The 908,140-nt window shown below is 67.4% G+C and carries 783 protein-coding genes, 9 tRNA genes, 3 rRNA genes, 1 other RNA gene, 4 pseudogenes and 4 riboswitches (1 of these 804 cut by a window edge); of the genes and pseudogenes, 432 read left to right on the forward strand and 368 right to left on the reverse strand.

All coding sequences use genetic code 11. The features are described from left to right. The 5 genes from PM1_RS00005 to phoU all read left to right on the forward strand — a co-directional run bounded on the left by PM1_RS00005 (position 1) and on the right by phoU (position 6,787). A complete protein-coding gene (locus PM1_RS00005) occupies positions 1-972 on the forward strand; it encodes a phosphate ABC transporter substrate-binding protein PstS (RefSeq protein ID WP_009614214.1) in 972 nt (323 codons plus the stop codon). A gap of 440 nt (positions 973-1,412) precedes the next feature. Continuing rightward, positions 1,413-3,389, forward strand: a complete 1,977-nt coding sequence (locus tag PM1_RS00010) for an ABC transporter permease subunit (RefSeq protein WP_372241118.1) — start codon at positions 1,413-1,415, stop codon at positions 3,387-3,389. A 26-nt stretch (positions 3,390-3,415) separates the two neighbouring features. After that, positions 3,416-5,092 (forward strand): phosphate ABC transporter permease PstA, encoded by a 1,677-nt coding sequence (pstA, locus tag PM1_RS00015; RefSeq protein ID WP_009614210.1) that lies wholly within the window; start codon positions 3,416-3,418, stop codon positions 5,090-5,092. Positions 5,093-5,147: 55 nt separating this feature from the next. Further along, the gene (pstB, locus tag PM1_RS00020; RefSeq protein WP_009614208.1) at positions 5,148-5,984 is read left to right on the forward strand and encodes a phosphate ABC transporter ATP-binding protein PstB; all 837 of its coding nucleotides are present in this window, start codon (positions 5,148-5,150) and stop codon (positions 5,982-5,984) included. Positions 5,985-6,058: 74 nt separating this feature from the next. Next, positions 6,059-6,787, forward strand: a complete 729-nt coding sequence (phoU, locus tag PM1_RS00025; RefSeq protein WP_009614205.1) for a phosphate signaling complex protein PhoU — start codon at positions 6,059-6,061, stop codon at positions 6,785-6,787. A 664-nt stretch (positions 6,788-7,451) separates the two neighbouring features. On the opposite strand, the gene PM1_RS00030 is transcribed toward phoU, so the two are convergent. Beyond that, entirely contained in the window at positions 7,452-8,402 is a 951-nt protein-coding gene (locus tag PM1_RS00030) for a LysR family transcriptional regulator (RefSeq protein WP_009614203.1), read from the reverse strand. A 156-nt stretch (positions 8,403-8,558) separates the two neighbouring features. Here PM1_RS00030 and PM1_RS00035 point away from each other — a divergent pair, with 156 nt between their 5' ends. The 4 genes from PM1_RS00035 to PM1_RS00050 all read left to right on the forward strand — a co-directional run bounded on the left by PM1_RS00035 (position 8,559) and on the right by PM1_RS00050 (position 13,054). Continuing rightward, positions 8,559-9,734, forward strand: a complete 1,176-nt coding sequence (locus PM1_RS00035; RefSeq protein WP_009614201.1) for a M20 aminoacylase family protein — start codon at positions 8,559-8,561, stop codon at positions 9,732-9,734. A gap of 25 nt (positions 9,735-9,759) precedes the next feature. Beyond that, entirely contained in the window at positions 9,760-11,070 is a 1,311-nt protein-coding gene (locus PM1_RS00040; RefSeq protein WP_009614199.1) for an MFS transporter, read from the forward strand. Positions 11,071-11,159: 89 nt separating this feature from the next. Continuing rightward, positions 11,160-12,065, forward strand: a complete 906-nt coding sequence (locus PM1_RS00045) for a response regulator (protein WP_009614197.1) — start codon at positions 11,160-11,162, stop codon at positions 12,063-12,065. Positions 12,066-12,157: 92 nt separating this feature from the next. Further along, the gene (locus PM1_RS00050; RefSeq protein ID WP_009614195.1) at positions 12,158-13,054 is read left to right on the forward strand and encodes a peptidoglycan DD-metalloendopeptidase family protein; all 897 of its coding nucleotides are present in this window, start codon (positions 12,158-12,160) and stop codon (positions 13,052-13,054) included. On the opposite strand, the gene PM1_RS00055 is transcribed toward PM1_RS00050, so the two are convergent. The 6 genes from PM1_RS00055 to phoB form a co-directional block, all read right to left on the reverse strand. Beyond that, positions 13,044-13,745 (reverse strand): GntR family transcriptional regulator, encoded by a 702-nt coding sequence (locus PM1_RS00055; RefSeq protein ID WP_009614193.1) that lies wholly within the window; start codon positions 13,743-13,745, stop codon positions 13,044-13,046. The genes PM1_RS00050 and PM1_RS00055 overlap by 11 nt on opposite strands. Beyond that, on the reverse strand, positions 13,742-14,443 hold the full coding sequence (locus PM1_RS00060; RefSeq protein ID WP_009614191.1) for a FadR/GntR family transcriptional regulator: 702 nt from the start codon (positions 14,441-14,443) through the stop codon (positions 13,742-13,744). The genes PM1_RS00055 and PM1_RS00060 overlap by 4 nt, the downstream gene beginning before the upstream one ends. A 65-nt stretch (positions 14,444-14,508) precedes the next feature. Beyond that, positions 14,509-15,822, reverse strand: coding sequence for a C4-dicarboxylate transporter DctA (locus tag PM1_RS00065; RefSeq protein ID WP_009614190.1), 1,314 nt, complete (start codon positions 15,820-15,822; stop codon positions 14,509-14,511). A gap of 507 nt (positions 15,823-16,329) precedes the next feature. Beyond that, a complete protein-coding gene (locus PM1_RS00070) occupies positions 16,330-17,670 on the reverse strand; it encodes a hemolysin family protein (RefSeq protein WP_009614189.1) in 1,341 nt (446 codons plus the stop codon). Between the two features lie 70 nt (positions 17,671-17,740). Continuing rightward, positions 17,741-19,036 (reverse strand): phosphate regulon sensor histidine kinase PhoR, encoded by a 1,296-nt coding sequence (phoR, locus tag PM1_RS00075; protein ID WP_009614188.1) that lies wholly within the window; start codon positions 19,034-19,036, stop codon positions 17,741-17,743. Between the two features lie 39 nt (positions 19,037-19,075). Next, positions 19,076-19,765: a phosphate regulon transcriptional regulator PhoB gene (gene phoB / locus PM1_RS00080; RefSeq protein ID WP_009614187.1), complete on the reverse strand. Its 690-nt coding sequence runs from the start codon at positions 19,763-19,765 to the stop codon at positions 19,076-19,078. 246 nt (positions 19,766-20,011) lie between these two features. On the opposite strand from phoB, the gene PM1_RS00085 reads away from it, so the two are divergent. Beyond that, a complete protein-coding gene (locus PM1_RS00085; RefSeq protein WP_009614185.1) occupies positions 20,012-20,377 on the forward strand; it encodes a COG4315 family predicted lipoprotein in 366 nt (121 codons plus the stop codon). 100 nt (positions 20,378-20,477) lie between these two features. On the opposite strand, the gene ubiA is transcribed toward PM1_RS00085, so the two are convergent. The 3 genes from ubiA to glcC form a co-directional block, all read right to left on the reverse strand. Next, positions 20,478-21,368: a 4-hydroxybenzoate octaprenyltransferase gene (gene ubiA, locus PM1_RS00090; RefSeq protein ID WP_009614183.1), complete on the reverse strand. Its 891-nt coding sequence runs from the start codon at positions 21,366-21,368 to the stop codon at positions 20,478-20,480. A 28-nt stretch (positions 21,369-21,396) separates the two neighbouring features. Next, positions 21,397-21,954 carry a chorismate lyase gene (locus PM1_RS00095; protein ID WP_024128089.1) on the reverse strand — a complete coding sequence of 186 codons (558 nt, stop codon included), beginning with the start codon at positions 21,952-21,954 and terminating at the stop codon, positions 21,397-21,399. 85 nt (positions 21,955-22,039) lie between these two features. Beyond that, positions 22,040-22,813 carry a transcriptional regulator GlcC gene (glcC, locus tag PM1_RS00100; protein WP_009614181.1) on the reverse strand — a complete coding sequence of 258 codons (774 nt, stop codon included), beginning with the start codon at positions 22,811-22,813 and terminating at the stop codon, positions 22,040-22,042. A 251-nt stretch (positions 22,814-23,064) separates the two neighbouring features. Between glcC and glcD the strand changes: the two genes are divergently transcribed. From glcD to PM1_RS00150, 10 genes are all read left to right on the forward strand, one after another. Continuing rightward, a complete protein-coding gene (gene glcD, locus PM1_RS00105; RefSeq protein ID WP_009614179.1) occupies positions 23,065-24,564 on the forward strand; it encodes a glycolate oxidase subunit GlcD in 1,500 nt (499 codons plus the stop codon). Further along, positions 24,564-25,643 (forward strand): glycolate oxidase subunit GlcE, encoded by a 1,080-nt coding sequence (glcE, locus tag PM1_RS00110; RefSeq protein WP_009614177.1) that lies wholly within the window; start codon positions 24,564-24,566, stop codon positions 25,641-25,643. Before glcD ends, glcE begins: the two co-directional genes overlap by 1 nt. A 13-nt stretch (positions 25,644-25,656) precedes the next feature. Further along, the gene (gene glcF / locus PM1_RS00115; protein ID WP_009614176.1) at positions 25,657-26,883 is read left to right on the forward strand and encodes a glycolate oxidase subunit GlcF; all 1,227 of its coding nucleotides are present in this window, start codon (positions 25,657-25,659) and stop codon (positions 26,881-26,883) included. 4 nt (positions 26,884-26,887) lie between these two features. Continuing rightward, the gene (locus PM1_RS00120) at positions 26,888-27,289 is read left to right on the forward strand and encodes a heme-binding protein (protein ID WP_009614175.1); all 402 of its coding nucleotides are present in this window, start codon (positions 26,888-26,890) and stop codon (positions 27,287-27,289) included. 30 nt (positions 27,290-27,319) lie between these two features. Next, a complete protein-coding gene (locus tag PM1_RS00125; protein WP_009614174.1) occupies positions 27,320-29,497 on the forward strand; it encodes a malate synthase G in 2,178 nt (725 codons plus the stop codon). 475 nt (positions 29,498-29,972) lie between these two features. Further along, positions 29,973-30,140 (forward strand): rubredoxin, encoded by a 168-nt coding sequence (locus tag PM1_RS00130; protein WP_009614173.1) that lies wholly within the window; start codon positions 29,973-29,975, stop codon positions 30,138-30,140. Between the two features lie 174 nt (positions 30,141-30,314). Further along, entirely contained in the window at positions 30,315-30,482 is a 168-nt protein-coding gene (locus PM1_RS00135; RefSeq protein ID WP_009614171.1) for a rubredoxin, read from the forward strand. A 72-nt stretch (positions 30,483-30,554) separates the two neighbouring features. After that, positions 30,555-31,709 carry an NAD(P)/FAD-dependent oxidoreductase gene (locus PM1_RS00140; protein ID WP_009614169.1) on the forward strand — a complete coding sequence of 385 codons (1,155 nt, stop codon included), beginning with the start codon at positions 30,555-30,557 and terminating at the stop codon, positions 31,707-31,709. Between the two features lie 197 nt (positions 31,710-31,906). Then, positions 31,907-32,179, forward strand: a complete 273-nt coding sequence (locus PM1_RS00145; RefSeq protein ID WP_009614168.1) for an HU family DNA-binding protein — start codon at positions 31,907-31,909, stop codon at positions 32,177-32,179. 136 nt (positions 32,180-32,315) lie between these two features. After that, complete coding sequence (locus tag PM1_RS00150; RefSeq protein WP_009614166.1) at positions 32,316-32,726, forward strand: Superfamily II DNA and RNA helicase; 411 nt, start codon at positions 32,316-32,318, stop codon at positions 32,724-32,726. A 386-nt stretch (positions 32,727-33,112) separates the two neighbouring features. Here the strand turns inward: PM1_RS00150 and PM1_RS00155 are convergent, their stop codons facing one another. The 3 genes from PM1_RS00155 to PM1_RS00165 form a co-directional block, all read right to left on the reverse strand. After that, the gene (locus PM1_RS00155; protein WP_009614164.1) at positions 33,113-34,513 is read right to left on the reverse strand and encodes an aminoacyl-tRNA deacylase and HDOD domain-containing protein; all 1,401 of its coding nucleotides are present in this window, start codon (positions 34,511-34,513) and stop codon (positions 33,113-33,115) included. A gap of 93 nt (positions 34,514-34,606) precedes the next feature. Continuing rightward, positions 34,607-36,682, reverse strand: coding sequence for an ATP-dependent DNA helicase RecG (gene recG, locus PM1_RS00160; RefSeq protein WP_009614161.1), 2,076 nt, complete (start codon positions 36,680-36,682; stop codon positions 34,607-34,609). Next, a complete protein-coding gene (locus PM1_RS00165; protein ID WP_009614159.1) occupies positions 36,679-37,611 on the reverse strand; it encodes a hydrogen peroxide-inducible genes activator in 933 nt (310 codons plus the stop codon). Before PM1_RS00165 ends, recG begins: the two co-directional genes overlap by 4 nt. Positions 37,612-37,705: 94 nt before the next feature. Between PM1_RS00165 and PM1_RS00170 the strand changes: the two genes are divergently transcribed. The 3 genes from PM1_RS00170 to PM1_RS00180 all read left to right on the forward strand — a co-directional run bounded on the left by PM1_RS00170 (position 37,706) and on the right by PM1_RS00180 (position 40,056). Beyond that, a complete protein-coding gene (locus PM1_RS00170; RefSeq protein WP_009614157.1) occupies positions 37,706-38,563 on the forward strand; it encodes an NAD-dependent epimerase/dehydratase family protein in 858 nt (285 codons plus the stop codon). A gap of 1 nt (position 38,564) precedes the next feature. Continuing rightward, positions 38,565-39,365 carry a helix-turn-helix transcriptional regulator gene (locus PM1_RS00175; protein ID WP_009614155.1) on the forward strand — a complete coding sequence of 267 codons (801 nt, stop codon included), beginning with the start codon at positions 38,565-38,567 and terminating at the stop codon, positions 39,363-39,365. A gap of 67 nt (positions 39,366-39,432) precedes the next feature. After that, positions 39,433-40,056: a LysE family translocator gene (locus PM1_RS00180; RefSeq protein ID WP_009614154.1), complete on the forward strand. Its 624-nt coding sequence runs from the start codon at positions 39,433-39,435 to the stop codon at positions 40,054-40,056. 28 nt (positions 40,057-40,084) lie between these two features. Here PM1_RS00180 and PM1_RS00185 read toward each other — a convergent pair whose 3' ends face one another. The 6 genes from PM1_RS00185 to PM1_RS00210 form a co-directional block, all read right to left on the reverse strand. Then, positions 40,085-40,816, reverse strand: coding sequence for a hypothetical protein (locus PM1_RS00185; protein ID WP_009614152.1), 732 nt, complete (start codon positions 40,814-40,816; stop codon positions 40,085-40,087). Between the two features lie 71 nt (positions 40,817-40,887). Further along, complete coding sequence (locus PM1_RS00190; protein ID WP_009614149.1) at positions 40,888-41,268, reverse strand: RidA family protein; 381 nt, start codon at positions 41,266-41,268, stop codon at positions 40,888-40,890. A gap of 24 nt (positions 41,269-41,292) precedes the next feature. Further along, the gene (gene spoT / locus PM1_RS00195; protein WP_009614147.1) at positions 41,293-43,404 is read right to left on the reverse strand and encodes a bifunctional GTP diphosphokinase/guanosine-3',5'-bis pyrophosphate 3'-pyrophosphohydrolase; all 2,112 of its coding nucleotides are present in this window, start codon (positions 43,402-43,404) and stop codon (positions 41,293-41,295) included. Between the two features lie 54 nt (positions 43,405-43,458). After that, entirely contained in the window at positions 43,459-43,725 is a 267-nt protein-coding gene (rpoZ, locus tag PM1_RS00200) for a DNA-directed RNA polymerase subunit omega (RefSeq protein WP_009614145.1), read from the reverse strand. A gap of 89 nt (positions 43,726-43,814) precedes the next feature. Next, positions 43,815-44,435 carry a guanylate kinase gene (gene gmk / locus PM1_RS00205; protein ID WP_009614143.1) on the reverse strand — a complete coding sequence of 207 codons (621 nt, stop codon included), beginning with the start codon at positions 44,433-44,435 and terminating at the stop codon, positions 43,815-43,817. Between the two features lie 41 nt (positions 44,436-44,476). Beyond that, entirely contained in the window at positions 44,477-45,340 is an 864-nt protein-coding gene (locus PM1_RS00210) for a YicC/YloC family endoribonuclease (protein ID WP_009614141.1), read from the reverse strand. A 164-nt stretch (positions 45,341-45,504) separates the two neighbouring features. On the opposite strand from PM1_RS00210, the gene rph reads away from it, so the two are divergent. Beyond that, a complete protein-coding gene (rph, locus tag PM1_RS00215; protein WP_009614139.1) occupies positions 45,505-46,224 on the forward strand; it encodes a ribonuclease PH in 720 nt (239 codons plus the stop codon). 16 nt (positions 46,225-46,240) lie between these two features. Then, positions 46,241-46,603, forward strand: a complete 363-nt coding sequence (locus PM1_RS00220; RefSeq protein ID WP_009614137.1) for a DUF4870 domain-containing protein — start codon at positions 46,241-46,243, stop codon at positions 46,601-46,603. A 62-nt stretch (positions 46,604-46,665) separates the two neighbouring features. Here PM1_RS00220 and PM1_RS00225 read toward each other — a convergent pair whose 3' ends face one another. Next, on the reverse strand, positions 46,666-47,445 hold the full coding sequence (locus PM1_RS00225) for an exodeoxyribonuclease III (RefSeq protein WP_009614136.1): 780 nt from the start codon (positions 47,443-47,445) through the stop codon (positions 46,666-46,668). A gap of 82 nt (positions 47,446-47,527) precedes the next feature. Here PM1_RS00225 and pyrE point away from each other — a divergent pair, with 82 nt between their 5' ends. Beyond that, a complete protein-coding gene (gene pyrE, locus PM1_RS00230) occupies positions 47,528-48,169 on the forward strand; it encodes an orotate phosphoribosyltransferase (protein ID WP_009614134.1) in 642 nt (213 codons plus the stop codon). 19 nt (positions 48,170-48,188) lie between these two features. Beyond that, the gene (locus PM1_RS00235; protein ID WP_009614132.1) at positions 48,189-48,827 is read left to right on the forward strand and encodes a hypothetical protein; all 639 of its coding nucleotides are present in this window, start codon (positions 48,189-48,191) and stop codon (positions 48,825-48,827) included. Between the two features lie 4 nt (positions 48,828-48,831). Here the strand turns inward: PM1_RS00235 and PM1_RS00240 are convergent, their stop codons facing one another. The 5 genes from PM1_RS00240 to coaBC are packed head-to-tail and all read right to left on the reverse strand — an operon-like array spanning position 48,832 to position 54,582. Next, a complete protein-coding gene (locus PM1_RS00240) occupies positions 48,832-49,275 on the reverse strand; it encodes an acyl-CoA thioesterase (RefSeq protein WP_009614129.1) in 444 nt (147 codons plus the stop codon). A 57-nt stretch (positions 49,276-49,332) separates the two neighbouring features. Continuing rightward, entirely contained in the window at positions 49,333-50,241 is a 909-nt protein-coding gene (argB, locus tag PM1_RS00245) for an acetylglutamate kinase (protein WP_009614127.1), read from the reverse strand. Between the two features lie 25 nt (positions 50,242-50,266). Beyond that, positions 50,267-52,873, reverse strand: coding sequence for a phosphomannomutase/phosphoglucomutase (locus tag PM1_RS00250; RefSeq protein ID WP_009614124.1), 2,607 nt, complete (start codon positions 52,871-52,873; stop codon positions 50,267-50,269). A 37-nt stretch (positions 52,874-52,910) separates the two neighbouring features. Then, a complete protein-coding gene (gene dut, locus PM1_RS00255) occupies positions 52,911-53,366 on the reverse strand; it encodes a dUTP diphosphatase (RefSeq protein WP_009614122.1) in 456 nt (151 codons plus the stop codon). Positions 53,367-53,373: 7 nt separating this feature from the next. Beyond that, a complete protein-coding gene (gene coaBC, locus PM1_RS00260) occupies positions 53,374-54,582 on the reverse strand; it encodes a bifunctional phosphopantothenoylcysteine decarboxylase/phosphopantothenate--cysteine ligase CoaBC (RefSeq protein WP_009614121.1) in 1,209 nt (402 codons plus the stop codon). Between the two features lie 140 nt (positions 54,583-54,722). On the opposite strand from coaBC, the gene radC reads away from it, so the two are divergent. Next, positions 54,723-55,397 (forward strand): RadC family protein, encoded by a 675-nt coding sequence (gene radC / locus PM1_RS00265; RefSeq protein ID WP_009614120.1) that lies wholly within the window; start codon positions 54,723-54,725, stop codon positions 55,395-55,397. A gap of 48 nt (positions 55,398-55,445) precedes the next feature. Here radC and PM1_RS00270 read toward each other — a convergent pair whose 3' ends face one another. Then, positions 55,446-57,017 (reverse strand): ABC transporter substrate-binding protein, encoded by a 1,572-nt coding sequence (locus tag PM1_RS00270; protein WP_009614119.1) that lies wholly within the window; start codon positions 57,015-57,017, stop codon positions 55,446-55,448. A gap of 366 nt (positions 57,018-57,383) precedes the next feature. Here PM1_RS00270 and rpmB point away from each other — a divergent pair, with 366 nt between their 5' ends. Continuing rightward, positions 57,384-57,620, forward strand: coding sequence for a 50S ribosomal protein L28 (gene rpmB / locus PM1_RS00275; RefSeq protein ID WP_009614118.1), 237 nt, complete (start codon positions 57,384-57,386; stop codon positions 57,618-57,620). A 12-nt stretch (positions 57,621-57,632) separates the two neighbouring features. Next, positions 57,633-57,788: a 50S ribosomal protein L33 gene (gene rpmG, locus PM1_RS00280; protein ID WP_009614117.1), complete on the forward strand. Its 156-nt coding sequence runs from the start codon at positions 57,633-57,635 to the stop codon at positions 57,786-57,788. A 248-nt stretch (positions 57,789-58,036) separates the two neighbouring features. On the opposite strand, the gene PM1_RS00285 is transcribed toward rpmG, so the two are convergent. Next, the gene (locus PM1_RS00285; RefSeq protein WP_009614116.1) at positions 58,037-58,399 is read right to left on the reverse strand and encodes a cupin domain-containing protein; all 363 of its coding nucleotides are present in this window, start codon (positions 58,397-58,399) and stop codon (positions 58,037-58,039) included. Positions 58,400-58,669: 270 nt separating this feature from the next. Between PM1_RS00285 and PM1_RS00290 the strand changes: the two genes are divergently transcribed. Both PM1_RS00290 and PM1_RS00295 read left to right on the forward strand, forming a co-directional pair. Further along, positions 58,670-60,163, forward strand: coding sequence for an aldehyde dehydrogenase (locus PM1_RS00290; RefSeq protein WP_009614115.1), 1,494 nt, complete (start codon positions 58,670-58,672; stop codon positions 60,161-60,163). Between the two features lie 299 nt (positions 60,164-60,462). Further along, complete coding sequence (locus tag PM1_RS00295; RefSeq protein ID WP_009614113.1) at positions 60,463-61,632, forward strand: MFS transporter; 1,170 nt, start codon at positions 60,463-60,465, stop codon at positions 61,630-61,632. 161 nt (positions 61,633-61,793) lie between these two features. On the opposite strand, the gene PM1_RS00300 is transcribed toward PM1_RS00295, so the two are convergent. The 3 genes from PM1_RS00300 to dadR form a co-directional block, all read right to left on the reverse strand. Next, entirely contained in the window at positions 61,794-63,347 is a 1,554-nt protein-coding gene (locus PM1_RS00300; RefSeq protein ID WP_009614110.1) for a phospholipase D family protein, read from the reverse strand. Positions 63,348-63,391: 44 nt separating this feature from the next. After that, complete coding sequence (locus PM1_RS00305; RefSeq protein WP_009614108.1) at positions 63,392-64,711, reverse strand: NAD(P)/FAD-dependent oxidoreductase; 1,320 nt, start codon at positions 64,709-64,711, stop codon at positions 63,392-63,394. A gap of 105 nt (positions 64,712-64,816) precedes the next feature. Further along, positions 64,817-65,305 carry a transcriptional regulator DadR gene (gene dadR / locus PM1_RS00310; protein WP_009614106.1) on the reverse strand — a complete coding sequence of 163 codons (489 nt, stop codon included), beginning with the start codon at positions 65,303-65,305 and terminating at the stop codon, positions 64,817-64,819. A gap of 163 nt (positions 65,306-65,468) precedes the next feature. Between dadR and PM1_RS00315 the strand changes: the two genes are divergently transcribed. The 9 genes from PM1_RS00315 to PM1_RS00355 all read left to right on the forward strand — a co-directional run bounded on the left by PM1_RS00315 (position 65,469) and on the right by PM1_RS00355 (position 75,825). Continuing rightward, the gene (locus tag PM1_RS00315) at positions 65,469-68,027 is read left to right on the forward strand and encodes a YdbH domain-containing protein (RefSeq protein WP_009614105.1); all 2,559 of its coding nucleotides are present in this window, start codon (positions 65,469-65,471) and stop codon (positions 68,025-68,027) included. An 18-nt stretch (positions 68,028-68,045) separates the two neighbouring features. Continuing rightward, entirely contained in the window at positions 68,046-68,237 is a 192-nt protein-coding gene (locus PM1_RS00320; RefSeq protein ID WP_009614103.1) for a YnbE family lipoprotein, read from the forward strand. A gap of 10 nt (positions 68,238-68,247) precedes the next feature. After that, the gene (locus tag PM1_RS00325; RefSeq protein ID WP_009614101.1) at positions 68,248-68,592 is read left to right on the forward strand and encodes a YdbL family protein; all 345 of its coding nucleotides are present in this window, start codon (positions 68,248-68,250) and stop codon (positions 68,590-68,592) included. 352 nt (positions 68,593-68,944) lie between these two features. Beyond that, positions 68,945-70,240 carry a D-amino acid dehydrogenase gene (dadA, locus tag PM1_RS00330; RefSeq protein ID WP_009614100.1) on the forward strand — a complete coding sequence of 432 codons (1,296 nt, stop codon included), beginning with the start codon at positions 68,945-68,947 and terminating at the stop codon, positions 70,238-70,240. Then, a complete protein-coding gene (locus PM1_RS00335; protein ID WP_009614098.1) occupies positions 70,215-70,568 on the forward strand; it encodes a RidA family protein in 354 nt (117 codons plus the stop codon). The genes dadA and PM1_RS00335 overlap by 26 nt, the downstream gene beginning before the upstream one ends. Positions 70,569-70,680: 112 nt before the next feature. Beyond that, entirely contained in the window at positions 70,681-71,760 is a 1,080-nt protein-coding gene (gene alr / locus PM1_RS00340) for an alanine racemase (protein ID WP_009614096.1), read from the forward strand. 168 nt (positions 71,761-71,928) lie between these two features. Further along, the gene (locus PM1_RS00345; RefSeq protein WP_009614094.1) at positions 71,929-72,477 is read left to right on the forward strand and encodes a cupin domain-containing protein; all 549 of its coding nucleotides are present in this window, start codon (positions 71,929-71,931) and stop codon (positions 72,475-72,477) included. Between the two features lie 158 nt (positions 72,478-72,635). After that, the gene (locus PM1_RS00350; RefSeq protein ID WP_009614092.1) at positions 72,636-73,061 is read left to right on the forward strand and encodes a c-type cytochrome; all 426 of its coding nucleotides are present in this window, start codon (positions 72,636-72,638) and stop codon (positions 73,059-73,061) included. A 925-nt stretch (positions 73,062-73,986) separates the two neighbouring features. Continuing rightward, positions 73,987-75,825: an acetyl-CoA hydrolase/transferase C-terminal domain-containing protein gene (locus PM1_RS00355; protein ID WP_152604489.1), complete on the forward strand. Its 1,839-nt coding sequence runs from the start codon at positions 73,987-73,989 to the stop codon at positions 75,823-75,825. A 72-nt stretch (positions 75,826-75,897) separates the two neighbouring features. On the opposite strand, the gene PM1_RS00360 is transcribed toward PM1_RS00355, so the two are convergent. Continuing rightward, on the reverse strand, positions 75,898-76,470 hold the full coding sequence (locus PM1_RS00360) for a xanthine phosphoribosyltransferase (RefSeq protein WP_009614088.1): 573 nt from the start codon (positions 76,468-76,470) through the stop codon (positions 75,898-75,900). 315 nt (positions 76,471-76,785) lie between these two features. After that, on the reverse strand, positions 76,786-78,795 hold the full coding sequence (rep, locus tag PM1_RS00365; RefSeq protein WP_009614086.1) for a DNA helicase Rep: 2,010 nt from the start codon (positions 78,793-78,795) through the stop codon (positions 76,786-76,788). 231 nt (positions 78,796-79,026) lie between these two features. Between rep and PM1_RS00370 the strand changes: the two genes are divergently transcribed. Continuing rightward, positions 79,027-80,748 (forward strand): putative bifunctional diguanylate cyclase/phosphodiesterase, encoded by a 1,722-nt coding sequence (locus PM1_RS00370; protein WP_009614084.1) that lies wholly within the window; start codon positions 79,027-79,029, stop codon positions 80,746-80,748. Here the strand turns inward: PM1_RS00370 and PM1_RS00375 are convergent. Continuing rightward, a pseudogene (locus PM1_RS00375) lies at positions 80,649-82,117 on the reverse strand (NorM family multidrug efflux MATE transporter). The gene PM1_RS00370 and the pseudogene PM1_RS00375 sit on opposite strands and share 100 nt — an antisense overlap. Positions 82,118-82,254: 137 nt before the next feature. Here PM1_RS00375 and PM1_RS00380 point away from each other — a divergent pair. From PM1_RS00380 to PM1_RS00390, 3 genes are all read left to right on the forward strand, one after another. Continuing rightward, positions 82,255-83,175 carry a LysR substrate-binding domain-containing protein gene (locus PM1_RS00380; protein ID WP_009614080.1) on the forward strand — a complete coding sequence of 307 codons (921 nt, stop codon included), beginning with the start codon at positions 82,255-82,257 and terminating at the stop codon, positions 83,173-83,175. Between the two features lie 178 nt (positions 83,176-83,353). Then, complete coding sequence (locus PM1_RS00385; protein WP_009614079.1) at positions 83,354-84,406, forward strand: phosphorylcholine phosphatase; 1,053 nt, start codon at positions 83,354-83,356, stop codon at positions 84,404-84,406. Between the two features lie 207 nt (positions 84,407-84,613). Then, positions 84,614-85,666, forward strand: a complete 1,053-nt coding sequence (locus tag PM1_RS00390; protein WP_009614078.1) for a hypothetical protein — start codon at positions 84,614-84,616, stop codon at positions 85,664-85,666. Positions 85,667-85,688: 22 nt separating this feature from the next. Here PM1_RS00390 and PM1_RS00395 read toward each other — a convergent pair whose 3' ends face one another. After that, the gene (locus tag PM1_RS00395) at positions 85,689-86,501 is read right to left on the reverse strand and encodes a TlpA disulfide reductase family protein (RefSeq protein ID WP_009614077.1); all 813 of its coding nucleotides are present in this window, start codon (positions 86,499-86,501) and stop codon (positions 85,689-85,691) included. Between the two features lie 335 nt (positions 86,502-86,836). Continuing rightward, positions 86,837-88,288: an aminotransferase-like domain-containing protein gene (locus PM1_RS00400; RefSeq protein WP_009614076.1), complete on the reverse strand. Its 1,452-nt coding sequence runs from the start codon at positions 88,286-88,288 to the stop codon at positions 86,837-86,839. 174 nt (positions 88,289-88,462) lie between these two features. Here PM1_RS00400 and PM1_RS00405 point away from each other — a divergent pair, with 174 nt between their 5' ends. After that, a complete protein-coding gene (locus PM1_RS00405) occupies positions 88,463-88,693 on the forward strand; it encodes a DUF1127 domain-containing protein (protein ID WP_009614075.1) in 231 nt (76 codons plus the stop codon). 3 nt (positions 88,694-88,696) lie between these two features. On the opposite strand, the gene PM1_RS00410 is transcribed toward PM1_RS00405, so the two are convergent. The 3 genes from PM1_RS00410 to PM1_RS00420 form a co-directional block, all read right to left on the reverse strand. Beyond that, positions 88,697-90,184, reverse strand: coding sequence for a YifB family Mg chelatase-like AAA ATPase (locus PM1_RS00410; RefSeq protein ID WP_009614072.1), 1,488 nt, complete (start codon positions 90,182-90,184; stop codon positions 88,697-88,699). Positions 90,185-90,369: 185 nt separating this feature from the next. Further along, complete coding sequence (locus PM1_RS00415) at positions 90,370-90,636, reverse strand: accessory factor UbiK family protein (RefSeq protein ID WP_009614069.1); 267 nt, start codon at positions 90,634-90,636, stop codon at positions 90,370-90,372. 92 nt (positions 90,637-90,728) lie between these two features. Continuing rightward, positions 90,729-92,759 (reverse strand): acyltransferase family protein, encoded by a 2,031-nt coding sequence (locus PM1_RS00420; protein WP_009614068.1) that lies wholly within the window; start codon positions 92,757-92,759, stop codon positions 90,729-90,731. Positions 92,760-93,302: 543 nt separating this feature from the next. Between PM1_RS00420 and glnK the strand changes: the two genes are divergently transcribed. The 4 genes from glnK to sutA all read left to right on the forward strand — a co-directional run bounded on the left by glnK (position 93,303) and on the right by sutA (position 95,939). Beyond that, positions 93,303-93,641, forward strand: coding sequence for a P-II family nitrogen regulator (gene glnK / locus PM1_RS00425; RefSeq protein ID WP_003457590.1), 339 nt, complete (start codon positions 93,303-93,305; stop codon positions 93,639-93,641). 35 nt (positions 93,642-93,676) lie between these two features. Next, positions 93,677-95,011, forward strand: coding sequence for an ammonium transporter (locus PM1_RS00430; RefSeq protein ID WP_009614064.1), 1,335 nt, complete (start codon positions 93,677-93,679; stop codon positions 95,009-95,011). Positions 95,012-95,112: 101 nt separating this feature from the next. Further along, positions 95,113-95,538, forward strand: a complete 426-nt coding sequence (locus PM1_RS00435) for a secondary thiamine-phosphate synthase enzyme YjbQ (RefSeq protein ID WP_009614063.1) — start codon at positions 95,113-95,115, stop codon at positions 95,536-95,538. 77 nt (positions 95,539-95,615) lie between these two features. Then, entirely contained in the window at positions 95,616-95,939 is a 324-nt protein-coding gene (gene sutA, locus PM1_RS00440) for a transcriptional regulator SutA (RefSeq protein WP_009614062.1), read from the forward strand. Positions 95,940-96,267: 328 nt separating this feature from the next. Here the strand turns inward: sutA and PM1_RS00445 are convergent, their stop codons facing one another. The 6 genes from PM1_RS00445 to lptM form a co-directional block, all read right to left on the reverse strand. Continuing rightward, positions 96,268-96,960 carry an HAD family hydrolase gene (locus PM1_RS00445; RefSeq protein WP_009614061.1) on the reverse strand — a complete coding sequence of 231 codons (693 nt, stop codon included), beginning with the start codon at positions 96,958-96,960 and terminating at the stop codon, positions 96,268-96,270. Continuing rightward, positions 96,957-97,877, reverse strand: coding sequence for a tyrosine recombinase XerC (xerC, locus tag PM1_RS00450; RefSeq protein WP_009614060.1), 921 nt, complete (start codon positions 97,875-97,877; stop codon positions 96,957-96,959). The genes PM1_RS00445 and xerC overlap by 4 nt, the downstream gene beginning before the upstream one ends. An 82-nt stretch (positions 97,878-97,959) precedes the next feature. Next, positions 97,960-98,661: a DUF484 family protein gene (locus PM1_RS00455; RefSeq protein ID WP_009614058.1), complete on the reverse strand. Its 702-nt coding sequence runs from the start codon at positions 98,659-98,661 to the stop codon at positions 97,960-97,962. A 25-nt stretch (positions 98,662-98,686) separates the two neighbouring features. After that, positions 98,687-99,517, reverse strand: a complete 831-nt coding sequence (gene dapF / locus PM1_RS00460) for a diaminopimelate epimerase (protein ID WP_009614056.1) — start codon at positions 99,515-99,517, stop codon at positions 98,687-98,689. Positions 99,518-99,527: 10 nt separating this feature from the next. After that, positions 99,528-100,775 carry a diaminopimelate decarboxylase gene (lysA, locus tag PM1_RS00465; protein ID WP_009614054.1) on the reverse strand — a complete coding sequence of 416 codons (1,248 nt, stop codon included), beginning with the start codon at positions 100,773-100,775 and terminating at the stop codon, positions 99,528-99,530. Between the two features lie 11 nt (positions 100,776-100,786). Beyond that, positions 100,787-100,927: an LPS translocon maturation chaperone LptM gene (gene lptM / locus PM1_RS00470; RefSeq protein ID WP_009614052.1), complete on the reverse strand. Its 141-nt coding sequence runs from the start codon at positions 100,925-100,927 to the stop codon at positions 100,787-100,789. A gap of 185 nt (positions 100,928-101,112) precedes the next feature. Here lptM and PM1_RS00475 point away from each other — a divergent pair, with 185 nt between their 5' ends. The 4 genes from PM1_RS00475 (at position 101,113) to rnk (ending at position 103,201) form a co-directional block, all read left to right on the forward strand. Further along, positions 101,113-102,162: an AraC family transcriptional regulator gene (locus tag PM1_RS00475; protein WP_009614050.1), complete on the forward strand. Its 1,050-nt coding sequence runs from the start codon at positions 101,113-101,115 to the stop codon at positions 102,160-102,162. 9 nt (positions 102,163-102,171) lie between these two features. Continuing rightward, the gene (cyaY, locus tag PM1_RS00480) at positions 102,172-102,507 is read left to right on the forward strand and encodes an iron donor protein CyaY (protein WP_009614048.1); all 336 of its coding nucleotides are present in this window, start codon (positions 102,172-102,174) and stop codon (positions 102,505-102,507) included. Next, complete coding sequence (locus tag PM1_RS00485) at positions 102,485-102,685, forward strand: DUF1289 domain-containing protein (RefSeq protein WP_009614046.1); 201 nt, start codon at positions 102,485-102,487, stop codon at positions 102,683-102,685. The genes cyaY and PM1_RS00485 overlap by 23 nt, the downstream gene beginning before the upstream one ends. A gap of 108 nt (positions 102,686-102,793) precedes the next feature. Continuing rightward, a complete protein-coding gene (gene rnk, locus PM1_RS00490; protein ID WP_009614044.1) occupies positions 102,794-103,201 on the forward strand; it encodes a nucleoside diphosphate kinase regulator in 408 nt (135 codons plus the stop codon). Between the two features lie 40 nt (positions 103,202-103,241). Here rnk and PM1_RS00495 read toward each other — a convergent pair whose 3' ends face one another. From PM1_RS00495 to PM1_RS00505, 3 genes are all read right to left on the reverse strand, one after another. Next, positions 103,242-106,085, reverse strand: a complete 2,844-nt coding sequence (locus PM1_RS00495; protein WP_009614042.1) for a class I adenylate cyclase — start codon at positions 106,083-106,085, stop codon at positions 103,242-103,244. A gap of 132 nt (positions 106,086-106,217) precedes the next feature. Further along, positions 106,218-106,451 carry a TIGR02647 family protein gene (locus PM1_RS00500; protein WP_009614040.1) on the reverse strand — a complete coding sequence of 78 codons (234 nt, stop codon included), beginning with the start codon at positions 106,449-106,451 and terminating at the stop codon, positions 106,218-106,220. Positions 106,452-106,512: 61 nt separating this feature from the next. Beyond that, on the reverse strand, positions 106,513-106,785 hold the full coding sequence (locus PM1_RS00505; protein ID WP_009614038.1) for a hypothetical protein: 273 nt from the start codon (positions 106,783-106,785) through the stop codon (positions 106,513-106,515). Between the two features lie 89 nt (positions 106,786-106,874). Between PM1_RS00505 and PM1_RS00510 the strand changes: the two genes are divergently transcribed. Together PM1_RS00510 and ppk2 are read left to right on the forward strand one after the other, a co-directional pair. After that, positions 106,875-107,861: a magnesium transporter CorA family protein gene (locus tag PM1_RS00510; RefSeq protein WP_009614036.1), complete on the forward strand. Its 987-nt coding sequence runs from the start codon at positions 106,875-106,877 to the stop codon at positions 107,859-107,861. A gap of 227 nt (positions 107,862-108,088) precedes the next feature. Next, positions 108,089-108,976 (forward strand): polyphosphate kinase 2, encoded by an 888-nt coding sequence (gene ppk2 / locus PM1_RS00515; protein ID WP_232244603.1) that lies wholly within the window; start codon positions 108,089-108,091, stop codon positions 108,974-108,976. Positions 108,977-108,994: 18 nt separating this feature from the next. Here the strand turns inward: ppk2 and PM1_RS00520 are convergent, their stop codons facing one another. Further along, on the reverse strand, positions 108,995-109,759 hold the full coding sequence (locus tag PM1_RS00520) for a hypothetical protein (RefSeq protein WP_009614032.1): 765 nt from the start codon (positions 109,757-109,759) through the stop codon (positions 108,995-108,997). Between the two features lie 224 nt (positions 109,760-109,983). Then, the gene (locus tag PM1_RS00525; protein ID WP_009614030.1) at positions 109,984-110,679 is read right to left on the reverse strand and encodes a Crp/Fnr family transcriptional regulator; all 696 of its coding nucleotides are present in this window, start codon (positions 110,677-110,679) and stop codon (positions 109,984-109,986) included. 79 nt (positions 110,680-110,758) lie between these two features. Here PM1_RS00525 and PM1_RS00530 point away from each other — a divergent pair, with 79 nt between their 5' ends. Next, entirely contained in the window at positions 110,759-111,283 is a 525-nt protein-coding gene (locus PM1_RS00530; protein ID WP_009614029.1) for an Mpo1 family 2-hydroxy fatty acid dioxygenase, read from the forward strand. Positions 111,284-111,289: 6 nt separating this feature from the next. Here PM1_RS00530 and PM1_RS00535 read toward each other — a convergent pair whose 3' ends face one another. After that, complete coding sequence (locus PM1_RS00535) at positions 111,290-112,078, reverse strand: MmyB family transcriptional regulator (protein ID WP_009614028.1); 789 nt, start codon at positions 112,076-112,078, stop codon at positions 111,290-111,292. 129 nt (positions 112,079-112,207) lie between these two features. On the opposite strand from PM1_RS00535, the gene PM1_RS00540 reads away from it, so the two are divergent. Then, the gene (locus PM1_RS00540) at positions 112,208-112,612 is read left to right on the forward strand and encodes a hypothetical protein (RefSeq protein ID WP_009614027.1); all 405 of its coding nucleotides are present in this window, start codon (positions 112,208-112,210) and stop codon (positions 112,610-112,612) included. 36 nt (positions 112,613-112,648) lie between these two features. On the opposite strand, the gene PM1_RS00545 is transcribed toward PM1_RS00540, so the two are convergent. Together PM1_RS00545 and PM1_RS00550 are read right to left on the reverse strand one after the other, a co-directional pair. Next, on the reverse strand, positions 112,649-113,239 hold the full coding sequence (locus tag PM1_RS00545) for a 2-hydroxychromene-2-carboxylate isomerase (RefSeq protein ID WP_009614026.1): 591 nt from the start codon (positions 113,237-113,239) through the stop codon (positions 112,649-112,651). A 29-nt stretch (positions 113,240-113,268) separates the two neighbouring features. Then, a complete protein-coding gene (locus PM1_RS00550) occupies positions 113,269-114,012 on the reverse strand; it encodes an SDR family oxidoreductase (protein WP_009614025.1) in 744 nt (247 codons plus the stop codon). A gap of 97 nt (positions 114,013-114,109) precedes the next feature. Here PM1_RS00550 and PM1_RS00555 point away from each other — a divergent pair, with 97 nt between their 5' ends. Further along, positions 114,110-114,682, forward strand: a complete 573-nt coding sequence (locus PM1_RS00555) for a TetR/AcrR family transcriptional regulator (protein WP_009614024.1) — start codon at positions 114,110-114,112, stop codon at positions 114,680-114,682. 547 nt (positions 114,683-115,229) lie between these two features. On the opposite strand, the gene PM1_RS00560 is transcribed toward PM1_RS00555, so the two are convergent. From PM1_RS00560 to PM1_RS00590, 7 genes are all read right to left on the reverse strand, one after another. Then, on the reverse strand, positions 115,230-115,979 hold the full coding sequence (locus tag PM1_RS00560; protein WP_009614023.1) for a sulfite exporter TauE/SafE family protein: 750 nt from the start codon (positions 115,977-115,979) through the stop codon (positions 115,230-115,232). A 91-nt stretch (positions 115,980-116,070) separates the two neighbouring features. Continuing rightward, positions 116,071-117,060: a sulfate/molybdate ABC transporter ATP-binding protein gene (locus PM1_RS00565; RefSeq protein ID WP_009614022.1), complete on the reverse strand. Its 990-nt coding sequence runs from the start codon at positions 117,058-117,060 to the stop codon at positions 116,071-116,073. 3 nt (positions 117,061-117,063) lie between these two features. Further along, positions 117,064-117,936 (reverse strand): sulfate ABC transporter permease subunit CysW, encoded by an 873-nt coding sequence (cysW, locus tag PM1_RS00570; RefSeq protein WP_009614021.1) that lies wholly within the window; start codon positions 117,934-117,936, stop codon positions 117,064-117,066. A gap of 10 nt (positions 117,937-117,946) precedes the next feature. Further along, the gene (gene cysT, locus PM1_RS00575; protein WP_009614019.1) at positions 117,947-118,765 is read right to left on the reverse strand and encodes a sulfate ABC transporter permease subunit CysT; all 819 of its coding nucleotides are present in this window, start codon (positions 118,763-118,765) and stop codon (positions 117,947-117,949) included. 99 nt (positions 118,766-118,864) lie between these two features. Then, positions 118,865-119,863, reverse strand: coding sequence for a sulfate ABC transporter substrate-binding protein (locus PM1_RS00580; RefSeq protein WP_009614017.1), 999 nt, complete (start codon positions 119,861-119,863; stop codon positions 118,865-118,867). An 87-nt stretch (positions 119,864-119,950) separates the two neighbouring features. After that, entirely contained in the window at positions 119,951-120,133 is a 183-nt protein-coding gene (gene oscA / locus PM1_RS00585; protein ID WP_009614015.1) for a sulfur starvation response protein OscA, read from the reverse strand. 129 nt (positions 120,134-120,262) lie between these two features. Beyond that, a complete protein-coding gene (locus PM1_RS00590) occupies positions 120,263-122,539 on the reverse strand; it encodes a putative bifunctional diguanylate cyclase/phosphodiesterase (protein ID WP_009614014.1) in 2,277 nt (758 codons plus the stop codon). A 159-nt stretch (positions 122,540-122,698) separates the two neighbouring features. Here PM1_RS00590 and desA point away from each other — a divergent pair, with 159 nt between their 5' ends. From desA to PM1_RS00605, 3 genes are all read left to right on the forward strand, one after another. Beyond that, positions 122,699-123,880 carry a delta-9 fatty acid desaturase DesA gene (gene desA, locus PM1_RS00595; RefSeq protein ID WP_009614012.1) on the forward strand — a complete coding sequence of 394 codons (1,182 nt, stop codon included), beginning with the start codon at positions 122,699-122,701 and terminating at the stop codon, positions 123,878-123,880. Positions 123,881-124,006: 126 nt separating this feature from the next. Further along, positions 124,007-124,978: a GGDEF domain-containing protein gene (locus tag PM1_RS00600; RefSeq protein WP_009614010.1), complete on the forward strand. Its 972-nt coding sequence runs from the start codon at positions 124,007-124,009 to the stop codon at positions 124,976-124,978. A gap of 596 nt (positions 124,979-125,574) precedes the next feature. Next, positions 125,575-126,939 carry an OprD family porin gene (locus PM1_RS00605; protein ID WP_009614008.1) on the forward strand — a complete coding sequence of 455 codons (1,365 nt, stop codon included), beginning with the start codon at positions 125,575-125,577 and terminating at the stop codon, positions 126,937-126,939. Between the two features lie 343 nt (positions 126,940-127,282). Here the strand turns inward: PM1_RS00605 and aguA are convergent, their stop codons facing one another. The 5 genes from aguA to PM1_RS00630 all read right to left on the reverse strand — a co-directional run bounded on the left by aguA (position 127,283) and on the right by PM1_RS00630 (position 132,933). Beyond that, positions 127,283-128,386, reverse strand: coding sequence for an agmatine deiminase (aguA, locus tag PM1_RS00610; RefSeq protein WP_009614002.1), 1,104 nt, complete (start codon positions 128,384-128,386; stop codon positions 127,283-127,285). Between the two features lie 65 nt (positions 128,387-128,451). Beyond that, entirely contained in the window at positions 128,452-129,333 is an 882-nt protein-coding gene (gene aguB / locus PM1_RS00615; protein ID WP_009614001.1) for an N-carbamoylputrescine amidase, read from the reverse strand. Between the two features lie 278 nt (positions 129,334-129,611). Beyond that, positions 129,612-130,244 (reverse strand): TetR/AcrR family transcriptional regulator, encoded by a 633-nt coding sequence (locus tag PM1_RS00620; RefSeq protein ID WP_009614000.1) that lies wholly within the window; start codon positions 130,242-130,244, stop codon positions 129,612-129,614. Positions 130,245-130,335: 91 nt separating this feature from the next. After that, entirely contained in the window at positions 130,336-131,394 is a 1,059-nt protein-coding gene (locus PM1_RS00625; RefSeq protein ID WP_009613999.1) for a polyamine ABC transporter substrate-binding protein, read from the reverse strand. 162 nt (positions 131,395-131,556) lie between these two features. Further along, positions 131,557-132,933: a glutamine synthetase family protein gene (locus PM1_RS00630; protein ID WP_009613998.1), complete on the reverse strand. Its 1,377-nt coding sequence runs from the start codon at positions 132,931-132,933 to the stop codon at positions 131,557-131,559. Between the two features lie 277 nt (positions 132,934-133,210). Here PM1_RS00630 and PM1_RS00635 point away from each other — a divergent pair, with 277 nt between their 5' ends. The 8 genes from PM1_RS00635 to PM1_RS00670 all read left to right on the forward strand — a co-directional run bounded on the left by PM1_RS00635 (position 133,211) and on the right by PM1_RS00670 (position 142,314). After that, entirely contained in the window at positions 133,211-133,963 is a 753-nt protein-coding gene (locus PM1_RS00635; RefSeq protein WP_009613997.1) for a gamma-glutamyl-gamma-aminobutyrate hydrolase family protein, read from the forward strand. Between the two features lie 42 nt (positions 133,964-134,005). Beyond that, positions 134,006-135,364 carry a glutamine synthetase family protein gene (locus PM1_RS00640; protein WP_009613996.1) on the forward strand — a complete coding sequence of 453 codons (1,359 nt, stop codon included), beginning with the start codon at positions 134,006-134,008 and terminating at the stop codon, positions 135,362-135,364. Between the two features lie 62 nt (positions 135,365-135,426). Beyond that, positions 135,427-136,791 carry an aspartate aminotransferase family protein gene (locus PM1_RS00645; protein WP_009613995.1) on the forward strand — a complete coding sequence of 455 codons (1,365 nt, stop codon included), beginning with the start codon at positions 135,427-135,429 and terminating at the stop codon, positions 136,789-136,791. A gap of 116 nt (positions 136,792-136,907) precedes the next feature. Beyond that, positions 136,908-138,008 carry a polyamine ABC transporter substrate-binding protein gene (locus tag PM1_RS00650; RefSeq protein ID WP_009613994.1) on the forward strand — a complete coding sequence of 367 codons (1,101 nt, stop codon included), beginning with the start codon at positions 136,908-136,910 and terminating at the stop codon, positions 138,006-138,008. A 245-nt stretch (positions 138,009-138,253) separates the two neighbouring features. Continuing rightward, positions 138,254-139,327, forward strand: coding sequence for a polyamine ABC transporter substrate-binding protein (locus tag PM1_RS00655; protein ID WP_178132450.1), 1,074 nt, complete (start codon positions 138,254-138,256; stop codon positions 139,325-139,327). A 55-nt stretch (positions 139,328-139,382) separates the two neighbouring features. Further along, the gene (locus tag PM1_RS00660) at positions 139,383-140,537 is read left to right on the forward strand and encodes an ABC transporter ATP-binding protein (RefSeq protein WP_009613989.1); all 1,155 of its coding nucleotides are present in this window, start codon (positions 139,383-139,385) and stop codon (positions 140,535-140,537) included. A 26-nt stretch (positions 140,538-140,563) separates the two neighbouring features. Continuing rightward, positions 140,564-141,445 (forward strand): ABC transporter permease subunit, encoded by an 882-nt coding sequence (locus tag PM1_RS00665; protein WP_173427895.1) that lies wholly within the window; start codon positions 140,564-140,566, stop codon positions 141,443-141,445. Beyond that, positions 141,442-142,314 carry an ABC transporter permease subunit gene (locus tag PM1_RS00670; protein ID WP_009613985.1) on the forward strand — a complete coding sequence of 291 codons (873 nt, stop codon included), beginning with the start codon at positions 141,442-141,444 and terminating at the stop codon, positions 142,312-142,314. Before PM1_RS00665 ends, PM1_RS00670 begins: the two co-directional genes overlap by 4 nt. 408 nt (positions 142,315-142,722) lie before the next feature. Here PM1_RS00670 and PM1_RS00675 read toward each other — a convergent pair whose 3' ends face one another. Continuing rightward, entirely contained in the window at positions 142,723-145,113 is a 2,391-nt protein-coding gene (locus PM1_RS00675) for a penicillin acylase family protein (protein ID WP_009613983.1), read from the reverse strand. Positions 145,114-145,219: 106 nt separating this feature from the next. Here PM1_RS00675 and PM1_RS00680 point away from each other — a divergent pair, with 106 nt between their 5' ends. Beyond that, positions 145,220-146,254 carry an AraC family transcriptional regulator gene (locus tag PM1_RS00680; protein ID WP_009613981.1) on the forward strand — a complete coding sequence of 345 codons (1,035 nt, stop codon included), beginning with the start codon at positions 145,220-145,222 and terminating at the stop codon, positions 146,252-146,254. A 17-nt stretch (positions 146,255-146,271) separates the two neighbouring features. On the opposite strand, the gene PM1_RS00685 is transcribed toward PM1_RS00680, so the two are convergent. Together PM1_RS00685 and PM1_RS00690 are read right to left on the reverse strand one after the other, a co-directional pair. Next, positions 146,272-146,775, reverse strand: a complete 504-nt coding sequence (locus PM1_RS00685; protein ID WP_009613979.1) for a hypothetical protein — start codon at positions 146,773-146,775, stop codon at positions 146,272-146,274. Between the two features lie 31 nt (positions 146,776-146,806). Beyond that, complete coding sequence (locus tag PM1_RS00690; protein WP_052058982.1) at positions 146,807-147,448, reverse strand: DUF6436 domain-containing protein; 642 nt, start codon at positions 147,446-147,448, stop codon at positions 146,807-146,809. 77 nt (positions 147,449-147,525) lie between these two features. Between PM1_RS00690 and PM1_RS00695 the strand changes: the two genes are divergently transcribed. Next, the gene (locus tag PM1_RS00695; protein WP_009613974.1) at positions 147,526-148,464 is read left to right on the forward strand and encodes an alpha/beta hydrolase; all 939 of its coding nucleotides are present in this window, start codon (positions 147,526-147,528) and stop codon (positions 148,462-148,464) included. Here the strand turns inward: PM1_RS00695 and PM1_RS00700 are convergent. Next, complete coding sequence (locus tag PM1_RS00700) at positions 148,461-149,192, reverse strand: DUF2059 domain-containing protein (protein WP_009613972.1); 732 nt, start codon at positions 149,190-149,192, stop codon at positions 148,461-148,463. The genes PM1_RS00695 and PM1_RS00700 overlap by 4 nt on opposite strands. Before the next feature lie 98 nt (positions 149,193-149,290). Here PM1_RS00700 and PM1_RS00705 point away from each other — a divergent pair, with 98 nt between their 5' ends. Beyond that, on the forward strand, positions 149,291-149,914 hold the full coding sequence (locus PM1_RS00705) for a 2OG-Fe(II) oxygenase (RefSeq protein ID WP_009613970.1): 624 nt from the start codon (positions 149,291-149,293) through the stop codon (positions 149,912-149,914). A 3-nt stretch (positions 149,915-149,917) separates the two neighbouring features. Here PM1_RS00705 and PM1_RS00710 read toward each other — a convergent pair whose 3' ends face one another. Next, the gene (locus PM1_RS00710; RefSeq protein WP_009613968.1) at positions 149,918-150,472 is read right to left on the reverse strand and encodes a DUF6160 family protein; all 555 of its coding nucleotides are present in this window, start codon (positions 150,470-150,472) and stop codon (positions 149,918-149,920) included. A gap of 192 nt (positions 150,473-150,664) precedes the next feature. On the opposite strand from PM1_RS00710, the gene PM1_RS00715 reads away from it, so the two are divergent. Then, a complete protein-coding gene (locus PM1_RS00715; protein WP_009613965.1) occupies positions 150,665-151,159 on the forward strand; it encodes a DUF523 domain-containing protein in 495 nt (164 codons plus the stop codon). 161 nt (positions 151,160-151,320) lie between these two features. Further along, positions 151,321-151,758, forward strand: a complete 438-nt coding sequence (locus PM1_RS00720; protein WP_009613963.1) for a DUF4399 domain-containing protein — start codon at positions 151,321-151,323, stop codon at positions 151,756-151,758. 281 nt (positions 151,759-152,039) lie between these two features. Here the strand turns inward: PM1_RS00720 and serA are convergent, their stop codons facing one another. Beyond that, positions 152,040-153,269, reverse strand: coding sequence for a phosphoglycerate dehydrogenase (gene serA, locus PM1_RS00725; protein WP_009613962.1), 1,230 nt, complete (start codon positions 153,267-153,269; stop codon positions 152,040-152,042). Positions 153,270-153,460: 191 nt separating this feature from the next. Here serA and PM1_RS00730 point away from each other — a divergent pair, with 191 nt between their 5' ends. The 4 genes from PM1_RS00730 to PM1_RS00745 all read left to right on the forward strand — a co-directional run bounded on the left by PM1_RS00730 (position 153,461) and on the right by PM1_RS00745 (position 157,135). Next, positions 153,461-154,855 carry an FAD-binding oxidoreductase gene (locus tag PM1_RS00730; protein ID WP_024128084.1) on the forward strand — a complete coding sequence of 465 codons (1,395 nt, stop codon included), beginning with the start codon at positions 153,461-153,463 and terminating at the stop codon, positions 154,853-154,855. Positions 154,856-154,998: 143 nt separating this feature from the next. Next, on the forward strand, positions 154,999-155,664 hold the full coding sequence (locus PM1_RS00735; protein WP_009613958.1) for a fumarylacetoacetate hydrolase family protein: 666 nt from the start codon (positions 154,999-155,001) through the stop codon (positions 155,662-155,664). 81 nt (positions 155,665-155,745) lie between these two features. Then, on the forward strand, positions 155,746-156,678 hold the full coding sequence (locus tag PM1_RS00740; protein ID WP_009613956.1) for an SdiA-regulated domain-containing protein: 933 nt from the start codon (positions 155,746-155,748) through the stop codon (positions 156,676-156,678). An 82-nt stretch (positions 156,679-156,760) separates the two neighbouring features. Continuing rightward, positions 156,761-157,135 carry a NirD/YgiW/YdeI family stress tolerance protein gene (locus PM1_RS00745; RefSeq protein WP_009613954.1) on the forward strand — a complete coding sequence of 125 codons (375 nt, stop codon included), beginning with the start codon at positions 156,761-156,763 and terminating at the stop codon, positions 157,133-157,135. Positions 157,136-157,513: 378 nt separating this feature from the next. Here the strand turns inward: PM1_RS00745 and PM1_RS00750 are convergent, their stop codons facing one another. The 7 genes from PM1_RS00750 to PM1_RS00780 form a co-directional block, all read right to left on the reverse strand. Beyond that, a complete protein-coding gene (locus tag PM1_RS00750; RefSeq protein ID WP_009613953.1) occupies positions 157,514-158,545 on the reverse strand; it encodes a histone deacetylase family protein in 1,032 nt (343 codons plus the stop codon). A 48-nt stretch (positions 158,546-158,593) separates the two neighbouring features. Next, positions 158,594-159,958 (reverse strand): APC family permease, encoded by a 1,365-nt coding sequence (locus PM1_RS00755; RefSeq protein ID WP_051878658.1) that lies wholly within the window; start codon positions 159,956-159,958, stop codon positions 158,594-158,596. 430 nt (positions 159,959-160,388) lie between these two features. Continuing rightward, the gene (locus tag PM1_RS00760) at positions 160,389-161,441 is read right to left on the reverse strand and encodes an ABC transporter substrate-binding protein (RefSeq protein ID WP_009613949.1); all 1,053 of its coding nucleotides are present in this window, start codon (positions 161,439-161,441) and stop codon (positions 160,389-160,391) included. A gap of 40 nt (positions 161,442-161,481) precedes the next feature. After that, positions 161,482-162,270, reverse strand: a complete 789-nt coding sequence (locus PM1_RS00765) for an ABC transporter permease (protein WP_009613945.1) — start codon at positions 162,268-162,270, stop codon at positions 161,482-161,484. Further along, positions 162,267-163,181 carry an ABC transporter permease gene (locus tag PM1_RS00770; RefSeq protein ID WP_009613944.1) on the reverse strand — a complete coding sequence of 305 codons (915 nt, stop codon included), beginning with the start codon at positions 163,179-163,181 and terminating at the stop codon, positions 162,267-162,269. The genes PM1_RS00765 and PM1_RS00770 overlap by 4 nt, the downstream gene beginning before the upstream one ends. Then, entirely contained in the window at positions 163,178-164,227 is a 1,050-nt protein-coding gene (locus PM1_RS00775) for an ABC transporter ATP-binding protein (RefSeq protein ID WP_009613943.1), read from the reverse strand. Before PM1_RS00775 ends, PM1_RS00770 begins: the two co-directional genes overlap by 4 nt. A 393-nt stretch (positions 164,228-164,620) precedes the next feature. Then, positions 164,621-165,637, reverse strand: a complete 1,017-nt coding sequence (locus PM1_RS00780) for an AraC family transcriptional regulator (protein WP_009613942.1) — start codon at positions 165,635-165,637, stop codon at positions 164,621-164,623. A gap of 141 nt (positions 165,638-165,778) precedes the next feature. Between PM1_RS00780 and PM1_RS00785 the strand changes: the two genes are divergently transcribed. After that, positions 165,779-166,711 carry an SdiA-regulated domain-containing protein gene (locus PM1_RS00785; protein ID WP_009613941.1) on the forward strand — a complete coding sequence of 311 codons (933 nt, stop codon included), beginning with the start codon at positions 165,779-165,781 and terminating at the stop codon, positions 166,709-166,711. A gap of 50 nt (positions 166,712-166,761) precedes the next feature. Next, positions 166,762-167,490, forward strand: a complete 729-nt coding sequence (locus tag PM1_RS00790; protein WP_009613940.1) for a CatB-related O-acetyltransferase — start codon at positions 166,762-166,764, stop codon at positions 167,488-167,490. A gap of 6 nt (positions 167,491-167,496) precedes the next feature. Here the strand turns inward: PM1_RS00790 and PM1_RS00795 are convergent, their stop codons facing one another. Next, a complete protein-coding gene (locus PM1_RS00795) occupies positions 167,497-167,829 on the reverse strand; it encodes a YegP family protein (protein WP_009613938.1) in 333 nt (110 codons plus the stop codon). A gap of 74 nt (positions 167,830-167,903) precedes the next feature. Further along, a complete protein-coding gene (gene rpiA / locus PM1_RS00800; protein WP_009613936.1) occupies positions 167,904-168,575 on the reverse strand; it encodes a ribose-5-phosphate isomerase RpiA in 672 nt (223 codons plus the stop codon). Positions 168,576-168,674: 99 nt separating this feature from the next. Here rpiA and ilvA point away from each other — a divergent pair, with 99 nt between their 5' ends. From ilvA to PM1_RS00815, 3 genes are all read left to right on the forward strand, one after another. Beyond that, positions 168,675-170,228: a threonine ammonia-lyase, biosynthetic gene (gene ilvA / locus PM1_RS00805; RefSeq protein WP_256665658.1), complete on the forward strand. Its 1,554-nt coding sequence runs from the start codon at positions 168,675-168,677 to the stop codon at positions 170,226-170,228. Between the two features lie 114 nt (positions 170,229-170,342). Further along, positions 170,343-170,810, forward strand: coding sequence for a DUF2269 domain-containing protein (locus PM1_RS00810; RefSeq protein WP_009613933.1), 468 nt, complete (start codon positions 170,343-170,345; stop codon positions 170,808-170,810). A gap of 22 nt (positions 170,811-170,832) precedes the next feature. Further along, a complete protein-coding gene (locus tag PM1_RS00815; RefSeq protein WP_009613931.1) occupies positions 170,833-171,300 on the forward strand; it encodes a DUF2269 family protein in 468 nt (155 codons plus the stop codon). A gap of 6 nt (positions 171,301-171,306) precedes the next feature. On the opposite strand, the gene PM1_RS00820 is transcribed toward PM1_RS00815, so the two are convergent. Further along, positions 171,307-171,966 carry a histidinol-phosphatase gene (locus tag PM1_RS00820; protein ID WP_009613929.1) on the reverse strand — a complete coding sequence of 220 codons (660 nt, stop codon included), beginning with the start codon at positions 171,964-171,966 and terminating at the stop codon, positions 171,307-171,309. A 145-nt stretch (positions 171,967-172,111) separates the two neighbouring features. Here PM1_RS00820 and PM1_RS00825 point away from each other — a divergent pair, with 145 nt between their 5' ends. The 3 genes from PM1_RS00825 (at position 172,112) to PM1_RS00835 (ending at position 175,989) form a co-directional block, all read left to right on the forward strand. Then, the gene (locus PM1_RS00825; protein ID WP_009613927.1) at positions 172,112-172,591 is read left to right on the forward strand and encodes an RNA pyrophosphohydrolase; all 480 of its coding nucleotides are present in this window, start codon (positions 172,112-172,114) and stop codon (positions 172,589-172,591) included. 21 nt (positions 172,592-172,612) lie between these two features. Next, positions 172,613-174,892: a phosphoenolpyruvate--protein phosphotransferase gene (gene ptsP / locus PM1_RS00830; RefSeq protein WP_009613924.1), complete on the forward strand. Its 2,280-nt coding sequence runs from the start codon at positions 172,613-172,615 to the stop codon at positions 174,890-174,892. 74 nt (positions 174,893-174,966) lie between these two features. Beyond that, complete coding sequence (locus PM1_RS00835; RefSeq protein WP_009613922.1) at positions 174,967-175,989, forward strand: sensor domain-containing diguanylate cyclase; 1,023 nt, start codon at positions 174,967-174,969, stop codon at positions 175,987-175,989. A 126-nt stretch (positions 175,990-176,115) separates the two neighbouring features. On the opposite strand, the gene PM1_RS00840 is transcribed toward PM1_RS00835, so the two are convergent. Further along, entirely contained in the window at positions 176,116-176,868 is a 753-nt protein-coding gene (locus tag PM1_RS00840) for an NRDE family protein (protein ID WP_009613920.1), read from the reverse strand. A 193-nt stretch (positions 176,869-177,061) separates the two neighbouring features. On the opposite strand from PM1_RS00840, the gene PM1_RS00845 reads away from it, so the two are divergent. Beyond that, positions 177,062-177,850: a sulfite exporter TauE/SafE family protein gene (locus tag PM1_RS00845; RefSeq protein ID WP_009613919.1), complete on the forward strand. Its 789-nt coding sequence runs from the start codon at positions 177,062-177,064 to the stop codon at positions 177,848-177,850. 9 nt (positions 177,851-177,859) lie between these two features. Further along, positions 177,860-178,693, forward strand: a complete 834-nt coding sequence (gene lgt / locus PM1_RS00850) for a prolipoprotein diacylglyceryl transferase (protein ID WP_009613918.1) — start codon at positions 177,860-177,862, stop codon at positions 178,691-178,693. Between the two features lie 191 nt (positions 178,694-178,884). Here the strand turns inward: lgt and PM1_RS00855 are convergent, their stop codons facing one another. From PM1_RS00855 to PM1_RS00865, 3 genes are read right to left on the reverse strand one after another with little or no spacing between them, the layout of a single operon-like run. Continuing rightward, positions 178,885-179,406, reverse strand: coding sequence for a dihydrofolate reductase (locus PM1_RS00855; RefSeq protein ID WP_009613917.1), 522 nt, complete (start codon positions 179,404-179,406; stop codon positions 178,885-178,887). Between the two features lie 19 nt (positions 179,407-179,425). Beyond that, positions 179,426-180,487 (reverse strand): hypothetical protein, encoded by a 1,062-nt coding sequence (locus PM1_RS00860; RefSeq protein WP_009613916.1) that lies wholly within the window; start codon positions 180,485-180,487, stop codon positions 179,426-179,428. Then, the gene (locus PM1_RS00865) at positions 180,484-181,503 is read right to left on the reverse strand and encodes a hypothetical protein (protein WP_009613915.1); all 1,020 of its coding nucleotides are present in this window, start codon (positions 181,501-181,503) and stop codon (positions 180,484-180,486) included. The genes PM1_RS00860 and PM1_RS00865 overlap by 4 nt, the downstream gene beginning before the upstream one ends. Before the next feature lie 184 nt (positions 181,504-181,687). Here PM1_RS00865 and PM1_RS00870 point away from each other — a divergent pair, with 184 nt between their 5' ends. Then, a complete protein-coding gene (locus PM1_RS00870; RefSeq protein ID WP_009613914.1) occupies positions 181,688-183,079 on the forward strand; it encodes a DUF2868 domain-containing protein in 1,392 nt (463 codons plus the stop codon). Beyond that, the gene (locus PM1_RS00875; RefSeq protein WP_009613913.1) at positions 183,072-184,445 is read left to right on the forward strand and encodes a GTPase/DUF3482 domain-containing protein; all 1,374 of its coding nucleotides are present in this window, start codon (positions 183,072-183,074) and stop codon (positions 184,443-184,445) included. The genes PM1_RS00870 and PM1_RS00875 overlap by 8 nt, the downstream gene beginning before the upstream one ends. 34 nt (positions 184,446-184,479) lie before the next feature. On the opposite strand, the gene PM1_RS00880 is transcribed toward PM1_RS00875, so the two are convergent. Both PM1_RS00880 and PM1_RS00885 read right to left on the reverse strand, forming a co-directional pair. Further along, positions 184,480-184,947 (reverse strand): metallophosphoesterase family protein, encoded by a 468-nt coding sequence (locus PM1_RS00880; RefSeq protein ID WP_009613912.1) that lies wholly within the window; start codon positions 184,945-184,947, stop codon positions 184,480-184,482. A 49-nt stretch (positions 184,948-184,996) separates the two neighbouring features. Continuing rightward, positions 184,997-186,385 (reverse strand): nucleobase:cation symporter-2 family protein, encoded by a 1,389-nt coding sequence (locus PM1_RS00885; RefSeq protein WP_009613911.1) that lies wholly within the window; start codon positions 186,383-186,385, stop codon positions 184,997-184,999. Positions 186,386-186,684: 299 nt separating this feature from the next. Between PM1_RS00885 and PM1_RS00895 the strand changes: the two genes are divergently transcribed. Continuing rightward, positions 186,685-187,227 (forward strand): pilin, encoded by a 543-nt coding sequence (locus PM1_RS00895; RefSeq protein WP_082996415.1) that lies wholly within the window; start codon positions 186,685-186,687, stop codon positions 187,225-187,227. Between the two features lie 169 nt (positions 187,228-187,396). Here PM1_RS00895 and ilvD read toward each other — a convergent pair whose 3' ends face one another. Further along, complete coding sequence (gene ilvD, locus PM1_RS00900; protein ID WP_009613910.1) at positions 187,397-189,235, reverse strand: dihydroxy-acid dehydratase; 1,839 nt, start codon at positions 189,233-189,235, stop codon at positions 187,397-187,399. A 360-nt stretch (positions 189,236-189,595) separates the two neighbouring features. Beyond that, positions 189,596-190,792, reverse strand: coding sequence for a class I SAM-dependent rRNA methyltransferase (locus PM1_RS00905; protein ID WP_009613909.1), 1,197 nt, complete (start codon positions 190,790-190,792; stop codon positions 189,596-189,598). A 243-nt stretch (positions 190,793-191,035) separates the two neighbouring features. On the opposite strand from PM1_RS00905, the gene PM1_RS00910 reads away from it, so the two are divergent. Next, positions 191,036-191,860, forward strand: a complete 825-nt coding sequence (locus tag PM1_RS00910) for an HDOD domain-containing protein (RefSeq protein ID WP_116425215.1) — start codon at positions 191,036-191,038, stop codon at positions 191,858-191,860. A gap of 512 nt (positions 191,861-192,372) precedes the next feature. On the opposite strand, the gene PM1_RS00915 is transcribed toward PM1_RS00910, so the two are convergent. The 44 genes from PM1_RS00915 to PM1_RS01130 all read right to left on the reverse strand — a co-directional run bounded on the left by PM1_RS00915 (position 192,373) and on the right by PM1_RS01130 (position 245,898). Further along, a complete protein-coding gene (locus PM1_RS00915; RefSeq protein ID WP_009613907.1) occupies positions 192,373-194,277 on the reverse strand; it encodes a beta-ketoacyl synthase in 1,905 nt (634 codons plus the stop codon). A gap of 284 nt (positions 194,278-194,561) precedes the next feature. Next, positions 194,562-195,494: a carbamate kinase gene (gene arcC / locus PM1_RS00920; RefSeq protein ID WP_009613906.1), complete on the reverse strand. Its 933-nt coding sequence runs from the start codon at positions 195,492-195,494 to the stop codon at positions 194,562-194,564. A 69-nt stretch (positions 195,495-195,563) separates the two neighbouring features. After that, positions 195,564-196,574, reverse strand: coding sequence for an ornithine carbamoyltransferase (locus PM1_RS00925; RefSeq protein WP_009613905.1), 1,011 nt, complete (start codon positions 196,572-196,574; stop codon positions 195,564-195,566). Between the two features lie 108 nt (positions 196,575-196,682). Beyond that, the gene (arcA, locus tag PM1_RS00930) at positions 196,683-197,939 is read right to left on the reverse strand and encodes an arginine deiminase (protein WP_009613904.1); all 1,257 of its coding nucleotides are present in this window, start codon (positions 197,937-197,939) and stop codon (positions 196,683-196,685) included. Positions 197,940-197,956: 17 nt separating this feature from the next. Beyond that, on the reverse strand, positions 197,957-199,405 hold the full coding sequence (gene arcD, locus PM1_RS00935) for an arginine-ornithine antiporter (protein ID WP_009613903.1): 1,449 nt from the start codon (positions 199,403-199,405) through the stop codon (positions 197,957-197,959). 650 nt (positions 199,406-200,055) lie between these two features. Continuing rightward, complete coding sequence (locus tag PM1_RS00940; RefSeq protein ID WP_009613901.1) at positions 200,056-200,487, reverse strand: GtrA family protein; 432 nt, start codon at positions 200,485-200,487, stop codon at positions 200,056-200,058. Beyond that, positions 200,484-201,779 carry an NAD(P)/FAD-dependent oxidoreductase gene (locus PM1_RS00945; RefSeq protein WP_009613900.1) on the reverse strand — a complete coding sequence of 432 codons (1,296 nt, stop codon included), beginning with the start codon at positions 201,777-201,779 and terminating at the stop codon, positions 200,484-200,486. Before PM1_RS00945 ends, PM1_RS00940 begins: the two co-directional genes overlap by 4 nt. Continuing rightward, entirely contained in the window at positions 201,779-202,729 is a 951-nt protein-coding gene (locus PM1_RS00950) for an NAD-dependent epimerase/dehydratase family protein (RefSeq protein WP_009613899.1), read from the reverse strand. The genes PM1_RS00945 and PM1_RS00950 overlap by 1 nt, the downstream gene beginning before the upstream one ends. Before the next feature lie 40 nt (positions 202,730-202,769). Continuing rightward, a complete protein-coding gene (locus PM1_RS00955; RefSeq protein WP_242935542.1) occupies positions 202,770-205,079 on the reverse strand; it encodes a hypothetical protein in 2,310 nt (769 codons plus the stop codon). A 79-nt stretch (positions 205,080-205,158) separates the two neighbouring features. Beyond that, positions 205,159-205,899, reverse strand: a complete 741-nt coding sequence (locus PM1_RS00960; RefSeq protein WP_009613897.1) for an SDR family oxidoreductase — start codon at positions 205,897-205,899, stop codon at positions 205,159-205,161. Continuing rightward, a complete protein-coding gene (locus tag PM1_RS00965) occupies positions 205,896-207,218 on the reverse strand; it encodes an FAD-binding oxidoreductase (protein ID WP_009613896.1) in 1,323 nt (440 codons plus the stop codon). The genes PM1_RS00960 and PM1_RS00965 overlap by 4 nt, the downstream gene beginning before the upstream one ends. Then, on the reverse strand, positions 207,218-208,639 hold the full coding sequence (locus PM1_RS00970; RefSeq protein ID WP_009613895.1) for a UbiA family prenyltransferase: 1,422 nt from the start codon (positions 208,637-208,639) through the stop codon (positions 207,218-207,220). Before PM1_RS00970 ends, PM1_RS00965 begins: the two co-directional genes overlap by 1 nt. A gap of 135 nt (positions 208,640-208,774) precedes the next feature. Further along, positions 208,775-210,157 carry a sigma-54-dependent transcriptional regulator gene (locus tag PM1_RS00975; RefSeq protein ID WP_009613894.1) on the reverse strand — a complete coding sequence of 461 codons (1,383 nt, stop codon included), beginning with the start codon at positions 210,155-210,157 and terminating at the stop codon, positions 208,775-208,777. Continuing rightward, positions 210,154-211,950, reverse strand: a complete 1,797-nt coding sequence (locus tag PM1_RS00980) for a sensor histidine kinase (RefSeq protein ID WP_009613893.1) — start codon at positions 211,948-211,950, stop codon at positions 210,154-210,156. Before PM1_RS00980 ends, PM1_RS00975 begins: the two co-directional genes overlap by 4 nt. A gap of 199 nt (positions 211,951-212,149) precedes the next feature. Continuing rightward, positions 212,150-213,664, reverse strand: coding sequence for a hypothetical protein (locus tag PM1_RS00985; protein ID WP_152604435.1), 1,515 nt, complete (start codon positions 213,662-213,664; stop codon positions 212,150-212,152). 148 nt (positions 213,665-213,812) lie between these two features. Further along, positions 213,813-215,546: a rhamnan synthesis F family protein gene (locus tag PM1_RS00990; RefSeq protein WP_152604434.1), complete on the reverse strand. Its 1,734-nt coding sequence runs from the start codon at positions 215,544-215,546 to the stop codon at positions 213,813-213,815. Further along, positions 215,512-216,897 carry a glycosyltransferase WbsX family protein gene (locus PM1_RS00995; RefSeq protein WP_009613877.1) on the reverse strand — a complete coding sequence of 462 codons (1,386 nt, stop codon included), beginning with the start codon at positions 216,895-216,897 and terminating at the stop codon, positions 215,512-215,514. The genes PM1_RS00990 and PM1_RS00995 overlap by 35 nt, the downstream gene beginning before the upstream one ends. Positions 216,898-216,928: 31 nt before the next feature. Next, a complete protein-coding gene (locus PM1_RS01000) occupies positions 216,929-219,256 on the reverse strand; it encodes a methyltransferase (protein ID WP_009613876.1) in 2,328 nt (775 codons plus the stop codon). Continuing rightward, positions 219,243-220,610, reverse strand: coding sequence for an ABC transporter ATP-binding protein (locus PM1_RS01005; RefSeq protein WP_009613875.1), 1,368 nt, complete (start codon positions 220,608-220,610; stop codon positions 219,243-219,245). Before PM1_RS01005 ends, PM1_RS01000 begins: the two co-directional genes overlap by 14 nt. Further along, positions 220,600-221,430 carry an ABC transporter permease gene (locus tag PM1_RS01010; protein WP_009613874.1) on the reverse strand — a complete coding sequence of 277 codons (831 nt, stop codon included), beginning with the start codon at positions 221,428-221,430 and terminating at the stop codon, positions 220,600-220,602. Before PM1_RS01010 ends, PM1_RS01005 begins: the two co-directional genes overlap by 11 nt. After that, positions 221,427-221,984 carry a dTDP-4-dehydrorhamnose 3,5-epimerase gene (rfbC, locus tag PM1_RS01015; protein ID WP_009613873.1) on the reverse strand — a complete coding sequence of 186 codons (558 nt, stop codon included), beginning with the start codon at positions 221,982-221,984 and terminating at the stop codon, positions 221,427-221,429. The genes PM1_RS01010 and rfbC overlap by 4 nt, the downstream gene beginning before the upstream one ends. Then, positions 221,984-222,865 carry a glucose-1-phosphate thymidylyltransferase RfbA gene (gene rfbA, locus PM1_RS01020; protein WP_009613872.1) on the reverse strand — a complete coding sequence of 294 codons (882 nt, stop codon included), beginning with the start codon at positions 222,863-222,865 and terminating at the stop codon, positions 221,984-221,986. Before rfbA ends, rfbC begins: the two co-directional genes overlap by 1 nt. Further along, on the reverse strand, positions 222,862-223,770 hold the full coding sequence (gene rfbD / locus PM1_RS01025) for a dTDP-4-dehydrorhamnose reductase (RefSeq protein WP_009613871.1): 909 nt from the start codon (positions 223,768-223,770) through the stop codon (positions 222,862-222,864). The genes rfbA and rfbD overlap by 4 nt, the downstream gene beginning before the upstream one ends. After that, a complete protein-coding gene (gene rfbB, locus PM1_RS01030; protein ID WP_009613869.1) occupies positions 223,767-224,825 on the reverse strand; it encodes a dTDP-glucose 4,6-dehydratase in 1,059 nt (352 codons plus the stop codon). The genes rfbD and rfbB overlap by 4 nt, the downstream gene beginning before the upstream one ends. Positions 224,826-224,829: 4 nt before the next feature. Then, on the reverse strand, positions 224,830-225,741 hold the full coding sequence (locus PM1_RS01035; protein WP_236695224.1) for a glycosyltransferase family 2 protein: 912 nt from the start codon (positions 225,739-225,741) through the stop codon (positions 224,830-224,832). Between the two features lie 408 nt (positions 225,742-226,149). Continuing rightward, positions 226,150-226,225: transfer RNA gene (locus tag PM1_RS01040), tRNA-Thr, on the reverse strand. A gap of 71 nt (positions 226,226-226,296) precedes the next feature. Beyond that, positions 226,297-227,835 (reverse strand): DHA2 family efflux MFS transporter permease subunit, encoded by a 1,539-nt coding sequence (locus tag PM1_RS01045; protein WP_009613865.1) that lies wholly within the window; start codon positions 227,833-227,835, stop codon positions 226,297-226,299. Between the two features lie 13 nt (positions 227,836-227,848). Then, the gene (locus tag PM1_RS01050) at positions 227,849-229,036 is read right to left on the reverse strand and encodes an HlyD family secretion protein (RefSeq protein ID WP_009613863.1); all 1,188 of its coding nucleotides are present in this window, start codon (positions 229,034-229,036) and stop codon (positions 227,849-227,851) included. Positions 229,037-229,048: 12 nt separating this feature from the next. Then, entirely contained in the window at positions 229,049-230,527 is a 1,479-nt protein-coding gene (locus PM1_RS01055) for an efflux transporter outer membrane subunit (RefSeq protein WP_009613861.1), read from the reverse strand. 3 nt (positions 230,528-230,530) lie between these two features. Next, the gene (locus PM1_RS01060) at positions 230,531-231,001 is read right to left on the reverse strand and encodes a MarR family winged helix-turn-helix transcriptional regulator (protein WP_009613856.1); all 471 of its coding nucleotides are present in this window, start codon (positions 230,999-231,001) and stop codon (positions 230,531-230,533) included. 402 nt (positions 231,002-231,403) lie between these two features. Next, positions 231,404-232,615 carry a methyltransferase gene (locus tag PM1_RS01065; protein WP_009613855.1) on the reverse strand — a complete coding sequence of 404 codons (1,212 nt, stop codon included), beginning with the start codon at positions 232,613-232,615 and terminating at the stop codon, positions 231,404-231,406. Positions 232,616-232,683: 68 nt separating this feature from the next. After that, complete coding sequence (locus PM1_RS01070) at positions 232,684-233,376, reverse strand: ABC transporter permease (protein WP_009613854.1); 693 nt, start codon at positions 233,374-233,376, stop codon at positions 232,684-232,686. After that, positions 233,373-234,068: an ABC transporter permease gene (locus PM1_RS01075; RefSeq protein ID WP_009613853.1), complete on the reverse strand. Its 696-nt coding sequence runs from the start codon at positions 234,066-234,068 to the stop codon at positions 233,373-233,375. The genes PM1_RS01070 and PM1_RS01075 overlap by 4 nt, the downstream gene beginning before the upstream one ends. A gap of 54 nt (positions 234,069-234,122) precedes the next feature. Next, a complete protein-coding gene (locus PM1_RS01080; protein ID WP_009613852.1) occupies positions 234,123-234,875 on the reverse strand; it encodes an ABC transporter substrate-binding protein in 753 nt (250 codons plus the stop codon). A 14-nt stretch (positions 234,876-234,889) separates the two neighbouring features. Continuing rightward, positions 234,890-235,663, reverse strand: coding sequence for an ABC transporter ATP-binding protein (locus tag PM1_RS01085; RefSeq protein ID WP_009613851.1), 774 nt, complete (start codon positions 235,661-235,663; stop codon positions 234,890-234,892). A 291-nt stretch (positions 235,664-235,954) separates the two neighbouring features. After that, positions 235,955-238,264, reverse strand: coding sequence for an LTA synthase family protein (locus tag PM1_RS01090; protein WP_024128072.1), 2,310 nt, complete (start codon positions 238,262-238,264; stop codon positions 235,955-235,957). A gap of 309 nt (positions 238,265-238,573) precedes the next feature. Next, positions 238,574-239,074 (reverse strand): DUF4411 family protein, encoded by a 501-nt coding sequence (locus tag PM1_RS01095; RefSeq protein WP_009613844.1) that lies wholly within the window; start codon positions 239,072-239,074, stop codon positions 238,574-238,576. Next, entirely contained in the window at positions 239,071-240,207 is a 1,137-nt protein-coding gene (locus PM1_RS01100; protein WP_009613842.1) for an ImmA/IrrE family metallo-endopeptidase, read from the reverse strand. Before PM1_RS01100 ends, PM1_RS01095 begins: the two co-directional genes overlap by 4 nt. Before the next feature lie 400 nt (positions 240,208-240,607). Then, a tRNA-Phe gene (locus PM1_RS01105) sits at positions 240,608-240,683 on the reverse strand. 77 nt (positions 240,684-240,760) lie between these two features. Beyond that, the gene (locus PM1_RS01110) at positions 240,761-241,033 is read right to left on the reverse strand and encodes an oxidative damage protection protein (RefSeq protein WP_009613840.1); all 273 of its coding nucleotides are present in this window, start codon (positions 241,031-241,033) and stop codon (positions 240,761-240,763) included. Further along, on the reverse strand, positions 241,030-242,097 hold the full coding sequence (mutY, locus tag PM1_RS01115; RefSeq protein WP_009613837.1) for an A/G-specific adenine glycosylase: 1,068 nt from the start codon (positions 242,095-242,097) through the stop codon (positions 241,030-241,032). The genes PM1_RS01110 and mutY overlap by 4 nt, the downstream gene beginning before the upstream one ends. Further along, positions 242,094-244,331, reverse strand: a complete 2,238-nt coding sequence (locus PM1_RS01120; protein ID WP_009613835.1) for an AsmA family protein — start codon at positions 244,329-244,331, stop codon at positions 242,094-242,096. Before PM1_RS01120 ends, mutY begins: the two co-directional genes overlap by 4 nt. Before the next feature lie 62 nt (positions 244,332-244,393). Then, positions 244,394-245,494, reverse strand: a complete 1,101-nt coding sequence (locus PM1_RS01125; RefSeq protein ID WP_009613834.1) for an NAD(P)/FAD-dependent oxidoreductase — start codon at positions 245,492-245,494, stop codon at positions 244,394-244,396. Continuing rightward, the gene (locus PM1_RS01130; RefSeq protein ID WP_009613833.1) at positions 245,491-245,898 is read right to left on the reverse strand and encodes an acetyl-CoA sensor PanZ family protein; all 408 of its coding nucleotides are present in this window, start codon (positions 245,896-245,898) and stop codon (positions 245,491-245,493) included. Before PM1_RS01130 ends, PM1_RS01125 begins: the two co-directional genes overlap by 4 nt. A 151-nt stretch (positions 245,899-246,049) precedes the next feature. Between PM1_RS01130 and hisB the strand changes: the two genes are divergently transcribed. The 7 genes from hisB (at position 246,050) to PM1_RS01165 (ending at position 252,233) form a co-directional block, all read left to right on the forward strand. Beyond that, positions 246,050-246,643, forward strand: coding sequence for an imidazoleglycerol-phosphate dehydratase HisB (gene hisB, locus PM1_RS01135; protein WP_009613832.1), 594 nt, complete (start codon positions 246,050-246,052; stop codon positions 246,641-246,643). Further along, positions 246,643-247,281: an imidazole glycerol phosphate synthase subunit HisH gene (gene hisH, locus PM1_RS01140; protein ID WP_009613831.1), complete on the forward strand. Its 639-nt coding sequence runs from the start codon at positions 246,643-246,645 to the stop codon at positions 247,279-247,281. The genes hisB and hisH overlap by 1 nt, the downstream gene beginning before the upstream one ends. Before the next feature lie 116 nt (positions 247,282-247,397). Next, positions 247,398-248,141 (forward strand): 1-(5-phosphoribosyl)-5-[(5-phosphoribosylamino)methylideneamino]imidazole-4-carboxamide isomerase, encoded by a 744-nt coding sequence (hisA, locus tag PM1_RS01145; RefSeq protein WP_009613830.1) that lies wholly within the window; start codon positions 247,398-247,400, stop codon positions 248,139-248,141. A 98-nt stretch (positions 248,142-248,239) separates the two neighbouring features. After that, a complete protein-coding gene (hisF, locus tag PM1_RS01150; protein WP_009613829.1) occupies positions 248,240-249,010 on the forward strand; it encodes an imidazole glycerol phosphate synthase subunit HisF in 771 nt (256 codons plus the stop codon). A gap of 183 nt (positions 249,011-249,193) precedes the next feature. After that, a complete protein-coding gene (locus PM1_RS01155) occupies positions 249,194-249,940 on the forward strand; it encodes a substrate-binding periplasmic protein (protein WP_009613828.1) in 747 nt (248 codons plus the stop codon). A 148-nt stretch (positions 249,941-250,088) separates the two neighbouring features. Then, positions 250,089-250,847, forward strand: a complete 759-nt coding sequence (locus tag PM1_RS01160) for a substrate-binding periplasmic protein (protein WP_009613827.1) — start codon at positions 250,089-250,091, stop codon at positions 250,845-250,847. Between the two features lie 282 nt (positions 250,848-251,129). Further along, on the forward strand, positions 251,130-252,233 hold the full coding sequence (locus tag PM1_RS01165; protein WP_009613826.1) for an IS110 family transposase: 1,104 nt from the start codon (positions 251,130-251,132) through the stop codon (positions 252,231-252,233). A gap of 368 nt (positions 252,234-252,601) precedes the next feature. On the opposite strand, the gene PM1_RS01170 is transcribed toward PM1_RS01165, so the two are convergent. The 4 genes from PM1_RS01170 to gpmI form a co-directional block, all read right to left on the reverse strand. After that, positions 252,602-253,360 (reverse strand): divergent polysaccharide deacetylase family protein, encoded by a 759-nt coding sequence (locus tag PM1_RS01170; RefSeq protein WP_009613825.1) that lies wholly within the window; start codon positions 253,358-253,360, stop codon positions 252,602-252,604. A 3-nt stretch (positions 253,361-253,363) separates the two neighbouring features. Then, a complete protein-coding gene (locus PM1_RS01175; RefSeq protein ID WP_009613824.1) occupies positions 253,364-254,668 on the reverse strand; it encodes a S41 family peptidase in 1,305 nt (434 codons plus the stop codon). A gap of 27 nt (positions 254,669-254,695) precedes the next feature. Continuing rightward, positions 254,696-255,982, reverse strand: coding sequence for a murein hydrolase activator EnvC family protein (locus tag PM1_RS01180; RefSeq protein ID WP_009613823.1), 1,287 nt, complete (start codon positions 255,980-255,982; stop codon positions 254,696-254,698). Between the two features lie 107 nt (positions 255,983-256,089). Continuing rightward, positions 256,090-257,625: a 2,3-bisphosphoglycerate-independent phosphoglycerate mutase gene (gene gpmI, locus PM1_RS01185; RefSeq protein WP_009613822.1), complete on the reverse strand. Its 1,536-nt coding sequence runs from the start codon at positions 257,623-257,625 to the stop codon at positions 256,090-256,092. A gap of 145 nt (positions 257,626-257,770) precedes the next feature. Between gpmI and PM1_RS01190 the strand changes: the two genes are divergently transcribed. Genes PM1_RS01190 through secB form a run of 3 tightly spaced genes read left to right on the forward strand, consistent with a single transcriptional unit; the run spans position 257,771 to position 258,975 of the window. Beyond that, positions 257,771-258,193 (forward strand): rhodanese-like domain-containing protein, encoded by a 423-nt coding sequence (locus PM1_RS01190; RefSeq protein WP_009613821.1) that lies wholly within the window; start codon positions 257,771-257,773, stop codon positions 258,191-258,193. 1 nt (position 258,194) lies between these two features. Continuing rightward, positions 258,195-258,449 carry a glutaredoxin 3 gene (gene grxC / locus PM1_RS01195; RefSeq protein ID WP_009613820.1) on the forward strand — a complete coding sequence of 85 codons (255 nt, stop codon included), beginning with the start codon at positions 258,195-258,197 and terminating at the stop codon, positions 258,447-258,449. A gap of 40 nt (positions 258,450-258,489) precedes the next feature. After that, positions 258,490-258,975 (forward strand): protein-export chaperone SecB, encoded by a 486-nt coding sequence (gene secB, locus PM1_RS01200; protein WP_009613819.1) that lies wholly within the window; start codon positions 258,490-258,492, stop codon positions 258,973-258,975. A 602-nt stretch (positions 258,976-259,577) separates the two neighbouring features. Here the strand turns inward: secB and PM1_RS01205 are convergent. Next, positions 259,578-259,955, reverse strand: a complete 378-nt coding sequence (locus PM1_RS01205) for a hypothetical protein (RefSeq protein WP_052058980.1) — start codon at positions 259,953-259,955, stop codon at positions 259,578-259,580. Positions 259,956-260,025: 70 nt separating this feature from the next. Between PM1_RS01205 and trmL the strand changes: the two genes are divergently transcribed. After that, a complete protein-coding gene (trmL, locus tag PM1_RS01210; RefSeq protein ID WP_009613817.1) occupies positions 260,026-260,487 on the forward strand; it encodes a tRNA (uridine(34)/cytosine(34)/5-carboxymethylaminomethyluridine(34)-2'-O)-methyltransferase TrmL in 462 nt (153 codons plus the stop codon). A gap of 563 nt (positions 260,488-261,050) precedes the next feature. Here the strand turns inward: trmL and ntrC are convergent. From ntrC to PM1_RS01230, 4 genes are all read right to left on the reverse strand, one after another. Further along, positions 261,051-262,481, reverse strand: coding sequence for a two-component system response regulator NtrC (ntrC, locus tag PM1_RS01215; protein WP_009613816.1), 1,431 nt, complete (start codon positions 262,479-262,481; stop codon positions 261,051-261,053). Then, a complete protein-coding gene (gene glnL, locus PM1_RS01220; RefSeq protein WP_009613815.1) occupies positions 262,478-263,560 on the reverse strand; it encodes a nitrogen regulation protein NR(II) in 1,083 nt (360 codons plus the stop codon). The genes ntrC and glnL overlap by 4 nt, the downstream gene beginning before the upstream one ends. Positions 263,561-263,790: 230 nt before the next feature. After that, complete coding sequence (locus PM1_RS01225; RefSeq protein ID WP_009613813.1) at positions 263,791-264,345, reverse strand: DUF4124 domain-containing protein; 555 nt, start codon at positions 264,343-264,345, stop codon at positions 263,791-263,793. Then, the gene (locus PM1_RS01230) at positions 264,345-264,890 is read right to left on the reverse strand and encodes a DUF4124 domain-containing protein (RefSeq protein WP_009613812.1); all 546 of its coding nucleotides are present in this window, start codon (positions 264,888-264,890) and stop codon (positions 264,345-264,347) included. The genes PM1_RS01225 and PM1_RS01230 overlap by 1 nt, the downstream gene beginning before the upstream one ends. 335 nt (positions 264,891-265,225) lie before the next feature. On the opposite strand from PM1_RS01230, the gene PM1_RS01235 reads away from it, so the two are divergent. Next, the gene (locus PM1_RS01235) at positions 265,226-265,996 is read left to right on the forward strand and encodes a polymer-forming cytoskeletal protein (RefSeq protein WP_009613811.1); all 771 of its coding nucleotides are present in this window, start codon (positions 265,226-265,228) and stop codon (positions 265,994-265,996) included. A 15-nt stretch (positions 265,997-266,011) separates the two neighbouring features. Here the strand turns inward: PM1_RS01235 and PM1_RS01240 are convergent, their stop codons facing one another. Then, complete coding sequence (locus PM1_RS01240) at positions 266,012-268,207, reverse strand: mechanosensitive ion channel domain-containing protein (protein WP_043299942.1); 2,196 nt, start codon at positions 268,205-268,207, stop codon at positions 266,012-266,014. Positions 268,208-268,797: 590 nt separating this feature from the next. Continuing rightward, positions 268,798-270,207 carry a glutamate--ammonia ligase gene (glnA, locus tag PM1_RS01245; protein ID WP_009613809.1) on the reverse strand — a complete coding sequence of 470 codons (1,410 nt, stop codon included), beginning with the start codon at positions 270,205-270,207 and terminating at the stop codon, positions 268,798-268,800. Positions 270,208-270,539: 332 nt separating this feature from the next. On the opposite strand from glnA, the gene thiI reads away from it, so the two are divergent. Both thiI and typA read left to right on the forward strand, forming a co-directional pair. Further along, positions 270,540-272,045, forward strand: coding sequence for a tRNA uracil 4-sulfurtransferase ThiI (gene thiI / locus PM1_RS01250; RefSeq protein ID WP_009613808.1), 1,506 nt, complete (start codon positions 270,540-270,542; stop codon positions 272,043-272,045). 130 nt (positions 272,046-272,175) lie between these two features. Then, positions 272,176-273,996, forward strand: a complete 1,821-nt coding sequence (gene typA / locus PM1_RS01255) for a translational GTPase TypA (protein ID WP_009613807.1) — start codon at positions 272,176-272,178, stop codon at positions 273,994-273,996. Between the two features lie 53 nt (positions 273,997-274,049). Here typA and PM1_RS01260 read toward each other — a convergent pair whose 3' ends face one another. Then, entirely contained in the window at positions 274,050-274,697 is a 648-nt protein-coding gene (locus PM1_RS01260) for a DUF746 domain-containing protein (RefSeq protein WP_009613806.1), read from the reverse strand. Between the two features lie 190 nt (positions 274,698-274,887). Between PM1_RS01260 and PM1_RS01265 the strand changes: the two genes are divergently transcribed. The 3 genes from PM1_RS01265 (at position 274,888) to PM1_RS01275 (ending at position 284,436) form a co-directional block, all read left to right on the forward strand. Continuing rightward, positions 274,888-283,215, forward strand: coding sequence for a two-partner secretion domain-containing protein (locus PM1_RS01265; RefSeq protein WP_009613805.1), 8,328 nt, complete (start codon positions 274,888-274,890; stop codon positions 283,213-283,215). Next, positions 283,212-283,589 carry a hypothetical protein gene (locus PM1_RS01270; protein WP_238603209.1) on the forward strand — a complete coding sequence of 126 codons (378 nt, stop codon included), beginning with the start codon at positions 283,212-283,214 and terminating at the stop codon, positions 283,587-283,589. The genes PM1_RS01265 and PM1_RS01270 overlap by 4 nt, the downstream gene beginning before the upstream one ends. A gap of 454 nt (positions 283,590-284,043) precedes the next feature. Continuing rightward, positions 284,044-284,436, forward strand: a complete 393-nt coding sequence (locus PM1_RS01275; RefSeq protein WP_024128065.1) for a DUF2846 domain-containing protein — start codon at positions 284,044-284,046, stop codon at positions 284,434-284,436. Between the two features lie 112 nt (positions 284,437-284,548). Here PM1_RS01275 and PM1_RS01280 read toward each other — a convergent pair whose 3' ends face one another. Continuing rightward, the gene (locus tag PM1_RS01280) at positions 284,549-284,770 is read right to left on the reverse strand and encodes a hypothetical protein (RefSeq protein WP_009613801.1); all 222 of its coding nucleotides are present in this window, start codon (positions 284,768-284,770) and stop codon (positions 284,549-284,551) included. 533 nt (positions 284,771-285,303) lie between these two features. On the opposite strand from PM1_RS01280, the gene PM1_RS01285 reads away from it, so the two are divergent. The 7 genes from PM1_RS01285 (at position 285,304) to PM1_RS01315 (ending at position 294,992) form a co-directional block, all read left to right on the forward strand. Next, positions 285,304-288,909 (forward strand): DUF2339 domain-containing protein, encoded by a 3,606-nt coding sequence (locus PM1_RS01285; protein WP_024128064.1) that lies wholly within the window; start codon positions 285,304-285,306, stop codon positions 288,907-288,909. Beyond that, positions 288,906-290,270, forward strand: coding sequence for a DUF3999 domain-containing protein (locus PM1_RS01290; RefSeq protein ID WP_009613766.1), 1,365 nt, complete (start codon positions 288,906-288,908; stop codon positions 290,268-290,270). Before PM1_RS01285 ends, PM1_RS01290 begins: the two co-directional genes overlap by 4 nt. A gap of 134 nt (positions 290,271-290,404) precedes the next feature. Further along, positions 290,405-292,318 (forward strand): esterase EstP, encoded by a 1,914-nt coding sequence (estP, locus tag PM1_RS01295; protein ID WP_009613764.1) that lies wholly within the window; start codon positions 290,405-290,407, stop codon positions 292,316-292,318. Between the two features lie 169 nt (positions 292,319-292,487). Beyond that, a complete protein-coding gene (locus PM1_RS01300; RefSeq protein ID WP_009613757.1) occupies positions 292,488-293,498 on the forward strand; it encodes a class 1 fructose-bisphosphatase in 1,011 nt (336 codons plus the stop codon). Then, positions 293,498-294,106, forward strand: a complete 609-nt coding sequence (locus tag PM1_RS01305) for a DUF924 family protein (RefSeq protein ID WP_009613755.1) — start codon at positions 293,498-293,500, stop codon at positions 294,104-294,106. The genes PM1_RS01300 and PM1_RS01305 overlap by 1 nt, the downstream gene beginning before the upstream one ends. Positions 294,107-294,175: 69 nt before the next feature. Continuing rightward, on the forward strand, positions 294,176-294,430 hold the full coding sequence (bamE, locus tag PM1_RS01310) for an outer membrane protein assembly factor BamE domain-containing protein (protein WP_009613753.1): 255 nt from the start codon (positions 294,176-294,178) through the stop codon (positions 294,428-294,430). A 1-nt stretch (position 294,431) separates the two neighbouring features. Beyond that, a complete protein-coding gene (locus PM1_RS01315) occupies positions 294,432-294,992 on the forward strand; it encodes a lipocalin family protein (RefSeq protein WP_009613752.1) in 561 nt (186 codons plus the stop codon). A gap of 265 nt (positions 294,993-295,257) precedes the next feature. On the opposite strand, the gene PM1_RS01320 is transcribed toward PM1_RS01315, so the two are convergent. Continuing rightward, a complete protein-coding gene (locus PM1_RS01320; RefSeq protein ID WP_009613751.1) occupies positions 295,258-296,622 on the reverse strand; it encodes a formimidoylglutamate deiminase in 1,365 nt (454 codons plus the stop codon). 101 nt (positions 296,623-296,723) lie between these two features. Here PM1_RS01320 and hutC (PM1_RS01325) point away from each other — a divergent pair, with 101 nt between their 5' ends. Continuing rightward, a complete protein-coding gene (hutC, locus tag PM1_RS01325) occupies positions 296,724-297,476 on the forward strand; it encodes a histidine utilization repressor (protein WP_009613750.1) in 753 nt (250 codons plus the stop codon). Further along, entirely contained in the window at positions 297,473-298,060 is a 588-nt protein-coding gene (locus tag PM1_RS01330) for a HutD/Ves family protein (RefSeq protein WP_009613748.1), read from the forward strand. Before hutC (PM1_RS01325) ends, PM1_RS01330 begins: the two co-directional genes overlap by 4 nt. 53 nt (positions 298,061-298,113) lie before the next feature. Here PM1_RS01330 and hutC (PM1_RS01335) read toward each other — a convergent pair whose 3' ends face one another. The 9 genes from hutC (PM1_RS01335) to hutH all read right to left on the reverse strand — a co-directional run bounded on the left by hutC (PM1_RS01335) (position 298,114) and on the right by hutH (position 307,358). Continuing rightward, on the reverse strand, positions 298,114-298,857 hold the full coding sequence (gene hutC / locus PM1_RS01335; RefSeq protein WP_009613746.1) for a histidine utilization repressor: 744 nt from the start codon (positions 298,855-298,857) through the stop codon (positions 298,114-298,116). 23 nt (positions 298,858-298,880) lie between these two features. Continuing rightward, positions 298,881-300,008 (reverse strand): histidinol-phosphate transaminase, encoded by a 1,128-nt coding sequence (gene hisC, locus PM1_RS01340; protein ID WP_009613745.1) that lies wholly within the window; start codon positions 300,006-300,008, stop codon positions 298,881-298,883. Beyond that, positions 300,005-300,802 carry an amino acid ABC transporter ATP-binding protein gene (locus PM1_RS01345; protein ID WP_173427893.1) on the reverse strand — a complete coding sequence of 266 codons (798 nt, stop codon included), beginning with the start codon at positions 300,800-300,802 and terminating at the stop codon, positions 300,005-300,007. The genes hisC and PM1_RS01345 overlap by 4 nt, the downstream gene beginning before the upstream one ends. An 88-nt stretch (positions 300,803-300,890) precedes the next feature. Next, the gene (locus PM1_RS01350; RefSeq protein WP_009613741.1) at positions 300,891-301,562 is read right to left on the reverse strand and encodes an amino acid ABC transporter permease; all 672 of its coding nucleotides are present in this window, start codon (positions 301,560-301,562) and stop codon (positions 300,891-300,893) included. Further along, positions 301,559-302,221, reverse strand: coding sequence for an amino acid ABC transporter permease (locus tag PM1_RS01355; RefSeq protein WP_009613739.1), 663 nt, complete (start codon positions 302,219-302,221; stop codon positions 301,559-301,561). The genes PM1_RS01350 and PM1_RS01355 overlap by 4 nt, the downstream gene beginning before the upstream one ends. Positions 302,222-302,302: 81 nt before the next feature. Continuing rightward, positions 302,303-303,136 (reverse strand): transporter substrate-binding domain-containing protein, encoded by an 834-nt coding sequence (locus PM1_RS01360; RefSeq protein WP_009613737.1) that lies wholly within the window; start codon positions 303,134-303,136, stop codon positions 302,303-302,305. Positions 303,137-303,238: 102 nt separating this feature from the next. Then, positions 303,239-304,615, reverse strand: a complete 1,377-nt coding sequence (locus PM1_RS01365) for an FAD-binding oxidoreductase (RefSeq protein WP_009613735.1) — start codon at positions 304,613-304,615, stop codon at positions 303,239-303,241. A 9-nt stretch (positions 304,616-304,624) separates the two neighbouring features. Continuing rightward, positions 304,625-305,818, reverse strand: coding sequence for an alpha-hydroxy acid oxidase (locus tag PM1_RS01370; RefSeq protein ID WP_009613733.1), 1,194 nt, complete (start codon positions 305,816-305,818; stop codon positions 304,625-304,627). Between the two features lie 10 nt (positions 305,819-305,828). Continuing rightward, on the reverse strand, positions 305,829-307,358 hold the full coding sequence (gene hutH, locus PM1_RS01375; protein ID WP_009613731.1) for a histidine ammonia-lyase: 1,530 nt from the start codon (positions 307,356-307,358) through the stop codon (positions 305,829-305,831). Positions 307,359-307,780: 422 nt separating this feature from the next. Here hutH and PM1_RS01380 point away from each other — a divergent pair, with 422 nt between their 5' ends. The 7 genes from PM1_RS01380 (at position 307,781) to hutG (ending at position 316,639) form a co-directional block, all read left to right on the forward strand. Further along, positions 307,781-308,749 (forward strand): isopenicillin N synthase family dioxygenase, encoded by a 969-nt coding sequence (locus PM1_RS01380; RefSeq protein WP_009613728.1) that lies wholly within the window; start codon positions 307,781-307,783, stop codon positions 308,747-308,749. Positions 308,750-309,118: 369 nt separating this feature from the next. Then, entirely contained in the window at positions 309,119-310,798 is a 1,680-nt protein-coding gene (gene hutU / locus PM1_RS01385; RefSeq protein ID WP_009613727.1) for a urocanate hydratase, read from the forward strand. A gap of 10 nt (positions 310,799-310,808) precedes the next feature. Then, positions 310,809-311,984 carry a CaiB/BaiF CoA transferase family protein gene (locus tag PM1_RS01390; RefSeq protein WP_043300147.1) on the forward strand — a complete coding sequence of 392 codons (1,176 nt, stop codon included), beginning with the start codon at positions 310,809-310,811 and terminating at the stop codon, positions 311,982-311,984. Next, on the forward strand, positions 311,974-313,119 hold the full coding sequence (locus PM1_RS01395) for an acyl-CoA dehydrogenase family protein (RefSeq protein WP_009613724.1): 1,146 nt from the start codon (positions 311,974-311,976) through the stop codon (positions 313,117-313,119). The genes PM1_RS01390 and PM1_RS01395 overlap by 11 nt, the downstream gene beginning before the upstream one ends. Before the next feature lie 103 nt (positions 313,120-313,222). Then, positions 313,223-314,620 carry a purine-cytosine permease family protein gene (locus PM1_RS01400; RefSeq protein ID WP_009613723.1) on the forward strand — a complete coding sequence of 466 codons (1,398 nt, stop codon included), beginning with the start codon at positions 313,223-313,225 and terminating at the stop codon, positions 314,618-314,620. 14 nt (positions 314,621-314,634) lie between these two features. Beyond that, a complete protein-coding gene (hutI, locus tag PM1_RS01405; RefSeq protein WP_009613722.1) occupies positions 314,635-315,843 on the forward strand; it encodes an imidazolonepropionase in 1,209 nt (402 codons plus the stop codon). Next, entirely contained in the window at positions 315,836-316,639 is an 804-nt protein-coding gene (gene hutG, locus PM1_RS01410; RefSeq protein ID WP_009613721.1) for an N-formylglutamate deformylase, read from the forward strand. The genes hutI and hutG overlap by 8 nt, the downstream gene beginning before the upstream one ends. A 390-nt stretch (positions 316,640-317,029) precedes the next feature. Here hutG and PM1_RS01415 read toward each other — a convergent pair whose 3' ends face one another. From PM1_RS01415 to PM1_RS01430, 4 genes are all read right to left on the reverse strand, one after another. Beyond that, positions 317,030-317,461: a hypothetical protein gene (locus tag PM1_RS01415; RefSeq protein WP_009613720.1), complete on the reverse strand. Its 432-nt coding sequence runs from the start codon at positions 317,459-317,461 to the stop codon at positions 317,030-317,032. 93 nt (positions 317,462-317,554) lie between these two features. Then, on the reverse strand, positions 317,555-318,064 hold the full coding sequence (locus PM1_RS01420) for a M23 family metallopeptidase (RefSeq protein ID WP_009613719.1): 510 nt from the start codon (positions 318,062-318,064) through the stop codon (positions 317,555-317,557). Beyond that, the gene (locus PM1_RS01425) at positions 318,061-318,534 is read right to left on the reverse strand and encodes an NUDIX domain-containing protein (RefSeq protein WP_009613717.1); all 474 of its coding nucleotides are present in this window, start codon (positions 318,532-318,534) and stop codon (positions 318,061-318,063) included. Before PM1_RS01425 ends, PM1_RS01420 begins: the two co-directional genes overlap by 4 nt. After that, complete coding sequence (locus PM1_RS01430; RefSeq protein WP_009613716.1) at positions 318,531-318,965, reverse strand: hypothetical protein; 435 nt, start codon at positions 318,963-318,965, stop codon at positions 318,531-318,533. Before PM1_RS01430 ends, PM1_RS01425 begins: the two co-directional genes overlap by 4 nt. Positions 318,966-319,076: 111 nt before the next feature. Here PM1_RS01430 and pip point away from each other — a divergent pair, with 111 nt between their 5' ends. From pip to PM1_RS01465, 7 genes are all read left to right on the forward strand, one after another. Continuing rightward, positions 319,077-320,048: a prolyl aminopeptidase gene (pip, locus tag PM1_RS01435; RefSeq protein ID WP_009613715.1), complete on the forward strand. Its 972-nt coding sequence runs from the start codon at positions 319,077-319,079 to the stop codon at positions 320,046-320,048. Further along, on the forward strand, positions 320,045-320,482 hold the full coding sequence (gene dtd, locus PM1_RS01440; protein ID WP_009613714.1) for a D-aminoacyl-tRNA deacylase: 438 nt from the start codon (positions 320,045-320,047) through the stop codon (positions 320,480-320,482). Before pip ends, dtd begins: the two co-directional genes overlap by 4 nt. Positions 320,483-320,697: 215 nt before the next feature. Beyond that, complete coding sequence (locus PM1_RS01445; RefSeq protein WP_009613713.1) at positions 320,698-322,272, forward strand: glucan biosynthesis protein G; 1,575 nt, start codon at positions 320,698-320,700, stop codon at positions 322,270-322,272. Continuing rightward, entirely contained in the window at positions 322,265-324,850 is a 2,586-nt protein-coding gene (mdoH, locus tag PM1_RS01450) for a glucans biosynthesis glucosyltransferase MdoH (RefSeq protein WP_009613712.1), read from the forward strand. Before PM1_RS01445 ends, mdoH begins: the two co-directional genes overlap by 8 nt. A gap of 236 nt (positions 324,851-325,086) precedes the next feature. Beyond that, positions 325,087-325,884 (forward strand): transporter substrate-binding domain-containing protein, encoded by a 798-nt coding sequence (locus PM1_RS01455; RefSeq protein ID WP_009613710.1) that lies wholly within the window; start codon positions 325,087-325,089, stop codon positions 325,882-325,884. Between the two features lie 72 nt (positions 325,885-325,956). Continuing rightward, complete coding sequence (locus PM1_RS01460) at positions 325,957-326,919, forward strand: amino acid ABC transporter permease (RefSeq protein WP_009613709.1); 963 nt, start codon at positions 325,957-325,959, stop codon at positions 326,917-326,919. Further along, positions 326,912-327,646 (forward strand): amino acid ABC transporter ATP-binding protein, encoded by a 735-nt coding sequence (locus PM1_RS01465; protein ID WP_009613707.1) that lies wholly within the window; start codon positions 326,912-326,914, stop codon positions 327,644-327,646. The genes PM1_RS01460 and PM1_RS01465 overlap by 8 nt, the downstream gene beginning before the upstream one ends. A gap of 395 nt (positions 327,647-328,041) precedes the next feature. Here the strand turns inward: PM1_RS01465 and PM1_RS01470 are convergent, their stop codons facing one another. The 6 genes from PM1_RS01470 to PM1_RS01495 form a co-directional block, all read right to left on the reverse strand. Then, positions 328,042-330,036, reverse strand: coding sequence for a DEAD/DEAH box helicase (locus PM1_RS01470; RefSeq protein WP_009613705.1), 1,995 nt, complete (start codon positions 330,034-330,036; stop codon positions 328,042-328,044). A gap of 248 nt (positions 330,037-330,284) precedes the next feature. Beyond that, the gene (locus PM1_RS01475) at positions 330,285-331,349 is read right to left on the reverse strand and encodes a hypothetical protein (RefSeq protein ID WP_009613703.1); all 1,065 of its coding nucleotides are present in this window, start codon (positions 331,347-331,349) and stop codon (positions 330,285-330,287) included. A 69-nt stretch (positions 331,350-331,418) separates the two neighbouring features. Further along, positions 331,419-332,267, reverse strand: coding sequence for a methylenetetrahydrofolate reductase [NAD(P)H] (metF, locus tag PM1_RS01480; RefSeq protein WP_009613698.1), 849 nt, complete (start codon positions 332,265-332,267; stop codon positions 331,419-331,421). Positions 332,268-332,391: 124 nt separating this feature from the next. Continuing rightward, a complete protein-coding gene (ahcY, locus tag PM1_RS01485; RefSeq protein ID WP_009613696.1) occupies positions 332,392-333,801 on the reverse strand; it encodes an adenosylhomocysteinase in 1,410 nt (469 codons plus the stop codon). 22 nt (positions 333,802-333,823) lie between these two features. Beyond that, positions 333,824-333,927, reverse strand: a riboswitch (S-adenosyl-L-homocysteine riboswitch). A 147-nt stretch (positions 333,928-334,074) separates the two neighbouring features. Continuing rightward, positions 334,075-335,298 carry a CaiB/BaiF CoA transferase family protein gene (locus PM1_RS01490; RefSeq protein WP_009613694.1) on the reverse strand — a complete coding sequence of 408 codons (1,224 nt, stop codon included), beginning with the start codon at positions 335,296-335,298 and terminating at the stop codon, positions 334,075-334,077. 96 nt (positions 335,299-335,394) lie between these two features. After that, positions 335,395-336,576 carry an acyl-CoA dehydrogenase gene (locus PM1_RS01495; RefSeq protein ID WP_009613692.1) on the reverse strand — a complete coding sequence of 394 codons (1,182 nt, stop codon included), beginning with the start codon at positions 336,574-336,576 and terminating at the stop codon, positions 335,395-335,397. Between the two features lie 214 nt (positions 336,577-336,790). Here PM1_RS01495 and PM1_RS01500 point away from each other — a divergent pair, with 214 nt between their 5' ends. From PM1_RS01500 to PM1_RS01520, 5 genes are all read left to right on the forward strand, one after another. Next, entirely contained in the window at positions 336,791-337,699 is a 909-nt protein-coding gene (locus tag PM1_RS01500) for a LysR substrate-binding domain-containing protein (RefSeq protein WP_009613691.1), read from the forward strand. Between the two features lie 116 nt (positions 337,700-337,815). After that, complete coding sequence (locus PM1_RS01505; RefSeq protein WP_009613689.1) at positions 337,816-338,223, forward strand: acyl-CoA thioesterase; 408 nt, start codon at positions 337,816-337,818, stop codon at positions 338,221-338,223. A 131-nt stretch (positions 338,224-338,354) separates the two neighbouring features. Further along, the gene (locus PM1_RS01510; protein WP_009613687.1) at positions 338,355-339,362 is read left to right on the forward strand and encodes an ABC transporter substrate-binding protein; all 1,008 of its coding nucleotides are present in this window, start codon (positions 338,355-338,357) and stop codon (positions 339,360-339,362) included. A 57-nt stretch (positions 339,363-339,419) separates the two neighbouring features. Further along, entirely contained in the window at positions 339,420-340,226 is an 807-nt protein-coding gene (locus PM1_RS01515) for an ABC transporter permease (protein ID WP_009613685.1), read from the forward strand. Further along, positions 340,226-341,002, forward strand: coding sequence for an ABC transporter ATP-binding protein (locus PM1_RS01520; RefSeq protein WP_009613683.1), 777 nt, complete (start codon positions 340,226-340,228; stop codon positions 341,000-341,002). Before PM1_RS01515 ends, PM1_RS01520 begins: the two co-directional genes overlap by 1 nt. A gap of 3 nt (positions 341,003-341,005) precedes the next feature. On the opposite strand, the gene PM1_RS01525 is transcribed toward PM1_RS01520, so the two are convergent. Together PM1_RS01525 and PM1_RS01530 are read right to left on the reverse strand one after the other, a co-directional pair. Further along, positions 341,006-341,896 (reverse strand): TPM domain-containing protein, encoded by an 891-nt coding sequence (locus PM1_RS01525; protein ID WP_173427883.1) that lies wholly within the window; start codon positions 341,894-341,896, stop codon positions 341,006-341,008. A 2-nt stretch (positions 341,897-341,898) separates the two neighbouring features. Continuing rightward, positions 341,899-342,513 carry a LemA family protein gene (locus PM1_RS01530; RefSeq protein WP_009613681.1) on the reverse strand — a complete coding sequence of 205 codons (615 nt, stop codon included), beginning with the start codon at positions 342,511-342,513 and terminating at the stop codon, positions 341,899-341,901. 155 nt (positions 342,514-342,668) lie between these two features. Here PM1_RS01530 and PM1_RS01535 point away from each other — a divergent pair, with 155 nt between their 5' ends. From PM1_RS01535 to PM1_RS01545, 3 genes are all read left to right on the forward strand, one after another. After that, positions 342,669-343,499, forward strand: coding sequence for an EamA family transporter (locus PM1_RS01535; RefSeq protein ID WP_009613680.1), 831 nt, complete (start codon positions 342,669-342,671; stop codon positions 343,497-343,499). A 119-nt stretch (positions 343,500-343,618) separates the two neighbouring features. Beyond that, positions 343,619-344,005 (forward strand): MAPEG family protein, encoded by a 387-nt coding sequence (locus PM1_RS01540; protein WP_009613679.1) that lies wholly within the window; start codon positions 343,619-343,621, stop codon positions 344,003-344,005. 131 nt (positions 344,006-344,136) lie between these two features. Then, on the forward strand, positions 344,137-344,595 hold the full coding sequence (locus PM1_RS01545; RefSeq protein ID WP_009613678.1) for a c-type cytochrome: 459 nt from the start codon (positions 344,137-344,139) through the stop codon (positions 344,593-344,595). Positions 344,596-344,918: 323 nt separating this feature from the next. Here the strand turns inward: PM1_RS01545 and PM1_RS01550 are convergent, their stop codons facing one another. Continuing rightward, a complete protein-coding gene (locus PM1_RS01550; protein ID WP_009613677.1) occupies positions 344,919-345,305 on the reverse strand; it encodes a DUF1090 domain-containing protein in 387 nt (128 codons plus the stop codon). A gap of 149 nt (positions 345,306-345,454) precedes the next feature. Here PM1_RS01550 and PM1_RS01555 point away from each other — a divergent pair, with 149 nt between their 5' ends. Beyond that, positions 345,455-346,444, forward strand: a complete 990-nt coding sequence (locus tag PM1_RS01555; protein WP_009613676.1) for an alpha/beta hydrolase family esterase — start codon at positions 345,455-345,457, stop codon at positions 346,442-346,444. Here PM1_RS01555 and PM1_RS01560 read toward each other — a convergent pair. Then, positions 346,423-347,166, reverse strand: coding sequence for a metallophosphoesterase (locus tag PM1_RS01560; RefSeq protein WP_009613675.1), 744 nt, complete (start codon positions 347,164-347,166; stop codon positions 346,423-346,425). The two genes, PM1_RS01555 and PM1_RS01560, sit on opposite strands and share 22 nt — an antisense overlap. 170 nt (positions 347,167-347,336) lie before the next feature. On the opposite strand from PM1_RS01560, the gene PM1_RS01565 reads away from it, so the two are divergent. Beyond that, positions 347,337-348,638 (forward strand): ferredoxin reductase family protein, encoded by a 1,302-nt coding sequence (locus tag PM1_RS01565; RefSeq protein ID WP_009613674.1) that lies wholly within the window; start codon positions 347,337-347,339, stop codon positions 348,636-348,638. Between the two features lie 4 nt (positions 348,639-348,642). On the opposite strand, the gene ligB is transcribed toward PM1_RS01565, so the two are convergent. From ligB to PM1_RS01580, 3 genes are all read right to left on the reverse strand, one after another. Beyond that, complete coding sequence (gene ligB, locus PM1_RS01570; RefSeq protein WP_009613673.1) at positions 348,643-350,307, reverse strand: NAD-dependent DNA ligase LigB; 1,665 nt, start codon at positions 350,305-350,307, stop codon at positions 348,643-348,645. 530 nt (positions 350,308-350,837) lie between these two features. Further along, positions 350,838-352,028: a methionine adenosyltransferase gene (metK, locus tag PM1_RS01575; RefSeq protein ID WP_009613672.1), complete on the reverse strand. Its 1,191-nt coding sequence runs from the start codon at positions 352,026-352,028 to the stop codon at positions 350,838-350,840. Between the two features lie 16 nt (positions 352,029-352,044). Continuing rightward, on the reverse strand, positions 352,045-353,046 hold the full coding sequence (locus PM1_RS01580; protein ID WP_024128059.1) for an ArsR/SmtB family transcription factor: 1,002 nt from the start codon (positions 353,044-353,046) through the stop codon (positions 352,045-352,047). A 302-nt stretch (positions 353,047-353,348) separates the two neighbouring features. Here PM1_RS01580 and tkt point away from each other — a divergent pair, with 302 nt between their 5' ends. The 8 genes from tkt to PM1_RS01620 all read left to right on the forward strand — a co-directional run bounded on the left by tkt (position 353,349) and on the right by PM1_RS01620 (position 361,159). Next, positions 353,349-355,346, forward strand: coding sequence for a transketolase (gene tkt / locus PM1_RS01585; RefSeq protein WP_009613669.1), 1,998 nt, complete (start codon positions 353,349-353,351; stop codon positions 355,344-355,346). Between the two features lie 111 nt (positions 355,347-355,457). Continuing rightward, positions 355,458-356,504 carry an erythrose-4-phosphate dehydrogenase gene (epd, locus tag PM1_RS01590; protein ID WP_009613667.1) on the forward strand — a complete coding sequence of 349 codons (1,047 nt, stop codon included), beginning with the start codon at positions 355,458-355,460 and terminating at the stop codon, positions 356,502-356,504. A 27-nt stretch (positions 356,505-356,531) separates the two neighbouring features. Beyond that, entirely contained in the window at positions 356,532-357,695 is a 1,164-nt protein-coding gene (locus PM1_RS01595) for a phosphoglycerate kinase (RefSeq protein WP_009613665.1), read from the forward strand. A 105-nt stretch (positions 357,696-357,800) separates the two neighbouring features. Next, complete coding sequence (locus tag PM1_RS01600; RefSeq protein ID WP_009613662.1) at positions 357,801-358,142, forward strand: MliC family protein; 342 nt, start codon at positions 357,801-357,803, stop codon at positions 358,140-358,142. 92 nt (positions 358,143-358,234) lie between these two features. Beyond that, positions 358,235-359,299, forward strand: coding sequence for a class II fructose-bisphosphate aldolase (gene fba, locus PM1_RS01605; RefSeq protein ID WP_009613660.1), 1,065 nt, complete (start codon positions 358,235-358,237; stop codon positions 359,297-359,299). Positions 359,300-359,370: 71 nt separating this feature from the next. After that, positions 359,371-359,793, forward strand: a complete 423-nt coding sequence (locus PM1_RS01610) for a hypothetical protein (protein ID WP_009613658.1) — start codon at positions 359,371-359,373, stop codon at positions 359,791-359,793. A 42-nt stretch (positions 359,794-359,835) separates the two neighbouring features. Then, on the forward strand, positions 359,836-360,606 hold the full coding sequence (locus PM1_RS01615) for a class I SAM-dependent methyltransferase (protein WP_009613656.1): 771 nt from the start codon (positions 359,836-359,838) through the stop codon (positions 360,604-360,606). 61 nt (positions 360,607-360,667) lie between these two features. Continuing rightward, on the forward strand, positions 360,668-361,159 hold the full coding sequence (locus PM1_RS01620) for a M48 metallopeptidase family protein (protein ID WP_009613654.1): 492 nt from the start codon (positions 360,668-360,670) through the stop codon (positions 361,157-361,159). A 505-nt stretch (positions 361,160-361,664) separates the two neighbouring features. Here the strand turns inward: PM1_RS01620 and PM1_RS01625 are convergent. Continuing rightward, complete coding sequence (locus PM1_RS01625) at positions 361,665-364,097, reverse strand: penicillin-binding protein 1A (protein WP_009613652.1); 2,433 nt, start codon at positions 364,095-364,097, stop codon at positions 361,665-361,667. 185 nt (positions 364,098-364,282) lie between these two features. Here PM1_RS01625 and PM1_RS01630 point away from each other — a divergent pair, with 185 nt between their 5' ends. The 11 genes from PM1_RS01630 (at position 364,283) to hemE (ending at position 380,097) form a co-directional block, all read left to right on the forward strand. Beyond that, positions 364,283-365,347: a pilus assembly protein PilM gene (locus tag PM1_RS01630; protein ID WP_009613650.1), complete on the forward strand. Its 1,065-nt coding sequence runs from the start codon at positions 364,283-364,285 to the stop codon at positions 365,345-365,347. Continuing rightward, the gene (gene pilN, locus PM1_RS01635) at positions 365,347-365,946 is read left to right on the forward strand and encodes a type 4a pilus biogenesis protein PilN (RefSeq protein ID WP_009613648.1); all 600 of its coding nucleotides are present in this window, start codon (positions 365,347-365,349) and stop codon (positions 365,944-365,946) included. The genes PM1_RS01630 and pilN overlap by 1 nt, the downstream gene beginning before the upstream one ends. After that, a complete protein-coding gene (gene pilO, locus PM1_RS01640; RefSeq protein ID WP_009613645.1) occupies positions 365,943-366,599 on the forward strand; it encodes a type 4a pilus biogenesis protein PilO in 657 nt (218 codons plus the stop codon). Before pilN ends, pilO begins: the two co-directional genes overlap by 4 nt. Further along, on the forward strand, positions 366,596-367,120 hold the full coding sequence (gene pilP, locus PM1_RS01645) for a type 4a pilus biogenesis lipoprotein PilP (protein WP_009613643.1): 525 nt from the start codon (positions 366,596-366,598) through the stop codon (positions 367,118-367,120). Before pilO ends, pilP begins: the two co-directional genes overlap by 4 nt. 56 nt (positions 367,121-367,176) lie before the next feature. Continuing rightward, complete coding sequence (gene pilQ, locus PM1_RS01650; protein WP_024128058.1) at positions 367,177-369,264, forward strand: type IV pilus secretin PilQ; 2,088 nt, start codon at positions 367,177-367,179, stop codon at positions 369,262-369,264. Between the two features lie 8 nt (positions 369,265-369,272). Continuing rightward, complete coding sequence (aroK, locus tag PM1_RS01655) at positions 369,273-369,791, forward strand: shikimate kinase AroK (protein ID WP_024128057.1); 519 nt, start codon at positions 369,273-369,275, stop codon at positions 369,789-369,791. Between the two features lie 51 nt (positions 369,792-369,842). Further along, a complete protein-coding gene (gene aroB / locus PM1_RS01660) occupies positions 369,843-370,949 on the forward strand; it encodes a 3-dehydroquinate synthase (protein WP_009613636.1) in 1,107 nt (368 codons plus the stop codon). A gap of 6 nt (positions 370,950-370,955) precedes the next feature. Further along, complete coding sequence (locus PM1_RS01665; RefSeq protein WP_009613634.1) at positions 370,956-372,632, forward strand: AAA family ATPase; 1,677 nt, start codon at positions 370,956-370,958, stop codon at positions 372,630-372,632. A 219-nt stretch (positions 372,633-372,851) separates the two neighbouring features. Beyond that, positions 372,852-377,297 carry a glutamate synthase large subunit gene (gene gltB, locus PM1_RS01670; protein WP_009613632.1) on the forward strand — a complete coding sequence of 1,482 codons (4,446 nt, stop codon included), beginning with the start codon at positions 372,852-372,854 and terminating at the stop codon, positions 377,295-377,297. 27 nt (positions 377,298-377,324) lie between these two features. Continuing rightward, on the forward strand, positions 377,325-378,743 hold the full coding sequence (locus PM1_RS01675) for an FAD-dependent oxidoreductase (protein WP_009613630.1): 1,419 nt from the start codon (positions 377,325-377,327) through the stop codon (positions 378,741-378,743). 289 nt (positions 378,744-379,032) lie between these two features. Then, positions 379,033-380,097 carry a uroporphyrinogen decarboxylase gene (hemE, locus tag PM1_RS01680; RefSeq protein ID WP_009613628.1) on the forward strand — a complete coding sequence of 355 codons (1,065 nt, stop codon included), beginning with the start codon at positions 379,033-379,035 and terminating at the stop codon, positions 380,095-380,097. A 149-nt stretch (positions 380,098-380,246) separates the two neighbouring features. On the opposite strand, the gene gabP is transcribed toward hemE, so the two are convergent. Both gabP and PM1_RS01690 read right to left on the reverse strand, forming a co-directional pair. Beyond that, a complete protein-coding gene (gene gabP / locus PM1_RS01685) occupies positions 380,247-381,641 on the reverse strand; it encodes a GABA permease (protein ID WP_009613626.1) in 1,395 nt (464 codons plus the stop codon). 262 nt (positions 381,642-381,903) lie between these two features. After that, a complete protein-coding gene (locus PM1_RS01690) occupies positions 381,904-383,226 on the reverse strand; it encodes an MFS transporter (protein WP_009613624.1) in 1,323 nt (440 codons plus the stop codon). 183 nt (positions 383,227-383,409) lie between these two features. Between PM1_RS01690 and PM1_RS01695 the strand changes: the two genes are divergently transcribed. Continuing rightward, positions 383,410-384,303, forward strand: a complete 894-nt coding sequence (locus PM1_RS01695) for a LysR family transcriptional regulator (protein ID WP_009613623.1) — start codon at positions 383,410-383,412, stop codon at positions 384,301-384,303. Between the two features lie 89 nt (positions 384,304-384,392). Continuing rightward, complete coding sequence (locus PM1_RS01700) at positions 384,393-385,160, forward strand: ParA family protein (RefSeq protein ID WP_009613622.1); 768 nt, start codon at positions 384,393-384,395, stop codon at positions 385,158-385,160. A 39-nt stretch (positions 385,161-385,199) separates the two neighbouring features. On the opposite strand, the gene PM1_RS01705 is transcribed toward PM1_RS01700, so the two are convergent. From PM1_RS01705 to PM1_RS01740, 8 genes are all read right to left on the reverse strand, one after another. After that, positions 385,200-386,009 carry a universal stress protein gene (locus tag PM1_RS01705; protein ID WP_009613621.1) on the reverse strand — a complete coding sequence of 270 codons (810 nt, stop codon included), beginning with the start codon at positions 386,007-386,009 and terminating at the stop codon, positions 385,200-385,202. Between the two features lie 76 nt (positions 386,010-386,085). Beyond that, positions 386,086-386,529: a PaaI family thioesterase gene (locus PM1_RS01710; protein ID WP_009613620.1), complete on the reverse strand. Its 444-nt coding sequence runs from the start codon at positions 386,527-386,529 to the stop codon at positions 386,086-386,088. 104 nt (positions 386,530-386,633) lie between these two features. Then, the gene (gene trxC, locus PM1_RS01715; protein ID WP_009613619.1) at positions 386,634-387,068 is read right to left on the reverse strand and encodes a thioredoxin TrxC; all 435 of its coding nucleotides are present in this window, start codon (positions 387,066-387,068) and stop codon (positions 386,634-386,636) included. A gap of 52 nt (positions 387,069-387,120) precedes the next feature. Beyond that, on the reverse strand, positions 387,121-388,398 hold the full coding sequence (locus PM1_RS01720) for a bifunctional O-acetylhomoserine aminocarboxypropyltransferase/cysteine synthase (RefSeq protein WP_009613618.1): 1,278 nt from the start codon (positions 388,396-388,398) through the stop codon (positions 387,121-387,123). Between the two features lie 123 nt (positions 388,399-388,521). Next, positions 388,522-389,982 (reverse strand): protein adenylyltransferase SelO, encoded by a 1,461-nt coding sequence (selO, locus tag PM1_RS01725; protein WP_024128055.1) that lies wholly within the window; start codon positions 389,980-389,982, stop codon positions 388,522-388,524. Between the two features lie 63 nt (positions 389,983-390,045). After that, positions 390,046-393,414 carry a mechanosensitive channel MscK gene (gene mscK / locus PM1_RS01730; protein ID WP_009613608.1) on the reverse strand — a complete coding sequence of 1,123 codons (3,369 nt, stop codon included), beginning with the start codon at positions 393,412-393,414 and terminating at the stop codon, positions 390,046-390,048. 132 nt (positions 393,415-393,546) lie between these two features. Next, positions 393,547-395,289 (reverse strand): potassium/proton antiporter, encoded by a 1,743-nt coding sequence (locus PM1_RS01735; protein WP_009613606.1) that lies wholly within the window; start codon positions 395,287-395,289, stop codon positions 393,547-393,549. Between the two features lie 381 nt (positions 395,290-395,670). Next, the gene (locus PM1_RS01740) at positions 395,671-397,473 is read right to left on the reverse strand and encodes an acyl-CoA dehydrogenase (RefSeq protein ID WP_009613604.1); all 1,803 of its coding nucleotides are present in this window, start codon (positions 397,471-397,473) and stop codon (positions 395,671-395,673) included. Positions 397,474-397,606: 133 nt separating this feature from the next. On the opposite strand from PM1_RS01740, the gene PM1_RS01745 reads away from it, so the two are divergent. Continuing rightward, positions 397,607-398,455, forward strand: a complete 849-nt coding sequence (locus PM1_RS01745) for a 23S rRNA (adenine(2030)-N(6))-methyltransferase RlmJ (protein WP_009613601.1) — start codon at positions 397,607-397,609, stop codon at positions 398,453-398,455. Between the two features lie 218 nt (positions 398,456-398,673). Here the strand turns inward: PM1_RS01745 and msrA are convergent, their stop codons facing one another. From msrA to aceE, 4 genes are all read right to left on the reverse strand, one after another. Continuing rightward, the gene (gene msrA / locus PM1_RS01750) at positions 398,674-399,321 is read right to left on the reverse strand and encodes a peptide-methionine (S)-S-oxide reductase MsrA (RefSeq protein ID WP_009613596.1); all 648 of its coding nucleotides are present in this window, start codon (positions 399,319-399,321) and stop codon (positions 398,674-398,676) included. A gap of 82 nt (positions 399,322-399,403) precedes the next feature. Then, positions 399,404-402,091 (reverse strand): putative bifunctional diguanylate cyclase/phosphodiesterase, encoded by a 2,688-nt coding sequence (locus PM1_RS01755; RefSeq protein ID WP_009613594.1) that lies wholly within the window; start codon positions 402,089-402,091, stop codon positions 399,404-399,406. Positions 402,092-402,390: 299 nt separating this feature from the next. Beyond that, complete coding sequence (aceF, locus tag PM1_RS01760; protein WP_009613592.1) at positions 402,391-404,034, reverse strand: dihydrolipoyllysine-residue acetyltransferase; 1,644 nt, start codon at positions 404,032-404,034, stop codon at positions 402,391-402,393. Positions 404,035-404,045: 11 nt separating this feature from the next. Continuing rightward, complete coding sequence (gene aceE, locus PM1_RS01765; RefSeq protein ID WP_009613590.1) at positions 404,046-406,694, reverse strand: pyruvate dehydrogenase (acetyl-transferring), homodimeric type; 2,649 nt, start codon at positions 406,692-406,694, stop codon at positions 404,046-404,048. Positions 406,695-406,937: 243 nt separating this feature from the next. Between aceE and glnE the strand changes: the two genes are divergently transcribed. From glnE to PM1_RS01830, 13 genes are all read left to right on the forward strand, one after another. Next, positions 406,938-409,886, forward strand: coding sequence for a bifunctional [glutamate--ammonia ligase]-adenylyl-L-tyrosine phosphorylase/[glutamate--ammonia-ligase] adenylyltransferase (glnE, locus tag PM1_RS01770; RefSeq protein WP_009613589.1), 2,949 nt, complete (start codon positions 406,938-406,940; stop codon positions 409,884-409,886). 82 nt (positions 409,887-409,968) lie between these two features. Further along, complete coding sequence (gene ilvE / locus PM1_RS01775) at positions 409,969-410,892, forward strand: branched-chain-amino-acid transaminase (protein WP_009613587.1); 924 nt, start codon at positions 409,969-409,971, stop codon at positions 410,890-410,892. A gap of 80 nt (positions 410,893-410,972) precedes the next feature. Next, positions 410,973-412,007: a lipopolysaccharide heptosyltransferase II gene (gene waaF / locus PM1_RS01780; RefSeq protein ID WP_009613585.1), complete on the forward strand. Its 1,035-nt coding sequence runs from the start codon at positions 410,973-410,975 to the stop codon at positions 412,005-412,007. Continuing rightward, positions 412,004-413,071 (forward strand): lipopolysaccharide heptosyltransferase I, encoded by a 1,068-nt coding sequence (gene waaC, locus PM1_RS01785; protein WP_009613583.1) that lies wholly within the window; start codon positions 412,004-412,006, stop codon positions 413,069-413,071. Before waaF ends, waaC begins: the two co-directional genes overlap by 4 nt. Continuing rightward, positions 413,068-414,189, forward strand: coding sequence for a glycosyltransferase family 4 protein (locus PM1_RS01790; RefSeq protein WP_009613581.1), 1,122 nt, complete (start codon positions 413,068-413,070; stop codon positions 414,187-414,189). The genes waaC and PM1_RS01790 overlap by 4 nt, the downstream gene beginning before the upstream one ends. A 48-nt stretch (positions 414,190-414,237) precedes the next feature. Continuing rightward, entirely contained in the window at positions 414,238-415,044 is an 807-nt protein-coding gene (gene rfaP / locus PM1_RS01795; protein WP_009613579.1) for a lipopolysaccharide core heptose(I) kinase RfaP, read from the forward strand. Then, positions 415,044-415,778, forward strand: coding sequence for a lipopolysaccharide kinase InaA family protein (locus PM1_RS01800; protein ID WP_009613577.1), 735 nt, complete (start codon positions 415,044-415,046; stop codon positions 415,776-415,778). Before rfaP ends, PM1_RS01800 begins: the two co-directional genes overlap by 1 nt. Continuing rightward, positions 415,775-416,530 (forward strand): lipopolysaccharide kinase InaA family protein, encoded by a 756-nt coding sequence (locus PM1_RS01805; protein ID WP_009613575.1) that lies wholly within the window; start codon positions 415,775-415,777, stop codon positions 416,528-416,530. The genes PM1_RS01800 and PM1_RS01805 overlap by 4 nt, the downstream gene beginning before the upstream one ends. After that, the gene (locus PM1_RS01810; protein ID WP_009613573.1) at positions 416,527-418,011 is read left to right on the forward strand and encodes a lipopolysaccharide kinase InaA family protein; all 1,485 of its coding nucleotides are present in this window, start codon (positions 416,527-416,529) and stop codon (positions 418,009-418,011) included. Before PM1_RS01805 ends, PM1_RS01810 begins: the two co-directional genes overlap by 4 nt. A gap of 207 nt (positions 418,012-418,218) precedes the next feature. Continuing rightward, entirely contained in the window at positions 418,219-419,976 is a 1,758-nt protein-coding gene (locus PM1_RS01815; protein WP_009613571.1) for a carbamoyltransferase family protein, read from the forward strand. Next, the gene (locus PM1_RS01820) at positions 419,960-421,096 is read left to right on the forward strand and encodes a glycosyltransferase (protein WP_009613568.1); all 1,137 of its coding nucleotides are present in this window, start codon (positions 419,960-419,962) and stop codon (positions 421,094-421,096) included. Before PM1_RS01815 ends, PM1_RS01820 begins: the two co-directional genes overlap by 17 nt. 25 nt (positions 421,097-421,121) lie before the next feature. Beyond that, a complete protein-coding gene (locus PM1_RS01825) occupies positions 421,122-422,075 on the forward strand; it encodes a glycosyltransferase family protein (RefSeq protein WP_009613567.1) in 954 nt (317 codons plus the stop codon). A gap of 84 nt (positions 422,076-422,159) precedes the next feature. Continuing rightward, the gene (locus PM1_RS01830; RefSeq protein ID WP_009613565.1) at positions 422,160-423,059 is read left to right on the forward strand and encodes a glycosyltransferase family 2 protein; all 900 of its coding nucleotides are present in this window, start codon (positions 422,160-422,162) and stop codon (positions 423,057-423,059) included. On the opposite strand, the gene PM1_RS01835 is transcribed toward PM1_RS01830, so the two are convergent. Beyond that, positions 423,028-424,260, reverse strand: a complete 1,233-nt coding sequence (locus PM1_RS01835) for an O-antigen ligase family protein (protein WP_009613563.1) — start codon at positions 424,258-424,260, stop codon at positions 423,028-423,030. The genes PM1_RS01830 and PM1_RS01835 overlap by 32 nt on opposite strands. Beyond that, the gene (locus tag PM1_RS01840) at positions 424,257-424,901 is read right to left on the reverse strand and encodes a lipopolysaccharide kinase InaA family protein (RefSeq protein ID WP_009613561.1); all 645 of its coding nucleotides are present in this window, start codon (positions 424,899-424,901) and stop codon (positions 424,257-424,259) included. The genes PM1_RS01835 and PM1_RS01840 overlap by 4 nt, the downstream gene beginning before the upstream one ends. 99 nt (positions 424,902-425,000) lie before the next feature. Here PM1_RS01840 and msbA point away from each other — a divergent pair, with 99 nt between their 5' ends. From msbA to PM1_RS01870, 6 genes are all read left to right on the forward strand, one after another. Continuing rightward, positions 425,001-426,821 carry a lipid A export permease/ATP-binding protein MsbA gene (gene msbA / locus PM1_RS01845; protein ID WP_009613558.1) on the forward strand — a complete coding sequence of 607 codons (1,821 nt, stop codon included), beginning with the start codon at positions 425,001-425,003 and terminating at the stop codon, positions 426,819-426,821. Between the two features lie 6 nt (positions 426,822-426,827). Beyond that, positions 426,828-427,724 (forward strand): GNAT family N-acetyltransferase, encoded by an 897-nt coding sequence (locus PM1_RS01850; protein WP_024128052.1) that lies wholly within the window; start codon positions 426,828-426,830, stop codon positions 427,722-427,724. Positions 427,725-427,768: 44 nt separating this feature from the next. Next, on the forward strand, positions 427,769-429,184 hold the full coding sequence (locus PM1_RS01855) for a PIG-L deacetylase family protein (protein WP_009613554.1): 1,416 nt from the start codon (positions 427,769-427,771) through the stop codon (positions 429,182-429,184). A 75-nt stretch (positions 429,185-429,259) separates the two neighbouring features. Next, complete coding sequence (gene hldE / locus PM1_RS01860; protein ID WP_009613552.1) at positions 429,260-430,684, forward strand: bifunctional D-glycero-beta-D-manno-heptose-7-phosphate kinase/D-glycero-beta-D-manno-heptose 1-phosphate adenylyltransferase HldE; 1,425 nt, start codon at positions 429,260-429,262, stop codon at positions 430,682-430,684. A 223-nt stretch (positions 430,685-430,907) separates the two neighbouring features. Continuing rightward, entirely contained in the window at positions 430,908-432,191 is a 1,284-nt protein-coding gene (locus PM1_RS01865) for an acyl-CoA dehydrogenase family protein (protein ID WP_009613550.1), read from the forward strand. An 11-nt stretch (positions 432,192-432,202) separates the two neighbouring features. Further along, a complete protein-coding gene (locus tag PM1_RS01870) occupies positions 432,203-433,411 on the forward strand; it encodes an acyl-CoA dehydrogenase family protein (protein ID WP_009613548.1) in 1,209 nt (402 codons plus the stop codon). A gap of 205 nt (positions 433,412-433,616) precedes the next feature. Here the strand turns inward: PM1_RS01870 and PM1_RS01875 are convergent, their stop codons facing one another. The 4 genes from PM1_RS01875 to PM1_RS01890 form a co-directional block, all read right to left on the reverse strand. After that, positions 433,617-434,528: a hypothetical protein gene (locus PM1_RS01875; RefSeq protein WP_009613547.1), complete on the reverse strand. Its 912-nt coding sequence runs from the start codon at positions 434,526-434,528 to the stop codon at positions 433,617-433,619. Positions 434,529-434,836: 308 nt separating this feature from the next. Then, positions 434,837-435,640, reverse strand: coding sequence for an aldo/keto reductase (locus PM1_RS01880; protein ID WP_009613546.1), 804 nt, complete (start codon positions 435,638-435,640; stop codon positions 434,837-434,839). Beyond that, positions 435,637-436,812, reverse strand: coding sequence for an NAD(P)/FAD-dependent oxidoreductase (locus tag PM1_RS01885; protein ID WP_009613545.1), 1,176 nt, complete (start codon positions 436,810-436,812; stop codon positions 435,637-435,639). Before PM1_RS01885 ends, PM1_RS01880 begins: the two co-directional genes overlap by 4 nt. Positions 436,813-436,867: 55 nt before the next feature. Continuing rightward, a complete protein-coding gene (locus PM1_RS01890; protein WP_009613544.1) occupies positions 436,868-437,200 on the reverse strand; it encodes a DMT family transporter in 333 nt (110 codons plus the stop codon). A 112-nt stretch (positions 437,201-437,312) separates the two neighbouring features. On the opposite strand from PM1_RS01890, the gene PM1_RS01895 reads away from it, so the two are divergent. Both PM1_RS01895 and waaA read left to right on the forward strand, forming a co-directional pair. Further along, positions 437,313-438,191 (forward strand): LysR family transcriptional regulator, encoded by an 879-nt coding sequence (locus PM1_RS01895; protein WP_009613543.1) that lies wholly within the window; start codon positions 437,313-437,315, stop codon positions 438,189-438,191. A gap of 188 nt (positions 438,192-438,379) precedes the next feature. Then, complete coding sequence (gene waaA / locus PM1_RS01900) at positions 438,380-439,648, forward strand: lipid IV(A) 3-deoxy-D-manno-octulosonic acid transferase (RefSeq protein WP_024128050.1); 1,269 nt, start codon at positions 438,380-438,382, stop codon at positions 439,646-439,648. A 306-nt stretch (positions 439,649-439,954) separates the two neighbouring features. Here the strand turns inward: waaA and PM1_RS01905 are convergent, their stop codons facing one another. The 3 genes from PM1_RS01905 to PM1_RS01915 all read right to left on the reverse strand — a co-directional run bounded on the left by PM1_RS01905 (position 439,955) and on the right by PM1_RS01915 (position 443,087). Continuing rightward, the gene (locus PM1_RS01905; RefSeq protein ID WP_009613541.1) at positions 439,955-440,548 is read right to left on the reverse strand and encodes a helix-turn-helix domain-containing protein; all 594 of its coding nucleotides are present in this window, start codon (positions 440,546-440,548) and stop codon (positions 439,955-439,957) included. A 201-nt stretch (positions 440,549-440,749) separates the two neighbouring features. Beyond that, positions 440,750-442,702, reverse strand: coding sequence for an oxidoreductase (locus PM1_RS01910; RefSeq protein WP_009613540.1), 1,953 nt, complete (start codon positions 442,700-442,702; stop codon positions 440,750-440,752). Positions 442,703-442,736: 34 nt separating this feature from the next. After that, positions 442,737-443,087: a cupin domain-containing protein gene (locus tag PM1_RS01915; protein ID WP_009613539.1), complete on the reverse strand. Its 351-nt coding sequence runs from the start codon at positions 443,085-443,087 to the stop codon at positions 442,737-442,739. Between the two features lie 340 nt (positions 443,088-443,427). Between PM1_RS01915 and PM1_RS01920 the strand changes: the two genes are divergently transcribed. Beyond that, a complete protein-coding gene (locus tag PM1_RS01920; RefSeq protein ID WP_009613538.1) occupies positions 443,428-444,471 on the forward strand; it encodes an ABC transporter substrate-binding protein in 1,044 nt (347 codons plus the stop codon). Positions 444,472-444,615: 144 nt separating this feature from the next. After that, positions 444,616-445,401: a class II aldolase/adducin family protein gene (locus PM1_RS01925; RefSeq protein ID WP_009613536.1), complete on the forward strand. Its 786-nt coding sequence runs from the start codon at positions 444,616-444,618 to the stop codon at positions 445,399-445,401. Positions 445,402-446,363: 962 nt separating this feature from the next. Here PM1_RS01925 and PM1_RS01930 read toward each other — a convergent pair. Then, complete coding sequence (locus PM1_RS01930; protein WP_009613535.1) at positions 446,364-447,824, reverse strand: TolC family outer membrane protein; 1,461 nt, start codon at positions 447,822-447,824, stop codon at positions 446,364-446,366. A gap of 182 nt (positions 447,825-448,006) precedes the next feature. Continuing rightward, positions 448,007-448,114, forward strand: a riboswitch (TPP riboswitch). 112 nt (positions 448,115-448,226) lie between these two features. Between PM1_RS01930 and thiC the strand changes: the two genes are divergently transcribed. Together thiC and cytX are read left to right on the forward strand one after the other, a co-directional pair. Beyond that, positions 448,227-450,107 carry a phosphomethylpyrimidine synthase ThiC gene (gene thiC / locus PM1_RS01935; RefSeq protein ID WP_009613534.1) on the forward strand — a complete coding sequence of 627 codons (1,881 nt, stop codon included), beginning with the start codon at positions 448,227-448,229 and terminating at the stop codon, positions 450,105-450,107. Positions 450,108-450,236: 129 nt separating this feature from the next. Further along, the gene (cytX, locus tag PM1_RS01940) at positions 450,237-451,514 is read left to right on the forward strand and encodes a putative hydroxymethylpyrimidine transporter CytX (RefSeq protein ID WP_009613533.1); all 1,278 of its coding nucleotides are present in this window, start codon (positions 450,237-450,239) and stop codon (positions 451,512-451,514) included. A 490-nt stretch (positions 451,515-452,004) separates the two neighbouring features. Here the strand turns inward: cytX and PM1_RS01945 are convergent, their stop codons facing one another. Next, on the reverse strand, positions 452,005-452,760 hold the full coding sequence (locus PM1_RS01945; RefSeq protein WP_009613532.1) for an RsiV family protein: 756 nt from the start codon (positions 452,758-452,760) through the stop codon (positions 452,005-452,007). A gap of 193 nt (positions 452,761-452,953) precedes the next feature. Here PM1_RS01945 and PM1_RS01950 point away from each other — a divergent pair, with 193 nt between their 5' ends. The 10 genes from PM1_RS01950 to PM1_RS01995 all read left to right on the forward strand — a co-directional run bounded on the left by PM1_RS01950 (position 452,954) and on the right by PM1_RS01995 (position 464,001). Further along, positions 452,954-453,571: an NUDIX domain-containing protein gene (locus tag PM1_RS01950; RefSeq protein WP_009613531.1), complete on the forward strand. Its 618-nt coding sequence runs from the start codon at positions 452,954-452,956 to the stop codon at positions 453,569-453,571. Beyond that, positions 453,562-454,020 (forward strand): DUF1249 domain-containing protein, encoded by a 459-nt coding sequence (locus PM1_RS01955; RefSeq protein WP_009613530.1) that lies wholly within the window; start codon positions 453,562-453,564, stop codon positions 454,018-454,020. Before PM1_RS01950 ends, PM1_RS01955 begins: the two co-directional genes overlap by 10 nt. A 156-nt stretch (positions 454,021-454,176) precedes the next feature. Continuing rightward, complete coding sequence (gene cpdA, locus PM1_RS01960; protein ID WP_009613528.1) at positions 454,177-454,989, forward strand: 3',5'-cyclic-AMP phosphodiesterase; 813 nt, start codon at positions 454,177-454,179, stop codon at positions 454,987-454,989. A 48-nt stretch (positions 454,990-455,037) separates the two neighbouring features. Then, positions 455,038-455,643, forward strand: a complete 606-nt coding sequence (locus tag PM1_RS01965) for a YqiA/YcfP family alpha/beta fold hydrolase (protein ID WP_009613526.1) — start codon at positions 455,038-455,040, stop codon at positions 455,641-455,643. 11 nt (positions 455,644-455,654) lie between these two features. After that, on the forward strand, positions 455,655-457,553 hold the full coding sequence (parE, locus tag PM1_RS01970; RefSeq protein WP_009613524.1) for a DNA topoisomerase IV subunit B: 1,899 nt from the start codon (positions 455,655-455,657) through the stop codon (positions 457,551-457,553). After that, entirely contained in the window at positions 457,553-458,563 is a 1,011-nt protein-coding gene (locus PM1_RS01975; protein WP_009613522.1) for an esterase-like activity of phytase family protein, read from the forward strand. The genes parE and PM1_RS01975 overlap by 1 nt, the downstream gene beginning before the upstream one ends. Further along, positions 458,560-459,084, forward strand: a complete 525-nt coding sequence (locus tag PM1_RS01980; RefSeq protein ID WP_009613520.1) for a retropepsin-like aspartic protease family protein — start codon at positions 458,560-458,562, stop codon at positions 459,082-459,084. The genes PM1_RS01975 and PM1_RS01980 overlap by 4 nt, the downstream gene beginning before the upstream one ends. Positions 459,085-459,091: 7 nt before the next feature. After that, positions 459,092-461,356, forward strand: a complete 2,265-nt coding sequence (gene parC / locus PM1_RS01985) for a DNA topoisomerase IV subunit A (RefSeq protein WP_009613518.1) — start codon at positions 459,092-459,094, stop codon at positions 461,354-461,356. Positions 461,357-461,511: 155 nt separating this feature from the next. Further along, complete coding sequence (locus PM1_RS01990) at positions 461,512-462,225, forward strand: PqiC family protein (protein WP_009613516.1); 714 nt, start codon at positions 461,512-461,514, stop codon at positions 462,223-462,225. A gap of 141 nt (positions 462,226-462,366) precedes the next feature. Further along, on the forward strand, positions 462,367-464,001 hold the full coding sequence (locus tag PM1_RS01995) for a glycosyltransferase family 39 protein (RefSeq protein ID WP_009613514.1): 1,635 nt from the start codon (positions 462,367-462,369) through the stop codon (positions 463,999-464,001). A gap of 61 nt (positions 464,002-464,062) precedes the next feature. On the opposite strand, the gene PM1_RS02000 is transcribed toward PM1_RS01995, so the two are convergent. Further along, positions 464,063-465,637, reverse strand: coding sequence for an AhpA/YtjB family protein (locus PM1_RS02000; RefSeq protein WP_009613512.1), 1,575 nt, complete (start codon positions 465,635-465,637; stop codon positions 464,063-464,065). A gap of 188 nt (positions 465,638-465,825) precedes the next feature. On the opposite strand from PM1_RS02000, the gene serB reads away from it, so the two are divergent. Together serB and PM1_RS02010 are read left to right on the forward strand one after the other, a co-directional pair. Further along, positions 465,826-467,046 carry a phosphoserine phosphatase SerB gene (gene serB / locus PM1_RS02005; protein WP_009613510.1) on the forward strand — a complete coding sequence of 407 codons (1,221 nt, stop codon included), beginning with the start codon at positions 465,826-465,828 and terminating at the stop codon, positions 467,044-467,046. A 988-nt stretch (positions 467,047-468,034) separates the two neighbouring features. After that, positions 468,035-469,138 (forward strand): IS110 family transposase, encoded by a 1,104-nt coding sequence (locus PM1_RS02010; RefSeq protein WP_446731346.1) that lies wholly within the window; start codon positions 468,035-468,037, stop codon positions 469,136-469,138. A gap of 423 nt (positions 469,139-469,561) precedes the next feature. Here PM1_RS02010 and PM1_RS02015 read toward each other — a convergent pair whose 3' ends face one another. The 5 genes from PM1_RS02015 to PM1_RS02035 all read right to left on the reverse strand — a co-directional run bounded on the left by PM1_RS02015 (position 469,562) and on the right by PM1_RS02035 (position 477,056). Beyond that, positions 469,562-471,634: an EAL domain-containing response regulator gene (locus PM1_RS02015; protein WP_009613506.1), complete on the reverse strand. Its 2,073-nt coding sequence runs from the start codon at positions 471,632-471,634 to the stop codon at positions 469,562-469,564. Positions 471,635-471,696: 62 nt separating this feature from the next. Then, positions 471,697-473,505: a hypothetical protein gene (locus PM1_RS02020; RefSeq protein WP_009613504.1), complete on the reverse strand. Its 1,809-nt coding sequence runs from the start codon at positions 473,503-473,505 to the stop codon at positions 471,697-471,699. A gap of 184 nt (positions 473,506-473,689) precedes the next feature. Further along, positions 473,690-474,559 carry an archaetidylserine decarboxylase gene (gene asd / locus PM1_RS02025; protein ID WP_009613502.1) on the reverse strand — a complete coding sequence of 290 codons (870 nt, stop codon included), beginning with the start codon at positions 474,557-474,559 and terminating at the stop codon, positions 473,690-473,692. Positions 474,560-474,562: 3 nt separating this feature from the next. Beyond that, the gene (gene rhdA, locus PM1_RS02030; protein ID WP_009613500.1) at positions 474,563-475,378 is read right to left on the reverse strand and encodes a thiosulfate sulfurtransferase; all 816 of its coding nucleotides are present in this window, start codon (positions 475,376-475,378) and stop codon (positions 474,563-474,565) included. Between the two features lie 127 nt (positions 475,379-475,505). After that, positions 475,506-477,056 (reverse strand): HDOD domain-containing protein, encoded by a 1,551-nt coding sequence (locus PM1_RS02035; protein ID WP_009613498.1) that lies wholly within the window; start codon positions 477,054-477,056, stop codon positions 475,506-475,508. A 122-nt stretch (positions 477,057-477,178) separates the two neighbouring features. Here PM1_RS02035 and motA point away from each other — a divergent pair, with 122 nt between their 5' ends. Together motA and motB are read left to right on the forward strand one after the other, a co-directional pair. After that, entirely contained in the window at positions 477,179-478,030 is an 852-nt protein-coding gene (gene motA, locus PM1_RS02040; protein WP_009613496.1) for a flagellar motor stator protein MotA, read from the forward strand. Positions 478,031-478,300: 270 nt separating this feature from the next. Continuing rightward, a complete protein-coding gene (motB, locus tag PM1_RS02045; RefSeq protein ID WP_009613494.1) occupies positions 478,301-479,362 on the forward strand; it encodes a flagellar motor protein MotB in 1,062 nt (353 codons plus the stop codon). A 735-nt stretch (positions 479,363-480,097) separates the two neighbouring features. On the opposite strand, the gene rsgA is transcribed toward motB, so the two are convergent. Further along, complete coding sequence (rsgA, locus tag PM1_RS02050; protein WP_009613493.1) at positions 480,098-481,129, reverse strand: small ribosomal subunit biogenesis GTPase RsgA; 1,032 nt, start codon at positions 481,127-481,129, stop codon at positions 480,098-480,100. A gap of 89 nt (positions 481,130-481,218) precedes the next feature. On the opposite strand from rsgA, the gene orn reads away from it, so the two are divergent. Then, on the forward strand, positions 481,219-481,761 hold the full coding sequence (gene orn, locus PM1_RS02055; RefSeq protein ID WP_009613492.1) for an oligoribonuclease: 543 nt from the start codon (positions 481,219-481,221) through the stop codon (positions 481,759-481,761). Between the two features lie 490 nt (positions 481,762-482,251). On the opposite strand, the gene queG is transcribed toward orn, so the two are convergent. Further along, positions 482,252-483,340 carry a tRNA epoxyqueuosine(34) reductase QueG gene (queG, locus tag PM1_RS02065; protein WP_009613491.1) on the reverse strand — a complete coding sequence of 363 codons (1,089 nt, stop codon included), beginning with the start codon at positions 483,338-483,340 and terminating at the stop codon, positions 482,252-482,254. 82 nt (positions 483,341-483,422) lie between these two features. Here queG and PM1_RS02070 point away from each other — a divergent pair, with 82 nt between their 5' ends. From PM1_RS02070 to PM1_RS02130, 13 genes are all read left to right on the forward strand, one after another. Then, on the forward strand, positions 483,423-484,925 hold the full coding sequence (locus PM1_RS02070) for a bifunctional ADP-dependent NAD(P)H-hydrate dehydratase/NAD(P)H-hydrate epimerase (RefSeq protein WP_009613490.1): 1,503 nt from the start codon (positions 483,423-483,425) through the stop codon (positions 484,923-484,925). Further along, positions 484,913-485,380, forward strand: coding sequence for a tRNA (adenosine(37)-N6)-threonylcarbamoyltransferase complex ATPase subunit type 1 TsaE (tsaE, locus tag PM1_RS02075; protein WP_009613488.1), 468 nt, complete (start codon positions 484,913-484,915; stop codon positions 485,378-485,380). Before PM1_RS02070 ends, tsaE begins: the two co-directional genes overlap by 13 nt. A gap of 8 nt (positions 485,381-485,388) precedes the next feature. Further along, positions 485,389-486,825 carry an N-acetylmuramoyl-L-alanine amidase AmiB gene (gene amiB / locus PM1_RS02080; RefSeq protein WP_043299953.1) on the forward strand — a complete coding sequence of 479 codons (1,437 nt, stop codon included), beginning with the start codon at positions 485,389-485,391 and terminating at the stop codon, positions 486,823-486,825. Next, positions 486,822-488,720: a DNA mismatch repair endonuclease MutL gene (gene mutL / locus PM1_RS02085; RefSeq protein WP_009613484.1), complete on the forward strand. Its 1,899-nt coding sequence runs from the start codon at positions 486,822-486,824 to the stop codon at positions 488,718-488,720. Before amiB ends, mutL begins: the two co-directional genes overlap by 4 nt. 92 nt (positions 488,721-488,812) lie before the next feature. After that, positions 488,813-489,778 carry a tRNA (adenosine(37)-N6)-dimethylallyltransferase MiaA gene (miaA, locus tag PM1_RS02090; RefSeq protein WP_009613482.1) on the forward strand — a complete coding sequence of 322 codons (966 nt, stop codon included), beginning with the start codon at positions 488,813-488,815 and terminating at the stop codon, positions 489,776-489,778. Between the two features lie 100 nt (positions 489,779-489,878). Beyond that, positions 489,879-490,127: an RNA chaperone Hfq gene (hfq, locus tag PM1_RS02095; RefSeq protein ID WP_003095657.1), complete on the forward strand. Its 249-nt coding sequence runs from the start codon at positions 489,879-489,881 to the stop codon at positions 490,125-490,127. 12 nt (positions 490,128-490,139) lie between these two features. Beyond that, the gene (gene hflX / locus PM1_RS02100; protein WP_009613469.1) at positions 490,140-491,441 is read left to right on the forward strand and encodes a ribosome rescue GTPase HflX; all 1,302 of its coding nucleotides are present in this window, start codon (positions 490,140-490,142) and stop codon (positions 491,439-491,441) included. Positions 491,442-491,535: 94 nt separating this feature from the next. Beyond that, positions 491,536-492,705 (forward strand): FtsH protease activity modulator HflK, encoded by a 1,170-nt coding sequence (hflK, locus tag PM1_RS02105; RefSeq protein ID WP_009613468.1) that lies wholly within the window; start codon positions 491,536-491,538, stop codon positions 492,703-492,705. Beyond that, the gene (gene hflC / locus PM1_RS02110; RefSeq protein WP_009613467.1) at positions 492,705-493,574 is read left to right on the forward strand and encodes a protease modulator HflC; all 870 of its coding nucleotides are present in this window, start codon (positions 492,705-492,707) and stop codon (positions 493,572-493,574) included. Before hflK ends, hflC begins: the two co-directional genes overlap by 1 nt. Before the next feature lie 107 nt (positions 493,575-493,681). Further along, positions 493,682-493,867: a DUF2065 domain-containing protein gene (locus PM1_RS02115; protein ID WP_009613466.1), complete on the forward strand. Its 186-nt coding sequence runs from the start codon at positions 493,682-493,684 to the stop codon at positions 493,865-493,867. A 35-nt stretch (positions 493,868-493,902) separates the two neighbouring features. After that, the gene (locus PM1_RS02120; protein ID WP_009613465.1) at positions 493,903-495,081 is read left to right on the forward strand and encodes an ATP phosphoribosyltransferase regulatory subunit; all 1,179 of its coding nucleotides are present in this window, start codon (positions 493,903-493,905) and stop codon (positions 495,079-495,081) included. 74 nt (positions 495,082-495,155) lie between these two features. Next, complete coding sequence (locus PM1_RS02125) at positions 495,156-496,451, forward strand: adenylosuccinate synthase (RefSeq protein ID WP_009613464.1); 1,296 nt, start codon at positions 495,156-495,158, stop codon at positions 496,449-496,451. Between the two features lie 493 nt (positions 496,452-496,944). After that, positions 496,945-498,879: a methyl-accepting chemotaxis protein gene (locus PM1_RS02130; RefSeq protein ID WP_009613463.1), complete on the forward strand. Its 1,935-nt coding sequence runs from the start codon at positions 496,945-496,947 to the stop codon at positions 498,877-498,879. An 89-nt stretch (positions 498,880-498,968) separates the two neighbouring features. Here PM1_RS02130 and PM1_RS02135 read toward each other — a convergent pair. Then, positions 498,969-499,055: transfer RNA gene (locus tag PM1_RS02135), tRNA-Leu, on the reverse strand. A 138-nt stretch (positions 499,056-499,193) separates the two neighbouring features. Then, positions 499,194-499,280, reverse strand: a tRNA-Leu gene (locus PM1_RS02140). Between the two features lie 207 nt (positions 499,281-499,487). Here PM1_RS02140 and rnr point away from each other — a divergent pair. From rnr to alr (PM1_RS02180), 8 genes are all read left to right on the forward strand, one after another. After that, positions 499,488-502,208, forward strand: coding sequence for a ribonuclease R (rnr, locus tag PM1_RS02145; protein WP_009613462.1), 2,721 nt, complete (start codon positions 499,488-499,490; stop codon positions 502,206-502,208). After that, positions 502,205-502,954, forward strand: coding sequence for a 23S rRNA (guanosine(2251)-2'-O)-methyltransferase RlmB (rlmB, locus tag PM1_RS02150; protein ID WP_009613461.1), 750 nt, complete (start codon positions 502,205-502,207; stop codon positions 502,952-502,954). Before rnr ends, rlmB begins: the two co-directional genes overlap by 4 nt. Positions 502,955-503,356: 402 nt before the next feature. Further along, positions 503,357-503,773 (forward strand): 30S ribosomal protein S6, encoded by a 417-nt coding sequence (rpsF, locus tag PM1_RS02155; RefSeq protein WP_009613460.1) that lies wholly within the window; start codon positions 503,357-503,359, stop codon positions 503,771-503,773. A gap of 28 nt (positions 503,774-503,801) precedes the next feature. Further along, positions 503,802-504,032, forward strand: coding sequence for a 30S ribosomal protein S18 (rpsR, locus tag PM1_RS02160; protein ID WP_009613459.1), 231 nt, complete (start codon positions 503,802-503,804; stop codon positions 504,030-504,032). A 35-nt stretch (positions 504,033-504,067) separates the two neighbouring features. Continuing rightward, positions 504,068-504,937, forward strand: coding sequence for a hypothetical protein (locus tag PM1_RS02165; RefSeq protein WP_024128121.1), 870 nt, complete (start codon positions 504,068-504,070; stop codon positions 504,935-504,937). A gap of 21 nt (positions 504,938-504,958) precedes the next feature. Beyond that, positions 504,959-505,405 (forward strand): 50S ribosomal protein L9, encoded by a 447-nt coding sequence (gene rplI / locus PM1_RS02170; protein WP_009613455.1) that lies wholly within the window; start codon positions 504,959-504,961, stop codon positions 505,403-505,405. A gap of 130 nt (positions 505,406-505,535) precedes the next feature. Beyond that, positions 505,536-506,930 (forward strand): replicative DNA helicase, encoded by a 1,395-nt coding sequence (dnaB, locus tag PM1_RS02175; protein ID WP_009613453.1) that lies wholly within the window; start codon positions 505,536-505,538, stop codon positions 506,928-506,930. 233 nt (positions 506,931-507,163) lie between these two features. Beyond that, positions 507,164-508,237, forward strand: a complete 1,074-nt coding sequence (alr, locus tag PM1_RS02180; protein WP_009613451.1) for an alanine racemase — start codon at positions 507,164-507,166, stop codon at positions 508,235-508,237. Positions 508,238-508,239: 2 nt separating this feature from the next. On the opposite strand, the gene PM1_RS02185 is transcribed toward alr (PM1_RS02180), so the two are convergent. Continuing rightward, positions 508,240-508,557: a hypothetical protein gene (locus PM1_RS02185; RefSeq protein WP_238603212.1), complete on the reverse strand. Its 318-nt coding sequence runs from the start codon at positions 508,555-508,557 to the stop codon at positions 508,240-508,242. Between the two features lie 14 nt (positions 508,558-508,571). Further along, complete coding sequence (locus PM1_RS02190) at positions 508,572-510,449, reverse strand: diguanylate cyclase (protein WP_009613442.1); 1,878 nt, start codon at positions 510,447-510,449, stop codon at positions 508,572-508,574. A 223-nt stretch (positions 510,450-510,672) separates the two neighbouring features. Here PM1_RS02190 and PM1_RS02195 point away from each other — a divergent pair, with 223 nt between their 5' ends. The 13 genes from PM1_RS02195 to PM1_RS02255 all read left to right on the forward strand — a co-directional run bounded on the left by PM1_RS02195 (position 510,673) and on the right by PM1_RS02255 (position 531,143). Next, positions 510,673-512,928, forward strand: a complete 2,256-nt coding sequence (locus tag PM1_RS02195; RefSeq protein ID WP_024128120.1) for a YgiQ family radical SAM protein — start codon at positions 510,673-510,675, stop codon at positions 512,926-512,928. A 429-nt stretch (positions 512,929-513,357) separates the two neighbouring features. Further along, the gene (locus PM1_RS02200; RefSeq protein ID WP_009613438.1) at positions 513,358-514,605 is read left to right on the forward strand and encodes a parallel beta-helix domain-containing protein; all 1,248 of its coding nucleotides are present in this window, start codon (positions 513,358-513,360) and stop codon (positions 514,603-514,605) included. Beyond that, positions 514,602-515,729 (forward strand): SO2930 family diheme c-type cytochrome, encoded by a 1,128-nt coding sequence (locus PM1_RS02205; RefSeq protein WP_009613437.1) that lies wholly within the window; start codon positions 514,602-514,604, stop codon positions 515,727-515,729. Before PM1_RS02200 ends, PM1_RS02205 begins: the two co-directional genes overlap by 4 nt. Before the next feature lie 467 nt (positions 515,730-516,196). Beyond that, positions 516,197-519,481, forward strand: a complete 3,285-nt coding sequence (locus tag PM1_RS02210) for a transglutaminase family protein (protein ID WP_009613435.1) — start codon at positions 516,197-516,199, stop codon at positions 519,479-519,481. Between the two features lie 50 nt (positions 519,482-519,531). Further along, positions 519,532-522,030, forward strand: coding sequence for a circularly permuted type 2 ATP-grasp protein (locus tag PM1_RS02215; RefSeq protein WP_009613434.1), 2,499 nt, complete (start codon positions 519,532-519,534; stop codon positions 522,028-522,030). Then, positions 522,030-522,959, forward strand: a complete 930-nt coding sequence (locus PM1_RS02220; RefSeq protein ID WP_009613432.1) for a transglutaminase family protein — start codon at positions 522,030-522,032, stop codon at positions 522,957-522,959. The genes PM1_RS02215 and PM1_RS02220 overlap by 1 nt, the downstream gene beginning before the upstream one ends. A 639-nt stretch (positions 522,960-523,598) precedes the next feature. Further along, positions 523,599-524,450 carry a mechanosensitive ion channel family protein gene (locus PM1_RS02225; RefSeq protein WP_009613430.1) on the forward strand — a complete coding sequence of 284 codons (852 nt, stop codon included), beginning with the start codon at positions 523,599-523,601 and terminating at the stop codon, positions 524,448-524,450. A 278-nt stretch (positions 524,451-524,728) separates the two neighbouring features. Next, entirely contained in the window at positions 524,729-525,193 is a 465-nt protein-coding gene (locus tag PM1_RS02230) for a GspH/FimT family pseudopilin (RefSeq protein WP_009613428.1), read from the forward strand. After that, positions 525,190-525,723 carry a type IV pilus modification protein PilV gene (gene pilV, locus PM1_RS02235; protein WP_009613426.1) on the forward strand — a complete coding sequence of 178 codons (534 nt, stop codon included), beginning with the start codon at positions 525,190-525,192 and terminating at the stop codon, positions 525,721-525,723. The genes PM1_RS02230 and pilV overlap by 4 nt, the downstream gene beginning before the upstream one ends. A gap of 1 nt (position 525,724) precedes the next feature. Next, positions 525,725-526,483, forward strand: coding sequence for a PilW family protein (locus PM1_RS02240; protein WP_009613424.1), 759 nt, complete (start codon positions 525,725-525,727; stop codon positions 526,481-526,483). Beyond that, entirely contained in the window at positions 526,480-527,064 is a 585-nt protein-coding gene (locus tag PM1_RS02245) for a pilus assembly PilX family protein (protein ID WP_009613422.1), read from the forward strand. The genes PM1_RS02240 and PM1_RS02245 overlap by 4 nt, the downstream gene beginning before the upstream one ends. A 9-nt stretch (positions 527,065-527,073) precedes the next feature. Then, positions 527,074-530,751: a pilus assembly protein gene (locus tag PM1_RS02250; protein ID WP_009613420.1), complete on the forward strand. Its 3,678-nt coding sequence runs from the start codon at positions 527,074-527,076 to the stop codon at positions 530,749-530,751. Further along, the gene (locus PM1_RS02255) at positions 530,748-531,143 is read left to right on the forward strand and encodes a type IV pilin protein (protein WP_009613418.1); all 396 of its coding nucleotides are present in this window, start codon (positions 530,748-530,750) and stop codon (positions 531,141-531,143) included. Before PM1_RS02250 ends, PM1_RS02255 begins: the two co-directional genes overlap by 4 nt. On the opposite strand, the gene PM1_RS02260 is transcribed toward PM1_RS02255, so the two are convergent. Continuing rightward, positions 531,140-531,727, reverse strand: coding sequence for an LOG family protein (locus PM1_RS02260; protein WP_009613417.1), 588 nt, complete (start codon positions 531,725-531,727; stop codon positions 531,140-531,142). The two genes, PM1_RS02255 and PM1_RS02260, sit on opposite strands and share 4 nt — an antisense overlap. Positions 531,728-532,101: 374 nt before the next feature. Between PM1_RS02260 and azu the strand changes: the two genes are divergently transcribed. Both azu and trhA read left to right on the forward strand, forming a co-directional pair. Next, on the forward strand, positions 532,102-532,548 hold the full coding sequence (azu, locus tag PM1_RS02265) for an azurin (protein ID WP_009613416.1): 447 nt from the start codon (positions 532,102-532,104) through the stop codon (positions 532,546-532,548). 104 nt (positions 532,549-532,652) lie between these two features. After that, complete coding sequence (gene trhA / locus PM1_RS02270) at positions 532,653-533,285, forward strand: PAQR family membrane homeostasis protein TrhA (RefSeq protein WP_009613415.1); 633 nt, start codon at positions 532,653-532,655, stop codon at positions 533,283-533,285. Positions 533,286-534,126: 841 nt separating this feature from the next. On the opposite strand, the gene nadE is transcribed toward trhA, so the two are convergent. Further along, positions 534,127-534,954, reverse strand: coding sequence for an ammonia-dependent NAD(+) synthetase (nadE, locus tag PM1_RS02275; RefSeq protein WP_009613414.1), 828 nt, complete (start codon positions 534,952-534,954; stop codon positions 534,127-534,129). 99 nt (positions 534,955-535,053) lie between these two features. After that, a complete protein-coding gene (locus tag PM1_RS02280; protein WP_009613413.1) occupies positions 535,054-535,950 on the reverse strand; it encodes a LysR family transcriptional regulator in 897 nt (298 codons plus the stop codon). Positions 535,951-536,120: 170 nt separating this feature from the next. On the opposite strand from PM1_RS02280, the gene amaB reads away from it, so the two are divergent. From amaB to PM1_RS02330, 10 genes are all read left to right on the forward strand, one after another. Next, positions 536,121-537,611 (forward strand): L-piperidine-6-carboxylate dehydrogenase, encoded by a 1,491-nt coding sequence (gene amaB, locus PM1_RS02285; protein ID WP_009613412.1) that lies wholly within the window; start codon positions 536,121-536,123, stop codon positions 537,609-537,611. A 142-nt stretch (positions 537,612-537,753) separates the two neighbouring features. After that, entirely contained in the window at positions 537,754-539,037 is a 1,284-nt protein-coding gene (gene amaA / locus PM1_RS02290; protein WP_009613411.1) for an L-pipecolate oxidase, read from the forward strand. 387 nt (positions 539,038-539,424) lie between these two features. Beyond that, complete coding sequence (locus tag PM1_RS02295) at positions 539,425-540,561, forward strand: branched-chain amino acid ABC transporter substrate-binding protein (RefSeq protein ID WP_009613410.1); 1,137 nt, start codon at positions 539,425-539,427, stop codon at positions 540,559-540,561. Positions 540,562-540,704: 143 nt separating this feature from the next. After that, positions 540,705-541,619 carry an ABC transporter permease subunit gene (locus tag PM1_RS02300; protein WP_009613409.1) on the forward strand — a complete coding sequence of 305 codons (915 nt, stop codon included), beginning with the start codon at positions 540,705-540,707 and terminating at the stop codon, positions 541,617-541,619. Positions 541,620-541,621: 2 nt separating this feature from the next. Beyond that, on the forward strand, positions 541,622-542,911 hold the full coding sequence (gene livM / locus PM1_RS02305) for a high-affinity branched-chain amino acid ABC transporter permease LivM (protein ID WP_009613408.1): 1,290 nt from the start codon (positions 541,622-541,624) through the stop codon (positions 542,909-542,911). Then, positions 542,908-543,780 carry an ATP-binding cassette domain-containing protein gene (locus tag PM1_RS02310; protein ID WP_009613407.1) on the forward strand — a complete coding sequence of 291 codons (873 nt, stop codon included), beginning with the start codon at positions 542,908-542,910 and terminating at the stop codon, positions 543,778-543,780. Before livM ends, PM1_RS02310 begins: the two co-directional genes overlap by 4 nt. Beyond that, positions 543,777-544,493, forward strand: coding sequence for an ABC transporter ATP-binding protein (locus PM1_RS02315; protein ID WP_009613406.1), 717 nt, complete (start codon positions 543,777-543,779; stop codon positions 544,491-544,493). Before PM1_RS02310 ends, PM1_RS02315 begins: the two co-directional genes overlap by 4 nt. Before the next feature lie 78 nt (positions 544,494-544,571). Continuing rightward, a complete protein-coding gene (locus PM1_RS02320) occupies positions 544,572-545,504 on the forward strand; it encodes an ornithine cyclodeaminase family protein (protein WP_009613405.1) in 933 nt (310 codons plus the stop codon). A 357-nt stretch (positions 545,505-545,861) separates the two neighbouring features. Then, positions 545,862-546,623: an SDR family oxidoreductase gene (locus PM1_RS02325; RefSeq protein WP_009613404.1), complete on the forward strand. Its 762-nt coding sequence runs from the start codon at positions 545,862-545,864 to the stop codon at positions 546,621-546,623. 373 nt (positions 546,624-546,996) lie between these two features. Then, a complete protein-coding gene (locus PM1_RS02330; RefSeq protein WP_009613403.1) occupies positions 546,997-547,725 on the forward strand; it encodes a GntR family transcriptional regulator in 729 nt (242 codons plus the stop codon). Positions 547,726-548,029: 304 nt separating this feature from the next. Here the strand turns inward: PM1_RS02330 and PM1_RS02335 are convergent, their stop codons facing one another. Both PM1_RS02335 and PM1_RS02340 read right to left on the reverse strand, forming a co-directional pair. Further along, positions 548,030-548,974, reverse strand: a complete 945-nt coding sequence (locus tag PM1_RS02335; protein WP_009613402.1) for a PDR/VanB family oxidoreductase — start codon at positions 548,972-548,974, stop codon at positions 548,030-548,032. A gap of 51 nt (positions 548,975-549,025) precedes the next feature. After that, entirely contained in the window at positions 549,026-550,084 is a 1,059-nt protein-coding gene (locus PM1_RS02340; RefSeq protein WP_009613400.1) for an aromatic ring-hydroxylating oxygenase subunit alpha, read from the reverse strand. A 336-nt stretch (positions 550,085-550,420) separates the two neighbouring features. Between PM1_RS02340 and PM1_RS02345 the strand changes: the two genes are divergently transcribed. Next, positions 550,421-551,746 (forward strand): MFS transporter, encoded by a 1,326-nt coding sequence (locus PM1_RS02345; RefSeq protein WP_009613398.1) that lies wholly within the window; start codon positions 550,421-550,423, stop codon positions 551,744-551,746. Positions 551,747-551,753: 7 nt separating this feature from the next. On the opposite strand, the gene PM1_RS02350 is transcribed toward PM1_RS02345, so the two are convergent. Further along, positions 551,754-552,650: a LysR family transcriptional regulator gene (locus tag PM1_RS02350; protein ID WP_009613397.1), complete on the reverse strand. Its 897-nt coding sequence runs from the start codon at positions 552,648-552,650 to the stop codon at positions 551,754-551,756. Between the two features lie 109 nt (positions 552,651-552,759). Between PM1_RS02350 and mdlC the strand changes: the two genes are divergently transcribed. From mdlC to PM1_RS02375, 5 genes are all read left to right on the forward strand, one after another. After that, complete coding sequence (gene mdlC, locus PM1_RS02355) at positions 552,760-554,346, forward strand: benzoylformate decarboxylase (protein WP_009613396.1); 1,587 nt, start codon at positions 552,760-552,762, stop codon at positions 554,344-554,346. Between the two features lie 59 nt (positions 554,347-554,405). Then, a complete protein-coding gene (locus PM1_RS02360; RefSeq protein ID WP_009613395.1) occupies positions 554,406-555,797 on the forward strand; it encodes an MFS transporter in 1,392 nt (463 codons plus the stop codon). A 28-nt stretch (positions 555,798-555,825) separates the two neighbouring features. Beyond that, complete coding sequence (locus PM1_RS02365; RefSeq protein ID WP_009613394.1) at positions 555,826-556,794, forward strand: ketopantoate reductase family protein; 969 nt, start codon at positions 555,826-555,828, stop codon at positions 556,792-556,794. Positions 556,795-556,819: 25 nt separating this feature from the next. After that, on the forward strand, positions 556,820-558,295 hold the full coding sequence (locus tag PM1_RS02370; protein ID WP_009613393.1) for an aldehyde dehydrogenase family protein: 1,476 nt from the start codon (positions 556,820-556,822) through the stop codon (positions 558,293-558,295). A gap of 96 nt (positions 558,296-558,391) precedes the next feature. After that, positions 558,392-559,642 (forward strand): OprD family porin, encoded by a 1,251-nt coding sequence (locus tag PM1_RS02375; RefSeq protein WP_009613392.1) that lies wholly within the window; start codon positions 558,392-558,394, stop codon positions 559,640-559,642. A gap of 274 nt (positions 559,643-559,916) precedes the next feature. Here PM1_RS02375 and PM1_RS02380 read toward each other — a convergent pair whose 3' ends face one another. The 5 genes from PM1_RS02380 to PM1_RS02400 all read right to left on the reverse strand — a co-directional run bounded on the left by PM1_RS02380 (position 559,917) and on the right by PM1_RS02400 (position 563,433). Beyond that, a complete protein-coding gene (locus tag PM1_RS02380) occupies positions 559,917-560,489 on the reverse strand; it encodes a HupE/UreJ family protein (protein ID WP_009613391.1) in 573 nt (190 codons plus the stop codon). Positions 560,490-560,512: 23 nt separating this feature from the next. Then, positions 560,513-561,127: an urease accessory protein UreG gene (gene ureG, locus PM1_RS02385; RefSeq protein WP_009613390.1), complete on the reverse strand. Its 615-nt coding sequence runs from the start codon at positions 561,125-561,127 to the stop codon at positions 560,513-560,515. An 11-nt stretch (positions 561,128-561,138) separates the two neighbouring features. Then, positions 561,139-561,813: an urease accessory protein UreF gene (locus PM1_RS02390; RefSeq protein ID WP_009613389.1), complete on the reverse strand. Its 675-nt coding sequence runs from the start codon at positions 561,811-561,813 to the stop codon at positions 561,139-561,141. After that, positions 561,810-562,310, reverse strand: coding sequence for an urease accessory protein UreE (ureE, locus tag PM1_RS02395; RefSeq protein WP_009613388.1), 501 nt, complete (start codon positions 562,308-562,310; stop codon positions 561,810-561,812). Before ureE ends, PM1_RS02390 begins: the two co-directional genes overlap by 4 nt. Before the next feature lie 487 nt (positions 562,311-562,797). Beyond that, positions 562,798-563,433: a TetR family transcriptional regulator gene (locus tag PM1_RS02400; protein ID WP_009613387.1), complete on the reverse strand. Its 636-nt coding sequence runs from the start codon at positions 563,431-563,433 to the stop codon at positions 562,798-562,800. A 147-nt stretch (positions 563,434-563,580) separates the two neighbouring features. On the opposite strand from PM1_RS02400, the gene PM1_RS02405 reads away from it, so the two are divergent. The 21 genes and pseudogenes from PM1_RS02405 (at position 563,581) to PM1_RS02500 (ending at position 590,617) form a co-directional block, all read left to right on the forward strand. After that, positions 563,581-564,678 (forward strand): ferredoxin reductase, encoded by a 1,098-nt coding sequence (locus tag PM1_RS02405; protein WP_009613386.1) that lies wholly within the window; start codon positions 563,581-563,583, stop codon positions 564,676-564,678. 18 nt (positions 564,679-564,696) lie between these two features. After that, complete coding sequence (locus PM1_RS02410) at positions 564,697-565,761, forward strand: fatty acid desaturase family protein (protein WP_009613385.1); 1,065 nt, start codon at positions 564,697-564,699, stop codon at positions 565,759-565,761. 113 nt (positions 565,762-565,874) lie between these two features. Further along, positions 565,875-567,572 carry a ShlB/FhaC/HecB family hemolysin secretion/activation protein gene (locus tag PM1_RS02415; protein WP_009613384.1) on the forward strand — a complete coding sequence of 566 codons (1,698 nt, stop codon included), beginning with the start codon at positions 565,875-565,877 and terminating at the stop codon, positions 567,570-567,572. 28 nt (positions 567,573-567,600) lie between these two features. Then, entirely contained in the window at positions 567,601-577,242 is a 9,642-nt protein-coding gene (locus PM1_RS02420) for a two-partner secretion domain-containing protein (protein WP_009613383.1), read from the forward strand. Next, positions 577,242-577,634: a hypothetical protein gene (locus PM1_RS02425; RefSeq protein ID WP_152604444.1), complete on the forward strand. Its 393-nt coding sequence runs from the start codon at positions 577,242-577,244 to the stop codon at positions 577,632-577,634. The genes PM1_RS02420 and PM1_RS02425 overlap by 1 nt, the downstream gene beginning before the upstream one ends. 106 nt (positions 577,635-577,740) lie before the next feature. Continuing rightward, positions 577,741-577,956: a hypothetical protein gene (locus PM1_RS02430; protein ID WP_152604443.1), complete on the forward strand. Its 216-nt coding sequence runs from the start codon at positions 577,741-577,743 to the stop codon at positions 577,954-577,956. Positions 577,957-578,192: 236 nt separating this feature from the next. After that, positions 578,193-578,360 (forward strand): deaminase domain-containing protein, encoded by a 168-nt coding sequence (locus tag PM1_RS31270; RefSeq protein ID WP_141679757.1) that lies wholly within the window; start codon positions 578,193-578,195, stop codon positions 578,358-578,360. A 52-nt stretch (positions 578,361-578,412) separates the two neighbouring features. Further along, the gene (gene imm2 / locus PM1_RS02435; protein WP_082996267.1) at positions 578,413-578,766 is read left to right on the forward strand and encodes an Imm2 family immunity protein; all 354 of its coding nucleotides are present in this window, start codon (positions 578,413-578,415) and stop codon (positions 578,764-578,766) included. 158 nt (positions 578,767-578,924) lie between these two features. Continuing rightward, positions 578,925-581,543 (forward strand): hemagglutinin repeat-containing protein, encoded by a 2,619-nt coding sequence (locus PM1_RS02440; protein WP_009613382.1) that lies wholly within the window; start codon positions 578,925-578,927, stop codon positions 581,541-581,543. Beyond that, the gene (locus tag PM1_RS02445) at positions 581,540-581,995 is read left to right on the forward strand and encodes a DUF6911 family protein (RefSeq protein ID WP_152604442.1); all 456 of its coding nucleotides are present in this window, start codon (positions 581,540-581,542) and stop codon (positions 581,993-581,995) included. The genes PM1_RS02440 and PM1_RS02445 overlap by 4 nt, the downstream gene beginning before the upstream one ends. Positions 581,996-582,208: 213 nt before the next feature. Next, positions 582,209-582,424, forward strand: a pseudogene (locus PM1_RS02450) (IS4 family transposase); the annotation flags it as partial. A 239-nt stretch (positions 582,425-582,663) separates the two neighbouring features. Then, positions 582,664-583,059 carry a hypothetical protein gene (locus PM1_RS02455; protein WP_152604441.1) on the forward strand — a complete coding sequence of 132 codons (396 nt, stop codon included), beginning with the start codon at positions 582,664-582,666 and terminating at the stop codon, positions 583,057-583,059. Positions 583,060-583,068: 9 nt separating this feature from the next. Next, a complete protein-coding gene (locus PM1_RS02460; protein ID WP_173427884.1) occupies positions 583,069-583,308 on the forward strand; it encodes a hypothetical protein in 240 nt (79 codons plus the stop codon). Positions 583,309-583,721: 413 nt separating this feature from the next. After that, positions 583,722-583,988, forward strand: a complete 267-nt coding sequence (locus PM1_RS02465) for a hypothetical protein (RefSeq protein ID WP_052058985.1) — start codon at positions 583,722-583,724, stop codon at positions 583,986-583,988. 420 nt (positions 583,989-584,408) lie between these two features. Further along, on the forward strand, positions 584,409-584,999 hold the full coding sequence (locus tag PM1_RS02470; RefSeq protein WP_178132472.1) for a hypothetical protein: 591 nt from the start codon (positions 584,409-584,411) through the stop codon (positions 584,997-584,999). 769 nt (positions 585,000-585,768) lie between these two features. Further along, entirely contained in the window at positions 585,769-586,176 is a 408-nt protein-coding gene (locus PM1_RS02475) for a hypothetical protein (protein ID WP_145923954.1), read from the forward strand. A 357-nt stretch (positions 586,177-586,533) separates the two neighbouring features. Next, positions 586,534-586,878 carry a hypothetical protein gene (locus tag PM1_RS02480; RefSeq protein WP_152604440.1) on the forward strand — a complete coding sequence of 115 codons (345 nt, stop codon included), beginning with the start codon at positions 586,534-586,536 and terminating at the stop codon, positions 586,876-586,878. Between the two features lie 185 nt (positions 586,879-587,063). Then, positions 587,064-587,555, forward strand: coding sequence for a hypothetical protein (locus PM1_RS02485; RefSeq protein WP_152604439.1), 492 nt, complete (start codon positions 587,064-587,066; stop codon positions 587,553-587,555). A 135-nt stretch (positions 587,556-587,690) separates the two neighbouring features. Next, on the forward strand, positions 587,691-588,188 hold the full coding sequence (locus tag PM1_RS02490; RefSeq protein ID WP_152604438.1) for a hypothetical protein: 498 nt from the start codon (positions 587,691-587,693) through the stop codon (positions 588,186-588,188). Between the two features lie 173 nt (positions 588,189-588,361). Next, positions 588,362-590,020: an ATP-dependent Clp protease proteolytic subunit gene (locus PM1_RS02495; RefSeq protein WP_009613376.1), complete on the forward strand. Its 1,659-nt coding sequence runs from the start codon at positions 588,362-588,364 to the stop codon at positions 590,018-590,020. Positions 590,021-590,197: 177 nt separating this feature from the next. Further along, complete coding sequence (locus PM1_RS02500) at positions 590,198-590,617, forward strand: hypothetical protein (RefSeq protein ID WP_152604437.1); 420 nt, start codon at positions 590,198-590,200, stop codon at positions 590,615-590,617. A gap of 181 nt (positions 590,618-590,798) precedes the next feature. Here the strand turns inward: PM1_RS02500 and PM1_RS02505 are convergent, their stop codons facing one another. Beyond that, on the reverse strand, positions 590,799-591,191 hold the full coding sequence (locus PM1_RS02505; RefSeq protein ID WP_009613374.1) for a BRO-N domain-containing protein: 393 nt from the start codon (positions 591,189-591,191) through the stop codon (positions 590,799-590,801). A 409-nt stretch (positions 591,192-591,600) separates the two neighbouring features. Then, the gene (locus PM1_RS02510) at positions 591,601-593,136 is read right to left on the reverse strand and encodes a hypothetical protein (protein ID WP_009613372.1); all 1,536 of its coding nucleotides are present in this window, start codon (positions 593,134-593,136) and stop codon (positions 591,601-591,603) included. A gap of 577 nt (positions 593,137-593,713) precedes the next feature. Here PM1_RS02510 and PM1_RS02515 point away from each other — a divergent pair. From PM1_RS02515 to PM1_RS02525, 3 genes are read left to right on the forward strand one after another with little or no spacing between them, the layout of a single operon-like run. Then, positions 593,714-594,391 carry a CsgG/HfaB family protein gene (locus PM1_RS02515; RefSeq protein ID WP_009613369.1) on the forward strand — a complete coding sequence of 226 codons (678 nt, stop codon included), beginning with the start codon at positions 593,714-593,716 and terminating at the stop codon, positions 594,389-594,391. Positions 594,392-594,421: 30 nt separating this feature from the next. Next, positions 594,422-594,793 (forward strand): DUF4810 domain-containing protein, encoded by a 372-nt coding sequence (locus tag PM1_RS02520; protein WP_024128116.1) that lies wholly within the window; start codon positions 594,422-594,424, stop codon positions 594,791-594,793. Further along, on the forward strand, positions 594,793-595,452 hold the full coding sequence (locus tag PM1_RS02525; protein WP_009613365.1) for a DUF799 domain-containing protein: 660 nt from the start codon (positions 594,793-594,795) through the stop codon (positions 595,450-595,452). Before PM1_RS02520 ends, PM1_RS02525 begins: the two co-directional genes overlap by 1 nt. A 148-nt stretch (positions 595,453-595,600) precedes the next feature. Here the strand turns inward: PM1_RS02525 and PM1_RS31275 are convergent, their stop codons facing one another. From PM1_RS31275 to PM1_RS02535, 3 genes and pseudogenes are all read right to left on the reverse strand, one after another. After that, complete coding sequence (locus PM1_RS31275) at positions 595,601-596,473, reverse strand: methyl-accepting chemotaxis protein (RefSeq protein ID WP_371263862.1); 873 nt, start codon at positions 596,471-596,473, stop codon at positions 595,601-595,603. Then, positions 596,456-597,520 (reverse strand): annotated as a pseudogene (locus tag PM1_RS31280) (methyl-accepting chemotaxis protein); the annotation flags it as partial. The gene PM1_RS31275 and the pseudogene PM1_RS31280, both read right to left, overlap by 18 nt. 172 nt (positions 597,521-597,692) lie before the next feature. Next, positions 597,693-597,938: a DUF6868 family protein gene (locus tag PM1_RS02535; protein ID WP_009613362.1), complete on the reverse strand. Its 246-nt coding sequence runs from the start codon at positions 597,936-597,938 to the stop codon at positions 597,693-597,695. Positions 597,939-598,190: 252 nt separating this feature from the next. Between PM1_RS02535 and PM1_RS02540 the strand changes: the two genes are divergently transcribed. Next, positions 598,191-599,492 (forward strand): MFS transporter, encoded by a 1,302-nt coding sequence (locus PM1_RS02540; RefSeq protein ID WP_009613359.1) that lies wholly within the window; start codon positions 598,191-598,193, stop codon positions 599,490-599,492. A 69-nt stretch (positions 599,493-599,561) separates the two neighbouring features. On the opposite strand, the gene PM1_RS02545 is transcribed toward PM1_RS02540, so the two are convergent. Continuing rightward, on the reverse strand, positions 599,562-600,068 hold the full coding sequence (locus PM1_RS02545; protein WP_009613357.1) for a hypothetical protein: 507 nt from the start codon (positions 600,066-600,068) through the stop codon (positions 599,562-599,564). Positions 600,069-600,564: 496 nt separating this feature from the next. On the opposite strand from PM1_RS02545, the gene PM1_RS02550 reads away from it, so the two are divergent. Next, positions 600,565-602,637 (forward strand): AsmA family protein, encoded by a 2,073-nt coding sequence (locus PM1_RS02550; protein WP_009613356.1) that lies wholly within the window; start codon positions 600,565-600,567, stop codon positions 602,635-602,637. Position 602,638: 1 nt separating this feature from the next. On the opposite strand, the gene PM1_RS02555 is transcribed toward PM1_RS02550, so the two are convergent. Then, positions 602,639-603,094, reverse strand: a complete 456-nt coding sequence (locus PM1_RS02555) for a GyrI-like domain-containing protein (RefSeq protein ID WP_009613354.1) — start codon at positions 603,092-603,094, stop codon at positions 602,639-602,641. A 112-nt stretch (positions 603,095-603,206) separates the two neighbouring features. Between PM1_RS02555 and PM1_RS02560 the strand changes: the two genes are divergently transcribed. Further along, positions 603,207-603,461 (forward strand): hypothetical protein, encoded by a 255-nt coding sequence (locus PM1_RS02560; protein WP_009613353.1) that lies wholly within the window; start codon positions 603,207-603,209, stop codon positions 603,459-603,461. Positions 603,462-603,477: 16 nt separating this feature from the next. On the opposite strand, the gene osmE is transcribed toward PM1_RS02560, so the two are convergent. Further along, a complete protein-coding gene (gene osmE / locus PM1_RS02565; RefSeq protein WP_009613351.1) occupies positions 603,478-603,828 on the reverse strand; it encodes an osmotically-inducible lipoprotein OsmE in 351 nt (116 codons plus the stop codon). Positions 603,829-604,649: 821 nt separating this feature from the next. After that, positions 604,650-605,915, reverse strand: a complete 1,266-nt coding sequence (locus PM1_RS02570) for an Hsp70 family protein (RefSeq protein WP_009613350.1) — start codon at positions 605,913-605,915, stop codon at positions 604,650-604,652. 217 nt (positions 605,916-606,132) lie between these two features. Between PM1_RS02570 and PM1_RS02575 the strand changes: the two genes are divergently transcribed. Beyond that, positions 606,133-606,996, forward strand: coding sequence for an isocitrate lyase/PEP mutase family protein (locus PM1_RS02575; protein ID WP_009613347.1), 864 nt, complete (start codon positions 606,133-606,135; stop codon positions 606,994-606,996). Between the two features lie 6 nt (positions 606,997-607,002). On the opposite strand, the gene PM1_RS02580 is transcribed toward PM1_RS02575, so the two are convergent. Both PM1_RS02580 and PM1_RS02585 read right to left on the reverse strand, forming a co-directional pair. After that, positions 607,003-607,659, reverse strand: a complete 657-nt coding sequence (locus PM1_RS02580) for a hypothetical protein (RefSeq protein WP_009613345.1) — start codon at positions 607,657-607,659, stop codon at positions 607,003-607,005. Positions 607,660-607,758: 99 nt separating this feature from the next. Then, positions 607,759-608,430 carry a hypothetical protein gene (locus PM1_RS02585; protein ID WP_009613343.1) on the reverse strand — a complete coding sequence of 224 codons (672 nt, stop codon included), beginning with the start codon at positions 608,428-608,430 and terminating at the stop codon, positions 607,759-607,761. Between the two features lie 156 nt (positions 608,431-608,586). Between PM1_RS02585 and PM1_RS02590 the strand changes: the two genes are divergently transcribed. Beyond that, entirely contained in the window at positions 608,587-608,850 is a 264-nt protein-coding gene (locus PM1_RS02590; RefSeq protein ID WP_009613342.1) for a DksA/TraR family C4-type zinc finger protein, read from the forward strand. A 6-nt stretch (positions 608,851-608,856) separates the two neighbouring features. On the opposite strand, the gene PM1_RS02595 is transcribed toward PM1_RS02590, so the two are convergent. The 24 genes from PM1_RS02595 to PM1_RS02710 form a co-directional block, all read right to left on the reverse strand. Next, positions 608,857-610,104, reverse strand: coding sequence for a substrate-binding protein (locus PM1_RS02595; RefSeq protein ID WP_009613339.1), 1,248 nt, complete (start codon positions 610,102-610,104; stop codon positions 608,857-608,859). A 779-nt stretch (positions 610,105-610,883) separates the two neighbouring features. Then, positions 610,884-612,584, reverse strand: a complete 1,701-nt coding sequence (gene ureC, locus PM1_RS02600; protein ID WP_009613337.1) for an urease subunit alpha — start codon at positions 612,582-612,584, stop codon at positions 610,884-610,886. A gap of 109 nt (positions 612,585-612,693) precedes the next feature. Then, a complete protein-coding gene (locus tag PM1_RS02605; protein WP_009613335.1) occupies positions 612,694-612,999 on the reverse strand; it encodes an urease subunit beta in 306 nt (101 codons plus the stop codon). 156 nt (positions 613,000-613,155) lie between these two features. Next, positions 613,156-613,662, reverse strand: a complete 507-nt coding sequence (locus tag PM1_RS02610) for a GNAT family N-acetyltransferase (protein WP_009613332.1) — start codon at positions 613,660-613,662, stop codon at positions 613,156-613,158. 43 nt (positions 613,663-613,705) lie between these two features. Beyond that, positions 613,706-614,008: an urease subunit gamma gene (locus PM1_RS02615; protein WP_009613330.1), complete on the reverse strand. Its 303-nt coding sequence runs from the start codon at positions 614,006-614,008 to the stop codon at positions 613,706-613,708. Position 614,009: 1 nt separating this feature from the next. Next, a complete protein-coding gene (locus tag PM1_RS02620; RefSeq protein ID WP_009613328.1) occupies positions 614,010-614,843 on the reverse strand; it encodes an urease accessory protein UreD in 834 nt (277 codons plus the stop codon). A gap of 321 nt (positions 614,844-615,164) precedes the next feature. Then, entirely contained in the window at positions 615,165-615,863 is a 699-nt protein-coding gene (gene urtE, locus PM1_RS02625) for an urea ABC transporter ATP-binding subunit UrtE (protein ID WP_009613326.1), read from the reverse strand. A 386-nt stretch (positions 615,864-616,249) separates the two neighbouring features. Beyond that, positions 616,250-617,095 carry an urea ABC transporter ATP-binding protein UrtD gene (gene urtD, locus PM1_RS02630; protein WP_009613323.1) on the reverse strand — a complete coding sequence of 282 codons (846 nt, stop codon included), beginning with the start codon at positions 617,093-617,095 and terminating at the stop codon, positions 616,250-616,252. Further along, the gene (gene urtC / locus PM1_RS02635; protein WP_009613321.1) at positions 617,092-618,171 is read right to left on the reverse strand and encodes an urea ABC transporter permease subunit UrtC; all 1,080 of its coding nucleotides are present in this window, start codon (positions 618,169-618,171) and stop codon (positions 617,092-617,094) included. The genes urtD and urtC overlap by 4 nt, the downstream gene beginning before the upstream one ends. Before the next feature lie 136 nt (positions 618,172-618,307). Next, a complete protein-coding gene (gene urtB / locus PM1_RS02640; RefSeq protein ID WP_009613318.1) occupies positions 618,308-619,897 on the reverse strand; it encodes an urea ABC transporter permease subunit UrtB in 1,590 nt (529 codons plus the stop codon). 123 nt (positions 619,898-620,020) lie between these two features. After that, a complete protein-coding gene (gene urtA, locus PM1_RS02645; protein ID WP_009613316.1) occupies positions 620,021-621,271 on the reverse strand; it encodes an urea ABC transporter substrate-binding protein in 1,251 nt (416 codons plus the stop codon). Positions 621,272-621,544: 273 nt separating this feature from the next. Next, positions 621,545-622,141, reverse strand: coding sequence for a MarC family protein (locus tag PM1_RS02650; protein WP_009613314.1), 597 nt, complete (start codon positions 622,139-622,141; stop codon positions 621,545-621,547). Between the two features lie 529 nt (positions 622,142-622,670). Next, entirely contained in the window at positions 622,671-625,475 is a 2,805-nt protein-coding gene (locus tag PM1_RS02655) for a hybrid sensor histidine kinase/response regulator (RefSeq protein ID WP_009613312.1), read from the reverse strand. A 147-nt stretch (positions 625,476-625,622) separates the two neighbouring features. Then, positions 625,623-626,912: a phosphoribosylamine--glycine ligase gene (gene purD / locus PM1_RS02660; protein WP_009613310.1), complete on the reverse strand. Its 1,290-nt coding sequence runs from the start codon at positions 626,910-626,912 to the stop codon at positions 625,623-625,625. A gap of 90 nt (positions 626,913-627,002) precedes the next feature. Beyond that, positions 627,003-628,610, reverse strand: a complete 1,608-nt coding sequence (purH, locus tag PM1_RS02665) for a bifunctional phosphoribosylaminoimidazolecarboxamide formyltransferase/IMP cyclohydrolase (RefSeq protein WP_009613308.1) — start codon at positions 628,608-628,610, stop codon at positions 627,003-627,005. 97 nt (positions 628,611-628,707) lie between these two features. Then, positions 628,708-629,028, reverse strand: a complete 321-nt coding sequence (gene fis / locus PM1_RS02670; RefSeq protein ID WP_009613305.1) for a DNA-binding transcriptional regulator Fis — start codon at positions 629,026-629,028, stop codon at positions 628,708-628,710. Further along, on the reverse strand, positions 629,025-630,023 hold the full coding sequence (gene dusB / locus PM1_RS02675) for a tRNA dihydrouridine synthase DusB (RefSeq protein WP_009613304.1): 999 nt from the start codon (positions 630,021-630,023) through the stop codon (positions 629,025-629,027). Before dusB ends, fis begins: the two co-directional genes overlap by 4 nt. A gap of 227 nt (positions 630,024-630,250) precedes the next feature. Beyond that, a complete protein-coding gene (locus PM1_RS02680) occupies positions 630,251-631,756 on the reverse strand; it encodes a DUF3426 domain-containing protein (RefSeq protein WP_009613302.1) in 1,506 nt (501 codons plus the stop codon). Positions 631,757-631,831: 75 nt separating this feature from the next. Further along, positions 631,832-632,710: a 50S ribosomal protein L11 methyltransferase gene (gene prmA, locus PM1_RS02685; RefSeq protein WP_009613301.1), complete on the reverse strand. Its 879-nt coding sequence runs from the start codon at positions 632,708-632,710 to the stop codon at positions 631,832-631,834. A 108-nt stretch (positions 632,711-632,818) separates the two neighbouring features. Next, positions 632,819-634,165 carry an acetyl-CoA carboxylase biotin carboxylase subunit gene (accC, locus tag PM1_RS02690; RefSeq protein WP_009613299.1) on the reverse strand — a complete coding sequence of 449 codons (1,347 nt, stop codon included), beginning with the start codon at positions 634,163-634,165 and terminating at the stop codon, positions 632,819-632,821. Between the two features lie 17 nt (positions 634,166-634,182). Further along, complete coding sequence (gene accB, locus PM1_RS02695) at positions 634,183-634,653, reverse strand: acetyl-CoA carboxylase biotin carboxyl carrier protein (protein WP_009613297.1); 471 nt, start codon at positions 634,651-634,653, stop codon at positions 634,183-634,185. Positions 634,654-634,678: 25 nt separating this feature from the next. After that, positions 634,679-635,122, reverse strand: a complete 444-nt coding sequence (aroQ, locus tag PM1_RS02700) for a type II 3-dehydroquinate dehydratase (RefSeq protein WP_009613296.1) — start codon at positions 635,120-635,122, stop codon at positions 634,679-634,681. 141 nt (positions 635,123-635,263) lie between these two features. Continuing rightward, complete coding sequence (gene dsbD / locus PM1_RS02705) at positions 635,264-637,120, reverse strand: protein-disulfide reductase DsbD (RefSeq protein ID WP_009613294.1); 1,857 nt, start codon at positions 637,118-637,120, stop codon at positions 635,264-635,266. A gap of 383 nt (positions 637,121-637,503) precedes the next feature. Further along, on the reverse strand, positions 637,504-639,117 hold the full coding sequence (locus PM1_RS02710; protein WP_009613292.1) for a GGDEF domain-containing protein: 1,614 nt from the start codon (positions 639,115-639,117) through the stop codon (positions 637,504-637,506). Between the two features lie 249 nt (positions 639,118-639,366). Here PM1_RS02710 and PM1_RS02715 point away from each other — a divergent pair, with 249 nt between their 5' ends. The 4 genes from PM1_RS02715 to speA all read left to right on the forward strand — a co-directional run bounded on the left by PM1_RS02715 (position 639,367) and on the right by speA (position 644,002). Continuing rightward, positions 639,367-640,434 (forward strand): DUF2333 family protein, encoded by a 1,068-nt coding sequence (locus tag PM1_RS02715; protein ID WP_024128112.1) that lies wholly within the window; start codon positions 639,367-639,369, stop codon positions 640,432-640,434. Continuing rightward, positions 640,434-640,973 (forward strand): NUDIX hydrolase, encoded by a 540-nt coding sequence (locus PM1_RS02720; RefSeq protein WP_009613289.1) that lies wholly within the window; start codon positions 640,434-640,436, stop codon positions 640,971-640,973. The genes PM1_RS02715 and PM1_RS02720 overlap by 1 nt, the downstream gene beginning before the upstream one ends. A 511-nt stretch (positions 640,974-641,484) precedes the next feature. After that, the gene (locus PM1_RS02725) at positions 641,485-641,856 is read left to right on the forward strand and encodes a translation initiation factor Sui1 (protein WP_024128111.1); all 372 of its coding nucleotides are present in this window, start codon (positions 641,485-641,487) and stop codon (positions 641,854-641,856) included. Between the two features lie 232 nt (positions 641,857-642,088). Beyond that, positions 642,089-644,002 (forward strand): arginine decarboxylase, encoded by a 1,914-nt coding sequence (gene speA, locus PM1_RS02730; RefSeq protein WP_009613284.1) that lies wholly within the window; start codon positions 642,089-642,091, stop codon positions 644,000-644,002. Between the two features lie 144 nt (positions 644,003-644,146). Here speA and pdxR read toward each other — a convergent pair whose 3' ends face one another. Then, complete coding sequence (gene pdxR, locus PM1_RS02735) at positions 644,147-645,565, reverse strand: MocR-like pyridoxine biosynthesis transcription factor PdxR (protein WP_009613282.1); 1,419 nt, start codon at positions 645,563-645,565, stop codon at positions 644,147-644,149. A 125-nt stretch (positions 645,566-645,690) separates the two neighbouring features. Here pdxR and cbpA point away from each other — a divergent pair, with 125 nt between their 5' ends. Both cbpA and PM1_RS02745 read left to right on the forward strand, forming a co-directional pair. Next, positions 645,691-646,641 (forward strand): curved DNA-binding protein, encoded by a 951-nt coding sequence (gene cbpA, locus PM1_RS02740; protein ID WP_009613281.1) that lies wholly within the window; start codon positions 645,691-645,693, stop codon positions 646,639-646,641. Then, positions 646,638-646,940: a chaperone modulator CbpM gene (locus tag PM1_RS02745; RefSeq protein WP_009613279.1), complete on the forward strand. Its 303-nt coding sequence runs from the start codon at positions 646,638-646,640 to the stop codon at positions 646,938-646,940. Before cbpA ends, PM1_RS02745 begins: the two co-directional genes overlap by 4 nt. Before the next feature lie 933 nt (positions 646,941-647,873). Here PM1_RS02745 and PM1_RS02750 read toward each other — a convergent pair. After that, on the reverse strand, positions 647,874-648,434 hold the full coding sequence (locus PM1_RS02750) for an NADPH-dependent FMN reductase (protein WP_009613278.1): 561 nt from the start codon (positions 648,432-648,434) through the stop codon (positions 647,874-647,876). 185 nt (positions 648,435-648,619) lie between these two features. Between PM1_RS02750 and PM1_RS02755 the strand changes: the two genes are divergently transcribed. Both PM1_RS02755 and PM1_RS02760 read left to right on the forward strand, forming a co-directional pair. Then, a complete protein-coding gene (locus PM1_RS02755) occupies positions 648,620-649,363 on the forward strand; it encodes an NAD-dependent epimerase/dehydratase family protein (protein WP_009613277.1) in 744 nt (247 codons plus the stop codon). Continuing rightward, positions 649,360-650,193: an arylamine N-acetyltransferase family protein gene (locus tag PM1_RS02760; protein ID WP_009613276.1), complete on the forward strand. Its 834-nt coding sequence runs from the start codon at positions 649,360-649,362 to the stop codon at positions 650,191-650,193. Before PM1_RS02755 ends, PM1_RS02760 begins: the two co-directional genes overlap by 4 nt. Here the strand turns inward: PM1_RS02760 and PM1_RS02765 are convergent. From PM1_RS02765 to PM1_RS02785, 5 genes are all read right to left on the reverse strand, one after another. Next, entirely contained in the window at positions 650,190-650,648 is a 459-nt protein-coding gene (locus PM1_RS02765) for a DUF2214 family protein (protein ID WP_009613275.1), read from the reverse strand. The two genes, PM1_RS02760 and PM1_RS02765, sit on opposite strands and share 4 nt — an antisense overlap. Positions 650,649-650,760: 112 nt before the next feature. Beyond that, positions 650,761-652,110 (reverse strand): MATE family efflux transporter, encoded by a 1,350-nt coding sequence (locus PM1_RS02770; RefSeq protein ID WP_009613274.1) that lies wholly within the window; start codon positions 652,108-652,110, stop codon positions 650,761-650,763. 52 nt (positions 652,111-652,162) lie between these two features. Next, complete coding sequence (locus PM1_RS02775; protein ID WP_009613273.1) at positions 652,163-652,600, reverse strand: YkgJ family cysteine cluster protein; 438 nt, start codon at positions 652,598-652,600, stop codon at positions 652,163-652,165. Between the two features lie 46 nt (positions 652,601-652,646). Beyond that, positions 652,647-653,891 carry a DUF1835 domain-containing protein gene (locus tag PM1_RS02780; protein WP_009613272.1) on the reverse strand — a complete coding sequence of 415 codons (1,245 nt, stop codon included), beginning with the start codon at positions 653,889-653,891 and terminating at the stop codon, positions 652,647-652,649. Positions 653,892-654,046: 155 nt separating this feature from the next. Continuing rightward, a complete protein-coding gene (locus PM1_RS02785; protein ID WP_009613271.1) occupies positions 654,047-654,496 on the reverse strand; it encodes a DMT family transporter in 450 nt (149 codons plus the stop codon). 89 nt (positions 654,497-654,585) lie between these two features. Between PM1_RS02785 and PM1_RS02790 the strand changes: the two genes are divergently transcribed. Beyond that, a complete protein-coding gene (locus PM1_RS02790; protein ID WP_009613270.1) occupies positions 654,586-655,020 on the forward strand; it encodes a hypothetical protein in 435 nt (144 codons plus the stop codon). Between the two features lie 246 nt (positions 655,021-655,266). On the opposite strand, the gene PM1_RS02795 is transcribed toward PM1_RS02790, so the two are convergent. The 3 genes from PM1_RS02795 to PM1_RS02805 all read right to left on the reverse strand — a co-directional run bounded on the left by PM1_RS02795 (position 655,267) and on the right by PM1_RS02805 (position 658,200). Further along, on the reverse strand, positions 655,267-655,554 hold the full coding sequence (locus tag PM1_RS02795; RefSeq protein WP_009613269.1) for a HigA family addiction module antitoxin: 288 nt from the start codon (positions 655,552-655,554) through the stop codon (positions 655,267-655,269). 14 nt (positions 655,555-655,568) lie between these two features. Next, positions 655,569-655,847: a type II toxin-antitoxin system RelE/ParE family toxin gene (locus PM1_RS02800; protein WP_009613268.1), complete on the reverse strand. Its 279-nt coding sequence runs from the start codon at positions 655,845-655,847 to the stop codon at positions 655,569-655,571. 325 nt (positions 655,848-656,172) lie between these two features. Then, the gene (locus tag PM1_RS02805; protein WP_009613267.1) at positions 656,173-658,200 is read right to left on the reverse strand and encodes an NADPH-dependent 2,4-dienoyl-CoA reductase; all 2,028 of its coding nucleotides are present in this window, start codon (positions 658,198-658,200) and stop codon (positions 656,173-656,175) included. Positions 658,201-658,397: 197 nt separating this feature from the next. Here PM1_RS02805 and PM1_RS02810 point away from each other — a divergent pair, with 197 nt between their 5' ends. The 8 genes from PM1_RS02810 to PM1_RS02845 all read left to right on the forward strand — a co-directional run bounded on the left by PM1_RS02810 (position 658,398) and on the right by PM1_RS02845 (position 668,215). Beyond that, positions 658,398-658,592: a hypothetical protein gene (locus PM1_RS02810; RefSeq protein WP_009613266.1), complete on the forward strand. Its 195-nt coding sequence runs from the start codon at positions 658,398-658,400 to the stop codon at positions 658,590-658,592. A gap of 170 nt (positions 658,593-658,762) precedes the next feature. Then, positions 658,763-661,858, forward strand: a complete 3,096-nt coding sequence (gene fdnG / locus PM1_RS02815) for a formate dehydrogenase-N subunit alpha (protein WP_150131470.1) — start codon at positions 658,763-658,765, stop codon at positions 661,856-661,858. Beyond that, positions 661,855-662,787 (forward strand): formate dehydrogenase subunit beta, encoded by a 933-nt coding sequence (gene fdxH / locus PM1_RS02820; RefSeq protein WP_009613256.1) that lies wholly within the window; start codon positions 661,855-661,857, stop codon positions 662,785-662,787. The genes fdnG and fdxH overlap by 4 nt, the downstream gene beginning before the upstream one ends. Positions 662,788-662,868: 81 nt before the next feature. After that, the gene (locus tag PM1_RS02825) at positions 662,869-663,495 is read left to right on the forward strand and encodes a formate dehydrogenase subunit gamma (protein ID WP_009613255.1); all 627 of its coding nucleotides are present in this window, start codon (positions 662,869-662,871) and stop codon (positions 663,493-663,495) included. Between the two features lie 185 nt (positions 663,496-663,680). Next, entirely contained in the window at positions 663,681-664,613 is a 933-nt protein-coding gene (fdhE, locus tag PM1_RS02830; RefSeq protein WP_009613254.1) for a formate dehydrogenase accessory protein FdhE, read from the forward strand. A gap of 95 nt (positions 664,614-664,708) precedes the next feature. Next, positions 664,709-666,115: an L-seryl-tRNA(Sec) selenium transferase gene (gene selA, locus PM1_RS02835; RefSeq protein WP_009613252.1), complete on the forward strand. Its 1,407-nt coding sequence runs from the start codon at positions 664,709-664,711 to the stop codon at positions 666,113-666,115. Next, the gene (selB, locus tag PM1_RS02840) at positions 666,112-668,037 is read left to right on the forward strand and encodes a selenocysteine-specific translation elongation factor (RefSeq protein WP_009613251.1); all 1,926 of its coding nucleotides are present in this window, start codon (positions 666,112-666,114) and stop codon (positions 668,035-668,037) included. The genes selA and selB overlap by 4 nt, the downstream gene beginning before the upstream one ends. An 82-nt stretch (positions 668,038-668,119) precedes the next feature. Further along, positions 668,120-668,215, forward strand: a tRNA-Sec gene (locus PM1_RS02845). Positions 668,216-668,249: 34 nt separating this feature from the next. On the opposite strand, the gene PM1_RS02850 is transcribed toward PM1_RS02845, so the two are convergent. After that, a complete protein-coding gene (locus PM1_RS02850) occupies positions 668,250-668,507 on the reverse strand; it encodes a hypothetical protein (RefSeq protein WP_024128108.1) in 258 nt (85 codons plus the stop codon). A gap of 180 nt (positions 668,508-668,687) precedes the next feature. On the opposite strand from PM1_RS02850, the gene PM1_RS02855 reads away from it, so the two are divergent. After that, positions 668,688-668,984 (forward strand): hypothetical protein, encoded by a 297-nt coding sequence (locus PM1_RS02855; RefSeq protein WP_024128107.1) that lies wholly within the window; start codon positions 668,688-668,690, stop codon positions 668,982-668,984. Positions 668,985-669,109: 125 nt separating this feature from the next. Here PM1_RS02855 and PM1_RS02860 read toward each other — a convergent pair whose 3' ends face one another. The 4 genes from PM1_RS02860 to PM1_RS02875 form a co-directional block, all read right to left on the reverse strand. Next, entirely contained in the window at positions 669,110-669,439 is a 330-nt protein-coding gene (locus tag PM1_RS02860) for an excalibur calcium-binding domain-containing protein (protein WP_009613249.1), read from the reverse strand. A 132-nt stretch (positions 669,440-669,571) separates the two neighbouring features. Continuing rightward, a complete protein-coding gene (locus PM1_RS02865) occupies positions 669,572-670,168 on the reverse strand; it encodes a GrpB family protein (RefSeq protein ID WP_009613248.1) in 597 nt (198 codons plus the stop codon). 64 nt (positions 670,169-670,232) lie between these two features. Next, entirely contained in the window at positions 670,233-670,409 is a 177-nt protein-coding gene (locus PM1_RS02870) for a hypothetical protein (protein WP_009613247.1), read from the reverse strand. A gap of 170 nt (positions 670,410-670,579) precedes the next feature. Further along, on the reverse strand, positions 670,580-671,254 hold the full coding sequence (locus PM1_RS02875; protein ID WP_009613246.1) for a M15 family metallopeptidase: 675 nt from the start codon (positions 671,252-671,254) through the stop codon (positions 670,580-670,582). Positions 671,255-671,445: 191 nt separating this feature from the next. Between PM1_RS02875 and PM1_RS02880 the strand changes: the two genes are divergently transcribed. Further along, positions 671,446-673,071 carry a methyl-accepting chemotaxis protein gene (locus tag PM1_RS02880; protein WP_009613245.1) on the forward strand — a complete coding sequence of 542 codons (1,626 nt, stop codon included), beginning with the start codon at positions 671,446-671,448 and terminating at the stop codon, positions 673,069-673,071. A gap of 7 nt (positions 673,072-673,078) precedes the next feature. Here PM1_RS02880 and PM1_RS02885 read toward each other — a convergent pair whose 3' ends face one another. The 9 genes from PM1_RS02885 to PM1_RS02925 all read right to left on the reverse strand — a co-directional run bounded on the left by PM1_RS02885 (position 673,079) and on the right by PM1_RS02925 (position 677,954). Then, on the reverse strand, positions 673,079-673,285 hold the full coding sequence (locus PM1_RS02885; protein ID WP_009613244.1) for a hypothetical protein: 207 nt from the start codon (positions 673,283-673,285) through the stop codon (positions 673,079-673,081). A gap of 72 nt (positions 673,286-673,357) precedes the next feature. Continuing rightward, entirely contained in the window at positions 673,358-673,822 is a 465-nt protein-coding gene (locus PM1_RS02890) for a glycine cleavage system protein H (protein WP_009613242.1), read from the reverse strand. After that, a complete protein-coding gene (locus PM1_RS02895; protein ID WP_009613240.1) occupies positions 673,819-674,193 on the reverse strand; it encodes a DsrE family protein in 375 nt (124 codons plus the stop codon). Before PM1_RS02895 ends, PM1_RS02890 begins: the two co-directional genes overlap by 4 nt. After that, on the reverse strand, positions 674,180-674,665 hold the full coding sequence (locus PM1_RS02900; protein WP_009613238.1) for a GNAT family N-acetyltransferase: 486 nt from the start codon (positions 674,663-674,665) through the stop codon (positions 674,180-674,182). Before PM1_RS02900 ends, PM1_RS02895 begins: the two co-directional genes overlap by 14 nt. Then, complete coding sequence (locus PM1_RS02905) at positions 674,662-675,225, reverse strand: DUF4136 domain-containing protein (protein ID WP_009613236.1); 564 nt, start codon at positions 675,223-675,225, stop codon at positions 674,662-674,664. Before PM1_RS02905 ends, PM1_RS02900 begins: the two co-directional genes overlap by 4 nt. 120 nt (positions 675,226-675,345) lie before the next feature. Next, positions 675,346-675,936 carry a DUF4136 domain-containing protein gene (locus tag PM1_RS02910; protein WP_009613234.1) on the reverse strand — a complete coding sequence of 197 codons (591 nt, stop codon included), beginning with the start codon at positions 675,934-675,936 and terminating at the stop codon, positions 675,346-675,348. A gap of 58 nt (positions 675,937-675,994) precedes the next feature. Beyond that, positions 675,995-676,747: a methyltransferase gene (locus PM1_RS02915; protein WP_009613232.1), complete on the reverse strand. Its 753-nt coding sequence runs from the start codon at positions 676,745-676,747 to the stop codon at positions 675,995-675,997. Then, on the reverse strand, positions 676,740-677,048 hold the full coding sequence (locus tag PM1_RS02920) for a MazG-like family protein (protein WP_009613230.1): 309 nt from the start codon (positions 677,046-677,048) through the stop codon (positions 676,740-676,742). Before PM1_RS02920 ends, PM1_RS02915 begins: the two co-directional genes overlap by 8 nt. A 48-nt stretch (positions 677,049-677,096) precedes the next feature. Further along, on the reverse strand, positions 677,097-677,954 hold the full coding sequence (locus PM1_RS02925; RefSeq protein WP_009613228.1) for a MaoC family dehydratase: 858 nt from the start codon (positions 677,952-677,954) through the stop codon (positions 677,097-677,099). Positions 677,955-678,166: 212 nt separating this feature from the next. Here PM1_RS02925 and PM1_RS02930 point away from each other — a divergent pair, with 212 nt between their 5' ends. Further along, positions 678,167-679,159: an AraC family transcriptional regulator gene (locus tag PM1_RS02930; RefSeq protein ID WP_009613226.1), complete on the forward strand. Its 993-nt coding sequence runs from the start codon at positions 678,167-678,169 to the stop codon at positions 679,157-679,159. 396 nt (positions 679,160-679,555) lie between these two features. Here PM1_RS02930 and PM1_RS02935 read toward each other — a convergent pair whose 3' ends face one another. Continuing rightward, positions 679,556-680,911: a 3-oxoacyl-ACP reductase gene (locus tag PM1_RS02935; RefSeq protein WP_009613223.1), complete on the reverse strand. Its 1,356-nt coding sequence runs from the start codon at positions 680,909-680,911 to the stop codon at positions 679,556-679,558. A gap of 167 nt (positions 680,912-681,078) precedes the next feature. On the opposite strand from PM1_RS02935, the gene PM1_RS02940 reads away from it, so the two are divergent. Beyond that, on the forward strand, positions 681,079-682,359 hold the full coding sequence (locus tag PM1_RS02940) for an acetyl-CoA C-acetyltransferase (protein ID WP_009613221.1): 1,281 nt from the start codon (positions 681,079-681,081) through the stop codon (positions 682,357-682,359). A gap of 450 nt (positions 682,360-682,809) precedes the next feature. Here PM1_RS02940 and PM1_RS02945 read toward each other — a convergent pair whose 3' ends face one another. Then, entirely contained in the window at positions 682,810-683,256 is a 447-nt protein-coding gene (locus PM1_RS02945; RefSeq protein ID WP_009613218.1) for an Lrp/AsnC family transcriptional regulator, read from the reverse strand. 167 nt (positions 683,257-683,423) lie between these two features. Between PM1_RS02945 and yedA the strand changes: the two genes are divergently transcribed. Further along, positions 683,424-684,311 (forward strand): drug/metabolite exporter YedA, encoded by an 888-nt coding sequence (gene yedA / locus PM1_RS02950; protein ID WP_024128105.1) that lies wholly within the window; start codon positions 683,424-683,426, stop codon positions 684,309-684,311. A 6-nt stretch (positions 684,312-684,317) separates the two neighbouring features. Here yedA and PM1_RS02955 read toward each other — a convergent pair whose 3' ends face one another. The 3 genes from PM1_RS02955 to PM1_RS02965 all read right to left on the reverse strand — a co-directional run bounded on the left by PM1_RS02955 (position 684,318) and on the right by PM1_RS02965 (position 686,875). Next, positions 684,318-684,569, reverse strand: a complete 252-nt coding sequence (locus PM1_RS02955; RefSeq protein WP_009613214.1) for a hypothetical protein — start codon at positions 684,567-684,569, stop codon at positions 684,318-684,320. 120 nt (positions 684,570-684,689) lie between these two features. Then, on the reverse strand, positions 684,690-686,273 hold the full coding sequence (locus PM1_RS02960; RefSeq protein ID WP_009613212.1) for a rhodanese-related sulfurtransferase: 1,584 nt from the start codon (positions 686,271-686,273) through the stop codon (positions 684,690-684,692). After that, complete coding sequence (locus tag PM1_RS02965) at positions 686,270-686,875, reverse strand: 3-mercaptopropionate dioxygenase (RefSeq protein WP_009613210.1); 606 nt, start codon at positions 686,873-686,875, stop codon at positions 686,270-686,272. Before PM1_RS02965 ends, PM1_RS02960 begins: the two co-directional genes overlap by 4 nt. 113 nt (positions 686,876-686,988) lie before the next feature. On the opposite strand from PM1_RS02965, the gene PM1_RS02970 reads away from it, so the two are divergent. The 16 genes from PM1_RS02970 to PM1_RS03045 all read left to right on the forward strand — a co-directional run bounded on the left by PM1_RS02970 (position 686,989) and on the right by PM1_RS03045 (position 703,700). After that, positions 686,989-687,885, forward strand: coding sequence for a LysR family transcriptional regulator (locus PM1_RS02970; protein ID WP_009613208.1), 897 nt, complete (start codon positions 686,989-686,991; stop codon positions 687,883-687,885). 517 nt (positions 687,886-688,402) lie between these two features. Then, positions 688,403-689,470 carry an LLM class flavin-dependent oxidoreductase gene (locus tag PM1_RS02975; RefSeq protein ID WP_084229635.1) on the forward strand — a complete coding sequence of 356 codons (1,068 nt, stop codon included), beginning with the start codon at positions 688,403-688,405 and terminating at the stop codon, positions 689,468-689,470. A gap of 12 nt (positions 689,471-689,482) precedes the next feature. Then, positions 689,483-690,427 carry an ABC transporter substrate-binding protein gene (locus PM1_RS02980; RefSeq protein WP_009613204.1) on the forward strand — a complete coding sequence of 315 codons (945 nt, stop codon included), beginning with the start codon at positions 689,483-689,485 and terminating at the stop codon, positions 690,425-690,427. A gap of 17 nt (positions 690,428-690,444) precedes the next feature. Further along, positions 690,445-691,527, forward strand: a complete 1,083-nt coding sequence (locus tag PM1_RS02985) for an LLM class flavin-dependent oxidoreductase (RefSeq protein ID WP_009613202.1) — start codon at positions 690,445-690,447, stop codon at positions 691,525-691,527. Positions 691,528-691,531: 4 nt separating this feature from the next. Further along, positions 691,532-692,683: an acyl-CoA dehydrogenase gene (locus PM1_RS02990; protein WP_009613200.1), complete on the forward strand. Its 1,152-nt coding sequence runs from the start codon at positions 691,532-691,534 to the stop codon at positions 692,681-692,683. A 112-nt stretch (positions 692,684-692,795) separates the two neighbouring features. Continuing rightward, on the forward strand, positions 692,796-693,782 hold the full coding sequence (locus tag PM1_RS02995) for an aliphatic sulfonate ABC transporter substrate-binding protein (RefSeq protein ID WP_009613198.1): 987 nt from the start codon (positions 692,796-692,798) through the stop codon (positions 693,780-693,782). An 11-nt stretch (positions 693,783-693,793) separates the two neighbouring features. Then, positions 693,794-694,756, forward strand: coding sequence for an ABC transporter substrate-binding protein (locus tag PM1_RS03000; protein WP_009613196.1), 963 nt, complete (start codon positions 693,794-693,796; stop codon positions 694,754-694,756). Positions 694,757-694,933: 177 nt separating this feature from the next. Next, on the forward strand, positions 694,934-695,836 hold the full coding sequence (locus PM1_RS03005) for an acyl-CoA dehydrogenase family protein (protein WP_009613195.1): 903 nt from the start codon (positions 694,934-694,936) through the stop codon (positions 695,834-695,836). Between the two features lie 176 nt (positions 695,837-696,012). Beyond that, positions 696,013-696,984: an aliphatic sulfonate ABC transporter substrate-binding protein gene (locus tag PM1_RS03010; protein ID WP_009613194.1), complete on the forward strand. Its 972-nt coding sequence runs from the start codon at positions 696,013-696,015 to the stop codon at positions 696,982-696,984. A gap of 80 nt (positions 696,985-697,064) precedes the next feature. After that, positions 697,065-698,075 (forward strand): taurine ABC transporter substrate-binding protein, encoded by a 1,011-nt coding sequence (tauA, locus tag PM1_RS03015; RefSeq protein WP_009613193.1) that lies wholly within the window; start codon positions 697,065-697,067, stop codon positions 698,073-698,075. Positions 698,076-698,268: 193 nt separating this feature from the next. Continuing rightward, on the forward strand, positions 698,269-699,075 hold the full coding sequence (locus tag PM1_RS03020; protein ID WP_009613192.1) for a taurine ABC transporter ATP-binding protein: 807 nt from the start codon (positions 698,269-698,271) through the stop codon (positions 699,073-699,075). After that, positions 699,065-699,883, forward strand: coding sequence for an ABC transporter permease subunit (locus PM1_RS03025; protein WP_009613191.1), 819 nt, complete (start codon positions 699,065-699,067; stop codon positions 699,881-699,883). Before PM1_RS03020 ends, PM1_RS03025 begins: the two co-directional genes overlap by 11 nt. Positions 699,884-700,070: 187 nt before the next feature. Continuing rightward, the gene (gene tauD / locus PM1_RS03030) at positions 700,071-700,907 is read left to right on the forward strand and encodes a taurine dioxygenase (protein WP_009613190.1); all 837 of its coding nucleotides are present in this window, start codon (positions 700,071-700,073) and stop codon (positions 700,905-700,907) included. A 125-nt stretch (positions 700,908-701,032) separates the two neighbouring features. After that, positions 701,033-703,057: an OPT family oligopeptide transporter gene (locus PM1_RS03035; RefSeq protein WP_009613189.1), complete on the forward strand. Its 2,025-nt coding sequence runs from the start codon at positions 701,033-701,035 to the stop codon at positions 703,055-703,057. Between the two features lie 68 nt (positions 703,058-703,125). Then, positions 703,126-703,341 carry a ribbon-helix-helix domain-containing protein gene (locus tag PM1_RS03040; RefSeq protein ID WP_009613188.1) on the forward strand — a complete coding sequence of 72 codons (216 nt, stop codon included), beginning with the start codon at positions 703,126-703,128 and terminating at the stop codon, positions 703,339-703,341. Next, the gene (locus PM1_RS03045) at positions 703,335-703,700 is read left to right on the forward strand and encodes a type II toxin-antitoxin system VapC family toxin (RefSeq protein WP_009613187.1); all 366 of its coding nucleotides are present in this window, start codon (positions 703,335-703,337) and stop codon (positions 703,698-703,700) included. The genes PM1_RS03040 and PM1_RS03045 overlap by 7 nt, the downstream gene beginning before the upstream one ends. On the opposite strand, the gene PM1_RS03050 is transcribed toward PM1_RS03045, so the two are convergent. The 9 genes from PM1_RS03050 to PM1_RS03090 all read right to left on the reverse strand — a co-directional run bounded on the left by PM1_RS03050 (position 703,688) and on the right by PM1_RS03090 (position 714,336). Next, complete coding sequence (locus PM1_RS03050) at positions 703,688-704,413, reverse strand: DUF6796 family protein (protein ID WP_009613186.1); 726 nt, start codon at positions 704,411-704,413, stop codon at positions 703,688-703,690. The genes PM1_RS03045 and PM1_RS03050 overlap by 13 nt on opposite strands. After that, on the reverse strand, positions 704,410-704,592 hold the full coding sequence (locus tag PM1_RS03055; protein ID WP_009613185.1) for a hypothetical protein: 183 nt from the start codon (positions 704,590-704,592) through the stop codon (positions 704,410-704,412). The genes PM1_RS03050 and PM1_RS03055 overlap by 4 nt, the downstream gene beginning before the upstream one ends. After that, positions 704,589-705,737, reverse strand: a complete 1,149-nt coding sequence (locus tag PM1_RS03060) for a PepSY-associated TM helix domain-containing protein (protein WP_009613184.1) — start codon at positions 705,735-705,737, stop codon at positions 704,589-704,591. The genes PM1_RS03055 and PM1_RS03060 overlap by 4 nt, the downstream gene beginning before the upstream one ends. A 7-nt stretch (positions 705,738-705,744) precedes the next feature. Then, positions 705,745-708,156, reverse strand: coding sequence for a TonB-dependent receptor (locus PM1_RS03065; protein ID WP_009613183.1), 2,412 nt, complete (start codon positions 708,154-708,156; stop codon positions 705,745-705,747). A gap of 101 nt (positions 708,157-708,257) precedes the next feature. Continuing rightward, positions 708,258-709,226: a FecR domain-containing protein gene (locus PM1_RS03070; protein WP_009613182.1), complete on the reverse strand. Its 969-nt coding sequence runs from the start codon at positions 709,224-709,226 to the stop codon at positions 708,258-708,260. Further along, positions 709,223-709,729, reverse strand: coding sequence for a sigma-70 family RNA polymerase sigma factor (locus tag PM1_RS03075; RefSeq protein WP_009613181.1), 507 nt, complete (start codon positions 709,727-709,729; stop codon positions 709,223-709,225). Before PM1_RS03075 ends, PM1_RS03070 begins: the two co-directional genes overlap by 4 nt. 128 nt (positions 709,730-709,857) lie before the next feature. Continuing rightward, positions 709,858-711,813 (reverse strand): choline BCCT transporter BetT, encoded by a 1,956-nt coding sequence (betT, locus tag PM1_RS03080; RefSeq protein ID WP_024128103.1) that lies wholly within the window; start codon positions 711,811-711,813, stop codon positions 709,858-709,860. A 756-nt stretch (positions 711,814-712,569) separates the two neighbouring features. After that, on the reverse strand, positions 712,570-713,466 hold the full coding sequence (locus PM1_RS03085) for a sigma 54-interacting transcriptional regulator (protein ID WP_009613178.1): 897 nt from the start codon (positions 713,464-713,466) through the stop codon (positions 712,570-712,572). 90 nt (positions 713,467-713,556) lie between these two features. Further along, positions 713,557-714,336, reverse strand: a complete 780-nt coding sequence (locus PM1_RS03090; protein ID WP_009613177.1) for a MetQ/NlpA family ABC transporter substrate-binding protein — start codon at positions 714,334-714,336, stop codon at positions 713,557-713,559. 426 nt (positions 714,337-714,762) lie between these two features. On the opposite strand from PM1_RS03090, the gene PM1_RS03095 reads away from it, so the two are divergent. The 3 genes from PM1_RS03095 to PM1_RS03105 are packed head-to-tail and all read left to right on the forward strand — an operon-like array spanning position 714,763 to position 717,366. Beyond that, complete coding sequence (locus tag PM1_RS03095; protein ID WP_009613176.1) at positions 714,763-716,199, forward strand: cytochrome ubiquinol oxidase subunit I; 1,437 nt, start codon at positions 714,763-714,765, stop codon at positions 716,197-716,199. A gap of 2 nt (positions 716,200-716,201) precedes the next feature. After that, entirely contained in the window at positions 716,202-717,209 is a 1,008-nt protein-coding gene (gene cydB / locus PM1_RS03100; RefSeq protein ID WP_009613175.1) for a cytochrome d ubiquinol oxidase subunit II, read from the forward strand. 10 nt (positions 717,210-717,219) lie between these two features. Continuing rightward, entirely contained in the window at positions 717,220-717,366 is a 147-nt protein-coding gene (locus PM1_RS03105) for a DUF2474 domain-containing protein (protein WP_009613174.1), read from the forward strand. Between the two features lie 376 nt (positions 717,367-717,742). Here PM1_RS03105 and PM1_RS03110 read toward each other — a convergent pair whose 3' ends face one another. Then, positions 717,743-718,954, reverse strand: a complete 1,212-nt coding sequence (locus PM1_RS03110) for an MFS transporter (protein ID WP_009613173.1) — start codon at positions 718,952-718,954, stop codon at positions 717,743-717,745. A gap of 301 nt (positions 718,955-719,255) precedes the next feature. Between PM1_RS03110 and PM1_RS03115 the strand changes: the two genes are divergently transcribed. Genes PM1_RS03115 through PM1_RS03135 form a run of 5 tightly spaced genes read left to right on the forward strand, consistent with a single transcriptional unit; the run spans position 719,256 to position 725,423 of the window. Beyond that, a complete protein-coding gene (locus PM1_RS03115; RefSeq protein WP_009613172.1) occupies positions 719,256-722,087 on the forward strand; it encodes a xanthine dehydrogenase family protein molybdopterin-binding subunit in 2,832 nt (943 codons plus the stop codon). Continuing rightward, on the forward strand, positions 722,080-722,613 hold the full coding sequence (locus PM1_RS03120) for a (2Fe-2S)-binding protein (protein ID WP_009613171.1): 534 nt from the start codon (positions 722,080-722,082) through the stop codon (positions 722,611-722,613). Before PM1_RS03115 ends, PM1_RS03120 begins: the two co-directional genes overlap by 8 nt. Positions 722,614-722,615: 2 nt before the next feature. Continuing rightward, positions 722,616-723,851: a c-type cytochrome gene (locus PM1_RS03125; RefSeq protein WP_009613170.1), complete on the forward strand. Its 1,236-nt coding sequence runs from the start codon at positions 722,616-722,618 to the stop codon at positions 723,849-723,851. A gap of 1 nt (position 723,852) precedes the next feature. Beyond that, positions 723,853-724,821, forward strand: coding sequence for an XdhC family protein (locus PM1_RS03130; protein WP_024128102.1), 969 nt, complete (start codon positions 723,853-723,855; stop codon positions 724,819-724,821). Further along, entirely contained in the window at positions 724,818-725,423 is a 606-nt protein-coding gene (locus PM1_RS03135; protein ID WP_009613168.1) for a nucleotidyltransferase family protein, read from the forward strand. The genes PM1_RS03130 and PM1_RS03135 overlap by 4 nt, the downstream gene beginning before the upstream one ends. A 749-nt stretch (positions 725,424-726,172) precedes the next feature. On the opposite strand, the gene PM1_RS03140 is transcribed toward PM1_RS03135, so the two are convergent. The 3 genes from PM1_RS03140 to PM1_RS03150 form a co-directional block, all read right to left on the reverse strand. Beyond that, on the reverse strand, positions 726,173-726,583 hold the full coding sequence (locus tag PM1_RS03140) for a type II toxin-antitoxin system VapC family toxin (protein WP_009613158.1): 411 nt from the start codon (positions 726,581-726,583) through the stop codon (positions 726,173-726,175). Next, on the reverse strand, positions 726,580-726,840 hold the full coding sequence (locus tag PM1_RS03145; RefSeq protein WP_009613156.1) for an antitoxin: 261 nt from the start codon (positions 726,838-726,840) through the stop codon (positions 726,580-726,582). Before PM1_RS03145 ends, PM1_RS03140 begins: the two co-directional genes overlap by 4 nt. Positions 726,841-726,922: 82 nt before the next feature. Beyond that, a complete protein-coding gene (locus tag PM1_RS03150; protein WP_009613154.1) occupies positions 726,923-728,047 on the reverse strand; it encodes a methyltransferase in 1,125 nt (374 codons plus the stop codon). 128 nt (positions 728,048-728,175) lie between these two features. Between PM1_RS03150 and PM1_RS03155 the strand changes: the two genes are divergently transcribed. Next, positions 728,176-728,952 (forward strand): ferredoxin--NADP reductase, encoded by a 777-nt coding sequence (locus tag PM1_RS03155; protein WP_009613152.1) that lies wholly within the window; start codon positions 728,176-728,178, stop codon positions 728,950-728,952. Positions 728,953-729,140: 188 nt separating this feature from the next. After that, positions 729,141-730,694: a TerC family protein gene (locus PM1_RS03160; RefSeq protein WP_009613147.1), complete on the forward strand. Its 1,554-nt coding sequence runs from the start codon at positions 729,141-729,143 to the stop codon at positions 730,692-730,694. A 17-nt stretch (positions 730,695-730,711) separates the two neighbouring features. On the opposite strand, the gene mscL is transcribed toward PM1_RS03160, so the two are convergent. Next, positions 730,712-731,125, reverse strand: coding sequence for a large-conductance mechanosensitive channel protein MscL (gene mscL / locus PM1_RS03165; protein ID WP_009613146.1), 414 nt, complete (start codon positions 731,123-731,125; stop codon positions 730,712-730,714). A 191-nt stretch (positions 731,126-731,316) separates the two neighbouring features. Here mscL and PM1_RS03170 point away from each other — a divergent pair, with 191 nt between their 5' ends. The 3 genes from PM1_RS03170 (at position 731,317) to radA (ending at position 733,348) form a co-directional block, all read left to right on the forward strand. Then, positions 731,317-731,559, forward strand: a complete 243-nt coding sequence (locus PM1_RS03170) for a YdcH family protein (RefSeq protein ID WP_009613144.1) — start codon at positions 731,317-731,319, stop codon at positions 731,557-731,559. A gap of 77 nt (positions 731,560-731,636) precedes the next feature. Further along, entirely contained in the window at positions 731,637-731,879 is a 243-nt protein-coding gene (locus PM1_RS03175) for a hypothetical protein (protein ID WP_009613142.1), read from the forward strand. A 95-nt stretch (positions 731,880-731,974) separates the two neighbouring features. Continuing rightward, on the forward strand, positions 731,975-733,348 hold the full coding sequence (gene radA / locus PM1_RS03180; RefSeq protein WP_009613141.1) for a DNA repair protein RadA: 1,374 nt from the start codon (positions 731,975-731,977) through the stop codon (positions 733,346-733,348). A gap of 1,147 nt (positions 733,349-734,495) precedes the next feature. Here radA and PM1_RS03185 read toward each other — a convergent pair. After that, entirely contained in the window at positions 734,496-734,867 is a 372-nt protein-coding gene (locus tag PM1_RS03185) for a PilZ domain-containing protein (protein WP_009613140.1), read from the reverse strand. Positions 734,868-735,285: 418 nt separating this feature from the next. On the opposite strand from PM1_RS03185, the gene PM1_RS03190 reads away from it, so the two are divergent. From PM1_RS03190 to yjiA, 3 genes are all read left to right on the forward strand, one after another. Continuing rightward, complete coding sequence (locus PM1_RS03190) at positions 735,286-737,352, forward strand: carbon starvation CstA family protein (RefSeq protein ID WP_009613139.1); 2,067 nt, start codon at positions 735,286-735,288, stop codon at positions 737,350-737,352. 15 nt (positions 737,353-737,367) lie between these two features. Further along, positions 737,368-737,571, forward strand: coding sequence for a YbdD/YjiX family protein (locus PM1_RS03195; RefSeq protein ID WP_009613138.1), 204 nt, complete (start codon positions 737,368-737,370; stop codon positions 737,569-737,571). A 75-nt stretch (positions 737,572-737,646) separates the two neighbouring features. Beyond that, complete coding sequence (gene yjiA / locus PM1_RS03200; RefSeq protein ID WP_009613137.1) at positions 737,647-738,627, forward strand: GTPase; 981 nt, start codon at positions 737,647-737,649, stop codon at positions 738,625-738,627. Positions 738,628-738,892: 265 nt separating this feature from the next. On the opposite strand, the gene PM1_RS03205 is transcribed toward yjiA, so the two are convergent. The 9 genes from PM1_RS03205 to PM1_RS03245 all read right to left on the reverse strand — a co-directional run bounded on the left by PM1_RS03205 (position 738,893) and on the right by PM1_RS03245 (position 748,631). After that, complete coding sequence (locus PM1_RS03205; protein WP_009613136.1) at positions 738,893-740,380, reverse strand: APC family permease; 1,488 nt, start codon at positions 740,378-740,380, stop codon at positions 738,893-738,895. A 350-nt stretch (positions 740,381-740,730) separates the two neighbouring features. After that, positions 740,731-741,474 (reverse strand): cache domain-containing protein, encoded by a 744-nt coding sequence (locus PM1_RS03210; RefSeq protein ID WP_009613135.1) that lies wholly within the window; start codon positions 741,472-741,474, stop codon positions 740,731-740,733. 402 nt (positions 741,475-741,876) lie between these two features. After that, positions 741,877-742,626, reverse strand: coding sequence for a FadR/GntR family transcriptional regulator (locus PM1_RS03215; protein WP_009613134.1), 750 nt, complete (start codon positions 742,624-742,626; stop codon positions 741,877-741,879). A gap of 153 nt (positions 742,627-742,779) precedes the next feature. Then, on the reverse strand, positions 742,780-743,472 hold the full coding sequence (locus PM1_RS03220) for a substrate-binding periplasmic protein (protein WP_009613133.1): 693 nt from the start codon (positions 743,470-743,472) through the stop codon (positions 742,780-742,782). Beyond that, positions 743,469-744,842 (reverse strand): glutamine synthetase family protein, encoded by a 1,374-nt coding sequence (locus PM1_RS03225; protein ID WP_009613132.1) that lies wholly within the window; start codon positions 744,840-744,842, stop codon positions 743,469-743,471. Before PM1_RS03225 ends, PM1_RS03220 begins: the two co-directional genes overlap by 4 nt. Positions 744,843-744,963: 121 nt before the next feature. Beyond that, complete coding sequence (locus PM1_RS03230; RefSeq protein ID WP_009613131.1) at positions 744,964-745,686, reverse strand: type 1 glutamine amidotransferase; 723 nt, start codon at positions 745,684-745,686, stop codon at positions 744,964-744,966. A 10-nt stretch (positions 745,687-745,696) separates the two neighbouring features. Further along, complete coding sequence (locus tag PM1_RS03235) at positions 745,697-746,137, reverse strand: flavodoxin domain-containing protein (protein WP_009613130.1); 441 nt, start codon at positions 746,135-746,137, stop codon at positions 745,697-745,699. After that, complete coding sequence (locus PM1_RS03240; protein ID WP_009613129.1) at positions 746,134-747,414, reverse strand: FAD-dependent oxidoreductase; 1,281 nt, start codon at positions 747,412-747,414, stop codon at positions 746,134-746,136. Before PM1_RS03240 ends, PM1_RS03235 begins: the two co-directional genes overlap by 4 nt. Beyond that, positions 747,411-748,631 (reverse strand): cytochrome P450, encoded by a 1,221-nt coding sequence (locus tag PM1_RS03245; protein ID WP_009613127.1) that lies wholly within the window; start codon positions 748,629-748,631, stop codon positions 747,411-747,413. Before PM1_RS03245 ends, PM1_RS03240 begins: the two co-directional genes overlap by 4 nt. Positions 748,632-748,914: 283 nt before the next feature. Between PM1_RS03245 and PM1_RS03250 the strand changes: the two genes are divergently transcribed. Beyond that, positions 748,915-749,595: a type 1 glutamine amidotransferase gene (locus tag PM1_RS03250; protein ID WP_009613125.1), complete on the forward strand. Its 681-nt coding sequence runs from the start codon at positions 748,915-748,917 to the stop codon at positions 749,593-749,595. 955 nt (positions 749,596-750,550) lie between these two features. Here PM1_RS03250 and PM1_RS03255 read toward each other — a convergent pair. Beyond that, positions 750,551-752,044 (reverse strand): aldehyde dehydrogenase, encoded by a 1,494-nt coding sequence (locus PM1_RS03255; protein ID WP_009613123.1) that lies wholly within the window; start codon positions 752,042-752,044, stop codon positions 750,551-750,553. A gap of 231 nt (positions 752,045-752,275) precedes the next feature. Here PM1_RS03255 and PM1_RS03260 point away from each other — a divergent pair, with 231 nt between their 5' ends. Both PM1_RS03260 and PM1_RS03265 read left to right on the forward strand, forming a co-directional pair. Continuing rightward, positions 752,276-752,953: a YceH family protein gene (locus tag PM1_RS03260; RefSeq protein WP_009613121.1), complete on the forward strand. Its 678-nt coding sequence runs from the start codon at positions 752,276-752,278 to the stop codon at positions 752,951-752,953. Positions 752,954-753,050: 97 nt separating this feature from the next. After that, positions 753,051-753,350 (forward strand): hypothetical protein, encoded by a 300-nt coding sequence (locus tag PM1_RS03265; protein ID WP_009613119.1) that lies wholly within the window; start codon positions 753,051-753,053, stop codon positions 753,348-753,350. Positions 753,351-753,369: 19 nt separating this feature from the next. On the opposite strand, the gene PM1_RS03270 is transcribed toward PM1_RS03265, so the two are convergent. From PM1_RS03270 to PM1_RS03285, 4 genes are all read right to left on the reverse strand, one after another. Then, positions 753,370-754,989 (reverse strand): NADP-dependent glyceraldehyde-3-phosphate dehydrogenase, encoded by a 1,620-nt coding sequence (locus PM1_RS03270; protein ID WP_009613117.1) that lies wholly within the window; start codon positions 754,987-754,989, stop codon positions 753,370-753,372. Between the two features lie 130 nt (positions 754,990-755,119). After that, positions 755,120-755,269 carry a hypothetical protein gene (locus PM1_RS03275; protein WP_009613116.1) on the reverse strand — a complete coding sequence of 50 codons (150 nt, stop codon included), beginning with the start codon at positions 755,267-755,269 and terminating at the stop codon, positions 755,120-755,122. A 36-nt stretch (positions 755,270-755,305) separates the two neighbouring features. After that, positions 755,306-756,658, reverse strand: coding sequence for a GntP family permease (locus tag PM1_RS03280; protein WP_009613115.1), 1,353 nt, complete (start codon positions 756,656-756,658; stop codon positions 755,306-755,308). Positions 756,659-756,732: 74 nt separating this feature from the next. Further along, positions 756,733-757,254 carry a gluconokinase gene (locus PM1_RS03285; RefSeq protein WP_024128099.1) on the reverse strand — a complete coding sequence of 174 codons (522 nt, stop codon included), beginning with the start codon at positions 757,252-757,254 and terminating at the stop codon, positions 756,733-756,735. A gap of 204 nt (positions 757,255-757,458) precedes the next feature. Between PM1_RS03285 and PM1_RS03290 the strand changes: the two genes are divergently transcribed. The 3 genes from PM1_RS03290 (at position 757,459) to PM1_RS03300 (ending at position 763,014) form a co-directional block, all read left to right on the forward strand. Continuing rightward, positions 757,459-758,493 carry a LacI family DNA-binding transcriptional regulator gene (locus PM1_RS03290; protein ID WP_009613113.1) on the forward strand — a complete coding sequence of 345 codons (1,035 nt, stop codon included), beginning with the start codon at positions 757,459-757,461 and terminating at the stop codon, positions 758,491-758,493. Positions 758,494-758,748: 255 nt separating this feature from the next. Beyond that, on the forward strand, positions 758,749-761,406 hold the full coding sequence (locus PM1_RS03295; protein ID WP_009613111.1) for a bifunctional diguanylate cyclase/phosphodiesterase: 2,658 nt from the start codon (positions 758,749-758,751) through the stop codon (positions 761,404-761,406). A 276-nt stretch (positions 761,407-761,682) separates the two neighbouring features. After that, complete coding sequence (locus tag PM1_RS03300; RefSeq protein WP_009613109.1) at positions 761,683-763,014, forward strand: OprD family porin; 1,332 nt, start codon at positions 761,683-761,685, stop codon at positions 763,012-763,014. 572 nt (positions 763,015-763,586) lie between these two features. On the opposite strand, the gene PM1_RS03305 is transcribed toward PM1_RS03300, so the two are convergent. Both PM1_RS03305 and PM1_RS03310 read right to left on the reverse strand, forming a co-directional pair. Then, positions 763,587-766,859 carry a carboxyl transferase domain-containing protein gene (locus PM1_RS03305; RefSeq protein WP_009613107.1) on the reverse strand — a complete coding sequence of 1,091 codons (3,273 nt, stop codon included), beginning with the start codon at positions 766,857-766,859 and terminating at the stop codon, positions 763,587-763,589. Further along, on the reverse strand, positions 766,856-768,547 hold the full coding sequence (locus tag PM1_RS03310) for an AMP-binding protein (protein ID WP_009613105.1): 1,692 nt from the start codon (positions 768,545-768,547) through the stop codon (positions 766,856-766,858). The genes PM1_RS03305 and PM1_RS03310 overlap by 4 nt, the downstream gene beginning before the upstream one ends. A 158-nt stretch (positions 768,548-768,705) precedes the next feature. On the opposite strand from PM1_RS03310, the gene PM1_RS03315 reads away from it, so the two are divergent. Continuing rightward, positions 768,706-769,626 (forward strand): LysR family transcriptional regulator, encoded by a 921-nt coding sequence (locus tag PM1_RS03315; protein ID WP_009613104.1) that lies wholly within the window; start codon positions 768,706-768,708, stop codon positions 769,624-769,626. A 15-nt stretch (positions 769,627-769,641) separates the two neighbouring features. On the opposite strand, the gene PM1_RS03320 is transcribed toward PM1_RS03315, so the two are convergent. The 5 genes from PM1_RS03320 to PM1_RS03340 all read right to left on the reverse strand — a co-directional run bounded on the left by PM1_RS03320 (position 769,642) and on the right by PM1_RS03340 (position 771,951). Beyond that, positions 769,642-769,986 carry a hypothetical protein gene (locus PM1_RS03320; RefSeq protein WP_009613103.1) on the reverse strand — a complete coding sequence of 115 codons (345 nt, stop codon included), beginning with the start codon at positions 769,984-769,986 and terminating at the stop codon, positions 769,642-769,644. Between the two features lie 104 nt (positions 769,987-770,090). Beyond that, positions 770,091-770,351, reverse strand: a complete 261-nt coding sequence (locus PM1_RS03325) for a hypothetical protein (protein ID WP_009613102.1) — start codon at positions 770,349-770,351, stop codon at positions 770,091-770,093. Between the two features lie 129 nt (positions 770,352-770,480). Further along, on the reverse strand, positions 770,481-770,954 hold the full coding sequence (locus PM1_RS03330) for a hypothetical protein (RefSeq protein WP_009613101.1): 474 nt from the start codon (positions 770,952-770,954) through the stop codon (positions 770,481-770,483). Positions 770,955-771,138: 184 nt separating this feature from the next. Continuing rightward, positions 771,139-771,651, reverse strand: a complete 513-nt coding sequence (locus tag PM1_RS03335; RefSeq protein WP_009613100.1) for a hypothetical protein — start codon at positions 771,649-771,651, stop codon at positions 771,139-771,141. A gap of 51 nt (positions 771,652-771,702) precedes the next feature. Continuing rightward, positions 771,703-771,951 (reverse strand): hypothetical protein, encoded by a 249-nt coding sequence (locus PM1_RS03340; protein WP_009613099.1) that lies wholly within the window; start codon positions 771,949-771,951, stop codon positions 771,703-771,705. A 160-nt stretch (positions 771,952-772,111) separates the two neighbouring features. On the opposite strand from PM1_RS03340, the gene PM1_RS03345 reads away from it, so the two are divergent. From PM1_RS03345 to PM1_RS03355, 3 genes are all read left to right on the forward strand, one after another. Further along, complete coding sequence (locus PM1_RS03345; RefSeq protein ID WP_009613098.1) at positions 772,112-772,318, forward strand: hypothetical protein; 207 nt, start codon at positions 772,112-772,114, stop codon at positions 772,316-772,318. Between the two features lie 400 nt (positions 772,319-772,718). After that, complete coding sequence (locus PM1_RS03350; protein WP_009613097.1) at positions 772,719-774,497, forward strand: ATP-dependent nuclease; 1,779 nt, start codon at positions 772,719-772,721, stop codon at positions 774,495-774,497. Positions 774,498-774,561: 64 nt separating this feature from the next. Then, positions 774,562-775,284 carry an HNH endonuclease gene (locus PM1_RS03355; protein ID WP_009613094.1) on the forward strand — a complete coding sequence of 241 codons (723 nt, stop codon included), beginning with the start codon at positions 774,562-774,564 and terminating at the stop codon, positions 775,282-775,284. Between the two features lie 270 nt (positions 775,285-775,554). On the opposite strand, the gene PM1_RS03360 is transcribed toward PM1_RS03355, so the two are convergent. Next, positions 775,555-775,809: a hypothetical protein gene (locus PM1_RS03360; protein ID WP_009613092.1), complete on the reverse strand. Its 255-nt coding sequence runs from the start codon at positions 775,807-775,809 to the stop codon at positions 775,555-775,557. A gap of 172 nt (positions 775,810-775,981) precedes the next feature. On the opposite strand from PM1_RS03360, the gene PM1_RS03365 reads away from it, so the two are divergent. The 4 genes and pseudogenes from PM1_RS03365 to PM1_RS03380 all read left to right on the forward strand — a co-directional run bounded on the left by PM1_RS03365 (position 775,982) and on the right by PM1_RS03380 (position 777,454). After that, positions 775,982-776,191: a hypothetical protein gene (locus PM1_RS03365; protein ID WP_009613090.1), complete on the forward strand. Its 210-nt coding sequence runs from the start codon at positions 775,982-775,984 to the stop codon at positions 776,189-776,191. Positions 776,192-776,242: 51 nt separating this feature from the next. Further along, the gene (locus tag PM1_RS03370; RefSeq protein ID WP_024128097.1) at positions 776,243-776,407 is read left to right on the forward strand and encodes a hypothetical protein; all 165 of its coding nucleotides are present in this window, start codon (positions 776,243-776,245) and stop codon (positions 776,405-776,407) included. Positions 776,408-776,504: 97 nt separating this feature from the next. After that, a pseudogene (locus PM1_RS03375) lies at positions 776,505-776,783 on the forward strand (tyrosine-type recombinase/integrase); the annotation flags it as partial. Positions 776,784-776,833: 50 nt separating this feature from the next. Then, positions 776,834-777,454, forward strand: coding sequence for a hypothetical protein (locus PM1_RS03380; RefSeq protein ID WP_009613089.1), 621 nt, complete (start codon positions 776,834-776,836; stop codon positions 777,452-777,454). Between the two features lie 92 nt (positions 777,455-777,546). Here PM1_RS03380 and ssrA read toward each other — a convergent pair. The 9 genes from ssrA to PM1_RS03425 form a co-directional block, all read right to left on the reverse strand. Next, positions 777,547-777,902: a transfer-messenger RNA gene (ssrA, locus tag PM1_RS03385) on the reverse strand. Positions 777,903-777,975: 73 nt separating this feature from the next. Beyond that, complete coding sequence (locus PM1_RS03390; RefSeq protein ID WP_009613088.1) at positions 777,976-778,653, reverse strand: type 1 glutamine amidotransferase domain-containing protein; 678 nt, start codon at positions 778,651-778,653, stop codon at positions 777,976-777,978. A gap of 104 nt (positions 778,654-778,757) precedes the next feature. Further along, entirely contained in the window at positions 778,758-779,768 is a 1,011-nt protein-coding gene (locus PM1_RS03395; protein ID WP_009613087.1) for a sodium:calcium antiporter, read from the reverse strand. A gap of 63 nt (positions 779,769-779,831) precedes the next feature. Continuing rightward, a riboswitch (yybP-ykoY riboswitch) is annotated at positions 779,832-780,001 on the reverse strand. A gap of 112 nt (positions 780,002-780,113) precedes the next feature. Further along, the gene (locus tag PM1_RS03400; RefSeq protein WP_009613086.1) at positions 780,114-780,365 is read right to left on the reverse strand and encodes a hypothetical protein; all 252 of its coding nucleotides are present in this window, start codon (positions 780,363-780,365) and stop codon (positions 780,114-780,116) included. A 92-nt stretch (positions 780,366-780,457) separates the two neighbouring features. Next, entirely contained in the window at positions 780,458-781,843 is a 1,386-nt protein-coding gene (locus tag PM1_RS03405) for a sensor histidine kinase (protein ID WP_009613085.1), read from the reverse strand. After that, positions 781,840-782,514, reverse strand: coding sequence for a response regulator (locus tag PM1_RS03410; protein WP_009613084.1), 675 nt, complete (start codon positions 782,512-782,514; stop codon positions 781,840-781,842). Before PM1_RS03410 ends, PM1_RS03405 begins: the two co-directional genes overlap by 4 nt. A 241-nt stretch (positions 782,515-782,755) precedes the next feature. Next, positions 782,756-785,587 (reverse strand): FAD-binding and (Fe-S)-binding domain-containing protein, encoded by a 2,832-nt coding sequence (locus PM1_RS03415; RefSeq protein ID WP_009613083.1) that lies wholly within the window; start codon positions 785,585-785,587, stop codon positions 782,756-782,758. Between the two features lie 135 nt (positions 785,588-785,722). Continuing rightward, entirely contained in the window at positions 785,723-786,868 is a 1,146-nt protein-coding gene (gene lldD, locus PM1_RS03420) for an FMN-dependent L-lactate dehydrogenase LldD (RefSeq protein ID WP_009613082.1), read from the reverse strand. A gap of 70 nt (positions 786,869-786,938) precedes the next feature. Then, complete coding sequence (locus PM1_RS03425; protein WP_009613081.1) at positions 786,939-788,615, reverse strand: lactate permease LctP family transporter; 1,677 nt, start codon at positions 788,613-788,615, stop codon at positions 786,939-786,941. A gap of 318 nt (positions 788,616-788,933) precedes the next feature. On the opposite strand from PM1_RS03425, the gene PM1_RS03430 reads away from it, so the two are divergent. Beyond that, complete coding sequence (locus tag PM1_RS03430; RefSeq protein WP_009613080.1) at positions 788,934-789,698, forward strand: FCD domain-containing protein; 765 nt, start codon at positions 788,934-788,936, stop codon at positions 789,696-789,698. Positions 789,699-789,859: 161 nt separating this feature from the next. On the opposite strand, the gene smpB is transcribed toward PM1_RS03430, so the two are convergent. Further along, positions 789,860-790,339 carry an SsrA-binding protein SmpB gene (gene smpB, locus PM1_RS03435; RefSeq protein ID WP_009613079.1) on the reverse strand — a complete coding sequence of 160 codons (480 nt, stop codon included), beginning with the start codon at positions 790,337-790,339 and terminating at the stop codon, positions 789,860-789,862. A gap of 172 nt (positions 790,340-790,511) precedes the next feature. Here smpB and PM1_RS03440 point away from each other — a divergent pair, with 172 nt between their 5' ends. Both PM1_RS03440 and PM1_RS03445 read left to right on the forward strand, forming a co-directional pair. Next, on the forward strand, positions 790,512-790,946 hold the full coding sequence (locus PM1_RS03440; protein ID WP_009613078.1) for a type II toxin-antitoxin system RatA family toxin: 435 nt from the start codon (positions 790,512-790,514) through the stop codon (positions 790,944-790,946). Then, positions 790,939-791,247, forward strand: coding sequence for an RnfH family protein (locus PM1_RS03445; RefSeq protein WP_009613076.1), 309 nt, complete (start codon positions 790,939-790,941; stop codon positions 791,245-791,247). Before PM1_RS03440 ends, PM1_RS03445 begins: the two co-directional genes overlap by 8 nt. A 61-nt stretch (positions 791,248-791,308) precedes the next feature. Here the strand turns inward: PM1_RS03445 and PM1_RS03450 are convergent, their stop codons facing one another. Beyond that, entirely contained in the window at positions 791,309-791,842 is a 534-nt protein-coding gene (locus PM1_RS03450; RefSeq protein WP_009613075.1) for an outer membrane protein assembly factor BamE, read from the reverse strand. Positions 791,843-791,938: 96 nt separating this feature from the next. Between PM1_RS03450 and fur the strand changes: the two genes are divergently transcribed. Then, positions 791,939-792,343 carry a ferric iron uptake transcriptional regulator gene (gene fur / locus PM1_RS03455; RefSeq protein WP_009613072.1) on the forward strand — a complete coding sequence of 135 codons (405 nt, stop codon included), beginning with the start codon at positions 791,939-791,941 and terminating at the stop codon, positions 792,341-792,343. Positions 792,344-792,746: 403 nt separating this feature from the next. Here the strand turns inward: fur and recN are convergent, their stop codons facing one another. After that, complete coding sequence (gene recN, locus PM1_RS03460; RefSeq protein ID WP_009613070.1) at positions 792,747-794,423, reverse strand: DNA repair protein RecN; 1,677 nt, start codon at positions 794,421-794,423, stop codon at positions 792,747-792,749. 169 nt (positions 794,424-794,592) lie between these two features. Here recN and grpE point away from each other — a divergent pair, with 169 nt between their 5' ends. The 9 genes from grpE (at position 794,593) to PM1_RS03505 (ending at position 805,480) form a co-directional block, all read left to right on the forward strand. Then, the gene (gene grpE / locus PM1_RS03465) at positions 794,593-795,156 is read left to right on the forward strand and encodes a nucleotide exchange factor GrpE (RefSeq protein ID WP_009613068.1); all 564 of its coding nucleotides are present in this window, start codon (positions 794,593-794,595) and stop codon (positions 795,154-795,156) included. A gap of 89 nt (positions 795,157-795,245) precedes the next feature. Further along, on the forward strand, positions 795,246-797,162 hold the full coding sequence (gene dnaK / locus PM1_RS03470) for a molecular chaperone DnaK (RefSeq protein WP_009613067.1): 1,917 nt from the start codon (positions 795,246-795,248) through the stop codon (positions 797,160-797,162). A gap of 122 nt (positions 797,163-797,284) precedes the next feature. Then, entirely contained in the window at positions 797,285-798,415 is a 1,131-nt protein-coding gene (dnaJ, locus tag PM1_RS03475) for a molecular chaperone DnaJ (protein ID WP_009613066.1), read from the forward strand. Positions 798,416-798,501: 86 nt separating this feature from the next. Further along, positions 798,502-799,308, forward strand: coding sequence for a 4-hydroxy-tetrahydrodipicolinate reductase (dapB, locus tag PM1_RS03480; protein ID WP_009613065.1), 807 nt, complete (start codon positions 798,502-798,504; stop codon positions 799,306-799,308). Positions 799,309-799,537: 229 nt separating this feature from the next. After that, positions 799,538-800,674 carry a glutamine-hydrolyzing carbamoyl-phosphate synthase small subunit gene (gene carA, locus PM1_RS03485; protein WP_009613063.1) on the forward strand — a complete coding sequence of 379 codons (1,137 nt, stop codon included), beginning with the start codon at positions 799,538-799,540 and terminating at the stop codon, positions 800,672-800,674. 26 nt (positions 800,675-800,700) lie between these two features. Continuing rightward, a complete protein-coding gene (leuE, locus tag PM1_RS03490; protein ID WP_099049140.1) occupies positions 800,701-801,351 on the forward strand; it encodes a leucine efflux protein LeuE in 651 nt (216 codons plus the stop codon). Positions 801,352-801,370: 19 nt separating this feature from the next. Further along, positions 801,371-804,592: a carbamoyl-phosphate synthase large subunit gene (gene carB, locus PM1_RS03495; RefSeq protein ID WP_009613059.1), complete on the forward strand. Its 3,222-nt coding sequence runs from the start codon at positions 801,371-801,373 to the stop codon at positions 804,590-804,592. Then, positions 804,589-805,065, forward strand: coding sequence for a transcription elongation factor GreA (greA, locus tag PM1_RS03500; protein ID WP_009613057.1), 477 nt, complete (start codon positions 804,589-804,591; stop codon positions 805,063-805,065). Before carB ends, greA begins: the two co-directional genes overlap by 4 nt. A gap of 10 nt (positions 805,066-805,075) precedes the next feature. After that, positions 805,076-805,480 (forward strand): hypothetical protein, encoded by a 405-nt coding sequence (locus PM1_RS03505; protein WP_024128096.1) that lies wholly within the window; start codon positions 805,076-805,078, stop codon positions 805,478-805,480. A gap of 49 nt (positions 805,481-805,529) precedes the next feature. Here the strand turns inward: PM1_RS03505 and PM1_RS03510 are convergent, their stop codons facing one another. Further along, complete coding sequence (locus tag PM1_RS03510; RefSeq protein WP_009613055.1) at positions 805,530-805,844, reverse strand: YhbY family RNA-binding protein; 315 nt, start codon at positions 805,842-805,844, stop codon at positions 805,530-805,532. A 78-nt stretch (positions 805,845-805,922) separates the two neighbouring features. On the opposite strand from PM1_RS03510, the gene rlmE reads away from it, so the two are divergent. From rlmE to PM1_RS03600, 18 genes are all read left to right on the forward strand, one after another. Next, entirely contained in the window at positions 805,923-806,546 is a 624-nt protein-coding gene (rlmE, locus tag PM1_RS03515) for a 23S rRNA (uridine(2552)-2'-O)-methyltransferase RlmE (protein WP_009613054.1), read from the forward strand. 198 nt (positions 806,547-806,744) lie between these two features. Next, positions 806,745-808,664, forward strand: a complete 1,920-nt coding sequence (gene ftsH, locus PM1_RS03520) for an ATP-dependent zinc metalloprotease FtsH (protein WP_024128095.1) — start codon at positions 806,745-806,747, stop codon at positions 808,662-808,664. A gap of 9 nt (positions 808,665-808,673) precedes the next feature. Then, positions 808,674-809,543 (forward strand): dihydropteroate synthase, encoded by an 870-nt coding sequence (gene folP / locus PM1_RS03525; RefSeq protein ID WP_009613052.1) that lies wholly within the window; start codon positions 808,674-808,676, stop codon positions 809,541-809,543. Next, positions 809,540-810,880: a phosphoglucosamine mutase gene (gene glmM / locus PM1_RS03530; protein ID WP_009613051.1), complete on the forward strand. Its 1,341-nt coding sequence runs from the start codon at positions 809,540-809,542 to the stop codon at positions 810,878-810,880. Before folP ends, glmM begins: the two co-directional genes overlap by 4 nt. A gap of 65 nt (positions 810,881-810,945) precedes the next feature. After that, positions 810,946-811,701 carry a triose-phosphate isomerase gene (gene tpiA, locus PM1_RS03535; protein WP_009613048.1) on the forward strand — a complete coding sequence of 252 codons (756 nt, stop codon included), beginning with the start codon at positions 810,946-810,948 and terminating at the stop codon, positions 811,699-811,701. Positions 811,702-811,703: 2 nt separating this feature from the next. Continuing rightward, entirely contained in the window at positions 811,704-812,096 is a 393-nt protein-coding gene (gene secG / locus PM1_RS03540) for a preprotein translocase subunit SecG (protein ID WP_024128094.1), read from the forward strand. 13 nt (positions 812,097-812,109) lie between these two features. After that, positions 812,110-812,195, forward strand: a tRNA-Leu gene (locus PM1_RS03545). A gap of 89 nt (positions 812,196-812,284) precedes the next feature. Continuing rightward, a tRNA-Met gene (locus PM1_RS03550) sits at positions 812,285-812,361 on the forward strand. Positions 812,362-812,489: 128 nt separating this feature from the next. After that, a complete protein-coding gene (gene rimP, locus PM1_RS03555) occupies positions 812,490-812,948 on the forward strand; it encodes a ribosome maturation factor RimP (RefSeq protein WP_009613046.1) in 459 nt (152 codons plus the stop codon). A gap of 46 nt (positions 812,949-812,994) precedes the next feature. Then, entirely contained in the window at positions 812,995-814,476 is a 1,482-nt protein-coding gene (gene nusA, locus PM1_RS03560) for a transcription termination factor NusA (protein ID WP_009613044.1), read from the forward strand. 27 nt (positions 814,477-814,503) lie between these two features. Further along, positions 814,504-817,029: a translation initiation factor IF-2 gene (infB, locus tag PM1_RS03565; protein WP_009613042.1), complete on the forward strand. Its 2,526-nt coding sequence runs from the start codon at positions 814,504-814,506 to the stop codon at positions 817,027-817,029. Between the two features lie 103 nt (positions 817,030-817,132). Beyond that, complete coding sequence (gene rbfA / locus PM1_RS03570) at positions 817,133-817,522, forward strand: 30S ribosome-binding factor RbfA (protein WP_009613040.1); 390 nt, start codon at positions 817,133-817,135, stop codon at positions 817,520-817,522. Between the two features lie 3 nt (positions 817,523-817,525). Next, a complete protein-coding gene (gene truB, locus PM1_RS03575) occupies positions 817,526-818,440 on the forward strand; it encodes a tRNA pseudouridine(55) synthase TruB (protein ID WP_009613038.1) in 915 nt (304 codons plus the stop codon). A gap of 99 nt (positions 818,441-818,539) precedes the next feature. Further along, positions 818,540-818,809 (forward strand): 30S ribosomal protein S15, encoded by a 270-nt coding sequence (rpsO, locus tag PM1_RS03580; protein WP_009613036.1) that lies wholly within the window; start codon positions 818,540-818,542, stop codon positions 818,807-818,809. Between the two features lie 166 nt (positions 818,810-818,975). Next, the gene (gene pnp / locus PM1_RS03585; RefSeq protein WP_009613034.1) at positions 818,976-821,081 is read left to right on the forward strand and encodes a polyribonucleotide nucleotidyltransferase; all 2,106 of its coding nucleotides are present in this window, start codon (positions 818,976-818,978) and stop codon (positions 821,079-821,081) included. A 90-nt stretch (positions 821,082-821,171) separates the two neighbouring features. Next, on the forward strand, positions 821,172-822,590 hold the full coding sequence (locus PM1_RS03590; protein WP_009613033.1) for a hypothetical protein: 1,419 nt from the start codon (positions 821,172-821,174) through the stop codon (positions 822,588-822,590). A gap of 195 nt (positions 822,591-822,785) precedes the next feature. After that, on the forward strand, positions 822,786-823,136 hold the full coding sequence (locus PM1_RS03595) for a BON domain-containing protein (protein ID WP_009613032.1): 351 nt from the start codon (positions 822,786-822,788) through the stop codon (positions 823,134-823,136). Positions 823,137-823,188: 52 nt separating this feature from the next. Further along, positions 823,189-823,386, forward strand: a complete 198-nt coding sequence (locus tag PM1_RS03600; RefSeq protein WP_009613031.1) for a CsbD family protein — start codon at positions 823,189-823,191, stop codon at positions 823,384-823,386. Between the two features lie 54 nt (positions 823,387-823,440). Here the strand turns inward: PM1_RS03600 and PM1_RS03605 are convergent, their stop codons facing one another. The 19 genes from PM1_RS03605 to dksA form a co-directional block, all read right to left on the reverse strand. Next, positions 823,441-824,892, reverse strand: a complete 1,452-nt coding sequence (locus PM1_RS03605; RefSeq protein WP_009613030.1) for a rhomboid family intramembrane serine protease — start codon at positions 824,890-824,892, stop codon at positions 823,441-823,443. Positions 824,893-824,951: 59 nt separating this feature from the next. Next, entirely contained in the window at positions 824,952-825,248 is a 297-nt protein-coding gene (locus PM1_RS03610; protein WP_009613029.1) for a DUF2845 domain-containing protein, read from the reverse strand. Positions 825,249-825,264: 16 nt separating this feature from the next. Continuing rightward, positions 825,265-825,555 carry a DUF2845 domain-containing protein gene (locus PM1_RS03615; RefSeq protein ID WP_009613028.1) on the reverse strand — a complete coding sequence of 97 codons (291 nt, stop codon included), beginning with the start codon at positions 825,553-825,555 and terminating at the stop codon, positions 825,265-825,267. Between the two features lie 11 nt (positions 825,556-825,566). Continuing rightward, positions 825,567-828,743, reverse strand: a complete 3,177-nt coding sequence (locus PM1_RS03620; protein WP_009613027.1) for a DUF748 domain-containing protein — start codon at positions 828,741-828,743, stop codon at positions 825,567-825,569. 91 nt (positions 828,744-828,834) lie between these two features. Next, positions 828,835-829,455, reverse strand: coding sequence for a response regulator transcription factor (locus tag PM1_RS03625; RefSeq protein WP_009613026.1), 621 nt, complete (start codon positions 829,453-829,455; stop codon positions 828,835-828,837). Between the two features lie 77 nt (positions 829,456-829,532). Next, the gene (locus tag PM1_RS03630; RefSeq protein ID WP_009613025.1) at positions 829,533-830,711 is read right to left on the reverse strand and encodes an acetyl-CoA C-acetyltransferase; all 1,179 of its coding nucleotides are present in this window, start codon (positions 830,709-830,711) and stop codon (positions 829,533-829,535) included. Positions 830,712-830,827: 116 nt separating this feature from the next. Beyond that, positions 830,828-831,706: an oxygenase MpaB family protein gene (locus PM1_RS03635; RefSeq protein ID WP_009613024.1), complete on the reverse strand. Its 879-nt coding sequence runs from the start codon at positions 831,704-831,706 to the stop codon at positions 830,828-830,830. 94 nt (positions 831,707-831,800) lie between these two features. Continuing rightward, positions 831,801-833,738, reverse strand: a complete 1,938-nt coding sequence (acs, locus tag PM1_RS03640; protein WP_009613023.1) for an acetate--CoA ligase — start codon at positions 833,736-833,738, stop codon at positions 831,801-831,803. Between the two features lie 420 nt (positions 833,739-834,158). After that, complete coding sequence (gene pgi / locus PM1_RS03645; RefSeq protein WP_009613022.1) at positions 834,159-835,823, reverse strand: glucose-6-phosphate isomerase; 1,665 nt, start codon at positions 835,821-835,823, stop codon at positions 834,159-834,161. 68 nt (positions 835,824-835,891) lie between these two features. Continuing rightward, positions 835,892-836,272 carry an aspartate 1-decarboxylase gene (gene panD, locus PM1_RS03650; RefSeq protein WP_009613020.1) on the reverse strand — a complete coding sequence of 127 codons (381 nt, stop codon included), beginning with the start codon at positions 836,270-836,272 and terminating at the stop codon, positions 835,892-835,894. Between the two features lie 110 nt (positions 836,273-836,382). Next, positions 836,383-837,234 carry a pantoate--beta-alanine ligase gene (gene panC, locus PM1_RS03655; protein WP_009613017.1) on the reverse strand — a complete coding sequence of 284 codons (852 nt, stop codon included), beginning with the start codon at positions 837,232-837,234 and terminating at the stop codon, positions 836,383-836,385. Beyond that, entirely contained in the window at positions 837,231-838,031 is an 801-nt protein-coding gene (gene panB / locus PM1_RS03660; protein ID WP_009613015.1) for a 3-methyl-2-oxobutanoate hydroxymethyltransferase, read from the reverse strand. The genes panC and panB overlap by 4 nt, the downstream gene beginning before the upstream one ends. 124 nt (positions 838,032-838,155) lie before the next feature. Next, positions 838,156-838,641 carry a 2-amino-4-hydroxy-6-hydroxymethyldihydropteridine diphosphokinase gene (folK, locus tag PM1_RS03665; protein ID WP_009613013.1) on the reverse strand — a complete coding sequence of 162 codons (486 nt, stop codon included), beginning with the start codon at positions 838,639-838,641 and terminating at the stop codon, positions 838,156-838,158. Further along, positions 838,638-840,041, reverse strand: a complete 1,404-nt coding sequence (locus PM1_RS03670) for a polynucleotide adenylyltransferase PcnB (RefSeq protein WP_009613011.1) — start codon at positions 840,039-840,041, stop codon at positions 838,638-838,640. The genes folK and PM1_RS03670 overlap by 4 nt, the downstream gene beginning before the upstream one ends. A 757-nt stretch (positions 840,042-840,798) precedes the next feature. Then, entirely contained in the window at positions 840,799-842,235 is a 1,437-nt protein-coding gene (locus PM1_RS03675; protein ID WP_009613009.1) for a sigma-54-dependent transcriptional regulator, read from the reverse strand. 26 nt (positions 842,236-842,261) lie between these two features. Then, positions 842,262-845,213 carry a sensor histidine kinase gene (locus tag PM1_RS03680; protein ID WP_009613007.1) on the reverse strand — a complete coding sequence of 984 codons (2,952 nt, stop codon included), beginning with the start codon at positions 845,211-845,213 and terminating at the stop codon, positions 842,262-842,264. Then, on the reverse strand, positions 845,197-845,373 hold the full coding sequence (locus tag PM1_RS03685; RefSeq protein WP_003095129.1) for a hypothetical protein: 177 nt from the start codon (positions 845,371-845,373) through the stop codon (positions 845,197-845,199). Before PM1_RS03685 ends, PM1_RS03680 begins: the two co-directional genes overlap by 17 nt. Positions 845,374-845,457: 84 nt before the next feature. Continuing rightward, entirely contained in the window at positions 845,458-846,345 is an 888-nt protein-coding gene (gene gluQRS, locus PM1_RS03690) for a tRNA glutamyl-Q(34) synthetase GluQRS (protein WP_009612976.1), read from the reverse strand. An 85-nt stretch (positions 846,346-846,430) separates the two neighbouring features. Further along, positions 846,431-846,874, reverse strand: a complete 444-nt coding sequence (dksA, locus tag PM1_RS03695; RefSeq protein ID WP_009612973.1) for an RNA polymerase-binding protein DksA — start codon at positions 846,872-846,874, stop codon at positions 846,431-846,433. Positions 846,875-847,065: 191 nt separating this feature from the next. On the opposite strand from dksA, the gene PM1_RS03700 reads away from it, so the two are divergent. Then, positions 847,066-848,238 carry a pyridoxal phosphate-dependent aminotransferase gene (locus PM1_RS03700; RefSeq protein WP_009612971.1) on the forward strand — a complete coding sequence of 391 codons (1,173 nt, stop codon included), beginning with the start codon at positions 847,066-847,068 and terminating at the stop codon, positions 848,236-848,238. Further along, complete coding sequence (gene sfsA, locus PM1_RS03705) at positions 848,238-848,945, forward strand: DNA/RNA nuclease SfsA (RefSeq protein ID WP_009612969.1); 708 nt, start codon at positions 848,238-848,240, stop codon at positions 848,943-848,945. The genes PM1_RS03700 and sfsA overlap by 1 nt, the downstream gene beginning before the upstream one ends. Before the next feature lie 147 nt (positions 848,946-849,092). Here the strand turns inward: sfsA and PM1_RS03710 are convergent, their stop codons facing one another. Both PM1_RS03710 and PM1_RS03715 read right to left on the reverse strand, forming a co-directional pair. Further along, entirely contained in the window at positions 849,093-849,422 is a 330-nt protein-coding gene (locus PM1_RS03710) for a Rieske (2Fe-2S) protein (protein ID WP_009612967.1), read from the reverse strand. 82 nt (positions 849,423-849,504) lie between these two features. Next, positions 849,505-851,715 (reverse strand): TonB-dependent hemoglobin/transferrin/lactoferrin family receptor, encoded by a 2,211-nt coding sequence (locus PM1_RS03715; protein WP_009612965.1) that lies wholly within the window; start codon positions 851,713-851,715, stop codon positions 849,505-849,507. A 185-nt stretch (positions 851,716-851,900) separates the two neighbouring features. Between PM1_RS03715 and PM1_RS03720 the strand changes: the two genes are divergently transcribed. Genes PM1_RS03720 through PM1_RS03740 form a run of 5 tightly spaced genes read left to right on the forward strand, consistent with a single transcriptional unit; the run spans position 851,901 to position 856,557 of the window. Then, the gene (locus tag PM1_RS03720) at positions 851,901-852,956 is read left to right on the forward strand and encodes a hemin-degrading factor (protein WP_009612962.1); all 1,056 of its coding nucleotides are present in this window, start codon (positions 851,901-851,903) and stop codon (positions 852,954-852,956) included. A 10-nt stretch (positions 852,957-852,966) separates the two neighbouring features. Beyond that, positions 852,967-853,860: a heme/hemin ABC transporter substrate-binding protein gene (locus PM1_RS03725; RefSeq protein ID WP_009612960.1), complete on the forward strand. Its 894-nt coding sequence runs from the start codon at positions 852,967-852,969 to the stop codon at positions 853,858-853,860. A gap of 50 nt (positions 853,861-853,910) precedes the next feature. Beyond that, the gene (locus PM1_RS03730) at positions 853,911-854,894 is read left to right on the forward strand and encodes a FecCD family ABC transporter permease (RefSeq protein WP_099049139.1); all 984 of its coding nucleotides are present in this window, start codon (positions 853,911-853,913) and stop codon (positions 854,892-854,894) included. Further along, positions 854,894-855,661, forward strand: coding sequence for a heme ABC transporter ATP-binding protein (locus PM1_RS03735; RefSeq protein WP_009612957.1), 768 nt, complete (start codon positions 854,894-854,896; stop codon positions 855,659-855,661). The genes PM1_RS03730 and PM1_RS03735 overlap by 1 nt, the downstream gene beginning before the upstream one ends. Before the next feature lie 11 nt (positions 855,662-855,672). Next, positions 855,673-856,557, forward strand: a complete 885-nt coding sequence (locus tag PM1_RS03740) for a ChaN family lipoprotein (RefSeq protein ID WP_009612956.1) — start codon at positions 855,673-855,675, stop codon at positions 856,555-856,557. 808 nt (positions 856,558-857,365) lie between these two features. Here the strand turns inward: PM1_RS03740 and PM1_RS03745 are convergent. The 3 genes from PM1_RS03745 to PM1_RS03755 all read right to left on the reverse strand — a co-directional run bounded on the left by PM1_RS03745 (position 857,366) and on the right by PM1_RS03755 (position 860,318). Beyond that, entirely contained in the window at positions 857,366-858,166 is an 801-nt protein-coding gene (locus PM1_RS03745; RefSeq protein WP_009612954.1) for a Crp/Fnr family transcriptional regulator, read from the reverse strand. Between the two features lie 107 nt (positions 858,167-858,273). Then, on the reverse strand, positions 858,274-858,546 hold the full coding sequence (locus PM1_RS03750; RefSeq protein WP_009612953.1) for a TfoX/Sxy family protein: 273 nt from the start codon (positions 858,544-858,546) through the stop codon (positions 858,274-858,276). A 209-nt stretch (positions 858,547-858,755) separates the two neighbouring features. After that, positions 858,756-860,318 (reverse strand): bifunctional aminoglycoside phosphotransferase/ATP-binding protein, encoded by a 1,563-nt coding sequence (locus PM1_RS03755; RefSeq protein WP_009612952.1) that lies wholly within the window; start codon positions 860,316-860,318, stop codon positions 858,756-858,758. Between the two features lie 219 nt (positions 860,319-860,537). Here PM1_RS03755 and mrcB point away from each other — a divergent pair, with 219 nt between their 5' ends. The 3 genes from mrcB to PM1_RS03770 are packed head-to-tail and all read left to right on the forward strand — an operon-like array spanning position 860,538 to position 864,035. Then, the gene (mrcB, locus tag PM1_RS03760; RefSeq protein ID WP_009612951.1) at positions 860,538-862,859 is read left to right on the forward strand and encodes a penicillin-binding protein 1B; all 2,322 of its coding nucleotides are present in this window, start codon (positions 860,538-860,540) and stop codon (positions 862,857-862,859) included. A 16-nt stretch (positions 862,860-862,875) separates the two neighbouring features. Then, complete coding sequence (locus tag PM1_RS03765; RefSeq protein WP_009612950.1) at positions 862,876-863,706, forward strand: lipoprotein; 831 nt, start codon at positions 862,876-862,878, stop codon at positions 863,704-863,706. Next, complete coding sequence (locus PM1_RS03770; RefSeq protein WP_009612949.1) at positions 863,706-864,035, forward strand: YqcC family protein; 330 nt, start codon at positions 863,706-863,708, stop codon at positions 864,033-864,035. Before PM1_RS03765 ends, PM1_RS03770 begins: the two co-directional genes overlap by 1 nt. 10 nt (positions 864,036-864,045) lie before the next feature. On the opposite strand, the gene PM1_RS03775 is transcribed toward PM1_RS03770, so the two are convergent. Beyond that, on the reverse strand, positions 864,046-864,492 hold the full coding sequence (locus PM1_RS03775; protein ID WP_009612942.1) for a DUF4124 domain-containing protein: 447 nt from the start codon (positions 864,490-864,492) through the stop codon (positions 864,046-864,048). A gap of 402 nt (positions 864,493-864,894) precedes the next feature. On the opposite strand from PM1_RS03775, the gene PM1_RS03780 reads away from it, so the two are divergent. The 6 genes from PM1_RS03780 (at position 864,895) to msrQ (ending at position 870,831) form a co-directional block, all read left to right on the forward strand. Further along, the gene (locus PM1_RS03780; RefSeq protein WP_009612941.1) at positions 864,895-866,625 is read left to right on the forward strand and encodes an acetolactate synthase 3 large subunit; all 1,731 of its coding nucleotides are present in this window, start codon (positions 864,895-864,897) and stop codon (positions 866,623-866,625) included. A gap of 2 nt (positions 866,626-866,627) precedes the next feature. Then, complete coding sequence (gene ilvN, locus PM1_RS03785; RefSeq protein WP_009612939.1) at positions 866,628-867,119, forward strand: acetolactate synthase small subunit; 492 nt, start codon at positions 866,628-866,630, stop codon at positions 867,117-867,119. A 46-nt stretch (positions 867,120-867,165) separates the two neighbouring features. Next, a complete protein-coding gene (ilvC, locus tag PM1_RS03790; protein ID WP_009612937.1) occupies positions 867,166-868,182 on the forward strand; it encodes a ketol-acid reductoisomerase in 1,017 nt (338 codons plus the stop codon). A gap of 140 nt (positions 868,183-868,322) precedes the next feature. Then, positions 868,323-869,141 (forward strand): CDP-diacylglycerol--serine O-phosphatidyltransferase, encoded by an 819-nt coding sequence (pssA, locus tag PM1_RS03795; RefSeq protein WP_009612935.1) that lies wholly within the window; start codon positions 868,323-868,325, stop codon positions 869,139-869,141. Between the two features lie 62 nt (positions 869,142-869,203). Beyond that, complete coding sequence (gene msrP / locus PM1_RS03800) at positions 869,204-870,217, forward strand: protein-methionine-sulfoxide reductase catalytic subunit MsrP (protein ID WP_009612933.1); 1,014 nt, start codon at positions 869,204-869,206, stop codon at positions 870,215-870,217. 5 nt (positions 870,218-870,222) lie between these two features. Next, on the forward strand, positions 870,223-870,831 hold the full coding sequence (gene msrQ, locus PM1_RS03805; RefSeq protein ID WP_024128092.1) for a protein-methionine-sulfoxide reductase heme-binding subunit MsrQ: 609 nt from the start codon (positions 870,223-870,225) through the stop codon (positions 870,829-870,831). A gap of 125 nt (positions 870,832-870,956) precedes the next feature. Here msrQ and PM1_RS03810 read toward each other — a convergent pair whose 3' ends face one another. Then, on the reverse strand, positions 870,957-871,229 hold the full coding sequence (locus PM1_RS03810) for a hypothetical protein (protein ID WP_173427881.1): 273 nt from the start codon (positions 871,227-871,229) through the stop codon (positions 870,957-870,959). 136 nt (positions 871,230-871,365) lie between these two features. Between PM1_RS03810 and PM1_RS03815 the strand changes: the two genes are divergently transcribed. The 5 genes from PM1_RS03815 (at position 871,366) to rrf (ending at position 876,524) form a co-directional block, all read left to right on the forward strand. Next, positions 871,366-872,902, forward strand: a 16S ribosomal RNA gene (locus tag PM1_RS03815). 80 nt (positions 872,903-872,982) lie between these two features. Further along, positions 872,983-873,059: transfer RNA gene (locus tag PM1_RS03820), tRNA-Ile, on the forward strand. 15 nt (positions 873,060-873,074) lie between these two features. After that, positions 873,075-873,150 (forward strand) — tRNA-Ala (locus tag PM1_RS03825). A gap of 234 nt (positions 873,151-873,384) precedes the next feature. Continuing rightward, positions 873,385-876,274: ribosomal RNA gene (locus PM1_RS03830) — 23S ribosomal RNA — on the forward strand. A gap of 134 nt (positions 876,275-876,408) precedes the next feature. Continuing rightward, positions 876,409-876,524 (forward strand): 5S ribosomal RNA (gene rrf / locus PM1_RS03835). The 16S, 23S and 5S rRNA genes sit together here with 2 tRNA genes alongside, the layout of an rRNA operon. Positions 876,525-876,779: 255 nt before the next feature. Here the strand turns inward: rrf and PM1_RS03840 are convergent. Next, a complete protein-coding gene (locus PM1_RS03840; RefSeq protein ID WP_009615677.1) occupies positions 876,780-877,529 on the reverse strand; it encodes a substrate-binding periplasmic protein in 750 nt (249 codons plus the stop codon). A 208-nt stretch (positions 877,530-877,737) separates the two neighbouring features. Here PM1_RS03840 and PM1_RS03845 point away from each other — a divergent pair, with 208 nt between their 5' ends. After that, a complete protein-coding gene (locus tag PM1_RS03845; protein ID WP_009615679.1) occupies positions 877,738-878,577 on the forward strand; it encodes an SDR family oxidoreductase in 840 nt (279 codons plus the stop codon). Between the two features lie 27 nt (positions 878,578-878,604). Here PM1_RS03845 and PM1_RS03850 read toward each other — a convergent pair whose 3' ends face one another. Continuing rightward, positions 878,605-879,258: a YciC family protein gene (locus PM1_RS03850; protein ID WP_009615681.1), complete on the reverse strand. Its 654-nt coding sequence runs from the start codon at positions 879,256-879,258 to the stop codon at positions 878,605-878,607. Positions 879,259-879,430: 172 nt separating this feature from the next. Here PM1_RS03850 and PM1_RS03855 point away from each other — a divergent pair, with 172 nt between their 5' ends. The 3 genes from PM1_RS03855 (at position 879,431) to PM1_RS03865 (ending at position 882,109) form a co-directional block, all read left to right on the forward strand. Then, the gene (locus tag PM1_RS03855) at positions 879,431-880,168 is read left to right on the forward strand and encodes a DUF2076 domain-containing protein (protein WP_009615682.1); all 738 of its coding nucleotides are present in this window, start codon (positions 879,431-879,433) and stop codon (positions 880,166-880,168) included. Positions 880,169-880,255: 87 nt separating this feature from the next. Further along, positions 880,256-880,732, forward strand: a complete 477-nt coding sequence (locus PM1_RS03860; RefSeq protein WP_009615683.1) for a LabA-like NYN domain-containing protein — start codon at positions 880,256-880,258, stop codon at positions 880,730-880,732. Positions 880,733-880,777: 45 nt separating this feature from the next. Next, complete coding sequence (locus PM1_RS03865; protein WP_009615684.1) at positions 880,778-882,109, forward strand: DEAD/DEAH box helicase; 1,332 nt, start codon at positions 880,778-880,780, stop codon at positions 882,107-882,109. Between the two features lie 34 nt (positions 882,110-882,143). On the opposite strand, the gene PM1_RS03870 is transcribed toward PM1_RS03865, so the two are convergent. The 4 genes from PM1_RS03870 to PM1_RS03885 form a co-directional block, all read right to left on the reverse strand. Further along, positions 882,144-882,515 (reverse strand): VOC family protein, encoded by a 372-nt coding sequence (locus PM1_RS03870; RefSeq protein ID WP_009615685.1) that lies wholly within the window; start codon positions 882,513-882,515, stop codon positions 882,144-882,146. Positions 882,516-882,576: 61 nt separating this feature from the next. Further along, positions 882,577-883,182, reverse strand: coding sequence for a GNAT family N-acetyltransferase (locus tag PM1_RS03875; protein WP_009615686.1), 606 nt, complete (start codon positions 883,180-883,182; stop codon positions 882,577-882,579). A gap of 37 nt (positions 883,183-883,219) precedes the next feature. Beyond that, positions 883,220-884,461 carry a TIGR03862 family flavoprotein gene (locus PM1_RS03880; protein WP_024128425.1) on the reverse strand — a complete coding sequence of 414 codons (1,242 nt, stop codon included), beginning with the start codon at positions 884,459-884,461 and terminating at the stop codon, positions 883,220-883,222. Between the two features lie 479 nt (positions 884,462-884,940). After that, positions 884,941-885,861, reverse strand: a complete 921-nt coding sequence (locus tag PM1_RS03885) for a histone deacetylase family protein (RefSeq protein WP_009615688.1) — start codon at positions 885,859-885,861, stop codon at positions 884,941-884,943. Positions 885,862-885,971: 110 nt separating this feature from the next. Here PM1_RS03885 and PM1_RS03890 point away from each other — a divergent pair, with 110 nt between their 5' ends. The 4 genes from PM1_RS03890 to PM1_RS03905 are packed head-to-tail and all read left to right on the forward strand — an operon-like array spanning position 885,972 to position 889,610. Next, the gene (locus PM1_RS03890; RefSeq protein WP_009615689.1) at positions 885,972-886,535 is read left to right on the forward strand and encodes a GNAT family N-acetyltransferase; all 564 of its coding nucleotides are present in this window, start codon (positions 885,972-885,974) and stop codon (positions 886,533-886,535) included. After that, the gene (locus PM1_RS03895; RefSeq protein WP_009615690.1) at positions 886,532-888,148 is read left to right on the forward strand and encodes a nitroreductase family protein; all 1,617 of its coding nucleotides are present in this window, start codon (positions 886,532-886,534) and stop codon (positions 888,146-888,148) included. Before PM1_RS03890 ends, PM1_RS03895 begins: the two co-directional genes overlap by 4 nt. Further along, the gene (gene tesB / locus PM1_RS03900; RefSeq protein WP_009615691.1) at positions 888,145-889,014 is read left to right on the forward strand and encodes an acyl-CoA thioesterase II; all 870 of its coding nucleotides are present in this window, start codon (positions 888,145-888,147) and stop codon (positions 889,012-889,014) included. The genes PM1_RS03895 and tesB overlap by 4 nt, the downstream gene beginning before the upstream one ends. Continuing rightward, positions 889,011-889,610 carry an HAD family hydrolase gene (locus tag PM1_RS03905; protein ID WP_009615692.1) on the forward strand — a complete coding sequence of 200 codons (600 nt, stop codon included), beginning with the start codon at positions 889,011-889,013 and terminating at the stop codon, positions 889,608-889,610. Before tesB ends, PM1_RS03905 begins: the two co-directional genes overlap by 4 nt. A gap of 444 nt (positions 889,611-890,054) precedes the next feature. Here the strand turns inward: PM1_RS03905 and PM1_RS03910 are convergent, their stop codons facing one another. Beyond that, positions 890,055-891,926: a TonB-dependent receptor domain-containing protein gene (locus tag PM1_RS03910; protein ID WP_009615693.1), complete on the reverse strand. Its 1,872-nt coding sequence runs from the start codon at positions 891,924-891,926 to the stop codon at positions 890,055-890,057. 87 nt (positions 891,927-892,013) lie between these two features. Next, a riboswitch (cobalamin riboswitch) is annotated at positions 892,014-892,213 on the reverse strand. A 310-nt stretch (positions 892,214-892,523) separates the two neighbouring features. Between PM1_RS03910 and eutS the strand changes: the two genes are divergently transcribed. The 18 genes from eutS to PM1_RS31285 form a co-directional block, all read left to right on the forward strand. Next, on the forward strand, positions 892,524-892,859 hold the full coding sequence (gene eutS / locus PM1_RS03915) for an ethanolamine utilization microcompartment protein EutS (protein WP_009615694.1): 336 nt from the start codon (positions 892,524-892,526) through the stop codon (positions 892,857-892,859). 2 nt (positions 892,860-892,861) lie between these two features. Next, positions 892,862-893,329 carry a EutP/PduV family microcompartment system protein gene (locus PM1_RS03920; RefSeq protein ID WP_009615695.1) on the forward strand — a complete coding sequence of 156 codons (468 nt, stop codon included), beginning with the start codon at positions 892,862-892,864 and terminating at the stop codon, positions 893,327-893,329. Continuing rightward, positions 893,326-894,021, forward strand: coding sequence for an ethanolamine utilization acetate kinase EutQ (gene eutQ, locus PM1_RS03925; RefSeq protein WP_009615696.1), 696 nt, complete (start codon positions 893,326-893,328; stop codon positions 894,019-894,021). The genes PM1_RS03920 and eutQ overlap by 4 nt, the downstream gene beginning before the upstream one ends. Before the next feature lie 7 nt (positions 894,022-894,028). Beyond that, a complete protein-coding gene (eutT, locus tag PM1_RS03930) occupies positions 894,029-894,871 on the forward strand; it encodes an ethanolamine utilization cob(I)yrinic acid a,c-diamide adenosyltransferase EutT (RefSeq protein WP_009615698.1) in 843 nt (280 codons plus the stop codon). Continuing rightward, positions 894,868-895,869, forward strand: a complete 1,002-nt coding sequence (locus tag PM1_RS03935; protein WP_009615700.1) for a phosphate acetyltransferase — start codon at positions 894,868-894,870, stop codon at positions 895,867-895,869. Before eutT ends, PM1_RS03935 begins: the two co-directional genes overlap by 4 nt. 96 nt (positions 895,870-895,965) lie before the next feature. Then, positions 895,966-896,259: an ethanolamine utilization microcompartment protein EutM gene (eutM, locus tag PM1_RS03940; RefSeq protein ID WP_009615702.1), complete on the forward strand. Its 294-nt coding sequence runs from the start codon at positions 895,966-895,968 to the stop codon at positions 896,257-896,259. A gap of 98 nt (positions 896,260-896,357) precedes the next feature. Further along, the gene (gene eutN / locus PM1_RS03945) at positions 896,358-896,645 is read left to right on the forward strand and encodes an ethanolamine utilization microcompartment protein EutN (RefSeq protein WP_009615703.1); all 288 of its coding nucleotides are present in this window, start codon (positions 896,358-896,360) and stop codon (positions 896,643-896,645) included. A gap of 94 nt (positions 896,646-896,739) precedes the next feature. Beyond that, on the forward strand, positions 896,740-898,161 hold the full coding sequence (locus PM1_RS03950; protein WP_009615704.1) for an aldehyde dehydrogenase family protein: 1,422 nt from the start codon (positions 896,740-896,742) through the stop codon (positions 898,159-898,161). 7 nt (positions 898,162-898,168) lie between these two features. After that, entirely contained in the window at positions 898,169-899,005 is an 837-nt protein-coding gene (eutJ, locus tag PM1_RS03955) for an ethanolamine utilization protein EutJ (RefSeq protein ID WP_009615705.1), read from the forward strand. Between the two features lies 1 nt (position 899,006). Continuing rightward, positions 899,007-900,254: an iron-containing alcohol dehydrogenase family protein gene (locus tag PM1_RS03960; protein WP_009615706.1), complete on the forward strand. Its 1,248-nt coding sequence runs from the start codon at positions 899,007-899,009 to the stop codon at positions 900,252-900,254. After that, positions 900,251-901,507 (forward strand): ethanolamine utilization protein EutH, encoded by a 1,257-nt coding sequence (gene eutH / locus PM1_RS03965; protein ID WP_009615707.1) that lies wholly within the window; start codon positions 900,251-900,253, stop codon positions 901,505-901,507. The genes PM1_RS03960 and eutH overlap by 4 nt, the downstream gene beginning before the upstream one ends. Before the next feature lie 9 nt (positions 901,508-901,516). After that, positions 901,517-902,935: an ethanolamine ammonia-lyase reactivating factor EutA gene (locus tag PM1_RS03970; protein ID WP_009615708.1), complete on the forward strand. Its 1,419-nt coding sequence runs from the start codon at positions 901,517-901,519 to the stop codon at positions 902,933-902,935. A 9-nt stretch (positions 902,936-902,944) separates the two neighbouring features. Then, a complete protein-coding gene (locus PM1_RS03975; RefSeq protein WP_009615710.1) occupies positions 902,945-904,306 on the forward strand; it encodes an ethanolamine ammonia-lyase subunit EutB in 1,362 nt (453 codons plus the stop codon). A 10-nt stretch (positions 904,307-904,316) separates the two neighbouring features. Continuing rightward, positions 904,317-905,198 (forward strand): ethanolamine ammonia-lyase subunit EutC, encoded by an 882-nt coding sequence (gene eutC / locus PM1_RS03980; RefSeq protein ID WP_009615712.1) that lies wholly within the window; start codon positions 904,317-904,319, stop codon positions 905,196-905,198. A 25-nt stretch (positions 905,199-905,223) separates the two neighbouring features. After that, positions 905,224-905,883 (forward strand): ethanolamine utilization microcompartment protein EutL, encoded by a 660-nt coding sequence (gene eutL, locus PM1_RS03985; RefSeq protein ID WP_009615714.1) that lies wholly within the window; start codon positions 905,224-905,226, stop codon positions 905,881-905,883. A 13-nt stretch (positions 905,884-905,896) separates the two neighbouring features. Further along, the gene (locus PM1_RS03990) at positions 905,897-906,385 is read left to right on the forward strand and encodes a BMC domain-containing protein (RefSeq protein WP_009615716.1); all 489 of its coding nucleotides are present in this window, start codon (positions 905,897-905,899) and stop codon (positions 906,383-906,385) included. Further along, the gene (locus PM1_RS03995) at positions 906,382-907,737 is read left to right on the forward strand and encodes a 4Fe-4S dicluster domain-containing protein (RefSeq protein WP_009615718.1); all 1,356 of its coding nucleotides are present in this window, start codon (positions 906,382-906,384) and stop codon (positions 907,735-907,737) included. The genes PM1_RS03990 and PM1_RS03995 overlap by 4 nt, the downstream gene beginning before the upstream one ends. Beyond that, positions 907,737-908,140 carry the 5' portion of a BMC domain-containing protein gene (locus PM1_RS31285; protein WP_009615720.1) on the forward strand. 145 nt of this gene lie beyond the right edge of the window, so the window shows 404 of its 549 coding nt (coding positions 1-404); it begins with the start codon at positions 907,737-907,739; the stop codon falls past the right edge of the window. Before PM1_RS03995 ends, PM1_RS31285 begins: the two co-directional genes overlap by 1 nt.

Consider the following 908,140-nt stretch of genomic DNA (forward strand, 5'->3'; position numbering starts at 1 on the left):
ATGAAACTCAAGCGTTTGATGGCGGCGCTGACCTTCGCCGCCGCCGGCGTGGGCGCTGCCAGCGCTTTCGCCGCGATCGACCCGGCGCTGCCGGACTACCAGAAGACCAGCGGCGTCTCTGGCAACCTCTCCAGCGTGGGCTCGGATACCCTGGCCAACCTCATGACGCTGTGGGCCGAGGAGTACAAGCGCCTGTACCCGAGTGTGAACGTGCAGATCCAGGCCGCGGGCTCCTCCACCGCGCCGCCGGCGCTCACCGAGGGCACCGCCAACCTCGGCCCGATGAGCCGCAAGATGAAGGATGTCGAGCTGCAGGCCTTCGAGCAGAAGTACGGCTACAAGCCCACCGCCGTGCCCGTCGCGGTCGATGCCCTGGCCGTCTTCGTGCACAAGGACAACCCCATCAAGGGCCTGACCATGCAGCAGGTCGACGCCATCTTCTCCGCCACCCGCCTGTGCGGCGCCAAGCAGGACGTGAAGACCTGGAGCGACCTGGGTCTGGGCGGCGACTGGGCCAACAAGCCGGTGCAGCTGTTCGGCCGCAACTCGGTGTCCGGTACCTACGGCTATTTCAAGGAAGAGGCCCTGTGCAAGGGGGACTTCAAGCCCAACGTCAACGAGCAGCCGGGTTCCGCTTCGGTGGTGCAGTCCATCAGCCAGTCGCTCAACGGCATCGGCTACTCCGGCATCGGCTACAAGACCGCCAGCGTGAAGACCGTGGCCCTGGCCAAGAAGCAGGGCGACCCCTACGTCGAGGACAATGAGCAGAACGCCCTGAACGGCACCTACCCGCTGGCGCGCTTCCTCTACGTCTACGTGAACAAGGCGCCGAACAAGCCGCTGGACCCGCTGGAAGCCCAGTTCCTGAAGATGGTGCTGTCCAAGACCGGCCAGGAAGTCGTGGTCAAGGACGGCTACATCCCGCTGCCGGCCAAGGTCGCGGCGAAGGCGGTCAAGGAACTGGGACTCTAGGTAGCGCCTCCGCCAGCCGTCCATGGGCTGAGCGGTAGGTGACCCAGCCCGTTGGCAGGCAACTGCCGACGGGCTTCGTCTCGTCATCTCTGTGTCATGTTTCTGTCATAGACTGCCGCAAGCGTGTCGCCCCCATGAATGACCTGGCCACTTCGTCGATGAACAATTCCACCCCCGAGCGGATCGATTTCAATACCCCGACCCTGCGTCGCAAACGCCGCATGCGCGCCCTCAAGGACCGCCTGACGCGCTGGTACGTGCTGGTCGGCGGCCTGTCCGTGCTGGTGGCCATCACCCTCATCTTCTTCTACCTGGCCTATGTGGTGCTGCCCCTGTTCCGCGGCGCCGAACTGGATGCCCGCGCGCCCCTCGCCCCGGCCTGGCTGAAGGACGTGCAGGCGCCCCTGCTGCTGAGCATCGAGGAGCAGAACCAGGTCGCTATGCGCGTGGCCGCCGATGGGCAGGTGCTGTTCTTCGACCTGGACAGCGGCGCCGAACTCAGCCGCCAGGCGCTCAAGCTGCCGGCCGGCAGCCGGGTGGTGTCCATCGCCGAGGACCAGCCGGGGCACCCGATGGTGGCGCTCGGCCTGTCCAATGGCCAGGCGCTGGTGTTCCGTCATGCCTACAAGGTCACCTACCCGGATAACCGCAAGACCATCACCCCGCAGATCGACTACCCCTACGGCGAGGCGCCCATCAGCCTCGACCCGCAGGGCCGCGCGCTGGAACACGTGGCCCTGGCCTCGGACGACGACGGCCTGCTGCTGGCCGGCTCCAGCGGCAGCCAGATGCTGCTGCTGAGCCTGACCAGCCAGGAAAACATGCTCACCGGCGAGACCACCCTGGAGCAGGAGGCCGTGAACCTGCCGCAGATCGCCGACCCGGTGAAGGCGATCTACATCGACCCGCGCAAGCAGTGGCTGTACGTCATCAACGGCCGCGCCCAGGCCGACGTCTTCGACCTGCGCACCCGCCAACTCAACGGCCGCTACAAGCTGCTCGACCATGCCAACCGCGAGGTCACCGCCAGCGCCCAGTTGCTGGGCGGCATTTCGTTGATGATCGGCAACTCCGACGGCGGCATCAGCCAGTGGTTCATGGCCCGCGACACCGACGGCGAACCGCGCCTGGCACACGTGCGCGACTTCCAGCTGGGCAGCAAGCCGATCACTGCCATCGTTCCCGAGCAGCGTCGCAAAGGCTTCGTCGCCCTGGACAGCGCCGGCGAACTCGGTGTGTTCCACAGCACCGCGCACCGCACTTTGCTGGAACAGCAGGTGGCGCCGGCCAGCGGCGTGCTGGCCCTGTCGCCGCGGGCCAACCGCCTGTTGCTGGAGCAGGCTGGTCAACTGCGCGGCTTCGATCTGAGCAACCCGCACCCGGAGGTTTCCTGGAGCGCGCTCTGGGGCAAGGTCTGGTACGAAAGCTACGACAAGCCGCAATACGTCTGGCAGTCCACCGCCGCCACCACCGACTTCGAGCCCAAGCTGAGCCTGGCGCCGCTGACCTTCGGCACCCTCAAGGCAGCCTTCTACGCGATGATCCTGGCCGCCCCGCTGGCCATCGCCGCGGCCGTCTACACCGCCTACTTCATGGCCCCGGCGATGCGCCGCAAGGTCAAGCCGGTGATCGAGCTGATGGAGGCGTTGCCGACGGTGATCCTCGGCTTCTTCGCCGGCCTGTTCCTCGCGCCCTACGTCGAAGGCCACCTGCCGGGCATCTTCAGCCTGCTGCTGCTCACCCCGCTGGGCATCCTGCTCGCCGGCCTGCTCTGGAGCCGCCTGCCCGAGCGCATCCGCCTGGCGCTGCCGGACGGCTGGGAAGCGGCGATCCTGATTCCCGTGGTGCTCGGCGTCGGCGCCTTCGCCCTGTGGCTCAGCCCGCACCTGGAAACCGCCTTCTTCGGCGGCGACATGCGCCTGTGGATAAGCCATGACCTGGGCATCACCTACGACCAGCGCAACGCCCTGATCGTCGGCCTGGCCATGGGCTTCGCGGTGATCCCGAACATCTTCTCCATCGCTGAGGACGCCATCTTCAGCGTGCCCCGCAGCCTCACCTACGGCTCTCTGGCCCTGGGCGCCACGCCCTGGCAGACGCTGACCCGCGTGGTGATCCTCACCGCCAGCCCGGGCATCTTCTCGGCGCTGATGATCGGCATGGGCCGCGCCGTGGGCGAGACCATGATCGTGCTGATGGCCACCGGCAACACCCCGGTGATGGACATGAACATCTTCCAGGGCATGCGCACCCTGGCGGCGAACGTGGCGGTGGAAATGCCCGAGTCGGAGGTGGGCGGCACCCACTACCGCGTGCTGTTCCTCTCGGCGCTGGTGCTGCTGACCTTCACCTTCGTGATGAACACCCTGGCCGAACTGATCCGTCAGCGGCTGCGGAAGAAATACGCGTCGCTCTGACCGGCGTCTGAAGAGGCACTTTCCAAGTGAAACAGAAGCAGGAAACGCTGAAAGCCTGGTTCGCCAGCGGTTCTCCCTGGGTGTGGATGAACGCCGGCGCGGTTTCCATCGCGGTGATCATGACCCTCGGCCTGCTGGCCGTCATCGCCGTGCGCGGCCTCGGCCACTTCTGGCCGGCCGACGTGCTGGAGGCGCGCTACAGCGTGCCCGGGCAGGAGGCGAAGGTGCTGATCGGCGAAGAAGTGCAGGTCGAGGAAGTGCCGCGCGAACGCCTGCGCGGCGCCGGCCTGCCGGTGCCCGCCGAAGGCCCCGAGTTCATGACCCGCGAGCTGCTCAAGCTGGGCAACCGCGATCTCTACGGCAGCGACTTCTCCTGGGTGATCGGCGACTGGCTCGCCGAGCGGCGCTGGCCGCAGGAGCTGGTGACCCTGGAACGCCGCGAGTGGGGCAACTTCTACGGCTACCTGGTCAGCGTGAAGCAGGACGGCCAGGCGGTGGCCCAGGGCGCCGCCGCCATGCCCGAGCTGCAGCAGCGCCTGCAACGGGTGGAGGGCTTGTACGACCAGCTCTACCAGTTGGAGAAGAAGGACATCGGCAGCATCAACCACGAGCTGGAGCGCCTGCGCCTGAAGGAGCGCCGCCTGCAACTGCACGGCGAGCTGGATGCCACCGCCCAGGCCGACCTCGCCGCCGCCCGCGCCGAGCTGCAGGGACGCTACCGCGAGTACGAAGACCGGCTGGGCGAGCTGCGCCAGCAGTTCAACCGCGACAGCGTGGTGATGCGCGAGGCCGGCGGCCGCGAGACCGAGATCAGCCTCGGCAAGCTGGTCCACGCCTACCAGCCCAACGCCATGGGCTTCGGCGCCAAGCTGTCGTTCTACTTCAAGAAGCTCTGGGAGTTTCTCAGCGAAGACCCGCGCGAGGCCAACACCGAGGGCGGCATTTTCCCGGCGATCTTCGGCACCGTGATGATGACCCTGGTGATGGCGGTGATCGTCACCCCGTTCGGTGTCATCGCCGCGGTCTACCTGCGCGAGTACGCGCGCCAGGGCCTGCTGACGCGGGTGATCCGCATCGCCGTGAACAACCTCGCCGGGGTGCCGGCCATCGTCTACGGCGTGTTCGGCCTGGGCTTCTTCGTCTACGTGCTGGGCGGCTCGATCGACCGGCTGTTCTTCCCCGAGGCGCTGCCGGCGCCGACCTTCGGCACCCCGGGGCTGTTCTGGGCCTCGCTGACCCTGGCGATCCTCGCCGTGCCGGTGGTGATCGTGGCCACCGAGGAAGGCCTGTCGCGCATCCCGCGGGCGATCCGCGAGGGCTCCCTGGCCCTGGGCGCGACCAAGGCCGAGACGCTGTGGAAGATCGTCCTGCCCATGGCCAGCCCGGCCATGATGACCGGCCTGATCCTCGCCGTGGCGCGCGCCGCCGGCGAAGTGGCGCCGCTGATGCTGGTGGGCGTGGTGAAACTGGCGCCGTCGCTGCCGGTGGACGGCAACTACCCCTACGTGCACCTGGACCAGAAGATCATGCACCTGGGCTTCCACATCTACGACGTCGGCTTCCAGAGCCCCAACGTCGAGGCCGCGCGGCCGCTGGTGTACGCCACCGCGCTGCTGCTGGTGCTGGTGATCGCCCTGCTGAACTTCTCCGCCATCGCCATCCGCAACCGCCTGCGCGAGAAGTACAAGGCGCTGGAAAACTGATCCGCGGCCGCCGCCTGCGCAGGCGGCGGCCCGAGCCTCCAACGGGAGAGACGAGATGCAACAAGAACCCCATCGCCATGGCATCGACCTCGCCGCCCTCGGCCGGCCGATCCGCGAGGGCATGCGCCTGGACAAGGAGACCGTGGCCCTGGAAGTGCCCGGCCTGAACCTGTTCTACGGCCAGAAACAGGCGCTGTTCGACGTCGCCATGCAGATCCCCAAGCAGCGCGTGACCGCCTTCATCGGCCCGTCCGGCTGCGGCAAGTCGACCCTGCTGCGCTGCTTCAACCGCATGAACGACCTGGTGGACGACTGCCGCGTGGAAGGCGAGATCCGCCTCGACGGCCACGACATCTTCGCCCGCGGCGTGGACGTGGCCGAGCTGCGCCGCCGCGTCGGCATGGTGTTCCAGAAGCCCAACCCCTTCCCCAAGACCATCTACGAGAACGTGGTCTACGGCCTGCGCATCCAGGGTGTGAACAAGAAGCGCACCCTCGACGAGGCCGTGGAGTGGGCGCTCAAGGGCGCCGCGCTGTGGGAGGAGGTGAAGGACCGCCTGCACGAGTCGGCCCTGGGCCTGTCCGGTGGTCAGCAGCAGCGCCTGGTGATCGCCCGGACCATCGCGGTGGAGCCGGAAGTGCTGCTGCTCGACGAGCCCTGCTCGGCGCTGGACCCGATCTCCACGCTGAAGATCGAGGAACTGATCTACGAACTGAAATCCAAGTTCACCATCGTGATAGTCACCCACAACATGCAGCAGGCCGCGCGGGTCTCCGACTACACGGCGTTCATGTACATGGGCAAGCTGATCGAGTTCGGCGACACCGACACGCTCTTCACCAACCCGGCGAAGAAGCAGACCGAGGACTACATCACCGGGCGCTACGGCTAAGGGCCGGGCGGCGGCCGCATCATAAATCTGCAACCTTCGGCGCGTAGCCTGCAGCTTTCGCGGAGCGAAACCACATGATCAACAAAGAAAGTCTCAGCCATCACATCTCCCAGCAGTTCAACGCCGAGCTGGAAGACGTGCGCAGCCACCTCCTGGCCATGGGCGGGCTGGTGGAGAAACAGGTCAACGACGCGGTCACCGCGCTGATCGACGCCGACTCGGGCCTGGCCCAGCAGGTGCGCGAGATCGACGACCAGATCAACCAGATGGAGCGCAACATCGACGAGGAATGCCTGCGCATCCTCGCTCGCCGCCAGCCGGCGGCCTCCGACCTGCGCCTGATCATCAGCATCTCCAAGTCGGTGATCGACCTCGAGCGCATCGGCGACGAAGCCTCGAAGATCGCCCGCCGCGCCATCCAGCTGTGCGAGGAAGGCGAGTCGCCGCGCGGCTACGTCGAGGTGCGCCACATCGGCGGCCAGGTGCGCAAGATGGTGCAGGAGGCGCTGGACGCCTTCGCCCGCTTCGACGCCGACCTGGCGCTGTCGGTGGCGCAGTACGACAAGACCGTCGACCGCGAGTACAAGACCGCCCTGCGCGAACTGGTGACCTACATGATGGAAGACCCGCGGGCGATCTCCCGCGTGCTCAACGTCATCTGGGCCCTGCGCTCGCTGGAACGCATCGGCGACCACGCGCGCAACATCGCCGAACTGGTGATCTACCTGGTGCGCGGCACCGACGTCCGCCACATCGGCCTGACGCGCATGAAGGAAGAAGTGCAGGGCAAGTCCGATAGCTGAGCCGCACCTGGGCTCATGGCGGCGCTCGCCGAAACGCCAACCCTGCTGCGCCGAGCCGCTTTTCGTAGGATGGGTTGAGCCTGCGAAACCCATGCGGTGGTGGCGATGGGTATCGCTTCGCTCAACACCATCCTACGAGGGGCCGTGCCCGTCCGTAGTGGGTAGGAGCGGACCTTGTCCGCGATAGCCGGGCGCCCCGGCGCGATTCGCGGATAAGATCCGCTCCTACGCTGCGCCACCCGCGCCATTCCCCTGTAGGAGCGCGCCCTGCGCGCGAAATCGCAGGCAGGGCCCGCTCCTACAGGTTGCCGGGAGGCACGGCATGCCTCCCCCGTAGGAGCGGACCTTGTCCGCGATAGCCGGGCGTCCCGGCGCGATTCGCGGATGAGATCCGCTCCTACGCTGCCCCACCCGCGCCATTCCCCTGTAGGAGCGCGCCCTGCGCGCGAAATCGCGGGCAGGGCCCGCTCCTACAGGTTGCCGGGAGGCACGGTATTTCTCCTTCGTAGGAGCGGACCTTGTCCGCGATAGCCGGATGTCCCGGCGCGATTCGCGGATAAGATCCGCTCCTACGCTGCCCCACCCGCGCCATTCCCCTGTAGGAGCGCGCCCTGCGCGCGATTCGCGGGCAGGGCCCGCTACGAAGTCGGTCTTGGCCCCTCCCTCAGAAACTCAACCTCACCATCTCCGCCAACTGCCGGCCCGCGGGATCGCGGGCACGGCTGTTGTCCTTCAGCGCCTGCTGCAGGCAATGGACGAAGTGCCGGGAGGTCGCGTCCAGCCCCTGGTCGCGCAGGCGGATGATGCTGATGTCCCCGTCCGGCAATGGTTCCTCCAGCGCCAGGGCCCGTGCGCCGCTGCGCAGCGGTTCGCAGAGCATCATCGGCTGCGGCGCGTAGCCGAGCAGGCCGGCGTCGACGATCAGGCTGCTGAGCATGCCCGCGGAATGGGCGCAGACGATGCGTTCGCGGGCGATCTGCAGGCCATGCTGGCCGAACAGTTCATGGGTGGTCTCGGCGTAGCGGTCGGCGGTGAAGTTCATCGTCCAGTCGTGCTCCAGCAACTGCCTCAGCGAGCGCGCCGAGGCCAGCGGGTGGCCGTTGCGGGCCACCACCTGCATGCGGTAGTGCGCCAGCGGCTGATGCACGAAGTCCGCGCCCTGGAGGATGCCCGCCGGGCCCAGGGCGAACTGCATGCGGCCCGTGCGCAGCAGCGGCAGGATCACCGCCTGCAGCCCCTCGTACAGCTCCAGGTGGACCTGCGGCATGTCCCTGCGGAAGGCCTGCAGGGCGTTGCCCAGCAAAGTCTGGCCGAACCAGGGGGTGACGCCGACACACAGCGTCGCCGCGCCTTCGCCGCGCAGGGCGGCCAGTTCCTGGCGGGCGCTGTCGAGCTGGGTGGCGATCTGCCGGGCGCGGGGCAGCAGCACCTGCCCGGCGGTGGTCAGCCGGGCGCCGCCGGCGTGGCGCATCAGCAGCGGCAGCCCCTGTTCCTCCTCCAGCTCGCGCAGGGCACGGGTCACCGCGGCCTGGCTGAGGCCCAGGCCACGGGCCGCGGCGCGAATGCCGCCGCCGTCGGCCACGGCTATCAAAGCCTGCAACTGATGCAGTTTCAACGCTCGCCTCCCCTCCGAACACCGGAGGTCGTCACGACAACATTTTTTTGGCTTATGCGCATGCGGCGCCGACGCTAGGGTAATCCACGCCCAGCATACCGGCCGGTCACGGGCATCGATCCAGTCCAATCCCACAAGAAAAACAGGAGCGAGCCGATGAACAGAGCCTGCATAGCGCCGGGCATAGCCGCCATCGTCCCGGAAATGGTCGAACTGCGCCGGGCCATCCACGCCGAACCCGAGCTGGGCTTCGAAGAGTACTCCACCCGCGAGCGAGTCATCGAACGGCTGCGCGCCTGGGGCTATGAGATCGCCGAGATGGCCGGCACCGGGGTGATCGCCACGCTGCGCAACGGCCCCGGCCCGGTGCTGGGCCTGCGCGCCGAGCTGGACGCGCTGCCGATCCACGAGCAGAGCGGGCTGCCCTGGAGCAGCCGGGTGCCCGGAAAGATGCACGCCTGCGGCCACGACGGGCACACCGCCATGCTCTTGGCCGCGGCCTGCGAGCTGGCCCGCGAGCGCAACTGGCGCGGCACCCTGCACCTGTTCTTCCAGCCCGCCGAGGAAGGCCATGGCGGCTCCGGGGCCAAGCGCATGCTCGACGAAGGCCTGCTGCAACGCTTCCCCTGCGACGCCCTGTTCGCCATGCACAACCTGCCCGGCCTGGCCGAGGGGCGCTTCATGGTCATGCCGGGGCCGTGCATGGCTTCGGCCGACGACGTGACCATCCTCATCCACGGCCGCGGCGGCCACGGCGCCATGCCCGAGCAGACGGTGGACCCGATCCTGGCCGGCGCGGCGCTGGTCGGCGCCCTGCAGAGCCTGGTGTCGCGCAACGTGCCGCCGTCCGAGGCGGCGGTGCTGACCGTGGGCGCCTTCCTCGCCGGCGACGCCAGCAACGTCATCCCCGACAGCGCCGAACTGCGCCTGAGCGTGCGCGCGCTGAGCCCGCAGGTGCGCGAGCTGCTGTTGCGGCGCATCCATGAACTGGCGCAGCAACAGGCCGCCAGCTTCGGCGCCCGCGCTGAAGTCCTGGTAGCGGCGGACGGCTACCCGGTGCTGGTCAACGACCCCGGTTGCGCGGAGTTGGTCCGCGAACTGGTCCTCGACTGGCTCGGCGACGAGGGGCTGGAACCCGAGCCGCGGCCCATCCACGCCAGCGAGGACTTCGCCTTCTGGCTGGAGCAGGCGCCCGGCTGCTACCTGATGATCGGCAATGGCGACGGCGAGGGCGGCTGCGCGGTGCACAACCCCGGGTACGACTTCAACGACCGCATCCTGCCGCTGGGCGCGACCTTCTGGGTCCGCCTGGCGCAGCGCTTCCTGGCCTGAATCCCGCCCCGCGAGGAATCCCAGCATGACAACAAGAACGACATCCTTCGCTGCGAGCGCCGAACCTTCCCGTGCCGGGCGCACCCGCGCCATCGCCGCGGTGTGCCTGGGCAACGCCCTGGAGTTCTACGACTTCCTCGTCTACAGCCTGCTGGCCACGCTGATGGCGCGGCTGTTCTTCCCCTTCGGGGAAAACCCGCTGACTTCGCTGATGCTGTCCTTCGCGGTGTTCGGCACCGGCTTCGTCATGCGCCCGCTCGGCGGCCTGCTGATCGGCCTGTACGCCGACCGCGCCGGGCGCAAGGCGGCCATGCGCCTGACGCTGTGGCTGATGGCCCTGGGCGCGCTGCTGTTCACCGTGGCGCCGACCTATGCCCAGGCCGGGCTGGTCGGGCCGCTGGTGATCATAGTCGCGCGCCTGCTGCAGGGCTTCGCCGTCGGCGGGCAGGTGGGCACCGCCACCACCATCCTGATGGAATACGCCGGCTCGGGCTCGCGGGCCTACTACTGCAGCTGGCAGGTGTTCAGCCAGAGCCTGGGCACCATCATGGGCGCGCTGGTGGTGCTGACGCTGAGCAACCTGCTGAGCCCCGAGGCCATGGACAGCTGGGGCTGGCGGGCGGTCTTCGCGGTGGGCATCCTGGCCATCCCGGTCAGCGAATACATCCGCCACCGCCTGGAGGAAACCCTGCCGGCCGCCGCCCAGGGCGACAGCCGGCAGGCGCGGGAAGGCGGCCTGGCGCTGCTGTGCCGGCACCCGCGGCAGCTGCTCACCGGCGTGCTGCTGGTGATCGGCGTCTCGGTGCCGGTCTACATCACCCAGTTCTACCTGGCCAACCACGCCATCAGCGTGCTGGGCATGCCGCTGGGCGTCGCCACCTGGGCCGCGGTGGTGAGCAGCCTGCCGTCGCTGCTGCTGGCGCCCCACGCCGGACGCCTGAGCGACCGCATCGGCCGGCGCCGCTCGATCTTCTGGCCGCTGCCGATCCTGTTGCTGGCGACCTACCCGGCGTTCCTGCTGCTCAACCAATGGCCCAGCATCGGCCTGCTGCTGCTGATCGTGGGGCTGCTCAACATCCCGCTGACGTACGGCATGGTGGCGTCCCTGGCGATCCTGCCGGAGCTGTTCCCGGCGGCGATCCGCGCCACCGGCCTGTCGGTCACCTACTGTGTCGGCGTCGCGCTGTTCGGCGGCTTCGCGCAGTTCTTCGCCGCCGGGCTGATCGACCTCACCGGCAGCCCGAACGCGCCGGCCTGGTACCTAGTGGGCGCCATCCTGCTATGCCTGGCCGGGTTGCGGATGGCTCCGGAAACCGTAGGGCGAACGCTGGATTGATTGACGGATGTGTCCGACCGGTCACGTCGGCATGGCATCCTGCCAGTGCCCGAGGCTATCCTTCGCCTTGGCGTTCCAGGGAGTCGACGATGAGCAAGGTCAGTGTTCTGGTGGTGGATGATGCACCTTTCATCCGCGACCTGGTGAAGAAGGGATTGCGCGACCATTTTCCGGGGTTGCGCATCGAGGAGGCGGTGAACGGCCGCAAGGCCCAGCAGCACCTCGCCCGCCACGCGGTCGACCTGATCCTCTGCGACTGGGAGATGCCGGAGATGTCCGGCATCGAACTGCTCGGCTGGTGCCGCGCCCAGGCGCCGCTGAAGGACGTGCCCTTCATCATGGTGACCAGCCGCGGCGACAAGGAGAACGTGGTCCAGGCCATCCAGGCCGGGGTGTCGGACTACATCGGCAAGCCCTTCTCCAACGACCAGTTGGTGAGCAAGGTGCGCAAGGCCCTGAGCCGCGCCGGCAAGCTCGATGCGCTGCTGGCCGCGGCGCCGCAGCGCAGCCTGGCCAGCGGCCCGCCGAACGATTCCCTCGCCGCCCTAACCGGCGGCAAGGCCGAGGTGGTGCGCACCCCGGCCACTCCAGCCGCGGCCCCGGCGCCCGCCCGTCCGGCTCCCGCTGCCGCACCGGCCCCCGCGCCTGCGCGCAGTGGCGCCCAGGGCAAGGGCCAGGGGCAGTTGCGCCTGCCCAATGCCAGCCTGCCCTGCGTGATCCGCGGGCTCAGCCTGAAGGAGGCGCAGCTGGTGGTGAAGCGCGGCCAGGTGCTGCCGCAGGTGCTGGAAACCGCGGTGCTCGACCTGGAGGAAGACAACGAGGTGGCGCGCCTGAACGGCTACCTGCACTCGGTCGCGGCGCTGGAGCCCAAGCCCGACAGCGAGTGGCTGCTGCTGTTGCTGCGCTTCGTCGACCGCGACCCGCAGAAGCTCGACTACCTGTCGCGCCTGATCGCCCGCGGCAGCACCCAGAAGCACTACGTCCCCGGCGCCTGAGGCCTGCTTCACAGCCCGACGGCCGGCGGCTCGCCGCTGCTGGCCGCGGCTGCTAGTCTTGCTGGCGTCGAATACCTATAACCAGAGTCGACATGCTAGGGCGCTTTTTCTTCCTCTGCAGTCTATGGATGGCTGCGGGGCCGGCTGCGGCCGTGACCATCTACAAATACGTCGACGCCAATGGCGTGGTCACCTACACGGACAAGGCCGTGGCGGGTGCGCAGGTGTTCGTCTTCCGCGACCGCATGGTCGAGCACCTGGAGCAGCAGGTGAAGCTGCAGACGCTCAGGCACGACGGCTTCGAAACCCTGCAGGTGCGCAACGACCTCTACGCCCCGGTGGAAGTGGAGCTGAGCGTGAACGCCGCGCAGAACGCCGTGGGCGTGCCGGAGAAGCCGATCCGCTGGGTGCTGGCGCCGCGCAGCGCCATCCGCCTGGCCACGCTGAGCCCGCGCGACGCGTCGCGGCCGATGCAGTACAAGCCCAAGCTGCGCTACGCCCTGGGCGACCCGCGCCTGCAACCTGTGGCCTACGATTATCCGCTGCCCTGGCGTGGCGGGCCCTTCCGCCTGAGCCAGGGCGCCAACGGCAAGTACAGCCACTTCACCCCCAAGAGCCGCTACGCGCTGGACATCGCCATGCCCGAGGGCACGCCCATCGTGGCCGCCCGCGGCGGCACCGTGGTGAAGGTGGAGAACGCCCAGAGCGGGCGTGGCAACAACCCCTCCGGCAACTTCGTGCGCATCCTCCACGACGACGGCACCATGGGCGTCTACCTGCACCTGATGCGCGGCTCGGTGCTGGTCAGCGAGGGCCAGCGCGTCGGCGTCGGCACGCCCCTGGCGCGCTCGGGCAACACCGGCAACAGCAGCGGTCCGCACCTGCACTTCGTGGTGCAGCGCAACGTCGGCCTGGCGCTGGAATCCATCCCCTACGACTTCGCCCAGCCGGTGGGCACCCTGCCGAACTTCGCGGTGGTCAAGGAATAGCCAGCTTCCCGGCGAAGGCCGCGCGCAGGTCGGTGGTCGGCGGCGGGGCGAAGCGCAGGCGCTCGCCCACGCCGCGCAGGTAGCTTTCCAGGCAGGCGCAGGCGCGCTCCGCGTCGCCTTCAGCCAGGGCTTCGAGCATCTCGGCCTGTTGCCGGCAGCTGTCCGCGGTATGGGCCTGGCCGCGGCCCAGGGCAATGCTCACGGCCAGGCGCTCCAGCAGCGGCCCCAGCAGATCGGGCAACAGGGGATTGGCCGACAACTGGGCCAGGCGCAGGTGCAGGTTCCGGGCCCATTCCTGGGCGCCCAGCGCGTCGTCCGCGGCCAGGCAGTGGCGCTGGGTGGCGAGCATTTCTCGCAGTTCCGCCAGGTTTTGCCCGTCCAGCCTTCCGGCCAGGCGCCGGAGCATGTCGCTTTCCAGCAGCAGGCGGGTTTCCAGCAGTTGGCGCAGGCGCTGCGGGTCGGCGCGGGCGACGCTGGCGATGCGCCGTGGCGCCAGTTCCACCGCGCCTTCCCGGGCCAGGCGCTGCAGGGCGCGGCGCACGCTGCTGGGGCCGGCGTGGAAGATCCGCCCGAGGGTTTCCTGGCTGAGCGGCGCGGCCGGCCGCAGGCGCCGCGAGAGGATGGCGGCGTGGAGGTCCTCGTAGATCCGCTGGGCCTGGCCGCGGCGGCGCGGGCCGGTTTCGCCGTTCATCGCCCGGTCCCCGCTTCCGGCACGCGCAGCGCCAGGTTCAGGCGCAGGCCTTCGTTGAGGATGTGCTGGCGCATGGCCTGGCTGGCGCCTTCGCTGTCGTGCTGGCGGATGGCGCGGACGATGGCCTCGTGCTCGGCCAGCAGTTCCTCGGCGTGGGCGGCGTTGCGCTGGATGAGGTGGTCGCTTTGCTCCAGGGCGCCGGCGATCTGTTGCGAAACGCTGAGGAAGATCGGGTTGGAGGTCAGCGCCACCAGCTTGCGGTGGAAGCTGTTGTAGGCCTCGACCACGGCGGCGGCGCGGCCGTCCTCCACCGCTTCGCGCATGTCCAGCAGCAGCAGGCGCAGGCGGCCGAGGGAGTCGCCGTCGATGCTCTGCGCCACCAGCCCGGCGATGAAGGGTTCCAGGGCGTAGCGCAGTTGCAGCACGTCTTCCAGGGTGGCCGTGGCCGGGGCGCGGATCTCGCGCAGGGCGTTTTCGTCACGCTGCAGTACCATCACGCCCTTGCCGGGCAGCGAGCGCACCACGCCGAGGGTCTCCAGCACGGTGATGGCCTCGCGCAGGCTGGGCCGGCTGATTTCCAGCTGCTCGGCCAGCTCGCGCTGGCCCGGCAGCATCTGGCCGGCCGCCCAGCGCCCTTGCTCTATGGTCTCGAGCAGTTTCTGAACCACTGAATTGACCAGTTTGGATGAGGAAAACATGGTTGCTCCTGAGGCAGTTAAGGCGCGCGCCGCGCCTGTTGGGGCGGCGCGCGCGGCGGCTGTCGTCAGCCGCGCAGTTCGCCCTTGCCGGGCGTGGCGACCAGGGTCTTGTTCGCCCCGGGTTCGCCGTTGAGTACCGAACGTGTGCGTTGCAGGTCGATGTCGTTTTCCCAACGGGCGATGACCACGGTGGCGACGCAGTTGCCGATCAGGTTGGTCAGCGCCCGGCCGATGCCCATGAACCAGTCCACCGAGAGCACCAGCACCAGGCCCGCGGCGGGAATCGCCGGCACCGCGGCGAGGGTGGCGGCGAGGATCACCAGGGCCGAGCCGGGGATGCCGTGGGCGCCCTTGGAGGTCACCAGCGACACCAGCAGGATGGTCAGCAGGTCGCTGATGGCCAGCGGCGTGCCGGTGGCGTGGGCGATGAACACCACCGCCAGGGTCAGGTAGATGGAGAAGCCGTCGAGGTTGAAGGAGTAGCCGGTGGGAATCACCAGGCCCACGGTGGAGCTGCGGATGCCCATGTTCTCCAGCTTGCGCATCACCTGCGGCAGCACGGCGTCGGAAGAGGCGGTGCCGAGGACGATCAGCAGTTCTTCGCGGAAGTAGCGCAGGAACGGCCGCAGGCGCACGCCGCTCAGGCGCAGCACGGTGCCCAGCACCAGGCATACGAAGAGGATGCAGGTGAGGTAGAACACCAGCACCAGCGCGCCCAGGTGGCTCAGCGACTCCAGGCCGTAGCGGCTGGTGGTGAAGGCCACGGCGCCGAACACGCCCAGCGGCGCCAGGCGCACGATCATGCCCATGATGCGGAAGACCACGTGGCTGAACTCGTTGACCAGCCGCGCCACGCCGCTGGCCTGCTCGCCCACCAGGTTCAGGGCGCTGCCGAACAACACGGCGAACACCAGCACCTGGAGGATGTCGTTGTTGGCGAAGGCACTGAACACCGAAGTGGGGATCAGCCCCATGATGAAGTCCACCGGCCCGTGGATGTCCTTGGTGTGCGCGGCGTAGGTCGCGGCATCGCCGGCGGAGAGGCCGTTCAGGTCGATGTTGGCGCCGTTGCCCAGGCCGCTGCCGTAGGCCACCAGCAGGCCGAGGAGCAGGGCGATGGTGGTGAGGATCTCGAAGTAGACCACCGACTTCAGGCCGATGCGCCCGACCTTCTTCAGGTCGCCGGCGCCGGAGATGCCGTTGACCACCACGCAGAACACGATGAGCGCGATGAGCATCTTGATCAGCTTGATGAAGCCGTCGCCCAGGGGCTTGAGCTGGGACGAAAGCTCCGGCAGGCCGACACCGAACAGCACGCCGAGGGCCAGGCCGAGCACCACTTGCAGGAAGATCGAGCGGGAACAGCGGTGGATGAGCATTGAAGGTCTCCGTTGTCTGCGCCCGTCCGCTTCCCGAGGGGAGGGCTGAGGCGCGCAGTTATTGTTCTGGTATTACCGGTCAGACCAGTGCAACTTATGCCCATGTGGCGCCGCTGGCAAGAGCGAATGCGGCGATGGGGCGACGAGTGGTTTTGGGGAGTGGCCTTTGAGCAGGACGTGGAAGCTCTAGGACGGAGCTTCCAACGAGCTGCTGGGGGTGGGGATTTTTTAGCGGGCGATGGGGGAGGGCCCGTGGGTGGAACGCAACTGGTCAGGCCGGTGCGTTGGCTATCCCAATCGCGGACGGAGTCCTCCTACACCTTCCGGCAAACCCAACACCCGTAGGATGGGTTGAGCGAAGCGATACCCATCACCGCAACAGCATGGGTTTCGCAAGCTCAACCCATCCTACGAAAAGCGCCCCACATGACTGGTCAGACCGGAAGCAGGAGCGAGCCCGCACCCGCTCTTAGCCTATAGCCTATAGCCTACGGCCTGCAGCCGCCTTCAATCCATCTTGACCACCTTGGCCAATACGATCTTCGGGCCCTTCATCTTCTTCACGATGATGCGCAGGCCTTCGGCTTCCAGCACTTCTTCCTCTTCCGGCACGCGCTTGAGTGTCTCGTAGACCAGGCCGGCGAGGGTGTCCGCCTCGATGTGGTCGAGGTCGATGCCCAGCAGGCGCTCCAGCTTGAACAGCGGGGTGTCGCCGCGCACCAGCAGCTTGCCCGGCTGGTAGGCGAGGATGCCGCGCTCGGTCTTGCGGTGCTCGTCCTGGATGTCGCCGACCAGCACTTCCAGCACGTCTTCCATGGTCAGGTAGCCGATCACCTTGTGGTCGGCTTCCTCCACCAGGGCGAAGTGCGCGCCGCCCTGGCGGAACTGCTCCAGCAGGCGCGACAGCGGCATGTGCTTGGTCACCAGCTCCAGCGGGTGGGCCAGTTCGTCCAGGTCGATGGTTTCCGGCTGGCTGTCGGTGGTCGCCAGCTCCAGCAGCAGGTCCTTGATGTGCAGCAGGCCGGTGAACTCGCCCTTCTCGGCGTCGAACACCGGGTAGCGGCTGTACTTGTGCCGGCGGATGGTCGCCAGCACGTCGGCCAGCGGCGCGTGGCGCTCCAGGTAGACCAGGTCCTCGCGGGAGTTGGCCCAGTCCACCACTTCCAGCTCGCCCAGTTCCACCGCCGAGGCCAGCACGCGCATGCCCTGGTCGCTGGGGTCCTGGCCGCGGCTGGAGTGCAGGATCAGCTTGAGTTCCTCGCGGCTGTAGTGGTGCTCGTGGTGCGGCCCCGGCTCGCCCTGGCCGGCGATCTTGAGGATGGTGTTGGCGCTGGCGTTGAGCAGCCAGATGGCCGGGTACATCGCCCAGTAGAACAGATACAGCGGCACCGCGGTCCACAGCGACAGCAGCTCCGGCTTGCGGATCGCCCAGCTCTTGGGCGCCAGCTCGCCGACCACGATGTGCAGGTAGGAGATGATGAAGAAGGCGCTGAAGAAGGACACGCCGCGGATGATTTCCTCGGAGTGCACGCCCACCGCGGCCAGCAGCGGCTCCAGCAGCTCGGCGAAGGCCGGCTCGCCGACCCAGCCCAGGCCCAGGGAGGCCAGGGTGATGCCCAGCTGGCAGGCGGAGAGGTAGGCGTCGAGCTGGTTGTGCACCTTGCGCAGGATGCTGCCGCGCCAGCCGTGCTGCTTGGCGATGGTCTCCACGCGGGTGGCGCGCAGCTTGACCATGGCGAACTCGGCGGCGACGAAGAAGCCGTTGAGCAGGACGAGGAGAAGGGCGAAGAGTACGAGGCCGAAATCGGCGAAATAGGTCAGCAATTCGCTACTGGGGGAAGGGTCCATGGTTCTGTTGGCTGATGAATGAGCGAGTAAGCATGGCGGCAGCGTGCGGCGCTGGCAAGATGACCTTGGTTCAGGCGACCTGCTGCCGCGGGAAGTGGCAGACGAAGCTGCTGCCCTTGCCCGGCACGCTGCTGATGTCCAGGGTGGCGCGGTGGCGGATCAGCACGTGCTTGACGATGGCCAGGCCCAGGCCGGTGCCGCCGGTGCTGGCGTTGCGGCTGGAGTCCACGCGGTAGAAGCGCTCGGTCAGGCGCGGCAGGTGCTTGGGGTCGATGCCGATGCCGCTGTCCTGCACCGACAGGTGCGCGCCCTGCTCGTCGCCCCACCAGCGGATGCGGATCTCGCCGCCCTCGGGCGTGTACTTGACCGCGTTGAACACCAGGTTGGAGAAGGCGCTGCGCAGCTCCGCCTCGCTGCCCTTGAGCTTCACCCTGGGGTCGGCCTCCAGGCTGATGCGGTGCTCGCGGGCGCCGGACAGCGCCTGGGCGTCGTTGCGGATGGCCAGCAGCATCAGGTCCACCGCCACCGGTTTGTTGTCCGCCGGGTAGTCGGTGGCTTCCAGCTTGGCCAGCAGCAGCAGGTCGTTGAGCAGGCCCTGCATGCGCGCGGCCTGCTGCTGCATCTGCTGCAGGGCGCGGGCCCAGCGCGGGTTGATGTTCTCGGCGTTGTCGAGGAAGGTCTCCAGGTAGCCGGCGATCACCGTCAGCGGCGTGCGCAGCTCGTGGGAGACGTTGGCGACGAAGTCCTTGCGCATCTGCTCCAGACGCTGCACGCGGGTGACGTCGCGGACCAGCATCAGGTGCTCGCCGTTGCCGTAGAGGGTGATCTGGAACTGCAGCAGCAGCTTGTCGTCCACCGGCGAGGGCATGTCCAGCGGCTCCTGGTAGTCGCCGCGGGCGAAGTATTCCTTGAAGCGCGGGTTGCGGATCAGGTTGGTCACCGCCTGGCCGCCGTCCTGCGGGCTCTTCAGGCCGAGCAGGCGTTCGGCGGCGAGGTTCCACCACTCCAGGTTGCCGTCGGCGTCGAGCATGACCACCGCATCGCGCAGCGCCGCGGTGGATTCCTGCATGCGGTCGATCACCGCCTGCAGGCGCCCGCGGGCGCGCTGGTTGCGCCGCTGCAGGTGGTAGATGCTGTCGAACACCTCGCCCCACAGGCCGTAGCCGTCCGGCGGCGGTTCGTCCTCGCGGTGGTTCTTCAGCCATTTGTGCAGGCGCAGCACCTGCCAGAGGGTCCAGCCGAGGTAGACGCCCAGGCAGCCTGCCAGGGCCCAACCGTATTGCCCGCTCACCGCGCCGATCAGCGCGGCGGCGACTATCAACAACAGCAGATGGCGGATCAGGGCGCCACGCCAGTCTTGGTTCACCAGGTCCTTTCCTTGTGAATATCAGGCGCGGGGGCGCGGTCAGCTCTTGGTGGAGAAACGATAGCCGGTTCCGCGGACCGTCTGCACCAGGTTCTCGTAGACCTCGCCCAGGGCCTTGCGCAGGCGGCGGATGTGCACGTCGACGGTGCGCTCCTCCACGTAGACGTTGCCGCCCCACACCTGGTCCAGCAACTGGCCGCGGGTGTAGGCGCGCTCCTGGTGGGTCATGAAGAACTGCAGCAGGCGGTACTCGGTGGGGCCCATCTCGGCCGGCTTGCCGTCGATGGTGACGCGGTGGCTGATGGGGTCGAGCAGCAGGCCGCCGACCTCGATCGGCGTCTCGCTGTCGCCGGCGCCGGTGCGACGCAGCACGGCCTTCAGGCGGGCCACCAGCTCGCGCGGCGAGAAGGGCTTGGTGATGTAGTCGTCGGCGCCGACTTCCAGGCCCTGGATCTTGTTGTCCTCCTCGCCCTTGGCGGTGAGCATGATGATCGGGATGCCCTGGGTCATCTCGTCGCGCTTCAGGCGCCGCGCCAGCTCGATGCCGGAGGTGCCCGGCAGCATCCAGTCGAGCAGGATCAGGTCCGGCTTGCGGTCGACGATGGTGGCGTGGGCCTGCTGGGCGTTCTCCGCCTCCAGGCATTCGTAGCCGGCCATCTCCAGGGCCACGGCGATCATCTCGCGGATCGGCGCTTCGTCGTCAACGATGAGGATTGTCTTGCCAACCATGGTCTTGCCTCGGGAATTCTGTACTGCGCCGCATTAGATAACGGAATTATTACAGCGATGTGACGCGGGCATGTTAGCCGAGGCAGGCGCCCGGCGGGGAACGGGGCGCTCTACTATGCTGTCGTGACCGCCCTGTTCCGGGCGGCCCCATGCGCGCCACCGGGGCCGTTGTGACGGCCTGCCCGACCTGCCGCCGTTCCCGCCGCGCCTTCCTTGCGAGTCCTACCTCAGAAGAGGAGATTCACGATGAACTGCAAACACCTGGCGCTGGCCCTGGGCCTGGCGCTGCCGGCCCTGGCCGCGCAGGCGGCGGAACCGGCGATGACCAAGAACGGCATGCTGGTCGATGCCAAGGGCATGACGCTGTACACCTTCGACAAGGACAGCGGCGGCAAGTCGGTGTGCAACGACAAGTGCGCGCAGAACTGGCCGCCCCTGGCCGCCGAGACCGGCGCCATGGCCAGCGGCGACTGGAGCGTGATCACCCGCGACGACGGCACCCAACAGTGGGCCTACAAGGGCAAGCCGCTGTACACCTTCGTCCAGGACAAGGCCGCGGGCGAAGCGAAGGGCGACGGCAAGATGAACGCCTGGCACATCGCCAAGCCGTGATACGGAGGGGATCCGTGTAGGAGCGGGCCCTGCCCGCGATTCGCGCGCAGGGCGCGCTCCTACAGGAAGCCGTTTCTTGCCCGTAGGGTAGGCGCCCGGATCAGCGCAGCGCGTAATCCACCACGGTGCCGACGAAGATCGCCAGGCCCGCCCAGTGGTTGTGCAGGAAGGCCTTGAAGCAGGCCTGCGGGTCGCGGTCGCGGGTGGAGTGGAATTCCCAGGCGAAGCAGCCGGCGGCCACCGCCAGGCCGGCGTAGAACCACAGGCCCATGTGCAGCTTGCCGGCGGCCAGCACCAGCAGCAGGAGCATCAGGCCCTGCAGCGTCAGGTTGATCACCCGGTCGGCGTCGCCGAAGAGGATGGCGGTGGATTTCACCCCGATCTTCAGGTCGTCCTCGCGGTCGGTCATGGCGTAGTAGGTGTCGTAGGCCACCGTCCATAGCACGTTGGCGAAGAACAGCAGCCAGGCCGCGGCCGGCAGCGTGCCGCTGGCGGCGGTGAAGGCCATGGGGATGCCCCAGGAGAAGGCTGCGCCCAGCACCACCTGCGGGTAGTAGGTGTAGCGCTTCATGAAGGGGTAGAGCGCGGCGATGGCGGCGCCGCCGAAGGACAGCCAGATGGTCTGCTCGTTGGTGCACAGCACCAGCACGAAACTGCTGGCCAGCAGGGCGAAGAAGGCGATCCAGGCCTCGCTCACGCTGATCTTGCCGGTGGCCAGGGGCCGCGCCTTGGTGCGCGCCACGTGGCCGTCGAAGTCGCGGTCGGCGAAGTCGTTGATCACGCAGCCGGCGGCGCGCATCAGCACGGTGCCGAGGACGAAGATCACCAGGTTCTTCAGGCTGGGCAGGCCGCCGCTGGCCATCCACAGCGCCCACAGCGTCGGCCACAGCAGCAGGTAGATGCCGATGGGCTTGTCCATGCGCGTCAGCAGGATGAAGTCCCAGGCGCGGGGGTGCAGGCGGGCGAGGGGTTTGATCAGGGCGGCGAACATGGCGGGCTCCGGCGGTCGACCGGAGGGATTATACGGCCTCGACTCCGGCTGCGCGCCACAGGCGCGGCAGGAACACCTCGGCCACCAGCACGCCCAGGCGCTCGCGGCGGAAGCACGAGCGGCGGCCCCAGAGCAGCGCGCGGCGCACCTCCAGGGGCAGGAAGGGCGCGGGGTACAGGCACACCTCGATGACGTCGCGGCGGAAGGCGCTGTCGCTGAACAGCAGCTCGCCCAGGGAGCGGCTGCCGAGCTGCGCCAGGTCGAAGCCCGAGGCCTCCAGGGCCGAGCGGGGCGCCACGCTGCGGGCGAAGACCCACGGCTGGCCGTGGCCGCGCAGGTAGACCTCGCGCACCCAGCCCTGGCTGTGGCTGGGCACGCCCAGCGCCGTGCATTCGTCGTCGCGCAGCACCTGCCAGCCCTCGGCCAGCGGTTCGACGCTGAAGGCGCCTTCGGCGAGGGCGGTGAGGCGGCGGGTCAGGGAGCCCTGGTCGAACAGCCAGTCGTGCACGGCGGGCTCGACGTTGGCCGGCAACTGGTCTTCGTTGAGCCAGTTCGGCAGAGGTACGGAAAGGTCGGACACGGGAATTCAACGCTGACGTAGGACCGCCGCAGGGTACCACGGAACGCCGATCGTTAGCCTGCGACCTATCGCCCCGAGCGCCGCCCGCGGCTCATTCCCAGCCCTGCAGGCGCATGGTGGCGCGGACCAGGCGCTGCTCCTCCTGCTCGATCTCGCGCAGGTTGTCGCGGATGCTGTGGATATGTTCGCGGGCGGCGCGCTGGGCCTGGTCCGGCAGGCGCTCGGCGATGGCGTTGTACAGGCGCGTGTGCTGGCGGTCGATCTGCCGCTTCTGCACCGGCCGGTGGTAGAGGTTGTTCACCGAGGCGAACACGGTGCTGAGCATCAGTTCGCTGAGCGACTGCAGGGTGTGCACCAGCACCGGGTTGTGCGAGGCCTCGCTGATGGCGCGGTGGAAGGCGTGGTCGCGGCGGGCGTGTTCGCGCGGGTCCGGCGGCGGCGTCTCGCTCTGCGCCAGGAGCATTTCCTCGTAGCGGCGCTTGAGCAGGATCAGGTCGGCATCGGTGGCGCGCAGCGCGGCCAGGCGCGCGGATTCGCCCTCCAGCAGGGCGCGCACTTCCAGCAGGTCGTAGAGGGTGCGCGGCTGCGAGGCGAACAGGTGCATCAGCGGCGTGGCGTCGTTGGCCCGGCTGAGGTCGGCGACGAAGGAGCCGCGGCCCTGCTCGGTGTCGATGATGCCGCGCCCGCGGAGGATGCGCAGGCCCTCGCGCAGCGCCGAGCGCGAGCAGCCGAGCTTGTCCACCAGGCGCCGCTCCGAGGGCAGCGCCTGGCCGACCTTGAGCACGCCGTCGACGATCAGCCGCTCGATGCGCTCGGCCACCTGGTCGGCCACCCGCGCGCGGGTGGCCGTGCTTTCGCCTTCCATTCGTCCTCCAACTGGTCCTACCAGTTCGAATATCTGGCGCCACTGTAGAACACCCGGAGCGCTTTGATAAGGCCGCTGAGCGGCATCTTGACCGAAAGTCCAAGGGCTAAACTGGTAGGACCAGTTCTGCGGCAACTGGACGCAGCCCCGCCCGGCGGTCCAGTCTGCGCCGACCTGAGACCCGTCAGTCCAGCAGCCGCCCGGCCCGCCGGGCGGCGCCACCCATAAGAAAAACCACCGTGTGAGACCCAATGAACATCCTCTACGATGAGCGCCTCGACGGCGCACTGCCGAAGGTGGACAAGGCCGCGCTGCTCGCCGAACTGCGCGCCGCGCTGCCGGACCTGGAGATCCTCCACGAGGCCGAGGACCTGCGCCCCTACGAGTGCGACGGCCTCTCCGCCTACCGCAGCACGCCGATGCTGGTGGTGCTGCCCGAACACGTCGAGCAGGTGCAGAGCCTGCTGCGCCTGTGCCACCGCATGCAGGTGCCGGTGGTCGCCCGCGGCGCCGGCACCGGGCTGTCCGGCGGCGCGCTGCCGCTGGAGCAGGGCGTGCTGCTGGTGATGGCGCGCTTCAAGCGCATTCTCGAAGTGAACCCCGAAGGCCGCTATGCCCGCGTGCAGCCCGGCGTGCGCAACCTGGCCATCTCCCTGGCCGCCGCGCCCCACGGCCTGTACTACGCGCCGGACCCGTCGTCGCAGATCGCCTGTTCCATCGGCGGCAACGTCGCCGAGAACGCCGGCGGCGTGCACTGCCTGAAGTACGGGCTGACCGTGCACAACCTGCTCAAGGTGGAAATCATCACCGTCGACGGCGAGCGCCTGACCCTCGGCTCCGACGCCCTCGACAGCCCCGGCTTCGACCTGCTGGCGCTGTTCACCGGCTCCGAAGGCATGCTCGGCGTGGTGGTCGAGGTGACCGTCAAGCTGCTGCCCAAGCCGCAGGTGGCCAAGGTACTGATGGCCAGCTTCGACGACGTCGAGAAGGCCGGCCGCGCGGTGGGCGACATCATCGCCGAGGGCATCATCCCCGGCGGCCTGGAGATGATGGACAACCTGTCGATCCGCGCCGCCGAGGACTTCATCCACGCCGGCTACCCGGTGGACGCCGCGGCCATCCTGCTGTGCGAGCTGGACGGCGTAGAGTCCGACGTGCACGAGGACTGCGAGCGCGTCGACGCCGTGCTGCGCAAGGCCGGCGCCACCGACGTGCGCCTGGCCCGCGACGAGGAGGAACGCGCCAAGTTCTGGGCCGGGCGCAAGAACGCCTTCCCGGCGGTGGGGCGCATCTCCCCGGACTACTACTGCATGGACGGCACCATCCCGCGCCGCGAGCTGCCGCGGGTGCTCAACGGCATCGCCGAGCTGTCCGACGAGTACGGCCTGCGCGTGGCCAACGTGTTCCACGCCGGCGACGGCAACATGCACCCGCTGATCCTCTTCGATGCCAACGTCCCCGGCGAACTGGAACGCGCCGAGGCCCTCGGCGGGAAGATCCTCGAACTCTGCGTGGCGGTGGGCGGCAGCATCACCGGCGAGCACGGCGTGGGCCGCGAGAAGATCAACCAGATGTGCGCCCAGTTCAACAGCGACGAGCTGACCCTGTTCCACGCGGTGAAGGCCGCCTTCGACCCGCAGGGCCTGCTCAACCCGGGCAAGAACATCCCGACCCTGCACCGCTGCGCCGAATTCGGCGCCATGCACATCCACCACGGCCAGCTGCCGTTCCCGGAACTGGAGCGCTTCTGATGGACAAACAGCACTTCGACCCCCGGGCTGGCCACGACCGCAGCGCCGAGCTGCTCGAACAGGTGCGCCAGGCCCTGGCGGAAAAGACCGCCCTGGCCATCCGCGGCGGCTCCAGCAAGGCCTTCCTCGGCCGTTGGGTGGAGGCCCGCCCGCTGGACGTCGCCGGGCACACCGGCATCGTCTCCTACGACCCCACCGAACTGGTGATCACCGCCCGCGCCGGCACCCCGCTGCGCGAGCTGAACGCCGCGCTGGACAGCGCCGGGCAGATGCTCGCCTGCGAGGCGCCCTGTTTCACCGAGAACGCCACGGTCGGCGGCATGCTCGCCGCCGGGCTGTCCGGCCCGCGCCGACCCTGGGCTGGCGCGGTGCGCGACTTCGTCCTCGGCACCCGGCTGATCAGTGGCCTGGGCACCCACCTGCGCTTCGGCGGCGAGGTGATGAAGAACGTCGCCGGCTACGACCTGTCGCGCCTGCTGGCCGGCAGCTTCGGTTGCCTGGGCGTGATCACCGAGGCCTCGTTCAAGGTCCTGCCCAAGCCACGCTGCCGCATCAGCCTGCGCCAGGCCATCCCGCTGGAGCGCGCCCTGCTGCGCCTCGGCGAGTGGGGCCAGCAGCCGCTGCCGCTGAGCGCCGCCGCCCATGACGGCGAGCACCTGTACCTGCGCTTCGAAGGCAACGAAGGTTCGGTTCGCGCCGCCTGCGACCGCATCGGCGGCGACGCCCTGGACGACGCCTGGTGGGACGACCTGCGCGAGCAGCGCCTGGACTTCTTCCGCGACCCGCGGCCGCTCTGGCGCCTGTCGCTGCCGGCGCTCAGCGCGCCGCTGGCGCTGCCCGGCGAGCAGCTACTGGACTGGGGCGGCGCGCAGCGCTGGCTGAAGTCCGAGGCCAGCGCCACGGAAATCCGCCAGGCCGTTAGCGCCGTCGGCGGCCACGCCAGCTGCTTCACTCCCGGCCATGTCGACGAGCCGCTGCATCCGCTGCCGGCGCCCCTGTTCAAGCTGCACCGCTCGCTGAAGCGCCAGCTCGACCCGCAGGGCATCTTCAACCCCGGGCGCATGTACGCCGACTTCTGACGCGGATAGACCTATGCAGACCAACCTGAGCGAAGCGGCCAAACGCCTGGCCCACGCCGAGGAAGCCGAACGCATCCTGCGCAGCTGCGTGCACTGCGGCTTCTGCAACGCCACCTGCCCGACCTACCAGGAGCTGGGCGACGAACTGGACGGCCCGCGCGGGCGCATCTACCTGATCAAGCAGTTCCTCGAACAGGACCAGGTCAGCGAGAAGACCCAGGAACACCTGGACCGCTGCCTGACCTGCCGCAACTGCGAAACCACCTGCCCCTCCGGCGTGGAGTACCACAAGCTGCTGGACATCGGCCGCGCCGCCATCGAAGTGCGCGTGCCGCGCCCGCTGGGCGAGCGCCTGCTGCGCGGCGGCCTGCGCGCCATAGTGCCGCGCCCGGCGCTGTTCAAGGCGCTGGTGAACACCGGCGAGGCGCTGCGGCCGATCCTTCCGGTGGCCCTGCGCAGCCACCTGCCGCGGGCCATCGCCCCGGCCGGCGTGCGCCCGGCCCAGCGCCACAAGCGCCGCGTGCTGATGCTCGAAGGCTGCGTGCAGCCGGCGCTGTCGCCCAACACCAACTCGGCCACCGCGCGGGTGCTGGACCGCCTCGGCATCAGCATCACCGCGGCGGCCCAGGCCGGCTGCTGCGGCGCCGTGGACTACCACCTCAACGCCCAGGACACCGGCCTGGAGCGCGCCCGGCGCAACATCGACGCCTGGTGGCCGGCCATCGAGAACGGCGCCGAGGCTATCGTGCAGACGGCCAGCGGCTGCGGCGCCTTCGTCAAGGAATACGGCTACCTGCTGCGCGACGACCCGCAGTACGCGGCCAAGGCCAGGCGCGTCAGCGAGCTGGCCAAGGACCTGGTGGAAGTGATCCGCGCCGAACCGTTGGAAAGCCTCGGCCTGAACTGCGACCAGACCCTCGCCTTCCACTGCCCCTGCACCCTGCAGCACGCGCAGAAGCTCGGCGGCGCCGTCGAGGCGGTGCTCAAGCGCCTGGGCTTCAACCTCACCGCGGTGCCCGACAGCCACCTCTGCTGCGGCTCGGCCGGCACCTATTCACTGACCCAGCCGGAGCTCTCGCACAAGCTGCGCGACAACAAGCTGGACGCCCTGGAAAGCGGTCGGCCCGACCTGATCGCTACCGCCAACATCGGCTGCCAGACCCACCTCGACGGCGCCGGGCGCACCCCCGTCCGGCACTGGATCGAACTGGTCGACCACGCCCTCAGCACCGGAAACTGACGCCATGCAAAGCAAAGCCGTACTCACCCAGCAAGAAGTCACCCGCATCCTCGCCGCCGCCCGCGCCGAGGCCCAGGCCAACCAATGGGCGGTGGCCATCGTAGTGGTGGACGATGGCGGCCACCCGCTGGCCCTGGAGCGCCTGGATGGCTGCGCGCCGGTCGGCGCCTACATCGCCACCGAGAAGGCCCGCAGCGCCGCCCTGGGCCGCCGCGAAACGCGCCTGTACGAAGAAATGATCAACAACGGTCGCACCGCCTTCCTCTCCGCCCCCGTGCTGCAAGGCACCCTGGAAGGCGGCGTGCCGGTCATCCATGACGGCCAGGTGATCGGCGCGGTGGGTGTCTCCGGCGTGCAGGCCGCGCAGGATGCCCAGGTGGCCAAGGCCGGCGTGGCCGCGCTCTAAGCACTCGACGAAACACAGGAGAACCTTGCGATGACCCAACGAATCACCCGCCAGCGCCTACAGGTCGCCGACGTGCTGCAACGCTTCATTGAGGAAGAAGCCCTGCCGGGCACCGGCGTGCAGGCCGAGGCCTTCTGGAAGGGCTTCGACGCCCTGGTCCACGAGCTGGCGCCGAAGAACCGCGCACTGCTCGCCGAGCGCGACCGCCTGCAGACCGAGCTGGACAACTGGCACCGCGCCCACCCGGGCCCGATCCAGGACATGCCGGCCTACCGCGCCTTCCTCGAATCCATCGGCTACCTGCTGTCGGCGCCGGCCTCGGTGCAGGCCACGACCGCCAACGTCGACAGCGAGATCACCCAGCAGGCTGGACCGCAGCTGGTGGTGCCGGTGATGAACGCCCGCTACGCGCTGAACGCCGCCAACGCCCGCTGGGGCTCGCTGTACGACGCGCTCTACGGCACCGACGCCATCAGCGAGGACGACGGCGCCGAGAAGGGCAAGGGCTACAACCCGCGCCGCGGCGAGAAGGTCATCGCCTTCGCCCGCGCCTTCCTCGACCAGGCCGCGCCGCTGGCCCAGGGCAGCCACGCCGACGCCAGCGCCTACCGTATCGAGCAGGGCCAGCTGCGCGTGACCCTGGAGGACGGCAGCGTCAGCGGCCTGGCCGAGCCGGCGAAATTCGTCGGCTACCAGGGCGAGCCGCTGTCGCCCAAGGCCGTGCTGCTGAAGAACAACGGCCTGCACTTCGAGATCCAGATCGACCCCACCAGCCCCATCGGCCAGACCGACGCGGCCGGGGTGAAGGACGTGCTGGTCGAGGCCGCGCTGAGCACCATCCTCGACTGCGAGGACTCGGTGACCGCGGTGGATGCCGAGGACAAGACCCTGGTCTACCGCAACCTGCTCGGCCTGATGAAGGGCGACCTCAGCGAAGCGGTGGAGAAGGGTGGCCAGAGCTTCGTCCGGCGCATGAGCCCGGACCGCCAGTACACCGCCGCCGACGGCTCCAGCCTGACCCTGCACGGCCGCTCGCTGCTGTTCATCCGCAACGTCGGCCACCTGATGACCACCCCGGCGATCCTCGACGAGAGCGGCGCGGAAATCCCCGAGGGCATCATGGACGCGGTGCTCACCGGCCTGGTCGCCATCCACGACCTGCAGCGCAAGGGCAACTCGCGCACCGGCAGCGTCTACATCGTCAAGCCGAAGATGCACGGCCCCGCCGAAGTGGCCTTCGCCGACGAGCTGTTCGGCCGCGTCGAGGACGTCCTCGGCCTGCCGCGCCACACCCTGAAGATGGGCATCATGGACGAGGAGCGGCGCACCAGCGTCAACCTCCAGGCCTGCATCGGCGCCGCCGCGGCGCGGGTGGTGTTCATCAACACCGGCTTCCTCGACCGCACCGGCGACGAGATGCACAGCGCCATGGAGGCCGGCCCGATGCTGCGCAAGGGCGACATGAAGGGCACCAAGTGGATCGCCGCCTACGAGCGCAACAACGTGCTGGTCGGCCTGGCCTGCGGCCTGCGCGGCCGGGCGCAGATCGGCAAGGGCATGTGGGCCATGCCGGACCTGATGGCGGCCATGCTGGAACAGAAGATCGGCCACCCGAAATCCGGCGCCACCACCGCCTGGGTGCCGTCGCCCACCGCCGCCACCCTGCACGCGCTGCACTATCACCAGGTGGACGTGCAGGCGGTACAGGGCGAGCTGCAGAAGGTCGACCTGGCCAGCGTGCGCGACGAACTGCTCGACGACCTGCTGACGATTCCAGTGGCCGCGTCCGCCGACTGGAGCGCCGAGGCGCGCCAGGAAGAGCTGGACAACAACTGCCAGGGCATTCTCGGCTACGTGGTGCGTTGGGTCGAACAGGGCGTCGGCTGCTCCAAGGTGCCGGACATCCATGACGTCGGCCTGATGGAAGACCGCGCAACGCTGCGCATCTCCAGCCAGCACATCGCCAACTGGCTGCACCACGGCGTGGTCGGCGAGGCCCAGGTGCGCGAGACCCTGGAGCGCATGGCCAAGGTGGTCGACCAGCAGAACGCGGGGGATCCGGCCTACCGCCCGATGGCCGCGGACTACCAGGGCTCGGCGGCCTTCCAGGCGGCCAGCGACCTGGTGTTCAAGGGGCGCGAGCAGCCCAGCGGCTATACCGAGCCGCTGCTGCATGCCTGGCGCTTGCGGTACAAGGCGCAGCACTGAGTTCGCCCCTGGGTGTAGGAGCGAGCTTGCTCGCGAACGGTGCTCACCTGAGGCTTCGGTGTCCTGCTGTGACTCCGCTCCCTCTCCCTAACCCTCTCCCTGAAGGGAGAGGGGACCGTTCGGCGTGCTTGGATGCTCTGGAGTCAGCCGGCAACACCGAAGGCTTCCATTTGAAACCTTCTTTCTCTCGGCACGGACCAGCCCCCTCTCCCGCTTGCGGGAGAGGGTTGGGGAGAGGGGCTCTTCACGCTCTTGCCTGTAGCCTGCCGCCTGCCGCCGCCCTAATGCACACCCAGCCGGCAGAACACCATTCGCGAGCAAGCCCGCTCCTACGAAAAGCCAACCCCCACCCCCGCACCACCCATCTTTGGTTGGCCCCCAACGCCCGCCCAACCGCCCGATGGCGTCTTGGCGCACGCCGGGAATTGCGTTAGCGTGCGGCCGCAACCGTGGTAACCCGCCCGAGGGGTAGACAATGAAAAAGTGGCAATGCGTAGTCTGCGGACTCATCTATGACGAATCCCAAGGCTGGCCGGAAGAAGGCATCGCAGCGGGCACCCGCTGGGAAGACGTGCCCGAGGACTGGCTGTGCCCGGACTGCGGCGTCGGCAAGCTGGACTTCGAGATGATCGAAATCGGCTGAGCCGTCCCGGCATCCCTGCGAGCGGCGGCCAGTGGCCGCCGTTTTCGTGTCCGGCCCCGTGCTTGAGCGCTTCGCGCGCTTGGCCGGGCTGCCGCCGGGCGCCGGCAACCCTGCCCTTGGCGGGGGGCGGAAAAGTGCGCTAGGTTGCCCTGGCAACCCGCAGGAGGTTCGACGATGCGCAAATGGCAATGCGTGGTCTGTGGCTTCATCTACGACGAGGCCCTCGGCCTGCCCGAGGAGGGCATCGCCCCCGGCACCCGCTGGGAAGACATTCCCGCCGACTGGGTCTGCCCCGACTGCGGCGTGGGCAAGATCGACTTCGAGATGATCGAGATCGCCTGACGACCCCCGCGAAACCCTGAATTCCACCGAGCCGGCCAACGCCGCTCGGTCCCGTTCGATGTGGAGAACCCAATGAGCGAGAACGCACCGCTGGTGATCATCGGCACCGGCCTGGCCGGCTACAACCTGGCGCGCGAATGGCGCAAGCTGGACGCGCAAAGCCCGCTGCTGCTGATCACCGCCGACGACGGCCGCTCCTATTCCAAGCCGATGCTCTCCACCGGCTTCTCCAAGAACAAGGACGCCGACGGCCTGGCCATGGCCGAGCCCGGCGCCATGGCCGAGCAGTTGAAGGCGCGCATCCTCACCCACACCCGCGTCACCGGCATCGACCCGGGGCACAAGCGCATCTGGATCGGCGAGGAGCAGGTCGAGTACCGCGACCTGGTGCTGGCCTGGGGCGCCGAGACGATCCGCGTGCCGGTGCAGGGCGACGCCCTGGACGCCATCTTCCCGATCAACGACCTGGAGGACTACGCGCGCTTCCGCGCCGCGGCTGCCGGCAAGCGCCGCGTGCTGCTGCTGGGCGCCGGCCTGATCGGTTGCGAGTTCGCCAACGACCTGTCTGCCGGCGGCTACCAGGTCGACGTGGTCGCTCCTTGCGAGCAGGTCATGCCCGGCCTGCTGCACCCCGCCGCCGCGGCGGCCGTGCAGGCCGGCCTGGAAGGCCTGGGCGTACGCTTCCACCTGGGTCCGGTGCTCAACCGCCTGGAGCGCGCCGGCGAGAGCCTGGAGGCGCACCTGTCGGATGGCCAGGCGATCCCCTGCGACCTGGTGGTCTCGGCCGTCGGCCTGCGCCCGCGCATCGACCTGGCCGCCGAGGCGGGCCTGGAGGTCAACCGCGGCGTGGTGGTGAACCGCGAGCTGCGCACCTCCCACGCCAACATCTACGCCCTGGGCGATTGCGCCGAGGTCGACGGTCTCAACCTGCTGTACGTGATGCCGCTGATGAGCTGCGCCCGCGCCCTGGCCCAGACCCTGGCGGGCAAGCCGACAGCAGTGTCCTACGGCCCCATGCCGGTCACCGTGAAGACCCCGGTGTGCCCGCTGGTGGTCTCGCCGCCGCCCCGCGGCAGCGATGGCCAATGGCTCGTGGAAGGCTCTGGCGCGGACCTCAAGGTGCTATGCCGGGATACCGCCGGTCGCTTGCTCGGCTACGCCCTGACCGGCGCGGCAGTCAGCGAAAAACTCTCGCTGAACAAGGAGTTGCCGGCACTTCTGGCTTGAAAGTCCTTGGTTATGGCGCTTCTGTCGTGGGAATGTATCCGCAAATTGTCAGACGATACTGGCGTACCAGCCTGCGGCGTGCCATCCTCCCCCCGTCTGCCGCAGCCTAGAGCCTGTAGGGCCTGGGCCGCGGTGCCTTAGGCGCTGTTGGGAAGACAGCACGGACACAAAAACAACAAACCGTCAAAGAGGCATCTATGCGTAAACCAGAACTCGCCGCCGCGATCGCCGAGAAGGCCGACCTCACCAAAGAACAAGCCAACAAGGTGCTGAACGCGCTGCTGGATGAGATCACCGGCGCGCTGAACCGCAAAGACAGCGTCACCCTCGTTGGTTTTGGCACCTTCATCCAGCGCCACCGCGGCGCCCGCACCGGCAAGAACCCGCAGACCGGCCAGCCGGTGAAGATCAAGGCCAGCAACACCGTTGCCTTCAAGCCGGGCAAGGCCCTGAAGGACGCCGTCAACTAAGGCTGTTCCCAGCCCCGGAGCCAGAGCGGCTCCGGGCTACTCCCGCCGTTACATTTCCCTTCGAAAGTACGGATGTAGTCCTTTCGGCTAATCGCTACAATGCGCAGTCATTTGTCTCGAACGCCGAGGTCTGTGCATGAAATTCCGTCTTCTGTTGTGGTTCCTCGGCCGTATGATGGCCAAGTCCTCGCGCGACAACCCGGCCTTCCGCCAGCAGCTCGAGGGCAAGGACCTGGTGTTCCAGCTGCACAGCCTGGACGGCAAGGTCGCCCGCCACTACATCGTCCGCGACCAACGCGTCAGCGCCCGCCGCGGCGTGCACCCGCAGCCGGCCTTCGCCATCGGCTTCCGCGACAGCGCCTACGGCTTCGCCACCCTCACCTCGAAGAACCCGCAACTGGCCTTCATGCAGGGCATCCAGAGCAAGGACATCCAGATCCAGGGCAACCCGGCGCTGGTGATCTGGTTCCAGGGCCTGGTGAAGTACCTCAAGCCGAAGAAGAAGGCGAAGGCCGCGGCCAAGGCGGTGGAGAAGGAAGCGGCCTGAGGCTGCCCTTGTCCGCTCCTACCGTTCACCGCGGGGCACGGCATTCCTCATGTAGGAGCGCGCCCTGCGCGCGAAATCGCGGGCAGGGCCCGCTTACAGTTCGCTGGGATGCACGGCATTCCCCCTGTAGGAGCGGACCTTGTCCGCGATAGCCGGACATATCGGCACGATTCGCGGATGAGATCCGCTCCTACGCTGCGCCACCCGCGGCATTCCCCTGTAGGAGCAACTGTCTTGCCGGCTACGCCAAGGCGCTTTTCGTAGGATGGGTTGAGCCTTGGCGAAACCCATGCGGTCGTGGCGATGGGTATCGCTTCGCTCAACGCCATCCTACGGGTCTTGTGTTTGCCGGAGGGCGCGCTTCTACAGGTCTGTCCGCAGCCAGATCAGTGCGGGCTGTTCATCTGCGAAGCCAGCTCGCGTAGCACGGCTTCGGCGTCCAGTACCTTGCGCACCGCGTCCTCGGCCCTTTCCCGGGGGATGTCCAGGCGGTCGAGCAGGGCTTGCGGCACGCCCTGCTGCGGGCCGCTGCCGATGCCGTTCTGGCGCAGCAGGCGGGTGGCCAGGCAGACCAGGTTGGCGTAGGCGGCGTTGGGGCCGGCGTAGTCCGGGTCGTGCTGGAAGCGCAGCGCGGTGTAGATCTCCTCGGGCATGTCCCAGGCGCGCATCAGCCAGGCGCCGATCTGCTCGCGGGTGATACCCAGCAGGTGCTGCTCGACGAGGTTGTGCGGCACGTGCGGGTTGACCTCCAGGTGGCGGCAGATCAGCGAGAAGTGCGGCGGGAAGATGTGCGCCAGGACCAGGTAGCCGATGCTGTGCAGCAGCCCGCCGAGGTAGGTCAGGCCGGCCTCCGGGCGCTCGGCGCGGGGCACTGCGCGGGTCAGGCCCTCGATCACCGCGGCGGTGTAGATCGCCTGCTGCCAGTAGGGCGTGGCGTGCTGCGGCTGGTCCTTGGGCAGGCTCAGGGTCTTGCCCAGGGCCAGGCCGAGGGCCAGGTTGATCACCAGGTCGAAGCCCAGCACGCGGACGATGGCGTCTTCCACCGAGCGGATCTTGCCGGGCGCGGCGTAGTAGGGCGAGGCGGCCCAGCTGACCACCTGGGCGGCCAGCGCCGGGTCGGTCTCGACCACGCCGGTGATGTCGTCCACGGTGGCGTTGGGGTCCACCCGCAGCTTGATGATCTTCTGCGCGGTCTTGGGCAGCGGCGGGATCTCTATGGTCTCTTCCAGGCGCTGCTGGATGCGCCGCGCGGTGAAGGCCTGCACCGCCTGGGTGATCTCGGCGCGATCGTCGTTGGGGCGGTCGAGGTTCGGCCGGATCTGCTCCAGGGGCACGCCGAAGCGCGCCGCGCTGGCCTTCTCCAGCACCTGGCGGAAGTCGCCGGTGGCGATCTCCAGCAGGGTGCCGGGGTTGCCGGATTCGATCAGCAGCTGCGGCTCCTGCAGCAGGCGCTCGTCGTACAGGCAGGGCGAGCTGGTCAGCGGCGGCAGCGCCGGCAGGCGGCTGAGCTGGTGCTTGCCGAGCATGCGCTCCAGGCGCTCCGGCTTGATCGCCAGCAGCTTGCGCCCGGTCAGCTCGGTCAGGCGGTTGAGGTCCAGCAGCTGGTTCTGCGGGAAGAGCACCAGCAGGGTGCCCACCGAGTCTTCCAGCAGGCTCGCCTGCACGCGGCGGGCGCTGGGCAGCTGGTCGTCGTCGGGCAGTTCGCGGCAGGGCACGCCGAGGCGGCCGAGCAGCTGGAGGATGACCGATGGGGCGGGGAGGGCTTCGGCGAGTGCGGCTTCGCTCATGGGCTTTGTGATCCGGTTAGCAACTGCAGCCGGGAGTATACCCAGCGGCTATTCGTGACTGGCCAGTCATCCGACCGGTGAAGTTGAAGCAGGTCACACTTGACCGTATTGCTGGCCATGTCGGAGCCAACGCTCCAGCAGCGGGCCGACGTGCTGCGGCCAGCGCGCCAGCAGGGCCTGGGCGGCGTCGCGCACCGCCGGCAGCAGGTCGGCGTCGCGCATCAGGTCTGCGACCTTGAACTGTAGCAGACCGGTCTGCCGCGTCCCGAGCATCTCGCCGGGGCCGCGCAGCTCCAGGTCGCGCTCGGCGATGACGAAGCCGTCGCAGGTTTCGCGCATGATCGCCAGGCGCTCGCGGCCGATCTGCGACAGCGGCGGGTGGTAGAGCAGCACGCAGTGGCTCGCCGCGCTGCCGCGGCCGACGCGCCCGCGCAACTGGTGCAGCTGGGCCAGGCCGAGGCGCTCGGGGTTCTCGATGATCATCAGGCTGGCGTTGGGCACGTCCACGCCGACCTCGATCACCGTGGTCGCCACCAGCAGTTGCAGCAAGCCTTCCTTGAAGGCCTCCATCACCGTGGCCTTTTCCGCCGGCTTCATGCGCCCGTGGATCAGGCCCACGCGCAGCTCGCCCAGGGCCGAGGCGAGCTCCTCGTAGGTGGTCTCGGCGGCCTGGCAGGTGAGTTCTTCGGATTCTTCGATCAGCGTGCACACCCAGTAGGCCTGGCGGCCTTCGCGGCAGGCGGCGCGGACGCGCTCGATCACTTCGATGCGGCGGCTGTCGGCGACCAGCACGGTGTTCACCGGCGTGCGCCCGGGCGGCAGCTCGTCGAGGATCGAGGTGTCCAGGTCGGCGTAGGCGCTCATCGCCAGGGTCCGCGGGATGGGCGTGGCGGTCATGATCAGCTGGTGCGGGCAGAGCCGGCCGTCGACGCCCTTCTGGCGCAGGGCCAGGCGCTGCTGCACGCCGAAGCGGTGCTGCTCGTCGATGATCACCAGGGCCAGGCGCTTGAACTTCACCTCGTCTTGGAACAGCGCGTGGGTGCCGACCACCATGGGCACGCCGGCGGCGATCTGCTCCAGCGCGGCGGCGCGCGCCTTGCCCTTGAGCTTGCCGGCCAGCCAGGCGACCTCGATGCCCAGCGGCTGCATCCACTTGCTGAAGTTGAGGTAGTGCTGTTCGGCGAGGATTTCCGTGGGCGCCATCAGCGCCACCTGGTAGCCGGCCTCCAGGGCCTGCAGCGCGGCCAGGGCGGCGACCACTGTCTTGCCGGCGCCGACGTCGCCCTGCACCAGGCGCAGCATGGGTTCGGGCTGCGCCAGGTCGTAGGCGATCTCCGCGCCCACGCGCTGCTGCGCGCCGGTGGGGGCGAAGCCGAGGGTGGCCAGGAAGCGCTGCGGCAGTTTCTTCGCCGGCGGCAGCTCGGGCGCGTGCTGGGCGCGCAGGCTTTCGCGCAGGCGCTGCAGCGACAGCTGGTGCGTCAGCAGTTCCTCGAAGGCCAGGCGGTGCTGGGCCCAGTGGCGACCCTCGGCGAGTTCTTCGAGGTTGGCGTCCGGCGGCGGCCGGTGCAGGTAACGGATGGCTTCGTCGAGGGGCGCCAGGCGGTAGTCACGGGCCAGCTCCTCGGGCAGCCAGTCCGGCAGGCTGTTCGGCCCCAGGCGCGCCAGGGCCTGCTGGCTGAGGGTGCGCAGGCGCTGCTGGGTGAGGCCTTCGGTGGTCGGGTAGATGGGCGTGAGGGTCTGCTCCACCGGAGCCGGCGCGGCGTCGTTCAGCGCGCGGTACTCGGGGTGGTAGATCTCCAGGCCCGAGGCGCCGGGGCGGGCCTCGCCGTAGCAGCGCAGGTGGGTGCCGCGCTTGAGGCCTTCCTTCTGCGCCTGGCTGAAGTGGTAGAAGCGCAGGCTCAGGGTGCCGCTGCCGTCCTGCAGGCGCACCAGCAGGCTGCGGCGCTTGCCCATGACCACGTCGGCGCCGGACACCACGCCCTCGACCACCGCGTCCTGGCCCGGGCGCAGCGCGCCTATGGGGGTGACGCGGGTGCGGTCCTGGTAGCGCAGCGGCAGGTGGAAGAGGATGTCCTGGAGATTTTCCAGACCCACCCGCGCCAGCTTTTCCTCCAGCGCGGCGCCGACGCCCTTGAGCGCCGTGACCGGGACGTTGGCCAGCTCGGTCATGCCGGTTGGGCGTCGCCCTTGGCGGTCGGCCGGGCCACCGAGCACAGGCGGATGGAATCGGCCAGCACCTCGATGGCGCGCGGCCGCGGGAAGCTGGCGCGCCAGGCGATGGCCACGGTGCGCAGCGGCGCCGGCGGGGTGAACGGGCGGATCTCGATCACCCCGGGAGCGTAGTGGTGGCTGTCCACCGCCGAGAACGGCAGCACCGACACGCCCAGGCCGGAGGCGACCATGTGGCGGATGGTCTCCAGCGAGCTGGATTCCACGGTGGTGTGGCGGTTCTCCTCGCCCCGGCGGGTGGTCGGGCAGGCTTCCAGCACCTGGTCGCGGAAGCAGTGGCCCTCGCCGAGCAGCAGCAGGCTCTTGTCGTTGAGCATCTCGGCGTCGATGGTCTGCCGGGCGGTCCAGGGGTGGTCGGCCGGCATCAGCACGTAGAAGGGCTCGTCGAACAGCGGCAGGGTGAGGACGTCGGCCTCCTGGAACGGCAGGGCGATGATGATCGCGTCCAGCTCGCCGGTGCGCAGCTTGTCGCGCAGGATGTGGGTGAAGTTCTCTTCGATGTACAGCGGCATCTGCGGCGCCACCCGGTGCAGCTGCGGGATCAGGTGCGGGAACAGGTAGGGGCCGATGGTGTAGATGGCGCCGACCTTCAGCGGCGAGGTCAGCTGGTTCTTGCCGGCCTGGGCCAGCTCGCGGATGCCCTGGGCCTGCTCCAGCACCTTCTGCGCCTGGGCCACGATGCCTTCGCCCACCGGGGTCAGGCGCACCGCGCTCTTGCTGCGCTCGAAGATCAGCACGCCGAGCTCGTCCTCCAGCTTCTTCACGCCGACCGACAGGGTCGGCTGGCTGACGTGGCAGCGCTCGGCGGCGCGGCCGAAATGCTGCTCCTGGGCGAGCGTGACGATGTAGCGCAGTTCGGTGAGGGTCATGGCGACTAATCCGTTGAGTTGGGCCAAGCATAGCGGCTGCGCGGTTGCGAACCAACCGCGCTAAACTCCGGGGCCCTGTCTTTAGGAGGCGAAGATGCCTGCGAATGTTCTGATCGCCGGTTGCGGCGACGTCGGCAGCCGCCTCGGCCGCCAGTTGGCCGCCGAGGGTTGGCGCGTGTACGGGCTGCGCCGCGATGCCGCCGCACTGCCCGCGGGCATCCTGCCGGTGGCCGGCGACCTGGGCTGCGCCGAGTGCCCGCCGGCCTGGCCCGAAGGCGAACTGGACTATGTGGTTTACGCCGCCGCCGCGACCCAGCACGACGAGGCCGGCTACCGCGCCGCCTACGTCGAGGGCCTGCGCCACTGCCTGGGCTGGCTGCAGCAGCGCGGGCAGCGGCCCCGGCGTGTGCTGTTCGTCTCCAGTAGCGGCGTCTACGCCCAGGCGGACGGCGAGTGGATCGACGAGACCTCGCCTGCCGAGGCCCGGCAGTATTCCGGGCGGATCATGCTCGACGCCGAGCGCGTGGCGCTGGACAGTGGCATCCCCGCTACCGTGGTGCGCCTGACCGGCATCTACGGCCCCGGCCGCGAGTGGCTGCTCAAGCAGGTGCGCGAAGGCTACCGGGTGGCCGTCGAGCCGCCGCTGTACGCCAACCGCATCCACGCCGAGGACGCCGCCGGGCTGCTGGCCTGCCTGCTGCGCGCCGATGCCGAGGGCAAGCCGCTGGAAGACTGCTATATCGGCGTGGACGATGCGCCCGCGCCGCTGGCCGAGGTGGTGGATTACCTGCGCGGGCTCATGGGTGTCAGCCACTGGGCGGACGAGCAGAGCGTGCGCCGCACCGGCAGCAAGCGCTGCAGCAACGCCCGCGCCAGGGCGCTGGGCTGGGTGCCGCGCTACCCCAGCTACCGCGAGGGCTACGCCGCCATCCTCGCCGGGCGCGAGGACTGAGGTGGACGCCAACCGGCTGCTGGCGCGCCCCTGGCTGCCCGGGGTGGAGCTGTTCCATGCGGACTTCTCCGGCCAGCCGTTCGGCCGCCATAGCCACGACGCCTTCGCCATCGGCGCCATCCTCCACGGCGCCGGCGGCTACCAGTGCCGGGGCGCGCGCCACGTGCTGCCGGCCGGCACCTTGTCGCTGATGAATCCGGAGGAGCCTCACACCGGCAACGCCGAGAGCGAGCGGCTGGTCTACCGCATGCTCTACATCGAGGAGTCGCGGTTGCTACCGCTGCTGGGCCGCAAGCAGTTGCCGCGCGGCTTCCAGGAATTGAACCCGGGCGACGATGGCTTGGTCGCGCAAGCCCTGGCGCGGGTGGCCGGCGAATTCGAGCGCAACGACGCGTTGGGCCTGGAAAGCGAGCTGCTGGCGCTGCTGGAGCTGGTCTTCGTGCGCCACGGCGGCATGCGCCCGGCGGCTTCGGCGAGCCGCGACGGCGGCGTCACCGCGCGGCTGCGCGACTACCTGGAAAGCCATTACCGCGAGGCGGTGAGCCTGGAGCAACTGGCCGCCCTGGTGCAGCGCCACCCGCGTCACCTGATCGAGAGCTTCCGCCGCGCCTACGGCGTGCCGCCGCACACCTACCTGCTGCAGCGCCGGGTGCGCGAGGCCAAACGCCTGCTGGTGGAGGGCGCCACGCCCATCGAGGCGGCGTTGGAGCTGGGCTTCTGCGACCAGGCGCATTTCTCCGGCACCTTCCGCCGCTTCACCGGCGTCACCCCGGGGCGCTTCCGCAGTGCCACGCGCACCTGAGTTTCCTACAAGACCGCCGCCACGCCGCCTGGCCAGACTGGCCTCCCGCCACTTCCGGGAGAACGCCATGTTCGCCGCCTTCGCGCTGGTCGCCAGCACTCATTTCGCCGCCCTGCTGTCGCCGGGGCCGGACTTCTTCCTGCTGATCCGCGCCGCCTTGCTGCGCGGTCGCCGCCATGCCGACGGCTGCGCCAGCGGCATCGCCCTGGCCAACCTGGCGAGCATGGGGCTGGTGCTGCTGGTCCTCGGCCAACTGCCCGACCTGGCGAACCACGGCCTGCGGGTGGTGCAGCTGCTGGGCGGGGCCTACTTCGTCTGGCTGGGCTCCCAGGCCGTGCTGGCGCGGCGCGAACTGGAGATTCCCGGGGAAAGCGCCGGGCAGTGTGCGGGAGGTTTCTTCCACGGCCTGCGCGAAGGCTTCCTGGCCAGCAGCCTGAACCCCAAGCTGCCGATCTTCTACACCGGGCTGTTCGGCGTGCTGGGGCCCTTCCACCTGCCGGGCTGGGCGCTCGGCGCCTGCGTGCTGTGGATGGGCGCGGTGGTGCTGTTCTGGGACCTGGCCCTGGTGCGCCTGCTGGATCGGCGGCGCTGGCGCGGCTGGCTGCAGCGCCGGGTGCGCACGCTGGACCGCACCTGTGGCGCCCTGCTGCTGGCGCTGGGCGGCTGGTTGCTCTGGCTGGGCGTGCGCTGAAGGCGCCGCGCGGGGCGGCGCCGGCGGTTCAGTCGCGTTCCAGCAGCCAGACGCGCTTGCCCGGGGCGTATTCGGGCATCTCGTCGGCTTGGGCGCGGTTCACCGCTTCGAAGAGTTCCAGCTTGTCGTCCTCGCGCTGGAACAGGTATTCGCGACCCTGGCGGCCCTGTTGCAGCCAGATGCTGTCGCTGTCGCCGCTCATGGCCGCGCAGTCGCCGGCCAGGCACAGGGCGTAGCGGTCGGCGCTGGGCATGCCCTCCACGCGGCCGTCGGCCTGGAAGGTCACCTTGCTGCCCTGGCCCGGGCCTTCCTGGATCACCCAGGTGCCCTTGAGGAAGCTGCCGTACAGGGCTCGCTGGAAGCTGGCGCCGATGGGCGCCGGGCCCTGCTGTTCGGCGCGGGCGAAGCGCTGCTCCGGCCAGTTCTCGCTGCCCACCTGCACCAGCTGCTTGCCGTCCACCGCCAGCTCTTCCTGCTTGCTGCCATAGAAGGCCACCTGCCAGTGCTTCTTGTCCGCCGGGTCCTGGCTCAGCTGGCCTTCGCCCTGTTCGAAGCCGTTGCTGTAGGTCGCTTGCTGGCTCTTGGTGTCGAGCCGCCATTCCAGGTTGGGCCCGTAGGCCAGCAGCGCCTCGCGCAGCTTGCCGCTCTTGCTGGCGGCGTCGATGGCGGCCTGGTTGATCCAGGTGCCGGACGGATCGGGGGTGCCGGCGCAGCCGGTCAGCAGGCCAAGCAGGGCGCTCAGGACGAGGGCGCGACGCATGCGGGTGCTCCTTGCGGACGAACAGGGGAAAAACGAACGGGGCCGCGAGGGCCCCGTTCGGGAGTGGAGGATTACTCCAGGACGACGATGGCGTCCATCTCGACCTGGGCGCCCTTGGGCAGGGCGGCCACGCCGATGGCGGCGCGCGCCGGGTAGGGCTGGGTGAAGTAGCGGCCCATGATCTCGTTGACCTTGGCGAAGTGCGACAGGTCGGTGAGGAAGATGTTCAGCTTGGCCACGTCGTGCAGGTAGCCGCCGGAAGCCTCGATCACCGCCTTGAGGTTCTCGAACACCTGGACGACCTGCTCCTCGAAGCCCTCGACCAGTTCCATGGTCTGCGGGTTCAGCGGGATCTGCCCGGAGACGTAGACGGTGTTGCCGGCCTTGATCGCCTGGGAGTAGGTGCCGATGGCCGCGGGGGCCTTGTCGGTGTGGATAACGGTCTTGGTCATGTCGACTCCTTGCGAGGGGTGGGATCAGCTGCGCACGCGGGTGATCCGGACCACCCCCTTGAGCGCGCGCAGCTTCTTGATGACGCGGGCCAGGTGCACGCGGTCGTGCACGCTGACCACCAATTGGACCACGCTGACGCGACCGTCGCGCTCGTCCATGCTGATCTTCTCGATGTTGCCGTCGGCGGCGTTGACGCTGGTCGCAAGCAGGGCGATCAGGCCGCGCTGGTGTTCCAGCTCGACGCGCAGCTCGACGTTGAACTCGCCGGTGACATCCTTGGCCCAGCTGAGCTGGATGCATTTTTCCGGGTTGTTGCGGATTTCGCTGATGTTCCTGCAGCTTTCCAGGTGCACCACCATGCCCTTGCCGGCCGACAGGTGGCCGACGATGGGGTCGCCGGGGATCGGCGTGCAGCACTTGGCGTAGCTCAGCACCAGGCCCTCGGTGCCGCGGATCGCCAGCGGCCCCTCGGCGTTGGTGGCGGCGGCGTCGCCTTCGCTGGAGAGCAGGCGGCGGGCGACCACGTAGGCCATGCGGTTGCCCAGGCCGATTTCTTCCAGCAGGTCCTCGAAGACTTCCATGCGGTACTCGTTGAGCACGCCCTGGATGCGTTCGGTGGGGATCTTCTCCAGGTGGCTGTCGAAGCCGGCGAGGGTCTTGTTCAGCAGGCGCTCGCCAAGGCTGATGGACTCGGAGCGGCGCTGCTGCTTGAGCGCGTGGCGGATGTGCGTGCGCGCCTTGCCGGTGACCACGAAGTTGAGCCAGGCCGGGTTCGGCCGGGTGCCCGGCGCGGTGACGATTTCCACCGTCTGGCCGCTCTGCAGCGGTTCGGACAGCGGCGCCAGGCGGCGGTTGATGCGGCAGGCGATGCAGCTGTTGCCCACGTCGGTGTGCACCGCGTAGGCGAAGTCCACCGCCGTGGAGCCCTTGGGCAGCTCCATGATGCGGCCCTTGGGCGTGAAGATGTAGACCTCGTCCGGGAACAGGTCGATCTTCACGTTCTCGATGAATTCCAGCGAGTTGCCGGCGCGCTGCTGCAGTTCGAGGATGCCCTTGACCCACTGGCGGGCGCGGGCGTGGGTGCCTTTTTGCACCTCATCCTCGTTGGACTTGTACAGCCAGTGCGCGGCGATGCCGTGGTTGGCCATCTCTTCCATCTCGCGGGTGCGGATCTGGATCTCGATGGGCACGCCGTGCATGCCGAACAGGGTGGTGTGCAGCGACTGGTAGCCGTTGGCCTTGGGAATCGCGATATAGTCCTTGAAGCGACCGGGGAACGGCTTGTACAGGTTGTGCACGGCGCCGAGCACGCGGTAGCAGGTGTCGACCTTGTCGACGATGATGCGGAAGGCGTAGACGTCCATGATCTCGTTGAACGCCTTGCGCTTGCCGCGCATCTTCTTGTAGATGCTGAACAGGTGCTTCTCGCGGCCCAGCACCTGGCCTTCCATGCCCTCGCGGGCGAGGCAGTTGACCAGCGATTCCTGGATCTTGCCGACGATCTCGCGGCGGTTGCCGCGGGCCTTCTTCACCGCCTGGCGGATGCGCTCGGAGCGCATCGGGTGCATGGCCTTGAAGCCCAGGTCCTCGAATTCCACGCGCATGCTGTGCATGCCCAGGCGGTTGGCGATGGGTGCGTAGATTTCCAGGGTTTCCTTGGCGATGCGCCGGCGCTTCTCGCCGGACAGCACTTCCAGGGTGCGCATGTTGTGCAGGCGGTCGGCCAGCTTGACCAGGATCACGCGGATGTCGCGGGCCATGGCCATGGCCATCTTCTGGAAGTTCTCGGCCTGGGCCTCGGCTTTGGACTCGAAGTTCATCTGGGTCAGCTTGCTGACCCCGTCCACCAGTTCCGAGACGGTTTCGCCGAACTGCGCGGTGAGCGCTTCCTTGGCGATGCCGGTGTCCTCGATCACGTCGTGCAGCATGGCCGCCATCAGGCTCTGATGGTCCATGTGCATGTCGGCGAGGATGTTGGCGACGGCGAGCGGATGGGTGACGTAGGCCTCGCCGCTGCGGCGGCGCTGCCCGTCGTGGGCCTGCTCGGCGTAGTAGTAGGCACGGCGGACCAGGTTGACCTGGTCCGGACCGAGATAGCTCGAGAGCCGGTCGGCGAAGGCGTCTATGCTCGGCAAGGCATCACCCCCTGCCGAGTGGACGGCGCCTGTGGTCGTCGGCCGGTCATCGAATTACAGGGCCTCGTTGTTGGCCTCGTCTTCGAAGGCGGCGAACAGCGGTTCTTCTTCAACCACGTCCTCCTGCTGAACGACTTCAGCATCGACCAGGCCGGAAGCGATCTCGCGCAGGGCGACCACGGTGGGCTTGTCGTTTTCCCAGGCTACCTTCGGCTCCTTGCCGCCGGTGGCCAGCTGGCGCGCGCGCTTGGTGGCGAGCATGACCAGCTCGAAACGGTTATCGACGTTGTCCAGGCAGTCTTCGACGGTGACGCGGGCCATGGTGTTCCTCGTTGCGGAAAATGGAGCCCGGGTTTCCGGGCGGACTGAATAGTCTAAAAAATCGCCAATCTTTATGGAAGGGCCGTTTGTTATGCCGACGGCTGCAACAGCTCCTCGAGCAACCGCTCGTGGCGCTTCTGCTGGGCGTCCTGGCGCAGCTGGCGGGCACGGAAGATCGACTTGAGGTCTTCCAGAGCATGGGCGAAATCGTCGTTGATCACCAGATGATCGTATTCGACGTAGTGACTCATTTCGTTGACCGCCTCGCGCATGCGCCGCTCGATCACCTCGTCGCTGTCCTGGCCGCGGTTGGTCAGGCGCTGGCGCAGGGCGTGCTGGCTCGGCGGCAGGATGAAGATCGACTGCGCGTGGGGCATCAGCCGGCGCACCTGCTGGGCGCCCTGCCAGTCGATCTCGAGGATCAGGTCGAGGCCTTCGGCGAGGGTCTTTTCCACCCAGCGCTGCGAGGTGCCGTAGAGGTTGCCGAAGACTTCGGCGTGCTCGAGGAATTCGTCGCGTTCGAGCATGGCGGTGAAGGTGTCGCGGCCGACGAAGTGGTAGTTCACCCCGTCCACCTCGCCCGGGCGCATGCCGCGAGTGGTGTGGGAGACCGAGACGCGCACGCTGGGCATCGCCTCGAGCAGCGACTTCACCAGGCTGGTCTTGCCGGCGCCGGAAGGCGCGGAAACGATGTAGAGGGTGCCGGACATGACTGAATCCTGGGGCTATGGGTGGAAAGCGAGCGCGCGGCTCACTCGATATTCTGGACCTGCTCGCGCATCTGTTCGATGAGCACCTTGAGGTTCACCGCGGCCTGGGTCGAGCGCGGGTCGAAGGCCTTGGAGCCGAGGGTGTTGGCCTCGCGGTTGAGTTCCTGCATGAGGAAATCCAGGCGGCGGCCGGCGGCGCCACCGGCCTTGAGCACGCGGCGCACCTCGGCGACGTGGGTGCTCAGGCGGTCGAGCTCCTCGGCGACGTCGCTCTTCTGCGCCAGCAGGACCATTTCCTGCTCCAGGCGCTGCGGGTCGGCTTCCAGCTTCAGTTCGGCGAAGCGGTCGAGGATCTTCTGCCGCTGGTTGCCGAGCATCTGCGGCACCAGCTCGCGCAGGTTGGCCACTTCTTCCTGCATGGCGCCCAGGCGCTCGTCGATGATCCGCGCCAGCTCCGCGCCTTCGCGGGCGCGGCCGGCCTTGAGCTCGTCCAGCGCCTGGTTGAAGGCGGTCATGGCCTCGGCGTTGAGCGCCTGCGGGTCGGCGGCGTCGCCCACCAGCACGCCCGGCCAGGCCAGCACGGCCAGCGGATCGATCGGCGCCGGCTGCCTGATCAGCGCGGCCACGCCCTCGGCGGCGGCCACCAGTTGCGCGGCGCGCTCGCGGTCGACCTGCAGCGGCTTGCCGGCGGTGTCCTCGTTGAAGCGCAGGGTGCATTCCACCTTGCCGCGCGACAGGCCCTGGCGCAGCGCCTCGCGCACCGGCCCTTCGAGGTCGCGGAAGGTTTCCGGCAGGCGCAGGTTCGGTTCCAGGTAGCGGTGGTTCACCGAGCGCAGTTCCCAGCTCAGGGTCCCATTGGTCCCGGCCCGTTCGACGCGGGCGAAGGCGGTCATGCTGTGAACCATGGGGCTACCTCGCTGTGATTCGGCTGAAAGCGATGAAATGTCATCGTGAACCGGCAATTGTACCCCAGCGGGGCCGGCCGCCGCACGCCGGCGGTGGTTGCCTGGCTGCCGGGGCCTCTATAATGGCGGCCAGTATCCGATTCAATCTCGCATAGGAAGTCTCGATGAACCGTCCCAGTGGCCGCGCCGCCGACCAGTTGCGCCCGATCCGCATCACCCGCCACTACACCAAGCATGCCGAGGGTTCGGTTCTGGTGGAGTTCGGCGACACCAAGGTGATCTGCACCGTGAGCGCCGAGAGCGGCGTGCCGCGCTTCCTCAAGGGCCAGGGGCAGGGCTGGCTGACCGCCGAGTACGGCATGCTGCCGCGCTCCACCGGCGAGCGGAATGCCCGCGAGGCCAGCCGCGGCAAGCAGGGCGGCCGCACCCTGGAGATCCAGCGCCTGATCGGCCGTTCGCTGCGCGCCGCGCTGGACCTGACCAAGCTGGGCGAGAACACCCTGTACATCGACTGCGACGTGATCCAGGCAGACGGCGGCACCCGCACCGCGTCCATCACCGGCGCCACCGTGGCGCTGATCGACGCCCTGGCGGTGCTGAAGAAGCGCGGCGCGCTCAAGGGCAACCCGCTCAAGCAGATGGTCGCCGCGGTCTCCGTGGGCATCTACCAGGGCGTGCCGGTGCTCGACCTGGACTACCTGGAGGATTCCGCCGCCGAGACCGACCTGAACGTGGTGATGACCGACGCCGGCGGCTTCATCGAGGTGCAGGGCACCGCCGAGGGCGAGCCGTTCAAGCCCGCCGAGCTGAACGCCATGCTGGAACTGGCGCAGCAGGGCATGCAGGAAATCTTCGAACTGCAGCGCGCCGCGCTGGCCGACTGACGCGGGAGGGGCGGGGATGAACGACGAACTGCAAGCGCGGCCGAGCCAGGAAGCCCGGCAGTGGGCGATGTTCTGCCACTTCTCCTCCTTCCTCGGGCTGGTCTTTCCCTTCGGCAACCTGCTGGGGCCGCTGATCGTCTGGCAGATCAAGCGCGAGTCCGATCCCTTCGTCGACAGCCAGGGCAAGGAAGCGCTGAACTTCCAGATCACCGTCAGCCTGGCGATGCTGGTCAGCTTCTTCCTCTGCCTGCTGGTGATCGGCTTCCTGCTGCTGGCGCTGGTCTGCGCCGGCGCCCTGGTGCTGACCGTGATCGCCGGGGTCAAGGCCAACGAGGGCCGCGACTACCGCTATCCGTTCACCTGGCGGCCGTTGAAGTAGCTGCTAGAAGCTGGAAGCGTGGCGGCTTTTGCTTCCAGCTTCAGGCTTCTAGCTTCCAGCTCTCAAATACTGAGCGTCCAGTCGTAGTCGATGATCAGCGGCGCGTGGCGCGAGAAGCGCGGCTGCCGCGGCAGCTTGGCGCTGCGCACGAAGCGGCGCAGACCCGGGGTGAGGATCTGGTAGTCGAAGCGCCAGCCCAGGTTCAGCATCTCGGCCTGCTCGCTGTCCGGCCACCAGCTGTACTGGTCGCCTTCGCGGTTGACCTCGCGCAGGGCATCGACGTAGCCCATGTTGCCGAACACCTCGTCCATCCAGCCGCGCTCGGGCGCGAGGAAGCCGGGCATCTGCTGGCATTCGCGCCAGTTCTTCACGTCCAGCTTGTTGTGGGCCAGGTACAGCGACCCACAATAGATGTACTCGCGGCGCTTGCGGCGCTGCTTGTTCAGGTAGGCGGCGAAGTCTTCCATGAACTTGAACTTCTGGTTCAGGTTCTCGTCACCCTCCTGCCCGCTCGGCAGAAGAATGCTGGCAATACTCACCTTATCGAAATCGGCTTGCAGGTAGCGCCCGTAACGATCGGCCATCTCGAAACCCAGCCCGCTTATGACGGCCTTGGGTTGCAGACGACTATAGATTGCGACGCCACCCTGGCTGGGCACTTCGGCGTCGCAGGCGTACAGGAAGTAGCCGTCCAGCTGGTAGGACGGGTCGTCCAGATCGAAAGCGGAGGCGCGGGTATCCTGCAAGCAGATCACGTCGGCATTCTGGGCTTGCAACCAGCTGAGCAATCCCCGCTCGGCTGCAGCCTGAATACCATTCACGTTCACACTGATGATCCGCATAAATGGCCCCCAAAATCACGTGTGTGTATGATACCCGAGCTCAAACGGTTTAGCTAAATTCATACCGGCCGGTTCTATTCCCATGCAGGCATATCAACGCGATTTCATCCGTTTCGCCATCGAGCGCGGCGTACTGCGCTTCGGCGAATTCACGCTCAAGTCCGGGCGCACCAGCCCCTACTTCTTCAATGCCGGCCTGTTCAACAGTGGCCTGGCGTTGGCCAAGCTGGGGCGCTTCTACGCCGCCGCGGTCGTGGACAGCGGCATCGATTTCGATGTCCTGTTCGGCCCGGCCTATAAAGGAATCCCGCTGGCGGCCGCTACAGCGGTGGCGCTGGCCGAGCAGCACGGGCGCGACCTGCCCTGGTGCTTCAACCGCAAGGAAGCCAAGGACCACGGCGAAGGCGGCACCCTGGTGGGCGCGCCGCTGGCCGGCCGGGTGCTGATCGTCGACGACGTGATCACCGCTGGCACCGCGATCCGCGAGGTCATGCAGATCATCGAGGCCCAGGGCGCCAGGGCCGCCGGCACGCTGATCGCGCTGAACCGCCAGGAGCGAGGCCGCGGCGAGCTGTCGGCGATCCAGGAAGTGGAGCGCGACTTCGGCATGCCGGTGGTCAGCATCGTGTCCCTGGAGCAGGTCCTCGAATACCTGGCCGGCGACGCCGAGCTCAAGCGTCACCTGCCGGCGGTCGAGGCCTATCGCGCGCAGTACGGAATCTAACCAGAACAGGGTGTCCGGCATGGCCAAGCAGGGTGCTTTACGCCGTGGTGCATTGATGGGGTTGCTGGTCTTCGGGCTGGCCGGGCCGGCGCTGGCGGCGAATGCCGCCGGCAATCCCTCGTCCGGCGGCGCCGTCGAGATGTACCGCTACGTCAACGACAAGGGTGTGACCGTCATCGATCGCCTGGGCGTGCCGTCGCAGTACATCGGCAAGGGCTACGAGGTGCTCAACGAGCAGGGGCGGGTGATCCGCGTGGTGCCGCCGGCGCCGACCGCGGAGGAAATCCAGCAGCGCAAGGCCGCTGCCGCCCAGGCCAGTTCCGATGCCCAGCTGCTGCGCCTGTATACCAGCGTCGAGGACGTCGACCGCGCCCGCGAGCGCAAGCTGTCCGAGCTGGATGGCCTGAGCAGCGTGGCGCGGGGCAACCTGCAGTCGCTGAAGACGCAGCAGGGCAACCTGCAGGCCCAGGCCGCCGACGCCGAGCGCGCCGGGCGCCAGGTGCCGCAGCAGTTGGTCGAGCAGTTGGCCAACCTGAAGGACGAGGAGCAGCGCCTGCTGCGCGACATCGCCCACTACCAGCAACTGCGCGCCCAGGCCAAGGCCACCTTCGAGGCGGACCGCGCGCGCCTCGCGCAATTGCTCGGCGCCTCCCGCTAGTCCGTCAGTCGACGGGCAAGTGCTCGAATTTCGCGATGCGCTCGCGCAGCCAGCCCGGCAGGGGCTGGCTCTGTCGCTGGTCGTTGGCGTAGGCGTAGATCAGCTCGCCGAGGGTCAGCGGCTGGCCCTCGCACCAGATCGCCACCTGGAAGGTCAGGCTGCTGCGCCCCAGGCGCGCGACGCGCACGCCCATGTCCAGCCAGTCGTCGTAGCGCGCCGGGGCGAAGTACTCCAGGCTGCTCTTCACCGCGAACAGGTCGCCGCCGCCGCGCAGCAGGTCGGCCGGGTAGCGGATCTCCAGGTTGCGGTAGTACTCGGTGGTGGCGACGTCCGCGTAGGTCAGGTAGTTGCCGTTGAAGACGATGCCCTGCGGGTCGACCTCCGACCAGCGCACGCGCAGGCTGTGGAAGAAGTGGAACTGGTGGCGTTCAGGGAAGACTGAAGGCATTGCGGCCTCCGGAAGGAAGAGGGGAGCCGCCACGGCGGGCGCCGTGGCGGGTAGTGCTCAGTGGCGCGGCTTGCGGTTGCTGATCAGGGTGCCGACGCCGCTGTCGGTGAAGATTTCCAGCAGCACGGCGTTGGGCACGCGGCCATCGATGATGTGCGCGCTGGTCACGCCGCCCTGCACCGCTTCCAGGGCGCAGCGGATCTTCGGCAGCATGCCGCCGTAGATGGTGCCGTCGGCGATCAGGCTGTCCACCTGCTCGGTGGTCAGGCCGGTGAGCACCTGGCCCTGCTTGTCCATCAGGCCGGCGATGTTGGTCAGCAGCATCAGCTTCTCGGCCTTCAGCGCCTCGGCCACCTTGCCGGCCACCAGGTCTGCGTTGATGTTGTACGACTCGCCGTTGGCGCCCACGCCGATGGGCGCGATCACCGGGATGAAGTCGCCCCTGACCAGCATGTTCAGCAGGTCGGTGTTGACCCCGGTGACCTCGCCGACGTGGCCGATGTCGATGATTTCCGGCTTGGTCATCTCCGGGGTCTGGCGGGTGACGGTGAGCTTCTTCGCGCGGATCAGCTCGGCGTCCTTGCCGGTCAGGCCGATGGCGCTGCCGCCGTGGCGGTTGATCAGGTTGACGATGTCCTTGTTCACCTGGCCGCCGAGGACCATCTCCACCACGTCCATGGTCTGCGCGTCGGTGACGCGCATGCCGTCGATGAAGTGGCTCTCGATGGACAGGCGGTTGAGCAGGTCGCCGATCTGCGGGCCGCCGCCGTGCACCACCACCGGGTTGATGCCGACCGCCTTCATCAGCACCACGTCGCGGGCGAAGCTGTTCTTCAGCTCGTCGGTCTCCATGGCGTTGCCGCCGTACTTGATGACCAGCGTCTTGCCGACGAAACGGCGGATGTAGGGAAGCGCTTCGGCAAGGACGCGGGCTACCTGGGCTGCGTCATCGCGGCTCTGGGACATGGTGCTGGGCTCCGGCATGGTCAGGTCAGAAGGGGATGGTCAGGGCGGGGTCGACCGCCTTGAGCTGGTTGCGGAACACGTCCTTGATGCGTTCCAGTTCGGCTTCGGAATCCGCCTCGAAGCGCAGCACCAGCACCGGCGTGGTGTTGGAGGCGCGTACCAGGCCCCAGCCCTTGGGATAATCGACACGCACGCCGTCGAGGGTGGTGAGGTTGGCCTCGCCCCACTGGCCGTCGCGCTGCAGCGCTTCGATCAGGGCGAACTTGCTCTCGTCGGTGACGGTGATGTTGATTTCCGGTGTTGAGACGTCCAGCGGGAAGGCCGAGAACACATGCTCGCTGTCGCGTTTGTCGAGGCTGATGATCTCCAGCAGGCGGGCGGCGCTGTAGATGCCGTCGTCGAAGCCGTACCAGCGCTCCTTGAAGAAGATGTGGCCGCTCATCTCGCCGGCCAGCAGCGCGCCGGTCTCCTTCATCTTCTTCTTGATCAGCGAGTGGCCGGTCTTCCACATCACCGGGCGGCCGCCGTAGCCGCTGATGAGGGAGATCAGGCGGCGGGTGCACTTGACGTCGAAGATGATGTCGGCGCCCGGGTTGCGCGAGACCACGTCCTTGGCGAACAGCATCAGCAGGCGGTCGGGGTAGATGATGGTGCCTTCGTTGGTCACCACGCCCACGCGGTCGCCGTCGCCGTCGAAGGCCAGGCCGAGGTCGGCGCCGGTTTCCTTGACCTTGGCGATCAGGTCTTCGAGGTTCTCCGGCTTGCCCGGGTCCGGATGGTGGTTGGGGAAGGTGCCGTCGACATCGCAGTACAGCGGGATGACGGTGCAGCCCAGGGCCTCGATCAGTTGCGGGGCGATCACGCCGGCGACGCCGTTGCCGCAGTCCACCACCACTTTCAGCGGCTTGGCCAGGGCGATGTCGTCGCGGATCTGCTGGAAGTAGCGCGGCAGGATGTCCACCTGCTGCACCTTGCCCACGCCGCTGGCGAGGTCGTTGTTCTCGATGCGCTCGCGCAGGGCCTGGATCTGCTCGTTGGCCAGGGTCTCGCCGGCGACGACGATCTTGAAGCCGTTGTAGTCCGGCGGGTTGTGGCTGCCGGTGAGCATCACGCCCGACTTGCCCTCCAGGACGTTGGCCGCGTAGTACAGCACCGGGGTCGGCACCATGCCGATGTCGGTGACCTGGCAGCCGCAGTCGAGCAGGCCCTGGATCAGTTGCTGGACCAGCTCCGGGCCCGACAGGCGGCCGTCGCGGCCGACGCTGACGCAGGGCTCGCCGCGGGCCAGGCTCTCGGAACCGATGGCGCGGCCCACCCAGTAGGCGGTCTCGGCGGTCAGGGTATCGCCGACCACGCCGCGGATATCGTAGGCGCGGAAGATGCTGGCGGGCAGTTGCGGGGCTTTGGGCGTGCTCATGGCGGGGGTTTGCTCCAATCCCAGGAGGTCCTGGTCTTCATCAAGAATGTCGATGTCCAGAATGTCGGTGTTCTGGAACAGTGGGTCGACCAGCTGCGTCTCGGCGCTGGCCGGCTTGTCGATCTTCGCCGCCACCGGGCGGGGCTCGGGGGCCGGTGCGGGGCTGGCGGGGGCCGGGGGCTCGGCCTTGCGCCTGGGCTGCCGCGCCAGCGCCTGGGCCAGCGGTTGCAGTGCGGCGAGGCCGACTTCAGGTGCTTTGGCAGTGCGCTGGCCACCGAGTTCCTGCAAGTACTGACCGATGGCCTGGGCGTCCTGGCGCAGGCGCCGTTGCAGGGCGCTCTGCGCGAGGTACACGCCCAGCAGCGCGCCGGCCAGCGCCAGCAGCGCGGCGCAGCCCAGCAGCGCCGGTGGATACAGCGCGGCGGTCAGGGCCGGGCCGGGGGTGAAGCTGAGTTTCCAGTTCGGGTTGCCGCTGGCCAGGTTCAGCGGCGCGGCGTTGCCGGCCTCGCCGCGTTGCAGCAGGACCTGCGCCGGCGAGCTGCCGAACTGCTGGGCCAGCTGCAGCTGGCCGGTGTCGGCGGGCATGTCCGGCAGGGCCTTGAGCAGGCGCTGCAGGTCGAAGACCAGCATCAGGCTGCCCTGGATGGCGTTGTCCGGGCCGCGCAGCGCCGTGGCGCTGTAGAGCAGCCAGCGCTGGCCGACGCGGTAGGCCTCGGGGGCGACGTTCTGCCCGCTCTCGGCGCGGCGCAGCATGTCCAGGGCGGCGTAGTTCAGCGGGCCGGGACGCTGGTTGTCCTGGCTGGCCTGGCCGCTGGCGTTGAGGTGGACGTCCACCAGGCCGTCCTGGTGCCAGTGGGCGAGGGTGGCCTCCAGGGCGCGGGCGCTGTTGGCGTCGGCCAGCGCCGGCAGCAGCGCGGGGTTGGCGGCGGCGCTACGGGTATCGGCGGCGAGTTGGAGCAGGGCCTGGCGCAGGGCGCCGGACTGGCTTTCGCCCCAGGCGCCGGCCAACTGCTGGCGGTGCATCTGCTCGGCGCTGCCGAACAGCGTCAGCCACAGCAGGGCGCCGGCGGCGGCCACGCCGAGGGTCGCCACGCCCAGGGCCGGCAGCAGCGACTTGAGTTCCGGCCGGGCCGCCGGGCCTGCCGAAGCCTTCGGCGGCGGGGCGACTTCCGGCAGGTCGGCCGTTCCCTTGGCACTGCGTTGGAAAAGTTTCATGCAACATCTCCTCGGCGAATCGTCCTGGAGGATTGTGTCAGTGGCTGCCCGAGTGCCCGAAACCGCCGGCGCCACGCTGGCTTTCGTCGAAGCTGTCGACCAGCTCGAAATGCGCCTGCACCACCGGCACCAGCACCAGCTGGGCGATGCGCTCGCCGATGGCGATGGTGAAGGGGGTGTTGCCGCGGTTCCAGCAGGAGACCATCAGCTCGCCCTGGTAGTCCGAGTCGATCAGCCCGACCAGGTTGCCCAGCACCACGCCGTGCTTGTGGCCAAGGCCCGAGCGCGGCAGCACCAGCGCGGCCAGGCCCGGGTCGGCGATGTAGATGGACAGGCCGGTGGGGATCAGCAGCGTCTGGCCGGGTTCGAGGACGGTGTCCTGCTTGAGCATGGCGCGCAGGTCCAGGCCGGCGGAACCGGGGGTGGCGTACTGCGGCAGGGGGAATTCGGCGCCCAGGCGCGGGTCGAGGATCTTGGCTTGCAGGGAATGCATCGGGTTCTCAGTGTCGTTTCAGGCGGTCGGCGATGAAGGCGATCAGCTGGCGGGCGATCTTGCCCTTGCTGGTCTGGGCGAAGGCAGTTTCGTGCAATTCGCGGTCGATCACGGTGATCGCGTTCTCTTCGCTGTTGAAACCGATCGAGGGGTTGGCCACGTCGTTGGCCACGATCAGGTCGAGGTTCTTGTCCTTGAGCTTGCGCGAGGCGTACTCCAGCAGGTTCTCGGTCTCCGCGGCGAAGCCCACGCTGAACGGCCGGTCGGCGCGCTGGGCGAGGGTGGCGAGGATATCCGGGTTGCGCACCAGCTGCAGCAGCAGGCCGTCGCCCGTGGTCGGGTCCTTCTTCAGTTTCTGCGTGGCGACCAGCTCGGGGCGGTAGTCGGCCACCGCGGCGGCGGCGATCAGCAGGTCGGCCGGCATCGCGGCTTCGCAGGCGGCGAGCATGTCGCGGGCGCTGACCACGTCGACGCGGCTCACCCGGTCGGGCGTCGGCAGGTGCACCGGGCCGGTCACCAGGGTCACCCGCGCGCCGGCTTCGGCGGCGGCCTCGGCCAGGGCGAAGCCCATCTTCCCGGAGCTGTGGTTGGTGATGTAGCGCACCGGGTCGATGTTTTCCTGGGTCGGGCCGGCGGTGATCAGCACGTGCTGGCCGGTCAGCGAGAGGAACTGGAAGCAGTCGGCGGCGCGCTGGGCCAGCTCCTCGGCCTCGAGCATGCGCCCGGGGCCGACGTCGCCGCAGGCCTGGCTGCCGGCGGCCGGGCCGAAGAAGTGCAGGCCGCGGCCACGCAGCAGTTCGGCGTTGGCCTGGGTGGCCGGGTCGCGCCACATGGCCTGGTTCATCGCCGGGGCCAGGGCGACCTGGGCATCGGTGGCCAGCACCAGGGTGGTCAGCAGGTCGTTGGCCACGCCCTGGGCCAGGCGCGCCATGACGTCCGCGGTGGCCGGGGCGATCAGCACCAGGTCGGCCCAGCGGGCCAGCTCGATGTGGCCCATGGCCGCTTCGGCGGCGGGGTCGAGCAGGTCCAGGTGCACCGGGTGCCCGGACAGCGCCTGGAGCGTCAGCGGGGTGATGAACTCACGGCCGCCCTGGGTCATCACCACGCGGACTTCCGCGCCCTGGTCGCGCAGGCGGCGGACCAGTTCGGCGCTCTTGTAGGCCGCAATACCGCCGCCCACGCCGAGGACGATGCGTTTTCGATAGAGCCGCTGCATAGGCCCGCCTTATCTTCGGAATTGGATGACGCGCGTCAGGGCCGGAGACGCCTCCCCAGGCCTCCGGTCGCGCGAAAGGGACGGGCTAAGATAGCACAGCGCCCGCCCCGGCACAGCGGGCGGCTCGACAGGGAGGTTGCATGAGCATTCGTCACTGGCCCGCGGCGGAACGCCCGCGGGAAAAACTCCTCGAACGCGGCGCGGCAAGCCTCAGCGACGCCGAGCTGCTGGCCATCTTCCTGCGCACCGGCGTGGTTGGCTGCAGCGCGGTGGAGCTGGCGCGGCGCCTGCTCCACGAGTTCGGCAGCCTGCGCGCGCTGCTGGAGGCGGACCAGGCCAGTTTCAGCAGCCACCTGGGCCTGGGCCGCGCCAAGTACGCCCAGCTGCAGGCGGTGCTGGAGATGGCCCGCCGCCACCTGGCCGAGCAGCTGCGCCGCGATTCCGCCCTGGAGAGCCCGCAGGCGGTGCGCGACTTCCTCAAGGCGCGGCTGCGCCACGAGGCCCACGAGGTGTTCGCCTGCCTGTTCCTCGACGGTCGCCACCGCGTCCTGGCCTTCGAGGTGCTGTTCCACGGCTCCATCGACAGCGCCAGCGTCTACCCGCGCCAGGTGGTCAAGCGCGCCCTGGCGCACAACGCCGCGGCGCTGATCCTCAGTCACAACCACCCCTCGGGCATCACCGAGCCGAGCCAGGCCGACCGCAGGCTGACGCAGCGCCTGAAGGACGCCCTGGCGTTGGTGGACGTGCGCGTGCTCGACCACTTCATCGTCGGCGACGGCGAGCCGCTGTCGATGGCGGAGATGGGCTGGGTGTGAGGCTCGCCGTGGGGCCGGTATCGCGCCGGCCCCACGTTGAACGGCGCCTCAGAGGCTGACCTTGGAGAAATCCTGGCGGCCGAACGGGTTCACGGCGTAGCCCTTGACCTCCTTGCGCAGCAGCACCGAGGCCGTGGGGTGCGCCAGCGGCAGCCACAGGGCCTGGTCGTGGATCAGCTGCTGGGCGTCGTGGTAGAGCGCGCTGCGCTTGTCCTGCTCGCTCAGCGCCTTGCCCTGGCTGATCAGGCCGTCCAGCTTCGGGTCGCAGAAGCGCGCGAAGTTCAGCCCGGACTTCACGCTGGCGCAGGAGAACTGCGGGGTGAGGAAGTTGTCCGGGTCGCCGTTGTCGCCGGCCCAGCCCATGAACAGCAGGTCGTGCTCGCCGGCCTTGGCGCGGCGGATCAGCTCGCCCCACTCGATCACGCGGATCCCGGCCTGGATGCCGACCTTGGCCAGGTCGGCCTGCAGCAGCTGCGCGCCCAGGCTCGGGTTGGGGTTGAGCAGGCTGCCGCTGGGGCGCGTCCAGATGGTGGTCTTGAAGCCGTCCTTCAGGCCGGCCTTTTCCAGCAGTGCCTTGGCCTGGGCGGGGTCGTGGGGGTAGCCGGGGATGTCCTTGGCATAGCTCCAGGTGTTCGGCGGGTAGACGCCCTCGGCGGCAGTGGCGCTGCCTTCGAACACCGACTTCAGGTAGGTCTGGCGGTCGAAGGCGAGGTTGATCGCCTGGCGCACCTCGGGCTTGTCCAGCGGCGGGTGCTGGCTGTTCAGGGCGACGAAGGCGGTCATGAACGCCGGCGTCTGCTCGATGCGCAGGGCCGGGTCCTTGGCCGCGGCCTCGACGTCCAGCGGCTTGGGCGACAGGGCGATCTGGCATTCGCCGCGCTTCAGGCGCTGCAGGCGCACGTTGGCGTCGGGGGTGATGGCGAACAGCAGGTTGTCCACCGCCGGCTTGCCGGCGAAGTAGTCCGGGTTGGCGGTGTAGCGGATCTGCGCGTCCTTCTGGAAGCGCTTGAAGACGAAGGGGCCGCTGCCGATGGGCTGGGCGTTGAGCTTCTCCGGGGTGCCGGCCTTCATCAGCTGGTCGGCGTACTCGGCGGAATAGATGGAGGCGAAGCCCATGCTGAGCATGGGCAGGAAGGTGGCGTCGGGGTGGCTCAGGGTGAAGCGCACCTGGTGCTCGTCGACCTTCTCCACGGCTTTTATCAGGGCCGGCAGCTGCAGCGACTGGGCGTGGGGGAAGCCGCTCTGCGCCACCTTGTGCCAGGGGTTGGCGGGGTCGAGCATGCGCCGGAAGCTGAACAGCACGTCGTCGGCGCCCAGTTCGCGGCTGGGGCTGAAGTAGTCGGTGTGGTGGAACTTCACCCCGCTGCGCAGCTTGAAGTCGTAGGTCAGGCCGTCGGCGGAGACCGTCCAGCTCTCGGCCAGGCTCGGCACCACCTTGCCCTGCGCCGCATCGAACTCCACCAGGCGGTTCATCAGCACGTCGGCCGAGGCGTTGGTGGTGGTCAGGGCATTGAACTGCACGACGTCGAAGCCGTCGGGGCTGGCCTCGGTGCAGACACTGAGGGTGCTGGCGCCGGCCAGGGCGGGGGCCAGCAGCAGGGCGAGTGGAAGCAGACGCATGACGGACTCCGGAAATGGTGGGAAAATGCCCGTCCCGTGGGCTGGGCGCAGTCATGCAAGGCCGTTGTCGGCCTTGAACCGGCTACCCTAGACCAAGCCGCCGCCGGGGACAACGGTGAAAGTCGACGAACGGCAAGGGCGCCGGGCCGCGGCCGCGCTGCGCCGGCATGTGGATAAGCCGCTTGCTCCCTTGCGACACTAAGCGGCTTTCTGATATAAAGCTGCGCTCTTTTCTGGGGCCCTGCCCCGTCGACTCGGAATCGAGTGGCGGTCGGACAGGTAAGACCCGGGTGGAAACCAAGTATCAACGAGTTCAAGCAGCCAACCCATGCCGGGTTTGGCATGTGGTTTATAGAGGGCTGAGCCATGTCGAGAGTTTGCCAAGTGACCGGTAAGGGTCCGGTTACCGGGAACAACATTTCCCACGCACACAACAAAACCCGCCGCCGTTTCCTGCCGAACCTGCAGCACCACCGTTTCTGGGTTGAGTCCGAGAAGCGCTTCGTACGCCTGCGCGTTTCCGCCAAGGGCATGCGTATCATCGACAAGCGTGGCATCGAGGCCGTCCTGAACGACCTGCGCGCCCGCGGCGAAAAATTCTAAGGAGCTGCAATCATGCGTGAACTGATCCGTCTGGTGTCCAGCGCCGGTACCGGCCACTTCTACACCACCGACAAGAACAAGCGCACCAAGCCTGAGAAGATCGAGATCAAGAAGTTCGATCCGGTCGTTCGCAAGCACGTGATCTACAAGGAAGCCAAGATCAAGTAATTGATCCCGGCCCTTGCGAAGAAACCCGCCAATTGGCGGGTTTTTTCATGTCTGCGCGGCGGGGCTGGTGGGGCCGTTCGTGCCACCGGGGCGTCCGGCGTGGCCGGCGAATCCCATCGCGGACGAAGCCCGCTCGCCGTCCGCGATTGGGTCCGCCGGACAATCCCCGGCAAAACACGGGCGCCACGCAGAAACAAAAACGCCGCTTCCCCTCACCGGAAAAGCGGCGTTTTTTCGTCAAACAGCTATCAAGCCTTCTGTTCGAAGATCACATAAACCTTGCGGCAAGGCTCCAGCACCTCCCAGGTGCCCTTGAAGCCGGCCGGGATGACGAAGCGGTCGCCGGTGCGCACGGTCTTGGCGCCGCCGTCGGCGTCGCGGATCACCGACACGCCCTGGAGGATCTCGCAGTATTCGTGCTCGGTGTAGTTGATGGTCCAGTGGCCGACCGCGCCTTCCCAGATGCCGACGTTGAACTGGCCGCAGGGGCTGGCGTAGTGGTTGCGCACGCTTTGCTCGGGATCGCCCTTGAGGACCTTCTCCGGCGCCGGGCGGTAGTGCTCGGCGGCGGTGCCGGCCTGGGCGAAGTCGACGATCTGCTCGATGTTCATGCTGACTCTCGTTTTATTGTGGGTTGTACGAGTGCTCCGCCACTGCGGGCGGGCCCGGACGGAGGCGGAATCGATCGAGTCTATGTTTAATAAAACGAACGTGACAAGGCGTTTTGGTGCCAAAGTGTCAAAAATATTGAAAATTCGCCCATCCCGGTTTAGGGTGGCGGACAGCGTGGCCCTCGCGCCGCCTTGCAGAATTTCTGACAGCGCGCCCATCCCCGGGGCGCCGGGACTTCGATAAGTAATTCAATAAGAGGACAAGTTGTCATGAGTACCCTCACTCGCGCCGACTGGGAAGCTCGCGCCCAGAACCTGAAGATCGAAGGCCGCGCCTTCGTCGACGGCCAGTACGTCGATGCCGCCGACGGCGCCACCTTCGACTGCATCAGCCCGGTGGATGGCCGCTTCCTGGCCAAGGTCGCCAGCTGCGACGCCGCCGACGCCGAGCGCGCCGTGCAGGTTGCCCGTGCCGCCTTCGAGTCCGGCGTGTGGTCGCGCCAGGCGCCGGCCAAGCGCAAGAAGGTCATGATCCGCTTCGCCGAGCTGATGATGCAGCACGCCGAAGAACTGGCCCTGCTGGAAACCCTGGACATGGGCAAGCCGATCAGCGACGCGCTGAACATCGACGTCGCCAGCGCCGCCAACAGCATCCGCTGGAATGCCGAAGCCATCGACAAGGTCTACGACGAAGTCGCCGCCACCCCGCATGATCAGCTGGGCCTGGTCACCCGCGAAGCCGTGGGCGTGGTCGCCGCCATCGTGCCGTGGAACTTCCCCCTGCTGATGTCCTGCTGGAAGCTCGGCCCGGCCCTGGCCACCGGCAACTCGGTGATCCTCAAGCCGTCCGAGAAGTCGCCGCTGACCGCCATCCGCGTCGCCCAGCTGGCCGTCGAGGCCGGCATCCCGAAAGGCGTGCTGAACATCCTGCCGGGCTTCGGCCACACCGTGGGCAAGGCCCTGGCCCTGCACATGGACGTCGACACCCTGGTGTTCACCGGCTCGACCAAGATCGCCAAGCAGCTGATGGTCTACGCCGGCGAGTCGAACATGAAGCGCGTATGGCTGGAAGCCGGCGGCAAGAGCCCGAACATCGTCTTCGCCGACGCGCCTGACCTGAAGGCCGCCGCCGAATCTGCCGCCAGCGCCATCGCCTTCAACCAGGGCGAAGTGTGCACCGCCGGTTCCCGCCTGCTGGTGGAAAAATCCATCAAGGCCGAGTTCCTGCCGCTGGTGGTCGAAGCGCTGAAGGCCTGGAAGCCGGGCAACCCGCTGGACCCGGAAACCAACGTCGGCGCGCTGGTCGACACCACCCAGATGAACAACGTGCTGAGCTACATCCAGGCTGGCCACGACGACGGCGCCAAGCTGGTGGCCGGCGGCAAGCGCACCCTGGAAGAAACCGGCGGCACCTACGTCGAGCCGACCATCTTCGACGGCGTGACCAACGCCATGCGCATCGCCCGCGAGGAAATCTTCGGGCCGGTGCTGTCGGTGATCGAGTTCGAGGACGCCGAGGAAGCCGTGCGCATCGCCAACGACACCCCGTACGGCCTGGCCGCCGCGGTCTGGACCAGCAACCTGTCCAAGGCCCACCTGATCGGCAGGGCCCTGCGCGCCGGCAGCGTGTGGATCAACCAGTACGACGGCGGCGACATGACCGCACCCTTCGGTGGCTTCAAGCAGTCGGGCAACGGCCGCGACAAGTCGCTGCACGCCTTCGACAAGTACACCGAGCTGAAGGCTACCTGGATCAAGCTGTAATAACGTTCGGAGGGGCTGCGCGTCGGCCATGCTGCGTTGTGATCGGATTCGGCCTGCTCATTTACTGGCGTAAACTGCGCGTCCGAATCCGATCACGCCTTGCCTGGCTCTAGCTCGCGCCCTCCGTGGCGAAGTCCAGAGTCAAAAGGCTTGCTAGGTCGGCCCCCTCGCCGGGGCCGGCTCTGACAAAGAGCCATACCCGCGGCCGGGTTTCCCTTGGGGAGCCCGGCCGCTTTGCATTGCGCGCCGGGCTCGGCCTCTGGCCCGGAGTGCGCTCCGGATGGAATGGGAGAACGACAATGCGTTGGGGTGCCTATTTCGCTGTCTGCCTGTCGGTCATCAGCATCGGCCTGGCCCTCGGCCTGACCATGCCCCTGGTGTCCTTGCGCCTGGAAAGTTGGGGCTACGGCAGCTTCGCCATCGGCGTGATGGCCGCCACGCCGGCTGCCGGCGTGCTGCTCGGCGCGCTCATCTCCGGGCGCCTGGCCGCCCGCCTGGGCACGCCGCGGCTGATGCGCTGGTGCCTGCTCAGCGGGGCCTTTTCCGTCGGCCTGCTGGCGCTGCTGCAGAACTACCCGGTGTGGCTGGTGCTGCGCCTGCTGATCGGCGTGCAACTGACCGTGGTGTTCATCCTCGGCGAGAGCTGGATCAACCAGCTGGCCGTGGAGAAATGGCGCGGCCGCCTGGTGGCCCTGTACGGCACCGGCTATGCGCTGAGCCAGCTGTCCGGCCCGGTGCTGCTGACCTTCATCGGCACCGCCGACGACCGCGGCTTCTGGCTGGGCGTCGGCCTGCTGGTGTGCGGTTCGCTGCTGCTCGTCGGTCGCGGCGGCGCGCCCAGGGTGGACCCGCACAGCGCCTCGGGGCGCGGCCTGTTCGCCTTCTGCGCCAAGCTGCCGGCCATCGCCTGGGCGGTGGTGCTGTTCGCCGGTTTCGAGGCGATGATCCTCACCCTGCTGCCGGTCTACGGCGTGCGCCAGGGCTTCACCCAGGCGGTGGCGCTGACCATGGTCACGGTGGTGGTGGTGGGCGACGCGCTGCTGCAGCTGCCCATCGGCTGGCTGGCCGACCGGGTGTCGCGGCAGACGCTGTTCAAGGGCTGCGGCATCGTCCTGCTGCTGAGCAGCCTGGGCATCCCGCCGTTGCTGCACGGGCCGGCGATCTGGCCGGTGCTGGTGCTGTTCGGCGCGAGCGCCGGCGGGCTATTCACCCTGTCGCTGATCCTCATCGGCGAGCGCTACCGCGACGATGCGCTGGTCCGCGCCAACGCGCACATCGCCCAGCTGTGGGGCATCGGCTGCCTGATCGGACCGCTGACCACCGGCGCGGTCAGCCAGTGGGTGAGCGGCCATGCGCTGCCGCTGATGATGGCCCTGGGCGCCTTCGGTTTCGTCGTGCTGGTATGGCGCAAGGGCTTGCCGCCGGTGGAACTGGAGGGCGATGAGCTGCCGGAAGCGAGCGGGCGCTGAGGCCCGCTGCTCTTCGTAGGATGGGTTGAACTTGCGATACCCATGCGGCCGCGGTGATGGGTATCGCTGCGCTCAACGCCATCCTACGGGGCGACTCCTGCCACGTAGCGGGACTCCGTCCGCGATGGGCCGAGCCCACGCACGGTGATCGCGGATAACGCCTATAACATCCTCTCCAGCCCGATGGCGCCGGCGATCCAGGCGTTGAAGCGGCGCCACAGGCTGCCCGGCTCGTGGTGCAGCACGTGCGGATGGCCGTCGCGCTCGTCCACCCAGGTCAGCCGCGGGCGGCTGCCGCTGCGGTCGATGCGTACCTGGTAGCTGACGCTGGGCGACATCCCGGCCAGCGCCAGCTTGCGCGTCTGCTCCGCCAGTTCCGGGCTGTCGACGATGATGCCGACCTCGGTGTTCCAGATGATCGAGCGCGGGTCGAAGTTGAAGGAGCCGATGAACACCTGGCGCCGGTCGAAGACGATCGCCTTGCTGTGCAGGCTGGCGCTGCTGGAGCCGCGCACCGTCCAGGGCGCGCCGGCCAGGCGCTGGTCCGGCTGGGCGCGCAGTTCGTGGAGCTGCACGCCGTGCTCCAGCAGGGCCATGCGGTAGGGCGCGTAGCCGGCGTGCACGGCGGGCACGTCGGTGGCTTCCAGGGAATTGGTCAGCAGGCGCACGCTGACGCCGTTGTCGGCGCGGCCGGTGAGGTAGGTGACGCCGCTGTCGGTGGGCACGAAGTAGGCCGAGACCAGGATCAGCTCCTTCGATACCTGGCGGAACAGCGGTGCGAGCTGGGTGCTCAGCTGTTGCTGCGGGCGGCTCTGGCCGCGGTCCAGGACCTTCAGCGGGTCGTCCCAGATGGCGCGGCCCGGGGCCCAGACCAGGTCGTCGAGCCAGCTGTCCAGGTTCGACGAGGCGCCGCGCAGGTGCAGGCGCTGCAGGTAGGCGGAGTGGCGCACCCGGCTCTTTTCCAGGTAGCTGTCCAGGCCGCGCCGGGCGCGTTCGAGGTCGGCGCGCTCGGGCTTGCCCCACAGGTAGTCCTCGATGGGGCGGCTGATGGCGCTGTTCCAGTACTGGTCGAAGCTCTGCCCCAGTTCCGCGGCCACCGGGCCGACGCCGAGCAGGTCGAGGTCGCTGAAGTTCATTTCCGCCTTGGCGCCGAAGTACTCGTCGCCCAGGTTGCGCCCGCCGACGATGGCCACGCTGTTGTCGGCCAGCCACAGCTTGTTGTGCATGCGCCGGTGCTGCTCGGCGAGGTTGAACAGGCGCCCGAGGTTGCGCGTGATGCCGGTGCTGCGGCCCAGGTGCAGCGGGTTGAACAGGCGCACCTGGATGTTCGGGTGGGCGGCCAGCACGCCGATCTCGTAGTCCCAGCCGTCGCTGCTGGTGTCGTCGATCAGCACGCGCACGCGCACGCCGCGGTCGGCGGCCTTGAGCAGCTCGTGGATAAGCGCGCGGGTGGTGAGGCCGTCGTGGACGATGTAGTACTGGATGTCCAGGCTGCGCTGGGCGGCGCGGATCAGCTCGGCGCGGGCGAGGAAGGCGTCGCTGCTGGAGGCCAGCAGGCGGAAGCCGGAGGCGCCGGGGTGCGCCGCCGCGCGTTGCTGCACGGCGTCGCCGAGGGCCGTGCCGCCCGGCGACAGGGCGTGCGAGGGCGTGGGCAGGGGAACGCTGGCGCAGCCGCCGAGCAGCAGCAGCGCCAGCCACAGGAAGCGTGGTAGCAAGCGGGAGTCTCCAGGCCGCCCCGGTTGGCGGGACTGCGGAGATTCTAGCCGCTCAGCGCCTCCTTGAAGCGATACCAGGCCATGCCCAGCGCCAGCAGCGGCGAGCGCAGCAGCTTGCCGCCGGGGAAGGTGATGTGCGGGACCTTGGCGAACAGCTCGAAACCGCTGCCCTGCTGCCCGGCGATGGCCTCGGCGAGCAGCTTGCCGGCCAGGTGGGTGGCGTTCACCCCGTGGCCGGAGTAGGCCTGGGCGAAGTACACGTTGGGCTGGCCGGGCAGGCGGCCGATCTGCGGCAGGCGGTTGGCGCCGATGCCGATCATGCCGCCCCACTGGTAGTCGATGCGCACGTCGGCCAGGTGCGGGAACACCTTGAGCATCTTCGGCCGCATGTAGGCGGCGATGTCCGCCGGGTCGCGCCCGGAATAGTGGCAGGCGCCGCCGAACAGCAGGCGGTTGTCGGCGGAAAGGCGGTAGTAGTCCAGGGCCACGCGCTGGTCGCATACCGCCATGTTCTGCGGCAGCAGCTCGTGGGCGAGGTCCGCCGGCAGCGGCTCGGTGGCGATGACGTAGCTGCCGGCCGGCAGCACCTTGCCGTCGAGGTAGTGGTTCAGGCCGTTCTGGTAGGCGTTGCAGCCGATCACCAGGGTCTTGGCGCGCACGCTGCCCTTGGCGGTGCGTACCCGCACTTCGGCGCCGTAGTCGATGTGGGTGACCTGCGAATCCTCGAACAGGCGCACGCCCAGGGACTGCGCCGCAGCCGCCTCGCCCAGGGCCAGGTTGAGCGGGTGCAGGTGGCCCGAGCCCATGTCCACCATGCCGCCGACGTAGCAGTCGGCGCCGACGATGCTGCGCATTTCCGCCTGCGGGACCAGGCGCAGCTCGTGGGTGTAGCCCAGGCTCTTGAGCTCTTCGTAGTCCTCGCGGAAGCCCTCGACGTCCGCGGCCTTGTTGGCCAGGTCGCAGTAGCCCCAGGTCAGGTCGCAGTCGATGCCGTACTTCTCCACGCGCTGGCGCACGATCTGCACGGCCTCAAGGCCCATCAGCTTGAGCTGGCGCACGCCGTCCTTGCCGACCACCGGCTCGAACTGCTCGACGCCATGGCCGACGCCGCGGATCAGTTGGCCGCCGTTGCGCCCGCTGGCGCCCCAGCCGATCTTGCGGGCCTCCAGCAGGACTACCGAGAAGCCGCGCTCGGCCAGCTCGATGGCGGTGTTCAGCCCGGAGAAGCCGCCGCCGATGATGCACACGTCGGCCACTTCCTCGCCGGCCAGGGGAGGGCACTGGATGCGACGGTTGAGGGTCGCGGCGTAGTAGGAAGGGGCGTGCTGGTCGGTGTGCACCGGGAGGCGAACGCGGGCGTTCATGTGCGATATCCTGATTATTGTGTTGTTAAAATTTTACGCAGGATAAACGCCGGCTTCCCGCCACGCCAAGGGGGGAAGCCGTAAAAACTCGACAAGCTGTTGCGATCAGTCGGGAATCGGCAGGGTCAGGCTCTCCTTGACCTCTTCCATCACGATGTAGCTCTTCGACTCGCGCACGTGGGGCAGCTTCAGCAGGATGTCGCCCAGCAGCTTGCGGTAGGAGGCCATTTCCGAGATGCGCGCCTTCACCAGGTAGTCGAAGTGGCCGGACACCAGGTGGCACTCCAGCACATGGGGCAGCTTGAGCACGGCGCGGCGGAAGTCCTCGAAGGTGTCGCCGGACTTGTAGTCCAGGCTGATCTCGACGAACACCAGCAGGCTGGCCTTGAGGTACTGCGGGTTCAGCCGGGCGTTGTAGCCCATGATGATGCCTTCGCGCTCCAGGCGCCGCACCCGCTCGGTGCAGGGCGTGGTGGAGAGGCCGACGCGCTCGCCCAGCTCGGTGAAGGAAATGCGCCCTTCTTCCTGGAGGATGCGCAGGATGTTGCGGTCGATCTTGTCCAGTTCGCGGCGGCTTTGGTGCTGGGTTCTCATGGAGGCTGCTCGGGGGCGGTGCTTATGGTTGGTGATTGTCGCCAAATATAGACGTTAAGCCAGTGGATATCACTGCCCCTTGATCTTCTGCGGGCACGCCGCCAGCCTGTTCCCAGGTCCGCGCCGGATGCGCGGGCCTTCCACTTCGCCGCCGGAGCCTGGCATGCGCTCGACCCGTACCCGAATCCTGCTGTTGCTGGCGCTGCTCATCGCGCTGCTCGCCGTCTGGGCGGGGCAGGCCTGGCAGCGGCTGCTCGCGGAGCAGGGCATCGCCGGCCTGGACTGGCAGGGGCCGGGCATTTCATTGGACGGTCTGACACTGCAATGGCTGGCCGTAACGCGGGAAAAGTCCGCTTCGCGCCTGGAAATCCAGGCCGATCAGCTGCGCCTGGGCTGGCCGCGGCGTATCGACGGGCGCTGGCGCCTGGGTGACCTGGAGCTACAGCGGTTGCATGTGGGTTCCTGGCCCGCCGCCGCGACCACGGAAGAGGCGGGGGAATGGCCGACGCCCGACCAGGTGGGCCTGTGGCTCGGCCTGCTGCCGCAGCGGGCCGTCCTGCAGCGCGCCGAGTTCGAACTGCCCTGCGCCGGGCAGCGGCGCTGCACCCTGGTCGGCAGCCTGCACTGGCAGCAGCTGCCCGGCAATGCCGCGTCCCTGGCCGCCGAACTGCAGCAGGGCGCTCAGCGCCTGGCCCTCGACGGCACCCTGCACCCGGAACAGGACGCCTGGCGGCTGGCATTGAAGGCCGATCTGGATGGCGAACGCCTGACCGACCTCGACGCCAGCTGGGCGCCGGCCGAGCGCCACTGGCGCGGCAGCCTGACCAGCCCCGGCGTACCGCCACTGGACGCCGTGCGCGCCTGGCTGGCGCCCTGGTTGCCGACGCCGACCCTGCCGGTTTCCCTGCCCGAGGCCGGACGCCTGCGCCTGAGCTGGGACAGCACCCTCGGCGGCGACGGCCCCTGGCCGGACTGGCCCGCACTGCGCGACAGCCTGGGCGAACTGGAACTGGCCATGCAACTGCCGCAGCCCTGGCCGCTGCCGGGCCTGGGCACCTTGCAGGGCGACCTGCAACTGCAGGCGGCCGCGACTGCGCCGAGGCAGTGGCGGCCGCGGGTGCTGGACAGCGACCTCTACCTGGCCGACCTCTACGGCGACTGGCTGCAGGCGCTACCGGTGGGCCTGCGCCCGGCCAACCTGCGCCTGGGCCTGCAACCCGACGACAGCGCTCCCGGCGCGGTACGCCTGGACCTGCGCGGTAAGGGCGCCAGCGACCTGCGCCTGCAAGGCGTGCTGGCGCTGGTGGAGGGTGAAGCCTTGTCCCTGGCCCTGAGCCAGGCCCGCTTGCAGGCCCAGGTGCCGGACCTGCAACTGCCCGGCCTGCGCCTGGGCAAGGCGGCGCTCGACCTGCCGCTGGACGGCGAGATTGGCCAGGCCGCGGCCAGCCTGCGTCTGGGCAAGGGCGCCAAGCTGAACCTGGGCAGCCTGACCGGGCCCCAGGGGCTGAAGGCCGCCAAGCTCGGCGCGACGGCGGACAAGGCCAGCCTGGCGCTGGGCTATGCCGCCGGCCAGCCCTTCAGCCTGGGCTTCGACGGCGCCGTGCAACTGTCGGCCGGCGAGCTGCGCCAGGCGCACCTCAAGCCGCTCGCCTGGAGCTACCAGGGCCAGCTCGGCGCCGGTCTGGCACAGCAACAGCTCAAGGGCCGGCTGCAGAACAGCGGTGGCCTGGCCGCCGACGTCGAGTTGCGCCACCAGGCCGATGGCAGCCTGGAGCTGACGGCGCAACTGCCGGAATTCTTCCTGCGCAGCGGCAACCCGCTGGCGGCCAGCCTGGCCGACTGGCCGGCGCTGCTCAGCCTGAACAACGGCCGCCTGCAGGCCCGCGCGCAGTGGCGCCTGCCACCGGGGCAGGGCGCCCAGCAGCTGGACCTGACGCTGAACGGCCGGGGCCTGGAAGGCGTCTACGACCGCAGCGAGATCCACGGCCTGGACGGCGAGGCGAAGCTGCAACTGCGCGGCTCGCAGCTGACGCTGCAGTTGCCCGGCCTGCGCGTGGAGCAGCTCAACCCCGGCGTGCTGCTCGGGCCCCTGCAGTTCCAGGGCGGCTACGGCGCCAGCCTGGACCAGCCGCTGGCCGGCCGCCTGGACTGGCGCCAGGCCGAGCTGAAGCTGTTCGGCGGCCGCGCCTGGCTGGACGCCGGCACGCTGCAACTGGCCCGCGAAAACCCCGCGCAGAGCCTGCATCTGCATGGCGTGCTGCTGGAGGAAATCCTCAAGGCCTATCCCGCCGAGGGCCTGGCCGGCAACGGCATCCTCGACGGCGAGCTGCCGCTGTTGCTCGGCCCGGGCGGGCTGCGCATCCAGGGCGGCCAGGTCGCCGCGCGGCTGCCGGGCACCCTGCAGTTCCGCTCGGAGAAGATCCGCGCCCTCGGCCAGAGCAACCCGGCCATGCAACTGGTGGCGACCATGCTCGACGACTTCCGCTACGAGCGCCTGGCCAGCCGCGTGGATTATGCTGAGGGCGGCCGCCTGCTCCTGGCCCTGGCCATCAGCGGCCGCAACCCGGCGCTGGAGCAGGGGCGGCCGGTGAACCTCAACGTCAACCTGGAGGAGAACATCCCGGACCTGCTGACCAGCCTGCAGCTGAGCGACCGGGTCAGCGACACCATCCGCAAGCGCGTGCAGGAACGCCTGCGCAACCAGCCACCTGCCGCGCCCTGATCGCAAGGAGAACACCGCATGCGCCCATGCGCACTCATCGCCGTCCTGGCCCTGCTCGGGCTCAGCCAGGGCTGTACGCCGACGGTACAGCTGGCGGCGCCCAAGGAGCCGATCAACATCAACCTCAACGTGAAGATCGAGCACGAGATCTACATCAAGGTCGACAAGGCCCTGGATGGCATCATCAACGAGAACAGCGGTCTGTTCTGAGGAGCTCTAGATGACACTGCGCAGCAAACTCGGCGTCGCCCTGCTGGCCCTTTGCGTCAGCCTGCCGGCCCTGGCCATGAGCCTGGAGCAGGCCATGTCGGCCCTGGGCGGGGCCAAGGCCCAGGGCCTGGTCGGCGAGCAGCCCGACGGCTACCTCGGGGTGGTCAGCAACAGCGGCCAGGCGGCGGACATCGCCGCCCAGATCAACGCCGCGCGCCGCGCCGAGTACCAGAAGGTGGCCGGCCAGAGCGGCGCCAAGCTCGGCGACGTGGAAGCCCTGGCCGGCAAGAAGGCCATGGACCGCACCCCGTCCGGGCAATACATCCAGCTCAATGGCAAGTGGGTGCGCAAGTAAGGGGATTTCCCTGGCGCCGCCGCCTGTCGGGCGGCGCCTGCGACCCGCCGTCGCGGCAGCGCTTATTCCTGTCGGCACTGGCCCTGGCGGGAGTAAATCCCGCGTTCGCCAAAGCGCGCCGAATTAGTTGCTGAAAACCGCGATCCGACATACTTGCATGGCTATGGATTTTTCAGGTGTTTTTGCTGGTTATCTGGTGGATGCGCCTCCGTGAAAGGCGTTTTTACCAAGAATTTCCTTCAATTACCGCTTGTTAAATAGTGATTATTTCTGCGGTCGAATTCCTATACTGCGCGCAACTGACGTTCAAAATAAGAAACGTCGCGTGCCCCACGCGACGTGGGAGGCAGCGATGCGCGTTCTGGTTCTCGGCAGCGGTGTGATCGGCACCGCCAGTGCTTACTATCTGGCCCGTTCCGGTTTCGAAGTGGTGGTGGTCGACCGCCAGCCCGGCCCGGCCCTGGAAACCAGCTTCGCCAACGCCGGCCAGGTTTCCCCCGGCTACGCCTCGCCCTGGGCCGCCCCGGGCATCCCGCTGAAGGCCATGAAGTGGCTGCTGGAGAAGCACGCGCCGCTGGCCATCAAGCTCACCGGCGACCCCAGCCAGTACGCCTGGATGTGGCAGATGCTGCGCAACTGCAACGCCGCCAGCTACGCGGTGAACAAGGAGCGCATGGTGCGCCTGTCCGAGTACAGCCGCGACTGCCTCGACGAACTGCGCGCCGAAACCGGCATCGCCTACGAAGGCCGCACCCTGGGCACCACCCAGCTGTTCCGCACCCAGGCCCAGCTCGACTCCGCCGCCAAGGACATCGCCGTGCTGGAAAGCTCCGGCGTGCCCTATGAAGTCCTCGACCGCGCCGGCATCGCCCGCGTCGAACCGGCCCTGGCCAAGGTGGCCGACAAGCTGGTCGGCGCCCTGCGCCTGCCCAACGACCAGACCGGCGACTGCCAGATGTTCACCACCAAGCTGGCCGAACTGGCCCAGGGCCTGGGCGTGGAGTTCCGCTTCAACCAGAACATCCAGCGCCTGGACTTCGCCGGCGACCGCATCAACGGCGTGTGGATCGACGGTCAACTGGTCACCGCCGACCACTACGTGCTGGCCCTGGGCAGCTACTCGCCGCAGATGCTCAAGCCGCTGGGCATCGACGCCCCGGTCTACCCGCTGAAGGGCTACTCGCTGACCGTGCCGATCACCAACCCGGACATGGCGCCGACCTCGACCATCCTCGACGAGACCTACAAGGTCGCCATCACCCGCTTCGACCAGCGCATCCGCGTCGGCGGCATGGCCGAGATCGCCGGCTTCGACCTGTCGCTGAACCCGCGCCGCCGCGAAACCCTGGAAATGATCACCACCGACCTCTACCCCGAGGGCGGCGACGTCAGCCAGGCGACCTTCTGGACCGGTCTGCGCCCGGCCACCCCGGACGGTACCCCGATCGTCGGCGGCACCCGCTACCGCAACCTGTACCTGAACACCGGCCACGGCACCCTGGGCTGGACCATGGCCTGCGGCTCGGGCCGCTACCTGGCCGACCTGATGGCGAAGAAGCGCCCGCAGATCAGCACCGACGGCCTGGACATTTCCCGCTACAGCAACGCCTCGGAGGCTCAGAATGGCCATCCAGCGCCTGCACACTAATGGCCGCATGAGCCAGATCGTCGTCCACAACGGCACCGTCTACCTGGCGGGCCAGGTGGGCGACGACATGGCCGCCGGCGTCGAACAGCAGACCCGCGAGGTCCTGGCCAGCATCGAGCGCCTGCTCGAAGAGGCCGGCACCGACAAGACGCGCATCCTCTCGGTGACCATCTACCTGAAGGACATCGACGCGCACTTCGCCGGCATGAACGCCGTCTGGGACCAGTGGCTGCCGCAAGGCACCGCCCCGGCCCGGGCCACCGTGGAGGCCAAGCTCTGCGAGCCGGAGATCCTGGTGGAGATGTCGGTGGTCGCGGCCCTGCCGTAAATCCTTTGCGTGGGGCCTGGTCGGATTGCCAGGCCTTTTTTTGCTTCACGGCCTTCGTCGGTGCGGGTTCGCCCGCGGCTGCGCCGTACCCGAATAACAGAGAGTTCCCGCCATGCGTCCAGCCCGTGCCCTGATCGACCTCCAGGCCCTGCGCCACAACTACCGCCTGGCCCGCGAAGTCAGCGGCGCGCGTGCGCTGGCGGTGGTCAAGGCCGATGCCTACGGCCACGGCGCGGTGCGCTGCGCCAAGGCCCTGGAGGCGGAGGCCGACGGCTTCGCCGTGGCCTGCATCGAAGAGGCCCTGGAGCTGCGCGAAGCCGGTATCCGCGCGCCCATCCTGCTGCTGGAAGGCTTCTTCGAGGCCAGCGAACTGGAGCTGATCGAGCGCCATGACTTCTGGTGCGTGGTGCACTCGGCCTGGCAACTGGAGGCCATCGAGCGCGCCCGCCCGGCCAAGCCGCTGACGCTGTGGCTGAAGATGGACTCGGGCATGCACCGCGTCGGCTTCTTCCCGCAGGACTACGCCGCCGCCCTGGCGCGCCTGCAGGCCCTGCCGCACGTGGCCAAGGTGGTGCTGATGAGCCACTTCGCCCGCGCCGACGAGCTGGACTGCGCACGCACCGGGGAGCAGGTCGCCGCCTTCGAGGCCGTGCGCGCCGGCCTGGGCCAGCCCTACGAGGTCAGCCTGCGCAACTCCCCCGGCATCCTCGGCTGGCCGAGCGTGCCCAGCGACTGGGTGCGCCCGGGCATCATGCTCTACGGCGCCACCCCCTTCGAACAGGCCCAGCCGCTGGCCGACCAGCTGCGCCCGGTGATGACCCTGGAGTCGAAGATCATCGGCGTGCGCGAACTGCCGGCCGGCGAGCCGGTGGGCTACGGCGCGCGCTACGTCGCCGAGCGCCCGGTGCGTGTCGGTGTGGTCGCCATGGGTTACGCCGACGGCTACCCGCGCCATGCGCCGGACGGCACCCCGGTGTTCATCGACGGCCAGGCCAGCCGCATCATCGGCCGGGTGTCCATGGACATGCTCACCGTCGACCTCACCGACCTGCCCGGCGCCGGCCTGGGCAGCCGCGTCGAGCTGTGGGGGCCGAACGTCCCGGCCAGCCAGCTCGCCAGCCTGTGCGGCAGCATCCCCTATCAATTGTTCTGCAACCTCAAGCGCGTACCGCGGGTCTACAGCGGCGACTGAGCGACGAACTGCGTAAAGTTTGCGCAGTATCCGAGGCCGATCTGTTGTAAATACTGAACGGTGTTGCCATGATACGGGCACTTCGGAACCCGCTCGCCGCAAGGCGCAGGCGGGTTCCGCCCGTTAGAGCCTGGCAGAACAAGAAATAAGATAAGGAGGACCCCACCCTTGGACGTTGGCGCTCGCCTGCAAGCCATCCGTAAACTCAAAGGGCTGTCCCAGCGTGAACTCGCCAAGCGCGCGGGCGTCACCAACAGCACCATCTCGATGATCGAGAAGAACAGCGTGAGTCCGTCGATCAGCTCCCTGAAGAAGGTGCTGGGCGGCATCCCCATGTCCCTGGTGGAGTTCTTCTCCCTGGACATCGAGCAGGACAGCAACACCCAGGTGGTCTACAAGGCAGACGAACTCAGCGACCTGTCCGACGGCGACATCATCATGAAGCTGATCGGCAAGGCCTATCCCAGCCGCGCCATCACGCTGCTCGACGAGACCTACCCGCCAGGCGCCGACACCGGCGACGACATGTACTCCCACGAAGGCGAGGAGACCGGCGTGCTGGTCGAAGGCCGCCTGGAGCTGACCGTCGGCGACGAGGTGTACGTACTCGAAAGCGGCGACAGCTACTATTTCGACAGCACCCGCCCGCATCGCTTCCGCAACCCCTTCGATGCGCCGGCGAGGCTCATAAGCGCGACGACTCCGGCAAATTTTTAGAGGCGGCGGAGCCGCCTGCGACCGTATGACGCAAGGCCCTCGCGGGCCCTGCAATTGTTTCAGACGCGCGCTCTTCCGTTATACTTGCGGCCGCCCGCGCTACCTAGACTGCGATGGAAACCGTGCCCGGGCGTACAAGCCACGATGAGGGTAAAAGGGTGAACCTGATAAAGAAAATCCTGGTGGCCCAGGCCGCCGTATTGGCCCTGATGGCCGCTGGCGCCCAAGCCACGACCAATGACGACATCGCCAAGCGCCTGGAACCGGTGGGCAAGGTCTGCGTCCAGGGCAAGGAGTGCGAAGGCGTCGGCGCTGTCGCTTCCGCCGGAGGTGGCGGTGCGCCGCGTTCGGGCGAAGAGATCGTCGGCAAGGTCTGCACCACCTGCCACGGCACCGGCCTGCTGGGCGCGCCCAAGGTCGGCGACAAGGGCGAGTGGGGCAAGCGCGCCAAGGAGCAGGGCGGCCTCGATGGCCTGCTGGCCAAGGCCATTTCCGGCATCAACGCCATGCCGCCGAAAGGCACCTGCGCCGATTGCTCGGACGACGAGCTGAAGGCTGCCATCAAGCACATGTCCGGCCTCTGAGCCACGGGCTGGCAGGAAAAGCCGATTACGGGCCGATGCTGTCCGCTCAAGAAAGAATGCCGTTTCTCTGGTTGGGGAAACGGCATTTTTCATAGGGGGTGGGGCTGGGGCTTGCCTTGCAGAGTGGGGCCTTGGCTCCGCGCGTCGATCCCCACCCCCCCTCATGCTCGCGAACAGACTCCGCTGCGGGGCTCATTCGCGAGCAAGCTCGCTCCTACGCCACCCCACCCACGCCATTCCCCTGTAGGAGCGCGCCCTGCGCGCGAATCGCGGGCAGGGCCCGCTACGGTTCCAGGAAGCACGGCTTTTCGTAGGATGGCGTTGAGCGCAGCGATACCCATCAGCGCAACCGCATGGGTTTCGCAAGCTCAACCCATCCTACGAAAAGCACCTCGACGCAAACAGTTGCTCCTACGGTTACAGGAAGCGCGGCTTATCGTAGGATGGTGTTGAGCGCAGCGATACCCATCAGCGCAACCGCATGGGTTTCGCAAGCTCAACCCATCCTACGAAGAGCACCTCGGCGCAAGACAGTTACTCCTACGGTGCCAGGAAACACGGCTTTTCGTAGGATGGCGTTGAGCGCAGCGATACCCATCAGCGCAACCACATGGGTTTCGCAAGCTCAACCCATCCTACGAAAAACACCTCGGCGCAGACAGTTGCTCCTACGGTTACAGGAAGCGCGGGCGGAGCGGACTTTGTCCGCGATTGGATTTACCGGCCACGCCGGACGCCCCGGTGGCGCGAACGGCCCCCTCCGCTGAACCACCGCGCCACTTGAATGAAAAGGCGCCGGAGCCTCCCCGCCGGTTTCCGGTCCAAACTTGGATAGGCAACCACGGAGGATCGCACCTTGGCGCACCGCTGCACCCTCGACGAAGCCGTCGATCACCTGCTGGCCGGGCTCGATGGCCCGATTCGCCTGGGCCTGCCGTTGGGCCTGGGCAAGCCCAATCACCTGGTCAACCTTCTCTACCGGCGCCTGGGCGAGCAGCCGGCGCGCCAGTTGACGCTCTACACGGCGCTGTCGCTGGGCCGGCCCCAGGCCGGCAGCGAGCTGCAGCGGCGCTTTCTCGAACCCTTCGTCGAACGCCTGTACGGCGACTACCCGGAGCTCGACTACCTGCGCGACCTGCGCCAGGGCAGCCTGCCGCCGAACGTGCGCGTCGAGGAGTTCTACCTGCAGCCGGGCAGCCTGCTGGACAGCGCGCCGGCGCAGCAGAACTACATCAGCTGCAACTACAGCCACGTCGCCCGCGACCTCGACGCCAAGGGCATCAACGCCGTGGCCCAGCTGGTTGCCCGCGACCCGGCGCGGCCCGGCAGGCTGAGCCTGGCGTGCAATCCGGACATCACCCTCGACCTGCTGCCCATGCTGCGCCGCCGCCGCGCGGCCGGCGAGCGCATCCTCTGCATCGGCGTGGTGCACCGCGACCTGCCGTACATGCCGGGCGACGCCGAGGTCGACGAAGATATCTTCGACCTGCTGGTGGAACAGCCGGAGGACGCCAGCACGCTGTTCTCCACGCCCTACATGCCGGTGGGCTGGCAGGACCACTGCATCGGCTTGCACGCCAGCGCCCTGGTGCGCGACGGCGGCACCTTGCAGGTTGGCATCGGCGCCATGGGCGATGCGGTGACCTCGGCGCTGCTGCTGCGCCAGCGTGACAACACCGCGTACCGCGCGCTGCTCGCCGAACTGGAGATCGCCGAGCGCCATACCGGGCTGATCGACCGCGAAGGCGGCTTGGGCACCTTCACTCAGGGCCTCTACGGTTGCAGCGAGATGTTCGTGCCGGGCCTGCTGGACCTGGCCGAGGCCGGCGTGCTCAAGCGGCAGGTTTATCCACAGGCGCAGCAGCACCGCGCGGACGCCGACGGCGTCTGGCTGCACGCTGGCTTCTTCCTCGGCCCGCAGGCCTTCTACCAGCGTTTGCGCGAGCTGCCGGCCGAGCGCCTGGCCGGCATCGCCATGACCGGCATCGGCTTCGTCAACAACCTCTACCGCGACGAGGAACTCAAGCGCCTGCAGCGCCGCGACGCGCGCTTCATCAATAGCGCCTTCACCGTCACCCTGCTTGGCGCCGGGGTGGCCGACCAACTGGAGGACGGCCGCGTGGTCAGCGGCGTCGGCGGCCAGTACAACTTCGTCGCCCAGGCCCACGAACTGCACGGCGGGCGCTCCATCCTGCTGCTGCGCAGCTGGCGCGAGAGCGGCGGCGAGGTCAGCTCGAACATCGTCTGGAGCTATGGCCACACCACCATCCCGCGGCACCTGCGCGACATGGTGGTGACCGAGTACGGCATCGCCGACCTGCGCGGGAAGAACGATGCCGAGGTGATCGAAGCGCTGCTGGCCATCGCCGACTCACGCTTCCAGGACGGCCTCATCGCCGAGGCCAAGGCGGCGGGCAAGCTGCCGGCGGACTTCGTGCTGGAGCCGCGCCACCGCGACAACCTTCCCGAACGCCTGCGGACGCTGTGCGCACAACACCGCGAGGCCTTGCCGGAATACCCGCTGGGCTGCGACTTCACGTCCGAGGAGCGCGACCTGCTGCGGGCGCTGACCTGGCTGAAAAGCAAGCTCCGGCTCAGCGAGATCCTCGAACTGGGCAAGGCCACCCTGGACGCGCCGGAACCGGAGGCCTTCCCGGCGCACCTGCAACGCATGGGCCTGGAGCGTCCCGAAGGGCTGCGCGAGGAGCTTTACCAGCGGCTGATCCTGGCCGGCCTGCACGCCACCCGGGACGGCTTTATGTAGGCGCGAACGAAGGGCATGAAAAAGGCGGGAACCCTTGCCGGGCGCCCGCCTTTTTTCACCGCGCAGCCTGGATCAGTCGAGGAACTCGACCTCGCCGCCGGCCAGGGACTTCACCCGGGCCAGGGATTCGACGCGGTAGCCTTCGCTTTCCAGCAGCTTGCGGCCGTCCTGGAAGGACTTCTCGATGACGATGCCCAGGCCGGCGATGCTCGCCCCGGCCTGCTGGATCAGGTCGATCAGCGCCTTGGCGGCGTGGCCGTTGGCGAGGAAGTCGTCGATCACCAGCACGTGGTCGGCGGCGGTCAGGTGCCGTGCGGAGATGGCGATGGTGCTCTCGGTCTGCTTGGTGAAGGAGAACACCTTGGAGATCAGCAAGTCGTTCTTCAGCGTCAGCGACTGGAACTTGCGGGCGAAGATCACCGGGATGCCCAGCTCCAGGCCGGCCATGACCGCCGGGGCGATGCCCGAGGCCTCGATGGTGACGATCTTGGTGATGCCCTGGCCCTTGAAGCGTTCGGCGAACTCGTGGCCGATCTGCTTCATCAGCAGCGGGTCGATCTGGTGGTTGAGGAAGGCGTCTACCTTGAGGACCTGGTCGGAGAGGACGACGCCTTCGCTGCGGATTTTGTCTTTGAGGGTGTTCAATTGAGGGCTTCCTGGCGGAGCTGGGGCCGCTGATGAAGCGCGCAATTCTACCTCGTAAGCGCCGGCCTGCGCGACCTTCCGACAAAAGAAGAAGCTGATCGGGTGGACAGCTTCCGCTGGCCGTCGCCGTGGCATTCCATTGTAGGAGCGCGCCCTGCGCGCGAATCGCGGGCAGGGCCCGCCTACAGGTTGGTGGCGCATTTCCCGTCCGTGCCAGCATCGTAGGATGGGTTGAGCGAAGCGATACCCATCGCCACGACCGCATGGGTTTCGCAAGCTCAACCCATCCTACGAAGAGCGCGTCGGCGCGCAGGCTCAGCGCTTGAGCAGCGCGCGGATGTCCGCCAGGGCCGCGTTGCCCTTGGCCGCCTTGACCTCCACCGGGGCGTCTTCCTGGCCTTCCCAGACCAGGTCTTCCGGCGGCAGCTCGTCGAGGAAGCGGCTCGGCGAGCAGTCGATGATCTCGCCGTACTGCTTGCGCTTGGCGGCGAAGGTCATGGCCAGGTTCTTCTTCGCCCGGGTGATGCCGACGTAGGCCAGGCGCCGCTCTTCCTCGATGCTGTCGGCCTCGATGCTGGAGCGGTGGGGGAGGATTTCCTCCTCCACGCCGAGAATGAACACATAGGGGAATTCCAGGCCCTTGGAGGCATGCAGGGTCATCATCTGCACGCCGTCGGCGCCTTCCTCTTCCTCCTGCTGGCGTTCGAGCATGTCGCGCAGCACCAGCTTGGCGATGGCCTGCTCGATGGTCATGTCGCCGTCCTCATCGCGCTCCAGGGTGTTCTTCAGCGCCTCGATGAGGAACCAGACGTTGCCCATGCGGAAGTCGGCGACCTTGTCGCTGGAGGCGTTCTGCCGCAGCCAGTTCTCGTAGTCGATGTCCATCACCATGCTGCGCAGCGCGCCGATCGGGTCGGAGCCCGCGCACTGCTCGCGGACCTTGTCGATGAAGCGCTTGAAGCGCTGCAGGCGCTCGACGAAGCGCGCGTCCAGGTGCTCGGCCAGGCCCAGCTCGCCGCTGGCGGCGAACATCGAACAGCCGCGCTCGGTGGCGTAGTTGCCGAGCTTCTCCAGGGTCGCCGAGCCGATCTCCCGGCGCGGCACGTTGATCACCCGCAGGAAGGCGTTGTCGTCGTCCGGGTTCACCAGCAGTCGGAAGTAGGACATCAGGTCCTTCACTTCCTGGCGGGCGAAGAAGCTGGTGCCGCCGGACAGGCGATAGGGAATCTGGTGGTGCTGCAGCTTCAGCTCGATCAGCTTGGCCTGGTAGTTGCCGCGGTAGAGGATGGCGAATTCGCTGTAGGGCCGCTGGGTCTTCAGGTGGATGGTGAGGATTTCCATGGCTACCCGCTCGGCCTCGGCTTCCTCGTTGCGGCAGCGGATCACCCGGATCGGGTCGCCTTCGCCCATCTCGCTCCACAGCTGCTTCTCGAACACGTGGGGGTTGTTGGCGATGAGCACGTTGGCGCACTTGAGGATGCGGCTGGTGGAGCGGTAGTTCTGCTCCAGCATCACCACCTTCAGCGAGGGGAAGTCGTCCTTGAGCTGCATCAGGTTTTCCGGGCGCGCGCCGCGCCAGGCGTAGATCGACTGGTCGTCGTCGCCGACCACGGTGAAGTGCGCGCGCTGCTGCACCAGCAGCTTCACCAGCAGGTACTGGCTGGCGTTGGTGTCCTGGTACTCGTCCACCAGCATGTAGCGCACGCGGTTGCGCCACTTCTCGAGGATGTCCGGGTTGTCCTGGAACAGCTTCACCGGCTGCAGGATCAGGTCGTCGAAGTCCACCGCGTTGTACGCGCGCAGGGTGCGCTGGTAGTGCAGGTAGACCATGGCGGCGGTCTGTTCCTTGGGGTTGCGCGCCTTGGCCAGGGCCTCCTCGGGCAGGATCAGGTCGTTCTTCCAGCCGCCGATCAGGTTCTTGATCTCGTCCAGGCCGTCGTCGCCGGAATACTCCTTCTGCATGATGTCCGTCATCAGTGCCTTCACGTCGCTCTCGTCGAAGATCGAGAAGCCGGGCTTGTAGCCCAGGGCGGCGTATTCCTTGCGGATGATGTTCAGGCCCAGGTTGTGGAAGGTGGAGACGGTCAGGCCCTTGCCTTCGCCGGGGCGCAGCAGGGTGCTGACGCGCTCCTTCATCTCGCGCGCGGCCTTGTTGGTGAAGGTGACGGCGACGATGTACTGGGCGCGGATGCCGCACTGCTGCACCAGGTAGGCGATCTTGCGGGTGATCACGCTGGTCTTGCCGGAGCCGGCGCCGGCCAGCACCAGCAGGGGGCCGCCGACGTAGTTCACGGCCTCTTGCTGCCGGGGGTTGAGTCGGGACATGGTTCGGGAAGGGTATCGATGGCGAAGCGGGCGGCCATTCTACCAGCCCCGCCCGGGGCTGCGGAAAAACGGCGATCTGTGACGCCGTCGCGCTTCGCCGTTTTGGATAAATTCATACTTGTATTAGGCTTGTGGCTGCATTAGTTGAAGAAAACTCTGAAGAGTTTCTTGGTTCTGCGCCGACAGACGGCCTCGTCCGGGCGCTGGAACGCCAATCCGGATGGCCGGGGCATGGGATGGCGCCCGGGGCATTCCTTTTCTTTTCATGGGGGTCGCTTGGCTGCGTCGGTCGAGTCCACGCGCCTGCTCCTGCTGGCTGAAACGCCGCAGTGGGCCCAGCTGCTGCGCGAGCATCTCGCCGCGCTGGGCAACGCTTATTCGCTGATCACCGCGCCTTCCTGGGAGTCCGCCCGCAGCCTGTTCGACGAGGACGAGGTCGGCCTGGTGCTGGCCACCCCCGGCAAGCTGCCCTCGCGGGACAACTGCCGGCTGCCGATCATCCTGCTGCTGGAGCGCGAGCCCGCGCAGACGCCCGCCGGCGTGGCCGACTGGCTGACGCCGCAACTGAGCAGCGAGGTGCTGCGCCGCTCCCTGCGCTACGCCCGCGAACGCAGCGGCCTGGAAGCCACCCTGCAGCGCCTGGCCGAGCAGGACCCGCTGACCGGCATCGCCAACCGCCAGGGCTTCCAGACCTTGCTGGCCGCGCAGCTGGACGAGTTCCAGGGCCGCGGCCTGGCCCTCGGCCACCTCGACCTGGACAACTTCCGCCACGTCAACGACGCCCTCGGCCACCAGGCCGGCGACCGCCTGATCCTGCAGGTGGTGGCGCGTCTGCGCTCGCACCTGGAGCACGGCGACCGCCTGGCGCGCCTGGGCAGCGACGAGTTCGCCCTGCTGCTGGACACCCGCCGCGACCCGCGGCGCGCCGAGCGCCTGGCCGAGCGCATCGTCGAAGTGCTGGGAGAGCCCTACTGGGTGGAAGGCGAGAGCCTGCTGCTGGGCTGCAGCCTGGGCCTGGCCCATGCCCGTTCCGGCGACAGCGCCGACGCCCTGATGTGGCACGCGCACATCGCCATGCAGCAGGCCAAGATGCGCCAGGGCTGCACCTTCCACCTCTTCGACGAACGCATCAACCGCGGCGCGCGCAGCCTGGCCGAGCTGGAGAGCGAGCTGCGCCGGGCCCTGCGTCGCGACGAACTGGAACTGCACTACCAGCCGCGCCTGGACCTGGAGAGCGACACCATCGTCGGCCTCGAGGCCCTGGTGCGCTGGCGCCACCCCAGCCGCGGGCTGCTCACCCCGGGGGATTTCGTGCCCCTGGCCGAGGAGAGCGGGTTGATCGTGCCGCTGGGCTACTGGGTGATCGCCCGCGCCCTGCGTGACATGCAGTGGCTGCTCGGGCGCGGCCTGCCGCCGCTGCACATGGCCATCAATCTGTCGTTCCGCCAGTTCCAGGACAGCCAGCTGCTGCCCACGCTGCAACGGCTGATCGCCGAGCGCGGCGTGGATGCGCGCTGGCTGGAATTCGAACTCACCGAAACCGCCGTGATGCGCCGCAGCGAGCAGGTCCTGCAGACCATGCAGACGCTGGGGCAACTGGGCGTGCGCTTCTCCCTGGACGACTTCGGCACCGGCTTCTCCTCCTTCGTCCACCTCAACAGCCTGCCGATCACCCTGCTGAAGATCGACAAGAGCTTCGTCGGCGGCATGTCCGAGCGCGCGGAGAACCGCCAACTGGTGCGGGCCATGATCAACCTGGCGCACAACCTCAACCTGGAGGTGGTCGCCGAGGGCGTGGAAAGCGCCGACCAGCGCCAGCTGCTGCGCCAGTTCGGCTGCGACCAGGTGCAGGGCTACTGGATCAGCCGCCCGCTGCCGTTGCCCGAGCTGGCGCGCTTCCTGGTGTTCGGCGCCGGACGCGCGCTCAGGCAGCAGGACCCGGTCGGCAACTGAAGCCCGGTTCCGCCATCGGCTGCAGCAGCCGCGCGGTGCGCGCCTCGAAGGCCAGGCACAGGCCCAGCGCGGTGCACGCCAGCCCCGCCGCCAACCCCCACCAGACACCGTGCGGGCCCCAGCCGAAGGGGAAGGCCAGCAGCCAGGCCAGCGGCACGCCCGCCAGCCAGTAGCCGGCCAGGCCCACCAGGAAGGTGGTGCGGGCATCCTTGAGGCCGCGGATGGCGCCCATGGCGATGCTCTGCAGGCCATCGAACAGCTCGAACCAGGCGGCGATCGCCAGCAGGCTCACGGCCAGTTGCACCACCGCCTGGTTGGCCGGTTGCTCGAGATCGAGGAACAGGCCGATGACCTGGCGCGGCGCCAGCCAGAACAGCAGGGCGAAGGCGAACATGCACAGCGCGCCGAAGCCGATGCCCACCCGCCCGGCGCGGCGCGCCTCGAGCAGGCGGCCGGCGCCGTAGTGCTGGCCGATGCGGAAGGTCACCGCGTAGGAAATCCCCACCGGCACCATGAAGGCCAGGTACACCGACTGGATGGCGATCTGGTGCGCGGCCAGCGCGGTGGCGCCGATCGCCCCCATGCACAGGGTGGCCACGGTGAACATGCCCGACTCCACCGCATAGGTACCGCCGATCGGCAGGCCCAGGCGCAGCGTCTCGACGATCTCCCGGCGCTGCGGACGGCCCAGGCCGCGCAGCAGCGGGTAGGCGGCATAGGCCGGATGCCAGCGCAGGTACAGCGCGAGGATCAGCGGCAGCAGGTTCATGACGATGGCGGTGACCAGGCCGATGCCGGCCAGGCCCAGGCGCGGCAGGCCGAACCAGCCGTCGAGGAAGGCATAGTTCAGGCCCAGGTTGGCCAGCGCGCCGAGCGCGCTGATGGCCATCACCGGGCCGGGGCGCTCGATGGCGCTGGTGAAACCGCGCAGCACCATGAAGGCCAGGTAGCCGGGCAGGGCGAAGAGAATGCTGTGCAGAAAACTCATGGTGCCATGCACCGTCTCCGGCGCCTGGCCGAGCGCCAGCAGCAGCGCCTCCAGGTTCCACAGCAGGGCGCCGGCGAGCAGCGCCAGGCCCAGGCCGACCCACAGCCCCGCCTGGGTGGCGGCGGCCGCGCCGGCGCTGTCGCGCGCGCCATGGCGGATCGCCACCAGGTTGCCGGTGGCCGCCACCACGCCGCTGCACACGGTGGAGACGAACGCATAGGTGGAGGCGCCCAGGCCCCCTGCGGCCAGGGCGTCGGGGCCGAGCTTGCCCATCATCAGGGTGTCGGTGAAGACCATGGCGACATAGGCCAGCTGGGCGGCGATCAGCGGCCCGGCCAGGCGCAGGATGGCCTGCAGTTCGGTGCGGTAGGGGGTGGGCATGGCATGAGTCTGGTTTGGGCGGCGCCTGGCGTCTCCCGGGTTCATCGATTCGCCCATTCTGGTGGGCCGCCCGGCCTTCCCACAAAAGGAAAAAAGCGATGCAATGCATGAGTCAGACTCATGCCTGAAGGCCCGCCATGCCCCGTCGCCTGCCCCCGCTCTATGCCCTGCGCGCCTTCGAGGCGGCCGCCCGGCACGCCTCCTTCACCCGCGCCGCCGAGGAACTGGCCATCACCCAGAGCGCGGTGAGCCGCCACGTGCGCACCCTGGAGGAGCACTTCGACTGCCAGCTGTTCCAGCGCCAGGGCCGCCAGCTGCGCCTGACCGAGCCGGCGCGCCTGCTGCTGCCGGGCCTGCGCGACGGCTTCGACGCCCTGGAGCGCGCCTGCGCCAGCCTGCACAGCGACGAGGACGTGCTGCGCCTGAAGGCGCCCTCGACCCTGACCATGCGCTGGCTGCTGCCGCGCCTGAGCATCTTCCGCATGGCCAACAGCGATATCGAGGTGCAGCTGACCAGCGCCTGGATGGACGTCGACGAGGTGGACTTCGCCCGCGAGCCCTTCGACTGCGCGGTGCTGCTCGGCGCCGGGCGCTTCCCGGCGGAATGGGAGAGCTGCCTGCTGTTCCCCGAGTGGCTGATCCCGGTCGGCGCCCCGCAACTGCTCGACGATGGCCCCTGGGACGTCGAGCGGCTGGCCGCCGCGGAGCTGCTGCACCCCACGCCGGACCGCCGCGACTGGCGCCGCTGGCTGCAGCGTGTGGGCCTGGAGGAGCAGGTGTCGCTCAAGGGCGGCCAGGTCTTCGACACCCTGGAGCTGGGCATAGTCGCGGCCACCCGCGGCTACGGCCTGTCCATCGGCGACCTGGTGATGGTCGCCGAGGACGCCGCCGCCGGCCGTCTGGCCCTGCCCTGGCCCTGTGCGGTGGCCAGCGGCGAGAGCTACTACCTGGTCTGGCCCAAGGCGCGGCGGCAGCAGGAGCGCCTGCGCCGTCTGAGGGATTTTCTTCTGGCCGAAGTCAGCGCAATGCGACTGCCGCAGGTTGAAATTCTGGAGTAGGTTGTAGGGCGTTTCCGCGGCCCCTGCGACTGGAGCGCGCATGCGACGCCCGACCGTCTGTCTGGCCCTTTGCCCCCTTGCTACGGTCGTGCCGGAGGGGAAACGCCCGGCCATCAACGATGGGCCAAAGCCCATGTCGCCGCGCCTTCCCCGCCATTCGCAACCGGGGGAACATTCGATGAAAACCTGTGGACTACTGTTCGGCATCCTGCTGCTCGGCGGCCTGGCCAACGACGCCGTGGCCGCCACCGAGCTCAAGCACTGGCCGGAGCCCGCGGCGAAGCAGCTCGACGCGCTGATCGCGGCCAACGCCAACAAGGGCGCCTACGCCGTCTTCGACATGGACAACACCAGCTACCGCTACGACGTCGCCGAGGCGTTGCTGCCGTACCTGGAGAACAAGGGGGTGCTGACCCGCGACAAGCTCGACCCTTCGCTGAAGCTGATCCCCTTCAAGGACCTCAAGGGCAAGAAGGAGAGCCTCAACAGCTACTACACGCGGCTCTGCGAATTCGACCACCGCGTCTGCTACCCCTGGGCCGCACAGGCGCTTTCCGGCCTGACCCTGCGCGAACTCAAGGGCCACCTCGACGCCATGATGGCGAGCGGCAAGCCGGTCAAGAGCGACTACTACGACGGCGACACCCTGCGCACCGTCGAGGTGCAGCCGCCGCAGCTGTTCACCGGCCAGCAGGAACTGTTCAAGCGGATGATGGAGAACGGCATCGAGGTGTACATCCTCACCGCCTCCCACGAGGAACTGGTGCGCATGGTCGCCAGCGACCCGAAGTACGGCTACAACGTCAAGCCGGAGAACGTCATCGGCGTCAGCACCCTGCTCAAGGACCGCAAGACCGGCGCGGTGACCACCGCGCGCCGGCAGATCAGCGAGGGCAAGTACGATCCCGAGGCCAACCTGGACCTCGAATTCACCCCCTACCTGTGGACCCCGGGCACCTGGATGGCCGGCAAGACGGCGGCCATCCAGACCTACATCGACCCGTGGAAGAAGCCCATCCTGGTCGGCGGCGACTCGCCCAGCAATGACGGCCACATGCTGTTCCACAGCACGGCGGACGACGGCATGCGCCTGTGGGTGAACCGCAAGGCCAAGTACATGGACCAGCTCGAAGGCATGATCAAGAAGAACGCCGAGGCCCAGGCCAAGCTGGGGCAGCCGGTGCGCGCCGACAAGAACTGGCTGGTGGTCACGCCCGAGGAGATTCTCTGAGCCGGCGGCGGGCGGCGCCCCCTGCGCTGCCCGCCGCTTCCAGGCATGCCCTGTCGCTCCTGGCCAAGTCCTGGCGCGCAGGCAACGCCCGAGGTCGCGTTCACCGCAGGACTGCAACACGGCTTTGCTAGGGTGAATGCTGGACTAGTCCAGGGAACGGCCCGCGCCGGGTCCTTCCACCCACAAGACCACCTCGGGGGAAACCAGATGAAACCCATGCGCACCCTGCTCGCCGCGCTGCTGCTCGGCGGCCTGGCCAGCAGCGTCTTCGCCGCCACCGAACTCAAGCACTGGCCGGAACCGGCCGCCAGGCAACTGGACGCGCTGATCGCGGCCAACGCCAACAAGGGCGCCTTCGCCGTCTTCGACATGGACAACACCAGCTACCGCTACGACCTGGAGGAGTCGCTGCTGCCCTTCCTGGAAATGAAAGGCGTGCTGACCCGCGAGAAGCTGGACCCGTCGCTGAAGCTGATCCCCTTCAAGGACGTGGGCGGCCACAAGGAAAGCCTGAACAGCTACTACTACCGCCTCTGCGAGGTCGACGACCTGGTCTGCTACCCCTGGGTCGCCCAGGTGTTCTCCGGCTTCACCCTCAAGGAACTCAAGGGCTACGTCGACGAACTGATGGCCTACGGCAAGCCGATCCCCAGCACCTACTACGAGGGTGACGCGGTCAAGACCATCGAGATCAACCCGCCGAAGGTCTTCACCGGCCAGCAGGAGCTGTACAACAAGCTGATGGAGAACGGCATCGAGGTCTACGTGATGACCGCCGCCCACGAGGAACTGGTGCGCATGGTCGCCAGCGATCCGAAGTACGGCTACAACGTGAAGCCGCAGAACGTCATCGGCGTCACCACCCTGCTCAAGGACCGCAAGACCGGCGCGCTGACCACCGCGCGCAAGCAGATCGGCGAGGGCAAATACGATCCCAAGGCCAATCTGGACCTGGAGATCACCCCCTACCTTTGGACCCCGGCGACCTGGATGGCCGGCAAGCAGGCCGCCATCCTCACCTACATCGACCAGTGGAAGCGCCCCATCCTGGTCGGCGGCGACACCCCCAGCAGCGACGGCTACATGCTGTTCAACGGCACCGCCGAGAACGGCGTCCACCTGTGGATAAACCGCAAGGCCAAGTACATGGACCAGCTCGACGGCATGATCAAGAAGAACGCCGAGGCCCAGGCCAAGCTGGGGCAGCCGGTCACCGCGGACAAGAACTGGGTGATAGTGACGCCGGAGCAGATCCAGTAGCGCGGGTTCGGCCGGCCCCGGCTCAGCGCCGGGGCTCGGCCAACTGCTGCAGGCCGTGCTCCAGGCTGGCGGCGGACAGCTCGCCCATGTGGCTGTGGCGCAGGCGGCCGCCGGCGGCGTAGAAGAAGGTGGTCGGCATGCCGTAGGCGCCGGTGGCCTGGCCGAGCTGGTTGCCGAGGTCGAGCAGGACTTCCCTGGGCTTCAGGTTCTGGCTGGCGAGGAAGCTGGCGATGGCTTCGGCCGGTTCGCCCTGGTTGACCAGCACGAAGCGCACGTCCGGGCGCGCCTGCTGGGCGGCTTCCAGCACCGGCATCTCGCGGCGGCAGGGCGGGCACCAGGTGGCCCAGAGGTTGACCACCAGCGGGCGGCCGTCCAGTTGGCCGAGGCTCACCGGGCGGCCTTGCAGGTCGCTCAGCGCCAGGGCCGGCAGTTGCTGGCCGCGGTCCAGGGCGGAGACCACCGCCTTGCCGCTACCCCAGACGCAGAGGCCGCTCACCAGGGCGATGGCCAGCGGCCGGCGCAGGCTGTTGCGGTGCCAGGCCAGCCAGGCGCCGAGCAGGGCCGCGGCGAGGGCGCCCGGCCAGGCGAGGAAGCCGCCGTCGCGGATGTCCAGCATGCTCCAGGGGGCCGCTGCGTATTGCCCGGCGTAGCGCGCGACGAAGGCCAGGCGCGCCATCAGCAGGCCGGCCAGGAGCATGGCGAAGAGCGCGCCCTCGGGGTTGCCGCCGCGCCTGCGCCCGGCCAGCCAGCCGCCCAGCAGCGCGGCGAGGAAGCCCAGGTAGAGCAGGGCCTGGGGCATGGGAATGGCGAGCGGGCCGAGGATCAGGCTGGTCATGACGGTCTCCGGAAGGCAGGCCGCGAGTATCGCAGCCCCGTGCCGGTGGGCGGGAGCAGTGCTGTGGATAAATGTTTCGATCGTGCCTTGTCGCCCGGCACGGTATTTCCCTGTAGGAGCGCGCCCTGCGCGCGAATCGCGGGCAGGGCCTGCTCCTACCCCCGCCGGCAAAGCACCCCGTAGGATGGTGTTGAGCGAAGCGATACCCATCACCACGGCAGCATGGGTTTCGCAGGCTCAACTCATCCGTTGAGGCGCACCTTGGTGCAGCCGGCAAGACAGCCACTCCTACGACCGTGCCTCCCCAACACCGTTGCCCAGGCGCTATGCCCCCTTCACGCCAGGACGACATCCTCCCCGGCCTCGGCATGCAGTTCCTCCACCAGCCGTGTGGCGCAGGCGCCGACCTTGCGCACGGCTGCTTCGATGCGCGGCAGGTCGCGGTTGGAGTAGTTCATGCGCAGGCAATTGCGGTACTTGCCGGCGGCCGAGAAGATGCTGCCGGCCGCCACCTGCACGCGCTCGGCCTGCAGTTCGCGGTTCAGCCGCACGCTGTCGAACTGCGGGTGCAGCTCCACCCAGAGCATGAAGCCGCCCTGTGGCCGGGTGGCGCGGGTGCCTTCGGGGAAGTAGCGGGCGATCCAGTCGGTCATCAGGTCGCGGTGGCGCTGGTACTGGGCGCGCATGCGGCGGATGTGCGGCTCGTAGTGGCCGCCGCCGACGAATTCGGCCAGGGCCATCTGCGGCTGCGGCGCGCAGGTGCCGCTGGCGATGTACTTGAGGTGGAGGATGCGGTCCAGGTAGCGCCCCGGCACCACCCAGCCGGTGCGCAGGCCCGGCGCTACGGTCTTGGAGAAGGAGCTGGCCAGCAGCACGCGGTCGTCGCTGTCGAAGGACTTGATGCTGCGCGGCCGCGGGTAGGCATAGGCCAGCTCGCCGTAGACGTCGTCTTCCAGGATGGGCACGTCGTAGCGCTGGGCCAGGCTGAGCAGGGCGCGCTTGCGCGCGTCGGGCATGATGTAGCCCAGCGGGTTGTTGCAGTTGGGGGTGAGCAGGATCAGCTTCACCGGCCATTGCTCCATGGCCAGTTCCAGGGCCTCCAGGCTCACCCCGTTGGTCGGGTCGGTGGGGATTTCCAGGGCCTTCAGGCCTTGGGCCTTGAGCGTCTGCATGGCGCCGTGGAAGCTCGGCGAATCGATGGCGACGATGTCGCCCGGCTGGCAGATGGCGCGCAGGGTGATGGCCAGGGCCTCCTGGCAGCCGGTGGTGATGATCGTTTCGCTGGGCGGCACCTGGCAGCCGGAGTCCAGCATCAGCCGGGAAATCTGTTCGCGCAGCGCCAGCGAGCCCTGCAGGCCTTCGTAGCCCAGGGCCTGCAGGTCGGTGCGCCGCGCGGCGTTGGCCATGGCGCGCTGCAGCGGCTTGAGCGAGGGACTGGCGATGTCCGGGGTGCCGCGGCCGAGCTGGACGAAGTCGCCGCCGGGGGCGTGGCGCACCTGCTCCAGCACCTGGTCCCACTGCGATACGTCCACCGGTCGCTGCGCCGGCCGGGTCATCGCCGGCATGGCCGGCTGCGGGCGCCGTTCGGGGACGAAGAAGCCGGACTTGGGCCTCGGCTCGACCAGCCCGGCATCCTCCAGCACCCGGTAGGCCTGCTGCACGGTGCTGATGCTGACGCCGTGCTCCTCGCTCAGTGAGCGCACCGAGGGCAGGCGGTCGCCGGGGCGGTACAGCCCCTGCTCGATGCGCTCGCCGAGGGTGGCGGCCAATTGTGCGTAGCGTTTCATGACAGATGCCCCGTGCCGCATCGTGGCGGCAAAGACCAGTACAGATCGGGCAAAAGTACGCCATTCAGTTGGTTTTTTCCGCTGTCTGTATGGAAAAAATTCCATTTCTTTGAATCTGTAATGCAGCCTGTCCTTTCGCCACTCTATCCATAGGCTCGGAGGAGGAGTGACGACATGAACGGCATGACAGACGTGCGCTTGACCTTGTATCAGCGCGAACTGCTCGGCATCGACGACGGCAGCCTGGCTCCGCGCGGCCCGGCGGAAAGCCGCTGGCGCCAGTTCTGGCGGCGGGTGCGCACGCGCAGGCAACTATTGGAGCTCGGCGACGAGCAACTGCGTGACATCGGCATTTCCCGCGAGCAGGCGCGCATCGAGGCGCTGCGGCCGTTCTGGCGCTGCTGAGGCTCAGTGCCCGGCGCGGTATTGCAGGGCCTCGGCCAGGTGCGAGCGGGCGATGCGTTCGGCGCCTTCCAGGTCGGCCAGGGTGCGGGCGACCTTGAGGATGCGGTGCAGGGCGCGCAGGGACAGGTCCAGGCGCTCGCCGGCGGTTTCCAGCCAGGCCTGGTCCTGATCGTCCAGTGCGCAGTTTTGGTGCATCGACTTGAGGTCGAGGACGGCGTTCGCGCAACCCTGCCGCGCCAGTTGCCGCTCGCGGGCGCTGGCCACCTGCGCGGCGACCTCGGCGCTGCCCAGGCTGCCATTCTGAGGGACGAGACGCGTGGTTTCGCGGCCCACTGTCAGGTGCAGGTCGATGCGGTCCAGCAGCGGGCCGGAGAGCTTGGCGCGGTAGCGCTGGATCTGCTCCGGGGTGCAACGGCAGCGGCCGCTGGGGTCGCCCAGGTAGCCGCAGGGGCAGGGGTTCATCGCCGCCACCAGTTGGAAGCGCGCCGGGAAGCGCACCCGGCCGTTGGCCCGGGCGATCACGATTTCTCCCCCTTCCAGGGGCTCGCGGAGGACCTCCAGGACCTTGCGATCGAACTCCGGCAGCTCGTCGAGAAATAGCACGCCTTCGTGGGCCAGGGTGATCTCCCCGGGTTGCGGCCGACTGCCGCCACCCACCAGCGCGGCGGCCGAGGCGCTGTGGTGCGGCTGGCGGAACGGGCGCTGCGGCCAGTGCGTCAGCGGCCCGCGCCCGGACACGGAGTGGATGGCCGCCACCTGCAATGCCTCGTCTTCACTCAGCGGCGGCAGCAACCCCGGCAGGCGGCTGGCCAGCAGCGTCTTGCCGGTGCCCGGCGGGCCGCTCAGCAACAGGTTGTGCGACCCGGCCGCGGCCACCAGCAGGGCGCGCTTGGCCGCGGCCTGGCCCTGGACCTCGGCGAGGTCGGGGTAGGGCGGGGTTTCCCGCAGCAGGCCGCGGGCCTGGTAGGGCGCCAGGGGCGTCTGGCCGGTCAGGTGCGCGGCCAGCTCCAGCAGGTGGCCGACGGCGTAGACGGTCAGGCCGCTGGCCAGGCTGGCTTCCTCGGCATTCTCCTTCGGCACCACCAGGGCGCGGCCGGCGGCGCGCGCCGCCAGGGCGGCCGGTAGCACGCCCTGCACCGGGCGCAGGGCGCCGGACAGGGCCAGTTCACCGAGGCATTCGAGGCCGTCCAGGCTGGCGCCGGCCAACTGGCCGTTGGCGGCGAGCAGGCCCAGGGCGATGGCCAGGTCGAAGCGTCCGCCGTCCTTGGGCAGGTCGGCCGGGGCGAGGTTGAGGGTGATGCGTCGGGCGGGGAATTCGAAGCCGGAGTTGAGGATGGCGCTGCGCACGCGGTCCTTGCTTTCCTTGACCGCGGTTTCCGGCAGGCCGACCAGGGTCAGCGACGGCAGGCCGTTGGCCAGGTGCGCCTCGACGGTGACGCCGGGAGCCTCGACGCCGACCTGGGCGCGGCTGTGGACGATGGCCAGGGACATGGATGGGGGCAGCCTCTTCCCTCACAAACCGCCAGTCTAGGAGGTCAGGGAAGCCGGGACCATGCTCGGAGTCGCTGTAATGCTGCCGATGTCCTGTGGGAAGTTTCTTGTTGGCCCGGGTTGGTGAACACGAGCGGGAAAAAGGCGGGAGAGGAATCGCTCTCTCCTTTCCCAACCCCTGCGGCTTATTCGGCCTCGGCGGGCGGCGTGAGCCTGGCTTCCAGTTCGGCGACCTTGGCTTCCAGCGCCTCCAGGCGGGCGCGGGTGCGGGCGAGCACCACCATCTGGCTGTCGAACTCATCGCGGCTGACCAGGTCGAGCTTGCCGAAGGCGCTCTGCAGCAGGACCTTGAATTGCGCCTCCAGCTCGGCGCGGGGCAGCGGCGATTCACCGCCGAAGAGGCGGCTGGCCTGTTGGCCGAGGGCGTCGAGGAAGGCTTTGGGCGGCAGCATGGCGAGGGTTTCCGGTTGGGACTGGGTGGGAAGTCTATCACGCTGCCCGGTGCCGCTGGCGCGGACCGGGCAGCCGCCGCAGGTTCTGCGCGCTAGCGCGGGGGATCGGCCTGGGCCGTGGACAGGTCCGCGAAGACCTCGGCGAACATGGGCGCCAGGAGCCGGCTGCCCGCCGCGTTGAGGTGGTTGTCGTCGGCGTAGTAGGCCTGCCCTTCCCGGCCGCCGTAGCATTGCCCTTCGTCGCACAGGTAGGGAAGCGGATCGAGAATGTTCACGCCGCAGGCTTCCCGGGCGCGGTCCTGCACGCTCCAGACGAAGCCGTTGCGCGCCTCGTAGTCGGCCCGGCTGAGGGTGACTTGCGGCGCCTTCCCCTGGAGCATCTTCCGGCTCATCACATCCGGTACGTCGACGCGCATTTCCGGTATCGGCCGCACCAGGTAGACCGGACGCTGCCGCGCCAGGGCGCAGGCGTGGTCGATGTAGAGCCGGGCGAACGCTTCGAGCCATTCGCTGCTGGGCTCGTCCACGGGCGAGCTGATGTAGGCCTGCGGCCGGTTCTTGCGGTTCTGGTCGATGCCGTTGTAGCCCAGCGGGTAGACGGAAGTGCGGGTGACGATGATCAGCGGCACCCGGCCGGGCGCGTCGTCGAGTTCGGCCGGCAGTTGCCGGCGCAGGCGGTTGCAGGTGTCTTCCGGGTTGTCGCGCGGGTGTTCGCGGATGTGCAGCCCGGGGACCGGCAGGCAGGCTGGCGCGGCCCGCAGGTAGATGCCCTGGCCGGCGTCGGGCAGCGCGAGTTGCGCGGCGGTGACCACGGAGGCGGCATGGCTGTCGCCGATGAGCATGGCCTGGATGTCCGGCCCCCCATACACGCAGCCCGCGCCCTTGCTCAGGCACTCCTCGTTGCGCGGCGTGCCCTGCAGGGCCTGTTCGCGCATCGCCAGGATGTCCGCGGGCATCCGTTGCGGGAAGCCTTTCGCCCTGACCACCACCTGCGCCAGGTAGCCGGCGAGGATCATCAGGCCGGCCAGTCCGGCCACGGCGAACGCCCGCCTGCCCGTGCCCAGCCAGCGCCGCGTCGGTCGTTCCACCAGCCGGTAGGAAAGCTCGCCCAGTATCAGCGTCAGCAACAGGGCTGCGGCGATCCACAGGGGCGTTTGCCGGTGGCCGGCATGGAACAGCCAGGCCACCAGCGGCCAGTGCCACAGGTACAGGGAGTAGGAGCGCGTGCCCAGCCACTGGACGGCGCCATGGGTGCACCACGGCGAGGTTTCCCGCCGGGCCGCCAGCACCATGGCGGTTCCCAGGGTTGGCAGCAGCGCCAGTGCGCCGGGCCAGGCGGCGGATTCGTCGAGCAGGAACACCGACGCCCCTATCAGCGCCAGGCCGCCGGCTTCCAGCAGGCGCCGCGCCGTCGCCGGGAGCCCGAGGTTCGAGCAGAGCAGGAAGCACAACCCGCCCAGGAGCATTTCCCAGGCGCGGGCGGGCAGGAGGTAGAAAGCCTTTTGCGGATGGCTGGCGGTCAGCGCGATGCACAGCGCCAGCGAGCAGGAGAACAGCGCCAGGTGCACGCCCACGAGCGTGCCGCGCCGGGGCAACAGCTTCCAGGCGAGGGCGAGGATGAGCGGCAACGCCAGGTAGAACTGCCATTCGACGGACAGCGACCAGGTGTGCAGCAGCCATTTCGCCTGGCTGGCGCTGTCGAAGTAGCCGGCTTCCTTCAGATACAGGTGATTGGACAGGAAGGCCAGGGACTGTCGGGCGTGCCGGCCGAGGGTCTTGTAGTCGTTCGGCGCCAGCAGCAGCCAGCCGACGGCCAGCACGACCGCGCAGACCACCAGCAACGCCGGAAGGATGCGCCTGGCCCGGGCCCAGTAGAACGCCAGGACGGAGAAGTCGTTGCGTTGCAGGCCGGTGCCGATGATCCCTGCCATGAGGTAGCCGGAGAGCACGAAGAACACGTCTACGCCGGCGAATCCGCCGGCCAGTCCGCCGACGTCGAAGTGATAGAGGATGACCGCGACCACCGCCAGGGCGCGCAGGCCGTTGATGTCCTGCCTGAAGTGGTTGGTGGGCGTGGGGGTTGCCTGGCCGGGCCAGGCGCGGCGGCTGGGGAGAAGGCTCATCGCTGGTTTTCCGCAAATCGGCGAAAGATAGGTCTTTCGACTCCTGCGGCGACGCCCGCTCGGATACTGAGGAACTTGCCTTCAGGCTTTCGGAAAATCCCTTCGGATAGATGGCCCTGGTCCAGCGCTGGTCGAGCCTCTTCCCTATGGCGCGGCCCGGATGGCCCTGGTCGGCCCCCACGTTGGCCGGAAAAAGCAGGGCGCTGCACGATTTTTGCGCAGTCATGGCGGCAGGACTGCCCGCTTCTGGTGCGCGACATGGCACCCGGCCATCGCCCGGCGCCCGGTGTTTTTCGCTAAGCGGCTGAATCGCCGGGCTTTTCGCCGAGCTGGCAAGCTTCCTGCTTTGGGGCTGGCATAGCGTGCACCGATGCAGGTCCGGTGCGGCTGGCGGAGCTGACGAGCGCTTCGCGGGAAGCGGCTGGAGGAGTCGGAGTGCTGAGGTAGGGCGGCCGGCGCGTTACAAAGCCAGACACTGCGCTTAGACTTGTCCCCGGGTTCGTTTTCCTGGGGCGAGTCCACCAAAACACGGGAGAGAGTTTCATGAAGCTAGTCACAGCCATCATCAAGCCGTTCAAGCTCGACGACGTGCGCGAGTCGCTGTCCGAGATCGGCGTGCAGGGCATCACTGTGACCGAAGTCAAGGGCTTCGGCCGGCAGAAGGGGCACACCGAGCTGTACCGTGGTGCGGAGTACGTCGTCGACTTCCTGCCCAAGGTGAAGATCGACGTGGCCATCGCCGACGACCAGCTGGACCGCGTCATCGAAGCCATCACCAAGGCCGCCAACACCGGCAAGATCGGCGACGGCAAGATTTTCGTCGTGAATCTGGAACAGGCGATCCGCATCCGTACCGGCGAGACCGGTACCGACGCCATCTAAGCCAACCGAACCCCACCGCCCCAGGAGAAACAACAATGACTCTGCGCAAGTTCGCAGGGCTAGGAGCCCTTTTGTCCCTCGCAATGCCTGGCCTGGCCATGGCGGACGAAGCTGCGGCCCCGGTCCTGAACAGTGGCGACACCGCCTGGATGCTGATTTCCAGCGCCCTGGTGCTGATGATGACCATCCCCGGCCTGGCCCTGTTCTACGGCGGCATGGTGCGCGCCAAGAACGTCCTGTCGATCATGATGCAGTGCTTCGCCATCACCGCGCTGATCAGCATCCTGTGGGTCGTCTACGGCTACAGCCTGGCCTTCGACACCGTCGGCATGGAGAAGGGCGTGATCAACTTCGCCTCCTTCGTCGGCGGCTTCGACAAGGCCTTCCTCAGCGGCCTGACCAGCACCGGCCTGACCTCCGCCGCCGCGCTGTTCCCGGAAAGCGTCTTCGTGATGTTCCAGATGACCTTCGCGATCATCACCCCGGCGCTGATCGTCGGCGCCTTCGCCGAGCGCATGAAGTTCTCCGCGCTGCTGATCTTCACCGGCCTGTGGTTCACCCTGGTCTACGCACCGATCGCGCACATGGTCTGGAGCGGCGACGGCGGCCTGCTGTGGGACTGGGGCGTGCTGGACTTCGCCGGTGGCACCGTGGTGCACATCAACGCCGGTGTCGCTGGCCTGGTGGCCTGCCTGGTGATGGGCAAGCGCAAGGGCTACCCGACCGCCGCCATGGCTCCGCACAACCTGGGCTACACCCTGGTCGGCGCGGCCCTGCTGTGGATCGGCTGGTTCGGCTTCAACGCCGGTTCCGCCGCCGCCGCCAACGGCACCGCCGGCATGGCCATGCTGGTGACCCAGATCGCCACCGCCGCCGCGGCCCTGGGCTGGATGTTCGCCGAGTGGATCACCCACGGCAAGCCGAGCGCCCTGGGCATCGCTTCGGGCGTGGTCGCCGGCCTCGTGGCCGTCACCCCGGCCGCCGGCACCTGCGGCCCGATGGGCGCCATCATCCTCGGCCTGGCCGCCGGCGTGATCTGCTTCTTCGCCGCCACCACCCTCAAGCGCGCCATCGGCTACGACGACTCCCTGGACGCCTTCGGCGTGCATGCCGTCGGCGGCATCGTCGGCGCCCTGCTGACCGGCGTGTTCGCAGCGCCGGCCCTGGGTGGCTTCGGCACCGTCACCGACATCGGCGCCCAGCTGTTCATCCAGTTCAAGGGTGTGGCCTTCACCATCGTCTACACCGGGATCGTCAGCTTCGTGATCCTCAAGGTGCTGGACCTGGTCATCGGCCTGCGCGTCACCGAAGAAGAAGAAACCGTGGGCCTGGACCTGGCCCTGCACAACGAGCGCGGCTACAACCTGTAAGGTTCGCGCGAGTTCGACGAAGGGCGCCTACGGGCGCCCTTTGTTTTTTTCTGCGCTTCGCTAGAATGCGCCCGCATCGGTAGCCAATCGGAGGCCTCGCCATGTGGCAGCAGACCCTGATCGCCCTGCGCCCGCGGTCGCGCGGTTTCCACCTGGTCACCGACGAGGTGCTGGCGGCATTGCCGGACCTGGCGCGCTGCCGGGTCGGCCTGCTGCACCTGCTGTTGCAGCACACCTCGGCGTCGCTGACGCTGAACGAGAATGCCGACCCCTCGGTACGGCGGGACTTCGAGCGATTCTTCAATCGCCTGGTGCCGCAGGACGAGGGTGGCTACGAGCACGATTACGAAGGGCCGGACGACTTGCCCGCGCACTTCAAGGCCAGCCTGCTGGGCTGCCAGCTGACCCTGCCGGTCAGTGCCGGGCGCCTGGCGCTGGGCACCTGGCAGGGCATCTACCTGGGCGAACACCGCGATCACGGCGGGCCGCGCAAGGTGCTGGCGACCCTGCAGGGCGAGGCTCTGTGAATTTTTTCCGGCAGCGTTCGTCAAAGCGCGCGGCTGGGCTATAACTAACCTGCTTTGCAGCACCACGAGGTTGAGCGATGAGCGACGAAGAACTTGAACAAGACGAGCTGGAAGGTGCCGACGAGGACGACGGCGAAGAGCTGGCCGCGGCTGACGATGGCGACGCCGATGGCGAAGCCGACGAGGCCCCGGCTTCCTCTGGTGGCGGCAAGAAAGCCAAGGCAGCCGTAGAGGAAGAGGAACTACCCTCGGTGGAGGCCAAGCAGAAGGAGCGCGACGCCCTGGCCAGGGCCATGGAAGAGTTCCTCTCCCGTGGCGGCAAGGTCCAGGAGATCGAGCCCAACGTGGTCGCCGATCCGCCGAAGAAGCCGGACAGCAAATACGGCAGCCGCCCCATCTAAGGGCGACGTCGTGAAAAGGCCCGCCCTCCCCGGAAGGGGAGCGGCGGGCTTTTTCTTTGTGACGGCCCGTGGGCGCAGTGCTCTTCGTAGGATGGGTTGAGCCTTGCGAAACCCATGCGGTCGGGGTGATGGGTATCGCTTCGCTCAACGCCATCCTACGGGTCTTGTGTTTGCCGGAGGGCGTAGGAGCGGACCTTGTCCGCGATAGCCGGAGGTATCGGCGCGGATCGCGGATGAGATCCGCTCCTACGCTGCCCCAGCCGCGCCGCTCCCCTGTAGGAGCGCGCCCTACGATGAACCATCGGCGCTCCCACGAGGAGCGTTTCGATTACAGCCGCGCCAGCACCCCGGGCAGCTCCGCGAGGCTGTGGATGATCGCGCTGGGCGCTTCCTCGCCTTCCCAGGCCTTGCGCGCCGGGTTGAACCAGATGGCCTGCAGGCCGGCGCGACGGGCGCCGGCGATATCGTCGCTGGGGTGGTCGCCGATGTGCACCGCCTGCTGCGGCTCAACGCCGGCGCGCTTGAGCGCTTCCCGGAAGGGCTTCGGATCGGGCTTGCCGATGCCCAGCTCCTCGGCGCACAGGGCGAACTGGAAGTAGTCGGCCAGCCCCAGGCGGCGCACGTCGGCGTTGCCATTGGTGAGCACGCCGAGGATGAAGCGGTTGGCCAGGGCCTCCAGGGTCGGGTGCACCTCGGGGAACAGGCTGACCTGGTGGCGCGCATGGAGGAAGACCTGGAAACCGGCCTCGGCCAGGTCCGCCGCTTCCGCCTGTGGATAACCTGCATCGAGCAGGGCGTGCAGGAGGATGCGCCGGCGCAGCTCGCTCAGGCGGTGTCTGAGCATTGGGTCCTGCTGCATCAGCCGCGCGCGGATCGCCCACAGGTGCTCGATGGGCACCGGGCCCAGTTGCGCGGCGTTCGCCGCCAGCCATTCGCGCAGGGTGGCTTCGGCGCTGTTCATCACCGGGGCGACGTCCCAGAGGGTGTCGTCTAGGTCGAAGGTGACCAGCCGGATGCTCATTCCTCGGCTCCTGTATCGGTATCGCGTTTGACGCGCCTGGCCCGCGGGTGGGCGTTGTCGTAGACCTTGGCCAGGTGCTGGAAGTCCAGGTGGGTGTAGATTTGCGTGGTGGCGATGTCGGCGTGGCCGAGCAGCTCCTGCACCGCGCGCAGGTCCTGGGAGGATTCCAGGATATGGCTGGCGAAGGAATGCCGCAGCATGTGCGGGTGCAGGTGCTGGCCCAGCTCGCGCACGCCGGCCTGACGCACCCGCAGCTGCACGGCGCGCGGCGTCAGGCGCTTGCCGCTGTGGCCGACGAACAGCGCGCGGTCGGCCGGGCGGACCATCTCGCGCAGCGGCAGCCAGTCCTCGATGGCCTTGCGCGCGGCGCGCCCCACCGGCAGTTCGCGGACCTTGTTGCCCTTGCCGAGTACCCGCACCAGGCCGGCGGACAGGTCCAGGCCGTCGAGGTCCAGGCCGACCAGCTCGGACAGGCGCAGGCCGGAGGAATAGAACAGCTCCAGCATGGCCTGGTCGCGGCGGGCGATGAAGTCGTCCTCCAGGGCGCCGTCGAGCAGTTGCCCGGCGCGGTCGGCGTCGAGGGTGCGCGGCAGCTTGCGCGCGGCCTTGGGCGCGGCCAGGCCGTCGGCGGGGTTGTGCCGGCAGCGGCCCTCGCGGATCAGGTACTGGTAGAGCCCGCGCACCGCCGAGAGCAGCCGCGCCAGGCTGCGGCTGGCCAGGCCCTGGGCGTGCAGGCGGGCGACCTGCGCGCGCAGCTCGCGCACCTGCAGGTCGGCCCAGTCGGCGATGCCGTTCTTCTCGCACAGCGCGACGACCTTGAGCAGGTCGCGCCGGTAGCCGGCGAGGGTATGCGCGGACACCTGGCGCTCGCTGCGCAGGTGTTCGAGGAAGGCATCGAGGTCGGCTACAAGCTTCAAGCTTCAAGCTCCAAGTGAAAAGCCCGGCTTCCACCGCGTTGCCTTGCTTGCGGCTTGCAACTCGAGGCTTGCCGCTGCCTGGCTAGCGTACCGACCGCAGCGGCGTGGAGAAGCGCGGCAGGACACGGGCCAGGACCTCGGCCACGTAGCCGAGGAACAGGGTGCCGAGGGAGCTCTTGTAGTGCTGCGGGTCCGGGCTGCCGATGGCGAGCACGCCGTGCAGGCCCTGGAAGGTCAGCGAGACCACTGCCGCCGAGCCGACGCCGTCGCGTTCGGTTTCGCCGAACAGGAAGGCCAGCTCATGGGGGCGCAGCACGCCGCATACGGTCTTGCCGCCGGAAAGCAGCCCGCCGATGGCCTGGTGCGCCTCGGCGCTGCTCACCGAGCGGCCCACCGGCAGGTTGTTGTCGCTGAACAGGATCAGGCTGACGTAGGGCACCTGGAACTCGTGGCGCAGGCTGTCTTCCACGGTGCTGACCACGTCCTCCAGGCTGGTGGCGTCGAGCAGGTCGAGCACCAGGCGGCGGGTCTTGTCGAACAGCCGGTCGTTGTCGCGGGCCACGTCCATCAGCTGCGCCAGGCGGTGGCGCATCTCGATGTTGCGCTCGCGCAGCAGGCGCACCTGGCGTTCCACCAGCGAGACGGCGTTGCCGCTCTCGTGGGGGATGCGCATCTCCGGGATCAGCTCGTCGTGCTCGACGAAGAATTCGGGATGCTCGCGCAGGTACTCGGCGACCTGTTCGGCATCCAGCGGCGGGCGGTGTTCCGGGCTGTTCTCGGTCATGGGCGTCTCGGCTTGGCGTCTCGGGTTACAGGCGGACCTGGCCTTCGTACACCCGCACGGCGGGTCCGGTCATCATAACCGGCTGGCCGGGGCCTGCCCACTCGATGTTCAGGCGGCCGCCCGGCAGGTCGATCTGCACCGGCGAGCGCAGCCAGCCCTGGCGGATGCCGGCCACCGCGGCGGCGCAGGCGCCGGTGCCGCAGGCCAGAGTCTCGCCGACGCCGCGCTCCCACACGCGCAGGCGCGCATGGTTGGCGTCGAGCACCTGGAGGAAGCCGATGTTGGCCTTGGCCGGGAAGCGCGGGTGTACCTCCAGCTGCGGGCCGAGGGTGCGCACCGGGGCGCTGTCGACGTCGTCCACCCGCAGCACGCCATGGGGGTTGCCCATGGAGACGGCGGCCAGCTCGACGTTCTGCCCGTCGACTTCCACGGCGTAGCTGGTGGCTTCGGCGTCGGCGACGAAGGGCACCTGTTCCGGCGCCAGGCGCGGCGCGCCCATGTCCACGGTGACCTGGCCGTCGTTGGCGACGCTGAGCTCGATGATGCCGCCCTTGGTCTCGACGCGGATGGTCTTCTTCATGGTCAGGCGCTTGTCCAGCACGAAGCGGGCGAAGCAGCGCGCGCCGTTGCCGCACTGTTCCACTTCGCTGCCGTCGGCGTTGAAGATGCGGTAGCGGAAGTCGACCTCGGGGCTGCCCGGCGGCTCGACGATCAGCAACTGGTCGAAGCCGACGCCGGTGTTGCGGTCGCCCCAGCTCTTGACGTGGCGGGGCAGCACGTGGGCGTGCTGGCTGACCAGGTCGAGGACCATGAAGTCATTGCCCAGCCCGTGCATCTTGGTGAAGCGCAGTAGCATGGTTTCGGCCTCACTCCGGCAGCAGGCTTTCGCCGGCGTAAAGCTCCTGGACGGTCTCGCGGCGGCGCACCTCGAAGGCCCGCTCGCCATCCACCAGCACCTCGGCGGCGCGGCCGCGGGTGTTGTAGTTGGAACTCATGACGAAACCATAGGCGCCGGCCGAGCGGATCGCCAGCAGGTCGCCTTCTTCCAGGGCCAGCTCGCGGCCCTTGGCGAGGAAGTCGCCGGTCTCGCAGATGGGGCCGACCAGATCGTAGGTACGTTTCTGGCCCGCGCGCGCGATGACCGGGGTGACCTCCATCCAGGCCTGGTACAGCGCCGGGCGGATCAGGTCGTTCATCGCCGCGTCGATGATGGCGAAGTCCTTGTGCGCGGTGTGCTTGAGGTACTCCACGCGGGTCAGCAGCAGGCCGGCGTTGGCCACGATGTAGCGGCCCGGCTCGAACACCAGGGTCAGCTGGCGGCTGCCCAGGCGCTCGCGGATGGCGCGGATGTAGTCGCTGGCCGGCGGCGGGGTTTCGTCGCGGTAGCGCACGCCGAGGCCGCCGCCCAGGTCCAGGTGGCGGATCAGGATGCCGCGCGCGGCCAGGCGGTCGACCAGCGCCAGCAGGCGGTCGAGGGCGTCGAGGAAGGGCTCCAGCTGGGTCAGCTGCGAGCCGATGTGGCAGTCCACGCCTTTCACTTCCAGGTTCGGCAGCTCGGCGGCGCGGGCGTAGATGGCCTCGGCCTCGTCGATGTCGATGCCGAACTTGTTCTCTTTCAGCCCGGTGGAGATGTAGGGGTGGGTCTGGGCGTCCACGTCCGGGTTCACCCGCAGCGACACCGGCGCCTTCACGCCCAGTTCCGCGGCCACTTCCTGCAGGCGTTCCAGCTCCACGGCGGATTCGACGTTGAAGCAGTGCACGCCCACTTGCAGGGCGCGGCGCATGTCGTCGCGGCTCTTGCCGACGCCGGAGAACACCACCTTGGCCGGGTCGCCGCCGGCGGCCAGCACGCGTTCCAGCTCGCCGCGCGAGACGATGTCGAAGCCCGAGCCCAGGCGCGCCAGGACGTTCAGCACGGCCAGGTTGGAGTTGGCCTTGACCGCGAAGCAGACCAGATGCGGCAGGCCCTGCAGGGCGTCGGTATAGGAGCGGAACTGCTGCTCGATGTGAGCGCGCGAGTAGACGTAGGTGGGCGTGCCGAAGCGCTCGGCCAGCGCCGACAACGCCACGCCTTCCGCGAACAGTTGCCCGTCACGGACGTTGAATGCCTCCATGTGCTGCTCCCTTACAGACCGTAGCGGTCCTTGCTGTGCTTGCTTTGGGCTTGCTGGTCGTCCGGCAGGTACAGCGGGCCTTTCTGGCCGCAGCCGGCGAGCGCGGCGCTGAGCACGGCGAGCGCGACGAAGGGAAGAAGCAGTCGCTTCATGGCGGAATCCTTGTGATCAAAGCGTAATTGGACCGGAGTATACCGGCCCCCCGGCGCCTTGCCTATGCAAGCGGACTCCCGCCCGGCGGGGCTTCCAAAGGGGCTGGCGGGGGCCGCTCGCAGCAACGCGGTTTGCGATCAGCCCCCGCCAGCCCCTAGGATCTGACAGAAAAAACGGAGGATCCATGCAAGCCCCCGTCCCACTCGCCGGTTCCATTTCCATCGCCTACGTGCAGGGCCTGGTGGACCACCTCGAGCGTCGCGGCGTCGCGCCGCAGCGGCTGCTGGCCGGCGTCCAGCTCGAGCCGTCGATCCTCGACCAGCGCGAGGCGCGCATCGCCGCCAGCGTCTATGTCGACCTGCTGGAGCTGGGCCTGGCGCTGAGCGGCGACGCCGACCTCGGCCTGCACCTGGGCGAGGCCGTGCGCCCCGGGCACTTTGGCGTGCTCGGCTACCTGCTGATGAGCTGCGCGACCCTCGGCGACGCCCTGCACCGCCAGGCGCGCTACGCCGAGCTGGTGGGCAGCCTGGGCCGCGTCGAGCTGGCCGACGAGCCGCCGCGCGCCGGCCACGAGCCGCTGGTGCGGCACAGCTGGGAGCCTTTGCTGCCGCGCCAGCAGCGCCAACTGGCGGAAGAGACCCTGGCCTGCTGGCTACGCTTCGGCCACTGGATCAGCGGTTTGGAACAGGCGCCGGTGGAAGTGCGCTTCCGCCACCCGGCGCCGGCCGATACCACCGAGCACCGGCGCATCTTCCGCTGCCCGGTGCTGTTCGGCCAGGCGGACAACGCCCTGGTCTTCCCCCGGCGCCTGCTGGCGCTGCCCCTGGGCCAGGCCGACAGCCAGATCCAGCGCACCCTCGACGCCTACGCCGGGCGCCTGCTGGAGAGCATCCGCCGCGGCGAGGGCGTGCTCGAACGGGCCCGCCAGTGCCTGGCCGAGCGCCTGCCGGAGCAGGCCGTGGACCTGGAGGCCCTGGCCGGCGAGCTGGCCCTGAGCCCGCGCACCCTGCAGCGCCGCCTGCGCGACAGCGGCCTGTCGTTCAGCCGCCTGGTGGACGAGACGCGCCAGCAACTGGTGCTGCACCACCTGCGCGACCCGGCGCTGGAGCTGGCCGACGTCGCCAGCCTGGTCGGCTTCAGCGAGACCGGCTCGCTGGCGCGGGCCTTCCGCCGCTGGACGGGGCAGAGTCTCGGGCAATACCGGCGTACACTGCAGCCTTTGGCAGATTCCTGAGGACAATGCATGAGCAGCATGAGCGAAGCCCGTTTCCACGACCTCGTCGACGAGGTGCAGACCACGGTGGAAGACGCCTTCGATGACAGTGACCTGGACGTGGACCTGGAGAATTCCGGCGGCGTGCTGACCGTGCGCTTCGAGAACGGCAGCCAGCTGATCCTCAGCCGCCAGCCGGCGCTGCGCCAGCTGTGGGTGGCGGCGCGTTCCGGCGGTTTCCACTTCGACTACGACGAGTCCGGCAGCCTGTGGCTGAGCGACAGCACCCGCGAGCCGCTGGGCGCGCTGCTCAACCGGGCGACCCTCGAGCAGGCGGGCGAGGATGTCGAGTTCCCCGGCCTCTGAAGCGCCGGTCCCCTCGCCCTGCTGCCGGCGCTGCTGCCTGGACGAGGGTGACGTCTGCCTGGGCTGCGGGCGCAGCCTGGCGGAGATTCTCGAATGGAACGAGGCCGACGGCGCGCGCCGGCGGCAGATAGTCGAGGCCGCCCTGGCACGCCGCAAGCCGCTGTGGCCGGGCCCCTGACCGGGTGGTCTTGCTTATTCGCGGTACTGTGTTAGTGTCCGCTGAAAACCCCGCCTTGGGCGGGGTTTTTCTTTTTTCGATCCACTGCCAAGGAGTCTGCCGGCCATCATGACCACCGCACCGTCCATCACCGTTACCCGTCTCGACCTGCAACGTCTGGAGCGCCTGCTCGACAGCCTGGAAGAGTACGGCCCCGCCGCCGAAGCGCTGGAAGCCGAGCTGTCCCGCGCCAACGTGGTCGGCCACGACGAGGTGCCGCCGGGCGTGGTGACCATGAACTCCACCGTGCGCTGCCGCGAGGAAAGCAGCGGCAAGGAGTACCTGCTGACCCTGGTCTACCCGGAGGACGCCGGCGGCGAAGGCAAGGTGTCCATCCTCGCGCCGGTGGGCACCGCGCTGCTGGGCCTGACCGTCGGCCAGAGCATCGACTGGCCGGCCCCGGGCGGCAAGACCCTCAAGCTGAGCCTGCTGGACATCACCTACCAGCCCGAAGCCGCCGGCGACTACAACCGCTGAGCGCCCGTCACGATCTGCTGCGCACCGCCCGGGCCGGGCCTCAGGCCTCGGCCAGGGCCTGGTTCAGCGCGCTTTCCAGGCGCTGCTTGTAGCGCAGGTAATGGATGCTCTGCAGCGCCGACTCGGCGGCCACCGCCGACAGGTCCAGGTCGGTGATGTAGCAGGGATAGCGCTCCTGCCCGCGGCGCTGGGCGAGGATGTGCCGGGCCACGGCCTGGAACAGCCCGGCGCCGTACTCCAGTTCGGAAAACTCGCGGTGGTTGCAGTACAGGGTGATGCGCGAACGCTGCCCCGCCCCCGGCTCGACGATCGCCTGGACGTTGTAGTAGGGCCGCTCCTGCGCGCTGGGCGGCGCCTGGCGGCGTTCCACCCGGCGAGCCCGTCCGCGGCCGGCCGGTAGCAATTCGTAATAAATGATTTCCTGCACCGGCTGCGCCTCGCCCAGCGGCAGCTGCGCGCTGCGCCGGTAGAGCATGGCCTGGAGGAAACGCTGTAGCGGCACCAGCAGCGTCTGCTCGTCGTCGCAGGCCTGGCGGCCGTGCCACAGGGAGTTGCGTTCGTCCAGCAGGTAGAGCGTGGCCTGGCCTTCGTCCAGGCGGTAGAACACCTGCAGGCAGCCGGGGCGGCCGAGCGGCAGCAGCAGCGCCAGGTCCTCGCCTTCCAGGGCGTGGCGGTCCAGGTGCAGCGGGCTGTAGGCGCCCTGGCGTTCGCCCAGGTGTTCGAGCAGGGCCGGCAGGTCGGCCAGGCTCTGGTGGCTGACCTGGCCCGGCTGCAGGCGCAGCAGGTGGTACTGCTGGCGGATCTGCAGCAGGTAGCGCCCGCCGTTGCCGCTGGCCAGTTGGGCGTAGGCGTCCTGGAACAGTTCCTCGACGCGCTGGGCGATGGCCGCCGCGCGGTTGCGGCAGAAGCAGCGCACCAGCAGGCGCGGCGGCGCGGCGTCGGCGGGCAGGGCGTTGAGGTAGTCGCGCAGGCAGTCGAGCAGCGCGCCGGGGCCGGCGTAGCGGCTGACCAGCAGTTCGTTCCAGCTGTTCAGGGTGACCTGGTCGAGGCTCAGCACCAGGTTGTCGCGCATGCCGGAGTAGCCCAGCGAGTCGGTGCGCCCGCTGGTCATGTGCAGGTTGGCCTGGCTGTGCTGGCGCAGCGGGTCGAGGCCGACGTTCACCAGGATCAGCACGCTGGCCGGGGCGCTGGGGCGTAGCAGGGCGCTTTCGGCCACTTCTTCCAGGGGCATGGGCATGGCCTGCTGCAGGCCGAGCAGCAGGTTGCCCAGCTCGTGTTCGCTCAGGTCGCTGTCGCCGGGCTGCAGCGACAGGCGGGTGCCGGCGTCGATCACGCCGTTGCGGTGGCTCCAGGCCAGCAGCTCGATCAGCTCGCGGGCGCGTTTGAGCGGCGCGTAGTCGGCCAGCTCGGCGCCGGTCAGGTTGCCCGGGAACAGCGCCCAGGAACCGCCCTCGGCGGCGTTGCCGGCGGGCAGGCGGGCGAGGGTGAGGAGGTCTTCGCCCAGGTCCGGGGCGATGCCCGGGTTGATGTGCTCGACCTTGCCGGCCTTGCGTTCGAAGGCGGCGTACAGGCGCCGGCCGAGCACGCCCAGGTCGCGCGGGTCGATGTCGCTGGCGGCCTGCTGCTGGCGGGCGAAGCGCGAGAGGAAGCGGTAGCTGTAGGTCAGCTCGTTGACCAGGGCGCGGCGCTCCAGGGTGACCTGGCGCACCTTCCACTGGCTGCGCGAGTCGAGCAGGCCGAGCACGCGCCCGTCCCAGCCCCAGGCGCCGGTCAGGCGCTCCATCAGCAGGCGCTGCCAGCTCTTGCGGCCCTGCTGCGGGCGGCGGCTGAGCTTCTTGCCGACCTTCAGGTACAGGCAGCGGCGCACCAGTTCCAGGCGCTCCTGCTCGCCGCGCGCGATCAGGTATTGCTCCAGGCGCCGGTAAAGCAGGATGTACGGGTCCAGCTCGTCCAGTTCCAGGCGCCCGGCGTAGACCTCGGCCTTGAAGCGCAGGGCCAGGCAGGCGACCTGCGGGTGCTCGCTGGCGTAGACCTCGCTGAGCAGCAGCTTGAGCACCGCCTTGTAGGGCGAGGTGATGCCCTTGAACAGCTGCCACATGCCCGAGCCGACGAACTCGCCGGGCGGGATGTGCGCCAGGTGGCCGAGGTCGAGGACTTCCTCGTGGCGGATGAAGCGCTTGCTCAGCAGTTGCTCGACGTAGTCGCGATAGCGCCCTTCCTCGTATTCCGGCACCAGCCACCACAGCGGCGTGCGCCCGCCGAGCCAGATGGCGGTGCGGTAGAACTCGTCGAGCAGCAGGTAGTGCTGGCTGGTGCCGCAGTCGTCGGAGGTCAGCCGGGCGTTGCGCGCGCCGCTGACGAAGCCGCGCGGGTCGATGAGGAAGCAGTGCACCTCGGCGCCCTGGCCCGCGGCCCAGCGCTCCAGCAGCTCGCACTTGCGCTGCAGCTCGGCCACCGCGCCGGGCGCGAGCCCCGGGGCGTGGCAGACCCACAGGTCGAGGTCGCTCCGCTCCTCCTGGGCCACCGTGCCCAGGCTGCCCATCAGGAACAGCCCGTGGATCGGCAGGTCGACCTCGCCGCGGCGCGGCTTGTAGCTGAACGAGCGGGTCAGGCGCTGGGCCTCGGCCAGCAGCTCGTCGTCGGGGACGAAGCCGCACAGCCCCGCCGGGGTGGCGCCGGAGACGTAGCCGGGGAGCAGCGGGTGGTTGACGTCCAGCAGCAGCGGCAGCAGGCGCAGCACCAGTTGCTGGCGGCTCGACAGCGCGGCCGTGGCGCGCTCCAGGCGCCCCTGGTTGATCGCCAGGAAGCGCTTGCGCAGGCGCGCCAGGACCTTGCGGTCGATGCCGTCGTCGATGTCCGGACGAATCTCGTGGGTGAAGGTCATGGCCTGCCGCGGTCAGCTATCGGGCGGTCATGGCTGAGTGCCATTACCGCATGGACTGCACTGTATATCGACCGCGGCGGGGCTGTCCTTAAGGAAATGGGGCGGGCCGCCGATGGATGGCGGCCGCGGGGTTCAGGGCTTGAGGATGTTCAGCAGCACCTGGGCGTGTTCGGCGGCGTCCAGCCCCAGGCTGGTCAGGTAGCCGCCGTCGGGCTGGTCGATCAGGCCCTTGGCGTGCAATCGCCCGGCCGCAGAGACGGCCGTCGGGGCCGCGTCATGGTGGATCTTCAGGCCTGCCTGGGTGTTCTCGAGATCGAACAGGGCAAGCAATTCCAGTTCCGCTACCAGCTCTTGGGTGAAGGCCATGGCGACTCCTCGGTGGCGATGTTGCGCCAGTTTAGCCACAGCCACCCCGCGCTCGGCAAGCTCATTCCTCGCCGGGCAGCTGCGGCAATGCGCGCAGGGCCTGCTCGTACCAGGCGCCATCGAAGGCGCGGTCCTCGGCGAGCATCGCCTGGATCTCGTGGGCCAGCACCATGGCCATCATTTCCAGGGCCTCCTCGCGCTCGTAGCCGACCAGGGTCAGCTTGTTGAGCACCGCGCGGGCCGCCGCCGGCTCGCCGCTTTCGATCTGGTTCTCGATGGCCTGGATCAGGGTTTCTGCCGCGAAGGATTCTTCGCCGTCGTCGATGTCGCTCATGCCGGGTGGCTCCGTGCGGGCTTGTGCAGCCGGGGGAAGTTGTCCAACCTGCGCAGACCTGGATGGCCGCAGAAGGACGCGGATGCGACATGATCACCTATTACACCCTCGACGGCGACCGCTTGCAGCGCCACACCGGCGAAGTCGGCGCGGCCATGCCGGCGGGCACGCTGTGGATCGACCTGCTGCACCCCACGGAAGAGGAGGAGCGCCTGCTGGAGTCCTTCATCGAAGTGGACGTGCCGACCCGCGAGGAAATGGCCGAGATCGAGGATTCCTCGCGCTTCTACGAGAGCAAGGGCGCGCTGTACATGACCACCTCGGTGGTCAGCGGCATCCGCGAGCACCGGCCGAACACCGCCGAGGTCACCTGCGTGCTCACCCCGCAGTGGCTGGTGACGGTGCGCTACGCCGACGTGCTGTCGTTCCGCACCTTCGAGACGCGGGTGCAGCGCAGCGGCTGCAAGGGCGCCAGCGACCTGCTGTTCGTCAACCTGATGGACGCGGTGGTTGACCGCATCGCCGACGTGCTGGAGTCGGTGCAGGGCCAGCTGGACACGCTGTCGCGGGACATCTTCACCGACCACGGCGAACTGCCCCGCTCCCGCGTGCCCAAGACCGACCTGCAGCAGATCGTCAAGCAGCTGGGGCGCACCAACTCGCTGCTGTCCAAGCTCAACGAGAGCCTGCTCAGCGTCAGCCGGCCGCTGGCCTACTTCCGCCAGAGCGGCAACGGCAACGCCTGGATCAGCGAGGAAGCGCGCCTGGGCATGAAGTCGGTGGAGCGCGACGTGCGTTCGCTGGGCGAGTACCAGTCGAAGATGTCCGCGGAGATCACCTTCCTGCTCGACGCCACCCTGGGCCTGATCAACATCGAGCAGAACAGCATCATCAAGGTGTTCTCCATCGCCGCCGTGCTGTTCCTGCCGCCGACCCTGGTGGGCACCGTGTACGGCATGAACTTCCAGCACATGCCGGAGCTGGCCTGGGCCAGCGGCTACCCGCTGGCGCTGGTGGCCATGGTGGTCTCGGCGATCATCCCCTACCTCTGGTTCAAGTTCCGCGGCTGGCTGTAGCGTCGCCGGGGCGCGCGGCCTTGATATCGATCAAGATCGCCATGCCCGGCGGCTAGCAGAGTGGGGGGAGCGCTCGCCCGAGCCCCCATGTCTCACAGGAGGAGACCATGCCGCAGCCCGATGCCAAGAACCCGCCCGTCCTCGCTGCCCTGGAGGCCCCGACGCCGACCCGCGGCGGCGAGGAAATCCGCGCCCAGAGCCACGGCCCCGTCGCCCTGACCGTGGCCATGGCGCCGCGCGGCAGCAACGAGGATTCCGGCTCCGCCGGCCTGCCTTCGTCCTACCCCTACCGCAAACGCCTGCAGCGCAAGGAATACGAGGCGCTCAAGGCGCAGCTGCAGGTGGAGCTGCTGAAGGTGCAGAGCTGGGTGAAGGAGACCGGGCAGCGCATCGTGGTGCTCTTCGAGGGCCGCGACGCCGCCGGCAAGGGCGGCACCATCAAGCGCTTCATGGAGCACCTGAACCCGCGTGGCGCGCGGGTGGTCGCCCTGGAAAAGCCCAGCGACGCGGAAAGCGGCCAGTGGTACTTCCAGCGCTACGTCCAGCACCTGCCCACCGCGGGCGAAATGGTCTTCTTCGACCGCTCCTGGTACAACCGCGCCGGCGTCGAACGGGTGATGGGTTTCTGCACGCCGCGCCAGTACCTGGAGTTCATGCAGCAGACCCCGGAACTGGAGCGCATGCTGGTGCGCAACGGCATCCAGCTGTTCAAGTACTGGTTCTCGGTCAGCCGCGAGGAGCAGCTGCGGCGCTTCGTGTCGCGCCGCGACGACCCGCTCAAGCACTGGAAGCTGTCGCCCATCGACATCCAGTCGCTGGACCGCTGGGACGACTACACCCAGGCCAAGGAGGCGATGTTCTTCCACACCGACACCGCCGACGCGCCCTGGGTGGTGGTCAAGTCCGACGACAAGAAGCGCGCGCGGCTGAACTGCCTGCGCCACTTCCTGCACACGCTGGACTACCCCGGCAAGGACCTGGCCATCGCCCACGCCCCCGACCCGCTGCTGGTGGGGCGGGCGGACCAGCTGGACCGCGACGAGCTGGCGCGCCCGCATGCCACGCCGCCGCTGCCGCGCCAGGTCGAGGCCAGCGAGAGCGCACCGGCGGCCTGAGGGGCCGCCGGGCCCGCCTCACTGCGCCTGGCTGAGCTGCATGAGCTGGCCGGCCAGCTCGCGGGCGTGGCGTTCGACGATGATCGGCGCCCAGGGCCGGCCGGAGGCGCTGACCAGGGCGTTGCTCTTGCTGTTCATGTCGCCCAGGGCGGTTTCCAGGTAGTTCCAGCGCATCTGCAGCTTGCCGCTCGCCGCGCCCGGCGGCAGGCGCGAGAGGCTGCGGCTGATCAGCGGCAGCAGCGTCTTCTCGTCCTGGCCGAGGTAGCTCTGCGGCGCCTCGCGGGCGATCTCCAGCACGCCCAGGTAGGAACGCGCCAGGTACTGCACGGAAAGGTATTCGATGCGCACCGGCACCTGCCACAGCGGCAGCTCGTCGGCCGCGGACGGCGGCACGAAGCGCTCGACCTGGCCGAGGAAGTCGCGCAGGGCGCGGCTCAGGTCCGGCAGGTAGGTCCAGGGCAGGTCCTCTTCCTTGGGGCCGTAGGTGGTGCCGGCCTGGATCTGCGCGAGCAGCGCCTGGTGGGCCTTGCGCAGGCCGTCGTCGGCCTTGGCGTAGCTTTTCACCGCTGTGTCCAGGGCGGCCAGGTCGGCCTTCAGCTGGTTGGCGTGGTTCTCCTGGAAGCCTTCGCCGCGCAACAGCATCAGGCTGCCCAGGGCCCGGCAGGCGTCGACCTGCATGGCCTGCAGCTGTTGCTCGTCGCTGGGCAGGTTGGCCCGGGCGGGCAGGGCGAGGAGGGTGAGAATACAGACGAACAGGTACTGCAGGAGGTATTTGCGGTTCATGGCGGGAGTTTCCCTGTTGTTCTTGTTGGCCGCCTGGCCACGCCTTGGCAGGCGTGGGTGGTTTCGCGAACGGCGCCGGCCTTGCCTGGCCGGCCGGTTACCTGCGAGGGGTCACCGTACCGGGGCGCGCTCCCCCTGGCGCCCCGCCCGATGCTCCGGGCCAGCAAAGGCTAGCGCCTGCGCCGGCCGTTGCAACCGATCGAAAGAGTGATTCGCCGACGCCATCATGCTTCCTCGCCCGCGGCCAGGCGCAGGCCGTGGACGTCGAGAATCTCGATGCCGGCGTAGCTCAGGCGCAGCACGCCGCGGGCTTCCAGCTCCTTGAGCAGGTGGTTGGTGGTCTGCCGCGACAGCCCGAGCATGGCCGCCAGCTGTTCCTGGGGCAGGTGCAGCTCGCGCTGGCTGGCCTGCGCCTCGCCATAGCTGGCGGCCAGCATCAGCAGGCGCCGGGCCAGGCGCTGGGCGGCCGGCAGCAGGGCCTGTTCCTCCAGCACGGTGAAGGCCAGGCGCAGCTTGTGGCTCATCAGCAGGGCGAAGTCGCGCCAGTACTGCGGCTTTTCGGCGAGCAGCGCGTGCAGCGCCGGCAGCGGCACCTGCAGCAGGGTGGTGGGGCCTTCGGCGTAGGCGTCGTGGGTGCGCGGCTGGCCGTCGAACAGGCAGATCTCGCCGAACCAGTTGGGCGCTTCCACCAGGGCCAGCAGCGCTTCCTTGCCGCTGGCGCCCACCGCGCCGACGCGCATCCTGCCTTCGACCACGCAATACAGCCCGCAGGGGGCGTCGCCGCGGGCGAACAGGCGCTGCCCGGCGGGCAGGCGGCGGACGATGGCGGCCTGGCCGAGGGCTTCGCGCAGTTCGGCGGGCAGGTGCTGGAACCAGCGGCCGGAGGCGATGCGTTGCAGGCAGTCGGCGGTGTCGGGCATGGGCTTTGTCGGCTAGTTGACAGAGTGGTACGGCAGTCCAAGCCATGATGCCAGCACCTTGCCCGAGAACGACAGAACAATGAAAACACTCGTCGATCACCTGGCGCAGTACGCGGCCTACCACCGCGACCGGCGCAACATCCTCAGCCACTTCATCGGCATCCCGATGATCGTCCTGTCCATCGCCGTGCTGCTGTCGCGCCCGGGTCTTGAGGCCGGCGGCCTGCTGCTGGCCCCGGCGAGCCTGCTGGCGCTGGCCGCGCTGGCGTTCTACCTGCGCCTGGACCTGCGCTTCGGCGTGCTCATGGGCGTGCTCCTGGCGCTGTCGTTGTGGGCCGGCGCGGTGCTCGCCGCGGGTTCCACCGCCAGTTGGCTGGCCTGGGGCATCGGCCTGTTCGTGGTGGGCTGGGTGATCCAGTTCGTCGGCCACTGGTACGAGGGGCGCAAGCCGGCCTTCGTCGACGACCTGGTGGGGCTGGTGGTCGGCCCGCTGTTCGTCGCCGCCGAGGCGGCCTTCCTGCTCGGCCTGCGCGACGAGGTGCGCCGCGCCGTGGAAGAGCGCGCCGGGCCGACCTGCATCCGCGAGCGCAAGGCGGCTGCCTGATCTCCCCTAGCCCGCGCCGGTGAGCCGGCGCAGGATTTCCGCGCTGCGCGCATCGGCGGGGAAGAAGGTCTCCAGCGCCAGTTCCGAGAGCGTCACGTCCACCGGCGTGCCGAACACCGTGATGGTGCCGATCAGGCTGAGCACGCCCAGCTCGGTGTTCAGTTGCACCGGTATCAGCACCATGTCGCCGCTGGCCTGCTCTTCGTGGGGCGCCGCCGGGTAGAGCGCGAGTTCGTCGCGCAGGGCCTGCAGTGCCGGATCGCCGCTGGCGTCGATGTCCCGCTGCAGGCGCGCCATCACGTGCGCCTTCCATGGCCCCAGGTTGAGAATGTTCGGCGCCAGGCCGCGCGGGTGCAGGCTCATGCGCAGCACGTTGCAGGGCGCGGCGAGCAGCTCGGGGGCCACGCCGATGAGGAAGACGCTCACCGCGTGGTTGGAGGCCAGCAGGTTCCAGTGGCGGTCCACCACCATCGCCGGGTTCGGTTCGTGGGCCTTGAGCAACTGGTCGATGGCCTGCCGCGCCACGGTCAGCGCCGGGTCGTCCAGTGCCCGCTCGGAATACACCGGCGCGTAGCCGGCGGCGCCGAGCAGGCGGTTGCGCTCGCGCAGCGGGATGTCCAGCTGTTCGGCCAGGTGCAGGAGCATCTCGCGGCTGGGCAGGGCGCGACCGGTCTCGACGAAACTCAGGTGGCGCGTGGAGATGTCCGCGTCGCAGGCCAGGTCGAGCTGGCTGAGGCGGCGGCGCTGGCGCCACTGGCGCAGCAGGGCGCCGACGGGGAGGGTTTGGCTGTCCATGGGAACGAACGATAGACCTCCGTCCGGCGCCCGGCCATTACCTGGCAGGTAATCGACGCTGTGCCCGTTGCGGCGGATTCTTCGGCCAGGCGCCGCGGACCGGCGGCGCTTCGTTCAGGAGGATTCGCCATGACTCTGCTGCAACCGTCCCCGCTGCTCCGCCGTTCCCTGCAACTCGACGCCCTTGCCGGCGGCGCCACCGGCCTGCTGCTGGCGCTGGCCGCCAACCCGCTGAGCGGCCTGCTCGGCTTTCCGGTGGTACTGCTGATGGTGGCCGGCATCCTGCTGCTGCCCCTCGCCCTGGTGCTGGCCTGGATGGCCAATTGCGAGGTGCTGCCGCGCGCCGGCGTCTGGGCGGTGATCGCCGTCAACCTGCTGTGGGTGGTGGAAAGCCTGGGCCTGCTGGCCAGCGGCTGGGTGCAGCCAACCGTGCTGGGCTGCGCCTTCGTGATCGGCCAGGCGCTGGTGGTTGGGGTGCTGGCGGAGCTTGAGTTCTTCGGCCTGCGCCGCTCCGCCGCGCTGCATACCCTGTGAGGCGCGAGGGGCGGCCTTGCGGGGCCGCCCTTCGCTTCAGGCCAGCGCCTCGCGGACGAAGTCCAGGCGGTCCTGGCCGAAGAACATCTCCTCGCCGACGAACAGGGTCGGCGCGCCGAACATGCCGCGCTTGATGGCCGCCTCGGTGTTGGCCTTGAGCGCGTCCTTCACTTCCTGCTCCGCCGCCAGCGCCAGCAGCGCCTGTGGATCGAAGCCGGCCTCGGCCAGCAGCGGGCCCAGCACCGCCGCGTCGCCCAGGTTCAGGGCGTCCACCCACATGCCCTTGAACACGCAGGCCAGCAGCGCCTCGAAGCGTTCCGGCTGGCGCAGCTGCACGCCGGTGGCGGCGCGCATCAGCAGCAGGGTGTTGATCGGGAAGTGCGGGTTCATCTTCAGCGGCACGCCGTAGCGGCGGGCGAAGCGCTGCATGTCGACCAGGGTGTAGCGGCCCTTGGCCGGGACGGCGATCGGCGAGACGTTGCCGGTGGCCTGGAACACCCCGCCCAGCAGCACCGGACGGTAGACCAGCTCGGCGCCGGCCGCGGCGCAGATGCCCGGCAGCTGGGTGTAGGCCAGGTAGGAGGTGGGGCTGCCGAAGTCGAAGTAGAACTCGACGCTTTTGCTCATGGGTGATCCCTCTTTGTTGTCGTTGTGGATTACCAGCGTTCCATCCAGGGCCGCAGGTCCAGCTCGAAGGTCCAGGCGTCGCGCGGCTGGCTGTGCAGGTACCAGTAGTTGTCGGCGATGTGCTCGGGGTCGAGGATGCCGTCCTGGGCTTTCTGCGCGTACTTCTCCGGGAAGTTGTCGCGGATGAACTCGGTGTCGATGGCGCCATCCACCACCACGTGGGCCACGTGCAGGCCCATGGGCCCCAGCTCGCGGGCCATGCTCTGGGCCAGCGCGCGGATGCCGTGCTTGGCCCCGGCGAAGGCGGCGAACCCGGCGGCGCCGCGCAGGCCGGCGGTGGCGCCGGTGAACAGCAGGGTGCCACGCTGGCGCGCGACCATGCGCCGGGCCACCGCCTGGCCGGTGAGGAAGCCGGAGAAGCAGGCCATTTCCCAGATCTTGAAGTACTTGCGCGCGGTCTCGTCGAGGATGCTGCAGGGCACGTTGGCGCCGATGTTGAAGACGAAGGCCTCGATGGGGCCGATGTCGCGCTCGATGGTCTCCACCAGTTCCGCCACCTGCTCCTCCTTGCGCGCGTCCGAGGCGAAGCCGTGGGCCTCGCCGCCCTCGGCGCGGATGGCGTCGACCAGCGGTTGCAGCTTGTCCGCCGAGCGGCGGGTGACGCAGGCGACGTAACCCTCGCGGGCGAAGCGGCGGGCGATGGCGCCGCCGGTGGCGTCCCCGGCGCCGATCACCAGCACCACTTTCTTCTCGTTGGGGGAGGCAGCGCTCATGTTCGTTTCCTCTGTTCGTATGGGTAAACGATCGTTTGGTAAACGGACGTTATGTTATGCTTCCGGCAGCCGTCAAGCCGTTTCCGGAGCCCACGCCATGCGCTACTCAGCCAGCCACAAGGAAGAAACCCGCCAGCGCCTGCTGGAGAGCAGCGGCGCCATCGCCAAGCGCGAGGGCTTCGCCAGCGTCGGTGTGGACGCGCTGATGAAGGCGGTGGGGCTGAGCGGCGGTGCCTTCTACAACCATTTCCCGTCCAAGGATGCGCTGTTCGCCGCCATCGTCGAACGCGAACTGACGCGCAGCGCCGAGCGCCTGGGCAAGGCCGGCGACAGCCACGGCCGCGAGCGCCTGGAGCGCTGCCTGCAGCGTTACCTGACGCTGGCCCACGTGCAGAACGTCGACGGCGGCTGCGCCATTCCCGCTCTGGGCGCGGACATCGCCCGCGCCGACGAGCAGGTGCGCGGCACGGTGGAGGCGGCGATGCTCGGGCTGCAGCAGGCCTGGGCGGAGGAACTGGGGAATGCGGAGGACGCCTGGGCGATGCTCAGTCAGTGCGTGGGGGCGTTGTTGCTGGCGCGGATGACGGCCAGCGAGGAGACGCAGCGGGCGATCATCGAGTCGAGTAAAGCGTTCCTGCTGCGGCGGTTGGAGGATGGGGTTTCTTCGTAGGAGCGAGCTTGCTCGCGAACGGTGCCTCCCGGAAACATCGGTACCAACCGGAACACCGCCCCTCTCCCCAGCCCTCTCCCTGAAGGGAGAGGGGGCTAGTCCGTGCCGGCGTGAAGGCCGTGCCTCATGGAGGTATTAGGCGTTATGCGTAGTGTCAGGGAGAGCTGAAAAATCAGCACACGCCGAACGGCCCCTCTCCCTGAAGGGAGGGCTAGTCCGTGCCGGCGTGAAGGCCGTGCCTCATGGAGGTATTAGGCGTTATGCGTAGTGTCAGGGAGAGCTGAAAAATCAGCACACGCCGAACGGCCCCTCTCCCTGAAGGGAGGGCTAGTCCGTGCCGGCGCGAAGGCCGTGCCTCATGGGGGTATCAGGCGTTATGCGTAGTGTCAGGGAGAGCCGAAATATCAGCACACGCCGAACGGCCCCCTCTCCCTTCAGGGAGAGGGCTGGGGAGAGGGAGCGGAGTCAATCCAAAGCACCGTAGCCAGAGGGAGGCACCATTCGCGAGCAAGCTCGCTCCTACGAAAAGCCCCAGAGCCCCAGGGCCTCAGAGCCCCCGCAGGGCCAGGTCCGCACCAAGCAACAACAACCCCCCGAAGAAGCACCGGCGAAAGGCCGTCGGGCTGATGCGGTTGCGCAGCCACTGCCCCAGGTACATCCCCGCCAATGCCGGCAGCAGCGCCAGCAACGACACTCCCAGCACCGATGCATGCAACAGCGAGCCCTGCTGCCCGAGGGTGAGCGCCAGGGCCAGGGTGGAGACGGTGAAGGACAGCCCGAGGGCCTGCACCAGGTCGTCCTTCTCCAGGCCCAGCGCCTGCAGGTAAGGCACCGCGGGGATCACGAAGACGCCGGTGACCGCGGTGACGGCGCCGGTGGCCAGGCCGATCAGCGGCGACAGCCAGGCCTCGTGTGCCGGCGCCACCTGGAAGCGCTTCGCCGACAGCCCGAGCAACGCGTAGAGGACCAGCGCCACGCCCAGCAGCGGCGTGGCCGCCGCCCAGTGTTCGCCGCCCAGCCACCAGCCCACGGCCAGGGTGCCGGTGACGATGCCGGCGAGCATGCCCCACATCCGCCTGAGCAGCCCGAGGAAGCGCGGCCCGGCGGCCAGTTGCCAGACGTTGGTGACGGTGGAGGGCACCACCAGGATGGCCGCCGCCTGCATCGGCGGCATCAGCAGCCCGAGCAGGCCGACCGCCACCGTCGGCAGGCCGAGGCCGACCACGCCCTTGACCAGGCCGGCGAGGAGGAAGGTGAGGACGATCAGGTCCAGGTGCGCGGGCAGCGAGTCGAACATGGGCGGGCCTTGCCTTGGCGGTGGAGCGGGGCAGGATACCCGCAAACGAAGAACCCCGCCGTGGCGGGGTTCTTCTTCAACGGATGGCGGCTCAGATATTGGCCACCTGCTGGTAGGCCTTGGGCTTGAAGTACAGCGTCTCGCCGCGGGCCAGGCCGACCAGGCTGTCGTGGTCCTTGACCACCTCGGCCTCGATCAGCTCGTCCTGGCCGTCCACCTTCAGCGTCACCCGGGTGATCGCGCCCAGCGGGCGGATGTCGCGGACTTCCGCCGCGCGGTGCGCTTCCACCGCCTGGCGCGACAGCGAGACCTCGTGCGGGCGGAACAGCAGGTGCTCGTCGTTGCCCAGGTGCAGGCGGTTGGAGTCGCCGAGGAAGTGGTAGACGAAGTCGCTGGCCGGGTTCTCGTAGACCTCGCCCGGCGAGCCGATCTGCTCGATCACGCCCTTGTTCATCACCACGATGCGGTCGGCGACTTCCATCGCCTCTTCCTGGTCGTGGGTGACGAACACGCTGGTGAGGTTGATCTCCTCGTGCAGGCGCGCCAGCCAGCGGCGCAGCTCCTTGCGCACCTTGGCGTCGAGGGCGCCGAAGGGCTCGTCCAGCAGCAGGATCTTCGGCTCCACCGCCAGGGCGCGGGCCAGGGCGATGCGCTGGCGCTGGCCGCCGGAGAGCTGTTCCGGGTAGCGGTCGGCGAGCCAGTCCAGCTGCACCATGTTCAGCAGTTCGTGGACCTTCTCGGCGATGCGCGCCTCGCTCGGGCGTTCCTTCTTGGCCTTCATGCGCAGGCCGAAGGCGACGTTGTCGAACACCGTCATGTGGCGGAACAGCGCGTAGTGCTGGAACACGAAGCCGACGTTGCGGTCGCGCACGTCGTGCTGCGAGACGTCCTCGCCGTGGAACACGATGTTGCCGACGTCCGGCGTTTCCAGGCCGGCGATGATCCGCAGCAGGGTGGTCTTGCCGCAGCCGGAGGGGCCGAGCAGGGCCACCAGCTCGCCGCTGTGGATGTCCAGGTTGATGTCGTCGAGCGCCTTGAAGGCGTTGAAGTTCTTGCTGACGTTACGGATTTCGATACTCATGGCTTATTCCTCGTCAGCTTTGACTTTCAATCGGGACAGGCGCGACTCGCTCCACTGCTTGAGCAGCAGGATGACCAGGGCCATCAGCAGCAGCAGGGTGGCGACGCTGAAAGCGGCGACGTGATTGTATTCGTTGTAGAGGATCTCGACGTGCAGCGGCAGGGTGTTGGTGACGCCGCGGATGTGCCCGGAAACCACCGATACCGCGCCGAACTCGCCCATCGCCCGCGCGGTGCACAGCACCACGCCGTAGATCAGGCCCCATTTGATGTTCGGCAGGGTCACGTGCCAGAACATCTGCCAGCCATTGGCGCCGAGCAGGCGCGCAGCCTCTTCCTCCTGGGTGCCCTGTTCCTGCATCAGCGGGATCAGTTCGCGGGCGACGAAGGGGAAGGTGACGAAAATGGTGGCCAGGACGATGCCGGGCACGGCGAAGACGATCTGGATATCGTGGTCGCTGAGCCACGGCCCGAAGTAGCCCTGGGCGCCGAACAGCAGCACGTAGATCAGGCCGGCGATCACCGGCGAGACCGAGAACGGCAGGTCGATCAGCGTCACCAGGATGCTCTTGCCGGGGAACTCGAACTTGGTCACGCACCAGGCGGCGGCCACGCCGAACACCAGGTTCAGCGGCACCGAGATGCCCACGGCGATCAGCGTGAGTTTCAGCGCGGCCAGGGCGTCGGGCTCGACGATGGCCTCGAGGAAGGTGCCGAAGCCCTGCTTCAGCGCCTCGCTCAGGACCACGAACAGCGGCATCAGCAGGAACAGGGCGAAGGCCAGCCAGGCCAGGCCGATGAGCTCCCGGCGGCCCCAGGGGTTGCCACGCCGGGCGGCGTTCGCCGCTTGTGCGGTGGAAAGCGTTACGGAACTCATGGCGCGCTCCTTACGGGGTCTCGATGCGGCGTTGCAGCAGGTTGATCAGCAGCAGCAGGACGAAGGCCACCACCAGCATCAGCACGCCGATGGCGGTGGCGCCGGTGTAGTCGTACTGGTCCAGCTTGACCATGATCAGCAGCGGCAGGATCTCGGTCTTCATCGGCATGTTGCCGGCGATGAAGATCACCGAGCCGTACTCGCCGACGCCGCGGGCGAAGGCCAGGGCGAAGCCGGTCAGCCAGGCCGGCAGCAGCGCCGGCAGCAGCACGTGGCGGAACACCTGCAGCGGCTTGGCGCCCAGGCAGGCGGCGGCTTCCTCGACCTCGCGGGGGATGTCCGCCAGCACCGGCTGCACCGTGCGCACCACGAAGGGCAGGACCACGAAGGTCAGCGCCAGGGTGATGCCCAGCGGGGTGTAGGCGATCTTGAAGCCCAGCTCGGTGGCGAAGCGGCCGATCATGCCGTTGGGGGCGTAGAGCGCGGTCAGGGCGATGCCGGCCACGGCGGTGGGCAGGGCGAAGGGCAGGTCGATCATGGCGTCGATGATCTTGCGCCCGGGGAACCGGTAGCGCACCAGCACCCAGGCCAGCAGGGTGCCGATCACGCCGTTGATCAGGGCGGCGATCAGCGCGGTGCCGAAGCTCAGCTTGAGCGCGGCGAGCACGCGCGGGGCGGTGATGATGGTCCAGAACTGTTCCCAGCTGAGCTCGGTGGTCTTGAGGAACAGGGCCCCCAGCGGAATCAGCACCAACAGGCTGAGATACACCAGGGTGTAGCCCAGAGTCAGCCCGAAGCCGGGTATGACCGGGGAGATGCGTCGTGACATTGAAACCTCGTTAGCTGAAAGCCGGAAGCTGGAAGCCTGAAGCTGAAAGCGGTGCCGAGGTCGACTTCCAGCTTCGCGCTTCCAGCTTCCAGCCCGTATTCACTGCGCCTGGTAGATTTTGTCGAAGATGCCGCCGTCGTTGAAGAACTTCGGCTGCGCGACCTTCCAGCCGCCGAAGTCCTTGTCGATGGTCACCAGGTCCAGTTTCGGGAACTGGTTGGCGAACTCGGCGGCGACCTTGGCGTTGCGCGGGCGGTAGAAGTTCTGCGCGGCGATGCGCTGGCCTTCCTCGCTGTACAGGTACTTCAGGTATTCCTCGGCGACCTTGCGGGTGCCTTTCTTGTCGACGGTCTTGTCGACCACCGCCACCGGTGGCTCGGCCAGGATGGACAGCGAGGGTACGACGATTTCGAAGTTCTCGCCGCCCTGTTCCTTCTTGGCCAGGAAGGCTTCGTTCTCCCAGGCCAGCAGCACGTCGCCGATGTTGTTGTTGACGAAGGTGATGGTCGAGCCGCGGGCGCCGGTGTCCAGCACGGGCACGTGCTTGTACAGGTCCTTGACGTAGTCCTGAGCCTTGTCGTCGCTACCGTACTGCTTCTTGGCCCAGGCCCAGGCGGCCAGGAAGTTCCAGCGGGCGCCGCCGGAGGTCTTCGGGTTGGGGGTGATGACTTCCACGCCCTGCTTGGTCAGGTCGCCCCAGTCCTTGATGCCCTTGGGGTTGCCCTTGCGCACCAGGAACACGATGGTCGAGGTGTAGGGGGTGCTGTTGTCCGGCAGGCGCGCCTGCCAGTCGGCCGGCAGCAGGTTGCCGAGCTTGTTCAGTTCGTCGATGTCGCCGGCCAGGGCCAGGGTCACCACATCGGCCTTCAGGCCGTCGATGACCGCGCGGGCCTGCTTGCCGGAGCCGCCGTGGGATTGCTGCACGGTCAGGTCGTCGCCGCCCTGGGCCTTCCAGTGCTTGATGAAGGCCGCGTTGTAGGCCTGGTACAGCTCGCGGGTCGGGTCGTAGGAGACGTTCAGCAGTTGGGTGGCCGCGGCCGCGGGGCCGGCGATCAAGGCACTGGCCAGGGCGGCCAGGGCGAAACGGCGGATGGACATGTGCAGCTCCTGGATACGAATCTTCAGTGTTGTGCTTGTTGGCGTGTTCTTATCGGGGGCGTCGCGGTGGGGCGCGTGGGCCCCGGGTCAGCTCTGGCGGCTGGCGGGTTGCTGCAGGCGGAACTTCTCCTTGCGCTCGATCTGCACCACCTGGCCGTTGTGCACGGTGATCTCGACGGCGCCGAAACGCAGACCGCGCAGGGCGCTCTGCACTTCACGCAGGATGTTGGCTTCGTCCTGGCCTTCCAGGCTACGGAGGGTTGCGCTCATGATCTGGGCTCCTTGGTGGGCTTCGCCGGGCCGTCCCGGATGGGCGGCGCGTGCGGTGTGAGCGCATCTTAGGCAGGAGTCGAATATTCTTAAAAATACTATTTAAGAATTTTTATATTCCACCAGGTTTTAATTCGATTCGGTCGCCACCGCCCGGGCCCAGGGCAGCTCGTCGGCGGGCTGCGGGCGGCCGTACCAGTAGCCCTGGCCGAAGTCGCAGGCGTGGTCGAGGAGGAAGGCCGCCTGGTCCGGGCGCTCGATGCCCTCGGCCACCACGCTCAGGCCCATGCTGCGGGCCAGGGCGATGATGGCGCGGGCGATGGCGGCGTCCTCGGCGTCGCCGGGCAGGCCGGCGACGAAGCCCTGGTCGATCTTCAGCTTCTGCACCGGCATGCGCTTCAGGCGCATCAGCGAGGAATAGCCGGTGCCGAAGTCGTCGATCGCCAGTTGCACGCCCAGCGCCCGCAGGCGCTGCAGCAGGGCCACCGATTGGTCGATGTTCTGCATGATGGCGCTCTCGGTCACTTCCAGCTCCAGGTGCCGCGGCTGCAGGCCGCTTTCCTGCAGGGCGCGGGCCACGCGCTGTTCCAGGCCGTCGCGGCCGAACAGGCGGCTGGACAGGTTCACCGCGACGAAATCCAGCGCCACGCCGTCGTCCAGCCACTGGCGCATCTGCCGGCAGGCCTGGTCCAGCACCCAGGCGTCGATGGCGGCGATCAGCCCGCATTCCTCGGCCACCGGGATGAATTCGCAGGGCGGCACCAGGCCGCGCTGCGGGTGCTGCCAGCGCACCAGCGACTCCACCCCGACCACCTGGCCGCTGGCCAGGTCGTGCACCGGCTGGTAGTACACGCGCAGCTCGTCGTGCTCCAGCGCCTGGCGCAGGGCGGCTTCCACCTGCACGTGGGAACGCGCGCGGGCGGTCAGCTCCGGGGTGTAGAAGGCGTACAGGTTGCGCCCGCTGGCCTTGGCCTGGAACAGCGCGGCATCGGCGTGGCGCAGCAGGTGGTCGACGTCGCGGGCGTCGTCGGGGAACAGGCTGACGCCCATGCTGGCGGAGATGTAGATCGGCTGGCCCTGTACCTCGAAGGGCGCGTGCATGGCCTCCAGCAGGCGCTGGGCGAGGCTGCTGGCATGGTGCGGCTGCTGGCTCTCCAGGACCACGGCGAACTCGTCGCCGCCCAGGCGCGCCAGGGAGGCGTGCTCGTCGAGGCAGCCGCGCAGGCGTTCGGCCACCGTCTTGACCAGTTGGTCGCCGGCGCTGTGGCCGAGGCTGTCGTTGACGTGCTTGAAGTGGTCCAGGTCGAGCAGCAGCAGGGCGCCGCTGCCCTGTTCGCGCTCGGCGCGGGCCAGGGCCTGCTCGATGCGCTCGCGCAGCAGCAGGCGGTTGGGCAGCCCGGTGAGCGGGTCGTGGTGGGCGAGGAAGTCCAGCTCGTGCTGCGAGCGCTTGATGCTGCTGAGGTCGGAGAACACCGCGACGTAGTGCGTCAGGCGCCCCTGCTCGTCGTGCACGGCGCAGATGTGCTGCCACTGCGGGTACACCTCGCCGCTCTTGCGCCGGTTCCAGATTTCCCCGCACCACAGGCCTTCGGCGTTCAGGGCCTGCCACATGCGCTGGTAGAAGGCGTCGTCCTGGCGCCCGGACTTGAGCATCGAGGGGTTGCGCCCCACCACCTCGTCGGCGCTGTAGCCGGTGATGCGCTGGAACGACGGGTTGACGTGCAGGATCGTGCCCTTGTCGTCGGTCACCAGCAGGCCTTCCTGGGTCGCCTCGAACACCGCCGCGGCCTGGCGCAGGTGGTCGTTGGCCTTGCGCTGCTCGGTGACGTCGCGGCTGACGCCGGTCATGCGCAGCGGCTCGCCGTCGTGGCCGCCGCTCAGGCGCGCGCGGGCATGCACCCAGCGGTAGTTGCCGTCGGCGTGGCGCAGGCGGTAGGTGCATTCCAGGCGCTGGCTGCGCCGCTGCAGCAGGTCGCGGTGCTGGGCCAGCACGCTGTCGCGGTCGTCCGGGTGCAGCCGCTGTTCCCAGGTGGCGAAGCTGTCGCCCAGCGCTTCCTCGCTCAGGCCGAGCAGCCGCGCGTAGCCGGGCGAGTAGAACACCCGGTGGCGCTCGATATCCCATTCCCAGAGGCCGTCGTCCAGGGCGTCCAGGGCCCGCTCGAAGCGCCGTTCGCTGCGCTCGCGGGCGGCGAAGGTGCGCCGCATCCACCTGAACTGCCGGGCCAGCAGCAGGAACAGCACGCCGGCGCTGATGGCAAAGAAAAGATACTTTTTCGCCACCAGCCAGGGCAGCAGGTCGCCATCGCCCACCGCCAGGCGCAACAGCTGGTCGCTGGTCAACCCCCACAGGCAGGCGAACAACAGGTACAGCAGGCAGATGCGGAGGGCACTCGGGCGTGGATTCATTATCGCGAGGGGAGCGAGTTATTGGCTGCGCAGTATAGTGGATGGCCATTGGCCCCGGTTCATATCAAAAAGACCGGATGGTTTTCCCGCCGCGCTTGGTGATAATGCGAGCTGGCCCTTGCCTGGGCTGCCGACCATTTCCGAGGTTCATTATCATTCATGTGGTACAACGGTTTCCTTGACCTGCCGCTGTGGCAACTGATCGTGGTCACGCTGGTGCTCACCCACATCACCATCGTCAGCGTGACGGTCTACCTTCACCGCTATTCCGCCCACCGCGCCCTCGAGCTGCATCCGGCGCTGCAACACTTCTTCCGTTTCTGGCTGTGGATGACCACCGGGATGAACACCCGCGAGTGGACCGCCATCCATCGCAAGCACCACGCCAAGTGCGAGACCGCAGACGACCCGCACAGCCCCGTGTACAAGGGCCTGGGCACCGTGCTGCGCAAGGGCGCCGAGCTCTACCGCGAGGAAGCGAAGAACGCCGACACCCTGCGCATCTACGGCAAGAACTGCCCGGACGACTGGCTGGAGCGCAACCTCTACGGCCGCTTCCCGCTGGGCGGCATCGCCCTGATGGTGCTGATCGACGTGGCCCTGTTCGGCGCCCTCGGCCTGACCGTGTGGGCCGTGCAGATGGCCTGGATCCCGTTCTGGGCGGCCGGTGTCATCAACGGCCTGGGCCACGCCGTGGGCTACCGCAACTTCGAGTGCCGCGACGCCGCCACCAACCTGGTGCCCTGGGGCATCGTCATTGGCGGCGAGGAGCTGCACAACAACCACCACACCTACCCGAACTCGGCCAAGCTGTCGGTGAAGAAGTGGGAGTTCGACCTGGGCTGGGCCTGGATCAAGCTGTTCTGCTTCCTGCGCCTGGCCAAGGTGGCGCGGGTGGCGCCGATCGCCCACCGGGTGGAAGGCAAGGGCAGCCTGGACATGGATACCGCCATGGCTATCCTCAACAACCGCTTCCAGATCATGGCCCAGTACCGCAAGCTGGTGATCGGCCCGCTGGTCAAGCAGGAGCTGGCCAAGGCCGATGCCTCGGTGCGCCACCTGTTCCGCCGCGGCAAGCGCCTGCTCTCGCGCGAGACCAGCCTGCTGGAGGAGCGCCACCACGCGCGCATCGAGCGCCTGCTGCAGCACAGCCAGGCGTTGCAGGTGATCTACGAGAAGCGCCTGGCGCTGCAGCAGATCTGGCAGAAGACCAGCGCCAACGGCCACGACATGCTGGCCGCCATCAAGCAGTGGGTGCAGGAGGCCGAGGCCAGCGGCATCCAGTCGCTGCGCGACTTCGCCGAACAGCTGAAGACCTACTCGCTGCGCCCGGCTGTCTGAGTTGGCCTGATAACTGAGATGTGCATCACAAAAAGCCCGCCGTTCGGCGGGCTTTTTCTTTTTTTGTCGAGCGCTTAGCTAATTTTGCGGTCATAGACCTCTCGATTAGTTCTGGGAAGCTGAGACATGGACGATAGGTACAGGGCGCCGCAGGATCTCGACGAAGCGCTGCTGGCATTGCTGCACAGCCGCGCCGAGGTGGAGCGCCTGAAAGAACGCGAGCAACTCTTCAGCGCCCTGCTGGCCAGCGTCAATGCGGTGCTCTGGGCCTTCGACTGGCAGGCCCAGCGCATGGTCTACGTCAGCCCCGCCTACGAAAGCATCTTCGGCCGCTCGGCGGCCCTGCTGCTGGCCGACTACAACGAATGGCTCAACGCCATCTATCCCGACGACCTCGACTACGCCGCCAGCAGCCTGCTGCAGGTGCTCGAGCGCGGCGCCGTGGAGCAGCGCGAGTACCGCATCCTGCGCGCCGACGGCGAGGTGCGCTGGCTCAGCGACAAGTGCTTCATCAGCCAGCACAGCGAGGCGGGCCTGCCGCTGATGGTGGTCGGCATCGCCGAGGACATCACCGACAAGAAACACCTGGAAAGCGAGCTGCAGCGCCTGGCCACCACCGACGTGCTCACGCAGAGCAGCAACCGCCGTTACTTCTTCGACAATGCCGAGCAAGCCTTCAACGAATCCAAGCAGGCCGGCACGGCCCTGGCCTTCCTGCTGCTGGACGTGGACGACTTCAAGAAGGTCAACGACCGCTATGGCCACCAGGTCGGCGACCGCGTGCTGCAGCGCGTGGCCCAGTGCGCCTCCGGGGCGCTGCGCCGCGGCGACCTGTTCGGCCGCATCGGCGGCGAGGAGTTCGCCGTGCTGCTGCCCGGTTGCGACCAGGTGACCGCCCGGCAGATCGGCGAGCGCCTGCAGCGCGAGGTGCAGCGGCTGCGCTTCAAGGAAGACGAGCAGACCTTCGGTATCAGCGTCAGCCAGGGCCTGACCCTGCTGCAGCCCCACGACGAAAACCTCTCGGCGCTCTACGGCCGGGCCGACGCCGCGCTCTACCAGGCCAAGCGCAACGGCAAGGACCGTATCGAACAGGCCTGATCGGCTCCCCGGCCCACTGCCTCTCTTGCGCCCTGCGCGTACCCCTTCCGGGAAATGGACCGGGAAGGGATACGGGCGCATTATTTATTCCAATAAGGAATTACATTTTAATAATTAATTCTTTTTGGATTTATTTCCGATTGCTTATCGTTGCCCCCAGCGTGGCCGCAGGGTCCAGGCAATGAAGTCCGGCGAGCATGGCGACAAACCGCCAGCCAGGCCGGGAAAGGTGGCGGATTTCCGCTGACCAGCGCGCAGCGAAGGACCAGGCTACGGGACGCCAACCCGCGCCAATCCACGTGTCGGGGTGTGCCGGGCCGATTGGCCCGCGGATTGCCATGTCGGGGTGAAGCCTCAGGCTTCGCCCACAAGAACAAGACACGAGCATTCACCATGACGCTGCCATGCCTTTCCGCAAGTTCCTTCCTGCCTGCCTGCCCACGTAGAGACCCCGCCCAGGGGCGACCGATCTGACGACCGCCGTTCGCCTGCAGGCCCGGGCCGTGCCCGGCCGCGCGGCTGTCCGGTGGGATTCGCGCCACGCGGCGCCTGGCGCTTTGCCGACTTCACACAAGATCAATAAATGGGGATTACCAATGAAGAGTCGTAACATCACGCAATCCACCCTGGCGTTGGCCGTGGCGGCCGCTGCCCTTGGCGCCCATGTTCCGCTGGCCAGCGCCGGCGGCTTCATCGAGGACAGCAAGGCCAGCCTGACCCTGCGCAACTTCTACATCAACAGCGACAACCGCAACGGCACCGCCGAGCCGAGCAAGCAGGAGGAGTGGGGCCAGGGCTTCCTGCTGAACTACACCTCCGGCTTCACCGAAGGCACCGTCGGCTTCGGCGTCGATGCCCTGGGCCTGCTGGGCGTGCGCCTGGACAGCGGCAAGGGCACCCACTACAACCCGACCAGCTCCAGCTTCTCGGGCACCGTGTTCCCCACCGATGGCGATGGCCGCGCGGTGGACGACTTCTCGCACCTGGGGGCGACCGCCAAGGTGAAGGTTTCCTCCACCGAACTGCGCTACGGCACCCTGCTGCCCAAGCTGCCGGTGGTGACCTACAACGACGGCCGCCTGCTGCCGCAGACCTTCGAGGGCGGTCAGATCACCTCCAACGAGTTCAAGGACCTGACCCTGATCGGCGGCCAGCTGGAACACACCAAGGGCCGCAGTTCGAGCAACAACGAGGGCCTGTCCATCGCCGGCGCCAACAACGCGCGCACCGGCGAGTTCGTCAACAAGTTCTACTACGGCGGCGTCGACTACAAGCTGACCAAGGACCTGACCCTGCAGTACTACTACGGCAACCTGCAGGACTTCTACAAACAGCACTTCCTCGGCCTGCAGCACAACTGGGCGATCGGCCCGGGCGTGCTGAAGACCGACCTGCGCTACTTCAACAGCAGCGACGACGGCAAGAACAGCCACGACTCGCGCTACTACACCTCCGGCTACTACGGCAACGGCGTGACCAAGGGCGAGGTCGACAACAAGGCCTACAGCGGCCTGTTCACCTACATCGTCAGCGGCCACAGCTTCGGCGTCGGCTACCAGCAGCTCAGCGGCGACAGCGACTTCCCGTTCATCAACAACGGCGACGGCGCCACCGCCTACCTGATCACCGACGTGCAGATCGGCAAGTTCCTGCGCGCCGGTGAGCGTACCTGGCAGGCCCGCTACGGCTACGACTTCGCCCAGGCCGGCCTGCCGGGCCTGACCTTCCAGGCCCTGTACCTGCGCGGCGACAACATCGACACCGCCCGCGGCGACCAGAGCGAGTGGGAGCGCGACATCAGCCTGGCCTACGTGATCCCGGACGGCACCTTCAAGGGCCTGGGCTTCACCTGGAAGAACGCTTCGCTGCGCAGCGGCCTGCCGGCCCAGGGCGCCACCCCGGCCCAGCGCGACCAGGACGAGAACCGCCTGATCGTCAGCTACACCCTGCCGCTGTTCTAGGCCTGGGGCTTTCCGTAGGAGCGCGCCGGAGGGGGACCTGTAGGAGCGGGCCCTGCCCGCGATTTCGCGCGCAGGGCGCGCTCCTACATGGGAATGGCGTGGGAGCGTAGGGCGTATAACCGTTCGCGGTTATACGCCGCCGGCCGGAACACCGGCGCCCGGTCGGGCATGACGATGGGTATCGCTTCGCTCAACGCCATCCTACGAAAAGCCGTGCTCCCTGGAACCGTAGGAGCGGACCTTGTCCGCGATCCGGCCGGCACAGGGCATGGCGATGCACGCCGTGACGAAAAAGGCCGTCTCCCCTCGCGGGCAGACGGCCTTTTCGTTGGCAGCTACCGGCTCAGCGCTTCTGCGGCGCCGGTTGCTGCTGGGTGATGCAGTGGATGTTGCCGCCGCCCAGGAGGATTTCCCGGCCCGGCACCATCACCACTTCGTGCTCGGGGAACACGCGCTGGAGGATGGCCTTGGCCTCGGCGTCCTTCGGGTCGTCGAAGCTCGGCGCGACGATGCCGCCGTTGACGATCAGGAAGTTCACGTAGGAGCCGGCCAGGCGGATCGACGGATCGCGCTCCTGGCTGCCTTCCACCAGGTCGACGCCGGCGCACTCTTCCTCGGTGGCGTGCAGCGGGCCGGGGATCGGCATCTTGTGCACCACCAGCTGGCGGCCCTTGGCGTCGCGGGCCTGCTCCAGCACGCGCATGGCGGCCTGGCAGCGCGGGTAGTTGGGGTCGTTGGCGTCGTCGGTCCAGGCCAGCAGCACTTCGCCTGGGCGCACGTAGCAGCAGAAGTTGTCGACGTGGCCGTTGGTCTCGTCGTTGTACAGGCCGTCCGGCAGCCAGATCACACTGTCCACCGCCAGGTGCTCGCGCAGGACCTGCTCGATCTCCTCGCGGGACAGGTGCGGGTTGCGGTTGCGGTTGAGCAGGCATTCCTCGGTGGTGATCAGGGTGCCTTCGCCATCCACATGGATGGAGCCGCCCTCGAGCACGAAGCCTTCGGTGCGGTAGCGATCGCAGCGCTCGACCTGGAGGATCTTCGCCGCCACCTGGTCGTCGCGCAGCCAGGGGAAGTACAGGCCGCCGTCGAGGCCGCCCCAGGCGTTGAAGGTCCAGTCCACGCCGCGCACGCCGCCCTGGTCGTCGACCACGAAGGTCGGCCCGGTGTCGCGCACCCAGGCATCGTCGTTGCTGATCTCGATCACCCGGATGGCGTCGCTCAGGCGCGCGCGGGCGTTCTCGAACTGCGCGGCGGAAACGCAGACGGTGACCGGCTCGAAGCGCGCGATGGCCTCGGCCACGGCGCTGAAGGCGGCCTGCGCCGGCTTGCCGCCCAGGCGCCAGTTGTCCGGGCGCTCGGGCCAGACCATCCAGGTCTGGGTGTGGGGTTCCCATTCCGCCGGCATGCGGAAGCCATCGGCGCGGGGGGTACTGGTCAGAGTGGTCATGGGGTCACCAGATGCGGGCAGCTACGGACGAAGCGGCGGAAGGGACCGCCTCCCGCCGCGCGAGGTCATTCGGAGAGGTTCTCTCCGTCGAGGGTCGCGATCGGCCAGTATAGGTTCGGACGGCGGTCGCGGAACACACCCCAGGCGGTGCGGATCTTCTCCAGGGCGTCCAGATCGAAGCTGTGCAGCAGGATGCCTTCCTCGGTCTCGTTCAGTTCCTGGACCTTCTTGCCGAATTGATCGGCGATGAAGGAGGAGCCGTAGAAGGTGATGTCGTAGCCGTCCTGCGCTTCCTTCCCGATGCGGTTGGAGGCCACCAGCGGCATCAGGTTGGCGCCGGCATGGCCCTGCTGCACGCGCTGCCAGTGGTCGTGGGAGGTGATGCTGGCGTCGTGCGGCTCGCTGCCGATGGCGGTCGGGTAGAACAGCACCTCGGCGCCCATCAGCGCCATGCTGCGGGCGCACTCGGGGAACCACTGGTCCCAGCAGATGCCGACGCCGATGCGCGCGTAGGCGGTGTCCCAGACCTTGAAGCCGGTGTCGCCGGGGTTGAAGTAGTACTTCTCGTGGTAGCCGGGGCCGTCGGGGATGTGGCTCTTGCGGTAGACGCCCAGGTTGCTGCCGTCGGCGTCGATGATGGCGATGCTGTTGAAGCGCGCGCGGCCGGCGCGTTCGAAGAAGCTGATCGGCAGCACGACTTTCAGCTCGGCGGCGACCTTCTGGAAGTGCAGGATCGCCGGGTTCTCTTCCACCGGGGTGGCCAGCTGGGTGTAGTCGGCGTTGGGCTTCTGGCAGAAGTAGGGGGTCTCGAACAGTTCCTGGATCAGGATGATCTGCGCGCCCTGGGCGGCCGCCTGGCGCACCAGCTTCTCGGCGTTGGCGATATTGGCCTGGACATCCCAGGAGCACGCCATCTGGGTGGCGGCGACGGTGACGGTACGGGTCATGGAACACCTTTTTATTCGGATACTTATCGGCCTTCCGGGTTGGGCGGCGGCCGTGGGGTGCTGCGAGAAGGTGTGAGGTCGACGTCTTTCGCAGCGCTGGGGCGATTTATATCCGATAAAAATCGACTTTTGAAGCGGTATTTCTCTATCGCGGCATCGAATCCGATAAAAAGACAGATAAATATCGGACTTAAAGCTGTGGGCGATAAGCTTCAAGCCGCAAGCGAAAGCGGCTCTTGCTTGCAGCTTGAGGCTTGCCGCTTACAGCTGCCGTTTTCCTATAGCTGCCGTTTAGGTAGGAAGGGCGGCAGATACAGCGACAGATAGGCATCGAACACCCGCATCCCTTCCTCGGCCAGGCGCGGTTCGATGCGCCCGTGGCGTTGCACCGAGAGGGCGTAGACGCGGTCGCCCAGTTCCATGGCCAGGCTGAACACTTCGATGTCCCGGGGCAGTTCGGGCAGGTGGAAGTGGTGGTCGAACAGGGCCTGCATGGAGCGCCCCAGCTCCATGTCGTGCTGGCGGTCGGCGAGGGTCACCTCGGCCAGGCCGTGGCTGGCGAGGATCAGCTGGCGCGCCGCGGCGTCGCCGGCGTAGACGGCGAGCATGCGCTCCTCCACCAGCCGCGAGAGGTCGCGCCAGTCGCGCAGGGCATCGTGGTCCACCGGCGCCGCCAGGCAGGCGCGGAAGGCGGCGTGGACTTCGCCGGTCAGCGCCTGCAGCAGCGCCGGCACGCTGGGGAAGAAGTGGTAGACCGAGGACGGCGGTATGTCCGCCCGCTCCGCCACGGCGTAGATCGACAGGCCGGCGGTGCCGTCTTCGGCGAGCAGCGCGCGGGCGGCGTCGAGGATGCTGGCGATGCGCGCCTGGCTGCTGGCGCGGGGCTTGCGGGAGCTGGTGGGGGCGGGCATGGCGTTCTCCGGGCATGAGCGGGCTATTGGACGCCAGCTCATGCGTCCGGAGCAAGTTCGCAGGCCCTGGCGCGCGGCGCGCCGCTGGCCGTCAGTGGTCGGCCAGCAGCTTGTCCCAGGTTTCCTTGAGGACCGGGGCGGTCTTCTCCGGGGCGGTTTCCAGGGCGAACAGGCGGCGCTTGGTCTCCTGGTCCGGGTACAGGCCCGGCTGCTGGCGCAGCTCGGCGTCGAGGAAGGCCGCGGCGTCGACGTTGGCATTGGGGTAGAGGGTGGCGGCGGTGACCTGGGCGGCGACCTTCGGTTGCAGCATGAAGTCGATGAAGCGCAGGGCCAGGTCCGGGTGCTGGGCGCTGCTGGGCACCACCAGGTTGTCGATGAACAGCACCGAGCCTTCCTGCGGCACCACGAAGTGCACCGGCTGCCCGGCGCGGGCCGCGTGCAGGGCGTCGCCGACCCAGGCCATGGCCACGCACAGCTTGCCGTCGTTGAGGTCCTGGATGTAGCGCTCGCTGTCGATGTAGCGCAGGTTCGGGCGCAGCGCCTCGAGCACCTGGCCGGCGCGGCGGATCTGCGTCGGCGCGCTGCGGGCGAAGTTGCGCCCCTGGTAGTTCATCAGCACCGAGAAGGTCTCGTCGGGCGCGTCCAGCAGGCTCAGCCCGCAGCTCTTCAGGCGCGCGCTGTATTGCGGGTCGAACAGCAGGCTCCAGCTGTCCGGCACCGGCCCGCCCAGGGCCTTCTCGGCCTGCGGCTGGTTCACCGCCAGGCCCACGGCGCCCCACAGGTAGGGCACGGCGTGGCGGTTGTCGGGGTCGACGGCGGCCAGCTTGCTCATCAGCTGCGGGTCGAGGTGGCTGCGGTTGGGCAGGCGGGTGAAGTCCAGCGGCTGGATCAGCTTGTCCTTGATCAGCTGCGGCAGGTCGTTGTGGGAGGGGACGGCGACGTCGATCTTCTCGCCGGAGCGCAGCGCCTGCTTGAGTTCTTCGGCGGTGCTATAGGTGTGGTACTCGACGCGGACGCCGCTGGCCTTCTCGAAGTCCTTGAGCGCTTCCGGGGCGATGTAGTCGTTCCAGTTGTAGACGCGGATGACGTCCTCGGCCTGGACGAACAGCGGGCAGAGCAGCAGCAACAGCGGGGCGAGCAGGCGTGGCATTGGCATTCTCCCTATGTCAAGGCACAGCATGGACGGCCGGCGGCCATCCCGGGGCTTGGTTGCAGCGTGGTGCGGCAGAGCAGGGTACGGCGGGGCGCCCGCCCGGCGGGCAAGGCGGTCAGACGAACGCCGGCGCGGGGCCGGCGTCGCCTGGGGTGTTGCTTATACGGTGTGCAGGTACCAGTTGTACTCGAGGTCGGAGATCGAATACTCGAACTCCTGCATCTCGTGTTCCTTGCACGCGACGAAGATGTCGATGTACTCGGGGCTGATGTACTTGTTCATCACGTCGCTGTCGTCCAGCTCGCGCAGGGCATCGCGCAGGTTGTTCGGCAGGCTCTGTTCCAGCTGATCGTAGGCGTTGCCTTCGATCGGCGCGCCCGGCTCGACCTTGTTGACCAGGCCGTGGTGGACGCCGGCGAGGACCGCGGCCAGCAGCAGGTAGGGGTTGGCGTCGGCACCGGCCACGCGGTGTTCCAGGCGCACCGCTTCCGGCGCGCCGGTGGGCACGCGCAGCGCCACGGTGCGGTTGTCCAGGCCCCAGCTCGGCGCGTTCGGCACGAAGAAGGCCGAGCCGAAGCGGCGGTAGGAGTTGACGTTCGGGCAGAGGAAGGCCATGGAGGCGGGCAGGGTCTCGAGCACACCGCCGATCGCGTGACGCAACGCGGCGTTCTGCTCGGGATCCTCGCTGGCGAAGATGTTCTTGCCATCCTTGTCCAGCAGCGACACGTGGACGTGCAGACCGTTGCCGGCCTGGCCCGGGTAGGGCTTGGCCATGAAGGTCGAGTCCATTTCATGGTCGTATGCCACGTTCTTGATCAGGCGCTTGAGCAGCACCGCGTAGTCGCAGGCCTTGAGCGCGTCGTTGACGTGGTGGAGGTTGACCTCGAACTGCGCCGGGGCGCTCTCCTTGACGATGGCGTCGGCCGGGATGCCCTGGGCGCGGGCGCCGTCGATGATGTCCTGCAGGCAGTCGGCGTACTCGTCGAGGTCGTCGATGGAGTAGACCTGCACCGATTGCGGGCGCTTGCCGGAGATGGGCGAGCGCGGCGGCTGCGGACGGCCGTTCACGTTCTCCTGGTCGATCAGGTAGAACTCCAGCTCGAAGGCCGCGACGATGGACAGGCCCATGTCGGTGAACTTCTGGACGACCTGGCGCAGTACCTCGCGTGGGTCGGCGAAGAACGGCTCGCCTTCCATTTCATGCATGGTCATCAGCAGTTGCGCGGTCGGACGCTTCTGCCAGGGTTCCATGGCGATGGTGTTGGGGATGGGATAGCAGACACGGTCGGCGTCGCCGATATCCAGGCCCAGGCCGGTGCTTTCAACGGTGGAGCCGGTGATGTCGAGGGCGAACAGCGAGGCGGGGAGGTTGATGCCTTTCTCGTAGACTTTCGGCAGGTTGCTGCGCTCGATGCGCTTGCCGCGAACCACGCCATTCATATCTGCAATAAGGAGGTCGACGAACTGGACCTCGGGGTGTTCCTTGAGGAACTCGGTCGCTTCTGAGAGCGGAACGGCACTCGGGGGTACCGACATGGTGCAACACCTTTATTGTTAAAAATATCAATCATGCGGGGGCTAGGCTGTGAGTCAATCCGAAAGGCCTGTTGATGTCAATAGCGCCACTTCCTGCCCGCTGATGGTGCAAGGTGGCCATTCCTGGGGCATTTCGGCCTGTCTCAGGGGCCGTGAAAGCGTGCTGCCATGGGATGTTCAGAGAGGCGTGTGCAATTTTTTACAGGACTATTGTGTAAAAAAATGAACAGCGCTAAGCTCGGTCGCAACCCATAACACTTACAAGCACGGGTGTCCCATGTCTCGCCTGCCGTTAATCGGCGTGACCGCCTGCGTCAGGCAAGTCGGTCATAAACCCAGCCATACCGTCGGTGACAAATACGTCAGTGCCGTGGTGGCCGGGGCCAATGGTCTACCGCTGATCATTCCAGCCCTGGGCGAATCGCTTGACCAGGACACCTTGCTCTCCAGCCTCGATGGGCTGCTGTTCAGCGGATCACCGTCGAACGTCGAGCCCCATCATTATAGTGGCCCCGAGAGCGATGCAGGCACTTTGCATGACATCGCCCGTGACGCTACTACACTGCCGCTCATTCGCGCTGCGATCGCCGCCGGCGTGCCGTTGCTCGGCATCTGCCGCGGGTTCCAGGAGATCAACGTGGCTCTAGGCGGCACGCTGCACCAGAAGGTGCACGAAACTCCAGGCTTCATGGACCACCGCGAGCCGGCCAACCAGCCGGTCGAGGTGCAGTACGCCCCGCGCCACGTCGTCGACGTGCAGCCGGGCGGCATTCTCGCCGGCATCGGCTTGCCGGCGCAGATCCAGGTCAATTCCATTCATGGCCAAGGCGTTGCACGTCTGGCGCCGGGCCTTCGCGTAGAAGCACTGGCGCCTGACGGGTTGGTCGAGGCCTTCTCCGTAGAAGGCGCCACGGCCTTCGCCCTCGGTGTGCAGTGGCACCCGGAGTGGCAGGTCCGATCCAATCCCAACTATCTCGCCATCTTCCAGGCATTCGGCAAAGCCTGCGGCAAGAGGGCGAGGCAACGTTGAGTCCGGCGGTTGGGGCCGGGCTCTCAAAACCCTGAGGTCTTTATGACTACCAAGTTAGACCAGCTGACCGGCTGGCTGAAGGAACGCAAGATCACCGAAGTGGAATGCATGATCGCCGACCTGACCGGGATTGCCCGGGGCAAGATCGCGCCGACCAACAAATTCCTCAACGAGAAGGGCATGCGCCTGCCGGAGTCCGTGCTCCTGCAGACCGTGACCGGTGATTACGTCGAGGACGACATCTACTACGACCTGCTGGACCCGGCCGACATCGACATGGTCTGCCGCCCGGACGAGAATGCCGTGTTCCTCGTTCCCTGGGCCATCGAGCCCACCGCGATGGTCATCCACGACACCTACGACAAGCTCGGCAACCCCATCGAGCTGTCGCCGCGCAACATTCTCAAGCGCGTGCTCAAGCTCTACGCCGACAAGGGCTGGAAGCCGATCGTGGCGCCGGAGATGGAGTTCTACCTGACCAAGCGCAGCGACGACCCCGACTACCCGCTGCAGGCCCCCGTGGGCCGTTCCGGGCGCCAGGAGACCGGCCGCCAGTCCTTCTCCATCGACGCGGCGAACGAGTTCGACCCGCTGTTCGAGGACATGTACGACTGGTGCGAGGCCCAGGGCCTGGACCTGGACACGCTGATCCACGAGGAAGGCACCGCGCAGATGGAAATCAACTTCCGTCACGGCGACGCCCTCGACCTGGCCGACCAGATCCTGGTGTTCAAGCGCACCATGCGCGAGGCCGCGCTCAAGCACAACGTGGCCGCGACCTTCATGGCCAAGCCGATGACCGGCGAGCCGGGCAGCGCCATGCACCTGCACCAGAGCATCGTCGACATCAAGACCGGCAAGAACATCTTCTCCAATGCCGACGGCACCATGAGCGAGCTGTTCCTGCACCACGTCGGCGGCCTGCAGCGCTTCATCCCCGAGGCCCTGCCGCTGTTCGCCCCGAACGTCAACTCGTTCCGCCGCTTCCTGCCCGACACCTCGGCGCCGGTGAACGTCGAGTGGGGCGAGGAGAACCGCACCGTGGGCCTGCGCGTGCCGGACTCCAACCCGGAGAACCGCCGCGTGGAAAACCGCCTGGCCGGCGCCGACGCCAACCCCTACCTGGCCCTGGCCGCCAGCCTGCTGTGCGGCTACATCGGCATGGTCGAAGGCATCAAACCCAGTGCCCAGGTCAAGGGCCGCGGCTACGAACGACGTAATCTGCGCCTGCCGCTGACCATCGAGGCGGCACTGGAAACCATGGAAGGCAGCAAGACCCTTGAACAGTACCTGGGCAGCAAGTTCATCCGCGGCTACGTCGCGGTGAAACGCGCCGAGCACGAGAACTTCAAGCGGGTGATCAGTTCCTGGGAGCGGGAGTTCCTCCTGCTGTCCGTCTGATCGGCGTGGGGCTCGGCCCTGCCGGCCGGGCCCCGTGTTCATTACAGAGAGGTTTTACCAAAATGACGAAACAGACCAGCGCCCAGACCCAACACTGGCAGGCGCTCAGCCGCGAACACCACCTGGCTCCGTTCACCGACTACAAGCAACTGAACGAGAAGGGTGCGCGCATCATCACCAAGGCTGAAGGCGTGTACCTGTGGGACAGCGAGGGCAACAAGATCCTCGATGGCATGGCCGGCCTGTGGTGCATGAACGTCGGCTATGGTCGCAAGGAGCTTGCCGAGGTCGCCTACAAGCAGATGCTCGAGCTGCCCTACTACAACCTGTTCTTCCAGACCGCGCACCCGCCGGCGCTGGAACTGGCCAAGGCCATCGCCGACATCGCCCCCGAAGGCATGAACCACGTGTTCTTCACCGGCTCCGGCTCGGAGTCCAACGACACCGTGCTGCGCATGGTCCGCCACTACTGGTCGATCAAGGGCAAGCCGCAGAAGAAGGTGGTCATCGGCCGCTGGAACGGCTACCACGGCTCCACCGTCGCCGGCGTCAGCCTCGGCGGCATGAAGGCCCTGCACAGCCAGGGCGACCTGCCGATCCCGGGCATCGTGCACATCGCCCAGCCCTACTGGTACGGCGAGGGCGGCGACATGTCGGCGGAAGAGTTCGGCGTCTGGGCCGCCGAGCAGCTGGAGAAGAAGATCCTTGAAGTCGGCGAGGAGAACGTCGCCGCCTTCATCGCCGAGCCGATCCAGGGCGCCGGCGGCGTGATCGTTCCGCCGGACACCTACTGGCCGAAGATCCGCGAGATCCTCGCCAAGTACGAAATCCTGTTCATCGCCGACGAAGTCATCTGCGGCTTCGGCCGTACCGGCGAATGGTTCGGCAGCCAGTACTACGGCAACGCCCCGGACCTGATGCCGATCGCCAAGGGCCTGACTTCCGGCTACATCCCCATGGGCGGCGTAATCGTCCGCGACGAGATCGTCGATACCCTGAATGAGGGTGGCGAGTTCTACCACGGCTTCACTTACTCTGGTCACCCGGTGGCCGCGGCGGTGGCCCTGGAGAACATCCGCATCCTGCGCGAGGAGAAGATCGTCGAGACCGTGAAGGCGGAAACGGCACCTTACTTGCAAAAGCGCTGGCAGGAACTGGCCGACCACCCGCTGGTGGGCGAGGCCCGCGGCGTCGGCATGGTCGGCGCGCTGGAGCTGGTGAAGAACAAGAAGACCCGCGAGCGCTTCGAGAACGGCGTGGGGATGCTGTGCCGCGAGCACTGCTTCCGCAACGGCCTGATCATGCGCGCGGTGGGAGACACTATGATTATTTCGCCGCCGCTGGTCATCACCAAGCCGGAGATCGACGAGTTGATCACCCTGGCGCGCAAGTGCCTCGATCAAACCGCCGCCGTAGCGCTGTCTTGAGTCTTTCACCGGACCTTTGACAGACTGCGCCTGTGCGTTGGCCAGGCTCACCGGGTGGTGAAGGCGGAAAGCCGCCGACGCCACCCGGAACATCAAAAACAATTGGAGCTACCCGCATGTTCAAAACCTTCGGCAAGACCCTGCTCGCCGTGACTCTGGCGGGCGCTGTGGCCGGTATGGCACAGGCCGATGACAAGGTACTGCACGTTTACAACTGGTCCGACTACATCGCCCCGAACACGGTCGACGAGTTCACCAAGGCCACCGGCATCAAGGTCGTCTACGACGTCTACGACAGCAACGAAGTGCTGGAGGCCAAGCTGCTGGCCGGCAAGTCGGGCTACGACGTGGTGGTTCCCTCGAACTCCTTCCTCGCCAAGCAGATCAAGGCCGGCGTCTACCAGCCGCTGGACCGCGACAAGCTGCCGAACTGGAAGAACCTGAACCCGGACATCATGAAGACCCTCGAGGTCAGCGACCCGGGCAACAAGTTCGCCATCCCCTACATGTGGGGCACCATCGGCATCGGCTACAACCCGGACAAGGTCAAGGCCGCCCTGGGCGACGGCGCCCCGGTGGATTCCTGGGACCTGGTGTTCAAGCCCGAGAACATCCAGAAGCTGAAACAGTGCGGCGTGAGCTTCCTCGACTCGCCCACCGAGATGATCCCCGCGGCCCTGCACTACCTGGGCTACAAGCCGGACAGCCAGGATCCCAAGGAAATCAAGGCTGCCGAAGAGCTGTTCCTGAAGATCCGTCCGTACATCACCTACTTCCACTCCTCCAAGTACATCTCGGACCTGGCCAACGGCAACATCTGCGTCGCCATCGGCTACTCGGGCGACATCTACCAGGCCAAGTCCCGCGCCGTGGAAGCCAAGAACAACGTGAAGGTGGCCTACCACATTCCGAAGGAAGGCGCCGGCGCCTTCTTCGACACCGTGGCCATTCCGAAGGACGCCGAGAACCCCGAAGGCGCTCTGAAGTGGATCAACTTCCTGCTCGAGCCGAAGGTGATCGCGGAAATCTCCGATACCGTTTCCTACCCCAACGCCAACTCCGCGGCCACTCCGCTGGTGAACGAGGAAATCCGTAACGACCCGGGCATCTACCCGAGCGACGCGGTCATGAAGAAGCTGTACGCCTTCCCGGACCTGCCGGCGAAGACCCAGCGCCTGATGACCCGCAGCTGGACCACCATCAAGTCCGGCAAGTGACGCCCCGGCCCGGTCGTTCGTCCCGAACGGCCGGGCAGGGCGCAGGGTGGTGGCGGCGCGGTCGCAGGCCCGCCACCGCTCTGCAGGCACGGATCATCTGCAGTGGGATGGCCGTTGGTTGCAGCTAGGGCTGCAGAAGCGCTCGCGCGCGCCACGGAAGGCCCGGGCAAGCTGTAAACGCCAACACAAAGAAGCTTCATGACAACAGAGAGGACCGACGTGTGCGCATTCCCTTCCGCAAAACCCTGATCGCCGCCATCTCGACCCTGGGCCTGGGCGCCGCCGTTGCGCAGGCCGAGCCGACCGTCCACGTGTACAACTGGAGCGACTACATCGGCGAGACCACTCTGGCCGATTTCGAGAAGGAAACCGGCATCAAGCCGGTGTACGACGTCTTCGACTCCAACGAAACCCTCGAGGGCAAGCTGCTGGCCGGCCGCACCGGCTACGACATCGTGGTGCCGTCCAACCACTTCCTCGGCCGCCAGATCAAGGCCGGCGCCTTCCAGAAGCTGGACAAGAGCCAGCTGCCGAACTGGAAGAACCTCGACCCGCACCTGATGAAACAACTCGAGGCCAACGACCCGGGCAACCTCTACGGCGTGCCCTACCTGTGGGGCACCAACGGCATCGGCTACAACGTCGACAAGGTCAAGGCCGTGCTCGGCGTCGACAAGATCGACTCCTGGGCCGTGCTCTTCGAGCCCGAGAACATGAAGAAGCTCAGCCAGTGCGGCGTCGCCTTCCTCGATTCGGGCGACGAAATGATGCCGGCCGTGCTCAAATACCTGGGCCTGGACCCCAACAGCACCAACCCGGCCGACTACGAGAAGGCCGAGGCCAAGCTGATGGCGGTTCGCCCCTACGTCACCTACTTCCATTCCTCCAAGTACATCTCGGACCTGGCCAACGGCAACATCTGCGTCGCCGCCGGGTTCTCCGGCGACGTGTTCCAGGCCGCCAACCGCGCCAAGGAAGCCGGCAAGGGTGTGAACATCGCCTATGCGATTCCGAAGGAAGGCGCCAACCTGTGGTTCGACATCCTCGCCATCCCGAAGGATGCGTCGAACCCGAAAGAGGCCCACGCCTTCATCAACTACCTGCTCAAGCCCGAGGTGATCGCCAAGGTCAGCGATTACGTCGGTTACGCCAACCCGAACCCCAAGGCTGGCGAATTCATGGATGAGTCCGTGCGCGACAATCCCGAGGTCTACCCGCCTCAGGAAGTACTCGACAAGCTCTTCGTGCAGCACGAGCTGCCGCCGAAGATCCTGCGCCTCATGACCCGTTCCTGGACCAAGATCAAGTCCGGTAAGTAATCCAAGTACGCCCGGCCGCGGGGGCCGGGCGTCCAAAAGTTGGGAGTTGTGGTAAATGGCTATAGCCTCCGGTGCCTACAAGAAAGCCCTCGCGGGCGACCAGCAGCCCAAAGAGGTGTTGGTAAAAATCGACCGGGTCACCAAGCAGTTCGACGAAACCCTTGCGGTGGACAGTGTTTCCCTGACCATCAAGAAGGGCGAAATCTTCGCATTGCTCGGCGGTTCCGGTTCCGGTAAATCCACCCTGTTGCGCATGCTGGCCGGCTTCGAGCGGCCGACCGAAGGTCGCATCTTCCTGGATGGCCAGGACATCACCGACCTGCCGCCCTATGAGCGGCCGATCAACATGATGTTCCAGTCCTACGCGCTGTTCCCGCACATGTCGGTTGCGCAGAACATCGCCTTCGGCCTGAAGCAGGACGGCCTGCCCAAGGCCGAGATCGACAAGATCGTCGAGGAAATGCTCAAGCTGGTGCAGATGACCCAGTACGCCAAGCGCAAGCCGCACCAGCTCTCCGGCGGCCAGCGCCAGCGCGTGGCCCTGGCCCGTTCGCTGGCCAAGCGGCCGAAGCTGCTGCTGCTCGACGAGCCCATGGGCGCCCTGGACAAGAAGCTGCGCTCGCAGATGCAGCTGGAACTGGTGGAGATCATCGAGCGCGTCGGCGTGACCTGCGTGATGGTGACCCACGACCAGGAAGAGGCCATGACCATGGCCCAGCGCATCGCCATCATGCACCTGGGCTGCATCGAGCAGATCGGCAGCCCGATGGACATCTACGAGACCCCGGCCAGCCGCCTGATCTGCGAGTTCATCGGCAACGTCAACATGTTCGACGGCCAACTGGTCGAGGACCTGCAGGACCACGCAGTGATCGCCTGCCCGCAGCTGGAAAACCCGATCTACATCGGCCACGGCATCAGCACCCGCGCCGAAGACAAGCGCATCACCTACGCGCTGCGTCCGGAGAAGGTCATGGTCAGCGCGCAGAAGCCGGAAAACCTCGAGCACGAAGGCTTCAACTGGGCCCAGGGCACCGTCTACGACATCGCCTACCTGGGCGGCCACTCGGTGTACTACATCAAGCTGGCCTCGGGAATGATCGTCCAGGCCTTCATGGCCAACGCCGAGCGCCACGTGGCGCGCCCGACCTGGGACCAGCCGGTGTACATCAGCTGGTACGACGACAGCGGTGTGGTGCTGCAATCATGAACATCAGCAAATCGCTCATGAAGCGCCTGCCGCGTGGCCGGCACGCCGTGATCGGTGTGCCGTTCATCTGGCTGTTCCTGTTCTTCCTGCTGCCCTTCGCCATCGTGCTGAAGATCAGCCTGGCGGCAGCGGACGTGGCCATCCCGCCGTACACCGAGGTGTTCCAGTACGCCGACCAGACCCTGCAACTGGTGCTGAACCTCGGCAACTACCTGATGCTGACGGACGACCCGCTCTACATCGACGCCTACCTGGGCTCGCTGAAGATGGCGGCGATCAGCACCTTCCTGTGCCTGCTGATCGGCTACCCGATGGCCTACGCCATCGCCCGCGCCAGCAAGGAAATGCAGACCGTGCTGCTGCTGCTGATCATGATGCCGACCTGGACGGCGATCCTGATCCGCGTGTACGCCTGGATGGGCATCCTGTCCAACAACGGCCTGCTCAACGGCTTCCTGATGTGGCTGGGGGTGATCAACGAACCGCTGACCATCCTCAACACCAATCTGGCGGTGTACATCGGTATCGTCTACTCGTACCTGCCGTTCATGGTGATGCCGCTGTACGCCAACCTGGTGAAGCACGACATGAGCCTGCTGGAGGCCGCTTCCGACCTGGGCGCGCGCAACTTCACCAGCTTCTGGAAGATCACCGTGCCGCTGTCGAAGAACGGCATCATCGCCGGCTGCATGCTGGTGTTCATCCCGGCGGTGGGCGAATTCGTCATCCCGGAACTGCTCGGCGGCCCCGAGACGCTGATGATCGGCAAGGTGCTGTGGCAGGAGTTCTTCAACAACCGTGACTGGCCGGTGGCGTCCGCCCTGGCGGTGGTCATGCTGGCGATCCTCATCGTGCCCATCATCCTGTTCAACAAGAACCAAGCCAAAGAACTGGAGGGCAAGGTATGAACAAGCGTTGGTCCTTCTCCAACATCATGCTTGTCCTCGGCCTGCTGTTCATCTACGTGCCGATGGTCATCCTGGTCATCTACTCGTTCAACGGCTCCAAGCTGGTGACCGTGTGGGGCGGCTGGTCGGTGAAGTGGTACGTCGGCCTGCTGGACAACACCCAACTGATCAGCTCGGTGTTCCGCTCCCTGGAAATCGCCGTGTACACGGCGGTCTCCTCGGTGATCCTGGGCACCCTGGCGGCCTTCGTGCTGACGCGTATCCCGCGTTTCCGCGGCCGTACGCTGTTCGGCGGCATGGTCACCGCGCCGCTGGTCATGCCCGAGGTGATCACCGGTCTGTCGCTGCTGCTGCTGTTCGTGGCCATGGCCCAGCTGATCGGCTGGCCGCAGGAGCGCGGCATCGTCACCATCTGGATCGCCCACACCAGCTTCTGCTCGTCCTACGTGGCGGTGGTGGTGTCGGCGCGCCTGCGCGAGCTGGACCTGTCCATCGAGGAAGCGGCCATGGACCTGGGCGCCAAGCCCTGGAAAGTGTTCCTGCTGATCACCATCCCGATGATCGCGCCTTCGCTGGCGGCCGGCGGCATGATGTCCTTCGCCCTGTCGCTGGACGACCTGGTGCTGGCCAGCTTCGTCTCCGGCCCCGGCTCCACCACCCTGCCGATGGAAGTGTTCTCCGCCGTGCGCCTGGGCGTGAAGCCGGAGATCAACGCGGTGGCCAGCCTGATCCTGCTGACCGTCTCGCTGTTCACCTTCTTCGCCTGGTACTTCACCCGCCAGGCCGAGGAGCGCCGCAAGCGTGCCGTCCAGGAGGCCATGGAAGCCACGGCCACCGACTGGCAGAAAGGTTCGCCGGCCACCGTCTGAGGTCGTCTTGTCGGCCGGCTGCAGCCGGTGCCTGCGAAAACCATGGGCCACCTTCGGGTGGCCCATGTTTTTGGGGGAGACGGACATATGCCGAAGGGCAAGAAGAGTCGGTCTTCTCAGAAGAATCTGACAGCTAATCGCCGCAACTTCCCTGCATTTGCCAACTACTATTCAGTGTGTCCGTTGGCGGTTGCCGGCTATTCCCCGCAGCTTGGTCGGCCTCCGTGATCCCGGGCAATTTGCCAGTGCTTTCCACAGCACCCAGGCGGGAGGTGGCGCCCAATACAACACCCCAATAGTTATCCCTAGGGGGAATAACGCGCCAGGGAGCTTCGGCGCCTCCCGCAGTCCCTTCTCACGGAAACGACGAACCCCGCATGCTGCGGGGTTCGTCGTTTCTGGCGCGGCCTAGCGTGCCTGCGGCACCAGCCTGAGCAGGCCGTGGCTGTTGGCGGCGACCTCGTCGGGCGCGAAATGCTCGGCGTGGTAGCGGCCTTCGACGTAGTCCTCGGCCTGGTCCCTGTAGTGCGCATCGAAGAGCACGCCGCTCTGGCCCACCGGGTTGATGCCCAGGGCGTGGGTGGGGTCGGCGAAGTCCACCAGGCGCCGCGTCGAGGGCCCGTAGGTGACGGCCCAGGGCGCCGGGCCGATGGGCGCCGAGAGGTTGTTGGGCACCTCGTGGCCGCCGGGCGCGGCGAAGGGGCCGATGTTGAACAGGCGGTCCAGCGGCTTCTGCATGCCCAGCGGGTGCACGTGGGTGAGGGTGTGCGCCGCGCCCCATTGCCAATTGGCCGGGTCCTGGCCGAAGGTGTCGCGCAGGTGCTTCAGGCTCGCCTGCCAGGCGGCCTTGACGATGTCCGCGCGGCTTTCCTTCTGCGCCGTGGCGCGGTCGTCCCACCAGGGCGAGGCATCGTCGGCGGCCAGCCGTGGCAGGGCGCTGTCGATGGCCCGGGTGCTCAGCAGGGTGTTGAAGAAGGCGTCGCCCATTTCGTCGTGCATGGCGCCGTAGGCCAGTTGGTAGAGGAACTGGCTGAACAGGGTGGCGGCCAGCGAATCCAGCGGGTAGTCGCCCTTCCAGGCCGCCAGCTGCTCCACCAGCGCCTTCTCCTGCTCGCCGCTCGCCACCTGGCGCAGGCTCGGCAGCAGCGGCGCCAGGGTGCGCGGGCCGTAGTCGGTGCCGGTGTCCAGTTGCAGCGCCTGGCTGTTCTGCAGGTCCCACTTCACCGAGGCGTCGGCCAGGTGCCGGTCCAGGCGCTGGCCGCGGTCGGCCAGGTTGTAGTAGCCGGGCACCGGCCGGCCGTTGGCGGGCACTGGCTGGAAGTTGGCCGAGACGATGTAGCCGCGCGCCGGGTTCTCTTCGTGGGGGTTCTCGACGAAGGGGTAGAAGCCGTCCTTGTCCGCCGCGGCGGTGCTGCCGTCGAGGATGAAGTTCGGATCGACGCCGGCCGGGCGCTTCGGCAGTTGCGCCGAGGCCCACCAGGCGATGTCGCCGCGGGCGTTGGCCCAGACCACGTTGAGCCCCGGCGCGTGGATCTGCGCGGCGGCGGCGCGGGCCTTGTCCAGGGTGTCGGCGCGGTCGAGGTGGTAGAAGGCGTCCAGCAGCGGGTTCTCGGTCTGCAGGAAGCCCCACCACATGGCGATGGGCGTCTTGCCCGAGGCGGCGCCCAGGGCGTCGTTGACGATCGGCCCGTGGGGCGAGCTGCGCAGCACCAGCTTGACCGGCGCCTGGCCCTTCACCGCGATGCTCTGCTCCTCGCGCGCGAGGTCCACCCACTGGCCGTGGTACCAGACCTGCTCGGGGTTGGCCGGGTTGGTCTTCTCGGCCACCAGGTCCATGTCGTCGTTCTGGAACATGGTCAGGCTCCAGCCGAAGTCCTTGTTGTGGCCGAGCATGGCGAAGGGCACCAGGGCCTGGTGGTGGCCGTAGAGTTCGAAGCCGGGGGCGCTGAGCTGCGCCTCGTACCACACCGAGGGCGCGGCGAAGCGGATGTGCGGGTCGCCCGCCAGCAGCGGCTTGCCGCTGCGCGTGCGGCTGCCGGAGACCACCCAGGCGTTGCTGCCCTCGTACTGCGGCAGGCCGGCGGCTTCCAGGGCCTGCTGGCTGATCTGCGCCAGGGCGCCGAGGTCCTTCCAGTCGCCGGCGGCCAGCGCGGTGGGGCGTTGCAGCACGCCCTCGGGGTGCCAGGCCAGGTCGAAGGCCTTCAGGTAGCCGGCGCCCAGGTCGTCGCGGATGTAGGTGAGCACCGGCTCGGTGCGCAGGGCCACGGCGAAGCTGTAGGCCAGGTAGCCGGACACGGCGAGGGTGTCCTCCACCGTGAAGGGCCGCTTGGGAATGCCCAGCACGTCGAATTCCAGCGGCTTCGGGTGGCTGGCCTGGTACTGGTTGATGCCGTCCAGGTACGCCTCCAGGGCTTTCCAGGCCGGCGACTGCCGGTCCTGGCGGGCGGCGTACTCGGCGGCATGGTCGCGCAGGCGCAGGGTGCGGAACAGGCGGTCGGTGTCCACCAGCTTGGGCCCCAGCACCTCGGCCAGCTCGCCCTTGGCCAGGCGGCGCAGCATCTCCATCTGGAACAGCCGGTCCTGGGCGTGCACGTAGCCCAGGGCGCGGTACAGGTCGCTTTCGTTCTGCGCACGGATGTGCGGCACGCCACGCTCGTCGTAGCGCACCTCGACCTCGGCCTGCAGCCCGGGCAGCCCCGCCAGGCCGTCGCGGATCGGCTGCTTGCCATGCAGGTACCAGGCGCCCCCGGCGGCAGCGGCCGCCACCAGTACGGCAAGAACGGTCAACGTGCGTTTCATGTAGCGGCTCTCCTTGTTGTTCTGGGCGGATTCTGCGCATTCGCGCCGGGCGCTTTCATTGACCAAACGCGCGCAAGCTGAAAGTCTTCGGTCAAAAGGAGGCCATATGTCCCTCGCCAGCGCGCCACTCACCCATTCGGCCACCCTGCGCCGCCTGCTCTACGAGGCGCTTACCAGCCTGGGGCTGGAGCCGGCGCGCATCTACCGCCAGGCGCTGCGGCGCGTGCGCCTGGCGCCGGTGAGCGCCGACGGCCGCCTGCTGCACGACGAGGTGCCGCTGTTCTGGGCGGCGCTGCCGGAGCTGAGCGGCGATGTCGACATCGGCCTGCACCTGGCCGAGGCGATGAAGCCGCGCCTGCTCGATGTGGTCGGCTATCTGCTGCTGGCCAGCCGCGACCTGGAGCAGGCGCTGCACAGCTTCCTGCGCTTCCAGCACATCCTCTCCGGCGGCCTGGCCGCGCAGTTGCGCGAGGAGGGCGAGCAGGCGCGGCTGGTCCTCGACATCCACTACCGCGACTGCCCGCCGCTGCGCCAGCAGATGGAATGCCTGCTGCTGCTGTTCATCAAGTTGCTGAAGGCGGTCAGCGACGACGAGTTCGCCTGTTCCGCCATCGAGTTCCGCCATGCCGCGCCACGGCGCCTGGCCGAGCACCGCCGGCTGTTCGGGCTGACGCCGCGGTTCGCCTGCGCACACGACGCCCTGCTGTTCCCGCGCGCCCTGCTGCGGCGCCCGTCGCGCACGGCCAACGCCGCCTTGCACGGCGTGCTCACCCGTTATGCGGAGGAAGAACTGCAGCGCCTGCAGGAGAACGACCTGCTCAACCGCCTACGCTACCTGCTGGCCCACCGCCTGGGCCGCGAACCCTGCACCCTGCAGGCCTGCGCCGAGCTGCTGGGTCTGCCGGCCAGCGCCTTGCAGCGCAGCCTGGCCGGGCAGGGCAGCGGTTTCCGCGAACTGCACGAGGAAGTGCGCCGCCAGCGCGCCACCGAGCTGCTGGCCGAAGGCGTGGCCATCCGCGAAGTGGCGCGGACCTGCGGCTTCGCCGAGCTGTCGCCGTTCTATCGCGCCTTCCGGCGCTGGTTCGGGGTGCCGCCGGAGGTGTACCGGCGGCGTTTGCAGGAGATGGCGCAGGCGCACTGAGGCGTCCCGCGCCGGGCTCATTCGGCCAGCGGGATCTCGCTGGCCATGTCCAGCAGGGCCATGGCGTCGAGCTGCGTCTCGATCTGCAGGAAGCGCATGGCGCGGGTCGGCGAGACGGCCTTGGCCATGCGCGCGATGTAGCGGTTGCGCAGGTCCAGGCGCAGTTGCTGGAGCTTCTCGGCGCGCTTGAGCAGGGCGCTGGCGTCTTTGTCGGAGACCTTGCCGGTGTTGTAGGACTTGGCGTAGTCGAGGATCAGCGCCAAGTGCTGCTTGCTCAGCTTCTCGGCCTCGCTGCGGTAGGTGTTGTAGATCGGCCAGAACGCCTCGCCTTCCTTGCCGGTGAGGTTCATGTTGGCTTCGACGATGCGTTTGCGCTTGTAGTCGATGTCGGCCAGGCGGTTGTCGATCTCCGCCTTGTGCTCGGACATCACCTGGTCGGGACTGGGCACCTGGTCGTCGGCGCTGGCCAGCAGCGGCAGGCTGAGCAGGGCGCACAGGGCGAGGGTGGGGCGTAGCGGCATGGGAGGCTCCTTGTAGTCGCGCGCCGGCCCTTCATGGGCCGGCTCCGGCTAGTGTAGATGCTGGCGCCCGGCTATCCGCCCGCCAGGGGCAATAGCAGCCTTGGGCGAGGCTCTGGGTGGACTGCACCGGGCGGCCGTCGATCAGCGCCTGCAGCACCGGTTCGATGAAGCTGTTGGCCGAGCTGCACACCGCGCCCTCGCTGTAGGGACCGAAATAGGCCAGGCGGCCCTGGCGGTCCCAGATGGCCACCGCCGGGCTCGCCGGCAGCGCCTCGGCGCCAGGCGGCGTGGCCAATGGCCGCAGGGCCTGCAGGGTGGCGGGCAACTGGCCGTGGCTGCCGGGCTTCTGCACGGCGAAGAACTGCACGCCGAGCGGGGCGAAGCGCGCCAGCAACTCGGCGAGGTGCTGCTGGTTGCCGACGTTGCACGGGCAGGCCGGGTCCCAGAAATGCACCAGGCGGATGGCGCCGGGGCCGGCCAGTTCGGCCGGCAGCTGCAGGCCGGCGCCGCTGAACAGCGTCGGCTGCGCGTCGAAGGGGCGGATGTAGCGCTGCTGGAACCATTGGTAGGCGCCCAGCAGCATGGCGGCGAGCAGCGCGGCGAGGCAGGCGAGGATGAGCGTGCGGCGGGCAGGCATGGCGAATCCCGGTAAGATAGCCCCCAAGAGTGCCATGCCGTCGCTTGTGGCAGAACCGCCCGGATGCTGCCGGGCGCTCGTCCCAGCGTCACCGGAAACCGCGGAAAACCCCGATGCCAGAAGCCTTCCAGCCCGATCTGCTGCGCCAGCGCCTGCGACCCCTGACCGCAGCCGAACGCGACGCCCAGGTCCTCGCCTACCAGTCCTTCTACGGGCTCGACCTGGCGGCCCGCTACCCGGGCCTGGAAAGCCGCCTGGGCTACTTCGAGTGCGCCGGCTACCGCATCGCCGCGCAGCTGTGGCGCCCGCCCCTGGCCCGCGGCAGCCTGCTGCTGCTGCACGGCTACTACGACCACATGGGGCTCTATGGCCACGTCATCGACTGGGCGCTGGACCTGGGCCTGGCGGTGATCGCCTGCGACCTGCCGGGCCACGGCCTGTCCAACGGCGCGGCGGCCAGCATCAACGACTTCGCCGAGTACCAGGCGGTGCTTGCCGGCCTGCTGGACGTGGCCGCGCAGCTGGACCTGCCGCAGCCCTGGCACCTTTTCGGGCAGAGCACCGGCGGCGCCATCCTGCTGGACTACCTGCTCACCGGCGCGCCGCGCCCGGAGCTGGGCCACACCCTGCTACTGGCGCCGCTGGTGCGCCCGCGCGCCTGGGGCTGGTCGAAGCTCAGCTACCAACTGCTGCGGCCCTTCGTCGACTCCATCCCGCGCAAGTTCACCGACAACTCCAACGACGCCGGCTTCCTCACCTTCCTCCGCGATCGCGACCCGCTGCAGCCGCGCATCCTGCCCACCGCCTGGGTGGGCGCGCTGGCGCGCTGGATTCCGCACATCGAGGGCGCGCCGCCCAGCGCGCGCAACCTGCTGGTGGTGCAGGGCGACGCCGACGAGACGGTGGACTGGCGCTACAACCTGAGGGTGCTGGAGGAGAAGTTCGAGCGCATCGAGTGCCTGCTGCTCACCGGCGCGCGGCACCACCTGGCCAACGAGAGCGAGGCGCTGCGCCGGCGCTACTTCGACTTCCTCGGCGAGCGCCTGAGCTAGTTCGCGGGGGCGGAGGCCAGCCCGGCCTTCACCGCGGCCAGGGCCGCCTGGTAGTAGGCCTGGCCGGCGGGCGACTCGGCGAAGTCGGCGAACTGCTGCAGCTCGGCGTCGGAGAGCCCGCGGTAGACGTACAGCAGGGTGTTGTCGAGGTCGGCGCCGATCTGCTGCACGACGTTCTGCCGCTGCCCTTCGAGCAGCCCCTGGCCCTGGCCGAGCAGGCCGGGGAGCATCTGGCTGAGGCTGTCGGCGGCCACGCTGGCCAGCGCCATGCTGACCTCGGCGCCGGCCTCGCTGGCCGGCAGGGCCCGGCTCAGGCGCTGGGCCAACTGCTGGCGCTGCGGCGTGGCCTGCTGGCGCGGCAGGCCGTTGGCGTACTGGGCGAGCTGGTCGCTGCGGGTGGCGAGAGTTTCCGCGGCGGCGATCTTGCGCCCCAGGGGCGATTCGAAGAAGGCCAGCGCCGGGCCGCTGTCCGCCAGGTTCCGGCGCAGGCCGGCCAGCGCCCGGGCGTCGATCTGCGCCGGGGCGAAGCGCTGGTCGCTGTTGTTCACCAGGGCCTGGTACAGCGCCGGCGGCAGGTTGGCCTGGTAGCGCTTCTGCGCGGCGTGCAGGGCATCGTTGAAGTGCGCGCGTTGTTCCGGCCAGCCGGCGGCCTGGTAGAGGCGCTGGTAATCGTCGGCCAGTACGGGTAGGCCCAGCATCAGCAGGGCAAGGGCAAGCAGTGCACGCAAATCGGGTCCTCCTGGCGGCAGTGGCCATCCGCCGTGGCTATTGTCGGCAAGCCCGGCCCCGCTTGTCGAGGCGCTTGTCGCCGGCGTTACAATAGCGCATGAACCCGCACGCCGATTCCTCCCCCCTGCAAAACGCCGTCGACGACCTGGCCGAACGCGGCTGGTCGCTGCAACGCGACTTCCTGCCCGCGGACCTGATCGCCGCCCTGGCCGCGGAGTGCCGCAACCGCGCCGCCGCCGGCGAGCTGGCTTCGGCCTCGGTGGGGCGCGGCGCCGGCCAGGCGGTGCGCGAGGGCATCCGCGGCGACCGCATCCAGTGGCTGGAACCGGGGCAGGCCGAGGCCTGCGACCGCTACCTGGGGCTGATGGACGAGCTGCGCGTGGCGCTCAACCGCGCGCTGTTCCTGGGCCTGGAGGACTTCGAGTGCCACTTCGCCCTGTATCCGCCGGGCGCCTTCTACCAGAAGCACCTGGACCGTTTTCGCGACGATGACCGCCGCTGCGTGTCGGCGGTGCTCTACCTCAACGACGACTGGTTGCCCGAGTACGCCGGAGAACTGCGCCTGTACTTCGCCGACGGCAGCCATGACGACGTGCCGCCGCTGGGCGGCAGCCTGATGCTGTTCCTCTCCGGCGAGTTTCCCCACGAGGTGCTGCCGGCCCACCGCGAACGCCTGTCGCTGACCGGCTGGTTCCGCCGCCGCAGCGACGCCCCGCTCTAGGGCTCAGTGGCCCCAGACGCGGATGGTGCCGCTGATGTCCTGGATGTCGCGCACCTCCAGGCTGCCCAGGCGGCTTTCACCGACGTAGAGGTCGCCGGCCACGCGCACGCGGATGGTCTGCGCCGGCAGGCCGCCGTCATTGAGCTGCTTGTTGATGGTGGTCAGGTCCGGCAGGGTCAGCGCCAACTGCTGCTGGCCGTTGCTGCCCTGGACCACGTCGACCTGCAGGGTCGGCAGCTCGACGCCGAAGAACGGCAGGCTCAGGCCCAGCTGCGCCGCGCCCAGGGGCAGCGCGCCGCCGCGGCCGTCCGGGCAGACCGCGGCGCTGGTGCAGCCGTTGTCGATCTTCAGGTTGCGCAGCGAGACGCTGCCGCCGTCGTCGACCCAGGCGGCCTTGCCGATGCTGGCCATGACGTCGGCGCGGATGCTCAGGCCCTCCTGGCCGGTGATGCGGCCGAGGTTTTCGTTGTCCAGCGGTTCGAGCGCGGCCTGGCTGGCGCCGGCGGCGCACAGCAGCAGGCCGCCGAGCAGGTGCGGCAGGCTGAGAGGCTTGAGCATGGTGGCGGTTCCCTCGCGGTGGGCGACATGGCGAGGCAGTCTGCGCGCGATGCGCCCGGCCCGCCATGCCGGCGCGGCAGTTCCAGCCGAAGGATGGGCCCGACCATCGGAGGGTGGCCGCCATCGGTTGCCAGGTGACCGGGTCCGATGCGCGGGCTAGTCTGTTGCGATCGAAAAGGGAGTGTTTCGCCCATGCAGAAGATTCTCGTCAGCCGCTGCCTGCTGGGCCACCGGGTGCGCTACGACGGTGGCAGCCACGGCCCCTTCGACCTGCTGGAACGCTGGCAGGCCCAGGGCCGGGTGGTCGCGCTGTGCCCGGAAGTGGCCGGCGGCCTGCCCACGCCGCGCGCGCCGGCGGAGATTCCCGGCGGCCGCGGCGCCCTGGTGCTTGAAGGCCAGGCGCCGGTGGTGACGGTGGATGGCGTGGACGTCACCCGCGCCTTCGTCCGCGGCGCCGAACAGGCCATGGCGCTGGTCGACCGCCATGGCATCCGCCTGGCCATCCTCAAGGCGCGCAGCCCTTCCTGTGGCAACCGCGAGAACTATGACGGCAGCTTCTCCGGCCTGCGCGTGCCCGGCGAGGGCGTCACCGCGGCGGCACTCAAGCGCATGGGCGTGCTGGTGTTCAGCGAGGAGGAGCTGGACGCCGCGGCGGTCTGCCTGGCCGGCCTGGAAGCCGGCGGCTGAGTGGCTTGTGATAGCCTGCGAGGCTCGGCGTAGAGCCTTCCGACAGCCCTTGTAGCACTCTTTCCCTTGAGCCGTCGGCGTGGCGACCTATGCTGAAGAGTCCCGCCGGAGGTTCGCTGCAGCGTGCCGGGCCTCCCCATCCCGCTCATAAGGAGAACTCCATGAAGCTCACGTTGCCTTGCCTGGGCCTTGCCGGCCTGCTGCTCGCCGCCTCCACCGCCGCGCTGGCGGCCGGCATGCCGCGTACCCCGGCGCCCGAGGGGGCCAAGGTGTATTTCATCGAACCGAAGGACGGCGCCACCGTCGGCCAGACCTTCACCGTCAAGTTCGGCCTGGAAGGCATGGGCGTGGCCCCGGCCGGCGTCGACTCGCCCAGCACCGGGCACCACCACCTGCTGGTGGACCTCAAGGAGCAGCCGGCCATGGACATGCCGCTGCCGATGACCGACAACATCCGCCACTTCGGCAAGGGCCAGACGGAAACCAGGATCACCCTGCCGCCGGGCAAGCACACCCTGCAGCTGCTGCTGGGCGACAAGAACCACGTGCCCTTCGAGCCGAACGTGGAATCCAAGCAGATCACCGTCAACGTGAAGTGATGGTTGGGTCTCGGGCCGGCGAGATCGGGCTGATATGCCTGTAGGAGCGGATTCATCCGCGATGCTCTTGAGCGGCGGATAACCTCTCGCGGACGGAGTCCGGCGATACACCACGTAGGATGGGTCGAGCGAAGCGATACCCATCACCGTCCCGCATGGGTTTCGCAAGCTCAACCCATCCTACGAAAAGCGCCTTGGCATAGCCTGTAAGGCCATTGCTCCTGCCGCAGAAACGAAAAAAGGAGGCCGAAGCCTCCTTTTTTCTTGCCGCCGAGCGGTCCTTAGAACAGGACGCGGCTGCGGATGGTGCCGTTGACGTGCTGCAGCTTCTCCAGCGCCAGGTCCGAGTACTCGGCGTCGACGTCGATCACCACGTAGCCGACCTTCTCGTTGGTCTGCAGGTACTGGCCGGAGATGTTGATGCCGTTGTCGGCGAACACCTTGTTGATCTCGCTCATCACGCCCGGGATGTTGGCGTGGATGTGCAGCAGGCGGTGCTTGCCCGGGTGCGACGGCAGGGCGACTTCGGGGAAGTTGACCGAGGACACCGAGGTGCCGTTGTCGCTGTACTTGACCAGCTTCTCGGCCACTTCCAGGCCGATGTTGGCCTGGGCCTCGGCGGTGGAGCCGCCGATGTGCGGGGTCAGGATCACGCGGTCCAGGCCACGCAGCGGGCTTTCGAACTCTTCGTCGTTGGACTTGGGCTCGACCGGGAACACGTCGATGGCGGCGCCGATCAGGTGCTCGTCCTTGATGGCGTTGGCCAGGTGGTCCAGCTCGACCACGGTGCCGCGGGCGGCGTTGATCAGGATGCCGCCCTTCTTCATGGCGCGGATTTCCTTCTCGCCGATCATCCACTGGGTGGACGGCAGCTCCGGCACGTGCAGCGAGACGATGTCGCACAGGCCCAGCAGCTCGTGCAGCGAGCCGATCTGCTGCGCGTTGCCCAGCGGCAGCTTGGTCACCACGTCGTAGAAGAACACCTGCATGCCCAGGGCTTCGGCCAGGACCGAGAGCTGGGTGCCGATGGAGCCGTAGCCGACGATGCCCAGCTTCTTGCCGCGGATCTCGAAGGAGTTGGCCGCCGACTTGATCCAGCCGCCGCGGTGGCAGGAGGCGTTCTTCTCCGGGATGCCGCGCAGCAGCAGGATGGCTTCGGCCAGCACCAGCTCGGCCACCGAGCGGGTGTTGGAGTAGGGCGCGTTGAACACCGCGATGCCGCGTTCGCGGGCGGCGTTCAGGTTGACCTGGTTGGTGCCGATGCAGAAGCAGCCCACCGCGATCAGCTTCTTGGCGCAGTCGAAGACTTCCTCGGTGAGCTGGGTGCGGGAGCGAATGCCGATGAAGTGGGCGTCGGCGATCTTTTCCTTCAGCTCGTCGCCGGACAGCGCGGTCTTGAGGTACTCGATGTTGGTGTAGCCGGCAGCCTTGAGGGTATCAACGGCATTCTGGTGCACGCCTTCCAGGAGAAGGAATTTGATCTTGCTCTTGTCGAGAGAAGTCTTGCTCATCTGCTTGAACCTGTAGTCCCGGGATAATGGCTAGAAAATGAACAGCTCTGGCCGAACCGGCCGGTGCCGCAGCTCGGCGCCAGGTGGCGAACTGCGTGGGGTGCGTATGCTAGCATGTTCTCCCTTTTCCTTGTCCGGTTGCGACCTGAGCTGTTCTCAGGACGACCATGAACCATTTGAGAGTTCCCTCGATGACCCGCGAAGCCCTGATCGAATCGCTCAAGCCCCTGCTGGAGCCCGGCAAGCTGCTGACCGATGCCGATTCCCTGGATGCCTATGGCAAGGACTGGACCAAGCACTTCGCCCCGGCGCCGCTGGCCATCGCCTTCCCCAAGAGCATCGAGCAGGTGCAGGCCGTGGTGCGCTGGGCCAACGAGCACAAGGTCGGCCTGGTGCCTTCGGGCGGGCGTACCGGGCTCTCCGCCGCCGCCGTCGCCGCCAACGGCGAGGTGGTGGTGTCGTTCGACTACATGAACAGGATCCTCGACTTCAACGCCTTCGACCGCACCGTGGTGTGCCAGCCGGGCGTGGTGACCAAGCAACTGCAACTGTTCGCCGAGGAGCAGGGCCTGTACTACCCGGTGGACTTCGCTTCCTCCGGCTCCAGCCAGATCGGCGGCAACATCGGCACCAATGCCGGCGGGATCAAGGTGATTCGCTACGGCATGACGCGCAACTGGGTGGCCGGCATGAAGGTGGTCACCGGCAAGGGCGACCTGCTGGAGCTGAACAAGGACCTGATCAAGAACGCCACCGGCTACGACCTGCGCCAGCTGTTCATCGGCGCCGAAGGCACCCTGGGCTTCGTGGTCGAGGCCACCATGCGCCTGGAGCGCACGCCGAAGAACCTTACCGCGATGGTCCTCGGCACCCCCGACTTCGACTCGATCATGCCGGTGCTGCACGCCTTCCAGAGCAAGCTCGACCTGACCGCCTTCGAATTCTTCTCCGACAAGGCCCTGGCCAAGGTCCTGGCCCGCGGCGACGTGCCGCCGGCGTTCGAGACCGACTGCCCGTTCTATGCCCTGCTGGAGTTCGAGGCCAGCACCGAGGAAGTGGCCAACGAGGCCCTGGCCACCTTCGAGCACTGCGTCGAGCAGGGCTGGGTGCTGGACGGCGTGATGAGCCAGAGCGAGCAGCAGCTGCAGAACCTGTGGAAGCTGCGCGAGTACATCTCCGAGACCATCTCGCACTGGACGCCGTACAAGAACGACATCTCGGTCACTGTCAGCAAGGTCCCGGCCTTCCTCAAGGACATCGACGCCATCGTCGAAGCCAACTACCCGGACTTCGAAGTGGTCTGGTTCGGCCACATCGGCGACGGCAACCTGCACCTGAACATCTTGAAGCCCGAGAACCTGTCCAAGGACGAGTTCTTCGCCAAGTGCGCCACCGTCAACAAGTGGGTGTTCGAGACCGTGCAGAAGTACAACGGCTCCATCTCCGCCGAGCACGGCGTGGGCATGACCAAGCGCGACTACCTGGGTTACTCTCGCTCCGAAGCCGAGATCGGCTACATGAAGGCAGTCAAGGCGGTGTTCGATCCCAACGGGATCATGAACCCCGGCAAGATCTTCGCCGAGTAAGCCAGTCATCCCAGAAGGGCCGGTTCACCGGCCCTTCTCATGTTCGGGGCCGACGGAACGGCCGGCAGCGCCCGCGGGAGGCGGGCACCGCGCAGCGCCACGAGCGCCGCGGGGCATCCCATTCATCCGTCCAGGAGTCGGTCATGAGTTACCAGCATCAGTACGTCGACGGCACCCGCATCCACTTCCCGCTGGGCAAGGTGGTCTGCGTCGGGCGCAACTACGCCGAGCACGCCAGGGAGCTGAACAACCCGGTGCCCACCGAGCCGCTGCTGTTCATCAAGCCCGGTTCCTGCACCGTGCCGGCCGAGGGCGGCTTCGCCATTCCCGAGGGCCGTGGCGACGTGCACTACGAAGCGGAGATCGCCGTGCTGATCGGCAAGCCGCTGTCGCGCACGCCCAGCCGCGAGGAAGTGCTGGACGCCATTTCCGGCTACGCCCCGGCGCTGGACCTGACCCTGCGCGACGTGCAGGCCAAGCTCAAGGAAAAGGGCCTGCCCTGGGAACTGGCCAAGTCCTTCGACGGCGCCTTCGTGCTGGCGCCCTTCGTCAGCGCCGACCGCTTCCCCGATCCGACCGACATCGGCATCCGCCTGAGCATCGACGGCGAAGTGCGCCAGGACGGCAACAGCCGCGACATGCTCAACCCGATCGTGCCGCTGATCCAGCACATCGCCGGGCACTTCTCGCTGCAGCCGGGCGATGTGGTCTCCACCGGTACGCCGGTGGGCGTGGGCCCGCTCAAGCGCGGCAGCGAGCTGGTGCTGGAACTTCCCGGCGCCAGCCGGTTCGAAAGCCGCGTCCTCTGAGCCGTACCCCGCCAAAGGCCGCCATTCGTGCGGCCTTTGCGTTCTGCGGGGCGTTCCCACCCAGACAACAAGAACTCCCCGATGACCCAGGTCCGATCCTCTCGTCTTCTGCGCTGGCTGCTGCTGGCCTTGCTCTTCGCCGCCGTGGTGCTGGTGGTCCTGACCAAGCTGTTCCACTGGGACGACCGCGCCCGCCTGTGGTGGCAGGAAGAGAACACCAGCGAGCAGGCGCGCGCCGACAGCGTCTGGCTGCCCGGCTACCGCGCGGTGATCCAGGGCAAGCCGCTCAAGGGCGGGCTGGAAGGCCAGGAGACCTCGGACCTGGCCTACAACCCGGTGACCCGCACGCTGTTCACCGTGACCGGCAAGAAGCCGCTGCTCGGCGAGCTGTCGCTGGACGGCGAGGTGCTGCGGGTGATCCCGCTGCTGGGCCTGGAGAACCCCGAAGGCGTGGCGGTGCTGCCCAACGGCAACGTCGCGGTGACCGACGAGCGGCAGAACTCCCTGACCATCTTCCACCTCGACCCGCAGACCCACGAGCTGAGCACCGCCAAGCTGGCCAGCTTCGACCTGGGCAACCTCGGCGAAAAGAGCAACAAGGGCTTCGAGGGCATCGCCTGGGACCCGGCGCAGAAACGCCTGCTGCTGGGCCGCGAGCGCGACCCCATGACCCTCTTCAGCTGGACCAGCGACGGCAGCCCGGGGCTGACCGGCAGCATGCGGCCGCTGCCCAGCGAGCAGCTGTACATGCGCAACGTCTCGGCGCTCAGCGTCGACCCGCGCACCGGCCATACCCTGGTGCTGTCGGCGGAGTCGCACCTGCTGCTGGAGCTGGACGAGAAAGGCGAGCCGGTCAGCTTCATCAGCCTGCTCGGCGGGCTCAACGGCCTGCACGACAAGATCCCGCGCGCCGAGGGCGTGGCCATCGACGAGCAGGGCACCATCTACATGGTCAGCGAACCGGAGCTGTTCTACGTGTTCCGCAAGCTCAAGGACGACGACAAGGGCGGTTAAGCCTGGATTAAGGGCGGATTCAGGCTGGTTTCATTCTGTTTGGCTACTCTGGTTTCAACGAAAACAGCCAGGAGGCTACTTCATGAAATCCATCCGTCTTCCCCTGATCGCCGCCATCGCCCTGTTCTCCGGCGCCACCTTCGCCGCCGGCTACACCGGCCCGGGCAGCGACGCCGCCAAACCCGCGGCGACCGGCCCGGTGAACACCGTGAAAGCCGCCCAGACCGCTGCCGACGACGCCCCGGCCGTGCTGGAAGGCGTGATCACCAAGCGCCTGCACGGCGAGCACTACGAGTTCAAGGACGCCACCGGCAGCATGCAGGTGGAGATCGACCACGAGGACTGGCCGCAGGGCGTGGATGTTTCCGACAAGACCAAGGTGCGCCTGACCGGCGAGGTCGACCATGACCGCAAGGGCGTGGAGATCGATGTGGATCGGGTGGACGTCCTGCAGTAACGAGATGCATATGAAAAGGCCGCGCCGGGAGTGATCCTGGCGCGGCTTTTTTGTGTCTGGCTTTTCGTAGGAGCGAGCTTGCTCGCGAACGGTGCTTGCTCGGGACTTTGGGTGTTGGGCTGTAGAGCGCCCTCTCCCTAACCCTCGGCTGCGCGCCCCGCCCTGAAGGGAGAGGGGACCGTTGGGCAGGGTTGGGTGTTCTGGAGTCAGCCGGCAGCGCCGTTGGTTTCCGACTGGAACCATTCCCTCTCTCGGCACGGACAAGCCCCCTCTCCCTTCAGGGAGAGGGCTGGGGAGAGGGAGCGGAGTCAACCCCGTGCGCCAGAGCCACCGGGAGGCGCGGTTCGCGAGCAAGCTCGCTCCTACAGGGAATGGCGCTCAACCAACGCTCTCAAACCCCTGCAACACATTCACCGCATTGATCCCGATCTCCTCCACCGCATACCCCCCCTCCATGACGAACAACGTCGGCAGCCCCAACTTGCCGATAGCCTCCCCCATACGCAGGTAATCCGGCGAGTCCAGCTTGAACTGCGAAATCGGATCTTCCTTGAAGGTATCCACCCCCAGCGAAACCACCAGCACATCCGGCCCATACGCCGCGATCTGCCGGATCGCCGCCTGCAGCGCCAGGCTCCATACCGACCAGTCGCTGCCCGAGGCCAGCGGGTAGTTGAAGTTGAAGCCTTCGCCCACGCCACGGCCCTTTTCGTCGGCGTAGCCGAGGAAGTAGGGGTATTCGAAGCGCGGGTCGCCGTGGATCGAGGTGAAGAGCACGTCGGCGCGGTCGTAGAAGATGTCCTGGGTGCCGTTGCCGTGGTGGTAGTCCACGTCGAGGATGGCCACCCGCGCCGCGCCCTGGTCGAGGATGGCCTGGGTGGCGATGGCGGCGTTGTTGAAGAAGCAGTAGCCGCCCATGTAGTCGGCCGAGGCGTGGTGGCCCGGCGGGCGGCACAGGCTGAACACCGAGCGGGCGCCCTTGGCCAGTTCGGCCTGGCCGGTCAGGGCCACGTTCGCCGAGCTGGTGATGGCCTGCCAGGTGCCGGCGGTGATCGGCGCGCCGGCGTCGAAGCTGTAGTAGCCCAGGCGCCCGTCGATGCTGTCGGGCTCCTTCTGCAGCAGGCGGCGGGTCGGCCAGGCGATGGGCAGCATGTCGTGGGTTCTGCCAGTGGCCAGCCAGTCGCGCCAGGCGTGCTGGAGGAAGTTGACGAAACCCTCGGTGTGGATGCGCCGGATCGGCTCCAGGCCGAAGTCGCGCGGGGCCTGGATCTCGCCCAGGCCCACCGCCTTGACGCGGTCCAGGACCATGTCGGCGCGGCTGGGCTTCTCGAAGCAGGGGGTGAACTGGCCGCCGATCAGCTCATGCTGGCCGTGGTGCAAGCGATGGTCGTCGGTGTAGATCGTCAACATCATGCACTCCTGGGGGCGCCCGGCGGCGCCCGGTGGGTCCGTGGGGTATCAGGCGTTTTCCTCGAAATTCACGCTCGGCGCCTTGCGGCGGAAGCCGCCGGTGTGCAGCGCCAGGTAGACGAAGCCGACGGCGAACCAGCTCAGGCCAACGATCAGCGTCAGCTGCGACAGGCTGGTCCACAGCCAGAGGGTCAGGCACAGGCCGATGAAGGGCACCAGGCCGTAGCGCAGCAGGTCGGCCGGCGCACGGCGGCCTTCGACGCCCAGGTAGGTGCGGATCACCGCCAGGTTGACCACCGAGAAGGCCACCAGGGCGCCGAAGCTGATCATCGAGGCCAGGGTGGTCAGGTCCAGCACCAGGGCCAGCAGGGAGATGGCCGAGACCACCAGGATCGCCACCACCGGAGTCTGGAAGCGCGCGTGCAGGGTGCCGAACAGGCTGCGCGGGAGGATGCCGTCGCGGCCCATGGTGAAGAGGATGCGTGATACCGAGGCCTGGGAGGCCAGCGCCGAGCCGATGCAACCGGCGATGTAGGCAGCGGTGAAGAAGTTGCCGAGGAACTGGCCGCCGGCCTTGAGCATCACCTCGTTGGCCGCCGAGTCGGCGTTCTCGAACACGCTGCCGGGGAACACCAGCTGGCTGATGATCGCCAGCAGGGTGAACATCAGGCCGGCCAGCACCGTGGTGATGATGATCGCCCGCGGGATGTCGCGGCGCGCGTCACGGGTTTCCTCGGCCATGGTGGAGACCGCGTCGAAGCCCAGGAACGACAGGCACAGCACCGCGGCGCCGGCCATCAGCGGGGCGAAGCCGGGCTTGCTGCCGTCGCCGACGAAGGGCGCGGCCAGGTCCAGGGCCGGGGCGCCGGCCAGGCTCTTCAGTGACATGCCGACGAACACCACGATGAACACCAGTTGGGCGCCGACGATGGCGTTGCTCATGCCGGCCACCTGGCTGATGCCCACCACGTTGAGCACGGTGACCAGGGCGATGGAGGCGACCACGAAGACCCAGGCGGGAATCTCCGGGAAGGCGATGTTCATGAACAGGCCGATGAGCAGGTAGTTGATCATCGGCAGGAACAGGTAGTCGAGCAGCAGCGACCAGCCGGAGAGGAAGCCCACCGCCGGGCCGAAGCTCAGGCTGGTGTAGGAATAGGCGGAGCCGGCGATCGGGTACTTGCGCACCATGAAGCTGTAGGAGGCGGCGGTGAACAGCATCGCCAGCAGGGTGATCAGGTAGGCGCTGGCGGTGCGCCCGCCGGTCATCTCGGTGACCACGCCGTAGGTGGTGAACATGGTCAGCGGGACCATGTAGACCAGGCCGAAGAAGACCAGGGCGGGCAGCCCCAGGATGCGTTTGAGGCGGGCGTCCGCCTGGGCTTGGGGGGCGTTGCCGGTGCTGGCGCTCATGCGTGCGCCTTGTTCGATGGCCATCGATGTTTCCTCGCGAATTCTTGTCGTTGTTGCGCTGGCGCGGGGCGCCGCTGGCGGCCGCGCGGAGGGAGCGGGGCGGTCAGCCGCAGCGCTGCCGGCGGGCGTAACGGGCGAGGAAGGGGTGGGCGCGGTGACGGCCGCGAACCGGGGTGGAGCAAGGGCTGGTCATGAGCGTTCTCGGGGCATTGTTCTTGTGGATGCTCGCTGGCGGCGCTCCCTGGATACCGGCGCGGCGCGTGCCGCGCCGGTGATCGCGGCCCTGGCGGCCATTCCCTGGGCGAGTACCCGGACTTTAGGCCCCCGCGCCGCCCCGCAGAACCCTGTAAAGGGTCAAAAAGGGATCGAAGTGGCCAAATTGACTGTCAGGCCCGGCGGCGGGCGCTCGTCCCGCCGCCGGACCGGGCGGTCATTTCTTCAGCTTGGTCCAGACCTTGGCGCGCAACGACAGGGACTTCGGCGAGCACAGCTGGAAGGGCTTCAGGCGGTCGATCTTGTCTTCGGGAGTGTTGATCGCCGGGTCGTCGAACAGCTCCTTGTCCATGAACTTCTCGGAACCGGTGATGGCGTTGTTGTACTTGGCGAAGTTGGAGGCGGCGGCGATGTTCTCCGGCTGCATCATCCAGTTGAGGAAGACGTGGGCTTCCTTGATGTTGGTGGCGTCCTTGGGAATGGCCAGGTTATCGATGAACAGGCGCACGCCTTCCTTCGGATAGACGTAGACCAGGCTGGCGCGCTGGGCGTGGGCGCGGTGGTAGGCGCCGTTCCACTGCTGGTGCATGTACACCTCGCCGGCGGCCATGCGCTCGATGGTGCCGTCGCTGTTGTACATGGCCAGCAGCGGCTTCTGCTTGAGCAGCAGGTCGAGGACCTTCTCGGCCTGTTTCGGGTCCTCGGTGCATTCGTCGACGCCGAGGTAGTAGGTGGCCGGGGCCCACAGCTCCTCGATGGAGTTGAGCGCCACCACCTTGCCCTTGAACGCCTCCGGCGGCTCGAAGAACGGCTTCCAGCTCTCGTCGAACTTGCCGCCCGGAGCCTTGGCGCTGTCGTAGCTGTAGCCGGTGCTGCCCCACAGGTAGGGCACGGTATAGTCGTGGCCGGGGTCGTAGCTGAGCGTCTTGAACTTGTCCTTGAGGTTGGCCAGGTTCGGCAGCTGCGACTTGTCCAGCTTCTGCAGCAGGCCTTCCTTGACGAAGATCTCGATGAAGCTGTCCGAGGGCACCACCACGTCGTAGGCGCCGCCGCCGGCCTTGAGCTTGGCCAGCAGGGTCTCGTTGCTGTCGTAGGAGTCGAGGGTGGCGTGGATGCCGGTGTCCTTCTCGAACTTCTTCAGCAACTCCGGCGGGAAGTAGTCCGACCAGTTGGCGAAGTGCAGGGTGCCGTCGGCGTGGGCCTGGCCGGCCAGGGTCAGGCCCGCCAGGGCGGCGGCCCTGAGGGCCAGGGGAAGGCGGCGGATGGTCATCGGTGAAGCTCCTGTGCGAATGGTTTTTATCGGGAGGCAGTCAACGCCGGCGCTGGCCGACGTAGTACGACAACGCAACGAACGCGATGGAAATAAGCAGGATGATCGACGAGATCGCGTTGATCTTCGGCGATATCCCCATTCTTATGGAACTGAAGATGTACACCGGCAGGGTGGTGGCGCCGGCACCGGCGACGAAGTAGGTGATGACGAAGTCGTCCATCGAGATGATGAACGCCAGCATCGCCCCGGAGAGGATGCCGGGCATCAGCAGCGGGCAGGTCACCTTCCAGAAGGCCTTCCACGGCGAGGCGTAGAGGTCCGCCGCGGCTTCGGCCAGGCGCGGGTCCATGCCCTCCAGGCGGGCGCGGATCGGCAGGTAGGCGAAGGGGATGCAGAACACCACGTGGGCGATGAGGATGGTGAACAGCGACAGCTTCAGGCCGATGAAGGCGAAGAACATCAGCGTGGCCACCGCCACTACTATCTCCGGCACCAGCAGCGGCAGGCCGAGCACGCCGTTCATCAGGCTCTGCCCGCGGAAGGCGCGGCCGCGCATGCCCAGCGCCGCCAGGGTGGCCAGCAGGGTGGCGAAGACCGTGGCCAGGCTGGCCACTATCAGCGAGTTCTTCGCCGCGCGGACGATCTCCGGGTCGTTGGCCACCACCGCGTACCACTTGAAGCTGAAGCTTTCCCAGAGCGTTGCCGACTGGCCGCTGTTGAAGCTCAGCACCACCAGCACCAGGATCGGCACGTAGAGGAAGGCGAAGAACAGCCAGGCGGCCGGGCGCACGCCGGCGAAGCGCCACAGCGGATTCAGCGAATTCATGGGTGACCTCCGGCGGCGCCCTGCCTGAAGCGCATGCTATAGACCAGCATGGCGGCGAGGACGAAGGCGAGCAGGGCGAAGGACAGTGCCGCGCCGAACGGCCAGTTGTGCGCCGTGCCGAACTGCAGCTGGATCAGGTTGCCGATCATCAGCGACTTACCGCCGCCGAGCAGCTCGGGAATGATGTAGTTGCCCAGCGAGGGGATGAACACCAGGATGCAGCCGGCGACGATGCCGGGCATCGCCAGCGGGATGATGATCCGCCTGAGCGCCTTCCAGCGGTTGGCGCCGAGGTCGAAGGCGGCTTCCACCAGGCGCCAGTCCATCTTCTCCAGGCTGGTGTAGATGGGCAGCACCATGAATGGCAGGTAGGTGTAGAGCAGGCCGATGATCACCGCGTTGTCGGTGTACAGCAGGCCGATGGCGGCATCGCTGAAGCCCAGCTTGTGCAGGCCCTCGTCGATCAGCCCGCCGTTGCGCAGCAGCAGGATCCAGGCGTAAACGCGCACCAGCAGGTTGGTCCAGAACGGCACCGTGACCAGGAACAGCAGCATGTTGCGCCGGCGCTCGTCCTGCAGCGCCAGGTACAGCGCGGTGGGGAAGCCGATCAGCAGGCAGCCGGCGGTGGTCAGGATGGACAGCCAGAAGGAGCGCTGGAAGATGCCCAGGTAGTCGGTGTTGAACACCAGGGTGTCGTCCAGGTCGCGCTCCCAGAGGAAGTTGATGTATGCCTCCAGGGTGTGCTGGCCCCATTTCACGCCGCCGTAGTCGCCGGGCGCCTGGACGGACACGGCGAACATGATGCCCAGCGGCAGCACCAGGAACACCAGCAGCACCAGCATGGCCGGGGTGGTCAGCGCCAGCCGGGCGCGCAGGCTCTTGCGCTCGGCTTGCAGGCGCAGCGTGCTCATTCGGCCAGCACCCGGATGGCGTCGCCGGGTACCCGCACGCGCACCCGCGCGCCGGGCTCGTGGGCGCCCACCGCGCCCTGGCGGTTCTGCTGGCGCACGCGGAAGCCGGGGGTGCCGGCGACCTTCAGGTGGTAGACGGTGTCGGTGCCGACGTAGACCACGTTCTCCACCACGCCTTCCAGCTCGCCGTCCTGGGCCAGCTCGGTGCGTTCCGGGCGGATCGCCAGGGTCACCTTGCCCGGCAGCGTGGTGGCGGCGGCCAGGCGCTGGCCGTCGGCGAGGACCACGCCGTCGCCGTTGGCCTCGGCCTCGAGGAAGTTGGTCTCGCCGATGAAGTCGGCCACCCAGCGGTTGGCCGGGGCGTCGTAGATTTCGGTGGGGGTGCCGATCTGCAGGATCTGGCCCTTGTTCATCACCGCGATGCGGTCGGACATGGTCAGGGCTTCTTCCTGGTCGTGGGTGACGAAGATGAAGGTGATGCCGGTCTCGTGCTGCAGGCGCTTGAGTTCGATCTGCATTTCCTTGCGCAGCTTCAGGTCCAGCGCCGAGAGCGATTCGTCCAGCAGCAGCACCTTGGGCCGGCTGGCCAGCGCGCGGGCCAGGGCGATGCGCTGCTGCTGGCCGCCGGAGAGCTGGTCGGCGCGGCGCGAGCCGACGTCGGGCAGGCGCACCAGTTCGAGCATGGCCTTCACCGTGGCTTCGGTCTCGGCCTTGGGCTTGCCCTGCATTTCCAGGCCGAAGGCGATGTTCTGCGCCACGGTCATGTGCGGGAACAGCGCATAGCTCTGGAACACGGTGTTGACCGGGCGGCGGAAGGGCGGGAGGCCCTGCATGGGCTCGCCGTAGAGGCGGATGCTGCCGGAGGTGGGTTGTTCGAAGCCGGCGATGAGCCGCAGGAGGGTGGTCTTGCCGCAGCCCGAGGGGCCGAGGAGGGTGAAGAATTCGTTGGCGCGGATGTCCAGGGACACGTCGTCCAGGGCCTTGAGGCCTTGGCCGGGGGTACCGAATTCCATGCCGATTCGCTCGATGGCAATCGCGCTGGTCATGCTTCAATACCATGCAGTTAAGCAGTTGTTATTGTTTGCGGTTTTACGGCTCTGGCGGCCGCTTCACCTAGCTGCGGCTTGATAATGGCCCTCCTTTTCGCAGCGGCAGAACGATAGAACAGGCCAATAAGGGATAAATCAGGCCAAGTTGAGGGGCCGTTTTCGCCAGCCTGGCCGGCTCTTCGCAGGAGCGGGCTTGCTCGCGATAGCCGGAGGTTCCGGCGCGTTTCGCGGATGGGATCCGCTCCTACGATGCGCCCATCGTCGACCCCTCCTGTAGCGGGCCCTGCCCGCGATTTCGCGCGCAGGGCGCGCTCCTACAAGGAGCGCGGGTGTTGAGGATGGTGTAGGAGCGGATCTCATCCGCGATCCGGCCGCCAGGCCGGCTCGGCCTCAACCGCGATACAGGCTCGGGCTCGCTCCGCTCCAGCGCTGGAAGGCATGGCGGAAGCTGGCGGTCTCGCTGTAGCCGAGCCGTTCGGCGATCAGGTAGATGGGCAGGTCGGTGTCCTTGAGCAGTTGCCGGGCCTTGTCGTAGCGCACTTCGTCCAGCACCTGCTGGTAGCTGGTGTTGTGCTGCTGCAGGTGCCGGCGCAGGGTGCGGCTGGAGCGGTGCAGGTGGCGCGCCACCTCGTCCAGGCCGCGGGCTTCCTGCAGGTGGTTGGCGAGGTGGCGGCGGATCAGTTCGAGGATGTCGTCGCGCCCGCTCATGGCCGCGCTCAGGCGCTGGCATTGCTGCAGGCCGTTGTGGCAGCTGACCGGGTCGGCCAGCGGCAGGGCGCGGTCGAGCAGCGCCGGGCCCAGGCACAGGGCGCTGGTGGCGGCGCCGAACTCCACCGGGCAGCCCAGGCGTTCGCTGTAGGTGCCGGCATGCAGCGGCGGGCGGTAGGCCAGCAGCAGGCGCCGCGGGCGCACCGATTCGCCGAGCAGGTCGCGCACCACGGTGAGCAGCGAGGTCAGGCACAGCTCGGTGTTGAACACCGTCAGCTCCGGCGCGTAGCGGTAGCCCTCGGCACTCAGCCAGACCTCGTCGCCGTGGTCCTGCAGGGCCAGGCGGAAGTAGGTGCCGAGCAGGTCGGGATGGGCCAGGGCCAGTTGCAGGGCGTCGCGCAGGGTGCGGCTGGCCAGCATGCTGTAGCCGAGCATGCCGTAGGCCGAAACGTGCATGCGCAGGCCCAGGTAGAGGCCCAAAGCCGGGTCCTGGTAGCAGCTCAGTGCATTGGCGAATACCCGCAGTTCCTGGGCGTGGCTGACGAATTTCTCCGGCGTCAGCAGGTCCGCCTCGGCGATGCCGCTGCCCTCCAGCAGCCGGCCGCGGGGGATGCCGGCCTGGCTCAGCACCTCGGTGGCCAGCACCACGGTGTGCAGGGTGGTCAGGGTACGCTGCTCGGGAAGCTGGACGGCGCTCATCGGAACTCCTTGCGGGGGCGGCGAGAACACGGGATTACGCTAGCCTGACTTTAGCCTTGAGGAATTTTCCTGCACGGGGATTAAGCCTGGCTTCAGCGGCCTTGTGCTATTACGGCGTGCCCCCATCGACATGGACCTGCGATGTTCCGTTTCCTCACCTTGCGCCGCTGCCTGGCGGCGCTGCTGATCCTTCTCCTGCTCGCCCTGGCCTGGCTCGGCCAGCAGTTCCGCGTCTACGAACGCGCCTGGTTCGCCGTGCGCGAATGGCACCATGCGGAAAACTGGCGCGAACGCTCGATCTGGCTGCCCGACTACCGCGTCGAGATCGAGGCGCAGCCCATCGAGGGCCTGGACGACGACGTCTCGGCGCTGACCTACGATCCCGAGCGGCGCAGCCTGTTCACCGTCACCAACCAGCCGGCGCAGATCGTCGAGCTGTCCCTGGACGGCAAGGTGCTGCGCAAGATCACCCTGCACGATTTCGGCGACACCGAGGCCATCGAATACATCGGCCCCGGCCTCTACGTGCTCAGCGACGAGCGCCGCCAGCGCCTGTTCAAGGTGCGCCTGGACGACGGCACCCGCGAGCTGGACGCCGAACAGGCGCAACAGCTGTCCCTGGGCCTGGGGCCGATGGGCAACAAGGGCTTCGAGGGGCTGGCCTACGACTCGGTCGGCCAGCGCCTGTTCGTCGCCAAGGAGCGCGACCCGGTGCGCATCTACGAGGTCCACGGCTTCCCCCACACCCAGCCCGACAAGCCTTTCGCCGTGCACGTGCTGGACGACCTCAAGCGCGACCGCCGGCTGTTCGTCCGCGACCTTTCCAGCCTGCAGTACGACGAGGGCAGCGGCCACCTGCTGGCGCTGTCGGACGAGTCGCGCCTGGTGCTGGAACTGGACGTCGATGGCGAGCCCATCAGCAGCCTGTCGCTGCTGCGCGGCATGCAGGGGCTCAAGCGCAGCGTGCCGCAGGCCGAGGGCCTGGCCATGGACGAGGCGGGCACGCTGTACCTGGTCAGCGAGCCCAACCTGTTCTACGTGTTCCGCAAGGCGCCGGGCGTGGAGTCGGAGTAACAAAAGGCTTACATTGTCGCCCCACCTGTTGTCCCGCCCCTGGAGCGACCTTGAACATCATCCGCGAAGCCCTGATCAACCGACGCCTGAACAAGGCGCTGAGCGAACATGGCTGCCGCCTGGCCGGCGGGATCAAGTCGCTGCGCGACGGCGCGCGCCTGACCCTGGAGCCGGGGGTGAAGCTGGGCAAGGCGAAGATCTACTCGCGCGAGCTGGAGATAGGCGCGCACACCGATGCCGTCAGCGGCTGCGAGTTCCTCGACGTGGCGCGGATCGGCCGCTACTGCTCGATCGCCACCGGCGTGGTGATCGGCCAGGGCCGCCATTCGCACCCGATGGACTGGCTGACCACCCACAACTTCCCGTCCAACCCCAGGCTGATCGGCCGCCCGATCGTCCGCGACGAGCCCCGGCGCCCCTCTTCCATCGGCCATGACGTGTGGATCGGCCGCGACGTGCTGATCCTCGACGGCCTGACGGTGGGGACGGGGGCGGTGATAGGCGCGCAATCCCTGGTCAACAAGGACGTGCCGCCCTACGCGATCGTGGCCGGGACGCCGGCGCGGGTGATCCGCTACCGCTTCCCGCCGGAAGTGATCGAGCGCCTGCTGGCCAGCGGCTGGTGGGAGCTGCCGCTGGAAGTGCTGGGGGAGTTGCCGCTGGACGATCCCGAAGCCTGCCTGGCGCAGCTGGAGCGCCAGGCGCCGCCCGCCGCGCCACGGCCGCGGCGCCTGCGGATCGACTCCAAGCCCTGGGGCGTGGCGCTGCTGGCCGACTGAGGCGGCTCAGCTGTCGTCGCTGATCCCGGCGTCCGGCGCGTAGCGCTTCACCGAGGCGACGCCGTTCTCGGCGTTGGCCTGGCTGGCGTACATCTGGCTCTGCCCGACCACCTGGCCATTGCTGGCCTTGAGCACGAAGTAGTGCTTGCCGTTGCTCGCTTCCTTCAACTCGAAGGCGCCGTCGCGCTGCGAGTTCTTGCGCACCGACTCGATGCCTTCGATGGCCGAGGTCTTGGCCCGGTACAGCTCGCTGCTGAGCACGACCTCGCCGTTGCTGGCGTGCAGGGTGAAATGGAACTGGCCGTCGCTGGCCTTCTTCAGATGGTATTTTGCGGACATGGCGGCCTCCGGCGCGTTGCGCGAACAGCCTAAGCCTAGTCGTTGCCGGGCGCCCGTCCATGGGCGCGAATAGGTCAGGCCTTGAGCGTCTTCACGCCCTCGGCGGTGCCGAGCAGCAGCAGGTCGGCCGGGCGCGCGGCGAACAGGCCCACGGTGACCACGCCGACGATGTTGTTGATCTTCTCTTCCAGGGCCACCGGGCTGTCGATGCGCAGGTTGTGCACGTCGAGGATGATGTTGCCGTTGTCGGTCAGCACGCCGTCGCGGTAGACCGGGTCGCCGCCCAGCTTGACCAGTTGGCGGGCCACGTGGCTGCGGGCCATGGGGATGACCTCCACCGGCAGCGGGAAGGCGCCGAGCAGGGGCACCAGCTTGCTCTGGTCGGCGATGCAGACGAACTGCTTGGCCACGGCTGCGACTATCTTCTCGCGGGTCAGCGCGGCGCCGCCGCCCTTGATCAGCTCCAGGCGCTCGTTGCTCTCGTCGGCGCCGTCGACGTAGAACTCCAGCTCGCTGACGCTGTTCAGGTCGTAGACCGGGATGCCGTGGCCCTTCAGGCGCTGGGCGGTGGCCTCGGAGCTGGCCACGGCGCCGTCGAACTCGGCCTTGTGCCTGGCCAGCAGGTCGATGAAGAAGTTGGCGGTGGAGCCGGTGCCGACGCCGACGATGCTCTTGCTGTCGAGGTACGGGAGGATGTGGTCGACGGCGGCCTGGGCCACGGCCTGCTTGAGCTGGTCCTGGTTCATCTGGGGGTTCCGGCAAAGGGGGGCTTGGGGCGCGAATTATAGCGGGGCCGCCGGGCGAATGTGGATTCGCCGCTCCCGGCGGCGGCCGACTGGAGTAGACTGCCGGCTTTATGCCCCGTCCCTGCGAAGCCCGCCCCGATGCTCGAACAGTACGTCAAGAAGATCCTCACCTCGCGCGTCTACGACGTCGCCGAGGAAACGCCCCTGCAACCGGCCCGCCGCCTCTCCGAGCGCCTGGACAACCAGGTGCTGCTCAAGCGCGAGGACCTGCAGCCGGTGTTCTCCTTCAAGATCCGCGGCGCCTACAACAAGCTGGCGCAGCTGAGCCGCGAGGAACTGGCGCGCGGCGTGGTCACCGCCTCGGCCGGCAACCACGCCCAGGGCGTGGCCCTGGCGGCGAAGGAACTGGGGGTGAAGGCGACCATCGTCATGCCGCGCACCACGCCCGAGCTGAAGGTCCAGGGCGTGCGCGCCCGCGGCGGCAAGGCGGTGCTGCACGGCGACGCCTTCCCCGAGGCGCTGGCGTATTCGCTGAAGCTGGTGGAAGACAAGGGCTACGTCTACATCCACCCCTACGACGACCCGGACGTGATCGCAGGGCAAGGCACCGTGGCCATGGAGATCCTCCGCCAGCACCCGGGCCGCCTGGACGCCATCTTCGTGCCGGTGGGCGGCGGCGGGCTGATCGCCGGCATCGCCGCCTACGTGAAGTACCTACGCCCGGAGGTGAAGGTCATCGGCGTCGAGCCGGACGACTCCAACTGCCTGCAGGCCGCCATGGCCGCCGGCGAGCGCGTGGTGCTGAGCCAGGTCGGGCTGTTCGCCGACGGCGTGGCGGTGGCGCAGATCGGCCAGCACACCTTCGACATCTGCAAGCGGTACGTGGATGAGGTCATCACCGTCAGCACCGACGAAATCTGCGCGGCGATCAAGGACATCTACGACGACACCCGCTCCATCACCGAGCCCGCCGGCGCCCTGGCGGTGGCCGGGATCAAGAAGTACGTCGAGCGCGACAACGCCCGCGGGCAGACCCTGGTGGCCATCGACTCCGGCGCCAACATCAACTTCGACCGCCTGCGCCACGTGGCCGAGCGCGCCGAGCTGGGCGAGAAGCGCGAAGCCATCATCGCCGTGACCATCCCCGAGCGCCCGGGCAGCTTCAAGGCCTTCTGCGAGGCCATCGGCAAGCGCCAGATCACCGAGTTCAACTACCGCTACAACACCGACAGCGAAGCGCACATCTTCGTCGGCGTGCAGACCCACCCGGACAGCGACCCGCGCGCGGTGCTGGTCGAGCAGCTGCGGGAGCAGGGCTTCCCGGTGCTGGACCTGACCGACAACGAGCTGGCCAAGCTGCACATCCGCCACATGGTCGGCGGCCATTCGCCGCGGGTCAGCGACGAGCAGGTGTTCCGCTTCGAGTTCCCCGAGCGCCCCGGCGCGCTGTTCAACTTCCTCAACAAGCTCGGCGGGCGCTGGAACATCACCATGTTCCACTACCGCAACCACGGCGCCGCCGACGGCCGCGTGGTCGCCGGCCTGCAGGTGCCGGAGGAGGAGCGCCACCTGGTGGCGCAGGCGCTGGAAGAGATCGGCTACCCATACTGGGACGAGAGCGACAACCCGGCGTACAAGCTGTTCCTGGGTTGACGCCACGGTCGGCGGGGAACGCCGGGGCAGCGCCCGCTGTCCCAGTTCGACCCGCCGGCCGGCAGCGCTGCTAGGCTGAGGGAACAGCCACGAATCGCGACAGGGACCGCCCGCATGGAAATCTACCAGAGCCTCAAGATCCTCCACGGCGTCGCCGTGGCCGTGCCGCTGCTGGCCATCGCCGGCCTCGCCTGGTACGGCTGGCGCAGCTGGCGCGGCGGGGATGCCGGCGTGCTGGCCAGGGCGCTGCTGCGCATCGGCCTGGCGGCCTGGGTGCTGGTGGCCGGCAGCGTCGTCAGCCTGCCGCTGACCGGCTGGCAGATGGTCCACCGCGCCGGCTTCCCGCTGGGGCAGACCTGGCTGCTGGCCAGCGCCTGCCTGCTGATCCTGGTGGCGATCTTCTGGCTGCTGTTCACCAGCCGCCTGTGGCGCATCCGCGCCCTGGCGGTGAGCGCCCGCGACAGCGGCGAGCCGCTGGCCGAGCGCGTGGTGCGCGAGCTGCGCTTCGGCGCGGCGTTCTTCGCCCTGGCCCTGCTCAGCTGGCTGGCGATACTGGCGCTGATGCTGGCCAAGCCACTGTGAATCCGATGGCGATGGAGCGCCGATGAGTCCCTACCTGCTGCTCAAGACCCTGCACATCCTGACCGCCACCCTGCTGTTCGGCACCGGCCTGGGCTCGGCCTACTACGCCTGGCGGGCCTGGCGCAGCGGGCAGTTGCAGGTCATCGCCACGACCTTCCGCCACCTGGTCAGCGCCGACTGGCTGTTCATCGCCACCAGCGCCGTGTTCCAGCCGCTCAGCGGCCTGGGCCTGGCGTACTGGGCCGGCTGGCCGCTGGCCCAGGGCTGGCTGCTGTGGAGCCTGGGGCTGTATGTGTTCGCCGGGCTCTGCTGGTTGCCGGTGGTGTGGCTGCAGATTCGCGTGCGCGACCTGGCCGAGGCGGCGACGGCGGCGGGAACCGCTTTGCCGCCGCGGGCCTTCTTCTATATGCGCTGGTGGTTCGCCCTGGGCTGGCCGGCGTTCCTGGCCTTCCTGGCGATCTTCTGGCTGATGGTCAACAAGCCGCTGTGAGGCGCCTCAGTCGCGCAGGCTGAGCACCGGCCAGCCGCGCTCCTGGGCGGTGGCGCGCAGGACTTCGTCCGGGTCGACCGCCACCGGGTGGGCCACCACTTCCAGCAGCGGCAGGTCGTTGCGCGAGTCGCTGTAGAAGTAGCTGCCGTCCAGGCTCATGCCGGTTTCCTGCAGCCAGCGTTGCAGGCGGGTCACCTTGCCGCCCTGGAAGCAGGGCACGTCGAAGGTGCGGCCGGTGTAGAGGCCGTCGCGCATCTCGCACTCGGTGGCGATCAGCGTTTCCACGCCCAGGCGCTCGGCGATGGGGCCGGTGACGAAGCGGTTGGTGGCGGTGATGATCACCAGGCGGTCGCCGGCGGCGCGGTGCTCGGCCAGCAGGGCTTCGCCGCGGGGCAGGATGATCGGCTCGATGACCTCCTGCATGAACTGGCGATGCCAGGTGGCCAGCTGCTCCAGGCTGTTGCGGCCGAGGATCGCCTGGGTGAAGGCCTGGTAGGCGAACACGTCCAGGGTGCCGGCCTGGTAGTCGGCATAGAAGGCATCGTTGCGCGCCTGGTACTCGCCGGCGTCGACCAGGCCGCGCTGGCACAGCCATTCGCCCCAGCTGTGGTCGCTGTCGCCGGCCAGCAGAGTGTTGTCGAGGTCGAAAAGGGCCAGACGCGCCATGGTTCACCATTAATTGCGAAAGCGGAAAAGTCGCCTAGAGTAACGGCTTTTGCCGGCCCTGCCCATGCGCGCCAAGCCTCGCGTTGCCGCTGTCACAGGCTTTGTGGAACAATGCGGGCACACGCGTTTTCGAGGATGTACCGCCGTGATCGATCCCGATGGTTTTCGCCCCAATGTCGGCATCATCCTCTCCAACGAGGCCGGTCAGGTTCTGTGGGCTCGGCGCATCAACCAGGAGGCCTGGCAGTTCCCGCAGGGCGGCATCAACGCCCGGGAAACTCCTGAAGAGGCGCTGTTCCGCGAGTTGAACGAGGAAGTCGGCCTGGAGGAGCAGGATGTGCGCATTCTCGCCTGCACCCGCGGCTGGTTGCGCTATCGTCTGCCGCAGCGTCTGGTGCGCACCAACAGCCAGCCGCTGTGCATCGGCCAGAAACAGAAGTGGTTCCTGCTGCGCCTGACCGGCGACGAGAACCGGGTACGCATGGATGTGACCGGCAAGCCGGAATTCGATGGCTGGCGCTGGGTGAGTTACTGGTACCCTCTGGGGCAGGTGGTGACCTTCAAGCGCGAGGTCTACCGGCGCGCCCTGAAGGAACTGGCGCCGCGCCTTCTGGCGCGGGACTGAAGAGGAGATAAGGCCCTGAGCATGCTCAACACGCTGCGCAAGATCGTCCAGGAAGTGAACGCCGCCAAGGACCTGAGGGCGGCGCTGGGCATCATCGTGCAGCGGGTCAAGGAAGCCATGGGCACCCAGGTGTGCTCGGTCTATCTGCTCGACGCCGAGACCAACCGCTTCGTCCTGATGGCCACCGAGGGCCTGAACAAGCGCTCCATCGGCAAGGTCAGCATGGCCCCCAACGAGGGCCTGGTGGGCCTGGTCGGCACCCGCGAGGAGCCGCTGAACCTGGAGAACGCCTCCGAGCACCCGCGCTACCGCTACTTCGCCGAGACCGGCGAGGAACGCTACGCCTCCTTCCTCGGCGCCCCGATCATCCACCACCGCCGGGTGATGGGCGTACTGGTGGTGCAGCAGAAGGAAAAGCGCCAGTTCGACGAAGGCGAGGAAGCCTTCCTGGTGACCATGAGCGCGCAGCTGGCCGGAGTCATCGCCCACGCCGAGGCCACCGGTTCGATCCGCGGCCTGGGCAAGCTCGGCAAGGGCATCCAGGAAGCCAAGTTCGTCGGCGTGCCCGGCGCCCCCGGCGTGGCCGTGGGCAAGGCCGTGGTGGTGCTGCCGCCGGCCGACCTGGAAGTGGTCCCGGACAAGCCCATCGACGACGTCGAGGCCGAGGTCGAGCTGTTCAAGCAGGCCCTGGAAGCCGTGCGCGAAGACATGCGCAACCTCTCCAGCAAGCTGGCCACCCAGCTGCGCAAGGAAGAGCGCGCGCTGTTCGACGTCTACCTGATGATGCTCGACGACGCTTCCATCGGCCAGGAGGTCAAGCGCATCATCCGCTCCGGCCAGTGGGCCCAGGGCGCCCTGCGCCAGGTGGTGATGGAGCACGTCGCACGCTTCGAGCTGATGGACGACGCCTACCTGCGCGAGCGCGCCTCCGACGTCAAGGACATCGGCCGGCGCATCCTCGCCTACCTGCAGGAAGAACGTAAGCAGACCCTCACCTACCCGGACCAGACCATCATCGTCAGCGAGGAACTGTCCCCGGCGATGCTTGGCGAGGTGCCCGAAGGCAAGCTGGTGGGGCTGATCTCGGTGCTCGGCTCGGGCAACTCCCACGTGGCCATCCTTGCCCGCGCCATGGGCATCCCCACGGTGATGGGCGCGGTCGACCTGCCGTATTCCAAGGTCGACGGCATCGACCTGATCGTCGACGGCTACCACGGCGAGATCTACACCAACCCGTCGCCGCAGCTGGTCAAGCAGTACGGCGAAGTGGTCGCCGAAGAAAAGGAACTGAGCAAGGGCCTGGCCGCGCTGCGCGAGCTGCCCTGCGAGACCCTCGACGGCCACCGCATGCCGCTGTGGGTCAACACCGGCCTGCTGGCCGACGTGGCCCGCGCCCAGGAGCGCGGCGCCGAGGGCGTTGGCCTGTACCGCACGGAAGTGCCGTTCATGATCAACGACCGCTTCCCCAGCGAAAAGGAGCAGCTGGCGATCTACCGCGAGCAGCTCTCGGCCTTCCACCCGCTGCCGGTGACCATGCGCACCCTGGACATCGGCGGCGACAAGGCGCTGTCCTACTTCCCGATCAAGGAAGACAACCCCTTCCTCGGCTGGCGCGGCATCCGCGTCACCCTCGACCACCCGGAAATCTTCCTGGTGCAGACCCGCGCCATGCTCAAGGCCAGCGAGGGCCTGAACAACCTGCGCATCCTGCTGCCGATGATCTCCGGCACCCACGAGCTGGAAGAGGCGCTGCACCTGATCCACCGCGCCTGGGGCGAGATTCGCGACGAAGGCGTGGACATCCCCATGCCGCCGATCGGCATGATGGTGGAAATCCCCGCGGCGGTGTACCAGACCCGCGAACTGGCGCGCCAGGTGGACTTCCTCTCGGTCGGCTCCAACGACCTGACCCAGTACCTGCTGGCGGTTGACCGCAACAACCCGCGGGTGGCCGACCTCTACGACTACCTGCACCCGGCGGTGCTGCAGGCGCTGAAGAAGGTGGTCGACGACGCCCACCTCGAAGGCAAGCCGGTGAGCATCTGCGGCGAGATGGCCGGCGACCCGGCGGCGGCGGTGCTGCTGATGGCCATGGGCTTCGACTCGCTGTCGATGAACGCCACCAACCTGCCGAAGGTGAAATGGCTGTTGCGCCAGATCACCCTGGGCAAGGCCCGCGAACTGCTCGGCCAGCTGATGACTTTCGACAACCCGCAGGTGATCCACAGTTCCCTGCACCTGGCATTGCGCAACCTCGGCCTCGGCCGGGTGATCAACCCCGCGGCGACCGTCCAGGGCTGACCTGGAGCGCCGCACTCCCCGGAGCTGAGTCGTCCCTGGGGCCCTGTACAACCGGCAGTGCCGGGAGAAGGCTTATGGACGAGCAGCAAGCGCTCGCGGGCGACCGCGAAGCCATCGAGAAGACCCTCCGCTATGCCCTGGAGATCGTCAGCGACGGCATCTGGGACTGGGACATCCGCAGCAATGACGTCAAGCGCAGCCCCGGTTGGTACCGCATGCTCGGCTACCCCATCGATGGCCTGCCGGAAAACGTCGCCACCTGGCACTCGGTGATCCACCCGGACGACTTCCCCCGCGTCATGCGCAGCTTCCAGGCCTATCTGGACGGCCGGCAGGCGGCCTACGCCGAGGAATACCGCTGCCTCTGCGCCAATGGCGAGTACCTGTGGATAAGGGACCATGGCCGCTTCGTCGAATTCGACGGCGAGGGCCGCGCCACGCGGATGGTCGGCGCCCACCACAACATCCACGAGCGCAAGCTGATCGAGCTGGAACTCAAGCGGCGCAACGAGGAGCTGCACGAACTCAACCGCAACCTGGAACAACTGGTCGAACAGCGCACCGAGGCCCTGCGCCAGGCCAACCTGGCCCTGGCCGAACAGGCCGCGGTGGCGGTGCGCCTGAGCGAGACCGACCCGCTGACGCAGATCTTCAACCGGCGCCGCTTCGAAAGCAGCCTGCAGCAGGAATGGCAGCGCCTGCAGCGCCACGACCAGCCGGTCAGCCTGCTGATGTTCGACCTCGACCACTTCAAGCGCATCAACGACCTCTTCGGCCACCCGGTCGGCGACCGCGTGCTGGTAGCGGTGACCCAGGCGGTGCGCCGGACCTTGCGCGAGGAAGACTGCTTCGCCCGCTGGGGCGGCGAGGAATTCATCGTACTGCTGCCGAACACCCCGCTGGCCTCCGCCAGCCGTCTGGCCGAACGCCTGCGCCTGCACATCCGCGAGGCCTGCGCCGAGCTGGAACAACCGCTCACCGCCAGCTTCGCCCTGGCCGGCATGCGCCGCGCCGAACCCCTGGAAAACCTGCTGCGCCGCCTGGACGACGCCCTCTACCGGGCCAAGCGCCTGCGCGATGCCATCGAGGTGTGCTAGCGCGCATCGGACGTGATGTAGCGGGCCCTGCCCGCGATTTCGCGCGCAGGGCGCGCTCCTACATGGGATTGGCGCGGTAGGCTGACCATCGCGGACGGAGTCCGCTCCTACAAAACCAACCTTCCCCTAGGTGTTGAGCTCCAGGCGCACCTCGCCCAGATGGGCCCCCTCCGGCCCGAAGCTGCGCTCGATGAACTCCCGGCGCCCATCGGCATGCACGCGCAGCACGCTGCTGGCGCGGGTGCCGTAGTTGGCGCTGGCGATGAACACGCTGGACAGCAGGCGCTCGGTGGCCAGGCCGACGCCGGTTTCCGGCAGCCGTTCGTCGTCGGGGCGTTCACGGTCGCCGAGCAGCCCCAGCAGCGCCCCGGGCTCGGCTTCGTCGAGGTGTTTCTCCAGCGCGGCGCGGGCGCGCAGCAGCTTGGGCCAGGGCGTATCCAGCGAGGCGTTGGACAGCCCGTGCAGCCCGGCCGGCAATTCCCGCGGCTCGCCATTGCGGGGGTTGAAGTAGCAGAGCTGACGGGCATCGCCGACCAGCAGGTTGAAGCCCGAATACTCGGCGGCGCGGCGCTGCACCTCGGCCAGGTAGTCCAGCGGCGCCTGACGGCCACGCAGAAAACCGGCCACCAGCTCGCCACGGGAGCGCGGCCCCAGCGGCTGGCTCGGATCACGCACGTTGGTCAGCGCCGCGAAGCGCCCGCCAGGCCCCAGCCCCATCCAGGTGCCGCCGGCCTCCAGATCGCGCCCGGCATAGACGCCCGGCGCATCCTCCCAGGCCGCCAGCGGCAGGGTGGGGCGGGCATAGAACTCATCGCGGTTGGCCGCGACTATCAGCGGCATGGCGTGTCCGGGGCGCCAGGCAAGGACGATCAGGCACATGGGGCAGGGCCCTGCGGTGGTGGTCCTGGCAGGGTAGGTAACTGGCGTTGGCAACTCAATAGCCGCCGTCGTCCGGGCACGGCGCACGATGAAATTTCTTTCATATTGGTACCGAAAGGCCTGTTGCACCGCGGGCGGCTGCCGTCGCCGGCGCATTTTCGGTACCATGCCGCTTTTGCCACCCGAGGTCTCCATGGAGTTCCTTCTCTACCTGGTGCTGGGTGCCTGCGCGGGCGTGCTGGCCGGGTTGTTCGGCGTCGGCGGTGGCCTGATCATCGTCCCGGTGCTGGTGTTCAGCTTCACCGCCCATGGCTTTCCCGTCGAGGTGCTGACGCAGATGGCGGTGGGCACCTCGCTGGCGACCATCGTCTTCACCTCGGTCAATTCCATCCTCGAGCACCATCGCCGTGGCGCGGTGCTCTGGCCGGTGTTCCTGTGGATGACCGTGGGCATCGTCGTCGGCAGCGCCCTGGGCGCGCTGACCGCCTCGGCCATCAAGGGAGCGGTGCTGCAGAAGATCATCGGCGTCTTCGCCGTGCTCATCTCCATCCAGATGACCCTGGGCCTGCAACCCAAGGCCGGCGGCAGCCTGCCGGGCAAGGGCGGGTTGGGCGCGGCCGGCGGCTTCATCGGCTGGGCCTCGGCGATCTTCGGCATCGGCGGCGGCTCGCTGACCGTGCCTTTCCTGTCCTGGCGCGGCGTCTCCATGCAGCAGGCGGTGGCTACGTCCTCGGCCTGCGGTCTGCCCATCGCCATCGCCGGGGCGATTTCGTTCATCGTGGTCGGCTGGCACCGGCCCGAACTGCCGCAGTGGAGCCTCGGCTTCGTCTACCTGCCGGCGCTGGTGGGCATCGCCGTCACCAGCATGTTCTTCGCCCGCCTCGGCGCGCGCCTGGCGCACCGCCTGCCGGCCAAGGTGCTCAAGCGCCTGTTCGCTCTGCTGATGTTCTGCATCGGCATGAGTTTCCTGATCAAACCCTAGGAGTAAGCGATGCTGCCCTATCCACAGATCGACCCCGTCGCGGTGTCGCTCGGCCCCCTGAAGATCCACTGGTACGGGCTGATGTACCTGATCGGCATCGGCGGCGCCTGGCTGCTGGCCTCGCGCCGGCTCGACCGCTTCGATGCGACCTGGAGCAAGGAGAAGCTCTCCGACCTGGTGTTCTGGGTCGCCTGCGGCGTGGTGCTCGGCGGGCGCCTGGGCTACGTGCTGTTCTACAAGCTGGACTTCTACCTGGCCAACCCGCTGAACCTGTTCAAGGTCTGGGAGGGCGGCATGTCGTTCCACGGCGGGCTGATCGGGGTGATGCTGGCCACCTGGTGGTTCGGCAAGCGCAACGGCAAGAGCTTCTTCCAGCTGATGGACTTCATCGCCCCGCTGGTGCCGATCGGCCTGGGCGCCGGGCGCATCGGCAACTTCATCAACGCCGAGCTGTGGGGCAAGCCCACCGACGTGCCCTGGGCGATGATCTTCCCGCCCTACAGCGACCCGGCGCAGCTGCCGCGCCACCCGTCGCAGCTGTACGAGTTCGCCCTGGAAGGCATAGTGCTGTTCGCCATCCTCTGGATGTTCTCGCGCAAGCCGCGGCCGACCGCCTCGGTATCGGGCCTGTTCATCCTCTGCTACGGCTGCTTCCGCTTCTTCGTCGAGTTCTTCCGCCTGCCCGACGCCGACCAGGGCGCCGGCGGCAACGGCGGTCCGGGCTACCTGGCCTGGGACTGGCTGACCATGGGCCAGTTGCTGTGCGTGCCGATGATCCTCGGCGGCATCGCCCTGATGGTCTGGGCCTACCGCCACGCGGCGGCGAAGCCGGCGACCCCCTGACGGACGGCGGCTTGTCGTAGAAGCGAGCAAGCCCGCCTGCCTCCTCCGGCAAACGCGACACCCGTAGGATGGGTCGAGCGAAGCGATACCCATCACCACCGCCGCATGGGTTTCGCAAGCTCAACCCATCCTACGGAAAGCACCCCGGTTCAGTGGGCAAGACAGTCGATCCCGCCGGGCCAAGAGCCCCCTCAAGCGCGGTCCCATACCTCGAAGGCATAGGCCGGCGTTTCCGCCGTCGCTTCATGCTCGATGCTCGACGCCAGGTGCCAGCGGCTTTCGTCCACCTCGGGGAAGCGCGCGTCGCCCGCCGGGCTCAGGGCCACGCGGGTCAGGTACAGGCGCTCGGCCACGGGCAGGGCCTCGGCGTAGAGCTGGGCGCCGCCGATCAGCATCAGCTCCTCGGCTTCCTCCTCCCGCGCCCAGGCATCGGCGCGTTGCAGCGCGGCTTCCAGCGAGGTGAAGACCTCCGCACCTTCCAACTTCAGGCCGGCCTGGCGGCTGACCACCAGGTTGAGCCGGCCGGGCAGCGGGCGGCCGAGGGAGTCCCAGGTCTTGCGGCCCATGATGATCGGCTTGCCGAGGGTCAGCGCCTTGAAGTGCTTGAGGTCGGCCGGCAGGTGCCAGGGCAGGCGGTTGTCGACGCCGATCACGCGGTTCTCGGCGAGGGCGGCGATCATCGCCAGCGGCAGGCGGGAAGGGGCTTGGGACATCGTGGCTCCGGTCATGTGCTCAGGGTGATCCATCGGTGGCAGAGGATACCAGCCGCTGGGCCGGCGCGTCGTTCGCGTAGGGCGGCACGCGCATGAAGAAGGTGCCGTCCTCGTTGACCTGGGTGATGCCGGTGGCCAGCACCTTGCGGTAGTCCTTGAGGCTGAACGCCAGCGTCTGGCCGGGCTGCTCGGCCTTGAGCAGCACCTGCGCGTAGGTGATGAGGATCTCGAAGATCTTCAGGTCGCCCGATTGCAGCCAGATGTACGAAGGGCCGGCCAGGGTGGGCGGCTCGAAGCGCGGCGGCGGGCTGCCGGCCGGGCGGGCGAAGCGCAGGTGCAGGCCCTGCGCATCGAGCCAGGCGGCGTCGACCTTGCCGTCGATGCCCACCAGCGGGAACACCTGGTGGTAGTCCAGGCGCATGGCGTTGTCGCGCAGCAGGGCGCCGGGGCGCTGCAGGTCGACCAGCGAATCCAGGTGCAGGCCGACCAGGCTCATGGCGCCGTAGGCCGGCACGCCGAGGACCTTGACCTGGTCCGGCTGGTAGAGGATCTCGTCGCCCTCCAGGCGCACGCTGCCGGCCAGGCGCAGCGGCAGCCAGGGGCCGATGCCCAGGGGCTGCACCTCGCCGCTGACGCGCAGGCGCTCGCCGTCGATGCTCATGCTGAAGTTGCGCAGCATGCTCTGTGGATAAGCCAGGATGCGCTCGTTGAACAGGCTGGCCAGTTGCTGCGGGTCGAGGATCACCTCGCCCTCGGTGACCTGGATGCGCATGTCCTGCGGGCGGTCGAAATCCACCGGCGCGCCGGCCTTGAGCGGCACCAGCCAGCCCTTGAGCTGCGGGCTGTGGAAGCCGATGCCGCCCTCGAAGTACATGTCCACGTTGTGCAGCAGCAGGCCGACGCCGTCCTGGCCGGAATCGCGCACGCTGCCCGGGCGGCTGGCGGCGTGCCCGGCGTCCGGCGGCGTCTGCTGGAACCAGCCCTGGCGCAGCAGCTGCAGTTCCTGCTGCTGGCGGTCGATGGCGCTCTGCGCCTGCGTAAGCAGGGGCAGGGCGAGGAGCAGGGGCAGCAGGCGCTTCATAGGGCTTTCTCCTGCGGGGCCGGCGCCTTCACCGGCGACACCGCGATGTGCACCATGCCGTCCTGGCGCAGGCGGATCTCGCCGTATTGCAACTGGCGTCGGTAGTCGTAGAGGTTGAACAGCAGCGGCTGCCCGGGGCTGAGGCTGGTGAACAGGGCGTAGGCCTTGACCAGGATGGTGCGGGCCATCTTGATGTCGCCGCCCTGGATGAACATGTAGCTCTCCGGCGCCTGCAACTGCGGCCATTGCAGGCTGGCCAGGTCGTCGCCCAGCAGCAGGTCCATGCCGCCGTCGGCCAGCTTCAGGCTGCGCACGGCGAACTCCAGGCGCGGCGGCGGGAACAGGCCGTCGAGGTCGACCAGGATGCGGTTGCCGACCAGTTGCATGTGCGCGGTGTGCAGTTGCAGCACCTCGGACATCTCGATGGAGGCGGCGCTCAGCGAAGGGGTGACGTCCACGCCGTCGACGAAGATGCGTTGCGGCACCAGCGCCACCTTCAGCGGGCCGGCCTGCTCGATGCCGGTGAGCATCCGCAGCGGCCGCCAGCGGCCCTTGCGCAGCAGCTCGCCGCGCACTTCCTGGCCGTCCTTGCGGGTGGCCAGGACCAGGTTGCGCACCGGCGCGTCGGCGCCGCGCAGTTCGGCGTTGAGCAGGGTGGCGAGGGTGGCGTCGGCGACGAAGATGTCGCCGGCCTGGATGCGCGCAACCATGGCCCTGGGGTCGTCGAGCATCAGCGGCGTGCCCTTGGGGCCGTTGGAGCTCATGCGAATCAGCATGCGGCGGATGAAGAAGCCGATGTCGTCGTGCAGGCGGAAGTCGGTATGGCTTATCCACAGCTTCGACTCGTCGCTGTCGGAGGCGCGCTGGCCGACTTTGTCGTCCAGCTGGCGCGGCGGCACCGCCTGCATCAGCGGGGTGTCCGGGCCCCAGTCGGAGGGGCGCACCGGGGGCGTTTCCACGGCCGCCGCATGGGCGGCGGCCAGCAGGAGCAGGGCGCAGGGCAGGACGCGCGGCATGGCGGGCCTCGTTGTTGTTGTTCTGGTTGGCTTTCGCACCCTATACCCGTGGGCGCGCCGGGTAAGCCCTTCCTTGGTTCGGTCGGCGGGCGCCGGTGTTACCGTTACCCCGGAGAGCTGGCGGGCGGACGCGGCGCGGCGCAGCGGTTATGCTTGCGCCCCAGGAACCCGTGCCGGAGACACTGTGAGCGATAGCGCCCCACCTTCCGCCTTCGACCGACTGTGGCTGTGCGAAGCCGTGCGCCTGCGCGAGGAGCAGGCCGGCCCGCTGGAGGACGCCGAGGCCAACCGCCGCGCCATCGCCGCCGGCGGCGAACTGCCCCGGCGCATCGAGAACCGCGCCCTGTGGCTGGCCGGCCGCGACGAGCTGGACAGCGCCCTGCGCCTGTGGAAACAGGGCGCGCAACTGGCCTTCTACCTGCTGATCTTCCTCGCCCTGCTCAGCGGCGCCGGCCTGGCGCTGGCCGCCCTCGGCGACGGCCAGCGCCCGGTCAATGTGTTCTGGGCCCTGGCCGGCCTGCTCGGCCTGGACCTGCTGATGCTGCTCGGCTGGGCCGCGGGCTTCGCCCTTGGCGGCGGCGAGGCGGCCGGCGCGCTGGGCCGCCTGTGGTTGTGGCTGAGCGGCAAGCTGGCGCGCGATGCCCGCGCCGCGCAACTGGCGCCGGCGCTGCTGGTGCTGCTCGGCCGCCGGCGTCTGACGCGCTGGGCGCTGGGCATGCTGGTCCACGGCCTGTGGTTGCTGGCCCTGGGCGCGGCCATGGTGGTGCTGTTGGCGTTGCTCTCGACGCGGCGCTACGGCTTCGTCTGGGAAACCACCATCCTCGGCGGCGATACCTTCGTCTTCCTCACCCAGGGGCTCGGCGCGCTGCCGGCGCTGCTGGGCTTCCCGCTGCCGGACAGCGACCTGGTGCGCGCCAGCGGCGACGCCCTGGTGGCCAGCGAGGCGGCGCGCCACGCCTGGGCCGGCTGGCTGGTGGGCATCCTGGCGGTTTACGGTCTGCTGCCGCGCCTGCTGCTCTGGGCCTTCTGCCTGTGGCGCTGGCGCCGTGGCCGCGCGGCGTTGCGCCTGGACCTCTCGCTGCCCGGCTACAGCCTGCTGCGCGAACGCCTGCTGCCCAGCAGCGAGCGCCTGGGCGTCAACGATGCCGCGCCGGCCAGCCTGGTCGAGCCGCAGGCGCAGAACCCCGCCGCCAGCGCGGACGGCGCCCTGCTGGTGGCCATCGAACTGGACGACAGCCAGCCCTGGCCGCCGAAGCTGCCGGCCGGCGTGGCCGATGCCGGCGTGCTGGACGATGGCGCGCAACGTCGCCGCCTGCTGGAACAGCTGACCCGCTACCCGCCTGCGCGCCTGGCCATCGCCTGCGACCCACGGCGTTCGCCGGACCGCGGCACCCTGGCGCTGATCGCCGAGCTGTCGCGCTGCGCCGGCGCCACCCGCGTCTGGCTGCTGCAGCCGCCGACGGGCAGCGGCCTGGACAGCGACCGCCTGGCCGACTGGCATGCCGCCATCGACAAACTGAACCTGGCGCACAGTGGCGCATCGCCCCTGGCCTGGCTGGAGAGCGGACATGACTGAGCCCCTCAGGCTGGCCGTGGTCGGCCACACCAACGTCGGCAAGACCTCGCTGCTGCGCACCCTGACCCGCGACGTCGGCTTCGGCGAGGTCTCGCACCGCCCCAGCACCACCCGCCACGTCGAGGGTGCACGGCTGTCGGTGGATGGCGAGTCGCTGCTGGAGCTGTACGACACGCCGGGCCTGGAGGATGCCATCGCCCTGCGCGACTTTCTCGACGCCCTGGAACGCCCCGGCGAGCGCCTCGACGGCCCGGAGAAGCTGCGCCGCTTCCTCGACGGCAGCGAGGCGCGCGGCCGCTTCGAACAGGAAGCCAAGGTGCTGCGCCAGTTGCAGGCCTCCGACGCCGGGCTCTACGTGATCGACGCCCGCGAACCGGTGCTGGCCAAGTACCGCGACGAACTGGCGGTGCTCGCCGGCTGTGCGCGGCCGCTGCTGCCGGTGCTGAATTTCGTCGCCAGCGCCAACCACCGCGAGGAGCAGTGGCGCGAGGCCCTGTCGCGCCTGGGCCTGCACGCGCTGGTGCGCTTCGACAGCGTGGCGCCGCCGCTGGACGGCGAACGCCGGCTCTACGAAAGCCTGGCGCTGCTGCTGGAGAAGTCGCGCCCGCAGCTGGAACGGCTGATCCGGGACCACGAGGCCCAGGCCGTGGCGCGCCGCGAAGCCGGCGCCAAGCTGATCGCCGAACTGCTGGTGGACGTTGCTGCCTGCCGCGACATGGTTCCGGGCGATGCCGAGGCCATCCGCCTGGCCACCGAAGTGTTGCGCGACCGCGTGCGCAAGCGCGAGGAAGCCTGCGTACAGGCCCTGCTGCGCCTCTACGCCTTCCGCAAGGACGATGCCCGCGCCGCCGACCTGCCGTTGCTGGACGGCCGCTGGGGCGACGACCTGTTCAACCCCGAAACCCTGCGTCAGCTCGGTGTGCGCCTGGGCGGTGGAGTAGCTGCCGGTGCCGCGGCTGGCGCGGGCATCGACCTGCTGGTGGGCGGCCTGACCCTGGGCGCCGCCACCGCCCTCGGCGCCCTGGCCGGCGGCGCCTGGCAGACCGTCGGCCATTACGGCCAGCGCCTGCTCGGCAAGCTCAAGGGCCAGCGCGAACTCTCGGTGGACGACAGCGTGCTGCGCCTGCTCGCCCTGCGCCAGCGCCAGTTGCTGGCGGCATTGCAGGCGCGGGGCCATGCGGCCATGGAGGCGATCCGCGTTGCTTCGCCGGAAGACAAGCAATGGCGCGAGGGCAAGCTGCCCGAGGCGCTGCGCAAGGCGCGGGCGCACCCGGAATGGTCGACCTTGAATGGCCGCAAGCGGGTGGATAAGAGCGAACGCCAGGAACAGGTCGACGCCCTGGCTCAGCAGCTATTGGAACCGTAGGGCGGATAACCGCGAACGGTTATACGCCCTACGTTCAGTCGAGCTCGATCATTTCCACCGAAGCCTGGCCGTCCGCGATGCTCAGGATCGCCAGCGAGATCGGCAGCTTGAAGCGCCGCGGTCCGGCGCTGCCAGGGTTGAGGTAGAGCACCCCGTCGCGCACTTCCTGCAGCGGCTTGTGCGAATGCCCGGCCAGCACCACGTCGAAGCCTTCGGCCCGTGGATCGATGGCCAACTGCTTGAGATCGTGGATCAGGTACAGGCGCAGTCCGCCCAGTTCCAGGCTCAGGGTTTCGGGAATGGTCTCGGCCCAGGCTTCGGTGTCGTTGTTGCCGCGCACCACGTCCAGCGGCGCCAGTTGGCGCAGCGTATCGAGGATCGCCGGCTTGCCGATGTCGCCCAGGTGCAGCAGGCGTTGGCAGCCGCGCAGGGCTTCCAGTGCTTCGGGACGCAGCAGGTTGTGGGTGTCGGCTATTACGCCGACGCGCAGGGAAGTGCTCATGCATCCAGCATAAACGACGACGCCACCCGAGGGTGGCGTCGCGGCTGGCTCAGTGCTGGGCCCTGGCCGCCGGTGTTTCCGGCAGGAACCAGTTCAGCAGCAGGGCGCAGATGCCGCCGGTGGCGACGCCGGATTCCAGCACGTTGCGCAGCGCCGCCGGCATGTGCGCGAGGAATTCAGGCACCTGCGACACGCCCAGGCCGAGGGCCAGGCTGACCGCGATGATCAGCAGGGCGCGGCGGTCGAGGTGGGTGCCGGCGAGGATGTTGATGCCCGAGGCGGCCACCGCGCCGAACATCACCATGGCCGCGCCGCCGAGCACCGGCTCGGGCACCGCCTGGATCACCCCGGCGACGCTGGGGAACAGGCCCAGCACCACCAGCATCGCGGCGATCCACAGGCCGATGTGGCGGCTGGCCACGCCGGTCAGCTGGATCACCCCGTTGTTCTGCGCGAACACCGAGCTGGGGAAGGTGTTGAAGATGCCCGCCAGCAGCGAGTTGGCGCCATTCACCAGCACCCCGCCCTTGATCCGCTGCATCCACAGTGGGCCTTCCACCGGCTGCTTCGACACCTGGCTGGTGGCGGTGACGTCGCCGATGGCCTCCAGCGAGGTGACCAGGTAGATCACCAGCATGGGGATGAACAGTGCCCAGGAGAAGCTCAGGCCGAAGTGCAGCGGCGTCGGCACCTGGAACAGCGCGGCCTGGTGCATGCCGCTGAAGTCCAGGCGGCCCAGGTAGCCGGCCAGCGCGTAGCCCACGGCCAGGGCGATGACGATGGCGCCGCTGCGCATCCACACCACCGGGATGCGGTTGAGCACCACGATGATCGCCAGCACGGTGCCGGACAGCAGCAGGTTCTCGCCATTGGCGAAGGTGCCGTTGCCCATGGCGCTGAAGCCGCCGCCCATGCTGATCAGGCCGACCTTGATCAGGGTGAGGCCGATCATCAGCACCACGATGCCGGTCACCAGCGGGGTGATCAGCCGCTTCACGAACGGCAGGATGCGCGACACGCCCATCTCCACGAAGGAGCCGGCCATGACCACGCCGAAGATGGCCGCCATCACCTGCTCCACCGGCGTGCCCTGCTTGACCATCAGCGCCCCGCCGGCGATCAGCGGGCCGACGAAGTTGAAGCTGGTGCCCTGGACGATCAGCAGCCCGGCGCCGAACGGCCCGAAGCGCTTGCACTGGACGAAGGTGGCGATGCCGGAGATGACCAGCGACATGGACACGATCAGGTTGGTGTCGCGGGCGGAAACGCCCAGCGCCTGGCAGATCAGCAGGCCGGGGGTGACGATCGGCACGATGATCGCCAGCAGGTGCTGCAGCGCGGCGAGCAGCGCGACGGGCAGGGCGGGACGGTCTTCCAGGCCGTAGACCAGGTCGCGCTGGGCCTTGTCGGCGGTGACGGGGTTCTCGAGGGAGCTCATGGCGGCAGTCCGGGAAAAAGAGCGGGATTTTACGGGGTGGGGGCGGGATCGGACAGTGCCATAGGGCAGGGATTTTTCTTTGGGAGGTGACACTAACTGTCAGGAAGTATCAATTTTGAGGGCATTATCTGCCGTTATTGGTCACTTGTTTTGGGTGTTGTCCAGATATATCGAAGTCAGCAGAAATTTCTGCTTTGCCTTGAAGAAGTGGACTACATATCGGTCCCATTCATGAGTCATTTAATTAACTTCGCCCATGGTTCTTTGGGCGGACTAAATTCATGATCATGGAGACTGAAATGAAAAGGCGACATACTACACAGAAAGGTTTCACCCTTATTGAGCTAATGATCGTTGTGGCTATCATCGGTATCTTGGCCGCCATTGCGATTCCGCAGTACCAGAACTACACCATACGAGCACGTGTTACCGAGGGGTTAAATTTGGCCACGGCAGCGAAAGTTGCTCTGAGCGAAACATATGCAGCCAATGCCGGTTTGGCGGTCAATGCGTATACTGGCACCGGTACACCAAGTGCCGCCGCAGCTAACACTGTGAATACTGGGTTTCAGTTCGCCGCTACGCGTGATGTTGCAAGCATAGCGATTGCGGCTGTAAGCGCTGGCGCCGCGACTGCTGGAGATGGTGCCATAACCATTACCTATACTGGGGCTATCCCTGTCCCGCAAAGCCCCTTGACCTTGACACTTACGCCTGGAACGGGTGCCATTACTGCAGGTATTCCGGCTGGCACTTTGAATCCAAATTTACCCATAGTTTGGGGCTGTGCTGTAAATGACGTTGCCAATAATAGTTTTGTTCCTGCTAATTGCAGGCTTTAAGTTGGTTTGAGCTATTGGCTGGCGAGGATTTATATGTACTAGTTTTCTGAGAATTGTTGCTGTTTGGATGCGGTGTGAGCATTCACGTGGTTTTATTCCTAATAAAACAAAGCCCGGTAATCATACCGGGCTTTGTTGACGTCGGGAGTTTTTCTCTACAGCTAACTGCTTACCCCTCCAGTAGAGCTTTATTTCGGACAGCCCCCTTGTCGGCACTGGTAGCCAGCAACGCATAAGCCTTCAGCGCAGTACTGACGCGGCGGGCACGCGGCTGCGCCGGCTTCCAGCCTTTCTTGTCCTGCTCGATGCGGCGGGCGGCGAGTTCTTCGTCGCTGACCAGCAGGTTGATGCTGCGGTTGGGGATGTCGATCAGCACCTTGTCGCCATCCTTGACCAGGCCGATGGCACCGCCCGCGGCGGCTTCCGGCGAGGCATGGCCGATGGACAGGCCCGAGGTGCCGCCGGAGAAGCGGCCGTCGGTGAGCAGGGCGCATTGCTTGCCCAGGCCCTTGGACTTCAGGTAGCTGGTGGGGTAGAGCATTTCCTGCATGCCCGGGCCGCCTTTCGGGCCTTCGTAGCGGATGATCACGATGTCGCCCGGCTTCACTTCGTCGGCGAGGATGCCCTTCACCGCGGCGTCCTGGCTTTCGAAGATCTTCGCGCTGCCTTCGAACACGTGGATCGACTCGTCCACGCCGGCGGTCTTCACCACGCAGCCGTCGAGGGCGATGTTGCCGTACAGCACGGCCAGGCCGCCTTCGGCGGAGTAGGCGTGCTCGACGCTGCGGATGCAGCCTTCGGCGCGGTCGTCGTCCAGGCTCGGCCAGCGGGTGTTCTGGCTGAATGCGGTCTGGGTGGGGATGCCGGCGGGGCCTGCCTTGAAGAAGGTGTGGACGGCTTCGTCGCGGGTCTGGGTGATGTCCCACTGGGCGATGGCGTCGGCCATGCTCGGGCTGTGCACGGTCGGTACGTCGGTGTGCAGCAGGCCGCCGCGGGCCAGCTCGCCGAGGATGGAGAAGATGCCGCCGGCGCGGTGCACGTCTTCCATGTGGTACTTCTGGATGTTCGGCGCCACCTTGCACAGCTGCGGCACCTTGCGCGACAGGCGATCGATGTCGCGCAGGTCGAAGGCGATCTCCGCCTCCTGCGCTGCGGCCAGCAGGTGCAGGATGGTGTTGGTCGAGCCGCCCATGGCGATGTCCAGGGTCATGGCGTTCTCGAAGGCCTTGAAGCTGGCGACGTTGCGCGGCAGCACGGACTCGTCGCCTTCGCCGTAGTAGCGCTGGCACAGTTCCACGGCCAGGCGCCCGGCGCGCAGGAACAGCTGCTCGCGGTCGGCGTGGGTGGCCAGGGTCGAGCCGTTGCCCGGCAGCGACAGGCCCAGGGCCTCGGTCAGGCAGTTCATCGAGTTGGCGGTGAACATGCCGGAGCAGGAGCCGCAGGTGGGGCAGGCGCTGCGCTCGTATTCGGCGACCTTCTCGTCGGAGCAGGAATCGTCCGCCGCGACCACCATGGCGTCGACCAGGTCCAGGCCGTGGCTGGCCAGCTTGGTTTTGCCGGCCTCCATCGGCCCGCCGGAAACGAACACTACCGGGATGTTCAGGCGCAGGGCGGCCATCAGCATGCCGGGGGTGATCTTGTCGCAGTTGGAGATGCAGACGATGGCGTCGGCGCAATGGGCGTTGACCATGTATTCCACGGAGTCGGCGATGATCTCGCGGCTCGGCAGGGAATAGAGCATGCCGTCATGGCCCATGGCGATGCCGTCGTCGACGGCTATGGTGTTGAATTCCTTGGCCACGCCGCCGGCCTTCTCGATCTCGCGGGCGACCAGTTGGCCCAGGTCCTTCAGGTGTACGTGGCCGGGCACGAACTGGGTGAAGGAGTTGGCGATGGCGATGATCGGTTTCTTGAAGTCTTCGTCCTTCATCCCGGTGGCGCGCCAGAGGGCGCGGGCGCCGGCCATGTTGCGGCCGTGGGTGGAGGTTTTCGAGCGGTAATCGGGCATGACGAGTTCCTGCGGCTAATCAGGCATCGGTAAGAGTCTTATCGTGAGCGTCGTTCGAGGCACATGCAAACGGCAGATGGAGCTGCATGCTCGGAGGGGGCTGCAAGACGGGGCGGGGTCACCGCCCGCGCGGCCGGGGCTCACGGGCCCGCCGGGGGATGTTGGCGAGGGATGTGCAGGATTCTACGCCGGCCGCCGCCGCCAGGGAAAGGCTGATGGTCGGCGGGTGGGGGCAGCTGGAAGCCTGAAGCTGGAAGCTTGAAGAAAGAGCGGCGCCTGGAATACTTTTCCAGCTTCCAGCTTCCAGCTTCCAGCTTCCAGCTTCCAGCTTCCAGCTTCCAGCTTCCAGCTTTGAAGCTATCAGCTATTGGGCAACAACCGCACCGTCAGACTCTTGATATAGCGGGTCTCGGCGATGGCCGGGTGCACCGGGTGGTCCGGGCCCTGGCCGCCGCGTTCCAGCAGCTGGAGGTTGCGGTCCAGGTGGCGGGCGCTGCCGAGCAGGATGTTCTGCAGGTCGTCCTCGGGCAGGTGCATGGAGCAGGAGGCGCTGACCAGGATGCCGTCCTTGGAGAGCAGGCGCATGGCCTGTTCGTTGAGGCGGCGGTAGGCGGCCTCGCCGTTCTTCAGGTCCTTCTTGCGCTTGATGAAGGCCGGCGGGTCGGCGATGACCACGTCGAAGCGCTCGTCGGCGGCCTTCAGTTCGCGCAGGGCGTCGAACACGTCGCCTTCCACGCAGGCGACCTTCTCGGACAGGCCGTTGAGGGTGGCATTGCGCTCCACGCCGTCGAGGGCGAAGCCGGAGGCGTCCACGCACATCACGTCGCTGGCGCCGAAGGCCGCGGCCTGGATGCCCCAGCCGCCGATGTAGCTGAACAGGTCGAGCACGCGCTTGCCTTTCACGTAGGGCGCCAGGCGCGCGCGGTTCATGCGGTGGTCGTAGAACCAGCCGGTCTTCTGCCCGGCCAGCACCGGTGCCTCGAAGCGCACGCCGTTCTCTTCCAGGGCGACCCACTCGGGCACTTCGCCGTAGGCGTTCTCCACGTAGCGCTCCAGGCCTTCGGCATCGCGCGCGCTGGAGTCGTTCTTCCACAGCACGGCAGTGGGCTTGAGCACCTGCAGCAGGGCGGCGAGCACGTCGTCGCGGTGCTTCTCCATGGTCGCCGAGGCGAGCTGCACCACCAGCACGTCGCCGAAGCGGTCCACCACCAGGCCGGGGAGCAGGTCGGCGTCACCGTAGACCAGGCGGTAGAAGGGCTTGTCGAAGAGGCGCTCGCGCAGGCTCAGGGCGACGTTGAGGCGGTGTACCAGCAGCGATTTGTCGAGAACGTGCTTGGTGTCGCGGGAAACCAGGCGTGCGCAGATCAGGTTGTTCGGGCTCAGCGCCACCACGCCCAGCGGCTTGCCGTTGGCCATCTCGAGGATCGCCTGGTCGCCGGCGGCGAAGGCGTTCAGCGGCGTGGCCTGGACATCCACCTCGTTGCTGTAGACCCACAGGTGGCCGGCGCGCAGGCGGCGCTCGGCGTTGGCTTTCAGACGCAAGCTGGGCAGGGTCATGGCGGTGCTCCGGGAAAAAGAGCGAGATTATAACCGCTGGCCGCCGGGGTTGCCGATGCCGCGCGGGCGTGACGAGCAGGCATAAAGTTCGCGCCGCGGCTGCCGATACGGTTCTGTCTAAATCGGCAGTTCCAGAAGTCGTCCGTCTGGGTAAACTGTGCGCCCCGTCAACTTTTCCAGACCGTCCCCATGGTCCAAGAACTCTCCGCCGAACAGATCCGCCAGACCCTGCAGGGCATCAGCGTGCCGCCGCAACCGCAGATCATGGTCGACCTGCAGATGGAACAGGTCATGCCCAATCCCGACCTGAAGGCCATCGCCAAGCTCATCAGCCAGGACCCCGGGTTGTCCGGTGCGTTGCTCAAGCTGGTCAACTCGCCGTTCTTCGGCCTGGCCAACCGCATCACCTCGATCCAGCGCGCGGTCAACCTGCTGGGCAGCCGCTCGGTGATCAACCTGATCAACGCCCAGTCGATCAAGGGCGAGATGAGCGACGACACCATCGTCACCCTCAACCGCTTCTGGGACACCGCCCAGGACGTGGCCATGAGCTGCCTGACCCTGGCCAAGCGCATCGGCTACGAGTCGGTGGACGAGGCCTACGCCCTGGGGCTGTTCCACAATTGCGGCATCCCGCTGATGCTCAAGCGCTTCCCGCACTACATGGCGGTGCTGGAGGAGGCCTATGCCAGCGCCAGCGACGAGCGCCGCGTGGTGGACACCGAGAACCGCGTGCTGAACACCAACCACGCCGTGGTCGGCTACTTCACCGCGCGTTCCTGGCGCCTGCCGGAGCACGTCTGCGAGGCCATCGCCAACCACCACAACGCGCTCACGGTGTTCAGCGAGGAAAGCAGCCGCAACACCCAGCTGAAGAACCTCCTTGCGATCCTCAAGATGGCCGAGCACATCTGCGGCTCGCACCGTATCCTCGGCAACCAGCCGGAGGACCACGAGTGGGAGAGCATCCGCGCCCTGGTGCTGGATTACGTGGGGCTGACCGAGTACGACTTCGAGAACCTGAAGTCGAGCATCCTCGAACTGGGCGTGGGGCAGGGGAGCTATTAGGGATCGCGGATGGAGTCCGTTCCTATCATCGTGCTTCCCCGCAACGTAGGGCGTATAACCGTTCGCGGTTATCCGCCGTTGGCAGGAATACCGATGCCCTTTAAGAGCGCCCTCTCCCCAACCCTCTCCCGCAAGCGGGAGAGGGGGCTGTCCTGAGCAGCGTCGAAGCCAGGCACCATCCTCATACCCCCGGGAGCCCAGAAAACAACGTAGGAGCGGGCCCTGCCCGCGATTCGCGCGCAGGGCGCGCTCCTACAGGTGCAAGAGAGCCGACTGAAGTGCGCCAAGGCGCGGGACAGCACAATGAAAAAGCCGGGCATCTCAGGCTGTGTGAAAACCCGAGCGGCTCTTCGAAGAGTGCGTTCCTACGTGAAATCTGAAAAGGCTTGGCTATTCAGCCAACCCAGAATCCGCGTAGAAACGCGAAATCCAGGTTGTTTTTTAACCAGCTGGACCGATCCGGAGGTTTTCACACAGCCTGATCTGCCCGGCCTTTTCATGAACGCGGCGCTTTAGTCGAGCATGTCGCTGAAGCGCTCGTCCTTCTTGTACACCAGCGGCTGGGCGAAGCCCGGCACGCTCATTTCCTCGGCGCCGATGCGGATGTCGCGGTCGTCGATCATGTCGTTGCCGAAGTTGTAGATGATGTCGAACTGGCCCTTGAGCGCCTGTTCCTCGTAGCGCTGGGCGGCGGCGCGGGTTTGCTCGCGGCGCGCCTGGTAGGCGTCGAAGGCGGCGGCGCCGTGGCGCTTGCGCAGCATCTTCTCGGCCAGGCGCGGGGAGAGCAGCACGCCGGTGGCGTTGTTGCCGCCGAAACCCTTGGAGTTGATGAAGCAGACGTCCAGGTCGTCGCGGCGGCGGTCCTTGTTGGACAGGGCGATACGGTCCTTGTGCACGTCGGCGGCGAAGGTCTCGACGGTCTTGATGCCCGGCAGCAGGCCGTACTTGAAGGTGCCCAGGGCGGAGACCAGCTGGTCGGCGCTGGCGGTGGCCAGGGAGTGGCCGACGAAGGCCTTGACCGCGGCCACCGGCCAGTCGGCGATGCCGAAGGCCTTGGCCACGCGGTCGAGGATTTCCGATTCGGTGACGCGGTTGGCCGGGGTGCTGGAGCCGTGGGCGTGGACGAAGCTGTGGCGGCGCACGCCTTCCTCGCCGACGATCTGCATGGCGGCGGCCACGGCCTTGGCCATGGTCAGGTAGTTGCCCGGGCCGGGGGCGGAGATGGATTTCTTGAAGCCGTCGGCGTTGATGAAGACGTCGGTCACCGCGCCATGGATATCGGCGCCCAGCTCCAGGGCCAGGGCGTCGTCCATCAGCACCACGTACTGGCTGGATTCGGCCAGGGTGAAGCCGCAGTTCTCGCCGAACGGGCGGCTGGCGCGGCGGAAGTCCACGTCCGGGCGGCCCTCGATGTTGCGCAGGCCTTCCTCGGTGGCCAGGGCGCTCATGGCCGCGTAGCCCTCGACGATTTCCGAGGTGATCGGCGCTTCGCTGTTGCCCACCACGACCACCCGCGCCTGGCCGGAGGTGATGGCCTCGATGCCTTTCTGCAGGTTGTAGAGGAAGGTGGCGCAGGCGCCGGTGACGCTGCCGGTGAGGCCGACGCTGCCCAGCACGTAGGCGTTGATGAAGTCGGTGGGCATGCTGTTGAAGCCCAGCGGCAGCTGCTTGGCGCTGACGCGGTGGCCCTTGAGGCGCGACTGCAGCAGGCCGCCGAAGCCGTTGTCGTCGAGCTGGCTCATGATGCTGCTGGAGAACACGGCGATTTCGTCGGGTTGCACGCGGTCGACGATGCGCTGCCAGTCGATGCCCACCGAGCGGATCGCATCGGTGGCGCCCACCACGGCCATCTGCAGGCCGCGCGGGTGGAAGCGCGAGGCGTACAGCTCGCCCGGCTCGAAGCCGGTGGGCAACTGGCCGGCGGACTTCACCGGCATCTCGCGGTAGCTGTCGACCTTGACCTCGACGCTGTCGTGCAGGGTGACGCGCACCTGGTTGTCGGCCAGTTCTTCCACCGACCAGTTGGCCGGCAGCGGCTCGGGCAGCTGCTTGCGCGCAGTGGTGAAGCTCAGCGGCTGGGCGCCGTCGGCTTCCAGGGTGAGGTTCTTGTGCCAGTGCGCGGCATCGACGTCGAAGTACTGCTTCTCGATGCGGCGGATCAGGGTGGAGCCGAGGATCTGCGCGGCATGCCGCCGCTCGATGGCGGCCAGGTCCAGGCGCGCGCCGTCGGCGGCGTCCAGGTAGTGGCCGTCCTCGAACTTCACCAGCTTCATCATCACGGCCAGGCCGGCGAGGGTCTGCTGGCGGGCCTGCTCGTCCAGGGACTCCAGGACGGTGCGACGGAACGCATGGTGGAAGGAACTGCGACCCGCGGCGTTATACCCACCAAAACCAACGATGACCGGTAGTCGAGACATCTCTCGCAAACTCCTTCATATAGGCCCGTCCTGTGCAGGACCGGATGGCGCGACCAGGGTGCACGCGAGGCGCAGGGAGGCGACATCACGGATCGGGGGCACAAGCCCGGCGGCAGCTCTGTGATTGGAATGCTTATGCTGACGAGGATGATGACTGCCGAGTCACGCTTTTGGCCAGGGATTGACGGCGAAAGGCGACGAACTTGCCAGGAAGGAGGGGGTGGAACGGATGCGCGAAGACGCCGGGAGCCGGTGTGGCTCCCGGGCGGGGTTGCAGAACGGACTCAGCGGTACTCGATGCCGGGTTTTTTGGTGCTGACGCGGGTGCCGGACTTGCCCTGGGTGATGGCCACGATGTTTTCCAGCGAGCCGATCACCGCGTCCTTGCCGGTGGCGCGGGCGAATTCGGCGGCGGCTTGCACTTTCGGGCCCATGGAGCCGGCGGCGAAGCCGAGGCGTTCCAGTTCGTCCGGGTGGGCCTGGGCGATGGCCTTCTGCGTCGGCTTGCCCCAGTCGATGTAGGCCGCGTCCACGTCGGTGGCGATGATCAGGATGTCGGCATCCAGTTCCTGGGCCAGCAGCGAGGAGCACAGGTCCTTGTCGATCACCGCCTCGACGCCGGAGAGTTTCTTGCCGGAGTCGTCGTACATGGTCGGGATGCCGCCGCCGCCGGCGCAGATGACGATGGTGCCTTTCTCCAGCAGCCATTTCACCGGGCGGATCTCGAAGATGCGCTTGGGCCGCGGGCTGGCCACCACGCGGCGGAACTTGTCGCCGTCCGGGGCGATGCTCCAGCCTTTCTCCTTGGCCAGGGCTTCGGCTTCTTCCTTGGCGTAGACCGGGCCGATCGGCTTGGTCGGATGCTGGAAGGCCGGGTCCTTGGCGTCCACCTCTACCTGGGTGAGGATGGTGGCGAAGGGCACTTCGAAGGGCAGCAGGTTGCCCATTTCCTGTTCGATCATGTAGCCGATCATGCCCTCGGTCTCGGCGCCGAGGACGTCCAGCGGGTACGGCGTGACCTTGTCGTAGGCGGCGCCCTGCAGGGCCAGCAGGCCCACTTGCGGGCCGTTGCCGTGGGCGATCACCAGCTCGTTGCCAGGCGCCACTTTGGCGATCTGTTCGGCGGCGATCCTTACGTTTTCACGCTGGTTGGCCGCGGTCATGGGTTCGCCACGACGCAGCAGGGCGTTGCCGCCCAATGCGACGACGATACGCATAGTCATTTCCTCCTGAAGCTGAAGACGCCCCCGGGCCGGCAGGCCGGGCCCGGGGCGCGCATCCGTCGATCACATGTCGGCGAGGGTCGAAACGAGGATCGCCTTGATGGTGTGCATGCGGTTCTCCGCTTGCTCGAAGGCGATGTTGTACGGGGATTCGAAGACGTCTTCGGTGACTTCGATGCCGTTCTTCAGGTTCGGGTACTGGGCGGCGATCTGCTGGCCGACCTTGGTTTCGCTGTTGTGGAAGGCCGGCAGGCAGTGCATGAACTTCACGCGCGGGTTGCCGGCGGCTTTCATGATGTCCAGGTTGACCTGGTAGGGCAGCAGTTCCTTGATGCGCTCGCCCCAGGCTTCCACCGGCTCGCCCATGGAAACCCATACGTCGGTGTGGATGAAGTCCACGCCCTTGACGGCTTCCTTTGGGTCTTCGGTGAGGGTGATGCGGGCGCCGCTTTCCTCGGCGAATTTCTTGCAGGCGGCGACGTGTTCGTCGCTCGGCCACAGCGCTTTCGGCGCGGCGATGCGCACGTCCATGCCGAGCTTGGCGCCGATCAGCAGCAGGGAGTTGCCCATGTTGTTGCGGGCGTCGCCCAGATAGGCGTAGGCGATGTCGTGCAGCGGCTTGTCGCTGTGCTCGCGCATGGTCAGCACGTCGGCCAGCATCTGCGTCGGGTGGTACTCGTCGGTCAGGCCGTTGAACACCGGTACGCCGGCGTACTGCGCCAGTTCCTCGACGATCTCCTGCTTGAAGCCACGGTACTCGATGGCGTCGTACATGCGGCCGAGCACGCGGGCGGTGTCCTTCATGCTCTCCTTGTGGCCGATCTGCGAGGAGTTGGGGTCGATGTAGGTGACGTTGGCGCCCTGGTCATAGGCGGCGACCTCGAAGGCGCAACGGGTGCGGGTGGAGGTCTTCTCGAAGATCAGGGCGATGTTGTTGCCCTTGAGGTGTTGCTGCTCGGTGCCGGTGTACTTGGCGCGCTTGAGGTCGCGGGACAGGTCGAGCAGGTAGCGCAACTCGCGGGTGCTGTGGTGCATCAGGCTGAGCAGGTTGCGGTTGTGCATATTGAAAGCCATGTTCTTTCTCCTTGTGGGATGGGATCGGCCTCGTCAGTACAGCTTGTGGCTGGCGGGGCGGGCGGCCCTGGCCGGGGCCGCCGCATTGAGTAGGGTGGGCTGTGGCGATCAGTAGTCGATCGGGTCGCGGATGATCGGGCAGGTCATGCAGTGGCCGCCGCCACGGCCGCGGCCGAGCTCGCCAGCGCTGATGGTGATGACTTCCACGCCGGCCTTGCGCAGCAGCGTGTTGGTGTAGGTGTTGCGGTCGTAGCCGATGACCACGCCGGGCTCGACGCAGACCACGTTGTTACCGTCGTCCCACTGCTCGCGCTCGGCGGCGAAGCTGTTGCCGCCGGTCTCGACGATGCGCAGTTTCTTCAGGCCCAGGGCCTCGGCGACCACGCTGATGAAGTCCTTCTCCTCGCGCTGCACGTTGATGCCGTAGGGGCTCTTCTCGTCCGGGCGCAGGGTGAAGGCGACGATTTCCTTGACCACTTCCGGGAAGACGGTGACCAGGTCGCGGTCGCAGAAGCTGAACACGGTGTCCAGGTGCATGGCCGCGCGGGACTTCGGCAGGCCGGCGACTATGACTTTCTCGACCGCGCCCTTGGCGAACAGCGACTGGGCGACCTGGCCGATGGCCTGGCGGGAAGTCCGCTCGCCCATGCCGATCAGCACCACGCCGTTGCCGATGGGCATGACGTCGCCGCCTTCGAGGGTTGAGGAGCCGTGGTCCTTGTCCGGGTCGCCGTACCAGATTTCGAATTCGGCGTTGGTGAATTCCGGGTGGAACTTGTAGATGGCGGTGGTCAGCAGGGTTTCCTGGCGACGCGCCGGCCAGTACATCGGGTTCAGCGTCACGCCGCCGTAGATCCAGCAGGTGGTGTCGCGGGTGAACTGGGTGTTGGGCAGCGGCGGCAGCAGGAAGCTGGAGTGGCCCAGGTAGTCGCGGAACATCTTCAGCGGCTTGGAGCCTTCGCTTTCCGGGATGTCGTCGGCGGTCACGCCACCGATGAGGAATTCGGCCAGTCGTCGCGGCTCGAGGCCTTCCAGCCAGGCGCGCAGTTCGTGGGTCAGGCCCAGGCCGACGCTGTCGGCGGTGATCTTGCGGTCGAGGATCCATTTCAGCGCTTCGGGGTTCTGGACGGTCTCGGTCAGCAGGTTGTGCATTTCCAGGACGTCGACGCCGCGCTCGCGCATCTTGGTGACGAAATCGAAGTGGTCGCGCTTGGCCTGGTTTACCCAGATTACGTCGTCGAACAGCAACTCGTCGCAGTTGCTAGGGGTCAGGCGTTGGTGGGCAAGACCGGGCGAGCAGACCATCACTTTGCGCAATTTGCCAGCTTCGGAGTGGACGCCAAGTTTGGTTTTTTCCGTGCTCATGAGTGTCTCCAGTGATGTCACAGAGTGAGGAAGCCGTCGTAGAGGCCATACGCCGCGATCAGCGCGCCGATCACGACACCTGCGAAGATGAGCTTCTCGACGTTGGTGAAGATCGGTTGGCCGACTTCACGTTTCGCTTTCGCGAAGAGGATGACGCCTGGTGCGTACAGCAGCGCCGACAGCAGCAGGTATTTCAGGCCGCCGGCGTAGATCAGCCAGACGGCGTAGATCACCGAGATGCCCGCGATGATCAGGTCCTTGTTGCGCTCGCCCGCATCGTTCTCGTAGGTCTCGCCGCGCACCGCCAGCAGCAGGCCGTAGGCCGCGGACCAGAAGTACGGGATGAGGATCATCGAGGTGGCCAGCAGCAGCATCTTGGTGTACGGGTCCATGCCGCTCGGGTCGCCCGAGGTGAAGAAGACGATGATCAGGAAGACCTGCACGCAGATGTTGGTCAGCCACAGGGCGTTGGCCGGCACCTGGTTGGCGTTCTCCTTGCGCAGGAACTCCGGCATGGTGTGGTCCTTGGCCGCGGCGAACATGATCTCGGCGCACAGCAGCACCCAGGACAACAGGGCACCGAGCAGGGAGATCAGTAGGCCGACGCTGATGAGTATCGCGCCCCAGTGACCGACCACGTGCTCCAGCACCAGCGCCATCGACGGGTTCTGCAGCTTGGCCAGTTCCGGCTGGGTCATCACGCCCATGGACAGCACGTTCACCAGCACCAGCAGCAACAGCACGGTGATGAAGCCGATGACCGTGGCCTTGCCGACGTCGGCGCGTTTTTCCGCGCGGGAGGAGAAGATGCTCGCGCCCTCGATGCCGATGAACACCCACACGGTGACCAGCATCATGTTGCGCACCTGGTTCATCACGCTGCCCAGCTCGGGATTGCTCTTGCCCCAGATGTCGGAGGTGAAGATGTCCAGCTTGAAGGCGAACAGGCAGATCAGGATGAACAGGAACAGCGGCACTATCTTGGCGATGGTGGTGATGGTGTTGATGAACGCCGCTTCCTTGATCCCGCGCAGCACCAGGAAGTGCAGGGCCCACAGCAGCACCGACGCCGCGATGATCGCGGGGAGGGTGTCGCCCTTGCCGAAGACCGGGAAGAAGTAACCCAGGGTGCTGAACAGCAGCATGAAGTAGCCGACGTTGCCCAGCCAGGCGCTGATCCAGTAACCCCAGGCCGAAGAGAAGCCCATGTAATCACCGAAACCGGCCTTGGCGTAGGCATACACACCGCCGTCGAGGTTGGGTTTGCGGTTGGCGAGGGTCTGGAAGACGAAGGCCAGGGTCAGCATGCCGACCGCGGTGATGGCCCAACCGATGAGAATGGCGCCGACGTCTGCACTGGCGGCCATGTTTTGCGGGAGAGAGAAGATCCCCCCGCCGACCATGGAACCGACGACGAGAGCGGTAAGTGCCCCAAGTCGTAGTTTTTGGCTGCTTTCTTGCGACATTTTCGGAATCTCCCTATAGGAGTTGGAGAGTGTAGTCATTAGGCGCCGACTGTCAGGGACCCCCCCTGACCTAAATCAATAGCCTGCTAACAAATGTTTCCAACTGCGCAGCGGTGCCGGGCCGCATGAATAGGAACGATAGGAGAGGTTTGCCGATATCGCCTGATTTAGAGGGGATTCATGTGAAATCCGGATGGCGTTTCGGTGACCGTCAGGCTTTCTATTGATTGCGTGAATGGATTCCCGCATCGGGGCATGAATCGGAAAAATCTGTCAGAACTTGTTGCAGGCTTCAGAGAGGCAGAAAAAAGCCCGGCATGGCCGGGCTGCTTTCTATAAGGAGATGCCCATACAGGGTCGCTGCACAGGCGGCGCGCCCACCGTGCGGAGGGGCGCAGGGCCGGGGGGCCGAAGGGACACCGCCGGGCTTGTGGCCTGGCGGGCGCCACGACGCGGGGCCGGGGCGAGAAGGATGCGCAAGGCACCGGGGTGGCGTATCGCAAGCTCCGTGCCATACGCGAGGTGCGCTGGAGCGCTCATGTGGCCTGGGGTTCAGCGGGCGGGTAGGGCCGGCGTCGGCAAGATTCCGCTTATGCGTCGGCTTCTTCGGCGGGATTCCCGCCAGGCGCTTCCGGGATCGCTCTTCCCCGTTACTGCTTGCTGATGCCGCCTTCCTGCTTTGCCCCGCCGAAAGTGAAGAACTTGTAGATCAGGAAAGTGGCGAAGGCCGGAACGGCCAGGGAGATGGCGTGGGCCAGGCCGTCGGCGATGTTCTCCAGGCCCGCCTGGCGGAACAGGTAGCGAAAGCCCAGGGCTGCCACCCAGACCACCGGCATGAAGGCGATGTTGACCAGCAGGAACTCCCTGGCCTGGGCTGCTATGGGACGCGGCGAACCGGGAAAGACGAAGCGTCGGTTGAGCAGGAAGGCAACGCTGATCCCGACCAGGTAGGCCAGGAGCACCGCCAGCGAGTAGTTCAGTTCCTTGCTCAGGGCATAGCGGCTGCACCAGTTTGCCAGCGCCGCGGTGACCCCTACGCCAATGAACGTGAGGAACTGTATGGAGAAGAAGTGCCTGATCATTTCTCCGCCGCCTGCCTGGCCATCTTGCGGCCGAAGTCGATGCTCTCCGAGATGCCGCGATCTTCCGGGTAGTAGTAGGAGGTATCCGCCGCCCACAAACCGCGTATCGGCAGCTCCACCGGTGGCAGGTGCTCCAGGTAGCCCGGGTCGCAGATCGGCTGGGCATAGCGGTAGCGGCTGGCGCGCATCTCCAGGAAGTCGGCGTCGGTGAGCTGCGGGTTGATCTTCTGCAGGTAGCGTTTCACCTTGTCGAGGAAAGCCTGGTCCGGCTCCTGGAACTTGGGATGTTCGCCGGGCATGTAGAAGGGGACGTAGACGATATGCTCGTCCAGCGGCCGCAGGTTGCTGTATTCCACCAGGCCGGGGATGTCCATTTCCGGGTCGTTGGTGTTGAGCCAGAAGTTCTCGGTTACCGTCTTGCGCAGCTTGGCGATCACGCAGACCACGGCGATGTTCTTCACCGAGCGGAAGGCGTCGAGGGTCGCTGTCGGCAGATCCGGCATCAGTCGTGGCACGTAAGGCAGCGGAATGGTGCTGACGACCTTGTCGAAGGTATGCAGCTCGCCACCGGCCTCTACTCCGTTGACCTTGCCGTTCTCGATCACGACCTTGCTTGCCGGCGTGCCCAGGCGGAACTCGCCGCCATGCCGCTGGATGTAGTCGCGCAGGCCATGCAGCAAGGTTTCCGAGCCGCCTTCGAGATAACCCAGCTTCTCCTTGAACAAGTTGTAGCGGGAGCGGCCGATACGGCGGATGCGGCTCCAGATCCAGGCCGCCGAAAGGTTGTCCGAATAGTCGTAGAACTTGTAGTCGAACAGCCGGCGCCAGAGTACCTCATAGGCTTCGGCACCCACCCAGCGCTTGATCCAGCCGGTCGCCTCGACATGATCCAGCGGACGCCAGTCGTTGCGTTTGGTCGACAGGAAGGCATGCAGGCCGTAGCGGAACTTGGCGATGAAGCTCAGGCCCGAGAATTTCAGCAGGGCGAACGGGTTGCCCCAGGGCTGCACCTTGCCTCGATACCAATAGCCCATCCTGGTTTCCACCCAGCGCATCCTGTCGGCCAGGCCGAGCTCGTCCAGCACCTTGAGGAAGGCGTGGTCGGAGATGCAATGGAAATGGTAGTAGCGCTCGATCGACAGGCCGCCGAAGTCGAAGTGGGCGGTCATGCCGCCGACCCGATCGTCGGCCTCGAAGATCACCGGGCGGTGGCCATCCCTGACCAGTTGGTAGGCGACGGCCAGGCCCATTGGACCTGCGCCGAGCACGGCGATGCGTTGATTGTCCTTCATCAGAATTCCAGTACGACCTTGCTGTAGGTGGGGTGCTTGAAGGTTTCCTCCACGGCCTTGGCGAAAGGCGTGGGGCGGACCTGGAAGATACCCGGCCAATCGATGACTTCAAACTCGTCGCGGGCCACCAGGGCCTTGAGCTGATCGGCGGTGAAGGGCGGGTTCTTGTCGAACAGGGCCCAGATCTTCAGCAGCACGTAGAACAGCCCGTAGGGAATCTTCAGCAGCAGGCACTTGGCGCCGGTGGTGTTGCGAATGGTACGGATGATGTCGATGTAGTCGATCTCTTCCAGACCGGTGATGTTGTACACCTGGCCGGCGATGCGCGACTCGATGCAACTGACGATGATGCTGCTGAAGTCGCCGGCGTAAAGTGGCTGGCGCATGTAGCGGCCGTCGCCGGGGATCGGGAACACCGGCACCTTCTGCATGAAGCGCGACAGCCAGCCCAGGTGCTTGCGGTCGAACCAGCCGAACATCAGGGTCGGGCGCAGCACCACGCAGTTGATCCCGCTCTCGAGAACGATGCGCTCCTGTTCCTTCTTGGTGTTGGTGTAGTGGTCGTCGGCGACCGACTCCACCACGGAGGAGCTGATGTGCACCGTGTAGGGAATTTCGTAGCGCTTGATCAGCCCGAGGATGCGTTCGGTCGAGGTGATGTTGTTGCGCACGAAGGGCTCGGGGTTCGGGTCGCCGATCTGGGCCTGCAGCATGACCACGGTATCCGCCCCCTCGAAGTGTTTTTCCCAGTCGCCGCTCTCGGCGAGGTCGGCGTACTCGATGGTCAGTTCGGGGTGCAGGCTACGCAGGATGTCCAGGTTGGCCCGGTGCTTGTCGAGAATCACCAGGTTGGTGTAGCCGCGCTCCTTGAGCTGGGCGACCAGGTTCTGGCCGACCAGGCCGGCTCCGCCGGGGAGGAGGATCTTTTTGTCGAAGCTCGAAGGATTCATCTGCTCTTGTCTCTTTCCTTGGTCTGGAGTCGTTCGTCGCTCATCGCACGGTGATCGACTGTTCCATGTGTTGGCATCGTTCGAACCGTCCTTTATTCAAACGCAGTATGCCGAGCTGGTATTGCCCTTCCAGCAGCCGGGCGTCCAGGCGGGCAACAAAGCCCGCGTTGAGGAGCCGTGGATTGTTGAAATAGGACTGCACGTCGGGGCGCGCGGCACGCCGGACCGGATAGACCCGGGTACTGCCCTGCGTGTCCGTGAGAGTGATGAAGACTTTCTCGGGCAACTGGCCTTGCGCTGTGGAGAGCGCTGTCCAGCCGTCGACCTCGATGACACCGCTCAACGTTGCCGGCTGGTTGGTGGGTGCGCCATTGACATTGTCCAGGTGGCCTTCGCAGGAGGTGCTTGCCACCAGCGCCAACATATCCTGGGTAGCGGCGATTTCGGTGTCGAAGAAGCCATCGATGGAAAGCTGCCGGTCCGGGATGGGCAGGCGGATGAGTTCGATTTCCAGGCTGTCCTGCCAATCTCGCGCCGGTTCGTCGGCGGTGATCGACAGGCTGGCTACGGCTTTGTGTTCGAGCATACTTAGCTGGTTGTTGGCCAGCAGCGCCAGCTCGAAGGTATTGTCGATGACTGGAGAAACGATGAAGCCGGTTTCCGCCATGCCTGGGATGAAGCGGAAGTTGCGCTGCATGCCGTTTCGCAGGTTGAGGTGCAGGCTCATTGCACCGCTCTTGAACAGTACGTTGCTGAGCTTGCCTCGGGTGGTCGGCTTGGCCCGGATTCGGGCGAAGATGGCGCCTGGCCCCGAGGGTAAGGCGACATCCTTGCCCAGGTACGCAGCACGCGAATCCAGCCGATACTTGTCAAGCTCGACCGGCTTGCGATTTCGCTGCCTGAAGATGACGCGCTGGCCCTGCACGGCCACTGGATCGTAGTCGAGCAGGATAGTGGGCCAACTGACGCCGTCCTCCATGGTTGCGGGGCGCGAGTCGATGCTTTCCACCTTCATCAGGACGTTGGTGGGGGCTTGGTCACTCCTGAGGTGCGCCTCGTTAGCCAGCGCCAGGGCAGGAGTATAGGCCGAATAGCTCTGGAAGATCGGTCGTGGGGCCCACTGGTTGCCCGAGGCAATCAGCGAGGCCTGGTCCCAGGGATATATGTCGCTCGTCCCAGGCAATTTGGCGATCGGGTCGCGCTGATGGATCCATTGCAGCTTGGCGCTGTACGCCGCTGCGAGCTTGGTCGGATCGGTGAGGCGCTCGATTATCCCATTGGCTGCCCTGGTATAGCGCTCACCGAGGTTGTGCTCCACGTCCAGGAGCTTGTAGCCCGGTACCTGCCAGGCCAGGGCCAGGCCACCGAAGGCGCTCAGCAGCCATAGTGGCCGGGGCATATGGCCAGAGGCCAGGAGGATGGCGATCAGCAGAGAGCCCAAGGCAATGACGACATGGTCGACACGGACGAATGCCGCTTTGAACGATAGGAAAAGAAACAGCGCAAAGGCCACCAGCACGAACGCTGTGCGATACCAGGGCTGTCGGCGGACCAGCAGGCTGGCCAGGACGATTGTACTGACTGAGATGTAGGTGAGGATGGTCTGGTTTTCGCCATAGGTCGCCATGGCGCTTGTATAGCCGGAAATGATCGGCAGTATGTTGTGGGCGAAGGCTAGTATTCCTGAGGCCGGCTGCCCCGATGCGAGCCACAGCAGCAAGGCCGTCAGCGGGGGAGCGACCAGACAGGTCACTGCGCTGACGCGGGCTTTCTCATGCCAAGCGAACCATGCGCAGAAGGCGCTGATGCACAGGCACAATGGCAACAACGAGCCCTTGATCAAAGGCAGCAGGCCAAGCCCGGCGACGCATACGGCGAAGACCGCGCGCAGGTCTGCACGCCGGTGCAGATCATCGATCAGAGAGTGCAGAGCCAGCGCCAGCAACAGCGGGTAGGTGAACAACAGGCAGTCGCGGCTAATGACGATCAGCCAGCAGAACAGCGCTGCGTTCAGCAGAACGAGCAGCGCCGGCAAACGGCGGCAGACCAGTAGGAACAGTGCACTGTACAGGAAGCCGAAACCTATCCCGCTGAGCAGGCTGAGCATGTCAGTCTGTGGGTGATACTGCAGCGTGAAGAGTGAGGCGTAGGGGCCGAAGGTGAAGACCAGGTCCTGGCCGATGAGCCAGCCGTTGGCTACCGCCTCCTGCATGCCCAGTTCCCAGGAGGGATCCAGCCCCATGCTCGGCATGCGAGGGTAGAAGGGGGCGATAAGTGCCGTCAGCATCAGGAAGACCAGGACTCGGCTCAGCCAGGTCGAGACTGGGGCGCTCTCGGACAGTCCGAGCATTCCCCGGAGCGGGGTTGCGGAGGGCGGCGACATCAAAGGCTCCCGGTGGCAGACGTTGCAACTGGCATCCGTGCAGTTGTCAGATATTGGTTTTCTTGAACAGCGCGGTCGGTATATTGCGGATGAGCAGCATGATCAGCGACCAGAACCAGGGCGTGTAGATCGAATTGCGACGCTTGTCGATGGCCCGGGTAATATCCCTGGCAACCTGAGGTGGCGTGGCGAGCAGCAGCTTGGGTAGGGACAGCCCCTGGGTCATGGGCGTGTCGACGAAGCCTGGCTTGATGGTCAGCACATGTACACCGACCTTGAAGAGGCGGGCGCGCAAGCCTTCGCAGAAAGTACTTATCGCGGCCTTGGCGGTGCCGTAGAGGTAGTTGGAGGGACGGCCACGATCGCCGGCCACGGAGGAGATCACCGCGATGGTGCCGGTCCGCTGTTCCTCCATGCGGTTGGCCAGACGCGTCAGCAGGGCGATCACGCTCAGACCATTGCTCGAGAACTCGCGCAGGGCGAGATCAAGGTCGCGCTCGCACTCGGCCTGGCTCGGCAATGTGCCGTGGGCGACCAGGCAGATATCTACCCTGCCCAGGCTGGTGAAGGCGGCGCCGAGCATCTCTTCGTGAGCGGAGAAGTCGTTCATGTCCAGGGTGAAGGTCTTCACCTCGCTGGCACCGCGGGCATCGAGGTCGGCCGCTACCTGCTCGAGCTTCTCGACATTGCGTGCCACCAGGAAGAATCGCGACTTCTCCGCTGCCCAAATGCGCGCGCAGGCAGTGGCTATGGCGGAGTTGGCGCCGACGATAAGGATGTTCTTCATGCTTGGGTTACGCGTTTCCAGAAATGAGAGAGAAGGGCGGGGTCCCGCAGTGCCTCGACCTGCTGCCAGGCTGGATAGAACATGCGGAAGTCGTCGCCGGTCATATGGGCGTCCTTGGCCGGATAGAGGCGGCCTCCGGCGCTGCGGACGATCTGGTCGAGGCGGTGGAACAGTGCGGATTCGAGTTTCGCGTGCTGGGGGAAGTCCAGCGCCAGAGATACGCCGGGCATAGGGAAGGACATCAGCCCGGGCGAAGGCATGTCGCCGCAACGCTTCATCACCGCGAGGAAGGAGCCGCTGCCGCTTTCGGCGATGCTGGCCAGTATCTCCGCCATGGCGGCTTCGGCGGCTGCATTGGGAATGACGCACTGGTACTGCTGGAAGCCTTTGCTTCCGTAGATGCGGTTCCAGTGCAGGATGCTGTCCAATGGGTAGAAGAATGGGTCGTAGCTACCCTGGCCGGCATTCCGTCCAGGCTTGTGCAAATGGAAGTAGGTGTTGTTGAACAGATTCAGGCTGAGCTGATTCATCAGTGTGACCGGTGGCGTCAGCGGTACGCTCAGGCGTGTCCGTTCATGGACGTTCAAGCGCCCCTCGCGAACATGGTTGCCGACCGAGAAGATACCGCGCCCGGCTCTGCTGCCCTTGGCCAGACAATCGATCCAAGCCACGGTGTATTCATGGGTCCTATCGAACTCCTCGGATAGGCTGAAGAACTCTGCCAACGAGTCAAAACGTACGGTGATGCTGTCGATCTGGCTGGAGGCGATCGGCATGAGCTGCAACTCGACCCAGGCGATCACGCCGGTTAGGCCGAGGCCGCCAATGCTGGCGTGGAACAACTCGGAGTTGTCCCTGGCCGAGCACGCCAGAGGTTCGGTTAGGTCCGAGCGCTGCAGTGCAAAGCACCGTACATGGCAGCCAAAGGTACCGCGCACGTGGTGATTCTTGCCGTGCACATCGTTCGCCACTGCGCCGCCCAGCGTTACGAACTTTGTGCCGGGCGTGACGGGCAGGAACCAGCCATGCGGGATGGCCACCTCGAGGACTTCCGCCAGCGTTACCCCAGCCTCCGCGCGGATCACGCCTTGCTCCCAATCGGCGGACAGGAAACGGTCGAGTTGGCGAGTCTGCAGCAGTTCGCCGCTGACTGCCAGGCAACTGTCGCCGTAGCTTCGACCATTGCCGTAGGGCAAGGTGCCTTGGGGGTGGCTTGCCAGGCGCTGGAGCAGCGATGACAGATCGTTACGCCAGGAGCAGGGGTGGCGCTGCTGGGGAATGTAGGGGTAGCGCCCCCAGGAGGCCAGTTCACGGGCCATCAGGCTGCCACCCAGAAGATCAGTGCGAAGCAGGCGCCGATCAGCAGGCTGGCCCGGTCCTTGATCGCGAATACGACGGGGTCGTCGTGCATCAGCCCTCGGTGGGTCAACATCCATATTCGCGTGATCCAGAACAAGAGTAATGGGCACGCCAGCCAGATCAGCTGTGGATAGCGATACAGAGCGGCCGTGGTTCCATCCTGGATGTAGAGCGCCAGTACCATCACTGACAGATACCCAGAAGATGCGCCTAATGACGAAACCATCTCCAAATCGTCTGGGTAGTAGCCGCGGCCGCGTGTTTTTTGACTTTTGCCCTTTACCCTGGCATCGCGCAGCTCTGCATAGCGTTTGACTAGGGCCAGGCTGAGGAAGATGAACATCGAGAAGGCCAGCATCCAGAAGGTCAGTCTCACCTCGAAGGCGAAAGTGCCGGCGATGATGCGTGAGGTGTAGAGCATGGCCAGAACTATCACGTCCATCGCCATCCGGCGTTTCAGCCAGAATGAGTAGGCGAGGGTGAGCATGTAGTAGGCCAGTAGAGCGAGGCTGAACTTCCATGGGAGCAATAGCAAGGCGCCGCCTAGTCCGATCAACAGCAGCAGCGGAAATATCAGCAGACCACTCTTGATCGAGAGTGCGCCGCTGGCGAAGGGGCGGTGGCACTTGCTGATGTGGTGGCGGTCATCTTCCAGGTCCAGCAGGTCGTTCAGGATATAGACGCTCGAAGCACAAAGGCCGAAAAACAGGAATGCCAACAGTCCATTGAGCAGGAGATGAGGCTCCAGCAGGCGGTGGCTGGCCAGGAGGGGCACGAAAACCAGTGCGTTCTTGGCCCATTGGTGGACGCGAAGAGCCTTGAGCCAGACGCGAGCGATCTGGACATCATGCTTGAGCTCTTCTTCGACGTTGCCGTGATTACGAGCCAACTGACTGATCTTGCCGGTGGAGTTAACTACGTAAGCGCGCCGGGCAGCTTGCCAGACTGGTAGGTCGTCACTGGAGTTGCCGGCATAGTCGAAGCCTTGCATGCCGAACTCGGTTACCAGTACGTCACGCTTGCGTTGCGCCGAGAGATTGGTGCTTTCGTCGCTGGCCAGCACTTGGTCGAACAGGCCGAGATGCTCTGCGACCTGCTCTGCGTAGCTGCGATGGCTTGCGGTGGCGAGGACAATCCTTCGACCACCCTGTTTTTCCCGGCGAATCAGGTCGAGCACGGCTTCGTTGTAGGGGAGAACGGAAACGTCCAATGGAGCGACACCAGCCAGGCGGCTCTTGAGATTGGCTTTTCCGCCAGCCAGCCAGCCGATGGGGGAGAAGGCCTTCAACGGATGGCGCTTCAGATAGCTCAAGCCGGACTCGAGGAGGAGATCGCTATGGATCAGGGTGCCATCAAGATCGATGACCAAGGGCGCTGACACGTACTACTACCTCGAAAAGTCCACGGGAGGAGTCCAATTGAGCAACAGAGCTTTTACATTCTTGTAAACAAGTGAACCTTGGATACTAACTGTTGATCCTGAAGAGAAAAAGTCGATAGCTGACATAGGGTACTGTCAATCCTCTCCGATGGAGCCTTCGGTCTGGTTGAACAGCAGCCCATGTTTGCGCAGCTTGTCATGCAAGGTCTTGCGCGGGATGCCCAGGGCCTCGGCCAGGCTGCGTAGCGAGGCGTGCTGGTTGGCCATCTCCGCGGCGATCAGGGCGCGCTCGAAGGCTTCCACCTGCTCGTTCAGGGAGTTGCCGGAAATCGCCGCCGGCACCTGTGCGGCCTGTTCGTCCAGGCCAAGGTCCAGGCCCAGGGCGAAGCGTTCGGCGACGTTCTGCAGTTCGCGCACATTGCCCGGCCAGCTGTGGCCCAGCAGTTGTGCGCGTTGCGCGCTGGCGAGGCTGCGCGAAGGGATGCCATGGCGTTGTGCGGCGAGTTCGGAGAAGTGCTGGAACAGCAACAGGATGTCCTCACCACGCTCGCGCAGCGGTGGAATACGCAGGCTGGCGACGTTCAGGCGGTAATAGAGGTCGGCGCGGAAACGCCCGTCGTCGGCGGCCAGGCGCAGGTCTTCCTTGGTCGCGGCGATGATGCGGATGTCCAGCGGAATCAACTGGTTCGAACCCAGCCGCTCGACCACTCGTTCCTGCAGCAGGCGCAGCAGCTTGACCTGCACGTCCAGGCTCATGCTCTCGATCTCGTCGAGGAACAGGGTGCCGCCGTTGGCGAACTCGAACTTGCCGATACGGCGCTTCTGCGCACCGGTGAACGCGCCCTGCTCGTGGCCGAACAGCTCGCTTTCCACCACCGACTCGGCCAGGGCGCCGGCGTTGATGGCGACGAAGGGGCCGCTGCGTCGGTTGGACAGGTCGTGCAGCGCACGGGCCACCACTTCCTTGCCGGAGCCGGTCTCGCCGAGGATCAGCACGTCGGCCTGCAGTCCGGACAAGGCTGCCACCTGCTCCTGCAGGCGCTGCATGCCGGCCGACTGGCCGACCAGGCGCCCTTTCACTTCCTTGCGCTCGGCCAGGGCCATGCGCAGGCTGCGGTTCTCCAGCACCAGGCGACGCACCTCCAGGGCACGGCGCACGCTGTCGAGCAGGGCGTCGCTGGGGAAGGGCTTCTCGAGGAAGTCATAGGCGCCGGCGCGCATGGCCTTGACCGCCAGGGGGACGTCGCCATGCCCGGTGATCAGGATCACCGGCAACTCCGGGTCCTGGGCATGCAACTGTTCCAGCAACTGCAGGCCGTCGACGCCAGGCATGCGGATATCGCTCACCACCACGCCCGGCCAGTCGCGCGCGAGGCCGGCGTCCAGTTCCCGGGCATCGCCCAGGCTGCTGGCGCGGAAGCCGGCGAGGTCGAGGGTCTGGCCCAGTGCCTGGCGCAGGTGGGGGTCATCGTCGATCAGCAGGACCTGGGTATCGGCGGCGAATGCGGCACTGCTCATGCGCGGGTTTCCTCCTGGGGCGTCGGCATCACGCCGGGGACTCCCGGCAACAGGTGCAATTGTACGAGAGCGCCGCCCTCGGGGTGATTGCCCAGTTCCAGGCGGCCGCCGAGGGCGCGTAGCAGGGTGTCGCAGATGGCCAGGCCAAGGCCCAGGCCCTTGGCGCTGGTCTTGGTAGTGAAGAAGGGTTCGCGGGCGTGGGCCAGGGCTTGTTCCGAGAAGCCAGGGCCGTTGTCGCGCAGGTACAGGACGATGCCGTCCGGCTTCTGCTCGGCCGTGAGCCAGAGGCGCCGCGGCGGGGCCTTCTCGCTGAGGGCGTCGAGCGCGTTGGAGAGCAGGTTGGCGAGAATCTGCCGCAGGCGCGTTTCCCCGGCCTGTACCCAGATCGGCGCGTCGGGCAGGTCACGCTGCAACTCGACGTTCATCGCCTGGCGCCGGCTGGCCACCAGGGCCAGGGCATCGTTGATCGCCGGTTGCAGGGCTACGTTCTCCGGCGCACGCCGCGCACCGCGGGCATAGGCCTTGAGATGGGCGATGATCGAGGCCATGCGCTCGGTCAGCGAGCTGATCTGATCGAGATTGCCGCGGGCGTCGTCGAGGCGCTGGTGGTCGAGCAGCACCCGGGCATTGTCGGCGTAGCTGCGGATGGCGGCGAGCGGCTGGTTGAGCTCGTGGCTGATACTCGCCGACATAGTGCCCAGGGCAGTCAGTTTGCCGGCCTGGACCACTTCGTCCTGGGCGTGCATCAACTCGCGTTGAGCCTGCTCGCGGTCGTGTACCTCCTGCTGCAGACGGGCGTTGGCATCTTCCAGTTCCTGGGTACGCTCCAGTACGCGCATCTCCAGCTGGCGCTTGGCCTGGGCCTCCAGGGCGATGCGCTCGAGATAGTGACGGCGGCTGATGCTCAGCAGGGCGAGCAACAGCAGCAGGGTCATGAGGGTTGCGCCGCCTATCAGCAGCACGCTGCGTACTGGCCTGTCGATCTGCGCCTTCGGTGTGTAGATGCTCACCGTCCAGCCGGTTTCCGGAAGTTCGCGGCTGAGGCTGATCCAGCGTTTCTCATCGATTCGCAGCGGCTTGGGATCGAGCACCGGATAGGGAATGTTCTCGGCGATCTCACGCCGCTTGGCCGGCGACAGCGGACGGCTGGCATGGAAACGCCAGGCGCTGTTGGAGGAAAGGATGACTACGCCATTGCTGTCGGTGACCAGCAGTTGCTCAGGGGTATTGCCCCAGAGCTGTTCCATGTGCTCCAGGTCCAGCTTGACCACCAGCACGCCCAGCAATCTGTCAGGATCCCGGACTTCGCTGGCGAAGTAGTAGCCGCGCCGGTTGGAGGTGGTGCCGAGGCCGAAGAAGCGCGCCGGTTTGCCCTGGATCGCCTCCTTGTAGTAGGGGCGGAAGGCGAAGTTGCGGCCGACGAAGCTGTCCGGCTGGTCCCAGTTGGAGGCGGCCTGGGTCTGCCCGTCGGGGCGCATCAGATAGATGACGTCGGCACCGGTGCGCTGACGGATCTCCGCCAGGCGGGCGTTCGCCGTGTCCCTCGTTTCCAGGTCTTCGGTCTGCCGCAGGGTGGCCCGTAGCGCCGGCAGCTCGCTGAGGATCGGCGGCAGGTCCTCGTAGCGACGCAGCGTGCCGAGCAGGTTGCCGACGTAGAGGTCTAGGGTCTGCTGGTTCTGCTCGGCGAGTTGTTCGCTGTAGTAGCGTTCGGCGAGGTGGTGGAGGGGCCAGAGGAGCAGAGTGAGCAGGCAGCCCAAGGCTAATAGAACATTTGCACGGCGTATCGGTGTCATGTGCTTGGCGTGAAATATTTAGTTCCTGGAATAGTAATACCTTCTTTGGTTCACGTCCGCTATGAAACACAAGATTCTGGTGGCGTGATCATAATTGTCTTAGAGACGTTCGGGGGCTAGATATGTGAGGGTCCGTTTTCATAGCTCGGTGGAACTAACTTAAAATGCAGAAGAGCACTTCCACCGAACCAGAGGGATCTCAGGGGCAGCGGATTATGCGGTAGGGGCCGGAGCTGAATATAGGTGGGCCGCATTTCTCGTGCAGTTGAAGGAGACTCTGTTCATTGAGCGCCTGGGCTAACGCCTCGTTGTAAATGATATTTTTTGGCGTTGACCCCATGTTCAGGTATTTTTCAAAGCCGCCCTGGAAGTTTCCAGGATGCCGGGATAGATACTCGATGGAGGCTACATGTGCCCACCAGCTAGTGTACAGGGTCTGGTCAGGGAGATTGCTCTCAATGAAGGTGCTTGTTTCTACGTCGGCTCTACCTTGCAGTCGAGGTCCTGATTCCAAAGTGGTCAGGATCGTATGGGCGGATGCTTGCTGAGCGGCCAATCCTGGCATAGCTATGAGGACTGCAATGCCCAAGGTGGGAATGTAGCGCCATTTAACATCCCCTAGGAGGGGCATTGCTATGGTGCAGCACAGAATCACTACGCCTGTGTAGATGTATCTTGGTGAGCCATTGGAAAGGAATAGCCAGTAAACGAAGTGAATGGTCATTCCGCTATATAAGGTAATGGTTGCTCTCTTCAGGCTTTCATTTCTTCCGAGTACTGTGGCGGCCAGTGCCAGCGTGGACAATATCGCTACTGCCATGAGAGATATGAAGAAGTGTTCTTTAAAGAGCGTAGTGCGTTGTATCGTTTGTTGGAAAATGGCAGTTGCGCCAGATGCGCTGCTGCTCTGCTTATGGATAAACGCGAGATGCGACTGCCAATTATCGACGAACCCAAATGGCCCCAGAGTAAAGAATCGGCTTGCTTCGAATAATATTATCGGGATGGCGAAAGCTGCCGAAAAAAACAGAATGGCGGTGATCTTGTCCTTGGTGCTGGAAGTCTCCGGGCTTCTGAATAGGCGGACCAGGAAGAATGGAATCAAGGCCACGATGTACAGAGCAACCATTTCCTTGGTCAGTACGGCCAGAGAAAAGAGCAGGCCGGAGGCTGCAAGTGACCGTGGGCGGAGTTCAGTATTCGACCAAGCGAGCACGCCGGCGATAATGAACAGGCCAGCAGGTACTTCACCCAGCATTGCAGTCCACTGTTCGTTATGTTTTCCCGAAAAGAGAATGGAAAGCCCAAGAAATGCGGTTAGCCATAAGATTATCTTATGTGTCTGGCATGTTCTGATCAGGTAGGCGGAGGAAATGGCAAGGATAATTATCTCAAGGGCTAGTTGAGAGAAGCCTGGAGTCCATGGTGTTGCACCAAATATCTTTATGACTATTGCAGTTGGAATAATCGAAGAAGGGCCGGTGCCGAGTGCCGGATCGAACGGTCTCATTGAGAACTCGGGGCCGGTGTAGTTCAAGGAGAATGTATATCCGTTGCCCTCGGCGAGGTTTTTTGCTATCACAGCAAATGAGGCGTCGTCATAACAGCAAACGCCCATGGATAGTATGAGCGGCGCCAGCAGGCTGCCAAAAAGAACAAGGATAATCAGGATGGGTATCCAACAGAATGTCGCTGCTCTCTGGGCCTGTGTCATTTTTGAGATTGTTATGTGGTCCGTAGTTTCTTGAAGTTCATAAAGGCGATTTATATTTCACCTCGTGCAGAGTTACAGCGAGTGCCGAAGTGAGGTGCTACTTCTATTTAGCACCTCATCATAGTTGGACGGTGGCCCTTAGGTTGGTTCAGAGAACCGGGACCCGATTTTTCGAGGTTTCAGTCTCGTTGATCTCTCGTCCTGCCAGCTCTAGGCTGCTTGTAATGTAGCCCCGATTCCTGGCCAGCTCGCAAAAAATTCTCTCGATGGCGTGCGCTAACGTTCCGTCCTGCATTCCTGATTCCGGTTCGAATAGCAGTTCGTCATCGTTCAGGCATTTGATTGGCTTGAGAACTGCTGGATTGAACCAGAACATGGAGCCTGCGAAAAAGCCCAGCTGTGCCCGGGATTCCTCTTCCAGAGCGCCGACTGCTCGTAGAAGTCGCTCCACCATTATCTGGTTGGCGCCCCAGAAACTGTCGTGACTCAAGTAGTAATAATGGGGCCCAATGATGCCGATGCATGAGTCTTCGAAGAGGTGAATAGTCCTTCGTACTGTCAATGAGTCTCCTGCCAGGCTGTTATAGAGCCTGTTGCGCCAGGTACTGCCGAGGTCGCTGTACTTACTCTTCTTAGAGTGCAGTTTCAGCACCGCCAGATAGCCGTCGAGCCGTCCACTGCGGTACAGAGCGACGAAGGGGCCGATATCACGGCCGCGATTCTCCGTCACACAGACGGTCACGCTATGTGCTAGCAGGCTGAAACGGTCGAGGATTTCCTTGATGTCACCCTCGAACGGAGTAGTGATGTATAGATCGAAGGGCTCAACGATGTTCTTCAGATAGGAACATATTTCTCCGATCAGGTCGACGTAGTACAGGTGCAGCACCACTGCGATCCTGACGCCCCTGGCCCCTGGACGACCGTAGCTAAGTGTACGAATCACCGGGACTCCCGGTGCGGCTGATTGGAGAGTGGAGAGGCCGGAGCTGTCGGTGCTGTAGTGCTTTTTCGAGTGTTCCAGCAGCAATTGAATGCTGTTCCGGGACTCCGTGGTGCAACTGTCGAGAATGCTCTTGGCCTGAATCCGATGAGGATTGTTGCGCAACACCTCGGCTTTGATCAGGCCGAACTCCTGTGCGATCTGTGTCGCACCGAAGTGAGTCCAGTTGACTTCACGGAGGTGGCGCAACGGTTTGAGCCTGACCAAGTCGGAGATGCTGGCGTCGCGCAGTAGAACTCGCATCCAGTTGCAGTAGGCTGTCAGCCGTGTCTGCCTATCCGGTTGGAAGAGCGCGCAGGCTTTCAGCTGCATCTCATCGATCAGCCTGGAAAGCCCTAGCTCATAGGCCAGGATGACTTCGAACTTCGAGTTGAGTGGACGAATTCCCTCAAGGAACGCGGCGAAACCTGGCGCGCGGAACATGCGGCGCGACAGCAGCAGCAAGTACGACTGCAGGTGCCAGTGGAATTGACGCGATTCGGTGATGCCAACGACGTCATACTGCGAAGCCTGAGACAGCAGCGCTTGCAGTGTTCGCGAGAAGATGGCGCTGCTACTGATGACGAAGCTCGAGTTCACCAATACCAAGTGCTCGAGCTCTGCATATTGCAATGCATGCTGAACACCGACCCGATAGCTGTAGAAGTCATAACCGAAGTTCGGCCTGAGGATGATCGTGACATTCTTCCCCAGTGAGGATGTTTCAGCAGGCATCAAGTCGCTGGTTGAAACCAGGATGACGGCGTCGAACGTTTGGCTGAGGCAACTGATGACCTGTCGGAAGTTTTCCTCCAGTACGTTGTTGACGTCGAAATGGGCAACGACGGCCACGCTCCTGACCATTTCAGCCCCTGATACGACGAAGTGCGCGGTAGCCAAGCCGGGCGACCTTATAGAGCAGTGGCCATTGGTTGAGGCGCTGTGCCGCAATGTGCGCGGTGGCACTGTGTGGACGTGGCTGGTAATCGTTCAGTTGCTGAGTTATGGCCGATGGCGTGATCTGTGAACTTGGCGAGGTACTCGCCTGGTTACGTGCCTGAATCTGGGCGACCCTTTCGATCTGTACCTTGCGGAGGGTATTCAGGTCGTTCTCCGCTTCGCCGTAGTAGGATGACTTCAGCGTCTGTTCGAGGTATTGCAGGCCCCATTTCTGGTCGGGTTCCAGGTGACAGCCTTCTCCCCACTCGTTCCAGGCATTGATGAAGATGAAATTATCCTCGTTGGAGGGGAGATGCTGGCGGGTATAGGCACGTAGATAACGCAACCATTCGCCATAGGACTCCGGATTGGCGTTGATAATGGTTGTCGGTGTGTTCTGTCGACGTGCAGTATTGTCCCAGCTGGGAATGATGCCGCGGTACAACTTGAATGGCGGTACCTCGCGGTTAAGGCTTTGGGCGATTACCTTGTTGTAGTCGACAATGGAGCCAGCGAACTCTGGATTTCTGATTTCTGGGAACCTGTCCGGCGTACTACCGGGGCCGTTGAACTTGTGGGGCGGGAATTCCACCAGAGCGTCGGCATCCACCTCGGTAGCTGTGGTGATGTCATAGAAATCCACTACAGCAATATGCAGGCCCGGGAAACCATGTGCCTGGGCAAGCTGGCGCCATTTGGCAAAGCTCGCGGAGGGGGCCGGGATATCCTTGGCGCGATAGACGACGAGCAAGGGCTTGCCATCTACGAGGATGTAGCGCTTGTCGTTGAAATAGGGAAGCAGCGATTCGATGAATTTGGCGTCGTCATCTTCCGCATAGTTCTGGGCGAGCAGGACGCTCTTGGTGTCACCGTCCCAGGTTCTGGTCCAGTTCTCATTGGCCCAGCAGAGGCAGAAGTTGATATCGATGTCGGTCTTCAGGAAGTTGTCGACGGGGCGCTCAAGGATTCGGCGTCCGCTGAACCAGTAATGATAGAAGCAGAAGCCGTGCAGACCATACAGCTTGGCCATTTCCGCCTGCTCGTACATGACGTCTGGGTGATACAGGTCGTAAAAGCCGAGATCGCGGGGGATGTGCGGCTGGTAGTGGCCGTCGAAATTCGGCCGGCCGCGAGCCACGTTGGTCCATTCGGTGAACCCTGGACCCCACCATTCCGAGTTTTCCTTCACCCGATGATACTGCGGCAAGTAGAAGGCGAGCAGTTTCGCCTGGTCCTGCAGCATATCGTTCGCAGTATCGCTATCGCGCCGGGATAGGGCGGCGAAGGAGGGGTCGTTCTTTGCTTCGGTCATTTATCGGCCTTCACGGAATTTCGGATAATCGCTACTTGCTGACGGGACGTGCCCGGACCAGGTTCTTCACACGGGCGACCTTCTGCAGGGCCTTGAAGGTCCGGGACGCCTTGATGGCCTCGTTCTCGCCCAGGACGCGCTGGTAGCGCTCGTTCAGTTCTGCAGCCTGCCGCTCCAGCTGCGCTTTCTGCTGCTCGACGCCGGCCTTCAGGGCCTCTGCCTGGGAGAGCTGGTGTTCCACGGCGCCGATCCGGTGGTTCGCTGCGCGCAGACGATCGACGATCCTTTCCTCGCCCAGCAACTCGATGTCGACATCTATGACTAGGCTGCGCTGTCCCTCTGGGACTGGCAGGGTCATTTGCGGGTCGTCGTTCACTGCGTAATACAGCCACTGGTCCGGCTGTGCGCCGGCGACCTGGTGGATCCCCCAGCTGTACGGCGCCTGGTCTTGCTCCGAAAGGCGCCAGAGGTCTTGGCCGTCCGGGGTCCGGATGTTGACTTCGTGGAGGATGAACCAGCCCGGTTCCGCGACGGGGTCGAAGCGCAACTGGCCGATGTCGTTGTCGGCGGCGTGCAGGTGCAGGCGGACCTGCTGGCGGCCGTCGCGTAGCGCGTGGCGCGCGCTACGGATTTCGTCGAAGCTTTCCGCGCTGGCACAGTAGTAGACGCAGGTCTGCCTCTTCGAGGGCGTGGTCAGCAGCTCGTCGGAACGCCAGATGTCCTGAATGGTTTCGGGCAGTCCCAGCACCGAGCGTACGAAGGCACTCTCCTGCGCCAGGTAGCGCTGGAAGTCTCCCTCACCCAGTGGGACTCCGGCAGCCTCCAGGAGGCGCTCCACCAACTGCTGACGGCTGATCTCCAGTATCCCGTCGGGCGGGGCGAGATTGTTCGCCTGACCGATCAGCAGCAACAGGCCGCGGCACAGAATGTGCCCCAGCTCGACGCCATCTTGGGCGACCCATTCGATATCGAACAGTTGCGGGACGCCTTCGTCGGTCAGCACGATGTTGTGCGGTAGCGCATCGATGAAGCGCCCCGGGAGTTGTGCCTTGCTGTGGTCCAGGTGGCTGGCCTCGCCGAGCTGCTCGAGCAGCGTTTCGAGGTGGCGAAGGTAGTCCCGGATCAGGCTGGCGATCTGTTCGATGGTCCAGTCCGGCGCGGCAAGGCGTTCGAAGAAGTCCTGGCTAAGCAGACGGCCGACGCGATAGTCGTCCTCGGCCGGTAGTTCGAAGCGGAAGGGGGCCTCGGCTATGACGTTCGCCTGCTCCGACAGCTTGCGGTAGCGAACCCGGGTCTTGCCGCTCTGCTCCCGTACGAAAGTCGCTTCCTTGCAGAAGGGGGCGTTCCGGTCGGTCGTGTAATGATAGGCGAGAACCTCGTCGTCGACGGCGCCTCGGGCTCCTGGCGAAGCGACCACGATAAACGAGTTGGCCAGATCGATTCCCAGGTCGTTGTCGAATACCGTGGGCCAGGTGCGCTGCAGGTTGAAATGGGTCGAGGCGGGAAGCTGGGGATCGGTCCTAAGGTTCTGCCAGGCCAACGCGGCTGCGTCGAAACCAGGCTCGCGGCTACCGCGTTCGGTGATGATTGAGCGCGGTACCTTGTAGTCGGGGAATGGCGCGAGGAACTCCAGGGTGGAGAATCCGGCCCGGCCGACCAGTTCGGCCAGAGCGTGGCGCCCGAAGGTCTGTGGCTGGCCGGGCCGATATCGACCTTCTATGCCGTACATGGCGACGCCCAGATGATCCTCCGGTGCGCCTGCGAAGTACTTCAGGCCGAGTTGGTTCTCGATGGCGATGAACAGGTGGCCATCGGGCTTCAGCAACTGTCGCACCTTGCTGAGCATGTTCAGGGCCGGCGTGTCGCCGGTGCTGAACATGCTGGCATATTCCAGGACGCCGATCAGAGTGATTGCGTCGAACTGCTCCCCGCAGTGGAAATCGTCGAAGCGCTCGGCCAGCACCGTGATGTTTTCCAGGTCGCGGGTGCGGCTCGCGGCGATAGCCGCTCTTCGGGGGCTGCCTTCCAGGGCGAGAATCTGCCCACCATTCTCTCCGAGGAAGCGGCTGATGGCCCCGCAGCCCGCGCCTATCTCGAGGACTCGTCCTTTGAGCTGGCGCTCGAACGGGCGCAGCACGTTGCCGCGCTGGGAACTCAAGTGATAGATGGTCAGCCAGTCCAGGCACTGATTACGCAGTTCGCTGGAGAAGGTCGAGAGGTCATTGGCACTGCCGACGATCCTGGCCAGGCGTTGCTCGGCGGCATCCCCGTCGCTGTAGTCGATCCCCGGGTAATCGGGGCGCGACCAGAGCCGCAGGGACTCGTTGAAGACGTAGCCTAGAGTTTCAAGTTGCAGCATCAACGGGTACCTGAGCGATTTCCATGTTCAGCGCCAGATCCACCAGGCCATAGATGGCGTTGGTCGGGGAGACCACGAGGTGGATCGAGTCATAGCGGCGGTCGTGGGGAATGACGTCCTCACCTTGACGAGAGGCGATGCCCAGGGACAGGAAGTAGTCGCCGCAGGTCAGACGGTTGTGGAACTGCAGCCTGGCGGTCACTACCGTGCCTTCCTCGCCCTGGGCCTGGAACTGTGTACATTCCTGGAGGTAGGAGTTGGTGCCGAAAATGGTTACCCCCTCGGTGGTCTTCACGTTAAAGCCGAGGATCGGGTTGACCACCAGGTGGTTGAAGCGAATGGCGATGTCCAGGGTGATACGTGCACCAGGGTCCACGCTGTGGGAGAACGGCTTGCCGTCGGCCCGGAGATCGAAATCGAGGATGGTGGCGGCACCGTCGCCCCAGCGGTACTCGTGGGGGTTGTAGTGCTGCCGTGTCGAGTATAGGTCCTGATCCAGGCTGACCTGGCTGGGCAAGGCGGCTTCGGTCGGAAGCTCGGCGGCGGCCTCGTCAGGAGCATCGGGCTGCACCGCTTCTGAGCGTTTGTCGCGACCGAAGAGCAGGTCCATGTAGCGGTTCATCACCTTGCGCGGCTCGCCAGCCATGTGAACCTGACTGGAATCCAGCAGAATGGCACGGTTGCAGTGGGTGACGATCTGTTCGCTGGAGTGGCTGACCAACAGGATGCTGGTGCCATTCTCTTTGAGTTGGCGTAGGCGTTCGAAGCATTTGACCTGGAAGCGCGCGTCGCCCACCGAGAGGGCTTCGTCGACGATGAGGATGTCCGGGTCTATCTGGGCCTGGACGGCGAACGCCAGACGAACCGACATGCCGCTGGAGTAGGTCTTGACCGGCTGGTCGATGAACTCACCAATGTCGGCGAAGGCGGCGATGCTGTCGAAACGCTCGTCCACCTCCTCACGGTTCAGGCCCAGCACCGAAGCGTTCAGGTAGACGTTCTCGCGTCCACTGAACTCCGGGTTGAAGCCCGACCCGAGCTCCAGGAGCGCGGCTACCCGGCCGAAGGTCTCGACGTTGCCGCTGGTCGGCATCAGGGTGCCGCAGATGATCTGCAGCAGTGTCGACTTGCCCGAGCCGTTGCGCCCGACTATGCCCACCGTTTCGCCACGCGCTACTTCGAAGCTGACGTCGCGCAGGGCCCAGAACTCGCGTCCGTAGGTTTTCGGCGGCTTGCCGAGCAACCTCTGCAGACGGGGAACCAGCGCCTGTTTCAGGCGATCCTGTGGCTTGCCGTAGATGCTGAAGCACTTGCTGATTCCGCTGACGCGGATGGCTACATCGTTAGAGGACATCCGCAAAACCCCTGCGCGTCATCTGGAACCAGGCGTAACCCAGCCAGGCACTCGCGATTGCGGCCATGGTGTAGAGAGCCAGGCCGTGCCAGTTGGGAAGGTGTCCCCAGATCAATACCTCCCGGCTCTGTTCGATGATGAATGTCAGGGGGTTGAGCATCATCATCGGCCGCAGGTGCTCGGGGAGGGCGGTGACCGGGAAGAACACCGGGGAAAGGAACAGCATCACCGTGGTGATAATGCCGATCGTCTGCCCCACGTCGCGCAAATATACGCCCAGGGAGGCCAGCAGCCAGGCCAGGCCCAGCGTGAGGATCGCCAGGGGCATCAGTACCACGGGCAGCAGCACGACCGTCCAGGTGATCTCGTGGGAGAGCAGGAGCTGCGCTGCCAACAGCACCAGCACGCTGATCAGGCAGTGGAAGAGCGCTGCGCCAAGGCTGATGACGGGTAGTATCTCCAGCGGGAACACCACCTTCTTCACGTAGTTCACGTTACCCAGAATCAGGCCAGGAGCGCGATTGAGCACTTCGGCGAACAAGCTATGGACTATGATCCCGGCGAACAGGATCACGGCGAACTGCGCTCTGGTCTCGTTTTCGCCTCCCCCCCAGCGAGCCTTGAACACGACCGAGAACACGAAGGTGTAGACGGTGAGCATGAACAGGGGGTTCAGGAACGACCACAGCAGCCCCATGACGGAGCCCTTGTAGCGTCCGATCACCTCGCGCTGGGTCATCTGAATGATCAGTTGCCAGTTGCCCCAGATGCTGCTGAGCATTGAGCGGGGCGACAGGGGGGCGGCGGCGTGGGGATTCATGGGTAGTATTCGGCCTTGTCGAACGGATTTCCAACCTGATCCTTGGCCGAGAGCTGCGGGCTGACGCCGCCGAGACGCTCGAGCATCCAGTCCACGCCCACCTCGGCATCGTTCCAGGCCAGGCAGCGCTCATGCTGCGGTGCGTAGTAGTCGGTGGTCTTGTAGAGGAAGTCCGCCGAGTCCGATAGCACCACGAAGCCATGGGCGAAACCTTCCGGTACCCACAGCTGGTGCTTGTTCTCTGCGCTCAGCAGGGCGCCTACCCATTTGCCGAATGTCGGCGAGGAGCGGCGCATGTCCACGGCGACGTCGAAGACTTCGCCGTTGACCACGCGCACCAGTTTCCCCTGGGGATTCTGGAGCTGGTAGTGCAGGCCGCGCAGCACGCCCTTCGAGGAGCGCGAATGGTTGTCCTGGACGAACTTCACCGGCCGGCCGATGGCTTCCTCGAATTGCTGGTGGTTGAAGCTTTCGAAGAAGAAGCCGCGGTCGTCGCCGAAGACCTTGGGTTCGATCAGGACCACTTCCGGGATTGTAAGACGGGTAGCTTTCATCAGTAGACGGTCTCGACCAGCAGGCGTTTCAGGTATTGGCCATAGCCATTCTTGGCCAGCGGGACGGCCAGGGTTTCGAGCTGCTCGGCGCTGATCCACTTCTGGCGGAAGGCGATCTCTTCCGGGCAGGCGACCTTCAGGCCCTGGCGGTTTTCCAGGGTGGCGATGAAGTGGCTGGCTTCCAGCAGCGAGTCGTGGGTGCCGGTGTCCAGCCAGGCGTAGCCGCGGCCCATGATCTCCACGGAAAGCTTGCCGGCTTCCAGGTAGGCCTTGTTGACGTCGGTGATCTCCAGTTCGCCACGGGCGGAGGGCTTGATGTTCTTGGCGATGTCGATCACCTGGTTGTCGTAGAAGTACAGGCCGGTCACCGCGTAGCTGGACTTCGGCTTGGCCGGCTTCTCTTCGAGGCTGATGGCCTTGCCGTCGGCATTGAACTCAACCACGCCGTAACGTTCCGGATCATGCACGTGGTAGGCGAACACGCTGGCGCCGGAGGTGCGCTGCATGGCGCTGACCAGCAGTTCCTGGAAGTCGTGGCCGTGGTAGATGTTGTCGCCCAGCACCAGGGCGCAGAGGTCGTTGCCGATGAACTCCTCGCCGATCAGGAACGCCTGGGCCAGGCCGTCCGGGGAGGGTTGCACGGCGTACTGCAGGTTCAGGCCCCACTGGCTGCCGTCGCCGAGCAGTTGCTCGAAGCGCGGGGTGTCCTGCGGGGTGGAGATGATCAGGATGTCGCGGATGCCCGCCAGCATCAGGGTGCTGAGCGGGTAGTAGATCATCGGCTTGTCGTAGACCGGCAGCAACTGCTTGGAGATGGCCAGGGTCGCCGGATGCAGGCGGGTGCCGGAACCCCCGGCGAGGATGATGCCTTTGCGTTTCATATTGCTCCCTGGTCTACCAGTTCCCGGATCATGCGTTGGACATGGTACTCCCAGGTGGGCAGTACCAGGCCGAAGGTGCGTTGCAGCTTGTCGTTGGCCAGGCGCGAGTTGGCCGGGCGTTTCGCCGGCAGCGGATATTCGCTGGTGGCGATGGGGGCGATGCGTTCTGGCGTGGCGCGCAGGCCGGCGCCCAGGTGGATGGCTTCGCCGATGACGAACTGGGCATAGCGGTGCCAACTGGTCTCGCCGCTGGCGACCAGATGATAGGTACCGCTGACGCGTTCGCGCAGGCCGGCATCATGGGCCAGGCGCAGCAGCGCCAGGGCGGTGACATCGGCGATCAGTTCGGCGCTGGTCGGTGCGCCCACCTGGTCGGCGATGACGCGCAGTTCGTCGCGCTCCTTGGCCAGGCGCAGCATGGTCTTGGCGAAGTTCGCCCCGCGCGCGGCATAGACCCAGCTGGTGCGGAAGATCAGGTGGCGGCAGCCGCTCTCGCGGATGGCGAGCTCGCCTTCCAGCTTGGTCTGGCCATAGACGCCCAGGGGGCCGGTGGCGGCGTCTTCCTCGAAGGGCGTGTCGCCGCTGCCGTCGAAGACGTAGTCGGTGGAGTAGTGCACCAGCCAGGCATCGATTTCCCGCGCAGCCTGGGCCAGAGTCGCGACTGCCTCGGCATTGATCCGGCGGGCGGCGTCGATGTCGCTTTCGGCCTTGTCGACCGCGGTGTAGGCGCCGGCGTTGACGATCACGTCGGGACGTTCTTCGGCGACCAGCCGGGCCAGCCCCGCAAGGTCGCTCAGGTCGGCCCGTTGCCGGTCACAGACCACCAGTTGCGCCAGGGGGGCGAGGGCGCGCTGGAGTTCCCAGCCGACCTGGCCGTTGGCGCCGAGTAGAAGAATCTTGTTCATGCGTACTGCTTACCTACCCATTCGCGGTATGCGCCGCTGGTGACGTTGTTCACCCAGGCCTGGTTGTCCAGGTACCAGCGCACGGTCTTGCGGATGCCGGTCTCGAAGGTTTCCGCCGGTTTCCAGCCCAGCTCGCGTTCGAGGCGGGTGGCGTCGATGGCGTAGCGGCGATCATGACCGGGGCGATCTTTGACGAAGGTGATCTGCTCGCGGTAGCTCCGCCCGTCGGTCCGCGGCTGCTCCTGGTCGAGGATGTCGCACAGGGTATGGACCACGTCGATATTGGCTTTCTCGTTCCAGCCGCCGACGTTGTAGGTCTCGCCCAGTTGTCCGGCTTCCAGCACGCGGCGGATGGCGGCGCAGTGGTCCTTTACGTACAGCCAGTCGCGGACCTGCTGGCCGTCGCCGTAGATCGGCAGCGGCTTGCCGGCGAGGGCGTTGTGGATGACCAGCGGGATCAGCTTCTCGGGGAAGTGATAGGGGCCGTAGTTGTTCGAGCAGTTGGTGGTCAGCACCGGCAGCCCGTAGGTGTGGTGGTAGGCGCGGACCAGGTGGTCGGACGCGGCCTTGGAGGCCGAGTAGGGGCTGTTCGGTTCGTACTTGTTGCTTTCGCGGAAGGCCGGATCGTTCGGGCCCAGCGAGCCGTAGACCTCGTCGGTGGAGACGTGGAGGAAGCGGAAGGCGGCTTTGGGCTCGTCGCCAAGGCCGTTCCAGTAGGCGCGCACCGCTTCCAGCAGGCGGAAGGTGCCGACGATATTGGTCTGGATGAAGTCTTCCGGGCCGTGGATGGAGCGGTCGACGTGGGATTCAGCGGCGAAGTTCAGTATGGCGCGGGGTTGGTGCTCGGCCAGCAGGCGGGAGACCAGTTCGCCATCGCCTATGTCACCGTGCACGAATACGTGCCGCTCGTCACCGTCCAGGCTGGCCAGGTTCTGGCGGTTGCCGGCGTAGGTCAGCTTGTCGAGGCTGATGACCTTTTCGTCATTGCCTGCCAGCCAGTCGAGAACGAAGTTGGCGCCGATGAAGCCGGCGCTGCCGGTCACGAGGATGGTCATTGTATTAAATCCTATGGAGGATGGCGGCGGCGGTCAGGCCCAGGGTACCCAGTGGAGACTGCCTGTGGACGCCAGATTTTCGGATCAGTTGCAGGCGCTTGGGAAGTGCCGATGCTCGGGCCTGCTCGAATAGCTGCAGGGTCAACTGGTGATCCGGGGTCAGGTGGGGGCGGAAAACCGTCAAGGCGTGCAGGTTGGCATCCATCCATTCACGAAAGGTGCCCTTGAACATCTTGCATACCCGCACGACACGCTCCTGAAGGCTTGCGTTGGAGCCGACAAGGTTTCGGCCATGCTGACGATAATCGACCGTCGGCCGCGGATCGTAGGACACGTGGCCACCACAACCGGTCACCAGCAGGTAGGTCCACCAGTCGTGGGAAATGATGTGTTCGCCCTTCGGCGTCTGTCGCAACAACTCCCGGGTCGATGCATTGAACAGCATGGTGTTGCCGCCCGCGATGCTTTGCACCAGGGCGTTTTCGAAAGTCGGTGGGCGCAGGAACAGGGGCGACAGCCCAATGGGCTTGCCACCGCTGTCGATGAGCTGCGTCCTGGAGCAGAAAAGCGCCGGGCGATCGGCGGGAAGGCCGCGCATCCAGTCCAGCCCCATCGCGAGTCGCTCGGGGATCCAGAGGTCATCCTGGTCGCAGAAAGCGAAATAAGGGGCCTGGATTTCTTCCCGGGCCAGCAGGCTCAGGAAGTTCGCCGCGAACCCCTGGCGGGGGCCCTGCACAATGACGAGGCGGTCATCGCCAAGCTGCGCACGGTACTTCGCCAGGATGTCCAATGTCGCATCGCTGGAGCCATCGTCGGAGGCATAGATCGTCCAGTCCTTGTGGGTCTGGGCGATCAGGGAGTCGAGTTGTTCGGCGAGAAAGCGTTCGCCGTTGTACGTCGACAGCAGGATGGCCACCCGCTCGGACGCGGAAGGCGAACTCTGCCCCTTTGGGGGTGATGCAGAGGGCGAAGAAGTCAACACAGTGCCTCCGGCGAATCCATCCGGTTCTTGCGAATCCGCCATCCATGGGGTGCCGGCAGGTGCGGGACAGCTGCCGATCTGGGCGATCTGGTGGAAAAGGCGGCAATTATATGCATCGGACCTGGGGAGTAAACCCGTAAACACACTCTGGCTATTCTAGGCTGCTGGACGGCGGATGGACCTGAGAAGGACGCGAAACTCAGCGGCATCTATAAGGCGTAATTAGATTCCACTCAAGGCAAAAAGTTTCTTCGCCGGTACAACCTCGGAGATAGAGCTTTTCCTTGCGGCAAGAACGACTTGGGCCCACCCGAAGGTGAGCCCAAGTCGTCTTGAGAAAGATGGTGCCGGCACCAGGAGTCGAACCCGGGACCTACTGATTACAAGTCAGTTGCTCTACCAGCTGAGCTATACCGGCAAGGAGGGACGCCATTATAGCCACGCGCCGGGCGGTGTAAACCTCTGATTTTTCAGCCGGTGCCCGTTCGCTCAGTGGCCGCTGGCGGCCGCTCCCGGCTTGGCGCCGAAGGGGGGCTTGGCCAGCCAGATGATGGCCAGCAGGGTCAGGAACAGCCAGCCGAGCAGGGTGAAGTATTCCACCGTGGAGAGCATGTAGGCCTGGCCTTCGACGATGCGGTCGAGCATGGCCGCGCCGTGCTGGTTGGCGCCGCCGAGCAGGTCCAGGGCGTCGCGGGTGGCTGGGTCGTAGGTGCTCAGGCTTTCCGTCAGGTGGGCGTGGTGCAGCGTGGCGCGGCGATCCCAGATCCAGGTGGTGAGGGAGGCCGCGAAGCTGCCGCCCAGGGTGCGCAGGAAGGTGGCCAGGCCCGAGCCGTCGGCGATCTGGTCCGGCGGCAGGTCGGAGAGCAGGATGCTGAGGATGGGCATGAAGAAGAAGGCCACGCCCAGGCCCATGAGCGTCTGCACCAGGGCGATGTGGTAGTAGTCGACCTCGGTGTTGAAGGCGGCGCGCATGAAGCTGGTGACGGACATCACCAGGAAGGCCAGGCCGGCGAGGATGCGCAGGTCGAAGTTGTTGGCGTAGCGGCCGACCAGCGGCGAGAGGAACACCGGCAGGATGCCGATCGGCGCCGCGGCCAGGCCCGCCCAGGTGGCGGTGTAGCCCATCTGCGTCTGCAGCCACTGCGGCAGCAGCAGGTTCATGCCGAAGAAGCCGGCGTAGCCGCCCACCAGCGCCAGGGTGCCGAAGGTGAAGTTGCGGTGCACGAACAGGCGCAGGTTGACGATCGGGTGCTTGTCGGTCAGCTCCCAGATGACGAAGGCCGCCAGGGCGATGGCCGACACCACGGTGCCGCCGACGATGAAGTTCGATTCGAACCAGTCCAGGTCGTTGCCCTTGTCGAGCACGATCTGCAGCGCGCCCACGCCGAGGACCAGCAGGATCAGCCCCATGTAGTCCATGGGCGCGTGCTTGATCACCACCGGGCGTTTCTTCAGTTGCTGGTAGACCACGAAGGCGGCGAACAGGCCGATCGGCACGTTGATGAAGAAGATCCACGGCCAGCTGTAGCTGTCGGTGATCCAGCCGCCGAGGATGGGCCCGGCGATGGGCGCCACCACCGTGACCATCGCCAGCAGCGCCAGGGCCATGCCGCGCTTGGCCGGCGGGTAGATGGAGATCAGCAGCGTCTGGGTGATCGGGTACAGCGGCCCGGCGACGAAGCCCTGCAGGGCGCGGAAGCCCACCAGCGTACCCATCTGCTGGGCCACGCCGCAGAGGAAGGAGGCGATCACGAAGAGGAGGGTGGCGGCGATGAACAGCCGCACCTCGCCGACCTTGCGGCTCAGCCAGCCGGTCAGCGGCAGGGCGATGGCGTTGCTCACCGCGAAGGAGGTGATCACCCAGGTGCCCTGCTCGGCGCTCACCCCCAGGTTGCCGGAGATGGTCGGCAGGGCGACGTTGGCGATGGTGGTGTCCAGCACCTGCATGAAGGTCGCCAGGGACAGGCCGATGGTGGCCATCACCAGGCTGGGCGGGCTGAAGGCGCCGTTGCTGCTGTTCTCGCTCATGATGCTTCCGGGCTCAGCGCGCGGCGGTGCTGCGGCCGCGGCCGTCGGCCATGTTGGCGTGGATCAGCTGCTCGATGAGCTGGTCCGCCGAGGCCAGCTGCTGCTGGTAGACGTCGGTGGAGAACAGCGCTTCCTTCGGCGGTTGCTGCGATAGCGCCGGGCCGCTCTGGTCGTGCAGGTCGACGTTGACGTCCATCGACAGACCGATGCGCAGCGGATGCTCGTCCAGTTGCCTGGCGTCGACGCGGATGCGCACCGGCACGCGCTGGACGATCTTGATCCAGTTGCCGGTGGCGTTCTGCGCCGGCAGCAGGGAGAAGGCGCTGCCGGTGCCGACGCCCAGGCTTTCCACGCTGCCCTGGTACTTGACCGAGCTGCCGTAGAGGTCGGAACGGATCTCCACCGGCTGGCCGATGCGCATGTGCTGCAGCTGGGTTTCCTTGAAGTTGGCGTCGATCCACACCTGCTCCAGCGGGATCACCGCCATCAGCGCGGTGCCCGGTTGCACGCGCTGGCCGACCTGCACGGTGCGCTTGGCCACGTAGCCGGTCACCGGCGCGACTATCACCGCGCGGGCGTCGTCCAGGTAGGCCTGGCGCAGCTTGGCGGCGGCCGCCTTGACGTCGGGGTGGGAGGCGACGACGGTGTCGTCCACCAGCGCGCGGTTGGTGTCCAGCTGCTGTTCGGCGCTGGTCAGCGAGCTGCGCGCGGTGTCCAGCGCGTCACGGGCGTGGGCCAGCTCCTCGCGGGAGATGGCGCCGTCGTCGGCCAGGTGTTGGCGGCGCTTGAAGTCGGCCTCGGCCTTGGCCAGGGCGACTTTCTTCGCGGCGACGTCGGCCTTGTAGCCGTCGACGTTGCTGAACAGCCCGCGCACCTGGCGCACGGTGCGCGCCAGGTTGGCTTCGGCCTGCTGCAGGGCCACGTCGGCGTCGCTGGGGTCGAACTTCACCAGCACCTGGCCCTTGTGCACCAGGTTGCCGTCGTCGGCGCCGATGCTGACCACGGTGCCGGTGATCTGCGGGGTGATCTGCACCACGTTGCCGTTGACGTAGGCATCGTCGGTGTCTTCGTGCCAGCGCCCGTAGAGGAACTCCCAGAGCGCCGCGGCGATGCCGGCGAGGATGACGACGACCAGCAGGATCAGCAGCCAGCGCTTGCGCTGGGGGTTGCCGCCGGTGGTTTCTTGGGTATCGGTGGTCATGGCGGTTGCCTCTTAGTGCACGGCAGCTGCGCCCGCCTGGGCGAGCGGGGCGGAAGACGGGGGAACGGAGTCGGCCTGGAAGCCGCCGCCCAGGGCTTGCACCAGCTGGACGGAGAGGTCGATGCGCTGGGCTTCCAGGTTGGCCAGCTGGCGCTCGGCGAGCAGCAGCTGTTGCTGCACGCTGAGGGCGTCGAGGTAGTTGCCGACGCCTTCGCCATAGCGGCGCATGGCCAGTTCGAAGTTGGACCTGGCGATGTCGCGGGCCTCGCGCTGGTCGACCAGTTGCTGCTCCAGCGAGCGCAGCTGGCTGAGGTCGTCGCTGACCTCGCCCAGGGCGCCGACCAGGGTCTTGTTGTACTGCGCCACGGCCAGATCGTAGTCCGCGTCCTTACCGGCCAGGTTGGCGCGCAGGCGGCCGCCGTCGAACAGCGGCAGGGAGATGGCCGGGGCGACCTGGAAGAAGCGGCTCGGCGCCTCCAGCAGGTCGCTGGTGTGCATGCTGGCCAGGCCGACCATCGCGCCCAGGTTGAGGTTCGGGTAGAACTGCGTCTTCGCCGCCTGGATGTCCTTGCTCGCGGCCTCGACGCGCCAGCGTGCGGCGACTATGTCCGGGCGGCGGCCGAGCAGTTCCGCCGGCAGGTTCGGCGGCAGGCTCAGCGCGTCGGCCTTGAGCGCTTGCGGGCGCTGCAGGTCGAGGCCGCGGTCCGGCCCCTGGCCGAGCAGCACGGCCAGGGCGATGCGGTCGCTGGCGATCTGCTGTTCGGCGGCGGCCAGCTGCTGGCGGGCGCTGGCCACCTGGGTTTGCGTCTGCTGCAACTGCACCTTGCTGTCCAGGCCAGCGTCCATGCGCTTGCGGCTGAGCTCGAACAGGCGCTGCGAGCGTTCCAGCTCGTCGCGAGACAGGTCGCGCACGGCGAAGGCGTGGCCCAGCTCGCTATAGGCGCGGGCGACGTTGGCCGAGAGGGTGATGGCCGCGGCCTGGCGGTCCACCTCGGCGGCGTTGGCCTGGCCGAGGGCGGCTTCCCAGGCGGCGCGCTGGCCGCCCCAGAGGTCGAAATCGTAGTTGAAGCCCAGGGACAGGTACTTCACCGCCGAATAATGCCCGCCCGTTGGCGCGGGGAGCACGCTGGTGGGCGCGCGGATGCCCGCATAGCTGGCCTTGCCATTGAACGTGGGCATGCGCTCGGCATCGGCGGCGTTGGCCGCGGCGGCGGCCTGGCGCGCGCGGGCGTCGGCAATCTGCAGGTCCGGTGCGCCTTTCAGGGCCTCGTCGATCAGGCTGTCGAGCTGGGCGTCGCCCAGGCTGCTCCACCAGTTCCGGCGTGGCCAGGCGGCACTGGACAGCGGTGTGCCGTCGAGGCTGCGGCCAGCCTGCAGCGAGGCGCTGTCGAGCGCCTTGCCGTTGGGCGCCAGGCCCGAGGAGCTGACGCAGCCGGCCAGCGCCACGGCGCTGGCCAGCAGGGTGGCGGCGGGTAAGCGGAATGCACGCATGGCCTACTTCTCCTGGGTCGCGCCGGGCGCGACGCCATGGCTGGCGAGGATCTTGTCCAGCAGCCGGGTGAGGGTCAGCAGTTCCTCGGGGTTGAGGCAGCCGACCAGTTCGTTCATCGCCCGCACGGCGATCTGCGGCGCCTGGGCGTTCACCGCCTCGCCGGCGGGGCTGAGCTGCAGGCGCACGCTGCGCCGGTCGTTGGGGCAGGGCTGGCGCAGCAGCAGGTCCTTCTTCGCCAGGCGATCGAGCATACGCGTCATCGAACCGCTGTCGATGGACAGCTCGCGGCACAGCTCGCCCGGGGTGTTGGCGCGGTTCTGGCCGATGAAGAACAGCACCTTGAATTGCGCGGCGGTGATGTCCAGGTGGATCAGGTGCTTGTCCAGCAGGCGGTCCTTGAGGATGGCCGCCAGCCCCAGCAACTGGCCGATCGAGCCCCTGAACGGGAAGTCCGTGACGCGGTAGTGATCCATGGCAAGGCTAATAACTGTCTAGGCAGGAAATCTGTTTCGAAATAATACTGCCTAGGCAGCTAATGACAAATAGCGGATTGTTGCAAATGGGCAACAATCCGTTCCTGAAAGCATTATGCGAGCGTTCCGCGAAACAGGATGTGCCCGCTCGGTGTGCGACGCGGCCCCGGCAGCAGTGCTTATGCACAATGCCGGGGCATGGCTTGGCGGCTAGTGCTAAAAAAGCCTCAGCGTTTTTCAGTTTTTCCCTAAGAGTATGTTTTTAAAAGAAATTATCTGGTCTGTTCAAAATTCGAACAGAGCCGCGCCGACAGGCCAGCAGCGGGCCGCGTGAGCGATTTTCCCGGTGTTCTCAACAGAGTTATCCACAGGTTCTGTGGGCTTCTCTCTGGAACGCTCGTACTAGACGTGCTCGGCGAGAATGAGCAGGTTTCGCGGCGTGACCTGGCTGGCGCAGAAGCGCCCCAGGCGTACCCGGTAGCCCTGTTCGACGAGGAACAGCGCGCGGTCGAGCAGCAGCCAGAGTTCCAGCGGGCGGCGGAACAGGCCGCGCACCAGTTCGAGATTGCGCACCTCGGCCAGGCGCCGCCAGCCTTGGGCCTCCAGCGCGCTCCAGTTGCGCTCGGCGGGGCGGGGCAGGCCCTTGAGCGCGGCCAGGTCGCGGCAGTAGTCGGCGAAGGGTTTGTGCAGCCAGTCGGCGGGCACCGAGGGCACCGGTAGGTAGCTGTCCTCGCCGCGCAGTTCGCGCTGCAGCAGGTCGAAGGCCAGGCGCCGGGCCATGGAGTTGTCGCGCTGGCGCCGTATCCGGGCGCCGGCGGTGACCGTCTCGGCGAGCGGTAGGCGCAGGTCGTCCTGATCCAGCTTCAGGCGGGAAGCACCCGCGGCTGTGGATAACGGCTGGTAGTGCTCGCCGGTTATGCGGTTGTAGCAGCAGGGCGCCACCGCCAGTTGCCGGCAGCGCTTACTTGCTGCCAGGCGCAGCAACTGGACGTGCAGGTCGCCGCAGGCGTGCAGCGCCACGGCGGTCTGGCCGGGCTGCAGGTAGCGGGCGGCGCCCTCGGCGAGCACGTCCTGCTCGACGTGCATGGCGCGCAGCCCCAGGCGGTCGCTCAGGCGCTGGCCGTCGTCGACCAGCGCGAGGTCGCGCTCCAGGCTCAGCAGCGGCTGCCCGCCATGGGCCAGCAGGCGTCCGAGGTGGCCCTTGCCGGCGCACCAGTCCAGCCACTGCACGGAGGGCGTGGCGAAGTCCATGCGGCTGGCGAAGGCTTCGATCTGCTGCCATTTGCGCCCAGGCACGTCGACCTGGAACTGCGCCGGCAGCCTGGGCAGCGGGTGGGACGGCAGGTCCTCGACTTCGCTCAGTTGCGCGGCGCGGTTCGCCAGCTCCGGGAAGGGCGCCGGGGCGGGCAGGCGTTCGGGCTGGTTGTGCGCGGCGTCGGCCTGTTCCAGGTCGCGCCCGCGCAGCCAGGTGGCCAGTTCCCGGTGTTCGGCTTCCCAGGACAGTTCCAGCAGGGTGAAGGGCTTGGGCCGCCACAGCCCCTGGTGGGCGAGCAGGAAGGCGTCCAGGGCCTGGAAGCGCTGGAGCAGGACGTCGTCGGTGAGGCGGTTGGCCACGGCGGTGCGCTGGGGATGAGTGGCGGGGCGGCGATTATAGCGGCCCCGCCACGTCCGGGAAGCGCCAGTCAGCGCCCCTGCATGGAGTCCACCCGCAGCCAGCGCTCGGCGAGGCGGAACAGGCGGGTGAGGACCAGGGTGATGACCAGGTAGAACACCCCGGCGAGGCAGAAGAACAGCATGGCCTCGTAGGTGCGGGCGATGATGGTGCGGGTCATGCCCATGATGTCGAACAGGGTCACGGTGTAGACCACGGCGCTGGCCTTGAGCATGAGGATCACCTCGTTGCTGTAGGCCGGCAGGGCGATGCGCGCGGCGCGCGGCAGGATGATATGCAGCAGTGCCTGGCGGCGCGACATGCCCAGGGCCCGCGCGGCTTCCACTTCACCCACCGGGATGGCATGGATGGCGCCGCGGAGGATCTCGGCGATGTAGGCCGCGGTGTGCAGTGTCATGGTCAGCAGCGCGCACCAGTATGGGTCGCGCAGGTACGGCCAGAGCGGGCCCTGGCGCACCGAGTCGAACTGCGCCAGGCCGTAGTAGACGATGAACAGCTGCAGCAGCAGCGGGGTGCCGCGGAAGAAGAAGATGTAGGTGTAGGGCAGCGCGCGCACGTACCAGTGCCGCGAGGCGCGGGCGATGCCCAGCGGCACGGCCAGGGCCAGGCCGGCGACCACGGCGAAGGCCAGCAGCTCAAGGGTCAGCCCGGCGCCCTGGAGCATCTTCGGCAGCCACTTGAGGATCAGCTCCATGTCGGTCATAGCTCGTTCCTCACGAAACCTCGGCCGGCGCGGCGCTCCAGGAAGTGCAGGGCAGCCATGACGAACACGGTCAGGCCCAGGTAGATCAGCGCGGCGGTCATGTAGAAGGTGAAGGGCTCCTTGGTCGCGTTGGAGGCGACCTGGGCCTTGCGCATGATCTCGTCGAGGGTGATCAGCGAGACCAGGGCGGTGTCCTTGAGCAGGATCAGGTACAGGTTGCCCAGGCCCGGCAGGGCCACGCGCCACACCTGCGGCAGGACGATGCGCCAGAAGATCCGCGGGGCGGACAGGCCCAGCGCCTGGCCGGCCTCGCGGTGGCCCTTGGGCACGGCCAGCAGGGCGCCGCGGAAGACTTCGGTAGCGTAGGCGCCGAAGCACAGGCCTAGGGCGCAGGTGCCGGCGGCGAAGGGGCTCAGGGCCAGGTCGGGCTTGCCGAACAGGTCGCCCAGGGCGTTCAGCCCGGCCACGGTGCCGAAGTAGATCATCAGCACCCAGAGGGTTTCCGGCACGCCGCGCACCAGGGTGGTGTAGGCGCCGCCGAGCATGCGCAGCAAGGCATTCTTCGAGGTCTTGGCGATGGCGCCGAGCAGCCCGAGGAGCAGGCCGAGGCAGACCGCGGCCAGGGACAGCTTGAGCGTCATCAGGGTGCCGGCCGCCAGCTGCGGGCCGAAACCGTGCAGGTCGAAAATCATGGGGATCGCGCCTGAAGGGGCGCGCCCTGGGTCACAGGGCGCGCCGGGCTGGCATCAGTAGATGCTGAAGGGGAAGTACTTGTCGTTGATCTTCTTGTAGGTGCCGTCGTCGACGATTTCCTTCAGGGCGGCGTTCAGCTTGTCACGCAGCGGGTCGCCCTTGCGCACGGCGATACCGATCTTGTCGTTGTCGAACACCGGCTCGCCCTTGAACTCGAAGTCCTTGCCGGCGTCGCTCTTGAGCCAGTCGTACTGCACGAACTTGTCGGCCAGCACGCCGTCCAGGCGGCCCGAGGACAGGTCCAGGTAGGCGTTTTCCTGGGTGTCGTAGAGCTTGATGGTGACGGTGTCGGACATGTTGTCCTCAAGCCAGGTGCCGGCGATGGTCGCGCGCTGGGCGCCGATCACCTTGCCCTTCAGGTAGCCCTTGTCGGTCTTGAAGTCCACCGACTTGGGCGCCACGAACTGCAGCTTGTTGGTGTAGTAGGGGTTGGTGAAGTCCACCGCCTGCTTGCGCTCGTCGGTGATCGACATGGAGGCGACGATGAAGTCGAACTTCTTGGCGTTCAGCGCCGGGATGATGCCATCCCAGTCGGAGGTGACCACCTCGCACTCGACCTTCATCTTGGCGCACAGGGCCTTGCCGACGTCGAGGTCGAAGCCGACCACCTGGCCGCTGGCGTCGATGCCGTTGAAGGGCGGGTAGGCGCCTTCGGTGCCGATGCGCAGCTTCTCGGCGGCGACCGCGTGGGCGCCGAAGGCCAGGGTGGCGGCAGCGGCCAGAAGGATCTTCTTATAGTTCTTCATGCAAAGTTGCTCCGTTAGCGGTGGCTGGACATGAACTGCTTGCAGCGCGCGGACTGCGGGTTCCCGAAGACCTGCTCGGGGGAACCCTGTTCCTCGACCAGGCCCTGGTGGAGGAACACCACCTCGCTGGAAACCTGGCGGGCGAAATTCATTTCGTGGGTGACCAGCAGCATGGTGCGGCCTTCCTCGGCCAGCGCGCGGATCACGTTGAGCACTTCCTGGACCATCTCCGGGTCCAGTGCGGAAGTGGGCTCGTCGAACAGTATGACCTTGGGCTGCATGGCCAGGGTGCGGGCAATGGCCGCACGCTGCTGCTGGCCGCCGGAGAGCTGCGCGGGGAAGCTGTGGCGCTTGTCGGCGATGCCGACCTTGGCCAGCAGGGCCTCGGCGATCTCGATGGCTTCGGCGCGGCTCTTGCCCAGCACGCGGCGCGGCGCCTCGATGATGTTGTCGAGGATGCTCATGTGCGGCCAGAGGTTGAAGTTCTGGAAGACGAAGCCCAGCTCGCTGCGCAGGCGGTTGATCTGGCGATTGTCGGCGGCGACCAGCGCCCCGTCCTTGGCCTTCTTCAGCTTCAGCTCTTCGCCGGCGACGATGATCTGGCCCTGGTGGGGGTTTTCCAGCAGGTTGATGCAGCGCAGGAAGGTCGACTTGCCGGAGCCCGAGGAGCCGAGAATGGAGATCACGTCGCCTTCGCGGGCGGTCAGGGAAATGCCCTTGAGCACTTCCAGGTCGCCGTAACGCTTGTGCAGGTTACGGATTTCCAGTACGGGTATGGCCTCGGCCATTGGGGGCTCCTCTATTGTTGTTCGGATGCTTCGCGGCGCGCCGCGGCAGGGGGTAGGGCCTTCCTGGCGAACGCAACCTATCACGCGACCCGGGGGGCGCCAAGCGTCCGGGGGCCGCGCCGGGCCTGGATGGTGGCATCTTGTCGCATTGCCGCAGTGCCTTGTCGCCTGGGCTGAACACCGGGGGCCCGGAAGCCTGGCGAGGGGGCCGGCGAAACGCGGGGCGCGATAGTGCCAGCTTCGCCGGCGGGGGAAAAGACCGCAGGCCCCGACATTGGTCGGGGCCCGGGTTCACTGGGTGATCTGCGGCTCGGCGGCGTTGCTGTCGCGGCTCTCTTCGTCGAGCTGGTCGAGCTGGCCGGCCATCAGCGCCGGGCGGCCACCGATGCGCGGGCCGGGCAGCACGCTGCCGCCGGCCAGGCGGGTGGGATGCTCGCTGGCGTCGATGGCCGATTTGCGCGGCTGCGTCTGCACGTGGAAATCGGTGATCTCGATGATGCCCTTGCCTTCGGCCAGCAGGTGGAAGGAGAAGGCCTTGCGCGCGCGCTCGTTGTCGAAGCCGAAGGTCACCTGCAGCGGCTTGTCGCGGGTCAGCAGCGGGAACTCGGGGATCGCCAGGTCCACCGGGCGCTCGAACTCGCGGGTCTTCAGCTGCACCCTGGCGCCGGCCTTGTCCATCTGCAGCGCGCGGATCTTCAGGCTCACGGTGGTGTGGCTGTCGGCCGGGAACTCCAGGTACTGGGCGCCGATCAGGTTGTCGGTGTACTCGTTGGTGACCTGCGGCTTGATGCGGATCTTCTCCTGGGTGGCGAACTGGTATTCGCGGCCCATCGGGTTGCCGATCACCGAATGATCCAGGATGCCCGCGCGGGCGGCGACCAGGCGCGCATCGCGGCCGCTGAAGCGGCCGACGAACTGGGCGCTGTCGGCGATGAAGCCATCGCTCTTGTAGCGCCGGCAGACCTGCTGGAAGTCGCATTCGGTGAAGGTCTGCTTGCCGTCGTGGAAGCGCAGCATACCGTTGGTGAAGGAGACCATCTCGCGGCCCTTGTCGTACTCGCGGAACAGCGAGCGGCCGGAAACGTCCTTCGGCGGGGTGAAGCCGAAGTAGTCGAGGATCGAGGCGTCCATGTCGACGTGGCCGTAGACACCGCTCTTCACCGGCGGCAGCGCCGCCTGCTCGGGGGCCAGCACCAGGTTCAGGCCCCAGGACGAGGCCAGGCGCACGTTGTCGATGCCGTGGGATTCGTCGGAGGTGACGATCACCAGGGTGTCCTTGAGCACGCCCTGTTTCTCCAGACCGGCGAGGAAGGCGTCGACGGCGTCATCCAGGTAGCCCACCGCGGCCTGGCGCGGGGTGGGGTATTTGGCCAGATATTCCGGGGTGGCCGAGTAGGGCTGGTGGGTGCCGACGGTGAGCAGGGTGAGCATCCACGGCTTCTTGTTCTTGCGCAGCTCGCCGACGTAGTCCAGCGCGCCCTCGAAGAAAGCCTTGTCATCCATGCCCCAGGCGAACTCCAGGTAGGGCTTCTTCTTGAACCAGTCGCGGCCGAGGGTCTTGTCGAAGCCCATGGCCGGCATCACCTTGTCCTTGGCCATGAAACGCAGGCCGGCGCCTTGCAGGAAGTGGGTGCTGAAGCCGTGCTGGCGCAGCTGCGCCGGCAGGCACTCGGCGGCGCGGCCGGGGTTGGACAGCAGCTCGACGCCCTTGGGTGTGCCGTTGTCCAGCTTGCTGTAGTCGCCGCAGAGCAGGGCATAGAGGCCGCGGATGGTCTGGTGGCTGTGCACCACGTAGTCCGGGGTGGTCATCGAGCGTTCGGCCCAGGCGCTGAGCCTGGGCATCATGGATTCTTCGTAGCTGCTGCTCAGCGCCGCGCGGTTGGTCGCCACGTAGGCGCCGGGAATGCCTTCCATGGTGATGATCAGCACGTTCTTCGCCGTGCCCGGGCCGGACAGCAGCGGGGTGCCGGAGAGGTCGAGCTGGGTCAGCCCGGTGACGTCGGGCGGGGTGTCGCCCTGGTCGCCGGCCAGCCAGTCCTCGGCGGCGAGCTGGCCCTGGCTGGCGACGCCGGCCAGCAGGCGGTGCGGCAGGTTGAACTGCTTCCACACGTCGACGTCGTTGGGGATCACGTACTGCAGGCCGAAGTGGGCGCCCAGCAGGGCCACCGGCACGGCATAGGCGAAGCGCGACAGGCGCTGTTCGCGGCGCCGCCACAGCACTGCGCAGAGCACGATGGCGCCGAGCAGCGCGCCGGCCAGCCACGGGTGGGCGATGCCGCCGCCCTGGGTGGAGTTGCCGACGAAGGTCGGGTCGGCCATGAAGTGCAGGTCGCTGGGATCGGGCATGCGGCCCACGGCGCTGACCAGCTCGGCGTTGCCGATCGTCATCAGCGCCCACAGCAGCATGATCGGCAGGGCTACGAACAGGCGCAGGCGGTGCAGCAGCAGGACCAGCAGGCTGCCGATGGCCAGATCCGAAAGGTAGCCATAGAGGTTGCCCCAGCCAAAGGCATGGCGGCTGGCCAGCGGGATCGCCAGGAACAGGATGGCAAGCGTCGCGAGGTTGCCGCGTTGTTGCCACCAGCGTTTTAGAGGATGCACGAGCACTCCCTTTTCAGGCATCGAGGGCCTGAAAGTATCCCATCCATCGGGCGGAAATCATCCGGAATGTCATCATTCTGAAAAAACGTTGTGCTACGCGCCAGTAGACAACGGAAATCAGCGGAGTTTCGCCGGGCGGGCGACCAGTGGCGGAAGCGCAGCCGTGATCGGCTGAGGGCAGGAATGCAAAAGGCCCCTGGTTTTGGTGAACGCAGGGGCCTTTCGGAGTCTTGGTGCCCAGGGACGGAATCGAACCGCCGACACGGCAGGACTCTGTAAAACCAAGTGGGAGACGGCCTCCAGAGAGAGCTAAGGGGGCGGTAGAACGAACTTGGCCTCTAGTCTATGGAGTAAATCGAACGTATTCATGTAGGGGACCTGAAAGTATTCACAGACGTTGGGAATGATGAATTTCCGCTTCACTTCAAGATTCAGAGCCTCGTGGGTAACTACTGTGGCCCCTGTGGACAGAGCTTTGGCAATGAGCCAAGGGTCTGCGCCGGACAGAAATTCTTCCAGCGCCCCTACTTTCATTCTTGGCGCCTGTTGTGCGACATGCGTGGCGACCTCAATGTATGCTGCCTGCGTCTGCTCATCGCTGATGCCGTAGAAGAAATCTGGATTATCAGCGGCCCATTGCGCCAATTCATCATTGCCTTTGGCAATTTCATCCATCACGGATGAAATGCTGGCTAACTCCAGTGCACGGTTCTGCATGAGCAGCCATTGCCAGAAAGCTGGGCAAAAGGCCATGCCGTAATATCGGTTTTTAGCTTCGATCAGGGTGTTCGCGTCGAGTAGATGCTTCATTCCGTGAGCTTATTGGCAAGTTTCCTTAACTTAGCCGGCTGCACGCCCAGGATGGTCCCTGCGTCGCGCAATAGCAGTCGGCCGCTGAGTGCCTCATTCAGTACGGCCCTGCTCAGGCGTACACTGTTTTTTGCAGTGGCGTTCCTGTAATAGTCTCCCGCCCCACCTTGCTTATCCTGAAAATCCTTGAGAACGCGCCGATAGTAGGCACTGTATTGAGCTTGAGTGATGTATCCAAGATCAAGTGCTCGACGGCCCACAGCCAATTTGCTCAGGTGGAAGCGGTTAGATAATGGAGCGAGATTCTCTTCCCAGTTGATTTGGGTATTCCATTCGGCACGGAACAGGACTTCAGGGGCAAGGAATTCGCCAGCTACGGCGTTGCAGAAACGCTCCTCCTCTCGACCTGCCGCAGTATTTCCATCGGAAATTCCACTGCTACCGATCCATATGTGAGCGAGTTCGTGCATTAATGTGAAGAGGCGTGCGGTTGGTGCGTCAGCGCTGTTGATGAAGACGACGGGCGCAAATGCGTTGCTGATAGCAAAACCACGAAATTCATCAACTTCTAATTTGCGGTGAGTGTTTCCAAGAGCAATACCACTGCGCATGACCAGAACGCCGATACCTTCCGCTGCCTGGATTAGAGCGCGGCTATATTTTTCGTAGTCAAGGTGGGCAGCATCGGGATTGACTCCCAATGTTGTGCGCATATCCGATACGACGGCTTTCACCGAGGACTGAGGCGTGAATCGGCCAACAAAAGGTAGCGCTGTGCGCTCTTGGTCTTGAAGGTATTCAAGATACCAGTCTTGTTTTCGTAGCACATCTTTCACGGTGTCTAGCAGATTAAGGCTCGGGCGCTCAGGTGCTATTCCCCGCACAGTTCTCAGGTCTGGCAGCGGAAGCTCTTCTGCTGGAGGGTGTGGCAAAAAGAGAAAGCCGAAGGGGATATGGGCAACGTTTGCCCATTTTTGAGCTTGCAAAAATGTAGGCTTGGCCTCGCCTGCTTCCCATCTTTTGACGCTTTCAGGTTTGACAGGCAGCTTCTTGGCGACCTGTTCAGTCGACAGGCCGGCACGTTGGCGAGACCATGTAAGAATGGATGGATTTACCAAGGCTGCTTGAGTCATGGCAGTTCGAGCGTGTAAGGGCGGAGCATGAAGCCTTTGACTGTACCGCCTACAGATTTGTGAGGTCTGACTCGGCTGTAAAAGCTTGGCATAGCCCTTCTCCCTGGCTCATCTGCTGTGCCCTCCCAAGGGCGATGAGCTTTACGTTATTTGTAGGCCACGCGTTCGTCAACGTAGTGGACGCGCAATCTCTCCCATCCTTTGCTTTGAATCGGTGGGTTGCCCCAAAGCAGCGTTTGTAGAGTTCATCAGATTGGGGGGGGGGAATCGCACATTCTTCGGGATGCGGCGACGGAGAGCGGGAATGTCATTTCTTGGCGCTTCCAAGGGAAGCGCTGTTACAGCTCCCTCAGATAGACGAAACCCCTGAAACCTTGCGGAATCAGGGGTTTGTATGTCTTGGTGCCCAGGGACGGAATCGAACCGCCGACACGGGGATTTTCAATCCCCTGCTCTACCAACTGAGCTACCTGGGCAACGTGGCGCGCATTAAAAGGGTTTTCGGATGGGGTGTCAAGCGTGCCGCGAAAAAATTTTCAGTTAATACCGGAGCTTACGCGCTCGGCGGGACGTAGCCGTCGGCCTGGGCGTATTCCTCGCCGGAGAGGAACTTGTCCATCTCGCCCTGGAGGAATTTGCGGTCCTCGGCGTTCATCATGTTCAGCCGGCGCTCGTTGATCAGCATGGTCTGGTGTTTCTGCCACTCGTCCCAGGCCTGCTTCGACACGTGCTCGTAGATGTCCTGGCCCTTGGCGCCGGGGTAGGGCGGGCGATCGAGGCCGGGCAGCTGTTCTTTGTACTTGCGGCACATCACCATTCGGCTCATGTCATCTCTCCTGCATTCAACGCGTCGGCTGCCCGCTTGAGCAGCTTCTTGACCGGGGCCGCGAGACCGAGCCGCGGCGGGGTGGCCAGGTTATACCAGAGCCAGTCGCCCTCGGCCACGCTGCTGGCTGCGTCTTCCACGCGCACCAGCCAGGGCTCGATGGCCAGCTGGAAGTGGCTGAAGGTATGGGTCAGGCCGGGCAGTTCGTGGCGCTGCCCCAGGCGCAGGGCGTGCTGCGCGGCGAGCGGGTCGAGCTGGGCGAGGTCGTCCAGTTCCGGGAAGCTCCACAGGCCGCCCCACAGGCCGGTGGACGGGCGGCGGTAGAGCAGGATGGCGCCTTCGCGGTTGGCCAGGATCGGCATCAGCGTGCGCCGCTGCGGCAGCTCCTTGCGCGGCTTGGGCACCGGGTAGGCGCTTTCGCGGCCGAGCAGGTGGGCGCGGCAGCCTTCGCTCAGTGGGCACAGCATGCAACTGGGCTTGCTGCGGGTGCAGAGGGTGGCGCCCAGGTCCATCATCGCCTGGGTGTAGTGGTTGACCCGCGCGTGCGGGGTGAAGCGTTCCGCCGCTTCCCACAGCTGTTTCGCCACCCTGGGCTCGCCCGGGTAGCCGTCGCAGGCCAGGTAGCGGGCCAGCACGCGCTTGACGTTGCCGTCGAGTATCGGTGCGCGCAGGCCCATGGAGATGCTGGCGATGGCCCCGGCGGTGGAGCGGCCGATGCCGGGCAGCTCGGTGAGCTGCTCGAGGTCGCGGGGGAATTCGCCGCCGTGGTGCTCCATTACCAGCTTCGCGGTCTTCTGCAGGTTGCGCGCGCGGGTGTAGTAGCCCAGCCCGGTCCACAGGTGCAGGACTTCGTCCTCGGGCGCTGCGGCCAGGTCGGCGACCGTGGGCAGCGCCGCCATGAAGCGGTCGAAGTAGCCCAGCACGGTGCTCACCTGGGTCTGCTGCAGCATGATTTCCGACACCCACACCCGGTAGGGGTTGATGTCGCGCTGCCAGGGCAGGTCATGGCGGCCGTGGCGGTCGTACCAGTCGAGGACCGCGGTATTGAAGCGTTCGGGGGTCATTTCTTCTTCAGCAGGTTCTTCAGGGCGTCCTTCAGGTCGGGGCTGACCTTGTCGCCGAATTTCTCTTCGAGTTTTTCGTTCAGGCGCTGCCCGGCCAGTTGCCCGGCGATGCGGCCGATGCCGTCCTGGTCCAGGCGGCAGGCCTTGGCGCCCAGTTCCAGCGGGCCGCGGCAGCGCAGCGGCCATTCGATGCCGACGTAGCGCTTGTTCACTTCGCAGGCCGGGTCGGGCATGTCGCTCTTGTCGCCTTCGATGATCACGCCGACGCGGTAGTCCATGCCCAGCACGCGCAGGTCCAGGTCGCCGTCGCCCTTCACCGTCAGGCCGGGCACCGCGACGCGCAGGTCGGGGTTGCTGGCCACGCCGTTGTGGAAGGTCAGGCTGCCGTTGAGTTCGCGGAAGGGCGTGTCCTTGCCGCCGTGTTCGGCACTCAGGCTCTTCCGGTTGAGGGTGGCGATGCCGCGGCACAGCTGCTCTTCGAGGTTGGCGTTGAGCAGCACGCCCTTGCTCAGCTTGAAGTTGGCCTTGCCGTTGAGGTTGTCGATCCAGGCCTTCTGGCTGTTGCCCTGGGTGGTGATGTCCGCGTCCAGGTTCAGCAGGCCGGTGACCGGCGGCTTCTGGCCCTGGGCCTGGAGGAGTTTCTCCACCGGCACGCCTTCGATGTGCTTCTGCGCCGCCAGCAGCGCCACGTCCTGGCGCACGTCGAGGCTGGCCTTGGCGTTGAAGCGGCCGTCGTAGAGCTCGCCGCGCATGTCGTCGAGGCTGAACTGGCCGTTCTGCCCGCGCAGCTTGAGCACGGCGTTCTCGATCGGCAGCTTGTCGAGGGTCAGTTGGCCGAGGTTCAGGTTGAGGTCCAGGTCCAGCGTGCGCAGCTTGGCCAGCGGCAGCAGCGGCGCGTCGCTCCAGGCCTGCTGGGTGGGGGCGTTGGGCAGCGGGCTGTCGCCCTTGCTGGTGGCGCTGGCGACGGTGGCGTCGACTTCCGCCTTGCGGCTGGCGCTGGCCGCCTCGGCGCCTTTGGCGGCCTTGGCCGGCAGGTAGCGGTCGAGGTTCAGCTTGTCGCCGCTGAGCTGGGCGCGCACGGCCTGCTTGGCGATGTCGGCCAGGCCCAGGCTACCGCTGAAGCTGCTGTCGTCGAGCTTGAGCTGGATGTCGCTGAGGTTGACGGCGTTGCGGCTGCCGTCCAGGCGCGCGGCCAGTTCCAGCTTGGTCAGGGTGTTGCCGTCGGCCATCTCCGGCAGTTTCTGGCCGAGGCCGTCGAGGAATTCGCGCAGGTTGAACGGGGCGATGGACAGGCCGCCGGTGAACTGCGGCTCCTTGTCGAGGTTGCGCGCCTTCAGCTCGCCAAGGGCGCGCAACTGGTTGATCGACAGCTTCAGGCCGTTCCATTCGGCGACCTGCGCGGCCTGGTCGAGCAGCAGCTGGCCCTGGGCGGAGAAGGTCGCGGTGCGGCCCTGCAGCTGGTCGCCGGCCAGTTCGCCGGAGAGCTTGGCATCTTCCAGCTGATAGCGCTTGAGCGCGCGGTCGAAGCGCAGGTTGCCGGTCAGCTCGGTCTTGGCGCGGGTCACCGGCTGGTTGGTGCCCAGGTAGGCGTTGAGCTTGAAGGGGATGCTGCTGCCTTCGCGGATGGCGCCGGTGTTCAGGTCCAGGCCTTCGACGGTGTACTGCTTGCCGCTCTGCTCGTCGCTGTAGTCGATGCGCGCGCCGCTGACGTTGAGGCTGTCGATGTCCAGCTTCATCGGCGTGGAAGCGGTTTCGCCCGGGGCCTTGGGCGCTTCGGCAGGCGCGCTGGCCTGGCCGGCCGGCGTGGCGGGGGTGGCGCCGGCGGGCTGGGCCGGCTTGCCGATGTCTTCCCAGTTGCCCTTGCCGGTCTTGTCGCGGTTCAGCGTAAGGGTCAGGCCCTGCACGCGGATGTCGCTCATCTGCACCTCGCGGCGCAGCAGCGGCAGCACCCGCACCGACAGGCCGAGCAGCTGCAGGTCGGCGAACGGCTTGTCCGGGCTGCGCACGCTGGCCACGCTGGTGTCGTGCAGCTCCAGGCCGAGCCAGGGGAACAGGCTCCAGCCGATGTCGCCGCGCAGGTCCAGCTCCAGGTTGGCCTTGTCGCGGGCGAGCTGGCGGATCTCGTCCTTGTAGTCGTTGGGGTCGAAGAAATGGGTGAGGATGAAGCCGGCGGCGACTACCAGTAGCAGCAGGGCGAGGACGGCTATGCCCAGGATCTTGCCGAACGCTTTCATGGACGGGTCCTTGTTCTGGCGGCGGGTGAATTGGCGGGAGTATATCAATGCGCCCGCCCGCTTCAGCAGGCGGCGGCGACGCGTTCGGCGATGGCCAGGCTGGCGGTGAGCCCCGGCGACTCGATCCCGAACAGGTTGACCAGGCCCGGCAGGCCGTGGTCCACGGCGGTTTGGATGACGAAGTCGGAGGCGGGTTCCCCGGCACCGCTCAGTTTAGGACGAATCCCGGCATAGCCGGCCTGCAGGCGTTCGGCGTCCAGGCCCGGGAAGTAGCGGCGGATGGCCTGGGCGAAGGGCTCGCGCAGCGCTTCGTCGACCAGATAGTCGATGCTTTCCAGGTAACGCACGTCCGGGCCGAAGCGCAGCTGGCCACCGAGGTCGAGGGTGGCGTGCACGCCCAGGCCGGCGGTGTTGGCCTCGGGCATCGGGTAGATCAGGTGGCTGAACGGCGAGCGGCCGACGTAGGTGAAGTAGCGGCCCTGGCACAGGTGCAGCGGCGGCACGCCTTCCAGGCCTTCGGTGCGGGCGGCCAGTTGCTGGGCGAACAGGCCGCCGGCGTTGACCACCTGTTCGGCCTGGATGCTGAACGGCTCGCCGACGCTGACGCCTTCGGCGACCCAGCCGTCGGCGGCGCGGCGCAGGCTGTCGATGCGGGTGTCCAGCACCAGCTGCGCGCCCTGGATTTGCGCGGCGTGCTGCAGCGACAGCATGTAGGCGTGGCTGTCGATGATCCCGGTGCTCGGCGAGAGCAGGGCGGCCACGCCGCGCACCGCCGGCTCCAGCGCGTGGAGCTGGGTGGCGTCCAGCGGCTGCAGGTCATGTACGCCGCTGGCTTGGGCATTGGCGGCGAGGGCTTCCAGCTTGCCCAGTTCGGCGTCTTCCACGGCCACCAGCAGCTTGCCGATGCGGCTGTGCGCCACGTCGTGGCTGGCGCACCAGGCGTACAGGCGCTCGCGGCCTTCCAGGCAGAGTTCGGCCTTGAGCGAGCCGGGCGGGTAGTAGAGGCCGGCGTGGATGACCTCGGAGTTGCGGCTGGAGGTGTGGCTGCCGATCAGCCGTTCGGCTTCGACGATCAGCACACTGCGCCCAGCGGCGGCCAGGCGCGCGGCGCAGGCCAGGCCGACCGCGCCGGCGCCTATGACCAGGATGTCGATGTCGTTCACGGTGCCTCCGCGGTTTCCAGGGCCAGGCCCAGGTGCGCGGCCAGTTCGGCCGCTTCCGCCTGCCCGGCCGGAGCCTGCAGGCGCAGCGGGCAGCCGGCGAGCACCGCCTGGCGCTGGGCTTCCTCCAGCAGCCGGCGGGCCACGCCGCGGCCGCGGGTGACGCGGCGCACGCACAGGCGCGAGAGGCGCCAGGCGTCGGCATCGCGCTGCAGCCAGGCGGCGCCCAGCAGGCGGCCATTGAAGCGCCCGGTCAGCAGCGTGCCCGCGGCCAGCGCGGCGTCCACCAGGGCCTCGCCATCGGCGAAGGGCGCGAGCAGCCAGGCCGGCGCCTCGGCGTAGAGCCGGGCCAGGTCCTGGCGGTCCTGGGCGGAGGGCTGGGCAAGGTGTTCGACGATCACGGGCATGGCGGCATCCTCGGCGGGGACGCGCAGTTTACGGACAAGCGGCGCCCCGCGGCCAGCGCCGCCGACCGTCGCCCATAGCCCTGCGGGGCCCGCCGCGCCTATAATGCGGGCCCTCTTATAATCAAGTGCAGTGTTAGCTGTGGAGCTGGTGATGGCCGAACGCAAGGCAACCGTCGCGCGCGACACCCTGGAAACCCAGATCAAGGTGTCCATCGACCTGGACGGCACGGGCAAGGCCCGCTTCGATACCGGGGTGCCCTTCCTCGAGCACATGATGGACCAGATCGCCCGCCATGGCCTGATCGACCTGGACATCGCGTGCAAGGGCGACCTGCACATCGACGACCACCACACCGTCGAAGACATCGGCATCACCCTCGGCCAGGCCTTCGCCAAGGCTATCGGCGACAAGAAGGGCATCCGCCGCTACGGCCATGCCTACGTGCCGCTGGACGAGGCGCTGTCGCGCGTGGTGATCGACTTCTCCGGCCGCCCCGGCCTGCAGATGCACGTGCCCTTCACCCGCGCCAGCGTCGGCGGCTTCGACGTCGACCTGTTCATGGAGTTCTTCCAGGGCTTCGTCAACCACGCCCAGGTGACCCTGCATATCGACAACCTGCGCGGGCACAACACCCACCACCAGATCGAGACGGTGTTCAAGGCCTTCGGCCGCGCGCTGCGCATGGCCATAGAGCTGGACGAGCGCATGGCCGGGCAGATGCCGTCGACCAAGGGGTGCCTGTAATGCAGACGGTTGCCGTCATCGACTACGGCATGGGCAACCTGCACTCGGTGTCCAAGGCGCTGGAGCGCGTGGGCGCCGGCCGCGTGCTGGTGACCAGCGACGCCGCAGTGATCCGCGAGGCCGACCGCGTGGTGTTCCCCGGCGTGGGCGCCATCCGCGACTGCATGGCCGAGATCAGGCGCCTGGGCTTCGACGCGCTGGTGCGTGAAGTCAGCCAGGACCGCCCCTTCCTCGGCATCTGCGTCGGCATGCAGGCGCTGCTGGAGCACAGCGAGGAGAACGGCGGCGTCGACTGCATCGGCCTGTTCCCCGGCCAGGTGCGTTTCTTCGGCAAGGACCTGCACGAGGACGGCGAGCACCTGAAGGTGCCGCACATGGGTTGGAACCAGGTGCAGCAGAGCCTCGACCACCCGCTGTGGCACGAGATCCCCGACCAGGCGCGCTTCTACTTCGTGCACAGCTACTACATCGAGGCGGGCAACCCGCGCCAGGTCGCCGGCCGCGGCCACTATGGCCGCGACTTCGCCGCCGCGCTGGCCGAGGGGCCGCGCTTCGCCGTGCAGTTCCACCCGGAGAAGAGCCACACCCACGGCCTGCAGCTGCTGCAGAACTTCGCTGCCTGGGACGGCCGCTGGTGAAGACGGCGCTGCGCGCGAGGCTGGAAGCCGAAGGTTGAACGATGTGCGAGGCGCTTTTTCGTCCAGCCTCTAGCCTTCAGCGAAATTATTTTGTCGATCTTTCAGGAAGCATCCGAATGTTGATCATCCCCGCAATCGATCTGAAGGACGGCGCCTGCGTGCGCCTGCGCCAGGGCCTGATGGAAGACGCCACGGTCTTCTCCGACGACCCGGTGGCCATGGCCGCCAAATGGGTGGACGGTGGCTGCCGCCGCCTGCACCTGGTGGACCTCAACGGCGCCTTCGAAGGCAAGCCGGTGAACGGCGAGGTGGTCACCGCCATCGCCAAGCGCTACCCGAACCTGCCGATCCAGATCGGCGGCGGCATCCGTTCGCTGGAGACCATCGAGCACTACGTGCGCGCCGGCGTCAGCTACGTGATCATCGGCACCAAGGCGGTGAAGCAGCCGGAATTCGTCGGCGAAGCCTGCCGCGCCTTCCCCGGCAAGGTGATCGTCGGCCTGGACGCGAAGGACGGCTTCGTCGCCACCGACGGCTGGGCCGAGGTCAGCGAGGTGCAGGTGATCGACCTGGCCAAGCGCTTCGAGGCCGACGGCGTCTCCGCCATCGTCTACACCGACATCTCCAAGGACGGCATGATGCAGGGCTGCAACGTCGAAGCCACCGCCGCCCTGGCCAACGCCACGCGCATCCCGGTGATCGCCTCCGGCGGCATCCACAACCTGGGCGACATCCAGAAACTGCTGGACGCGCGCACCCCGGGCATCATCGGCGCCATCACCGGCCGGGCGATCTACGAGGGCACCCTCGATGTCGCCGAGGCCCAGGCGCTGTGCGATCGGCAGGCAAAAGACGAATAAAAGCGCTGGAGGCTGAAGGCTGGACGTGACCGAGTCGCTTTTTCGTTCAGCCTCCAGCCTTCAGCCTCCCGCGAATTTCAAGATTGGGAGACACCAGAATGGCCCTCGCTAAGCGCATCATCCCCTGCCTCGACGTGGACAACGGCCGCGTGGTCAAGGGCGTCAAGTTCGAGAACATCCGCGATGCCGGCGACCCGGTGGAGATCGCCCGCCGCTACGACGAGCAGGGCGCCGACGAGATCACCTTCCTCGACATCACCGCCAGCGTCGATGGCCGCGACACCACGCTGCACACCGTCGAGCGCATGGCCAGCCAGGTGTTCATCCCGCTGACCGTCGGCGGCGGCGTGCGCACCGTGCAGGACATCCGCAACCTGCTCAACGCCGGCGCGGACAAGGTCTCGATCAACACCGCCGCGGTGTTCACTCCGGAGTTCGTCGGCGAAGCCGCCGCGCGCTTCGGCTCGCAGTGCATCGTGGTCGCCATCGACGCCAAGAAGGTCTCGGCGCCGGGCGAAACCCCGCGCTGGGAAATCTTCACCCACGGCGGGCGCAAGCCCACCGGGCTGGACGCGGTGGAGTGGGCGAAGAAGATGGAAGGCCTGGGCGCCGGCGAAATCCTCCTGACCAGCATGGACCAGGACGGCGTGAAGAGCGGCTACGACCTGGGCGTGACCCGCGCCATCAGCGAGGCGGTGAACGTGCCGGTGATCGCTTCCGGCGGCGTCGGCAACCTGGAGCACCTGGCGGCCGGCATCCTCGAAGGCAAGGCCGACGCGGTGCTGGCGGCGAGCATCTTCCACTTCGGCGAGTACAGCGTGCCGGAGGCCAAGGCCTACCTGGCCAGCCGCGGCATCGTGGTGCGCTGAAGGGCGCGCCGCACTGCCGGCGTGCAGCTTGCGACAGGGCCCGGCCCGCTCATGGCGGCCGGGCCTTGTGCTTTCTGGCGATGTTTCCTACAAGGCGTGACGCGGTCTGAAAGATGCAAGGCCGAATGATGGCAAACTTGCGGTAAGCTCTGCGCCTTCGCTTACAACCAGGAATGTTCTGCGATGCTGAAACGCCTCCTGCTGGCCAGCTCTCTGCTGTTGGCTGGCACAGTGCATGCGGAAATCTCTCCGGACTACAGCATGGTCCTGCTGACGGAGAACTTCCCGCCCTACAACATGGCCATCAACGGCAAGAACTTCGCCCAGGAAGACAACATCGACGGCATCGCCGTGGACATCGTCCGCGAGATGTACAAGCGCGCCGGCATCAAGTACAGCATGACCCTGCGCTTCCCCTGGGAACGCATCTACAAGCTGGCGCTGGAGAAGCCGGACTACGGCGTCTTCGTCACCGCGCGGCTGCCGGAGCGGGAAAGCGCCTTCAAGTGGGTCGGCCCCATCGGCCCGGACGACTGGGTGCTGCTGGCCCGCGGCGATAGCCCCATCGCCCTGAAGAGCCTGGACGAGGCGAAGAAGTACCGGGTGGGCGCCTACAAGGGCGACGCCATGGCCGAGTACCTCGCCGATCACGGCTTCGAGCCGGTGCTGGCGCTGCGCGACCAGGAGAACGCCGGCAAGCTGCAAAAGGGCGAGATCGACCTCTGGGCCAGCGGCGACCCGGCCGGGCGCTACCTGGCCAAGCAGGTCGGCGTCAGCGGCCTGAAGACGGTGCTGCGCTTCAACAGCGACCAGCTGTACCTGGCGCTGAACAAGGAAACCCCCGACGAAGTGGTGCAGAAGCTGCAGGCCGCGCTGGACAAGATGCGCGCCGAAGGCTTCGTCGACGATGTACTGAACAGCTACCTGTGATCCGCCGGCGCCGCTCGAGGGGAGCGGCGCCGCGCTGCGTTGCCGGCCACGGCCGGAGCTGTGCCAGGGATGGTGTACAGGACGGGAATCGCGTCCGCGATGCAGGGATGCCGCTAGCCATAACGATAACCAAGCGAGCGGTATGACCATGCTGAAACTCAAGACCTGCGGGCTGTTCATCGGCCTGCTGCTGGGGGCCGCCACGGCCCGCGCCGACCTGCCCGCCGACTACAAGGTGGTGCTGCTGACGGAGAACTTCCCGCCGTTCAACATGGCGGTGGACGACAAGAACTTCGCCCGCGACGAAGGCATCGACGGCATCAGCGCGGACATCGTCCGCGAGATGTTCAAGCGCGCCGGCATCGGCTACACCCTCAGCCTGCGCTTCCCCTGGGACCGGCTGTACAAGCTGACCCTGGACCGCGCCGGCTACGGCCTGTTCTCCACCACCTACACCCCCGAGCGGGTGCCGCTGTTCAAGTGGGTCGGCCCGCTGGCGAAGACCGGCTGGGTGGTGCTGGCCCCGCCGGGCAGCAAGATCACCGCGCTGAAGGACCTCAAGGAGGCCGGCAAGTACAAGCTCGGCGCCTACAAGAACGACGCTGTCAGCCAGGCGCTGGAGAGCCAGGGCATCCCGGTGATAAACGCCCTGCGCGACCAGGAGAACGTGAAGAAGCTGATGAGCGGGCAGATCGACCTCTGGGCCACCACCGACCCGGTGGGCCGCTACCTGGCCAAGCAGGAGGGCGTCAGCGGCCTGCAGACGGTGCTGCGCTTCAACGAGGCGCAGCTGTACCTGGCGCTGAACAAGGACACTCCGGACGAGGTGGTCGAGCGGCTGCAGAAGGCCCTGGACCAGATGCGCGCCGAGGGGTATGTGGACGAGGTCACCAACAATTACCTCTGAGGCCGGATCGCGGATAGAGACCGCTCCTGCGCCCGCCCTACGGTTCTGAGGATGCACGATTGTAGGAGCGGGCCCTGCCCGCGATTCGCGCGCAGGGCGCGCTCCTACAGGTGGGTTCGGAACTGTTCTATTGGGTTCCCGCGTTCGCGGGAACCCAGAAAACCGCCTAGAAGCAACAGGCCGCACCGGCGTGCTCTTCGTAATTGGATGGACTCACCCTCACCGAGGCGTCGAGGCGCCACGGTGGCGGTCTAAGAAGCCACCGACAGTGAGGGTGAGTCCATGAAAAAGCATACGACGATGAATAAGCCGGTGTCTGCAACCGATGTATCGGTGTGCATGACAGTCGCCGTGGATCTGGCGAAAAAGGTCTTTCAGGTGGCGGGGGAAGACGCCCAGGGTCAACTGGCGTACGAACAGCGAATCAAGTCGCGTGAAGCGTTTCAGGTGTTTCTGCAGAAGCTGCCGGAGGGCGTGACGGTGCTGATGGAAACCGGCCCTGGAGCACAAGCCTGGGCCCGGCTGCTGCAGGCGCAGGGCAACCCGGTGCGTATCCTGCCGGCCCAGCGGGTGGCCGAGCACCGGAGCGGAGCGAAGAATGATCGCAATGATGCCCACGCCATTCTGCGGGCGGGCCGGGATAGCAGTATCGCGTCGGTGCCGGTGAAGAGCGTCGCGGCACTGGCGATGCAGGCCTGGCACCGGGTTCGGCGGGGCTATGTGCGGCGGCGCACCGCCATGGGTAATCAGATCCGCGGGCTGCTGCTGGAGCAGGGTATCGCCCTGGCGCAGGGGGATGTGGGCTTGAAGCAAGGTGTCACCCGGGTGCTGGAAGACGCCAGCCAGCCGTTGCCGGCGCTGCTGCGCGAGCTGATCGACGAGATGCTGAACGAATGGAAACGGCTGGGCGAGCGTATCGCCGCGCTGACCGGGCGTCTGGAAGCCTGTGCCGCCGCCGACCCGACAGCCAAACGGCTGATGACGGTACGCGGTATCGGTCCGATCACGGCTACGGCCTTGCTGGCCAAACAGGTCGAGCCGGAACGTTTCGCCAATGCGCGTCAGTTCGCTGCCTACTTCGGCATCGTGCCCGACCAGCACAGCAGCGGGCAGAAGGTAAGGCTGGGCAAGATGACCAAACGTGGCGACGCCTATGTGCGCAGCCTGATGGTCGTAGGCTCGCATGCGGTGTTGAAGCAACTGCGGCCCGATTCCGAACACCCGGACGATCGGCGCCTGCAGCGCTGGCTACAACGCCTGGGGCGCAAGGGCGCGGCAGTGCGACTGGCCAACCGCAACCTGCGTATCGCCTGGGTGCTGCTGTGCAGCGAACAGACCTACCAGCGCAAGCCGAATGCTTGCCGGGAGATGGAAATGAGCCACTGATCAACGAGTTCCCGCCAACGGGGCGCCAAGTCGCTCCAACCCTTGCTGAAGAACATTGACCCCTGGTCAGACCGTCGCGGATCGATGCCTACGCTCCTACCGGCCTTCGAGGCCTCTTTGTAATCGGCATTCCGCGGGCTTACCCAATGTTGGCCAGAAGCCCGACGTGGCTTCCTCGAACAGGCCTAATACATAGATGCAGTCGGGTTTTCATGTTCAAAAGCGGGTTGACGGTGGGGGTGAGTCCATACATAGGAGCGAGCCATGCTCGCCTGCAACGGCCGGTGCTCGGTCGGGCACGGCGATGGGTATCGCTTCGCTCAACCCATCCTACGAAAAGCGCTGAGGCGCGGCCGGCGAGCGGGGGCTCAGCGGTAGACGCCATCCTTGCCATGCGCCGCCATGGCGCGGTTGCCGCGTTCGGCGATCAGCAGGTCGGGCTTCACCAGTTCGATGCCCGCCGCCTTCAGCTTCGGCAGTTCGCGCAGCAGCACCCGCAGGGTGGCCGGGCGCGGGTGGCCGATCAGCAGCGCCGAGCCCTGCTTGCGCGCCAGGGCCACGCCGCTCTGCAGCTGGCGGGCGATGCTGTCTTCATCCGGCTGGTCGTCGAGGAAAACGTCGCGGGACAGGCTGGCCAGGCCGCGCTTCTGCGCTTCGGCGGCGGCCACGGTGGCGGCGCTGGTGCGGCTGTCGAGGAAGAACAGGTGGCGTTCCTGCAGGGTGCCCATGAGCAGGTCCATGCCGGCGCGGTCGGCGGTCATGCGGCTGCCTTCGTGGTTGTTCACGCCTTGCACGTAGGGCACCGCGGCCAGCGCCGCGTCCAGGCGCCGGGCCAGTTCCGCCGGCGGCAGGTCGGGGCGCCAGGCGTAGGGGCCGCCGGCCGGGTCCATCGGCAGGTGCAGGATCAGGGTGCGCCCGCGCTGGTGGGCTTCGCGGGCCAGTTCGGCGGCGTGCGGGGTGTCCGGCATGATCGCCAGGGCCACCGCAGCCGGTAGTTCGAACACCTGGCGGTCGTGCGCCAGGTTCTGCCCGAGGTCGTCGATCACCACGCTCAGCAGCGGCTTGGCCTGCGCCTGGCCGAACAGGGCGGCCAGGCACAGGCCGAACAGCAGCCGTGCCCGGCGCACCGGTCAGTTGCCGCGGCTGACGCTGAGCCCCTTCAGCAGGCTGAGGGCCTGGCTCAGCTGGAAGTCGCTGTCCTGCGGGGCGGCCTGGGGCGCCTTGCCCGACTGCGTCGGACGGTCCTTGCCGCCGTTGCCGTTGGCCAGGTGGCCCTGCAGGTCGGCTTCCTTGAAGCCTTCGAAGTCGCTCTGCTCGCGGGTCACCTTGGCGCGTTCCACCTCGATGTCCGGGACTATGCCCTGGGCCTGGATGGAGCGGCCGTTGGGGGTGTAGTAGAGCGCGGTGGTCAGCTTCAGAGCGCGGTCGTTGTTCAGCGGCAGCACGGTCTGCACCGAGCCCTTGCCGAAGCTGTCGGTGCCCATGAGGATGGCGCGTTTCTGGTCCTGCAGGGCGCCGGAGACGATTTCCGCCGCCGAGGCGGTGCCGCCGTTGATCAGCACCACCAGTTGCACGCCCTCGCTGGGGTCGGCCGGGTCGGCGGAGAAGCGCAGTTCGGAGTTGGGGATGCGGCCCTTGGTGTAGACGATCAGGCCCTTGGTGAGGAAGGCGTCGGCCACTTCCACCGCGGACTGCAGCACGCCGCCGGGGTTGTTGCGCAGGTCCAGGACCAGGCCCTTGAGCTTGCCCTTGTTGTCCTTCTTCAGCTGCGCCAGGGCCTTGACCACCTCGTCGCCGGTGTTGACCTGGAACTGGGTGATGCGCAGGTAGCCGTAGTTCGGCTCCAGCAGCTGGGTCTTGACGCTCTTGACCTTGATGATGGCGCGCTTGAGGCTGACGTCGAACGGCCGGCCGCCGCCGCGCACTATGGTCAGGGTGATGGACGAGCCGGGCTTGCCGCGCATGCTGTCCACCGCCTCGTTCATCGACTGGCCCTTGGTCGGCTTGCCGTCGATCTGCACGATCAGGTCGCCGGGCTGGATGCCGGCCGCGGCCGCCGGGGTGTCGTCGATCGGCGAGACCACCTTGATGAAGCCGTCCTCGGTGCCCACCTCGATGCCCAGGCCGCCGAACTCGCCGCTGGTGCTTTCCTGCAGCTCGGCGAATTCTTCCGGGTCCAGGTAGGCCGAATGCGGGTCGAGGTTGCTGAGCATGCCCTTGATGGCGTTCTCCAGCAGGGTCTTGTCGTCCACCGGCTCGACGTAGGCGGCCTTCACCCGGTCCAGGACCTCGGCGAAGGTCCGCAGTTCGTCCAGCGGCAGCGGCGCCTCCTTGCCGCTGGCCGCGGCTGGCGCGGCGGGCGGTGTCTCGGCGGCCTGGGCCGCCCCGATACCGAGCAGCAGGGCCAGGGTGATGAGACGGAAGCGATGCGACATGTTTGGCTCCTAAGGCGTGTCCGCCGCTTATCCTTGCGTGCGACACCAGGTAGTGGGGTCCGTCGGGCGGCCCTGATGACGAATGGCGAAATACACCGCCGGAGTCTCCTGCCCGCCGCTGGTGCCGACGGTAGCGATGGGATCCCCGGCCTTGACCGTGTCCCCGGCGCCTTTCAGCAGACTCTGATTATGACCATAAAGGCTCAGGTATCCACCACCGTGGTCGAGGATAACCAGTAGCCCGGCGCCGCGCAGCCAGTCGGCGAACACCACCCTGCCGCCATGCACGGCGCGTACCGTGGCGCCTGCGCTGGCGCCGATCAGCACGCCGTCCCAGGTGGCGCGCGGGTCGTCGCCGCGCGGGCTGCCGAAGCGCGCCAGGATGCGCCCGTTGACCGGCCAGGGCAGCTTGCCGCGGGTGGCGTCGAAGGCGCCGCCAAAGCCGGCGCCGCTGGACACCAGCGGGCCGCTGTAGTCCGCGCGGGGCTTGGGCTTCGCGCTGCCGCCGCTGCTGGCCGTCTCGCGTTCGCGGCGGGCGCGCTCGCGTTCGGCGGCCAGGGCGCGCTGGCGCGCTTCCTCGGCTTCGCGGGCCTGGCGGGCGAGGGTTTCCTCGATGGTCTTGAGCACCTTGTTCAGCTCGGCCTGGGCCTGCTGGCGGTCCTGCAGCTTGCGGTTGCTGTCGCTGTAGTCGCTGTTGAGCTTGGCCAGGGCTTCCTGGCGCTGCTTGCGCACTTCGGCCAGTTCCTGGCGGCGGGCCTCGAGGTCCTGCTGCTGGGCCAGTTGCTGGCTCTTCTGCGTGGTGATGTCGCGCTCGACGTTCTCCAACTGGCGCAGGGTCTCGTTGAAGGCGTTGAGCTGTTCCAGGCGCGCGCGGTTGATGTACTCGTAGTAGGTGAGGGTGCGGCTGAACTTCTCGGGATGTTCCTGGTTCAGCAGCAGCTTGAGGTATTCCTCGCGGCCGCTCTGGTACGCGGCGCGGGCCTGGATGCCGATCAGCCGCTGCTGTTCAAGGCGCGCGCCCTGGAGTTTTTTTTTCTCCTCGTCCAGGCGCTGGAGCTCCTTTTCGCTCTTCTCCAGCTCCTCCTGCAGCGCCTTGACCTGCTTCTCCAGGTCGCCCATCTGGGTTTCGGTGGACTTGAGCTGCTTCTGCACCCCGGATTTCTCTTCCTGGATGCCGCTGAGGGTCTTCTTCAGCTCGGCGATGTCTTTCTGCGTCCGCTCGATCTGCTTCTGGGTGTCGGCGCGTTCGTCGGCGACGACCGCCAGCGGGCTCAGCAGGCAGATCAGCAGCAGGGAGGATAGGGCGCGATGCATGGGGTGGCGGGCACCTGGAGGCGGAATCGGCCTAGTATGCATAAAAAAATCGTTACAAGCCGCAAGCGGCGAGTGAAAAGCATCACGCCGCCTGCAGCTCGCGAGGGTCACTCCAGGGTGACGATGGATTTGCCGGTCATCTCGGCCGGCACCGGCAGGCCCATCAGCGTCAGCATGGTCGGCGCCACGTCGGCCAGCACGCCGCCTTCGCGGATGCTCAGCTTGCGCTTGCCGACGTAGATGAAGGGCACCGGCTCGCAGGTGTGCGCGGTGTGCGCCTGGCCGGTGCTCTCGTCTTCCATCTGCTCGACGTTGCCGTGGTCGGCGGTGATCAGGGCTTCGCCGCCGACCTTGTCCAGCGCCGCGGCGATGCGCCCGACGCAGGTGTCCAGGCATTCCACGGCCTTGACCGCGGCCTCGAACACGCCGGTGTGGCCGACCATGTCGCCGTTGGCGTAGTTGACCACGATGACGTCGTAGCGCTGGTTTTCGATGGCCTCGACGATCCTGTCGGTGACTTCCGGCGCGCTCATTTCCGGCTGCAGGTCGTAGGTGGCGACCTTCGGCGAGGGGATGAGGATGCGTTCTTCGCCCTCGAACGGCTCTTCGCGGCCGCCGGAGAAGAAGAAGGTGACGTGGGCGTACTTCTCGGTCTCGGCGATGCGCAGCTGGGTCTTGCCGTTCTTGGCCAGGTATTCGCCGAGGACGTTGTCCAGCGACTCGGGCTTGAACGCGCTGGGCGCCGGGATGTTCGCCGAGTACTGGGTGAGCATCACGTACTCGGCCAGGTGCAGCTCGCGCTGGCGCGGGAACTCCTTGAAGCCCGGCTCGACGAAGGCGCGCGACAGTTCGCGGGCGCGGTCGGCGCGGAAGTTCATGAACACCACGGCGTCGCCGTCCTCCACGCGTACCTGTTCGCCGATGCGCGTGGCCTTGACGAACTCGTCGCTCTCGCCGCGCTCGTAGGCGGCGTGCAGCGCGGCCACGGCGTCGTCGGCGGTGAATTCGGCGGCGCCTTCGGTGACCAGGTTGTAGGCGGCTTCGACGCGGTCCCAGCGGTTGTCGCGGTCCATGGCGAAGTAGCGGCCGATGATGCTGGCGGTGCGGCCCTTGCCGATGCGCGCGAAGGCCTCGTCGACCATCTTCAGCGACGGCTCGGCGCTTTTCGGCGGGGTGTCGCGGCCGTCGAGGAAGGCGTGCAGGTAGATTTTCTGCGCGCCACGCCGGGCGGCCAGTTCGGCCATGGCGATCAGGTGGTCCTGGTGGCTGTGCACGCCGCCGTCGGAAAGCAGGCCGAGGATGTGCACGGCCTTGCCGGCGCCCACTGCCTTGTCCACCGCGCCGGTCAGCACCGGGTTGTCGAAGAACTCGCCGTCGCGGATGGCCTTGGTCACGCGGGTGAAGTCCTGGTAGACGACGCGCCCGGCGCCGAGGTTCATGTGGCCGACCTCGGAGTTGCCCATCTGCCCGTCCGGCAGGCCCACGTCCATGCCCGAGCCGGAGATCAGGCCGTGCGGCTGGGTGGCCAGCAGGCGGTCGAGGTTCGGCTTCTTCGCGGCGAAGATGGCGTTGTACTCGGGGCTGTCGCTATGGCCGAAGCCGTCCAGGATGATCAGGACCAGGGGTTTGGGCGATGCTGTCATAGGTGCGGCTCTTTCCAAAACGGGGGTCAGAAAAGGATCGGCATTTTACCGTCTGGGTGCGACGGGCGCCATGATTGGCAGGGTTCAGCCGTCAGGAGGGCGCGTGTATACTGGCCGGCATTTTTACCTGTGGATGCCTTGCGCCATGTCGTCGTTCCTTCCCCGTCTGATCGAATTCGCCACCCATCACTACCTGCTGGTCGGCGCCCTGGTGGTGCTCCTGGTCCTGCTCGCGCTGCACGAGCTGAACAAGGCCGGCCGCGCGCTGTCGACCCGCGAGCTGACCGCGCTGGTCAATGCCGAGCAGGGTGTCGTACTGGACATCCGCCCGAGCAAGGAGTTCTCCGGCGGCCACATCTCCGGCTCGCTGAACATCCCCGCCGACAAGCTGAACAGCCGCATGAGCGAGCTGGACAAGCACAAGGCCAAGACCATCATCGTGGTCGACGCCATGGGCCAGCACGCGGGTACCTGGTGCGGCGTGCTGAAGAAGGCCGGCTACAACGTGGCCAAGCTCGGCGGTGGCATCGGCAGCTGGCGCGGCGACAACCTGCCCCTGGTGAAGTGAGATGCAGGCGGTTCTGATATACACCACGGCCTGGTGCCCCTACTGTATCCGCGCCAAGGCGCTGCTGGACAAGAAGGGCGTGGCCTACGAGGAGATCGGCGTGGACGGCAAGCCCGACCTGCGCGCCGAAATGAGCCGCAAGGCCGGCCGTACCTCGGTACCGCAAATCTGGATCGGCAGCACCCACGTCGGCGGCTGCGACGATCTGTACGCGCTGGAGCGCGCGGGCAAGCTGGATGCGCTGCTGTCGGCGTGATCCCCTTATTACTGCAAACGAGCCATAAGAAGGTCCTGAAATGACTGAGCAATCTAGCAACGGCGCCAACGAGCAAGAAAACGGCCCGCAGTTCTCCCTGCAGCGCATCTACATCCGCGACCTGTCCTTCGAAGCGCCGAAGGCTCCGGAAATCTTCCGCCAGGAATGGCAGCCGGCGATCAGCATGGACCTGAACACCCGCCAGAAGCAGCTCGACGGCGACTTCTACGAAGTGGTGCTGACCGTTTCGGTGACCGTGAAGAACAAGGACGACGTGGCCTTCATCGTCGAAGTGCAGCAGGCCGGCATCTTCCTGATCAAGGGCCTGGACGCTTCCAGCATGAGCCACACCCTGGGCGCTTTCTGCCCGAACATCCTCTTCCCCTACGCCCGCGAAGCCCTGGACAGCCTGGTGGTGCGCGGCTCGTTCCCGGCGCTGATGCTCTCGCCGGTGAACTTCGATGCCCTGTACGCCCAGGAAATCGCCCGCCTGCAGGCTTCCGGCGAGATTCCTTCGGTCCAGTAAGGTCCGTCGCAGCGAAGAAAGGCGCCCACGGGCGCCTTTTCTTTTGTCCATCCGATAGCGAAGCGCTCTTCGTAGGATGGGTTGAGCCCTGGCGAAACCCATGCGGTCATGGCAATGGGTATCGCCAAAGCTCAACCCATCCTACGGGGAGATCGGGGCCGGCGCGTTCAACTTTGGTGCGCGTGCACTAGCAAGGCGCCTTCTCGGCCAGCCCGTGCGGGCATTTCGGCCATGCCTTTTGTGCCAGGGAATTCACTTGCAGATTTGCTGCAGGCCCCATGAATACTGGCCTGCGCGGCTGTTCAGCATGGGGAGCCCAGCCCGCCGGCAAAACTGGCACAGCCCCTGCAATACCCCCAATAACGATTTCGGGGGCCTCGGTACAGGCAGGCTGGGGAAACCCCACTTTTACACAAGGCGCGCCGCCGCGGCCCGATGCGGTGGAAGGCGTGAACGGTTCGGGGGTCCTGGTACAGGCAGGCCGGGGAAACCCCCTTTTTATACCGGAGGTTCGCAATGCGGCCTCCGCCCCTTTCGGGGCCCTCGGTTCAGGCAGGCCGGGGAATCCCCTTCTTTCTTCCCGAGGCTGGCCGCCGGCCCCCTCAGCGCAATTGCGGATGGACCCGCAGCAGCCAGTCCCCGTCCTTCTCCTCGCTGTCCCAGATACCGCCCAGGTGGCGGGTGGAGAGCAGGGTTATCCACAGTTCTCCCTCCCGGCTTTCCACGCGCCAGCGCAAGGGCTGGCCATCCAGGCGCATCTGGCCCTCGGCGGCCGCGCCCGCTGCCCGCACGCGCAGCGCCAGGGCGCCCTCGATCTGCCCGGCCTCGACCCTGGCGTTCTGGTCGAAACGCAGCAGCAGGACGCCGTCCTGCGCCTGGACGGCGAGCAGATGCGGCTCGCCCGGCGTGGGCCCGGTGAGGCGGCCGAGCATCAGGCCGATCATCAGCCCGCCGATGGCCAGCGCCGAGAATACCCGCAACCACGGCCGGGGCCGCACATCCGCCGCCGCGGGAGTAGAATGCCGGCCGTCCTCAGGCCCGGAGCGCTGCATGTTCCACGTCATCCTCTTCCAACCGGAAATTCCACCCAATACCGGCAACATTATCAGGCTCTGCGCCAATTCCGGCTGCAGCCTGCACCTGATCGAGCCGCTGGGCTTCGAACTGGACGACAAGCGCCTGCGCCGGGCCGGGCTGGATTATCACGAATACGCCCCGGTGCAGCGCTATGCGAGCCTGGAGGAATGCCTGGAGAAGCTCGGCCACCCGCGGCTGTTCGCCTTCACCACCAAGGGCTCCCACGCCTTCCACGAAGTGGCCTACCAGCGTGGCGACGCCTTCCTGTTCGGCCCGGAAAGCCGTGGCCTGCCGGAGGAAGTGCGCAACGCGCTACCGCCGGAGCAGCGTCTGCGCCTGCCGATGCGCCCGGATAGCCGCAGCCTGAACCTGTCCAATACTGTCGCCGTGACTGTCTATGAAGCCTGGCGCCAGCTCGGCTTCGCCATGGATTGAGCAGCGATTGATCGATCTGGTGCAGGGCCCGTGGGGTCTGTGCCGCAGCCATTCATCCCAAGGTTGTCCACAGGTGGGCGCACAGCGGTTGTGGGCAACGTGGGAAATCCTGCACAGAATTCAGCCGGGGCTGTAAGGGGCGCGGGGCCTGGGCTGCGGGGGGATCGATCCCCGGGCTGTGCACAGGGTTATCCACAGGTTCTGGGGGTATTTTCGTGAAGGGTGTTCTGCCGATCGAGACGGTGCGTGTCCTGAAGAACGCCCTCTCCCTAGCCCTCGGCTGCGCGCCCCGCCCTGAAGGGAGAGGGGACCGTTCGGTGTGCTCGGGGGTTTCGGCGTTAGCCGGCTTGTACCGAGCACCCGGCTGACACCAAATCCCCTCTCGGCACGGACAAGCCCCCTCTCCCTTCAGGGAGAGGGTTGGGGAGAGGGAGCGGAGTCAAACCGAAATACCAAGGCCACCTGGAAACTCCGTTCGCGAGCAAGCTCGCTCCTACAAGGTGCAAGAACACTCCCCCACGAAAAAGGGGCCCCAGGGCCCCTTCGATCGCTCCAAGGGTGCTTCAGTCGTCGCCTTCGTCGTCCGGGCCGTCCACTTTCATGCCCAGTTCCTTGATCTTGCGCGTCAAGGTATTGCGTCCCCAGCCCAGCAGCACAGCGGCGTCGCGGCGGCGGCCGGCGGTGTGCTTCAGGGCGGTCTCGATCATGATCCGCTCGAAGGCCGGCACGGCGCTGTCCAGCAGGCTCGACTGGCCGCGGCCCAGGGCCTGGTCGGCCCAGTGGCGCAGGGCCTGTTCCCAGTTGGCCGCCGGCAGGCTGTCCTGGGGCTGGGTCAGCAGCTCCGGCGGCAGGTCGTCGATGTGCACCTCGCGGCCGGAGGCCATCACGGTGATCCAGCGGCAGGTGTTCTCCAGCTGGCGCACGTTGCCTGGCCAGCCGAGGTTCTTCAGGTAGTCCTCGGTCTCGGGCTTGAGCAGCTTGGGCTCCACCGCCAGCTCTTGCGCGGCGCGGGCGAGGAAGTGCCGGGCCAGCGCCGGGATGTCCTCGCGGCGGTCGGCCAGGCGCGGGATGTGGATGCGGATGACGTTCAGGCGGTGGAACAGGTCCTCGCGGAACTTGCCCTCGCGCACCAGGTTTTCCAGGTTCTGGTGCGTCGCGGCGATGATGCGCACGTCGACCTTCACCGGGGTGTGGCCGCCGACGCGGTAGAACTCGCCGTCGGCCAGCACGCGCAGCAGGCGCGTCTGGGTGTCGGCCGGCATGTCGCCGATCTCGTCGAGGAACAGGGTGCCGCCGTCGGCCTGCTCGAAGCGCCCGCGGCGCTGCGCGGCGGCGCCGGTGAAGGCGCCCTTCTCGTGGCCGAACAGTTCGGACTCCATCAGGTCCTTGGGAATCGCCGCCATGTTCAGCGCGATGAACGGCTCGGCCGCGCGCGGGCTGTGGCGGTGCAGGGCGTGGGCGACCAGTTCCTTGCCGGTGCCCGACTCGCCGTTGATCAGCACGGTGATGTTGGAGTGGCTGAGGCGGCCGATGGCGCGGAACACCTCCTGCATCGCCGGCGCTTCGCCGATGATCTCCGGGGTGCGCGCCTGGTTGGCCGGCGCCTCCAGGCCCTGCTGCTCCTGGGCGTGCTGGTTGGCGCGCTTGACCAGGGACACGGCCTCGTCGACGTCGAACGGCTTGGGCAGGTATTCGAAGGCGCCGCCCTGGTAGGAGGCCACTGCGCTGTCCAGGTCCGAATGGGCGGTCATGATGATCACCGGCAGGCGCGGGTGCAGCTCGCGGATCTGCGCCAGCAGGTCGAGGCCGCTGGAGCCGGGCATGCGGATGTCCGAGATGATCACGTCCGGCTGCTGCCGGCCGAGGCGGTGGATGACGCTATCGGCGTTCTCGAAGCTGACGGTGGTCATGCCTTCCTGTTGCAGGGCTTTTTCCAGTACCCAGCGGATGGAGCGGTCGTCGTCGACGATCCAGACGGTCTCTGAACGGCTCATGGGTGGTGCACTCCTTGTTCCAGGGGCAGGAACAGACTGAATACGGTGTGGCCGGGGTGGCTCTCGCATTCGACCAGCCCCTGGTGCTGGCTGATGATGTTCTGGGTGATGGCCAGGCCCAGCCCGGTGCCGTCCGGGCGGCCGCTGACCATGGGGTAGAAGATGGTGTCCTGCAGCTCGGCCGGGATGCCCGGGCCGTTGTCGATGATCTCCACCTTGCACACCAGGCGGTGGCGCGTGTGGCCGATGGTGAACTGGCGCAGGGTGCGGGTGCGCAGGGTGATGCGGCCCAGGCGCAGTTCGTTGTGCGCGGCGATGGCCTGCATGGCGTTGCGCACGATGTTGAGCACCGCCTGGATCATCTGCTCGCGGTCGAGCAGCAGGTCGGGAATGCTCGGGTCGTAGTCGCGGATCAGCGGGATGCTGCCCTGGGTCTCGGCGCCCACCAGGCTGCAGACGTGCTCCAGCACTTCGTGGATGTTGGTCACCCGCAATTGCGGCAGCTTGTTCGAGCCGAGCATGCGGTCCACCAGGTTCCGCAGGCGGTCGGCCTCTTCGATGATGACGTTGGTGTAGTCCTTGAGCGACTCGTCCGGCAACTCGCGGGACAGCAGCTGGGCCGCGCCGCGGATGCCGCCCAGGGGGTTCTTGATCTCGTGGGCCAGGCCGCGCACCAGCAGCTTGGTGGTCTCCTGCTTGGACAGCTGGGCCTCTTCCTTGGTGATGCGCATCAGCCGGTCGCGCGGGTGCACTTCCAGCAGCAGCAGGGTCTCGCGGCGGTTGAGGATGGGCGTCACCGCGTAGTCGACGGTGATGCTCTGGCCGGTGAGCGAGGTCAGCGTGGCTTCGCGCTTGGTGAACGGGTGCGCTTCCTCCACCGCCTGGCGCAGCGACTGCAGGGCCTCCTGGGATTCGGTGAACAGCTCGCTGATGAACTGCCCGTGGCTACGTTGGCCGCTGACCGCCAGGAGCATCTCGGCGGCCGGGTTCATGTACTCCAGGCGCAGTTCGGCGTTGAGCAGGATCACCGCCGTGGTGAGGTTGTCGAGCAACAGTCTGAGCTGGGTTTCTGTAGGCATGGCGGACAGGCGTTCCAAGGTTGGGCAGGAAAATGCAAAAAGCAAACCAAGCCCCGAAAAGACGCGCCAGGCCGCGATCTGCGCCGACTCGTGGCATTTCCTCAAGGAAAACGGGCCGTCAGCGTGACCCGAAATGGGGAGAGTATAGAAAGTGGTGCAGGCAAGCGCACCAAAGTGGTGCGCATCTTCGGGGAAGGCTTCTTAAGAGGGCGTGCGAAAATTCGCTGGGTTCAGGGGCGCGATGCCAGGGCGGGCCGCTCGCCGGCGTCGCTTTCGGCGACCGATACGCGCTTCATGTGGAACGGCTGGTTGGGCGTCTGTTCCAGGGTCTGGCCGCGCTGGTCGAGGATCTCCACCGACAGCTGGTGGGTGCCGCGATCGAGGTTGTGCAGGGGGAACACCGGGCTGCGGCTGGGCTCGCCCACCGGAACGCCGTCGAGGAACAGCCGGAAGCTGTGCCCGGGCAGCAGGTTGGGGTCGCTGGAGACGGTGACGATCAGCTCGCCGTTGTTGGCGCGGACGGTGGCGTCGGGCTCGGGCACCAGGATGCGCAGCACCTGGTATTGCGGCGGCTGCGGCGGCAGGGCCGAGGCGGCGGGCGCGTACAGCGGCGGGGGCATGTTCGGCATGCCGTTGGGCGGCGCCAGGTTCAGGCGCTGGGCGTTGCTGCGCCTGGGCTGGTCGGTGAAGACGCGGTTGCCGTCCTTGTCGATGTAGGTATAGACCTCGGCGCTGGCCTGGAACGCCGCCAGCAGGAGCAGGCCGAGCAGCAGGGCGCGTTTCATCAGTTGCCGCTCCTCGGCATGGGCCGGACGCGCGCGGGGCTGTTGGTGCTGATGCGCTGCAGGGTGAAGTTCACCGGCGCGCTGGACTGCAGCACACGGTCGCCCTGCACCACGTCCACCGAGAGGCTGTGGTCGCCGCGTTCGAGGTTGTTCAGGCTGAAGCGCGTGGAGCTGCTGGGCGCGCCGTAGGGCTGACCGTCCAGGCGCAGTTGCAGGCGGTCGCCCATGGCCAGTTGCGGCTGGATGGCCACCTCGATGTCGAAGTTGCCGTCGTTGGCGCGCAGGGCCTCCTCGTCGGGCAGCCCGGTGATGGCCAGGATGGCGTAGCGGGCCTGGCGCTGCTCGCCATCGCCGCTGCCCATGGGCGCGCCGGGCTGCTGGGCGCCCACGGTGTTGGTCGGCGGCAGTTCCACCGGCTTGGCGTCCACGCCGCTGGGCGGCTGGTTGGTGAATACCGTCTTGCCGTTGGCGTCGGTGTACTTGTAGATCTGCGCGCTGGCCGGCACGGCCAGGGCGAGCAGCAGGCAGAGGACTGGCACGCGCATGCGTGATCTCCCGGAAGACAATGGGCTAAGCCTTGCATCGGCGCCGACGGGTGGCAAGTGAAACGCCATCACGCCGCCGGGTTTGCGCGGGAGTTAACAGTGCGCAGCCGACGGAGTGCTGCTGCTTTTGTCGAACTTATTTGATATCTAGCGTGGTTTCGTTGTTGATCTCTGCGTTTTCTGACAAATGTCAAGGGTACTTCCCGGGGCATGGCTTGAGATAGGCGCACTGAATCGTACGCGCGCCCCTTCGCCGGGGCGCCCAGAGTGAACGCCATGTCCATCCCTTCGTCCCGCCGCCTGCGGGCCGGCCCCTTCAGCGGGAGGCGCCTAGCATGACCCTTCTGCTGCCGCTGTTCATCGCCCTGTTGCTGGTGGCCTTGCCGCGCCTGTTGCCGCTGCCCGTCGTCAGCACCGCCAGCGTGCCGGCCGGCGCCGCCGCGGCCACCTGGCACGCCTGCGAACTGCCCGAGCCGCCGTCGTTGCCGAAGCCGCAGGCCAGCACGGCGCCGAACAACCTGCTCTACCTGCCGCTGGGCCTGCACCCGGCCGATCGCTGCCTGCACGGGCCGCTGGTGGTGGAGGGGCTGGTGCGCATCCGCCCGCCGCTGCAGTTCTGGCGCATCTGCGCGGGCGAGATCCGCTTCGGCGACTGTTCGCGCACGCCGACCGGAATCGTCGCTGCCGGCAGCGGCCGGCGCCAGGTCGAGGAAGGCGAGTACCGCGTGGCCGCCGGCGGCTGCCAGGAAGGCGACCTGCTGGTGCGCGGCGACCTGTATCTCGGCCGCTATTCCCGCGTGCTCGGCTCGGTGCGGGTCGAGGGTGGCGTGTGGATGGACGAAGGCGCGGAAGTGGCCGGCGCCATCCTGGCCCGGGGTTCGGTGCGCGTCGGCCGCCGCTCGCGCGTCGCCGGGCCGCTGAGCGCCGGGCGCAGCGTCAGCCTGGGGCGCGATTGCGTGGTCGGCGCGCAGGGCTCGCCGACCAGCATCAACGCCGAGCGGGTGCGGATCAACGAGGGCTGCAAGGTCTATGGCCAGGTGACGGCCGAGAAGGGCGCCCAGGTCAATGCCCGGGCCGGCGCCGAGGCCCCGCGCAAGCCGGTCTGAACCGCGCCGGCGGCCTCAGATGCCGCCGTCGGCGGGCTCGGCGTGGTCCTGCGGGCCTTCCTCGCGCGGCTTGCGCATGCGTGAGAGCTGCACGTTCAGGCGCGGCATGGCCAGTTCCAGCCCGGCCCTGTCCAGCTTCTGGCGCAGGCGCAGGTTGAAGGCGCGCTGCACTTCCCACTGGCGGATGGGCGCGGTCTTGAAGCGGAAGCGCAGGATCGCCTGGCCATTGTCGAAGCTCTCGACGCCCTGCATTTCCAGCGGCGACCAGATCGCCCGGTTGATCGTGCGGTCGTTGCGCAGCTCGCCGGCCACGTCTTTCACCAGCGCCAGGGCGTCGTCGATCGGCATGCTCGCCGGCACCGGCCAGCGGAACATGGCGTAGCCGAACTGCCGCGAGTAGTTCTTGATGCTCTTGATCTCGCTGAACGGGATGGTGTGCACCACGCCGTCCAGGTCGCGCAGGCGCACGGTACGGATGGTCAGGCCCTCGACCGTGCCGAGGTGGCCGCCGACGTCGACGTAGTCGTCGATCGACAGCGAGTCCTCGATGATGATGAACAGCCCGGTGATCAGGTCGGCCACCAGCGACTGCGCGCCGAAGCCGATGGCCAGGCCGATGACGCCGGCGCCGGCCAGCAGCGGCGTGACGTTCATGCCCATGTTGGCCAGCGCGACTATCAGCGCGATCACCGCGATGGTGATGAACAGCACGTTGCGGATCAGCGGCAGCATGGTCAGCGCGCGGGTGTTGGCGCGGTTCTTCCCGCCCAGGCCGAGGCTGTGCTGCACCGCGGTGTCGGTGAGGATCCAGATCAGCCAGGCCACCAGCAGGGTGCTGCCGAAGCTGATCAGCTTGAGGCTGATCTGCGAGCCGTCGCCCTCGGCGAAGCCGATCAGCGACATGCCCCAGACGCGCAGGCCCACTTCCAGGAACACCAGCAGGGTGGCCAGGTGCAGCAGGGTGTAGCCGAAGTTCTGCAGCTGCTCGATGTAGGGCGCGCTGCGCCGGCTGCTGCGTTGCGCCGAGCGCAGGTGGGCGCGGCGGATCAGGCCGTTGACGGTCATCGCCACCACCGCGATCAGCGCGCACAGCAGGGCCCGGCGCAGGGCGTAGCTGCTGTCGCCGGCGGTGACCACGGTGGCGAACAGCGAGATGCCCACCAGCAGCAGGACCGGCACGTACCACAGCGAGCCGACCAGCTCCACCAGCTCGTGCAGGCTGCGGCGCTTGAGGCGGCGCTCCAGCGGCTGGTTGCGGATCAGGTGGGCGATGGGCCGGCGGAACTGCAGGACGAACAGGGCGGTGAACAGCGCGGCGCAGATGTTCGCCAGCGAGCCCACGGTCAGCGCGGTGTTCTGCCCGAGGCTGTCGGTCACCCGCGGGTCGTGCATCACCTCGCCCAGGGCGGCCAGGCTGCCGATCAGCCACAGCGGGCGGAAGGCGCGGCGCCGCAGGATGTCCAGGGCGCGCGTGCGGTGCGGGCCGCCGAGCAGCGACAGGGAGATCACGCAGAGCGCGGAGAACAGCGTGCCGCACACCAGCACGTAGGCGATCACCATGGCCAGCAGCTTGCCCAGGGAGCTGGGCAGCACCACGGAGAGGTACACGGTGATCAGGAAGGCCACCAGCCAGGGCCCCAGCTTGCGCAGGGCGAACAGCAGCAGGTCGCGGGTCTTGGGGTGCTGCGGCAGCTCGTCGGCCAGGCCGAAGCGCTCGCGCATGCGCCGCGCCAGCCAGCGCAGGCCCAGGGCCAGGCAGGCCCAGAGGAGGAGCACCAGGGAGAAGTCGAGGATCATCCCCGGCCATTCCTGCCAGGACGGCGTGCGCTCCTGCAGCTCCACGCCGGCCTGCTGGAACAGGCCGCTCCAGCGCAGCGTCGGGCTGTTGGCGCCTTCGAAGCGCTTCTCCAGGCTGCCCAGGGTGTCGCCGAGCAGGCCGAGCACGCCGCTCTGGTCCTCCGCGCCTTTCTTGGTAGCGTCGCGCAGTTGCTTGAGCTTCTTCAGCAGGTCGCTGCGCTGCTGGTCGTTCTCCAGTGTCTTGATCACCTGGTCCAGCGACTGCTGCAACTGGGCGTCGCTGACCTTGGCATCGCCACCGGTCACGCCGGGGATGCTGGGCAGCGCGGCGGACGCCGGCCCGGCGAGGAGCAGGCCCAGGCTGAGGCAGCACAGCAGCAGGAAGCGGCGAAGAAGATCGGTCACGAATGGCACTCCGGAGCAGGCGAAACTCGGCACATCATACAGATGCGGGGGGCTGAGCCGAATTGGAGGGGAGATGCTCGCTTTGTAGGAGCAACTGCCTTGCGCCGAGGCACTCTTCGTAGGATGGGTTGAGCTTGCGATACCCATGCTGCCGTGGTGATGGGTATCGCTTCGCTCAACGCCATCCTACGAAAAGCCGTGCTTCCCTGGAACTGTAGGAGCGAGCTTGCTCGCGAAGGGGGCCAGGTGGGCTGGGTGTTTCGGTTTGACGCCGCTCCCTCTCCCCAGCCCTCTCCCTGAAGGGAGAGGGGGCTAGTCCGTGCCGAGAGGAGGAATGGTTTCAGTCGGACACCAACGGCGCTGCCGGCTGACTCAGGAATATCCAAGTACTCCAAACGGTCCCCTCTCCCTTCAGGGAGAGGGTTAGGGAGAGGGCGCTCTTGAGGATGCACACCGCCCCCAACGACAGGACACCGTTCGCGAGCAAGCTCGCTCCTACGAAAAGCAGCAACCCTGCGCACGCCCAATAAAACACACCCAATAAAAAAGGCCTCCCGAAGGAGGCCTTAATGTTGTCGCTACTTATAGGTATTCGTGGATCAGACGCTGTAGTACAGGTCGTATTCCAGCGGGTGCACGAAGGTGCGCACCTTGATTTCTTCCTCGGACTTCAGCTCGATGTAGGCATCGATGAACTCGTCGGTGAACACGCCGCCCTTGGTCAGGAACGCGCGGCCCTTGTCGAGTTCTTCCAGCGCCTCTTTCAGGCTGCCGCAAACCTGCGGGATTTCCTTCGCCTCTTCCGGCGGCAGGTCGTACAGGTTCTTGTCGGCGGCATCGCCGGGGTGGATCTTGTTCTGGATGCCGTCCAGGCCGGCCATCAGCAGCGCGGCGAAGCACAGGTAGGGGTTGGCCGCCGGGTCCGGGAAGCGCGCTTCGATGCGGCGGGCTTTCGGGCTGGTGACGTAGGGGATACGGATCGAGGCGGAACGGTTGCGGGCCGAGTAGGCCAGCATGACCGGGGCTTCGAAGCCCGGGACCAGACGCTTGTAGGAGTTGGTCGACGGGTTGGTGAAGCCGTTCAGGGCCTTGCCGTGCTTGATGATGCCGCCGATGAAGTACAGGGCGGTGTCGGACAGGCCGGCATAGCCTTCGCCAGCGAAGGTGTTCTTGCCATCCTTGGAGATGGACATGTGCACGTGCATGCCCGAGCCGTTGTCGCCGTACAGCGGCTTCGGCATGAAGGTCACGGTCTTGCCGTAGGCGTCGGCGACGTTGTGCACGCAGTACTTCAGTGTCTGGACTTCGTCGGCCTTGGCCACCAGGGTGTTGAACTTCACACCGATTTCGTTCTGGCCGGCGGTGGCGACTTCGTGGTGGTGAACTTCGACCACCAGGCCCATTTCTTCCAGGGCGTTGCACATGGCGGTACGGATTTCGTGGTCGTGGTCGACCGGCGGTACCGGGAAGTAGCCGCCCTTCACGCCCGGACGGTGGCCCTTGTTGCCCGACTCGATGTCGGCGTCGGTGTTCCAGGAAGCCTGCTCGGAGAAGATCTTGAACATCGAGCCGGAGATGTCGGACTTGAACTTCACTTCGTCGAAGATGAAGAACTCCGGCTCCGGGCCGACGAAGACGGTGTCGCCGATGCCGGTGGACTTCAGGTATTCCTCGGCGCGCTTGGCGATGTTGCGCGGGTCGCGCTCGTAGCCTTGCATGGTGCTCGGCTCGATGATGTCGCACACCAGGATCAGGGTCGGCTCTTCGGTGAACGGATCCAGCACGGCGGTGCTGTCGTCCGGCAGCAGGATCATGTCGGAGGCTTCGATGCCTTTCCAGCCGGCGATGGAGGAGCCGTCGAACATCTTGCCGGCTTCGAAGAAGTCATCGTCCAGCGCGTCGCGGGCCGGCATGGTGACGTGCTGCTGCTTGCCTTTGGTATCGGTGAAGCGCAGGTCTACCCACTTCACGTCATGGTCTTTGATCAGTTGGTGCGACTTGTACGACATGCTGTCCTCCAGGAGGGATTAGAGCTGGGAGCTTTCTGTGCCCCAGTATCGGGTGATGCCGGCCGGAATACTCCGCCAGGGCAACCTGCCTCACAAGAGAGCAAGTAGCGTGCCAGTGCCCGATTTTGGACAGGACCCCGCGCTACAGGGCTTTGCGCACGGTAGCTGGCGCGAATGACGGAATTGTTGCACTGATTTGGTGCTGCATGATGGTGCATGCGTCCATTTTGGTGCGCCAAAAAGAATCTGCGCTCGACTGCTCAAGTCTTGAGCAATTTCAGGTATAATTCCGCCCCTTTTTTTCGTCCCTTCGGGCTCGTGCCTTTTCTCGCATGAAACTCATCGTCAAGGTCTTCCAGGAAATCACCATCAAGAGCCGGCCGGTGCGCAAGCGCTTCATCCGCCAGCTCGCGAAGAACATCCGCACCGTGCTGCGCGACCTGGACCCGGCGCTGCTGGTCGAGGGCGAGTGGGACAATCTTGAAGTGGAAACCCGGGTGACCGACGCCAAGGCGCTGCGCGAGATGATCGAGCGCCTGACCTGCGTGCCGGGCATCGGCCACTTCCTGGAAGTGCACGAATACCCGCTGGGCGACTTCGACGACATCCTCGAGAAGTGCAAGCAGCACTTCGGCCACCTGCTGCCCGGCAAGGTCTTCTCCATGCGCTGCAAGCGCGCCGGCAAGCACGCCTTCACCTCCATGGACGTGGAACGCTACGTCGGCGGCGGCCTGCGCCAGCACTGCGGCGCGGCCGGGGTATCGCTGAAGAACCCGGAAGTGCAGGTGCGCGTGGAAATCCGCCACGACCGCCTGTACGTCATCCACGCCCAGCACGAGGGCCTGGGCGGCTACCCGCTGGGCGCCCTGGAGCAGGTGCTGGTGCTGATGTCCGGCGGCTTCGACTCCACCGTGGCGGCCTACCAGATGATGCGCCGCGGGCTGATCAGCCACTTCGTGTTCTTCAACCTCGGCGGCCGCGCCCACGAGCTGGGCGTGATGGAAGTGGCCCACTACCTGTGGGAGAAGTTCGGCCGCTCGCAGCGCGTGCTGTTCGTCAGCGTGCCCTTCGAGGAAGTGGTCGGCGAGATTCTCACCAAGGTCGACGACAGCTACATGGGCGTGACCTTGAAGCGCATGATGCTGCGCGCCGCCAGCCGCGTGGCCGAGCGCCTGGAGCTGCACGCGCTGGTCACCGGCGAGTCGATCTCCCAGGTGTCCAGCCAGACGCTGCCGAACCTCTCGGTGATCGACCGGGTGACCGACACCCTGGTGCTGCGCCCGCTGATCGTCAGCCACAAGCAGGACATCATCGACACCGCGACGAAGATCGGCACCGCCGAGTTCGCCAAGCACATGCCCGAATACTGCGGCGTGATCTCGGTGAACCCGACCACCCAGGCCAAGCCCTACCGCGTCGAGCACGAAGAGACCAAGTTCGACATGGCCGTGCTCGACCGCGCCCTGGAGCGCGCCACCCAGATGACCGTCGACCGCGTCATCGACGAGCTGGGCAAGGACCTGCCGGTGGAGATGGTCGACGAGGTGCTGCCCGGCCAGATCGTGGTCGACATCCGCCACCCCGACGCCCTGGAAGATGAACCCCTGGCGCTGGAAGGCATCGAAGTGCTGGCCATGCCGTTCTACGCGATCAACAGCAAGTTCAAGGAACTGGACCCCAACCGCCAGTACCTCCTGTACTGCGACAAAGGCGTGATGAGCCGCCTGCACGCCCACCACCTGGTCAACGAAGGGCACACCAATGTGCGGGTCTACAGGCCCGTTGGGCAGCTGCAAGCTGTAAGCGGCAAGCTGCAAGAGAAGAGCGGTCCCGCATGATCCTGTGCCGCATCAGTCGAAACGCAACCTGGCGCAGGCATCCTCCGGACGTCCGTACCTGAACGATATTTCCACCTGCTTGCCGCTTGTGGCTTGCAGCTTGAAGCTACTTTTTACCGAGACAGACACCGTGATCGAAAATCTCCGCAACATCGCCATCATCGCCCACGTCGACCATGGCAAGACCACCCTGGTGGACAAGCTGCTGAAGCTGTCCGGCACCCTCGACCGCAAAGAAGCGGAATCCGAGCGCGTGATGGACTCCAACGACCAGGAAAAGGAACGCGGCATCACCATCCTGGCGAAGAACACCGCGATCAAGTGGAACGGCTACAACATCAACATCGTCGACACCCCCGGCCACGCCGACTTCGGTGGCGAGGTGGAGCGCGTGATGAGCATGGTCGACTCCGTGCTGCTGGTGGTCGACGCCCAGGACGGCCCCATGCCGCAGACCCGCTTCGTGACCCAGAAGGCCTTCAAGGCCGGCCTGCGCCCGATCGTCGTGGTCAACAAGATCGACCGCCCCGGCGCGCGTCCGGATTGGGTCATCGACCAGATCTTCGACCTGTTCGACAACCTCGGCGCCACCGATGAGCAGCTCGACTTCCCGATCGTCTACGCCAGCGCCCTGAACGGCATCGCCGGCATGGACCACGAGAAGATGGACGACAACATGGACGCCCTGTTCCAGGCGATCATCGACCACGTCCCGGCCCCGGTGGTCGACGTCGACGGCCCGTTCCAGATGCAGATCTCGCAGCTGGACTACAACAGCTTCCTCGGCGTGATCGGCATCGGCCGCATCACCCGCGGCAAGGTCAAGTCCAACACCCCGGTGGTGGCGGTCAGCGACGACGGCAGCAAGCGCAACGGCCGCATCCTGAAGATCATGGGCCACTCCGGCCTGCAGCGCGTCGAAGTGCCGGAAGCCGAAGCCGGCGACATCGTCTGCGTCTCGGGCATGGAAGAACTGTTCATCTCCGACACCCTGTGCGACCCGCAGAACGTCGAGGCCCTGCCGCCGCTGACCGTCGACCAGCCGACCGTGAGCATGACCTTCCAGGTCAACGACTCGCCGTTCGCTGGCAAGGAAGGCAAGTTCGTCACCAGCCGCAACATCAAGGAGCGCCTGGAGAAGGAACTGCTGCACAACGTGGCCCTGCGCGTCGAGCAAGGCGACAGCCCGGAGAAGTTCAAGGTTTCCGGCCGTGGCGAGCTGCACCTGTCCGTGCTGATCGAAACCATGCGCCGTGAAGGCTTCGAGATGGCCGTGGGCCGTCCGGAAGTGGTGATCATCGAGAACGAGGCCGGCGAGAAGCAGGAGCCCTACGAGAACGTCACCATCGACATCGAAGAGCAGCACCAGGGCTCGGTGATGGAACAGATGGGCCTGCGCAAGGGCGATCTGAGCAACATGATCCCCGACGGCAAGGGCCGCGTGCGCCTGGAATACACCATCCCGGCGCGCGGTCTGATCGGCTTCCGCAACAACTTCCTGACCCTGACCTCGGGCACCGGCATCCTGACCTCGACCTTCAGCCACTACGGCCCGATCAAGGCCGGCGAAGTCAGCAACCGCCAGAACGGCGTACTGGTCTCCATGGCCACCGGCACCGCGCTGACCTACTCGCTGGAAACCCTGCAGAGCCGCGGCAAGCTGTTCCTCGGCCCGGGCGACGAGATCTACGAAGGCCAGCTGGCCGGCATCAACAGCCGCGACAACGACCTGGTGATCAACCCCACCAAGGGCAAGAAGCTCGACAACATGCGCGCGTCCGGCAAGGACGAAGTCATCGCCCTGGTTCCGCCGATCCGCTTCACCCTGGAGCAGGCGCTGGAATTCATCGCCGACGACGAACTGGTGGAAGTGACGCCGAAGTCCATCCGCCTGCGCAAGAAACTGCTGAACGAGAACGACCGCAAGCGCTACGAACGCGCCAAGGTCTGATCCCGGCCGCAGCATGAAGAAGGCCCCGCCGGAGCGATCCGGCGGGGCCTTTTTCATTTTTCCGTGGCGCCTGCCCGGCTTGCGATGCGCATCCTGAAATGCTCGTCCGGCTCGCTCACGCAGCGCCGGCAAGCCTTGCACTGAAACATCCGCTTGCCCTGGTGCCTGCCGTCGACGAAGCCCAAGCGGAAAAAGTGCTCGCGGTTGCCACAGCGTGGGCATTCCAGGGCAGGCAGTTCGGGCCGCATGCCCAGCTTGACCTTCGCCTCCCACTCGCCGCTGGGGTCGAGCCTCAGCAGCCACTGGCGGAACACCCTGACCCAGCGGGACAGCATCCTGTGCGACACCCCCAGCCGTTCGCTGGCATTGGCGATCGAGCGTTGTTGCGACAGCAGGGGCAGGAACGCCTCCAGCTTGTCGCAGCGTAGGAAGCTCTGCAGCGCCGTACCGGTACGCCGGTTGAAGCCCTTGCCGCAGTGCCGGCAATTGAAATAGGGAATGCCGTTCGGTGGCCTGCCCCGGTAGCGCAACACCACCTGGTGGCTGCCGCAGTGATGGCAGGGCGGCGGTGTTGGGTCCTTGGACAGGACTTCGTCGATGTGCCGTTGCAGGAAGGCGGTCAGTGCGGGGTCTTCGTGCCGGGGGATGTCCTGGCCACGGTCGAGAATGGGCAAGGCGTGGTCGAGTTGGCGGCGGGGCATGGGGCGGGCTTTGCGTGACATCGGAGCGCTATTTGAGCTGCGGCGCCGGGGCCTTGTGAATGTGCTCCGTGGGTGACTGGGCATAGTTCGGAAAAGGCCTACGCAAGGAGGCTGGAACTCCTCAAGGCCTCACGCTGAGTAGGGGAATAGAGTCCGCCGGGTCAACGATTACCCCGCGCGAGCCCCCGATATGGACATCCGTCGCCCCTTCTATCAGGCCATCGCCAGCGCCCTGGCCGGCCTGCTATTCCTCAACCCCATAGTCGCGACCGCCGCGCAACTGGCGGTGGATGCGGCCGCCGGTGGCAACACCAGCCTGGGCGCGGCGGGCAACGGCGTGCCCATCGTCAACATCGCCACGCCCAACGGCAACGGCCTCTCGCACAATAAATTCAGCGACTACAACATCGGCCAGCAGGGCCTGATCCTCAACAACGCCACCGGCAAGACCGCCAGCACCCAACTGGGCGGGATCATCATTGGCAACCCCAACCTCAAGGGCCAGGCGGCGCAGAAGATCCTCAACGAAGTCACCGGGGCCAGTCCCTCGCAGCTCAAGGGCTACACCGAAGTGGCCGGGCAGGGCGCCCACGTCATAGTCGCGAACCCCCACGGCATCACCTGCAACGGCTGCGGCTTCATCAATACCCCGCGCGCCACCCTCAGCACCGGCAAGCCGATCCTGGCCGGCGAACGCCTGCAAGGCTACGACGTGGACGGCGGCGAGATCGCCATCGAAGGCGCCGGGCTCAACGCCAGCAACCTCGACCAGTTCGAACTGATCACCCGCAGCGCCAAGCTCAACGCCGACCTGTACGCCAAGCAGCTCACCGTGGTGGCCGGCCGCAACACGGTGGATGCGGAAAGTCTCGCCGCCACCGCCAAGCCCGACGACGGCAGCGCCAAACCGCAACTGGCCATCGACAGCTCCGCCCTGGGCGGCATGTACGCCAACACCATCCGCCTGGTCGGCACTGAACAAGGCGTGGGCGTGAAACTGGCCGGCAACATGGCGGCCAGCGCCGGTGACATCCGCATCGATGCCAACGGCAAGCTGCAGCTGGCCCAGGCTTCGGCCAGCGGGAACCTGGCGCTGAAAGGGCAGGACGTGGCGCTGAACGGCCCGGCCTATGCCGGGGGCAGTGCCAGCGTGCAGGCCAGCGGTGCGCTGAGCAATGCGCAGAGCCTGGCGGCGGGCTCGACCCTCGAACTGAAGGCCAACCAGCTCAGCAACAGCGGCGTGATCGAGGCCGGCGTCAATGCCGACAACAGCCGCAACGCCCGCGGCGACGTGGCCATCGATGCGCAGAACCTGCGCAACAGCGGCAGCCTGATCGCCACGCGCCAGCTGCAGGCCCGCGCCGCCGTGCTCGACAATCGCAACGGCCAGATTGGCGGCCAGCACATCCATATCAGCGGCGGCGCCCTGGACAACCGCCTCGGCCTGTTCGCCGCCGAACAGAGCCTGCGCCTGGACCTGGCCAGCCTGGACAACAGCGGCCAGGGCACCCTCACCAGCCGCGGCACCCTGCACGCCAACCTCGCCGGCAAGCTGGACAACAGCGCCGACGGCCTCATCCACAGCGCCGGCAACCTCACGCTGGCTGCGCAGCACATCGACAGCAGCCGGGGCGAAATCTCCACCCAGGCCGATGCCGACATCCGCACCCGGCAACTGAGCCTGCGCGGCGGGCGCCTGCTGGGCAACGGCGCGCTCGGCCTCGACCTGCAGGGCGGCGACCTGGACAACAGCCAGGGCGGGCTGCTCAGCGCCGGCGCCCTGAGTTTCAAGCAACTGGGCGCGGTGGATAACCGTGACGGCGAAATCTCCAGCCAGCAGAGCTTCGCCCTCGGCGCCCGGCTGCTGGACAACCGCGACAGCGGCCGCATCATCAGCGCCGGACGGCTCGACCTGCAGGCCGACCGGCTGCTCAACGCCGGCCTGGGCCTGCTGTCCGGCTGGCAGGGGCTGAGCGTCGGCGGCGGCAGCCTGGACAACAGCCAGGGCGGCACCCTCTCCAGCAAGGCCGGCGCGCTCGCCGTCAGCCTCGCCGGCGCACTGAACAACGCCAGCCAGGGCGCCCTGGTCAGCCAGGGGGACCAGCGGATCAGCGCGGCCAGCCTGGACAACCGCGGCGGCATCGTCTCCGCCGAGGGCAACGTCGAACTCGCCATCGCCGACACCCTCGACAACCGCGACGCCGGCCTGATCGACGCCCAGCGCCGGCTCGACTTCAGCCACGCCGCCACCCGGCTGCTCAACCAGGGTGGGCAGATCAGCGCCGGCAGCCTGCTGCTCAAGGGCCGCAGCCTGGACAACAGCGGTGGCCAACTGCTCAGCCAGGGGGCCCTGGAGGCGACGCTGAGCGGCGCGCTCATCAACGCCAACAACGCCCGCCTGAGTAGCGGCGCCGGCCTGCTGCTCAAGGCCGCCAGCCTGGACAACCGTGGCGGCCAGCTGTCCAGCCAGTCCACCCTCGAGCTGATCCTCGGCCAGGGCGGCCTGGACAACCGCGACCGCGGCACCCTGGCCAGCCAGGGCGCATTGCGCATCGAGGCGCTCGACGGCCGCCTGCTCAACGGCAACGACGGCCTCGTCCACAGCGGCGACAGCCTCAGCCTGCGCGCCGCCGGCCTCGACAACCAGCAGGGGCAGGTTTCCAGCCAGGGCGACGCCAGCCTCGCCCTGAGCGGTGCGCTGAACAATGCCCGGGGCCGCATCCAGAGCGACGGCGGCAGGCTCGACCTGGGCGCCGCGAGCACCGACAACAGCGGCGGCATCCTCAATGCCGCCCAGGGCCTGCTCCGGATCGTCACCGGCTACTTCGGCAACGACGCCGGCGTGGCCCAGGGCGTGGACCTGGACGCCCAGGCCAGCGGCGGCATCGGCAACCGCCAGGGGCATCTCGCCGCCACCGCCGGCCAGGCCAAGGTCGACAGCGGCAGCGCAGCCCTGGACAACCGCGACGGTGGTCTCTACGCCGGCAACCAGCTGACCCTCGCCGCCGGCGACTTCCTCAACGGCAACGGCAAGGTCGGCGCGAAAGGCATCGACTTCAGCCTGCGGGGCGCCCTGAACAACGACGGCGGCCTGATCGAAGCCGGCGACTGGCTGAGCCTCGACGCCGCCAGCCTGAGCAACGCCCAGGGCCGCCTGCGCGCCCTGGGCCAGGGTGGCAGCACGCGGATCGCCACCCGCGGCCTGCTGGACAATCGCCAGGGCACCCTGGAAACCGCCGCCGACACCCTGCAACTGAGCGGCGGCGCCCTGCACAACGCCGGCGGCACCGTGTTGCACGCCGGCAACGGCCAGTTCCTCGTCGACCTGGGGCAACTCGGCCAGGCCGGCGGCCACTTCATCACCCAGGCCGCGCTGGACATCGACGCGCCGGACTGGACCCTGAACAGCAGCCTGCAGGCCCGCCAGCTCACCCTCAACGTCGACCGCCTGCAGCTCGGCAGCGACGGCCAGCTGCTGGCCGTGCAGGGCCTTGACGGCAGCGGCAGCCACTGGCGCAACGACGGGCTGATCGCCAGCGATGCCGGCCTGAGCCTGAACCTGAGCGGCACCTACGCTGGCGCCGGGCGCCTCACCAGCCTGGGCGACCTGAGCCTTGGGGCGAGGCGGATCGAACTCGGCGCCGCCGCCAGCATCGCCGGCGGCAGCGCGGCCAGCGTCACCGCCAGCGGCCTGAGCAACCACGGCCGCATCAGCTCCGCCGGCGACCTCGGCGTGCGCGTCGCCAGTCTCGACAACTTCGGCAGCCTCGGCAGCGCCGCCGGGCTGCGCGTGGAGGCCGGCAACCTGCTCAACCAGGGCGGGCTGCTGTTCAGCGGCGGCGACATGGCGTTGCGGGTCGGCACCCTCAGCAACCGTGCCGGCGACCTCTACAGCCTCGGCAACCTGCACATCGCCGCCAACGACCAGGACGGCTGGGCGGCCAAGGTCGAGAACGTCTCCGGCAGCATCGAAAGCGCCGGCGCCCTGACCCTGCTGGCGCAGGACTTCGACAACCGCCGTGGCGACGACTTCCGCATCGGCCAGCGCATCGTCGCCGGCAACATCCGCATGTACGCCGACGATGTGTGCGACGGCAAGGGCTGCGAATTCCGCTTCCAGTCCTGGGAGCGCTACGAGGACGTCATCACCCAGGACTCGCCCCAGGCGACGATCACCGCCGGCGGCGACTTCGTCTTCCGCGGCGGCGCCTTCGCCAACCTCTACAGCAGCATCGCCTCGGGCGGCGACATCGACATCCAGGCCACCCGCTTCCGCAACCAGGGCGCGGCCGGCGGCGTGGAGCGGCACCTGGACGGGGCCTTCTACACTCGCACCGACGCCTACTACTGGACGTTCCGCAGCAACCAGGCGCTCTACAACCGCTACAACGACCCCAACTCGCCGGACTACGACCCCGGCGCCCTGAGCCGCCAGCAGGTGCTGGAGTCCGGCGGCTACCCGGAACACAACTTCCACAACCTCATGATCTCCGAGGTGCAGGTGTCCGGCGCCCCGGCGGCCAGCGCGGTGATCCAGGCCGCAGGCAACGTCAGCATCATCGCCAGCGAGCAATTCGACAACAGCGTGGTGCGCCGCGACGCCGGCGCCCAGAGCATCGACCCGCGCGACGTGAGCACGGCCACCGGCGCCGCCACCGGCCAGTTCGCCATCACCTCGCAGCTGCCGCCGGACCTGGCGCAGCAGCAGGTCAACCCACTGGAGCTTCCCGGCTTCAGCCTGCCCAGCGGCGGCAACGGCCTGTTCCGCTTGAGCGGCGAGGACGGCAGCGCCGGCGCCGGGAACGGGCCCGATCTCGCCGGCCTCGGCCAGGGGCTTTCCCGCGTCCAGGGCGTGCCGGGCAGCGCCGCGCCGGACAACAGCCACAAGTACCTGATCGAGACCAACCCGGAGCTGACCCGCCTGAAGAGCTTCCTCAGTTCCGACTACCTGCTGGGCCTGCTCGGCTACGACCCGGACCAGGCGCAGAAGCGCCTGGGCGACGGCCTCTACGAACAGCGCCTGATCCAGCAGGCGGTGGTGGCCCGCACCGGCCAGCGCTTCATCGACGGCATGGCCAGCGACGAGGCGCTGTTCAAGTACCTGATGGACAATGCCATCGCCTACAAGGACAGCCTCAAGCTGACGGTAGGCGTGGGCCTCACCGCCGAACAGGTGGCGGCGCTGACCCACGACATCGTCTGGCTGGAAGAGGCCGTGGTGAACGGCGAGAAGGTACTGGTGCCGGTGCTCTACCTGGCCCAGGCCGACAACCGCCTGGCGCCCAACGGTGCCCTGATCCAGGGCCAGGATGTGAGCCTGATCAGCGGCGGCGAACTGAACAACGCCGGCACCCTGCGCGCCAGCGGCGACCTTAGCGCCACCGCGGCGAACATCGGCAACAGCGGCCTGATCGAAGCGGGCAAGCGCCTCGACCTGCTGGCCACCGAGAGCATCCGCAACACCGCCGGCGGCATCCTCAAGGGGCGCGACGTCAGCCTCACCGCGCTGACCGGCGACGTGATCAACGAACGCAGCATCACCACCCTCGACCTGAGCGCCGGCAACGACCGCATCCACAAGGAAATCGCCAACGCCGCCGCCCGCATCGAAGCCAGCGGCAACCTGGCGATCAACGCCGGGCGCGACCTGCTCAGCGTCGGCAGCGCGATCCAGGCCGGCGGCGACGCCCACCTGCAGGCCGGGCGCGACCTGCGCCTGGAGGCTGCCGGGGAAACCGACAGCGCCGATTTCCAGAGCCGGCGCATGCAGGGCAGCCTCGCCAGCACCACCCAGCACGCCAGCGAAATCAGCGTCGGCGGCAACCTCGATGCCAGCGCCGGCCGCGACCTCAGTGTCATCGCCAGCGACATCGACGCCAAGGGCGACATCGCCCTGGGCGCCGGCCGCGACGTCACCCTCGCCTCGGCGGCGAACGAAGACCACAGCCAGACGAAGTACAAGGGCGGCGGCAAGAAGGTCGAGCAGCAGGACGACCAGGTGCGGCAGCAGGGCAGCAGCCTGAGCGCGGGCGGGGACGTGGTCGTCAGCGCGGGGCAGAACCTCACCCTGGTGGCCAGCCAGATCAGCGCGGGCAACGAAGCCTACCTGGTGGCCGGCGACAAACTGGAACTGCTGGCGGACTACGACAGCGACTACTCCCTGTACAGCGAGGAGAAAAAGGGCGGCTTCGGCAGCAAGAAGACCCAGCGCGACGAAGTCACCGACGTGAAGGCGGTGGGCAGCCAGATCAGCGCCGGCTCCGACATCACCCTGCTCAGCGGCGGCGACCAGAAATACCAGGGCGCGAAGCTCGAAAGCGGCAACGACATCGCCATCCTCAGCGGCGGCAGCGTGACCTTCGAAGCGGTCAAGGACCTGCACCAGGAAAGCCACGAAAAGAGCAAGGGCAACCTCGCCTGGCAGTCCGCCAAGGGCAAGGGCCAGACCGACGAAACCCTGCGCCAGAGCCAGCTGATCGCCCAGGGCGAACTGGCGATCAAGGCCGTGGAAGGCCTGAAGATCGACATCAAGCACATCGACCAGCAGAGCGTCGGGCAGACCATCGACGCCATGGTGCAGGCCGATCCGAATCTGGCCTGGTTGAAGGAAGCCGAACAGCGCGGGGACGTGGATTGGAACCGCGTCAAGGAGGTGCATGACTCCTTCAGCTACAGCAGCTCGGGGTTGGGCGTAGGGGCGCAACTGGCCATCGCCATCGTGATGGCCGCCTACGTCGGGCCGGCCGCCCTGAAAGCCATGGGCGGCGGCGCCGTCGCCGCCGGTGGCGCGGCCATTGCCTCGGGGGCCGCGACCAACGCCTCGATCAGTCTGGTGAACAACCGCGGCGACCTCGGCGCGGTCTGGCAGGACACCACCTCAAGCGATGCCCTCAAGGGCTACGCCATCTCCGGCATCACCGCCGGTCTGACCCAGGGCTACTTCAACGATTGGACCGGCGCCCCCAGCGACATCACCGGCAAAATCACCATCGACCTGGGCTCCCTCAAGGGCATCGGCCAATTCGCCGCCAGCCAAGGGCTGCAGAACGGCACGGCATTGGCGCTGGGCCGGATCATGGGGCAGGGCGGCGACCTGGGCGATGCCCTGCAGAGCACCCTGCTCAACACCCTGGCCGCCGTCAGCTTCAACGCCGTGGGCGACTACACGAAGGGCGTCTACGCCGACGGCAGCATCCAGAAGGTGATGATCCACGCCATGGTCGGCGGCCTGCTGGCCGAGGCCAGCGGCGGCGACTTCAAGACCGGCGCCCTGGCGGCGGGTGCCAACGAAGCCCTGGTGGACCAGCTCGACACCTGGGTGGGCGGCGACAAGGTCCTGCTCGACATGACCTCCCAACTGGTCGGCCTGCTGGCGGCCTCGACCCTGGACGGCGCCGATGCGCAAAGCCTGCAGACCGGGGCCTGGGTGGCGCAGAACGCTACGCAGTACAACTACCTGAATCACCTGGAGAACCAGGAGCGCTGGGAGGCCAAGCAAGCCTGCGATGGCGGTGATTCCGATGCCTGCGGGAAGGTCGATGAGCTGAACAAGCTGGATCGTGACCGGGACTTGGCTCTTCAAACGGCCTGTTCATCGGCGGCGACCAGCTTGGCATGTTCCCGCCTGCGCTCTGAGGCGTGGGAGGCTGCGCAGTCGTTGAAATGGGCTGGTCGTTCGCCGGAGGCGCAGGAGCAGTACCAGCAGGCAATGCAAAACCCGCAATTGATGGCTTACACCATCGAGAGCGAGTTGCGCAGCATCTATCGGATCAACGATCCGATTACCGCCGGTGACTCCAGGCGTCTGGCCGAGGCGATGGCCAAGTTTGGCTCGGAGTTCATTCCAGGTTACGGGGATGCTCAAGCATTTCTGGACGCGAAAGACCCCTTCGACTACCTGATGGCCGGGGTGAGCGTGGTCCCGGGGGCGGGGGACGCTGCCGCGCAAATCCTGGGGAAGGCAAAGAAGCTCTATCAGGAAGGTAAGGTCAGTGACGCTGCGGACCTGGTGGTCGGGCTGGAAAAGCTGCCTGGCGTAAAAGGTAAAGGCTCAGAGGCTCCGTACAATCCGCATACCGCTAGGAACGAGCTTGAGTCCACTCATGGTCGCGATAATGTTATTTCGACTACAGTTCCGCCAGTTGATGGCCGGAATATCCATCTTGCAGGACAGCGTCACCCAGTGACTGGGATTGTGTTCGATAACAGAGGTTTCCCTATTTTTGATGATGTTGCTGCATTTGATACGCGGATATCAATTAATGAATTCAAATCAGCAAGCTATGAAGGGCAGATGAAACTTGCAACTCAGCACTTGTCCGGAGCCATTCGGCAAGGTCAGATAAGTGCGTCAGGCTTTACTGCCAAGCAGTTGCAGCAAATTAGTGCGGGAGAGAAGAAAATCGATGGATATACGTGGCATCACCATCAGGACAGTGGGCGAATGCAATTGGTTCCCGAATTGGTACATAAGAAAACGGGGCATATTGGTGGCGAAGCCATGGGAGGTGGAATGTGAGTCTAAGTGACCCTGACTGTTTCAGTGATGAGTTGATGGCATTTGTTATTTCCTGCCTGTTTTGTGGAGCCATAAGCACGAAGGAGCTAAATGTCTGGAGTGCTCAGGCTTTGTCGTGGAGTAATTCTCCAGCATTTTTGTATGACTTGATGGAATTTCATGGCGAAATATTTAAGGTATACGAGATAGTTGGCTATGTTCCTACCTGGGAGCACTCTGAGAGTGATGAATATGCACTCTATGGTATTGCGGTTCGTCGAGGAGAGGAGCCCTACGATATGCCGTTGGCTCCGAGTGAAGCGCTTGCTTATCTTGAAGCGTCGCCGGACATAGAGCGGCTATTTTGTCGGGCTTTTGAGTTTATTAAGATTTAGCTTATGACTAAAAGGAGCATGTCCTAAAAAATGACCAAAAATAGGATGGATTTATTTTTCCTGCTCTAAAGCTGGCTGACTGGACAGAATTAGGGTGTGAGAAATAAATATTTCCCCTTTTTGCTCAATTTATTTCTCCTGCTCTAAAGCCGACTGGCCGGGCAGGATTAGAGTTCAGGAGAGAACCCTCCTTCTTTAGAATCCGATCGAGTCTTTCAGATGGCCTTCCAGACGGCATTCAGGGTAAAGTTTTTGGCCTTTTGCCATCACTGCCGAGTCGATCTTTCGACGCGTTGGCATTGGCAAGGGCAGGCACTGCCGTTGCCTCTGGAAGAAAGGGCGGCGGCTACAACCATATGGAAAGGGAGAAGTCGTTGTGAGAATGCTCAAACTGCTTGCGCTGGCCAGCATCGCGCTTATCTATGGCTGCGCCTCGGCGCCGTCGATGGAGAAAATGCAGGCGGAAGTTGCCGGGTACGAGTTGCCCAAGGCTGCCACTGCCGACCAGGGGCTGGTCTATGTGGTGCGGCCGAGTAACGCTGGTGGCCTGGTGCGCTTCAACGTGTTCCTGGATGACCGCGAAGACGCCTCGGAGATGGGCTACAACCGTGGCAATCAGTACATCTATTTCTACGTCGAGCCAGGCAAGCACACCATCAGTTCCAAGGCGGAAAACTGGGCGGACCTGTCTTTCGAGGTGCGGGCCGGCGAAGTGGTGTTCATCAAGCAGGAAGTGGAAGTCGGGATGCTGATGGCGCGCAACAACCTGGTGCTGCTTGGCGATACCGAGGGCCGTTACCTGGTCAAGGATGCCAGTTTGGGTAGCGTGGCCAAGGAACGTAAATGACCAGCAGGGAGCAGAGAGACGGATTCATCTTTCTGCTCTAGATCCGAAACTGCGCGGGTCGCGGAGCGAAGCGTCATCCGGCAACGGCGGATAACGCTTCGCGTTATGCGCCCTACGGTCGGGTGCGTTGCTCGGCGGCGGCGTACAGCCGCTCGGCGTCGGCCGCCAGGTATTCCAGCGCGCTGAAGGTGCCGTCCAGCACTTCCTCGGTGGGCGCGCCCAGGTCCGGCGCGCCGGCCAGCAGGCGTAGCAGGTTGACCAGGGCCGCCTGGCGGGATTGCGCGGCGTCGTAGAGCTCCGATGGGGCGGTGCTTGTCAGGGGATGGGGTAGCACTTGGGCTGCATGGGCCTCTTGTCTATGGGGTTTCCGCCTCCTGACGCCAATCAGGGAGGGCGGACCGTACAGGTTGGCGTACCGGGACAAGGAAACCGGCGCATCCGAAGATGCCCCGCACGGCCCGCCCATAACGCAGGTGCAGCCATGCACGGCGCCGAGCGGATGCCCATGCGCCTTCTCTTGTCCATCGGGACGCCAATCCCGAGCCGCCCTGTTGAGCGGCCGAGCCACGTTAGGGCGCTACCCCAAGGCTGTCAATCGGAGGCGGCAAGAAAGCGGGGGAGCCGTATCGGCAGGAGACACGCGTCTCGGACAAGGAGGCGCTTCATGACCCTTGCCGATCTGCCCGTGCCCGACGCCCGTGACCAGCCGATGCTGCCGGTGCCTGCCGTTCCTTGTGCTTTGTGGCTGGCGTCTCGGCGCTGGCGTCATATCCTGTGGAATCAGGGTGCCTGCGCCGCGCGGGGCGATATACTCGGAGCCTTGCGCGCCGCTGGATGGGGGCGTTTCCCTTTCAAGGATGTGAATGCATGCAATGGATCTTCATGCTGATCGGCCTGGTGCTGGGCGCCGCCTGGGACGAGTCGATCGCCGATGGCCTGGCGGGCGCCGGGCTGGGGCTGCTGTTCGGCCAGGCGCTGGCGCTGCATGGCCTGCAGCGGCAGAACGCGGCGCTGCGCCGGCAGCTGGAGCAGTTCGCCGAGCGGTTCGAGGCGGGTACCGAGGCGTTGTACCAGCGCCTGCTGCGCCTGGAGCAGGGCGGGGCCGCGGCGCCTGTGCCGCCCGCCGAGCCGGCGGAGCCCGTCGTTGCGCCGGAAGCCGTCGCCGAGCCTGAGCCGGAGCTGGAATGGGAGATCGAGCTGCCCGAAGCGCCGGCTGCGGCCAGCGCTGCGCCTGACTGGTCGTTGCAGCCCCAGGAGCCGCCGCCAGCCCCGATCCCGCCCGCCGTCGAAGTCCCCGTGGCGCGCGAAGCCTCGGCTTGGGAGGCCGAACCGGCCGCTCCATCCGGTCCTTCCTGGTTCGACCGTGCCTTCGGTGCCGCGCGCGACTGGCTGTTCGGCGGCAATACCGTGCTGCGCGTCGGCGTGCTGCTGCTGTTCCTCGGCCTGGCCTTCCTGCTGCGCTACGCCTCCGAGCGCGTGGTCGTCCCCGTCGAGCTGCGCTACATGGGCGTGGCCGCCGCCGCCATCGCCCTGCTGGCCCTGGGCTGGTGGCTGCGGCATAAGCGCGCGACCTACGGCCTGCTGCTGCAAGGTACCGGCATCGCGGTGCTGTACCTGACGGTGTTCGCCGCCATGCGCCTGCATCCGCTGCTGACGCCGGGCCAGGCCCTTGGCCTGCTGGTGGCGGTGACGGTGTTCTCCGCCGTGCTGGCGGTGCTGCAGGACGCCCTCGGCCTTGCCGCCGCGGCGGCCCTGGGCGGTTTCGCCGCGCCCATCCTGACTTCCACCGGCGCCGGCAACCACGTCGCCCTGTTCAGCTACTTCGCCCTGCTCAACGCCGGCATCTTCGCCATCGCCTGGTTCCGCGCCTGGCGCCTGCTCAACCTGATCGGCTTCTTCGGCACCTTCGGCATCGGTTTCGCCTGGGGACTGCGCTCCTACACGCCGGAGCTGTTCGCCAGCACCGAGCCGTTCCTGCTGCTGTTCTTCCTGATGTACGTGGCCATCGGCCTGCTCTTCGCCCGCCGCCGCCTGCGCGAGGCCGCAGGCCTGGAGGAGGGCGCCGGGCGCGACGAGACGCTGCGCTGGTCGCTGCGGCAGACCGACTACGTCGACGGCACCGTACTGTTCGGCGCGCCGCTGATCGGCTTCGGCCTGCAATACGCGCTGATCCGCCACCTGGAATTCGGCCCGGCGTTCAGCGCACTGGCGCTGGGGCTGTTCTACATGGGCCTGGCGCGCCTGCTGGCCGGGCGCACCGCCGGCCGCGCCCTGCTGCTGGTGGAAGCCTGCCTGGCGCTGGGCGTGGTGTTCGGCAGCCTGGCCATCCCGCTGGGCCTGGACGCGCGCTGGACCTCGGCGGCCTGGGCCGTGGAGGGCGCCGGCATCTACTGGCTGGGCCTGCGCCAGGGGCGGCGGCTGGCGCGGATGTTCGCGCTGCTGCTGCAGGTGGGCGCGGCCATCGCCTTCCTGATGGGCCTGCAACCGGGTGTGGATAAGCTGCTGGATGGCGCGCCGCTGGGGGCGTTGATGCTCGGCGTGGCGCTGCTGTTCAGCTACTGGCAGCTGCGCCGCCACGGCGACGCCGGCCTCTGGCCCTGGGAACCGCGCTGCCAGCCGGTGCTGGCGGCCTGCGGCCTGGCCTTCCTCTATCTGATCGCGCCGCTGTGCTTCGCCGTGCCGGGCACCGCCATGGCCTGGGCGCTGGCTGGTTTGGCCACGGTGTTCGCCGCGCTGCGCCTGGGCTCGCGGACCTTCCTGTTCTGCGCCTTTGCCGTGCAGTTGCTCGGCGGCGCGCTGTTCCTCGCCGACCTGCGGGCGGCCGACGGCGGCGCCGGGGTGCTCGGCAGCGGCTGGACCGGCCTGTTCGGCGCCAGCCTGATCGGCCTGGCGCTGATCGCCGGGATGATCCTCGCCGCGCGCGACCCGCTGGTGCGCGACGACCGCCGGCTGATGCTCGGCCTCAGCGCGGTGCTGCTGGCCGGCCTGGCCTTCGTCAACCTGGCGGTGCTGTTCGTCCTGCCCTGGCGCAGCGCCGCGGCGGTATGGGCCGGCAGCGGCCTGCTGATCCTCTGGCTGAGCCTGGCGTTGCAGCAGCGCGCGAGCTTCGTGTTCGGCCTGCTGCTGCAGGTGCTGGGCGGCGCGGCGCTGCTGTTCGGCGGCTCTTCATTGTTCGCCGGGCTCTCCGGCGAGGGCCTGACGCCCCTGGCCCACAGCGGCTTCTGGTGCCCGGCGGTGCTGGCCCTGGCGGCGCTGGTCGGCGCCTGGCGCCTGCACCGGGCGGGGCAGGGCGGGCAGGCGCTGCAACTGGGGGCGCTGACCCTGGAACGGCTGTCGCAGTTGCTGCTGGCCTGGGGCGCTGGCTGGTGGGCGCTGACCGCGTTGTGTGAGATCGCCCGCTTCGTCCCGGCGTCGCGGCGCGAGCACGTCGCCCTGCTGGTGGCGGCCGTCAGCGTGGTGCTCTGGGCCTTCGTCGCCCGCCGCGAGCAGTGGCGGGCCCTGGCGCTCGCCTGCCTGGCCCTGGCGCCGGCGGGTGTGCTGGCGCTGGCCAGTGCCTGGCAGCCGGAATACCAGCCGCTGGGCGAGCTCGGCTGGCTGGGCTGGGGCGCGCTGTTCGTGGCGCACTTCTGGTCGCTCAAACGCCTGGAACCGGTGCTGCCGGCGCTGCCCCTGCGCGGCGCCCACGTGCTCGGCTGCTGGCTGTTGCTCGCGGTGCTGGCGTTGCAGCTGCGTTACCTGTTCCTCGCCCTGGCCGAGCACTACAATGCCTGGCGCTGGCTGGGCTGGGCGCTGGTGCCGAGCCTCTACCTGATCCTCATGGGCGCACGGCGCACGCTGCCCTGGCCGGTGGCGGCCTTCCCCCGGGAGTACCGTGCCCTGGCCGCGGCGCCGGTGGCGCTGGCGCTGCTCGGCTGGTTCTGGCTGGTCAACCTGGTCAGCGACGGCGCGGCGCAACCGTTGCCCTACCTGCCGCTGCTCAACCCGCTGGAGCTGGGCATGCTGATCGTGCTGGCGGCGGTGTTCCAGTGGAGCCGCGAGGGCCTGCCGCAACTGGGCCTTGCCGGCGAACAGGTGCGCCTGCCGGCGCAGGCGCTGCTGGGCGCCTCGCTGTTCTCCCTGCTGACCCTGGCCGTGTGCCGCACCGCGCACCACTGGGGCGGCGTGCCCTTTGCCCTGGAGCCGCTGCGCGAGTCGATGCTGGTGCAGGCCGGGCTGTCCATCGTCTGGACGCTGATCGCCCTGGGCCTGATGGTCGGCGGCCACCTGCGCGGGCGGCGCGACCTGTGGATGGTCGGCGCGGCGCTGATCGGCGTGGTGGTGGTCAAGCTGTTCTTCGTCGAGCTGGGCAACAGCGGCAGCCTGGAGCGCATCGTTTCCTTCATCGGCGTCGGCGTGCTGCTGCTGGTCGTCGGCTATTTCGCCCCGCTGCCGCCGCACCGGGCGGCCGGGCAACAGGAGCAACCCCCCGCATGAAGCTGGCTTCCCTCATCCTCTGCCTGGCCGCCGGGCTGGCCCAGGCCGCGGAAACCCCCGCCGACTACCCGCAGCAGGTGCCCCTGCGCCTGCAGGGCGAAGGCCCCTGGTACCGCCTGCAGGTGCCGATGAGCGTGCAACTGGCCGCCGCCCATGCCGACCTGCGCGACCTGCGGGTGTTCGACAAGGAGGGCGAGGCGCTGCCCTATGCCCTGAGCGCGTCGGCGGCGCAGGGCAGCAGCACCGCCCATGAAGCCGCGGCCCGGCTGTTCCCGCTGTACGGCGCCGAGGCCGACCCCGGCCGCCAGGCCGGCCTGCGCATCCAGCGCAGCACCACCGGCACCCTGGTGGAAGTGCTGCCCGACGCAACTCCCGCGCCAACGGGCGAGCGGCGCAGCGGCTGGCTGCTGGACGCCGGCGACGCCGACTTCCCCTTCGAGCGCCTGGCCCTGGACTGGAGCAGCGAGGCCGAGGGCTTCCAGCATTTCCGCATCGAGGCCAGCGACGACCTGCAGCACTGGCGCAACTGGGGCGACGGCCAGCTCGCCCGCCTGAGCTTCAACGGCGAGCGCATGGACGTCAGCGAGGTGGCCCTGCCCGGGCAGAAAGCGCGCTACCTGCGCCTGTCGTGGCCAGCCGGCAACGCGGCGGTGACGCTCAAGGGCGCGCGCCTGCTGGGCCGCACCGACCAGGCCGCGAGCACGCCGCTGGTGTGGTCCGAGCCCATCGCCGGGCGCCGCGAGGCGGACGGCAGCTACCGCTGGGACCTGCCCCAGGCGCTGCCGCTGGAGCGGGTGCGCTTCGAGCTGGGCACTGCGGCGCAGCACCTGATGGCGCCGGTGGCGCTGTCCGCGCGCAAGGCAACCGGGCAGGGCAGCCGGGACGACTGGTACCCGCTGGCCCGCGGGGTGCTCTACGACCTGCCGGTGGACGGCCGCCAGGTGCGCCAGGACGAACTACTGCTGGCCGGCCAGCCGGTGCGCCAGCTGCGCCTGGTCACCGACGCGCGCGGCACCGGCCTGGGCGACACGGCGCCCAGCCTGCGGGTGGCCATGCGTGCCCGCGAGCTGGTGTTCCTGGTGCGCGGCAGCGCGCCCTATCAACTGGCCCTCGGCAAGCGCGACGCCACCTCCGCCAGCCTGCCGCTGAGCGTGCTGATCCCCGGCTACCAGCCGGACAAGCCGGCCCAGGTCGGCCAGGCCAGCCTGGACGGGGCCTTGCAGGCCGCTCCGGCGGAAGCCGCCAGCGCCGGCGACGGCAATTGGAAGCGCATCGGCCTGTGGGCCGTATTGCTGGGCGGGGTGCTGCTGCTGGGCGGCATGGCCTTCAGCCTGCTGCGCGGGCAGCGCGCCGGCCAATGAGCAAATACCGGGAAATGGAGAAATTACGCCAGCTTATGTAGGGAAATGCGTCAAGAACGCTACTCTGCGCGATTGTTCTGATACTGTTAACGGCGTTGCACTCTACCTATAAGAACAAGCATGGAGTCAGCCGCATGATCAAACAGGTGCTTTCACCCCTGGCCGCCGCTTGCCTGCTCGGCATCGCCAGCCAGGCCCTGGCGTCACCTTCCCCGTATTCGACCCTGGTGGTGTTCGGCGACAGCCTCAGCGACGCCGGCCAGTTCCCCGACGCCGACGGCCCCGCCGGCGCCTCCACCCGCTTCACCAACCGCGTGGGACCGACCTATCTGGACGGCAGCGGCGAGGTCTTCGGGCCTACCGCGGCGATGATCCTCGGCGGCAAGCTGGGCGTCGCCGCCGGCGACCTCGGCCCCTCGACCTCGCTGGTGAACGCCGCCGAAGGCCTGCCGGACGGCAACAACTGGGCGGTGGGTGGCTACCGCACCGACCAGATCTACGACTCCATCACCGCCGCCGGCGGCTCGGTGGTCAGCGCCAACGGCCAGACGCGCACCCGTGACGGCTACCTGGTCGGCCGCCTCGCCGATCCCAACGCGCTCTACTACCTCACCGGCGGCGGCAACGACTTCCTGCAGTTCCGCATCACCGACGACCCCTCCGCCCGCGCCGCCGCCGGGCGCCTGGTGGACAGCGCCCAGGCCCTGAGCCAGGCCGGCGCGCGCTACATCATGGTCTGGCTGCTGCCCGACCTGGGCCTCACCCCGGCCACCAACGGCACCGTCCTGCAGAGCTTCGGCACCCAGCTCAGCGGCATTTTCAACGAGGAGCTGGTCAGCCAGTTGGCCAGCAGCGGCGCCAACGTGATCCCGCTGAACATCCCGCTGATGCTCCAGGAAGTGCTGGCCGATCCCGGCGCCTATGGCCTGGCCACCGGACAGAACCTGGTGGGCACCTGCTTCAGTGGCAACAGCTGCCCGGAAAACCCGGTCTACGGCCGCCACGGCAGCAGCCCCGACCCGACCAAGCTGATCTTCAACGATGGCGTGCACCCGACCATCGCCGGCCAGACGCTGATCGCCGATTACGCCTACTCGGTGCTGTCCGCGCCCTGGGAGGCCACCCTGCTGCCGGAAATGGCCCACGGCACCCTGCGCGCCTACCAGGACGAGCTGCGCAGCCAGTGGCTGGCCGACTGGGAGAACTGGCAGGGCGTCGGCCAGTGGCGTGGCTTCGTCACCGGCGGCGGCCAGCACCTGGACTACGACGACCAGGACAGCGCCGCCAGCGGCGACGGCTTCGGCTACAACCTGACCCTGGGCGGCTCGCTGCGCCTGGACGACGCCTGGCGCGCCGGCATCGCCGCCGGTTTCTACCGGCAGAAACTGGAGGCCGGCGCCGAGGATTCCGACTACAAGCTCAACAGCTACCTGGGCAGCCTCTTCGTGCAGTACCAGCAGGATCGCTGGTGGGGCGACGCCGCGGTGACCGGCGGCTACCTCGACTACGACGAGGCCAACCGCAAGTTCGCCATCGGCCCGCGCACCGTCGAGGAGAAGGGCGACACCAACGGCAACCTGCTCGCCTTCAGCGGCCGGATCGGCTACGACATCGCCCAGGGCGGCGAGGCCTGGCACCTGTCGCCCTTCGTCAGCGCCGACTGGGCGCGGGTGAAGGTGGACGGCTACGACGAGGGCAACGCTTCCACCTCGCTGTCGTTCGACGAGCAGATGCGCTACTCCCGCCGCCTTGGCGTGGGCCTGCAGGGCAAGTACGCGCTCAGCGAGCAGACCCAGCTGTTCGGCGAAGTGGCGGTGGAGCGCGAATACGCCGACGACACCCAGAACATCGGGATGGCCTTCACCAGCCTGCCGGCCAACGGCTTCACCCTGCAGGGCTACACCCCGCAGAGCCACCTGCAGCGCGCGACCCTGGGCTTCGCCCGGAAGCTGACCCCGGAACTCTCGCTGCGCGGCGGCTACAGCGCGCACCGCAGCGACGACGACCTGCAGCAGGGCGTGAGCCTGGCGCTGAGCCTGGACTTCTAAGCCCGGTACGCCAGGAAGCCGCCGCGACTGACGGCCGCAGCGACGAGGGAACCGACCACCGGCGGCGCGCTCCAACCTCAGGACGGACGCGCCGTACGGGAGGCGGCGTGGCCGATTCCACGCTAGAATGCGCGCAGTTTTTTTCCTACCTCTCCCCCGGAGCCCTTCCATGTCCCGCGTTACCCTCAGCCGCTACCTCATCGAGCAGACCCGCAGCCACAACACCCCGGCCGACCTGCGCTTCCTCATCGAGGTGGTGGCGCGTGCGTGCAAGGAAATCAGCCATGCCGTGTCCAAGGGCGCCCTGGGCGGCGTGCTGGGCAGCATGGGCACCGAGAACGTACAGGGCGAGGTGCAGAAGAAGCTGGACGTGATGTCCAACGAAATCCTCCTGGAAGCCAACGAGTGGGGCGGCCACCTGGCCGGCATGGCCTCCGAGGAGATGGACAACGCCTACCAGATCCCCGGCAAGTACCCCAAGGGCGCCTACCTGCTGGTGTTCGACCCGCTGGACGGCTCCAGCAACATCGACGTCAACGTTTCGGTCGGCACCATCTTCTCGGTGCTGCGCTGCCCCGAGCAGCACCTGAGCCAGAACGACAGCCTCAACGAGCAGGCCTTCCTCCAGCCGGGCACCAGGCAGGTCGCCGCCGGCTACGCCATCTACGGCCCGCAGACCATGCTGATGCTGACCCTCGGCGACGGCGTCAAGGGCTTCACCCTGGACCGCGAGCTGGGCAGCTTCGTGCTCACCCACGACAACATCCGCGTGCCGGACAGCACCGCCGAGTTCGCCATCAACATGTCCAACCAGCGCCACTGGGAAGCCCCGGTGCAGCGCTACGTCAGCGAACTGCTGGCCGGCAAGGAAGGCCCGCTGGGCAAGAACTACAACATGCGCTGGATCGCCTCCATGGTGGCCGATGTGCACCGCATCCTGACCCGCGGCGGCATCTTCATGTACCCGCGCGATGCCCGTGAGCCGGAGAAGCCCGGCAAGCTGCGGCTGATGTACGAGGCCAACCCGATGTCCTTCATCATCGAGCAGGCCGGCGGCGCCGCCACCAACGGCACCCAGCGCATCCTCGACATCCAGCCGGATTCGCTGCACCAGCGCGTGGCCGTGTTCCTCGGTTCGAAGGAAGAGGTCGAGCGCGTCACCGGCTACCACCAGGCCTGATGAGCGCGGCACCCGCCTGGCAGGCGTTGCTCGACTGGTGGTTCGGCGACGCCCTGCGCGCCAGCGACGTCGCCGCCCAGCGCAACGGCCTGTGGTTCGGCAAGAGCGCCTGCGAGGACACGGCTTCGGACAACCGTTTCGGCGGCCTGGTGCGCCAGGCCCTGGACGGCGGGCTGGCCGACTGGGCCGGCTCGGCCCAGGGCTGGCTGGCGCTGATCCTGCTGCTGGACCAGTTGCCGCGGATGATCTTCCGCGACACGCCGCGCGCCTACGACGGCGACGCCCGCGCCCAGGCGCTGGTGCGCCGCGGTCTTGCGGCCGGGCTGGACCGCCAGTTGCAGCCCATCGAGCGGGTCTTCGTCTACCTGGTGCTTGAGCACGCCGAGGACCTGGCGCAGCAGGAGCAGGCGGTGCAGCGCTTCGCCGAACTGCATGAGCAGGCCGCCGAGGACGACAAGGCGCTGTTCGCCGATTTCCTCGACTACGCCGAGCGCCACCGCGCAGTGGTCGCGCGCTTCGGCCGCTTCCCCCATCGCAACGCCATCCTTGGCCGCGAGTCCAGCGCCGAGGAAGTCGCCTTCCTCAAGGAACCCGGCTCGCATTTCTGACTCCAACGGTGCGTTTCGCGTGGCCTGTGCCACGCTTGTCCAATGGACCATCCGACAATGGAGTTGCCCATGTCCTTCCGCCGTATCGCCCTGATCGCCGTCTGCATCGCCATGGCCGCCTGCAGCAAGCTCAACCAGGAAAACTATTCCAAGCTCAAGGCCGGCATGGACAAGGCCGAGGTGGAGGCCCTGCTCGGCAAGCCGACCGAGTGCTCCGGCGCGCTGGGCGTGTCCAGCTGCACCTGGGGTGACGACAAGACCTTCATCAGCGTGCAGTACGCCGGCGACAAGGTGCTGATGTTCTCCGGCCAGGGCCTGAAGTGAGATGAACGCCGCGCTGCGGGTGCTCGCCGCCGTCGCGCTGGCCGGCATCGGCGGCTGCGCCGGGCACGCCGAGGAGCGGCCGCAAACGATGCAGGTCGACCCGCAGCGCTACGCCGGCACATGGTACGAGCTGGCGCGCAAGCCGATGTTCTTCCAGCGCGCCTGCCTGCAGTCCGAGGCCCACTACAGCGTGCGCGCCGACGGCAGCATCGGCCTGCGCAACCGCTGCCGCACCGCCGACGGCAGCTGGAAACAGGTGACCGGCACGGCCACCCCGCAGACGCCGGGCAGCACCGATGCCTTCTGGGTGCGCTTCGATAACTGGGCGTCGCGGCTGCTCCCCGGCGTGGTGCGCGGCGACTACCGGGTGCTCTACGTCGACGAGGACTACCAGACCGCGCTGGTCGGCAACCGCGATCGCGACCACCTGTGGCTGCTGGCGCGGCAGACCAGCCTGCCGGAGGCGACGCTGCGTCGTTTGTTGGCCGAGGCCAATCGCAAGGGGTATGACACGAGCGATCTGATCTGGCGGAGTAAGGACAGCGCGATCGCGGGGAATTGAGGGATGGATGTTTTGTGGGGTGGTGGTGTCTGCCGGTGACGCAGGTGCGTTACTTCACCTCCGCCCCTCTCCCTAACCCTCTCCCTGAAGGGAGAGGGGACCGTTGGGCAGGGTTGGGGATTCTGGAGTCAGCCGGCAGCTCCGGTGGTTTCCAGCTGAAACCATTTCTTCTCTCGGCACGGACAAGCCCCCTCTCCCTTCAGGGAGAGGGCTGGGGAGAGGGAAAGAAGGTTGGTCTAGACGACGAAGCCACCGGCTGCCCCCATCACCCCAACAACTCCCGCAACACCCCCGCGAACTCCCCGGCGCTCTGCTCTTCCAGCGCATGCCGGCGATCCCGTACCACCCACTGCCCGTTGACCATCACATCGCGCACCTGGCGGTCGCCGCCGGCGAACAGCCAGCGGTTGAGCAGGGTGTCGGGCTTGGCGGTGGCCAGGTAGGGATCGTTGCCGTCGAGTACCAGCAGGTCGGCGCGGCGGCCCGCGGCCAGTTCGCCCACCGGTTGGCCCAGGGCCTGGGCGCCGCCCACAAGGGCCGCTTCGTAGAGCGTCTGGCCGATGTTGGGCTGGTCGCTGCGGTACAGGCGGTTGCGCTTCTGGTCGCGCAGGCGCTGGCCGTATTCCAGCCAGCGCAGTTCCTCCACCACGCTCAGCGACACGTGGCTGTCCGAGCCGATGCCCAGGCGCCCGCCGCGGGCCAGGTAGTCCACCGCCGGGAAGATGCCGTCGCCGAGGTTGGCCTCGGTGGTCAGGCACAGGCCGGCCACGGTGCCGCTGGCGGCCATGGCGGCGACTTCGTCGGGCTCGGCGTGGGTGGCGTGGACCAGGCACCAGCGCTCGTCCACCTCGATGTTGTCGTACAGCCACTGCAGCGGCCGGCGCTGGCTCCAGGCCAGGCAGTCGTCGACTTCCTTCTGCTGCTCGGCGATGTGGATGTGGATGGGCCCTTCGCTGCTGTCGGACTCCAGCACCTCGGTGATCTGCTGCGGCGTCACCGCGCGCAGCGAGTGGAAGCACAGGCCGACGCGCTGCGCCGGTTGCGCCGCCAGGCGCGGCTGCAGGCCATGGATCAGCTCCAGGTAGGCGTCGGTGCCGTTGATGAAGCGGCGCTGGCCCTCGCTGGGCGGCTGGCCGCCGAAGCCGGAATGGCTGTAGAGCACCGGCAGCAGCGTCAGGCCGATGCCGGCCTCGCGCGCGGCCTGGCTGACGCGCAGCGCCAGCTCGGCCGGCTCGGCGTAGCGCTGGCCATCCAGGTCGTGGTGCACGTAGTGGAATTCGGCGACGCCGGTGTAGCCGGCCTTGAGCATCTCGATGTACAGCTGGCGGGCGATGACCTGCAACTGCTCCGGGGTGATGCGGCCGACCAGGCGGTACATCAGTTCGCGCCAGGTCCAGAAGCTGTCGTTGGGGTTGCCGGCCACCTCGGCCAGGCCCGCCATGGCGCGCTGGAAGGCGTGCGAGTGCAGGTTGGGCATGCCCGGCAGCACCGGCCCGCGCAGGCGCTCGGCGCCCTCGGCGCTGGCGTTGGCCTCGACCCGCGCCAGCAGGCCGTCGGCGGCAACCTCGAAACGGACATCGCGGGCCCAGCCGGAAGGGAGGAGGGCGCGTTCGGCGTAATAGGCGGGCATAATCATGCTCCTGCACGCATGGACTTATTTGTATATACATATACAGACGTTCTGGGCGTGCGTAAACTGTCGCCAAGGTCATCCCGCCAAGGAGCGCTCCGATGCCGAACCCACAACCCTCGTCCATGCCGTTGGCCGCCCAGCTCGCAGAGACGCCGGCGCCGCTCTACGCGCGGGTCAAGCAGATGATCACCCAGCAGATCGCCAGCGGCACCTGGCCGCCGCACTACCGGGTGCCATCGGAGAGCGAGCTGGTCGCCGAGCTGGGCTTCAGCCGCATGACCATCAACCGGGCGTTGCGCGAGCTGACTGCCGAGGGGCTGCTGGTCCGCATGCAGGGTGTGGGCACCTTCGTCGCCGAGCCCAAGGGCCAGGCGGCGTTGTTCGAGGTGCACAACATCGCCGACGAGATCGCCAGCCGTGGCCACGCGCACCGCGCCGAGGTGATCGTCCTCGACGAGGTCAAGGCCGGCCCCGAGCACGCCATGGCCCTGGGCCTGCGCGAGGGGCAGAAGCTGTACCACTCGCTGCTGGTGCACTTCGAGAACGGTGTGCCGGTACAAATCGAGGAGCGCTACGTGAACCCGCTGGTGGCGCCGGAGTACCTGGGGCAGGACTTCACCCGCAGCACGCCCAACGCCTACCTGATGGCGCTGGCGCCGATGACCGAGGGCGAGCACGTGGTCGAGGCGGTGTTGGCCAATGCGGCCGAATGCAAGCTGCTGAAGATCGAGCGTGGCGAGCCCTGCCTGCTGATCCGCCGGCGCACCTGGTCGGGCCGCCAGGTGGTGGCCAGCACCCGCCTGCTGTATCCCGGCTCCCGTTACCGACTCGAGGGGAAATTCGAACAATGATCCACCTGCTGCGCGCCGCCGATTACCCGTGCATGCCCTGGAAGAATGGGGCCGGCACCACGCTGGAGATCACCCGCGACAGCGGCGCCGGCCTGGCGGGCTTCGGCTGGCGCCTGTCGATCGCCGACGTCGGCGAGTCCGGCAGTTTCTCCCGTTTCGACGGTTACCAGCGGATCATCACCGTGCTCGAAGGCGCCGGCATGCGCCTGCACGTCGACGGCGTGGATTCGCGGCCCTTGCTGGCGCTGGACCCGTTCGCCTTCAGCGGCGACAGCCATGTGGAGTGCACGCTGCTCGATGGCGCCATACGCGACTTCAATCTGATCTACGCGCCGCAGCGCTACGACGCGCGCCTGCACTGGCTGCGGGTGAATGGCGAGCAGCGCCTGTTCGCCTCGTCCGGCATCTGGCTGCTGTTCAGCGCCGGCGAGGGCCTGCGCGCCAGCCTGGACGGCCATGACTGCGGCGTCCTGGGGCGCCACGACTGCCTGCGCATCGAGGGTAACGAAGGCCTGGCCGTGCTGCTGCTGGAGAGCGACGGCCCGGTGAACTGCTGCCTGATCGAGCTGAATGCCAGGGCTTGACCGCGCGGGGCGCGCCGACATTGCCACTGTTACGTACTGGATCAGGCGTTCGCTCAGCCCGCGCCGTGCCCGGCCTTGACCGGCAGGCGGCTGCCCAGGCGATAGCGCGACGAGGGGTGGACGAAGCGCACGAAGGTCACCGCCTTACCCCGGACCCAGGTGCGGCGCATCAGCACCAGGCAGGGCTCGTTGCCTTCCAGTTCCAGCAGCTCGCTTTCCGCCGGGTTCGGCAGCACGGCGTCGACGATGTGCTCCATCTCGTCCGGCGCGATCACGTTGAGCAGGTACTGCGAGGGTTGCAGTTCGTCGTCGAAGCGCTGCTGCAGCAACTCGGGAATCAGCTCCGGGTTCACGTAGCGGTCTTCCAACTGCACCGGCACGCCTTCCTCGCAATGCACACAGGTGACATGGAATACCGAGCTGCCGGTGGGCAGCGATAGCGCCGCCGCCACCGGCAGCGAGGCGGCTTCGCGGGCGAGAGTGACCAGCCGGCACTCGTAGCGATGACCGCGGGCGCGCACCTCGTCGGCGAGGTTGGCGATCATCAGCAGGTTGGACTGCGGCTTGCGGTCGGCGACGAAGGTACCCACCCCCGACAGCCGCACCAGGTGGCCTTCGGCGGTGAGTTCGCGCAGGGCGCGGTTGACCGTCATGCGCGACATGCCCAGCTCCACCACCAGTCGGTTCTCCGAGGGGATCAGGTCGCCGGGTTTCCACTCGCCTGAGCGCAGCTTGTTCTCGACGAAGGACTTGGCCTGCCGATAGAGGGCTTGCGGGATGCTGGGCTTGGCGGTCATGGAGGTGGCTCCGGGGCGGCGGATCAGGCGGGCGGCGCGGGTTGCGCGAGGGCCCGGTCGAGGGCCTGGAGGAACAGGTCGTTGTCCTCGCGGGTGCCGACGGAAACGCGCAGCCAGCGAGTGTAACCCGGTTCGCGCCAGGGTTTGACGATCACCCCCTGGCGCAGCAGGGCCTGGTTCAGGTCTTCGGCCTCGAAGGGCGTGGCGAAGAACAGGAAGTTCGCCCGCGATGGCGCCGGCAGCAGGCCCCGCTCGCGCAGCGCCGCGTCCAGGCGGCGGCGTTCAACGGCGACGTGCTCGAGGCTGGCGCGCAGGTGCGCCTGGTCGGCCAGCGCGGCGATGGCGGCGGCCTGGGCCGCGCGATTGACGTTGAAGGGCGTGCGCAGGCGGTCGATCAGCTCGGCCAGGTGGGCGTCGCCGGCTACCCCGTAGCCGATGCGCAGCCCGGCCAGGGCGTAGGCCTTGGAAAAAGTGCGCAGCAGTACGTAGGGTTTGCCGCTGGCCTCCAGCATGGCCAGGCAGTCGGGGTAGCCGGGCTCGTCGCGGGCGTACTCGTGGTAGGCCTCGTCGAACACCAGCAGGCAGTGCGCCGGCAGCCCTTCGAGGATGCGCTGCAGTTCGTCGGCCCGCAGGGTACAGCCCACCGGGTTGGACGGGCAGGCGAACATCAGCAGGCGGGTGCGCGGGCCGAGGGCGGCGATCAGGCCGTCGACGTCGATACCCATGTCCGCTGTCATGGGCACGCCGCGCACTTCGGCGCCGGCGGCGCGTGGGTAGATCAGGTGCAGGCCGAAGGACGGCAGCACGGTGAGCACCTCGTCGCCATGGTCGAGGAACACCCGGCTGATGATCCCGAGCAGGTCCTCCGAGCCGTTGCCGAACACCAGGCGCTGGCCGTCCACCTGCAGGTGCTCGGCCAGCGCGGCGCGAAGCTCGCCGCAGCTGGCGTCGGGGTAGAGCGCGCATTGCCCGGCAGCCTCGGCCAGAGCGGCGGCCACCGCAGGCGCGGCGCCTAGCGGGTTTTCGTTGCTGCCCAGCTTGGCGATGCGGGCGAGGCCGAAGCGCTGGCGCACGGCGTCGCTGGACAGGCCGGCGTTGTAGCGGGCGAGGCCGCGTACTTCGGCGCGGGCGAGAGAGTCGAGGTAGGTCATGCGCGGGCCTCTTCTTCTTTCAGGTCCTGCCAGAAGGCATTGCGGTCCAGGTAGTTCTGCAGGAACTGCTGCAGGCGGGGGTGCCGGGTGTCGTGGAAAACCTCGCGCGGCGAGCCCTTGGCGACGATGCGGCCCTGGTCGAGGAAGACCACGGTGTCGGCGACCTGGGCGGCGAAGCCCATCTCGTGGGTCACCACCACCATGGTCATGCCGTCGGCGGCCAGCGCCTTCATCACCTGCAGCACCTCGCCCACCAGCTCCGGGTCCAGCGCCGAGGTCGGCTCGTCGAACAGCATGATGTGCGGCTCCATGGCCAGCGCGCGGGCGATGGCCACACGCTGCTGCTGGCCGCCGGAGAGCTGTGCCGGGTAGTTGTCGGCCTTGTGCGCCAGACCGACCTTCTCCAGCATCGCCAGGCCGCGGCGCCGGGCCTCGTCGGTCGGCTGCCGGCGCACCCGCAGCAGGGCCTCGGTGACGTTGCCCAGCACGCTCATGTGCGGCCACAGGTTGAACTGCTGGAAGACCATGCCGACGTTGCGCCGCACCTGGTTGATCTGCGCGCGGCTGGCCAGCTTGCGCCGCGGGCCGGGCTGCCAGCCGAGCAGCTGGCCCTCGATGAATACCTCGCCGCTGTCGTACTGCTCGAGGAAGGCCATGCTGCGCAACAGGGTGCTCTTGCCGGAGCCGGAGGGGCCTATCAGGCACACCACTTCCGAGCGCCGCACGTCCAGGTCGATGTCGTGCAGCACCTGCAGCTGGCCGAAGTGCTTGCCGACGCCGCGCAGCTTGAGAATGGGTTCGCCGGCTGCGCCGGCGCTGGGGTCGTGTTGCATGGGATGCACCTCGATGGCGGGGCCGTATGGGCGTACCGGGGTGTTCATGTCAGGCCTCCTGGCGCTGCAGGAAGCGCCCGACGCGCGCTTCCAGGGCCAGGCCCAGGCGCGAGCAGAGTTCGATGAGCACGAGATAGCCGATGCACAGCACCAGCAGTGTCTCGACGAAGGCGAAGGTCTCCGAGCCGATGCCGGTCAGCACCATGGTCAGTTCCGGGATGGTGATGATCGACAGCACCGCGGTTTCCTTGCACAGGATGGTGACCAGGTTGACCAGCGCCGGCAGGATGATCACCAGCATCTGCGGCAGTTGGATGCGCAGGATGCACTGCCAGCGGCCGATACCCAGGCACTCGGCGGCCTCCAGCTGGCCCGGCGGCACCGACTGGAAGCCGGCGCGGAAGATCTCGGCGAAATACACGCTGCCGTACACGCCCAGGCCGAGGATGCCGGCGCTGATCGGTTGCAGGTCGAGGCCGAAGGACGGCCCGCCGTAGTACAGCAGGAACAGCTGGACGAGGAAGGGCGTGGCGCGGATCAGTTCGATGAAGGCACGCAGCGGCGCGCGCAGCCAGGGCCCGCCGAACAGCTGCAGGATGGCGATCAGCAGGCCCAGCAGCAGGCCCAGGGCGACACCGGCGCTCCAGGTCTGGAAGGTCACCAGCAGGCCATCGCCGATCTCGCCCAGGCGGCTGGTGATGATGCTCGGCTCGAAGGTCATGCCAGCCCCCTTTGCAGCCGCCGTTCGAGCAGGCCGCCGCAGAACGCCAGGGGGATATTGATCAGGCAGTAGAAGGCGGCCAGCACCAGGTAGGTCTGCAGGAACAGGTAGTTGCTCGCCGCCAGGTTCTGTGCGGTGCGCGTCAGGTCGGCGAGGCCGACCACCGAGACCAGCGAGGACGCCTTGATCAGCAGGATCATTTCGTTGAGCAGGGCCGGCAGGGTCAGGCGCACCGCTTGCGGCACCTTGATCCGCAGCAGGATCTGCCAGGCCGATATCCCCAGCAGGTGCGCCGCCTCCAGCTGGCCGCCGGGAATGGCGAGGAAGCCGCCGCGGAAGATCTCGGCGATGTAGGCGCCGGCGGCCAGGGCCAGGCCGATCACCGCCGCCACCAGGGGCGAGACGTTGGGCAGGCCGATGCGCGGCAGGAAGTAGTAGATGAACAGCAGCTGCACCAGCAGGGGCACGCCGCGGAACACGAAGATGTAGGCGCCGCCGAGGCGGCGCAGCAGCGGACGTGGCGACAGGCGCAGGGTGCAGACGCCGATGCCGATGACGAAGCCGATGCCCAGGCCCGCGAGGGAGACCCCGAGGGTGGTCAGCAGGCTCGCGGCCATCAGCGGCAGGCTCTGCAGCAGGGTGGGCCAATCGAAGATCATTGCCGGTCTCCTGCGCCGCTTGGCGCATCGCAAGGCGGAAGACGGGCGGCGCGCCCCGGCCGGGCGCGCCGCCGCCCGGGGTTACCAGGTGGGCTCGAAGTCACCCTGCGGGGTCTGCATGGCCGCGCCCAGCCACTTCTTCTGCAGCGCGGCCAGGCGGCCGTCGGCGTGCAGCTTGGCCAGGGCCTGGTCGAGGGCCTGGATCAGGCTGGCGGCGTCGTCGTCCTTGCGGCCCAGGTAGGCGAAGTAGGACTTCTTGCCGAACGGTGGCTGCACCACGGCGAATACCTGCGGGCGCTGGGCGGCGACGTAGGAGATGTTCGGCAGCGAGTTGGCCACCGCGGCGATGCGCCCGGCGGCGAGGTCGGCATAGGCCTGGTTGTTGTCCACGTATTCGCGGATGGTTACCTTCTGCGGCAGGGCCGCGGCGAAGGTCTTCAGCTCCTCCAGTTGCGCGGAACCCTTGCCGGCGCCGACGGTGAGCCCGGCGATGTCCTCGGGCTTGGCGATCTTGTCGTTGCGCGCGCTCCTGAGCAGCGACACCGTGGCCTCGGCGATGGGGTCGACGAAGCGGTAGCGCTCCTTGCGCGCCTTGGTGACGATGATGGGCCCGGCGACCACATCGAACTTCTTCGCCTCCAGGCCGGGCAGCACGCTCGGCCAGGGCAGGTCGATGAAGCGCACCTTCACGCCCAGTTCGTCGCCCAGGGCCTTGAACAGTTCGGCGTTCAGGCCCTGCTGCTTGCCGTTCTCGAGGAAGTCGAAGGGGGCGAACTGCATTTCCGTTCCCACCACCAGTTCGCCGGCTTTCTTCACGTCGGCCAACTGGTCGGCGTTGGCCTGCGGGGCCAGGGCGAGGATCGCGGCGGCGCCGAGGGCGGCGAGGGTCTTGCCAAGCACGGGGTTGAAGCGCATCGGGTAACTCCTTCGTTGGGCGGACAGTTGTCGTTCTTGTGCAACGGCAGAGCAGCAGCAAATGTGCCAATCAACAGGGGCATGGGCCGGTCTGCGCCGGTTTCACCCCAGCAGCTTGCCGGGGTTGAGGATGCCCCTGGGGTCCAGGGCCTGCTTGAGCTGGCGCATCACCTGCAGGGCCTCGGGGCTTACCGAGTGGTGCAGGAATTCGCGCTTGAGCAGGCCGATGCCATGTTCGGCGGACACCGAGCCGGCCATTTCGCCGACCGCGGCATAGACCAGCTCCTCCACTTCCAGCACCGGCGCCGGCTGCGGCAGCGCGCGGCAGTCCAGGGTGAGGTGCAGGTTGCTGTCGCCGATGTGGCCGAAATACAAGCTGCGGTTGCCCGGCCAGCGCGCCTGCAGGCGCTCGCGGCAGCGCTCGACGAACTCGCCGATGCGGCCGATCGGCAGGCTGACGTCGAAGTTCAGCGGTTGCAGGCGGTTGGGGAATTCCCCGGTGGCCTCGCGAACTTTCCACAGCTGGCGAGCCTGGGCGTGGGAACGGGCGATCACCGCGTCGACCACCTCGCCGGCTTCGAAGGCGCCCTGCAGCGTGCGCTCCAGGGCCTGGCCGGCGGCGCTGGTGTCGAACAGCGCATACAGCGGATGGTGGTCGGCCAGCGGCGCCTCGGCGTTTTCCAGCCAGGACACGCCGAGGCGGTAGAAGTCCTGCCACATCAGCTCGTAGGCCTGCGGCGTGCCCAGCTCGCGCTGCACGCGGCGCAGCAGGGCGACGGCGCTGGCGTAGTCGGGCAGGGCGCAGAGGCTGGTGGTCTGTTCGCCGGGCGGCGGCGCCAGCTTGAGCACCGCGCGGGTGATCACCCCGAGGGTGCCTTCGGAGCCGATGAAGCACTGTTTCAGGTCGTAGCCGGTGTTGTTCTTGATCATCTTGTTGAGCAGGTTCAGCACCCGCCCGTCGGCCAGCACCACCTCCAGGCCCAGGACCAGGTCGCGGGTCATGCCGTAGCGGATCACCGCGTTGCCGCCGGCGTTGCAGGCGATGTTGCCGCCGATCTGGCAGGAGCCGCGCGCGCCCAGGTCCAGCGGGAACAGCAGGCCGGCCTCGGTGGCGGCCTGCTGGATGGTCTCCAGGCGGGTGCCGGCACGTACCGTCAGGGTCGAGGCGGCGCTGTCGAGTTCCTCGATACCCTCCAGGCGCTCCAGCGACAGGGCGATGTCCTGGGGGCGCGGCACGGCGCCGCCGGCCAGGCCGGTCATGCCGCCCTGGGGCACCACGCCCTGGCCGCGTTCGTTGCAGATGCGCAGGGCCGCGGCGACCTGTCCGGTGTCGCGTGGCAGCAGCAGCGCCGCGGGGCAGGCGGGGGCGTGGCGGGTCCAGTCGCTGTGGTGGCGCGGATTGATCGCGGCGCCGGTGAGCACGGCCTTGTCGCCAAGGGCCTGGCGCAGCAACTGGAGGGTCTGTTCGAGCTCGCTCATGGGGCTTGCCTATGCGGGGAGTGGGGCTGGCGTGGCGCGCAGCAGGCAGGTGGGGTCGACTTCGGCCAGGCGGCTGCGTCCGAGCAAGGCCAGGGCCAGGCGCAGTTCCTGGTGCAACAGGTCCAGCGCGTGACCGGCGCCGGCGCTGCCGCCAAGGGCCACGCCATACAGGGTGGCGCGGCCGAGCAGCACGGCGTCGGCCCCCAGGGCGCAGGCCTTGAGGATATCGGCGCCACGGCGGATGCCGCTGTCCAGCAGGATCGCCAGGCGGCCCTTGACCGCCGCGGCGATGGCCGGCAGGCAGTCGACGCTGGCCGGCGCGCCGTCGAGCTGGCGGCCGCCGTGGTTGCTGACCACCACCCCATCGAGGCCCAGTTCCGCACAGCGCCGGGCGTCGCCGGCGTCCAGCACGCCCTTGAGCAGCAGGCGGTGTGGCCAGCGTTGGCGCAGGCGTTCCAGGGCGTTCCAGTCCAGCGCGGTATCCATCTGCTGGCCGATGAAGTGCGCGGCGCCAGCGGCGTTGCGTCGGTTCGCCGGCAGGTAGGGCGCGAGGTTGGCCATTTGCGGCATGCCCTGCGGCCAGAGTACCTGCAATAGCCAGCGTGGGTGGCGCAGCACGTCGAGGCGGTTGCGCCAGGTGAGGTGCTGCGGACGACTGAAGTTGCGCCTGTCCCATTCCCGGTTGCCCAGCAGCACGGCGTCGCCGGTCAGCAGCAGGGTGCGGCAACCGGCGGCCTCGGCGCGTTGCAGCAGGTCGTCCTGGATGCCGGGGTCGCGCAGGCAGTAGAGCTGGAACCACAGTTCGGTGCCGGGCGCCGCGGCGGCGACTTCCTCCAGCGAGTTGGTGGCCACCGTGCTGAGCGTGAAGGGCAGGCCGCGCTCGCCGGCGGCACGGGCCAGGTGCAGATCGGCGTCGCGGTACAGCATGCCGTTGTAGCCGCTCGGGCCTATGCCCAGCGGCAGCGGCAATTCGCCGCCGAACAGGGGGTGGCGCAGGTCGGGCGCCGCGCAGGGCACCAGGGTGCGCGGCAGCAGGCCGAGTTCGGCAAAGGCCTGGCGGTTGCGCCGCAGGGTCAGCTCGTCTTCCGCGCCGCCGTCGAGGTACTCCCAGGCGAAATACGGCAGGCGCCGGCGGGCCATGGCGGCCAGCTCGGCGATGCTCTGTGCGCGGCGGAAGTCGGGACCGGTCTGGTAGCGGCGCATGTGCGGCGGCTCAGGCGTACAGCGCGCCGGGGGCGAGCCAGCGAGCGAAGGTGCCGTCCTCGACCCAGGCCCGCGCCGCGGCGATGTCCGGGGCGAAGTAGCGGTCCTGGTCGTAGGCCGGGACCTGGGCGCGGATCATCTTCAGCACTTCCTGCAACTGCGGCGAGCTTTGCAGCGGCGCGTGGAATTCCACGCCCTGGGCGGCGGCCAGCAGCTCGATGGCGACCACCGCCGAGCTGTTGCCGGCCATGTCCTGCAGGCGGCGCGCGGCGAAGGTGGCCATGGACACGTGGTCTTCCTGGTTGGCCGAGGTCGGCAGGCTGTCCACCGAGGCCGGGTGGGCCAGGGTCTTGTTCTCCGAGGCCAGGGCTGCCGAGGTCACCTGGGCGATCATGAAGCCGGAGTTGAGCCCGCCTTCCCTGACCAGGAACGCCGGCAGGCCGGACAGCGCCGGGTCCACCAGTTGGGCGATGCGCCGTTCCGACAGGGCGCCGATCTCGGCGATGGCCAGGGCCAGCACGTCGGCGGCCATGGCCACCGGCTCGGCGTGGAAGTTGCCGCCGGAGAGCACGTCGCCGTCGGCGCTGAACACCAGCGGGTTGTCCGACACCGCGTTGGCCTCGCGCAGGAACACTCCGGCGGCGAAGCGCAGGTGGTCGAGGCAGGCGCCCATCACCTGGGGCTGGCAGCGCAGCGAGTAGGGGTCCTGCACGCGCTTGCAGTCGATGTGCGACTGGTTGATCTGGCTGTCGTGCAGCAGCTCGCGGTAGAAGGCCGCCACGTCGATCTGCCCGGGCTGGCCGCGGACCGCCTGGATGCGCGCGTCGAAGGGCACGTAGGAGCCCTTGAGCGCTTCCACCGTCAGGCTGCCGGCGACCACCGCCGAGACGAACAGCTTCTCCGCCGCGAACAGCCCGCGCAGGGCCAGGGCGGTGGACACCTGGGTGCCGTTGATCAGCGCCAGGCCTTCCTTGGGCCCCAGTTCCAGCGGCTCCAGGCCGGCGACTGCCAGGCCTTCCACGGCCTCCATGACGCGGCCCCGGTGGCGTACCTGGCCGACGCCGATCAGCGCCGAGGACATGTGCGCCAGCGGGGCCAGGTCGCCGGACGCGCCCACCGAGCCCTGCGAGGGAATGCACGGGTAGACCTGGGCGCGGTACAGCTTGAGCAGCCCGTCTATCACCTCCCTGCGCACACCGGAGAAGCCGCGGGCTAGGGAGGCGATCTTGAGCGCCATGACCAAACCGACGGTGGCATCGTCCAGCAATGGGCCGGTGCCGGTGCAATGGGAGAGGATCAGGTTGCGCTGCAGCCTGGCCAACTGGTCGCCGGGAATGGACGTGCGCGCCAGCAGGCCGAAGCCGGTATTGATGCCGTAGACGGTGCGCTGGCTGGCGATGATCGCGGCCACCGTGCGGGTGCTGGCTTCGATGTCGGCCTGGCAGGCGGGGTCGAGACCGATGTCGGCCTGGTGCTGGTGGATCAGGCGCAATTGGTCGAGGGTGAGTTGGCCTGGGGCGATGAGCACTGTATCGGACATGGGTTGTTCCTGAAGCGTGTACGGCGGCTGCCGCGGGCGGGATGCTATCGGCGTGTTTGCCTGTATATACAGGACAGGCAATTCGTGGGCCAATCTTCCCGACCCCGGCGTGGCAGAGGCATCTCCCGGCGCTTCTGCGGTTTTCCGGCTGCCGTTCGTGTCACCTAAGGTTGCACCTGCGTGGGGCCGCTGTGTGCTAAGTGCACAACCGAAGGGCGCGTAGCGCACCGACTTCATTGGCTCCTGGAGGGCCCATAGCGTCGTTCGCCAGCCTTGTCTCCGGGCTGTCGGGGTGAAGGCCATGTGTTGGGCATATTCTGTGCTTTAGCTGTATATACCGCTTCTCGTGGCGGCATTCCGCGGGCCCCGCCCGTTCCGATAACCCTAGCTGCCGGATGCGCCGGCGTCGTCCAGGAGTCCCCATGAGTCAGAACCTTTCCATTCCCGTGGTCGACATGGCTGGCGTGGCCGGGGGCGACGCCGTAAGCCTGCTGCGTGCCGGGCAGGCGATCCAGCGCGCCTGCACCGAGATTGGCTTCTTCTATATCGTCAACCATGGTGTGCCCCAGCAGGTGATCGACGAGGCCATGGGCGCGGCGCGGGAGTTCTTCGCGCTGCCCTTGGAGGTGAAGGCGCAGGTGGCGGTGAATGCGCGTCATCGCGGCTTCCATCGTATCGGCGGGGCGACCATGTACCAGGCCACGAAGCCGGACCTGAAGGAGTTCTTCAGCATCGGCCTGGAACTGGCGGAAGACGACCCCTGCGTGATGGCCGGCGAGGCCCTGCGCGGGCCCAACCAGTGGCCGGCGTTCCTGCCGCGGCTGCGCGCCGCGCTGGAGGCTTACTACGCCGCGGTCGGCCGGGCCGGCGCCGACCTGCTGCGCGCCGTGGCGGTCAGCCTGGGGATCGACGAAGACTTCTTCGCCGGCAAGTACCACAAGCCGCTGCAGCGGACCCAGGCCATCTACTACCCGCCGCACCCGCCCATGGCCGAGGCCGACCTGTTCGGCGTGGCCCCGCATACCGATTACGGCTGCATCACCCTGTTGTACCAGGACGACAGCGGCGGCCTGCAGGTACGCGAGCTGGGCGGCCAGAGATGGGTGGATGCCACGCCCCTGGCCGGCAGCCTGGTGGTGAATGTCGGCGACCTGCTGGCGCGCTGGTCCAACGACCGCTTCCGTTCGACGCTGCACCGGGTCATCAACAAGTCCGGTCACGAGCGCTACTCCATCGCCACCTTCTTCGACCCCAACTACCAGGCGCTGGTCGATCCGCGCGACCTGGGCATCGGCGATGCGCAGAGCCTCTACCCGCCGGTGAAGGCCGGCGACTACATCCTCAGGCGCATCGACGAATCCATGGCCTACAGAAAAAAGGCGCAGGCCTGAGCAGCCCCGCCGGTCGATAGCCTTTCCCGGTCATCCGTCGCCCAGGGCGGATGACGCTCCGCGTTGTTACCCGACGATGCCCCGCAACGGGGCGTCGTGCTTCAAAAAGTGTCACCGGCTCCGTTGTGGGTAACACTTCGCTCGTCAATCCCAGCGCTCCCGCACACCGCCCACGGTCCGCCTGCAGGCCAGAAATGACGCGGGCCAGAGCCCTTTCAGAGAAATTCATCACAGCTGCTCGACAAGGTTGGCCTCTCTCATGCATATGCTTGTATGTACAAGTTTATATGTGTGCGGACGTCCTGGACGTCCGCACACCGAACCCGCCGTCAGGCCGGCCCGTCAGTCAACCGAGTCAGGAGTCATCCCGTGAGCAACTCGAACAACAAATTCCGCGACGTCGAAATCCGCGCCCCGCGCGGCACCCAGCTGAACGCCAAGAGCTGGCTGACCGAAGCCCCGCTGCGCATGCTGATGAACAACCTCGACCCGGAAGTCGCGGAGAACCCCAAGGAACTGGTGGTGTACGGCGGCATCGGCCGCGCCGCGCGCAACTGGGAGTGCTACGACAAAATCGTCGCCACCCTTAAAGAGCTGAACGACGACGAGACCCTGCTGGTGCAGTCCGGCAAGCCGGTCGGCGTGTTCAAGACCCACGCCAACGCCCCGCGAGTGCTGATCGCCAACTCCAACCTGGTGCCGCACTGGGCCACCTGGGAACACTTCAACGAACTGGACGCCAAGGGCCTGGCCATGTACGGCCAGATGACCGCCGGCAGCTGGATCTACATCGGCAGCCAGGGCATCGTCCAGGGCACCTACGAAACCTTCGTCGAAGCCGGCCGCCAGCACTACGCCGGCAACCTCAAGGGCCGCTGGGTGCTGACCGCCGGCCTGGGCGGCATGGGCGGCGCCCAGCCGCTGGCCGCGACCCTGGCCGGCGCCTGCTCGCTGAACATCGAGTGCCAGCAGAGCCGCATCGACTTCCGCCTGCGCAGCCGCTACGTCGACGAACAGGCCAAGGACCTCGACGACGCCCTGGCGCGCATCGCCAGGTACACCGCCGAGGGCAAGGCCATCTCCATCGCCCTGCTGGGCAACGCCGCCGAAATCCTCCCGGAACTGGTGCGCCGCGGCGTGCGCCCGGACATGGTCACCGACCAGACCAGCGCCCACGACCCGCTCAACGGCTACCTGCCGGCCGGCTGGACCTGGGAGCAGTACCGCGATCGCGCGCAGACCGAGCCGGCCGCCGTGGTCAAGGCCGCCAAGCAGTCCATGGCCGTGCACGTGCAAGCCATGCTCGACTTCCAGAAGCAGGGCGTGCCGACCTTCGACTACGGCAACAACATCCGCCAGATGGCCAAGGAAGAGGGCGTGGCCAACGCCTTCGATTTCCCCGGCTTCGTCCCGGCCTACATCCGCCCGCTGTTCTGCCGCGGCATCGGCCCGTTCCGCTGGGCCGCGCTGTCGGGCGACGCCGAGGACATCTACAAGACCGACGCCAAGGTCAAGGAGCTGATCCCCGACGACGCCCACCTGCACCGCTGGCTGGACATGGCCAAGGAGCGCATCAGCTTCCAGGGCCTGCCGGCGCGCATCTGCTGGGTCGGCCTGGGCCAGCGCGCCAAGCTCGGCCTGGCGTTCAACGAGATGGTCCGCAGCGGCGAGCTGAAGGCGCCGGTGGTGATCGGTCGCGACCACCTGGACTCCGGCTCGGTCGCCAGCCCGAACCGCGAGACCGAGGCGATGCAGGACGGCTCCGACGCCGTGTCCGACTGGCCGCTGCTCAACGCCCTGCTGAACACCGCCAGCGGCGCCACCTGGGTTTCGCTGCACCACGGCGGCGGCGTGGGCATGGGCTTCTCCCAGCATTCGGGGATGGTGATCGTCTGCGACGGCACCGACGAGGCCGCCGCGCGCATCGCCCGCGTGCTGACCAACGACCCGGGCACCGGCGTGATGCGCCACGCCGACGCCGGCTACCAGATCGCCATCGACTGCGCCAAAGAGCAGGGCCTGAACCTGCCGATGATCACCGGCAAGTGAGCGGACGATGATGAGCAGCGTGACTGAAATACCCGCCGCGCGGCCTCTGCAGGGCGTGCGGGTGCTGGACCTGAGCCGCGTGCTGGCCGGGCCGCACTGCACCGCCATGCTCGCCGACCTGGGCGCCGAGGTGATCAAGTTCGAGGTGCCGGGGCATGGCGACGACAGTCGCCACCTTGGCCCGTTCAAGGATGGCGAGAGCGTCTACTTCGGCCTGATAAACCGCGGCAAGCGCAGCGTCGAGCTGGACTTCAAGGCGCCCGCCGACCTGGCCCGCTTCCGCGAGCTGGTGGCCGGGGCCGACGTGGTGGTGGAGAACTTCCGCCCCGGGGTCACCCAGCGCCTGGGCATCGATTTCGACAGCCTCAAGGCGCTGAACCCGAAGCTGATCTACGCCAGCATCTCCGGGTTCGGCCAGAGCGGCCCGCTGTCGCGGCGCCCGGCCTACGACATCGTCGCCCAGGCGATGTCCGGGCTGATGAGCGTCACCGGTTTCGCCGAGACCGGCCCGACCCGCAGCGGCGAAGCCCTCGGCGACCTGTGCGCCGGCGTCTACGCGGCCTGGGCGATCAGCAGCGCGCTGTTCGCCCGCGAGCGCGGCGCCGGCGCCCAGTACATCGACGTGGCCATGTTCGACGTGCTGGTCAGCCTGCAGATGACCGGGCTTTCCAATCTGTTCGCCCATGGCCGCGCGCCGGGCCTGGTGGGCAACCGCCACCCCGTTTCGACGCCCTTCGACACCTACCGCGCCGCCGACGGCCTGGTGGTGATCGCGGTGGCCAGCGACAAGCTGTTCGGGCGCTTCTGCGAAAGCATCGGACGCGCTGAGCTGGCCGACGACCCGCGCTTCGCCGACGACCCCTCGCGCACCCGGAACGAGCAGGCCCTGCGCGCCGAGATCGAGGCCTGGACCGGTCGCCACGGCGTCGAGCAGGCCTGCGACCTGCTGCTGGACGCCGGGGTGCCGGCCTCGCCGGTGTGGAACCTCGCCGAGGCCACCGGCAGCGAGCAGGCCCAGGTGCGCCAACTGCTGCTGCAGCCGGGCGACGGCCTGCCGCCGCTGGTGCCGCAGCCGGTGTTCTTCAACGGGCGCAAGCCCCATGTCACGAGTCGTGCGCCGCGCCTGGGAGAAAGCAACGCCGCGTTCGGCCTCGAGGAAAAAGCGGGAGCTGTGAATGAACTTTGATATCGACACCACCGAGCAGGCCATCGTCGACGCCGCCGAGCGCGTCTGCCGCGAGGTGCTGGCTGCCAACGCGCAGCGCTACGACGAGACCGAGAGCTTTTGCGCAGACAGCCTGCGGGCCCTGGGCGAGCTGGGCTTCATGGGCATCAACCTGCCCGAGCAGTACGGCGGCTTCGGCATCGGCAGCCTGGCCATGAGCGCGGTGGTCGAGGCGGTGGCCGCGGCCTGTGCTTCCACCGCCTCGGCGCTGACCGCGCATTTCCTGGCCACCGACTCCATCCTCATCGGCGGCACCGAGGCGCAGCGCCAGGAATGGCTGCCGCGCTGCGCCAGCGGCGAGTTGCTGGGCGCCTTCGGCCTCACCGAGCCGGCCGCCGGCTCCAACCCCGCGGACATGCGCACCCGCGCCGTGCGCGAGGCGGGCGGCTGGCGCATTCGCGGCAGCAAGCACTACATCACCAACGCCGCCGAAGCCGATTTCATCGTGCTCTATGCCAAGACCGACGCCGAGGCCGGCGCCCGTGGCATCAGCGCCTTCATGGTTCCCAAGGGCACCGAGGGCGTGAGCTTCTCCAGCCCGGAGAAGACCATGGGCCTGCGCGGCAGCACCATCTACGAGCTGGCGCTGGACTGCTGGTTGCCGGACTCGGCGCTGCTGGGCGCCGAGAACCAGGGCTTCCGCACCGCCATGGAAGTGCTGGACCGCGGTCGCGTGGAAGTCGCCGCCATGTCCCTGGGCATCGCCCGCGCGGCCATGGAATATGCGCTCAAGTGGGTGGACGAACGGCAGATCGGTCCCAAGCCGCTGTCGGCCTACCAGGGAACCCAATGGCGCATCGCCGACATGCACGCGCAATTCGAGGCCGCGCGCCTGCTGACCCAGAAGGCCGCGGCGCGGCGCGACAGCGGCCAGCGCTTCAGCCTGGAATCTGCCACCGCCAAGCTGTTCGCCGCCGAGGCCTGCGGCTACATCACCGACGCCGCGCTGCAGCTGCATGGCGGCTACGGCTACATCCGCGACCTGCCGCTGGAGCGCTTCGTGCGTGATGCGCGCATCCTGCGGATCTTCGAGGGCACCTCGGAAGTACAGAAGATCATCATCTCCCGCGCCGTGCTGGAGAACGCCCGCCAGTGACGGTGGGCTGGCGGGCGGCGCGCCGCCCGCGACGTATCGGGAATCGCTGTGCATAACAACAATGGCGCGGCCGCCACGAGCGACCGCGAGCGAGGAGAGCTTCATGGCTGGTAAGTCCCTGATCGAAACCCGTTCCATCGACTACATCCCCGAGCGCGAGCGGCACGGACGCCTGTTCAGCCAGTTCACCCTGTGGTTCGGCTGCAACCTGCAGATCACCGCCATCGTCACCGGGGCGCTGGCCGTGGTGCTGGGCGGCGATGTGTTCTGGTCGCTGATCGGCCTGTTCATCGGTCAGGTCTTCGGCGGCGCGGTCATGGCCCTGCACGGTGCCCAGGGGCCCAAGCTGGGGCTGCCGCAGATGATCTCCAGCCGCGTGCAGTTCGGCGTGCTCGGCGCGGTCATCCCGCTGGTGCTGGTGTGCGTCATGTACGTGGGCTTCAACGCCACCGGCGCAGTGCTGGCCGGGCAGGCGGTGAGCGCGTTGCTGGGAGTGAGCGAGAGCGCCGGCATCCTGATCTTCGCCGCGGTCATCGTGGTGCTGACCGTCTGCGGCTACCGCGTCATCCATGTACTGGGCAAGGTCGCCAGCGTGATCGGGGTGCTGGCCTTCGTCTACCTGTTCGTGCGCCTGCTGTCGGCCAACGACATAGGCGCGCTGCTGGACAACCGCCACTTCGCCTGGAGCAGCTTCCTGCTCGCGGTGTCGCTGTCGGCGTCCTGGCAGATCGCCTTCGGCCCCTACGTGGCCGACTATTCGCGCTACCTGCCCAGCGGCACCTCGTCGCTGAAGACCTTCTTCGCCGTCGGCGCCGGCTCGGTGCTCGGCTCGCAGGCCTCCATGGTCCTCGGCGTGTTCGCCGCCGCCCTGGCCGGCAAGGCCTTTTCCGGCCAGCCGGTGGCCTACATCGTCGGCCTCGGCGCCAGCGGCCTGATGGCCTCGGCGCTGTTCTTCAGCGTGGCCCTGGGCAAGGTGACCATCTCCACGCTCAACGCCTACGGCAGCTTCATGTGCATCGCCACCATCATCAGTGGCTTCCGCGGGCAGCTGAGCATCTCCCGCGTCCAGCGCCTGGTGTTCGTGCTGGGCATCGTCGGGCTGTCCACCGCCCTGGCGCTGGCCGGACAGCATTCGTTCCTGACGGCCTTCAAGTCCTTCCTGCTGTTCCTCCTGGCCTTCTTCACCCCCTGGAGCGCGATCAACCTGGTGGACTACTACTGCATCACCCGCGAGCGCTATGACATTCCGGCCCTGGGCGACCCGGATGGCCGCTACGGGCGCTGGAACTGGACCGGCATCGGCGTCTATGTCTTCGGCGTTCTGGTGCAGATGCCGTTCATCGATACCGCCTTCTTCAGCGGCCCGATGGTGGAGAAGCTGGGGGGCGTGGACATCTCCTGGCTGGTCGGCCTGGTGCTGCCGGCCATGGTCTACTACTTCCTGGCACGCGGTGATGTGCGCCATGTGCCGACGCAGATGGTGCTGCCCGAACGGTCGTGATACGAGGGGATCGCATGAAACAGCTCTGGCACAACTGCCACGCCGCCACCATGGCCGGCGGCAAGTACTCGATCATCGAGGACGCGGCGATCCTCACCGAGGGCGCGCGCATCCACTGGATCGGTCCCCATGCCGAACTGCCGCTGCACGAGGTGCAGCGCAGCCATGACCTGGGTGGCGCCTGGCTGACGCCGGGGCTGATCGACTGCCACACCCACCTGGTGTTCGGTGGCGACCGCAGCGCCGAATTCGAGCTGCGCCTGCAGGGCGCCAGCTACGCGGAGATCGCCGCCGCCGGCGGCGGCATCGCCAGCACCGTGCGCGCCACCCGCGAGGCCAGCGAGGAAGAACTGCTGGCCAGCGCCATCAAGCGCGCGCGGCCGCTGCTGGCCGATGGCGTGACCGTGCTGGAAGTGAAGTCCGGCTACGGCCTGGACCTGCCCAGCGAGCGCAAGATGCTGCGCGTGGCGCGGCGCCTGGGCGAGGTGCTGCCGGTGACGGTGCGCGCCACCTGCCTGTCGGCCCACGCCCTGCCGCCGGAATACGCCGGGCGTGCGGACGAGTACATCGAGCTGATCTGCGCGGAAATCCTCCCGGCGCTGGCGCAGGAAGGGCTGGTGGATGCGGTGGACGCCTTCTGCGAGCACCTGGCGTTCTCCCTGGCGCAGGTCGAGCGGGTGTTCCAGGCCGCCAAGGCGTTGGGGCTGCCGGTGAAGCTGCACGCCGAGCAGCTGTCGTCGCTGCATGGCTCCAGCCTGGCCGCGCGCTACCAGGCGCTGTCCGCCGACCACCTGGAATTCATGACCGAGGAAGACGCCATCGCCATGGCCAGGGCCGGCACCGTCGCGGTGCTGCTGCCGGGCGCCTTCTTCGTCCTGCGCGAAACCCAGCTGCCGCCGATGGACGCGCTGCGCAAGCACGGCGTGGCCATCGCCCTGGCCAGCGACCTCAACCCCGGCACCTCGCCGGCGCTGTCGCTGCGCCTGATGCTGAACATGGGCTGCACCGCCTTCCGCCTGACCCCGGAAGAAGCGCTGGCCGGCGTCACCCTGCACGCCGCCCGCGCCCTGGGCCTGGAAGCCGATCACGGCAGCCTGGAGGCGGGCAAGCTCGCCGACTTCGTCGCCTGGGACATCCAGCGCCCGGCCGAGCTGGCCTACTGGCTCGGCGGCGACCTGCCCAAGCGCATCATCCGTCACGCAGAGGAAGTCTCCTGTGGATAACGTACTGAGCTTCAGCCGCGGCCGCGTGCCGCTGCTGGTGAGCATGCCGCACCCCGGCACGCGCCTGACCCCGGCCGTGGAAGCCGGCCTGGTGGACGAGGCGAAGGAACTGGCCGACACCGACTGGCACATCCCGCGTCTGTACGACTTCGCCCGCGAACTGGGCGCCAGCACCCTGGCGGCGAACTACTCGCGCTACGTCATCGATTTGAATCGCCCGGCCGACGACAAGCCGCTGTACAGCACGGCCACCACCGGCCTGTATCCGGACACCCTGTTCGACGGCCGCCCGCTGTTCCACGCAGGCCAGGCGCCCTCGGCCGAGGAGCGCGCGCGCTACCTGGCGGAAGTCTGGACGCCGTACCACCAAACCCTGGCCGAGGAACTGGCGCGGCTGAAGGCCGAGTTCGGCTACGCGCTGCTGTGGGACGCGCATTCGATCCGTTCGCACATCCCGCACCTGTTCGACGGCAAGCTGCCGGACTTCAACATCGGCACCAACTCCGGCAACAGCTGCCCGGCGGACCTCGCCGAGCGCCTGCAGGCGGTGTGCGCTGAAGCCGAGGGCTACAGCCACGTACTGAACGGGCGCTTCAAGGGCGGCCACATCACCCGCCACTACGGCCAGCCCGGGCAGCACGTGCACGCGGTACAACTGGAGCTCGCGCAGTGCAACTACATGGATGAACAGGCGCCCTTCGCCTACCGCGAAGACCTGGCCGGCCCGACCGCCGAGGTGCTGCGCAAGATGCTGGAGACCTTCCTGGCCTGGGGCCGCGAGCGTTACGGCCGTTGACGAAACGCCCGCGCACGGCGCTTGCCGAGATGCTTTTCGTAGGATGGGCGTAGGAGCGGGCCCTGCCCGCGATTTCGCGCGCAGGGCGCGCTCCTACATGGGGACGATGCGGGTGGGGCAGCGTAGGAGCGGATCTCATCCGCGAATCGCGCCGGTATGTTCGGCTATCGCGGACAAGGTCCGCTCCTACGGGGGAGGAATACCGTGCTTCCCGACAACCTGTAGGAGCGGGCCCTGCCCGCGATTTCGCGCGCAGGGCGCGCTCCTACATGGGGACGCTGTGGGTGGGGCAGCGTAGGAGCGGATCTCATCCGCGAATCGCGCCGATACGCCAGGCTATCGCGGACAAGGTCCGCTCCTACGAAGAGCACCTCGGCGCGGGGCGCGCGGTCATTCCCAATCCAGCCGGGCCAGCTTCCACTCGCCGTCTTCCAGCCACCACTCCAGCTTCACGTCGTACAGGCGCGCGCTGTCGGGGATCAGCCCCTCGGCGCCGGTCAGGCCGACCTTGGCCTCGGTGTAGCCGCGGCGCGAGACCGCCGGGTCGATCCAGCTGTTCTTCGCCGGGGCGAGCACGCCGATCTTCTGGTGACGGAGGAACAGCACCGCCATGGTGCGCCGGGCCCAGTCGCGGTCGTTGACCTGCTGGGCGCGGAAGTCGTCGGCCAACTGGTCGAGCACGGCGCCGGTCTTCTTCGCTTCGATGTTCGCCTGCAATTGCTGCACGGCGGCTTCCAGGGCGGCTTGCGGGTCGTCCTTGCCGCAGCCGGCGAGCAGGGCGAGGCACAGCAGCAGGGGCAGGGCGAGGGGCCTGGCCAGCATGTCGAACTCCTTTTCGGAATGAAGGTGAGCCCGGCACCGTAGCGCAGACGCGCGCCCCGCGGCCACGCCGGGAGTGTTTCCAAAGTTCGCCGTTCAGCGCGCCAGGAGGAACTGCCCGGGGTCGACGAAGAACATCTTCTTCCAGCCCTGGGTCTCGTCGGTGGCCGCCCAGGGCCGCGGCAGCAGCGACAGCACCGCGTAGTGCAGGTGCGGCGGCTTGCCGGCGGCGTTGCCCGAGCTGCCCACCGCGCCGACCACCTGGCCGCGGCCCACCGGCTGCAGCGGCGCCACGTTCCAGGCCTGCAGGTGCGCCAGGTAGTGCAGGCGCCATTTCGGCCCGAGGATCAGTACCACCTTGCCGCCCAGGTCGATCTCGCCGCGGTACAGCACCAGCCCCGGCACCGGCGACAGCGCCGGGGCACCGGCGTCGGCGAAGATGTCGATGCCCTTGTGCACCCCGGAAATGCCCCAGGGTTCGTACCAGAACGAACGGCGGTTCCAGTCGCGCTGGCTGGCGCCCTGCACCGGGATGACCGGGCGTTCCGGCAATAGCATCGGCAGGACCAGCAGCGCTGCGAGCAGCAGGAGCCAGCGGCGTTTCATACCTGCAGGCCCAGGTGGCGGATCAGCGGCGCCGGCGCGGCCAGGCGTTCCCAGACGTCGTCGAGCAGTTCGGCGGGATAGAAGGAGGGCAGGGCGGTCAGGTCGGCGCGCGGCACCCAGGCCACCTCGTGGATGGCGAACTCGTCGCCGCCCAGGCCGCGCAGGTTGTCCAGGCTCAGGTCGCCGCGCCAGGCGTCGACGCGGTAGAACAGCTCCATGTGGAAGCGCCCGGCCAGCGGCTCGGCGAACTCGCGGACGTACACCAGCGGCCCGACCTCCACTTCCAGCCCGGTTTCCTCGCGGCATTCGCGCTTCACGGTGTCGCGCGTCGATCGGTCGCTGTGCGACTCGAAGCCGCCGCCCGGGGGAATCCAGTAGACGTCGCCGTCGACCTCGTGGCGCACCAGCAGGATGCTCTGCTCGCGGACCAGCAGGCCGGCGGCGCGGATGCGGTGTTGCAGTGGGTTCATCGCCAGTCGAGCCTCGCCAGCTTCCAGGTGTCACCGTCGCGTCGCCATTCCAGGCTTACGCTGTAGGGGCGGTTGCGCCTGCGCTCGGGCAGCAGGTCGTCGCCGCCGGTCAGTGCCAGTTCCGCCCGGGTATGGCCGACGTCGGCATAGTTGCGGTCGACGCGGCTGCTGCGGCCCAGGGTGATGAAGCGCACCCGCGGCTGCTGGACGAACACCTGCGCCAGGGTCCGGCGCACCCAGTCGCGGTCGTACTCGCCCTGGGCGCGGAAATCCTCGTGCAGCTGCGCCAGCACGGCGCTGGTGGCGCGCTCGTCGAGGTTGCGCTGCAGCTGGCGCACCGCGTCGTTCAACTGGTCCTGGGGGGAGTCGCTGCTGCACCCGCCCAGCAGACAAATGACGCACAGCAGGCAAAGATACAACTTCCTCGGCATCCCGAGTGAACTCCTTTATCGGTTTTGCGCGGGCACAGGTATCATGCCGGACACGCAAGGGATGGTATCCGGTCGAGGGACGGACCGTACGTAAAGATTCAGGAGTGCGCCATGCAGCTTTTGTATCCGGAAATCAAGCCTTACGCCCGGCACCAGCTGGCCGTCGATGAACCGCACGTCCTCTACGTGGATGAAAGCGGCATACCGGACGGCCTGCCGGTGCTTTTCGTGCACGGCGGCCCGGGTGCCGGTTGCGACGCCCTGTCCAGGCGCTTCTTCGACCCCAACCTGTACCGCATCGTCACCTTCGACCAGCGCGGCTGCGGGCGCTCCACGCCCTTCGCCAGCCTGGACGACAACACCACCTGGCACCTGGTGGCCGACATGGAGCGCATCCGCCAGCACCTGGGCATCGAGAAGTGGGTGCTGTTCGGCGGCTCCTGGGGCTCGACGCTGTCGCTGGCCTACGCCCAGACGCACCCCGAGCGCGTCCACGCCCTGGTCCTGCGCGGCATCTTCCTGTGCCGCCCGCAGGATCTGCGCTGGTTCTACCAGGAGGGCGCAAGCCAGCTGTTCCCCGACTACTGGGAGGACTACCTGGCGCCGATCCCGGCGGACGAGCGCGGCGACCTCATGCAGGCTTTCCGCAAGCGCCTGGTGGGCAGCGACCAGATCGCCCAGATGCACGCCGCGCGCGCCTGGTCCACCTGGGAAGGGCGCACCGCGACGCTGCGGCCCAACCCGGCGGTGGTCGACCGCTTCAGCGATCCGCACCGCGCGCTGTCCATCGCCCGCATCGAGAACCACTACTTCGTCAACGCCGCCTTCCTCGAACCGGACCAGCTGCTGCGCGACATGCACCGCATCGCCCACCTGCCCGGCGTCATCGTGCACGGCCGCTACGACGTGGTCTGCCCGCTGGACAACGCCTGGGCGCTGCACAAGGCCTGGCCGAACAGCGAATTGCAGATCGTCCGCGACGCCGGCCACGCGGCCAGCGAGCCGGGCATCGCCGATGCCCTGGTGCGCGCCACCAACGAAATCGGCCGGCGCCTGCTGAACCTGCCCCCGGAGGCCGAATGAAGGGGCTGATCCAGCGGGTGAGCGCCGCGCGGGTGGAAGTCGACGGGGAAATCGTCGGCGCCATCGACCAGGGCCTGCTGGCGCTGGTCGGCGTGGAGCCCCAGGACGACGAGGCGAGCGCCCAGCGGCTGCTGCACAAGCTGCTTAACTATCGAGTGTTCGCCGATATTGAAGGTAAGATGAACCTTTCTCTGGGCGATGTCGGCGGCGGCCTGCTGCTGGTCTCGCAGTTCACCCTGGCCGCCGACACCCGCAAGGGCCTGCGGCCGAGCTTTTCCAGCGCGGCGCCGCCAGCCCGGGGCGCCGAGTTGTTCGAACATCTCGTGGATCAGGCACGAGCCCGTCATCCGCTGGTCGCTACCGGCCGGTTCGGCGCCAACATGCAGGTCCACCTGGTCAACGACGGGCCGGTGACCTTTCTTCTGGAGGCGTGAACAGGCGGCAGTCCGTAATCGGGCCGCAGGATGATGGCAACTCGCATGCGACTAGAACAATGGCTCCCCGGAAGCCCAGGCCACAAGGCCGGGCAAGGGTTCTTCGCAATCGCGGGGAATCATTCGGGCTCACCGGGGTCGGAATTCAATCGCCGGCACTTTGGCATTGCCAGGGTCGGCCTTGGTTTTTTCAAGTTCACGGACGAGGGGGACTCGTGATTTTTCGTTCCGTTCAACACACCGCTTCCCGTAATTTCCTGCGCGACCTGATGCTGGTCGGCTCCGCTTTCCTGGCCCTGGGCGCTTCTCACGCCTGGGCTTTCACCATCGATGACGTCGCCGGCGAGGCGAAGAAGCTGGCCAGCGAGAAGTACAGCGCGCCGACCAGCAACCTGCCGTCGGTATTCAGCGAGATGAAATTCGCCGACTACCAGCAGATCCGCTTCCGCATGGACAAGGCCTACTGGGCCGACGAGAAGGAGCCGTTCAAGCTCAGCTTCTATCACCAGGGCATGCACTTCGACACCCCGGTGAAGATCAACGAGGTGACGGCCACCAGCGTCAAGGAGATCAAGTACGATCCCGCGCGTTTCGACTTCGGTACGCTGCAGTTCGACGCCAATGCCACCAAGGACCTCGGCTACGCCGGGTTCCGCGTGCTCTACCCGATCAACAAGGCCGACAAGCTCGACGAGATCGCCACCTTCCTCGGCGCCAGCTACTTCCGCGTGGTCGGCAAGGGCCACGTCTACGGCCTCTCCGCCCGCGGCCTGGCGCTGGACACCGCGCTGCCCTCCGGCGAGGAGTTCCCGCGCTTCCGCGAGTTCTGGATCGAGAAGCCCAAGCCCCAGGACAAGCACCTGGTGATCTACGCCCTGCTCGACTCGCCGCGCGCCACCGGCGCCTACCGCCTGGTCCTGCGCCCCGGCAAGGACACCGTGGTCGACGTGCAGGCCAAGGTGTTCCTGCGCGACAAGGTCACCAAGCTCGGCCTGGCGCCGCTGACCAGCATGTTCCTGTTCGGCTCCAACCAGCCCTCGGAGCAGCACAACTTCCGTCCGGAGCTGCATGACTCCACCGGCCTGCAGATCCATGCCGGCAACGACGAGTGGATCTGGCGCCCGCTGAACAATCCCAAGCACCTGTCGGTGAGCAGCTACGCCGTGGAGAACCCGAAAGGCTTCGGCCTGCTCCAGCGCGGCCGCGAGTTCAGCCGCTACGAAGACCTGGACGACCGCTACGACCTGCGCCCGAGCCTGTGGATCGAGCCGCGCGGCGACTGGGGCAAGGGCAGCGTCGAGCTGGTCGAGATCCCTACCCCGGACGAGACCAACGACAACATCGTCGCCTTCTTCAACCCGGAGAAGCGCCCGGAGGCCGGCCAGCCGCTGGAATACGCCTACCGCATGCACTGGACCATGGACGAGGACGCCCTGCATTCGCAGAAGGTCGCCCAGGTCAAGCAGACCCTGCGCTCGGTGGGTGACGTCAAGCAGGCCAACCTGATCCGCCAGCCCGACGGCAGCACCGCCCTGGTGGTGGACTTCGAGGGCGCCAACCTCAAGGTCCTGCCGGCCGACGCCGCGGTGACCACCCAGGTGAGCACCGACGACAACGCCGAGGTCAAGGAAAACAACCTGCGCTACAACCCTGTGACCCAGGGCTGGCGCCTGACCCTGCGGATCAAGGTGAAGGATCCGAAGAAGCCGACCGAAATGCGTGCGGCCCTGGTCAAAGATGGACAGACCCTGTCCGAAACCTGGAGCTACCAGCTGCCTGCCGATGAATAACACGACCACCCACAAGGCTCCGCTGGGCGAATACCTCGAGCACCTTCCGCTGACCGCGGAAGGGCGCGAGCGCCTGGCGCGCAGCGCTTCCTTCAGTGACCTGCACCAGCGCCTGGCGGAGGAGGCCGGCACCGAGCCGGTCGTCACCGACGATGCGGCGCTGGGCTCCATCGGCCCGCGCCTGCTGCTCGGCTACGGCCAGGAGCTGCAGGAAACCGGCATGCTCGGCCTGGACGACAACGGCCGCGCCTACCTCAAGGCGGCGCCGCCGATCCAGCGCACCAAGGTGCTGCCCGAACCCTGGCGGACCAACGTGCTGGTGCGCGGCTGGCGCCGCCTGCTCGGCCGCGGCAACCCGTCCAAGCCCGTGCGCGACCTGCCCAAGGCGCGCTGGCAGCGGGTCGGCTCGCTGCGCCGGATGATCCTGCTGCTGCTGATGCTCGGCCAGACCAGCATCGCCACCTACTACATGAAGGGCATCCTGCCGTACCAGGGCTGGGCGCTGATCGACCTGGAAGAGATCAACCGCCAGACCTGGCTGCAGACCCTGCAGCAGGTGCTGCCGTACCTGATCCAGTTCGGCGTGCTGCTGCTCTTCGCCATCCTCTTCTGCTGGGTCTCGGCCGGTTTCTGGACCGCGCTGATGGGCTTCTGGGAGCTGCTCAGCGGCCGCGACCGCTACCGCATCTCCGGCAGCAGCGCCGGTAACGAGCCGATCGCGGCCGACGCGCGCACCGCCATCGTCATGCCGATCTGCAACGAGGACGTGCCGCGGGTCTTCGCCGGCCTGCGCGCCACCTTCGAGTCGGTGGCGGCTAGCGGCGAGCTGGAGCACTTCGACTTCTTCGTCCTCAGCGACACCTACCAGGCCGACATCGCCGTGGCCGAGGAACAGGCCTGGATCGAGCTGTGCCGGGAGACCAAGGGCTTCGGCAAGCTGTTCTACCGCCGCCGCCGTCGCCGGGTGAAGCGCAAGAGCGGCAACATCGACGACTTCTGCCGGCGCTGGGGCAGCCAGTACAAGTACATGGTGGTGATGGACGCCGACAGCGTGATGAGCGGCGACTGCCTGGCCAAGCTGGTGCGGCTGATGGAAGCCAACCCGGAGGCGGGGATCATCCAGACCGCGCCCAAGGCCTCGGGCATGGACACCCTCTATGCGCGCATGCAGCAGTTCGCCACCCGCGTGTACGGCCCGCTGTTCACCGCCGGCCTGCACTTCTGGCAACTGGGCGAGTCGCACTACTGGGGCCACAACGCGATCATCCGCATGAAGCCCTTCATCGAGCACTGCGCCCTGGCGCCGCTGCCGGGCAAGGGCTCGTTCTCCGGGGCCATCCTCTCCCACGACTTCGTCGAGGCCGCGCTGATGCGCCGCGCCGGCTGGGGCGTGTGGATCGCCTACGACCTGGAGGGCAGCTACGAGGAATTGCCGCCGAACCTGCTGGACGAGCTCAAGCGCGACCGCCGCTGGTGCCACGGCAACCTGATGAACTTCCGCCTGTTCCTGGTCAAGGGCATGCACCCGGTGCACCGCGCGGTGTTCCTCACCGGGGTGATGTCCTACCTGTCGGCGCCGCTGTGGTTCTTCTTCCTGGTGCTGTCCACCGCGCTGCTGGCGGTGCACCAACTGATGGAGCCGCAGTACTTCCTGGAGCCGCGCCAACTGTTCCCGATCTGGCCGCAGTGGCACCCGGAGAAGGCCATCGCGCTGTTCTCCACCACCCTGACCCTGCTGTTCCTGCCCAAGCTGCTCAGCGTCATGCTGATCTGGGCCAAGGGCGCCAAGGCCTTCGGTGGCGTGGTCAAGGTCACCCTGAGCATGCTCCTGGAGATGCTCTTCTCGGTGCTGCTGGCGCCGGTGCGCATGCTCTTCCACACCCGCTTCGTGCTGGCCGCGTTCCTCGGCTGGGAAGCGCAGTGGAAGTCGCCGCAGCGTGACGACGACGCCACGCCGTGGAGCGAGGCGCTGCGCCGCCACGGCATGCAGACCCTGCTGGGCCTGGCCTGGGCGCTGCTGGTGGTGTGGCTGAACCCGCGCTTTTTGTGGTGGCTGTCGCCCATCGTCGGTTCGCTGATGCTGTCCATCCCGGTGTCGGTGATCACCAGCCGCGTCAACCTGGGCCTGGCCTCGCGCGACGAGAAGCTGTTCCTCATCCCCGAGGAATACGACACCCCGCGCGAGCTGCGTTCCACCGACGAGTACACCTACCAGAACCGCTGGCAGGCGCTGAAGGACGGCTTCGTCCGCAGCGTTTCCGATCCGCTGCTCAACGCCCTGGCCTGCGCCATGGGCACCGCGCGCCACGCGCGCTCCGAGGCCATCGAGGCGGCGCGCCAGCGGCGCGTGCAGCAGGCCCTGGAAGGCGGCCCGCAGGCCGTCGCCGGCGAGGCCCGCCTGGCCCTGCTGAGCGACCCGGTGGCGCTCTCGCGCCTGCACCTGCAGGTGTGGGAAGGCGGCCACGAGAACTGGCTGGAGCCCTGGCGCAAGTCGGTGCAGGCCGACGCGCACAGCCCGGCATTGCCGCTGGCGCCGCCTGCCGGCGCCGGCGTGGGCCTGCCCGCCGCGCAGTCCTGACCGCGAGCCGCTCCCCGTCACCAGGCGGGGAGTGGCAACGCCTTGCAACGGTTTTCCCGGCGCTTTACTGCTGCTAACCTGCGCCATCGATCCAGAAAGACTCCCGACGGACGGCGACAGAGGGTAGGATTCGCACCCTTCAGCGCCCGGCGAGGCTTCGCGCGGCATAAAGACCGCCACTGGATGCCGTGCCGACGTGCGCACGACTCAATTTCGACTGTCTGGGAGTGTGGGGAATGAAAAAGTATCTGGCATCGCTGCTGCTGGGCGTCTGCGCCCTGGCCGGCGTGGGCGCGGCACAGGCCGGCGCGGTGGATGACGCGGTCAAGCGCGGCAGCCTGCGGGTGGGCATGGACCCGACCTACATGCCGTTCGAGATGACCAACAAGCGTGGCCAGATCGTCGGCTTCGAGGTCGACCTGCTCAAGGCCATGGCCAAGGCCATGGGCGTCAAGCTGGAGCTGGTCTCCACCAGCTACGACGGCATCATCCCGGCGCTGCTGACCGACAAGTTCGACATGATCGGCTCGGGCATGACCCTGACCCAGGAACGCAACCTGCGGGTCAACTTCTCCGATCCCTTCATCGTGGTCGGCCAGACCCTGCTGATCCGCAAGGAGCTGGAAGGCACCATCAAGTCCTACAAGGACCTGAACGACGCCAAGTACCGCATCACCTCGAAGATCGGCACCACCGGCGAGTTCGTCGCCAAGAAGCAGCTGTCCAAGGCCCAGTACCACGGCTTCGACAACGAGCCCGAGGCGGTCATGGACGTGGTCAACGGCAAGGCCGACGCCTTCATCTACGACTCGCCCTACAACGTGGTCGCGGTCGGCAAGTTCGGCGCCGGCAAGCTGGTGTTCCTCGACCAGCCGTTCACCTACGAACCGCTGGCCTTCGGCCTGAAGAAGGGCGACTACGACTCGATCAACTGGATCAACAACTTCCTCAAGCAGATCCATGAGGACGGGACCTACGATCGTCTGCACGACAAGTGGTTCAAGAGCACCGACTGGCTGAAGGACATGGAATAATCCGCGTCCGACGCTGTTCGACCCGACGCGCAGGCCCCGGCCTGCGCGTTCGCATTTTCACGGTAAAGATACGTGACTAGAAGCAAACGCCCCACCTGGCCCTGGCATGGGCTGACCGCGCTGATCCTCCTGCTGATCGGCCTGGCCATCTGGTATTCCACCTCGCTGATTTCCTACGAGTGGCGCTGGAACCGCGTTCCCCAGTACTTCGCCTACCAGGCGGAGGAACCGCAACGTGCGGACGCCGTCTCGCGGGTGGAGAAGATCGAGGATTCCGGCCGCGAGGCCCGCGTCACCCTGGTCGACGACGACGGCAAACAGCAGGTGCTGAACGTGGCCGGCGACAGCCTGCAGTTCTCCGAGAACGACGACGTCGGCGAAGGCGACGTGGTCGGCGTGCAGCGCCACTGGGCCGCCGGCCCGCTGGCCTGGGGCCTGTGGACCACGCTGTGGATCTCCTTCGTCTCCGGCGCGATCGGCCTGGCCATCGGCCTGTTCACCGGCCTCTGCCGGCTGTCGAAGAACCCCACGCTGCACGACCTGTCGACGCTCTACGTCGAACTGGTGCGCGGCACGCCGCTGCTGGTGCAGATCTTCATCTTCTACTTCTTCATCGGCACCGTGCTCAACCTGTCCCGCGAGTTCGCCGGGGTGGCGGCGCTGGCGCTGTTCACCGGCGCCTACGTGGCCGAGATCGTCCGCGCCGGCGTGCAGTCCATCGCCCGCGGCCAGGACGAGGCGGCGCGCTCTCTGGGCCTGAGCGCGGCGCAGTCGATGCGCCACGTGATCCTGCCGCAGGCCTTCAAGCGCGTGCTGCCGCCGTTGGCCGGGCAGTTCATCAGCCTGGTCAAGGACACCTCGCTGGTCTCGGTGATCGCCATCACCGAACTGACCAAGAGCGGCCGCGAGGCCATCACCACCTCGTTCTCCACCTTCGAGATCTGGTTCTGCGTGGCCGCGCTCTACCTCGTCATCAACCTGCCGCTGTCGCATATGGCGAGCCGGCTGGAACGGAGGCTCGGACAAAGTGATTGAAGTCCGCAACCTGACCAAGGTGTTCGACACCCGTGGCCACGTGGTGCGCGCGGTGGACGACGTGACCACCCGCGTGGACAAGGGCGAGGTGGTGGTGGTGATCGGGCCGTCGGGCTCGGGCAAGTCCACCTTCCTGCGCTGCCTCAACGGTCTGGAGGAGTTCGACTCCGGCTCGGTGAGCATCGACGGCGTCGACCTGGCCAATCCGAAGACCGACATCAACGCCTACCGCCGCGAAGTCGGCATGGTGTTCCAGCACTTCAACCTGTTCCCGCACATGACCGTGCTGGAGAACCTGTGCCTGGCGCAGAAGGTGGTGCGCAAGCGCGGCAAGGCCGAGCGCGAGGAGAAGGCGAAGGCGCTGCTGGCCAAGGTCGGCATCGGCCAGAAGGCCAACGAATACCCCTCGCGCCTGTCCGGCGGCCAGCAGCAGCGCGTGGCCATCGCCCGCGCGCTGTGCATGGAGCCGAAGGTGATGCTGTTCGACGAGCCGACCTCGGCGCTCGACCCGGAGATGGTCGGCGAGGTGCTGGACGTGATGAAGGCCCTGGCGGTGGAAGGCATGACCATGGTCTGCGTCACCCACGAGATGGGCTTCGCCCGCGAAGTGGCCGACCGCGTGCTGTTCTTTGACCACGGCAAGCTGCTGGAAGACGCGCCGCCGGCGCAGTTCTTCGAACAGCCGGCCGATCCACGGGCGCAGAGCTTTTTGCGGCAGGTGCTTTGAGTACTTGGTGAATGACACGAAGCCGCCCTTTGGGGCGGCTTTTTTGTCACTTGGGGAGCGAGCTTGCTCGCGAATGGGGTTCGCGGCAGGCGTTTTCGAAGAGCACCCTCTCCCCAGCCCTCTCCCTGAAGGGAGAGGGGGCTTGTCCGTGCCGAGAGAGGTTTTGGCGCCAATCGGCAACTTCGTAGCAGCCGGCTGACGCCGAAATACCCGAGCTCACCGAACGGTTCCCTCTCCCTTCAGGGAGAGGGTTAGGGAGAGGGAGCGGAGTTGAGCCGACACGCCGTTGCCAAAGGGAAACACCATTTGCGAGCAAGCTCGCTCCTACAGGACCAGGCCCTGTGCACAGCCAAGAAAAAACCGCCCCTCGGGGCGGTTTCTTCAACAACTGGCACTCAACGATTGCGCGTCAGCAGCGCCGGGCGTTCGCCCTTTTCGCGGCGCGGTTCCAGTTCTTCCAGTTGCTCGGCGGTGGGGAAGCGGTCGCCGCGGACCAGGTCGCGCTTGTTGATCACCACCGGCTGGCGGGTCGGCTTGGCGGCGCCGTACTCGCTCGGCTCGCGCAGCGGCGCATCGCTCATCAGCGAGGGTTGGCCCTTGCCGCCGCGCTTGCGGGCGGCGCGCTGCTTGCCCTGGGCGTTGCCGCCCTGGCCGCCGCGGGCCTGGCCGTTGGCGTTCTTGCCACGAGGGCCCTGGCCACCCTGGCCGGTGCCTTTCTGACCCGGCTTGCCCTGCTTCTGGCCTTGGCCTTGGCCCTGAGCCTGGCCCTGGCCGCGGGCACGCTGGCCTTGGGACGCCTGGCCCTGGGGCTGGCCGCCGCGACGGCGCTGGCCGCGTTGCACGTCCTTGTCCGGGAAGGGGCTGACGTAGTCGGCGCGGTTGCCGAAGTTGTCGTAGTCGTCGTCGAGGAATTCCTCGGGGTCGCGGTCGTCGTTCTGCGCGGCCGGCTTGGGTGGCCTGGGCTGCTTGGCCTGGCCGTCGCCGCGCTGGGCCTGCTGGCCCGGCTGCTGGTCGCCCTGGGCCTCGCCCTTCTTCTTGCCGCGGCCGCCACGACGGCGGCGCTTGCCGGCCGGCTTGTCGCCCTGCTCGGCGCCGGCGTCGGCATGGGCTGCCTCGGCGGCGGGTTGCGCCTGCTGCGGCTCCTTGTCCCTGGGCTTGCGCTCGCGCTTGGCCTTGTCCTTGCGCGGCTGGCGCTGGGGCTGTTCCTTGGGCTCGGGCAGGGCCACTTCCGGCAGCACCGCCTCGGGGTCGAAGCCCTGGGTGTCGCCGGCGGGAATCTGCTGCCTGGTCAGGCGCTCGATGGCCTTGAGCAGCTTCTCTTCGTCCGGGGCCACCAGCGAGATGGCCTCGCCGCTGCGCCCGGCACGGCCGGTACGGCCGATGCGGTGGACGTAGTCTTCCTCGACGTTGGGCAGCTCGTAGTTGACCACGTGGGGCAACTGGTCGATGTCCAGGCCGCGGGCGGCGATGTCGGTGGCCACCAGGATGCGCACATCGTTGGTCTTGAAGTCGGCCAGGGCCTTGGTGCGCGCGTTCTGGCTCTTGTTGCCGTGGATCGCGGCGGCCGGCAGGCCGTGCTTGCTCAGGTACTCGGCGAGGCGGTTGGCGCCGTGCTTGGTGCGGGTGAAGACCAGCACCTGCTCCCAGGCGCCTACGGTCACCAGGTGCGCCAGCAGGGCGCGCTTCTGTGCCGAGGGGATGCGGAACACGCGCTGTTCGATGCGCTCGACGGTGGTGTTCGGCGGGGTGACCTCGATGCGCTCGGGGTTGTGCAGCAGCTTGTTGGCGAGGTCGGTGATGTCTTTCGAGAAGGTCGCCGAGAACAGCAGGTTCTGGCGCTTGGGCGGCAGCTTGGCGAGGACCTTCTTGACGTCGTGGATGAAGCCCATGTCGAGCATGCGGTCGGCTTCGTCGAGGACCAGGATCTCCACGCGGGAGAGGTCGACGCTGCCCTGGCCGATCAGGTCGAGCAGGCGGCCGGGGCAGGCCACCAGCACGTCGACGCCCTTGGACATGGCCTGGACCTGGGGATTCATGCCGACGCCGCCGAAGATGCAGGCGCTCTTCAGGGGCAGGTCGCGGGCATAGACCTTGAAGCTGTCGTGGACCTGGGCGGCCAGTTCGCGGGTCGGCGTCAGCACCAGCACGCGCGCCTGGCGCGGGCCGTGGCGGTGTTCACGGTCGGGATGGCCTTCGGGGAACAGCCGCTCGAGCACCGGAAGGGCGAAGCCACCGGTCTTGCCGGTGCCGGTCTGGGCCGCGACCATCAGGTCGCGACCTTGCAATACGGCGGGAATCGCCCGCTCCTGGACAGGGGTGGGCTGGCTGTAGCCCGCCGCCTCTACTGCGCGGGCCAGCGCCTCGGAGAGACCGAGGGAGGAAAAGGACATGCGGGGTATTCCTATATGAGCCGGCGGCTGGCCGGCGAATGTGAAGTCACCAAGTTCTTCGAACTCCTCTGTACCCTCGTTCCCGTGGCGGGAAGAGGGACGGCGCGGGGCGCTGCGTATGCACCCATGGCCGAGCTACTGGCAGGGGCCCTCGCGGGCTCCTCCGGGGGCCGGCGGCAAGGGCCGCCGGCCTGGGGTTTGCGCCCGGCCCCGGAAGGGCAGAGGCGCTGCCAGCGCCGGCCTGCCGTTCAGAGCAGGTCCTGCTGGCGTAGGTGCTGGCGTATCTCCTTGAGCCTTGGGCCGAGGAGATGGCGCAACACCTTGTGGTTCAGCCATTCACCGAGCTGCTCTTGCACCGGCTGGTCGGGATGGCGTGCGATGACGTTGGTCGCGGCCTTTTCCCACCAGACGGGGCCGCAGGCCCGGTCGAACTCGTTGTCGTAGTCGTGGCACCCGTAGAACAGCTCCAGGCTGAACTGGCGCATCGGGACCGGCAACGGCAGTGTTCTCAGCTTGTACAGCAGGCGCGCGGCACGTGGTGGACGCGGCAGGCGGTCGGTCACCAGCAGGGTGTCGTCGAGAGCCAGGGGGCTGAGAAGGGACGTTCGGTGCTTGTGCAGCCAGGCCTGGGCTTTCGCCCGGAACAACTGCTTGCGGCTCCAATAATGGTGGATGAGGTCGGTACAACCGACGGGTTCCAGTTGTCTGTAGGCCGCAATCGCCAGAACGAACTCTTCAAGATTATAGGCTGCGCGGGCAATTGGGTAGAGGTCATCCATCAATTCCAACGAACGGTCGAGTACGAGGGCGTCTTCGCGGGTCAGTCCGATCACCCCGGAATTGATCAGCGGCGTCCGTTCGTCGGCCAGCCCGCGGGCCTTCAGGGGCTCGATCAGCTGGCGATAGACGGGCGCCTGCGAGTCGCCAAGCCGGTGCCGCACGGCGTTGCACAGCAGGGCGCCGGGCCGCACCTGGGCGAACAGCCGGGCCGGCGATACGCGGAAGAAGGTGTCGGTGTCGATCAGCACGGCGGCGGGCAGTTCGTCGAGCGCCTGGCGCAGGGCCACGTGCTTGGCGCGGAAGTGATAGCCGTGCGGCCCGTACCAGCCGGCCAGGGTGCCTGCGTCGATGTGGCGCACCCGCACCGGCAGCCCGGCGTAGGGGGCGCCGTCATCGGTGACGACCTGGATGTCCAGGCGCAGCCGCGGCGTTTCCCGTGCCCGGGCGATGGCGCTGGCGATGCTGAACAGGGCTTCCTGATGGTAGGTCTGGCGACCGTACACGAGGTAGATCAGAGAGGGGGCATGTGCCATGCCATGTGCAACCTCTAGCGTCCTGGCCGGTGAACCGCCGCCCGTGGCGGGCGGCGGAACGCCGTTGCGCTAGCGGGGCAGCTTCAGGTTTTTCCACAGTGCCAGGCTGGGGTCGGCCTGGTTCAGCGTGTAGAAATGCAGCCCGGGGGCGCCGCCGTCCAGCAGACGTTCGCACATCTCGGTGATCACCTGCTCGCCGAAGGACTGGATGCTGGCGATGTCGTCGCCATAGGCTTCCAGCTGCTTGCGGATCCAGCGGGGGATTTCGGCGCCACAGGCGTCCGAGAAACGCGCCAGCTTGGAGTAGTTGGTGATCGGCATGATGCCCGGGACGATCGGGATGTCGACGCCCAACTTCTGTGCACGCTCGACGAAGTGGAAATAGCTGTCGGCGTTGAAGAAATACTGCGTGATTGCACTGTCAGCACCGGCCTTGACCTTGCGTACGAAATTGGCCAGATCATGCTCGGAATTGCGTGCCTGCGGATGTACTTCCGGGTAGGCCGCGACCTCGATGTGGAAGTGGTCGCCGGTCTCGGCGCGGATGAACTCCACCAGTTCGTTGGCGTAGCGCAGCTCGCCGCTGGCCATGCCCATGCCCGAGGGCAGGTCGCCGCGCAGGGCGACGATGCGGCGGATGCCGGCGTCCTTGTAGTGGGCGAGCAGGGCGCGCAGTTCGGCCTTGGTGTCGCCGACGCAGGACAGGTGCGGCGCGGTGGGGACGTTCACCTCGCCGTCCAGCTGCAGGACGGTGACCAGGGTACGGTCGCGGGTGGAGCCGCCGGCGCCGTAGGTGCAGGAGAAGAAGTCCGGCTTGTAGCCGGCCAGCTGGCGCGCGGTGGCCAGCAGTTTTTCATGCCCGGCTTCGGTCTTGGCGGGGAAGAACTCGAAGCTGAAGCGGCGATCGGATGTCGTCATGGAACAGATCCGCAAGAGGCTGTCGGGACGTGATCGCTGAAGGCTGAAGGCTGAAGGCTGAACGAAAAAGCGCACCGAGCTGCCTTTTCGTCCAGCCTTCAGCCTCCCGCCTCCAGCGGCTTTTTTAGTAGCGATAGGTATCCGGCTTGAACGGACCTTCGACGGTCACGCCGATGTACTCGGCCTGTTTCGGCGTCAGCTGGGTGACCACGCCGCCGAAGCCGCGGACCATCTCCAGGGCGACTTCCTCGTCGAGCTTCTTCGGCAGCACTTCGACGGTCAGGCGCTTGGCCTTCTCGGCGGCCGGCTGGTCGGCGAACTTGCGCTCGAACAGGTGGATCTGCGCCAGCACCTGGTTGGCGAAGGAACCGTCCATGATGCGGCTCGGGTGGCCGGTGGCGTTGCCCAGGTTCACCAGGCGGCCCTCGGCGAGCAGGATCAGATAGTCGTCGTTGTGCGGATCGAAGCCGTCCTTGCCGGTGCGGTGGATCTTGTGCACCTGCGGCTTGACCTCTTCCCAGGCCCAGGTCTTGCGCATGAAGGCGGTGTCGATCTCGTTGTCGAAGTGGCCGATGTTGCAGACCACGGCGCGCTTCTTCAGGGCCTTGAGCATGCCGGCGTCGCAGACGTTGACGTTGCCGGTGGTGGTGACGATCAGGTCGATCTTGCCCAGCAGGGCGGCGTCGACGCTGGCCTCGGTGCCGTCGTTCAGGCCGTTCTTGTAGGGCGATACGACTTCGAAGCCGTCCATGCAGGCCTGCATGGCGCAGATCGGGTCGACTTCCGAGACCTTGACGATCATGCCTTCCTGGCGCAGCGACTGCGCCGAGCCCTTGCCCACGTCGCCGTAGCCGATCACCAGGGCCTGCTTGCCCGACAGCAGGTGGTCGGTGCCGCGCTTGATGGCGTCGTTGAGGCTGTGGCGGCAGCCGTACTTGTTGTCGTTCTTGCTCTTGGTCACCGAGTCGTTGACGTTGATCGCCGGGACTTTCAGGGTGCCGGCCTTGAGCATGTCGAGCAGGCGGTGCACGCCGGTGGTGGTCTCTTCGGTGATGCCGTGGATCTTCTCCAGCATCGCCGGGTATTTCTTGTGCAGGATCTCGGTCAGGTCACCGCCGTCGTCCAGCACCATGTTGGCGTCCCACGGCTGGCCGTCCTTGAGGATGGTCTGCTCGATGCACCACTCGTATTCCTGCTCGGTCTCGCCCTTCCAGGCGAACACCGGGATGCCGGCGGCGGCGATGGCGGCGGCGGCCTGATCCTGGGTGGAGAAGATGTTGCAGCTGGACCAGCGCACTTCGGCGCCGAGGGCGACCAGGGTCTCGATGAGCACGCCGGTCTGGATGGTCATGTGGATGCAGCCGAGGATCTTGGCGCCCTTGAGCGGCTGGCTGGCGGCGTACTTGCGGCGCAGGCCCATCAGTGCCGGCATCTCGGACTCGGCGATGATCAGCTCGCGGCGGCCCCAGGCGGCCAGGGAAATGTCGGCGACTTTATAGTCGGTGAAACCGGCAGGCGTCATGACAGCGCTCATGCGTAACTCTCCATTCGTTGTCTGCGAATGGGCGCCGTTGATGCGTTAACGGCCGGCGGACGCCGACCGGGACGCGCCCCGTCCGAGCCTGACAAGCCTTGGCTTGCTGCAGCGCCCCTCGGAACGGGTGGCGGGAACGGCCGGAGCGGAGCCGGCCGGTGAAGCCTGCGGATTATAGCGATGCCGGGCGGCAAGCCAAAGGTTTTCCGTCGTCCGCCGGGCGGCGCCCGCGCCAGGGGCCGTGAATACCCTGGCGCGGGCGCCGCGCCGAACTCAGATCACGCCCTGCTCGCGCAGCTTGCCGATGGCGGCGGCGTCCAGGCCGAGCACGCTTTCGAGGATCTGCTCGGTGTGCTGGCCGAGGGTCGGCGGGGCGTTGCGGTACTCGACGGGGGTCTGCGACAGGCGGATCGGGCTGGCCACCTGGGGCACGGTCCCGGCCAGCGGGTGCGGCAGGTCCACGCGCAGGCCGCGGGCGATCACCTGCGGGTCGGCGAACACCTGGGCCAGGTCGTTGATCGGCCCACAAGGCACGCCGGCCTGCTCCAGCGCGGCGATCCACTGCGCGGTGGTGCGCATCACCGTGGCCTGGCGGATCAGCGGGATCAGCACGTCGCGGTGGGCGACCCGCGCCTTGTTGCTGGCGAAGCGTTCGTCGTCGGCCCATTCCGGGTGTCCGGCCAGTTCGCAGAACTTGCGGAACTGCCCGTCGTTACCGACGGTGAGGATCATGTCGCCGTCGGCGGTGGGGAAGTCCTGGTAGGGCACGATGTTCGGGTGGGCGTTGCCCAGCCGGCGCGGCGGGATGCCGGTGGTCAGGTAGTTCAGCGTCTGGTTGGCCAGGCAGGCCACCTGCACGTCGAGCAGGGCCATGTCGATGTGCTGGCCGATGCCGCTGACGTCGCGGTGGGCGAGGGCGGCGAGGATGGCGGTGGACGAATACAGGCCGGTGAGGATGTCGGTCAGCGCCACGCCGACCTTCACCGGGCCGGCGCCTTCCTCGGCGTCGGAGCGCCCGGTGATGCTCATCAGGCCGCCCAGGCCCTGGATCATGAAGTCGTAGCCGGCGCGCTTGGCGTAGGGGCCGGTCTGGCCGAAGCCGGTGATGGAGCAGTAGATCAGCTTCGGGTTGAGCTGCTTGAGCGACTCGTAGTCCAGCCCGTAGCTCTTCAGCCCGCCAACCTTGAAGTTCTCCAGCACGATGTCGGCCTTGGCCGCCAGCTCGCGCACCAGGCGCTGGCCCTCGGGCCGGGTGAAGTCGATGGTGAGGGATTTCTTGTTGCGGTTGGCCGACAGGTAGTAGGCCGCCTCGCTGGTGTCGCGGCCCTCGGCGTCCTTGAGGAACGGCGGGCCCCAGGCGCGGGTGTCGTCGCCGCTGCCGGGGCGTTCGATCTTGATCACTTCGGCGCCGAGGTCGGCGAGGATCTGCCCGGCCCAGGGGCCGGCCAGGACGCGGGAAAGGTCGAGAACGCGGATATGGGACAGGGCGCCGGACATGGATGACCTCGCAGAGGAGCTGGAAGCGGGAAGCTTGAAGCCGGAAGCCCGCGCCGGAGAGGCTTCCAGCTTCGGGCTTCCAGCTTATGGCTCGTCTTAGAAGAAAGCCTGGATGCCAGTCTGCGCGCGGCCGAGGATCAGCGCGTGGACGTCGTGGGTACCTTCATAGGTGTTCACCACTTCCAGGTTGACCAGGTGGCGGGCCACGCCGAACTCGTCGGAGATGCCGTTGCCGCCGAGCATGTCGCGGGCCATGCGGGCGATGTCCAGGGCCTTGCCGCAGCTGTTGCGCTTCATGATCGAGGTGATTTCCACCGCGGCGGTGCCTTCGTCCTTCATCCGGCCCAGGCGCAGGCAGCCTTGCAGGGCCAGGGTAATTTCGGTCTGCATGTCGGCCAGTTTCTTCTGGATCAGTTGGTTGGCGGCCAGCGGGCGGCCGAACTGCTTGCGGTCCAGGGTGTACTGGCGGGCGGTGTGCCAGCAGGCCTCGGCCGCGCCCAGGGCGCCCCAGGAGATGCCGTAGCGGGCCGAGTTCAGGCAGGTGAACGGGCCGCGCAGGCCGCGCACTTCGGGGAAGGCGTTCTCTTCGGGGACGAACACGTTGTCCATCACGATCTCGCCGGTGATGGAGGCGCGCAGGCCGACCTTGCCGTGGATGGCCGGGGCGGACAGGCCTTCCCAGCCTTTCTCCAGGACGAAGCCACGGATCTGGCCTTCGTCGTCCTTGGCCCAGACCACGAAGACGTCGGCGATCGGGCTGTTGGTGATCCACATCTTGGCGCCGGACAGGCGGTAGCCGCCGTCGACCTTCTTCGCGCGGGTGATCATCGAGCCCGGGTCGGAGCCGTGGTTCGGCTCGGTCAGGCCGAAGCAGCCGATGTATTCGCCGCTGGCCAGTTTCGGCAGGTACTTCTGCTTGGTGGCTTCGTTGCCGAACTCGTAGATCGGCACCATGACCAGGGACGACTGCACGCTCATCATCGAGCGGTAGCCGGAGTCGACGCGCTCGACCTCGCGGGCGATCAGGCCGTAGCACACGTAGTTCAGGCCGCTGCCGCCGTACTCGGCGGGGATGGTCGCGCCGAGCAGGCCGGTCTCGCCCATCTCGCGGAAGATCGCCGGGTCAGTCTGCTCATGGCGGAAGGCCTCCAGCACGCGCGGGGCCAGCTTGTCCTGGGCGAACTGCTGGGCGCTGTCGCGAACCATGCGCTCTTCTTCGGTGAGTTGCTGATCCAGCAGCAGCGGGTCTTCCCAGTTGAAGCTTGCTTTGGTGGCCATCGGGTTACCTCGGGGCAGTGACAGGGTGTCCGACCAGTTTAGGCGGACGCAGTGCGGTCGATCCTAGTCAGCCGCCGACCGGTGCGGCAACCGACTAATTCGCACGCTGTTGTGCTATTTTCTCACTCCGTGATGGCCCGGGCCCCATGAAACGAATGTTTGAATGGCCTGTTTCCCGGGCTTCGCGGATCACGAGATTCCCAAGAGGCATTCGATGCGGCGCAAGATCCCCACCACCGCGGCGCTGGTCAGCTTCGAGTCGGCGGCGCGCCACGAGAGCTTCACCAAGGCTGCCGAGGAACTGTCGCTGACGCAGAGCGCCATCTGCCGGCAGATCGCCGGGCTGGAGGCGTTCCTCGGCGTCGAACTGTTCCGCCGTTCGCGGCGCGGCGTCAAGCTCACCGAGGCGGGGCTGGGCTACAGCCGGCGCATCGCCGCGCGGCTGGACGCAGTGGAGCGCGACACCCTGGCGGTGATGGGCCAGCAGGGCGGCGGCAGCATCGAGCTGGCGGTGGTGCCGACCTTCGCCACCCAGTGGCTACTGCCGCGGCTCAAGGCCTTCAAGGGGCTGTACCCGGAGGTCACGGTGAACCTGACCAACCGCACCCGGCCCTTCCTCTTCGCCGACACCGACTTCGACTGCGCGCTGTACTTCGGCGACGGCGCCTGGTCCGGCACGGTGAAGCACTTCCTCATGCGCGAGAACCCGGTGCCGGTGTGCAGCCCCGAGCTGCTCGAAGGCCGCGCCAGCCTCGGCGCCGAAGAGATCGCCGCGCTGCCGCTGATGCAGCAGACCACCCGGCCCTACGCCTGGCGCCAGTGGTTCGGCTCCCTGGGCATGAGCGTCGCCCACGACATGAGCGGCACCCGCTACGAGCTGTTCTCCATGCTCGCCCAGGCGGCCGAGCAGGGCATGGGCGTGGCGCTGATCCCGCCGATGCTGATCCAGCGCGAGCTGGCCGAGGGCCGGCTGATCGTGGCGATGCAACATGCCTATTTGAGCGAGCATGCCTATTACCTGATGATTCCCGAGCGCAAGGTGGAATCCGCCATCGTCCGCGCCTTCCGCGACTGGTTGGTGGAACAGGCGCGCATCTACCGCGAGGAGGCCGGCCTGGGTTGACCCGGGCCGGGCGAGAAGCGGCGATCCGCGCGATAATTGCGCAGCCGGCGGGGCTCGACCCGTCAACTTGCCGACAAGGCATCGCGCTCACGAGGCGCAACCAGCAAGGAGTCACCATGAATTTCCACACCCGCAAATGGGTAAAACCCGAAGACCTCAACCCCAACGGCTCGCTGTTCGGCGGCAGCCTGCTGAAGTGGATAGACGAAGAAGCGGCCATCTACGCCATCGTCCAGCTGGGCAACCAGCGCGTGGTCACCAAGTTCATCTCCGAGATCAACTTCGTCAGCTCGGCGCGCACCGGCGACATCATCGAGATGGGCATCACCGCCACCGACTTCGGCCGCACCTCGATCACCCTGACCTGCCACGTGCGCAACAAAATCACCCGCAAGAGCATCCTCACCATCGACAAGATGGTCTTCGTCAACATGGGCCCGGACGGCCTGCCGGCGCCCCACGGCAAGACCGAGATCACCTACATCAAGGACCAGTTCAAGGACGGGGACGACCTCGAGCCCTGAGCCTGCGGGCCCGCAGCGACGCATCCAGGCTTTGCATCCGCGCGGTTTCGTGTGAGCCTGTGCCCGCCCACGGCGGGTGCGGGCCAAGGCTCCCCCGTCGTACCACCACAGAAGAAGACCGGGGAGACACCATGCAAGCGCCCATCGCATCCACGCTGCGCCGCCTCGTCGCGGCCACCTGCTGCGCCGTCCTGCTGGGCGGCGCCGCCCAGGCCGCCGAGCCCAAGGCCGACCTCAAGCCCGAGGCCGGCACCTTCAAGATGGGCATGCAGCCCTGGCTGGGCTACGGCCAGTGGTACGTCGCCGAGCAGGCCGGCGCCTTCAAGGCCAACGGCCTGGACAAGGTCGAGCTGGTCAACTTCACCGAAGACAAGGACATGAACGCCGCCCTGGCCAGCGGCCAGATCGACGGCGGCAACCTCGCCACCCACACCGCCATGGCCATGGTTGCCGCCGGCCTGCCGGTGAAGATCGTCCTGCTGCTGGACCAGAGCACCAGCGCCGACGCGCTGATCGTCGACCCCTCGATCAAGACGCTGAAGGACCTCAAGGGCAAGCAGGTCGCCTATGAAGAGGGCACCACCAGCGACATCCTCCTGCACAGCGCCCTGCGCAAGGCCGGCCTGAGCCTGGCCGACGTGCAGCCGGTGCCGATGCCGGCGGCCAACGCCGGTTCCGCGCTGATCGCAGGCCAAGTGCCGGCGGCGGTGACCTACGAGCCCTACCTGAGCGCCGCCAGGCAGCAGAACCCGAAAGTGAACCTGCTGTACAAGGGCTCGGACGACCCGGGCATCATCAGTGACGTGTTCGTGGTCCGCGACGAGGTGCTCAAGCAGCGCCCCGGCCAGGTGCTGGCCCTGCTCAAGAGTTGGGAAGCCGGCCTGAAGCACTACCAGGCCCACACCGCCGAAGGCCGCGCGGCCATCGCCAAGGGCGTCGGCGCCGAGCCGGCGGAGCTGCAGAGCGCCTTCGACGGCGTGCGCTTCTATTCCCTGGGCGAGAACAAGGCCGAGCTGAAGGGCGCCTTCGTCAAGGACTCCTTCGCGCACATCCAGAAGGCCGCCAGCGAAGCCGGCATCATCCAGCAGCCGGTGACCCCGGAGCAGGCCGTCGACGCGCGCTTCGCCGAGGCGCTCTGACGCACCCCGCGCGCCGGCTCCGGGCCGGCGCGCTTTCCCCGTTACCCCGAGCCCAGCATGAACGCCCGTAAACCCTCCCCGCTGTTCGTCATCGGCAAGCCGCTGGCGCGCACCCACCTGCTGCTGATCGGCGGCGGCGTATTCGTCCTGCTGGCCCTGGCCTGGTGGGCGGCCGGCGCCAGCGGCGCGGTGCCGAAGATCTTCCTGCCGGCGCCCGGCGACGTCTGGGCGCGCATGCTCAGGCTGGCCGCCGACGGCACCCTCTGGGCCGACCTGAAGGTCAGCGTCTACCGCATCCTGGTGGCCTTCGCGATTTCCTCGGCGATGTCCATCGTCATCGGCGTGTTCGCCGGCTGCTACGGCTTCTGGAAGGCCGCCACCGAGCCGCTGGTGGACTTCGTGCGCTACATGCCGGTGGTGGCCTTCGTGCCGCTGAGCATCCTCTGGGCCGGCACCAGCGACTTCCAGAAATTCCTCATCATCTGGATCGGCACCTTCTTCCAGCAGGTGCTGATGGTGATGGACGCCATCAAGCGCGTGCCGCCGGACTTCGTCGGCCTCGGCCGGACCCTGGGCATGCCCGACCGGCGCATCCTCCTGAAGATCGTCCTGCCCAGCGCCCTGCCGGGCATCTGGGACGCCCTGCGGATCAGCCTCGGCTGGGCCTGGACCTGGCTGGTGCTGGCCGAGCTGGTGGCCGCCACCTCGGGCCTGGGCTACCGCATCGTGGTGTCGCAGCGCTTCTTCCAGACCGACACCATCATCGGCTACATCCTGCTGCTCGGCCTGCTGGGGCTGGTCACCGACCAGGCCATGCGCGCCGCCGAGCGCGTCCTGTTCCGCTACAACCGGAGGCGCGGCTGATGGCGACCCTGGAGATTTCCGGCCTGAACAAGAGCTTCGCGGTCGGCAGAGAGCGCCGCGAGGTGCTGCGCAACATCGACCTGACCCTGGCGGACAACGAGTTCGTCTCCATCGTCGGCACCTCCGGCTGCGGCAAGAGCACCCTGCTGTCCATCGCCGCGGGGCTTGAGGACTTCGACAGCGGCAGCGTCAAGGTCGACGGCGTGCCCATCGCCGGCCCCGGCCTGGACCGCGGCGTGGTGTTCCAGGCCTACACCCTGCTGCCCTGGCTGACCGCGCGGCAGAACGTCGAGTTCGCCCTCAAGGCCGCCGGCCGCTCCCGCGCCGAGTGCCGCGAGATCGCCGCCGAGCACCTGCAGCTGGTGAAGCTGGAGAAGTTCGCCGACGCCTATCCCAGCGAGCTGTCCGGCGGCATGAAGCAGCGCGTGGCGATCGCCCGGGCGCTGTCCTACCGGCCGAAGATCCTGCTGATGGACGAGCCCTTCGGCGCCCTGGACGCCATGACCCGCCACCAGATGCAGGAGCTGCTCACGCGTATCTGGGAGACGCACCGGCTGACGGTGATGTTCGTTACCCACGACGTCGAGGAGGCGGTCTACCTGTCCGACCGCATCGTGGTCATGGGCCTGGGCCCGGGGCGGATCAAGACCACCTTCGACGTGGGCCTGCCGCGCCCGCGCCGCGAGGAGATGGCCGGCAGCGCCGAGTTCATCGAACTGCAGCGCCAGGTGCTGCGCTCGATCCGCGAGGAAGAGGCCGGCGCCGCGGTGCTCTGAGGCTCACCAGCGGCCGGAGGCCCCGCCGCCGCCGCTGGAACCGCCGCCACCGCCGAAGCCGCCGCCACCCCGGCCACCGAAGCCGCCCCCGCCGAAACCGCCGCCGCGCCCGCCACGGAAGAAGCCGGCCGGCAGCAGGAAGAAGGGGTAGGCGATGAGGGCGAAGACGAAGGCGCTGACGCCGTTGTTGACCAGCGCGGCGAAGCTGAAGGTCAGCACCAGGCTGAGCACGCCGGCCAGCACCCCGACGATCACGCTGCACACCACATAGCGACCGAAGCTGCGCTGGCGCATGAACGGCAGCGGCAGCAGGCGCCCCAGCAGCGGCACGCCGGCCAGCAGGGCGAACAGCGGCAGCAGGCTGCCGGCCGGCAGGCCCAGGTCGTCGCCCTGCGCAGCCTGCTGGGGCTCGGGCAGCGCCTCGCCGTCGATCAGCTTCTCCAGGCTGTCCACTCCGGCCTGCACGCCGCCAGCGAAGTCGCCTTCGCGGAAGTGCGGGACTATCTGCTCGCGGATGATGCGCCCGGCCAGGACGTCGGTGACGGCGCCCTCCAGGCCGTAGCCGACCTCGATGCGCAGGGCGCGGTCGTCCTTGGCCACCACCAGCAGCACGCCGTCGTCCACGCCCTTGCGGCCCAGCTTCCACTGCTCGAAGGCGCGCACCGCGTACTGCTCGATGCTCTCCTCGCCGGTGCTGGGGATCATCAGCACCGCCAGTTGCGCGCCCTTGCGCTGCTCCAGCGCCGCCAACTGTTGTTCAAGGCGGCCGCGCTGCTCGGCGTCGAGGGTGGCGGTGAGGTCGGTGACCCGCGCGCTCAGCTGCGGCACGGCCACCTCGGCCCGCGCCAGGCCCGCGCAGCACAGCAGGGCCAGCGCCAGCAGCCAGGCGCGCATGCTCATTGCGCCGGTTGCGGCTGCGGCGTGCCGAAATCGACCTTGGGCGCGGTGGAGATGGCCGCCTCGTTCTCCACGCTGAAGTTGGCCTTGGGCTGGTAGCCGAAGATCTTCGCGGTGATCACCTGCGGGAACTGGCGGATCAGCACGTTGTAGTCCTGCACCGCCTTGACGTAGCGGCCGCGGGCCACGGTGATGCGGTTCTCGGTGCCTTCGAGCTGCGTCAGCAGGTCCTTGAACAGGCCGTCGGCCTTGAGCTGTGGATAATTCTCGGTGACCACCAGCAGCCGCGAGAGCGCCGAGCTGAGCTCGCCCTGGGCCTGCTGGAAGCGCTGCATGGCCGCCGCGTCGCCGAGCTGGTCGGCGTTGAGGGTGGTGCTGCCGACCCTGGCCCGGGCCTCGGTGACCTGGGTGAGCACGGCGGCCTCGTGGGCGGCATAGCCTTTCACGGTGTTGACCAGGTTGGGCACCAGGTCGGCGCGCCGCTGGTACTGGTTGAGCACTTCGGACCAGGCCGCCTTGACCTGCTCGTCGCCGGCTTGCATGGCGTTGTAGCCGCAGCCGGTGAGCAGGGAGACGAGGACGTAGCAGCACAGGAACTTGAGCATTCGGGGCATGGCAGGGGGACTCTGGCGATCGCGAAACCCCCAGTCTAGACCAGTCACGCCCCTCGGTGCGGAGCTGTATACGCACTTCAGGCCTTTCCGAGGCTTGCCGGGCTTGGGGGGCGAGGCGCTAGAATCGCAACTGGTCTATACCAGGAAGCCCCGCCTTGTTCGCCACCGCCCTGGTGCTGCTCGCCGCCGTGCTCCACGCGGCCTGGAACACCCTCGTCAAATTCAGCGCCGACCGCCTGCTGGTGGTGGCCTGCATGGACCTCGTCGGCCTGCTCGTGGCCCTCGCCCTGCTGCCCTGGATCAGCCTGCCGCCGGCGGAGGTCTGGCCCTGGCTGGGCAGCGCCGTGGCCCTGCAGCTGGTCTACCGGGTGCTGCTGATCCAGGCCTACAAGGTCGGCGACCTCGGCCTGGTCTACCCGCTGATGCGCGGCCTGTCGCCGCTGGTGGTGCTGGCGCTGACGCTGCTGGTGGGCGGCGAGCAGCTCAGCGACCGGCAGGTCCTCGGCATCCTGCTGATCCCGCTGGGCATGCTGTTCCTGCTCAAGGGCGGCGGCGGTTCGCGGCTGCCCTGGATCGCCTTCCCCGTGGTGCTGCTGATGGGCCTGTGCATCGGCAGCTACACCTGGACCGACGGCCACGCGCTGAAACGCTGGCCGCAGCCGCTGGACTATCTGGTGTGGCTGACGCTGCTCTCCGGCGTGCCCTTCCCGCTGCTCGCCCTGGGCACGCGCACCCGCGCCTTCGCGCGCTTCTGGCAGACGCAGTGGAAGCTCGGCCTGAGCGTCGGCATCTGCGTGATGGCCAGCTACGGCCTGGTGCTCTGGGCCATGCAGCTGGGCTCGGTGGCCGAGGCCGCGGCGCTGCGCGAGACCAGCGTGGTGCTGGTGGTGCTGTTCGGCATGCGCTTCCTCAAGGAGCCCTTCGGCCTGCCGCGCCTGCTGGCGTGCAGCCTGGTGCTGGCGGGGATGCTGGTGATGAAACTCTGAGCTTGGCGAACAGGCCGCGAGATTGGCCGCTTTGGCGCACGCATCCGCCCGCCGGCCACTGACCTTCGCCTATGCTTGGCGGCAACCTGCCGACTTCCCAGCCGACGAGACCTCCGTCCATGCCCATCGCCTTCTGGTGCATCCTGATCGCCATCTTCCTGCCCTACCTGGGCACCAGCATCGCCAAGTTCACCGGCGGCGGCTTCGGCCCCCGGCAGAACCACGACCCGCGCACCTTCCTGGCCGGCCTGGAGGGCTACCGCAAGCGCGCCAACGCCTTCCAGCTGAACAGCTTCGAGGTCACCCCGGCCTTCGCCATCGCCGTGCTGGTGGCCTACGTGGTGGGCAACGCCGAGCCGGCGACCCTGGATACCCTGGCCATCGCCTGGCTGACCAGCCGCCTGCTCTACCTGATCTTCTACCTTGCCGACCTGGCGCTGCTGCGTTCGCTGGTGTGGTTCGTCGGCATGGCGCTGATCGCTGCCTTCTTTGTGGTCTCCGCCTGAACCGCAGCTGAACGGTTCGCGCATCGCTGCGGCGGATGGCCGCAGGCGGGCGCGCGGGCTCTGGATCAATGCCGGGTAGCGGCGGATAATCCGCCGCTCCCGTGTCTGGCCTGTCCTACAAGAGTCCGCTCATGAAGCTGAAGACCCTGCTCGTCCTGCTGTTGGCCGGTGCCGCCCTGGCCGGTTGCCACCGCCTCGATCCGAATTCCCCGCTGGCCAAGCGCCAGGCGATCTTCAAGCAGATGCTCCACGCCAGCGAGGACATGGGCGGCATGCTGCGCGGCCGCGTGGTCTTCGACGCCGAGAAATTCCGCGCCGACTCGGTCAAGCTCAACGAGCTGGCCGGCCAGCCCTGGCAGTATTTCCCCACCAGCAAGCCGACCGACGAGGGTGGCGACAGCCGCGCCAAGGACGAGCTGTGGCAGCGCCAGCTGGAGTTCCAGGCTGACGCCAAGACCTTCCAGCAGGCCGCCGCCGCGCTGGAGGCCAACACCCGCCAGGCCACCCCGACCGCCGACGGCGTGCGCAAGGACCTGGCCGCGGTGGAAGATGCCTGCGAGGCTTGCCACAAGAAGTTCAGGGCGCTTTGACGGGCGCTCCGTTTTTTGTAGGAGCGAGCTTGCTCGCGAACGGTGTTCTGCCGATGGGGTGGTGCGCATCCTCAAGAGCGCCCTCTCCCTAACCCTCTCCCTGAAGGGAGAGGGGACCGTTGGGCAGGGTTGGGTGTTCTGGAGTCAGCCGGCTGCTCCGCTGGTTTCCAGCTGAAACCGTTTCTTCTCTCGGCACGGACTAGCCCCCTCTCCCTTCAGGGAGAGGGTTGGGGAGAGGGAACGGAGTCGACCTGAAGCAACAGTGCAACAGGGAGACTCCGTTCGCGAGCAAGCTCGCTAGCCAGCCAGGCAACCAGCCCCACTCACTCCTCCAACTCCCGCTTCGCCTGCTCCAGCTCCGCGCGGGCCTCGGCCAGCTTGTCCTTGCGCTTCTCGATCTTCTGCGCGTCGCCCTTGTTCATGGCCTTGCGCAGGTCGCTTTCGCGCTGGCTGACTTCGCGCTCGGCGTCCAGCACGCGCTGGGTGCGCTTTTGCGTCAGGCTGCCGTCAGTGCAGTAGGTGCGGGCCTTTTCCAGGGCGGTTTCCAGGCCGGCGATGGCGCCCTTGTCGCCGCGGGCGCGGGCTTCTTCCAGCTTGCCGGCGATGGCCGCCTGCTTGGCGGCGCAGCCGCTCAGGGGCTGCTCGGGTTGCGCGGCGAAGGCGCCGGTGCAGAGCAGTGCGGCGAGGCTGAGGGTAATGGATCGGAACATTCTCGGGTCCTGCGTTACCAAATGAGATATCGATGCTGACGAACGTCTAGAGTTTGCCATTAAGCGCGCGCGTGGGGGTTGCCCCATGGCAGTCCGCGGCCTGGTCGATCCATTGAACGCGCTCCGTCGGGCGGAGCGGGGGAGGCTGGATGCGTATCGCGATTCGCCTGGTTCAGACGCTGATCCTGCTGTTGCTGGCGGCCCTGCTGGTGGGCGCCTGGTACCTGCTGCCCGGCGAGCAGTTGCGCCCGCCGATGCTCACCGGGGTGAGCGAGGACAGCTCCCTGCGCGCCGGCGGCCTGCGCCGCGGCTACGTGCTCTACGTGCCGCCCAACCTGGCGCCGAACCCGGCGCTGCTGGTGGTGCTGCACGCCTCGCGCAGCAACGGCCAGCTGATGCGCCGCGATAGCGGCTTCGGCTTCGACGCCCTGGCCGACCGCGACGGCTTCCTGGTGCTCTACCCGGACGGCTTCGAGGGCCACTGGAACGACTGCCGCAAGGTGGCCAGCTACAGCGCGCGCGCCCGCAACATCGACGACGTGGCCTTCCTCACCCGGCTGGTGCGGCGGATCCAGCGCGAGCGCCAGGTGGACCCGCAGCGGGTGTTCTTCGCCGGCTACTCCAACGGCGGGCAGATGGCCCTGCGCATGGCCGCGGAGTCCGAACTGCCGCTGGCCGGGATCGCCCTGGTGGCGGCCAGCCTGCCGAGCGCGGCGAACGACGCTTGCAGCGAGTCGCAGCGGGCGGTGGCGGCGCTGCTGATGAACGGCACGCGCGACCCGATCAACCCCTACGGCGGCGGGCGGGTGAAGCTGTTCGGCTTCGGCGACCGCGGCGAAGTGCTCTCCAGCGAGGCTTCGGCCGGCGAGCTGGCGCGGCGCAACGGCATCAGCGCGCCGGCGCAGCGCGAGCCGCTGACGCGCCCCGGCCCGGTCTGGTCGGAGCGCTGGCAATGGCGGGGCGAGGGAATGCCGCCGGTGGAACTGGTGAGCGTGCACGGCGGCGGCCATCTGTTGTCGCAGCCGGGCTATCGGCCGCCGCGCCTGTTTGGCATGGCCGACCCCGAGCTGGACGGGCCGGCGGAGATCTGGCGCTTCTTCAAGCAGTTGCCGGTGGCTCAGACTTCCACGGTGCCGTAGGCGTCGAAGCCGCCCTTCTCGCCCGGGTAGCCGCCCGGGTTGGCCACCACCCGGGCGCGGCCGATGCGGTAGTCCAGGGCGTCGTGCACGTGGCCGTGCAGCCACAGGTCGCACTGCTGCACCAGGTGCTCCAGGTCCGAGGCGAAGGCCGGCGACAGGCTGTCGCCGACATATTGCGGCGGAATGGAGCGGGCGCTGGGCGCATGGTGGGTGACCACCACGGTCGGCCCGGCGAAGGGCTCGGCCAGCTGCGCCGTCAGCCAGTCCCGCGAGGCCTCGAACAACTGCTGGCTGAGCGCCGGGGTGAAGGGCGCGGTGAACCAGTCGATGCAGCTGAAGTCGGGCATCAGGCGCAGCGCGCGCTGCAGCGTCAGCGGCAGGGTTTCCTCGCCGTAGAGCAGGAAGTCCGTCCACAGGGTGGCGCCGAGGATGCGCACGCCATCGATGACCACCGCGTCGTTCTCCAGGAAGTGGATGTCCAGGGCGCGGGCCAGGTTGCGCATGGCCTGAGTCAGCTCCGGCAGGTCGGCGTTGTAGAACTCGTGGTTGCCGGCGACGTAGACCACCGGCGTGTCGGGGAAGGCTTCGCGGGCCCAGTGCAGGCCCTGCAGGTGCTCGTGGATGTCGCCGGCCAGCACCACCAGGTCGGCGTCCACCGCGGGCAGCTCGCGGCGGCCGCCGAAGTGCTCGTGGTGCAGGTCGGAAAGGACGCGGATACGCATGCGGGTTGTCTCCTGGCCGGGTCCGGCATTGTGCGGCACGCCCGTGGCCTTGCCCAGCGCTTGACCTGGGTCATGGCAAGGCCGAACAGCGGAAAATTCCCATACGAACTTCAGGGATGATTAAGGCCGCGCGCCCAGTCTCGGACCAGGCTCGCAACCAGGGAGGCCATATGAAGTTCGTAGGCATCGTCATCGCCACCGTGTTGGCGGCGTTCGGGCTGGCGCTCGCGCTCGATCCGCCGGCCACTTTCGATATCTGGGTCCTGCGCAAGCAGGCCATCCTGCTGAGCGGCGTCGTCGCCTTCGCGCTGATGTCGCTGATCATGCTCCTGGCGGTACGCCCGGCCTGGCTGGAGCGGCCGCTGGGCGGGCTCGACCGCATGTACCGGGTGCACCGCTGGGCGGGCATCCTGGCCATCAGCCTGGGCCTGCTGCACTACCTGCTGGAGCTGGGTGGGCCGCTGCTGGCGAAATTCGTCGCCAAGCCGGCGAAGGGGCCGCGGGTGGAGACCTTTCTCGAGGTCTTCCGCGGCTCGGCCAAGGAGCTGGGCGAGTGGTCGGCCTGGCTGCTCGCCGCCATGCTGGTGCTGACGCTCTGGCAGCGCTTCCCCTACCACCTGTGGCGCTACGTGCACAAAGCGCTGGCGCTGGTCTATCTGGTGCTGGCCTTCCATGGCGTGGTGCTGGCGCCGGCCGGCTACTGGGCACAGCCGCTGGGCTGGCTGCTGGCGCTGTGCGCGGCGCTGGGCTCGGTGTGCGCGCTGATCGCCCTGAGCGGGCGCATCGGCCGGCGGCGCACGCACCAGGGCGTGGTGGTGGCGGTGGCGCGGCCCGGCGAGCGCATGCTGGAAGTCACCTGCCGGCTCGGCCGCAACTGGCGGCACAAGGCCGGGCAGTTCGCCTTCCTCACCTGCGACCGCCTGGAGGGGCAGCATCCCTTCAGCATTTCCAGCGCCGACCAGGGCAACGGCGAGGTGCGCTTCAGCATCAAGGCCCTGGGCGACTACACCCGGCGCCTGCAGGACGCCCTGGCGCTGGGCGATGCGGTGAAGGTCGAGGGGCCCTATGGCTGCTTCGACTTCCGCCGCGGCGGCGAGCGCCAGGTGTGGATCGCCGGCGGCATCGGCATCACGCCCTTCCTGGCCTGGCTGGAGGCGCTGCAGCAGCACCCGGCCGATGCGCCGGAAGTGGAGCTGCACTACTGCGTGCGCAGCCCCGCCGACGCCATCTACGCCGGGCGCCTGCGCGAGCTGTGCGACGGCCTGCCCAGCGTGGCGCTGAAGGTCCACTACAGCGCTGAGGAGGGCTACCTGCGCGGCGACGACCTGAGCATGGCGCCGGACGCCGACGGCCGCTGGCCGAGCCTGTGGTTCTGCGGCCCGCAAGGCCTGGCCGACCTGCTGCGGCGCGACCTCGGCCGGCGCGGCATGCCGGCGCGCAATTTCCACCAGGAAGCCTTCCGCCTGCGCTGAGGGCTTAGAAGCCGGCTACCCCGGCCGCGGCGAGCTGGGCGCCCAGGCGCTGCACCTCGTGGTCGGCGAAGAAGGCCTGCAGTTGCCGGGCCCGGACCGGCCCGACGCCCGGCAGCTGGCGCCAGTCGCTGGCCTGCCGGGCGCTCAGTTCGGCCCAACCTTCGGTGGCCGGCAGGCTGTCGACCTGGGGCACGCCCAGCGCCCGCAACCAGTGCTGGAAGGGACGTTGCCGCGCGGCGCGGAACTGGGCGTGCAGGCGTTCGCCACTGTGCTCGGCGAAGCCCGGCAGTTGGCGCAGGGCTTCCGGCGGCAATTCCAGCCAGTCGAGCAGGCCGGCAATCTGGCCGGCTTCCAGCAACGTCTGCCAAGTCCCAGGCCCCACGCCTTCCAAGGCCAAACCCTGTTCGCCGCCCAGCCAGGCGAGACGGGCGAGGAACTGTTCCTCGCAGCCGGGCGTTGCCCGCCAGCAACTGAGCGCGTGGTAGCGCCCGGGCTGCGGCGGCTCTACCGCAAGGCGCTGCGGCGAGCGCCAGACCACGCTTTCCAGCCGCGGGATGGTCAGGCCGGCCAGGGCGATGGCCACCTGGTCGCCGGGGCGGATATCCAGGGCCTGCCAGCGCCGCGTCGAGCCGAGGCTGACCTGGGCGATGCGGCGCTCGTCCAGCGTCACCGGTTGCAGTTCCAGCAGCGGCGTCACCCGTCCGGTGCGGCCGATGCGGAAATGCACCCGGCGCACCTCGGCCAGGGCCTGGCGGTAGGGGTATTTCCAGGCCAGCGCCCAGCTGGCGCTGCCGGCCTGCCAGGCCTTCGCGGCTGGGCGCGAGCCCTGGCGGAGGACGATGCCGTCGCTGGCGAAGGGCAGGGGGCTGCGGTACCAGTGCTCGCGCTGGCGCTGGGCGTCCTCGAAGTCCGTCACCGGTAGCGTCAGGGCCGCGCTGTCCGCGAGGCCCAGCGCTCTCAGGCGCTCCAGGCGTTGCGTCATGTTCCCGGGGCCGTGCGGCAATTCCCAGACGAACAGGCCGACCTGCGAAACCTGTTCGCCCGGCTCGCTGCGCGCCATCAGGCCGGCGACCTTGCCGCGGGCGCCGAGGCCGCCCCTTTGCGCCTGCACGTGGCCCGGCAGGCGCCAGTAGAGTTCGCCCTGCAACACCAGCCGCCCCGTGGCGGGCAGACGTTGCGGCACGGCCGGCAGGCGGCGGGCGTTGGCGGTCCAGTCCTGGCCGCGGATGCCGTCGCCACGGCTGATGGCCTGGACCAGTTCGCCGTCCTGGTAGACCAGCGTCACGGCCACGCCATCGACCTTGGGCTGCACCCAGAGGTCCTCGCGCCCGGCCATCCACAGGCGGACTTCGTTGGCGTCAGCGGCCTTGTCCAGGCCGGTATGGGCTGCGGGGTGACGCAGCTTGCCGCGGCTGGCCGGCAGCGGCGGGGGCGGTTCGATGGCGAGCTGTGGATAACAGTCGCGCCAAAGGCTGAAGCGTTGCCGGGCCTGGTCGTAGAGTTCGTCGGCTATCGGGCTTTCGCCGCGCTGGTGGTAGGCCTGGTCCCAGGCTTCCAGCTGCTGGCGCAGGCCCAGCAGTTCTTCGCCGGCGCGCTGTTCGGGCCAGTCGGGGCAGGCCAGGGAGAGGGTGGGGAGGAGCAGCAGGGCTGAGGCGAGTAGGGCTTTCATCGGCGGGCTTCCTTGCGCCTGGAGGGAGTTCCAGGCTAGGTGCGCCGCTGCCACGAAGGGGCCGGGTGGAGTGTGGGAGGTTTCTGGGATGTGGCGTTATCGCGAACAGGATTCAGGGAGCGTCGTGATTTCACTTCACGCCAAGCGGTGAATCCAATCGCGGACAGAGTCCTACGTCCAAGCTTCCCTGAATCGTAGGAGCAACTGTCTCACCGACTGCGCCGAGCTGCTTTACGTAGGATGGGTTGAGCCTGCGAAACCCATGCGGTTGCGCTGATGGATATCGCTTCGCTCAACACCATCCTACGGACTCGGCTGTACGCCAGGTGAGCGATCATGGGTGTCAGGGAGACTCGGTCGTAGGAGCGGACTCTGTCCGCGATGGGATCGAGGTCGGAGCGAAGGACAGGATGCGTGCGCGAAGCCATGGCCCATCCCATACGAAAAATGCCGTTCCCCCCAGACAGAGAAACGGCATTCTTTCTTACCGTGAACAGCCTGCCGGAGCAGGCTGTTCCGTCGGACGGACCTTACAGGCCAGCCGCATCACGCAGGGCGGCGGCCTTGTCGGTGCGCTCCCAGGTGAAGGCGGTGAAGGTATCGTCACCGTAGGTCAGCTCATACGGATTGCGGCCGAAGTGACCGTAGGCCGCAGTGGGCTGGTACATCGGGTGCAGCAGGTCGAGCATCTTGGTGATCGCGTACGGGCGCAGGTCGAAGTGCTCGCGAACCAGCTGGACGATCTTCTCGTCGCTGATCTTGCCGGTGCCGAAGGTGTTCACCGAGATGGAGGTCGGCTGGGCCACGCCGATGGCGTAGGACACCTGGATCTCGCAACGCTCGGCCAGGCCGGCGGCGACGATGTTCTTGGCCACGTAGCGGCCGGCGTAGGCAGCCGAACGGTCGACCTTGGACGGGTCCTTGCCGGAGAAGGCGCCGCCGCCGTGGCGGGCCATGCCGCCGTAGGAGTCGACGATGATCTTGCGCCCGGTCAGGCCGCAGTCGCCCACCGGCCCGCCGATGACGAAGTTGCCGGTCGGGTTGATGTGGAACTGGGTGTCCTTGTGCAGCAGCTCGGCCGGCAGCACGTGCTTGATGATCAGTTCCATCACGCCTTCGCGCAGGTCGGCGTAGGAGACTTCCGGGTTGTGCTGGGTGGACAGCACGATGGCGTCGATGCCGACCACCTTGCCGCCTTCGTAGCGGCAGGTGACCTGGCTCTTGGCGTCCGGGCGCAGCCACGGCAGCAGGCCGGACTTGCGCGCTTCGGCCTGGCGCTCGACCAGGCGGTGGGAGAAGCAGATCGGCGCCGGCATCAGCACGTCGGTCTCGTTGCTGGCGTAGCCGAACATCAGGCCCTGGTCGCCGGCGCCCTGATCTTCGGGCTTGGCGCGGTCGACGCCCTGGTTGATGTCCACCGACTGCTTGCCGATGATGTTCAGCACGCCGCAGGTGGCGCCGTCGAAGCCGACGTCGGAGCTGTTGTAGCCGATGTCGATGATGACCTTGCGCACCAGGTCTTCGAGGTCGACCCAGGCCGAGGTGGTGACTTCGCCGGCGATGATGGCGACGCCGGTCTTCACCAGGGTCTCGCAGGCCACGCGGGCGTACTTGTCCTTGGCGATGATGGCGTCCAGCACCGCGTCGGAGATCTGGTCGGCGATCTTGTCCGGATGGCCTTCGGATACGGATTCGGAGGTGAAAATCGAGTATTCGCTCATCTAACGGTTCCTGTCTTTACCGGTGGGTGAGGACGCTTCGCGAATCCGGCTTGGCGAAATGCCGCACCTGGATCTGAAAGCCATTACGTAAACCAATGTACAAGCTCTCGCCGGGGGCGAGCCCCGCGGCATCGGCCCAAAGGGCCAGGTCTTCCTGTTCGAACCCCAGCCAGAGGTCCCCGCAGGCTTCGCGGGCCCAGCTCTGGTCGTGGCTGCACAGTTCGGTCACCAGCAGGCTGCCGCCCGGCTTCACCAGGCGCGCCAGCTGGCGCAGGGCCTCGGCGGGCGCCGCGAAATGGTGCAGCACCATGTTCAGCACCACGCAGTCGGCCGGTTCGGCGGCGTCCTGCAGGGCGTCGGCCAGGTCCAGCCGCACGTTCGTCAGCCCTGCCTCCAGGCAGCGCCGGCGGGCCAGGTCGAGCATGGCCACGCTGTTGTCCAGCGCGGTCACCCGCGCGAAACGCCGGGCCAGCTCGGGGAGGAACCCGCCGTCGCCGGGGCCGACTTCCAGCGCCGTGGCGCCGGGGGCGAAGCTCAGTGCGTCGAGCAGCGCCAGAACACTTTCACGGTATTGCGGCAGCCCCGCGATCAGGTCCTGCGTGGCCTGGAACTTCTCCGCGCTGCGGGCGAAGTAGTCGCGGCTCACCGCCGCGCGCTGGGCATGCACCGCGGCGACGCGGGCGTCCACCTCGGCCGGCAGCGCCAGCTCGTCCACTTCCGCCAGCAGCGCCCCGTGCAGCTTGCCGCCGAGGCTGTCGGCCTGGGGCAGGGCGCGGCGGTAGAAGATCGCGTTGCCTTCGCGGCGCGTCGCCACCAGGCCGGCCTGGGCCAGCACCTTCAGGTGGTGGCTCATGCCCGACTGGCGGATGGCGAAGATCTGCGCCAGCTCCAGCACGCCGAACGAATCGTTGGCCAGCACCCGCAGCACGTTCAGCCGCAGCGGGTCGCCGCCGGCCTTGCACAGCGCGGCCAGCTCGTCGCAGGCATCGTGGCGGATCAGGGGCATGCGCAGGCTCATAGGGGGCGGAGTCTAGAGCCCCGGGAGGATGGTGGCAACGGCTGTATCAAAAAGTTTTGATATTGGAGACGGAAGGTAGCGGCAACGCCAGGGCTGCAGGAGCGAGCTTGCTCGCGAACCGGCCTGGCACGGCGCTCGTTCGCGAGCAGGCTCGCTCCTGCCAAAGGCGGCTCGCGCCAGAAACCTGCCGCCTGTAGCCTGCGGCCCGATTGTCATTGCCCCGCGATGGCCGGCTGGGCGAAAATGGCCGCCTTTTTTCATCCCTTCGATCAATCGAAGCAGCCCCCGCAGGAGATTCAGCGATGCCCAGCCGTCGTGAGCGAGCCAATGCCATCCGCGCACTGAGCATGGATGCCGTGCAGAAAGCCAACAGCGGCCACCCAGGCGCCCCCATGGGGATGGCGGACATCGCCGAAGTGCTCTGGCGCGACTACCTCAAGCACAACCCGGGCAACCCGCAGTGGGCCGACCGCGACCGCTTCGTGCTGTCCAACGGCCACGGCTCGATGCTGATCTACTCGCTGCTGCACCTGACCGGCTACGACCTGGGCATCGAGGACCTGAAGAACTTCCGCCAGCTCAACTCGCGCACCCCGGGCCATCCGGAGTACGGCTACACCGCCGGCGTGGAGACCACCACCGGCCCGCTCGGCCAGGGCATCGCCAACGCCGTGGGCATGGCCCTGGCGGAGAAGGTGCTGGCCGCGCAGTTCAACCGCGAAGGCCACGGCATCGTCGACCACTACACCTACGCCTTCCTCGGCGATGGCTGCATGATGGAAGGCATCTCCCACGAGGTCGCCTCCCTGGCCGGCACCCTGCGCCTGAACAAACTGATCGCCTTCTACGACGACAACGGCATCTCCATCGACGGCGAGGTCCACGGCTGGTTCACCGACGACACCCCGAAGCGCTTCGAAGCCTACGGCTGGCAGGTGATCCGCAACGTCGACGGCCACGACGCCGACGAGATCAAGACCGCCATCGAGACCGCGCGCAAGAGCGACGCCCCGACGCTGATCTGCTGCAAGACCGTGATCGGCTTCGGCTCGCCGAACAAGCAGGGCAAGGAAGAGTGCCACGGCGCGCCGCTGGGCAATGACGAGATCGTCGCCACCCGCGCCGCCCTGGGCTGGAACCACGGTCCGTTCGAAGTCCCCGCCGAGATCTACGCCGAGTGGGACGCCAAGGAAGCCGGCGCCGCCCGCGAGGCCGAGTGGAACCAGCGCTTCGCCGCCTACCAGGCCGCGCACCCGGAACTGGCCGCCGAGTTCCAGCGCCGCGTCAAGGGCGAACTGCCGGCCGACTTCGCCGAGCAGGCCGCGGCCTACGTCGCCGAAGTCGCCGCCAAGGGCGAGACCATCGCCAGCCGCAAGGCCAGCCAGAACGCGCTGAACGCCTTCGGCCCGCTGCTGCCGGAACTGCTCGGCGGCTCCGCCGACCTGGCCGGCTCCAACCTGACCCTGTGGAAGGGCTGCAAGGGCGTGACCCCCAGCGACGCCTCGGGCAACTACGTGTTCTACGGCGTGCGCGAGTTCGGCATGAGCGCCATCATGAACGGCGTGGCCCTGCACGGCGGCTTCATCCCCTACGGCGCGACCTTCCTGATCTTCATGGAATACGCCCGCAACGCGGTGCGCATGTCCGCCCTGATGAAGCAGCGCGTGCTCTACGTGTTCACCCACGACTCCATCGGCCTGGGCGAGGACGGCCCGACCCACCAGCCCATCGAGCAACTGGCCAGCCTGCGCCTGACGCCGAACCTGGACACCTGGCGCCCGGCCGACGCGGTCGAGTCCGCAGTGGCCTGGAAGTACGCCATCGAGCGCAACGACGGCCCCTCGGCGCTGATCTTCAGCCGCCAGAACCTGCCGCACCAGGCGCGCGACGCCGAGCAGCTGGCCAACGTCGCCCGCGGCGGCTACGTGCTCAAGGACTGCGCCGGCGAGCCGGAGCTGATCCTGATCGCCACTGGCTCGGAAGTCGGCCTGGCCGTGCAGGCCTACGACAAGCTCAGCGCCGAAGGCCGCCAGGTGCGCGTGGTCTCCATGCCCTCCACCAGCGTCTTCGAGCAGCAGGACGCCGGCTACAAGCAGGCCGTGCTGCCGGTGCAGGTCGGCGCGCGCATCGCCATCGAGGCCGCCCACGCCGACTACTGGTACAAGTACGTGGGCCTGGAAGGCCGCGTGATCGGCATGACCACCTTCGGCGAGTCGGCCCCGGCGCCGGCGCTGTTCGAGCACTTCGGCTTTACCGTCGAAAACGTTCTCTCCACTGCCCAGGAATTGTTGGAGGACTGAGCCTGATAGCTGGAAGCCTGAGGCTGGAAGCTTGAAGCGCAAGCATGCCCCTGGCTGCTTTTGCTCTCGGCTTCCAGCTTCCAGCTTCCCGCTTTCGGCTTCCGAAGGCTTATGCCCAAACGCCCTTACCGTGTCGCCCTCAATGGCTACGGCCGCATCGGCCGCTGCGTGTTCCGCGCCCTGCACGAGCGCGGCGCGAAGGCCGGCTTTTCCATCGTCGCGCTGAACGACCTGGCCGACCTGCCGAGCCTGGAATACCTGACCCGCTTCGACTCCACCCACGGCCGCTTCCCCGGCGAGGTGAGCGTGGCCGACGGCTGCCTGCACGTCGGCGGCGACTGCGTGAAGGTGCTGCGCCAGGCCGAGCCCGAGGCCATCGACTGGGCGGCGCTGGACATCGACCTGGTGCTGGAGTGCTCCGGCGTCTACCACAGCCGCGCCGATGGCCAGCGCTTCCTCGCCGCCGGCGCGCCGCGGGTGCTGTTCTCCCAGCCCATGGCCAGCGAGGCCGACGTCGACGCCACCGTGGTCTTCGGCATCAACCAGCAACAGCTGTCCGGCGCCGAGAAGCTGGTCTCCAACGCCTCCTGCACCACCAACTGCAGCGTGCCGCTGCTCAAGCTGCTGAACGAGGCCGTGGGCATCGAGTACGTCTCGATCACCACCATCCACTCGGCGATGAACGACCAGCCGGTGATCGACGCCTACCACCACGAGGACCTGCGCCGCACGCGCTCGGCCTTCCAGTCGGTGATCCCGGTGTCCACGGGCCTGGCGCGGGGCATCGAGCGCCTGCTCCCGGAACTTGCCGGGCGAATCCAGGCCAAAGCCATCCGGGTGCCGACGGTGAACGTCTCGGCCCTGGACATCACCCTGCAGGTTTCCCGCGACACTTCCGCTGCGGAAATCAACAGGGTGCTGCGCGAGGCCGCCGGCAGCGGGCCGCTCAAGGGCCTGCTGGACTACACCGAGCTGCCTCACGCCAGTTGCGACTTCAACCACGACCCGCACTCGGCGATCGTCGATGGCAGCCAGACCCGCGTTTCCGGGCCGCGCCTGGTGAACCTGCTGGCTTGGTTCGACAACGAGTGGGGCTTCGCCAACCGCATGCTCGACACCGCGGGGCACTTCCTGCGGGTCGCCGCCAGTGAACGTTAAACAACCAGCCCAGACAGGACTGATGTCATGACCGTTTTGAAGATGACCGACCTCGACCTCCAAGGTAAGCGCGTGCTGATCCGCGAGGACCTCAACGTGCCGGTGAAGGACGGCGTGGTGAAGAGCGACGCCCGCATCCTGGCCTCGCTGCCCACCATCAAGCTGGCCCTGGAGAAGGGCGCGGCGGTGATGGTCTGCTCGCACCTGGGCCGGCCCACCGAGGGCGAGTTCTCCGAGGAGAACAGCCTCAAGCCGGTCGCCGACTACCTGAGCAGGGCCCTGGGCCGCGACGTGCCGCTGGTGCGCGACTACCTCGATGGCGTCGAGGTCAAGCCGGGCGAGCTGGTGCTGTTCGAGAACGTGCGCTTCAACAAGGGCGAGAAGAAGAACGCCGACGAGCTGGCGCAGAAGTACGCCGCGCTGTGCGATGTGTTCGTCATGGACGCCTTCGGCACCGCCCACCGCGCCGAGGGCTCGACCCACGGCGTGGCCAAGTTCGCCAAGGTCGCCGCGGCCGGCCCGCTGCTGGCCGCCGAGCTGGACGCCCTGGGCACGGCCCTGGGCAACCCGGCCCGGCCGATGGCGGCCATCGTCGCCGGCTCCAAGGTCTCCACCAAGCTCGACGTGCTCAACAGCCTGGCGCAGATCTGCGACCAGCTGATCGTCGGCGGCGGCATCGCCAACACCTTCCTCGCCGCGGCCGGCTACAAGGTCGGCAAGTCGCTGTACGAGGCCGACCTGGTCGACACCGCCAAGGCCATCGCGGCCAAGGTCAGCGTGCCGCTGCCGGTCGACGTCGTGGTGGCCAAGGAGTTCGCCGAAAGCGCCGCCGCCACCGTCAAGGCCATCGCCGACGTCGCCGACGACGACATGATCCTCGACATCGGCCCGCAGACCGCCGCGCAGTTCGCCGAGTTGCTGAAGTCGTCGAAGACCATCCTGTGGAACGGCCCGGTGGGCGTCTTCGAGTTCGACCAGTTCGGCGAAGGCACCAAGACCCTGGCCCTGGCCATTGCCGAGAGCCCGGCCTTCTCCATCGCTGGCGGCGGCGACACCCTGGCGGCCATCGACAAGTATGGCGTGGCCGAGCGGATCTCCTACATTTCCACCGGTGGCGGCGCCTTCCTCGAGTTCGTCGAAGGCAAGGTCCTGCCGGCCGTGGAAGTGCTGGAGCAGCGCGCCAAGCAGTGAGCCTGGCGGCGTCCGACCCCCGGTGAAATGCCCCTGAACCGGGGCGCCGGGGCGGCGCGGGGCTGAATGGACATACGGCATCGCCGTGAGAGGGAGAATTGCCCGATGAAGCGTTACCTCGCCGCCCTGGCCCTGGGCGCCCTGCTGGCCGGTTGCTCCAGCCACCCCGCGGGAAGCGGCGCCGGCACCGCCAAAGGCGGCTGGAACCACTGGACCTGCGACAGCGGCGCCGTGGTGATCTGGCGCTACGTCGAAGGCACCCGCTCGTCGGTGGTGGACCTGCGCCTGGGCGAGGACGACGTCGTCCATCATCTGGAGGAGGAACCCGGCGGGTCCGGTGCTTTCTATAGCGATGGACTGGTCGGCTTCAGCATCACCGGCGACCAGGGGCTGATCTACTGGGTGGAAAGCAACGACCTGATCGGCCGCGGCTGCCGCGCACGCTAGACCGCGCGGCGCAACAGACTTGAATGCGGCCTGCCCCTGCGGCAGGCTGTCGAACCATAGAACGAGCCCAACTTCCTGGGAGAAGTGAAAACATGGCACTCATCAGCATGCGCCAAATGCTGGACCACGCCGCCGAGTTCGGCTACGGCGTCCCGGCTTTCAACGTCAACAACCTCGAGCAGATGCGCGCCATCATGGAAGCGGCCGACAAGACCGATTCCCCGGTGATCGTGCAGGCTTCGGCCGGCGCCCGCAAATACGCCGGCGCGCCCTTCCTGCGCCACCTGATCCTGGCGGCCATCGAGGAATTCCCGCACATCCCGGTGTGCATGCACCAGGACCACGGCACCAGCCCCGACGTGTGCCAGCGTTCCATCCAGCTGGGCTTCAGCTCGGTGATGATGGACGGCTCGCTGAAGGAAGACGGCAAGACCCCGGCCGACTACGAATACAACGTCCGCGTGACCCAGCAGACCGTGGCTTTCGCCCATGCCTGCGGCGTCTCCGTGGAAGGTGAGCTGGGCTGCCTGGGCTCCCTGGAAACCGGCATGGCCGGCGAGGAAGACGGCGTCGGCGCCGAAGGCGTGCTGGACCACAGCCAGTTGCTGACCGACCCGGAAGAAGCCGCCGACTTCGTCAAGAAAACCAAGGTCGACGCCCTGGCCATCGCCATCGGCACCAGCCACGGCGCCTACAAGTTCACCAAGCCGCCGACCGGCGACATCCTCGCCATCGACCGCATCAAGGCGATCCACGCGCGCATCCCGGGCACCCATCTGGTGATGCACGGCTCCTCTTCGGTGCCGCAGGACTGGCTGGCGATCATCAACGAGTTCGGCGGCGAAATCCCGGAAACCTACGGCGTTCCGGTAGAAGAAATCGTCGAAGGCATCAAGTACGGCGTGCGCAAGGTGAACATCGACACCGACCTGCGCCTGGCCTCCACCGGCGCCATCCGTCGCTTCCTGGCGCAGAACAAGAGCGAGTTCGACCCGCGCAAGTACTTCGCCAAGACCATCGAAGCCATGCGCGACGTGTGCATCGCCCGCTACGAAGCCTTCGGCACCGCCGGCCACGCCTCCAAGATCAAGCCGATCTCCCTGGAAGCCATGTTCCAGCGCTACGCCAAGGGCGAACTGGAGCCGAAGATCAACTGATCCGGCCCCGCCCCTGAAGAGCCCCGCCCCGGCGGGGCTCTTTCGTATCCATGCCAGACACAGAGGCTGCCATGCGTTGGCTCGTTCCCCTGCTGATGCTCCTGCTCGCCGGTTGCGCCGCGCAGCCGCCCGGTGCGCCCGCGCCCGCCGCAGCCCCCGCGCCGCGAGCGTCGGCGGTCGACCTGCCGGTGGATGCGCAGAACTGCCTGAGCCACACCGAGTGCACGCTGAAGACCTCGCGCTCGCTGCTGTTCGTCTTCGACTACGCCGCGGCCGGCGCGCCCCTGGTGGTCAGCGAAGGCCGCCTGCTGAGCACCCCGGAGAAGGCGCCGAACAAGGGCTGGCCGGCGCTGCGTATCCAACTGGCCGAGCCCGATGGCGGGCGCTTCGAGTTCCACAGCCAGTGCCGGCAGAAGCGCTGCCGGATCAGCGAAGCCAGGCTGCTCGCCTGCTACCGCGACTACCTGGAAGGCAAGGCCTGCCGGCTGCGCTGAGTGTGCTATACCGGAGGGCGACACCGTACAGGAGAGCCGTCCATGGATAGCGTCCACGCCAGCGCCCAGCAGGGCTTCGGCCAGGAAGCCCAGACCTACGCCCACGGGCGCCCCGAATACCCCGACGAGCTGCTCGGCTGGCTCGACGGCAGCCTCGGCATCAAGGCCGGCAGCAAGGTGGCCGACCTCGGCGCCGGCACCGGCAAGTTCACCCGCCTGCTGCTGCGCACCGGCGCCGAAGTGACCGCCATCGAGCCGGTGGCGGCCATGCGCGAACGCCTGCACGAGGAGCTGCCCGACGTGCGTGTGCTGGAAGGCACGGCTCGGGGCATGCCGCTGGCCGACGCCAGCCTGGACGCCGTGCTCTGCGCCCAGGCCTTCCACTGGTTCGCCAAGCCCGAGGCGCTGCGCGAGATCCACCGCGTGCTGCGCCCGCGCGGCCATCTGGGGCTGGTATGGAACGTGCGCGACGAGCGGGTGGACTGGGTAGCCGAACTGACCCACATAGTCGCGCCCTACGAGGGCAGCACTCCGCGCTTCCACACCGGCGAATGGCGCCGGGCCTTCGCCGACGCGCCCTTCGGCCCGCTGCAGTTGCGCGAGTTCAGCTACCGCCACGTCGGCCCGCCGGAACAGGTGATAGTGGCGCGGACGCTGTCGATCAGCTTCATCGCCGCGTTGCCAGCGGAGCAGAAGGCGCGGGTCGAGCAGCGCCTGCAGGAACTGATCGCCACCCACCCGGCGCTCAAGGGCCAGGCCGAGGTGGCCTTCCCCTACCGCACCGAGGCCTATTCGGCGGTGGTGCTGGACTGAGCCTGCGAAGGGGCGCGCGGATCGGCTAGACTGCGCGCCCCGTCACCGCGAACCGACCTTCATGCAACCGCTCCGCTACCTCCAGGCCTACCCGCAACAGCTGCAGGACCAGGTCCGCCAGCTGATCGCCGAGGAGCGCCTGGGCGACTACCTGCAGCGCCGCTATCCCGGGCGCCACGAGGTGCAGAGCGACAAGGCGCTGTACGCCTATGCCATGCAGCTCAAGCAGGAGCACATGCGCAACGCGCCGGCGGTGGACAAGGTGCTCTACGACAGCAAGCTGGACGTGGTGCAGCGCGCCCTGGGGCTGAACACCGCGATCTCGCGGGTGCAGGGCGGCAAGCTGAAGGCGAAGAAGGAAATCCGCGTGGCCTCGCTGTTCAAGGATGCGGCGCCGGAATTTCTCAGGATGATCCTAGTGCACGAACTGGCGCACCTGCGCGAGCGCGACCACAACAAGGCCTTCTACCAGCTCTGCGAATACATGCTGCCGGGCTATCACCAGCTGGAATTCGACCTGCGCGTCTACCTGATCTGGCGCGAACTGGACTGAACTTCCGGCGCCTTGCGCGCCACGGAGGCCGGGTTGCCGCGGGAAGCTCCCGGCGATCGGATGGGGGTCGACCGCACAGGAGCCTTCCCCCGCCGCATCCGGAGAGTAATCAAAAGATTTGGCATATTGCCATCAGTCTTTTCGGAATTTTTTCCCATTTGGGGGAAAAATCGTTGCGGACGTAAGGTGGATCACCTGCGGCTTCGGTGTACTGGCTCACCTTCGCACCCTCTCCCCAGCCCTCTCCCTGAAGGGAGAGGGAGCCGTACGGTGCTGCCGGTTAGTTCTGAGTCACCCCGCAAGTCCGCTATTTCCGGCGAGCGTCGAACTAACGCTTCACACGGAACGGTCCCCTCTCCCTTCAGGGAGAGGGTTAGGGAGAGGGAACGGCGCCAAGCCATAGCACCGAAGCCCCAGGTGAGCACCGGCCTCCTAAAAGAGCCCCCTACGAAAAACGCCGTCCCCCCTCAGGAGAACGGCGTTCCCGTAAAGCCCGCGCAGGCGATCAGAACAGATCCATCGGCGCGCCTTCGTCGGCCGGCAGCGGCGTGCCCGGCGCGCCGCTGCCCAGTTCGCTCATGGGCGGCGGGGTGTCTTCGCTCTTGAACAGCTCGAAGTAGGCGCCCGGCGTGCCCGGCGGCGCGGCGCGGCCGCTGAGCGGGTCGATGCGCAGGCTGACCAGGCCGGAGGGCTCGGGCAGCGTGTGCGAGGGCTTGTCCTTGAGCGCCGCACCCATGTAGCGCATCCAGATCGGCAGCGCCACGTTGCCGCCGAACTCGCGGCGGCCGAGGCTTTCCGGCTGGTCGAAGCCGACCCACACGGTGGTCATGTAGTCGGCGTTGAAGCCGGAGAACCAGGCGTCCTTGGAGTCGTTGGTGGTGCCGGTCTTGCCCGCCAGGTCGTCGCGCTTGAGGGCCAGAGCGCGGCGACCGGTGCCGCGCTTGATCACGTCCTGCAGCATGCTGGTCATGATGTAGGCGGTGCGGGCGTCGATGATGCGCTCGGCCGGGGTCGGCTCGATGGTGGTCCTGGCATGGGCCGGGTCGTTGTCCTCCGCCGGCGCGGCGACGGGCTGCGCGGCCTCCTTGTCGGCGACCTGCGGGTTGTCCTCCACCGGCACGCTGGGCGGGTTGGCCTGGTACAGCACCTGGCCGTCGCGGCTTTCGATGCGGTCGACCACGTAGGGGCTGATCTTGTAGCCGCCGTTGGCGAAGGTGCTCCAGGCGCCGGCGATCTCCAGGGGCGTCAGGTTCGCGGTGCCCAGCGCCATGGACAGGTTCGGTGGCAGTTCCTGGGCATCGAAGCCGAAGCGGCTGATGTACTGGCGCGCGCGCTCCACGCCCAGGGCCTGCAGGGTGCGGATCGAGACCATGTTGCGCGACTTGTACAGCGCCTCGCGCAGCGGGATGGGGCCGAGGAAGGTGTTGGTGTCGTTCTTCGGCCGCCAGACCTTGTCCAGGTACTCGTCGACGAACACGATGGGCGCATCGTTGACCAGGCTGGCGGCGGTGAAGCCGTTGTCCAGCGCGCAACTGTAGATGAACGGCTTGAAGCTGGAGCCGGGCTGGCGCTTGGCCTGGACGGCGCGGTTGTAGCTGCTCTGCTCGAAGGAGAAGCCGCCGACCAGGGCCATGATGGCGCCGTTGTCCGGGTTCAGCGAGACCAGCGCGCTCTGCGCCGCCGGCACCTGGGTCAGGCGCAGGGCGCCGTCGTCCTTGCGCTGCACGCGGATCAGGTCGCCGGGCTGCAGCACGTCGCCGGGCTGGCGCGGCGCCGGGCCCATGCTGTTGCTGCTGAGGAAGGGGCGGGCCCACTTCATGTTGTCCCAACTGATGGTGTCGTCCTTGCCGTCACGGGTGACGACCATCACGCCGCTCTTCTCCACGCGGGTGACGATGGCCGGCTCCAGGCCGCCGATCGGGCGCTGCTGGGCCACCGCCAGGCGCCAGGCGTCCAGCGACTTGCCCGGCATGCGCGCCTCGGGGCCGCGGTAGCCGTGGCGCTGGTCGTATTCCTGGAGGCCTTCGCGCAGGGCGTCGTTGGCGTACTGCTGCAGGTCGCTGCGCACCGTGGTGTAGACCCGGTAGCCCTCGGTGTAGGCGTTGCCGCCGTAGCGGCCGACCATTTCGGCGCGGGCCATCTCGGCGATGTACGGGGCCGCCAGTTCCGGGCTCGCCACGTGGTAGGAGGCGCCCACCGGCTCGGCGACGGCTTCCTGGTAGCGGGCCTGGTCGATGAAGCCGAGCTTGTACATCCGCTCGAGGATCCAGTTGCGCCGCTCCATGCTGCGCGCCACGTTGGCCAGCGGGTTGTAGCGCGAGGGCGCCTTGGGCAGGCCGGCGATCATCGCCATCTGCGCCAGGCTCAGGTCCTTGATCGACTTGCCGTAGTAGACCTGGGCGGCGGCCTCGATGCCGTAGGCGCGGTTGCCGAGGTAGATCTTGTTGACGTACAGCTCGAGGATCTCGTCCTTGGTCAGCTCGCGCTCGATCTGCAGGGCCAGGAGGATCTCGGTGATCTTGCGCGAGAAGCTGCGCTCGTTGGTCAGGAAGTAGTTCTTCGCCACCTGCATGGTGATGGTGCTGCCGCCGGTCTGGATGTGACCGGTCGACAATAATTGCGCGGCAGCGCGCATAAGGCTCTTCACGTCCACGCCATAATGATTGGCGAAATTGTCGTCCTCGGCCGACAGAAGGGCGTGAATGAAATCCGGCGGGATGTCAGCGAAACGGATAGGCGTGCGGCGCATCTCGCCGAACTCTGCTATCAATTTGTTATCACTGCTATAAACCCGCAACGGAATCTGCAGCTGCACGTTGCGCAGGGCGTCGACCGAAGGCAGGCTGGGGCTCAGGTACAGGTAGGCGCCACTTAAACCGAGCAGCACTCCACAAAAAAGGGTGACGCAAGTCCACCACAGAAACTTCAGCAGGCGCATTGGCAGGTCTTGGATTTCCAGGGAAAAGAGAGAGTTAAGCGAAAGGCGCGGCGAAAAGGGAAAAGCTGATCACATTATAAGCAGTTTTTTTGCCAGCGAGCTATTTGCGCGGGTGTCAAGTCTGGTATCTAATGTCAAAAAACATAAATCGTCCGTAAGTCTCGGATGCTGATAGGAAATCAGTCGTGCTAGGGCTCTTCACTAAGAAAGCGAACACACTGCTGGGGATCGACATCAGTTCGACTTCGGTCAAACTCCTCGAGTTGAGCCGTTCGGGCGGGCGCTACAAGGTAGAGGCCTACGCCGTAGAGCCGCTCCCGCCGAACTCGGTGGTCGAGAAGAACATCGCCGAACTGGAGGGGGTCGGCCAGGCGCTGTCGCGGGTGGTCGCCAAGGCGCGCACCGGCGTGAAGACGGCTGCCGTGGCGGTCGCCGGCTCGGCGGTCATCACCAAGACCATCGAGATGGACGGCGGGCTTTCCGAAGACGAGCTGGAGAACCAGCTCAAGATCGAAGCCGACCAGTACATTCCCTATCCCCTGGAGGAAGTCGCCATCGACTTCGAGGTCCAGGGCGTATCCGCGCGCAACGCCGAACGCGTCGACGTGCTGCTGGCGGCCTGCCGCAAGGAGAACGTCGAGGTGCGCGAGGCCGCGCTGGCCCTGGCCGGGCTCACCGCCAAGGTGGTGGACGTCGAGGCCTACGCGCTGGAGCGCGCCTTCGGCCTGCTCGGCGACCAGTTGGGCGGCAACGCCGACGAGCTGACCGTCGCGGTGGTCGACATCGGCGCCACCATGACCACCCTCAGCGTCTTGCACCACGGCCGCACCATCTATACCCGCGAGCAGCTGTTCGGCGGCCGCCAGCTCACCGAGGAGATCCAGCGCCGCTATGGCCTGTCGGTGGAAGAAGCCGGCCTCGCCAAGAAGCAGGGCGGTCTTCCGGATGACTACGACAGCGAAGTGTTGCAACCGTTCAAGGATGCGGTGGTGCAGCAAGTTTCGCGTTCGCTGCAGTTCTTCTTCGCCGCGGGCCAGTTCAACGACGTCGACTACATCCTGCTCGCCGGCGGCACGGCTTCCATTCCCGACCTGGACCGGCTCATCCAGCAGAAGATCGGTACCCCGACGCTGGTGGCCAACCCCTTCGCCGACATGGTGCTGAGCAACAAGGTGAATGCCGGCGCGCTGGCCAGTGATGCGCCGGCGCTGATGATTGCCTGCGGTCTGGCGATGAGGAGTTTCGACTGATGGCACGCATCAACCTACTGCCATGGCGGGAGCAGCTGCGCGAGGAGCGCAAGCAGCGCTTCCTGGTCGCCCTGGGCGGCGTGTTGCTGGTGTCCGGCGGCCTGGTGTTCCTCGGTGACCAGTACTTCAGCTCGGCGATCGAGAACCAGAGCGCGCGCAACGACTTCCTGCGCAAGGAAATCGCCGTGCTGGACGCCCGCATCAAGGAGATCAGCGAGCTGAAGACGCGCCGCCAGCAATTGCTGGAGCGGATGAAGATCATCCAGGACCTGCAGGGCAACCGGCCGATCATCGGGCGCGTCTTCGACCAACTGGTGCGCACCCTGCCCGATGGCGTGTACTACACCGGCCTGAAGATGAACGGCCACACCATCGCCATCGCCGGCGCCGCCGAGTCCAACAACCGCGTGTCCAACCTGATGCGCAACCTGGACGCCTCCGACTGGCTGACCTCGCCCAATCTCACCGAGGTCAAGGCGGTCACCCAGGGCGCCGTCGACCAGGCCAACACCTTCCAGCTCACCGTGCAGCAGACGCAGCCTGGCGAGAAGGTCAAGGAGCAGGAGAAGAAGACAGTCGCGCAAGGAGCCAAGAAATGAGTCTGGCCGATTCCCTGCAAAGCCTGCGCAAGATCGACATCAACGAACTGGACTTCAACAACGTCGGTTCCTGGCCCGCCGCGGCCAAGGTGATCGCCGGCGCGCTGCTGATGGTGCTGGTGCTGGTGCTCGGCTACCAGTTCCACCTCAAGGACCTGCAAGGCGAGCTGGACCAGCGCCGGGCCGAGGAAGAGACGCTCAAGCAGCAGTTCGGCACCAAGGCCTTCCAGGCGGCCAACCTGGAAGCCTACAAGAACCAGATGAAGGAGATGGAAGAGTCCTTCGGTGCGCTGCTGCGCCAGCTGCCCAGCGACACCGAGGTGCCCGGGCTGCTCGAGGACATCACCCGCACCGGCCTGGGCAGCGGCCTGGAGTTCGAGGAAATCAAGCTGCTGCCGGAAGTCACCCAGCAGTTCTACATCGAGCTGCCGATACAGATCAGCGTGGTCGGCGGCTACCACGACCTGGCGACCTTCGTCAGCGGCGTGGCCAGCCTGCCGCGGATCGTCACCCTGCACGACTTCGAGATCAAACCCGTGAGTGCGGACAGTACCACCAAGCTGCGCATGACCATCGTGGCCAAGACCTACCGCTACAACGACAAGGGCGTGCAGGCCAAGCCGGCGGCCAACAAGGCGGGGGCGAAGAAATGAACAAGCGCCTGATGCTGTGTGGCCTGTTGCTGCTGAGTCTGAATGGTTGCGGTTCGGGGGGCGATTTCGCCGACCTGCAGGCGTACATGGACGAAGTCCGTGCGCGGCCCAAGGGCTCCATCGAGCCGCTGCCCAAGTTCCAGCCCTACGAGGCCTTCACCTACAACGCCTCGTCCCTGCGCAGCCCGTTCCAGCCGCCGGTGAAGATCGACCTGGCGATCAAGCAGAAGGGCTCCAAGGTGGTCAAGCCCGACGAAACGCGGGTCAAGCAGTTCCTCGAAGGTTTCAACATCGAGACCTTCGAGATGGTGGGGACACTGTCCAACCAGGAGGGTACGTTCGCCCTGGTCCGCGGTGCAGGAGGGGTGCACCGGGTCAAGGTGGGGGATTATCTGGGGCGCAACGATGGGAAGATCGTTTCCATCAGCGAAGGCAAGATCGATGTAGTCGAGATCGTTCCTGATGGTGAGGGTGGCTGGCTCGAACGTCCGCGCAGCCTGACTCTCAAGGAGCGCTCCTAAGGGCGGGGATGACCATGGATAACAAACTGCTGTCTGCACGACGGATACAGACGACGATGAACAGAACTATGACCCGCCTGGGCTTTGCCCTGTTGGCCGGCCTTTTCGCGCCGAGCCTGCTCGCCGCCAACCTGCAGCGCGTCGACGTGGCCTCGCTGCCGGGGGATCGCGTGGAGCTCAAGCTGGGCTTCGACGAGCCGGTGGCCGCGCCGCGTGGCTACACCATCGAGCAGCCGGCGCGCATCGCCCTGGACCTGCCGGGCGTGCAGAACAAGCTGGGCAGCAAGAACCGCGAGCTGGGCGTGGGCAACGCGCGCAGCCTGACCGTGGTCGAGGCCAAGGACCGCACCCGCCTGATCATCAACCTGACCACCCTGGTGCCGTATTCCACCCGCGCCCAGGGCAACGACCTGATCATCCTGGTCGGCCAGGGTGGCGGCGCGCCCGCCGCGGCGGCCAGCTCCGCGCCGAGCGCGGCCCCGGCCTATGCCGCGGCGCCTCGCCCGGCGCAGCCCAAGCCCTACGTGCCGGTGGGCAAGGCGATCCGCAACATCGACTTCCAGCGCGGCGAGCAGGGCGAGGGCAACGTGGTCATCGACCTGTCCGACCCGAGCGTCAGCCCGGACATCCAGGAGCAGGGCGGCAAGATCCGCCTGGACTTCCCGCGCACCCAGCTGCCCGACAGCCTGCGCGTGCGCCTGGACGTGAAGGACTTCGCCACCCCGGTGCAGTTCGTCAACGCCTCGGCTGCCGGCGACAAGGCCAGCATCGTCATCGAGCCCAGCGGCCTGTACGACTACCTGGTGTTCCAGACCGACAACCGCATGACCGTCAGCATCAAGCCGATGACCGCCAACGAGGCCGAGAAGCGCAAGAAGGACAGCTTCGCCTACACCGGCGAGAAGCTGTCGCTGAACTTCCAGGACATCGACGTGCGCTCGGTGCTGCAGCTGATCGCCGACTTCACCGACCTGAACCTGGTGGCCTCGGACACCGTGCAGGGCAACATCACCCTGCGCCTGCAGAACGTGCCCTGGGACCAGGCGCTGGACCTGGTGCTCAAGACCAAGGGCCTGGACAAGCGCAAGGTCGGCAACGTCCTGCTGGTGGCGCCGGCCGACGAGATCGCCGCGCGCGAGCGCCAGGAGCTGGAAGCGCAGAAGCAGATCGCCGAACTGGCGCCCCTGCGCCGCGAGCTGATCCAGGTGAACTACGCCAAGGCCTCCGACATCGCCAAGCTGTTCCAGTCCGTGACCGGCACCAGTTCCGGCCCGGGCGCCCAGCCTGCCGCCGGGACCGACAACCGTGGCTCCATCACCGTCGACGACCGCACCAACGCCATCATCGCCTACCAGACCCAGGACCGCCTGGACGAGCTGCGCCGCATCGTCTCGCAGCTGGACATCCCGGTACGCCAGGTGATGATCGAGGCGCGCATCGTCGAGGCCAGCGTCGACTACACCAAGGAGCTGGGGGTGCAGTGGGGTGGTTCGCTGAATAATCGCGGCAACTTCAATATCACCGGTGGCGCCAACAGCACGAGCAATACCTTCGTCGATCTGGGCGTCAGCACCGCGTCCCCGACCTCCGGCATCGGCATCGGCTTCGTCACCGACAACACCACCCTGGACCTGCAGCTCAACGCCATGGAGAAGACCGGCAACGGCGAAGTGGTGTCGCAGCCGAAGGTGGTCACCTCGGACAAGGAAACCGCGAAGATCCTCAAGGGCTCGGAGATTCCCTACCAGGAAGCCAGCTCCAGCGGCGCCACCTCGGTGTCCTTCAAGGAGGCCGCGCTGTCCCTGGAGGTCACTCCGCAGATCACCCCGGACAACCGCATCATCATGCAGGTCAAGGTGAACAAGGACGAGCCCGACTACCAGAACGCGCTGCTCGGCGTGCCGCCGATCAAGAAGAACGAGGTCAACGCCAAGGTGCTGGTCAACGACGGTGAAACCATCGTCATCGGCGGGGTGTTCTCCAACACCCAGACCAAGACCACCTCCAAGGTCCCGTTCCTCGGCGACGTACCGGTCGTCGGCCGCCTGTTCAAGAACGACTATGTGACGGACACCAAGAACGAGCTTCTGGTTTTCCTCACTCCCCGGATCATGAATAATCAGGCCATTGCCATCGATCGTTGATCAATGCCGTGCCCAATCTGATTCTGGTAGGCCCGATGGGTGCTGGAAAGAGCACCATCGGGCGTCTTCTTGCCAAAGAGCTGCACCTCGACTTCAAGGACTCCGACAAGGAGATCGAACAGCGCTGCGGAGCCAACATCCCCTGGATCTTCGACGTCGAGGGGGAGGCCGGCTTTCGTGAGCGGGAAAGCGCCATGCTCGCCGAGCTCTGCGACGGCGACGGCGTGGTGATCGCCACCGGCGGCGGCGCCGTGCTGCGCGAGGCCAACCGCGCCGCGCTCAAGGCCGGCGGCAAGGTGGTCTACCTGCACGCCTCGGTCGACCAGCAGATCGCCCGCACCGCCCGCGACAGGAACCGGCCGCTGCTGCAGAAGCCCAACCCGGGGCAGATCCTGCGCGACCTCATGGCCCTGCGCGATCCGCTGTACCGGGAGATCGCCGACGTGGTGGTGGAAACCGACGAGCGGCCACCGCGCCTGGTGGTGCTGGAGATACTCGATCGCCTGCGCAGGCTGGAGCGCCATTAAAGGGCGCGCGGTTCTGCGTTATCCTAGTGCCCTTTCCTGTCTGGGGGCTTCATGCGCACACTCACTGTCGATCTCGGCGACCGCAGCTACCCGATCCACATCGGCGAAGGGCTGCTGGACGATCCGCGTCATTTCGCGCCGCATATCCGTGGGCGGCAGGTCGCCATCGTCACCAACGAGACCATCGCGCCGCTGTACCTGGCGCGCCTGCAGAAGACGCTGGCCGACTACGCGCAGATCGCCGTGGTCCTGCCCGATGGCGAGGCGTACAAGCAGTGGGAAACCCTGCAATTGATCTTCGATGCCCTGCTGCAGGCGCGGCATGACCGCAAGACCACCCTGATCGCCCTTGGCGGCGGCGTGGTCGGCGACATGACCGGCTTCGCCGCGGCCTGCTACCAGCGCGGCGTCGATTTCATCCAGGTGCCGACCACCCTGCTGTCCCAGGTGGATTCCTCGGTGGGCGGCAAGACCGGGATCAACCACCCGCTGGGCAAGAACATGATCGGCGCCTTCTACCAGCCGCAGGCGGTGGTGATCGATGCCGCCTCGCTGGGAACGTTGCCGGCGCGCGAGCTGTCCGCCGGCCTGGCAGAGGTCATCAAGTACGGCCTGATCTGCGACGAGCCTTTCCTCGCCTGGCTGGAAGACAACGTCGACGCGCTGCTGGCGCTCGACTCCGCCGCGCTGGCCGAAGCCATCGAGCGCTCCTGCGCGGCCAAGGCCCGGGTGGTGGGCGCCGACGAACGGGAATCCGGGGTGCGCGCCACCCTCAACCTCGGCCACACCTTCGGCCACGCCATCGAGACCCACATGGGCTATGGCGTCTGGCTGCACGGCGAAGCCGTGGGTGCGGGAACCGTGATGGCACTGCAGATGTCGCATCTGTTGGGCTGGCTGACCGCCGCCGAGCGCGACCGTGGCGTGCGCCTGCTGCAGCGGGCGAAACTGCCGGTGGTGCCGCCGAAGGAAATGAGCGCCGGGGACTTCCTCGAGCACATGGCGGTGGACAAGAAGGTGCTCGACGGCCGTCTGCGCCTCGTATTGCTGAAAGGGCTGGGGGATGCGGTGGTCACTGCGGACTTCCCTCGTGAGATTCTGGAAGAAACCCTGCGTACTGATTACCAGGCCCTGGTCGATCAGTTAGGAGAACATTGAGGTCCCATGTCCAGCTTGCATGCCGATGAGGCCTTCCTGGCCCACTACCAGTTCAGCCACGACCCCTTCGCTCCGCGGGTTCCTGGCTTCAAGTTCTTCCCGGCACAGCGCAAGCCGGTGCTGGGCCAACTGCACCACCTGGCGCGCTACAGTCACCTGCTGCTGGCGGTGACCGGCCCCCTGGGCAGCGGCAAGACGCTGCTGCGCCAGGCCCTGGTGGCCAGCACCAACAAGGATGCGGTGTCCAGCGTGGTGATCTCCGGCCGTTCGGCGGCCGACGAAGCCACCCTGATGCGCCAACTGGCCCAGGGCCTGGGCATCACCCAGGTGAGCATCGAGGCCATCCTGGCCAAGGTTGCCCAACTGGCGATCACCGGGCAGGACGTCTACCTGCTGGTGGACGATGCCGAGCAACTGCGTGACGGCGCCCTGGAAGTGCTGCTGTTGCTGGCCGCCGGCAACAGCGAGGCGCGCCTGCACGTGTTCCTGTTCGGCGAGCCCGAGCTGCTGTCGCGGCTGGAGGCGCTGTCCGAGGGCGAGGAGCGCTTCCACGCCATCGAGCTGCAGCCCTACAGCGAGGAAGAGACCCGCGAATACCTGGCGCAGCGCCTGGAAGGCGCAGGGCAGGGCGCGGAGCTGATTTCCGACGACCTGCTGGCCGACATCCACGAGCAGTCCGGCGGCTGGCCGGGCTCGATCAACCAGGTGGCCCGCGACGCCCTGATCGAGGCGATGCTGGCCGACCGTGGCGGCGCCCGCAAGGCCGCTCCTGGCGCCGGCCTGCGCCTGCCGAAGAAACATCTGCTGATCCTCGGCGTGGTCGCCATCGGCGTGGTCGCCGCCTGGTTCATGCAGGGCCGCACCAGCAAGCCGGATAGCGCCGCCACCCAGGCTTCCGCGCAGTTGCCGATGGGTTCCGCCGCGCAGCCGGGCGCAGCCCAGGCGCCGGCCTCGGGCTCCGGCCCCTCGGTGGAGTTCGCCGGTTCCAACCAGCCGGTGCCGCTGCCGCTGGTGGGCGAGGCCCAGCCGGTCATCCGTGAGCCCATGGCCCAGGCCGGTGGCCAGGAAGACGCCGACGAAGGCGCCATGCCCGCGCCCGGCGTGCCGCCGACCGTGACCACCTCCGCACCGCCGCTCGCGCCGCTGGCCGGCAAGAGCGCGCCGCAACCGCTGAATCCGGTGCCGCCGGCGCCGAGCGTGGCGAGCGCTCCGGCGCAGCCGGTGGCTTCCACGCCTGCCCCGGCCCCGGTCAGCAAGCCGGTGGCCAAGGCCGAGCCGGTGAAGCCGGTCGCCAAGCCCGCGGCCAAGCCGGCAGAACCCAAGGCCGTGGCCAAGGCTGCGCCGAGCAAGCCTGCGGCCCCGGCCAAGGCCAGCGCCGCCGCCGGTGGTGCCGGTAGCCAGTGGTATCGCTCGCAGCCCGCGGGGAATTATGCTGTGCAGGTGCTGGGCACCGGCTCCGAGGCCAGCGCCAAGGCCTACATCAGCAAGCAGGGCGGCGGCGAGTACCGCTACTTCCGCAAGACCCTGCAGGGCAAGCCCTTCTACGTGGTGACCTACGGCAGCTTCCCCAGCCGCGCCGCCGCAGTGGCCGCGGTGAAGAGCCTGTCGGCCAAGGCCCAGGGCGGCAAACCCTGGCCGCGCACCTTCGCCAGCATCCAGCAGGAAATCGCCAGCGCCCGCTGACGCGCTGTCGCAAAAATGAAAACCCGCCAGTCACAAGCACGACTGGCGGGTTTTTTCTTTCAGGAATGCGACATCCAGTTTCAGCCTCTCGCCAAAAATTTGTGAGGCGCCTTGTACCTATGTACAATGGCCTCCCTTTGCCTGTCGGAAACTTGCCGCTTGAGCGAGAAGACAGGCGAAGTCGCTGAATTAAAAAAGTTTTGCCGGTGAGAGTTCCCTATGAAAGCAGGTCTGTACCATCCTGAGACGTTCAAGGATAACTGCGGATTCGGCCTGATCGCCCATATGCAGGGCGAGCCAAGCCACGAACTTCTGCAAACCGCCATCGAAGCACTGACCTGCATGACCCACCGAGGTGGGATCAACGCGGACGGGAAGACCGGGGACGGCTGCGGGCTGCTGATCCAGAAGCCCGACGAGTTCCTGCGGGCGGTGGCCAAGGCCGAATTCGCGACCGATCTGCCCGCCCAGTACGCGGTGGGCATGGTCTTCTTCAACCAGGACCCGGTGAAGGCCGAGGCCGCTCGCGCGAACATGAACCGCGAGATCGAGGCCGAAGGCCTGCAACTGGTCGGCTGGCGCAAGGTGCCGATCGACACCAGCGTGCTCGGCCGCCTGGCCCTGGAGCGCCTGCCGCAGATCGAGCAGGTGTTCGTCGGCGGCGAAGGCCTGTCCGACCAGGACTTCGCCGTGAAGCTGTTCTGCGCCCGTCGGCGTTCCTCGGTGGCCAACGCCGCCGACGCCGACCACTACGTCTGCAGCTTCTCGCACAAGACCATCATCTATAAGGGCCTGATGATGCCGGCGGACCTCGCCGCCTTCTATCCGGACCTTTCCGACGAGCGCCTGAAGACCGCCATCTGCGTCTTCCACCAGCGCTTCTCCACCAACACCCTGCCGAAGTGGCCGCTGGCCCAGCCGTTCCGCCTGCTGGCGCACAACGGCGAGATCAACACCATCACCGGCAACCGCAACTGGGCCCAGGCCCGGCGCAGCAAGTTCGTCAACGAGTTCATGCCGAACCTCGACGAGCTCGGTCCGCTGGTCAACCGCGTGGGTTCGGACTCCTCGAGCATGGACAACATGCTCGAGCTGATGGTCACCGGCGGCATGGACATGTTCCGCGGCCTGCGCATGATCATTCCGCCGGCCTGGCAGAACGTCGAGACCATGGACGCCGACCTGCGCGCGTTCTATGAATTCAACTCGCTGCACATGGAGCCGTGGGACGGCCCCGCCGGCGTGGTGCTGACCGACGGCCGCTACGCCGTCTGCCTGCTCGACCGCAACGGCCTGCGCCCGGCGCGCTGGGTCACCACCAGGAACGGCTACATCACCCTGGCCTCGGAAATCGGCGTCTGGGACTACAAGGCCGAGGACGTGCTGGCCAAGGGCCGCGTCGGCCCGGGGCAGATCCTCGCGGTGGACACCGAGACCGGCCAACTGCTGCAGACCGAGGACATCGACAACCGCCTGAAGTCGCGCCACCCGTACAAGCAGTGGCTGCGCCAGCGCGCGCTGCGCATCCAGGCGACCCTGGAAGACGACCAGGGCGTGGCCAGTTACGACAGCGACCAGCTCAAGCAGTACATGAAGATGTTCCAGGTCACCTTCGAGGAGCGTGACCAGGTGCTGCGCCCGCTGGCCGAGCAGGGCCAGGAAGCGGTCGGCTCGATGGGCGACGACACCCCGATGGCGGTGCTGTCCAAGCGCATCCGCTCGCCCTACGACTACTTCCGCCAGGTCTTCGCGCAGGTCACCAACCCGCCGATCGACCCGCTGCGCGAAGCCATCGTGATGTCCCTGGAAACCTGCCTGGGCGTCGAGCAGAACATCTTCGAAGAGTCGCCGCACCACGCCAACCAGGCCATCCTGACCACCCCGGTGATCTCCCCGGCGAAGTGGCGCAGCCTGATGAACCTGGAGCGCCCGGGCTTCGACCGCCACCACATCGACCTGAACTACGACGAGTCCGTCGGCCTGGAAGCGGCCGTGCGCAACATCGCCGACCAGGCCGAGGAAGCCGTGCGCGCCGGCAAGGTGCTGCTGGTGCTCTCCGACCGCCACATCGCCCCCGGCAAGCTGCCGGTGCACGCGGCCCTGGCCGTCGGCGCCGTGCACCACCGCCTGGTGCAGACCGGCCTGCGCTGCGACTCCAACATCCTGGTGGAAACCGCCACTGCCCGCGACCCGCACCACTTCGCGGTGCTGGTGGGCTTCGGCGCCTCGGCGGTCTACCCGTTCCTCGCCTACGAGGTGCTGGCCGACCTGATCCGCACCGGCGAAGTGCTGGGCGACCTCTACGAGGTGTTCAAGTACTACCGCAAGGGTATCTCCAAGGGCCTGATGAAGATCCTGTCGAAGATGGGCATCTCCACCATCGCCTCCTACCGCGGCGCCCAGCTGTTCGAAGCCATCGGCCTGGCCGACGAGGTCACCGGCCTGTGCTTCCCGGGCGTGCCCAGCCGCATCCAGGGCGCGCGCTTCCTCGACATCGAGAACGAGCAGAAGCTGCTGGCCTTTGATGCCTGGAACAACCGCAAGCCGATCCAGCAGGGCGGCCTGCTGAAGTTCGTCTACGGCGGCGAGTACCACGCCTACAACCCGGACGTGGTCAACACCCTGCAGGCCGCCGTGCAGCAGGGCGACTACGAGAAATTCAAGGAATACACCGCGCTGGTGGACAAGCGTCCGGTGTCGATGCTCCGCGACCTGCTGCAGGTGAAGACCGCCGCGCAGCCGCTGAGCCTCGACGAAATCGAGCCGCTGGAGTCGATCTTCAAGCGCTTCGACGCCGCCGGCATCTCCCTCGGCGCGTTGTCGCCGGAAGCCCACGAGGCCCTGGCCGAAGCCATGAACCGCCTCGGCGGGCGCTCCAACTCCGGCGAGGGCGGCGAGGACCCGGCGCGCTACGGCACGCTGAAGAGCTCGAAGATCAAGCAGGTGGCCACCGGCCGCTTCGGCGTGACCCCGGAATACCTGGTCAACGCCGAGGTCCTGCAGATCAAGGTGGCCCAGGGCGCCAAGCCCGGCGAGGGCGGCCAGCTGCCCGGCGGCAAGGTCAACGGCCTGATCGCCCGCCTGCGCTACGCGGTGCCCGGCGTGACGCTGATCTCGCCGCCGCCGCACCACGACATCTACTCCATCGAGGACCTGGCGCAGTTGATCTTCGACCTCAAGCAGGTCAACCCGCAGGCGCTGGTGTCGGTGAAACTGGTCTCCGAGCCGGGCGTGGGCACCATCGCCGCCGGCGTGGCCAAGGCCTATGCCGACCTGATCACCATTTCCGGCTACGACGGCGGTACCGGCGCATCGCCCATCACCTCCATCAAGTACGCCGGCAGCCCGTGGGAACTGGGCCTGGCCGAGGCGCACCAGACCCTGCGCGGCAACGACCTGCGCGGCAAGGTCCGCGTGCAGACCGACGGCGGCCTGAAGACCGGCCTGGACGTGATCAAGGCGGCCATCCTCGGCGCCGAGAGCTTCGGCTTCGGCACCGCGCCGATGATCGCCCTGGGCTGCAAGTACCTGCGCATCTGCCACCTGAACAACTGCGCCACCGGCGTGGCCACCCAGAACGACAAGCTGCGCAAGGACCACTTCATCGGCACCGTCGAGATGGTGACGAACTTCTTCACCTTCATCGCCAGCGAGACCCGCGAATGGCTGGCCAAGCTGGGCGTGCGCAGCCTCGCCGAGCTGATCGGCCGTACCGACCTGCTGGAAATCCTGCCCGGCGAAACCGCCAAGCAGGGCAACCTCGACCTCACCCCGCTGCTGGGCAGCGACCTGATCCCGGCCGAGAAGCCGCAGTTCTGTGAAGTCGAGAAGAACCCGCCGTTCGACCAGGGCCTGCTGGCCGAGAAGATGGTCGAGCTGGCCCGCAGCGCCATCGAAGGCGCCAAGGGCGGCGAGTACGAGCTGGACATCTGCAACTGCGACCGTTCCATCGGCGCGCGCGTGTCCGGCGAGATCGCCCGGGTGCACGGCAACCAGGGCATGGCCAAGGCGCCGATCACCTTCCGCTTCAAGGGTACCGCGGGGCAGAGCTTCGGCGTGTGGAACGCCGGCGGCCTGCACCTGTACCTGGAAGGCGACGCCAACGACTACGTGGGCAAGGGCATGACCGGCGGCAAGCTGGTGGTGACCCCGCCCAAGGGCAGCCCGTTCAAGACCCAGGAGTCGGCCATCGTCGGCAACACCTGCCTGTACGGCGCCACCGGCGGCAAGCTGTTCGCCGCCGGCACCGCGGGCGAGCGTTTCGGCGTGCGCAACTCCGGCGCCCACGCGGTGGTCGAGGGCACCGGTGACCACTGCTGCGAATACATGACCGGCGGCTTCGTCTGCGTACTGGGCAAGACCGGCTACAACTTCGGCTCCGGCATGACCGGGGGCTTCGCCTACGTCCTGGACATGGACAACACCTTCGTCGACCGCGTGAACCATGAGCTGGTGGAAATCCAGCGGATCAGCGGCGAGGCGATGGAGGCCCAGCGCAGCCACCTGCGCAAGGTCCTGGTGGAATATGTCGAGGAAACGGCGAGCGAGTGGGGGGCGAACCTGCTGGAGAACCTCGACGACTACCTGCGTCGGTTCTGGCTGGTGAAACCGAAGGCCGCGAGCCTCGGCTCCCTGCTGACCAGCACCCGTGCCAACCCGCAATAAGCGCCTGAAGTCTGAAGAGGTCTTGAAATGTCTGAACGTCTCAACAATGACTTCCAGTTCATCGAAGTCGGGCGCAAGGATCCGAAGAAGAAACTGCTGCGCCAGCGCAAGCGCGAGTTCGTGGAAATCTACGACCTGTTCAAGCCGCAGCAGGCGGCTGACCAGGCCCATCGCTGCCTGGGCTGCGGCAACCCGTACTGCGAGTGGAAGTGCCCGGTCCACAACTTCATCCCCAACTGGCTGAAGCTGGTTTCCGAAGGCAACATCCTGGCCGCCGCCGAGCTGTCGCACCAGACCAACACCCTGCCGGAAGTCTGCGGCCGGGTGTGCCCGCAGGACCGCCTCTGCGAGGGTGCCTGCACCCTCAACGACGGTTTCGGCGCGGTGACCATCGGCTCGGTGGAGAAATACATCACCGACACCGCCTTCGCCATGGGTTGGCGCCCGGACATGTCCAAGGTCAAGCCCACCGGCAAGCGCGTCGCGGTGATAGGCGCAGGCCCGGCCGGCCTGGGCTGCGCCGACGTGCTGGTGCGCAACGGCGTGACCCCGGTGGTGTACGACCGCAACCCGGAAATCGGTGGCCTGCTGACCTTCGGCATCCCCGAGTTCAAGCTGGAGAAGCACGTGCTGTCGCGCCGCCGCGAAGTCTTCACCGGCATGGGCATCGAGTTCCGCCTGAACACCGAGATCGGCAAGGACGTGACCATGGAGCAGCTGCTCGATGAGTACGATGCCGTGTTCATGGGCATGGGCACCTACACCTACATGAAGGGTGGCTTCCCCGGCGAGGACCTGCCCGGCGTGCACGACGCGCTGGATTTCCTGATCGCCAACGTGAACCGCAACCTCGGCTTCGAGAAGTCCCCCGAGGACTTCGTCGACATGAAGGGCAAGCGCGTGGTGGTCCTGGGCGGCGGCGACACCGCGATGGACTGCAACCGCACCTCCATCCGCCAGGGCGCCAAGAGCGTGACCTGCGCCTACCGCCGCGACGAAGAGAACATGCCCGGCTCGCGCAAAGAGGTGAAGAACGCCAAGGAAGAGGGCGTGAAATTCCTCTTCAACCGCCAGCCCATCGCCATCGTCGGCGAGGACAAGGTGGAAGGCGTGAAGGTGGTCGAGACCCGTCTCGGCGAACCGGACGCCCGTGGCCGCCGCAGCCCCGAGCCGATCCCGGGCTCCGAGGAGATCATCCCGGCCGAAGCCGTGCTGATCGCCTTCGGCTTCCGCCCGAGCCCGGCGCCCTGGTTCGAGCAGCACCAGGTCGAGATCGACAGCCAGGGCCGCGTCATCGCCCCGGCCGCCGCGCAGTTCAAGCACCAGACCAGCAACCCGAAGATCTTCGCCGGCGGCGACATGGTCCGCGGTTCCGACCTGGTGGTGACGGCGATTTTCGAAGGCCGCACTGCGGCTGAGGGGATACTCGACTACCTCGGCGTCTGATTGGCTGTCTTGCCGGCTGCGCCGAGGCGCTTTTCGTAGGATGGGTTGAGCTTTGCGAAACCCATGCGGCCGTGGGGTGATGGGTATCGCTTCGCTCAACCCATCCTACGACTGCGAACCCTGCCTCTGGAGGAGCGGGCCCTGCCCGCGAATCGCGCGCAGGGCGCGCTCCTGCAAAAGATGTATGGCGCTGCGGCAGAATGCCGCGATGGACAAAAGGCACGGCCCCCGCCGTGCCTTTTGCTTTGGGCTTTGCGAAAATGCCCGCACTTTTTTGCCGGATGCCGCCATGACTGCCCTGAAGAACGATCGCTTCCTCCGTGCCCTGCTCAAGCAGCCCGTCGACGTCACCCCCGTGTGGATGATGCGCCAGGCCGGCCGCTATCTCCCGGAATACCGCGCCACCCGCGCCAAGGCCGGGGACTTCATGAGCCTGTGCATGAACCCGCAGCTGGCCTGCGAGGTGACCCTGCAGCCGCTGGACCGCTATCCGCAGCTGGACGCGGCGATCCTCTTCTCCGACATCCTCACCATCCCCGACGCCATGGGCCAGGGCCTGTTCTTCGAGAGCGGCGAGGGCCCGCGCTTCAAGAAGGTGGTCTCCAGCCTGGCCGACATCGAGGCGCTGCCGATCCCCGATCCGGAAAAGGACCTGGGCTACGTCATGGACGCGGTGCGCACCATCCGCCGCGAGCTGAACGGCCGGGTGCCGCTGATCGGTTTCTCCGGCAGCCCCTGGACCCTCGCCACCTACATGGTCGAGGGCGGCTCCAGCAAGGACTTCCGCAAGTCCAAGGCGATGCTCTACGACAACCCGCAGGCCATGCACGCGCTGCTCGACAAGCTGGCGCAGTCGGTCACCAGCTACCTCAACGGGCAGATCCGCGCCGGCGCCCAGGCGGTGCAGATCTTCGACTCCTGGGGCGGCAGCCTGTCGTCGGCGGCCTACCAGGAATTCTCCCTGGCCTACATGAAGAAGATCGTCGACGGCCTGATCCGCGAGCACGACGGCCGCCAGGTGCCGGTGATCCTCTTCACCAAGGGCGGCGGCCTGTGGCTGGAGTCCATGGCCGATACCGGCGCCGAAGCGCTGGGCCTGGACTGGACCTGCGACATCGGCAGCGCCCGCGCCCGCGTCGGCGACAAGGTGGCGCTGCAGGGCAACATGGACCCGTCGGTGCTCTACGCCAACCCGGAAGCCATCCGCCGCGAAGTGGCGCGCATCCTCGGCGCCTACGGCCAGGGCAGCGGCCACGTGTTCAACCTCGGCCACGGCATCACCCCGGAAGTCGACCCGGCCCACGCCGGCGCCTTCTTCGAGGCGGTGCACGAGTTGTCGGCGCAGTATCACTGACGCTTCGCCCTGCGGACATGGTCGGGAAATTCGGTGCCAATCTGTAGGAGCGGGCCCTGCCCGCGATTCGCGCGCAGGGCGCGCTCCTACAAAACATGCACCCAACGAAAAAGCCCCGCCAATGGCGGGGCTTTTTCATGGGCGCTGCGTCAGGCGGCGTCGGCCGCGTAGCCGGCGGCGCGCTGGGCCTTGCGACGGTTCGAGACCAACAGGCCGGAGCACACCACCACGATGGTCAGCAGGGCGGTGGCGACCACCTCCATGCGGTGGTCCGGGCGGATCATCATGGTTACCAGGGCGCCGGCGATGAACAGGATCACCGCCCAGGTCAGCCAGGGGAACAGCCACATCTTCAACGTCAGCTGGTGGCCTTGGGCGAGCAGCTTCTTGCGCATGTTCAGCTGCGAGATGGCGATCACCAGGTACACCAGCAGGGCGATGGCGCCGGAGCTGGCCAGCAGGAAGTTGAACACTTCGGCCGGGGCCAGGTAGTTGGCGAAGGTGCACAGGAAGGCCATGGCGGTGGACAGCAGCACGGCGTACACCGGGGTGCGGCTGGCGCTGGTCACCTGGGCGATGCGCGGGGCGTCGCCGCGCTTGCTCAGCGAGTACATCATCCGCGAGGCGGTGTAGAGCGCCGAGTTCAGGCAGCTGGTCACCGAGACCAGGACGATGATGTCGACGATCAGCTTGGCGTAGGGCACGTGCAGGTGCTCCAGCACGGTCTGGTAGGAGCCCATGCTCACCAGGCGCGGGTCGTTCCACGGCACCAGGCAGACCACGATCAGGATCGACAGCAGGTAGAACAGGGCGATCCGCCAGATCACCGAGTTGGTGGCGCGGGTGATCTGCTGCGCCGGGTCCTTGGACTCGGTGGCGGCGATGGTGACGATCTCCGAGCCCATGAAGGAGAACATGGTGGTCAGCAGGGCCGCCAGCACGGCGCCCCAGCCCTTGGGCAGGAAGCCGCCCTCGGCGTAGAGGTGGCTGATGCCGCTGACCTCGGGGTTCGGCGAGACGCCGAAGATGGCCGCGCAACCCATGATCAGGAAGGCGATGATCGAGCCGACCTTGATCAGCGCCAGCCAGAACTCGAACTCACCGTAGTTCTTCACGCTGAACAGGTTGGTCACGGTCAGCGCCGCGGTGATCACGAAGGCCAGGACCCAGATCGGCGCGCCGGGGATCCAGGCGTGGATGATGGCGGCGGCGGCGTTGGCCTCCAGCGGGATCACCAGCACCCAGAACCACCAGTACAGCCAGCCGATGGTGAAGCCGGCCCAGTGGCCGATGGCGCGGTCGGCGTAGGTGGAGAAGGAGCCGCTGTCCGGCTGCGCGACGGCCATTTCGGCCAGCATGCGCATGACCAGGACCACCAGCAGGCCGGCGACCAGGTAGGAGACCATGACACCCGGGCCGGCTTCGGCGATGGCGTGGCCGGAGCCGACGAAGAGGCCGGCGCCGATGGCCCCGGCGATGGACAACATGGTGACGTGGCGGTTCTTCAGGCCCTGGGCCAGACCGGCGGATGGGGTACTGCTCATGCGTTACCTACAGCGAGAAAAGGAAGGAAATGCGTCCTGCGCAGCCGAAGCCGTTTTGATAATCCAACGAGGTGTTCCTTTTCCTGAACGCAAGATGCGCGCCACATTTTGTTACGACCTTGGTCGTAGGCGCGAAAAAAGTTGGGTAGAAGTGCCACGACGCCCCGGGATAGGGGCGTCGCGATCATGGGAATGTCATATCCAGAGGCGACACTGGCATATCTGTCGCCGACAGAATCGAAACTGGGTGTGTAGAAACTACTCAGTTGTGCGGGGTGCTCAGCGCGGGAAGGGTGCGCGGTAACACTGCCAGGCGCGCCAGGTGCAACGCCACCAGCACGGCGATGCTCAGCAGCGCGGCGATGAACAGGCCGACGCCGGTCCAGCCGAAGTGGTGCCAGAACACCCCGCCGGTGGTGCCGGCCACGCTGGAGCCCAGGTAATAGCTGAACAGGTACAGCGACGAGGCCTGGCCCTTGGCCTTGAGCGCGCGGCGGCCGATCCAGCTGCTGGCCACCGAGTGCGCGGCGAAGAAGCCGAAGGTGAACAGCAGCATGCCCGCGACTATCAGCGGCAGCGCCGGCAGCAGGGTCAGCAGCAGGCCGCTGAGCATCAGCACTATCACCGCCCAGAGCACCTTGCGCCGGCCCAGGCGGTCGGCCAGCGAGCCGACCCAGGCGGAGCTGTAGATGCCCACCAGGTACACCAGCGAGAGCACGCCGACCACGGCCTGGCTGAGGTGGTACGGATCGGCCAGCAGGCGGTAGCCGATGTAGTTGAACAGGGTGACGAAGGCGCCCATCAGCAGGAAGCCCTCGAGGAACAGCCAGGGCAGGCCGGCGTCGCGCAGGTGCGAGGCGAAGCCGTCGGCCAGTTGCCGGAGGTTCAGCGGGGTGGGGCGGAAGTTGCGCGACTCCGGGAGAATGCGCCAGAACACCACGGCCGCCACCAGGGCCAGGCCGCCGAGGATGGCGATGGCCGCGTGCCAGGACATGAAGTCCACCAGCACGCCGGTGATCAGCCGCCCGCTCATGCCGCCGATGGCGTTGCCGCCGATGTACAGCCCCATGGACAGGCCGATGTGCTGCGGGTGGATTTCCTCGCTCAGGTAGGTCATGCCCACTGCCGCCAGGCCGCTGAGCGACAGTCCGACCAGCGCGCGCATGGCCAGCACGCCGTGCCAGGTCGGCATCACCGCGCTGGCCAGGGTGAAGAGGGCGGCGAAGGCCAGCGAGGCGACCATGATCGGCTTGCGCCCGATGGCGTCGGAAATCGGCCCGGTGACCAGCAGGCCGAGGGCCATCATGATGGTCGCGATGGACAGTACCAGGCTGCTCTGCGCGGCGCTGAGGGCGAAGGTCTGCGACAGCACCGGCATCATCGGCTGCACGCAGTAGAGCAGGGCGAAGGTGGCGAAGCCGCCGGAGAACAGCGCCAAAGAGGTGCGCATGAAGGCCGGGGTGCCTTTCTCGATGTAGCTCTCGATGTCGTTCACGGCGCCGGCCAGCGCCTGGTTGGCCGCCTCGGCGGCCTGCAGCAAGGCGGGTTCGGAATCCGACGAAGCCCGCACGGCAGAGTGACTCACAACTCACCTCGATTCTGGAAAGGGGTGTGCCTCGCGGCGAGCGAAATCGGCCCGCGCAGCCAGGCTGGCAGAAAGTGGAAAGTCGTTATTGGGCTTGTGTGACAAGGATAAGGAAGGGCTTTTATTATTTCCAATATATTGATCGACACGTTTGATATGTAATTCGACTCATTCGGAGTTCCCATGGAGCTGCGCCACCTGCGTTACTTCATCGCCGTCGCCGAGGAACTGCATTTCGGCCGCGCCGCCGAGGCCCTGGGCATCTCCCAGCCGCCGCTGAGCCAGCAGATCCAGGCGCTGGAGGAGGAGATAGGCGCGCGCCTGCTGGAGCGCACCAACCGCCGGGTGGCGCTGACCGAAGCCGGCCGGCTGTTCCTCGACGAGGCCCGCCAGGTGTTGGCCCAGGTCGACCGCGCGGTGCTGCTGGCGCGCCGCGCGCACCAGGGCGAACTGGGCGAGCTGCGCATCGGCTTCACCGCCTCGGCGCCCTTCACCTCGGCCATCCCGCGCAGCATCCACGCCTTCCGCCAGGCCTACCCGGAAGTGCACCTGGACCTGCAGGAGATGAGCAGCCGGCAGATCGTCGAAGCGCTGCAGGAAGAGCGCCTGCAGGTCGGGGTGATCCGCTCCTTCCAGCTGCCGGCCTCGCTGGAGGCGGTGGAGCTGTTCAGCGAACCGCTGGTGGCGGTGCTGCGCGCCGACCACCCGCTGGCCCGCGATTCGCTGGAGGGCCTGGAGCTGGCGGCGCTGGCCGAGGAGCCCTTCGTATTCTTCCCGCGCAGCTATGGCACCGGGCTGTACGACCAGTTGCAGGCGCTGGCGCGGCAGGCCGGCTTCACCCCGCGCATCAGCCAGGAGGCCGGCGAGGCCATGACCATCATCGGCCTGGTGGCGGCGGGCCTGGGGGTTTCCATGCTGCCCGGCTCGTTCCGCCGCACGCGGGTGGACGGGGTGGTCTACCGCACCCTGCTGGACCCTGGCGCGACCAGCTCGGTATGGCTGGTGCGGCGGCGCAGCGAGAGGTCCCCGGCGGCGCTGGCCTTCATCGAGCTGGTCACCCGCGGCGCGGCGGCCTAGGCGCCGCCCGACGGCATGCGCAAGTGCTCGCCCTCGTCATGGGCATTGCATAGAATCCGCTGTCACTTGAACGGCTTGGAGGGGTGCTCATGCGTCGCGTGGTTTTCAATCAGAAGGGCGGGGTCGGCAAGTCGAGCATTGCCTGCAACCTGGCCGCCGTGAGCGCCGCCGAGGGCTACCGCACGCTGCTGGTGGACCTGGACGCCCAGGGCAATTCCACCCATTACCTCACCGGCCTGACCGGCGACGACGTGCCCATGGGCATCGCCGATTTCTTCAAGCAGAGCCTCTCCGGCGGCCCCTTCGCCCGCAAGGGCAAGGTGGATATCTACGAGACGCCGTTCGACAACCTCCATGTGGTGACCGCCACCGCCGAGCTGGCCGACCTGCAGCCCAAGCTCGAGGCCAAGCACAAGATCAACAAGCTGCGCAAACTGCTCGACGAGCTGGCCGAGGACTACGACCGTATCTACCTGGACACCCCGCCGGCGCTGAACTTCTACACGGTATCCGCGCTGATTGCCGCCGACCGCTGCCTGATCCCCTTCGACTGCGACAGTTTTTCCCGCCAGGCGCTGTACGGCCTGCTGCGCGAGATCGAGGAGCTGAAGGAGGACCACAACGAGGACCTGGAAGTGGAGGGCATCGTGGTCAACCAGTTCCAGCCGCGCGCCAGCCTGCCACAGCAACTGCTCGACGAACTGGTGGAAGAGGAAATGCCGGTGCTGCCGGTGTACCTGATGAGCTCGGTGAAGATGCGCGAGTCGCACCAGGCCTGCACCCCGCTGATCTACCTCGACCCCCGCCACAAGCTGACCCAGCAGTTCGTCGAACTGCACGGTCTGCTTGAAGCTTGAAGCTTGAAGCTTGAAGCCTGAGGCTTACAGCTGCTCTATTCAGGCACTGACCAGCAGGTCGCAAGGCGGCCGGCGCAGGTAGTAGCGCGCCGTGCTGCCCAGCAGGGCCTGTTGCAGCGCGCCGCGCCCGCGGCTGCCGAGCACCAGTAGCTGCGGCTGCCAGTCGGCCAGGCTGTGGTCCAGCGCTTCGCGAACCCCCATCGAACTCACCAGGCACTTGAGCTGCGGCAGCGGGCCGCCCACCTGCTGGCTCTCGTCGTGCATCAGCTGCTCCAGCAGCTGGCGTTGCTCGTCCAGGCGTTCGTGCAACCTTGCGGGGTCGTTGCCGGCGTCGTAGGCATGCAGGGCCAGCAGTTCGCCGCCCGGCGCCAGCCAGGCGCAGGCGCTGCGCCAGGCGTGGCAGGCGCCGACGGAGAAGTCCAGGGCGCTGAGCGCCCGCCGGTAGGGGCGCAGCTGCGAATCGGTCACCAGCAGCGCGGGCACCCGGCTGCAGCGCAGGATCTGTTCCAGGGTGGTGCCGTCGAAACGCTCCACCAGCGCCTGGCGGTGAGTGCCGGTGACCAGCAGGTCCGCCTGCAGCTCCTGCGCCGTGGCGGCTATCACGCTGGCCGGGCGGCCCTCGGCGACCAGCGGCTGGTAATCCACCAGGCCGGCGCTGCGGGCACTGTCCTGCAGCGCGGCGACGGCGCTCTGCCGGGCCTTGGCCAGCAGCGGCGCGCCCAGGGGCTGTTCGATGACGTGCAGCAGGCTGACGCGGGCGCCGTGCTCGGCGGCCAGTTGTGCGGCGCGGCGCACGGCGACGTCGGCTTCGACGCTGAGGTCGTGGGCGACCAGGATGTGCTTGGGCATGGTGGGATCCTCCGGCGGTCCCACCACTCTGGCCCAGCCGCGCGCGCCCATGTTGACGCAGCGCAAGGGCCGCGGATCAACGGCTGCGCAGCTGATAGACGGCGCGGCTTTCCGCGACCACCTCGCCGTGGGCGTCCTTGAGCTGCAGCTCCAGCACGTACTCGGCCTTGCCGTTGAGCGTGGCCTCCTCGGCGATGCGCTTGAGCTCGGCCTCGTCCAGGCGGGCCTCCACCCGCACGTCGCTGGCCGCTGGGCGGCGGAAGCGCAGGCCGGCTTCCTTGACGATGGGGTAGAAGCGGTGGCTGTCGAAGCTGGTCAGGGTGATGACGCCGCCGGGCAGCTCGGCGAGGGTGAAGAGGGCGCCGGCGTACATGTTGCCCAGGTGATTCTCGTTGCCGTGCAGCGGCATGCGCAGGCGCACGTGGCCGCGTTCGAGGATTTCGGCCTTGAGCCCGCAGCGCTTGACGAAGGCGATGTGCTCTTCGGTCATCTGGCGGACGAATTCGACGGGAAAGGACATCGGGCGGCTCCGCTTCTTGTTCTGTCCAGGCAAGCCTAGCCGCCCTGCCGCGGCGGGCAATGACCGCTTCGCTCAGGCGCGCTGACCGAAGCGGTCGCGGCGCCTCACAGGCCCTGGCGGGCCAGCCAGTCGAGCAGTTGCGGCAGCGGTAGGGCGCCGCTCTGGCGCGCCGCTTCGCGGCCCTCCTTGAAGAGGATCAGGCTGGGGATGGAGCGGATGCCCAGTTGCCCGGCCAGGCGCTGGTTGGCCTCGCTGTCCAGCTTGGCCAGGCGGCAGCGCCCGGAAAGCCGCGCGGCGGCCTGTTCGAAGGTGGGCGCGAAGGCCTTGCATGGGCCACACCAGTCGGCCCAGACGTCCAGCAGCAGCGGCAGGTCGCCCTTGAGCTGGGCGGCGAAGCCGGCTTCGTCGACGGCGAAGGGTTTGCCCGGCAGCACCTCATTCTTGCAGCGCCCGCAGCGCGGATGGTCGCCCAGGCGCGCGGCCGGCAGGCGGTTGAGCCCGCCGCAGTGCGGGCAGGGAATCAGCAGGGGGTCGGTCATGGCGCGGCTCCGGAAGAGGATTCCCCCAATCTGGAGCCGCGCCCGGCGGATATCAAGCCGCGGCGGCGGCCAGGGCCTGTTCGAGGTCGGCGATGATGTCGTCGCTGTGCTCGATGCCGATGGACAGCCGCACCATGTCCTGGCTCACCCCGGCGCGGGCCAGTTCCTCGGCGTTGAGCTGGCGGTGGGTGGTGCTGGCCGGGTGGCAGGCCAGCGACTTGGCGTCGCCGATGTTGACCAGGCGCACCACCAGCTTCAGCGCGTCGATGAAGCGCGCGCCGGCCTCGGCGCCGCCCTGGATGCCGAAGGACAGGATCGAGGCCGGCTTGCCGTCCATATAGCGCTTGGCCAGGGCGTGCTCGGGGTGCTCCGGCAGGCCGGCGTATTTCACCCAGGCCACCTGCGGGTGCTGCTCCAGGTAGTGGGCGACCTTCAGCGCGTTGTCGCAGTGGCGCTCCATGCGCAGGGCGAGGGTCTCCAGGCCCTGGAGGATGAGGAAGGCATTGAACGGCGACAACGCCGCGCCGGTGTTGCGCAGCGGCACCACGCGGCAGCGGCCGATGAACGCGGCCGGGCCGAAGGCTTCGGTGTAGGTCACGCCGTGGTAGGACGGGTCCGGGGTGTTGAGCAGCGGGAAGCGTTCCTTGTGCTGCGCCCAGGGGAACTTGCCGGAGTCGACCACGATGCCGCCGATGCTGGTGCCGTGGCCGCCGATGTACTTGGTCAGCGAATGCACCACGATGTCCGCGCCGTGCTCGAAGGGCCGGCAGAGGATGGGCGTCGCCACGGTGTTGTCGACGATCAGCGGCACGCCGTGGCGGTGCGCGGCGTCGGCCAGGGCCTGGAGGTCGACGATGTTGCCCGCCGGGTTGCCGATGGATTCGCAGAACACCGCCTTGGTGCGCTCGTCGATCAGCGCTTCCAGCGCGGCCACGTCGTCGTGGGGCGCGAAGCGCGTCTGGATGCCGAAGCGCGGCAGGGTGTGGGCCAGCAGGTTGTAGGTGCCGCCATAGAGCTTGGCCACCGAGACGATGTTGTCGCCGGCCTCGGCCACGGTCTGGATGGCATAGGTGATGGCGGCCATGCCCGAGGCCACGGCCAGCGCGCCCACGCCGCCTTCCAGGGCGGCGACGCGCTGCTCCAGCACGTCGTTGGTGGGGTTCATGATCCGCGTGTAGATGTTGCCGGCCACCTTCAGGTCGAACAGGTCGGCGCCGTGCTGGGTGTCGTCGAAGGCGTAGGAGGTGGTCTGGTAGATCGGCACGGCCACTGCCTTGGTGGTCGGGTCGGGGCTGTAGCCGGCGTGGATCGCCAGGGTTTCCAGTTTCATCGTGCAGGCATCCTTGGTGGGCAGAAAGCCCTGAGGATGCGAGCGGTGCCCCGACCGGTCAATGACCGGGAGCAATGCCCGCCGGGCGGCGGCAGAACGATTTTGCCTGAGCTTATAACCGCCTCAGGAGGAACAACTGATCTCCAGGCGCCGGCCCCAGTCCGGCGGGCGGCGGGTGAAGGCTTCGCGGCCGGGCTGTTCCTCGAAGGGGCGGCTGAGGGTTTCGTGCAACTCGCGCACCACGCTGTAGTCGCCCTGCTCGGCGGCGCTGATGGCTTCCTGGGCCAGATAGTTGCGCAGCACGTACAGCGGGTTCACCGCGTGCATGCGGGCGCGGCGCTCGTCCTGGCTGCCGCCTTCGCGTTCGGCGCGGGCGCGGTAGTCGGTGGCCCAGGCGTCGAAGCCGGCGAGGTCGACGAAGTCTTCGCGGACCTGCGCCAGCGCCTGTTCCGGCGCCTGCTCGCCGAGGCGGCGGAAGAACAGGCTGTAGTCCACCGCGCCGCTCTGCATGGCCTGCAGCAGGCGCTGCACCAGGTCCAGGTCGCCGTCCTCCGCGGTGGTGAAGCCCAGGCGGCGGCGCATCAGGTCCAGGTAGTGGGCCTGGTACAGCGGCAGGAACAGGCCGAGGGCCTCGCGCAGTTCGTCCACCTCGACGAAGGGCGTCAGCGCCTGGGCCAGGGCCGCCAGGTTCCAGTGGGCGATGGGCACCTGGTTGTTGAAGCTGTAGCGCCCGGCGTCGTCGGAGTGGTTGCAGATGTGCTTGGCGTCGAAGTCGTCGAGGAAGGCGTAGGGGCCGTAGTCGAAGGTGATGCCGAGGATCGACATGTTGTCGGTGTTCATCACCCCGTGGCAGAAGCCGTAGGCCTGCCAGTGGGCGATGAGTTCGGCGTTGCTTTCCACCACGGCGCGGAAGAACGCGGCGTAGGGTTTCGGCTGCTCCAGGCACTCGGGGAAGTGGTTGGCCAGGACGAAGTCGCCCAGTTCCTTCAGCTTGTCGTGCTGCTGGGTGTAGTAGAAGTACTCGAAGTGGCCGAAGCGCACGTGGCTGGGCGCCAGGCGCAGCAGCATGGCGGCGCTTTCCCTGGTCTCGCGCCACACCGGGGTGTCCGAGCCGGTGACGCAGAGCGCGCGGCTGCTGGGGATGCCCAGGGCGTGCAGGTATTCGCTGGCGAGGAATTCGCGGATCGAGCTGCGCAGCACCGCGCGGCCGTCGCCCATGCGCGAGTAGGGCGTCTGCCCGGCGCCTTTGAGGTGCAGGTCCCAGTGCTGGCCGGCGTCGTTGACCACCTCGCCCAGCAGCAGGCCGCGGCCGTCGCCCAGGCGCGGGTTGTAGGCGCCGAACTGGTGGCCGGAGTAGACCATCGCCCGCGGCTCGGCCTCGGACCAGAGCTTGTGCCCGGAGAAGATTTCGGCGAACACCGGTTCCCCGGCCACCGCCGGGTCGAGATCGAGCAGCGCCATCGCGGCGGGGCTGGCCACCACCAGGCGCGGCTCGGCGATGGGGTCGGGCAGGACTTCGGTGGAGAAGGCGTCGCCCAGGCGGGCGAAGCGGTTGTCGAAGGTCAGTTCGTCGAGCTGTTTCACGGTCACGGGCGGGCTCCGGTAAGTCCGAGCATTGTGCTCGGACTTGTCCGGAGCCGTCCAGACTCAGGGCTTGCTGCCGGGCGGCAGTGGCGGGTCCTGGTCCTTCAGCGGCGCGCCGGGAAGCGCCAGGGGCAGCTGGGTGACGTTCTGCGCCAGGTGGATTTCCTTGCCCTCGCCGTTCTTGACGAACACGTCCAGCTGGTTGAAGGCCATGTCCACGCCGTGCTCGCGGAAGCTCAGGGCGATGGCGGTGAGCAGTTCGTCCACCGCCGGGTTGCGGTCGCCCAGCTCGCGCACGTGGAAGCGCAGCTCGTAGTCGAAGGTGCTGGCGCTGATGGCCAGGAAGTACAGCGACGGCTCGGGGTCGCGCAGCACCCGCGGGTTGCCGCGGGCGGCTTCGAGCATGAGCTTGCGCGCCAGGGCCAGGTCGCTCTCGTAGGCCAGGCCGATCTTGATGGTCACGCGGGTCACGGTGTCGCTCAGCGACCAGTTGATCAGTTGCCCGGTGATGAAGGTCTGGTTGGGGACGATGATTTCCTTGCGGTCGAAGTCGGTGATGGTGGTGGCGCGGATGCGGATGCGGCTGACGGTGCCGGACAGGTTGCCGATGGTCACGGTGTCGCCGATGCGCACCGGGCGCTCGAAGAGGATGATCAGGCCGGAGACGAAGTTGGAGAAGATCGCCTGCAGGCCGAAGCCCAGGCCCACCGAGAGCGCCGCCACCAGCCACTGCAGCTTGTCCCAGCTGACGCCCAGGGTGGACAGCGCGCTGACGATGCCGACGCCGCTGATGGCGTAGGACAGCAGGGTGGTGATGGCGTAGGCGCTGCCCTGGGCCAGGGTCAGGCGCTGCAGCACCAGCACTTCCAGCAGGCCCGGCAGGTTGCGCGCCAGGGCCACGGTCACCGCGGCGATGACCAGCGCCATGAGCACGTCGCCGAGGCTGATCGGCAGGCTGGTGGCGCTGTCGCCGCTGCCGCCGGTGTACTGGTAGAGGGTGACGTTGTCCAGGTAGGCGGCGACGCTGATCAGGTCGGCCCAGACCCAGTACAGCGCCACCACGAAGCCGATCAGCAGGCCCAGGCGGATCAGGCGCAGGGACTGCTCGTTGATCTGCTCGATGCCCAGGGTCGGCTCCTCCGCGGTCTCGTTGCCGTCGACGCCTTCCTTCGGCGGGTTCTGCCGCTTGGCCTGGGCGCGCTGGTAGGCCAGGCGCCGCGCCGCCACGCTGAGGCCGCGGACGAAGGTGGCCTCGATCACCACCCAGACCATGAGCAGGAACAGGGTGTCGATCAGCCGGTCGCTCAGGCGCAGGGCGGTGTAGTAGTAGCCGAAGCACACGGCGACGAAGAGCATCACCGGCAGCGCGGTGAAGAGCACGCCGACCACCATCTTCACCACCGATGGCCGGCTGGTGCTGGGGCTGGCGAAGAGCATGCGCGCCATCAGCCAGGTCATCACCGCGAAGCCGCTGAGCACCACGGCGATGCCGATGACGTCGTCGGCCAGGCTGCCGGGCTGGCGCTCGGCCACCGTGACCACCGCGGCCAGGGCCATGACCACCACGCCGAGGCGGCGGATCAGCTTGCTGCTGAAGCGCACCTGGGCCTGGCTCCAGTGGAAGTGCCGCTCGGCGATGCCGCCGGGGCTGAGGATGCGGTGCGCGGCGTAGAACACCAGCCAGACCTCGGCCATCTGCAGCAGCGCGGCGCCCAGGGTGGCGTTCTGCCCGCGGGCGTCGAGCATCAGGGCCAGGCCGGCGATGGCCAGGGTCAGGGTGCCGGGCAGCGCCAGCAGCAGCGCCAGCAGCAGGGCCAGCGGCGTGTGCGCCTGGCTGTCGCGCTTGAAGTGGCCGATGTCGTCGTTGATCGAGGCGAGCTTGTCGTAGAGGTAGCGGCGTTTCCACAGCAGCCCGGCGATCAGCAGCAACAGCGGCAGGAACAGCAGCGGGCGGTCGATCAGGCCCTCGCCCAGCTCGACCACCGCCGAGCCCCAGGGCACCTCGGAGAGCTGGTGCTGCAGCAGCGTCGGGGTCATCTTGAACCAGGAGAGGTCCAGCGGGCGGTTGCTGGGAATCCAGAACATCTGCTCGTCGAGGGTGGCGCGCAGGTTGTCGCTGGTGTCCTTGAGCTGCTTCTGGTTCAGCTGCAGGGTGATGGCCTCGTTGAGCACGGCGTTGAGCTCGTGGTTGAGGCGCTCCATCAGCTCGCTGCGGGTGTCCACCAGGGTGGACAGGTCCTTGCGCAGCTGCGGGGTCACGGCTTCCTGGGGCTGCTGGGCGAGCAGGTCGTCGATGTACTGCTGCGGGTTGGCCAGTTCGTCGCGCTTCTGGTTCAGCTCGAACTGGTATAGGCGCAGGTCGGCGATCTCGTCGGCCAGTTCCTGGTCGGTCTTGATCTTCGGCAGCGACTGCTTCTGCTGGTAGAGCACCTTGGACAGCAGCAGGCTGCCGCGCAGCACGTTGATCTGCTGGTCGAGGGTCTGGTCCAGCTGGGTCAGGCTGTCCAGGTGCTGCTTGGCTTCGAGGTTGCGCCGCGTCAGCACGTTGAGGCGGTCGGTGGTGCGCAGCAGGTAGTCGGACAGGCGCAGGTTCTCGGCGTTCTCCTGGCTCAGCAGGCTGTCGCTGCCGGCGCCCTGGCTGCCGTCGCGGGCCAGCTCGGCGACGGTCTTCTCCGACTGCTCGCGGCGCATGCCGCTGATCATGGCCTGCAGTTCGAGGGTCTCGCGCTCGGCGCGGGCGACCTGTTCGCCCAGCAGGTCCTGCTGGCTGCTGGCCAGGTCCTGCAGCAGGTTGTTGCCGGCCAGTTGCTGGCGCAGCAGCTGGATCTGCGCGTTGAGCGCGGCCTGTTCGGCGAGCAGCTCGTTGCGCCGCTCGGGGGCCAGCGCCTTGCCGGTCTCCTTGCCGGCCTTGAGGATGTTGCCGATCTCCAGCAGGCGCGCCTGGGCGTTGCTGATGTCGGACTGGGCGCGTTCCGGGCGGGTCTGCGCGGTGATGTACTGGCTCTTCGCCTCGGTCAACTGCTTCTGCCAGTCGGCCAGTTGGGTGGAGCGGTCGTTGAGCAGCATTTCCAGGCGGCTGACGTTCTCCCCGGCGTAGCGCTGGGCCGCCGGCTTCTCGCCGCTGCCCTTCAGGCGCGCCAGGGCTCGCTGGTTCTCCAGTATCTGCCGGGGGGCGTCGGTCAGGCTGGCCTTCAGCTCGGCCAACTGCTTCTCGCTGTCGTCGCGGGCGCCGAGCAGCTTCAGGGTGCGCTCGAGGCTGGCCTTGGTGGCCTTGGCATCGGCGTCGGCGAGCTTGCGCTCGGCCAGGCCGTCGAGGCTTTGCTGGACGGCTTCGGCGGACGGTGGCTGGTTGCTGTCCTCGGCGTGCGCGGGCAGGACGGCGAGGCAGCCGCCGAGCAGGGCGGCGGCGAGCAGGGTGCGCAGGGATTGCATGGTCGCGGTCAGCGGCTCTCGGTAGGTTGCAGTGAGGGTAGTGTGCCCGGTGCGGCGCCGGCAAGGCACGGCCGACGCGCCGCCGCGGAGGGGGCGTGGGCTGGCTTGGCTAGCGTCCGTGGAGGTGGTCTGTCAGAGGAACAACCCGGGGCCCGGGCGACCTTCGGGGAATTTGACCCCCACCTTGCGGATCTTGTTCCCGTCCAGGGCGGCCACGGTCCAGGTCAGGCCGTTCCACTCCACCTGGTCGCCGATGATCGCCTGGCCGCCGATCTGCTGGGCAATGAAGCGGCCCAGGTTCTGCTCGCCGTCGACGCCGTCGAGCTTGAGGCCGTAGAGCGAGGCCACCGCCGAGAGCTGGGCGTCGCCCTCCAGCACGAAGTCGCCGAAGAAGCGCGCGCCCAGGCCGCGGTCCGGGGCCTGGCTGAACAGCTTGCCGAGGGCCGACAGGTCGTGCTCGTGGCCGATCACGCAGAGGATGTCGTCGGCCTCCAGGATGGTGCTGCCGGAGGGGTGCAGCAGCTGGGTGCCGCGGAACAGCGCGGCTATGCGGGTGCCCTCGGGCATCTTCAGCTCGCGCAGGGCCGCGCCTATGCACCACTTTTCCTTGCTCAGGTGGTAGACGAACAGTTCCCACTCGCTGGTCGGGTGCACTTCCAGGCCGGCGCGGGAGATCGGCGCCGGGTCCGGCGGCACCACCACGCGCAATAGCTTGGCGGCCCAGGGCAGGCTGGTGCCCTGCACCAGCAGCGAGATCAGCACGATGAAGAAGGCCACGTTGAAGAACAGCTGGGCGTTGGGCAGCCCGGCCATCAGCGGGAACACCGCGAGGATGATCGGCACAGCGCCGCGCAGGCCGACCCAGGCGATGAACACCTTCTCGCGGCCATGGAAGGCGCGGAACGGCGCCAGGCCCACCAGTACCGACAGCGGCCGGGCGAAGAGGATCATCCACAGCGCCAGGCCCAGGGCCGGCAGAGCGATGGGCCAGAGGTCGTGGGGCGTGACCAGCAGGCCGAGGACCAGGAACATGCCGATCTGCGCCAGCCAGGCCATGCCGTCGAGCATGTGCAGGATGCCGTGGCGCGAGCGGATCGGCTGGTTGCCCAGCACCAGGCCGCACAGGTAGATGGCCAGGATGCCGCTGCCGTGCACGGCGTTGGACAGGGCGAAGATCAGCAGGCCGCCGCTGATCGCCAGCAGCGGGTAGAGGCCGCTGGCCAGCTGCATGCGGTTGATCATCTGCAGCAGCAGCCAGCCGCCGCCCAGGCCGAGCACGGCGCCGATGCCGAACTCGCGCAGGAAGTGGGCCAGGAAGCTCCAGCTCATCTCGCTCTGGCCGTGGGCGAGCATGTCGATCAGGGTGACGGTGAGAAACACCGCCATGGGGTCGTTGCTGCCCGATTCGATTTCCAGGCTGGCGGTGACCCGCTCGTTCAGGCCCTTGCCGCCGAGCAGGGAGAACACCGCCGCGGCGTCGGTGGAGCCGACGATGGCGCCGATCAGCAGGCCTTCCATCCAGCTCAGCTTGAACAGCCAGGCGGCGGCCAGGCCGGTGAGCCCGGCGGTGATCAGCACGCCCACAGTGGCCAGCGACAGCGCCGGCCAGAGCGCCACGCGGAAGCTCGCCACGCGGGTGCGCAGGCCGCCGTCGAGGAGGATCACCGCCAGCGCCAGGTTGCCCACCAGGTAGGCCATGGGGTAGTTGGAGAAGCCGATGCCGCCGGGGCCGTCGGTGCCGGCGACCATGCCCACGGCGAGGAAGATGACCAGGATCGGGATGCCCAGGCGCGAGGACAGCGAGCTGACCAGGATGCTCATGCCCACCAGCACCGCGCCCACCAGGAAATAGGTGTTGATCGAGACGGCATCCAAGGCGGCGGATCTCCTGGCGGGGCGAGGGGGGAAGCGGCGGCGTTGACGGGAAGGATGCAGGCCGCATGCCAAGGGATTCTAACCTGCGGATTTGCAAGGCTGTCAAAGGCTAATTGCAGTGCCTTTCAGCGAGCTTTCAGGGGCGCTCGAGACATCGCGGACGGAGTCCGCTCCTACAGGTCCGGGGACGCTCCGTCATGGGAACAACTGTCTTGGCGGCTGCGCCGAGGTGCTTTTCGTAGGATGGGTTGAGCTTGCGAAACCCATGCGGTGGCGCTGATGGGTATCGCTTCGCTCAACGCCATCCTACGAAAGCCATGCTCGCTGTCGCGCCCATAAAAAAGCCCCGGACGTGACCGGGGCGGGAAGGGGCAGGCGGGACTAGAACCAGGCGTCCCGCATGCTGGAACAGGTGTCGTCGCGGGCTTCGAGCAGGGCCAGCTCGTGGTGGCAGGACGGCACTTCCCAGGTCAGGAAGTAGCGCGCGGCCTGCAGCTTGCCGCGGTAGAAGTCCTCGTCGGCGGCATTTCCTGCCGCCAGGCCTTCCTCGGCGCGGATCGCCTGTTCCAGCCAGCGCCAGCCGATCACCGTGTGGCCGAACGCCTTCAGGTACAGCGCCGAGTTGGCCAGGCCCTGGGCCACCTTGCCCTGCATCAGGTCGCCGAGCAGCGCCAGGGTCACTTCCGACAGGCGCGCCAGCAGTTGTTCCAGCGGCTGGCGCAGGGCGTCCAGCGACGGATGGGCCCGGGCGCGTTCGCAGGCCTGGTGGATCAGCCGCGTCAGCTGCTTGAGGCCGGCGCCGCCGTTCTGGCTGAGCTTGCGGCCCAGCAGGTCGAGCGACTGGATGCCGTGGGTGCCTTCGTGGATGGGGTTCAGGCGGTTGTCGCGGTAGTACTGCTCCACCGGGTATTCGCGGGTGTAGCCGTGGCCGCCGAGGATCTGGATGGCCAGTTCGTTGGCCTTCAGGCAGAACTCCGAGGGCCAGGACTTGACGATCGGGGTGAGCAGGTCGAGCAACTCGTGGGCCTGCTTGCGCGCATCCTCCGTGGGCAGCGTCTCGCAGTCGTCCACCAGGCGCGCGGCGTACAGGCCGAGGTCGAAGGCGCCCTCGACGTAGGCCTTCTGCGTCAACAGCATGCGCTTGACGTCGGCGTGCTCGATGATCGAGACCTGCGCCGAAGTCGGGTCCTTGGCGTCCACCGGGCGGCCCTGGGGGCGCTCGCGGGCGTATTCCAGGGAGTACAGGTAGCCGGCGTAGCCGAGCATGATGGCGCCCATGCCGACGCCGATGCGCGCCTCGTTCATCATCTGGAACATGTAGGCCAGGCCGTGGTGCGGCTTGCCCACCAGGTAGCCGACGCAGTCGCCGTTGTCGCCGAAGTTCAGCGCAGTGGAGGTGGTGCCGCGCCAGCCCATCTTGTGGAACAGCCCGGCCAGGGCCACGTCGTTGCGCTTGCCGAGGCTGCCGTCGGTGTTGACCAGGAACTTGGGCACGATGAACAGCGAGATGCCCTTCACCCCGGGCGGCGCATCCGGCAGCTTGGCCAGCACCATGTGGACTATGTTTTCCGAAAGCGGGTGGTCGCCGCCGGAGATGAAGATCTTGTTGCCCTTGATCCGGTAGCTGCCGTCGGCGTGCGGTTCGGCGCGGGTGCGGATGTCGGCCAGGGACGAGCCGGCGTGGGGTTCGGTCAGGGCCATGGTGCCGAAGAAGCGGCCTTCGATCATCGGCTGCAGGAACAGGCGCTTCTGCTCCTCGTCGCCGAAGGACTCGATCAGGTGGCTGGAGCCCATGCTCAGCATCGGGTAGGACGAGGTGGCGATGTTGGCCGACTGGAAGTGCGCGAAGCAGGCGCGCGCCAGCAGGTGCGGCAACTGCATGCCACCCTGTTCGAAGCTGCGCGAGGCATTCTGGAAGCCGGCTTCGTTGAAGGCGTCCACCGCCGGCTTGACCTCGGGGATCAGCACCGCGGCGCCGTCCACGTACTGCGGCTCGTGCTCGTCGTTCTTGCGGTTGTGCGGGGCGAATAGCTCCTCGGCGATGCCGCGGGCGGTGGCCAGGGCGGCGTCGAAGGTCTCGCGGTTGTGGTCGGCGAAACGTTCGCGCTGGGTCAGGGCCTCGGCGTCGAGCACTTCGTAGAGCTCGAAGGCGAGGTTGCGGGAGCTGAGCAGGGTCTCGGACATGGTCGGCCTCCAGGGGAATGGCCGCAGTCTAGTCTGGTGAATGAAGCAGGCACAGCAACATCCATGAGCGTGATAAAGGCCTAAAACAATGCCGGTGCAGCTAAACTGCACGCCTTCAAGGAGTCTGCCGTTCATGAACTACCGTCACGCCTACCACGCCGGCAACCACGCCGACGTCCTCAAGCACCTGGTCCTGTCGCGGATCTTCGCCCTGATGGTGCGCAAGGACACGCCCTTCGCCTTCCTCGACAGCCATTCGGGCATCGGCCTGTACGACCTGCAGGGCGACGAGGCCAGCCGCACCGGCGAGTGGGAAGCGGGCATCGGCCGCCTGTGGCGGCTCGACGAGGTGCCGGAGCTGGCGGCGGACTATATGGAAGTGGTGCGCGCGCTGAACCCCGACGGCGAGTTGCAGTACTACCCCGGCTCGCCCGAGCTGGCGCGGCGCCTGACGCGCTCCCAGGACCGCGTGCACCTGAACGAGCTGCACCCGGAGGACGGCCGCCTGCTCAAGGCCAACATGGGCGGCGAGCGGCGCATCGCCGTGCACCAGAACGACGGCTGGCTGCTGCCGCGGGCGCTGCTGCCGGTGCCGGAAAAGCGCGGGGTGCTGCTGATCGACCCGCCCTTCGAGGAGGCCGACGAGCTGGAACGCTGCGTCATCGCCCTGGAAGAGGCCATCGGGCGCATGCGCCAGACGGTGGTGGCGATCTGGTACCCGATCAAGGACGAGCGCCAGCTCAGGCGCTTCTACCAGGGCCTGGAACGCAGCAAGGCGCCCAAGCTGCTGCGCGTCGAACTGCTGGTGCACCCGGCGGACAGCGCCGACCGCCTCAACGGCTCCGGCCTGGCCATCGCCAACCCGCCGTGGCCGCTGGAGGAAGAACTGCGCGAGCTGCTGCCCTGGCTGGCCGAGGTGCTGGCGCAGAGCGAAGGTGGCTGGCGGCTGGATTGGCTGGTGGAAGAAGGGCGCTCTTCGTAGGCGCGGACCTTGTCCGCGATAGCCGGGGGTTCCGGCGCGTTTCGCGGATAAGATCCGCTCCTACGCCGACCCACACCGCTCCCATGTAGGAGCGCGCCCTGCGCGCGAATCGCAGGCAGGGCCTGCTCCTACAGGTTTCCGTGGGGCGCCTATCCATCCGTCCGCGATCCGGCCGCAGGCCGGCGCCATCGCGGATGAATCCGCTCCTACGGGGCGCGTTATGCCGGCAGGCACACGCCGGTGCCGCGCAGGCCGCAGTAGCCGTTGGGGTTCTTCGCCAGGTACTGCTGGTGGTAGGCCTCGGCGTAGTAGAACGGCGGCACTTCGCGGATTTCGGTGGTGATCTCGCCGTAGCCGCCAGCGCTGAGCTCCTTCTGGAAGGCGGCGCGGCTGGCTTCCACCGCGGCTTTCTGTGCCTGGTCGTACCAGTAGATGGCCGAACGGTACTGGGTGCCGGTGTCGTTGCCCTGGCGCATGCCCTGGGTCGGGTCATGGGACTCCCAGAACACCTTGAGCAGTTGTTCCAGGCTGGTCTGCTGCGGGTCGAACACCACCAGCACCACTTCGCTGTGCCCGGTCAGGCCGGAGCAGACCTCGTCGTAGGTGGGGTTGGGCGTCAGGCCGCCGGCGTAGCCCACGGCGGTGACCCACACCCCCGGCTGCTGCCAGAAGCGCCGCTCGGCGCCCCAGAAGCAGCCCAGGCCGAGGACGATCTGCTGCAGGCCGCCGGGGAACGGCGGGCACAGCGGATGGCCGTTGACGTAGTGGGTTTCCGGCACCGGCATCGGTGCCTCACGGCCGGGCAGGGCCTGGGCCTGGGTGGGCAGTTCCTGCTTGTTGACGAGTATCTGCGAGCGAAGGGTCATGGCCTGGGTCTCCTTTGTCCGGATGGCGATAGACGCGCGAAGACCCTGGAGATTACAGCCTTTGTGCAGGCTGTGGAGCTTTTCACTCGCCGCGGCAGGGATAGCGCTGCAGGCTGCTGGCGAGCTGGGCGCCGGGGATCGGCTTGTCGAACAGGTAGCCCTGGCCGATGTCGCAGCGGTTGCGCCGCAGGAAGGCCAGCTGGGCGGCGGTCTCGACGCCTTCGGCGACCACCTGCAGCTTGAGGTTGTGGGCCATGGCGATCACCGCCGAGGTGATTTCCATGTCGTCCTGGTTGTCCGGGATGTCCTTGATGAAGCTGCGGTCGATCTTGATGACGTCGATGGGGAATTTCTTCAGGTAGCTCAGCGACGAGTAGCCGGTGCCGAAGTCGTCCATGGCCAGGGTCAGGCCCAGTTGCTTGAGGCGTTCGAGCTGCTGCTTGGTGTCGGCGGTGGCGTCCAGCAGCAGGCTTTCGGTCAGTTCCAGCTCCAGGCGCCCGGCCGGCACCTGTTCCTCGTGGAGGATGGCGGCGATGGAGCCGACCAGGTCGGGGTCGCTGAACTGCTTGGGCGACAGGTTGATGGCGATGTTCAGGTCGCCCAGGCCGTTTTCCGCCAGCTCGCGGCCCATGCGGCAGGCCTCGCGGATCACCCACTTGCCGATGGGGATGATCAGCCCGGTTTCCTCGGCCACGCTGATGAACTGGTCCGGGCGGATCATGCCCTTCTCCGGGTGCTGCCAGCGCAGCAGCGCCTCCAGGCCGAGCAACTGGCCGCTGCGCAGGCACAGCTTGGGCTGGTAGTGCACCGCCAGTTCGTTCTGCACCAGGGCGCGGCGCAGGTTGTTCTCGACGAACAGCTTGTGGCTGGCCTCGGCGGTCATTTCCTCGGTGAAGGTCTGCAACTGGTGCTTGCCGTTGGCCTTGGCCTTGTGCAGCGCGAGGCCGGCGTTCTTCATCAGCGTCTGCGGGTCATGGCCGTGCTGCGGCGCGTAGGCCAGGCCGATGGAGCCGGTGATGTTGATCAGCTGGTTGTCGACGAACAGCGGCTTGTCGAGCACGTCGAGGATCTGCGCCGCCACCCGCTCGCCGCGGCCGGGGCTGGATTCCTCCAGCAGCACGGCGAATTCGTTGCTGGCGAAGCGCGCCAGGGTGGTGCCGTCCACCAGGCTGCTGCGCAGGCGCCGGGCGAGGCTGGCGAGGAGCTTGTCGCCGGTCTGGTGGCCGAGGCTGTCGTTGATCCGCTTGAAGTTGTCGATGTCCACCAGCAGCAGGCCCAGGGGCGGGCCGGAGCCGGCGCGCAGGCGTTCTTCCAGCACGTTGATGAAGTAGTGTCGGTTGGCCAGGCCCGTGAGGTTGTCGCGGTAGGCGAGCTTCTCGATGTGCTGCTGGGCCAGCTTGCTCTGGGTGATGTCTTCGTAGATGCCGATGTAGTGGGTCAGCTCGCCGTTGTCGGCGTAGACCTTGGACAGCGACAACTGCCCCCAGTAGGGCTCGAGGTTCTTGCGCCGGCTGCGGAACTCGCCCTGCCAGCTGTTCTGGTTGACCAGGGTGGAGCGCGCGTCGAACAGCAGCTCGCTGAGGTTGGCCAGGGCCGGCACCTCGGCCAGGCGGCGGCCGCGCACTTCGTCGGCGCCGTACTGGGTGATGGCGGTGAAGCTGGGGTTGACGTATTCGATGACGCCGTCGCGGTCGATCAGCAGGAAGGCGCTGGCGCTCTGCTCGACGGCGCGCTGGAACAGGTGCAGGGCGCTGGAGGCGCTGCGCCGCTCGTGGTTCATCAGGACCTGGGCGTACTGGTCGGCCAGCTCGCCGGCGAAGGCGATCTCGTCGCTCTGCCACAGGCGCACTTCGCCGATGTGCTCCAGGCAGAGCACGCCGACCACCTCGCCGCCGACGCGGATGGTGGCGTCGAGCATGGCGCTGATGCCTTGCGGGCGCAGGTAGGCCTCGGCCAGCTCGCGGGTGCGCGGGTCCTGCAGGACGTTGTGGGCGTCGATGGCGCGGCCGCTGTTGATGGCCTCCAGGTAGTTGGGGTAGCGGCTGGCGTCGAAGCCGCGCGGCAGCTCGAACTGGTCGATGTCGCGGCGGTAGACGGCGATCGGCTCCATGTGGTCGTCGGCGGTCAGACGCCAGATGCCGGCGCGGGCCACGTCGTAGGCCTCGCTGGCGGCCTGGGCGATCAGCTGCGCGGCTTCCAGCAGCGGGTCGCTGGACTGGTAGCGGTGCCGCGCCAGGCGCACGATCAGGTTCTGCTGGGCGCGCGAGCGCACCAGGTGCTGCAGGTGCTCGTCCTGGGAGCGCTGGTACATCTCCAGGGACATCTGCAGTCGCAGGTTCTGTTCCGCCAGCTCGCCCTGGGTTTCCTGGCGGGCGCCTTCCTCGTCCTGCAGCAGGTAGCCGTGGAGCAGCTGGCGGCCGCGTTGCTGGAAGGCCTCGCCGACTTCCAGCAGGTTCAGCACGCCGCGGGGCGTGTGCAGGGCGTAGCGCACCTGGTAGTGGGCATGTTCCACCAGTTGCTGCTGGATCTGTTCGTGCAGGCGGTGCCGCGCCTCGGGTTCCATCAGGCTGGCGTAGGGGGCGTCGAGCAGGCCGCAGAGCTCGGCGGCAGGCACGCCGAAGGCGCGCTCGCAGGCCGGGTCGAGGAACAGCAGGGTCCAGCTCGGTTCATTCAACCGCTCGAAGCGCAGCAGCCCCAGCCGCGACGGGACGGGGAGCTGGGTGACAGCCTCGACCGCCGGGCGATTGGCGGTATCGGGATGACTCTTCATGCTCGGCGGTTTTCCACTACTGGGCGAGGTACTTTGCCTCGGCCGACTTCTGTTGGGCGAAGGCAAGGGTGCATGATGCGGTTTTGTCTGACAAGCAATGCCTGTATCGGCGGGACCGGGAGGATTTTGAGCGGCATGCGGGGTGCCGTTGATCGGAGAATGCCATGGGTAATGGCTGTTTGCCATTATCGCGGCCGGCGCGAATAAAAAAAGCCCCGTCATCCGACAGGGCTGGAGAGAACGAGCGTGGCGTGCTCGTTGGTAGAAAGCGATCGGCCCCCGAATGGGGGCCGATGCGGTTACAGCAGCAGGGTGCGGATATCGCCGAGCAGCTCGCCCAGGCGCTTGGTGAAGCGCGCGGCGGCGGCGCCGTTGATCACCCGATGATCGTAGGACAGCGACAGCGGCAGCATCAGGCGCGGCTGGAAGGCCTTGCCGTCCCACACCGGCTGCATGGTCGCCTTGCTCACGCCCAGGATCGCCACTTCCGGCGCATTGACGATCGGCGTGAAGCCGGTGCCGCCGATGTGGCCGAGGCTGGAGATGGTGAAGCAGGCGCCCTGCATGGCATCGGCCGAGAGCTTCTTGGTGCGCGCCTTTTCCGCCAGTTCGGCGGCTTCGGCGGCCAGCTGCAGCAGGCTCTTGCGGTCGACGTCGCGGATCACCGGCACCAGCAGGCCGTCCGGGGTGTCCACGGCGAAGCCGATGTGCACGTACTTCTTGCGGATCAGCGCCTTGCCGCTGGGGGCCAGGGAGCTGTTGAAGTCCGGCAGTTCCCTGAGCAGGTGGGCGCAGGCCTTGAGCAGGATCGGCAGCACGGTCAGCTTGACGCCGGCCTTCTCGGCGGCGGCCTTCTGCGCGACGCGGAAGGCTTCCATGTCGGTGATGTCCGACTGGTCGAACTGGGTCACGTGGGGCACGTTCAGCCAGCTGCGGTGCAGGTTGGCGGCGCCGACCTGCATCAGGCGGGTCATGGCCACTTCTTCCACTTCGCCGAACTTGCTGAAGTCCACTTCCGGGATCGGCGGGATGCCCGCGCCGCCAGTGGCGCCGGCCGGGGCCGACTTGGCGCGCTGCAGCTGTTCCTTGACGAACAGTTGCACGTCTTCCTTGAGGATGCGGCCTTTCGGGCCGGTGGCCTTCACCTCGGCCAGCTCGACGCCGAACTCCCGGGCCAGCATGCGCACGGCAGGGCCGGCATGGACCTTGGCGCCGTCGCGGCTGGGCGCGCCGACCGGGGCCGGGGTTTCGGCCTTGGCGGCCGGAGCCGGGGCCGCGGCAGCCGGAGCGGCCGGAGCAGCAGCCGGAGCCGGAGCCGGCGCGGCGGCCGGTTGTTCGGCGGCGGCCGGGGCAGCGGCGCCCGCGACCTTGAGCTTGAGGATCAGGTCGCCGGTGCCGACTTCGTCACCGACCTTGATCGACACGCTTTCCACCACACCGGCAGCCGGCGAGGGGATTTCCATGCTGGCCTTGTCCGACTCCAGGGTGATCAGCGACTGGTCGGCCTCGACCGTGTCGCCGGCTTGCACCATGACCTCGATGACGCTGGCCTTGCCCGCCGAGCCGATGTCCGGGACGGCGATGTCCTGGACGCTGGCCGCTGCCGCCGGGGCGGCGGCAGGCGCGGGTGCGGCGGCCGGGGCCGGAGCCTCGGCCTTGGGCGCTTCGGCAGCCGGGGCGGGCGCCGCGGCCGGAGCCTCGGCTGCGCCACCCTCGACTTCCAGCTCGAGAATCTCGTCGCCTTCCTTCAGGGTGTCGCCCACCTTGACCTTCAGGCTCTTCACCACGCCAGCCTTGGGCGAGGGGATTTCCATGCTGGCCTTGTCGGATTCCAGGGTCAGCAGGCTCTGGTCGGCCTCGACCTTGTCGCCGACCTTGACCAGCAGTTCGATGACTTCACCCTGACCGTTGCCGATGTCGGGTACGCGGATCAGCTCACTCACAATGCGTCTCCTCAGCAGTCCAGCGGGTTGCGTTTTTCCGGGTCGATACCGAGCTTGGCGATGGCCTCGGCCACCACCTTGGCGTCGATGTCGCCACGGTCGGCCAGGGCTTCCAGCGCGGCCAGGACGACCCAGCGGCGGTCCACCTCGAAGAAGTCACGCAGCTTGCGGCGGCTGTCGCTGCGGCCGAAGCCGTCGGTGCCCAGGACCTTGTACTCCTTGCTCGGGACCCACTGGCGGATCTGCTCGGCGTACAGCTTCATGTAGTCGGTGGAGGCGATGACCGGGCCCTTGCGGCCGCCCAGGCATTCCTCGACGTAGCTCAGCTTGGGCTTCTGGCCCGGGTGCAGGCGGTTCCAGCGCTCCACGGCCAGGCCGTCGCGGCGCAGTTCGTTGAAGCTGGGGACCGACCAGACGTCGGCGCCGATGCCGAAGTCCTCGCGGAGGATCTTCGCCGCGGCTTCCACTTCGCGCAGGATGGTGCCCGAGCCCAGCAGCTGCACGTGGTGAGCGGCGTCCTTCTTGTCCTCGTCGAGCAGGTACATGCCCTTGATGATGCCTTCCTCCACGCCCTTGGGCATGGCCGGCTGGACGTAGTTCTCGTTCATCACGGTGATGTAGTAGAAGATGTCCTGCTGCTCTTCGATCATCTGCCGCGCGCCTTCGCGGATGATCACCGCCAGCTCGTAGGCATAGGTCGGATCGTAGGTGCGGCAGTTGGGGATGGTCGAGGCCAGGATGTGGCTGTGGCCGTCCTCGTGCTGCAGGCCTTCGCCGTTCAGGGTGGTGCGCCCGGCGGTGCCGCCGACCAGGAAGCCGTGGGCGCGGCTGTCGCCGGCGGCCCAGGCCAGGTCGCCGATGCGCTGGAAGCCGAACATCGAATAGAAGATGTAGAACGGCAGCATCGGCTGGTTGTGGGTGGAGTACGAGGTGCCGGCGGCGATCCAGCTGGACATGGCGCCGGCCTCGTTGATGCCTTCCTCGAGGATCTGGCCCTTCTTGTCCTCGCGGTAGAACATCACCTGGTCCTTGTCCACCGGCTCGTACAGCTGGCCGACGGAGGAATAGATGCCGAGCTGGCGGAACATGCCTTCCATGCCGAAGGTACGGGCTTCGTCGGGCACGATCGGCACGATGCGCGGGCCGAGCTCCTTGTCCTTGACCAGCTGCGAGATGATCCGCACGAAGGCCATGGTGGTGGAGATTTCGCGGTCGCCCGAGCCGTCGAGGATGGCCTTGAGGGTGTCCAGCGGGGGAACCGGGACCTGGAAGCTCTTCTGCCGGCGCACCGGCATGTAGCCACCCAGGGCGGCGCGGCGCTCGGCCAGGTACTTGGCCTCGGCGCTGCCTTCTTCGGGGCGGTAGAACGGCAGGTTTTCCAGGTCGGCATCCTTGATCGGGATGTCGAACTTGTCGCGGAACGACTTCAGGCTCTCGACGTCGACCTTCTTGACGTTGTGCGCGATGTTCTTCGCTTCGCCCGAACCCGTGCCATAGCCCTTGATGGTCTTGGCCAGGATGACGGTCGGCTGGCCCTTGTGGTTGACCGCCTGGTGGTAGGCTGCATAGACCTTGTAGGGGTCGTGGCCGCCACGGTTGAGCTTCCAGATTTCCTCGTCGGAGAGGTCCTTGACCATCTCCAGCAGCTCCGGACGCGCACCGAAGAAGTGCTCGCGCACGTAGGCGCCGTCTTTCGCCTTGTAGTTCTGGTATTCGCCGTCGATGACCTCGTCCATGCGCGCCTGCAGCAGGCCGGCGGTGTCCTTGGCGAACAGCGGGTCCCAGAAGCGGCCCCAGATGACCTTGTTGACGTTCCACTCGGCGCCGCGGAACACGCCTTCGAGTTCCTGGATGATCTTGCCGTTGCCGCGCACCGGGCCGTCGAGGCGCTGCAGGTTGCAGTTGATGACGAAGATCAGGTTGTCCAGCTTCTCGCGGCCGGCCAGGGAGATGGCGCCCAGGGATTCGGGCTCGTCGCACTCGCCGTCGCCCATGAAGCACCAGACCTTCTGCTTGCCGGCGGGGATGAAGCCGCGGCTCTCCAGGTACTTCATGAAGCGCGCCTGGTAGATCGCCTGGATCGGGCCCAGGCCCATGGACACGGTGGGGAACTGCCAGAAGTCCGGCATCAGCCAGGGGTGCGGGTAGGAGGACAGGCCGTGGCCGTCCACTTCCTGGCGGAAGTTGTTCAGCTGGTCTTCGCTGATGCGGCCTTCGAGGAAGGCGCGGGCGTACACGCCGGGGGAGGCGTGGCCCTGGAAGAACACCAGGTCGCCGCCGTGTTCTTCGGTCGGGGCCTGGAAGAAGTAGTTGAAGCCGATGTCGTAGAGCGTCGCCGAGGAAGCGAAGGAGGAGATGTGGCCGCCCAGATCCGGGTCGTGCTTGTTTGCCTTCATCACCATGGCCAGCGCGTTCCAGCGCACCAGCGAGCGAATGCGGCGTTCCATGAACAGGTCGCCGGGCATGCGTGCTTCGTGGGTCACCGGGATGGTGTTGCGGTAGGGCGTGGTGATGGCGTAGGGCAGTTGGGTGCCGGACCGGCTGGCCAGCTCGCCCATGCGGGTCATCAGGTAGTGGGCGCGGTCTTCACCTTCACGGTCCAGGACCGATTCCAGGGCGTCCAGCCATTCCTGGGTTTCGACGGGATCAAGGTCTTGCATGGCTTGCTCCAGGGCGGAAAGGCTTCCAGAATCGAAAGCCAGTAGATCGTTGCCGATAGCAGCGCCGGCCTCGTGGGCGACGCCGCGAATTCTTGGAAGTGCACCGGGGGTGGTTCCGGCGGGTTGTAGTTTTACTACAAAACGCGACTGGATACAGCCCTTGGGCGAAAAAAGTTAGTAGTAAAACTACAGGCGCCCGAATGGCGGGGCTTCCGCGGGGTTGCCGTTCATCAGGATCGATGCATGACTCTGCCGTCCCGGGCCGCCTTGCCGGCCACCTTGAAGCCCCTCGCCGAGCGCGCGGGGCAGACCTTCAGCACCGCCGTAGCCGATCTTCCCGCCGAAAACGCCGCCCTTTATGAGCAGTGGTCCGCCGAGCGCCACGCCGACTTCGCCCAGGTCTGCGCCGCCAGCGACTTCGTCGCCGAGCAGGCGGCGCGCGATGCCGCGGGCTTTCTCGAGCTGGTGGCCAGCGGCCAGCTGGACCGGCCGCTGGAACGCGGCGAGATGCGCGCGCAACTGGAGGCGCTGCTGGCCGACTGCGCCGACGAGGACGAACTGGGTCGCCGCCTGCGCCGCTTCCGCCGGCGCCAGCAGATACGCATCGTCTGGCGCGACCTGACCCGCGGCAGCGACCTGGCCGGCACCTGCCGCGACCTTTCCGACCTCGCCGATAATTGCATCGACCTGGCCTACCGCTGGCTCTACGAAAGGCATTGCCAGCAGTTCGGCACCCCCATCGGCCACCGCTCCGGCCTGCCGCAGCAACTGGTGGTGCTGGGCATGGGCAAGCTGGGCGCCGGCGAGCTGAACCTGTCCTCGGACATCGACCTGATCTTCGGCTACCCCGAGGGCGGCGAGACCCAGGGCGCCCGCCGCGCCCTGGACAACCAGGAGTTCTTCACCCGCCTGGGGCAGAAGCTGATCAAGGCGCTGGACGCCATCACCGTCGAAGGTTTCGTCTTCCGCGTCGACATGCGCCTGCGCCCCTACGGCTCCAGCGGCCCGCTGGTGCACAGCTTCGCCGCGCTGGAGCAGTACTACCAGGACCAGGGCCGCGACTGGGAGCGCTACGCCATGATCAAGGCGCGGGTGGTCGGCGGCGACCAGGACGCCGGCCAGCGCCTGCTGGAGCTGCTGCGGCCGTTCGTCTACCGGCGCTACCTGGACTTCTCGGCCATCGAGGCGCTGCGCAGCATGAAGCAGCTGATCCAGCAGGAAGTGCGGCGCAAGGGCATGAGCGAGAACATCAAGCTCGGCGCCGGCGGCATCCGCGAGGTGGAGTTCATCGCCCAGGCCTTCCAGCTGATCCACGGCGGCCGCGACCTGAGCCTGCAGCAGCGGCCGCTGCTGCGGGTGCTGGCGACCCTCGAAGGGCAGGGCTACCTGCCGCCGCAGGTGGTCGCCGAGCTGCGCGAGGGCTACCAGTTCCTGCGCTACGCCGAGCACGCCCTGCAGGCCATCGACGACCGGCAGACGCAGATGCTGCCGGAGGACGAGCTGTCGCGCATCCGCGTCGCCTTCATCATGGGCTTCGCCAATTGGTCGGCGTTCCACGAGGCGATCAACCACTGGCGCGAGCGCGTCGACTGGCACTTCCGCCAGGTGATCGCCGACCCCGACGAGGACGAGAGCGGCGAGAACGAGGGCGCCACCCCTGGCGCCGAGTGGCTGCCGCTGTGGGAAGAGCAGATGGACGAGGAGTCCGCCTGCCGGCAACTGGCCGAGGCCGGGTTCGCCGAGCCGGCGGCGGCCTTCAAGCGGCTCATCGACCTGCGCCACGGCAACCAGGTGCGCGCCATGCAGCGCCTGGGCCGCGAGCGCCTGGACGCCTTCGTCCCGCGGCTGCTGAACATGCTCGCCGAGCACGAGAAGCCGGACCTGACCCTGGAGCGCGTGCTGCCCCTGGTGGAGGCGGTGGCGCGGCGCTCGGCCTACCTGGTGCTGCTCACCGAGAACCCCGGCGCTCTGGAACGCCTGCTGACGCTGTGCGCGGCCAGCCCGATGGTGGCCGAGCAGATCGCCAAGTTCCCCATTCTGCTGGACGAGCTGCTTAATGAAGGGCGCCTGCTCAGCCCGCCGCAGGCGCCGGAGCTGATCGCCGAGCTGCGCGAGCGGCTGATGCGCATCCCCGAGGACGACCTCGAGCAGCAGATGGAGACCCTCCGTCACTTCAAGCTGGCCCACGGCCTGCGCGTGGTGGCCTCGGAGATCGCCGGCACCCTGCCGCTGATGAAGGTCAGCGACTACCTGACCTGGCTCGCCGAGGCCATCCTCGAACAGGTCCTGGCCCTGGCCTGGCACCAGTTGGTGCAGCGCCACGGCCGGCCGCTGCGCGCCGACGGCACGCCTTGCGACACCGACTTCATCATCGTCGGCTACGGCAAGGTCGGCGGCCTGGAGCTGGGCCACGGCTCGGACCTGGACCTGGTGTTCATCCACGACGGCGACCCGCAGCGCGAGACCGACGGCGCCAAGCCCATCGACGGCTCACAGTTCTTCACCCGCCTGGGGCAGAAGATCATCCACTTCCTGACTACCCAGACCACTTCCGGCGCGCTCTACGAGGTGGACATGCGCCTGCGCCCCAGCGGCGCCGCCGGCCTGTTGGTGAGTTCGCTGGCGGCCTTCCAGGCCTACCAGCAGAACGAGGCCTGGACCTGGGAACACCAGGCCCTGGTGCGCGCCCGCGTGCTGGCCGGCAGCGCGCGGGTGGCCGAGGCCTTCGAGGGCATCCGCGCCGCGGTGGTGGGGCGCCATCGCGACCTGGCCGAGCTGCGCCGGGAAGTCAGCGAGATGCGCGCGAAGATGCGCGACAACCTGGGCACCCCCGCGACCGCCGCCGGCACCGCGCCGAATGCCTTCGAAGCCGCGGCGCCCTTCGATCTCAAGCAGGATGCCGGTGGTATCGTCGATATCGAATTTATGGTGCAATATGCGGCCCTTGCCTGGTCGTGGCAGCACCCTGGGTTGCTGCAGTTCACCGACAACATCCGCATCCTGGAAGGGTTGGAGCGGGCTGGCCTGATCGCCAGCGAGGACGTCCGTTTCCTGCAGGAGGCCTACAAGGCCTATCGCGCAGCCGCGCACCGTCTGGCGCTGCAGAAACAGCCAGGGGTAGTGGGCGGCGACCGTTTCCATGAAGAACGCCGCGGAGTGATGCGGATCTGGCGCGAGCTCGAGCTCGCCTGATCCCGGGCAGTACGCACAGGTCGCCGGCGGGGCTGGGTTCCGCGGCGACCGGACGACGAATTTCTGTGAGGAGCTGGCAAATATGTCGATGGCCGATCGTGATGGCGTGATCTGGTATGACGGCGAACTGGTGCAGTGGCGCGACGCGACCACCCACGTTCTGACCCACACCCTGCACTACGGCATGGGCGTGTTCGAGGGCGTGCGCGCCTACAACACCCCGCAGGGCACCGCGATCTTCCGCCTGCAGGCCCACACCGACCGTCTCTTCGACTCGGCGCACATCATGAACATGAAGATGCCGTTCACCAAGGAAGAGATCAACGAAGCGACCCGCGCCGCGGTCCGCGAGAACAACCTGGAAAGCGCCTACATCCGTCCGATGGTGTTCTACGGAAGCGAAGGCATGGGCCTGCGCGCCGCCGGCCTGAAGGTCCACGTGATAGTCGCCGCCTGGCACTGGGGCGCCTACATGGGCGACGACGCCCTGGAGCAGGGCATCAAGGTACGCACCAGCTCCTTCACCCGCCACCACGTGAACATCTCCATGACCCGCGCCAAGTCCAACGGCGCCTACATCAACTCGATGCTGGCCCTGCAGGAAGCCATCTCCGGCGGCGCCGACGAGGCCATGATGCTGGACCCCGAAGGCTACGTGGCCGAGGGCTCGGGCGAGAACATCTTCATCATCAAGGACGGCGTGATCTACACCCCGGAAGTCACCGCCTGCCTGAACGGCATCACCCGCAACACCGTGCTGACCCTGGCCGACGAGCTGGGCATCAGGGTGGTGGAGAAGCGCATCACCCGCGACGAGGTGTACATCGCCGACGAGGCCTTCTTCACCGGCACCGCCGCCGAAGTCACCCCGATCCGCGAGGTGGACGGCCGGCAGATCGGCATCGGCCGCCGCGGCCCGGTGACCGAGCGACTGCAGAAAGCCTACTTCGACCTGGTCACCGGCAAGACCAGCGCCCATCCGGAGTGGCGCACTCTGGTCAAATGAGCCGGAAGCTGGAAGCCTGAAGTCGGAAGCCAACGCGGTTCCAGACAGGCTTCCAGCTTCGAGCTTTCAGCCTCCAGCTTATGAACATTCTGATCGTAGGTCCCTCCTGGGTCGGCGACATGGTGATGGCGCAGACGCTCTTCGAGTGCCTGAAGCGCGAACACCCCGACTGCCAGATCGACGTGCTGGCGCCCGACTGGAGCCGGCCGATCCTCGAACGCATGCCCGAAGTGCGCCAGGCCCTGAGCTTCCCGCTCGGCCACGGCGTGCTCGACATCGCCGCGCGCCGGCGCATCGGCAAGTCCCTGGCCGGCCGGTACGACCAGGCCATCCTCCTGCCCAACTCGCTCAAGTCCGCGCTGGTGCCGTTCTTCGCCGGCATCGCCAGGCGCACCGGCTGGAAGGGCGAGATGCGCTACGGCCTGCTCAACGACGTGCGCAAGCTCGACAAGGCGCGCTACCCGCTGATGATCGAGCGCTTCATGGCCCTGGCCTACCCGCCGGGCGCCGAGCTGCCCAAGCCCTACCCGCAGCCGCGCCTGGCCATCGACCCGGCCAGTCGCGACGCGGCCCTGGCCACGTTCGGCCTGAGCCTGGACCGCCCGGTGCTGGCGCTGTGCCCCGGCGCCGAGTTCGGCGAGGCCAAGCGCTGGCCGGCGGAGTTCTACGCCAAGGTCGCCGAGGCGAAGATCCGCGCCGGCTGGCAGGTGTGGATCTTCGGCTCGAAGAACGACCACCCCGGCGGCGAGGACATCCGCTCGCGGCTGATCCCCGGCCTGCGCGAGGAGTCGGTCAACCTCGCCGGCGGAACCGCCCTGGCCGAGGCCATCGACCTGATGTCCTGCGCCTGCGCCGTGGTCAGCAACGACTCCGGCCTGATGCACGTGGCCGCCGCGCTGAACCGCCCGCTGGTGGCGGTCTACGGCTCCACCTCGCCGCAGTTCACCCCGCCGCTGGCCGATGCCGTGGAAATCGTCCGCCTGGGCCTGGAATGCAGCCCCTGCTTCGACCGCGTGTGCCGCTTCGGCCACTACAACTGCCTGCGCGAGCTGCCGCCGTCGATGGTGCTGCAGGCGCTCGACCGCCTGGTCGCGGACCCGGTCGACGTCGAATGAGGGTACTGCTGATCAAGACGTCGTCCCTGGGCGACGTCATCCATACCCTGCCGGCGCTCACCGACGCCGCCCGGGCCATCCCCGGCATCCAGTTCGACTGGGTGGTGGAGGAAGGCTTCGCCGAGATCCCGGCCTGGCACCCGGCGGTGGCCCAGGTCATCCCGGTGGCCATCCGGCGCTGGCGCAAGAACCTCTGGCAGACCCTGAAGAATGGCGAGTGGCGGCGTTTCAAGAAGCGCCTGCGCGAGGTCGACTATGACCTGGTGATCGACGCCCAGGGCCTGCTCAAGAGCGCCTGGCTGACGCGCTACGCGAAGAAGGTGCCGGTCGCCGGGCTGGACAGGGAATCCGCGCGCGAGCCGGCGGCCAGCCGCTTCTACGACCGTGGCTACCCGGTCGCCTGGGGCCAGCACGCGGTGGAGCGCGTGCGCCAGCTGTTCGCCCAGGCGCTGGACTACCCGCTGCCGGCGGGCGTCGGCGATTACGGCCTGGACCGCGGCCTGCTGATCGACGGGAGCGCCGGCGAGCCTTATCTGGTCTTCCTGCACGGCACCACCTGGGTCACCAAGCACTGGCCCGAGGCCTACTGGCGCGAGCTGGCCGAGCGCATGGGCGAGCGCGGCTGGTCGGTGCGCCTGCCCTGGGGCAACGACAACGAGCGCCAGCGCGCCGAGCGCATCGCCCAGGGCTTGGAAAACGCCTCGGTGCTCCCCAAATTATCCCTCGCAGGCATGGCCAAGGTCCTGGCCGGCGCTTCCGCTTGCGTGGCGGTGGACACCGGGCTCGGACATCTGGCCGCCGCCCTGGACGTGCCGACGCTGTCGCTGTTCGGCCCGACCAATCCCGGGCTGACTGGCGCCTACGGGCGTTCCCAGGTGCATCTGGCCAGCGACTGGCCCTGCGCACCCTGCCTGCAGAAGACCTGCACCTACCAGCCGACGGCCGAAGACAAGCGCCAGTTCGACCTGCGGCAAGAGCAGCCCCTGTGCTTCACGCGCCTGAACCCGCAGCGCGTGGCGCTGCAACTGGAGGCGCTGCTGCTGGCCCCGGAGACGCTTCGATGAAACTGGCTTTCGTCCTGTACAAGTACTTCCCCTTCGGCGGGTTGCAGCGCGACTTCATGCGCATCGCCCTGGAATGCCAGAAGCGCGGCCACGCCATCCGCGTCTACACGCCGATCTGGGAAGGCGAGGTGCCGCCCGGCTTCGACGTGCGCGTGGCGCCGGTCAAGGCGCTGTTCAACCACCGCCGCAACGAGAAATTCAGCGCCTGGCTGGCCGCCGACCTGGCGCGCGACCCGGTGGACCGGGTGATCGGCTTCAACAAGATGCCGGGCCTCGACGTCTACTACGCCGCCGACGGCTGCTTCGAAGACAAGGCACAGACCCTGCGCAACCCCATCTACCGCCGCTGGGGCCGCTACAAGCACTTCGCCGACTACGAGCGGGCGGTGTTCGCCCCCGAGTCGAAGACCGAGGTGCTGATGATCTCCGAGGTGCAGCAGCCGCTGTTCATCAAGCACTACCACACCCCGATCGAGCGCTTCCACCTGCTGCCCCCGGGCATCGCCCTGGACCGCCGGGCGCCGGCCAACGCCGCGGAAATCCGCGCCGACTTCCGCCGCGAATTCAAGCTGGCCGACGACGACCTGCTGCTGGTGCAGATCGGCTCGGGCTTCAAGACCAAGGGCCTGGACCGCAGCCTCAAGGCCCTGGCGGCGCTGCCGCGGGACCTGCGCAAGCGCACCCGGCTGATCGCCATCGGCCAGGACGATCCCAAGCCCTTCCTGCTGCAGGTGAAGGCCCTGGGCCTGTCGGACCACGTGCAGATCCTCAAGGGCCGCAGCGACATCCCGCGCTTCCTGCTCGGCGCCGACCTGCTGATCCACCCGGCGTACAACGAGAACACCGGCACCGTGCTGCTGGAGGCGGTGGTCGCCGGGCTGCCGGTGCTGGTCACTGACGTCTGCGGCTACGCCCACTACATCGCCGAAGCCGACGCCGGCCGCGTGGTGCCGTCGCCCTTCGAGCAGGACGCCTTCAACCGCATGCTCGCGGAGATGCTCCGGGACGACGCGGCGCGCGCCGCCTGGTCGCGCAACGGCCTGGCCTTCGCCGACACGGCGGACCTGTACTCCATGCCGCAGCACGCCGCGGACGTGATCCTGCAGGAGCGCCCATGAGCACCCCTCTCCCCGGCTTCCCCGGGCTCCTACGAAAGGCGGGCGCCCATGAAGCTTGAGTTGCGCGAGCCGTTCAGGAGCCTGTGGGCCGGCAAGGACCCCTTCGTCGAGGTCGAGCGCCTGCAGGGCAAGGTCTACCGCGAGCTGGAAGGCCGCCGCACCCTGCGCACCGAGGTCGACGGCCGCGGCTACTTCGTCAAGATCCACCGCGGCATCGGCTGGGGCGAAATCTTCAAGAACCTGCTCAGCGCCAAGCTTCCGGTGCTTGGCGCCGGCCAGGAGCAACGCGCCCTGGAGCGCCTGCACCAGGCCGGCGTGGCGACCATGACCGCGGTGGCCTACGGCGAGCGCGGCGGCGACCCGGCGCGCCAGCATTCCTTCATCGTCACCGAGGAACTGGCCCCCACCATCGACCTCGAACAGCTGTCGCTGAACTGGCTGCGCGAGCCGCCTGCGCCGCGCTTCAAGCGCGCGCTGATCGACGAAGTGGCGAAGATGGTCGGCACCATGCACCGCGCCGGGGTGAACCACCGCGACTGCTACATCTGCCACTTCCTGCTGCACACCGATCGCCCGCCGACGCCCGACGACCTGCGCCTGTCGGTGATCGACCTGCACCGCGCCCAGACCCGCGCCGCCACGCCGCGGCGCTGGCGCGACAAGGACCTGGCCGCGCTGTACTTCTCGGCGCTGGACATCGGCCTGACGCAACGCGACAAGCTACGCTTCCTGCGCGGTTACTTCCGCAAGCCGCTGCGCGACATCCTCCGCGAGGAGGCCGCTCTGCTCGCCTGGATGGAGCGCAAGGCCGCCAAACTCTACGATCGCAAGCAGCGCTACGGAGACCTGCTCTGATGTCGGGCTGGACCCTGGAACCCGCCTACAGCCACCTGTCCGCCGACTTCGGTAGCCTGGACGCGGTGTTCGCCCTTGAGGGCGAGCGCCTGACCAAGGACCCCAAGTCCGAAGTGATCCGCATCGAGCGCGACGGCGTGCGCTACTACGTCAAGCGCTACAACAGCGCCGGCAAGGGTTACCACCGCTACCTCGCGCGGCCGCGGATCAAGGCCGAGTGGCAGAACCTCAAGCAGTTCGCCAAGTGGGGCATCCCCACCGCCGAAGTGGTGGCCTGGGGCCTGGAGCGCAAGCACGGCGCCTTCGTCCGCGGCGCCATGGTCACCCGCGAAGTGCCGGGCACCGAGGACCTGGCCGCGCTGGCCCGGCGCGACGACCCGCGCCTGCGCGACCGCGCCTGGGTCGACCACGTCAGCCGGCAACTGGCGGCGCACACGCGGCTGATGCATGACCACCACTTCACCCATAACGACCTGAAGTGGCGCAACATCCTGGTCGACGCCGCCGGCACCGTGTATTTCATCGACTGCCCGATCGGCAACTACTGGGTCAGTTTCATGCTGCGCCACCGCGTGACCAAGGACCTGGCGACCCTGGACAAGGTGGCCAAGTACCACCTTTCCGCCACCCAGCGCCTGCGCTTCTACCTGCAGTACCGCCGGCGCGAGCGGCTGAACGCCTCGGACAAGGTCCGCGTGCGGCGCATCGCCCATTTCTACGAGGGACGCGAGTGAACGACTTCATCGCCGACGACGACCGCGAGCGCCTGCACAGCCAGGGCCTGGCCGACTTCGACGCGCTCTGGACGCTGCCGCTGGAGGCGGTGGACGAGCCCAACACCGAGCGCGGCGGCATGAGCTGCGTGTTCCGCCTGGAGCTGGACGGCGGCGCCTACTACCTCAAGCGGCAGAGCAACCACCTCACGCGCAGCCTGCTGCGCCCGGGCGGCGAGCCGACCTTCGCCCGCGAGTTCCGCAACATCCAGCGCTACCAGCAACTGGGCATCCCGGCGTTGCAGGCGGCCTTCTTCGGCGAACGCCGCGAGGGCGGCGAGCGCCGCGCCATCCTGGTGACCCGCGCGCTGGACGGCTGGCGCGACCTGGACGCCTGGCTGAAGGACTGGTCCGGCCTGCCGGCGGAGCGCCGCCAGGCCATCCTGCACGCCTGCGGCATGCTCGCCCGGCGCCTGCACGAGGCCGGGCAGATGCACGGCTGCTTCTATCCCAAGCACATCTTCCTGCGGGAGGCCGAGGACGGCTTCCAGGCCTGCCTGATCGACCTGGAGAAGACCCGCCCGCTGTGGTTCGGCCTGCGCGACCGCGTCAAGGACCTGGAACCGCTGCTGCGCCGCGCGCCGGACTGGAGCGAGGTGGACGTGCGCCAGCTGCTAGCTGCCTATCTGGGCAGCGCGGCCAGCGGCGCCGAGGTGGACCACTGGTACAAGCGCCTGGGCGCGCGCCGGCGCAAGAAGGAGAAACGCGGGTGAGGCTGGGCGAACTGCGAAGCGCCGGGCGCCAGCCGACGCTGCCGCTGCGACTGGAACTGGCCGATGGCGCCGGCCCCGCCGAACTGCGCCTGGACAGCCTGCTGCGCGTGCTGCCGGGCCGGCGCTACGTCGGCGCAGGCAACTGGCGCGGGCGCCAGGTGCTGGCCAAGCTGCTGGTCGGCGGCAAGGCCGCGCGGCACTTCCAGCGCGAGCTGGCCGGCGTGCGCCTGCTCGCCGAACAGGGCCTGACCACGCCGCTGCTGCTGGCCGACGGCCTGCGCGAAGGCGAGGGCGGCTGGCTGCTCTTCGAATTCCTCGACGACGCCCACAGCCTGGGCGACGCCTGGCGCGCGGTGGAAGCCGAGCCGGCGCTGTCCGACGCCCAGCAGGCGGTGCTCGGCGAGGCCCTGGCGGCCATCGCCGAACTGCACGCCAAGGGCCTCTGGCAGGAAGACCTGCACCTGGACAACCTGCTGCGCCACGACGGCCGCCTATACCTGATCGACGGCGCCGGCATCCGCGCCGAAACGCCCGGCCAGCCGCTGTCGCGCAAGCACGTGCTGGAAAACCTCGGGGTGTTCTTCGCCCAACTGCCGGCCAGCCTCGATCCCTTCCTCGAAGAACTGCTGGTGCACTACCTGCTGGTCAACGGCGAGCATGCGCTGCCGCTGGAGGCCCTGCAGAAGGAGATCGCCCGGGTGCGCCGCTGGCGCGTCGCCGACCTGCTGAAGAAGATCGGCCGCGACTGCAGCCTGTTCAGCGTGCGCCGCGGCGCCTTCGGCCTGCGCGCGGTGCGCCGCGAAGAGGAAGCCGGCCTGGCGCCGCTGCTGGCCGAGCCGGACGCTTTCATTGACCGGGGGCATGTCTACAAGACCGGCGGTGCCGCTACCGTGGCGAAAGTGGAACTGGATGGTCGCCCGCTGGTAGTCAAGCGTTACAACATCAAGAACCTGCTGCACTGGCTAAAGCGCTTCTGGCGCCCCAGCCGCGCCTGGGCCTCCTGGCGCGAGGGCAACCGTCTGGAAGCCCTAGGCATCGCCACGGCGAAACCCCTGGCGGTGCTGGAACGGCGCTGGCTGTGGCTGCGCGGGCCGGCCTTCCTGATTACCGATTACCTGGCCGGGCAGGATATAATTGCCCGTTTCAAACCCCATCTGGACGATCCGGACGGGGCCGGCATGCCGCCGGAGGCCGAACTCAAGGCCTTGGACAGCCTGTTCGCGGCGCTGCGGCGCGAGCGCATCAGCCACGGCGACCTCAAGGGCCACAACCTGTTCTGGCAGGGGGAAGGCGATGCGGGGCGCTGGGCGCTGATCGACCTCGACGCCATGCACAAGCACCACGGCCAGGCCAGTTTCGAGCGCGCCTATGCCCGCGACCGCGCACGTTTCCTGCGCAACTGGCCGCAGGGCAGCGCGCTGCACCGGTTGCTGGATGAGCGAATACCTAAAAGCAGCTGGAAGCTGGAAGCTGGAAGCTGAAAGCAAGAGCCTGGAGGTTGGCGCTGGTGTTTTGGGCTTCAAGCTTCCGGCTTCAAGCTTCCAACTGCTTCTAAGACAATTTATCCCAGCGTCAAGCCCGAGGCTTGACGCCGGAAGACGAAAGCCCCCAGGGGCTATGACGAACACCGCTGTTGCTTCAAGCTTCCGGCTTCAAGCTTCCAGCTGCTTTCAAAGAGGCTCTTACCCGTGTCATTGACCATCCTCGGCCTGTCCGGCGCCGTAAGCCATGACCCTTCCGCCGCCCTGTACATCGACGGCAAGCTGGTCGCGGCGGTCGAAGAAGAGCGCTTCGTCCGCGACAAGCACGCGAAGAACCGCATGCCCTACGAGTCGGCCAAGTTCTGCCTGGAGCAGGCCGGCATCAAGCCCGCCGACGTCGACGTGGTGGCCATTCCCTTCGCCCCCATCAGCCTGTTCGGCAAGGCCCGCTGGCACTATGCCAAGCGCTACGCCTACGCCCCGGACCGCGCGCTGGACGCCATCCTGCTCGGCAACCGCCGCTACAAGCGCTACTACAAGCGCATCCAGTGGTGCCTGCAGCAACTGGGCTTCGACCTGAAGAAGGTCAAGATCCAGCCGGTGGAGCACCACCTGGCCCACGCCTCCAGCGCCTACCACTGCTCCGGCTTCAAGGAGAAGACCGCGATCCTCGGGATCGACGGCAAGGGCGAGTACGCCACCACCTTCTTCGGCTACGGCGAGAACGGCAAGATCCACAAGATCAAGGAGTTCTACGACCCGGATTCCCTGGGCGGGCTGTACGGCGCGATCACCGAGTACCTCGGCTTCGACATGCTCGACGGCGAGTTCAAGGTCATGGGCATGGCGCCCTACGGCGACGCCAGCAAGTACGATTTCTCGCGCCTGGCCAAGTTCGAGAACGGCGAGCTGATCATCAACACCGACTACGCCAACGTCATCGGCTTCCGCCGCTACAAGGAAAAGGGCAAGGGCTACTACTTCTCGCCCAAGCTGATCGAGTGGCTGGGCCCGAAACGCGAAGGCGACATCGCCGACGACCCGTACATCCACTACGCCGCCAGCATCCAGGCGCTGTTCGAGAAGCTGGCGCTGGAGATGATGGACTACTACCTGGGCGACATCCTCCGCGAAACCGGCAAGATCGCCTTCGCCGGCGGCTGCGCGCTGAACGTCAAGCTGAACCAGAAGATCATCGCCCGCCCCGAGGTCAAGGAGCTGTACGTGCAGCCCGCGGCCAGCGACGCCGGCACCGCGGTGGGCGCCGCCGCCTACGTGTCCTGGGAACGCGGCGTGCCTGTGGAGAAGATGGAACACGTCTACCTCGGCCCGGAATACAGCAACGAAGACGTCATCGCCGCCTGCGCCCGCCACGAGGCCAAGCCGGCCTGGCGCAAGATCGACAACGTGCCCGAAACCATCGCCAAGGTGCTGGCCGACGGCAACCCGGTGGCCTGGTTCCAGGGCCGCATGGAGTTCGGCCCGCGCGCCCTCGGCGGGCGCTCCATCCTCGGCTGCCCGAGCGTGCCGGGCGTGGCCGACCGCATCAACGCGCAGATCAAGTTCCGCGAGCGCTGGCGGCCCTTCTGCCCGTCGATGCTGGATACCGTCGGCCCGCAGATGTTCAAGATCGACCACCCGGCACCGTTCATGACCTTCACCTTCGAAGTCAACGAAGAGTGGAAGACCCGCGTGCCGGAAGTCGTCCACGAGGACGGCACCTCCCGCGCCCAGGTGCTCAAGCGCGAGTTCAACCCGCGCTACTACGACCTGATGAAGGAGCTGGAGAAACTCACCGGCAACGGCGTGGCGCTGAACACTTCGCTGAACCGCCGCGGCGAGCCGATGATCTGCTCGCCGACCGACGCGCTGAACATGTTCTACGGTTCGGACCTGCAATACCTGATCATGCAGGACATCCTGGTGGTCAAGGAAGGCGCGGCGGCCTATGACTCGCTCGGCTGAACCGCGGGTCCTGCAGTTCTGCCACGGCTATGACGGGCCCTTCCTGGATTGCGCCCGCCAGTACGCCAGCCTGTTCGCCGGCACCGGCTACCGGGTGACCACGGTGTTCCTCACCGGCGCGCCCGACGCCGAGGTGGCCGCCGGCTGCGCCAGCGACGAGGTGCTGTTCCTCGACTACAGCTCGAAGGACGTGCGCGGCCTCAAGCTGCGCGCCATCCGCGACCTGCGCGAGATCGCCCGCTCGCGGGACTTCCGCTTCTGCATCGCCCATCGCTTCAAGCCCACCTGGGTCGCCATGCTCGGCACGCGCCTGCCGGTGATCGGCGTGCACCATGGCTTCGGTGACTACCGCCGGCTTGGCCGCAAGCTGTTCGCCAAGCTGTTCGCCAAGCGCCTGAGCTTGCTGGCGGTGTCCAACGCCGTGCGCGACGAACTGCGCCAGTGCCTGCCGGCCTGGCCGGCGGAGCGCATCGAGACGCTGTACAACCGCGTCGACGTCGACGCCCTGCAGGCCGAGCAGGTGGAGCGTTACCCGGCGCGCCAGCACCTGCGCCTGGCGGACAACGCCTGGGTGGTCGGCAACGTCGGCCGCCTGCACCCGGACAAGGACCAGGCCACGCTGCTGCGCGGCTTCGCCGCGGCCCTGCCGCAACTGCCGCCGAACGCGCTGCTGGCGATCCTCGGCAAGGGCCGCCTGGAAGAAGACCTCAAGGCGCTGGCCCGCGAGCTGGGCATCGCCGAGCGCGTGCTGTTCCTCGGCCAGGTGCCGGACGCGCGGCGCTACTTCAAGGCCTTCGACGTGTTCGCCCTGAGTTCCGACCATGAGCCCTTCGGCATGGTCCTGCTGGAGGCCATGGCCGCCGGCGTGCCGCTGATCTCCACCGCCGGCGGTGGCGCCGGCGAAATCGTCGAGGGCCTGGGCATCCTCTTCCCGCTGCGCGACGACGCGGCCCTGGCCCAGGGCCTGGCGCACCTGGCGGCGCTCGACCGGCAGCAGCGCGAGGCCTGCGCCCGGCTGATGGACGAGCGCCTGCATGAGCGCTTCTCCGACGAGGCCGTGCGCCGGGAGTTCTGGAGCCTGCCGATGGTCCGTGCGCTGACGCGTGGCGTTTCCGAATGACGGCCGCTGCCGCCAAGGGTGAATCTTGAAAGTCCTGTTCCTGGTCCAGAAAGAACAACGCGCCATTCTCGACCGCCTCTACGACGGCATCGCCGAGCACTGCGACTGCGACCTGCGCTGGTTGAGCAGCGACGAGCAGGCCAACCTGCGCCGCTACTTCCGCGAGCAGGTCGACGTCTCGCGCTACGACCGCATCCTGTTCTTCCTGCGCTTCAAGAAGGAAATGCGCCAGGCTTCCTTCATCGCCAGCGTGCCGAACCTGGTGATCCTCGAACACGATGCCTACCAGAACTACATCCCCTGCAAGTACACCGGCAAGTTCAGCGCCCACTACCGGCGCATGCCCTGGGCGCGGGTGATCAGCTCCGGCGCGGTGGTCGCCCGGCGCCTGCGCGAGGAGGGCTTCGACGCCGTCTTCGTGCCCAAGGGCTACGACCAGGACCTGCTCCACGACCTGGGCCGCGAGCGCGACATCGAACTGGCCTTCGTCGGCAGCACCGGCAGCGTCGCCTACAGCGGGCGCAAGGCGCTGCTGGACGAGCTGGGCAAGGTGGAGAACCTGCTGGTCACCAAGACCAACTCCGGCGAGGATTACCTGAACACGCTCAACCGCATCCGCTTCTTCGTCAGCGCGGACGTCGGCATGGGCGAATACATGATCAAGAACTTCGAGGCCATGGCCTGCGGCTGCGTGCTTTTCGCCTACGACCAGGGCGAGGAGGAGAACCGCGCGCTGGGCCTGGCGGACATGCGCAACGTGGTGTTCTACCGCGACATCCCCGAGCTGCGCCGCAAGCTGCAGGTGCTGCGCGAGGACCCTGAGCTGGCGGCGCGCATCGCCGCCCAGGGCCGCCTGCTGGCCGAGGAAGGCTTCGGCTTCAGCCAGATCGGGGCGCGCATCGTCGAGGCGATGACGCCACCCTTGCGTCCACACCCGCCGGCCGGATGGCTGGACAAACTGCGCAGCCTCCTGGGCTAGGCTGGCGCAGCCAAAGGGAGATCCACTCCCGCCAAGGCGCCCATCGAGCGCCATACTTCTTTCATTTTCAAGGGGAACGACCGAATGCTGTCTCGTACGGCGGATTCCAACAGAGGCGATGACCAGGAACTGGTCAGCGTCATCATCGCCTCCTACAACCATGCCGCCTACATTGAGGCAAGCATTCGCAGCGTTATCGCCCAGACCTACCCGCACATCGAGCTGCTGGTGGTGGACGACGGCTCCTCCGACGGCAGCCCCGAGCTGCTGCGCCGCTTGCAGGTGGAACTGGGCTTCGACCTGCGCATCCAGGCCAACCAGGGGCTTTCCCGCACGCTGAACGAAACGATAGCCCGGGCCCGCGGCAACCTGATCGTGCCCTTCGGCTCGGACGACATCATGTTCCCGCAGCGCATCCAGCGGCAGGTCGAGTACATGCGTGGCAAGCCGGAAGTGGGTATCTGCGCCGGCAACATCGAGATCATCGACTCCCACGGGGCGGTCATGCCCGAGCGCGAACAGCGCCAGCGCGACCTGCCGTTCCGCCGGCTGGATTTCGAGGACATGTTCCTCGACCTCAAGCCGGGGCCCATGGCGGCGACCCTGATGTTCCGCCGCGAGGCGCTGGAGAAGGTGGGCGGCTTCAATCCGGAAATCCGTCTGGAAGACGTCTACATCGAGCTGACCATCACCCGCGCCGGCTACTTCATCGACATCCTCGGCGAGGTCCTGGCGCAGTACCGCAAGCACCCCACCAACACCTACAAGAACCTGCCGTTCATGGTCGACAACATGCTGCGCACCTATGCCCAGTTCCGCGACCATCCGGCCTACGAGCAGGTCTGCATGCGCTACCGCAATTCGATGTTCCTCAAGTGCGCCAACCGCGACAAGGTGCTGGCCAGGCAGCTGTTGCGAGACATGCCGCTGCGCTACTGGAACCTCAAGACTCTCAGGGGGCTCCTGCGCCTTCTGCTGCGCTGAACGAGCGCTGCAGCCGCAGCCGCACCCATTGCGCATAGAGGAAGGCCAGCGGCAGCCAGATCAGGAACCAGTGCTCCTTGGGCCGGGACAGGAAGGCCATGCCTTCGGTCAGCCCGGCACCCAGCCCGAAGACCAGCCAGCCCGAGGCGATCAGCACCACGGCGTCGCGGCGTTCGCGCCAGGCGAAGACGAAGGCGCTGGCATAGAGCGCGGCCCACAGCGCCAGGCCCACGACGCCGCCGGCATAGAGCACACCAAGCTCCATGTTGTGCGGGTCGGCCAGGAGCAGGCCGGGAATCTGTATGTGGATGGGGTGGCCGAAGCCATGGCCGAACCAGGGGCGTTCGCTGATCTGGCGCAGGGCGTCCATCCAGATGGTCGGCCGGTAGGAGACGCCGCGCTCGACGATCAGCTCTGGATAAAGCCAGAACTGGATGGCGCAGAGCAGCACCAGCGCGGCAAGGGCCATGCCGCCTCGGCGAGGGTTGCAGGCGACGAGCAGCCAGAGCAGGGCGGCGACTATGCCGGTCAGTGGCGTGCGCGAGCCGGTGACGAACAGCAGGAAGCCCAGGATCAGCAGCGCGACGACCGGCGCCGGCGAGAGTGGCGAGCGGGCCAGGAACCAGCGCCCCAGCCAGATGGTCGCGAATGCGCCGTAGACATGGGCGCTCAGCAGTGGGTTATAGAGGGCGCCGTAGCCGGTGAAGCGTTCACCGGCGATGTGCAGGCGCGTGCTGTAGAGGAAATAGCCAAGGGACAGCACGGCGCTGAGCAGGGCCACCCAGGCAGCCGCGTGCAGGACCTGCTGCAGGCGCGATGATGGCTGTATCGCGACCAGCGCAACGCAGAAGAACAACAGGGCTATGAAGAGTGGCCGTTTCAACAGGGATGAGAGCGAGTCATCGAGGCTGGCCGCCCAGCTCAGCGTCAGCATCATGTACAGGCTGAAGAGCGCGAAGCAGATGAACAGTGGGTTGCCCAGCAGGGCCCGCCATGGCGAGGGGCGGAGGAACAGCGCGATCAGCGTCGGGGTGGCGACGAACACATAGAACAGGCGGTGATAGTCGCCGCGATCGCCTATCCAGAACATCCCCGTGAGCAGCATCAGCAAGCCGAGCGGCAGCAGGTTGCAGGCCAGGAAACGCTTGCAGTCCGCCAGGCGTCTGCCCATGGTTGCGGAGCCGGTTACATCGTCAGTCATTGTCGATACGTCTGTCCCAGGAGCGCCTGGACGGTCAGGTGAGTGTCGCTTTCGTGCAGGTAGGCTTGCAGAACCTGGTTGCCATCCGCCAGCAACCACTGCCGATCCTCCGCATAGCGCAGCATGTGCGCGAAGTTGCGCTTGCGCTGGGCGCGGCCGAGGGCGCGGCGCTGGGTCTTCATGTCGGCGATGTCGATCAGCCCCAGTTCGCCCTGCGGGGTTTGCACCACGTTGCCCAGGTGCAGCGAACGGAAGTACACGCCGCGCTCGTGCAGCCGGGCGATCAGCTCGCCCAGGCGCTCGCGCAGAGCGCCGTCGGCCTGGCCGGCGGCGATCAGCTGGCGCAGCGTCTGGCCCGGCAGCGGGCGGTAGTGCACCAGGTCGCGGGCGATGCCGGGCACGCGGTAGACGCCGATCACCTCGGGGCAGGGAATGCCCAGCCGCTGCAGCGCCCGGGCGTTGTCGGCGAAGCGCTGGGCGTAGGGGTAGAGCGCCGCCGAGGAGATCAGCCGCTTGCGCCGGAACAGCTTGACGAAGTTGCCGTCGGGCAGGCGCAGGACCTTGTCGCCGTGCTTGTCGGCTTCCAGCACGGTGGCGCCGGCGCGAAGCGATTCGTAGGCGGGTAGGTCGAGCTCTTGCATACCGGCTTCCTGGACGGGGGCCGGCTATAGTAGCCCAGGCGCCGGGCAAACGAGAGGCCTGTGTTATAATCGCCGGCCTTTTCAGCGTGCGATTCTTTCATGACCGGCAAAGACACCGCAGAGCCCTCGAGCCTGAAGATCTACTTCCGCCTGCTCACCTACGTGCGGCCCTATTGGGGCATGTTCGCCCTGAGCATCGTCGGCTTCCTGATCTTCGCCGCCACCCAGCCGATGCTGGCCGGCATCCTCAAGTACTTCGTCGACGGCCTGACGCACCCAGACGCCAAGCTGTTCCCCAACGCGCCCTGGCCCTGGCTGCGCGACCTCTCGCTGCTCTACGCGGTGCCGCTGCTGGTGGTGATGATCGCGGTGTGGCAGGGCATCGGCTCCTTCCTCGGCAACTACTACATCGCCCGCGTCTCCCTGGGTCTGGTGCACGACCTGCGGGTGGCGCTGTTCAACAACCTGCTGACGCTGCCCAACCGTTACTTCGACAGCCACAACTCCGGGCACCTGATCTCGCGCATCACCTTCAACGTGACCATGGTCACCGGCGCCGCCACCGACGCCATCAAGGTGGTGATCCGCGAAGGCATGACCGTGGTCTTCCTGTTCCTCTCGCTGCTGTACATGAACTGGAAGCTGACCCTGGTGATGGTCGCCATCCTGCCGGTCATCGCCCTGATGGTGACCAGCGCCAGCCGCAAGTTCCGCAAGCAGAGCAAGAAGATCCAGGTGGCCATGGGCGACGTGACCCACGTTTCCTCCGAGACCATCCAGGGCTACCGCGTGGTGCGCAGCTTCGGCGGCGAGGCCTACGAGCGCGAGCGCTTCCTGCAGGTGAGCAGCGAGAACACCAGCAAGAACCTGCGCATGAACAAGACCTCGGCGATCTACACGCCGATGCTGCAACTGGTGATCTACAGCGCCATGGCGGTGTTGCTGTACCTGGTGCTGCTGCTGCGCGGCGATGCCACCGTCGGCGACCTGGTGGCCTACATCTCCATGGCCGGCCTGCTGCCCAAGCCGATCCGCCAGCTCTCCGAGGTCAGCTCCACCATCCAGAAGGGCGTGGCCGGCGCCGAGAGCATCTTCGAGCAGCTCGACGAGCAGCCCGAGGTGGACCGCGGCAGCGTGGAGAAGGAGCGCGTGCTGGGCCGCCTGGAAGTGAAGAACCTCAGCTTCAGCTACCCGGGCACCGACAAGCGCGTGCTCAACGACCTCAACTTCAGCGTCGAGCCGGGGCAGATGGTCGCCCTGGTCGGCCGCTCCGGCAGCGGCAAGTCGACCCTGGCCAACCTCATCCCGCGCTTCTACGACCACAGCGAGGGCAAGATCCTCCTCGATGGCGTGGACGTGGAGGACTACCGCCTGCGCAACCTGCGCAAGCACATCTCGCTGGTCACCCAGCAGGTCAACCTGTTCAACGACAGCGTGCTCAACAACATCGCCTACGGCGACCTCGCCAGCAAGCCGCGCAGCGCGGTGGAGAAAGCCGCCGAGGATGCCTTCGCCCGCGAGTTCATCGACCGCCTGGCCGAAGGCTTCGACACCGAGGTGGGCGAGAACGGCGTGATGCTCTCCGGCGGCCAGCGCCAGCGCCTGGCCATCGCCCGCGCGCTGCTCAAGGACGCTCCGGTGCTGATCCTCGACGAGGCCACCTCGGCGCTGGACACCGAGTCCGAGCGGCACATCCAGGCCGCCCTGGAGAAGGTCATGGAGGGCCGCACCACCCTGGTGATCGCCCACCGCCTGAGCACCATCGAGCGCGCCGACCTGATCCTGGTGATGGACCAGGGCCACATCGTCGAGCGCGGCACCCACGACGAGCTGATCGCCCTCAATGGCTACTACGCGCGCCTGCACGCCAGGCAGTTCGCCGACGAGCCGGCCGAGGACGGCATCGGCGAGTCGCTCTGAATGGCCTTGCTAGATCGCCTGCGCTGCTTCCGCGAGCGCGGCTGGACACCCATCGACGCCGCGGCCTACGCCGAGGCCTGGCAACGCTTCGGCGGCAGCGTGGCCACCCACCCGCAGGTGGTGGAGCGCCTGGCCGGCCTGGCCGGCATCCCGGTGCGCTACCTGGGCTGGGTCGCCGACGGCCAGCTGCGCGCCGCCATCCCCACCTGGGGCCGGCACCTGGCGCTGTCCAAGGACGTGCTCAAGCGCGAAGGCAAGAAGGCGCTGTTCGACCTGGGCAACGCCGAGATCATCCTGCCCATCGCCGAGGACGCGCGCATCGCCCTGCGCCACCGGGTGCGCTACCTGTCCGAGCTCAACCAGCAGCAGGTGACCGACGCCCGCCGGCAAGACGAGGAGCTGGCGCTGAACCGCGCGCCGGCGGACTTCTCGAAGAAATTCCGCTATAACCAGCGCCGCGAGCTGCGCCTGCTGGAAGAGGCGGGCGGCGTGCTGCAGCCGATGGACGAGCTGAGCCCGGTCGAACAGGCGCGCATCTACGCCGAACTGTTCCAGCGCCGCTGGGGCTTCGAGGTGCCGGGCAAGGCGCGCCTGGCCGAGGTGCTGGAGCTGATGCGCGAATTCATGCGCGGCTCGCTGGTGCGCCTGGACGGCGAGCCGGTGGCGATCCAGATCCTCTACCGCGTCGAGTCGCCGAAGTGGATCAGCGTCGAATACATCAACGGCGGCGTGGCCCCGGAGAACCGCGAGTTCAGCCCCGGCAGCGTGCTCACCCACGTCAACACCCAGCAGGCCTGGGCCGAGGCCGAGGCGCTGGGCAAGCCGCTACGCTATTCCTTCGGCCGCGCCGACCGCGAATACAAGGACCGCTGGTGCCACCGGGTGCCGGTGTTCCAGGTGTAAATGCTCGAAATGCTCTTCGTAGGAGCAGACTCCGGAGAACTCCCATGAGCGCCCGCAAGCAGCAACTGCTCAAGGCCCATCGCCGCAAGAAGCGCCTGGTGCTGCTGGTCGCGCTGCTGGCGCTGGTCGCCCTCGGCGTGTTTGCCCCCTGGTGGAGCGTGCCCCTGGCCGTGCTGCTGGGCTGGGTGGCCCACGAGGCCTGGTTCGCCGACCACCTGTTCTACTCGCCGCGCGACGACTACCGCTACGACTTCCCGGAAGGCCAGCTGAGCCTGCCGGCCTCCCTCGGCCCGCATGGCCTGCACGTCGCCACCGATGCGCTGCCCGAGGGCTACGAGACGCTGCTGCTGCAGATCCGCGTCAAGGCCAATTGGCTGGGACGCTGGCTCGATCCGCAGGTGCTGATCGAAGGCAGCGAGGGCATCGACCGCCAGGACTTCGAGCGCGGCGTGAACGGCGTGCGCTACCTCAACCTGTCCGGCCAGGGCGCGGCCCTGCGTGGCGGGCACCTGCGCATCCGCGGCCGCCACTGCCGCCTCGACAGCCAGGGCACCCTGCACGCCTTCCACAACCCGGACTACGCCGAATGCCGGCTGATGGTGATCGCGCCCCACGCCGACGACGCCGAACTGGCCGCCTTCGGCCTGTACAGCCGCGCCGCCGAGGCCAGCATCGTCACCCTCACCCAGGGCGAGATCGAGGCCGGGCACTACCAGCGCCTGGGCCTGGACAAGGCCGCCGCGGCGCGCCTGAAGGGCCGCCTGCGCACCTGGGACAGCCTGGCCGTGCCGCTGTGGGGCGGGGTGCCGGCCAGCCGCTGCGTGCAACTGGGCTACTACTGCCTGCAACTGCCGGCGATGTGCGGCGAACCGGACCAGGGCTTCGGCTCGCGGGAGTCCGGCGAGTGCGACGTCCGCGGCCTGCGCCGGCACAACCCGCTGCAGCTGCCGGCCGACGCCGACGGCGTGCCCAGCTGGAACAACCTGGTGGCCGACCTCGCGGCGCTGCTGGAGCACTTCCGCCCCGAAGTGCTGGTCACCCCGCACCCGCAACTGGACCCCCACGCCGACCACGTGCATGCCACGCGGGCGCTGTGCGAGGCGATCGAGCGCAGCGCCTGGAAGCCGCAGACCCTGCTGTTCTACGCCAACCACCTGCACGACAACGACCGCTGGCCCATGGGCCCGGCCGAAGGCGGGGTGGCGCTGCCGCCGTGCATCGAGCCGCTGCCGGCCGACGCCCTGTGGAGCCCGACGCTGGACGCCGCCACGCGCCTCGACAAGGCCCAGGCCCTGGCCATGCAGCACGACCTTACAGTCCCGCTACCGGCCAAGAAACGCCTGCGCCGGCTGATCCAGCGGGCCCTGGCCGGGCGCCGCTGGCCGGCCTTCGGCGAGGACGAATTCTTCCGCAAGGCGGTGCGTCGCCACGAGCTGTTCTGGGTCCGTCCGCTGCGCTGAACGACCGGCGCCCGGCGCGAGGCCGGGCGAGCGGCTATGGTATTATCCGCGGCGATTTCGACCTGCGGAGTTCCCATGAAACTGACCATGCCCCGTTTCGATCAGGCCCCTGTGCTGGTGGTCGGCGACGTGATGCTCGACCGCTACTGGCACGGCGCGACCTCGCGCATCTCGCCCGAGGCTCCGGTGCCGGTGGTGCGGGTCGAGCAGCATGAGGACCGCCCCGGCGGCGCGGCCAACGTCGCGCTGAACCTGGCCGCCCTGGGCGCCCCGGCCTTCCTGGTCGGCGTCACCGGCGAGGACGAGGCCGCCGCCAGCCTGGCCGACAGCCTCGGCGCGGTGGGCGTGACCACCCGCTTCCAGCGCATCGCCGGGCAGCCGACCATCGTCAAGCTGCGCGTCATGAGCCGGCATCAACAGTTGTTGCGGGTGGACTTCGAGGAACCCTTCAGGACCGACGCCGAGGCCCTGGCCCGCGAGACCGAGGCGCTGCTGGACCAGGTCCGCGTGCTGGTGCTGTCGGACTACGGCAAGGGCGCGCTGAAGAACCACCAGGCGCTGATCCAGGCCGCGCGCAAGCGCAACATCCCGGTGCTGGCCGATCCCAAGGGCAAGGACTTCTCCATCTACCGCGGCGCCAGCCTGATCACCCCGAACCTCTCCGAATTCGAGGCCATCGTCGGCCGCTGCCAGGATGAGAACGAGCTGGTGGCCAAGGGCCTGAAGCTGCTCGGCGACCTGGACCTGGGCGCCCTGCTGGTGACCCGCGGCGAGCACGGCATGACCCTGCTGCGCCCCGGCCACCCGGCGCTGCACCTGCCGGCCCGCGCCCGCGAGGTGTTCGACGTCACTGGCGCCGGCGACACCGTGATCTCCACCCTGGCCGGCGCCCTGGCCGCCGGCGAGGACCTGCCGCAGGCCGTGGCCCTGGCCAATCTGGCCGCCGGCATCGTGGTCGGCAAGCTCGGCACCGCGGCCATCAGCGCCCCCGAACTGCGCCGCGCGGTGCAGCGCGAGCAGGGCTCCGAGCGCGGCGTGCTGGGCTTGGAGCAACTGCTGCTGGCCATCGAGGACGCCCGCGCCCACGGCGAGAAGATCGTCTTCACCAACGGCTGCTTCGACATCCTCCACGCCGGCCACGTCAGCTACCTGGAACAGGCCCGCGCCCAGGGCGACCGGCTGATCGTGGCGGTCAACGACGACGCCTCGGTGTGCCGCCTGAAAGGCCCGGGCCGGCCGATCAACAGCGTCGACCGGCGCATGGCGGTGCTCGCCGGCCTCGGCGCGGTGGACTGGGTGGTGAGCTTCAGTGAAGACACCCCCGAACGCCTGCTCGCCCAGGTGCGCCCGGACGTGCTGGTCAAGGGCGGCGACTACTCCGTCGACCAGGTGGTCGGCGCCGACATAGTCGCCGGCTACGGCGGCGAAGTGCGCGTGCTCGGCCTGGTGCCGAACAGCTCCACCACCGCCATCGTCGAAAAGATACGTCGTAAGAATTAGCTGGAAGCTGGAAGCTGGAAGCTGGAAGCTGAAAGCGAGAGCCGCACACTTCCAGCTTCCAGCTTCCAGCTTCCAGCTTCCAGCTTCCAGCTTCCAGCTTCCAGCTTCCAGCTTCCCACCCACTGACCGCCGTGCCAGCGCGTCCCGGCAAAGCGGTCATGGTCCCCCCGCCGCTTCCCGGCGCATGATCCCGGCATCCCATCCCCGCGTGGAGCGAGATGCCATGACCACCGACGTGCAGGGCCGCGCCCTGGCCGTGCTCAACCGGGTGGCCCAGGCCGACTGGCCGGACCGCCTGAAACTGCGCAAACCCTTCGAGAAACTGCTCTACACCGGCAGCCGCACCGGCTTCCGCATGGCCAGCCAGCGCGCTGCCAAGCAGCTCAAGACGCCGCGCAAGGTCGACCCGGACGGGCTCTTCGACCTGTCGCTGTCCGACGAACAACAGATGCTGGTGGAAATGCTCGAAGGCTTCGCCGCCGAGGTGCTGCGCCCGGCCGCCCACGATGCCGACGCCAACGCCGGGGTGCCCGCCGAACTGCTCAACCAGGCCCTGGAACTGGGCCTGGCCTACTACGGGGTGAACGAAGTGCACGGCGGCATGGCCGGTGAGCGCACCGTGCTGACCAACGCGCTGATCGCCGAAGCCCTGGCCCGCGGCGACCTGAGCCTGGCCGCGGCGCTGCTGGTGCCGCTGTCGGCGGCCAACTGCATCCGCCGCTGGGCCAGCCCGCAGCAGCAGGCGCAGTGGCTGCCGGCGTTCGTCGGCGAGGATGGCCCGCCGTTGATCGGCATCGCCGTCGGCGAGCCGCAGCTGCTGGCCGACGCCGCTCAACCGAAGACCCAGGCGCGCAAGCGCGGCCGCCATTACCTGCTGTCCGGCGAGAAGAGCCTGGTGGTGCGCGGCCTGGATGCCAGCCAGTTGCTGGTCGCCGCGCAGGCTGCCGACGGCCCGGCGCTGTTCCTGGTCGATGCCGCCGCCAGGGGCGTGGAACGCCGCCCCGAACCGGCCATGGGCCTGAAGGCCGCCGGCACCGCGCGCATCCGCCTGAAGAGCGTGAAGGTGGCCGCCGAACGGCGCCTGGCCGCGGAGAAGTTCGACTACCGGGCCTTCCTCGACCTCAGCGGCCTGGCCTGGTGCGCCCTGGCCCTGGGCACCGCGCAGGCGGCGCTGGACTACGTGACCGGCTACTGCAACGAGCGCGAGGCCTTCGGCGAGCCGATCAGCCACCGCCAGGGCGTGGCCTTCATGGTCGCGGACATCGCCATCGAACTGGACGCCATGCGCCTGATGACCTGGCGCGCCTGCGCCCTGGCCGAGCGCGGCCAGCCGTTCCACCGCGAGGCTTACCTGGCACGCCTGCTCTGTGCCGAAAAGGCCATGAAGATCGGCACCGACGCCGTGCAGCTGCTCGGCGGCCACGGCTTCACCAAGGAACATCCAGCCGAGCGCTGGTACCGCGACCTGCGCGCCGTGGCCGTGATGGCCGGCGGCCTGCACCTCTGAGGAGCGCCTGCATGTACCTGGAAACCCCGAAGAAATTCCGCGGCCTGGTCAACCAGGCGCACCAGGTGGCGGAAAACTACCTGCGGCCGATCTCGCGCAAATACGACAAGGCCGAGCACGCCTACCCCAAGGAACTGGACCTGCTGGCCGCGCTGCTGGACGGCATGAACGCCGGCTCGCCGGACGCCGTGGGCGCCACCTCGGCCAGCAAGCGCAAGGGTGCGGCGGCGGAGGAGGGCGTGAAGAACGGCGGCAACCTCTCCGCCTGTCTGGGCGTGATGGAAATGTGCTGGGGCGACGTCGGCCTGCTGCTGGCCATGCCGCGCCAGGGCCTGGGCAACGCCGCCATCGCCGCGGTGGCCAACGACGAACAACTGAAACGCTTCGGCGGCATCTGGGCGGCCATGGCCATCACCGAACCGGGCTGCGGCTCGGACTCGGCGGCGATCCGCACCACGGCGAGCAAGGACGGCGACCACTACGTGCTCAACGGCGAGAAGATCTTCGTCACCTCCGGCGCCCGCGCCGACGCCGTGGTGGTCTGGGCCACCCTGGACCGTGGCCTGGGCCGCGCGGCGATCAAGTCCTTCGTGGTGGAAAAGGGCACCCCGGGCATGACCGTCACCCGTCTGGAGAAGAAGCTCGGGATCAAGGCCTCGGATACCGCCTCCATCAGCTTCAGCGACTGCCGGGTGCCGGCGGCCAACCTGCTGGGCAATGCCGAGATCGACGTGCAGAAGGGCTTCGCCGGCGTGATGGAGACCTTCGACAACACCCGCCCGCTGGTGGCCGCCATGGCCGTGGGCGTGGCCAAGGCCTCGCTGGACCGCGCCCGCGAATTGCTGAAGAAGGCCGGGTGCCGTTTCGACTACGCCAAGCCGCTGCTCTCCGTCAGCCATGCCGAGGCGACCCTGTACCGCCTGGAGGCCGAATGGGAAGCGGCGCGCCTGCTGACGCTGAAGGCCGCGTGGATGGCCGACAACCGCCAGCCCAACTCCAAGGAGGCCTCCATCGCCAAGGCCAAGGCCGGGCGCGTGGCCAACGAGGTCACCCTGAAATGCGTGGAACTGGCCGGCGCCCTGGGCTACGGCGAGGACGAACTGCTGGAGAAATGGGCGCGGGACTCGAAGATCCTCGACATCTTCGAAGGCACCCAGCAGATCCAGCTGCTGATCGTGGCGCGCCGCCTGTTGGGCAAGACATCCAGCCAGTTGAAGTGACCGGAGCAGCCGTTCACCTGTAGGAGCGCGCCCTGCGCGCGATTCGCAGGCAGGGCCTGCTCCTACAGGTCGGGGGCGTATGCACGCGCAGTGCTTTTCGTAGGATGGGTTGAGCTTGCGAAACCCATGCGGTCGTGGCGATGGGTATCGCTTCGCTCAACCCATCCTACGGGGGTTGTGTTTGCCGGGGGCGTAGGTGCGGATTTCAGGCCGTGCGCCGGCCCTTGCCGGAATTGCCGTTGGCCGGCGGCAGGCTGTCGAGCCAGTCGCGGAAGCGGATGCGTTCGTCGCGCACCAGCCAGCCGTCCTGCTCGGCGAAGCTTTCCGACAGCCAGATGCCGCGCGGCGCGGCCTTCACCAGCTCGCCCTTGCGCAGGGTGAAGAGCGCGTCGGTGGGTTGGCCGTGCTCCAGCGGCAGCAGGTACAGGTCCGGGCGACGGCGGTCCAGGCGGGCCACCAGGGGGCCGCTTTCCAGGCGCTCGTCGACGTGGAACAGGCTGACGTCGCGCACGTCCTTGGGCAGCTCCATGCGCAGGTCGTAGACCAGCTGCAGCGAGGCGGTGGGCAGGTGCACGTAGGCCTGCGGGCGCTCGAGTAGACGCAGGGCGCCGGCCTGCACCGGGCGCGCGGCGCCGGACAGCGGCGTCAGCGAGAAATGGCTGGCCTCGCGGTAGCGCAGGGTGCCCTGGTAGGGCGTCGGCAGCCAGGTATCGCCGAAGCGCCCGCCGAGCCAGCCGTCGGCGGTTTCCACCAGGCATTCCTCGGCCACTTCCTGGATGGCGGTGAGCAGCGGCAGGTTCAGTTCGTGGGACGGCACGTAGCCGGAAATCAGCTTGAGCACGGTGTCGCCGCGGTCGGCGCGCTGCTGGCGCACCAGCACCCAGTAGTCGCGGCCCTGCCAGTTGAGCGTCAGGCGCACCGACACGCCCAGGTTGGCCAGCTCGGCGGTGAAGCGCTGGGCATCGGCCACCTCGACCGGGCGGCGGCGCTCCAGGACCTGGGAGAAATTCAGCGGCAGGCCGAGGCCCTGGTAGACCAGGCTGTCGGGGTTGGCCTCGACCAGCAACGGCAGGGTCTTGAAGGCGGTCGGGTCCTTGCGGGCGAGCGTACGGGGCATGGGCGGTCCTCGTCGTACAGGGCGCATCGGGCCGCCTTCAGGGGTGGGCGGCCTGGCCGATCGTTCCGGGTTGCCAGTGGCTAGGGCGTTGACGGCGAACTTCGAAAACCCTCGATTATTTCGAGGTTAGCCCTGAAAGGCGCCTGGTTTTCGGATGTTTTTCCTGTCAGCGAGCTTTTGGCGGCAATTTTACGTGCCGCGGTTTTTCACCGCGGCGTCTGAGCATGGCACAGGAATGCGCCCTTTGTGTCAACCTTAGGTGACTGCCGATCAACGGTCGTGGCGCCGCCGGATTCGGCCGCCAGGGCTCAGCCGCCGAGGACTTCGGCCGCCAGCGCGACGTTGTGCCGCAGGTGCTGCGGGTCGATGGTGCCGACGATGGCCGCGCCCACCCCGGGGTGGCCGAACACCAGTTCGAAGCTGGCGCGCACGGGGTCCTGGCCCTCGCCCAGGCAGGCGTGGCCGCTGGCCAGGGCCTTCTTCACCAGGATGCCGCGGTGCTGCGCCAGGGCATGGTCGATCACCGCTTTCTCGGCCTGTTCGTTGAGGTTGTAGGTGACCATGGCGCAGTCGCCGCGCTGCAGCGCCAGCAGGCCGCCATCGACGGTCTTGCCGGAGAAGCCGAAGCCGCGGATCAGGCCTTCCTGCTTGAGCCGTTCGAGGCTCTCGTAGACCTCGGTGTGCTGCAGGACGTGCAGGTCGTTGCCGTCGGAGTGCACCAGCACCAGGTCGATGTAGTCGGTCTCCAGGCGGCGCAGGCTGCGCTCCACCGACAGGCGGGTGTGGGCGGCGCTGAAGTCGAAGCGCGACTGGCCGTTTTCGAACTCCTCGCCGGTCTTGCTGACGATCACCCAGTCCTGGCGCTGGCCGCGCAGCAGCGGGCCGAGGCGCTCCTCGCTGCGGCCGTAGGCCGGCGCGGTGTCGATCAGGTTGATGCCCAGCTCGCGGGCCAGCGCCAGCAGGTCGGCGGCCTCGCGGTCGTCGGGGATGCGGAAGCCGCTGGGGTACTTCACGCCCTGGTCGCGGCCCAGCTTGACGGTGCCCAGGCCCAGCGGCGAGACGTTCAGGCCGGTGCGGCCCAGCGGGCGGTGCAGTGCGTGCAGGCCGCTCATGGCAGCAGCTCCTCCCACACCGGGCGGGCCAGGGGCGGGCGAGGCAGCTCCGGCAGCGGTGTGCCGGCGGCGGGGCGGATGCCGTCGCGGTCCAGGGCCTCGAAGACGCGGTCGGCGAAGTTCGGCGCCAGCGCCAGCTTGGTCGGCCAGCCCACCAGCAGGCGGCCCTGGTCGGCGAGGAAGGCGCTGTCCGGGCGCAGCAGGCCGGATTGCGCCGGCTCGGCGCGGTCCACCCGCAGGGTGGCCCAGCGTGCGGCGGAGAGGTCGACCCAGGGCAGCAGCTTGCGCAGCTCGCGCTGGGCCTCGGCGATCTGCTCGGCTTCGCTGCGGGCCACGCCCTCGGCTTCGGCGATGTCGCCGCCCAGGTACCACACCCATTGGCCGTCGGCGGCCGGGTGGGTGGTCACGGTGACCCGCGGCTTGGGCCCGCCGCCGACGCAGTGGGCGTACAGCGGCTTCAGCGTCGGCGCCTTGAGCAGCACCATGTGCAGCGGGCGGCGCTGCATGGCCGGTTGCTCCAGGCCGAGTTCGCGCAGCAGCGCCTCGTTGCCGGCGCCGGCGGCCAGCACCACGCGCTGGGCGCGGATGTCGCGGCCGTCGACGCGCAGGCCGACCAACTCGTCGCCTTCGCGCAGCGGCTCGATGCGTTCCCCGGCCAGCAGGCCGTCGCCGCCCAGCACCGCCAGGTGGGCGATGAGGCTGGGCACGTCCAGCACCAGTTCGGAGAGGCGGTAGGCCTTGCCCTTGAAGGCCTTGTCCTGCAGCGCGGGTGGCAGTTCGTCGCCCTTCACCTGGGCGACGCGGCTGCGCACCGCCTTGCTGGCGAAGAAGCTGGTGAGGTTGCCGGCCAAGCCGCCCGGCGACCACAGGTAGTGGGCGTCGGAGAGCACGCGCACGCCGCGCAGGTCCAGCTCGCCGTCGCCGGCCAGGCACTGGCGCCACAGCGAGGGCATGTCGGCGATGGCTTCCGAGGCGCCGGTCAGCGCGCCGTGCAGGGCGTACTTGGTGCCGCCGTGGATGATCCCCTGCGAGCGCATGCTCTGCACGCCGCCGAGCGCGCTGTTCTCCACCAGCACGCTGGAATAGCCGGCACGGCGCAGGCGGGCATTCAGCCAGAGGCCGGCGATGCCGCCGCCGACGACGAGGATGTCGGTGCTCAGGGGTTGGGTCATGGAAGGGCGCGCCTCGCGTGAAACGAAGCGCGCAGTATAACCGAGGGGCTGTGGCTCAGTGGCCGACGCTGCCGGAGAACAGCTGGATCACCACCACGCCGCTGACGATCAGGCCCATGCCCAGCAGCGCCGGGGCATCGAGTTTCTGCTGGTAGAGCACCAGCGCGGCAACGCTGACCAGCACGATGCCCAGGCCGGCCCAGATGGCGTAGGCGATGCCCACCGGGATGCTGCGCACCACCAGGGTGAGCATCCAGAAGGAGATGGCGTAGCCGACGATCACCAGCAGCAGGGGCAGGGGCGTGGACAGGCCTTTCACCGACTTCAGCGAAGCGGTGGCGATGACTTCGGCGACGATGGCGATGGCGAGATAGAGATAGCCGGGCATGTTCAGTCCTCCCCAGGAGCGGCCGGGCGGGCGGCCGATGTTGCGAATAGCGACATTCTAGTGTTCTCGGCGATGGGATAAAGTCATTACCTATCTGAAATGGAGATAGGCCATGCAGTGGAACCTGGACCAGTTGCGACTCTTCGTCAGCGTCGCCGATCAATCCTCCTTCTCGGCGGCGGCGCGCCAGCTCAAGCGCGTGCAGTCGGCGGTCAGCTCGTCCATCGCGCTGCTGGAGAGCGACCTGGGCGTGAGCCTGTTCGACCGCAGCAGCGGCCGCCAGCCGGTGCTGACCCAGGAGGGCAGGGCGCTGCTCGACGAGGCCCGCGAGGTGCTGCGCCAGTGCCAGCGCCTGGAAAGCCGGGCGATGGCCCTGGTGCGCGGCGAGGAAGCGCGCCTGCGCCTGGCCCAGGACGAGGCCATGCCCTACCAGCCGGTGCTTTCCGGCCTGCAGGCGCTGGCCCGGGCCTTCCCCACCCTGGAGGTGCAACTGGCCAGCGGCGCCCAGGGCGACGTGGCGCGCAAGCTGCTGGAGCGCCGCGCCGACCTCGGCCTGCTGTTCCACCACGAGGGCATGCCGGACGAACTGGAGCGCCAGCACCTGGGCACCATCGAGATGGTCACCGTGTGCGGCGCCGGCCACGCCCTGGCTGGCCTGGACTATGCCGACCGCCGCGAACTGGCGCGGCACCGCCAGCTGCTGATGGCGCCGCAGGACAGCCATTACCCCGGCGGCGAGCAGATCAGCCCGCTGGTGTGGCGCGCCGACAGCTTCTACGCCATGGCCGAACTGCTGATGCGCGACCTCGGCTGGGCCTGGCTGCCGCGCCACGTGGCGCAGTACCCGGCCTACCAGCCGCTGCTGGTGGAGCTGGCCAGCGACTGGACGCCGCCGCCGCTGGTGGTGGAACTGGTGTGGCGCCGCGACGAACCCCTGGGCCCTGCGGCGCAGTGGCTGGGCGACTGCTTCGCCGAACACCTGAAGGAATAGGAGGCACGACTGTAGGAGCAACTGTCTTGCCGGTAGCGCGAGGTGCTTTTCGTAGGATGGGTTGAGCTTGCGATACCCATCGGACCATGGTGATGGGTATCGCTTCGCTCAACACCATCCTACGAAGAGCCTGTCGGCAAGCTAGGCGCCAGGCGAACCCCCGGCGTTATTTGCTACTCTCCGCCGCCATGAACCGGACCCTCTATACCCTGCTGTTCCACCTGGGCCTGCCGCTGGTCGCGCTGCGCCTGTTCCTGCGTTCGCGCAAGGCGCCGGCCTATGCCCGGCGCATCGGCGAGCGCTTTTCCTTCGGCCTGCCGGCGATGCAGCCGGGCGGCATCTGGGTGCACGCCGTGTCGATGGGCGAAAGCATCGCCGCAGCGCCGATGATCCGCGCCCTGCAGCAGCGTTATCCACAGCTGCCGATCACCGTCACCTGCATGACGCCGACCGGCTCCGAGCGCATCCGCGCGCTGTTCGGCGACAGCGTGCAGCACTGCTACCTGCCCTATGACCTGCCCTGGGCCGCGGCGCGCTTCCTGAACCGGGTGAAGCCGCGCCTGGCGGTGATCATGGAAACCGAGCTGTGGCCCAACCACATCCACCAGTGCGCCCGCCGCGGCATCCCGGTGGCGCTGGCCAATGCGCGCCTGTCCGAGCGCTCGGCCCGCGGCTACGCGCGCTTCGAGGGGCTGACGCGGCCGATGCTCGGCGAGATGAGCTGGCTGGCGGTGCAGACCGAGGCCGAGGCCGAACGCTTCCGCCGCCTGGGCGCGCGCCCGGAGTGCGTGAGCGTGACCGGTTCGATCAAGTTCGACCTGAGCATCGACGCCGAACTGCTCGCCCGCGCCACGGCCCTGCGCCACGACTGGCAGGCCGAGGCTCGGCCGGTGTGGATCGCCGCCAGCACCCATGCCGGGGAGGACGAGATCGTGCTCGCCGCCCACCGCAAGCTGCTGGAAACGCATCCGGACGCCTTGCTGATCCTGGTGCCGCGCCACCCGGAGCGTTTCGACGGCATGTTCGAACTGTGCCGCCGCGAGGGCTTCGCCACGCTGCGCCGCTCCAGCGGCGAGCCGGTGCAGGCCGCGACCCAGGTGCTGCTCGGCGACACCATGGGCGAACTGCTGTTCCTCTACGCCCTGGCCGACGTCGCCTTCGTCGGCGGCAGCCTGGTGCCCAACGGCGGGCACAACCTGCTGGAGCCGGCGGCGCTGGGCAAGCCGGTGCTGTCCGGGCCGCAGCTGTTCAACTTCCTCGAGATCGCCGCGCAACTACGCGAGGTCGGCGCCCTGCGCGAGGTGCTGGATGCGCCGACGCTGGCGGTGGCGGTGGGGCAGTTGTGGGACGAGCCGGCGGTGGCGCAGCGCATGGCCGAGGCTGGGTTGGGGGTGCTGAAGGCCAATCAGGGGGCGTTGCGGCGGCTGCTCGATGGGCTGGCGCGGTTGTTGGACTAGGGCCTTTGGAGCGAGCTTGCTCGCGAACGGAGTTTCCCGGTCATGGCGGCGCATGAGATCACCACCGTCCCCTCTCCCCAGCCCTCTCCCTGAAGGGAGAGGGGGCTAGTCCGTGCCGAGAGAGGGAATGGTTTCAGCTGGAAACCGTCGGAGCTGCCGGCTAACTCCAGAACCCCCGGCTTTGCCCAACGGTCCCCTCTCCCTTCAGGGAGAGGGTTAGGGAGAGGGCGCTCTCAACCCCAGCACCCACGACTCCCGGCGAACTCCATTCGCAAGCAAGCTCGCTCCTACACAATGAACGCGGTGTCAGAACGTCGGCGGCGTAATCACCCAGAGCACCACCGCATCCACATCCCCGGGGTTGCCGTAGCGGTGCGGCTCCTGGCTGGAGTAGCTGAAGCTGTCGCCTTCGTTGAGCAGGAAGTACCGCTCGCCCACCCACAGCTCGAAGGTGCCGCTGAGCAGGTAGCCGGCTTCCTCGCCCTCGTGGCTGTAGCTCTGCTGGCTGTAGGTGCCGGGCGGGAAGCGCGAGTGGAGGATTTCCAGCTGGCGGGTGGGCTGCGGGCTGAGCAGTTCGTCGACGATGCCGTCCTCGTAGTGCACGCTGGTGCGCGCGTTGCGCCGCACCACGTAGCCGGCGTCGGCCGGGTCGGCCTGCACCTCGCTGGCGAAGAACCACTGGATGGTCACGCCCAGGCTGCGGGCGATGTTGAACAGCGCCGGGATCGACGGGTAGGCCAGGTTGCGTTCCAGCTGGCTGATGTAGCCGGCGGTGAGCTTGCTCTGCTCGGCCAGCTCGGCCAGGGTCATGCCGCGCCGCTTGCGCAGGCCGCGGATGCGTGTGCCGAGGAACTGCGCTTCGGCGCTGGCGGGGGCTTGCTGCGGGGCTTTCGGGCTCATGCGGCGAGGGTCCTGGCGAGTCGGTCGTGGGGCATTCTAAACAATGCGCCGCGCCTGTGGGCCGCTGCACCTTGCTTGCCGCGAATGCCGTTGCTGGACTTGGCGTGGGGCGGCTTCGGGTTCGGCTCCGAGCGCGCGGCGGTCAAGGTCAGGCGGCGGATAACCGCGAACGGTTATCCGCCCTACGCCCACCCCATCGACTCAGATTGCCCAGGCTGCCTTGAGGCCTTCGTAGATCGCTTCTTCGGCGGTGCGCGGGGCCAGGCAGTCGCCGATGCGGCGGAATTCCACCAGGCCTTCCAGCTCGGCGGCCAGGTCGTCCACCGGCTGGTGGCCCTGGCACAGCACCAGGGTGTCGATGCCTTCGAAGATCATCGGTTCGCCGCTGGCGCTGTGCTGCAGGTAGACGCTGCTGTCGTCGCAGCCGTACAGCCGCGCGTAGGGGGTGATCTCGATGCCCAGGCGGTGCAGCTCGCCGGCCAGGTGGTCGCGCACGTAGAGCGGCAGGTTCTCGCCGGCGTGGGTGCCGTTCACCGCCAGGCGCACCTGGTGGCCGGCGCGCACCAGCTGCTCGGCGATGCCGGGGGCGATCCAGTCGCAGCGCCAGTCGGTGACCAGCACCGAGCGGCCGACCTGCACCTCGCCGCGCAGCACCTGCCAGGCGTCCACCACCTGCAGTTCGCCGCCGCGCTCGAAGGGCGGCCAGTAGGGCTTGGCGCCGGTGGCGACTATCACCAGGTCGGGCTTCTCGGCTTCCACCAGGGCACGGTCGACGCGGGTGTTGCGCCGCACTTCCACGCCAGCCAGCTGCATTTCGCGCTGCAGGTTGGTGGAGGCGCCGCCGAATTCGGCGCGGCGCGGCAGCAGCTGCGCCAGGTTGACCTGGCCGCCGAGCTGCGCGCCGGCTTCGCAGAGGATTACCTCATGGCCGCGCTGCGCCGCCACCGCCGCGGCCTTCATGCCCGCCGGGCCGCCGCCGGCCACCAGCACGCGCTTGCGTTGCGCGGCCGGCTCGATGCGCCCGTACTGCAGCTCGCGGCCGGTTTCCGGGTGCTGGATGCAGGAGATCGGGTAGCCGCGGTGGAAGTGGCCGATGCACGCCTGGTTGCAGGCGATGCAGGCGCGCACGTCCTCGACGTGGCCGGTCTCGGTCTTTTGCGGCATCTGCGGGTCGCAGATCAGCGCGCGGGTCATGCCGCACACGTCGGCCTGGCCGCGGGCGATGATCAGTTCGGCCTCCTGCGGCTGGTTGATGCGCCCGGTGACGAACAGCGGGATGTCCAGGCGCGCCTTGAAGGTCGCCGCGTTGCTGGCCAGGTAGGCAGCCTCGATGGCCATCGGCGGGACGATGTGGATGGCGCCGCCGAGGGAGGCGGAGGTGCCGGCGACTATGTGCACGTAGTCCAGTTCGCCCTGCAGCGCGCGCACGGCCAGCAGCGACTCGTCCTCGGTCAGGCCCTCGGGGTCGCGCTCGTCGGCGGAGATGCGCAGGCCGACGATGAAGTCCTCGGCTGTGGCCGCGCGCACCGCGGCGATCACCTCGCGGGTGAAGCGCAGGCGCGCGTCGAGGTCGCCGTTGTAGCCGTCCGTGCGGCGGTTCACCCGCGGGTTGAGGAACTGCGCCGGCAGGTAGCCGTGGCTGGCCACCACTTCCACGCCGTCCAGCCCGGCCTGGTGCAGGCGCCGCGCGGCGGCGGCGTAGCCGGCGACTATCTCGTCGATCATGCGCAGGTCCAGCTCGCGTGGCATCACGCGGAAGCGCTCGTTGGGAGAGGCCGAGGCGGAGTAGGCCACCGCCAGCAGGCCGTCGCTGGACTCCATGATCTCGCGCCCGGGGTGGAAGATCTGCGACAGCACCAGGGTGCCCTCGGCATGGCAGGCCTCGGCGACGCGGCGGTAGCCGGGGATGCATTCGTCGTCGGTGGCCATCAGCACGTGGGAGGTGTAGCGGGCGCTGTCGTGCACCCCCGCCACCTGCATCACGATCAGCCCCACGCCGCCCTTGGCGCGGGCCTGGTGGTAGGCCACCAACTGGTCGTTGACCAGGTTGTCGGTGGGCATGGAGGTATCGTGCCCGGTGGACATGATGCGGTTCTTCAGGCGCTTGCCACGGATTTGCAGCGGGCTGAACAGGTGCGGGAAGGCATGGCTCACGGGCGTCGTCCTTTCTTGTTGTTCTGCGGGGGGCTCAGGCGTTGCGGGCCTGCCAGTCGACCGGGTAGAGGGCGTAGAACACGCAGGCCTTCTCGCCCTCGTAGGCCAGCGGCGTGCGCTCCGGCACCCAGATCACGTCGCCCGGCGCGGCCTCGATGACGCGCTCGCCCAGGCGCAGGCGGAAGTGGCCTTCCAGCACCACGATCAGCTCGTCGTAGAGCACCGTCCACTCGATGGAGCAGCCGTCGAAGCGGGCCAGGCCGGCGCCCATGGTCTGGCTGTCGGCCGGGCCGATCAGGCGGCAGATGGCGGCGTTCTCCGGCGCCTGGCCGGCATAGGGCTGGAACTGCAGGGCGGACTTCTGGAAGTGGATGACGTCGGACACGGCGGGGCTCCTGGTGGGCGGATGGTCATCTAACGTATTTCCATGGAAATTTACCTTCAGTAAAAAATCAACTTGTTTTTTTAAAAGTGACTGGGTAGTTTCATTTCCACGCCCCGTCGCCGACGGGGCGTGCCCAGCGACGTACTCCACAACAACTACAAGAGGAGATGCGCATGAACCGTGCCCCACGGTCTCTACCCGCGCCGGCCGTACCAGGCCGCGGTGCCCCTTCGCCTCTGACTGCCAGTCGCCTTCATCCGCGAGTTGTTCCGGTACGCCCAACCCACCTCCGCCGTGCCACCGCGGTGGCCACGGTTCGTATCCACAGAGGGTCCGCTCGATGATTTCGCGCAAGAACGCTTTGCAACCCCTGCTGCTGCTCCTGGGACTCGGTCTCGGCAGCGCCCAGGCGCAGGATTCCATGGTCGTGGTCGGCTATGGCGGCGCCGGGCAGAAGGCCCAGGACGTAGCCTTCTTCCAGCCCTTCGCCAAGGCCAGCGGGGCGCGCCTGACCCAGGCCGAGTACAACGGCGAGATGGCGCGCATCAAGGTGATGACCGACACCGGCCACGCCGACTGGGACGTGGTGCAGATCGAGGGCCCGGACCTGGCGCGCAACTGCGACCTGGGCATGTTCGTGCCGCTGGACTGGAAGCAGCTGGGCGGCGCCGACCAACTGGTGGCCAACGCGGCCAAGGAATGCGGCTCGGCCGCGCTGGTGTGGGGCGTGGCCATCGCCTACGACGCCGACAAGCTGAAGACCGCGCCCAGCGGCTGGCAGGACTTCTGGGACCTGAAGAAATTCCCCGGCAAGCGCGGCCTGCGCAAGCGCGCGGTGTACAACCTGGAGTTCGCCCTGATGGCCGACGGCGTCGCCCCGACGGACGTGTACAAGGTGCTCTCCACCAAGGCCGGCGTCGACCGCGCCTTCGCCAAGCTCGACCAGATCAAGCCATCGATCCAGTGGTGGGAGGCCGGCGCCCAGCCGCCGCAGTGGCTCGCCGCCGGCGACGTGGTGATGACCACCAGCTACACCGGGCGCATCGCCGACGCCCACAAGAGCGGGCGCAACCTCGACCTGGTCTGGCCGGGCGCGCTGTACGGCATGGACTACTGGGCGATCATCAAGGGCTCGCAGCACGTCGACCTGGCCAAGCGCTTCATCGCCTTCGCCAACCAGGCCGACGCCCAGGTCGACTACGTGCACAACATCCCCTACGGCCCGACCAACAAGCAGGCCGCCGAACGCCTGCCGCAGGACCTGGCGCGCTGGGTGCCGACCGCGCCGGCGAACATCAAGGTGGGCCTGGCCATGGACGACGAGTTCTGGGCCGACCATGGCGAGGAGCTGGAAGAGCGCTTCAATGCCTGGGCGGCGCAATAGATAAAAGCGGCTGCAGGCTACAGGCTGCAAGCTGCAGGCAAGAGCGAAGAGGCCGCGGAGCCGTCGGTTATGCCGTACGCTCTTCGCCTGTAGCCTGTAGCCTGTAGCCTGTAGCCTGTAGCCGAACAACAGAGGAACCCCGGCATGACCATCCCGATGCCCTCCCGTGAAACCTGCTCCGCCGAAGAGTGGACGCTGCGCGAGGAGTTGGCCGCCTGCTACCGGCTGATCGCCCATTTCCGCATGAGCGATCTGATCTTCACCCACATTTCCCTGCGCCTTCCGGGGCCGGAGCATCATTTCCTGATCAACCCCTACGGGCTGATGTTCGACGAGATCAGCGCCTCCAGCCTGGTGAAGATCGACCTGGCCGGCAACCCGGTGGCGCCGACGCGCTACAAGGTCAACCCGGCCGGCTTCGTCATCCACAGCGCCATCCACGCCGCCCGCGAGGACGCCCAGTGCGTGCTGCACACCCACACCCGCGCCGGCTGCGCGGTGGCGGCCCAGGCCGCGGGGCTGCTGCCGCTGAACCAGATGTCCATGGAGTTCTACGGGCGCCTGGGCTACCACGACTATGAGGGCATCGCGCTGTCGTTCGACGAGCAGCAGCGCCTGGTGCGCGACCTCGGCGACCACCTGGGGATGATCCTGCGCAACCACGGCCTGCTGACCGTGGGCGCGAGCGTGAAGCAGGCGTTCCTGCGCATGTACTACCTGGAGAAGGCCTGCGACATCCAGATCGCCGCCCAGGCCGGCGGCGAACTGGTGATCCCGCCGGACGCGGTGTGCCGGCGCACCGAGCGCCAGTTCAACGAACCGCACCAGCCGCAGGCCGAAGGCGAACTGAGCGACCCGGACGGCATCGACCTGGCCTGGGAGGCGCTGCTGCGCATGCTGGAGCGCATTGCGCCGGGGTATCGCGACTGAGCGACCGGTCTTGTCTTGCCGGCCGCGCCGAGGTGCTTTTCGTAGGATGGGTTGAGCTTGCGAAACCCATGTGGCCGTGGTGATGGGTATCGCTTCGCTCAACCCATCCTACGACGGCGTTTCTCCTGTTCCTTGTAAGCGGGCTCTGCCCGCGATTTCGCGCGCAGGGCGCGCTCCTACATGGGAATGGCGTGGTGGGGCGGCGTAGGAGCGGATCTCATTCGCGATCCGCGCCGGGACATCCGGTTATCGCGGACAAGGTCCGCTCCTACGGGGGAGGAGGAATACCATGCTCCCCAGCAACCTGTAGGAGCGGGCCCTGCCCGCGATTCGCGCGCAGGGCGCGCTCCTACATGGGAATGGCGTGGGTGGGGCGGCGTAGGAGCGGATCTCATCCGCGATCCGCGCCGGGGCATCCGGTTATCGCGGACAAGGTCCGCTCCTACGGGGGAGGAGGAATACCATGCTCCCCGGCAACCTGTAGGAGCGGGCCCTGCCCGCGATTTCGCGCGCAGGGCGCGCTCCTACATGGAAATGGCGTGGGTGGGGCGGCGTAGGAGCGGATCTCATCCGCGATCCGCGCCGGGACGTCCGGTTATCGCGGACAAGGTCCGCTCCTACGGGGGAGGAGGAATACCGTGCTCCCCAGCAACCTGTAGGAGCGGGCCCTGCCCGCGATTTCGCGCGCAGGGCGCGCTCCTACATTGGAATGGCGTGGGTGGGGCGGCGTAGGAGCGGATCTCATCCGCGATCCGCGCCGGGACGTCCGGCTATCGCGGACAAGGTCCGCTCCTACGGGGAAGGAGGAATACCATGCTCCCCAGCAACCTGTAGGAGCGGGCCCTGCCCGCGAAATCGCGCGCAGGGCGCGCTCCTACATGGAAATGGTGTGGGGGTGTGGCGTAGGAGCGGACGGAGCCCGCTCCGCAAACGACAAGCCCGGCTTCTGCCGGGCTTGTCGTTCACTGCTGGGTCCGCGCCTTGCTGCTGCTTTCCAGCTGCTGCTCGGCGGCCTTGGCCAGGTCCGGGGGGAGGAAGTCCTTGTCCGGGTTGTAGTCGGCCTTGAGGTAGGTGCCCAGGGCCTGCAGGTCGGCCGGGCTGAGGGTGCCGGCGGTCTGCTTCAGGCGCAGGTTGTCGAGGATGTAGTCGTAGCGGCTGTTGTTGTAGTCGCGCACCGCGCTGTACAGCTGGCGCTGGGCGTCGAGCACGTCGACGATGTTGCGGGTGCCGACCTGGTAGCCGATCTCGGTGGCTTCCAGCGAGCTCTGGTTGGAGATGATCGCCTGGCGCCGCGCCTTCACCGTTTCCACGTCGGTGTTCACCGCGCGGTGCTGGTTGCGCGCGTCCTGCACCACCTGGCGGCGCTGGCTTTCGCGCAGCTGCTCGCTCTGGCTCAGGCGCTGGTACGACTCGCGCACCTGGGAGCTGGTCAGGCCGCCGCTGTAGATCGGGATGTTCAGCTGCACGCCGACGCTGGTCTGGTCGACCCACTTGCCGTAGGTCGGGGCGGTGCCGGTGTTGGTGAAGCCCAGCGCGTCGTTGTCGCCCTTCTGGTACTGCACCACCGCATCCACGGTCGGCAGGTGCCCGGCCTTGCGCTGGCGCAGGGTTTCCTCGGCGGCGGTGACCGCGAAGTTGCTGGCCTGCAGGGCGATGTTCTGTTGCACCGAGGTATCCACCCAGGCCTTGGCGTCGTTCGGCGTCGGCACCACCACCGGCAGCGAGTGGAGGATGCCCTCGATGCCGCTGTAGTCGCGGTTGGTCAGGGTCACCAGGGCCTGGAAGGCGTCTTCCACCGCCTGCTCGGCGACGATCCGGTTGGCCCGCGCGGTGTCGTAGCCGGCCTGGGATTCGAGTACGTCGGTCTTGTCCGACAGGCCGACGTCGAAGCGTTCGTTGGACTGGTCGAGCTGGCGCTTGAAGGCCGCTTCCTCGGCCTTGCTGGCGGCCAGGTTGTCCTGGGCGCGGAGCACGCCGAAGTAGGTCTCGGCGGTCTGCAGGATCAGCCGCTGCTGGGTCGCGGAGAATTCCAGCTGGGCCTGTTCGCTGATGTTTTCCGCGGCCTTGAGCTGGAACCAGCGGTCGGCGCGGAACAGCGGCTGGCTGAGGCTGGCCTGGACCAGCTGGCTGCTGCGGTTGAGGGTCACGTCCGGGGTGTCCAGCGAGGTGCGGCTGGTGCCCAGGCTGCCGCCGGCGTTGATCTGCGGCAGCAGGCCGGAGCGGGCCTGGGGCACGACTTCCTTGCGCGCCAGGTAGTCGGCCTGGGCGGCGGCGAGGTCGGCGTTGTTGTCTACGGCATCCTTGTAGACGCTGATCAGGTCGGTCTTGGTCGGCAGCGGAGCGACGCTCGACGTGGGCTGTGCTGCCCAGACGAAACCTGTGGAGGCGGCCACGGCGACAGCCAGGGAGAGTCTGCGCAGCATTCGTTCGTCCTAGAAAGTGTGCGGGTGGGGCAAGGCTACGGTCGCCCCGATTGGCGGTCAAGGCGCCATCTTCGGGCAATTCGTTGCAGCATTGTAGTTGCCGGGGCGTGACCGCGAAGTCGCTTCGGATACTTTCGGCCCGGCGGCATTGGCCAAGCGCCGAACTCTTGTTTAGACTGCGGACGTTCTTGTCGGGGTGCCCCATTGCGAGGGGCTGAGATCGGATAGTTCCGGATCCCGTTGAACCTGATCGGGTTAGCACCCGCGTAGGGAACAAGAAGTCCGCGTCCCCAGTGCCTTTCCGGCCGGCCCCAGCCCTCCCCGGACGCGTCCTTTCTCCGCAGTGCCTTGCGGCTCCCGCGTCACCCAGGTTCTCCCGACAATCAACCCAGGAGAGCCAGGATGAGCACCCAGAAGAACAACGTCACCCGCCTTGAACAGCTCGATCGCCAGTCGGCGCAGCCTTTCCCCAATTCGCGCAAGGTCTACCTGACCGGCTCGCGCCCGGACATCCGCGTGCCGGTGCGGGAAATTTCCCTGGCCGATACCCCCACCGCCTTCGGCGGCGAGAAGAACGCCCCGGTGTTCGTCTACGACACCTCCGGCCCCTACACCGACCCCGAAGTACGCATCGACCTGCGCAAGGGCCTGCCCGACGTGCGCTCGCGCTGGATCGACGAGCGCGGCGACACCGAGATCCTTCCCGGCCTGACCTCCGACTTCGGCCAGGCCCGCCTGGCCGACGCCAGCCTCGACGCCCTGCGCTTCGCCCACGTGCGCACCCCGCGCCGGGCCAAGGCCGGGAAGAACGTCACGCAGATGCACTACGCGCGCCAGGGCATCATCACTCCGGAGATGGAATACATCGCCATCCGCGAGAACATGAAGCTGCAGGAAGCCCGCGCCGCCGGCCTGCTCAAGGACCAGCACCCGGGGCAGAGCTTCGGCGCCAGCATCCCGCAGGAGATCACCGCCGAGTTCGTCCGCGAGGAGATCGCCCGCGGCCGCGCCATCATCCCGGCGAACATCAACCACACGGAACTGGAGCCGATGATCATCGGCCGCAACTTCCTGGTGAAGATCAACGGCAACATCGGCAACAGCGCCCTGGGCTCGTCCATCGAGGAAGAGGTGGAGAAGCTCACCTGGGGCATCCGCTGGGGCGCCGACACGGTGATGGACCTGTCCACCGGCAAGCACATCCACGAGACCCGCGAGTGGATCCTGCGCAACAGCCCGGTGCCGATCGGCACCGTGCCCATCTACCAGGCGCTGGAGAAGGTCGGCGGCATCGCCGAGGACCTGAACTGGGAAATCTTCCGCGACACCCTGATCGAGCAGGCCGAGCAGGGCGTGGACTACTTCACCATCCATGCCGGCGTGCTGCTGCGCTACGTGCCGCTGACCGCCAAGCGCGTCACCGGCATCGTCTCCCGCGGCGGCTCGATCATGGCCAAGTGGTGCCTGGCGCATCATCAGGAGAACTTCCTCTATACGCATTTCGAGGAAATCTGCGAAATCATGAAGGCCTACGACGTCAGCTTCTCGCTGGGCGACGGCCTGCGCCCGGGCTCGGTGGCCGACGCCAACGACGCCGCCCAGTTCGGCGAGCTGGAAACCCTCGGCGAGCTGACCAAGATCGCCTGGAAGCACGACGTGCAGGTGATGATCGAAGGCCCCGGCCACGTGCCCATGCAGCTGATCAAGGAGAACATGGACAAGCAGCTGGAATGCTGCGACGAGGCGCCGTTCTACACCCTCGGCCCGCTGACCACCGACATCGCCCCCGGCTACGACCACATCACCTCGGGCATCGGCGCGGCGATGATCGGCTGGTTCGGCTGCGCCATGCTCTGCTACGTCACGCCCAAGGAGCACCTGGGCCTGCCGAACAAGGACGACGTGAAGACCGGCATCATCACTTACAAGATCGCCGCGCATGCTGCCGATCTCGCAAAAGGTCATCCGGGCGCGCAGATCCGCGACAACGCGCTGTCCAAGGCGCGCTTCGAGTTCCGCTGGGAAGACCAGTTCAACCTCGGCCTGGACCCGGACACCGCCCGCGCCTTCCATGACGAGACGCTGCCGAAGGACTCGGCCAAGGTCGCGCACTTCTGCTCCATGTGCGGGCCGAAGTTCTGCTCGATGAAGATCACCCAGGAAGTCCGCGACTACGCCAAGGAAAACGGCCTGACCGACGAGCAGAAGGCCATCGAGGCCGGCTTCCAGGAACAGGCCGCGCGCTTCAAGGACGAAGGCTCGGTGATCTACAAGCAGGTCTGATCGCTACACCGCGGCACCTGTAGGAGCGAGCTTGCTCGCGAACAGCCCGGGCTCGGGGCCGGTTCGCGAGCAAGCTCGCTCCTACGAAAAGAAGACACATCCCAATAACCCCAGAGCCTTGCGCACATCGTGACCACTCTCACCGCAACCAACTATTCCCCGGCCATCGCCGTCGGCGCCGCCCAGCGCGTGCTCGGCCTGCGCGACCTGTTCTCCCTGTGGTTCTCCCTCGGCATCGGCCTGATGGTGCTGCAGACCGGCGCGCTGCTGGCGCCCGGCCTGGGCCTGGCCGGCTCGCTGCTGGCGATCTTCCTCGGCACCCTGGTCGGGGTGCTGCTGCTGGCCGCCGCCGGGGTGATCGGCAGCGACACCGGGCTGGCCGCCATGGCCTCGCTCAAGCTCAGCCTGGGCGGCCACGGCGCGGCGCTGCCGGCCGTGCTCAACCTGCTGCAACTGGTGGGCTGGGGCGCCTTCGAGGTGATCGTCATGCGCGACGCCGCCAGCCTGCTGGCCGCGCGCGCCTTCGGCGAGGGCAGCGCCTGGACCAGCCCGGCGCTGTGGACCCTGGTGTTCGGCGCCCTGGCCACCCTGCTGGCGGTCAGCGGGCCGTTGGCCTTCGTCCGCCGCGTGCTGCGCAAGTGGGGCATCTGGCTGCTGCTGGCGGCCTGCATCTGGCTGACCTGGGACCTGCTGCACCGCGCGGACCTCGCGGCCATCTGGGCCCGCGGCGGCGACGGCTCGCTGCCGCTGGCGGTGGGCTTCGACATCGCCATCGCCATGCCGCTGTCATGGCTGCCGCTGATCGCCGACTACTCGCGCTTCGGCAAGCACGCCGGGCAAGTGTTCGGCGGCGCCGCGCTGGGCTTCTTCATCGGCTGCTTCTGGCTGATGGGCCTGGGCGTGGCCTACACCCTGGCATTCGCCCAGGGCAGCGACGCCAACGCCCTGCTGCTGGCCCTGGCCGGCGCCGGCATGGGCATCCCGCTGCTGCTGATCCTGCTCGACGAGTCGGAAAAGGCCTTCGCCGACATCCACTCGGCGGCGGTTTCCAGCGGCATCCTGGTGCCGCTGAAGGTCGAGCACCTGGCGCTGGTCATCGGCGTGCTCTGCACCCTGATCGCCTGGTTCGCGCCGCTGGCGCAGTACCAGAACTTCCTGCTGCTGATCGGCTCGGTGTTCGCCCCGCTGTTCGGCGTGGTGCTGGTCGACCACTTCCTGCTGCGCCGCCGCGCCGCCGCCGAAGTCCGCCCCGGCCTGCGCTGGGGCTCGCTGCTGGCCTGGGCCGGCGGCGTGGTCACCTACCACCTGCTGGCCAACTACGCCCCGGACCTGGGCGCCACCCTGCCGGCGCTGCTGGTGGCCGGTGTGCTGCAGCTTGCGCTGGGGCGTATCGGCGCGAAGGGCTGAGCGCCTGGCGGAGTGCGGGAGAAACTCAAGCGTAGGATGGGTTGAGCGAAGCGATACCCATCACCATGGCAGCATGGGTTTCGCAAGCTCGACCCATCCTACGAAGAGCACTTCGGTGCAGCCTGTAAGACTGTTGCTCCTACAGGTCGATGCCGAACTTCCCGTCCATGCCGGACAGCCCCCTCTCCCGCTTGCGGGAGAGGGTTGGGGAGAGGGAACGGAGTCAGTCTGATGCACCGTTGCCGCCGGTGAACACCGTTCGCGGACAAGGTCCGCTCCTACCGCATGAGCGAGCATGGCTTTCGTAGGATGGCGTTGAGCGAAGCGATACCCATCACCGCAACCGCATGGGTTTCGCCAAGGCTCAACCCATCCTACAAAAAGCGTCTCGGCGCGGCCGGCAAGACAGTTGCTCCTACGTGCAGCGCCATGCCTCACGGTGATCTGTAGGAGCGGGCCCTGCCCGCGAATCGCGCGCAGGGCGCGCTCCCTACTGCGCCCCACGCCCCGGGAAGTAATACGGCTTGACGATGCCGTTGAGCCGCGGATACGGAATCTTCAGCTCCGGGTGCCCGACCGAGTGCGGGGCGATGCTGTCGATGTCGTACTTCAGCGTCAGCGCGCCGAAGGTCAGGGCGAAGTGCGGGGTCTTCTGGAACGGCCAGTCCCTGAGGAAGTTCGCGTCCTGCTCCACCAGCTTGTTCTGCACTACCCAGGCCTGGTGGGCCAGGCGCGCGTTGTCCCAGAAGGCCTGCTCCTGGCCGGGCAGCAGCACGTCCTGCAGCGTCAGCACCTTGTGCAGGCGGCGGTCGTAGTTGATGAAGGCGCGCCCCGGCTGGCCGTACTCGCCGCCGGTGAAGACGTAGCTGGACAGCTCGACGATCACCAGGCCGTCATGCTGCTCGCGTATCTTCGCTTGCAGGTAGCTGCTCCAGCCCGGCTTGGCGCTGGCCAGGAAATCCCGCTCGTAGCCGGCGAGGCTGGCCGGGCGCGGGTCGTCCGGGGTGTTGCGGGTGAGGTCGAGCAACTGCGCCTCGATGGCGGCGTCCAGCGCGGGTTCCCCGTCGAAGCTCAGGGTGTCCAGGTTGAACAGCGGGCACTGCTCGCCCTGGCAGCCCGGCTGCAGGTGTTCGAAGGCGGTGTGGCGGGCGCTCAGCGGGTCGCCCAGGCCGGGGCCGAAGAGGCTCTGGCAGCCGCCGAGCATCAGCAGCAGGCCGGTGGCGGCAAGGGTTTTCAGAAAATTCATGGGTGTCCTTCTTTGCGTGTCCGGCGGCGGTCGGCCGCGCGGCTTGGACCGGCGAAGCCGCGCCGGGTTCGCCGCGCCGCCGAGTGTAGCAGTGTCGCGCGGCTCCCCGCCGGGCGGTGGCGGAAAGAGGCTGCGCGGGGCACGGCGTCGCGATAGGATGGCGCGAAGTTCAACCGATCGATGAGTGTGTGGGATGGCGGATATCTTCAAGGCGGGTCCGGACGACGTGGAGATCACTCGACGCGAGGAGTGCTTCCGCGGCTTCTATCGCATCGAGCGTCTGCACCTGCGTCATCGCCAGTTCGCCGGCGACATGGGGCCGCTGATCAGCCGCGAGCTGTTCGTCCGCCACGATGCCGTCTGCGTGCTGCCCTACGACCCGCAGCGTGACGAAGTGGTACTGATCGAGCAGTTCCGCGTCGGCGCCCTGGAGGCCGGGGTCAACCCCTGGCTGCTGGAGCTGGTCGCCGGGCTGATCGACAAGGACGAAGAACCTGAAGAGGTCGCCCGCCGCGAAGCCGTGGAAGAAGCCGGCCTGAACCTCGGCGCGCTCTGGCCGATCAGCCAGTACCTGCCGTCGCCCGGCGGCAGCAACGAACTGGTGCACCTGTTCGTCGGCCGTTGCGACAGCAGCCTGGCCTCGGGCATCCATGGCCTGGAGGAGGAGGGCGAGGACATCCGCGTCCACGTGCTGGCCCTCGAGGATGCCCTGCAGGCCGTGCGCGACGGGCGCGTCAACAACGCCGCGAGCATGCTCGCCCTGCAATGGCTGGCGCTGAACCGCGCCGAGGTTCGTGGCCTATGGGTGTGAACCTGCTGCGTGAACGCTACCGCGTCGACCTGGCCGGGCTGCAAGCCACCTGCGAGGCCAACTACCTGCGCCTGATGCGGCTGCTGCCGGACATGCGCGAAGTGCAGTCGCAGCGCCGCGTGGCGCTGAGCGAGGGCGAACGCCTGCTCGGCGTGCTGGCCCTGGAAGTGATCGAGGCCTGCCCCTACACCACCACCCTGCAGGTGCGCCAGGAGCTGGGCCTGCCCTGGCTGCCCGCGCCGCGCCTGGAAGTGCGCGTCTACCATGACGCGCGCATGGCCGAAGTGGTCGGCGCCGAGCAGGCGCGCCGCCTGCTGGCCATCTACCCTTACCCGAACCAGGCCATGCACCAGCCGGACGAGAAGAGCCAGCTCAACCTCTTCCTCGGCGAATGGCTGAGCCACTGCCTGGCCTGCGGCCACGAGCTGGAACCGGTCCTGCAACGCTGAAAGCGCGGGTGATGGCGTTGCGCCATGATAGGATGTCGTTCGTCCGGCCGACGGCGAGCATACTGTGAACTGTGACTCTTTCCCGGTTTGCCCGGCACCGGGGCTGTCACCATACTTCCTTCAACGACGACGCCTCGCCTGACAGGAGAAGGCGCATTGCCTGCGAAAGAATTTTCCTCAAATGAGCCGGTGCTGCTGGTGCAGCTCACTGACAGCCATCTGTTCGCCGAGCACGATGGCCGGCTTCTCGGCATGGATACCGCGGACAGCCTGCAACAAGTGGTGAAGCGCGTCCTCGAGGAGCAGCCGCAGATCGACCTGGTCCTGGCGACGGGTGATATCTCGCAGGACGGTTCCCCAGAGTCGTACAGACGTTTCCTGGATATCTGTTCCAGCATTCAGGCACCGGCCCGCTGGTTCCCCGGCAACCACGACGAGCTGGCGCCCATGCGCGAAGTCTGCGCCGGCAGCGACCTCCTCGACCCGGTGCTCGACCTGGGCGCCTGGCGCATCGTCCTGCTCGACTCCACCATCCCCGGCGCGGTGCCCGGGCAGGTGTCCGCCGAGCAACTGGCGCTGCTGGACCAAGCCCTGCACGACGCGTGCGATCGCCACGTGCTGGTGGCCTTCCACCACCACCCGGTGAGCATCGGCAGCCAGTGGATGGACCGCATCGGCATCCGCAACCCGGACGACCTGTTCGCCGTGCTCGACCGCCACCGGCACGTGCGCTGCCTGCTCTGGGGCCACGTGCACCAGGAAATCGACCGCCTGCGCGGCGACGTGCGCCTGTTGGCGTCCCCTTCCACCTGCGTGCAGTTCGCCCCGGGCAGCGAGGACTTCGGCGTGGACACCCTGGCGCCGGGCTACCGCTGGCTGCGCCTGCTGCCCGATGGCGGCGTGCAGACCGGCGTGTCGCGGGTCACCGGCATCGATTTCCAGGTGGACTACAGCGTCCAGGGCTACTGACGCGTGCGGCTTGCAGGCAGCGGCTCGCTGCTTGTAGCCTCCCGCACCATGACCGATATCCTCTATATCCACGGCTTCAACAGCTCCCCCGCCTCGCAGAAGGCGCGCCAGCTCGCGGCTGTCATGGAGCGCCTGGGCTTGCAGGCGCACCTGCGGGTGCCCGAACTGCACCACCACCCGCGGCAGGCCATGGCCCAGCTGCAGGCGGCCATCGGCGAACTCGACCGGCCCTTGCTGGTCGGCAGTTCCCTGGGCGGCTACTATGCGACCCATCTCGCCGAGCGGCACGGGCTCAAGGCCCTGCTGATCAACCCGGCGGTGCTGCCCCACGGCCGTTTCGACGGCTACCTGGGGCCGCAGAAGAACCATTACAGCGGCGAGGAATGGGTACTGACCCAGGACCACGTCGACGCCCTGGCGGAACTCGAAGTGCCGCCGCCGGTCGATGCGGCGCGCTACCAGGTGTGGCTGCAGACCGGCGATGAAACCCTCGACTACAAGGTCGCCGCGGTCTTCTACCGGGCCTGCGCCTTGCGCATCGAGGCCGGCGGCGACCACGGCTTCCAGGGCTTCGCCCGCTGGCTGCCGGCGCTGCTGGCCTTCGCCGGGGTGCCGGCGGGCCTGTGGCGCGACCTCGATTTCACAACTCTTTGAAAAGGGACCCCATGGCCCAGCAGAACGCCTATACCGCAGAAGCCATCGAAGTCCTCTCCGGCCTCGATCCGGTGCGCAAGCGCCCGGGCATGTACACCGACACCACGCGGCCCAACCACCTGGCCCAGGAAGTCATCGACAACTCCGTGGACGAGGCCCTGGCCGGCCACGCCAGGAGCGTGCAGGTGATCCTCCACGAGGACAACTCGCTGGAAGTGATCGACGACGGCCGCGGCATGCCGGTGGACATCCACCCCGAAGAGGGCGTGCCGGGGGTCGAGCTGATCCTCACCAAGCTGCACGCCGGCGGCAAGTTCTCCAACAAGAACTACCAGTTCTCCGGCGGCCTGCACGGCGTGGGCATCTCGGTGGTGAACGCGCTTTCCACCCAGGTGGAAGTGCGCGTCAAGCGTGATGCCAACGAATACCGCATGACCTTCGCCGACGGCTTCAAGGCCAGCGACCTGGAAGTCATCGGCAGCGTCGGCCGGCGCAACACCGGCACCACCGTGCGCTTCTGGCCCGACCCGAAGTATTTCGATTCGCCGAAGTTCTCCGTCAGCCGCCTCAAGCACGTGCTCAAGGCCAAGGCCGTGCTCTGCCCGGGGCTGCTGGTCACTTTCGAGGACAAGAGCAGCGGCGAGCGCGTCGAATGGCATTACGAGGACGGCTTGCGTTCCTACCTGGCCGACTCGGTATCCGAGCTGCCGCGCCTGCCGGAAGAGCCCTTCTGCGGCACCCTGGTCGGCAGCAAGGAGGCGGTGGACTGGGCCCTGCTGTGGCTGCCCGAGGGCGGCGAATCGCTGCAGGAAAGCTACGTCAACCTGATCCCCACGGCCCAGGGCGGCACCCACGTCAACGGCCTGCGCCAGGGCCTGCTGGATGCCATGCGCGAGTTCTGCGAGTTCCGCAACCTGCTGCCGCGCGGTGTCAAGCTGGCCCCGGAAGACGTCTGGGAGCGCATCGCCTTCGTCCTCTCGATGAAGCTGCAGGAGCCGCAGTTCTCCGGGCAGACCAAGGAGCGCCTGTCCTCCCGCGAGGCGGCGGCCTTCGTTTCCGGCGTCGTGAAGGACGCCTTCAGCCTCTGGCTCAACGCCAACCCCGAACTGGGCCTGCAACTGGCGGAGCTGGCCATCAGCAACGCCGGCCGTCGCCTGAAGGCGGGCAAGAAGGTCGAGCGCAAGAAGATCACCCAGGGCCCGGCGCTGCCCGGCAAGCTGGCCGACTGCGCCGGCCAGGATCCGATGCGCGCCGAGCTGTTTCTGGTGGAGGGCGACTCCGCCGGCGGCTCGGCCAAGCAGGCGCGGGACAAGGAGTTCCAGGCGATCATGCCGCTGCGCGGGAAGATCCTGAACACCTGGGAAGTGGATGGCGGCGAAGTCCTGGCCAGCCAGGAAGTGCACGACATCGCCGTGGCCATCGGCGTCGACCCGGGCGCCGCCGACCTGAGCCAGCTGCGCTACGGCAAGATCTGCATCCTCGCCGACGCCGACTCCGACGGCCTGCACATCGCCACCCTGCTGTGCGCCCTGTTCGTCCGCCACTTCCGCCCGCTGGTGGAAGCCGGGCACGTCTACGTGGCCATGCCGCCGCTGTACCGCATCGACCTGGGCAAGGAAGTCTTCTACGCCCTGGACGACGCCGAGCGCGACGGCATCCTCGACCGCCTGCTGGCCGAGAAGCGCCGCGGCAAGCCGCAGGTCACCCGCTTCAAGGGCCTGGGCGAGATGAACCCGCCGCAGCTGCGCGAAACCACCATGGACCCGAACACCCGGCGCCTGGTGCAGCTGACCCTGGAAGACGCCGAGGGCACCGTCGAGATCATGGACATGCTGCTGGCCAAGAAACGCGCCGGCGACCGCAAGTCCTGGCTGGAGACCAAGGGCAACCTGGCCGAGGTCCTGGCCTGATGCGCCGCGCGCTGGCCGCCCTGGCGGCCGTGCTCGGCTGCGCCCAGGCCCTGGCGGACGCACCCGCGGTAGGGCAGGGGCCGGCCCTGCAGTTCCTCTCCGAGCACGCCGTGGAAGGCATGCCCGCGGGCAACCTGTCGGGGCTGGCGCTGTGCGGCGGCGAGCTGTGGACGGTGTCCGACCGCGACGACGACCGCCTCTACGGCCTGCGCCCGGACGAAACCCCGGGCAGCGTCTGGCAGGCTCGCGCCGAGACTTTCAGCGTGCCCGGGCTGCCCGACAGCGGCCTGTCCTGGGGCGCCCGCGCGCGCACCTGGCTGTATGGCCTGGTACGTGGCGGGGCCATGGACTTCGAAGGCGTCAGCTGCGACGGCAAGGGCAACCGCTACTTGGTCAGCGAGGCCTATGCCGGCGTGCTGCGGGTGCCGGAGGCCGGCGCCGCGCAATGGCTGGAGCTGCCGCCGACGCTGCTGCGCCAGGCGCGCGCCAGCGGCCTGCTGATGGTCAACAACGCCTACTACGAAGGCCTGGCCATCGACGCCGACGGCAAGCGCCTGTGGCTCGCCGCCGAACGCCAGCGCCGCGGCCTGCTGCGCCTGCGCAACGACAACGGCAGCTGGAAATGCGACGGCGCCTGCGTGCTGCTCAGCGAGGCCGGGACGGCGCTGCCGCCGCCGCAACTGGAAAGCGACAAGCCGCTGGCCCTGGACTTCTCCGACCTGGCGCTGTACCAGGGCAAGCTGTTCACCCTGGAGCGCCTGGTGCACCAGGTCTGCCGGCGCAACGCCGAGAGCGGCGCCGCCGAGCGCTGCTGGTCGTTCGCCGACGGCGCCCTGGCCCCGGAGCGCCGCTACGCCTTGCCCTACGGTGTGGCCGAGGCCCTGGTGATCGACGACAAGGGCGCCTGGATCGGCCTGGACAATGGCGACGCGGCCCGCGCCGACGGCGATGCGCGACCCTACGTGCTGCGCTTCGCCGCCCCGGCGGAGGGCTGGCTGGGTGGCAAATGAACGACGCGCAACCCGGACGCCGCCTCGGCAAGGCCATGATGCTGCTCGCCTGGCTGGCCGGCATCGGCCTGGCCACGCATTTCTTCGGCCTGTGGGAAAAGCGCCAGCACAACCCCAACGTGCAGCCGCAGTCGCTGCACGGCGACGGCTACGTGGAGCTGCGCCTGCTGGGCAACCGCCAGGGCCACTACGTGTTCGACGGCCTGATCGACGGTGCGCCGGCGACCTTCCTGCTGGACACCGGCGCCAGCGCCGTGGCCGTGCCGGAAGCCCTGGCCCTGCGCCTGCAGCTGCAGCGTGGCGCGCCCATCGACCTGGACACCGCCAACGGCCGCACCCGTGGCTGGCGCACGCGCCTGCAGCGCCTGGAGCTGGGCGACATCCTCTTGAAGGACGTGCCGGCGATCATCGCCCCGGGTATGGGCGGCAACGAGGTGCTGCTCGGCATGAGCGCCCTCAGACAACTCGAATTCTCCCAGCGCGACGGCACCCTGGTGCTGCGCCAGAACACTTCCCCGTGAGGCACGCATGAGCGAAACCCTCGATCTGAGCCTGGAAGGCGTGGAGCGTCGCTCCCTCGCCGAGTTCACCGAACAGGCCTACCTGAACTACTCCATGTACGTGATCATGGACCGCGCCCTGCCGCACATCGGCGACGGCCTGAAGCCCGTGCAGCGGCGCATCGTCTACGCCATGAGCGAACTGGGCCTGGACGCCGACTCCAAGCACAAGAAGTCGGCGCGCACCGTCGGCGACGTGCTCGGCAAGTACCATCCCCACGGCGATTCGGCCTGCTATGAAGCCATGGTGCTGATGGCCCAGCCGTTCTCCTACCGCTACCCGCTGGTGGACGGCCAGGGCAACTGGGGTGCGCCGGACGATCCCAAGTCCTTCGCCGCCATGCGCTACACCGAGGCGCGCCTGTCGCGCTACGCCGAAACCCTGCTCTCCGAGCTGGGCCAGGGCACTGCCGACTGGGTGCCGAACTTCGACGGCACCATGCAGGAGCCGGCGGTGCTGCCGGCGCGGCTGCCGAACCTGCTGCTCAACGGCACCACCGGCATCGCCGTGGGCATGGCCACCGACGTGCCGCCGCACAACCTGCGCGAAGTGGCCGCGGCCTGCGTGCGCCTGCTCGACCAGCCGGACGCCGGCGTCGGCGAGCTGCTCGAACACGTGCAGGGCCCGGACTTCCCCACCGAGGCGGAAATCATCACCCCGCGCGCCGACCTGCAGAAAATCTACGAGACCGGCCGCGGCTCGGTGCGCATGCGCGCCGTGTACCGCGTCGAGGACGGCGACATCGTGGTCACCGCGCTGCCGCACCAGGTCTCCGGGGCCAAGGTGCTGGAGCAGATCGCCGCGCAGATGCAGGCCAAGAAGCTGCCGATGGTCGCCGACCTGCGCGACGAGTCGGACCACGAGCATCCCACCCGCATCGTCATCATCCCGCGCTCCAACCGCGTGGACGCCGACGAACTGATGACCCACCTGTTCGCCACCACCGACCTGGAAAGCTCGTACCGGGTGAACCTCAACGTCATCGGCCTGGACGGCAAGCCGCAGGTCAAGGACCTGCGCCAGCTGCTCAGCGAATGGCTGACTTACCGCACCGACACCGTGCGCCGCCGCCTGCAGTTCCGCCTGGACAAGGTGGAGAAGCGCCTGCACCTGTTGGAAGGCCTGCTGATCGCCTTCCTCAACCTCGACGAGGTGATCCACATCATCCGCACCGAGGACCAGCCCAAGCCGGTGCTGATGGAGCGCTTCGCCCTCACCGACGTGCAGGCCGACTACATCCTCGACACCCGCCTGCGCCAGCTGGCGCGCCTGGAAGAGATGAAGATCCGCGGCGAGCAGGACGAGCTGGCCAAGGAGCGCGCCAAGCTGCTGGCGATCCTCGGTTCCAACGCCAAGCTGCGCAAGCTGGTGCGCGACGAGCTGATCGCCGACGCCGAGACCTATGGCGACGACCGCCGCTCGCCGATCGTCGAGCGCGCCGAGGCCAAGGCCCTCTCGGAAACCGAGCTGATGCCCACCGAGCCGGTCACCGTGGTGCTTTCCGACAAGGGCTGGGTGCGTTGCGCCAAGGGCCACGACATCGACGCCGAAGGGCTTTCGTACAAGGCCGGCGACACCTTCAAGGCCGCGGCGCCGGGGCGCTCGAACCAGTACGCGGTGTTCATCGACTCCACCGGGCGCAGTTACTCGCTGGCGGCCCACAGCCTGCCGTCGGCGCGCGGCCAGGGCGAGCCGCTGACCGGCCGCCTGACGCCGCCGCCGGGCGCCAGCTTCGAGCGCGTGCTGTTGCCCGAGGACAATGCCCTGTACGTGCTGGCCTCGGACGCCGGCTACGGCTTCGTGGTCAAGGGCGAGGACATGCAGGCCAAGAACAAGGCCGGCAAGGCCCTGCTCAGTCTGCCCAATGGCGCCCAGGTCATGGCCCCGCGGCCGGTGGCCGACGTCGAGCAGGACTGGCTGGCGGCGGTGACCACCGAAGGCCGCCTGCTGCTGTTCAAGGTCTCCGACCTGCCGCAGCTGGCCAAGGGCAAGGGCAACAAGATCATCAGCGTGCCGGGCGAGCGCGTGGCCAGTCGCGAGGAATACCTGACCGACCTGGCAGTTCTGCCGCCGGGGGCGACCCTGGTGCTGCAGGCCGGCAAGCGCACCCTGTCGCTGCGCGGCGACGACCTGGAGCACTACAAGGGCGAGCGCGGCCGGCGCGGCAACAAGCTGCCGCGTGGCTTCCAGAGGGTCGATGCGCTGCTGGTCGAGTCACTGTCTCAGGACTGAAACGCTCTGCGATACACTCTGCCTCTGGAGCTATGGCGCCGGTTAAGGGATGATAGGTCCCTTTGACGCTGGCGCCATGGCTCCATTGTCGTTTTGGTTTGTGGTTTTTTGTAGCAAGTGACGCCGATCTTCGGCGAATTAACGGTGATTGCACGATGAGCGCCCTGCGCGTCCTCGCATGTCTTTCCCTCGTCGGCCTCCTCGGGCTGGCGGGCTGTACGGTGAATCGGCCGACGCAACTGTACCAACTGGATGCCGGTGCGACCCCGCTGCCGACCCGCGACAACGGTATCGCCGTACTCCTCGGTCCGGTGCAGCTGGCCGACTACCTGCAACGTGAATCCATGGTCCAGCGCCAGGCCGATGGCATCCTCAACCTGTCCACCGAGGCGCGCTGGGCCGGCAGCCTGGAAACCAACGTCAGCCAGCTGCTGGTGCGCCAGCTGTCCAGTAGCCTGGACACCACCCGCCTGGCGCTGTTCCCGGAACAGCCGGGGTTCACCCCGCAGGTGCAGGTGATGCTGACCATCACCCGCCTGGATTCCGGCCCGAAGGAGCCGGCGGTGCTGGATGCGCGCTGGCGCCTGCTCGACCAGAAGGGCACGCTGCGCGACAGCCGCGTGTTCCACGAAGAGGAAAAGCACGACGGCAGCCTGCAGGACCAGGTCCGTGCGCAGAGCGAACTGCTGCGCCGCCTCGCCGGGCAACTGGCCCAGGACGTGCGCCCGGTGGCGGTGGCCGCCGAGCAGCCGGCCGCTCCGCGCAAGCCGGCGGCGAACACCGAGCAGGCCGCCAAGCCCAAGGAAGAAGGGCCGAAAATGCCGCTGGTGGTGCCCATCCACAACAACGTCGAAGTCTTCCGCTTCTGATCGGCCGCGGCCCGCGAGGGTTCACCTCCGCGGGCCGTTTTCGTTGACGATTTCTTGACCATGACGGTGCTAACAAGGCTGCGGTTCTGCCGGCACCGTTGATCGGAATCCCTTCGATCGGCGCCCGGCGGGGGTAAGCCCTTGCCAGCCTCCCTCTCCCTGTCGCCCTCCAGGCTGGCCAGCCTGGGCCCGGCCGCCCGCGCCTGGCTGCTGGGCGCGCTCGCCCTGCTGCTGTTCTGCGCCCAGGCCAAGGGGCGGGCGATCATCGGCTTCGACTCGCGCTTCGTGCTGTTCGCCCAGGAAATGCTGCGCCACGGGCCGAGCCTGTTTCCCAGCACCTATGGCGAACCCTACCCGGACTACCCGGGCACCTCGACGCTGCTCATCTACCTGCTGTCGCTGCCGTTTGGCCGCGTCGACAGCCTGGCCGCCTGGCTGCCCTCGGCGCTGGCCGCGGCGGCGCTGGTGGCCCTGGTGTACCGCCTGTTGGAGCCGATCTCGCCGCGTTGGGCGCTGCTCGCCGTGGCGCTGTTGCTGCTCACCGCGACCTTCGTCAGCGAGACCCGCGCGGTCTCGCTGGACCAGATGGTCGCGGCGCTGGCCCTGGGCGCCTTCTACCTCGCCTATCGCGATCGTGAACGTCCGCTACCGGCCCTGCTGGCAAAGCTGGGGGCGCTGCTGCTGGGCGGTTTCCTGGTCCGTGGCCCGCTGGGCCTGGTGATTCCCGCTGCAACGGTCTGCGCCAGCTGGCTGGCGGCGCGGGACTGGCGCCGGCTGCTGGTCTTCGGGCCGTTCGCCGCGGCCCTGCTGGTGTTCTGCTGCCTGGCCCTGCTGGGCGCCGCCGAGCTGAGCGGCGGCCCCGGTTTCGTCCGGGAGGTGCTGCAGATGCAGGTCATCGGTCGCATCGACGGCAGCGCCGGGGCCAGTTCGCCGTTCTATTACTTCCTCAGTGCGCCCGGCAATTACGCCCTGGCGTTCCCCCTGGCGCTGCCGGTGCTGTTGCTGCTGCCCGGTGCGCGCGGAAGGGGAGAGGCGGAGGGCACGCGTATACTGCTCTGGGCCTGCGTTCTGGCGGCGTTGCTGGTGATGCTCGGGCTTTCCGTACCGCAGGCGAAGAAGGCCCGCTACATCCTGGCGGCGGCGCCCTACATGGCGATAATCGCCGCCTATCCCTTTCACGTGACCGGCAGCCGCCTGGCTTCGGCGTTGCGCTGGGTGATGCAGTGCGTCTGGTTGGTTCTGCCCGGGTTGCTGGCGTTGGCACTGGTGCTCGCCTGGCGGCGTCTGGGCGGAGCCTTGCAGGGTTACCAGCTCGCCCTGTACGTCACCCTGGCGCTGTTGCTGCTCCTGCAGGGCTCGGCCCTGTGGCTGCTGCGCCACCGGCGGCTGCGGGCTTTGGGACTGGCCGGCTGCGCCGTGCTGGCGTTGTGGGCGGCCTATATCCTCGCCTTCGAACCCATGGAGCGCGGGCTGTGCGGCACCCGCGCCTTCACCCTGGCTGCCGACGCGGCCGTGGCCGCCAACCCGGCGCCGGTGGCTTTCGTCGGCCTGGGCAAGGACGCCAAGGCGATCAAGTACCTGGTCAACCTCGACCACGACCTGGCGCCGCGCTTCATCGATCAGGACAGCCAACTGCAGGGCCTGCGTGGTCCGCTCTACCTGGTGATGTCGGCGGCGCGCCTGCGGGCCGTGCAACCGGCGGCCCTGGCCGGCCTGAAGCCGCTGGTGGCCGCCGACTTCGACCACGAGCCCCACGTGCTGCTGTACCTACCCTGAAGCTGCTCGATAGCAGGTTGCAGAAGGAGGCCGGCCGCCCGATGGGCGGCCGGCAGCACGGTCAGGAAGTGCGCAGGGCGCGCATGCGGGTGAGCTGGCGTTCCAGCATCGACGGGTAGGGTTCCTTCAGCCATTCCACGCAACTGGCCTCGGCCGGGTTGGCGATGGCGCGGACGCGGGCGCGCTGGCGCACCTGCTCGTCCTCGGCGATGGCGCGCTCGATCAGCAGCAGGTTGCGGCTGTGCTGGCTGAGGTTCAGGGCGTTCTGCACGGCGCCTTCCTGCAGCAGCTCGGCCTGGGCCAGTTCCGCCAGCTCGTCGCCCTGGGTCAGGCCCAGTTGCAGTTGCAGGGTAATGCCGCTGTCCACCACTTCGATCTGCAGGGCGTGGCCGAGGGCGCGCATCAGCTCGCCGCAGCACAGGGCGTGGGTGAGGTAGTCGTCGTCGTCGCGGGCGTGGAAGAGGATCAGGCTGCCGCCGTCGCTGAGGGTGAACAGCTGGCCCTTGTACAGCCGTGCGGCCTGCTCCAGGCAGTCGCGGTAGCGCTCCAGCAGGTCCACCAGGCGGCTACGCGGCAGGCGCCGCAGCTGTTCCTGGTTGCCCAGTTGCACGGCCAGCACGGCGCAGGGGTTGGGCAGCTGTGGCTCGGGTTCTTCCTCGGGCTCTTCGGCGATTTCGGCGGCCTCTTCGGAGAAGTCCTCGGCGAACGCCTCAGCGGCCATGGGCGTTTCGTCGTGCAGCTCGTCCTCGGCGAAGATGTTCTCGTCGAACTCGTGCTCGTCGCGCGGCAGGTCGAGGCGGGGTTCGCGTTCGTCGTCCGGCTCGCTGGCGATGTCGTCGGCGACGGGCCTGGCCGGCTTCTCCGCGGCTTTCGCCAGGGTCGGCGCGGCCGCCTTGGGCGCGGGCTTGCGCGGCGCGGGAGCGGGCTCGGGGGCCGGCGGCTTCTCCGGCACCAGGCGCGCCTGGAGCTGGCGGGCCAGGTCGCCGATCTCGTTCTGCAGGCCGGCGCCGGGGGCGGGGTCGTCCGGGTCGCGCAGCCACACGCGCAGCTGCAGCAGCGGGGTGGAGATGTGGCGGCCCAGGCGCAGGCTGAGGGTCAGGGTGAGCAGCAGCAGGATCAGGCTGATCAGGCCCATGCTCTGCAGGCTGACCATCATCGGCTGCTGGAACTGTTCCATGTCCAGGCTGATGCGCAGCTGGCCGGCCATGACCTCCTGGAAGGTGATCTGCGTCGAGTAGACGCCCTCGCTGTCGCCCAGCAGGCCCTGCTTGGGCCGCGAGCCGGCCTCGGCCAGGGTGCGGCCGTCGGCGCTGTAGATGGCGGCGTGGGCCACCAGCGGGTTCTTGGTCAGGTTGCCCAGCAGCACGTTGAGGCTGAGGATGTCGTTGGACACCAGCAGCTCGGTGGCCGAGGCCGCGGTCTGGGTGGTCAGGCTCTGGCCCACGGCGTCGGCCTGCTGGTGCATGGCCTGCTTGAACTGCATGCCCATCACCCAGGCGTAGATCAGCAGCGCCGCCGCCACCAGCACCAGGCTGTGGATGGCGATGCGCAGGGCGATGGGCACCCGGCGCTGGCGCAGGGCGTGGTACAGCAACAGGAAGAAATTATCGGGCTTGACGGACGTGGGCCGGGTCACAGCGGGCTCGGTCTTCTATGAAGGACAGTCCCGGCAGTATAACGGCGCCCCGGAAGCGGGCAAAGCGCCGGTCCGTCCGTGATCCGGACGGCACGGACGATCCGATCGGCGGTTGTGCCGCCGGCGGGCGAGGCGGCGGCCGAGAAAGGCGCTAGAATGTGCGCTTTTTCCATGGCGGAGACTGCGCCTTGCGCGAAATCGTCCTGATCAACATCACCGGGGAAGACCGCCCCGGTCTCACCGCCGCCATCACCGGCGTGCTGGCCCAGGGCGGGGTGAACATCCTCGACATCGGCCAGGCGGTGATCCACGACACCCTGTCCTTCGGCATCCTGGTGGAGATTCCCGACACCGAGCGGGCCTCCGCGGTCCTCAAGGACGTGCTCTTCACCGCCTACGAGCTCGACCAGCAGGTGCGCTTCACCCCCGTTTCCGAGGCCGACTACCAGCAATGGGTCGGCGGCCAGGGCAAGCCGCGCCAGATCGTCACCCTGCTGACGCGCCGGGTGACCGCCGAGCAGTTGCAGCGGGTCAGCTCGATCACCGCCAAGTACGGGCTGAACATCGACCACATCGACCGCCTGTCCGGGCGCATGCCGCTGGACATGCCGGCCGAGCGCGGCAAGGGCTGCATCGAGTTCTCCGTGCGCGGCGAGCCGGCCGACCCGGTGGCCCTGCGCGCCGAGTTCCTCAGCGTGGCCCAGGAGCTGAACGTCGACATCGCCTTCCAGCGCGACTCGCTGTACCGCCGCAACCGCCGCCTGGCGGTGTTCGACATGGACTCGACGCTGATCGAGGCCGAGGTCATCGACGAGCTGGCCAAGGCCGCCGGCGTCGGCGAGCAGGTTTCGGAAATCACCGAGCGGGCGATGCGTGGCGAGCTGGACTTCCGCGCCAGCTTCAAGGAGCGCCTGGCGCTGCTCAAGGGCCTGTCCGAGGACGTGCTCGAGGAAATCGGCGCCTCGCTGCGCCTGACCGAGGGCGCCGAGACGCTGTTCGCCGAGCTCAAGCGCCTGGGCTACAAGACCGCCATCCTCTCCGGCGGCTTCACCTATTTCGCCCGCCAGTTGCAGGCGAAGCTGGGCATCGACTACGTCTTCGCCAACGAACTGGAGATCGTCGACGGCAAGGTCACCGGCGTGGCCATCGAGCCGATCGTCGACGCCCAGCGCAAGGCCGACCTGCTGCGCGAACTGGCGGCGAAGGAAGGCCTGCAGCTGGAGCAGACCATCGCCGTGGGCGACGGCGCCAACGACCTGCCGATGCTCGGCCTGGCCGGCCTGGGCGTGGCCTTCCGCGCCAAGCCGCTGGTCAAGCAGTCGGCCAAGCAGGCCATCTCCACCCTGGGCCTGGACGGCATCCTCTACCTGCTGGGCTTCCGCGACCGCGAGGGCGTGGACGGGCGCTGAGGCGGTGTGGGAATACCGGCCTGCCGGCCGGATCGCGGATGAATCCGCTCCTACGGGAAATGCCGTGCCCATGGCGGTGTCCGCCGCTTCCGGCGGCTCCAGGTTGACCTGGGTGTTGGCCATGGCCTTGGTGTATCGGCGGATAACCGCGAACGGTTATGCGCCCACCGAGCCCGCCACGGAGCTCGGTGTCGACCTGTAGGAGCGCGCCCTGCGCGCGATTTGCGGGCAAGGCCCGCTACAAATGAATCCGTGCGCCGACGTGTCTTTCGTAGGATGGGTTGAGTTTACGAAACCCATGCGGCCGTGGTGATGGGTATCGCTTCGCTCAACCCATCCTACGTTTGTCGGAAGGCACAGGAGTATCGGCGGATAACCGCGAACGTTATGCGCCCTACCGATCACCCGCCACGGAGCTCGGTGTCGACCTGTAGGAGCGCGCCCTGCGCGCGATTCGCGGGCAGGGCCCGCTCCTACAAATGAATCCGTGCGCCGATGTGTCTTTCGTAGGATGGGTTGAGTTTACGAAACCCATGCGGTCGTGGTAATTGATGGGTATCGCTTCGTTCAACCCATCCTACGTTTGCCGGAGGGCGCGGGAGTATCGGCGGATAACCGCGAACGGCTATGCGCCCTACCGATCACCCGCCACGGAGCTCGGTATCGACCTGTAGGAGCGCGCCCTGCGCGCGATTCGCGGGCAGGGCTCGCTCCTACAAGTGAATCTGTGCGCCGACGTGTCTTTCGTTGGATGGGTTGAGTTTACGAAACCCATGCGGCCGTGGTGATGGGTATCGCTTCGCTCAACCCATCCTACGTTTGCCGGAAGGCACAGGAGTATCGGCGGATAACCGCGAACGGTTTGCGCCCTACCGATCACCCGCTACGGAGCTTGGTGTCGACCTGTAATTGGATGGACTCACCCTCACCGAGGCGTCGAGGCGCCACGGTGGCGGTCTAAGAAGCCACCGACAGTGAGGGTGAGTCCATGAAAAAGCATACGACGATGAATAAGCCGGTGTCTGCAACCGATGTATCGGTGTGCACGACAGTCGCCGTGGATCTGGCGAAAAAGGTCTTCCAGGTGGCGGGGGAAGACGCCCAGGGTCAACTGGCATACGAACAGCGAATCAAGTCGCGTGAAGCGTTTCAGGTGTTTCTGCAGAAGCTGCCGGAGGGCGTGACGGTGCTGATGGAAACCGGCCCTGGAGCACAAGCCTGGGCTCGGCTGCTGCAGGCGCAGGGCAACCCGGTGCGTATCCTGCCGGCCCAGCGGGTGGCCGAGCACCGGAGCGGAGCGAAGAATGATCGCAATGATGCCCACGCCATTCTGCGGGCGGGCCGGGATAGCAGTATTGCGTCGGTACCGGTGAAGAGCGTCGCGGCACTGGCGATGCAGGCCTGGCACCGTGTCCGGCGGGACTATGTGCGGCGGCGCACCGCCATGGGTAATCAGATCCGCGGGCTGCTGCTGGAGCAGGGCGTCGTCCTGGCACAGGGGGATGTGGGCTTGAAGCAAGGTGTCACCCGGGTGCTGGAAGACGCCCGCCAGCCGTTGCCGGCGCTGCTGCGCGAGCTGATCGACGAGATGCTGAAGGAATGGCAACGGCTGGGCGAGCGTATCGCCGCGCTGACCGGGCGTCTGGAAGCCTGTGCCGCCGCCGACCCGACAGCCAAACGGCTGATGACGGTACGTGGTATCGGTCCGATCACGGCTACGGCCTTGCTGGCCAAACAGGTCGAGCCGGAACGTTTCGCCAATGCGCGTCAGTTCGCTGCCTACTTCGGCATCGTGCCCGACCAGCACAGCAGCGGGCAGAAGGTAAGGCTGGGCAAGATGACCAAACGTGGCGACGCCTATGTGCGCAGCCTGATGGTCGTAGGCTCGCATGCGGTGTTGAAGCAACTGCGGCCCGATTCCGAACACCCGGACGATCGGCGCCTGCAGCGCTGGCTACAACGTCTGGGGCGCAAGGGCGCGGCAGTGCGACTGGCCAACCGCAACCTGCGTATCGCCTGGGTGCTGCTGTGCAGCGAACAAACCTACCAGCGCAAGCCGAATGCTTACCGGGAGATGGAAATGAGCCACTGATCAACGAGTTCCCGCCAACGGGGCGCCAAGTCGCTCCAACCCTTGCTGAAGAACATTGACCCCTGGTCAGACCGTCGCGGATCGATGCCTACGCTCCTACCGGCCTTCGAGGCCTCTTTGTAATCGGCATTCCGCGGGCTTACCCAATGTTGGCCAGAAGCCCGACGTGGCTTCCTCGAACAGGCCTAATACATAGATGCAGTCGGGTTTTCATGTTCAAAAGCGGGTTGACGGTGGGGGTGAGTCCATACATAGGAGCGCGCCCTGCGCGCGATTTGCGGGCAGGGCCCGCTCCTACAAATGAATCCGTGCGCCGAGGTGCCTTTCGTAGGATGGGTTGAGTTTACGAAACCCATGCGGCCGTGGTGATGGGTATCGCTTCGCTCAACCCATCCTACGTTTGCCGGAAGGCGCGGGAGCGGATCACTCCTCCGAAGAGAAGTCGTAATCCATCGCCTGGCTCGGGCCCTGCAGGTAGCGGCCCTGGATGTAGTTGGCGCCGGCCTGCCAGAGGGTGGCCAGGGCCGTGGCGCTCTCCACCATGGGCACTATGGTCAGCTTGGCCTGGGCGTGCAGGCTGGCCATCAGGGTGCGCAGGTTTTCCTGGTTCTCCGGGCGGCTGAGGTCCTGCACGTAGGAGCCGTCGATCTTCACGAAGTCGACGTTCATGTGCTTGAGCGTGTTGAACGGGTTCAGCGCGCAGCCGAACTGGCCGAGGGCGACCTGGCAGTGCAGCTCGGCCAGGCCCTGGCTCAGGGCCTTGGCCTGCTTGAGGTGGGCCACGGCGTCGGTTTCGCTGACCTGCAGGATCAGCGAGTCGGCCGGCAGGCGCGCGGCCTTCAGCGCCACCGCCAGCCAGGGCAGCAGCCCGGCGTCCTGCAGGCTGGGGCCGGACAGGTGCACGAAGAGCTTGGTGTTGTGGCCCTTGGCGCGGTGTTCGGCGAGCAGCTTGATGGAGTTGAGCAGCACCCAGCGGTCGATGCGCTCGGCCAGGCCGCCGGCCTTGGCCGCGCCGAAGAAGTCGGCGGCGGGCACTTCCTCGCCCTGCGGGTTGAGCAGGCGCAGCAGTACTTCGTACAGCTCGTGGCTGTCGCCGCGCAGGCTGATGATCGGCTGGAACAGCAGGCGGAAGGCATTTTTCTCCAGCGCCTGCTGGATGATCGCCAGCAGGTCGCCGCGGCTGGCGGCGGCGGCCAGTTCGTCGGCCGGGTCGTAGAGCTTGATGCCGTTGCCCTCGGCCTGAGCGATTTCGTCGGCGCAGCGATGGGCGCGGTCGATGACGTCCTGGGCGCGGCTGGTCTTTTCGTCGAGCCCGGCGCAGCCGATCGACAGGGTGACCTGGGCGGTGCGCCCGTGGATGTCGAACAGGTGGCCCTCGACCTTCTTCAGCAGGCTGGCGAACAGGGCCTTGCTCTGTTCCGGCGTCTGGCCGTCGAGCAGCACGCTGAAGGCATCGTCGCTGAAGCGCGCCAGCTGCACGCTCTCGGGGAAGTGCTCGCGCAGCAGGTGGGCGAGGTCGGCCAGCAGCAGGTCGATGCTGGCGATGCCCAGGCTCAGCTGCAGGTGCTGCGCGCGGTCGAGCAGCAGGTAGGCGAGGCTGGCCGGCTGGCCGGCGGTGACGGCGCGCTCCACGGCGGCATCCATCAGGTCGAGGAAGTGGGCGCGGTTGAACAGGCCGGTGACCAGGTCCTGGCTGCTGACTTCGCGCAGCTTCTCCTGCAGCTCGCTGTTGTCCTGCTCGGCGCGGATCACCACCTGGATGCACGGTTCGCCGTCGTAGGTGGCCGGCGAGAAGCCCATGCGCGCGCGGAACCTCTGGCCGTCGACGCGCACGCCGTCGCACAGCAGTTCGTTGTCGCCCTCGCCGTGCTGGTAGCCCTTGAGGAAATCCTTGAAGGTGGCCTGGTCGGCGGCGGCGATCAGGTCGATCATCGGCAGGCCTTCCAGTTCCTCGGCGTCCTCGTAGCCGAACATCGCGACGTAGGCGCGGTTGGCGTAGATGTGCATGCCGTCGTGGACGTAGGTGATGGCGTCCACCGAGCTGTCCAGCAGCAGCTGGCAGCGCTTCTCCGCCTCGCGCAGGGCGACCTCGGCGGTGCGCCGGGCGCGGCGTTCCTCCAGGGCGGCAAGTTCGCGGTTGGCCACCAGCACCAGGCGCTCGTCCTCGCCCTGGGGCAGGGCGTCCTGGGCGCCGAGGGCCAGGGCCTCGGTGATGCTGTCGGAATCGTTGCCTTCGACCAACTGGATGAAGGGGATGTCCTTGGCCTGGCGGCGCAGGCTGGCCAGAGCCTCCTCCGGCGCCAGCGCACTGCTTTGCGGGGCGGCGATCAGCAGGTCCCAGGTCTGTTGCAGGGCCTCGCCGAGGTCTTCGCTGGAGGTCACGCGGTGGACGCGGGTCGCACGCCCGGCGTTGCGGAACAGGCTGACCAGACGTTCGGCCTCGTTCTGCGAGTCTTCCAGGATCAGCAGGCGGACGGTTTTCTTTTCATTGGCCATGAAGAGCTGCTTATGGCGCGCCGGACGGCAGCCAGGAGGCGACGAATGGAGTGCGGCCGAATCTACAGCGACTTCCAGAGTGAGTCAAAGTCTTCCTCCCCGTGCCCCGTGTGGCCGTTCGCTCCTGTGACGGGCTTATCGTCGGCGCCCTTCGGACGTTCCTGGGTACTGTACTCGAACTGGCTGAAACTGCCGGTGGCGGTGAGCTTGCGTGTCAGGGTGGCGCGGCGTTCCTCGCCATGCAGGTTGATCTGCACGCGGCTGCCTTCCTGGAACGGCAGCCGCGGCGAGATCAGCGTCGCCGGCCGCGAGATGGCGGCGATCTCCGGCAGCAGCAGGGCGCGCAGGTAGTGGCTGCTCTGCTCCGACTTGCGCAGCAGTTGCAGGCCGCAGGGCTGGGCGATGGGGGCGATCAGCTCGATGCCCATCTGCGTGCCGCCGCCGCGGACCTGGCGGATCCAGCGCACCACCGCGATGCTCCAGCCCTGGCCCGGCGCGTCCTGGATGCCGAGCAGCTCGCCGGCCTGCAACTGGCTGGGGATTTCCTTCGGCCAGGTCAGGCAGTAGCCGCCGGGGCTGTGGTTGACGATGGGCAGGGCGAAGACCGGGTACTCGTCGCAGGTCGCCGATTCGGCGGCGTCGGCCGAGCCTTGCTCCGCCGTCCGCAGCGGCTGGTATTCGATTTCCTCCAGCGGCATGCCCGGTTGCCAGTCGGTGACCTTCTGCGCGTCGAAGGCATTGGCCCAGGCGTCGTTCACTTCCGCCTGGAAGGTCGCCTGCACCGGTTCGGGCAGCTTGAGCAGGTCGGCGAACGGGCGCCGGCCGGACAGGTAGTAGTGCAGCGCGCTCATGCCGATGCAGAGGGTCAGCTGGCCCTGGCCGGAGGTGCGCTGGAAGCTGCGCTCGGCGATGTCGCCCCAGGCGCTGGCCAGGTGCTGCAGCAGGTCGACGCTGATGCGCTCGCCCCCCTTGAGCGGCAGCTTGTCGCGTTGCTCGGCGGGGGCGTTCATGTACTCCTTGATCGCCGCCACCAGGCGCTGCGGGTCCATGCCCAGGCCGTTGTGCAGGTCGCCGGCCTTGTACAGCGAACGGTAGCGCGGCGGGCCGTCCACCTGCGGGGCGACCACGAACAGGCTGGACGGCAGGTCGGCTTCCTGCAGGCGCACCAATGAACCCCAGGCCTCCAGGGCATCGGCCAATTGGGCGATGCCGGCCTGGCGCATCTGGTTGCAGCGGGCGCAGCCCAGCAGCAGGGCCACCAGGTAGGCCTGCTCCACGGTCAGGGTGTTGCCGTGCTTGGCCAGGTCGTCGCGGACCGCCAGGGCCTGCACGCCCTTGCTGCGGGCCAGTTGGTAGAGCTGGTGCAGCTCCAGCCACAGGCTTTCCGGCACCGGGCAGTAGAGCTGCTGGGCGCGGATCAGCGGGCCGCACAGGCTGCGGATCGCCCGTTGCAGGGCGAGGGTGAGGATTTGCGCGCGTTCGCGGGTGAAGCGCGGCGCCTCGCGCACCACCACCAGCTTGTAGCCGACGGCCAGGTGGTTCTGCAGGGCCTGGCAGAGGTTGGCGACCTTGCGCGGGCGCTCGTCGAGGACGATGGAGTGGTTGAGGAAGTGGCGTTCGAGGTTGTGGCAGACCGACTGGACTTCCGGGCGGAACAGCTCCAGCAACTGTAGGCGGGCCTCCACCGGGAGCTTCAGCTGGTTCAGCTCGATCAGGCCCTGGTAGAGCTGGCGCGCGGTCTCGCCGAGGTTGGCCTTGGGCAGGTGGTCCAGCCAGTATTTGATGTCGCGCGCAGTGACGTTGCAGAAGCTCAGGCTTTCCTGCGTCGGGGTGGGAACGCGCAGCAATTGCTGGGGACTCGTATTGTCCATGGTCGGATGAGGTGCTCCACGATCTGGGCCGTTCGCTGGACCGTTGTGCCGGTCTTGGGCGCCGGTTTTTTCCAAACTCTAGCAGTATCCACCTGAGAAGGCAGCCCGTTCCCTGGTTGGGGAGCGGGCCTGCCGTTGGCTTTCGGGTAACAGGCCGGATACAGGCTGCCCGGCCTGCGCCGGCTCACGCCTGGCGGGCGTTGCCCAGCAACTGGCCCATGCGCACCGGGCTGCCGGCGACCAGTTGTTCGGTCCAGGCGACCTGCTCGGGGCCGAACAGCACTATGGCGGTGGAGCCCAGTTTGAAGCGCCCCAGTTCCGCGCCTTTTTCCAGGTGGATGGGCTGGCGGGCCGCTTCGTCGTAGGCGAAGGCCTTCAGCTCGCGCTTCGGCGGCGTGACCAGGCCGGCCCAGACGGTTTCCACCGAGGCGACGATCATCGCGCCCACCAGCACCACGGCCATGGGGCCGCGTTCGGTGTCGAACAGGCAGACCACCCGCTCGTTGCGGGCGAAGAGCTCCGGCACCTGCTCGGCGGTGAGCTGGTTCACCGAGAACAGCCGGCCGGGCACGTAGACCATCTCGCGCAGGGTGCCGGCCAGCGGCATGTGCACGCGGTGGTAGTCCTTGGGCGAGAGGTAGACGGTGGCGAAGCTGCCGCCCATGAAGGGCGCGGCGCGCTCGGCGTCGCCGCCCAGCAGCGCGGTCAGGCTGAAGCTGTGGCCCTTGGCCTGGAAGATGCGCCCGTGCTCGATCGGGCCGAGCTGGCTGATGGCGCCGTCGGCCGGGCAGAGCACGCCGCCGGGCGTTTCGTCCAGCGGCCGCGCGCCGTCCTTCAGGGCGCGGGTGAAGAAGGCGTTGAAGTGCTCGTAGGCCTGCAGGTCTTCCACCAGCGCCTCGCGCATGTCGACCTGGTAGCGGCGGGCGAACCAGCCGATCAGGCGGTTCTTGAACCAGGCGGCGCGGCATTCGGCCGCGCAGCCGATCAGGCGCGACAGCAGGTGATGCGGCAGCAGGTACTGGCCGAGGATGAACAGACGATCTTTGAACGACATTCCTTAAACCTCTACGGGGGTGTCGGGGTGGTTGCCCCATTCCGACCAGGAGCCGGCATAGCCCTTGACCCGCGGGTAGCCGAGGGCCTTGGCCACCAGGTAGGTGAAGCCGGAACGGTGGTGGGTCTGGCAGTGGGTGATCACTTCCTTGTCCGGGGTGATGCCCAGGTCGCGAAGGATTTGCGCCATGTCGGTGCGGATGCGCAGGGCGCGGGCCGCGTCCATGCCGGCGGTCCACTCGAAGTTGACCGCGCCGGGGATGTGCCCGGCCTTGGCCGCCAGCACCTTCTGGCCGCTGTATTCGCTGGGGTTGCGCGCGTCCCAGACGGCCAGGTCGGCGGCGCCCAGGCGGCTCTGCAGGTATTCGCGGGTGGCGGTGGGTTCGTCGTGCAGCGTCAGCGGCAACGGGCCGCCGGCCGGCGCCGGAACCGCCTGGCTCAGCTCGCGGCCCTCGGCCAGCCAGGCGTGCAGGCCGCCGTCCAGGTAGTGGTAGCGCTGGTGGCCGATGACGTCCAGCAGCCAGATGAAGCGCCCGGCCCAGCCGCCGCCTTCGTCGTCGTACACCACGTACACGGCGTCCGGGTTGTGCCCCAGTTCGCCGAACAGCGCTTCCAGGTCGGCCTTGGCCGGCAGCAGGCCGGGCGCCGGCGGCTGGCCCCACTGGGTGCGCGCGGGGGCGACGAAGCGGGCGCCGGGCAGGTGGCCCTCGGCGTAGCGCGCCGGGCTGGTCAGGTCGACCAGGATCAGCTCGGGAGCGTCGAGGCGGGCGGCCAGCTCGGCCGGTTCTATCACCAGGGGCAGGTCGGAAAAGGCGGACATGTCGGCATCTCCCTGAGGGCGGGTGCGGGGGACGGGATGGCGTGAGCTGGCGCCCTGGGCTACCCGCGAAACCCCGCAGTTTAACGAAAAAGCGCGGGGCGCTGGCGGGCAATCGCTTCAGGGCGTGTCACTGGGCCGCAGGTGCGCCGAATTGCTGCAGGGCGCGCTCGATGCACTGGCAGGTCTTGTCGAAGGCCTGGCCCTGGACCTCGCCGATGGGGTGGCCGTTGCGGTCGGCGACCACCAGCATCACCACGCGCGGGCCGCGGGCCAGGGAGCGCAGCAGCAGGTGGTTGCCGGGCAACGCCGCCTTCAGGCGGCCGGGCAGCAGCGCGGAGTACTCGGCCATGTTGGCCGGGGTGAGGTGCAGGCGCGCCGGGCGCTCCAGCAGGCGGCGCAGCAACTGGCTGCCGGCCACCGGCAGTTGCAGGTTCTGCTCCGCGGGGGCCAGGCCGAAGCTGCGGCGGGCCTGCAGCAGGTTTTGCTGGCGGTCGGCGAGCAACAACACGGCGCGGCCCAGGCCGCAGGCGTGCAGGGCTTCGCTGGCGCATTCCAGCAGCGGCACCAGGTTGCCGAAAGGACTGGGCGTGCGCAGCAGCTCGGCGCACAGCCGGCGCCATTGTTCGGGGTTGCCGGCGGCAGGGGCGGGCGCGTTCGTCGCCGTGGGCTCGGACGTGGGCGCGTGGCGCGGCAGCCAGCGCTGGCTGTCCCAGGGCCAGAGCAGCGCCTGGGCCGGGTGCCAGTAGCGGGCGTCGGCGTCCTTGCGGGCACTTTCCACGGCCAGGGCGTGGACCTGCTGCTGCAGCGCCTCCAGCGGTTCCTGCAGATAGAGCGCGGTGAGCCGCTGCCAGCGCAGCATGTGCGGCCCGCCCCAGGACTGGTGCGCGGCCATCGCCAGGCTGTTGGCCAGGAGGATGGTGTTGGCCGGGCGCGTCAGCCAGCGCGCCAGCTCGGGGTCGGCGTCCAGGCGCTGCTGCTGGGCCAGCGGCTCGCTTTCGGCGTGGGCCAGGTGCAGGGCGCGGACCAGCAGTTCGTGGTCCTCGCCGAGCAGGCGCAGGCCCTGGCCGATCCACTCCGGCAGGCGCCAGCGCTCGGCCAGGGCCGCGCACAGCGGCAGCAGGCGCATGCCCAGCAGCTCCTGCTCCACCTCGGCGCTGGCGCGGCCTTCGCCGAGCACCTGCTGTTGCCATTCTTCGAGCAGGTCCGGGCGCGCCGTGGCCAGGGCCCAGACCGGCGCCAGGATGAACAGGCTGCCCCAGTGGATTTCCTGCCACAGGCGCGCCAGGCGGCTGGCGAACAGGCCGCTGGCCTGCTGCATGGCGTGGCGGCTGATCAGCAGCATCTGCCCCAGGGCCGGCGGCATCTGCGCCTCGGGCACGCTGGGCAGGCTCTCCAGCAGGGCCGTGGCGCGCACCAGGCCGAGGCGGCTGAGGGCCACTTCCAGGCTTTCCGCCGGGTTGTCCTGGGCCATGCGCGCGCGGTTGGCCTCGCGCAGGATGGCCAGGGCCAGGGTGGGGCTGTCCTGCAGCAGGTCGACGATGTCGCGCAGGGACCGGCGGTTGTCCGCCAGGGCGCGGCGCACGCGCTCGTGCTGTTCGGCGGGTACCGGCAGCGGCAACTCCTCCAGCAACTGGAGCCAGGAGGCGAGGCGCTGCGGGTCGGGTGTCTGGATGGGCATGCTTGGGCCGCCGAACTGGTTTTTACAATTTGCAGCCTATAGTCTTGCGCGGTTTCTCCGATAACAAGAGGGTGGCGCATATTGGCGCTCCCGTCCCGTCCACCGTTCCAGTCGACTCTTCAATGGCAAAAATCATCGGCATCATTGTCCTGCTGGGCAGCGTCCTCGGCGGCTACCTGCTCTCCGGCGGCAAGATCATGGCCATCGTGCAGCCCTTCGAAGTGCTGATCATCGGTGGCGCCGCGCTGGGCGCTTTCCTCCAGGCGAACCCCGGCAGCACCTTCATGACGGTGCTGAAGAAGGCGCCGAAGATGTTCAGCAACCGCTTCACCCACGTCTTCTACCTGGAAGTGCTGGGGATGCTCTACGAGATCCTCAACAAGAGCCGCCGCGAAGGCATGATGGCCATCGAGGCCGACCTCGAGGAACCCGCTTCCAGCCCCATCTTCAGCAAGTACCCGGCGGTGCTGAAGGACGAGCGCATGACCGCCTACATCTGCGACTACCTGCGCATCATGTCCTCCGGCAACATGGCCCCCCACGAGCTGGAAGGCCTGTTCGACATGGAACTGGGCAGCCTCAAGGAAGACCTGGAGCACCCGTCCCACGCCGTGACCCGCGTCGCCGACGCGCTGCCCGGCTTCGGTATCGTCGCCGCGGTGCTCGGCATCGTGATCACCATGGCTCTGCTCGGCCAGGGCAGCCAGGCGGAGATCGGCCACCACGTCGCCGCGGCGCTGGTCGGCACCTTCCTCGGTATCCTCGCCGCCTACGGCTTCGTCGGCCCGCTGTCCAACGCCCTGGAGCACGACGCCAAGGAAGAGCTGAACCTCTACGAGGCGATCAAGGCTTGCCTGGTGGCCTCGGCCTCGGGCATGCCGCCGTCGCTGGCGGTGGAGTTCGGCCGCAAGGTGCTGCTGCCGGCGCACCGTCCGAGCTTCAGCGAGCTCGAGCAGGCGGTGCGCGGGAGGTAGTGTCTGATGGCGTTTCGACACGGCCGCGACGGAGCCGCATTTTGCGCAGGGCAAGGCGCGAGGAGAGAGATTTGGTGATTCCAAATGAACGACGAGTAACGCGGCACTGCGCAAAATGCGGCCCGTCCCTTCGGGTTGTGCGGCAAATCACGCCATGCGTCGTTGCGGGACTTGCCAAGGGGGCGACCATTGCCTGCGTCCCGCGCCTAGCTTGGCGTGATTTGACGCGGCAACGCGGCTCGCGTCGAAACACCATCAGACACTAATCGCATGGACAACAACCAGCCGATCATCGTCAAGCGCGTCAAGCGCTACGCCGCCGGCCACCACGGCGGCTCCTGGAAGATCGCCTTCGCCGACTTCGCCACGGCGATGATGGCGTTCTTCCTGGTGTTGTGGCTGCTGTCCTCGGCCACCCCTGAGCAGAAGAAGGCGATTTCCGGCTACTTCCAGGACCCCATCGGCTTCACCGAGAGCGCCAGCCCCTACGTGATCGACCTCGGCGGCACGCCGACGCCGGCCCCGGACAAGACCCTAAACCCGCAGATCCAGGCGCAGCCGGAGGCGGACGAGACGCGCATCAGCCCGGAGTCGGAGAAGGAGGTCAACCCCGCCGAAGCCGAGCGCCAGGCCGAGCAGATCGAGCACGAGCGCCTGGAACTGCTGCTCCAGGAGTTGCAGAACAAGGTCGACGAGAACCCCACGCTGCGCCGCTTCAAGGACCAGATTCTGTTCGAGATCACCCGCGACGGCCTGCGCATCCAGATCGTCGACGCCGAGAACCGGCCGATGTTCGACCTGGGCAGCGCGCGCCTGCAGCCGTACTTCGAGGACATCCTGCTGGCCATGGCCGAGACCATCAAGCAGGTGCCGAACAAGATCAGCATCAGCGGCCACACCGATGCCAAGCCCTACGCCGGCGACGAGTTCGGCAACTGGGAGCTGTCGGCCAACCGCGCCAACGCCGCGCGCCGCGCCCTGGTGGCCGGCGGCTATCCGGAAGGGCAGATCGCCCGGGTGGTGGGCTACGCCTCGTCGCAACTGTTCGACCGCAAGAACCCGCTGAACCCGGTGAACCGGCGCATCGACATCATCGTCCTGACCAAGCGTGCGCAACGCGCCATCGAGGGCCAGGACGGCACCGCCGAGGAGCCGGCGGCCAGCCAGCCGGCCACTTCTCCTGCCGGGGCGGCAACGCCAGCCGGGGCCGCGCCGACGCCGCCCCAGGGCGCCGCGCCCGCGTCCCAGCCGCTGCCCGCCGAACAGGTGCGCGAGAAGCTCAACCTGTTCGATGACGGCAAGCTGAAGCTGGACGAGCTGAAGAAGCAGTGAAGGCGTAATGCTGTTCACTTAAGAAAGGATACCTGGGGGAAACGGTATTTTTTATTTGGGGTTATGGCTTGGCTCGCGAGGCTTGCCCCACTCCGGTCTTAACCTCGTCATTGCCGCGAACAATACTTGCGCTGGCCAGAAGGGGAATAACCCAGAGACGTCTTGTTTGGGTGTAGCGCGCCGCACCGAGTGCGTTGATGTTTCTCGTTTCGCCCCCTCGGGCGAGTCCCTTTTGTCAAACGGTGGAAGGCCACCCCCGCAAAAAGGAACCAAAAAGGCTTGCCCCGACATACGGGCCCGATGGAGCCGGGCTACCCTCGCGAACTCCCCCGCCACGGAGGCCCGCCCCGAGGGTACGTCCCTGTAGCCCATCGGGGCTCTCGCGACATCCATGTCGCATGACCTCCTGAGCGCCGGTTTCGCTCGGCCTTCTGAAGGGGCGTTCCGGTGCGCTCGGGTATTTCTCTGGAAGTCCAAAAGCTTTGGCTTTTCGTAGGAGCGAGCTTGCTCGCGAACCCAGGGCTCGCGTTCTCGGGAATGACGAGAAGAGGTAGGCGTTCCGGGATGACGCCGAACTCCCCGCACGCTCCGAATAGCCCCCTCTCCCTTTGGGAGAGGGCTGGGGTGAGGGAGCGAAGCCAGGCTGGCGCACCTTCGCTGAACCGCTTAAGTGAACAGCATTACAGTGAAGGCGGGCCTGGCGCTCCGACAAAGTTGTCGGAGCGCGGGCGCTGATCAGTAATCCGTTTCCGGCAGGCTGGCGAGAATGTGCCGATAACTGGCCATGCGCTGCGGGCTGATGCGGCCTTCCTCCAGCGCCTTGAGCAGCGCGCAGCCGGGCTCGCGGTCGTGCTTGCAGTCGCGGAAGCGGCAGTGCCCGAGCAGGTCGCGGAACTCGATGAAGCCGGCCTCGACGTCGTCGCGGGTGACGTGCCCCAGGCCGAATTCGCGGATGCCGGGGGAGTCGATCAGGTCGCCGCCGGCGGGGAAGTGGAACAGCCGCGCCGTGGTGGTGGTGTGGGTGCCCTTGCCGGTGATTTCCGAGAGGTCGCCGACGCGGGTGTCCACCCCCGGTAGCAGGGCGTTGACCAGCGACGACTTGCCCACCCCGGACTGGCCGACGAACACGCTGACGTGATCGTTCAGCGCCGCGCGCAGGGCGTCCATGGCTAGGCCGTTGAAGGCCGAGACCTCCAGCAACGGGTAGCCCAGGTCGCGGTAGGTGCCCAGCAGCGCGTCGATCTGCTCGGCGTTCTGCTCGTCGATCAGGTCGGCCTTGTTCAGCAGCAGCAGCGGCTGGATGCCGGCGTGCTCGGCGGCGATCAGGTAGCGGTCGATCAGGTTGGCGTGGGGTTCCGGGCGCGGGGCGAAGACGATGACGATGCGGTCGACGTTGGCCGCCACCGGCTTGAGCAGGCCGCGCATGTCCGGGCGGCACAGCTCGGAGGTGCGCGGCAGCTGCGCGACTATCACGCCGATGCCCTGGTTGCCCGGGCGCCAGACCACGCGGTCGCCGGTCACCAGTGGCGGCAGGTTGGCGCGCAGGTGGCAGCGCAGCACCTCGCCGGCGTGCTCGCCCTCCAGCGCCTCGACTTCCACCTGGACGCCGAAGTGGGCGATCACCAGGCCGTTCTGCTCCGGCCCCAGGTCGCCGCCTTCCAGCTCTTCCAGGGCCCGCGACTCGCGCTTGGCGGCACGCGCGGCGCGCTCTTCCTGGATCTTTTCGATGCGCCAGCTCTGCCGGCGGGTGAGATGACGCTTGGCCATATGCAATCCACGGGAAAAATCGCCGGCGAGTTTAGCATGCGCATTCGCTCTTCCCGCTAAACTAGAGGGCTTGAGCCTAGGAGCGCACCATGCAGAACCCACAGAACCTGATCTGGATCGACCTGGAGATGACCGGCCTGGACCCGGACCGGGACGTGATCATCGAAATGGCCACCATCGTCACCGACAGCGAGCTGAACATTCTCGCGGAAGGCCCGGTGATCGCCGTGCACCAGAGCGAGGAGACCCTCGCCGGCATGGACGAGTGGAACACCCGCCAGCACGGCCAGTCGGGCCTGACCCAGCGCGTGCGCGAAAGCACCATCGACGCCACCCAGGCCGAGGCCATGACCCTGGCCTTCCTGGAAAAATGGGTGCCCAAGCGCGCCTCGCCGATCTGCGGCAACAGCATCTGCCAGGACCGCCGCTTCCTCTATAGGTACATGCCGAAGCTGGAGGCCTACTTCCACTACCGCAACCTGGATGTCTCCACCCTCAAGGAACTGGCGGCGCGCTGGGCTCCGCAGGTGCGGGATGGCTTCAAGAAGGGCAATACCCACCTGGCGCTGGACGACATCCGCGAATCCATCGCCGAGCTGCGCTATTACCGCGAGACCTTCATCAAGGTCTGAGTCGCTGGTTTTTCGTAGGAGCGAGCTTGCTCGCGAACGGGGTTTCCAGGTGGCTGAGGTGTGTCGGTTTGGCTCCGCTCCCTCTCCCTAACCCTCGGCTGCGCGCCCCGCCCTGAAGGGAGAGGGGACCGTTGGGCAGGGTTGGATGTTTTGCAGTCAGCCGGATATTCCGCTGTGGTGCCCAGCTGAAACCTTGCTTTCAGCCGGCACGGACTAGCTCCCTCTCCCTTCAGGGAGAGGGCTGGGGAGAGGGGCTCTTCAGGACGCGCTCCCAACCCAGCCAGCAGAACCCCTACCGTCCCACCCCATGCCGCCGCAGCGCCCACTCGACGTGCTCGCGCACCAACTCCGACGGAAACTCCCGCCGCGCCTTCAACGCCTCTATTACCGGAATGCTCGAAGGCGCATTTGAAGTGCTTTTCGTAGGATGGGTTGAGCTTGCGATACCCATGCGGTCATGGCGATGGGTATCGCTTCGCTCAACGCCATCCTACGGGGCATTGCCGGACGGTGTAGGGGCGATCCCATGCCGCCGCAGCGCCCACTCGACATGCTCGCGCACCAACTCCGACGGAAACTCCCGCCGTGCCTTCAGCGCCTCTATCACCGGAATGCTCGACGGCGCATTGCCCAGCCCCACCGCCAGGTTGCGCAGCCACCTTTCATAGCCCGCGCGGCGTAGCGGCGAGCCTTCAGTGCGGCTGAGGAACTCGTCCTCGCTCCACAGGAACAGCTCGGCCAACTCGGCATTGTCCAGCCCGTGGCGTGGCTGGAAGTCGCCCTGCCCGCTGGGCCGGGCGAAGCGGTTCCACGGGCAGACGATCTGGCAGTCGTCGCAGCCGAACACCCGGTTGCCCATGGGCGCGCGCAGCTCCTCGGGGATCGGGCCCTTCAGCTCGATGGTCAGGTAGGAGATGCAGCGCCGCGCGTCCAGCACGTAGGGGCCGACGAAGGCGTTGGTCGGGCAGATGTCCAGGCAGGCGCTGCAGCGCCCGCAGTGCTCGCTGCCGTGGGGTTCGTCCAGGGGCAGCGGCAGGTCGGTGAAGAGTTCGCCGAGGAAGAAGTAGCTGCCGGCCTTGCGGTTGAGCAGCAGGGTGTTCTTGCCGATCCAGCCGAGCCCGGCCTGTTCGCCGATGGCCTTCTCCAGCACCGGCGCGCTGTCGACGAAGGCGCGGTAGCCGAACGGGCCGACCTCCTGCTGGATGCGCTCGGCCAGCTGCTGCAGGCGCTTGCGCACCAGCTTGTGGTAGTCGCGGCCCAGGGCGTAGCGCGATACGTAGGCCTTCTCCGGCTCGGCCAGGCGCTGGGCCATGCGCGTGTCGCCGGGCAGGTAGTCCATGCGCAGCGAGACCACCCGCAGGGTGCCGGGCACCAGTTCGTCCGGGCGCCAGCGCTTGCTGCCGTGGGCGCCCATGTAGTCCATCTCGCCGTGGTAGCCGGCGGCCAGCCAGCGTTGCAGGTGCTCGCCGTGGCTGGCCAGGTCCAGGCCGCCGATGCCGACCTGCTGGAAGCCCAGCTCGCGGCCCCAGGCCTTGATGCGCTCGGCGATGGCGCTGTAATCGGATGTGGAATCGTGCATGCGGGGGCGGGAAAGCGGGACCGGGGTAGGTATAATTCTGCCAGACCGCGCCGACCGGCGCCCGATTCCCCGCGGAAACCCGATGAATTCGCACCCTCACGACAGTCTGCCGACCGCGCTGTACAGCGCCCGGCAGGTGCGCGACCTCGACGCGCGCCTGATCGCCGCCGGCACTCCCGGCTTCGAACTCATGCAGCGCGCCGCCCACGCCGCCTGGCGCGCCCTGCGCCGGCGCTGGCCGGACGCCGGGCGCCTGACTGTGCTGGCCGGGCACGGCAACAACGCCGGCGACGGCTATCTGGTCGCCGCCCTGGCCCAGCGCGCCGGCTGGAACGTGCGCGTGCTGGCGGTGGGCGACACCGCGCGGCTGGCCGGCGACGCCGCATCCGCCCACGCCGAGGCCCTGGCCGCCGGCGTGACCATCCTGCCCTGGCACGAACACGCCGAACTGCATGGCGTGCTGGTGGATGCGCTGCTCGGCACCGGTCTCGGTGGCGCGGTGCGCGATCCGTATGCGGCGGCCATCGATCGCATCAACTCCAGCGGCCTGCCGGTCCTGGCCATCGACATCCCCTCCGGCCTCAGCGCCGACACCGGCCAGGTGCTGGGCTGCGCGGTGCGCGCCGACCTGACGGTGACCTTCATCGGCCTCAAGTTCGGCCTGTTCACCGGCGAAGGCCCGGACCAGTGCGGCGAACTGGCCTTCGACAACCTCGACGCCGACCCCGCGCAACTGCCCGAGGATGCCCAGGCCACGCGCCTGGCGCCCAGCAGCCTGGCACAGCTGGCGCCGCGGCCGAAGGCGGCGCACAAGGGGCTGTTTGGCCACCTGCTGCTGATCGGTGGCGATCACGGCATGGGCGGCGCCACCCTGCTGGCCGGCGAAGCGGCCCTGCGCAGCGGCGCCGGGCTGGTCTCCATCGCCACCCGCGCCGCCCACGTGCCGGCGGCGCTGGCGCGCTGCCCGGAACTGATGACCCGCGGCGTGTCCTCGTCAGCCGAGGTGCTGCGCGCCACCGAGCGCGCCAGCGTGCTGGTGGTCGGCCCCGGCATCGGCCGCAACGCCTGGGGTCGCTGCCTGGCCAGCGCCGCGGCCAGTCTGGAGCTGCCCCAGGTGTGGGACGCCGATGCGCTCAACCTGCTGGCCGAGGGCCAGGTGCAGCGCCCGGCGGGCAGCCTGGTGATCACCCCGCATCCCGCCGAGGCGGCGCGCCTGCTGGGCCGCTCCACCGCCGAGGTGCAGGCCGACCGGGCTGCCGCCGCGCGCGAACTGGCCAGCCGCTACCAGGTGGTGGCCGTGCTCAAGGGCGTCGGCAGCCTGGTCGCTGCGCCGGACGGCCGCCTGGCGCTGTGCTCCCATGGTCATCCGGCCATGGCCACCGCCGGCCTGGGGGACGTGCTGTCCGGGATAGTTGGCGCGTTGCTGGCGCAGAAACTGGAACCCTTCGACGCCGCCTGCCTGGCCGTCTGGCTGCACGCCCGCGCCGGCGAAATGCTTGGCGCGCAGGGGCGGGGGCTCGCGGCCAGCGACCTGATCCCTGCCGTTCGTCAGTTGCTCGAGGAGTTCGCCCCATGCCTGAACTGAAGCTGTTCGCCGACGGCGAGGAGGCCATGTACGCGCTGGGCGCGAGGATCGCCCGGGCCACCGGCGGGCGCGGGGTGATCTACCTGCACGGCGACCTCGGCGCCGGCAAGACCACGCTCTCGCGCGGCATTCTGCGCGGCCTGGGCCATGCCGGGGCGGTGAAGAGCCCGACCTTCACCCTGGTCGAGCCCTACGAGCTGGGCGAGGTGCGCGCCTTCCATTTCGATCTGTACCGCCTGGCCGACCCCGAGGAACTGGAATATCTGGGCATCCGCGATTACTTCGAAGGCGGCGCCCTGTGCCTGATCGAGTGGGCCGAAAGGGGCGCGGGCATTTTGCCAAAGGCCGACCTGGACATTACCATTACTCCGCAAGCGGGCGGCCGCATGCTGCGCCTGGAACCGCACGGAGTGCGGGGCGAAGCCTGGTGCGCCGTCCTGGCTACGGGAGCATGAGAAAAAACATGGGTTGGGGGTTGCGCCTTCGGGCGCTGTTGGCCGGGTTGTTCATCCTGCTGGCGCTGGGCGCCGGCGAGGTTCTTGCCGCCGCGCAAATCACGCAGATCAAGAGCGTGCGCCTGTGGCGCGCACCGGACAACACGCGCCTGGTGTTCGACCTGTCCGGCCCGGTGCAGCACAGCCTGTTCACCCTCAGCGCGCCGAACCGCATCGTCATCGATCTCAATGGCGCGCAACTGAGTACCGCACTGAACCAGCTCAAGCTGAAGAACACCCCGATCACCTCGGTGCGCTCGGCGCAGCGTTCGCCCACCGACCTGCGCCTGGTGCTGGACCTGTCCGCCCAGGTGACGCCCAAGAGCTTCGTCCTGCCGCCCAACCAGCAGTACGGCAACCGCCTGGTGGTGGACCTCTACGACCAGGGCGCGGACATCACCCCCGACGTGCCCGCCACGCCCACGCCGAACCAGCCGGCCACCCCGGTGACGCCGACGCAGCCGGTGGCCAAGGCGCCGGTCCCGGCCGGCGGCAAGCGCGATATCATCATCGCCATCGACGCCGGCCACGGCGGCGAGGACCCGGGCGCCTCCGGCCCGAACGGCCTGCACGAGAAGAACATCACCCTGTCGATCGCCCGCGAACTGCAGCGGCAGATCAACCAGATGAAGGGCTTCCGCGCCGAGCTGACGCGCACCGGCGATTACTTCATCCCGCTGCGCGGGCGTACCGCCATCGCGCGCAAGAAGGGCGCCGACCTGTTCGTCTCCATCCACGCCGACGCCGCTCCCAGCCGCAGCGCCTTCGGTGCCTCGGTGTTCGCCCTCTCCGACCGCGGCGCCACCTCCGAGACCGCGCGCTGGCTGGCCGACAGCGAAAACCGTTCCGACCTGATCGGCGGCGACGGCAGCGTCAGCCTCGACGACAAGGACCACATGCTCGCCGGCGTGCTGCTCGACCTGTCGATGACCGCCACCATGTCCTCCAGCCTGGACGTCGGGCACAAGGTGCTGACCAACGTCGGCCGCGTCACCTCGCTGCACAAGAACCGCGTCGAGCAGGCCGGCTTCATGGTGCTGAAGTCGCCGGACATCCCGTCGATCCTGGTGGAGACCGGCTTCATCTCCAATCCCGGCGAGTCGCAGAAGCTCAACAGCGCCTCGCACCAGCAGGCCCTGGCCCGCTCCATCGCCGCCGGTGTGCGCCAGTACTTCGTGCAGACGCCGCCGCCGGGCACCTACATCGCCTCGCTGCGCGACGGCGGGCAGATTTCCAGCGGGCCGCGCCAGCACGTGGTGCGCGCCGGCGAGAGCCTGTCGATGATCGCCGCGCGCTACGACGTGAGCATGGCCACCCTGCGCAGCACCAACAACCTGAAGACCGATAGCGTGCGCATCGGCCAGGTGCTGAACATCCCCGCGACCTCCCTGGCGGCGCAGCAATGAACGATTCACGCCGCATCCAGCTGCTCAGCCCGCGGCTGGCCAACCAGATCGCCGCCGGCGAGGTGGTCGAGCGCCCGGCCTCGGTGATCAAGGAACTGCTGGAGAACTGCCTGGACGCCGGCGCCCGGCGCATCGACGTCGAGGTGGAGCAGGGCGGCATCAAGCTGCTGCGGGTACGCGACGACGGCGGCGGCATTCCTGCCGACGACCTGCCGCTGGCCCTGGCGCGCCACGCCACCAGCAAGATCCGCGAGCTGGAAGACCTCGAGGCGGTGATGAGCCTGGGCTTCCGCGGCGAGGCCCTGGCCTCGATCAGCTCGGTGTCGCGGCTGACCATGACCTCGCGCACCGCCGACGCCGAGCAGGCCTGGCAGGTGGAGACCGAGGGCCGCGACATGCAGCCGCGGGTGCAGCCGGCGGCGCATCCGGTGGGCACCAGCGTCGAGGTCCGCGACCTGTTCTTCAACACCCCGGCGCGGCGCAAGTTCCTGCGCGCCGAGAAGACCGAGTTCGACCACCTGCAGGAAGTCATCAAGCGCCTGGCCCTGGCCCGCTTCGACGTGGCCTTCCACCTGCGCCACAACGGCAAGACCATCTTCAGCCTGCACGAGGCCGCGGACGAGACCGCCCGCGCGCGCCGCGTCGGCGCCGTGTGCGGCCCGGCCTTCCTCGAGCAGGCGCTACCCATCGAGATCGAGCGCAACGGCCTGCACCTGTGGGGCTGGGTCGGCCTGCCGACCTTCTCGCGCAGCCAGCCGGACCTGCAGTACTTCTACGTCAACGGCCGCATGGTGCGCGACAAGCTGGTCGCCCACGCGGTGCGCCAGGCCTACCGCGACGTGCTCTACAACGGCCGCCACCCGACCTTCGTGCTGTTCCTGGAGGTCGATCCGGCGACGGTGGACGTCAACGTGCACCCGACCAAGCACGAAGTGCGCTTCCGCGACAGCCGCATGGTCCACGACTTCCTCTACGGCACCCTGCACCGGGCGCTCGCCGAGGTGCGCCCGGACGACCAGTTGGCGCCACCGGGGGCCACCACCCTGACCGTGCCGCGCCCCACCGGGCAGGCCGCCGGGGAGTTCGGCCCGCAGGGCGAGATGAGCCTGTCGGACAAGGTGCTGGAGGCCCCGGCCGCGGCGCGCAGCTGGAGCGGCTCCGGTGGTTCCGGTTCCGGCGGCGGCTATTCCTACCAGCCGCCGCGCCAGGACATGCCGCCCGCCGCCGAGGCCCAGGGCGCCTACCGCGCCTATTTCGCGCCGCTGCCGGAGCAATCCACGCCCCAGCCGCTCCCCGAGAGCGCCCAGGATGTCCCGCCGCTGGGCTACGCCCTGGCCCAGCTCAAGGGCATCTACATCCTCGCCGAGAACGCCCACGGCCTGGTGCTGGTGGACATGCATGCGGCCCATGAGCGCATCACCTACGAGCGCCTGAAGGTCGCCATGGACAGCGAAGGCCTGCGCGGCCAGCCGCTGCTGGTGCCCGAATCCCTCGCGGTGAGCGAGCGCGAGGCCGACTGCGCCGAGGAACACGGCGGCTGGTTCAGCCGGCTCGGCTTCGAACTGCAGCGCCTGGGCCCGGAAAGCCTGGCGATCCGCCAGATTCCCGCGCTGCTCAAGCAGGCCGAGGCGACCCAACTGGTGCGCGACGTGCTCGCCGACCTGCTGGAATACGGCACCAGCGACCGCATCCAGGCGCACCTCAACGAACTGCTCGGGACCATGGCCTGCCACGGCGCGGTGCGCGCCAACCGGCGCCTGACGCTGCCGGAGATGAACGCCCTGCTGCGCGACATGGAAATCACCGAGCGCAGCGGCCAGTGCAACCACGGCCGGCCCACCTGGACGCAGCTGGGCCTGGACGAGCTGGACAAACTCTTCCTACGCGGGCGCTGAAATAAAGCCAGCGTTAAGCCAAGTGCAGTAAACTGCGCGCCAATCGATTCAGCGCGCGGTTTGCGCGCGCCCGTTCTGCCGAAGAGTTGCCGATGTCCTCCCTGCCTCCCGCCATCTTCCTCATGGGCCCGACCGCCGCCGGCAAGACCGACCTGGCGCTGGAGCTGGCGCGGCTGCTGCCCATCGAGCTGGTCAGCGTCGACTCGGCGCTGGTCTACCGGGGCATGGACATCGGCACGGCCAAGCCCTCGAAGGACATTCTGGCCGAATTCCCGCACCGCCTGATCGACATCCGCGATCCGGCCGAAAGCTATTCGGCGGCGGAATTCCGCGCCGACGCCCTGGCGGCCATGGCCGAGATCACCGCGGCGGGGCGCATCCCCCTGTTGGTCGGCGGCACCATGTTGTATTTCAAGGCATTGCTGGAGGGTATGGCGGACATGCCCAGCGCCGATCCGGCGGTGCGCGCCGAGTTGGAAGCCTGGGCCGCGGCCGAGGGCTGGGCGGCGCTGCATGCCGAATTGCAGCGGGTCGACCCTGAGTCGGCGGCGCGCATCCACCCCAACGATCCGCAACGCCTGGTCAGGGCGCTGGAAGTGCAACGCGTCAGCGGCTTGTCGATGAGCGACCACCGCCGGCGCCAGGCGGCTGAAAATGCCGGTGCCAGCGCGCCAGGCGCGGCGCAATTACCGTATACTGTGGCGCAACTGGCGATTGCACCTCAGCAGCGCCAGGTACTGCACGCGCGAATCGCGCAACGTTTTCGTCAGATGCTGGAACAGGGCTTCATCGCCGAGGTCGAAGCACTTCGCGCGAGAGACGACTTGCACGCCGCTCTGCCATCCATTCGTGCCGTGGGCTACCGACAGGTATGGGAATACCTCGAGGGCAAACTGTCCTACGCTGAGATGGAGGAGCGCGGCGTGATTGCCACCCGGCAACTAGCCAAGCGCCAGTTCACCTGGCTGCGCAGCTGGGGCCATCTACACTGGTTGGACAGTCTGGCAGGCGACAATCTGCCGCGTGCCTTGAAATATCTTGAGGCGGTCTCCATATAGGTTCGAGACCATAATTCAGCCGTCTATCCTTGGGGTTACCGACGGCAACAAGCCATTCGACTACTACTAAATCTATTGATTCCCTAAAGGAGTGCGGCATATGTCAAAAGGGCATTCGCTACAAGACCCTTACCTGAATACCCTGCGAAAAGAACGCGTACCGGTCTCCATCTACCTGGTGAACGGTATCAAGCTGCAAGGTCAGATCGAATCCTTCGACCAGTTCGTGATTTTGCTGAAGAACACTGTCAGCCAGATGGTCTACAAGCACGCCATTTCCACCGTCGTGCCCAGCCGTCCGGTGCGTCTGCCCAGCGGCGATCAACCGGCCGAGCCGGGCAACGCTTGACGGTAGCCCGCCTTGTTCTTTGAGCGCCCGGGTGGTGGGGAACGGGCCATTCTGGTCCATCTGGAAGGTCAGGACCCCGAGGCGCGCGAAGACCCGCAGGAATTCCAGGAGCTGGCCCGTTCGGCGGGCGCGGAGTCGGTGGCATTCGTCAACGTTTCGCGCCATCAGCCGTCGGCCAAGTTCCTGATCGGCAGTGGCAAGGTCGATGAGCTGCGCGACCTGGTGCAAGTCCAGGGCGTCGAGCTGATCATCTTCAACCACACCCTCACGCCCAGCCAGGAACGCAACCTCGAACGCGTCCTCGAATGCCGGGTGCTCGACCGTACCGGTCTGATTCTCGACATCTTCGCCCAGCGCGCCCGCACCCATGAGGGCAAGCTGCAGGTGGAGCTGGCGCAGCTCGAACACATGAGCACGCGCCTGGTGCGCGGCTGGACCCACCTGGAAAGGCAGAAGGGCGGTATCGGCCTGCGCGGTCCCGGTGAAACCCAGCTGGAAACCGACCGCCGCCTGCTGCGCGCCCGCATCCGCCAGATCAAGCAGCGCCTGGAGAAGGTCCGCAGCCAGCGCGAACAGGCCCGCCGTGGCCGGCGCCGGGCGGAAATCCCCTCGGTTTCCCTGGTCGGCTACACCAACGCCGGCAAGTCCACGCTGTTCAACGCCCTGACCACTTCCGAGGTCTATGCGGCCAACCAACTGTTCGCCACCCTCGACCCGACCCTGCGCCGGCTCGAGCTGGAGGACGTCGGCCCGGTCGTGCTGGCCGATACCGTGGGTTTCATCCGCCACCTGCCGCACAAGCTGGTCGAGGCCTTCCGCGCTACGCTGGAAGAGTCGAGCAACGCCGACCTGCTGCTGCACGTGATCGATGCCCACGAGCCGGAGCGCGACGCGCAGGTGGAGCAGGTGCACGCGGTGCTGACCGAGATCGGCGCCAACGAACTGCCGATGCTCGAGGTGTACAACAAGATCGACCTACTGCCGGACATGGACGCGCGAATCCAGCGCGACGAGAGCGGCAAGCCGGTGCGGGTCTGGCTCTCCGCCCGTGACGGGCGCGGGCTGGAGCTGCTGGAAAAGGCGGTGGCCGAGCTGCTGGGCGACGACCTGTTCGTCGGCACGCTCTGCCTGCCGCAGCGCCTGGGGCGCCTGCGCGCGCAGTTCTTCGAGCTGGGCGCGGTGCAGTCCGAGGACCACGACGAGCAGGGACGCGCCGTTTTGCAGGTTCGCCTGCCGCGTGTCGAGTTGAACCGCCTGGTCAGCCGCGAGGGATGGCAGCCGGCGGAGTTCATTGCGCAACACACTTTGCAATAAAGCCCGGAACGGTGCTTTTGGCACCGGGCGGGGCATTCGGTAGCATGGGTGGTCGCGCCGCTGGCGCGTTTCGCGTTACTAGATGGAGAGCGCTATGGCTTGGAATGAGCCGGGTGACAACTCGAACAAGAACGATCAGGACCCCTGGGGTGGGCGCCGTGGCGGCGGCCGCCAGGGCCCTCCGGATCTCGATGAGGCCTTCCGCAAGCTGCAGGACAGCCTCAATCGCATCTTCGGCGGCAAGAAACCGCGCGGCGGCAGCCCCGTCGGCGGCAAGGGCGGTGGCCTGGGCCTGTTCGGCATCGGCCTGGCCGTGCTCGCCGTGCTCTGGCTGTACAACGCCATCTACGTGGTGGACGAGCAGGAGCAGGCGGTGATCCTGCGCATGGGCAAGTACTACGACACCGTGGGCCCGGGCCTGAACTTCTACTTCCCGCCGATCGACAGGAAGTTCCAGGAGAACGTCACCCGCGAGCGTGCCTACAGCAAGCAGGGGCAGATGCTCACCGAGGACGAGAACATCGTCGAGGTCCCGCTGACCGTGCAGTACAAGGTCAGCAACCTGAAGGACTTCGTGCTCAACGTCGACCAGCCCGAGGTCAGCCTGCAGCACGCCACCGAGAGCGCCCTGCGCCACGTGGCCGGCTCCACCACCATGGACCAGATCCTCACCGAGGGCCGCGAACAGATGGCCACCGAGGTGCGCGATCGCCTGCAGCGTTTCCTGGACACCTACAAGACCGGTATCACCGTGACCCAGGTGAACATCCAGAGCGCCGCCGCCCCGCGCGAGGTGCAGGAAGCCTTCGACGACGTGATCCGTGCCCGCGAAGACGAACAGCGCGAGAAGAACCAGGCCGAAGCCTACGCCAACGGCGTGGTGCCCGAAGCCCGCGGCCAGGCCCAGCGCATCATCGAGGAAGCCAACGGCTACCGCGACGAGGTGGTTGCCCGCGCCGAGGGTGAGGCCGACCGCTTCAGCAAGCTGGCCGGCGAATACCGCAAGGCGCCGGAGGTCACCCGCGAGCGCCTGTACCTGGACACCATGCAGGAGGTCCTGTCGCAGAGCAGCAAGGTGCTGGTCACCGGGCAGCAGGGGCAGAACAACCTGATCTACCTGCCGCTGGACAAGATGATCGACGGCCGTGGCTCGGCAACGCCGGGCAGCGGCGCTGCGGGTACGACGAGCAGCACGCCGGACATCGGCTCGCGGGTCGCCAGCGACCTGCAGCAACGTGACCTGCGCACCAGGGAGAGCCGCTGATGAGTAACAAGTCCCTGATCGCCCTGATCGCCGCCGTGGTGGCTGCCGTGGCGCTGTGGAGCAGCATCTACGTGGTGCAGCAGACCGAGCGCGCGGTGCTGCTGCGCTTCGGCCGCGTGGTCGAGTCGGACGTGCAGCCTGGCCTGCACTTCAAGATCCCGTACGTCAACCAGGTGCGCAAGTTCGACGGCCGCCTGCTGACCCTGGACTCGCCGACCCAGCGTTTCCTCACCCTGGAGAAGAAGGCGGTGATGGTCGACGCCTACGCCAAGTGGCGTGTGGCCGATGCCGAGCGCTTCTATACCGCGACCTCGGGCCTCAAGCAGATCGCCGACGAGCGCCTGTCGCGGCGCCTGGAAGCCGGCCTGCGCGACCAGTTCGGCAAGCGCACCCTGCACGAGGTGGTGTCCGGCGAGCGCGACGCATTGATGGGCGACATCACCGCGTCGCTCAATCGCATGGCGCAGAAGGAGCTGGGCATCGAGGTCATCGACGTGCGCGTCAAGGCCATCGACCTGCCGAAGGAAGTCAACCGCAGCGTGTTCGAGCGCATGAGCACCGAGCGCGAGCGCGAGGCCCGCGAGCACCGTGCCAAGGGCCGCGAACTGGCCGAGGGTATCCGCGCCGACGCCGACCGCCAGCGCCGCGTGCTGTTGGCCGAGGCCTATCGGCAGTCCGAGGAAACCCGCGGTGAGGGCGACGCCAAGGCGGCGGCGATCTACGCCAAGGCCTACAACCAGGACCCGGAGTTCTATGCCTTCACCCGCAGCCTCAAGGCCTACCGCGACAGCTTCGCCGACAAGAAGGACGTCCTGGTGCTGAGCCCGGACAACGAGTTCTTCCGTTATCTGGAGAAGTCCAAGCCCTGAGTGGGTTCTCCGGCGGGCGGCAGCGCCCGCCGGAGAAAACGTGTTATCATGGGTCAGCCGGGAAATCCCGGCTTTTTTGCGTCCGCGAGATTTATGTACAGAGAGCCATGTGGCAGGAATTCGGCAAAGCGTTCTGTCTGTTGCTGGTGCTGGAGGGCATCCTCCCTTTCCTGTATCCGCGTGGCTGGCGTGAGGCCGTCAGCGGGCTCGGTCGCTTGGACGACCGGCGCCTGCGGCTCATCGGGCTGGGCAGCATGCTGCTCGGCACCGGCCTTCTTTACTGGATTCACTAGATGAATTGCCGCCCGGCTGAAAGGGGAGAGGCGACATGGCAACGGTAGACCGCTGGCTGCTGCCAGATGGGATCGAAGAAGTGCTGCCACCTGAGGCGGCGCGCGTCGAAGCAGCCCGCCGTCAGGTGCTGGACCTGTTCCAGCGCTGGGGTTACGAGTTCGTCGTCACCCCGCACATCGAATACCTGGAGTCCCTGCTGACCGGTGCCGGCCAGGACCTGGACCTGCGCACCTTCAAGGTCACCGACCCGGCCTCGGGCCGGCTCATGGGCTTCCGCGCGGACATCACGCCGCAAGTGGCGCGCATGGACGCCCACAGCCTGCGCCGCGAGGGCCCTAACCGCCTGTGCTACGCCGGCAGCGTGCTGCATGCCCGCCCGCGCGCCCTGGCCACCTCGCGCAGCCCGATCCAGCTGGGCGCCGAACTCTACGGCGACGCCAGCCCGGCGAGCGACGTCGAAGTCATCAGCCTGATGCTCGACATGCTGGCCATGGCCGAGGTGCCGGACGTGCACATGGACCTCGGCCACGTCGGCATCTACCGTGGCCTGGCCCGCGCCGCCGGCCTGTCCGGCGAGGCTGAGCAGGCCCTGTTCGACGCCTTGCAGCGCAAGGCGGTGGATGAAGTCGCCGCGCTCACCGAAGGCCTGCCGGCCGAGCTCGCCGGCATGCTTCGCGCCCTGGCCGAGCTGTGCGGCAGCCGCGAGGTGCTGGAGCAGGCCGCCGCAGTGCTGGCCGATGCGCCGGCGGTGGTGAAGGCCGCCTTGGCGGATCTGGTCGTCATCGCCGACTCCCTGGCGCAACGCTTCCCGCAGCTGCCGTTGTACTTCGACCTCGGCGAGCTGCGTGGCTACCACTATCACACGGGGGTGGTGTTCGCCGCCTTCGTGCCCGGCGTCGGCGAGTCCATCGCCCAGGGTGGTCGCTACGACCACATCGGCGCCGACTTCGGCCGTGCGCGGCCGGCCACCGGCTTCTCCACCGACCTGAAGACCCTGGTGACCCTGGGCCAGGTGCGGCTGGACGCGCCGGTGCAAGGCATCTGGGCGCCGGCCGAAGGGGCCGGCCTCTGGCAGGCGGTGCAGCAGCTGCGCCGCGACGGGCGGCGCGTGGTTCAGGCGCTGCCCGGGCAGGATGCGGCTTCGGCGCGCGAGGCGGGTTGCGATGCGCAACTGCAGCTGCGCGAAGGCAATTGGCAGGTGGTGCCCTTCTGACCCGTGATCGACGGGCACCGCGAGTTTCCGCCGGCCGAGGCCGGCACCGAATATCCACGATGGGGACAAGTGTTATGGGTAAGAATGTCGTAGTCCTGGGCACCCAGTGGGGTGATGAGGGCAAAGGCAAGATCGTCGACTTGCTCACCGACCAGGCTGCTGCCGTGGTTCGTTACCAGGGCGGCCACAACGCCGGCCACACCCTGGTGATCGACGGCGAGAAGACCGTGCTGCACCTGATTCCGTCGGGCATCCTGCGCGAAGGCGTGCAGTGCCTGATCGGCAACGGCGTGGTGCTGGCGCCCGACGCGCTGATGCGCGAGATCGCCAAGCTGGAGGAGAAGGGCGTACCGGTGCGCGAGCGCCTGCGCATCAGCCCGTCCTGCCCGCTGATCCTGTCCTTCCACGTCGCCCTCGACCAGGCGCGCGAGAAGGCCCGCGGCGACGCCAAGATCGGCACCACTGGCCGTGGCATCGGCCCGGCCTACGAAGACAAGGTCGCCCGTCGCGGCCTGCGCGTGGCCGACCTGTTCCACCGCGAGCGCTTCGCCGCCAAGCTGGGCGAACTGCTGGACTACCACAACTTCGTCCTGCAGAACTACTACAAGGAGCCGGCGGTCGACTTCCAGAAGACCCTCGACGAGTGCATGGGCTACGCCGAGCAGCTCAAGCCGCTGCTGGCCGACGTCACCAGCACCCTGCACGACCTGCGTCGCGCCAGCCAGAACATCATGTTCGAAGGCGCCCAGGGCTCGCTGCTGGACATCGACCACGGCACCTACCCGTTCGTCACCAGCTCCAACACCACCGCCGGCGGCACCGCCACCGGCTCCGGTTTCGGCCCGTTGTTCCTGGACTACATCCTCGGCATCACCAAGGCCTACACCACCCGCGTCGGTTCCGGCCCGTTCCCGACCGAGCTGTTCGACGAAGTGGGCGCCTACCTGGCGAAGAAAGGCCACGAGTTCGGCGCCACCACCGGCCGCGCCCGCCGTTGCGGCTGGTTCGACGCCGTGATCCTGCGCCGCGCCATCGAGATCAACAGCCTGTCCGGCCTGTGCCTGACCAAGCTGGACGTCCTCGACGGCCTGCAGACCGTGCGCATCTGCACCGGCTACAAGAACGCCGCCGGCGAACTGCTGACCGACGCGCCGACCGACGCCGACAGCTACATCGGCCTGCAGCCGGTGTACGAAGACCTGCCGGGCTGGAGCGAATCCACCGTCGGCGCCAAGACCCTGGAAGCCCTGCCGGCCAACGCCCGCGCCTACATCAAGCGCATCGAGGAGCTGGTCGGTGCGCCCATCGACATCATCTCCACCGGCCCGGACCGCAACGAGACCATCGTCCTGCGCCATCCGTTCGGCTGATCCGTCGCGGCGCTAGCTGCTGCGAAGGGTGTGAAAAGCCGCTTCTCCTGATGGGGAAGCGGCTTTTTCGTTTGGGGCTGGGGCTCTTCGTAGGAGCGGGCCCTGCCCGCGATTCGCGCGCAGGGCGCGCTCCTACAGGGGAATGGCGTGGGTGGGGTTGCGTAGGAGCGGATCTTATCCGCGATTCGCGCCGGTATGTCCGGTTATCGCGGACGGAGTCCGCTCCTACGGCCGTGCTTCCCGGGAACCGTTGGCGTTGTACCCTCCGGAGGGCCTGAAATTGTAGGAGCGAGCTTGCTCGCGAACCGTGCCAGCCGCACTGCAACTGCCGGGAAATTCCGTTCGCGAGCAAGAACCAGGCGTCCCCCTCGCTCCTACAAAAAGTAATCTCTCCCAATCAGTCGGCCAATGGCCACCCCAACGGCACGCCCCTTGCTGGCAAATGGCATCGGCGCATCCCGCGCCAGTATTCCGTTACCCGAGGAGGCACTCCGTGTCCGCCGTCCTTTCGCTGTTGCGCAGCCGCCTGCTGCGCCCCGTGTTCATCGCCCTGGGCCTGGCGCTGCTGGTGCAGTTGCTGATCGCCCTGTGGCTCACCCGCAGTACCGTGGACCAACTGGTGGCCGACCTGGGCGAACGCCTGGGCGGCCAGTCGCAGCGCCTGGCCGGCGAGTTGGAGCGCGCCGGTGGCGAGCTCAGTTCAGGGCTCACCGAGCTGTCCGCGCGAACCCGCGAACGCCTCGGCGCCGCCTTGTCGGCGCGGCTGGAGGAGGAGCGCGGCGAAACCCGTCAAAGCCTCGAACAGAGCCTGCGGCAGTCCGCCGACCAGCTTGCCCAACTGCTTGCCGCGGTGGCGCCCAAGGCTATGTGGGACAACGACGTACCGACGCTCTCCGAGTACGCCCGGCGCGCCCAGGCCAACCCCAACGTGCTCTTCGTGGTCTACGACGATGTCCAGGGGCAGCACCTGACGCGCTACCTCAACCGCGAGGACCCGCGCATCCAGGCGCTGCTCGCCAAGGGCCAGGCTGAGCGCGCCCTGGACAAGGTGCTGGAAGCGGCCGCCCATGACGATTCTGTGATCCTCTCCAGCGTGCCCATCAGCCCCAATGGCGTGGTGATCGGTACCGTGCGCCTGGGTATTTCCACGGCCGAAGTGGAGAAGCAGGTGCAGGCCCTGGACAAGCGCTTCTCCGCCCTGATCGCCAGTGGCGACCAACTGGTGGCCGACAGCCTGGCCGGCGCCGCGGCGGACAGCAACAAGGCGCTGAGCGCCCGGCTGCAGGCGGCGCAGCAAGCGGCCGGCGAGATGAGTCAGGGCGCGCAGGGCGCGGTGGAGGCTTCCGCCAGCAGCCTGCGCTGGCACATCGGCCTGGGGCTGCTGCTGGTCGGCCTGGGCGTACTGCTGGTGCTGGCTTTGGTGCTTGGGCGGCGGGTAGTGAACCGCCTGCGTTTGTTGATCGATGCACTCGACGACCTGGCGGCCGGGGAGGGCGACCTGACCCGCCGCGTGCGCCTGGACAGCAATGATGAAGTGGGCGAGATGGCGACCGCGGTGAACCGCTTCGTCGACAAGCTGCAGCCCATCGTCCGCGAGGCGGGGCAGGTGGCGCAGCGCACCGGCAGCGAGATCGCCGCCCTGGCCTCGCGCAGCGCCAGCGCCGAGGCGGCCGCCGATCGCCAGCGCAACGAAGTGGCCGGCAGCCTGGAGGCGCTCGCCGGCATGGCCGCCGAAGCCCAGCTGGAAAGCCAGGCCATGCAGGAGGCGCTGGAGCGCGTGGCGTCCATCCGCAAGGCGGCCGACGATAACGCAGCCATCGCCCGGCGCGTCGGTGGCCTCATCGAAACCCTGGAGTCCCGTGTGCAGAGCGGCGCCGGGGTGATCGAGAAGCTGGCGCAGCAGAGCGAGCAGATCGAAGTGGTGCTCTCGGTGATCCACGGCATCGCCGAACAGACCAACCTGCTGGCGCTCAATGCCGCCATCGAGGCGGCCCGCGCCGGCGAGAGCGGCCGCGGTTTCGCCGTGGTGGCCGACGAGGTGCGGGCGCTGGCGAGCAAGACGCAGCAGTCCACTGGCGACATACAAACGCATATCGATGCCTTGCAGCGTGGCGCGCGCGAGGCGGTGGAAGCCATCGGCCAGGCCCGCGAGCAGGCAGTGCAGGGGTTGGCCGCGCTACACGACAGCGAGCGCCTGCAGCGTGAAGTGCAGCGGGCCGTGGAGGAAGTGCATGGCGCCATCGAGTCGGCGGCCCATGCCGCCGAGCAGCAGGCCGCCGGTGCGGTCGCGGTGCGCGGGCGCGTCGAGGTGATCCATGCCGAGGCGGGACGCGCCGCGGAAGCCGTCGCCGCCACCGCCAGCAGCGGGCGCGTGCTGGACGGCCTGGCGGCGCAGCTGCGCGCCAGCCTGGGGCAGTTCAAGGCATGAGGGGAGAAGGGCCGGGCGTTTCGTCCGGCCCGTTCCTGCGAACGGCAGAAACGAAAAAGCCGAGCAGTGCTCGGCTTTTCGCTTGAAGATGGTGCCCAGGAGAAGACTCGAACTTCCACGGTGTTGCCACCGCTAGGACCTGAACCTAGTGCGTCTACCAATTCCGCCACCTGGGCATGCTTTTCAGCATGGGGTGCGATGATCGCTCATCGTCTTGCGGTAATGCAACCTTTCGGTCGCTTCGGCGTCTTAATGTCCGGTTATCAGGGTTCCGAACCGCCGCGATACAGCCAGGGGCTCTATCGTGAAATAAGTGGTGCCCAGGAGAAGACTCGAACTTCCACGGTGTTGCCACCGCTAGGACCTGAACCTAGTGCGTCTACCAATTCCGCCACCTGGGCACTGGATGCGATGATTGCTCATCGTTTCCGTGTTACAACGTCGCAGTGACGCTGTGGGCGCGAACTATACGGAGCAGGCTTTGGCTTGTAAACCCCTGATGCGATAAAAAATTTATTCTTGGTCGAAGCTGACCGACGAGCGGATTTCGCGCTTCAATAAGCACATGACGCTTACATTTATATAGACGATAAGGTGATCTCACCCTGATGGCCGATTGGCAAAACCTCGATCCCGAGGCCGCCCGCGAAGCGGAAAAATACGAAAACCCCATCCCCAGCCGCGAACTGATCCTGGCGCACCTCGCCGAACGCGGCGCGCCGGCGACCCGCGCGCAACTACTGGAAGAGCTCGGCCTGTCCGGCGAGGAGCAGGAAGAAGCCCTGCGCCGTCGCCTGCGCGCCATGGAGCGTGACGGCCAGCTCATCTATACCCGCCGCGGCGCCTACGCCCCGGTGGACAAGCTGGACCTGATCCGCGGCCGCATCGCCGGCCACCGCGACGGCTTCGGCTTCCTGATCCCCGACGACGGCAGCGACGACCTGTTCCTCAGCCCGACGCAGATGCGCCTGGTGTTCGATGGCGACCGCGCCCTGGCGCGCGTCTCCGGCTTCGACCGCCGCGGCCGCCGCGAAGGCGCCATCGTCGAAGTCATCGAACGCGCCCATGAGACCCTGGTCGGCCGCTACTTCGAAGAGAGCGGCATCGGCACCGTGGTCGCCGACAACCCGAAGATCCAGCAGGAAGTGCTGATCCCGCCGGGCAAGCACGGCGCGGCCAGGCACAACCAGTTCGTCCAGGTGCGCATCGACCAGTGGCCCAGCGTGCACCGCCAGGCCCAGGGCGAAGTGGTGGAAGTGCTCGGCGACTACATGGCGCCGGGCATGGAGATCGAAGTCGCCCTGCGCAGCTACGACATCCCCCACGTCTGGCCCGAAGGCGTTGAGAAGGAAGCGGCCAAGCTCAAGCCCGAGGTGGCGGACAAGGACAAGGAGAAGCGCGTCGACCTGCGCGCCCTGCCGTTCGTGACCATCGACGGCGAGGACGCCCGCGACTTCGACGACGCCGTCTACGCCGAGAAGCGCAAGGGCGGCGGCTGGAAGCTGTACGTCGCCATCGCCGACGTCTCCCACTACGTGAAGGTGGGCTCGGCGCTGGACGAGGAGGCGGCCAAGCGCGGCAACTCGGTGTACTTCCCCGAGCGCGTCATCCCCATGCTGCCGGAAATCCTCTCCAACGGCCTGTGCTCGCTGAACCCGCTGGTCGACCGCCTGGCCATGGTCTGCGAGATGAACCTGTCCAGGGCCGGCAAGATGACCGGCTACCAGTTCTACGAGGCGGTCATCCACTCCCACGCGCGGCTCACCTACACCAAAGTCAGCCAGTACCTGGAGACCCCCGACAGCCCCGAAGCCAAGCGCCTGGCCGAGCAACTGCCGGGCGTGGTGCCGCACCTGAACACCCTGTATGACCTGTACAAGGTGCTGCTGGCGGCGCGCCACGTGCGCGGCGCCATCGACTTCGAGACCCAGGAGACGCGCATCGTCTTCGGCGCCGACCGCAAGATCTCGGAGATCCGCCCGACCCAGCGCAACGACGCGCACAAGCTGATCGAAGAATGCATGCTGGCGGCCAACGTGGCCACCGCCAGGTTCCTCGAGAAGCTGGAAATCCCCGCGCTGTACCGCGTCCACGACGGCCCGCCGCAGGAGAAGCTGAACAACCTGCGGCAGTTCCTCGGCGAACTGGGCCTGGCCCTCTACCGCGGCAAGGGCGAGCCGACCCCCGGCGACTACCAGGCGCTGCTCGAATCCATCCAGGGCCGCCCGGACTTCCAACTGATCCAGACGGTGATGCTGCGCTCGCTGAGCCAGGCGGTATACAGCCCGGAGAACCACGGCCACTTCGGCCTGAACTACGAGGCCTACACCCACTTCACCTCGCCGATCCGCCGCTACCCGGACCTGCTGGTGCACCGCGCCATCCGCAGCGTGATCCGCTCCAAGCGCGAAACCGACCTGGTGCAGCGCGCCGGCGCCGCCGCGATGGCCAAGGCGCGCATCTACCCCTATGACGAGCCGCGCCTGGAGCAGCTCGGCGAGCAGTGCTCGATGACCGAGCGGCGCGCCGACGAGGCCACCCGCGACGTCACCAACTGGCTGAAGTGCGAATACATGCGCGACCGCGTCGGCGAGACCTTCGACGGCGTGATCACCGCGGTCACCGGCTTCGGCATCTTCGTCGAGCTGACCGACATCTATGTCGAGGGCCTGGTGCACGTCACCGCGCTGCCCGGCGACTACTACCACTTCGACGCCGTGCACCACCGCCTGGCCGGCGAGCGCACCGGGCGCAGCTTCCGCCTCGGCGACATCACCCAGGTGGTGGTGGCGCGGGTCGACCTGGACGAGCGCAAGATCGACTTCGAACTGGCCGAAAACGCGCTCAGCGCGCCCATCGGCCGCAAGAAGCGCGGCGACAAGGCCGAGGCGGCCAAGCCTGGCAAGCCTGCCAAGGCGGCCGCCAAGCCGGCCAGGGCCAAGGGCCAGCCGCGCGAGCTGCAGCAGGAAGCGCCGGAGCCGCCGCTGCCCGTGGCGCCGCCGCGCAAGCGCAAGGTCGGTGTGGTCCAGGCGTTGCCCTCGGTGGCGCCGGAGATGCTCGCCAAGGCCGACGAGATGCTCGGCAACACCGATGTGAATAGAAGCCGCGCGCTGAAGCAGGCGCTGCTCGACGAAGCCAAGGTGGGCGGCAAGCGGCCGCCGGCCAAGGCCCAGGGCAAGCCGGCGAAGAACGCCAAGGCCGCTGCGGAGAAACCGCGCAAGCCGTCGAAGCAGAAAGCCAAGGCCGCCAAGCCGAGCAAGCACCGCAAGGGGCCTTCCAAGCCCAAGGCGGAGGGCGCCGCGGCAGGCAAGCCTAAGGCCAAGCCATGAGCCAGTGGGAAAGAGTCTACGGCGTGCACGCCGTGGAGGCGCTGCTGCGCCATCACCCCAAGCGCGTCAAGCAGTTGTGGCTGGCCGAGGGGCGGCACGATCCGCGGGTCCAGGCGCTGGTGGAACTGGCCGGGCAGACGCGGGTTCCGGTGGGCACCCGTGAGCGCAAGGAACTCGACGAGTGGGCCGAGGGCGTGCACCAGGGCGTGGTCGCCGAGGTCAGCCCGAGCCAGGTGTGGGGCGAGAACATGCTCGAGGAACTGCTCGAGCGCACCCCAGGGCCGGCCTTGCTGCTGGCCCTGGACGGCGTCACCGACCCGCACAACCTCGGCGCCTGCCTGCGCACCGCCGACGCCGCCGGCGCGCTGGCGGTAATAGTGCCGAAGGACAAGTCGGCGACCCTCAACGCCACCGTGCGCAAGGTCGCCTGCGGCGCCGCCGAGGTGATCCCGCTGGTGGCCGTGACCAACCTCGCGCGCACCCTGGAAAAGCTCCAGCAGCGCGGCCTGTGGGTGGTCGGCACGGCTGGCGAGGCGACCCAGACCCTCTACGAACTGGACCTCACCGGGCCCACCGTGCTGGTCATGGGCGCCGAAGGCAAGGGCATGCGCCGCCTGACCCGCGAACACTGCGACTACCTGGCCAAGCTGCCCATGGGCGGCAGCGTCAGCAGCCTGAACGTGTCGGTGGCCACCGGCGTGTGCCTGTTCGAGATCGTCCGCCAGCGCCAGGCGAAACAGGCCTAAGAACCCCGTAGGAGCGAGCTTGCTCGCGAACCAAACCCGGCACCGTGCCCGCCCGGTTCGCGAGCAGGCTCGCTCCTGCGAAGAGTCCCCAGCGCGGTCTGCAGGACAGTTGGAGCCATAGGAGAAATGCCGTCGTAGGATGGGTTGAGCGAAGCGATACCCATCGCCATGGCCGCATGGGTTTCGCAAGCCCGACCCATCCTGCGAAGAGCCTCTGCCGCCCCTCGCCTGCAATTGCTCAAATATTCATCAATTGCCTTGCGCCGCCTTCCCCCCTTCTCTAGAATGTCGCCCCTTGCCGTCCGGGCAGGCGCTCACGCGTCCACCCGCCGGCAAGTCAAAAAGACATTCACTCCTTGCCTGACCGCATCGTCGGCAGGCTGCAACCCGTAAGGAGCATTTATGCGTCATTACGAAATCGTGTTCCTGGTTCACCCGGACCAGAGCGAACAAGTCGGTGGCATGGTCGAGCGTTACACCAAGGTCATCGAAGAAGACGGCGGCAAGGTTCACCGCCTGGAAGACTGGGGCCGTCGTCAGCTGGCTTACGCCATCAACAACGTGCACAAGGCTCACTACGTTCTGCTGAACGTCGAGTGCAGCGCCAAGGCCCTGGCCGAACTGGAAGACAACTTCCGCTACAACGACGCCGTCATCCGTAACCTGGTGATCCGTCGCGACGAAGCCGTTACCGGCCAGTCCGAAATGCTGAAGGCCGAAGAGAGCCGCAACGAGCGCCGCGAGCGCCGTGAGCGTCCTGACTCCAACGAAAACGAGTCCGCTGACGGCGAAGACAGCCGCGACAGCGCCGACGAGTAATCCCGGACAGTATTGAGGAGCCGATAACATGGCACGTTTCTTCCGTCGTCGTAAGTTCTGCCGTTTCACCGCTGAAGGCGTCAAGGAGATCGATTACAAAGATCTCAACACCCTGAAGGCCTACGTTTCCGAAACCGGCAAGATCGTTCCGAGCCGCATCACCGGCACCAAGGCCAAGTACCAGCGTCAGCTGTCGACCGCCATCAAGCGCGCTCGCTACCTGGCCCTGCTTCCCTACACCGACAGCCACGGCCGTTGATCGGGCAGTCGACGTAGCCTTGATGGATAGATCGCATGCGCGCATTGGCTGAATTCGTCATGCGAGGCCGCATGCAGGCGACCCTGGTGGTCGTCGCAGCCGCGGTACTGCAGCCGTTCTTCTGGCTCGGTGCCGCCGCCGGCAGCCTGGTGCTGCTGCGCCGGGGAACCGGCGATGCCATTGGCATCCTGGCCTGGGCGCTGCTCCCGGCCCTGGCCTGGTGGTACCTGGGCGACCCCACGGTCACCCTGGTGATGCTGGGTTCGGCGGTCCTGGCGCAGGTGTTGCGCTCCAGCATGTCCTGGAGTCGGGTCATGCTGGCCAGCGTGGTGTTGGGCGTGTTCTACGTGCTGCTGTTGAGCACGGTATCCGCCGGGCTGGTTCAAGGTCTGGCGGAGGCGTTTGGCAAGGTGCTGCCGCAGGTGCTGTCGGAAGCGAAGCTTTCGGCGGACCAGCAGGCCGAGCTGCAAGCGGGGCTGGTGCCGGCCGTTACCGGCCTGCTGGCCGCCTCGCTGCAGGTCATCAGCCTGCTGTGCCTGATGCTGGCGCGCTACTGGCAAGCGGCGTTGTACAACCCGCAAGGGTTCGGCCGCGAGTTCCGCGCGCTGCGCCTGGCGCCGGCGGTGGCCATCGCGCTGCTGCTGGGCGTGCTGGTGGTGCCGCTGCTGGGCCCGCAGTTCGCCGTGGTGGCGCCGCTGTGCGCCGTGCCGCTGCTGTTCGCCGGGCTCGCGCTCGGCCATGGGCTGGTCGCGCTGAAACGCCTGCCGGGGTTCTGGCTGGTGCTGTTGTACGGCCTGGCGCTGATGCTGGGGAATGTGATCTGTCTGGTTGCTGTCGTCGATAGTCTGTTTGATTTTCGTGGTCGCCTGGTACGTCGCCAGGGCTCCACGAACGGTGAAGGTTAAAAGTTAAGAGGTAAGACTCAAATGGAAGTCATCCTGCTGGAAAAGATCGCCAAACTGGGCAACCTGGGCGACAAACTGAACGTCAAGGGCGGCTACGCCCGTAACTACCTGCTGCCGCAGGGCAAGGCCACCGCTGCCACCCCGGCCAACGTCGCTGCTTTCGAAGAGCGCCGCGCCGAGCTGGAAAAGGCTGCCGCCGCGAAGAAGGCTGACGCCGAAGCTCGCGCCGCCCAACTGGCCGAACTGATCGTCACCATCGGCGCCCACGCCGGCGACGAAGGCAAGCTGTTCGGTTCGATCGGCACCCGCGACATCGCCGAAGCGGTCTCCGCTGCCGGCTACCCGCTGGAAAAGGCCGAAGTGCGCCTGCCCAACGGTGCCCTGCGCACCGTCGGCGAATACGACATCGAAGTGCAGCTGCACACCGACGTCGAAGCGACCCTGCACGTGGTCGTCGTCGCCGAGTAAGCGATCCGTCGCTGCGACGCCGTGGACACCTTGCGTGGACGCGGCAGTTCGCTAACATCGGGCACGGTACCGCCTAGCGGTCCGTGCCCTTTGTTTTTCTGCATCCATCCGAGTTTCCTGCGCCGAGCCCATGAACGACATCACCGTCCCCGAGCAATACGACCTGCAAACGGCCACCCTCAAGGTGCCGCCGCATTCGATCGAAGCCGAACAGGCGGTGCTGGGTGGTCTGATGCTCGACAACAACGCCTGGGAGCGTGTGTCGGACGCGGTGTCCGACGGCGACTTCTACCGCCATGACCACCGCCTGATCTTCCGCGCGGTGTACAAGCTCGCCGAAGGCAACCAGCCGATCGACGTGGTGACCCTCTCCGAGCTGCTGGAGCGCGAAGGCCAGCTGTCGCAGGTCGGCGGCCTGGCCTACCTGGCCGAGCTGGCGAAGAACACCCCCTCGGTGGCGAACATCAAGGCCTACGCCCAGATCATCCGCGAGCGCGCCACCCTGCGCCAGCTGATCGGCATCAGCAGCGACATCGCCGACAGCGCCTTCAACCCCGAGGGCCGCAGCGCCAACGAGGTGCTCGACGAGGCCGAGCGGCGCATCTTCGAGATCGCCGAGGCGCGGCCGAAGACCGGCGGCCCGGTGGGCATCGGCGACATCCTGGTGAAGACGATCGACCGGATCGACCACCTGTTCAACACCAACGACGCCTTCACCGGCATCTCCACCGGCTTCACCGACCTCGACGAGAAGACCAGCGGCCTGCAGCCGGCCGACCTGATCATCGTCGCCGGCCGTCCGTCCATGGGCAAGACCACCTTCGCCATGAACCTGGTGGAGAACGCCGTGCTGCGCACCGACAAGGTGGTGCTGGTGTACTCCCTGGAGATGCCCTCGGACTCGATCGTGATGCGTATGCTCTCGTCCCTGGGCCGCATCGACCAGACCAAGGTGCGTTCGGGCAAGCTGGAGGACGACGACTGGCCGCGCCTGACCTCGGCGGTCAACCTGCTCAACGAGCGCAAGCTGTTCATCGACGACACCGCCGGCATCTCGCCCTCGGAAATGCGCGCGCGCACCCGCCGCCTGGCCCGCGAGCACGGCGAGATCGCCCTGATCATGGTGGACTACCTGCAGCTGATGCAGATCCCCGGTTCCTCCGGCGACAACCGCACCAACGAGATCTCCGAGATCTCCCGCTCGCTCAAGGCCCTGGCCAAGGAATTCAACTGCCCGGTGGTGGCGCTGTCGCAGCTCAACCGCTCCCTGGAGCAGCGCCCGAACAAGCGCCCGGTGAACTCCGACCTTCGCGAATCCGGGGCGATCGAGCAGGACGCCGACGTGATCATGTTCGTCTACCGCGACGAGGTGTACCACCCGGAAACCGAGTTCAAGGGCGTGGCCGAAATCATCATCGGCAAGCAGCGTAACGGCCCCATCGGCACTGTGCGCCTGGCCTTCCTCGGCCGCTTCACCCGCTTCGAGAACCTCGCCCCGGGCATGTACAACTTCGAAGACGAATAACGCCCCCCGTGTTTTTTGTAGGAGCGGGCCCTGCCCGCGATTCGCGCGCAGGGCGCGCTCCTACATGGAATGGAGTGGGTGGCGCAGCGTAGGAGCGGATCTCATCCGCGATTCGCGCCGAAACCTCCAGCCATCGCGGACAAGGTCCGCTCCTACGCCCATGTTTTTCCTGCCGCCGCGGCGGCGGGGCGGTTATGCTCCTCGCTCTGCTCAGCCTGTAGCTCGGAACCCCCATGCGCCCCCTTATCGCCCATATCGACCTCTCCGCCATCCAGCACAACTACGCCCTGGCCAAGCGCTGCGCGCCGGGCCGCGAGGCGTTCGCCGTGGTCAAGGCCAATGCTTACGGGCATGGCGTGCGCGAGGTGGTGACCGCGCTGCGTGACGAGGCTGACGGCTTCGCCGTGGCCTGCCTGGAAGAGGCCGCCGAGGTCCGCGCGCTGCACGGCACCGCGCGTATCCTGCTGCTGGAAGGCTGCTTCGAGCCGAGCGAGTTCCTGGTGGCCTCGCAACTGCGCCTGGACATCGCCGTGCAGGGCCCGGAGCAACTGGCGACGCTGTTGGCCAGCAACCTGCCGCAGCCGCTCAATGTCTGGCTCAAGCTGGATTCGGGCATGCATCGCCTGGGCTTCTCCGCCGAGGCCCTGCGCGCGGTCTTCCCGAGTCTGCGCGGCGCCCCGCAGGTCGCCGAGCTGAACCTGATGAGCCACTTCGCCTGCGCCGACGAGCGCGGCCATACGCTCACCGAAGACCAGCTGGAATGCTTCCTCGGCCTGCTCGACCTGGACTTCGACCAGCGCTCGCTGGCCAACTCCGCCGCCGTGCTGAGCATCCCGGCGGCGCACATGGACTGGATCCGCCCCGGCATCATGCTCTACGGCGCCTCGCCCTTCGCCGACCTGGGCGCGGCCGAGATGGGCCTGCGCCCGGCCATGAGCCTGCACGCGCAGGTGATGTCCGTCCGCGAGGTGGCAGTAGGCGAGAACGTCGGCTACGGCGCCACCTGGGTGGCCGAACGGCCGTCGCGCATCGGCACCGTCAGCTGCGGATACGCCGACGGCTACCCACGCCACGCGCCCAGCGGCACGCCAGTGTTGGTCGCCGGCCAGCGCGCGCCGCTGGCCGGCCGGGTCTCCATGGACATGCTGGCGGTGGACCTCACCGACCTGCCCGAAGCCACCGTCGGCGCCCCGGTGGAACTCTGGGGCGCGCAGATGCCGGTGGACGAAGTGGCCGCCCACGCCGGCACCATCGGCTACGAGCTGCTGACCAAGGTCACCGCGCGGGTGCCGCGGCGCTACCGTTAGTTTTAGCCGCCCATGCGCTCGCGCAACTTGCGCAGCGCCGGCGACTCGCCGCCGGTGGCCTCGATGCAGAACTCGGCGTAGGCCTGCTCCAGTTCGCGGTATTGCTGCAGGCCCTGCTCGGTGAACAGATAGCGCCCGGGAATGTCGCGCCACTGCACCGGCGCATTCAGGCTGCCGGCCTCGGCGCGGCCGAGCAGATCGTCGAGTTCACGCAGCAATTGCCCTGCGGCCGGGTCGCGCGCCAGGTGCTGCTGCAGGTTGGCCCGCAATGCCCGGGCCTTGGCTTTCAGGGTTTCGGTGTGCATCACTTCTCTGCTCATCGTGGGCTGCTGCCTTAGACCAACCGGTCCGAAGTCTTCAGCGTCTCCAGCCAGAAGTCGCCGTTGCCGTCCTCCCCGGCCAGCGCGTAGCTGGCCCGGCCGCTGCCCTTGACCTGGTACAGCGCCTGGTCGGCGGCCTTGTACAGCTTGGCGAACTGCAGCGCGTGGCGCGGGTAGATGGCCACGCCGATGCTCGGGGTGACGCTCAGTTCCAGGCGGTCGAAGTGCACCGGCCGCGACAGTTCGCTGAGCAGGCGCACCGCTATCTCCCGGGCGTGGCCTTCGGCGTCGGGGCCGGACACCAGCGCGGCGAATTCGTCGCCGCCCAGGCGCGCCACGCAGTCGCTGGAGCGCACGCACTGGCGCAGGCGGTGGCCGACGTGCTGGAGCATGAAGTCGCCGGCGTCGTGGCCGTGGGTGTCGTTGATTGGCTTGAAGTGGTCGAGGTCGATCAGCATCAGCGCCAGGCTCTCGCCGTTCTGCTGGGCCTGCTGCAGCGCCTGCTCGGCGTGCTCCACTAGGTAGCGGCGGTTGGGCAGCCCGGTGAGCGGGTCGTTGTGCGCGGCATGGCGCAGCTGGGCCTCGCGTTCGAGCAGCAGGCGGTTGCTCTGCGTCAGCTCGGCGGTGCGCGCCGCCACGGCCTGCGCCAGGTCGTTCTGCGCGCTCTGCAGCAGGGTCATGCGCGCGCTCTTCTCGCGGTTGGCCTGCTCCAGGGCCTGGGCCTTCTCGCGCTTGAGTTCCTGGATGCGCGAGGTCAGGGCGAAGGAGAACAGGATGGACTCCATGGCCACCGACACCGGGAACAGGTAGGCGGTGGTCGGCGAGGGCTGCACCACGCCCAGGGCGCGCATCACCGAAATGCTCACGCTGGACAGCACCAGGCCGAAGCCCACCAGGTACAGGCGCGCCGGCAGCGAGCCCTGCAGCGAGCGGGTGATGGCCGCGCCGAGCGCCGCCGGGATGCCGACGAAGGTGGTGGTGGCCAGCACCCAGCCGGCCTCGGAGCGGCCGACGAAGACGTTGAGCAGCACCGAGGCGACGTACAGCAGGCAGTTCAGCGTCAGCATGTGGTGCGCCCAGGGCACGTTGCGGCGGGTCTGCAGCAGCGTCTGGGTGAAGCGGGTGACGCACAGGCCCCACAGCGAGGGCAGGGTGATGCGGTTCAGCCACCAGGGCACCGCGTCGCCGGGCCAGAGCAGCTCGAAGGCATGGCCGGTCATGCCCATGCTGAACAGCAGGGCGAAGCCGGTGGTGAGCACGTACCAGAAGTAGGCGCGGTCGCGCAGGCTGACCAGGATGAACAGGTTGTACAGCAGCAGCGCGGCGATCAGCCCGTAGACGCCGCCGAGGAACAGGTTGGTCTCGGCGCGGTGGTCCTGCAGGTCGTCCTGCGACCAGATGCGCAGCGGGAAGGAGTTGCCGGCCGGGTCCAGGCTGCGCAGGTACAGGCGCAGCGGGCCTTCGCCGGCGGGCAGGCGGAACACCGGGCGGCGGTAGCTGCGGTCGCGGCCTTCGGCAAAGGGCACCGCTTCGCCCGAACGCAGTTCGCGGTAGCCGCCCTGGCCGTCGGGCAGGTACAGGCGCAGGTCGAGCAGGTTGACCGCGTCCACCTCCAGCCACCAGCCGCCGGGCGGGGTAGTCCGGCGTTCCAGGTCCAGGCGCAGCCACCAGGGGTTGGGGCTCTGGCCGACGCTGGTGCGACCCTTGGCGGGCACGAAGGCGGCGTCCTGCTCGCGTGCCTGTTGCAGGTCCAGGCGTGCGCCCGGGTCTTCCAGCAGCATCAGGCCGTCGTTCAGCCAGCGCCCGCTGGCCCGTTCGTCGAGCACCAGGGGCTGGGCCGCGGCGCTGGCGCAACCGAGCAGGAGAAACAACAGACACCACAGATGACGCACGGTTGACACTCCCTGTTCCCGGCCGCTGCGGCCAAGCCTGTTGAGACGGTGGAGCGAGTATAGCCAGTTGCCACTGCGCCGGCTCCGCCAATCGTCCCCGTCCGGCGGTTGCCCGGCGCCGGGAAAAACCCCAGCGTCCCGGTCGGAATTGTTCACTTTTTGTGCTATATTCCGCGCCCGCGATTTCGCGACCCTATTCCTAGAGATGCCCCCGGTGCCCGTGATGCAAGCCGCCAAGCCGCTGTTCGACTATCCCAAGTTCTGGGCCGAGTGTTTCGGCCCGGCGCCGTTCCTGCCGATGAGCCGGGAAGAGATGGATCAACTGGGCTGGGACTCCTGCGACATCATCATCGTCACCGGCGATGCCTACGTCGACCATCCGTCCTTCGGCATGGCCATCATCGGCCGCCTGCTGGAAGCCCAGGGCTTCCGCGTGGGCATCATCGCCCAGCCCGACTGGCAGTCGAAAGACGACTTCATGAAGCTGGGCAAGCCGAACCTGTTCTTCGGCGTGGCCGCCGGCAACATGGATTCGATGATCAACCGCTACACCGCCGACCGGAAGATCCGCTCCGACGACGCCTACACCCCCGGCGGCAACGCTGGCAAGCGCCCGGACCGCGCCAGCATGGTCTACAGCCAGCGCTGCCGCGAGGCGTACAAGGGCGTGCCGATCGTGCTCGGCGGCATCGAGGCCTCGCTGCGCCGCATCGCCCACTACGACTACTGGCAGGACAAGGTCCGCCACTCGATCCTGATGGACGCCAAGGCCGACCTCCTGCTGTTCGGCAACGCCGAGCGCGCCGTGGTCGAGGTGGCCCAGCGCCTGTCCGCCGGCGAGCCGATCGAGTCGATCACCGACGTGCGCGGCACCGCCTTCGTCCGCCGCGACACCCCCGAGGGCTGGTTCGAGCTGGACTCCACGCGTATCGACCGCCCGGGCAGGATCGACAAGATCATCAACCCCTACGTCAACACCCAGGACACCGCCGCCTGCGCCATCGAGCAGGACAAGGGCCCGCAGGAAGACCCCAACGAAGCCAAGGTGGTGCAGCTGCTGCCCAACCCGAAGCTGACCCGCGAGCGCACCGTCATCCGCCTGCCGTCCTTCGAGAAGGTGAAGAACGACCCGGTGCTCTACGCCCACGCCAACCGCGTGCTGCACCTGGAGACCAACCCCGGCAACGCCCGGGCCATGGTCCAGCGCCACGGCGAGACCGACGTGTGGTTCAACCCGCCGCCCATCCCGCTGAGCACCGAGGAGATGGACTACGTCTTCGGCCTGCCCTACGCCCGCGTGCCGCACCCGGCCTACGGCGGCGAGAAGATCCCGGCCTACGAGATGATCCGTTTCTCGGTGAACATCATGCGTGGCTGCTTCGGCGGCTGCACCTTCTGCTCGATCACCGAGCACGAAGGGCGGATCATCCAGAACCGCTCGGAAGACTCGATCATCCGCGAGATCGAGGAGATCCGCGACAAGGTGCCGGGCTTCACCGGGGTGATCTCCGACCTCGGCGGGCCGACCGCCAACATGTACCGCATCGCCTGCAAGGACCCGGAGATCGAGAAGCACTGCCGCAAGCCGTCGTGCGTGTTCCCGGGCATCTGCGAGAACCTCAACACCGACCATTCCTCGCTGATCCAGCTGTACCGCCGCGCCCGCGACCTGCCGGGGGTGAAGAAGATCCTCATCGCCTCGGGCCTGCGCTACGACCTGGCGGTGGAGTCGCCGGAGTATGTCCGCGAGCTGGTGACGCACCACGTCGGCGGCTACCTGAAGATCGCCCCGGAGCACACCGAGCAGGGCCCGCTGTCGAAGATGATGAAGCCGGGCATCGGCAGCTACGACCGCTTCAAGCAGATGTTCGAGAAGTTCACCAAGGAGGCGGGCAAGGAGCAGTACCTGATCCCGTACTTCATCGCCGCGCACCCGGGCACCACCGACGAGGACATGATGAACCTCGCCCTGTGGCTCAAGCGCAACGGCTTCCGCGCCGACCAGGTACAGGCCTTCTACCCCTCGCCGATGGCCACCGCCACGGCCATGTACCACTCGGGCAAGAACCCGCTGCGCAAGGTCACCTACAAGAGCGACGCGGTGACCATCGTCAAGGGCGAGCGCCATCGCCGCCTGCACAAGGCTTTCCTGCGCTGGCACGACCCGAACAACTGGCCGATGCTGCGCGAGGCGCTCAAGGACATGGGCCGCGCGGACCTGATCGGCAACGGCAAGCACCAGTTGATCCCCACCCACCAGCCCGACGCCGACGGCAGCTACCAGAGCGCCCGGCGCAAGAACTCCACCCCGGTGGGCAGCAAGAAGGCCGGCAAGCCGCTGCTGACCCAGCACACCGGCCTGCCGCCCCGCGCCAGCGACGGCTCGCGCCCGTGGAACAAGGGCGAAGAGGGCAAGGCCGCGGCCTACGCCAAGGGCAAGAAGCGCACCACCAAGCGCCAGCCGAACATACCGCGCTGAGCTGTATGACCGATGACGGGGCCGTGAGGCCCCGTTTTCGTTTCCGGGCCTGCTTTTGTAGGAGCGAGCTTGCTCGCGAACAGAGTTTCCCGGATACGCCGGCATCAGACCGACCTCCGCACCCTCTCCCCAGCCCTCTCCCTGAAGGGAGAGGGGGCTTGTCCGTGCCGAGAAATGGCCTGGTTTCAGCTGGCAATCTCTGCGCTAGCCAGCTGACTCAGGAATACCAACGCGCACCGAACGGTCCCCTCTCCCTTCAGGGAGAGGGTTAGGGAGAGGGCGCTCTACAGCCCAATCCCCAAAGCCCCCGGGAGGCACGGTTCGCGAGCAAGCTCGCTCCTACAGGGAGGCGACTGCGTCCGGTCTATTCACCGAAACATTTTGGTACTATAGTTCCAAAATCATAAAAACAAGACCGGAGACCCCGCCATGCGTCGCGCCGCCCTGTCCCTTCTCAGCCTCGCCGTGCTCCTGGCCGCCTGCGGCGAGCAGGACAAACCCACCGCCGCGGTCAGCGCGGATTTCCAGAAAGACCTGCAGGCCCGGCTGATCAAGGCCAAGCCCGGCGAGGTCATCGCTATCCCCGCCGGCACCTACCACCTCGATCGCGGCCTCAGCCTCAAGGTCGACGGCGTGACCCTCCGCGGCGACGGCATGGACAAGACCATCCTCAGCTTCAAGAACCAGAAGGCCGGCGCCGAAGGCCTGCTGGTGGACGCCTCGGACTTCACCATCGAGAACCTGGCCATCGAGGACAGCAAGGGCGACGCGCTCAAGGTGCTGGGCGGCAAGAACATCGTGATCCGCAACGTGCGCACCGAATGGACCAACGGCCCGGCCACCGAGAACGGCGCCTACGGCCTGTACCCGGTACAGACCGAGAACGTGCTGCTGGAGGGCAACGTGGCCATCGGCGCCTCGGACGCGGGCATCTACGTCGGCCAGTCGCGCAACGTGGTGGTGCGCAACAACCGCGCCGAGCGCAACGTCGCCGGCATCGAGATCGAGAACACCATCGGCGCCGACGTCTACGACAACGTCGCCACCGGCAACACCGGCGGCATCCTCGTCTTCAACATGCCCAACCTGCAGCAGCCGGGGCGTGGCTCCCGCGTCTACAACAACGAAGTGCAGGGCAACAACCACGACAACTTCGGCCACAAGGGCACGCCGGTGGCCAGCGTCCCGGCCGGTTCCGGGGTGGTGGTCAACTCCAACGACGACGTGGAAATCTTCGACAACAGGATCGGCGACCACAAGACCGCCAACGTCATCATCAGCAGCTACTACAGCACCAACTACTCGGACAAGGCGACGCAGCCGAACTTCGATCCCTACCCCGAGGGCATCTACATCCACGGCAACACCTTCGGCCCCGGCGGCGACAGCCCCGACCACCTGGAGCTGAAGGCGCTGAAGATCGCCAAGTTCGGCCTCAGCGGACGCCTGCCGGACATCCTCTGGGACGGCTACGTGAACCAGAAGAAACTGGTCGACGGCAAGCTGCCGGAGGAGCTGGCCATCTGCATCGACAACGGCGAGGCCGGCATCGTCAACGTCGACGGCCCCAACGGCTACAAGAACATCAGCACCGACATGAGCGGCCACCGCTGCAAGCTCAAGCCGCTGCCGAAGATCGAACAGGCCGGCCTGGGCGAGAAGGGAGGCAAGGCATGACGCGAGCCGCCTGCGCCTGGTTGTCGCTCGCCCTGGCCGTGGTGCTGGCCGGGTGCGGGCAGCAGGCGAAGCCGCGCTACCAGCCCGAGGGCGACGACTACCCGCAGACCTTGAGCGGCTGGGGCATGCTGCACCTGGGCGACGGCCACCTGAAGCCTGCGCCCGAGGTGCTGCCCTACGACCTCAACACGCCGCTGTTCACCGACTACGCGCACAAGCTGCGCACGGTGTGGATGCCTGAAGGGCAGGCGGCGAAGTACGCCGAGGACCACTTCGACTACCCGCTGGGCACGGTGCTGACCAAGACCTTCTACTACCCCACCGACGGCAAGGGCCAACTGCTGGAGAACTCGCAGGACGACCGCGACCCGCAGCAGGGCCTGGACCTGGCCAGGGTGCGCCTGGTCGAGACCCGCGTGCTGGTGAAGCAGAAGGACGGCTGGACGGCGCTGCCCTACGTGTGGGACGCCGAGCAGAAGGAAGCGCACCTGGAACTGGCCGGCGACAGCCAGGCCCTGGAACTGCAGGATGCGGCCGGGCAGAAGGTGGCCTTTACCTACATGGTGCCGGACGCCAACCAGTGCTCCGAATGCCACGCCGAGACCAAGGGCGCCGGCATCGCCCCGCTGGGCCCCAAGGCCCGCCACCTGAACAAGGACTTCGCCTACGCAGAGGGCAGCGACAACCAGCTGCGCCACTGGCAGGCGCGCGGCTTCCTGCAGGGGTTGCCGGCGCTGGCGCAGGTGCCGCAGAACGCCCTGTGGGGCCACCCGCGGGCAGGCGAGAGCCTGGAGAAGCAGGCGCGCAGCTATCTGGACGCCAACTGCGGTCATTGCCATAACCCGAAGGGGGCGGCGCGTACCTCGGGGCTGTATATCGATGCCAGTGCCGAGTTGGGGGTGAACTACGGGTTCTGCAAGCAGCCGGTGGCGGCGGGCAATGGTACTGGCGGGCGTCGCGAGGATATCCATCCGGGGCATCCGGAGCTGTCGGTGCTGACCTACCGAGTGGGGAGCGACAAGCCCGGGGAGATGATGCCGGAGCTGGGGCGGGCGTTGGTGCACAAGGAGGGGTTGGAGGTGCTGGAGCGGTGGATTGCGGGGTTGGCGGGGGGATGTAGTTGAGGCTGGAGTTTTCCTTCGACTTCGGTGCGTGGGGGGGACTCCGTTCCCTCTCCCTAACCCTCTCCCTGAAGGGAGAGGGGACCGTTCGGTGTGCTTGGATGTTCTGGCGTCAGCCGGCAATACCGGAAGCTTCCATTTGAAACCTTCTTTGTCTCGGCACGGACAAGCCCCCTCTCCCTTCAGGGCGGGGCGCGCAGCCGAGGGCTGGGGAGAGGGCGCTCTAAAGCCCAACACCAAACCCCCAGGCAATTCCCCCTTCGCGAGCAAGCTCGCTCCTACGAAAGACCACCCCACCGTCTAGGCTATCCCCCACCGGCGCCCCATTTCCGTGCGCCCCCATGCCCGGCATGCGCCTCCGGGCCCCGCCATGGTGCCCGGCGCCCGTGCGCAGCCCGTTCCACGGCCCCTGGCGGCTGGCACGGGACTTGCGCGGAAGCTGTGTCGCCCAGGCCCGCAGGAGGCCCGCCGTGTCGATCCATGTCGCCTTGCAGCACGTCACCCACTACCGCTACGACCGGGCCATCCACCTCGGCCCGCAACTGGTGCGCCTGCGCCCGGCGCCGCACAGCCGCACGCGCATCCTCGGCTATTCGCTGAAGGTCGCCCCGGGCAAGCACTTCATCAACTGGCAGCAGGACCCGCAGGGCAACTACCTGGCGCGCCTGGTGTTCCCGGAGAAGACCGAGGAACTGCGGGTGGAGGTGGACCTGGTCGCCGAGATGGCGGTGTTCAACCCCTTCGACTTCTTCCTCGAGCCCTACGCCGAGCAGTTCCCCTTCGCCTACGGCGCCGACGAGCAGCGCGAGCTGGCGCCCTACCTCGCGCGCCAGCCGGCCAGCCCGCGGTTCGCCGAATACCTCGCCGCGGTGCCGCGCGACGCCAGCCCCACCGTGGACTTCCTGGTCGCGCTGAACCAGCGCCTGGCCGGCGACGTGCGCTACCTCATCCGCATGGAACCCGGCGTGCAGACGCCCGAGCAGACCCTGGAGCTGGCCTCCGGCTCCTGCCGCGACTCGGCCTGGCTGCTGGTCCAGCTGGCGCGCCACCTGGGCCTGGCGGCGCGCTTCGTCTCCGGCTACCTGATCCAGCTCAGCGCCGACCAGAAGGCCCTGGACGGCCCCAGCGGCACCGAAGTGGACTTCACCGACCTGCACGCCTGGGCCGAGGTCTACCTGCCCGGCGCCGGCTGGGTGGGGCTGGACCCGACCTCCGGGCTGTTCGCCGGCGAGGGCCACATCCCCCTGGCCTGCAGTCCCGAGCCGTCCTCGGCGGCGCCGATCACCGGCGCGCTGGAGGAATGCGAGGTGCAGTTCAGCCACCAGATGCGCTTGGAGCGCGTCTGGGAAGCGCCGAGGGTGACCAAGCCCTACAGCGAGGAACAGTGGCAGGCGATCCGCGAACTGGGTTCGCGCATCGACGCCGACCTCGCCGAACGGGACGTGCGCCTGACCATGGGCGGCGAGCCGACCTTCATCGCCATCGACTACCCCGACGACCCCGAGTGGAACACCGCCGCCCTGGGCCCGAACAAGCGCCGCCTGGCCGCCGAGCTGTTCCACCGCCTGCGCCGCCACTACGCGCCCAGGGGCCTGGTGCACTTCGGCCAGGGCAAGTGGTACCCCGGCGAACAACTGCCGCGCTGGTCGCTCAACTGCTACTGGCGGCGCGACGGCGAGCCGCTGTGGAACAACCCCATGCTCTACGCCGAGGAGGGCCGCAGCTACGGCGCCGACGCCGCCCTGGCCGCGCGCTTCCTGCGCCGCCTCGCCGGGCGCCTGGGCCTGGCCGGCGACACCCTGTTCGCCGCCTACGAAGACTGGTTCTACTACCTCTGGCGCGAGCGCCGGCTACCCAGCAACGTCACCCCGGAAGACCCGCGCCTGGCCGACCCGCTGGAGCGCGAACGCCTGTGCCGGGTGTTCGAGCGCGGCCTGGGCGAGGAGGTCGGCCATGTGCTGCCACTGGCGCGCAGCGCCGCCGGCGACGCTTGGGAAAGCAGCCGCTGGTTCCTCCGTGGCGAGCACTGCCGGCTGGTCCCCGGCGACTCGGCGCTGGGCTACCGCCTGCCGCTGGACTCGCAGCCCTGGGCCAGCGAGGCCGACTACCCCTACGTCAACCCGGCCGACCCCAGCCAGCCGCGCCCACCGCTGCGCCGCGCCGCGCAACTGCAACAGGTACGCGAGCGCATGCCCGGCGGCCCGGACGCCACGCGCCAGCCGCTGCTGCACCAGTCCGCCGGCTGGATCACCCGCACCGCGCTGTGCGCCGAGCCGCGCGAAGGCCGGCTGTACCTGTTCATGCCGCCGCTGGCGGAGCTGGAGGCCTACCTGGAGCTGGTCGCCGCCATCGAGGCCACCGCCGGCGAACTGGGCTGCCCGGTGCTGCTGGAAGGCTACGAGCCGCCGGCCGACCCGCGCCTGAGCAACTTCCGCGTCACCCCCGACCCGGGCGTGATCGAAGTGAACATCCACCCCTCGGCGAACTGGGACGAACTGGTCGAGCGCACCGAATTCCTCTACGAGGCGGCGCGCCAGTCGCGGCTGTCCAGCGAGAAGTTCATGGTCGACGGCCGCCACGTCGGCACCGGCGGCGGCAACCACTTCGTCCTCGGCGGCGCCACCCCGGCGGACTCGCCCTTCCTGCGCCGCCCGGACCTGCTGCGCAGCCTGGTCAGCTACTGGCACAACCACCCCTCGCTGTCCTACCTGTTCTCCGGCCTGTTCATCGGCCCGACCTCCCAGGCGCCGCGGGTGGACGAGGCGCGCAACGACGCGCTCTACGAACTGGAGATCGCCTTCGCCCAGATGCCCGAGCCGGGCGCCGACTGCCCGCCCTGGCTGGTCGACCGCCTGCTGCGCAACCTGCTGGTGGACGTCAGCGGCAACACCCACCGCGCCGAATTCTGCATCGACAAGCTGTACTCGCCGGACAGCGCCAGCGGCCGCCTCGGCCTGCTGGAGCTGCGCGCCTTCGAAATGCCGCCCCACGCGCGCATGAGCCTGGCCCAGCAACTGCTGCTGCGGGCCCTGGTGGCGCGCTTCTGGGCCGAGCCCTACACGCCGCCGAAGCTGGTGCGCTGGGGCACCGAGCTGCACGACCGCTTCCTGCTGCCGCACTTCGTCGAGCAGGACTTCGCCGACGTGGTCCACGAACTCAACGCCTTCGGCTACCCGCTGCGCAGCGACTGGTTCGCCCCGCACTTCGAATTCCGCTTCCCGAAATACGGCGACTACGCGGTGAAAGGCATCGACCTGGAACTGCGCCAGGCCCTGGAGCCCTGGCACGTGCTGGGCGAGGAGGGCGCCCCCGGCGGCGCCGTGCGCTACGTGGACTCGTCCCTGGAACGCGTGCAGCTGAAGCTGGGCGGCATGGCCCCGGACCGCTACGTGGTCACCTGCAACGGCCGCCCGGTGCCGCTGCGGCCCACCGGCCAGGTCGGCGAATACGTCGCCGCGGTGCGCTACCGCGCCTGGCAGCCGGCGTCCTGCCTGCAGCCGACCATCGGCGTACAGGCGCCGCTGGTCTTCGACATCGTCGACACCTGGATGCAGCGCTCCCTCGGCGGCTGCCAGTACCACGTCAGCCACCCCGGCGGGCGCAGCTACGACAGCTTCCCGGTGAACGCCTACGAAGCCGAGAGCCGGCGCCTGGCGCGCTTCTTCCGCCACGGCCACACGCCCGGCAAGCTGAACGTGGAGGCGCCGCGCGCCGACGCCGAACTGCCGATGACCCTCGACCTGCGGCGGACATGAGCGCCGCCGCCCGCTAAAGTGAACAGGCCGCCTTGCACGCCGAGTCCCTGATGTCCGAGTTGCTCGCCCACTACCCGCTGTCCGCCACGGCGTACCACGAACTGCTGGACGCCGCGGGCGGCGTGCGCCCGCACTGGCAACGCCTGGTCCAGCGCCTGGAACGCGCCAGCGCCGCGCAGCTGGAGCAGCGCCAGGCCCTGCTGGCGCGGCAGATCCAGGAAAACGGCGTGACCTACAACGTCTACGCCGACCCCAAGGGCGCCGACCGCCCCTGGGAGCTGGACCTGCTGCCCAACCTGCTGTCCGCCGAGGAATGGGCCGGCATCGCCGCCGGCGTGGCGCAGCGCGGGCGGCTGCTCAACGCGGTGCTGGCCGACCTCTACGGCGAGCAGCGCCTGCTCGCCGAGGGCGTGCTGCCCACCGAACTGGTCTACGGCCACCCCAACTTCCTCTGGCCCTGCGGCGATTTGCCGGTGCCCGGCGGCATCTACCTGCACAGCTATGCCGTGGACCTGGCGCGCGACGCCGACGGCCGCTGGCACGTGCTCGCCGACCGCACCCAGGCGCCCTCCGGCGCCGGCTACGCCCTGGAGAACCGGCAGATCATCTCCCGCGCCCTGCCGGAGCTGTACCGCGAACTGCGCGTGCAGTACCTGGCCGGCTACTTCCGCACCCTGCAGGAAACCCTCGCCCACTGCGCCCCGGCCGACGGCGAGACGCCGCTGGTGGTGCTGCTGACCCCGGGGCGCTTCAACGAAACCTACTTCGAGCACCTGTACCTGGCGCGCCAACTGGGCTTCCCGCTGGTGGAAGGCCACGACCTGACGGTGCGCGACGCCACCCTCTACCTGAAGACCCTCGGCGGCCTGAAGCGCGTGCATGCAGTGCTGCGGCGCCTGGACGACGACTTCTGCGACCCGCTGGAACTGCGCACCGACTCCGCCCTCGGCGTGCCCGGCCTGCTCGACGCCGTGCGCCGCGGCCGCGTGCTGGTGGCCAACGCCCTGGGCAGCGGCGTGCTGGAGTCGCCGGGGCTGCTGGGCTTCCTGCCGGCGGCCAGCCGCCGGCTGTTCGGCGAAGACCTGCTGCTGCCGGCGGTGCAGACGCGCTGGTGCGGCGAACCGGGCGCCCTGGACATGGCGCTGGGCGAGCTGGAGCGCCTGGTCATCAAGCCGGCCTTCCCCTCGCAGAGCTTCGAGCCGCTGTTCGGCCACACCCTGGGCCCGGCGGCCCGCACCGAGCTGTGCCAGCGCCTGCGCGCGCAGCCCCACGCCTACGTGGCGCAGCGCCAGGCGCAGCTGTCCCAGGCGCCGGTGTGGCAGCAGGCCGGCGCGCGCGGCGAGCTGCAATCGCGCGCCATCGGCATGCGCGTGTTCGCCGTGGCCGCCAGCGACGGCCGCTACTGGGTGATGCCCGGCGGCCTGACGCGGGTGGCCTCGGCGGCGGACGCCGAAGTGGTCTCCATGCAGCGCGGCGGGGCCAGCAAGGACACCTGGGTGCTGGCCGACCGCCCGGTCCACGGCGAGCCGCTGCGGCCGCGCAACATAGGCGCGCGCGACCTGATCCGGCAGGACCCGTACCTGCCCTCGCGGGTGGTGGAGAACCTCTACTGGTTCGGCCGCTACGCCGAGCGCTGCGACGACAACGCCCGGCTGCTGCGCGTGGTGCTGTCGCGCTACGTCGACGCCGATGGCGACGAGCAGGCCCTGCGCAGCGCGCTGGACCTGGCCGGCGCCATGGGCCTGATCCCCCAGGGCGAGGCGCCGCTGGAGCAGCGCCTGCTGGCGGCCCTGCTGGACGAGCACTGGAGCAATAGCCTCTGCGCCAACCTGCGCCGCCTGCACTGGGCCGCCGCCCAGGTGCGCGGGCGCCTGTCGCGGGAGAACTGGCTGGCGCTGATGGAACTGCAGCGCGACCTGCAGGCGCTGGATGCGCGCGACACCGAACTGGGCGACGCCCTGGACTTCCTCAACCGCCTGCTGATGTCCCTGGCCGCGCTGTCCGGCTTCGCCCTCGACGACATGACCCGCGACGACGGCTGGCGCTTCCTGATGATCGGCCGGCGCATCGAGCGCATCCAGTTCTTCGCCGACGCCATCGCCGGCTTCCTAACCGGCGGCGCGGCCTGGGACCCGGGCGCCCTGGAATGGCTGCTGGAGCTGGGCAACAGCACCATCACCTACCGCTCGCGCTACCTCGCCGGGCCGCAGCTGATCCCGGTGCTCGACCTGCTGTTGCTGCACGAGCAGAATCCCCACGCCCTGTACTTTCAGCTGCAGGCCCTGGAGCGTTCCCTGGAACGCCTGCACCAGGAATTCGGCATGCCCCGCGAGCAGGAACTGGCGCTGCTCACCGCGCGCCTGCTGGCCTTCGACTTCGCCACCCTGGAGAACCCGCTGTTCGGCAGCGCCGGGCAGGACGAAGTGCTCGCCGGCCTGGCGCGCCTGCTGCGCGAACTGGCGCAGGGCGCCGGCCAGGCATCCGACCGCCTCGGCCTGCGCTACTTCGCCCACGTCGACGACATCAGCCAGCGCACGGTATCCACCTGATGGCCGAAACCCAGCTTTCCCCAACGTCCGCGCCGGTGGCGCGCTACCAGGTGTTCCACGACACCCGCTACCGCTATGCCGCGCCGGTGTCGCTGTCGCAGCAACTGCTGCACCTGTGGCCGCGCGACTGCCCGCGGCAGCGCTGCCTGGGCCGCGAACTGCAAATCGAACCCGTGCCCACCCAGCGCAGCGACGGCTTCGACGTGTTCGGCAACCCGCTGACGCGCCTGGCCTTCGAACGGCCCCATGACGAACTGCAGGTGAACGCCCGCCTGCAGATCGAAGTGCTGCCGCGCCTGCCGCTGCACGCCTCGCCGGCCTGGGAACAGGTGGCCGCCGACCTGGCCTTCAGCGGCCGCGCCCTGTCGGCGCAGGAACTGGAAGCCTGCCGCTTCCGCATGGAATCGCCCTACGTGCGCATCAAGCGCCAGTTCGCCGACTTCGCCGCCGACTGCTTCCCCCCCGGCCGGCCGCTGCTGGAAGGCGCCGCGGCGCTGATGCAGAAGATCTTCGACGAATTCGCCTTCGACGCCGAAGCCACCCAGGTGGCGACGCCCCTGACCGAAGTGCTGGAACGCCGCCGCGGCGTGTGCCAGGACTTCGCCCACCTGATGCTCGCCTGCCTGCGCTCGCGCGGCCTGGCGGCCCGCTACGTCAGCGGCTACCTGCTGACCCGCCCGCCGCCCGGCCAGCCCCGCCTGATCGGCGCCGACGCCTCCCACGCCTGGGTCTCGCTGTACTGCCCGGCCAACGGCTGGGTGGACTTCGATCCCACCAACAACATCCTCCCGGCCCTGGAACACATCACCCTGGCCTGGGGCCGCGACTTCGCCGACGTCTCGCCGCTGCGCGGGGTGATCCTCGGCGGCGGTAGCCACGACCCGGAAGTGCGGGTGACGGTGATGCCGCATTGGGAGCTGGCGGTGTAGCAGAGCGGCCAAGGCCAGGTCCACTGCCTTGCCGACTGCGCCGGAGTGCTCTTCGTAGGAGCGAGCTTGCTCGCGAACGGTGCTTGCGGGTGGCTGCTGCGTGTCCGGTTGACTCCGCTCCCTCACCCCAGCCCTCTCCCGGAGGGAGAGGGGGCCGTTCGGCGTGGGCTGGAGGTTCGGCGTCAGCCTGTAGGAGCGGGCCCTGCCCGCGAAACGCGCGCAGGGGAATGGCGTGGGTGGGGCAGCGTCGCGGATCTCATCCGCGAATCGCGCCGGTGGTTCCGGCTATCGCGGACAAGGTCCGCTACGATCTTGCGCCCTACGGGCAAGCGCTGTTCGTAGCCAGGTGTACCAGGAGGACCCCGGATTCCCCACCCGCTCAGGACAGCCCCCTCTCCCGCTTGCGGGAGAGGGTTGGGGTGAGGGTGGTGCAGGAGAAACGCCGTCGTAGGATGGGTTGAGCGAAGCGATACCCATCACCAAGGCCGCATGGGTTTCGCAAGCTCAACCCATCCTACGAAAAGCGCCTCTGCGCAGCCGGCAAGTTAGTTGCTCCTGACAACCCCACCCGCCGGGCAAGCCGCAAACGGCGTGCTAGCTTTTCCCTGGTCATTTTCCAATCAACGGATGGGCCAGGCCATGGGCGACACGAACATCGTCAACGTGGGTACGGAGAAGTTCAACGAAATCTGGTCGCTGGTGCAGCAGTACGCCCTGGCCTTCGGCATCAAGATCCTCGCCGCCATCGCCTTCTGGGTGATCGGCCGCTGGCTGATCGGCCTGGCGGTGGGCATGGTCGAGCGGGCCCTGGCCCGGCAGAGCGTCGACCCGACGCTGCTGCGCTACGTCGGCTCCTTCATCACCGTGACCCTCAACATCGTCCTGGTGATCGGCATTCTCGGCTACTTCGGCGTGCAGACCACCAGCCTGGCGGCGCTGATCGCCGCGGCCGGCGTGGCCATCGGCATGGCCTGGTCGGGGCTGCTGGCAAACCTCGCCGCCGGCGGCTTCATCATCGTCCTGCGGCCGTTCAAGGTCGGCGATTTCATCACCGCCGCCGGCGTCACCGGCACGGTCAAGGAGATCGGCCTGTTCTCCACCGCCATCAACACCCCGGACAACGTGCTGACCCTGGTGGGCAACAACAAGGTCTTCGGCGACACCATCCAGAACTACAGCCACAACCCCTTCCGCCGCGTCGAACTCAAGGCCCAGCTGTCCGGCGCCGCCGACTACGCGGCCGCCACGGCCCTGCTCAAGGAGCGCATCGCGCAGATCCCCAACGTGCTCGACGAGCCACCGGTGGAGGTGGAGATCCTCGAGTTCAACCTGGTCGGCCCGGTGCTGGCGGTGCGCCCGTACTGCCACAACGACAACTACTGGCAGGTCTACTTCGACACCAACCGCACCATCAGGGAAGCCCTGGGCACCGGCTTCCCGGCGCCGATGCCGGCGCAGACCATCATCGTGCAGCAGCAATCCGCCAACTGATCGCCGCGCCACACGCAGGGGCACCGCAAGGGTGCCCCTGGTGCTTCCGAATGCGTTTTCCTACGCCGTTGGGGATGGGCGGTCGTCAATCCTCGACAGCCGGTGAGTGCGCAGGAGCTTTCCTGCCGCCATAGGAAATTTCACCTTCCCGCGAGTGGGGAGGCCCCGCCGAAGCTGGCGATTCATCCTGCATATTCCCCCCGTCGACAAGCGCACCCTGGGTGGACCTCGACCGACGCTTCCCGCGCCGGTTGCCGTCTTCATCGCCCGGGGGCCCGATGCCACGCCATTCCCGTTTCGCCGCTTTCAGCCTGATCGAGCTGCTCGTCACCCTGGCCGTGCTGGCCATCACCCTCGCCATCGCGGTGCCCGGCTTCACCCAACTGGTACGCAGCCAGCAGGTGCAGGGCGCCGCCCAGGAGCTGTATGCGCTGCTGCTCTATACCCGCAGCGAGGCGGCCAGCCGCGGGCGCTCCGTCACACTGAAGCCGGCCCAGGGCAGTACCTGGCGCGGGACTCTGACGGTGACGGCCGGCAGCACCAGCCTGCGGCAGGTGACGCTGCGTGACGCCGTCGTCCTGGCCAGCGCTGCTAACAGCATCGTCTTCCGCGCCGATGGGCGCCTGGGCGGCAACGCGACCTGCATCAGCATCTGCCCGGCCGTGGACGGCGCGACCTGCCAGCGCATCCGCATCCTCGCCAGCGGGCAGATAGCCTTGCCGGCCAGCGGAGGCTGCTCATGAGGGCCGCATGCGCGGGCGTCGGCCTGATCGAGGTGCTGGTGGCGCTGCTGGTGCTGACGGTGGGCAGCCTGGGCATGCTCGCCCTGCAGTCGCAGGCGGTGCAGAACACCCAGGCGGCCACCCTGCAGGGCAACGCGGTGATGCTCGCCCACGACCTGCTGGAGATGATGCGCAGCAACCGCGACGCGGTGCTCGACGCGACGGGGCAGTTGAACGGCGAGTCGAAGTATTTCAAGGCCGAGAAGTCCGCCTTTCCAGCCATACCAGACAACTGCGGGACACGGCAGCGCGGTAGCGGTGGCGACGGCGTCGCGACCGCCGACCTCGGCTGCTGGCGTGGCCGGATCGAGCGCTTGCTGCCGGTGACCGCGGACCTCCTGACGAAGGAGTTCGCGGTCTGCCGCAGCGCTTCGGGCGAAGCCTGTTCCGACGCCGGTTCCCTGGTGATGATCCGCGTCGCCTGGGCCGACAAGCGTTCGAAAATGTGCGACGGGGGCGTGTGCAGCTACGTGCTGCGCGCGGAGCTGTGAAATGAGAGCCTCCCATCTGCAGCATGGCCAGCGGGGCCTGTCGCTGGTCGAACTGATGGTGGCGCTGCTGCTCGGCAGCGTGCTGATCATCGGTGTCACCCAGTTGTTCCTCGACCAGAAGCGCCACGCCCAGTTCCAGTTCGGCCAACTGGCCAACCAGGGCAATGCCCGTTTCGCCACCCACTCCATCGAGCGCCTGGTGGCACGCGCCGGCTACCGGGCCAGGCCCCAGGCGCAAATAGCCGAGGAAGCCTTCCCGGCACGGGGAGCCGTCCATGGCTGTCCGGCTTTCGCCGCCGGGCAGACGCTGGCCCTGGCCCAGGGCAACAGGAGCGCGGCCTTGTGCGTGCGCTACCAGCGTGGCCTGGAGGCGCAAGAGGCGGACTGCAGCGGCGCGTCGCTGCCTTTCTCGACGAAACCGCTCAACGTGGTCGCCCACCTGGCGCTGGACAGCAACGCCGGAAAGCTGACTTGCACTTCCTTCGTCGAAGGGGGAAGCGGCCCCGGTTCCGCCAGCGTGCTGGTCGAGGACATGGTGGATTTCAGCTTCCAGCCGCTGGCCGACAGCACCGAGCAAGTACAGCAGGTCGGCCTGTACCTGCTGTTCGCCGGCAAGGGCGGCCAGGGCGACGGCATCGTCAGCGGGGTGCGCAACGACTGGCAGGCGCTGAGTGGCCGAGCCCCCGCCATCGCCGCCAGCGACACCCGTCCGTTGCAGATCGCCTTCGCCGCCATCGCCCAGAGGAACCTGAAGCCATGAATGTCCGTGCAAGCGCAACGGCCCAGGGCGGCGCCGTGCTCGTCGTGGCGCTGGTCATGCTGCTGCTGATGACCGTGCTGGCCCTGTCCGGCATCTCCGCCAGCCAGTTGGAGTTCCGCCTGGCCGGCAACCGCGCGGAACAGGTGCGCGCCTTCAACGCGGCCGAATCGGCCTTGCGCAACGTCGAGCGGCGCCTGGCGGATATCGCCGGCGGCGACGACCTGCGCGGCGCCAGTTGCGCCGGGCGCCAGGGCCTCTGCGTGCTGCAGGTGGACAGCGTGCGGCGCGTCGACGAGCAGGGCGCCTGGCAGTGGAGCTGGAGCAGCGATCCGGGTGCGTGGTGGGGAAAGGCGCAGAACGCCATCGACTACCGCGGCGCCGACGGCCAGAGCGGCTTCGACCGGACGCTGCGCCAGCACGCCGCCTACTTCGCCAGCGATGGCGACGGCCTGAACCTGGGCAACCTCGACGAGCCGCAGCTGCGCACCGACTACTACTACGCCGACGTCTATGCCGGGAGCGATGACGGGCGCACGCCGGTGCTCCTGCAATCGGTCTTCGCCCGGCGCTACGTGAACTGAGGAAAACCGATGAGCCTTCGCCGCCACTACCCCCGTCTCTTCCTCGGCCTGGCAGCGGCCTGGCTGGCCATGCCGGCGAGCGCCGATAAGCTGCACATCAGCCAGCAGCCGCTGTTCCTCAGCCAGACGGTGGCGCCGAACCTGATCCTGACGATGGACAGTTCCGGCAGCATGCACATGGCTTACGTTCCCGATGCCATCGGTAAGCACGCCGATAGTCGTCGGGCCAAGGCGGCCAGCTACAACCCGATGTACTACAACCCCCAACTGACCTACCGGGTGCCGAAGCAGGTCACCTTCAGCAACGGTCGACTGACGGTGCGCGAATACCCCGTCAGCCAGGGCGGTGGCTTCGATTTCACCCGGGTCAGGCGTAACGGCTTCGATGAAAGACGCGAGACGATCGACCTGGCCAATGAGTACCGGGTGACCTGGCGTTATTCTCCGGATTCGTCGAGCGATCTCGAGCAGACGAAGAATCCCGAAAGCGACTTCAAGCGCAGCGCTTCGCTGTCCACCGGGCAGACCTGGGATGGTGACCTCGCTCCCGGCCTTAGGCTGGAGATCAAGCGCACGGGGTGGTTCGCGTGCGATGGGCATCTCAACGGCAGGTGGGTTCCCTGTAGTTACAATGTGCTCGCAGGCACCTCCACGGTGGACCTTACCCAGCATGGTGTGCCGGCCTACTACTACAGGTTCGACGCGAGCCTGAGCGGCTGCTCGGCGTCCTCGACCGACGACAAGTGCTACAAACTGGTCAAGGTCGGCGCGAACTCCGGCCCGAACGGCGAGGACGAACGGGAGAACTTCGCCATCTGGTACGCCTTCTACCGCAACCGCGCCCTGGCCACCCAGAGCGCCGCCAACCTGGCCTTCAACAGCCTGCCCGAGTCCATCCGGCTGACCTGGCAGGATTTGAACGGCTGCAGCCAGCTCGACGGGCAGTGGGGGTGCAACGGCATCAGCTACAGCGGTGGCAACCCGTTTCGTCCATTCGCCAAGAAGCACCGCGCGGATTTCTTCCACTGGCTGTCGAGCGTCAGGTTCAGCGGCGGTACGCCTCTGCGCCAGGCGCTGGACCGGGCCGGCAAATTCATCGCCGACGAGGACGGCCCAGCCTACGACTTCGAGCCCGGCGGCAAGAAAGAGCCGAAATTCACCTGTCGCCCCAGCTATCACCTGATGATGACCGATGGGCTGTGGAACGGCAGGGCGGGCTCGGTGGGCGGCAACGTCGATGGTAGTGGCAGGACGTTGCCGGACGGCGCTCACTATGCGGCCCGCTCGCCCTTCAAGGACGGGGCGAAGAACACCCTGGCCGACCTGGCCTTCCACTACTGGGCCACCGATGCGCGCACGGACCTTGCCAACGAGCTGAAGCCCTACGTTCCCTTCGCCCAGGCGGATGCCACCCGGCAATACTGGGACCCGCGCAACAACCCGGCGACCTGGCAGCACCTGGTGACTTTCACCATGGGCCTGGGCCTGGGGCACTCGCTGCTCAGCCCGCAATGGTCCGGCGGCACCTTCGAGGGGGCCGGCTACCAGGGCCTGGCCAATGGCAGCATCGCCTGGCCGCCAGCGAGCTCCGATCATGAAAACAACGTCTACGACCTCTGGCACGCGGCGATCAACTCCCGCGGCGAGTTCTTCAGCGCCGAGGACCCGCAGCAGATGGTCGACGCCTTCGCCAGCATCCTCTCGCGCATCGTCAACCGTGCGGCCTCGGCGGCGCGACCGGCGGTGGCGGCCGGCGAGGTGAAGGACCAGGCGCATGTCTACGTCGCCTCCTTCTCCAGCGAGGACTGGAGCGGCGACCTGGTCAAGTACCTGCAACCGGCGAACGCCGGCCGGCAGCAGCTGTGGAGCGCCAAGGCGCTGCTCGACGGGCGCAAGAGCCCGCGGCGGGTACTCATGGGCAAGGGCAAGAGCCTGGTGGACTTCGCCTGGAGCAACCTCGACAGCGGGCAGCGGCGCGTCTTCAACCAGACGCTCTCCGGCGACCAGGACTCCCGCGGCGAAGCACGCGTGCAGTACCTGGCCGGCAAGCGCGACCTCGAAGGGAGCGAGTTCCGCGTGCGCGGCGGGCTGCTCGGCGACATCGTCAACTCGGCGCCGCTGCTGGTGACGGCGCCGTCCCGCCCGGCGCTGCCGCGCGACCGCCTGGAAGGCCCCGACAATGACGGCCTGAGCAGCAGGGACGACGCCTACAGCGAATTCAAGGCGGCGCAGGCCTCGCGGCGCAGCATGATCTACGTCGGCGCCAACGACGGCATGCTGCACGCCTTCGACGCCGAGACCGGCGAAGAGGTCTTCGCCTTCGTGCCCCGTCCCGCCCTGGCCGGCATGTACCGGTTGACCGATCCGCGCTACACCATTGCGGAGCATCGCTACCTGGTGGACGGCCCCCTGGTCGCCGAAGACGTGTTCTTCGACGGCGCCTGGCGCACCGTGCTGGTCGGCGGCCTCGGCGCCGGCGGCCGCGCGCTCTTCGCCCTGGACGTCACCGACCCGCAGCAGCCGAAGCTGCTCTGGGAGATTGAAGGCGGCGCCGGCCCGTTCGCACGCCTCGGCCATACCCTGGCGCGCCCGGTCATCACCCGCCTGCACAGCGGCCAGTGGGCGGTGCTGGCGGCCAACGGCTACGACGGCCTGCAGGACATGGCGGTGCTCTACCTGATCGACATCGCCACCGGCTCGCTGCTGCGCGAACTCAACGTGAGCCAGGGCGGCGATGCCGCCAACGGCCTGTCCAGCCCCCGCGCCGCGGACATGGACGGCGACGGCATCGTCGACCACGCCTACGCTGGCGACCTGCTCGGCAACCTCTGGCGCTTCGACCTCTACAAGGCCACCAGCCAGGGCGGATATGGCGGCCCCGACTCCGCCAGCGCCTCCGACTACCGGGTCGGGCTGGCCGGCCGGCCGCTGTTCCGCGCCCGCCTTGCCCCTCTTGCTCCGAGCAAAGAGGGCGAGGTACAGCCCATCACCGCGGCGCCCTGGCTGGTCCGCCATCCCTCGGGCCAGGGCGTGCTGGCGCTGCTGGGCACCGGCAAATACTTCGAGGTCCACGACGCCGAGGCCGACACCAGCCGGGCGATGAGCCTCTACGGCATCTGGGACAGGCTGGCCGCGGGAGAGCAGGGCGGCAACGACTCGACGGTGACGCGCAACAGGCTGCAGGCCCAGAAGTTCACCAAGGCCACCGACAGCTACCGAAGCCTCAGCAGCAACCCGCTGGCCTGGGCGCCCGCTGCGCAGAAGCCCGGCGCGGGCGGCAACGGCGTGCATGGCTGGCTGCTGGACCTGCCGAAGACCGGCGAGCAGGTCGTCGCCGACCCGGCCAGCAGCGGCCGGCTGGCCTTGTTTGCCACGCTGACGCCGAACGCCGACCCCTGCCAGGATGGCGTCAGCACCTGGCTGCTGGCGCTCAACCCCCTGACTGGCGGGGCGCCGCTGACGGACGCTCTGGACTACAACAACGACGGCGTGGTCGATGCGCGGGACCGTGACGACGGCAACAAGGTCGCAGGCATGCTGCTCCCCGGCGGCCTGGGCGGGGCGTCCCTCGGCTTCGACCTGTCCAGCGGCCTGGGTGTCGCCCACGGCAGCGAAGGGGCGGTGCGCTTCTACGACGGCATCCGCCCGGGCCGGCAGAGCTGGCGCCAGATGGAGGCATCGGAATGAGCGGGCAGAACGGCTTCAGCCTGCTGGAGCTGATGATCGCCGTGGTCATCGTCGGCATCCTCGCCAGCGTCGCCTATCCCAGCTACGTGGAATACGCGCGGCGCTCCGACCGCGCCGAAGGCCAGGCCCTGCTGATGGAGGCGGCGGCGCGCCAGGAGCGTTTCTTCGCGCAGAACCGCCGCTATGTGGTGGCGAATGCCGACATCGCCTCCCTTGGCCTGCAGGCGAGTTCACGCAATGGGCGCTACGTCCTGACGCTGTCGGCCGGCGAAGATGGCGATGGCGGCTACCTGCTGGAGGTCGAGCCGCAACGCAACGATCCCCGCTGCGGCACCCTGACGCTCAACGCCCTGGGGCAGCGCAGTCCGGCCACCACCGAGTGCTGGCGCTAGGTCGGCGCGCGGTCAACCCACTTGGGCGCGGCCAGGGGCTTCCAGGCCTGCAGGGCGTCGATCAGTTCGGCCGGGGTGGCGCCGCGCTGCAGCATCTGGCGGTGTTCCGCACGGACGAAGCGCTCCTGCACCAGGTGGTCGAGGAAGCTCAGCAGCGGGTCGTAGAAGCCGTTCACTTCCAGCAGGCCCAGGGGCTTGGCGTGGTAGCCCAGTTGGCCCCAGGTCCAGACCTCGAAGAGTTCCTCCAGGGTGCCCAGGCCGCCGGGCAGGGCGATGAAGGCATCGCTCAGCTCGGCCATGCGCGCCTTGCGCGCGTGCATGCCGTCGACCACTTCCAGGCGGCTCAGGCCCTTGTGGCCGATTTCCGCCTCTTTCAGGCTCTGCGGGATAATTCCCACCACCTCGCCGCCGGCGGCCAGGGCGGCATCGGCCACCATGCCCATCAGGCCCACGGCGCCGCCGCCATAGACCAGGCGCAGGCCGCGCTCGGCGATGTGCCGGCCGAGGCTCTCGGCCGCTTCGCGGTAAATGGGGCTGGCACCGGGGCTGGCGCCGCAGAATACGCAGATGGAACGCAAGGTCATTGTCTGGAACTCCGTGACCGTCAAAACGGTCGTCAGAGTAACTGCTGCGTGTCCGCGCTCCAAGCCGCCATGGCCGACCTAGCCGCCGCAGGCGCCCTGGGCATAGCACGCGAGGACTTGCTGAAAAATTGTATACATGTTTGTATCCGATTTATCGTGCATGGCGACGCTCTCCGTCAGGCATCCGTGACGGTCTATGCTGGACGGGGCGCGCTAATTTGCCTCGTTGAAAGTTCGTATCAGCCTGATAGAACTGCATGCTGGCAAGACTATGGCGCCGCCCGCACCGAATTGACCTGGATCAGCAGGCGCCGCCCGACTATCGGGCAGTCTGCCGTTCCGGATTCTCCGCCCAACCTGCCCAGGAGGCTCGTATGTTCCACAAACTCGCTGCTGTCACCCTGCTCGGTCTGTTCAGCGCCCCGCTGCTGGCTGCCGAATGCTCGGTGGACATTCAAGGCAACGACCAGATGCAGTTCAACACCAACGCCATCAGCGTGGACAAGAGCTGCAAGACCTTCACCGTGAACCTGTCCCACCCCGGCGCCCTGCCGAAGAACGTCATGGGCCACAACTGGGTGCTGACCACCGCCGCCGACATGCAGGGCGTGGTCGCCGACGGCATGGCCGCCGGCCTGGACAAGAACTACCTGAAGGACGGCGACACCCGCGTGATCGCCCACACCAAGATCATCGGCTCCGGCGAGAAAGACTCGGTGAGCTTCGACGTCTCCAAGCTGAAGGAAGGCGAGCAGTACATGTTCTTCTGCAGCTTCCCGGGCCACTCGGCAATGATGAAGGGCACCCTCGCTCTGAAGTGAGTTCGTCGCTTCGTACGAAAGCCCGGCTTGCAGCCGGGCTTTTTCGTTTTAACTTATCCTGGTAGGCGACCCGCCGTGCCTGGGTCGCGTCAGGGGGGAAGAACGTGTACCACGGTGAACGATTCAATGCCTGGACCCACCTGCTCGGCGCCGTGGCGGCGCTGGTGGGCGGCACCTGGCTGGTGATCGCCAGCAGCCTGCTCGGCGATGCGCTGAAGATAGTCGGCGTCTCGATCTACAGCGGCAGCCTGCTGCTGCTCTACAGCGTCTCCACCACCTACCACAGCGTGCGCGGGCGGGCCAAGGCGATCCTGCGCAAGCTCGACCACCTGTCGATCTACCTGCTGATCGCCGGCAGCTACACGCCCTTCTGCCTGGTGAGCCTCAAGGGCGCCTGGGGCTGGACGCTGTTCGGCATCGTCTGGAGCCTGGCGGTGCTGGGCATGCTGCAGGAACTCAAGCCGCGCTCCGAGGCGCGGGTGCTGTCCATCGTCATCTACGCGGTGATGGGCTGGATCGTGCTGATCGCCCTGGGCCCGCTGTACCGCGCCCTTGGCCCGGGCGGCCTGGCCTGGCTGGTGGCCGGCGGGGCCAGCTACACCATCGGCATCCTGTTCTTCGCCTACGACGAGCGCTTCCGCCACTGGCACGGCATCTGGCACCTGTTCGTGATCGCCGGCAGCCTGCTGCACTTCGTGGCGGTGTGGCAGTACGTGTTGCCGGCGCGGGTGGCATAGAAGCGGAATACCGTGCCTCCCGGCAACCTGTAGGAGCGGGCCCTGCCCGCGAAATCGCGCGCAGGGCGCGCTCCTACATGGGAATGGCATGGGTGGGGCAGCGTAGGAGCGGATCTCATCCGCGAATCGCGCCGGAGGTTCCGGCTATCGCGGACAAGGTCCGCTCCTACGGGGGGAGGAATACCGTGCCTCCCGGCAACCTGTAGGAGCGGGCCCTGCCCGCGAAATCGCGCGCAGGGCGCGCTCCTACAGGGGAATGGCGCAGGCGGGGCAGCGTAGGAGGATCTCATCCGCGAATCGCGCCGGAGGTTCCGGCTATCGCGGACAAGGTCCGCTCCTACGGGGGGAGGAATACCGTGCCTCCCGGCAACCTGTAGGAGCGGGCCCTGCCCGCGAAATCGCGCGCAGGGCGCGCTCCTACATGGAATGGCGCGGGTGGGGCAGCGTAGGAGCGGATCTCATCCGCGAATCGCGCCGAAGGTTCCGGCTAATCGCGGACAAGGTCCGCTCCTACGGGGGGAGGAATACCGTGCCTCTCGGCAATCTGTAGGAGCGGGCCCTGCCCGCGAAATCGCGCGCAGGGCGCGCTCCTACATGGAATGGCGCGGGTGGGGCAGCGTAGGAGCGGATCTCATCCGCGAATCGCGCCGGTGGGGCCGGTTAATCGCGGACAAGGTCCGCTACCCCCTCCGGCAAGCACGAGACCCGTAGGATGGTGTTGAGCGAAGCGATACCCATCAGCGCAACCGCATGGGTTTCGCAAGCTCAACCCATCCTACGAAAAGCGCCCCAGCGCGGCTTGCAAGACAGTTGCTCCAACAGGAGATGGCGCAAGGCGCCCTCACGGCGCCTTCGGCAGCTGCCGCTTGTGGTGGGTCTTCTCGTAGGTGCGCTTGATGATCTCGAAGGCCTCCGGGCTGACCGGCTGGCCGTGCAGGAAGGCGTCGATCTCCTGGTAGGTCACGCCGTGGGCGTGTTCGTCCGGCTTGCCTGGGGCGAGGTCTTCGAGGTCGGCGGTGGGCACTTTTTCCACGAGGAATTCCGGGGCGCCCAGGGTGCGGGCGATGGTGCGCACCTGGTGCTTCACCAGGCCGGTCAGCGGGGCGATGTCGCAGGCGCCGTCGCCGAACTTGGTGAAGAAGCCCATCACCGCCTCGGCAGCGTGGTCGGTGCCCACCACCAGGCCCTGGCGGGCGTTGGCGATGGTGTACTGGGCGACCATGCGCATGCGCGCCTTGGTGTTGCCCAAGGCGAAGTCCACGGTGGCGGCGGGCAGGCCGTCGAGGGCGCGGGTCTGCTCGGCCAGGGCCTGGACCGCCGGGCCGATGTTCACCGTGTGGCGCTCGTCCGGGGCGATGCAGTCCACCGCCGCCTGGGCGTCGGACTCGTCGCCCTGCACGTTGTACGGCAGGCGCACGGCGATGAAGCGGTAGTCCGGGTTGCCGGTTTCCTCGCGCAGGCCTTCCACGGCGCGCTGGCAGAGCATGCCTGCGGTGAGGGAGTCGACACCGCCGCTGATGCCCAGCACCAGGGTCCTGGTGCCCGACTCGCGCAGGCAGTCCTGGATGAAGCGGATGCGGCGCTGGATTTCCGCCTGCACGTCGGCCTCGGTGGCGAAGGGCCGCTGCACGTTGAGGTCCTTGGCGATGTCGTCTTGGATGGTTTTCATGGGCTTCTCTGTCCGGTTGTGGACGGGCGCGGCCCGTCGGATGCGGAAAAAATACCAGCACACGGCGTGCCGGGCGATGCCCGGATGGTCGCGGGCGCTTCAGGGCTGTTGCAGGTGCTCGCCGATCCACTCGACGAAGGCGCGCACCTTGGGCACCGCCGCGGCTTGCTCGGGGTAGGCCAGGTAGTAGGCGCTGCGGCTCTGCAGGCTGTGCGGCCAGGCGACCACCAGCTTGCCTTCGGCCAGCTCCTCCTCCACCAGGAAGCGCGGCAGCAGGGCCACGCCGCAGCCGGCCTGGGCGGCGCGGATGCACATGTAGAAGGTGTCGAAGCGCGGCCCGTGGAAGCTGTGCTCGCTGCGCCGGTCGAGGCTGGCGAACCACTCGTGCCAGGCCTCCGGGCGGGTGGCGTTCTGCAGCAGCACCAGTTCGTCCAGTTGCAGCGGGTCGTCCAGCGGCTGCGCCGGGAGGAGCGCCGGCGAGCACACCGGCAGCATTTCCTCGCCGAACAGGTGCAGGCACTCGGCGCCGGGCAGGGTGCCGGGGCCGAAGAAGAAAGCCACGTCGCAGCGCGAGTGCAGCAGGTCGTCGGGCTCCAGTTCCTGGCGCAGGTCCAGGTGGATGTTCGGGTGGCGGTGGCGCCAGCCGTTGAGCAGCGGGATCAGCCAGCGCGCACCGAAAGTGGGCGGGGTGGACACGCGCAGCACCTCGGTCTCGCCGCCGTAGGACAGCAGGTAACGGGTGGACAGCTCCACCTGGCTGAGGATCTTGCGCACCTCCTGCAGGTACAGCTCGCCCGCCGGGGTCAGTTGCAGGCGCCGGCGCACGCGGCGGAACAGCAGGTGCTGGAGCATCTCCTCCAGCTGCGCCACCTGCTTGCTCACCGCGCTCTGGGTCAGCGCCAGCTCTTCCGAGGCGCGGGTGAAGCTCAGGTGCCGGGCCACGGCCTCGAAGCACTGCAGGGCGGTCATGGAGGGCAGGTGGCGTTTGTTGAGCATCGTCGTGATCGGCTCTGTGAATGCCGGTAGGGCGGCTCCGCCGACGCGCAGCCGCCCCTGGCATGAATTTACGGAATGATGTGCATAGGAAACGTCGTTTGTTGGCCGCCTGCAAGCCGGTTATTACTGCTTGCATTCCAATGGCTTAACCGACTGGCTCAGGAGACGCGATGATTTCCGCACTGCTCGAGAAACTGGGAGTCGATTCCTCCCTCTACTCCAACGGTGACCATGTCATCCACAGCCCCATCGACGGCAGCCGCCTGGGCGCCGTGCGCCTGGAAAGCGCCGCCGAAGTGGAGCAGAAGATCGGCCGCGCGGCCCAGGCCTTCGCCGCCTGGCGCGCGGTGCCGGCGCCGCGCCGCGGCGAACTGGTGCGGCTGTTCGGCGAGCAGCTGCGCGCGCACAAGGCCGAGCTGGGCGAGCTGGTGTCCTGGGAAGCCGGCAAGATCACCCAGGAAGGCCAGGGCGAAGTGCAGGAGATGATCGACATCTGCGACTTCGCCGTCGGCCTGTCGCGCCAGCTCTACGGCCTGACCATCGCCTCCGAGCGCCCCGGCCACCACATGCGCGAGACCTGGCAGCCGCTGGGCGTGGTCGGCGTCATCAGCGCCTTCAACTTCCCGGTCGCCGTGTGGTCGTGGAACACCGCGCTGGCCCTGGTGTGCGGCAACCCGGTGGTGTGGAAGCCGTCGGAGAAGACGCCGCTCACCGCGCTGGCCTGCCAGGCGCTGTTCGACAAGGCCCTGGCGCAGTTCGGCGACGCCCCGGCCTGCCTCAGCCAGGTGCTGATCGGCGACCGCGCCGCCGGCGAGGCCCTGGTGGACGACCCGCGCGTGGCCCTGGTCAGCGCCACCGGCAGCACCCGCATGGGCCGCGAAGTGGGCCCGCGCGTCGCCGCGCGCTTCGGCCGCAGCATCCTCGAACTGGGCGGCAACAACGCCATGATCCTGGCCCCCAGCGCCGACCTGGACATGGCCGTGCGCGCCATCCTGTTCAGCGCCGTGGGCACCGCCGGACAGCGCTGCACCACGCTGCGCCGGCTGATCGCCCACGAGTCGGTGAAGGACGAGATAGTCGCGCGCCTGAAGGCCGCGTATTCGAAAGTGCGCATCGGCCACCCGCTGCAGGGCAACCTGGTCGGCCCGCTGATCGACGAGCGCAGCTTCCTGGCCATGCAGGGCGCGCTGGAGCAGGCGCGCGGCGAGGGCGGCACGGTGTTCGGCGGCGAGCGCCAGCTGCAAGACCAGTTCCCCGAGGCCTTCTACGTCTCCCCGGCCATCGTCGAGATGCCTGAGCAGAGCGACGTGGTGCGCAGCGAGACCTTCGCCCCGATCCTCTACGTGATCCCCTACAAGGACTTCGACGAGGCGGTGGCGCTGAACAACGCCGTGCCCCAGGGCCTGTCGTCCTGCGTGTTCACCACCGACCTGCGCGAGGCGGAAGCCTTCATGTCGGCGATCGGCAGCGACTGCGGCATCGCCAACGTCAACATCGGCCCCAGCGGCGCGGAAATCGGCGGCGCCTTCGGTGGCGAGAAGGAAACCGGCGGCGGCCGCGAATCCGGCTCCGACGCCTGGAAGGCCTACATGCGCCGGCAGACCAACACCGTGAACTGGTCGCGGGAGTTGCCGTTGGCCCAGGGCATAGTGTTCGATTAGCTGAAAGCTGAAAGCTGAAAGCTGAAAGCTGAAAGCTGAAAGCGCAAGACCAGGGTGTGACTTCTAGCTGTGGGTGGGGCGGCAGGCTCTTTCTTGGAGCTTGCCGCTTGCCGCTTGCAGCTCCTTGTACAAGGATCAGCGGATGTCGCTTCGCCAAGAGTGTCTGTGGGAACACCTGACCCCCGAGCGGCCGCAGGCGCCGTCGCTGCTGGGAGAACACGAGGCCGACGTATGCGTCGTCGGCGCCGGCTTCACCGGGCTCTCCGCGGCCCTGCACCTGCTGGAGGCGGGGCGCAGCGTCTGTGTGCTGGAGGCCCATCGCACCGGCCATGGCGGTGCCGGGCGCAACGTCGGGCTGGTCAATGCCGGCCTGTGGATTCCGCCGGACGAGATCGAGGCGGGCATGGGCCAGGAGGTCGGCTCGCGCCTCAACCGCATGCTCGGCGCGGCGCCCTCGCTGGTCTTCTCGCTGATCGACAAGTACGCCATCGACTGCCAGGCGCGCCGCGAGGGCACCCTGCACATGGCCCACAACCAGCGCGGCCTGGACGACCTGCGCAGCCGCTGCGAGCAATGGCAGCGCCGCGGCGCCCCGGTCGAGCTGCTCACCGGCGCGGCCTGCGCCGAGGCCTGCGGCACCGAGCGGATCGCCGGCGCGCTGCTCGACCGCCGCGCCGGCACCCTCAACCCCATGGCCTACGTCAGCGGCCTGGCCCGCGCCGTGGTCGAGCTGGGCGGCGGGCTGTACCACAACTCGGCGGTGACCGCGCTGGAGCGCGAGGGCGCCGCCTGGCGCGTCATCACCGGCGAGGGCAGCGTGCTGGCGCAGAAGGTGGTGATCGCCTCCAGCGCCTACACCGAGGGCGAGTGGACGCAACTGCGCCGCACCTTCTTCCCCGGCTACTACTACCAGGTCGCCTCGCGCCCGCTGGAGGGCGCCGAGGCCGCGCGCATCCTGCCCGGCGGCCAGGGTTCCTGGGACACCCGCCAGGTGCTCAGCAGCATCCGCCGCGACGCCGACGGCCGCCTGCTGCTCGGTAGCCTGGGCAAGGGCACCGGCAAGCCGGAATGGTTCATCCGCAGCTGGGCCGACCGTATCCAGCAGCACTACTTCCCGCGGCTGGGCAAGGTGGACTGGGAATTCACCTGGACCGGCTGCATCGACTTCACCCCCGACCACCTGATGCGCCTGTTCGAGCCGGCGCCGGGGCTGCTCGCCATGAGCGGCTACAACGGCCGCGGGGTGACCACCGGCACCGTGGTGGGCAAGGCCTTCGCCGACTTCCTGCTGCGCGGCGAGGCCAGCGCCCTGCCCATGCCCCTGCGGCCGCTGGAGGAGGTTTCCGCGGCGGGCCTGCGCAGCTGCCTGTACGAGGCGGGCTTCTCGCTCTACCACGCCGGGCAGTGCCTGCGCGTGGTGATCTAGCGGCGCGCCCGGGACGGGGGCGCCCGGCCCCGTCCGCCTCGTCTGGCCCCTTCTGCACTTTGGTCTAGCCTTTTTGGTGCGTTACCTCGATGGGCGCGCACCGAGAATGTGCAGTTAGGTGACAGCGATGGTTACCGCTCGGGTTGCGCCCGTTGGCTGCTGGTTGTGCCAGCTCGCGGGATGGACGGTTGCGCCCATCGGATGTTTGGGTTGCACCTTTTGTTTTTGGGGGTTGCACACGCCAAAAGCTGTTTTCTGCCGGCCCTGGCCGGTTCTGCTGTCCGACTTTTCGAATAACAAAAACGGATGGCACGCGGCTTGCTGTTGGCTAATCGCCAACATCTGTTGTTTCGCGCGTCACCACAAAAACCTCAGGAGCAAAACTCCATGTCGCAGAAGATTTTCAGAAAAGGCTTTCTGGCCCTGGCGGTAACCGCCGCGATGGGCATGACTTCTCTCGCCCAGGCCGACGTCGTGATCGGCGTCGCCGGCCCGCACACCGGGGCCAACGCCTCCTTCGGCGAGCAATACTGGCGCGGAGCGACCCAGGCCGCCGAGGACATCAACGCCGCCGGCGGCGTCAACGGCGAGAAGATCAAGCTGGTGAAGGCGGACGACGCCTGCGAACCGAAACAGGCCGTGGCCGTGGCCAACCGCCTGGTCGACGAAGACAAGGCGGTGGCGGTGGTCGGCCACTTCTGCTCCTCCTCCACCATCCCCGCCTCCGAGGTCTACGACGAGGCCGGCATCATCGCCATCACCCCCGGCTCGACCAACCCGCAGGTCACCGAGCGCGGCCTCTCCGGCATGTTCCGCATGTGCGGCCGCGACGACCAGCAGGGCATCGTCGCCGGCGACTATATCGTCGACGTGCTCAAGGCCAAGAAGGTCGCGGTCATCCACGACAAGGACACCTACGGCCAGGGCCTGGCCGACGCCACCCGCGCGCAGCTGAACAAGCGCGGCGTGAAGGAGGTGCTGTACGAAGGCCTGACCCGCGGCGAGAAGGACTTCAACGCCCTGGTCACCAAGATCCGCGCTTCCGGCGCCGAGGTCGTCTACTTCGGCGGCCTGCACCCCGAGGCCGGCCCGCTGGTGCGGCAGATGCGCGAACAGGGCCTGACCGCCAAGTTCATGTCCGACGACGGCATCGTCACCGACGAGCTGGTCACCACCGCCGGCGGCCCGCAGTACGTCAAGGGCGTGCTGATGACCTTCGGCGCCGACCCACGGCTGATCCCCGACGGCAAGGCGGTGGTCGAGAAGTTCCGCGCCGGCGGCTTCGAGCCCGAGGGCTACACCCTCTACGCCTACGCCTCGGTGCAGGCCCTGGCGGCCGGCTTCAACGGCGCCGGCAAGACCGACCCGGCGGCCGCTGCCAAGTGGCTGAAGTCGCACCCGGTACAGACCGTGATGGGCAAGAAGGAGTGGGACCAGAAGGGCGACCTGAAAGTCTCCGACTACGTGGTCTACGAATGGGACGACAAGGGCAAGTACCACCAGCTGGACGCTTTCAAGAAGTGATCCCGGCCTGAAGCGCCGACTGCCGGCGCCGCCACGAGCGGCGCCGGCATCCCCGCAGGTCGACGTCGCCCGCTGGCGGTCACGAGCCGCATCAGGCGCGCCGCGTCAGCCTTTTCCTGCCCCGCTTGCGTGAGTATCCAATCGTGGACGGCATCTTTCTCCAGCAAATGATCAACGGGCTGACCCTCGGGTCGGTCTACGGCCTGATCGCCATCGGTTACACGATGGTCTACGGCATCATCGGCATGATCAACTTCGCCCACGGCGAGGTTTACATGGTCTCGGCCTACCTTTCCGCCATCGGCCTGGCGCTGCTGGCCTTCTTCGGCCTGCATTCCTTCCCGCTGCTGATCCTCGGCACGCTGATCTTCACCATCCTGGTCACCGGCGTGTACGGCTGGGTGATCGAGCGCATCGCCTACAAGCCGCTGCGCAACTCCACGCGCCTGGCGCCGCTGATCAGCGCCATCGGCATGTCGCTGATCCTGCAGAACTACGTGCAGCTGGCCCAGGGCCCGCGCCAGCAGGGCGTGCCTACGCTGCTCGAAGGCGCCTTCAAGCTGCACATCGGCGACGGCTGGGTGCAACTGACCTACACCAAGCTGTTCATCCTGCTGGCCTCCTTCGCCGGCATGGCCGTGCTCACCTACGTGATCCAGTACACCAAGCTCGGGCGCATGTGCCGCGCCACCCAGCAGGACCGCAAGATGGCCTCGATCCTGGGCATCAACACCGACCGGGTGATCTCCTACGTGTTCGTCATCGGCGCCGCCATGGCCGCGCTGGCCGGCGTGCTGATCACCATGAACTACGGCACCTTCGACTTCTACGCCGGCTTCATCATCGGCATCAAGGCGTTCACCGCCGCGGTGCTCGGCGGCATCGGCTCGCTGCCCGGGGCCATGCTCGGCGGCCTGATCCTGGGCGTGGCCGAGGCGCAGTTCTCCGGCATGGTCAACACCGACTACAAGGACGTGTTCGCCTTCGGCCTGCTGGTGACCATCCTCATCTTCCGACCGCAAGGACTCCTGGGCCGGCCCCAGGTATCGAAGGTGTGAGCATGGCTACCGCAACCGCTTCCGCCCCGCGCATCGATCTCAAGCAGAGCCTGGTGGACACCGTCCTCGCCGGCCTGGTCGCCCTCATCGTGTTCGGCCCCATCGTCGGCATCGTGCTCGACGGCTACAGCTTCAACCTGCAACCGGTGCGCCTGGCCTGGATGGTCGGCGCGGTCATGGCCGGGCGCCTGGTGCTCAGCCTGTTCCTGCAGACCGCTGCCGGCAGCCGCGTGCTCGACCGCTTCGAGGGCTCCGACTCCGGCATCCAGGTGCTGCCGCCGGGCTACAAGACGCGCCTGCGCTGGATCATCCCGCTGCTGGTGGTGGCCGCCGTGGCGCTGCCGTTCTTCGCCAACAAGTACCTGCTCACCGTGGTCATCCTCGGGCTGATCTACGTGCTGCTGGGCCTGGGCCTGAACATAGTGGTGGGCCTGGCCGGGCTGCTCGACCTGGGCTACGTGGCCTTCTACGCCATCGGCGCCTACGGCCTGGCGCTGGGCTACCAGTACCTGGGCCTGGGCTTCTGGACGGTGCTGCCGCTGGCCGCCATCACCGCGGCCATGGCCGGGGCGCTACTGGGCTTCCCGGTGTTGCGCATGCACGGCGACTACCTGGCCATCGTGACCCTGGGCTTCGGCGAGATCATCCGCCTGGTGCTGAACAACTGGCTGTCCTTCACCGGCGGCCCGAACGGCATGCAGGTGCCGGCGCCGACCTTCTTCGGCCTGGAGTTCGGCCGCCGCGCCAAGGAGGGCGGCACGCCCATCCACGAGTTCCTCGGCATCGATTACAACCAGAACCTCAAGTTCATCTTCATCTACGCGGTGCTGTTCCTGGTGGTGCTGCTGGTGCTGTACGTCAAGCACCGGCTCACGCGCATGCCGGTGGGCCGCGCCTGGGAAGCGCTGCGCGAGGATGAGATCGCCTGCCGCTCGCTGGGCCTGAACCACGTGCTGGTCAAGCTCTCGGCGTTCATGCTCGGGGCTTCCACCGCGGGCCTGGCCGGGGTGTTCTTCGCCAGCTACCAGGGCTTCGTCAACCCATCGTCGTTCACCTTCTTCGAGTCGGCGCTGATCCTCGCCATCGTCGTGCTCGGCGGCATGGGCTCGACCCTCGGGGTGGTGATCGCCGCCTTCGTCCTGACGGTGACGCCGGAACTGCTGCGCAGCTTCGCCGACTACCGCGTGCTGCTGTTCGGCATGCTCATGGTGCTGATGATGATCTGGCGCCCGCGCGGGCTGATCCGCATCAACCGCCGGGGCTTCGCCAAGCGCAAGGGGGTGGCGCCATGAGCGACAAGATTCTCAGCGTCGAGCACCTGATGATGCACTTCGGCGGCATCAAGGCGCTCAACGACGTCAACCTGGACGTGGAGCGCGGCTCCATCACCGCGCTGATCGGCCCCAACGGCGCCGGCAAGACCACCGTGTTCAACTGCCTGACCGGCTTCTACAAGGCCACCGGCGGGAAGATCCTGCTCAACACCCAGGGCACTACCACCGACGTCATCAAGATCCTCGGTCAGCCGTTCCAGGCCGGCGACTTCGTCAACCCGGCGCAGTTCGGCAGCCGCGTGTACTACAAGATGTTCGGCGGCACCCACCTGGTGAACCGCGCGGGGCTGGCGCGCACCTTCCAGAACATCCGCCTGTTCCGCGAAATGTCGGTGGTGGAGAACCTGCTGGTGGCGCAGCACATGTACGTCAACCGCAACCTGGTTTCCGGCATCCTCAACACCCCCGGCTACCGCCGCGCGGAAAGCGACGCGCTGGACCACGCCTTCTACTGGCTGGAAGTGGTCGACCTGGTGGACTGCGCCAACCGCCTGGCCGGCGAGATGTCCTACGGCCAGCAGCGCCGCCTGGAGATCGCCCGGGCCATGTGCACGCGCCCGGAGATCATCTGCCTGGACGAACCGGCCGCCGGCCTCAACCCGGCCGAGACCCAGGCGCTGAGCCGGATCATCCGCTTCCTGCGCGACCACCACGGCATCACCGTGCTGCTCATCGAGCACGACATGGGCATGGTGATGAACATCTCCGACCACATCATCGTGCTCGACCACGGCGACGTGATTGCCCGCGGCCTGCCGGCGGAGATCCGCAGCAACGACAAGGTGATCGCCGCCTACCTGGGCGCAGACGAAGAGGAGGTCGCATGACGGCGCCGATTCTGGAATTCCGTGATGTGGATGTGTTCTACGGGCCGATCCAGGCGCTGAAGAAGGTTTCCCTGACCGTTGGCGAAGGCGAGACGGTGGCGCTGATCGGCGCCAACGGCGCCGGCAAGTCCACCCTGCTGATGTCCATCTTCGGCCAGCCGCGCGCGGCCGCCGGGCAGATTCTCTACCGCGGCCAGGACATCGCCCGGCGCTCGGCGCACTACGTGGCCTCCAACGGCATCGCGCAGTCGCCGGAAGGGCGCCGGGTGTTCCCCGACATGAGCGTGGAGGAGAACCTGCTGATGGGCACCATCCCCATCGGTATGGACCACGCCCAGGAAGACATGCAGCGCATGTTCGAGCTGTTCCCGCGGCTGAAGGAGCGGCGCAACCAGCGCGCCATGACCATGTCCGGCGGCGAGCAGCAGATGCTCGCCATCGCCCGCGCGCTGATGAGCCGGCCCAAGCTGCTGCTGCTCGACGAACCCTCCCTGGGCCTGGCGCCCATCGTGGTCAAGCAGATCTTCCAGACCCTGCGCGAACTGGCGCAGACCGGCATGACGCTGTTCCTCGTCGAGCAGAACGCCAACCACGCCCTCAGGCTCTCCGACCGCGGTTACGTGATGGTCAACGGCGAGATCCGCATGAGCGGCACGGGCGCGGAACTGCTGGGCAACCAGGAGGTGCGCGACGCCTATCTGGGCGGGCACTGACCGCACATCTGCTCTTCGTAGGAGCGAGGGGGACGCCTCGCTCCTACAAGGGCTCGCCTGACTTTATGGGGAGTCTCCATGCACGATGTCCGTTTCCTCACCAACGCCGACGTCGCCGAGCGCCTGGCTTATCCACAACTGATCGAGGCCCTGCGCCAGGGCCTGGCCGACACCTGCGAGGCGCCGGTGCGCGGCTGCCATGCGCTGCCCGATAACGCCACGCTGCTGACCATGCCGGTGTGGCGCCCGGGGCAGGACATCGGCGTCAAGCTGGTCACCGTGTTCCCCGGCAACGGCGCGCGCGGCCTGCCGGCGGTGGCGGCGCTGTTCTGCCTGTTCGACGGCGTCGACGGCCGCCCGCTGGCGCTGCTCGAAGCCTCCGAACTCACCGCCCGGCGCACCGCCTGCACCTCGGCCCTGGCGGCGGACCACCTGGCCCGGCGCGACGCCGAGCGCCTGCTCATCGTCGGCAGCGGCACCCTGGCGCCGCACATGGTGCGCGCCCACGCGGCGGTGCGTGACTACACCGACGTCGCCATCTGGGGCCGGCACCCGTCCAAGGTCGCCGCGCTGGTCGAGCGCCTGGCCGGCGAAGGCTACCCGGTGCGCGCCTGCGAAGACCTCGCCGCAGGCGTGGCCGCGGCCGACACCATCAGCTGCGTGACCACCTCCCGCGAGCCGCTGGTGCGCGGCGAATGGCTGCGCCCGGGCAGTCACCTCGACCTGGTCGGCGCCTTCCTGCCGAGCATGCGCGAGACCGACAGCGAAGCCGTGCGCCGCGCGCGCATCGTCGTCGACACCCGCGAAGGCGCGCTGGAGGAAGCCGGCGACCTGCTGATTCCCCTGGCCGAAGGCGCCATCGCCGAATCGGCCATCCACACCCAGCTCGGCGACCTGCTGCAGGGCCGCGGGCTGCGCCGTGACGACCAGGAAATCACCCTGTTCAAGTCGGTCGGCTACGCCCTGGAAGACCTGATCGCCGCGCGCCTGCTGGTGGAGCAGGGCGGCTAGCGGGTTGTCCACGGAATCTGTTGGGCAAGCTGTGGATAAGCTTGGGAAAGCGGCTCCCGGCCCAGGCGCGCCGTGGGTTGCGCAGCGCTGCCTGAATACTGACCAGGGGCATGGCGCAAGCCGCGAAACATCTGGGCTTCTGCGCCCGTGGCAGGCGCTCGCCAGGCATTGCCGCAAACCGTTTTTGGCTGTGGAACAGCCTGTGGAAAACCTGGGGGAAAACCTCTCCGTCCCGCGTCCCTGGGCACCTGCCGAACTGTTCGGCCATTGTGGACGGCCGCTGTAGCGCCGGCTGGAGGGGCAGGGCTGCTATCCTGCGAAGTCCGACAGAAAAACCGTCAGCAGAGGAATTGGCCCATGACTCCCACCCTGTTCATCACCGGCGCCACCTCCGGCTTCGGCGAAGCCTGCGCCCGCCGTTTCGCCCGCGACGGCTGGTCGCTGGTGATCACCGGCCGCCGCGAAGACCGCCTGCAGGCCCTGGCCAAGGAACTGTCTGCCCAGGCCGAAGTCCTGCCGCTCACCCTCGACGTGCGCGACCGCGCCGCCGTGGCCCGCGCCGTGGACAACCTGCCGGCCGGCTTCGACAAGCTGCGCGCGCTGATCAACAACGCCGGCCTGGCCCTGGGCGCCGACCCGGCGCAGGAGTGCGACCTGGACGACTGGGACACCATGGTCGACACCAACATCAAGGGCCTGATGTACTGCACCCGCCTGCTGCTGCCGCGGCTGATCGCCCACGGCCGCGGCGCCAGCATCCTCAACCTCGGCTCGGTGGCCGGCCAGTGGCCGTACCCCGGCAGCCACGTCTACGGCGCCACCAAGGCCTTCGTCGAACAGTTCTCCCTGAGCCTGCGCTGCGACCTGCAGGGCACCGGCGTGCGCGTCAGCAACCTGGAACCGGGCCTGTGCGAAAGCGAATTCTCCCTGGTGCGCTTCGGCGGCGACCAGGCGCGCTACGACAAGACCTACGCCGGCACCGAGGCACTGCAGCCCGAAGACATCGCCGAGACCATCCACTGGATCGTCAACCAGCCGCCGCACATCAACATCAACAGCCTGGAGATCATGCCGGTGAGCCAGGCCTGGGCGGGGTTCTCGGTGCATCGCAAGGGGTGAGGAGCGCGGGCTCTTGTAGGAGCGAGGGGGACGCCTAGTTCTTGCTCGCGAACGGAGTTTCCCGGTGATTCCTCTGCGTTGGTTTGACTCCGCTCCCTCTCCCTAACCCTCTCCCTGAAGGGAGAGGGGACCGTTCGGAGTGCGCTGATGTTTCGGCGTCAGCCGGCTCGTACCGATTACCCGGCTAACACCAAATTCCTTCTCGGCACGGACAAGCCCCCTCTCCCTTCAGGGAGAGGGCTGGGGAGAGGGGACCGGGGTTGGGGCCAACTGCGGAGCTGCCGGGTAACGCCATTCGCGAGCAAGCTCGCTCCTACGAAAAGCGCCACTCCGCGTTATCATCCGCCAACTCCCCGCCACAAGAGCCCCCTCGATGAGCAAACCAGGCCAACGCGTGCTGGCTGAACTGCGCAAGATGATCGCCTCCGGCGAACTGGCCGCCGGCGAGCGCATCGTCGAGATTCCCACCGCGGAGCGCCTGCAGGTTTCGCGCATGCCGGTGCGCATGGCGTTGCGTGTGCTGGAGCAGGAAGGGCTGCTGGTCAAGGCCGGCAACCGTGGCTACACGGTGCGCGAGGTCACCGAGGACGACATCGCCGGCGCCGTGGAGGTACGCGGCGTGCTGGAAGGACTGGCGGCGCGCCAGGCGGCCGAGCGCGGCATCTCCGAGCAGACGCGGGCGCAGCTCCAGCAGTGCCTGGACGAAGGCGACCGCATTTTCGAAAAGGGCCACGTGCTGCCCGAGGACCTGGAGGCGTATCACAGCCTCAACATGCGCTTCCACCAGGCGATCATCGAGGCCAGCGGCAACCGCGCCATCGCCGAGGCCCTGGCGCGCAACGACTACCTGCCGTTCGCCTCGGTCAGCTCGCTGGCGGTGGACCGCGACAACCTGCCCCGCGAATACCAGCGCTTCAACTTCGCCCACATGCAGCACCACGCCGCCTACGACGCCCTGGTCAACGGCCAGGGCGCCCGCGCCGAGGCGATCATGCGTGAGCATGCCAACGCTACCCTGCGTTACGCCGAGTACTTCCATCCGCCGCGGGAGGGTGTGGCGGTGCTGAAGAAGTCCACTGCTGCGGAAAAAGACCGGTCGTAGGACCAACCAGCTGTGCCGAGATGCTTTTCGTAGGAGCGAGCTTGCTCGCGAACGGGCTTCACCATTGTGCCTGGCCCGAAGAGCGCCCTCTCCCTAACCCTCTCCCTGAAGGGAGAGGGGACCGTTCGGAGCGCTTGGATGCTCTGGAGTTCGCCGGATGCTGTGGTACCCGGCTGAAACCTTGCCTTCAGCCGGCACGGACAAGCCCCCTCTCCCTTCAGGGAGAGGGCTGGGGAGAGGGGACGGAGTCAAACCGAAACACCCAAGCCGCCTGGAAACTCCCTTCGCGAGTTCAAGCTCGCTCCTACAGATCCAACACCAACCGCGCACTCCGCGACCGCGAGCAACAAGGCGTGAACTGGTCATTGGCAGCCTGCTCATCCTCGGTCAGGTACTGGTCACGATGCTCCGGCACCCCTTCCAACACCCGCGTCAGGCAGGTGCCGCAGATACCCTGCTCACACGCCACCTGCACCTCCACCCCGACACCGCGCAGCGCCTCCACCACACTCTGCCCATCCTCCACGCGCACCACCTGCCCGCTGCTCGCCAACTGCACCTCGAAGGCTTCCCCGCCCACGTCCGGCTCGGCGCCGAAGTACTCGCGATGCAGGCGCGACTCGTCCCAGCCCAGGGCCCGCGCACTGTCCAGCACGTGCTCCATGAAGCCCGCCGGGCCGCAGGTGTACAACTGCGCATCGCCCGCCTGCGCCGCCAGCAACGTCGCCACGTCCAGGCGCCGCGCCGGCTCGCCGTTATCGAAGTGGCAATGCACGCGGGTGGCGAAGGCGGACTGCGCCAGGTACTCGACGAAGGCCGCCTGCTGCGCCGAGCGCGCGCAGTAGTGCAGTTCGAAGTCGGCGCCGCTGCGCGCAAGCTGCTCGGCCATGCTCAGCAGCGGGGTGATGCCGATGCCGCCGGCCAGCAGCAGGCGCCTTCCCGGGCCTTCGGCGAGGGGGAAGAGGTTGCGTGGTTCGCCGATGCGCAGCGGCTGCCCGGCCTGCAGTTCGTGCACCGCGCGGGAGCCGCCGCGCGAGTCGGCGCAGCGCAGCACGGCGATGCGGTAGCGGTGGGTTTCCTCCGGCGCGTTGCACAGCGAGTACTGGCGCACCAGCCCGCCCGGCAGGTGCAGGTCGATGTGCGCGCCGGCGCTGAAGGCGGGCAGGGGGCCGGCGTCGGGGCGGGCCAGTTCGAGGCTGAGGATGTCCGGGGTTTCCCGCTGCACGCGGGTGATGACGACGTCTAGCACGGTGGCGGTCTCACGCTTGGCCGGCCTCGCGGGCCGGCTCTGGGATGGGGCTCAGGCGCTGGCGATGAGCGCGGCGGCGGGTTGCTGTTGCTCGGCCGCGCAGAGGCGTTCGAGGATGCGCCGCGACTGCACGCCGCCGGCGTCGATATTCAGCTTCAACAACTGCCGCTGCGGATGGCGCAGCAGGTTCTGCTGCTGCTGTTCGAGCATCTCCAGGTCCTCGCCGAAGATCTTCCCCTGGCCCTCGCGGATGGTCGCGGTAAGCGCCGCGTCCTGCGGCTGGAAGTTGCGCGCCATGCCCCAGAAGTACCAGATGGAGGTCTCGCTCTCCGGGGTGATGAAGTCGACCACGATGCTCGCCGCCTTGTGCTGCGCCGGGGCGTGGTAGCCGCCGTGGCCGGCGTGGGCCACGCCCACTTCGATCAGCACGTGGCTGGGCGGGGTGAAGCGGCAGATCTGCCAGCGGTCCACCGGCACGTCGTCGGCCAGGCCGTTGCCGCGCAGGGCCAGGCGCCAGAAGGGCGGGGCCATGACGTTCTGCATATGCCGCTCGGTGATCACTTCCTCGCCTTCCACGCGGGTCTTGGGCGCGGCTTCGTCGATCTCCTTCTGGCCGATGCTGTTGGCGTGCACGTAGGTCTCGTGGGTGAGGTCCATGAGGTTGTCGATCATCAGCCGGTAGTCGCACTGGATGTGGTACAGGCCGCCGCCGTAGGCCCAGTCCGGGTTGTCGGCCCATTCCAGGTGGTGGATCAGAGCCGGGTCGGCCTGCGCGGCATCGCCCGGCCACACCCAGATGAAGCCGTAGCGCTCTTCCACGGCGAACTTGCGGATCGCCGGGAAGCCGCGCACGCGCTGGCCGGGCATGGACTCGGTGTGGCCTTCGCAGCCCATGGCCAGGCCGTGGTAGCCGCAGATCAGCTTGCCGTCCTCGACGAAGCCCAGCGACAGCGGCGCGCCGCGGTGCGGGCAGAAGTCCTCCAGTGCCGCCACGCGGCCTTCGGGGCCGCGGTAGAAGACCATCTTTTCGCCGCAGACCTGCCGGCCCAGGGGCTTGTCGGCGATCTCGTCGGGGGTGCAGGCGACGTACCAGGCGTTCTTCGGGAACATGGGGCGATCCTCATCTTGTGGTTTTTATTGGATCCAATGGTTGGCTTCGAGCGGAAAGCCTGTCAACCGTGGTGGTCGAAAAATAATCAGTTCGATAATCGAACGAATTCCGAATTCAAGCTGAAGGCTCCGTAAAGTCTGGATCTTGGTGTCGTAAAGGCTGTGGGATCTGTGGTTTCCGTCAGCCCATTCCGTGATTTTGGGATCCAATGGGGGCTTGTGCTCGGGATCCACCGCTGCCAGGGTGTGCGCCAACCAAGCCTCCACAACAAGAACAAGAGGAACCCGCCATGCCGTGCGCCCAGCCCCGAACCTCCGCCCGCCGGAGGTGCGCCCATGAATCGTGACCTGCGCCATGCCCTCGACCAGGGCCCGATGAACCGCTTCCAGTGGACGGCCATCGGCATCTGCATCCTGCTCAACATGATCGACGGCTTCGACGTGCTGGTGATGGCCTTCACCGCCGCCTCGGTCTCCGCCGAGTGGAGCCTGAACGGCGCCCAGGTCGGCCTGCTGCTCAGCGCCGGGCTGTTCGGCATGGCCGCCGGCTCGCTGTTCATCGCCCCGCGCGCCGACCGCTTCGGGCGCCGCCCGCTGATCCTCTTCTGCCTGCTGCTGTGCGGCCTCGGCATGCTGTTCTCGGCCCTGGCCCAGAGCCCGACGCAACTGGCCCTGCTGCGCGGCTTCACCGGCCTTGGCATCGGCGGCATCCTCGCCAGCAGCAACGTGATCGCCGCCGAATACGCCAACCGCCGCTGGCGCCCCCTGGCGGTCAGCCTGCAGTCCACCGGCTACGCCCTGGGCGCCACCTTCGGCGGCCTGCTGGCGGTGTGGCTGATCGGCCACTGGGGCTGGCGCTCGGTGTTCCTGGCCGGCGGCCTGATCTCCCTGGCGGCCATCCCGCTGGTGCTGGCGGGCCTGCCCGAATCCCTGGACTTCCTCCTCGCCCGCCGCCCGGCCAACGCCCTGGCGCGGGTCAACGGCCTGGCCCGGCGCCTGGGCCTGGACAGCCTGGATGCGCTGCCCGAAGCCCGCTCGCGCAATGCCTCCGGCGTGGCGATGCTGCAACTGCTGGCCCCCACGCTGCGCCGCTCGACGCTGCTGATCTGGCTGCTGTTCTTCCTCGCCATGTTCGGCTTCTACTTCATCATGAGCTGGACGCCCAAGCTGCTCACCGCCGCCGGCCTCACCGCGCAGCAGGGCATCACCGGTGGCGTGCTGCTGAGCATCGGCGGCATCTTCGGCGCGGCCCTGGTCGGCGCGCTCTCGGCGCGCGTGCCGCTGGCGCGGGTGCTGCAGGGCTTCATGCTGGTCACCGCGGCGCTGCTGGTGCTGTTCCTCGGCTCGGCCTCGTCACTGGCCGCCGCGCTTGGCCTGGGGCTGCTCATCGGGCTGTTCGCCAACGGCTGCATCGCCGGGCTCTACGCGCTGTCGCCGCTGATCTACCCGGCCGGCGTGCGCGCCACCGGGGTGGGCTGGGCGATCGGCGTCGGCCGACTGGGTGCCATCCTCTCGCCCACCGTGGCCGGGCTGCTGCTGGACGACGGCTGGCAACCGCTGCACCTGTACGGCGTGTTCGCCGTGGTCTTCGCCGCCGCCGCCCTGGTGCTGCTGGGCCTGCGCCCGGCGGCGCCGGCCGGCGAGCCACTGGCCGCGCACTGAGGGCGCCTCAATGCTGCCCTTGGAGGATCGCGTCGGCGATGGCGCTGCGGAACCACTCCAGCGCCGCCGACTGCTCGCTGCTCGCGCGCCAGTGCAGGGACACCTCGAACGCCGGCACGGCGAAGGGCAGCTCGAGCATCTTCAGCCCGCCCTCGGCGACGAACATGCGGGCGATCTGCGCCGGCAGGATGGTCAGCAGGTCGGTGCCGGGGATGATCTTCGGCAGCACCGAGAAGTGCGGCACGCGCAGGGCGATGCGGCGCTCCAGTTTCATCGCCTGGAGCACGTCCTCGGCGATGCCGTGGCCGGAGGTGCGCGTCACCACCACGTGGCGTTCGGCGAGGTAGCCGGCCAGCTCCAGGCGTTCGCCGATGCGCGGGTGGTCGGCGCTGAGCAGGCACACGTAGCGCTCCTGGATCAGCACCCGGCTGCGGCTGCCGGGCACCGCCTGGCGGCAGATGGCGGTGTCCACCTTGCCGCTGGCCAGCCAGTCGCCCACCTCGTCCACCTGCAGCGGCAGCACTTCCACCTCGGCCAGCGGCGCCTCGCGGTTCAGCCGCGCCAGGATCAGCGGCAGGAAGCCCAGCTCGCCCAGGTCCGACAGGGCGATGCGGAAGCGCCGCTCGGTGGTGGCCGGGTCGAACTGGCGGGTGCTCTGCACCGCGCCCTCGATGCGCGTCAGCGCCTCGCGCAGGGTGGCGTACAGCTGCTCGGCGACGAAGGTCGGCTGGATGCCGTCGCGGCTGCGGCTGAACAGCGGGTCGTCGAACAGCTCGCGCAGCCGCGCCAGGGCGTAGCTCACCGAGGGCTGGGTGACGAACAGGCGCTCGGCGGCCGCGGTCACGCTGCCGGCCTCGTAGAGGGTGACGAAGGTGCGGATCAGATTGAGGTCGATCTGGGCCATGGTAGTCACATAGATGGTTTTTATTTTCGATAGAGAGACTATCGATTTGATCGATTATCAGGCCGCTGCGACAGTAGCGCAAACCCAAGAACGAGCCTGAAGGGCCAGCATGAAAACCGTCCATTGCGCTTCCTACGACATCCTCCGTCGCCACGGCCTGACCACCATCTTCGGCAACCCCGGTTCCAACGAGTTGCCGTTCCTCAAGGACTTCCCCGCGGACTTCCGCTACATCCTCGGCCTGCACGAAGGCGCGGTGGTCGGCATGGCCGACGGCTTCGCCCTGGCCAGCGGCAAGCCGGCCTTCGTCAACCTGCACGCCGCCGCCGGCACCGGCAACGGCATGGGCGCGCTGACCAACGCCTGGTACAGCCACAGCCCGCTGGTGATCAGCGCCGGCCAGCAGGTACGCTCGATGATCGGCGTGGAGGCCATGCTGGCCAACGTCGAGGCGCCGCAGCTACCCAAGCCGCTGGTGAAGTGGAGCGCCGAGCCGGCCTGCGCCCAGGACGTGCCGCGCGCGCTGAGCCAGGCCATCCACATGGCTAACCTGGCGCCCAAGGCCCCGGTGTACCTGTCGATTCCCTACGACGACTGGGCGCAGCCGGCGCCGGCCGGCGTCGAGCACCTGGCTGCGCGCAACGTGGCCAGCGCCGGGCTGCCTTCGCCGGCGCAACTGGGCGAGCTGGCCGGGCGCCTGTCGCGGGCGCGCAACCCGGTGCTGGTGCTGGGGCCGGACGTCGATGGCGCCCGCGCCAACCCGCTGGCCGTGCAACTGGCGGAGAAGCTGCGCATGCCGGCCTGGGTCGCGCCCTCGGCCTCGCGCTGCCCGTTCCCCACGCGCCACCCGTGCTTCCGCGGCGTGCTGCCGGCGGCCATCGCCGGCATCTCGCAACGGCTCGCCGGGCACGACCTGATCCTGGTGGTGGGCGCCCCGGTGTTCCGCTACCACCAGTTCGCCCCGGGCGACTACCTGCCCGCCGGCGCCGAGCTGGTGCACATCACCTGCGACCCCGGCGAGGCCGCCCGCGCGCCCATGGGCGATGCCCTGGTCGGCGACATCTTCCTCACCCTCGAAGCCCTGGTGGAAGCCGTTCGCCCCAGCGCGCGGCCGATGCCCGAAGCCCTGCCGCGCCCGGCGCCGCGCGCCGACGAAGCGGGCCCGCTGCACCCGGAAACCGTGTTCGACGTGATCGACGAACTGGCTCCGGACGACGCCATCTTCGTCAAGGAATCCACCTCCACCGTGACCGCCTTCTGGCAGCGCGTGCAGATGCGTGAGCCGGGCAGCTATTTCTTCCCGGCCGCCGGCGGCCTGGGCTTCGGCCTGCCGGCGGCGGTCGGCGTGCAGCTGGCGCAACCGCAGCGGCGGGTGATCGGCATCATCGGCGACGGCTCGGCCAACTACGGCATCACCGCCCTCTGGACCGCCGCGCAATACCGCATCCCGGCGGTGTTCATCATCCTCAAGAACGGCACCTACGGCGCGCTGCGCTGGTTCGCCGGGGTGCTCGACGTGCCCGACGCCCCCGGCCTGGACGTGCCCGGCCTGGACTTCTGCCAGCTCGGCCGCGGCTACGGCGTGCGCTCGGTGCAGGCCGCCGACGCCGCCAGCCTGCGCGCGGAACTGGCCCGCGCCCTGGCCGGCGACGAGCCGGTGCTGATCGAGGTGCCCACCCTGACCATCGAGCCCTGAGGGCCCGACTTACCGACCGCAGCTCGCGGCCACGCCACAACAATAAGAACGAGGTGGATATGAATACGACTACCGTCAGTGAGACGCTGGAGGCTGCCGGCCAGCACTCGAACCGCCCTGCGGCCAGCGCCGACATCGGTACCCTGCTGGACGAAGGCCCCTTCACCCGGATGCAGAAGATCGTGGTGCTGCTGGCCGCGCTGTCCATCGTGCTGGACGGCTTCGACGGCCAGCTCATCGGCTTCGCCATCCCGATGATGATCGCCGAGTGGGGCATCAGCCGCGAGGCCTTCGCCCCGGCGGTGGCCGCCGGGCTGATCGGCATGGGCATCGGCAGCGCCTGCGCCGGCCTGTTCGCCGACCGCTTCGGGCGGCGCATGGCAGTCATCGCCAGCGTCTTCGTGTTCGGCTCGGCGACCTGCGCCATCGGCCTGGCCCCGGATGCCCTGACGGTGGCGCTGCTGCGCTTCGTCGCCGGGCTGGGCATCGGCGGCGCGCTGCCCAGCGCCACCACCATGACCGCCGAATTCACCCCGGCGCGGCGGCGCACCCTGGCGGTGACCGCGACCATCGTCTGCGTGCCCCTGGGCGGCATGCTGGCGGGCTTCTTCGCTTCGCACATCCTGCCGCTATACGGCTGGCGCACGCTGTTCTTCGCCGGCGGCGCGCTGCCGCTGGTGCTGGGCTTCCTGCTGCTGGCGACGCTGCCGGAGTCGCCGCGCTTCCTGGCGCGCCGGCCGCAGCGCTGGGGCGAACTGGGCCGCCTGCTCGGGCGCATGCAACGGCCCATGCCCGAGGGCGCGCGCTACACCGATTCTCTGGAACAGGCGCGGGAGAAACGCGCCGGCTTCCGCGCCCTGTTCGACCTCGGCTACGGGCGTGACACCGTTGCCGTCTGGGTGGCCTTCTTCATGTGCCTGACCGCCGTCTACAGCGCCTTCAGCTGGCTGCCGACCATGCTCCAGGCCGAAGGCCTGTCGCTGGCCGTGGCCGGTTCCGGGCTGACCGCCTACAACCTGGGCGGCGTGATAGGCGCGCTGGTCTGCGCCGTGGCCATGACCCGCTGGGGCTCCTACTGGCCGCTGCTGCTGTGCTGCCTGGGCGGCGCCGCCAGCGCCTTCGCCATGCAACTGGTGGACGTGAACCAGCATGCCAGCCTGCTGATCTTCGGCTTCGGCGTGCACGGCCTGTTCGTGAATGCCGTGCAGTCCACGCTCTATGCCCTGTGCGCCTTCATCTACCCCACCGGCGTGCGGGCGACCGGCACCGCCTCGGCCCTGGCCTTCGGCCGCCTGGGCGCCATTCTCAGCGCCTTCGCCGGGGCCAGCGTCATCACCCTGAGCGGCGCGCACGGCTACCTGACGCTGCTGGGCACGGTGATGGTGGCGGCGATGATCGCCCTGATGCTGGTGCGCCGGCACATTCCCCGGCGCGCGCCGGGGCTGTCTTGAAACGGCTCACGAGCGGGAGGTCGATCCGATGAGCGAATGCAGCATTACCCACGTCAGCATCCTTGGCGCCGGCGCCATGGGCTCGCTGTTCGGCGGCCTGCTGGCCGAAAGCGGCCGGCGGGTGACCCTGCTGGACATCAACGATGCGCACCTGGCGGCCATCCGCGAACAGGGCCTGCGCCTGGTCACCGACAGCGGCGACCGGCGCATCCGAGGGCTGGCGGCCTGCCGCCCGGAACAGGCCAGCGGGCACCCGGACCTGTTGCTGGTGTTCACCAAGACCTTGCACACCGAGCAGGCCTTGGCCAGCGTAGCGCAGCATATCGGCGGGCACACGCGGGTGCTGTCGCTGCAGAACGGCCTGGGCAACGCCGAGACGCTGTGCCGCCACGTCGCGCCGGAGCAGGTGTTGATCGGCATGACCACCTGGCCCGCAGACCTGCATGGCCCCGGCCATGTCGAGTCCCACGGCCTCGGCGTGGTGCGGGTCTTCTCGGCGGACGGTGTCGAACGCCCGGCCTGCGCGGAGGTCGCGGCCGTGCTGGATGCGGCGGGCCTGCGCTGCGTGGCGGATGCGGACGTGTGGGCGGCGATCTGGGAGAAGGTCGCGTTCAACGCCGCGCTGAACAGCCTGTGCGCCGTCACCGGTTGCGCGGTGGGGCAACTGGCGGCCGTGCCGCAAGGCCCCGAACTGGCCCGCGCCGTGGCGCAGGAGGTGCTGGCCGTGGCCCGCGCCGAGGGCATCGCCGTGGACCCCCGGCACTGCCTGGCGAGCGTGGCCGACGCCATCGCCCAGCACCGCACGCACAAGCCCTCGATGCTGCAGGACGTGCTGGCGGGGCGGCCCACGGAGATCGGTTCGATCAACGGCGAAGTGGTGGCCCGCGCCCGCCGGGCGGGCATCGCCGTGCCGCGCACGGAAATGCTGCTCGGGCTGTTGCGCCTGGTGGAGGCGCGCGCCCGCGAAGCCGCCGCCGCGAGCGGACCCTTGGTATGAACCCCATCTTTCAAGGAGCTTTGTCATGAGCGATGCCAACACCCCCTACACCGACTTCCACCTGCAACCCCTCGCCGGCGAATGGCGCACCGGCGGCGCCGGCAAGGTGCTGCGCGACAGCAACCCCTACGACGGCAGCCTGCTGGCGGAAATCCCCCAGGCCAGCCGCGAGGACCTGGATGCCACCTACCGCAAGGCCGCCGAAGCGCAGCCGGCCTGGGCCGCGCTGCCGCCGGCGGAGCGCGCCGCGCTGCTCCACCGGGTGGTGGAGGTGTTCGACCGGCGCCGCGAGGAGATCATCGACTGGATCGTCCGCGAGTCCGGCAGCACCCGCCTGAAGGCCACCCTGGAATGGGGCGCGGCGCGGGGCATCACCCTGGAGTCGGCGTCCTTCCCCAGCCGCGTGCACGGGCGCATCGTCGACTCCAACATCCCCGGCAAGGAGAGCCGCGTGTACCGCAGCGCCATCGGCGTGGTCGGCGTCATCAGCCCGTGGAACTTCCCGCTGCACCTCACCCAGCGCTCGCTGGCCCCGGCCCTGGCGCTGGGCAACGCGGTGGTGGTCAAGCCGGCCAGCGACACCCCGGTGTGCGGCGGCCTGCTGCTGGCGCGCATCTTCGAGGAAGCCGGGCTGCCGGCCGGCGTGCTCGGCGTGGTGGTCGGCGCCGGCTGCGAGATCGGCGACGCCTTCGTCGAGCACCCGGTGCCGGGCCTGGTGACCTTCACCGGCTCCACCCCGGTGGGGCGCAACATCGGGCGCATCGCCAGCGGCGGCGCGCACCTCAAGCACGTGGCCCTGGAGCTGGGCGGCAACAGCCCCTTCGTGGTGCTGGAGGACGCCGACCTGGAGCAGGCAGTGAACGCCGCGGTGTTCGGCAAGTTCCTGCACCAGGGGCAGATCTGCATGGCGATCAACCGCATCATCGTGGTCGACGCGCTGTACGACGCCTTCGCCGAACGCTTCGTCGAGCGCGTGAAGCAGGTGAAGGTCGGCGACCCGCAGTCGATGGAGACCGCCATCGGCCCGATCATCAACGCCCGCCAGCTCGAAGGCCTGCTGGAGAAGGTTGCCCTGGCCCGCCGCGAAGGCGCCAGGCCGCTGTACGAAGGCGGCGTGCAGGGCCAACTGCTGGCGCCCCACGTGTACGGCGAGGTCGGCCCGGACATGGAGATCGCCCGCGACGAAATCTTCGGCCCGCTGATCGGCCTGCTGCGCGCCCGCGACGAAGCCCACGCCCTGGAGCTGGCCAACGCCAGCGAGTACGGCCTGTCCAGCGCCGTGTTCAGCCGCGACCTGGAACGCGGCGTGGCCTTCGCCCGCAAGGTCCGCGCGGGCATGACCCACGTGAACGACATCCCGGTCAACGACGAGGCCAACGCGCCCTTCGGCGGCGAGAAGAACTCCGGCCTGGGCCGCTTCAACGGCGACTGGGCGATAGACGAATTCACCCGCGACCACTGGGTGAGCGTGCAACGGGAGGCGCGCCACTACCCGTTCTGATCGCCTAGCCGGTTCTGCCACCCACCCCGCCCAGGGCGCGCTCACACGGACGCGCCGCGGGCCGCTGCACCCCGAAAAAAACGGAGAACAATAACAATGCAAAACCGTCACACCGCCGTATTGCCGTCCCTCGCCTGCGTGGCCCTGCCGCTGTTGTGCGCGCCCGCACTGGCCGAGGAGGGCGGCTTCTTCGAGGATTCGCGCACCGACCTGGTGCTGCGCAACTACGCATTCAACCGCGACTTCCGCGACCACAGCGCCGGCAAGAGCCTGATCAACGAATGGGCCCAGGGCTTCATCCTCAAGTTCAGCTCCGGTTACACCCGCGGGCCGCTGGGCTTCGGCGTGGATGCCATGGGCCTGTACGGCGTGAAGCTGAACAGCAGCCGCGAGCAGAGCGGCTCGGAACTGCTGCCGGTGCACGACGACGGCAAGGCTGCCGACGAATACGGGCGCGTGGCGGTGGCGGCCAAGCTGCGGCTGTCGGCCGGCGAGCTGAAGCTCGGCGAGATGCTGCCGGACGTGCCGGTGCTGCGCTACGACGATGGCCGCCTGCTGCCGCAGACCTTCCGCGGCGCGGCGCTGGTGTCCCGCGAGTGGGCCGGGGTGAGCCTGTACGGCGGGCGCTACGACCAGGTCAGCCTGCGCAATTCGGCGGACATGCAGGACCTGTCGTCCTGGTCGGCGCCGACGGCCAAGTCCGATGCCTTCAACTACGCCGGCGGCGAATACCGCTTCAACGACCAGCGCACCCTGGTCGGCGCCTGGTACGCGCAACTGGAGGACATCTACACCCAGCGCTACTTCAACCTGCTGCACAAGCAGCCGGTGGGCGACTGGGTGCTGGGCGCCAACCTCGGCCTGTTCTTCGACCGCGACGACGGCCGCGCCCTGGCCGGCGACATCGACAGCCACACCGCCTATGCGCTGCTCTCGGCCAACCATGGCGGGCATACCCTCTACCTCGGCCTGCAGAAGGTCGGCGGCGAGGGTGGCTGGCAGTCGGTCTACGGCAGCAGCGGCAGGACCATGGGCAACGACATGTTCAACGGCAACTTCACCAATGAGGACGAGCGCTCCTGGCAACTGCGCTACGACTACGACTTCGCCGCGATGGGCGTGCCCGGCCTGGTGAGCATGGTGCGCTACGGCAAGGGCGACAACGCCACCACCAAGGTGGGCCGCGGCGGCAAGGAATGGGAGCGTGACCTGGAGCTGGGCTACACCGTGCAGAGCGGGCCGCTGAAGAAGCTCAACGTGCGCGTCAACCATGGCAGCAACCGGCGCAGCTTCAACAGCGATTTCGACCAGACGCGGGTGATCTTCAACTACCCCATTTCGCTCTGACGGATCGGTGCGTATGGCTCGCTCCTACGAAGAGCCTTAGCGCCGTCGTAGGATGGCGTTGAGCGAAGCGATACCCATCACCGTGACCGCATGGGTTTCGCAAGCTCAACCCATCCTACGAAGAGCACCATGGCTTCGTCCCATGCTCATTTCCATGTAGGAGCGCGCCCTGCGCGCGAATCGCGGGCAGGGCCCGCTACAGGCTGCTGGGAGGCACGGTATTCCTCCCCCGTAGGAGCGGACTCCGTCCGCGATTCTCAATCCGGATTCGCGATCAACCCGCCAGCAACCACACCCCGGCACCCGCCGAGGCCAGGCCCGCCACGCGCACCAACGGCGCCGCAGCCTGCGGCAGGAAGCGCACCAGCGCATAGCCCGCGGCATGCAGCGCAGCAGTGGCGCAGACGAAGCCGGCGGCGTAGGCCCAGGGGCTGGACAGCTCCGGCAGCTCCAGGCCGTGGGCGATGCCGTGGGCCAGGGCGAAGAGCGCGGTCACGGCCATGGCCAGCGGCAGCGGCGGGCGCACCGCCAGGGCCACGCACAGGCCCAGGGCGAGCACCGAGGCGGCGATGCCGGTCTCGACGAAGGGCAGTTGCACGCCGTCGAAGCCGAGCAGGCCGCCGAGCAGCATGGCGCCGACGAAGGTGCAGGGCAGCGCCAGGCGCGCCGCGCCCCGTTGCTGGGCGGCCCAGAGGCCAACGGCGAACATCGCCAGCAGGTGGTCGAGGCCGGTCAGCGGGTGCAGCACGCCGGCGGCCAGGCCGTGCTCGCCGTGGCCGGGGTGGGCGAAGGCGAGGGCCGGGGCGAGGCACAGCGCCAGGGCGAAGAGGCTTTTGCGCAGGGACATGGGGGACTCCTTGTGGGTTGTTCTCAGGCCGCGGTCAGCAGCCCCTGGCGTTCGATGAAGGCGATGATTTCGTCCAGCCCCTGGCCGGTCTTCTGGTTGCTGAACACGAAGGGCCGCTCGCCGCGCATCTTCTTCGCGTCGCGCGCCATCACTTCCAGCGAGGCGCCGACCATTGGCGCCAGGTCGATCTTGTTGATCACCAGCAGGTCGGACTTGCAGATGCCCGGGCCGCCCTTGCGCGGGATCTTGTCGCCGGCGGAAACGTCGATCACGTACAGCGTCAGGTCCGACAGCTCGGGGCTGAAGGTGGCCGAGAGGTTGTCGCCGCCGGACTCCACCAGGATCAGCTCCAGGCCCGGAAAGCGGCGGTTGAGCTGGTCCACCGCCTCCAGGTTGATCGAGGCGTCCTCGCGGATCGCCGTGTGCGGGCAGCCGCCGGTTTCCACGCCGATGATCCGCTCCGGCTCCAGGGCCTGGTTGCGCACCAGGAACTGGGCGTCTTCCTGGGTGTAGATGTCGTTGGTCACCACGGCGAGGTTGTAGCGCTCGCGCAGGGCGTGGCACAGCGCCAGGGTCAGGGCGGTCTTGCCGGAGCCCACCGGGCCGCCGATGCCGACGCGCAGGGGTTGGGAGTTCATGCGGGGTTCTCCTAGGAACGGAACAGACGGCTGTATTGCGTTTCGTGGAGCATGCTCGCCAGGGCCAGGCCGAAGGGCGCGCCGCCGGGCGCGCCCTCCGCCAGCGCGGCGGCGCAGGCGCGTTCGAGTTCGGGGAGCAGGCGCGAGGTGAGCTTCTGCGCAGCCAGCTGGCCCAGGGGCAGGGCCTTCATCAGCACCGCGAGCTGGTTCTCGGCCCAGCTCCACAGCCAGGCGGCCAGGGCCTGCTCCACGTCCAGGCCCCAGGCCCGCGCGGCCAGCGCCCAGGTGGCGGCCAGCGAGGGCTCCGGCTGCTCGGCGAGCCAGGCGCGGGCCGCTTCGTCCAGCTCGGGCAGGGCCTCCAGCAGTTGCGCCAGGGAAAAGCCCATCTGCCGGCTTTCCAGGGCCAGCTCGCGGGTTTCGCGGCTGGCGCGGTGGCGTTCGGCGGCATCGCTTAGCGCGGCCCAGTCGGCGGCCAGCGCGGCGCGCAGCAGCTCGGCCAGCAGCGGCCCCTCGAAGCGCGCCAGGTTCAGCTGCAACTGGTCGGCCAGCCAGGCGAAGGCGCTGTCGGCATCACTCACCAGGCCGTGCTCCAGGGCGGCTTCCAGGCCCTGGGAATAGCTGTAGCCGCCGATGGGCAACTGCGGGCTGGCGAGGCGCAGCAACGGCCAGAGGCCTGCGCTGCTCACTTGCGCACGCCGAACTGGTGCAGCTTCGGCGCGTAGTTGAACTCCGCCTCGCCGTGGTGCGAATGGTGATGGCCGCCGCCATAGGCGCCGTGCTCGGGCTGGAACGGCGCCTCGATGCCCTGCACCGTGGCGCCGAGCTGGTCGAGCATGGCCCTGAGCACGTAGTCGTCGAGCAGGCGCAGCCAGCCTTCGCCCACCTGCAGCGCCACGTGGCGGTTGCCCAGGTGGTAGGCGGCGCGGTTCAGCTCGCGGGGGCTGGCGCAGGTCACGTGCATCAACTGCTCGGGCGCGGCGCACACACGCACCACGCGGCCGTCGTTGGCCAGCAGGCAGTCGCCGTCCGCCAGCGGCGGCTGGCCGCGTTCGAGGAACAGGCCGACGTCCTCGCCATCGCGGCTGTAGCAGCGCAGGCGGCTCTTGCTGCGCGCCTCGTAGTTCAGGTGCAGTTCGGCGTCCCAGCGCTCGCGGGGCTCGATGCGTTGGTGGATGACCAGCATGGCGGTGTCCGGCAGTAGGCAATGGCCGAGCTACAGCAAGGGCCTTGCCAGGGCCGGGCGCGGCCAGCAATGGCGGGGGCTGGGCGGGTTGTCCGAGTGGTCAGCAATGGTGCGCGTGCGCGTTGCTGGTGCGCACGGGAATGGTGCGCACCGATGTGGGGCGGAATGGGGTTTTTCGTAGGAGCGAGGGGGACGCCTAGTCCTTGCTCGCAAAGGGAGTTATCCGGTGACGTCGGTGTTTGGGGTTGGCTCCATTCCCTCTCCCTAACCCTCTCCCTGAAGGGAGAGGGGACCGTTCGGAGCGCTTGGGGGCTCTGGAGTTAGCCGGATGCCGTGGTATCCGACTGAAGCCTTGCCGTCAGCCGGCACGGACAAGCCCCCTCTCCCTTCAGGGAGAGGGCTGGGGAGAGGGAGCGGAGTTGAACCCGTGCGCAGGTGCCACCGGCTGGTTCGCGAGCAAGCTCGCTCCTACAAGGAAGCCCCAGCCTCAGCCCCGCGCCCCGATCCCCAGCCAGTGCTTTGCACCAATCATGATGAAACGCAGCTGCTGGGTAACCTTGGCCTCCGGCGTCAGATGCGCCGGCAGCGCCTCGGCTGGCGCGTCGATCAGTTCGGGCAGGGTGGCGAACACCGTCTTCACCACCAGGTCGGCGAGCACGTCGAGGTCCTGGGCCTGCAGGTGCGGCAGCTTGTTGAGCAGCGCCAGGTCCGCCGCCAGGTCGTCGGTGATGCGCTGGCGCAGGGTGCCGATGGCCTGGCGGATGGGCAGCGAGCCGCCGTACTGCTCGCGGGCCAGGAACAGGAACTGGGTGCGGTTTGCGCTCACCGCGTCGAGGAAGATGCGCACCGAGGCCTCGATCACCCCGCCCAGCTCGAACTCGTTGCGCCGCACCGCGCGCAGGGTCTGGCGGAAGGTCTCGTCGACGTCGGCCACCAGGGCCAGGCCCAGAGCGTCCATATCGGCGAAGTGCCGGTAGAAACCGGCCGGGACTATGCCCGCCGCGCGCGCCACCTCGCGCAGGCTCAGGCTGCCGAAGCCGCGGCCGCTGTCCATCAGGCCGCGCGCGGCGTCCATCAGGGCCTGGCGGGTCTGCTGTTTCTGTTCGGCGCGGGGAAAGGACATCGGGGCTTCCATGGCAGGGGCCCCGGCACTCTAGCAAATGGCCGGGGAAATCGGCGACTGCGCCGACCACTTCAGTGAACGACTGTTGACTGAGAAGTAGCGGCATGCCAGTTTAGTGAACAAGTGTTTACTGTCTGGATGCCGTCCATGTCCCTGCTTCCCCTGGCCTGGCTGCGTGCCCTGCGCCCGCTGCTCGGCCCCCTGCGTGTGCTGGTGCGCCAGCGCTGGCTGCGCGAGGCCGACGTCGATGCCGTGCTGGCCATGCTCAACCCGGCCTGGGCGCTGAACCGGGTGTTCGCCCGCGTCGAAGGCCGCCAGTGGGTGGCCGACGACATGCTCGCCCTGCGCCTGCGGCCCAATGCCAACTGGCGCGGCGCGCGGCCGGGCCAGCACCTGCAGCTGTTCATCGAGCACGACGGCGTGCGCCTGGGGCGCAGCTACAGCCTGATCGCCGAAGAGGACGGATGCCTGGAGATCGCGGTGAAGCTGCAACCCGGCGGGCGGGTCTCGCCGCTGCTGCTGGGCCGGCTGTGCGTCGGCGACGTGCTGGAACTGGGCGCGCCGGGCGGCGAACTGCACTGGCCGCAGGACGAACGCGGCGTGCTGCTGCTGGCCGCCGGCAGCGGCCTGACACCCTTGCTCGGCCTGCTGCGCCAGGCCCTGGCCGACGGCTACCGCGGCCCGGTGACGCTGCTGCACTATGTGCGCGAACGCAGCCAGCGTGCCTTCGTCGAGCGCTTGCAAGCCCTGGCCCGCGAGTACCCCAACTTCCGCCCGCGCTGGGCCATCAGCGGCGGCGCGGCGCAGGCCGGCGAACTGCGCGGGCGCTTCCACGCCGAACACCTGCAGAGCCTGCCCGCCGGGCACGTGCTGGCCTGCGGCCCGGCCGGCTTCGTCGGCGCCGTGCGCGACCACCTCGAACCCCACGCCGCCAGCCTGCAATGGGAAGCCTTCAGCGCGCCCGCCTGGTCCACCGACGAGGCCCGCCACGAGGTCCATCTCCACTTCGCCCGCAGCGGCCGCCAGGTGGCCGGCGACAACCAGCGCAGCCTGCTGGAACAGGCCGAGGCCGTCGGCCTGCGCCCGGCCCACGGCTGCCGCCAGGGCATCTGCGCCAGCTGCACCTGCACCCTGCTCGCCGGCAGCGTGCGCGACCTGCGCAGCGGCGCGCTGCACAGCGAGCCGCAGCAACCCATCCGCCTGTGCGTCAGCGCCCCGCAGGGCGACGTCAGCCTCGACCTCTAGCCTCCCCGGAACCCCAGCATGCGCGAAGACCGCGACCTCACCCCGGCCGAGCTGGCCGCCTTCGGCGCCGAACTGGACGCCCTGCGCCAACGCACCCTGGACGACCTCGGCGCCGCCGACGCCCGCTACATCCGCCGCGTGCGCAGCGCCGTGCGCGCCTGCTGCTGGGCCGGTCGCGCGCTACTGCTGTGCGGCTGGTCCGCCTCCACCTGGCTGCTCGGCAGCCTGCTCCTGGGCCTGGGCAAGGTCCTCGAGAACATGGAGCTGGGCCACAACGTCATGCACGGCCAGTACGACTGGATGAACGACCCGGAATTCGCCGGGCGCCAGTACGAATGGGACATCGCCGGCCCCTCCGACTTCTGGCGGCACACCCACAACCACATCCACCACACCTACACCAACGTCCTGGGCAAGGACGACGACGTCGGCTACGGCGTGGTGCGCCTGTTCCCCGAGCAGAAGTGGAAGCCCTTCTACCGCTGGCAGCCGCTGTGGGTGACGATCCAGGCCGTGCTCTTCCAGTACGCCGTCGCCATCCAGCACCTGCGCCTGGACCAGTACTTCAAGGGCCGCCTGGGCAAGGACGAACTGCGCCCGCTGCTGCGCCAGTTCAACGCCAAGCTCGGCCGCCAGTGGGCCAGGGACTACCTCGCCTTCCCCCTGCTGGGCCTGCTGGCCGGCGGCTTCTGGGCGGTGTTCTGCGGCAACCTCGTGGCCAACCTGCTGCGCAACCTGTGGACCTTCACGGTGATCTTCTGCGGCCACTTCACCGAGAAGGCCGCGGTGTTCCCGGCCAGCGTGCTGCAGGGCGAGAGCCGCGGCCACTGGTACCTGCGCCAGCTGCGCGGCTCCAGCAACCTGGAGGGCGGGCCGCTGCTGCACCTGCTCACCGGCAACCTCAGCCACCAGATCGAGCACCACCTGTTCCCCGACCTGCCGGCGCGCCGCTATGCCGAACTGGCCCGCGAAGTGCGGCAGATAGCCGAGCGCTATGGCCAGCACTACAACAGCGGGCGCCTGTCGCGGCAATTCGCCACGGTGCTGCGGCGCATCTGGGTTCACCGTCTGCCGGCTTCATAGGAATAGTCCTAAAAGAGAAACCAGTCGCCGAATGACACTCCCTCAACATCAATTGGCCATGATTTAATCGGCCCGGTTTTGTAACCGGATGTCGTAGTCGAGGGATCGAAGGGATGAAGTCCATTCCCCATTACTGGACGCTGGGCCTGGCCCTGGCCGTCGTTCTGGATGTTTCCGCCGCGCCGCTGACCACCCCCGGCGACCGCGATCTGCAACGCGACCGCCAGGAGCAGTTGCTGCGCGAACAGCAGAAGCGCCTGGAGGAGCTGCAGCAGCTGCCCGGCAAGGCCGCGCCGCAGGCCCCCGCCGAGCAGCCCGCCGACACGCGCTGCTTCGATATCCGCGACATCACCCTGGAAGGCGCCGGGCACCTCGGCGCCGCCACCCGCGAGCGCCTGCTGGCGCCCTACCGCGGCCAGTGCCTGGGCGTGGCCCAGCTCAATGCGTTGCTCAAGGCCATCACCGACCACTACCTGGCCCGTGGCTTCGTCACCACCCGCGCCTACCTGCCGCAGCAGGACCTCTCCGGCGGCGCGCTAAAAATCATCGTGGTCGAAGGCCGCCTGGAAGGCTTCGACGACTCCGCCGTGGCCAGCCCGCGCGAACTGGCCATGGGCTTCCCCGGCAAGACCGGCGAGGTGCTCGACCTGCGCGAGCTGGAACAGCTGGTGGACCAGGTCAACCGCCTGCCCTCGCGCCATGCGCAAGTGGAGTTGGTGCCCGGCGAGCAGGTCGGCGGCAGCCGCGTGCAGCTGGCCGGCGAGCGCGGCAAGCCCTGGCGCGTCTCGGCCTTCCGCGACAACAACGGCGACCGCAGCAGCGGCGAGCAGCAGGCCGGCCTGGGCCTGGACTGGGACAGCCCGCTGGGCCTGGCCGACCAGCTCGGCCTGCGGGTGGCCGAGGACGTGGTCAGCGACCACTGGAAGCACTCCGACAACCAGGGCCTGTTCTACAGCCTGCCCTACGGCTGGTGGACCTTCAGCTACAGCTACAACCAGAGCTACTACCGCACCCGCAACGACGGCAGCGGCTTCGCCTTCAAGCTCGACGGCGACAGCCGCTCCCACCAGTTCGGCGCCGAGCGCGTGCTGCACCGCGACAGCCTGAGCAAGACCGCGGTCAACTTCGGCCTGGCCCACGTGCGCTCGAACAACTACATCGACGACGAGAAGCTCGACGTCTCCAGCAGCCGCATCACCGAGGGCCAGCTGGGCTTCAACCACGGCCGGCGCATCGGCAGCGCCTTCGTCAACCTCGACGCCGGCTGGCAGCAGGGCATAGGCGCGCTCGGCGCCCAGGGCGAGCACGACCCGCAGCCCTACCAGCCCCACGCCCGCTACGACAAATACACCCTCACCCTCAGCTACCTGCAGCCCTTCCAGCTGTGGGGCGAGAACTTCAGCTTCGACGCCCTGGCCACCGCGCAGAAGAGCGAGGACGTGCTCTACAGCCCGCAGCGCATCAGCCTCGGCGGGCTCAACTCGGTGCGCGGCTTCAAGGACCAGAGCCTGTCCGGCGACAGCGGCTACTACTGGCGCAACCAGCTGCGCTGGCGCCGCCCGGTGACCTGGGTGGCGCTGCAGCCCTGGCTGCAGGAGTACGGGGTGGGCTACGGCTACGACTTCGGCGCCATCGCGCACGACCGCTACAACCCCGAACTGCACGGCCGCCTGAGCGGCCACGCGCTGGAGTTCAACGCCCGCGGCCAGTACCTGGCCGCGACCCTGAGCTTCGCCCGCTCCCTGGAGCGGCCCAGCGTGATCGACAAACGCGAACACCCGGTCTACTTCCGCGTCGACCTGTTCTTCTGACGCCGCAGCACCACGGAGACCCCAGGACATGGACATCCGCCGCCCCTTCTACCAAGCCATCGCCAGCGCCCTGGCCGGCCTTCTGTTCCTCAACCCCATAGTCGCGGCTGCCGCCCAACTGGCGGTGGATGCGGCCGCCGGTGGCAACACGCAGATCGGCGCGGCGGGCAACGGCGTGCCCATCGTCAACATCGCCACGCCCAATGGCAGCGGCCTCTCGCACAATAAATTCAGCGACTACAACGTCGGCCAGCAGGGCCTGATCCTCAACAACGCCACCGGCAAGACCGCCAGCACCCAACTGGGCGGCATCGTCATCGGCAACCCCAACCTCAAGGGCCAGGCGGCGCAGAAGATCCTCAACGAAGTCACCGGCGGTAGCCCCTCGCAACTCAAGGGCTACACCGAAGTGGCCGGGCAGGGCGCCCACGTCATAGTCGCGAACCCCCACGGCATCACCTGCAACGGCTGCGGCTTCATCAACACCCCGCGCGCCACCCTCACCACCGGCAAGCCGATCCTGGCCGGCGAGCGCCTGCAAGGCTACGACGTGGATGGCGGCGAAATCGCCATCGAAGGCGCCGGGCTCAACGCCAGCAACCTCGACCAGTTCGAGCTGATCACCCGCAGCGCCAAGCTCAACGCCGACCTGTACGCCAAGCAGCTCACCGTGGTGGCCGGGCGCAACACGGTGGACGCGCAGACCCTGGCCGCCACCGCCAAACCCGACGACGGCAGCGCCAAGCCGCAACTGGCCATCGACAGCTCCGCCCTGGGCGGCATGTACGCCAACACCATCCGCCTGGTCGGCACCGAACAGGGCGTGGGCGTGAAACTGGCCGGCAACATGGCGGCCAGCGCCGGCGACATCCGCATCGACGCCAACGGCAAGCTGGAACTGGCCCAGGTGGCGGCCAGCGGTGATATCGCCCTGAAGGGCCAGGACGTGGCGCTGAACGGCCCGACCTATGCCGGGGGCAGTGCCAGCGTGCAGGCCAGTGGGGCGCTGAGCAATGCGCAGAGCCTGGCGGCCAGGCAAGGCGTGCAACTGCGCGCCGGCAGCCTGGACAACGCTGGCCAGATCGTCGCCGGCATCGAGGGGGAGCAGCGCATCGCCGGGCAGGGCCTGGACATCGCCGCCGACCACGTTGGCAACCGTGGCCGGCTGGATGCCACCGGCAGCCTGAGCGTGGCCGCCGACACCCTGGACAACGCGGGGCAGGCTTACGCCGAGCGCATCGATGTCGACGCCCGCCGGCAACTGGATAACCGCGGGACCCTGCAGGGGCGCGAAGTCGCGCTGCGCACCCGCCAGTTCAACAACCTCGGCGACAGCGCGCAGCTGATCGGCGAGCGCAGCCTGCTGCTCGACGCCCCCGCCGTGGTCAACCTGGGCGGCCTGGTCCGCTTCGGCGACGGCCAGGCGGCCAGCCTGAACTTCACCAGCCTGGACAACCGCAACGGTCGCTTGGAGGTGAACGGCGGCAGCCTGACGCTGGCCGGCGGCACGCTGGATAACCAGCAGGGGCGCATCGTCGCCGGCAGCGCGCGGATCGACGCGCAGCGCATCGACAACGCCGGCGGCCTGATCGGCACCAGCGGCGGCGACCTGGCGCTGAACAGCCAGGGCGCACTGAACAACGCCGGTGGCAAGCTGCAGGCCGCGCAGGCCCTGCGGATCAGCGCCGGGGCGGTGGACAACCGGGCGGGAACCCAGGTCGGCGACTCCATCGACCTCGCCGGCAGCAGCCTGGACAACCGCCAGGGCGGCGTTCTCAGCGCCGAGCGGGGCGACCTCGACCTGCGCCTGAGCGGCGCCTTCGATAACGCCGAGGGCCTGGCCCAGGCCAGCGGCGCCCTGCTGCTGGACGTCGGCAACCTCGCCAACGCCGCCGGTAAGCTGGTGGCGCAGCGCCTCGACCTGACCTCCCAGGGGGCCGTGGACAACAGCGGCGGCACCCTGGCCGCCGAGCGGCTGAGCCTGAATGCCCAGTCGCTGGCCAACCGCAATGGGTTGGTCCAGGCCGGCTCCGCCCTGACCCTGACCGCCGGCGATCTCGACAACGCCAACGGCCTGTTGCTGGGCGGCACGCTGCAGGCCGACCTCGCCAGCATCAGCGACAACGCCGGCGGTACGCTGAGCGCCGACGGCGCGCTGAAACTGACCGTGGCCCAGGCGCTGAACAACGCGTTGGGGCGCCTGCAATCGGTGCAGGGCAACCTGGACGTCACGGCGGGCAGCCTGGACAACCGCCAGGGGGCCCTCGCCGGGGTCCAGCTGTTGCTGCAGACCAGCGGGGCGCTGGATAACCGCGGCGGCCGCATCGTGGGCGATGGCATCCAGGCTAGCGCCAGCGTCATCGACAACAGCGCCCAGGGGCTGCTGGTCGCCGGCGCGGATGGCCTGGCGCTCACGGCGCAACAGCGCCTGTCCAACGACCAGGGGCGCATCCAGAGCGACGCGGGCCTGCGGCTACAAGCGCCGCAGCTGGAAAACCGTGGCGGCGTGGTACTGGGCCAGCGCGTCGAGCTGTTGGGCGGCAACCTGGACAACAGCCAGGGCGGCGCGGTGGTGGGTAATGGCGAACAGCTGAGCCTGAGCCTGGATGGCGTGCTGAACAACGCCACCGGCCTGATCGACGCAGGCGACCAGGCTCTGCTGTTCACCCGTGCCGTCGGCCAGCTCGACAACCGTGGCGGCACCCTGCGCGGCGAGCGGCTCGACGTGCTTGCCGGCAGCGTCGACAACTCCGCGTCCGGGCGCTTACTGGCGGGCGCCGCGGGCCTGTCGGTGACGGCCGGCGCGCTGAACAACCAGCGGGGCCTGGTCCATGCCCAGGGCGGCGCCGTGACCGCCGCGCTGGGGGCGGGCAGCCTGCAGAACCAGGCCGGCACCGTGCAGGGCGACAGCGTCGCCATCGGCGCCGCGAGCCTCGACAACAGCCAGGCCGACGGCGAGGCCGGCAGCATCGTCAGCCTGCTCGGCAAGCTCGAACTGGTGGTCGGCAACCTCATCAACCGGGGCGGCCAACTGTTCGGCAAAAGCGAGCTGAGCGTCACCGGCAACACACTGGACAACGGCGGCGGCCAGCTGAGCGGCGGCCGCGTCGTGCTCGCCAGCAGCGGCGCGCTGAGCAACCAGGCTGGCCTGATCGAATCGGCCACCGACCTGGAACTGGACAGCGGCACGCTAGACAACAGCCAGGGCGGGCGCCTGCGCGCGCTCGGCGGCGACAGCAGCCACATCCGCAGCGCCGGCCAGCTGAACAACCAGGGCGGGAACATCGGCGTCGCCAGCCAGGCCTTCGAACTGGGCAGCGGCGCAGCCCTGCTCAACGGCCAGGGGCAGGTCCAGCATGCCGGCACCGGCCTGTTCCGCCTGGGCGCGGGCAGCCTCGTCGGCGCCGGGTCGCTCACCGGCCTGGGCGAGGGCCAATGGCAGTTCGGCAGCGTGGCCAATGCCGGGCAGATGCGCGTCAACGGCGCCCTCGACCTGCGTGTCGGCCAGGGCCTGGAAGTCGGCGCCGGCGAACGCATCGCCAGCGCCGGCAACCTGAGCGTGACGGCCGCCCACCTGAACAACCAGGGCGAACTGCTCAGCGACGGCGACCTGGGCCTGACCCTGGGCGGCGACGCCTACAACGCCGGCCTGCTTTCCGCCCAGCGCAATCTCACCCTGAACGCCGGCAACTTCACCCAGCAAGGCGGTCGCCTGGCCAGCGGCCTGGACACCCGGCTCAGCCTCGCCGGCAACCTGGACAACCAGGGCTGGCTGATCGCCAACCAGGCCCTGCACGCCAGCGCCGCGCAAGTGAACAACACGGGCACCCTCGGCGCCCTCGGCGCGCTGGACATCACCAGCCAGGGCATCGCCAACGGCGCCGACAGCCTGCTGTTCAGCGGCGGCGACATGACCCTGCGCGCGGCCAGCCTGAGCAACCGCTACGGCGACCTCTACAGCCAGGGCAACCTCAGCTTCGCCGGCCAGGACGGCGGACGGGCGCAGAGCCTGAGCAACCGTTCCGGCACCATCGAGGCGCAAGGCGACATCCACCTCGATGTGGCGAGCCTGGAAAACGCCCGCGACGTCTTCGCCTTCGAACAGACCACCACCTTCGGCGAATTCGACGTGCAGTGCGGCCAGCACTGCGGCGGCCACGACTCCTTCAAGCGCGGCAAGATCGACGTCAACGAAACCCTCTCAGAGCGCATCACCCAGAACAGCCCGGCCGCCTGGCTGACCGCCGGGGGCAACCTGACCATCGACGCCGGCGCGGTGGAAAACCGCAACAGCACCCTCGCCGCCAACGGCGACCTGACCATCAACGCCGACTCGCTGCTCAACCAGGGCAACACCTCGCGCACCGGCAACAAGGTGGTGGTCATCAACGTGGTGCCGGGCGACTACGGCAAGATCCCCACCGGCCAGTGGGACACCATGGAAAACCTGGCCCGCGCCTTCAACACCAAGATGGCCGCGGGCACCTTCGACCAGGACCTGTACGACCAGCTCTGGGCCATCTACAACGGCGACCGCTGGGCGATCGGCACCCCGGTCGTCACCTGGAGCGAAGACGGCGCCCAGTCCGCGCCGGCCACGCTGCAGGCCGGCAACCGCGTCACCCTCAACGTGGCGCACAACCTGCAGAACGGCACCGTCAGCGAATACAGCCTCGCCCAGCTCACCGGCCAACTGGCCGGCAGCCTGCTGGGCGGGCAGCTCGGCACGGTCAACCTGACCCTCAACAAACAATCCAGCGACGCCCAGGCTAGTGGGCCGCAGACCGTGCAGAGCGTGACGCACACGGCCGCCGACGGCAGCCAGCAGGTCAGCTTCATCCCGGTGGACTACAGCGGCGTGCCCTTCGCCGCCGTGGACCCGACGGCGGCCGACACCTTCCGCCTGCCCCAGGGGCAGTACGGGATGTTCATCCGCAGTCCGGACCCGCAGAGCCACTACCTCATCGAAACCAACCCGGCGCTCACCGACCTGGGGCGCTTCCTCAACTCCGACTACCTGCTCGGCAAGCTCGGCTTCGACCCGGACCAGGCCTGGAAGCGCCTGGGTGACGGCGCCTACGAGACCCGCCTGATCCGCGAGGCCATCCAGGCCCAGACCGGCCAGCGCTTCCTCGACGGCCTGACCAGCGACTACGACCAGTTCCAGTACCTGATGGACAACGCCCTGGCTGCCAAGGACGCGCTGCAGCTGAGCGTTGGCGTGGGCCTTTCCGCCGAACAGGTGGCGGCGCTGACCCACGACATCGTGTGGATGGAAACCCGCGTGATCGACGGCCAGCAGGTGCTGGTCCCGGTGGTCTACCTGGCCCAGACCGACGCGCGCAACCTGCGCGGCGGCAGCCTGATCCAGGGCCGCGACCTCAACCTCATGGCCGGCGGCGACCTGGTCAACGTCGGCACCCTGCGCGCCAGCGAAGACCTCAGCGCCAGCGCCGGCGGCAGCATCCTCCAGGGCGGCCTGATGGACGCCGGCCAGCGCGTCAGCCTGCTGGCCGGCGACAGCATCCGCAACGCCCTGGCCGGGCAGATCCGCGGCGAGCAGGTGGACCTCACCGCGCTCAAGGGCGACATCGTCAACGACCGCACCGCCGTTACCGCCGGCATCGGCGGCGACGAATACCGCAGCTTCCTAGACGCCGGCGCGAGCATCAGCGCGCGCAGCGACCTCAGCCTGGATGCCGGCCGCGACATCACCAACCGCGGCAGCCTCGCCAGTGGCGGCGACAGCTACCTCGGCGCCGGCCGCGATATCAACCTGCAAGCCGTGACCGACGCCAGCCGCCTGCGCGACATCCAGCAGGGCGGGCACCACGTCACCACCACCACGGTCGCGCAGAACCATGGCTCCAGCCTGACGGCCGGGGGCGACCTGGTGCTGGATGCGGGGCGTGACCTGAACGTCGTGGGCAGCCAGGCGAGCGCGAAGGGCGACCTGACCGCCGCTGCCGGTCGCGACATCAACCTGAGCGCTGTCGAAGACGCCGCCAGCGTCGAAGTCCGCAGCAAGGCCAGCAGCAGCCGCACCGTCGAACAGACCGGGCAGACCCGCCAGCTCGGCGCGGAACTGGCAGCGGGCGGCGACCTGGTGGCCAGCGCCGGGCAGGACCTGAACCTGACCGCCAGCACCATCAGCGCCAGCAACGAGGCCTACCTATACGCCTCCCGCGACGTGAACCTGCAGGCAGCGGCGGAAACCGACAGCCATGCGCTGAGCAAGACCAAACGCAGCCATGGGCTGCTCTCAAGCTCCGAGAAAAAGACCGAGGACACTTCCCTCTACACCACCCAGAAAGGTTCGCTGGTCAGCGCCGACAAGATCGCCATCCGCGCCGGCCAGGACATCGGTGTCAGCGGCAGCGACGTGGCCTCCACCAACGGCACCAGCCTGCTGGCCGGGCGCAACGTGCTGATCGACGGCGCCACCGAAACCAGCGAGACCAGCCACGCCGAGTCGAAGAAGAAGTCCGGCGTGATGAGCAGCGGCGGGCTCGGCTTCACCATTGGCTCGGCCAGTACCCAGGCCACCCAGACCAGCCACAGCGAGCAGACCCGCGGCAGCACCATCGGCAGCGTGCTGGGCAACGTCGACATCCAGGCCGGCAAGGACCTGACCATCCGCGGTTCGGACGTGGTCGCCGGCAAGGACATCAACCTCATCGGGCAGAACGTCGACATCCTCGCCGCACAGAACGAGAACCGCAGCGAGCAGACCTACAAGAGCAAGAGCAGTGGCCTGACCCTGGCGCTCTCCGGCACCGTGGGCAGTGCCATGGACGCTGGCTACCAGACCGCCAAGCAGGCCAGGCACGAAGACGACAGCCGGCTCTCCGCGCTGCAGGGCATCAAGGCCGGGCTGACCGGCGTGCAGGCCTGGCAGGCGGCGCAGCAGGGCACCGAAGGGGGCGGCGTCAGCCAGTTCTTCGGCATCAGCGCCTCGCTCGGCTCGCAGAAGTCCAGCTCGAAGCAGACCCAGGAGCAGAGCGTCAGCCAGGGCAGCAGCCTGACCGCGGGGAACAACCTCAACATCCTCGCCACCGGCAGCGGCGCCGTGGGCCAGGACGGCGACATCCGCATCCAGGGCAGCCAGCTCAAGGCCGGCAACGACATGCTGCTGGCCGCCAACCGCGACATCCTGCTCGAAGCTGCCGCCAACACCCAGAAGCTCGATGGCAAGAACAAGAGCAGCGGCGGCGCGGTTGGCGTGAGCGTGGGGTATTCGGCGGACAAAGGGGTAGGCCTGAGCATCTTCGCCAACGCCAACCAGGGCTCGGGCAAGGAAATCGGCACCGGCACCACCTGGACGGAAACCACCCTGGACGCCGGCAGCCAGGTCAAGTTGGTCAGCGGCCGCGACACCACGCTCAAGGGCGCCCAGGTCAACGGCGAGCAGATCATCGCCAACGTCGGCCGCGACCTGAGCCTGCAGAGCCTGCAGGACAGCGACTACTACGACGCCAAGCAGAAGAACGTCTCCGCCGGGGCGAGCGTCGCCATCATCGGCACCGGCGGCAGCGCCAGCATCAGTGCCAGCCAGAGCAAGATCGACTCCAACTACAAGAGCGTGCAGGAGCAGACCGGCCTCTACGCCGGCAAGGGCGGCTTCCAGATCGATGTGGGCAACCACACGCAACTGGACGGCAGCGTCATCGCCAGCACCGCCGAAGCCGACAAGAACCGCCTGAGCACCGGCACCCTGGGCTGGAGCAGCCTCGACAACAAGGCCGACTACAAGAGCCAGCAACAGAGCGTCAGCATCAGCAGTGGCAGCGATGGCAGCGGCAAATTCATCAGCAACATGCCCAGCGGCATGCTGGTGGCCTACAACCACGGCGACAGCGCCAGCGGCACCACCGGCTCGGCCATCTCCAACGGCACCCTCGAAATCCGCGACCCGGCCAACCAGCAGCAGGACGTGGCCAGCCTGAGCCGCGACGTCGAGCATGCCAACGGCAGCATCAGCCCGATCTTCGACAAGGAGAAGGAACAGAACCGGCTGAAGCAGGTGCAACTGATCGCTGAGATCGGCACCCAGGCGATGGATATCGTTCGGACGCAGGGGGAGATCAATGCCACTGACGCGGCGAAAGAAGAGCTAGCCAAGAGTGGGATCCATAACCCGACCCGGGAGCAGATCCAGAACAGTGCTGCCTACAAGGCAGCAATGCAGGACTTCGGCACTGGCGGCAAGTACCAGCAGGTGGCTCAGGCAGTCACGGCAGCGCTGCAAGGGTTGGCTGGCGGCGATATCGGTTCCGCACTGGCCGGAGCCTCAGCGCCATACTTGGCTACCGTGATCAAGGAGCAGACCGCAGGCAACGACGCCGCGAGGATCATGGCCCAGGCGGTATTGGGTGCTGTCGTTGCCCAGGCGCAGGGAAATTCTGCCTCCGCTGGTGCTGCAGGTGCTGCAACCGGCGAGTTAATTGCCGCCCAGCTGTATCCAGGCAAAAGCCCCGAGCAATTGACGGAAAGCGAAAAGCAGACGGTCTCGGCGCTTTCTTCCCTCGCCGCCGGATTAATTGGCGGGGCTCTGACAGGTGATAGTGCTGGCGCGATAGCGGGAGCTCAGGCTGGCAAGAATGCAGTGGAGAACAACCACCTTTCCACTGACGAGAAAATCAGCCTGAAGCTGAAGGAGGTGCAGTACCAGCGCGATTGCCAGGGAGGTGCGTCTAACAGTGGCCTTTGCCAGCAATTGCGCAAGGACATCCAGGCCCTGCGGGAAAAAGGTCGCAGTGTGCTGGAGACTGAACTGCTCGCTCCCGCATCAGACATGGGGCCAGAGAATACGGTCAAGACCAAGCCTGGGGAGATTATCCCTTGTGTGGGGTCGTCCAACGGCTTCTGCCAAGTAACCGACCAAGTACTGGTCACTGATCAGGGCAAGGAGTGGCAGCTGGTCCCTGCCTCGGACGAGCAGGCGCAGATAGGAAAAGCGCAACAGCAGAGCATTGGGGCTCAAGCGGATGCTGCCCTTAAGAAATGGACGGCGGACGCATTCGATGTTGGCTGCGGTGGCTTTGGTGTAGCGGCGACCGCCTGCCAGCTATACCGTGCGATAGGAGGAGAAAACCCCATATCAGGTGCGGTGCCTAGCACTGGTGCGCAGGTGTTGTGGGGAGCTACGGCTATCCTCAATGGGTTAGGGATTTATGGGGTAGTAGCTGAGGGATCGGCGATTGGGAAAAGTCCATTCTCCTCCACTGTCTCGGCGGACGCTGAGGCGGGATCCAGCGGTTTGCCAAGTAAAGGTTCCTTGAAAGGAGACCCTGAAGTTCCCCCAAAAAATGCAAATCCAGAAATGGTGCGGTCACTGGACAGACAAAATGAAGCTGCTATAAAGCTGGCACAAGCTGGATATGACGTAGAGCAGCTTCCGAATATAGGTAAAAATAAAGCAAATCCGGATCTTCGTATCAATGGTGAAATAGCAGATGTAGCATCTCCACGAACTGGTAGTGTAGGGTCTGTGTTGATGACCGTAGAGGATAAAGTCAAAAGACAGGCTCCAAATGTTGTTATTAACTTAGCGGATTCTCCCTTAAGCATAGAGCAAGTCTCAAATGCCTTGGAAAGTCGTCCGATTCAAGGGCTGAAAACATTGTTCTTGATGAAAGATGGGGAGTTTAAGGTTATTAAGGGTGGGTGATGACTATTACAATGTCTTTGGAGTTGGAGAAGGGGGCGAAACTTGATGATGTGGCCAAGGTGCTCTCTCATATGGGGGAGTGCTTCTCGCATGAGGGAGAGGAATTATGGGGGGAGTTTAATAAGTCAGGCTCACATTTCGTGTTTCGTTATGCCGATGAATTTGATGACGTTGTGGCTGAAGGTGCCCAGCTTACATGGAAGGTCGGCATAAGGGGGGCAATTCATTGTAGGGCAAGCGCTCTCGATTATAGTCAGTCTGATATTGAAGGGTTTCTAACTAGGCTCTCTGAGGAAACAGACTTTGGATTTATCCTGTCTTTTCAGTATGAGTCAGTGTATGTGGTTCGAGATAAGGGTGGGCTTCGATTTCTAAAAAAGATGGTCGAATGAAGTCGACTGCAGGGAGGGCGACGAAAAAGGGACCGACGAAAAGAGACGAAAAGGGACAGATTTATTTTTCCTACTCTAAAGCTGGCCGACTGGACAGGATTAGGGTGTGATAAATAAATCTGTCCCTTTTTTTATTCCTGCGGTGATTGGTGCTGGAGCAGGTTCCGGGGTTGGCAGTGTATTCGGGAAATATGCAGGGGGATATTTACCTAAGGAACTAGGTTCAGGAACTAATGAAATCCTAGGGAATGTGACGGGAGGGGTGATTTCTGAGATGGTGAGCGATGAAGCTTCTGGAGGGCTAAGTAATGATAGGAAGTAAAGTAGTGTTTTGGGTTTGGTTTATTGTCCGTACTTTTTTTATTTTCTGTGCTGCGATGTTTTTTGCATTTGTAGTTAGTATTGTCTTGGTTAGAGTGTTAAGAGGGGAGGTAATAGATGTTCTGGATGTTCTCGCGTCTTCCCTGTTTGATGTGGTGAGGGGGGGAGCGGTTGCAACTGGCGCAGTATGTGTTTTGGTTTTGATAAATTACTTTAAGGCCAGGGGTAAGGGGGAGGATGAGTAATATCCCAAAAGGGCGCGAAAAGGGGGCAGATTTGAATGGCACTTACTTAAGTAATACCGCAGCACGAGGAGCTGTAAATATACTTACGGAGAAAGCTGCTTGCGCAAGCTGTCTGAACGTAGCTGAACAGTTAAAAGCAAAGTATCCAAATACACAGTGAACATTCTCGATAACCAAGGAGTCATGCTCCGCCCGCCGAGGAAGACACCGTGATGGAAGAGCGCGTGACTTATGGTGAAATCCGGGCTTGGTTTCTAGGCAGTTATTACAGCTATTGCCGGGGGAAGCTTAGTGATAAAAGCCCATGGATTGAAGGGGAAAGCGAAGTAGGCTATGCCTATATGGAGCTTGAGAATTCCTTTGATATGCCAATTGAGAAGTTAATGCTGGAGGTTTTAGCACTTGTTCTCTCGGCAGGTAGGTCTTCGGAGGAGGTTGAGAGATATCATCTTAATGCTATCTCTGGATTGCTTGCGGAGATTGATATTTCCTCTGTCTTTGAGAGTTTGCCTTCTGAAGAGGCAGCAGAGCTAAGAGCTGATCTTAAAGTCTTAGGTTTGTATTAGTTACGAATATGAAAATAGCCCCGGCACTGCCGGGGCTATTTGTTTCTACTGCTGTAATTCTACCGCCTGAACCTCCGCCGCTTGACGAAAAGGGGATACCCATTAGCCGGCCTGACGTCAAGACCTAAAGCCCACACGTCCCGCTTTTCTCTAGCGGAATGATCTGCACTTCCAACCTGGCCGACGGAACCGTCCGTACCCGTTTCCTCGTGTATGGCTACGACCGCGTCGTGCCGGTCAGCGGCGCCGTGGGCCAGGACGGCGACATCCGCATCCAGGGCAGCCAGCTCAAGGCCGGCAACGACATGCTGCTGGCCGCCAACCGCGACATCCTGCTCGAAGCCGCCGCCAACACCCAGAAGCTCGATGGCAAGAACAAGAGCAGCGGCGGCGCGGTCGGCGTGAGCGTGGGGTATTCGGCGGACAAAGGGGTAGGCCTGAGCATCTTCGCCAATGCCAACCAGGGCTCGGGCAAGGAAATCGGCACCGGCACCACCTGGACGGAAACCACCCTGGACGCCGGCAGCCAGGTCAAGCTGGTCAGCGGCCGCGACACCACGCTCAAGGGCGCCCAGGTCAACGGCGAGCAGATCATCGCCAACGTCGGCCGCGACCTGACCCTGCAGAGCCTGCAGGACAGCGACTACTACGACGCCAAGCAGAAGAACGTCTCCGCCGGGGCGAGCGTCGCCATCATCGGCACCGGCGGCAGCGCCAGCGTCAGTGCCAGCCAGAGCAAGATCGACTCCAACTACAAGAGCGTGCAGGAGCAGACCGGCCTCTACGCCGGCAAGGGCGGCTTCCAGATCGACGTGGGCAACCACACGCAACTGGACGGCAGCGTCATTGCCAGCACCGCCGAAGCCGACAAGAACCGCCTGAGCACCGGCACCCTGGGCTGGAGCAGCCTCGACAACAAGGCCGACTACAAGAGCCAGCAACAGAGCGTCAGCATCAGCAGTGGCAGCGATGGCAGCGATGGCAGCGATGGCAGCGGCAAATTCATCAGCAACATGCCCAGCGGCATGCTGGTGGCCTACAACCACGGCGACAGCGCCAGCGGCACCACCGGCTCGGCCATCTCCAACGGCACCCTCGAAATCCGCGACCCGGCCAACCAGCAGCAGGACCTGGCCAGCCTGAGCCGCGACGTCGAGCATGCCAACGGCAGCATCAGCCCGATCTTCGACAAGGAGAAGGAACAGAACCGGCTGAAGCAGGTGCAACTGATCGCTGAGATCGGCACCCAGGCGATGGATATCGTTCGGACGCAGGGGGAGATCAATGCCGAGAGCAAGGCGCGGGAGGAACTAGTCGAAAACGGGACTCCGAACCCTACGCGCGAAGAGATAGAGAACAGCGCCATCTACCAATCTGAGATGGCGCGTTATGGCACTGGCAGCGATTTGCAGCGTGCTGCTCAGGCCATAACCGCCGCGCTGCAAGGGCTTGCCGGTGGAGATATGGGGGCAGCCCTGGCGGGAGCTTCGGCGCCCTACCTTGCGAATCTCATCAAGCGTTACACCGATGGAAACACCGAAGCGCAATTGATGGCCCATGCTGTGCTGGGGGCGCTGGTCGCTCAGGCCCAAGGCAACTCCGCCGTCGCGGGCGCGGCAGGTGCGGCCACTGCTGAGGGTTTGGCATCAACCATCGCCAAGCAACTGTACGGCAAGGGTTCCGAAGACCTCACCGAGGCACAGAAGCAGACAGTGGTGGCGCTGGCCTCGCTGGCGGGCGGCATGGTGGGCGGGGTGCTGGAAGGCGGAGCCGAGGGTGCCGTCGCCGGTGCGAAAGGAGGACAGAACGCCGTCGAGAACAATGAGTTCGGCGGCAGGCTATACCTCGACCGTGTATTCGAGGCTTACGTGCAGAGCGGGGGGTGTGGCGGAGCCGCACGTCAACAGTGCCGCCAGGACTACGAGAACAAACAATTGGCCAATGGCGGCCTTGAAGTGGCCGCCACCTTTGCACTTTTGCCGGTAGCCATTGCGGGAGCGGCCAGTACTCCGGCGATACTCGCTGTTGCGAGAGCAGCAGTGGAGGCTTGCAAGCTCAACCCCATTCTGTGTGTTAACGAAACCACCATCGCGGTAACCGAGATGGGGATCGGCGAAGCTCTACCTGCTGGGATGGTGGGCGCGGCAGGGGCAAAACTCACCCTCGAGCAGGCGACTAAGGTCCGCGTTGTGCAGGAGGTGGAGCAGCAGATTGGGCAGAAGCTTTCGGCTGATGCTATAGAGAGTATTTTGACGGGGGGGAACGCCTCAAAAGGAGCTGGGGCGGCTGAAATACCGGCCACTTCTGCAATAGCAAGAGAGGGCTTATACAACGATCTGCGAGCTGCTCAAGCAAAAGACCAACTTATTGGTACTACTTTGCCAGGCGCGAAGGCTCCAGTTACCGTTACTGCGGAAGGTAGTGTTGGTGGGCAAGTACTGGTAGACACTAACCAGACGGCGAGGCCTACCATCGTTGCTGATCCTAATAAGCCAACGCTTATTGCGGATCTTCTTCCACCTGGAAGTCCCAACTCGACCATGGCAAATGCTCATGCTGAAGTTGCAGTCATCCAAAGAGCGTTTGATGCAGGCGTGACTGCCGGGCAGAATATGTCTATTGTTGTGCGGGGAGAACGAATCTGCTCCTTTTGTCGGTCTTCCACCAATATAATGGCTGCGGCAGAGCGTTCGGGGTTAAATAGCCTGAAACTTGTTGAGGCTGAAAGTGGTAGGACTTTTACTTGGACTCGCGGTGTTGACGGGTGGAAAGAATGAATTATGATGAAGAAGATAACAAGGTTTACTTGGAGCTATGTTACTTAGATAAAATAACACCTCCACCGGCAGTAATTGTTGAGCAGCCTGTTTGGGAAAGCCTAGAGATGGGCATCAATAAGGTTTTCGTGTCTGGCGGATTTGTTAGAGTAATAGTTGTAGCTCCGAAGAGCTCCTTAATTCGAGAGCTATCAATGGATTCCTTGCCGGGAAGGTTTAGGTTGGTGGTACTAACTCGCTCGCCTAATCCTAAGGAAGAATATCTTGAGTGGTGGGAGCTTTCTGACTCAACTTTTAGAGGCGTGGTCAGGTTTGGTGATGATGATTGGGATGCCCGAACGGTTTGCACGGACATCTCAGTAGCAAAAGCTATTTTCAAGGAGCTTTATGAAACGGGAGATTTACAGGCGGGGCTATCTCAAATGCGTTCTCCGTGGAACCCTAAGCCATAAAAGGACATCAACCTCATAGGGCAGAACGTCAACATCCTCGCCGCACAGAACGAGAACCGGAGCGAGCAGACCTACAAGCGAAAGTGCGAAAGGTGAGAAAAGGGATTTGAATGGCACTTACTTAAGTGCTAACTAATTGATTCAGAAAAGAAAGGCTGCTCTTGGTCTACGGTGATGGTTGCGAATACACACCGAGCCCAAGGAGCAGCCCAGATGAATCCTAGGCGCCAGGCCGTCATTCATCAACAGCAGCGCGCCCGTCGGTATACATCGAATACGGACGCTTACGCCTTCTTCAACCTGCTAACCGGCCCTGAATTATTCGACCCTGTCGAGTCGTTGCTGCCGGTTCATCGGGAGCGCTTGTTCCCGCCGACAGAGACGTTGTCCATGTTCATGGGCCAGGCCTTGAGTGCCGACCGTTCCTGCTAGAAGGCGGTCAATGATAGCCGGCTCCCTGCCTCGGACGAGCAGGCTCAGATAGGAAAAGCGCAACAGCAGAGCATTGGGGCTCAAGCGGATGCTGCCCTGAAGCAATGGACGGCGGACGCATTCGATGTTGGCTGCGGTGGCTTTGGTGTAGCTGCGACCGCCTGCCAGATCTACCGTGCAGCGGGAGGAGCGAATCCTATATCCGGTGCGGTGCCTAGCACTGGTGAGCAGGTGTTGTGGGGAGCTACGGCTATCCTCAATGGGTTGGGGATGGCGCCATAGAGGCTGTTGCTGCAAAAGGATCGGCGACGGCTCTTCAGATCTTCGGTGGCCGCAGTGTTGATGATCTTGCAGCAGCCGCTTCGAATCCTATTAATAAAGAGGGTTTAACACAGGCGGCTAGAGCATTGACTAAGCATGCATCCGGACAGAGAGAAACGGGGACATTCCCTAAGCTTTCTGGCGGTATTAAGCAGCAGAATGAAACTGCTCAGCAGATAGTTGATGAGATTCTTAATAATCCTAAATCAACACTCACAAATTTGGGGCGGGGTGGCCTTGAGGTCCGAGCACCCGATAGCCGAGGGCTTCGCTATAATAGTGATGGCTCGCTCTCTGGATTTGTGGATTAAGTGATTAGAATGATAATACTTGAAAGCAATCCTGATTTTGAAATTGTGCGATATAGCGATTCGCGCTATGAGAATTTAACTGCAGAGATTCGGTACAAAGGAGAGCCAGTTGCGCAGGTAAGTCAAGACATGGGAGTTGACAGTCTTCAGCTTGAAGTGTTTGCTGACTTGAAAAATTCTATATTGCGAGTTCCATTGGATGGTTTTTTGGAGTCTTTAAAGCTGGCAAGAGAGTCACTTGTTCAGTAATTTTTTGGTGCAAAAGGGACTGGAAAAGCGGGTGTCGCAGATGATGCGATCAAAGCTTTGCCAGGACCAAGACAAATAGAGAAATCTTGGGGGGCGAGCACGTACAACAACGGTGGCTTGATGACTTGTATTGAGCACGTGTTCTATCGCCGTGGACCAGATTCAGGCTTATCGAATGTTAGTAAGTTTTCTCAGGGAACATCTCTTAAGGGTGTCTCCAGCTATGTAGACAGCGCGCTGAGATATGGGAAGGTCTCTCCCAATGGTCCTGGCGGTTATGTTATCGAGTACAACGCAGGAAGGGTCATAGGGATTAATTCTGCGGGCGCCCCAACCTCCACGATTAAGGTTAATGTTCGTGATGGGGTGATTCAGACGGCGTTCCCGCTCTAACTCTAATTAGGGAGGTAATCATGGCTAACGGTGGTTCTCTAATGGAGCAGTTTATCGCTCAGGAGTTTAATTCTAGTGTGCGCTCTGTTTTGAATAGGGCGATTGATGAAAGGGTACGCTCGGATAATGTTTTAATCAGGGAATTTGAGTTTAATTGTTTTGATGTTGCTCTTGACTTTGAGAGGGGGGTGGTTAAGTTGCAGGATGCCCTTTCGTCAGGTGTTGAAAGCTCTACTGAGTTGCCATTGTCAGACTTTATCTCTGCATGTGGTTTAAACTTGTTGTAGTCGTAGATAAATAGCCCGACATGAACACCCTGAACCGGCAAAATCCGCTGTTCTGGCTGGGCCTGTTTCTGCTGGCCTGGCTCGTCCTGGGCTGCAGTTTACAGCGCTAAAAGTCGCGTAGGGGCCGTTTTGCGCGGTGACGGAGCATCATCTGGGGTAACCAGCTGGAGCCGAAAGAGAAAAGGGGACAAATTTATTTTTCCTATTCTAGGGCTGGCTGACTGGGCGGGATTAGGGTATGAGAAATAAATCTATCCCCTTTTCGCTTAAAGTGCAGCTGATCTTGAGTCTTTAGGGTTGCGAGTTATTCAGGATGGGCCTTTAGATGCCGCGCTTCGCGGGGCAAACTTTTTTACGTGCAGATGGTAGTGTCATTACTAATTTAGATAGTGTGAAAACCATAGTTTTAGAGAAAGTAAGATGATGATTTTAGTGGATTTTGATTCTCTGGTTACGTTTGATTGTACGTACGGAGATTGTGTTGTTAAAGATGGGGTTGTTCGGGTCTTTGTCGAGAAGGGATTGATGCTTAAAAGATCAAAGTTGATCGGAGAGGGCGAGCTAACTCAAATTGTTGAGTGTGAAGAGGATGAATTTTCTAAAGTGGAAAGCATTTTTCCGGTTCACTATATATATGATCCCGCTAGAGATGCTGAATATGTTGAGTGGGAGCTTGTAGATGGGCTTTTAAATGCTCGTAATAAGAATGGAGAATGGGTTGAATATAAAAGTAAAGAGGAAAGTTCATATGCTATGCATGAGTATGTTGGGGGGTGTTGGCTTGTATTTTTGGGTGTGAGTTTTTCGAGGCGAGTCATTTGTAAGTATTCGTCCGATCGTACATCGCCTTCCGGTACTGAGTTCGTGCAAGAGATTGGCCACAGGTCTGTGGGTAGAGGGATGGCTAAAGAGTATTTTCTTGAGGGGGTAATCGGTGTTTCGCCTGGGCCGGGATGGATGAGTCTGGAAATCTGTGCGGAGTCGTTTCATATAGAGAACTCTGATCGTTAAGGCAAGAAACGGAATGGACCGTTATTGTGGGGATGTCGAAAAGGGGGCAGATTTATTTTCCTACTCTAAAGCTGGCTGACTGGACAGGATTAGGGTGTGATAAATAAATCTGTCCCCTTTTTTTCAAATTTTAATTTGGTCTATGGTGATGGATTTTCTAGGTAAAGAATTCAGCGGGTTTAGGGTTAGATCCTTTTATATGAGTGGGGATTTGGTATGTGCCTGTTTGGTTTTGTTTTTTAAGACCTCGGACTCTAGATGGTTTTCGCTCACAATTGGTGAGGGGGTGGCTCTTTATCATAGCGAGGCAGTTGAGCCGAAACTCCTAGATTTGTGTGATATTAATGATGAGTTTGCCTATCCTGTTCGGGAAGTAAATCTTCTTGATAGGTATTTGGGGGAGTGTGTATTTTCGGTGTTTGAATATAGGCTTAAGTGCGCTTCTGATATTTGTGTTGGTGTCTATTTTAATTGTGGGAATTGTGGATTTAGTGTGTTGGAAGCCGAGAGTTGTCTCTTTATGCATGATGGAAAATCCATGGATTTATTGAGGGAGGCTGTTTTGGTAGAGGTTTAACTGGTGCAAAAGTAGTTGCTAAGATAGGAAAGGCTAAGGTTGAGTAAGGCATAAGACTTGGTTCAAATTAGGTATGTGTAGAACAGGGAATGCTGATCTTGACCGGAAATAAGAAATCGAAAAGCGATTTAAATAAAGCTTTCCCCTTTTTCTCGTATCCAAGTGAGTCGGTAAAGATTAGGTATTGATGCTATGGGAACGCGTATTCATAGAAGATTTCCAACGGAATTTGTGCTTCCTGAACGGCTGGATTTTGTTGGCTTATATTATGATAGAAAAGGATATCGGATATTGGTGGCCGAGTTTTCGCAGGAAGATGCGCAAAAAATAGAAATTAATTTTGAGGGTACTCCTCTAGCTCAACGCAGCATGGACGAGGGTTCTTATCTGTGTACAACTTGGACAGCTGATGAGGTTGATGGCCCTGTGGGGCCAGTTGTACTTGTAGAGAATTCTGAGTTTCTAGACTGGTTTAATGGGCAAAGCTGCGGGATCTATCCGCGAGACCAAATAAAACATGTGGCAATTTTGACGCAGAACGAATGGGTCGAGGTTTTGTGTTTGAAACTTCCATCTATATTTCGAATAGTTTCCATCTAGCGAAAGGCTCCAAAATAAAAAGGAGCAGATTTGAATGGCTCTTACTTAAGCGCTAACTGATTGATCCAGAAAAGAAAGGCTGCTCTTGGTCTACGGTGATAGTTGCGAACACACACCGCGCCCAAGGAGCAGCCCAGATGAATCCTAGGCGCCAGGCCGTCATTCATCAACAGCAGCGCGCCCGTCGGTATACATCGAATACGGACGCTTACGCCTTCTTCAACCTGCTAACCGGCCCTGAATTATTCGACTGGAGTGGAGCACCTGACAGGCTTGCAAATTGAGAGGCGAGGGCCGGCGGGGCGAAATTAGAGTAGGAAAAATAAATTTATCCCTTTTTCTAGGAAGGAGGTCGAAATGATTGAAAGCATTATAACTCTAGAGAAACTGCTGTTGAGAACAAGTTTCGAAAGTGGTATCGCGGAAGGCTTAAATGTGTCAGATGTTGCTAGAAGGTATGAAGGTTATTTAGAGGATTTTCGATTGGCCGTGGCTCTATTTAGAAGAACGGTCGAGGTGGATGATAAAGTCGCAATGCAGTGTGCCTTAACTAGAGTTAGAGTTTCTGCGCTAAATATCTCAGGTCTTTATCAGGATTTGATAGATGATATGCTCTTGGTCAATGGGCAAAAATCATGGCCTTCAATCCCAGAGGGGTATGTCTTGCCAGCAAGGTATAGTGACTTTCTGTCGGGAGTTTAGTTAAAAAGTGACCAGAAAGGGGGCGGATTTACTTTTTCCTGTTCTAAATCTGATCTGACGGCAAGATTAGAGTAATGAAAATAAATGTGTCCTTTTCGTGAGATCTGTAAACAAGCTTCTGGATGGTGGGCGATTTAGTCGGGCTATATAGTTAAAGGTATGGAAAAGTATTTGGGATAGTCACTTTGATAGCGGCAAATAAAAAATTCAAAGAGGTGGTGGGAGGTATCAGTCGAGGGGAAGAGTCTCTCGCTGAAAGTTTACTCGATCTGCTTGCTGGTGGATTTGTTATAGATGATGGATGCGCATTCTTGGCCGCCCTTAAAACCAGAGACGGAAATTCTCGTTTAGATAGTTTTCCAGATAGGACTGGTTATGAATGCTTCATCAATTCAATTCACATAGACGACTATGTGGCTTCGGATTTTGTTTTACAGGCCTGTCTATTTGTGGAAGCTCTATTCGAGAGTTGGCGGGGGGCTGAAGGGACAGGTTGTAGGAAGCTTCAAGCTATCATTTCTTGCGATGAGTTTGGGGCGGTAGTTAAGTTTTGTTTGGTTAGGGATGGTGAAAGCTGGCTTTCAGATAATTTGGAAGAATATGAAGAGGGTATCCTGGTGGCTGATTCACTTGAGAGGCAGCTATTGACAGGGGGGGCTTTGATTCTGGGGGGATAGAAAACGAGAGATAGTGATGGTTATATGTTCGAAAAGATTTACTTTTCCTACTCTAAAGCTGGCTGACTGGGCAGGATTAGGGGGTGAGAAATAAATCCCTTTTCGCCTGTTTAGGAGTTCATTGTAGATGGGGCTATGAGATTTTTCTATTTAAAGGGTGCTGGTCCTTTGCATGGAAAGATTTTCTATAGGGAGGATGAGTATGCAATAGATTTTGTTTGTTCATCATCTGAGCAATTAAATTTGAAGGCTGGTACTCAAGGGTGTATATCTTTATTAGCTCACAGCTTGCAGCTTGAGACTAGTGTTGAAACAGGTGCCCTTCTTTATCCTTGGGGGTTTTTCCCGTTAGTTAATGTTGTAGATGGAAGCGTAGAGCCTCCTAAGGCTGTCTGTGGAGAGGTTCGTGTTGAGTTTTCTGGTGTGCAGTTGGTTCAGGGTGTTTCACATGAAATCCCCGGGGCACGAGATTGGACAGTTATCAGAGACTCTGGTAGAGGTTGGGTATATATAGGGCCTGAAAGTTTTTTTAGTGAGAATCAAGTGTTTGTTGAGTTCGCTAGTGGTTCTATAGTTGGAATTGTTGAGATGGGAGTTTCTTGCTTGTTTATTCGATTGGAACTCACATCTTGACTCGGGCCCCCAGGTTTTTGGGCGAAAAGGGGGGCAGGTTTATTTTTCTACTCTAAAACTGATCTGGCGGGGAGGGCTAAAGCAATAAAATAAATCCTTTTTGCAGGAATGAGGCAGTCGTCCCATGTTTTCACGATTCAGTTTGTTGTGGTAAGGAGTGGCAAGGATAAAATATGGAGCAAGTCGAATCTTCCACCGAGCAGGAACAGGATTCTCTGAAGGCCTGTCTCGCAGTTGGTTGCGCGTCAGAACAAAAGCATGACGAGCATTTACCTCGTTCCGGAAATTTAATAACCAGACACTGGCGCGGGGAGTATTCCTTGGCCCGCTCCTACTGGATCAATGGAACGCTGGTGACCGTTGCCGGCATGGCAGCATTATGGGCGCTGCAGGTCGTAATGAAAGGGGCGGTGATAGGTCCCATGATGTCCTGCGCGATGATTATCTCGCTTTATGGCCTGCTGCTGGTGGTAACGGTTTGGCAGGTAGTCGGCATCTGGCGCTCCGCATCGCGGCATGTTACTCGCGGCGGAACGGCATTCTGGGCGACGGCCGCTCGCATACTGGTAGCCATTGGCTTGATACAGACGCTGGCGTCTGTAGTTACGGAAGGGGTCCCTGTCATCAGGTCCACTTTGACCTTGGCTTTGGGCCAGAGCCCTATTCCTCCCTATCGCCTCAGCCTGATGCGGGACGATACGGAACTGGAGCTTGCCGGAGGAATTCCTTTTGGCACCTTCGCTGCTTTGAAAAAGAGCCTCGATGAGCACCCGCGTGTAACGATCATCCACTTGAACAGTTCGGGGGGGCTGGTCAAAGAGGCGATGTCCATCGCCGACCTCATTCGCACTAGAGGATTAAAAACCTACACTTCGGGCGATTGCATAAGTGCCTGCACATTGGCCTTCCTGGCGGGCCAAGAGCGTTTGCTGGGAGAGAAAGGCAGGATTGGTTTCCACAGCCCCAGCCTTGTTGGTTCCAATCAACCCAACTCCGAGTTGAATGATGTATTCAGCCGGGCGCTCAAGAGTCGAGGAGCCTCACCTGTCTTCATCTTCAAGGCCATCACCACTTCCCCCGACAAGCTGTGGTTCCCCGACAGCGCTGAACTCAAGCGTGAGTACATCATTACGGATGTGGTGGACTCCCGAAACTATGCCACGTCGCCCGGGATGCCAAGGCAGGACGGGCAGGGACTAGAGCGATATTTGCAGGGAACTCCCGTGTTACAAGCCATTGCCCGGCACGACCCCGGTCGCTATACGGCTCTCAAGGAAAGCCTGGACACGGGAGTACGACAGGGGTTGTCGTCCACTGAGTTGCAGCGGCTGGCAAACGAGAAACTGCGGGAGGCCGTACCCGATTATCTCCGAAAGGCGCCTGGCCCCGAACTGGCTCACTATTGGGAGACCCAACTCGCAGAGATGGCTGCTTTGGAGACCATCAATCCGCAATATTGCGTTGATTTTGCATTGGGTAACCCCTCTGGTCGCCTACCCGATTTCCAGCAGCTTCTGCCAATGAAGCTGTTGATGTCGGATGTCGATGCTCTTGCTGCCTTGATTGAAGCCGCGTCGTTGACGCCGCGTTCAAGTATGAATACGTCGCAGGCTCAGCAGGATCTGCGGTTGGCGCTGGGACGGCTGGAAGATAAGCAGCCCGGTGCGCTTGAGGTTCTTCGAGACCAGGCGAAGTACCGTGATCAACCGAAGTTGATTTGCGAGTCGTTTAGTGGGATGTACCGGGAGTTTCTCGCTGTTGAAGGGGCGGAGCGTGTAGGTGATGTTTTTCGGCTTCTACTGAGCGGGGCGAATCCATCGAGTGAGAAATAGACAGATGGATTGAAAGGGGCTTATTGATTTTTCTGCTCTAAGTCAGATTGGGCAGACGGGGTGGGGTTGCGAAAATAAACCTGCCAATTCTTATTAAAGATGAGGGCTGTCAAGGTGCTCAGTTGTCGCTCTCTACACTAACCGCTATCTTGTAAATTGCTATAGGGAAATTCAAATATGACTGAGATGCACGATCCCAAAGTACTAGCGTTCCGTATGCAACGTCTGCGCAAGACGCCTCGTAACTGGACATACTGGATTGCAGGCTTCACCGCTGCAAATGGAATATTTCTGATCATGCACCATGACGTGGTGATCCTTGCCGGCTTAATTTTACCATTCGCTATTCCTGGTGCTGCGCTGCACTTGGTTGCGGCTGCCATTCTCGCCGCTATCGCTTACGCTTCGAGAGTAATCCCCAGGATTCTGATCGTTCCGCTGATTGCATATATAGCTGACACACTGTTTGCCTTTTATGTTCAGTCTTGGGCTGGCCTGGCTATGCATCTGGTTGTGTTTGCTTTTATTGGCTTCTCGTTTCTAGGTGTGCGGGCGATTAAAGCGTTGGAAGCCAAGCAAAAGAGTGTCGACTGCTAGCAATTTGGTGACTCTTGGTGAAACGCCAGACTGAAAAAGGAAAAGGGCATGAGTTCGTTTTTCTGCTCTTAAATTGATCCGGCGGTTAGAGTCAGAGGGGAAAGAGGCAGACTTATTTTCTACTTTCAGAGAATAAGCCCATCCCCTTTTTCCTGAACCAGTAAATAGCCGCTCCTGCCCCTCACCGATCCAGCATCAACCTCGGCATCTCCTCCAGCGGCACCCACAGCTCCCCTTGCCAATCCAGCAACATCACCCGGCGTGCCTGCCAGCTCATCAGTACGCGGCGGGGGGTGTGGTGGTCGGGGGCGTGTTGGTCGCGCAGGGTGGGGATGACTTCGCGGCTCAGCCATTGGTCCAGGTGCTGGCTTTCCGGGTGGCCGAAGCGGATCAGGGCCTTGTAGAGGCCGGCTTCGTTGATCATGTCGAGCGGTTCTTCGCTGTCGGTGGCGTAGCGGACGTGGATGCGGCGGGTTTCGTGGGGGCGGAAGCGGTAGTGGAAGCGCTGGGGGTAGCCGAAGCCGAGGAGGCGGGCGAGGTCCTGGGCGGCGAACCAGGGTTGGTTGTCGATCATCACGCCGCGCAGGGGCGGCCGTGGCGAATGAAGGTGGTTGGGGTGTATGCGTCGTGCATTGTCGGACTCCTATTCCATTGAGGAGCCGCCGCCATCCGCTGTCAGTCGAATGGAGGCGGACCGTGCGGAGGTGACAGACCGGGAATAGGAACCGGCAGACCCGAAGGTCTCCCCCGCACGATCCGCCATGGAGGATTGCAGCAGAAAACTGCAGGTGTGCGGGAGCCTGCGAAAACGTTCGCCGTTTTCGCCTGCACCTTCTGGCGCATCGCGCCTATTCGTCGGACTGTCAAACCCGGCCACGGGACTGACCGTGGCCGGGGCAGGATAGGCAGGTCGCTGGAGCGGCGGAAGACGGATAATTTCCGAAATTCCCTGTAGGACGGGCCTTGGCGACAAGGCGGCGGATTTATCCCGGGCTGCCAGCCGGCTCTGCCTCCACTTCGATGTCCAGGCGCTGCAACCTGAAGCTGGCCGGCTCCGCTCCGCCGTCCAGCGCCTCGCCGAGCAGGGCGATGTAGCGGCTTTCAGCTTCTTCCACCAGCAGCTTCTTGCCGCTGGCCAGCGGCAGCGTGGGGCAGAGGATGCGTGTCATGCCGGCGTCGTCCAGCAGCAGGGCGTTGCGCGGGGCGCTTTCCTGCAGTTTGCTGCGCAGGGTGATGCGGCAGGCACGGGGATGTTTCGAGAGCCAGGCGAGGGTCAGCTGGGTTTGGCCGTTGCCTGCCGGGGTTGCCCTGTCGACGCGCGCCAGTTGCCAGGGGGCTTCGGAGCCGGGGCGGATGCCGAGCAGGTCGCCGGCCTTGGGCGGTGGGGGGGCGCCGTTGCTCCAGAGCGCGGATACGCCGTTGGAAAGGGGTGTGACCTGGCTCAGCGCTATGACCGGGGGCCTTTCGGCGGCGCTTTCGCTGGGGGATTTGAATTCGATGGGTTCCAGGTGCGGCACTTCTTCGTCGAGCCCGGCCCGGCCGTCGCTGTGGATTGCCCAGACGTCCTGCGCCTTGGCCTGGAGGGCGAAGTGGCGGGCGTCCAGGGCGGCCTCGTCCTTGCCGGCGCCCAGGTGCTCCAGGAGTGCGCCGAAGCCGTGGCAGGCTTCCCAGTCGGCGCCGGGCGGCTGGCCGCGCCAGCTGCGCAGCAGGTGGTCCTTGAGGTCGAACCCCTCTTTGGCGCCGCCGAGGCCCTTGAAGTGCTGCATCACCTTGATCGCTTCGTCCAGTTGCAGCGCCAGCTGGCCCTCGGTGGCGGGCGCCTTGTCGATGTCGAGGAACGCCTGGTCGCGGTCGCTGGCGATGATCCAGCGGTCCGTGTCGCGGGCATTGCCCAGGCGGGCCGTCGAGGCGAGCGTTTCCAGGGATTCGATCAGCACCTGCAAGGCTTCCCCGGGCATCTGCAGGGGGGCCGAGCTTGCCAGCAGCAGGGCGCCGAGGTAGCCGCGGCTGATGCTTTGGCTGCGGGCTTCCGGGATTTCCGGGTCCTTCACGTCGATGTCCTGCAGCGACGCCTGCCGGGCCTTGGCGTAGAGGCGATGGAGCAGGCGCCAGAAACCGGCCGGTGCCTCCTGGCCGTTGAGCAGGGCGCTGAAGTGGATTTCCTGGGCGCTGCGCAGCGTGCGCTGCAAGAGCAGTGCCTTGAGTTGCGCCTCGGTGCATTCGCCCCGGGCCAGGGCCCAGTAGCCCTGGATCAGCCGACGGTGCAGGGCGGCGATGAGTTGCGCCGCCTTGTCCGCCCGCCGTCGCTCGGTGCTGCCCCGTCGGTCGCCGAGCAGTTCGGCGAGGTTGTGCCCCAGGTCGAAGACTTCCGCTCGCGAACGCTCCAGTTGCTTGAGGCGTGTGGCTGGCGGCAGGCGTGCGGAATCCAGGTCGACCAGGCGGTGGTAGAGGGCTCGTGTCCGGGTTGCCAGGTAGGCAACGTCGGGGCGCCGGGTGGCGTCGTTCGACTGCGTTTTCATCGCGGAAGGCTCTAGGTTGCGGTTCTCCAGAACTTGCCCGGAGACTGCTTGCTTCGCTATGCGATGGGTTTAGGACGCATCTGAAAAACGCTGGGGAAAGGGCTTTTTGCATGGACTGTTGCGCGCCGATGTGCTCGCCAGGGCCAGGAGCGCCGTGCTGGCGCCGCGGTTCCGTCCACTGCGCGAAGAGGATTTCTTGAGGCACTTCTGATTCCACGTAGGTGGTATGGGTGGTGGCTCAATGCTTGTGTTTTAATGGCGCGGCCAGGTAACAAGATGTTTTCGAAGGATCGACGGGATGCAGTTCATTCCCACAGGCTGGATGCCAGGCCTTGTCTCGCCTCTTCCTGCCGTTCACGCCGGTACGTCCTGTAGCGGCTGCGTTTCCCGTGCTCGAACTTTCCTTCCTCGCATGCCTGCGCGCATGGGTTCCGCCGTGCGCGTCGGGTGCCCGGGCCCATCGTGGCTCCGGTTGCCATGGTGGCTCTATGGCATTGCCTGGCCATTGAGAGGTCGGCCGTCGGCATTGGCTGGCGGCCCTGTTTATTGGATTTCCGAGGGGGAATGCAGTGTGAAGATGAAAATGTCCCGGGGCTTGTTGTTGGGCGTGGCGTCCGCCGCCCTGCTGACGGTCGGCGGTTGTGCCACGGAAAGCTCCAGGGCGCTGCCGGTGCAGCAGGTGGAGAGCGTCAACAAGCCGTATTCCGGCGTGCGTTCGCCCATCGCGGTGGGCAAGTTCGATAACCGCTCCAGCTACATGCGGGGGATTTTCTCCGATGGCGTCGACCGCCTTGGCGGCCAGGCCAAGACCATCCTGATCACCCACCTGCAGCAGACCAACCGCTTCAACGTGCTGGACCGCGACAACATGAGCGAGATCCAGCAGGAAGCCGCGATCAAGGGCCAGGCCCAGCAGCTCAAGGGCGCCGACTACGTGGTGACCGGCGACGTCACCGAGTTCGGCCGCAAGGAAGTCGGCGACCGCCAGTTGTTCGGCATCCTCGGGCGCGGCAAGACCCAGGTGGCCTATGCCAAGGTCGCGCTGAACATCGTCAACATCAGCACCTCCGAGGTCGTCTATTCCTCGCAGGGGGCGGGCGAGTACGAGCTGTCGAACCGCGAGATCATCGGCTTCGGCGGCACCGCCAGCTATGACTCCACGCTCAACGGCAAGGTCCTCGACCTGGCCATGCGCGAGGCGGTGAACAAGCTGGTGAACGCGGTGGACAGCGGCGCCTGGAACCCGGCCCGATAACCCGAAGAAAAGCAGGGAGTAGTGATGTTCATGGGTAAGAACTTTGTTGCCAGGGGCTGCCTGGTGGCGCTGGTGTGCGCAGGCGTGGCGTCGCTTGCCGGATGTTCCTCGCCGAAGACGCTGTACCAGTGGGAAAGCTACCAGTCCCAGGTCCACGACTATTTCACCAGCGAGGCGAAGGAGGCGCAGGCCGAGGCGCTGGAGCGCGACCTGCAGAAGATCGCCGCCACCGACGGCCATGTTCCGCCGGGCTATCACGCGCAACTGGGCCTGCTGTATTCGAGCCTGGGTAAGGACGACCAGATGGTCCAGCAGTTCAATACCGAGAAGGCGTTGTTCCCGGAGTCGTCGGCCTACATGGATTTTCTGCTGAAGAACGCAAGGCAAGGGGGTAGCAAGTGATGTGGAACCCGATCAAGACCCTGCTGGCCCTGTTCGCGCTGGCGCTGCTCGCCGGTTGCGCGCCGCAGAAGACCGTCGACTACTCGGCCTACAAGCAGGCCCGGCCGCGCTCGATCCTGGTGCTGCCGCCGCTGAACGATTCGCCGGACGTGAAGGCGACCTACAGCATGCTCTCGCAGGTGACCTTCCCGCTCGCCGAGGCCGGTTACTACGTGTTGCCGGTGGCGCTGGTGGCCGAGACGTTCCGCCAGAACGGCCTCTCCACCCCGGCGGACATCCATGCGGTGTCCCCGGCGAAGCTGCAGGAAATCTTCGGTGCGGATGCGGCCCTGTACATCACCGTGACGCAGTACGGCACCAGCTACATGGTGCTGAGCAGCGCGACCGTGGTGACCGCCGGGGCCAAGCTGGTGGACCTGAAGACCGGCACCACCCTGTGGACGGGAAGCGCCACCGCCTCCAGCGAGGAGGGCAGCAGCAATAACAACGGCGGCCTGCTGGGCATGCTGATCACCGCGGCGGTCAAGCAGATCATCAGCAGCGCCCAGGACGATGCCGGCTACCCCATCGCCGGTGTCGCCAGCCAGCGCCTGCTGTCCGCCGGGCGGCCGGGTGCGCTGTTGTACGGCCCGCGTTCGCCGAAGTACGGCACCGACTGACCCGCCGAGGCCGGGCGAGGGGATGAGGTTGTCTCTTCTGCCGTCGGCAAGGATGGGCCCGGTGTCCTTGCCGTGACCCATCCGCCCTCAGCAAGGGCCCGCCCAGCTTTCGCCAGGCGGGCCTGGCGGGGCAATCAGACGATTCCGATCAGACGCGGAAGTGGCTCACCAGCGTCTGCAACTGCCCGCCCAGGCGCGCCAGTTCCACGCTGGAGGCGGCGACTTCCTCGCTGGCCGCGGCGGTCTGTTCGGACACGTCGCGCACGCTCACCACGCTGCGGCTGATTTCCTCGGCCACGGCGCTTTGTTCCTCGGCCGCGGTGGCGATCTGCTGGTTCATCGCCTGGATGTTCGACACGGTGCGGGTGATGCTGCCCAGGGATTCGCCGGCCTGGCGGCTCAGGGCCACGCTGCTGGCGGTCAGCTCGCGGCTGCCGAGCATGACGCTGGAGACCTGGCGGGTGCCGCTCTGCAGGCCGGCGACCAGGGCTTCGATCTCTTCGGTGGACTGCTGGGTGCGCTGGGCCAGGGCGCGGACTTCGTCGGCCACCACGGCGAAGCCGCGGCCGGCCTCGCCGGCGCGGGCGGCTTCGATGGCGGCGTTGAGGGCCAGCAGGTTGGTCTGCTCGGCCACTGATTTGATCACGTCCATGACCTTGCCGATCTTCTCGCTTTCCTGTTCCAGGCGCTGCATGGCGTCGGCGGAGCGTTCCACTTCCTCGGCCAGGCGCTCGATCTGTTCCACGGCCTGGTTCACCACGCGGTCGCCGTCGTGGGCTTCGCGGTCGGCGGCGGAGGCGGCCTGGGAGGCCTGCTCGGCGTTGCGCGCCACTTCCTGCACGGTGGCGGACATCTCGTGCATCGCGGTGGCCACCTGGTCGGTTTCCACCTTCTGGCTGTTGGCGCCGGCGCTGGTCTGCTCGGTGACCGCCGAAAGCTGCTCGGCGGCGCTGGCGATCTGCGTCACGCCATCGCGGATGCCGCCGATCAGGTCGCGCAGGCTGTGGCTCATACGCTGCATGCTCTGTTGCAGGCGGCCGAGTTCGTCGCGGCGCTCGACCTGGATGTCGCGGGACAGGTCGCCGGCGGCGATGCGGTCGACCACTTCCATGGTGGCGTGCAGCGGGCGGGTGATCTGCCGGGTGATGACCAGCGCGGCCAGGCCGCCCAGCACCAGGGCCAGCAGGGTGAAGAGCACCTGCAGGTTGCGGGCGCGGGCGCTCTCGATGTCGCGGCGGTCCAGTTGCAGCTGGTAGAGGGATTCGCTGAGCTTGACGATGTCCTGGCCCTGGGTGGTCATTTCCTTGCGCGCCTGGACGATGGCGGCCATGTTTGCCCGCAGCGCCTGTACGCCCTCGCGGTAGCCGCGCAACGCTGCGCCCAGTTGCTGCACGCGGGCCGCCAGGTCGGGGCCGAGGGTGCTTTCCAGCGCCGGCAGGCTGGCGAGGCTTTCGTCGAGGTGGCGGGTGACGCCGTCGCCATCGCGGGACAGGGCGGTGGCCAGGTAGTCGCGCACGTCGTAGCGGGCCTGCAGCAGGTCCTCGCGGGTGCGGCTGATGGCCTGGTAGCGGGCGGCGCGTTCTTCGTCGGCCGGGGCCTTGAGCACGTCTTCCTGCAACTGCGCGGTCAGCTCGCCGGCGCGGGTGGTCTCGCCTTCCAGGGCGCGGCGGGTGGCGTTGGCGTTCTGGTAGCCGCTGCGCATGGCGGCCAGGGATTTCTCGTAGTCGGCGATGACGCCGCCCAGCTGGTCGAGCATGCGCACGTTCTCGGGGCTGACGAAGTAGCCGCGCAGCTTCTGCTGGTGCGCCTTGAATTCGCCCAGGGCGCTCATGACGGCGCCGGCTTCCTGCTCGCCGCCGTCGGCGATCATGTATTGCAGGCGGGTGATGCGCAGCTTGGTGAGGCGGGCGTTGAGCTCGGTGATGTCGCTCATCCAGTTGCTGCGGTCGATCAGCGAGCCCAGGCCGACCCAGCTGACCACGGCGAGGATGGCGGTAAACGCCAGGACCACGCCGAAGCCGAGGGCCAACTTGAGGTTCACGCTCAGGTTGGATATCCAGCTATGCATTGACGATCTCCAAAGAAGGTTCGGTGAAGGCAGGCCATTCGGAGATTGTTCTTGTCGAGGCCATGGCAAGGCGCACCGCGCCAGGGAGGAGTTATCGGCAGGGCATGGCGGAACCGTAGGAAAAGTAAGAAAAATCTGACGCCAGAAACGCGGCGAGCGATTCCGGGGACGGTCAGCCCCCGGTTATCCACAACGCCAGCAGCGGCACCAGGTTGAACAGCAGCACGCCGATCTTGTAGATGGCCATGCCGCCGTAGTGCAGGGCGTCGAAGGCTTCCCGGCCCAGGCCGAACCAATGCTTGTGCAGGCGGTACAGGCCGTCGTGGGCGAGGCTGAAGGCGCCGAACCAGAGCAGCAGCACGGCGTAGTTGAGCAGGGTGCACCAGAGCAGGAATTCCTGCGGGTCTCTGACGTTCATGGCGATCTCCCGGGCGTTTTTTCATTCGAGGGCGTCTATGTCGGACGGTTCCGGCGCTCGCCGAACGTCGCGGCCAATGGCGGGGCGGCCGGCCGCCGTGGATAATGCGCCACTGCCGTGCCGCGGCTTTGCGGCGTGGCCCGCGGCCGGTTCCCGCGCGCTGGTGGTCGCCCCGCTGCGCCCGTGGTTTCCCGGCCCCTCTCCCTGGTCCTCTCGTCCGCCGTGCGCAGCGTCGCCCGGCGAGGTAGCCCCATGTTCAGCCCGCTCGTCACCTTCCCCGCGCTCTACACCGCCACCCTCCTGATGCTGGCCGGCTCCGGCCTGTTCACCACCTACATGGGCCTGCGCCTGACCGCCGAGGGCGCCGGCGACCTGTGGGTCGGCGGCCTGATGGCGGCCTACTATTTCGGCCTGGTCTGCGGCGGCAAGTTCGGCCACAAGCTGATCGCCGGCTTCGGCCACATCCGTTCCTACGTGGCCTGCGCGGGCCTGGCCACGGTGATCGTGCTGCTGCACGCGCTCATCGACACCCTGGCGGTCTGGGTGGCGCTGCGCTTCGTGATGGGCGCGGTGATGATGAACCAGTACATGGTGATCGAGAGCTGGCTCAACGAGCAGGCCGAAGGGCACCAGCGCGGCAAGGTGTTCGCCGGCTACATGGTGGCGGTGGACCTCGGCCTGGTGCTCGGCCAGGGTCTGCTGGCGGCGAGCCCGGCGCTGGACTACAAGCCGTTGCTGCTGGTGGCGATCTGCTTCTCCGCCTGCCTGATCCCGCTGGCGCTGACGCGCCGCGTGCACCCGGCCAAGCTGGTGGCGGCGCCGCTGGAGATCGGCTTCTTCTGGAAGCGCGTGCCGCAGTCGCTGGGCACCATCTTCGTCGCCGGCCTGATGGTCGGCGCCTTCTACGGCCTGGCGCCGGTGTACGCCAACCGCAACGGGCTGGACACCTCGCAGTCGAGCCTGTTCGTCGGCATGTGCATCGTCGCCGGCTTCTGCGCGCAGTGGCCGCTGGGCTGGTTGTCGGACCGCGTCAACCGCAGCTGGCTGATCCGCGGCAACGCGCTGCTGCTGTGCGTGGCCGCCGCGCCGATGTGGGGGCTGATCCAGCTGCCCTACTGGGCGCTGCTGGCCAACGGCTTCGTCACCGGCATGCTGCTGTTCACCCTCTACCCGCTGGCAGTGGCCCTGGCCAACGACCACGTCGAGCAGCCGCGACGCGTGGCGCTCTCGGCCATGCTGCTGACCACCTACGGGGTGGGCGCGTGCATCGGCCCGCTGTTCGCCGGCGCGCTGATGAGCCACTTCGGCCCGGGCATGTTCTACATGCTGGTGTCGGCCTATGCGCTGGTGCTGATCTTCTGGGTGCAGCCGCGGCGCGTCACCGGCATCCACCGCGTCGACGAGGCGCCGCTGCACCACGTGGCCATGCCCGACACCGTCAGCCCCATGGCCGCCACCCTCGACCCGCGGGTGGAAGAGGTGCCGGAAGAGCTGGTGGTGGAGGCGCCGCCGAGCATCGGCCGCTCCGACGGTTCGCCCGACCAGGCGAGCTGACCCGCAGACATGAGAAAGCCCGGCGAATGCCGGGCTTTTCTTTCACCTTGCGGTGTACTGCGCGTTGCTTCAGGCCTGACGGAAGTGGGCGTTGAAGACGGTGTCGCCACCGGATTCGGCAACGCTCATGGCGCCATGCAGACGGTCGATGGTGTGGCTGCTGCCGTTTTCGGCCACGCGGGCTTCTTCGCTACCCATTTGCTTGTGCAGACGGTCGATGGTGTTGGAGCTGCCGTTCTCGGCTACGCGAGCCTCTTCACCCATCTGCTGGTGCAGGCGGTCGATGGTGCGGCTGCTGCCGTTCTCGGCCACGCGGGCTTCTTCACCCATTTGCTTGTGCAGGCGATCGATGGTCTGGCTGCTGCCGTTTTCCGAAACGCGGACCTGCTCGCTCAGTTGCTTGTGCAGACGGTCGATGGTCTGGCCGCTGCCGTTCTCGGCGACGCGGGCCTGCATTTGCTGGTGCAGACGGTCGACGCTGTAGGAGGAACCGTTCTCGGCCACTTGCGGGGCGGCGAAGGCGAGGTTGGCGGCGATCAGGGAAAGGGCGAAACCGAAGGTGAGAGTGCGTTTCATGATGTGTGGCTCCTGGAGGAAAGGGGTGTTGTTCTGGACACGGAGCCAGTATCCAATCTGGATTATCGATTTGAAAACGAAGCCGGGCAATTGTCGTTATCGATGCCGATGATGTTTAATTTATTCCTTTAAAAACAATAAATTGATTGTGAATATTGACTTCTATCAATGGTCTCGATGGGGCGTATCGATGTGATTGTTAATATCTGTCGATTAGATAAATCTACCAGCGCAAAAGGCCAGGGCTATCGCCGCAAGCGGCCCGGTCGCTCGCTAAGCCTCATGCCAGAGCGGTTGCGCCTGTTTCTGGGGCATGGCGTCGGCTTGCATCGATGCGCGGATACCGGCGTGCGGCCGGGGTGGCGTGCTACGGTGGGGAAGCGTTCGATTTTCCGCCCCGGCGATTTTTCCGGCATTTCGCCGGCGCCCTGCGGTCCAACCCGGTAGAAGAGCCTGCCTGGGCGCACCCAACCGACGCGGCGACAAGGAGTTCTGCATGACGCGCGGCGCAAAAATCTGCCTGTTCAGCCTTGCCGGCCTGCTCACCCTGCTGGTGGCGGCGCTGGCGTTCATCGCCACCTTCGACTGGAACCGCGTGCGGCCGTTGATCAACGACAAGGTCTCCGCCGCCATCGGCCGCCCCTTCGCCATCAACGGCGAGCTGCAGGTGCTCTGGCAGCGCGAGCCGGAGGAGGGCGGCTGGCGCGCCTGGGTGCCCTGGCCGCACTTCGCCGCCAGCGACATCACCCTGGGCAACCCCGACTGGGCGCAGGGCAAGACCCGCGCGGCCGAGTTCGCCAGCCTCAAGCACGTGGAGTTCCGCCTTTCGCCGCTGCCGCTGCTGTGGCACCAGGTGGTGATCCCGCAGGTGCGCCTGACGCAGCCCAGCGCCGACCTGCTGCGCCTGGCCGATGGCCGCGCCAACTGGACCTTCACCCTGCCGCCCAAGGAAGAGGGGCAGCCCGAGGAGCCCACGCCCTGGTCCCTGGCCATCGGCGAGATCGGCTTCGACAAGGGCCGCGTGGGCTTCGACGACCAGACCCTGAAGACGCGCCTGGAAGTGCTGGTGGACAGCCTCGGCAAGCCGGTGCCCTTCGCCCAGCTGGCCGGCAAGGCGCTGGGCAACGAGCAGGCGCAGGCCACCCAGGACTACGTGTTCGGCTGGAAGGTGCGCGGCACCTACAAGGGCCTGCCGCTGGCCGGCGAGGGCAAGGTGGGCGGCGTGCTGGCCCTGGAAGACGCCAGCCGGCCGTTCCCGCTGCAGGCCGAGGTGAAGGTGGGCGACACCCGCGCCGCGGTGGTCGGCACCCTCACCGACCCGCTGCACCTCGGCGCCCTGGACCTGCGCCTGAAGCTGGCCGGCAACAGCATGGCCAACCTCTACCCGCTGACCGGCGTGACCCTGCCGGACACCCCGGCCTATTCCACCGACGGCCGCCTGCGCGCGCAACTGCACGACCCGGACGGCGCGCGCTTCGAGTACCAGAACTTCAACGGCAAGGTCGGCGAGAGCGACCTGCACGGCAGCCTGACCTTCGTCAACGGCCAGCCGCGGCCGCGGCTCAGCGGCAAGCTGACCTCCGAGCAGCTGCGCATGGCCGACCTCGGCCCGCTGATCGGCGCCGACAGCAACGCGCAGAAGCAGGCGCGCGGCCAGAGCACCCGCCAGCCGGCGGACAAGGTGCTGCCGGTGGAGGAATTCCGCACCGAGCGCTGGCGCGCCATGGACGCCGACGTGGAGTTCGCCGGCAAGCGCATCGTCCACAGCGACAAACTGCCCATCAGCGACCTGCAGACCCACCTGCGCCTGGAGAACGGCCTGCTGCGCCTGGACCCGCTGCGCTTCGGCGTGGCCGGCGGCAGCCTGACCGCGCAGATCCGCCTGGACGGCGGCAAGGCGCCGATGCAGAGCCGGGTGCAGCTGCAGGCCCGCGGCTTCAAGCTGAAGCAGCTGTTCCCCAGCTTCGCGCCCATGCAGACCAGCTTCGGCGAACTCAACGGCGACGCCGCCCTGAGCGGTACCGGCAACTCGGTGGCGGCCATCCTCGGCGGCGCCAACGGCGAGCTCAAGCTGCTGATCAACGACGGGCGGATCAGCAAGGGGCTGATGGAAATCGCCGGGCTCAACGTCGGCAACTACCTGGTGGCCAAGCTGTTCGGCGACGACGACGTGAAGATCAACTGCGCGGCGGCCGACGTCGGCATCAGCAAGGGCCTGGCCCAGCCGCGGATCTTCGCCTTCGATACCGAGAACGCCATCATCAACGTCGAGGGCACCAGCAACTTCGCCACCGAGCAGCTGGACCTGGACATCATCCCTCACAGCAAGGGCGTGCGGCTGTTCTCGTTGCGCTCGCCGCTGTACGTGCAGGGCACCTTCAAGAACCCGAAGGCCGGGGTGCACGCCGGCCCGCTGATCGCCCGCGGCGCCGGCATGGTCGCCCTGGGCGTGGCGGCGGGGCCGGCGGCCGGGCTGCTGGCGCTGATCGCGCCGAGCAAGAGCGAGGACAACCAGTGCGCCGCCCTGCTGGCGCAGATGAAGCAGCCGGCCCGGGCGCCGAAGCGCTGAGTCAGTAGACGGGGATGTACAGGTCGGTTTCCGAGGTGGTGTCGTCCGGCCCGTGGAAGCGCTCGGTGTAGCGCTCGAAGGACGGCGCGTGGCGCGGCTCCAGCCCGCGCTGGGGCAGCAGCTCGGCATGGATGCGCTGGAAGCTGTCGGCGATGCCTTCCACCGGCCCGACGTGGGTGAACACGGCATACTTCTGCGCCGGCACTTCGAACTTCACCATGCCCTCGGGCACCGTTGTACCCGGCGCCACCGGCAGCCCGGCGACGTAGTGGAAGACGCCGCCGGCGGCCTGGGCGCAGATGCCATAGGCGCTGCGGTCGTCGGCCTGCGCGGCGACCTCGTGCTCGCGCGGCAGGAAGCGCTGCCAGAGCTGGCCGATGCTGCCGTCCTGGCCGTCGCCACGGTATTCCAGGCCCACCACGCTGAAGGCGGGCAATTCGACGATGCGGTGTTTCATGAGGTCCTCTCCTGTTTTCCTGCTCGCATGATAGACGGCAGCGATAAAGGCTGAATATTTTTCGTAGCGCCCGGTCCATTGCTCTGTTCCCCCTTTGCAGAAGGAGATTGCCATGCCTCGCAACGGTACGCAGGGCCACACGGCGCGCCATGAGAAGCAGCGGGCGCACGTTCAGGCGCAGTACGGGAAGCTGGGCCTGAGCCCGGAAGAGGTGGACGCCCTGGCCAGGCTCGCCCGGCGCAGCAAGCCGGCCACCGAGAAGTTGCTGGGCATGACGCGCAAGGAGTTGCTGGCGCGCGCGACCCGCGCAGGCGTGCGCGGGCGCTGGCGGATGACCAAGGCGGAACTGGTGGCGGCGCTCAGCTGAGCGCCGCCCGCCGGCCTCAGGGGTGGGCGTCGCGGTCGTGGCGGTCGCGTTCGGAACAACTGAGGAAGCCGGTCCCGTCGACCTTGCCCTGGTCGTCGAAGGTCACGTAGTAGGGCTGCTCGCGGCCGTCCTTGTTGAGGATGTAGCTGTTGCAGCTACCGGCCTTGTACGCCCGCGCCTGGCTGCTGGACGGCGGACCGCCGACGCGCAGCACCTCGTCCTTGCTCATGCCGTCGTGCACGTCGCGCACCAGCGGCGCGTCGCGGTAGGTCACCAGGTTGACCGGGTTCTGCACCCGGGTGGATTCATGGGAACAGCCCGCGAGCAGGGCCAGGGCGGTGGCGGTCAGCAGGGCTTGCCGGTACATGGGGCCTCCTTGTCGGCTCGGACCTGTGGGTGGTGCTGTTTCGAGTCGGGGGTGGGGAGGGGAGTTCGAAAAAACTGGGGGGTTGGGGCTTGGAGCGAGCTTGCTCGCGAATGGAGTTTCCAGGTGGCTTGGGTATTTTGGCTCGACTCCGCTCCCTCTCCCCAGCCCTCTCCCTGAAGGGAGAGGGGGCTTGTCCGTGCCGAGAGAGGGAATGGTTTCAGCCGGTAACTTTCGGCGTCGCCGGCTGACTCCAGAACACCAGCGTCTGCCCAGCGGTCCCCTCTCCCTTCAGGGAGAGGGTTAGGGAGAGGGCGCTCTACAGCCCACCCCCCAAAGTCCCCGGTAGGCACGGTTCGCGAGCAAGCTCGCTCCTACGAAGAGCCTGCCTCTCTGCCGTAGCGCTTCTTCGCCTCAGCGGTCGCCATCGACGTGGCGAGTGTTGGGTTGCATGGCCGCCACGCTCCGGCGCAGGGCCGGCACGCTGCGTTGGCTCGGGTACAGGCGGTGTCGGGGTGATTGTTTTTGTAGGAGCGAGCTTGCTCGCGAACGGAGTTTCCCGATTGCTCTTGAGCTGGACCTGAGCGCGTTCCCTCTCCCCAGCCCTCTCCCTGAAGGGAGAGGGGGCTTGTCCGTGCCGAGAGGATTGGTTTCAGTCGGTAATCTCCGTGCTAGCCGGCTAATGCCGAAACATCAGCGCACTCCGAACGGTCCCCTCTCCCTTCAGGGAGAGGGTTAGGGAGAGGGCGCTCTACAGGCCACCCCCCAAAGTCCCCGGTAGGCACGATTCGCGAGCAAGCTCGCTCCTACGAAGAGGCTGCCCCTCAGCCGTAGCGCTTTTTCGCCTCGATAGCCAAACCGCTACCGATGCCGCCAAAGCGGTCGCCATCGACGTGGCGGGCGTTGGGCAGCATGGCGGCCACGCTCTGGCGCAGGGCCGGGACGCCGCTGGAGCCGCCGGTGAAGAACACGGTGTCGACCTTGTCCGGGTCGATGTCGGCATCGCCCAGCAGCTTGCCGATGCCGGCGCGCACGCGTTCCAGTTGCGGCTCTATCGCTCCCTCGAACAGCTCGCGGGTCAGTTCGGCCACCAGGCCTGGCTCGATGCGCGCCAGGTCGATGTCGCGGCGCTGGCTGTCGCTCAACTCGATCTTGCTGGCCTCCACCTGCATCGCCAGCCAGTGCCCGGCGCGCTGTTCGATCAGGCGGAACAGGCGGTCGATGCCGGTGCCGTCGACGATGTCGTAGCGCATGTTCTTCAGCGCCAGCTGCGACTTCTGCGCGTACACCGCGTTGATGGTGTGCCAGGTGGCCAGGTTCAGGTGGTAGCTGGTGGGCATCAGCGCGTCGGACTTCATCCGGCTGCCGTAGCCGAACAGCGGCATCACGCCCTGCAGGCTGAGCTGCTTGTCGAAGTCGGTGCCGCCGATGTGCACGCCGCCGGTGGCCAGGATGTCGGCCTGGCGCTCGGCCTGCTCGCGGCGCTCCGGGGCCAGGCGCACCAGGGAGAAGTCCGAGGTGCCGCCGCCGATGTCGACGATCAGCACCAGTTCCTCGTGCTGGATACCGCGCTCGTAGTCGAAGGCCGCGGCCAGGGGCTCGTACTGGAAGGAGATGTCCTTGAAGCCGAGCTTCCGCGCCACCGCCACCAGGGTGTCCTGGGCTTCTCGGTCGGCCTCGGGATCGTCGTCGACGAAGAATACCGGGCGGCCCAGCACCACGGCCTCGAACTCGCGGCCGGCGACTACCTCGGCGCGCTTCTTCAGCTCGCCGATGAACAACCCGAGCAGGTCCTTGAACGGCAGGGCGCTGCCCAGCACCGTGGTCTCGCTCTTGAGCAGCGGCGAGCCGAGCAGGCTCTTCAGCGAGCGCATCAGGCGCCCCTCGTAGCCTTCCAGGTATTCGCCCAGGGCCTGGCGGCCGTAGACCGGGCGGCGCTCCTCGGTGTTGAAGAAGACCACCGAGGGTAGAGTGATCTTGCCGTCTTCCAGTGCGATCAGCGGTTCCATCCCGGGGCGCCACCAGCCGACGGTGGAGTTGGAGGTGCCGAAGTCGATGCCCAGGGCGCGGGCGTCAGTGGAGTGCAGCATGGCGGAAAGGTCCGGCGAAAAAAACGGCCGCGCAGTTTACGCGAGAGCGCCCGGGCCTGCTCGACTATCGGCTCATGTGCCGCTGGACGGTGGAGGTTATAGAGTGCTTGGGAAGGCCTTGTAGTTTTGCTACATTTGCCATCCTGTAGTTTTGCTACATGAGTTTGCCGATTCCGCAGAACCCTTTCCCACTTCCAGGTCGCAGTTGGATCCCGCCATGCACAGAGCCTCCCACCACGAGCTACGCCAGAGTTTCCGGGCGTTGCTGAACTCTTCCTCCTGCTACCACACGGCATCGGTGTTCGACCCGATGTCGGCGCGCATCGCCGGTGACCTCGGCTTCGAGGTCGGCATCCTGGGTGGTTCTGTAGCTTCGCTACAAGTGCTCGCGGCGCCCGACTTCGCCCTCATCACCCTCAGCGAGTTCGTCGAGCAGGCCACCCGCATCGGCCGCGTGGCGCGCCTGCCGGTGATCGCCGACGCCGACCACGGCTACGGCAACGCGCTGAACGTGATGCGCACCATCGTCGAGCTGGAGCGCGCCGGCGTGGCCGCGCTGACCATCGAGGACACCCTGTTGCCGGCGCAGTTCGGCCGCAAGTCCACCGACCTGATCCCGGTGGAGGAGGGCGTGGGCAAGATCCGCGCGGCGCTGGAGGCGCGGGTGGACCAGGAGATGGCGATCATAGCGCGGACCAACGCCGAGGTGATCGAGGTGGACGACGTGATCCGCCGCACCCTGGCCTACCAGGCCGCCGGCGCCGACGGCATCTGCATGGTCGGCATCCGCGACTTCGAGCACCTGGAGGCCATCGCCCGGCACCTGAGCGTGCCGCTGATGCTGGTGTCCTACGGCAACCCGAAGCTGCACGACGACAAGCGCCTGGCCAAGCTCGGCGTGCGCATCGTGGTGGACGGCCATGCCGCCTACTTCGCCGCCATCAAGGCCACCTACGACTGCCTGCGCGAGCAGCGCGGCGTGGATGCGTCCGACCTGACAGCCTCGGAGCTGGCGAAGAAGTACACCCTGCCGGAGGAGTACCAGATCTTCGCCAGGGAATACATGGAAGTGAAGGAGTAGGGCCTTTCAGGCTTCCCCGTTCTCGCCGAGCTTCTCCAGCAGGTACTCGACCTGGGCGTTGAACGGGTAGAGCAGGGTGCCGGCCGGGCGCTCGGTCAGCCGCAGGTAGCGCCAGCGGGCGCGCATCGCCTCGCCTTCGACGCTGGCCGGCAGGGCGGCGAACTGCGTCTCGATGGTCTGCTGCAGGTTGGCGATGGCCTCGCGCAGGGTGTCGGTGTCTTCCCCCAGCAGGCGGTGGTTGGCCCGCTTGGCCTGTAGCAGGGCCAGGCGCTGCAGGTTGGCCGCCAGGGTCGCATCCCCCGGCGCGGCGCCGGGCTGGAGGCGGAATTCCTGCAGCAGCGCCGAGACTTCCAGGGCCTGGGCCAGCGCCTGGCGCAGCGCCGGGCCGCTCTGTTCGTAGCCGCTTTCCACCTGCGCCACCGTTTCGCCGTAGAGCGACCAGATGTCCTGTAGCGTCTCGCCGTTGTGCTGTTCGGCGACCTGGCCCTGGAAGGCCTCGTCGAGCCGTTCCAGGCGCTTGAGGAAGCGTTCGTCCCCCGTGGCGCTGTAGAGCAGCAGGTAGCGCTGCGCGGCCTGCAGGGTGGCGTCGAAGTCATCGGCCAGGGCCGCGGTCGGCAGGCTGGCCAGCAGGCTCAGCAGCAGGGAAAGGACGAGGCGGTGCATGGGGCGGCTCCTGGCGATGGAGCCGCCATTCTTGGCGGCCCTCCCGGCGCCGGATATCGGACGATTCCGAAGCTGCGGTAGACCGCCTCCGGGTCCCCGTCAGGCGCCGGCCAGCTTGCCGAGCATGGCCTCGATCTGCGCGTTGAAGGGGTAGAGCAGTTGCTGGCCGTTGCGCTGGCTGACCTGCAGGTAGCGCCAGCGCTTGTCCAGTTCGTCGTGCAGGGCCGGGTCGCTCTTCGCCAGGGCGTCGATGCGCTGCTGGATGCGCTCGTCCAGGGCCTTGACGTTCGCCGCCTCGGCTTCGGCGCGCGGGCCGTCGACCTTCTGCAGGTTGGCCAGGCGGGCGGTGAGCAGGGCGAGGCTGCGCAGATCGTCGGCCAGCCCCGGCGTGGCCAGGGGATGGGCTTGCAGGTAGGCATCCAGGGGCTCGGCGAGCTTCAGGCTGCGGGCCATCTCGCCGTTCTGGTCGAGCTTGCGGGCGGCGTGCTCGGCCAGCATCTGCTGCCGGCCCTGCTCGTAGCTGGCCCAGAGCGCGTGCAGCGCGGCGGCGTCCTGGCGCTGCCCGAGGGCCGCCTGCAGGTGCTTGCCGGTGGCGTCCAGGCGGTCGAGGAAGCGCTCGTCGGCAGTGGCGCTGTACAGCAGCAGGTAGCGGTTGGCATCGACCAGGCTGGCTTCGACGCCGGGGGCCTCGGCGGCCAGGGCCTGGCCGCCGAGCAGGGCGCAGAGCGCCAGCGGCAGACAGTGGCGCAGAGGAGACGGGAGGATTCGCATCGGGGAACATCCATGGCGGGAAAGCGCGCTATTGTTCTCGTTGCGCGGCGCCCGGGGAAGGGGCTTTTCAGCGCACCCCGCCGCGTTTTCGCCCTTGCAATCGGCCGCCGGGGCGCCAATATCTGCAATCTGTACAAAGTTTGATCGGAGGTTGCCATGGCCAGTGGTTGGGCGAACGACGGCGCGGTGCAGGAACAGATCGACAGCACCATCGAGGACGCAGTCGCCCGGGCGCGCAGGCAGTTGCCCCGCGGCGAGAGCCTGACGCATTGCGAGGAGTGCGATGCGCCCATTCCCGAGGCGCGGCGCAAGGCCGTGCCCGGCGTGCGTCTGTGCGTGAACTGCCAGGCCGCCCACGACGAGCAGGCGGCCTTCGCCGGCTACAACCGGCGCGGCAGCAAGGACAGCCAGCTGCGCTGAGGCGCCTCACTGCAGCAGCGGGGGCTTGCCGGCGGCGCGCCTTTCCGCCTTCCACTCGTCGAGGCTGGGCGCGGCCTGGTCGCCGTCGAGCTGGTGGATGATCTCGAAGTAGTCCTGCTTCAGCGGGTCCTTCAGCACCTCGCTGCGCGGCTTCACTTTCACCGCATAGATGCGCTGCACGTTCTGGTGGTCGAACGCGCGCCAGTACTGCTCGCCCTTGAGCAGGGCGTAGCGGTGGCCTTCCAGGGCCCTGATCAGCGCCTCGCTGTCCAGGCTGTTGGCGCGCCGCACGGCGTCCGCCCACTGGTAGACGATGCCGTAGGCCGAGGCGGCGGAGCTGGACGGGTACTTCTGGTAGCGCTTCACGTAGTCGTTGACGAAGGCCTTGCCGCGGGCGCTGTTCTCCAGTTCCGGCACGCGCCAGGTCCAGGGCTCGGTGCCGATCAAGCCCTCCATCACGCTCGGCCCGGCCTGCTCGATCACGTTCAGGGTGAGGTTGGGCGCGACTATCTGCATGCGCCTGGTCAGGCCGAGGTCGTGGGCCACCCGCATGGCCCGCTCCAGGTCGCGGCCGAACAGCACCAGGACCAGCACCTGGACGTCGCTGGCGGCCGCCTGGGTGAGGCTGTCGCGGTAGTGCGCAAGGCCGACGGCGGGGAAGGGAATGCGCCGACCGGGGTGCTGGGCGCCGTCCTGCGTGCCGGTGGCCTGGCGCAGCGAGGCTTCGGTGGTGTGGCCCCAGGTGTAGTCGGAGGTGACGTAGAAGTAGCGGCTGCCCGGGTGCTTCTGCGCCAGGTACTGGCCCAGCACCCGGGCGCTCATCCAGGCGCTGATGCCCTCGCGGAACATGTAGCGGTGGCCGTCCTTGCCGGTGGTGTCGTTGGAGTAGGTGACGGCGCCGAAGTACAGCAGCCCGCGCTCGGCGGCGCGCTTGCCGGCGGCGATGGCCACGGCGCTGGAGGCGCCGCCGAAGAGCATGGCGGCGCCCTCGTCGGCCAGCTTGTCGACGTTGGCCACGGCCTTCTTCGAGCGCGAGGCGCTGTCGTGGCTGGACAGCCGCAGCGAGCGGCCGAGCACGCCGCCGCCGGCGTTGATTTCGTCGATGGCCAGCAGGGCGCCGCGCATCTGGTCGCGGCCTTCGTTCTGGTAGCTGCCGGTGCGGGGGTAGTTGAGGCCCAGGGTGATGGGATCGGCGGCCTGGGCGCAGGCGCACAGGCCCAGCGCCAGGGCCAGGGTGGCGGTCAGTCGTTTCATCGGGAGTCCTTGTTGTTCTGGAGGGACGGGCACAGAGGCCCTGCCAGCGTAGGGGGTGGACTCCGGGGGGAAATGCGAAGCGGTGCCGGTGGGGGAGGTCTTCTGAATTTCCCCGGGGGATTTCAGCCGCCTGTAGGAGCGGGCCCTGCCCGCGAATCGCGCGCAGGGCGCGCTCCTACAGGGGAATGGCGTGGTGTACCGAGACGCCGTGCTCGCTTGTGGCGTAGGTGCGACTGTCTTGCAGGCTGCGCCGAGGTGCTCTTCGTAGGATGGTGTTGAGCTTGCGAAACCCATGCGGTTGCGTTGATGGGTATCGCTTCGCTCAACACCATCCTACGAAAAGCCGTGCTTCCTGGAGCGTAAGCGGGCCCTGCCCGCGAATCGCGCGCAGGGCGCGCTCCTACAGGGGAATGGCGTGGTGTACCGAGACGCCGTGCTCGCTTGTGGCGTAGGTGCGACTGTCTTGCAGGCTGCGCCGAAGCGCCTTCGTAGGATGGGTTGAGCTTGCGAAACCCATGCGGTTGCGCTGATGGGTATCGCTTCGCTCAACGCCATCCTACGAAAAGCCGTGCTTCCTGGAACGTAAGCGGGCCCTGCCCGCGAATCGCGCGCAGGGGAATGGCGTGGTGTACCGAGAAGCCGTGCTCGCTTGTGGCATAGGCGCGACTGTCTTGCAGGCTGCGCCGAGGTGCTCTTCGTAGGATGGGTTGAGCCTGCGAAACCCATGATGCCGTGGCGATGGGTATCGCTTCGCTCAACACCATCCTACGAGGGGATTCTCAGAACAGGAAGTAACGCTGCGCCATGGGCAACACTTCGGCCGGCTCGCACCACAGCAGTTGGCCGTCGGCGCGTACCTGGTAGTTCTGCGGGTCCACCTCGATGTGCGGCAGGTAGGCGTTGTGGATCAGGTCGGTCTTCCGCACCGTGCGGCAGCCCTGCACCACGCCGATGGCCTTGTGCAGCCCCAGGCGGGCGTGCAGGCCGGATTCCCAGGCGGCCTGGCTGAGGAAGGTCAGGCTGGTGGCGTGGCGGCTGCCGCCGTAGCTGGCGAACATCGGCCGGTAGTGCACCGGCTGCGGGGTGGGGATGGAGGCGTTGGCGTCGCCCATCAGGCTGGCGGCGATGGCGCCGCCCTTGAGGATCAGGCTCGGCTTCACGCCGAAGAAGGCCGGGCGCCAGAGCACCAGGTCGGCCAGCTTGCCCACTTCGATGCTGCCCACTTCGTGGCTGACGCCATGGGTGATCGCCGGGTTGATGGTGTATTTCGCGATGTAGCGCCTGGCGCGGAAGTTGTCGTTGCGCGCGCCGTCGCCATCCAGGGCGCCGCGCTGTTTCTTCATCTTGTCGGCGGTCTGCCAGGTGCGCGTGATCACTTCGCCGACGCGGCCCATGGCCTGGCTGTCGGAGCTGATCATGCTGAAGGCGCCGAGGTCGTGGAGGATGTCCTCGGCGGCGATGGTCTCGCGGCGGATGCGCGACTCGGCGAAGGCCACGTCCTCGGCGATGCTCGGGTCCAGGTGGTGGCAGACCATGAGCATGTCCAGGTGTTCGTCGATGGTGTTGCGGGTGAACGGCCGCGTCGGGTTGGTGGAGCTGGGCAGCACGTTGGCGAAGCCGCAGGCGCGGATGATGTCCGGCGCGTGGCCGCCGCCGGCGCCTTCGGTGTGGTAGGTGTGGATGGTGCGGCCCTTGAAGGCGGCCAGGGTGGTTTCGACGAAGCCGGATTCGTTGAGGGTGTCGGTGTGGATGGCCACCTGCACGTCGAGGCGGTCGGCCACGCTCAGGCAGTTGTCGATGGCCGCCGGGGTGGTGCCCCAGTCCTCGTGCAGCTTCAGGCCGATGGCGCCGGCGCGCACCTGTTCCTCCAGCGGCAGCGGCAGGCTGGCGTTGCCCTTGCCGGTGAAGCCGATGTTCATCGGGAAGGCGTCGGCGGCCTGGAGCATGCGCGCCAGGTGCCAGGGCCCGGAGGTGCAGGTGGTGGCGTTGGTGCCGGTGGCAGGCCCGGTGCCGCCGCCGATCATGGTGGTGACGCCGCTCATCAACGCTTCTTCGATCTGCTGCGGGCAGATGAAGTGGATGTGCGTGTCGATGCCGCCGGCGGTGAGGATCATACCCTCGCCGGCGATGACTTCGGTGCTGGCGCCCAGGGCGATGTTCACGCCGGGCTGGATGTCCGGGTTGCCGGCCTTGCCGATGGCCTGGATGCGCCCGTCCTTGAGGCCCACGTCGGCCTTGACGATGCCCCAGTGGTCGAGGATCAGCGCGTTGGTGATGACGGTGTCGACCACCCCGGCCGCCGGCAGCTGGCCCTGGCCCATGCCGTCGCGGATGACCTTGCCGCCGCCGAACTTCACTTCCTCGCCGTAGACGGTGAAGTCCTGCTCCACCTCGATCCACAGCTCGGTGTCGGCCAGGCGCACGCGGTCGCCGACGGTGGGGCCGAACATGTCGGCATACGCTTGGCGGCTGATTTTCATGGTTCCCTTCCTCTCGGTTTAAAAGCCGCTGGAGGCTTAAGGCTGAAGGCTGAACGAAAAAGCGACTCCCTCGTCCAGCCTCCAGCGCTCTTATCGGCTCTTATCGGCTTTACAGATTGCCCATCACCCGCCCGGCGAAGCCGTAGACGCGACGCTCGCCAGCCAGCTCCACCAACTCCACCTCGCGGCTCTGCCCCGGCTCGAAGCGCACCGCGGTGCCGGCGGGGATGTTCAGGCGCATGCCGCGGGCCGCTTCGCGGTCGAACTGCAGGGCGTCGTTGGTCTCGTAGAAGTGGTAGTGCGAGCCGACCTGGATCGGCCGGTCGCCGCCGTTGGCCACGGTCAGGGCCAGGGTGCGGCGGCCGGCGTTGAGTTCGATCTCGCCGGGCTGGACGTCGTATTCGCCAGGGATCATGGGGTGCTCCTGAGGCCGAACCTGTCGGTGTGGGGTTGACGACTGTTTTTCATGCGCAGCTTCCCTCAATTCGCTGGAGGCTGAAGGCTGGAGGCTGGACGAAAAAGCGACTCCCTCGTTCAGCCTTCAGCCTCCAGCGGCTTTTCTCGTCTTTTGTCAGGGCGTATCCCGCGCATCGAGGATCAGTTGCATGAAGGTCAGGTCGAGCCAGCGGCCGAACTTCTGGCCCACCTGCGGCATCTGCCCGGTGGTGGCGAAGCCCAGGCGTTCGTGCAGGCGGATGGAGGCGGCGTTGCCGCTCTCGATGGCCGCCACCATCACGTGCAGGCCCTGGGCGCGGGCGCGGTCGATCAGCGCCTGCATTAGTTGCGGGCCCACGCCCTTGCCGCGCTGGTCGGCGCGCACGTACACCGAGTGTTCGACGGTTTCGCGGAAGCCGTCGAAGGCGCGCCAGGGGCCGTAGCTGGCGTAGCCCACCACTTCGCCGGCATCTTCGGCGACCAGCACCGGGAAGCCCTGCTGGGCGCGCAGTTCCAGCCAGGCGCGGCGGTTGTCGAGGTCGATGGCGACTTCGTTCCAGATCGCGGTGGTGTTGAGCACGGCGTCGTTGTAGATGTCGCGCAGGGCGCCGAGGTCGGCTGGGCTGGCGTCGCGGATCAGCATTGCGGTGTTCCTTCAGGCAGGTTCGTTCGAAAGCGGCCGCTCATCAGGCGATGGGCTGGTGCACGGTGACCAGCTTGGTGCCGTCGGGGAAGGTGGCTTCCACCTGGATCTCCGGGATCATCTCCGGCACGCCTTCCATCACCTGCTCGCGGCTGAGCAGGGTGGTGCCATAGTGCATCAGCTCGGCCACCGAGCGGCCGTCGCGGGCGCCTTCGAGCAGGGCGGCGGAGATCAGCGCGATGGCTTCCGGGTGGTTCAGCTTGAGGCCGCGGGCCAGGCGCCGTTCGGCCACCAGGCCGGCGGTGAAGATCAGCAGCTTGTCTTTCTCGCGGGGCGTCAAGTCCATCTCAGGTGCTCCAGATTCTGGGGGGGACGGCCTCGCGGCCGAGCAGCGCGGGCCGCAGCGCGCGCCAGAGTTCGATGAGCCAGGCGCGGGCGTGCAGCGCCTCGGCGGCCAGGCAGCGGGCGACCAGCAGGCCGGGCAGCTGGGTGAGGTTGCCGCGGCCCTGGCAGGGTAGCGCGCGGCAGGCCTCCAGCAACTCGGCGTCGATCTGCCCGCTGGCGATCAGCGTGGCCATGACCGGTTGCCCGGCCAGGCCGATGGGCGAGTCCAGCAGGCGCTCGCCGCCGTCGATGCGCTGGCGTTCGTGCCACAGGCGGCGGCCGTCGCGGCGGATGTCCAGGGTGGCGGCGAAGCGGCCCTGGTCGAAGCGCTCGCCGGCGGCGGGGCGGCCGAGGGCGACCACGTCCCAGTAGAACAGGCGGGCGTCGCCCTGCAGGTCGATGTCGGTGTGCAGCTCGGCCCGGGCGCCGGAGAAGACGATGGTTTCCTGGGGCAGCCATTCCAGGGTGGCGCCGGCCTCGACGCGGAGGCGCAGGCGCTGGCTGGCCGGCGTGGCGGCACGGTACCACTTGGCCGCGCCGGGGCTGGTGAGCTGGGCCCAGGCATCGGGGCCGGCATGGATGTCGAGGGCGAGGGTGTCGCCGCCGGCGATGCCGCCGGGCGGGTGCACCACGATGTGCTGGCAGACTTCCGGCCCTTCGGCGTAGAGGTGTTTCTGCACCCGCAGCGGCCCCAGGTGGCGCCGCGTGACCGGCCGCGTGCCGTCGCCGACGCGGGCATAGGCCAGCTCCAGCTCGGCGTGCCAGGCGGGGTGGAAGAGGGCGGCGGGTGCGTTCATGGTGCGTGTTCTGTTGGGGTCGCCCTGGGTAGAGCAATTGGCGTGCCTTCTGCGCCAGGATAGTGCGTGGGCCTGGCAAGCCTGGGCGGCAGCGGGGGATGGGGTTGTCCGAGTGGTCAGCTATGGGCGCGATTGCGGTGCGTTGGAACGCGCCATGCACCATCATGGGGCGTAGGGCGAATAACCGTTCGCGGTTATCCGCCGATACACCCATCTCCCTGGCCGCTCCGAAGTCGGCCTGGGTGGTGCCCAGGTCGACACCGAGCGGCCTGGGGCCAAGGTCAAACGGCGGATAACGCCGGAGGCGTTATGCGCCCTACGTCAGATGGCCACCAACCCGCGTACCCCTTCGCTTTCCATGTCCGCGCCGCGGCCCTGCTGGACGATCTCGCCGCGGGCCATCACCAGGTACTGGTCGGCCAGTTCGGCGGCGAAGTCGTAGAACTGTTCCACCAGCAGGATGGCCATGTCGCCGCGCTCGGCGAGCTTGCGGATCACCGCGCCGATCTCCTTGATCACCGAGGGCTGGATGCCTTCGGTGGGCTCGTCGAGGATCAGCAGCCGCGGGCGGCTGGCCAGGGCGCGGCCGATGGCCAGCTGTTGCTGCTGGCCGCCGGAGAGGTCGCCGCCGCGGCGTTGCTTCATCTCGCGCAGCACCGGGAAGAGTTCGTAGATGAATTCCGGCACCTGCTTCGCTTCCCTGGCGCCGAAGCGGGACAGGCCCATCAGCAGGTTCTCCTCCACGCTCAGCCGCGGGAAGATTTCGCGGCCCTGGGGCACGTAGGCGATGCCGGCGCGCACCCGCTGGTGCGGCCTGAAGCCGGTGATGGCCTTGCCCTCCCAGCTGACGCTGCCCTCGCGCGCTGGCACCAGGCCCATCAGGCAGCGCAGCAGGGTGGTCTTGCCCACGCCGTTGCGCCCGAGCAGGCAGGTGACTTCGCCGATCTTCGCGTCGAACGACAGGCCGCGGAGGATGTGGCTGCCGCCGTAGAACTGATGCAGATTTTCAACATTGAGCATGCTTTGAATCCTTTGAAAAGCCGCTGAAGGCTCGAGGCTGAAGGCTGAACGAAAAAGCGACTCCCTCGTCCAGCCTCCAGCGCTTTTTATCGGCTCTTATCGGTTCTAAAAGCCGCTGAAGGCTCGAGGCTGAAGGCTGAACGAAAAAGCGACTCCCTCGTCCAGCCTCCAGCGCTTTTTATCGGCTCTTATCGGTTCTAAAAGCCGCTGAAGGCTCGAGGCTGAAGGCTGAACGAAAAAGCGACTCCCTCGTCCAGCCTCCAGCGCTTTTCTCGGCTCTTATCGGTTTTAAAAGCCGCTGGAGGCTTAAGGTTGGAGGCTGAACGAGGAAGCACCGGCTCTTTCGTCCAGCCTCCAGCGCTTTTTATCGGCTCTTATCGACTCTTTTATCGTCCTAAATAAACCTCGATCACCTGTTCGTTCGCCTGCACCTCTTCCAGCGAGCCCTCGGCCAGCACGTGGCCCTGGTGCAGCACGCTGACGTGGTCGGCGATGCTGCCGACGAAGCCCATGTCGTGCTCCACCACCATCAGCGAGTGCTGGCCGGCGAGGGACTTGAAGAGTTCGGCGGTGAATTCGGTCTCGGCGTCGGTCATGCCCGCCACCGGTTCGTCGAGCAGCAGCAGTTGCGGCTCCTGCACCAGCAGCATGCCGATCTCCAGGAACTGCTTCTGGCCGTGGGAGAGCAGGCCGGCCGGGCGGTTGCGCGATTCGCGCAGGCGGATGGTGGCCAGCACTTCCTCGATGCGGTCCTTCTGCTCGCCGGAAAGCTTCGCCCGCAGGCTGGCCCACACCGACTTGTCGGCCTTCTGCGCCAGCTCCAGGTTCTCGAACACCGAGAGCGCCTCGAACACCGTGGGCTTCTGGAACTTGCGGCCGATGCCGGCCTGGGCGATTTCCACCTCGCTCATGCGCTGCAGGTCGTAGGTCTCGCCGAAGTACGCCTTGCCGCTGTCGGGGCGGGTCTTGCCGGTGATCACGTCCATCAGCGTGGTCTTGCCCGCGCCGTTGGGGCCGATGATGCAGCGCAGCTCGCCCACGCCGATGTACAGCGTCAGGTCGCGCAGGGCGCGGAAGCCGTCGAAGCTGACGTTGATGTCTTCCAGGGTGAGGAGGGTGCCGTGGCGCACGTCCAGGCCCTGGCTTGCGCTGGCGCCCAGGCCGACGGCGTCGCGGCCCGTGCCGCTGGGGTCGAAGGCCGGTTCCAGCATCAGGTGCGGGACGGCTCTCATTGCGCTTTCTCCCGCTTGATCAGCCCGAGGATGCCCCGCGGCAGGTACAGGGTGACGACGATGAACAGGGCGCCGAGGAAGAACAGCCAGTACTCCGGGAAGGCCACGGTGAACCAGCTCTTGGCGCCGTTCACCACGCCGGCGCCGAGCAGCGGGCCGAGCAGCGTGCCGCGCCCGCCCAGGGCCACCCACACGGCGGCCTCGATGGAGTTGGTCGGCGACATCTCGCTGGGGTTGACGATGCCCACCAGCGGCACGAACAGGGCGCCGGCCAGGCCGCAGATCACCGCGCTCAGGGTCCAGACGAACAGCTTGTAGCCGCGCGGGTCGTAGCCGCAGAACATCAGGCGGTTCTCGGCGTCGCGCAGGGCGGTGAGCACCCGGCCGAACTTGCTCCGTGCCAGGGCGAAGCCCAGCGCCAGGCTGGCCGCCAGCAGCAGGACGATGGCCAGGAACAGCGCGGCGCGGGTGCCCGGCGCGGTGATCGAAAAGCCGAGGATGCTGCGGAAGTTGGTGAAGCCGTTGTTGCCGCCGAAGCCGGTCTCGTTGCGGAAGAACAGCAGCATGCCGGCGAAGGTCAGGGCCTGGGTCATGATCGAGAAGTACACGCCCTTGATCCGCGAGCGGAAGGCGAAGAAGCCGAACACGAAGGCCAGCAGCCCCGGCGCCAGCACCACCAGGCACAAGGCCCAGAGGAAGTGCTGGGTGCCGGCCCAGTACCAGGGCAGCTCGTTCCACGACAGGAAGGTCATGAACGCCGGCAGGCCGTCGCCGGCCGCCTCGCGCATCAGGTACATGCCCATGGCGTAGCCGCCCAGGGCGAAGAACAGGCCGTGGCCGAGGGACAGCAGGCCGGCGTAGCCCCAGACCAGGTCCAGGGCCAGCGCCACTATGGCGTAGCAGAGAATCTTGCCGGTCAGCGTCAGGCCGTAGGCCGACAGATGCAGGGCATTGGCCTCGGGCAGCAGATGCAGCAGCGGCAGGATCAGCAGCGCGACGAGGGCCGCGCCGAGGATGCCGGCGGTGAGTTTCGGGCCGGCCTTCTGCGCGGCCGTCACGGTGAGTGGTTGGTTCACGGGCAGATCTCCCCCGATTCCTGTAGGAGCGAGCTTGCTCGCGAACGGATTCGCTGCTGGGGCTGTTCGCGAGCAATGGCTGAGGCGCCCCCCTCGCTCCTACGAAGAGCGGTCGGTTCGGGCATTGGCGTTTTCATCAATCGATGACCCTCCCTTTCAGGGCGAACAGCCCCTGCGGGCGTTTCTGGATGAACAGGATGATCAGCGCCAGGATCAGGATCTTGCCCAGCACCGCGCCTATCTGCGGTTCGAGGATCTTGTTCGCCACGCCCAGGCCGAAGGCCGCGCAGACGCTGCCGGCCAGTTGGCCGACGCCGCCGAGCACCACCACCAGGAAGGAGTCGATGATGTAGCTCTGGCCCAGGTCCGGGCCGACGTTGCCGACCTGCGACAGGGCCACCCCGCCGAGCCCGGCGATGCCCGAGCCGAGGCCGAAGGCGAGCATGTCCACGCGCCCGGTGGGCACGCCGCAGCAGGCCGCCATGTTGCGGTTCTGCGTCACCGCGCGGACGTTCAGGCCCAGCCGCGTGCGGTTGAGCAGCAGCCAGGTGAGCGCCAGCACGAACAGGGCGAAGCCGATGAGGACGATGCGGTTCCACGGCAGCACCAGGTTCGGCAGCAGCTGGACGCCGCCGGACAGCCAGGCCGGGTTGGCCACCTCGACGTTCTGCGCGCCGAACAGCACGCGCACCAGCTGGATCAGCACCAGGCTGATGCCCCAGGTGGCCAGCAGGGTTTCCAGCGGGCGGCCGTAGAGGTGGCGGATCACCGTGCGTTCCAGGGCCATGCCGATGGCCGCGGTGACGCCGAAGGCCACCGGCAGGGCCAGCAGCGGGTAGTACTCCAGCAGGCCGGGGGCGAAGCGTTGCAGCAGCGACTGCACCACGTAGGTGGAGTAGGCGCCGAGCATCAGCATCTCGCCATGGGCCATGTTGATGACGCCGAGCAGGCCGTAGGTGATGGCCAGGCCCAGGGCCGCCAGCAGCAGGATGGAGCCCAGCGACAGGCCGCTGAAGGCCTGGCCGAGCAGGTCGCCGACCATGAGCCGGCGCTTGACCTGGGCCAGGCTGGTGGCGGCGGCGGTGCGCACCTGTTCGTCGGCCTCCACGGCCGGGTCGAGCAGGTTCTGCAGGCGGGTGAGGGCCAGCGGGTCGCCGGAGTCGCCGAGCAGGCGCACGGCGGCCAGGCGTACCTGCGGGTCGGTGTCGGCCAGTTGCAGGTTGGCCAGGGCTAGCTGCAGGGCGGCTTTCACCTTGTCGTCGGTTTCCGCACCGGTGCGCTGGGCGAGCAGTTCGCGCTGCGCGGGCTTGGCGGTCTTCTGCAACTGGCGCGCGGCTTCCAGGCGCAGCGTCGGGTCCTTCGCCACCAACTGGTGGCTGGCCAGGGCGGTGTTGAGCAGGCCGCGCAGGCGGTTGTTCAGGCGCAGCTTGTCGGGCTCGCCGGCGGGCGGGGCGTCGCCTTCGGCGGCGCGGTAGTGCTTGTCGTCGCCGAGGAGGAAGGCATGGTTCTGCGCGTCGACGGCGAAGCGCCCGGCCTGGAGCGCTTCGAGCAGCGGCAGGCGCTCGGCCTCGGGGGCGGCGGCCCAGTGTTCGAGCAGCGTGGCGCGGCCGGCGTTGTCGGCGGCGGCGAAGTCCTGCGCCGGGCCGGCCTGCGCGGGCAGGGCGAGGAGGGTGGCCAGCGCCAGGGCGCAGGCTCGGATTAGACGGATAAGGGCGGGTGGAGGCATGGGTTTTTTCGTTGGTTGGAGGCTGGAAGCTGGAAGCTAGAAGCTAGAAGCTAGAAGCTAGAAGCGAGACCGCGTCGCTTTTGGCTTTCAGCTTCCAGCTTCCAGCTTCCAGCTTTTTTCAACTCAGTCCGGCTTCTTGTCGTTGCCCGGGATGAACGGGCTCCAGGGCTGGGCGCGGATCGGCTCGGGGGTTTTCCAGACCACGTTGAACTGCCCGTCGTCCTGGATTTCGCCGATCATCACCGGCTTGTGCAGGTGGTGGTTGGTCTTGTCCATGGTCAGGGTGAAGCCCGAGGGCGCCTTGAAGGTCTGCCCGCCCATGGCTTCGCGGACCTTGCCGACGTCGGTGCTGCCGGCCTTCTCCACGGCCTGGGCCCACATGTGGATGCCGACGTAGGTGGCTTCCATCGGGTCGTTGGTCACGGCGGTGGCGTAGTTCGGCAGGTTCTTCGCCTTGGCGTAGGCCTTCCAGTCGGCGACGAACTTCTCGTTCTGCGGGTTCTTCACCGACTCGAAGTAGTTCCACGCCGCCAGGTTGCCCACCAGCGGCTTGGTGTCGATGCCGCGCAGTTCTTCCTCGCCCACCGAGAAGGCCACCACCGGCACTTCGGTGGCTTCCAGGCCCTGGTTGGCCAGCTCCTTGTAGAAGGGCACGTTGGAGTCGCCGTTGACGGTGGAGATCACCGCGGTCTTGCCGCCGGCGGAGAACTTCTTGATGTCGGCGACGATGGTCTGGTAGTCGCTGTGGCCGAACGGCGTGTAGACCTCCTGGATGTCCTTGTCGGCCACGCCCTTGCTGTGCAGGAAGGCGCGCAGGATCTTGTTGGTGGTGCGCGGGTAGACGTAGTCGGTGCCGAGCAGGAAGAAGCGCTTGGCCGCGCCGCCGTCCTCGCTCATCAGGTATTCCACCGCCGGGATGGCCTGCTGGTTCGGCGCCGCGCCGGTGTAGAAGACGTTGGGCGACATTTCCTCGCCCTCGTACTGCACCGGGTAGAACAGCAGGCCGTTGAGTTCCTCGAACACCGGCAGCACGGATTTGCGCGAGACGCTGGTCCAGCAGCCGAAGACCACCGCGACCTTGTCCTGGGTCAGCAGCTGGCGGGCCTTCTCGGCGAACAGCGGCCAGTTCGAGGCCGGGTCGACCACCACCGGTTCCAGCTTCTTGCCGTTCACTCCGCCCTTGGCGTTGATTTCGTCGATGGTCATCAGCGCCATGTCCTTGAGCGAGGTCTCGGAGATGGCCATGGTGCCGGACAGCGAATGCAGGATGCCGACCTTGATGGTCTCGGCGGCCTGGGAGCCGAAGGGGAACAGGCCGGTGAGCAGCAGCGCGCTCACCGCCAGGGTGCTTTTCAACAGGGGACGACGTTTCATCGCGGCAGCCTCCTTGGCTTCCAGTACCTGGGAGGGTGCCGCGCGGATTCTGGGCCGTCGCCTGTGCAGCCTCCCGAAGTGGGTAGGGGACCCCTGCGGGTCGGGAGGTCTATCGCAGCATCCGTGCCAAGCAGCGCAAAGCCCTGTGCCAGAGGGCTTGCGCGGCGTTTTTTGCCGTTTCGCTCGGGGTTTTCGCGGCGCCATTCTGGTGCGCCGAGGGGGCGTGCGGACGATTCGCCCCCAATTGGGGCGTGCCGCTGTGTGACGCCGGTCTCAGGGCGCGGGCAGGAAGTAGCCGCGCACGCCGGTCATGATGATCTGCGCGGCCAGCGCGCAGACGAACAGGCCCATCAGCCGGCTGACGATCTGCAGGCCCTGCTCGCCGAGGATGCGTTCGATGCGGTCGGACAGGAAGAGGGTGACGCCGAGGGTGAGGCAGGCGAGGACGATCGCCAGCAGCGCCAGCAGCTTGTCCTCCCAGTGCTGGCCGACGCCCATCACCAGCAGCGCGCCTATGGTGCCGGGGCCGACGGTGATGGGGATGGTCAGCGGGACGATGGTGACGTCCTGCTGCACGTTGTCGCTCTGCACCGCCGAGCGCCCCTGGGCCATGCCCAGGGCGGAGATGAACAGCACGCTGCCGGCGCCGATGCGGAAGGCGTCGGCGGTGATGCCGAAGAGGGTGAAGATGTAGCGCCCGAACAGGTACAGCAGCACGCTGGCCACCAGCGCCGCCAGGGCCACGCGCCAGGCCATGTGCTTGCGATCGCGCGGGGCGAAGCCGCGGCTGAGGCTGATGAAGCAGGAAAGCACAAAGAAGGGGCTGTAGAGCACCAGCATCTTCAGGTACACGCTGAACAGCACATGCATGGGGGGATCTCGTCCGGGTGAGATGGCTCTGCTGGGGCTGAAGCATAGCGGGCGGGGTGGGCGGCGGTCATTGCCTGGGGGCGGGTTTTGGTGGGGGTTTTATTGTAGGAGCGAGCTTGCTCGCGAAGGGTGTTCACCGGTGATGTCGGTGTATTGGCTCGGCTCCTTTCCCCTCTCCCCAGCCCTCTCCCTGAAGGGAGAGGGGGCTTGTCCGCGCCGAGAGAAGTGATGGTTTCAGCCGGAAACCTTTGGCGTTGCCGGCTGACGCCAGAACACCCAGCCCTGCCCAACGGTCCCCTCTCCCTTCAGGGCGGGGCGCGCAGCCGAGGGTTAGGGAGAGGGGCGAGGTCAACCCGAAACACCGCAGCCACCGGGAAACGCCCTTCGCGAGCAAGCTCGCTCCTACACCCTCCGGCAGACACAACGCCCGTAGGATGCGGTTGAGCGGAGCGATACCCATCACCGCAACCGCATGGGTTTCGCAAGCTCAACCCATCCTACGAAAAGCACCTCGGCGCCGTGATGGGCGTCAGGACGGCAACGCCGCGTCGCTCTGCTGGCGCAGGCGGCGTTCGCGTTCGGCTACCCAGTAGGCCACCAGTTCGCGCAGTTGCGACAGTTCCACCGGCTTGGCCATGTGCCCGTCCATGCCGACCAGGCGGGCGCGTTCCTTGTGTTCGCTGAGGATGTGCGCGGTGAGCGCCACCACCGGCGTGTGCGGGCGGTGTTCGCTGGCTTCCCAGGCGCGCAGGCGCTCGGTGGCGGAGAAGCCGTCGAGCACCGGCATCTCGCAGTCCATCAGCACCAGGTCGTACTGGGTGGCCTTCATCGCGGCCAGGGCTTCCTCGCCGTTGCTGGCGGTGTCCGGCTGCAGGTCGAGCTTGCCGAGCATGCCGCGGATGACCTTGGTGGAGATGCTGTTGTCCTCGGCCACCAGCACGCGGAAGTCGCTGGGCGGGCTCAGCGGCGCGGGTTCGGCGGCCGCCGGCAGGTAGTTGGTCACGCCGCTGGGGCCGCGCTGGGCCAGTTCGTCGGCGAGGGTGGCCTTGAGCGTGTAGCCGGCCACCGGCTTGGCCAGGATGCGCTTGATCCCGGCGTTGCGGGCGATGATCTTGCTCGGCGCGTTGCTGATGCCGGTGAGCATGATCAGCAGGATGTCGTGGTTGAGGTTGGGGTCTTCCTGGATCTTGGTCGCCAGCTGCATGCCGGTCATGCCGGGCATGTCCTGGTCGAGCAGGACCACGTCGAAGTATTCGCGCAGGTGCGCCTTGGTGCGCAGCAGAGCCAGGGCTTCCTTGCCGGAAGCCACGGCGCTGACGTTCATGCCCCAGACGCTGCACTGCTGCACCACCACCTTGCGGCAGGTCTGGTTGTCGTCCACCACCAGCAGGCGCGCGCCCTGCAGCGGGCTGTCGAGGTCGGCGGTGGGGTGTTCGAGCATGTCCTGGTCCAGCGGCAGGCTCAGCCACAGGGTGTTGCCGCTGTCGCCGCCGCTGTCCAGGCCGCTTTCGATGCCCAGCTGGCCGGACATCAGCTGGATCAGCTGGCGCGCGATCACCAGGCCCAGGCGGCTGCTCAGGCGGGTGGCGGAGAGGAAGTCGCGGCTGTGCAGCTCGGCGGTGAGCAGGGCCTGGCGGTCGTTGGGGTCCAGCGGGCGGCCGCTGTCCTGCACGGCGATGCGCAGGCGCGTCTTGCCCGGCGGGCCGTCGAGGGCCACCACCAGGAGGATCTCGCCTTCCTCGGTCTGCTTGAAGGCATTGTCCAGCAGGCTCAGCAGCACCTGGCGCAGGCGCGTCGGGTCGCCGCTGATCACCCGTGGCACCTGCGGCTGGGTGAAGCTGATCAGCTCGATCTTCTGCTGCTCGGCGCGCACCCGGAAGATCGCCAGGCAGTCCTCGATCAGCGCGCCCAGGTCGAACTGCACCTCGTCCAGCTCGATCTGCCCGGACTCCAGCTTGGAGATGTCGAGAATCTCGTTGATCAGCGCCAGCAGCTCGTTGCCGGCGCTGTGGATGGTCTGCACGTAGTCGCGCTGCTTGGCCGACAGCGGCGTGCCGAGCAGCAGCTCGGTCATGCCCAGCACGCCGTTCATGGGGGTGCGGATTTCGTGGCTGATCTTCGCCAGGAACTCGCCCTTGGCCTTGAGCTCGGCGCTGCTGGCGGCGCGCTTGCGGCTGGCGTCGAAGCTCTCCTGCTGCAGTTGGCGCTGGCGCTCGGCCAGGGCCAGGCTGAGCAGGAAGCCGGCCGCTGCGGTCAGCCCCAGCAGCGCGCTGCCGAGCCAGTCGCTGCGCGTGGGCACGTAGCCGAGCAGGGCCGGCAGGCTCAGCAGCCAGGCGCTGACGAACACGCCCATGGCGATGACGAACAGCCGGGCCGGGCGGTAGCCGTGGCGCATGTAGTAGGCGGCGATGAGGAACATGCCCAGACTGGTGATCGCCACCAGGCCGTAGAGCAGCTCGCCGGTGGGGATGTCCAGGGCCAGGTGCAGCAGCGCGCCGAGGCCGAGCAGGCCGAGGCTGCCCAGGGCCAGCAGGCGGCCCAGGGGGCGGCGCGGCGGCTGGCCGTGGAAGAAGCTGGCGGTGTAGCCCAGGGCACAGAACAGCACCAGCAGCAGGGCCAACTGGGCGGTCAGCGGCTGCCAGGTCTGGTGCGTGCCGTACCAGGGGCTGAGCAGGCCGAACAGCGTCAGGCAGGCCAGCAGCAGCCCGGCGTGCACCCCGGCCAGCCACAGGCCGCTGAGCACGCGGTTGTAGGCGAAGCGCACCAGGTTGTAGAGCAGCAGCATGCCCAGGCAGCCGAGGAGGATGCCGAACTGCAGCGGGCGCTGCTGGCCGGCGGGGTATTCGGCGCTTTCCAGGCTGATGGTGGGGCGCAGGCTCTGGCTGGAGCTCAGGCGCAGGTAGAGGTCGAGGACTTCCGGGCTGCTGCGCAGCGGCAGCAGGATGTCGCTGTTGAGCAGCGGGCGCTGGCCGGGGTAGAGGTTGCCGGCCTGGCGTTCTTCCAGCAGCTGCGAGCCGTGCAGCAGGTAGAGCTGCAGACTGTCCAGGCTCGGCGAGAACAGGCGCAGCTGGCGCGGCGCGTCGCTGGCCGGCAGGCGGTAGTGCAGCCAGATGGCGCCGGGGCCGGCGGGGGCGTGCAGGTCTTCGATGTCGAGGGGGCTGAACAGCGGGCGCAGGCGTGCGGAGAGGACGTCCTGCAACTGCAGGCGGCCTTCGCCGTCGTGCAACTGCGACCAGCCGTCGGCATCCTGCGCCTGGACGAGGCCCGGGCCTACGAGCAGGGCCGTCAGCAGCAGGCAGACCAGAAGTCCTGTGGCGTTCCAGAGCCGGCGCACGGCGAATTCCCTTCGGTGGAGAGTGGCCGGATTATAGCCAAGTGCCGACGGCCCCGAAATCCACCCGGGCCCGCACGTGGCCGCCTGCCGACCGCAGGTCGGAAAAACGGGCGCAAAGGCGGCTCAGCCCCTGCGCCCGCCGGCCTTTTAGCTTTCGCCGCGTTCGCGGGCGATGGCGCGGTAGCCGATGTCCTTGCGGTAGAAGCAGCCGTTCCAGCGGATCTGCTCCGCCAGGCGGTAGGCCTGCTGCTGCGCCGAGGACACGCTCGGGCCGATGGCGGTGGCGCAGAGCACGCGGCCGCCGGAGGTGACCACCTGGCCGTCCTTCAGCGCGGTGCCGGCATGGAACACCTTGCCGTCGAGCTTGGCGGCTTCGGCCAGGCCTTCGATGACGTCGCCCTTGGCGTAGTCGCCCGGGTAGCCGCCGGCGGCCAGCACCACGCCCACTGTCGGGCGCGGGTCCCAGGTGGCCTCGACCTTGTCCAGCGCCTTGGCCAGGGCGGCCTCGACCAGCAGGACCAGGGAGGACTCCAGGCGGACCATGATCGGCTGGGTTTCCGGGTCGCCGAAGCGGCAGTTGAACTCGATGACCTTGGGCGCGCCGCTCTTGTCGATCATCAGGCCGGCGTAGAGGAAGCCGGTGTAGACGTTGCCTTCCTCGGCCATGCCGCGCACGGTCGGGTAGATGACTTCGTCCATCACCCGCTGGTGCACCTGGGGGGTGACCACCGGGGCCGGCGAGTAGGCGCCCATGCCGCCGGTGTTGGGGCCGGTGTCGGCGTCGCCGATGCGCTTGTGGTCCTGGCTGGTGGCCATGGGCAGCACGTTCTGGCCGTCGACCATGACGATGAAGCTGGCTTCCTCGCCGTCGAGGAACTCCTCGATCACCACGCGCGAACCGGCGTCGCCGAAGGCATTGCCGGCGAGCATGTCGCGCACGGCTTCCTCGGCTTCTTCCAGGGTCATGGCGACGATCACGCCCTTGCCCGCGGCCAGGCCGTCGGCCTTGATCACGATGGGCGCGCCTTTTTCCTTCAGGTAGGCCAGGGCCGGCTCGACTTCGGTGAAGTTCCGGTAGTCGGCGGTGGGGATCTTGTGGCGGGCCAGGAAGTCCTTGGTGAAGGCCTTGGAGCCTTCCAGCTGGGCCGCGCCCTTGGTCGGGCCGAAGATGTCCAGGCCGCGCGAACGGAACAGGTCGACCACACCGGCGACCAGCGGCGCCTCGGGGCCGACGATGGTCAGTTGCACGTTCTTCGCGGCGAAGTCGGCCAGTTGCTCCAGGGCCAGCACGTCGATGGCGACGTTCTCGCACTTGGGCTCGGTGGCGGTGCCGGCGTTGCCCGGGGCGACGAAGACCTTCGCCACGCGCGGGTCCTGGGCGACCTTCCAGGCCAGGGCGTGTTCACGGCCGCCGCTGCCGATGATCAGTACATTCATATTCGATAGCTCTCGTCTGAGAGCTGGAAGCTGGAAGCTGGAAGCTGGAAGCGGTCGGGCTTCAGGCTTCCAGCTACAGGCTTCCAGCTTTTAGTGCCTGAAATGGCGCATACCGGTGAACACCATCGCGATGCCGGCTTCGTCGGCCGCCGCGATGACTTCATTGTCACGCATCGAGCCGCCCGGCTGGATCACCGCGGTGATGCCGGCCTTGGCCGCATTGTCGATGCCGTCGCGGAACGGGAAGAAGGCGTCCGAGGCCATGACCGCGCCTTTCACTTCCAGGCCGGCGTGTTCTGCCTTGATGGCGGCGATGCGTGCGGAGTTGACGCGGCTCATCTGGCCGGCGCCGACGCCCACGGTCTGGCGGTGCCTGGCGTAGACGATGGCGTTGGACTTGACGAACTTGGCCACTTTCCAGGCGAAGATCAGGTCGTGGATTTCCTGCTCGCTGGGCGCGCGCTGGGTGACGATCTTCAGGTCCGCCTCGGTGATCATGCCGATGTCGCGGCTCTGTACCAGCAGGCCGCCGTTGACGCGCTTGAAGTCCCAGCCCGGGGCGCGCTCGGCCGGCCACTCGCCGCATTCCAGCAGGCGCACGTTGGCCTTGGCGGCGACCACGGCGCGGGCGGCGGCGGAGACTTTCGGGGCGATGATGACTTCGACGAACTGGCGCTCGACGATGGCCTGGGCGGTGTCGCCGTCCAGCTCGCGGTTGAAGGCGATGATGCCGCCGAAGGCCGACTCGGTGTCGGTGGCGTAGGCCAGGTCGTAGGCCTTGCGGATGCCGCCCTCGTTCTCCGGGACCACGGCCACGCCGCACGGGTTGGCGTGCTTGACGATGACGCAGGCCGGCTTGACGAAGCTCTTCACGCATTCCAGCGCGGCGTCGGTGTCGGCCACGTTGTTGAACGACAGTTCCTTGCCCTGCAGCTGCACGGCGGTGGAGACGCTGGCCTCGCCCTTCTTCGCCTCGACGTAGAAGGCCGCGCTCTGGTGCGGGTTCTCGCCGTAGCGCATTTCCTGGGCCTTGATGAACTGGCTGTTGAAGGTGCGCGGGAAGGCGCCGCGGCCTTCGGTGGAGAGGGTGTCGCGCGCCTGGTCGATGGTGCCCAGGTAGTTGGCGATCATGCCGTCGTAGGCGGCGGTGTGCTCGAAGGCCTTCAGGGCCAGGTCGAAGCGCTGGGCGTAGGTCAGGCCGCCGGCCTTCAGGGCCGCGACCACGCCGGCGTAGTCGCCGGCGTTGACCACGATGGCGACGTCCTTGTGGTTCTTCGCGGCGCTGCGGACCATGGTCGGGCCGCCGATGTCGATGTTCTCGATGGCGGTCGGCAGGTCGCAGTCGGGCTTGGCCACGGTGGCCTCGAAGGGGTACAGGTTGACCGCCACCAGGTCGATCGGCTTGATGCCGTGCTCGGCCATCACCGCGCCGTCGATGTCGCGACGGCCGAGGATGCCGCCGTGCACCTTCGGGTGCAGGGTCTTGACGCGGCCGTCCATCATTTCCGGGAAACCGGTGTAGTCGGCCACTTCCACGGCGGCGATGGCGTTGTCCTTGAGCAGCTTGTAGGTGCCGCCGGTGGAGAGGATCTCCACGCCGAGGGCGACCAGCTCGCGGGCGAAATCGACGACGCCGGTCTTGTCGGAGACGCTGATCAGCGCGCGGCGGATGGGCAGGCGGAGGGAGTGGTCGGTCATAACGGTTCCATCTGATGAGGATAAGAGCGCTGGAGGCTGGAGGCTGGACGAGGGGCGCTTTTTCGTCCGGCCTTCAGCCTTTAGCCTCCAGCGGCTTTTAGAGGAGGTCGTACTGCTTGAGCTTCTTGCGCAGGGTGCCGCGGTTCAGGCCGAGCAGCTCCGACGCCTTGGTCTGGTTACCCTTCACGTGGTCCATCACGGTTTCCAGCAGCGGTGCCTCCACTTCGCAGAGCACCATGTTGTATACGTCCGTGACCGGCTGCCCATCGAGGTGGGCGAAGTAGTTGCGCAGTGCCTTCTCGACGCTGTCGCGCAGGGTATGGCCTTCCTGCGTCGGCGTGTTCAGGTGCTGTTTGAGGTTCGCGTTGTCGCTCACGGGTGTCATTCCACTCACTAAAGTCTCGGTCATCGTTGTCATGCGGCCACCCCTTTTCCGTTGTCGTGGCGCTCGGCGAAGAACTGCCTGACGCTGGCGCTCTGTGCATCCGTGTTCTGCAAACGATTGAACTGGGCGCGGAACTCCGCCGCCCCCGGTAACGTCGCCAGGTACCAGCCCACGTGCTTGCGGGCGATGCGGACACCCAGCTCTTCCCCATAGAAGGCATGCAAGGCGGCCAGGTGCTCCAGCAAAATGCTTTCCACCTCGGCCAGGGACGGCGCCGGCAAGGTCTCGCCGGTGCTCAGGTAGTGCTCGATCTCACGGAATATCCACGGCCGGCCCTGGGCGGCGCGGCCGATCAGCAAGGCGTCGGCGCCGGTGTGCTGGAGCACCTGGCGGGCCTTCTGCGGCGAGGTGATGTCGCCATTGGCGAACACCGGGATGGACACCGCCTGCTTGATCGCGGCGATGGTTTCGTATTCGGCGTCGCCGGTGTACAGGTCGGCGCGGGTGCGGCCGTGCACGGCCAGGGCCTGGATGCCCGACTGCTCGGCGATGCGCGCGACGTTCACGCCGTTGCGGTTGTCGCGGTCCCAGCCGGTGCGGATCTTCAGCGTCACCGGCACTTCGACGGCGGCCACCACGGCTTCGAGGATTTCGGCCACCAGCTTCTCGTCGCGCAGCAGCGCGGAGCCGGCGGCCTTGTTGCAGACCTTCTTGGCCGGGCAGCCCATGTTGATGTCGATGATCTGCGCGCCCAGTTCGACGTTGGCGCGGGCGGCCTCGGCGAGCATCTGCGGGTCGCCGCCGGCTATCTGCACCGAACGCGGCTGGTCCTCGCCGTCGTGCACCAGGCGCAGGCGCGACTTGCGGCTGTTCCACAGGCGCACGTCGCTGGTGACCATCTCCGAGACCACCATGCCGGCGCCGAGGCGGCGGCACAGCTGGCGGAACGGGCGATCGGTGACGCCGGCCATGGGAGCCAGGATCAGTCTGTTGGGCAGTGTGTAAGAGCCGATGCGAACCACCGACATCGCTTCCCTGTTATGGGGCGCAATCGCTGCACGCTCCCGCGGGTCGAGGACTCGGGGAGGGTCGGCGAGAGGCCACCGGTGCTTGCAAAAAAGGGAGGGCATGATACCCGCTCTCGATGACCGGATAAAGGCGATTTTGGATAAATTCTGAACAGCCGCCGGCTTATTGCCTGGGGTTGGAAGACGAGCGGAACTGGCGCTGCGCGGGGTTCTGCGCTACGCGCCGGTCACTCCGGCGAATGGAAGCTGAGGCTGTAGTTGACCGCCTTGGGGCCCGGGTCGAGGATGTCCAGCGACACGTGGATCGGCGTCTGCGGCGGCATCTCGCTCTGCCCGGCCAGCTCGCCGCCCAGGTATTCGCTGGGCTTGAAGCTGCGGCTGGCGATCAGTTGGCCGTTGAGGTCGGCGAAGCGCAGCTCCAGCAGCGGGAAGGGCTGGGAGAAGCTGGCGCGGTTGTAGATGATCGCGTCCACCACCAGGGCGCCGCTGAAGTCCGGGTGGCTGCGCACCACCAGGTTGCTGCTGCGGATCTGCTCGACGTCGACCTTCGACGGCAGGCTGCAGCCCAGTTGCGGGCAGAGTTCGGCGAACCAGGGGCGGTAGGCGTCCTCGCGGGCCAGCTCGTCGAAGTGGTAGGCCACGTACTGGCCGCCCAGGCCGGCCAGGGCCAGGAGGATCAGCAGCAGCCAGAGCAGGCGCCAGCCCCAGCGGCTCTTGGGCTTCTGCCAGTCCAGTTGCAGCGGCTCGTCGCTGAGGTCGTGCAGGGCGGCCTCGCCCAGGCCCGGGTCGGGGCGGCGCGGGGCCTTGTCGTCTGCCTCTTCGTCCTCGTCGTCCAGCGGCGCGCCCAGGCGGGGCGTCTCGCGTTCCGCCAGCGGGGGCTCGGCCTCGGGTTCCTCGTCCGGCTCGGCTTCGGTTTCCAGCGGCTCGTCGTCGCGGCGGGCGCTGAAGCTCGGCAGGTCGTCGTCTTCCTCTTCTGCGGCCGCGGCGGCCACGGCCGGCTCTTCGACCGGCGCGCTCTGCGGTTGCGGCGGTGCGACGGGGGGCTGCTCGGGCTCTTCTTCGATGCGGCCCAGGCTCGGTTCCTGGCGGCCGCCTTCGCTCGCCTGGCGTTCCTCGTCGCGCAGCAGGGCCTCGGCCCAGCGTTCGTCATGCGGGTCGCGCGCCGACGGGCGGTTGCCCAGCAGGGCCTCGGCCGGCTTGGGCGCGGCCTGCAGTTCGCGGAATTCCTGGGACAGCTCGAATTCGTCGAGCTTGGCCAGCTCTTCGTCGAGGTTGAGGCTGTCCAGGTCGAGATCGTCGTGGATCCACAGGGTATCGTCGGCGGACTTGGCCGCTACGGCGGCTTCTTGCGCCGGCCTGGCCGGTGCCGGGGCGGGCGCCGGGGGCTGGCTCGGGGCCGGCATTGGTGTGGCGGCCGGGGCTACCGTGCTGTCGGCGGACGGCCGCGCGCTGTGCGGCGCCAGCGGCCAGCCGAGGGTGGCGACGCCGGGCGCCGGGACGGGGCGCGGGGGCTCGCTCGGCGCGGCGGGCGCTGCGGGTTTCGGGGCCGCAGCCGGCGGCTGGATGGGCTCGCCGCCGGAGCGCGCGGTGCCGCCCAGCATATGTTGCGGGGCGTTGAACACCTTGAGGCAGGCGCCGCAGCGCACAGCGCCATTGGCCGCACCCAGCTGCGCCTGGTTGACGCGGAAACTGGTGAGGCAATGCGGGCACTGTGTGATGAAACTGGCGCTCATGCGGCGGTCCGGCGATAAACGGTCGATTAGTCTAACTCAAGCCTCGGCGTGCGGGCAGTTGGCCGCCACCAGGGTTCAGCGGCGGCGGCCGCTGATGCGTACCCAGCCTTCGCGCTCGGCGGTGGGCTCCAGCTCGAAGGCGTCGGCGTAGGCGGCGCGCACTTCCTCGGCCTGCTCGGCGAGGATGCCCGACAGGGCCAGGCGGCCGCCGGGCTTGACCAGGGAAGTCAGCTGGCCTGCCAGTGAGACCAGGGGACCGGCGAGAATGTTCGCCACCACCACGTCGGCCTGCCCGGCGGGCAGATCGGCGGGCAGGTAGACCGGGAACAGCGCCGGGTCGATGCCGTTGCGCGTGGCGTTGTCGCGCGAGGCCTCCAGGGCCTGCGGGTCGATGTCGGTGCCCAGCGCCTGCTTCGCGCCCAGCAGCAGCGCGGCGATGGCGAGGATGCCCGAGCCGCAGCCGAAGTCCAGCACGGTGTCGCCGGCCAGTTCCTGGCCATCGAGCCATTCCAGGCACAGCGCGGTGGTCGGGTGGGTGCCGGTGCCGAAGGCCAGGCCCGGGTCGAGCAGCAGGTTCACCGCCTCCGGCTCCGGCGCCTCGTGCCAGCTGGGGACGATCCACAGGCGGCGGCCGAAGCGCATCGGCTTGAAGTTGTCCATCCAGCTGCGTTCCCAGTCCTGGTCCTCGACGATTTCGACCTGGTGCTGAGGCAGTTCGCCGCCGGTCAGCAGCTGCAGGTGGGCCAGCAGCGCGGCCTCGTCGGTGCCGTCCTCGAACAGCGCCAGCAGGTGGGTGTGGGTCCACAGCGGGGTGGTGCCCAGGTCCGGCTCGAAGATCGGCTGGTCCTCGGCGTCCATGAAGGTCACCGAGACGGCGCCGACTTCCAGCAGGGCGTCTTCGTAGGTGGGCGCCTGTTCCGGGGTGATGGCGAGGCGGACTTGAACCCAGGGCATAAAAAACCTCGTGAGAAAACGGCTGAAGGCTGGAAGGCCGGACGAAGGGCGGGATTATCCGCTTTTTCGTCCAGCCTTCCAGCCTCCAGCGCTTTTATCGGCGTGGGCTCAGTGACTCATGCCGAGTTTCTTTTCCAGGTAATGGATGTTCACACCGCCCTTGCAGAATTCCTTGTCGCGGACCAGGTCCTTGTGCAGGTCGATGTTGGTCTTGATGCCGTCGACGATCAGCTCGTCCAGGGCATTGCGCATGCGCGCCAGGGCCTCGTCGCGGTCCTTGCCGTAGGTGATCAGCTTGCCGACCAGCGAGTCGTAGTTCGGCGGTACGGTGTAGCCGCTGTACAGGTGCGAGTCGACGCGCACGCCGTTGCCGCCGGGGGCGTGGAAGTGCTTCACGGTGCCCGGGCTGGGCATGAAGTTCTTCGGGTCCTCGGCGTTGATCCGGCATTCCAGGGCGTGGCCGCGGATCACCACGTCCTCCTGGCGGACCGACAGCTTCTGGCCGGAGGCGATGCGCAGCATTTCCTTGACGATGTCGATGCCGGTAACCATCTCCGACACCGGATGCTCCACCTGCACGCGGGTGTTCATCTCGATGAAGTAGAAGCGGCCGTTCTCGTAGAGGAACTCGAAGGTGCCGGCGCCACGATAGCCGATCTCGACGCAGGCGCGAACGCAGCGTTCGAGGACTTCCGCGCGGGCCTTCTCGTCGATGCCCGGCGCAGGGGCTTCTTCCAGCACCTTCTGGTGGCGGCGCTGCAGCGAGCAGTCGCGGTCGCCCAGGTGGATGGCGTTGCCCTGGCCGTCGGAGAGCACCTGGACTTCCACGTGGCGCGGGTTGGTCAGGAACTTCTCCAGGTAGACCATGGAGTTGCCGAAGGCGGCGCCGGCCTCGGTGCGGGTCAGCTTGGCCGACTTGATCAGCTCTTCCTCGCTGTGCACCACGCGCATGCCGCGGCCACCGCCGCCGCCGGCGGCCTTGATGATGACCGGGTAGCCCACTTCGCGGGCGATGGCCAGGGCGGTTTCCTCGTCTTCCGGCAGCGGGCCGTCGGAGCCCGGTACGGTGGGCACGCCGGCTTTCTTCATGGCGTCCTTGGCCGAGACCTTGTCGCCCATCAGGCGGATCACGTCGGCGCTCGGGCCAATGAAGGTGAAGCCGGAACGTTCGACCTGCTCGGCGAAGTCGGCGTTCTCGGCGAGGAAGCCGTAGCCCGGGTGGATGCCGTTGGCGCCGGTGACTTCGGCGGCGGCGATGATCGCCGGGATGTGCAGGTAGGACTGGCCGGCCGGGGCCGGGCCGATGCACACGGCCTCGTCGGCCAGCGACAGGTGCATCAGCTCGCGGTCGGCGGTGGAGTGCACCGCGACCGTCTTGATGCCCAGCTCCTTGCAGGCGCGCAGGATGCGCAGGGCGATCTCGCCGCGGTTGGCGATCAGTACTTTATCCAACATCGCAGGTTCCCCGCGGCTTAGACGATGGTGAACAGCGGCTGGTCGTACTCGACCGGCTGGCCGCTTTCGACCAGGACCTGCTCGATGACGCCGCTGGTTTCAGCCTCGATGTGGTTCATCATCTTCATGGCTTCGACGATGCACAGGATGTCGCCTTTCTTCACGCTCTGGCCGACTTCGACGAAGGGCGCGGCGGTCGGCGAGGGCGAGCGGTAGAAGGTACCGACCATCGGCGAGCGGACCACGTTGCCGTTGAGCTTGGCGGCGGCCGGCGCGGCTTCGGCGGCCGGTGCGGCGGCAGCGGCCACTGGGGCCGGGGCGGCAGCGGGGGCGGGCGCGTAGGCCGGGGCGGCAGCGTAGATCGGCTGGGCGGCGGTCTTGCTGTGGCGGCTGATGCGCACCGATTCTTCGCCTTCGCGGATTTCCAGCTCGTCGATGCCGGATTCTTCGAGCAGTTCGATCAGTTTCTTGACTTTACGGATGTCCATTAGCGTTCGCACTCCCAGGTGATGGTCACGGGCGTTCAAGTTGTTCGAGGGCGGACTCCAGGGCCAGGCGGTAGCCTGTGGCCCCCAGGCCGCAGATCACCCCTACCGCCACGTCGGAGAAGTAGGAGTGATGCCGGAAAGGTTCACGTTTGTGCACGTTGGACAGGTGCACTTCGATGAATGGGATGCTCACCGCGAGCAACGCGTCACGTAGCGCGACACTCGTATGCGTGAAAGCCGCCGGATTGATGAGGATGAAGTCCACGCCTTCGCCGCGCGCGGCATGGATGCGCTCGATCAGTTCGTACTCGGCGTTGCTTTGCAGGTACATCAGGTGATGGCCGGCCTCGCGGGCGCGGCGCTCCAGGTCCTGGTTGATCTGCTCGAGGGTGACCGAGCCGTAGACGCCGGGTTCGCGGGTGCCGAGCAGGTTCAGGTTGGGCCCGTGCAGGACCAGTAGGGTGGCCATCGGCTTGTTGTTCTCTCGTCGCGCGGATTGGAAATTGGCCGGGACTATGCCGGAAACCGGGCGTGACTGTCCAGTCATGCCGGTTTTGCGGTAGATGTCGGCATGTTGCCTGATGATTGCTGCAGAAATATGAGGCGCGCTCTAGCGCGCGCCGGCCTGTTGCAGATGCGCGGCCAGGGTGGCCGCGTTGGTCTCGCCGACGATGCGCAGGTCGCTGTGTTCCTGGCCGCCCGCGTCGAACAGCAGCAGCGCCGGCGGGCCGAAGAGGTTGTAGCGGTCGAGCAGGGCGCGCTGCTCGGCGGTGCTGTCGGTCATGTCGAAGCGCAGCAGCTGGTAGCCGGCCAGTTGCGCCTGCACTGCCGCGTCCGGCAGCACCTGGCGTTCGATGATCTTGCAGCTGATGCACCAGTCGGCGTACCAGTCCAGCAGCACCGGCCGGCCGGCGGCGCTGGCCTGGGCCAGGGCGGCGTCGAGCTGCGCCGGGGTGGTCAGGTTCTGCCACTGGCCGGGCGTCGAGCTGGGCGGGCCGGCATGGCTGGAGGGTTCGGAGCGGCCCAGCGGGTGCAGCGGGTCGGATTCGCCGCGCAGGGCGCCGGCCCAGGCGGCCAGGGCGTAGACCAGGAACATCAGGCCGAGCAGCTGGGCGCCGCGTTGCAGCGGCGTCTTGTTTACCAGTTCCAGGGTGCCCAGGGCGATGGCCACGCCGCCGGCCAGGGCGCCCCACAGGGCCAGGCTCACCGGGCCGGAGAGCACCCGCTCCAGCAGCCAGATGGCCACCGCCAGCAGCAGCACGCCGAAGAAGTTGCGCACGCCGGTCATCCAGGCCCCGGATTTCGGCAGCACGGCGCCGCCGCCGGCGCCGAAGATCACCAGCGGGGTGCCCATGCCCAGGCCCAGGGCGAACAGCAGCAGGCCGCCGCCGAGGGCGTCGCCGGTGCTGCCGATGTACAGCAGCAGGCCGGCCAGGGGCGCCGAGACGCAGGGCGAGACCAGCAGGCTGGAAAGCACGCCCAGGGTGGCCGCGCCGGCGATGGAGCCGCCACGGGTGTCGGCCGCCATGCGGTCCAGGCGCTCGCGCAGAAAGCCCGGCAGGCGCAGCTCGAAGATGCCGAACATGGCGATGGCGAAGGCCACGAAGAAGGCCGCGAAGGGCACCAGCACCCAGGGCGACTGCAACATCGCCTGCAGGTTGAGCTTGGCGCCGAACAGCCCCATCAGCGCGCCGAGCACGGCGTAGCACACCGCCATCGGCAGCACGTAGGCCAGCGACAGGGTGAAGCCGCGCATGCCGCCCGGGCGCCCGCGCAGGACCACGCCGGAGAGGATCGGCAGCATCGGCAGCACGCAGGGGGTGAAGGTCAGCGTCAGGCCGGCGAGGAAGGCGATCAGCAGGCCGCGGTCGAGCTTCTTGATCTTGCCGCTGCCTTCGCCCTTGAGCAGCGCCAGCAGGTCGTCGACCACCGCCGGCTCGCCGGAGGCCACGGCCGCCTTGCCGGCGGCGGCGGGCTTGGCGCCGAGGCTGGCGACGCCCGCGGCGGAAACCTGCACCTGGACGGTTTCCGGGGCGTAGCACAGGCCCTTGTCGGCGCAGCCCTGGTAGGTGACGGTGAGGCGGTAGGGCAGCTTCTGCGGGTTGTTCAGCGGCACCTTGACGTCGGTGATGGCGTAGTAGACCTGGGAGTCGCCGAAGTAGTCGTCGTGGTGCGCCTTGCCCGGCGGCAGCTGCACGTCGCCGAGGCTGACCTCGGCCGGCTCGACCTGGAACTTCATGCGGTGCCGGTAGAGGTAGTAGCCCTCGGCGTTGACGAAGCGCAGCAGCACCTGCTGGCTGTCGCTGTCCTCGACGCTCAGGCGGAAGGCCTCGGCCACCGGAAGGAACTTGCCCTCGGCCGGCGCCGCGGTACTGAAACCGGGGGCGGCGGGGGCCGGCTTGTCGAACAGGCCGGCGGTGGCGGGCAGGGCGACCAGGAACAGGAGCAGGGTCAGCAGACGGCGCATGGAACTCTCGCGGACTTTCTGGGTGGCGGCATGATAGCCGAATGCGCCCGGCCCCTGGCCACCCTCGCGGCGGCGCGAAGGTGACAAGACGTGAGCGCTCGCACTGCGACAGGCGGTCGTGGTGGGGGTTCCGTCCTGCGTCAATCGGGCGCGCAAGTGCTTGCCGGCTGCGCCGAAAAGCTGTGCGTGCGGGCCGGTGGGGGCGGAGTTGCGGCGATGGGTATCGCTTCGCTCAACCCATCCTACGGGGCTGGCGCGCTCTTCAACGGCGTTTCGTGCCCATCACCGAGCGGGGCATGGCCAAGGTCAAGCGGCGGATAACCACGAACGGTTATCCGCCCTACGCCGAGCCCACCCCCGGCGTTATCCGCCGGTCCGCGGGATCAGGCGAACACCTCGACGCGATTGCGCCCGCCATGCTTGGCGCGGTACAGCGCCTCGTCGGCGCGGCGGGCCAGGACGGTGGCGTCTTCGTCCGCGCCCAGCTGGGCGATGCCGCAGCTGAAGGTGCAGGCCAGGTCGGCGGGCTTGGCCGGGTAGCGGATTTCGGCGAAGCGTTGGCGGATTTCCTCCAGCACCTTGTGCGCCGCCACGCTGTCGGTGTCCGGCAGCACCACGGCGAATTCCTCGCCGCCGTAGCGGCCGATGTGGTCGGTCTTGCGCAGGCGCTGCTTGAGGAACAGCGCCAGGCTCTTGATCACCCGGTCGCCCATGGGGTGGCCGTAGCTGTCGTTGACCTTCTTGAAGTGGTCGATGTCGAGCATGGCGAAGGCCAGCGGCTGGCCTTCGCGGCGCGCGCGGTAGCTGGCGTCTTCCAGCAGCTGCAGGGTGTGGGTGTGGTTGTACAGCCCGGTGAGGCTGTCGCGCACCATGCGCGCCTTGAGGCTGCGCGCCCGCGCCGCGCGGTTGCGCACGGTGGCGATCAGGTGGCGCGGCTTGATCGGCTTGGTGAGGAAGTCGTCGCCGCCCTCGCTCATGGCGTCGAGCTGCTTGTCCAGGTCGTCCTCGGCCGACAGGTAGATGATCGGCACGCTGACGTGGCGCTCGTGCTGGCGGATCACCTTGGCCAATTCGGTGCCCAGGCATTCGGGCATGTACATGTCGAGGATGATCAGGTCGGGCTGGAACTCGGCCAGCTCGGCCATCACCGACAGCGGCGCGGTGAGCGCGCGGGTGACGATGCCGGCGCCGTTGAGGACCATCTCGGTGTGCGCCGCCTGGGCCCGCGAGTCGTCGACGATGAGCACGCGGAAGGGGTCGTAGTGGGCAACGCGGGTGAGCATCTCGATCTTTTCCAGCACCCCGGAGGCGTCCAGGGTGCCGCTGAAGAACTCCTGGCCGCCGGCGCGGGCCGCGGCCAGGCGGGTGGGGGTGTCGGTTTCCTCGTGGCTGAAGAACAGCACCGGCAGCTTGTGCGCCAGGCCCGCCTGCACTTCCTCGGCCAGGGCCAGGCCGAGGCCCGCGCCGGCGAAGTCGACGTCCATCAGCAGCGCCGCCGGGTGGCGTTCGGCCATGGCCGCGCGGAAGGCCGCGGCGTGTTCGCACAGTTGCGCGTGGACGCCGAAGAACTCCAGCTGCTGGGCCAGCCGCTCGGCGCGCTCGGCGTCCTGCAGGGCCAGGTAGACCGGCTTGCGCAGCGGCGGCAGCTGGGTGTGTTCGAGCTGGTCGCCATGGCGCAGGCCGGTGCGCGACAGGCGCAGCATCAATTGGGCGAACTCGTTGATCCGCTCGCTGGACAGGCGCCCGCGGTTGCCCGCCACGGCGTCCAGCCCGGCGCCGATGGCGGCGGCCAGCTGGGCGTGCTCGGCCTGCTCGAAGCGCTCGGCGTAGCGCTGCAGGCGCAGGACGGCCTCGCGCAGGTCGGCCATGCCGCTGGCGGTCCATTCCGAGCGGCTGAGCTGCTGCCAGATCTCCAGCACGTGCCGGGCCTGGTGGATCACCCGCTGGGCAAAATGGTGTTTCAAGCGATCGCGGGTGGGATCGTCGTGCTCGGTCATGGCGCACTTCTTGTGAGGGCTGACGCGGTGGCGAGGTCGCCAGAGCGGTGATGGCACCATGCTACCATTTGCCGCTGGCAATTCCAGTGATGTCGGTCAAGGATCGCCAGGCGTGCCATGCAGAGGGTAGGCTGCCCTTCGGGCGCCGACTGCGGCATGCTAGTGCGCCTGGATCGCGGCATCGCCCGGCACCTGTGGCGGGGCCTGCGGTCCAACCTTTTTCCGTTAGGTCGAACCAAGGACTTTGCCATGTGGAACTGGAAGAATCGCGGCGGCTCGGTGCGCGAGCGCGTCGACGACAGGGTTGACGATGTGCGCGCCTACTTCGGCGGGCCCTGGCTGGTGCGCGTGGTCGGCGGGCTGCTGGGCGCCTACCTGGTGGTCGCCGCCCTGGTCGGCTGGTACTGGAGCCGCGAGCCGGACCTGTTCCCCGTGCAGCAGCATGCGCAGCAGGCCGCCGAGCGCGCCGGGCGGCAGATGGTGGTGGGCTATACCACCGTGGAAACCCTCAAGGAAGTGGTCGGCACCCTGCTGAACAAGCCGGGCGGCTACCTGTCCAACGACATCTTCCCGCCGGGCCTGTGGCTGGACAACATGCCCAGCTGGGAATACGGCGTGCTGGTGCAGACCCGCGACCTGTCCCGCGCGCTGCGCAAGGACTTCGCCCGCTCGCAGTCGCAGTCCACCGAGGACGCCGACCTGGCCCGCGCCGAGCCGCGCTTCAACTTCGACAACAAGAGCTGGGCGCTGCCGTCTTCCGAGTCGGAGTACGCCGAGGGCATCAAGTCCCTGGACCGCTACCTGGCGCGCCTCTCCGCCGAGCAGCCCAACGCGCAGTTCTACGCCCGCGCCGACAGCCTGAACAACTGGCTGGGCGACGTTTCCACCCGCCTGGGCTCGCTGTCCCAGCGCCTGTCCGCCAGCGTCGGGCGGGTCAAGCTGAACACCAACATCAAGACCGCCTCGGCGCTGGCGCCGGGGGAGGCGCCGCAGGTCGACGAAGAGGTGCAGGAAACCCCCTGGCTGCAGATCGACAACGTGTTCTACGAGGCCCGCGGCCAGGCCTGGGCGCTGTCGCACATCCTGCGCGCCATCGAGGTCGACTTCGCCGACGTGCTGGCGAAGAAGAACGCCACCGTCAGCGTGCGGCAGATCATCCGTGAGCTGGAAGCCACCCAGGAAGCGCTGTGGAGCCCGATGGTGCTCAACGGCAGCGGCTTCGGCGTGCTGGCCAACCATTCGCTGGTGATGGCCAACTACATTTCCCGGGCCAACGCCGCGATCATCGATCTGCGGCAACTGCTGGCGCAGGGCTGATGGACCTCGTCAGCGCCGCCGAGACCGCCCACCGGCTGGCCTCGGACCGGGAACTGATCGCCTGGGTCGACGAGCGCGACCAACTGCTGGGCGAGCTGCCGCGCGCCCAGCTGCGCGAGCGCGGGCTGATCGGCCGCGGCACCTTCATCCTGCTGTTCAACGGCGCCGGGCAGCTCTGCGTGCACCGTCGCAGCCTGAGCAAGGCGGTGTACCCGGGCTACTGGGACGCCGCCGCCGGCGGGATGGTGCAGGCCAGCGAGAGCTATGCGCTGTCGGCCAGCCGCGAGCTGGAGGAAGAGCTGGGCGTGGCCGGAGTGGAGTTGCGCGAGCATGGCACCTTCTTTTTCGACGAGCCGGGTAATCGGTTGTGGTGCGCGGTGTTTTCCGCGATCTGGGATGGGCCGTTGAGGCTGCAGCCGGAGGAGGTGCTGGAGGCGCGGTTCGTCGAGCCGGCTGTGGCGCTGGAGGAGGCTACCTCTGGGGCTTTGTACTGTCCGGATTCGTTGCAGGCTTTGCGGTTGTATCTGGGGCAGCTTTAAGAGCAAGAGCCCCTCACCCTAACCCTCTCCCGCAAGCGGGAGAGGGGACTGTCCTGAGTGGGCGTGTGGTCTGTGCCTCTTGCATGCCATTGCCCATGCATCCACTCCATAACAGCAGCAGTGCTCGGTGCGTCCGGCGCGGACTCCCTCTCCCGCTTGCGGGAGAAGGGACTGTCCTGAGTGGGCGGCGAAACTGTGCCATGGGCAAGCCGTGGTTTGTGCATCCACGCCGCAATCGCAGTGAGGCTCGGTGCTCCCGGCGCGGACTCCCTCTCCCGCTTGCGGGAGAGGGCCGGGGTGAGGGCGCTCCACGGGCATGTCGCCAATCCGCCGATCAATGACGCATTTCCACCCTTAGCATTTGCCTCCAATGCTGGTAAATTGCGCGACCTTTCCGCTCGGGTCCTCCGGCGGGAATGCGCAGCCCCTGCCTGAGTGGGGCGTCGCGGTCGGCGCCAGCCGATCATTCGTTGACCTGGCCCTTAGAGGCCAATCCTGGGGAAAACGCCCGGTGGTCAAGAAAGCATCCTCCCTGTCCGCCCTTGGCGGGCTCGTCTACTCCACCGATGCGGGCCGGCATTGCCCGGACTGCAACCAGCCCATTGGCGCCTGCATCTGCAAGCAGTCCGTGGTTCCGGCCGGCGACGGCATCGCCCGTGTGCGCCGCGAGACCAAGGGCCGCGGCGGCAAGACCGTGACCACGGTCAGCGGCGTGCCCCTGGCCGAAGACGCCCTCAAGGAACTGGCCACGGCGCTGAAGAAACGCTGCGGCACCGGCGGCGCGTTGAAGGACGGCGTCATCGAGATCCAGGGCGACCACGTCGAGCTGCTCCTCGAAGAGTTGGCCAAGCGCGGCTTCAAGGCCAAGAAATCCGGCGGCTGATTCGTCTCTCCCCTGCAGGGAACGGGTTAGGCAGCGGCGCACGGCGCCGGCATGCCGGCCAGCCCGTTCCCTAGATGGGAGATGCGCCGCGCTCGCGAGTTCGCCACGCTTTCCTAAACTACCGCCAGAGATGGCGGTCAACACGGCAACGTCATACCCGACGTTTAGGCTTGTTGCGTCCGCGCGCTACCCGCGCCGGGCGCTCGACTTTCTTTTCAGGAGACACCCGCGCATGGCCGCAAGACGGACCCGCAAAGACGACGGCAGCAACTGGACGGTGGCGGACAGCCGCAGCATCTACGGTATCCGCCATTGGGGCGCCGGCTATTTCGCGATCAACGACGCCGGCAACGTCGAGGTGCGCCCGCAGGGCGCCGACGCCCAGCCGATCGATCTGCATGCGCTGGTCGGCCAGCTGCGCGAGGCGGGCCTGTCGCTGCCGCTGCTGGTGCGCTTCCCGGACATCCTGCAGGACCGCGTGCGCAAGCTGACCGGCGCCTTCGATGCCAACATCGCGCGCCTGGAATACGGCAGCCGCTACACCGCGCTCTACCCGATCAAGGTCAACCAGCAGGAAGCGGTGGTGGAAAGCATCATCGCCACGCAGAACGTCTCCATCGGCCTGGAAGCCGGCTCCAAGCCGGAGCTGATGGCGGTGCTGGCGCTGGCGCCCAAGGGCGGGACCATCGTCTGCAACGGCTACAAGGACCGCGAGTTCATCAAGCTGGCGCTGATGGGGCAGAAGCTCGGGCACAACGTCTTCATCGTCATCGAGAAGGAGTCCGAGGTGCAACTGGTGATCGAGGAGGCCGAGCACGTCGGCGTGCTGCCGCAGGTCGGCCTGCGCGTGCGGCTGTCCTCGCTGGCCTCCTCGAAGTGGGCCGACACCGGCGGCGAGAAGGCCAAGTTCGGCCTTTCCGCCGCGCAGCTGCTGTCGGTGGTCGAGCGCTTCCGCCAGGCCGGGCTGGACCAGGGCGTGCGCCTGCTGCACTTCCACATGGGCTCGCAGATCGCCAACCTGGCCGACTACCAGCACGGCTTCAAGGAAGCCATCCGCTACTACGGCGAACTGCGCGGCCTCGGCCTGCCGGTGGATCACGTGGATGTCGGTGGCGGCCTGGGCGTGGACTACGACGGCACCCACTCGCGCAACGCAAGCTCCATCAACTACGACATCGACGACTACGCCGGCGTGGTGGTGGGCATGCTCAAGGAGTTCTGCGACGCCCAGGGCCTGCCGCACCCGCACATCTTCTCCGAGAGCGGCCGCGCGCTGACCGCGCACCACGCGGTGCTGATCACCCAGGTCACCGACGTCGAGCGGCACAACGACGAGCTGCCGAAGATCACCGATCTGGCCGAGCAGCCGGAGATCGTCCAGTACCTGGCCGACCTGCTCGGCCCGACCGACGCCGAGATGGTCACCGAGACCTACTGGCGCGCCACCCACTACATGAGCGACGCCGCCAGCCAGTACGCCGAGGGCAAGATCAGCCTGGCCCAGAAGGCCCTGGCCGAGCAGTGCTACTTCGCCATCTGCCGGCGCCTGCACAACCAGCTCAAGGCCCGCCAGCGCTCGCACCGCCAGGTGCTCGACGAGCTCAACGACAAGCTCGCCGACAAGTACATCTGCAACTTCTCGGTGTTCCAGAGCCTGCCCGACACCTGGGCCATCGGCCAGGTGCTGCCGATCCTGCCGATCCACCGCCTGGGCGAGGAACCGGACCGCCGCGCGGTGCTGCAGGACCTGACCTGCGACTCCGACGGCAAGATCACCCAGTACGTCGACGAGCAGAGCATCGAGACCAGCCTGCCGGTGCACGACGTGAAGGAGGGCGAGGACTACCTGATCGGCGTGTTCCTGGTCGGCGCCTACCAGGAGATCCTCGGCGACATGCACAACCTGTTCGGCGACACCGACTCGGTGAACGTCTACCAGAGCGCCGACGGCAGCTTCCATCACGCCGGCATCGAGACCCACGACACCATCGAGGACATGCTGCGCTACGTGCACCTGTCGCCCGAGGAGTTGATGACTCACTACCGCGACAAGGTGGCCGGGGCCAAGCTCACCGCCCGCGAGCGCACCCAGTTCCTCGACGCGCTGCGCCTGGGCCTGACGCGCTCGGCGTACCTGTCGTCCTGACCGGCACGACCCGCTCTTCGTAGGGCGTATAACCGTTCGCGGTTATACGCCGTTACCCCGCCGACGTGGTGCTCTTCGTAGGATGGGTTGAGCCTGCGAAACCCATCGGGTCATGGTGATGGGTATCGCTTCGCTCAACCCATCCTACGTCTCCATCACCTGCGCCACGCGCCTGGCCAATTCGGTTGCCTGCCTTTCGTCCTTCACGTTGGTGAAGCTCATCACCAGCGCCGGTTCCTGGCGCGCTTCCACACACCAATTGTTCAGCGCCTGCAAGCCCAGGCCGGCTTCCCGTGCGCGGGCGGCGATGGCCTTGTCGTCGCCGTCGATCCGGCCGATCAGGTGCAGGCCGCCGGGCAGCTCGGCGAATTTCATGCGCTTGCCCAGGTGCCGCTCCAGGGCCGTGCGCAGCAGTTGCCGGCGCTGCGCGTAGAGCGTGCGGGTGCGCTTGAGGTGGCGGGCGAAGTGGCCTTGCGTGATGAAGTCGCACAGCGTCGCCTGCTGTAGCTCGGCGCAGCCGTTGGCGAAGGTCTGCTGGCTGCGCACGAAGCGCTCCAGCAACGGCGGCGGCACCACCAGGTAGCCCAGGCGCAGGGCCGGGCACAGCACCTTGCTGAAGGTGCCGGCGTAGAGCACGCGGCCCTGGCGGTCCAGGCTCTTGAGCGCCGGCAGGGGGAAGCCGGCGTAGCGGTATTCGCTGTCGTAGTCGTCCTCGACTATCCAGGCCCCGGCCTGGGCCGCCCAGTCCAGCAGGGCCAGGCGCCGTGGCAGGCTCAGGGCCACGCCGGTGGGGCTCTGCTGCGAGGGCGTGACCAGGGCGAAGCGGGCGTCAGGTGCGCGGCGCAGGCCTTGTTCCACGCACAGGCCATCGGCGTCCACCGGCACCGCGACCGGCCTGGCGCCGGCTGCGGCCATCAGCTGGCGCCCGCGGGGGTAGCCGGGGTCCTCGTGCCAGAAGGCGTCGCCCGGTTGCAGCAGGGGGCGGCTGATCAGGTCCAGGGCGCCCTGGTAGCCGGCGCAGATCAGCACCTGCGCCGGCTCGCAGGCGATCCCGCGGGATACGTTGAGGTAACTGGCCAGCGCCTCGCGCAGCGGGGCGTAGCCGCAAGGGTCGGGGTAGGCCAGCTCGACCTCGGCGGTGTTGCGCAGGCGGCGCGCGGCCAGGCGCGACCACAGCGCCTTGGGGAAGGCGTCCAGCGCCGGCAGGCCGAGTTGCAGCGGCAGCACCTGCGGGCCGTGGGCGATCAGCCCGGGCAGCACCTGCTCCGGTTGCGGCGCCAGGCGCGCCGGGCGCTCGGCGTTGCGCCCCGCCAGTTGCGGCGAAACCACGGTGCCCGCCGGGCCGCGGGCCAGCAGGTAGCCTTCGCTGGTCAGCAACTGGTAAGCCAGCTCCACGGTGCCGCGGGCCACGCCCAGCTCGCTGGCCAGGCCGCGCACCGGCGGCACCCGCTCGCCCGGGCGCAGGGTGCCGCGGGCGATGGCCTCGCGGATGCGCTCGTAGAGCTGGCGGTAGATCGGCTGCGCCAGGCCGGGGTCCAGGCGCAGGGCGAGGGGCTCGGTCATGGCCTGGTTCGCTGCGGGCTTTGTGGATAAATGACTATGCCATGACGCGAATCAGCCGTCGCGAGCGGACGAGTGCCGCGCCAACGTCTAGGCTTGCAGTTCCAGACCCCGGGAGCAGCAAGGCGATGGACTTCAAGGATTACTACGCGGCGCTGGGCGTGGCGCCGGACGCCGACGAAAAGGCGATCAAGACCGCCTACCGCAAGCTGGCGCGCAAATACCACCCCGACGTCAGCAAGGAGGCGGACGCCGAGGCGCACTTCAAGGAAGTCTCCGAGGCCTACGAGGTGCTCAAGAGCCCCGAGAAGCGCGCCGAGTACGACCAGTTGCGCCAGTACCAGCAGAGCGGCCGCTTCGAAGCGCCGCCGGGCTGGCAGCCGTCCGGCGGCTTCGAGGGCGCCGAGCATTTCCAGGAGCAGGACTTCTCCGACTTCTTCGAGTCGATCTTCGGCGCCCATGCCGGCCCGCAGGGGCACCGCCGGCGGGAAAGACGCGGCCGCGACATCGAGCTGGAGGTGCCGTTGTTCCTGGAGGAGAGCCAGTCCGGCGAGCCGCAGCCGATCCGCTTCGGCCTGCCCAGCTACGACGAGCAGGGCCGGCGCCTGCCCGACGTGGAGAAGACGCTGAAGGTGCGCATTCCCCCGGGCGTGGTGGACGGCGAGCGCATCCGCCTGAAGAGCCAAGGCGCGCCCGGCATCGGCGGCGCGCCGGCCGGCGACCTCTACCTGGTCATCCGCCTGGCGCCGCACCCGCTGTTCGACGTCGACGGCCGCGACCTCGTCCTCAGCGTGCCGCTGGCGCCCTGGGAAGCGGCGCTGGGGGCCAAGATCGAGGTGCCCACCCTGAACGGCCGCATCGCCCTCAGCGTGCCGCCGGGCAGCCAGAGCGGCCAGCGCCTGCGCATCCGCGGCAAGGGCCTGGCCGGCAAGGGCGAGGACCCCGCCGGCGACCTCTACGCGGTGCTCAAGGTGGTGATGCCCAAGGGCGCGCCCGAGGGCGAGACGCGCAAGCACTGGGAAGAACTGGCCGCCCGCGCGGCCTTCGATCCACGCAGCCAGTGGGGTAAACGGCCATGAGCGAGATACTGCTGAGCCTGGAGCTGGAAGAGCTCTGTGAGGGCGCGCGGCTGCCGCGCGAGACGCTGCTGGAGATAGTCGAGGTCGGCATCGTCGAGCCCCTGGAACGGCGGGGCGACACCTGGCTGTTCAGCGTCGAGTCGCTGACCCTGGTGCGCCGCGCGGTGCGCCTGCAGCGCGAGTTCGAGGTGGACTGGCCGGGCATCGCCCTGGCCCTGCGCCTGCTCGACGAGGTGGAGCAGCTGCGCGGCGAGAATGCCCGCCTGCGCCAGCGGCTGGCGCGTTACGAGGAAGAGTGAAGGGGCGGGGGAGTCCGCCCTGCATTCCCCATGTAGGAGCGGACTCCGTCCGCGATGGGCAAGGCCCAGGCACCGCCCTATGCACTTTCCCGCTTTCCCGCTTTCCCGCTTTCCCGCTTTTCCGCTTTTCGTAGGAGCGAGCTTGCTCGCGAACGGCGTTTCCCGGTGGCTACGGTGTTTCGGGTTGACCTCGCCCCTCTCCCTAACCCTCGGCTGCGCGCCCCGCCCTGAAGGGAGAGGGGACCGTTGGGCAGGGCTGGGTGTTCTGGCGTCAGCCGGCAACGCCAAAGGTTCCGGCTGAAACCATCACTTCTCTCGGCGCGGACAAGCCCCCTCTCCCTTCAGGGAGAGGGTTGGGGAGAGGGGAAAGGAGCCGAGCCAATACACCGACATCACCGGTGAACACCCTTCGCGCGCCCTGCGCGCGAAATCGCGGGCAGGGCCCGCTCCTACAGGTTGCCGGGAAGCACGGTGTTTCTCCCCGTAGGAGCGGACCTTGTCCGCGATAGCCACAGACATCCCGGCGCGATTCGCGGATGAGATCCGCTCCTACGCTGCCCCACCTGCGCCATTCCCCTGTAGGAGCGCGCCCTGCGCGCGAAATCGCGGGCAGGGCCCGCTCCTACAGGTTGCCGGAAAGCACGGTGTTTCTCTCCGTAGGAGCGGACTTTGTCCGCGATAGCCGGAGGTATCGGCGCGGATCGCGGATGAGATCCGCTCCTACGCCACTCCACCCACACCATTCCAATGTAGGAGCGCGCCCTGCGCGCGATTTCGTGGGCAGGAAGGCACACCGTTGCCCTGGAACGATGACGCGTTACGAGGAGAATGATGCTCTTCGTAGGAGCGAGCTTGCTCGCGAACAATCCCCGCTGCGGAGGTGGTTCGCGAGCAAGCTCGCTCCTACAAAAACGGCTCGACTCGGCGCGGGGCTCAGGCCCCGGCGATCTTCTCCACCCAGCGGGCATAGCTGTCGATGATGGTCTGCAGGAAGGGCCCAACCTGGTCGTTGGCCTTGCCGGCGGCGTCGAAGAAGTTGCCGGCGCCGCCCAGGTAGGTTTCCGGCTGCTGCATGCAGGGCACGTCGAGGAACACCAGGGACTGGCGCAGCGCATGGTTGGCGCCGAAGCCGCCGATGGCCCCCGGCGAGACGCTGACCACGCCGCCCGGCTTGCCGCCCCAGGCGCTCTTGCCGTAGGGGCGCGAGCCCACGTCGATGGCGTTCTTCAGCGCCGCCGGCACCGAGCGGTTGTATTCCGGGGTGACGAACAGCACCGCGTCGGCGCGGCGGATGCGCTCGCGGAAGGGGGCGTAGGCGGCCGGGGCGTTGTCGCCGTCCAGGTCCTCGTTGTACAGCGGCAACTGGCCGATCTCGACGATCTCCAGCTTCAGGTTCGCCGGGGCCCGCTCGGCCAGGGCCAGGGCCACCTTGCGGTTGAGGGATTCCTTGCGCAGGCTGCCGACCAGCACGGCGACGTCGAAGACTTTGCTCATGGGCGTTTCCTTGTGGCGAGGGAAGTCGGGAACCTTCGTTATAGACGAGAAATGTGGCATTCGCGGGAGCGCTGCGCGGATCGGTCGCGCGGTCATGTCACAGCTCTTTTATCGATTCTTGGCTCTGTCGACTGTGCCATGGCGCCCCTAGAGTGGCCCCATCCACTCTCCAGACGAGGTCGAACATGTGCACGAGAATCTTCTTCGCCGGCGCCACCGGCGCCGTGGGCAAGCGCCTGCTGCCCATGCTGCTGGCGCGCGGCTACCGGGTGCTGGCGTGCAGCCGTGAGCCGGCGCGGGCCGAGGCCCTGCGCGCGGCCGGCGCCGAGGCGCAGGTGCTGGACGTCTTCGATGGCGCGGCGCTGACGCGCGCCATGCTGGAATTCCGCCCGCAGTGGGTGCTGCACCAGCTCACCGACCTGCCACCCGGCCTGGACCCGGCGCGCATGGCCGAGGCCGCGCCGCGCAATGCCCGGGTGCGCCGCGAGGGCACCGCCAACCTGGTGGCCGCCGCCCGCGCCGCCGGGGCGCAGCGGCTGGTGGCGCAGAGCATCGCCTGGGCCTATGCGCCGGGGCCCTTGCCGCACCAGGAGCGGCAGCCGCTGGACCTTGCGGCCGAAGGCCCGCGCGCCATCAGCGTCGGCGGCGTCGCCGCGCTGGAGAACGCCGTGCTCGGCGCCGCGCCGCTGGAAGGCCTGGTGCTGCGCTACGGGCGCCTGTACGGCCCGGGCACCGGCTGCGACGAACCCGACCCGCGCCTGGCCCTGCACGTCGACGACGCCGCCCGCGCCGCGTTGCTGGCGCTGGAGTGGGGCGCGCCCGGGTGCTACAACCTGGCGGAGCAGGGCACCGAGGTCAGCACCGCGCTGGCGCGCCACCGGCTCGGCTGGCAGCCGGGCTTCCGCCTGGCCCGAGGAGAAACCCCATGACGCCACTCACCCCCTTCACCCCGCAGCAGCTGCAGGCCTGTCTGGCGCGCCTCGGCCTGCCGCCGCAGCCGCCGGCCGCGACCCTGCAGACGCTGGAACGCCTGGTCGACGCGGCGCTGCACCACCTGCCCTTCGAGAACCTCGATGTGCTGCTGGCGCGGCCCGTCGCCATCGAGCCGGAGGCGGTCTTCGCCAAGGTCGTCGAGGGTGGCCGCGGCGGCTACTGCTTCGAGCTGAACAGCCTGTTCGCCCGGCTGCTGGCCAGCCTCGGCTACCGCATCAGCCTGCTGGTGGCGCGGGTGCGCTGGGGCATGCCGGCGGAGGTCGAGCGCACCCAGCAGAGCCACCTGCTGCTGCGCATCGAGCTGGACGAGGGGCCCTACCTGGCGGATGTTGGCTTCGGCGGCGCCAACCCGCCGCGGCCGCTGCCGCTGGTGATCGGCGAGGAGCTGCCCGGCGGCTGGCGCATCGCGCCCCACGACGGCGACGAGCTGGAGCTGGCGCTGCACGCCGCCAGCGGCTGGCAGGCGCTGTACCGCTTCACCCTGCAACCGCAGCACTGGGTCGATTACCTGCCGCGCAACTGGTACACCTCGACGCACCCGGACAGCGTGTTCCGCAAGAGCCTGCGGGTAGCCCTCAGCGAGGGCGACAGGCGCCTGACCCTGCTCGACGGCCAGTTCGGCTGGCGCGATGCCAAGGGCAACGCCGAGCAGCGGCGGATCCTCGATGTGGACGAGCTGATTGAGGTGCTGCGCGGGCGCTTCCACCTGCGCCTGCCGCCGGCCACCGCCGAGGCCCTGCGCGAGCCCCTGGCGCGGCTGCTCTAGCTGCCGGTCATGCCGATGCCGTGGGCCATCAGGCTGGCCAGCAGCGGCAGGATCAGCATCGCCAGCAGCTCGATGCGGATCACCAGCGTCACCCGCCGGCCCTGGGCCTCGCCGACCTGCGGGGCCTGCCCGGCCTTGAGCGCGTTGCGCCAGTTGAGGAAGGTCAGCGTCGGATAGATGGACAGCAGCGCCACCAGCACGAACAGGCCGACCAGGGCGTGGAAGGCGGCGTTGTGCAGGTAGTAGTCCAGGCCCTTGGCGAACCACAGGGTGCGGGCGATGCCGGTGAGCAGCACGACGCCGGCGCTGGCGCCGTAGGCCAGGTCGATGATCACCAGGCTGCGGGCGCGCTTGGCGTCCAGCGGCAGCTGGAACAGGCGGTGCTCCAGCACCAGCAGGGCGAACATCACGAAGATGGAGATGAAGTGCAGGTAGGCAACCAGGGCTGAAGCCATGTCGTCGGTTCCTTGTCAGGCGTGGGCCGTGGTCTGCGCCACGGCTTCGTTGTGCTCGGCGCGATCATGGGCGCCGCCTGGCACTTTAGAGCGCGGCGGCGGCGCCTGCCAGTCAGGCCGAGGGTAGGCCGACCCAGGCGTCGTGGCGCGTCAGGCGCCAGGCGTAGGCGGCGAGGATCAGCCCGCGCAGCAGCATGAAGCTGAGGAACGCCAGCCACAGCCCGTGGTTGCCCAGCGGCTGCAGCAGCCAGCCCAGCGGCAGGCTCACGGCGCAGGCCAGGAGCATGGCGTTGCGCATCTCGCGGGCGCGGGTGGCGCCGATGAACAGCCCGTCCAGCAGGTAGCTCCACATGCCGATCAGGGGTAGCACGGCGAGGTACGGCAGGTACTGGTCGGCCACCGCGCGCACCTCGGGGATGTCGCTCTGCAGGGCGATGAACAGGTGCCCGGCGCTGCCGAAGAACAGCACGAAGGCCAGGCTGGCCAGCAGCGACCAGCCGCAGGCCACCAGCAGCGAGCGGCGTAGCGTGCGCCGGTCGCCGCTGCCGATGGCGTGGCCGCACAGGGCCTCCACCGCGTGGGCCAGGCCGTCGAGGGCGTAGGAGGTGATCATCAGGCCGTTGAGCAGCAGGGCGTTGGCCGCCACGGTGGCGTCGCCCAGGCGCGCGCCCTGCACGGTCACCAGGAAGAACACGCCCTGCAGCGCCAGGCTGCGGATGAAGATGTCGCGGTTGACCATCAGCAGCGGCGCCCAGCTCACCCAGCGGCGCAGGCGGCGCCAGTCCGGCACGCCGGGGAAGCGCCCCAGCGCGCCGCGGGCCAGCCACAGGCCGAGGGCCGCGCCGCTCCACTCGGCGATCACCGAGGCCTGCGCGGCGCCGGCCACGCCCCAGCCCAGGCCGAGCACGAAAAGCAGCTCCAGGGCGATGTTCACCAGGTTGGTGGTCAGCAGGATGGCCAGCGGCCCGCGGGCGTTCTGCGTGCCCAGCAGCCAGCCGATCAGCGCGTAGCTGGCCAGGGCCGCGGGCAGGCCGAACAGGCGGATGTGGAAGAACTGCCGGGCCAGGCCGTCGAGTTCCGGCGAGGCGTTCATCAGGCCCATGGCCACGGGCGTCAGCGGCAGCGCCAGCAAGCCCAGCAGCAAGGCCAGGCCCATCGCCAGCAGCAGGCCCTGGCCGAGGATGCGCCGCAGCGCGCCGCCATCGCCGCGCCCGGCGGCCTGGGCGGCGAAGCCGGTGGTGCCCATGCGCAGGAAGCCGAGCACGCCCACCAGCAGGGTGTACAGGCTGCCGCCCACGGCCACCGCGCCCAGCTGATGGGCGTGGGGCAGGTGGCCGATGACCGCGCTGTCGACCAGGGTCACCAGCGGCACGGATACGTTGGACAGGATCATCGGCGCGGCCAGCGCCCAGACCCGCCGGTGGGTCGGGCGATCGCGCCAGGCGTCGCTCAGTGGGTTCATGCAAGGCTCCGCAGCAGCGCCGCAGTATAGCGGGGCCGGAGCGCCCGCGGTCTTACGCCTGCCGCTTGCGGTAGGCGCAGTAGCCCGGGCGCGGGCCCACCTGCGGGTGGTTGCGGCAGGTGTCCGGGCGCTTGGCGTAGACCGTGCACAGGCGCGTCTTGCGGTCCAGGTACAGGCAGTCGCCGTTGCTGCTGCGGGTGAGGGTGAAGATGCCGCTCTTCTGGTTGAAGCGCTCGACCAGGCCTTCCTTGCTCAGGCGCTTGGCGATGTTCTTGGCCGGCTCCTCGCGTTCGAATTCGTCCACCACGCCCAGGCGGATGAGGTCGCCGATGCGCACTTCCACCGGCATGGTGCAGCAAGTGGCGTGGCAGTCGCGGCACAGGCCCGAGCTGTACTTCGCCCAGGTTTCCAGGCGGTCGAGTTCGGCGTTGGCGATCAGCGGCGGTTTTCTCATGGCGGCGGCACGGTGCGTTGCGGGGCGCGCAATCATAGTGGCCTCGGCGGCGGATTGCGCGCCCTTTCGACGAAAAGCCGGCTCAGCCGCGCCAACGCGGTTGCAGGCCGTCGTCCAGCGTCCAGTGCGGTTGCCCCGGGCGCAGGCGCACGCCGCCGACCCAGCGCTCGGCGGCCAGCTGGTCCAGGCCGTGGCGCTCGCCGGCCAGCACCTGGCGGCCCAGCGCGGTGAGGCGCACCGGGCGCTGGGCCCAGGGCAGCTGCGGCCCGGCTTCGACCAGCAGCGGGGTGGGGCTGTCGATCAGCGGGCGCATCAGCACGTGGAACATCAGGTCGCCCAGATAAGGCAGCGGCTCGCGGTGTGTCATCAGCTCGGCGAACACCCGGCCAAGGGGCAGCTCGCCGCGCTCGGCGACTATGCCCAGGCTCAGGCGCTCGGTCAGCGACAGGCCGTCGCGCGCGTCGGGCAGCTCCTGCAACTGGCGGCGCAGGGCGTTGCCCAGCAGCGGCAGCGCCGGTGTCGGTTTGCTGGCCAGCGTGGCCCAGGCCTGTGGCGAGGGCTGGCGGTAGGCGTCCCAGGCTTCGCGGGCCAGCAGCAGGGCCTCTTCGCCCAGCGGCCGGCGCTGCGGCCAGAGCCAGGCCAGCAGGTCGGGGGCCAGTTGGCCGATGCCGATGAAGCGCTGCACGCCGGGCACCCGGTCGGTCTCGATCAGCTCCAGGCGCTCGGGCAAGCGCGGCAGGCCGGCGAGCACGCGGATCAGGAACAACTGGTCGTAGGCATCGGCCTCGCACCAGAGCACCACCCGCTGGCGCTCGGGCAGGCGGTCGAGCAGGGCGTATTCGTCCCGGGTGCGGCGCAGGGCGTCGGCCGCGGGGATGTCGAAGGCCTGGCTGACGAAGGCCGCGCGCAGCTGGCGGAAGCTTTCTTCCGGCAGCGCCGGCACGGGGCCCATGCTCAGCGGGTCGGCGAACATGCGGAACTCGCCGCGGAAGCCGGCGAGTTCCAGGCTGTGGGCGATGTCGTTGCCGCAGCGCAGGTGCAGGCAGGCGGCTTCGTCGCCGCTGGCGAAGTCCGGGTGGCGCGCGGCGAAGGCGATGGCCTCGACGTGGGCCTTGAGTTTCGGCCAGCTGGCGAAGCCCAGTTCCCGCGCCAGCAGCCACTGGCAGTCGGCCAGCCGCGGCGGGTGGCCGAGGCCGTGCGGGGCCTGGGCGTGGAGGCGTTGCAGGGCTTGCGCCTGGCCGGCGCGCAGGTCGCGCAGCAGGGCCTTGGCGTGCTGGCGTTGGCGGTCGAGGTCGATACGGCCGTCTTGGCCGGAAGTCGGGGACATACGAGCTCCTTTCGGGCCGGGTCCGCTGTCGGGCCGGAGTCGTATGGGAAGTCGGCGGATGCAGCACCTGGGCGAACCCTTTCCGCGGACCGGTGGCGTGGTGGACGCCGTCGCCCGACTATAGCGGCGGCGCCCGCGCCGGGCAATGCCGGCGCTCAGCCCTTGCGGATCAGCCAGATGCCCACGCCGATGGCGGCGATGCCGGCCAGCTTCAGGGCGCTGATGGGGTTCTCCCTGAAGCCGGCCCAGCCGAAGTGGTCGAGGGCCATGGCCATGCCCAGCTGGCCGGCCAGCACCAGCACCATGAACAGCAGGGCGCCGACCCGCGGCGCGGCGAAGGCGGCGATGAAGATGAAGAACATGCCGAGGAAGCCGCCGCACCAATGCCACCAGTGCAGCGAGCGCAGTGCCGGCACGCCGGGGAACTCGCGGTTGGCGAGGGTCAGCACCAGCAGGCCGAGGGTGCCGACGAAGAAGGAGATCAGCGCGGCGGCCAGCACGCTGGACACCTGCTTGGCCAACTGGCCGTTGATGCCCGCCTGCAGCGGCAGGCAGGTACCGGCGATCAGCGGCAGGACGAACATCCACCAGGGTGGCGTGGGCATGGGGGACTCCTTGGCAGTCGAAGCGAAAAGGACAGCCGGCTAGTATGCACCAGACCGGAGCAGCGCTCCCGCTTCCCAGGAGAGAAACCATGGGCACCTCCGCTTCCCGCACCCTGGCCGTGCGCATCGAGCGCCCCTGGCAGGTGGCCTACGACTTCCTCGCCGAACCGCGCAACTTCCCGCGCTGGGCCTCGGGCCTGTGCAGCGCCATCGAACCGCTGGGCGCCGACCACTGGCTGGCGCAGACGCCGCAGGGGCCGCTGCGGGTGCGCTTCTCGCCACGCAACCCGTTCGGCGTGCTGGACCACGACGTGCTGCCGGAAGACGCCCCGCCCATCCACATCCCCCTGCGCCTGATCGCCAACGGCGACGGCTGCGAACTGCAGCTGACCCTGCTGCGCCAGCCGGCGATGGACGACGCCGCCTTCGAGCGCGATGCGCAGTGGATGGAGAAGGATTTGCGGGCGATCAAGGCGTTGCTGGAGTCGGAGGAGATGCCTTGGTCGATGGGGTTTTCGCCGTGAGGTTCGGGGGCGGGCGCTTCGAGGTTGAACGCGGAGCGTGTTTGGGCCAAGGTCAGGCGGCGTATAACCGCGAACGGTTATACGCCCTACGCCACCTGTAGGCGCCGCTGCTTTTCGTAGCCTGTAGGATGGGTTGAGCGAAGCGATACCCATCACCGTGACCGCATGGGTTTCGCAGGCTCAACCCATCCTACGAAATGCACCTGGTGCAGCCGGCAGATAATTGTTCCTACGGGATTTCCCTCTTTACGCCACCGCCTGCAGCCGGGGGATCGGCGGATGGGGTTGCTGGCTGACCTGCCAGAGGTCGTAGGCGGCCTGCATCGCCAGCCAGTGCCGGGCGCTGGAAAGGCCGGCCTGTTCCAGGCGCCAGGCCAGGTCGGCGCTGATAGGCGCGCGGCCATGCAGCACCTTGGACAGGTGCGGCCGGCTGAAACCCAGGTGCGTGGCCAGCGCAGTGACCGACAGGCACAGGGCCGGCAAAACATCCTCGCGCAGGATTTCGCCCGGGTGGGGTGGGTTGTGCATCGCCATGGCGAGCCCTCCGCTCAGTGGTAGTCGAGGTAGTCCAGCAGTTCCGCGTCGGTGTCTTCGAAGCGGAAGATCACCCGCCAGTTGCCGGAGACGCTGACGGACCAGTAGCCCCGCAGCGTGCCTTTCAGCCCGTGCAGGCGATAACCGGGCAGGTCCATTTCCCTGGGGTCCTTGGCGGCATCCAGGGCAGCAAGGATGCGCAGCAGCCTGGACACATGGTCAGCCCTGACGCCGCGATGATCCCCATGCAGGTATAGGGCACGCAGGCCCTTGTGGTGGAAGCTCCTGATCATCGCCGGACTGTAATCTAACAGATTACAGCTTCCTGAGCCGAGATGCTTGTAGGATGGCGCCGCTTCTCGTAGGAGCGAGCTTGCTCGCGAACGGAGTTTCCCGGTCATGGCGGTGCATGAGGTCACCACCGTTCCCTCTCCCCAGCCCTCTCCCTGAAGGGAGAGGGGGCTTGTCCGTGCCGGCTGGGAATAAGGCATGGAGGTGTTTCCGGCTGACTCAGGACTAATCAAGCACGCCGAACGGTCCCCTCTCCCTTCAGGGAGAGGGTTAGGGAGAGGGCGCTCTTCGGAACCGCACCAAGCCCCCCCAACGAAAACACCCCCCTCACAACCTCGCCCCCAACTCCGCCCCCTCCCTGATCGCCCGCTTGGCATCCAGCTCGCGCGCCAGGCGGGCGCCGCCGATGATGTGGTGGCGCAGGTTCTCCGCGGCCTGGGTAGGGTGCAGTTCCAGCAGCGGTTCTTGGCCGGCGCAGATCACCACGTTGTCCACCGCCAGGCACTGCTCGCGGCCGTCCACGCGGATGTGCAGGCCGGCGTCGTCGATGCGCAGGTATTCCACGCCGCCCAGCAGTTGCACCTGGTGGTGCCTCAGGTGGGCGCGGTGGACCCAGCCGCTGGTCTTGCCCAGGCCGGCGCCGGGCGTGCCCGGTTTGCGCTGCAGCAGCCAGAGCTGGCGTTTCGGCGTTATCGGCGTGGGCCTGCGCAGCCCGCCCGGTGTGCTGTTGTCCAGGTCGATGCCCCATTCGCCCAGCCACTGGCCCAGCGGCTGTGGGCCTTCGCGTTCGGCGAGCAGGAAGCTGGCGACGTCGAAGCCGATGCCGCCGGCGCCGATCAGCGCCACCTTCCGGCCCACCGGCGCGCCGTTCAGCACGTCGAGGTAGCCGAGCACTTTGGGATGCTCGATGCCCGGCAGCTGCAGCCGGCGCGGGCGGATGCCGGTGGCGACTATCACCTCGTCGAACTGCCCCTGCAGCTCGCCTCGGGCGATGCGCCGGTTCAAGTGCAGGTCCACGCCCAGCTCGGCCAGGCGCACGGCGAAGTAGCGCAGGGTTTCGCCGAACTCTTCCTTGCCGGGGATGCGCCGGGCCAGGTTGAACTGCCCGCCGATCGCGCCGCCGGCCTCGAACAGGCTGACGCGGTGGCCGCGCTCGGCCGCCACGCAGGCCGCCGAGAGTCCGGCGGGGCCAGCGCCAATCACCGCGATGCGCTTGGGCTGGCGCGCCTTGCGGTAGCGCAGCTCGGTCTCGTGGGCGGCGCGCGGGTTGACCAGGCAGCTGGCGCGGCGGTTGGCGAAGGCGTGGTCGAGGCAGGCCTGGTTGCAGGCGATGCAGGTGTTGATGCGCCCGGGCTGGCCGGCGGCGGCCTTCTGCACGAACTGCGGATCGGCCAGCAGCGGCCGGGCCAGGGACACCAGGTCCGCCTGGCCACTGGCGAGCAATGCCTCGGCCAGTTCCGGGGTGTTGATGCGATTGCTGGCGATGAGCGGGATGCGCAGTTCGCGGCGCAGGCGCGCGGTCACCTCGGCGAAGGCCGCGCGCGGCACCGAGGTGACGATGGTCGGCACCCGCGACTCGTGCCAGCCGAAGCCGCTGTTGAGCACATCCACGCCGGCCTCCTGCAGCGCCAGCGCCACCTGGCGTACCTCGTCCCAGGTATTGCCGCCTTCCACAAGGTCGAGCAGCGACAGACGGAAGCCGATGACGAAGCGCCCGCCCGCCGCGCGGCGGATGCGCCGGACGATCTCCAGCGCCAGGCGCATGCGGTTCTCCAGGCTGCCGCCCCAGCGGTCCCGGCGGCGGTTGCCGCGCGGGCAGAGGAACTGGTTCAGCAGGTAGCCCTCGCTGCCCATGATTTCCACCCCGTCGTAGCCGGCGGCGCGGGCCAGGCGCGCGCAGCGGCCGAAGGCGGCGATGGTGCGGGCGATGCCGCGCTCGGACAGCTCGCGCGGGGCGAACCAACTGATCGGCGACTTGAGCGGCGAGGCCGAGACCACCAGCGGATGGTAGCCATAGCGCCCGGCATGAAGGATCTGCAGCAGGATGCGCCCGCCCTCGGCGTGCACCGCCTGGGTCAGGCGGCGGTGCGCCGGCACCTGCAGGCTGCCGGTCAGGTCGCTGCCCAGCGGCAGCAGCCAGCCCTCGCGGTTGGGCGCGAAGCCGCCGGTGATGATCAGCCCCACGCCGCCGCGGGCGCGTTCGCGGTAGTAGGCGGCGAGCTTGCCGAAGTCCCACAGGCGGTCCTCCAGGCCGGTATGCATGGAGCCCATGACCACGCGGTTGCGCAGCTGCAGCGGGCCGATCCGCAGCGGGGCGAGCAGGTGAGGGTAGGGGCTGGCGTCGGTGGCGTGCATGCTGGCTTCGTCGGCAGGGCGATGAGCGCACCATAGGAAGTTGCGCGGCGCCAGTGAACGGCCCGGCTGACGGCTGCGCCGGGCATTTGGGCCAAGCCGCCGTGCTTGACAGCTGGCGCAGCGGGCACACACTGGAACGGTGGGGCGGCAGCTTTCGCCGCCCCCGGTTCCCTGACCGGCTTCCTCGGGAGGTTGTCATGAACGGCACAAGAAGAAAGCACCTGCGGCACTACCGCCACTATCTGCTAGCCGCGCTGCTGGGCCTGTTCCTGCTGGGCCTGCACGAGAGCGTCAACCAGGACCTGCAGCCCTCCTGCCTGGGCGACGACGGCCAACTGATCTGTTCCTACCCCTCGCGTACCGATTTGCAGGTACTGCTTTATTTCCGCTGAGCTGGCCTGCTTGGGCTGACCTGGGTCAGGGAAGCGTCTCGGCCTTTTCAGGCAGAGTGCTCGGCCGCGCCTGCTGGCGCTGCCTGGCGCAATGCGCCAGGTTGGCTATCTTTTAAACAGAGGCGCCTGGCCAGGTACTGGGCGCCCTTTGCCTGATCAGGAGACGCACGATGGATATGAACCGTCGGCAATTCTTCAAGGTCGCCGCCGTCGGCCTTGGAGGATCAAGCCTTGCGGCCCTCGGCATGACGCCCCCGGAGGCCTTTGCCGAACAGATCCGCCACTTCAAGCTCGAACGCACCACCGAGACGCGCAACACCTGCACCTATTGCTCGGTAGGCTGCGGCATCCTCATGTACAGCCAGGGCGACGCGGCCAAGAACGTCACCCAGAACATCATTCACATCGAGGGCGACGGCGACCATCCGGTCAACCGCGGCACCCTCTGCCCGAAAGGCGCGGGCCTGCTGGACTTCGTCCACAGCCCCAACCGCCTGAAGTACCCGCAGATCCGCGAGCCCGGCTCCAGCGAGTGGAAACGCATCGAATGGGACGAGGCGCTGGACCGCATCGCCCGGCTGATGAAGGACGACCGCGACGCCAACTTCATCGAGAAGAACGAGCAGGGCCAGACGGTGAACCGCTGGCTGACCACCGGCTTCCTGGCCGCCTCGGCGTCTTCCAACGAAGCGGGCTACATCACCCACAAGGTGGTGCGTTCCCTCGGCATCCTGGGGTTCGATAACCAAGCGCGTGTCTGACACGGCCCGACGGTGGCAAGTCTTGCCCCGACGTTTGGCCGTGGAGCCATGACCAACCACTGGACCGACATCAAGAATGCCGATCTGATCCTCATCATGGGCGGCAACGCGGCCGAGGCGCACCCCTGCGGTTTCAAATGGGTGACCGAGGCCAAGGCGCACAACAAGGCGCGCCTGCTGGTGGTGGACCCGCGCTTCACCCGCTCGGCCTCGGTGGCCGACTACTACGCGCCCATCCGCACGGGGACGGACATCGCCTTCCTCGGCGGCCTGATCAGCTACCTGATCGAGAACGGCAAGTACCAGAAGGAATACGTCGAGCACTACACCGACGCCGCCTTCATCGTGCAGGAAGGCTTCGGCTTCGAGGACGGCCTGTTCAACGGCTACGACGCCGAGAAGCGCAGCTACCCGGACAAGTCCGCGTGGAACTACGAGCGCGGCGAGGACGGCTTCGCCAAGGTCGACCCCACGCTGCAGCACCCGCGCTGCGTGTTCAACCTGCTGCGCCAGCACTACAGCCGCTACACGCCGGACGTGGTCAGCAACATCTGCGGCACGCCCAAGGACATGATGCTCAAGGTCTGGGCCGAGATCGCCGAGACCTCGGCCCCCGGCAAGGCCATGACCATCATGTACGCCCTGGGCTGGACGCAGCACTCGGTGGGCGCGCAGATGATCCGCACCGGCGCCATGGTGCAGCTGCTGCTGGGCAACATCGGCATGCCCGGCGGCGGCATGAACGCCCTGCGCGGGCACTCCAACATCCAGGGCCTGACCGACCTGGGGCTGCTGTCCAACTCGTTGCCCGGCTACCTGACCCTGGCCATGGACGCCGAGCAGGACTACGCCGCCTACATCGCCAAGCGCACCGCCAAGCCGCTGCGCCCGGGGCAACTGTCCTACTGGCAGAACTACAGCAAGTTCCACGTCAGCCTGATGAAGTCCTGGTTCGGCAAGGCCGCCACGGCCGAGAACAACTGGTGCTTCGACTGGCTGCCCAAGCTCGACATGCCCGGCGCCGGCTACGACGTGCTGCGGGTGTTCGACATGATGTACCAGGGCAAGGTCAACGGGTACTTCTGCCAGGGCTTCAACCCCATTGCCTCGTTCCCCAACAAGGGCAAGGTCGGCGCCGCGCTGGCCAAGCTCAAGTGGCTGGTGATCATGGACCCGCTGGCCACCGAGACCTCGGAGTTCTGGCGTAACGCCGGCGACTTCAACAACGTCGACACCAAGTCGATCCAGACCACGGTGATTCGCCTGCCCACCACCTGCTTCGCCGAGGAGGACGGCTCCATCGTCAACTCCGGGCGCTGGCTGCAGTGGCACTGGAAGGGCGGCGAGCCGCCGGGCCAGGCACGGCCGGACATCGCCATCATGGCCGGGCTGTACCACCGCCTGCGCACGCTGTACGCGAAGGAGGGCGGCAAGTTCCCCGACGCCATCCTCGGCCTCGACTGGCCCTACCAGCGCCCGGACGACCCGAGCCCCGAAGAGCTGGCCAAGGAGTACAACGGCAAGGCCCTGGCCGACCTGGTGGACCCGAAGAACGGCATGGTCCTGGCCAAGGCCGGCGAGCAGTTGCCCGGCTTCGCGTTGCTGCGCGACGACGGCAGCACCGCCAGCGGCTGCTGGATCTTCGCCGGTTCCTGGACGCAGCAGGGCAACCAGATGGCCCGCCGCGACAACGCCGACCCCTACGCCATGGGCCAGACCCTCGGCTGGGCCTGGGCCTGGCCGGCCAACCGGCGCATCCTCTACAACCGCGCCTCGGCCGACCTTGCCGGCAAGCCGTGGGACCCGGTGAAGAAACGCCTGGTGTGGTGGAACGGCAAGGCCTGGGGCGGCACCGACGTGCCCGACTACAAGCCCGACGTGCCGCCGGAAGCGGGCATGAACCCGTTCATCATGAACCCCGAGGGGGTGGCGCGCTTCTTCGCCGTGGACAAGATGGCCGAAGGGCCCTTCCCCGAGCACTACGAGCCGTTCGAGACGCCCATCGGCATCAACCCGCTGCACAGGGACAACCCCAAGGCCACCAGCAACCCGGCCGCGCGGGTGTTCAAGAACGACATGGAAGTCTTCGGCAAGGCCGACGAGTTCCCCTACGCGGCCACCACCTACCGCCTCACCGAGCACTTCCACTTCTGGACCAAGCATTGCCGGCTGAACGCGATCACCCAGCCGGAGCAGTTCGTGGAAATCGGCGAGGTACTGGCCAAGGAACTGGGGATCGCTGCCGGCGACCGCGTGAAGGTCTCCTCCAACCGCGGCTACATCAAGGCCGTGGCGGTGGTGACCAAGCGCATCCGCCCGCTGCAGGTCGACGGCAAGACCGTGCACCACGTCGGCATCCCGCTGCACTGGGGCTTCGCCGGGGTGGCGCGCAACGGCTACCTGACCAACACCCTGACGCCCTTCGTCGGCGATGGGAACACGCAGACGCCGGAGTTCAAGTCGTTCCTGGTCAACGTCGAGAAAATCAGCGGAGGTGAGGCATGAGCACGCAAGACATCAGTGCCCGTTCGGCCACCACCACGCCGATGCCCTCGGTGCGCAACCAGCAGGAAGTGGCCAAGCTCATCGACGTGTCCAAGTGCATCGGCTGCAAGGCCTGCCAGGTGGCCTGCTCGGAATGGAACGAGCTGCGCGACGAGGTGGGCCACAACCACGGGGTGTACGACAACCCGCTGGACCTGACGGCCGATTCCTGGACGGTGATGCGCTTCACCGAGCACGAGAACCCGGCCGGCAACCTCGAATGGCTGATCCGCAAGGACGGCTGCATGCACTGCGCCGAGCCGGGCTGCCTGAAGGCCTGCCCGAGCCCGGGGGCGATCGTGAAATACGCCAACGGCATCGTCGACTTCAACCAGGACCACTGCATCGGCTGCGGCTATTGCATCACCGGTTGCCCGTTCAACATCCCGCGCATCTCGCAGAAGGACCACAAGGCCTACAAGTGCACCCTGTGTTCCGACCGCGTGAGCGTGGGCATGGAGCCGGCCTGCGTGAAGACCTGCCCGACCGGCGCCATCGTCTTCGGCACCAAGGACGCCATGAAGGAGCACGCCGCCGAACGCATCGAGGACCTCAAGTCGCGCGGCTTCGAGCACGCCGGCCTGTACGACCCCGAAGGCGTCGGCGGCACCCACGTGATGTACGTGCTGCACCACAACGACCAGCCCTCGCTGTACGCCGGCCTGCCCGACAAGCCGGCCATCAGCCCGCTGGTCAGCCTGTGGAAGGGCATCACCAAGCCGCTGGGCCTGCTGGCCATGGGCGCGGTGGTGCTCGCCGGGTTCTTCCACTACACCCGCATCGGCCCCAACCGCACGGAAGAGGACGAGGAACCGGGGCCGGACCCGGAGGCGCCGGTACACAAGGTCGACCCTTCGGTGCACCGCTATGACCCGCGCGACCCGCGTTGAGCCCATGCACCGAACAGCCCCCTCTCCCTTCGGGGAGAGGGATGGGGAGAGGGCGCTCGTCGGCCCTCAGAGGAGCCCAGCATGAAAAAAGACATCCAACGCTATACCGCCAACGAGCGCAGCAACCACTGGCTGGTGGCGATCTTCTTCATCCTCGCCGGCCTGTCGGGGCTGGCGCTGTTCCACCCGGCGCTGTTCTGGCTCAGCAGCCTGTTCGGCGGCGGGCCCTGGACGCGCATCCTGCACCCCTTCCTGGGGCTGGCGATGTTCGTGTTCTTCCTCGGCCTGGTGCTGCGCTTCGCCCACCACAACCTGCTCGACCGCAGCGACGTGCAATGGCTGAAGCAATGGCGTGACGTGGTCGGCAACCACGAGGAGAACCTCCCCGCGGTGGGCCGCTACAACGCCGGGCAGAAGCTGCTGTTCTGGACCCTGCTGCTGTGCATGCTGGTGCTGCTGGCGACCGGCCTGGTGATCTGGCGCCAGTACTTCAGCGCCTGGTTCGGCATCGAGGTCATCCGCCTGTCCGCGTTGCTGCACGCCTTCGCCGCCTTCGTGCTGATCAGCAGCATCATCGTGCATATCTACGCCGGCATCTGGGTCAAGGGCTCCATGGGCGCGATGCTCTATGGTTGGGTCAGCCGCGCCTGGGCGCGCAAGCACCACGCCGCCTGGCTGAAAAGCGTGGACAAGGGCGAGGGCCATTGACCGGGCCCACACCCCCCGTAGGATGGCGTTGAGCGCAGCGATACCCGTCAATGGGACGAGCACAGTAATCCAACCCATGCACCGAACAATCCCCTCTCCCTTCAGGGAGAGGGCCAGGGAGAGGGAAAGGCGGCTGATCCAGACGATTCGCCCCATCCCTGAAACCACCGACCAAGGAGTCCTGCGTGCCAGGCCAAATCCTCGAACCCGGCCAGATCGAAGCTGCCGCCAACATCCCCCCCTTCCTCAAGCTGCCCTCGCCGCAACTCTTCACCCAGCGTGGCCAGCGCCTGCGCCAGCTCGCCGAAGGCCACCCCCTGGGCGACTACCTGAACCTGCTGGCCGAACTCTGCGACATCCAGCAGCACCTGCTCGACAACCCACCGCCGCTGCCCATGCCCGACGAAGCCGCCCTGCGCCGCAGCGTCGAACACGGCATGCCGCCGCTGGGTTTCGAAGTGCTGGTGCGCGAAGGCGCCTGGCTGGCGCTGCTCGACCCGCTGCTGCAGGCCTTCGCCACCAGCCCGGCCAGCCCCATCGCCGATGCCCTGCAACAACTGCGCAAGGCCGACGCCGGCCAGCGCAAGGCCTGGGCCCTGGCCCTGCTCAACGGCCAGTTCGACCTGCTGCCGGCGGCCCTGGTGCCCTTCCTCGGCGCCACCCTGCAGGTCGCCTTCAGCCACTGGCTGCTGCGCCTGCCCGAAGGCCTGCTCAGCGAGCGCGAGGAACAGACCCTCTGCCCGGCCTGCGGCTCGCCGCCGGTGGCCGGCGTCATCCACAACCGCGGCAAATACAACGGCCTGCGCTACCTGGCCTGCTCGCTGTGCTCCTGCCAGTGGCACTACGTGCGCATCAAGTGCAGCCACTGCCGACAGAGCAAGGGCCTGTTCTACCTGTCCCAGCAGCACGACGGCCGCGAGGTCATCCACGCCCCGCTGCGCGCGGAGGTCTGCCCCAACTGCCAGGCCTACCTCAAGCAGTGCTACCTGGAGCACGACGAAGCCGCCGAGCCCCAGGCCGACGACCTCGCTAGCCTGGCCCTGGATATCCGCCTGGCCGAAGAGGGCTACCTGCGCAGCGCGCCCAACCTGCTGCTGTCACCCGGCGGCGCAGACTGACCTAGACTGCATCCAGACCCCCCGTAGGATGGGTTGAGGAGCCCGCGACGATACCCATCGCCTCCCAACCCTCGAAGCACCAGACAGGACCGCGCATGACCTCCGCCCGCCTGCCCTCCATCGACCGCCTGCTGCGCAGCCCGGCCTGCGCCCCCCTGCAACAGCGCTACGGCCGCGAAGCCCTGCTCGGCACCCTGCGCGACCTGCTCGACGAACTGCGCGAGCCGGCCCGCCACGGCCAGCTCGCCGCCGTGGAACTGAGCGAAGCGGTGCTCGCCGGCCGCGCCGGCGAACGCCTGGCCGCGCACCATGCCAGCCGCGTGCGCCGGGTGTTCAACCTCACCGGCACCGTGCTGCACACCAACCTCGGCCGCGCCCTGCTGCCGGACGAAGCCATCGAAGCCATCACAATGGCCGCGCGCTACCCGCTGAACCTGGAATTCGACCTGGCCAGCGGCAAGCGCGGCGACCGCGACGACCTCATCACCGGGCTGATCCGCGAATTGACCGGCGCCGAGGCGGTCACCGTGGTCAACAACAACGCCGCCGCCGTGCTGCTGGCGCTCAACAGCCTGGGCGCGCGCAAGGAAGGCATCATCTCCCGCGGCGAACTGATCGAGATCGGCGGCGCCTTCCGCATCCCCGACATCATGGCCCGCGCCGGGGTGAAACTGGTCGAGGTCGGCACCACCAACCGCACCCACGCCAAGGACTACGAAGCCGCCATCGGCCCGCGCTCGGGCCTGCTCATGCGCGTGCACACTAGCAACTACAGCGTGCAGGGCTTTACAGCCAGCGTCGCCACCCGCGACCTAGCGGCCATCGCCCACGCTCACGACCTGCCGCTGCTGGAAGACCTGGGCAGCGGCACCCTGGTGGACCTGACGCGCTGGGGTTTGCCCAAGGAACCGACCGTGCAGGAAGCCCTGAAGGACGGCGCCGACATCGTCACCTTCAGCGGCGACAAACTCCTCGGCGGCCCCCAGGCCGGGCTCATCCTAGGCAGCAGGGAACTGATCGGGCGGATCAAGAAGAACCCGCTCAAGCGCGCCCTGCGCGTGGACAAGCTGACCCTCGCCGCGCTGGAAGCCGTGCTCGGCCTGTACCGCGACCCCGACCGCCTGGCCGAACGCCTGACCACCCTGCGCCTGCTCAGCCGCCCGCAGGTCGACATCCAGGCCCAGGCCGCGCGCCTGGCGCCGCTGCTCGCCGCGCAATTGGGCGCCGGCTGGGCGGTAAGCGCGGAAGCCGCCCTGGGCATGATCGGCAGCGGCGCCCAGCCGGTGGCGCGCCTGCCCAGCGCCGCCCTGGCGCTGCGCCCGCAAGCTTCCAAGCGCTTGCGCGGCCGCGCCCTGCGCGAACTGGAAGAACGCCTGCGCGGCCTGCCGATCCCGGTGCTCGGGCGCATCGACGACGACACCCTGTGGCTCGACCTGCGCCAGCTCGACGACGAGGCCGCCTTCCTCGCGCAACTGCCGCTGCTGGCGGAGGGCGAGGCTTGATCGTCGGCACCGCCGGGCACATCGACCACGGCAAGACCGCCCTGCTGCGCGCCCTCACCGGCGTGGAAGGCGACCGCCGCCCGGCCGAGCGCGAACGCGGCATCACCATCGACCTGGGCTACGTCTATGCCGACCTCGGCGACGGCGCGCTGACCGGCTTCATCGACGTGCCCGGCCACGAACGCTTCGTCCACAACATGCTGGCCGGCGCCAGCGGCATCGACCTGGTGCTGCTGGTGGTGGCCGCCGACGACGGCGTGATGCCGCAGACCCGCGAGCACCTGGCTATCGTTGAGCTGCTCGGCATCCCCCGCGCCCTGGTGGCCCTGAGCAAGGCCGACCGCGTCAGCCCGCAGCGCCTGGCCGAGGCCCGCGGCGAAGTGGAAAGTCTGCTGGCCGCGGGGCCGTTGGCCGGCGCGCCGGTCTACCCGGTTTCCAGCGTCACGGGGGAGGGTGTAGATGCTTTGCGCCAGGCCCTGGCCAAGGCCGCCTGCGAGGTCCATGAGCGCTCCAGCCAGGGCGGCTTCCGCCTGGCCGTGGACCGCGCCTTCAGCGTCAGCGGCGCCGGCCTGGTGGTCACCGGAACGGCCTTCTCCGGCAGCGTGAAGGTGGGCGACGAACTCCTCCTCGGCAATGCCGGCCGCCCGGTGCGCGTGCGCGGCCTGCACGCCCAGAACCGCGTAGCCGAACAGGCCCACGCCGGCCAGCGGGTGGCGGTCAACATCGCCGGCGAACGCCTGGGCCCGGACCAGGTGAAACGCGGCGACTGGCTGCTGACGCCGGAACTGCACGCACCCACCACCCGCATCGACATCGACCTGCAACTGCTCCCCGGCGAACCCCGCGCCCTGGCCCACTGGACGCCGCTGCACGTGCACCTGGGCGCCCAGGACGTGACCGGCCGCGTCGCCCTGCTGGAAGACGAACGCCTGGCGCCGGGCGAAAGAGCCTTCGCGCAGCTTGTGCTGAACGCTCCCGTGCAAACCGTGCACGGCGACCGCCTGGTGCTGCGCGACCAATCCGCCCAACGCACCCTCGGCGGCGGCCGCGTGCTCGACCCCTTCGCCCCGGCCCGCAACCGCCGCAGCCCGGAGCGTCTGGCACAACTCCAGGCCCTGCGCGGCGAAGGCCTGGAACAGGCCCTGCCGGTGCTGCTGCAACACGCCGACCACGGCCTGGACCCCAAACTGCTGGCCCGCCAGTTCAACCGCCCCCGGGCAAGCTGGCAACTGCCCGCCGAACTGGTGGAAATCCCCACCCGCGGCGGCCCGCGCCTGTTCACCGCCGAACACTGGCACGCCCTGGGCGAACAGCTGCTGCAAGCCCTGGCCCGCTTCCACGCCGAACAACCCGACGAACTCGGCCCCGACCGCGACCGCCTGCGCCGCTACGCCTTCCCACAACTGGAACGCCCGATCTTCATCGCCCTGCTGGAACAGGCCCTGGCCGGCAAAACCGTGGAAAGCAGCGGCCCCTGGCTGCACCTGCCGGACCACCGCGTACAACTGGGCGCCGAAGACGAAGCCCTGCGCGAACGCATCCGCCCCCTGCTGCAAGCCGGCGCCTACGACCCGCCCTGGACCCGCGACCTGGCCCGCGAACTGCAAGTCGACGAAGCCGCCATGCGCCTGCTGCTGCGCAAACTCGCCCGCCTCGGCCAACTGCACCAGGTGGTGAAAGACCTGTTCTACCCCGACGAAACCCTCCGCCAACTGGCCCGACAAGCCCTGCAACTCCACACCGAACAAGGCCTGATCCGCGCCGCCGCCTTCCGCGACCGCATCGGCATAGGCCGCAAGCGCAGCATCCAGCTACTGGAATACTTCGACCGCATCGGCTTTACCCGGCGGTTCGGCAATGAGAGAAGGGTTCGGGAGGATTCGGCGCTGACGCTGCAGGCCGCGGAAAATTCGGAGGTATGACAACCGCAGGCTGTGGCCAGCGTCGACACAAAGATGGCAACATCCAAGCGCCACTCTCTGGCGCAAAGGCGCAAGCCAACACGGAAGGCAATCACGCCCGGTGGCGTGGCCGGGCTTCAAACCCGGTGGGGGACGGCAGCCGTTCCTGGGTGAGTTCGACTCTCACTGCCTTCCGCCACTTCCCTCCACTTCTGTCTTTGCTGCGATAACTTTCAGGTTTCGCTGGCTGTCGCCTTGTCGTCGATTACCTGCAGGCTGTGGATATCGCTCCATAACAGCTCTTCCGGAAAACGTCGTGGGTCTTTTGGATCGCGGACCAGGAAGTAGGGGCGTTCATCCTCCAGCGTCAGTGCTACCCCTACGATGCGCACGCGGTAGCTTTCCCGGTAGGGTGCCTCGTGCAGGGGAACGTCCACATCGATGGTCTTGCCCAACATAGCCATGGCAGTAGAAGCGTCGAATTTGATCATCGCGAATTTCATCCGTGAGATGCCTAGTGCGACCAGGCTGTGAGTACTTCCACATGCTCAGCCTTTACTGCACTATTCGAGGTGGTGTTTTGATTTAACTCGAGTCAATTTAGCTCTAGTCAAAATTGATCCTATTTGGCTTGAGTCATTTTGGCTATAGCTTATATAGATGAATTTCTTATGATCAAAGAGCGCGTCATAACCATTCTCTCGTGGACAGACATACGCCTCCCCAAGCTTGAGGAAATGACAGGCATTAGCCGGTACACCTGGAGCAACCTGAAGAACCCTTCGAAAAACCGGGAGATCAAGGAAGAGGAAATCCTGGCCATCGCCAAGGTATTTCCTCAGTTTCGCTGGTGGATTTTGACGGGGGAGGTAATGCCAGAGATTGGCCAGACGAGCCCTGGCTATGAAGAGGAGGGGGCTGATCGAAGCTCCTCGCCTGGGACGCGCGCGGACTCATCCGACTCGTAAGGCGGCCGGCTGGGAGCGAACGTCTGGCTGCCGCACCCGTAGGATGGCGTTGAGCGCAGCGATACCCATCATTGGCGGCATGGGTTCACGCCCCGGCCTGGCGTTGGTTGCCCGGCCCAATCACGCTACATCCTGCACCACTGCTCCTCGCAGGGAATCCCATCGCCGTCCCCATCCATCTTCATCCCCGGACAACTGCGCAGAAACGCCTTGGCCTCGGCGCAGGAGGTCATTTGCGAGCAGTACTTGCGGCCATCGCAGCGGACATCGAGAGCAGGGCTGGCGGGTGTGGTGCTTGCCGCCGGCGGCATCAGGTCGGTGGTCGGTTCGTCGGCATCATCCGCGACGCTCATTGGGGCCGGCTTTGAGCGGGAGAAGTGGTTCTGCCAGGACGGGTTGTCCATGTACTGCCAGGCGAGCAGGGCGAGGGCGATCAGCAAAATCCATTTCTTCATGAGGTTCACCGAGTCCTGGGGGATGGGCGGATTTTAGTGGCGAACCCGCAGGCATTGCACTGCGTAGGATGGCGTTGAGCGCAGCGATACCCATCACCGTGACCGCATGGGTATCGCTGCGCTCAACCCATCCTACGTCCTGGCTCCCTGTACCGATCCACCTGAGTCGCGGCCCTCTTGCAGGGCCTTGCCCAGTATCCGGGCCACCAGCTCGTCCTTGCCTTGCGTGTAGGCCTCGCGGTCGGTGGGGAAGCGTTCTGCCAGTCGTTCCTTGAGGCGTTGGTATTCCGCCGCGTCCTGTGGATGGTTGCGCAACCAGTTGCGGAAGATCAGGTGGCGGTCGGCGTCGGCCAGGTTCATGACATGGACGTGGTGGGTTCTGCCCTGGCCCCGGGGTTGCATGCCCTTGACGAAGAACATCCGCTGCGGCGCCGGGTTGTCGCGCCAGTATTGGTAGCCGAGGGCTTCCAGCGGGGCGACCAGGCTTTGCCAGTCGGCGTCGGGCGGCGGGAGCAGGAGGATGTCGATGATCGGCTTGGCCTTCAGGCCGGGTACTGCCGTGCTGCCGAAGTGTTCGATCTTCAGGCCGGGCAGGGCCAGGGCGCTGGCGATGGCGTCGGCTTCCTCGGCGAAGCGCCGGGGCCAGTCCGGGTTGGCTTCGGCCAGTTCGATGCGGTCGGCTTCGGCGTTGCTCCAGCGTTGGCCGTCGAAGGTGGGGGGTTGGGTCATGGGGTGTCCTGGCTGAGGGGCTGTCGTTCGACGTTGGGGCTGGTGCGTAGGTTCATCGTCGTTGTTAGGGCTTCTTCCTCTGTTCCTTGATTCGGTTGCGCAGGTGCTCGAAGAAGGCCGCATCGGCGTGCTCTGTGGGAGCGGATTCGGCGCCGGCCAGAAGGAGGTTTCGCAAGCGATGGCGATCTTGCGTCCTTTGGTCGCTGGCGTGTGGGTTGGTCTGGTCGTCGACGGTACTCATGGGTCTTCCCGTTTGCAGGTTTTGGCTGAGCCTATTCCTGAGGGGGCGGGTTGGCCATGCTCTTGGGAGCGAGCTCGCTCGCGAACCGCCTCAACTCCGCAATCAGCGGATAACACGTTCGCGAGCAAGAACTAGGCGTCCCCCTTGCTCCTACGAAAAGCGTGCGCTAGCTATTTCACCGGGAAGTCGAAGGCGGTGTTGGGATACGGCTCCTGCTTCAGCGTGTAGTGCCACCACTCGTTGGCGTAGGGTTCGAAGCCGTGGCGTTGCATGGCGCTGCGCAGGGTTTCGCGGTTGCGCGTCTGTTGCACGCTGATCAGGTTGGTGCCGTGGTGGGAGATGGGGCCGAAGAAGTCGAAGTGGCTGCCCATGTCCAGTTCCTGGCCGGTATTGGAATCGACCAGGGTGAGGTCCACGGTGCTGCCGCGGCAGTGGGCGGATTTCTTGGCGATGTAGCCGTCGCGGAACAGCGCCGACTTGTCCAGGTGCGGGTAGTAGCGGTCCTTGGTGCGGGTGTCGGCCAGGTCCGCGGCCCAGCGCTGGAAGTGGGCCACGGCGCGTTGCGGGCGGTAGCCGTCGAAGAGTTTCAGTTGCAGGCCGCTGAGGGCGACGTCGCGCTCCACTTCGGCCAGGGCCGTGGCCGCTTCCTTCGTGAGGATCACCCGCGGGCTTTCGTAGCCGTCGATGCGGCTGCCGACGAAGTTGTCGCCGCTGTAGTAGCGCGCTTCGTAATGGGCGTGCTGCAGCACCTGGTCGAGGTAGACGAAGCCGGGTTGCGCCGGCTGGTCGGCGTTGGCGCCGAGGCTGGCCAGCAGCAGGAGCAGGGCGAGGGCGTGGCGGAGCATCCGGCCTCCCGGGCGTGGGGTTTCTTTCACCCTAGCAGCCCTTTCCTGCGACGCATCTCTCTAAATGGCGGGATTTTTCCTACTTAATCCTCAGGTCCAGTTATCCCCTGGCGGGCCGATCCATTCGCCGAGACGAGCGGATCGCGGTTGTGCGGTCCGCGCACGAGTTCGAGCAGCCCAGGAGAGATGCGATGCTCAACCAGATCCGCGTACGTACCCGCCTGCTGTCGCTGGCGTTCCTGCCCCTGCTGGTGCTGGCCGGAGTGATGGCGCTGGCGGCGTACAACGCCGACCAGCTCAACGATGATTTCGACGAGCTGTTCAACGACCGCATGCGCCCGGTGAACCGGCTCAACCTGATCTCCAACGCCTATGCGGTGAACATGGTGGATGCGCTGCACAAGTATCGCTCCGGGGTGATCGACGTGGACGTCTTGCGCGGCGCCATCGGCGAGGCGCGCAAGACCATCGCGGACTCCTGGCGCCTGGTGCAGGACAGCAAGATGACCGATGCCGAGCAGCAGATGGTGGCCGGCATCCGCGCGCGCATGGCCGCGGTGGACAAGCTGGTGGACACGCTGCAGGAACAGACCGACGGCAGCCTGCGCGGCGAGAGCGACGCCAGCTTCATCCGGCGCCTGTATGCGGCCTTCGACCCGCTGGGGGATGCGCTGGAGGAGCTGGCCCAGCTGCAGGTCCGCGAGGGCGAAAGGCTGAGCCAGGCCTCCACCGCGCGTTACCAGGCGATGAAGGCCAGTTTCGTGGCCATCGCCGTGGTGGTGCTGGTCGGCATGCTGCTGTTCAGCCTGCTGGTCAGCCGCTCGATCAACCGCCCGCTGGAACAACTGGGCCGGACCATCGCCACGGTGCAGCGCAATTCCGACCTGAGCCTGCGCGCCGAGGCCGTGGGCCGCGACGAGCTGGCGCAGACCGCCCAGGCCTTCAATACCATGCTCGAACACTTCCAGCGGCTGATCCGCCACCTGGGCGGCGCTTCGGTGCAACTGGCCAGCGCGTCGGAGGAGATGAGCGCCATCAGCGCCCAGGTCAGCGATGCCGCCAACGGCCAGGGCGACCAGACCGCCATGGTCGCCACCGCCGTGCACGAGATGAGCGCCGCGGTGCAGCAGGTGGCGGAGAACGCCCTGGACATGGCGCGGGTGGCCGAGGACGTGCGCCGCGAGGCGCACCAGGGCACCGAGCTGGTGGAGGCCAACCTGGGCGCCATCGAGCGTCTGTCGCAGGCGGTGCAGGAGAGCGCCGAGGTGATCGACCGCCTGCACAGCCAGAGCGACGAGATCGGCAGCGTGCTGGGGGTGATCCAGAGCATCGCCGAGCAGACCAACCTGCTGGCGCTCAACGCCGCCATCGAGGCGGCGCGGGCCGGCGAGGCCGGGCGCGGGTTCGCCGTGGTGGCCGACGAGGTGCGCAGCCTGGCGAGCAACACGCAGAAGGCCACCGAGTCGATCCGCGGCATGATCGATTCGCTGCAGAGCGGCGCGCGCCAGGCGGTGGGCGTGATGCAGGAGTCCCGCGAGCGGGCCGGGGACAGCGTGCGGCATTCGCGCGAGTCCGGCGAGGCGCTGCGGCACATCGCCAATGCCATCGACCGCATCGCCGACGGCAACGCGCAGATTTCCACCGCCACCGAGGAGCAGACGGCGGTGGCCCATGAGATCAGCCAGAACATCACCCAGCTCAACGACAGCATCCAGAGCGTGGTGGAGAACGCCGAGCAGAGCGCCGCGGCGAGCCTGGAACTGGCCCGCCTGGCGGTCGAGCAACAGCAGCAGCTGGCGGGCTTCCGGGTGGACTAGGACTGCCTCACTGGCCCATCAGCAGGCGCTGCTGCTGGGACGAGAAGCCGCCCTGTTGCTGGAACTGTGCGCCCATCATGGGCTGCCGTTCGACGTCGTCGAGGCCGAAGGATTCCTTCACCGGCGACTCGATGGCGCCGAGGTTGTAGCTGCTCTGCCCGGCGCAGCCGGAGAGGGCGAGCAGGGCGAGGACGAGCGCGGGAAGCCGGGGCATGGTGGACTCCTTCTGTGGGGGAGCTTGCGGATCGCACAGCCTAGGCCGGCGAAGCTTATGGCTGGCTTAAGCTCAGTCGCGGCGCAGGGCCTGGACGTCGTTGCCCTCGGGGTCGAAGGCGTCCAGGCGCATGCGTTCGGCGAAGGCCTCCAGCGCCGCCTGGCCGCTGACGAAGCCGGCCTTCGCGGCGGCCCAGTCGTCCGGGCGCAGGCGCACCATCCAGCCTTCGCCGTAGCAGTCGAGGTTGATCAGGCCGGGGCGGCGCTGTACTTCCTCGTTGCTCACCAGCAGGGTGCCGGCCAGCGGGCAGCGCGCCGAGGATGCAGCCTTGGCGAATTCCACCACGCCGAAGCTGCGGTCGCGCTCGATGTGCCAGCCGTCGCGCTTGGGGGTGAAGGCGAAGATCTGCCCGTAGAGCGCGCAGCCATAGGCGCTCAGGCCGAGGGTCACGGCGCCGTCGGCTTCTTCGCGCAGCCACAGGTTGTAGTCCGGGGCGTAGAGCAGGTCGTCGGGGAACTCCAGGCCGTGCAGTTTCACAGGGTCAGCACCCGGTTGTATTCGAGGATCATCCGCGCCAGTTCGCCGCCGCTGGCGATTTCGTCGATTTCGCCGATCAGCGCGCTTTCGTCGATGGGCACGCCGGGGGCGCGGCACATCAGCAGGCGCGCGCCGGCTTCCTTGGCCTGCTGGATGAAGTGGCTGAGCGGTTCGCCGCCGGGGGCGGCGTAGAGGTTGTCCACCACGTCCTGGCGCGCCAGCTGCACGCCTTCGCCGCTGAGGAAGAGCGTCACCTCGGCGTCCATGCAGGCCAGCAGGGTGGCGGTGTAGAAGGGCGCGGCGCAGCGCGCCGGGGTGCTCGGGCCGCTGCTGACAATGATTAGCACGCGCTGGATGTCAGGCCGGTCCAAGGGCTTTCTCCATCTGCACCAGGGCCACGCGGCGGCCGTCCGGCGCCTGGCGCTCGACGATGCCCACCGGGCGATAGCCCAGGCCGGCGTAGAGCAGCAGCCCGCCGGCGTTGTCGTTGAAGCAGGAGATTTTCATCAGCGGTGCAGCGTAGTCGCGCCGGGCGAGGTCTTCCATGACGCCGATCAGGTAGCGCGCCACGCCGTGCCCGCGGGCCCTGGGCGCGACCATCATGTTGCCCAGCGCGCAGTACTCGCCGGGCAGGCTCTGGTAGAAGTTGGCGAAGCCGGCGGCGCGGCCGTCGAGCAGGGCCAGGGTGCTGGCGCGGCGCTCGGCCACGGCGGCGGCGAGCTGTTCGACGCTGAACGGCCAGCGGGCCTTGGGGTAGGCGTAGAAGAGTTCGTCGGCGCTACGCACGAAGCCGGCCACCTCGGCGAGGTCGCCGGCTTCCACGGGGCGATGCTGCAGGCTCATCCGTGTGGCGGGTATTGGGCGAGGACCTTCTGCACGGTCTCGCGGATGGCCGCTTCGCGCTCGGCCGGGGTCGGCGGGCTGCTGCGCATGATCTGCTCGCCGCTGCCGCGCCATACCAGCTTGCCGTCCTTGCCGTCGAGCAGGTCGACCTGGATGGTGGCGACCTTGTAGGTCACGGTGCGCGACTCGGCCATCGCCGGGCCGCCCCAGTAGCCGCCCCAATAACCGTTCCAGTAGCCGCCGGTGTAGGTGGTGACCTGGTCCTGGCGCTGGTCGACGATCAGGTAGGCGCGCACCGTCACGTCGGGCGCGGCGCCGTCCTGGCTTGGGCGCAGGCCGCGCTGGTCGAGCTGGTCGGCCACCGCCGAGCGGATGCGCTGCTCGGTGAGGTCGCTCTTGATGCGCGGGTCGTCCGGGCGGTATTCGAAGGCCGGCTGCGCCCAGGCCCAGCTGCGGTAGGCGGCGAAGTCGCGGCTGGAATCGTAGTCGCGGCTGAGGTTGACGGTCTCACAGGCGGCCAGGCCCAGCAGCAGGCCCAGCAACAACAGACGGCGGATCATGATCGGCATACTCCAGACAGAGTCTTCATCGAAGCTCAGCGCGTGCGTAAAGGCAAGTGGCGGAATGCCTCGAAATGGCCCTATTCCGCAGTTTTCTGGCAGCAAAGCCGGACAAGCGCCTCAGTGCGGCGGGTAGCCCGACAGCGCCTTGCGCACCGCTTCGCGCAGCCCGCGGGCCTGTTCGCTCTGGTTGCCGCTGGGCTGGTACTCAGCCGAGGCCACCCAGACGGCGTGGTTGTCGCGGGCGTCGTACAGCTCGATACGCACCACGTTGACTTGCACTATGTAGGTCCGCGTCACCGGGATGGAGGCGCCGTACCAGGGATCGTTCCAGCCGCCGTAGTAGCCGCCGCCGTAGTAGTCGGTGACCTGGCGGGTGCGCTGCTCGCTGCTGACCCGCGCGCTCACGCGCAGGTCCGGCGTGGCGCCGGGGCGCGCCGGGCGCAGGCCGACCTGGTCGAGGCCTTCGCTGACCGCGTCCTGCAGCGAGCTGCCGTAGGTGGTGGCGCCGCTGGGCGCGCCGGTCCAGTTCCACGAGCGGTAGCGGCCGTAGTCCGGCGGCGCGGCCGGGTAGGCGCTGGGGTCGAAGCCCGGGGCACTGGCCTGGGCCGGCACCGGGGGTGGCGGCAGCGACTGGCTGGTGTAGGGGTTGTGGCTCTGGCAGGCGGCCAGCGCGGCGAGCAGCGGCAGCAGGATCAGGCGTGGCGACATGCGGGGCTCCCGCCCGCGCCGGGGCGCGGGCGACGACGGTGATGCGCCGATTGTGCACCTATTCGCGCGGGCGGCACAGCCAGTGCAGGTAGCGCCCCAGGCCGGCGAAGGCCGGGTGGCGGCGGTAGGCCAGTTCCATTTCCACCAGGTCCAGGGGCTCGGCCTTGTGCTGGAACTCCTGCGGCATATAGTCGTGGAACACCCGCACGCCGCTGCGTGTCTCGATGTTCCAGCTGCCGGCCATGGCCGCTTCCAGCTCGCGCGGGTCCAGCGGCTGCTGCGGCGTCAGGCTCTGGCCTTCACCGGCGAAGCGCTGCTTGCGCAGCTTGCGGAAGTGGCCCTTGAGCAGGTTGCGGTAGATGAGCGCGTCGCGGTTGTAGAAGGCCAGCGACAGCCAGCCGTCGCGGGCGGTCAGCTGGTGCAGCACGGGGAGGATGGCCTGGGGCTCGGCCAGCCATTCCAGCACGGCGTGGCACAGCACCAGGTCGTAGGGTTCGTCGAGCTGGCCGAGCAGCGCCTGCCAGGGCGCCTCGATGAAGGTGGCCGCGCGGCCGGCCTCGGCGAAGCGCTGGCGGGCGCCTTCGAGCATGGGCGCGGCGGGTTCGGCGAGGGTCACCTGGTGGCCGCGTTCGGCCAGCCACAGCGCCATGTGGCCCAGGCCCGCGCCGATGTCGAGCACGCGCAGCGGGCGCTCGGGCAGCGCTTCGGCCAGGTCGGCCTGCAGCACGGCCAGGCGGATGGCGCCCTTGGCGCCGCCGTAGATCTTCTCGGCGAAGCGCGTGGCCAGTTCGTCGAAATGCCGGTCAGCCATGCACGAAGCGCCTTTCGCTGTCGGCCAGCTTGGCGCGCACCACCTGGTCCATGTCCAGGCCCAGTTCGGCGCAGAGCAGCAGCAGGTAGAGGACGATGTCGCCGATCTCCTGGCCTGCGTGGGCGAGCTTGTCGGCGGGCAGCTGGCGCGACTCGTCCTCGCTCAGCCACTGGAAGATTTCCACCAGCTCGGCCATTTCCACGCTGGCGGCCATGGCCAGGTTCTTCGGGCTGTGGAAGCGCTTCCAATCGTTGTGGTCGCGGATCGCGTGCAGGCGCGCGGTGAGTTCGTCGAGGTTCATCGGGGGCTCCTTGGGAGCCCCATAGCTTCCGGCTTCAGCGGCGCCGCATCAAGCGTCGAGCGGTTTCCAGGCGCCGGCCATGTGCGGCAGGCCGTCCTCGCCGCGCAGGGCGAACTGCCCGGCCGGGGCCACCTCGCTGGCCAGCAGGGTGACGCTGGAGGGCAGCAGCACCGGCTTCTGGAAGCGCACTTGCACCTGGTAGCCGGCCGCCGGCAGGCGCTCGCCAAGGGCCGCCAGGCTGCGCGCCTTGTTCCACAGGCCATGGGCGATGGCGCGGGGGAAGCCGAACAGCCTGGCGCTGGCCGCCGACAGGTGGATAGGGTTGTAGTCGCCGGCCACCCGGGCGTAGCGCCGGCCGATGTCCGCCGGGCATTGCCAGTGGTCGATCTGCTCCAGCGGCAGCTCGGGCTGTTCCTCGCGTTCCGGCGGCGTGCCTTCCAGGCGCATGCCGCGGAACAGCAGGCGGCTGTCGCCTTCCCAGAGCAGGCCGAGCTGGTCGTGCAGCTGGGTGATCAGGCTGAAGGTCACGCCCTTGTCGTGGGGCTGCAGGTCGGCCACCCGCACGCTGGCCTGGAACGGGCCCAGGCCGCCGAGCGGGCGCAATACGCTGATACGGTTCTCCAGGTGCACCAGGCCCAGCAGCGGGAAGGGGAAGCGGGCGTCGGTGAGCAGGCCCATCTGCAGGCCGAAGGCGAGGATGTGCGGATAGGTCGGCGGCAGCAGGTGGTCGTTCCTGAAGCCGCACACCTGGCGGTAGCGCTCCAGGTTCCGGGCGTCGACCATCACCGGCGCGCGCACGCCGCGGGTGGGCAGGCTGCGGCCGCGCAGGCCGCGGCGCACGGCGGCGCGCAGGAACAGGCCGGGCAGGGCGGGTGGGGCGGACAGGTCCAGCCAGTCTTTGGGCATTCGGAATCTCCTGAGCGGTATTGCCTTCAGCTTAGCCGCCGGGCCCGGCCGGGCATTGGCCGGGGCGGGGCAGTGTGGCGGCAGGCCGGTCAATCGGCGGCTCTGGCATGGGGCTTGTGGATAATTCGACCGCTGCCATGGCGTGTTACTTGAGAGGCGGTAGGAAAGCTGCCTAAGATGGGCCCGCTTCATGGATAACCAGAATAAATACCATGCACGATCTGACCGACGATGTGGCGCTGATGCGCCCGGTGATCGACGCGCTGCGCGCCAGCGGCAGCGATCCCGACCGTGTGCTCGCCCGGGTTGGCCTGCCGCCGGGCTCGCTGCCGGCCGGGCGCTTCCCGCATAGCGCGCAGAACCTGTTCTGGAAGGCCGCCGCCGAGGAATGCGGCGAGGAGCACGTCGGCCTGTACCTGGCCGGGCACCTGCCGGCCTTCCACGGCCTGCTGCTGGAATACCTGTTCCTCTCCAGCGCCACCTTCGGCGAGGGCCTGCGCCACGCCCTGCGCTACGTGCGCCTGCTCTCCGATACCCTCAACGCCCGCCTGGAAGTGGAGGGCGAGCGCGCCGTGCTGCTGCTCGGCCACAGCGCCGGGACCAACCGGCACTTCCCGGAAATGCTCGCCGGCGCGGTGATCCGCCTGTTCCACGCGCTCACCGAGGGCGACTTCAGGCCCCACGAGGTGGAGCTGATGCACGGCGAGGGCGCCCCCGCCGAACGTTATCGACAGGTCTACGGCTGCCCGGTGCGCCTGGGCGCCGAGCGCTATGCGCTGGTCTTCGACGCCGAGGTGCTGGACAAGCCCTCGCGCCACGCCGCGCCGGAGCTGCTGCGCATGCACGAGTCGCTGGCGCGCCGGCAACTGGCCGAGGTGGAACGCCTGGACCTGGTGCGCAAGGTGCGCGAGCTGATCGGCGAGCTGCTGGTGGACGGCGGCGCCACCCTGGAGCAGGTGGCGGCGCGCCTGGACATGCCGGCCCGGCGTCTGCGCGAGCGCCTGGCCATGGCCGGGGTGCGCTTCAACGACTTGGTTACCGACTATCGCTGCCGGTTGGCCAAGGAGTTGTTGCTGAAGACCGACGAGCGTATCGAGGTGATTGTCGAGCGTACCGGGTTCTCAGAGCCGAGCACCTTCTACCGCGCCTTCAAGCGCTGGGTGGGGGAGACGCCGGTGGAGTTTCGCAAGCGCGGGAAGGTGTGAGAGGGGCGAACCTCGCGACGGGAGGGCATGGCTTTTCGTAGGAGCGAGCTTGCTCGCGAACGCTGTTCTGCCGGTGGCTTTGGTGTTTGTCCTGAAGAGCGCCCTCTCCCCAGCCCTCGGCTGCGCGCCCCGCGGGCTTGTCCGGCGTGGGGCGAAGGTTCGGCATTAACCTTGTAGGAGCGGGCCCTGCCCGCGAATCGCGCGCAGGGCGCGCTCCTACAGGTGGGTTGGGCGCTATCGTGTGGGAATGCACGATCGTAGGGGCAACTGTCTTGCGCCGAGGTGCTCTTCGTAGGATGGGTTGAGCTTGCGATACCCATGCTGCCGTGGTGATGGGTATCGCTTCGCTCAACACCATCCTACGACGGTTGTACCTCCTGCGATGCAGGCCGGCCCTCACGCCCCAAGCAAACTCTGCCCACACACTCTTAACACCTGCCCGCTCACCGCACCGCTGCCCGGCTGGGCGAACCAGGCCACGGCCTCGGCCACGTCCTGGGGCAGGCCGCCCTGGCCCATGGAGTTCATGCGCCGGCCGGCCTCGCGGATGGTCAGGGGGATGGCCGCGGTCATCTGCGTTTCGATGAAGCCCGGGGCCACCGCGTTGATGCTGATGCCCTTCTTGCCCAGGGCCGGGGCCCAGGCCTGGGCCAGGCCGATCAGGCCGGCCTTGCTCACCGCGTAGTTGGTCTGCCCGAGGTTGCCGGCGATGCCGCTGATGGAGGCCAGCAGCACCACGCGGCCGTCGTCGCGCAGCTTGCCGGCGTCGAGCAGGGCCTGGGTGAGCACCTGCGGGGCCTTGAGGTTGACGTCGATCACCGAGTTCCAGAACGCCTCGCTCATCTTCGCCACGGTCTTGTCGCGGGTGATGCCGGCGTTGTGCACCACGATGTCCACACCTTCGGGCAGCGCCTCTACCAGCTTCTCGCCGGCATCCGGCGCGCAGATGTCCAGGGCCACGCCTTTGCCGCCCAGGCGCGCGGCCAGGGCGTCGAGGGCGTCCTTGGCCGGCGGCACGTCCAGCAGCACCACCTCGGCGCCGTCGCGGGCCAGGGTTTCGGCGATGGCCGCGCCGATGCCGCGGGCGGCGCCGGTGACCAGGGCGCGCTTGCCCACCAGCGGGCGGCTCCAGTCCTGCACCTGGCCGGCGTAGGCGGAAAGGCGGATCACCTGGCCGGACACGTAGGCGCTCTTGGGCGAAAGGAAGAAGCGCAGGGCGCCTTCGAGCTGGTCTTCCGCGCCCTTGCCGACGTACAGCAGCTGCACGTTGCCGCCCCTGCGGATCTCCTTGCCCAGGGAGCGGCTGAAGCCCTCCAGGCTGCGCTGCACGCTGGCGGCGATGGGGTCTTTCAGCGATTCCGGGGCGCGCCCGAGGATGACCACGTGGGGGCACAGGTCCAGGCCCTTGAGCGCGGCCTGGAAGAAGTTGCGCAGTTCGATCAGTTGCTCGAAGCCGGTGAGGCCGCTGGCGTCGAACACCATGGCCTTGAGCTTCGGGCCGTGCTCGGCGGTCCAGCGCGGCAGGCCGTACTGGCCTTCCACGGCGGCGTAAACGGCGTCGGTCAGGCGCTGGCTGAAGCCCAGCACGGCCTCGCCCAGGTTGCCCGCCCCGCCCAGCAACAGGGCGCCATCCACCGGCCGGGTGCGCCCGGCGCTCCAGCGTTCCAGGCGTACCGGCGCAGGCAGGCCGAAGGCGCCGACCAGGCGGCGGCCGACGTTGGAGTTGGCGAAGGCGATGTAGCGATCGGTCATGGACGGGGGCTCCTGCACGGATACTCGAAGTGCCGACCACTCTACGCAGGCACCAGTTCCGCGCAATTGACCGCGCTGACCTGCGCCATGGCGGGGCGGCCAATGCGACGGGACCGGCTAAGGTTAGCCTGTGCGCCAGAACCCGCTCAGCCCGCAAGGAGCCTTGCATGACCCAGACCCGACGGGTCGCCATCGTCGGCGGCAACCGTATTCCCTTCGCCCGCTCCAACACCGTCTACGCCACGGCGAGCAACCAGGAGATGCTGACCTGCGCCCTCGACGGCCTGATCGAGCGCTACAACCTGCACGGCGAGCGCCTGGGCGAGGTGGTGGCCGGCGCGGTGCTCAAGCACTCGCGGGACTTCAACCTCACCCGCGAATGCGTGCTGGGCACCCGCCTGGCCCCGCAGACCCCGGCCTACGACGTCCAGCAGGCCTGCGGCACGGGCCTTGAGGCGGCGATCCTGGTGGCCAACAAGATCGCCCTGGGGCAGATCGACTGCGGCATCGCCGGCGGCGTGGACACCACCTCGGACGCGCCCATCGGCGTCAACGAGGGGCTGCGGCGCATCCTGCTGGAGGCCAACCGCGGCAAGTCCAACGGCGACAAGCTCAAGAGCCTGCTGAAGATCCGCCCGCGCCACCTGATGCCGCACATCCCGAAGAACGGCGAGCCGCGCACCGGGCTGTCCATGGGCGAGCACTGCGAGCTGATGGCGCAGACCTGGCAGATTCCCCGCGACGAGCAGGACAAGCTCGCCTACGAAAGCCACATCAAGCTGGCCGCGGCCTACGCCGAGGGCTGGCAGAACGACCTGATGACGCCGTTCCGCGGCCTGACCCGCGACCAGAACCTGCGCCCGGACATCAACCTGGAAAAGCTCGGCACCCTCAAGCCGGTGTTCGAGAAGGGCCCGCGCGGCACCCTCACGGCGGCCAACTCCACCCCGCTGACCGACGGCGCCTCGGTGGTGCTGCTGGCCAGCGAGGACTGGGCCAAGGCGCGCGGCCTGCCGATCCTGGCGTATTTGCGCGACGGCGAGGCGGCGGCGGTGAACTTCGTCGGCGAAGGCGCAGAAGGCCTGCTGATGGCGCCGGTGTACGCCGTGCCGCGGCTGCTGGCGCGCAACGGCCTGAGCCTGCAGGACTTCGACTACTACGAGATCCACGAAGCCTTCGCCGCCCAGGTGTTGTGCACCCTCAAGGCCTGGGAGGACGCCGAGTACTGCAAAACGCGCCTCGGCCTGGACGCGCCGCTGGGCTCGATCGACCGCAGCAAACTCAACGTCAAGGGCAGCTCCCTGGCCGCCGGCCATCCCTTCGCCGCCACCGGCGGTCGCATAGTCGCCAACCTGGCCAAGCTGCTGGACGCGGCCGGGAAAGGGCGCGGGCTGATCTCGATTTGCGCGGCGGGCGGGCAAGGTGTGACCGCGATCGTGGAAAAGTAATCCAATACATCGGGCGGCTGTGGCCGGCCCACGATGTAACAGCAACTCCGTGACTTAAGGCGGTGCCGTGCGAGCGGTGCCGCCTCTTTTTTTTTTGCGCGCAGGGTGGGGGCTTTGGCTTTTCGTAGGAGCGAGCTTGCTCGCGAACAGCCTCTCCCGGCAGCGCTATCGTCTCAGGTCGACTCCGTCCCCTCTCCCCAGCCCTCTCCCTGAAGGGAGAGGGGGCTAGTCCGTGCCGAGAGAGGAAGTGGTTTCAGCCGGAAATCGCCGAGGTTGCCGGCTAACGCCATAACATCAAACCCTGCCCAACGGTCCCCTCTCCCTTCAGGGAGAGGGTTAGGGAGAGGGCGCTCTAGAATCCAGCACCTGTAGTTCCCGGTGAATGCCTGTTCGCGAGCAAGCTCGCTCCTACGAAATACGAAAAGCCTCCAGCCTCCAGCCTCCAGCCTTTCATCCCCCCTGCAACATCGCCGGATGCACCCTCCCATCCAGCGCCGTGGACAGCACCAGCGAAGTCTTGCTCGCCCCGTGCTGCGCCAACTGGTCGATCAGCTCTTCCAGCTCGGCGGTGCTGGTCACCGTCACCCGCAGCATCACGCAGGATTCGCCGGTCACCCGGTAGCAGTCGAGCACCTGGGGGATTTCCGTCAGGCGTTGCAGTTGCAGGGCACCGCGGTGGTCGTTCAGGCGCAGTTCGATCAGGCACTGGATCGGGCGGCCGAGCTTGGTCAGGTCTACGCTGGCGTGGTAGCCGGTGATCACGCCGTCGGCCTCCAGGCGCGCCACGCGGTCGGCCACTGCCGGGGGCGAGAGGTTGATGCGCCGGGCCAGTTCGGCGAAGGACAGGCGGCCGTTTTCCAGCAGGGCGGCGAGCAGTGCGCGGTCGTATTTGTCCATCGGTTTCTCTCGTCTGTCGAATCGACGGCTTTGCGTTTGAAAATCCATCGAAAGAAAAGTGTTCCGCCAGATAATGCGTTTTCTGTGCCTTATAAGGCCCGAAAGCACTTAATAAAATGAGGCGCTACGACCCACTTGTCGAGCCCTCTGCCATGTCTGTCATGCCCATGCCCAAAGCCCGCGTTTCGCTGACGCTGATCGCCGCCTTCTTCGCCCTCTACTTCATCTGGGGCTCGACCTACCTGGTGATCCGCATCGGCGTGGAAAGCTGGCCGCCGATGCTCATGGCCGGCTGCCGCTTCGTCATCGCCGGGACGCTGCTGCTGGCCTGGGCGCTGTACCGCGGCGCGCCGCTGCCCAGCGGGCGGCAGTGGCTGAACGCCGGGGCCATCGGCATCCTCCTGCTCAGCTGCGGCAACGGCGGGGTGACGGTGGCCGAGCACTGGGGCGTGGCCTCGGGCGTGGCCGCCCTGGGGGTGGCCACGGTGCCGCTGTTCGCGTTGGTGTTCGCGCGCCTGTTCGGCCAGCGCAACAGCCTGCTGGAGTGGAGCGGCATCGGCCTTGGGCTGTGCGGCATCGTGCTGCTCAACCTCGGCTCCAACCTGCAGGGCAGCCCGGCGGGCGCCGCGCTGATCCTCTTCGCCGCCGCGGCCTGGGCCTTCGGCTCGGTGTGGAGCCGGCGCCTGGACCTGCCGGCCGGGCCCATGGCCAGCGCCTTGGAGATGCTGGTGGGCGGCGCCGCGCTGCTGCTGGGCAGCCAGCTTTCCGGCGAGCACCTGCAGCAGATGCCGGATGTGCGCGGCTGGCTGGCGCTGGGCTACCTGGTGGTGTTCGGTTCGATCATCGCCTTCAGCGCCTACGTCTACCTGCTGGCCAACGTGCGGCCGGCGGCGGCCACCAGCTATGCCTTCGTCAACCCGGCGGTGGCCGTGCTGCTCGGGGTGGCGTTCGCCGGCGAGCACATCGGCTGGCCGGAGGCGCTGGCGATGGCGGTGATCATCGGGGCGGTGGTGTTGATCAGCCTGCCGCAGTGGCGGCGGCGCGAGGCGGCCTGAGCCGGCTCAGTCGATCGGGACGATGCGCACGCGGCTGACGCCGACGCGGTCGGCGCTGTTGCGCAGGTTGGGGATCAGGTTGGGGTCCAGCGGCGCGTCGGTCAGCCCGGTGGGGTCTTCGCCGGTCTCCTGCGCCAGGTGCAGCAGCACCTGGAGCAGGGCGAGGAACTCGTTGGGTTCCTCGGACCACTCGTGGATCAGCCGGCGCGGCTGTTCGCGCAGGCGGTAGTGGATGGCGTAGCGGTGGGTGACGTTCATGGTGGCACCTCTGCAGGCTAAGACACCCCAGAACGTCAAAATTCCCATCACTTTCCCGGACAGCCGACAGGTGGTCATTTTTTCGCCACTCACCGACAGACGTCGCGAAATGGCGGGCTTTCAGATGACGAAAAAGCCGTGGGTGCCATCACGGCCGAGCTGCTCGACCAGGCCGAATTCCCAGTCCAGGTAGCCCTGCATGGCCTCGCGCGGGTTGTCGGTGCCCTCGTAGGGGCGGCGGTAGCGGTCGATGCGCGGCGCGGCGAGCAGGCTCTCGCCTTCCTCGGTGGGCAGCCCCGCGGCGACCCAGGCGGCGGTGCCGCCTTCGAGCAGGAACACCGGCTTGCCGCTCAGGGCCTGCACTTCCGGCACGGCGAAGCGCGCCAGCAGGCTGCTGCCGCAGGTGAGCACGTAGCGCTCGGCCGTGCCCAACTGCGCCAGCGCTTCTTTCAGCTGGCTGCGCAGGGCCCAGGCGGCGCCGGGAATGTGGCGTTTCATGTAGTTGGCGCTGGCGGTGAAGTCGAGCACCCGGGTGCCCGGCTCGCGCAGCCACTGGGCCAGGGTCTGCGGGGCGATGGTCTCGGTCTGCGGCTGCTGCGGCAGCGGTGCGGACCAGGCGCCCCGTTCGCTGAAGTCGGCGGCGGACAGGCCGTCCAGCACCGCCACCTCCCAGCCCATCTGCGCCAGCCAGGAGGCGCTCATGTTGGCGCGCACGCCGTCGTCGTCCACCAGCACCAGGCGCGCGCCGCGCACGCTGGCGACGTGGTCGGTCTCCTGCACCAACTGGCCGCCGGGGGTGGAGCGCGAGCCGGGCAGGTGGCCGGCCTCGTATTCCTCTGGGGTGCGCACGTCGAACAGGTAGGTGGTGCGCGCGCCTTCGGTCTGCCATTGGCGCAGGCCGGCCAGGTCGATGCGCGCCACCCGCGCGCGGTCGGCCACGGCGCGGGCGCGCTGGGCGGCGGCTGCGCGGGTGGCGGCGGAGACTTCGCCGAAGCGCCGCGCCTGGCCGTGCTCCAGCCGCTGGCCGGCGAGGGTCCAGCCGATGGTGCCGTTGCGCAGCGCCGACACCGGGTTGGCGATGCCGGCGTTCACCAGCGACTGGGTGCCGATGATGCTGCGGGTGCGCCCGGCGCAGTTGACGATGACGCGGGTGGCCGGGTCGGGTGCCAGCTCGGCGACGCGCAGCACCAGCTCGGCGCCGGGCACGCTGATGCCGCCGGGGATGCTCATGGTCTGGTATTCGTCGAAGCGGCGGGCGTCGAGCACCACCACGTCGGCCTTGGCATCGAGCAGCGCCTGCACTTCCTCGGCGCCCAGCGACGGGGTGTGGCGCTCGGCTTCCACCAGCTCGCCGAAGGCCTTGCTCGGCACGTTGACGTCCTTGAACAGCTCGCCGCCGGCAGCGCGCCAGCCGGCCAGGCCGCCGTCGAGCACGGCCACGTCGCTGTAGCCCAGCGCCAGCAGGCGCTGCGCGGCGACTTCGGCCAGGCCTTCGCCGTCGTCGTAGACGGTGACCGGCGTATCGCGGCGCGGCACGCGGGCGTAGACCTCCAGCTCCAGCTTCGACAGCGGCAGGTTGGCGGCGAACAGCGGGTGCGCCTGGGCGAAGGGGTCTTCCTCGCGCACGTCGAGCAGCGCCAGCTCGCGGCGGGCGAGGAGGGCGGCGCGGAGGTCGTGGAAGGTACGGCGGGCGATCTGGCTCATGCGGGGTTCTCTTTCGACAGGTCCCAGATATTGGGCAACTGGCTGTTGGAATAGCCGGAGATGAAGGGCTTCTCTTCACCCTCGGCGGTATAGACGGCACGCCGCACCGCGCCGATGTTGGCGCCGTAGACGTGGATGCTGATGGACGGCCGGTCGGCGAAGGCGTTGCTGACCTGGTGGATGTCGCCGATGCGCGGCGACACCGCCTCCACCTCGCCCGGCTCCAGGCGCAGCGCCGCGCCGGCCGGCTGCAGGCTGCCGTCGGCGGCGAAGGCGAAGGGCTGCGAATACTCGGCGCCGCGCAGCATGCCGATCAGGCCCCAGACGCGGTGGTCGTGCACCGGCGTGCGCTGGCCCGGACCCCAGACGAAGCTGACCACCGAGAAGCGCTGCTGCGAGTCGGCGTGCAGCAGGTACTGCTGGTAGCGCTGCGCGTCGGGCTGGGCGCAGGCCTCGGGCAGCCAGTCGTCATGGCGCACCAGCTCGGCCAGCAGCGGGCGGGCGCGGGCGAGCAGGGTGGCTTCGTCGGGATGCTCGTCGAGCAGGCTGGCCAGGTCGCCGATGAACTGGCGCAGGCGGTCGAAACGCAGGGGGGCGGACATGCGGCGTATTCACTCCGGAAGGTTCTGGCTGTACGGTAGCAAACGCGTTTTTATTCCTGAAATGCATTTTGAATCTAAGCTAATATGCGAGAAATGCAATTGGTGCTAGCCCCATGAAGATCGACGACATCGACGCCTTCGTCGCGGTGATCCGCAACGCCTCCCTGAGCCAGGCCGCCGAGAGCCTGGGCCTGACGCAGTCGGCCATCACCCGCCGGGTGCAGAGCCTGGAGGAAGCCCTGGGCGTGGAACTGCTGGACCGCAACACCAAGCCGCTCAAGCCCACCGCCGCCGGCCTGCGCGTCTACGAGCAGTGCCGCCGGGTGCTGCGCGAGGTGGACGGGCTGCGCGAACTGGTGGCCAGCGACACGACGCCAAGCGGCGTGCTGCGCCTGGGCGTGCCGCAGAGCATCGGCGAGGTGGTGCTGCTGGAAGCGCTGCGGCGCCTGGCCGGCGAGTACCCGGAGCTGCGCGCCCAGGTCAGCAGCGGCTGGGGCGGCCACCTGCTGGCGCGGCTGGAGAACGCTGAGCTGGACGCGGCGGTGGTGCTGTTCCCGCCGAGCAAGGTGTTCCCCGACGACCTCGGCGCCACGCCGCTGGGCCGCGTGGAGCTGTGCGTGGTGGCCGCCCGCGACAGCGACGTGCAGGCCCGCCGCCTGCTCGACTGCTACCAGCACGGCTGGGTGCTCAACCCCGACGGCTGCGGCTTCCGCGCCGGCCTGCAGCGCGCCCTGGCCGACCAGGGGCTGGGTTTGCAGCTGAACCTGGAGACCTTCGGCAGCGAGCTGCAGCTGGGTCTGGTTGCCGAGGGGCGTGGCCTTGGGCTGGTGCCGGCGCCGGCTCTTGCGCGCAGCCGTTATCGGGAGCAGCTGCGGGTGTTGCAGCTGGAGGATTTCCAGCCGCTGATCCAGCTCTGGCTGGTGCGGCCGCGCTTGCTGGGCAACCTGGAGGCGCCGGCGCGGTTGTTCGGCGATGCGGTGGCGGAAGGGTTGGATATGCAGGCGGGGTGAGTCTTACTCATTCGCCCCCTGTAGGAGCGAGCTTGCTCGCGAACAGACTCTCCCGGCAGCGCAGTCGTCTCAGGTCGACTCCGTCCCCTCTCCCCAGCCCTCTCCCTGAAGGGAGAGGGGGCTTGTCCGTGCCGGCTGCAAGCCTGATGTTCGCCGGATACGCCAGAGTTTCCGGCTGACTCCGTAATACCCGTTTCTGCCCAACGGTCCCCTCTCCCTTCAGGGAGAGGGTTAGGGAGAGGGCGCTCTCATGCCTGACACCGGCATGACCGGGAAACTCTGTTCGCGAGCAAGCTCGCTCCTACAAAAGCAAAAAACCTCCCCCGCGCAACTTGGCCAACTCTGAATATGCGTAATTAGCATATTAGAATATGCCAAAAATGAATTTCCATCATGAAGTGCTTGCCTATAGCTTCTAAGAACAACGTCCATCAAGACGTTTTTCTTATAACGAAAGCCGCCGCCCTTATGCAGCGGCCCAGGCGAGGGCAACACAGTGAGCGTGGAAATTCTCGGCATGATCACCGCCACCCCGAGTTCCGAGGTGGACCAGCCGCTGGGGGAGGCGGTGGACGCCGGTTTCGTCCGGCGCTTCGCCCAGGCCCATGAGGACGCCGGTTTCGACCGCGTGCTGGTGGGCTACTTCAGCAATGCCGCCGAGGGCGCCGTGGTCAGCTCCTTCGTTGCCGCCGCCACCCGGCGCCTGGGCATCCTGCTGGCCTACCGGCCGGGAGTGATCGCGCCGCCGCTGGCCGCGCGCCAGTTGGCCACCCTCGACCAGTTCAGCGACGGCCGCCTGGCCCTGAACGTGGTCAGCGGCGGCAACGACGAAGACCTTGCCCGCGACGGCGACTACCTCGACCACGACCGCCGCTACGCCCGCACCGACGAATACCTCGACGCCCTGCGGCGCATCTGGACCGCCGAGGCCCCGGTGGACTTCGCCGGCGAGTTCTACCGCTTCCAGGGCGCCTCGCCGGCCGTGCGCCCGCGGCAGAAGCCGCACATCCCGATCTACTTCAGCGGCTCCTCCGACGCCGCCATCGAAGTCGCGGCGAAGCACGCCGACACCTACATGCTTTGGGGCGAGCCGCTGGCCGCCGTCGACGGCCACATCCGCCGGGTGCGCGCCGCCGCCAACGCCCAGGGCCGTGAGCCGCGCTTCTCGGTGTCGTTCCGGCCGATAGTCGCCGACACCGAGGAAGCCGCCTGGAAGCGCGCCGCCGAAGTGCTCGAACAGGTGCGCGAGAACCGCGCGCGCCTGGGCCTGCCGCTGCACGACCACCAGCCGCAGAACGTCGGCTCGCAGCGCCTGCTGGCCGCCGCACAACAGGGGGAGGTGCTCGACACCCGGCTGTGGACCGGCGTGGCCCGGCTGACCGGCGCGCGCTGGAACTCCACTGCCCTGGTCGGCACTCCCGAGCAGGTCGCCGCCGCCCTGGGCGAGTACTACCGCCTGGGCGTTTCCACCTTCCTGATCCGTGGCTTCGACCCGCTCGGCGACGCCGTGCGCTACGGCCAGGGCCTGATTCCCGCCATCCACCACCACATCGCCCGCCTGCCGCAACTGCGCCGCGCCGGCTGAGGAGCCCCATCGATGAACCTGAAACGACGCCTGCGCGCCACCTTCGCCGCGTTGCTGCTGGGCGCGCCCCTGGCCCAGGCCGCCGACCTGCCGACGCTGCGCGTGGGCGACCAGAACTACTACAACGTGCGCGCCTCCATGGAGGCCTCCGGGGTGCTCGAAGGCGCGCCCTACACGGTCGACTGGAAGCACTTCCAGTCCGCCGCGCCCGTGGCCGAAGGGCTGCAGGCCGGGGCGCTGGACCTGGGCTTCCTCGGCGACTCCGGGTTCATCTTCCTGGCCGCCAAGGGCGCGCCGGTGAAGCTCATCGGCGTGTCGCGGCAGAACCCCGACACCATCGCCCTGCTGGTGCCCAAGGACTCGCCGGTGCAGGGCATCGCCGACCTCAAGGGCAAGAAGGTCGCCTACTGGCCCGGCGCCTGGAGTCAGCAACTGACCCTGCGCGCGCTGGAGAAGGCCGGCCTGCCCAGCGACTACGTCGACTTCGTCAAGCTGATGCCCATCGACGCCGCCGCCGCCCTGCCGCGCGGCAGCATCGACGCCTTCCCGGTGTGGGAGCCGTACATCTCGCAGCAGATCCTGTTCTCCGGCGCGCGCCCGATCCTCACCGCCCGCGACCTGATGCCGGGGCTGTCGAGCATCGCCGCCAACGCCGCCTCCATCGAACCCAAGCGCGCGCAGATCGCCGACTTCCTCGGCCGCCTGCAGAAGGCCCGGGCCTGGGTCGAGGCGCACAAGGAGCAGTACGCCGACCTCTGGGCGAAGAAGGCCAACCTCGACCCGGCCGTGTCGCGCCACTGGATCGGCCAGGCCGGCATGAGCGTCGGCCCGGTGGACGCCCAGGCCGCCGCCGACTACCAGGGCACCGCCGACTTCCTGCTGCAGACCGGCGCGCTGCCCAAGGCCTTCGACACCGCCAGCGTGATCGACCCCTCCTTCGCCAACGCCTTCCATTGAGCACAGGACGCAACCCCATGAGCATCCAGTTCCTCGGCATGATCGGCCACCGCCTGGCCTCCGAGACCATCGCCCCGGCCGGCCCGATCCTCGACAAGCAGTACATCGCCGCCTTCGCCCGCGCCCACGAGGAGGCCGGCTTCGACCGCATCCTGGTCGGCTACTGGTCCGATCAGCCCGATGGCTTCCTGGTGGCCGCCACCGCCGGCCTGGCCACCTCCAGGATCAACTTCCTGCTGGCGCACCGCCCCGGCTTCGTCGCCCCGACCCTGGCCGCGCGCAAGCTGGCGACCCTCGAGCACCTGCTCGACGGGCGCCTGGCGGTGCATATCATCAGCGGCGGCAGCGACGCCGACCAGCGCAAGGACGGCGACTACCTCGACCACGACCAGCGCTACGCCCGCAGCGACGAGTTCATCGAAGTGCTCAAGCGCACCTGGACCAGCGCCGAGCCCTTCGACTTCTACGGCGAGCACTACCGCGTGGAGCAGGCCTTCTCGGCCATCCGCCCGCAGCAGAAGCCGCACATCCCGGTGTATTTCGGCGGCTCCTCGGAGGCGGCGCTGAAGGTCGCCGGCAGGCAGGCCGACGTGTTCATGCTCTGGGGCGAGCCCCTGGCCCAGGCCGCCGAGACCATCGCCGCGGTGCGCGAGCAGGCGCGGCAGAACGACCGCGAAGTGGAGTTCAGCCTGTCGTTCCGGCCCATTCTCGGGCGCACCGAGGAGGAGGCCTGGGCCAGGGCCGAGGCGATCCGCGCGACTGCCAGCCAGCGCCTGGGCGAGGCCGGCTTCCCCAAGGGCAAGCCGCAGAGCGTCGGCGCCCAGCGCCTGCTCAAGGCGGTGGAGCAGGGCGACCGCGTCGACGAACGCCTGTGGACCGGCATCGCCAAGCTGGTCGGCGGCGGGCACAACTCCACCGCGCTGGTCGGCACCCCGGAGCAGGTCGCCGATGCGCTGCTGGCCTACTACGACCTGGGCGTGCGCAGCATCCTCATCCGCGGTTTCGACCCGCTCAACGACGCCGTGGAATACGGCCGCGAGCTGATCCCGCTGACCCGCGCCAAGGTCGCCGAGCGTGAGCGCCGGCGTGCCACGGCCTGAGCCCATGAGCAACTTGCAGAGCCCACCGCTGGCGCTCAACGACCTGCTGCCGGCGCTCACCCGGCAACTGGCCGAGAGCGCCGAGGCCTACGACCGCAGCGGCGACTTTCCCCACGCCAACCTCGCCCTGTTGCAACACCACGGCCTGCTCGGCCTGGCCCTGCCACAGGCGCTCGGCGGCCCCGGCGCCGGCCTCGGCGAACTGCGCCGGGTGGTCGGCGCCGTGGCCCGTGGCGAACCCTCCACCGCGCTGGTGCTGTGCATGCAGTACCTGCACCTGCGGCGCCTGGCGGACAACCCCGGCTGGCCCGAAGCGCTCAAGCGCCGCGTGGCCCGCGAGGCGCTGGAGCAGGGCGCGCTGATCAACAGCCTGCGGGTGGAGCCGGAGCTGGGCTCGCCCTCGCGCGGCGGCCTGCCGCAAACCGTGGCGCGGCGTGACGGCGAGTGCTGGCGGCTGTCCGGGCACAAGCTCTACACCACCGGCATTCCCGGGCTGACCTGGCTGGCGGTGTGGGCGCGCAGCGACGAGCCGACGCCGCGGGTGGGCGCCTGGCTGGTGCGCCGCGACAGCCCCGGCATCCGCATCGTGGAAAGCTGGGACCACCTGGGTATGCGCGCCACCGGCAGCCACGAGGTGATCTTCGAAGACGTGCCGGTGCCGCTGGAACACGCCGTCGGCCTCTACCCCCACGACCAGCCGCCGGCGCCGGACGAAGCTGTGCTGCGCGACTTCACCCAGGCCAGCTCGGCGCTGCTCGGCGCGCTCTACGACGGCATCGCCGGGGCCGCCCGCGACTGGCTGCTGGGCTGGCTGCGCGAGCGCGTGCCGGCCAGCCTCGGCGCGCCCCTGGCCAGCCTGCCGCGGGTGCAGGAAGCGCTGGGCGCCATCGACGGCCTGCTGCTGCAGAACCGCCTGCTGCTCGACGCCGCCTGCCGCGAGCGGCTGAGCGCCAGCGAGGCGGGGCTGATCAAGGTCGCCGTCACCGACAACGCGGTGACGGTGGTCGAGAAGGCCCTGGAGCTGAGCGGCAACCACGGCCTGAGCCGGCACAACCCGCTGCAGCGCCACTACCGCGACGTGCTCTGCGGGCGCGTGCACACCCCGCAGAAGGACAGCGTCTGGATCGCGGCGGGGAGGGCGGCGCTGAGTCCCTGAGCCCGCGCGATCACCCGACAACAACGACGGCAATATCGGCGACCGCACCGGCGGAACGGATAGCCCCAAGACAACCCCTGGCTTCCGTGCGAAGCCGCCTGGAGATTGCCCCATGAAACGAACCCTGCGTGTTTTCGCCGGCCTGCTGGCCGCGACCTTGCTGGCCGGCGCCGCCAGCGCCGCCGAACCCGTCACCCTGCGCCTGGGCGACGTGAAGGGCGACCGCTACGCCTCGCTGCGCGCTTCCGGCGAGCTGGACAACCTGCCGTACAAGCTGGAGATGTCCGCCTTCCCCTCCGGCGCCCCGGTGCTCGAAGCGCTGAACGCCGGCGCCCTGGACATCGGCTTCACCGGCGACATCCCGTTCCTCTTCGTCTATGCCGCCGGCGCGCCGCTCAAGGCCGTGGGCGCCTGGCACTTCAACCCGGCGACCGTGGCGCTGGTGGTGGGCAAGGATTCGCCGATCCACTCGGTGGCCGAGCTCAAGGGCAAGCGCATCGCCGTCAACCGCGGCGGCTGGGGCCACTTCATGGCCCTGGGCGCGCTGCGCCGCGCCGGGCTCAAGCCCGAGGATGTGACCTTCTCCTTCCTCGGCCCGGTGGACGGCCGCGCCGCCCTGGTGCGCGGCTCGGTGGACGCCTGGGTGCCCTGGGAGCCCTACACCTCCAGCGCCGTGCTGCTCGACCAGGCGCGGGTGATCGACAACGGCGACGGCATCATGACCGGCTACTCCTACGCCCTGGCCAGCGACGCCGCCATCGCCGGCAAGAAGGCCGCCATCAGCGACCTGCTGACGCGCCTGGCGCGCGCCCAGGTCTGGGCCCTGCAGCATCCGGACGCCTTCGCCGCGGCGCTGGCCAAGGACCTGAACATGCCCCGGGAGGTGACGCGCCGCTGGGTGGGCGAGGCGCGCATCAGCCCCGTCGTGTTCGATGCGAACATCGCCGCCACGCTGCAGAAGGCCGCCGACTTCTTCCACGGCGAGGGCGTGCTGCCCAAGGCGCTGGACGTCGCCCCGGCGTTCGATTTCAGCCTGTCCGCCGGCGCCGCCGAAGTGGCCCGCCAGCTACCCGCCGACCTTACCGTCGGCCAGCGTTGAGGAGCCTCGCCATGCGCAAGATCCTCAGCCTGTTCCTGCTGCTGTGCCTGGCCGCCGGCCAGGCCCTCGCCGCCGAGCGCGTGACCCTGCGCCTGGCCGACCAGAAGGGCAACATGCGTGCCCAGCTGGACGCCGCCGGCGCGCTCAAGGGCCTGGCCTACGACATCCAGTGGTTCGAATTCCCCGCCGCCGCGCCCCTGGCCGAGGCGCTCAACGCCGGCGCGGTGGATGCCGGCATCATCGGCGATGCGCCCCTGCTCTTCGCCCTGGCCGCCGGCGCCCAGGTGAAGGCCATCGCGGTGGACAAGTCCGACCCCTATGGCACCGCCGTGATCGTCCGCGGCGACTCGCCGCTGCATTCGGCGGCCGACCTCAAGGGCAAGCGCATCGCCACCGGGCGCGGCTCCATCGGCCACTTCGTGGCGCTCAAGGCGTTGGCTTCGGCAGGCCTGAGCGAGAAGGACGTGGAACTGCGCTTCCTCGGCCCGGTGGACGCGAAGATGGCCCTGGCCAACGGCTCGGTGGACGCCTGGGCGACCTGGGAGCCCTACACCGCGCTCTCGGAGACCGCCGACAAGGCGCGGGTGCTGGTCAACGGCCGCGGCCTGTGGGCTGGCAACAGCTTCCTCGCCGCCACCGATTCCGCCCTGGCCGATCCGGCGAAACGCGCCGCCCTGCAGGACTACCTGCAACGCCTGGCCGGCGCCCAGCGCTGGGCCTACGCGCACCTGGACGAGTATTCGCGCAGCCTGGCGAAGATCATCGGTTTCCCCGAGGACGCCGCGCGCCTGCAGTTCGAGCGCCGGCAACTGCGCTGGCAGGCGCTGGACGCCCAGACCCTCGCCCAGCAGCAGGAGACCGCGGACTTCTACCAGGCCCATGGGCTGATCCCGCAGCGCCTGGACGTGCAGCCGACCTTCGCCGCGGGCTTCGCGGTGGAGCAGGGGCCGGCCGTTGGCCAACGGCAGCCCTGACGGTTCTCAGCTAAGGCAAAAAGGTTATTTAACCTTGCCGCACTGCTTGGATATGGTTCTAAGTGCCGCCCCGGCCGCGCCTCGTGCGCGGCGCAACGGGGCGCCGCCGAACCCCTTCGCTTCAGTCTTCCCGCGCGCCATTCGCCCAGGCACTGATCCCGTCGTCCCGAGGTGCCCATGAGCGTCGCCCCGCCCCGGCTGGCTCCCGCCGAGCCGTTCCCCCAGCCCGCCGTCGCCGGACCCGCCGCCTGGGCCCGCGCCCTGCGCGAATCCGGGTTGCTGCGGCTGTCGCTGCCGGCCCAGTTGGGCGGCGCCGGCAGCCCCTGGCGCGAGGTCCTGCAGGTTCTGCGCGACCTCTGCGAGCGCGACGGCGGCCTGGCCCGGCTGTTCGCCGTGCACCACCTGCAACTGACCCGCGTGCGCCTGCTCGGCAGCCGCGAACAGCTGCAGCGCCTGTTGCACCTGAGCCTGCTGCGCGAGCCGCTGTGGGGCGCCCTGGGCGAGGACGATGGCCAGCGGCTGCGGGCCGAGGAACACCTGCGCGGCGGCTTCCGCGTCAACGGCGCGCAATGGGATGCCTTCACCGCCGAGGCGGCCGACTGGCTGCTGCTGCGCGCCTGGCACGCGCCCAGCGGCGACTTCCTGCTGGCTGCGCTGCCCAGCGCGCGGGCCGGCCTTGCGCTGCGCGCCGGCGCCCACTGCCAGGGCCTGCGCCTGCACCCGGAGGACATCCTGCTGCCGCCGGGCCTGGCGGCCACGCCGCGGCGTGTGCTCGGCGACGGCCTGGCGCAACTGCTGCAGGCCAACGTCGCCCTGGGCCTGGCGTTGCAGGCCGCGGACAACCTGGACCTGCCCGAGGCCTCGGAGCTGTCGCGGCTGCTCGGCCTGGGCCTGGTGCTCAGCGAGCAGGCCGCCCGGCAGCTGGACGAGGACATCGAGTCGGGCGCGGCGCTGGCCTTCGGCCGCGCCAGCCACTTCGCCAACCTCGCCGCCCAGGCCCTGGCGGTGGCCCGCCAGGCGGCCCAGGCCAGCCTCCGCGCGGAGGGCGTAAGGGCCCGGCTGCTGGGGGCTGCGCACTGATGGCGGGATGAATCCGCGCGGTATTAGTTAAGAACTAAAAATTATTTATTTCTGATTTTTTATGCCTGTAATCTCTGCTTCACCGGACCACCGGACTCATCCAGAACACCTGACACCAGTCCCGTGGTCCGTCCTCGCTCTGCAGGCGGCCGCCCCGTACCCGAGGAGCCGTACCCATGTCCCGCAGCCCGTTCCTGCGCCGTTTCGCCGTCGGCCTCGCCGCCTCCGCCGCTCTGCTGGGCGCCCTGGGCGCACACGCCGAAGGCACCCTGCGCATCGGTTTCCAGAAGTCCTCCACCCTGCTGACCATAGTCAAAGCCCAGGGCACCCTGGAGCGCGAGCTGGGCAAGCAGGGCATCAAGGTGTCCTGGCATGAGTTCCCCAGCGGCCTGCCGCTGCTCGAATCGCTCAACGTCGGCAACGTCGACCTGTCCGCCGACGTCGCCGACACCGTGCCGGTGTTCGCCCAGGCCGCCGGTGCGCAGCTGACCTACTTCGCCCGTGAAACCCCGTCGCCCACCGCGCAGTCGATCCTGGTGCCGGAGGATTCGCCGCTGAAATCCCTGGCCGATCTGAAAGGCAAGCGCGTGGCCGTGACCAAGGCCGCCGGCAGCCACTACCTGCTGATCGCAGCATTGGCCAAGGCCGGCCTGAAGTTCTCCGACATCCAGCCGGCCTACCTGACTCCCGCCGACGGCCGCGCCGCCTTCGAGAACCACAAGGTGGACGCCTGGGTGACCTGGGACCCCTACGTCGCCAGCGCCCAGCGCCAGCAGCACGCCCGCGTGCTCGCCGACGGCCAGGGCCTGGCCAGCTACCAGCGCTACTACCTCGCCTCCAGCGACTACGCCAAGGCCCACCCGCAAGTGCTCGGGCAGGTCTTCGCCGAACTGCAGAAGACCGGGCGCTGGGTGAAGCAACACCCGGCCGACGCGGCCAGGCTGCTCGGCCCGCTGTGGGGCAACCTCGACGCCGCCACCGTGGAGCAGGCCAACGCCCGCCGCAGCTACGACGTGCAGCCGGTGCGCGCCGACGGCCTCGACGAGCAGCAGCGCATCGCCGACGCCTTCTACGCCGAGGGCCTGCTGCCCAAGCCGGTGGATGCCCGCGCCGTGCAGGTCTGGCAGCCGGACCTGGCGCGCAACTGAAGCGAATTTTCCGCCGCTCCGCGAGGGGCGGCCCGTCACGGCCCGGCCGGCCGCCCCGAATGCATTTCCAGGAGCACCCCATGAAACGCACCTTCGCCCCGCGCCGCCTGCTGGCCGCGCTCGCCCTGGCCGGCCTCGCCGGCATCGCCCAGGCCGACATCACCCTCGGCTACCAGACCGGCGTGGACCCGACCAAGGTCCCGCAGGCCGACGGCACCTACGAGAAAGCCATCGGCGAGAAGCTCGACTGGCGCCGCTTCAACAGCGGCCCGGAAGTGGTCGCCGCCATCGCCTCGGGCGATGTGCAACTGGGCAATCTGGGTTCCAGCCCGCTGGCCGCCGCCACCTCGCGCGGCCTGCCGATCGTGGCCTTCATCGTCACCGCGCAGATCAACGCGGCCGAGGCCCTGGTGGTGCGCAACGGCAGCAGGATCGAGAAGCCCGAGGACCTGGTCGGCAAGACCATCGCCACGCCCTTCGTCTCCACCTCGCACTACAGCCTGCTGGGCGCGCTCAAGCACTGGAAGATCGACCCGACCAAAGTGAAGATCGTCAACCTCAACCCCACCGAGATCGCCGCCGCCTGGCGCCGTGGCGACATCGACGGCGCCTTCGTCTGGTCGCCGGCCCTGGGCGAGATCAAGAAGAGCGGCAAGGTGCTGACCGACGCCGCGGAAGTGGGCAAATGGGGCGCGCCGACCTTCGAGGTCTGGGTGGCGCGCAAGGACTTCGCCGAGAAGCACCCGGAGGTGCTGGCCAAGTTCGCCCGCGTGACCCTCGATTCCTTCGCCGACTACAACGCCCACAAGGCCCAGTGGACCGCCGATTCCGAGCAGGCGAAGAAGATCGCCCGGCTGACCGGCGCGGCGCCTGAGGACGTGCCCGAGCTGCTGGCCGGCAGCGCCTTCCCCGAGACCAAGGAACAACTGTCCAGCGCGCTGCTGGGCGGCGGCACCGCCAAGGATATCGCCGGGACCGCGGCCTTCCTGAAAGAGCAGAAGCGCGTGCCGTCGGTGCTCAAGGATTACTCGCCCTACGTCAGCGCGGAGTACGTGCGCCAGGCGGAGAGCGTGCAGGTGGGGCAGCGCTGAGAGTACTGGGAAGCCCGCTGAAGAGCCCCTCTCCCCAGCCCTCGCCCTGTGAAGGGAGAGGGAGCCGTCCGTCGCCAGGCCTGGGCACCGATTCCCGGGGATGGCACGGGTAGCCCCCTCTCCCGCTTGCGGGAGAGGGCGGGGGGAGAGGGTGCTCCAGCGAGCCACTTCTTACCCTGCGGAGGGCAGAAACATGAGCCGTCTGACGGCCGAGGCCGTGAGCCTTTCTTTCCAGCAGCATGGCCAGACCCGGCGCGTGCTGCATGAGCTGACCCTGGACGTGGCCAAGGGCGAGTCCCTGGTGGTGCTGGGCCCTTCGGGCTGCGGCAAGTCCACGCTGCTCAACGTCCTGGCCGGGTTCCAGAAGCCCGACCGCGGCCGCGTGCAGATCGACGGCCGGACTCTCGAAGGCCCCGGCGGCGAGCGTGGCGTGGTGTTCCAGGACGACGCCCTGATGCCCTGGCTGGACGCCCTCGACAACGTCGCCCTGGGGCTGCGCATCCGTGGCCTGGGCCGCGCCGAGCGCGAGGCCCGCGCCCGCGCGGTGCTGGCCCTGGTGGGCCTGCAGGAGCACGCGCATTACCGCGTCTCGCAGCTTTCCGGCGGCCAGCGCCAGCGCCTGGGCCTGGCCCGCGCGCTGGCGGTGGAGCCGGACTTCCTGCTGCTGGACGAGCCCTTCGGCGCCCTCGACGCGCTGACCCGCGAGCGCATGCAGGTGCTCACCCTGGACCTGTGGCGCAAGACCGGCAAGGGCCTGTTCCTGATCACCCACAGCGTCGACGAGGCGCTGTTCCTGGCCACCGACCTGGTGGTCATGGACGGCCCGCCGGCGCGCATCGTCAAGCGCCTGCGCCCGGACTTCGCGCGGCGTTATGCGGCCGGCGAGCCGGTGCGCTCGATCAAGGCCGACCCGGAGTTCGGCCGCCTGCGCCAGGCGTTGCTGGATGAATTCCTTGAAGACGAAAGCTTCGAAGAACCGGAGGCCGAACATGCCCACTGACACCCTCAGCGCCAAGCTGCCTGCCCGCCGTCGCGCCAAGCCTGCCCGCCCACGCGACGCGCGGCGCTGGGCCGCCGCCGGGAGCATCGCCGCACTCGCCGCGCTCTGGTGGTTCGCCACCCATTTCGGCTGGGTCGACACGCTGTTCCTGCCGGCCCCCGAACAACTCTACGAAGCCCTGCAGCGGGTGCTCGCCGAAGGCTACGTCGACGCCACGCTGTGGCAGCACATCGGCACCAGCCTGCTGCGCGTGCTGCTGGCCCTGGGCGCGGCGGTGCTCACGGCGATTCCGCTGGGCATCCTCATGGGCCTCAACCCGCTGGTGGGCGCCGCGCTCGACCCGCTGGTGGAGTTCTACCGGCCGATCCCGCCGCTGGCCTACCTGCCGCTGATCGTCATCTGGTTCGGCATCGGCGAGCTGTCCAAGGTGCTGCTGATCTACCTGGCGCTGTTCGCCCCGCTGCTGATCGCCACTGCTGCCGGCGTGCGCCGCGTGGACAGGTCGCGCATCCAGGCGGTGCGCTGCCTGGGGGCCAACCGCTGGCAGGTGGTGCGCCACGTGGTGCTGCCCAGCGCCCTGCCGGAAGTCCTCACCGGCCTGCGCATCGCCCTGGGCGTGGGCTGGTCGACCCTGGTCGCCGCCGAGCTGATCGCCGCCAACCGCGGGCTGGGCTTCATGGTGCAGTCGGCGGCACAGTTCCTGGCGACCGATGTGGTGGTGCTGGGGATTCTGCTGATCGCCGGGATCGCGTTGAGCTTCGAGGTGGGCTTGCGCTGGTTGCAGGGGCGGTTTGCTTCCTGGGAGTAGGGCCTGGAGCTGGGGTAAGAGCAAGAGCCCCTCTCCCTAACCCTCTCCCTGAAGGGAGAGGGGACTGATCGGAGCTGCCGGCTAGCTCGGCGCTCGACGAATACACCGAACGGCTCCCTCTCCCGCTTGCGGGAGAGGGCTGGGGAGAGGGTGCTCTTCCCTGCACAGAACACGAGAGAGAAAAGAAATGACCACCCTGACCCTGGCCCCCCTCAGCCCCGCCCTGGGCGCCGTAGTCTCCGGCATCGACCTGCGCCAGCCGCTGGACGACGCCCAGCAGCAGGCCATCGAGCAGGCCCTGCTCGCCCACCAGGTGCTGTTCTTCCGCGACCAGCCGCTGACGCCGCAGCAGCAGGCCGCTTTCGCCGCGCGCTTCGGCGACCTGCACATCCACCCGATCTACCCCAGCGTGCCCGAGCAGCGCGAGGTGATCGTGCTCGACACCGCCGTCACCGACGTGCGCGACAATGCCATCTGGCACACCGACGTGACCTTCCTGGAAACCCCGGCCCTGGGCGCGGTGCTGGCCGCCAAGCAGTTGCCGCCCTACGGTGGCGACACCCTCTGGGCCAGTGGCATCGCCGCTTTCGAGGCGCTGTCCAAACCCTTGCAGCGCCTGCTCGACGGCCTGACCGCCACCCACGACATCAGCAAGTCCTTCCCCCAGGAGCGCTTCGGCGCCACCGACGCCGACCTGGCGCGGCTGGAGGAGGCGCGCAAGAAGAACCCGCCGCGCTCGCACCCGGTGATCCGCACCCACCCGGTCACCGGGCGCAAGGCGCTGTTCGTCAGCGACGGCTTCACCACCCGCATCAACGAGCTGTCGGCGGCCGAGAGCCGGGCCATCCTCGACCTGCTGTTCGCCCACGTCGCCCGCCCGGAGTTCACCGTGCGCTGGCGCTGGCGCGAGAACGACGTGGCCTTCTGGGACAACCGCGTGACCCAGCACTACGCGGTGGACGACTACCGCCCGCAGCGCCGGGTGATGCACCGCGCGACCATCCTCGGCGACAAGCCGTTCTGATCCCCGCACGCCAACCCTCGCTCCTACGAAAAGCGGGGGGCGTCGCCTGGGCGACATTCGGTGACGTGGGCGCGCGCGCCGCTCTGGCCTAAGCTTGGCAGGTTGCCTTTCAGAGACTTCCTTCCATGCTCGAACGGATTCCGGACGAATCGAACCTGGCCGAACTGACCCTGCGCGGGCTCATCCTCGGCGCCCTCATCACCGTCGTCTTCACCGCCTCCAACGTCTACCTGGGCCTGAAGGTCGGGCTGACGTTCGCCTCCTCGATCCCCGCCGCGGTGATCTCCATGGCGGTGCTGCGCTACTTCTCCGGCTCGAACATCCTGGAGAACAACATGGTGCAGACCCAGGCCTCGGCCGCCGGCACCCTGTCGTCGATCATCTTCATCCTCCCGGGGCTGCTGATGATCGGCTACTGGGCCGGCTTCCCGTTCTGGCAGACCGCGGCCATCTGTTCCATCGGCGGCATCCTCGGGGTGCTCTACACCATCCCGCTGCGCCGGGTGATGGTGGTGCAGAGCAGCCTGCCGTACCCCGAGGGCGTGGCGGCGGCGGAAATCCTCCGTGTCGGCAGCCATGACGAGGAGCACCCGCAGGCCGGCGACGGCAACAAGCCGGGCCTGCGCGACATCCTCGCCGGCGGCCTGGTGGCGGCGCTGTTCAGCCTGTTCAGCAGCGGCTTCAAGCTGCTGGCCGAGGGCTTCAGCTTCTGGATCAGCGCCGGCCAGGCGGCCTTCCGCCTGTCCACCGGCTTCTCCCTGGCGCTGGTGGGCGCCGGCTACCTGATGGGCATCACCGCCGGCATCGCCATCCTCATCGGCGTGGTGATCGCCTGGGGCGTGGCGGTGCCGCTGCTCACCGTGAACAGCACCCTGGCCGCCGGGCAGAGCCTGCCGGAACTGGCCAGCAAGCTGTGGAGCAGCCAGGTGCGCTTCCTCGGCGCCGGCACCATAGGCGTGGCCGCGCTCTGGACCCTGGCCACCCTGTTCAAGCCCATGGTGCAGGGCGTCTGGGCCTCGCTCGGCGCCATCAGCGGACGCGTCGAGGCCAGCGACCTGCGCACCGAGCGCGACATGCCGGCGGCCTGGATCCTGGCCATCGCCGCCTTTCTGCTGGTGGCGCTGTTCGTGGTCTTCGCCTACTTCCTCGGCCAGGCCGCGCCGGACCTCGCCGGCTTCGCCTTCTGGGGCCTGGTGGCCACCTGCGTGGTGTTCGCCTTCTTCTTCGGCTTCCTGATCGCCGCCGCCTGCGGCTACATGGCCGGCCTGGTGGGTTCCTCCAGCAGCCCGATCTCCGGCATCGGCATCATCGCGGTGATCCTGGTGTCGCTGCTGATCCTCGGCGTCGGTTCGCTGGAGACCGGCTTCCTCGACCGCGAGGGCGGCAAGCTGGCGATCGCCCTGGCGCTGTTCACCACCTCGGTGGTGCTGGCCATCGCCGCCATTTCCAACGACAACCTGCAGGACCTCAAGACCGGCTACCTGGTCGGCGCCACGCCCTGGCGCCAGCAGGTGGCGCTGATCGTCGGCTGCCTGGTGGGCGCGCTGGTGATCCCGCCGGTGCTGGAGCTGCTGTACAACGCCTATGGCTTCACCGGTGCCCTGCCGCGCGAGGGCATGGACCCCGGCGCGGCCCTGGCCGCGCCCCAGGCGACGTTGATGACCGCCATCGCCAGCGGGATTTTCCATAACGCGCTGAACTGGAACATGATCCTCATCGGCGTGGCCCTGGGCATCGCCCTGATCCTCGTCGACGTGCTCCTGCGCCGCACCGGCAAGGCCAGCCTGCCGGTGCTGGCCGTGGGCCTGGGCATCTACCTGCCGCCGACCATCGGCATGACCCTGGTGGTGGGCGCGGTGCTCGCCTGGCTGCTGGAAAGCGCGCTGAAGAAGCGCGCCCAGGCCGCCGGGGTGAACGAGGACAAGTACGCCGACCTGCCGCGCCGCCGCGGCGTGCTGCTGGCTTCGGGGCTGATCGTCGGCGAGAGCCTGATGGGCATCCTGCTCGCCGCGCTGATCGGCACCAGCGGCAAGGACGCGCCCCTGGCGCTGGTCGGCGCCGGCTTCGAGGACACCGCGCAGTGGCTGGGGCTGCTGGTGTTCGTGGTGGTCTGCGTGCTGTTCCACCGCCAGGTGCTGGGCAAACGCTGATACAAACGCAGGCTTGGTCGATCGGGGATGTGTGATATATGTTATCGATATCACATATGGAGGGCGCCATGCGTACCCTGGTCGACATCCCCGCCGAACACCTCGAGGCGCTCAACGCCCTGGGCGAGCAACAGCAGCAATCGCGCGCCGCGCTGATCCGCGAGGCGGTCGCCGAGTACCTGGTCCGGCACCGCCGGCAGGATGCCGAGGCCGCCTTCGGCCTGTGGAACGGCAGCGCCGGCGACGGCCTGGCCTACCAGGAGAAGGTGCGCGAGGAATGGTGAAGGCGCTGTTCGACACCAACATCCTCATCGACTACCTCAACGGCCACCAGCAGGCCCGCGACGAGTTGCGCCGCTACGATGACCCCGCCATCAGCATCGTCACCTGGATGGAGGTGATGATCGGCGCCACGCCCGCCACCGCCGCGGCCACCCGCGCCTTCCTCGACAGCTTCGCCCTGGTGCCGCTCGACGCGCCCGTCGCCGAGCGCGCCGTGGCGGTGCGCCAGGCGCTGCGGGTGAAGCTGCCGGACGCCATCATCAAGGCCAGCGCCGAGGTACAGGGGCGCCTGCTGGTCACCCGCAATACCAGGGACTTCCCCGTCGACGACGCCGGCGTGCGCCTGCCCTACCGGCTCTGAGCTCCGCGCCGGGCGAACCACAGGCTGGAGAAGGCGTAGGCGACGAACCAGCCGATGTTGATGCCGGCGCCGCGCAGCCAGGTGCCCAGCGGCTCCGCCAGCACGGCGGGGGCGAAGTGGCCCAGCACCCCGAGGCTCAGCGGGTTGAGCAGCAGCGCGCTGCTGCGCGGCAGGCGCGTGCGCCCGCAGGCGATGGCCAGGGTGAGCACGGCCAGCCCGGCCACCAGGCCGCCCACCGCCGCCACCCAGGCGATCATCAGCAGGCGGTGGAACTGCTCGCCCAGCGCCAGCAGCGCCGGGTGGGCGTCCGCCGGCACCAGCAGGAGGGTCTTGTAGACCATCCCCAGGTGGTAGAAGGCGGCGTGCCCCAGCGGCGAGTAGGCGTTGCCGCAGACCAGCAGGGCGAACAGCGTCCAGGCCATCCAGCCCTGGCCGCGGGCGACCAGGAACCAGTGCCAGGCGCCGAGCAGGTACAGCGGCATGGCCAGCACCGCCACCAGGGCGCCGAAGGCCAGGCGCGGCTCGCTGTTGGGCAGCATGTAGTCCAGGCCTTCGAAGCTGATCCGCGCCAGGTAGTCCTGCAGCGGCGGGTAGTCGGCGAGGTTGGCCCGGGCGCCGAGCAGGCCGGCGTCGCCGATCATCCAGAACACCGCGGCCAGCAGTCCGGCGTAGCCGCACAGGCGCAGGGCGCGGTCGCTGTAGATCGGGTTCATGGCGACGGCCTGCGGGCGCGGGCCAGCGCCGCCAGGATCACCACCAGGGGAACGCCCAGGGCGAACCAGGACAGCGCGTCCCAGGGGCCGTCGCCGACCAGCGCGGAAACCAGCCCCACCAGGCTGAGCACGGCCAGCGCCAGGGGCCAGCGGAACACCCTCCACAGGTTGCGCTTCATGCCTCGCCCTCCGCGGCCAGGTGCCCGGCCTGCAGGTCGGCCAGGCGTTTCTCCATGGTCTTGCGCCGCGCGAACCACAGGTACAGGCCGCTGCCGAGGACGACGATGGCCACCAGGTCGAGCAGCGTCCAGACGATCTTCAGCGGCAGCCCGCCGTAGTCGCCGAAGTGCAGCGGCTGCGAGAGGAACAGCGTCTTCACGTACAGCGGCATCTCGCGGATGTCGGTCAGCTCGCCGGTCTGCGCGTCCACCAGGGCCGGCTTGAGCAGGCGCTTGGTCAGCGGCGTGGCGCCGTGCATGAACACCGCGTAGTGGTGCTGGCTGCTGAACTGGGTGCCGGGGAAGCCGATGAAGCTCATGGTCATGTCCGGTGCCGCCGCCTGGGCGGTCTGCAGCGCCTTGTGCAGCGAGCCGTTGTCGGCCATGGGCGGCGCGTCGCGGTAGGGCGCGGTCATGTCGGCCAACTGGTCGCTGCGCCAGAGCATGAGGATCGGCAGCGCCAGGGTGTTGATCACCCCGGTGGCGCCCACCACCAGCACCCAGGCCAGGGTGACGATGCCCAGCATGTTGTGCAGGTCCAGCCACTTCACCCGGCGGCTGCGTTTGGTGCGCACCGCGGCGAAGTCGAGCTTGCGCATGAACGGCGTGTAGACCACCACCCCGGACACCAGCGAGGCCACCAGCAGCAGCCCCATGAAGCCGAGGAACAGGTAGCCGGGCAGGCCCATGAACAGGTCGGTGTGCAGCTTGAGCATCAGGTACATGAAGCCGCCGGGCGGCGGCTCCGGGTCGAAGAACTCGCCGGTGCGCGCGTCGAACGGCTGCACGTGGCCGATCTCCGGCGGCGGCACCAGGCTGGGCGCGGTGATCACCGCGCCCAGCGGCTCGTCGGGGTCGAACACCACGAAGCGCACCACCTCGCCCGGGCGCGCGGCCAGGGCGCGGGCCACCACGTCGTCGTAGTCGATGCGTGGCGACTCGGCGGTCAGCGGCTTGAGTTCCGGGTGCGGTTCCAGGTAGTGCTCGATCTCCTCGTGGAAGATCAGCGGCAAGCCGGTCAGGCACAGCAGCAGGAGGAACAGCGTGGACACCAGGCTGGTCCACTTGTGCACCAGGTACCAGGTGCGCAGGGCTTTCGCGGTCATGGGCGCCTCAGAAGTCCGCGGTCAGCGACAGCGACAGGGTGCGCGGCGAGCTGACGGTCATGTAGCCGTTGGACGCGGTCCAGTAGTCCTTGGCCAGCAGGTTCTCCAGGTTGGCCCGCGCCACCAGCGGCTTGCCGGCGACCTGGAAGGCGTAGCTGGCGCCGACGTCGACGCGGTTCCAGTGCGGGACCTTGAGGTCGTTGGTGGTGTCCAGGTAGGCCGCGCCGGTGTAGATCCAGCGGCCGTCGAGGGTCAGCCCCTGGACGAACGGGGTGTCCCAGCTCAGCCCCAGGTTGGCCTGGCGCCGCGGCACGCCGGGGGCGTCCTGGCCTTCGCTGGCGGGGTTGGCGGTCTTGCTCTGCTCGGCCTTGATGTAGGTGGCGCCGGCCAGCACGCGCAGGTCGTCGGTCAGTTCGCCGAACAGGCTCAGCTCGATGCCGCGGTTGCGCTGCTCGCCGTCGGCGCGGAACACGTTGTCGGCGTCGAGGAAGGCGTTGGGCTTCTTGATCTCGAACAGCGCCAGGGTGGTGGTGAAGCTGCCCAGTTCGTACTTGGCGCCGACCTCGTACTGCTCGGCCTTGTACGGCGCCAGCGCCTGGCCGGCGTTGGCCGCGGTGGAGGGCGGGGTGTCGCCCTGGCTCAGGCCCTGGATGTAGTTGGCGTACAGCGACAGCTCGTCCAGCGGCTTGACCAGCAGGCTGAACATCGGCGTCCAGGCGTGCTCGTCGTACTTGTTGGTGCGCGCCCCGCTGGACGGGTCGTAGTCCTTGGACTGCACCGTCTGCCGGCGCACGCCGGCGGTGAACTGCACGCGCTCGTCGAGGATCGACAGCTTGTCGGCCAGGGCCACGCCGGAAAGGTCGGTTTCGTTGGTCTTGGGGATGCCGCCGTCGAGGCTGGAGAAGTCCGGGATCGGCGTGTGCGGCGAAGTCTCGTAGAGGCTGCCCGGCTGCATGCCGGTGAACACGTAGACCATGCCCACGCGCTCGTGCAGGCGGTTGGCGCTGAAGGTCCAGTCGTGGCGCACCGGGCCGGTGTCGAAGTCGCCGCGCAGGCCGGCCTCGCCGGAGTAGGTGCGGCGGTCGGCGCGCTGGCGCGCCAGGCCGTTGATGATGTCGCCCTGGTTGCCGTTGAGGATGCTGTTGGCGGCGACGGTCTCGTAGTTGCTCTGCCGTCCGCTGACGCTGGCGAAGGCGGTGAGGTGGTCGCCGAGGTCGTACTCGCCGCGGTTGACCAGGGAGTAGTCCTCCTGGTCCAGGTAGGAGTCGCGCAGGCCGAAGCGCGTCTTGGAGTCCGGCGCGTGGGGGACGCTGGTGGCGGTGCCGGTGATTACCGGGCGCACCACGCCCTCCAGGCTTTCCTTCTGGTACAGCAGGTCGCTGGACAGGCGCAGGCGCTCGCCGCGGAAGTCCAGGGCCAGGGACATCAGCGGGAACTCGCGGCTCTGGTGGTCGATGGCGGTGTCGCCGTTGCGGTACACGCCGTTGAAGCGCACGCCGAAGGCGTTGCCCTCGCCGAAGCGGCGGCCGGTGTCCAGGTGCGTGCCGACCTGCGAGCGGTCGGTCCAGTCCAGGCTGACGCGGGTCAGCGGCTGGTCCTCGGCGCGCTTGGGCACCAGGTTGATGGTGCCGCCGACGCTGCCGCCGGGGGACATGCCGCCGAGCAGGGCGGTGGGGCCCTTGAGCACTTCCACGCGCTCGGCGAACTCGATCGGCACCCGCCAGTAGGGCAGCACGCCGTACAGGCCGTTGAGGGCGACGTCGGCGTTGTTCACGTTGAAACCGCGGATGACGTAGGTGTCCACCAGGTCGCCGCGGCCGCCGACCACCCGCACCGACGGGTCGTTGGCCACCAGCAGGTCGGCGACGCTGCGCGCCTGCTGGGCCTCGATGGTCTGCGCGGTGTAGCTGGTGACGCTGAAGGGCGTGTCCATGAGGTCGGCGTTGCCCAGCATGCCCAGGCGCGCGCCGCTGGCCACCTGGCCGCCGGCATAGGCGGGCGGCAGCGTCTCGGCGCCGAGGCTGGCGGTGATGGTGCTGGCCGACAGGGCCACGGCGCCGTCGGTGGGCAGTGGCCGCAGCACGTAGCTGCCGTTGGCCTGGGGCTCGGCTTCCAGGCCGCTGCCGGCGAGCAGCGCGCTGAAGCCGCCGGTGACGTCGTAGCTGCCGTGCAGGCCGGTGGACTGGCGGCCGCGCAGTTGCGCGGCGTCGAACGACAGGGCCACCCCGGCGGCGCTGGCGAAGCGCCCGAGCACCTCGGCCAGCGGGCCGGCGGCGATGTCGTAGCGCGCGGCTTCCGCGGCCTGGGCCGTGGTGGCGGCGAGCGCGCCGGCGCCCAGGGCCAGGGCGATGGCCAGGGCCAGCGGTTTGTGCAACGAGCGGCTGCCGGTGGTCGGCGCCGGGGCGGTGTAGCGGTTCATGCAAGCTCCCCCAAGTTGGGCCAGATGGCCCGGAATAAGAGGGGGCCGGGCGAGGGCGGAAAAAAGTGCAAGGACGGGCGGATTTTTTTCGCCCCCGGCGTTCAGGCGCGTGGCTGCACGCTGATCCAGAAGCGCGTATGGCGCACGATGCGCAGGTCGAAGCCGGATTCCAGGGCGGCCAGGGCCAGGTCGGTGTCGCCGATGGGGAAGTTGCCGGAGACCTTCAGGCCGGCCACCTGCGGGTCGCAATGCAGCACGCCGTTGCGGTAGCGCGAGAGTTCCTCCAGCAGCTCGCCCAGCGGGCGGTCCACGGCGATCAGGCTGCCGGCCAGCCAGGCCGCGGTGTTGGCGTCGTTGTGCCGCAATTGGCCGAGTTCCAGCGCGTCGAGGTCGAGCTGCTCGCCGCCGTGCAGGATGCGGCTGCGCTGCGGCGCGGCCTGGGGGCGGACTTCCACGGCCTTGTCGAGCACGGCGACGCGGGTGCGGCCGTCGAGCAGGCGCACGCTGAAGCGGGTGCCCAGGGCGAGGATGCGCCCCTGCGGCGTCTCCACGCGGAAGGGCCGCGCGCTGCCGCTGGGGTCCGGCGCGGTGCTGACGAAGATTTCCCCGCGCAGCAGACGCAGCAGGCGTTGTTCGGGGTCGAAGAGCACGTCCACCGCGCTGTCGGTGTTGAGCGTCAGCGAGGAGCCGTCGGCCAGGGTGACTTCGCGGCGTTCACCGACTGCGCTGCGGTAGTCGGCCAGCCAGGCCTGCCAAGGCGTGTCGCGCCAGGCCAGCCAGGCCAGAGGCAGGCCCAGGGCGAGGCTGCCCAGGCCGCCGAGCATCTGCCGCCGCGACAGCGCGCGGGCGCTCAGCGTCGGTCCGGCTAGTTGCCCCGGCACCCGGGCGAACTGCTGGCGCACCTGCTCCACCCGGGCCCAGGCGCGCTGGTGCTCGGCGCTGGCGGCGTACCAGTGCTGCCAGGCGTTGCGGTCGGCATCGCTGGCCTGGCCGGAATAGAGGCGCGCGTACCACTGGGCCGCGGCGCGGATGGCCTGGCGCTCGGTCTCGCTGGGAGTGGCGGTGCTCATGGCAGCATCAGGCAGCAGTGTTCCATGGCCTTGGCCATGTGGTTGTTCACCGTGCGCAGGGAAATGCCCTGGCGCTCGGCGATCTCGGCGTAGGTCAGGCCTTCCACCTGGGCCAGCAGGAAGCTGCGCTTGACCTTGGCGCCCAGGCCGTCGAGCAGGCGGTCGATCTCCATCAGCGCCTCGAACAGCAGGGCCTGGGTCTCCGGCGAGGGCTGCTCGTCTTCCGGCAGGCTGGCCAGGGCTTCCAGGTAGGCCTGTTCCAGCGCGCGGCGGCGAAAGTGGTCGACCATCAGGCCGCGGGCGACGGTGGCCAGGTAGTCGCGTGGCTCGCGGATTTCGCTGGCGTTGCGCGCGCGCAGCACGCGGACGAAGGTGTCCTGGGCCAGGTCGGCGGCATCGCAGGCGTTGCCCAGGCGGCGCCGCAGCCAGCCGTGCAGCCAGCCGTGGTGCTCGCTGTAGAGGTCGCGCAGGGCGTGCTGTGGGTTGAGGACGGTCGCCGACATGGGAATGGCCTGGAAAAAGAATGGCCAATGATAATCACTATCAATTGCCTATTTCCAGGCCTCCCTTGGTCGCGTCTGGAAACTGTCTACGCAGCCATGCCGACGCATGGCGGATCGTAGACGGCTTCTCAGCGGACCAGATGCAGGAACTGCAGGTGCCGCTCGTACTGGTCGAGCATGTCGTTGATGATCTGCTCCTTGCCGTAGCCCATCAGGTCGTAGTCCTGGCTGCCCTCGGCCAGGTGCACCTCGGCGCGGAAGTAGCGGCGGTTCTTCAGGTGCAGGCCGCCCATGCCGGCGCGGGCGAAGGACGGCGTGAAGTAGCCGCGCATCGATACCTGATAGTAGAACGGGTGCTGCTCGCCGTGGCCGATCTCCAGGCTCAGCTCCAGGTTGCCCGGGTCGAGGTCGGCGTCCACCTGCAGGCCCTTGTCGCGGAACACCTCCGCCACCTCGGCCATCGCCGGGCTGACCACGTCCGCCAGGAAGCGGTACACCTCGTCGCGGGTGGGGAAGTGCACGGCCTGGGAGATGCGCCGCTTCCAGCCGCCGGCCTTGGCCGCCAGCGGCGGCGCCAGGGAGTGGCTGCGCGCGCGCTGGCGCTGGGATTCGAGGTAGAAGGCCTTGTGCAGGCCCCACATCATCAGCAGCAGGATCAGCGAGAAGGGCAGCGAGGTGAGCACCACCGCTGATTTGAGCGCGTCGATGCTGCCGGCGAACAGCAGGCCGCCGGTGACCAGCGCGGTGGCCAGGCCCCAGAACACCCGCAGCCACTTGGGCCCGTCGTCGTCGGCGCTGCCGCCGCGGGCGGAGAGGGTGGAGAGCACCACGGTGCCGGAGTCGGCCGAGGTGACGAAGAACACGAAGCTGACCAGCACGGTCACGGCGATCAGCGCGCGGCTGCCGGGGTAGTCCTGCAGCAGCTGGTAGAGCGCCATCTGGGGCTCCGCCATGGCCACCCGGCCGAGTTCGACGGCGCCGTGGTTGAGCACCTGGTCCAGGGCGCTGTTGCCGAAGATCGACATCCACGCCAGGGTGAAGCCCAGGGGGATGAACAGCACGCCGAAGACGAATTCGCGGATGGTCCGCCCACGGGAGATGCGCGCGATGAACAGACCGACGAAGGGCGCCCAGGCGATCCACCAGGCCCAGTAGAACACCGTCCAGCCGCCCAGCCAGTCGCCGCCCTCGCCATAGGCGTAGAGGTCGAAGCTCTTGGTCGGCAGCGCGCCCAGGTAGTCGCCGATGTTCTGCACCAGGGTGTTGAGCAGGTGCTGGGTGGGCCCGGCGAACAGCACGAACAGCAGCAGGCCGCAGGCCAGCAGCATGTTGATGTCGGACAGCAGGCGGATGCCCTTGTCCACGCCGGACACCGCCACGGCGATGGCCGCGCCCATCATCAGGGCGATCAGCGTCATCTGCACCGGGTGGCTGTGGGCCACGCCGAACAGGTAGTCGAGCCCGGCGTTGAGCTGCAGCACGCCGAAGCCCATGTCCGCGCCCAGGCCGAACACGGTGGCGACGATGCCGAAGCAGTCCACGGTGTAGCCGATGGGCCCGTTGATGCGCTTGCCGATCAGCGGGTACAGCGCCGAGCGCAGCGCCAGCGGCAGGTTGTGGCGGTAGGCGAAGTAGGCCAGGGCCATGGCCACCAGGGCGAACACGCCCCAGCCGTGCAGGCCCCAGTGCAGGAACAGCAGCTGCATGGCCTGGCGCGCGGCCTCGGCGCCGCCGGCCGCGCCCTGGGGCGGCTGCAGGAAGTGCGTCAGCGGCTCGGACACGCAGAAGAAGAACAGGGTGATGCTGATGCCCGCGGCGAACAGCATGCCGGCCCAGGACAGGTAGCTGAATTCCGGCTCGTCGTGGTCGGCACCGAGCTTGATCTTCCCGTAGCCGGAAAGCGCGGTGACCACCACGAAGATCAGGTACAGCGTCATCGCCAGCAGGTAGTACCAGCCGACGTTGGCGGCGGCCCAGGCCTGGGCGTCGAGCAGCCATTGGCCGGCCTCGGCGGGAAAGCCGATGACCAGGGCGACGAACAGCAGGATCAGCGCTGCCGCACCGTAGAAGACCGGTGGGTTCATGCGCATGGCGGGGGTGGGTGGCGCGGTGACGGAGGGGGAGGGAACGGCGGACAAAACGGGCGGGGTTCCTCGTGTTTTTAATTGATCAACCAATCAATATAAACACGAAAGGCCGTGCCAGGGCCAATCCTCGGGACCGATGGTCCCGCCGCCGGCCCCGTGCGGGGGCCGAGCGGAGCGGGTACTGCTTTACTTGCGGCGGCGCTTCACGCGGCGGACTTCACGGCGTTCCGGATCGACCTGCTGAGGTACGTTGAGGAAAGCGGTGGCGGCGAAAAAGCTGGCAAGAGCGGCAAAGCTGGTCACGATAGTCTCCAAAGGCGCCGGGGAAATTGGGTCCCGACTGCCTGACAGCCATTTTCCCTGATCTTCATGACAAAAAGAAGTTGATGCGCCTGATGATCGGTATCGAAGTGGTCGATGAGGCTGCTTTTTTATGTAAATGTCAGAGAAATTCCTGTTTTTGACCTTTCCATCAGGATTCCCTGCTGCCGGCGGCGGGGTAGGCGAATCGTTTCACTGCGACCATTCGTCGCTTTTCACGGACGTTCAGGGCTTATGAGACGCTTTTTCGCGGGGGCCGAGCTCCTTGCAGGAGCGCGCATAGCTTTTCGTAGGATGGGTTGAGCTTGCGAAACCCATGCGGTTGCGCTGATGGGTATCGCTTCGCTCAACACCATCCTACGAAAAGCGCCCCGGCGCGGCTTGCAAGACAGTTGCTCCTACATTGCAGGCGAGCAGAAGAGCAGCTCGGCGTTACGGGAGCGGGTCTTCTTCCAATAACGCGCGCAACTGCTCGCGCACGCCGGGCCGGCGCAGCAACTGGCGCAGGTCCGCCGGCGCGGCGTCGGGCAGGTTCAGGTGCTGCGGCTGGATTTCCGCTCCCGGGCTGACCAGCAGGGCGAAGTGGATGACGTTCTCCAGCTCGCGGATGTTGCCCGGCCAGGGGTAGGCTTCCAGCGCCGCCTGGGTCGCTTCGCCGATGTGCGGCACCGGCAGGTCCAGGCGCTGGGCGTGGATGCCGAGGAAGTATTCGGCCAATGGCAGGATGTCGCCGATGCGCTGGCGCAGCGGCGGCAGTTCCAGGTCGCCGTCCACCAGGTATTGCCGCAGCGGTTCGAGGAACTTGCCGGCCGCCACCGCCTGGCCCAGGTCGATGCTGGTAGCCACCACCAGGCGCACGTCCACCGGGATCGGTTCGCGGGCGCCGACGCGCAGCACTTCGCGTTCCTGCAGCACGCGCAGGAGTTTTTCCTGCAAGGCCAGCGGCAGGTCGGCGATCTCGTCCAGGTACAGGGTGCCGCCGTTGGCCGAGCCCAGCCAGCCGGCGCGGCTGCCCACCGGGCCGTTGTGGGCGCCGGGGGCGTAGCCGAACAGCTCGGCCTCGGCGAAGTTGCGGCTCAGCGCGCTGCAGCTGACCGCGACGAACAGCCCGGGGCGCTCGCTGGCGCGGTGGATGTGCCGGGCCAGCAGTTCCTTGCCGGTGCCGGTCTCGCCGCGGATCAGCACCGGCTGCAGGCCCGGGGCCAGGCGCTCGACCTCGTCGCGCACCTGGTGCGAACGCGGGTCGAAGAACACCAGCGCCTTGGCGCGGATGCTCAGCGGGCTCTTGTCGGCGTCGGGGAAGGTCAGCAGCGGTTGGGGGACTTTCATCTGCGCGATCTCGAAATGAAAACGCCGGTGCGGATGCTCACCGGCGTGGGGGATGGGCGGCGCTGCGCGGCGCCGCCGGCTGGGCATCGATCAGAAGGCAGGGATCACCGCGCCGTCGTATTTCTTCTCGATGAAGGCCTTCACTTCCGGGCTGGTCAGGGCCGCGGAGAGTTTCTTCAGGGCGTCGCTGTCCTTGTTGTCCGGGCGCGCCACCAGGTAGTTCACGTAGGGCGAGTTGCGGTCTTCGAGGATCAGGGCGTCCTTCACCGGGTTGAGCTTGGCTTCCAGGGCGTAGTTGGTGTTGATCAGGTCCAGGTCGACCTGGTCCAGCACGCGCGGCAGCAGGGCCGATTCCAGCTCCTTGAACTTCAGGTGCTTGGGGTTCTCGGCAATGTCTTTCGGCGTGGCCAGGGCGTTGTGCGGGTCCTTCAGCTTGATGACGCCGGCCTTCTGCAGCAGGAGCAGGGCGCGACCGCTGTTGCTGCCCTCGTTGGGCAGGGCCACGGTGGCGCCGTCGGGCAGCTCGGCCAGGGACTTGTACTTCTTCGAGTAGCCGCCGAAGGGCTCGACGTGCACGCCGGTCACGGTGACCAGGTCGGTGCCCTTGCCCTTGTTGAAGTTGTCCAGGTACGGCTTGGTCTGGAAGTAGTTGGCGTCCAGGCGCTTCTCGGCCACCTGCACATTGGGCTGCACGTAGTCGGTGAAGACCTTGACCTCCAGGTCCACCCCTTCCTTGGCCAGGGTCGGCTTGATCAGCTCGAGGATTTCCGCGTGGGGCACCGGAGTGGCGGCCACCACCAGTTTCTCGTTGGCGTTGACCGAGGCGCTGAAGGCGGCGGCGAGGGCAGTGATGAGCAGCAGTTTGTTCATGACGGCGTCCTTGTAGGGCAGCGTGCCGGGCAGGTCGCGCTCGTGGCGGCGACGCGGGCGGCGGGGGTTGGCTCCGGCGCCTCTGCGGGCGCCGTTGGAGCGAAAGCTACCGGGATTTTTTATTCCATTAAAATATTATTTATTCATTTTTATATGACTGAAATTCATATTCAGACTGAGGCAAGCTGCCGCGCGGCAACCCGCCACGGCGGCATTTTCCGGGGCCGGGGGTACCATCGACGGGCTTTCTTGAGCTGCGTCAATGCATGCCCTGCTAGTCTTTGCTTGGCGTACCGCCGCGACCACAGGTCCGCCGGCCCGAACAAGAATCCGATTCCAGGATCACCACTGAAACTGTCGGCTCCCGTGGGCCGGCGAGTTGCCCGCTGCGTGCGACGACGGGCGTCACCCTGAAGAGGAAACGTCATGTTGGGTCTAGAGGCGTTGGAACTGGCGCGTATGCAGTTCGCCTTTACCGTCTCCTTCCACATCATCTTCCCCGCCATCACCATCGGCCTGGCCAGTTACCTGGCCGTGCTCGAAGGGCTGTGGCTGAAGAGCGGCCAGGAGGTCTACCGCGACCTCTATCACTTCTGGTCGAAGATATTCGCGGTCAACTTCGGCATGGGCGTGGTCTCCGGGCTGGTGATGGCCTACCAGTTCGGCACCAACTGGAGCCACTTCTCCGCCTACGCCGGGAGCATCACCGGGCCCTTGCTGACTTACGAGGTGCTGACCGCGTTCTTCCTCGAGGCGGGCTTTCTCGGCGTGATGCTGTTCGGCTGGAACCGCGTCGGCCCGGGCCTGCACTTCTTCGCCACGGTGATGGTGGCGCTGGGCACGCTGATGTCGACCTTCTGGATCCTCGCCTCCAACAGCTGGATGCAGACGCCGCAGGGCTTCGAGGTCGTCGACGGGCGGGTGATCCCGGTGGACTGGCTGGCGGTGATCTTCAACCCGTCCTTCCCCTATCGCCTGCTGCACATGTCCATCGCCGCCTTCCTCGCCACCGCCTTCTTCGTCGGCGCCTCGGCGGCCTGGCACCTGCTGCGCGGGCGCGACAACCCGGCGATCCGCAAGATGCTCTCCATGGCCATGTGGATGGCGCTGCTGGTAGCGCCCATCCAGGCCATGATCGGCGACGCCCACGGGCTGAACACCCTGGAGCACCAGCCGGCGAAGATCGCCGCCATCGAGGGCCACTGGGACAACGCCGAGGGCGGCCCGACGCCGCTGATCCTGTTCGGCTGGCCGGACATGCAGCGCGAGGAAACCCGCTTCAAGGTCGAGATCCCGGTGCTCGGCAGCCTGATCCTGCGCCACAGCCTGACCGAGCCGATCCCGGCGCTGAAGGACTTCCCGCGCGAGGACCGGCCCAACTCCACCATCGTCTTCTGGTCGTTCCGCGTCATGGCCGGCCTGGGCATGCTGATGATCCTGGTCGGCGTCTGGAGCCTGTGGCTGCGCTGGCGCGAGGGGCTGTACCGCAACCGCGCCTTCCTGCGCCTGGTGCTGTGGATGGGCCCCTCGGGGCTGCTGGCGCTGCTCGCCGGCTGGTTCACCACCGAGGTCGGCCGCCAGCCCTGGGTGGTCTACGGGCTGATGCGCACCGCCGACGGCGTGTCCAACCACAGCACCCTGCAGATGAGCCTGACCCTGGTGATGTTCGTGCTGGTGTACTTCTCGCTGTTCGGCGTGGGCATCGGCTACATGATGCGCCTGGTGCGCAAGGGCCCGGTCACCGACGAGGGCCGCGAGCACAACGAGGGCGGCGCCGGTCGCCAGCGCACCGCGGCGCGGCCGCTGTCGGCCACCGCCGAGGGCTTCGACGAGGATGACGACCATCCGGCGGGGAGGAACTGAGCATGGGTATCGACCTTCCGCTGATCTGGGCGGTGATCATCATCTTCGGCGTGATGATGTACGTGGTGATGGACGGTTTCGACCTCGGCATCGGCATGCTCTACCCGTTCTTCAAGGACGAGCGCGACCGCGACGTGATGATGAACACGGTGGCTCCGGTGTGGGACGGCAACGAGACCTGGCTGGTGCTCGGCGGCGCGGGGCTGTTCGGCGCCTTCCCGATGGCCTACTCGGTGGTGCTCTCGGCGCTGTACCTGCCGCTGGTGCTGATGCTGGTGGGGCTGATCTTCCGCGGCGTGGCCTTCGAGTTCCGCTTCAAGGCCAAGGCGCACAAGCGGCACATCTGGGACAAGGCCTTCATCGGCGGCTCGCTGGCGGCGACCTTCTTCCAGGGCGTGGCGCTGGGCGCCTTCATCGAGGGCCTGCCGGTGGTCGACGGGCAGTACGCCGGCGACTCGCTGGCCTGGCTGGCGCCCTTCCCGCTGTTCTGCGGCCTGGGCCTGATCGTCGCCTACAGCCTGCTGGGCTGCACCTGGCTGATCATGAAGACCGAAGGCAAGCTGCAGGAGCGCATGCACGACCTGGCGCGGCCGCTGGCGCTGGTGCTGCTGGCGGTGATCGGCATCGTCAGCCTGTGGACGCCGCTGGCCCACGCCGAGATCGCCCAGCGCTGGTTCAGCCTGCCCAACCTGTTCTGGTTCGCCCCGGTGCCGCTGCTGGTGCTGCTGACCTTTTACGCCCTGCTGCGCTCGGTGGCGCGCAACGACAACGCGCAGCCCTTCGTGCTCACCCTGGTGCTGATCTTCCTCGGCTACAGCGGCCTGGGCATCAGCCTGTGGCCGAACATCATCCCGCCGGGGGTGAGCATCCAGGCCGCCTCGGCGCCGCCGCAGAGCCAGGGCTTCATGCTGGTGGGCGCGCTGTTCATCATCCCCTTCATCCTCGGCTACACCGCCTGGAGCTACTACGTGTTCCGCGGCAAGGTGAAGCACGGCGATGGCTACCACTGAGGGTCAGGCGATGAAACCGCAAACCGTGAAAGCGCCACTGTACAAGCGCCTGGGTTGGCTGGTGCTGATCTGGGCGGGCAGCGTCGCCGCTCTGGGCGTGGCGGCCTGGCTGATGCGCCTGCTGATGAATGCGGCGGGGTTGGGGACGCCGCACTGAGACTCCCACTTGGGCGCCTTCGGGTGCCTGTAGCCCTCGCTTTGGCGGGGGCTTTTTTATTGGGGGGCTTTTGGGCTTTTCGTAGGAGCGAGCTTGCTCGCGAACAGAGTTCCCCGGCGATTCTGGAGTTCGGGTTTCAGAGCGCCCTCTCCCCAGCCCTCTCCCTGAAGGGAGAGGGGGCTAGTCCGTGCCGAGAACGATATGGTTTCCGCCGGAAACACCATACCTGCCGGCTAACTCCAGAACGCCCGACTCTGCCCAACGGTCCCCTCTCCCTTCAGGGTGATGGTTAGGGAGAGGGAGCGGAGTCAACCTCAGGCGCTGTAGCGACAGGGAAACGCCGTTCGCGAGCAAGCTCGCTCCTACGAAGAGCGCTTCAGTGCAACTTGTCCCGCTGCGCCAACGTCGGAAACAGCTTCATCCACGCCCCGGTAACAACCAGCGTCCCCACGCCGCCAATAACCACCGCCGGCACCGTGCCGAACCAGTGCGCTGTCAGCCCCGACTCGAACTCGCCGAGCTGGTTGCTGGCGCCGATGAACAGCCCGTTCACCGCGCTGACGCGGCCGCGCATCTCGTCCGGGGTTTCCAGCTGCACGAAGGCGCCGCGGATCACCATGCTGATCATGTCCGCCGCGCCCAGCACCACCAGCACGCCCAGGGACAGCCAGAAGGAGGTGGACAGGCCGAAGGCGATGGTCGCCACGCCGAAGATGCCCACGGCCAGGAACATGATGCGCCCGACGTTGCGCTCGATGGGGAAGCGCGCCAGCCAGAACGACATCAGCAGCGCGCCCAGCGCTGGTGCCGAGCGCAGCAGGCCCAGGCCCCAGGGGCCGGTGAGCAGGATGTCCTTGGCGAACACCGGCAGCAGCGCGGTGGCGCCGCCCAGCAGCACGGCGAACAGGTCCAGGGAGATGGCGCCGAAGATGTCCGGGCGGCTGCGGATGAAATGGATGCCGGCCATCAGCGACTGCAGGCTGGCCTTGCCCTGGATGCCGTTCTGCCGGCGCGCCTGCAGGCTCAGCGACAGCGCGCAGGCCATGAAGTACAGCAGCGTGGTCGGCGCGTACACCCAGAAGGCGCCGAAGGCGTAGAGCAGGCCGCCCAGGGCCGGCGCGGCGATGGTCGCCGCCTGCATGGCCGAGGCCGAGGCCGCCACCGCGCGGGGGAAGAGGGCGCTGGGCACGATGTTCGGCAGCAGCGCCTGGGTGGTCGGCATCTCGAAGGAACGCGCGCTGCCGAGCAGGAAGGCCAGCACGAAGATCATCTCGCGGGTCACGTTGCCGGTGCTGGCGCCCAGCACCAGGGCCAGCGCCACCAGGCCCTGGGCCACCTGGCACAGGGCGGCGACCTTGCGCCGGTCGTAGCGGTCGGCGACGTGCCCGGTGTGCAGCATGAACAGCACCCGCGGCAGGAACTCCACCAGGCCCACCAGGCCGAGGTCGAGCACGTTGTGGGTCAGCTCGTACATGTGCCAGCCGATGGCCACGGTAAGCATCTGGAAACCACTGGCGGTGCACACGCGGGCGAGCCAGAAGGCGAGGAAGGGACGGTGGCGGAGCAGCGAGGTGGCTTCGGCGGACATGGTGCGCGGACGACTGGTTAGGGAGCTAAGCAAAGGCCGGTGAGCGTAGCACGCCGTAACAAATTCGGTAGGCATTTTCCTTCAGACGAGTGGACGGCCACGGCGCATTCGGTTCGCTGACCGCCCTGCTTAACTTTTGCCTGAGGCGTGCGATTTGGGTAAAGTTGACGTATCGGTCAGGATTTTCCGTAGGACGACGCGGCCCGCAACGCCGTCGTCGCGCCGTTCCACGCCTCGGTTCCGCCGGTTCCAGAACTCCATAACGACATGGGCGGGTAGTGCACCGCCCAGAGGATGATCCATGTCCAACCGTGATATCTCCCGGCGCGCCTTCCTCCAGGGCGGTCTGATCGCCGGCGTGAGCGTCACCCTGGCGCCGCTGGGCAGCCGGGCTTTCGCTGCCTTGATGGAGAAGAGCGTGACGGTGCCGGCCGAGCAGTGGCTCGGCCATGACGGCAAGGTGCGCTTGCGCAACGACGCCATTTCCAAGGTCTGCGGCAACAAGGTGTTCGCCCGCGACATCCGCGCCAAGGACATGCCCGGCTGGCCGCAGCAGCAGGGCCACGCCATGCTGCTGAAGACGCTCAAGGCCGACCGCCTCTACGAAGGCTACGACCTCGCCTGGCTGGGTGACGACCTGCAGCCGGACCGCATCGTCACCGCCGAGGACCTGGCCAAAGACGGCATCGCCTTCCCCGAGGCCCACGGCCCGGACCCGCTGCTGCCCACCGGCAAGGTGCCGATGTTCATCGGCCACCCGGTGGCCATCCTCATCTGGCACGACTTCGAGCGCTTCCGCCGGGCCAAGCTCAAGCTGAAGTTCAACGACAAGGCCATCCGCTACGGCGCCCAGGCGCCGCTGTACCAGGGCGACCCCTACGGCAGCTTCCGCTACGTGCGGGTGGGCGGGAAGACCTCGGCCGACGAGGACGAGTTCTCCAGCCTCAAGGCCTCGATCCTCTTCCCGATGATCCGCAACCGCAAGCCGGTGTGGGACCAGCAGCCCAGCCAGCATGGCGACCTCACCGAGCAGGGCCTGTTCTACGCGCAGAAGATCAAGGACCAGGTGGACAACCCGCCGGCCGACTGGCTGGTCTTCGACGAGCGCTACAGGACGCCGTCCATCGAGCCCGCCGCGCTGGAACCGGACAACGGCAACGGCTGGTACGACCCGGCCAGCAAGACCCTGCACTTCGTGGTCGCCACCCAGTGCCCGTTCGAGGCCGCCTACGAGACGGTGCACATGATCGCGCCGTCGCGCTTCGGCCTGACCACGCTGAACATCCACCCCGGCTACACCGTCGGCTACGGCTCCAAGGACCACAACATCTTCGTCTACTACGCGGCCCTCGCCGCGCTGTACGGCGAAGGCGTGCCGGTGCGCCTGGCCAACGACCGCTACGAGCAGTTCCAGAGCGGCATCAAGCGCCACGCCTTCGACATCCGCTACCAGTTGGCGGTGGACAAGAAGGACCTGGGCTTCCGCATCTTCCGCGCCGAGATGAGCCTGGACGGCGGCGGCCGCGCCAACTACAGCGCCTCGGTGGCCGCCGTGGGCGCCACCGCCGCGCAGTCCATCTACTACATGCCGCAGAGCGACCTGCAGGCCACCGCCTACCATTCGCGCGGCGTCGAGGCCGGCTCCATGCGCGGTTACGGCACCCTGCAGAGCATGGCTTCCACCGAGATGATGGTGGACGAGATCGCCGAGCGCCTGGGCGTCGACCCCATCGAACTGCGCCGGCGCAACGCGCTGGTCTCGGGCATGAAGAACACCCAGGGCGCGGTGCCCGCCGGCGCCCTGCGTCTGCACGAGATCCTCGACAAGGCCGCCGCCCACGAGGTGTGGAAGAACCGTGCCGAGCGCAAGCAGCAGTTCGACGCGCAGGACCCGGACAACTGGTACGGCGTCGGCTTCGCCATCTGCCAGAAGGACTTCGGCACCGGCTCCGAGGCGCCCATGGCCAGCCTGGAGTTCGACGCCGAAGGGCGCATCCAGCTGCGCCACATCGGCATCGAGATCGGCACCGGCATGTCCACCTCCCAGGCCCTGGTCGCCGCCGACTTCCTCGGCCGCCCGGCGGACGAGGTGAAGACCGCCGAGACGCAGTGGCCGGAGCTGCAACTGCTCAGCGGCGAAGACCCCTACACCATGAGCCAGGCCACCCAGGACGAGAAGCTGCGCAACCCGCGCTGGGTGGGCAAGTACGCCTCGGCGTCCTCGGCCACCAACTCGGCCTACTACTTCAGCCACGCCACCCGCGAGGCGGCGCGCGTGCTGTTCAACCACGGCCTGTGGCCGGCGGCCCTGGAAATCTGGCGCCAGGGCCCCTACGGCGGCCAGGCCAACCCCTACGTGGTGCGCCGCGAGGACGCCCACTGGGTGAACGGCGAACTCACCGCCAACGGCATGCAGCCGCTGCCCTTCGCCGTGCTGGCCAGGCGCGCCCACGAGCGCGGCCTGGTCACCGGCGCCACGGTGCACGCCTTCAACCGCTGGAGCTGGGCCGAGTGCGAATTCAGCATCGACGGCGTCAGCGAGCGCCTGCCGCTGGACGGCCTGGCGGTGAAATACGGCGACGGCGCGCCGGCCGCGAAGAAGGCGCAGATGACCAGCGCCGGCTTCCACCTGCTGGACCGCAGGAACGTGAACTACCCGCCGGTGCAGCTGAACAACGCCGCGGTCACCTACTACAGCCCGGTGGCCACCCTGGTGGAGCTGAAGGTCAACAAGGGCAGCCACGAGGTGCAGGTGCTCAACCACCACTCCTGGGTGGAGTGCGGCCGGGTGCTGGTGCCGGAGCTGGTCAAGGGCCAGATCGAGGGCGGCACCGCCATGGGCCTGGGCCACGCGCTGCTGGAAGAGATGCCGCTGCACGAGGGCGGCCCGGCCGAGGGCGACTGGAACTTCAACCGCTACCGCCTGCCGCGCGCCAAGGACGTGGCGGTGTGGCAGCAGACCTCGGAGATCCTCCCGCCGCTGTCGCCCAGCGACCCGTCCAAGGGCATCGCCGAAGTGGTGATGATCCCCATCGCCGGCGCCGTGGGCAACGCCATCGCCCACGCCATCGGCAAGCGCGTCCGCGACCTGCCCGCCACCCCCGCCCGCATCAAGGAGGCCCTCAATGGCTAAGCTCCAGCTGACCCTCAACGGTCAAGGCGTCGGCCCGGTCGAGGTCCCCGAAGACCTGCCGATGATCGACTACCTGCACGAATACCAGAACCTCACCGGCTCGCGCCTGGGCTGCGGCCAGGGCATCTGCCACGCCTGCGTGGTGATCGTCGACAACCCCGACGGCACCAGCGAGGAAGTGCGCACCTGCATCACCGGCGCCAACTGGTTCGACGGCAAGAAGGTGCGCACCATCGAAGGCCACGCCAAGCGCGATGCGCAGGGCCAGGTGAGCGAGCTGAACCCGATCCAGCAGAAGTTCGTCGAGCGCTTCGCCTTCCAGTGCAGCTACTGCGCGCCGGGCTTCGTCAACGCCGCCACCGTGCTGGTGGAAAAGGCCCAGCGCCAGCCGCTGAAGAAGAGCGAGCTGGAGTCGGCGATCGAGGCCAGCCTCGGCCACCACATCTGCCGCTGCACCGGCTACGTGCGCTACTACAACGCCACCGCCGAGGTCCTCAGCGACCTCGGCCTGGTCAAGGAGGGCTGAGCATGGCGCGACTGCTAACCGGCCTGCTGCTGAGCGCGGGCCTGGTCGCCGGCGCCCAGGCCGCCGACGCCGACCTGGTCAAGCGCGGCGAGTACCTGGCCCGCGCCGCCGACTGCACGGCCTGCCACACCGCGGCGGGCGGCGCGCCCTTCGCCGGCGGCCTGCCGATCGCCTCGCCGTTCGGCACCATCTACGGCAGCAACATCACCCCGGACAAGGACTACGGCATCGGCAACTACAGCGCCGACGACTTCTTCGCCGCCCTCACCGAGGGCAAGCGCAAGGACGGCGCCAACCTCTACCCGGCGATGCCCTACACCTCGTACCACCTGATCAGGCGCGAGGATTCCGACGCCATCCACGCCTACCTGATGACCGTCGAGCCGGTGCACCGCGCCGCGCCCGAGACCGCGCTGAGCTTCCCGTTCAACGTGCGCGCGGGGCTGGCCGGCTGGAACCTGCTGTACGGCAAGAGCGTCCAGCTGCAGAGCGCCGAGGGCAAGAGCGAGCCCTGGCAGCGCGGCCAGTACCTGGTGGAAGTGCTCGGCCACTGCGGCGAATGCCACACCCCGCGCAACGCCATCGGCGCGCTGCAGCAGGACAAGCGCCTGTCCGGCGCCCTGCTCAACGGCTACCTGGCGCCCAGCCTGCTGCCCGAGGACCTGGCCGCGCGCGGCTGGAACCACGCCGACCTGTCGGCCTTCCTGGAGCACGGCATGAGCGCCCAGGGCAGCATGTTCAACGAGATGTTCCCGGTGCTGCACCACAGCACCCAGCACCTGGACAGCGCCGACCTGCAGGCCATGGCCAGCTACCTGCTGGGCGACCAGCCGCCGGCGGCCAGGGCGGTGCAGGCGGTGGCTTATCCACAGCTGTCCGCCAGCGCCAAGCGCGGCCGCCAGCAGTACCTCAACGTCTGCGCCGGCTGCCACGGCACCGAAGGCGAGGGCAAGCCGCACATCGCCGTGGCCATGCAGGGCAACACCACCCTGCGCCTGGCCGACTCGCGCAACCTGCTGCGGGTGATCGTCGACGGCATCGGCGAACAGCAGTTCGGCGGTTTCGAGCGCATGCAGCCGATGCCCGGCTTCGCGGATAAACTGGATGACGCGCAACTCACCGATCTGCTCAACTACCTGCGTCAAAGCTGGGGCGGCCTGCCCGGCGACCTCGACGCCAAGGCGGTTGCGCAACTGAAGTCCGATGGTGTGCCGGTCCATGCCGGCAAGGCGATGTGAAGTGCAACATCTCGATCTGCAAGTGATCCGCCAGGCGCTGCGCTGGTCCCGGGAGGGCCAGCGTGTCTGGCTCTGCACCGTGCTCTTCACCTACGGCTCGGCGCCGCGCGCGCCGGGCTCGCTGCTGGCGGTGAACCAGGGCGGGCAGTGGGTGGGCTCGCTGTCCGGCGGCTGCGTCGAGGACGACTTCCTCGAGCGCGTGGCCGCCGGGGAGTTCGCCGAGCCGGTGAAGGTGGTGCGCTACGGCGAAGGCGACGAGCGCAGCAACATCCGCCTGCCCTGCGGCGGCATCCTCGACGTGCTGGTGGAAAACCTGGCGCCGGACTGCGAAGTCCAGGCGCACCTGCGCGAGCTGGAAGCGGCGCTGCTCGGCCAGCGCCGCCTGCTGCGCCGGGTGGACCTGGCCAGCGGCGCGCGCAACCTGTACGACGACCACAGCCACGGCCCGCGCGTGGAACGTGACGCCGGCGCGGTGCAGCTGCGCGTCGGCGCAGCCCAGCGCCTGCTGCTGGCCGGCTATTCCAGCGTGGCCCATGCCTGCGCCGAGTTCGGCAAGGGCCTGGGCTTTGAAGTGATCCTCTGCGATCCGCGCGAGGAAGCGCTGGATGGCGTCGAGCTGGACGGCATCGAGATTCGCCGCGAGCTGCCGTCGATCTTCATCGCCAACGGCGGCTGCCACGCCGATACCGCGGTGGTGGCGCTGACCCACGACCCGAAGATCGACGACCTGGCGATGCTCGAAGCGGTGCGCACCGAAGCTTTCTACATCGGCGTGATGGGCTCGCGCACCACCTCGGCCAGGCGCATGGAGCGCCTGGAGCGCGTCGGCGGCCTGGGCGAGGCGGAGCTGGCGCGCATCCACGCGCCCATCGGCCTCAACCTGGGCAGCAAGACCCCGGCGGAAATCGCCCTGGCGGTGCTCGCCGACATCCTCCGCACCCGCAGCGGCATCGAGCGCGAAAGCCTGTGACGACCGTCGCGCTGCTGCTGGCAGCCGGCTTCGGCCGGCGCTTCGGCACCGACAAGCGCCAGGCGCGCCTGGCCGATGGCCGTGGTTTGCTGGCGGCTAGCCTGGCCAATGCCTGCGAGGCGTTCGACGAGGTCTGCGTGGTGCTGCGCCCGGAGGATGATCCGCTAGCGCTCGGCGTGCCTGTGGATATCTCCATCGTGCGCTGCGCGGAGGCGGAATCCGGCCTGGGCCACAGCCTCGCCGCCGGCGTCGCCGCGCTGGCCGACAACCCGGCCACCAGCGTGGCGATCCTGCTCGCCGACATGCCCTGGATAGCCCCGCAAACCCTGCGCCTGCTGGCCTCGCAGGCCAGCGAACAGTGCATCGTCTTCCCCCTGCACCAAGGCCAACGTGGCCACCCGGTCCTCTTCGGCCGAGCCTTCTGGCCGGAACTCCGCGCCCTGCAAGGCGACGAAGGCGCCCGCGCGGTACTGCAAGCTCACCGCGAAGCCTGGCAACCCATCGACGTGAACGACCCCGGCGTCCTGCGCGACGTAGATACCCCCGCGTCCCTAACACCCGGCTCGCTCCTACAAGGGAATGGCGCGGGTGGGGCCGCGTAGGAGCGGATCTCATCCGCGAACCGCGCCGATACGTCCGGCTATCGCGGACAAGGTCCGCTTGTATGGCGTTAGGGTAGGAACCTGTCGGGGGTGGAGGGACAAGACCCGCTCCTACGGGGGAGGCATACCGTGCTCCCCGGCAACTTGTAGGAGCGGGCCCTGCCCGCGAATCGCGCGCAGGGCGCGCTCCTACAGGGGAATGGCGCAGCTGGGGCAGCGTAGCGGATCTCATCCGCGAACCGCGCCGATACCTCCGGCTATCGCGGACAAGGTCCGCTCCTACGGGGGAGGAATACCGTGCCTCCCGGTAACTTGTAGGAGCGGGCCCTGCCCGCGATTCGCGCGCAGGGCGCGCTCCTACAGGGGAATGGCGCGGCTGGGGCGGCGTAGGAGCGGATCTCATCCGCGAACCGCGCCGATACCTCCGGCTATCGCGGACAAGGTCCGCTCCTACGGGGGAGGCATACCGTGCCTCCCGGTAACTTGTAGCGGGCCCTGCCCGCGATTCGCGCGCAGGGCGCGCTCCTACAGGGGCGTGGCGCGGCTGGGGCAGCGTAGGAGATCTCATCCGCGATCCGCGCCGATACCTCCGGCTATCGCGGACAAGGTCCGCTCCTACGGGGGAGGAATACCGTGCCTCCCGGTAACTTGTAGGAGCGGGCCCTGCCCGCGATTCGCGCGCAGGGCGCGCTCCTACAGGGATGCGGCGCGGTTGGGGCCGCGTAGCAGCGGACTCCGTCCGCGATGCCCTACTCGGCCGCCCAATCTTCCAGGCACAGCCCGTCGATGCGTTCGAACTCGCGGGTGTTGTGCGTCACCAGGGTCGCCTCCAGCGCCAGGGCGTGACAGGCGATCCACAGGTCGTTGGCGCCGATCGGCGTGCCGGCCAGCTTGAGGCGGGTGAACTGCGTCGCGTAGTGCTCGCACAGGCGCGGGGTGCCGTCGTAGACCACCGGCACCTGGCGCGTCAGGCGCTCCAGCTGGCGCAGGACCTCGCTGCGCCGGGTGCTGCGTTCGGCGCCCTTGAGCAACTCGGCGTAGGTGAAGAAGGACATGCACAGGCCGGCGTCGGCGGGCAGGGCGTTGACCCGTCGGGCCACGGATTCCGGGCGGTTCTTCAGCAGGTAGATGAGGATGTTGGTGTCGAGCAGGTATTTCACAGCTCTTCCCGCTCCTGCATCGGCGGCTGTTCGCGCTGCCCTTCCTCCAGTGCTTCGATGAACTCGTCGTCGAAGCCGGACAGCGCCTGCAGCAACGCCTCGCCGCGGTCCTCGGGCAGCGGGTGGATGACCAGGTCGCCATTGGCCTGGCGGCGGATTTCCACGCGGCTGGCGTCCAGGCGGAACTCCTGGGGAATGCGCACCGCCTGGCTGTTGCCGTTCATGAAGACGCGGCTGGGGAGTGTGGGCGAGGACATGGCAAGGACCTCCACAGGTATGTGTGTACAGCTATGTGTGTATCCTGCGCCGTCGCCCCATGGAAGGCAATGACCGTCGGTCCTACTTGCTCGCCTTGAGCACCACGAACTTCGGGTTCGCCGCCACCTGCTCGACGCCGCGGAACAGGCGCTTGAGCTTGGCGTGGTAGCCCAGGTGGCGGTTGCCGACTATCCACAGCTGGCCGCCGCTGACCAGCGCGTGGCGGGCCTGCTGGAACATGCGCCAGGCGAGGAAGTCGCCGACCACCTGCTGCTGGTGGAAGGGCGGGTTGCACAGCACCAGGTCCAGGGAGTTTTCCGGCTGCCCGGCCAGGCCGTCGGCGGCGCGGAATTCCGCCTCGCGTTCGCCCAGGGCGGCGCGCCAGTTCTCGCGGGCCGACTGCACGGCCATGAAGGATTCGTCCACCAGGCAGTAGTGGGCCTCCGGGTTGGCCAGGGCGCTGGCGATGGCGAGCACGCCGTTGCCGCAGCCCAGGTCCGCCACCCTGGCGTGGCCCAGGCCGCGCGGCAGGTGCGGGAGGAAGGCGCGGGTGCCGATGTCCAGGCCTTCGCGGCAGAACACGTTGGCGTGGTTGAGCAGTTCCAGCTTCGGCTCGTCCAGCGTGTAGCGGCTGGGGTAGGGCGAGGCGACCGGAGCTTTATCCACAGGCGTGGCGAACAGCAGGCGGGCCTTCTTTTCGGCCAGCGAGGCCTGCACCGGGCCGATGTATTTCTCCAGCAGGTCGCCGGCGGCGCGCGGCAGGTGCTTGACCATGGCCCCGGCGATCACCCGCGCGCCCGGCGCCAGGCGGCCGTGCAGGCGGATCAGCTGTTCCTCCAGCAGGGCCAGGGTCTTGGGCACCCGCAGCAGCACCAGGTCGAAGGGGCCCGCCGGGGTTTCGCTGGCCGGCACGAAGGCCACCGCGTCCTCCGCCAGGCCGTTGCGCGCCAGGTTCTTGCCCAGGGCCAGGGCGGCGAGGAAGGAGTCGCCGCTGCTGGTCACCTGCGCGTGCCCGGCCAGGCCCGCGGCCAGGGCGCCGAAGGCGTCGTTGAGCACCAGCACCCGGCAATCCCCGGCCAGGCCGTCGGCGGCCACCTGGCGCAGCAGGTATTCGTCGGCGGCGTCGAAGGCTTGCAGCGGGTCGTTGCGTTGCTCCGGCTGGCGGATCAGGTCGAGTTCGGCGAAGGGCGTGTGGAAGGTCGGCATGGGCATCGCTTTTTCGTTGCGCCAGGTCAGGCCGGCCGCGGTTTGCGGCAAAGGCCCTGATATCTGACGGTGTTTCTCGCTCTTGCGATGGGAGAAACTGTAGGCAGAGATTGGATCGGGAGCGGAGTATGACCGCCAGCGAAGAGAAGTTCACCCGTCAGACGCTGCTCGACGTGCAGACGCTGACCCCCAGCCTGTTCACCCTGCGCACCACGCGCGACGCGGGCTTTCGCTTCCGCGCCGGGCAGTTCGCCCGCCTGGGCGTGTACAAGCCCAGCGGCAGCATCGTCTGGCGCGCCTATTCGATGGTCTCGGCGCCCCACGACGAGCACCTGGAGTTCTTCTCCATCGTGGTGCCGGGCGGGGAGTTCACCAGCGAGCTGAGCCGCCTGCGCGAGGGCGACCAGTTGCTGGTCGACCGCCAGGCCTTCGGCTTCCTCACCCTCGACCGCTTCCCCGACGGCCGCGACCTCTGGCTGCTGGCCACTGGCACCGGGCTTGCGCCCTTCCTGTCGATCCTCCAGGACTTCGAGGTGTGGGAGCGCTTCGAGACCATCAAGCTGGTCTACAGCGCCCGCGAGGAAAAGGAACTGGCCTACCGCGAACTCATCGCCGGCCTGGCCGGGCGCGACTACCTGGCCGAGCACGCGCACAAGCTGCAGTTCATTCCGGTGGTGACCCGCGAGCAGGTGCCCGGCTGCCTGGGCGCGCGCATCACCACGCTGATCGAGAACGGCGAGCTGGAACGCGCCGCCGGCCTGGGACTCACCCCCGAGCATTCGCGGGTGATGCTCTGCGGCAACCCGCAGATGATCGAGGACACCCGCGCGGTGCTGAAGACCCGCGGCATGAGCCTGGCGCTGACGCGCAAGCCCGGGCAGATCGCCGTGGAGAACTACTGGTAGGCAAGATTTGGAAAAGATTGCCCGCTTAAGGGGCGGGCCTCTTTGCCCTTAGGATGGCCGTCCATCCATAGCCCCTGGAACCCCATGGACTGCCACACGAGCGAGCCGCCCCCGGCGGCCGACGACCCCTTCAGTAGTACCTTTCCCCACACCCTCGCCGCGCCCCTGCGCGCGCCCCGGAGCTGACCATGGAGTGGCTCCTGGACCCTACGGCCTGGCTCGGCCTGCTCACCCTGATCCTGCTGGAGCTGGTGCTGGGCATCGACAACCTGGTGTTCATCGCCATCCTCGCCGACAAGCTGCCGCCGCAGCTGCGCGACCGCGCCCGGCTGATCGGCCTGTCGCTGGCGCTGCTGATGCGCCTGGGCCTGCTGGCCAGCATCTCCTGGCTGGTGACCCTCACCGAACCGCTGTTCGAGGTCTTCGGCAAGGCCTTCTCCGGGCGTGACCTGATCATGCTGTTCGGCGGCCTGTTCCTGCTGTTCAAGGCCACCCTGGAATTGCACGAGCGCCTGGAAGGGCGCGTGCACAAGGCTGGCGGCGCGCGGGTCTACGCCGCGTTCTGGCCGGTGGTGGCGCAGATCGTGGTGCTCGACGCGGTGTTCTCCCTGGACGCGGTGATCACCGCCGTAGGCATGGTCGAGCAACTGGAAGTGATGATGATCGCCGTGGTCTTCTCCATGGCCCTGATGATGGTCGCCAGCAAACCGCTGACCGCCTTCGTCAACGCCCACCCCACGGTGATCATGCTGTGCCTGGGCTTCCTCATGATGATCGGCTTCAGCCTCACCGCCGAGGGCCTGGGCTTGCACATCCCGAAGGGCTACCTGTACGCCGCCATCGGCTTCTCGATCCTCATCGAGCTGGCCAACCAGGCGGTGCGCTGGCGCCGCCGGCGCAGCCTGCAGGGCAGCCGCGGCCCGCGCGAGCGCACGCGCTACGCGGTGCTGCGCCTGCTGGGCGGCAAGGTGGAGGCCGACGAGGTGGGCGAGGAGATCGCCGACATGCTGGGCGAGGAACCGGCCGACGCACCCTTCGACCGCCGCGAGCGGGTGCTCATCAGCGGCGTGCTGGAGCTGGCCGAGCGCTCCATCCGCACGGTGATGACCGAGCGCACCGAGGTGCACCGCATCGACCTCGATGCCGACGCCGGGCAGACGCGCCAGGTGCTGCTGGATTCGCCCTTTTCGCGCCTGCTGGTGATCCGCGCCGGCCAGGTGGACGAGCCGCTGGGCTACGTGCACAAGAAGGAACTGTTAAAGGCCATCCTCGCCGGCCGCCAGCCGGACATCGAGCCGCTGCTGCGGGCGCCGTTGAACCTGCCGGACAGCTGCAGCGTGCTCGGCGCCCTGGAACAGATGCGCCAGGCCTCGACCCACGTGGCTTTCGTGGTCAACGAGTTCGGCGGTTTCGAGGGCCTGCTGACGCTGACCGACATTCTCCAGGCGATTGCTGGCGAACTGCCGGACGCCAGCGAGATGACCGGCCCGGACATCGAGAAGGGCAGCGATGGCTGGCGCGTGCGCGGCGCCACCACCCTGGCGCTGCTGGCCGAGCGCATCGGCTTCCGCGGCCAGGCGCCGGAGGATTGCCGCACCCTGGGCGGCCTGGCGCTGCACCTGCTGGACCGCCTGCCGGCGGCCGGTGACGAACTGGAGCACCGCGGCTGGCGCCTGCGGGTGCTGGAGGTGAAGGAGCGGCGCGTCGAGCGCCTGCTGCTGCAGCCGCCGCGCGCCGCCTGACGGCGCGCGGGGCCGGCTCAGCTGCGGTTCTGCTGGTTCTTCAGCAGGTCGCGGATCTCGGTCAGCAGCACTTCCTCGGGCGTCGGCGCCGGCGGCGCTTCGGGGGCGGCGGCCTCTTCGCGCTTGAGCCGGTTGATGGCCTTCACGCCCATGAAGATGGCGAAGGCGACGATCAGGAAGTCCAGGCAGGTCTGGATGAACTTGCCGTAGGCCAGCACCACCGCCGGGACGTCGCCCTCGGCGGCCTTGAGGGTGATGGCCAGGTCGGAGAAGTCGACCCCCCCGATCAGCAGGCCGATCGGCGGCATGATCACGTCGCCGACGAAGGACGAGACGATCTTGCCGAAGGCGGCGCCGATGATGATACCGACGGCCATGTCGACCACGTTGCCTTTGACGGCAAAGGCCTTGAACTCGCTAAGCAGACTCATGCACAGACTCCTTGTAGGGATAGAGAGGGACAGGGGGGAGTTTAGCGGCCGCGCCGGTGTTGAACACTCCCCCGAGCCGGCATGGACAGCCGCCAGCGCAAAAGTTCCGGCATGACCGGCGGCGCTGGGCGAAATTCGGTGGTGGTCTAGGCTGAAGGGAATCATCCACCCACGCAGTAAGGAGGACCGCCATGCCGCTGGAGCACCATCCCCTGGCCCGTGAGTTTCCCGATCAGCGCGCCAAGATCGCCAAGCTTATCGGCGAGAACAGCCATTTCACCCGCCTGGCCGGCACCTACGAGGAGCTGGACCGGCGCATCTACGACATCGAGGACGGCCGCGAGCCGCTGGATGACCTGGCCCTGAACAACCTCAAGCTGCAGCGCGTCGCCCTGAAGGACGAGATCGCCGAGCTGCTGCAGCGTTCAAGCTGAGCTTGATCGATATCAAGGGAGCTCGCCGAGGTCGGGCGTAGTCTTCGGACAACTTTTTCTACTGCTGGTGATCAGCCATGCGTAAAGAGCAGCGTCCCCTCGGCAAGACCCTCCGCAAGCAGGCCAAGACCTCGTTCGACCCGCGCCGGGCCCAGGAGCGTCTGGTACGTCTGAAACTGCAGTACGAATTGCTGGACCAGCGCATCAGCCGGGTGGAAGAGGGCATCGAGCGCCCGGACGGCACCCTGGCCGCGCTGATCATGCGCCGCGAAGGCCTGCGCTACGACATGGAGAGCCAGTACCGCCTGCTGGCGGGCTGATCCTTCGGCCGCATCCGTCGGCCACTGTCGCAGCGGGCTGAAGCGTCAGGCGCGAACCGCTATGATGCGGGCTTTGTCTTCGACGGAGTCCGCCCATGGCCAAGGCCAAGCGCATGTACGGCTGCACCGAGTGCGGCGCCACCTTCCCCAAATGGGCCGGCCAGTGCGCCGACTGCGGCGCCTGGAACACCCTGGTGGAGACCGTCGTCGACACCACGCCCACCGGTGGCTCCGGCAGTTCCGGACGCGGCGGCTGGGCCGGGCAGCAGGCCAACATCAAGACCCTGGCGGAAGTCAGCGTCGAGGAGATGCCGCGCTTCAGCACCGCCTCCAACGAACTCGACCGCGTCCTCGGCGGCGGCCTGGTGGACGGCTCCGTCGTGCTCATCGGCGGCGACCCCGGCATCGGCAAGTCGACCATCCTCCTGCAGACCCTGTGCAGCATCGCCAACCGCATGCCGGCGCTCTACGTCACCGGCGAAGAGTCGCAGCAGCAGGTGGCCATGCGCGCGCGGCGCCTGGGCCTGCCGGAAGACAAGCTCAAGGTCATGACCGAGACCTGCATCGAGAGCATCATCGCCACTGCTCGCCACGAGCAGCCCAAGGTGATGGTGATCGACTCCATCCAGACCATCTTCACCGAACAGCTGCAATCGGCCCCCGGCGGCGTCGCCCAGGTGCGCGAGAGCGCCGCGTTGCTGGTGCGCTTCGCCAAGCAGAGCGGCACGGCGATCTTCCTGGTCGGCCACGTCACCAAGGAAGGCGCCCTGGCCGGCCCGCGGGTGCTGGAGCACATGGTCGACACCGTGCTGTATTTCGAGGGCGAGTCCGACGGCCGCCTGCGCCTGCTGCGGGCGGTGAAGAACCGCTTCGGCGCGGTCAACGAACTGGGCGTGTTCGCCATGACCGACCGTGGCCTGAAGGAGGTCTCCAACCCTTCGGCGATCTTCCTCACCCGCGCCCAGGAATCGGTGCCCGGCAGCGTGGTCATGGCCACCTGGGAAGGCTCGCGGCCGATGCTGGTGGAGGTGCAGGCGCTGGTCGACACCAGCCACCTGGCCAACCCGCGGCGCGTCACCCTGGGCCTGGACCAGAACCGCCTGGCCATGCTGCTGGCGGTGCTGCACCGCCACGGCGGCATCCCCACCTACGACCAGGACGTGTTCCTCAACGTGGTGGGCGGGGTGAAGGTGCTGGAAACCGCGTCGGACCTGGCGCTGATGGCGGCGGTGATGTCCAGCCTGCGCAACCGGCCGCTGGATCATCAACTGCTGGTGTTCGGCGAGGTCGGCCTGTCCGGCGAGGTGCGCCCGGTGCCCAGCGGCCAGGAACGCCTGAAGGAAGCCGCCAAGCACGGCTTCAAGCGCGCCATCGTGCCCCAGGGCAACGCCCCCAAGGAGGCCCCGCCGGGGCTACAGGTGATCCCGGTGACGCGCCTGGAGCAGGCGCTGGATGCGTTGTTCGAATAGCGCGCACCGTGCCCGCCCTACGGTAGGAGCGGGCCCTGCCCGCGATTCGCGCGCAGGGTGCGCTCCTACAAGGGAATGGTGTAGGTGGGGCAGCGTAGCGGATCTCATCCGCGATCCGCGCCGGGATATCCGGCTATCGCGGACAAGGTCCGCCTACGGGGGAGGAATGCCGTGCTCCCCGGCAACCTGTAGGAGCGGGCCCTGCCCGCGATTCGCGCGCAGGGCGCGCTCCTACAGGGGAATGGCGCAGGTGGGGCGGCGTAGGAGCGGATCTCATCCGCGAATCGCGCCGATAGTTCCGGCTATCGCGGACAAGGTCCTACGGGGGAGGAATGCCGTGCTCCCCGGCAACCTGTAAGCGGGCCCTGCCCGCGATTCGCGCGCAGGGCGCGCTCCTACAGGGGAATGGTGCAGGTGGGGCGGCGTAGGAGCGGATCTCATCCGCGAATCGCGCCGATAGTTCCGGCTATCGCGGACAAGGTCCGCGCCTACGGGGGAGGAATGCCGTGCTCCCCGGCAACCTGTAGGATCTCATCCGCGATCCGCGCCGGGACGTCCGGCTATCGCGGACAAGGCCCGCTACGGGGGGAGGAATGCCGTGCTCCCCGGCAACCTGTAAGCGGGCCCTGCCCGCGATTCGCGCGCAGGGCGCGCTCCTACAGGGGAATGGCGTGGGTGGGGCGGCGTAGGAGCGGATCTCATCCGCGATCCGCGCCGGGACGTCCGGCTATCGCGGACAAGGCCCGCTACGGGGGGAGGAATGCCGTGCTCCCCGGCAACCTGTAAGCGGGCCCTGCCCGCGATTCGCGCGCAGGGCGCGCTCCTACAGGGGAGTGGCGCAGGTGCGGCGGCGTAGGAGCGGATCTCATCCGCGATCCGCGCCGGGACGTCCGGCTATCGCGGACAAGGTCCGCTCCTACGGGGGAGGCATGCCGTGCTCCCCGGCAACCTGTAGGAGCGGGCCCTGCCCGCGATTTCGCGCGCAGGGCGCGCTCCTACATTGGAATGGCGTGGGTGGGGCGGCGCAGGGCGGATAACGTTCGACGTTATCCGCCGGTTAACCGTGATTCCCGGCAGCCCCGAGGCTGACCTGGGCGCGGGCCATACCCTGGGTCAAACGGCGTACAACCGCGAACGGTTGTACGCCCTACGCCTGTTCCCCCAGCGCCGTCAGCTCGCGCTCCAGCAGGCTTGCGTCGCCCAGGTTGAGTTCCACCAGGCGGCGCAGGTGGCTGATGGAGTCCAGGTCGATGTGCCGGCAGATGAAGCCCAGCAGGCCCTCGCGTTCCCAGGCCAGGTCCGCCTCCATGTAGATGTTGGCGTCGAAGCCCAGGTAGATGCGCACCTCGAAGGGCTTGCCCGGGTCGCCGTTCCAGCCCGGCGGGCGGGTCACCAACAGGCCCTGCAGCGACAGGTCTTGCAATTCGGCCTTCCAGCGCTGGCCGTCCTGGGCGACCTCGGTGCTGGCGTCGAAGGCGATGCGGCTGAAGCGCCGTCGTTCAGCGTGATCGTCACTCATGGGTGGGCTCTCCGGCCGATTTGCGTTCGCCTCACTATAGCCAAGCCCCTGTCGCCCGTCGCATCGCCGGCCGGCGGTTTGACAGCCGTCCGGGCGTCGCCAAAGCTGCTAGGGCGGTTCCCCATCAAACCAGGGCGGAGCGGAGCATGGACAACAAGATTCCGGGAAAGGGGCTTATCCTCGGAGTTCTGGCGCGCTACGCCAAGCAACCCGCCTGAGCTTCCCAGCCCGCGCCGGCCCGTGCGCAAACCCTCGACGCAGAGCGGTTTGCGCGGCGCTGGCCGCGACACCAGACCGCCCCTTTTCAGGCGGCAATATCGTTGCAACGGCTCTAGACTAAGGTCGTATGAATGACTCGCCGGAAAGGACTAGAATTTTTCCTGCGAATTCTCGCCCTTCAACAGTCGGAAGCATCGCCATGAACAATAACAACAGCCTGCTACGTCACCTCGCCTGGGCGATCGTGGCGATAGTCGGAGCATGTGCCTTAGGAGTCGTGGCGCTTCGCCGCGGCGAAGCCATCAATGCCCTGTGGATCGTGGTAGCGGCGGTCGCCATCTACCTGGTCGCCTACCGCTACTACAGCCTGTTCATCGCCGAGAAGGTGATGCAACTGGACCCCAACCGAGCCACCCCCGCGGTGCTCAACAACGACGGCCTGGACTACGTCCCGACCAACAAGCACATCCTCTTCGGTCACCACTTCGCCGCCATCGCCGGCGCCGGCCCGCTGGTGGGCCCGGTGCTCGCCGCGCAGATGGGCTACCTGCCCGGCACCCTCTGGCTGATCGCCGGGGTGGTCCTGGCCGGCGCGGTGCAGGACTTCATGATCCTGTTCATCTCCAGCCGCCGCAACGGGCGCTCGCTGGGTGAACTGGTGCGCGAGGAAATGGGGCAGGTGGCGGGGACCATCGCCCTGTTCGGCGCGTTCCTTATCATGATCATCATCCTCGCGGTGCTCGCCCTGATCGTGGTGAAAGCCCTGGCGGAAAGCCCCTGGGGCATGTTCACGGTGATGGCCACCATCCCGATCGCGATCCTCATGGGTGTGTACATGCGCTACATCCGCCCGGGCCGCATCGGCGAGATCTCGGTGGTCGGCGTGGCCCTGCTGCTGGGCTCCATCTGGCTCGGCGGGCAGGTCGCGGCCAGCCCCGAATGGGCGCCGGTGTTCACCTTCCACGGCGTGCAGATCGTCTGGATGCTGATCGGCTACGGCGCCATCGCCTCGGTGCTGCCGGTGTGGCTGCTGCTGGCCCCGCGCGACTACCTGTCGACCTTCCTGAAGATCGGCACCATCGTCGCCCTGGCCATCGGCATCCTGATCGTCATGCCGGAGCTGAAGATGCCGGCCCTGACGCAGTTCACCGACGGCACCGGCCCGGTGTGGAAGGGCAGCCTGTTCCCCTTCCTGTTCATCACCATCGCCTGTGGCGCCGTGTCCGGCTTCCACGCGCTGATCTCCTCGGGCACCACGCCCAAGCTGCTCAACCGCGAGCCCGACGCCCGCTACATCGGCTACGGCGGCATGCTGATGGAGTCCTTCGTGGCGATCATGGCCATGGTCGCCGCCTCGGTGATCGAGCCGGGCATCTACTTCGCCATGAACAGCCCGCCGGCGGTGGTCGGTACCGACGTCGCCGCGGTGGCCGCGACCGTCAGCGGCTGGGGCTTCGCCATCACCCCGGAAATACTCACCCAGACCGCCAAGGACATCGGCGAGACCACCATCCTGGCCCGCGCCGGCGGCGCCCCGACCCTGGCCGTGGGCATCGCCCACATCCTCCACCAGGTGCTGCCGGGCGAGAACACCATGGCCTTCTGGTACCACTTCGCGATCCTCTTCGAGGCGCTGTTCATCCTCACCGCGGTGGACGCCGGCACCCGCGCCGGGCGCTTCATGCTGCAGGACCTGCTGGGCAACTTCGTCCCGTCGCTGAAGAAGACCGACTCCTGGGGCGCCAACATCGTCGGCACCGGCGGCTGCGTGGCGCTGTGGGGCTGGCTGCTGTACCAGGGCGTGGTCGACCCGCTGGGCGGCATCAACACCCTGTGGCCGCTGTTCGGCATCTCCAACCAGATGCTCGCCGGCATCGCCCTGATGCTCGCCACCGTGGTGCTGATCAAGATGAAGCGCCAGCAGTACGTGTGGGTCACCGCGCTGCCGGCGGCCTGGCTGCTGATCTGCACCAGCGCCGCGGGCCTGATCAAGATCTTCGACGGCAACCCGGCGGTGGGCTTCGTCGCCCTGGCGCAGAAGTACGGCGCCGCGCTGGACGCCGGCCAGGTCCTGGCCCCGGCCAAGGACCTCGCCCAGGTCAAGACGGTGATGCTCAACGCCTACATCAACGCCGGCCTCACCGTGCTGTTCCTGCTGGTGGTGTTCAGCGTGCTGGTGTACTCCATCAAGGTCGGCGCCAAGGCCTGGACCAAGAAGGAGCGCACCGACAAGGAAGCGCCGTTCCAGCCCATTCCCGAGGCCTGAGGCAGGAGGTGACACGTGTTCAATGACCTCAGCCGCATGGGCAAGTACCTCGGGCAGGCCGCCAGGATGCTGGTGGGCATGCCCGACTACGACACCTATGTCGAGCACATGCGCAACAAGCACCCGGACAAGCCGGTGATGAGCTACAAGGAGTTCTTCCGCGAACGCCAGGAGGCACGCTACGGCGGCGGCAAGGGGCGACCGATCCGTTGCTGCTGAAGCCGCGGATGGGTGTATAAACGGACGGGCCGCCAGCGAGCGGCCCGTTTTCATTTTCCTGCCCGGATGGTTCCCATGAGTGATTCCGTAGTGCCCGCGCAGATTCCGGTGACCGTGCTCACCGGCTTCCTCGGCGCCGGCAAGACCACCCTGTTGCGCCACATCCTGCAGGCCGAGCACGGCCTGAAGATCGCGGTGATCGAGAACGAATTCAGCGACGCCCCCATCGACGGCCAGCTGCTGGGCGATGCCCCGGCGCAGGTCATGACGCTGTCCAACGGCTGCGTCTGCTGCACCATCAACAACGACCTGGAGCGTTCGCTGTACCTGCTGCTGGAGCAGCGCGACAGCGGCGAGATCGCCTTCGACCGCCTGGTGATCGAATGCACGGGCCTGGCCGACCCGGCGCCGGTGGCGCAGACCTTCTTCGTCGACGAGACGCTGCGCGAGCGCTACCTGCTCGACGGCATCATCACCCTGGTGGACGCCGCCAACGCCGACCGCCACCTGCAGGAGGCCATCGCCCAGGCCCAGGTCGGCTTCGGCGACCGCATCCTGGTGAGCAAGCGCGACCTGGTCAGCGCCGAGCAGTACCAGGCCCTGGCCGAACGCCTGCAGCGCATCAACCGGCGCGCCGAGCTGTACCCGGTGGACCACGGCCGCATCGAACTGGAACGCCTGCTCGACGTGCGCGGCTTCAACCTCAACGCCGACCTCGGCCTGCGCCCGTTGCAACCGCTGCGCCCGGTGGCGGCCAGCGACGACCGCATCCGCACCCTGGTGCTGCGCAGCGACAAGCCGCTGAACATCGAACGCCTGAGCGAGTTCATGGACGACCTGCTGCAATGGCACGGCAACTCGCTGCTGCGCTACAAGGGCGTGCTGAACATCCAGGGCGAGGAACGCCGCCTGGTGTTCCAGGGCGTGCTGCGGCTGTACGGCTTCGACTGGGACACGCCCTGGGGCGAGGAGGCGCGCGAGAGCGTGATCGTGTTCATCGGCGACAACCTGCCGGAGGAGCAGATCCGCCAGGGGTTCGAGGCGATCGTGGGGTGAGCGGCGGGGCGCCGTAGGGCGCATCCTACGTGGCCGGTGGGCCCAATCGCGGACAAAGTCTCCTACCGCATGAGCGAGCATGGCTTTTCGTAGGATGGCGTTGAGCGAAGCGATACCCATCAGCGCAACCGCATGGGTTTCGCAAGCTCAACCCATCCTACGAAAAACGCCTCGGCGCAGACAGTTGCTCCCTCTCCCCAGCCCTTGACCCCTCTTCAAAAAGAAACGCCCGGCATTCACCGGGCGTTCTTCTTCAGGCCAGGCCTCAATGCCGGGCCAGCTTCCACGCATCCCCAGCCGGCGCCGTGCCCTTGTCGTAGGGCTTGAACACCGTCATGTACACCAGCCCCACGGCGATCACGATGGCGCCCACCAGGATGATCCCGTAGTTGATGTACCAGGGCGCATCCGGGGTGCGCGGCCAGGACATGTTGACGATCGCCAGCAGGCCGTAGACCTGGGCGGCGATGTTCACCGGCCAGCCCCACTTGCCCAGGGTGAAGGCGCCGCTGGGCTTCCAGCCGCGCAGGCGGGCGAACAGGGCGGCGCCGACGATCATCTGGAAGGCCAGGTAGATGCCGATGGCGGCGAAGCTGACCACGGTGCCGATGGCGTTCTGCAGGTAGAAACCGATGCACACGATGATCGCCGGGATCACCCCGCACACCACCAGGGCGGCGGTGGGCACGTGGGTGTTGGGCGACAGGCGCTGCAGCAGGCGGCTGCCCATGACCATCTCGTCGCGGGCGTAGGAGTACAGCAGGCGGCTGGCGGCGGCCTGCAGGCTGAGCACGCAGGAGACGAACGACACCAGGATCACCAGCATCACCAGGCGCGCGCCGAGCGGGCCGAAGGCGCCGTCGAAGATGGTGCTCATCGGGTCCTTGTCGGCGCCGGAGATCACCGCGCCTATGTCCGGCACCGCGAGGATCAGCGCCAGGGCGGCGAACATCGAGGCGCCGCCGCCGATCCAGATGGTCATGCGCATGGCCTTGGGAATGCGCCGGCTGGGGTTCGGGGTTTCCTCGGCGACGTCGCCGCAGGCCTCGAAGCCGTAGTAGAGGAACATGCCGGCCAGGGAGGCGGTGAGGAACGCCGGCCAGTAGGCGCCGTCGATGCGGATGTCGAAGGTGTCGAACAGCACCGAGATCGGCTGGTGGCGTTCGAAGATCAGCAGGTAGCCGCCGATGACGATGGCGCCGATCAGCTCGCAGAGGAAGCCGAACATGGCCACCCGCGCCAGCAGCCTGGTGCCGCTGAGGTTGAGCAGCGTGGCGACCAGCGTCAGGCCCAGGCCGATCAGGGTGTTGGTCGCCGGGTCGGCCTCGAAGCCGAGCAGCGTGGCGACGTAGGGGCCGGCGCCCAGGGCCACCGCGGCAATGGTCACGCACAGCGACACCGAGTAGATCCAGCCGACCATCCATGCCCAGCGCTTGCCCACCAGGCGTCGGGCCCAGGGGTACACGCCGCCGGAGATCGGGAACTGCGAGACCACTTCGCAGAAGATCAGGCACACCAGCATCTGCCCCAGGCCCACCAGCAGGTACGACCAGAACATCGGCGGCCCGCCGGCGGCCAGGCACAGGCCGAAGATGCTGTACACGCCGACCACCGGCGAAAGATAGGTGAAGCCCAGGGCGAAGTTCTGCCACAGGCTCATGCTGCGTTCGAAGTTGGAGGAATAGCCCAGCGCGCGGAGCTGTTCCGCATCGCGGTCGACCGGGGCGATGCCGGGTTGGATCGGACTGTTCATCGTTATTGTTCCTGTATGGCTATGCACGTCGGCATTGAACAGATGGATCGGGACTGGGAGCCCGCTGCCCACGGCGTGTGGCGGCAGCGGTGAAAACCGGGGCGGCCGGGCTGGGGTAACAGCGGCGGCCGCCTGCGTGGAGCAAGCACAGCCTATGCCATATTACATATGATTTAAAATGTTTTATTGGGCGCTCTGCGCTGGAGGGTGGGAAGTCTGGAGCTAGAGCGGCGGGCTCTTGCGCGCAACGGCCCGGGCGACGGGGCCGCCAGGGCAGTTCAGCGCCCCGGCGGGGAACGAAAATGGGGCGGAGTAACGCCGCATTGCTCCCTTCGGGAGCACTGGCGGGCTCAGGCTGCGCGGTGGCGCTTCTCCGGCAGTTGCACCAGGGTCCAGTGGGCGGACTGCTCGGCCAGGTTGGCGCGCTGGCAGCGGGTATCGCTGGCCAGCCCCAGGCTGGCTATCTCGCCGGCGATGAAGTTGGCGGTGTTGGCCGCCACCACCCGGCCTTCGCCGCTGAGGATCAGCGCCTCGTGCTCCAGGCGCATGAGCTTGGCGGTGACCACCCGCTCGAAGCGGTTCAGCGCGATGTCCGCGGCGGCCACGCCGAGGAAGCGCCCCTCCAGCAGCAGCGGGCGGGAGAAGGTGAGGATGTACATGTCCTGGCCGTAGAGGTCGACGTAGGGACCGACCACGCTGCTGCGCCCGCTGTCGCGCGGGATGGCGAACCAGGGCATGGCGCAGTAGTCGTAGAAGTTCTCGCTGCGCCGGTTGAAGTTCAGGCTCAGCGGCACGGTGCGCCCGCCGGCGCCCAGTTGGCGCCACTCCAGGTACATCTCCTTGTCGCGCAGCACGCCCGGCTGCAGCACCACGCCACAGCCCTGCAGGCAGGCGCCGGGCTGCGTCAGGCAGCCTTCTATCAGCGGCCGCAGGCTGGCCAGGTCGGCGGAATCCACGGGCCTGCCGTCGGCCTCGCGCCAGATGCTGTCGATGGCGTTGGCCAGGGTGTCGATCTGGGCAAAGATGTTACTGATCGACACGTCGATGCGCTGGGCGCACTCGTCCAACGGGGTTTCACACACTGCGCTCGCCATGGCCTGGAGTCTCTTGTTCTAAGGGGAAGCGGACCTCCGGCGGATAAAAATCCTAAATCAGAGGTTTGCACGGGAAAAACAGGGCAAGGGTTGTGCCAACGCGGCTGAGGCTGCTTCTCGTAGGAGCGAGCTTGCTCGCGAACGGATTCCGCGCCTACAACGCCCGGCTCCGAATCCACCTGTAGGAGCGCGCCCTGCGCGCGAATCGCGGGCAGGGCCCGCTCCTACAGGTGTACGCAGTCGACTTCCACGTAGGGTGGGTTGAGCTGTGAATGCTGCCTTGGCGATGGGTATCGCTTCGCTCAACACCATCCTACGAAAAGCCGTGTTTCCTGGAACCGTAGGAGCGGACCTTGTCCGCGATTCGCGCGCAGGGCGCGCTCCTACATGGGGCCATTCGGCCTAGGGCGCTTCCTGGGCCAGGAGTTCCAGCTTCATGTCGATCAGGCGCTTGATGCCGCGGTTGACGTGGGCCTCGACCAGGGCGCCGGCCAGGTTCGGGTCGCCGGCGACTATCGCTTCGCGGATCGCCGTGTGCTCCTGCTGGATGGTTTCCACACTGGGCGCGCCGGGCACCGGCAGCCAGAGCAGCTCGCCGATCTCCGCCTGCAGGCGGATTTCCGCGTGGGTGAGGCGCACCGACTGCGAGGCCACCGCTATCTCGATGTGGAAGCGCGCGTCGGCGCGGCGGCGTTCGTGGCGGGTACCGGCCTTGCCCAGGGTCTCTATGTACTGCGCCAGGTGCTGGTGGTGCTCGCGGGAGGCGCGGCGGGCGGCCAGGCGCGCGGCGGTGCCGGAAATGGCGATGTGTTCGTCGCAGAGGTCGCGCAGGTCGATGGTGCTCAGCTCGTCGAGGCGGCTCAAGACGATCTCGGCGGGGATTTCCTCGATGGCGCGGATGAAGCTGCCGCCGTTGCGCCCGCGGCGGGTCTCGATGACGCCGCGCTGGCGCAGGTAGGCCAGGGCTTCGCGGAGGGTCACGGTGGCCACGCCGAACTGCATGGCCAGCTCGGTCTCGCTGGGCAGTTGCTGGCCCTCGGCGAACAGGCCGAGGTCGATGGCGTCCATCAGCCGGCGCACGACCTCTTCGGTGCGGCCTTCCTGGCGCAGGCGGATGAAGGGGCCGGGAGCGGTGGGTGAGGATCCATTCATACTGCGTTGCGGCCGCGGCGGGTGCTGGGCGCCGGAGCCAGAACTCCTGTAAGGGCCGGAGGGGGTGAGGGGCTGGCGCAGTATAACCTCATACTCAGAGTTCAATGTAGAAAGCGGCCGCCCCAAAGGGGCGGCCGATTGCCGCGAGTTGTGTCAGAACGGGTAGGCCAGGCTCGGCATCCACCGTTGCCAGATGCGTTGCAGTTCGCCGTCGGCCTTCAGCGCCGCCAGGGCGCTGTCCACCTCGTCCAGCCACGGCCCCTGGCCGCGCTTCACCGCGATGCCCCAGCGGTTGTGGGTGGGCACGCTGAAGCCGATGGCCAGGTCGGGCTCCTCGGCCAGCGGCACCAGCGCCACATCGTCGTCCACCAGGGCGTCGATATGGCCTTCGCGCAGGGCCCGGACCATGTCGCCGAGCACGTCGTCGGTGTCGCCGCCGAAGGGCACGGTGACGCAGCCTTCGAAGGTTTCCGCCAGGGCCATGTTGAGGCTGTTGGCGATCGCCCCGACCTTCTTGCCGACCAGGTCCGCCGGGCTGCGCACCAGGCTGCCGCGCAGCACCATCACCGCTTCGTCGAACACCGCGTAGGGCGCGGTGAAGTCGGCGAGGGTCAGGCGGTAGTTGGAGATGCCCTGGCCGCACAGCAGGATATCGGCGTCGCCGGCCTGCAGCGCCGGGTAGAAGTCCGCCCAGTTGCGGTAGACGAACTGCGCTTCGCGGCCCAGGCGCCTGGCCAGGGCGCGGGCGACGTCGGACTCGTAGCCGTGGCGGTAGCCCTCGGCGTCCTTGTGGAACAGCGGCGGGGCCGGCAGGTCGGCGCAGAGAACGCGCAATACGCCGCTCATGGCAGGTAGTCCATGTACATCTTGGCTTCCCACTCGGTGACGACGGAGCAGTAGCGCGCCCACTCGTCGGCCTTGAGGTCGCGGTACAGCTCGGCCATCGCCGGCGGCAGCGCGCCGCGCACCACGGCGTCTTCGTCGAAGGCCTGCACGGCTTCGCCGAGGGTCATCGGCATGCGCACGTTCTCGCGGGCGGCGGGGATGCTGTCGCTGTTGTCCGGGGCGCCCGGGTCGGTGCGGTTTTCCAGGCCGTCGCGGATGCCGGCCAGCAGCAGGGTGTGCGACAGGTAGGGGTTCACGCTGGCGTCGGGCAGCTTGTATTCCAGGCGGCCGTTGGCCGACAGGCGCACGGTGCAGGTCTTGTTGTCCATGCCCCAGTTCAGGCGGTTGGGGGCGAACAGGCCGGCGTCCCAGAAGCGCTTGTAGGAGTTCACGGTGGAGGCCATCACCAGCATCGAGCCAGGGGCGTGGGCCAGCAGGCCACCGAGGGCGTGGCGGCCGGTGTCGGTCAGGTGCAGTTCGCGGCGGCCGGCTTCGGCCAGCACGTTCTGCTCGCCGCGCCACAGGCTGAAGTTGTGGTGGCAGCCGCTGCCCATGCTGCCGGTGGTGGGCTTGGGCATGAAGCTGGCGCGCACGCCGAACTCGTTGGCCACCTGGCGGCAGATCAGGCGATAGGTCACCAGGCGGTCGGCGGTGAGGTGGCAGTCGTCGAACATCCAGTTCAGTTCGAGCTGGCCCGGGTCCTCGTAGTCGCCCTCGATCATGTCCAGGCCCATGGCGCCGGCATACTGCATCACGCGCTGGAAGATCGGCCGCATGGTCTCCAGGTTGCCCAGGTGGTAGGCCGGGCTGGCGCCGGGGCGCACCTTGACTTCCAGCTTGTCGCCGAACCAGGTCATCTCCGGTTCGCAGCCGGTCTTCAGGCTCAGCCCGGTGTCGGCGGTGAAGGCCTTGTGGCTGTCGATCAGCAGGCCGCGGGCGTCGGTGGCCAGCACCTGGCCGGCGACTTCCTGTCGGTGGTCGGGCTCGTACAGGCGGCAGAAGAAGCTGCCGATGGACTTGTCCCAGGGCAGCACGTTGAAGCTGCTCACGTCGGGGATGGCGGTGAATTCCGCGGCCTGGGCGCCGCCACCGAGCAGCACGCCGGCGCGGGTGCTCTGCAGGTCGGAGAGCGCGGTGCGGTGGAACTGCACGCCCTTCTCCAGGTTGCGCAGCAGGTGCTTGGCCGGCACCACCTTGGCCAGCACGCGGCCGCTGAGGGTGACCACCTGGTAGTACAGGTACTCCACGCCGGATTCGCGGATGCGCGCGGCGAGGTCCTGGGCGACGGCGGAGCTGGTGTTGTATTCCTTGTGTAGATCGAGCGCTGTCATTTCGGGGTTCTCCTCGGGCAGCGGCAGGCAAGGCACGCTGCGATGGCGGATGAATTTAAATTTGTAAACTGTGTTTATATGTTTTGTGGCGAAGAACGGAACCTCTCTGCGAAGCGCCGGGCTAGGGGATGAACGGGGAACAGACCGGGCGGGCGTGTTCGCGGAAGAAGGCGGCAGCCCAGCGGGCGATCTGCCGGTTGTCCGGGCTCAGCTGCCGCAGCGATTCCCAGGCCCGCGCGGTGACGTCCGCCGGCAGCAGGCCGTTGCCGTAGCGGTCGAGCAGGGCGGCCAGGTAGCCGGCGGTGAACTCCGGGTGGAACTGCACCGAGCGCGCCGGGAAGGCGTACTCCAGCACGCCGTGCGGGCAATGCGCGGAGCCGCCGGCCACCCGCGCCTGCGGCGGCAGGCTGCTGACCTGGTCCTGGTGGAACACCAGGGTGGCCGCGTCCTCCAGGCCCTCGGCGTCGTACCGGTAGGCCTGGGCGCCGACGCCCCAGCCGACCTCGGCGCGGGTGGTGCGGCCGTCGAAGGCGTCGGCCATGATCTGGTGCCCGAAGCAGATGCCGAACACCGGCCGGCGCAGGCTGCGTAGGCGCCGCAGCAGGGCGACCAGATGCAGCATCCAGGGGCTGTGTTCGTAGCAGCTATGGCGCGAGCCGGTCAGCAGGTAGCCGTCGAAGGCGGTGGCCTCGGGCAGCGGCTCGCCGCGCACCGCCGAGACGTAGGTGAAGTCCGCCTCGGGCAGCGCCGGGGCCAGCCAGCTTTCGATCATCGCCGGGTAGCTGCCGAAAGCGTCCTGCAGTTCCTCGGGGATCAGGCCGTTCTCGATGATGCACAGGCGCATGGCGTTCTCCTCAGAGCTGCCCGAGCAGGCCCTTGGCCCAGGCCAGCGCCGCGTCGCCGGGCAGCTCGCCGCTGGAGGCGTCGTGCTGGCCGTGCTCGCCGACCTGCTGTGCGCCCAGCTCCACGAGGGCGTCGGCGATGATCCGGCTGCCGCGGTTGAAGGTCTCGTAGAAGCTGTCGCCCAGGCCGAAGGTGGCGAAGCGCAGGCCGGCCAGGTCCGGGCGCTGGCCTTGCAGCGCGGCGTGGAAGGGCTGGGCGCTGTTGGGCAGCTCGCCGTCGCCGTAGGTGGAGCAGACGATGACGTGGAAGTCCTGCGGGTTCAGCGTGGCCGGATCGAAGGCGGCCATGTCGCGGACCTGGGTGGGGTAGTCGGCGCCCAGGGCGTCGGCGAGGTCGTCGGCGACCATCTCGGCGTTGCCGGTCTCGGTGCCGAAGAGGATGAGGATGTTCATGCGGGGTTCTCCTGGGGGCTGCGGGCGATGGCGAGTATGCCGGCGCGGTCGGTGATCTTGCGGCGCACGCGGCCGGGGGCGGCGGCCCGGGTTTCGGCGTGGTCGATGCGCTGCCACTGCGGGTAGCCGACGGTGCGTTCGCGCAGCCCGGCGGGCAGGGCGGCGAGGCCGGGGCGGCCATTGCGCGGCGTGGCCTGCTGGTCGGCGACCATGGTCTCGGCGACCAGGCGGGCGTCCAGGCGGTTCTCCGGGATGGTCCCGCGCGGGCCGCGGCGCAGCCAGCCGACGCAGTACAGGCCGTGGTCCAGGCGGCCACGTTCGAGGTCGGCGTTGGCGCCCCGCAGGGCGTCGCGTTGCAGCAGGCCGTCGGCCGCTTCCTCGAAGCCGATGGCGCTGACCAGGCTGTCCACCTCCAGGCGCAGTTCGCGGCCGTCGGCGTGGCGCAGTTCCAGGGCTTCGACGCTTGCGGCGCCGTGGATGGCCTGGGGTGTCCAACCGAAGTGGAAGACCAGTTCGCGGCCGGCTGCCGGCTGCTCCTGCGCGGCCAGCGCGCGCAGCACGTCCAGGCGCGCCTGCTCGGTGGCGTCGGCACAGGGGGCGTCTGCCGGCGGCAAGTCCTCGATGCGGATGCGCACCCCGGCCAGCTTGCCCAGCTCGCGCAGCATCACCGGGTCGAAGCGGGCCTGGGCGGCGGGCGAGCGGCCGAGGATGTCGATGCGCTCCACGCCTTCGGCCAGCAGCGCCTGCAGCGGCGCCTCGGCGATGTCGGAGCCGGCGAAGTCCTCGGCCGACTTGGCCAGCAGGCGCAGCAAGTCGACGGCCACGTTGCCGTTGCCGACGATGGCCACGCGGCGGCCGAACGCCGGGGCGAAGCCCTGTTCGTCCGGGTGGCCGTTGAACAGCCGGGTGACGCGGCCGGAGCCGTAGACGCCGGGCAGCTCGTCGCCGGGGATGCCCAGGCGGCGGTCGCCGTACAGGCCGGTGGCGAGCACCACCAGGTCGAAGGCCTCGCGCAATTGCTCCAGGGACAGGTCGCGGCCCACCTCCAGGTTGCCGAGGAATGCCACGCCTTCGCGCTCGAACAGCCGCTCGAACTGCCGGCACACCGCCTTGGTGCCCTGGTGGTCCGGCGCCACGCCGTAGCGCACCAGGCCGAAGGGCGCGGGCAGGCGTTCGAGCAGCACGATCTGCGCGTCCGCCCAGTGCTTGCGCAGGGCCTGGGCCAGGTAGCAGGCCGAGGGCCCGCTGCCGACGATGGCTACGCTGGGTGCGTTCATTTCGCCGGCACCGCGTCGAAGCGGATCGGCAGGCGGGTGGCGCCGGTGTTGCCGCTGTCCGGCAGCCATTCGGCCTCGCCGTTGGGCGCCGGGTGCTTCAGGTGCTGGGCGAGCAGGGCCAGGGCCGCGGTCATGTCGCCGCGGGCGATGAAGTGGCCGATGCAGTGGTGCGCGCCGGCGCCGAAGCCGAAGTGCGGCAGGCGCTTGGCGGTGATGTCGAAGCTGGCGTCCTCGAAGGCGTGCGGGTCGCTGCCGGCGGCCTGGCTGAACAGGTGCACGGTGGTGCCTTTGGCGATGTGCAGACCCTGGTATTCGAAGTCTTCCAGCGCCTCGCGGGTGACCCAGGTGACGGTCGGGCGCACGCGCATCACTTCTTCCACGGCGGCGCGGGCCAGTTCCGCGTCGTTGCCCAGCAGCTCCCATTGCGCGGGGTGCTGGAGGAAGGTGTCCATGGCCAGGCTGAGCTGGTTGCGGGTGGTGTCGATGCCGCCGAAGATCGCCAGGACGATCATGTCGTACAGCTCCTGGTCGCTGAGGGCGTTCTTGTCCTCTTCGTTGGCGCGCACCAGGCTGCTGAGGAAGTCCTCGCCCAGGCCGTTGCGCTTGAGCGCTTCCACCGCCTGGCGGGCGTAGCCGAACAGCTTGTCGGTGGCGGCGTTGATGCGCGCCTCGTCGCGCTTGAAGGTCACGCCCAGGGCCAGGCCCATCTCCACCGCCAGGTCGGCCAGGCCCTTCCATTGGCTGATCGGCAGGCCGAGCAGCAGGCAGATCACCTGGGTGGCGTAGGGTTCGGCGAACTCGCTGACGAACTCGCACTCGCCGCGGCCTTCGAACTGCGCGATCAGGTCGCCGGCCAGGCGCTGGAAGTCCGGCATCATCTGCTTCACCAGCTTGGGCGCGAAGGCCGGGTTGGCCAGGCGGCGCAGGCGCGAATGGTCGGCGCCCTCCTTGCTCAGCAGCATGCGCATCCACCAGTCGGCGAAGCTGCCGCTGGCGTTGTTGTGCGCGGGCCAGGCGTAGCTGCCCTGGCGCAGGCGCTGGTCGCGCAGCAGCTTGTTCACCTCGTCGTAGCGCAGCACGGCGATGCCATAGGGCGTGCGGGCGAACCAGCTTTGCGCGCGGGCATCCATCACCGCCTGGGAGCGGATGGAGAAGCTCGGGTCGCTGACATCCAGGTAGGGCGCGTCATCGAGGCGGGTAGGGGCGCTGGTGGTCATTCGGACACCTCCGTTCTGGCGCTTGCCGCCAGTGGGCGGTGCGCTGTTGTTGTGATGGGCGATGCCGGGCGGCGCCGCCATCCGCCGTCGGTGGGCGGCGGGGGATGGATTTGAATTTAAAATATGGTTTCATAGTTTTCAACAGGCTTTTTCCACCTTTCCGGTGCCTTTTGGATGGGGCTTGGTTGCTCGTGAAAGCGAGAATCCAGGTTTCATGCGGGTTTCAGCGCAGCGGATGAGGCAAATAAAAAATCTGTTTTAAAATCTTTAAGGAGGAAGCGCCATGAAACCATCCCGTGCCATCGCTGTGCTGCACGATGCCGCCGACGTCGCCGGCTGCCTGCCGGAGCTGTTCGCCGAGCAGGGCATCGACCTGGAATTGCGCTGCGTAGAGAAAGGCCTGCCGCCGCCGGAGCGCCTGGAACTGCTGCTGGTGCTGGGCAGCCCCGAGTCGGCCTACGACCACCGCGTGCCCTGGCTGGGCGGCGAACTGGCCTGGCTGAAGGCCGTGCAGGCGCGCGGCGTGCCGACCTGGGGAATCTGCTTCGGCAGCCAGCTGCTGGCCCGCGCCCTGGGCGGCGAGGTGTACCGCAACCGCCAGGCCGAGATCGGCTGGACGCCCATCGACACCCCAGAGGCGGACTGGGCCTTCCGCGGTCCCTGGCTGAACTTCCACTTCGACGCCTTCACCCCGCCGCCGGGTGCCACCCTGTTGGGTGCCACCGAGCTGGCGGCTCAGGCCTATAGCCATGGGCGCAGCCTGGGCGTGCAGTTCCACCCGGAGATCGACACGGCGATGTTCGACACCTGGATCGCCTATTGGCGGCGCAGCGAGGAGGGCCGGCGCTTTATGGCCGAGGCGGGGGATTTGCCGGAGCGGATTCGTGCGGAGATCGCCGAGCGGGAGGGGGTGAACAAGGGGAATTGCCGGGGGTTGCTGGGGGATTTTCTGGGGCGGTTGTGATTGGGGGGGTTGCTTGTTGCTTGTTGTAGGAGCGAGCTTGCTCGCGAACGGAGTCTGCCGGCGGTCGCGGTGTGTGAGGTTGGCTCCGTCCCCTCTCCCTAACCCTCGGCTGCGCGCCCCGCCCTGAAGGGAGAGGGGACCGTTCGGTGTGCTCGGCTGTTCTGGCGTTAGCCGGCTACGCCGGAGGTACCGGCATGAGCCACATTCCCCCTTGGCACGGACGGCTCCCTCTCCCTCTGGGAGAGGGCTGGGGTGAGGGTGACGGACTTCGACGACGCTCCGGAGCACGGCTGGACTTCGTTCCCTCACCCTAACCCTCTCCCGGAGGGAGAGGGGACCGTTCGGTGCGTTTGGTTGTGCTGGCGTTAGCCGGCTGCTCCGGAGGTACCGGCATGAGCCACATTCCCCCTTGGCACGGACGGCTCCCTCTCCCTCTGGGAGAGGGCTGGGGTGAGGGTGACGGACTTCGACGACGCTCCGGAGCACGGCTGGGCTCCGCTCCCTCACCCTAACCCTCTCCCATAGGGAGAGGGGACCGTTCGGTGCGTTTGGTTGTGCTGGCGTTAGCCGGCTGCTCCGGAGGTATCGGCGTAAACCATGTTTCCCGGCCGCACGGACAGTCCCCTCTCCCTCTGGGAGAGGGCTGGGGTGAGGGTGACGGACTTCGACGACGCTCCGGAGCACGGCTGGGCTCCGCTCCCTCACCCTAACCCTCTCCCATAGGGAGAGGGGACCGTTCGGTGCGCTTGGCTGTTCTGGAGTTAGCCGGCTACCCCGGAGGAGCCGGCGTAAACCATGTTCCCCGGCGGCACGGACAGCTCCCTCTCCCTTCAGGGCGGGGCGCGCAGCCGAGGGTTAGGGAGAGGGGACGGAGCTAACCCCACACACCGTAGCCGCCGGCAGACTCCCTTCGCGAGCAAGCTCGCTCCTACGAAAGACGCCGGCGCAGGGACAGTCAGAGCTTGATCCAAGTCGCCTTCAACTCGGTGTACTTGTCGAACGCATGCAGCGACTTGTCCCGGCCATTGCCCGACTGCTTGAAGCCGCCGAAGGGCGCGGTCATGTCGCCGCCGTCGTACTGGTTCACCCACACGCTGCCGGCGCGCAGGGCGCGGGCGGTCTGGTGGGCCTTGGTGATATCGCGGGTCCAGACCGCCGCGCCCAGGCCGTACTGGGTGTCGTTGGCGATGCGGATGGCTTCCTCGGCGCCTTCGAACTCGATTACCGAGAGCACCGGGCCGAAGATTTCCTCGCGGGCGATCTTCATGGCGTTGCTCACGCCGTCGAACAGCGTCGGCTCCACGTAGGTGCCGCCGGTTTCCTCCAGCACCTGGCGGCCGCCGGTCATCAGCCGGGCGCCCTCGGCCTTGCCGGCTTCGATGTAGCCCAGCACCTGCTCCAGCTGGCGGCCGTCCACCAGGGCGCCGACGTTGGTTTCCGGGTCCAGCGGGTGGCCGGCTTTCCAGCCTTTCAGGGCCTCGACCACCATGGGCACGAACTGCGCCTTGATGGACTTCTCCACCAGCAGGCGCGAGCCGGCGGTGCAGACCTCACCCTGGTTGAAAGCGATGGCAGCTGCCGCGGCTTCGGCGGCCGCCTGCAGGTCCGGGGCGTCGGCGAAGACGATGTTCGGGCTCTTGCCGCCGGCCTCCAGCCACACGCGCTTCATGTTCGATTCGCCGGCGTAGACCAGCAGTTGCTTGGCGATTTTGGTCGAGCCAGTGAACACCACGGTGTCCACGTCCATGTGCAGCGCCAGGGCCTTGCCGACGGTGTGGCCGTAGCCCGGCAGCACGTTGAGCACGCCCTTGGGCAGGCCGGCGTCCAGCGCCAGCTGGGCGATGCGGATGGCGGTCAGCGGCGAGCGCTCGGACGGCTTGAGGATCACCGAGTTGCCGGTGGCCAGGGCCGGGCCGAGCTTCCAGCTGGCCATCATCAGCGGGAAGTTCCACGGCACTATGGCGGCGACCACGCCCACCGCCTCGCGGGTGACCAGGCCGAGCTGGTCGCGCGGGGTGGCGGCCACTTCGTCGTAGACCTTGTCGATGGCCTCGCCGCTCCAGCGGATGCTGTCCACCGCGCCGGGCAGGTCGACGTTCAGCGAGTCGCCGATGGGCTTGCCCATGTCCAGGGTTTCCAGCAGCGCCAGTTCCTCGGCGTGTTCTTCCAGCAGCTTGGCGAAGCGCACCAGCACGGCCTTGCGCGCGGCCGGCGCCTGCTGCGACCAGGTGCCTGCCTCGAAGGCGGAGCGGGCGCTCTGCACGGCGCGCTCGGCATCGGCGGCGTCGCAGCTGGCGACCTTGGCCAGCAGGCGCCCGTCCACCGGGCTGAGGCAGTCGAAGGTGGCGCCGTCGGCGGCGTCGCGGTACTGGCCGTCGATGAAGGCGCGGCCTTCGATGCGCAGTTGGCTGGCGCGGGCTTCCCAGTCGGCTCGGGTCGCTTGGGTCATGGTGGGGTCGCTCCTGATCGTTGTTGTGGTGTGGATGGCCGCCGGGTAGGCGAGCCGAATAATACATATGAGACCATATCTTAAGCCCTCGCCAGTGCCAATAGTCGCCTGCGAAGCGCTGCCGGTCAGCCGCCTGCAGGCCGGGCCGGTGTGAGACGCGACGCCATGGAGGGTGCCAAAGCCGACGGACGCGGCTAGGCTAAGGGCCTCGACGCGACCCCTGGAAACAACATGAACGAAGAATCCACAAGCCTGCCCGAGCGCGAACCCCTCAGCGCGGTGGACATCCGCGTGCTCGGCAGCCTGATCGAGAAGCAGCTGACCACCCCGGAAGCCTATCCGCTGACGCTCAACGCCCTGGTCACCGCCTGCAACCAGAAGACCAGCCGCGAGCCGGTGATGGACCTCAACCCCGGCCAGGTCGGCCAGGCCCTGCGCAGGCTGGAGGGCCTGGAGATGGTGCGCCTGGTGATGGGCAGCCGCGCCGACCGCTGGGAGCAGCGCCTGGACAAGGCGCTGGAGCTGGTCAAGCCGCAGTGGGTGCTGCTCGGCCTGCTGTTCCTGCGCGGCCCGCAGACGCTCAACGAGCTGCTCACCCGCAGCATGCGCATGCACGATTTCGACGACACCGAGGAAGTCCGTCACCAGCTGGAACGCCTGGCCGCCCGCGGTTTCGCCGTGCAGCTGGAACGCCAGAGCGGCCAGCGCGAGGACCGCTACATGCACCTGCTGGGCAGCGCCGCCGACCGCGAGGCCGCCATCGCCGCCAGTGGCCGTGGCGCCCCGGCGCCGCGCGGCGAGCACAGCGTGCAGGACGAGGCGCGCATCCTCGAACTGGAGGCCCGCGTGGCCGCCCTGGAGGAACGCCTGGCGCGCCTGGAACAGGACCGCGACAACGGCCTGGACTGAAACCAACGATGGCCATGGAAACGGCCGGATAAGCATTCTTTAAGAATTCGTCCGCATAGTGCCAGGACCGTTTTCATGGCTGCACAGGGGAGCTTCCATGGGGCCCAGACTTACGCAGGCGCTGCTGGTGTCGGTGCTGTGCCAGCTGTCCGAAAGCCAGCCGCGCTCGCTCGCCGAGTTGAGCGGGCAGCGCGAGAACAACCTGCTGGCGATCCGCGAGCTGTTCCGCCAGGGGCGCATCACCGGCGTGCTGCGTGACGACCCCTTCGGCGCCGAGGACGCCCAGGGCCCGCTGCTCTGCGATGCCGAGCGGCTGCGCCTGCGCCGCTCCTACGCGCTGCAGATGGAGGAACTGAACGAGCAGGCGCCGCCGACCGAGACACTGATCCGTATCTAGGGCGGCGCCTGCTCAGGCTTCAGAAGATGTAGTCGGTGGTCAGGAAGTTCGACTCGCGGCCCTGGATGATCTCGCTGATCAGCGCCTTGTTGGCGGCATTGAAGCGCGTCGCCACCAGGGTGCGGATGGAGAAGGTGCGCAGCGCGTCGTGCACCGACAGGGTGCCCTCGGCGGAGTTCTTGCGGCCGTTGAACGGGTAGCTGTCCGGGCCGCGCTGGCACTGGGCGTTGATATTGATGCGGCCGACCTGGTTGGCGAAGGCGTCCACCAGCCGGCCGACCTGCCCGGGGTCGCTGCCGAACAGGCTCAGCTGCTGGCCGTAGTCGGACTGCAGCACGTAGTCGATCACTTCCTCCAGCTCGCGGTACGGCACCACCGGCACCAGCGGGCCGAACTGCTCCTCGTGGTACAGGCGCATCTGCGCCGTCACCGGGCTGAGCAGCGCCGGGTAGAAGAAGCTCTCGCGCGACTGGCCGCCGCCGGCGTTGATCACCCTGGCGCCTTTTTCCAGGGCGTCTTCCAGCAGGCCGTTGAGGTAGTCCACCTTGCCCGGCTCGGGCAGCGGCGTCAGTGCCACGCCCGGCTCCCAGGGCATGCCCGGCTTGAGCTGGGCCAGGCGAGCGCTGAACTTGTCGAGGAAACCCTGCAGCACGCTTTCGTGGACGAACAGGATCTTCAGCGCGGTGCAGCGCTGGCCGTTGAACGACAGCGCGCCGGTGATGGCTTCTTCCACGGCGTTGTCCAGGTCCACCTGCGGCAGGACGATGCCGGGGTTCTTCGCGTCCAGGCCCAGGGCCGCGCGCAGGCGGTGCGGGCGCGGGTGCAGGCGCTTGAGATCGGCGGCGCCCTTGTGGGTGCCGATGAAGGCGAACACGTCGACCTTGCCGCTGGCCATCAGCGCCGAGACGGTCTCGCGGCCGCGGCCGTAGATGATGTTGATCACCCCCGGCGGGAAGCTGTCGCGGAAGGCCTCCAGCAGCGGGCGCATCAGCAGCACGCCGAACTTGGCCGGCTTGAAGACCACGGTGTTGCCCATGATCAGCGCCGGGATCAGCGTGGTGAAGGTCTCGTTCAGCGGGTAGTTGTACGGGCCCATGCACAGCGCCACGCCCAGCGGTACGCGGCGGATCTGGCCGAGGGTGCCCTGTTCCAGCTCGAAGCGGCTGGAGCGGCGGTCCAGCTCTTTGAGCGCTTCGATGGTGTCGACGATGTAGTCGCAGGTGCGGTCGAATTCCTTCTCCGAATCCTTGAGGTTCTTGCCGATCTCCCACATCAGCAGGCGCACCACCGCCTCGCGCTGCTCGCGCATGCGCGCCAGGAAGGTCTCCACGTGCTGGATGCGCTCGGCCACCCGCAGGTTGGGCCACAGGCCCTGGCCGTTGTCGTAGGCGGCTACGGCGGCGTCGAGGGCGGCCAGCGCGGCGTCGGCGTCCAGCAGCGGGGTGCTGCCGAGGATCACCTGGCACTCGCCCTCGGCGGTCTTCAGGAAGATCGGGCTGCGCACCGGCGCCAGCGGGCCGTCCCAGCGGCGCAGTTGGCCGTTCACCAGGTAGTCGCGTTGCTCGACCGGGGCGTCGGGGCGCCAGGCCTCGGGGATGTCGTCGATGGCGGGGAACAGGGTGTCGAGGTTGTGGCTCATGGTTCCTCCCTCAGGAACGGGCGCCGCTGGGGCAGAAGGGAAGGGCGCCCGGAATGTTGTTTTTAGCCTGGATCGGCCTGAAGGTGAATCGTTTCAGCCTGCGTTCGTCGGAAAGCCCGGCGAGGGGCTTTCAGCGGGCGCGGCCGGACGGCCGGGGCGCGGCTGGCGCCCGGGCCTCGCCGAGCAGCTCCTGCTGCTCGGCATAGCGCTCGCGCACGTCGAAGTCGCGCGGCCAGTCGTTGGCGGGGGAGGGCTTGGGCTCGCGGGCTTGGGTGGACATCGGCGGTACTCCTTTCACGGGGGAAGCCGGTGGTCCTCAGACCACCAGCGAAAGCAGCAGGATGAACACCAGGCCGACCACGGAGAGGATGGTTTCCATGGCCGTCCAGGTCTTGAAGGTCTCGGCGACGCTCATGTTGAAGTACTGCTTGACCAGCCAGAACCCGGCGTCGTTGACGTGGGAGAGGATCAGCGAGCCGGCGCCGGTGGCCAGCACCAGCAGCTCGCGGTTGACCCCCGGGATCATGCCCACCACCGGCACCACGATGCCGGCGCCGGTGATGGTGGCGACCGTGGCGGAACCGGTGGCCACGCGGATCACCGCCGCCACCAGCCAGGCCAGCAGGATCGGCGAAATCTGCGCGTGCACGGCCAGGTGGCCGATCACGTCGCCCACGCCGCTGGCCACCAGCATCTGCTTGAAGCCGCCGCCGGCGCCGATGATCATCACGATGGCCGCGGTGGGCGCCAGGCTCTGGTCGAGCAGCTTGAGGATCTGCTGCGAGCCGAAGCCGCGGGCGTAGCCGAAGGTGTACAGGGCCAGCAGCAGCGCCAGCAGCAGGGCGGTGATCGGGTGGCCGATCATGTCCATCCAGGCGCGGAAGGCGTGGCCGTCGGGCAGCAGCACGTCGGCGAAGGTCTTCAGCAGCATCAGGAACACCGGCAGCAGCACGGTCAGCAGGGTGATGCCGAAGCTGGGCAGGTTGCTGGTCTCCGGCTCATGGGCGATCTGCGCCACCAGCTCCTCGGACGGGCTGCCGGGGATCACCCGGGCGATCCAGGCGCCGAACAGCGGGCCGGCGATGGCCGCGGTGGGCAGCGCGACGATCAGGCCGTAGAGAATGGTCTTGCCGATGTCGGCGCCGAACACGCCGATGGCCAGCAGCGGGCCCGGGTGCGGCGGCACCAGGCCGTGCACCGCGGAAAGCCCGGCCAGCAGCGGGATGCCGATCTTGATCAGCGACACGCCGCTGCGCCGCGCGACGATGAACACCAGCGGGATCAGCAGGATGAAGCCGATCTCGAAGAACAGCGGGATGCCCACCAGGAAGGCCGCCAGCATCATCGCCCAGTGCACCTTGCGCTCGCCGAAGGCGTCGATCAGGGTGCGGGCGATCTGATCGGCGCCGCCGGACTCGGCCATCATCTTGCCGAGCATGGTGCCCAGGGCGAGGATCACCCCGACGAAGCCGAGCACCCCGCCGAAGCCGTCCTGGAAGGCCTTGACGATCTGCGCCACGGGCATGCCCGAGGTCAGGCCGAGGAAGCCGGCGGCGATGATCAGGGCGAGGAAGGGGTGGATCCTGAAGCGGGTGATCAGCACGATCAGGCCGATGATGGTGACCAGCGCATCCAGCAGCAGGTAGGTGTCGTGGGACAGACCGAACATGGCGGGGCTCCCTTGTCTTTGTTTTTACGGGCGTTTTGGGATAGCGCTGTCTTCAGCGCGCGGCAAAAATCGGTTCAGGCCGGCTCGTGGGCGCGCCACCAGGCCAGGGCCTGCTCGACGATGATTTCCACCGGCAGGGTGGCATCGACGGCGAGGGTCAGCGGTTCGTCGTGGGGCGGTTCCAGGGCGGCGAACTGGCTGTCCACCAGGGTCGCCGGCATGAAGTGCCCGGGGCGTTCTGCGACGCGGCGCGCGGCTTCCTCACGGGGCAGTTCGAGGAACACCACGCCCAGGCCCGGCACGGCCTCGCGCAGGCGTTCGCGGTAGGCCAGCTTGAGCGCCGAGCAGGTCAGCACCGGGCGCTGGCCGGCGGCCACGGCCTGGCGCAGCAGCTCGGCCAGGGTGGCCAGCCAGCCGGCGCGATCGTCGTCGGTCAGGGGGATACCGGCGCTCATCTTGCGGATGTTCTCGGCCGGGTGGAAGGTGTCGCCTTCGATCTCGTGGGCGCCGCTGGCGCGGCACAGCGCCTGGCTGACGCTGGTCTTCCCGCAACCGGAGACACCCATGATCAGCAGGGCGTGGATGGGGGGGAGCATATCGCACCTCGGTGGGGAGACAGCGCTGTCTTTAAAAGTCGAAGCCAAGAGCATGGGGCTGCCTCCGCTTTCTTGTCATTCTAGTGTTTGCGTATGGTCTCCGCGGTTTTTCCGCCGCAGCGCGATCCGGGGCTTTCAGGCAATTGCCGGGTTCGCGAGACAGCGCTACCTTAGTGCCTCGATTTTCGTTTGGCAAGCCAGCCGATGCCCTCGCAGAAGAAGAACGACAAGCACTCCCGCGCCAGCGGCCGCCCCACCCTGAACGAAGTGGCGCAGCGCGCCGGCGTCAGCCCCATCACCGCCTCCCGCGCCCTGCGCGGCGTCAGCAGCGTCGCCGAGGCGCTGGTGCTGAAGGTCCGCGAGGCCGCCGCCGAGCTGGGCTACGTGGCCAACCCCGCGGCGCGGGCGCTGGCCTCGGCGCAGAGCCACAGCGTGGTGGTGCTGGTGCCGTCGCTGTCCAACCAGCTGTTCGTCGACACCCTGGAGGCCATCCACGGCGTGCTGCGGCCCCAGGGCCTGGAGGTGCTGATCGGCAACTTCCACTACTCGCGCGACGAAGAGGAGGACCTGATCCGCAACTACCTGGCCTACCAGCCCCGCGGCCTGCTGCTCACCGGCTTCGAGCGCACCGAGAGCGCGCGACGGATGGTCGAGGCCAGCGGCGTGCCCTGCGTCTACATGATGGACCTGGACCACAGCCCCGGCCTGCACTGCGTGGGCTTCTCGCAGATCGCCGCGGGCATGGCCGCCGCCGAGCACCTGCTGGCCGGCGGGCGCAAGCGCCTGGCCTACGTCGGCGCGCAGCTGGACCAGCGCACCCTGCTGCGCGGTGAGGGTTTCCGCCGCGCCCTGCAGAAGGCCGGCTGCTACGACCCGGCGCTGGAGATGCTGACGCCGCGGCCGTCCTCGGTGGGCCTGGGCGGCGAGCTGTTCCGCCAACTGCTGGCCGCGCGGCCGGACGTGGAAGGCATCTTCTTCGGCAACGACGACCTGGCCCAGGGCGCGCTGCTGGAGGCGCTGCGCCAGGGCATCGAAGTGCCGCGGCAGGTCGCCGTGGTCGGCTTCAACGACCTGCCCAGCTCGGCCTACATGGTGCCGCGCCTGTCCAGCATCCGTACCCCGCGCGAGGCCATCGGCCGCCGCGCCGCCGAGACACTGCTGGCGCTGATCGCCGGGCGGCCGATCGCCGAGCCGGTGCAGGACCTGGGCTTCGAACTGATGGTGCGCGAGAGCAGTTGAAGCATGCACAGGGTATTTCTGCCGATCTCGCTGCGTCCGCTGCCGCCGCGCTTCATTTCCCGGGCCTTGCGGTCGCCCTGTTTCACGGCCGGCGGGGCGCGTTGCAGAGCGCCCCGCCCATCGTTCGACGGCCGGTACTGGGGAATGCCGCCGGTCTGCCGATAGGCATCAGGTACCCGCCCGGTGGTTGATCGGATGATGGCTAAGTGACATAACCGGGTTCGACACTCTCGCTGCAGTCACAGACGGATCTACATGACCAGCAATTTCGATGTCTTCACCCACGCCCGGGGAGGCTCGCGCCGGCAGCGCATCGGCGTGCTCTTCTATGCCGGCGTGCTGCTGGTCCTCACCCTGCTGGTCGGGCTGAGCGGCTGGAGCGTGTACCGCGACTACCGCAGCAGCACCGACCAGGTGCGGCAGAACCTCTCGGCGCTGGCCCGCTCGCTGGAGGGCTACATCAGCGCGCTGCTGCTGCAGAGCTACGGCAGCATCTACGCGGTGTCGGAAGACCTGCAGGGCCTGGGCGAGGTCGCCGACGCCGGCCAGGTGCGCGAGAAGCTGGTGCAGGCGATGCGCTACGACCCGGTGTCGACCTACCTGTTCGTGCTCCGCGACGGCCACCTCTACGCTGTGGACGGCCACGGCCAGCCGGCCGAGGAGCACCTGCGCCCGCTGCTCGCCCTGGGCGACCTGCCGGCCAGCGAGCGCCCGGCCTTCGGCCACACGCTGCGCGGCCCCAACGGCGCCTTCCTGCTGCCGATGTACGTCGGCCAGCGCGGCGCCGACGGCCGCACCCAGCGCGTCGGCGCGCTGATCGACACCGACCGCGTCGGCGACCTGCTGCGCCGCCTGGGCCTGGCCGAGCACATGAACGCCGGCATGTTCGACAACCTCGGCACCGTGCTCTACCGCACCCCCGACACCCTGAATTCCGTCGGCCGCCGCCTGCCGGAGTGGTCGCCGCTGTTCCCGCGCCTGGGCCGCCCGGACTTCGCCCTGGTCGAGGGCCGCAGCATCAGCGGCGAGCCGTCGCTGTTCGCCGACGCGCCCTCGGCGAGCTTCCCGATCCACGCGGTGGTCGGCCAGGCTTCGGCCAGCTACCTGCTGCCCTGGCTCAAGCGCGCCGGCTTCAGCGCCGTGCTGCTGGTCATCTGCGCCCTGGCCCTGGGCCTTTCCGCCTGGCAGCTGCGCCGGCTGATCGGCGAGATCAGCCAGAACGGCCGCTTCTACCGCCAGCTGTTCACCAACATCAACGACGGCGTGCTGCTGATCGGCGTGGACGGCCGGGTGCGCGCCACCAACGAACGCGCCGCGAGCATGTTCGGCGTCGACTCGCCGGAGCGCCTGATCGGCCTGCTGCCCTCGGAACTGTCGCCGGAGCGCCAGCCGGACGGGCGCCTGTCGCTGGTGGCCAGCCGCGCCAACCTCGAAGGGCTGCTCAGCGGCGAGCTGCGCGAGGTGGACAGCGAGTGGCAGTTCCTGCGCCGCGACACCCGCCTGCCGTTCGACTGCGAGGCCCACGTCACGCGCTTCAGCTGGCAGCAGAACGCGCTGTTGCTGGTGGTGCTGCACGACATCACCGAACGCAAGCGCTACCTCGCCGAGCAGGAATACCTGGCCAACCACGATTCGCTCACCGGCCTGCCCAACCGCTACTGGCTGGGCCGCCACATCGAGCAGCGCATCGCCCGCGGCAGCGGGCGCTTCGCCATCCTGCTGCTGGACATGAACCGCTTCAAGGAAGTCAACGACACCCTCGGCCACCAGCACGGCGACAGCGTGCTGCAGCAGGTGGGCGCGCGCCTGGGCGCCTGGCTGCGCACCCAGGAGGCCGGCATCGCCCGCCTGGGCGGCGACGAGATGGCGGTGATCACCCGCGAGCTGGACGACGAGCGCGGCGTGCCCGGGCTGTGCCAGGGCATCGCCCGGGTGCTGCGCCAGCCGCTGTCCGCCGGCGGCATCCAGCTGGAGCTGTCGGCCAGCATCGGCGTGGCCCTCTACCCGGACCACGGCGACACCCCCGGCGACCTGCTGCGCTGCGCCGACATCGCCATGTACCAGGCCAAGCACGGGCGCCGCGACTTCCTGCTCTACCAGCGCTGCGACGACACCTACACCCCCGAGCGCCTGGCCTTGCACACCGGGCTGGGGCGGGCCATCCGCGAGGGCGGGCTGCAGCTGCACTACCAGCCCAAGGTGAGCCTGGCCGACGGCCAGGTGATCGGCTTCGAGGCCCTGCTGCGCTGGGAGCACCCCGAGCGCGGCATGATCCCGCCCGGCGAATTCATCCCCATGGCCGAGTCCACCGAGCTGATCCACCCGCTCACCCGCTGGGTGCTGGACGAGGCCCTGCGCCAGCTGCGCGCCTGGAGCGAGCACGGCCTGGAAACCTGCATGGCGGTGAACATCAGCGCCAACAACCTGCGCAACCCGCACTTCGTCAGCGAACTGCAGGGCCTGCTGGCCCGCCACGGCATCGCCGGCTCCCTGGTCGAGCTGGAAGTCACCGAAGGCACCCTGCTGGAAGACCCGGAGATGGCCCTGCGCAGCCTGCAGGCGATCCGCGACCTGGGGGTGACGCTGTCGATCGACGACTTCGGCACCGGCTACTCGTCCCTGGCCTACCTCAAGCGCCTGCCGGTGCAGGTGCTGAAGATCGACCGCACCTTCGTCTCCGGCATGGCCGACAACTTCTTCGACGCCATGATCGTGCAGTCGACCATCGCCCTCGGGCACAACTTCGGCATGCAGGTGGTGGCCGAAGGCGTGGAGGACGCGGCCACGGCCACCGCCCTGGCGCGGCTGGGCTGCGACATCGCCCAGGGCTACCACTTCGGCCGCCCGATGGGCGCCGCCCAGGTGATGGACTGGCGCCTGCAGCGCCAACTGGAAGCCCTCGGCCTGAGCTGAGGCGCGCCGCGTGGTGCGCGGACAAGGTCGGGTGATTGTTACGTATTTGTTAAAAGACCTTTGTCCATATCCGGATTCAAATAGCGCTTCGATCCGGCATCATGTCCCCACTCCGCCAGGGGAATAGAGCGGGGCGCGGAAGTACTTCCACTACAGAAACTTACGTTCGCTCGACCATGACTGTTACGCATGGCCGAACATTTGTTCCTGCCTACAAGAAAAGTCGGCCATCACGCTTACCACTGGCCGGCACTCCAAGACTCAAGGGGCAACTCCATGAAGCACCTCAAACGCAGCATGCTCGTGCTCGCCGTTTCCACCGCCGCCATGCAACTGGCCCAGGCCGAACCCTTCGTCAGCGACCAGGCCGACGCCAAGGGCTTCCTCGAGGACAGCCACCTCGACCTGCTGCTGCGCAACTTCTACTACAACCACGACGGCAAGAACGGCGCCGACGACCAGCGCGACTGGACCCAGGGCATCTTCGCCACCTACAGCTCCGGCTACACCCAGGGCACCGTCGGCTTCGGCGTCGACGCCTTCGGCTACCTGGGCATCAAGCTCGACGGCGGCTCCGGCACCGCCGACAGCGGCAACCTCCCGGTGGACCGCCACGGCAACCCCGAGGACGACTACGGCAAGGCCGGCGGCGCGCTGAAGGTGCGCATCTCCAGGACCGAGCTGAAATTCGGCGACATGCAGCCCACCGCCCCGGTCTTCGCCGCCGGCGGCACCCGCCTGATGCCGCAGACCGCCAAGGGCTTCGCGCTGATGAGCAGCGAGCTGCAGGGCCTGGACCTGGAAGCCGGCCACTACACCGCCGGCACCAGCCCGGTGACCACCAGCCACACCGGCGGCATCTGGGCCACCTACGCCAACGTCGAGGCCGACAGCGCCGACTTCGTCGGCGGCCGCTACGCCATCACCCCGGACCTGAGCGTGTCGCTCTACGCCGCCGAGCTGGAAGACATCTGGCGCCAGTACTACGGCAACGCCAACTACAGCCTGGCGCTGGGCGGCGACCAGTCGCTGGGCTTCGACTTCAACATCTACCGCACCAACGACTACGGCCAGGCCAAGGCCGGGCGCATCGACAACACCGCCTGGTCGTTCGCCACCGCCTACTCCTTCCTGCAGGCGCACACCCTGACCCTGGCCTTCCAGAAGGTGCAGGGCGACACCCCGTTCGACTACGTGGGCTTCGGCGACAATGGCGCGGGCGCCGCCGGCGACTCGATCTTCCTGGCCAACTCGGTGCAGTACTCCGACTTCAACGGCCCGGGCGAGCGCAGCTGGCAGGCCCGCTACGACCTGGCGATGGACACCTACGGCGTGCCCGGCCTGAGCTTCATGGCCCGCTACATCAACGGCACCAACATCAACGGCGAGCACATGGCCGCCGACAGCTCGTACCGCGGCTACGAATACGGCCGCGACGGCAGCCACCACGAAACCGACCTGGAGGCCAAGTACGTGGTCCAGTCCGGCCCGGCCAAGGACCTGTCCTTGCGCCTGCGCCAGGCCTTCCACCGCGGCAACGCCGACCAGGCCGAGGACGACAACAACGAACTGCGGCTGATCGTCGACTACCCGCTGTCGATCCTCTGAGGCGCTTCTTTCTTGGGGAAGTTGCCGCGCGATGAACGCAGCTTCCCCAAGAGTTCCCCGCAGATTGTTACGTTTTCGCTGAAGGTGTTTCCCAGGACAGGGAATTTATCTGACGCCGGCTGGTCGTTAATGTATTACCCATCCGATTCGGCCCGCCGCACAGCGGTTATTCCCGAATCCCTGCTCCTGACGTTGATTAAATCGTGATTGCTCAATTCAACGTCCTTCCAGCCGCTCCGCCAGGGGCGGCTTTTTTTTGCGACGGTGTTTCTCCTCCACCTAGCGCGGTCTTGCAGGCTGCGCCGAGGTGCTCTTCGTAGGATGGGTTGAGCTTGCGAAACCCATGCTGCCATGGCGATGGATGTCGCTTCGCTCAACGCCATCCTACGACAGCGTCGTAGAGCGTGGTCTTGCAGGCTGCGCCGAGGTGCTCTTCGTAGGATGGGTTGAGCTTGCGAAACCCATGCTGCCATGGCGATGGATGTCGCTTCGCTCAACGCCATCCTACGAGAGGCCGTGCCCTTGTCCTCGATAACCGGAACCACCGGCGCGATTTCACCCAGCTGCCGTCGTTACCAGGTATCGATGAACGACTGCCCGCCGGCCTCCGCGGGCCTGGCGCCGGAGGCGGCGTTGAGGCCGCGCAGCAGCCAGGCGCGGGTATCCGCCGGGTCGATCACCGCGTCGATCTCCAGGTAGCTCGCCATGTTCAGCGCCTTGCCGCTCTCGTAGGCCTTGGCCACCAGCTTGTCGAACAGCGCCTGGCGCGCGGCTTCGTCCGGCTGCGCGCCCAGCTCCTTGGCGAAGCCCAGCCGCACCGCGCCCTCCAGGCCCATGGCGCCGAACTCGCCGCTGGGCCAGGCGGCGGTGAACAGCGGCGCGTGGAAGCTGCCGGCGGCCATCGCCTGGGCGCCCAGGCCGTAACCCTTGCGCAGCACCACCGTGAAGAAGGGCACGCTGAGGCTGGCGGCGGTGACGAACATGCGCGAGACGTGGCGCACCGTGCCCTGCTTTTCCGCCTCGGGGCCGACCATGAAGCCGGGGGTGTCGCACAGCGAGACGATCGGCAGGCCGCGCGCCTGGCACAGCTGCATGAAGCGCGCGGCCTTGTCGCCGGCCACCGCGTCAATGGCGCCGCCCAGGTGCGCGGGGTTGTTGGCGAGCAGGCCGAACGGCTTGCCCTCGATGCGCACCAGCGCGGTGACCAGCCCGGGGGCGAACTGGCGGCGCAGCTCCAGCACGCTGCCCTGATCGGCGAGCAGCTCGATCACCCGGCGGATGTCGTAGACGCGCAGGCGGTTTTCCGGGATCACGTGGCGCAGCTCGCGCGGGTCGGCGCATTGCCAGTCGCCCGTCTCGCCCTGGAAGTACGCCAGGTACTGCTTGGCCACCCGCACCGCCTCGGCCTCGTCCTCCACCAGCACGTCGATCACCCCGTTGGGGCCCTGCACGCTGGTCGGGCCGACCTCTTCCGGCGTGTAGCTGCCCAGGCCGCCGCCCTCGATCATCGCCGGGCCGGCCATGCCGATGCTGGCGTTGCGGGTGGCGATGATCACCTCGCAGCAGCCGAGCAGGGCGGCGTTGCCGGCGAAGCAGCGGCCGGACACGACACCGACGGTCGGTACCCGCCCCGAGAGCTTCGCGAAGCTGACGAAGGTGTGGCAGTCCAGCCCGGCCACGCCGACGAAATCGGTGTCCCCCGGACGGCCGCCGCCGCCCTCGGCGAACAGCACCACCGGCAGGCGCCACTGTGCTGCCAGGGCGAGCAGGCGGTCGGTCTTCTTGTGGTTCATCACCCCCTGGGTGCCGGCGAACACCGTGTAGTCGTAGGCGATGGCCATGCAGCGCGCCGCCTGCTCGCCGAACCGCGCGGCGCCCACGGTGCCGATGCCGGCCACCAGGCCGTCGGCCGGGCTCAGCTCCAGCAGCTCCTCGGTGGAGCGGCGCCGGCGCTGCGCGGCCAGGGCCATGGCGCCGTATTCGCTGAAGCTGCCTTCGTCCAGCAGGTCCGCCAGGTTCTCCCGGGCGGTGCGCTGGCCGGTCCTGCGCCGCTTGGCCACCGCCGCGGGGCGGCGCGCATCGCTCAGGCGCTCGTGGCGTTCCCTGACCTCGGCCAGGTCGGCGCGGATGTGGGCGAGGTCGACGGCCTGCTCGCTCAGCATCGCGCCGCCCTCGACCTCGGCCGGTTCGAGGAACAGCAGCGGCTGGTCCTCGGCCAGCGCATCGCCCGGGGCCGCCGCCAACAGGCGGACGATGCCGCCGCTGCTGGCCTTGACCTCGAACTCCATCTTCATCGCCTCCAGCACGGCGACGGTCTGGCCGGCGGCCACGCTGTCGCCCTCCGCGACCGCCAGGGCCACCACCACACCGGTGCTCGGCGCGTTCAGGGCGATGGTGCCGGGCGGCGCATCGACGTTCTGGCGCCGGGTTTCGGCCACGCTGCCGGCGCCGCTGAAATAGCGGTGCGGGTGGCTCTCGCCGCGCGCGCTGAGCAGTTCGCCCAGGTGGCGCTCGACGAAGCGGGTGTCGACCTGGTTGGCGGCGACCTCCTCGCGTTGCAGCAGGTTCTGCAGCAGGTGCAGGTTGCTCGCCACGCCCTCCAGGCGGAACTCGCACAGCGCGCGGTAGGCGCGGCGCAGGGCACTGGGATAGTCGCCGGCGCTGGCGATCAGCTTGGCCAGCAGCGAGTCGTAGGCCGGGCTGACCGCATAGCCGGCGTAACCGTAGCCGTCCACCCGCAGGCCGGGGCCGGACGGCGGCTGGTAGGCGCTCAGCACGCCGGCGGCCGGCCGCGCGCTGCCGTCGGCCTGGAGCGTTTCCAGGTTCAGCCGCAGCTGTATGGCGCAGCCCCGCACGGCGGGCGGCTTGTCCAGATGAAGTTCGCCGAGCGTGGCGCCGGCGGCCAGGCGCAGTTGGGTGTGCAGCAGGTCGACGCCGGTGACCTGCTCGGTGACCGTGTGTTCCACCTGGATTCGCGGGTTGGCTTCCATGAAGTAGAAGCGCCCGTCGGCCACCAGGAATTCGAAGGTGCCCAGGCCACGGTAGTCCACCTCGCCGGCCAGGCGCAGGGCGCAGGCGATGATGGCCTCGCGCAGGCCCGCGTCCAGGCCGGGGCTGGGGGCGATTTCCACCAGCTTCTGGTGGCGGCGCTGCAGGCTGCAGTCGCGCTCCCACAGGTGGCTGACGGCGCCCGTGCCGTCGCCGAGCACCTGAATCTCGATGTGCCGGGCCTGCTCCAGCAACTGCTCCACGTACAGCGCGCCATTGCCGAAGGCGGCCTGCGCCTCGGACTGGCAGCGGGCGTAGGCCTCGGCCAGTTCCGCCGGATCGCGCACGGCGCGCATCCCCCGGCCACCACCGCCGGCCAGGGCCTTGAGCATCACCGCACCGTATTGCGCGGCGAACGCCTGCGCCTCGGCCAGCTCGATGGAGTGGTTCAGGCCGGCCACCAGCGGGGCGCCGCAGCGCTCGGCCAGGGCGCGGGCGGCGGCCTTGTCGCCGAACAGCTCCAGCACCTCGGCCGCCGGCCCGACGAAGGTCAGCCCGGCGGCCTGGCAACGGCGGGCGAACCCGGGGTTCTCGGCGAGGAAGCCGTAGCCCGGGTGCACCGCGTCGCAGCCCTGTTCGCGGGCGATGGCGATCAACTGCTCCATGTCCAGGTAGGCGGGCACGCCGCGCCCCTTGAGCGGCACGGCCAGGTCGGCCTTGCGCGTGTGCAGGCTGGCGGCATCGTCCTCGGCGAACACCGCGACGCTGCGGATGCCCAGGTCGGCGCAGGCCTGGGCGATGCGGATGGCGATTTCGCCACGGTTGGCGATCAGCAGCTTGGCGAAGGGCGGGGTCACAGCAGAGGCTCCAGTTCGTTCTTCTTGATCTTGCCGGTGGCGGTCATCGGCAGGCTTGCGACCACGCGGACCTCCGGCACCTTGTAGACGGCCATGGCCTCGCGGCACCAGGCGAGCAGGCTCTCGGCGCTTTCGCCGGCGCCCGGCTTGAGCACCACGAAGGCCACCGGCTGCTGGCCGCGGCGCTCGTCGGGGCGGGCCAGCACCGCGCTGGCGAGGACCGCCGGGTGCTGGCCGAGCAGCGCCTCCAGCTCGCTGGGGAACACGCTCATGCCGTTCACCTTGATCATCTCCTTGCGCCGGCCCAGGTAGCGGATGAAGCCCCGCTCGGTGATCTGGCCGAGGTCGCCGGTATGCAGCCAGCCGTCGCGCAGCACCTCGGCGCTGGCCTCGGGACGGTTCCAGTAGCCCTTGAGCAGCGACGGGCTGCGGATGCACAGCTCGCCTTCCGCGCCCAGGGGCAGCAGCTCGCCGGTTTCGAAATCGCAGACCTTGAAGTCGGTGCCCGGCACCGGCAGGCCGACGAAGGTCGGCGCGCTGTTGAGGTCGAAATCGTCCTGCTGGAAGCCGACGATGAAGGTGTCGCAGGTATGGGTCTCGGTCATGCCGAAGCTGGTTTCCACCAGCGTGGTGCCGGTCAGCTCGCGCCAGCGTTGGCGGTAGCTGGGCGTCAGCTTCTTGATGAAGGAAATGGCGCCCGACACCCGCAGCGAGGAGAAGTCGTATTCGCCGACCCTCGGGTGCTCCAGTACCTCGGCGGCGCTGTCGACCAGCAGGGTGCAGTGGCTGACGCGGTAGCGCTGCACGGCGGCCATGAAGGCCTCGGCGTCCCAGCGCGCCAGCAGCACCAGCCGGCAGCCGGCGAACACCGGGAACAGCAGGCCGCCGTTCTCCCCGGCGATCCAGAACTCCGGCAGGAAGTTCAGCAGTACGCTGTCCTGCTCCAGCCGGTTCGCCACCGACAGGTAGCTGGCGCAGGTGTAGAGCATGTCGCCGTGGGTATGCACGCAGCCCTTGGGCAGGCCGGTGGTGCCGCCGGTGTAGTTGAGCGCCGCCACCTCGTCGAGCCGCGCCTGGTGCTGCGGCACCGGCCCCCGGCAGGCCTCCAGGGCCGGGAGGAAGTCGACGAAGTCGTCCCCGGCCAGTTTCGGCGCCAGCAGCATGTCGGGCGGTGGCAGGCTGGGCGTGGCCGGGCACAGCTCGCTGAGGCTGGTGGCCAGCAGCCGGCGCAACGGCGTTTCACCGCGCACCTGGCGCACGACCGGCAGCAACTGGTCGAAGCACAGCAGGGTTTCGGCGCCGCTATCGTTGAGCTGGTAGCCCAGCTCCAGCGCCTTCGACAAGGGGCTGACCGGCACGTACACCGCCCCCGCGCGCAGGATGCCGTAGAAGGCGACGTGCAACTGCGGGCAGTTGGGCAGGAATACGGCGACGCGCTCGCCGGGGCGCACGCCCAGCTCGGCCAGCAACGCGGCGCAGCGATCGGCCAGGCGGTCCAGCTCGGCCCAGGCCAGGCTGTGGCCGTAGAAGTCCAGCGCGGGCGCCTCCGGCTTCAGGCGCGCCCAGGTGCGCAGGTATTCGCCAAGCGGCTGCTGCCCATGCGGGTAGTGCGGCTCGCGCGGCGTGCCGGCTGGCCAGGCGGCGGCCTGGAGGCGATGCAGCGCCTGGAGGTAACGGGCTTCGTTCATGGCGGGCACTCTTGTCGTTCTTGTTGCGCTGCATCTTAAAAAGCCGGGGAGAGCGAAAGAACTGACGCCTATTCATCGATATCCATGAACGCTATGCATGGTTGTTCCAGTGGGGGTCGCTGCTAGGCTGGAGCGGCTGGGGATAGAGGGTGATCGGCATGAATCAAGCACATGAATGGTCGACGCTCGGTCGTCTGGACCTGAACCTGTTCCGCGTCTTCGAGGTGGTCTACCGCGAGCGCAACCTGACTCGCGCGGCGGATGTCCTGCACCTGAGCCAGTCGGCGGTCAGCCACGCCCTGGCGCGCCTGCGCGAACAGATCGGCGACCCGCTGTTCGTCCGCCACGGCCGCGGCGTGGCGCCGACACCGCTGGCCGAACAGCTGGCGCCGGACATCCAGCACGCCCTGAACGGCCTGCGCCGCAGCGTGATCCGCCGCCAGGACTTCGACCCGCAGCGCGACCAGCGCACCTTCCACCTGAACATGCCCGAGCAACTGGAGCCGGTGGTGCTGCCGGGCATCCTCGACCACCTGCAGCGCACCGCCCCGCAGGTCGGCGTGCGCAGCAGCAGCGTGCACTGGGCGGAACTGAAACAGGAACTGGCCGCCGGCCGCATCGACTTCGCCATCGAAATCGCCCGCCCCACCGACGCCACCCTGCGCCACCGCCAACTGTGGCGCGACGACCTGTGCGTAATGGCCGGCCCGGCCTTCACCGGCGAACTGACGGCAGAGCGCTACCTGGCCGCCGAACACGTCGCCGTCACCTCGCGACGCCGCGGCATCTGCATAGAAGACCTGGCGCTCGGCCAACTCGGCCTGACCCGCCAGGTACGCCAGCATTGCCAGCACTACCTGTCGGCCGCGCTGCTGGTGTCGCAAAGCGATTGCCTGCTGACCATGGCCAGACGCTACGCCGAACTGCTCAACCGCGGCCTGGGCAACCGCCTGCTGCCAATGCCCCTGGAACTGCCGCCGGTGACGCTGAACCTCTACTGGTCACGGCACGCCGATGGCGAGGCCGGGAACCAGTGGCTGCGCGGGCAGTTGATGGAGGTGGTGAAGCGGATGCGTTGAGGTTGGTGGCTACGCCTAAAGCCATTTCCCGCTGACCAGCATGCTGTCGATCAGCGCCAGCCACAGCGTGGCCGGGACGTTGAGCAGTTGCAGCCAATGAAGCGCCCTGGGGCCGCGGAACGACCAGAAGGTCAAGGCTATCAAGGCCAGGGGGAGCAACTGCAGCCAGGCGAACAGTTGCCCATTCACCTCCCGATGCCAACCGCCGAACCCGATGACGAGCGCGAGCGAAAACAGCAACAGCGCGCACGCCCCATGGGCAGACGAAATCAGCCGCAAGGCCATCGGGGTGCCGGCAGGCGCGGTCTTGAAATACCAGTAGCTCGTCGAAAGCAGGATGAGGACGCAGAGCACTTCCATGGCCTTGCCTCGTGGCGGGAGAGGGATGGAGCACAGTGTGTAATTACAGGCCCGGCAACAAAAAGCCCCCGACGAGGCGAGGGCTTCTGGAAGCGGCGCAGCGCTTACTGCAGCAGCACCAGGTCGATGCCTTCGGGCTTCAGCTTGAGCAGCAGCACGTCGTAGTAGAACGCCAGCGCACCAAAGCCGACGCAGAACACCAGCATGCTCAAGGTGCCGCCAACCATGCCGTCGCGGTCGGCGATGGCGAACAGGCCGAAGATGAAGCCGAACAGGAACAGCCCGGAAAGGAGCTTGCAGACCAGCCGTACCAGGCCGCGGAAGGTGTAGAGCAGGTGGAACAGAACGGTCTTGATGGCGCGCATGGCGACCTCCGTGTCGTTGATGAAAGCGAGCGCCGAGTCCATCGGCTGAATGGGGGGATTATGCCAGAGCTGGCGGCGGTGTCGCTGCCCCAGGCTGTGCCAGAAGGGAATACTCCCCCTTTTTCGCTTTCAAGCCGTGGTATTCACCCCGGTCCCGCTGGTGCTGCTGCCGGACTCCGTCAGCGCCTCGGAGTAGGCGGCATAGGCCGTCGCCACCGCAGCGCTGGCGGTCGCAACCCGCGCCCGGGCAGCTTGCTCCTGAACCTGGCGGGCCTGCTTCTCCTCCTCGGTCTGGTTGCCGCCGCTCTGGCTGACCTTGGCTAGTTCCTGTTCGGCTTCCTGCAGTTCCTTCTGCGCCTGCTCCACCGCCTCCTTGAGTTTCTCCAGCGTGCTGTCCGAGGTGCTGCTGGAACTGCTACCGCTTTCTCCGGCGCCACCGGCCCCGCCAGCACCCTGCGCCGAACCGCTTGCATTGGTTTGGGATGTGCTCGTTGCACTAGAGGCGGTGCTGCTGTCGTCACTCGTCGACGCGGTGGCGGTGGATGAGTTTGAGGTGGAAGTGAAGCGGAGATTCATGTTGCTGACGGACGAGATGCTGGACATCGGAAGGCTCCGGATCGTGATGGATACCCGGCATGGCGGCCTTCGCAGGGAAACCTTTAGTGGGGTTTGTTAGCGGCTTGGTATCGGTTCGGATACTTCGCTTGGAAGGGGCGCGAAAGCGGAAGAGGAAAAGGAGGGTGGTCGATTCATGTGGACCGAACTCGATGCCGAAGTACGTCCGCTTTCAATTACCACCTGCGCACGCCTCAGCCTTTTTCTGCGCAGTTCTCTCGGTTGGATGCTGCTCATGCTGCTGCCACCAGAATTGACACTGCGCTGACGCGAAGCGTTTCTCCTGCGCCACCCTGGCCTGTTCCGCCTGAGCCTGGGCGAGTTGCTCGGCTTTCTGCTGTCGCAGAGCTTCTTCTTCCTGCGCTACTCGTCGGCGCAACTCGGCCTGGGCTTTTTGCGAGTCCCGTTCGGCCTGGCGCATGGCTTGCTGCAGGTAGAGGCCGGCGTCATTGAGCGCGGCCTTGATGCGCTGCTCCTGGATGTAGTCGTAAAGCAGCTTTCCGCCCCAGATACCGCCCACGATGATGAAGGCGGCCAGGATGATGGCATGGCTGGGGTCCATCGGCTGATGGGCGCGGCGGGTAGGGGCCAGCCTGCGGCCGAGACGTTCGTTGCGATCGTCTATTTCCTCGTCCATGTCGAGGCTGAGGCTTTTCAGTTGCTCGTCGATTTCGCGCTTTGCCATACCTGCCGCGTTCCTTGCCGCACTTCCTGTGATCGAACCTTGTGGATATCCCTAGCCCGCAGGGTTGGCCTGGTCGTGATCAGGGCTTGTCTGCCCGATCTCCGGCAACACTTCACCCGTGCTCAGCCACCAGCGGTAGTGCGGGTAGACCTTGCCGAGGATTTCCACCTCATCGGCGCCGACCCGCGCCCTCCCGCGTTTGATGCTGACCCAGCGGTTGTAGTCCGTGTCGCCTGCGCGCGTCAGTTCGCTCAGGTTGCTCTGGCTTATCAGTCGAAGTGCTCTCTCGGTGATGCTCATTCAAATGGTAACTGATTGTTTTGGACTATGTACAAAGCATAGGCCTGGAAGGTATTTTGACTATGTGCATGAACATAGTTCATGAGATGAGTCGTCCATAAGCCGCCATAGTGCAGCAAAGGCTATGGGTGTGGAAGAAAGCCATTAAGGAGTGGGTGTTATGAACCAACCAGACCTGAATCTCGACCTGTGCACCATCGAAGCCTTTGGCGGGATGTGTGTTTTGCCTGACGAGGTGGTAGCCGAGTGGATCGAGGCTGGCGTGTTGCCGAGTCGGAGCATTGCCGGTATCTGCCTGGTCGATCTGCGGAGGCTTTTCGCTGCGCAGCTCAGTGGCAAGCAGAGTGTTTCGACGTGTAGGAAATAGGCAGGAGCCTTGGGCGGAGGAGGGGAAGGCTGTCAGCGATCCTGTGGGCACGAAGCCACTTAGTGCGAAGCGTAAGTGCCTGATCTGTGAGTCGGGGGGATTTGAACCCGTTTTTTCCCGTGGTCGTTGATGGGCTTTTTTGGTCAATAGCAGTAAAACCGGGCCTTCAGCGGTGCCATTCAGGGCATTGGAGGCAAGTCTCAGCAAGCGATTTTGACATTTTTTCGACGTTTTTCCTCAAGCCGGCTTTCTTCATCGCTGCCACGCATGGCACATTGATGCCAATCACCGAGAAAATGGAAGCTACGCATAGGTAGCATTCAACGTTACTAGAAAGCCACCAAACGGTGGTCTCTTTGAAGAATATTGCATTTAGCAGGAGCGGAGGAAATCAAGGAAGATGAAGATTATTAAAAAGGTAGAGATTAGATATTTTCGCTCTGTTTACTCGGTCGATCTGAAAGACTTAAACGACTTAAACATCTTGGTCGGCGGAAATGACAGCGGAAAATCAAACCTTCTAAAAGCGTTAAATTTATTCTTCAATAACAAAACAGAAATTACCCAGGACTTCTATTTTCTTGATGATCTAACCAGAAAGCGCGAGCAAGAAGCCAGGGACGCAAAGGGACGCGCAACAATATGGGTAAAAGTTCACTTCATGAACTTTCTTGACTGGAAGTCCCTCCCGCAAGAATTTTCAATAAAGAAGGTTTGGAATCGTTACTCAGACCAACCGGAAACCATATACCCCAAAGGGCTTCCCATAACGGCTATTGCTAGATTCCTAAACAAAATATCCTTCCACTACATCCCCGCAATTCGGGGGCGGGATATATTCAGTCATTTTCTAACACTATTACACGATGCACTGCTGGAAGACGAAAAGGCAGGCCTGATAGATTCAACAATTGATTTAATGAACGTGCTCAACGAAAACACTTTGGAGATGAGTGATCAGATTAAAAGGGGCGTTGGCATAGATAGCAATATCCAGCCACCGACAAATCTGCGAGTACTGTTTAACGCCCTAGACTTCTCCACAGAATACAGTGGATACAACGTTCCATTGCAAAAAAGAGGAGATGGAATTCAAAGTAGACACATTCCATACATCCTTGACTTCATTGCAAAGCACACAAAGACGCATCATATATGGGCTTATGAAGAACCCGAAACTTCTCTAGAACTGGGCCCAGCTTTTGATTTAGCCAAGCAATTCAGCGAAGAATTCTGCGTAGAAAACCAAGTTTTTCTAACTACGCACTCGCCAGCATTCTATGACCTTTCCGGCCCTCTTACTTCCAAGTGGTACGTATCTCAAGAAATGCGTGAGCATGGTGTAGAAACCATAGTTGAGGAAGTTTCCTCACAGGACCTCGTAGACAGAAAGCTTGGTGTCGCAGCCCTAGTGGCAGTTAGGGCAAAAGAAGCCTTCGAGCAGATAGAGTCATTAAAAAGCACGGTCATCCGACTGGACGAAGAGTTACTCCAGCATAACATCCCCCATATAATAGTTGAGGGGGTAACCGACAAAGATATCATGGACATTGCGTTCCAGAAACTATTCCCTGGGGAGCAACCATTTTTTGAGATACTTTATGCTGATGGCGCAACAAATATTCCGCCATATCTAAAGTCCGCAAAACTTCTATCCAAAGAACTTCCTCACCCAGTCATTGGGATTTTCGACAGAGACCAAGAGGGGCGCAAGCAGATCAAGGAGTTTTCTGACGCCACGCCTATTGATCAGACCGACTTTCTAGAGGTGTCACATGATCGACGTGTATATGTTGGACTACTCCCCCTACCTGCAGGTTTTGACGAAATTCAAAGCAACATCAACATGGAGCTTGGCGGAAGCATTAGCCTGCCGGTCCCGATTGAATTCATGTTTCCTTCTAGAGTTATCGCTAGAGCATTAGCTGAGGAAGTAATTGAGTTAGAAAATCGGATAGCGAAGGCTAACGACCCCGAACTACCCGCCACCATAAACTTAAGCGAATTATTTTCAGCCCAGCTCCCAGCTGAATACTCCTATCTATCAAAAAAAGTTAAAAAAAGTTCTAAGAAGCGATTTTCTAGGTGGATTTCAAACCAGCCGGCAGAGAGCTTCGAAAGCTTCACAATACTATTTGAGCAACTCCGCTTAGTGATAGAGCTAGACATGCAGTCTTAACAATGAGAATCACCATAAGCTGAACCATGCCACAACAAAAGCTTCACAGACCAAGGATATTCCCATGCCTTTCAAAGCTTCCCTAGCGGAAATCATCGCATTCAGAGCTGCTTATATTTGCAGTAGCCCCGAATGCAACGCCCTAACTGTGGGGCCGACAACCAAAAATCCATCACTTAAAAACAAGCTTGGGGAAGCGGCACATATCTATGGAGAGAAGCCCGGCGCAGCTAGGTATAGCGCAACCCCTCCTATAAGTGTTGACGGAATAGAAAATGGCCTATGGTTGTGCGCAAGCTGCCATACGCTTATAGATAAGAACCTTGGCGCCGATTACTCTGTAAGTGAGCTACTTGAATGGAAAAAAGAGCATGAAGAAACAATATCAATCCTGTTGAGGACTCACAAAAGCCCGTTCCCTCTAATATATAGGCAATCTACTAACAGAAAAGCAGCACAAGATGCCGTGGACTTAATATCTACTAGGGGGATTTACTTCGTAGATTGCATCATCGAAAATCAAGATCATGTCATGATATCAGTCGATGAGATCAGAAAAGAAATTATTAAAATTACAAAACATATAGATTCGGACGCAAAGATAAAGAAGACCTTAACTTCCATCACCCATGCTCACCGAGAGTTCATGAACGAGCTTTCAATAAACAGAAAACTATTCGACCAACACCTAGATATTTTGCGCAATAAAGTAGGGCGGCAACTAAAAATTCTTAGAGATGACATTGGATGCGACGTTTCAGGGCCTATAACCTCCTGTATTCAATAGCTCTTTGAAAGCCTAACGATTGATCAATCGGCTCGCGAAATCTGCTTCGGTGTCTTAGCTCAGGGTTGCAAGGATTCTTTGGGCGGAACTGGTGACGTCCTGGACGTGATCAGTCGATGGGGTGGGTATCGGTAGCAGGGCTGATCGTTGAATGGTCTGCCCTGCACTCTTCTTCTACCGCCGCTTCACTGCGGGAGCGACGTGCGCAGAGAAATGGGGACAGATTTATTTACCCTACTCTAATCCTTGCAGTCCCGTGCACCCCAAGACTCAAGCATCCTGCCCAAACCCATCACCATCCGGCCTCGTCTGCCCAACCTCAGGCGCCACCTGCCCACTCGCTAACCAAAGCGCGTACTGCGGATACAAACGCACCAGCGCCTCCACCTCCTGGGTGCTGATGCGGGTTCGCTTGTCGTAGCGGACCGTTCGCCAGCGGGTGCCGCTGATCTCGGTGCGCTTCACCAGTTCGTCCAGGCCTGTCCTGTCGACAAGCGCTCTCACTCGGTCGTCTATCGAATCCATGTGAAATGGTACTTTACATTTGTAATATACAAATACCTCTATGCCTTTCGTATATTACAAAAACGGGTGAGGTAAGCCTTCTGGGTTGAGGAGCCCTGGCGCCGCTGAATCACGCCCGAATAGTGCAGCAAAAAGCCATGGAGATGGAAGAAAGCCCATAAGGGGGAGTGCTATGAGACAACCAGACCTGAATCTCGACCTGTGCACCATCGAAGCCTTTGGCGGGATGTGTGTTTTGCCTGACGAGGTGGTAGCTGAGTGGATCGAGGCTGGCGTGTTGCCGAGCCGCACTATCGCTGGCATTCGCTTGGTAGATTTGGGACGGCTGAACGCCGAACGCTTCAACGACAAGGTTTGCCGGCCAAGTGAAAGTGTTGATTAGCAAGCAGCGCTAATCGGCGTCTGTCAGGAAGTGGTGTGGAAGGAGGTTCTGATGGCCAGAAAGTTTTCTGAGCTCAAGGCTAAGATGTCGCAGCAAGCTCAGGCCCGCGTTGAGGCCAAAGCCAAGGCCTTGTTGGACGAAATGTCGTCGACGGACCAGCCAGAGCAGGAATCGCAGGCACAAAAAAAGCACTTGCGTGAGTCGCCAAGTGCCTGATCTGTCTGTTTGGTGGGGCTATAAAAAAATCTGTCCCCTTTTCGGAGCTAGCCGATAGGCTCTGAGATCACTGGAAAGCCAACGGGCCCTTAGTCCGTGCATCACGTCTTTCTGCCGTACCTTAGAGCGCACCACGATTCAGCTACCGGACGGGCAGGCAAGTCATGCATTGCGCCACACCTTCGCCAGCCATTTCATGAGGAACGGGGGCAACATCCCCGCACTCCAGAAGATCCTGGGACATTCGACGCTGACCATACGCTACGCGCACCTCTCGCTAGATCACCGCTATGCGCCTTGGGTCAATGGCTGCGGTAGCGGGCCAAGCATCTACTACCTTTCGTTTGACGCAACAAAGAAACGTGATAGATTCTAATAGGAATCTTAATAGATTCTAATTTGAGTCGAGGGCTCGGGAGGTAAGGTATGAGTGACTTTCTCAGTAGGCTGGAAGCGAAACGCAAAAAGAATTCGACAACTGAGTCGATGACCATTCGCGTAAGTGCGGAAGAAGATGCCGCGATCAAGGAGCTGGCCAATTACTACGAGTGCACGAGGCAGGACCTCATACATGAGCTAATAACCGAGTATCTGATGCCCGCATGGCAGGCGCTGCAAAGAGATCCCGTATCGGTAGCGGACTATTCAACCCAGGAGGGTAAGAGGGCTTTCTACGTTTTGAATACCAATAAGGCGAACATGGCAGCAGATCACGACTTCATGCTGGCGGAGGGCGTAGCTGCAGCCTTTGAGGACGGTTACAAAGAGAAAATCGAGCGCTTCAAGAAGGGCGACGTAATTTTCTTGTATGAGTCTGGTGTAGGTATCGTTGCCTTCGGGGAGGCGTCCGGTGAAACGCTGAAGAAGGAACACCTGGGGCGTCCTGACAAGACTTATTATCAGAAGCTTGATCGGTTTGAGCGGCTTGATGAGCCTCTTGCTCCAAAAGGTATTACTCGCGTGCTTTCTAGAAGCATCAAGTTCGTTCAAACCCTGACGGGCCTGCCGGATGGCGATGTGCTACTAAAAGCGGTGAAGAAAGCGTAGCCCTGCTGATTAGCGGAAGGGTTGGCACTCGACATTTTTTCGATGCCCAAAGAAAAACCCCTGAAAAACTCTAAGCTTTTCAGGGGTTTGTTTGGTGGAGCCGGGGGGATTTGAACCCCCGTCCGCCAGCTCTCCGCTATCGGTTCTACATGCTTAGCCATCTCTACTGAGTTAACTCCGCGCGGCCCGAGTGGCAGGGCGCTTGGAGCGAGCTGTATGAGTTTTAGCCGTTACGTCTACAGCGAACTTGGCGGCGATCCTGTTCTATCTGACAGACCTAATCTTCGGGTTTACAGGCATCCCCTAGGGTCTGCTGGCGCCCTTAGGCGGCCAGAGCGTAGTTGTCGTCGTTGGCAACTATGAATTGTGGCAGCGGATTTACGAGAACTGTCACCTACTCGGCATGCCCCTCAAGTTTTGTTACCGGCGTCGAATCCTAATCGGCCCCAGAACCTTTGAAGGTCCCGGCCAGTGTACGGCAAAGCCCCCGGCGAGTCCACCGGGGGCTCTGCAAGCCCCTGTCAGACCAGGAGTTTCAGCACGGCGGCGGCCACCGCTTCGCTCGATGCGGGGTTCTGCCCGGTGATCAGCAGGCGGTCCACTTCCACGTGGCTCTGCCAGTCGTCGGCCTTGGCGTAGCGGCCGCCCTTGGCCTTGAGTTCGCTCTGCACCAGGAAGGGCACTACGGCGGTCAGGCCCACGGCTTCTTCCTCGCTGTTGGAGAAGCCGGTGACGTGGCGGCCCTCGACCAGCGGCTTGCCGTCGCCGTTCTTCACGTGGCGCAGCACGCCGGGGGCGTGGCAGACGGCGGCGACCGGCTTGCCTGCGCTGGCGAAGGATTCGATCAGGGCGATGGAGTACTGGTCCTCGGCCAGGTCCCACAGGGGGCCGTGGCCGCCGGGGTAGAAGACGGCGTCGTAGTCGGCTTCGTTCACCTCGGCCAGCTTGCGCGTGCTGGCCAGGGCGGCCTGGGCTTCGGGGTCCTTGCGGAAGCGCTCGGTGGCCGGCGTCTGGGCGTCGGGCTCGTCGCTTTTCGGGTCCAGCGGCGGCTGGCCGCCCTTGGGCGAGGCGAGCGTCAGCTCGGCGCCGGCGTCCTTGAACACGTAGTAGGGCGCGGCGAACTCCTCCAGCCAGAAGCCGGTTTTCTTGCCGGTGTCGCCCAGTTGGTCGTGGGATGTGAGCACTACCAGGATCTTCATGGCCTCTCCTTGCATGCAGCGGTGTGTCGGCAGGCGCCGGCCGGGCGCCTGGCGGAACCGTCAGTTTAGGCGCTGCGCCGTGGCTTGCACGGCGGCGCCGGCATTCAGCGGCCGAGGGTGATGGCCAGGTAGGCGACGTAGAGCGCGCCGTTGCCCAGCAGCACCCAGGCGGCGATGCCATTGTGGCGGGCATTGAGGCGCAGCCAGAGCGCCGCGCCGAGGGTCACCAGCACCCCGGTGAGCACTTCGATGCGCGGCTGCCAGGGCGTCAGCAGGATGCCGATGGCCGGCAACAGGGTGCCCTGGAAGACCATGGCGCCGGTGATGTTGCCGAAGGCCAGGGTGTCCTTGCCGCGGCGCACCCAGAGGATGCTGTTGACCTTCTCCGGCAGCTCGGTGGCGATGGGGATGATCAGCAGCGAGAGCAGCAGGGCGGAGATGCCGAGCAGGTCGGACAGGCCCTCCACGCCGTGGATGAAGCCCTTGGCGCCGAGCACCAGCAGGGCCAGGCCCAGGGCCAGTTGCACGAGGACGGTGAAAACGTTGGTCGGCAGGCCCAGGCGCGACAGCCACATGGGGTTTTCCGCCGCGGTGCCGTGGCCGTCTTCCACCAGGTCGCGGGAGGCGCGCAGGGTGAGGGTGATGTAGCCGATGTAGGTGAGCACCAACAGCACGCTCAGGCCGATGCGGTAGCTGTGCAGTTGCGAGGGCACGAACATCGCCACCGTGGCCAGGCAGAAGGCCAGGAGGAAGAAGTTGAGGTCGCGCAGCAGGCCGCTGCGCTCGGGCACCAGGCGCCCGCGCAGGCCACGGCCGCGGAGGACGAAGCAGGCCATCAGGCAGGTGGACAGGGTGGAGAGCATCAGCGGCGCGCCGAGGATGGCGCCCACGCCCACTTCTTCGTTGAGCGAGACGTTGCTGGTGCCGGCCACCAGCGCCAGCAGCGGCACCAGGGTTTCCGGCAGGGCGGTGCCGATGGCGGCGAACAGCGAGCCGGTGACGCCTTCGGAGATGCCCAGGCGCTCGCCCAGGTGTTCCAGGGCGTTGGTGAAGAGTTCGGCGGCGATCAGGATCAGCAACAGCATGCCGAGCAGTTCGAGGACGAAGGTCAGCATGGCGCACGCTCCTCGCGGGTGGAGGGCGATTCGGGACGGAGGCGGTGCATCACGGTGGAACTCCCGGCCGGTATGGTACCCATGACCATGCGCCTCCCCGGCCGTTGCGGAGGTTGCATGGTCAAAGGTCTTGCCAGGCTTTGCGCTGGCCACGCCATGGCCTGCCGGCCAAGGATGTTGACGTGGTCCCCGCCGGTGTTCCGGGCGGGCGGCTACTCCCCAATGACGCCGGGCATTCTAGCGGATTGCCCGGCGCGCTCAAGGGGTTGTTTCCTCATGTGTCGATTGCCGCGGCTCGGGGCCGCCGCGTTTCCCCGCTCGCGGCGGCGCCCGCCGGGCGTCGGTTCAGCTGCTGGACGAGGCTTTCAGCAGCTTGAGGGCCTTCTCGGTCATGGCCACGCAGGCCTGGGTATTGCCCTGTTCCTGGGCCTGGGCGGCCTTTTCCTGGAGCCGCATGGCCTGCTCCTGCACGCTGTCGCTGCTGTTGGTGCTCTGCATGCTCTCGTCGATTCTCTGCAGGTTGTCGCTGCAGCGGTCGGCGGCGAACACCGGCGACGCGAGCAGCGCGGCACTGATGAACAGGATGGTGGTTTTCATGATGCGGTACCTGTACGGCTGAACATGTCACAGGCGGCGACTCGCCAGGCGAGCGGGGCCTGCACGGTGGACTGCGCCGCAGGTCCCGGGGTTCAGGAAAGTTGCGCGGACGGCAGTTCCACCCGCACGCCCAGGCCGCGCCCGTCCAGGCCGGGGTGCAGGCTGATGTGGCCCTGGTGGATTTCCACCACGCGCTTGACGATGGGCAGCCCCAGGCCGCTGCCGCCGGTGCCGGAGGCGACGCCGGGGCTGCGGTAGAAGCGGGTGAAGATGGCGGCCTGCTCGGCGGCGGCCACGCCGGGGCCGGAGTCCAGCACCCACAGCTGCACCTTGCCGGCCTCGGTGCCCAGGCGCACTTCCACGCGGCCGCCTTCGGGGGTGTAGCGCAGGGCGTTGCCCACCAGGTTGCCGAGCATGATGCCCAGCCACACCGGCACGCCCATGACCACGGCGCCCTGGCTCTCCAGGGTCAGCTCGATGCCCTTGTCGATGGCTTGGGGCGCCAGGTCGGCGATGGTTTCCTCGCTGAGTTGGCCGAGGTCGACGGGGGTGAAGGTCTCGTGCAGTTCCTCGTTGTCCAGGCGCGCCAGCAGGAGGATCTGTTCCATCAGCGTGCCGATGCGTTCGACGCTGCGGCTGACCTGCTGCAGGCCGTGGGCGAGCACCGCCGGGTCGGAGGAGCGCAGCGCCACCTGGGCATGGGTGCGCAGGCTGGCCAGGGGCGTGCGGATTTCGTGGGCGGCGTCGCTGGTCAGGCGGCGCTCGGCTTCCATGGCGGTGCCCAGGCGTTCGAGCAGCAGGTTGAGTTCGTTGACCAGGCTGTGCACTTCTACCGGCGCGCGGTTGAGCGCCAGCGGCTGCAGGCTGCGCGCGCTGCGCTGGTGTAGTTGCGCGGTGAGGCTGCGCAGCGGCGCCAGGCCGTTGTTGACGCCGAACCACACCAGCAGGGCCAGCAGCGGCAGGGCCAGCAGCAGCGGGAAGAGGGCGCTGAGCAGCAGCAGGTGCAGGGTGTGGCTGCGGTGGTGGAGGTTTTCCACCACCCAGATGCGCGCGTTTTCGTCGCGGGTGCTCAGCTGCAGGACGCGCCAGGTGATGCCGCCGTGCCTGATTTCGGAGAAGCCGGTCTCCAGGGTTTCCAGGCCCGTGGGCAGGCCGGGCGTGGCGAACAGCGGCTGGCCCTGGTACCAGAGGCTGTAGCCCAGGGCGGATTCGCGCTTGACCAGCGGCAGGCCCTCGATGGCCTTTCGGCTGCGGGCGATCAGCTCGCCCTGGCCGCCAGCGACGTCCACCAGGCGCAGGGCGGCCTCGCCGAAGTCGATCATGTCTTCGTCGTAGAGCCGGTCCACCTGGCGCGAGGCGAGGTGGTAGGTGAGGGTGCCGGCCAGCAGCCAGCAGAGCGTCACGCCGCCGATCAGCAGCAGCAGCAGGCGCCGGCTCAGCGAGCCGGCGCGGCGCGTGCGGCTGGGCGTGGCGCTCAAGGCGCGTCCTTGGCCGGGCGGTCGATGCCGTAGCCGATGCCGCGCACGGTGCGGATCAGCTCGTTGCCCAGCTTGCGCCGCAGGTGGTGGACGTGGACTTCGATGGCGTTGCTTTCCAGCTCGCCGTCCCAGCCGTACAGGGCTTCCACCAGGCGGGTGCGCGAGAGCACCTTGCCGCGCTGTTCCAGCAGCAGGCGCAGCAGGGCGTATTCGCGCGGAGCCAGTTCCACCGGCTCGCCGCCCAGGCTGACCTGGTGGGTGGCCGGGTCCAGGCGCAGCTGGCCGTGTTCCAGCAGCGGCTGGGCGCGGCCGGTGTGGCGGCGGGTGAGGGCGCGCACGCGGGCCAGCAGTTCGTCGAGGTCGAAGGGCTTGCTCAGGTAGTCGTCGGCGCCGGCGTCCAGGCCGGCCACGCGGTCGGCCACCTTGTCGCGGGCGGTGAGGATCAGCACCGGGGTCATGTCGCCGCGCTTGCGCAGGCCGCGCAGCACTTCCATGCCGTCGCGGCGCGGCAGGCCGAGGTCGAGCACCAGCAGGTCGAACTCGTCGGTGGCCAGGGCCTGGTCGGCGGCCACGCCGTCGGTCACCCAGTCCACGGTGTCGCCTTCCAGGCCCAGCCCGGCGCGGATGCCGTCGCCCAGCAGCGGGTCGTCTTCAGCCAGCAGGATTCTCATCTTCGCCCCCATTCGCATGCTGTCGCCGAGCAGGATAGCCGCAGCGGCGGTTTCGCGGCAGAGGCTGGCAGGGCTCGCTTAACGTGGGGTTAAGGCCGGCGCTTTTCGTAGGATGGGTTGAGCTTGCGAAACCCATGCGGTGGTGGCGATGGGTATCGCTTCGCTCAACCCATCCTACGGGGAGCCCGCCGGGTGGTTGCGTGCCGGGGCAACGGCGGATAACCGCGAACGGTTATTCGCCCTACGGTGCGTCGATCCGCTGCGCCTGCGCGCGGGGGCGGGTTACCCGGTCCACCAGGTAGACCACGCCGTGGTAGTCGATGCCGCTGTGGGCGCTCAGGCCGATTTCGCAGGTGCGGCTGGTGGAGATGCCTTCTTCGCAGTACTGCACCGCGTCTTTCAGGCTGCGCAGCGAGTGGGCGTTGAGTTCCGGGGTGGTGAAGCCCTTGTCGCCGGCGAAGCCGCAGCAGTGGATGCCTTCGGGGATCACCACTTCGTTCGTGCAGCGGCGCACCAGGTCGATCAGCGCCTGACTTTCGCCCAGGTGCTGGGTGCTGCAGGTGACGTGCACCGCCACCGGCTTGTCCAGCGGCTGGAAGTCCAGGCGTTCGACCAGGAAGCTGCGGATGAACTTCACCGGGTCGTAGATCCGCAGCCGGTTGTCGGCCAGGTCCTGGACCAGGCGCAGGGTGCAGGGGCTGGTGTCGCAGTAGATCGGGTCGAGCCCGCCGCGGCTGGCCTGCAGCAGCGCGGCCAGCAGTTCGTCGCGCTTGTCGTCGGCCTGCTGCTTGTAGCCCTTGGAGGCGAACGGCTGGCCGCAGCAGAGGTTGTCGGCGTTGTCCGGGAACACCACCTGGTAGCCGGCTTTCTCCAGCAACTGGCGGGTCTTGTCGATCAGCGGCACCTGTTCCTCGTCGCCGGCCGCCGGGCCCATGGCGCGTGACACGCAGGCGGTGAGGTAGACCACCCGCGGCTTGTCGGTGGCGTCGCCGGCTGCCGGCAGGCTGAAGCGCACCGGCTGCGGCATGGCTGGCGTCCACTGCGGCACGCGGCCTTTGCTGGCGTGGCTGATGGAGGCGCTGAGGCTGGCCAGGCGCGGTGCGCCGAGCAGCCTGCGCGCGCCGTTGGCGGCATGCAGCATGAAGCGCGCACCTTGCATGGCCGTGGCGAAGTTGCGCGCCAGCCAGGTGGCAGTGCCGGCGTGGTGGGCCTGCTCGCCGCGCAGTTTCTTCACCAGCTCGCCGGTGTTGATGTTCACCGGGCAGCGCTGGGCGCACAGGCCGGTGGCGGCGCAGGTGTCGATGCCCTGGTACTGGTAGTCGCGCTCCAGTTGCGTGGTGTCGACGCCGCTGCGGCGCTTGGCCTGGATGTCGCGCCACATGACGATGCGCTGGCGCGGGCTCAAGGTCAGGCCCTTGGACGGGCAGACCGGCTCGCAGAAGCCGCACTCGATGCACTTGTCGACGATCTCGTCGGCGGCCGGCAGCGGCTTGAGGTTCTTCAGGTGCAGTTGCGGGTCGTCGGTGAGGATGACGCCGGGGTTGAGGATGCCCTTGGGGTCGAGCAGGCGCTTGAGCTGCCACATCAGCTGGTAGGCGTCGTGGCCCCATTCCAGCTCGACGAAGGGCGCCATGTTGCGCCCGGTGCCGTGCTCGGCCTTCAGCGAGCCGCCGTATTCCACCGCCACCAGGTGCGCCACGTCGTCCATGAAGGCCGAGTAGCGCGCCACCTGCTCGGGCGAGTCGAAGCCCTGGGTGAAGACGAAGTGCAGGTTGCCCTCCAGCGCGTGGCCGAACAGGATCGCCTCGTCGTAGCCGTGCTTGTCGAACAGCTCGATCAGGCGGTTGACGCCCTCGGCCAGTTGTTCGACGGGGAAGGTGACGTCTTCGATGATCACTGTGGTGCCGGTCTCGCGCACCGCGCCAACGGCCGGGAAGGTGTCCTTGCGGATGCGCCAGAGCTGGTTGTAGACCACCGGGTCTTCGCTGAAATCGACCTGCTTCTCCACCGGGAATTCGGCGATGGAGGCCATGATCTGCGCGAGCTGTTCGTGCAGCAGCGTCTGCGTCGCCGCGCGGGATTCGATGAGCAGCGCGCAGGCGCCGGCGGACAGGCTCTTCACCCACACCGGCATGCCCTGCATGTTCTCCACCGAGCGCAGGCTGCGGCGGTCCAGCAGCTCCACGGCGGACACCGGCTGCTGCTTGAGCACCGGCACGGCCTTGCAGCAGGTTTCCACGTCGGGGAAGACGATCAGCGCGCTGGCCTTGTGCGGGTGGTCCGGCACGGTGTCGTAGGTCACCGCGCTGATGAAGCCCAGGGTGCCCTCGGAGCCGACCATCAGGTGGGTGAGGATGTCCAGCGGCTGGTCGTAGTCCACCAGGGCGTTGAGGGAGAAGCCGGTGGTGTTCTTCAGGCGGTACTTGTGGCGGATCTTCGCCGCCAGCTCGGTGTTGGCGCGGGTCTGCCGGCCCAGTTCGGCCAGTTGTTCCAGCAGCTCGCCGTGACTGACCTGGAAGGCTTCGATGCTGGCTGCGTCCTCGCTGTCCAGCAGGGTGCCGTCGGCCAGCACCAGGCGCAGGCCGGCCAGGGTGTTGTAGCTGTTCTGCGCGGTGCCGCAGCACATGCCGCTGGCATTGTTGGCGACGATGCCGCCGATCTTGCAGGCGTTGATCGAGGCCGGGTCCGGGCCGATCTTGCGGCCGAAGGGCGCCAGCCAGGCGTTGGCCTGGGCGCCGATGACGCCGGGTTGCAGGCGGATCTGCCCGCCGCCGGCACGGATGTCGCGGCCGTTCCAGTTGTCGCCCAGCACCAGCAGCACCGAGTCGCTGACCGCCTGGCCGGAAAGGCTGGTGCCGGCGGCGCGGAAGGTCACCGCCACCTGCTGGGCGTGGGCGGCGCGCAGCAGGGTGCGCACCTCGTCTTCGCTCTCCACGCGGATCACCAGCTTGGGGATCAGCCGGTAGAAGCTGGCGTCGGTGCCGAAGGCCAGGGTCGAGAGCGGGTCGTCGAAGCGGCGCTCGCGGGGGATCAGGTGTTCTACCGTGTCGAGGAACGCGGCGGGCAGGCTCATGGCGGCTCCAGTCATCATCGGTGAGCGTGGACCGCTGGACGGCCCATCGGTGTTCTTTTGATTTTGCAGGAGCGAGCTGGCTCGCGAACCCGGCGGGCTCGGAGCCGGGCAAGCTCGCTCCTACAGGGGGCGCCTTCAGGCGCCGAGTTCGCGCACCAGCGAATCGCGGGTGATTTCGCCGATCGACTTGGCGCCGGTGAGCACCATGGCCACGCGCATTTCCTTCTCGATCAGCTCCAGCAGGTTGCGCACGCCGGCCTCGCCATCCACCGCCAGGGCGTAGAGGAAGGCGCGGCCGAGCAGCACGCTGTCGGCGCCCAGGGCGATCATGCGGACCACGTCCAGGCCGTTGCGGATGCCGGAGTCGGCGAGGATGGTCAAATCGCCCTTCACCGCGTCGGCGATGGCCGGCAGGGCGCGGGCGCTGGACAGCACGCCGTCGAGCTGGCGGCCGCCGTGGTTGGAGACGACGATGCCGTCGGCGCCGAATTTCACCGCGTCCTTGGCGTCCTCGGGGTCGAGGATGCCCTTGATCACCATCGGGCCTTCCCAGAAGTCGCGGATCCACTCCAGGTCCTTCCAGGAAATCGACGGGTCGAAGTTGGCGCCCAGCCAGCCGATGTAGTCGGCCAGGCCCGTGGGGTTGCCGCGGTACTTGGAGATGTTGCCCAGGTCATGCGGGCGGCCCAGCAGGCCCACGTCCAGCGCCCACTGCGGGTGGGTCATGGCCTGCCACATGCGCCGCAGCGGGGCGTTCGGGCCGCTCATGCCGGAGTGCGCGTCGCGGTAGCGGGCGCCGGGCACCGGCATGTCCACGGTGAACACCAGGGTCGAGCAGCCGGCGGCCTTGGCCCGTTCCAGGGCGTTCTTCATGAAGCCGCGGTCCTTCAGCACATAGAGCTGGAACCACATGGGCCGGTCGATGGCCGGCGCCACTTCCTCGATCGGGCACACCGAGACGGTCGACAGGGTGAAGGGCACGCCCTTGGAGGCCGCTGCGCGCGCCGCCTGCACTTCGCCGCGGCGGGCGTACATGCCGGTCAGGCCGACCGGGGCCAGGGCCACCGGCATCGCCAGGGTCTCGTTGAACAGTTTGGTTTCCAGGCTCAGCTCGGACATGTTCTTCAGCACGCGCTGGCGCAGGGCGATGTCCGACAGGTCCGCCACGTTGCGGCGCAGGGTGTGCTCGGCGTAGGCGCCGCCGTCGGCGTAGTGGAACAGGAAGGGCGGAATCTTGCGTTGGGCCGCGGCGCGGTAGTCGGTGGAGGCGGAAATGATCATCTGGCAGGGCACCGGTTGGGGTGGACGGTGAAGGCCGGGCCCCGTAGCGCTGGGACCCGGCAGGTACAGCTTAGTGAACGAGCATGCCGGTGAAGACATAGGCCTGCAGCAGGGTGATCACGCCGATCACCGCGGCGAACAGCAGGCTGTGCTTCAGGGTGAAGCGGAACAGGTCGGATTCCTTGCCGACCATGCCGGTGGCGGCGCAGGCCACGGCGATGGATTGCGGCGAGATCATCTTGCCGGTCACGCCACCGGTGGTGTTGGCGGCCACCAGCAGGGTGTCGTTGACGCCGATCTGGTGCGCGGTGGTGCCCTGCAGGGCGCCGAACAGCGCGTTGGACGAGGTGTCCGAACCGGTCAGGAACACGCCCAGCCAGCCGAGGAACGGCGAGAAGAACGGGAAGGCCGCGCCGGTGCCGGCCAGGACCAGGGCCAGGGTGGTGGACATGCCGGAGAAGTTGGTGACGAAGGCGAAGGCCAGCACCATGCCGATGGACAGCACCGGCCACTTCAGCTCGACCAGGGTTTCCTTGAAAGTGGTCAGACCAGTTTTCGCGGCGATGCGCAGGATGAACATCGAGACGATCGCGGAGATCAGGATCGCGGTGCCGGTGGCGGCCAGCGGGTCGAACTTGAACACGGCCGGCAGCGCGGTGGCGGCGGCAGCGATCGGCGGGCCCTTGAACACCAGTTGGTCCAGGCCCGGGATCGGGAAGTTGAACACCAGGCTGTAGAGCGCGCCGCCGGGCAGGAACATGGCCTTGAACGGCTTCAGCGTCCAGATGGTGACCAGCACGGTGAGCACCAGGAACGGCGACCAGGCCTTGATGATCTCGCCGGTGCTGTAGGGCGAGGGTTCGGAGCGCGGCGCGTTGCCGCCGCCGACCACGGCTGCGCCGCCGGAGACGCCGACCACTTCGACGGCGTTGGCCGGTTGCCAGACTTTCAGGAACAGGGTCAGGCACACCAGGCTGATCAGTGCGGAGGTGATGTCCGGCAGTTCCGGGCCGATGAAGTTGGAGGTGAAGTACTGGCTGACGGCGAAGCTGCCGCCGGCGACCAGCGCGGCCGGCCAGGTTTCCTTCACGCCCTTGAGGCCGTCCATCATGAACACCAGCCAGAACGGCACCAGCAGCGACAGCAGCGGCAGCTGGCGGCCGGCCATGGCGCCGATCTTGAAGGCGTCGATGCCCGAGACCTGGCCGGCGACGATGATCGGGATGCCCAGGGCGCCGAAGGCCACCGGCGCGGTGTTGGCGATCAGGCACAGGCCGGCGGCGTACAGCGGGTTGAAGCCCAGGCCGACGAGCAGGGCGGCGGTGATCGCCACCGGCGCGCCGAAGCCGGCCGCGCCTTCCAGGAAGGCGCCGAAGGAGAAGCCGATCAGCAGCACCTGCAGGCGTTGGTCGGAAGTGATCGACAGGACCGAGCTGCGGATGATCTCGAACTGCCCGCTCTTGACCGTCAGTTTGTACAGGAACACCGCCGCGACGATGATCCAGGCGATCGGCCAGAGGCCGTAGAGGAAGCCGTAGAACGCGGCGCCCAGGGCCTTGCCGACCGGCATGCCGTAGGCGGCGATGGCGACGACGATGGAGAGGATCAGGGTGATGGTGCCGGCGACGTGGCCCTTGAGGCGGAACACGGCCAGCGCCAGGAAGAAGAAGACGATCGGGATCACGGCGACCAGCGCGGACAGGCCGAGGCTGCCGAGCGGGGTATAGATCTGCTGCCAGGTTTGCATGCTGTTTTGGCTCCTAATTGTTTTTTGATTGGAGTCTAGTCTTGCGCCGCGTCGTGGGTTTGGCGCCGCCCCGGGCGGGGTTGGCGGCAGGCGGACGACCGTCTCGGCGGATCTCGCGAAAATTGGTAATACCAATTTACAAAAGCGAGCGCTCAGAGTAAAAGCATCCCTGTAGGCTGTCAATTTGCGGCGCTACAACTTTTGTCGGACCGGGCGATCCCGGCGATCGTCGGGCTTGTTGTGTCGGGTGCCGCTGGTTAGGCTGCCGCCCCTGCGAAACGGGGCCTTCCGCCAGGCGGGCCGAGAGGTGGGGAAAAGATGGCTTTCAATCAGGTACGGCAGCGCCGCTTGTCGGACGATATCGTCGAGCGTCTGGAGGCGATGATCCTCGAGGGCACGCTGAAGGCGGGCGAACGCCTGCCGGCCGAGCGGGTGCTGGCCGAGCAGTTCGGCGTGTCGCGGCCTTCGCTGCGCGAGGCGATCCAGAAGCTGGTGGCCAAGGGGCTGCTGGTCAGCCGCCAGGGCGGCGGCAACTATGTCGCGCAGTCCCTGGGCTCGACCTTCAGCGACCCGTTGCTGCACCTGCTGGAGAGCAACCCCGAGGCGCAGCGCGACCTGCTGGAGTTCCGCCACACCCTGGAAGGCTCCTGCGCCTACTACGCCGCGCTGCGCGCCACCGAGGTGGACCACCAGCGCCTGACCAGCGCCTTCGAGACGCTGCAGGCCTGCTATCAGCGCAACGACAAGGTCAGCGAGGAGGAGGGGGCGGCCGACGCCAGCTTCCACCTGGCCATCGCCGAGGCCAGCCACAACACCGTGCTGCTGCACACCATCCGCGGCCTGTTCGACCTGCTCAAGCACAACGTGGTGACCAACATCGGCGGCATGTACGCCCAGCGTACGGAAACCCGCGAGCAACTGATGAGCCAGCACCGCGAGCTGTACGACGCGATCATGCAGGGCCGGGCGGAAGAGGCGCGGGAGATTTCCCACCGGCACATTTCCTATGTGCGGGAAGTGCTGGAGGAGGCGCAGGACGAAGTGCGGCGCCTGGAGCGGGCGCAGCGCAGGCTGGGGGTTTAACGGCAGGACCTGCAGGAGCGAGCAAGCTCGCTCCTACGAAAAGCGGGGGCTGGCGTCAGCTTCGTAGGATGGGTTGAGCCTTGGCGATACCCATGCGGTCATGGCGATGGGTATCGCTTCGCTCCACCCATCCTACGAAAAGCGGCAGGCGGGGGCTGGCGTCAGTCGTCCTTGCCGTGCCGCATGGTGCGCTGGATCTCGCGATTGGAATCGCGTTCCTTCTCGGTGTCGCGCTTGTCGTATTCCTTCTTGCCCTTGGCCAGCGCGATCTCGCACTTGATCAGGTGCTTCTTCCAGTACATCGACAGCGCCACGCAGGCGTAGCCCTTCTGCTGCACCGCGCCGAACAGCTTGCCCAGCTCGCGCTTGTGCAGCAGCAGCTTGCGCGTGCGCACCGGGTCGGCGATCACGTGGGTGCTGGCAGTGGTCAGCGGGGTGATGTGGCTGCCCAGCAGCCAGGCCTCGCCGTCCTTGAGCAGGACGTAGCTGTCGACCAACTGGGCCTTGCCGGCGCGCAGGCTCTTGACCTCCCAGCCGGCCAGGGCGATGCCCGCCTCGAAGCGTTGCTCGATGAAGTAGTCGTGCAGAGCCTTCTTGTTCTGCGCGATGGTCCCCTGGGGGTGTTTCTTCTGTTTAGCCATAGGCCGCGCATTATAGGGAGTCGCTCGTCGCGCCGCCATCGGGGACGACCAATTCCGGGTGCGGCGGGATGCGCGCTTGAGGGTGGGTGGCTAATCTCGGAGAATGCGCGCTGTTTTTCGTACTGTTGGAGGCCGGTTCGCCGGCGTCCGCCACTGAAGAAGCGAGACCCCTATGAGCACGCATATCCAGCGTTCGGCCCTGCTGCCCTATTCCGCGAAGGCGCTGTACGACCTGGTCAACGATGTGGCGCGCTACCCGGAGTTCCTGCCCTGGTGCTCGGCGAGCAAGGTGCTGGAGGCAAGCGAAACGGCGATGCGCGCCGAGCTCAGCGTGGCCAAGGGCAACCTGTCGCAGCGCTTCAGCACGCGCAACGTGCTGGTGCCCGGGCAGAGCATCGAGATGAACCTCGAGGACGGCCCGTTCTCCGAGCTGCACGGCGTGTGGACCTTCAAGGCCCTGGGCGACAAGGCCTGCAAGATCACCCTGGACCTGACCTTCGATTACGCCGGCGCCCTGGTCAAGGCGACCCTCGGGCCGCTGTTCACCCAGGCGGCCAACACCATGGTCGACGCCTTCTGCCAGCGCGCCAAGCAGCTGTATGGCTGATGAGCGCAGCATCGCCATCGAGGTGGTCTGCGCGCTGCCTGAGCGCCAGCGCCTGCTGCGCCTGAGCGTGCCCTACGGCACGCGGGTGCGCGAAGCGGTGAGGTTGTCCGGCATCGCTGCGCAGTTCCCCGAACTGGACGTGCTCGACAGCCCGCTGGGCATCTTCGGCAAGGCGGTCGCCGACCCGGACGGCCGGGTGCTGGAGGAGGGCGAGCGGGTGGAAATCTACCGGCCGCTGATCGCCGACCCCAAGGAAGTGCGCAAGCAGCGTGCCGCTCGCGCCAAGGCCAGCAAGGGCTGAGCGAAACACGCGGACATGAAAAAGCCCGGTCGATGCCGGGCTTTTTTCATGGATGTGCCGGTTACTGCGGATTGGTTTCCAGCGGTTCCGGCGTGGGCACGGCGACCGGCTTGGCCTCGTCGACTTCGCGCTGCAGCTGTTCTTCCACCGAGCCCGGCTTGGCCGGCTCTTCCTTGGGCTGCTCCGGCTTCTGCTGTTGCGGCTGCTCGGGCGAGGCCGGGGTAGTTTCCTTGCCGAGGATGGCCTCGTCGCGGCTGACGCCCGGGCGGAAGTCGCCGTTCAGGCCGATCAGTTGGTCGTTGCCGTTGAACATCAGGCTGACGCGCTCCTGCTGGCGCTGGCCGCCGCCGGGCTGGATGCTGTACAGGTAGTCCCAGCGGTCGGGGTGGAAGGTATCCACGATCAGCGGGTTGCCCATGATGAAACGTACCTGCCGACGGGTCATTCCCGGCTTCAGTTGGTCTATCATGTCTTGTGTTACGACGTTGCCTTGCTGGATGTCGATCTTGTAGACCCCCGGGAACGAACAACCGGCGAGTGCGGCTAGTCCCATTGCGAATGCGAGACTGGTCAGCATGAGCTTGGTGTTTTGCATCGGGGGGTGACTTCCACTATCTTGGCTGGGCGACGAAACCCCGATCATACCCGCATTGAAGGATGCTGCGAAGCATTCCGCGCCGAGAAAGCACACATGGTTGAAAATAGCGAACTGCGCAAGGCCGGCCTGAAAGTCACCCTGCCGCGCGTCAAGATCCTGCAGATGCTCGATTCCGCCGAGCAACGCCACATGAGCGCCGAGGACGTCTACAAGGCGCTGATGGAGGCTGGCGAGGATGTCGGCCTGGCCACCGTGTACCGCGTGTTGACCCAATTCGAGGCAGCCGGCCTGGTGGTGCGCCACAACTTCGACGGCGGCCACGCCGTGTTCGAACTGGCCGACAGCGGCCACCACGACCACATGGTCTGCGTGGATACCGGCGAGGTCATCGAATTCATGGACAGCGAGATCGAGAAGCGCCAGAAGGAAATCGTCAAGGAGCGCGGCTTCGAGCTGGTGGACCACAACCTGGTCCTGTACGTGCGCAAGAAGAAATAAGTAGCCTTGCAACGAACGGAAAACGGCGGCCCTGGGGCCGCCGTTTTCATTTTCAGGGGGGATTTCAGGTGAGATTGGCGCGTAGGCGCAACTGTCTGCGCCGAGGCGCTTTTCGTAGGATGGGTTGAGCTTGCGAAACCCATGCGGTGGTGATGGGTATCGCTTCGCTCAACACCATCCTACGGGCCTTGTGTTTGCCTGGGGTGTAGGTGCGGACAATCTGGCGTGATTCGCGGATGAGATCCGCTACAGGTTGCCCATGCGCCGTGCCCTTGTAGGAGCGCGCCCTGCGCGCGAATCGCAGGCAGGGCCTGCTCCTACAGTCAGCCCGAGGCGTGGCATTTCCCCGTAGGAGCGGACCTTGTCCGCGATAGCCGCGCATCGCGGCTCGATTCGCGGTTTTTCAGCCCTGCAGCGCCCGGTCCACCATCTTGCGGGCGTGGGCCAGGGATTCCTTGGTCATGTCCACGCCGCCGAGCATGCGGGCGATCTCTTCTATGCGTTCGGCCTTCTTCAGGTTGGCCACCGCGGTGCGAGTTTCGCTGCTGCCGCGCTCCTTGTGCACGAACAGGTGCTGGTGGCCCTGGGCCGCGACCTGCGGCAGGTGGGTGACGGTCAGCACCTGGCCGCCTTCGCCCAGGCGGCGCAGCAGTTGGCCGACCACTTCCGCGGTGGGGCCGCCGATGCCGACGTCCACTTCGTCGAAGACCAGGGTGGGCGTGCGCGATGTTTGCGCGGTGATCACCTGGATGGCCAGGCTGATGCGCGACAGTTCGCCGCCGGAGGCGACCCGCGCCAGGCCCTTGAGCGGCTGCCCGGGGTTGGCGCTGACCAGGAATTCCAGCTGCTCCAGGCCGTTGGCCTGGGGCTCGTCGGCGGGGGCGTCGCTCAGTTCGATGGCGAAGCGCCCGCCGGGCATGCCCAGGCGCTGCATTTCCGTTTCCACCAGGGTGGCCAGCTGCGGGGCGGCCTGGCGGCGCAGGGCGCTGAGTTCCGCGGCTTTTTCCTGGTAATGGCGCTCGTAGGCGGCCAGTTCCTCGCCCAGGCGTTCCGCGGCTTCGTCGTCGGCGTTCAGTGCCTCCAATTCCTCCAGCAAGCGCTGTTGCAGGGCCTGCAGGTCGTGGGGCTGCACGCGGTGTTTGCGGGCCAGGCTGTAGATGGCGTCCATGCGTTCTTCCAGTAGCTGCAGGCGGCTGGGGTCGGCATCGAAGTTGTCGACGAAACGGTTCAGCTCGCCCACCGCTTCCTCTACCTGGATCTGCGCGCTGGACAGCAGGTTGACCGCCTCGGCCAGCGCCGCGGGCTGGCTCTGGAAGGCGGTCAGGCGGTTGAGGCTGGCGGTCAGCACCGAAAGCACGTTGCCGGCGTCGCTTTCGCTGCACATGTCCACCACTTGGCGGCAGGCGCCGAGCAGCGCGCCGGCGTTGCTCAGGGTCTTGTGCTCGGCCTCCAGCGCCTCCAGTTCGTTTTCGCCCAGGGCCAGGTTCTCCAGTTCGTCCAGCTGGTAGCTGAGCAGCTGGTGGCGGGCGCGCTGTTCGTCGCTGCTGCGCGACAGGCGGTCGAGTTCGTGGCGCGTTTGTTTCCAGCGCTGCGCGGCCAGTTGCACCTGGCGCGCCAGGTCCTGGCTGCCGGCGTATTCGTCGAGCAGGCGGCGGTGGGTGTCGGCCTTGAGCAGCGACTGGTGCTCGTGCTGGCTGTGGATATCGATCAGCAGCTCGCCCAGGGCCTTGAGGTCGCCCAGGGTGCAGGGCGTGCCGTTGATGTAGCCGCGCGAGCGGCCTTCGGCGGTGATCACCCGGCGCAGGATGCACGGGCCGTCCTGCTCCAGGTCGCGCTCGGCGAGCCAGTCGCGGGCCTCGGCGATGGCGCCGACGTCGAAGCTGGCGAGGATGTCGGCCTTGTCCGTGCCGGGGCGCACCACGCCGCTGTCGGCGCGGTCGCCCAGGGTCAGGCCGAGGGCGTCGAGCATGATCGACTTGCCGGCGCCGGTCTCGCCGGTGATCACGGTCATGCCGGCGGCGAGCTCGAGATCGAGGTGCTCGACGATGGCGTAGTTGTGCACGGAGAGATGAACCAGCATGGAGGCGGCTCCGGTGAAAAGGTCTGTTTATTTATACAGTATTTTTTGCCGCTGGCAATTCATCGCCCGCCCCTTGAACCGGCGCAAATGGCCCCCATATAGCCGGCAGAGCCGCGAGCCATTGGGTTCGCTTTGTTTTCAAAGGCTTTTTCTTTTTTAGGAGAGTGGCATGTCTGACGAGCAACAGACTCAGGATTCGCACCTGAACGAGCAGCCGGAACAGGTTGCCGGCGACGACCTGAACGCCCGCGTGCTGGACCTCGAGGAACAGCTGGCCGCGGCCAAGGACCAGAGCCTGCGCGTCGCCGCCGAGCTGCAGAACGTGCGTCGCCGCGCCGAGCAGGATATCGAGAAGGCGCACAAGTTCGCCCTGGAGAAGTTCTCCGGCGACCTGCTGCCGGTGGTCGACACCCTGGAGCGCGCGCTGGAGATGTCCAGCCCGGACGACGAGGCGATCAAGCCGATGCGCGAAGGCATCGAGCTGACCCTCAAGATGTTCCACGACACCCTCAAGCGCTACAACCTGGAGCCGGTCGACCCCCACGGCGAGCCGTTCAACCCCGAGCACCATCAGGCGATGGCGATGGAAGAGAGCGTGCACCTGGAGCCCGGCAGCGTGGTCAAGGTGTTCCAGAAGGGCTACCTGCTCAACGGTCGCCTGCTGCGCCCGGCCATGGTCGTGGTCAGCAAGGCACCCGAGCAAACCCCGCCTTCGATCGACGAGAAGGCTTGAAATCCGCCACCCGGTCCCCATCTGGGTAATCAACCGAGCACAAGGTCCGCAGCGGGATCAGCACGGAATCTAATTTCTGGAGAGTGAATATGGGCAAAATCATTGGTATCGACCTGGGGACCACCAACTCCTGCGTCTCCATCCTGGAAAACGGCAGCGTCAAGGTGATCGAGAACGCCGAAGGCGCTCGCACCACCCCGTCGATCATCGGCTACGCCAACGATGGCGAGATCCTGGTCGGCCAGCCGGCCAAGCGCCAGGCTGTCACCAACCCGAAGAACACCCTGTACGCGGTGAAGCGCCTGATCGGCCGTCGCTTCGAAGAAGACGTCGTGCAGAAAGACATCAAGATGGTGCCGTACAGCATCGTCAAGGCTGACAACGGCGACGCCTGGGTCGAAGCCAAGGGCCAGAAGATGGCTCCGCCGCAGGTTTCCGCCGAAGTCCTGAAGAAGATGAAGAAGACCGCCGAGGACTACCTGGGCGAGCCGGTCACCGAAGCGGTCATCACCGTGCCGGCCTACTTCAACGACAGCCAGCGCCAGGCCACCAAGGACGCCGGCCGCATCGCCGGCCTGGACGTCAAGCGCATCATCAACGAGCCGACCGCCGCTGCGCTGGCCTACGGTCTGGACAAGGCCAAGGGCGACCACACCATCATCGTCTACGACCTGGGCGGCGGTACCTTCGACGTCTCGGTGATCGAGATCGCCGAAGTCGACGGCGAGCACCAGTTCGAAGTGCTGGCCACCAACGGCGACACCTTCCTCGGTGGCGAAGACTTCGACCTGCGCCTGATCGACTACCTCGTCGACGAGTTCAAGAAAGAGACCGGCATGGACCTCAAGGGCGACCCGCTGGCCATGCAGCGCCTGAAAGAGGCTGCCGAGAAGGCCAAGATCGAGCTGTCCTCGACCCAGCAGACCGACGTCAACCTGCCGTACATCACCGCTGACGCCAGCGGCCCGAAACACCTGAACGTCAAGGTGTCCCGCGCCAAGCTGGAGTCCCTGGTGGAAGACCTGGTGCAGCGCACCATCGAGCCCTGCCGCGTGGCCCTGAAGGACGCCGGCCTGGACGTGTCGAAGATCGACGAAGTGATCCTCGTCGGCGGCCAGACCCGCATGCCGCTGGTGCAGAAGACCGTCGCCGAGTTCTTCGGCAAGGAAGCGCGCAAGGACGTCAACCCGGACGAAGCCGTGGCCATGGGTGCTGCCATCCAGGGCGCCGTGCTGGCCGGCGACGTCAAGGACGTGCTGCTGCTCGACGTCACCCCGCTGACCCTGGGCATCGAGACCCTGGGTGGCGTGATGACCGCGCTGATCGACAAGAACACCACCATCCCGACCAAGAAGTCGCAGGTGTTCTCCACCGCCGACGACAACCAGGGCGCCGTGACCATCCACGTGCTGCAGGGCGAGCGCAAGCAGGCCGCGCAGAACAAGTCCCTGGGCAAGTTCGACCTGGCCGATATCCCGCCGGCGCCGCGCGGCGTGCCGCAGATCGAAGTGACCTTCGACATCGACGCCAACGGCATCCTGCACGTGTCCGCCAAGGACAAGGCCACCGGCAAGCAGCAGTCCATCGTGATCAAGGCCTCTTCGGGCCTGTCCGAGGACGAGATCCAGCAGATGGTGCGCGACGCCGAGGCCAACGCCGAGGAAGACCGCAAGTTCGAGGAACTGGCCGCCGCCCGCAACCAGGGCGATGCGCTGGTCCATGCGACTCGCAAGATGGTCACCGAGGCTGGCGACAAGGCCACCGCCGAGGAGAAGGCTGCCATCGAGAAGGCGCTGGCCGACCTGGAAGCCGCCGTGAAGGGCGACGACAAGGCCGAGATCGAAGCGAAGATGAACGCGCTGTCCCAGGCGTCCACCCCGCTGGCGCAGAAGATGTACGCCGAGCAACCGCAGCCGGGCGCCGAAGCCCAGTCCGGCGATGCTGACCACAAGGCCGGCGACGACGTGGTCGACGCCGAGTTCGAAGAGGTCAAGGAGAACAAGTAAGCCTCGTGCAAGCTTGCGCTCCGGCGCACCGACCAGCGTGTCGGTGCGCATGAAACGTCACGCGGGGGCTTGCTCCCGCGTCGGCGTGTCTGGGGGAGAGGTTTTCAAGGTGCAAAGAATTTATGGCCAAACGTGATTTCTACGAGGTACTGGGTGTCGAGCGTGGCGCCAGCGAGTCGGACCTGAAGAAGGCCTACCGCCGGCTGGCCATGAAGTACCACCCGGACCGCAATCCCGGCGACAAGGAAGCCGAGGATAAATTCAAGGAGGCCAACGAGGCGTACGAGATCCTGTCCGACGCCAGCAGGCGCGCGGCCTACGATCAGTACGGCCACGCCGGCGTCGACCCGCAGATGGGCGGCGGTGGCGCCGGCTTCGGCGGCGCGAGCTTCTCGGACATCTTCGGCGACGTCTTCAGCGACTTCTTCGGTGGCGGCGGCGGTGGCCGTGGCGGCCGCGGCGGCCCGCAGCGCGGCGCCGACCTGCGCTACACCCTGGACCTGGACCTGGAAGACGCGGTCCGCGGCACCACCGTGACCATCCGCGTGCCGACCCTGGTCGGCTGCAAGACCTGCAGCGGCAGCGGCGCCAAGCCCGGCACCTCGCCGGTCACCTGCACCACCTGCGGCGGCATCGGCCAGGTGCGCATGCAGCAGGGCTTCTTCTCGGTGCAGCAGACCTGCCCGCGCTGCCATGGCAGCGGCAAGATGATCAGCGACCCCTGCGGCACCTGCCATGGCCAGGGCCGCGTGGAAGAGCAGAAGACGCTGTCGGTCAAGGTGCCGGCCGGCGTCGACACCGGCGACCGCATCCGCCTCACCGGCGAGGGCGAGGCCGGGGCCCATGGCGGCCCGGCGGGCGACCTCTACGTGGTGGTCAACGTGCGCGAGCACGACATCTTCCAGCGCGACGGCAAGCACCTGTACTGCGAAGTGCCGATCAGCTTCGCCGACGCCGCCCTGGGCGGTGAGCTGGAAGTGCCGACGCTGGATGGCCGGGTGAAGCTGAAGATCCCGGAAGGCACCCAGACCGGCAAGCTGTTCCGCCTGCGCGGCAAGGGCGTGGCCCCGGTGCGCGGCGGTGGCGCCGGCGACCTGATGTGCCGCGTGGTGGTCGAGACCCCGGTGAACCTGGACAAGCGCCAGCGCGAACTGCTCGAGGAGTTCCGCAGCAGCCTGCAGGGCGACACCTCCCACTCGCCCCGCGCCAGTGGCTGGTTCGAAGGCATGAAGCGCTTCTTCGACGATTTATAAGTGATGGGCTGGAAGCTCGAAGCTGGAGGCTTGAAGCGGGCCGGCTCGGGCTTCCGGCTTCGGCTTCCAGCTTGGAGCTTTCTGTTATGCGACGTATAGCCGTAATGGGCGCCGCCGGGCGCATGGGCAAGAACCTGATCGAGGCGGTGCAGCAGACCAACGGCAGCGCCGGCCTGACCGCCGCCATCGACCGCCCGGACAGCACCCTGGTGGGCGCCGACGCCGGTGAACTGGCCGGCCTGGGGCGCATCGGCGTGCCGCTGTCGGGCGACCTGGCGAAGGTGGTCGACGAGTTCGACGTGCTGATCGACTTCACCCATCCCACCGTGACCCTGAAGAACCTGGAAGTCTGCCGCAAGGCCGGCAAGGCCATGGTCATCGGCACCACCGGTTTCTCCGTGGAAGAGAAGGCTCTTCTGGCCGAGGCCGCCAAGGACATCCCGATCGTCTTCGCCGCCAACTACAGCGTCGGCGTCAACCTCTGCCTGAAGCTGCTGGACACCGCCGCCCGCGTGCTGGGCGACGAAGTGGACATCGAGATCATCGAGGCCCACCACCGGCACAAGGTCGACGCGCCGTCCGGCACCGCCCTGCGCATGGGCGAGGTGGTGGCCAATGCCCTGGGGCGTGACCTGGAGAAGGTGGCGGTCTACGGTCGCGAGGGCCAGACCGGCGCCCGCGAGCGCGAGACCATCGGCTTCGCCACCGTGCGTGCCGGCGACGTGGTGGGCGACCACACCGTGCTGTTCGCCGCCGAGGGCGAGCGCGTGGAGATCACCCACAAGGCCTCCAGCCGCATGACCTTCGCCCGCGGCGCGGTGCGTGCGGCGCTGTGGCTGGAAGGGCAGGGCAGCGGCCTGTACGACATGCAGGACGTGCTCGGGCTGCGCTGAGCGCCTGCCGCGCGTCGGCATGACGGGGCAAAAATGACCCAGCGGTAGCGTTACGCGTCGTGCAAAAGGTGGACCATTATGTCGCGTTTCTGTAAACTACAGATTTAGTGTGTCCACTAAAAGCAGCGCAGCATGAACCATATAAAAAGCGGGATGACCTCTTCTGATGTCATCCCGCTTTTTTACAACCTGCGCACGCCCAGCCAGGCTTGATTCACGGGAGGTCTTCTTGACTAAGCCAGCCATACTTGCACTTGCCGACGGCAGCATTTTTCGCGGTGAAGCCATCGGTGCCGACGGCCAGACCGTCGGCGAGGTGGTGTTCAACACCGCCATGACCGGCTACCAGGAAATCCTTACCGATCCTTCCTATGCCCAACAGATCGTCACCCTGACCTATCCGCACATCGGCAACACCGGGACCACCCCGGAAGACGCCGAAGCCAACCGCGTCTGGGCCGCCGGCCTGATCATCCGCGACCTGCCGCTGCTGGCCAGCAGCTGGCGCAACAAGCAGTCGCTGCCCGACTACCTGAAGGAAAACGGCACCGTCGCCATCGCCGGTATCGACACCCGCCGCCTGACGCGCATCCTGCGCGAGAAGGGCTCGCAGAACGGCTGCATCCTCGCCGGCGACGACGCCACCGAAGAGAAGGCGCTGGAACTGGCGCGTTCCTTCCCGGGCCTGAAGGGCATGGACCTGGCCAAGGTGGTTTCCGCCACCGAGCGCTACGAGTGGCGCTCCAGCGTGTGGAACCTGGAAACCGACAGCCACCCGGAAATCCCTGCCGCCGAGCTGCCCTACCACGTGGTCGCCTACGACTTCGGCGTCAAGCTGAACATCCTGCGCATGCTGGTGGCCCGCGGCTGCCGCCTGACCGTGGTGCCGGCGCAGACCCCGGCCAGCGAAGTGCTGGCGCTGAACCCGGACGGCATCTTCCTCTCCAACGGCCCCGGCGACCCCGAGCCGTGCGACTACGCCATCCAGGCCATCCGCGAGTTCCTCGACACCGAGATCCCGGTCTTCGGCATCTGCCTCGGCCACCAGCTGCTGGCCCTGGCGTCGGGCGCCAAGACCATGAAGATGGGCCACGGCCACCACGGCGCCAACCACCCGGTGCAGGACCTGGATACCGGCGTGGTGATGATCACCAGCCAGAACCACGGCTTCGCGGTGGACGAGGAAACCCTGCCGGGCAACCTGCGCGCCACCCACAAGTCGCTGTTCGACGGCACCTTGCAGGGCATCGAGCGCACCGACAAGGTGGCCTTCAGCTTCCAGGGCCACCCGGAAGCCAGCCCCGGCCCGCACGACGTGGCGCCGCTGTTCGACCGTTTCATCTCGGCCATGGCCGAGCGTCGCTGAGAGCTGCGAAGAGGTAAGCGAAGATGATGCCGACCCTGGGAATCACCGACCTGTGGACCTACGTCCTGGGTACGCTGTTCATCGTCCTGCTGCCGGGCCCGAACTCGCTGTTCGTGCTGGCCACCGCCGCCCAGCGTGGCGTCGGCGCCGGCTACCGGGCGGCCAGCGCGGTGTTCCTGGGCGACGCCATCCTGATGTTGCTCTCGGCCCTGGGCATCGCCTCGCTGCTCAAGGCCGAGCCGGTGCTGTTCCTCGGCCTGAAGTACGCCGGCGCCGCCTACCTGTTCTACCTGGGCCTGGGCATGCTCCGCGGCGGCTTGCAGAAGCTGCGCCAGCCGCTGGAACAGGCCGCCCCGGCGAAGGAAGTGGACGTCGCCCAGCCGTTCCGCAAGGCGCTGCTGCTGAGCCTGTCGAACCCCAAGGCGATCCTCTTCTTCGTGTCCTTCTTCATCCAGTTCGTCGACCCGGGCTATGCCTACCCCGGCGTGTCGTTCCTGGTGCTGGGCACGATCCTCGAGGTCATCAGCGCCCTCTACCTCAGCTTCCTGATCTTTTCCGGTGTGCGCCTGGCGGCCTGGTTCCGCCGCCGGCAACGACTGGCGGCCGGCGCCTCGAGCGGCGTCGGCGCCCTGTTCGTCGGCTTCGGCGTGAAGCTGGCCAGCGCAACCCTTTCCTGAATATTGCAACGAGAGTCCCATGCCCAAGCGTACAGACATCAAGAGCATCCTGATCCTCGGTGCCGGCCCCATCGTCATCGGCCAGGCCTGCGAATTCGACTACTCCGGCGCCCAGGCCTGCAAGGCCCTGAAGGAAGAAGGCTTCCGCGTCATCCTGGTGAACTCCAACCCGGCCACCATCATGACTGACCCGGCCATGGCCGACGCCACCTACATCGAGCCGATCAAGTGGCAGACCGTGGCCAAGATCATCGAGAAGGAGCGCCCCGACGCGCTGCTGCCGACCATGGGCGGCCAGACCGCGCTGAACTGCGCGCTGGACCTGGAGCGCCACGGCGTGCTGGAGAAGTTCGGCGTCGAGATGATCGGCGCCAACGCCGACACCATCGACAAGGCCGAGGACCGCTCGCGCTTCGACAAGGCCATGAAGGCCATCGGCCTGGCCTGCCCGCGCTCGGGCATCGCCCACAGCATGGAAGAGGCCTACGGCGTGCTGGAGCAGGTCGGCTTCCCCTGCATCATCCGTCCGTCCTTCACCATGGGCGGCACCGGCGGCGGCATCGCCTACAACCGCGAGGAGTTCGAAGAGATCTGCGCCCGCGGCCTGGACCTGTCGCCGACCAACGAGCTGCTGATCGACGAATCGCTGATCGGCTGGAAGGAATACGAGATGGAGGTTGTCCGCGACAAGAAGGACAACTGCATCATCGTCTGCTCCATCGAGAACTTCGACCCCATGGGCGTGCACACCGGTGACTCCATCACCGTGGCCCCGGCGCAGACCCTGACCGACAAGGAATACCAGATCATGCGCAACGCCTCCCTGGCGGTGCTGCGCGAGATCGGCGTGGAGACCGGCGGTTCCAACGTGCAGTTCGGCATCTGCCCGGACACCGGGCGCATGGTCGTGATCGAGATGAACCCGCGGGTGTCGCGCTCCTCGGCCCTGGCCTCCAAGGCCACCGGCTTCCCGATCGCCAAGATCGCCGCCAAGCTGGCCGTCGGCTACACCCTCGACGAGCTGCAGAACGACATCACCGGCGGCCGCACCCCGGCGTCCTTCGAGCCGGCCATCGACTACGTCGTGACCAAGGTGCCGCGCTTCGCCTTCGAGAAATTCCCCAAGGCCGACGCCCGCCTGACCACCCAGATGAAGTCCGTGGGCGAGGTCATGGCCATCGGCCGTACCTTCCAGGAGTCGGTGCAGAAAGCCCTGCGCGGCCTGGAAGTGGGTGTCGCCGGCTTCGATCCGAAGCTCGACCTCGCCGACCCGGAAGCCGAGGGCATCCTGCGCCGCGAGCTGACCGTGCCGGGCGCCGAGCGCATCTGGTACGTGGCCGATGCCTTCCGCGCCGGCAAGAGCATCGAAGAAGTCTTCGCCCTGACCAAGATCGACGAATGGTTCCTGGTGCAGATCGAGGACCTGATCAAGGAAGAAGAGAAGGTCAAGACCCTCGGCCTGTCCGGCATCGACGCCGACCTGATGCGCAAGCTCAAGCGCAAGGGCTTCTCCGACGCGCGCCTGGCCAAGCTGCTGGGCGTGACCGAGAAGAACCTGCGCAGCCACCGCCACAAGCTGAAGGTCGTGCCGGTGTACAAGCGCGTGGATACCTGCGCCGCCGAATTCGCCACCGACACCGCCTACATGTATTCGACCTACGAGGAAGAGTGCGAGGCCAACCCGTCCGGCCGCGACAAGATCATGATCCTCGGCGGCGGCCCGAACCGCATCGGCCAGGGCATCGAGTTCGACTACTGCTGCGTGCACGCGGCGCTGGCGATGCGTGAAGACGGCTACGAGACCATCATGGTCAACTGCAACCCGGAGACCGTCTCCACCGACTACGACACTTCCGACCGCCTGTACTTCGAGCCGGTGACCCTGGAAGACGTGCTGGAGATCGTCCGCGTCGAGCAGCCCAAGGGCGTGATCGTCCAGTACGGCGGCCAGACCCCGCTGAAACTCTGCCGTGCCCTGGAAGAGGCCGGCGTGCCGATCATCGGCACCAGCCCTGACGCCATCGACCGCGCCGAGGACCGCGAGCGCTTCCAGCAGATGGTCCAGCGCCTGAACCTGCGCCAGCCGGCCAACGCCACCGCGCGCAGCGAAGACGAGGCCCTGAGCCTGTCGAAGAACATCGGCTACCCGATGGTGGTGCGCCCGTCCTACGTACTGGGCGGCCGGGCGATGGAAATCGTCTACCAGGAAGAAGAGCTCAAGCGCTACATGCGCGAGGCGGTGAAGGTTTCCAACGACAGCCCGGTGCTGCTGGACCGCTTCCTCAACTGCGCCATCGAAGTGGACATCGACGCGGTCTGCGACGGCGAGACCGTGGTGATCGGCGCCATCATGCAGCACATCGAGCAGGCCGGCGTGCACTCCGGCGACTCCGCGTGCTCGCTGCCGCCGTACTCGCTGCCCAGGCACATCCAGGACGAGATCCGCGAACAGGTCAAGAAGATGGCCCTGGAGCTGGGCGTCGTCGGCCTGATGAACGTGCAGATGGCTGTGCAGGGCGAGGACATCTACGTGATCGAGGTGAACCCGCGCGCCTCGCGTACCGTGCCCTTCGTCTCCAAGTGCATCGGCGAATCCCTGGCCAAGATCGCGGCGCGCGTCATGGCCGGCAAGAGCCTCGCCGAAGTCGGCTTCACCGAAGAGGTGATCCCGCCGTACTATAGCGTCAAGGAAGCGGTGTTCCCGTTCGCCAAGTTCCCTGGCGTCGACCCCATCCTCGGCCCGGAAATGAAATCCACCGGCGAGGTCATGGGCGTGGGCGACAGCTTCGGCGAGGCTTTCGCCAAGGCCCAGCTGGGCGCCAGCGAGATCCTGCCGAACGCCGGTTGCGCCTTCATCAGCGTCCGCGAGGACGACAAGCCGCAGGCCGTGCAGGTCGCCCGTGACCTGGTCGCGCTGGGCTTCGAGGTGGTCGCCACCGCCGGTACCGCCAAGGTGATCGAGGCGGCCGGCCTGCCGGTGCGTCGCGTGAACAAGGTGACCGAGGGGCGCCCGCACGTGGTCGACATGATCAAGAACGACGAAGTCACCCTGATCATCAACACCACCGAGGGCCGCCAGTCGATCGCCGATTCCTATTCGATCCGTCGTAACGCCCTGCAGCACAAGATCTACTGCACCACCACCATCGCGGCGGGGCAGGCGATCTGCGAGGCGCTCAAGTTCGGTCCCGAGAAGACCGTTCGCCGGCTGCAGGACCTGCATGCAGGAATCAACGCATGAGCAAATTCCCGATGACCGTCCAGGGCGCCCGCGCCCTGGAAGAAGAACTGAAACACCTGAAGACCGTTCTGCGCCCGCAGATCACCCAGGCCATCGCCGAAGCGCGTGAGCTGGGCGACCTCAAGGAAAACGCCGAGTACCATGCCGCCCGCGAGCAGCAGGGCATGTCCGAGGCGCGCATCCGCGACATCGAGGCCAAGCTGTCCAACGCGCAGATCATCGACGTCACCACTATCCCGCACACCGGCAAGGTGATCTTCGGCACCACCGTGGACATCGCCAACGTCGAGACCGACGAGACCGTGACCTACCAGATCGTCGGCGACGACGAGGCCGACATCAAGGCGCGCAAGATCTCGGTCAACTCGCCGATCGCCCGCGCGCTGATCGGCAAGACCGAGGGCGACGCCGTGCTGGTGAAGACCCCGGGCGGCGACGTCGAGTACGAGATCGTTGAAGTCCGCCACGCCTGAGTCGCGTCCGCTGAAAGCCGCCGCAGCCAGTTGGTTGCTGGCCCAGACCTTCTGGGTCGGCGGCCTCTGGCTGTTGCGTTTCGTGGTCCTGCCGGCGCTGCAGAAGGTCGGCCTGGCGCCGCTGCTGGTGCAGTCGGTGGCCGATGCCCTGACGCCGTTGCTGGTGGGGTTCGCCGGCTTCTGCGCGCTGCTCCAGGTATTGGTGCTGGTGACTGCGCAGGGGCTGTCGAGCCTCTGGCGCGAGATGCGCGGGCAATTGCTGCTGACGGTGCTGGCGATGGTGGCGAGCTACCTGGTGGTGAACCAACTGGCGCCGGATGCCCAGCGTTGGCTGCTGTTCAACTACCTGGTGCTGGCCCTGTGCGGCGTGCTGCTGGTGCTGCAGCCGGTGCCGGGGCGGGACGCGGCGCGCTGAGCGCCGGCGGGGAGCCTCGGCCGGGCGCCTGGGCGCCCGGCCTATGCTGTCACAGGCCGCTGTAGCGGCTGACGTTCGACAGGTTGCGGTTCGGCTTGGGGTTGCGGCGGTAGACCAGGGCCATCTTGCCGATGGTCTGGATCAGCTCGCAACTGCCGTTGCTGCACAGCTCGTCGATCAGCGCGCGGCGGTCGTCGCGCTCGGTGATGCGGAACTGCACCTTGATCAGTTCGTGATCGTTGAGCGCACGCTCCAGCTCGGCCATGACGCCTTCGGTAAGACCGTTTTCGGCAACGGTCAATACAGGCTTCAGGCGGTGGCCGATAGATTTGAACTGTTTCTTCTGCTCCTGAGTGAGCGCCATAATCAGACCCCTGGGAAAAAAGGCGGATATTCTACCCGAGTTTCGGTTTACCGGGTGCCCGCTCAGACGAGGTAACAAGTGGCCCGTTCCAAGACTAGCCATCGCTGGCTGAAAGAACACTTCGACGATCCTTACGTGAAGATGGCGCAACGCGACGGCTACCGCTCGCGCGCCAGCTACAAGCTGCTGGAAATCCAGGAGAAGGATCGCATCCTGCGCCCGGGCATGACCGTGGTCGACCTCGGCGCCGCGCCGGGCGGCTGGTCGCAGGTCACCAGCCGGGTGATCGGCGACAAGGGCACGCTGATCGCCTCGGACATCCTGCCGATGGACAGCATCCCGGACGTCACCTTCATCCAGGGCGACTTCACCGAAGACGAGGTCTTCGCCCGGCTGCTCGAGGCCATCGGAGAAAATCCGGTAGACCTTGTGATTTCCGATATGGCCCCCAATATGAGTGGACTGCCCGCCGTGGACATGCCCCGTGCCATGTTCCTCTGCGAGCTGGCGCTGGACCTGTGCGCCCGGGTGTTGCGACCGGGCGGCGATTTCCTGATCAAGATCTTCCAGGGCGAGGGCTTCGACACCTACCTGAAGACGGTCCGCGAGAATTTCGAGAAGGTACAGATGCGCAAGCCGCTGTCCTCCCGCGACCGCTCCCGCGAGCAATATCTGCTCGCGCGGGGCTTCCGCGGGGCCTAGACTGCGACGAATGGGCCGTCTGTCCGTCCACTGCACGCAAGTAGGGCTTGTCCCGGCTCGCGCCGGGGTTCATAAAGGGTTACAGACGCCTCCTACGTCGCTAGGGGTTGTGTAGTAATTTGGCCGGCAGGAGTCTGGCCGTCGTGTGAAGCGGTTTCCAGGGCGGAGCCGGCTTCAGAGGGTAATCAATTGAACGACATGGCAAAGAACCTGATCCTGTGGTTGATCATCGCGGCGGTGCTGGTCACCGTGATGAACAACTTCTCCAGTCCGAGCGAGCCGCAGACGCTCAACTACTCGGACTTCATCCAACAGGTGAAGGAAGGCAAGGTCGAGCGGGTTACCGTCGACGGCTACGTGATCACTGGCAAGCGCCAGGACGGGGATACCTTCAAGACCGTCCGTCCGGCGATCCAGGACAACGGCCTGATCGGCGACCTGGTCAACAACAACGTGGTCATCGAGGGCAAGCAGCCCGAGCAGCAGAGCATCTGGACGCAACTGCTGGTCGCCAGCTTCCCGATCCTGGTGATCATTGCCGTGTTCATGTTCTTCATGCGCCAGATGCAGGGCGGCGGCGGTGGCCGCGGCGGCCCGATGAGCTTCGGCAAGAGCAAGGCGCGCCTGCTGTCCGAGGACCAGGTCAAGACCACCTTCGCTGACGTCGCCGGCTGCGACGAGGCCAAGGAAGAGGTCAGCGAGCTGGTCGAGTTCCTCCGCGACCCGGGCAAGTTCCAGCGCCTGGGCGGCCGCATCCCGCGCGGCGTGCTGATGGTCGGCCCGCCCGGTACCGGCAAGACCCTGCTGGCCAAGGCCATCGCCGGCGAGGCCAAGGTGCCGTTCTTCACCATTTCCGGTTCCGACTTCGTCGAGATGTTCGTCGGCGTGGGCGCCTCCCGCGTGCGCGACATGTTCGACCAGGCCAAGAAACACGCCCCGTGCATCATCTTCATCGACGAGATCGACGCCGTCGGCCGCCATCGTGGCGCCGGCCTGGGCGGCGGTCACGACGAGCGCGAGCAGACCCTCAACCAGCTGCTGGTGGAGATGGACGGCTTCGAGATGAACGACGGCATCATCGTCATCGCCGCGACCAACCGTCCGGACGTGCTCGACCCGGCGCTGCTGCGCCCGGGCCGCTTCGACCGCCAGGTGGTGGTCGGCCTGCCGGACATCCGCGGCCGCGAGCAGATCCTCAAGGTGCACATGCGCAAGGTCCCGCTGGGCGACAACGTCGACGCGGCGGTGATCGCCCGCGGTACCCCGGGCTTCTCCGGCGCCGACCTGGCCAACCTGGTCAACGAGGCCTCGCTGTTCGCCGCCCGCGCCAACAAGCGCATCGTCGACATGCGCGAGTTCGAGCTGGCCAAGGACAAGATCATGATGGGCGCCGAGCGCAAGACCATGGTCATGTCCGAGAAGGAGAAGAAGAACACCGCCTTCCACGAGGCCGGCCACGCCATCGTCGGCCGCCTGGTGCCGGAGCACGACCCGGTCTACAAGGTTTCCATCATCCCCCGCGGCCGCGCCCTGGGCGTGACCATGTTCCTCCCCGAGGAGGATCGCTACAGCCTGTCCAAGCGCGCCCTGGAAAGCCAGATCTGCTCGCTGTTCGGCGGCCGTATCGCGGAAGAGATGACCCTCGGCTTCGAGGGCGTTACCACCGGCGCCTCCAACGACATCATGCGTGCCACCCAGCTGGCGCGGAACATGGTCACCAAGTGGGGCCTGTCCGAGAAGCTCGGCCCGCTGATGTACGCCGAAGAGGAGGGCGAGGTGTTCCTCGGCCGCAGCGCCGGCAGCCAGCACGCCAACGTGTCCGGCGAGACCGCCAAGCTGATCGACCAGGAAGTGCGGCGCATCATCGACGACTGCTACGGCACTGCCAAGCGCCTGCTGGAAGAGAACCGCGACAAGCTCGACATGATGGCCGACGCGCTGATGAAGTACGAAACCATCGACGCCGACCAGATCGACGACATCATGGCCGGGCGCGTGCCGCGCGAGCCGCGCGACTGGCAGGGCGGCGGTTCCGGTTCCTCCGGCTCGGCGACAGCCAGCCGCGACGAGGGTGGCCGCAAGGAAAATCCCATCGGTGGGCCCGCCGGCGAGCACTGAGAGCACTAGATGAGTTTCGAGCTGTACCCGACCCGGTTGCCTTGCGGCAACCGGGTTCTTGATTTAGGGCGTACCCATGTCATGGGTATCCTCAACGTCACCCCGGACTCCTTCTCCGACGGCGGCCGCTTCAGCCAGCGCGACGTCGCGTTGCGCCACGCCGCCGCGATGGTCGAGGCTGGCGCCAGCCTGATCGACGTGGGCGGCGAGTCGACCCGTCCGGGCGCGCGCCTGGTGTCGCCGACCGAGGAGCTGGAGCGCGTGGCGCCGGTGGTGGAAGCCATCGCCCGCGAGTTGGACGTGGTGATTTCCGTCGACACCTCGACCCCCGCCGTGATGCGCGAGACCGCGCGCCTGGGCGCCGGGCTGATCAACGACGTGCGCTCGCTGCAGCGCGATGGTGCGCTGGACGCCGCGGTGGATACCGGGTTGGCCGTGTGCCTGATGCACATGCGCGGCGAGCCGAGCACCATGCAGAACGACCCGCGCTACCCCGACATCCTGGCCGAGGTGCATGGCTTCCTCGCCGAGCGCATCGCCGTCTGCGAGGCGGCGGGAATCGCGCGCGAGCGCCTGGTGCTGGATCCCGGCTTCGGCTTCGCCAAGACCCAGGCGCACAACCTGGTGCTGTTCCGGCGCATGGAGTGTCTGCTGGAACTGGGCTGCCCGCTGCTGGTCGGAGTGTCGCGCAAGAGCATGATCGGCCGCGCCCTGGGGCGCGAGGTCGGTGACCGTCTGTATGGCAGCCTGGCGCTGGCGGCCTTGGCAGTGGCCAAGGGGGTGCGCATCATTCGCGTGCACGACGTTGCCGAAACGGTGGATGTGGTCCGCATGATCGATGCGGTGGAACAGGCTAAGGAAGAAGGAATGACAGCATGAGCAGGAAATATTTCGGTACCGATGGCATCCGTGGCCGCGTCGGCACGCCGCCGATCACGCCGGACTTCGTGCTCAAGCTGGGCTGGGCGGTGGGCATGGCCTTCCGCCAGCAGGGCAAGTGCCGCGTGCTGGTCGGCAAGGACACGCGGATTTCCGGCTACATGTTCGAATCGGCCCTGGAGGCCGGCCTGTCGGCCGCCGGCGCCGACGTGATGCTGCTGGGTCCGATGCCGACCCCCGGCATCGCCTACCTGACCCGCACCTTCCATGCCGAGGCGGGCATCGTCATCAGTGCCTCGCACAACCCGCACGACGACAACGGCATCAAGTTCTTCTCCGGCCAGGGCACCAAGCTGCCCGACGACGTCGAGCTGATGATCGAGGAACTGATCGACACGCCCATGACGGTGGTCGACTCCGCGCGCCTGGGCAAGGTCTCGCGGATCAACGACGCCGCCGGCCGCTACATCGAGTTCTGCAAGAGCAGCGTGCCCACCAGCACCGACTTCTCCGGCCTGCGCCTGGTCGTCGACTGCGCCCATGGCGCCACCTACAAGGTCGCGCCCAGCGTGTTCCGCGAGCTGGGGGCCCAGGTTTCGGTGATCGGCGCGCAGCCCAACGGCCTGAACATCAACGACAACTGCGGTTCCACCCACGTCGCCGCGCTGCAGGCGGCGGTCATCGCCGAGCAGGCTGACATGGGCATCGCCTTCGACGGCGACGGCGACCGCGTGATGATGGTCGACCATACCGGCGCGGTGGTGGACGGCGACGAGATCCTCTTCCTGATCGCCCGCGACATGCAGGAGCGCAACCGCCTGCAGGGCGGCGTGGTCGGCACCCTGATGAGCAACCTGGGCCTGGAGCTGGCCCTGGCCGACCTGCAGATCCCCTTCACCCGGGCCAAGGTCGGCGACCGCTACGTGATGGCGGAAATGCTCGATCGCGGCTGGCAGCTGGGTGGCGAGAACTCCGGCCACGTGGTCTGCGCCCAGCACACCACCACCGGCGACGCCATCATCGCCGCGCTGCAGGTGCTGATGGCGCTGAAGAGCCGCGGCCAGACCCTCGCCGAGGCGCGCCAGGGCATCCGCAGGTTCCCGCAGGTGCTGATCAACGTGCGCTACCAGGGCAAGGACGTCGATCCCATCGAGCATCCGGCGGTCAAGGAGGCTTGCGCCCGCGTCACCGAAAGCATGGCCGGCCGTGGCCGCGTGCTGCTGCGCAAGTCCGGCACCGAGCCGCTGGTGCGGGTGATGGTCGAGGGCGACGAAGAGACCCGGGTGCGTGCCTACGCCGAACAGCTGGCGAAGGTCGTAACCGAGGTATGTGCTTGATTTCTCTTGTCAGTCCGATTTTTGTCGAGTAACATCTGCGCCCACTTTGCTCAGCGAGGTACAGCATGCGTCGACCCTTAGTGGCCGGGAACTGGAAAATGCACGGTACCCGCTCCAGTGTTGCGGAGCTGATCAAAGGCTTGCGACAACTGGCTCTGCCTACAGGTGTCGACGTGGCGGTTCTGCCGCCCTGTCTGTACATCAACCAGGTTCTTCAGGGCCTGGATGGCAAGGCGGTTGCGGTCGGTGCGCAGAACTGCGCGATCGAGCCGATGCAGGGCGCCCTCACGGGCGAGATTGCTGCCAGCCAGCTGGCCGATGCCGGTTGCTCCCTGGTTCTGGTGGGGCACTCCGAGCGCCGCCAGGTGCTGGGCGAAAGCGATGGTGTCATCAGTCGCAAGTTCGCCGCGGCGCAATCCTGTGGTCTGGTTCCCGTGTTGTGCGTGGGCGAGACCCGCGAGCAGCGCGAAGCCGGCAAGACCCTCGAGGTCGTCGGGCGTCAGTTGAGCTCGGTGATAGAAGATTTGGGCGTCGGGGCTTTCTCCCGTGCCGTAGTGGCTTACGAGCCGGTGTGGGCAATCGGGACGGGGCTTACCGCCTCGCCTGAAGAAGCCCAGGAAGTACATGCGGCCATCCGTGCGCAATTGGCGGCAGAGAATGCCGAGGTCGCCCGCGGGGTTCGCCTGCTTTACGGCGGTAGCGTCAAGGCAGCGAATGCGGTCGAACTGTTCGGCATGCCGGACATCGATGGGGGGCTGATTGGTGGTGCTTCCCTGAATGCGGATGAGTTCGGTGCGATCTGTCGCGCCGCGGGAAGCTGAAGATGCTGGAAACAGTTGTAATCGTGATTCACCTGCTGATGGCGCTGGGTCTGGTTGTACTGGTCCTGCTTCAGCATGGCAAGGGTGCGGATGCCGGTGCCTCCTTTGGCGCTGGTGCTTCGGGTACCGTTTTCGGTAGCCAGGGTTCTGCAACCTTCCTCAGTCGTTTTACTGCTGTACTGGCTGCAGTTTTTTTCATTACCAGCTTGGGTTTAGCGTATTTCGCTAAAGAAAAAGCTGATATGATACGTCACATCGGACTTCCTGATCCGGCAGTGATGGAGCAGCATCAGGAGAAGGTCCCGGCAACCTCCGACGTGCCGGCGACCCAGGGGCAGCAACAAGCCCCGGCAGCTGGCAACGGTGACGTTCCGGCAGCTCCTGAGCAGAAGTAAGGCAAAGGTTTTTGCCGAGGTGGTGGAATTGGTAGACACGCTACCTTGAGGTGGTAGTGGCCATAGGCTGTAGGGGTTCGAGTCCCCTCCTCGGTACCATATACGAAGCCCCGCATGCGGGGCTTTCGTTTCCGGTGCGTCGGTTGACCTGGATAGGGTGTAACCGTATAATTTCGCACCAGCTTTGACGCGGGATGGAGCAGTCTGGTAGCTCGTCGGGCTCATAACCCGAAGGTCGTTGGTTCAAATCCAGCTCCCGCAACCAGTTATGGCAGAGCCCCTTTTCAGGGGCTTTTTGCTAGCTGGACAGTCCGCGCCGCCGTTGCTGGGCGGCCCTTTAGGGATGGGCGTTTCGCCCATTTTTCGTTTCTACGGCATACGCGAGGCGATCAGGTGTCGAGCAAGCTAGAACAGTTGCAGGCCTTGCTGGCCCCTGTGGTAGAGGCGCTCGGCTACGAGTGCTGGGGCCTCGAGTTCCTGTCCCAGGGACGTCATTCCCTGCTGAGGGTCTATATCGACAAGGCCGACGGCATCCTGATCGAGGACTGCGAGACGGTCAGTCGTCAGGTCAGCGGCGTGCTCGACGTCGAGGACCCGATCAGCGGCGAATACACCCTGGAAGTTTCCTCCCCGGGTATGGACCGCCCGCTGTTCACCCTCGAGCAGTTCGCCCGCTACGTTGGCGAGCAAGTGAAGATCAAGTTGCGCGTGCCCTTCGAGCGTCGCCGCAACTTCCAGGGCGTCCTCCGCGGTGTGGAGGAGCAGGACGTGGTGGTCCTGGTGGACGACCATGAATACCTGCTGCCGATCGATTCGATCGATAAGGCCAACATCATTCCCCGATTTGAGTGAGCCGCGGATCAAGCGGATTCCAATGGATTGAAAGGCGAGGCGTACGATGAGCAAAGAAGTACTGCTGGTTGTTGAGTCGGTATCCAACGAGAAGGGTGTACCGCCCGGCGTGATTTTCGAGGCGCTGGAACTGGCTCTGGCGACCGCCACCAAGAAGCGTTTCGAGGACGAGGTCGACCTGCGCGTGCAGATCAACCGCACCAACGGCAACTACGACACCTTCCGTCGCTGGACCGTGGTCGAGGACGAAGACTACTCCAACCCGGCCGCCGAGCTGACCGTCGAGGACGTGCAGGAAAGCCACCCGGGCACCAAGGCCGGCGACGTCATCGAAGAGAAGATCGAGTCCATCGAGTTCGGCCGCATCGCCGCGCAGACCGCCAAGCAGGTCATCGTGCAGAAGGTCCGCGAGGCCGAGCGCGCCCAGGTGGTCGACGCCTACCGCGAGAAGGTCGGCGAGATCATCTCCGGCACCGTCAAGAAGGTCACCCGCGACAACGTCATCGTCGACCTGGGCAACAACGCCGAAGCGCTGCTGGCCCGCGACCAGATCATCCCGCGCGAGACCTTCCGCGTCGGCACCCGCGTGCGTGCCCTGCTCAAGGAAATCCGCAGCGAGAACCGCGGCCCGCAACTGGTCCTCTCGCGCACCGCGCCGGAGATGCTGGTCGAGCTGTTCCGCATCGAAGTGCCGGAAATCGCCGAGCAACTGATCGATGTCATGGCCGCTGCCCGCGACCCGGGTTCGCGCGCCAAGATCGCGGTACGCTCCAAGGACAAGCGCATCGACCCGCAGGGCGCCTGCATCGGCATGCGCGGTTCGCGCGTCCAGGCCGTGTCCGGCGAACTGGGCGGCGAGCGCGTGGACATCGTCCTGTGGGACGACAACCCCGCGCAGTTCGTCATCAACGCCATGGCCCCGGCCGAAGTGGCGGCGATCATCGTCGACGAAGATACCCACACCATGGATATCGCCGTCGCCGAGGACAACCTGGCCCAGGCCATCGGCCGCAGCGGCCAGAACGTCCGCCTGGCCAGCCAACTGACCGGCTGGACGCTGAACGTGATGACCGAGGCCGACATCCAGGCCAAGCAGCAGGCCGAGACCGGCGACATCCTGCAGCGCTTCATCGACGAGCTGGATGTCGACGAGGAGCTGGCCCAGGTACTGGTCGAGGAAGGCTTCACCACCCTGGAAGAAATCGCCTACGTACCGATGGAAGAGATGCTCAACATCGACGGCTTTGACGAAGACATCGTCAACGAGCTGCGCTCGCGCGCCAAGGACCGTCTGTTGACCAAAGCCATCGCGACCGAGGAAAAACTTGCCGACGCGCAACCGGCCGAAGACCTGCTCAGCCTCGATGGCATGACCAAAGAGCTGGCCTTGGACCTGGTGCTGCGTGGCGTAACCACCCGTGAAGATCTTGCCGAGCAGTCTATCGACGACCTGCTCGACATCGACGGCATGGACGAAGAGCGTGCCGGCAAGTTGATCATGGCCGCCCGGGCCCATTGGTTCGAGTAAGCATTCGCGGCCTGAGGAGAGAAATGCATGACGCAAGTCACGGTGAAAGAACTGGCCAAAACGGTCGATACGCCGGTCGAGCGCCTGCTGCAGCAGATGCGCGAGGCGGGCCTGCCGCACAGCAGTGCCGAGCAGGTAGTGACCGACAACGAAAAGCAGGCTCTGCTGGCGCACCTCAAGGGTAGCCACGGCGATCGCCTGGAAGAACCGCGCAAGATCACCCTGCAGCGTAAGACCACCTCCACCCTGCGGGTGGCCGGCAGCAAGACGGTGAGCGTCGAGGTCCGCAAGAAGAAGACCTACGTCAAGCGCAGCCCCGACGAGATCGAGGCCGAGCGCCAGCGCGAGCTGGAAGAGCAGCGCGCCGCCGAGGAAGCGGCTCGCCTGAAGGCCGAGGAAGAAGCCCGTCAGAAGGCCGAAGCCGAAGCCCGCCGTCAGGCCGAGGAAGCGGCTCGTCGCCAGCCTGACCAGGCTCCCCAGCCTGCGGCCCCCGCTGTCGCTGCCGGGGCTCCGGCTGCCGCGCCTGTCGCGCCCGCCGCCGCTCCGGCTGCTGGCGAGGAGCGCAAGAAGGAAGCCGAAGTACGCCGTCCGCCCAAGCGCGAAGAGGAAGACGAGCGTCGCGATCGCAAGCATGCCCAGCATCGCCCGTCGATCAAGGAAAAGGAAAAGACCTCCGCGCCGCGCGTTGTTCGCACCGGTGTGGATGACGACGACAGTTTCGGTCGCCGTGGCGGCGGTCGCGGCAAGTCGAAGCTGAAGAAGCGTAACCAGCACGGGTTCCAGAGCCCGACAGGACCGATTGTGCGTGAAGTGAGTATCGGTGAGACCATCACAGTTGCTGAGCTGGCTCAGCAGATGTCGGTGAAGGGCGCCGAAGTCGTCAAGTTCATGTTCAAGATGGGCACCCCGGTGACCATCAACCAGGTACTCGACCAGGAGACCGCCCAACTGATCGCCGAGGAACTCGGCCACAAGGTCAAGCTGGTCAGCGAGAACGCACTGGAAGAGCAACTGGCCGAGTCGCTGAAGTTCGAAGGCGAGGCGGTAGCCCGTGCGCCGGTAGTGACCGTGATGGGCCACGTCGACCACGGCAAGACCTCGCTGCTCGACTACATCCGCCGTGCCAAGGTGGCCGCGGGCGAAGCCGGCGGCATCACCCAGCACATCGGCGCCTACCACGTGGAAACCGACCGCGGCATGGTCACCTTCCTCGACACCCCCGGCCACGCCGCGTTCACCGCGATGCGTGCCCGTGGCGCCCAGGCGACCGACATCGTCATCCTGGTGGTGGCGGCCGACGACGGCGTCATGCCGCAGACCCAGGAAGCCGTCCAGCACGCGAAAGCCGCTGGCGTGCCGATCGTGGTCGCGATCAACAAGATCGACAAGCCCGACGCCAACCCGGACAACATCAAGAACGGCCTGGCCGCGCTCGACGTGATCCCGGAAGAGTGGGGCGGCGACGCACCCTTCGTGCCGGTCTCGGCGAAGATGGGTACCGGCGTCGACGAGCTGCTCGAAGCCGTGCTGCTGCAGGCCGAAGTCCTGGAACTCAAAGCCACCCCGTCGGCCCCCGGCCGTGGCGTGGTGGTCGAGTCGCGCCTGGACAAGGGCCGTGGCCCGGTAGCCACCGTGCTGGTCCAGGACGGTACCCTGCGCCAGGGCGACATGATCCTCTGCGGCGTGAACTATGGCCGCGTGCGCGCCATGCTCGACGAGAACGGCAAGCCGATCAAGGAAGCCGGCCCGTCGATCCCGGTCGAGATCCTCGGCCTGGATGGCACCCCGGATGCCGGTGACGAAGTGACCGTGGTCGCCGACGAGAAGAAGGCCCGCGAAGTCGCGCTGTTCCGCCAGGGCAAGTTCCGCGAGGTCAAGCTGGCTCGCCAGCAGTCGGCCAAGCTGGAAAACATCTTCGAGAACATGGGCCAGGAAGAGAAAAAGACCCTCAACATCGTCCTCAAGGCCGACGTGCGTGGTTCTCTGGAAGCCCTGCAGGGCTCGCTCAGCGGCCTGGGCAACGAAGAAGTGCAGGTCCGCGTGGTCGGCGGCGGCGTCGGTGGCATCACCGAATCCGATGCCAACCTGGCGCTGGCCTCCAACGCGGTGCTGTTCGGCTTCAACGTCCGTGCCGACGCCGGTGCGCGCAAGATCGTCGAGGCCGAAGGCCTGGACATGCGTTACTACAACGTGATCTACGACATCATCGAAGACGTCAAGAAAGCCCTGACCGGCATGCTCGGCAGCGATGTCCGCGAGAACATCCTGGGTATCGCCGAAGTGCGTGACGTGTTCCGTTCGCCGAAGTTCGGCGCGGTCGCCGGCTGCATGGTCACCGAGGGTCTGGTGCACCGCAACCGTCCGATCCGCGTACTGCGCGACGACGTGGTGATCTTCGAAGGCGAGCTGGAATCGCTGCGCCGCTTCAAGGACGACGTGGCCGAAGTCCGTGCCGGCATGGAGTGCGGTATCGGCGTGAAGAGCTACAACGACGTCCGCGTCGGCGACAAGATCGAAGTGTTCGAGAAGGTCGAAGTCGCTCGTACCCTGTAAGGGCCGACGAGCGTGAACGCAACGCCCGGGTCAGCCTTGCTGATCCGGGCGTTTGCCGCTTATTCGTCCGGTGCCCCTGGGCCACCGGAAGCAGGTTAGGAAAATGGCAAAAGAGTACAGCCGTACCCAACGCATCGGCGATCAGATGCAGCGCGAACTGGCGCTGCTGATCCAGCGCGAGGTCAAGGACCCGCGCCTGGGCCTGGTGACCATCACTGGCGTCGACGTGGCGCGCGACCTGTCCCACGCCAAGGTGTTCATCACCGTGATGGGGCAGGACGACAACGCCGAGCTGATCAAGCAGAACGTCTCGATCCTCAACGACGCCGCCGGCTTCCTGCGCATGCACCTGGGCAAGGCGATGAAGCTGCGCAGCGTGCCGCAGCTGCATTTCAGCTATGACGCCAGCATCCGCCGCGGCGCCGAGCTGTCGGCGCTGATCGAGCGGGCGGTGGCGGAAGACCGTCGTCACGGTGGCGGTTCCGAGGAGTAAGGCGTGGCCCAGGTGAAACGTATCCGCCGTGCGGTCAACGGCGTGCTGGTGCTCGACAAGCCGCGCGGCATGAGCTCCAACCAGGCCCTGCAGAAGGTGCGCTGGCTGCTCAATGCGGAAAAGGCCGGGCACACCGGCAGCCTCGACCCCCTGGCCACCGGCGTGCTGCCGCTGTGCTTCGGCGAGGCCACCAAGTTCTCCCAGTACCTGCTGGATGCCGACAAGGGCTACGAGACCCTGGCGCGGCTGGGCGTCACCACCACCACTGGCGACGCCGAGGGCGAGGTGCTCGAGGAGCGTCAGGTGACCGTCGGTCGGGAGGCCCTGGAGGCCGTGCTGCCGCGCTTCCGTGGCGAAATAGAGCAGGTGCCGCCGATGTATTCGGCACTGAAGAAGGACGGCCAACCGCTGTACAAGCTGGCCCGCGCAGGAGAGGTAGTGGAGCGCGAGGCGCGTTCTGTTACTATTGCGCGCTTGGAACTGCTGGCCTTCGAGGCGCCTTGCGCCACCCTGGCCGTTTCCTGCAGCAAGGGCACCTATATCCGCACCCTGGTCGAGGACATCGGCCGCGAGCTGGGCTGCGGCGCCCACGTGGCTGCGCTGCGGCGCACCCAGGCGGGCCCCTTCGGCCTGGCCCAGGCGGTGACGCTGGAGGAACTGGTGCAGGTCCATGCCGAGGGCGGCAACGAGGCCCTCGACCGCTTCCTGCTGCCGGTGGACGCCGGCCTGGAACACTGGCCGCTGCTGCAGCTGTCCGAGCACAGCGCCTACTATTGGCTGCACGGGCAGCCGGTACGCGCACCCGAGGCGCCGAAGTTCGGCATGCTGCGGGTACAGGATCACGAAGGTCGCTTCATCGGTATCGGTGAAGTGACCGACGACGGGCGCATCGCGCCGCGTCGACTGATTCGGTCGTAAGGCCGGAAACCCGAGGGTGGCTGTCAACAGGCACGGTCACACCTCCTTTATGAACACAGGGAAAAGTCCCTGGCCTGTTACCTCAGAGGAAAGCCCATCATGGCACTGAGCGTCCAAGAGAAAGCCCAGATCGTAAACGAGTACAAGCAAGCTGAAGGCGACACCGGTTCCCCGGAAGTGCAGGTTGCCCTGCTGTCCGCCAACATCAACAAGCTGCAGGACCACTTCAAGGCCAACGGCAAAGACCACCACTCCCGTCGTGGCCTGATCCGCATGGTCAACCAGCGCCGCAAGCTGCTGGACTACCTGAAGAACAAGGACACTGCTCGTTACAGCGCCCTGATCGGTCGCCTGGGCCTGCGTCGCTAAGACGTGAGCGAGCCGGAAGCTGGAAGTGGGAAGCTGGAAGTGGGGCGTTGCTCTTGCTTCCGGTTTTCGGCTTCCAGCTTTCGGCTTTTTTAGGGAATGATTTTGGGTCCGACTCCCGGCATTTCCACGATTTCCCCCAAGGCAACTAAGTGAAGGTAAAGACACCGTGAACCCGGTAACCAAGAAATTCCAGTTCGGTCAATCGACCGTAACCCTCGAGACTGGCCGCATTGCCCGCCAGGCCACCGGCGCCGTGCTGGTCACCATGGACGACGTCACCGTGCTGGTCACCGTCGTGGGCGCCAAGCAGGCCGACCCGAACAAGGGCTTCTTCCCGCTGTCCGTCCACTACCAGGAAAAGACCTACGCAGCCGGCCGCATCCCCGGTGGTTTCTTCAAGCGTGAAGGCCGTCCTTCCGAGAAGGAAACCCTGACCTCGCGCCTGATCGACCGTCCGATCCGCCCGCTGTTCCCCGAAGGCTTCATGAACGAAGTGCAGGTCGTCTGCACCGTCGTTTCCACCGGCAAGAAGACCGATCCGGACATCGCCGCCATGATCGGCACCTCCGCCGCCCTGGCGATCTCCGGCATTCCCTTCGCCGGCCCGATCGGCGCCGCCCGCGTGGGCTTCCACCCGGAAGTCGGCTACATCCTCAACCCGACCTACGAGCAACTGCAGAGCTCCAGCCTCGACATGGTCGTGGCCGGTACCTCCGACGCCGTGCTGATGGTCGAGTCCGAAGCCGACGAGCTGACCGAAGACCAGATGCTGGGCGCCGTGCTGTACGCCCATGAAGAGTTCCAGGCGGTCATCCGCGCCGTCGCCGAACTGGCCACCGAAGCCGGCAAGCCGAGCTGGAACTGGAGCGCCCCGGCCGAGAACACCGCCCTGATCGAGGCCATCAAGGCCGAGTTCGGCGCCGCCATTTCCGACGCCTACACCATCACCATCAAGCAGGAGCGCTACGCCGCCCTGGACGCCCTGCGCGAAGAGATCGTCGCCAGGTTCGCCGGCGAAGGCGAAGGCCAGTACTCGGCCAGCGAGGTCAAGGACGTCTTCGGCCTGCTGGAATACCGCACCGTTCGCGAGAACATCGTCAACGGCAAGCCGCGTATCGACGGCCGCGACACCCGCACCGTGCGTCCGCTGAAGATCGAAGTCGGCGTGCTCGGCAAGACCCACGGCTCGGCCCTGTTCACCCGTGGCGAAACCCAGGCCCTGGTCGTCGCCACCCTCGGCACCGCCCGTGACGCCCAGCTGCTCGACACCCTCGAAGGCGAGCGCAAGGACCCGTTCATGCTGCACTACAACTTCCCGCCGTTCTCGGTGGGCGAGTGCGGCCGCATGGGCAGCCCGGGCCGTCGCGAAATCGGCCACGGCCGTCTGGCCCGTCGTGGCGTCGCCGCCATGCTGCCGTCGCAGGACGAGTTCCCCTACACCATCCGCGTGGTTTCCGAGATCACCGAATCCAACGGTTCCAGCTCCATGGCTTCCGTGTGCGGCGCCTCCCTGGCGCTGATGGACGCCGGCGTGCCGGTTCGCGCTCCGGTTGCCGGCATCGCCATGGGCCTGGTCAAGGAAGGCGACAAGTTCGCCGTCCTGACCGACATCCTGGGTGACGAAGACCACCTGGGCGACATGGACTTCAAGGTCGCCGGTACCGCCAAGGGCGTCACCGCCCTGCAGATGGACATCAAGATCAACGGCATCACCGAAGAGATCATGGAGATCGCCCTGGAGCAGGCGCTGGAAGCGCGCCTGAACATCCTCGGCCAGATGAACCAGGTCATCGCCCAGCCGCGCGCCGAGCTGTCGGAAAACGCCCCGACCATGCTGTCGATGAAGATCGATCCGGACAAGATCCGCGACGTCATCGGCAAGGGCGGCGCCACCATCCGCGGCATCTGCGAAGAGACCAAGGCCTCGATCGACATCGAGGACGACGGCAGCGTGAAGATCTACGGCGAAACCAAGGAAGCCGCCGAGGCCGCCAAGCAGCGCGTCCTGGGCATCACCGCGGAAGCCGAGATCGGCAAGATCTACGTCGGCAAGGTCGAGCGCATCGTCGACTTCGGCGCCTTCGTCAACATCCTGCCGGGCAAGGACGGTCTGGTGCACATCTCGCAGATCAGCGACAAGCGCATCGACAAGGTCACCGACGTGCTCAAGGAAGGCGAGGAAGTCAAGGTCCTGGTTCTGGACGTCGACAACCGCGGCCGCATCAAGCTCTCTATTAAAGATGTAGCAGCTGCCGAAGCCTCCGGCGTCTAAGCGGTAGCAAAATGAAAGAGGGCCCCTTGCGGGCCCTCTTTTTTTGCCTGGAAAATGGCGCCTCGCCAGCACGCAAGGAAAGCCAGGCCGATGGACAAGCACTACTGCCACTACCACCAGGCGCAGCCCGCCACCTGGTTCTGCCTGCCGTGCCAGCGCCACTACGGCGACTGCTGCGTGCCGCTGAACGCCGACGCACCGGAATACGCCCCGGCCTGCCCGCTGTGCCGCAACGGCCTGCAGTACCTGGGCGCGGCCAACAGCGCCCAGCCGTTCTGGGAGCGCCTGCCGAAGTTCTTCGCCTACGCCCTGCAACCGGGCCCGCTGATGTTCGCCGTGGCGCTGGCCCTGGCCAGCTTGTTCATGCCCAGCATGCTGCTGCTGTGGCTGGCCCTGCTGAGCGTGGCCACCAAGTATCTGCACAGCGTCATCGAGGCGGTCAGCCTGGGCAGCAACGACGCCCCCGGCCTGGCCGAGGCCTTCGATCTCTCCAGCCTCGGCGCCTTCCTGCGCCAGTTGGCGGTGTTCGTCGTGGCCGCGGTGGTGCTGTGGCTGGCCGCGGACTTCGACAATCCCTCGCTGTTCTGGGTGGTGAACGTCGCCCTGGTGCTGGTGTTGCCGGCCAGCGTCATCCGCCTGGCCCTGGACAAGAGCCTGGGCGCGGCGCTCAGCCCGGTGGAGGTCGGCCAGGTGATCGGCGCCATGGGCTGGCGCTACCTGATCCTCTGCGTCTTCCTGTTCATCCTCTGGCAATCGCCGAACTACCTGGCCTGGCTGCTCGGCTTCGGCCTGCCCAAGGTGGTGCTGATGCCGGTGATGGTGGCGCTGCTCGGCTACTTCGGTGTGGTGATGTGCGCGATGATGGGTTACGCCGTGTTCCAGTACCAGGGCGCGCTGGGCTACGCGGTGGCTGGCGATGACCTCGTGCAGGGCTTCCCCGAGGCCGAATGGCGCCGGCGCCGGGCGCTGGCAGAAGCCGAAGTGCGGGTGAAGGAAGGGCAGGGCGGCGCCGCCGTGGAAACCCTGGCCGCGGCCCTGCGCCAGGACCCCGAGGACCTGCGCCTGAACGAGCGCTACCACCAACTGCTGTACGGGCTGAACGAGCGCGAGGCCTGCCTGGCCCACCTGGCGGGCTACCTGCCCCTGGCGACGCGGCTGAACCCGCAACTGGCGGCCGGCGCGCTGCTCAATGCCCGGCAGTTGCAGGCCGACTACCTGCCGGACGACCCGCTGGTGTGCGAACGCATCGCCGAGGTGCTGCTGCAGCGGCACAAGGCCCGCGAGGCCCTGAGCCTGCTGCGCAATCTGCACCAGCGCTTCCCGCAGTACCCGCAGATTCCGCGGGCGTACCTGCTGGCCGCGCGCGGCTTCGCCGAAGGCCTCGGGCAGCTGGAGCCGGCCGGCAAGCTGCTGGCGTTCATCCGCCAGCGCTACCCGGACACGCCGCTGCTCGCCGAGGTGGCCAGCCTGGAACAGGTGCTGGAGAAGATGGCCCGCCAGGGCGGCTAGGGCCGTGCAGTTTGCACGGCCAGGCGTGGCGTACTGTGCAAATTGCCCATGTGCTGGTATTGCTGGTTCAATCTAACTGATTGATCCATAAGGAATTTACATTTCAGGAAAAGCTGGCCCGGAGCTTGCGATATCCCTTGTGAAACTGCCGCCAGGCATGGTCGCAGTTCCTTGCAAAGTACAGGAGAGATCGCCATGAAACACCGTTTCAGCAAACTGGCCCTTGCCGCTGCCACCGCTTCCGCCCTGAGCTTCTCGCTCGCCAGCCCGGTGTTCGCGCAACCGACGACCCTCGCTGCGAATGACACCGTGCAGAAGACCGAGGAAGCGGTTTCCGATACCTGGATCACCAGCAAGGTGAAATCCAGCCTGATCGCCAACAAGGACATCAGCGGCACCAGCATCAAGGTGGAAACCAACCAGGGTGTGGTCTCCCTGTCCGGTACCGTGAAGACCGACGCCGAGCGCGACCTGGCGATCGAAACCACCAAGGGCATCAAGGGCGTCAAGGCGGTTTCCGCCGACGGCCTGAAGGCCGTGGACTGACAATGGCGGCCCGGCTCGCGCCGGGCCTGCCCACCGAACGAGGAATAGCGTGATGAATTCCGACGTGATCAAGGGCAAGTGGAAGCAGCTGTCCGGCACCCTCAAGGAAAAGTGGGGCAAGCTGACCGACGACGACCTGCAAGTGGCGGACGGACATGCCGAATACCTGGTCGGCAAGCTGCAGGAACGCTACGGCTGGAGCCGCGACCGTGCGGAGCAGGAAGTCCGCGACTTCAGCGACCGCCTGTAACCCTGCGCGAGGTTTCACGAGGCCCCGCCGGCGCAAGCCGGCGGGGCCTTTTCGTCAGCGCGCCAGTTGCTGCTGGTAGAGCGCCAGCTGGCGCGTCTGCTCGGCCTCGGGGTAGCGCTGGCGAAGGAACTGTGCCAGTTCGCGCAGGCCCTGGTTGTCGCGCTGGGCGCCGAGGCGCTTGGCCAGTTGCAGCGTCATCTGCGGCAGCTGCGCCGGGTGCTGGCCGCCTTTCGCCAGGCGTCTCCAGGCACCCAGGGCGCGTGGCCCGTCTTCCAATTGCAGGAGCCTCTGCAGCAGGTGCAACTGCACCGCGGGGTGGGCCAACTGGCGCTGTTTCTCCGCGGCGCTGTCGTCGGCCAGGCGGCGCAACAGGGCGGCGGCCTCGCTCGGCGGCAGGGCGAACAACTGCTTGAGCACGGCGCCGAGCAGCGCCGCATCCTGGCGGGAGACCGCCACGCCGTACAGGCGTTCGATCAGCAGCAGGCGCCCGGGGTGGCGTTGCAGCAGGTCCTGCCCGCGGCTCGCCGCCTGGTCCAGGGCGAAGCGGCCGATCAGGGCGTCGAGGGCGGCCAGGTCGCGCTTGAAGCCGGCGTCCGGGTCTTCCTTGGCCAGGTAGGCCTCGTCGACCTTCAGCCGCCCGAAGCGGCGCGGCAGCCACACCAGCAGGAAGCCCGAGGCCAGGCCGCCGAGGTGGGCGTAGTAGTTGACGTGGTCGGCGGCGCGCAGCAGGCCGTAGAGCTCCTTGCCCATCCATAGCGGCAGTATCCACAGCGCCGGCGCGCTGAAGTAGCCGAGCAGCGGCCCCAGCCAGTAGAAGAAGCGGATGCGCCGCAGCCCGTAGACGCCGATGTACATGCCCATCAGCCCGGAGATGGCGCCGGAGGCGCCGATGCCGGTCACCCATACCGGGTCCAGCGCCCACCACAGCAGCCCGGAGCAGAGCCCGCTGACCAGGTACAGGGCGAGGTACTTGAGGCGGCCCAGGGCGATTTCCAGGGCGAAGCCGAAGATGAACAGGAACACCATGTTGCCGGCCAGGTGCCAGAAGTCGCCGTGTAGGAACATGGAGCCGAACAGCCCCAGCAGGCTGAATTGCGCGGGGATGAAGCCGAAGCGCAGCGAGCTCAGGCGGTCCCGCGCGGCCTCGGCGCTGGCCCGCGCCGCTTGCCAGGCCGGGTCCTGCTGGAAGGCCGGCTGGCCGCGCAGTTCATGGCCGAACTCCAGGTCGCGGAGGATCAGCCAGGCCAGGTCCTGGCGGCGCAGGCCCTCGATGGCGCGTTTCTGGTTGTCGTCCAGCTTCTCGCGGCGCGCCAGCGATTCACCGAACAGGGCGCGCTCGCGGCCCAGCAGCTCCAGCTCCAGGTAGACGCCGACGGCCTGTTCCTGGCGGGCCCGGTCGCCACCCTGGTAGACGAAGAAGATCAGGCAGTTGAGCAGGATCAGCAGCAGCGTGACCAGCGGCGGCTTCTTCCAGTCCAGCGGGTGTTCGGCGGGCACGATGAGCATGGGCGACCTGTCCTTGGCGGTGATGGCGCGAGACTATCACCGGCATCGGGCGCTGTCTGTCAGTTGCTGCGCTTGCTCTGGATGGCGTCGACGCGGTTGCCGCGCAAGCGCACGAAATACAGCATGCCGTTCCAGGGCCCGTAGATCCATTCCTCCACCCGCACCTCCTCGCGCTGGCCCCAGTCGCCGACGACGATGCGGTTGCCCAGGTAGGAACGGTCCACCGGCTGGCCGCAGCGTTCGAGCACGTCGCTGCTGCTGTCGCCGTTGCTGATCAGGCGGCTGCCGCAGCGCAGGCTGTCGGCCAGCGCCGGGGCGGCGGCGAGCAGCAGCAGGGGGAGGACGAACAGGCGCATGGCGGCTCCGCTGCGGTCAGTCGCGCTTGAATTCGATGCGCTTGAGGCGGTTGGCTTCGAAGGTGAGGATGTAGGTGGCGCCGTTGCGCGGGCCGTACACCCATTCCTCGACCTTGAACTCGCGGCGGTCGTAGCCGCCGAGGGTGTAGCCGACGTCGTCGCGATGGTCCGGCGCGCCGCACTTCTGCTCCACTTCCCAGGCGCGGTCGCCGACGCTGACCAGGGCGCTGCCGCAGCGCATGCTGTCGGCCTGGGCGCCGGCGCTGGCCAACAGCAGGGCGCCGGCCAGCAGGGGAGGGGACTTCATCGGGGCGTGCCTCATTCGCTGTCGAGGTGGAGCTGGGTGACGACCTCGCCGCCCTTTTCCGCCTCGGCCTGGCTGACGTCGATCAGGTAGATGCGATCATCCCCCAGTCCGCCCTTGGTGACCAGATAGTCCTTGATGTGCGCGCCGCGCTCCTGGGCCAGCTTGCGCAGCAGCAACTGGCTGCCGCTCCAGGAGTCGACCACCGCCTGGCGCAGCTTGGCGCTGCGCTCGTCCTTGCCCAGTTCCTGCCACTCGGCCGGCGGCTGTTTCTTCAGGCGCGTGCGGTAGATGCCTTCGAGCAGGGCCGGCTGCAGGTCTTCCGGCACCTCCAACTGGCTGGCGTCGCTGGGCACCTTGTCGCCGCGGCGCTGCAGCATCTTGTAGTAGTTGCTGCGGAATTCCTGCTGCAGGCGCTGCTCGGCCAGCAGCGGGCCGTCGGCCGCGGCGGCGCTCACCCCCTCGACTTCCAGCTTCAGCGCCGGGCGCTGCTTGAGCGCGGCGGCGAGCTTGTCGAGGTTGCCTTGCGCCGCGGGCGTCAGCTCGCTGGAGCCGGCGGCGAAGGGCACGTTGCCCAGGTCCTCGTCGCCACCGCCGGCGGCCAGGCCGGCGATGAACTTGAAGGGCGCCTGCACGGCGCGCAGCACCAGGTTGCGCAGGGTTTGCCAGACGATGGGCATGACGCTGAACTGCGGGTTGTTCAGGTCGCCTTCCACCGGCAGCTGGATGTCGATGTTGCCGTTGGTGTCCTTGAGCAGGGCCACCGCCAGCTTCACCGGCAGGTCGACGGCGTCGGGGCTGTCGACCTTCTCGCCCAGTTGCAGGTGTTCCACCAGCACCTTGTTGTCGGCCTTCAGCTGGCCCTTGGTGATCTGGTAGTGCAGGTCGAGGTTGAGCCGGCCCTTGCGGATGCGGTAGCCGGCGAACTTGCCGGAGTAGGGCGTCAGGGTGGTCAGCTCGACGCGCTTGAAGCTGGTGGCGATGTCCAGCTTCTCCAGCGGCGAGAAGGGGTTGAGGCTGCCCTTGATGGTCACCGGGGCGTACTTGTCGACCTTGCCCTTGATGTCGACGCTGGCCGGCTGCGGATTGCGGTTGTCCAGGGTGCCGATCTCGCCGCCCAGTTGCTGGATGGCGGTGGCGAAGTCCGGGCGCAGGGTCAGGTCGGCGAAGTTGGCCGAGCCGTCGTTGATGCGGATGCCGCCGATGTGGATGCCCAGGGGCTTGTCGCTGCCGGCCTTGGCCGGGCTGGCGGCGCCCTTGGCCGCCGGCTGCTCGGGCTGGGCGATGATCAGCTCGCTGACGTTGGTGCTGCGGTCCTCGTTGATGATGAAGCGCGCGTAGGGCTGCTCGAAGGACACGCTCTGGATCACCAGGCTGTCGCCATGCTTGTAGGCCAGCCCGTCGAGGGTGAGCTTCTGCCATTTGACGAAGTCGCGGCTCTTGAGGGTGTCCAGGGTGTGCAGCTGGCTGACCTCGGCGCTGCCGCCGACGCTGAAGGCCAGCGGCTCGGTGCTCTTGAGGTCGACGTCGAGTTTGCTGGCGAGGAAGCCGCTGCGCAGCTCCAGGCGGATGAAGGGCTCCAGGTACGACTGCGCCAGGCGCAGGTCGATGTCGCGGGTGGCGACCTTGAGCCTGGCGCTGACCGGGTTGGGGATGACGCTGCCGCTGGCCTCGATCAGCCCGCGGTTGCCGATGCCGGTCTTGAGCTTGAGCTGCAGCGCCTGGGTCAGCGAGCTGTCGAGGTCCTGCAGGTCGAGGTCCAGCGGGCCGACGTCCAGGGCCACCGACCTGGCCGGTACGCGGTCGGCCAGGTGCACCTTGTAGCCGCGCAGCTGGGTGTCGCGCAGGACCACGTGCCAGGGCTTCTGCGGCTCGGTCGGCCTGGCCGGTTCCGGCGGCGGGCTTGCCGGCTTGTCGGCGGCGGCCGCAGCCTGGTCGGCTTGGGCTTGGGCTTGGGCTTGGGCTTGGGCTTGGGCTTGGGCCTCTGCTTCAGGTTTGGCCTCGGGCTTCGCCGCGGCCTGGGTTGCGGTCTTGTCCGCCGGGGCCGCATCGCTCTTGGCGGGCGCAGGGGTGGCTGCGTCCGCTACGGGCTTGGCGGCCGCAGTGGCGTCGGCGGGTTTCGCCGCGGCATCGGCCGTGGGCGCCGGCTGTTCGGCAGGGGCAGGGGCCGGCTTGCGCGCGGGCTTCTGGAAGTCGGCGAAGAGTTTCTGCCAGTCGAGCTGGCCGTCCTTCTCGCGGGCCGCCCAGGTTTCCAGGCCCTGGCTGCGGATCTGGCCGACCAGCACTTCGCGCTTGGCCAGGTCCAGGCTGGTCTCGGCCACGTCGAGGCTGGCCAGGGTGACCAGCGGCTTGCCGGCCGGGCTCTTGAGGTCGAGGTCACGCAGGTTGGTGCTGGTCTTTTCCAACTGCAGCTGGGTGTCCTTGCTCAGGTCCAGCTTGTACTCGGTGGTAACGCTGAGGATGCCCTTCTGCAACTCCAGCGGCGCGTTGTCGCGCACGTAGGGCCACCAGGCCTTGAGCGGAATGCCCTGGATCGACAGGCTGCCGCTGGAGGCGAGCGGAGTCAGGCTGAGGTCGCCCTTCCAGTCGACCTTGCCGCCGTGGGGGCCGGCGCCGCTCAGGGTCATCTGCGCGCCGCTGTCGGGCAGGGTGCTGAGGTTGTGCAGCTCGAAGCCCAGCGGGTCGAAGACGAAATCCACCTGCTCGCTCGGGCGGTTGTCCTGGAAGTGCACGCTGCCCTGGCTCAGGGCGACGCGCTCGATGCGCAGCGGGAAGGGCTTGCTGTCCGGCTGCTCGGGCTTGGGCTCGCTGGGCGGCAGCTTGAACAGGCGGCCGAGGTTGAGGCTGCCGTCCTCGGCGAACACCACTTCGCCATGGGGCTTGTCCAGTTGCACGTCGGCCAGGTGCAGCTGGCGCGTCCACAGGCTGTCGAGCTGCAGGTTGGCGTACAGGCGCTCGAAGGCCACCTGCTCCTGGCCGGGCTGGCCGATGCGCAGGCCCCAGACGTTCAGCTCCAGGCTGAAGGGGTTGAGTTCGATGCGCTCGATGTGCGCCGGCAGGGTGGCGTACTGGGCCAGTTGCTGGTTGGCCACGCGCAGGGCGATGCCGGGGAGGATCAGGAAGCCCAGCAGGCAATAGAGGAGGAACAGCAGCACCAGGGTGCCGATCGCGCGAATCAATCCTTTGGGCATAGCGGGAGTCGTTTTCCGTCGTGGCGTACCTCGGAGTATGGCACGCGTGCAAAGTTCCAAGTCTTGAGCCGTGGCAGCGCGGCCGCGGCGCTCAGGCCTGCAGGTTGTGCTGGCGGGCGAACTCCACCAGGTCCACCAGGCTGTTCAGCTGCAGTTTCTCGAGGATGCGCGTCTTGTAGGTGCTGACGGTCTTCTGGCTGAGGAACAGCTCCTCGGCGATCTGCTTGTTGCTCTGGCCGCGCACCAGGCTGCGCAGCACCACCAGCTCGCGCGGGGTGAGCGCCGCCACCGGGTCGTCGCCGGGCTGCCCGGGCGCGCCCAGGGGGCGCTCGGGGAAGCAGCGGTAGCCGGCGACCAGCATGCGCGCGGCGTTGAGGATGGCCGTGGTGTCCTTGTTCTTGCTGACGAAGCCGTGCCCGCCGGCGGCTTCCACGCGGCTGGCGTAGAGCCGCTCGTCCTGGGAACTGAGCACCAGCAGGCGGATGTTCTCGTCGAAGATGTGCACCCGCGCCAGCAGGTCCATGCCGTCCATGCCCGGCAGGTTGAGGTCGAGGATGACCAGGTCGGGCTTGTGCTGGCGCACCAGGTTGAGCCCGGCGTTGCCATCGTCGGCCTCGCCGACGATTTCGAACTGGGGGTCCTGGGCGAGCAGCGAGCGAATCGCCAGGCGCATGGCCGGGTGATCCTCCACCACGATGACGCGTTTGTTCATGGGCAATCCTTTAAGGCGCGATCCGCCCAATGAAGATAGCCCAGTTGGCGCGACCTTGCGGCCGCGCCCGGCGAGGCTCAGCGTTGCAGGGCCAGCGCGACGCCCTGGCCGCCGCCGATGCAGAGGGTGGCGAGGCCCTTCTTCGCGTCGCGGCGGAGCATTTCGTGCAGCAGGGTGACCAGCACGCGGCAGCCGGAGGCGCCGATGGGGTGGCCGAGGGCGATGGCGCCGCCGTTGACGTTGACCTTGGCGGCGTCCCAGCCCAGTTCCTTGCCCACCGCCAGGGACTGCGCGGCGAAGGCTTCGTTGGCCTCGATCAGGTCCAGCTCGGCCAGCTGCCAGCCGGCCTTGTCCAGGCAGCGGCGGGTGGCGGAGACCGGGCCGATGCCCATGATCGCCGGGTCGACGCCGGCATTGGCGTAGGCGGCGATGCGCGCCAGCACCGGCAGGCCCAGTTCGGCGGCCTTGGCGGCGCTCATCAGCAGCACGGCGGCGGCGCCGTCGTTGAGGGTGGAGGCGTTGCCGGCGGTGACGCTGCCGTCTTTCTTGAAGGCCGGCTTGAGCTTGGCCAGGGACTCGGCGCTGGTGCCGGCGCGGACCTGTTCGTCGGTGGCGAAGCGCAGCGGCTCGCCCTTGCGCTGGGGAATCTCGATGGGGGTGATCTCCGCCTCGAAGCGCCCGGCGGCGATGGCTTCGGCGGCCTTGCGCTGGGACTCGGCGGCGAAGGCGTCCTGCTCCTTGCGGCTGATGCCGTACTTGTCCACCAGGTTCTCGGCGGTGATGCCCATGTGGTAGTCGTTGAAGGCGTCCCACAGGCCGTCGACGATCATGCTGTCGAGCAGTTGCGCATGGCCCATGCGCAGGCCGGTGCGGGCCTTGGGCAGCACGTAGGGCGACAGGCTCATGCTTTCCTGGCCGCCGGCGACGATCACTTCGGCGTCGCCGCAGCGGATGGCCTGGGCGGCCAGGTGCAGGGCCTTGAGGCCCGAGCCGCAGACTTTGTTGACGGTCATCGCCGGTACGCTGTTCGGCAGGCCGGCGGCGATGGCGGCCTGGCGCGCGGGGTTCTGCCCGGCGCCGGCGGTGAGGGTCTGGCCGAGGATGACTTCGTCGACCGCCTCGGCGGCGACGCCGGTCTGTTCGAGCAGGCGGCGGATCACCGCGGCGCCCAGCTCATGGGCCGGCAGGGCCGACAGGGAACCCTGGAAGCTGCCGATGGCGGTGCGGGTGGCAGCGACTATGACGACATCTTGCATGACACGAATCCTCAGCATGGGGCGGCGCGGGCCGCGGCGAACGAGCGGGCATGGTTGCACAGGCGGGCATGGCCGACCACTCTCCGAACCGCTGAGTCAGGCGCGGGATCGGCCGGTCAGCGCAGCGGCGGCAGGCCCATGCGCCGGCGCGCGCGGTGCAGCGAGCCGTTGCGCACCGCCCAGCGCAGCAGTGGCACGCTGCGCTTCACGCTGGTGCGGATCAGCTGGCGTTGCAGCGGGCGCAGGGAGAAACCGAGCATGTCGGCGGCCCAGTCCGGCAGCAGGTCGATGCCGGCGCGCATCATCAGCGCGCTGAAGGGCCTGGCCAGGGAACTGGGCGCCGGGGCGTCGAGCAGCACCTCGACCACGTCGCGGGTGCGCTCGTTGTAGCGCAACTGGGGGCGCATGCGCTCCAGGTACTCGGCCACCTCCAGGCGCGAGCGCGGCACGTCGCGGGCGCCCAGGCGTTCGGCGACCAGGGCGATCTCGTCGTAGTAGCGATCCTGCTCGCTGCCGGGCAGCTCGGGGTTCAGGTAGCGCAGGTGCGACTTGAGGAAGCAGCTGACCTCGGCGACGTGCACCCAGGTCAGCAGGTCCGGATCGCTGGCCGCATAGGGCGTGCCGTCGGGCAGGGTGCCGCTGACGTTGTCGTGGATGCGCCGCACCCGGGCGATCAGCTTCTCGGCGTCGGCCACCGAGCCGTAGGTGGTGGTGGAGATGAACTGGCCGGTGCGGCGCAGGCGGCCGAGCATGTCGGCGCGGAAGTTGGAGTGGTCCCAGACGCCGCCCAGGGCGGCGGGATGGAGCATCTGCAGGAGCAGGGCGCTGATGCCGCCGATGAGCATGGAGCTGAAGTCGCCATGGACTTTCCAGCAGGCCGAGTCGGGGCCGAACAGGCCCGGGTCGCCCTTGGGGGATTCGAAATCGACGCCCCCAAGGGCGAGTCCGGTCAGGCTCAGGACCTGGCTTTCGATATGACGGCGAACGGTTTCCATGTCGACGAGCTGCAAGCCTCAAGCGTCAAGCTACAAGTGGTGCATACGGTTAGCTTAACCGCAGGCGCTCTGTCTTGCAGCTTGCAGCCGCCCTTCACCTGTTGATGCGGTTGTCGATCAGCCCCTGGACCACGCTGGGGTCGGCGAGGGTCGAGGTGTCGCCGAGGTTGTCCAGCTCGTTGCAGGCGATCTTGCGCAGGATGCGCCGCATGATCTTGCCCGAGCGCGTCTTCGGCAGGCCCGGCGCCCACTGCAGCACTTCCGGCTTGGCGAAGCTGCCGATCTCCTTGCTGACCACCGCCAGCAGTTCCTGCTTCAGCTCTTCGCTGGGCTCGACGCCGTTCATCGGCGTGACGAAGGCGTAGATGCCCTGGCCCTTGAGGTCGTGGGGATAGCCCACCACCGCGGCCTCGGCGATGCCGTCGTGCAGCACCAGGGCGCTTTCCACCTCGGCTGTGCCGATGCGGTGGCCGGAGACATTGATCACGTCGTCGACGCGCCCGGTGATCCAGTAGTAGCCGTCCTCGTCGCGGCGCGCGCCGTCGCCGGTGAAGTAGTAGCCGGGATAGGGCTTGAAGTAGGTGTCGACCATGCGCTGGTGGTCGCCGTAGATGCTGCGGATCTGGCTCGGCCAGCTGGCCTTGATCGCCAGCACGCCGGCGCCGGGGCCGTCGATCTCCTTGCCGTGCTCGTCCAGCAGCACCGGCTGCACGCCGAAGAACGGCAGGGTCGCCGAGCCGGGCTTGAGCGAGGTGGCGCCGGGCAGCGGGGTGATGAGGATGCTGCCGGTCTCGGTCTGCCACCAGGTGTCGACGATCGGGCAGCGCGTCTCGCCGACCACGTGGTAGTACCACTCCCAGGCTTCGGGGTTGATCGGCTCGCCCACCGAGCCGAGCAGGCGCAGGCTGGCGCGCGAGGTTTTCTTCACCGGTTCCTCGCCTTCGCGCATCAGGGCGCGGATGGCGGTGGGCGCGGTGTAGAAGATGTTCACCTGGTGCTTGTCGATCACCTGCCAGAAGCGCGAGGCGTCCGGGTAGCTGGGCACGCCCTCGAACATCAGGGTGGTGGCGCCGTTGGCCAGCGGGCCGTAGACGATGTAGCTGTGCCCGGTGACCCAGCCGACGTCGGCGGTGCACCAGTAGATGTCACCCTCGTGGTAGTCGAACACGTACTTGTGCGTCATGGCCGCGCCCAGCAGGTAGCCGCCGGTGGTGTGCAGCACGCCCTTGGGTTTGCCGGTGGAGCCGGAGGTGTAGAGGATGAACAGCGGGTCCTCGGCGTCCATGGGCTCGGGCGGGCAGTCCTCGCTGACACCGTGCAGGGCCTCGTGGTACCAGAGGTCGCGGCCCTCGACCCAGGGCACCTTGCCCTGGGTGCGCTGCACCACCACCACGGTGGAGACGTTCGGGCAGTCCTGCAGGGCCTTTTCCACGTTCTGCTTGAGCGGGATGTACTTGCCGCCGCGCACGCCTTCGTCGGCGGTGATCACGGTGCGGCAGTCGGCGTCGAGGATGCGGTCGCGCAGGGAGTCCGGCGAGAAGCCGCCGAACACCACCGAGTGGATGGCGCCGATGCGCGCGCAAGCGAGCATGGCGTAGGCCGCCTCGGGGATCATCGGCATGTAGATGCACACCCGGTCGCCCTTCTCCACGCCGCGGCTCTTGAGCACGTTGGCCAGGCGGCAGACATGGCTGTGCAGCTTGCGGTAGGTGATGTGGGCGGACTCGGCGGGGTTGTCGCCTTCCCAGATGATGGCGACCTGTTCGCCGCGCTGTTCCAGGTGGCGGTCGATGCAGTTGTAGGCGACGTTGAGCTGGCCGCCCTTGAACCAGCTGGCCTGGCCGCGGGCCAGGTCGCCGTGGTGCACGGAGTGCCAGGGCTTGAACCAGTCGAGCAGGGCCTTGGCCTGCTCGCCCCAGAACACGTCCGGTTGTTCGATGGATTGGCGGTAGAGGCGCCGGTAGCCCTCCTCGTCGAGGTAGGCACGCTGGCGAACGGCGTCCGGCACCGGGTGAGCGGTGATTTCGAACATGACGATATCCTTGTTGTTGTGATGTTTTGCTAAGGCGTCTGGTTCAAGACTGGGCCAATGCGCGGCCCGGTTCAAGCCTTGGAGGGATGGCCGGCAGTTCGGTTGGGGCGTGGACCCGTGAGCGCGGCATAGGGGCCATTGCCTGGCCGGCTGCGCCGAGGTGCTTTCGTAGGATGGGTTGAGCCTTGGCGAAACCCATGCGGTCATGGCGATGGGTATCGCTTCGCTCCACCCATCCTACGGGAAGCCATGCCTTGTAGGAGCGGATCTCATCCGCGAATCGCGCCGGAACCTCCGGCTATCGCGGACAAGGTCCGCTCCTACGAAGAGCATCTCGGCAGGCGGGCGGCGTATGCCGTAGCGGAAATGAAAACGCCGTTTCCCCTAGGGAGGAAACGGCGCTTTTTCCCAGGGCGGGAATCAGCCGCGGTGGCGGCCGCGGAAGAAGTCGATCAGGCCCTGGGTGGAGGCGTCCTCGGCCGGGCTTTCCTCGCTGCCGACCAGGCGCCCGTAGACGGCCTTGCCCAGCTCCTTGCCCAGCTCCACGCCCCACTGGTCGAAGGCGTTGATGCCCCAGAGAATGCTCTGCACGTAGACCTTGTGCTCGTACATGGCGATCAGCGCGCCCAGGCGGCGGGCGCTGATGCGTTCCAGCACCAGGGTGTTGCTCGGGCGGTTGCCGGGGATCACCTTGTGCGGCGCCAGGCGCTGCACCTCGGCCTCGTCCAGGCCCTTGGCGCGCAGCTCGGCCTCGGCTTCGGCGCGGGTCTTGCCCTGCATCAGCGCCTGGCTCTGCGACAGGCAGTTGGCGTACAGCCACTGGTGGTGGTCGGCCAGCGGGTTGTAGCTGGAGACCGGGACGATGAAGTCCGCCGGGATCAACTGGGTGCCCTGGTGCAGCAACTGGTGGTAGGCGTGCTGGCCGTTGCAGCCGACGCCGCCCCAGATCACCGGGCCGGTGCCGGCGCTGACCGGGGTGCCGTCCTGGCGCACGCTCTTGCCGTTGGACTCCATGTCCAGCTGCTGCAGGTGGTCTGTGATGTTCCGCAGGTAGTAGTCGTAGGGCAGGATGGCGTGGCTGCGCGCGCCCCAGAAGTCGCCGTACCAGACGCCGAGCAGGCCCAGCAGCACCGGGATGTTGCGGGCGAAGGGCGCGCTCTGGAAGTGCTGGTCCATGCTGTAGGCGCCGGACAGCAGTTCCTTGAAGTTGTTGATGCCCACCGACATGGCGATCGGCAGGCCGATGGCCGACCACAGCGAGTAGCGCCCGCCGACCCAGTCCCACATGGGGAACACGTTCTCTTCGCGGATGCCGAAGGCCACCGCCGCTTCCTTGTTGCTGGAAACCGCGATGAAGTGGCGGTACAGCTCGGCTTCGTTGCCGCCCTGGGCCAGATACCAGGCGCGTGCGGCCTGGGCGTTCTTCAGCGTCTCCAGGGTGCCGAAGGACTTGGAGGAGACGATGAACAGGGTGGTCTCGGCGTTCAGCTTGCTGGTCAGCTCGCGGAACTCGCTGCCGTCGATATTGGCCAGATAGTGGCAGCGCACGCCTTTCTGGGCGAAGGGCAGCAGGGCCTCGGAGACCAGCTGCGGGCCGAGGAAGGAGCCGCCGATGCCGATGTTCACCACGTCGGTGATGGGCTTCTCGGTGTAGCCGCGCCACAGGCCGTTGTGCACGTAGGCGACCAGCTCGGTCATCTGGTGCAGCACGCGGTGCACTTCCGGCATCACGTCGACGCCGTCCACCAGCACCTTGTCGCCGATCGGCCGGCGCAGCGCGGTGTGCAGCACCGGACGGCGCTCGGAGGCGTTGATCACCTCGCCGCGGAACATGGACTGGATGGCCTCGCCCAGCTGGGCTTCTTCCGCCAGCTTGACCAGCAGGCCGAGGGTGTCCTCGCGGATCAGGTTCTTCGAGAAGTCGAGGAACAGGCCGCAGGCGCTCAGGGAGAAACGCTCGAAACGCTTCGGATCGCCGGCGAATGCCTGGCGCATGCTGAAGTCCTGCAGATCCTTGCGGTGCTCGGCCAGTGCCTGCCAGCTCGGCAGGCGAGTGGCATCCAGCGGGGTGAGGTGGTGTTCCATGCGGTACCTTCGGGGGTGTGACGTGCGTTGGAGCGTGAAAAAGCCCGGGGGTTCCGGGCTTTGACGGTTCAGGCGAGCTGCACCGGGATGGCGTTGCTGGTGTGGCTGAGCTGGTTGCCCGGGGCCATGTAGAGCATGCGCGGCTGGTAGTTGGCGAGCTCGGCGTCGCTGTACTGAGCATAAGCGCAGATGATCACCCGGTCACCCACCTTGGCCTTGTGCGCGGCGGCGCCGTTGACCGAAATCATCCGCGAGCCTTCCTCGCCGCGGATGGCGTAGGTGGTGAAGCGCTCGCCGTTGTCGACGTTGTAGATCTGGATCTGTTCGTACTCGCGGATACCGGCGAGGTCCAGCCACTCGCCATCGATGGCGCAGGAGCCTTCGTAGTCGAGGACGGCGTGGGTGACTTCGGCGCGGTGCAGCTTGGCCTTGAGCATGATGCTGTGCATGGCGGGCGCTCCTGTTGTTGTGGGGCTTGGCGCGGACGGCGGCAGAGTATGCCCAACCTGTTACCCGGCCTCAAGCCGCGTGCGGCGCGGCCTGGGCGGGTAACGGCGGGTCAGTCGAGCTGCAGCGGCAGGTTGTCGATCAGGCGGGTCTTGCCGAGGAAGGCGGCGGCCAGGACCACCACCTGCCTGTCGCTGGCGTCGGCGGGGCGCAGGCTCAGGGCTTCGCGGATCTCCAGGTAGTCCACCCGCAGGCCGGCGGCCTCGATCTGCCGGCGGCCCTCTTCGAGCAGCGCCGGAAAGTCGCGCGAGCCGCCGCGCAGGGCCTCGGCGAGCTGCCGCAGGGTGCGCTGGATGACCGGCGCGCGGGCGCGCTCCTCCTCGTTCAGGTAGCCATTGCGCGAGGACAGCGCCAGGCCGTCCTCGGCGCGCACGGTGGGTTCGCCGAAGATCTGCACGGGGATGTTCAGGTCGCGCACCAGCTTGCGGATCACCGCCAGTTGCTGGAAGTCCTTCTCGCCGAACAGCGCCATGTCCGGCTGCACCATGTTCAGCAGCTTGCAGACCACGGTGGCGACGCCGTCGAAGTGGCCCGGGCGGCTGCCGCCGCACAGTCCCTCGGAAACGCCGGGCACGCTGACCTTGGTCTGGCCTTGCATGCCGTCGGGGTACATCTCTTCCACGCCCGGGGCGAACAGCAGGTGGCAGCCGGCTTCCAGCAGCCTGGCCTGGTCGGCGGCGAGGGTGCGCGGGTACTTGTCCAGGTCTTCGCTGGGGCCGAACTGCAGCGGGTTGACGAAGATGCTGGCGACCACGAAGTCGGCGCGCTGGCCGGCCTTGGCCACCAGGGCGGCGTGGCCGGCGTGCAGGTTGCCCATGGTCGGCACCAGGGCGATGCGCTTGCCTTCGCCGCGCGCGCGGGCGACGGCGGCGCGCAGTTCGCGGACGGTCTTGACGGTGTTCATGCGGAGAATCCGTGTTCGGGGCCGGGGAAGGTGCCGTCTTTCACGGCCTTGACGTAGGCGGCGAAGGCGCCCTGGATGCTGTCCTGGCCTTCCATGAAGTTCTTCACGAACTTGGGCGCGCGGCCGGACAGCGACAGGCCGAGCATGTCGTGCATCACCAGCACCTGGCCGTCGGTGCCGGGGCCTGCGCCGATGCCGATCACCGGGATCTTCACCGCTTCGCTGATCTCCTGGCCCAGGGCGCTGGGCACGCACTCCAGCAGCAGCATGGCCACGCCGGCCTGCTCCAGGGCGATGGCGTCGGCGCGCAGCTGGCGGGCCTGGGCTTCCTGGCGACCCTGGACCTTGAAGCCGCCGAACAGGTTGACCGATTGCGGGGTCAGGCCCAGGTGCGCGCACACCGGCACGCCCATCTGCGCCAGGCGCACGATGGGCTCGGCCAGCCAGGCGCCGCCTTCGAGCTTGACCATGTGGGCGCCGGCCTGCATGACCTTGACCGCGTCGTCCAGCAGGCGCTGCAGCGAGGTGCCGGAGGCGAAGGGCAGGTCGGTGACGATCATCGCGCCCTGGTTGCCGCGCTTCACGCAGGCGGTGTGGTAGGCCATTTCCTCGACCGTGACCGGCAGCGTGCTGTCGTGGCCTTGCAGCACCATGCCGAGGGAGTCGCCGATCAGCAGCATCTCCGCGCCCGCGGCGCTGGCCGCCTGGGCGAAGGTGGCATCGTAGGCTGTGAGCATCGCGATCTTCTCGCCGCTTTGCTTCAGGCCTTGCAGGGTGGTCAGGGTGACATCAGGCATGAAAACGGTCCTCGTTGGGCCGGCTGGCGCCGGCGCGGGGCACCTATAGTCCGGATGGGGCGGAGCGAAGTCAATCGCAGGTGTTACCGGACTGTTACGGCGTTACCGCCAACTGGGGTGACGATCAGGATAGCCGTTCGAGACCGGCGAATGGGCAATCCGCCAGCAGTTCCGACAGGCTGCGGCCGTCGGGCAGGCGCAGCTGCGGCGCCAGGTCCGCCAGGGGGTAGAGGACGAAGGCGCGGGCGTGCATGTGGTAGTGCGGCACGGTCAGGCGCGGTTCGTCGAGCTGGCGCTCACCGAACAGCAGGATGTCCAGGTCGAGGGTGCGCGGGCCCCAGCGTTCGTCCTTGCGCACGCGGCCCTGTTCCAGTTCGATGCGCTGCAGGGCATCGAGCAGGGCCAGGGGCGCAAGCTCGGTGTCCAGCGCGGCCACGGCGTTGACGTAGCGCGGCTGCTCCGGCGGGCCCAGCGGGTCGCTGATGTAGAAGGGCGAAACCGCGGCAACCGTGGTTTGCGGGATGGCCCGCAGGGCTTCGATGGCGGCGCGCAGTTGGCCCAGGGGATCGGCAAGGTTGCTGCCCAGGCCGAGATAGACGCGCTCGCTCACTCGTTGCCGGCCCCCTCGCTGCGCGGGCCACGGCGGCGACGGCTAGCACCGCCGCGGCGACGCTTGCGCGGGGCAGCGCCGCCATCGTCCGGGCTGGCCGCCAGGTTGCGGATCATGCCGCGGCGTTCGCCGTCGCTGGCGTCCTGGTAGTCGGTCCACCAGTCGCCGAGGCCGCCGGTTTCCTCGCCGGCGCTCTCGCGCAGCAGCAGGAAGTCGTAGCCGGCGCGGAAGCGCGGGTTCTCCAGCAGCAGATCGGCGCGCTTGCCCTGGCGTCGCGGCAGGCGTTCCTGCATGTCCCAGATCTCGCGGATCGGGATGGTGAAGCGCTTGGGCACGGCGGTGCGTTGGCACTGCTCGCTGATCAGTTCGTGGGCGGCTTCCTGCATCGCCGGGATCGGCGGCATGCCGCGCTCCTGCAGCTGCGCCACGCGCGCCGGCAGGGCCGGCCAGAGCAGGGCGGCGAAGAGGAAGGCGGGAGTGACCGGCTTGCCCTGGTGGATGCGCAGATCGGTGTTGGCCAGGGCCTGGCGGATCAGCTTGCCGGTGTATTCCGGGTCGCGGGCCAGGGCCTTGGCGCTGGCCGGGAACAGCGGGGCGAACAGCTCGTATTCGAGCAGCAGCTCGAAGGTGCGCTCGCCGCGGCCGCTGAGGAACAGCTTGAGCACTTCGTCGAACAGCCGCGCCGAGGGAATCTCGCGCAGCAGCGGCGCCAGCTTGCGGATCGGCGCGGCGCTGTGCTTCTCGATCTCGAAGTCCAGCTTGGCGGCGAAGCGCACCGCGCGCAGCATGCGCACCGGGTCTTCGAGGTAGCGCTGCTCGGGGTCGCCGATCAGGCGCACCAGGCGATTGCGGATGTCGTGCACGCCGTGGGCGTAGTCGAGGATGCGCTCGTCGCTGCAGTCGAAGTACAGGGCGTTGATGGTGAAGTCGCGGCGCTGGGCGTCGTCTTCCAGGGTGCCGTAGACGTTGTCGCGCAGGATGCGCCCGGCCTCGTTGCGCGACGCCTGGTTGCTGTCGCCTTCGCCTTCTTCCTGCGGGTGGTGGGCACGGAAGGTGGCCACCTCGATGATCTCGCGGCCGAAGTGCACGTGCACCAGCTTGAAGCGTCGGCCGATCACCCGCGCGTTGCGGAATTCGGCGCGCACCTGCTCGGGGGTGGCGCTGGTGGCCACGTCGAAGTCCTTGGGGGCGATGCCCAGCAACTGGTCGCGGACGCCGCCGCCGACGATGTAGGCCTGGTATCCCGCCTTCTGCAGCCGGTCCACCACGCTCACCGCATGCCGGCTGAACTGCTCGCGACGCAGCGGATGCTGGTTGCTGCCGACGATTTCCGGAGTGGTGCGGATTGCGCGCTTGCGGCGCAAGGGAGAGCGAAGGGAGGAGATCAGCTTTTTCAGCATGGAGGCACTATTAACAGGTTGGGGTGGATTGCGTCGCGCAACGCAGCGTGCCCTGGCCGGTGGTCGCAGTCGGCAGGCAGCCCATCATGCTTGAAAAGCATGGCCAGCGGAAACAATCGGCGGTAATTCTGATGCGTTGTATATCCGAACGGGTTCGGATTCTAGCATCGGGGCGCAGGAGATGGGGAACGAAGGAAGGAGAGGGAAGCAGGGGAGAGCGGGGAAAGCTACTGGGGGAGCCGAAGCTCCCCCCCAAGTAGGTGCGTGCTTTGTTCTTGTTATGATGCCGGGCTTGTTGTTTTTGTTTGTAGACCCGTCCTCGAGGCTAGCCGCTTCGAGGCATTCCCATTCGGGATCGACAAGAGCAAACGGATTGCTTTGGTCGCTGAGTGAGCAGTGATCTTTCGATCCAACCGATTTCGCCGCTGCCTCGAGGCAGTTTTATTGTTCTTCGATCGGTTGCGGGATTTCTCCCGCCAGCTACTCTCCTCCAAAAGAATCAGTTAGCTGCGCCTCCGCGATTTTGTTTTTGTTGTGCTGGAGTCGTTACGTGTTGTTTTTGTTCTGTGGTTTCGTGCTTGTTATTGTTGTTGTGCCAATAACAAAGCAGATGCCGTGCCAACTTTTGAGAATCCTTATTTTTCAAGGGTTTAGCTGTAGGAAGGGGTTTCGGGCAGGCACAAAAAAGCCGGGTTATCGTTACCGATGAACCCGGCTTTTGTTACGCGGGATGTCCGCGGTAACAGCTGTGCGCACCTCAGGAATCGGCCGAGGCCCCCGACTTGCGCCGCGGGATGCCCAGGCGCTGGCGCCGTTCCCACAGGCATTTGCGGCTGATGCCCAGCTTGCGGGCCAGCTCGGTCTCGGTCATGTGGTCCTGGTGCTCGAGGACGAAATGCTGGAAGTAGTCCTCCAGCGACAGGTCCTCGGTGGGCTCGTGGTTGTTGGCCGCCACGGCGTTGCGCACCTCCGCCTCGTCGACGAAGTCGTCCTCCAGATCGTCCAGCTCGATGTCGATGCCCAGCAGGTCGGCGGGGATTTCCTGGCCTTCGCTGAGGATCACCGCGCGCTCGATGGCGTTCTCCAGCTCGCGCACGTTACCCGGCCACGGGTAATGGCGGATGGCCTGTTCGGCCTCGTGGGAGAAACTCAGCGGGGCGCGCCCCATCTGCGAGCACTGGCGCGCCAGGAAGGCGCGGGCGATCTCCATCACGTCGCTGCCGCGCTCGCGCAGGGGCGGCAGCTTCAGCGAGATGACGTGCAGACGGTAATAGAGGTCTTCGCGGAACTGCCCGGTCTTGGCCAGCATCTTCAGGTCACGGTGGGTGGCGGCGATCAGGCGCACGTCGACCTTCTGCGACTGCACCGAACCGACACGGCGGATCTCGCCTTCCTGCAGCACGCGCAGCAGGCGGGCCTGGGCCTCCAGCGGCAGTTCGCCGATCTCGTCGAGGAACAGGGTGCCGCCGTCCGCGGCTTCCACCAGGCCGGCGCGGCCGGCGCTGGCGCCGGTGAAGGCGCCCTTCTCGTGGCCGAACAGTTCGGATTCGATCAGGGTTTCCGGGATGGCCGCGCAGTTCACCGAGATCAGCGGCGCCTTGGTGCGCTTGGAGAGGTTGTGCAGGGCGCGCGCCACCAGTTCCTTGCCGGTGCCCGATTCGCCCTGGATCAGGACATTGGAGTCGGTGGGGGCGACCTTGCGGATCTTCGAATACAGCTCGAGCATCGGCGGACAGGAGCCGATGATGCCGATCTCGCCCTCGGCCGGGGCGGCGTTACCGTTACCGCGCTCGCCCGCCGCGCGGGTGTTACCCCGCGCTTCGGCGCTGGCGCCACGGCCTTCCTGGCGGTCCTTGAGGATGCGCGCCACGGCCTGGAGCATCTCGTCGTGGTCGAAGGGCTTGGCGATGTAGTCCACCGCGCCCATCTTCATCGAGTCCACGGCCGAGCGCAGGCTGGCGTAGCTGGTCATGATCAGCACCGGGGTGCCCTGGGCCAGCTTGATCAGTTCGGTGCCGGGGGCGCCGGGCAGGCGCAGGTCGCTGACGATCATGTCGAAGGACGGAATGCTGTAGCGCTCCTGGGCCTCCTGGACCGAGCCGGCCTCGCTGACCTGGTACTGGTTGCGCTCGAGCAACCGTCGCAGGGCGGAACGGATGATGGTTTCGTCTTCGACGATGAGGATATGTGCCATGTATTCAGCTCTCTCGACGTGCTCGTCTACTGCTCGGCCGTCGGGCCAGGATGCCGCGGCAAGGTCACGCGGATGCGGGTGCCGCATTCGCGTTCCGGATCGGCCGGGCTGTCGATGGTGATCTGCCCATAATGCTCTTCCACGATCGAATAGACCAGTGCGAGGCCCAGGCCGGTCCCCTTGCCGGGGTCCTTGGTGGTGAAGAAGGGCTCGAACAGGCGATCGATGATGGACTTGGGAATGCCGCTGCCTTCGTCTTCGACGATGAGGTCGACGGTGTTCTCCGAGGCTTCGCTGCGTACCCGTATGGCGCCGCCGGGCGGGGAGGCGTCGCGGGCGTTGGACAGCAGGTTGATGAGTACCTGGGCCAGGCGCTGGGCATCGCCCTCCACCCAGTGGTCCGGGTCGCACAGGTTGAAGAACTGCACTTCGACGCTGCGCCGGTTCAACGATAGCAAACTGATGGCTTCCTGGGTGACGTCGGCCAGGCATACCGGCTCGGCGGCCACCTGCTTGCCGCCGGCGTGGGCGAAGCTCATCAGCGACTGGACGATGCGCGAGACGCGCTTGGTCTGTTCGAGGATCTGCGCGCTGATCTCGGTCAGCTCGCCGTCGCCCTCGCGTTCCTCGCGCAGGTTCTGCGCCAGGCAAGCGATGCCGGTGATGGGGTTGCCGATCTCGTGGGCCACGCCGGCGGCCAGGCGGCCGATGGAGGCCAGGCGCTCGGAGTGGATCAGCTTGTCTTCCAGGGACTGCGTCTCGGTGAGGTCCTCGACCAGCAGCACCAGGCCGGTGTTGCCCGGCGCCAGGGGTTCCTCGATGGCCGCCTTGTGCAGGTTCAGCCAGCGCGTCTGGCCGTCGATGGCCAGGCGCTGCTTGTGCAGGTGCTGGTCGGGGGCCTCGATGAAGCCTTCCAGCAGGCCCTTCCAGGGATCCGGCAGGGCCGACAGGCGCGAGCCGACCACGCGCTGCGCGGGCACCCCGGTGAGTTCCTCGATGGCGCGGTTCCACATCAGCACTTCCTGGTCCTTGGCCAGCGAGCACACGCCCATCGGCAGGTCCTGGAGAGTCTGCCGGTGGTAGCGGCGCAGGGCGTCCAGTTCCGCGGCCAGGCCGGTGAGCCGCGAGTGGTAGTCCTCCAGGCGGCTCTCGATGAAGTGGATGTCTTCGGTGACGTAGCTTTCGCTGCTGGCCTTGTAGGGCAGGAAGGTCTCGACCATGTCCTGGGCCACGCTTGGGCCCATCAGCCCGGAGAGGTTGGCCTCGATGCGGTCGCGCAGGCGGCGCAGGGCGTAGGGGCGGCGCTCGTCGAAGGGCAGGTGCAGGTCGCGCAGGGCCTGCTCCACTTCCTTCTGCGCGGTCTTCGCACCCAGCGGCTTGGCCAACTGGCTGGCGAATTCCTGGGGCGAGACGGCGAGCAGTTCGCGGCGCTGCGGGCGGCGCACGTTGTCCACCGCGCAGGCTTCGGCGGCGCCCTTTTCCTCGTCGCTGGGCTCGCTGAACAGCGACACCAGGGTGAACACCAGCACGTTGGCCGCCAGCGAGGCCAGCGCAGCCAGGTGCCAGCTGGCCTCGTCGAGCACGTACAGCGAGTCGAACAGCGGGATGTGCAGGGTCTGCACGTTGCCCATCAGCGGCACCAGCATGGTGGCGCCCCACACCAGCATGCCCGCCACCAGGCCGGCGATGAAGCCGCGGCGGTTGGCCGCCGGCCAGTAGAGCACCGAGAGCGCGCCGGGGAGGAACTGCAGGGTAGCGACGAAGGAGACGATGCCCAGGTTCGACAGTTCCTGCTCCGAGCCCAGCAGCAGGTAGAAACCGTAGCCGAGCAGGATGATGGTGGCGATCAATGCCCGCCGCGTCCATTTCAGCCAGCGGTAGATGTTGCCCTCGGCCGGCGGCTGGTACAGCGGCAGCACCAGGTGGTTGAGGACCATGCCCGACAGCGCCAGGGTCATCACGATGATCAGCCCGCTGGCCGCCGAGATGCCGCCGATGAAGGCGGCCAGGGCCAGGGCCGGGCTGTCCACCGCCATGCCCAGGCCGAGGGTGAAGTATTCCGGGTTGGTCGAGGCGCCCAGGTGCAGGCCGGCCCAGAGGATCGGCGGCACCGCCAGGCTCATCGGCAGCAGGAACAGCGGCAGGCCCCAGCTGGCGCTGAGCAGGGCGCGCGGGTTGAGGTTCTCGGTGAAGGTCATGTGATACATGTGCGGCATCACGATGGCCGAGGCGAAGAACACCAGCAGCAGGGTGCGCCAGGGGCCTTCGGCCAGCGGCGTGTGCAGGGTGCTCAGGGCCTCCTGGTTCTGCAGCAGCCACACCTCCAGGCCGTCGGGGCCGCCGAACACGCCGTAGAGGGCGAACAGGCCGATGGAGCCCAGGGCGATCAGCTTGACCAGCGACTCGAAGGCGATGGCCATCACCAGCCCTTCGTGGCGCTCGCGGGTGGCGATGTGGCGGGCGCCGAAGAGGATGGCGAACAGGGTGATCAGCGCGCAGAACGCCAGCGCCGCGCTGTGGGCGTCGGCGCCGCGGGTCAGCAGGCTGATGGAGTTGGTCACCGCCTCGATCTGCAGGGCCAGCATGGGCAGCACGCCGATCAGCATGAACAGCGTGGTCAGCGCGCCGGCCCAGGTGCTGCGGAAGCGGAAGGCGAACAGGTCGGCCAGCGACGACAACTGGTAGGCGCGGGTGATGCGCAGGATCGGGTAGAGCAGCACCGGGGCCAGCAGGAAGGCCCCCGACACCCCCAGGTAGATGGCCAGGAAGCCATAGCCGTACTGGTAGGCCAGGCCGACGGTGCCATAGAAGGCCCAGGCGCTGGCATAGACGCCCAGCGACAGGGTGTACACCAGCGGGTGGCGCACCAGGCGGCGCGGCACGTAGCCGCGCTCGGTGATCCAGGCGACACCGAACAGGGTGGTGAGGTAGGCGGCGCTGATCAGGATCAGCTGGGTGAGGCTAAAGCTCGTCAGCATCGCGCTGGCTCTGCAGGATGAAGGTCACGACTATGAGAATCAGCCACAGCAGGTAAGGGCGATACCAGGCGCCGTTGGGGTCGATCCACCAGTCCATGATGGCGGGCGAGAACAGGTAGATGCCCACGACCAGGAGCAGCACCAGTCGGTAGATGTACATGTCATGCCTCTCGTTGTGCGGACGGCAGGCTACAGGCAGCCGATGGGCGCCTGCAAGCCGGGGCGCATGGCCCCTCTCATCATCTTAGAGCCGGGCGTCTTCCAGCGTCAGTACGCGGGGGATGCGCGCGGCGTCCCAGTGCGCCACGCCCCAGGCCAGCACCTCGGCCGGGGTGGCGCCGGCCAGTTCCGCCGGCGCGGCCTGGCCCAGGGCCTTCAGGGCGCGCAGCAGCAGCGGGGCGGCCTGCTCGGCGGCCAGTGGCGGCGAGCGGTAGGACTTGCCCAGCTTGTGGCCGTCGGGCTGGACGATCAGCGGCACGTGCAGGTAGCGCGGATGGGCTATCCCGAGCAGCTCCTGCAGGTACAGCTGGCGCGGGGTGTTGTCGAGCAGGTCGGCGCCGCGGACGATGTCGGTCACGCCCTGCCAGGCGTCGTCCAGCACCACCGCCAGTTGGTAGGCATAGAGGCCGTCGCGGCGGCGGATGACGAAGTCGCCCACCTCGCGGCCCAGGTGCTGGCGGAACTCGCCCTGGACGCGGTCGACGAAGGCGTATTCCAGCTCCGGCACGCGGATGCGGATGGCCACCTCGCCATGCCAGTCGTGGCCGGCGTTGCGGCAGGTGCCGGGGTAGATGCCGCCGCTGCCTTCGAGCTGCTTGCGTGAGCAGGTGCAGGCGTAGGCCAGGCCGCTGCGCAGCCACTGCTCGACCACCGCCGCGTAGGCTTCGCCGCGCTCGCTCTGGCGTTCGACCGGGCCGTCCCATTCGAAGCCGTAGCGCTCCAGCGTCTGCAGGATGGCGGCCTGGGCGCCGGGCATTTCCCGCGGCGGGTCGAGGTCTTCCATGCGCACCAGCCAGCGCCCGCCAGCGGCGCGGGCGTCGAGGTAGGAGGCGACGGCGGCGACCAGCGAGCCGAAATGCAGGTAGCCGCTGGGGGTGGGGGCGAAGCGTCCGGTGTAGCGGGAGTCGGGCATGGCGCAGGCTTGTGGTCAGGGGCGGGGAGCGCCGCACAAACGCGACGGGGCGCCTAGGCGCCCCGTTCGCGAAAAGCTGCCGGCATCAGGAGCCGAGCTGCTTTTCCTTGATTTCCGCGAGGGTCTTGCAGTCGATGCAGAGAGTCGCGGTGGGGCGGGCTTCGAGACGGCGGATGCCGATCTCCACGCCGCAGGAGTCGCACCAGCCGTAGTCGTTGTCCTCGATCAGCTGGAGGGTCTCGTCGATCTTCTTGATCAGCTTGCGCTCGCGGTCGCGGGCGCGCAGTTCGAGGCTGAACTCCTCTTCCTGGCTGGCGCGGTCGGCCGGGTCCGGGAAGTTGGCCGCTTCGTCCTGCATGTGGTGCACGGTGCGATCGACTTCTTCCATCAGCTCAACTTTCCACTTGTTGAGGATGGAGGTGAAGTGGGCGCGCATGCGCTCGCTCATGTACTCCTCGCCCTTGGTTTCCTGGTAGGGCTCGAAGCCACGAATCAGTTGGCTGCTCTGCTGTTTTGCATTGGTGGGCATGTGTGGCCGCCTCTCACTCTCGCTAATCCTGTCGCGGATGGTCCCTCTCCGGTCGACGCCGGCCCCGCGCTCGCAAGCGGGCGAACTTACCAGATCGATAATCGCGATGCTACTCCCGGTTGTCGAGCCTGCTGCCACCCGCCGATGGCTTGGTTAGAATCGCCTCTTCGTCGCAAAGTTCGGTATTTCCCATGGTTTCTTCCTTCAGTGCCCGCAGCCGCGCCATCGAACCTTTCCACGTCATGGCGTTGCTGGCGCGAGCCAACGAGCTGCAGGCCGCCGGCCACGACGTCATTCACCTGGAGATCGGCGAGCCGGATTTCAGCACCGCCGCGCCCATAGTCGCCGCCGGCCAGGCCGCATTGGCCGCCGGCCATACCCGCTACACCGCGGCCCGTGGCCTGCCGCAGCTGCGCGAGGCCATCGCCGGTTTCTACGCCTCGCGCTACCGACTGGCCATCGACCCCGCGCGCATCCTGGTCACCCCGGGCGGTTCCGGCGCCCTGCTGCTGGCCAGCAGCCTGCTGGTCGACCCGGGCCGCCACTGGCTGCTGGCCGACCCCGGCTACCCGTGCAACCGCCACTTCCTGCGCCTGGTGGAGGGCGCCGCGCAACTGGTGCCGGTCGGTCCGCAGAGCCGTTACCAGCTCACCCCGGAGCTGGTGAATGCGCACTGGAATCAGGACAGTGTAGGCGCTTTGCTGGCATCGCCGGCGAATCCTACCGGCACTTTGCTGCACAAGGATGAACTGGCCGCGTTGTCGCAGGCGCTGAAGGCCCGCGGCGGGCACATGGTGGTGGACGAGATCTACCACGGCCTGACCTACGGCGTGGACGCCAGCAGCGTGCTGGAAGTGGACGACGAGGCCTTCGTCCTCAACAGTTTCTCCAAATATTTCGGCATGACCGGCTGGCGCCTGGGCTGGCTGGTGGCGCCGCCGGAAGCGGTGGGCGAGCTGGAGAAGCTGGCGCAGAACCTCTACATCAGCGCCCCGAGCATGGCCCAGTACGCCGCGCTGGCCTGTTTCGAGGAAGGCACCCTGGCCATCCTCGAAGAGCGCCGCGCCGAGTTCGCCCGGCGCCGCGACTACCTGCTGCCGGCCCTGCGCGAGCTGGGCTTCGGCATCGCCGTGGAGCCGGAAGGGGCCTTCTACCTGTACGCCGACATCAGTGCCTTCGGCGGCGACGCCTACCGCTTCTGCCAGCACTTCATCGAGACCGAGCACGTGGCCTTCACCCCGGGCGTGGACTTCGGCCGCTACCAGGCCGACCACCACGTGCGCTTCGCCTACACCCAGAACCTGGAGCGCCTGGAGCAGGCGGTGGAGCGCATCGCCCGCGGCCTGAAGAGCTGGCGGCCCTGATGCGCTTCGCTCCGGAACTGGAAGAGGCGCGCCTGCTGCGCCGCTACAAGCGCTTCCTCGCCGACATCGAGACTGCCGGCGGCGAGCAACTGACCATCCACTGCCCGAACACCGGCTCCATGCTCAACTGCATGAGCGAGGGCTGCCGGGTCTGGTTCAGCCGCTCGGACGACCCCAAGCGCAAGCTGCCGGGCACCTGGGAGCTGAGCGAGACGCCCCAGGGGCGCCTGGCCTGCGTCAACACCGGGCGCGCCAATCGCCTGGTGGAGGAGGCCCTGCTGGCCGGGAGCGTCGCCGAACTGGCCGGTTTCGCCGCGCTGCGACGGGAAGTCGCATACGGCATGGAGAACAGCCGCGCGGACTTCCGCCTGGAGTTCGCCGCCGGGCCGGTGTTCGTCGAGGTGAAGAGCGTCACCCTGGGCTTCGACGCCACGCCGGTGGCGGCCTTCCCCGATGCGGTCACCACCCGCGGGGCCAAGCACCTGCGCGAGCTGGCGGCGCTCGCGCGGCAGGGCACCCGCGCGGTGCTGCTGTATTGCGTGAACCTGTCCGGCATCGATGCGGTGCGCCCGGCGGAGGAAATCGACCCGGCCTACGCCGCGGCGCTGCGCGAGGCGCGCGACGCTGGCGTCGAGATGCTGGCCTACGGCGCGGACATCGACGTCAGCGAAATCCGCCTGAGCCGGCCGTTGCGCATCGAGCTGTAGGTCGCTCGGAGCCTGTCTACGATCTCGCGAGCTAGAGCAGAACAAGGCTGAAACCGGCGAGCGCGCGCGGTTTAGTCCGCCAAATGAGCATCGCTCGCCTGTTTTTAACGCAGTCATGCCGATGCGCAGCAGCTCGTAGACTGGTTCTCAGTCATCCTCGGGCAGGCTTATCCACAAGCCCTGCTCGTCCTCGCGGCACGGCAGGCTGTCGAGCACCTCGCCCAGGCAGGGGCCCTGGATGCATTCGCCGGATTCGATGAGGAACAGCGCGCCGTGGTGGGCGCACTGCAGCAGCGCGCCACTGGCATCGAGGAAGCGGTCGGCCTCCCATTCCAGGGGCACGCCGCGGTGCGGACAGCGGTTGCGGTAGACATGGACGCGGCCCTGGCGGCGCACGGCGAAGACCTTCAGGCCTTCGACCTGGAAGCCGCGGGTCCGCCCCTCGGCCAGCTCGCCCGGATGGCACAGCCGGATCATCCGGACGCTCCCGGCGCCGACAGCAGGGCGCGTGGCGCCCTCTGACGTCGGGATAGGGTGCACGTCCTTGTGCTGAAGCCGGTCAGATCTCCCAGATCAGGTTGGCCGCCGCGTAGCGGCCGGGCTGGGTGTAGCGATCCAGGCTGGGGCTGTTCTCGGTGAGGCCGCGTACGTCGCCCCATTGCCAGTACTTCTTGTCGGTGAGGTTGAACAGGCCGGCGTTGAGGGTCACGCCGTCGGTGATCCGCACCCAGCCGCTGAGGTCGACCAGACCATAGCCGCCGGGCTTGAATTGGCTGGGGACTTCGTTGTCGTCGATGCGCTGCTTGGCCTGCACCAGGGTCCAGGTCAGCTCGCTGCCGAAGCGTCCACCGGGCGCATCATACCCCAAACCGAACACGCCCTTGAGCGGGTCGACGCTGTTGATCGGCTCGCCGGTTTCCTCGTCCTTGCCGCGCGCGTAGGACACGGCGCCGCGCAGGCGGGTGCCGTCGGGCAGGCCGGCGGCCAGGTGCAGGTCGAGGTCGCCGCGGGCCTCGGCGCCGCGGATGGTGACCTTGTCCAGGTTGGTGTACTGGTAGGTCAGGCGGCCGTTGCCGGTGGGGTCGTTGGGCAGGGTGACCTGCTCGATGAAGTCGTCGTAGCGGTTGTAGAACAGGGCGACGCCGAAGCTGCCCATGGCGTACTTGCCGCGCAGGCCGATCTCGTAGCTGTCGCTGGTTTCAGGCTTGAGGTCGGTGTTGGCGATGGTCTGGTAGCCGATGGCGGTGTTGACGAACTCGCCGAAGATATCCACCGGTTCGGGTGCGCGGAAGCCGGCGGCGTACTGGCCGTAGACGCTGTGGTGGTCGTCGATGCGGTAGGTCACGCCGAACTTGGGCGACAGCGCGTGATCGCTGAAGTTGGACGGGTTGGTATCCAGCGGGTTGCTGTTCAGGTAGCGCTGGCTGACCTCTGGGCGCATCTCGTAGTAGTCGTAGCGCAGGCCCGGCAGCAGGGTCCAGCGGCCGATGTCGATGCTGTCCTGGATGAAGGCCGCGTATTCGTGGGTGACCGGGTCGGGGAAGTCGCTGAGCGGGAAGGTCTCGCTACCGAAGGCCGGCGGCACCGGCTGACCGTTGTTCTGGAAGGTCTCGCCACCCTTGCGCAGGTCGCTGCTCTCCAGGCGCTTGAGGTCGAAGCCGTAGATCAGGTGATGCTGGGTGTCGGCCAGGGCGAACCGCTTGTCCAGTTGGCTGTTCAGGCCCCAGAGCGTTTCCTGGTATTGCGAATCCCGGGTGCGGTCGCGCAGGCGGCCGCCGCTGAAGCGCTCCTGGTAGGTCTGCTGGCGGATCTGGCTGTCCTGATAGTTGAGCTGCCACTGCACCAGGTCGGCCAGCGCGCTGTCGAGCTGGAAGCGGTGCTGCAGGCTGATGCGCTCGCGGTCGGTGCTGTCGCTGGCATCGGAGGTGCGGGTGGTGCCGGTGGCGCTGTATTCGTTGAGCAGGCGGGTGTCGGCGTCGTCGGCGTAGCGCTCGTAGGCCAGCTGCAGGCGGCTGCCTTCGGCGTAGTCCCAGCCGACCTTGGCCAGCAGGTTGTCGGTGTCGAAGTCCACCGGGTTGGCTTCGCCGCGGCTGCTGCCGATGCCGCCCTGGCCGCCGAAGGTCTCGCTGTCGTGGCCTTCGCGGCGGCTGATGGTCAGCAGGCCGTCCACCGGGCCCTGGCGCCCGGCGAAGGTGGCGCTGCCCAGCCAACTGTCGTCGGAGCCGTCGTAGCCGGTCTTGAAGCGGGCGTAGAAGTCCTTGCCGTCCTCCAGGTAGTCCGCGGCGTCCTTGGTCAGGAAGCTCACCGCGCCGCCCAGGGCGTCGCTGCCGTACAGCGAGCTGGCCGGGCCGCGAAGTATTTCAACGCGTTTCACGGTGTCCAGGTCGATGTAGTTGCGCCGCGCGTCCATGAAGGGGCCGAAGGCGAAGGCGCCGGGCACGCCGACGCCGTCCACCTGGGTCAGCACGCGGTTGCCGCCGATGCCGCGGATGGTGAAGCCCGACAGGCCAAAGCGGCTGCCGCTACCGCTCACCGACACGCCGGGCTCGTAGCGCACCAGTTGCTTGATGTCGTTGGCGTTGTTGCGGTCGATGTCCTGCTCGGTCTGCACGCTCACGGTGCTCGGCACCGCATCCACGGGTTGTTCGCTACGGGTCGCGGTGACCGTGGTCTCCCCGAGGGAAACCGCGTTGTCCGCCAGGGCGAGGGAGGGGCTCAGCAGCAGCAAGGCCAGCCAGTGTCGGCGGGCGAACGGAGGCGTGATCGACATGGGATACCTGTTTTTCTTGGAAATGGCAGATGGCAAATGGCCGTTGGCAGAAGGCGGCGCAGACCATAATTCTTCTCAAATCTAAATGCAAATTATTATCAAATAGATTTATTAAATTTGTTGTGGCACAGTTCGTCGGTGCCGCCGCGATGCGGCAGGTCCCCTTGCGAACGAGGATTTCTGCGATGACTACCCTTTCCGCGCCGGCTTCCGAGCTGTACCGCGCCTGGCAGGCGCTGCGTGCCGAGAAACCGCGCCTGCGCGCCCGCGATGCCGCGCAACACCTGGATGTGAGCGAGGCCGAGCTGACCGCCAGCCGCCTCGGCGTCGATGCCGTGCGCCTGCGCCCGGAATGGGCCGCGCTGCTGCCGGCCCTCGGCGAGCTGGGCCCGATCATGGCGCTGACGCGCAACGAGCACTGCGTGCACGAGCGCAAGGGGCCGTACCAGGAGGTCACCGTATCGGGCAATGGGCAGATGGGCCTGGTGGTGTCCCCGGACATCGACCTGCGTCTGTTCCTCGGCGGCTGGGGCAGCGTGTTCGCCATCGGCGAGGAAACCGCCCACGGCACCCAGCGCAGCATCCAGGTGTTCGACCGCCAGGGCACCGCGGTGCACAAGGTGTTCCTCACCGAGCACAGCGACGTCGCCGCCTGGGCACCGCTGGTGGAGCGCTTCCGCGCCGAGGAACAGAGCGAGCGCCTGGAGCTGCGTCCGGCCGAGGCGAAAGCCGCGCCGCTGGCCGACGGCGAGATCGACGTCGCTTCCCTGCGCCAGGGCTGGGCGGCGCTGAAGGACACCCACCACTTCTTCGCCCTGCTGAAGAAGCACAAGGCCGAGCGCACCCAGGCGCTGCGCCTGGCCGGCCGCGAATGGGCCGAGCCGCTGGACGTCGCCGAGCTGCCGCGCCTGCTGGAGGCCGCGAGCCAGGCCCGCCTGCCGATCATGATCTTTGTCGGCAACGCCCACTGCATCCAGATCCACACCGGCACCGTGGACAACCCGAAGTGGCTGGACGACTGGTTCAACGTGCTCGACCCGCAGTTCAACCTGCACCTGAAGACTTCCGGCGTGCGTGAGCTGTGGCGCGTGCGCAAGCCGAGCAGCGACGGCATCGTCACCAGTTGGGAAGCCTTCGACGCCGACGGCGAGCTGGTCCTGCAGGTGTTCGGCGCGCGCAAGCCGGGTGTGCCGGAACTGCAAGAATGGCGTAGCCTCGCCGAATCCTTCGCGGCCATCTGAGGAGGCAACCATGACTGCGCGTCCCCTGCTGGCCGGGCTGTTCGCCGGGCTGTGCCTCGTTGCCTCCAGCGCCATCGCCGATACTCTGCCCAAGCGCTGGGTGAGCGCCGGCGGTTCGCTGAGCGAGTGGGTGGTGGCCCTGGGCGGCGAGTCGCGCCTGGTCGGCGTCGACACCACCAGCCTGCACCCGGCCAGCCTTAAGGCGCTGCCGAAGATCGGCTACCAGCGCCAACTGGCGGCCGAAGGCATCCTGGCGCTGAAGCCGGACATCCTCCTCGGCAGCGAGGAGATGGGGCCGCCGCCGGTGCTGCAGCAACTGCGCGCGGCGGGCGTGCGGGTCGAAACCCTGTCGGCCAAGGCCGACGAGAAGACCGTGCACGACAACCTGCTGCGCCTGGGCGAGCTGCTGGGCACGCCCGAGCAGGCCGGCAAGGCGGCGGCGGACTTCCAGGCGCGCCTGGCGGCGCAGCAGGCCTGGGTGGCCAAGGCCCGGGCCGGGCAGGCCACGCCGGGCGTGGTGCTGCTGGTCGGCAACGCCGGCGGCAGCCTGCTGGTGGCCGGGCAGGACACCGCCGGCGACTGGATGATCCAGCACGCCGGCGGGCGCAACCTGGCCAGCCACAAGGGCTACAAGGCGTTGTCCGGCGAAGCCCTGACCGCCCTCGACCCGCAGGTGGTGGTGCTGGCCGACCGCAGCCTGGATGGCGACAAGGCCCGCGCGGCGCTGATCCGCCAGAACCCCGGGCTGGCCGCTACCCGCGCGGCGCGTGAGGCCCGCGTGCTGGTGCTCGACCCGACGCTGCTGGTCGGCGGTCTCGGTCCGCGCGTTCCGGACGCATTGGCCAGCCTCTCCCAGGCCTTTTATCCTTCCGCGCAGGCCCTGAACCCGGAAGGTCGTCCTTGACTGCGAAGCACGCTGCCCGACCGCTGTTCCTGCTCCTTGGTTTTCTTCTGCTGCTGGTCCTCTGGCTGTCCCTGGCCCTGGGGCCGGTCAGCCTGCCGCTGGGCGACACGCTGCGGGCGCTGGCGCGTCTGTGCGGCCTGCCGGTGTCCGCCGACGACCTCGGCCAGGCCGAGCTGATCGTCGGGCAGATCCGCCTGCCGCGCACCCTGTTGGGCATCGCTACCGGCGGCGTGCTGGCGCTGGCCGGGGTGGCCATGCAGGGGCTGTTCCGCAACCCGCTGGCCGACCCCGGGCTGATCGGGGTGTCCAGCGGCGCCGCGCTGGGTGCTGCCATCGCTATCGTCTTCGGCGCCTCCATGGGTGGCCTGCCGGAAGCCTTCGCGCCCTACCTGCTGTCCGCCTGCGCCTTCGGCGGCGGTTTGTTGGTGACCGCGCTGGTCTACCGGCTCGGCCGCCACAATGGGCAGACCAGCGTGGCCACCATGCTGCTCGCCGGTATCGCCCTCACCGCGCTGGCCGGCGCGCTGATCGGCCTGTTCACCTACCTCGCCGACGACGCCACGCTGCGCACCCTGACCTTCTGGAACCTCGGCAGCCTCAACGGCGCCAGCTACCCGCGGCTGTGGCCGCTGCTGCTGGTCACGCTGCTGGTGGCCTGCTGGCTGCCGCGCCGGGTGGATGCACTCAACGCGTTGTTGCTGGGTGAGTCCGAGGCGCGCCACTTGGGCTTCGACGTCGAGCGGCTGAAGGTCGAACTGATCCTCTGCACGGCGCTGGGCGTTGGCGCCGCGGTGGCCGCGGCTGGGCTGATCGGCTTCATCGGCCTGGTGGTGCCGCACCTGCTGCGCCTGATCGTCGGTCCCGATCACCGGGTGTTGCTGCCGGCCTCAATGTTCGGCGGCGCCATCCTGCTGCTGCTCGCCGACCTGGTGGCGCGTCTGGCGCTGGCGCCGGCGGAGCTGCCGATCGGCATCGTCACGGCGCTGATCGGCGCGCCCTTCTTCCTTTATCTGCTGATCCGGGGGCGTTCCTGATGCTGACGGCGGAGAACCTGACGGTGAAGCGTGGGCATCAGGTGGTCCTGCAGGGCGTGAGCCTGTCGCTGCAGCCGGGCGAGGTGCTCGGTGTGTTGGGGCCTAACGGCGCGGGCAAGAGCACCCTGCTGGGCGCCCTCAATGGCGAGCTGCCGCTGGCCGGCGGCAGCGTGAGCCTCGATGGCCGCGCGCTGGATCAATGGCAGGGTACGGCGCGGGCACAGCGCCTGGCGGTGCTGCCGCAGTCCTCGTCGCTGAATTTCGCCTTCAGCGTCGGGTCGGTGGTGGGGTTCGGCCGGCTGCCCCACGACAGCGGCCGCCAGCGTGACCTGCAGATCATCGCCGAAGCCATGGCTGCAGCCGACGCGTCGCACCTGGCCGGGCGCAGCTACCTGTCGCTGTCCGGCGGCGAGCGCCAGCGCGTGCACCTGGCGCGGGTCCTGGCGCAACTGTGGCCGGGTGGCGCGGAACAGGTGTTGCTGCTGGACGAGCCGACCTCGGCGCTCGACCCCTTGCACCAGCACACCACCTTGCATGCGGTGCGCGAATTTGCCGGACGCGGCGCCGCGGTGCTGGTCATCCTGCACGACCTCAACCTCGCCGCGCGCTACTGTGACCGCCTGCTGTTGTTGCACGACGGCCGCCCGCACCTGTTCGGTACGCCTGACGAGGTGCTACGCGCGGAACCGCTGCGCCAGGTGTTCGGCCTGGACGTGCTGGTGCAACGACACCCCGAGCGCGGCCATCCGCTGATCGTCGCCCGTTGAAAGGAGTTCACATGAAATACCTGCTGATCCCGCTGGTGGCGCTGTTGGCTGCCTGCCAGAGCCTGCCCTCCGCACCGCCCCTGCCGGCATGGCAGAGCCCCGAGGGCCGTGACAGCGCAGAGCTGGGCGTCATCCGCGACCTGCGCAGCGGTCAGGCACTGACCCCGGAACAACTGCTGGAACGCCTGAGTGGCGCGCCCCGAGTGCTGGTCGGCGAGCAACACGACAATCCCGACCACCACGCCCTGGAGCTGTGGCTGGTGCGCGCCCTGGCCCGGCGCCGCGAGCAGGGCAGCGTGCTGCTGGAAATGCTCAATCCCAACCAGCAGCAGCGGGTGACGGCAGCCCAGGAGGCCAGCGCTGCCGGCAAGGCGCCGCAGGACCTGTATGCCGCATTGGCCTGGCAGCCGGGCTGGGACTGGTCGCTCTACGGCCCGATGGTGACCTGGCTGGTCAAGCAGCCGGCGCCGTTGCTGGCGGCCAATCTGGACCGCAGCGAGATCAAGCGCATCTACGGGGAGCAACCGGCCCTTGCCGGTACCCGTTCGACGGCCGAGGAAGTCCGCCGGGTGCTGCTCGACGACATCCGCGAGTCCCACTGCGGCCTGCTGCCGGAAAGCCAGATGCCGGCCATGCTGGCGGTGCAGCAGCAGCGCGACCGGCGCATGGCCGAACGGCTGAAGGCGGCGCCTGCTCCGGCCGTGCTGATCGCCGGCGGCTTCCACGTCCGTCGTGACCTGGGCGTGCCCCTGCACCTGGAAGACCTGGGGGCGGGGGAGGGCATGCAGGTGCTGATGCTGGCCGAGGTCGGCAAGACGGTGTCGCCGCAGCAGGCTGATTACGTCTGGTACACGCCGGCGCTGCCGCCGCAGGATCATTGTGCGAAGTTGCGTTGATGCGGGCATAGCCTGACGGGAGGGCTTCTCTTTTGTAGGAGCGAGCTTGCTCGCGAACAGCGCTCCCGGCTGCGTTGGTGTTTCGGTGGTATTCCGTTCCCTCTCCCCAGCCCTCGGCTGCGCGCCCCGCCCTGAAGGGCGAGGGGGCTAGTCCATGCCGAGAACAGGCATGGTTTCGGCCGGCAACTCTGCGCTAGCCGGCTAACTCCAGAACATCAGCGTCTGCCCAACGGTCCCCTCTCCCTTCAGGGAGAGGGTTAGGGAGAGGGCGCTCTTCGACTGGACGCCAGCGCCAGAGCCTTTCGCGAGCAAGCTCGCTCCTACGAAAAGAAATCCCCCGCCCATGACTTTCCTTCAGGCAAAAAAAGACCCGGCGATGAGCCGGGTCGAAACCGTGATTAGCCTGATGAGGAGATAATCTGATCGTCCGACTGCGTGGTCGCTCAGCTTACCGACTGGCCTCGCGACCAGTTGAGTTAATAATAACAATTATCATTCGCGAGTCAATACTTTTTTCATCGCCCCGGCAATTTCCGGCGAACGGTCAGAGGGAAGGGGCCCTGGAAAAAACGCGGGCAAAAAAAAGACCCGGCGATGAGCCGGGTCGAAAACCGTGATTAGCCTGATGAGGAGATAACCTGAGTGTCCGACTGCGGTAGGGCTCTCAGCTTACCCGCCGACCTCGCGGCCAGCTGTGGTAATAATAACTATTATCATTTGTGAGTCAACAGCATTTCGCAAAAAAGTCCGCCCTGCTGAAATGACGAAGCCCGGCACATGGCCGGGCTTCGTCTGGATCGGGCTTCGGCTAGCCGGCGCCGAGCTGCAGGCGCAGTTGGGTGACCTCGCGGTTGAGCAGGTCGATGCGCCGGGCCATGCCCTCGATCAGGCTGTGGGCGATGCGTGGGTTGCTCTGCATCAGGCTGAGGAACTGGTCCTTGGGGATCACCATCACGGTGCAGGGCTCGCTGGCGACCACGCTGGCGCTGCGCTTCTCGCCGGTGAACACGGCCATGGCGCCGAAGATCTCGTCCTTCTGCACGTCGCCGACCTTCTGCCCGTCGACGAAGGCCTCGGCATGGCCCTCGATGATGATGAACACGTGCTCGGCATCGTCGCCCTGCTGGATCAACTGGTCGCCGGCGGCGAAGTGGCGGAAGCCGGTGGACGGGCGGATGTCCGGCTGCTTGAGGTGCGCCAGGGCATCGGAAAGCAGGGCGGTGTGGCCGATCAGGTAGTGCAGGAAGAGTTCCTGGCGCTGCTCGTCGGCGTGGATGTGGCGGAACACGTCGCTGCGCGAGTAGGGCACCAGGCACAGCGGCTCGTCGCTGGTGTAGCGGCACGGCGGCAGGTCGATGCCCTGGCGCAGGCCTACCAGGTCGCCCTCTTGCAGGTAGAACAGCGGGCGTTCGTCGACCAGCGCGTGGAGCAGGCCGTTCTCGATCAGGAACAGCTGCTGGTTCGGCAGCTCGGCCGACAGGTCGTCGGTACGTTCCAGGCGGATGGGCTCCGCGCAGGGGGCGAGGCCGGAAAGCAGCTGGGCGGGAATCCCCTGCAGACGGCTGATCAGCTGGTCGGCATAGGCCGGTTGTTCACCGAGTAGGTACATGGGCCGTAATTCCTTGGACGGACGTTGGCGGTCGGGGCGCACGAAGGGCCCTGAAACGATAGGGTTCTGGCCCGCGGCCGTAAATCATTTCCTGGAAGGCTTGTGAGCTAACTCTGATTCCTTTGAGGAAAAGTCTCCAATTGGCCCAATAGTTCGGCCTTGTGCGCCGGCGGCAGGTCGTTCCAGTGGACGTCCAGCAGGGCGCCCTCGATGGCATAGAGCAGCACCTTGGAGGCCCGGAAGCCGCGGGCCCGAACGGCGCGGTAGGCGCCGACCGCCCCCAGGCGGCGGAGGTCGGAGGCGTTGTGGATGCCCACGGCGTGCAGCCACTGGGCCGAGGTCTTGCCGAGATTCTTCAGATGCAGCAGTTCGTCGTTCATCGTCGGTCCTTGCGATGCGGCACTCGGGGTGGGTCATGCATGGCGGCGAGGGCCGTGAACTGCTGGAGACGGCCGGCTCACTTGACGATGAAGTGTAGCGGGCCCTTGGCGGGGCAATGTGGCTTTGTGATATCGGCAGGCGCCAAAGCGCCCTCGGCATGACGAACGGCAGCCCGGGCATCGATCGTGCCCGGGCCGCGTCGAGGGGGTCAGATGCCCGGCAGGCGCTGGCGGATGCTTTCCACCAGGGTATCCAGGCTGGCGCTGTCCTGGGTGTCGACGCGCTTGCTGTGGGCCTGCTCGTCGGCGTCCAGGGCTTCGCGTCCGGCCTGTTGGGCCTGCACCACTTCGAGGGTGGCGTCGGACGGGTCGCCGCCTTGCGCCTGGCGCTGGGCCAGCCAGCCGGCGATCACGCTTTCCGGCGCCTGGCAGTCGAGGATCAGGTAGGGCACCCCGGTGTCGTCGGCGATATGGCGCGCGGCCTGGCGCTGGGCGTGCTTGAGGAAGGTGGCGTCGAGCACCACCGGGTAGCCGGCGCGGAGGATGTCGCCGGCCAGGGCGTTGAGGCGCTCGTAGGTGGCCGCGCTGGATTCGGCATTGTAGATGCCGCCTTGCAGGGCGCCGCGCTGGGCTTGCTGCTGTTCGCCGAACAGGCGCTTGCGCTCCACGTCCGAGCGCAGGCGGATGGCGCCCAGGGCCTCGACCAGGCGCAGCGCCACCGAGCTCTTGCCCACCGCGGAAACGCCCATGGTCAGGGCCAGGAAGCGCGAGGGGATGGCGCTGTAGCTCTCCGCCAGGTTGGCGTAGTTGCGGTACTGGCGCAGGGTCGCGGCCTTCTGCACGGCGTCGTTCTGGTGGGCCAGGCTGAACAGGGCGATCTTGGCCCGCACCAGGGCGCGGTAGGCCTTGTAGAAGTTGAGGATTTCCAGGGACTGGTAGTCGCCGGTCTGCTCCAGGTACTGGCTGACGAAGCGCCGCGAATGGCACTTCAGGCCGCGGTCCTCGAGGTCCATGGCGAGGAAGGCGTAGTCGGCGCAGACGTCGGTGAAGCGGAACGGCTCGTTGAACTCGATGCAGTCGAACAGCACCACCTGGCCGTCGATCAGCGCGGCGTTGCCCAGGTGAATGTCGCCGTGGCATTCGCGGATGAAGCCGTTCGCCTTGCGCGCCTGCAGCAGCGCTTCCAGGCGGTCGTAGGAGCTTTCGGCCCAGGCTTCCAGGGCGTCCAGCTGCAGCAGGTCGGCCTTGTCGCTGAGCAGCGGGCGGATCTGCTCGAAGTTCTGCCGCACCGGCGCCATCACCGCCTCGGCCGAGCCCAGCGGGTTGTCCTGCGGCACCTGCGGGGTGCGCAGGTGGAAGCCGGCGATCTGCTTCGCCAGGGCGTCGATGTGCTCGGAGCTCAGCTCGCCGCGCGTCTGCACCTCGCTGAGCAGGGCGTTCTGCGGGAATTCGCGGCACTTGAGCGCGTATTCGATCGCCGGGCCTTCACCGCCCAGTTGCGGCGCGGCCTCGCTGCCGGTGATCGGCAGCACTTCCAGGTACAGGCCTTCGGTGAGGCGCTGGTTCAGGCGCAGTTCCTCCTCGCAGAAGTGCTTGCGCGCCGCGAGGTCGGTGAAGTCGAGGAAGCCGAAGTTCACCGGCTTCTTGATCTTGTAAACGTACTGGCCGGTGAGCAGGACCCAGGAAATGTGGGTTTCGATGACCCGCACCTGCTCCACCGGGTGGGGGTACAGGGCAGGGTTCTGCAGGGCAGCGATCAGAGTCTGGCTCACGGGATATTGTCCTTGGCTGTCCGGATTCGGGAGGCAGGCATTATGGCGGCATCGCCGGTGGCTGCAAACTTGCCTGGCGCCGCAGGCAACCAATCGGCCGCCCGCTGGTCGAAGCTGCGTCGCTTTGGCCGGGGCACTTCCGCGCGCCTGCGACAGAGCCCGGACACCGCCTCGCGCGGCGTCTGTCCCCTGTGGATAAAGTACGTATAATGCGCCGCCATGACGCGTCCCCGATCCCCCCGTTCCCGTAAGAATCAAAAAGCAGCTCCGTCGCGCAAGTGGCTGGGCTGGCTGCTCAAGCTCAGCCTCGTCGGCCTGGTCGTGCTGGCCGGTTTCGCCGTGTACCTCGATGCGGTCGTGCAGGAGAAGTTCTCCGGCAAGCGCTGGACCATCCCGGCCAAGGTCTATGCCCGGCCGCTGGAGCTGTTCGTCGGCCTGAAGCTGAACAAGGACGACTTCCTCCAGGAACTCGGCGCCCTGGGCTACCGCCGCGACGGCACGGTCAGCGGCCCGGGCATGGTGGCCGTGTCCGGCGGCACTGTCGACCTCAATACCCGCGGCTTCCAGTTCTACGAGGGCGCCGAGCCCGCGCAGCGCATCCGCGTGCGTTTCTCCGGCGACTACGTGGCCGGCCTGTCCCGCGCCGACGGTTCCAAGCTGGACGTCGCGCGCATGGAGCCGCTGCTGATCGGCGGCATGTACCCCTCGCACAACGAAGATCGCATCCTCATCAAGCTGGACGAGGTGCCGCCTTACCTGGTCGACACCCTGGTGGCGGTGGAAGACCGCGACTTCTGGTCCCACCACGGCGTCTCGCTGAAGTCCATCGCCCGCGCCGTCTGGGTCAACGCCAGCGCCGGGCAGTTGCGCCAGGGCGGCAGCACCCTGACCCAGCAGTTGGTGAAGAACTTCTTCCTGACCAACGAGCGCAGCCTCAGCCGCAAGCTCACCGAAGCCATGATGGCGGTGCTGCTGGAGCTGCACTACGACAAGCGCGAGATCCTCGAGGGCTACCTCAACGAGGTGTTCCTCGGCCAGGACGGCCAGCGTTCGGTGAACGGCTTCGGCCTGGCCAGCCAGTACTTCTTCAGCCAGCCGCTGGCCGAGCTCAAGCTGCCGCAGATCGCGCTGCTGGTGGGCATGGTCAAGGGGCCGTCCTACTACAACCCGCGGCGCAACCCGGAGCGCGCCATGGAGCGGCGCAACGTGGTGCTCGACGTGCTCGCCGAGCAGGGCGTGATCACCCCCGAGCAGGCCGCGGCGGCCAAGCAGGCGCCCCTGGGCGTGACGCGCCAGGGCAGCATGGCCAACAGCTCGTACCCGGCGTTCCTCGACCTGGTGAAGCGCCAGCTGCGCCAGGACTACCGCGAGGAAGACCTGACCGAGGAAGGCCTGCGCATCTTCACCAGCTTCGACCCCATCCTGCAGTACAAGGCGGAAACCGCGGTCAGCGAGACTTTCAAGCGCTTCGCCGGGCGCAAGGGCCTGGACCAGACGGAAACCGCGATGGTCGTGACCAACCCGGAGACCGGCGAGGTGCAGGCGCTGATCGGCAGTCGCGATTCGCGTTTCGCCGGCTTCAACCGCGCGGTGGACGCCACCCGGCCGATCGGCTCGCTGGTCAAGCCGGCGGTCTACCTGACCGCCCTCGAGCGGCCCAGCCAGTACACCCTGACCACCTGGATCCAGGACCAGCCGTTCTCCATCAAGGGCAAGGACGGCCAGGTGTGGACGCCGAAGAACTACGAAGGCAGCTCCAACGGCACCATCTTCCTCTACCAGGGGCTGGCGCGTTCGCTGAACCTGTCCACCGCCAAGCTGGGCCTGGACCTGGGCGTGCCCAACGTGCTCAAGACCCTCGAACGCCTGGGCGTGCAGGTGGACTGGCCGGCCTACCCGTCGATGCTGCTGGGCGCCGGCGCCATGACGCCGATGCAGGTGGCGACCATGTACCAGACCATCGCCAGCGGCGGCTTCAACACCCCGCTGCGCAGCATCCGCAGCGTGGTCGCCGCCGACGGCCAGCCGCTCAAGCGCTATCCGTTCCAGGTCCAGCAGCGCTTCGACTCGGGCTCCATCTACCTGCTGCAGAACGCCATGCAGCGGGTGATGCGCGAGGGCACCGCGCGCTCGGCCTACAACCAGTTGCCGTCGAACCTGACCCTGGCGGGCAAGACCGGCACCACCAACGACTCCCGCGACAGCTGGTTCTCCGGTTTCGGCCAGGACCTGCTGGCGGTGGTCTGGCTGGGCCGCGACGACAACGGCAAGACGCCCTTCACCGGCGCCACCGGCGCGCTGCAGATCTGGACCAGCTTCATGCGCAAGGCCGACCCCCTGCCGCTGGACATGCCGATGCCGGATAATGTCAGCATGGCCTGGGTCGATCCGCGTACCGGCCAGGGCAGCGACGCCAATTGTCCGGGCGCCGTGCAGATGCCCTATATTCGCGGAAGCGAGCCGGCGCCCGGCGCCGGCTGTGGCAACAACCAGACGCCGGCCGGCGAGGTCATGGACTGGGTCCGTGGCTGGCTGAACTGAGGCGAGAGGATTCGAAGTGAAAAACGCGTGGTTTGCCGTGGCTGCCGCCGCGGCCGTGCTGTCCGGCTGCGCTTCCCCGCAGCAGGGCGCCATCCCGGTACGGGATTCCGGCACCTCGGTGTCCAACCAGGAGCGGGTCGGCTATTCCAATGCCAACCGCCCGGCCAATGCCAGCACCGCGCCGAGCGCGGCCTCGCAGCCAGCGGGTGATTCCGGCGTGACCGTGATGGTGCCCCAGGATGCCGGCATGGCGCCGATCCAGACCTTCCCGGCGCAGACTGGCGCGGCGCCGCTGTCCACCGGCCCGATCACCCCGGGCGTGCAATCCGGCAGCGTCCCCGCGGCCCCCGCCGCCAGCGCGCCGAGCAACATCAGCGCCACCGGCGGTTTCAGCCAGCAGACCTACCAGCAGCCGGTCTACCAGCAGCAACAGCCCAGCTACCAGCAGCAGGCCCCGGCCGCGCCGGTGCAGGCGCCGTCCGGCATTCCTTCGCGCAACGCGCCGCTGGCCGCCGACGAGCAACTCGATGGCCCGGTCCTGGCGCTGCTTACCACCGCCCAGCAACAGCAGGGCGGCGGCGACCTCAACGGCGCCTCGGCCAGCCTGGAGCGCGCCCAGCGCATCGCCCCGCGCGAGCCGCAGGTGCTCTACAAGCTCGCCCAGGTGCGCCTGGCCCAGGGCGACGCCGCCCAGGCCGAACAGGTGGCGCGCCGCGGTCTATCGCTGGCCAATGGCCGACCGACGCTGCAGGCCAGCCTGTGGGACGTGATCGCCAAGGCCCGCGAGGCCCAGGGTGACGCGGCCGGCGCGGCCACCGCGCGGCAGAACGCCAAGGCAACGCTGTGATGGACGACCGCCTGCCGGCCGTGGCCGACCAGCTCCTGCTGATCGAGCGGGAGCTGCGCGCGCTGTCGCTGTGGGGGGAACAGCCGCCCTCGGAGGAGGCGCTGGCCAGCCAGGAGCCGTTCTGCGTGGATACGCTGGAGCTGGAGGAATGGCTGCAGTGGATCTTCCTGCCGCGCATGAAGCTGATCATCGAGACGGGCGCGCAGCTGCCGCGCGCCTCGGGCATCCGCGCCATCGCCGAAATGGTCTACGTGGACGAGGGCGAGCACATGCACGCCCTGTTCGAGGCCCTGGGCGAGTTCGACCGGCTGATCGGCGAGGCGCCCTGAGCCGCGCCTGTCAGTTGCAGTTCTTCTGCAGGTCCTGCTCGGTCTGGGTGATGCGGGCCTGCCGCTCTTCTTCCGGGATGCGCCGCATCTCGCCGTCGTCGTCGGCCACCCGCACCCGCGGGTTGTTCTTCAGCTGCGCCAGGTTGGTCCGCAGGGTGTCGCAGTAACGCGCGCGCTCGGCCTCCTGCTGGGCGACCTCCTGGCGCACCTTCTCGTCGGCGGCTTTCTGCTTGTCGCTGGCCGAAGGCGCCGGCGCGGGAGCCGGCCTGGGCGGCAGCGGGAAGCCCGAGGGCGGCGGGGCGACCTTGGTGTCCACGGTGGCGGCTTCGGCGCCCTGCGGCGGCTGCGCGCCAAAATGCGTGACGCCCTGGGCGTCGACCCACTTGTATACCTGGGCGGCCATCAGCGGAGCACTCAGGGCGAACATCAGGGCGCCCATCACAATCGTCCGTCGCATGCGGTTTCGGTCCTTGGATGCGGAAACTGCGGGTAACTATAACCAAAAGTGTCGATGCGTCCGCAGAGAAAGATCACAACCTGCGTTAGACACAAATCCATATATGGCTTGACTTGACGCGGCCGAATCAGAAGAATCCAAGGTTCGCTGCAGTGGGCCGGCCGCAAGCTGGTTTTACTCGGCAGACAAGAGGCGCTACCCGCGCCGCTAAGTTTCACCCTGCTTCGCGTTACCTCGCGCTGGGTGGAGGCCCTCCGTAACACACCAGGTGCGCCTCCAAGTTCTGCTCATTCGGCAGTCGACGTAGCCGGCGATTACATTCGCCCAATTGTCTGCCGGGCAGCCAACCAAGTTTCGGTCCCCCGCCCCTGGGAGATCGTTTAGCGTTCTAGAGGTGACAACGTGGAGCTTTTATCCGGCGCTGAAATGGTCGTCCGCTCGTTGCGTGACGAAGGCGTTAAGTACATCTACGGGTACCCGGGCGGTGCCCTCCTGCACATCTACGACGCTCTCTTCAAAGAGAACGACGTGACCCACATCCTGGTGCGTCACGAGCAGGCCGCTACCCACATGGCCGACGGCTATGCGCGCGCCACCGGCAAGCCCGGCGTGGTCCTGGTGACCTCCGGCCCCGGCGCGACCAACGCCATCACCGGCATCGCCACCGCCTACATGGACTCCATCCCGATGGTGGTGATCTCCGGCCAGGTGTCGAGCAACATGGTCGGCACCGACGCCTTCCAGGAAACCGACATGGTCGGCATTTCCCGGCCGATCGTGAAGCACAGCTTCATCATCAAGCACCCTTCGGAAATCCCCGAGGTCATCAAGAAGGCCTTCTACATCGCCCAGTCCGGCCGTCCCGGCCCGGTGGTGATCGACATTCCGAAGGACATGGGCGACCCGACGCAGAAGTTCGAGTACGCCTATCCGAAGAAGGTCAAGCTGCGCTCCTACAGCCCCGCGGTCCGCGGCCACTCCGGCCAGATCCGCAAGGCCGCCGAGCTGCTGCTGTCGGCCAAGCGCCCGATCATCTATTCCGGTGGCGGCGTCATCATGGGCAACGCTTCCGAGCCGCTGACCGAAGTGGCGCGCCTGCTCAACGTCCCGGTGACCAACACCCTCATGGGCCTGGGCGGCTTCCCCGGCAACGACCGCCAGTTCGTCGGCATGCTCGGCATGCACGGCAGCTACACCGCCAACTTGGCGATGCACCACGCGGACGTGATCTTCGCCGTCGGCGCGCGCTTCGATGACCGCGTCATCAACGGCGAGACCGCGGCCAAGTTCTGCCCGAACGCCAAGATCATCCACGTCGACATCGACCCGGCCTCGATCTCCAAGACCGTGAAGGCCGACATCCCGATCGTCGGCCCGGTGGACAGCGTGCTGGCCGAGATGGCCACCATCCTCAAGGAAATCGGCGAGACGCCGAACAAGGAAGCCCTCGCCGCCTGGTGGAAGCAGATCGACGAGTGGCGCGGCAACCGCGGCCTGTTCCCCTACGACAAGGGCGACGGCAGCATCATCAAGCCGCAGAGCGTCATCGAGACCCTCTGGGAAGTCACCAACGGCGACGCCTTCGTGGCTTCCGACGTGGGCCAGCACCAGATGTTCGCCGCCCAGTACTACCGCTTCAACAAGCCCAACCGCTGGATCAACTCCGGCGGCCTGGGCACCATGGGCTTCGGTTTCCCCGCGGCCATGGGCGTGAAGCTGAACTTCCCGGAGGCCGACGTGGCCTGCGTGACCGGCGAAGGCAGCATCCAGATGAACATCCAGGAGCTGTCGACCTGCCTGCAGTACGACCTGCCGGTGAAGATCGTCAACCTGAACAACGGTGCGCTGGGCATGGTCCGCCAATGGCAGGACATGCAGTACAACAGCCGCTACTCGCACTCCTACATGGAATCCCTGCCTGACTTCGTCAAGCTGGCCGAGGCCTATGGCCACGTCGGTATGCGCATCACCGACCTCAAGGACCTGAAGCCGAAGATGGAAGAGGCGTTCGCCATGAAGAACCGCCTGGTCTTCCTCGACATCCAGGTCGACACCAGCGAGCACGTCTATCCGATGCAGATCCGCGGCGGTGCGATGCGCGACATGTGGCTGAGCAAGACGGAGCGTACCTGATCATGCGACACATCATTTCCCTGCTGCTGGAAAACGAACCCGGCGCGCTGTCCCGCGTGGTCGGCCTGTTCTCCCAGCGCAACTACAACATCGAGACCCTGACCGTGGCGCCGACCGAGGACCCGACCCTGTCGCGCCTCACCCTGACCACGGCCGGGCATGACGAAGTCATCGAGCAGATCACCAAGAACCTCAACAAGCTGATCGAGGTGGTGAAGCTGGTGAACCTGTCGGAAAGCGCCCACATCGAGCGCGAGCTGATGCTGGTGAAGATCAAGGCCACCGGCGCCCAGCGCGCCGAGGTCAAGCGCACCACCGACATCTTCCGCGGGCAGATCGTCGACGTCACCAGCAGCGTCTACACCGTGCAGCTTGCCGGCACCAGCGACAAGCTCGACAGCTTCATCCAGGCCATCGGTACCGCTGCGATCATCGAGACGGTGCGTACCGGCGTGACCGGCATCGCCCGCGGCGACAAGACTCTCAGCATCTGAATTTGAAAGACGGCCCACGAGGCCACTAGACCAGGGGATTACCCAAATGCGCGTTTTCTACGATAAAGACTGTGACCTCTCCATCATCCAGGGCAAGAAAGTTGCCATCATCGGTTACGGTTCCCAGGGCCACGCCCATGCCTGCAACCTGAAGGACTCCGGCGTCGACGTCACCGTCGGCCTGCGTTCGGGCTCGCCGTCCGCCGTCAAGGCGCAGAACCACGGCCTGAAAGTCGCCGACGTGGCCAGCGCCGTCGCCGCCGCCGACCTGGTCATGATCCTGACCCCGGACGAGTTCCAGGGCCGCCTGTACAAGGACGAGATCGAGCCGAACCTGAAGAAGGGCGCTACCCTGGCCTTCGCCCATGGCTTCTCCATCCACTACAACCAGGTCGTACCGCGCGCCGACCTCGACGTGATCATGATCGCGCCGAAGGCTCCGGGCCACACCGTGCGTTCCGAGTTCGTCAAGGGCGGCGGCATCCCCGACCTGATCGCCATCTACCAGGACGCTTCGGGCAATGCCAAGAACGTCGCCCTGTCCTACGCCTGCGGCGTCGGCGGCGGCCGTACCGGCATCATCGAAACCACCTTCAAGGACGAGACCGAAACCGACCTGTTCGGCGAGCAGGCCGTTCTGTGCGGCGGTTGCGTCGAGTTGGTGAAAGCCGGTTTCGAAACCCTGGTCGAAGCCGGCTACGCGCCGGAAATGGCCTACTTCGAGTGCCTGCACGAACTGAAGCTGATCGTCGACCTCATGTACGAAGGCGGCATCGCCAACATGAACTACTCGATCTCCAACAACGCCGAGTACGGCGAGTACGTGACCGGCCCGGAAGTCATCAACGCCGAATCCCGTGCTGCCATGCGCAATGCCCTCAAGCGCATCCAGAACGGCGAATACGCCAAGATGTTCATCAGCGAAGGCGCCACCAACTACCCGTCGATGACCGCCTACCGCCGCAACAACGCGGCCCATGGCATCGAAGTCATCGGCGAGCAGCTGCGCGCCATGATGCCCTGGATCGCCGCCAACAAGATCGTCGACAAGTCCAAGAACTAAGGGCTTAGCGACACTCGAAGAAACGCGGCCCCGGCCGCGTTTTTTCGTTCTTGCCCGGGGTTCTGGTATAAAGCCTGTGCGCCAGGGCGTCCGTGCCCCGCGCTCGATCTTTTTCCGCTGAGTTCCCTAAGGAAGTCTCCATGAGTGAAGGTCCCGAGGAGCCGAACAAGGCCTCCGAAGAAACCGAAAGCCTGCTGCCCATCGACGAGCACGTCGAGGAAGGGCACGACGCCGACGGCCGCAAGGTGCGCCACCGCGGCATCTACCTGCTGCCCAACCTGTTCACCACCGCGGCGCTGTTCACCGGCCTGTACGCCATCATCAACGCCATGAGCGGCGACTTCTCCAACGCCGCCATCGCCATCTTCGTCGCCATGGTCCTGGATGGCCTGGACGGTCGCGTCGCGCGCCTGACCAACACCCAGAGCGCCTTCGGCGCCGAGTACGACTCGCTGTCGGACATGGTCGCCTTCGGCGTGGCCCCGGCGCTGGTCGCTTTCGAGTGGGCGCTGAGCAGCCTGGGCAAGGTCGGCTGGATGGTCGCCTTCATCTATGTGGCCGGCGCCGCGCTGCGCCTGGCGCGCTTCAACACCCAGGTGGGCAAGGCCGACAAGCGCTACTTCATCGGCCTGGCCAGCCCGGCCGCCGCGGCCCTGGTGGCCGGCACCGTGTGGGCCTTCGCCGACTTCGACATCCAGGGCGCCAAGGTCTCCCTGCTGGTCGCGCTGATGGTCGCCGCCGCCGGCATGCTGATGGTCAGCAACATCAAGTACCACAGCTTCAAGGATCTCGACCTGCGTGGCCGCGTGCCCTTCGTGGCGATCCTGGTGGTGGTGCTGGCCTTCGCCGTGGTCTTCACCGACCCGCCGCGCATCCTGCTGCTGCTGTTCCTCGCTTATGCCGCGTCCGGTCCGGTGCAATACTTGTTGCAATTGCGCCGTCGCCGCCGTCCGAGTTGATGTAATTTCCCCCGGGCTCCGCAGTCTATTGGCGCACACAGCCAGTCGTTGCGGAGCCCGCCATGCTGATCCGTATTGCCCGACCTTCCGATTGCCACGAGTCGGAAGTCACCCCTGAAACCCTTTATCTCTCCCGCCGCCGTTTCCTCGCCGCCAGTGCGGCAGGTGCCGCCCTTGCCGGGCTGCCGGCCATGGGTTTGGCTGATCCTTCCCGCTATGCCGATGTGGAAGCCGCTGCGAGCACACCGGGCTGGTTCGGTGAGAAGCTGCCAGCGGTCAAATGGGATGCCGTCACCGTGCAAGGGGAGAGCATCACCCCCTTCAAGGATGCGACCACCTACAACAACTTCTACGAGTTCGGCCCGGACAAGGGCGACCCGGCCGCCAACGCCGGCGCGCTGAGGACCGAGCCCTGGTCGGTGGTGATCGATGGCGAGGTGGCGAAGCCCGGCAAGTACGCCCTCGAGGACTTCATCAAGCCCTACCAGTTGGAAGAGCGCATCTATCGCCTGCGCTGCGTGGAGGCCTGGTCGATGGTCATCCCCTGGATCGGCTTCCCGCTGTCGGAGCTGATCAAGCGTGTCGAGCCGACGGGCAACGCCAAGTACCTGCGCTTCGAAACCCTGGTCGACCGCGAGCGCATGCCCGGCGTGCAATCCAATTTCGCCCTGATCGACTGGCCCTACGTGGAGGGCCTGCGGATGGATGAGGCCATGCACCCGCTGGCGATTCTCGTCGTGGGCATGTACGGCCGCATCCTGGCCAACCAGAACGGCGCGCCGCTGCGCCTGATCGTGCCGTGGAAGTACGGCTTCAAGGGCGCCAAGTCGATCATCCGCATCAGTTTCGTCGCCGAGCAGCCGAAGACCACCTGGGAAAGCCTGGCGCCCGACGAGTACGGCTTCTATGCCAACGTCAACCCGACGGTGGACCACCCGCGCTGGAGCCAGGCCCGCGAGCGGCGCCTGCCCAGCGGACTATTCAGCCCCAATGTTCGTCCCACCCTCATGTTCAACGGCTACGCCGACGAAGTGGCCTCGCTGTACGCGGGGATGGACCTGAGGAAGAACTATTGATGCAGATGCGCAATCCTATCTGGCGCGCCAGCGTATTCCTGCTGGCGCTGATACCGCCGCTCTACTGGCTGTACCTGGCCTGGATCTTCGCCCTGGGGCCCGACCCGGGCAAGGCGCTGGTCGACAACCTGGGGCAGGGCGGCCTGGTCCTGTTGCTGCTGACCCTGGCCATGACCCCGCTGCAGAGGCTGACGCGCTGGAACGGCTGGATCCTGGTGCGCCGGCAGCTCGGCCTGTGGTGTTTCACCTATATATGCCTGCATCTGTGCGCCTACCTGGTGTTCATCCTCGGTCTGGACTGGACGCAACTGGGCGTCGAGTTGCGCAAGCGGCCCTACATCATCGTCGGGACCCTGGGTTTCCTGGGCCTGTTGCCGCTGGCCCTGACCTCGAACAAATACAGCATGCGCAAACTGGGCAGCGGCTGGAAGAAGCTGCACCGGCTGGTCTATGTCATCCTCGCTCTGGGGCTTCTGCATATGCTGTGGGTGGTGCGTTCGGACATCGAGCGCTGGTCGCTATATGCAGCCATAGGCGTATTCCTGCTGTTGCTGCGCCTGCCGCCGGTGGCGCGGCAATTGCCGGCGCTGCGGGCTCGTTTCGCATCCCGCTGAAGATTCTTTCAGAAAAGTGTTGACGGGCATTTTGAAGTCCCTATAATGCGCACCACTCCCAGCGACGAAGCGCTGAAAGAGCTTGAAAATCAAGCACTTAAGCAGGTTCGAAGTTGGGGTGGTGGTCAGGCAGGTGATTCATTTGCCGCCTTTGGGTTCGACAGCTGCTCCGGCAGCGAGCCAAAAGGAAGATCGCCGAGGTGCTTGACAGTGATTCTGGTCGCTGTAGAATGCGCCTCCCGCTGACGAGAAGCTCCGGCCGATCGACAGCGCAAGCGGTTGAGTAGGAACGAAAAATTCTGAAAATAACGCTTGACGAAATAAGAGGTTTGCGTAAAATGCGCGGCCTCGGTTGAGACGAAAGCCTCAGCCAACTGCTCTTTAACAAGTTGAATCAAGCAATTCGTGTGGGTGCTTGTGAGTTAAGACTGGTGATCGCAAGATTATCAGCATCACAAGTAACACTCGTGAATTCGAGAGTTTTTTGCGATTGCTGAGCCAAGTTTAGGGTTTTCTCAAAACCCGATCAGTATTGAACTGAAGAGTTTGATCATGGCTCAGATTGAACGCTGGCGGCAGGCCTAACACATGCAAGTCGAGCGGATGAAGGGAGCTTGCTCCCGGATTCAGCGGCGGACGGGTGAGTAATGCCTAGGAATCTGCCTGGTAGTGGGGGACAACGTTCCGAAAGGAGCGCTAATACCGCATACGTCCTACGGGAGAAAGTGGGGGATCTTCGGACCTCACGCTATCAGATGAGCCTAGGTCGGATTAGCTAGTAGGTGGGGTAATGGCTCACCTAGGCGACGATCCGTAACTGGTCTGAGAGGATGATCAGTCACACTGGAACTGAGACACGGTCCAGACTCCTACGGGAGGCAGCAGTGGGGAATATTGGACAATGGGCGAAAGCCTGATCCAGCCATGCCGCGTGTGTGAAGAAGGTCTTCGGATTGTAAAGCACTTTAAGTTGGGAGGAAGGGCAGTAAGTTAATACCTTGCTGTTTTGACGTTACCAACAGAATAAGCACCGGCTAACTTCGTGCCAGCAGCCGCGGTAATACGAAGGGTGCAAGCGTTAATCGGAATTACTGGGCGTAAAGCGCGCGTAGGTGGTTTGGTAAGATGGATGTGAAATCCCCGGGCTCAACCTGGGAACTGCATCCATAACTGCCTGACTAGAGTACGGTAGAGGGTGGTGGAATTTCCTGTGTAGCGGTGAAATGCGTAGATATAGGAAGGAACACCAGTGGCGAAGGCGACCACCTGGACTGATACTGACACTGAGGTGCGAAAGCGTGGGGAGCAAACAGGATTAGATACCCTGGTAGTCCACGCCGTAAACGATGTCGACTAGCCGTTGGGATCCTTGAGATCTTAGTGGCGCAGCTAACGCGATAAGTCGACCGCCTGGGGAGTACGGCCGCAAGGTTAAAACTCAAATGAATTGACGGGGGCCCGCACAAGCGGTGGAGCATGTGGTTTAATTCGAAGCAACGCGAAGAACCTTACCTGGCCTTGACATGTCCGGAACCTTGCAGAGATGCGAGGGTGCCTTCGGGAATCGGAACACAGGTGCTGCATGGCTGTCGTCAGCTCGTGTCGTGAGATGTTGGGTTAAGTCCCGTAACGAGCGCAACCCTTGTCCTTAGTTACCAGCACGTTATGGTGGGCACTCTAAGGAGACTGCCGGTGACAAACCGGAGGAAGGTGGGGATGACGTCAAGTCATCATGGCCCTTACGGCCAGGGCTACACACGTGCTACAATGGTCGGTACAGAGGGTTGCCAAGCCGCGAGGTGGAGCTAATCCCAGAAAACCGATCGTAGTCCGGATCGCAGTCTGCAACTCGACTGCGTGAAGTCGGAATCGCTAGTAATCGTGAATCAGAATGTCACGGTGAATACGTTCCCGGGCCTTGTACACACCGCCCGTCACACCATGGGAGTGGGTTGCTCCAGAAGTAGCTAGTCTAACCGCAAGGGGGACGGTTACCACGGAGTGATTCATGACTGGGGTGAAGTCGTAACAAGGTAGCCGTAGGGGAACCTGCGGCTGGATCACCTCCTTAATCGAAGATCCCGGCTTTCTCATAAGCTCCCACACGAATTGCTTGATTCACTGGTAAGCGACGGTTAGGCAACCCTATATGGGTCTGTAGCTCAGTCGGTTAGAGCGCACCCCTGATAAGGGTGAGGTCGGCAGTTCGAATCTGCCCAGACCCACCAATCGTTGGAAATTAGGGGGCCATAGCTCAGCTGGGAGAGCGCCTGCTTTGCACGCAGGAGGTCAGGAGTTCGATCCTCCTTGGCTCCACCATCTCCGAATCGTCGTAAAGCTCAGACAGGAATGTTCGATAGATCGAACCTTGCTGTCTGGTCTTTGTACCGGAACCGTTCTTTAAAAATTTGGGTATGTGATAGAAGTAGACTGAATGATCTCTTTCACTGGGGATTGTTCAAGTCAAGGTAAAATTTGCGAGTTCAAGCGCGAATTTTCGGCGAATGTCGTCTTCACGTTCGAGACGTATGACCAGATTGCTTGGGGTTATATGGTCAAGTGAAGAAGCGCATACGGTGGATGCCTTGGCAGTCAGAGGCGATGAAAGACGTGGTAGCCTGCGATAAGCTTCGGGGAGGTGGCAAACGACCTTTGATCCGGAGATCTCTGAATGGGGAAACCCAACCAGCACAAGCTGGTTATCACACACTGAATCCATAGGTGTGTGAGGCGAACCAGGGGAACTGAAACATCTAAGTACCCTGAGGAACAGAAATCAACCGAGATTCCCTTAGTAGTGGCGAGCGAACGGGGACTAGCCCTTAAGCTTCTTGGAATCTAACAGAACGCTCTGGAAAGTGCGGCCATAGTGGGTGATAGCCCCGTATGTGAAAGGTTCTAGGAAGTGAAATCGAGTAGGACGGCGCACGTGAAACGTTGTCTGAACATGGGGGGACCATCCTCCAAGGCTAAATACTACTGACTGACCGATAGTGAACCAGTACCGTGAGGGAAAGGCGAAAAGAACCCCGGAGAGGGGAGTGAAATAGAACCTGAAACCGTATGCGTACAAGCAGTGGGAGCCCACTTGTTGGGTGACTGCGTACCTTTTGTATAATGGGTCAGCGACTTATATTCAGTGGCGAGCTTAACCGAATAGGGGAGGCGTAGCGAAAGCGAGTCTTAATAGGGCGTTTAGTCGCTGGGTATAGACCCGAAACCGGGCGATCTATCCATGAGCAGGTTGAAGGTTAGGTAACACTGACTGGAGGACCGAACCCACTCCCGTTGAAAAGGTAGGGGATGACTTGTGGATCGGAGTGAAAGGCTAATCAAGCTCGGAGATAGCTGGTTCTCCTCGAAAGCTATTTAGGTAGCGCCTCACGTATCACTCCAGGGGGTAGAGCACTGTTTCGGCTAGGGGGTCATCCCGACTTACCAAACCGATGCAAACTCCGAATACCTGGAAGTGTCAGCGTGGGAGACACACGGCGGGTGCTAACGTCCGTCGTGAAAAGGGAAACAACCCAGACCGTCAGCTAAGGTCCCAAAGTTGTGGTTAAGTGGTAAACGATGTGGGAAGGCTTAGACAGCTAGGAGGTTGGCTTAGAAGCAGCCACCCTTTAAAGAAAGCGTAATAGCTCACTAGTCGAGTCGGCCTGCGCGGAAGATGTAACGGGGCTCAAACCACACACCGAAGCTACGGGTGCATCGCAAGATGCGCGGTAGAGGAGCGTTCTGTAAGCCTGTGAAGGTGAGTTGAGAAGCTTGCTGGAGGTATCAGAAGTGCGAATGCTGACATGAGTAACGACAATGGGAGTGAAAAACTCCCACGCCGAAAGACCAAGGGTTCCTGCGCAACGTTAATCGACGCAGGGTTAGTCGGCCCCTAAGGCGAGGCAGAAATGCGTAGTCGATGGGAAACAGGTTAATATTCCTGTACTTCTAGTTACTGCGATGGAGGGACGGAGAAGGCTAGGCCAGCTTGGCGTTGGTTGTCCAAGTTTAAGGTTGTAGGCTGGGCACTTAGGCAAATCCGGGTGTTCAAGGCCGAGAGCTGATGACGAGCTTTCTTTTAGAGAGCGAAGTGGTTGATGCCATGCTTCCAGGAAAAGCTTCTAAGCTTCAGGTAACTAGGAACCGTACCCGAAACCGACACAGGTGGTCGGGTAGAGAATACCAAGGCGCTTGAGAGAACTCGGGTGAAGGAACTAGGCAAAATGGCACCGTAACTTCGGGAGAAGGTGCGCCGGTGAGGGTGAAGTATTTACTGCGTAAGCCCACGCCGGTCGAAGATACCAGGCCGCTGCGACTGTTTATTAAAAACACAGCACTCTGCAAACACGAAAGTGGACGTATAGGGTGTGACGCCTGCCCGGTGCCGGAAGGTTAATTGATGGGGTTAGCGAAAGCGAAGCTCTTGATCGAAGCCCCGGTAAACGGCGGCCGTAACTATAACGGTCCTAAGGTAGCGAAATTCCTTGTCGGGTAAGTTCCGACCTGCACGAATGGCGTAACGATGGCGGCGCTGTCTCCACCCGAGACTCAGTGAAATTGAAATCGCTGTGAAGATGCAGTGTATCCGCGGCTAGACGGAAAGACCCCGTGAACCTTTACTGTAGCTTTGCACTGGACTTTGAGCCTGCTTGTGTAGGATAGGTGGGAGGCTTTGAAGCGTGGACGCCAGTTCGCGTGGAGCCAACCTTGAAATACCACCCTGGCATGCTTGAGGTTCTAACTCTGGTCCGTGATCCGGATCGAGGACAGTGTATGGTGGGCAGTTTGACTGGGGCGGTCTCCTCCTAAAGAGTAACGGAGGAGTACGAAGGTGCGCTCAGACCGGTCGGAAATCGGTCGCAGAGTATAAAGGCAAAAGCGCGCTTGACTGCGAGACAGACACGTCGAGCAGGTACGAAAGTAGGTCTTAGTGATCCGGTGGTTCTGTATGGAAGGGCCATCGCTCAACGGATAAAAGGTACTCCGGGGATAACAGGCTGATACCGCCCAAGAGTTCATATCGACGGCGGTGTTTGGCACCTCGATGTCGGCTCATCACATCCTGGGGCTGAAGCCGGTCCCAAGGGTATGGCTGTTCGCCATTTAAAGTGGTACGCGAGCTGGGTTTAGAACGTCGTGAGACAGTTCGGTCCCTATCTGCCGTGGACGTTTGAGATTTGAGAGGGGCTGCTCCTAGTACGAGAGGACCGGAGTGGACGAACCTCTGGTGTTCCGGTTGTCACGCCAGTGGCACTGCCGGGTAGCTATGTTCGGAATAGATAACCGCTGAAAGCATCTAAGCGGGAAACTAGCCTCAAGATGAGATCTCACTGGGAACTTGATTCCCCTGAAGGGCCGTCGAAGACTACGACGTTGATAGGTCGGGTGTGTAAGCGCTGTGAGGCGTTGAGCTAACCGATACTAATTGCCCGTGAGGCTTGACCATATAACACCCAAACAATTTGTGTGTTAGACGGTGAAGTCGACGAACCGAAAGTTCGTGTGAACCGCAAAGAAGACCTGTCACATACCCGAATCAGGGTGAGCGTGAGCGCAAGCCACGAGCATCCGAAAGAATTGCTTGACGACCATAGAGCGTTGGAACCACCTGATCCCATCCCGAACTCAGCAGTGAAACGACGCATCGCCGATGGTAGTGTGGGGTTTCCCCATGTGAGAGTAGGTCATCGTCAAGCACCTATCCCAAAACCCCTGATCAGCCTGGCTGGTCGGGGGTTTTGCTTTTGGGGCGCGGAAAGCCGGGGTGATCCCATCCACGCCATTGCATTCCCCTTGTAGGAGCGCGCCCTGCGCGCGAATCGCGGGCAGGGCCCGCTCCTACACGTGAGGCATCGCCATGGCGATGGGTATCGCTTCGCTCAACGCCATCCTACGGGGCTGCATCCCGTAGGAGCGGATTCATCCGCGATCCGGCCGGCAGGCCGGTGGCCTCAGTTCAGCTCGACCTTTTCCCCTTTCGCACTCAACTGCTCGAACGCCTGGTCCAGGCGCTGGCGGAGTTGTTCGGCATCGGGCGTGCGACGGGAGACGATGAGCTTGAGCGGCAGGCGGTAGAGGGTGTCGTAGGCCAGCGGCGGCAGGCCGGCGGCGTTGCGGGCTTCTTCCACCGGGGCCTGGTAGTCCAGCAGGTAGTCGCCGCGCTCGCGCAGCAGCATCTGCAGGGCCGCGCTGTGGGTACTGGTGCGGTGGACTTCCAGGTTGAGCCGCGGGTCGTCCAGCAGCTGCGTGGCGGGCCGCCAGTAGCTGTAGCCGCTGATCAGGATCACCCGGCTGCCGGCCAGGCCCTGGGGCAGGCGCGGGGCGGGATGGGACGCCAGGCGATAGAGGTTGAGGGTGACCTGGCCGAGCACGTGCTCGCACTCCAGGGTGCTTTCGGCCAGCTCGGGCTTGCCGGGCGCCCCGGCCCACAGTTGCACGCTGCCGTCGCGCAGGCCCTGGTAGAGGCGGGCACTGGGCAGGGCCCGGAGTTCGGCGCGGTAGCCGGCCTGGCGCAGCAGCTTGCGGATCAGTTCGGCACCTTCGCCCTGGGTACTGCCGTCATCGTCGGTATAGATGTACGGCGGGAACTCGTAATAGCCGACCGCCAGCGACTGGGGACCACCGGCCGGGCCTGGCAGGGCATGGGCCAGCGACGCCGGAAGCAGCGACGAGGCCAATGGGAACAGGAGTTTCTTGAGCATTGCTGCGCCGCACCTTTATCGTTCTTGTGTTGGTGTCTGCATTGAGCATGAGTCGCCAACCGGGGCTTGTCCAGTCCGCGGCCGGCAAAGCGGCGGCGACATTCAAGGGCTGCGACCGGCGGCACATGAGGCTGCCGGAGCGCGACCGCCGCGGGGCTATGCTTGAGGGGCAGCCGGCCCCACTCGCACCTGGCCGAGGGCTCCGCACATGCCACGCAAGGTCTTCTCCAGCAAGGTCTACCTGCACAAGACGGTCCTGGTGACCGGCGGCTGCTCGGGCATCGGCCGTGCGCTGGTCTTGCGCTTCGCCCAGGCGGGCGCCAGGCCGGTGATCCTCGACCTGGACCAGGCCGCGCTCGACAGCCTGGTGCAGCACCTGCAGCAGCACCTCAACGTCGAGGCCCTGGGGCTGCGCTGCGACATCACCGAACCCGCCGCGGTGGAGCAGGCCGTGGCCGTCGCCATCGAACGCTTCGGCGGCATCGACGTGCTCATCAACAACGCCGGCATCACCCACCGCAGCCTGTTCGCCGAGACCGACCTGAAGGTGTTCCAGCGGGTGATGGCGGTGAACTTCTACGGCGCCCTGCATTGCACCCGGGCGGCCTTGCCCAGCCTGATCGCCCGCCAGGGACAGATCGTCGTGCTCAGTTCGCTGACCGGCTTCGCCCCCTTGCTTTATCGCAGCGCCTACAACGCCAGCAAGCATGCCCTGCACGGGCTGTTCGACACCCTGCGCATGGAACTGGACGGCACCGGCGTCTCGGTGACCCTCGCCTGCCCCGGCTTCACCGCCACCGACCTGCGCAAGAACGCCCTGGTCGGCGACGGCTCGGTGATCCGCCAGCCGGCCGTGGTGCTGGGCAGCGAAGTGGCTTCCCCGCGCGACGTGGCCGAGGCGATCTACCAGGGCGCCCTGCAGCGCAAGCGCCTGCTGGTGCTGTCCAACGTCAACTGGCGCGCGCGCATCCTGGCCCGTTACTGCCCCTGGCTGTTCGAGCGCCTGCTGGTGCCGCGCATGTCCGGGTTGAAGCCGAGCCGGCGCTGAGCGCTCCTGCGCTGCGCGGAGCAGACCTCAGGCTTCCTCGCGCTCCGGGCCGAGGATGTAGATGCGGTAGGCGGCGACGGTCAGCAGCAACTGGAAGAAGCCGCTGAGGGCGCTGAGCGCCAGGCTGTAGCCGAGGGCGTTCTCGCTCAGCTGCTCGATCCAGCCCTGCAGGGCCCAGGTGGGGGCGAGGATCACCAGCACGGTGGTGAGCAGCAGGAAGAAGTGCCCGCCGGTGAGGCGGAAGCTCTCGCGCATGGCATCGATCGGGCGCAGGCCACGCTTGACCAGCAGCACCTCGGCGAAGGCCAGCTTGATCATCACGTAGATGCCCGGCAGCACCATCAGCGACAGGCCGATGACGATCAGCAGCGAACTCAGCGCCGAGAGCAGCGCGAAGGCCGGCCACAGGCGCAGCGCCGCGCGCCACAGCTCGCCGACGCCGCGCTGGCGGCCTTCGCCGAAGTCGACCAGGTACAGCAGCAGGCTGGCGGTATAGATGGGGTAGAAGATCAACCCGGCGGCCATGCCCCAGGGCGCGAACTGCTGGGAATTGGCGGCCATGCTCAGCTGTTGCTGGGTGAGCGTCTCCAGGACGATCCAGGGCAGGCAGAGCGGCAGCAGCGTGCCGATGTGGCGGCTGAAGAAGTACCAGGTATCGCGCAGGATGGAGATGGGATTCATCGGCTCGTCTAGGGGACCAGTTGGCAATCGACTCTAACCCATGCCCGGCGGCGCAGACCAGAGTCCCCGCCAGCGTGGATGAAGAAGTTTTCATCGACCGGAACTTGTTTTTTCGCCGGTCGATCCAATCTAGTGATGCGTTCCCTCCCCCGGTGCTCACTCGAGGCCCCAGATGAATTCCGAAGAGCAAACCCTGATCGATGGCCTGTTCACTCGCCTGCAGGAAGCCGAGCGGCAAACCGCGCCGCGCGACGCCCAGGCCGAGGCGCAGATCAACCAGCACCTCGTGCGCCAGCCGGCCGCGCCCTACTACATGGCGCAGGCGATGCTGATCCAGGAGGCGGCGATCAAGCGCCTGGACCAGCGCGTCAAGGAACTCGAAGCCCAGGTCGCCAGCCTGCAGCAGAACCGCCCCAGCAGCGGCGGCTTCCTCGCCGGCCTGTTCGGCGGCGGCCAGCGCGAAGCGGCGGCGCAACCCCAGCAAGCGCAACAGCGCCCGGACGGCTGGGGCCAGACGCGCTTCTCCCAGCCCGGCGCCAATGCCAGCTACGCCAGCAACCCCAACGACTTCCGCCCCGCCGCGGCGCCCCAGGCCGCGCCGGCCCAGGGCGGCGGCTTCCTGCGTGGCGCCTTGCAGACCGCCGCGGGCGTGGCCGGCGGCATGATGGTGGCGGACCTGCTGACCAACATGTTCCACCACTCGCAGCCGCAGGAAATCGTCGAGGTGATCCAGGAAGAGGTTCCGGCCGAGCATTTCGACCCGCAATCCTCCGGGCTGGACGACTCCAGCCAGTCCTCCCTCGACGGTGATCGCTACGCCGACAACGGCTTCACCGACACCGGCTACGACGATGGCGGCTTCGCCGACGACTCCAGCTTCTTCGACGACGACGGCGACATGTTCAGCTGATTGGTGGCCCCGCGCCGACGACGCGGGGCTGGCGGCGCGGCGGTGGGCTGCGATAATGCGCGTCCACCGCCTGATCCGGAGCCGCCGTTGAAAACCCTCGCCCTGTTCGCCGATGTGCAGAACCTCTACTACACGGTTCGCCAGGCCTACGGCTGCCATTTCAACTACGCCGCCCTGTGGAGCGAGTTGAGCCGCGAAGGCCGCATAGTCGAGGCCTATGCCTACGCCATCGACCGTGGCGACCCGCGCCAGCAGCAGTTCCAGCAGATCCTCCGCAACCTCGGCTTCGAGGTGAAGCTCAAGCCCTACATCCAGCGCAGCGACGGCTCGGCCAAGGGCGACTGGGACGTGGGCATCACCATCGACGTGCTCGACGCCGTGGCGCGGGTGGACGAGATAGTGCTGTGTTCCGGCGACGGCGACTTCGACCTGCTGCTGCAACGCGTCCGCTCCCAGGGCAAGACGGCCGCCGCCTATGGCGTACCGGGCCTGACCGCGCAGGCGCTGATCCGCTCGGCGACGCGCTATGTGCCCATCGAGGGCGAGCTGCTGCTGCGCCACTAGCGGCTACAATGCCGCCCATTCCACCTTCCGTTGCGTGAGTGCTCCATGACCTTCGCCGCCCTCGGCCTGATCGAACCCCTGCTGCGCGCCCTCGACGGCCTCGGCTACCAGAACCCGACCCCGGTGCAGGCCCAGGCCATCCCCGCCGTGCTCAAGGGCCGCGACCTGCTGGCCGCGGCGCAGACCGGCACCGGCAAGACCGCCGGCTTCGCCCTGCCGCTGCTGCAGAAGCTGCTGCAGGAAGGCCCGCAGGTGGCCGCCAACTCGGTGCGCGCCCTGGTGCTGGTGCCCACCCGCGAACTGGCCGAGCAGGTGCACGACAGCTTCCGCGCCTATGGCCAGCACGTGCCGCTGCGCACGGCGGTGGCCTACGGCGGGGTGAGCATCAACCCGCAGATGATGAAGCTGCGCAAGGGCGTCGACGTGCTGGTGGCCACCCCCGGGCGGCTGCTCGACCTGTACCGGCAGAACGCTCTGAAATTCACCCAGTTGCAGGTGCTGGTGCTGGACGAGGCCGACCGCATGCTCGACCTGGGCTTCGCCCGCGAGCTGGAAGAAGTGTTCGCCGCGCTGCCGAAGCGGCACCAGACGTTGCTGTTCTCCGCCACCTTCTCCGAGGCGATCCGCCAGATGGCCGGCGGCCTGCTGCGCGACCCGCTGTCCATCGAGGTGGCGCCGCGCAACACCGCGGCGAAGACGGTGAAGCAGCAACTGATCACTGTGGATAAGAAGCGCAAGGCCGAGCTGTTCCTGCACCTGCTGCAGGCCCGCCGTTGGCGCCAGGCCCTGGTGTTCGCCAAGACGCGCAAGGGCGTCGACGAACTGGTCGGCGTGCTCCAGGCCGAAGGCATCGCCGCCGACTCCATCCACGGCGACAAGCCGCAGCCGGCGCGCCTGCGCGCACTGCAGCGGTTCAAGGACGGCGAGGTGGACTTCCTGGTGGCCACCGACGTCGCCGCCCGTGGCCTGGACATCGAGCAGATGCCGCTGGTGGTCAACTTCGACCTGCCGATCGTCGCCGAGGACTATGTGCACCGCATCGGCCGCACCGGCCGCGCCGGCGCCAGCGGCCAGGCCCTGTCGCTGGTGTGCGCCGACGAGGTGCAGCAGCTGGCGGCCATCGAGACGCTGATCGGGCAACTGCTGCCGCGCTCCGAAGAAGACGGCTTCGAGGCCGAGCACAGGGTGCCGCAGACGACCCTGGGCGGGCAGGTGCTGAAGAAGCCGAAGAAACCCAAGCAGCCCAAGGTGCCGGCCAAGCCGGGCAATATCCACCTGGGCGAGCTGCTGGCCGACAAGCCCCAGGTGAAGGCGGTGCGCAAGGCGCCGGGCTTCGCCAAGGCGTCGCCCGGCAAGGGCAAGCCGAAGGGCCGCTGAGGGCGCGAGGGGGTACGAAAGGCCGTGCCCCCGCTCAATCGAGGTTGTGGCCGATACGCCACAACACCCCGCTCGGATCATGCAGCGTGAAGTCCCGCATCCGCCACGCCCGGTCCTCCGGCTCCCCCAACTGCACCCCATGGCGCCCCGCGATATCGATCCCGCGCAGACGCTGCCACCAGGCATCGGCGTCCTCCACCAGCAGGTGCAGCATCAGGTTCTCGGCGAATTCCTTCACGTAGTAGTTCTGCAGCAGGAAGGCGCAGTGGTCGCCGTGATGGAAGTAGCTCAGCTCCTCCGAGCTCCACGGGTTGGCGAAGCCCAGGTCGCGGTAGAAGGCCTGGGACTGGGCGTAGTCGCGGGCCGGGACGAAGACTTTCAGTTCGACGCTGTTCAGCTTGCTCATGGCGCTTCCTTGTCGTGGCACTGGCCTCTGCCGGGCGGCTGGCGCGCAGTCTAGCGCAGGCTCAGAGGGCGCGCTGCATATAGCGGTGGCTGGCCACGCCCGGCAGGTTGGAGCGGCGCTCGGCCTGCACCGCGAAGCCCAGGCGCTCGTACAGCGCCTGGGCCCGCGGGTTGGCCACCGACACGTCGAGGGCGGCCATGGGCAGGCCGGCGCGGCGGCCGCGTTCGAGGAAGTGGTCGATCAACTGGCTGCCCAGGCCTTCGCCGCGCAGTTCCGGCGCCACGCCGAGGTGGGCGAGGTACAGCGTCCGTTTCGGCGGCGGGCAGATGATCCGCTCCAGTTGCAGGCCATGGCGGATCACCGTCGCCGCGCCCAGGCCGAAGAAGCCGAATATCTGCCGGCTGGCGGCGAGCAGGTAGCCGAGGTTGGCCTCGCCGCCGAAGACCGTGCCCACCGCCACCACCCGCCCGTCCAGTTCGCCTACCGTGTGCTGGCGCCAGCCGAACTGGCCGCCGCCCTGGACGAAGGCGTGGCGCAGGAAGTCCTGGGCGCTGTTGCGCCCCGGGCGGGCGAAGGCATAGTCGAAGGCATCGGGGCCAGAGCTGTAGATCAACGGGACGGCGGCGTCGACGTCCTCGGGGCGGGCCGGGCGGAAGCTCAGGGGCATGGCGCGGACTCTGCTGGGGGGAATCCGCAATCTAGCACTATGGTTCCAGATTCAGCCAGCGCAAGGCGCCCAGGCCGGCGGCGCGGCCGCTGGCGAAGCAGGCGGTGAGCAGGTAGCCGCCGGTGGGCGCCTCCCAGTCGAGCATCTCGCCGGCGCAGAACACGCCGGGCAGGGCGTTCAGCATCAGCTGCTTATCCACAGCCTCGAAGGTGACGCCGCCGGCGCTGCTGATGGCTTCGTCCAGCGGGCGCGGGCGCACCACCGTCAGCGGCAGGGCCTTGATCAGCGCGGCCAGGCGCTGCGGCTCGGCGTAGTCGGCGGCTGTGGACAACTCGCGCAGCAAGCCGGCGCGCACGCCGTCCAGGCCCAGGCGGCCGCGCAGGTGGTTGGCCATGGATTTGGAGCCGCGTGGCTGGGCCAGGGCTTTCGCCACCTGCTCGATGCTGCGGTTGGGCAGCAGGTCAAGCAACACGGTGGCCGAGCCGTCGCGGGCGATGCGCTCGCGGATGCCGGCGGACAGCGCATAGACCAGGCTGCCCTCGATGCCGCCGGCGGTGACCACGAATTCGCCCTGGCGCGGCGCCTCGCCCTCCAGGCCCATGGCCACCGGCTTGACCGGCGCGCCGGCGAACTTGTCGCGGAAGAACTCGCTCCAACCTGCGACTTCGAAGCCGCAGTTCGACGGCCGCAGGGGCGCGACCGCCACGCCGCGCGCCTGCAGCGTCGGCACCCAGGCGCCGTCGGAGCCCAGGCGTTGCCAGCTGCCGCCGCCCAGGGCCAGCACGGTCACGTCGGCCTGCAGGGCCTGGCGCCCTTCGGGGCCGTCGACCAGCAGGCGGCCTTGTTCGTCCCAGCCCTGCCAGCGGCTGCGGGTGTGGATAACCACGCCGCTGTCGCGCAGGCGCTTGAGCCAGGCGCGCAACAGGGGCGCAGCCTTCATGTCGGTGGGGAAGACGCGGCCGGACGTGCCGACGAAAGTATTTATCCCCAGGCCATGGATCCACTCGCGCAGGGCCTGGCTGTCGAAATCCGCGAGCAGCGCGCCGATTTCCGTGCGGCGTTCGCCGTAGCGGCCGACGAAGGCTGCCTGGTCTTCGGAGTGGGTGATGTTCATGCCACCGACGCCGGCCAGCAGGAACTTGCGCCCCACCGAGGGCATGGCGTCGTACAGCGCCACGCGCACGCCGGCGCCGGCCAGCACTTCGGCGGCCATCAGGCCGGCGGGGCCGCCGCCGATGACGATGGCGCTGGGGGAGGGCAGGGAGCTGTGCTCGGTCATGGGCTGGGCATGGTCGGTGGAAAGGGCGCGCATTCTAGCCTAGCCGCTGGCGGCCGGGGCTGGTCAATTCGCCGGCGGCCATGCGAGGGCCCCGGCGCGTGGGCAAGTCACAGGTTTGTGCCCAGGATATCCACAGGCGGCTCCACAGCTTTCGGGGACAACGTTGCCCCACGTAGGATGGGTGGAGCGTAGCGATACCCATCGAATGCAGCATGGGTTTCGCAAGCTCAACCCATCCTACGGGTGTGCTGGTCATGTTTTGTTCGTTGGGCTGGAGGCCCCGTGAATACTGGGCTGCAGAGAATGCCCCGCAGTTTTTCCACAGGAGGTTCCACAGCATCCGTGGAAAAGTCGCACCTTTTCCTCCGAACGCTGTCTGGTCATCTTTCGTACATCCGGCTGCGGCCCAGGCCCGGCGTGGGCCAGGGCAGACTCCCCGCAGGTTTTCCACAGGTTGCTCCACAGTTGCCGTGGACAACTCAGCCCAGGCCCAGGCGCTGCCAGACGCGCTGCGCGCTGTGGTGGAGAATGCCGTGGCGCCGGGCCAGGGCCGCGCGGTCCTTGTCGTAGCCGCCGCCGATCACCCCCAGCACCGGGATGTCGCGGGCCAGGCAGCGTTCGATCACGCGCTCGTCGCGGGCGGCCAGGCCGGCGTCGGTGAGGTTCAGGTAGCCCAGGGCGTCGTCCTTGTGCACGTCCACCCCGGCGTCGTAGAGCACCAGGTCCGGCTGGTACAGCGGCAGCAGGTAGTCCAGCGCCTCGTCCACCACCCGCAGGTAGTCGGCGTCGCCCATGTGCAGCGGCAGGGGGATGTCCCAGTCGCTGTGCGCCTTGCGCGCGGGGAAGTTCTTCTCGCAGTGCAGCGAGACGGTGATGGCGTCCGCCACCTGCTCCAGGATGCGCGCGGTGCCGTCGCCCTGGTGCACGTCGCAGTCGAAGATCAGCACGCGCCCGGCGCGGCCGCTTGCCAGCAGGTGCAGGGCGATCACCGCCAGGTCGTTGAAGATGCAGAAGCCCGAGGCGTGGTCGTGGTGCGCGTGGTGGGTGCCGCCGGCGAGGTGGCAGGCCAGGCCGTGCCTTAGCGCCAGCTCCGCGCCCAGCAGCGAGCCGCCCACCGCGCGCACCGTGCGCCGGGCCAGGGCCTCGCTCCAGGGCAGGCCGAGGCGGCGCAGTTCCTCGCGGCTCATGTCGCCGCTGCAATAGCGCTCGATGTAGCCGCGGTCGTGGGCCAGGGCGAGGATGTCCGCCGGGCAGGGTTCGGGGCGCAGCAACGCCGCGTCGCTGGTCAGGCCGCTGTCCACCAGGTGCTCCTTGAGCAGGCGGAACTTCTCCATGGGGAAGCGGTGGCCGGCGGGGAAGGGCGGGCTGTAGTCGTCGTGGTAGACCAGGGGCAGCGGCATGGGGCGGGGCTCGGGCTGTTCAGCGGCAAGGGTAAGCCGGGCCCGCGGCCGGGCGCCAGGGCCGCGCATGGGGCACAATAGGCAGCTGACGAATCTTGCCGAGGCGAACCATGCACCTGCCCAGCCTGAGCACTCCGCGCCTGCTGCTGCGCCCCTGGCGCGATGGCGACCTGGAGGCCTTCGCCGCCCTCAACGCCGACCCCGAGGTGATGCGCCACTTCCCCGCCTGCATGGGCCGCGAGGACAGCGACGCCCTGGCCGCGCGCATCCACGCGCACTTCGCCGAGCACGGCTTCGGCCAGTGGATAGTCGAGCGCCGCGACGACGGCGCCTTCCTCGGCGTGCTGGGCGTACAGCACGTGGGCTTCGAGGCCGCCTTCACCCCGGCGGTGGAGATCGGCTGGCGGCTGAACCGGGCGTTCTGGCGCCAGGGCTATGCGCTGGAGGCGGCGCGGGCGGTGCTGGAGTACGCCTTCGCGCACCTGCGCCTGACCGAGGTGGTGGCCTTTACCGTGCCGGCCAACCTGCCGTCCCAGGGCCTGATGCAACGCCTGGGCATGCGGCGCGACGCGGCCGCCGACTTCGAGCACCCGCGCCTGCCCCAGGGCCACGCGCTGCGTCCGCATGTGCTGTTCCGCATCAGCCGCGAACAATGGCTGGAGGCGCAGACATGAGCGCCGCCGACGATGTGCGCGCCTACCACGCGCTGAGCTGCCATGCCCCGGAACGTTTTGCACCGGGGCCCGGCCAACTGGACTGGGCGACCCAGCCGGCGCCCTTCCGCCGCTACGCCGGGGCGCGGCCGATCGAATTGCTGCACCGCCCGCAGGAGGAATCGCCGGGCTACGACGGCGTGTTCGCCGGCCCCCTCGGCGAGCCCGCGCCGCTGGGCCTGGAAAGCGTCTCGCAACTGCTCTACGACAGCCTGGCGATCTCCGCCTGGAAGCAAGCCGGCGGCAGCCGCTGGGCGCTGCGCGTCAACCCCTCCAGCGGCAACCTGCACCCCACCGAGGCCTACCTGCTGCTGCCGGCCGGGGCTGTGGACAAGTCCGCCGTGCTGGCCCACTACACCGCTGACGAACACCTGCTGGAAGTGCGCGCCGAGCTGCCACCCGCCGTGGCGCAGCAACTGCCCGACACCGGTCTGCTGCTGGCGCTGGCCAGCATTCCCTGGCGCGAGGCCTGGAAGTACGGCGAGCGCGCCTACCGCTACTGCCAGCACGACTTCGGCCACGCGCTGGCGGCCCTGGCCATCGCCGCGGCCATCCAGGGCTGGGAAGTGCGGCTGCTGCGCGCGCTGGACGAGCGCCGCCTGGATGCCGCGTTCGGCCTCGACCGCGAGGGTTTCCACGAGCGCGAAGCGGTGGATGCGTTGCTGTGGATAGGTCCGCCCCAGGACGGCGAGCCCCGTGTGCCCGAGGCGCTGCTGCGGGGGCTGGCGGCGCTGGAGTTGCAGGGCGCTCCGAATCGCCTCTCGCGCAGCTACCGGCACTGGCCGGAGCTGGAGCGCGTCCACGCGCTGTGCCGCGCGCCGGCGCTGGCTCCCGCCGATTGGCGCCTGCCGTGCGCCGAGGCGACTGCGGAAAACCCCGGCCTGCCATTGCGCCCGATCCTCCACCGGCGGCGCAGCGCGCAGAGCCTGGACGGCCGCAGCGGCATCCACGCCGAGCTGCTGCTGGCCTGGCTGCGCCGCCTGCTGCCGGATAACTCGCCGGTGCCCTTCGCCTGCTCGGGCGAGCCGCCGCGCCTCGACCTGCTGCTGTTCGTCCACCGCGTCCAGGGCCTGGCGCCGGGGCTCTACTGGCTGGGCCGCAGCGGCCGCGCGCCGGGCGGGTTGCGCGGGGACTTCCAGTGGCGCCGGGCGGACGCCGAGCTGCCGCTGTACCTGTTGCTGGAAGGCGACGCCCGCCAGCTCTCGGCCTTCCTCTCCTGCGGCCAGGACATCGCCAGCGACGGCTGCGTGGCCTTCGCCATGCTCGCCGACCTGGACGCCGCCCTGGCCGAAGGCCCCTGGACCTACCCGCGACTGTACTGGGAGGCCGGGCAGATCGGCCAGCTGCTCTACCTGGAGGCCGAGGCCGCCGGGCTCTCGGGCACCGGTATCGGCTGCTACTTCGACGAGGCGCTGCGGGAATTGCTCGGCGAAGGCCCGGACCGCCCGGTCAGCCTCTATCATTTCACCATCGGCCGCGCGGTATGGGACACTCGCCTGAGCAGTTCGCCCGCGTACCCCCAGCCGCGCCGCCCGCATCCCATTCGCAGTACCGATTCCGAGGAAACGTCATGACCCAGATCCTGGACAACCTGGTGGCTTTGCTGAGCCTGGAACCCATCGAGGAAAACCTGTTCAGGGGCATCAGCCAGGACCTCGGCTTCCGCCAGCTGTACGGCGGCCAGGTGCTCGGCCAGGCGCTGTCGGCGGCCAGCCAGACGGTGGAGCCGGCGCGCCACGTGCACTCCATGCACGGCTACTTCCTGCGCCCGGGCGACGCCAGCATGCCGGTGGTCTACCAGGTCGACCGCGTGCGCGACGGCGGCACCTTCAGCACCCGCCGCGTCACGGCGATCCAGAAGGGCCAGCCGATCTTCGCCCTGAGCACCTCCTTCCAGTACGACGAGGAGGGCTTCCAGCACCAGATCCCGATGCCCGACGTGGTCGGCCCGGAGAACCTGCCGACGGACCTGGAGCTCAAGCAGCGCAGCATCGCCCAGTTCCCCGAGCGCATCCGCGACAAGCTGCTGTATCCCAAGCCCATCGAGATCCGCCCGGTCACCCAGAACGACCCCTACGACCCGCAGGTCGGCGAGCCGATCAAGTACCTCTGGCTGCGCGCCGACGGCAAGCTGCCGGATGTGCCGGCGCTGCACAAGTACATCCTCGCCTACGCCTCGGACTTCGGTTTCCTCACCACCTCGCTGCTGCCCCACGGCCGCTCGGTGTGGCAGAAGGACATGCAGGTGGCCACCATCGACCACTCCGTGTGGTTCCACCGCGACCTGCGCGCGGACGAGTGGTTGCTGTACGCCATCGACAGCCCCTGGGCCGGCAACGGCCGCGGCTTCGTGCGCGGCAGCATCTTCAACCGCGACGGCCAGTTGGTGGCCTCGTCGACCCAGGAAGGCCTGATCCGCCGCCGCGAGGACTGGGCATGAAACCGGGCCTGATCCGCCACTGGGTGTTCGACATGGACGGCACCCTGACTCTGGCGGTGCACGACTTCCCGGCGATCAAGCGGGCCCTGGGCATTCCCCAGGAAGACGACATCCTCACCCACCTGGCGGCGCTGCCCGCGGCCGAGGCGGCGGCCAAGCACGCCTGGCTGCTGGAGCACGAACGCGAGCTGGCGCTGGCCTCCACCGCCGCGCCCGGCGCGGTGGACCTGGTGCGCGCGCTGCACGAGGCCGGCTACCGCCTCGGCATCCTCACCCGCAACGCCCACGAGCTGGCGCTGGTGACTCTGCAGGCCATCGGCCTGGGCGACTGCTTCGCCACCGAGGACATCCTCGGCCGCGGCGAAGCCCGGCCCAAGCCCAACCCCGACGGCCTGCTGCACCTGGCCGAGCGTTGGGGCGTGCAGCCCAAAGACATGCTGATGGTCGGCGACTACCGCTTCGACCTGGAATGCGGCCGCGCGGCGGGCAGCTACACGGCGCTGGTCAACCTGGCGGAAAACCCCTGGCCGGAACTGAGCGACTGGCACGCCGCGGATTGCGCAGCCCTGGGACGCCTGGCCGGGGTGTTGGCGTAGGGCGTATAACGCTCCGCGTTATCCGCCGCTTAATGGCGATCCCCGGCAGCGCCGAGGTTGGCCTGGGCGCCGTCCGCCTTGCCGGCGGAATCGCGGACAAGGTCCGCTCCTACAAGGAAATGCCGTGCCTCACGGTGGCGTAGGGCGAATAACGCTCCGCGTTATCCGCCGTTCAACGGTGATTCCCGGCGGCGCCGAGGTTGGCCTGGACCTCGTCCGCCCTGCCGGCGGAATCGCGGACAAGGTCCGCTCCTACAAGGAAATGCCGTGCCTCACGGTGGCGTAGGGCGAATAACGCTCCGCGTTATCCGCCGTTCAACGGTGATTCCCGACGGCGCCGAGGTTGGCCTGAGCCTCGTCCGCCCTGCCACGATGATGGGTATCGCTTCGCTCAACGCCATCCTACGAAAAGCCGTGCGTAGGAGCGGACTCTGTCCGCGATGGCTACAGCTTCGGCGTCCAGGTGGCTGCGAACAGCGCGGTGCGGCCTTCGGTGTTGTAGCCGAAGCGCCCGTTCGGCGTGCCGTAGGTGGCTTCGCTGTAGTCCTTGTCCAGCAGGTTGTCGAGCTTCAGCTCCAGCGCCAGTTCCTCGCTCAGGCGCCATTGCCCGCGCAGCCCCAGCAATCCGTATCCGCCCATTTTCATGGTGTTGGCCGCGTCGTCGTAGCGCGCGCTGGCGAGCCGCCAGTTCATGCCGAACGAGTAGGGGCCGAAGGCATGATCCAGGTCGAGGTTGAAGGTGCGCTTGGCGCGACGCTGCAACGTGTGGCCGCTATCGCGGTCGCGGGGATCGAGCAGGCCGATGGCGAGATTGCCCTGCCAGCCGAACAGCTCCTGCCTGAGCGCGGCTTCGAAGCCATTGATGCGCGCGGTCTGGATGTTCTGCGGGATATAGTTCTGGTCGAGGACGATGGCGTCCTCGAGGTCGGTCCGGTATAGCGACATCTGCAGCGAGCCGCTGTCGCTGTACTGGCTGCGCCACTGCACCTCGTAGCTTTTGGAGCGCTCCGGCTTGAGGTTGGGGTTGGCGCCGGCGTAGCAGGCGCCACCGTAGCAGTAGTCGGGGTAGTAGAGGTCATTGAAGGTGGGCGCGCGGAAGCCTTCGCTGTAGGACAGCACCAGGTCGTTGCGTTCGTCCAGCGCAAGCGTCAACGCGCCGTTCCAGGTGTTCTCGCTGCCGAACTGCTGGTTCTTGTCGTGGCGCATGCCCAACTCGGTGGAGAAGTGTTCGCCGTTGTAGCGATGCTGGGCGAACAGCGCCTGGTTCCAGCGCGAGTCGTGGGTGAAGTCGGTGCTGCCGTGCAGGCGGTCCTCGTACCAGTCCGCTCCCGCCAGCACCTTCTGGGTATCGCTCAAGGCCAGGCTGTTCACCCAACTGGCGGAGTCGCGGTAGGTGGCGAACTGGGAGGGCATGTCCATGCCGAGGTCGTCGCGAGTATCGCGCTTGTCCTCGCTATGGCCGAGTTCGAGCCTGCTGTTCCAGGCGTCGCTCAGTTGGTTCTCCAGGTAGCCGGAGAAGCTGCTGAGCTGGAAGGCGACACTGGGCTGGGTCGGCGCATACTGGTTGTCGGTTTCCACCTGGCCGCGTTGGTCCAGGGCGGTGATGCCGGCCTTCAGGGCGTCGCCGAAGCGGTGCGAAAGACTGAAGCTGAGCGAGCGGTTGCGGTAGGCATCGTGGTCGTCGTTGGCGCCGTAGTTGTCGCGGGTGGCATCGATGCCGGCGGTTTCATCCAGGGCCGCGCCCAGGTTGAAGCGGGTCTGCGCATCGCCGCCGGAGAGCCCGAGGTTGCGCTCGTAGCTGCTGTTGCTGCCGACGCCGAAGCGGGCGTAGGGCTTCAGGCCTCGGGCATCGCCCTGGCGGGTGAATATCTGGATGATGCCGCCGATGGCGTCGGAACCGTACAGCGCCGAGCGGGCGCCGCGCACGACCTCGATGCGCTCGATCTGGTCGGGGTCGAGGAATTCCAGGCTGGTGGTTCCGCTGGACGCGGAGGCTATGCGCTGGCCATCGACCAGTACCAGCGTCTGGGCGCTGGACGTGCCGCGCAGGAACACGCTGGTGAGGCTGCCGGCGCCGCCGGTGCGGCTGACTGTCACGCCGGGCACCCGCTGCAGCAGCTCGCCGACGCTGCGCGCTTGCAGGCGCTCGATGTCGTTCCGCTCGAAGACGGTCGTGGCGGCGGTGGCCTGGGACAGCGCCTCGGTCTGGCGCCCGGAGGTGACCACGGTATCGGGCAACTGGTAGAGGTCGTCGCCGTCGGCCAGAACGGCACCGGGCAGCATGGCGGCAGCCAGGGCAAGACGGGAAAGTTTCATCGCTGGGGTTCCTCAAAAGTGGACTTTCGAGGAGGGCTGGGCAAGGGCGGGAGTGGCCGCGCTTGAAGGTGCGGCCCTCCGCAACACCTGTCATGCGTGTCGAGGGCGGTCTCCGGGCTGCCGACTCGCACGCTCCCGGCCTTCCCATGCGTGGCGCACAGTGGCGGATTGGAGCGCGGCAGGCGCGGGGCCTGCGGTCGGTTACCGTTGCGGGGGCAGCGCAGGCCTTTCACCTGCTTCCCGTTACCTCGAACGAAAACGTGCGCACCTTACGAACAACGCGGCGGCCGGGCAAGTCGGGCCGATGCGGAACCTGTCCGTCAGACGCCCCTTTCCTCTGCGGTCCGTCACGTCCATGGCGGCGCCCCGCCTGCGCCCGGGCGCTTCCCGGCGGCTGCGACAAAGTCACTCAGCACGCTGCTAACCGCGGCCGGAAAGCTCCGGCCAGCAGCCGCCAATGCGGCGCCGTGCGGGCGTTCCAGTCGGTTCTTGTAGGAGTTTTCTGGTCTTTCGGGGCGGCGGAAAACTTTGCCGGATTTTGATAGGGCCGCCGTCCGGGCACTTGTTAGCTTCCTAAGCAGTAGAGGAGGGGAGCACGTGTCCAAAGAGCGCATCATCCAGGAATTCGTCCCGGGCAAGCAGGTGACCCTGGCGCACCTGATCGCGCATCCCCAGGAGGAGCTGTCGAGCAAGATCGGCGTTCCCGGGGCGCAGGCCATCGGCATCATGACCCTTACCCCGGGCGAGACCGCGATGATCGCCGGCGACTTCGCCACCAAGGCCGCCGACGTGCGCATCGGCTTCCTCGACCGCTTCAGCGGCGCGCTGGTGCTGCACGGCAGCGTCGGCGCGGTGGAAGAGGCGCTGGCGCAGACCTGCGCCGCCCTCGGCCGGCTGCTGGACTACAGCGTCTGCCCGGTGACCAGGAGCTGACCATGGACGCGCCGCGTTATGCCCTGATCGGTGGCGTTGGAGCCGGCAAGACCACCCTGTTCAACGCCCTGTGCGGCAACCCCGAAGCGGCGCGCAAGACCCAGGCGCTGGACTACGGCCCCGGCGGCGCGCTGGACACCCCAGGCGAATTCGTCAGCCACCCGCGCCTGTACCGCGCGCTGATCACCAGCACCGACGACGTCGACACCCTGGTCTACGTGCACCCCGCCGATTCGACGGAGTGCCGGCTGCCGCCCGGGCTGCTGGACATCCACGCCGGCAAGCGGCTGATCGGGGTGATCAGCAAGTGCGACCTGCCCGGCGTCGACCTGCCCGCCATCGAGCGCCTGCTGCGTGCCCACGGCATCGACGGCGCGATCGTCCACACCGCCAGCGACGACCCCGCCAGCATCGAGCGCCTGCGCGCGCTGCTGAACGCACGGAATCCGATCGAGGACCTGTTGAGATGAAGAAGCTGATTACCGCCAACGACATCCGTGAAGCCATCGCCGCCGGGCAGAGTTCCCTGGCCGTGGAGCTGCCGCGCTGCATCGTCACCCCGGAGGCGCGCACGGTCGCCGAGCAGGCGGGTCTGGCGCTGGTCGAGCGGGTGGCCGGCGAGCCGGCGGCGGCCGCGAGTGAACCGGCCTCGGCCGGGCCGAGCGAGGACGAGCTGGCGCGGATTCGCGCCGAGGTGCTGGCCCGGCTGCCCGCCGAAGTGGACGCGCAACTGGTCGACCAACTGGTGCGCAAGGCCGCGCAACAGGGCGGCGCCTGCGTGGCCCGGGCGGCCTTCGAGGCGCGCACCGGCGCCGGCGGGATCAAGCTGGTGAAGGGCGGCAGCGTGCGCTTCGGCCGCCTGGAAGGCGTGCCGGGCGAATACCAGATCGGCATCACCGACGTGGTCGGCGCCGAGGACGGCAGCAGCATGGGCGCCGGCTTCATGCAGTGGGAGAACGCCTTCTTCCCCTGGACGCTGAACTACGACGAAGTGGACCTGGTGCTGGAGGGCGAGCTGCACATCCGCCAGAACGGCGAGACCCTGGTGGGCCAGCCTGGCGACCTGCTGTTCATTCCCAAGGGCAGCGCCATCGAGTTCGGCACCCCCAGCTGGGTGCGCTTCCTCTACGTGGCCTGGCCGGCCAACTGGCAGGAACAGTGAGGCGGCCATGAGCACTTTCATCACCGAAAGCTGGCTGCGCGAGCGCCACGGCCTGAGCGAAGGCACCGAGCTGCGGCTGCCCGCCGACGCGCGGTTGACCCCCGCCGCCCGCGCGCTGATCGACGAGCGCCACCTGTCGCTGAAGTTCCATGACGAACAGGGCCGCCTGTACCGGGCGACCGAAGAGCCGGACGCGGACGGCGCGCCGTGCCTGCAGGCGGTGCACGGGCTGACCGGCAGCGCCCGGCGCGTCGCCGCGACCTGCCAGCTGTGCGGCTCGGCGCCGGCCGACAAGCCTGCCGGGATGACCCATCTGAACGCCCACGAACTGGTGGCCAAGAACGACCCGCGCCTGCAGTTCCGCGCCCAGCTGGACGCGGCCATCGCCCTGGCGGTGTGGCTGCAGGTGGAGCTGCCGGAGCCGGCCGAGCTGGCCGCCTGGCTGGCCGACATCCGTTCGCTGCTCGGCCAACTGATGCGCGCCGACGTGCTGGACGAGGAACTGGCCGGGTTCGCCGTCGGCGGGCTCGACCAGGCCGTGCTGCACCGCCTGTCCCACGCGCCGCTGAAATACCTGGGCCACGACCACCTGGTGCCCGAGTGCGGCCACGGCCGCGCGCCGGCGCTGCTCAACCTGCTGCGGGCCAAGGTCCGCGAGGTGGAAATCTGCGCCGCCCAGGTGTTCATGGAGGCCGGCTTCAAGCTGCGCCGCGCGGACCTGCTGCACGCCCTCAACCGGCTGTCCAGCGCGCTCTACGTGGCCATGCTGCTGAGCCTGCTGCACCTGCGCGGGCAACCCTGGCCGAGCGCCGCGGAACTGAGCCGGCGCGTGCAGGGAGAGGCCCCATGAAACTGTTCGACGACTGCCGCCGGGCCGCCCGGCAGAACCCGCCGCGGGTGGTCTTCCCCGACGCCCTGGACCGCCGCGCCATCGAGGCGGCGCAATACCTCAAGGCCGAGGGCCTGGCCGAGCCGCTGCTGCTGGGCAACCCCTTCGCCCTGCGCGGCTACTGCCTGGAGCGGCACATCCGCCTGGGCGACCTCGGGCTGATCGACCCCGCGCGCTCGCCCTGGCTGCACGGCTTCGCCCAGGACCTGGCCCGGCGCCAGGACAAGCTCAGCCCCGAGCAGGCCCTGGAACAACTGCACGACCCGCTGTGGTTCGGCGCGGCGCTGCTGGCGGCCGGCCAGGTCGACCTGTGCATCGCCGGCAACCTCAGCGCCACCGCCGACGTGCTGCGCGCCGGCCTGCGGGTGGTCGGCCTGGCGCCGGGCAACCGCACGCTGTCCTCGGTGTTCTTCATGCTGCCAGCGGACGGCGGCGCCCCCTTGGCCTTCGCCGATTGCGGCGTGGTGCCGCGGCCGACGGTGGAGCAACTGGCGGACATCGCCCTGGCCTCGGCGGCCAGCTTCGAGCAGGTGACCGGCGAGCCGGCGCGGGTGGCGATGCTCTCGTTCTCCAGCCACGGCAGCGCCAGGCACGCCGACGCCGAGGCGGTGCGCCAGGCCTGCGAGCTTGTGCGCGAGCGCCGGCCGGAGCTGTGCGTCGACGGCGAGATCCAGTTCGACGCCGCCTTCGTCCCCGAGGTGGCCGCGGCGAAGGTGCCCGGCAGCCCGCTGGGCGGGGCGGCCAACGTGTTCGTGTTCCCCAGCCTGGAGGCCGGGAACATCGGCTACAAGATCGCCCAGCGGCTCGGCGGCATGAACGCCATCGGCCCGATGCTGCAGGGCATGAACGCGCCGCTGCACGACCTGTCGCGCGGCTGCACGAGCGAGGAAATGATCCAGACGGTGCTGCTGGCCAACAAGATGGCCGGCGGCGCCGAGGCTGTCGGGCGAGTCGCCTGAGCCGGACGGCGGCCCCCGCCGTCCGGGGGTAACGCGAGTGGCTAGCCACTCCGAAGAGGCCCTGCGAAGGGCGATCGATTGTTCGAGGAGAGTGAGATGGAAGCATTAGGCATGATCGAAACCAAGGGCCTGGTGGCGCTGATCGAGGCCTCCGACGCCATGGTCAAGGCCGCCCGGGTGAAGCTGGTGGGCGTCAAGCAGATCGGCGGTGGCCTGGTCACCGCCATGGTCCGTGGCGACGTAGCAGCCTGCAAGGCGGCCACCGATGCCGGCGCGGCCGCCGCGCAGCGCGTCGGCGAAGTGGTCTCGGTGCAGGTGATCCCGCGTCCGCATTCGGACCTGGAAGAGGTCTTTCCGATCAAGCTGGCGGCGGATCGCCCGGTGGATTGAGCGGCCCGCCGCGACCGTCCGAGCGGTGCCTGAACTCGCCCTGCGGGTTCCGGGCGCCGCCACCGAGGATCCATGCGTATGCCGCGAGGTAACAGGCGATGAAACTGGCGATTGTCGTGGGGCAGGTGGTGTGCACCGTGAAGCATCCGGGCGTGGGCCTGGACCGGCTGCTGCTGGTCGAGATGCTCGACCGCGCCGGCCGCCCCGACGGTGAACGGCACGTGGCCAGCGACAGCCTCGGCGCCGGCAACGGCGAGTGGGTGATGCTGGCCGGCGGCAGCGCCGCGCGCCAGGCCCTGGCCGAGGTGCGCGCGCCGATCGACCTGTGCGTGGTCGGCATCGTCGACGAAGCGGTGCTCGACGGCAGCCTGCTCTACCGCAAATAGGCCCGCCCCCGGCGGTCATTCACGACAAGCGTCCTCCACCGGCCCGCGCCAGGTGGAGTGGCCCGGCTCATCCCTGAATTCTGTGAGGCACGACGTGGACATCAACCCGAAGGAAATCGAACAGGTGGTCAAGGCGGTGCTCGCCTCGATAGGGGCGACCTCCACGGCCGCTGTCGCATCGCCGGGCGCGACCTGCGCCCCCGGCGTGTTCGTCGAACTGGACGCCGCCGTGGCCGCCGCCGCGCAGGCGCAGAAGGCATTGCGCTCGGTGGCCATGCGCGACCGGGCCATCGCCGCCATCCGCGCCGCCGGCGAGCGCCACGCCCAGGAGCTGGCGGAGCTGGCGGTGGAGGAAACCGGCATGGGCCGGGTGGCCGACAAGACCGCCAAGAACATCGCCCAGGCCCGCCACACCCCCGGCAGCGAATGCCTGCAGGCGCAGGTGCTCAGCGGCGACCGCGGGCTGACGCTGATCGAGAACGCGGCCTGGGGCGTGATCGCCTCGGTGACGCCCTCGACCAACCCGGCGGCCACTGTCATCAACAACGCCATCAGCATGATCGCCGCCGGCAACAGCGTGGTGTTCGCCCCGCACCCGGCGGCCAAGCGGGTGTCGCAGCGCACCGTGAGCCTGCTCAACGAGGCCATGGTCGAGGCCGGCGCGCCGGCCAACCTGATCACCACCGTGCAGCGCCCGGACATCGAGACCGCCCAGCGGCTGTTCCGCTACCCGGGCATCGGCCTGCTGGTGGTGACCGGCGGCGAGGCGGTGGTGGAAGCCGCGCGCAAGCACACCGACAAGCGCCTGATCGCCGCCGGCGCCGGCAACCCGCCGGTGGTGGTGGACGAGACCGCCGACCTGGCCCGCGCCGCGCGCGACATCGTGTTCGGCGCCTCGTTCGACAACAACATCATCTGCGCCGACGAAAAGGTGCTGATCGTGGTCGACAGCGTCGCCGACGCCCTCAAGGCCGAGATGCTCAAGCACCAGGCCGTGGAGCTGAGCGCCGCCCAGGGCCAGCAACTGCTGCCCTTGCTTTTGCCGAAGGTCGACGAGCAGGGGCGCGGCAGCGTCTCGCGCGACTGGGTCGGCCGCGACGCGGCGAAGATCGCCGCCGCCATCGGCCTGCAGGTGCCGGAGCAGACGCGCCTGCTGCTGCTGGAAACCGCCGCCGACCATCCCTTCGCCATCACCGAGATGATGATGCCGGTGCTGCCGATGGTGCGCGTGGCCAACGTCGACCAGGCCATCGCCCTGGCCGTGAAGCTGGAGGGCGGCTGCCACCACACGGCGGCCATGCACTCGCGCAACCTCGACCACCTGGACCGCATGGCCAACGCCATGGACACCAGCATCTTCGTCAAGAACGGGCCGTGCCTGGCCGGCCTGGGCTTCGGCGGCGAGGGCTGGACCACCATGACCATCACCACGCCGACCGGCGAGGGCGTGACCTCGGCGCGCACCTTCGTGCGCCTGCGCCGCTGCGTCATGGTCGACCACCTGCGGATCGTCTGAGGCGGCCATGCAACGCGATCTCGAAAACTGGCTGCTGCCGCGCCTGGAACGCGCCGCCTACTGCCTGGCGCACCCCGTCGCGCAACCGGGCGACCGCGGGCCGCTGAGCCTGGGCATCGACCTGGGCACCAGCGCCGTGGTCTCGGTGGTGCTCGACGCCCAGGCGCTGCCGGTGGCGGTGCGCCTGGACTGGGCCGACGTGGTGCGCGACGGCGTGGTCTGGGACTTCTTCGGCGCGGTGAAGCTGGTGCGCAGCCAGGTGGAAAGCCTGGAGCGGCAACTAGGCGTGTGCTTCCAGCGCGCCGCGACCTCGTACCCGCCGGGCACCGAACCGGGCATTTCCACTCACGTGCTGGAGGCCGTCGACCTGGAGGTTTCCCACGTGATCGACGAGCCCTCGGCGGTGGCGCGGATGCTGCGCCTGGACCGCGCCGCGGTGGTGGACATCGGTGGCGGCACCACCGGCGTCGCCGTGGTGCACGACGGCGAAGTGACCTATTCCGCCGACGAACCCACCGGCGGGCATCACGTCAGCCTGGTGCTGGCCGGCCACCTCGGCGTGTCGCTGGAGATGGCCGAACGGCGCAAGCGCGAGGAGGGCCAGATCCTGTGGCCGCTGGTGCGCCCGGTGTTCGAAAAGATGGCCGACATCGTCCACACGCACCTGCAAGGCCAGGACGTGGACGCCATCTACCTGTCCGGCGGCTCCTGCACCCTGCCCGGCGTACAGCCGCTGTTCGCCGCGGCCTTCCCCGCGCAGCGGGTGATCCTGCCCGCGCCGCCGCTGTTCACCACGCCGCTGGCCATCGCCGCCTGCGGCCTGCAAGCCGAGGAGGAACGCTGACATGCACGAGCAGGACGTCGGCCGGGTGATCTATCGCGCCCTGGACATGCTCAACGCCCGCGCGGTGCGCGAATTCCGCGTGCCGCCCAGCACCTACATCGGCCCCGGCGCCACCGTGCGCGCCGGCGAGGCCTGCGCGGCGCTGGGCATCCGCCGGCTGTTCGTAATGGTCGACGGCCGCCTGCACGAACAGGCGCTGGACCAGGGCCTGCTGCGCTCGCTGGACGACGCCGGGCTGGGCTGCGAATGCCTGGTCTACGCCGGCGGCGAGCCGCACAGCGAAGTGGTGGAGGCCGCCGGCCGGCAACTGCTGGCCGCCGACTGCGACGGCGTGCTGGCCTTCGGCGGCGGCTCGGTGCTCGACGCGGCCAAGGCCACCGCGCTGCTGGCGGCCAACCCGGAGCGCCGGGTGAGCGAGCTCGGCGACGGCCCGGCGCTGCGCCGGCGCATGCCGCTGATCGCCGTGCCGACCACCGCCGGCACCGGCTCCGAGGCCACCAACGTGGCGGTGATCACCGACAGCCAGCGGCACCTGAAGCAGGTGCTGGTGCACACCGACCTGATTCCCGACCTGGCGATCATCGACGCCTGCCTGACCCTCGGCGTGCCTCCGGCGGTGACCGCCGCCACCGGCATAGACGCGCTGACCCATGCCATCGAGGCCTACGTCGCGCCGAGCGCCACGCCGCTGACCCAGGGCCTGGCCCTGCGCGCCGTGGCGCTGATCGGCGAGGCCCTGCCGCTGGCGGTGGGGCAGGGCGGCAACGTCGGCGCCCGCGAGTCGATGATGCTCGCCTCGTACATGGCCGGCATGGCCTTTTCCAATTCCGGCCTGGGCCTGTGCCACGCCACCGCGCACCCCCTCGGCGCGCGCTACGGCATCCCCCACGGACAGGCCAACGCCCTGATGCTGCCGGCGGTGATGCGCTTCAACCAACTGGTGTGCAAGCGCGCCTACGCCGACATCGGTCATGCCCTCAGCCGCGAAAGCCTGGATGCCGAACGCAGCATCGCCGCGGTGCAGCGCCTGATCGACGAAGTCGGCGCCGCCGGCCGCGACCTGCAGGCCCACGGCGTGCGCCGCGAGGACTTCGCCGCGCTGGCCGAGGCGGCCCTGCAGGACATCTGCCTGGCCGGCAACCCGCGCAGCGCCTGCGCGCAACAGATCGTCGCGATCTACCAGGACGCCTGGCAGCGCCGAGGCGCCTGCCAGCAAGGAAACAATTCTGTTCAGGAGCAGTTGTCATGAGCATCAACGAAATCATCCTGTACGTGATGATGGTCTTCCTGCTGATCGGAGCGGTGGACCGGGTATTCAGCCAGTTCGGCGGCTCCGAGAAGGTCCTCGGGCATCTCGGCCTGGGCTGGCTCGGGCGCGGCATCGGCGGCTCCGGCGGGCAGTTCGAGGAAGGCTTCATGGCCATGGGCGCGCTGGGCCTGGCGATGGTCGGCATCACCGCCCTGGCGCCGGTGCTGGCCAACCTGCTGGGGCCGCTGGTGATCCCCCTGTACGAGAGCGTCGGGGCGAGCCCGGCGATGTTCGCCGGCACCCTGCTGGCCAACGACATGGGCGCCTTTTCCCTGGCCAAGGAGCTGGCCGGCGGCGACACCGCCGCCTGGCTGTACTCGGGGCTGATCCTCGGCGCCATGATGGGCCCGACCCTGGTGTTCATCATCCCGGTGGCGCTGGGCATCATCGACCCCGCCGACCGCCGCTACCTGGCCCTGGGCACCCTGGCCGGGATCGTCACCGTGCCCCTGGGCTGCATCGCCGGCGGGCTGGTGGCGATGTACTCGGGCATCGAGGTCAACGGCGAGCCGGTGAGCTTCTCGCTGGCGATGATCCTCATCAACATGATCCCGGTGCTGGTGGTCGCGGCGCTGATCGCCCTGGGCCTGAAGTTCTGCCCGGAGAAGATCATCGCCGGCTTCGAGGTGTTCGCCAAACTGCTGGTGGGGCTGATCACCCTCGGCCTGGCCGCCGCGGTGGTGGAGTTCACCGTGGGCTGGACGCTGATCCCGGGGCTGGACCCGATATTCATGAGCGAAGGCGACGAGCCCGGCGCGGTGATGCGCGCCATGGAAGTGATCGGCTCGATCGCCTGCGTGCTGCTCGGCGCCTACCCCATGGTGCTGCTGCTGACGCGCTGGTTCGGCACCCCGCTGATGAAAGTCGGCGGCCTGCTGGGCATGAACAAGGACGCCGCCGCCGGCATGGTGGCGACTCTGGCCAACGTGATCCCGATGTTCGGCATGTTCGGCAAGATGGATGCGCGCGGCAAGATCATCAACTGCGCCTTCGCCGTGTCCGCCGGCTTCGCCCTGGGCGACCACCTCGGCTTCACCGCGGCGAACATGTCCGCGATGATCTTCCCGATGCTGGTCGGCAAGCTGTTCGGCGGCATCACCGCGGTGGCCGTGGCCATGCTCATCGCGCCCAAGTCCGAAGCCCAGCCCGAGCCGGTGGCGTTGCCCGACGCCGACCTGCAGCGGGCCGAGTAGGGCGCGGCCATGAGCAGGCGCGAGCTGCGCAGCGTCGGCATCGACGTCGGCACCACCACCACCCAGGTGATCTTCTCGCGCCTGGTGCTGGTCAACCGTGCCTCGCTGTCCCAGGTGCCGCACTACGAGTTCGCCGCGCGGGAGGTCACCTACGTCAGCCCGGTGGCCTTCACCCCGATCGACTTCGAGGGCCACCTGCGCGAGGACGAGCTGCTCGCCTTCATCCTCGAACAGTACCGCGCCGCGGGCCTGGAGCCCGCGCAGGTGGAGTCCGGCGCCATCATCATCACCGGCGAGACCTCCAAGGCGCGCAACGCCCGCCCGGCGGTGCTGCGCCTGGCCGAGCGGCTGGGCGACTTCGTGGTCGCCAGCGCCGGGCCGCACCTGGAATCGGTCATCGCCGGGCGCGGCGCCGGCGCGGCGGAGCTGTCCGCCGCCTGCGCCGGGCGGGTGCTGAACATCGACATCGGCGGCGGCACCGCCAACTACGTGCTGTTCGAGGCCGGCCGGGTGATCGGTTCGGCCTGCCTGAACGTCGGCGGGCGCCTGGTGGAAACCGACAGCCGCGGCGCGCTGCTGCGCCTGCACGGGCCGGCGCGGGCGATCTGCCGCGAGCTGTTCGGTGGCGAGCCGCAGGCGCTGTCCAGCGAGCAACTGCGCACGGTGGCGCGGCGCATGGCGGCGCTGCTCTACGAAGTGATCGACGGCGCGCTTTCGCCGCTGGCCCGGGAACTGTTGATGACCGAGCCGCTGCCGGCGGTGGGCCGGCTGCAGGCGCTGACCCTCTCCGGCGGCGTCGGCGAATGCTTCTACCACGGCGCGGAGCAGGCGCCGTTCCGCTTCGGCGACATCGGCCCGCTGCTGGCCGCGGCGCTGCACGAGGACCCCGGCTTCCAGCGCCTGCCGCTGGCCGAGCCGAAGCAGACCGTGCGCGCCACGGTGATCGGCGCCGGCGCCCACAGCCTGTCGCTGTCCGGCAGCACCATCTGGCTGCGCGAAATGCAGTTGCCGATGCGCAACGTGCCGGTGGTGCCCTGCGCGACCGACTGGGCCGCCGGCCAGGGCGCGGGCCTCGCCGACGGCTGGCGGCAGAACCTGCTGCGCATGGACCTGCGCGCCGACGAAGACCTCTACGCCCTGGCCCTGCCGGCGGACCTGCCGGTGGCCTACCGGGCCATCCAGCGCTGCGTGGAAGAACTCGCCGGCTTCCAGCGCCATGAATCCCAAGCCCATCCGTTGCTGGTGGTGGCCGCCCAGGACCTCGGCAAGGTCCTAGGCATGCTCCTGCAGCCGCGCCTGGCCGGCCGCGCCCTGGCGGTCATCGACGAGGTGGCGACCAGCGATGGCGACTACATCGATATCGGCAGCCCGTTGTTCGACGGCGAGATCCTTCCGGTCACCGTCAAGTCACTGGCTTTCCCTTCCTGAGGTGGTGTGATGAAACTCAAGACCCAGTTGTTCGGCAAGACCTATCAGTTCAAGGACGTCAAGGAGGTCCTGGCCAAGGCCAACGAACCGCGCTCGGGCGACGTGCTCGCCGGCGTGGCGGCGGGCACCGCCCAGGAGCGGGTGGCGGCCAAGCAGGTGCTGTCGGAGCTGACGGTGGCCGACGTGCGCATGAACCCGGTGATCCCCTACGAGGAGGACAGCGTCACCCGGCTGATCCAGGACGGCATCAACGAGAGCGCCTACGGGCGCATCGCCCAGTGGCGCATCGGCGAGCTGCGCGAATACATCCTCGCCGACGACACCGGCGCCGACGACATCGCCTTCCTGCGCAAGGGCCTGAGTTCCGAGGTGGTGGCGGCGGTGGCGAAGATCTGCTCCAACGCCGACCTGATCTACGCCGCCAAGCGCATGCCGGTGGTGAAGAAGGCCAACAACACCATGGGCCTGCCCGGCCGCTTCAGCGCGCGCCTGCAACCCAACGACACCCGCGACGACGTGCAGAGCATCGCCGCGCAGATGTACGAGGGCCTGTCCTACGGCATCGGCGACGCGGTGATCGGCGTCAACCCGGTGACCGACAACGTCGAGAACCTCACCCGCGTGCTGCACACCGTGTACGAGGCCATCGACAAGTTCGCCATCCCCACCCAGGGCTGCGTGCTGGCCCACGTCACCACGCAGATGGAGGCGATCCGCCGCGGCGCGCCGGGCGGGCTGATCTTCCAGAGCATCTGCGGCAGCGAGAAGGGCCTGCGCGAGTTCGGCGTGGAGCTGGAGATGCTCGAGGAGGCGCGCGCGGTGGGCGCCGAGTACAACCGCATCGCCGGGCCCAACTGCCTGTACTTCGAGACCGGCCAGGGCTCGGCGCTGTCCGCCGGCGCCCACTACGGCGCCGACCAGTTGACCATGGAAGCGCGCAACTACGGCCTGGCCCGGCACTTCGACCCCTTCATGGTCAACACCGTGGTCGGCTTCATCGGCCCGGAGTACCTGTACAACGACCGCCAGATCATCCGCGCCGGCCTGGAAGACCACTTCATGGGCAAGCTCAGCGGCATCTCCATGGGCTGCGACTGCTGCTACACCAACCACGCCGACGCCGACCAGAACTCCAACGAGAACCTGATGATCCTGCTCGCCACCGCCGGCTGCAACTTCATCATCGGCATGCCGATGGGCGACGACATCATGCTCAATTACCAGACCAACGCCTTCCACGACACCGCCACCATCCGCCAACTGCTGGGCCTGCGCCCGGCGCCGGAGTTCGAGCGCTGGCTCGAACGCATGGGCCTGATGAGCGACGGCCGGCTGACCGCCCGCGCCGGCGATCCATCCATTTTCTTCTGAGGGAAGCGACATGCATCAGCAGCAGATCGAGGACATCGTCCGTTCGGTATTGAATGAACTCCAGGCCCGCCCCGCGCCGGCGGCGCCTGACGTTCCGGCAGCGGCGCCGAGCGCTGTGGAAGAGGGCTTGTGCGCCTGGGACCTGGGCTCGGAACAGGCCCGTCAGTGGATCGGCGTCCAGGCCCCGCAGCGCCCCGAGGTGCTGGAGGAATTCCGCAAGGCCACCGCCGCGCGGGTGTGCCTGGGCCGCGCCGGCGTGCGCCCGCGCACCCAGGCGCTGCTGCGCTTCCTCGCCGACCACTCGCGCTCCAAGGACACCGTGCTCAAGGAGGTGCCCGCCGAGTGGGTGGCCCAGCAGGGCCTGCTGGAAGTGCAGTCGGAAATCGACACCAAGGACCAGTACCTGACCCGCCCGGACATGGGCCGCCGCCTCAGCGAAAAGGCGGTGGCGACCCTGCTCGCCGAGTGCAAGAAGAACCCGCAGGTGCAGGTGGTGATCTCCGACGGCCTGTCCACCGACGCGGTGACGGTGAACTTCCAGGAAATCCTCCCGCCCCTGCTGGAGGGCCTGAAGAACGCCGGGCTGGACATCGGCACGCCGTTCTTCGTGCGCTACGGGCGGGTCAAGGTCGAGGACCAGATCGGCGAACTGCTCGGCGCCCAGGTGGTGATCCTGCTGGTGGGCGAGCGCCCCGGCCTGGGCCAGTCCGAGAGCCTGTCCTGCTACGCGGTGTACAAGCCGACCCTGGCCGGCACAGTGGAAGCCGACCGCACCTGTATCTCGAACATCCACCGCGGCGGCACGCCGCCGGTGGAGGCGGCGGCGGTGATCGTCGACCTGGCCCGGCGGATGCTGGAGAAGCAGGCCTCCGGCATCGCCCTGAACCGCTGAGCCCATTGCTGAGGAGCAACCCGACATGAGCATTCTCGATCCGATCAAACCGAGCGTCACGGCCATGCGCCTGATCGCCTCGTTGCAGGAAGACTTCCGCCGCGAGCTGAAAGTGGGCGAGCACATCCGCAGCCTCGGGCTGATCAGCGTCGACTCCGACGACGTCGCCTACATCGCCGCCGACGAGGCCACCAAGCAGGCCCAGGTGGAAGTGGTGTACGGCCGCTCGCTGTACGCCGGGGCGGCCAACGGGCCTTCGTCCACCGCCGGCGAGGTGCTGATCATGCTCGGCGGCCCCAACCCCGCCGAGGTGCGCGCCGGGCTCGACGCCATGAACGAGGTGATCGAGGCCGGCCCGAGCTTCCGCTGGGCCGACGACGCCCACAGCGTGGCCTTCCTCGCCCACGTGGTGTCGCGCACCGGCAGCTACCTGTCGGCCGGCGCCGGCATCGCCCTGGGCGACCCCATCGCCTACCTGGTGGCGCCGCCGCTGGAGGCCACCTACGGCATCGACGCCGCGCTCAAGGCCGCCGACGTGCAACTGGTGACCTACGTGCCGCCGCCCTCGGAAACCAACTACTCGGCGGCCTTCCTCGCCGGCAGCCAGGCGGCCTGCCGCGCCGCCTGCAACGCCTTCTCCGAGGCGGTGCTGGAGATCGCCCGCAATCCCATCCAGCGGGCCTGAGGAGGTGAGCGCCATGATCGATGCCCTGGGCCTGCTGGAAGTCAGGGGCCTGGCCTGCGGCATAGAGGCCGCCGATGCCATGCTCAAGGCGGCGTCGGTGCGCCTGCTGCGCCAGGCCGTGACCAATCCGGCGCTGGTCACCCTGGTGGTGGAGGGCGACCTGGCCGCCTGCCGCGCCGCGCTGGACGCCGGCGCGGCGCTGGCCAGCCGGCGCGGCTGCCTGGTCGGCCGCAAGGAGATCGGCCGCCCGGAAGACGACACCGCCTACCTGCTGGGCAGCCTGCTGGACGCCGGGCAGGGCCCGGCCTCGGCGGCGGCCCCGCAGGAGGCGCTGCTCGGCCTGCTCGCCCGGCGCAAGCACGGCTACAGCGCCAGCGAGGTGGCGGCGGCCTTCGACATCCCGGTGGCCCAGGCCCGGGCCTGGCTGGAAGGCCTCTTCGCCCAGGGCCGGCTGCGCCGCCGCAGTAGCCGTTACCGCCTGCCGGGAGGGGCGCCGCGATGATCGCCGTCGAGGCCCTGGACGCCGGGGAAATCCGCCGCCGGGTGTTCGCCGCCGGCGTGGTGGGGGCGGGCGGCGCGGGCTTCCCGACCCACGTCAAGCTTAAGGCCCAGGCGGAGATCTACCTGGTCAACGGCGCCGAGTGCGAGCCCCTGCTCAAGGTCGACCAGCAGCTCGCCGTGGAACAGGCCGAATGGCTGCTCAAGGGCCTGCTCCACGGCATGGCCGCCACCGGCGCGAAGGAGGGCATCATCGCCCTCAAGGCCAAGTACCGCGCGGCCATCGAGCGCCTGCAGCCGCTGCTGCCCGAGCACGTGCGCCTGCACATACTGCCGGACGTCTACCCGGCCGGCGACGAGGTCATCACCATCTGGCTGGCCACCGGCCGGCGCGTGCCGCCGGCGGCGTTGCCGCTGGCCATCGGCGTGGTGGTGAGCAACGTGCAGACGCTGATCAACGTCGGCCGCGCGGTGGAACGGCAGCAACCGGTGACCCACCGCACCCTGACCGTGAACGGCGCGGTGCGCCAGCCGCTGACCCTCAGCCTGCCGCTGGGCACGCCGTTGCGCGAGGCCCTGGCCCTAGCCGGCGGCAGCACCCTGGAGCGCCCGGCCTTCATCAACGGCGGGCCGATGATGGGGCGCCTGCTGGACGACCTCGACGAACCGGTCAGCAAGACCACCGGCGGCCTGCTGGTGCTGCCGGACGACCACCTGCTGGTGCGCCGCCGCCGGCAGAGCATGGACTCGGTGCTGGCCATGGCCCGCTCGGTGTGCGAGCAGTGCACGCTGTGCACCGAGCTGTGCCCGCGGCACATGATCGGCCACGAGCTGCCGCCGCACCTGATCGTGCGCGCCACCAACTACCAGCACGTCGCCCAGCCCAGCGTGCTGTTGTCGGCGCTGACCTGCTCCGAATGCGGCATCTGCGAGGCCTACGCCTGCCCGGTGGAGATTTCGCCGATGCGCCTGAACCAGGCGCTCAAGGCCCGCCTGCGCGAAGAGGGCGCCCGCTACCAGGGCGAACTGCGCGGCGCCGACCCCATGGCCGAATACCGCCTGCTGCCGGTCAGCCGGCTGGTCTCGCGCCTGGAGTTGCAGGCCTATAACCACAAGGCGCCATTGCTGGCGCAGGAACATCATCCCGCCGAGGTGCGCCTGGCGCTGCGCCAGCACATCGGCGTGGCCGCCCGGCCCTGCGTCGTGGTGGGCCAGCAGGTGGCGCTGGGCGAGTGCATCGCCGAAGCGCCCGAAGGACAACTCGGTGTGCCCCTGCACGCCAGCATTGCCGGCCGCGTGGCGGAGGTCGGCGACAGCCACGTCCGCCTCGTCGCCAACCCGCCAGGAGAAGCCTGATGCACCACGCCATAGGTTTGATCGAACTGACCAGCATCGCCCGCGGCGTGCAGCTCGCCGACCTGATGCTGAAGAGCGCCGACGTGCAGTTGCTGGCGGCCAAGACCATCTGCCCCGGCAAGTACATCGCCATGGTCGGCGGCGAGGTCGCCGCGGTGCGCCAGGCGGTGCAGGCCGGCGCGGCCGAGGGCGGGCAGATGCTGGTGGACCAGTTCGTCCTGGCGAACATCCACGAGTCGGTACTGCCGGCCATCAGCGGCGTCAACCCGGTGGAGCGGCCGCGCGCGCTGGGGGTGGTGGAAACCTTCAGCGTGGCGGCCTGCATCGAGGCCGCCGACGCCGCGGTGAAGGCGGCCAACGTCACCCTGGTGCGCGTGCACATGGCCTTCGGCATCGGCGGCAA

The sequence above is a fragment of the Pseudomonas sp. M1 genome, assembly GCF_022760135.1.
Lineage (GTDB): Bacteria > Pseudomonadota > Gammaproteobacteria > Pseudomonadales > Pseudomonadaceae > Pseudomonas > Pseudomonas citronellolis.

Coding starts and splice junctions, on each gene's coding strand:
- eutM (WP_009615702.1), top strand. CDS start 895,966: ATGGAAGCATTAGGCATGATCGAAACCAAGGGCCTGGTGGCGCTGATC.
- PM1_RS02910 (WP_009613234.1), bottom strand. CDS start 675,936: ATGTCGCCACGCCTGATCCTGCTGCCGCTGCTCGCCGCGCTGGCCGCC.
- eutH (WP_009615707.1), top strand. CDS start 900,251: ATGAGCATCAACGAAATCATCCTGTACGTGATGATGGTCTTCCTGCTG.
- purD (WP_009613310.1), bottom strand. CDS start 626,912: ATGAATGTACTGATCATCGGCAGCGGCGGCCGTGAACACGCCCTGGCC.
- PM1_RS02855 (WP_024128107.1), top strand. CDS start 668,688: ATGATCAAAGAGCGCGTCATAACCATTCTCTCGTGGACAGACATACGC.
- PM1_RS01580 (WP_024128059.1), bottom strand. CDS start 353,046: ATGAGCCTGCGCATGCCCCTGATCCGCCACGATGCCTGCGACGAGCTG.
- PM1_RS00620 (WP_009614000.1), bottom strand. CDS start 130,244: ATGCCCGCCCCCACCAGCTCCCGCAAGCCCCGCGCCAGCAGCCAGGCG.
- PM1_RS01990 (WP_009613516.1), top strand. CDS start 461,512: ATGAGCGCCCTGCGCGTCCTCGCATGTCTTTCCCTCGTCGGCCTCCTC.
- mutY (WP_009613837.1), bottom strand. CDS start 242,097: ATGACCCCCGAACGCTTCAATACCGCGGTCCTCGACTGGTACGACCGC.
- PM1_RS00220 (WP_009614137.1), top strand. CDS start 46,241: ATGAACGACGAACTGCAAGCGCGGCCGAGCCAGGAAGCCCGGCAGTGG.
- PM1_RS02770 (WP_009613274.1), bottom strand. CDS start 652,110: ATGAACCCACTGAGCGACGCCTGGCGCGATCGCCCGACCCACCGGCGG.
- asd (WP_009613502.1), bottom strand. CDS start 474,559: ATGTCGTTCAAAGATCGTCTGTTCATCCTCGGCCAGTACCTGCTGCCG.
- pilQ (WP_024128058.1), top strand. CDS start 367,177: ATGAACAGAACTATGACCCGCCTGGGCTTTGCCCTGTTGGCCGGCCTT.
- PM1_RS01490 (WP_009613694.1), bottom strand. CDS start 335,298: ATGTCCGGCGCCCTGTCCCATATCCGCGTTCTCGACCTTTCCCGCGTC.
- ftsH (WP_024128095.1), top strand. CDS start 806,745: ATGGCAAAGAACCTGATCCTGTGGTTGATCATCGCGGCGGTGCTGGTC.
- PM1_RS03295 (WP_009613111.1), top strand. CDS start 758,749: ATGACCAGCAATTTCGATGTCTTCACCCACGCCCGGGGAGGCTCGCGC.
- PM1_RS00960 (WP_009613897.1), bottom strand. CDS start 205,899: ATGAAGAACATCCTTATCGTCGGCGCCAACTCCGCCATAGCCACTGCC.
- aroB (WP_009613636.1), top strand. CDS start 369,843: ATGCGCACACTCACTGTCGATCTCGGCGACCGCAGCTACCCGATCCAC.
- urtD (WP_009613323.1), bottom strand. CDS start 617,095: ATGAGAGCCGTCCCGCACCTGATGCTGGAACCGGCCTTCGACCCCAGC.
- PM1_RS02870 (WP_009613247.1), bottom strand. CDS start 670,409: ATGAGTACCGTCGACGACCAGACCAACCCACACGCCAGCGACCAAAGG.
- PM1_RS01225 (WP_009613813.1), bottom strand. CDS start 264,345: ATGAAACGCGCCCTGCTGCTCGGCCTGCTCCTGCTGGCGGCGTTCCAG.
- PM1_RS02035 (WP_009613498.1), bottom strand. CDS start 477,056: ATGCCCATCCAGACACCCGACCCGCAGCGCCTCGCCTCCTGGCTCCAG.
- hemE (WP_009613628.1), top strand. CDS start 379,033: ATGACTGCCCTGAAGAACGATCGCTTCCTCCGTGCCCTGCTCAAGCAG.
- PM1_RS01120 (WP_009613835.1), bottom strand. CDS start 244,331: ATGAAAGCGTTCGGCAAGATCCTGGGCATAGCCGTCCTCGCCCTGCTG.
- PM1_RS00415 (WP_009614069.1), bottom strand. CDS start 90,636: ATGCTGCCGCCCAAAGCCTTCCTCGACGCCCTCGGCCAACAGGCCAGC.
- hflK (WP_009613468.1), top strand. CDS start 491,536: ATGGCTTGGAATGAGCCGGGTGACAACTCGAACAAGAACGATCAGGAC.
- PM1_RS01365 (WP_009613735.1), bottom strand. CDS start 304,615: ATGAGCGAGCTCGAACAGACCCTCCAGTTGCTGCGCCAGGCCCTTGGC.
- PM1_RS00815 (WP_009613931.1), top strand. CDS start 170,833: ATGAGTCCCTACCTGCTGCTCAAGACCCTGCACATCCTGACCGCCACC.
- PM1_RS03125 (WP_009613170.1), top strand. CDS start 722,616: ATGGCGCGACTGCTAACCGGCCTGCTGCTGAGCGCGGGCCTGGTCGCC.
- PM1_RS02865 (WP_009613248.1), bottom strand. CDS start 670,168: ATGACCCAACCCCCCACCTTCGACGGCCAACGCTGGAGCAACGCCGAA.
- PM1_RS02620 (WP_009613328.1), bottom strand. CDS start 614,843: ATGAACGCACCCGCCGCCCTCTTCCACCCCGCCTGGCACGCCGAGCTG.
- amaA (WP_009613411.1), top strand. CDS start 537,754: ATGTCGCTTCGCCAAGAGTGTCTGTGGGAACACCTGACCCCCGAGCGG.
- tkt (WP_009613669.1), top strand. CDS start 353,349: ATGCCCAGCCGTCGTGAGCGAGCCAATGCCATCCGCGCACTGAGCATG.
- waaA (WP_024128050.1), top strand. CDS start 438,380: ATGAACCGGACCCTCTATACCCTGCTGTTCCACCTGGGCCTGCCGCTG.
- PM1_RS01305 (WP_009613755.1), top strand. CDS start 293,498: ATGAGCGCGGCACCCGCCTGGCAGGCGTTGCTCGACTGGTGGTTCGGC.
- PM1_RS00765 (WP_009613945.1), bottom strand. CDS start 162,270: ATGAATTCGCTGAATCCGCTGTGGCGCTTCGCCGGCGTGCGCCCGGCC.
- imm2 (WP_082996267.1), top strand. CDS start 578,413: ATGGAAGAGCGCGTGACTTATGGTGAAATCCGGGCTTGGTTTCTAGGC.
- PM1_RS00670 (WP_009613985.1), top strand. CDS start 141,442: ATGAACAAGCGTTGGTCCTTCTCCAACATCATGCTTGTCCTCGGCCTG.
- PM1_RS00880 (WP_009613912.1), bottom strand. CDS start 184,947: ATGAGCACTTCCCTGCGCGTCGGCGTAATAGCCGACACCCACAACCTG.
- trmL (WP_009613817.1), top strand. CDS start 260,026: ATGTTCCACGTCATCCTCTTCCAACCGGAAATTCCACCCAATACCGGC.
- thiI (WP_009613808.1), top strand. CDS start 270,540: ATGAAACTCATCGTCAAGGTCTTCCAGGAAATCACCATCAAGAGCCGG.
- PM1_RS02765 (WP_009613275.1), bottom strand. CDS start 650,648: ATGGCTTCAGCCCTGGTTGCCTACCTGCACTTCATCTCCATCTTCGTG.
- PM1_RS02320 (WP_009613405.1), top strand. CDS start 544,572: ATGCACGATGTCCGTTTCCTCACCAACGCCGACGTCGCCGAGCGCCTG.
- PM1_RS00530 (WP_009614029.1), top strand. CDS start 110,759: ATGAAAACACTCGTCGATCACCTGGCGCAGTACGCGGCCTACCACCGC.
- PM1_RS03610 (WP_009613029.1), bottom strand. CDS start 825,248: ATGCGCCTGTTCGTCCTCCCCCTGCTGCTGCTCGCCGCCGCCCCGGCG.
- PM1_RS00210 (WP_009614141.1), bottom strand. CDS start 45,340: ATGGTTCACAGCATGACCGCCTTCGCCCGCGTCGAACGGGCCGGGACC.
- glnK (WP_003457590.1), top strand. CDS start 93,303: ATGAAGCTAGTCACAGCCATCATCAAGCCGTTCAAGCTCGACGACGTG.
- PM1_RS00885 (WP_009613911.1), bottom strand. CDS start 186,385: ATGAGCTCCCTCGAGAACCCCGTCACCGCCGACAAGGCCCAGCGCGAC.
- PM1_RS02515 (WP_009613369.1), top strand. CDS start 593,714: ATGAAAATGTCCCGGGGCTTGTTGTTGGGCGTGGCGTCCGCCGCCCTG.
- PM1_RS00680 (WP_009613981.1), top strand. CDS start 145,220: ATGTCCCTCGCCAGCGCGCCACTCACCCATTCGGCCACCCTGCGCCGC.
- thiC (WP_009613534.1), top strand. CDS start 448,227: ATGAGCACCCAGAAGAACAACGTCACCCGCCTTGAACAGCTCGATCGC.
- PM1_RS00250 (WP_009614124.1), bottom strand. CDS start 52,873: ATGAAACTTTTCCAACGCAGTGCCAAGGGAACGGCCGACCTGCCGGAA.
- PM1_RS02825 (WP_009613255.1), top strand. CDS start 662,869: ATGAAAAAAGACATCCAACGCTATACCGCCAACGAGCGCAGCAACCAC.
- PM1_RS03595 (WP_009613032.1), top strand. CDS start 822,786: ATGAAACACCGTTTCAGCAAACTGGCCCTTGCCGCTGCCACCGCTTCC.
- PM1_RS03275 (WP_009613116.1), bottom strand. CDS start 755,269: ATGTCCACCCAAGCCCGCGAGCCCAAGCCCTCCCCCGCCAACGACTGG.
- PM1_RS02860 (WP_009613249.1), bottom strand. CDS start 669,439: ATGAAGAAATGGATTTTGCTGATCGCCCTCGCCCTGCTCGCCTGGCAG.
- ureG (WP_009613390.1), bottom strand. CDS start 561,127: ATGAACTCCCAACCCCTGCGCGTCGGCATCGGCGGCCCGGTGGGCTCC.
- tsaE (WP_009613488.1), top strand. CDS start 484,913: ATGCCTGAACTGAAGCTGTTCGCCGACGGCGAGGAGGCCATGTACGCG.
- PM1_RS02800 (WP_009613268.1), bottom strand. CDS start 655,847: ATGATCAGGAGCTTCCACCACAAGGGCCTGCGTGCCCTATACCTGCAT.
- PM1_RS01500 (WP_009613691.1), top strand. CDS start 336,791: ATGCGGCGCAAGATCCCCACCACCGCGGCGCTGGTCAGCTTCGAGTCG.
- PM1_RS03155 (WP_009613152.1), top strand. CDS start 728,176: ATGACCGCCAGCGAAGAGAAGTTCACCCGTCAGACGCTGCTCGACGTG.
- PM1_RS00780 (WP_009613942.1), bottom strand. CDS start 165,637: ATGAGCGCCGTCCAGCTTCCCGAGCAGCGTACCCTGACCACCCTGCAC.
- dsbD (WP_009613294.1), bottom strand. CDS start 637,120: ATGCGCCGTCTGCTGACCCTGCTCCTGTTCCTGGTCGCCCTGCCCGCC.
- epd (WP_009613667.1), top strand. CDS start 355,458: ATGCCCAAACGCCCTTACCGTGTCGCCCTCAATGGCTACGGCCGCATC.
- panB (WP_009613015.1), bottom strand. CDS start 838,031: ATGCCTGATGTCACCCTGACCACCCTGCAAGGCCTGAAGCAAAGCGGC.
- dksA (WP_009612973.1), bottom strand. CDS start 846,874: ATGCCCACCAATGCAAAACAGCAGAGCAGCCAACTGATTCGTGGCTTC.
- PM1_RS03625 (WP_009613026.1), bottom strand. CDS start 829,455: ATGAACAAACGCGTCATCGTGGTGGAGGATCACCCGGCCATGCGCCTG.
- motB (WP_009613494.1), top strand. CDS start 478,301: ATGGACAACAACCAGCCGATCATCGTCAAGCGCGTCAAGCGCTACGCC.
- PM1_RS03670 (WP_009613011.1), bottom strand. CDS start 840,041: ATGCTGAAAAAGCTGATCTCCTCCCTTCGCTCTCCCTTGCGCCGCAAG.
- rnk (WP_009614044.1), top strand. CDS start 102,794: ATGACCACCGCACCGTCCATCACCGTTACCCGTCTCGACCTGCAACGT.
- accB (WP_009613297.1), bottom strand. CDS start 634,653: ATGGACATCCGTAAAGTCAAGAAACTGATCGAACTGCTCGAAGAATCC.
- PM1_RS01615 (WP_009613656.1), top strand. CDS start 359,836: ATGGATAGCGTCCACGCCAGCGCCCAGCAGGGCTTCGGCCAGGAAGCC.
- PM1_RS00940 (WP_009613901.1), bottom strand. CDS start 200,487: ATGATCAGGCACTTCTTCTCCATACAGTTCCTCACGTTCATTGGCGTA.
- PM1_RS02415 (WP_009613384.1), top strand. CDS start 565,875: ATGAAGTCCATTCCCCATTACTGGACGCTGGGCCTGGCCCTGGCCGTC.
- mutL (WP_009613484.1), top strand. CDS start 486,822: ATGAACGATTCACGCCGCATCCAGCTGCTCAGCCCGCGGCTGGCCAAC.
- PM1_RS01430 (WP_009613716.1), bottom strand. CDS start 318,965: ATGCCGAGGAAGTTGTATCTTTGCCTGCTGTGCGTCATTTGTCTGCTG.
- PM1_RS00540 (WP_009614027.1), top strand. CDS start 112,208: ATGACTCTGCTGCAACCGTCCCCGCTGCTCCGCCGTTCCCTGCAACTC.
- PM1_RS01870 (WP_009613548.1), top strand. CDS start 432,203: ATGTACCTGGAAACCCCGAAGAAATTCCGCGGCCTGGTCAACCAGGCG.
- PM1_RS02880 (WP_009613245.1), top strand. CDS start 671,446: ATGCTCAACCAGATCCGCGTACGTACCCGCCTGCTGTCGCTGGCGTTC.
- PM1_RS01050 (WP_009613863.1), bottom strand. CDS start 229,036: ATGACCACCGATACCCAAGAAACCACCGGCGGCAACCCCCAGCGCAAG.
- phoB (WP_009614187.1), bottom strand. CDS start 19,765: ATGGTTGGCAAGACAATCCTCATCGTTGACGACGAAGCGCCGATCCGC.
- PM1_RS02520 (WP_024128116.1), top strand. CDS start 594,422: ATGGGTAAGAACTTTGTTGCCAGGGGCTGCCTGGTGGCGCTGGTGTGC.
- PM1_RS03445 (WP_009613076.1), top strand. CDS start 790,939: ATGGCTGATGAGCGCAGCATCGCCATCGAGGTGGTCTGCGCGCTGCCT.
- hldE (WP_009613552.1), top strand. CDS start 429,260: ATGAAACTGACCATGCCCCGTTTCGATCAGGCCCCTGTGCTGGTGGTC.
- rep (WP_009614086.1), bottom strand. CDS start 78,795: ATGTCCCGACTCAACCCCCGGCAGCAAGAGGCCGTGAACTACGTCGGC.
- dnaJ (WP_009613066.1), top strand. CDS start 797,285: ATGGCCAAACGTGATTTCTACGAGGTACTGGGTGTCGAGCGTGGCGCC.
- PM1_RS00865 (WP_009613915.1), bottom strand. CDS start 181,503: ATGCCGCGCGTCCTGCCCTGCGCCCTGCTCCTGCTGGCCGCCGCCCAT.
- orn (WP_009613492.1), top strand. CDS start 481,219: ATGCAGAACCCACAGAACCTGATCTGGATCGACCTGGAGATGACCGGC.
- PM1_RS03635 (WP_009613024.1), bottom strand. CDS start 831,706: ATGGAAACCGTTCGCCGTCATATCGAAAGCCAGGTCCTGAGCCTGACC.
- PM1_RS03870 (WP_009615685.1), bottom strand. CDS start 882,515: ATGAGCAAGCTGAACAGCGTCGAACTGAAAGTCTTCGTCCCGGCCCGC.
- PM1_RS01390 (WP_043300147.1), top strand. CDS start 310,809: ATGAGCAGCGTGACTGAAATACCCGCCGCGCGGCCTCTGCAGGGCGTG.
- PM1_RS00705 (WP_009613970.1), top strand. CDS start 149,291: ATGAACCCGCACGCCGATTCCTCCCCCCTGCAAAACGCCGTCGACGAC.
- PM1_RS01695 (WP_009613623.1), top strand. CDS start 383,410: ATGGAGCTGCGCCACCTGCGTTACTTCATCGCCGTCGCCGAGGAACTG.
- PM1_RS02405 (WP_009613386.1), top strand. CDS start 563,581: ATGTCCCTGCTTCCCCTGGCCTGGCTGCGTGCCCTGCGCCCGCTGCTC.
- PM1_RS00795 (WP_009613938.1), bottom strand. CDS start 167,829: ATGTCCGCAAAATACCATCTGAAGAAGGCCAGCGACGGCCAGTTCCAT.
- PM1_RS03905 (WP_009615692.1), top strand. CDS start 889,011: ATGAAACCGGGCCTGATCCGCCACTGGGTGTTCGACATGGACGGCACC.
- PM1_RS03215 (WP_009613134.1), bottom strand. CDS start 742,626: ATGAATGGATCCTCACCCACCGCTCCCGGCCCCTTCATCCGCCTGCGC.
- PM1_RS00050 (WP_009614195.1), top strand. CDS start 12,158: ATGCTAGGGCGCTTTTTCTTCCTCTGCAGTCTATGGATGGCTGCGGGG.
- PM1_RS01950 (WP_009613531.1), top strand. CDS start 452,954: ATGGCGGATATCTTCAAGGCGGGTCCGGACGACGTGGAGATCACTCGA.
- PM1_RS01355 (WP_009613739.1), bottom strand. CDS start 302,221: ATGATCTTCGATTGGCCCACCCTGCTGCAGAGCCTGCCGCTGATGGCC.
- PM1_RS00915 (WP_009613907.1), bottom strand. CDS start 194,277: ATGTCTCGACTACCGGTCATCGTTGGTTTTGGTGGGTATAACGCCGCG.
- PM1_RS02790 (WP_009613270.1), top strand. CDS start 654,586: ATGGGCACCTCCGCTTCCCGCACCCTGGCCGTGCGCATCGAGCGCCCC.
- hutI (WP_009613722.1), top strand. CDS start 314,635: ATGAAACAGCTCTGGCACAACTGCCACGCCGCCACCATGGCCGGCGGC.
- PM1_RS01700 (WP_009613622.1), top strand. CDS start 384,393: ATGCGTCGCGTGGTTTTCAATCAGAAGGGCGGGGTCGGCAAGTCGAGC.
- arcD (WP_009613903.1), bottom strand. CDS start 199,405: ATGTCGCAAGAAAGCAGCCAAAAACTACGACTTGGGGCACTTACCGCT.
- PM1_RS03415 (WP_009613083.1), bottom strand. CDS start 785,587: ATGAGCCTGCCCGCCGCGTTCCTCGACACGGTAGAACACCTGATCCCC.
- dadR (WP_009614106.1), bottom strand. CDS start 65,305: ATGAGAACCCAGCACCAAAGCCGCCGCGAACTGGACAAGATCGACCGC.
- gpmI (WP_009613822.1), bottom strand. CDS start 257,625: ATGACAGCATCGCCCAAACCCCTGGTCCTGATCATCCTGGACGGCTTC.
- PM1_RS01300 (WP_009613757.1), top strand. CDS start 292,488: ATGTCCCGCGTTACCCTCAGCCGCTACCTCATCGAGCAGACCCGCAGC.
- PM1_RS03220 (WP_009613133.1), bottom strand. CDS start 743,472: ATGAGCGGCGTATTGCGCGTTCTCTGCGCCGACCTGCCGGCCCCGCCG.
- PM1_RS03975 (WP_009615710.1), top strand. CDS start 902,945: ATGAAACTCAAGACCCAGTTGTTCGGCAAGACCTATCAGTTCAAGGAC.
- PM1_RS03380 (WP_009613089.1), top strand. CDS start 776,834: ATGAGTGACTTTCTCAGTAGGCTGGAAGCGAAACGCAAAAAGAATTCG.
- radA (WP_009613141.1), top strand. CDS start 731,975: ATGGCCAAGGCCAAGCGCATGTACGGCTGCACCGAGTGCGGCGCCACC.
- PM1_RS02905 (WP_009613236.1), bottom strand. CDS start 675,225: ATGATCCGCCGTCTGTTGTTGCTGGGCCTGCTGCTGGGCCTGGCCGCC.
- parE (WP_009613524.1), top strand. CDS start 455,655: ATGGCCCAGCAGAACGCCTATACCGCAGAAGCCATCGAAGTCCTCTCC.
- PM1_RS02975 (WP_084229635.1), top strand. CDS start 688,403: ATGATCACCGCCACCCCGAGTTCCGAGGTGGACCAGCCGCTGGGGGAG.
- PM1_RS01190 (WP_009613821.1), top strand. CDS start 257,771: ATGTCGTCGTTCCTTCCCCGTCTGATCGAATTCGCCACCCATCACTAC.
- ilvN (WP_009612939.1), top strand. CDS start 866,628: ATGCGACACATCATTTCCCTGCTGCTGGAAAACGAACCCGGCGCGCTG.
- PM1_RS03000 (WP_009613196.1), top strand. CDS start 693,794: ATGCGCAAGATCCTCAGCCTGTTCCTGCTGCTGTGCCTGGCCGCCGGC.
- PM1_RS02940 (WP_009613221.1), top strand. CDS start 681,079: ATGACCCAGACCCGACGGGTCGCCATCGTCGGCGGCAACCGTATTCCC.
- PM1_RS03605 (WP_009613030.1), bottom strand. CDS start 824,892: ATGCTCATCGTGCCCGCCGAACACCCGCTGGACTGGAAGAAGCCGCCG.
- PM1_RS01350 (WP_009613741.1), bottom strand. CDS start 301,562: ATGACCTTCGAGCCGAGCATCATCACCAGCCGCCTGGGCGAGATCGGC.
- PM1_RS31270 (WP_141679757.1), top strand. CDS start 578,193: ATGAGTAATATCCCAAAAGGGCGCGAAAAGGGGGCAGATTTGAATGGC.
- PM1_RS02280 (WP_009613413.1), bottom strand. CDS start 535,950: ATGCTCAACAAACGCCACCTGCCCTCCATGACCGCCCTGCAGTGCTTC.
- mrcB (WP_009612951.1), top strand. CDS start 860,538: ATGACGCGTCCCCGATCCCCCCGTTCCCGTAAGAATCAAAAAGCAGCT.
- PM1_RS01840 (WP_009613561.1), bottom strand. CDS start 424,901: ATGCAAGAGCTCGACCTACCCGCCTACGAATCGCTTCGCGCCGGCGCC.
- tpiA (WP_009613048.1), top strand. CDS start 810,946: ATGCGTCGACCCTTAGTGGCCGGGAACTGGAAAATGCACGGTACCCGC.
- rpmG (WP_009614117.1), top strand. CDS start 57,633: ATGCGTGAACTGATCCGTCTGGTGTCCAGCGCCGGTACCGGCCACTTC.
- metK (WP_009613672.1), bottom strand. CDS start 352,028: ATGAGCGAATACTCGATTTTCACCTCCGAATCCGTATCCGAAGGCCAT.
- grpE (WP_009613068.1), top strand. CDS start 794,593: ATGTCTGACGAGCAACAGACTCAGGATTCGCACCTGAACGAGCAGCCG.
- parC (WP_009613518.1), top strand. CDS start 459,092: ATGAGCGAAACCCTCGATCTGAGCCTGGAAGGCGTGGAGCGTCGCTCC.
- PM1_RS02560 (WP_009613353.1), top strand. CDS start 603,207: ATGCCTCGCAACGGTACGCAGGGCCACACGGCGCGCCATGAGAAGCAG.
- lptM (WP_009614052.1), bottom strand. CDS start 100,927: ATGAAGCGACTGCTTCTTCCCTTCGTCGCGCTCGCCGTGCTCAGCGCC.
- osmE (WP_009613351.1), bottom strand. CDS start 603,828: ATGTACCGGCAAGCCCTGCTGACCGCCACCGCCCTGGCCCTGCTCGCG.
- PM1_RS03960 (WP_009615706.1), top strand. CDS start 899,007: ATGCACGAGCAGGACGTCGGCCGGGTGATCTATCGCGCCCTGGACATG.
- PM1_RS02585 (WP_009613343.1), bottom strand. CDS start 608,430: ATGCGAATCCTCCCGTCTCCTCTGCGCCACTGTCTGCCGCTGGCGCTC.
- accC (WP_009613299.1), bottom strand. CDS start 634,165: ATGTTGGATAAAGTACTGATCGCCAACCGCGGCGAGATCGCCCTGCGC.
- PM1_RS01515 (WP_009613685.1), top strand. CDS start 339,420: ATGAACGCCCGTAAACCCTCCCCGCTGTTCGTCATCGGCAAGCCGCTG.
- PM1_RS02990 (WP_009613200.1), top strand. CDS start 691,532: ATGAGCAACTTGCAGAGCCCACCGCTGGCGCTCAACGACCTGCTGCCG.
- PM1_RS03620 (WP_009613027.1), bottom strand. CDS start 828,743: ATGCCCAAAGGATTGATTCGCGCGATCGGCACCCTGGTGCTGCTGTTC.
- eutN (WP_009615703.1), top strand. CDS start 896,358: ATGAAACTGGCGATTGTCGTGGGGCAGGTGGTGTGCACCGTGAAGCAT.
- PM1_RS03920 (WP_009615695.1), top strand. CDS start 892,862: ATGGACGCGCCGCGTTATGCCCTGATCGGTGGCGTTGGAGCCGGCAAG.
- PM1_RS01675 (WP_009613630.1), top strand. CDS start 377,325: ATGTCTGAACGTCTCAACAATGACTTCCAGTTCATCGAAGTCGGGCGC.
- PM1_RS03240 (WP_009613129.1), bottom strand. CDS start 747,414: ATGAACGCACCCAGCGTAGCCATCGTCGGCAGCGGGCCCTCGGCCTGC.
- PM1_RS00985 (WP_152604435.1), bottom strand. CDS start 213,664: ATGACACAGGCCCAGAGAGCAGCGACATTCTGTTGGATACCCATCCTG.
- PM1_RS03110 (WP_009613173.1), bottom strand. CDS start 718,954: ATGTCCGCCGAAGCCACCTCGCTGCTCCGCCACCGTCCCTTCCTCGCC.
- PM1_RS00520 (WP_009614032.1), bottom strand. CDS start 109,759: ATGAACCGCAAATACCTCCTGCAGTACCTGTTCGTCTGTATTCTCACC.
- PM1_RS01620 (WP_009613654.1), top strand. CDS start 360,668: ATGCAACCGCTCCGCTACCTCCAGGCCTACCCGCAACAGCTGCAGGAC.
- PM1_RS02980 (WP_009613204.1), top strand. CDS start 689,483: ATGAACCTGAAACGACGCCTGCGCGCCACCTTCGCCGCGTTGCTGCTG.
- PM1_RS01600 (WP_009613662.1), top strand. CDS start 357,801: ATGAAGCGTTACCTCGCCGCCCTGGCCCTGGGCGCCCTGCTGGCCGGT.
- PM1_RS03885 (WP_009615688.1), bottom strand. CDS start 885,861: ATGCCGCTGCCCCTGGTCTACCACGACGACTACAGCCCGCCCTTCCCC.
- PM1_RS01425 (WP_009613717.1), bottom strand. CDS start 318,534: ATGAACCCACTGCAACACCGCATCCGCGCCGCCGGCCTGCTGGTCCGC.
- PM1_RS01110 (WP_009613840.1), bottom strand. CDS start 241,033: ATGAGCCGAATGGTGATGTGCCGCAAGTACAAAGAACAGCTGCCCGGC.
- PM1_RS00650 (WP_009613994.1), top strand. CDS start 136,908: ATGTTCAAAACCTTCGGCAAGACCCTGCTCGCCGTGACTCTGGCGGGC.
- PM1_RS01395 (WP_009613724.1), top strand. CDS start 311,974: ATGAACTTTGATATCGACACCACCGAGCAGGCCATCGTCGACGCCGCC.
- PM1_RS03995 (WP_009615718.1), top strand. CDS start 906,382: ATGATCGCCGTCGAGGCCCTGGACGCCGGGGAAATCCGCCGCCGGGTG.
- grxC (WP_009613820.1), top strand. CDS start 258,195: ATGCAGGCGGTTCTGATATACACCACGGCCTGGTGCCCCTACTGTATC.
- PM1_RS01175 (WP_009613824.1), bottom strand. CDS start 254,668: ATGTCGCATCGCTTCCGTCTCATCACCCTGGCCCTGCTGCTCGGTATC.
- PM1_RS31275 (WP_371263862.1), bottom strand. CDS start 596,473: ATGCAGCGTATGAGCCACAGCCTGCGCGACCTGATCGGCGGCATCCGC.
- rfbC (WP_009613873.1), bottom strand. CDS start 221,984: ATGAAAGCTACCCGTCTTACAATCCCGGAAGTGGTCCTGATCGAACCC.
- PM1_RS00285 (WP_009614116.1), bottom strand. CDS start 58,399: ATGAACATCGAGCAGATCGTCGACTTCGCCCAGGCCGGCACCGCCGCC.
- PM1_RS03365 (WP_009613090.1), top strand. CDS start 775,982: ATGAGACAACCAGACCTGAATCTCGACCTGTGCACCATCGAAGCCTTT.
- PM1_RS00190 (WP_009614149.1), bottom strand. CDS start 41,268: ATGACCAAGACCGTTATCCACACCGACAAGGCCCCCGCGGCCATCGGC.
- PM1_RS02540 (WP_009613359.1), top strand. CDS start 598,191: ATGTTCAGCCCGCTCGTCACCTTCCCCGCGCTCTACACCGCCACCCTC.
- waaC (WP_009613583.1), top strand. CDS start 412,004: ATGAGGGTACTGCTGATCAAGACGTCGTCCCTGGGCGACGTCATCCAT.
- PM1_RS03990 (WP_009615716.1), top strand. CDS start 905,897: ATGATCGATGCCCTGGGCCTGCTGGAAGTCAGGGGCCTGGCCTGCGGC.
- PM1_RS03725 (WP_009612960.1), top strand. CDS start 852,967: ATGACTGCGCGTCCCCTGCTGGCCGGGCTGTTCGCCGGGCTGTGCCTC.
- dapF (WP_009614056.1), bottom strand. CDS start 99,517: ATGCTACTGCGCTTCACCAAGATGCACGGGCTGGGCAATGACTTCATG.
- secB (WP_009613819.1), top strand. CDS start 258,490: ATGACTGAGCAATCTAGCAACGGCGCCAACGAGCAAGAAAACGGCCCG.
- hisH (WP_009613831.1), top strand. CDS start 246,643: ATGCAGACGGTTGCCGTCATCGACTACGGCATGGGCAACCTGCACTCG.
- PM1_RS03175 (WP_009613142.1), top strand. CDS start 731,637: ATGCGTAAAGAGCAGCGTCCCCTCGGCAAGACCCTCCGCAAGCAGGCC.
- PM1_RS03630 (WP_009613025.1), bottom strand. CDS start 830,711: ATGCAAGATGTCGTCATAGTCGCTGCCACCCGCACCGCCATCGGCAGC.
- PM1_RS03590 (WP_009613033.1), top strand. CDS start 821,172: ATGGACAAGCACTACTGCCACTACCACCAGGCGCAGCCCGCCACCTGG.
- PM1_RS01880 (WP_009613546.1), bottom strand. CDS start 435,640: ATGAGCGGCCTGCACGCACTGCACCGCCCGCTGGGCCGCACCGGCCTG.
- PM1_RS00980 (WP_009613893.1), bottom strand. CDS start 211,950: ATGACACCGATACGCCGTGCAAATGTTCTATTAGCCTTGGGCTGCCTG.
- ubiA (WP_009614183.1), bottom strand. CDS start 21,368: ATGTTCGCCGCCCTGATCAAACCCCTCGCCCGCCTGCACCCCCGCGCC.
- panC (WP_009613017.1), bottom strand. CDS start 837,234: ATGAACACCGTCAAGACCGTCCGCGAACTGCGCGCCGCCGTCGCCCGC.
- PM1_RS03170 (WP_009613144.1), top strand. CDS start 731,317: ATGCCGCTGGAGCACCATCCCCTGGCCCGTGAGTTTCCCGATCAGCGC.
- secG (WP_024128094.1), top strand. CDS start 811,704: ATGCTGGAAACAGTTGTAATCGTGATTCACCTGCTGATGGCGCTGGGT.
- PM1_RS00690 (WP_052058982.1), bottom strand. CDS start 147,448: ATGGCACTCTTGGGGGCTATCTTACCGGGATTCGCCATGCCTGCCCGC.
- dnaK (WP_009613067.1), top strand. CDS start 795,246: ATGGGCAAAATCATTGGTATCGACCTGGGGACCACCAACTCCTGCGTC.
- PM1_RS00560 (WP_009614023.1), bottom strand. CDS start 115,979: ATGTTCGACTCGCTGCCCGCGCACCTGGACCTGATCGTCCTCACCTTC.
- acs (WP_009613023.1), bottom strand. CDS start 833,738: ATGTTCGAAATCACCGCTCACCCGGTGCCGGACGCCGTTCGCCAGCGT.
- pssA (WP_009612935.1), top strand. CDS start 868,323: ATGAGTGAAGGTCCCGAGGAGCCGAACAAGGCCTCCGAAGAAACCGAA.
- PM1_RS01380 (WP_009613728.1), top strand. CDS start 307,781: ATGAGTCAGAACCTTTCCATTCCCGTGGTCGACATGGCTGGCGTGGCC.
- PM1_RS03085 (WP_009613178.1), bottom strand. CDS start 713,466: ATGAAAGTCCCCCAACCGCTGCTGACCTTCCCCGACGCCGACAAGAGC.
- PM1_RS01895 (WP_009613543.1), top strand. CDS start 437,313: ATGCAGTGGAACCTGGACCAGTTGCGACTCTTCGTCAGCGTCGCCGAT.
- PM1_RS00385 (WP_009614079.1), top strand. CDS start 83,354: ATGAAAACCTGTGGACTACTGTTCGGCATCCTGCTGCTCGGCGGCCTG.
- PM1_RS02360 (WP_009613395.1), top strand. CDS start 554,406: ATGAATACGACTACCGTCAGTGAGACGCTGGAGGCTGCCGGCCAGCAC.
- PM1_RS00180 (WP_009614154.1), top strand. CDS start 39,433: ATGTTCGCCGCCTTCGCGCTGGTCGCCAGCACTCATTTCGCCGCCCTG.
- mscL (WP_009613146.1), bottom strand. CDS start 731,125: ATGAGTCTGCTTAGCGAGTTCAAGGCCTTTGCCGTCAAAGGCAACGTG.
- PM1_RS02935 (WP_009613223.1), bottom strand. CDS start 680,911: ATGACCGATCGCTACATCGCCTTCGCCAACTCCAACGTCGGCCGCCGC.
- PM1_RS00950 (WP_009613899.1), bottom strand. CDS start 202,729: ATGAATCCTTCGAGCTTCGACAAAAAGATCCTCCTCCCCGGCGGAGCC.
- PM1_RS00150 (WP_009614166.1), top strand. CDS start 32,316: ATGAAATTCCGTCTTCTGTTGTGGTTCCTCGGCCGTATGATGGCCAAG.
- dadA (WP_009614100.1), top strand. CDS start 68,945: ATGCGCGTTCTGGTTCTCGGCAGCGGTGTGATCGGCACCGCCAGTGCT.
- PM1_RS02580 (WP_009613345.1), bottom strand. CDS start 607,659: ATGCACCGCCTCGTCCTTTCCCTGCTGCTGAGCCTGCTGGCCAGCCTG.
- PM1_RS01560 (WP_009613675.1), bottom strand. CDS start 347,166: ATGCGTATCCGCGTCCTTTCCGACCTGCACCACGAGCACTTCGGCGGC.
- PM1_RS03235 (WP_009613130.1), bottom strand. CDS start 746,137: ATGAACATCCTCATCCTCTTCGGCACCGAGACCGGCAACGCCGAGATG.
- PM1_RS00875 (WP_009613913.1), top strand. CDS start 183,072: ATGACTGAGCCCCTCAGGCTGGCCGTGGTCGGCCACACCAACGTCGGC.
- mscK (WP_009613608.1), bottom strand. CDS start 393,414: ATGCAATCCCTGCGCACCCTGCTCGCCGCCGCCCTGCTCGGCGGCTGC.
- PM1_RS02380 (WP_009613391.1), bottom strand. CDS start 560,489: ATGTCCCTGCGCAAAAGCCTCTTCGCCCTGGCGCTGTGCCTCGCCCCG.
- PM1_RS00755 (WP_051878658.1), bottom strand. CDS start 159,958: ATGAGCGCCAGCACCGGCAACGCCCCCCAAGCCCAGGCGGACGCCCGC.
- PM1_RS02245 (WP_009613422.1), top strand. CDS start 526,480: ATGAATGTCCGTGCAAGCGCAACGGCCCAGGGCGGCGCCGTGCTCGTC.
- glmM (WP_009613051.1), top strand. CDS start 809,540: ATGAGCAGGAAATATTTCGGTACCGATGGCATCCGTGGCCGCGTCGGC.
- PM1_RS00130 (WP_009614173.1), top strand. CDS start 29,973: ATGAAAAAGTGGCAATGCGTAGTCTGCGGACTCATCTATGACGAATCC.
- PM1_RS00565 (WP_009614022.1), bottom strand. CDS start 117,060: ATGAGTATCGAAATCCGTAACGTCAGCAAGAACTTCAACGCCTTCAAG.
- hutC (WP_009613750.1), top strand. CDS start 296,724: ATGCCGAACCCACAACCCTCGTCCATGCCGTTGGCCGCCCAGCTCGCA.
- ppk2 (WP_232244603.1), top strand. CDS start 108,089: ATGGCGCCGCGCGGCAGCAACGAGGATTCCGGCTCCGCCGGCCTGCCT.
- PM1_RS01610 (WP_009613658.1), top strand. CDS start 359,371: ATGCGTTGGCTCGTTCCCCTGCTGATGCTCCTGCTCGCCGGTTGCGCC.
- PM1_RS03775 (WP_009612942.1), bottom strand. CDS start 864,492: ATGCGACGGACGATTGTGATGGGCGCCCTGATGTTCGCCCTGAGTGCT.
- PM1_RS01930 (WP_009613535.1), bottom strand. CDS start 447,824: ATGCTGCGCAGACTCTCCCTGGCTGTCGCCGTGGCCGCCTCCACAGGT.
- rpmB (WP_009614118.1), top strand. CDS start 57,384: ATGTCGAGAGTTTGCCAAGTGACCGGTAAGGGTCCGGTTACCGGGAAC.
- bamE (WP_009613753.1), top strand. CDS start 294,176: ATGTCCTTCCGCCGTATCGCCCTGATCGCCGTCTGCATCGCCATGGCC.
- leuE (WP_099049140.1), top strand. CDS start 800,701: ATGCCGACCCTGGGAATCACCGACCTGTGGACCTACGTCCTGGGTACG.
- PM1_RS00060 (WP_009614191.1), bottom strand. CDS start 14,443: ATGTTTTCCTCATCCAAACTGGTCAATTCAGTGGTTCAGAAACTGCTC.
- PM1_RS02400 (WP_009613387.1), bottom strand. CDS start 563,433: ATGTCCTTTCCCCGCGCCGAACAGAAACAGCAGACCCGCCAGGCCCTG.
- PM1_RS00405 (WP_009614075.1), top strand. CDS start 88,463: ATGAACGGCATGACAGACGTGCGCTTGACCTTGTATCAGCGCGAACTG.
- PM1_RS02680 (WP_009613302.1), bottom strand. CDS start 631,756: ATGAGCGCCAGTTTCATCACACAGTGCCCGCATTGCCTCACCAGTTTC.
- PM1_RS03055 (WP_009613185.1), bottom strand. CDS start 704,592: ATGAAGCGCAACCTGTGGAGGGTGTTCCGCTGGCCCCTGGCGCTGGCC.
- PM1_RS02115 (WP_009613466.1), top strand. CDS start 493,682: ATGTGGCAGGAATTCGGCAAAGCGTTCTGTCTGTTGCTGGTGCTGGAG.
- PM1_RS02255 (WP_009613418.1), top strand. CDS start 530,748: ATGAGCGGGCAGAACGGCTTCAGCCTGCTGGAGCTGATGATCGCCGTG.
- PM1_RS01855 (WP_009613554.1), top strand. CDS start 427,769: ATGAGCGCCCGCAAGCAGCAACTGCTCAAGGCCCATCGCCGCAAGAAG.
- PM1_RS00640 (WP_009613996.1), top strand. CDS start 134,006: ATGACTACCAAGTTAGACCAGCTGACCGGCTGGCTGAAGGAACGCAAG.
- PM1_RS00390 (WP_009614078.1), top strand. CDS start 84,614: ATGAAACCCATGCGCACCCTGCTCGCCGCGCTGCTGCTCGGCGGCCTG.
- PM1_RS02475 (WP_145923954.1), top strand. CDS start 585,769: ATGGGAACGCGTATTCATAGAAGATTTCCAACGGAATTTGTGCTTCCT.
- gltB (WP_009613632.1), top strand. CDS start 372,852: ATGAAAGCAGGTCTGTACCATCCTGAGACGTTCAAGGATAACTGCGGA.
- PM1_RS02205 (WP_009613437.1), top strand. CDS start 514,602: ATGACGCGAGCCGCCTGCGCCTGGTTGTCGCTCGCCCTGGCCGTGGTG.
- PM1_RS03115 (WP_009613172.1), top strand. CDS start 719,256: ATGTCCAACCGTGATATCTCCCGGCGCGCCTTCCTCCAGGGCGGTCTG.
- PM1_RS02480 (WP_152604440.1), top strand. CDS start 586,534: ATGATTGAAAGCATTATAACTCTAGAGAAACTGCTGTTGAGAACAAGT.
- PM1_RS01080 (WP_009613852.1), bottom strand. CDS start 234,875: ATGAAGAACTATAAGAAGATCCTTCTGGCCGCTGCCGCCACCCTGGCC.
- PM1_RS01545 (WP_009613678.1), top strand. CDS start 344,137: ATGAAGCTGAAGACCCTGCTCGTCCTGCTGTTGGCCGGTGCCGCCCTG.
- PM1_RS02715 (WP_024128112.1), top strand. CDS start 639,367: ATGTGGAACTGGAAGAATCGCGGCGGCTCGGTGCGCGAGCGCGTCGAC.
- ilvC (WP_009612937.1), top strand. CDS start 867,166: ATGCGCGTTTTCTACGATAAAGACTGTGACCTCTCCATCATCCAGGGC.
- PM1_RS00445 (WP_009614061.1), bottom strand. CDS start 96,960: ATGAGCATCCGGCTGGTCACCTTCGACCTAGACGACACCCTCTGGGAC.
- glcD (WP_009614179.1), top strand. CDS start 23,065: ATGAACATCCTCTACGATGAGCGCCTCGACGGCGCACTGCCGAAGGTG.
- PM1_RS01885 (WP_009613545.1), bottom strand. CDS start 436,812: ATGACCCAACCCCTGAGCACCGACATCCTCGTCGTCGGCGGCGGCATC.
- PM1_RS00505 (WP_009614038.1), bottom strand. CDS start 106,785: ATGAGCGACATCGACGACGGCGAAGAATCCTTCGCGGCAGAAACCCTG.
- PM1_RS02785 (WP_009613271.1), bottom strand. CDS start 654,496: ATGCCCACGCCACCCTGGTGGATGTTCGTCCTGCCGCTGATCGCCGGT.
- PM1_RS00835 (WP_009613922.1), top strand. CDS start 174,967: ATGGACGAGCAGCAAGCGCTCGCGGGCGACCGCGAAGCCATCGAGAAG.
- PM1_RS03290 (WP_009613113.1), top strand. CDS start 757,459: ATGCCCTCGCAGAAGAAGAACGACAAGCACTCCCGCGCCAGCGGCCGC.
- ligB (WP_009613673.1), bottom strand. CDS start 350,307: ATGAAAGCCCTACTCGCCTCAGCCCTGCTGCTCCTCCCCACCCTCTCC.
- glnL (WP_009613815.1), bottom strand. CDS start 263,560: ATGCCTACAGAAACCCAGCTCAGACTGTTGCTCGACAACCTCACCACG.
- PM1_RS03390 (WP_009613088.1), bottom strand. CDS start 778,653: ATGAAGATCCTGGTAGTGCTCACATCCCACGACCAACTGGGCGACACC.
- PM1_RS02015 (WP_009613506.1), bottom strand. CDS start 471,634: ATGGCCAATGAAAAGAAAACCGTCCGCCTGCTGATCCTGGAAGACTCG.
- PM1_RS01540 (WP_009613679.1), top strand. CDS start 343,619: ATGCCCATCGCCTTCTGGTGCATCCTGATCGCCATCTTCCTGCCCTAC.
- PM1_RS01830 (WP_009613565.1), top strand. CDS start 422,160: ATGCTGTCTCGTACGGCGGATTCCAACAGAGGCGATGACCAGGAACTG.
- PM1_RS00435 (WP_009614063.1), top strand. CDS start 95,113: ATGTGGCAGCAGACCCTGATCGCCCTGCGCCCGCGGTCGCGCGGTTTC.
- PM1_RS01890 (WP_009613544.1), bottom strand. CDS start 437,200: ATGCCCGGCTATCTCTATCTCGCCATCGCCATCGTCGCCGAAGTCATC.
- hfq (WP_003095657.1), top strand. CDS start 489,879: ATGTCAAAAGGGCATTCGCTACAAGACCCTTACCTGAATACCCTGCGA.
- dut (WP_009614122.1), bottom strand. CDS start 53,366: ATGCATTCCCTGCAAGCCAAGATCCTCGACCCGCGCCTGGGCGCCGAA.
- PM1_RS03600 (WP_009613031.1), top strand. CDS start 823,189: ATGAATTCCGACGTGATCAAGGGCAAGTGGAAGCAGCTGTCCGGCACC.
- fur (WP_009613072.1), top strand. CDS start 791,939: ATGGTTGAAAATAGCGAACTGCGCAAGGCCGGCCTGAAAGTCACCCTG.
- PM1_RS01060 (WP_009613856.1), bottom strand. CDS start 231,001: ATGGATCACTACCGCGTCACGGACTTCCCGTTCAGGGGCTCGATCGGC.
- PM1_RS02260 (WP_009613417.1), bottom strand. CDS start 531,727: ATGACCTTGCGTTCCATCTGCGTATTCTGCGGCGCCAGCCCCGGTGCC.
- PM1_RS03095 (WP_009613176.1), top strand. CDS start 714,763: ATGTTGGGTCTAGAGGCGTTGGAACTGGCGCGTATGCAGTTCGCCTTT.
- PM1_RS01155 (WP_009613828.1), top strand. CDS start 249,194: ATGCTGAAACGCCTCCTGCTGGCCAGCTCTCTGCTGTTGGCTGGCACA.
- PM1_RS03840 (WP_009615677.1), bottom strand. CDS start 877,529: ATGCTCAAGAAACTCCTGTTCCCATTGGCCTCGTCGCTGCTTCCGGCG.
- PM1_RS03270 (WP_009613117.1), bottom strand. CDS start 754,989: ATGAGCCACAACCTCGACACCCTGTTCCCCGCCATCGACGACATCCCC.
- PM1_RS01260 (WP_009613806.1), bottom strand. CDS start 274,697: ATGCCCCGCCGCCAACTCGACCACGCCTTGCCCATTCTCGACCGTGGC.
- dtd (WP_009613714.1), top strand. CDS start 320,045: ATGAAGGGGCTGATCCAGCGGGTGAGCGCCGCGCGGGTGGAAGTCGAC.
- speA (WP_009613284.1), top strand. CDS start 642,089: ATGGCCGCAAGACGGACCCGCAAAGACGACGGCAGCAACTGGACGGTG.
- PM1_RS03345 (WP_009613098.1), top strand. CDS start 772,112: ATGAACCAACCAGACCTGAATCTCGACCTGTGCACCATCGAAGCCTTT.
- PM1_RS02490 (WP_152604438.1), top strand. CDS start 587,691: ATGAGATTTTTCTATTTAAAGGGTGCTGGTCCTTTGCATGGAAAGATT.
- pilP (WP_009613643.1), top strand. CDS start 366,596: ATGAACAAGCGCCTGATGCTGTGTGGCCTGTTGCTGCTGAGTCTGAAT.
- ahcY (WP_009613696.1), bottom strand. CDS start 333,801: ATGAGCGCTGTCATGACGCCTGCCGGTTTCACCGACTATAAAGTCGCC.
- urtA (WP_009613316.1), bottom strand. CDS start 621,271: ATGAAACGTCGTCCCCTGTTGAAAAGCACCCTGGCGGTGAGCGCGCTG.
- selA (WP_009613252.1), top strand. CDS start 664,709: ATGACCTCCGCCCGCCTGCCCTCCATCGACCGCCTGCTGCGCAGCCCG.
- PM1_RS01945 (WP_009613532.1), bottom strand. CDS start 452,760: ATGAATTTTCTGAAAACCCTTGCCGCCACCGGCCTGCTGCTGATGCTC.
- PM1_RS02610 (WP_009613332.1), bottom strand. CDS start 613,662: ATGCTGATCCGCGACGCCAGCCCAGCCGACCTCGGCGCCCTGCGCGAC.
- rpiA (WP_009613936.1), bottom strand. CDS start 168,575: ATGAACCAGGACCAGCTCAAGCAGGCCGTGGCCCAGGCCGCCGTCGAC.
- amaB (WP_009613412.1), top strand. CDS start 536,121: ATGATTTCCGCACTGCTCGAGAAACTGGGAGTCGATTCCTCCCTCTAC.
- PM1_RS00290 (WP_009614115.1), top strand. CDS start 58,670: ATGAGTACCCTCACTCGCGCCGACTGGGAAGCTCGCGCCCAGAACCTG.
- PM1_RS03185 (WP_009613140.1), bottom strand. CDS start 734,867: ATGAGTGACGATCACGCTGAACGACGGCGCTTCAGCCGCATCGCCTTC.
- PM1_RS03355 (WP_009613094.1), top strand. CDS start 774,562: ATGCCTTTCAAAGCTTCCCTAGCGGAAATCATCGCATTCAGAGCTGCT.
- PM1_RS03255 (WP_009613123.1), bottom strand. CDS start 752,044: ATGACCCAAGCGACCCGAGCCGACTGGGAAGCCCGCGCCAGCCAACTG.
- PM1_RS00400 (WP_009614076.1), bottom strand. CDS start 88,288: ATGAAACGCTACGCACAATTGGCCGCCACCCTCGGCGAGCGCATCGAG.
- arcA (WP_009613904.1), bottom strand. CDS start 197,939: ATGAGCACGGAAAAAACCAAACTTGGCGTCCACTCCGAAGCTGGCAAA.
- desA (WP_009614012.1), top strand. CDS start 122,699: ATGTGGTACAACGGTTTCCTTGACCTGCCGCTGTGGCAACTGATCGTG.
- PM1_RS00630 (WP_009613998.1), bottom strand. CDS start 132,933: ATGTCGGTACCCCCGAGTGCCGTTCCGCTCTCAGAAGCGACCGAGTTC.
- PM1_RS01230 (WP_009613812.1), bottom strand. CDS start 264,890: ATGCGCGTGCCAGTCCTCTGCCTGCTGCTCGCCCTGGCCGTGCCGGCC.
- PM1_RS03350 (WP_009613097.1), top strand. CDS start 772,719: ATGAAGATTATTAAAAAGGTAGAGATTAGATATTTTCGCTCTGTTTAC.
- PM1_RS00185 (WP_009614152.1), bottom strand. CDS start 40,816: ATGCGTCGCGCCCTCGTCCTGAGCGCCCTGCTTGGCCTGCTGACCGGC.
- PM1_RS02750 (WP_009613278.1), bottom strand. CDS start 648,434: ATGAGCAAAGTCTTCGACGTCGCCGTGCTGGTCGGCAGCCTGCGCAAG.
- PM1_RS03020 (WP_009613192.1), top strand. CDS start 698,269: ATGAGCCGTCTGACGGCCGAGGCCGTGAGCCTTTCTTTCCAGCAGCAT.
- PM1_RS00040 (WP_009614199.1), top strand. CDS start 9,760: ATGACAACAAGAACGACATCCTTCGCTGCGAGCGCCGAACCTTCCCGT.
- PM1_RS02425 (WP_152604444.1), top strand. CDS start 577,242: ATGACTATTACAATGTCTTTGGAGTTGGAGAAGGGGGCGAAACTTGAT.
- gabP (WP_009613626.1), bottom strand. CDS start 381,641: ATGAGCAGTACCCCATCCGCCGGTCTGGCCCAGGGCCTGAAGAACCGC.
- PM1_RS01370 (WP_009613733.1), bottom strand. CDS start 305,818: ATGCGCCGCTACCAGACCGGTCCCGACTTCCGCCGCGCACAGAGCATC.
- tauD (WP_009613190.1), top strand. CDS start 700,071: ATGACCACCCTGACCCTGGCCCCCCTCAGCCCCGCCCTGGGCGCCGTA.
- PM1_RS00730 (WP_024128084.1), top strand. CDS start 153,461: ATGACCCGCGAAGCCCTGATCGAATCGCTCAAGCCCCTGCTGGAGCCC.
- PM1_RS01625 (WP_009613652.1), bottom strand. CDS start 364,097: ATGCGCCTGCTGAAGTTTCTGTGGTGGACTTGCGTCACCCTTTTTTGT.
- PM1_RS01075 (WP_009613853.1), bottom strand. CDS start 234,068: ATGATTTTCGACCTGCACGGTTTCGGCCCGCAGCTGGCGGCCGGCACC.
- PM1_RS03700 (WP_009612971.1), top strand. CDS start 847,066: ATGGTTTCTTCCTTCAGTGCCCGCAGCCGCGCCATCGAACCTTTCCAC.
- PM1_RS03040 (WP_009613188.1), top strand. CDS start 703,126: ATGCGTACCCTGGTCGACATCCCCGCCGAACACCTCGAGGCGCTCAAC.
- PM1_RS01495 (WP_009613692.1), bottom strand. CDS start 336,576: ATGGCCACCAAAGCAAGCTTCAACTGGGAAGACCCGCTGCTGCTGGAT.
- PM1_RS02215 (WP_009613434.1), top strand. CDS start 519,532: ATGTCCGAGTTGCTCGCCCACTACCCGCTGTCCGCCACGGCGTACCAC.
- PM1_RS01800 (WP_009613577.1), top strand. CDS start 415,044: ATGTCGGGCTGGACCCTGGAACCCGCCTACAGCCACCTGTCCGCCGAC.
- folP (WP_009613052.1), top strand. CDS start 808,674: ATGAGTTTCGAGCTGTACCCGACCCGGTTGCCTTGCGGCAACCGGGTT.
- PM1_RS02590 (WP_009613342.1), top strand. CDS start 608,587: ATGGCCAGTGGTTGGGCGAACGACGGCGCGGTGCAGGAACAGATCGAC.
- PM1_RS02525 (WP_009613365.1), top strand. CDS start 594,793: ATGTGGAACCCGATCAAGACCCTGCTGGCCCTGTTCGCGCTGGCGCTG.
- PM1_RS01755 (WP_009613594.1), bottom strand. CDS start 402,091: ATGAAGAGTCATCCCGATACCGCCAATCGCCCGGCGGTCGAGGCTGTC.
- PM1_RS01925 (WP_009613536.1), top strand. CDS start 444,616: ATGACCATCCCGATGCCCTCCCGTGAAACCTGCTCCGCCGAAGAGTGG.
- sutA (WP_009614062.1), top strand. CDS start 95,616: ATGAGCGACGAAGAACTTGAACAAGACGAGCTGGAAGGTGCCGACGAG.
- eutC (WP_009615712.1), top strand. CDS start 904,317: ATGCATCAGCAGCAGATCGAGGACATCGTCCGTTCGGTATTGAATGAA.
- PM1_RS00545 (WP_009614026.1), bottom strand. CDS start 113,239: ATGAGCAAAAGCGTCGAGTTCTACTTCGACTTCGGCAGCCCCACCTCC.
- PM1_RS03450 (WP_009613075.1), bottom strand. CDS start 791,842: ATGCAAAACACCAAGCTCATGCTGACCAGTCTCGCATTCGCAATGGGA.
- PM1_RS00965 (WP_009613896.1), bottom strand. CDS start 207,218: ATGGCCCGTGAACTGGCCTCCTGGGGGCGCTACCCCTACATTCCCCAG.
- rbfA (WP_009613040.1), top strand. CDS start 817,133: ATGGCAAAAGAGTACAGCCGTACCCAACGCATCGGCGATCAGATGCAG.
- cyaY (WP_009614048.1), top strand. CDS start 102,172: ATGAGCAGCATGAGCGAAGCCCGTTTCCACGACCTCGTCGACGAGGTG.
- oscA (WP_009614015.1), bottom strand. CDS start 120,133: ATGAGCGCAACCCTCCGTAGCCTGGAAGGCCAGGACGAAGCCAACATC.
- cydB (WP_009613175.1), top strand. CDS start 716,202: ATGGGTATCGACCTTCCGCTGATCTGGGCGGTGATCATCATCTTCGGC.
- PM1_RS01740 (WP_009613604.1), bottom strand. CDS start 397,473: ATGTCCGAGACCCTGCTCAGCTCCCGCAACCTCGCCTTCGAGCTCTAC.
- PM1_RS03855 (WP_009615682.1), top strand. CDS start 879,431: ATGAATTCCGAAGAGCAAACCCTGATCGATGGCCTGTTCACTCGCCTG.
- gmk (WP_009614143.1), bottom strand. CDS start 44,435: ATGTCCGGCACCCTCTACATCGTTTCCGCGCCTTCCGGCGCCGGCAAG.
- cbpA (WP_009613281.1), top strand. CDS start 645,691: ATGGACTTCAAGGATTACTACGCGGCGCTGGGCGTGGCGCCGGACGCC.
- PM1_RS01470 (WP_009613705.1), bottom strand. CDS start 330,036: ATGTCCTTTTCCTCCCTCGGTCTCTCCGAGGCGCTGGCCCGCGCAGTA.
- rfbB (WP_009613869.1), bottom strand. CDS start 224,825: ATGACCATCCTCGTGACCGGCAGCGCCGGCTTCATCGGCGCCAACTTC.
- PM1_RS00770 (WP_009613944.1), bottom strand. CDS start 163,181: ATGAGCACGCTGCGCCTGCAAGCCGAGCGCAAGAGCCTGCGCGCCCGG.
- PM1_RS00675 (WP_009613983.1), bottom strand. CDS start 145,113: ATGAAACGCACGTTGACCGTTCTTGCCGTACTGGTGGCGGCCGCTGCC.
- fis (WP_009613305.1), bottom strand. CDS start 629,028: ATGACAACGATGACCGAGACTTTAGTGAGTGGAATGACACCCGTGAGC.
- PM1_RS01565 (WP_009613674.1), top strand. CDS start 347,337: ATGAAGTTCGTAGGCATCGTCATCGCCACCGTGTTGGCGGCGTTCGGG.
- pdxR (WP_009613282.1), bottom strand. CDS start 645,565: ATGACCGAGCCCCTCGCCCTGCGCCTGGACCCCGGCCTGGCGCAGCCG.
- PM1_RS03160 (WP_009613147.1), top strand. CDS start 729,141: ATGGAGTGGCTCCTGGACCCTACGGCCTGGCTCGGCCTGCTCACCCTG.
- hisF (WP_009613829.1), top strand. CDS start 248,240: ATGGCCCTCGCTAAGCGCATCATCCCCTGCCTCGACGTGGACAACGGC.
- hisB (WP_009613832.1), top strand. CDS start 246,050: ATGGCCGAACGCAAGGCAACCGTCGCGCGCGACACCCTGGAAACCCAG.
- PM1_RS02570 (WP_009613350.1), bottom strand. CDS start 605,915: ATGCTGCACTCCACTGACGCCCGCGCCCTGGGCATCGACTTCGGCACC.
- PM1_RS03770 (WP_009612949.1), top strand. CDS start 863,706: ATGGACGACCGCCTGCCGGCCGTGGCCGACCAGCTCCTGCTGATCGAG.
- metF (WP_009613698.1), bottom strand. CDS start 332,267: ATGACGACATCCGATCGCCGCTTCAGCTTCGAGTTCTTCCCCGCCAAG.
- PM1_RS00485 (WP_009614046.1), top strand. CDS start 102,485: ATGTCGAGTTCCCCGGCCTCTGAAGCGCCGGTCCCCTCGCCCTGCTGC.
- PM1_RS02955 (WP_009613214.1), bottom strand. CDS start 684,569: ATGAACGTCACCCACCGCTACGCCATCCACTACCGCCTGCGCGAACAG.
- PM1_RS01980 (WP_009613520.1), top strand. CDS start 458,560: ATGAACGACGCGCAACCCGGACGCCGCCTCGGCAAGGCCATGATGCTG.
- PM1_RS01965 (WP_009613526.1), top strand. CDS start 455,038: ATGACCGATATCCTCTATATCCACGGCTTCAACAGCTCCCCCGCCTCG.
- PM1_RS01070 (WP_009613854.1), bottom strand. CDS start 233,376: ATGACCGACATGGAGCTGATCCTCAAGTGGCTGCCGAAGATGCTCCAG.
- PM1_RS02365 (WP_009613394.1), top strand. CDS start 555,826: ATGAGCGAATGCAGCATTACCCACGTCAGCATCCTTGGCGCCGGCGCC.
- PM1_RS00475 (WP_009614050.1), top strand. CDS start 101,113: ATGCAAGCCCCCGTCCCACTCGCCGGTTCCATTTCCATCGCCTACGTG.
- PM1_RS00660 (WP_009613989.1), top strand. CDS start 139,383: ATGGCTATAGCCTCCGGTGCCTACAAGAAAGCCCTCGCGGGCGACCAG.
- PM1_RS00045 (WP_009614197.1), top strand. CDS start 11,160: ATGAGCAAGGTCAGTGTTCTGGTGGTGGATGATGCACCTTTCATCCGC.
- PM1_RS01320 (WP_009613751.1), bottom strand. CDS start 296,622: ATGCCCGCCTATTACGCCGAACGCGCCCTCCTCCCTTCCGGCTGGGCC.
- msrA (WP_009613596.1), bottom strand. CDS start 399,321: ATGACCCTTCGCTCGCAGATACTCGTCAACAAGCAGGAACTGCCCACC.
- PM1_RS00580 (WP_009614017.1), bottom strand. CDS start 119,863: ATGTCCATCCGCCGTTTCGCCCTGGCCGCCCTGGCCAGTGCCTTGATC.
- PM1_RS00370 (WP_009614084.1), top strand. CDS start 79,027: ATGGGATGGCGCCCGGGGCATTCCTTTTCTTTTCATGGGGGTCGCTTG.
- PM1_RS00270 (WP_009614119.1), bottom strand. CDS start 57,017: ATGCGTCTGCTTCCACTCGCCCTGCTGCTGGCCCCCGCCCTGGCCGGC.
- PM1_RS03395 (WP_009613087.1), bottom strand. CDS start 779,768: ATGCTGACCTTCGTCCTCGAACTGCTCGGCATGCTGTTGCTGATCCTG.
- PM1_RS00810 (WP_009613933.1), top strand. CDS start 170,343: ATGGAAATCTACCAGAGCCTCAAGATCCTCCACGGCGTCGCCGTGGCC.
- PM1_RS00895 (WP_082996415.1), top strand. CDS start 186,685: ATGAAAAGGCGACATACTACACAGAAAGGTTTCACCCTTATTGAGCTA.
- hisC (WP_009613745.1), bottom strand. CDS start 300,008: ATGACCTACCTCGACTCTCTCGCCCGCGCCGAAGTACGCGGCCTCGCC.
- PM1_RS00240 (WP_009614129.1), bottom strand. CDS start 49,275: ATGCCTTCAGTCTTCCCTGAACGCCACCAGTTCCACTTCTTCCACAGC.
- PM1_RS02500 (WP_152604437.1), top strand. CDS start 590,198: ATGACTGAGATGCACGATCCCAAAGTACTAGCGTTCCGTATGCAACGT.
- PM1_RS03205 (WP_009613136.1), bottom strand. CDS start 740,380: ATGAACAGTCCGATCCAACCCGGCATCGCCCCGGTCGACCGCGATGCG.
- PM1_RS00380 (WP_009614080.1), top strand. CDS start 82,255: ATGCCCCGTCGCCTGCCCCCGCTCTATGCCCTGCGCGCCTTCGAGGCG.
- PM1_RS02925 (WP_009613228.1), bottom strand. CDS start 677,954: ATGCCCAAAGACTGGCTGGACCTGTCCGCCCCACCCGCCCTGCCCGGC.
- PM1_RS00995 (WP_009613877.1), bottom strand. CDS start 216,897: ATGACCGAAGCAAAGAACGACCCCTCCTTCGCCGCCCTATCCCGGCGC.
- PM1_RS00315 (WP_009614105.1), top strand. CDS start 65,469: ATGCGCTCGACCCGTACCCGAATCCTGCTGTTGCTGGCGCTGCTCATC.
- PM1_RS00845 (WP_009613919.1), top strand. CDS start 177,062: ATGGAGTTCCTTCTCTACCTGGTGCTGGGTGCCTGCGCGGGCGTGCTG.
- fdxH (WP_009613256.1), top strand. CDS start 661,855: ATGAGCACGCAAGACATCAGTGCCCGTTCGGCCACCACCACGCCGATG.
- PM1_RS02470 (WP_178132472.1), top strand. CDS start 584,409: ATGATGATTTTAGTGGATTTTGATTCTCTGGTTACGTTTGATTGTACG.
- PM1_RS02850 (WP_024128108.1), bottom strand. CDS start 668,507: ATGATCAAATTCGACGCTTCTACTGCCATGGCTATGTTGGGCAAGACC.
- rfbA (WP_009613872.1), bottom strand. CDS start 222,865: ATGAAACGCAAAGGCATCATCCTCGCCGGGGGTTCCGGCACCCGCCTG.
- PM1_RS03045 (WP_009613187.1), top strand. CDS start 703,335: ATGGTGAAGGCGCTGTTCGACACCAACATCCTCATCGACTACCTCAAC.
- msrP (WP_009612933.1), top strand. CDS start 869,204: ATGCTGATCCGTATTGCCCGACCTTCCGATTGCCACGAGTCGGAAGTC.
- PM1_RS03280 (WP_009613115.1), bottom strand. CDS start 756,658: ATGTTCGGTCTGTCCCACGACACCTACCTGCTGCTGGATGCGCTGGTC.
- PM1_RS00625 (WP_009613999.1), bottom strand. CDS start 131,394: ATGCCACGCCTGCTCGCCCCGCTGTTGCTGCTGCTCTGCCCGCTGTTC.
- PM1_RS02185 (WP_238603212.1), bottom strand. CDS start 508,557: ATGAGCAGAGAAGTGATGCACACCGAAACCCTGAAAGCCAAGGCCCGG.
- PM1_RS02220 (WP_009613432.1), top strand. CDS start 522,030: ATGGCCGAAACCCAGCTTTCCCCAACGTCCGCGCCGGTGGCGCGCTAC.
- PM1_RS02915 (WP_009613232.1), bottom strand. CDS start 676,747: ATGGCTGACCGGCATTTCGACGAACTGGCCACGCGCTTCGCCGAGAAG.
- PM1_RS03310 (WP_009613105.1), bottom strand. CDS start 768,547: ATGAACGAAGCCCGTTACCTCCAGGCGCTGCATCGCCTCCAGGCCGCC.
- PM1_RS03750 (WP_009612953.1), bottom strand. CDS start 858,546: ATGAACGACGAACTGCTGCATCTGAAGAATCTCGGCAAGACCTCGGCC.
- PM1_RS03745 (WP_009612954.1), bottom strand. CDS start 858,166: ATGTACCTACTCGGTGAACAACCGGCCTATGCCGACCAGCTGATCAGC.
- PM1_RS03245 (WP_009613127.1), bottom strand. CDS start 748,631: ATGACCACCAGCGCCCCTACCCGCCTCGATGACGCGCCCTACCTGGAT.
- lldD (WP_009613082.1), bottom strand. CDS start 786,868: ATGATCATTTCCGCCTCCACCGACTACCGCGCCGCGGCCCAACGCAAG.
- PM1_RS00325 (WP_009614101.1), top strand. CDS start 68,248: ATGACACTGCGCAGCAAACTCGGCGTCGCCCTGCTGGCCCTTTGCGTC.
- PM1_RS00760 (WP_009613949.1), bottom strand. CDS start 161,441: ATGACCATCCGCCGCCTTCCCCTGGCCCTCAGGGCCGCCGCCCTGGCG.
- PM1_RS00055 (WP_009614193.1), bottom strand. CDS start 13,745: ATGAACGGCGAAACCGGCCCGCGCCGCCGCGGCCAGGCCCAGCGGATC.
- PM1_RS00750 (WP_009613953.1), bottom strand. CDS start 158,545: ATGTTGACGATCTACACCGACGACCATCGCTTGCACCACGGCCAGCAT.
- PM1_RS00145 (WP_009614168.1), top strand. CDS start 31,907: ATGCGTAAACCAGAACTCGCCGCCGCGATCGCCGAGAAGGCCGACCTC.
- pip (WP_009613715.1), top strand. CDS start 319,077: ATGCAGCTTTTGTATCCGGAAATCAAGCCTTACGCCCGGCACCAGCTG.
- ilvD (WP_009613910.1), bottom strand. CDS start 189,235: ATGCCCGATTACCGCTCGAAAACCTCCACCCACGGCCGCAACATGGCC.
- PM1_RS00510 (WP_009614036.1), top strand. CDS start 106,875: ATGATCACCTATTACACCCTCGACGGCGACCGCTTGCAGCGCCACACC.
- PM1_RS03315 (WP_009613104.1), top strand. CDS start 768,706: ATGAATCAAGCACATGAATGGTCGACGCTCGGTCGTCTGGACCTGAAC.
- azu (WP_009613416.1), top strand. CDS start 532,102: ATGTTCCACAAACTCGCTGCTGTCACCCTGCTCGGTCTGTTCAGCGCC.
- PM1_RS01745 (WP_009613601.1), top strand. CDS start 397,607: ATGAACTACCGTCACGCCTACCACGCCGGCAACCACGCCGACGTCCTC.
- PM1_RS00945 (WP_009613900.1), bottom strand. CDS start 201,779: ATGAAGGACAATCAACGCATCGCCGTGCTCGGCGCAGGTCCAATGGGC.
- PM1_RS00420 (WP_009614068.1), bottom strand. CDS start 92,759: ATGAGCCTTCTCCCCAGCCGCCGCGCCTGGCCCGGCCAGGCAACCCCC.
- PM1_RS02440 (WP_009613382.1), top strand. CDS start 578,925: ATGATCTGCACTTCCAACCTGGCCGACGGAACCGTCCGTACCCGTTTC.
- motA (WP_009613496.1), top strand. CDS start 477,179: ATGGCAAAAATCATCGGCATCATTGTCCTGCTGGGCAGCGTCCTCGGC.
- PM1_RS03740 (WP_009612956.1), top strand. CDS start 855,673: ATGAAATACCTGCTGATCCCGCTGGTGGCGCTGTTGGCTGCCTGCCAG.
- livM (WP_009613408.1), top strand. CDS start 541,622: ATGGCTACCGCAACCGCTTCCGCCCCGCGCATCGATCTCAAGCAGAGC.
- PM1_RS02325 (WP_009613404.1), top strand. CDS start 545,862: ATGACTCCCACCCTGTTCATCACCGGCGCCACCTCCGGCTTCGGCGAA.
- aroQ (WP_009613296.1), bottom strand. CDS start 635,122: ATGGCCACCCTACTGGTCCTGCACGGGCCCAACCTGAACCTGCTCGGC.
- PM1_RS01790 (WP_009613581.1), top strand. CDS start 413,068: ATGAAACTGGCTTTCGTCCTGTACAAGTACTTCCCCTTCGGCGGGTTG.
- PM1_RS01420 (WP_009613719.1), bottom strand. CDS start 318,064: ATGAAACGCCGCTGGCTCCTGCTGCTCGCAGCGCTGCTGGTCCTGCCG.
- PM1_RS00410 (WP_009614072.1), bottom strand. CDS start 90,184: ATGTCCCTGGCCATCGTCCACAGCCGCGCCCAGGTCGGCGTCGAGGCT.
- ntrC (WP_009613816.1), bottom strand. CDS start 262,481: ATGAGCCGTTCAGAGACCGTCTGGATCGTCGACGACGACCGCTCCATC.
- PM1_RS03680 (WP_009613007.1), bottom strand. CDS start 845,213: ATGCTGACGAGCTTTAGCCTCACCCAGCTGATCCTGATCAGCGCCGCC.
- rpsR (WP_009613459.1), top strand. CDS start 503,802: ATGGCACGTTTCTTCCGTCGTCGTAAGTTCTGCCGTTTCACCGCTGAA.
- PM1_RS00715 (WP_009613965.1), top strand. CDS start 150,665: ATGCAGAAGATTCTCGTCAGCCGCTGCCTGCTGGGCCACCGGGTGCGC.
- fba (WP_009613660.1), top strand. CDS start 358,235: ATGGCACTCATCAGCATGCGCCAAATGCTGGACCACGCCGCCGAGTTC.
- PM1_RS03005 (WP_009613195.1), top strand. CDS start 694,934: ATGAGCGTCGCCCCGCCCCGGCTGGCTCCCGCCGAGCCGTTCCCCCAG.
- PM1_RS01505 (WP_009613689.1), top strand. CDS start 337,816: ATGAATTTCCACACCCGCAAATGGGTAAAACCCGAAGACCTCAACCCC.
- arcC (WP_009613906.1), bottom strand. CDS start 195,494: ATGCGTATCGTCGTCGCATTGGGCGGCAACGCCCTGCTGCGTCGTGGC.
- PM1_RS03260 (WP_009613121.1), top strand. CDS start 752,276: ATGAACGAAGAATCCACAAGCCTGCCCGAGCGCGAACCCCTCAGCGCG.
- PM1_RS01285 (WP_024128064.1), top strand. CDS start 285,304: ATGCAATGGATCTTCATGCTGATCGGCCTGGTGCTGGGCGCCGCCTGG.
- PM1_RS02230 (WP_009613428.1), top strand. CDS start 524,729: ATGCCACGCCATTCCCGTTTCGCCGCTTTCAGCCTGATCGAGCTGCTC.
- PM1_RS03510 (WP_009613055.1), bottom strand. CDS start 805,844: ATGGCGCTCACTCAGGAGCAGAAGAAACAGTTCAAATCTATCGGCCAC.
- queG (WP_009613491.1), bottom strand. CDS start 483,340: ATGCACGATTCCACATCCGATTACAGCGCCATCGCCGAGCGCATCAAG.
- PM1_RS01010 (WP_009613874.1), bottom strand. CDS start 221,430: ATGAATCCCCACGCCGCCGCCCCCCTGTCGCCCCGCTCAATGCTCAGC.
- PM1_RS02810 (WP_009613266.1), top strand. CDS start 658,398: ATGAACGGCACAAGAAGAAAGCACCTGCGGCACTACCGCCACTATCTG.
- PM1_RS02605 (WP_009613335.1), bottom strand. CDS start 612,999: ATGATCCCTGGCGAATACGACGTCCAGCCCGGCGAGATCGAACTCAAC.
- PM1_RS01665 (WP_009613634.1), top strand. CDS start 370,956: ATGTCCAGCTTGCATGCCGATGAGGCCTTCCTGGCCCACTACCAGTTC.
- PM1_RS02350 (WP_009613397.1), bottom strand. CDS start 552,650: ATGGCCCAGATCGACCTCAATCTGATCCGCACCTTCGTCACCCTCTAC.
- PM1_RS00010 (WP_372241118.1), top strand. CDS start 1,413: ATGCGCGTGGCCGCCGATGGGCAGGTGCTGTTCTTCGACCTGGACAGC.
- PM1_RS00085 (WP_009614185.1), top strand. CDS start 20,012: ATGAACTGCAAACACCTGGCGCTGGCCCTGGGCCTGGCGCTGCCGGCC.
- rsgA (WP_009613493.1), bottom strand. CDS start 481,129: ATGGCCAAGCGTCATCTCACCCGCCGGCAGAGCTGGCGCATCGAAAAG.
- PM1_RS00120 (WP_009614175.1), top strand. CDS start 26,888: ATGCAAAGCAAAGCCGTACTCACCCAGCAAGAAGTCACCCGCATCCTC.
- rnr (WP_009613462.1), top strand. CDS start 499,488: ATGGCCGATTGGCAAAACCTCGATCCCGAGGCCGCCCGCGAAGCGGAA.
- PM1_RS03060 (WP_009613184.1), bottom strand. CDS start 705,737: ATGACCGCGAAAGCCCTGCGCACCTGGTACCTGGTGCACAAGTGGACC.
- PM1_RS03400 (WP_009613086.1), bottom strand. CDS start 780,365: ATGAAAACCACCATCCTGTTCATCAGTGCCGCGCTGCTCGCGTCGCCG.
- PM1_RS00605 (WP_009614008.1), top strand. CDS start 125,575: ATGAAGAGTCGTAACATCACGCAATCCACCCTGGCGTTGGCCGTGGCG.
- PM1_RS02960 (WP_009613212.1), bottom strand. CDS start 686,273: ATGAGCCAGATCGCCCGCCGTACCTTCCACGACCTCCGCGCCGCCCTC.
- eutJ (WP_009615705.1), top strand. CDS start 898,169: ATGCAACGCGATCTCGAAAACTGGCTGCTGCCGCGCCTGGAACGCGCC.
- PM1_RS01705 (WP_009613621.1), bottom strand. CDS start 386,009: ATGCCCAAGCACATCCTGGTCGCCCACGACCTCAGCGTCGAAGCCGAC.
- PM1_RS01315 (WP_009613752.1), top strand. CDS start 294,432: ATGAACGCCGCGCTGCGGGTGCTCGCCGCCGTCGCGCTGGCCGGCATC.
- PM1_RS00710 (WP_009613968.1), bottom strand. CDS start 150,472: ATGCTCAAGCCTCTCAGCCTGCCGCACCTGCTCGGCGGCCTGCTGCTG.
- PM1_RS00070 (WP_009614189.1), bottom strand. CDS start 17,670: ATGGACCCTTCCCCCAGTAGCGAATTGCTGACCTATTTCGCCGATTTC.
- glnE (WP_009613589.1), top strand. CDS start 406,938: ATGACTCTGCCGTCCCGGGCCGCCTTGCCGGCCACCTTGAAGCCCCTC.
- PM1_RS01475 (WP_009613703.1), bottom strand. CDS start 331,349: ATGGCACATGCCCCCTCTCTGATCTACCTCGTGTACGGTCGCCAGACC.
- PM1_RS02555 (WP_009613354.1), bottom strand. CDS start 603,094: ATGAAACACCGCATCGTCGAATTGCCCGCCTTCAGCGTGGTGGGCCTG.
- PM1_RS00550 (WP_009614025.1), bottom strand. CDS start 114,012: ATGAGCGCTGCCTCCCCCAACGAGAAGAAAGTGGTGCTGGTGATCGGC.
- PM1_RS02930 (WP_009613226.1), top strand. CDS start 678,167: ATGCACGATCTGACCGACGATGTGGCGCTGATGCGCCCGGTGATCGAC.
- tauA (WP_009613193.1), top strand. CDS start 697,065: ATGAAACGCACCTTCGCCCCGCGCCGCCTGCTGGCCGCGCTCGCCCTG.
- PM1_RS00135 (WP_009614171.1), top strand. CDS start 30,315: ATGCGCAAATGGCAATGCGTGGTCTGTGGCTTCATCTACGACGAGGCC.
- PM1_RS03890 (WP_009615689.1), top strand. CDS start 885,972: ATGCACCTGCCCAGCCTGAGCACTCCGCGCCTGCTGCTGCGCCCCTGG.
- PM1_RS02795 (WP_009613269.1), bottom strand. CDS start 655,554: ATGGCGATGCACAACCCACCCCACCCGGGCGAAATCCTGCGCGAGGAT.
- rpsF (WP_009613460.1), top strand. CDS start 503,357: ATGCGTCATTACGAAATCGTGTTCCTGGTTCACCCGGACCAGAGCGAA.
- urtB (WP_009613318.1), bottom strand. CDS start 619,897: ATGCCTCCACCCGCCCTTATCCGTCTAATCCGAGCCTGCGCCCTGGCG.
- PM1_RS00125 (WP_009614174.1), top strand. CDS start 27,320: ATGACCCAACGAATCACCCGCCAGCGCCTACAGGTCGCCGACGTGCTG.
- PM1_RS01290 (WP_009613766.1), top strand. CDS start 288,906: ATGAAGCTGGCTTCCCTCATCCTCTGCCTGGCCGCCGGGCTGGCCCAG.
- glcE (WP_009614177.1), top strand. CDS start 24,564: ATGGACAAACAGCACTTCGACCCCCGGGCTGGCCACGACCGCAGCGCC.
- PM1_RS01415 (WP_009613720.1), bottom strand. CDS start 317,461: ATGCTGGCCAGGCCCCTCGCCCTGCCCCTGCTGCTGTGCCTCGCCCTG.
- PM1_RS01510 (WP_009613687.1), top strand. CDS start 338,355: ATGCAAGCGCCCATCGCATCCACGCTGCGCCGCCTCGTCGCGGCCACC.
- dnaB (WP_009613453.1), top strand. CDS start 505,536: ATGAACGACATCACCGTCCCCGAGCAATACGACCTGCAAACGGCCACC.
- PM1_RS02310 (WP_009613407.1), top strand. CDS start 542,908: ATGAGCGACAAGATTCTCAGCGTCGAGCACCTGATGATGCACTTCGGC.
- PM1_RS02755 (WP_009613277.1), top strand. CDS start 648,620: ATGTGCACGAGAATCTTCTTCGCCGGCGCCACCGGCGCCGTGGGCAAG.
- PM1_RS03230 (WP_009613131.1), bottom strand. CDS start 745,686: ATGCGCCTGTGCATCATCGAGAACGGCCTGATCCCCGAGGAACTGCAG.
- PM1_RS00635 (WP_009613997.1), top strand. CDS start 133,211: ATGTCTCGCCTGCCGTTAATCGGCGTGACCGCCTGCGTCAGGCAAGTC.
- PM1_RS02165 (WP_024128121.1), top strand. CDS start 504,068: ATGCGCGCATTGGCTGAATTCGTCATGCGAGGCCGCATGCAGGCGACC.
- PM1_RS02445 (WP_152604442.1), top strand. CDS start 581,540: ATGAATTATGATGAAGAAGATAACAAGGTTTACTTGGAGCTATGTTAC.
- PM1_RS01555 (WP_009613676.1), top strand. CDS start 345,455: ATGCGTATCGCGATTCGCCTGGTTCAGACGCTGATCCTGCTGTTGCTG.
- pstB (WP_009614208.1), top strand. CDS start 5,148: ATGCAACAAGAACCCCATCGCCATGGCATCGACCTCGCCGCCCTCGGC.
- PM1_RS03895 (WP_009615690.1), top strand. CDS start 886,532: ATGAGCGCCGCCGACGATGTGCGCGCCTACCACGCGCTGAGCTGCCAT.
- PM1_RS02965 (WP_009613210.1), bottom strand. CDS start 686,875: ATGTCCGCCCCCCTGCGTTTCGACCGCCTGCGCCAGTTCATCGGCGAC.
- PM1_RS02465 (WP_052058985.1), top strand. CDS start 583,722: ATGGCTAACGGTGGTTCTCTAATGGAGCAGTTTATCGCTCAGGAGTTT.
- serA (WP_009613962.1), bottom strand. CDS start 153,269: ATGAGCAAGACTTCTCTCGACAAGAGCAAGATCAAATTCCTTCTCCTG.
- PM1_RS03190 (WP_009613139.1), top strand. CDS start 735,286: ATGAACAATAACAACAGCCTGCTACGTCACCTCGCCTGGGCGATCGTG.
- PM1_RS03285 (WP_024128099.1), bottom strand. CDS start 757,254: ATGCTCCCCCCCATCCACGCCCTGCTGATCATGGGTGTCTCCGGTTGC.
- PM1_RS00225 (WP_009614136.1), bottom strand. CDS start 47,445: ATGCGGATCATCAGTGTGAACGTGAATGGTATTCAGGCTGCAGCCGAG.
- PM1_RS02780 (WP_009613272.1), bottom strand. CDS start 653,891: ATGTCCCCGACTTCCGGCCAAGACGGCCGTATCGACCTCGACCGCCAA.
- PM1_RS00695 (WP_009613974.1), top strand. CDS start 147,526: ATGCCAGAAGCCTTCCAGCCCGATCTGCTGCGCCAGCGCCTGCGACCC.
- PM1_RS02505 (WP_009613374.1), bottom strand. CDS start 591,191: ATGATCGACAACCAACCCTGGTTCGCCGCCCAGGACCTCGCCCGCCTC.
- trxC (WP_009613619.1), bottom strand. CDS start 387,068: ATGACCGACCCCCTGCTGATTCCCTGCCCGCACTGCGGCGGGCTCAAC.
- PM1_RS01180 (WP_009613823.1), bottom strand. CDS start 255,982: ATGCATCGCGCCCTATCCTCCCTGCTGCTGATCTGCCTGCTGAGCCCG.
- glnA (WP_009613809.1), bottom strand. CDS start 270,207: ATGTCGTACAAGTCGCACCAACTGATCAAAGACCATGACGTGAAGTGG.
- PM1_RS01875 (WP_009613547.1), bottom strand. CDS start 434,528: ATGCCCCGTACGCTCGCCCGCAAGGACCCGACCGCCTTCAAGACCCTG.
- PM1_RS02240 (WP_009613424.1), top strand. CDS start 525,725: ATGAGAGCCTCCCATCTGCAGCATGGCCAGCGGGGCCTGTCGCTGGTC.
- PM1_RS00165 (WP_009614159.1), bottom strand. CDS start 37,611: ATGACCCTCACCGAACTGCGCTACATCGTCACGCTCGCCCAGGAGCAG.
- PM1_RS00590 (WP_009614014.1), bottom strand. CDS start 122,539: ATGAATCCACGCCCGAGTGCCCTCCGCATCTGCCTGCTGTACCTGTTG.
- waaF (WP_009613585.1), top strand. CDS start 410,973: ATGAACATTCTGATCGTAGGTCCCTCCTGGGTCGGCGACATGGTGATG.
- miaA (WP_009613482.1), top strand. CDS start 488,813: ATGTCCTCCCTGCCTCCCGCCATCTTCCTCATGGGCCCGACCGCCGCC.
- PM1_RS02375 (WP_009613392.1), top strand. CDS start 558,392: ATGCAAAACCGTCACACCGCCGTATTGCCGTCCCTCGCCTGCGTGGCC.
- pyrE (WP_009614134.1), top strand. CDS start 47,528: ATGCAGGCATATCAACGCGATTTCATCCGTTTCGCCATCGAGCGCGGC.
- mdoH (WP_009613712.1), top strand. CDS start 322,265: ATGAATAACACGACCACCCACAAGGCTCCGCTGGGCGAATACCTCGAG.
- pilO (WP_009613645.1), top strand. CDS start 365,943: ATGAGTCTGGCCGATTCCCTGCAAAGCCTGCGCAAGATCGACATCAAC.
- PM1_RS00395 (WP_009614077.1), bottom strand. CDS start 86,501: ATGACCAGCCTGATCCTCGGCCCGCTCGCCATTCCCATGCCCCAGGCC.
- PM1_RS01085 (WP_009613851.1), bottom strand. CDS start 235,663: ATGGCCGAGGCCATACCCGTACTGGAAATCCGTAACCTGCACAAGCGT.
- PM1_RS01720 (WP_009613618.1), bottom strand. CDS start 388,398: ATGAAACTGGAAACCCTGGCGATCCACGCCGGCTACAGCCCCGACCCG.
- coaBC (WP_009614121.1), bottom strand. CDS start 54,582: ATGCAGCGGCTCTATCGAAAACGCATCGTCCTCGGCGTGGGCGGCGGT.
- PM1_RS02250 (WP_009613420.1), top strand. CDS start 527,074: ATGAGCCTTCGCCGCCACTACCCCCGTCTCTTCCTCGGCCTGGCAGCG.
- PM1_RS03225 (WP_009613132.1), bottom strand. CDS start 744,842: ATGACAGCGCTCGATCTACACAAGGAATACAACACCAGCTCCGCCGTC.
- PM1_RS03735 (WP_009612957.1), top strand. CDS start 854,894: ATGCTGACGGCGGAGAACCTGACGGTGAAGCGTGGGCATCAGGTGGTC.
- hisA (WP_009613830.1), top strand. CDS start 247,398: ATGTTGATCATCCCCGCAATCGATCTGAAGGACGGCGCCTGCGTGCGC.
- PM1_RS02460 (WP_173427884.1), top strand. CDS start 583,069: ATGATAATACTTGAAAGCAATCCTGATTTTGAAATTGTGCGATATAGC.
- PM1_RS01005 (WP_009613875.1), bottom strand. CDS start 220,610: ATGTCCTCTAACGATGTAGCCATCCGCGTCAGCGGAATCAGCAAGTGC.
- greA (WP_009613057.1), top strand. CDS start 804,589: ATGAGCAAATTCCCGATGACCGTCCAGGGCGCCCGCGCCCTGGAAGAA.
- PM1_RS02340 (WP_009613400.1), bottom strand. CDS start 550,084: ATGTTCCCGAAGAACGCCTGGTACGTCGCCTGCACCCCCGACGAGATC.
- PM1_RS03430 (WP_009613080.1), top strand. CDS start 788,934: ATGGCTTTCAATCAGGTACGGCAGCGCCGCTTGTCGGACGATATCGTC.
- PM1_RS01000 (WP_009613876.1), bottom strand. CDS start 219,256: ATGCTGCAACTTGAAACTCTAGGCTACGTCTTCAACGAGTCCCTGCGG.
- argB (WP_009614127.1), bottom strand. CDS start 50,241: ATGTCCCAGAGCCGCGATGACGCAGCCCAGGTAGCCCGCGTCCTTGCC.
- PM1_RS00320 (WP_009614103.1), top strand. CDS start 68,046: ATGCGCCCATGCGCACTCATCGCCGTCCTGGCCCTGCTCGGGCTCAGC.
- carB (WP_009613059.1), top strand. CDS start 801,371: ATGCCCAAGCGTACAGACATCAAGAGCATCCTGATCCTCGGTGCCGGC.
- PM1_RS02370 (WP_009613393.1), top strand. CDS start 556,820: ATGAGCGATGCCAACACCCCCTACACCGACTTCCACCTGCAACCCCTC.
- PM1_RS03710 (WP_009612967.1), bottom strand. CDS start 849,422: ATGATCCGGCTGTGCCATCCGGGCGAGCTGGCCGAGGGGCGGACCCGC.
- PM1_RS02595 (WP_009613339.1), bottom strand. CDS start 610,104: ATGAAACGACTGACCGCCACCCTGGCCCTGGCGCTGGGCCTGTGCGCC.
- PM1_RS01820 (WP_009613568.1), top strand. CDS start 419,960: ATGACTCGCTCGGCTGAACCGCGGGTCCTGCAGTTCTGCCACGGCTAT.
- tesB (WP_009615691.1), top strand. CDS start 888,145: ATGACCCAGATCCTGGACAACCTGGTGGCTTTGCTGAGCCTGGAACCC.
- PM1_RS01955 (WP_009613530.1), top strand. CDS start 453,562: ATGGGTGTGAACCTGCTGCGTGAACGCTACCGCGTCGACCTGGCCGGG.
- PM1_RS00775 (WP_009613943.1), bottom strand. CDS start 164,227: ATGACCAGCGCGATTGCCATCGAGCGAATCGGCATGGAATTCGGTACC.
- eutQ (WP_009615696.1), top strand. CDS start 893,326: ATGAAGAAGCTGATTACCGCCAACGACATCCGTGAAGCCATCGCCGCC.
- PM1_RS02945 (WP_009613218.1), bottom strand. CDS start 683,256: ATGGACAAATACGACCGCGCACTGCTCGCCGCCCTGCTGGAAAACGGC.
- PM1_RS03050 (WP_009613186.1), bottom strand. CDS start 704,413: ATGAACCCGATCTACAGCGACCGCGCCCTGCGCCTGTGCGGCTACGCC.
- recN (WP_009613070.1), bottom strand. CDS start 794,423: ATGCTGGTTCATCTCTCCGTGCACAACTACGCCATCGTCGAGCACCTC.
- purH (WP_009613308.1), bottom strand. CDS start 628,610: ATGACCGACCACTCCCTCCGCCTGCCCATCCGCCGCGCGCTGATCAGC.
- PM1_RS01360 (WP_009613737.1), bottom strand. CDS start 303,136: ATGCGCTTCAACCCCGTGCTTGGCAAGACCCTCGCCGCCCTCGGCGCC.
- PM1_RS01905 (WP_009613541.1), bottom strand. CDS start 440,548: ATGAGCCCGAAAGCCCCGCAGCAAGCCCCCGCCAGCGCCGAAGCGCAG.
- PM1_RS00905 (WP_009613909.1), bottom strand. CDS start 190,792: ATGACCCTGCCCAGCTTGCGTCTGAAAGCCAACGCCGAGCGCCGCCTG.
- PM1_RS00335 (WP_009614098.1), top strand. CDS start 70,215: ATGGCCATCCAGCGCCTGCACACTAATGGCCGCATGAGCCAGATCGTC.
- PM1_RS01130 (WP_009613833.1), bottom strand. CDS start 245,898: ATGCCCGTGATCGTCGAACACCTTGCCCAGCCCTCCGCCCAGGACCGC.
- PM1_RS00235 (WP_009614132.1), top strand. CDS start 48,189: ATGGCCAAGCAGGGTGCTTTACGCCGTGGTGCATTGATGGGGTTGCTG.
- PM1_RS03340 (WP_009613099.1), bottom strand. CDS start 771,951: ATGAGCATCACCGAGAGAGCACTTCGACTGATAAGCCAGAGCAACCTG.
- PM1_RS00430 (WP_009614064.1), top strand. CDS start 93,677: ATGACTCTGCGCAAGTTCGCAGGGCTAGGAGCCCTTTTGTCCCTCGCA.
- PM1_RS01095 (WP_009613844.1), bottom strand. CDS start 239,074: ATGAAGCATCTACTCGACGCGAACACCCTGATCGAAGCTAAAAACCGA.
- PM1_RS00645 (WP_009613995.1), top strand. CDS start 135,427: ATGACGAAACAGACCAGCGCCCAGACCCAACACTGGCAGGCGCTCAGC.
- PM1_RS02195 (WP_024128120.1), top strand. CDS start 510,673: ATGCAAGCCGCCAAGCCGCTGTTCGACTATCCCAAGTTCTGGGCCGAG.
- PM1_RS03425 (WP_009613081.1), bottom strand. CDS start 788,615: ATGCAAACCTGGCAGCAGATCTATACCCCGCTCGGCAGCCTCGGCCTG.
- PM1_RS01525 (WP_173427883.1), bottom strand. CDS start 341,896: ATGCGCGCCTGGCTGCTGGCGCTGGCCCTGCTGTGCTGCGCGGGCCTG.
- PM1_RS02330 (WP_009613403.1), top strand. CDS start 546,997: ATGAGCAAACCAGGCCAACGCGTGCTGGCTGAACTGCGCAAGATGATC.
- PM1_RS00155 (WP_009614164.1), bottom strand. CDS start 34,513: ATGAGCGAAGCCGCACTCGCCGAAGCCCTCCCCGCCCCATCGGTCATC.
- PM1_RS02900 (WP_009613238.1), bottom strand. CDS start 674,665: ATGAGCCTGCAGCATCGCCCCGTGGAAGCCGGCGACCTCGCCGAGGTG.
- PM1_RS02575 (WP_009613347.1), top strand. CDS start 606,133: ATGCACAGAGCCTCCCACCACGAGCTACGCCAGAGTTTCCGGGCGTTG.
- PM1_RS00745 (WP_009613954.1), top strand. CDS start 156,761: ATGAAATCCATCCGTCTTCCCCTGATCGCCGCCATCGCCCTGTTCTCC.
- urtE (WP_009613326.1), bottom strand. CDS start 615,863: ATGCTCAATGTTGAAAATCTGCATCAGTTCTACGGCGGCAGCCACATC.
- nadE (WP_009613414.1), bottom strand. CDS start 534,954: ATGAAAACCATCCAAGACGACATCGCCAAGGACCTCAACGTGCAGCGG.
- PM1_RS00455 (WP_009614058.1), bottom strand. CDS start 98,661: ATGACCGAGAACAGCCCGGAACACCGCCCGCCGCTGGATGCCGAACAG.
- dusB (WP_009613304.1), bottom strand. CDS start 630,023: ATGTCGGTGGTTCGCATCGGCTCTTACACACTGCCCAACAGACTGATC.
- aceE (WP_009613590.1), bottom strand. CDS start 406,694: ATGCAAGACCTTGATCCCGTCGAAACCCAGGAATGGCTGGACGCCCTG.
- PM1_RS03360 (WP_009613092.1), bottom strand. CDS start 775,809: ATGGATTCGATAGACGACCGAGTGAGAGCGCTTGTCGACAGGACAGGC.
- PM1_RS01235 (WP_009613811.1), top strand. CDS start 265,226: ATGACCCTTCTGCTGCCGCTGTTCATCGCCCTGTTGCTGGTGGCCTTG.
- PM1_RS00740 (WP_009613956.1), top strand. CDS start 155,746: ATGACCCAGGTCCGATCCTCTCGTCTTCTGCGCTGGCTGCTGCTGGCC.
- PM1_RS03070 (WP_009613182.1), bottom strand. CDS start 709,226: ATGAGCACCGCCACTCCCAGCGAGACCGAGCGCCAGGCCATCCGCGCC.
- PM1_RS03335 (WP_009613100.1), bottom strand. CDS start 771,651: ATGGCAAAGCGCGAAATCGACGAGCAACTGAAAAGCCTCAGCCTCGAC.
- PM1_RS02760 (WP_009613276.1), top strand. CDS start 649,360: ATGACGCCACTCACCCCCTTCACCCCGCAGCAGCTGCAGGCCTGTCTG.
- glcF (WP_009614176.1), top strand. CDS start 25,657: ATGCAGACCAACCTGAGCGAAGCGGCCAAACGCCTGGCCCACGCCGAG.
- PM1_RS02535 (WP_009613362.1), bottom strand. CDS start 597,938: ATGAACGTCAGAGACCCGCAGGAATTCCTGCTCTGGTGCACCCTGCTC.
- recG (WP_009614161.1), bottom strand. CDS start 36,682: ATGACCGAGCTGGCCAACGTCCCGGTCACGGCGCTCAAGGGCGTCGGC.
- PM1_RS02345 (WP_009613398.1), top strand. CDS start 550,421: ATGAATCGTGACCTGCGCCATGCCCTCGACCAGGGCCCGATGAACCGC.
- lysA (WP_009614054.1), bottom strand. CDS start 100,775: ATGGAGGCATTCAACGTCCGTGACGGGCAACTGTTCGCGGAAGGCGTG.
- PM1_RS00140 (WP_009614169.1), top strand. CDS start 30,555: ATGAGCGAGAACGCACCGCTGGTGATCATCGGCACCGGCCTGGCCGGC.
- nusA (WP_009613044.1), top strand. CDS start 812,995: ATGAGCAAAGAAGTACTGCTGGTTGTTGAGTCGGTATCCAACGAGAAG.
- PM1_RS03935 (WP_009615700.1), top strand. CDS start 894,868: ATGAAACTGTTCGACGACTGCCGCCGGGCCGCCCGGCAGAACCCGCCG.
- PM1_RS00975 (WP_009613894.1), bottom strand. CDS start 210,157: ATGAGCAGTGCCGCATTCGCCGCCGATACCCAGGTCCTGCTGATCGAC.
- hutH (WP_009613731.1), bottom strand. CDS start 307,358: ATGTCCGATACAGTGCTCATCGCCCCAGGCCAACTCACCCTCGACCAA.
- aguB (WP_009614001.1), bottom strand. CDS start 129,333: ATGACCCGTACCGTCACCGTCGCCGCCACCCAGATGGCGTGCTCCTGG.
- ureC (WP_009613337.1), bottom strand. CDS start 612,584: ATGAAAATCAGCCGCCAAGCGTATGCCGACATGTTCGGCCCCACCGTC.
- PM1_RS03010 (WP_009613194.1), top strand. CDS start 696,013: ATGTCCCGCAGCCCGTTCCTGCGCCGTTTCGCCGTCGGCCTCGCCGCC.
- PM1_RS01920 (WP_009613538.1), top strand. CDS start 443,428: ATGATTTCGCGCAAGAACGCTTTGCAACCCCTGCTGCTGCTCCTGGGA.
- PM1_RS02615 (WP_009613330.1), bottom strand. CDS start 614,008: ATGGACTTGACGCCCCGCGAGAAAGACAAGCTGCTGATCTTCACCGCC.
- smpB (WP_009613079.1), bottom strand. CDS start 790,339: ATGGCTAAACAGAAGAAACACCCCCAGGGGACCATCGCGCAGAACAAG.
- PM1_RS01975 (WP_009613522.1), top strand. CDS start 457,553: ATGCGCCGCGCGCTGGCCGCCCTGGCGGCCGTGCTCGGCTGCGCCCAG.
- PM1_RS02410 (WP_009613385.1), top strand. CDS start 564,697: ATGCGCGAAGACCGCGACCTCACCCCGGCCGAGCTGGCCGCCTTCGGC.
- PM1_RS03880 (WP_024128425.1), bottom strand. CDS start 884,461: ATGACCGAGCACAGCTCCCTGCCCTCCCCCAGCGCCATCGTCATCGGC.
- PM1_RS02420 (WP_009613383.1), top strand. CDS start 567,601: ATGGACATCCGCCGCCCCTTCTACCAAGCCATCGCCAGCGCCCTGGCC.
- PM1_RS00735 (WP_009613958.1), top strand. CDS start 154,999: ATGAGTTACCAGCATCAGTACGTCGACGGCACCCGCATCCACTTCCCG.
- PM1_RS01055 (WP_009613861.1), bottom strand. CDS start 230,527: ATGCGTGCATTCCGCTTACCCGCCGCCACCCTGCTGGCCAGCGCCGTG.
- PM1_RS03265 (WP_009613119.1), top strand. CDS start 753,051: ATGGGGCCCAGACTTACGCAGGCGCTGCTGGTGTCGGTGCTGTGCCAG.
- PM1_RS02775 (WP_009613273.1), bottom strand. CDS start 652,600: ATGATTGCGCGCCCCGCAACGCACCGTGCCGCCGCCATGAGAAAACCG.
- PM1_RS03300 (WP_009613109.1), top strand. CDS start 761,683: ATGAAGCACCTCAAACGCAGCATGCTCGTGCTCGCCGTTTCCACCGCC.
- PM1_RS01265 (WP_009613805.1), top strand. CDS start 274,888: ATGGACATCCGTCGCCCCTTCTATCAGGCCATCGCCAGCGCCCTGGCC.
- amiB (WP_043299953.1), top strand. CDS start 485,389: ATGGGTTGGGGGTTGCGCCTTCGGGCGCTGTTGGCCGGGTTGTTCATC.
- PM1_RS03685 (WP_003095129.1), bottom strand. CDS start 845,373: ATGTACATCTACCGACTGGTGCTGCTCCTGGTCGTGGGCATCTACCTG.
- yjiA (WP_009613137.1), top strand. CDS start 737,647: ATGAGTGATTCCGTAGTGCCCGCGCAGATTCCGGTGACCGTGCTCACC.
- infB (WP_009613042.1), top strand. CDS start 814,504: ATGACGCAAGTCACGGTGAAAGAACTGGCCAAAACGGTCGATACGCCG.
- PM1_RS01530 (WP_009613681.1), bottom strand. CDS start 342,513: ATGCCCCGAATGCTCAAGTTCCTGTGCTGCTACGTCCTCGTCTCCCTG.
- PM1_RS01045 (WP_009613865.1), bottom strand. CDS start 227,835: ATGAGCGAGAACAGCAGCAACGGCGCCTTCAGCCCGCCCAGCCTGGTG.
- PM1_RS03370 (WP_024128097.1), top strand. CDS start 776,243: ATGGCCAGAAAGTTTTCTGAGCTCAAGGCTAAGATGTCGCAGCAAGCT.
- PM1_RS00600 (WP_009614010.1), top strand. CDS start 124,007: ATGGACGATAGGTACAGGGCGCCGCAGGATCTCGACGAAGCGCTGCTG.
- glcC (WP_009614181.1), bottom strand. CDS start 22,813: ATGGAAGGCGAAAGCACGGCCACCCGCGCGCGGGTGGCCGACCAGGTG.
- PM1_RS00525 (WP_009614030.1), bottom strand. CDS start 110,679: ATGCCCGACACCGCCGACTGCCTGCAACGCATCGCCTCCGGCCGCTGG.
- PM1_RS03210 (WP_009613135.1), bottom strand. CDS start 741,474: ATGGCGAGCGCAGTGTGTGAAACCCCGTTGGACGAGTGCGCCCAGCGC.
- hflC (WP_009613467.1), top strand. CDS start 492,705: ATGAGTAACAAGTCCCTGATCGCCCTGATCGCCGCCGTGGTGGCTGCC.
- sfsA (WP_009612969.1), top strand. CDS start 848,238: ATGCGCTTCGCTCCGGAACTGGAAGAGGCGCGCCTGCTGCGCCGCTAC.
- ureE (WP_009613388.1), bottom strand. CDS start 562,310: ATGCTGGTCATCCACCAACGCATCGAGCCCCGCGAGCGCTGGGACGCC.
- PM1_RS00955 (WP_242935542.1), bottom strand. CDS start 205,079: ATGCTCGGACTGTCCGAGAGCGCCCCAGTCTCGACCTGGCTGAGCCGA.
- cysT (WP_009614019.1), bottom strand. CDS start 118,765: ATGTCACGACGCATCTCCCCGGTCATACCCGGCTTCGGGCTGACTCTG.
- PM1_RS02710 (WP_009613292.1), bottom strand. CDS start 639,117: ATGACCGAGCACGACGATCCCACCCGCGATCGCTTGAAACACCATTTT.
- radC (WP_009614120.1), top strand. CDS start 54,723: ATGAGCATTCGTCACTGGCCCGCGGCGGAACGCCCGCGGGAAAAACTC.
- eutL (WP_009615714.1), top strand. CDS start 905,224: ATGAGCATTCTCGATCCGATCAAACCGAGCGTCACGGCCATGCGCCTG.
- rfaP (WP_009613579.1), top strand. CDS start 414,238: ATGAAGCTTGAGTTGCGCGAGCCGTTCAGGAGCCTGTGGGCCGGCAAG.
- PM1_RS02510 (WP_009613372.1), bottom strand. CDS start 593,136: ATGAAAACGCAGTCGAACGACGCCACCCGGCGCCCCGACGTTGCCTAC.
- PM1_RS00860 (WP_009613916.1), bottom strand. CDS start 180,487: ATGAAGCGCCTGCTGCCCCTGCTCCTCGCCCTGCCCCTGCTTACGCAG.
- pgi (WP_009613022.1), bottom strand. CDS start 835,823: ATGGAACACCACCTCACCCCGCTGGATGCCACTCGCCTGCCGAGCTGG.
- PM1_RS03330 (WP_009613101.1), bottom strand. CDS start 770,954: ATGTCCAGCATCTCGTCCGTCAGCAACATGAATCTCCGCTTCACTTCC.
- yedA (WP_024128105.1), top strand. CDS start 683,424: ATGCCCAAAGCCCGCGTTTCGCTGACGCTGATCGCCGCCTTCTTCGCC.
- PM1_RS00305 (WP_009614108.1), bottom strand. CDS start 64,711: ATGAACGCCCGCGTTCGCCTCCCGGTGCACACCGACCAGCACGCCCCT.
- PM1_RS00840 (WP_009613920.1), bottom strand. CDS start 176,868: ATGTGCCTGATCGTCCTTGCCTGGCGCCCCGGACACGCCATGCCGCTG.
- PM1_RS01835 (WP_009613563.1), bottom strand. CDS start 424,260: ATGACTGACGATGTAACCGGCTCCGCAACCATGGGCAGACGCCTGGCG.
- PM1_RS02970 (WP_009613208.1), top strand. CDS start 686,989: ATGAAGATCGACGACATCGACGCCTTCGTCGCGGTGATCCGCAACGCC.
- PM1_RS02995 (WP_009613198.1), top strand. CDS start 692,796: ATGAAACGAACCCTGCGTGTTTTCGCCGGCCTGCTGGCCGCGACCTTG.
- rlmB (WP_009613461.1), top strand. CDS start 502,205: ATGAGCCAGTGGGAAAGAGTCTACGGCGTGCACGCCGTGGAGGCGCTG.
- PM1_RS03615 (WP_009613028.1), bottom strand. CDS start 825,555: ATGAAGTCCCCTCCCCTGCTGGCCGGCGCCCTGCTGTTGGCCAGCGCC.
- phoU (WP_009614205.1), top strand. CDS start 6,059: ATGATCAACAAAGAAAGTCTCAGCCATCACATCTCCCAGCAGTTCAAC.
- PM1_RS00925 (WP_009613905.1), bottom strand. CDS start 196,574: ATGGCTTTCAATATGCACAACCGCAACCTGCTCAGCCTGATGCACCAC.
- PM1_RS03090 (WP_009613177.1), bottom strand. CDS start 714,336: ATGAACAAACTGCTGCTCATCACTGCCCTCGCCGCCGCCTTCAGCGCC.
- PM1_RS03440 (WP_009613078.1), top strand. CDS start 790,512: ATGAGCACGCATATCCAGCGTTCGGCCCTGCTGCCCTATTCCGCGAAG.
- alr (WP_009614096.1), top strand. CDS start 70,681: ATGCGTCCAGCCCGTGCCCTGATCGACCTCCAGGCCCTGCGCCACAAC.
- PM1_RS02225 (WP_009613430.1), top strand. CDS start 523,599: ATGGGCGACACGAACATCGTCAACGTGGGTACGGAGAAGTTCAACGAA.
- PM1_RS02550 (WP_009613356.1), top strand. CDS start 600,565: ATGACGCGCGGCGCAAAAATCTGCCTGTTCAGCCTTGCCGGCCTGCTC.
- PM1_RS02650 (WP_009613314.1), bottom strand. CDS start 622,141: ATGCATGTGCTGTTCAGCGTGTACCTGAAGATGCTGGTGCTCTACAGC.
- PM1_RS03105 (WP_009613174.1), top strand. CDS start 717,220: ATGAAACCGCAAACCGTGAAAGCGCCACTGTACAAGCGCCTGGGTTGG.
- rfbD (WP_009613871.1), bottom strand. CDS start 223,770: ATGAACAAGATTCTTCTACTCGGCGCCAACGGCCAGGTCGGCTGGGAA.
- PM1_RS03850 (WP_009615681.1), bottom strand. CDS start 879,258: ATGAATCCCATCTCCATCCTGCGCGATACCTGGTACTTCTTCAGCCGC.
- PM1_RS00555 (WP_009614024.1), top strand. CDS start 114,110: ATGCGCTACTCAGCCAGCCACAAGGAAGAAACCCGCCAGCGCCTGCTG.
- PM1_RS00685 (WP_009613979.1), bottom strand. CDS start 146,775: ATGCCGCTACGCCCCACCCTCGCCCTGTGCGCCCTGCTCAGCCTGCCG.
- PM1_RS03120 (WP_009613171.1), top strand. CDS start 722,080: ATGGCTAAGCTCCAGCTGACCCTCAACGGTCAAGGCGTCGGCCCGGTC.
- PM1_RS03065 (WP_009613183.1), bottom strand. CDS start 708,156: ATGAACCGCTACACCGCCCCGGCGCCGACCACCGGCAGCCGCTCGTTG.
- gluQRS (WP_009612976.1), bottom strand. CDS start 846,345: ATGCCCGACTCCCGCTACACCGGACGCTTCGCCCCCACCCCCAGCGGC.
- PM1_RS03675 (WP_009613009.1), bottom strand. CDS start 842,235: ATGGCACATATCCTCATCGTCGAAGACGAAACCATCATCCGTTCCGCC.
- PM1_RS02020 (WP_009613504.1), bottom strand. CDS start 473,505: ATGGACAATACGAGTCCCCAGCAATTGCTGCGCGTTCCCACCCCGACG.
- cysW (WP_009614021.1), bottom strand. CDS start 117,936: ATGAGTTCCGTAACGCTTTCCACCGCACAAGCGGCGAACGCCGCCCGG.
- rph (WP_009614139.1), top strand. CDS start 45,505: ATGAACCGTCCCAGTGGCCGCGCCGCCGACCAGTTGCGCCCGATCCGC.
- PM1_RS02920 (WP_009613230.1), bottom strand. CDS start 677,048: ATGAACCTCGACGAACTCACCGCGCGCCTGCACGCGATCCGCGACCAC.
- PM1_RS01865 (WP_009613550.1), top strand. CDS start 430,908: ATGACCACCGACGTGCAGGGCCGCGCCCTGGCCGTGCTCAACCGGGTG.
- PM1_RS02545 (WP_009613357.1), bottom strand. CDS start 600,068: ATGAAACGCACTCTCACCTTCGGTTTCGCCCTTTCCCTGATCGCCGCC.
- msrQ (WP_024128092.1), top strand. CDS start 870,223: ATGCGCAATCCTATCTGGCGCGCCAGCGTATTCCTGCTGGCGCTGATA.
- PM1_RS03035 (WP_009613189.1), top strand. CDS start 701,033: ATGCTCGAACGGATTCCGGACGAATCGAACCTGGCCGAACTGACCCTG.
- PM1_RS03410 (WP_009613084.1), bottom strand. CDS start 782,514: ATGAGAATCCTGCTGGCTGAAGACGACCCGCTGCTGGGCGACGGCATC.
- PM1_RS00820 (WP_009613929.1), bottom strand. CDS start 171,966: ATGGCGCGTCTGGCCCTTTTCGACCTCGACAACACTCTGCTGGCCGGC.
- PM1_RS03075 (WP_009613181.1), bottom strand. CDS start 709,729: ATGTCGGCGACCGTCCTCAACCCACAGCACGCCCTGCGCGACCTCTAC.
- PM1_RS03720 (WP_009612962.1), top strand. CDS start 851,901: ATGACTACCCTTTCCGCGCCGGCTTCCGAGCTGTACCGCGCCTGGCAG.
- lgt (WP_009613918.1), top strand. CDS start 177,860: ATGCTGCCCTATCCACAGATCGACCCCGTCGCGGTGTCGCTCGGCCCC.
- rpsO (WP_009613036.1), top strand. CDS start 818,540: ATGGCACTGAGCGTCCAAGAGAAAGCCCAGATCGTAAACGAGTACAAG.
- PM1_RS01455 (WP_009613710.1), top strand. CDS start 325,087: ATGAAAAAGTATCTGGCATCGCTGCTGCTGGGCGTCTGCGCCCTGGCC.
- rplI (WP_009613455.1), top strand. CDS start 504,959: ATGGAAGTCATCCTGCTGGAAAAGATCGCCAAACTGGGCAACCTGGGC.
- PM1_RS03910 (WP_009615693.1), bottom strand. CDS start 891,926: ATGAAACTTTCCCGTCTTGCCCTGGCTGCCGCCATGCTGCCCGGTGCC.
- PM1_RS02885 (WP_009613244.1), bottom strand. CDS start 673,285: ATGCCCCGGCTTCCCGCGCTCGTCCTCGCCCTGCTCGCCCTCTCCGGC.
- PM1_RS00785 (WP_009613941.1), top strand. CDS start 165,779: ATGTTCCGTTTCCTCACCTTGCGCCGCTGCCTGGCGGCGCTGCTGATC.
- PM1_RS03025 (WP_009613191.1), top strand. CDS start 699,065: ATGCCCACTGACACCCTCAGCGCCAAGCTGCCTGCCCGCCGTCGCGCC.
- PM1_RS03320 (WP_009613103.1), bottom strand. CDS start 769,986: ATGGAAGTGCTCTGCGTCCTCATCCTGCTTTCGACGAGCTACTGGTAT.
- PM1_RS01520 (WP_009613683.1), top strand. CDS start 340,226: ATGGCGACCCTGGAGATTTCCGGCCTGAACAAGAGCTTCGCGGTCGGC.
- PM1_RS03875 (WP_009615686.1), bottom strand. CDS start 883,182: ATGCCCCTGAGCTTCCGCCCGGCCCGCCCCGAGGACGTCGACGCCGCC.
- alr (WP_009613451.1), top strand. CDS start 507,164: ATGCGCCCCCTTATCGCCCATATCGACCTCTCCGCCATCCAGCACAAC.
- eutT (WP_009615698.1), top strand. CDS start 894,029: ATGAGCACTTTCATCACCGAAAGCTGGCTGCGCGAGCGCCACGGCCTG.
- PM1_RS03865 (WP_009615684.1), top strand. CDS start 880,778: ATGACCTTCGCCGCCCTCGGCCTGATCGAACCCCTGCTGCGCGCCCTC.
- PM1_RS03150 (WP_009613154.1), bottom strand. CDS start 728,047: ATGCCGACCTTCCACACGCCCTTCGCCGAACTCGACCTGATCCGCCAG.
- PM1_RS00720 (WP_009613963.1), top strand. CDS start 151,321: ATGAAGCTCACGTTGCCTTGCCTGGGCCTTGCCGGCCTGCTGCTCGCC.
- PM1_RS01100 (WP_009613842.1), bottom strand. CDS start 240,207: ATGACTCAAGCAGCCTTGGTAAATCCATCCATTCTTACATGGTCTCGC.
- betT (WP_024128103.1), bottom strand. CDS start 711,813: ATGAACCCACCGGTCTTCTACGGTGCGGCAGCGCTGATCCTGCTGTTC.
- hutC (WP_009613746.1), bottom strand. CDS start 298,857: ATGACCGCCAAGCCCAGCATCCCGCAAGCCCTCTATCGGCAGGCCAAG.
- PM1_RS02875 (WP_009613246.1), bottom strand. CDS start 671,254: ATGCTCCGCCACGCCCTCGCCCTGCTCCTGCTGCTGGCCAGCCTCGGC.
- dapB (WP_009613065.1), top strand. CDS start 798,502: ATGCGACGTATAGCCGTAATGGGCGCCGCCGGGCGCATGGGCAAGAAC.
- estP (WP_009613764.1), top strand. CDS start 290,405: ATGATCAAACAGGTGCTTTCACCCCTGGCCGCCGCTTGCCTGCTCGGC.
- PM1_RS01160 (WP_009613827.1), top strand. CDS start 250,089: ATGCTGAAACTCAAGACCTGCGGGCTGTTCATCGGCCTGCTGCTGGGG.
- PM1_RS00295 (WP_009614113.1), top strand. CDS start 60,463: ATGCGTTGGGGTGCCTATTTCGCTGTCTGCCTGTCGGTCATCAGCATC.
- PM1_RS02495 (WP_009613376.1), top strand. CDS start 588,362: ATGGAGCAAGTCGAATCTTCCACCGAGCAGGAACAGGATTCTCTGAAG.
- PM1_RS02295 (WP_009613410.1), top strand. CDS start 539,425: ATGTCGCAGAAGATTTTCAGAAAAGGCTTTCTGGCCCTGGCGGTAACC.
- PM1_RS03845 (WP_009615679.1), top strand. CDS start 877,738: ATGCCACGCAAGGTCTTCTCCAGCAAGGTCTACCTGCACAAGACGGTC.
- PM1_RS00855 (WP_009613917.1), bottom strand. CDS start 179,406: ATGTCCCAAGCCCCTTCCCGCCTGCCGCTGGCGATGATCGCCGCCCTC.
- PM1_RS01275 (WP_024128065.1), top strand. CDS start 284,044: ATGCAGGCGGAAGTTGCCGGGTACGAGTTGCCCAAGGCTGCCACTGCC.
- pilV (WP_009613426.1), top strand. CDS start 525,190: ATGAGGGCCGCATGCGCGGGCGTCGGCCTGATCGAGGTGCTGGTGGCG.
- PM1_RS02125 (WP_009613464.1), top strand. CDS start 495,156: ATGGGTAAGAATGTCGTAGTCCTGGGCACCCAGTGGGGTGATGAGGGC.
- PM1_RS01550 (WP_009613677.1), bottom strand. CDS start 345,305: ATGTTCCGATCCATTACCCTCAGCCTCGCCGCACTGCTCTGCACCGGC.
- PM1_RS01330 (WP_009613748.1), top strand. CDS start 297,473: ATGATCCACCTGCTGCGCGCCGCCGATTACCCGTGCATGCCCTGGAAG.
- prmA (WP_009613301.1), bottom strand. CDS start 632,710: ATGCCCTGGGTTCAAGTCCGCCTCGCCATCACCCCGGAACAGGCGCCC.
- PM1_RS02200 (WP_009613438.1), top strand. CDS start 513,358: ATGCGTCGCGCCGCCCTGTCCCTTCTCAGCCTCGCCGTGCTCCTGGCC.
- PM1_RS00170 (WP_009614157.1), top strand. CDS start 37,706: ATGCCTGCGAATGTTCTGATCGCCGGTTGCGGCGACGTCGGCAGCCGC.
- PM1_RS01595 (WP_009613665.1), top strand. CDS start 356,532: ATGACCGTTTTGAAGATGACCGACCTCGACCTCCAAGGTAAGCGCGTG.
- pilN (WP_009613648.1), top strand. CDS start 365,347: ATGGCACGCATCAACCTACTGCCATGGCGGGAGCAGCTGCGCGAGGAG.
- PM1_RS00535 (WP_009614028.1), bottom strand. CDS start 112,078: ATGGACAGCCAAACCCTCCCCGTCGGCGCCCTGCTGCGCCAGTGGCGC.
- rhdA (WP_009613500.1), bottom strand. CDS start 475,378: ATGTCCGCCTTTTCCGACCTGCCCCTGGTGATAGAACCGGCCGAGCTG.
- PM1_RS03325 (WP_009613102.1), bottom strand. CDS start 770,351: ATGCGCGCCATCAAGACCGTTCTGTTCCACCTGCTCTACACCTTCCGC.
- PM1_RS01165 (WP_009613826.1), top strand. CDS start 251,130: ATGAAAAAGCATACGACGATGAATAAGCCGGTGTCTGCAACCGATGTA.
- PM1_RS00005 (WP_009614214.1), top strand. CDS start 1: ATGAAACTCAAGCGTTTGATGGCGGCGCTGACCTTCGCCGCCGCCGGC.
- PM1_RS03145 (WP_009613156.1), bottom strand. CDS start 726,840: ATGTCCTCGCCCACACTCCCCAGCCGCGTCTTCATGAACGGCAACAGC.
- ptsP (WP_009613924.1), top strand. CDS start 172,613: ATGCTCAACACGCTGCGCAAGATCGTCCAGGAAGTGAACGCCGCCAAG.
- msbA (WP_009613558.1), top strand. CDS start 425,001: ATGACCGGCAAAGACACCGCAGAGCCCTCGAGCCTGAAGATCTACTTC.
- PM1_RS02745 (WP_009613279.1), top strand. CDS start 646,638: ATGAGCGAGATACTGCTGAGCCTGGAGCTGGAAGAGCTCTGTGAGGGC.
- PM1_RS02120 (WP_009613465.1), top strand. CDS start 493,903: ATGGCAACGGTAGACCGCTGGCTGCTGCCAGATGGGATCGAAGAAGTG.
- aguA (WP_009614002.1), bottom strand. CDS start 128,386: ATGACCACTCTGACCAGTACCCCCCGCGCCGATGGCTTCCGCATGCCG.
- PM1_RS01400 (WP_009613723.1), top strand. CDS start 313,223: ATGGCTGGTAAGTCCCTGATCGAAACCCGTTCCATCGACTACATCCCC.
- rpoZ (WP_009614145.1), bottom strand. CDS start 43,725: ATGGCCCGCGTCACCGTCGAAGACTGCCTGGACAACGTCGATAACCGT.
- PM1_RS02805 (WP_009613267.1), bottom strand. CDS start 658,200: ATGCACGCCACCGACGCCAGCCCCTACCCTCACCTGCTCGCCCCGCTG.
- PM1_RS00065 (WP_009614190.1), bottom strand. CDS start 15,822: ATGCTCATCCACCGCTGTTCCCGCTCGATCTTCCTGCAAGTGGTGCTC.
- PM1_RS02070 (WP_009613490.1), top strand. CDS start 483,423: ATGAATTCGCACCCTCACGACAGTCTGCCGACCGCGCTGTACAGCGCC.
- ilvE (WP_009613587.1), top strand. CDS start 409,969: ATGTCGATGGCCGATCGTGATGGCGTGATCTGGTATGACGGCGAACTG.
- mdlC (WP_009613396.1), top strand. CDS start 552,760: ATGAAAACCGTCCATTGCGCTTCCTACGACATCCTCCGTCGCCACGGC.
- PM1_RS02985 (WP_009613202.1), top strand. CDS start 690,445: ATGAGCATCCAGTTCCTCGGCATGATCGGCCACCGCCTGGCCTCCGAG.
- PM1_RS00035 (WP_009614201.1), top strand. CDS start 8,559: ATGAACAGAGCCTGCATAGCGCCGGGCATAGCCGCCATCGTCCCGGAA.
- PM1_RS03715 (WP_009612965.1), bottom strand. CDS start 851,715: ATGTCGATCACGCCTCCGTTCGCCCGCCGACACTGGCTGGCCTTGCTG.
- PM1_RS02720 (WP_009613289.1), top strand. CDS start 640,434: ATGGACCTCGTCAGCGCCGCCGAGACCGCCCACCGGCTGGCCTCGGAC.
- PM1_RS03250 (WP_009613125.1), top strand. CDS start 748,915: ATGAAACCATCCCGTGCCATCGCTGTGCTGCACGATGCCGCCGACGTC.
- PM1_RS00495 (WP_009614042.1), bottom strand. CDS start 106,085: ATGACCTTCACCCACGAGATTCGTCCGGACATCGACGACGGCATCGAC.
- panD (WP_009613020.1), bottom strand. CDS start 836,272: ATGCACAGCATCATGCTCAAGGCCAAGCTGCACCGCGCCGAAGTCACC.
- PM1_RS03970 (WP_009615708.1), top strand. CDS start 901,517: ATGAGCAGGCGCGAGCTGCGCAGCGTCGGCATCGACGTCGGCACCACC.
- PM1_RS01710 (WP_009613620.1), bottom strand. CDS start 386,529: ATGTCCTTTCCCGTCGAATTCGTCCGCCAGATGACCGAAGAGCACATC.
- PM1_RS02010 (WP_446731346.1), top strand. CDS start 468,035: ATGAAAAAGCATACGACGATGAATAAGCCGGTGTCTGCAACCGATGTA.
- PM1_RS02315 (WP_009613406.1), top strand. CDS start 543,777: ATGACGGCGCCGATTCTGGAATTCCGTGATGTGGATGTGTTCTACGGG.
- PM1_RS00500 (WP_009614040.1), bottom strand. CDS start 106,451: ATGGCCTTCACCCAAGAGCTGGTAGCGGAACTGGAATTGCTTGCCCTG.